Origin of the sequence: Jeotgalibacillus sp. S-D1 (assembly GCF_004358665.1) — a bacterium.
GTDB lineage: Bacteria > Bacillota > Bacilli > Bacillales > Jeotgalibacillaceae > Jeotgalibacillus.
Genome location: NZ_SMZR01000001.1, coordinates 1 through 922746, shown reverse-complemented (window position 1 = coordinate 922746; position 922746 = coordinate 1). Strand labels below are relative to the sequence as shown.

General features: G+C 40.7%; 921 protein-coding genes, 21 tRNA genes, 2 rRNA genes, 2 other RNA genes, 5 pseudogenes, 7 riboswitches and 8 other annotated features (1 of these 966 only partly in view). Of the genes and pseudogenes, 265 read left to right on the top strand and 686 right to left on the bottom strand.

The window, feature by feature from the left end:
• The 65 genes from rpsB to E2R51_RS04375 all read left to right on the top strand — a co-directional run.
• Positions 1-412, top strand: the 3' portion of a protein-coding gene (gene rpsB / locus E2R51_RS04695; RefSeq protein WP_133375862.1) for a 30S ribosomal protein S2. 305 nt of this gene lie to the left of the window's left edge; 412 of the gene's 717 nt are visible here — the last part of the coding sequence; the start codon falls outside the window, past its left edge; its stop codon occupies positions 410-412.
• Positions 413-507: 95 nt separating this feature from the next.
• The gene (tsf, locus tag E2R51_RS04690; RefSeq protein WP_133375861.1) at positions 508-1389 is read left to right on the top strand and encodes a translation elongation factor Ts; all 882 of its coding nucleotides are present in this window, start codon (positions 508-510) and stop codon (positions 1387-1389) included.
• A gap of 82 nt (positions 1390-1471) precedes the next feature.
• Positions 1472-2197, top strand: a complete 726-nt coding sequence (gene pyrH / locus E2R51_RS04685; protein WP_133375860.1) for a UMP kinase — start codon at positions 1472-1474, stop codon at positions 2195-2197.
• The gene (frr, locus tag E2R51_RS04680; RefSeq protein ID WP_133375859.1) at positions 2197-2754 is read left to right on the top strand and encodes a ribosome recycling factor; all 558 of its coding nucleotides are present in this window, start codon (positions 2197-2199) and stop codon (positions 2752-2754) included. Before pyrH ends, frr begins: the two co-directional genes overlap by 1 nt.
• Positions 2755-3071: 317 nt before the next feature.
• Complete coding sequence (locus E2R51_RS04675) at positions 3072-3863, top strand: undecaprenyl pyrophosphate synthase (protein WP_133375858.1); 792 nt, start codon at positions 3072-3074, stop codon at positions 3861-3863.
• Entirely contained in the window at positions 3864-4661 is a 798-nt protein-coding gene (locus tag E2R51_RS04670; protein ID WP_133375857.1) for a phosphatidate cytidylyltransferase, read from the top strand.
• A 16-nt stretch (positions 4662-4677) separates the two neighbouring features.
• A complete protein-coding gene (gene dxr / locus E2R51_RS04665; RefSeq protein ID WP_133375856.1) occupies positions 4678-5820 on the top strand; it encodes a 1-deoxy-D-xylulose-5-phosphate reductoisomerase in 1143 nt (380 codons plus the stop codon).
• Between the two features lie 104 nt (positions 5821-5924).
• Positions 5925-7184, top strand: coding sequence for an RIP metalloprotease RseP (gene rseP, locus E2R51_RS04660; protein WP_133375855.1), 1260 nt, complete (start codon positions 5925-5927; stop codon positions 7182-7184).
• A gap of 24 nt (positions 7185-7208) precedes the next feature.
• Entirely contained in the window at positions 7209-8924 is a 1716-nt protein-coding gene (locus E2R51_RS04655; RefSeq protein ID WP_133375854.1) for a proline--tRNA ligase, read from the top strand.
• 68 nt (positions 8925-8992) lie between these two features.
• The gene (locus E2R51_RS04650; RefSeq protein ID WP_133375853.1) at positions 8993-13312 is read left to right on the top strand and encodes a PolC-type DNA polymerase III; all 4320 of its coding nucleotides are present in this window, start codon (positions 8993-8995) and stop codon (positions 13310-13312) included.
• A 136-nt stretch (positions 13313-13448) separates the two neighbouring features.
• Complete coding sequence (rimP, locus tag E2R51_RS04645; protein ID WP_133375852.1) at positions 13449-13919, top strand: ribosome maturation factor RimP; 471 nt, start codon at positions 13449-13451, stop codon at positions 13917-13919.
• A gap of 41 nt (positions 13920-13960) precedes the next feature.
• Positions 13961-15085 carry a transcription termination factor NusA gene (gene nusA / locus E2R51_RS04640; RefSeq protein ID WP_133375851.1) on the top strand — a complete coding sequence of 375 codons (1125 nt, stop codon included), beginning with the start codon at positions 13961-13963 and terminating at the stop codon, positions 15083-15085.
• Positions 15086-15100: 15 nt separating this feature from the next.
• Complete coding sequence (gene rnpM / locus E2R51_RS04635; protein ID WP_133375850.1) at positions 15101-15379, top strand: RNase P modulator RnpM; 279 nt, start codon at positions 15101-15103, stop codon at positions 15377-15379.
• On the top strand, positions 15376-15684 hold the full coding sequence (locus tag E2R51_RS04630) for a YlxQ family RNA-binding protein (RefSeq protein ID WP_133375849.1): 309 nt from the start codon (positions 15376-15378) through the stop codon (positions 15682-15684). The genes rnpM and E2R51_RS04630 overlap by 4 nt, the downstream gene beginning before the upstream one ends.
• Positions 15685-15697: 13 nt before the next feature.
• Positions 15698-17887 (top strand): translation initiation factor IF-2, encoded by a 2190-nt coding sequence (infB, locus tag E2R51_RS04625; protein WP_133375848.1) that lies wholly within the window; start codon positions 15698-15700, stop codon positions 17885-17887.
• Positions 17887-18165: a DUF503 domain-containing protein gene (locus E2R51_RS04620; protein WP_133375847.1), complete on the top strand. Its 279-nt coding sequence runs from the start codon at positions 17887-17889 to the stop codon at positions 18163-18165. The genes infB and E2R51_RS04620 overlap by 1 nt, the downstream gene beginning before the upstream one ends.
• Positions 18166-18202: 37 nt before the next feature.
• Positions 18203-18550: a 30S ribosome-binding factor RbfA gene (gene rbfA, locus E2R51_RS04615; protein WP_133375846.1), complete on the top strand. Its 348-nt coding sequence runs from the start codon at positions 18203-18205 to the stop codon at positions 18548-18550.
• Positions 18551-18649: 99 nt separating this feature from the next.
• Complete coding sequence (truB, locus tag E2R51_RS04610) at positions 18650-19567, top strand: tRNA pseudouridine(55) synthase TruB (RefSeq protein WP_133375845.1); 918 nt, start codon at positions 18650-18652, stop codon at positions 19565-19567.
• A 14-nt stretch (positions 19568-19581) separates the two neighbouring features.
• Positions 19582-20526 carry a bifunctional riboflavin kinase/FAD synthetase gene (gene ribF / locus E2R51_RS04605; protein WP_133375844.1) on the top strand — a complete coding sequence of 315 codons (945 nt, stop codon included), beginning with the start codon at positions 19582-19584 and terminating at the stop codon, positions 20524-20526.
• Positions 20527-20659: 133 nt separating this feature from the next.
• Entirely contained in the window at positions 20660-20929 is a 270-nt protein-coding gene (gene rpsO / locus E2R51_RS04600) for a 30S ribosomal protein S15 (RefSeq protein ID WP_133375843.1), read from the top strand.
• A 203-nt stretch (positions 20930-21132) separates the two neighbouring features.
• Entirely contained in the window at positions 21133-23250 is a 2118-nt protein-coding gene (gene pnp / locus E2R51_RS04595) for a polyribonucleotide nucleotidyltransferase (protein WP_133375842.1), read from the top strand.
• Positions 23251-23433: 183 nt separating this feature from the next.
• Positions 23434-24675: a M16 family metallopeptidase gene (locus E2R51_RS04590; RefSeq protein ID WP_133375841.1), complete on the top strand. Its 1242-nt coding sequence runs from the start codon at positions 23434-23436 to the stop codon at positions 24673-24675.
• Positions 24676-24822: 147 nt separating this feature from the next.
• A complete protein-coding gene (locus E2R51_RS04585; protein WP_133375840.1) occupies positions 24823-25119 on the top strand; it encodes a YlmC/YmxH family sporulation protein in 297 nt (98 codons plus the stop codon).
• Between the two features lie 14 nt (positions 25120-25133).
• Positions 25134-26051 (top strand): dipicolinate synthase subunit DpsA, encoded by a 918-nt coding sequence (gene dpsA / locus E2R51_RS04580; RefSeq protein ID WP_133375839.1) that lies wholly within the window; start codon positions 25134-25136, stop codon positions 26049-26051.
• Positions 26041-26634, top strand: a complete 594-nt coding sequence (locus E2R51_RS04575) for a dipicolinate synthase subunit B (RefSeq protein ID WP_133375838.1) — start codon at positions 26041-26043, stop codon at positions 26632-26634. Before dpsA ends, E2R51_RS04575 begins: the two co-directional genes overlap by 11 nt.
• Before the next feature lie 75 nt (positions 26635-26709).
• Positions 26710-27789, top strand: coding sequence for an aspartate-semialdehyde dehydrogenase (locus E2R51_RS04570; protein ID WP_133375837.1), 1080 nt, complete (start codon positions 26710-26712; stop codon positions 27787-27789).
• Positions 27790-27832: 43 nt separating this feature from the next.
• Positions 27833-29041, top strand: a complete 1209-nt coding sequence (locus E2R51_RS04565; protein WP_165967140.1) for an aspartate kinase — start codon at positions 27833-27835, stop codon at positions 29039-29041.
• A gap of 5 nt (positions 29042-29046) precedes the next feature.
• Entirely contained in the window at positions 29047-29940 is an 894-nt protein-coding gene (dapA, locus tag E2R51_RS04560; RefSeq protein WP_133375835.1) for a 4-hydroxy-tetrahydrodipicolinate synthase, read from the top strand.
• 379 nt (positions 29941-30319) lie between these two features.
• Positions 30320-31987 carry a ribonuclease J gene (locus E2R51_RS04555; RefSeq protein WP_133375834.1) on the top strand — a complete coding sequence of 556 codons (1668 nt, stop codon included), beginning with the start codon at positions 30320-30322 and terminating at the stop codon, positions 31985-31987.
• A 277-nt stretch (positions 31988-32264) separates the two neighbouring features.
• Positions 32265-34499: an FtsK/SpoIIIE family DNA translocase gene (locus E2R51_RS04550; RefSeq protein ID WP_483299914.1), complete on the top strand. Its 2235-nt coding sequence runs from the start codon at positions 32265-32267 to the stop codon at positions 34497-34499.
• Between the two features lie 510 nt (positions 34500-35009).
• Complete coding sequence (locus tag E2R51_RS04545) at positions 35010-35735, top strand: GntR family transcriptional regulator (RefSeq protein ID WP_133375832.1); 726 nt, start codon at positions 35010-35012, stop codon at positions 35733-35735.
• A gap of 53 nt (positions 35736-35788) precedes the next feature.
• Positions 35789-36877 carry a BMP family lipoprotein gene (locus tag E2R51_RS04540; RefSeq protein ID WP_133375831.1) on the top strand — a complete coding sequence of 363 codons (1089 nt, stop codon included), beginning with the start codon at positions 35789-35791 and terminating at the stop codon, positions 36875-36877.
• Between the two features lie 211 nt (positions 36878-37088).
• Positions 37089-38624, top strand: coding sequence for an ABC transporter ATP-binding protein (locus E2R51_RS04535; protein ID WP_133375830.1), 1536 nt, complete (start codon positions 37089-37091; stop codon positions 38622-38624).
• Entirely contained in the window at positions 38617-39660 is a 1044-nt protein-coding gene (locus E2R51_RS04530) for an ABC transporter permease (protein WP_133375829.1), read from the top strand. Before E2R51_RS04535 ends, E2R51_RS04530 begins: the two co-directional genes overlap by 8 nt.
• A 39-nt stretch (positions 39661-39699) precedes the next feature.
• Complete coding sequence (locus E2R51_RS04525; RefSeq protein WP_133376328.1) at positions 39700-40617, top strand: ABC transporter permease; 918 nt, start codon at positions 39700-39702, stop codon at positions 40615-40617.
• Positions 40618-40772: 155 nt separating this feature from the next.
• The gene (yfmF, locus tag E2R51_RS04520; protein ID WP_133375828.1) at positions 40773-42047 is read left to right on the top strand and encodes an EF-P 5-aminopentanol modification-associated protein YfmF; all 1275 of its coding nucleotides are present in this window, start codon (positions 40773-40775) and stop codon (positions 42045-42047) included.
• The gene (gene yfmH / locus E2R51_RS04515; RefSeq protein ID WP_133375827.1) at positions 42048-43352 is read left to right on the top strand and encodes an EF-P 5-aminopentanol modification-associated protein YfmH; all 1305 of its coding nucleotides are present in this window, start codon (positions 42048-42050) and stop codon (positions 43350-43352) included.
• The gene (gene ymfI / locus E2R51_RS04510; RefSeq protein WP_133375826.1) at positions 43345-44064 is read left to right on the top strand and encodes an elongation factor P 5-aminopentanone reductase; all 720 of its coding nucleotides are present in this window, start codon (positions 43345-43347) and stop codon (positions 44062-44064) included. Before yfmH ends, ymfI begins: the two co-directional genes overlap by 8 nt.
• Positions 44065-44170: 106 nt before the next feature.
• Positions 44171-44431, top strand: coding sequence for a DUF3243 domain-containing protein (locus E2R51_RS04505; protein ID WP_133375825.1), 261 nt, complete (start codon positions 44171-44173; stop codon positions 44429-44431).
• Between the two features lie 276 nt (positions 44432-44707).
• A complete protein-coding gene (locus tag E2R51_RS04500; RefSeq protein ID WP_133375824.1) occupies positions 44708-45499 on the top strand; it encodes a YmfK family protein in 792 nt (263 codons plus the stop codon).
• 18 nt (positions 45500-45517) lie between these two features.
• Positions 45518-46372, top strand: a complete 855-nt coding sequence (locus E2R51_RS04495; RefSeq protein WP_165967139.1) for a helix-turn-helix domain-containing protein — start codon at positions 45518-45520, stop codon at positions 46370-46372.
• 106 nt (positions 46373-46478) lie between these two features.
• Positions 46479-47057, top strand: a complete 579-nt coding sequence (gene pgsA / locus E2R51_RS04490; protein ID WP_133375822.1) for a CDP-diacylglycerol--glycerol-3-phosphate 3-phosphatidyltransferase — start codon at positions 46479-46481, stop codon at positions 47055-47057.
• 16 nt (positions 47058-47073) lie between these two features.
• The gene (locus E2R51_RS04485; protein WP_133375821.1) at positions 47074-48327 is read left to right on the top strand and encodes a competence/damage-inducible protein A; all 1254 of its coding nucleotides are present in this window, start codon (positions 47074-47076) and stop codon (positions 48325-48327) included.
• Positions 48328-48566: 239 nt separating this feature from the next.
• Entirely contained in the window at positions 48567-49616 is a 1050-nt protein-coding gene (gene recA, locus E2R51_RS04480) for a recombinase RecA (protein ID WP_133375820.1), read from the top strand.
• A 248-nt stretch (positions 49617-49864) separates the two neighbouring features.
• Positions 49865-51424, top strand: a complete 1560-nt coding sequence (gene rny / locus E2R51_RS04475) for a ribonuclease Y (RefSeq protein ID WP_133375819.1) — start codon at positions 49865-49867, stop codon at positions 51422-51424.
• Between the two features lie 98 nt (positions 51425-51522).
• A complete protein-coding gene (locus E2R51_RS04470) occupies positions 51523-52323 on the top strand; it encodes a TIGR00282 family metallophosphoesterase (protein ID WP_133375818.1) in 801 nt (266 codons plus the stop codon).
• A 105-nt stretch (positions 52324-52428) separates the two neighbouring features.
• Complete coding sequence (locus E2R51_RS04465; protein ID WP_133375817.1) at positions 52429-52689, top strand: stage V sporulation protein S; 261 nt, start codon at positions 52429-52431, stop codon at positions 52687-52689.
• A gap of 352 nt (positions 52690-53041) precedes the next feature.
• A complete protein-coding gene (gene miaB / locus E2R51_RS04460) occupies positions 53042-54586 on the top strand; it encodes a tRNA (N6-isopentenyl adenosine(37)-C2)-methylthiotransferase MiaB (protein ID WP_133375816.1) in 1545 nt (514 codons plus the stop codon).
• Positions 54586-55020: a YlbF/YmcA family competence regulator gene (locus E2R51_RS04455; protein ID WP_133375815.1), complete on the top strand. Its 435-nt coding sequence runs from the start codon at positions 54586-54588 to the stop codon at positions 55018-55020. The genes miaB and E2R51_RS04455 overlap by 1 nt, the downstream gene beginning before the upstream one ends.
• 215 nt (positions 55021-55235) lie before the next feature.
• Positions 55236-56756 (top strand): aldehyde dehydrogenase, encoded by a 1521-nt coding sequence (adh, locus tag E2R51_RS04450; protein WP_133375814.1) that lies wholly within the window; start codon positions 55236-55238, stop codon positions 56754-56756.
• 128 nt (positions 56757-56884) lie between these two features.
• Entirely contained in the window at positions 56885-57226 is a 342-nt protein-coding gene (locus tag E2R51_RS04445) for a hypothetical protein (protein WP_133375813.1), read from the top strand.
• Between the two features lie 217 nt (positions 57227-57443).
• Positions 57444-57995: an outer spore coat protein CotE gene (gene cotE, locus E2R51_RS04440; protein WP_133375812.1), complete on the top strand. Its 552-nt coding sequence runs from the start codon at positions 57444-57446 to the stop codon at positions 57993-57995.
• A 101-nt stretch (positions 57996-58096) separates the two neighbouring features.
• Entirely contained in the window at positions 58097-58372 is a 276-nt protein-coding gene (locus E2R51_RS04435) for a hypothetical protein (protein WP_133375811.1), read from the top strand.
• A 107-nt stretch (positions 58373-58479) separates the two neighbouring features.
• The gene (gene mutS / locus E2R51_RS04430; RefSeq protein ID WP_205703307.1) at positions 58480-61056 is read left to right on the top strand and encodes a DNA mismatch repair protein MutS; all 2577 of its coding nucleotides are present in this window, start codon (positions 58480-58482) and stop codon (positions 61054-61056) included.
• Positions 61057-61077: 21 nt separating this feature from the next.
• Complete coding sequence (gene mutL, locus E2R51_RS04425) at positions 61078-62943, top strand: DNA mismatch repair endonuclease MutL (protein WP_133375809.1); 1866 nt, start codon at positions 61078-61080, stop codon at positions 62941-62943.
• A 73-nt stretch (positions 62944-63016) separates the two neighbouring features.
• The gene (locus E2R51_RS04420; protein ID WP_133375808.1) at positions 63017-63232 is read left to right on the top strand and encodes a hypothetical protein; all 216 of its coding nucleotides are present in this window, start codon (positions 63017-63019) and stop codon (positions 63230-63232) included.
• 440 nt (positions 63233-63672) lie between these two features.
• Positions 63673-64293 carry a protein kinase family protein gene (locus tag E2R51_RS04415; RefSeq protein WP_133375807.1) on the top strand — a complete coding sequence of 207 codons (621 nt, stop codon included), beginning with the start codon at positions 63673-63675 and terminating at the stop codon, positions 64291-64293.
• Between the two features lie 34 nt (positions 64294-64327).
• Positions 64328-64894, top strand: coding sequence for a glycerol-3-phosphate responsive antiterminator (locus E2R51_RS04410; protein WP_133375806.1), 567 nt, complete (start codon positions 64328-64330; stop codon positions 64892-64894).
• A gap of 171 nt (positions 64895-65065) precedes the next feature.
• Positions 65066-65890, top strand: coding sequence for an MIP/aquaporin family protein (locus E2R51_RS04405; RefSeq protein ID WP_133375805.1), 825 nt, complete (start codon positions 65066-65068; stop codon positions 65888-65890).
• A gap of 12 nt (positions 65891-65902) precedes the next feature.
• Positions 65903-67393, top strand: coding sequence for a glycerol kinase GlpK (gene glpK / locus E2R51_RS04400; protein ID WP_133375804.1), 1491 nt, complete (start codon positions 65903-65905; stop codon positions 67391-67393).
• A gap of 223 nt (positions 67394-67616) precedes the next feature.
• Complete coding sequence (locus tag E2R51_RS04395) at positions 67617-69251, top strand: glycerol-3-phosphate dehydrogenase/oxidase (protein WP_240732989.1); 1635 nt, start codon at positions 67617-67619, stop codon at positions 69249-69251.
• Between the two features lie 17 nt (positions 69252-69268).
• A complete protein-coding gene (locus E2R51_RS04390; protein ID WP_240732953.1) occupies positions 69269-70243 on the top strand; it encodes an alpha/beta hydrolase in 975 nt (324 codons plus the stop codon).
• Between the two features lie 36 nt (positions 70244-70279).
• Positions 70280-71206, top strand: a complete 927-nt coding sequence (gene miaA, locus E2R51_RS04385; RefSeq protein ID WP_133375802.1) for a tRNA (adenosine(37)-N6)-dimethylallyltransferase MiaA — start codon at positions 70280-70282, stop codon at positions 71204-71206.
• A gap of 50 nt (positions 71207-71256) precedes the next feature.
• Positions 71257-71493, top strand: a complete 237-nt coding sequence (gene hfq, locus E2R51_RS04380) for an RNA chaperone Hfq (protein ID WP_133375801.1) — start codon at positions 71257-71259, stop codon at positions 71491-71493.
• A gap of 105 nt (positions 71494-71598) precedes the next feature.
• The gene (locus E2R51_RS04375) at positions 71599-72531 is read left to right on the top strand and encodes an AAA family ATPase (RefSeq protein WP_240732952.1); all 933 of its coding nucleotides are present in this window, start codon (positions 71599-71601) and stop codon (positions 72529-72531) included.
• Positions 72532-72571: 40 nt separating this feature from the next.
• Here the strand turns inward: E2R51_RS04375 and E2R51_RS04370 are convergent, their stop codons facing one another.
• Positions 72572-73189, bottom strand: coding sequence for a trimeric intracellular cation channel family protein (locus E2R51_RS04370; protein WP_133375800.1), 618 nt, complete (start codon positions 73187-73189; stop codon positions 72572-72574).
• 236 nt (positions 73190-73425) lie between these two features.
• On the opposite strand from E2R51_RS04370, the gene hflX reads away from it, so the two are divergent.
• From hflX to glnA, 4 genes are all read left to right on the top strand, one after another.
• Positions 73426-74685 carry a GTPase HflX gene (hflX, locus tag E2R51_RS04365; protein WP_133375799.1) on the top strand — a complete coding sequence of 420 codons (1260 nt, stop codon included), beginning with the start codon at positions 73426-73428 and terminating at the stop codon, positions 74683-74685.
• A gap of 16 nt (positions 74686-74701) precedes the next feature.
• Positions 74702-75973 carry a methionine gamma-lyase family protein gene (locus E2R51_RS04360; protein ID WP_133375798.1) on the top strand — a complete coding sequence of 424 codons (1272 nt, stop codon included), beginning with the start codon at positions 74702-74704 and terminating at the stop codon, positions 75971-75973.
• A gap of 200 nt (positions 75974-76173) precedes the next feature.
• Positions 76174-76569, top strand: coding sequence for a MerR family transcriptional regulator (locus tag E2R51_RS04355; protein WP_133375797.1), 396 nt, complete (start codon positions 76174-76176; stop codon positions 76567-76569).
• A gap of 32 nt (positions 76570-76601) precedes the next feature.
• Complete coding sequence (gene glnA, locus E2R51_RS04350) at positions 76602-77936, top strand: type I glutamate--ammonia ligase (RefSeq protein WP_133375796.1); 1335 nt, start codon at positions 76602-76604, stop codon at positions 77934-77936.
• 347 nt (positions 77937-78283) lie between these two features.
• On the opposite strand, the gene E2R51_RS04345 is transcribed toward glnA, so the two are convergent.
• Positions 78284-78925 (bottom strand): 3'-5' exonuclease, encoded by a 642-nt coding sequence (locus tag E2R51_RS04345; protein WP_165967138.1) that lies wholly within the window; start codon positions 78923-78925, stop codon positions 78284-78286.
• Positions 78926-79050: 125 nt separating this feature from the next.
• Here E2R51_RS04345 and E2R51_RS04340 point away from each other — a divergent pair, with 125 nt between their 5' ends.
• Positions 79051-79260: a hypothetical protein gene (locus E2R51_RS04340; RefSeq protein ID WP_133375794.1), complete on the top strand. Its 210-nt coding sequence runs from the start codon at positions 79051-79053 to the stop codon at positions 79258-79260.
• Positions 79261-79374: 114 nt separating this feature from the next.
• Here the strand turns inward: E2R51_RS04340 and lexA are convergent, their stop codons facing one another.
• The gene (gene lexA, locus E2R51_RS04335; RefSeq protein ID WP_133375793.1) at positions 79375-79995 is read right to left on the bottom strand and encodes a transcriptional repressor LexA; all 621 of its coding nucleotides are present in this window, start codon (positions 79993-79995) and stop codon (positions 79375-79377) included.
• Between the two features lie 161 nt (positions 79996-80156).
• On the opposite strand from lexA, the gene yneA reads away from it, so the two are divergent.
• The 9 genes from yneA (at position 80157) to E2R51_RS04290 (ending at position 89272) form a co-directional block, all read left to right on the top strand.
• Positions 80157-80489 (top strand): cell division suppressor protein YneA, encoded by a 333-nt coding sequence (yneA, locus tag E2R51_RS04330; protein ID WP_133375792.1) that lies wholly within the window; start codon positions 80157-80159, stop codon positions 80487-80489.
• Positions 80490-80520: 31 nt separating this feature from the next.
• Complete coding sequence (locus E2R51_RS04325; protein ID WP_133375791.1) at positions 80521-81168, top strand: YneB family resolvase-like protein; 648 nt, start codon at positions 80521-80523, stop codon at positions 81166-81168.
• 79 nt (positions 81169-81247) lie between these two features.
• The gene (locus tag E2R51_RS04320; RefSeq protein WP_133375790.1) at positions 81248-81481 is read left to right on the top strand and encodes a DUF896 domain-containing protein; all 234 of its coding nucleotides are present in this window, start codon (positions 81248-81250) and stop codon (positions 81479-81481) included.
• Between the two features lie 129 nt (positions 81482-81610).
• The gene (locus E2R51_RS04315) at positions 81611-82402 is read left to right on the top strand and encodes an arylamine N-acetyltransferase family protein (RefSeq protein WP_133375789.1); all 792 of its coding nucleotides are present in this window, start codon (positions 81611-81613) and stop codon (positions 82400-82402) included.
• 167 nt (positions 82403-82569) lie between these two features.
• The gene (gene tkt / locus E2R51_RS04310; RefSeq protein ID WP_133375788.1) at positions 82570-84573 is read left to right on the top strand and encodes a transketolase; all 2004 of its coding nucleotides are present in this window, start codon (positions 82570-82572) and stop codon (positions 84571-84573) included.
• A gap of 65 nt (positions 84574-84638) precedes the next feature.
• Complete coding sequence (locus tag E2R51_RS04305) at positions 84639-85121, top strand: GNAT family N-acetyltransferase (protein ID WP_133375787.1); 483 nt, start codon at positions 84639-84641, stop codon at positions 85119-85121.
• Between the two features lie 81 nt (positions 85122-85202).
• Positions 85203-85424 (top strand): YneF family protein, encoded by a 222-nt coding sequence (locus E2R51_RS04300; RefSeq protein WP_133375786.1) that lies wholly within the window; start codon positions 85203-85205, stop codon positions 85422-85424.
• Positions 85425-85718: 294 nt separating this feature from the next.
• Complete coding sequence (locus E2R51_RS04295; RefSeq protein ID WP_133375785.1) at positions 85719-87476, top strand: ABC transporter transmembrane domain-containing protein; 1758 nt, start codon at positions 85719-85721, stop codon at positions 87474-87476.
• Complete coding sequence (locus E2R51_RS04290; RefSeq protein WP_133375784.1) at positions 87473-89272, top strand: ABC transporter ATP-binding protein; 1800 nt, start codon at positions 87473-87475, stop codon at positions 89270-89272. The genes E2R51_RS04295 and E2R51_RS04290 overlap by 4 nt, the downstream gene beginning before the upstream one ends.
• A gap of 106 nt (positions 89273-89378) precedes the next feature.
• Here E2R51_RS04290 and E2R51_RS04285 read toward each other — a convergent pair whose 3' ends face one another.
• Positions 89379-89570 carry an aspartyl-phosphate phosphatase Spo0E family protein gene (locus tag E2R51_RS04285; RefSeq protein WP_133375783.1) on the bottom strand — a complete coding sequence of 64 codons (192 nt, stop codon included), beginning with the start codon at positions 89568-89570 and terminating at the stop codon, positions 89379-89381.
• A gap of 291 nt (positions 89571-89861) precedes the next feature.
• Between E2R51_RS04285 and E2R51_RS04280 the strand changes: the two genes are divergently transcribed.
• Together E2R51_RS04280 and E2R51_RS04275 are read left to right on the top strand one after the other, a co-directional pair.
• The gene (locus tag E2R51_RS04280; RefSeq protein WP_133375782.1) at positions 89862-90569 is read left to right on the top strand and encodes a cytochrome c biogenesis CcdA family protein; all 708 of its coding nucleotides are present in this window, start codon (positions 89862-89864) and stop codon (positions 90567-90569) included.
• A 129-nt stretch (positions 90570-90698) separates the two neighbouring features.
• Positions 90699-91181, top strand: coding sequence for a CcdC family protein (locus E2R51_RS04275; protein WP_133375781.1), 483 nt, complete (start codon positions 90699-90701; stop codon positions 91179-91181).
• Positions 91182-91213: 32 nt separating this feature from the next.
• Here E2R51_RS04275 and E2R51_RS04270 read toward each other — a convergent pair whose 3' ends face one another.
• The gene (locus E2R51_RS04270) at positions 91214-91642 is read right to left on the bottom strand and encodes a DUF2621 family protein (RefSeq protein WP_133376325.1); all 429 of its coding nucleotides are present in this window, start codon (positions 91640-91642) and stop codon (positions 91214-91216) included.
• A gap of 169 nt (positions 91643-91811) precedes the next feature.
• Positions 91812-91961 carry a hypothetical protein gene (locus E2R51_RS19735; protein WP_165967137.1) on the bottom strand — a complete coding sequence of 50 codons (150 nt, stop codon included), beginning with the start codon at positions 91959-91961 and terminating at the stop codon, positions 91812-91814.
• Positions 91962-92197: 236 nt separating this feature from the next.
• On the opposite strand from E2R51_RS19735, the gene E2R51_RS04265 reads away from it, so the two are divergent.
• The 12 genes from E2R51_RS04265 (at position 92198) to E2R51_RS04210 (ending at position 108228) form a co-directional block, all read left to right on the top strand.
• A complete protein-coding gene (locus E2R51_RS04265) occupies positions 92198-93337 on the top strand; it encodes an exonuclease SbcCD subunit D (RefSeq protein WP_133375780.1) in 1140 nt (379 codons plus the stop codon).
• A gap of 2 nt (positions 93338-93339) precedes the next feature.
• Entirely contained in the window at positions 93340-96471 is a 3132-nt protein-coding gene (locus E2R51_RS04260) for an AAA family ATPase (RefSeq protein ID WP_133375779.1), read from the top strand.
• Positions 96472-96585: 114 nt separating this feature from the next.
• Entirely contained in the window at positions 96586-97164 is a 579-nt protein-coding gene (locus E2R51_RS04255) for an SCO family protein (RefSeq protein WP_133375778.1), read from the top strand.
• Positions 97165-97257: 93 nt separating this feature from the next.
• Positions 97258-98694, top strand: coding sequence for a phospholipase D family protein (locus E2R51_RS04250; RefSeq protein ID WP_133375777.1), 1437 nt, complete (start codon positions 97258-97260; stop codon positions 98692-98694).
• A gap of 412 nt (positions 98695-99106) precedes the next feature.
• On the top strand, positions 99107-100657 hold the full coding sequence (locus E2R51_RS04245; RefSeq protein WP_133375776.1) for a glycine betaine uptake BCCT transporter: 1551 nt from the start codon (positions 99107-99109) through the stop codon (positions 100655-100657).
• Positions 100658-101127: 470 nt separating this feature from the next.
• Complete coding sequence (locus tag E2R51_RS04240) at positions 101128-101793, top strand: lytic transglycosylase domain-containing protein (protein ID WP_133375775.1); 666 nt, start codon at positions 101128-101130, stop codon at positions 101791-101793.
• Between the two features lie 27 nt (positions 101794-101820).
• Positions 101821-102513 carry a thermonuclease family protein gene (locus E2R51_RS04235; RefSeq protein WP_133375774.1) on the top strand — a complete coding sequence of 231 codons (693 nt, stop codon included), beginning with the start codon at positions 101821-101823 and terminating at the stop codon, positions 102511-102513.
• 35 nt (positions 102514-102548) lie between these two features.
• A complete protein-coding gene (locus E2R51_RS04230; RefSeq protein WP_133375773.1) occupies positions 102549-104030 on the top strand; it encodes an amidase in 1482 nt (493 codons plus the stop codon).
• Positions 104031-104265: 235 nt separating this feature from the next.
• A complete protein-coding gene (gene acnA, locus E2R51_RS04225; protein WP_133375772.1) occupies positions 104266-106977 on the top strand; it encodes an aconitate hydratase AcnA in 2712 nt (903 codons plus the stop codon).
• A 157-nt stretch (positions 106978-107134) separates the two neighbouring features.
• Positions 107135-107269: an FbpB family small basic protein gene (locus E2R51_RS04220; protein ID WP_240732951.1), complete on the top strand. Its 135-nt coding sequence runs from the start codon at positions 107135-107137 to the stop codon at positions 107267-107269.
• A gap of 194 nt (positions 107270-107463) precedes the next feature.
• Positions 107464-107904 carry an acyl-CoA thioesterase gene (locus tag E2R51_RS04215; RefSeq protein WP_133375771.1) on the top strand — a complete coding sequence of 147 codons (441 nt, stop codon included), beginning with the start codon at positions 107464-107466 and terminating at the stop codon, positions 107902-107904.
• A 12-nt stretch (positions 107905-107916) separates the two neighbouring features.
• A complete protein-coding gene (locus tag E2R51_RS04210; RefSeq protein ID WP_133375770.1) occupies positions 107917-108228 on the top strand; it encodes a hypothetical protein in 312 nt (103 codons plus the stop codon).
• A gap of 20 nt (positions 108229-108248) precedes the next feature.
• Here E2R51_RS04210 and E2R51_RS04205 read toward each other — a convergent pair whose 3' ends face one another.
• Positions 108249-108545, bottom strand: a complete 297-nt coding sequence (locus E2R51_RS04205; protein ID WP_133375769.1) for a HesB/YadR/YfhF family protein — start codon at positions 108543-108545, stop codon at positions 108249-108251.
• Positions 108546-108636: 91 nt separating this feature from the next.
• Between E2R51_RS04205 and E2R51_RS04200 the strand changes: the two genes are divergently transcribed.
• On the top strand, positions 108637-108888 hold the full coding sequence (locus E2R51_RS04200; protein ID WP_133375768.1) for a hypothetical protein: 252 nt from the start codon (positions 108637-108639) through the stop codon (positions 108886-108888).
• 144 nt (positions 108889-109032) lie between these two features.
• On the opposite strand, the gene plsY is transcribed toward E2R51_RS04200, so the two are convergent.
• A complete protein-coding gene (plsY, locus tag E2R51_RS04195; protein WP_133375767.1) occupies positions 109033-109641 on the bottom strand; it encodes a glycerol-3-phosphate 1-O-acyltransferase PlsY in 609 nt (202 codons plus the stop codon).
• Positions 109642-109844: 203 nt separating this feature from the next.
• Between plsY and E2R51_RS04190 the strand changes: the two genes are divergently transcribed.
• The 8 genes from E2R51_RS04190 (at position 109845) to E2R51_RS04155 (ending at position 120451) form a co-directional block, all read left to right on the top strand.
• Positions 109845-111143, top strand: a complete 1299-nt coding sequence (locus tag E2R51_RS04190) for a purine/pyrimidine permease (protein ID WP_133375766.1) — start codon at positions 109845-109847, stop codon at positions 111141-111143.
• Between the two features lie 96 nt (positions 111144-111239).
• On the top strand, positions 111240-112211 hold the full coding sequence (locus E2R51_RS04185; RefSeq protein WP_133375765.1) for an ABC transporter ATP-binding protein: 972 nt from the start codon (positions 111240-111242) through the stop codon (positions 112209-112211).
• A 2-nt stretch (positions 112212-112213) separates the two neighbouring features.
• Positions 112214-112867: an ABC transporter permease gene (locus tag E2R51_RS04180; RefSeq protein ID WP_133375764.1), complete on the top strand. Its 654-nt coding sequence runs from the start codon at positions 112214-112216 to the stop codon at positions 112865-112867.
• Between the two features lie 31 nt (positions 112868-112898).
• Positions 112899-113801 (top strand): ABC transporter substrate-binding protein, encoded by a 903-nt coding sequence (locus E2R51_RS04175; RefSeq protein ID WP_205703305.1) that lies wholly within the window; start codon positions 112899-112901, stop codon positions 113799-113801.
• A 31-nt stretch (positions 113802-113832) separates the two neighbouring features.
• Positions 113833-114240, top strand: coding sequence for a CoA-binding protein (locus E2R51_RS04170; protein WP_133376322.1), 408 nt, complete (start codon positions 113833-113835; stop codon positions 114238-114240).
• A 288-nt stretch (positions 114241-114528) separates the two neighbouring features.
• Positions 114529-116496 (top strand): DNA topoisomerase IV subunit B, encoded by a 1968-nt coding sequence (parE, locus tag E2R51_RS04165; protein WP_133375763.1) that lies wholly within the window; start codon positions 114529-114531, stop codon positions 116494-116496.
• A 6-nt stretch (positions 116497-116502) separates the two neighbouring features.
• Positions 116503-118932, top strand: coding sequence for a DNA topoisomerase IV subunit A (parC, locus tag E2R51_RS04160; RefSeq protein ID WP_133375762.1), 2430 nt, complete (start codon positions 116503-116505; stop codon positions 118930-118932).
• Between the two features lie 82 nt (positions 118933-119014).
• Entirely contained in the window at positions 119015-120451 is a 1437-nt protein-coding gene (locus E2R51_RS04155; protein WP_133375761.1) for an alanine/glycine:cation symporter family protein, read from the top strand.
• A 44-nt stretch (positions 120452-120495) separates the two neighbouring features.
• On the opposite strand, the gene E2R51_RS04150 is transcribed toward E2R51_RS04155, so the two are convergent.
• On the bottom strand, positions 120496-121551 hold the full coding sequence (locus tag E2R51_RS04150) for a GDSL-type esterase/lipase family protein (RefSeq protein WP_165967136.1): 1056 nt from the start codon (positions 121549-121551) through the stop codon (positions 120496-120498).
• Between the two features lie 101 nt (positions 121552-121652).
• Entirely contained in the window at positions 121653-121892 is a 240-nt protein-coding gene (locus tag E2R51_RS04145) for a hypothetical protein (RefSeq protein ID WP_133375759.1), read from the bottom strand.
• A 76-nt stretch (positions 121893-121968) separates the two neighbouring features.
• Here E2R51_RS04145 and E2R51_RS04140 point away from each other — a divergent pair, with 76 nt between their 5' ends.
• The 5 genes from E2R51_RS04140 (at position 121969) to E2R51_RS04120 (ending at position 126849) form a co-directional block, all read left to right on the top strand.
• A complete protein-coding gene (locus E2R51_RS04140; RefSeq protein WP_133375758.1) occupies positions 121969-122274 on the top strand; it encodes a nucleotide pyrophosphohydrolase in 306 nt (101 codons plus the stop codon).
• Positions 122275-122359: 85 nt separating this feature from the next.
• Complete coding sequence (locus tag E2R51_RS04135; RefSeq protein ID WP_133375757.1) at positions 122360-123223, top strand: gamma-glutamylcyclotransferase family protein; 864 nt, start codon at positions 122360-122362, stop codon at positions 123221-123223.
• A 285-nt stretch (positions 123224-123508) separates the two neighbouring features.
• Positions 123509-124351, top strand: a complete 843-nt coding sequence (gene proC / locus E2R51_RS04130) for a pyrroline-5-carboxylate reductase (protein WP_133375756.1) — start codon at positions 123509-123511, stop codon at positions 124349-124351.
• 68 nt (positions 124352-124419) lie between these two features.
• A complete protein-coding gene (gene proB / locus E2R51_RS04125) occupies positions 124420-125547 on the top strand; it encodes a glutamate 5-kinase (protein WP_133375755.1) in 1128 nt (375 codons plus the stop codon).
• 39 nt (positions 125548-125586) lie between these two features.
• Positions 125587-126849 (top strand): glutamate-5-semialdehyde dehydrogenase, encoded by a 1263-nt coding sequence (locus tag E2R51_RS04120; RefSeq protein WP_133375754.1) that lies wholly within the window; start codon positions 125587-125589, stop codon positions 126847-126849.
• 49 nt (positions 126850-126898) lie between these two features.
• Here the strand turns inward: E2R51_RS04120 and E2R51_RS04115 are convergent, their stop codons facing one another.
• The 4 genes from E2R51_RS04115 to E2R51_RS04100 form a co-directional block, all read right to left on the bottom strand.
• Positions 126899-128401, bottom strand: coding sequence for a dihydrolipoyl dehydrogenase family protein (locus E2R51_RS04115; protein ID WP_133375753.1), 1503 nt, complete (start codon positions 128399-128401; stop codon positions 126899-126901).
• Between the two features lies 1 nt (position 128402).
• Positions 128403-128783, bottom strand: coding sequence for a DUF1499 domain-containing protein (locus E2R51_RS04110; RefSeq protein ID WP_133375752.1), 381 nt, complete (start codon positions 128781-128783; stop codon positions 128403-128405).
• 31 nt (positions 128784-128814) lie between these two features.
• Positions 128815-129234: a hypothetical protein gene (locus E2R51_RS04105; RefSeq protein WP_133375751.1), complete on the bottom strand. Its 420-nt coding sequence runs from the start codon at positions 129232-129234 to the stop codon at positions 128815-128817.
• 145 nt (positions 129235-129379) lie between these two features.
• Positions 129380-129709: a hypothetical protein gene (locus E2R51_RS04100; RefSeq protein ID WP_133375750.1), complete on the bottom strand. Its 330-nt coding sequence runs from the start codon at positions 129707-129709 to the stop codon at positions 129380-129382.
• Positions 129710-129790: 81 nt separating this feature from the next.
• On the opposite strand from E2R51_RS04100, the gene E2R51_RS04095 reads away from it, so the two are divergent.
• From E2R51_RS04095 to E2R51_RS04070, 6 genes are all read left to right on the top strand, one after another.
• Positions 129791-130327 carry a C39 family peptidase gene (locus tag E2R51_RS04095; RefSeq protein ID WP_133375749.1) on the top strand — a complete coding sequence of 179 codons (537 nt, stop codon included), beginning with the start codon at positions 129791-129793 and terminating at the stop codon, positions 130325-130327.
• A 153-nt stretch (positions 130328-130480) separates the two neighbouring features.
• Positions 130481-131785, top strand: a complete 1305-nt coding sequence (locus E2R51_RS04090; protein WP_133375748.1) for a homoserine dehydrogenase — start codon at positions 130481-130483, stop codon at positions 131783-131785.
• Complete coding sequence (gene thrC, locus E2R51_RS04085) at positions 131782-132843, top strand: threonine synthase (protein WP_133375747.1); 1062 nt, start codon at positions 131782-131784, stop codon at positions 132841-132843. The genes E2R51_RS04090 and thrC overlap by 4 nt, the downstream gene beginning before the upstream one ends.
• Positions 132840-133769 carry a homoserine kinase gene (thrB, locus tag E2R51_RS04080; protein WP_133375746.1) on the top strand — a complete coding sequence of 310 codons (930 nt, stop codon included), beginning with the start codon at positions 132840-132842 and terminating at the stop codon, positions 133767-133769. Before thrC ends, thrB begins: the two co-directional genes overlap by 4 nt.
• Before the next feature lie 83 nt (positions 133770-133852).
• On the top strand, positions 133853-134509 hold the full coding sequence (locus E2R51_RS04075; protein ID WP_165967135.1) for a phosphatase PAP2 family protein: 657 nt from the start codon (positions 133853-133855) through the stop codon (positions 134507-134509).
• 42 nt (positions 134510-134551) lie between these two features.
• Positions 134552-135421 (top strand): SDR family oxidoreductase, encoded by an 870-nt coding sequence (locus E2R51_RS04070; protein ID WP_133375744.1) that lies wholly within the window; start codon positions 134552-134554, stop codon positions 135419-135421.
• 95 nt (positions 135422-135516) lie between these two features.
• Here E2R51_RS04070 and E2R51_RS19730 read toward each other — a convergent pair whose 3' ends face one another.
• Together E2R51_RS19730 and E2R51_RS04065 are read right to left on the bottom strand one after the other, a co-directional pair.
• Complete coding sequence (locus E2R51_RS19730; RefSeq protein ID WP_165967134.1) at positions 135517-135681, bottom strand: hypothetical protein; 165 nt, start codon at positions 135679-135681, stop codon at positions 135517-135519.
• A 116-nt stretch (positions 135682-135797) separates the two neighbouring features.
• Positions 135798-136013, bottom strand: a complete 216-nt coding sequence (locus E2R51_RS04065) for a hypothetical protein (RefSeq protein ID WP_133375743.1) — start codon at positions 136011-136013, stop codon at positions 135798-135800.
• Between the two features lie 192 nt (positions 136014-136205).
• Between E2R51_RS04065 and E2R51_RS04060 the strand changes: the two genes are divergently transcribed.
• The 6 genes from E2R51_RS04060 (at position 136206) to E2R51_RS19725 (ending at position 139237) form a co-directional block, all read left to right on the top strand.
• The gene (locus E2R51_RS04060; protein ID WP_133375742.1) at positions 136206-136490 is read left to right on the top strand and encodes a hypothetical protein; all 285 of its coding nucleotides are present in this window, start codon (positions 136206-136208) and stop codon (positions 136488-136490) included.
• Between the two features lie 193 nt (positions 136491-136683).
• Positions 136684-136941, top strand: coding sequence for a cold-shock protein (locus tag E2R51_RS04055; RefSeq protein WP_306462110.1), 258 nt, complete (start codon positions 136684-136686; stop codon positions 136939-136941).
• Positions 136942-137067: 126 nt separating this feature from the next.
• Positions 137068-137112: riboswitch (PreQ1 riboswitch) on the top strand.
• 95 nt (positions 137113-137207) lie between these two features.
• Positions 137208-137903: a 7-cyano-7-deazaguanine synthase QueC gene (gene queC / locus E2R51_RS04050; protein ID WP_133375741.1), complete on the top strand. Its 696-nt coding sequence runs from the start codon at positions 137208-137210 to the stop codon at positions 137901-137903.
• Complete coding sequence (queD, locus tag E2R51_RS04045) at positions 137869-138306, top strand: 6-carboxytetrahydropterin synthase QueD (RefSeq protein ID WP_133375740.1); 438 nt, start codon at positions 137869-137871, stop codon at positions 138304-138306. The genes queC and queD overlap by 35 nt, the downstream gene beginning before the upstream one ends.
• Entirely contained in the window at positions 138303-139043 is a 741-nt protein-coding gene (gene queE, locus E2R51_RS04040) for a 7-carboxy-7-deazaguanine synthase QueE (RefSeq protein ID WP_133375739.1), read from the top strand. The genes queD and queE overlap by 4 nt, the downstream gene beginning before the upstream one ends.
• Before the next feature lie 20 nt (positions 139044-139063).
• Complete coding sequence (locus E2R51_RS19725; protein ID WP_165967133.1) at positions 139064-139237, top strand: hypothetical protein; 174 nt, start codon at positions 139064-139066, stop codon at positions 139235-139237.
• Between the two features lie 69 nt (positions 139238-139306).
• Here E2R51_RS19725 and msrA (E2R51_RS04035) read toward each other — a convergent pair whose 3' ends face one another.
• Positions 139307-139840, bottom strand: a complete 534-nt coding sequence (msrA, locus tag E2R51_RS04035; protein ID WP_133375738.1) for a peptide-methionine (S)-S-oxide reductase MsrA — start codon at positions 139838-139840, stop codon at positions 139307-139309.
• A 193-nt stretch (positions 139841-140033) separates the two neighbouring features.
• Between msrA (E2R51_RS04035) and E2R51_RS04030 the strand changes: the two genes are divergently transcribed.
• On the top strand, positions 140034-140972 hold the full coding sequence (locus E2R51_RS04030) for an LCP family protein (protein ID WP_133375737.1): 939 nt from the start codon (positions 140034-140036) through the stop codon (positions 140970-140972).
• 46 nt (positions 140973-141018) lie between these two features.
• Here the strand turns inward: E2R51_RS04030 and E2R51_RS04025 are convergent, their stop codons facing one another.
• The gene (locus E2R51_RS04025) at positions 141019-141171 is read right to left on the bottom strand and encodes a lmo0937 family membrane protein (protein ID WP_133375736.1); all 153 of its coding nucleotides are present in this window, start codon (positions 141169-141171) and stop codon (positions 141019-141021) included.
• 159 nt (positions 141172-141330) lie between these two features.
• Between E2R51_RS04025 and E2R51_RS04020 the strand changes: the two genes are divergently transcribed.
• The 7 genes from E2R51_RS04020 (at position 141331) to speD (E2R51_RS03990) (ending at position 150011) form a co-directional block, all read left to right on the top strand.
• Positions 141331-141831 (top strand): GNAT family N-acetyltransferase, encoded by a 501-nt coding sequence (locus E2R51_RS04020; protein WP_165967132.1) that lies wholly within the window; start codon positions 141331-141333, stop codon positions 141829-141831.
• Complete coding sequence (locus E2R51_RS04015; RefSeq protein WP_133375734.1) at positions 141825-142232, top strand: sporulation protein; 408 nt, start codon at positions 141825-141827, stop codon at positions 142230-142232. The genes E2R51_RS04020 and E2R51_RS04015 overlap by 7 nt, the downstream gene beginning before the upstream one ends.
• 94 nt (positions 142233-142326) lie before the next feature.
• Positions 142327-142956: a metal-dependent hydrolase gene (locus tag E2R51_RS04010; RefSeq protein ID WP_133375733.1), complete on the top strand. Its 630-nt coding sequence runs from the start codon at positions 142327-142329 to the stop codon at positions 142954-142956.
• A 236-nt stretch (positions 142957-143192) separates the two neighbouring features.
• Positions 143193-145997 carry an EAL domain-containing protein gene (locus E2R51_RS04005; protein WP_133375732.1) on the top strand — a complete coding sequence of 935 codons (2805 nt, stop codon included), beginning with the start codon at positions 143193-143195 and terminating at the stop codon, positions 145995-145997.
• Positions 145994-147625 (top strand): thiamine pyrophosphate-binding protein, encoded by a 1632-nt coding sequence (locus E2R51_RS04000; RefSeq protein ID WP_133375731.1) that lies wholly within the window; start codon positions 145994-145996, stop codon positions 147623-147625. The genes E2R51_RS04005 and E2R51_RS04000 overlap by 4 nt, the downstream gene beginning before the upstream one ends.
• A gap of 119 nt (positions 147626-147744) precedes the next feature.
• A complete protein-coding gene (locus E2R51_RS03995; protein ID WP_133375730.1) occupies positions 147745-149013 on the top strand; it encodes an ATP-binding protein in 1269 nt (422 codons plus the stop codon).
• A gap of 179 nt (positions 149014-149192) precedes the next feature.
• Positions 149193-150011 carry an adenosylmethionine decarboxylase gene (speD, locus tag E2R51_RS03990; protein WP_133375729.1) on the top strand — a complete coding sequence of 273 codons (819 nt, stop codon included), beginning with the start codon at positions 149193-149195 and terminating at the stop codon, positions 150009-150011.
• Between the two features lie 39 nt (positions 150012-150050).
• Here the strand turns inward: speD (E2R51_RS03990) and E2R51_RS03985 are convergent, their stop codons facing one another.
• Positions 150051-150176: a small acid-soluble spore protein P gene (locus E2R51_RS03985; RefSeq protein ID WP_133375728.1), complete on the bottom strand. Its 126-nt coding sequence runs from the start codon at positions 150174-150176 to the stop codon at positions 150051-150053.
• Between the two features lie 186 nt (positions 150177-150362).
• Here E2R51_RS03985 and E2R51_RS03980 point away from each other — a divergent pair, with 186 nt between their 5' ends.
• From E2R51_RS03980 to E2R51_RS03955, 6 genes are all read left to right on the top strand, one after another.
• Positions 150363-150626, top strand: coding sequence for a YtzC family protein (locus E2R51_RS03980; RefSeq protein ID WP_133375727.1), 264 nt, complete (start codon positions 150363-150365; stop codon positions 150624-150626).
• An 83-nt stretch (positions 150627-150709) separates the two neighbouring features.
• Positions 150710-151660 carry a hypothetical protein gene (locus E2R51_RS03975; RefSeq protein ID WP_133375726.1) on the top strand — a complete coding sequence of 317 codons (951 nt, stop codon included), beginning with the start codon at positions 150710-150712 and terminating at the stop codon, positions 151658-151660.
• 683 nt (positions 151661-152343) lie between these two features.
• On the top strand, positions 152344-152934 hold the full coding sequence (locus tag E2R51_RS03970) for a DUF6241 domain-containing protein (RefSeq protein WP_133375725.1): 591 nt from the start codon (positions 152344-152346) through the stop codon (positions 152932-152934).
• A 125-nt stretch (positions 152935-153059) separates the two neighbouring features.
• Positions 153060-153494, top strand: a complete 435-nt coding sequence (locus E2R51_RS03965; protein ID WP_133375724.1) for a DMT family transporter — start codon at positions 153060-153062, stop codon at positions 153492-153494.
• A gap of 24 nt (positions 153495-153518) precedes the next feature.
• Positions 153519-153893, top strand: coding sequence for a PaaI family thioesterase (locus E2R51_RS03960; protein ID WP_133375723.1), 375 nt, complete (start codon positions 153519-153521; stop codon positions 153891-153893).
• A gap of 35 nt (positions 153894-153928) precedes the next feature.
• Complete coding sequence (locus tag E2R51_RS03955) at positions 153929-155023, top strand: metallophosphoesterase (protein WP_133375722.1); 1095 nt, start codon at positions 153929-153931, stop codon at positions 155021-155023.
• Positions 155024-155258: 235 nt separating this feature from the next.
• Here the strand turns inward: E2R51_RS03955 and E2R51_RS03950 are convergent, their stop codons facing one another.
• The 4 genes from E2R51_RS03950 to E2R51_RS03935 all read right to left on the bottom strand — a co-directional run bounded on the left by E2R51_RS03950 (position 155259) and on the right by E2R51_RS03935 (position 158223).
• On the bottom strand, positions 155259-155447 hold the full coding sequence (locus E2R51_RS03950; RefSeq protein ID WP_133375721.1) for a hypothetical protein: 189 nt from the start codon (positions 155445-155447) through the stop codon (positions 155259-155261).
• 12 nt (positions 155448-155459) lie between these two features.
• On the bottom strand, positions 155460-155888 hold the full coding sequence (locus E2R51_RS03945) for a hypothetical protein (RefSeq protein ID WP_133375720.1): 429 nt from the start codon (positions 155886-155888) through the stop codon (positions 155460-155462).
• Between the two features lie 104 nt (positions 155889-155992).
• On the bottom strand, positions 155993-156856 hold the full coding sequence (locus tag E2R51_RS03940) for a CvfB family protein (protein ID WP_133375719.1): 864 nt from the start codon (positions 156854-156856) through the stop codon (positions 155993-155995).
• Positions 156857-156948: 92 nt separating this feature from the next.
• A complete protein-coding gene (locus E2R51_RS03935; protein WP_133375718.1) occupies positions 156949-158223 on the bottom strand; it encodes a DUF4139 domain-containing protein in 1275 nt (424 codons plus the stop codon).
• Positions 158224-158338: 115 nt separating this feature from the next.
• Between E2R51_RS03935 and E2R51_RS03930 the strand changes: the two genes are divergently transcribed.
• The gene (locus E2R51_RS03930) at positions 158339-159523 is read left to right on the top strand and encodes an LL-diaminopimelate aminotransferase (RefSeq protein WP_133375717.1); all 1185 of its coding nucleotides are present in this window, start codon (positions 158339-158341) and stop codon (positions 159521-159523) included.
• Positions 159524-159560: 37 nt separating this feature from the next.
• Here E2R51_RS03930 and E2R51_RS03925 read toward each other — a convergent pair whose 3' ends face one another.
• Together E2R51_RS03925 and E2R51_RS03920 are read right to left on the bottom strand one after the other, a co-directional pair.
• Positions 159561-159941: a PadR family transcriptional regulator gene (locus tag E2R51_RS03925; protein ID WP_133376320.1), complete on the bottom strand. Its 381-nt coding sequence runs from the start codon at positions 159939-159941 to the stop codon at positions 159561-159563.
• Positions 159942-160257: 316 nt separating this feature from the next.
• Entirely contained in the window at positions 160258-160860 is a 603-nt protein-coding gene (locus E2R51_RS03920; protein WP_133375716.1) for an alpha/beta hydrolase, read from the bottom strand.
• A 209-nt stretch (positions 160861-161069) separates the two neighbouring features.
• On the opposite strand from E2R51_RS03920, the gene E2R51_RS03915 reads away from it, so the two are divergent.
• On the top strand, positions 161070-162671 hold the full coding sequence (locus E2R51_RS03915; RefSeq protein WP_133375715.1) for an ABC-F family ATP-binding cassette domain-containing protein: 1602 nt from the start codon (positions 161070-161072) through the stop codon (positions 162669-162671).
• A gap of 41 nt (positions 162672-162712) precedes the next feature.
• Here E2R51_RS03915 and E2R51_RS03910 read toward each other — a convergent pair whose 3' ends face one another.
• Positions 162713-163162 carry a YkvA family protein gene (locus E2R51_RS03910; protein WP_133375714.1) on the bottom strand — a complete coding sequence of 150 codons (450 nt, stop codon included), beginning with the start codon at positions 163160-163162 and terminating at the stop codon, positions 162713-162715.
• Between the two features lie 191 nt (positions 163163-163353).
• Between E2R51_RS03910 and E2R51_RS03905 the strand changes: the two genes are divergently transcribed.
• On the top strand, positions 163354-163662 hold the full coding sequence (locus tag E2R51_RS03905) for a DUF3817 domain-containing protein (protein WP_133375713.1): 309 nt from the start codon (positions 163354-163356) through the stop codon (positions 163660-163662).
• A 220-nt stretch (positions 163663-163882) separates the two neighbouring features.
• Here the strand turns inward: E2R51_RS03905 and E2R51_RS19720 are convergent, their stop codons facing one another.
• Both E2R51_RS19720 and E2R51_RS03900 read right to left on the bottom strand, forming a co-directional pair.
• Positions 163883-164053, bottom strand: a complete 171-nt coding sequence (locus tag E2R51_RS19720; protein WP_165967131.1) for a hypothetical protein — start codon at positions 164051-164053, stop codon at positions 163883-163885.
• A 132-nt stretch (positions 164054-164185) separates the two neighbouring features.
• Positions 164186-164386, bottom strand: coding sequence for a cold-shock protein (locus E2R51_RS03900; RefSeq protein WP_039809180.1), 201 nt, complete (start codon positions 164384-164386; stop codon positions 164186-164188).
• A gap of 379 nt (positions 164387-164765) precedes the next feature.
• Between E2R51_RS03900 and E2R51_RS03895 the strand changes: the two genes are divergently transcribed.
• Positions 164766-165887, top strand: coding sequence for an AI-2E family transporter (locus E2R51_RS03895; RefSeq protein ID WP_240732950.1), 1122 nt, complete (start codon positions 164766-164768; stop codon positions 165885-165887).
• A 19-nt stretch (positions 165888-165906) separates the two neighbouring features.
• Here the strand turns inward: E2R51_RS03895 and E2R51_RS03890 are convergent, their stop codons facing one another.
• The 4 genes from E2R51_RS03890 to E2R51_RS03875 all read right to left on the bottom strand — a co-directional run bounded on the left by E2R51_RS03890 (position 165907) and on the right by E2R51_RS03875 (position 167461).
• Positions 165907-166272 carry a DUF1033 family protein gene (locus E2R51_RS03890; protein ID WP_133375711.1) on the bottom strand — a complete coding sequence of 122 codons (366 nt, stop codon included), beginning with the start codon at positions 166270-166272 and terminating at the stop codon, positions 165907-165909.
• A gap of 73 nt (positions 166273-166345) precedes the next feature.
• On the bottom strand, positions 166346-166675 hold the full coding sequence (locus E2R51_RS03885) for a fluoride efflux transporter FluC (RefSeq protein ID WP_133375710.1): 330 nt from the start codon (positions 166673-166675) through the stop codon (positions 166346-166348).
• Entirely contained in the window at positions 166675-167046 is a 372-nt protein-coding gene (locus E2R51_RS03880) for a fluoride efflux transporter FluC (protein ID WP_240732988.1), read from the bottom strand. Before E2R51_RS03880 ends, E2R51_RS03885 begins: the two co-directional genes overlap by 1 nt.
• 79 nt (positions 167047-167125) lie before the next feature.
• Complete coding sequence (locus E2R51_RS03875) at positions 167126-167461, bottom strand: ArsR/SmtB family transcription factor (RefSeq protein ID WP_133375708.1); 336 nt, start codon at positions 167459-167461, stop codon at positions 167126-167128.
• Positions 167462-167741: 280 nt separating this feature from the next.
• On the opposite strand from E2R51_RS03875, the gene E2R51_RS03870 reads away from it, so the two are divergent.
• Entirely contained in the window at positions 167742-168386 is a 645-nt protein-coding gene (locus E2R51_RS03870) for a 5-bromo-4-chloroindolyl phosphate hydrolysis family protein (protein WP_133375707.1), read from the top strand.
• A 2-nt stretch (positions 168387-168388) separates the two neighbouring features.
• Positions 168389-169573, top strand: a complete 1185-nt coding sequence (locus tag E2R51_RS03865) for a toxic anion resistance protein (protein WP_133375706.1) — start codon at positions 168389-168391, stop codon at positions 169571-169573.
• Between the two features lie 49 nt (positions 169574-169622).
• On the opposite strand, the gene E2R51_RS03860 is transcribed toward E2R51_RS03865, so the two are convergent.
• Positions 169623-171539, bottom strand: a complete 1917-nt coding sequence (locus tag E2R51_RS03860; RefSeq protein ID WP_133375705.1) for a vWA domain-containing protein — start codon at positions 171537-171539, stop codon at positions 169623-169625.
• 11 nt (positions 171540-171550) lie between these two features.
• Positions 171551-172435, bottom strand: a complete 885-nt coding sequence (locus tag E2R51_RS03855; protein WP_133375704.1) for an ATP-binding protein — start codon at positions 172433-172435, stop codon at positions 171551-171553.
• A gap of 204 nt (positions 172436-172639) precedes the next feature.
• Here E2R51_RS03855 and E2R51_RS03850 point away from each other — a divergent pair, with 204 nt between their 5' ends.
• Positions 172640-173434: an ion transporter gene (locus E2R51_RS03850; protein WP_133375703.1), complete on the top strand. Its 795-nt coding sequence runs from the start codon at positions 172640-172642 to the stop codon at positions 173432-173434.
• A gap of 70 nt (positions 173435-173504) precedes the next feature.
• Here E2R51_RS03850 and E2R51_RS03845 read toward each other — a convergent pair whose 3' ends face one another.
• From E2R51_RS03845 to E2R51_RS03830, 4 genes are all read right to left on the bottom strand, one after another.
• On the bottom strand, positions 173505-173972 hold the full coding sequence (locus E2R51_RS03845) for a Rok-like winged helix domain-containing protein (protein WP_133375702.1): 468 nt from the start codon (positions 173970-173972) through the stop codon (positions 173505-173507).
• 103 nt (positions 173973-174075) lie between these two features.
• Positions 174076-174279, bottom strand: a complete 204-nt coding sequence (locus E2R51_RS03840) for a DUF6501 family protein (RefSeq protein ID WP_133375701.1) — start codon at positions 174277-174279, stop codon at positions 174076-174078.
• A gap of 82 nt (positions 174280-174361) precedes the next feature.
• Positions 174362-175414, bottom strand: coding sequence for a C45 family autoproteolytic acyltransferase/hydrolase (locus E2R51_RS03835; RefSeq protein ID WP_133375700.1), 1053 nt, complete (start codon positions 175412-175414; stop codon positions 174362-174364).
• Positions 175415-175451: 37 nt separating this feature from the next.
• A complete protein-coding gene (locus tag E2R51_RS03830) occupies positions 175452-176057 on the bottom strand; it encodes a DedA family protein (RefSeq protein ID WP_133375699.1) in 606 nt (201 codons plus the stop codon).
• Positions 176058-176329: 272 nt separating this feature from the next.
• On the opposite strand from E2R51_RS03830, the gene sda (E2R51_RS03825) reads away from it, so the two are divergent.
• Positions 176330-176464 carry a sporulation histidine kinase inhibitor Sda gene (gene sda, locus E2R51_RS03825; protein ID WP_133376319.1) on the top strand — a complete coding sequence of 45 codons (135 nt, stop codon included), beginning with the start codon at positions 176330-176332 and terminating at the stop codon, positions 176462-176464.
• Between the two features lie 96 nt (positions 176465-176560).
• Here the strand turns inward: sda (E2R51_RS03825) and odhB are convergent, their stop codons facing one another.
• Together odhB and E2R51_RS03815 are read right to left on the bottom strand one after the other, a co-directional pair.
• Positions 176561-177829, bottom strand: coding sequence for a 2-oxoglutarate dehydrogenase complex dihydrolipoyllysine-residue succinyltransferase (gene odhB / locus E2R51_RS03820; RefSeq protein WP_133375698.1), 1269 nt, complete (start codon positions 177827-177829; stop codon positions 176561-176563).
• A 25-nt stretch (positions 177830-177854) separates the two neighbouring features.
• A complete protein-coding gene (locus E2R51_RS03815; RefSeq protein ID WP_133375697.1) occupies positions 177855-180683 on the bottom strand; it encodes a 2-oxoglutarate dehydrogenase E1 component in 2829 nt (942 codons plus the stop codon).
• Positions 180684-181006: 323 nt separating this feature from the next.
• Between E2R51_RS03815 and E2R51_RS03810 the strand changes: the two genes are divergently transcribed.
• The gene (locus E2R51_RS03810) at positions 181007-181408 is read left to right on the top strand and encodes an Hsp20/alpha crystallin family protein (RefSeq protein ID WP_133375696.1); all 402 of its coding nucleotides are present in this window, start codon (positions 181007-181009) and stop codon (positions 181406-181408) included.
• Here the strand turns inward: E2R51_RS03810 and E2R51_RS03805 are convergent.
• The 12 genes and pseudogenes from E2R51_RS03805 to dapF form a co-directional block, all read right to left on the bottom strand.
• Complete coding sequence (locus E2R51_RS03805; protein ID WP_133375695.1) at positions 181389-182804, bottom strand: HAMP domain-containing sensor histidine kinase; 1416 nt, start codon at positions 182802-182804, stop codon at positions 181389-181391. The genes E2R51_RS03810 and E2R51_RS03805 overlap by 20 nt on opposite strands.
• Positions 182801-183028 (bottom strand): annotated as a pseudogene (locus E2R51_RS20620) (winged helix-turn-helix domain-containing protein); the annotation flags it as partial. The gene E2R51_RS03805 and the pseudogene E2R51_RS20620, both read right to left, overlap by 4 nt.
• A 98-nt stretch (positions 183029-183126) precedes the next feature.
• Positions 183127-183484 (bottom strand): annotated as a pseudogene (locus tag E2R51_RS20615) (response regulator transcription factor); the annotation flags it as partial.
• Between the two features lie 178 nt (positions 183485-183662).
• Positions 183663-183947, bottom strand: a complete 285-nt coding sequence (locus E2R51_RS03795) for a 4a-hydroxytetrahydrobiopterin dehydratase (RefSeq protein WP_165967130.1) — start codon at positions 183945-183947, stop codon at positions 183663-183665.
• Positions 183948-184153: 206 nt separating this feature from the next.
• Positions 184154-184948 carry a tryptophan synthase subunit alpha gene (trpA, locus tag E2R51_RS03790; RefSeq protein ID WP_133375692.1) on the bottom strand — a complete coding sequence of 265 codons (795 nt, stop codon included), beginning with the start codon at positions 184946-184948 and terminating at the stop codon, positions 184154-184156.
• A complete protein-coding gene (gene trpB / locus E2R51_RS03785; protein ID WP_133375691.1) occupies positions 184941-186146 on the bottom strand; it encodes a tryptophan synthase subunit beta in 1206 nt (401 codons plus the stop codon). Before trpB ends, trpA begins: the two co-directional genes overlap by 8 nt.
• 13 nt (positions 186147-186159) lie before the next feature.
• Positions 186160-186759 (bottom strand): phosphoribosylanthranilate isomerase, encoded by a 600-nt coding sequence (locus E2R51_RS03780; protein WP_133375690.1) that lies wholly within the window; start codon positions 186757-186759, stop codon positions 186160-186162.
• Positions 186756-187556, bottom strand: coding sequence for an indole-3-glycerol phosphate synthase TrpC (gene trpC / locus E2R51_RS03775; protein ID WP_133375689.1), 801 nt, complete (start codon positions 187554-187556; stop codon positions 186756-186758). The genes E2R51_RS03780 and trpC overlap by 4 nt, the downstream gene beginning before the upstream one ends.
• Complete coding sequence (gene trpD / locus E2R51_RS03770) at positions 187553-188575, bottom strand: anthranilate phosphoribosyltransferase (RefSeq protein ID WP_133375688.1); 1023 nt, start codon at positions 188573-188575, stop codon at positions 187553-187555. The genes trpC and trpD overlap by 4 nt, the downstream gene beginning before the upstream one ends.
• Before the next feature lie 38 nt (positions 188576-188613).
• Positions 188614-189183 carry an anthranilate synthase component II gene (locus E2R51_RS03765; protein ID WP_133375687.1) on the bottom strand — a complete coding sequence of 190 codons (570 nt, stop codon included), beginning with the start codon at positions 189181-189183 and terminating at the stop codon, positions 188614-188616.
• Positions 189180-190583 carry an anthranilate synthase component I gene (gene trpE, locus E2R51_RS03760; protein ID WP_133375686.1) on the bottom strand — a complete coding sequence of 468 codons (1404 nt, stop codon included), beginning with the start codon at positions 190581-190583 and terminating at the stop codon, positions 189180-189182. The genes E2R51_RS03765 and trpE overlap by 4 nt, the downstream gene beginning before the upstream one ends.
• Before the next feature lie 60 nt (positions 190584-190643).
• Positions 190644-190854: a binding site (T-box leader), on the bottom strand.
• 38 nt (positions 190855-190892) lie between these two features.
• Positions 190893-191136, bottom strand: a binding site (T-box leader).
• 81 nt (positions 191137-191217) lie between these two features.
• Positions 191218-192231 (bottom strand): diaminopimelate epimerase, encoded by a 1014-nt coding sequence (gene dapF, locus E2R51_RS03755; protein ID WP_240732949.1) that lies wholly within the window; start codon positions 192229-192231, stop codon positions 191218-191220.
• A 105-nt stretch (positions 192232-192336) separates the two neighbouring features.
• Between dapF and E2R51_RS03750 the strand changes: the two genes are divergently transcribed.
• Positions 192337-192612 (top strand): hypothetical protein, encoded by a 276-nt coding sequence (locus tag E2R51_RS03750; protein ID WP_133375685.1) that lies wholly within the window; start codon positions 192337-192339, stop codon positions 192610-192612.
• Positions 192613-192661: 49 nt separating this feature from the next.
• Here the strand turns inward: E2R51_RS03750 and E2R51_RS03745 are convergent, their stop codons facing one another.
• The 6 genes from E2R51_RS03745 to E2R51_RS03720 all read right to left on the bottom strand — a co-directional run bounded on the left by E2R51_RS03745 (position 192662) and on the right by E2R51_RS03720 (position 199023).
• Positions 192662-193954 (bottom strand): NCS2 family permease, encoded by a 1293-nt coding sequence (locus E2R51_RS03745; RefSeq protein WP_133375684.1) that lies wholly within the window; start codon positions 193952-193954, stop codon positions 192662-192664.
• A gap of 188 nt (positions 193955-194142) precedes the next feature.
• Complete coding sequence (ribH, locus tag E2R51_RS03740; RefSeq protein WP_133375683.1) at positions 194143-194613, bottom strand: 6,7-dimethyl-8-ribityllumazine synthase; 471 nt, start codon at positions 194611-194613, stop codon at positions 194143-194145.
• 12 nt (positions 194614-194625) lie between these two features.
• Positions 194626-195819: a bifunctional 3,4-dihydroxy-2-butanone-4-phosphate synthase/GTP cyclohydrolase II gene (locus E2R51_RS03735; RefSeq protein WP_133375682.1), complete on the bottom strand. Its 1194-nt coding sequence runs from the start codon at positions 195817-195819 to the stop codon at positions 194626-194628.
• Between the two features lie 13 nt (positions 195820-195832).
• Entirely contained in the window at positions 195833-196483 is a 651-nt protein-coding gene (gene ribE, locus E2R51_RS03730; RefSeq protein ID WP_133375681.1) for a riboflavin synthase, read from the bottom strand.
• A gap of 5 nt (positions 196484-196488) precedes the next feature.
• The gene (gene ribD / locus E2R51_RS03725; protein ID WP_133375680.1) at positions 196489-197583 is read right to left on the bottom strand and encodes a bifunctional diaminohydroxyphosphoribosylaminopyrimidine deaminase/5-amino-6-(5-phosphoribosylamino)uracil reductase RibD; all 1095 of its coding nucleotides are present in this window, start codon (positions 197581-197583) and stop codon (positions 196489-196491) included.
• Between the two features lie 108 nt (positions 197584-197691).
• Positions 197692-197829: riboswitch (FMN riboswitch) on the bottom strand.
• 96 nt (positions 197830-197925) lie between these two features.
• Complete coding sequence (locus E2R51_RS03720) at positions 197926-199023, bottom strand: acyltransferase (RefSeq protein ID WP_133375679.1); 1098 nt, start codon at positions 199021-199023, stop codon at positions 197926-197928.
• Positions 199024-199366: 343 nt separating this feature from the next.
• On the opposite strand from E2R51_RS03720, the gene E2R51_RS03715 reads away from it, so the two are divergent.
• Positions 199367-200284: an iron-hydroxamate ABC transporter substrate-binding protein gene (locus E2R51_RS03715; RefSeq protein WP_133375678.1), complete on the top strand. Its 918-nt coding sequence runs from the start codon at positions 199367-199369 to the stop codon at positions 200282-200284.
• A gap of 210 nt (positions 200285-200494) precedes the next feature.
• Here E2R51_RS03715 and E2R51_RS03710 read toward each other — a convergent pair whose 3' ends face one another.
• On the bottom strand, positions 200495-202222 hold the full coding sequence (locus E2R51_RS03710) for an ATP-binding protein (protein WP_133375677.1): 1728 nt from the start codon (positions 202220-202222) through the stop codon (positions 200495-200497).
• Between the two features lie 252 nt (positions 202223-202474).
• Here E2R51_RS03710 and E2R51_RS03705 point away from each other — a divergent pair, with 252 nt between their 5' ends.
• Positions 202475-203305 carry a cupin domain-containing protein gene (locus E2R51_RS03705; protein ID WP_483299899.1) on the top strand — a complete coding sequence of 277 codons (831 nt, stop codon included), beginning with the start codon at positions 202475-202477 and terminating at the stop codon, positions 203303-203305.
• Between the two features lie 75 nt (positions 203306-203380).
• Here E2R51_RS03705 and E2R51_RS03700 read toward each other — a convergent pair whose 3' ends face one another.
• The 3 genes from E2R51_RS03700 to E2R51_RS03690 all read right to left on the bottom strand — a co-directional run bounded on the left by E2R51_RS03700 (position 203381) and on the right by E2R51_RS03690 (position 204957).
• Positions 203381-203827: a CBO0543 family protein gene (locus E2R51_RS03700; protein ID WP_133375676.1), complete on the bottom strand. Its 447-nt coding sequence runs from the start codon at positions 203825-203827 to the stop codon at positions 203381-203383.
• A 169-nt stretch (positions 203828-203996) separates the two neighbouring features.
• Entirely contained in the window at positions 203997-204272 is a 276-nt protein-coding gene (locus E2R51_RS03695; RefSeq protein ID WP_133375675.1) for a holin, read from the bottom strand.
• Between the two features lie 232 nt (positions 204273-204504).
• Positions 204505-204957 (bottom strand): spore coat protein, encoded by a 453-nt coding sequence (locus E2R51_RS03690; RefSeq protein ID WP_133375674.1) that lies wholly within the window; start codon positions 204955-204957, stop codon positions 204505-204507.
• A 163-nt stretch (positions 204958-205120) separates the two neighbouring features.
• On the opposite strand from E2R51_RS03690, the gene E2R51_RS03685 reads away from it, so the two are divergent.
• Positions 205121-205276: a YjcZ family sporulation protein gene (locus tag E2R51_RS03685; protein WP_205703303.1), complete on the top strand. Its 156-nt coding sequence runs from the start codon at positions 205121-205123 to the stop codon at positions 205274-205276.
• 247 nt (positions 205277-205523) lie between these two features.
• A complete protein-coding gene (locus tag E2R51_RS03680; RefSeq protein ID WP_133375672.1) occupies positions 205524-206237 on the top strand; it encodes a DUF459 domain-containing protein in 714 nt (237 codons plus the stop codon).
• Between the two features lie 96 nt (positions 206238-206333).
• Here E2R51_RS03680 and E2R51_RS03675 read toward each other — a convergent pair whose 3' ends face one another.
• The 4 genes from E2R51_RS03675 to E2R51_RS03660 all read right to left on the bottom strand — a co-directional run bounded on the left by E2R51_RS03675 (position 206334) and on the right by E2R51_RS03660 (position 208657).
• On the bottom strand, positions 206334-206528 hold the full coding sequence (locus tag E2R51_RS03675; protein WP_133375671.1) for a hypothetical protein: 195 nt from the start codon (positions 206526-206528) through the stop codon (positions 206334-206336).
• A 141-nt stretch (positions 206529-206669) separates the two neighbouring features.
• Entirely contained in the window at positions 206670-207131 is a 462-nt protein-coding gene (locus E2R51_RS03670; protein WP_133375670.1) for a hypothetical protein, read from the bottom strand.
• Positions 207132-207158: 27 nt separating this feature from the next.
• On the bottom strand, positions 207159-207725 hold the full coding sequence (locus E2R51_RS03665) for a YitT family protein (protein ID WP_133375669.1): 567 nt from the start codon (positions 207723-207725) through the stop codon (positions 207159-207161).
• 83 nt (positions 207726-207808) lie between these two features.
• On the bottom strand, positions 207809-208657 hold the full coding sequence (locus tag E2R51_RS03660) for an STAS domain-containing protein (RefSeq protein WP_240732948.1): 849 nt from the start codon (positions 208655-208657) through the stop codon (positions 207809-207811).
• 220 nt (positions 208658-208877) lie between these two features.
• Here E2R51_RS03660 and E2R51_RS03655 point away from each other — a divergent pair, with 220 nt between their 5' ends.
• Positions 208878-210005 carry an amidohydrolase gene (locus tag E2R51_RS03655; protein ID WP_133375668.1) on the top strand — a complete coding sequence of 376 codons (1128 nt, stop codon included), beginning with the start codon at positions 208878-208880 and terminating at the stop codon, positions 210003-210005.
• A 289-nt stretch (positions 210006-210294) separates the two neighbouring features.
• Positions 210295-210846, top strand: a complete 552-nt coding sequence (locus tag E2R51_RS03650) for a GNAT family N-acetyltransferase (RefSeq protein WP_133375667.1) — start codon at positions 210295-210297, stop codon at positions 210844-210846.
• A gap of 33 nt (positions 210847-210879) precedes the next feature.
• On the opposite strand, the gene E2R51_RS03645 is transcribed toward E2R51_RS03650, so the two are convergent.
• The 6 genes from E2R51_RS03645 to E2R51_RS03620 all read right to left on the bottom strand — a co-directional run bounded on the left by E2R51_RS03645 (position 210880) and on the right by E2R51_RS03620 (position 216897).
• Positions 210880-211539: an SDR family oxidoreductase gene (locus tag E2R51_RS03645; protein ID WP_133375666.1), complete on the bottom strand. Its 660-nt coding sequence runs from the start codon at positions 211537-211539 to the stop codon at positions 210880-210882.
• 142 nt (positions 211540-211681) lie between these two features.
• The gene (locus E2R51_RS03640) at positions 211682-212749 is read right to left on the bottom strand and encodes an undecaprenyldiphospho-muramoylpentapeptide beta-N-acetylglucosaminyltransferase (protein WP_133375665.1); all 1068 of its coding nucleotides are present in this window, start codon (positions 212747-212749) and stop codon (positions 211682-211684) included.
• 93 nt (positions 212750-212842) lie between these two features.
• The gene (locus E2R51_RS03635) at positions 212843-214312 is read right to left on the bottom strand and encodes a phytoene desaturase family protein (protein WP_133375664.1); all 1470 of its coding nucleotides are present in this window, start codon (positions 214310-214312) and stop codon (positions 212843-212845) included.
• Positions 214309-215406 (bottom strand): glycosyltransferase family 2 protein, encoded by a 1098-nt coding sequence (locus E2R51_RS03630; protein WP_133375663.1) that lies wholly within the window; start codon positions 215404-215406, stop codon positions 214309-214311. Before E2R51_RS03630 ends, E2R51_RS03635 begins: the two co-directional genes overlap by 4 nt.
• Positions 215403-216137, bottom strand: coding sequence for a lysophospholipid acyltransferase family protein (locus E2R51_RS03625; protein WP_133375662.1), 735 nt, complete (start codon positions 216135-216137; stop codon positions 215403-215405). The genes E2R51_RS03630 and E2R51_RS03625 overlap by 4 nt, the downstream gene beginning before the upstream one ends.
• Positions 216130-216897: a carotenoid biosynthesis protein gene (locus E2R51_RS03620; RefSeq protein ID WP_165967129.1), complete on the bottom strand. Its 768-nt coding sequence runs from the start codon at positions 216895-216897 to the stop codon at positions 216130-216132. The genes E2R51_RS03625 and E2R51_RS03620 overlap by 8 nt, the downstream gene beginning before the upstream one ends.
• Positions 216898-216986: 89 nt before the next feature.
• On the opposite strand from E2R51_RS03620, the gene E2R51_RS03615 reads away from it, so the two are divergent.
• Positions 216987-218336, top strand: coding sequence for an MATE family efflux transporter (locus tag E2R51_RS03615; RefSeq protein WP_133375660.1), 1350 nt, complete (start codon positions 216987-216989; stop codon positions 218334-218336).
• A 43-nt stretch (positions 218337-218379) separates the two neighbouring features.
• Here E2R51_RS03615 and E2R51_RS03610 read toward each other — a convergent pair whose 3' ends face one another.
• The 4 genes from E2R51_RS03610 to E2R51_RS03595 form a co-directional block, all read right to left on the bottom strand.
• Positions 218380-219165, bottom strand: a complete 786-nt coding sequence (locus tag E2R51_RS03610) for an SDR family oxidoreductase (RefSeq protein ID WP_133375659.1) — start codon at positions 219163-219165, stop codon at positions 218380-218382.
• 77 nt (positions 219166-219242) lie between these two features.
• On the bottom strand, positions 219243-220352 hold the full coding sequence (locus tag E2R51_RS03605; protein WP_133375658.1) for a Ger(x)C family spore germination protein: 1110 nt from the start codon (positions 220350-220352) through the stop codon (positions 219243-219245).
• The gene (locus E2R51_RS03600) at positions 220349-221443 is read right to left on the bottom strand and encodes a GerAB/ArcD/ProY family transporter (protein WP_133375657.1); all 1095 of its coding nucleotides are present in this window, start codon (positions 221441-221443) and stop codon (positions 220349-220351) included. The genes E2R51_RS03605 and E2R51_RS03600 overlap by 4 nt, the downstream gene beginning before the upstream one ends.
• On the bottom strand, positions 221427-222938 hold the full coding sequence (locus E2R51_RS03595; protein WP_133375656.1) for a spore germination protein: 1512 nt from the start codon (positions 222936-222938) through the stop codon (positions 221427-221429). The genes E2R51_RS03600 and E2R51_RS03595 overlap by 17 nt, the downstream gene beginning before the upstream one ends.
• A 120-nt stretch (positions 222939-223058) precedes the next feature.
• On the opposite strand from E2R51_RS03595, the gene E2R51_RS03590 reads away from it, so the two are divergent.
• Positions 223059-223682 carry a glycerol-3-phosphate acyltransferase gene (locus tag E2R51_RS03590; RefSeq protein ID WP_133375655.1) on the top strand — a complete coding sequence of 208 codons (624 nt, stop codon included), beginning with the start codon at positions 223059-223061 and terminating at the stop codon, positions 223680-223682.
• A gap of 52 nt (positions 223683-223734) precedes the next feature.
• Here E2R51_RS03590 and E2R51_RS03585 read toward each other — a convergent pair whose 3' ends face one another.
• From E2R51_RS03585 to E2R51_RS03525, 13 genes are all read right to left on the bottom strand, one after another.
• The gene (locus tag E2R51_RS03585; protein WP_133375654.1) at positions 223735-224535 is read right to left on the bottom strand and encodes a CAP domain-containing protein; all 801 of its coding nucleotides are present in this window, start codon (positions 224533-224535) and stop codon (positions 223735-223737) included.
• A 311-nt stretch (positions 224536-224846) separates the two neighbouring features.
• Positions 224847-225116: a hypothetical protein gene (locus E2R51_RS03580; RefSeq protein ID WP_133375653.1), complete on the bottom strand. Its 270-nt coding sequence runs from the start codon at positions 225114-225116 to the stop codon at positions 224847-224849.
• The gene (locus E2R51_RS03575) at positions 225113-226054 is read right to left on the bottom strand and encodes a CobW family GTP-binding protein (RefSeq protein ID WP_133375652.1); all 942 of its coding nucleotides are present in this window, start codon (positions 226052-226054) and stop codon (positions 225113-225115) included. The genes E2R51_RS03580 and E2R51_RS03575 overlap by 4 nt, the downstream gene beginning before the upstream one ends.
• 80 nt (positions 226055-226134) lie before the next feature.
• The gene (locus E2R51_RS03570) at positions 226135-227682 is read right to left on the bottom strand and encodes a lmo1851 family serine protease (RefSeq protein WP_133375651.1); all 1548 of its coding nucleotides are present in this window, start codon (positions 227680-227682) and stop codon (positions 226135-226137) included.
• Positions 227683-227867: 185 nt separating this feature from the next.
• Positions 227868-228569 carry a purine-nucleoside phosphorylase gene (gene deoD / locus E2R51_RS03565; protein WP_133375650.1) on the bottom strand — a complete coding sequence of 234 codons (702 nt, stop codon included), beginning with the start codon at positions 228567-228569 and terminating at the stop codon, positions 227868-227870.
• An 89-nt stretch (positions 228570-228658) separates the two neighbouring features.
• A complete protein-coding gene (locus tag E2R51_RS03560) occupies positions 228659-229426 on the bottom strand; it encodes a sporulation protein (protein WP_133375649.1) in 768 nt (255 codons plus the stop codon).
• Positions 229427-229577: 151 nt separating this feature from the next.
• Entirely contained in the window at positions 229578-229811 is a 234-nt protein-coding gene (locus E2R51_RS03555) for a YozE family protein (protein WP_133375648.1), read from the bottom strand.
• 205 nt (positions 229812-230016) lie between these two features.
• Positions 230017-230520 carry a PTS sugar transporter subunit IIA gene (locus E2R51_RS03550; protein WP_133375647.1) on the bottom strand — a complete coding sequence of 168 codons (504 nt, stop codon included), beginning with the start codon at positions 230518-230520 and terminating at the stop codon, positions 230017-230019.
• Between the two features lie 83 nt (positions 230521-230603).
• Positions 230604-231029 (bottom strand): peptide-methionine (R)-S-oxide reductase MsrB, encoded by a 426-nt coding sequence (msrB, locus tag E2R51_RS03545; RefSeq protein WP_133375646.1) that lies wholly within the window; start codon positions 231027-231029, stop codon positions 230604-230606.
• A gap of 4 nt (positions 231030-231033) precedes the next feature.
• On the bottom strand, positions 231034-231570 hold the full coding sequence (gene msrA, locus E2R51_RS03540) for a peptide-methionine (S)-S-oxide reductase MsrA (RefSeq protein ID WP_133375645.1): 537 nt from the start codon (positions 231568-231570) through the stop codon (positions 231034-231036).
• A 15-nt stretch (positions 231571-231585) separates the two neighbouring features.
• Positions 231586-232164 (bottom strand): YpmS family protein, encoded by a 579-nt coding sequence (locus E2R51_RS03535; RefSeq protein ID WP_133375644.1) that lies wholly within the window; start codon positions 232162-232164, stop codon positions 231586-231588.
• Between the two features lie 13 nt (positions 232165-232177).
• On the bottom strand, positions 232178-232975 hold the full coding sequence (locus tag E2R51_RS03530) for an SGNH/GDSL hydrolase family protein (RefSeq protein ID WP_133375643.1): 798 nt from the start codon (positions 232973-232975) through the stop codon (positions 232178-232180).
• A 179-nt stretch (positions 232976-233154) separates the two neighbouring features.
• Entirely contained in the window at positions 233155-233997 is an 843-nt protein-coding gene (locus E2R51_RS03525) for a DegV family protein (protein ID WP_133375642.1), read from the bottom strand.
• A gap of 281 nt (positions 233998-234278) precedes the next feature.
• Here E2R51_RS03525 and trhA point away from each other — a divergent pair, with 281 nt between their 5' ends.
• Positions 234279-234914, top strand: coding sequence for a PAQR family membrane homeostasis protein TrhA (gene trhA, locus E2R51_RS03520; protein WP_240732947.1), 636 nt, complete (start codon positions 234279-234281; stop codon positions 234912-234914).
• A gap of 119 nt (positions 234915-235033) precedes the next feature.
• On the opposite strand, the gene E2R51_RS03515 is transcribed toward trhA, so the two are convergent.
• The 16 genes from E2R51_RS03515 to E2R51_RS03440 form a co-directional block, all read right to left on the bottom strand.
• Complete coding sequence (locus tag E2R51_RS03515) at positions 235034-235525, bottom strand: dihydrofolate reductase (protein WP_133375640.1); 492 nt, start codon at positions 235523-235525, stop codon at positions 235034-235036.
• Between the two features lie 15 nt (positions 235526-235540).
• Positions 235541-236485: a thymidylate synthase gene (locus E2R51_RS03510; protein ID WP_133375639.1), complete on the bottom strand. Its 945-nt coding sequence runs from the start codon at positions 236483-236485 to the stop codon at positions 235541-235543.
• Between the two features lie 97 nt (positions 236486-236582).
• Complete coding sequence (locus E2R51_RS03505; RefSeq protein WP_133375638.1) at positions 236583-237179, bottom strand: YpjP family protein; 597 nt, start codon at positions 237177-237179, stop codon at positions 236583-236585.
• A 269-nt stretch (positions 237180-237448) separates the two neighbouring features.
• On the bottom strand, positions 237449-238225 hold the full coding sequence (locus tag E2R51_RS03500; protein WP_133375637.1) for a class I SAM-dependent methyltransferase: 777 nt from the start codon (positions 238223-238225) through the stop codon (positions 237449-237451).
• A 54-nt stretch (positions 238226-238279) separates the two neighbouring features.
• Positions 238280-238714, bottom strand: coding sequence for a BrxA/BrxB family bacilliredoxin (locus E2R51_RS03495; protein WP_133375636.1), 435 nt, complete (start codon positions 238712-238714; stop codon positions 238280-238282).
• A 13-nt stretch (positions 238715-238727) separates the two neighbouring features.
• Complete coding sequence (locus E2R51_RS03490; RefSeq protein WP_133375635.1) at positions 238728-239861, bottom strand: conserved virulence factor C family protein; 1134 nt, start codon at positions 239859-239861, stop codon at positions 238728-238730.
• Between the two features lie 70 nt (positions 239862-239931).
• Entirely contained in the window at positions 239932-241800 is a 1869-nt protein-coding gene (locus tag E2R51_RS03485; RefSeq protein WP_133375634.1) for an ABC-F family ATP-binding cassette domain-containing protein, read from the bottom strand.
• Positions 241797-242453, bottom strand: coding sequence for an HD domain-containing protein (locus tag E2R51_RS03480; protein ID WP_133375633.1), 657 nt, complete (start codon positions 242451-242453; stop codon positions 241797-241799). Before E2R51_RS03480 ends, E2R51_RS03485 begins: the two co-directional genes overlap by 4 nt.
• Positions 242454-242457: 4 nt before the next feature.
• Complete coding sequence (locus tag E2R51_RS03475) at positions 242458-242952, bottom strand: hypothetical protein (protein ID WP_133375632.1); 495 nt, start codon at positions 242950-242952, stop codon at positions 242458-242460.
• 71 nt (positions 242953-243023) lie between these two features.
• Positions 243024-244709, bottom strand: coding sequence for a formate--tetrahydrofolate ligase (locus E2R51_RS03470; protein WP_133375631.1), 1686 nt, complete (start codon positions 244707-244709; stop codon positions 243024-243026).
• A 92-nt stretch (positions 244710-244801) separates the two neighbouring features.
• The gene (locus E2R51_RS03465; RefSeq protein ID WP_133375630.1) at positions 244802-245491 is read right to left on the bottom strand and encodes a class I SAM-dependent methyltransferase; all 690 of its coding nucleotides are present in this window, start codon (positions 245489-245491) and stop codon (positions 244802-244804) included.
• A gap of 103 nt (positions 245492-245594) precedes the next feature.
• The gene (gene mntR, locus E2R51_RS03460) at positions 245595-246014 is read right to left on the bottom strand and encodes a transcriptional regulator MntR (protein ID WP_133375629.1); all 420 of its coding nucleotides are present in this window, start codon (positions 246012-246014) and stop codon (positions 245595-245597) included.
• Positions 246015-246101: 87 nt separating this feature from the next.
• Complete coding sequence (locus E2R51_RS03455; RefSeq protein WP_133375628.1) at positions 246102-246974, bottom strand: metal ABC transporter permease; 873 nt, start codon at positions 246972-246974, stop codon at positions 246102-246104.
• The gene (locus E2R51_RS03450; protein WP_133375627.1) at positions 246971-247870 is read right to left on the bottom strand and encodes a metal ABC transporter permease; all 900 of its coding nucleotides are present in this window, start codon (positions 247868-247870) and stop codon (positions 246971-246973) included. Before E2R51_RS03450 ends, E2R51_RS03455 begins: the two co-directional genes overlap by 4 nt.
• Complete coding sequence (locus E2R51_RS03445) at positions 247845-248600, bottom strand: metal ABC transporter ATP-binding protein (protein ID WP_133375626.1); 756 nt, start codon at positions 248598-248600, stop codon at positions 247845-247847. The genes E2R51_RS03450 and E2R51_RS03445 overlap by 26 nt, the downstream gene beginning before the upstream one ends.
• 2 nt (positions 248601-248602) lie before the next feature.
• On the bottom strand, positions 248603-249538 hold the full coding sequence (locus E2R51_RS03440) for a metal ABC transporter solute-binding protein, Zn/Mn family (RefSeq protein WP_133375625.1): 936 nt from the start codon (positions 249536-249538) through the stop codon (positions 248603-248605).
• 337 nt (positions 249539-249875) lie between these two features.
• Between E2R51_RS03440 and cspD the strand changes: the two genes are divergently transcribed.
• Positions 249876-250076 (top strand): cold-shock protein CspD, encoded by a 201-nt coding sequence (gene cspD, locus E2R51_RS03435; RefSeq protein ID WP_133375624.1) that lies wholly within the window; start codon positions 249876-249878, stop codon positions 250074-250076.
• 45 nt (positions 250077-250121) lie between these two features.
• Here cspD and E2R51_RS03430 read toward each other — a convergent pair whose 3' ends face one another.
• Both E2R51_RS03430 and E2R51_RS03425 read right to left on the bottom strand, forming a co-directional pair.
• The gene (locus tag E2R51_RS03430; protein ID WP_133375623.1) at positions 250122-250298 is read right to left on the bottom strand and encodes a zinc-finger domain-containing protein; all 177 of its coding nucleotides are present in this window, start codon (positions 250296-250298) and stop codon (positions 250122-250124) included.
• Between the two features lie 25 nt (positions 250299-250323).
• Positions 250324-250977: a reverse transcriptase-like protein gene (locus E2R51_RS03425; protein ID WP_165967128.1), complete on the bottom strand. Its 654-nt coding sequence runs from the start codon at positions 250975-250977 to the stop codon at positions 250324-250326.
• Between the two features lie 101 nt (positions 250978-251078).
• Between E2R51_RS03425 and E2R51_RS03420 the strand changes: the two genes are divergently transcribed.
• Positions 251079-251465: a reverse transcriptase-like protein gene (locus E2R51_RS03420; protein WP_133375621.1), complete on the top strand. Its 387-nt coding sequence runs from the start codon at positions 251079-251081 to the stop codon at positions 251463-251465.
• A 24-nt stretch (positions 251466-251489) separates the two neighbouring features.
• Here the strand turns inward: E2R51_RS03420 and E2R51_RS03415 are convergent, their stop codons facing one another.
• The 15 genes from E2R51_RS03415 to E2R51_RS03345 all read right to left on the bottom strand — a co-directional run bounded on the left by E2R51_RS03415 (position 251490) and on the right by E2R51_RS03345 (position 269375).
• Positions 251490-251756, bottom strand: a complete 267-nt coding sequence (locus tag E2R51_RS03415; RefSeq protein ID WP_133375620.1) for a DUF6123 family protein — start codon at positions 251754-251756, stop codon at positions 251490-251492.
• Entirely contained in the window at positions 251753-252643 is an 891-nt protein-coding gene (locus E2R51_RS03410) for a 5'-3' exonuclease (protein WP_133375619.1), read from the bottom strand. The genes E2R51_RS03415 and E2R51_RS03410 overlap by 4 nt, the downstream gene beginning before the upstream one ends.
• A gap of 21 nt (positions 252644-252664) precedes the next feature.
• Complete coding sequence (locus E2R51_RS03405) at positions 252665-253516, bottom strand: sulfurtransferase (protein WP_133375618.1); 852 nt, start codon at positions 253514-253516, stop codon at positions 252665-252667.
• 182 nt (positions 253517-253698) lie between these two features.
• Entirely contained in the window at positions 253699-257316 is a 3618-nt protein-coding gene (locus E2R51_RS03400) for a dynamin family protein (RefSeq protein WP_165967127.1), read from the bottom strand.
• 239 nt (positions 257317-257555) lie between these two features.
• Positions 257556-259067 carry a carboxypeptidase M32 gene (locus E2R51_RS03395; RefSeq protein ID WP_133375616.1) on the bottom strand — a complete coding sequence of 504 codons (1512 nt, stop codon included), beginning with the start codon at positions 259065-259067 and terminating at the stop codon, positions 257556-257558.
• Between the two features lie 172 nt (positions 259068-259239).
• Positions 259240-261168, bottom strand: coding sequence for an ATP-dependent DNA helicase (locus tag E2R51_RS03390; RefSeq protein ID WP_133375615.1), 1929 nt, complete (start codon positions 261166-261168; stop codon positions 259240-259242).
• 92 nt (positions 261169-261260) lie between these two features.
• A complete protein-coding gene (locus E2R51_RS03385; RefSeq protein WP_133375614.1) occupies positions 261261-262406 on the bottom strand; it encodes a THUMP domain-containing class I SAM-dependent RNA methyltransferase in 1146 nt (381 codons plus the stop codon).
• Positions 262407-262565: 159 nt separating this feature from the next.
• An RNA gene (rnpB, locus tag E2R51_RS03380) (RNase P RNA component class B) lies at positions 262566-262951 on the bottom strand.
• Between the two features lie 97 nt (positions 262952-263048).
• Positions 263049-263369, bottom strand: coding sequence for a cell division regulator GpsB (gene gpsB, locus E2R51_RS03375; RefSeq protein WP_133375613.1), 321 nt, complete (start codon positions 263367-263369; stop codon positions 263049-263051).
• A 59-nt stretch (positions 263370-263428) separates the two neighbouring features.
• On the bottom strand, positions 263429-263995 hold the full coding sequence (locus E2R51_RS03370) for an SLOG family protein (RefSeq protein WP_133375612.1): 567 nt from the start codon (positions 263993-263995) through the stop codon (positions 263429-263431).
• Between the two features lie 94 nt (positions 263996-264089).
• A complete protein-coding gene (locus E2R51_RS19955; protein WP_133375611.1) occupies positions 264090-264305 on the bottom strand; it encodes a CotD family spore coat protein in 216 nt (71 codons plus the stop codon).
• 480 nt (positions 264306-264785) lie between these two features.
• Positions 264786-266030: a ribonuclease H-like domain-containing protein gene (locus tag E2R51_RS03360; RefSeq protein WP_133375610.1), complete on the bottom strand. Its 1245-nt coding sequence runs from the start codon at positions 266028-266030 to the stop codon at positions 264786-264788.
• On the bottom strand, positions 266020-268311 hold the full coding sequence (locus E2R51_RS03355; RefSeq protein WP_133375609.1) for a DEAD/DEAH box helicase: 2292 nt from the start codon (positions 268309-268311) through the stop codon (positions 266020-266022). Before E2R51_RS03355 ends, E2R51_RS03360 begins: the two co-directional genes overlap by 11 nt.
• Positions 268312-268399: 88 nt before the next feature.
• Positions 268400-268957, bottom strand: coding sequence for a YppG family protein (locus E2R51_RS03350; protein ID WP_133375608.1), 558 nt, complete (start codon positions 268955-268957; stop codon positions 268400-268402).
• Positions 268958-269012: 55 nt separating this feature from the next.
• The gene (locus tag E2R51_RS03345) at positions 269013-269375 is read right to left on the bottom strand and encodes a DUF1798 family protein (protein ID WP_165967125.1); all 363 of its coding nucleotides are present in this window, start codon (positions 269373-269375) and stop codon (positions 269013-269015) included.
• Positions 269376-269586: 211 nt separating this feature from the next.
• Between E2R51_RS03345 and recU the strand changes: the two genes are divergently transcribed.
• Both recU and E2R51_RS03335 read left to right on the top strand, forming a co-directional pair.
• Complete coding sequence (gene recU, locus E2R51_RS03340) at positions 269587-270222, top strand: Holliday junction resolvase RecU (RefSeq protein WP_133375606.1); 636 nt, start codon at positions 269587-269589, stop codon at positions 270220-270222.
• 17 nt (positions 270223-270239) lie between these two features.
• A complete protein-coding gene (locus E2R51_RS03335) occupies positions 270240-272948 on the top strand; it encodes a PBP1A family penicillin-binding protein (protein WP_133375605.1) in 2709 nt (902 codons plus the stop codon).
• Between the two features lie 19 nt (positions 272949-272967).
• Here E2R51_RS03335 and E2R51_RS03330 read toward each other — a convergent pair whose 3' ends face one another.
• The 18 genes from E2R51_RS03330 to E2R51_RS03245 all read right to left on the bottom strand — a co-directional run bounded on the left by E2R51_RS03330 (position 272968) and on the right by E2R51_RS03245 (position 288904).
• Positions 272968-273489, bottom strand: coding sequence for a YpoC family protein (locus tag E2R51_RS03330; protein ID WP_133375604.1), 522 nt, complete (start codon positions 273487-273489; stop codon positions 272968-272970).
• On the bottom strand, positions 273476-274138 hold the full coding sequence (nth, locus tag E2R51_RS03325; protein ID WP_133375603.1) for an endonuclease III: 663 nt from the start codon (positions 274136-274138) through the stop codon (positions 273476-273478). The genes E2R51_RS03330 and nth overlap by 14 nt, the downstream gene beginning before the upstream one ends.
• A 14-nt stretch (positions 274139-274152) precedes the next feature.
• Positions 274153-274854, bottom strand: coding sequence for a DnaD domain-containing protein (locus E2R51_RS03320; protein WP_133375602.1), 702 nt, complete (start codon positions 274852-274854; stop codon positions 274153-274155).
• A gap of 81 nt (positions 274855-274935) precedes the next feature.
• Positions 274936-276228, bottom strand: a complete 1293-nt coding sequence (asnS, locus tag E2R51_RS03315; protein WP_165967124.1) for an asparagine--tRNA ligase — start codon at positions 276226-276228, stop codon at positions 274936-274938.
• 68 nt (positions 276229-276296) lie between these two features.
• Entirely contained in the window at positions 276297-277502 is a 1206-nt protein-coding gene (locus tag E2R51_RS03310) for a pyridoxal phosphate-dependent aminotransferase (protein WP_133375601.1), read from the bottom strand.
• Positions 277503-277515: 13 nt separating this feature from the next.
• On the bottom strand, positions 277516-277995 hold the full coding sequence (locus E2R51_RS03305; protein WP_133375600.1) for a cell wall elongation regulator TseB-like domain-containing protein: 480 nt from the start codon (positions 277993-277995) through the stop codon (positions 277516-277518).
• A gap of 14 nt (positions 277996-278009) precedes the next feature.
• The gene (locus tag E2R51_RS03300; RefSeq protein WP_133375599.1) at positions 278010-278180 is read right to left on the bottom strand and encodes a YpmA family protein; all 171 of its coding nucleotides are present in this window, start codon (positions 278178-278180) and stop codon (positions 278010-278012) included.
• 65 nt (positions 278181-278245) lie between these two features.
• The gene (dinG, locus tag E2R51_RS03295) at positions 278246-281020 is read right to left on the bottom strand and encodes an ATP-dependent DNA helicase DinG (protein ID WP_133375598.1); all 2775 of its coding nucleotides are present in this window, start codon (positions 281018-281020) and stop codon (positions 278246-278248) included.
• A 36-nt stretch (positions 281021-281056) separates the two neighbouring features.
• Positions 281057-281443: an aspartate 1-decarboxylase gene (panD, locus tag E2R51_RS03290; RefSeq protein ID WP_133375597.1), complete on the bottom strand. Its 387-nt coding sequence runs from the start codon at positions 281441-281443 to the stop codon at positions 281057-281059.
• Entirely contained in the window at positions 281428-282294 is an 867-nt protein-coding gene (panC, locus tag E2R51_RS03285; RefSeq protein ID WP_133375596.1) for a pantoate--beta-alanine ligase, read from the bottom strand. The genes panD and panC overlap by 16 nt, the downstream gene beginning before the upstream one ends.
• On the bottom strand, positions 282291-283130 hold the full coding sequence (gene panB / locus E2R51_RS03280; protein WP_133375595.1) for a 3-methyl-2-oxobutanoate hydroxymethyltransferase: 840 nt from the start codon (positions 283128-283130) through the stop codon (positions 282291-282293). Before panB ends, panC begins: the two co-directional genes overlap by 4 nt.
• A gap of 200 nt (positions 283131-283330) precedes the next feature.
• The gene (locus tag E2R51_RS03275; protein WP_133375594.1) at positions 283331-284332 is read right to left on the bottom strand and encodes a biotin--[acetyl-CoA-carboxylase] ligase; all 1002 of its coding nucleotides are present in this window, start codon (positions 284330-284332) and stop codon (positions 283331-283333) included.
• Positions 284317-285504 carry a CCA tRNA nucleotidyltransferase gene (locus tag E2R51_RS03270; RefSeq protein WP_133375593.1) on the bottom strand — a complete coding sequence of 396 codons (1188 nt, stop codon included), beginning with the start codon at positions 285502-285504 and terminating at the stop codon, positions 284317-284319. The genes E2R51_RS03275 and E2R51_RS03270 overlap by 16 nt, the downstream gene beginning before the upstream one ends.
• 2 nt (positions 285505-285506) lie before the next feature.
• Positions 285507-286646, bottom strand: a complete 1140-nt coding sequence (gene bshA, locus E2R51_RS03265) for an N-acetyl-alpha-D-glucosaminyl L-malate synthase BshA (protein ID WP_133375592.1) — start codon at positions 286644-286646, stop codon at positions 285507-285509.
• A gap of 3 nt (positions 286647-286649) precedes the next feature.
• Entirely contained in the window at positions 286650-287351 is a 702-nt protein-coding gene (gene bshB1 / locus E2R51_RS03260; protein WP_133376314.1) for a bacillithiol biosynthesis deacetylase BshB1, read from the bottom strand.
• Between the two features lies 1 nt (position 287352).
• Entirely contained in the window at positions 287353-287739 is a 387-nt protein-coding gene (gene mgsA, locus E2R51_RS03255; RefSeq protein ID WP_133375591.1) for a methylglyoxal synthase, read from the bottom strand.
• Between the two features lie 17 nt (positions 287740-287756).
• Complete coding sequence (gene dapB / locus E2R51_RS03250; RefSeq protein ID WP_133375590.1) at positions 287757-288560, bottom strand: 4-hydroxy-tetrahydrodipicolinate reductase; 804 nt, start codon at positions 288558-288560, stop codon at positions 287757-287759.
• A 5-nt stretch (positions 288561-288565) separates the two neighbouring features.
• Positions 288566-288904 (bottom strand): nucleotide pyrophosphohydrolase, encoded by a 339-nt coding sequence (locus E2R51_RS03245; RefSeq protein ID WP_133375589.1) that lies wholly within the window; start codon positions 288902-288904, stop codon positions 288566-288568.
• Positions 288905-288992: 88 nt separating this feature from the next.
• On the opposite strand from E2R51_RS03245, the gene E2R51_RS03240 reads away from it, so the two are divergent.
• Positions 288993-289862, top strand: a complete 870-nt coding sequence (locus E2R51_RS03240; RefSeq protein WP_133375588.1) for a YitT family protein — start codon at positions 288993-288995, stop codon at positions 289860-289862.
• A 44-nt stretch (positions 289863-289906) separates the two neighbouring features.
• Here E2R51_RS03240 and E2R51_RS03235 read toward each other — a convergent pair whose 3' ends face one another.
• From E2R51_RS03235 to prsW, 35 genes are all read right to left on the bottom strand, one after another.
• Positions 289907-290584 (bottom strand): zinc metallopeptidase, encoded by a 678-nt coding sequence (locus tag E2R51_RS03235; protein ID WP_133375587.1) that lies wholly within the window; start codon positions 290582-290584, stop codon positions 289907-289909.
• 57 nt (positions 290585-290641) lie between these two features.
• On the bottom strand, positions 290642-291325 hold the full coding sequence (locus E2R51_RS03230; RefSeq protein ID WP_133375586.1) for a sporulation protein YpjB: 684 nt from the start codon (positions 291323-291325) through the stop codon (positions 290642-290644).
• Positions 291326-291366: 41 nt separating this feature from the next.
• Positions 291367-291975, bottom strand: coding sequence for a lipoprotein heptaprenylglyceryl N-acetyltransferase LhaT (gene lhaT / locus E2R51_RS03225; protein WP_133375585.1), 609 nt, complete (start codon positions 291973-291975; stop codon positions 291367-291369).
• A 57-nt stretch (positions 291976-292032) separates the two neighbouring features.
• Complete coding sequence (locus E2R51_RS03220; RefSeq protein WP_133375584.1) at positions 292033-292800, bottom strand: menaquinol-cytochrome c reductase cytochrome b/c subunit; 768 nt, start codon at positions 292798-292800, stop codon at positions 292033-292035.
• Positions 292801-292844: 44 nt separating this feature from the next.
• Positions 292845-293519 carry a menaquinol-cytochrome c reductase cytochrome b subunit gene (gene qcrB, locus E2R51_RS03215; protein ID WP_133375583.1) on the bottom strand — a complete coding sequence of 225 codons (675 nt, stop codon included), beginning with the start codon at positions 293517-293519 and terminating at the stop codon, positions 292845-292847.
• A 14-nt stretch (positions 293520-293533) separates the two neighbouring features.
• Entirely contained in the window at positions 293534-294046 is a 513-nt protein-coding gene (locus E2R51_RS03210) for a Rieske (2Fe-2S) protein (RefSeq protein ID WP_133375582.1), read from the bottom strand.
• Positions 294047-294197: 151 nt separating this feature from the next.
• Positions 294198-294659, bottom strand: a complete 462-nt coding sequence (locus tag E2R51_RS03205) for a YpiF family protein (RefSeq protein WP_133375581.1) — start codon at positions 294657-294659, stop codon at positions 294198-294200.
• Positions 294660-294872: 213 nt separating this feature from the next.
• The gene (locus E2R51_RS03200) at positions 294873-295418 is read right to left on the bottom strand and encodes a ReoY family proteolytic degradation factor (protein WP_133375580.1); all 546 of its coding nucleotides are present in this window, start codon (positions 295416-295418) and stop codon (positions 294873-294875) included.
• 43 nt (positions 295419-295461) lie between these two features.
• Positions 295462-296757, bottom strand: a complete 1296-nt coding sequence (locus E2R51_RS03195; RefSeq protein ID WP_240732946.1) for a tetratricopeptide repeat protein — start codon at positions 296755-296757, stop codon at positions 295462-295464.
• A gap of 137 nt (positions 296758-296894) precedes the next feature.
• The gene (gene aroA / locus E2R51_RS03190) at positions 296895-298184 is read right to left on the bottom strand and encodes a 3-phosphoshikimate 1-carboxyvinyltransferase (protein WP_133375579.1); all 1290 of its coding nucleotides are present in this window, start codon (positions 298182-298184) and stop codon (positions 296895-296897) included.
• 19 nt (positions 298185-298203) lie between these two features.
• A complete protein-coding gene (locus tag E2R51_RS03185; RefSeq protein ID WP_133375578.1) occupies positions 298204-299307 on the bottom strand; it encodes a prephenate dehydrogenase in 1104 nt (367 codons plus the stop codon).
• A gap of 19 nt (positions 299308-299326) precedes the next feature.
• The gene (hisC, locus tag E2R51_RS03180; RefSeq protein WP_133375577.1) at positions 299327-300406 is read right to left on the bottom strand and encodes a histidinol-phosphate transaminase; all 1080 of its coding nucleotides are present in this window, start codon (positions 300404-300406) and stop codon (positions 299327-299329) included.
• Positions 300407-300502: 96 nt separating this feature from the next.
• Positions 300503-300874 (bottom strand): chorismate mutase, encoded by a 372-nt coding sequence (gene aroH / locus E2R51_RS03175; RefSeq protein WP_133375576.1) that lies wholly within the window; start codon positions 300872-300874, stop codon positions 300503-300505.
• Complete coding sequence (gene aroB / locus E2R51_RS03170; protein WP_133375575.1) at positions 300871-301968, bottom strand: 3-dehydroquinate synthase; 1098 nt, start codon at positions 301966-301968, stop codon at positions 300871-300873. The genes aroH and aroB overlap by 4 nt, the downstream gene beginning before the upstream one ends.
• The gene (aroC, locus tag E2R51_RS03165; RefSeq protein ID WP_133375574.1) at positions 301969-303141 is read right to left on the bottom strand and encodes a chorismate synthase; all 1173 of its coding nucleotides are present in this window, start codon (positions 303139-303141) and stop codon (positions 301969-301971) included.
• Between the two features lie 113 nt (positions 303142-303254).
• Positions 303255-304031: a CheR family methyltransferase gene (locus E2R51_RS03160; RefSeq protein ID WP_133375573.1), complete on the bottom strand. Its 777-nt coding sequence runs from the start codon at positions 304029-304031 to the stop codon at positions 303255-303257.
• Between the two features lie 236 nt (positions 304032-304267).
• On the bottom strand, positions 304268-304714 hold the full coding sequence (gene ndk, locus E2R51_RS03155) for a nucleoside-diphosphate kinase (protein ID WP_133375572.1): 447 nt from the start codon (positions 304712-304714) through the stop codon (positions 304268-304270).
• A 91-nt stretch (positions 304715-304805) separates the two neighbouring features.
• Positions 304806-305768: a heptaprenyl diphosphate synthase component II gene (gene hepT, locus E2R51_RS03150; protein WP_133375571.1), complete on the bottom strand. Its 963-nt coding sequence runs from the start codon at positions 305766-305768 to the stop codon at positions 304806-304808.
• Between the two features lie 33 nt (positions 305769-305801).
• On the bottom strand, positions 305802-306503 hold the full coding sequence (locus tag E2R51_RS03145) for a demethylmenaquinone methyltransferase (RefSeq protein ID WP_133375570.1): 702 nt from the start codon (positions 306501-306503) through the stop codon (positions 305802-305804).
• 2 nt (positions 306504-306505) lie between these two features.
• On the bottom strand, positions 306506-307306 hold the full coding sequence (locus E2R51_RS03140; protein ID WP_133375569.1) for a heptaprenyl diphosphate synthase component 1: 801 nt from the start codon (positions 307304-307306) through the stop codon (positions 306506-306508).
• Positions 307307-307556: 250 nt separating this feature from the next.
• Positions 307557-307781, bottom strand: a complete 225-nt coding sequence (gene mtrB / locus E2R51_RS03135) for a trp RNA-binding attenuation protein MtrB (protein WP_133375568.1) — start codon at positions 307779-307781, stop codon at positions 307557-307559.
• A 29-nt stretch (positions 307782-307810) separates the two neighbouring features.
• Complete coding sequence (gene folE, locus E2R51_RS03130) at positions 307811-308428, bottom strand: GTP cyclohydrolase I FolE (protein ID WP_133375567.1); 618 nt, start codon at positions 308426-308428, stop codon at positions 307811-307813.
• Positions 308429-308697: 269 nt separating this feature from the next.
• Complete coding sequence (locus E2R51_RS03125; RefSeq protein ID WP_133375566.1) at positions 308698-308970, bottom strand: HU family DNA-binding protein; 273 nt, start codon at positions 308968-308970, stop codon at positions 308698-308700.
• 275 nt (positions 308971-309245) lie between these two features.
• Complete coding sequence (gene spoIVA / locus E2R51_RS03120) at positions 309246-310724, bottom strand: stage IV sporulation protein A (RefSeq protein WP_133375565.1); 1479 nt, start codon at positions 310722-310724, stop codon at positions 309246-309248.
• A gap of 116 nt (positions 310725-310840) precedes the next feature.
• Positions 310841-311551 (bottom strand): hypothetical protein, encoded by a 711-nt coding sequence (locus tag E2R51_RS03115; RefSeq protein WP_133375564.1) that lies wholly within the window; start codon positions 311549-311551, stop codon positions 310841-310843.
• 26 nt (positions 311552-311577) lie between these two features.
• Positions 311578-311775, bottom strand: a complete 198-nt coding sequence (locus E2R51_RS03110; RefSeq protein ID WP_133375563.1) for a DUF2768 domain-containing protein — start codon at positions 311773-311775, stop codon at positions 311578-311580.
• Between the two features lie 174 nt (positions 311776-311949).
• Positions 311950-313008: an NAD(P)H-dependent glycerol-3-phosphate dehydrogenase gene (locus E2R51_RS03105; RefSeq protein ID WP_133375562.1), complete on the bottom strand. Its 1059-nt coding sequence runs from the start codon at positions 313006-313008 to the stop codon at positions 311950-311952.
• Positions 313009-313041: 33 nt separating this feature from the next.
• The gene (gene der / locus E2R51_RS03100) at positions 313042-314352 is read right to left on the bottom strand and encodes a ribosome biogenesis GTPase Der (protein ID WP_133375561.1); all 1311 of its coding nucleotides are present in this window, start codon (positions 314350-314352) and stop codon (positions 313042-313044) included.
• A gap of 242 nt (positions 314353-314594) precedes the next feature.
• Positions 314595-315647: a type 2 isopentenyl-diphosphate Delta-isomerase gene (fni, locus tag E2R51_RS03095; RefSeq protein ID WP_133375560.1), complete on the bottom strand. Its 1053-nt coding sequence runs from the start codon at positions 315645-315647 to the stop codon at positions 314595-314597.
• Between the two features lie 18 nt (positions 315648-315665).
• Entirely contained in the window at positions 315666-316808 is a 1143-nt protein-coding gene (rpsA, locus tag E2R51_RS03090) for a 30S ribosomal protein S1 (RefSeq protein ID WP_133375559.1), read from the bottom strand.
• Positions 316809-316933: 125 nt separating this feature from the next.
• Positions 316934-317515 carry a lysophospholipid acyltransferase family protein gene (locus E2R51_RS03085; RefSeq protein ID WP_133375558.1) on the bottom strand — a complete coding sequence of 194 codons (582 nt, stop codon included), beginning with the start codon at positions 317513-317515 and terminating at the stop codon, positions 316934-316936.
• Positions 317512-318180 (bottom strand): (d)CMP kinase, encoded by a 669-nt coding sequence (gene cmk, locus E2R51_RS03080; RefSeq protein ID WP_240732984.1) that lies wholly within the window; start codon positions 318178-318180, stop codon positions 317512-317514. Before cmk ends, E2R51_RS03085 begins: the two co-directional genes overlap by 4 nt.
• Positions 318181-318606: 426 nt before the next feature.
• Positions 318607-319932, bottom strand: a complete 1326-nt coding sequence (ypeB, locus tag E2R51_RS03075; RefSeq protein ID WP_133375556.1) for a germination protein YpeB — start codon at positions 319930-319932, stop codon at positions 318607-318609.
• Between the two features lie 15 nt (positions 319933-319947).
• Positions 319948-320739 carry a spore cortex-lytic enzyme gene (sleB, locus tag E2R51_RS03070; RefSeq protein WP_133375555.1) on the bottom strand — a complete coding sequence of 264 codons (792 nt, stop codon included), beginning with the start codon at positions 320737-320739 and terminating at the stop codon, positions 319948-319950.
• A gap of 111 nt (positions 320740-320850) precedes the next feature.
• A complete protein-coding gene (prsW, locus tag E2R51_RS03065; RefSeq protein WP_133375554.1) occupies positions 320851-321528 on the bottom strand; it encodes a glutamic-type intramembrane protease PrsW in 678 nt (225 codons plus the stop codon).
• An 87-nt stretch (positions 321529-321615) separates the two neighbouring features.
• Between prsW and E2R51_RS03060 the strand changes: the two genes are divergently transcribed.
• The gene (locus tag E2R51_RS03060; protein ID WP_133375553.1) at positions 321616-322590 is read left to right on the top strand and encodes an asparaginase; all 975 of its coding nucleotides are present in this window, start codon (positions 321616-321618) and stop codon (positions 322588-322590) included.
• Between the two features lie 168 nt (positions 322591-322758).
• Here the strand turns inward: E2R51_RS03060 and E2R51_RS03055 are convergent, their stop codons facing one another.
• From E2R51_RS03055 to E2R51_RS03015, 9 genes are all read right to left on the bottom strand, one after another.
• Positions 322759-323736 carry a YpdA family putative bacillithiol disulfide reductase gene (locus E2R51_RS03055; RefSeq protein ID WP_133375552.1) on the bottom strand — a complete coding sequence of 326 codons (978 nt, stop codon included), beginning with the start codon at positions 323734-323736 and terminating at the stop codon, positions 322759-322761.
• 119 nt (positions 323737-323855) lie between these two features.
• Positions 323856-325133 carry a Glu/Leu/Phe/Val family dehydrogenase gene (locus E2R51_RS03050; RefSeq protein WP_133375551.1) on the bottom strand — a complete coding sequence of 426 codons (1278 nt, stop codon included), beginning with the start codon at positions 325131-325133 and terminating at the stop codon, positions 323856-323858.
• 189 nt (positions 325134-325322) lie between these two features.
• The gene (locus tag E2R51_RS03045) at positions 325323-326213 is read right to left on the bottom strand and encodes a MerR family transcriptional regulator (protein ID WP_133375550.1); all 891 of its coding nucleotides are present in this window, start codon (positions 326211-326213) and stop codon (positions 325323-325325) included.
• Between the two features lie 106 nt (positions 326214-326319).
• Positions 326320-327081: a metallophosphoesterase gene (locus E2R51_RS03040; protein WP_165967123.1), complete on the bottom strand. Its 762-nt coding sequence runs from the start codon at positions 327079-327081 to the stop codon at positions 326320-326322.
• Between the two features lie 83 nt (positions 327082-327164).
• A complete protein-coding gene (locus E2R51_RS03035) occupies positions 327165-327797 on the bottom strand; it encodes a CBS domain-containing protein (RefSeq protein ID WP_133375548.1) in 633 nt (210 codons plus the stop codon).
• An 83-nt stretch (positions 327798-327880) separates the two neighbouring features.
• Complete coding sequence (locus tag E2R51_RS03030) at positions 327881-328585, bottom strand: LysM peptidoglycan-binding domain-containing protein (protein WP_133375547.1); 705 nt, start codon at positions 328583-328585, stop codon at positions 327881-327883.
• 16 nt (positions 328586-328601) lie between these two features.
• Complete coding sequence (locus tag E2R51_RS03025) at positions 328602-329180, bottom strand: CPBP family intramembrane glutamic endopeptidase (protein ID WP_165967122.1); 579 nt, start codon at positions 329178-329180, stop codon at positions 328602-328604.
• A gap of 10 nt (positions 329181-329190) precedes the next feature.
• On the bottom strand, positions 329191-330633 hold the full coding sequence (locus tag E2R51_RS03020) for a RecQ family ATP-dependent DNA helicase (RefSeq protein ID WP_133375545.1): 1443 nt from the start codon (positions 330631-330633) through the stop codon (positions 329191-329193).
• On the bottom strand, positions 330570-331694 hold the full coding sequence (locus tag E2R51_RS03015; RefSeq protein ID WP_133375544.1) for a YpbB family protein: 1125 nt from the start codon (positions 331692-331694) through the stop codon (positions 330570-330572). Before E2R51_RS03015 ends, E2R51_RS03020 begins: the two co-directional genes overlap by 64 nt.
• Positions 331695-331920: 226 nt before the next feature.
• Between E2R51_RS03015 and E2R51_RS03010 the strand changes: the two genes are divergently transcribed.
• A complete protein-coding gene (locus E2R51_RS03010; RefSeq protein ID WP_041058062.1) occupies positions 331921-332169 on the top strand; it encodes a ferredoxin in 249 nt (82 codons plus the stop codon).
• Positions 332170-332293: 124 nt separating this feature from the next.
• On the opposite strand, the gene E2R51_RS03005 is transcribed toward E2R51_RS03010, so the two are convergent.
• The 8 genes from E2R51_RS03005 to rluB all read right to left on the bottom strand — a co-directional run bounded on the left by E2R51_RS03005 (position 332294) and on the right by rluB (position 341136).
• Positions 332294-333595, bottom strand: coding sequence for a hypothetical protein (locus tag E2R51_RS03005; RefSeq protein WP_133375543.1), 1302 nt, complete (start codon positions 333593-333595; stop codon positions 332294-332296).
• On the bottom strand, positions 333561-334118 hold the full coding sequence (gene sigX / locus E2R51_RS03000; protein WP_240732945.1) for an RNA polymerase sigma factor SigX: 558 nt from the start codon (positions 334116-334118) through the stop codon (positions 333561-333563). Before sigX ends, E2R51_RS03005 begins: the two co-directional genes overlap by 35 nt.
• A 158-nt stretch (positions 334119-334276) precedes the next feature.
• A complete protein-coding gene (locus E2R51_RS02995; RefSeq protein WP_133375541.1) occupies positions 334277-336046 on the bottom strand; it encodes an ATP-binding protein in 1770 nt (589 codons plus the stop codon).
• Complete coding sequence (locus tag E2R51_RS02990; protein ID WP_133375540.1) at positions 336043-336759, bottom strand: response regulator transcription factor; 717 nt, start codon at positions 336757-336759, stop codon at positions 336043-336045. Before E2R51_RS02990 ends, E2R51_RS02995 begins: the two co-directional genes overlap by 4 nt.
• A 70-nt stretch (positions 336760-336829) precedes the next feature.
• Positions 336830-338017 carry a c-type cytochrome biogenesis protein CcsB gene (ccsB, locus tag E2R51_RS02985; protein WP_133375539.1) on the bottom strand — a complete coding sequence of 396 codons (1188 nt, stop codon included), beginning with the start codon at positions 338015-338017 and terminating at the stop codon, positions 336830-336832.
• On the bottom strand, positions 338001-339683 hold the full coding sequence (resB, locus tag E2R51_RS02980; RefSeq protein WP_133375538.1) for a cytochrome c biogenesis protein ResB: 1683 nt from the start codon (positions 339681-339683) through the stop codon (positions 338001-338003). The genes ccsB and resB overlap by 17 nt, the downstream gene beginning before the upstream one ends.
• 17 nt (positions 339684-339700) lie before the next feature.
• On the bottom strand, positions 339701-340234 hold the full coding sequence (gene resA / locus E2R51_RS02975) for a thiol-disulfide oxidoreductase ResA (RefSeq protein WP_133375537.1): 534 nt from the start codon (positions 340232-340234) through the stop codon (positions 339701-339703).
• Between the two features lie 173 nt (positions 340235-340407).
• Positions 340408-341136, bottom strand: a complete 729-nt coding sequence (rluB, locus tag E2R51_RS02970; protein WP_133375536.1) for a 23S rRNA pseudouridine(2605) synthase RluB — start codon at positions 341134-341136, stop codon at positions 340408-340410.
• Between the two features lie 174 nt (positions 341137-341310).
• On the opposite strand from rluB, the gene E2R51_RS02965 reads away from it, so the two are divergent.
• From E2R51_RS02965 to E2R51_RS02940, 6 genes are all read left to right on the top strand, one after another.
• Positions 341311-342075 (top strand): segregation/condensation protein A, encoded by a 765-nt coding sequence (locus E2R51_RS02965; RefSeq protein ID WP_133375535.1) that lies wholly within the window; start codon positions 341311-341313, stop codon positions 342073-342075.
• Positions 342062-342652, top strand: a complete 591-nt coding sequence (gene scpB, locus E2R51_RS02960) for an SMC-Scp complex subunit ScpB (RefSeq protein ID WP_133375534.1) — start codon at positions 342062-342064, stop codon at positions 342650-342652. Before E2R51_RS02965 ends, scpB begins: the two co-directional genes overlap by 14 nt.
• Positions 342653-342770: 118 nt before the next feature.
• Complete coding sequence (locus tag E2R51_RS02955) at positions 342771-343862, top strand: D-alanyl-D-alanine carboxypeptidase family protein (protein WP_240732944.1); 1092 nt, start codon at positions 342771-342773, stop codon at positions 343860-343862.
• 9 nt (positions 343863-343871) lie between these two features.
• Positions 343872-344468, top strand: a complete 597-nt coding sequence (locus E2R51_RS02950) for a nucleoside recognition domain-containing protein (protein ID WP_133375532.1) — start codon at positions 343872-343874, stop codon at positions 344466-344468.
• The gene (locus E2R51_RS02945; RefSeq protein WP_133375531.1) at positions 344468-344998 is read left to right on the top strand and encodes a spore maturation protein; all 531 of its coding nucleotides are present in this window, start codon (positions 344468-344470) and stop codon (positions 344996-344998) included. Before E2R51_RS02950 ends, E2R51_RS02945 begins: the two co-directional genes overlap by 1 nt.
• A gap of 56 nt (positions 344999-345054) precedes the next feature.
• A complete protein-coding gene (locus E2R51_RS02940) occupies positions 345055-345582 on the top strand; it encodes a DUF309 domain-containing protein (RefSeq protein ID WP_133375530.1) in 528 nt (175 codons plus the stop codon).
• Positions 345583-345598: 16 nt separating this feature from the next.
• Here the strand turns inward: E2R51_RS02940 and E2R51_RS02935 are convergent, their stop codons facing one another.
• From E2R51_RS02935 to E2R51_RS02865, 15 genes are all read right to left on the bottom strand, one after another.
• Entirely contained in the window at positions 345599-345976 is a 378-nt protein-coding gene (locus E2R51_RS02935; protein WP_133375529.1) for a GNAT family N-acetyltransferase, read from the bottom strand.
• A gap of 270 nt (positions 345977-346246) precedes the next feature.
• Positions 346247-347554, bottom strand: a complete 1308-nt coding sequence (gene lysA, locus E2R51_RS02930; RefSeq protein ID WP_133376312.1) for a diaminopimelate decarboxylase — start codon at positions 347552-347554, stop codon at positions 346247-346249.
• A gap of 81 nt (positions 347555-347635) precedes the next feature.
• The gene (locus tag E2R51_RS02925) at positions 347636-349099 is read right to left on the bottom strand and encodes a spore germination protein (protein WP_133375528.1); all 1464 of its coding nucleotides are present in this window, start codon (positions 349097-349099) and stop codon (positions 347636-347638) included.
• A 3-nt stretch (positions 349100-349102) separates the two neighbouring features.
• Positions 349103-349534: a stage V sporulation protein AB gene (locus tag E2R51_RS02920; protein ID WP_133375527.1), complete on the bottom strand. Its 432-nt coding sequence runs from the start codon at positions 349532-349534 to the stop codon at positions 349103-349105.
• Positions 349527-350141 (bottom strand): stage V sporulation protein AA, encoded by a 615-nt coding sequence (locus E2R51_RS02915; RefSeq protein WP_133375526.1) that lies wholly within the window; start codon positions 350139-350141, stop codon positions 349527-349529. Before E2R51_RS02915 ends, E2R51_RS02920 begins: the two co-directional genes overlap by 8 nt.
• Positions 350142-350162: 21 nt before the next feature.
• Entirely contained in the window at positions 350163-350912 is a 750-nt protein-coding gene (gene sigF, locus E2R51_RS02910) for an RNA polymerase sporulation sigma factor SigF (RefSeq protein WP_133375525.1), read from the bottom strand.
• Between the two features lie 11 nt (positions 350913-350923).
• Complete coding sequence (gene spoIIAB, locus E2R51_RS02905; protein ID WP_133375524.1) at positions 350924-351364, bottom strand: anti-sigma F factor; 441 nt, start codon at positions 351362-351364, stop codon at positions 350924-350926.
• Positions 351364-351714 carry an anti-sigma F factor antagonist gene (spoIIAA, locus tag E2R51_RS02900; protein WP_133375523.1) on the bottom strand — a complete coding sequence of 117 codons (351 nt, stop codon included), beginning with the start codon at positions 351712-351714 and terminating at the stop codon, positions 351364-351366. Before spoIIAA ends, spoIIAB begins: the two co-directional genes overlap by 1 nt.
• Positions 351715-351822: 108 nt before the next feature.
• Positions 351823-352980, bottom strand: a complete 1158-nt coding sequence (locus tag E2R51_RS02895) for a D-alanyl-D-alanine carboxypeptidase family protein (RefSeq protein ID WP_133375522.1) — start codon at positions 352978-352980, stop codon at positions 351823-351825.
• 262 nt (positions 352981-353242) lie between these two features.
• Positions 353243-354553, bottom strand: a complete 1311-nt coding sequence (locus E2R51_RS02890) for a pyrimidine-nucleoside phosphorylase (protein ID WP_133375521.1) — start codon at positions 354551-354553, stop codon at positions 353243-353245.
• 25 nt (positions 354554-354578) lie between these two features.
• A complete protein-coding gene (gene deoB / locus E2R51_RS02885) occupies positions 354579-355766 on the bottom strand; it encodes a phosphopentomutase (RefSeq protein ID WP_133375520.1) in 1188 nt (395 codons plus the stop codon).
• Positions 355767-355868: 102 nt separating this feature from the next.
• Entirely contained in the window at positions 355869-356756 is an 888-nt protein-coding gene (gene xerD, locus E2R51_RS02880; protein WP_133375519.1) for a site-specific tyrosine recombinase XerD, read from the bottom strand.
• A 139-nt stretch (positions 356757-356895) separates the two neighbouring features.
• Positions 356896-357366 (bottom strand): ferric iron uptake transcriptional regulator, encoded by a 471-nt coding sequence (fur, locus tag E2R51_RS02875; RefSeq protein WP_133375518.1) that lies wholly within the window; start codon positions 357364-357366, stop codon positions 356896-356898.
• 123 nt (positions 357367-357489) lie between these two features.
• On the bottom strand, positions 357490-358128 hold the full coding sequence (spoIIM, locus tag E2R51_RS02870; RefSeq protein ID WP_165967121.1) for a stage II sporulation protein M: 639 nt from the start codon (positions 358126-358128) through the stop codon (positions 357490-357492).
• A gap of 154 nt (positions 358129-358282) precedes the next feature.
• On the bottom strand, positions 358283-358852 hold the full coding sequence (locus E2R51_RS02865; protein ID WP_133375516.1) for an NUDIX hydrolase: 570 nt from the start codon (positions 358850-358852) through the stop codon (positions 358283-358285).
• Between the two features lie 133 nt (positions 358853-358985).
• Here E2R51_RS02865 and E2R51_RS02860 point away from each other — a divergent pair, with 133 nt between their 5' ends.
• On the top strand, positions 358986-359912 hold the full coding sequence (locus tag E2R51_RS02860; protein WP_133375515.1) for an aldo/keto reductase: 927 nt from the start codon (positions 358986-358988) through the stop codon (positions 359910-359912).
• Positions 359913-359950: 38 nt separating this feature from the next.
• Here the strand turns inward: E2R51_RS02860 and E2R51_RS02855 are convergent, their stop codons facing one another.
• The 4 genes from E2R51_RS02855 to E2R51_RS02840 are packed head-to-tail and all read right to left on the bottom strand — an operon-like array spanning position 359951 to position 362841.
• Positions 359951-360202 (bottom strand): YqkE family protein, encoded by a 252-nt coding sequence (locus tag E2R51_RS02855; protein WP_133375514.1) that lies wholly within the window; start codon positions 360200-360202, stop codon positions 359951-359953.
• Positions 360203-360257: 55 nt separating this feature from the next.
• Positions 360258-360920, bottom strand: a complete 663-nt coding sequence (locus tag E2R51_RS02850; protein WP_133375513.1) for a 3-oxoacid CoA-transferase subunit B — start codon at positions 360918-360920, stop codon at positions 360258-360260.
• 29 nt (positions 360921-360949) lie between these two features.
• Complete coding sequence (locus E2R51_RS02845; RefSeq protein WP_165967120.1) at positions 360950-361639, bottom strand: CoA transferase subunit A; 690 nt, start codon at positions 361637-361639, stop codon at positions 360950-360952.
• Between the two features lie 17 nt (positions 361640-361656).
• The gene (locus E2R51_RS02840; protein ID WP_133375511.1) at positions 361657-362841 is read right to left on the bottom strand and encodes an acetyl-CoA C-acetyltransferase; all 1185 of its coding nucleotides are present in this window, start codon (positions 362839-362841) and stop codon (positions 361657-361659) included.
• Positions 362842-363060: 219 nt separating this feature from the next.
• On the opposite strand from E2R51_RS02840, the gene E2R51_RS02835 reads away from it, so the two are divergent.
• Positions 363061-363954 carry a hydroxymethylglutaryl-CoA lyase gene (locus tag E2R51_RS02835; protein WP_133375510.1) on the top strand — a complete coding sequence of 298 codons (894 nt, stop codon included), beginning with the start codon at positions 363061-363063 and terminating at the stop codon, positions 363952-363954.
• A gap of 124 nt (positions 363955-364078) precedes the next feature.
• Positions 364079-364963: an alpha/beta hydrolase gene (locus E2R51_RS02830; protein ID WP_133376311.1), complete on the top strand. Its 885-nt coding sequence runs from the start codon at positions 364079-364081 to the stop codon at positions 364961-364963.
• A 42-nt stretch (positions 364964-365005) separates the two neighbouring features.
• Here E2R51_RS02830 and E2R51_RS02825 read toward each other — a convergent pair whose 3' ends face one another.
• The gene (locus E2R51_RS02825; protein WP_133375509.1) at positions 365006-365326 is read right to left on the bottom strand and encodes an iron-sulfur cluster biosynthesis family protein; all 321 of its coding nucleotides are present in this window, start codon (positions 365324-365326) and stop codon (positions 365006-365008) included.
• A 110-nt stretch (positions 365327-365436) separates the two neighbouring features.
• Between E2R51_RS02825 and E2R51_RS02820 the strand changes: the two genes are divergently transcribed.
• Positions 365437-365652: a CDGSH iron-sulfur domain-containing protein gene (locus tag E2R51_RS02820; protein ID WP_133375508.1), complete on the top strand. Its 216-nt coding sequence runs from the start codon at positions 365437-365439 to the stop codon at positions 365650-365652.
• 76 nt (positions 365653-365728) lie between these two features.
• Here the strand turns inward: E2R51_RS02820 and E2R51_RS02815 are convergent, their stop codons facing one another.
• Positions 365729-366523, bottom strand: a complete 795-nt coding sequence (locus tag E2R51_RS02815) for an SDR family NAD(P)-dependent oxidoreductase (protein WP_133375507.1) — start codon at positions 366521-366523, stop codon at positions 365729-365731.
• Positions 366501-367505 (bottom strand): MBL fold metallo-hydrolase, encoded by a 1005-nt coding sequence (locus E2R51_RS02810; protein ID WP_133375506.1) that lies wholly within the window; start codon positions 367503-367505, stop codon positions 366501-366503. Before E2R51_RS02810 ends, E2R51_RS02815 begins: the two co-directional genes overlap by 23 nt.
• 401 nt (positions 367506-367906) lie before the next feature.
• Between E2R51_RS02810 and proC (E2R51_RS02805) the strand changes: the two genes are divergently transcribed.
• The 3 genes from proC (E2R51_RS02805) to namA all read left to right on the top strand — a co-directional run bounded on the left by proC (E2R51_RS02805) (position 367907) and on the right by namA (position 371030).
• Positions 367907-368737 (top strand): pyrroline-5-carboxylate reductase, encoded by an 831-nt coding sequence (proC, locus tag E2R51_RS02805; protein WP_133375505.1) that lies wholly within the window; start codon positions 367907-367909, stop codon positions 368735-368737.
• Between the two features lie 55 nt (positions 368738-368792).
• Positions 368793-369941 (top strand): glycosyltransferase family 2 protein, encoded by a 1149-nt coding sequence (locus E2R51_RS02800; RefSeq protein ID WP_133375504.1) that lies wholly within the window; start codon positions 368793-368795, stop codon positions 369939-369941.
• A gap of 66 nt (positions 369942-370007) precedes the next feature.
• Positions 370008-371030 (top strand): NADPH dehydrogenase NamA, encoded by a 1023-nt coding sequence (gene namA / locus E2R51_RS02795; protein ID WP_133375503.1) that lies wholly within the window; start codon positions 370008-370010, stop codon positions 371028-371030.
• Between the two features lie 17 nt (positions 371031-371047).
• Here the strand turns inward: namA and rnz are convergent, their stop codons facing one another.
• Complete coding sequence (gene rnz / locus E2R51_RS02790; protein ID WP_133375502.1) at positions 371048-371986, bottom strand: ribonuclease Z; 939 nt, start codon at positions 371984-371986, stop codon at positions 371048-371050.
• A 272-nt stretch (positions 371987-372258) separates the two neighbouring features.
• Here rnz and zwf point away from each other — a divergent pair, with 272 nt between their 5' ends.
• On the top strand, positions 372259-373752 hold the full coding sequence (gene zwf, locus E2R51_RS02785; protein WP_133375501.1) for a glucose-6-phosphate dehydrogenase: 1494 nt from the start codon (positions 372259-372261) through the stop codon (positions 373750-373752).
• A gap of 32 nt (positions 373753-373784) precedes the next feature.
• Here the strand turns inward: zwf and E2R51_RS02780 are convergent, their stop codons facing one another.
• From E2R51_RS02780 to mce, 6 genes are all read right to left on the bottom strand, one after another.
• Complete coding sequence (locus E2R51_RS02780) at positions 373785-374153, bottom strand: DoxX family protein (RefSeq protein ID WP_133375500.1); 369 nt, start codon at positions 374151-374153, stop codon at positions 373785-373787.
• Between the two features lie 72 nt (positions 374154-374225).
• The gene (gene gndA / locus E2R51_RS02775) at positions 374226-375638 is read right to left on the bottom strand and encodes an NADP-dependent phosphogluconate dehydrogenase (protein WP_133375499.1); all 1413 of its coding nucleotides are present in this window, start codon (positions 375636-375638) and stop codon (positions 374226-374228) included.
• 105 nt (positions 375639-375743) lie between these two features.
• Complete coding sequence (locus tag E2R51_RS02770) at positions 375744-376988, bottom strand: DNA polymerase IV (protein ID WP_133375498.1); 1245 nt, start codon at positions 376986-376988, stop codon at positions 375744-375746.
• Positions 376989-377082: 94 nt separating this feature from the next.
• Positions 377083-378204, bottom strand: a complete 1122-nt coding sequence (locus E2R51_RS02765; RefSeq protein WP_133375497.1) for a M20/M25/M40 family metallo-hydrolase — start codon at positions 378202-378204, stop codon at positions 377083-377085.
• A gap of 72 nt (positions 378205-378276) precedes the next feature.
• The gene (locus E2R51_RS02760) at positions 378277-379827 is read right to left on the bottom strand and encodes an acyl-CoA carboxylase subunit beta (RefSeq protein WP_133375496.1); all 1551 of its coding nucleotides are present in this window, start codon (positions 379825-379827) and stop codon (positions 378277-378279) included.
• Entirely contained in the window at positions 379820-380245 is a 426-nt protein-coding gene (gene mce / locus E2R51_RS02755) for a methylmalonyl-CoA epimerase (protein ID WP_133375495.1), read from the bottom strand. Before mce ends, E2R51_RS02760 begins: the two co-directional genes overlap by 8 nt.
• Before the next feature lie 129 nt (positions 380246-380374).
• Between mce and prli42 the strand changes: the two genes are divergently transcribed.
• Positions 380375-380470: a stressosome-associated protein Prli42 gene (prli42, locus tag E2R51_RS19715; protein ID WP_165967119.1), complete on the top strand. Its 96-nt coding sequence runs from the start codon at positions 380375-380377 to the stop codon at positions 380468-380470.
• Positions 380471-380528: 58 nt separating this feature from the next.
• On the opposite strand, the gene E2R51_RS02750 is transcribed toward prli42, so the two are convergent.
• A complete protein-coding gene (locus tag E2R51_RS02750; RefSeq protein WP_133375494.1) occupies positions 380529-381596 on the bottom strand; it encodes a tartrate dehydrogenase in 1068 nt (355 codons plus the stop codon).
• Positions 381597-381618: 22 nt separating this feature from the next.
• Positions 381619-383268, bottom strand: coding sequence for an SLC13 family permease (locus tag E2R51_RS02745; protein ID WP_133376310.1), 1650 nt, complete (start codon positions 383266-383268; stop codon positions 381619-381621).
• 200 nt (positions 383269-383468) lie between these two features.
• Here E2R51_RS02745 and E2R51_RS02740 point away from each other — a divergent pair, with 200 nt between their 5' ends.
• Positions 383469-384146, top strand: a complete 678-nt coding sequence (locus E2R51_RS02740) for a GntR family transcriptional regulator (protein WP_133375493.1) — start codon at positions 383469-383471, stop codon at positions 384144-384146.
• Between the two features lie 55 nt (positions 384147-384201).
• Here E2R51_RS02740 and E2R51_RS02735 read toward each other — a convergent pair whose 3' ends face one another.
• The 14 genes from E2R51_RS02735 to E2R51_RS02670 all read right to left on the bottom strand — a co-directional run bounded on the left by E2R51_RS02735 (position 384202) and on the right by E2R51_RS02670 (position 402077).
• On the bottom strand, positions 384202-385167 hold the full coding sequence (locus tag E2R51_RS02735) for an aromatic acid exporter family protein (RefSeq protein WP_133375492.1): 966 nt from the start codon (positions 385165-385167) through the stop codon (positions 384202-384204).
• Positions 385168-385232: 65 nt separating this feature from the next.
• Positions 385233-385955 carry an amino acid ABC transporter ATP-binding protein gene (locus tag E2R51_RS02730; RefSeq protein ID WP_133376309.1) on the bottom strand — a complete coding sequence of 241 codons (723 nt, stop codon included), beginning with the start codon at positions 385953-385955 and terminating at the stop codon, positions 385233-385235.
• A 172-nt stretch (positions 385956-386127) separates the two neighbouring features.
• On the bottom strand, positions 386128-386565 hold the full coding sequence (locus E2R51_RS02725) for a BrxA/BrxB family bacilliredoxin (RefSeq protein ID WP_133375491.1): 438 nt from the start codon (positions 386563-386565) through the stop codon (positions 386128-386130).
• A 195-nt stretch (positions 386566-386760) separates the two neighbouring features.
• Positions 386761-387786: a methylmalonyl Co-A mutase-associated GTPase MeaB gene (gene meaB, locus E2R51_RS02720; protein ID WP_240732943.1), complete on the bottom strand. Its 1026-nt coding sequence runs from the start codon at positions 387784-387786 to the stop codon at positions 386761-386763.
• On the bottom strand, positions 387779-389935 hold the full coding sequence (gene scpA, locus E2R51_RS02715) for a methylmalonyl-CoA mutase (RefSeq protein ID WP_133375489.1): 2157 nt from the start codon (positions 389933-389935) through the stop codon (positions 387779-387781). The genes meaB and scpA overlap by 8 nt, the downstream gene beginning before the upstream one ends.
• Positions 389919-391673 carry a methylmalonyl-CoA mutase family protein gene (locus tag E2R51_RS02710; protein ID WP_133375488.1) on the bottom strand — a complete coding sequence of 585 codons (1755 nt, stop codon included), beginning with the start codon at positions 391671-391673 and terminating at the stop codon, positions 389919-389921. The genes scpA and E2R51_RS02710 overlap by 17 nt, the downstream gene beginning before the upstream one ends.
• Before the next feature lie 346 nt (positions 391674-392019).
• Entirely contained in the window at positions 392020-393324 is a 1305-nt protein-coding gene (locus E2R51_RS02705; RefSeq protein ID WP_483299913.1) for a dihydrolipoamide acetyltransferase family protein, read from the bottom strand.
• Positions 393325-393357: 33 nt separating this feature from the next.
• Positions 393358-394341, bottom strand: coding sequence for an alpha-ketoacid dehydrogenase subunit beta (locus E2R51_RS02700; RefSeq protein WP_133375486.1), 984 nt, complete (start codon positions 394339-394341; stop codon positions 393358-393360).
• Between the two features lie 14 nt (positions 394342-394355).
• On the bottom strand, positions 394356-395354 hold the full coding sequence (locus E2R51_RS02695; protein ID WP_133375485.1) for a thiamine pyrophosphate-dependent dehydrogenase E1 component subunit alpha: 999 nt from the start codon (positions 395352-395354) through the stop codon (positions 394356-394358).
• A 28-nt stretch (positions 395355-395382) separates the two neighbouring features.
• Positions 395383-396807, bottom strand: coding sequence for a dihydrolipoyl dehydrogenase (lpdA, locus tag E2R51_RS02690; protein ID WP_133375484.1), 1425 nt, complete (start codon positions 396805-396807; stop codon positions 395383-395385).
• Positions 396808-396819: 12 nt separating this feature from the next.
• Positions 396820-397923: a butyrate kinase gene (buk, locus tag E2R51_RS02685; RefSeq protein WP_133375483.1), complete on the bottom strand. Its 1104-nt coding sequence runs from the start codon at positions 397921-397923 to the stop codon at positions 396820-396822.
• Between the two features lie 69 nt (positions 397924-397992).
• Positions 397993-399087 carry a branched-chain amino acid dehydrogenase gene (gene bcd / locus E2R51_RS02680; protein ID WP_133375482.1) on the bottom strand — a complete coding sequence of 365 codons (1095 nt, stop codon included), beginning with the start codon at positions 399085-399087 and terminating at the stop codon, positions 397993-397995.
• Between the two features lie 22 nt (positions 399088-399109).
• A complete protein-coding gene (gene yqiS / locus E2R51_RS02675; RefSeq protein ID WP_133375481.1) occupies positions 399110-400018 on the bottom strand; it encodes a phosphate butyryltransferase in 909 nt (302 codons plus the stop codon).
• Position 400019: 1 nt separating this feature from the next.
• Entirely contained in the window at positions 400020-402077 is a 2058-nt protein-coding gene (locus tag E2R51_RS02670; protein ID WP_133375480.1) for a sigma 54-interacting transcriptional regulator, read from the bottom strand.
• Positions 402078-402206: 129 nt separating this feature from the next.
• On the opposite strand from E2R51_RS02670, the gene E2R51_RS02665 reads away from it, so the two are divergent.
• Positions 402207-402449: a DUF2627 domain-containing protein gene (locus E2R51_RS02665; protein ID WP_133375479.1), complete on the top strand. Its 243-nt coding sequence runs from the start codon at positions 402207-402209 to the stop codon at positions 402447-402449.
• A gap of 47 nt (positions 402450-402496) precedes the next feature.
• On the opposite strand, the gene E2R51_RS02660 is transcribed toward E2R51_RS02665, so the two are convergent.
• The 28 genes from E2R51_RS02660 to E2R51_RS02525 all read right to left on the bottom strand — a co-directional run bounded on the left by E2R51_RS02660 (position 402497) and on the right by E2R51_RS02525 (position 427109).
• Complete coding sequence (locus E2R51_RS02660; protein ID WP_133375478.1) at positions 402497-403240, bottom strand: glycerophosphodiester phosphodiesterase; 744 nt, start codon at positions 403238-403240, stop codon at positions 402497-402499.
• A gap of 1010 nt (positions 403241-404250) precedes the next feature.
• Positions 404251-405036: a sporulation transcription factor Spo0A gene (spo0A, locus tag E2R51_RS02655; RefSeq protein ID WP_133375477.1), complete on the bottom strand. Its 786-nt coding sequence runs from the start codon at positions 405034-405036 to the stop codon at positions 404251-404253.
• Between the two features lie 256 nt (positions 405037-405292).
• Positions 405293-406345: a SpoIVB peptidase gene (gene spoIVB, locus E2R51_RS02650; RefSeq protein ID WP_133375476.1), complete on the bottom strand. Its 1053-nt coding sequence runs from the start codon at positions 406343-406345 to the stop codon at positions 405293-405295.
• A 176-nt stretch (positions 406346-406521) separates the two neighbouring features.
• A complete protein-coding gene (gene recN, locus E2R51_RS02645; RefSeq protein ID WP_133375475.1) occupies positions 406522-408222 on the bottom strand; it encodes a DNA repair protein RecN in 1701 nt (566 codons plus the stop codon).
• Between the two features lie 18 nt (positions 408223-408240).
• On the bottom strand, positions 408241-408690 hold the full coding sequence (gene ahrC, locus E2R51_RS02640; RefSeq protein WP_133376308.1) for a transcriptional regulator AhrC/ArgR: 450 nt from the start codon (positions 408688-408690) through the stop codon (positions 408241-408243).
• Positions 408691-408882: 192 nt separating this feature from the next.
• Positions 408883-409713, bottom strand: coding sequence for a TlyA family RNA methyltransferase (locus tag E2R51_RS02635; RefSeq protein ID WP_133375474.1), 831 nt, complete (start codon positions 409711-409713; stop codon positions 408883-408885).
• Between the two features lie 2 nt (positions 409714-409715).
• Entirely contained in the window at positions 409716-411608 is a 1893-nt protein-coding gene (gene dxs, locus E2R51_RS02630) for a 1-deoxy-D-xylulose-5-phosphate synthase (protein WP_133375473.1), read from the bottom strand.
• A gap of 26 nt (positions 411609-411634) precedes the next feature.
• Positions 411635-412240, bottom strand: a complete 606-nt coding sequence (locus tag E2R51_RS02625) for a hypothetical protein (RefSeq protein WP_133375472.1) — start codon at positions 412238-412240, stop codon at positions 411635-411637.
• Positions 412241-412903: 663 nt separating this feature from the next.
• A complete protein-coding gene (locus E2R51_RS02620; protein WP_133375471.1) occupies positions 412904-413782 on the bottom strand; it encodes a polyprenyl synthetase family protein in 879 nt (292 codons plus the stop codon).
• Complete coding sequence (locus tag E2R51_RS02615) at positions 413779-414018, bottom strand: exodeoxyribonuclease VII small subunit (protein ID WP_133375470.1); 240 nt, start codon at positions 414016-414018, stop codon at positions 413779-413781. The genes E2R51_RS02620 and E2R51_RS02615 overlap by 4 nt, the downstream gene beginning before the upstream one ends.
• Positions 414018-415367 (bottom strand): exodeoxyribonuclease VII large subunit, encoded by a 1350-nt coding sequence (gene xseA / locus E2R51_RS02610; protein ID WP_133375469.1) that lies wholly within the window; start codon positions 415365-415367, stop codon positions 414018-414020. The genes E2R51_RS02615 and xseA overlap by 1 nt, the downstream gene beginning before the upstream one ends.
• Before the next feature lie 104 nt (positions 415368-415471).
• Entirely contained in the window at positions 415472-416335 is an 864-nt protein-coding gene (gene folD, locus E2R51_RS02605; RefSeq protein WP_133375468.1) for a bifunctional methylenetetrahydrofolate dehydrogenase/methenyltetrahydrofolate cyclohydrolase FolD, read from the bottom strand.
• A 23-nt stretch (positions 416336-416358) separates the two neighbouring features.
• Complete coding sequence (gene nusB, locus E2R51_RS02600) at positions 416359-416760, bottom strand: transcription antitermination factor NusB (RefSeq protein WP_133375467.1); 402 nt, start codon at positions 416758-416760, stop codon at positions 416359-416361.
• Positions 416761-416914: 154 nt separating this feature from the next.
• The gene (locus E2R51_RS02595; RefSeq protein WP_133375466.1) at positions 416915-417331 is read right to left on the bottom strand and encodes an Asp23/Gls24 family envelope stress response protein; all 417 of its coding nucleotides are present in this window, start codon (positions 417329-417331) and stop codon (positions 416915-416917) included.
• 12 nt (positions 417332-417343) lie between these two features.
• Complete coding sequence (gene accC / locus E2R51_RS02590; protein WP_133375465.1) at positions 417344-418705, bottom strand: acetyl-CoA carboxylase biotin carboxylase subunit; 1362 nt, start codon at positions 418703-418705, stop codon at positions 417344-417346.
• Positions 418706-418721: 16 nt separating this feature from the next.
• Complete coding sequence (gene accB, locus E2R51_RS02585; RefSeq protein ID WP_133375464.1) at positions 418722-419222, bottom strand: acetyl-CoA carboxylase biotin carboxyl carrier protein; 501 nt, start codon at positions 419220-419222, stop codon at positions 418722-418724.
• A gap of 210 nt (positions 419223-419432) precedes the next feature.
• Positions 419433-419987: a SpoIIIAH-like family protein gene (locus tag E2R51_RS02580; protein ID WP_165967118.1), complete on the bottom strand. Its 555-nt coding sequence runs from the start codon at positions 419985-419987 to the stop codon at positions 419433-419435.
• Positions 419988-419990: 3 nt separating this feature from the next.
• Positions 419991-420605: a hypothetical protein gene (locus tag E2R51_RS02575; RefSeq protein ID WP_133375463.1), complete on the bottom strand. Its 615-nt coding sequence runs from the start codon at positions 420603-420605 to the stop codon at positions 419991-419993.
• 4 nt (positions 420606-420609) lie between these two features.
• Complete coding sequence (locus tag E2R51_RS02570) at positions 420610-421143, bottom strand: stage III sporulation protein AF (RefSeq protein ID WP_133375462.1); 534 nt, start codon at positions 421141-421143, stop codon at positions 420610-420612.
• Positions 421144-421157: 14 nt separating this feature from the next.
• Positions 421158-422297: a stage III sporulation protein AE gene (spoIIIAE, locus tag E2R51_RS02565; protein WP_133375461.1), complete on the bottom strand. Its 1140-nt coding sequence runs from the start codon at positions 422295-422297 to the stop codon at positions 421158-421160.
• A 17-nt stretch (positions 422298-422314) separates the two neighbouring features.
• Positions 422315-422713: a stage III sporulation AC/AD family protein gene (locus E2R51_RS02560; RefSeq protein WP_133375460.1), complete on the bottom strand. Its 399-nt coding sequence runs from the start codon at positions 422711-422713 to the stop codon at positions 422315-422317.
• Between the two features lie 9 nt (positions 422714-422722).
• Positions 422723-422929 carry a stage III sporulation protein AC gene (gene spoIIIAC, locus E2R51_RS02555; RefSeq protein ID WP_133375459.1) on the bottom strand — a complete coding sequence of 69 codons (207 nt, stop codon included), beginning with the start codon at positions 422927-422929 and terminating at the stop codon, positions 422723-422725.
• A 17-nt stretch (positions 422930-422946) separates the two neighbouring features.
• The gene (locus E2R51_RS02550; protein WP_133375458.1) at positions 422947-423462 is read right to left on the bottom strand and encodes a stage III sporulation protein AB; all 516 of its coding nucleotides are present in this window, start codon (positions 423460-423462) and stop codon (positions 422947-422949) included.
• Positions 423459-424370: a stage III sporulation protein AA gene (spoIIIAA, locus tag E2R51_RS02545; protein ID WP_133375457.1), complete on the bottom strand. Its 912-nt coding sequence runs from the start codon at positions 424368-424370 to the stop codon at positions 423459-423461. Before spoIIIAA ends, E2R51_RS02550 begins: the two co-directional genes overlap by 4 nt.
• Positions 424371-424482: 112 nt before the next feature.
• Positions 424483-425043 (bottom strand): elongation factor P, encoded by a 561-nt coding sequence (gene efp / locus E2R51_RS02540; protein WP_133375456.1) that lies wholly within the window; start codon positions 425041-425043, stop codon positions 424483-424485.
• A 25-nt stretch (positions 425044-425068) separates the two neighbouring features.
• Entirely contained in the window at positions 425069-426130 is a 1062-nt protein-coding gene (locus E2R51_RS02535; protein WP_133375455.1) for a M24 family metallopeptidase, read from the bottom strand.
• Positions 426123-426578, bottom strand: coding sequence for a type II 3-dehydroquinate dehydratase (gene aroQ, locus E2R51_RS02530; protein ID WP_133375454.1), 456 nt, complete (start codon positions 426576-426578; stop codon positions 426123-426125). The genes E2R51_RS02535 and aroQ overlap by 8 nt, the downstream gene beginning before the upstream one ends.
• A gap of 63 nt (positions 426579-426641) precedes the next feature.
• Positions 426642-427109: a YqhR family membrane protein gene (locus E2R51_RS02525; protein WP_133375453.1), complete on the bottom strand. Its 468-nt coding sequence runs from the start codon at positions 427107-427109 to the stop codon at positions 426642-426644.
• A 160-nt stretch (positions 427110-427269) separates the two neighbouring features.
• On the opposite strand from E2R51_RS02525, the gene E2R51_RS02520 reads away from it, so the two are divergent.
• Together E2R51_RS02520 and E2R51_RS02515 are read left to right on the top strand one after the other, a co-directional pair.
• Positions 427270-428217, top strand: a complete 948-nt coding sequence (locus tag E2R51_RS02520) for a DUF1385 domain-containing protein (protein WP_133375452.1) — start codon at positions 427270-427272, stop codon at positions 428215-428217.
• A 39-nt stretch (positions 428218-428256) separates the two neighbouring features.
• On the top strand, positions 428257-428640 hold the full coding sequence (locus E2R51_RS02515) for an SA1362 family protein (protein ID WP_133375451.1): 384 nt from the start codon (positions 428257-428259) through the stop codon (positions 428638-428640).
• On the opposite strand, the gene E2R51_RS02510 is transcribed toward E2R51_RS02515, so the two are convergent.
• The 3 genes from E2R51_RS02510 to E2R51_RS02500 all read right to left on the bottom strand — a co-directional run bounded on the left by E2R51_RS02510 (position 428632) and on the right by E2R51_RS02500 (position 433357).
• On the bottom strand, positions 428632-429519 hold the full coding sequence (locus tag E2R51_RS02510; RefSeq protein WP_165967117.1) for a patatin-like phospholipase family protein: 888 nt from the start codon (positions 429517-429519) through the stop codon (positions 428632-428634). The genes E2R51_RS02515 and E2R51_RS02510 overlap by 9 nt on opposite strands.
• A 101-nt stretch (positions 429520-429620) precedes the next feature.
• Entirely contained in the window at positions 429621-432164 is a 2544-nt protein-coding gene (locus E2R51_RS02505; protein ID WP_133375449.1) for a vitamin B12-dependent ribonucleotide reductase, read from the bottom strand.
• Positions 432165-432520: 356 nt separating this feature from the next.
• Positions 432521-433357 carry a lipoate--protein ligase family protein gene (locus E2R51_RS02500; RefSeq protein WP_133375448.1) on the bottom strand — a complete coding sequence of 279 codons (837 nt, stop codon included), beginning with the start codon at positions 433355-433357 and terminating at the stop codon, positions 432521-432523.
• A gap of 150 nt (positions 433358-433507) precedes the next feature.
• On the opposite strand from E2R51_RS02500, the gene E2R51_RS02495 reads away from it, so the two are divergent.
• Positions 433508-433888: a rhodanese-like domain-containing protein gene (locus tag E2R51_RS02495; protein ID WP_133375447.1), complete on the top strand. Its 381-nt coding sequence runs from the start codon at positions 433508-433510 to the stop codon at positions 433886-433888.
• Between the two features lie 547 nt (positions 433889-434435).
• Here E2R51_RS02495 and gcvPB read toward each other — a convergent pair.
• The 3 genes from gcvPB to gcvT are packed head-to-tail and all read right to left on the bottom strand — an operon-like array spanning position 434436 to position 438374.
• The gene (gene gcvPB, locus E2R51_RS02490) at positions 434436-435911 is read right to left on the bottom strand and encodes an aminomethyl-transferring glycine dehydrogenase subunit GcvPB (RefSeq protein WP_133375446.1); all 1476 of its coding nucleotides are present in this window, start codon (positions 435909-435911) and stop codon (positions 434436-434438) included.
• A complete protein-coding gene (gcvPA, locus tag E2R51_RS02485; protein ID WP_133375445.1) occupies positions 435904-437247 on the bottom strand; it encodes an aminomethyl-transferring glycine dehydrogenase subunit GcvPA in 1344 nt (447 codons plus the stop codon). Before gcvPA ends, gcvPB begins: the two co-directional genes overlap by 8 nt.
• Before the next feature lie 26 nt (positions 437248-437273).
• Positions 437274-438374, bottom strand: a complete 1101-nt coding sequence (gene gcvT / locus E2R51_RS02480; protein ID WP_133375444.1) for a glycine cleavage system aminomethyltransferase GcvT — start codon at positions 438372-438374, stop codon at positions 437274-437276.
• Positions 438375-438456: 82 nt separating this feature from the next.
• Positions 438457-438534: riboswitch (glycine riboswitch) on the bottom strand.
• Between the two features lie 3 nt (positions 438535-438537).
• A riboswitch (glycine riboswitch) is annotated at positions 438538-438629 on the bottom strand.
• Positions 438630-438852: 223 nt separating this feature from the next.
• On the opposite strand from gcvT, the gene E2R51_RS02475 reads away from it, so the two are divergent.
• On the top strand, positions 438853-440490 hold the full coding sequence (locus E2R51_RS02475) for a DEAD/DEAH box helicase (RefSeq protein ID WP_133375443.1): 1638 nt from the start codon (positions 438853-438855) through the stop codon (positions 440488-440490).
• On the top strand, positions 440490-441251 hold the full coding sequence (locus tag E2R51_RS02470) for a YqhG family protein (protein WP_133375442.1): 762 nt from the start codon (positions 440490-440492) through the stop codon (positions 441249-441251). Before E2R51_RS02475 ends, E2R51_RS02470 begins: the two co-directional genes overlap by 1 nt.
• Here the strand turns inward: E2R51_RS02470 and E2R51_RS02465 are convergent.
• The 11 genes from E2R51_RS02465 to E2R51_RS02425 form a co-directional block, all read right to left on the bottom strand.
• Positions 441237-441761: a shikimate kinase gene (locus E2R51_RS02465; RefSeq protein WP_165967116.1), complete on the bottom strand. Its 525-nt coding sequence runs from the start codon at positions 441759-441761 to the stop codon at positions 441237-441239. The two genes, E2R51_RS02470 and E2R51_RS02465, sit on opposite strands and share 15 nt — an antisense overlap.
• Before the next feature lie 149 nt (positions 441762-441910).
• The gene (gene comGF, locus E2R51_RS02460) at positions 441911-442471 is read right to left on the bottom strand and encodes a competence type IV pilus minor pilin ComGF (RefSeq protein WP_165967159.1); all 561 of its coding nucleotides are present in this window, start codon (positions 442469-442471) and stop codon (positions 441911-441913) included.
• A complete protein-coding gene (locus E2R51_RS02455; RefSeq protein ID WP_133375439.1) occupies positions 442431-442742 on the bottom strand; it encodes a type II secretion system protein in 312 nt (103 codons plus the stop codon). Before E2R51_RS02455 ends, comGF begins: the two co-directional genes overlap by 41 nt.
• A complete protein-coding gene (gene comGD / locus E2R51_RS02450) occupies positions 442729-443178 on the bottom strand; it encodes a competence type IV pilus minor pilin ComGD (RefSeq protein WP_133375438.1) in 450 nt (149 codons plus the stop codon). Before comGD ends, E2R51_RS02455 begins: the two co-directional genes overlap by 14 nt.
• Positions 443162-443302: a hypothetical protein gene (locus E2R51_RS19710; RefSeq protein ID WP_165967115.1), complete on the bottom strand. Its 141-nt coding sequence runs from the start codon at positions 443300-443302 to the stop codon at positions 443162-443164. Before E2R51_RS19710 ends, comGD begins: the two co-directional genes overlap by 17 nt.
• Before the next feature lie 76 nt (positions 443303-443378).
• On the bottom strand, positions 443379-445166 hold the full coding sequence (locus E2R51_RS02445; RefSeq protein WP_133375437.1) for a recombinase family protein: 1788 nt from the start codon (positions 445164-445166) through the stop codon (positions 443379-443381).
• Between the two features lie 131 nt (positions 445167-445297).
• Positions 445298-445447 (bottom strand): hypothetical protein, encoded by a 150-nt coding sequence (locus tag E2R51_RS19705; protein WP_165967114.1) that lies wholly within the window; start codon positions 445445-445447, stop codon positions 445298-445300.
• Positions 445448-445525: 78 nt separating this feature from the next.
• Complete coding sequence (locus E2R51_RS02440; RefSeq protein ID WP_133375436.1) at positions 445526-445807, bottom strand: hypothetical protein; 282 nt, start codon at positions 445805-445807, stop codon at positions 445526-445528.
• A gap of 173 nt (positions 445808-445980) precedes the next feature.
• Positions 445981-446592, bottom strand: coding sequence for a replication-relaxation family protein (locus E2R51_RS02435; protein WP_133375435.1), 612 nt, complete (start codon positions 446590-446592; stop codon positions 445981-445983).
• Positions 446593-446596: 4 nt separating this feature from the next.
• A complete protein-coding gene (locus tag E2R51_RS02430) occupies positions 446597-447742 on the bottom strand; it encodes an FtsK/SpoIIIE domain-containing protein (protein ID WP_133375434.1) in 1146 nt (381 codons plus the stop codon).
• Positions 447739-447948 (bottom strand): hypothetical protein, encoded by a 210-nt coding sequence (locus E2R51_RS02425; RefSeq protein WP_133375433.1) that lies wholly within the window; start codon positions 447946-447948, stop codon positions 447739-447741. The genes E2R51_RS02430 and E2R51_RS02425 overlap by 4 nt, the downstream gene beginning before the upstream one ends.
• A gap of 335 nt (positions 447949-448283) precedes the next feature.
• Between E2R51_RS02425 and E2R51_RS02420 the strand changes: the two genes are divergently transcribed.
• The gene (locus tag E2R51_RS02420; protein WP_133375432.1) at positions 448284-448751 is read left to right on the top strand and encodes a hypothetical protein; all 468 of its coding nucleotides are present in this window, start codon (positions 448284-448286) and stop codon (positions 448749-448751) included.
• A gap of 32 nt (positions 448752-448783) precedes the next feature.
• On the opposite strand, the gene E2R51_RS02415 is transcribed toward E2R51_RS02420, so the two are convergent.
• Complete coding sequence (locus E2R51_RS02415; RefSeq protein ID WP_133375431.1) at positions 448784-449080, bottom strand: hypothetical protein; 297 nt, start codon at positions 449078-449080, stop codon at positions 448784-448786.
• 112 nt (positions 449081-449192) lie between these two features.
• Here E2R51_RS02415 and E2R51_RS02410 point away from each other — a divergent pair, with 112 nt between their 5' ends.
• Complete coding sequence (locus tag E2R51_RS02410) at positions 449193-449531, top strand: hypothetical protein (RefSeq protein ID WP_133375430.1); 339 nt, start codon at positions 449193-449195, stop codon at positions 449529-449531.
• A gap of 45 nt (positions 449532-449576) precedes the next feature.
• Here E2R51_RS02410 and E2R51_RS02405 read toward each other — a convergent pair whose 3' ends face one another.
• From E2R51_RS02405 to E2R51_RS02285, 26 genes are all read right to left on the bottom strand, one after another.
• A complete protein-coding gene (locus E2R51_RS02405; RefSeq protein WP_133375429.1) occupies positions 449577-450776 on the bottom strand; it encodes an N-acetylmuramoyl-L-alanine amidase family protein in 1200 nt (399 codons plus the stop codon).
• Positions 450777-450779: 3 nt separating this feature from the next.
• Positions 450780-451052, bottom strand: a complete 273-nt coding sequence (locus tag E2R51_RS02400) for a hypothetical protein (protein ID WP_133375428.1) — start codon at positions 451050-451052, stop codon at positions 450780-450782.
• Between the two features lie 114 nt (positions 451053-451166).
• Positions 451167-451589, bottom strand: coding sequence for a hypothetical protein (locus tag E2R51_RS02395; RefSeq protein ID WP_133375427.1), 423 nt, complete (start codon positions 451587-451589; stop codon positions 451167-451169).
• The gene (locus E2R51_RS02390) at positions 451582-452322 is read right to left on the bottom strand and encodes a hypothetical protein (protein WP_133375426.1); all 741 of its coding nucleotides are present in this window, start codon (positions 452320-452322) and stop codon (positions 451582-451584) included. Before E2R51_RS02390 ends, E2R51_RS02395 begins: the two co-directional genes overlap by 8 nt.
• Positions 452323-452547: 225 nt before the next feature.
• Positions 452548-452982 carry a CDK-activating kinase assembly factor MAT1 gene (locus E2R51_RS02385; protein WP_133375425.1) on the bottom strand — a complete coding sequence of 145 codons (435 nt, stop codon included), beginning with the start codon at positions 452980-452982 and terminating at the stop codon, positions 452548-452550.
• Positions 452983-453021: 39 nt separating this feature from the next.
• The gene (locus E2R51_RS02380; RefSeq protein WP_133375424.1) at positions 453022-453210 is read right to left on the bottom strand and encodes a hypothetical protein; all 189 of its coding nucleotides are present in this window, start codon (positions 453208-453210) and stop codon (positions 453022-453024) included.
• A gap of 16 nt (positions 453211-453226) precedes the next feature.
• Positions 453227-455929, bottom strand: a complete 2703-nt coding sequence (locus E2R51_RS02375; protein ID WP_133375423.1) for a phage tail protein — start codon at positions 455927-455929, stop codon at positions 453227-453229.
• 84 nt (positions 455930-456013) lie between these two features.
• Positions 456014-456826: a DUF4393 domain-containing protein gene (locus E2R51_RS02370; RefSeq protein ID WP_133375422.1), complete on the bottom strand. Its 813-nt coding sequence runs from the start codon at positions 456824-456826 to the stop codon at positions 456014-456016.
• A 257-nt stretch (positions 456827-457083) separates the two neighbouring features.
• Entirely contained in the window at positions 457084-457845 is a 762-nt protein-coding gene (locus E2R51_RS02365; protein ID WP_133375421.1) for a phage tail domain-containing protein, read from the bottom strand.
• A 4-nt stretch (positions 457846-457849) separates the two neighbouring features.
• Positions 457850-461206, bottom strand: coding sequence for a phage tail tape measure protein (locus tag E2R51_RS02360; protein WP_133375420.1), 3357 nt, complete (start codon positions 461204-461206; stop codon positions 457850-457852).
• A 183-nt stretch (positions 461207-461389) separates the two neighbouring features.
• Positions 461390-461728, bottom strand: coding sequence for a phage tail assembly chaperone G (gene gpG / locus E2R51_RS02355; protein ID WP_133375419.1), 339 nt, complete (start codon positions 461726-461728; stop codon positions 461390-461392).
• A 60-nt stretch (positions 461729-461788) separates the two neighbouring features.
• Positions 461789-462352: a major tail protein gene (locus E2R51_RS02350; protein ID WP_133375418.1), complete on the bottom strand. Its 564-nt coding sequence runs from the start codon at positions 462350-462352 to the stop codon at positions 461789-461791.
• Between the two features lie 52 nt (positions 462353-462404).
• On the bottom strand, positions 462405-462734 hold the full coding sequence (locus E2R51_RS02345) for a hypothetical protein (RefSeq protein WP_133375417.1): 330 nt from the start codon (positions 462732-462734) through the stop codon (positions 462405-462407).
• Positions 462731-463090, bottom strand: coding sequence for an HK97-gp10 family putative phage morphogenesis protein (locus tag E2R51_RS02340; RefSeq protein ID WP_165967113.1), 360 nt, complete (start codon positions 463088-463090; stop codon positions 462731-462733). The genes E2R51_RS02345 and E2R51_RS02340 overlap by 4 nt, the downstream gene beginning before the upstream one ends.
• A complete protein-coding gene (locus E2R51_RS02335; protein WP_133375415.1) occupies positions 463080-463391 on the bottom strand; it encodes a hypothetical protein in 312 nt (103 codons plus the stop codon). The genes E2R51_RS02340 and E2R51_RS02335 overlap by 11 nt, the downstream gene beginning before the upstream one ends.
• Before the next feature lie 4 nt (positions 463392-463395).
• On the bottom strand, positions 463396-463677 hold the full coding sequence (locus E2R51_RS02330; RefSeq protein WP_133375414.1) for a hypothetical protein: 282 nt from the start codon (positions 463675-463677) through the stop codon (positions 463396-463398).
• A complete protein-coding gene (locus E2R51_RS02325) occupies positions 463677-463859 on the bottom strand; it encodes a hypothetical protein (RefSeq protein ID WP_133375413.1) in 183 nt (60 codons plus the stop codon). The genes E2R51_RS02330 and E2R51_RS02325 overlap by 1 nt, the downstream gene beginning before the upstream one ends.
• A gap of 27 nt (positions 463860-463886) precedes the next feature.
• Complete coding sequence (locus tag E2R51_RS02320; protein ID WP_133375412.1) at positions 463887-465170, bottom strand: phage major capsid protein; 1284 nt, start codon at positions 465168-465170, stop codon at positions 463887-463889.
• Entirely contained in the window at positions 465142-465744 is a 603-nt protein-coding gene (locus E2R51_RS02315; RefSeq protein WP_133375411.1) for an HK97 family phage prohead protease, read from the bottom strand. Before E2R51_RS02315 ends, E2R51_RS02320 begins: the two co-directional genes overlap by 29 nt.
• Positions 465745-465746: 2 nt before the next feature.
• Positions 465747-466901, bottom strand: a complete 1155-nt coding sequence (locus tag E2R51_RS02310) for a phage portal protein (RefSeq protein WP_133375410.1) — start codon at positions 466899-466901, stop codon at positions 465747-465749.
• Positions 466902-466904: 3 nt separating this feature from the next.
• Positions 466905-468626, bottom strand: coding sequence for a terminase large subunit (locus E2R51_RS02305; protein ID WP_133375409.1), 1722 nt, complete (start codon positions 468624-468626; stop codon positions 466905-466907).
• A complete protein-coding gene (locus E2R51_RS02300) occupies positions 468623-468970 on the bottom strand; it encodes a P27 family phage terminase small subunit (protein ID WP_133375408.1) in 348 nt (115 codons plus the stop codon). The genes E2R51_RS02305 and E2R51_RS02300 overlap by 4 nt, the downstream gene beginning before the upstream one ends.
• A gap of 83 nt (positions 468971-469053) precedes the next feature.
• Positions 469054-469350 carry an HNH endonuclease gene (locus E2R51_RS02295; RefSeq protein WP_133375407.1) on the bottom strand — a complete coding sequence of 99 codons (297 nt, stop codon included), beginning with the start codon at positions 469348-469350 and terminating at the stop codon, positions 469054-469056.
• 210 nt (positions 469351-469560) lie between these two features.
• On the bottom strand, positions 469561-469704 hold the full coding sequence (locus E2R51_RS19700; RefSeq protein ID WP_165967112.1) for a hypothetical protein: 144 nt from the start codon (positions 469702-469704) through the stop codon (positions 469561-469563).
• A 62-nt stretch (positions 469705-469766) separates the two neighbouring features.
• Positions 469767-470054 (bottom strand): hypothetical protein, encoded by a 288-nt coding sequence (locus E2R51_RS02290; RefSeq protein WP_133375406.1) that lies wholly within the window; start codon positions 470052-470054, stop codon positions 469767-469769.
• Between the two features lie 132 nt (positions 470055-470186).
• Positions 470187-470921 (bottom strand): DUF4145 domain-containing protein, encoded by a 735-nt coding sequence (locus tag E2R51_RS02285; RefSeq protein ID WP_133375405.1) that lies wholly within the window; start codon positions 470919-470921, stop codon positions 470187-470189.
• Between the two features lie 215 nt (positions 470922-471136).
• On the opposite strand from E2R51_RS02285, the gene E2R51_RS02280 reads away from it, so the two are divergent.
• Positions 471137-471754 carry a DUF4145 domain-containing protein gene (locus E2R51_RS02280; RefSeq protein ID WP_133375404.1) on the top strand — a complete coding sequence of 206 codons (618 nt, stop codon included), beginning with the start codon at positions 471137-471139 and terminating at the stop codon, positions 471752-471754.
• Between the two features lie 34 nt (positions 471755-471788).
• Here E2R51_RS02280 and E2R51_RS02275 read toward each other — a convergent pair whose 3' ends face one another.
• The 12 genes and pseudogenes from E2R51_RS02275 to E2R51_RS02220 all read right to left on the bottom strand — a co-directional run bounded on the left by E2R51_RS02275 (position 471789) and on the right by E2R51_RS02220 (position 482061).
• Positions 471789-472322, bottom strand: coding sequence for a transglycosylase SLT domain-containing protein (locus E2R51_RS02275; RefSeq protein WP_133375403.1), 534 nt, complete (start codon positions 472320-472322; stop codon positions 471789-471791).
• A complete protein-coding gene (locus E2R51_RS02270) occupies positions 472309-472902 on the bottom strand; it encodes a hypothetical protein (protein ID WP_133375402.1) in 594 nt (197 codons plus the stop codon). The genes E2R51_RS02275 and E2R51_RS02270 overlap by 14 nt, the downstream gene beginning before the upstream one ends.
• A gap of 192 nt (positions 472903-473094) precedes the next feature.
• Entirely contained in the window at positions 473095-473496 is a 402-nt protein-coding gene (locus E2R51_RS02265; RefSeq protein ID WP_133375401.1) for a hypothetical protein, read from the bottom strand.
• A gap of 120 nt (positions 473497-473616) precedes the next feature.
• Positions 473617-474321, bottom strand: coding sequence for a BRO-N domain-containing protein (locus tag E2R51_RS02260; RefSeq protein ID WP_133375400.1), 705 nt, complete (start codon positions 474319-474321; stop codon positions 473617-473619).
• Between the two features lie 506 nt (positions 474322-474827).
• Positions 474828-477422 carry a hypothetical protein gene (locus E2R51_RS02255; protein ID WP_133375399.1) on the bottom strand — a complete coding sequence of 865 codons (2595 nt, stop codon included), beginning with the start codon at positions 477420-477422 and terminating at the stop codon, positions 474828-474830.
• Between the two features lie 29 nt (positions 477423-477451).
• Entirely contained in the window at positions 477452-478240 is a 789-nt protein-coding gene (locus tag E2R51_RS02250) for a hypothetical protein (RefSeq protein ID WP_133375398.1), read from the bottom strand.
• A gap of 199 nt (positions 478241-478439) precedes the next feature.
• Positions 478440-478631 (bottom strand): hypothetical protein, encoded by a 192-nt coding sequence (locus E2R51_RS02245; RefSeq protein ID WP_133375397.1) that lies wholly within the window; start codon positions 478629-478631, stop codon positions 478440-478442.
• A 369-nt stretch (positions 478632-479000) separates the two neighbouring features.
• Entirely contained in the window at positions 479001-479237 is a 237-nt protein-coding gene (locus E2R51_RS02240; RefSeq protein ID WP_133375396.1) for a hypothetical protein, read from the bottom strand.
• Between the two features lie 94 nt (positions 479238-479331).
• Positions 479332-479490 (bottom strand): annotated as a pseudogene (locus E2R51_RS02235) (prepilin-type N-terminal cleavage/methylation domain-containing protein); the annotation flags it as partial.
• 11 nt (positions 479491-479501) lie between these two features.
• The gene (gene comGB / locus E2R51_RS02230; protein ID WP_240732979.1) at positions 479502-480563 is read right to left on the bottom strand and encodes a competence type IV pilus assembly protein ComGB; all 1062 of its coding nucleotides are present in this window, start codon (positions 480561-480563) and stop codon (positions 479502-479504) included.
• Positions 480484-481548 (bottom strand): competence type IV pilus ATPase ComGA, encoded by a 1065-nt coding sequence (gene comGA / locus E2R51_RS02225; protein WP_133375393.1) that lies wholly within the window; start codon positions 481546-481548, stop codon positions 480484-480486. The genes comGB and comGA overlap by 80 nt, the downstream gene beginning before the upstream one ends.
• A 132-nt stretch (positions 481549-481680) precedes the next feature.
• Positions 481681-482061, bottom strand: coding sequence for a Spx/MgsR family RNA polymerase-binding regulatory protein (locus E2R51_RS02220; RefSeq protein ID WP_133375392.1), 381 nt, complete (start codon positions 482059-482061; stop codon positions 481681-481683).
• 310 nt (positions 482062-482371) lie between these two features.
• On the opposite strand from E2R51_RS02220, the gene E2R51_RS02215 reads away from it, so the two are divergent.
• Positions 482372-482614, top strand: a complete 243-nt coding sequence (locus E2R51_RS02215; RefSeq protein WP_133375391.1) for a DUF2626 domain-containing protein — start codon at positions 482372-482374, stop codon at positions 482612-482614.
• Positions 482615-482703: 89 nt separating this feature from the next.
• Here E2R51_RS02215 and E2R51_RS02210 read toward each other — a convergent pair whose 3' ends face one another.
• On the bottom strand, positions 482704-483342 hold the full coding sequence (locus E2R51_RS02210) for an MBL fold metallo-hydrolase (protein WP_133375390.1): 639 nt from the start codon (positions 483340-483342) through the stop codon (positions 482704-482706).
• Positions 483343-483538: 196 nt separating this feature from the next.
• On the opposite strand from E2R51_RS02210, the gene E2R51_RS02205 reads away from it, so the two are divergent.
• Positions 483539-483709 (top strand): DUF2759 domain-containing protein, encoded by a 171-nt coding sequence (locus tag E2R51_RS02205; protein WP_133375389.1) that lies wholly within the window; start codon positions 483539-483541, stop codon positions 483707-483709.
• Positions 483710-483907: 198 nt separating this feature from the next.
• On the opposite strand, the gene E2R51_RS02200 is transcribed toward E2R51_RS02205, so the two are convergent.
• From E2R51_RS02200 to rpmG, 8 genes are all read right to left on the bottom strand, one after another.
• Positions 483908-484228 (bottom strand): MTH1187 family thiamine-binding protein, encoded by a 321-nt coding sequence (locus E2R51_RS02200; RefSeq protein ID WP_133375388.1) that lies wholly within the window; start codon positions 484226-484228, stop codon positions 483908-483910.
• A gap of 365 nt (positions 484229-484593) precedes the next feature.
• A complete protein-coding gene (locus tag E2R51_RS02195; RefSeq protein ID WP_133375387.1) occupies positions 484594-485790 on the bottom strand; it encodes a M14 family metallopeptidase in 1197 nt (398 codons plus the stop codon).
• Positions 485791-485912: 122 nt separating this feature from the next.
• Entirely contained in the window at positions 485913-487796 is a 1884-nt protein-coding gene (locus tag E2R51_RS02190; RefSeq protein WP_133376306.1) for an LTA synthase family protein, read from the bottom strand.
• A gap of 338 nt (positions 487797-488134) precedes the next feature.
• Complete coding sequence (locus E2R51_RS02185; RefSeq protein ID WP_133375386.1) at positions 488135-489103, bottom strand: ROK family glucokinase; 969 nt, start codon at positions 489101-489103, stop codon at positions 488135-488137.
• An 18-nt stretch (positions 489104-489121) separates the two neighbouring features.
• Positions 489122-489325 (bottom strand): YqgQ family protein, encoded by a 204-nt coding sequence (locus E2R51_RS02180; RefSeq protein ID WP_133375385.1) that lies wholly within the window; start codon positions 489323-489325, stop codon positions 489122-489124.
• Positions 489326-489474: 149 nt separating this feature from the next.
• On the bottom strand, positions 489475-491001 hold the full coding sequence (locus E2R51_RS02175; protein WP_133375384.1) for a rhomboid family intramembrane serine protease: 1527 nt from the start codon (positions 490999-491001) through the stop codon (positions 489475-489477).
• 98 nt (positions 491002-491099) lie between these two features.
• Positions 491100-491651: a 5-formyltetrahydrofolate cyclo-ligase gene (locus E2R51_RS02170; protein ID WP_133375383.1), complete on the bottom strand. Its 552-nt coding sequence runs from the start codon at positions 491649-491651 to the stop codon at positions 491100-491102.
• 102 nt (positions 491652-491753) lie between these two features.
• Entirely contained in the window at positions 491754-491903 is a 150-nt protein-coding gene (rpmG, locus tag E2R51_RS02165) for a 50S ribosomal protein L33 (protein ID WP_039809691.1), read from the bottom strand.
• A gap of 541 nt (positions 491904-492444) precedes the next feature.
• On the opposite strand from rpmG, the gene E2R51_RS02160 reads away from it, so the two are divergent.
• Positions 492445-492909, top strand: a complete 465-nt coding sequence (locus E2R51_RS02160; RefSeq protein WP_133375382.1) for an endolytic transglycosylase MltG — start codon at positions 492445-492447, stop codon at positions 492907-492909.
• Between the two features lie 92 nt (positions 492910-493001).
• Here E2R51_RS02160 and phoU read toward each other — a convergent pair whose 3' ends face one another.
• The 9 genes from phoU to E2R51_RS02115 all read right to left on the bottom strand — a co-directional run bounded on the left by phoU (position 493002) and on the right by E2R51_RS02115 (position 503031).
• Positions 493002-493661: a phosphate signaling complex protein PhoU gene (phoU, locus tag E2R51_RS02155; protein WP_133375381.1), complete on the bottom strand. Its 660-nt coding sequence runs from the start codon at positions 493659-493661 to the stop codon at positions 493002-493004.
• A gap of 153 nt (positions 493662-493814) precedes the next feature.
• Entirely contained in the window at positions 493815-494630 is an 816-nt protein-coding gene (pstB, locus tag E2R51_RS02150) for a phosphate ABC transporter ATP-binding protein PstB (RefSeq protein ID WP_133375380.1), read from the bottom strand.
• A 31-nt stretch (positions 494631-494661) separates the two neighbouring features.
• Positions 494662-495540 carry a phosphate ABC transporter permease PstA gene (pstA, locus tag E2R51_RS02145; protein WP_133375379.1) on the bottom strand — a complete coding sequence of 293 codons (879 nt, stop codon included), beginning with the start codon at positions 495538-495540 and terminating at the stop codon, positions 494662-494664.
• A 1-nt stretch (position 495541) separates the two neighbouring features.
• Entirely contained in the window at positions 495542-496483 is a 942-nt protein-coding gene (gene pstC, locus E2R51_RS02140) for a phosphate ABC transporter permease subunit PstC (protein WP_133376305.1), read from the bottom strand.
• An 86-nt stretch (positions 496484-496569) separates the two neighbouring features.
• Positions 496570-497526, bottom strand: coding sequence for a PstS family phosphate ABC transporter substrate-binding protein (locus tag E2R51_RS02135; protein ID WP_133375378.1), 957 nt, complete (start codon positions 497524-497526; stop codon positions 496570-496572).
• Between the two features lie 210 nt (positions 497527-497736).
• Entirely contained in the window at positions 497737-499914 is a 2178-nt protein-coding gene (locus E2R51_RS02130) for a peptidoglycan D,D-transpeptidase FtsI family protein (RefSeq protein ID WP_240732942.1), read from the bottom strand.
• Between the two features lie 149 nt (positions 499915-500063).
• On the bottom strand, positions 500064-500672 hold the full coding sequence (locus E2R51_RS02125) for a superoxide dismutase (RefSeq protein WP_133375377.1): 609 nt from the start codon (positions 500670-500672) through the stop codon (positions 500064-500066).
• Positions 500673-500819: 147 nt separating this feature from the next.
• Positions 500820-501302: a DUF456 domain-containing protein gene (locus E2R51_RS02120; protein WP_133375376.1), complete on the bottom strand. Its 483-nt coding sequence runs from the start codon at positions 501300-501302 to the stop codon at positions 500820-500822.
• 97 nt (positions 501303-501399) lie between these two features.
• Positions 501400-503031, bottom strand: coding sequence for a Na/Pi cotransporter family protein (locus E2R51_RS02115; protein WP_133375375.1), 1632 nt, complete (start codon positions 503029-503031; stop codon positions 501400-501402).
• 254 nt (positions 503032-503285) lie between these two features.
• Here E2R51_RS02115 and E2R51_RS02110 point away from each other — a divergent pair, with 254 nt between their 5' ends.
• From E2R51_RS02110 to ispG, 3 genes are all read left to right on the top strand, one after another.
• Entirely contained in the window at positions 503286-504062 is a 777-nt protein-coding gene (locus E2R51_RS02110; RefSeq protein WP_165967111.1) for a DUF1189 domain-containing protein, read from the top strand.
• 134 nt (positions 504063-504196) lie between these two features.
• Positions 504197-504487 carry a hypothetical protein gene (locus tag E2R51_RS02105; protein WP_133375373.1) on the top strand — a complete coding sequence of 97 codons (291 nt, stop codon included), beginning with the start codon at positions 504197-504199 and terminating at the stop codon, positions 504485-504487.
• 107 nt (positions 504488-504594) lie between these two features.
• Positions 504595-505710 (top strand): flavodoxin-dependent (E)-4-hydroxy-3-methylbut-2-enyl-diphosphate synthase, encoded by a 1116-nt coding sequence (gene ispG, locus E2R51_RS02100; protein ID WP_133375372.1) that lies wholly within the window; start codon positions 504595-504597, stop codon positions 505708-505710.
• Positions 505711-505865: 155 nt separating this feature from the next.
• Here the strand turns inward: ispG and E2R51_RS02095 are convergent, their stop codons facing one another.
• A complete protein-coding gene (locus tag E2R51_RS02095; RefSeq protein WP_133375371.1) occupies positions 505866-506225 on the bottom strand; it encodes a DUF4190 domain-containing protein in 360 nt (119 codons plus the stop codon).
• 130 nt (positions 506226-506355) lie between these two features.
• On the opposite strand from E2R51_RS02095, the gene E2R51_RS02090 reads away from it, so the two are divergent.
• Positions 506356-506931, top strand: a complete 576-nt coding sequence (locus E2R51_RS02090; RefSeq protein ID WP_133375370.1) for a hypothetical protein — start codon at positions 506356-506358, stop codon at positions 506929-506931.
• A 35-nt stretch (positions 506932-506966) separates the two neighbouring features.
• Here E2R51_RS02090 and E2R51_RS02085 read toward each other — a convergent pair whose 3' ends face one another.
• The 3 genes from E2R51_RS02085 to E2R51_RS02075 are packed head-to-tail and all read right to left on the bottom strand — an operon-like array spanning position 506967 to position 509014.
• A complete protein-coding gene (locus tag E2R51_RS02085) occupies positions 506967-507383 on the bottom strand; it encodes a Fur family transcriptional regulator (RefSeq protein WP_133375369.1) in 417 nt (138 codons plus the stop codon).
• Between the two features lie 18 nt (positions 507384-507401).
• Positions 507402-508241, bottom strand: a complete 840-nt coding sequence (locus E2R51_RS02080; RefSeq protein ID WP_133375368.1) for a metal ABC transporter permease — start codon at positions 508239-508241, stop codon at positions 507402-507404.
• Positions 508238-509014 carry a metal ABC transporter ATP-binding protein gene (locus E2R51_RS02075; protein WP_133375367.1) on the bottom strand — a complete coding sequence of 259 codons (777 nt, stop codon included), beginning with the start codon at positions 509012-509014 and terminating at the stop codon, positions 508238-508240. Before E2R51_RS02075 ends, E2R51_RS02080 begins: the two co-directional genes overlap by 4 nt.
• Before the next feature lie 140 nt (positions 509015-509154).
• Between E2R51_RS02075 and E2R51_RS02070 the strand changes: the two genes are divergently transcribed.
• Positions 509155-509421, top strand: a complete 267-nt coding sequence (locus E2R51_RS02070) for a DUF2624 family protein (protein ID WP_133375366.1) — start codon at positions 509155-509157, stop codon at positions 509419-509421.
• Between the two features lie 193 nt (positions 509422-509614).
• On the opposite strand, the gene E2R51_RS02065 is transcribed toward E2R51_RS02070, so the two are convergent.
• Positions 509615-510505, bottom strand: coding sequence for a deoxyribonuclease IV (locus tag E2R51_RS02065; RefSeq protein WP_133375365.1), 891 nt, complete (start codon positions 510503-510505; stop codon positions 509615-509617).
• A 22-nt stretch (positions 510506-510527) separates the two neighbouring features.
• Positions 510528-511838, bottom strand: coding sequence for a DEAD/DEAH box helicase (locus tag E2R51_RS02060; protein WP_133375364.1), 1311 nt, complete (start codon positions 511836-511838; stop codon positions 510528-510530).
• A 185-nt stretch (positions 511839-512023) separates the two neighbouring features.
• Between E2R51_RS02060 and E2R51_RS02055 the strand changes: the two genes are divergently transcribed.
• Both E2R51_RS02055 and E2R51_RS02050 read left to right on the top strand, forming a co-directional pair.
• Positions 512024-512758 (top strand): YqfQ family protein, encoded by a 735-nt coding sequence (locus E2R51_RS02055; RefSeq protein WP_240732941.1) that lies wholly within the window; start codon positions 512024-512026, stop codon positions 512756-512758.
• Positions 512759-512837: 79 nt separating this feature from the next.
• Positions 512838-513830, top strand: coding sequence for a 4-hydroxy-3-methylbut-2-enyl diphosphate reductase (locus E2R51_RS02050; RefSeq protein ID WP_133375363.1), 993 nt, complete (start codon positions 512838-512840; stop codon positions 513828-513830).
• Between the two features lie 114 nt (positions 513831-513944).
• Here the strand turns inward: E2R51_RS02050 and E2R51_RS02045 are convergent, their stop codons facing one another.
• From E2R51_RS02045 to ccpN, 9 genes are all read right to left on the bottom strand, one after another.
• Positions 513945-515066 (bottom strand): Nif3-like dinuclear metal center hexameric protein, encoded by a 1122-nt coding sequence (locus E2R51_RS02045; RefSeq protein ID WP_133375362.1) that lies wholly within the window; start codon positions 515064-515066, stop codon positions 513945-513947.
• Positions 515051-515761, bottom strand: coding sequence for a tRNA (adenine(22)-N(1))-methyltransferase (locus tag E2R51_RS02040; protein ID WP_133375361.1), 711 nt, complete (start codon positions 515759-515761; stop codon positions 515051-515053). The genes E2R51_RS02045 and E2R51_RS02040 overlap by 16 nt, the downstream gene beginning before the upstream one ends.
• A gap of 113 nt (positions 515762-515874) precedes the next feature.
• Positions 515875-516258 carry a cytochrome c550 gene (cccA, locus tag E2R51_RS02035; protein ID WP_133375360.1) on the bottom strand — a complete coding sequence of 128 codons (384 nt, stop codon included), beginning with the start codon at positions 516256-516258 and terminating at the stop codon, positions 515875-515877.
• 186 nt (positions 516259-516444) lie between these two features.
• On the bottom strand, positions 516445-517584 hold the full coding sequence (locus E2R51_RS02030; protein WP_133375359.1) for an acyl-CoA dehydrogenase family protein: 1140 nt from the start codon (positions 517582-517584) through the stop codon (positions 516445-516447).
• A gap of 377 nt (positions 517585-517961) precedes the next feature.
• Positions 517962-519092, bottom strand: coding sequence for an RNA polymerase sigma factor RpoD (gene rpoD, locus E2R51_RS02025; RefSeq protein WP_133375358.1), 1131 nt, complete (start codon positions 519090-519092; stop codon positions 517962-517964).
• A gap of 29 nt (positions 519093-519121) precedes the next feature.
• Positions 519122-520954: a DNA primase gene (gene dnaG / locus E2R51_RS02020; protein WP_133375357.1), complete on the bottom strand. Its 1833-nt coding sequence runs from the start codon at positions 520952-520954 to the stop codon at positions 519122-519124.
• A 45-nt stretch (positions 520955-520999) separates the two neighbouring features.
• Positions 521000-521476 (bottom strand): YaiI/YqxD family protein, encoded by a 477-nt coding sequence (locus tag E2R51_RS02015; protein WP_133375356.1) that lies wholly within the window; start codon positions 521474-521476, stop codon positions 521000-521002.
• 174 nt (positions 521477-521650) lie between these two features.
• Positions 521651-522457, bottom strand: coding sequence for a pyruvate, water dikinase regulatory protein (locus E2R51_RS02010; protein ID WP_133375355.1), 807 nt, complete (start codon positions 522455-522457; stop codon positions 521651-521653).
• A gap of 19 nt (positions 522458-522476) precedes the next feature.
• Positions 522477-523112 (bottom strand): transcriptional regulator CcpN, encoded by a 636-nt coding sequence (gene ccpN / locus E2R51_RS02005; protein WP_205703302.1) that lies wholly within the window; start codon positions 523110-523112, stop codon positions 522477-522479.
• Between the two features lie 486 nt (positions 523113-523598).
• Between ccpN and E2R51_RS02000 the strand changes: the two genes are divergently transcribed.
• Complete coding sequence (locus tag E2R51_RS02000) at positions 523599-524975, top strand: glycine--tRNA ligase (protein WP_133375353.1); 1377 nt, start codon at positions 523599-523601, stop codon at positions 524973-524975.
• Positions 524976-525024: 49 nt separating this feature from the next.
• Here the strand turns inward: E2R51_RS02000 and recO are convergent, their stop codons facing one another.
• The 27 genes from recO to gpr form a co-directional block, all read right to left on the bottom strand.
• On the bottom strand, positions 525025-525801 hold the full coding sequence (gene recO / locus E2R51_RS01995) for a DNA repair protein RecO (protein WP_133375352.1): 777 nt from the start codon (positions 525799-525801) through the stop codon (positions 525025-525027).
• 39 nt (positions 525802-525840) lie between these two features.
• Positions 525841-525990 (bottom strand): YqzL family protein, encoded by a 150-nt coding sequence (locus tag E2R51_RS01990; RefSeq protein ID WP_133375351.1) that lies wholly within the window; start codon positions 525988-525990, stop codon positions 525841-525843.
• 117 nt (positions 525991-526107) lie between these two features.
• On the bottom strand, positions 526108-527019 hold the full coding sequence (era, locus tag E2R51_RS01985) for a GTPase Era (RefSeq protein ID WP_133375350.1): 912 nt from the start codon (positions 527017-527019) through the stop codon (positions 526108-526110).
• Positions 527003-527410, bottom strand: a complete 408-nt coding sequence (locus E2R51_RS01980; protein ID WP_133375349.1) for a cytidine deaminase — start codon at positions 527408-527410, stop codon at positions 527003-527005. The genes era and E2R51_RS01980 overlap by 17 nt, the downstream gene beginning before the upstream one ends.
• 98 nt (positions 527411-527508) lie before the next feature.
• Positions 527509-527877 carry a diacylglycerol kinase family protein gene (locus E2R51_RS01975; RefSeq protein WP_240732940.1) on the bottom strand — a complete coding sequence of 123 codons (369 nt, stop codon included), beginning with the start codon at positions 527875-527877 and terminating at the stop codon, positions 527509-527511.
• Between the two features lies 1 nt (position 527878).
• The gene (gene ybeY, locus E2R51_RS01970; protein WP_133375348.1) at positions 527879-528352 is read right to left on the bottom strand and encodes an rRNA maturation RNase YbeY; all 474 of its coding nucleotides are present in this window, start codon (positions 528350-528352) and stop codon (positions 527879-527881) included.
• Entirely contained in the window at positions 528349-530502 is a 2154-nt protein-coding gene (locus E2R51_RS01965) for an HD family phosphohydrolase (RefSeq protein ID WP_133375347.1), read from the bottom strand. The genes ybeY and E2R51_RS01965 overlap by 4 nt, the downstream gene beginning before the upstream one ends.
• Before the next feature lie 181 nt (positions 530503-530683).
• Complete coding sequence (locus E2R51_RS01960) at positions 530684-531649, bottom strand: PhoH family protein (protein WP_133375346.1); 966 nt, start codon at positions 531647-531649, stop codon at positions 530684-530686.
• Positions 531646-532824: a sporulation protein YqfD gene (locus E2R51_RS01955; protein ID WP_133375345.1), complete on the bottom strand. Its 1179-nt coding sequence runs from the start codon at positions 532822-532824 to the stop codon at positions 531646-531648. The genes E2R51_RS01960 and E2R51_RS01955 overlap by 4 nt, the downstream gene beginning before the upstream one ends.
• Positions 532821-533120, bottom strand: a complete 300-nt coding sequence (gene yqfC, locus E2R51_RS01950) for a sporulation protein YqfC (RefSeq protein ID WP_133375344.1) — start codon at positions 533118-533120, stop codon at positions 532821-532823. Before yqfC ends, E2R51_RS01955 begins: the two co-directional genes overlap by 4 nt.
• A 57-nt stretch (positions 533121-533177) precedes the next feature.
• Entirely contained in the window at positions 533178-533684 is a 507-nt protein-coding gene (locus E2R51_RS01945) for a hypothetical protein (protein WP_133375343.1), read from the bottom strand.
• 47 nt (positions 533685-533731) lie between these two features.
• The gene (gene floA, locus E2R51_RS01940) at positions 533732-534715 is read right to left on the bottom strand and encodes a flotillin-like protein FloA (RefSeq protein WP_133375342.1); all 984 of its coding nucleotides are present in this window, start codon (positions 534713-534715) and stop codon (positions 533732-533734) included.
• 15 nt (positions 534716-534730) lie between these two features.
• Positions 534731-536044: an NfeD family protein gene (locus E2R51_RS01935; protein WP_133375341.1), complete on the bottom strand. Its 1314-nt coding sequence runs from the start codon at positions 536042-536044 to the stop codon at positions 534731-534733.
• Positions 536045-536253: 209 nt separating this feature from the next.
• On the bottom strand, positions 536254-536700 hold the full coding sequence (locus tag E2R51_RS01930; protein WP_133375340.1) for a GatB/YqeY domain-containing protein: 447 nt from the start codon (positions 536698-536700) through the stop codon (positions 536254-536256).
• A 24-nt stretch (positions 536701-536724) separates the two neighbouring features.
• A complete protein-coding gene (rpsU, locus tag E2R51_RS01925) occupies positions 536725-536898 on the bottom strand; it encodes a 30S ribosomal protein S21 (RefSeq protein ID WP_041059446.1) in 174 nt (57 codons plus the stop codon).
• Between the two features lie 296 nt (positions 536899-537194).
• Positions 537195-537866: a deoxyribose-phosphate aldolase gene (gene deoC, locus E2R51_RS01920; RefSeq protein WP_133375339.1), complete on the bottom strand. Its 672-nt coding sequence runs from the start codon at positions 537864-537866 to the stop codon at positions 537195-537197.
• Positions 537867-538021: 155 nt separating this feature from the next.
• Positions 538022-539362, bottom strand: coding sequence for a tRNA (N(6)-L-threonylcarbamoyladenosine(37)-C(2))-methylthiotransferase MtaB (gene mtaB / locus E2R51_RS01915; protein WP_133375338.1), 1341 nt, complete (start codon positions 539360-539362; stop codon positions 538022-538024).
• Between the two features lie 5 nt (positions 539363-539367).
• Complete coding sequence (locus E2R51_RS01910; RefSeq protein ID WP_133375337.1) at positions 539368-540120, bottom strand: 16S rRNA (uracil(1498)-N(3))-methyltransferase; 753 nt, start codon at positions 540118-540120, stop codon at positions 539368-539370.
• A 2-nt stretch (positions 540121-540122) separates the two neighbouring features.
• Positions 540123-541082, bottom strand: a complete 960-nt coding sequence (gene prmA / locus E2R51_RS01905; protein WP_133375336.1) for a 50S ribosomal protein L11 methyltransferase — start codon at positions 541080-541082, stop codon at positions 540123-540125.
• A 21-nt stretch (positions 541083-541103) separates the two neighbouring features.
• The gene (gene dnaJ, locus E2R51_RS01900) at positions 541104-542231 is read right to left on the bottom strand and encodes a molecular chaperone DnaJ (protein WP_133375335.1); all 1128 of its coding nucleotides are present in this window, start codon (positions 542229-542231) and stop codon (positions 541104-541106) included.
• Between the two features lie 305 nt (positions 542232-542536).
• Complete coding sequence (gene dnaK, locus E2R51_RS01895) at positions 542537-544369, bottom strand: molecular chaperone DnaK (RefSeq protein ID WP_133375334.1); 1833 nt, start codon at positions 544367-544369, stop codon at positions 542537-542539.
• Positions 544370-544406: 37 nt separating this feature from the next.
• A complete protein-coding gene (grpE, locus tag E2R51_RS01890) occupies positions 544407-544982 on the bottom strand; it encodes a nucleotide exchange factor GrpE (RefSeq protein WP_133375333.1) in 576 nt (191 codons plus the stop codon).
• Between the two features lie 94 nt (positions 544983-545076).
• Positions 545077-546117, bottom strand: a complete 1041-nt coding sequence (gene hrcA / locus E2R51_RS01885; RefSeq protein ID WP_133375332.1) for a heat-inducible transcriptional repressor HrcA — start codon at positions 546115-546117, stop codon at positions 545077-545079.
• Between the two features lie 84 nt (positions 546118-546201).
• Positions 546202-547338, bottom strand: a complete 1137-nt coding sequence (gene hemW, locus E2R51_RS01880; RefSeq protein ID WP_133375331.1) for a radical SAM family heme chaperone HemW — start codon at positions 547336-547338, stop codon at positions 546202-546204.
• 85 nt (positions 547339-547423) lie between these two features.
• A complete protein-coding gene (gene lepA / locus E2R51_RS01875) occupies positions 547424-549253 on the bottom strand; it encodes a translation elongation factor 4 (protein WP_133375330.1) in 1830 nt (609 codons plus the stop codon).
• A gap of 90 nt (positions 549254-549343) precedes the next feature.
• Positions 549344-550462, bottom strand: a complete 1119-nt coding sequence (locus E2R51_RS01870) for a stage II sporulation protein P (protein ID WP_133375329.1) — start codon at positions 550460-550462, stop codon at positions 549344-549346.
• An 87-nt stretch (positions 550463-550549) separates the two neighbouring features.
• Positions 550550-551620, bottom strand: coding sequence for a GPR endopeptidase (gene gpr / locus E2R51_RS01865; protein WP_133375328.1), 1071 nt, complete (start codon positions 551618-551620; stop codon positions 550550-550552).
• Between the two features lie 311 nt (positions 551621-551931).
• Here gpr and rpsT point away from each other — a divergent pair, with 311 nt between their 5' ends.
• Positions 551932-552186: a 30S ribosomal protein S20 gene (gene rpsT, locus E2R51_RS01860; RefSeq protein ID WP_133375327.1), complete on the top strand. Its 255-nt coding sequence runs from the start codon at positions 551932-551934 to the stop codon at positions 552184-552186.
• A 36-nt stretch (positions 552187-552222) separates the two neighbouring features.
• Here the strand turns inward: rpsT and holA are convergent, their stop codons facing one another.
• Positions 552223-553248: a DNA polymerase III subunit delta gene (gene holA, locus E2R51_RS01855; RefSeq protein ID WP_133375326.1), complete on the bottom strand. Its 1026-nt coding sequence runs from the start codon at positions 553246-553248 to the stop codon at positions 552223-552225.
• Positions 553249-553555: 307 nt separating this feature from the next.
• On the opposite strand from holA, the gene E2R51_RS01850 reads away from it, so the two are divergent.
• Positions 553556-553690, top strand: coding sequence for a YqzM family protein (locus tag E2R51_RS01850; protein ID WP_133375325.1), 135 nt, complete (start codon positions 553556-553558; stop codon positions 553688-553690).
• Between the two features lie 89 nt (positions 553691-553779).
• Here the strand turns inward: E2R51_RS01850 and E2R51_RS01845 are convergent, their stop codons facing one another.
• The 11 genes from E2R51_RS01845 to E2R51_RS01795 all read right to left on the bottom strand — a co-directional run bounded on the left by E2R51_RS01845 (position 553780) and on the right by E2R51_RS01795 (position 562359).
• Positions 553780-556062, bottom strand: a complete 2283-nt coding sequence (locus tag E2R51_RS01845) for a DNA internalization-related competence protein ComEC/Rec2 (protein ID WP_133375324.1) — start codon at positions 556060-556062, stop codon at positions 553780-553782.
• The gene (locus E2R51_RS01840; protein ID WP_133375323.1) at positions 556059-556541 is read right to left on the bottom strand and encodes a ComE operon protein 2; all 483 of its coding nucleotides are present in this window, start codon (positions 556539-556541) and stop codon (positions 556059-556061) included. The genes E2R51_RS01845 and E2R51_RS01840 overlap by 4 nt, the downstream gene beginning before the upstream one ends.
• A gap of 45 nt (positions 556542-556586) precedes the next feature.
• Positions 556587-557207, bottom strand: coding sequence for a helix-hairpin-helix domain-containing protein (locus E2R51_RS01835; RefSeq protein WP_133375322.1), 621 nt, complete (start codon positions 557205-557207; stop codon positions 556587-556589).
• Between the two features lie 128 nt (positions 557208-557335).
• Complete coding sequence (locus E2R51_RS01830) at positions 557336-558085, bottom strand: class I SAM-dependent DNA methyltransferase (protein ID WP_133375321.1); 750 nt, start codon at positions 558083-558085, stop codon at positions 557336-557338.
• On the bottom strand, positions 558085-558438 hold the full coding sequence (gene rsfS / locus E2R51_RS01825) for a ribosome silencing factor (protein WP_133375320.1): 354 nt from the start codon (positions 558436-558438) through the stop codon (positions 558085-558087). Before rsfS ends, E2R51_RS01830 begins: the two co-directional genes overlap by 1 nt.
• Positions 558431-559009: a bis(5'-nucleosyl)-tetraphosphatase (symmetrical) YqeK gene (gene yqeK / locus E2R51_RS01820; RefSeq protein WP_133375319.1), complete on the bottom strand. Its 579-nt coding sequence runs from the start codon at positions 559007-559009 to the stop codon at positions 558431-558433. The genes rsfS and yqeK overlap by 8 nt, the downstream gene beginning before the upstream one ends.
• Positions 558999-559571: a nicotinate-nucleotide adenylyltransferase gene (locus E2R51_RS01815; RefSeq protein ID WP_133375318.1), complete on the bottom strand. Its 573-nt coding sequence runs from the start codon at positions 559569-559571 to the stop codon at positions 558999-559001. Before E2R51_RS01815 ends, yqeK begins: the two co-directional genes overlap by 11 nt.
• Positions 559572-559573: 2 nt before the next feature.
• The gene (gene yhbY / locus E2R51_RS01810; protein ID WP_133375317.1) at positions 559574-559873 is read right to left on the bottom strand and encodes a ribosome assembly RNA-binding protein YhbY; all 300 of its coding nucleotides are present in this window, start codon (positions 559871-559873) and stop codon (positions 559574-559576) included.
• Complete coding sequence (aroE, locus tag E2R51_RS01805) at positions 559867-560721, bottom strand: shikimate dehydrogenase (protein WP_483299898.1); 855 nt, start codon at positions 560719-560721, stop codon at positions 559867-559869. The genes yhbY and aroE overlap by 7 nt, the downstream gene beginning before the upstream one ends.
• 10 nt (positions 560722-560731) lie before the next feature.
• Entirely contained in the window at positions 560732-561838 is a 1107-nt protein-coding gene (yqeH, locus tag E2R51_RS01800) for a ribosome biogenesis GTPase YqeH (protein WP_133375315.1), read from the bottom strand.
• Complete coding sequence (locus E2R51_RS01795) at positions 561835-562359, bottom strand: YqeG family HAD IIIA-type phosphatase (RefSeq protein WP_240732939.1); 525 nt, start codon at positions 562357-562359, stop codon at positions 561835-561837. The genes yqeH and E2R51_RS01795 overlap by 4 nt, the downstream gene beginning before the upstream one ends.
• A 294-nt stretch (positions 562360-562653) precedes the next feature.
• Here E2R51_RS01795 and sda (E2R51_RS01790) point away from each other — a divergent pair, with 294 nt between their 5' ends.
• On the top strand, positions 562654-562782 hold the full coding sequence (gene sda / locus E2R51_RS01790) for a sporulation histidine kinase inhibitor Sda (protein ID WP_133375314.1): 129 nt from the start codon (positions 562654-562656) through the stop codon (positions 562780-562782).
• A gap of 9 nt (positions 562783-562791) precedes the next feature.
• Here sda (E2R51_RS01790) and E2R51_RS01785 read toward each other — a convergent pair whose 3' ends face one another.
• Positions 562792-563562, bottom strand: coding sequence for a phosphatidylserine decarboxylase (locus E2R51_RS01785; RefSeq protein ID WP_165967110.1), 771 nt, complete (start codon positions 563560-563562; stop codon positions 562792-562794).
• 95 nt (positions 563563-563657) lie between these two features.
• Between E2R51_RS01785 and pssA the strand changes: the two genes are divergently transcribed.
• Both pssA and sigK read left to right on the top strand, forming a co-directional pair.
• Positions 563658-564197 (top strand): CDP-diacylglycerol--serine O-phosphatidyltransferase, encoded by a 540-nt coding sequence (gene pssA, locus E2R51_RS01780; RefSeq protein ID WP_240732938.1) that lies wholly within the window; start codon positions 563658-563660, stop codon positions 564195-564197.
• Between the two features lie 272 nt (positions 564198-564469).
• Positions 564470-565156, top strand: a complete 687-nt coding sequence (sigK, locus tag E2R51_RS01775) for an RNA polymerase sporulation sigma factor SigK (protein ID WP_240732978.1) — start codon at positions 564470-564472, stop codon at positions 565154-565156.
• Positions 565157-565160: 4 nt separating this feature from the next.
• Here the strand turns inward: sigK and mtnN are convergent, their stop codons facing one another.
• Positions 565161-565874 carry a 5'-methylthioadenosine/S-adenosylhomocysteine nucleosidase gene (gene mtnN, locus E2R51_RS01770; RefSeq protein ID WP_133375310.1) on the bottom strand — a complete coding sequence of 238 codons (714 nt, stop codon included), beginning with the start codon at positions 565872-565874 and terminating at the stop codon, positions 565161-565163.
• Positions 565875-566015: 141 nt separating this feature from the next.
• On the opposite strand from mtnN, the gene E2R51_RS01765 reads away from it, so the two are divergent.
• Positions 566016-566219, top strand: coding sequence for a DUF2536 family protein (locus E2R51_RS01765; protein ID WP_133375309.1), 204 nt, complete (start codon positions 566016-566018; stop codon positions 566217-566219).
• Positions 566220-566248: 29 nt separating this feature from the next.
• Here the strand turns inward: E2R51_RS01765 and E2R51_RS01760 are convergent, their stop codons facing one another.
• From E2R51_RS01760 to cymR, 18 genes are all read right to left on the bottom strand, one after another.
• Entirely contained in the window at positions 566249-566965 is a 717-nt protein-coding gene (locus E2R51_RS01760) for a YrrS family protein (protein WP_165967109.1), read from the bottom strand.
• 204 nt (positions 566966-567169) lie between these two features.
• Positions 567170-567646, bottom strand: a complete 477-nt coding sequence (gene greA, locus E2R51_RS01755) for a transcription elongation factor GreA (RefSeq protein WP_133375307.1) — start codon at positions 567644-567646, stop codon at positions 567170-567172.
• A 129-nt stretch (positions 567647-567775) separates the two neighbouring features.
• The gene (gene udk / locus E2R51_RS01750) at positions 567776-568411 is read right to left on the bottom strand and encodes a uridine kinase (RefSeq protein WP_133375306.1); all 636 of its coding nucleotides are present in this window, start codon (positions 568409-568411) and stop codon (positions 567776-567778) included.
• On the bottom strand, positions 568408-569688 hold the full coding sequence (locus E2R51_RS01745; protein ID WP_133375305.1) for a peptidase U32 family protein: 1281 nt from the start codon (positions 569686-569688) through the stop codon (positions 568408-568410). The genes udk and E2R51_RS01745 overlap by 4 nt, the downstream gene beginning before the upstream one ends.
• Positions 569689-569705: 17 nt before the next feature.
• Entirely contained in the window at positions 569706-570635 is a 930-nt protein-coding gene (locus E2R51_RS01740; protein WP_133375304.1) for a peptidase U32 family protein, read from the bottom strand.
• 4 nt (positions 570636-570639) lie between these two features.
• Positions 570640-571278 (bottom strand): O-methyltransferase, encoded by a 639-nt coding sequence (locus E2R51_RS01735; protein ID WP_240732937.1) that lies wholly within the window; start codon positions 571276-571278, stop codon positions 570640-570642.
• A 203-nt stretch (positions 571279-571481) separates the two neighbouring features.
• Positions 571482-572681 carry an endolytic transglycosylase MltG gene (gene mltG, locus E2R51_RS01730; protein WP_133375303.1) on the bottom strand — a complete coding sequence of 400 codons (1200 nt, stop codon included), beginning with the start codon at positions 572679-572681 and terminating at the stop codon, positions 571482-571484.
• Positions 572682-572839: 158 nt separating this feature from the next.
• Positions 572840-573124 (bottom strand): DUF1292 domain-containing protein, encoded by a 285-nt coding sequence (locus E2R51_RS01725; RefSeq protein WP_133375302.1) that lies wholly within the window; start codon positions 573122-573124, stop codon positions 572840-572842.
• Between the two features lie 15 nt (positions 573125-573139).
• Positions 573140-573556, bottom strand: coding sequence for a Holliday junction resolvase RuvX (ruvX, locus tag E2R51_RS01720; protein WP_133375301.1), 417 nt, complete (start codon positions 573554-573556; stop codon positions 573140-573142).
• Between the two features lies 1 nt (position 573557).
• Complete coding sequence (locus E2R51_RS01715; protein WP_133375300.1) at positions 573558-573827, bottom strand: IreB family regulatory phosphoprotein; 270 nt, start codon at positions 573825-573827, stop codon at positions 573558-573560.
• A gap of 79 nt (positions 573828-573906) precedes the next feature.
• Positions 573907-576540, bottom strand: coding sequence for an alanine--tRNA ligase (alaS, locus tag E2R51_RS01710; protein WP_133375299.1), 2634 nt, complete (start codon positions 576538-576540; stop codon positions 573907-573909).
• Between the two features lie 322 nt (positions 576541-576862).
• A complete protein-coding gene (locus tag E2R51_RS01705; protein ID WP_133375298.1) occupies positions 576863-577936 on the bottom strand; it encodes an AI-2E family transporter in 1074 nt (357 codons plus the stop codon).
• Positions 577921-578121 (bottom strand): hypothetical protein, encoded by a 201-nt coding sequence (locus E2R51_RS01700; RefSeq protein ID WP_133375297.1) that lies wholly within the window; start codon positions 578119-578121, stop codon positions 577921-577923. Before E2R51_RS01700 ends, E2R51_RS01705 begins: the two co-directional genes overlap by 16 nt.
• A 54-nt stretch (positions 578122-578175) precedes the next feature.
• Entirely contained in the window at positions 578176-580575 is a 2400-nt protein-coding gene (gene recD2 / locus E2R51_RS01695; RefSeq protein ID WP_133375296.1) for an SF1B family DNA helicase RecD2, read from the bottom strand.
• A gap of 24 nt (positions 580576-580599) precedes the next feature.
• Positions 580600-581274: a tetratricopeptide repeat protein gene (locus E2R51_RS01690; RefSeq protein WP_133375295.1), complete on the bottom strand. Its 675-nt coding sequence runs from the start codon at positions 581272-581274 to the stop codon at positions 580600-580602.
• 165 nt (positions 581275-581439) lie between these two features.
• The gene (gene mnmA, locus E2R51_RS01685; RefSeq protein ID WP_133375294.1) at positions 581440-582555 is read right to left on the bottom strand and encodes a tRNA 2-thiouridine(34) synthase MnmA; all 1116 of its coding nucleotides are present in this window, start codon (positions 582553-582555) and stop codon (positions 581440-581442) included.
• Between the two features lie 34 nt (positions 582556-582589).
• Entirely contained in the window at positions 582590-583738 is a 1149-nt protein-coding gene (locus tag E2R51_RS01680) for a cysteine desulfurase family protein (protein WP_133375293.1), read from the bottom strand.
• A gap of 17 nt (positions 583739-583755) precedes the next feature.
• Positions 583756-584175: a cysteine metabolism transcriptional regulator CymR gene (gene cymR, locus E2R51_RS01675; RefSeq protein ID WP_133375292.1), complete on the bottom strand. Its 420-nt coding sequence runs from the start codon at positions 584173-584175 to the stop codon at positions 583756-583758.
• 129 nt (positions 584176-584304) lie between these two features.
• On the opposite strand from cymR, the gene E2R51_RS01670 reads away from it, so the two are divergent.
• Entirely contained in the window at positions 584305-585564 is a 1260-nt protein-coding gene (locus tag E2R51_RS01670; protein ID WP_133375291.1) for a replication-associated recombination protein A, read from the top strand.
• A gap of 75 nt (positions 585565-585639) precedes the next feature.
• On the opposite strand, the gene E2R51_RS01665 is transcribed toward E2R51_RS01670, so the two are convergent.
• From E2R51_RS01665 to hisS, 6 genes are all read right to left on the bottom strand, one after another.
• The gene (locus E2R51_RS01665; protein WP_133375290.1) at positions 585640-586581 is read right to left on the bottom strand and encodes an ABC transporter permease; all 942 of its coding nucleotides are present in this window, start codon (positions 586579-586581) and stop codon (positions 585640-585642) included.
• Complete coding sequence (locus E2R51_RS01660) at positions 586574-587506, bottom strand: ABC transporter ATP-binding protein (protein ID WP_133375289.1); 933 nt, start codon at positions 587504-587506, stop codon at positions 586574-586576. The genes E2R51_RS01665 and E2R51_RS01660 overlap by 8 nt, the downstream gene beginning before the upstream one ends.
• 126 nt (positions 587507-587632) lie before the next feature.
• On the bottom strand, positions 587633-588391 hold the full coding sequence (locus E2R51_RS01655; RefSeq protein WP_133375288.1) for a tRNA threonylcarbamoyladenosine dehydratase: 759 nt from the start codon (positions 588389-588391) through the stop codon (positions 587633-587635).
• 139 nt (positions 588392-588530) lie between these two features.
• Positions 588531-588718, bottom strand: a non-coding RNA gene (gene ssrS / locus E2R51_RS01650) — 6S RNA.
• Positions 588719-588774: 56 nt separating this feature from the next.
• Positions 588775-590550, bottom strand: coding sequence for an aspartate--tRNA ligase (aspS, locus tag E2R51_RS01645; RefSeq protein ID WP_133375287.1), 1776 nt, complete (start codon positions 590548-590550; stop codon positions 588775-588777).
• Between the two features lie 13 nt (positions 590551-590563).
• Positions 590564-591829, bottom strand: a complete 1266-nt coding sequence (gene hisS, locus E2R51_RS01640) for a histidine--tRNA ligase (RefSeq protein WP_133375286.1) — start codon at positions 591827-591829, stop codon at positions 590564-590566.
• 330 nt (positions 591830-592159) lie between these two features.
• Positions 592160-592391 (bottom strand) — a binding site (T-box leader).
• A 154-nt stretch (positions 592392-592545) separates the two neighbouring features.
• On the opposite strand from hisS, the gene E2R51_RS01635 reads away from it, so the two are divergent.
• Complete coding sequence (locus E2R51_RS01635) at positions 592546-594324, top strand: N-acetylmuramoyl-L-alanine amidase family protein (RefSeq protein ID WP_165967108.1); 1779 nt, start codon at positions 592546-592548, stop codon at positions 594322-594324.
• Positions 594325-594383: 59 nt separating this feature from the next.
• Here the strand turns inward: E2R51_RS01635 and dtd are convergent, their stop codons facing one another.
• From dtd to E2R51_RS01600, 7 genes are all read right to left on the bottom strand, one after another.
• Positions 594384-594821, bottom strand: a complete 438-nt coding sequence (gene dtd, locus E2R51_RS01630; protein WP_133375284.1) for a D-aminoacyl-tRNA deacylase — start codon at positions 594819-594821, stop codon at positions 594384-594386.
• 18 nt (positions 594822-594839) lie between these two features.
• The gene (locus E2R51_RS01625; RefSeq protein WP_133375283.1) at positions 594840-597032 is read right to left on the bottom strand and encodes a RelA/SpoT family protein; all 2193 of its coding nucleotides are present in this window, start codon (positions 597030-597032) and stop codon (positions 594840-594842) included.
• 176 nt (positions 597033-597208) lie between these two features.
• Positions 597209-597721, bottom strand: coding sequence for an adenine phosphoribosyltransferase (locus tag E2R51_RS01620; protein WP_133375282.1), 513 nt, complete (start codon positions 597719-597721; stop codon positions 597209-597211).
• A complete protein-coding gene (gene recJ, locus E2R51_RS01615; protein WP_133375281.1) occupies positions 597712-600075 on the bottom strand; it encodes a single-stranded-DNA-specific exonuclease RecJ in 2364 nt (787 codons plus the stop codon). Before recJ ends, E2R51_RS01620 begins: the two co-directional genes overlap by 10 nt.
• Before the next feature lie 190 nt (positions 600076-600265).
• Positions 600266-600613, bottom strand: coding sequence for a LapA family protein (locus tag E2R51_RS01610; RefSeq protein ID WP_133375280.1), 348 nt, complete (start codon positions 600611-600613; stop codon positions 600266-600268).
• A 143-nt stretch (positions 600614-600756) separates the two neighbouring features.
• Positions 600757-603021: a protein translocase subunit SecDF gene (secDF, locus tag E2R51_RS01605; RefSeq protein ID WP_133375279.1), complete on the bottom strand. Its 2265-nt coding sequence runs from the start codon at positions 603019-603021 to the stop codon at positions 600757-600759.
• A 286-nt stretch (positions 603022-603307) separates the two neighbouring features.
• Entirely contained in the window at positions 603308-603643 is a 336-nt protein-coding gene (locus E2R51_RS01600; protein ID WP_133375278.1) for a post-transcriptional regulator, read from the bottom strand.
• Between the two features lie 111 nt (positions 603644-603754).
• On the opposite strand from E2R51_RS01600, the gene spoVB reads away from it, so the two are divergent.
• Positions 603755-605299: a stage V sporulation protein B gene (gene spoVB / locus E2R51_RS01595; RefSeq protein ID WP_133375277.1), complete on the top strand. Its 1545-nt coding sequence runs from the start codon at positions 603755-603757 to the stop codon at positions 605297-605299.
• On the opposite strand, the gene E2R51_RS01590 is transcribed toward spoVB, so the two are convergent.
• The gene (locus E2R51_RS01590) at positions 605300-605947 is read right to left on the bottom strand and encodes a DUF421 domain-containing protein (protein WP_240732936.1); all 648 of its coding nucleotides are present in this window, start codon (positions 605945-605947) and stop codon (positions 605300-605302) included.
• 88 nt (positions 605948-606035) lie between these two features.
• Between E2R51_RS01590 and E2R51_RS01585 the strand changes: the two genes are divergently transcribed.
• Positions 606036-606425, top strand: a complete 390-nt coding sequence (locus E2R51_RS01585; RefSeq protein ID WP_165967107.1) for a TIGR04086 family membrane protein — start codon at positions 606036-606038, stop codon at positions 606423-606425.
• Positions 606426-606489: 64 nt separating this feature from the next.
• Here the strand turns inward: E2R51_RS01585 and yajC are convergent, their stop codons facing one another.
• The 9 genes from yajC to safA all read right to left on the bottom strand — a co-directional run bounded on the left by yajC (position 606490) and on the right by safA (position 613270).
• Positions 606490-606762 carry a preprotein translocase subunit YajC gene (gene yajC / locus E2R51_RS01580; protein ID WP_133375275.1) on the bottom strand — a complete coding sequence of 91 codons (273 nt, stop codon included), beginning with the start codon at positions 606760-606762 and terminating at the stop codon, positions 606490-606492.
• Positions 606763-606797: 35 nt separating this feature from the next.
• The gene (gene tgt, locus E2R51_RS01575; RefSeq protein WP_133375274.1) at positions 606798-607937 is read right to left on the bottom strand and encodes a tRNA guanosine(34) transglycosylase Tgt; all 1140 of its coding nucleotides are present in this window, start codon (positions 607935-607937) and stop codon (positions 606798-606800) included.
• 15 nt (positions 607938-607952) lie between these two features.
• Positions 607953-608978 (bottom strand): tRNA preQ1(34) S-adenosylmethionine ribosyltransferase-isomerase QueA, encoded by a 1026-nt coding sequence (gene queA / locus E2R51_RS01570; RefSeq protein WP_133375273.1) that lies wholly within the window; start codon positions 608976-608978, stop codon positions 607953-607955.
• Between the two features lie 18 nt (positions 608979-608996).
• Complete coding sequence (locus E2R51_RS01565; RefSeq protein WP_133375272.1) at positions 608997-609200, bottom strand: DUF2905 domain-containing protein; 204 nt, start codon at positions 609198-609200, stop codon at positions 608997-608999.
• Positions 609197-610198 (bottom strand): Holliday junction branch migration DNA helicase RuvB, encoded by a 1002-nt coding sequence (gene ruvB, locus E2R51_RS01560; protein WP_133375271.1) that lies wholly within the window; start codon positions 610196-610198, stop codon positions 609197-609199. Before ruvB ends, E2R51_RS01565 begins: the two co-directional genes overlap by 4 nt.
• A 26-nt stretch (positions 610199-610224) precedes the next feature.
• A complete protein-coding gene (ruvA, locus tag E2R51_RS01555; RefSeq protein ID WP_133375270.1) occupies positions 610225-610836 on the bottom strand; it encodes a Holliday junction branch migration protein RuvA in 612 nt (203 codons plus the stop codon).
• 189 nt (positions 610837-611025) lie between these two features.
• Positions 611026-611271, bottom strand: a complete 246-nt coding sequence (locus E2R51_RS01550) for a BofC N-terminal domain-containing protein (protein WP_165967106.1) — start codon at positions 611269-611271, stop codon at positions 611026-611028.
• A gap of 129 nt (positions 611272-611400) precedes the next feature.
• Positions 611401-611907, bottom strand: coding sequence for a YhcN/YlaJ family sporulation lipoprotein (locus E2R51_RS01545; RefSeq protein ID WP_133375268.1), 507 nt, complete (start codon positions 611905-611907; stop codon positions 611401-611403).
• A 118-nt stretch (positions 611908-612025) separates the two neighbouring features.
• Positions 612026-613270: a SafA/ExsA family spore coat assembly protein gene (gene safA, locus E2R51_RS01540; protein ID WP_165967105.1), complete on the bottom strand. Its 1245-nt coding sequence runs from the start codon at positions 613268-613270 to the stop codon at positions 612026-612028.
• Positions 613271-613412: 142 nt separating this feature from the next.
• Between safA and E2R51_RS01535 the strand changes: the two genes are divergently transcribed.
• Complete coding sequence (locus E2R51_RS01535; protein ID WP_133375266.1) at positions 613413-613949, top strand: transcription repressor NadR; 537 nt, start codon at positions 613413-613415, stop codon at positions 613947-613949.
• A gap of 146 nt (positions 613950-614095) precedes the next feature.
• Here the strand turns inward: E2R51_RS01535 and pheA are convergent, their stop codons facing one another.
• From pheA to E2R51_RS01425, 22 genes are all read right to left on the bottom strand, one after another.
• Entirely contained in the window at positions 614096-614953 is an 858-nt protein-coding gene (pheA, locus tag E2R51_RS01530; protein ID WP_133375265.1) for a prephenate dehydratase, read from the bottom strand.
• A 29-nt stretch (positions 614954-614982) separates the two neighbouring features.
• Positions 614983-615438: an ACT domain-containing protein gene (locus tag E2R51_RS01525; protein ID WP_133375264.1), complete on the bottom strand. Its 456-nt coding sequence runs from the start codon at positions 615436-615438 to the stop codon at positions 614983-614985.
• Positions 615439-615470: 32 nt separating this feature from the next.
• The gene (gene obgE, locus E2R51_RS01520; protein WP_133375263.1) at positions 615471-616760 is read right to left on the bottom strand and encodes a GTPase ObgE; all 1290 of its coding nucleotides are present in this window, start codon (positions 616758-616760) and stop codon (positions 615471-615473) included.
• A 24-nt stretch (positions 616761-616784) separates the two neighbouring features.
• The gene (locus E2R51_RS01515) at positions 616785-617339 is read right to left on the bottom strand and encodes a Spo0B domain-containing protein (protein WP_165967104.1); all 555 of its coding nucleotides are present in this window, start codon (positions 617337-617339) and stop codon (positions 616785-616787) included.
• Between the two features lie 112 nt (positions 617340-617451).
• Positions 617452-617742 (bottom strand): 50S ribosomal protein L27, encoded by a 291-nt coding sequence (gene rpmA, locus E2R51_RS01510; protein WP_133375261.1) that lies wholly within the window; start codon positions 617740-617742, stop codon positions 617452-617454.
• 16 nt (positions 617743-617758) lie between these two features.
• A complete protein-coding gene (locus E2R51_RS01505; RefSeq protein ID WP_133375260.1) occupies positions 617759-618091 on the bottom strand; it encodes a ribosomal-processing cysteine protease Prp in 333 nt (110 codons plus the stop codon).
• Positions 618092-618102: 11 nt separating this feature from the next.
• Complete coding sequence (gene rplU, locus E2R51_RS01500; protein WP_133375259.1) at positions 618103-618411, bottom strand: 50S ribosomal protein L21; 309 nt, start codon at positions 618409-618411, stop codon at positions 618103-618105.
• A gap of 16 nt (positions 618412-618427) precedes the next feature.
• Positions 618428-618502 (bottom strand) — a sequence feature (ribosomal protein L21 leader region).
• A gap of 75 nt (positions 618503-618577) precedes the next feature.
• Positions 618578-620011 carry an Rne/Rng family ribonuclease gene (locus tag E2R51_RS01495; protein WP_133375258.1) on the bottom strand — a complete coding sequence of 478 codons (1434 nt, stop codon included), beginning with the start codon at positions 620009-620011 and terminating at the stop codon, positions 618578-618580.
• Between the two features lie 50 nt (positions 620012-620061).
• Positions 620062-620907, bottom strand: coding sequence for a site-2 protease family protein (locus E2R51_RS01490; RefSeq protein ID WP_133375257.1), 846 nt, complete (start codon positions 620905-620907; stop codon positions 620062-620064).
• The gene (locus E2R51_RS01485) at positions 620897-621601 is read right to left on the bottom strand and encodes a M23 family metallopeptidase (protein WP_133375256.1); all 705 of its coding nucleotides are present in this window, start codon (positions 621599-621601) and stop codon (positions 620897-620899) included. Before E2R51_RS01485 ends, E2R51_RS01490 begins: the two co-directional genes overlap by 11 nt.
• Before the next feature lie 105 nt (positions 621602-621706).
• On the bottom strand, positions 621707-622507 hold the full coding sequence (minD, locus tag E2R51_RS01480) for a septum site-determining protein MinD (protein WP_133375255.1): 801 nt from the start codon (positions 622505-622507) through the stop codon (positions 621707-621709).
• Position 622508: 1 nt separating this feature from the next.
• Positions 622509-623195 (bottom strand): septum site-determining protein MinC, encoded by a 687-nt coding sequence (gene minC / locus E2R51_RS01475; RefSeq protein WP_133375254.1) that lies wholly within the window; start codon positions 623193-623195, stop codon positions 622509-622511.
• A gap of 34 nt (positions 623196-623229) precedes the next feature.
• Entirely contained in the window at positions 623230-623742 is a 513-nt protein-coding gene (mreD, locus tag E2R51_RS01470) for a rod shape-determining protein MreD (RefSeq protein WP_133375253.1), read from the bottom strand.
• The gene (gene mreC, locus E2R51_RS01465; RefSeq protein WP_133375252.1) at positions 623739-624626 is read right to left on the bottom strand and encodes a rod shape-determining protein MreC; all 888 of its coding nucleotides are present in this window, start codon (positions 624624-624626) and stop codon (positions 623739-623741) included. Before mreC ends, mreD begins: the two co-directional genes overlap by 4 nt.
• A gap of 31 nt (positions 624627-624657) precedes the next feature.
• Complete coding sequence (locus tag E2R51_RS01460) at positions 624658-625662, bottom strand: rod shape-determining protein (protein ID WP_133375251.1); 1005 nt, start codon at positions 625660-625662, stop codon at positions 624658-624660.
• Between the two features lie 112 nt (positions 625663-625774).
• The gene (gene radC, locus E2R51_RS01455; protein WP_240732935.1) at positions 625775-626473 is read right to left on the bottom strand and encodes a RadC family protein; all 699 of its coding nucleotides are present in this window, start codon (positions 626471-626473) and stop codon (positions 625775-625777) included.
• Positions 626474-626518: 45 nt separating this feature from the next.
• Positions 626519-627079 carry a Maf family protein gene (locus tag E2R51_RS01450; protein ID WP_133375250.1) on the bottom strand — a complete coding sequence of 187 codons (561 nt, stop codon included), beginning with the start codon at positions 627077-627079 and terminating at the stop codon, positions 626519-626521.
• Between the two features lie 79 nt (positions 627080-627158).
• A complete protein-coding gene (locus tag E2R51_RS01445) occupies positions 627159-627956 on the bottom strand; it encodes a hypothetical protein (protein WP_133375249.1) in 798 nt (265 codons plus the stop codon).
• A 106-nt stretch (positions 627957-628062) separates the two neighbouring features.
• Entirely contained in the window at positions 628063-628818 is a 756-nt protein-coding gene (locus E2R51_RS01440) for a prepilin peptidase (protein WP_133375248.1), read from the bottom strand.
• Positions 628819-629117: 299 nt separating this feature from the next.
• Positions 629118-630830: a sensor domain-containing diguanylate cyclase gene (locus E2R51_RS01435; protein WP_133375247.1), complete on the bottom strand. Its 1713-nt coding sequence runs from the start codon at positions 630828-630830 to the stop codon at positions 629118-629120.
• A 73-nt stretch (positions 630831-630903) separates the two neighbouring features.
• A complete protein-coding gene (locus E2R51_RS01430) occupies positions 630904-632214 on the bottom strand; it encodes a bifunctional folylpolyglutamate synthase/dihydrofolate synthase (protein ID WP_133375246.1) in 1311 nt (436 codons plus the stop codon).
• 97 nt (positions 632215-632311) lie between these two features.
• Positions 632312-634957, bottom strand: a complete 2646-nt coding sequence (locus E2R51_RS01425; protein ID WP_133375245.1) for a valine--tRNA ligase — start codon at positions 634955-634957, stop codon at positions 632312-632314.
• Positions 634958-635068: 111 nt separating this feature from the next.
• Positions 635069-635305 (bottom strand) — a binding site (T-box leader).
• A gap of 123 nt (positions 635306-635428) precedes the next feature.
• On the opposite strand from E2R51_RS01425, the gene E2R51_RS20110 reads away from it, so the two are divergent.
• On the top strand, positions 635429-635620 hold the full coding sequence (locus tag E2R51_RS20110; protein ID WP_133375244.1) for a hypothetical protein: 192 nt from the start codon (positions 635429-635431) through the stop codon (positions 635618-635620).
• On the opposite strand, the gene E2R51_RS01415 is transcribed toward E2R51_RS20110, so the two are convergent.
• The 16 genes from E2R51_RS01415 to E2R51_RS01340 form a co-directional block, all read right to left on the bottom strand.
• Complete coding sequence (locus E2R51_RS01415; protein WP_133375243.1) at positions 635621-636649, bottom strand: hypothetical protein; 1029 nt, start codon at positions 636647-636649, stop codon at positions 635621-635623.
• Between the two features lie 76 nt (positions 636650-636725).
• Positions 636726-637793 (bottom strand): AbrB family transcriptional regulator, encoded by a 1068-nt coding sequence (locus tag E2R51_RS01410; protein ID WP_165967103.1) that lies wholly within the window; start codon positions 637791-637793, stop codon positions 636726-636728.
• A 130-nt stretch (positions 637794-637923) separates the two neighbouring features.
• The gene (hemL, locus tag E2R51_RS01405) at positions 637924-639213 is read right to left on the bottom strand and encodes a glutamate-1-semialdehyde 2,1-aminomutase (protein WP_133375241.1); all 1290 of its coding nucleotides are present in this window, start codon (positions 639211-639213) and stop codon (positions 637924-637926) included.
• A 24-nt stretch (positions 639214-639237) separates the two neighbouring features.
• The gene (hemB, locus tag E2R51_RS01400) at positions 639238-640215 is read right to left on the bottom strand and encodes a porphobilinogen synthase (RefSeq protein WP_133375240.1); all 978 of its coding nucleotides are present in this window, start codon (positions 640213-640215) and stop codon (positions 639238-639240) included.
• A gap of 12 nt (positions 640216-640227) precedes the next feature.
• Positions 640228-641010, bottom strand: a complete 783-nt coding sequence (locus E2R51_RS01395) for a uroporphyrinogen-III synthase (protein WP_133375239.1) — start codon at positions 641008-641010, stop codon at positions 640228-640230.
• Between the two features lie 3 nt (positions 641011-641013).
• Positions 641014-641946 carry a hydroxymethylbilane synthase gene (gene hemC / locus E2R51_RS01390; RefSeq protein WP_133375238.1) on the bottom strand — a complete coding sequence of 311 codons (933 nt, stop codon included), beginning with the start codon at positions 641944-641946 and terminating at the stop codon, positions 641014-641016.
• A gap of 154 nt (positions 641947-642100) precedes the next feature.
• Positions 642101-642934: a cytochrome c biogenesis protein gene (locus tag E2R51_RS01385; RefSeq protein WP_133375237.1), complete on the bottom strand. Its 834-nt coding sequence runs from the start codon at positions 642932-642934 to the stop codon at positions 642101-642103.
• 14 nt (positions 642935-642948) lie between these two features.
• Entirely contained in the window at positions 642949-644304 is a 1356-nt protein-coding gene (gene hemA, locus E2R51_RS01380; protein WP_133375236.1) for a glutamyl-tRNA reductase, read from the bottom strand.
• 555 nt (positions 644305-644859) lie between these two features.
• A complete protein-coding gene (gene yihA, locus E2R51_RS01375) occupies positions 644860-645453 on the bottom strand; it encodes a ribosome biogenesis GTP-binding protein YihA/YsxC (protein ID WP_133375235.1) in 594 nt (197 codons plus the stop codon).
• Entirely contained in the window at positions 645450-647777 is a 2328-nt protein-coding gene (gene lon / locus E2R51_RS01370) for an endopeptidase La (RefSeq protein WP_133375234.1), read from the bottom strand. The genes yihA and lon overlap by 4 nt, the downstream gene beginning before the upstream one ends.
• A 197-nt stretch (positions 647778-647974) precedes the next feature.
• Entirely contained in the window at positions 647975-649246 is a 1272-nt protein-coding gene (clpX, locus tag E2R51_RS01365; protein WP_133375233.1) for an ATP-dependent protease ATP-binding subunit ClpX, read from the bottom strand.
• A 252-nt stretch (positions 649247-649498) separates the two neighbouring features.
• Positions 649499-650788 (bottom strand): trigger factor, encoded by a 1290-nt coding sequence (gene tig, locus E2R51_RS01360; RefSeq protein ID WP_133375232.1) that lies wholly within the window; start codon positions 650786-650788, stop codon positions 649499-649501.
• A gap of 157 nt (positions 650789-650945) precedes the next feature.
• Entirely contained in the window at positions 650946-651914 is a 969-nt protein-coding gene (locus tag E2R51_RS01355) for a tetratricopeptide repeat protein (protein WP_133375231.1), read from the bottom strand.
• Between the two features lie 164 nt (positions 651915-652078).
• Positions 652079-652303: a phage holin gene (locus E2R51_RS01350; RefSeq protein WP_133375230.1), complete on the bottom strand. Its 225-nt coding sequence runs from the start codon at positions 652301-652303 to the stop codon at positions 652079-652081.
• Between the two features lie 12 nt (positions 652304-652315).
• Complete coding sequence (locus tag E2R51_RS01345) at positions 652316-652603, bottom strand: hypothetical protein (protein WP_133375229.1); 288 nt, start codon at positions 652601-652603, stop codon at positions 652316-652318.
• A gap of 324 nt (positions 652604-652927) precedes the next feature.
• Positions 652928-653485, bottom strand: coding sequence for a sigma-70 family RNA polymerase sigma factor (locus tag E2R51_RS01340; protein ID WP_133375228.1), 558 nt, complete (start codon positions 653483-653485; stop codon positions 652928-652930).
• Between the two features lie 384 nt (positions 653486-653869).
• Here E2R51_RS01340 and E2R51_RS20120 point away from each other — a divergent pair, with 384 nt between their 5' ends.
• Positions 653870-654085, top strand: a complete 216-nt coding sequence (locus E2R51_RS20120) for a helix-turn-helix domain-containing protein (RefSeq protein ID WP_133375227.1) — start codon at positions 653870-653872, stop codon at positions 654083-654085.
• A 654-nt stretch (positions 654086-654739) separates the two neighbouring features.
• Here the strand turns inward: E2R51_RS20120 and E2R51_RS01330 are convergent.
• The 11 genes from E2R51_RS01330 to E2R51_RS01280 form a co-directional block, all read right to left on the bottom strand.
• Positions 654740-654813, bottom strand: a tRNA-Arg gene (locus tag E2R51_RS01330).
• Between the two features lie 110 nt (positions 654814-654923).
• The gene (locus E2R51_RS01325) at positions 654924-655427 is read right to left on the bottom strand and encodes a metallophosphoesterase (protein ID WP_133375226.1); all 504 of its coding nucleotides are present in this window, start codon (positions 655425-655427) and stop codon (positions 654924-654926) included.
• 10 nt (positions 655428-655437) lie between these two features.
• On the bottom strand, positions 655438-656034 hold the full coding sequence (locus E2R51_RS01320; RefSeq protein ID WP_133375225.1) for an XTP/dITP diphosphatase: 597 nt from the start codon (positions 656032-656034) through the stop codon (positions 655438-655440).
• Positions 656031-656792 (bottom strand): ribonuclease PH, encoded by a 762-nt coding sequence (gene rph, locus E2R51_RS01315; RefSeq protein ID WP_133375224.1) that lies wholly within the window; start codon positions 656790-656792, stop codon positions 656031-656033. The genes E2R51_RS01320 and rph overlap by 4 nt, the downstream gene beginning before the upstream one ends.
• Positions 656793-656960: 168 nt before the next feature.
• Positions 656961-657761: a glutamate racemase gene (gene racE / locus E2R51_RS01310; protein ID WP_133375223.1), complete on the bottom strand. Its 801-nt coding sequence runs from the start codon at positions 657759-657761 to the stop codon at positions 656961-656963.
• Between the two features lie 16 nt (positions 657762-657777).
• A complete protein-coding gene (locus E2R51_RS01305) occupies positions 657778-658230 on the bottom strand; it encodes a MarR family winged helix-turn-helix transcriptional regulator (protein ID WP_133375222.1) in 453 nt (150 codons plus the stop codon).
• A gap of 121 nt (positions 658231-658351) precedes the next feature.
• On the bottom strand, positions 658352-658576 hold the full coding sequence (locus tag E2R51_RS01300) for a helix-turn-helix domain-containing protein (protein WP_133375221.1): 225 nt from the start codon (positions 658574-658576) through the stop codon (positions 658352-658354).
• A gap of 87 nt (positions 658577-658663) precedes the next feature.
• Complete coding sequence (locus tag E2R51_RS01295) at positions 658664-659131, bottom strand: acyl-CoA thioesterase (RefSeq protein WP_133375220.1); 468 nt, start codon at positions 659129-659131, stop codon at positions 658664-658666.
• A gap of 132 nt (positions 659132-659263) precedes the next feature.
• Positions 659264-660028: a succinate dehydrogenase iron-sulfur subunit gene (gene sdhB, locus E2R51_RS01290; protein ID WP_133376297.1), complete on the bottom strand. Its 765-nt coding sequence runs from the start codon at positions 660026-660028 to the stop codon at positions 659264-659266.
• 20 nt (positions 660029-660048) lie between these two features.
• Complete coding sequence (sdhA, locus tag E2R51_RS01285) at positions 660049-661809, bottom strand: succinate dehydrogenase flavoprotein subunit (protein ID WP_133375219.1); 1761 nt, start codon at positions 661807-661809, stop codon at positions 660049-660051.
• Between the two features lie 80 nt (positions 661810-661889).
• Positions 661890-662498: a succinate dehydrogenase cytochrome b558 subunit gene (locus tag E2R51_RS01280; RefSeq protein ID WP_133375218.1), complete on the bottom strand. Its 609-nt coding sequence runs from the start codon at positions 662496-662498 to the stop codon at positions 661890-661892.
• 553 nt (positions 662499-663051) lie between these two features.
• Between E2R51_RS01280 and E2R51_RS01275 the strand changes: the two genes are divergently transcribed.
• A complete protein-coding gene (locus tag E2R51_RS01275) occupies positions 663052-663498 on the top strand; it encodes a YslB family protein (protein ID WP_133375217.1) in 447 nt (148 codons plus the stop codon).
• Between the two features lie 52 nt (positions 663499-663550).
• On the opposite strand, the gene E2R51_RS01270 is transcribed toward E2R51_RS01275, so the two are convergent.
• The 14 genes from E2R51_RS01270 to zapA all read right to left on the bottom strand — a co-directional run bounded on the left by E2R51_RS01270 (position 663551) and on the right by zapA (position 678487).
• Positions 663551-664789, bottom strand: a complete 1239-nt coding sequence (locus tag E2R51_RS01270; RefSeq protein ID WP_133375216.1) for an aspartate kinase — start codon at positions 664787-664789, stop codon at positions 663551-663553.
• 112 nt (positions 664790-664901) lie between these two features.
• A riboswitch (Lysine riboswitch) is annotated at positions 664902-665083 on the bottom strand.
• 67 nt (positions 665084-665150) lie between these two features.
• A complete protein-coding gene (uvrC, locus tag E2R51_RS01265) occupies positions 665151-666923 on the bottom strand; it encodes an excinuclease ABC subunit UvrC (protein WP_133375215.1) in 1773 nt (590 codons plus the stop codon).
• Between the two features lie 212 nt (positions 666924-667135).
• Positions 667136-667450: a thioredoxin gene (gene trxA, locus E2R51_RS01260; RefSeq protein WP_133375214.1), complete on the bottom strand. Its 315-nt coding sequence runs from the start codon at positions 667448-667450 to the stop codon at positions 667136-667138.
• A 14-nt stretch (positions 667451-667464) separates the two neighbouring features.
• Positions 667465-667602: a hypothetical protein gene (locus E2R51_RS19695; protein ID WP_165967102.1), complete on the bottom strand. Its 138-nt coding sequence runs from the start codon at positions 667600-667602 to the stop codon at positions 667465-667467.
• Positions 667603-667641: 39 nt separating this feature from the next.
• Positions 667642-668616, bottom strand: coding sequence for an electron transfer flavoprotein subunit alpha/FixB family protein (locus E2R51_RS01255; RefSeq protein ID WP_133375213.1), 975 nt, complete (start codon positions 668614-668616; stop codon positions 667642-667644).
• A 49-nt stretch (positions 668617-668665) separates the two neighbouring features.
• Positions 668666-669439: an electron transfer flavoprotein subunit beta/FixA family protein gene (locus E2R51_RS01250; protein WP_133375212.1), complete on the bottom strand. Its 774-nt coding sequence runs from the start codon at positions 669437-669439 to the stop codon at positions 668666-668668.
• Between the two features lie 24 nt (positions 669440-669463).
• Positions 669464-670237 (bottom strand): enoyl-CoA hydratase, encoded by a 774-nt coding sequence (locus E2R51_RS01245; protein ID WP_133375211.1) that lies wholly within the window; start codon positions 670235-670237, stop codon positions 669464-669466.
• Positions 670238-670250: 13 nt separating this feature from the next.
• On the bottom strand, positions 670251-670832 hold the full coding sequence (locus tag E2R51_RS01240) for a fatty acid metabolism transcriptional regulator FadR (RefSeq protein WP_133375210.1): 582 nt from the start codon (positions 670830-670832) through the stop codon (positions 670251-670253).
• Positions 670833-671097: 265 nt separating this feature from the next.
• On the bottom strand, positions 671098-672792 hold the full coding sequence (locus E2R51_RS01235) for a long-chain-fatty-acid--CoA ligase (RefSeq protein WP_133375209.1): 1695 nt from the start codon (positions 672790-672792) through the stop codon (positions 671098-671100).
• A 237-nt stretch (positions 672793-673029) separates the two neighbouring features.
• Positions 673030-673437 carry a DUF350 domain-containing protein gene (locus E2R51_RS01230; RefSeq protein ID WP_133375208.1) on the bottom strand — a complete coding sequence of 136 codons (408 nt, stop codon included), beginning with the start codon at positions 673435-673437 and terminating at the stop codon, positions 673030-673032.
• A gap of 29 nt (positions 673438-673466) precedes the next feature.
• Positions 673467-675827, bottom strand: a complete 2361-nt coding sequence (locus tag E2R51_RS01225; RefSeq protein WP_133375207.1) for an endonuclease MutS2 — start codon at positions 675825-675827, stop codon at positions 673467-673469.
• 12 nt (positions 675828-675839) lie between these two features.
• Positions 675840-677552, bottom strand: a complete 1713-nt coding sequence (gene polX / locus E2R51_RS01220; protein WP_133375206.1) for a DNA polymerase/3'-5' exonuclease PolX — start codon at positions 677550-677552, stop codon at positions 675840-675842.
• Between the two features lie 112 nt (positions 677553-677664).
• Positions 677665-678204, bottom strand: a complete 540-nt coding sequence (locus tag E2R51_RS01215) for a CvpA family protein (RefSeq protein WP_133375205.1) — start codon at positions 678202-678204, stop codon at positions 677665-677667.
• A 7-nt stretch (positions 678205-678211) separates the two neighbouring features.
• Positions 678212-678487, bottom strand: coding sequence for a cell division protein ZapA (gene zapA, locus E2R51_RS01210; protein ID WP_205703301.1), 276 nt, complete (start codon positions 678485-678487; stop codon positions 678212-678214).
• Positions 678488-678597: 110 nt separating this feature from the next.
• Here zapA and rnhC point away from each other — a divergent pair, with 110 nt between their 5' ends.
• Positions 678598-679524 (top strand): ribonuclease HIII, encoded by a 927-nt coding sequence (gene rnhC, locus E2R51_RS01205; RefSeq protein WP_133375203.1) that lies wholly within the window; start codon positions 678598-678600, stop codon positions 679522-679524.
• Positions 679525-679662: 138 nt separating this feature from the next.
• On the opposite strand, the gene pheT is transcribed toward rnhC, so the two are convergent.
• From pheT to E2R51_RS01190, 3 genes are all read right to left on the bottom strand, one after another.
• On the bottom strand, positions 679663-682077 hold the full coding sequence (pheT, locus tag E2R51_RS01200; protein ID WP_133375202.1) for a phenylalanine--tRNA ligase subunit beta: 2415 nt from the start codon (positions 682075-682077) through the stop codon (positions 679663-679665).
• A 14-nt stretch (positions 682078-682091) separates the two neighbouring features.
• The gene (gene pheS, locus E2R51_RS01195) at positions 682092-683135 is read right to left on the bottom strand and encodes a phenylalanine--tRNA ligase subunit alpha (protein WP_133375201.1); all 1044 of its coding nucleotides are present in this window, start codon (positions 683133-683135) and stop codon (positions 682092-682094) included.
• 434 nt (positions 683136-683569) lie between these two features.
• A complete protein-coding gene (locus E2R51_RS01190; RefSeq protein WP_133375200.1) occupies positions 683570-684334 on the bottom strand; it encodes a TrmH family RNA methyltransferase in 765 nt (254 codons plus the stop codon).
• Between the two features lie 115 nt (positions 684335-684449).
• On the opposite strand from E2R51_RS01190, the gene sspI reads away from it, so the two are divergent.
• Positions 684450-684659 (top strand): small acid-soluble spore protein SspI, encoded by a 210-nt coding sequence (gene sspI / locus E2R51_RS01185; RefSeq protein ID WP_133375199.1) that lies wholly within the window; start codon positions 684450-684452, stop codon positions 684657-684659.
• Between the two features lie 111 nt (positions 684660-684770).
• Here sspI and E2R51_RS01180 read toward each other — a convergent pair whose 3' ends face one another.
• The 7 genes from E2R51_RS01180 to infC form a co-directional block, all read right to left on the bottom strand.
• Positions 684771-685223 carry a small multi-drug export protein gene (locus tag E2R51_RS01180; protein WP_133375198.1) on the bottom strand — a complete coding sequence of 151 codons (453 nt, stop codon included), beginning with the start codon at positions 685221-685223 and terminating at the stop codon, positions 684771-684773.
• 70 nt (positions 685224-685293) lie between these two features.
• Positions 685294-686352, bottom strand: a complete 1059-nt coding sequence (locus E2R51_RS01175) for a M42 family metallopeptidase (protein ID WP_240732975.1) — start codon at positions 686350-686352, stop codon at positions 685294-685296.
• Between the two features lie 164 nt (positions 686353-686516).
• Positions 686517-687002, bottom strand: coding sequence for a dUTP diphosphatase (locus E2R51_RS01170; RefSeq protein ID WP_133375196.1), 486 nt, complete (start codon positions 687000-687002; stop codon positions 686517-686519).
• Between the two features lie 58 nt (positions 687003-687060).
• Complete coding sequence (locus E2R51_RS01165; protein ID WP_240732934.1) at positions 687061-687342, bottom strand: DUF1294 domain-containing protein; 282 nt, start codon at positions 687340-687342, stop codon at positions 687061-687063.
• Between the two features lie 125 nt (positions 687343-687467).
• A complete protein-coding gene (gene rplT, locus E2R51_RS01160) occupies positions 687468-687827 on the bottom strand; it encodes a 50S ribosomal protein L20 (protein ID WP_133375195.1) in 360 nt (119 codons plus the stop codon).
• 45 nt (positions 687828-687872) lie between these two features.
• Complete coding sequence (rpmI, locus tag E2R51_RS01155; RefSeq protein ID WP_133375194.1) at positions 687873-688061, bottom strand: 50S ribosomal protein L35; 189 nt, start codon at positions 688059-688061, stop codon at positions 687873-687875.
• 22 nt (positions 688062-688083) lie between these two features.
• The gene (infC, locus tag E2R51_RS01150) at positions 688084-688599 is read right to left on the bottom strand and encodes a translation initiation factor IF-3 (RefSeq protein ID WP_240732974.1); all 516 of its coding nucleotides are present in this window, start codon (positions 688597-688599) and stop codon (positions 688084-688086) included.
• A gap of 402 nt (positions 688600-689001) precedes the next feature.
• Between infC and E2R51_RS01145 the strand changes: the two genes are divergently transcribed.
• A complete protein-coding gene (locus tag E2R51_RS01145) occupies positions 689002-689466 on the top strand; it encodes a YusW family protein (protein ID WP_133375192.1) in 465 nt (154 codons plus the stop codon).
• 46 nt (positions 689467-689512) lie between these two features.
• Here the strand turns inward: E2R51_RS01145 and thrS are convergent, their stop codons facing one another.
• The 17 genes from thrS to E2R51_RS01060 all read right to left on the bottom strand — a co-directional run bounded on the left by thrS (position 689513) and on the right by E2R51_RS01060 (position 709217).
• A complete protein-coding gene (gene thrS, locus E2R51_RS01140; protein ID WP_133375191.1) occupies positions 689513-691447 on the bottom strand; it encodes a threonine--tRNA ligase in 1935 nt (644 codons plus the stop codon).
• Positions 691448-691609: 162 nt separating this feature from the next.
• Positions 691610-691840 (bottom strand) — a binding site (T-box leader).
• Between the two features lie 80 nt (positions 691841-691920).
• Complete coding sequence (gene dnaI, locus E2R51_RS01135; RefSeq protein WP_133375190.1) at positions 691921-692856, bottom strand: primosomal protein DnaI; 936 nt, start codon at positions 692854-692856, stop codon at positions 691921-691923.
• Positions 692843-694285 carry a replication initiation and membrane attachment family protein gene (locus E2R51_RS01130; protein WP_133375189.1) on the bottom strand — a complete coding sequence of 481 codons (1443 nt, stop codon included), beginning with the start codon at positions 694283-694285 and terminating at the stop codon, positions 692843-692845. Before E2R51_RS01130 ends, dnaI begins: the two co-directional genes overlap by 14 nt.
• 69 nt (positions 694286-694354) lie before the next feature.
• Positions 694355-694816 (bottom strand): transcriptional regulator NrdR, encoded by a 462-nt coding sequence (nrdR, locus tag E2R51_RS01125; RefSeq protein ID WP_133375188.1) that lies wholly within the window; start codon positions 694814-694816, stop codon positions 694355-694357.
• A gap of 69 nt (positions 694817-694885) precedes the next feature.
• On the bottom strand, positions 694886-695269 hold the full coding sequence (locus tag E2R51_RS01120) for a hypothetical protein (RefSeq protein WP_133375187.1): 384 nt from the start codon (positions 695267-695269) through the stop codon (positions 694886-694888).
• 150 nt (positions 695270-695419) lie between these two features.
• Entirely contained in the window at positions 695420-695800 is a 381-nt protein-coding gene (gene speD / locus E2R51_RS01115) for an adenosylmethionine decarboxylase (RefSeq protein WP_133375186.1), read from the bottom strand.
• A gap of 251 nt (positions 695801-696051) precedes the next feature.
• Positions 696052-697098, bottom strand: coding sequence for a glyceraldehyde-3-phosphate dehydrogenase (locus E2R51_RS01110; RefSeq protein WP_133375185.1), 1047 nt, complete (start codon positions 697096-697098; stop codon positions 696052-696054).
• Positions 697099-697267: 169 nt separating this feature from the next.
• Positions 697268-697864, bottom strand: a complete 597-nt coding sequence (gene coaE, locus E2R51_RS01105; RefSeq protein ID WP_133375184.1) for a dephospho-CoA kinase — start codon at positions 697862-697864, stop codon at positions 697268-697270.
• Between the two features lie 16 nt (positions 697865-697880).
• Positions 697881-698753 (bottom strand): bifunctional DNA-formamidopyrimidine glycosylase/DNA-(apurinic or apyrimidinic site) lyase, encoded by an 873-nt coding sequence (gene mutM, locus E2R51_RS01100; RefSeq protein ID WP_133375183.1) that lies wholly within the window; start codon positions 698751-698753, stop codon positions 697881-697883.
• Between the two features lie 22 nt (positions 698754-698775).
• Positions 698776-701406: a DNA polymerase I gene (polA, locus tag E2R51_RS01095; RefSeq protein ID WP_205703300.1), complete on the bottom strand. Its 2631-nt coding sequence runs from the start codon at positions 701404-701406 to the stop codon at positions 698776-698778.
• Between the two features lie 349 nt (positions 701407-701755).
• Positions 701756-703507: a two-component system histidine kinase PnpS gene (gene pnpS / locus E2R51_RS01090; RefSeq protein ID WP_133375182.1), complete on the bottom strand. Its 1752-nt coding sequence runs from the start codon at positions 703505-703507 to the stop codon at positions 701756-701758.
• Between the two features lie 2 nt (positions 703508-703509).
• Positions 703510-704220: a response regulator transcription factor gene (locus E2R51_RS01085; RefSeq protein WP_133375181.1), complete on the bottom strand. Its 711-nt coding sequence runs from the start codon at positions 704218-704220 to the stop codon at positions 703510-703512.
• Between the two features lie 146 nt (positions 704221-704366).
• Positions 704367-704843: a MaoC family dehydratase gene (locus E2R51_RS01080; RefSeq protein WP_133375180.1), complete on the bottom strand. Its 477-nt coding sequence runs from the start codon at positions 704841-704843 to the stop codon at positions 704367-704369.
• A gap of 126 nt (positions 704844-704969) precedes the next feature.
• Positions 704970-705908 carry a malate dehydrogenase gene (gene mdh, locus E2R51_RS01075; protein ID WP_133375179.1) on the bottom strand — a complete coding sequence of 313 codons (939 nt, stop codon included), beginning with the start codon at positions 705906-705908 and terminating at the stop codon, positions 704970-704972.
• 78 nt (positions 705909-705986) lie between these two features.
• The gene (icd, locus tag E2R51_RS01070) at positions 705987-707255 is read right to left on the bottom strand and encodes an NADP-dependent isocitrate dehydrogenase (RefSeq protein WP_133375178.1); all 1269 of its coding nucleotides are present in this window, start codon (positions 707253-707255) and stop codon (positions 705987-705989) included.
• 109 nt (positions 707256-707364) lie between these two features.
• Complete coding sequence (citZ, locus tag E2R51_RS01065) at positions 707365-708483, bottom strand: citrate synthase (RefSeq protein ID WP_133375177.1); 1119 nt, start codon at positions 708481-708483, stop codon at positions 707365-707367.
• 236 nt (positions 708484-708719) lie between these two features.
• The gene (locus E2R51_RS01060) at positions 708720-709217 is read right to left on the bottom strand and encodes a DUF441 domain-containing protein (protein WP_133375176.1); all 498 of its coding nucleotides are present in this window, start codon (positions 709215-709217) and stop codon (positions 708720-708722) included.
• A gap of 57 nt (positions 709218-709274) precedes the next feature.
• Between E2R51_RS01060 and ytvI the strand changes: the two genes are divergently transcribed.
• Positions 709275-710384 carry a sporulation integral membrane protein YtvI gene (gene ytvI / locus E2R51_RS01055; protein WP_165967101.1) on the top strand — a complete coding sequence of 370 codons (1110 nt, stop codon included), beginning with the start codon at positions 709275-709277 and terminating at the stop codon, positions 710382-710384.
• Positions 710385-710408: 24 nt separating this feature from the next.
• Here the strand turns inward: ytvI and E2R51_RS01050 are convergent, their stop codons facing one another.
• From E2R51_RS01050 to E2R51_RS01010, 9 genes are all read right to left on the bottom strand, one after another.
• Complete coding sequence (locus tag E2R51_RS01050; protein WP_133375174.1) at positions 710409-710795, bottom strand: FxsA family protein; 387 nt, start codon at positions 710793-710795, stop codon at positions 710409-710411.
• Between the two features lie 272 nt (positions 710796-711067).
• Positions 711068-712828, bottom strand: a complete 1761-nt coding sequence (gene pyk / locus E2R51_RS01045) for a pyruvate kinase (protein WP_133375173.1) — start codon at positions 712826-712828, stop codon at positions 711068-711070.
• Positions 712829-712861: 33 nt separating this feature from the next.
• Complete coding sequence (gene pfkA, locus E2R51_RS01040) at positions 712862-713821, bottom strand: 6-phosphofructokinase (RefSeq protein WP_133375172.1); 960 nt, start codon at positions 713819-713821, stop codon at positions 712862-712864.
• Between the two features lie 386 nt (positions 713822-714207).
• A complete protein-coding gene (gene accA, locus E2R51_RS01035; protein WP_133375171.1) occupies positions 714208-715176 on the bottom strand; it encodes an acetyl-CoA carboxylase carboxyl transferase subunit alpha in 969 nt (322 codons plus the stop codon).
• Complete coding sequence (accD, locus tag E2R51_RS01030; protein ID WP_133375170.1) at positions 715170-716036, bottom strand: acetyl-CoA carboxylase, carboxyltransferase subunit beta; 867 nt, start codon at positions 716034-716036, stop codon at positions 715170-715172. Before accD ends, accA begins: the two co-directional genes overlap by 7 nt.
• A 108-nt stretch (positions 716037-716144) precedes the next feature.
• Positions 716145-716708, bottom strand: coding sequence for a FadR/GntR family transcriptional regulator (locus tag E2R51_RS01025; RefSeq protein WP_133376294.1), 564 nt, complete (start codon positions 716706-716708; stop codon positions 716145-716147).
• A 68-nt stretch (positions 716709-716776) separates the two neighbouring features.
• Positions 716777-718015, bottom strand: coding sequence for an NADP-dependent malic enzyme (gene ystJ / locus E2R51_RS01020; RefSeq protein WP_133375169.1), 1239 nt, complete (start codon positions 718013-718015; stop codon positions 716777-716779).
• 199 nt (positions 718016-718214) lie between these two features.
• Positions 718215-721541 carry a DNA polymerase III subunit alpha gene (dnaE, locus tag E2R51_RS01015; RefSeq protein ID WP_133375168.1) on the bottom strand — a complete coding sequence of 1109 codons (3327 nt, stop codon included), beginning with the start codon at positions 721539-721541 and terminating at the stop codon, positions 718215-718217.
• Between the two features lie 29 nt (positions 721542-721570).
• On the bottom strand, positions 721571-722503 hold the full coding sequence (locus tag E2R51_RS01010) for a DHH family phosphoesterase (RefSeq protein WP_133375167.1): 933 nt from the start codon (positions 722501-722503) through the stop codon (positions 721571-721573).
• A gap of 92 nt (positions 722504-722595) precedes the next feature.
• On the opposite strand from E2R51_RS01010, the gene E2R51_RS01005 reads away from it, so the two are divergent.
• A complete protein-coding gene (locus E2R51_RS01005) occupies positions 722596-722934 on the top strand; it encodes a YtpI family protein (RefSeq protein ID WP_133375166.1) in 339 nt (112 codons plus the stop codon).
• Positions 722935-722955: 21 nt separating this feature from the next.
• Here E2R51_RS01005 and E2R51_RS01000 read toward each other — a convergent pair whose 3' ends face one another.
• Positions 722956-724320 (bottom strand): DRTGG domain-containing protein, encoded by a 1365-nt coding sequence (locus E2R51_RS01000; protein WP_133375165.1) that lies wholly within the window; start codon positions 724318-724320, stop codon positions 722956-722958.
• Positions 724321-724408: 88 nt separating this feature from the next.
• Positions 724409-725089 carry a metal-dependent hydrolase gene (locus E2R51_RS00995; protein ID WP_133375164.1) on the bottom strand — a complete coding sequence of 227 codons (681 nt, stop codon included), beginning with the start codon at positions 725087-725089 and terminating at the stop codon, positions 724409-724411.
• A gap of 187 nt (positions 725090-725276) precedes the next feature.
• On the opposite strand from E2R51_RS00995, the gene E2R51_RS00990 reads away from it, so the two are divergent.
• On the top strand, positions 725277-726365 hold the full coding sequence (locus E2R51_RS00990; RefSeq protein ID WP_133375163.1) for a M24 family metallopeptidase: 1089 nt from the start codon (positions 725277-725279) through the stop codon (positions 726363-726365).
• A gap of 71 nt (positions 726366-726436) precedes the next feature.
• Here E2R51_RS00990 and ald read toward each other — a convergent pair whose 3' ends face one another.
• Positions 726437-727555: an alanine dehydrogenase gene (gene ald / locus E2R51_RS00985; protein WP_133375162.1), complete on the bottom strand. Its 1119-nt coding sequence runs from the start codon at positions 727553-727555 to the stop codon at positions 726437-726439.
• A gap of 227 nt (positions 727556-727782) precedes the next feature.
• Between ald and E2R51_RS00980 the strand changes: the two genes are divergently transcribed.
• Both E2R51_RS00980 and E2R51_RS00975 read left to right on the top strand, forming a co-directional pair.
• Positions 727783-729090 carry a purine-cytosine permease family protein gene (locus E2R51_RS00980; protein ID WP_133375161.1) on the top strand — a complete coding sequence of 436 codons (1308 nt, stop codon included), beginning with the start codon at positions 727783-727785 and terminating at the stop codon, positions 729088-729090.
• An 87-nt stretch (positions 729091-729177) separates the two neighbouring features.
• Positions 729178-729660 (top strand): universal stress protein, encoded by a 483-nt coding sequence (locus E2R51_RS00975; protein WP_133375160.1) that lies wholly within the window; start codon positions 729178-729180, stop codon positions 729658-729660.
• Positions 729661-729698: 38 nt separating this feature from the next.
• Here E2R51_RS00975 and argH read toward each other — a convergent pair whose 3' ends face one another.
• The 10 genes from argH to sppA all read right to left on the bottom strand — a co-directional run bounded on the left by argH (position 729699) and on the right by sppA (position 739766).
• Positions 729699-731087, bottom strand: coding sequence for an argininosuccinate lyase (argH, locus tag E2R51_RS00970; protein ID WP_133375159.1), 1389 nt, complete (start codon positions 731085-731087; stop codon positions 729699-729701).
• On the bottom strand, positions 731084-732295 hold the full coding sequence (locus E2R51_RS00965) for an argininosuccinate synthase (RefSeq protein WP_133376293.1): 1212 nt from the start codon (positions 732293-732295) through the stop codon (positions 731084-731086). Before E2R51_RS00965 ends, argH begins: the two co-directional genes overlap by 4 nt.
• 553 nt (positions 732296-732848) lie before the next feature.
• Positions 732849-733685 carry an EcsC family protein gene (locus E2R51_RS00960; protein ID WP_133375158.1) on the bottom strand — a complete coding sequence of 279 codons (837 nt, stop codon included), beginning with the start codon at positions 733683-733685 and terminating at the stop codon, positions 732849-732851.
• 113 nt (positions 733686-733798) lie between these two features.
• Positions 733799-734983, bottom strand: coding sequence for an acetate kinase (locus tag E2R51_RS00955; protein ID WP_133375157.1), 1185 nt, complete (start codon positions 734981-734983; stop codon positions 733799-733801).
• A 279-nt stretch (positions 734984-735262) separates the two neighbouring features.
• On the bottom strand, positions 735263-736249 hold the full coding sequence (locus tag E2R51_RS00950; protein ID WP_133375156.1) for a class I SAM-dependent methyltransferase: 987 nt from the start codon (positions 736247-736249) through the stop codon (positions 735263-735265).
• Positions 736250-736396: 147 nt separating this feature from the next.
• A complete protein-coding gene (tpx, locus tag E2R51_RS00945) occupies positions 736397-736897 on the bottom strand; it encodes a thiol peroxidase (RefSeq protein WP_133375155.1) in 501 nt (166 codons plus the stop codon).
• An 82-nt stretch (positions 736898-736979) separates the two neighbouring features.
• Positions 736980-737402, bottom strand: coding sequence for a GerW family sporulation protein (ytfJ, locus tag E2R51_RS00940; protein WP_133375154.1), 423 nt, complete (start codon positions 737400-737402; stop codon positions 736980-736982).
• The gene (locus E2R51_RS00935; RefSeq protein WP_133375153.1) at positions 737386-738051 is read right to left on the bottom strand and encodes a hypothetical protein; all 666 of its coding nucleotides are present in this window, start codon (positions 738049-738051) and stop codon (positions 737386-737388) included. Before E2R51_RS00935 ends, ytfJ begins: the two co-directional genes overlap by 17 nt.
• A 62-nt stretch (positions 738052-738113) precedes the next feature.
• Entirely contained in the window at positions 738114-738755 is a 642-nt protein-coding gene (locus E2R51_RS00930; protein WP_240732932.1) for an RDD family protein, read from the bottom strand.
• A 12-nt stretch (positions 738756-738767) separates the two neighbouring features.
• Positions 738768-739766, bottom strand: coding sequence for a signal peptide peptidase SppA (gene sppA / locus E2R51_RS00925; RefSeq protein WP_133375152.1), 999 nt, complete (start codon positions 739764-739766; stop codon positions 738768-738770).
• A 197-nt stretch (positions 739767-739963) separates the two neighbouring features.
• Here sppA and E2R51_RS00920 point away from each other — a divergent pair, with 197 nt between their 5' ends.
• Together E2R51_RS00920 and E2R51_RS00915 are read left to right on the top strand one after the other, a co-directional pair.
• Positions 739964-740764 carry an NAD kinase gene (locus tag E2R51_RS00920; protein WP_133375151.1) on the top strand — a complete coding sequence of 267 codons (801 nt, stop codon included), beginning with the start codon at positions 739964-739966 and terminating at the stop codon, positions 740762-740764.
• A 70-nt stretch (positions 740765-740834) separates the two neighbouring features.
• Positions 740835-741074 (top strand): hypothetical protein, encoded by a 240-nt coding sequence (locus E2R51_RS00915; protein ID WP_133375150.1) that lies wholly within the window; start codon positions 740835-740837, stop codon positions 741072-741074.
• Between the two features lie 15 nt (positions 741075-741089).
• Here the strand turns inward: E2R51_RS00915 and rarD are convergent, their stop codons facing one another.
• From rarD to E2R51_RS00890, 5 genes are all read right to left on the bottom strand, one after another.
• Positions 741090-742013: an EamA family transporter RarD gene (rarD, locus tag E2R51_RS00910; protein WP_133375149.1), complete on the bottom strand. Its 924-nt coding sequence runs from the start codon at positions 742011-742013 to the stop codon at positions 741090-741092.
• 173 nt (positions 742014-742186) lie between these two features.
• On the bottom strand, positions 742187-743770 hold the full coding sequence (locus tag E2R51_RS00905; RefSeq protein WP_133375148.1) for an amidohydrolase: 1584 nt from the start codon (positions 743768-743770) through the stop codon (positions 742187-742189).
• 283 nt (positions 743771-744053) lie between these two features.
• Positions 744054-744254, bottom strand: coding sequence for an alpha/beta-type small acid-soluble spore protein (locus E2R51_RS00900; RefSeq protein ID WP_133375147.1), 201 nt, complete (start codon positions 744252-744254; stop codon positions 744054-744056).
• A 91-nt stretch (positions 744255-744345) separates the two neighbouring features.
• A complete protein-coding gene (gene thiI / locus E2R51_RS00895; protein ID WP_133376291.1) occupies positions 744346-745563 on the bottom strand; it encodes a tRNA uracil 4-sulfurtransferase ThiI in 1218 nt (405 codons plus the stop codon).
• A 10-nt stretch (positions 745564-745573) separates the two neighbouring features.
• Positions 745574-746707, bottom strand: coding sequence for a cysteine desulfurase family protein (locus E2R51_RS00890; RefSeq protein ID WP_133375146.1), 1134 nt, complete (start codon positions 746705-746707; stop codon positions 745574-745576).
• A gap of 207 nt (positions 746708-746914) precedes the next feature.
• Here E2R51_RS00890 and brnQ point away from each other — a divergent pair, with 207 nt between their 5' ends.
• The gene (gene brnQ, locus E2R51_RS00885; RefSeq protein ID WP_133375145.1) at positions 746915-748261 is read left to right on the top strand and encodes a branched-chain amino acid transport system II carrier protein; all 1347 of its coding nucleotides are present in this window, start codon (positions 746915-746917) and stop codon (positions 748259-748261) included.
• 39 nt (positions 748262-748300) lie between these two features.
• Here brnQ and E2R51_RS00880 read toward each other — a convergent pair whose 3' ends face one another.
• Positions 748301-750016, bottom strand: coding sequence for a septation ring formation regulator EzrA (locus E2R51_RS00880; protein ID WP_165967100.1), 1716 nt, complete (start codon positions 750014-750016; stop codon positions 748301-748303).
• Positions 750017-750228: 212 nt separating this feature from the next.
• On the opposite strand from E2R51_RS00880, the gene hisJ reads away from it, so the two are divergent.
• Positions 750229-751032 (top strand): histidinol-phosphatase HisJ, encoded by an 804-nt coding sequence (hisJ, locus tag E2R51_RS00875; protein ID WP_133376290.1) that lies wholly within the window; start codon positions 750229-750231, stop codon positions 751030-751032.
• Here hisJ and refZ read toward each other — a convergent pair.
• Positions 751027-751662, bottom strand: coding sequence for a forespore capture DNA-binding protein RefZ (gene refZ, locus E2R51_RS00870; protein WP_133375142.1), 636 nt, complete (start codon positions 751660-751662; stop codon positions 751027-751029). The genes hisJ and refZ overlap by 6 nt on opposite strands.
• A gap of 173 nt (positions 751663-751835) precedes the next feature.
• Between refZ and E2R51_RS00865 the strand changes: the two genes are divergently transcribed.
• Positions 751836-752315, top strand: coding sequence for a GAF domain-containing protein (locus E2R51_RS00865; protein ID WP_133375140.1), 480 nt, complete (start codon positions 751836-751838; stop codon positions 752313-752315).
• Positions 752316-752473: 158 nt separating this feature from the next.
• On the opposite strand, the gene E2R51_RS00860 is transcribed toward E2R51_RS00865, so the two are convergent.
• Positions 752474-752962, bottom strand: a complete 489-nt coding sequence (locus tag E2R51_RS00860; RefSeq protein ID WP_133375138.1) for a hypothetical protein — start codon at positions 752960-752962, stop codon at positions 752474-752476.
• Positions 752963-753348: 386 nt separating this feature from the next.
• Positions 753349-754560 carry a methionine gamma-lyase gene (megL, locus tag E2R51_RS00855; protein ID WP_133375136.1) on the bottom strand — a complete coding sequence of 404 codons (1212 nt, stop codon included), beginning with the start codon at positions 754558-754560 and terminating at the stop codon, positions 753349-753351.
• Positions 754561-754942: 382 nt separating this feature from the next.
• On the opposite strand from megL, the gene rpsD reads away from it, so the two are divergent.
• Positions 754943-755545 carry a 30S ribosomal protein S4 gene (rpsD, locus tag E2R51_RS00850; RefSeq protein ID WP_133375134.1) on the top strand — a complete coding sequence of 201 codons (603 nt, stop codon included), beginning with the start codon at positions 754943-754945 and terminating at the stop codon, positions 755543-755545.
• Between the two features lie 183 nt (positions 755546-755728).
• Here the strand turns inward: rpsD and E2R51_RS00845 are convergent, their stop codons facing one another.
• The gene (locus E2R51_RS00845) at positions 755729-756172 is read right to left on the bottom strand and encodes a cell wall hydrolase (RefSeq protein ID WP_133375132.1); all 444 of its coding nucleotides are present in this window, start codon (positions 756170-756172) and stop codon (positions 755729-755731) included.
• A 155-nt stretch (positions 756173-756327) separates the two neighbouring features.
• Between E2R51_RS00845 and E2R51_RS00840 the strand changes: the two genes are divergently transcribed.
• Positions 756328-757491 carry a DUF4317 domain-containing protein gene (locus E2R51_RS00840; protein ID WP_133375130.1) on the top strand — a complete coding sequence of 388 codons (1164 nt, stop codon included), beginning with the start codon at positions 756328-756330 and terminating at the stop codon, positions 757489-757491.
• A 72-nt stretch (positions 757492-757563) separates the two neighbouring features.
• On the opposite strand, the gene tyrS is transcribed toward E2R51_RS00840, so the two are convergent.
• A complete protein-coding gene (tyrS, locus tag E2R51_RS00835; RefSeq protein ID WP_133375128.1) occupies positions 757564-758823 on the bottom strand; it encodes a tyrosine--tRNA ligase in 1260 nt (419 codons plus the stop codon).
• A 425-nt stretch (positions 758824-759248) separates the two neighbouring features.
• Positions 759249-759461, bottom strand: a binding site (T-box leader).
• 151 nt (positions 759462-759612) lie between these two features.
• Here tyrS and E2R51_RS00830 point away from each other — a divergent pair.
• Positions 759613-762645, top strand: a complete 3033-nt coding sequence (locus tag E2R51_RS00830; protein ID WP_133375126.1) for a transglycosylase domain-containing protein — start codon at positions 759613-759615, stop codon at positions 762643-762645.
• Between the two features lie 95 nt (positions 762646-762740).
• On the opposite strand, the gene acsA is transcribed toward E2R51_RS00830, so the two are convergent.
• A complete protein-coding gene (gene acsA / locus E2R51_RS00825; RefSeq protein WP_133375124.1) occupies positions 762741-764459 on the bottom strand; it encodes an acetate--CoA ligase in 1719 nt (572 codons plus the stop codon).
• A gap of 189 nt (positions 764460-764648) precedes the next feature.
• On the opposite strand from acsA, the gene E2R51_RS00820 reads away from it, so the two are divergent.
• Genes E2R51_RS00820 through E2R51_RS00810 form a run of 3 tightly spaced genes read left to right on the top strand, consistent with a single transcriptional unit; the run spans position 764649 to position 767111 of the window.
• Complete coding sequence (locus E2R51_RS00820) at positions 764649-765281, top strand: GNAT family N-acetyltransferase (protein WP_133375122.1); 633 nt, start codon at positions 764649-764651, stop codon at positions 765279-765281.
• 22 nt (positions 765282-765303) lie between these two features.
• Positions 765304-765951, top strand: a complete 648-nt coding sequence (locus E2R51_RS00815; RefSeq protein WP_133375120.1) for an acetoin utilization AcuB family protein — start codon at positions 765304-765306, stop codon at positions 765949-765951.
• On the top strand, positions 765921-767111 hold the full coding sequence (locus tag E2R51_RS00810) for an acetoin utilization protein AcuC (protein ID WP_133375118.1): 1191 nt from the start codon (positions 765921-765923) through the stop codon (positions 767109-767111). The genes E2R51_RS00815 and E2R51_RS00810 overlap by 31 nt, the downstream gene beginning before the upstream one ends.
• 29 nt (positions 767112-767140) lie before the next feature.
• On the opposite strand, the gene ccpA is transcribed toward E2R51_RS00810, so the two are convergent.
• From ccpA to E2R51_RS00750, 12 genes are all read right to left on the bottom strand, one after another.
• Positions 767141-768142: a catabolite control protein A gene (ccpA, locus tag E2R51_RS00805; protein WP_133375116.1), complete on the bottom strand. Its 1002-nt coding sequence runs from the start codon at positions 768140-768142 to the stop codon at positions 767141-767143.
• A 278-nt stretch (positions 768143-768420) separates the two neighbouring features.
• Complete coding sequence (locus E2R51_RS00800; protein ID WP_133375114.1) at positions 768421-769500, bottom strand: bifunctional 3-deoxy-7-phosphoheptulonate synthase/chorismate mutase; 1080 nt, start codon at positions 769498-769500, stop codon at positions 768421-768423.
• Between the two features lie 624 nt (positions 769501-770124).
• The gene (gene ytxJ, locus E2R51_RS00795) at positions 770125-770445 is read right to left on the bottom strand and encodes a bacillithiol system redox-active protein YtxJ (protein WP_205703298.1); all 321 of its coding nucleotides are present in this window, start codon (positions 770443-770445) and stop codon (positions 770125-770127) included.
• A gap of 81 nt (positions 770446-770526) precedes the next feature.
• Positions 770527-771012, bottom strand: a complete 486-nt coding sequence (locus E2R51_RS00790; protein ID WP_133375109.1) for a YtxH domain-containing protein — start codon at positions 771010-771012, stop codon at positions 770527-770529.
• 38 nt (positions 771013-771050) lie between these two features.
• Entirely contained in the window at positions 771051-771536 is a 486-nt protein-coding gene (locus E2R51_RS00785; protein WP_133375107.1) for a DUF948 domain-containing protein, read from the bottom strand.
• 205 nt (positions 771537-771741) lie between these two features.
• On the bottom strand, positions 771742-773049 hold the full coding sequence (murC, locus tag E2R51_RS00780; protein ID WP_133375105.1) for a UDP-N-acetylmuramate--L-alanine ligase: 1308 nt from the start codon (positions 773047-773049) through the stop codon (positions 771742-771744).
• A 154-nt stretch (positions 773050-773203) separates the two neighbouring features.
• Positions 773204-775957: a DNA translocase FtsK gene (locus E2R51_RS00775; protein WP_133375103.1), complete on the bottom strand. Its 2754-nt coding sequence runs from the start codon at positions 775955-775957 to the stop codon at positions 773204-773206.
• 252 nt (positions 775958-776209) lie between these two features.
• Positions 776210-776818, bottom strand: coding sequence for a YtpR family tRNA-binding protein (gene ytpR / locus E2R51_RS00770; protein WP_133375101.1), 609 nt, complete (start codon positions 776816-776818; stop codon positions 776210-776212).
• A 13-nt stretch (positions 776819-776831) separates the two neighbouring features.
• Positions 776832-777641, bottom strand: coding sequence for a DUF1444 domain-containing protein (locus tag E2R51_RS00765; RefSeq protein WP_240732931.1), 810 nt, complete (start codon positions 777639-777641; stop codon positions 776832-776834).
• A 136-nt stretch (positions 777642-777777) separates the two neighbouring features.
• Positions 777778-778095 carry a thioredoxin family protein gene (locus E2R51_RS00760; RefSeq protein ID WP_133375099.1) on the bottom strand — a complete coding sequence of 106 codons (318 nt, stop codon included), beginning with the start codon at positions 778093-778095 and terminating at the stop codon, positions 777778-777780.
• Positions 778096-778097: 2 nt separating this feature from the next.
• Positions 778098-779135 carry a PTS sugar transporter subunit IIC gene (locus E2R51_RS00755; protein ID WP_133375097.1) on the bottom strand — a complete coding sequence of 346 codons (1038 nt, stop codon included), beginning with the start codon at positions 779133-779135 and terminating at the stop codon, positions 778098-778100.
• A 131-nt stretch (positions 779136-779266) separates the two neighbouring features.
• A complete protein-coding gene (locus E2R51_RS00750) occupies positions 779267-779626 on the bottom strand; it encodes an avidin-fold protein (RefSeq protein WP_205703297.1) in 360 nt (119 codons plus the stop codon).
• Between the two features lie 196 nt (positions 779627-779822).
• Here E2R51_RS00750 and E2R51_RS00745 point away from each other — a divergent pair, with 196 nt between their 5' ends.
• On the top strand, positions 779823-780860 hold the full coding sequence (locus E2R51_RS00745; RefSeq protein ID WP_133375095.1) for a serine hydrolase domain-containing protein: 1038 nt from the start codon (positions 779823-779825) through the stop codon (positions 780858-780860).
• 117 nt (positions 780861-780977) lie between these two features.
• Here the strand turns inward: E2R51_RS00745 and E2R51_RS00740 are convergent, their stop codons facing one another.
• Entirely contained in the window at positions 780978-781493 is a 516-nt protein-coding gene (locus E2R51_RS00740) for a hypothetical protein (RefSeq protein WP_133375093.1), read from the bottom strand.
• Positions 781494-781643: 150 nt separating this feature from the next.
• Here E2R51_RS00740 and E2R51_RS00735 point away from each other — a divergent pair, with 150 nt between their 5' ends.
• Together E2R51_RS00735 and E2R51_RS00730 are read left to right on the top strand one after the other, a co-directional pair.
• A complete protein-coding gene (locus E2R51_RS00735) occupies positions 781644-782084 on the top strand; it encodes a YtoQ family protein (RefSeq protein ID WP_133375090.1) in 441 nt (146 codons plus the stop codon).
• A 69-nt stretch (positions 782085-782153) separates the two neighbouring features.
• Positions 782154-782795 carry an alpha/beta hydrolase gene (locus E2R51_RS00730; protein WP_133375088.1) on the top strand — a complete coding sequence of 214 codons (642 nt, stop codon included), beginning with the start codon at positions 782154-782156 and terminating at the stop codon, positions 782793-782795.
• A 24-nt stretch (positions 782796-782819) separates the two neighbouring features.
• On the opposite strand, the gene E2R51_RS00725 is transcribed toward E2R51_RS00730, so the two are convergent.
• Both E2R51_RS00725 and E2R51_RS00720 read right to left on the bottom strand, forming a co-directional pair.
• Complete coding sequence (locus E2R51_RS00725) at positions 782820-783392, bottom strand: DUF84 family protein (RefSeq protein WP_306462108.1); 573 nt, start codon at positions 783390-783392, stop codon at positions 782820-782822.
• Complete coding sequence (locus tag E2R51_RS00720; protein ID WP_133375086.1) at positions 783352-784425, bottom strand: M42 family metallopeptidase; 1074 nt, start codon at positions 784423-784425, stop codon at positions 783352-783354. The genes E2R51_RS00725 and E2R51_RS00720 overlap by 41 nt, the downstream gene beginning before the upstream one ends.
• A gap of 183 nt (positions 784426-784608) precedes the next feature.
• Here E2R51_RS00720 and E2R51_RS00715 point away from each other — a divergent pair, with 183 nt between their 5' ends.
• A complete protein-coding gene (locus tag E2R51_RS00715) occupies positions 784609-784920 on the top strand; it encodes a hypothetical protein (protein WP_133375084.1) in 312 nt (103 codons plus the stop codon).
• Between the two features lie 214 nt (positions 784921-785134).
• Here the strand turns inward: E2R51_RS00715 and E2R51_RS19945 are convergent.
• The 8 genes and pseudogenes from E2R51_RS19945 to E2R51_RS00680 form a co-directional block, all read right to left on the bottom strand.
• Positions 785135-785409 (bottom strand): annotated as a pseudogene (locus tag E2R51_RS19945) (transposase); the annotation flags it as partial.
• A 232-nt stretch (positions 785410-785641) separates the two neighbouring features.
• Positions 785642-786262 (bottom strand): bifunctional 4-hydroxy-2-oxoglutarate aldolase/2-dehydro-3-deoxy-phosphogluconate aldolase, encoded by a 621-nt coding sequence (locus E2R51_RS00710; RefSeq protein ID WP_133375082.1) that lies wholly within the window; start codon positions 786260-786262, stop codon positions 785642-785644.
• A 30-nt stretch (positions 786263-786292) separates the two neighbouring features.
• Positions 786293-787234: pseudogene (locus E2R51_RS00705) on the bottom strand (sugar kinase); the annotation flags it as partial.
• 32 nt (positions 787235-787266) lie between these two features.
• A complete protein-coding gene (locus E2R51_RS00700) occupies positions 787267-788271 on the bottom strand; it encodes a dienelactone hydrolase family protein (protein WP_133375077.1) in 1005 nt (334 codons plus the stop codon).
• Positions 788272-788360: 89 nt separating this feature from the next.
• Positions 788361-789194, bottom strand: a complete 834-nt coding sequence (gene kduI / locus E2R51_RS00695) for a 5-dehydro-4-deoxy-D-glucuronate isomerase (RefSeq protein ID WP_133375074.1) — start codon at positions 789192-789194, stop codon at positions 788361-788363.
• Between the two features lie 19 nt (positions 789195-789213).
• Positions 789214-789969, bottom strand: coding sequence for a 2-dehydro-3-deoxy-D-gluconate 5-dehydrogenase KduD (gene kduD / locus E2R51_RS00690; RefSeq protein ID WP_133375072.1), 756 nt, complete (start codon positions 789967-789969; stop codon positions 789214-789216).
• Positions 789970-790014: 45 nt separating this feature from the next.
• Entirely contained in the window at positions 790015-791529 is a 1515-nt protein-coding gene (locus E2R51_RS00685) for a tagaturonate reductase (RefSeq protein WP_133375069.1), read from the bottom strand.
• Between the two features lie 17 nt (positions 791530-791546).
• Positions 791547-793043, bottom strand: coding sequence for a UxaA family hydrolase (locus E2R51_RS00680; protein WP_133375068.1), 1497 nt, complete (start codon positions 793041-793043; stop codon positions 791547-791549).
• 259 nt (positions 793044-793302) lie between these two features.
• Here E2R51_RS00680 and E2R51_RS00675 point away from each other — a divergent pair, with 259 nt between their 5' ends.
• From E2R51_RS00675 to E2R51_RS00665, 3 genes are read left to right on the top strand one after another with little or no spacing between them, the layout of a single operon-like run.
• A complete protein-coding gene (locus E2R51_RS00675) occupies positions 793303-794280 on the top strand; it encodes a LacI family DNA-binding transcriptional regulator (protein ID WP_133375065.1) in 978 nt (325 codons plus the stop codon).
• A 22-nt stretch (positions 794281-794302) separates the two neighbouring features.
• The gene (locus E2R51_RS00670) at positions 794303-794959 is read left to right on the top strand and encodes a rhamnogalacturonan acetylesterase (RefSeq protein WP_133375063.1); all 657 of its coding nucleotides are present in this window, start codon (positions 794303-794305) and stop codon (positions 794957-794959) included.
• 13 nt (positions 794960-794972) lie between these two features.
• Positions 794973-795794 carry a sugar phosphate isomerase/epimerase family protein gene (locus E2R51_RS00665; protein WP_133375060.1) on the top strand — a complete coding sequence of 274 codons (822 nt, stop codon included), beginning with the start codon at positions 794973-794975 and terminating at the stop codon, positions 795792-795794.
• Positions 795795-795808: 14 nt separating this feature from the next.
• Here the strand turns inward: E2R51_RS00665 and E2R51_RS00660 are convergent, their stop codons facing one another.
• The 18 genes from E2R51_RS00660 to thpR all read right to left on the bottom strand — a co-directional run bounded on the left by E2R51_RS00660 (position 795809) and on the right by thpR (position 816340).
• Positions 795809-796732 carry an AEC family transporter gene (locus E2R51_RS00660; RefSeq protein WP_133375058.1) on the bottom strand — a complete coding sequence of 308 codons (924 nt, stop codon included), beginning with the start codon at positions 796730-796732 and terminating at the stop codon, positions 795809-795811.
• A 234-nt stretch (positions 796733-796966) separates the two neighbouring features.
• Positions 796967-797608, bottom strand: a complete 642-nt coding sequence (locus tag E2R51_RS00655; RefSeq protein ID WP_133375056.1) for a YesL family protein — start codon at positions 797606-797608, stop codon at positions 796967-796969.
• Positions 797609-797662: 54 nt separating this feature from the next.
• A complete protein-coding gene (locus tag E2R51_RS00650; RefSeq protein ID WP_133375053.1) occupies positions 797663-798955 on the bottom strand; it encodes a Gfo/Idh/MocA family protein in 1293 nt (430 codons plus the stop codon).
• 302 nt (positions 798956-799257) lie between these two features.
• Positions 799258-800385: a glycoside hydrolase family 88/105 protein gene (locus tag E2R51_RS00645; protein WP_133375051.1), complete on the bottom strand. Its 1128-nt coding sequence runs from the start codon at positions 800383-800385 to the stop codon at positions 799258-799260.
• A 25-nt stretch (positions 800386-800410) separates the two neighbouring features.
• Positions 800411-801256 carry a carbohydrate ABC transporter permease gene (locus E2R51_RS00640; RefSeq protein WP_133375049.1) on the bottom strand — a complete coding sequence of 282 codons (846 nt, stop codon included), beginning with the start codon at positions 801254-801256 and terminating at the stop codon, positions 800411-800413.
• A 17-nt stretch (positions 801257-801273) separates the two neighbouring features.
• Positions 801274-802173: a carbohydrate ABC transporter permease gene (locus E2R51_RS00635; RefSeq protein WP_133376286.1), complete on the bottom strand. Its 900-nt coding sequence runs from the start codon at positions 802171-802173 to the stop codon at positions 801274-801276.
• 209 nt (positions 802174-802382) lie between these two features.
• Positions 802383-803684: an ABC transporter substrate-binding protein gene (locus E2R51_RS00630; RefSeq protein WP_133375047.1), complete on the bottom strand. Its 1302-nt coding sequence runs from the start codon at positions 803682-803684 to the stop codon at positions 802383-802385.
• Positions 803685-803980: 296 nt separating this feature from the next.
• Positions 803981-805534, bottom strand: a complete 1554-nt coding sequence (locus tag E2R51_RS00625; RefSeq protein ID WP_133375045.1) for a response regulator — start codon at positions 805532-805534, stop codon at positions 803981-803983.
• A gap of 4 nt (positions 805535-805538) precedes the next feature.
• Positions 805539-807266, bottom strand: a complete 1728-nt coding sequence (locus tag E2R51_RS00620) for a cache domain-containing sensor histidine kinase (RefSeq protein ID WP_133375043.1) — start codon at positions 807264-807266, stop codon at positions 805539-805541.
• A gap of 97 nt (positions 807267-807363) precedes the next feature.
• Positions 807364-808674, bottom strand: coding sequence for a multi antimicrobial extrusion protein MatE (locus tag E2R51_RS00615; protein WP_133375041.1), 1311 nt, complete (start codon positions 808672-808674; stop codon positions 807364-807366).
• Positions 808675-808729: 55 nt separating this feature from the next.
• Positions 808730-809809 carry a M24 family metallopeptidase gene (locus E2R51_RS00610; protein WP_165967099.1) on the bottom strand — a complete coding sequence of 360 codons (1080 nt, stop codon included), beginning with the start codon at positions 809807-809809 and terminating at the stop codon, positions 808730-808732.
• 104 nt (positions 809810-809913) lie between these two features.
• The gene (iolB, locus tag E2R51_RS00605; protein ID WP_133375037.1) at positions 809914-810714 is read right to left on the bottom strand and encodes a 5-deoxy-glucuronate isomerase; all 801 of its coding nucleotides are present in this window, start codon (positions 810712-810714) and stop codon (positions 809914-809916) included.
• Between the two features lie 530 nt (positions 810715-811244).
• Positions 811245-812099, bottom strand: a complete 855-nt coding sequence (locus E2R51_RS00600) for a YtnP family quorum-quenching lactonase (RefSeq protein WP_133375035.1) — start codon at positions 812097-812099, stop codon at positions 811245-811247.
• Positions 812100-812195: 96 nt separating this feature from the next.
• Positions 812196-812834: a tRNA (guanosine(46)-N7)-methyltransferase TrmB gene (gene trmB, locus E2R51_RS00595; protein WP_133375033.1), complete on the bottom strand. Its 639-nt coding sequence runs from the start codon at positions 812832-812834 to the stop codon at positions 812196-812198.
• 79 nt (positions 812835-812913) lie between these two features.
• The gene (locus E2R51_RS00590; RefSeq protein WP_133375031.1) at positions 812914-813717 is read right to left on the bottom strand and encodes a phosphotransferase family protein; all 804 of its coding nucleotides are present in this window, start codon (positions 813715-813717) and stop codon (positions 812914-812916) included.
• 108 nt (positions 813718-813825) lie between these two features.
• Positions 813826-814791, bottom strand: a complete 966-nt coding sequence (locus tag E2R51_RS00585; RefSeq protein ID WP_133375029.1) for a diacylglycerol/lipid kinase family protein — start codon at positions 814789-814791, stop codon at positions 813826-813828.
• Positions 814792-814802: 11 nt separating this feature from the next.
• A complete protein-coding gene (locus tag E2R51_RS00580) occupies positions 814803-815771 on the bottom strand; it encodes a nuclease-related domain-containing protein (protein ID WP_133375027.1) in 969 nt (322 codons plus the stop codon).
• Between the two features lie 23 nt (positions 815772-815794).
• Positions 815795-816340 carry an RNA 2',3'-cyclic phosphodiesterase gene (gene thpR, locus E2R51_RS00575; protein ID WP_165967098.1) on the bottom strand — a complete coding sequence of 182 codons (546 nt, stop codon included), beginning with the start codon at positions 816338-816340 and terminating at the stop codon, positions 815795-815797.
• Between the two features lie 166 nt (positions 816341-816506).
• Between thpR and cysK the strand changes: the two genes are divergently transcribed.
• Positions 816507-817442: a cysteine synthase A gene (cysK, locus tag E2R51_RS00570; protein WP_133375022.1), complete on the top strand. Its 936-nt coding sequence runs from the start codon at positions 816507-816509 to the stop codon at positions 817440-817442.
• A 476-nt stretch (positions 817443-817918) separates the two neighbouring features.
• Here the strand turns inward: cysK and dat are convergent, their stop codons facing one another.
• Both dat and pepV read right to left on the bottom strand, forming a co-directional pair.
• Positions 817919-818785, bottom strand: a complete 867-nt coding sequence (dat, locus tag E2R51_RS00565; RefSeq protein ID WP_133375020.1) for a D-amino-acid transaminase — start codon at positions 818783-818785, stop codon at positions 817919-817921.
• Between the two features lie 30 nt (positions 818786-818815).
• Entirely contained in the window at positions 818816-820231 is a 1416-nt protein-coding gene (pepV, locus tag E2R51_RS00560; protein ID WP_133375017.1) for a dipeptidase PepV, read from the bottom strand.
• Positions 820232-820671: 440 nt separating this feature from the next.
• Here pepV and E2R51_RS00555 point away from each other — a divergent pair, with 440 nt between their 5' ends.
• The gene (locus E2R51_RS00555; protein ID WP_041060221.1) at positions 820672-820890 is read left to right on the top strand and encodes a DeoR family transcriptional regulator; all 219 of its coding nucleotides are present in this window, start codon (positions 820672-820674) and stop codon (positions 820888-820890) included.
• A 53-nt stretch (positions 820891-820943) separates the two neighbouring features.
• Here E2R51_RS00555 and E2R51_RS00550 read toward each other — a convergent pair whose 3' ends face one another.
• A complete protein-coding gene (locus E2R51_RS00550) occupies positions 820944-821657 on the bottom strand; it encodes a pseudouridine synthase (protein ID WP_133375015.1) in 714 nt (237 codons plus the stop codon).
• A gap of 60 nt (positions 821658-821717) precedes the next feature.
• Positions 821718-823337, bottom strand: coding sequence for a putative polysaccharide biosynthesis protein (locus E2R51_RS00545; RefSeq protein ID WP_133375013.1), 1620 nt, complete (start codon positions 823335-823337; stop codon positions 821718-821720).
• A gap of 180 nt (positions 823338-823517) precedes the next feature.
• Here E2R51_RS00545 and E2R51_RS00540 point away from each other — a divergent pair, with 180 nt between their 5' ends.
• Positions 823518-824783: a BaiN/RdsA family NAD(P)/FAD-dependent oxidoreductase gene (locus E2R51_RS00540; protein WP_133375011.1), complete on the top strand. Its 1266-nt coding sequence runs from the start codon at positions 823518-823520 to the stop codon at positions 824781-824783.
• 128 nt (positions 824784-824911) lie between these two features.
• Here E2R51_RS00540 and E2R51_RS00535 read toward each other — a convergent pair whose 3' ends face one another.
• Together E2R51_RS00535 and E2R51_RS00530 are read right to left on the bottom strand one after the other, a co-directional pair.
• On the bottom strand, positions 824912-825421 hold the full coding sequence (locus E2R51_RS00535; RefSeq protein ID WP_133375009.1) for a ferritin: 510 nt from the start codon (positions 825419-825421) through the stop codon (positions 824912-824914).
• A 112-nt stretch (positions 825422-825533) separates the two neighbouring features.
• The gene (locus tag E2R51_RS00530) at positions 825534-826121 is read right to left on the bottom strand and encodes a nitroreductase family protein (protein ID WP_133375007.1); all 588 of its coding nucleotides are present in this window, start codon (positions 826119-826121) and stop codon (positions 825534-825536) included.
• Between the two features lie 226 nt (positions 826122-826347).
• Between E2R51_RS00530 and E2R51_RS00525 the strand changes: the two genes are divergently transcribed.
• Complete coding sequence (locus E2R51_RS00525; RefSeq protein WP_133375005.1) at positions 826348-826821, top strand: nucleoside deaminase; 474 nt, start codon at positions 826348-826350, stop codon at positions 826819-826821.
• Positions 826822-827012: 191 nt separating this feature from the next.
• The gene (locus E2R51_RS00520; RefSeq protein ID WP_133375003.1) at positions 827013-828125 is read left to right on the top strand and encodes a glycerol dehydrogenase; all 1113 of its coding nucleotides are present in this window, start codon (positions 827013-827015) and stop codon (positions 828123-828125) included.
• 312 nt (positions 828126-828437) lie between these two features.
• Here E2R51_RS00520 and E2R51_RS00515 read toward each other — a convergent pair whose 3' ends face one another.
• Positions 828438-828932 carry a lactoylglutathione lyase family protein gene (locus E2R51_RS00515; RefSeq protein ID WP_133375001.1) on the bottom strand — a complete coding sequence of 165 codons (495 nt, stop codon included), beginning with the start codon at positions 828930-828932 and terminating at the stop codon, positions 828438-828440.
• A 124-nt stretch (positions 828933-829056) separates the two neighbouring features.
• Here E2R51_RS00515 and E2R51_RS00510 point away from each other — a divergent pair, with 124 nt between their 5' ends.
• Positions 829057-829389 carry a winged helix-turn-helix transcriptional regulator gene (locus tag E2R51_RS00510; RefSeq protein WP_133374999.1) on the top strand — a complete coding sequence of 111 codons (333 nt, stop codon included), beginning with the start codon at positions 829057-829059 and terminating at the stop codon, positions 829387-829389.
• 115 nt (positions 829390-829504) lie between these two features.
• Here the strand turns inward: E2R51_RS00510 and E2R51_RS00505 are convergent, their stop codons facing one another.
• The 4 genes from E2R51_RS00505 to E2R51_RS00490 all read right to left on the bottom strand — a co-directional run bounded on the left by E2R51_RS00505 (position 829505) and on the right by E2R51_RS00490 (position 834282).
• The gene (locus E2R51_RS00505) at positions 829505-829924 is read right to left on the bottom strand and encodes a DUF1801 domain-containing protein (protein ID WP_133374997.1); all 420 of its coding nucleotides are present in this window, start codon (positions 829922-829924) and stop codon (positions 829505-829507) included.
• 114 nt (positions 829925-830038) lie between these two features.
• Positions 830039-831145, bottom strand: coding sequence for an endonuclease (locus E2R51_RS00500; protein WP_133374995.1), 1107 nt, complete (start codon positions 831143-831145; stop codon positions 830039-830041).
• 211 nt (positions 831146-831356) lie between these two features.
• Positions 831357-833177: a dihydroorotate dehydrogenase gene (locus E2R51_RS00495; protein WP_133374993.1), complete on the bottom strand. Its 1821-nt coding sequence runs from the start codon at positions 833175-833177 to the stop codon at positions 831357-831359.
• A 223-nt stretch (positions 833178-833400) separates the two neighbouring features.
• Positions 833401-834282, bottom strand: a complete 882-nt coding sequence (locus E2R51_RS00490) for a 5'-methylthioadenosine/S-adenosylhomocysteine nucleosidase (protein ID WP_133374991.1) — start codon at positions 834280-834282, stop codon at positions 833401-833403.
• 208 nt (positions 834283-834490) lie between these two features.
• Positions 834491-834594: riboswitch (purine riboswitch) on the bottom strand.
• A gap of 476 nt (positions 834595-835070) precedes the next feature.
• Between E2R51_RS00490 and E2R51_RS00485 the strand changes: the two genes are divergently transcribed.
• Positions 835071-835274, top strand: a complete 204-nt coding sequence (locus tag E2R51_RS00485) for a hypothetical protein (protein ID WP_133374989.1) — start codon at positions 835071-835073, stop codon at positions 835272-835274.
• Between the two features lie 141 nt (positions 835275-835415).
• Here the strand turns inward: E2R51_RS00485 and E2R51_RS00480 are convergent, their stop codons facing one another.
• From E2R51_RS00480 to mleCBF, 3 genes are all read right to left on the bottom strand, one after another.
• Positions 835416-835730 (bottom strand): rhodanese-like domain-containing protein, encoded by a 315-nt coding sequence (locus E2R51_RS00480; protein ID WP_133374987.1) that lies wholly within the window; start codon positions 835728-835730, stop codon positions 835416-835418.
• A 94-nt stretch (positions 835731-835824) separates the two neighbouring features.
• Complete coding sequence (gene leuS, locus E2R51_RS00475; RefSeq protein ID WP_133374984.1) at positions 835825-838236, bottom strand: leucine--tRNA ligase; 2412 nt, start codon at positions 838234-838236, stop codon at positions 835825-835827.
• Between the two features lie 62 nt (positions 838237-838298).
• Positions 838299-838524 (bottom strand) — a binding site (T-box leader).
• A 124-nt stretch (positions 838525-838648) separates the two neighbouring features.
• Positions 838649-839488, bottom strand: a complete 840-nt coding sequence (gene mleCBF, locus E2R51_RS00470) for a CBF family alpha/beta fold macrolide esterase (protein WP_133374982.1) — start codon at positions 839486-839488, stop codon at positions 838649-838651.
• Between the two features lie 351 nt (positions 839489-839839).
• Here mleCBF and E2R51_RS00465 point away from each other — a divergent pair, with 351 nt between their 5' ends.
• The 4 genes from E2R51_RS00465 to E2R51_RS00450 all read left to right on the top strand — a co-directional run bounded on the left by E2R51_RS00465 (position 839840) and on the right by E2R51_RS00450 (position 843870).
• A complete protein-coding gene (locus E2R51_RS00465) occupies positions 839840-840484 on the top strand; it encodes a hypothetical protein (protein ID WP_133374980.1) in 645 nt (214 codons plus the stop codon).
• A gap of 381 nt (positions 840485-840865) precedes the next feature.
• Positions 840866-841831, top strand: a complete 966-nt coding sequence (gene mnmL, locus E2R51_RS00460) for a tRNA modification radical SAM protein MnmL/YtqA (protein ID WP_133374978.1) — start codon at positions 840866-840868, stop codon at positions 841829-841831.
• On the top strand, positions 841828-842412 hold the full coding sequence (gene mnmM, locus E2R51_RS00455; RefSeq protein WP_133374976.1) for a tRNA 5-(aminomethyl)-2-thiouridylate-methyltransferase MnmM: 585 nt from the start codon (positions 841828-841830) through the stop codon (positions 842410-842412). The genes mnmL and mnmM overlap by 4 nt, the downstream gene beginning before the upstream one ends.
• A 111-nt stretch (positions 842413-842523) precedes the next feature.
• Positions 842524-843870, top strand: coding sequence for a D-serine ammonia-lyase (locus E2R51_RS00450; RefSeq protein WP_133374974.1), 1347 nt, complete (start codon positions 842524-842526; stop codon positions 843868-843870).
• A gap of 55 nt (positions 843871-843925) precedes the next feature.
• On the opposite strand, the gene E2R51_RS00445 is transcribed toward E2R51_RS00450, so the two are convergent.
• The 4 genes from E2R51_RS00445 to E2R51_RS00430 form a co-directional block, all read right to left on the bottom strand.
• Positions 843926-845782, bottom strand: a complete 1857-nt coding sequence (locus E2R51_RS00445) for a M4 family metallopeptidase (RefSeq protein WP_133374972.1) — start codon at positions 845780-845782, stop codon at positions 843926-843928.
• A 476-nt stretch (positions 845783-846258) separates the two neighbouring features.
• Complete coding sequence (locus E2R51_RS00440) at positions 846259-846813, bottom strand: DUF2812 domain-containing protein (protein WP_133374970.1); 555 nt, start codon at positions 846811-846813, stop codon at positions 846259-846261.
• Positions 846813-847151: a PadR family transcriptional regulator gene (locus E2R51_RS00435; RefSeq protein ID WP_133374968.1), complete on the bottom strand. Its 339-nt coding sequence runs from the start codon at positions 847149-847151 to the stop codon at positions 846813-846815. The genes E2R51_RS00440 and E2R51_RS00435 overlap by 1 nt, the downstream gene beginning before the upstream one ends.
• Before the next feature lie 209 nt (positions 847152-847360).
• Positions 847361-847756, bottom strand: a complete 396-nt coding sequence (locus E2R51_RS00430) for a nuclear transport factor 2 family protein (RefSeq protein ID WP_133374966.1) — start codon at positions 847754-847756, stop codon at positions 847361-847363.
• A 187-nt stretch (positions 847757-847943) separates the two neighbouring features.
• Between E2R51_RS00430 and E2R51_RS00425 the strand changes: the two genes are divergently transcribed.
• Together E2R51_RS00425 and E2R51_RS00420 are read left to right on the top strand one after the other, a co-directional pair.
• Complete coding sequence (locus E2R51_RS00425) at positions 847944-848375, top strand: MarR family winged helix-turn-helix transcriptional regulator (protein ID WP_133374963.1); 432 nt, start codon at positions 847944-847946, stop codon at positions 848373-848375.
• A 55-nt stretch (positions 848376-848430) separates the two neighbouring features.
• Entirely contained in the window at positions 848431-849057 is a 627-nt protein-coding gene (locus E2R51_RS00420; RefSeq protein ID WP_133374961.1) for an FMN-dependent NADH-azoreductase, read from the top strand.
• A 60-nt stretch (positions 849058-849117) separates the two neighbouring features.
• Here the strand turns inward: E2R51_RS00420 and E2R51_RS00415 are convergent, their stop codons facing one another.
• The 3 genes from E2R51_RS00415 to E2R51_RS00405 form a co-directional block, all read right to left on the bottom strand.
• On the bottom strand, positions 849118-849972 hold the full coding sequence (locus E2R51_RS00415; protein WP_133376285.1) for a pirin family protein: 855 nt from the start codon (positions 849970-849972) through the stop codon (positions 849118-849120).
• A 266-nt stretch (positions 849973-850238) separates the two neighbouring features.
• Positions 850239-851024 (bottom strand): Cof-type HAD-IIB family hydrolase, encoded by a 786-nt coding sequence (locus tag E2R51_RS00410; protein WP_133374959.1) that lies wholly within the window; start codon positions 851022-851024, stop codon positions 850239-850241.
• Positions 851025-851213: 189 nt separating this feature from the next.
• Positions 851214-851687 (bottom strand): GNAT family N-acetyltransferase, encoded by a 474-nt coding sequence (locus tag E2R51_RS00405; protein WP_133374956.1) that lies wholly within the window; start codon positions 851685-851687, stop codon positions 851214-851216.
• A gap of 275 nt (positions 851688-851962) precedes the next feature.
• On the opposite strand from E2R51_RS00405, the gene E2R51_RS00400 reads away from it, so the two are divergent.
• The gene (locus E2R51_RS00400; RefSeq protein WP_133374954.1) at positions 851963-852562 is read left to right on the top strand and encodes a cell wall hydrolase; all 600 of its coding nucleotides are present in this window, start codon (positions 851963-851965) and stop codon (positions 852560-852562) included.
• A gap of 410 nt (positions 852563-852972) precedes the next feature.
• A complete protein-coding gene (locus tag E2R51_RS00395; protein ID WP_133374952.1) occupies positions 852973-853386 on the top strand; it encodes a VOC family protein in 414 nt (137 codons plus the stop codon).
• Between the two features lie 122 nt (positions 853387-853508).
• Here E2R51_RS00395 and E2R51_RS00390 read toward each other — a convergent pair whose 3' ends face one another.
• The 14 genes from E2R51_RS00390 to E2R51_RS00325 all read right to left on the bottom strand — a co-directional run bounded on the left by E2R51_RS00390 (position 853509) and on the right by E2R51_RS00325 (position 871335).
• Entirely contained in the window at positions 853509-854963 is a 1455-nt protein-coding gene (locus E2R51_RS00390; RefSeq protein WP_133374950.1) for a glycoside hydrolase family 32 protein, read from the bottom strand.
• Complete coding sequence (locus E2R51_RS00385) at positions 854963-856570, bottom strand: ABC transporter substrate-binding protein (protein ID WP_133374948.1); 1608 nt, start codon at positions 856568-856570, stop codon at positions 854963-854965. Before E2R51_RS00385 ends, E2R51_RS00390 begins: the two co-directional genes overlap by 1 nt.
• 22 nt (positions 856571-856592) lie before the next feature.
• On the bottom strand, positions 856593-857468 hold the full coding sequence (locus E2R51_RS00380) for a carbohydrate ABC transporter permease (protein ID WP_133374945.1): 876 nt from the start codon (positions 857466-857468) through the stop codon (positions 856593-856595).
• Between the two features lie 15 nt (positions 857469-857483).
• Positions 857484-858431, bottom strand: coding sequence for an ABC transporter permease (locus E2R51_RS00375; RefSeq protein ID WP_483299912.1), 948 nt, complete (start codon positions 858429-858431; stop codon positions 857484-857486).
• Positions 858432-858713: 282 nt separating this feature from the next.
• On the bottom strand, positions 858714-860042 hold the full coding sequence (locus tag E2R51_RS00370; RefSeq protein WP_133374942.1) for an ABC transporter substrate-binding protein: 1329 nt from the start codon (positions 860040-860042) through the stop codon (positions 858714-858716).
• A gap of 14 nt (positions 860043-860056) precedes the next feature.
• A complete protein-coding gene (locus E2R51_RS00365; RefSeq protein WP_240732930.1) occupies positions 860057-861670 on the bottom strand; it encodes a response regulator transcription factor in 1614 nt (537 codons plus the stop codon).
• Entirely contained in the window at positions 861645-863438 is a 1794-nt protein-coding gene (locus tag E2R51_RS00360; protein WP_133374940.1) for a sensor histidine kinase, read from the bottom strand. Before E2R51_RS00360 ends, E2R51_RS00365 begins: the two co-directional genes overlap by 26 nt.
• Positions 863439-863644: 206 nt before the next feature.
• Positions 863645-864043, bottom strand: coding sequence for a GNAT family N-acetyltransferase (locus tag E2R51_RS00355; protein ID WP_306462107.1), 399 nt, complete (start codon positions 864041-864043; stop codon positions 863645-863647).
• Positions 864044-864130: 87 nt separating this feature from the next.
• A complete protein-coding gene (locus E2R51_RS00350) occupies positions 864131-864694 on the bottom strand; it encodes a hypothetical protein (protein ID WP_133374938.1) in 564 nt (187 codons plus the stop codon).
• A 265-nt stretch (positions 864695-864959) separates the two neighbouring features.
• Positions 864960-866600: a glycoside hydrolase family 13 protein gene (locus tag E2R51_RS00345; RefSeq protein ID WP_133374936.1), complete on the bottom strand. Its 1641-nt coding sequence runs from the start codon at positions 866598-866600 to the stop codon at positions 864960-864962.
• A 624-nt stretch (positions 866601-867224) separates the two neighbouring features.
• Positions 867225-868226 carry an LLM class flavin-dependent oxidoreductase gene (locus E2R51_RS00340; RefSeq protein ID WP_133374934.1) on the bottom strand — a complete coding sequence of 334 codons (1002 nt, stop codon included), beginning with the start codon at positions 868224-868226 and terminating at the stop codon, positions 867225-867227.
• Positions 868227-868419: 193 nt separating this feature from the next.
• A complete protein-coding gene (gene htpX / locus E2R51_RS00335) occupies positions 868420-869334 on the bottom strand; it encodes a protease HtpX (protein ID WP_133374932.1) in 915 nt (304 codons plus the stop codon).
• A gap of 91 nt (positions 869335-869425) precedes the next feature.
• Positions 869426-870517 (bottom strand): tetraprenyl-beta-curcumene synthase family protein, encoded by a 1092-nt coding sequence (locus E2R51_RS00330; RefSeq protein WP_133374930.1) that lies wholly within the window; start codon positions 870515-870517, stop codon positions 869426-869428.
• Positions 870518-870531: 14 nt separating this feature from the next.
• Positions 870532-871335, bottom strand: coding sequence for an alpha/beta fold hydrolase (locus E2R51_RS00325; protein WP_133374928.1), 804 nt, complete (start codon positions 871333-871335; stop codon positions 870532-870534).
• 214 nt (positions 871336-871549) lie between these two features.
• On the opposite strand from E2R51_RS00325, the gene E2R51_RS00320 reads away from it, so the two are divergent.
• The gene (locus E2R51_RS00320) at positions 871550-872071 is read left to right on the top strand and encodes a gamma carbonic anhydrase (RefSeq protein WP_133374926.1); all 522 of its coding nucleotides are present in this window, start codon (positions 871550-871552) and stop codon (positions 872069-872071) included.
• 68 nt (positions 872072-872139) lie between these two features.
• Positions 872140-873627, top strand: coding sequence for a potassium/proton antiporter (locus E2R51_RS00315; RefSeq protein WP_133374924.1), 1488 nt, complete (start codon positions 872140-872142; stop codon positions 873625-873627).
• A 112-nt stretch (positions 873628-873739) separates the two neighbouring features.
• Here the strand turns inward: E2R51_RS00315 and tkt (E2R51_RS00310) are convergent, their stop codons facing one another.
• From tkt (E2R51_RS00310) to metK, 6 genes are all read right to left on the bottom strand, one after another.
• Positions 873740-875752: a transketolase gene (gene tkt / locus E2R51_RS00310; RefSeq protein ID WP_133374922.1), complete on the bottom strand. Its 2013-nt coding sequence runs from the start codon at positions 875750-875752 to the stop codon at positions 873740-873742.
• A 97-nt stretch (positions 875753-875849) separates the two neighbouring features.
• Positions 875850-877121, bottom strand: coding sequence for a PTS ascorbate transporter subunit IIC (locus E2R51_RS00305; protein ID WP_133374920.1), 1272 nt, complete (start codon positions 877119-877121; stop codon positions 875850-875852).
• 30 nt (positions 877122-877151) lie between these two features.
• Entirely contained in the window at positions 877152-877418 is a 267-nt protein-coding gene (locus tag E2R51_RS00300; RefSeq protein WP_133374918.1) for a PTS sugar transporter subunit IIB, read from the bottom strand.
• The gene (locus E2R51_RS00295) at positions 877415-879481 is read right to left on the bottom strand and encodes a BglG family transcription antiterminator (protein WP_133374915.1); all 2067 of its coding nucleotides are present in this window, start codon (positions 879479-879481) and stop codon (positions 877415-877417) included. Before E2R51_RS00295 ends, E2R51_RS00300 begins: the two co-directional genes overlap by 4 nt.
• 348 nt (positions 879482-879829) lie before the next feature.
• Positions 879830-881962: a type IA DNA topoisomerase gene (locus E2R51_RS00290; RefSeq protein ID WP_133374913.1), complete on the bottom strand. Its 2133-nt coding sequence runs from the start codon at positions 881960-881962 to the stop codon at positions 879830-879832.
• Positions 881963-882175: 213 nt separating this feature from the next.
• Positions 882176-883375, bottom strand: coding sequence for a methionine adenosyltransferase (gene metK, locus E2R51_RS00285; protein WP_133374911.1), 1200 nt, complete (start codon positions 883373-883375; stop codon positions 882176-882178).
• A gap of 156 nt (positions 883376-883531) precedes the next feature.
• Positions 883532-883674, bottom strand: a riboswitch (SAM riboswitch).
• Between the two features lie 187 nt (positions 883675-883861).
• Here metK and pckA point away from each other — a divergent pair.
• The 4 genes from pckA to E2R51_RS00265 all read left to right on the top strand — a co-directional run bounded on the left by pckA (position 883862) and on the right by E2R51_RS00265 (position 889796).
• Complete coding sequence (pckA, locus tag E2R51_RS00280) at positions 883862-885454, top strand: phosphoenolpyruvate carboxykinase (ATP) (protein WP_133374909.1); 1593 nt, start codon at positions 883862-883864, stop codon at positions 885452-885454.
• Between the two features lie 385 nt (positions 885455-885839).
• Positions 885840-886823: a glycosyltransferase family 2 protein gene (locus E2R51_RS00275; protein ID WP_133374907.1), complete on the top strand. Its 984-nt coding sequence runs from the start codon at positions 885840-885842 to the stop codon at positions 886821-886823.
• Positions 886795-887169, top strand: a complete 375-nt coding sequence (locus E2R51_RS00270; protein ID WP_133374905.1) for a GtrA family protein — start codon at positions 886795-886797, stop codon at positions 887167-887169. The genes E2R51_RS00275 and E2R51_RS00270 overlap by 29 nt, the downstream gene beginning before the upstream one ends.
• A gap of 11 nt (positions 887170-887180) precedes the next feature.
• Positions 887181-889796: a YfhO family protein gene (locus tag E2R51_RS00265; RefSeq protein WP_165967097.1), complete on the top strand. Its 2616-nt coding sequence runs from the start codon at positions 887181-887183 to the stop codon at positions 889794-889796.
• A 420-nt stretch (positions 889797-890216) separates the two neighbouring features.
• Here the strand turns inward: E2R51_RS00265 and E2R51_RS00260 are convergent, their stop codons facing one another.
• From E2R51_RS00260 to E2R51_RS20055, 8 genes are all read right to left on the bottom strand, one after another.
• On the bottom strand, positions 890217-891431 hold the full coding sequence (locus E2R51_RS00260) for an aspartate kinase (protein ID WP_133374901.1): 1215 nt from the start codon (positions 891429-891431) through the stop codon (positions 890217-890219).
• Positions 891432-891477: 46 nt separating this feature from the next.
• On the bottom strand, positions 891478-893295 hold the full coding sequence (locus E2R51_RS00255; protein ID WP_133374899.1) for an IucA/IucC family protein: 1818 nt from the start codon (positions 893293-893295) through the stop codon (positions 891478-891480).
• On the bottom strand, positions 893279-894658 hold the full coding sequence (locus E2R51_RS00250; RefSeq protein WP_133374897.1) for a lysine N(6)-hydroxylase/L-ornithine N(5)-oxygenase family protein: 1380 nt from the start codon (positions 894656-894658) through the stop codon (positions 893279-893281). The genes E2R51_RS00255 and E2R51_RS00250 overlap by 17 nt, the downstream gene beginning before the upstream one ends.
• Complete coding sequence (locus E2R51_RS00245) at positions 894655-895188, bottom strand: GNAT family N-acetyltransferase (protein WP_133376281.1); 534 nt, start codon at positions 895186-895188, stop codon at positions 894655-894657. The genes E2R51_RS00250 and E2R51_RS00245 overlap by 4 nt, the downstream gene beginning before the upstream one ends.
• Positions 895189-895210: 22 nt before the next feature.
• Positions 895211-897001, bottom strand: coding sequence for an IucA/IucC family protein (locus E2R51_RS00240; RefSeq protein ID WP_133374894.1), 1791 nt, complete (start codon positions 896999-897001; stop codon positions 895211-895213).
• On the bottom strand, positions 896998-898518 hold the full coding sequence (locus E2R51_RS00235) for a pyridoxal phosphate-dependent decarboxylase family protein (RefSeq protein ID WP_133374892.1): 1521 nt from the start codon (positions 898516-898518) through the stop codon (positions 896998-897000). Before E2R51_RS00235 ends, E2R51_RS00240 begins: the two co-directional genes overlap by 4 nt.
• Position 898519: 1 nt before the next feature.
• Complete coding sequence (locus tag E2R51_RS00230) at positions 898520-899872, bottom strand: aspartate aminotransferase family protein (protein ID WP_133374889.1); 1353 nt, start codon at positions 899870-899872, stop codon at positions 898520-898522.
• Between the two features lie 108 nt (positions 899873-899980).
• Positions 899981-900106 (bottom strand): hypothetical protein, encoded by a 126-nt coding sequence (locus tag E2R51_RS20055; RefSeq protein ID WP_255509690.1) that lies wholly within the window; start codon positions 900104-900106, stop codon positions 899981-899983.
• Positions 900107-900265: 159 nt separating this feature from the next.
• On the opposite strand from E2R51_RS20055, the gene E2R51_RS00225 reads away from it, so the two are divergent.
• Positions 900266-900982 (top strand): class I SAM-dependent methyltransferase, encoded by a 717-nt coding sequence (locus E2R51_RS00225; RefSeq protein ID WP_133374887.1) that lies wholly within the window; start codon positions 900266-900268, stop codon positions 900980-900982.
• Between the two features lie 146 nt (positions 900983-901128).
• Here the strand turns inward: E2R51_RS00225 and E2R51_RS00220 are convergent, their stop codons facing one another.
• Genes E2R51_RS00220 through ytkD form a run of 3 tightly spaced genes read right to left on the bottom strand, consistent with a single transcriptional unit; the run spans position 901129 to position 902666 of the window.
• The gene (locus E2R51_RS00220; RefSeq protein ID WP_133376280.1) at positions 901129-901371 is read right to left on the bottom strand and encodes a DUF2584 domain-containing protein; all 243 of its coding nucleotides are present in this window, start codon (positions 901369-901371) and stop codon (positions 901129-901131) included.
• 5 nt (positions 901372-901376) lie between these two features.
• The gene (locus tag E2R51_RS00215; RefSeq protein WP_133374884.1) at positions 901377-902186 is read right to left on the bottom strand and encodes an alpha/beta hydrolase family protein; all 810 of its coding nucleotides are present in this window, start codon (positions 902184-902186) and stop codon (positions 901377-901379) included.
• 3 nt (positions 902187-902189) lie between these two features.
• On the bottom strand, positions 902190-902666 hold the full coding sequence (ytkD, locus tag E2R51_RS00210) for an RNA deprotection pyrophosphohydrolase (RefSeq protein ID WP_133376279.1): 477 nt from the start codon (positions 902664-902666) through the stop codon (positions 902190-902192).
• 115 nt (positions 902667-902781) lie between these two features.
• Here ytkD and E2R51_RS00205 point away from each other — a divergent pair, with 115 nt between their 5' ends.
• Complete coding sequence (locus E2R51_RS00205; protein ID WP_133374882.1) at positions 902782-903645, top strand: DUF6612 family protein; 864 nt, start codon at positions 902782-902784, stop codon at positions 903643-903645.
• A 36-nt stretch (positions 903646-903681) separates the two neighbouring features.
• On the opposite strand, the gene E2R51_RS00200 is transcribed toward E2R51_RS00205, so the two are convergent.
• Positions 903682-904068: a hydrolase gene (locus E2R51_RS00200; protein WP_205703296.1), complete on the bottom strand. Its 387-nt coding sequence runs from the start codon at positions 904066-904068 to the stop codon at positions 903682-903684.
• A gap of 157 nt (positions 904069-904225) precedes the next feature.
• Between E2R51_RS00200 and E2R51_RS00195 the strand changes: the two genes are divergently transcribed.
• Complete coding sequence (locus E2R51_RS00195) at positions 904226-904474, top strand: DUF6154 family protein (protein WP_133374880.1); 249 nt, start codon at positions 904226-904228, stop codon at positions 904472-904474.
• A gap of 87 nt (positions 904475-904561) precedes the next feature.
• Here the strand turns inward: E2R51_RS00195 and E2R51_RS00190 are convergent, their stop codons facing one another.
• Positions 904562-905005: a Dps family protein gene (locus tag E2R51_RS00190; protein ID WP_133374878.1), complete on the bottom strand. Its 444-nt coding sequence runs from the start codon at positions 905003-905005 to the stop codon at positions 904562-904564.
• Between the two features lie 150 nt (positions 905006-905155).
• Here E2R51_RS00190 and ytzI point away from each other — a divergent pair, with 150 nt between their 5' ends.
• From ytzI to E2R51_RS00175, 3 genes are all read left to right on the top strand, one after another.
• Entirely contained in the window at positions 905156-905323 is a 168-nt protein-coding gene (gene ytzI, locus E2R51_RS00185) for a YtzI protein (RefSeq protein WP_240732929.1), read from the top strand.
• Between the two features lie 13 nt (positions 905324-905336).
• Entirely contained in the window at positions 905337-905576 is a 240-nt protein-coding gene (gene yidD, locus E2R51_RS00180) for a membrane protein insertion efficiency factor YidD (RefSeq protein ID WP_205703295.1), read from the top strand.
• A gap of 103 nt (positions 905577-905679) precedes the next feature.
• A complete protein-coding gene (locus E2R51_RS00175) occupies positions 905680-906795 on the top strand; it encodes a metal ABC transporter solute-binding protein, Zn/Mn family (RefSeq protein ID WP_133374872.1) in 1116 nt (371 codons plus the stop codon).
• 32 nt (positions 906796-906827) lie between these two features.
• Here E2R51_RS00175 and menC read toward each other — a convergent pair whose 3' ends face one another.
• The 5 genes from menC to E2R51_RS00150 all read right to left on the bottom strand — a co-directional run bounded on the left by menC (position 906828) and on the right by E2R51_RS00150 (position 912347).
• Positions 906828-907928 carry an o-succinylbenzoate synthase gene (gene menC / locus E2R51_RS00170; protein ID WP_133374870.1) on the bottom strand — a complete coding sequence of 367 codons (1101 nt, stop codon included), beginning with the start codon at positions 907926-907928 and terminating at the stop codon, positions 906828-906830.
• Entirely contained in the window at positions 907915-909387 is a 1473-nt protein-coding gene (locus tag E2R51_RS00165) for an o-succinylbenzoate--CoA ligase (protein WP_133374868.1), read from the bottom strand. The genes menC and E2R51_RS00165 overlap by 14 nt, the downstream gene beginning before the upstream one ends.
• 157 nt (positions 909388-909544) lie before the next feature.
• Positions 909545-909859, bottom strand: a complete 315-nt coding sequence (locus tag E2R51_RS00160; RefSeq protein WP_133374866.1) for a hypothetical protein — start codon at positions 909857-909859, stop codon at positions 909545-909547.
• A 426-nt stretch (positions 909860-910285) separates the two neighbouring features.
• Complete coding sequence (locus tag E2R51_RS00155; protein WP_133374864.1) at positions 910286-911224, bottom strand: CsxC family protein; 939 nt, start codon at positions 911222-911224, stop codon at positions 910286-910288.
• Positions 911225-911549: 325 nt separating this feature from the next.
• Positions 911550-912347: a CsxC family protein gene (locus E2R51_RS00150; protein ID WP_133374861.1), complete on the bottom strand. Its 798-nt coding sequence runs from the start codon at positions 912345-912347 to the stop codon at positions 911550-911552.
• A gap of 452 nt (positions 912348-912799) precedes the next feature.
• Here E2R51_RS00150 and E2R51_RS00145 point away from each other — a divergent pair, with 452 nt between their 5' ends.
• Positions 912800-913606: a hypothetical protein gene (locus E2R51_RS00145; RefSeq protein ID WP_133374859.1), complete on the top strand. Its 807-nt coding sequence runs from the start codon at positions 912800-912802 to the stop codon at positions 913604-913606.
• Positions 913607-913653: 47 nt separating this feature from the next.
• Here the strand turns inward: E2R51_RS00145 and menB are convergent, their stop codons facing one another.
• From menB to E2R51_RS00125, 4 genes are read right to left on the bottom strand one after another with little or no spacing between them, the layout of a single operon-like run.
• Positions 913654-914472, bottom strand: a complete 819-nt coding sequence (menB, locus tag E2R51_RS00140) for a 1,4-dihydroxy-2-naphthoyl-CoA synthase (RefSeq protein ID WP_133374856.1) — start codon at positions 914470-914472, stop codon at positions 913654-913656.
• Between the two features lie 37 nt (positions 914473-914509).
• Positions 914510-915319: a 2-succinyl-6-hydroxy-2,4-cyclohexadiene-1-carboxylate synthase gene (menH, locus tag E2R51_RS00135; RefSeq protein ID WP_306462106.1), complete on the bottom strand. Its 810-nt coding sequence runs from the start codon at positions 915317-915319 to the stop codon at positions 914510-914512.
• The gene (gene menD, locus E2R51_RS00130; protein WP_133374853.1) at positions 915316-917049 is read right to left on the bottom strand and encodes a 2-succinyl-5-enolpyruvyl-6-hydroxy-3-cyclohexene-1-carboxylic-acid synthase; all 1734 of its coding nucleotides are present in this window, start codon (positions 917047-917049) and stop codon (positions 915316-915318) included. The genes menH and menD overlap by 4 nt, the downstream gene beginning before the upstream one ends.
• Entirely contained in the window at positions 917046-918449 is a 1404-nt protein-coding gene (locus E2R51_RS00125) for an isochorismate synthase (RefSeq protein ID WP_165967096.1), read from the bottom strand. Before E2R51_RS00125 ends, menD begins: the two co-directional genes overlap by 4 nt.
• Before the next feature lie 305 nt (positions 918450-918754).
• On the opposite strand from E2R51_RS00125, the gene E2R51_RS00120 reads away from it, so the two are divergent.
• Both E2R51_RS00120 and E2R51_RS00115 read left to right on the top strand, forming a co-directional pair.
• Complete coding sequence (locus E2R51_RS00120) at positions 918755-919666, top strand: 1,4-dihydroxy-2-naphthoate polyprenyltransferase (protein ID WP_133374849.1); 912 nt, start codon at positions 918755-918757, stop codon at positions 919664-919666.
• 124 nt (positions 919667-919790) lie between these two features.
• Positions 919791-920423 (top strand): TraR/DksA C4-type zinc finger protein, encoded by a 633-nt coding sequence (locus E2R51_RS00115; RefSeq protein ID WP_133374847.1) that lies wholly within the window; start codon positions 919791-919793, stop codon positions 920421-920423.
• A 102-nt stretch (positions 920424-920525) separates the two neighbouring features.
• Here E2R51_RS00115 and E2R51_RS00110 read toward each other — a convergent pair.
• From E2R51_RS00110 to E2R51_RS00005, 22 genes are all read right to left on the bottom strand, one after another.
• Positions 920526-920597, bottom strand: a tRNA-Glu gene (locus E2R51_RS00110).
• 7 nt (positions 920598-920604) lie between these two features.
• A tRNA-Ser gene (locus E2R51_RS00105) sits at positions 920605-920692 on the bottom strand.
• A 9-nt stretch (positions 920693-920701) separates the two neighbouring features.
• A tRNA-Asn gene (locus E2R51_RS00100) sits at positions 920702-920776 on the bottom strand.
• Position 920777: 1 nt separating this feature from the next.
• Positions 920778-920854: transfer RNA gene (locus E2R51_RS00095), tRNA-Ile, on the bottom strand.
• A gap of 2 nt (positions 920855-920856) precedes the next feature.
• Positions 920857-920930: transfer RNA gene (locus E2R51_RS00090), tRNA-Gly, on the bottom strand.
• 25 nt (positions 920931-920955) lie between these two features.
• Positions 920956-921031: transfer RNA gene (locus E2R51_RS00085), tRNA-His, on the bottom strand.
• A gap of 17 nt (positions 921032-921048) precedes the next feature.
• A tRNA-Phe gene (locus tag E2R51_RS00080) sits at positions 921049-921124 on the bottom strand.
• 31 nt (positions 921125-921155) lie between these two features.
• Positions 921156-921231: transfer RNA gene (locus tag E2R51_RS00075), tRNA-Asp, on the bottom strand.
• Positions 921232-921238: 7 nt separating this feature from the next.
• Positions 921239-921312 (bottom strand) — tRNA-Met (locus E2R51_RS00070).
• A gap of 75 nt (positions 921313-921387) precedes the next feature.
• Positions 921388-921480: transfer RNA gene (locus E2R51_RS00065), tRNA-Ser, on the bottom strand.
• Positions 921481-921496: 16 nt separating this feature from the next.
• Positions 921497-921573, bottom strand: a tRNA-Ile gene (locus E2R51_RS00060).
• A gap of 5 nt (positions 921574-921578) precedes the next feature.
• A tRNA-Met gene (locus E2R51_RS00055) sits at positions 921579-921655 on the bottom strand.
• Between the two features lie 25 nt (positions 921656-921680).
• Positions 921681-921756: transfer RNA gene (locus E2R51_RS00050), tRNA-Ala, on the bottom strand.
• 18 nt (positions 921757-921774) lie between these two features.
• Positions 921775-921851, bottom strand: a tRNA-Pro gene (locus E2R51_RS00045).
• A 9-nt stretch (positions 921852-921860) separates the two neighbouring features.
• A tRNA-Arg gene (locus tag E2R51_RS00040) sits at positions 921861-921937 on the bottom strand.
• A gap of 15 nt (positions 921938-921952) precedes the next feature.
• Positions 921953-922024 (bottom strand) — tRNA-Gly (locus E2R51_RS00035).
• 8 nt (positions 922025-922032) lie between these two features.
• Positions 922033-922117: transfer RNA gene (locus tag E2R51_RS00030), tRNA-Leu, on the bottom strand.
• Between the two features lie 12 nt (positions 922118-922129).
• A tRNA-Lys gene (locus E2R51_RS00025) sits at positions 922130-922205 on the bottom strand.
• A 9-nt stretch (positions 922206-922214) separates the two neighbouring features.
• Positions 922215-922290 (bottom strand) — tRNA-Thr (locus E2R51_RS00020).
• Positions 922291-922294: 4 nt separating this feature from the next.
• A tRNA-Val gene (locus E2R51_RS00015) sits at positions 922295-922370 on the bottom strand.
• Between the two features lie 18 nt (positions 922371-922388).
• Positions 922389-922504: ribosomal RNA gene (gene rrf / locus E2R51_RS00010) — 5S ribosomal RNA — on the bottom strand.
• 78 nt (positions 922505-922582) lie between these two features.
• A 23S ribosomal RNA gene (locus E2R51_RS00005) occupies positions 922583-922746 on the bottom strand; the annotation flags it as partial.

Genomic DNA, 922746 nt, shown 5'->3' with positions numbered 1-922746 from the left:
AAACTTTGGTACAATCCAACTTCGTATTAATCGACTTAAAAAGATTGAAAAAATGGAAGAAGACGGCACTTTCGAAGTCCTTCCTAAAAAAGAAGTTGTACAACTTAAAAAAGAATATGATCGTCTGGTTAAATTCCTAGGTGGAATCAGAGACATGCAAAAGCTTCCTGATGCGTTGTTCATCATTGACCCTCGCAAAGAGCGTATTGCTGTTGCTGAAGCACGCAAATTAAACATTCCTATCGTAGGAATTGTTGACACTAACTGTGACCCAGACGAAATCGACTATGTAATCCCAGCAAATGATGACGCTATTCGCGCTGTCAAGCTTCTAACTTCTAAAATGGCTGATGCGATTCTTGAATCAAAACAAGTTGAAGAAGAAGAGGAAGAAGCAGTAGCTGCAGAGTAATGCATAAATGAAAAGGTGATAAGCGGAATTTCCCTTATCACCTTTTTTAAAGCAAATTATAGAATCTTAAGTTACTTATAAGGAGGAAATTCCACATGGCAATTACAGCACAAATGGTAAAAGAACTTCGTGAAAAAACAGGCGCAGGTATGATGGACTGCAAAAAAGCATTACAAGAAACAAACGGTGACATGGATCAAGCAATTGATTTCCTGCGTGAAAAAGGAATTGCGAAAGCAGCTAAAAAAGCTGACCGTATTGCAGCTGAAGGATCAACTTTCATCATGAGTGAAGGTAACGAAGCAGTAATCATTGAAGTAAACGCAGAAACTGATTTCGTTGCTAAAAATGAAGGCTTCCAAACACTTGTTAAGGAAATCGCGACTCACCTGCTTGCTAACAAGCCTGAAACACTTGAAGCAGCACTTGATTCAAAAATGGACAACGGCTCAACTGTAAATGATCATATTACAGGTGCTATGGGTAAAATCGGAGAGAAAATCACTCTTCGCCGTTTTGCCATCCGCACAAAAGACGATAATTCTTCATTTGGTGAATACCTGCACATGGGCGGAAGAATTGGTGTTCTTGCAGTGCTTGAAGGAACAACAAATGCTCAGGCAGCTAAAGACGTTGCAATGCACGCAGCTGCCTTAAATCCAAAATACGTTTCACGTGACCAGGTTTCTCAAGAAGAAGCGGATAAAGAACGTGAAGTATTGACTAAGCAGGCGCTTGAAGAAGGCAAACCTGAAAACATCGTTGCTAAAATGGTAGAAGGCCGCCTAAGCAAATACTTTGAAGAAATTTGTATCCTTGATCAGCCATTCGTTAAAAATCCTGATCAAAAAGTACGCCAGTTCCTTGAAACACAAAATGCTACCCTTAAAGACTTTGTTCGTTATGAAGTTGGAGAAGGAATTGAAAAGCGTCAAGATAATTTTGCTGACGAAGTAATGAGCCAAGTTAAAAAATAAATATCAACACAATGGTGTTGGAAATGGGGGACACATTGTGTTCCCTCTTTTTTGGAAAAAATGAACCATACGGGAGGATTCTATGAGTACATCAAGATACAAACGAGTGGTATTAAAATTAAGCGGTGAGGCACTAGCAGGAGATACAGGCTTTGGGATACACCCTCCTATTATCAAATCGGTAGCTGAGCAAGTGAAGGAATTAGCTGATTTGGGTGTTGAAGTAGCGGTTGTAGTAGGCGGCGGCAACATTTGGAGAGGTAAAATCGGAAGCGAAATGGGTATGGATCGTGCTTCAGCTGATTACATGGGCATGCTTGCAACTGTAATGAATTCTCTCGCTCTTCAAGATAGCCTGGAAAACATAGGAGTTCAGACACGGGTGCAGTCATCAATTGAAATGCGTCAGGTTGCCGAACCTTATATTCGCAGAAAAGCCATTCGCCATCTTGAGAAAAAACGTGTGGTTATTTTTGCTGCAGGCACAGGAAACCCTTATTTCTCAACAGATACTACTGCAGCACTCCGGGCAGCGGAAATAGAAGCTGAAGTCATTTTAATGGCTAAAAACAATGTGGACGGCGTATATTCAGCTGATCCAAAAATTGATTCAGCCGCAGTTAAGTATGATGAGCTAAGCTTCCTGGATGTTTTGAAAGATGGATTAGCTGTAATGGATTCAACCGCTTCATCCCTATGTATGGACAATGATATCCCACTCATAGTATTCTCAATTATGGAGAATGGAAATATCAAACGCGCTGCATTGGGTGAACCAATCGGTACTATTGTTAGGGGGAAAAACTGATGGCAAAGCAAACTATTTCACAAACAAAAGATAAGATGGAAAAAGCGATTCAAGCCTATTCTCGTGAATTGGCATCGATCCGTGCGGGTCGTGCAAGCGCTGCTTTACTGGATAAAATTACGGTGGATTATTACGGTGCACCAACTCCTGTAAACCAGGTTGCGTCAATTACAGTTCCTGAAGCAAGACTTCTGCAGATTACTCCATATGATAAAACGGTCTTAGGGGAAATTGAAAAAGCAATCCAGAAATCTGATTTAGGTTTGAATCCATCAAATGATGGATCCCTGATTCGTATTACGATCCCAGCTTTGACAGAAGAGCGTCGAAGAGATTTGGCCAAGCAAGTTAAAAGAGAGGCAGAAGATGCCAAGGTTGCGGTTCGAAACATTCGCCGCGATGGCAACGATGATCTTAAGAAGCTTGAAAAAAATGGTGAAATCACAGAAGATGATCTTCGAGGCTACAATGAAGATATTCAGGAAATGACGAATAGCAACATTGTACGAATCGATGAGCTGGCAAAGGCAAAAGAAAAAGAAATCATGGACGTGTAAGTTTAAAAAGCAGCGCTTAAACGTGCTCCGTTATGTAAGGCAAACAGCTAAAGGATGCAGACTTTTCTAATGATATTAAAGCTGATTACCTGGGCTCGGTGCATGAAAGAAACACTTGTCTTTTTTGCTTGAAACAACCGTTTGAAAGCCCTCTACCAAGCTAGGGGGCTTTCTTCTTTTTAAACAATGTTATAGTAAACAGCTGAATCATGTATTTTGTCCAATGATGTTTTTGCCCTGAATAGACATTTATGTATAAAAATTTGGTATGATAAGATAAGCATGAATTCATGCAATTACTGTATGGGGGATGTACTATGCTCGATAAAATGAAAATATGGAAGTCCACGAAAGAGCCGGACACCCTTGATGACCGCATTAGAGAATGTTTGAACTATAAAATACCTAACCATATTGCTATTATTATGGACGGTAATGGCAGATGGGCTAACAAGCGTGCTATGCCCAGAATTGCCGGCCATCATGAAGGAATGAAAACAGTCAGACCAATAACACGACTATGCAATCGTTTGGGAGTTAAAGTTCTGACCCTCTACGCTTTTTCAACGGAAAATTGGATCCGGCCAAAATTGGAAGTAGAATATTTGATGAAGCTGCCTGAGGAATTTTTGGGTACATTTTTGCCTGAACTCATAGAAGAAAATGTTCAAGTGCAAATGATGGGCGATCGCTCTCAAATTCCGGCACATACGCTTAGTGCAGTTGAAAAAGCAGTTCAGGAAACAGCGCATAACGATGGACTTATTTTAAATTTTGCACTCAATTACGGGAGCAGATCAGAAATTATTACAGCCGTAAAATCATTGGCGGATGAAGTTGAAAAAGGAAATTTATCGGCCAATGAAATTAATGATACCATTTTTTCTTCCCATTTGATGACAGGTCATTTGGAAGATCCTGACTTATTGATACGCACAAGCGGTGAGATTCGATTAAGCAATTTCATGTTGTGGCAGCTGGCTTATGCTGAATTTTGGTTTACTGATGTATTGTGGCCGGATTTCAGTGATGCCCATCTGATTGAAGCGATCGAAGCCTACCAAAAGCGATCTCGAAGATTTGGTGGATTACAAAGCGAGGAAACGTAAATGAAGCAAAGACTTATCACGGGCATTATCGCAGCAGCTCTATTTATTCCAATCGTCTGGATTGGTGGAGTGGTTTTTGTACTAGGTACATACGTTATTGCAACTGTCGCACTTTATGAGGTATTAAAGATGCGGTCGATTGATGTGCTTTCGATCCCTGGTGCGATTTCAATTCTTACTTTATGGGTTTTCCTGCTGCCGGATGTATATTATGACTTATTAAATCAACTTAATTATTCGAAAATCGAAACAGCACTGCTGTCTGTATTGCTTTTACTTGTTTATACGGTTATGAAGAAAAACAGGTTTACTTTTGATGATGCAGCGTTTGCTGTTTTTGCGATGTTGTATGTTGGAATCGGTTTTTATTATTTTATTGAAACAAGAAATGTTGAAAATGAAGGTATTTTCTGGGTAGTCTATGCACTGCTGGTGATTTGGACTACAGATTCTGGAGCGTATTTTATCGGAAAGTCAATTGGACGCCGTAAGTTGTGGCCTGATATCAGCCCAAATAAAACGGTTGAAGGTTTTATTGGCGGGATTTTATCGGCTGTCATTTTAGTTGCCATCTTTATGCAGTTTGCGCCGCTGGAAGTGAATGTCTGGTACGTGCTGCTTGCAACCATTATCTTATCGGCATTTGGCCAAATAGGAGACCTGGTTGAATCAGCGCTTAAACGGCATTACGGTGTAAAGGATTCGGGCAGGATTTTGCCGGGGCATGGGGGACTATTAGATCGTTTTGACAGTTTATTATTTGTGCTCCCTCTTATGCATATACTTCAATTAATCTAGACAAGGGGGTAAACGCTTGAAAAGAATTAGTTTAATGGGTGCATCTGGATCAATTGGAATCCAGACACTCGAGGTAATTAGAGAACACAATGAAATGTTTAAGCTTACTGCTTTCTCGGTAGGCAAAAATATCGATGCTGCACGCAGTGTAATAAATGAATTTCGCCCCGAGGTTGTTTCAGTTCAATATAAGGAAGATGCTGAAAAACTGCAATCGGAATTCACTTCTCTTACGGTTCTTTATGGCTTAAATGGTCTTATTGAGGTAGCTGTCCACCATAATTCAGATATTGTGGTCAATGCTGTGCTGGGCAGCGTAGGGTTGGAGCCAACGATGAAAGCGATCGAGGCAAAAAAAACAATTGCCATTGCTAACAAAGAAACGCTGGTTACAGCAGGACATTTGGTTATGGAAGCTGCAAGAAAAAATGATGTGCTGATTCTGCCTGTGGATAGTGAACACTCAGCCATTTTTCAGGCCTTGCAGGGCGAAAAGAAAAATAATATAGAGCGATTAATTATAACGGCTTCGGGCGGCAGCTTCAGAGATAAATCCCGTCATGAGCTTGAGCATGTGACGGTTAAAGATGCCCTGAATCACCCAAACTGGTCAATGGGAGCTAAAATCACCATTGATTCAGCAAGCATGATGAACAAAGGACTGGAAGTAATTGAAGCGCATTGGCTTTTTGATTTACCTTATGAAAAAATTGATGTCCTTCAGCATAGAGAAAGCATCATTCACTCAATGGTGGAATTTCATGACAGCTCAGTCATCGCGCAGCTTGGGACGCCTGATATGAAAGTGCCGATTCAATATGCCCTTTCTTATCCGGACCGTTTTACAAGAGAAAAAGCTCCGCGGCTTCGGTTAGAGGAAATTGGAAAGCTGCATTTTAAACCATTAGACTTTGAACGGTTCCGCTGTATTGCATTTGCTTACGAAGCGGGGAAGGCTGGCGGAACCCTGCCCACAGTATTAAATGCTGCTAATGAAGCAGCGGTTGAGCTGTTTCTAAAAGAAAAGATCAGTTTCTTAGAAATTGAAAATGTGATCGAACAAGCGATGATCAATCATAAAATTCAACGCAGTCCTGATCTGGAGACTATACTGGATGTAGATCAGGAAATTCGTTCGAAAATTATTTCCTCGTACTAGTGAGGAAACATTACCCCACTTTTTTAGAACATGCTACAATGAGTTAATAATCGTGAATTTAATTTACCAAACGAAGGTAATTATAAAAAAAGGTGGTTGTGACTATGAATACGGTCATCGCATTTATTGTTATTTTTGGTGCTCTTGTTTTTTTTCATGAACTAGGTCACTTTGTATTTGCAAAGAGAGCTGGCATTTTATGCCGTGAATTTGCGATAGGGATGGGTCCCAAAATCTTAGCATTTAAGCGGCATGAGACCCAGTATACAATCCGTTTGCTTCCAATCGGGGGATATGTCCGCATGGCGGGCGAAGATCCGGAAATGGTTGAGCTTAAACCGGGGTTTCGGGTTGGGCTGTTATTTAATCAGGATGAAACGGTTCAAAAAATTGTCATTAATAATAAAGACCGCTACCCAAACCTGAGAGTAGTGGAAGTCGCTGAAGCAGATATTGAAAAAGAGCTTTTTATTAAAGGGTACGAAGAGGGAGAAGAACAAATCAGAACCTACAGCATTGCTAAAAATGCGGTATTTGTAGAAGATGGTGTGGAATCACAAATCGCTCCCTGGGATCGTCAATTCAATTCCAAAAAATTAAGTCAGCGTGCTATTACCATATTTGCTGGGCCGATGATGAATTTTGTGTTAGCGTTTGTTGTGTTCGCACTAATTGGACTATTGCAAGGGGTGCCAACACAGGAACCTGAACTGGGCGAGCTGCTTGAGGATGGCGCAGCAGTAGAAGCAGGACTTCAGGAAGGCGATCGCATTCAGGAGATTGACGGTGAGTCAATCAACGAGTGGAATGATCTAACAGCTATAATTCAAGAGCATCCAAATGAAGAGATTTCGATGCAGATTGAACGGAATGGCGAAATTATGACCGTAGCTGTTACGCCGGATGTTCAGGAAGTTGAAGATGCAAAGATAGGGATCATTGGTGTCTATAGTCCGATTGAAAAATCCCCGCTTCAGGCACTTTCTTTTGGTGCAGAGCAAACATACTTTTGGACTGTGACGATTTTTGATTTACTTGGACAATTGGTTACCGGCCAATTTTCCATTGATGCACTTTCGGGACCGGTTGGGATTTATAAATCCACTGAGGTAGTTGCAGAGTCAGGGATCTACTATTTGATGCGCTGGGGCGCTATCTTAAGCATAAATCTTGGTATTATGAACCTTCTGCCATTACCGGCTCTTGATGGAGGCAGATTATTGTTCTTTGGCGTTGAAGCGCTCAGAGGAAAGCCGATTGACCGTCAAAAAGAAGGAATGGTTCATTTCGTCGGATTTGCTTTATTAATGTTATTGATGATCGTTGTAACCTGGAACGATATACAGAGATTCTTTTTACAGTAGATAAGTAAAGCAGAGGTGCAAAATATGAAACAAAGTCAAACACTTATTCCGACGCTGCGTGAAGTACCAGCAGATGCGGATATAAAAAGCCATCAACTGCTTTTAAGAGCAGGATTTATTCGTCAAAATGCCAGTGGAATCTATTCATTCCTGCCGCTTGGCAAAAAGGTGCTTCAAAAAGTTGAATCAATCGTAAGGGAAGAGATGGATGCAGCAGGGGCGGTTGAAATGCTAATGCCTTCACTCCAGCCTGCTGAACTTTGGGAAGAGTCTGGCCGCTGGTCAACTTATGGTCCAGAGTTAATGCGAATGAAGGATCGTCACAACCGTGAGTTTGCCCTGGGTGCTACACATGAAGAAGTCATTACAAGCCTGCTGCGTGATGAGGTTAAATCATACAAGCGCTTACCGTTGACCCTTTACCAGATCCAGTCTAAATTCCGTGATGAAAAACGTCCCCGCTTCGGTTTGCTGCGCGGAAGAGAATTTCTCATGAAGGATGCCTACTCTTTCCACAGCAATCAGGAGAGTTTAGATGAGTCGTATGAACGCATGTATCAGGCATACTCAAACATTTTTAGACGATGCGGACTGAATTTTAGAGCTGTACTGGCTGATTCAGGTGCTATCGGTGGTAAGGATAATCATGAATTTATGGTTTTATCTGAAATAGGAGAAGATACGATCGCTTTTTCTGATTCATCGGATTATGCAGCTAATTTGGAAATGGCGGCAGTCGTAACAACTTATACCGAAAAAGAACACAGCGGGAAAGAAATTAAACGCATTGAAACACCTGATCAGAAAACAATTGCTGAGGTTTCTGCTTATCTGGAAATAGAGGCAGAAGATACTGTTAAATCCATGCTGTTTATTGCTGATGAAAACCCTGTACTGGTTTTAGTACGAGGCGATCATGAAGTCAATGATGTTAAAGTGAAACATGCTATGGATGCCCGTATCGTTGAACTGGCATCACCAGAACAAACCCAATCATTGCTGTCTGCAGGAGCAGGCTCAATTGGTCCCGCGCAGTTACCGGACGATATAACGGTGATAGCCGACCATGCGGTTAAAGCGATGGGAGATATTGTGATAGGAGCAAATGAGGAAGGTGCTCACTATGTGAACGCTAAGCTTGAACGTGATTTTTCAGTTTCCAAGTTTGCTGATTTACGGTTTATTTTAGAAGGGGATCCGTCTCCTGATGGTACAGGAACGATTCAATTCGCAAAAGGAATTGAAGTAGGGCACGTGTTTAAACTTGGAACAACTTACAGCGAACCGATGAATGCAACGATCCTGGATGAAAATGGACGATCGAAACCATTTATTATGGGCTGTTACGGTATCGGTGTTTCAAGAACACTGGCAGCGATTGCAGAACAGTTTAATGATGAAAACGGTCTAACATGGCCTGTTAATATTGCTCCTTATGATCTTCATATTCTGCCATTGAATATGAAGGATGAGGTGCAGTCAACAACTGCTGAAGAGCTGTACAAGCTCTTAAAAGATTACCGATATCAGGTTCTGCTCGATGATCGCAAGGAACGGGCAGGTGTTAAATTTGCCGATTCTGATTTAATTGGCATGCCTGTTCGAATCACTGTAGGAAAAAGGGCTTCTGAAGGCATAGTAGAAGTGAAAATCCGGAAGTCTGGAGAGTCATACGAAGTGCAAAAAGAAGAACTGACAGATAAATTACAAGATATTTTCCGACAGCTGTCAAACATATAATCTATAGAAGTGTTGACTTTAAGGCTGGCGCGATAGTGCCAGCCTTTATTGTCTGGATTGGGGGAAATATGAATCAAACAACCGAACTGTCAAAAAAGGAAAAATTCCACTTATTGCTTCAGCAGCTGGAGCTCACAGACGACCAGTATGCCACGATTTTTGAGGGAGCTGAAATTGATCGTCTGTCAGTTCATAAAGCCAATAAGAAGTGGCATTTCCATTTTTTATTTACTAACATAATACCCTGCTCAGCGATGAGAGAATTTACAAACAGATTGTCCCAGGCATTCCAGCATATTGCCTCAGTCGATTTCAGTGTGACAACTGTTTCGGCTGGCGTTTCTGAAGAGCAGATATACGATTACTGGCAAATTTGCCTGGAAGAGCTGCAAGGCATTGCACCACCTTTATTATCTCTGCTGACAAAACAGCAGCCTTCAATAAATGGAAACAGATTACTGGTTAAAGTTTCAAACGAAACAGAAGGCATGCAGATAAAAAACAAGTATGCTGAAGCCCTTTGCCAGACTTTTTCTAAATGGGGTTTTCCAAACCTGACGCTTCAAACGGAGGTGAGTGAAAACCAATCAACCGCAGAGTATGATGCGTTTGTTGAATCAAAGAAAAAAGAAGAAGAAGAATGGGCCAAGCAGGCATTGGTTGAAATGCAAAAGATGGAGAACGCTAAAGGAGATGCGGAAGCTCCGTCCGGTCCTGTATCCATAGGGTATTCAATTAAACCTGACGAACCGGTTGAAATTCGCACGATTCAGGATGAGGAGCGCAAAATTGCGATCCAGGGGCTTATTTTTGATGCAGAAGTCAAAGAACTCAGAAGCGGCAGGTCGCTGCTAACCTTTAAGGTTACAGATTATACAGACTCTATTTTAGTGAAGATGTTCTCTCGGGATAAAGAGGATGCAGCCATTATGAATCAAGTGAAAAAAGGAATGTGGGTCCGGGCGAAGGGCTCCATTCAAAATGATACATTTGTACGTGATTTGGTCATGATTGCTCAAGATGTAATGGAAATTCAGCCAAATCTTCGACAGGATACCGCCCCTGAAGGAGAAAAACGTGTAGAACTGCATCTTCACACACCGATGAGCCAAATGGATGCCGTTTCTTCTGTTTCAACATTGGTTTCACAAGCAAAAAAATGGGGACATCCTGCTATAGCGATTACAGATCATGCCGTAGCACAATCTTTTCCTGAAGCATATGCAGCTGGTCAGAAAAATGGAATTAAAATTCTCTACGGTGTTGAAGCGAATCTTGTGGATGATGGGGTTCCAATCGCGTACAATCCCGCTGACCGTTTACTTGCCGAAGCAAGCTATATCGTGTTCGATGTGGAAACAACAGGACTCTCTGCTGTTTACGATAAAATAATTGAACTTGCAGCGGTCAAGATTCATGATGGAGAGATTGTTGACAAATTTGAACGTTTTGCCAATCCCCATCACCCTTTATCTGCTACTACTATCAATTTAACTGGTATTACGGATGATATGGTCCGTAATGCGCCGGAAATTGAAGAAGTATTAAAAGACTTTCACAAATGGGCAGCCGATGATATTTTAGTAGCCCACAATGCTTCATTTGATATGGGGTTTTTAAATGTGGGTTATCGCAGAACAGGGCTGGAAAAAGCAACAAATCCGGTAATTGATACGCTGGAGCTTGCCCGTTTTTTACATCCCGAAATGAAAAATCACCGGCTCAACACACTGGCGAAAAAATTTGAAGTTGAGCTGACTCAGCATCACCGTGCTATTTATGATGCAGAGGCCACTGGTTATATTCTGGTTAAAATGCTGAAAAAAGCACAGGAAAAAGAGATATTTAACCACAATCAATTAAATGATTATATGGGTGTGGGAGAGGCATTTAAACGGGCCAGACCAAGTCATGTGACGCTGCTTGCAACCACACAGGAAGGTTTAAAAAATCTTTTTAAGCTGGTTTCTATCTCCCATCTGAATTATTTTTACCGGGTGCCAAGAATTCCAAGATCCACCCTTCAAAAACACAGGGAGGGTCTGCTGATCGGCTCCGGCTGTGATAAAGGGGAAGTATTTGAAGGAATGATGCAGAAATCCGCTGAAGAAGTGGAGGAAGTTGCTTCATTTTATGATTATATTGAAATTCACCCTAAGTCTGCTTATAAGCATTTAATTGAACTGGAATTAATCCGGGATGAAGAAAATTTAGAAGAGATCATGAAAAAAGTAGTGGATTTAGCAGAGAAGCTTAACCTGCCTGCAGTTGCAACGGGGAATGTTCATTATCTTGATAAAAATGACAAGCTCTACCGTAAAATTCTTATATCGTCCATGGGCGGGGCCAATCCGTTAAATCGTCATGAACTTCCGGATGTTCATTTCAGAACAACCAATGAGATGCTGGAGGAATTCTCTTTTTTAGGTAAAGAAAAAGCAAAAGAGCTCGTCGTTACAAATTCCAACAAAATCGCGGACCGAATCGAGGATCTTAAGCCGATCAAAGACGATTTGTATACCCCGAAAATTGAAGGTGCAGACGAAGAGATGCGGAATATGAGCTATTCCATGGCACATAGCATCTATGGTGAAGAACTTCCTGAAATTGTTGAAGCGAGGCTTGAAAAAGAATTAAAAAGTATCATAGGCCACGGGTTTGCTGTTATTTACTTAATTTCTCATAAACTCGTGAAAAAATCCTTGATTGACGGCTATCTGGTCGGATCCAGGGGATCTGTTGGTTCTTCCTTTGTAGCTACAATGACCGAAATCACTGAGGTAAATCCCCTGCCACCTCATTACGTATGCCCGTCATGCAAAAAATCGGAGTTTTTTGATGATGGTTCTGTCAGCTCAGGGTTTGATTTAGAGGATAAAAGCTGCCCTGATTGTAATATTCCTTATACGAAGGATGGACAGGACATCCCGTTTGAAACGTTCCTGGGATTTAAAGGAGATAAGGTACCAGATATCGATCTGAACTTTAGCGGAGAATATCAGCCGGTTGCACATAATTATACTAAGGAATTATTCGGTGAAGAGTATGTTTATCGTGCAGGTACAATTGGCACAGTGGCAGACAAAACAGCTTTTGGGTATGTAAAAGGATATGCCGGTGACAATAACCTTCACTATAGAGGGGCTGAAGTTGAACGGCTGGCTCAAGGGTGCACAGGGGTTAAGCGTACTACAGGACAGCACCCCGGAGGTATTATCGTAGTGCCTGATTACATGGATATCTACGATTTTTCCCCGATACAATTCCCAGCTAATGCCAGTGATTCAGAATGGAAGACCACTCATTTTGACTTTCATTCTATTCACGATAATCTGCTTAAGCTCGATATCCTTGGACATGATGATCCAACAGTAATCAGAATGCTGCAGGATCTTTCGGGAATAGACCCTAAAACAATTCCGACAGATGATCCGGAAGTAATGAAAATATTCAGCGGAACGGAGTCTCTTGGCGTAACAGAAGAACAAATTATGTGTAAAACCGGCACGCTTGGCATCCCTGAGTTTGGAACCCGATTTGTACGCCAGATGCTGGAAGATACAAAACCAACTACATTTTCGGAGCTAGTACAGATATCAGGCTTATCACATGGTACAGATGTATGGCTCGGAAATGCCCAGGAGTTAATTCATAACGGAATATGTGAGCTTTCTGATGTAATTGGCTGCCGGGATGATATTATGGTGTATTTAATTTACCAGGGGCTGGATCCATCTCTTGCCTTTAAAATCATGGAGTTTGTGCGTAAGGGTAAAGGCCTGAACCCCGAGTGGGAAGAAGAAATGAAAAAGAACAATGTACCCGACTGGTATATTGACTCATGTAAAAAAATTAAATACATGTTCCCTAAAGCCCATGCTGCAGCGTATGTTTTAATGGCTGTCAGGATTGCTTATTTTAAAGTTCATCATCCAAAACTATATTACGCGGCTTATTTCACTGTCCGTGCTGAGGATTTTGACTTGGAAGCTATGAAAGCTGGTTCACAAACAATCAAGTCCAGAATCGAAGCAATCAATGCTAAAGGACTGGATGCGGCTCCAAAAGAAAAAAGTTTACTAACGGTACTGGAGCTTTGCCTTGAGATGTGTGAGCGGGGTTATAAGTTCAGCCAGGTGGATTTATACAAATCTGATGCGAAAAACTTCATCATTGAAGGTGATACATTGATACCGCCATTTAATGCGATTCCCGGACTTGGGACAAATGCTGCGATTAATATTGTGGCTGCAAGAGAACATGGTGAGTTTCTATCAAAAGAGGACCTTCAGAAGAGAGGGAAAGTATCAAAGACCATTATTGAGTACCTTGAATCCCAGGGATGCCTTGATGGGATGCCTGATCAAAACCAGCTGTCACTCTTCTGATCCATTTGCATCATAGAGCAATATATGGTATTATACTTGTGGAAATACTACTGATAACTCTGACGTCGAAAGAGTGGGTGCCGCCCGCTCTTTTGTGTTGTTTCAGACATTTTTCAAAGAATAATGGAGGAAACGGATGAGTAAAATTAATGAACTCGTAGAACAATTAGCAACCCCTATTTTAAACGATATGAACCTTGAACTTGTTGATGTTGAATTTGTTAAAGAGGGATCCAATTGGTTTTTAAGAGTGTTTATCGACAAAGAAGAAGGCGTGGACATCGAAGAATGCGGCATAGTCAGCAACCGCCTGAGTGAAAAGCTTGATGAACTTGATCCTATTCCGCAAAATTACTTCTTGGAGGTTTCCTCACCTGGCGCAGAGCGGCCATTAAAAAAGGAAAAGGACTTCCATAGAGCAATTGGAAAACATATATACGTTAAAACGTATGAACCTGTTGACGGGCTTAAAGAAATCGAAGGCACACTCACATCTTATAACGGTGAAACACTGACAGTTGCAGTCATGATTAAGACGAGAAAGAAAACAGTCACGATCCCCAAAGAAAAAGTTGCAAAAGCAAGACTCGCTGTTTCTTTTTCATAAAGTAAAGACGTGAATGGGGTTTGAAGGGAGATGACAGATTAATGAGTACAGAATTATTAGATGCTTTAATATTTCTTGAAAAAGAAAAAGGCATTGATCGTGAAGTATTAATTGATGCGATCGAAGCAGCATTGGTTTCAGCTTACAAGCGCAATTTTAACCAGGCGCAAAATGTTCGTGTGGATCTCAATTTGGACAATGGTTCCATGAGGGTATTTGCAAGAAAAGAAGTCGTGGATGAGGTTTTTGATTCAAGACTTGAAATTTCCCTTGAGGATGCACATGAAAAAGACCCTGCGTTTGAAGTTGGGGACATTGTTGAGCTTGAGGTGACACCACGAAACTTTGGCCGTATCGCTGCTCAAACAGCTAAACAAGTTGTTACTCAGCGTGTTCGTGAAGCAGAACGCGGAATTATTTACACTGAATTTGTTGACCGTGAAGATGACATTATGACAGGGATTGTTCAACGTCAGGACCATCGCTTTATTTATGTTGCATTAGGGAAAATAGAAGCATTGCTTCCGCTAAATGAACAAATGCCAAACGAATCCTATAAGCCGCACGATCGCATCAAGGTTTATATAACAAAAGTTGAACGCACAACTAAAGGACCGCAGATCTTTGTATCCAGAACACACCCTGGCTTACTTAAGCGATTGTTTGAGGTTGAAGTACCTGAAATTTTCGACGGAACAGTGGAAATAAAGTCTGTTTCAAGAGAAGCAGGAGATCGTTCGAAAATTTCGGTACACTCCGATAATGACGAAGTAGATGCAGTTGGAGCATGTGTAGGGGCAAAAGGAACGAGAGTACAGGCAATCGTCAATGAATTAAAAGGTGAAAAGATTGATATTGTAGAATGGTCTGATGATCCTACTGTATTTGTTGCGAATGCTCTGAGCCCTTCTAAAGTAGTTGACGTACAAGTTAAAGAAGAAGATAAAGCAACTACCGTTGTAGTGCCGGACTATCAATTATCTCTTGCAATAGGCAAACGCGGTCAAAATGCACGTCTGGCAGCTAAGTTGACCGGCTGGAAAATTGATATTAAGAGTGAAACTGATGCGCGTGAGCTTGGAATTTATCCGCGTGATGATCAGCCTTTATTTACCGAAGAAGAAATGGATAATTCCTTTACTTATTCGGATGATGACCTCGAATAAAGGGAGCGAAGGTGCATGCCTGCAAAAAGAAAAATACCGCTTAGAAAATGTATTGCAACAAACGAAATGAAAGAAAAAAAAGAGATGGTGCGCATTGTCCGTTCGAAAGAAGGCGAAGTATCCATCGATTTAACAGGTAAGAAATCAGGTCGTGGTGCTTATCTCTCCAAAGATAAGGACGCGATTTTAAAAGCGCGCAAGAAAAACATATTATCGAGCCACTTGCAAGCCAAAGTTGACGAGTCAATTTATGAAGAGCTGCTTGCATTAGTGGAAGCGGGTCCGGGAAAATGAGACAAGCCAAATGGATGTCTCTGCTGGGACTTGCGACTCGGGCAGGAAAAGTGATTTCTGGAGAAGAACTGGTGGTCAAAGAAATTCGTTCGGGTAACGCTAAGCTGATATTACTGGCTGAAGATGCATCCGATAATACAGCAAAAAAAATTACTGATAAAAGCCATCATTACGGAGTGCCGATGCGAACGGCGTCCGACCGCTATACACTTGGCCATGCAATTGGCAAAGATGCACGCGTCACAGTTGCTGTGATGGATGCAGGCTTTGCTAAAAAGATGGCTGCACTGCTCGATGAATCTTAACGGGGGTGAACGAATGAGTAAATTACGTGTATATGAATACGCAAAAAAACAGAATGTCACCAGTAAAGAAATCATTGATTTATTAAAAACCATGAACATAGAAGTTAAAAATCATATGGCAACATTAGAAGGAGAGGCGATCACGAAATTGGATGCTTCTTATAATAAAGGAAATTCAACTGCAGCCAAACAAGAAAATAAAGCACCTAACCGTCCGCAAAACACTGGACAAAACCAGGGATCACAAGGCAATCGAGGCGGTCAGAATACTTCACAAAACCGCGGCCCTCAAAATCAGGGCGGCCAAGGAAACCGCGGCGGACAAAATCAAGGTGGAAACCGTGGCCGAAATACAAATCAGCGCGGGATTAATCAAGGCGGTAAAGGCAAAAATCGCAACCAGAAGTCTAAAACGCCTTATCAGCCAATTCCAATGAAACAAAAGGAACTACCAGAAAAAATTACGTTTGTTGAATCTTTAACCGTTGCAGAGCTTGCTAAAAAACTGCACCGTGAACCGTCTGAGCTTGTAAAAAAATTATTTATGCTTGGAGTTATGGCTACTGTCAATCAGGAGCTTGACAAAGATTCAATAGAATTAATTTGTACGGATTATGGTGTAGAGGTGGAAGAAGAAATTCTTATTGACTCAACGGACCTTGAAACCTATTTCGAAGAAGAACAAAACGAAGCTGACGTTATTGAGCGTCCTTCCGTTGTAACGATCATGGGACACGTTGACCACGGAAAAACAACCCTTCTGGACTCAATCCGTAAAACAAAGGTAACCGAAGGCGAAGCAGGCGGCATCACCCAGCATATCGGAGCATACCAGGTAGCGGTTAACGACAAGAAGATCACATTCCTTGACACACCAGGACACGCAGCATTTACAACAATGCGTGCCCGAGGAGCAAAGGTAACAGATATCACGATTCTGGTTGTTGCAGCAGATGATGGCGTAATGCCTCAGACAGTTGAAGCCATTAACCATGCGAAAGCAGCTGAGGTACCAATTATTATTGCTGTTAATAAAATGGATAAACCTTCAGCAAATCCTGATCGCGTAATGCAGGAATTAACAGAGCATGGTCTGGTTCCGGAAGCATGGGGCGGAGATACAATATTTGTTCCCGTTTCTGCATTAAATGGCGACGGAATTGACAACCTATTAGAGATGGTTCTTCTTGTAGGGGAAGTTGAAGAATATAAAGCCAATCCAAAACGCCGCGCTCTTGGAACAGTCATTGAAGCTGAGCTTGATAAAGGTAGAGGCTCTGTAGCCACCCTTCTAGTTCAGGACGGTACATTGCGTGTCGGAGATCCAATCGTAGTCGGCTATACCTTTGGACGTGTACGGGCGATGGTTAATGATTTAGGACGCCGGGTTAAAGAAGCCGGTCCATCAACTCCGGTTGAAATTACCGGTTTAAATGATGTTCCACAAGCGGGCGATCGGTTTGTTGTTTTTGAAGATGAAAAAACAGCCCGTTCTATCGGAGAAACGCGTGAACAGCAGGCACTTCTTGCCCAACGCGGCGAGAAAACACGTGTCAGCCTTGATAATTTGTTTGAACAAATGAAACAAGGTGAAATGAAGGATCTCAATGTAATTGTCAAAGGGGATGTGCAGGGTTCTGTAGAAGCAGTAGCTGCATCACTTTTGAAAATCGATGTTGAAGGTGTAAATATCAAAATTATTCACACTGCAGTAGGGGCGATCACTGAATCTGATATTACATTGGCAGCAGCTTCAAATGCCATTGTAATTGGTTTTAATGTCCGTCCGGATGCAAATGCAAAACGTGCAGCAGATGCTGAAAAAGTAGATGTGCGCCTCCACCGTATTATTTACAAAGTCATTGAGGAAATTGAATCTGCCATGGAAGGTTTGCTTGATCCTGAGTTTGAAGAAAAAGTAATCGGCCAGGCGGAAGTAAGACAAACATTCAAGGTATCCAAGGTAGGAACAATCGCCGGAAGTTATGTTATTGAAGGTAAAATAACACGAGACAGCGGAATTCGCTTGCTTCGCGACGGTGTTGTTGTTTTCGAAGGCGAGTTAGATACTCTTAAGCGTTTTAAAGATGATGCAAAAGAAGTTGCCAAAGGATATGAATGTGGAATTACAGTTAAAAACTTTAATGATGTAAAAGAGGGCGATATTTTTGAGGCCTTCATCATGGAAGAAATTAAACGCTAATGATTGCCTTTGCCGAATGTGAATTTAAGCTGGATCATTCCCATTCATTAAAGGAGAAGCGCGCGGTTTTACAGCGTGTTATGTCAAGAGTCAAACAACAATATAATATATCCATTGCCGAAGTCGATCATCAAGATGTGTGGCAGAGAACTGCAATAGAATTAGTTGCAGTTGCCTCTTCAAAGCATGCAGCCGAAAGAGAAATTCATCGTGCATTAAAGTTGATGGAATCATTCCCTGAGTGGGAAGCGGTCTCTGTCACAATTGACTTTTTATAAATGGGTGCTGATCATTTAATTGAGAGGTGAAAGCACTATGTCATTGCGATCTAGTCGTGTCGGGGAACAAATGAAAAAAGAGCTCGGCGATATCATAGGACGAAAGATCAAAGATCCTAGAATTGGCTTCGTAACGGTGACGGATGTGGAGGTTACTGGTGATCTTCAGCAGGCCACCGTATATATAACTGTTTTGGGTGATGAAGAACAGCGCGAAAATACACTCCGCGGTCTTTCTAAAGCGAAAGGGTTTATACGTTCTGAAATTGGACAGCGCATCCGCTTAAGAAAAACACCAGAACTTTTATTCGAATTCGATGAATCAATTGAAACAGGCAACAGAATTGAAACATTGATTCGTGATCTTAAAGAGCGAGAAGAGTAATAAACAGCAGCAGACTTCCCGGTTTTCGCCGGGATAGGAGTGTATCATTCGCTTCTACAGTCTGCTGCTTTTTTTAACGGAGGGAAGTGTAAAGGTCCGATGAATGGTATTTTACCATTGTGGAAAGAGGCAGGAATGACCTCTCATGATTGCGTATTTAAAGTAAGAAAAATTCTCAGAATGAAAAAGGTGGGCCATACTGGCACGCTGGATCCTGATGTGGATGGTGTTCTCCCAATTTGCTTAGGCAGAGCTACTAAAGTAGCGGAGTACATCACTGATTCCGGAAAGTCTTATCGTGCTGAAGTAAAGATTGGTGTGTCTACTACAACAGAAGATGCAAGCGGGGAAGCAGTAGAAGCTAAGCAGGTTTTTCAGCCTTTTGAAATCGAAAAATTGAACAGGATTCTAAGCGGATTTACAGGCGACATTCAACAAACGCCCCCCATTTACTCTGCTGTTAAAGTCGATGGAAAGCGTTTATATGAATACGCAAGAAAGGGTATAGAGGTGGAACGTCCCACCAGAATCGTACGCATTCACCATATTGCACTGCATGAAGAATCCGTAAGGCTTGAAGATGACACATGTACATTTACGATTGATGTATCATGCGGAAAAGGTACTTATATCAGAACACTTGCTGTAATGATTGGAGAAGCACTCGGTTATCCAGCTCATATGTCTAAGCTTACCCGAACATCTTCTGCAGGAATGACACAAAAGGATTGTTTAACATTAAGCCAATTAGCTGATTTAGCCCAGGACGAAAGCAGTGTGCAAAATCGTCTGCTGCCCATTGAATCCGGGGTTTCTCAATTGAAGAAAAGGATTATTAATGATAAAGTAGCTAGTAAAGTTAAGAATGGAGCTGTTATGGAAATTCCGGAAGATTGGAATGCTGGTCCAAAAGAGCTTGTTGTGTTTATTCACGAAAATAGAGCATTGGCTATTTATCATCTGCATCCGTCTAAAGAAGGGCTGATCAAGCCTGTAAAAGTTCTTTGGACCGATTGAGAAAGGAATCTTCAATGAAGGTTATTACATTGCATCATCCCCATAACGTTGCAGAAAATGATCTGCCAAAAATATCGATAGCACTCGGTTTTTTTGACGGTGTTCATTTAGGACATCAGCAGGTCATTCAAAATGCGGTTGACCATGCTAAACTGAATGGCTTAAAAAGCGGTGTTATGACATTTAATCCGCATCCTTCTGTTGTGCTCAGCAATAAAAAAACAGAAGTGGATTATTTGACTTCAGTTGATCGTAAATTGGAGCTGTTTGAAAAGCTGGGTGTGGACTATACATTTGTTGTCCGTTTTACCTCCAGCTTTGCGGGGCTTGATCCGCAGCAGTTTGTAGATCAATATTTACTGCCTTTGAATGTCGTTCATGTAACAGCAGGTTTTGATTATACATATGGGAAATTTGGCCGGGGTACGATGGAAACACTGCCTTTCCACTCCAGGAATCGCTTTACTTCAACCATTGTTGGAGAGATGTCAGACGACCGTGAAAAAATCAGTTCTACCAGAATACGGCAGACTCTCCATCAGGGGAAAGTAGATGAAGCAAGAAAGCTGCTTGGCTATCCGTATCAGCTCGAAGGAACGGTGATTCATGGTGACAAACGCGGGCGGAAAATAGGGTTTCCTACTGCAAATATTGAAATTAACAGTCAAATGCTCATCCCTGCTACGGGCGTATATGCGGTCAGGTTATGGGTGTTTGACCAATGGGTGGATGGAGTATGCAATGTTGGGTACAAACCCACCTTTAAGTCTCCCGACGTGAAGGAATTAACAGTTGAAGTTCATTTATTTGATTTTAACCAAAATGTCTATGGAGAGAACGTTTTATTGGAGTGGCACTTACGGATAAGAAGTGAACGTAAGTTTAATGGCATAGAAGAATTGGTAGCTCAAATCGAGCTGGACAAAACAAAGGCATTAGCATACTTTTCGCAGCTATAGGCTGCTGTTGCAGGAATTTGTCTATTATGGTATTATTAATAGGCATGATCATGAACCGCTGCTTGGCAATTCGACTCTCCAACGATTGCGAGGTAAACGGGGATTAAAAACATATTATAGGAGGCTATACAAAATGGCTATTACTCAAGAACGCAAGAACGAACTTATTCAAGAATTCCGTACGCATGAAGGTGACACTGGTTCAGCTGATGTACAAGTTGCAATCCTTACTGAAGAGATCAACAACTTAAATGAACATTTGCGTACTCACAAGAAAGATCACCATTCACGTCGTGGACTTTTAAAAATGGTAGGTCGTCGTCGTAACCTGTTGACTTACTTGCGTACCAACGAGGTTTCTCGTTACCGTGAGCTTATCAACAAGCTTGGCTTACGCCGATAAGAATGAATTTAGGAAAGCGGGACTTGTCCCGCTTTTTTATTAGCAAAAAAAGCCAATTAACAGGGCATGTCTATTATGACCGTTTAAAGAGGTTAATTTTGCAAATCATACATAATGAATATACACTTTGTGTGTTTTGATTTATATGTCTAAGAGTGCTCACTACTCATTAGCTTATGTGAAAATAAGAAAGGGGTTTTATAATGGGTCAAGAAAAACAAGTATTCTCCATGGACTGGGCTGGCCGGACTTTGACGGTTGAAGTTGGTCAATTGGCTAAACAGGCAAGTGGGGCAGCGCTTATTCGCTATGGCGATACAGTTGTACTAAGCACCGCTGTTGGATCAAAAGAACCAAAACCATTGGACTTTTTTCCTCTTACAGTCAACTATGAAGAACGTATGTATTCGGTGGGTAAAATACCTGGAGGATTTATTAAAAGAGAAGGAAGACCGAGCGAACGTGCCGTTTTAACAAGCCGTTTAATTGATCGCCCGATCCGTCCATTATTTCCCGATGGTTTCCGTAATGATGTTCAAATTATGAGCATGGTCATGAGTGTAGAGCAAAACTGTTCTTCAGAAATGGCAGCTATGTTTGGATCTTCTCTTGCATTAAGTGTCTCTGATATTCCTTTTGGCGGTCCGATTGCCGGTGTCATGGTTGGATTAATTGATGGTCAATTTATCATTAACCCTACGATTGAACAGCAAAATGAAAGCCAGATGGAATTAATTGTTGCCGGAACAAAAGAAGCAATAAACATGGTGGAAGCAGGAGCGTTTGAAGTGCCTGAAGAAACAATGCTTGAAGGGATCATGTTTGGTCATGAAGAAATCAAGCGGCTGATTGCGTTCCAGGAAGAAATTGTTGCAGCTGCCGGCAAAGAAAAACGCGAAATTAAATTAGTTGAACTTGATCAGGAAATTGTGTCGCGCGTTAGAGAATTAGCTTCCGGCAAAATGAATGAAGCTGTTCAAACTCATGAAAAACATGCGCGTGAAGAAGCAATTGCGAGTGTTAAAAATGAAGTTTTAGCAGTTTACGAAGAAGAAGAAGCAGATGAAGCAACAATTAAAGAAGTTAAAAAGGCCCTTGATAAAATGGTGAAGGAAGAAGTCCGCCGCCAAATCACTCAGGACAAAATCCGTCCGGATGGAAGAAATCCTGAGCAAATTCGTGCATTATCTTCTGAAGTAGGAATGCTGCCTAGAACTCATGGTTCTGGATTATTTACACGCGGACAAACACAAGCTCTAAGCATAGCTACTCTTGGTGCTCTTGGAGATGTTCAAATTATTGACGGCCTCGGTATCGAGGAGTCAAAACGTTTCATGCATCACTATAATTTCCCATTATTCAGTGTTGGGGAAACTGGCCCGATTCGTGGCCCTGGCCGTCGTGAAATTGGGCATGGTGCATTGGGTGAACGAGCGCTTGAAAAAGTTCTTCCAAGTGAAAAGGATTTCCCTTACACCATTCGTTTAGTGTCTGAGGTTCTTGAATCAAATGGATCGACTTCACAAGCCAGTATCTGTGCAAGTACACTGGCTATGATGGATGCAGGTGTACCGCTTAAAGCTCCAGTAGCCGGAATCGCAATGGGGCTTGTTAAATCAGGCGAAGACTATACCATTCTGACTGATATTCAAGGTATGGAAGATCACCTTGGCGATATGGACTTTAAAGTTGCAGGAACCGCTAAAGGGGTTACAGCGCTTCAAATGGATATTAAAATTGAAGGCTTGACCCGGGAGATTTTAGAAGAAGCACTTCTTCAGGCGAAAGAGGGAAGATTGCATATTCTTGAATCTATGGTGGCAACCATTAATGAACCTCGTCAGGAGCTTTCAGACTACGCTCCAAAAATTATTCAGCTTTCCATTAACCCGGATAAGATCAGAGACGTTATTGGACCAAGCGGAAAACATATAAACAAAATTATTGAAGAAACCGGTGTTAAAATTGATATTGAGCAGGATGGCACAGTCTTCATTTCATCAACAGACTCAGCTATGAATGCTAAAGCCAGAGAAATCATTGAAAACATGGTTCGTGAAGCAGTGGTAGGTCAAGTCTATCTCGGTAAAGTTAAACGAATTGAAAAATTCGGTGCCTTCGTTGAAATTTTCAGCGGGAAAGATGGATTAGTCCATATTTCGGAATTACAAGAAGAGCGTACAAATAAAGTAGAAGATATTCTTAAGCTTGGGGATCAAATTGAAGTTAAAGTAACGGAAATTGATAATCAGGGACGAGTGAATCTTTCACGAAAAGCTGTTCTTCGTGAGCAGAAAGAAAGAGAAGAACAAGCAAAATAATGATTTTTTAACCGATTAAAGGATTCCTTTAATCGGTTTTTTGTGTAAAATCAGGGACGGATCAAATAAAAATAAACGAAAAACAATGAAATAGTTAGAGAAACGTAGTAAAATGGAAATTAGGTCTTTCGACGATTATTTTTGTAAAGATAACACTGTATTTCATATTTAGGAGATGTTTTAATGATTACTCGTCATACTTGCCAAAATGGCTTACGTATTGTATTAGAACCGATTCCTACTGTCAGATCTGTAGCGATTGGTGTTTGGATAGGTGCAGGATCAAGGTACGAGAAAGAAGAGAATAATGGGATCTCGCATTTTTTAGAGCATATGCTCTTTAAAGGAACAAAAAAGAGGTCTGCCCGTGAAATTGCTGAAGCTTTTGACAGTATTGGCGGACAGGTAAATGCATTTACCTCTAAAGAATATACCTGCTATTACGCTAAAGTCATGGATAATCATGCTTCACATGCTTTAGAAGTGTTGGGGGATATGTTTTTTAATTCTGTATTTGATCCGGCAGAACTTGAAAAAGAAAAAAATGTTGTGCTTGAAGAAATCAAAATGTATGAGGATACGCCGGATGATATTGTCCATGATTTGTTAGGAGAAGCAGTTTATGGTTCTCATTCCTTAGGGTTTCCGATACTGGGTACCGAGAAAACGATTGGCTCTTTTGACCAGTCCTCTTTGAAAAAATATGTGAATGAGATGTATTCTCCAGATCAAGTGGTGGTATCAATTGCCGGTAATGTAGACGAATCTTTTATTAAGGAAGTAGAAGCACTTTTTGGTTCATACTCTAAAGAAAAAACGTCTGAACTATCTATACAGAAGCCAGCATTTCATAACAATCAACTGATGAAGAAAAAAGAAACCGAGCAGGCCCATCTTTGTTTTGGATTTAATGGACTTCCTCTGGGACATGAGGACAGCTACAGTTTAATTGTAATGAATAATGTGCTGGGAGGCAGCATGTCTTCGAGACTTTTTCAAGAAGTTCGCGAAGATCGCGGTCTTGCTTACTCCGTTTTTTCCTATCACTCTGCCCATCAGGACAGCGGCATGCTGACAGTTTATGCAGGCACCGGTGCTGAGCAGCTGGATTCTTTATATGAAACCATCCAGGCGACGCTTTCAACGTTCAAAAAGGATGGGATGACACCTAAAGAATTACTGTTTGCAAAAGAACAGCTTAAAGGCAGTTTAATGCTGGGCTTGGAAAGCACGAATGCAAGAATGAGCCGCAATGGGAAAAATGAATTAATGTTAAACCGTCACCGGACTATGGATGAGGTTATTGAGTACATCGATTCCGTTACGCTTGAATCAGTGAAAAAAGTAGGGGAGAGGGTCCTGACTGAGGACTTTGCTGTATCACTCATTTCCCCCAATGAAATAAAGCCTAAATCATTCGCATAAAAATAATGCTCTGTTGAACTTGATATGTTGATAGTGCACACCGTTGAATGGTAACAAAGCCAAAAATAAAGAAGTTATTTCCCCCTAAGATGAGTACTCATCTTAGGGTTTTTTTTTCATACAATAAGTTAAAGGAGCGTGATTAAATTGAAACTAAGTGAATTGAGCGGAAAAGAGATTATTCATATTCAACGGGCGGAGCGTATGGGAATCCTTGGTGAAACAGATGTTGAATTTAACCCTGAAACGGGTGTTGTAGAAGCAGTTTTGGTCCCAATGAGCCGGTGGTCTGCATTTAGCAAGGCAAATAAAGAGTTCTCAATTCCCTGGCAATCAATTCGTACTATTGGTGAGGAAATGATCCTCATTGACCAAGAAGATGAACATCTGTCGTCACAGTCATCTCCGCTCATACATACAATAGGACAGAAAGAAGAACAGTGAAATGAGTGAGCTAGATGACAGAAACGTCAAGCCTAAGTGGCTATCATATAGCCATTGTTGGAGGAGATGCACGACAGAAAGAAATCGCACATTATTGTCAGTTGTGCGGAGCGAATGTGTATGTTGTTGGCTTTGATCAGCTTGCCTTAACAGAACCCGGATTTACCAAACTCGACAGTCATGAATTACCTTATGAAGAGTTGGATGCCATTGTTTTTCCCGTAAGCGGTGTGGGAGAAGAAGGTGCTGTCCGCTCTTCGTTTTCAAGTAAACAGATAGAAGTGGATATTAAGATGTTTCAAAAATTAAATAAAGACTGCGTGTTGTTTTCCGGGATACAAACACCCTGGCTGGAGCAAATACAACAAACTGTTGTGTATTTAATGGATGAGGATCAAATTGCCATACAAAACTCTATCCCCACTGCAGAAGGAGTACTGTGGCTGCTGTTGCAACACACGAACCATACTATACATGGTTCGACTATACTGGTCACTGGATTTGGCCGGATTGGAATGACAATTACCCGTGTCTTGAAATCTCTGGGTGCCCATGTAATCTGCGGAAGTTCGAGTAAAAGCGAAAAAGCAAGAATGATTGAAATGGGAATTGAACCGATTGACCTGCAAAGAATTTCCTCCTGTTTAGTTAAATGCGACGCATGGATCAATACGATTCCTTCAAAGTCGGTTTTTGCAGAAGATCTTTTTAATCAGATTTCCCATCACTGTTTAGTAATCGAATTGGCCTCTGGCCCTAAAGTAATCGATCAGCAAACAGCTGATTCGTTAGGACTTCGCTATATCGACGCACCTAGTCTCCCAGGTCTTATAGCCCCAAAAACAGCAGGAATCATTCTAGCTACTTCCATTATAGAGCGATTGAATACACATCAAAATCATCAACATCAGGAGGACAATCATGACCTTTAAAGGAAAGAGAATTGGATTCGGGCTGACAGGATCTCATTGTACGTATCATGAAGTATTTCCTGAAATTGAAAAACTGGTAGCCTTAGGAGCGGAAGTTCAGCCTGTGTTTAGCCATACAGTACAAACAACCAATACCCGGTTTGGTGAGGGTGAAGAATGGATCCAGAGAATTGAAGCTCTGACCAACTGTAAAAGCATACGCACTATTGCAGATGCTGAACCAATGGGGCCTAAAATTCCGGTGGATTGCATGGTTATCGCCCCTTTGACAGGAAATTCGCTCAGCAAGCTTGCAAATGCTCTAACCGATTCACCTGTCCTGATGGCTGCTAAAGCTACACTCCGCAACAGTAAACCAGTAGTAGTGGGCATATCAACAAATGATGGACTGGGCTTAAACGGAGTGAATATTATGCGTCTGATGGCGACGAAAAATATTTATTTCGTCCCTTATGGACAGGATGATCCAATCTATAAACCTAATTCTCTGGTAGCCCATATGGAGTATATTCCTGAAACAATTCTTGCTGCTATGCAGGGCCGGCAAATGCAGCCGGTTCTAAAAGTTAAAACTTCAAAGTAAAAGAGATTGAGAATGATAGACGATAAATGATACAATGTACTGTATGAAAACACACATTAGTGCTTTATCTGTCTAATGCGTCAATGGATACAAGCAGGAAGGGGATTTATCGTGAAAGGTAACGGATATCATGTAGCAATAGTAGGAGCAACTGGAGCAGTTGGCACACAAATGCTGTCAATACTTGAACAACGCCAATTTCCAATCGAAACACTGACGTTATTATCCTCTGCACGATCAGCAGGTCAGACACTTCAATACAATGGTCAGAAAATAACAATTCAGGAAGCGACTCCGGATAAATTTAAAGGAGTGGACATTGCTTTATTTTCAGCTGGAGGAGGAGTGTCAAAAAAACTGGCTCCGGCTGCAGTAGAACATGGAGCAATCGTTATTGACAATACAAGCGCTTTTCGAATGGATGAAGGAGTCCCTCTGGTTGTTCCTGAAGTCAATGAGAAAGATCTTCAACAGCACAAAGGAATAATTGCAAATCCAAACTGCTCTACTATACAGATGGTAGTTGCGCTGGAACCTATCCGCCAGGCATATGGGCTAAATAAAGTAGTTGTCTCAACCTACCAGGCGGTATCAGGGGCAGGAATCAATGCAATAGATGAAATGAAGGATCAGTCAAGAGCTATTTTGGCGGGCGAAGAGGCGAAGGCGAATATTCTCCCTGTCAAAGGCGCAGATCGTCATTATCCAATAGCATTTAATGTAGTGCCGCAAATTGATGTTTTTGACACGAATGGCTATACATTCGAAGAGATGAAAATGATTAATGAAACGAAAAAGATCATGCATATGCCTGAACTAAAAGTATCCGCTACCTGTGTAAGACTTCCGGTTGAAACAGGTCATTCAGAATCTGTTTACATTGAAGTTGATGAAACTGGTAAAAACGTAGCAGATCTTCATCAGCTGCTGGAAAATGCACCGGGTATCGTTCTTCAGGATGCTCCAAATGAGCAGCTCTACCCAATGCCAAGCACATCAGCAGGTAAATTAGAAGTATTTGTCGGCCGGGTGCGCCGTGATTTGGATGAAGAAAATGGTTTTCATTTATGGATTGTTTCAGATAACTTACTGAAAGGCGCGGCGTGGAATTCCGTTCAAATTGCTGAAAGCCTAGTCAAACTAAAACTCGTCTAACCAGATTTCTTTTCACGCTGTTAAGAAAGCGAGGAGTTCTGCTTTGAGCATTATTGTCCAGAAATTTGGTGGAAGTTCATTAACAACAACTTCATTAAGACAGCAAGCAGTTACTCATGTAAAGAAGGCAGTAGATAAAGGAACAAAATCGATTGTTGTAGTTTCAGCCCAGGGAAGGCTTGGAGATCCTTATGCAACAGACACACTTTTGTCGTTGATCGGCAAAGGCAGCAAAAATGAACTCCCGGATGAACAGCAGGCACTACTGTTATCATGCGGCGAAGTAATATCTGCTGTTGTATTTTCTCATGAACTGTCAAAAGTGGGGATTTCCTGCAAAGTGATGACCGGGCGTGAAGCTCAAATTATTACAGATGATGAATGCAGAATGGCTACAATTCAACGCGTAAATGGCAAACCTTTTTTTGAGGCATTTAAAGAAGTGGATGTAGTTGTCGTAACCGGTTTTCAGGGAATCACCCATCAGGGGAAGGTTTCCACTCTTGGCAGAGGCGGAAGCGATACAACCGCATCTGCACTTGCATGCAGTGTAGAGGCAGACGCAGTTTACATTTATACGGATGTAGAAGGTGTTATGAGCGGTGATCCCACGATAGTAGATACACCGACTACGCTTGAGTCCATTTCATACGATGAAGCCAGTCATATCGCCTATCAGGGAGCAAAAGTAATACATCCAAATGCAGTTGAATGGGCAAAAAGATATAAGGTTCCGATGTGGATTGGTCCTCTGACAGGCGAAATTGGCACCTGGGTCGGGATTCAGACAGAGCATCAGACCAACCGGGCAATACAGTCCATTTCAGCGATAAAAAATCTTGCTCAGATCAGGGTTTCTGCTCTTGACTACGATCGGATTTTCCAAATTGTAGCGGAGCAGGGGATTAGCATCGATTTGATTTCTATACATCCTAATGAAGTTAGATTTACGATCGAGGAAAAGGATATTAATTTTGTAAGATCAGTCCTTGAAGGAAAAGGGTTTCGTCCTGAAATTATCAGCCATGTGGCTAAAATTGCCTTGATTGGCGAAGGGATGAAAGGTAAGCCAGGGATTACCTCTACTATTGTTACGACGTTAGCTCGTGAAAAAATTAGAATACTGCAAACTGCTGACAGCCATATGACCTTTTGGATCCTTGTTGATGAACGCTATGCAGATGAAGCGCAAAGGCGTTTACACGAACAATTCATTTCCAAAGCACCATTAATTCTAAGCCTACAGGAGTGAACAACATGAATTTCGGACGCGTTTCAACAGCGATGGTGACTCCTTTTAACCATAGGGGCGCCATTGACTTTGAACAGACTACCCGACTGGTAAACTACTTAATTGAAAATGGATCAGATTCATTAGTAGTCGGAGGCACTACGGGTGAGTCACCTACACTATCTAACGAAGAAAAAGTTGATTTATTTAAGCATGTTGTTAAAACTGCAGCTGGCAGAGTTCCTGTAATTGCAGGAACGGGGAGCAATAATACCAGTGGATCCATAACCCTTTCCAAACAAGCAGTAGAAGCGGGTGCAGACGCGATTATGTTAGTTGCTCCCTATTACAGCAAACCCAGCCAGGAAGGGTTATATCAGCATTTTGCAGCCATTGCAGATGAAGTGACTGTTCCAATCATGATATACAATATACCCGGACGTTCCGCTGTAAATATTACACCTGCTACAATTTTACGCTTATCACAAATTGAAAATATTACTGCGGTGAAAGAGGCTAGCGGAAGTATAGATCAGATGACTGATATACTCGCTCATGCCCCAGATGATTTTCTTGTCTACAGCGGAGATGACGGATTAACTTTGCCTTTACTGTCAATCGGAGGTTATGGTGTTGTATCCGTCGCATCACATATAGCGGGAAATGAAATGCAAAAAATGATACAGGCGTTTGAGGGAAATCGACTGCAGGAAGCAGCTAAGCTTCACCAGCAGCTTCTGCCGCTTATCAAAGCTCTTTTTGCACAGCCGAATCCGGCTCCTGTAAAAGTGGCACTAGAGGATGCGGGTATTTCATGCGGAGGATTAAGATTGCCGCTGCTTCCTTTAGAAGAAGATGAAAAAACATCACTCCGTATGATCGTTGAACGTTTTAACCAACAAGTAAATCAATTGAAGTAAATAAAATCATCTGGGTGCTCACGCTCAGGTGATTTCTCTTTTTATGGCTTAATTAAACTTCTATTTGTGGTGAAATTTTTTCAGCATTGAATGGAACGGCAAGTGAGAGACTCCAGTCGGGATAAAACAGGAGAGACAATCCCTTTAAACTGCCGGGATGTTAAGATGGCTGGCTACTCGTGAGGTAACCGGCCGCCCGCAGTGGAAATCATTAACCATGTTTAACAAGGCAGAAAAATAAATATTTATGAAGGAATGCTTAACACATGCTTAGTTAGTAAACACTGACAATTATCGTGTACAGTTTGAGAATGATCGAGTATAATAAACACAACTGTTAAAAGAACGGGGAATAAGATTGATTTAGGAGGAAACGGGATTGACTAAGGTAATAAACGAAAAAATTAAAATTATCCCACTCGGTGGAGTAGGTGAAATTGGTAAAAACATGTATGTAATTGAGGTGGATGAAGATTTATTTATCATCGATTCAGGTCTAATGTTTCCGGAAGAAGAAATGTACGGAATCGATATTGTAATTCCAGATTTCAATTACATTGAAGCAAACAAAGAGAGAGTAAAAGCGATATTTTTGACACACGGCCATGATGATGCCATCGGCTCGCTTCCATATTTGCTTGAGAAAGTAAAAGCACCGGTTTACGGGTCAAAACTAACGGTAGCTTTGGCCAAAGCAGGTTTGAAGGAATACGGCTTTAAAGAAAGGGTAAAATTCTTTGTAGTGCACGAGAAAAGCAATATGAAATTCGATACTGTCAATGTGACATTTTTTCAGACTACGCACAGTATCCCTGATTCACTCGGAATCGCTATTCACACTTCTGAAGGCGCTATTGTACATACAGGTGAATTTAAATTTGATCAGTCTGCCAAAGGCGGCTACGCATCAAATATTGGTAAAATGGCTAAAATCGGTGAAAAAGGTGTATTCGCTTTGCTATCAGACAGCACGGAAGCCGAACGGCCTGGACACACAATTTCAGAATCGGTAGTTGAAAACCATGTTTCTTCAAGCTTTAATAAAGCAAAGGGAAGAATCATTGTTACATGTTATGCATCAAACCTGATTCGTATTCAACAGGTATTTGACATAGCTAGCAAAACAGGCAGGAAAGTAGCCGTAATAGGCGAGGCTGTTGAAAAAGTAGTAAATGTTGCTTCCAGACTGGAATATCTGACTTACGAAGAGGACACAAGAATTGAACCAAATGAAATCAGTCAATATCAAGATGATGAAATCGTTATAATTCTTTCCGGTACACACGATGAGCCTTTTAAAGTTATGGAAAGCATGGCAAATCAGACCCATGAGGTTGTCAATATTCAGCAGGGTGATACTGTATTGATTACGTTTACCCCATCACCTGGTATGGAGGTTTATCTTTACCGTTCGGTAAATGAACTTTCCCGAGCCGGAGCCAATGTTCTGACTGCCAGTAAAAATGTTCATGTGTCAGGTCATGGCAGCCAGGAAGATTTGAAAATGATGATTAATCTGATGAAACCAAGATATTTCGTACCAATACAAGGCGAGTACCGCCACTTGATTACCCATGCGCGGATTGCTGAAGAAACAAGTGTGCCAAGATCCAATATCTTTATTGCCGACAAGGGTGATATCGTTGAATACACAAGCGGCAAAATGAAAATGAGCGGACGTGTTCAAACAGGCAATGTTCTAATTGATGGCAAGGGTGTGGGAGATGTAGGAAATATTGTCCTGCGTGACCGCAGACTTCTTTCTCAGGACGGAGTGCTGCTTGTGGTTGTTACACTTAACCGCAAGACAAAATCCATTGCTGCAGGTCCCGAAGTCATTTCACGAGGATTTGTCTATGTAAGAGAATCAGAAAAATTAATGGATGAATCCACCGTTCTAGTCCGCAATATCGTAGAAAAAAATGTAGAAAACCGAACATTCGACTGGTCAAGCATCAAACAGGAAATTCGTGACTCATTAAATCACCTATTATATACAAAAACAAAAAGAAGACCAATGATTTTACCAATTATTATGGAAGTGTAAGATCAATGATTTAAACCCTCTGAGCTGTTTTTATTACGGTACCTGAAGGTGAAAAGCATTATTTTGATACAAAAAGCAAAGTAAAGCAGGCAGCTACCATTGTCTGCTTTCTTTTCAATTTACTTATGGAGCAGGTGATTATGTGGCGGCAACCAAGCCAAAAACCTCCGCTAAACAAAAGCGGAACAGCAGCAAGAAAAAAAGAACCGGAAAAAAAACAACACCTCTCACCTATGAACTGATTGGAATTGGACTAATTGCGATGTCCTTAATTGCCATGTTTCAATTGGGACCTGTTGGCAGAGGACTTACTGCTGCAGCTACTTATTTATTTGGTAATTTCCAGTTGCTTCTTCCTGTTTCGGTCATTGCTGTTTCATTTTATCTCGTTATTTACCGAACGATTCCACAGTTTACAAATCGTGTGGCAGTGGGCATATATTTTGTGTTAATTAGTTTATTCCTATTTGCCCATGTGCTGCTGTTTGACCAGTTATCAAATGAGGGGCTGCTTCAATCTTCCAGTGCATTCCGCGAAACGCACGAAGAGCTAATGAAGAGTGAAACCACTAACGTAGGGGCCGGTATGGCAGGAGCTCTGCTCTATGCAGTATTTCATTTTCTGTTTGCCTCCACAGGAGCGAAAATTGCAGCGGTCACGATGATGATTGCAGGTATTATTATGATGTCCGGCCGGTCACTTGGATCAGTTATCAAAGCGGGATTGTCAGCAGTTATACAGTGGATGGGGAACACTTGGGAATCAATGAAAGAAGAACGAAATGAAAAAAACAAACAAAAAAGAGAACAAAGAAAAGCTGAACAAATAGCAAGAAGAAGCGGGAAATCTACTGAAAAGGGTAAAGAAGACACTGATCAGGATCAGGATCCCGTCATTCTTCCCCGGGGTGAAGAATCTTTTGAACCTCTGATTTCAAGTTTTGTAGAGAAAGTGTCAATTCCTGCTGAATCGTCCGGAGCGAAAAATAAAGAAGAGATTGTCAGTCCTTCAGAAGGCAAGACAGAGGACAGTGAGCTTAATCTGGATCAATTTGTGGATCCTGCTGTTGGAGTGGCAGAAGTGGAAAATAAAGATTATATTTTGCCTAAAATGGATATTCTATCACTTCCTCCGCACGCTGATCAAAGTAATGAATATAAAGCCATTCAGCGTAATGCTTCAAAGCTTGAAAAAACGTTTCAAAGTTTCGGAGTGAGAGCAAAAGTGACTCAGGTTCATTTAGGACCTGCCGTCACAAAGTATGAGGTTCATCCTGATGTAGGGGTTAAAGTGAGCAAAATTGTCAGCTTGAGTGATGATCTTGCCCTGGCCCTTGCAGCAAAAGATATACGAATTGAAGCGCCGATCCCCGGCAAGTCAGCGATAGGAATTGAAGTGCCTAATTCCGAAGTGGCAATGGTTTCTTTACGTGAAGTACTGGAAGGACAAAGTAAGGACCGCGATTCAGCTAAATTATTGATAGGGCTTGGCAGAGATATAACGGGCGAAGCTGTCGTAGCTGAGCTGAATAAAATGCCTCACTTATTGGTCGCTGGAGCAACAGGAAGCGGAAAAAGCGTGTGCATCAATGGAATTATCATTTCAATTCTTATGAGAACAAAACCACATGAGGTTAAGTTAATGATGATTGACCCAAAAATGGTAGAGCTGAATGTATATAACGGCGTGCCTCATTTGCTTGCTCCTGTTGTAACAGATCCTAAAAAAGCCTCACAGGCGCTTAAAAAAGTCGTCAGCGAAATGGAAAGAAGATATGATCTGTTTTCTCACACAGGGACTAGAAATATAGAAGGTTACAATGATCATGTGAAAAAACACAATGATCAGCATGAAGAAAAACAGCCGCTTTTGCCATATATAGTTGTCATTGTTGATGAGCTTGCCGATTTAATGATGGTTGCTTCTAATGATGTAGAAGATGCGATTACACGCTTGGCACAAATGGCGCGTGCAGCTGGCATACATTTGATAATTGCCACTCAGCGTCCGTCTGTAGACGTTATTACAGGTGTCATTAAAGCTAATATTCCATCTCGAATTGCATTTGCTGTTTCTTCACAAATTGATTCAAGAACGATCCTTGATTCCGGAGGAGCGGAAAAGCTTTTAGGCCGAGGAGATATGCTATTTATGCCGATTGGGGCCAACAAACCGGTTCGAGTTCAAGGAGCGTTCTTAAGTGATCAGGAAGTTGAAGAAGTGGTCAATTTTGTTATCGAACAGCAAAAAGCTCAATATCAGGAAGAAATGATACCTGACGATGTTCCTGATGCGCCTGCTGAAGAAATCCAGGATGAACTTTATGATGAAGCCGTAGCATTAATTACAAACATGCAAACCGCTTCTGTTTCCATGTTGCAAAGAAGGTTTAGAGTAGGCTACACACGGGCAGCCAGATTAATTGATGCTATGGAGCAGCGCGGGGTGGTCGGTCCTTATGAGGGAAGTAAACCGAGAACAGTACTAGTGTCTAAGCAGGCGGAGGAATAATGATAGACTGTTTTTAAAAAGAGCTTGGATAAAAATTAATAAATTCAAAAAGAAGGCCCTTATGAATAAGAGACTCTTATTCGGAAGGGCCTTTTTGCGTTGAAGTACTTGTGCGGATAAAAACTCAATTCATTGGTGGAAGGCGGACGTTTCACTCTCATTTTAAGTTGAAATAAAATAATGTATGACATTTGATGTCTGACCTCTATGCAGGTTATCAACAAATAGGTTATACTATTGATAACGCTTACAAATCAGAAAATTAGTTACAAAGAACTGACAATAGGTATATAGTTTTACAAAATATGAGAATGAAAGGGATTACATTAGAGTAAAACCAATCTTTTTGTCATAAAATTAATTTCTGTGTAATGTAAAAGAAAAAATTGTCGACAAAAAGCGACAAAAGTATTCCCTTTCATTTCGAATAGTGTTATAGTATTTTCGATTAGTAGGAATGATATACATCAGATGTCTGATGTCCTTAAAAGAGTTGGTGGTGGTTTGTTTATGACAATCAAAACAGATAATAGACATCTTTATCTCCAGGTTATCGACCGATTAAAAAAAGACATCGATAATGGAGTGTATAAAGAAAAAGAGCGTCTGCCTTCTGAATTCGAACTTTCCCGTCAATTAGGCATAAGCCGTGCCACTTTGCGAGAGGCGCTTCGGATTTTAGAAGAAGAGAACCGGATTGTTCGTCGACATGGAGTAGGAACGTTTGTCAATGCAAAACCGCTATTCACATCCGGAATTGAACAGCTGTACAGCGTTACGGATATGATTAAGATGGCGGGAATGGAACCGGGTACAGTTTTCTTAAGTTCAACCAACCAGGGGCCAACGGACGAGGATCTCACTCGTTTTGCAAGCACGCCGGATGACGAAATGACCGTCATTGAACGTGTAAGAACAGCAAACGGAGATCCAGTCGTTTATTGCATCGATAAAGTGCCAGCCGCTTTAATGCCAACTTCCTTTACTCATGAGGATGGATCCATGTTTTCTCTTCTGGAAGAGAACGGAGGACTTTTTATATCCCATGCTGTAACTCACATTGAGCCAGTTGGATATAACGAAAAGGTATCACCCATCCTTAATTGTGAGCCAGAAACAGCATTGCTTGTTCTCAAACAGCTACATTTTGATGACAAGGATCAGCCGATTTTGTACTCTCTGAATTATTTTAGAGCGGACAGATTCAGCTTTCATGTAGTTCGTAAGCGTGTTTAATTGTTAACTGCATTCCTACTAATACACGAAAATCATTTGGGGGGTAACTGTAAGTGAAAAAGCGCAAATTTGGTTTAGCACTATCAATGTTTCTTGCAGCAGGTACAATTCTTGGAGCATGTGGTAGTGACGATGCTGACACATCTGACAGCGGTGAAGGCGGCAATTCTGGAGAAGAGTCCGGTGGCGACTTTACTGTTTCAATGGTAACGGATGTGGGCGGAGTTGATGATAAATCTTTTAACCAGTCAGCTTGGGAAGGTCTTGTAGCTTTTGGTGATGAAAACGGACTTAAAGAGGGAACAGATGGCTATAACTATTTCCAATCCGCAAGTGACGCTGATTATGTTACAAACATAAACACTGCAGTTCGTAATGACTTTGATCTTGTGTTTGGTATTGGATTCCTGCTGCAGGAAGCGATTGAACAGGTTGCCGCTCAGCAGACAGATACCAACTTTGCAATCGTTGATTCTGTAGGCAAAGGTGATAATGTAGCTTCGATAACATTTAAGGAGCATGAAGGCTCTTTCCTTGTAGGTGTAGCAGCTGGGTTACAGACAAAAACAGATAAAATTGGTTTTGTTGGCGGCGTCGAGTCGGATCTGATCAACAAATTTGCTGCAGGTTTTAAAGCTGGTGTTGAAGCAGTTAACCCTGATGCTGTAGTCGATATTAAGTTTGCCGGAAGCTTCGGTGATGCTGCCCGCGGCCAGCAGATGGCTGCTGCGATGTACGGCGCAGGCAATGATATTATTTATCATGCTGCAGGCGGTACAGGAAACGGAGTCTTTACAGAAGCAAAGAACCTTAAAAAGCAGGATCCTGAAAGAGAAGTTTATGTGATCGGCGTTGACCGCGATCAGGCTGAAGAGGGAGCTCTTTCAGCAGACGGTAAAGATTATAATGTAACCCTTACTTCTATGGTTAAACGTGTAGATGTAGCAGTGCAGGACATTTCAAAACGCGCAATGGATGGGGATTTTCCTGGCGGAGAGGTAATTGAGTACGGAATTGAAGAAGAAGGAATCTCAATTGCTGAAACTCAGGACAACCTTTCTCAGGAAATTCTTGATGAAGTGGCAGACTACGAGCAAAAAATTCTTGATGGAGAAATTGAAGTTCCATCTACTCTAGAATAAGTACAAATGCATACGGAGAATGGAAGGCTGGGGAATCCCGGCCTGAAATTCTCTTTTTTTTTGGAAAATGATCCGTATAAGAATATTAACTGAAGAGGGGAATTTAATTTCCATTTTCATTTAGTAGTTTTATAAAGTAATGCGCCACAAGACGTCGGACCTCAATCAACTGACAACTTACCGTATAACCAAATAGAAGGAGTGAGCCCGGATGGAATACGTCATTGAAATGCTAAACATCCGCAAAGAATTTCCCGGAATTGTAGCGAATGACAATATTACGCTGCAGCTTAAAAAAGGAGAAATTCATGCGCTGCTAGGTGAAAATGGAGCAGGGAAATCAACACTTATGAATGTGTTGTTTGGTCTGTACCAGCCTGAGCAAGGTGAAATTAAAGTGAAAGGGAAAAAAGTGAACATTACAAACCCGAACATTGCAAATGATTTAGGGATTGGGATGGTGCATCAGCATTTTATGCTGGTAGATCCTTTCACCGTTACAGAAAATATTGTTCTTGGCATGGAGCCCAAAAAAGGGGTAACCATCGATATGAAGAAAGCTGTTAAGGATGTAAAGGAGATATCTGACCGGTACGGTCTAAAAGTGGATCCTAACGCTAAAATTGCGGAAATTTCAGTAGGAATGCAGCAAAGAGTGGAGATTTTAAAAACACTGTACAGAGGTGCAGAAATTTTAATTTTTGATGAGCCAACCGCGGTGTTAACTCCTCAGGAAATCAAAGAACTGACCCAGATCTTTAAAACATTAATATCAGAAGGAAAATCGATTATTCTCATCACTCATAAGCTCAAGGAAATTATTGAAGTATGCGATCGGGTCACCGTAATTCGAAAGGGTGTAGGGATTGATACTCTTGATGTAGAAGGAACAACTCCCAATGAACTGGCAAGTCTTATGGTAGGCCGGGAGGTGCTGTTTCGCACAGAGAAAAAAACGGCTGTTCCCAAAGAAGCAGTTCTTGAAATAACGAAGCTGAATGTAAAGGATGCAAGGGGAGTAAATGCTGTAAAGGATTTAAGCATTACTCTCAGAGCAGGAGAAATTGTTGGCATAGCAGGTGTGGACGGCAATGGTCAGTCTGAATTGATTGAAGCCATTACAGGTTTAAGAAAAATCAGCTCAGGCTCCATTAAGCTGAGTGGAAAAGAGCTTTCATCACTTAAACCAAGAAAAATCACGGAAGCAGGTATAGGCCACATTCCACAGGATCGTCACAAGCACGGTTTGGTGCTGGATTTTCCGATTGGTGAGAATATGGTTCTGCAAACATATTATCAAACTCCTTTCTCAAAAATGAGCATGTTAAATAACAAAGAGATCAATAAAAAAGCAAAAAAATTAATTGCAGAATTTGATGTTAGAACACCCTCCGAATACACGGAGGCACGTGCTTTATCAGGAGGCAATCAGCAAAAAGCGATTATTGGCCGGGAGGTTGACCGTGATCCTGATCTGTTAATTGCTGCCCAGCCTACCCGCGGACTGGATGTTGGGGCCATCGAATTTATTCACCAGCGGTTAATCGATCAGCGTGATAAGGGAAAAGCTGTTTTGCTTCTTTCTTTTGAACTGGATGAAATTATGAATGTCAGTGACCGCATTGCAGTCATATATGAAGGAAATATTATTGCGATCGTTGATCCAAAAGAAACGACAGAACAGGAACTTGGCTTATTAATGGCTGGATCGAAGCGAAAGGAAGCAGGTGAAGATACGCATGTTTAATCGTGTACAAAAGATACTCATACCGGTTATATCGGTAATATTAGGATTAATTATCGGTGCAATTGTCATGATTATCTCCGGGTTTAATCCACTCGAAGGCTATAGCGCACTGTTAAAAGGTGCCGTGGGTGACAGTTTTTACCTTGGAGAAACAATCAGGCAGATCACACCATACATTTTTGCAGGTCTTGCTGTAGCATTTGCTTTCCGTACGGGGCTTTTTAACATTGGGGTAGAGGGTCAGTTATTAGTTGGCTGGATCGCTTCAGTATGGGTTGGACTGGCATTTGATTTGCCTAAAGTTATCCATTTGCCTATGTCTATTTTGGCTGGAGCTGCAGCTGGTGCTTTGTGGGCTTTTGTGCCCGGAATTTTAAAAGCACGCTTTCGGGTTCATGAAGTAATTGTCACGATTATGATGAACTATATAGCACTTCATTTAGTTAACCACTTGGTGCGCTATGTTATTTCTGACCAGCAGAACACCACTGAACGTGTACCGGAGACCGCTTCATTAAAGTCTCCGTTTCTTGAAACACTTACTGAATTTTCTACGATGCACTTTGGGATATTTCTGGCATTGGCAGGGGCAATTATCTTTTGGCTGATCCTTGAAAAAACCACTGCCGGCTTTGAACTTCGTTCTGTAGGATTTAATCAGCATGCATCTGAGTATGCAGGTATGAATGTCAATCGAAATATTGTTTTTTCTATGGTTATTTCCGGCGCTTTTGCAGGACTTGGCGGGGCGATGGAGGGACTTGGCACATTTGGCTACGCCTTTATTCACAGCGCTTTTTCCGGTGTAGGATTTGATGGAATTGCGGTAGCTCTCCTCGGAGGAAATGTTGCGATCGGCGTGGTACTTGCTGCTGCTCTATTTGGAATATTAAAACAAGGTGCGCTCATCATGCCGATTGAGTCTGGAGTTCCAACTGAATTGGTTGAAATCGTTATTGCGATCATTATCTTCTTTGTCGCTTCGAGTTATATTATCGCTTATGTTTTACAACGTTTTAAAAAGGGGGCGAAATAATTGGATCTGTTATCTGCAATTGAAATATTGGTTAAATCCATGCTTTTCGCATCAGCTCCTCTTATTTTCACAGCCTTGGGCGGTGTGTTTTCAGAGCGATCCGGTGTCGTAAACATTGGACTTGAAGGGCTTATGGTTATTGGGGCATTCTCAGCTGTTGTATTCAATATAACATTCGCTGAAACATTCGGAGCGGGAACGCCCTGGGTAGCTTTACTGGTGGCGATGGGAATCGGGGGAATATTCTCCCTGATCCATGCTGTTGCCACGATCACATTTCGTGCCGATCACGTGGTCAGTGGTGTAGCAATTAACTTTCTTGCTTTAGGTTTAGGTGTTTTCCTGGTAAAAGCATGGTACGGAGCTGGACAGACCGGCAAAATTCCGGTACCGATGTATTACACGAAAATCCCTGTGCTTTCAGATATACCGGTGATTGGACCAATCTTATTTAACAACTATTTAACCTCATATTTGGCTATACTCGCAGCGGTAGCTGGCTGGTTTATTTTATTTAAAACTCCTTTCGGATTAAGGCTGCGTTCCGTGGGCGAACATCCGCTTGCTGCTGATACTATGGGGATTAATGTTTATAAGATGCGCTACCTTGCCGTGTTTATCTCAGGGGTTCTTGGCGGACTTGGAGGAGGCGTATATGCGCAGACAATCACCCAGGATTTCAGTGGCATCACCATTACAGGACAGGGCTTTATCGCTCTTGCTGCTGTGATTTTCGGGAAATGGCATCCGCTTGGTGCTATGGGAGCGGCCCTGTTTTTCGGGTTGGCTCAAAGTTTAGCTATCATTGGTTCAAGCTTCCCGTTTTTGGCTGATGTGCCAAACTGGATTTTGCTTTCTGCTCCATATATACTGACGATTTTGGCGCTGGCAGGTTTTATAGGAAGAGCCGATGCACCAAAAGCAGTTGGTACTCCTTATATAAAAGGAAAAAGATAGTGGAAAGCCCTGGTGTAATTGCCAGGGCTTTTTTTAATAGGGAATTTGATGTTCTAACTTGTGACTTTTGCTCCTTAGAATGTATAGTGAATACATGGAATATAAATACTAAGATGCGGTGGCGGTGGGTAAAAGCTGCCAGAAGGAGCGAAACGATGACAATTGAACCAAAAACGGTGAAATATCAAGGCTTCTCGATTCATACCATTCCAACTAAACAATTTAAAACAAATCAAATGGTACTAAAATTTCGAGCGCCTCTAAGAAAAGAAGATGTGACTGCCAGAGCTTTACTTCCTTATGTGCTTCAAAGCGGAACCAAAAAGTGGCCGACAACTGCTGCTTTTCGAACGCATTTGGATGATTTGTATGGAGCTAATGCCCAGGTTGATGTCGGCAAAAAAGGCGAGTCCCATATCTTAAGTTTTTCAGTTGATGTGGCAAATGAGCGCTATTTAAAAGACAGCACTCCGTTAACAATTGAAGGGCTGCATGTATTATCTGAAGTGCTTTTTAATCCGTTGGTGGAAAATGACGGGTTCTCTTCAAAAATTGTTGAGCAGGAAAAGCGCACGCTTAAACAGCGTCTGGAGTCTGCACGAGATGATAAAATGCGTTATGCATCCCAGCGATTAGTTGAGGAAATGTGCGAGGGGGAAGCATTTGCATTACAGCCGAACGGATCAATCGAGGACGTGGACTCTATTACTCCCCAATCTCTTTTTAATGTTTATAAAAAGATGATGTCTGAAGATACAATTGACCTTTATATCGTTGGAGACATAGAAGAGGAAAAGATGCTTCCGGCTTGCGAAGAGAAGCTTCCATTTCAAACGCGGGATGAATTATCCAGTGAGAAAGCTGAATACAAACCAAAAGAAGAACCTAAAAAAATAGTAGAAAGACAATCAGTTAAGCAGGGCAAGCTTAACATCGGATACCGGACGGGCACCGTTTATGGTGAAGATGATTACATTCCGCTTGTTATGATGAATGGGATTTTGGGCGGCTTTCCGCACTCCAAGCTATTTATAAATGTGCGTGAAAAGGAAAGTCTTGCTTACTATGCAGCAAGCAGAATTGAAAGCCATAAAGGTTTAATTTTAATTATGTCAGGGGTGGACCCTGGCAAAATAGACCGTGCTGATACTATTATTCAAGAGCAGCTAACAGCTATTCAAAATGGAGATATATCTGACAAAGAGCTTGAACAAACAAGGGCTGTAATGAAAAACCAGATGCTTGAAACACTGGATGTTGCAAGAGGTATAGTGGAAATACATTACCAAAGTGTTATGGCTGGAACTTCCTTTACAATTGATGACTGGTTCGAGCGGATTGATTCGGTTTCCAAAGATGAAATTGTAAGTGTATCCAAGAAAGTCGTGCTGGACACCACCTATATTTTGACTGGCAAGGAGGAGGCTTAAATGGAAAAGAAAAAATTCGATCAATTACAAGAAGAGCTATTTTATGAAAAATTGGATAATGGACTTTCTGTCTATATTCTTCCGAAGCCGCAGTTTAATAAAACATATGCAACTTTTACTACCAAGTACGGATCGATTGACGATCAATTTGTACCTCTGAATGAAAAGGACTTTGTAAAGGTGCCTGATGGGATTGCGCATTTCCTTGAACATAAAATGTTTGAAAAGGAAGATGGGGATGTTTTTCAGCAATTCAGTGAAAATGGAGCCTCTGCAAATGCATTTACTTCCTTTACACGGACCGCTTATTTGTTTTCAAGTACATCCAAAGTAAAAGAAAACCTGGCTACATTAATTGATTTTGTGCAATCTCCTTACTTCACTGAAGAAACAGTAGAAAAGGAAAAAGGAATTATAGGTCAGGAAATAACAATGTATGATGATAATGCCGACTGGCGTCTTTATTTTGGCACTATACAAAATATGTACCATAACCATCCGGTAAAGGTTGATATTGCAGGAACGGTAGATTCAATAGCAGATATTACAAAGGATCATTTGTATCAATGCTATAACACATTTTATCATCCTTCGAACATGGTGCTTTTTGTTGTTGGTTCTGTCAATCCGGATGAAATTATTGAGCAGGTCCGTTCCTCCCAGCAGGAAAAATCATATGAACAGCAATCACCAATTGAACGAAAATTTGAAAATGAACCTTCAAATGTAAACCGTAAACATCATCAGCTGAACATGGACGTACAAGTGCCTAAATGTATGGTAGGGCTCAAGGCATCAAATGTTGAACTTTCCGGGGATGATTTACTGCGCCGTGAGTTAGCGGTGAATACAGCACTCGAGGTTCTGTTTGGACGCACCTCCTCTCATTACACAAAACTGTATGAGGAAGGGTTAATTGATGATAGCTTTACGTTTGATTTTTCGCAGGAATATGGTTTTGGATTTGCTTTAATAGGTGGTAACACAAGAGAGCCTGATAAATTATCCCAAACAATACAAACCATTTTAGCGAAAGAGGCCAAAAATTCTTCCATCACAGAGGAGCAGCTTAATTCTGTGAAAAAGAAAAATATTGGCGGATTTTTGCGTTCATTAAATTCACCTGAGTTTATTGCGAATCAGTTTACACGCTATGCTTTTAATGAAATGGATTTATTTGACGCAGTACCGACCCTGGAAACTTTATCGAAGGATGATATCGGGGCTGCACTTGCGGATCTTGCACAGCCAGACAGAATGACAAGCTTCTTTATTCTGCCGAAAGAAGAAGAGGCTGTTGAATAATCGGGTTCTCGTATTAGGTGCAAGCGGCGACATTGGCATGGCTGTTGTAAAAAAATTGGTCAGGGAGGGCTGGTGTGTTTACGCTCACTACCATAAAAATGAACAGCGGGTCACAGCGGCGATCGAGGAGTTTGGAAAACCGGATGATATTATACCGGTGCAGGCAGATTTATCTTCCTCACAATCTGTGGACAAGATGCTTAAGCAGCTGACCGACGTTCACTCAATCGTCCATGCAGGCGGCAAAACCTATGAAGGGCTGCTGGAAGAAACATCAGATACTGTGATGGAAGAGCTATGGGCAACACATGTTTATCAGCCGGCACGTATTGTTCGGGCGCTGATTCCAGGGATGCGCCGTTCTAAAACCGGATCAATCGTATTTATTTCTTCAATTTGGGGCGAAACCGGTGCTTCCTATGAAGTTTTATATTCTGCCGTTAAAGGAGCTCAGCAGTCGTTTGTAAAAGCCCTGGGAAAAGAACTTGCCCCATCCAATGTAAGAGTAAATGCTGTTTCACCCGGAGCAGTCAATACATCAATGACAGCTCATTACAGTGAGTTGGACCGGCTAAGCATTGAAGACGGCATCCCCATGGGACGAATGGCATTGACTGATGAAATTGCCGGAGCAGTTGTTTTTTTATTAGGAAATGACGCCAGCTACATTACCTCCCATGTTTTATCAGTAAATGGAGGATGGCATGCATAAATGATGTATAGTACCTTCTTTCTTACCTCATACTATGAAAAGTATGCTTACCCTTTAAATGAGGAAATGCGTGCTTTTGACGATGATAAAAGAAGGAGGAAACAACATGTCTGTTCTGGAAAATTGGCAACAGTGGAAATCTTTTTTAGGTGACAAAGCCATTCATGCAAAAGAAGGCGGAATGGAAAAAGGCAAAATGTCCGATATTGCTTTTCAAATCGGTGACTATCTGGCAAAAAATGTGGACCCTAAAAATGAGCAGGAGCGTGTGATGGCTGATTTATGGTCTGTGGCAAGCACCGAAGAACAACATATGCTTGCGAACTTAATGCTTCGTTTAACAACAGGCGAAACGAAAGCTCACTAATCGTTAATAAAGCATATGTTCAAAAATGAATCAGCTAAAAAAGAGAGGATATCCCTCTCTTTTTTGTTTTGAAAATAATGAGTGTTAAAATTTTGTTCGGTTTCATTTTAAAGCAAAAATATTTATAAAGCACAAATTACCAGTTGAACGAATTTCATCGTATATCTTTTTTGAAACTTAATTGGGTTTCTCTTTTCTATTGATGGAAAATGCTTTATTATTAACGGTAGAAGTTAACATTATCGAAATGAGTCGCTTTTTGAAGGAGACAAACATATGCAAAAAAAGGAATGGTATTTAGAATACGAAATCCAAAAAAATAGACCTGGTTTGCTTGGTGATATCTCCTCATTACTTGGAATGCTTGAAATTAATATTGTGACCATTAATGGTGTTGATGAGGGAAGACGTGGTATGCTTCTCTTAGCGAGGAATGATGAACAGATTTCCCGTCTTGAATCAATTATCAGCACGATGGACACTATTCAGATGACAAAGCTTCGTGAACCTAAGCTGAGAGACCGTTTGGCGGTCAGGCACGGCAGGTACATTCAACGGGATGCTGATGATAAAAAAACGTTTCGGTTTATTCGCGACGAACTGGGATTATTAGTGGACTTCATGGCAGAATTATATAAGCAGGAAGGTCATAAACTTATTGGAATCCGCGGAATGCCCCGGGTAGGAAAAACGGAATCGATTGTGGCTGCAAGCGTCTGTGCCAATAAAAAATGGCTATTTGTATCTTCTACTTTGCTAAAACAAACAATACGTGACAAGTTAATTGAAGATGAATATAATGAAAACAATTTATTTATTATCGATGGTGTCGTTTCCACAAGACGAGCGAGTGAACAGCATTGGCAGCTCGTGCGTGAAATTATGCGTATGCCTGCAGTGAAAGTGATCGAGCATCCAGACGTATTTGTAGAAAACTCAGAGTATTCAATTGATGATTTTGATTATATTATTGAATTAAGACATGACCCGGATGAAGAAATTACATACGAGATGGTACAAAAAAACAATATGTTCAGCGGTTCGGAATTTGGCGATTTTGATTTTTAAATATGGTAGGTGTATACATTGACAGAGCTAGGAGCACGACTAAAAGAAGCAAGGGAGAACAAGGGCTACTCATTGGAAGAAGTTCAAGCACTAACTAAAATTCAAAAACGATACCTGCAGGGGATTGAAGAAGGCGATTACTCCATGATGCCCGGGTCTTTTTATGTCCGTGCATTTATAAAACAATATGCAGAAGCAGTGGGACTTTCATCAGAAGAATTGTTTGAAACTTATTCAAATGACATTCCTTCTAACCGTGATGAACAAATTCCTACTAATCTATCACGCTCAAACACCCGGAAATCAAGCGGCGGAAGTTCATCAAATGTCTTGAATTTTATTCCCACTGCTTTTGTAGTCATAGTTATCATAGGCATTGCTTTTGTTATTTGGCTTGTAGCGCAGGCTGTTATGGGACAAGATGAACAGGCTGATGCTCCTGGACAGGAAGATACAATAGGAATTGAACAGCCTGATGGGGCAGAAAGTCAGGAAGAGAATGCGGAAGAAGTGGAAGAAGTGGAAGAGACACCCGCTGAAGAAGAAGAAAAGCAGGAATCATCGGAAGAATTAGCCGTTGAAAATACTGGCGTTGAAGGTGACACAACTAATTATCAAATTTCCAATGCAGAAGAAGTGGAAGTGACTGTTACTTCTCCTGAGACATGGGTTGGAATCACCGATCAATCCGGAGAAACCCTATTGGGACAGCCATTGACTGAAGGCGATACTATAAACTTCAATGCTTCTGAATACGAATGGTTCCGGATAAGAATTGGCAATACAACGGATACTGTTGTTAAAATAAATGATAAAGAGGTTCCATTTGGCAATGAAAGCACTACACAAAACATGATTTTTGTTACAGAATAAGCCTTATGATCTTAATAATGTGGTCATGATTAAAATATAATAAAAATAGTCATCGTGTCCGATGGCTATTTTTTTGCCAAAGTCTAGTTACAGGAGGAATTTTTAGGTGAACATCCCGAATAAAATAACAATATCAAGAATATTTCTTATTCCGCTATTTATGATTATTATGCTGGTCGATTTTGGCTGGGGATCGCTTCAGCTGCTGGGGGCCGAGATCCCGGTAAACCATTTTGCCGGTGCGCTGATTTTCATTTTTGCAGCTTCAACTGATTGGGTTGATGGCTACTATGCTAGAAAATTTAATATGGTAACCAATCTCGGGAAATTTCTCGACCCGCTGGCAGATAAATTGCTTGTTTCAGCTGCTCTGATTATTTTAGTGGAGCTGCAATTGGCTGCTTCATGGATTGTTATTCTCATTATAAGCCGTGAATTTGCTATTACCGGATTAAGACTTGTATTAGCAGGCAGCGGCGAAGTCCATGCAGCCGCTATGCTCGGAAAAATTAAAATGTGGATGCAGATCATTGCGATTTCCACGTTGCTTCTTCATAACATTTTCTTTGAATTGATCAATATTCCATTTGATGTGATCTCCCTTTATATCGCCGCTATTTTTACAGTGTGGTCAGGTGTGGATTATTTCATTAAAAACTGGGATGCCTTCCGTTATTCTAAATAAGGAGTGAGACAGTAATATGAACGCAGAAATTATTGCTGTTGGTTCTGAGCTTCTGCTTGGCCAAATCGCTAATACCAATGCCCAATACCTGTCCCAGCAGCTTGCAGAAATAGGGATAGACGTATATCGCCATCGTGTAGTCGGTGACAACAGAGAAAGATTATTAAATGAAATTCGCGATGCTGAACAGCGTGCTGATCTTGTCATTCTTACCGGAGGTCTTGGGCCTACTAAAGATGATCTGACGAAAGAGACCGTTTCTTTCCATACTAATAAAGAGCTGGTTATGGATCAGGAATCGCTTTTGTTCATTGAACAGTATTTTAGAGATTCCGGTCGTCCAATGACCGATAATAACCGTAAGCAAGCGATCGTGCTAAAAGACAGCGATGTACTGATCAACAAGCATGGCATGGCTCCGGGTATGATCTTTACGCATAATAATACCGTTTTTGTCCTGCTTCCCGGACCGCCAAGAGAAATGAAACCAATGTTTCAAATGGATGCGGTTCCCAAACTGTTAGGTTTATTCAGTGATGGCCAGCCTGTTCACTCGAGAGTGCTGAGGTACTTCGGGATTGGGGAAGCAGAGCTGGAATCGAAAATAGAATCCCTAATCGATGCTCAGTCAAATCCAACAATTGCACCGCTTGCTTCTGATGGAGAGGTTACCCTGCGTCTGTCCGCTAAACACATGGACAAGTCACAGGCTGTAGCCATGCTTGATGATGCGCAGGAAAAGGTTAATAAAATAGTGGGAGAATTTATGTATGGCATCAATGAACAGACACTTCTCCATAAAGCTGCATATCTGCTTGCTTCCCGCAAGAAAACAATTGCTGCTGCAGAAAGCCTGACGGCTGGGCTGTTTTCTTCCCAAATGGGCTCTATTTCAGGAGCCAGTGCATTTTTTCACGGCGGAATTATCTGCTATTCAAACGAGGTAAAAGAACAAATAGTTGGTGTGCGAAAAGAAACAATAGAAGAGCATGGTTCAGTAAGTGAAGCGTGTGCAGCTGAACTTGCCACGAAGGTTAAGGCCCAGATGAACACGGATATAGGTATTTCCTTTACCGGTGTTGCGGGACCTGATTCACTTGAAGGCAAAGCACCTGGGACGGTGTGGATTGGCATTGCTTATGAAGACAATCCCCCGGTTGCTTTTTCTTATTCTCTGAAGGGAGAGCGCAATTATGTGCGCATCCGTACGGTTAAACATGGTCTGTTCCAATTAATACGCTTGCTGAATGAAGATAAATCCTCTGCCTGAAAAGGGCCGGAGGATTTTTTTATAGCTGCTGAAATAGTTAAACCGGCCTGTTTTATGCTGATAAAATGGTTAATTCTCTATATAAAAAGGGTAAAAGACACTGTATTATAGTGAATAAAAAAAGCGAATAAATGTTCGCTTTTTGCTTGTTATATTGTTTTAAAAGGAGTATAGTAGAGTTAGGTTATGAGATACCTGATTGAGCAATAGAGGTATCCCAGATAAAAGGAGGAATTTTTGTGAGTGATCGTCAAGCAGCTCTTGATATGGCATTAAAACAAATTGAAAAGCAATTTGGAAAAGGTTCTGTAATGAAATTAGGAGAAAAAACCGGCAGAAATGTTTCAACTGTTTCAAGCGGTTCCATAGCTCTGGATGCAGCGCTTGGAATAGGGGGTTATCCTCGAGGCCGGGTGATTGAGATATATGGTCCTGAAAGCTCTGGTAAAACGACAGTGGCGCTTCATGCAATAGCAGAAGTTCAGGCAAAAGGCGGCCAGGCGGCATTTATTGATGCTGAACATGCCCTCGATCCGATCTACGCCAGCAAGCTGGGTGTTAACATCGATGAGCTTTTGCTGTCACAGCCTGATACAGGTGAGCAGGCTCTTGAAATAGCCGAAGCGCTTGTTCGAAGCGGTGCAGTCGAAATTGTGGTAGTAGACTCGGTGGCAGCGCTTGTGCCTAAAGCTGAAATTGAAGGAGAGATGGGGGATTCCCATGTGGGTCTGCAAGCACGTCTTATGTCACAGGCTCTTCGTAAACTTTCCGGTGCCATCAGTAAATCAAATACCATAGCGATATTTATCAACCAGATTCGTGAAAAAGTAGGCGTTATGTTTGGGAGCCCGGAAACGACTCCAGGAGGAAGAGCGCTAAAGTTTTACTCTTCAATTCGTCTTGATGTTCGCCGTGCTGAAACATTAAAGCAAGGTAACGACATGGTCGGTAATAAAACACGAATAAAAGTAGTTAAAAACAAAGTAGCTCCTCCTTTCCGCATAGCAGAAGTTGATATTATGTATGGAGAAGGAATTTCACGTGAAGGTGAAATCATCGATCTAGGCGCTGATGTTGATATTGTCCAGAAAAGTGGTTCATGGTACTCGTATAATGGAGAACGTTTAGGACAAGGCCGTGAGAACTCCAAACAGTTCTTAAAAGAAAACACCGCTATTCGTCAGGAAATTATGATGAAAATCCGGGAGCATCATGGTATGGACATTGACCGCAATGCTCCTCCAACTGCCCCTGAAGAAGAAGCAGAATTGAACCTTCTGGAAGACTGAGTGGAAAAGCTACACCAAAGACAAAGAGAACAGTTCTCTTTGTCTTTTTTTAAGGATTTTATTTAATGCAGGGGATAATTCGTTGAGCCCCTTGACAATAAAATTTCCCAGACTTAAAATTAACATTGTATATTTTACAAATTTTTTCGATTGATAAGTTAATTGCCTGGCCTTGTATAGTAATCGTTTATACTAGCCGACAGAAGGCAGGATCTGAAACATTTGAATAGCAAGGGGAGGTGAATACGATGGAATTAATTGATATCATCTCCATTTTGCTTGGCATTATCGTCGGTGTGATTGTTGGTTATTTGATTCACAAATTCATGATGGATGCGAAAATCGGTGGTGCAAAAGGCTCTGTAGAACAAATTATCGAGAATGGCAGACGTGAAGCAGAAGCCATGAAGAAAGAAGCACTATTAGAAGCGAAAGATGAAAATCATAAGCTTCGTTCTGAGATTGAAGCAGAACTTCGTGAGAGAAGAAACGAATTGCAAAAGCAAGAAAATCGTTTAATGCAGAGAGAAGAAAACCTCGATCGTAAGGATGATTCGTTAAATAAACGAGAATCTTTACTCGAGCGCAAGGATCAATCCTTGCATGAACGACAACAACATATTGAAGAGATGGAAAGCAAAGTGGATGAGATGGTTCGACAGCAAGACCTTGAACTTGAACGCATTTCAAGCTTAACTCGTGAAGAAGCGAAGAGCATAATTCTGGACCAGGTAGAAAAAGAATTAGCTCAAGATATCTCCATCATGGTTAAAGAACAGGAGAATCGGGCTAAGGAAGAATCTGAAAAGAAAGCTCGCGAACTACTTTCACTTGCGATTCAGCGCTGTGCAGCTGATCATGTTGCAGAGACAACTGTTTCTGTCGTAAATTTGCCGAATGATGAGATGAAAGGTCGAATCATTGGGCGAGAAGGACGAAACATAAGAACCTTGGAAACACTAACAGGCATCGATCTTATTATTGATGACACACCAGAAGCAGTTATACTTTCCGGCTTTGATCCGATTCGACGTGAAACCGCTCGAATTGCACTCGAAAAGCTGGTCCAGGATGGACGTATACACCCTGCCCGTATTGAAGAAATGGTTGATAAAGCACGCCGTGAAGTGGATGAATACATTCGTGAAATAGGCGAACAAACAACCTTTGATGTAGGGGCGCATGGTTTACATCCAGATTTAATTAAAATTCTTGGCCGACTTCGCTATCGTACAAGCTATGGGCAGAATGTACTTAAGCACTCTACTGAAGTAGCTTATTTATCCGGTCTGCTTGCGGCTGAACTTGGTGAAGATGAAACGCTTGCCAGACGTGCAGGTCTTCTGCACGATATTGGGAAAGCTATCGACCATGAAGTGGAAGGCAGCCATGTTGAAATTGGTGTTGAGCTCGCAACGAAGTACAAGGAACACCCTGTAGTGATTAACAGTATTGCTTCTCATCACGGCGACCATGAAGCTACATCGGTCATTGCTGTACTGGTAGCTGCTGCGGATGCTCTTTCCGCTGCCAGACCTGGTGCAAGAAGCGAGACGCTGGAAAACTATATTCGCCGTCTTGAGCGTTTAGAAGAAATTTCAGAGTCATATGATGGTGTTGAGAAATCATTTGCTATTCAGGCTGGACGTGAAATTCGCATAATGGTTAAACCGGAACAAATCGACGATATAACTTCTCATCGACTTGCCCGCGATATCCGTAAGCGGATTGAAGAAGAGCTGGATTACCCAGGCCATATAAAGGTAACAGTGATTCGGGAAACAAGAGCAGTTGAATACGCAAAATAGCATTAGAAAGGCAATGTGAACCCTTCACATTGCCTTTCTCTTTTTTTAGCGATGTATGGTACACTTAATAAAAAATTGCAGCAGAAAGAGGATTTAACGTGAAAATATTGTTTATTGGTGATGTTGTAGGTTCTTTAGGACGCGAAATGGTAGAAGAATATCTGCCCCAGTTAAAAGAGAAATATAAACCTGATTGTACAATTGTGAATGGAGAAAATGCGGCTTCCGGCAGAGGAATTACAGAAAAGATTTACCGTCAGCTTGAAGGGGCGGGAGCCGATGCAATAACAATGGGTAATCATACATGGGACAATCGGGAACTGTTCCAATTTATCGATCAGACCCAAAATATAATTCGTCCGGCGAATTACCCTAAAGGCGCTCCGGGTAAGGGCATTCAAATGATCCAGGCCGGCAGCAGTGAAGTGGCGGTGATTAACGCGCTTGGGCGTACGTTTATGAATCCGGTTGATGATCCCTTCCCGGTTGTGAAAAAACTGGTCGATGATGCCAAAAGACATACTCCTTTTGTCTTTGTTGATTTTCATGCAGAAGCTACAAGTGAAAAACAAGCAATGGGCTGGCACCTTGATGGTAAAGCCTCCGCAGTCGTAGGCACTCATACACACGTTCAGACGGCCGACAATCGAATTTTACCGGGCGGTACAGCTTATCTGTCTGATGTTGGAATGACCGGCCCATATGATGCTGTACTGGGGATGGAGCGTGAAGCTGTGTTAAAGCGTTTTGTAACCAGCCTTCCTGTACGATTTGAAGTACCGAAATCAGGCCGTACACTTCTGAGCGGATGTATAATTGAATTGGAGCGCAAAACAGGCAGAGCCCTATCTATAAACCGGATTTTAATTAACGAAGATCGTCCTTTCGTGTCGAATTAACAGAAGTCCCTTTACATAAAGCATAGTAAAGCAACTAAGTGAATATAGTGAAGGGAAATCATCACATCCATGGTGTGGTAGTTGATGTTAATGAGGAGGTACACGATGGACGTCCTGAAGGTGTCATCACGATCTAATCCTAATTCCGTAGCCGGAGCACTTGCCGGAGTACTGCGAGAAAGAGGTATGGTGGAAGTACAAGCAATTGGAGCAGGCGCACTAAACCAAGCAGTAAAAGCAGTTGCCATTGCCAGAGGATTTGTTGCTCCTGGCGGAGTGGATCTAATTTGCATCCCGGCTTTTACGGACATTAAAATTGATGGGGAAGATCGAACAGCAATGAAATTAATCGTGGAACCAAGATAGTTTAGATGGTTTCTGTTGTTATTATCTTCCATAAGTTAACATGAAACATAAGGGGGAAAGAAGCATTCTGGCTTCTTTCCTTTTTCAATTCAAAAAAATAAACGAATATTCATGTCCTACTGAACATACGAAAAAGAGGTAATGGACAAGTTTTAAAAAGCAGACCTCAAGAAAATTACATAGAAAAGGGCGAAATTTCGACAAACAAGCCGTCCCTATTGTATCTGCCTATAAGACCCTTTATACTAAAAGAACGTGTGATTTTGTCATAACTCACAAAAACCTTTAAAATGAAATGACTTATTGTTTTGAAGCAAACCTTAACAGGTTTCGATAGAAAGGGGATTTTCTCATGAACGAAGAGCAGCGTCTAGCAGGCCAGCAAGCCTCAGTGACACCTGCCAAGGGCAAGAAAGATAAAGACTACAGTCAATACTTTCAAACTGTTTACAGCCCTCCTTCTTTAAAAGACGCTAAAAAGCGTGGAAAAGAAGAAGTTAGTTATCATAAAGACTTTAAGATTGATGCTGAATTTGAAGGAATGGGCAAAGGCCGTAAATTTTATATCCGTACTTACGGCTGTCAAATGAATGAACATGACACTGAAGTAATGGCAGGAATCTTTTTGCAGTTGGGCTATGAGTTAACTGACTCCACAGCAGATGCAGATGTCATCTTATTAAATACATGTGCTATTCGTGAAAACGCTGAAAACAAAGTATTCGGTGAAATCGGTCATTTAAAACCGCTTAAGCTTGAGCGGCCTGATCTGCTGATTGGTGTATGCGGTTGTATGTCGCAGGAAGAATCAGTAGTTAATAAAATTCTGAAAACACATCAGCATATCGATATGATTTTTGGAACGCACAATATACACAGACTGCCTAATATTCTAAATGAAGCTTATTTAAGTAAAGAGATGGTCGTAGAAGTATGGTCAAAAGAGGGCGATGTAATTGAAAATCTCCCTAAAGTCCGTAAAGGTGCCATTAAAGGCTGGGTTAATATTATGTATGGCTGTGATAAGTTCTGTACGTACTGTATCGTCCCTTACACACGTGGTAAAGAGCGGAGCAGACGTCCTGAGGATATTATTCAGGAAGTGCGTCATTTAGCTGCACAGGGGTATCAGGAAATTACTCTGCTTGGACAGAACGTTAATGCGTACGGAAAAGATTTTGAAGATATTGAGTATGGTCTCGGCCAGCTTATGGACGAATTAAGGCAAATTGATATCCCCCGTATCCGTTTTACGACGAGCCATCCGCGCGACTTTGATGATTATCTGATCGAGGTTCTGGCTAAAGGGGGCAATTTAGTTGAACATATCCATTTGCCTGTTCAACATGGTTCTTCACAAGTGCTTAAACTGATGGCCCGTAAATACACACGGGAACACTTCATAAATCTTGTGGGGAAAATTCGCAATGCTATACCGAATGCAGTACTGACTACAGACATCATTGTCGGTTTCCCGAATGAAACTGAAGAGCAATTTGAAGAAACTTTGTCATTGTACAAAGAGGTGGGGTTTGAAACAGCCTTCACTTATATTTATTCTCCCCGGGAAGGAACTCCGGCAGCTAAAATGGAAGACAATGTTCCGCTTGAAGTAAAAAAAGAAAGATTACAGCGGTTAAATAATTTGGTGAATGAGATGTCCAATGCAGCGCTCAAAAAACTGGAAGGCCAAGTAATGGAGGTTCTGGTTGAAGGAGAAAGCAGAAAAAATCCAAACGTATTATCCGGCTATACACGCACGAGTAAGCTGGTTAATTTTGTTGCTCCAAAAGAATCAATTGGAAAGTTAGTTCAAGTAAAAATAACGGATGCCAAAACATGGAGCCTGAATGGTGAAGTGATTGAAGCGGAAAACCCGGCAGAGGTGAAGGTATAATGGAACAACGCTACACAAAAAAAGACATTATTGCAAAAGCGAAAGATCTCGCACAAATGATTACCACTACTGAAGAAGTTGATTTCTTTAAGCGTGCTGAAGCACAAATACAGGAAAATCAAAAAATTCGCGAAAAAATTGCCAGCCTGCGCAGTCTGCAAAAGCAGGCAGTTAACTTTCAGCATTACGGAAAACACGAAGCGTTAAAAATGATTGAAGCTAAAATTGAAAAGGTTGAAGCTGAAATCGATGACATTCCCATTGTACAGGAATTTAAACAATCTCAAGTAGAAGTTAATGAACTGCTTCAAATGGTAGCCAATACAGTTTCGAATTCTGTAACAGATGAAATTATCCGTCAAACTGGCGGAGATATACTGAAAGGCGAAACAGGTGCTCAAGTCCGTAAAGGCGGCGGCAGCAGCTGTTCGTAATCTCCATAGAAAACTTCCTTTAAAAAGGAAGTTTTTTTCTTTATCTTTTTTCTGAAAATTGACAATGAATTGAATGTTTGATAAAAAGAGAGTAAGCGTCTGTAAGAAATTATTAATTTACGAAAATATGAAAGCGATTACAAATAACTAGGGAGGTGACTCGGTCCTTTGTTTCAATGACAGGTTTTAAAATAAGTATATCTGGAGGAAAACACATGACATATGCAAATCCAAATACTGAAGGCTCAATCGTCCAATATAAAGAAAAGTATGATAACTACATAGGCGGGGAATGGGTTGCTCCTGCAAGAGGTGAATACTTTGAAAATCCATCACCGGTTAACGGGAAAGTATTCACACAAGTAGCAAGATCGACCGAAGAGGATATTGAGAAAGCGCTTGATGCAGCCCATAGTGCTAAGGATGCCTGGGGTAAAACTTCCGTCACTGAACGGTCTGTTATTTTAAATAAAATTGCAGACCGCATGGAAGAGAATCTTGAAATGCTGGCAGTTGCCGAAACATGGGAAAACGGAAAAGCAGTCCGGGAAACACTGAACGCAGATATTCCATTGGCAATTGATCATTTTCGCTATTTTGCCGGTGTAATAAGAGCGCAGGAAGGCACATTAGGTGAAATTGATGAGGACACGGTTGCCTATCATTTTCATGAACCATTGGGGGTTGTAGGACAGATCATCCCGTGGAATTTCCCTATTCTAATGGCGGTCTGGAAACTTGCACCAGCGCTCGCAGCGGGTAACTGTGTTGTGTTAAAACCAGCAGAACAAACTCCTGCATCCATTATGCTTGTAACTGAGTTAATTGGTGATCTGTTGCCGCCAGGCGTACTCAATATAGTAAATGGGTTTGGCCTTGAAGCTGGCAAGCCGCTCGCTTCCAGTAAAAGGATTGCCAAAATTGCGTTTACAGGCGAAACGACAACCGGGCGTATGATTATGGAATATGCTTCTGAAAACTTAATTCCGGTAACGCTTGAACTTGGAGGGAAGTCGCCTAATATATTCTTTAAAGACATTCTTGATGAAGATGATGATTTCGTAGATAAAGCCGTTGAAGGACTTTTAATGTTTGCCTTAAATCAAGGTGAAGTATGTACTTGTCCATCCAGAGCCCTTGTTCACGAGGATATTTTTGACCGGTTTATGGAAAAGGTTATTGAACGCGTTAAACAAATTAATACAGGCAACCCGCTTGATCCGAATTCAATGATGGGTGCACAGGCTTCAAGAGAACAAATGGAAAAAATACAATCCTATCTTCAAATAGGCAAGGATGAAGGTGCGGAAGTACTCGTCGGTGGAGAAGTCAATAAACAGGAAGGAGAAAATGCAGAAGGATATTATATTCAGCCAACCATTTTTAAAGGAAATAACCAGATGAGAATTTTTCAGGAAGAAATTTTTGGACCTGTTTTATCAGTGACAACATTTAAAACAGATGAAGAAGCTATGGAGATCGCAAATGATACTTTGTATGGTCTAGGTTCAGGCATCTGGACAAGAAATATTAATACGGCCTACCGGTTCGGACGCGGAATTCAGGCAGGGAGAGTCTGGACAAACTGCTACCATCAGTACCCGGCACATGCTGCATTTGGCGGTTATAAAATGTCAGGAATTGGCCGTGAAAACCATAAAATGATGCTTGAACATTATCAGCAAACGAAAAATATGCTTGTTAGCTACAGCCCTAAAAAATTAGGTTTCTTTTAAAATTGAAAACTGCATTTTCTCCATTGGCCCGATGTATGGTAACTTCTAATTTATGATGCTGTTAATGATTGGTTTATTTATGCTTGACAGGGGTAAAGTTTTATAAATAGCTGGAAGGATGATGAGCAATGTTGCAGCATGTTCAAACCTATTTTCAATCTGAAAATGACGCGGAGTCAGCAGTGGTGAAATTAAAAAAAATACCAATAAGTGATGCCAGGGTGGATCCTATCCCGGATGGTGATCTCAATCTGTTGGTGGTTCCCGCACTAAGCTTCTCAGGAAATACTACGCCCACTGCAGGCGTAGTGACGAATGCAGACCTGACTCAGAGTCAATCTTCATCTGGAGACTTTACCCATGTTCTTGAATTTTATGTAGCACCAGAAAATATTCCTGAGACAATGAAAGTGCTTGGAGAGGTGAATGCACACCTTGATAAGGAATTAGCTGAACAGTTAAAAAGTTAAATAAAAAAGATGGGCTTATGGCTCATCTTTTTTATTTTTTATTTTATTCCCTGGTTTATCAACTCTGGACCATCCTGCGTTTCGTTTAATTAATTATTTCGCGTATAACTAATTAATAAAACAGACATTCAGAACATATCTTGAAAAAAAGATAGGTTTTCGCACATCTCCTAAACTTTCTGCATAGGATAAAAGGAAATGAAAGGAGGCCGCATGAATGTCGGAGTACAGAGAAATTATCACCAAGTCCGTCGTGGCCAAGGGCCGAAAATTCACGCAATCGCATCACAGCATCCATCCACCCCATCGTCCAACCAGTATTTTAGGCTGCTGGATCATCAACCATAAATATGATGCTAAGAAAGTTGGAAAAAAGGTTGAGGTCAGCGGTACGTTTGATGTAAACGTTTGGTTTTCTCATCATGATAATACGAAAACATCCGTTGTTATCGAAAATGTTTCATACAAAGATGTGATCAAGCTCAAGTATCGTGATCCAGATTGTTATGATGACAACGAAATTATTGCCAGAGTATTGCAGCAGCCGAACTGTCTTGAAGCCTCTATCTCGGAAAATGGATTAAAAATCGTCGTACAAGTTGAACGGGAAATACTTGTAGAATGTGTTGGAGAAACCAAAATGTGTGTTATTTTCCATCGTGATGAAGTAGAAGCTGATTGGGATTATGATGAAGACGATTTAGATGATGAAGAAATTGATGAGATTAAAACGGACTTTTTAGGATTCGAAAAATCAAAAAGACATTAAGTCAGGCGATTTATTGCCTGGCTTTTTTTCTATAAAAACAATAAATGTTTTAACCGGTCCTTAATGTGCTACATATAACTAACACGAGAGGAGACCGTTTAATGATGGATGCGGAATTGTTTTGGTTTGCCTTAATTATGTTTATTATTACTTTTGCCATTCTTGTACTTGTGCATTTTTCCTTTGAAAAAAGGCTTGCTCCGATCATAAGACCGTATTTAACAATCATCCTGGGCGTCGCTTGCGGACTGCTGGTAATTGGGATACTGGGTGTAAATTCCTCCAGGCATATTTATGCAATGATCATTGCAGGGATACTGATCTCGTTTTTTGCTTCCTGGTTCTCAAAAAATATAATTAAAGCACCCACCTTATAGGGCGCTTTTTTTGTTTTGAGGGAAAATCGTTACATGAGGAAATGTTCATCAATATGATATACTGTGAACAGGAATTTTTAATTTAGAACGGAGAGGTTTTTAGCATTATGAAAACTTATACACCAATGATCCAGCAGTATTTAAAAATTAAGGCGGAGGTTCCAGATGCTTTTTTATTTTTCCGTTTAGGTGATTTCTATGAAATGTTTTTTGACGATGCATTAAATGCATCGAGGGAACTGGAAATTACATTAACCGCCAGGGACGGTGGAGTGGCTGAAAAAATACCGATGTGCGGAGTACCGCATCATGCTGCTGCTGGATATATTGAGCAATTAATTGAAAAAGGTTTTAAAGTTGCGATCTGTGAACAAACGGAAGATCCAAAACAAACAAAAGGGGTAGTGAAAAGGGAAATCGTTCAAATGATCACCCCTGGAACGGTAATGGAAGCACGCAGTCTCGATGAAAAAGAAAACCATTACATAGCAGCTGTTACCGGCTTTGAAGATCGTTCCTACAGTATTGCCTATCTTGATTTATCAACAGGTGAATCAAAGGCAACCGTTGTGGATTCCAAGGAAGAAGCGGTTAACGAGCTGGTCAGCATTCAGGCTCGTGAAGTTGTTTTTTCCTCCAGCGAAGATCCTGCTATAGAAAAGATGCTTCGGGAAAGAAATATTCTCTCGTTATCCACTATGGATGATTGTGATATGGCATCTTCATTTACTTATGTGGTTGAAGACTTAAAAGAAGACAAACTGCTTCGGTCAATGAACCGTCTGCTGCATTATACAATGTCTACTCAAAAACGTGCGCTCGATCATTTACAAAAAACAGCACCTTATCAAACAGCTTCCTTTTTGCGAATGGATCCGAACTCAAAACGCAACCTTGAATTGACAGAAACAATCCGGGGCAATGGAAAAAAAGGTTCCCTTGTATGGCTGCTTGATGAAACCATGACAGCAATGGGTGCCAGACTGCTGAAACGCTGGATAGAACGTCCGCTGGTGGATCAGAAGGCTATTAAGCACCGTCTTGAGGCGGTAGAGGGGTTTGTTGATTGTTTCTTTGAAAGACAAACACTAAGAGAATTGCTAAAAGGCGTTTATGATCTTGAGCGTTTAGCCGGCAGGGTGGCATTTGGGAATGTTAATGCCCGTGATCTGGTACAGCTGAAGAAATCCCTTCAGCAAATACCCGGAGTCCGCCAGACATTGACAGAAATGGACCACCCGGTTATACAGGCTATTTCTGATTCACTAGATCCATGTGCGGACCTGGCAGATGAACTTGAAACAGCGATTGTTGAGCAGCCTCCTCTTGCGATTAAGGATGGAAATTTTATAAAAGATGGTTTTAATGCAGAACTTGATGAATACCGGGATGCGAGTCGAAACGGAAAAACCTGGATTGCGGAACTGGAGCAGAAGGAACGTAAAAAAACAGGAATCCGTTCTTTAAAAATCGGATATAATCGTGTGTTTGGCTATTATATAGAGGTAACCAAGGCCAATTTATCCGCCTTGCAGGAAGGCATGTATGAACGACGTCAAACGCTGACCAATGCAGAACGGTTTATAACGCCTGAATTAAAAGAAAAAGAAGAGCTGATTTTACAGGCAGAAGTCCGTTCAACAGAGCTCGAGTATACGCTATTCCAAGCTTTGAGAGAAAAAGTGAAAGTAGAAATTCCCCGTCTGCAAAAATTAGCTTATGAGATTAGTAAGCTCGATGTTTTGCAGTGTTTTGCGACAGTTAGTGAAAATCGCCACTATGTTAAGCCAGCCTTTAACAGTGAGCGCAAAATAGAAATAATCGAGGGACGCCATCCGGTAGTGGAGAAGGTTATGGATTCCCAGGAATATGTTCCAAATGATTGCACAATGAACAAAGAGTGTGAAATGCTTCTTATAACCGGTCCTAATATGTCAGGTAAAAGCACCTATATGCGCCAGGTTGCCCTGACTTCTATATTGGCACAAATGGGCTGCTATGTTCCGGCAGCTAAAGCGAATCTGCCGATATTTGACCGCATCTTCACAAGGATTGGAGCAGCAGATGACCTGGTATCCGGGCAAAGCACATTTATGGTTGAGATGTTAGAAGCTCAGCATGCGTTGAGTCATGCAACACAAAACAGTTTAATTCTGTTTGATGAGATTGGAAGAGGGACATCAACATACGATGGAATGGCGCTGGCTCAAGCCATAATTGAGTATGTGCATGATAAAGTGGGGGCTAAAACTCTTTTTTCCACTCATTATCACGAGCTGGTGGATTTATCAAATGATCTTAATAATCTGGTCAATGTACATGTTTCAGCTGCTGAGCAAGATGGCCATGTTGTCTTTTTGCATAAAGTGAAGGAAGGTCCCGCAGACAAAAGCTATGGTATTCATGTTGCTCAATTAGCGAATTTACCTACATCGCTTATTGATCGTGCCAATTCATTGCTGGCAGGCTTTGAATCCACTGAGGAGAAAACGGGCAATAAGCAAATCGGGGATCTTTCCACAGGACAATTATCTCTGTTTGAAGAACCTGAGATAAAAAAAGAAAAAAAACCAGACAAAATCCAGCGGGAATTACTAGCGACCAATGTGCTGGATCTGACCCCGCTAGAAGCAATGAATGAATTGTACAGGCTGCAGAAGCTTGCTAAATCACAATCGAAATAGCTGGAAAATGAGGTGATGAAAATGGCCAAAATTCGTCAGCTGGATGAAGCACTGGCAAATAAAATAGCAGCTGGGGAAGTTGTTGAGCGGCCTGCCTCAGTTGTGAAAGAACTTGTAGAAAATGCAATTGATGCAGAGGCCACAATTATTGAAGTGGATCTTGAAGAAGCAGGATTATCCAGTATTCGGATTAGAGACAATGGAAATGGAATTGAGCAGGATGACATAATGGCTGCTTTTTCACGCCATGCCACAAGCAAGATTTCCAATGAGCATGACTTGTTCCGTATAAGAACATTAGGCTTCAGAGGAGAGGCGTTGCCAAGTATTGCTTCCGTTTCAAAAGTTGAATTAACTACTTCCACAGGTGAAAACGGAACTTATCTTAAGCTCATTGGCGGTGAAGTAGCGGAGCAAAAACCGGCTGCCTCCCGTCAAGGGACTGACATCCAGATAACTGAGCTTTTTTTCAACACGCCTGCAAGGCTTAAATATATGAAGACAATTCATACGGAGCTTGGGAATGCAACTGATATAGTAAATAGAATTTCTTTATCACATCCAGAGATATCATTCCGATTGAGGCACAATGGTAAAATACTCCTTCAAACGAATGGCAAGGGTGATGCCAGACAGGTGCTTGCTGCAATTTATGGTATGCATACCGCGAAAAAAATGGTTCCGTTTAATAAGGAGTCTCTTGATTTTGAGGTGGAGGGTTATGCAGCTCTGCCGGAAATAACGCGTGCCTCAAGAAATTATATATCGATATTAATTAATGGCAGATATATTCGTAATTACAGCATAACAAGAGCTATTCAGGCGGGATATCACACCCTGCTGCCAATAGGCCGTTACCCTATTGTCTTGCTTTCAATTAAAATGGATCCGGTCTTAGTGGATGTAAATGTTCATCCCTCAAAGCAGGAAGTAAGATTTAGCAAGGAACAGGAGCTTACAGAAATTATTACAGAAGCGATTAAAGAGTTATTTAAGAAGCAGGAGCTTATTCCAAGCGGTAAAGTGGAAAAAGTGAAAAATTATCACAAGCCCACAGAGCAGACACACTTCTCCTTTGATGAGCCAATTAAAGAGCAGCATCCAGTTCAGGTAAACGACAAGAGCAAACTGGAAGAGCCAGAGCCGTTAGGGTTGAATGAAGAACCTGTTGCTCAGGCAAGGGAAGAGAAGCCCACTTGGAATCAAGCAGCAAATGGATTGCCGGCGTTTTCTTTATCCTCTGATCATTACGAAGCAGAAAAAGAAGCGCCTGAGAATCAACAGCCGCAAATGCAGGAAGCATCACGTGTGCCTCCGCTTTATGCAATCGGGCAAATGCACGGAACATATATTCTATCTCAAAACGAAATCGGTTTATATATAATAGATCAGCACGCTGCACAGGAGCGCATAAAATACGAATACTTTAAAAATAAGGTAGGACAGGTTGAGTCAGAGCTTCAAGAGCTCCTAGTCCCATTAACTCTTCAATTTTCAACAGATGAATGGATTCGAATTCAGGACCATGAAAAAGAGCTTGAAAAGGTAGGTATATTTTTGGAGGATTTTGGCGGTAACGGTTTTATCGTTCGGGCAACGCCAACCTGGTTTCCTAAAGGAGAAGAAGCGGGAATTATCGAAGATATGATCGAGCAGCTTCTCCGGATGAAAAAAGTAAACATTGCTAAATTAAGGGAAGAAGCAGCAATTTTGATGAGCTGTAAACGTTCTATAAAAGCAAATCATTATCTAAGACATCAGGATATGCAGCAGTTATTAGATGAATTAAGGGCAACAGCAGACCCTTTCACCTGTCCTCATGGAAGACCGATTATTATTCATTATTCCACGTATGAAATGGAAAAAATGTTTAAAAGAGTCATGTGACTTAACCCAAATGTTGACTGCCTCAAAAAAGAAAATCAGTACAGTTTGTGAAATTCAGGTGGAGGTGGGGTCAATGGAGAAAATGCCTGAGAGTAAAGTAGGCTATCTTCCGGTTATTGAAGTTGATGGAACAAAATATCCTGTTGAATTAGATGAATACAGGGATTATTATGTTCTGTCCGTAAAAGTGGATACCAGTAAAACCGTAGCTGTACCGGGATTTAATATTAAGGAAATGCAGATTAAGCTGGTGCATAATATCCGATATTATCTTGAACACAATAAGTAGATTTTTTTCGCCTGCTCCTCATAAGAGCAGGCTGATTTTTTTAATAATGTATAATAGAGAAACAGCAGAATATAATTTTATTTAAAAGACACAGATTTTTGGGGAGTACATGTATTCGCGTTAGGGTACCAATATGGAAATAGGGGTTTTTTGTGATGGGGAGGTTGAAATCAAATATGCTGATAAAGAAAATAAACAGGTTAACATGTTTATTTATTATTTTGGGCACACTTTCAATGGCTGTTTATTATGCTAACTCCTTTCAAATTTCACTTCTGTCAACACTCTTCCTGGTAATCTCTATCTTTTCCTGCTTAGTTTTGATCATTTTAGGGTGCGTGAAACTTTATCTATCCCAACAAATAAATGAGGAAAAAGATGCTCGAAATTTTGAATAGATTTTTCATGAAAGATCCGAAAAATTAGAAAGGGTGCTCCTTTTGAATGAGTATCAGTATTTGGCAGAAAGTGTAACCTTTGAAGTAAGACGTTCAAAAAGGGTTATTTTATCTCAGCATCCACAATTAACGCTTATAGGGCTTGGGCGAAGTGCTGCGGCCTATCATATTAAAGATACTGCTCTTGTGATTAAAGTGTACTTTCCGGAATTCGCCGGTATATCACAGGAGGAAGCAGCGATATACCGCTTGCTGTCAGGCAGCGACTATTATCCAAGGCTGCATGAGGGAGGGAATAATTATATTGTGATTGATTATATCAGCGGCAGCACGCTGTTTGATTGTTTGGTTGACGGGCAGGTAATTGATCCTGCCTGCATTACTGAAGTAGATAAGGCATTGGCTGAAGCAAGTGATCGAGGACTCACGCCTTCAGACATTCACTTGAGAAATATCCTATTAACAGATAAAAAAGAAATTAAATTGATAGATGTGGCGCGCTTTCGGCAAAAGAATGTTCAGGACAGCCAGTGGAAAGATTTAAAGAAAGCCTATCTAATGTATCAAAAACCGTATTTCCCCAAAAAATTGCCTTCCTACTGCTTAAATCAGATTGCTTTTTTGTATAAAATCAGCGAAAGATATATGATGAAGTTAAGGTAAATTAGGGTAATTAAGGTTGAAAGGAGAAAAATTTATGCTTTTCGGTGGTCAGCAGATATTACCGGCAATTCGTTCAATGAAAGATTTTGATAAAATGCTTACTTATTCTTTTAAATATGGAGTTTTCCTTGATCTGCACGTGGGTATGTTAAAGAGTGTATTTGAATATGCACGTTCAGAGGGCAAGGAAATGTTTTTACATATGGATTTGATTCAAGGTCTGGCAAACGATGAACACGCTACTGAATTTGTGTGCCAATCTATTAAACCCTACGGAATTATTTCTACTAGAGGAAGTGTAATTAAAAAAGCCAGACAGCTTAATGTTCGTGCTATTCAACGGACGTTTGTCATTGATTCAAATGCCTTAAAAAGAAGCGTACAGTTAATTCAAAAGAATGATCCGGATTATATTGAACTTTTACCTGGGGTTGTTCCAAAAGTGATTGAACGGATCCGTGACAGCACAGGGAAACCGATTATTGCCGGAGGTTTAATTGATACGCCAAGTGAAGTTGAAGCAGCTATATCAGCAGGTGCAAGTGCAATTACGACCTCTTCGCATACTCTATGGAAATATTTTTCAGATAGATCGGAATAAAAGAATAGTTGACAGCGTTTTCATTTGTTGATAAGCTATTTTCAAGTTAATATTCCGTGCAGAGATGAAGAGACTCACAGGTACTTTTACACTTAAAAAGGTAAAGTCGGTGGGTCTCTTTGTCTGTATAATATGGAAAATATTACTATATGGTAATGGGAGGTTTTAAAGTTGAGTGGATTTTTGGCGGAAGTAATAGGTACTGCAATATTAATAGTTTTTGGTGCAGGTGTATGTGCAAATGTAAATTTAAAGAAATCATTCGCTTTTAACGGCGGCTGGATTGTTATTGCCTTCGGCTGGGGATTGGGTGTAGCGATGGCGGTTTACGCCGTTGGTCAGTTTAGCGGTGCTCATTTAAATCCTGCTGTAACACTTGGTCTTGCCTTTAATGGCGACTTCGCATGGAGCGGCGTACCCGGTTATATTACAGCACAAATGATAGGTGCGATAATTGGAGCGACAGTTATATGGCTGCATTTTTTACCTCATTGGAAGGTAACAGAAGAACCGGAAACAAAACTTGGTGTCTTTTCAACGGGACCTGCTATCCCACACTTTTTTTCCAACTTGTTAAGTGAAGTTATTGGAACGTTTATACTGGTTTTGGGGATCCTATCAATCGGAGCCAACCAATTCACAGAAGGACTTAATCCGTTCATCGTCGGTATGCTGATCGTGGCCATTGGATTGTCTTTGGGCGGAACAACAGGATATGCAATCAATCCTGCGCGTGATTTAGGTCCAAGAATAGCTCACTTCTTACTTCCTATTGCAGGAAAAGGGAATTCTAATTGGGGATATTCCTGGGTGCCGGTATTAGGACCGGTTCTTGGCGGATCACTGGCGGGAGTTTTTTATAAAAGCGTATTCATCGGAGAATTTACTGTCTGGCTTTGGATTATTCTAGCTGCAACAATTGGCTGTTTAGTGTTAAGTTTACTTATCGATAAAAAGGAAAACCAGGCAAAAAAAAATAAGCAGCTTACAGCATAAGGAGGAAATATTATGGAAAAGTATATTTTATCTTTGGATCAGGGAACAACGAGTTCAAGAGCAATATTATTTAATAAAAAAGGGGAGATTGTTAAAATTGCCCAAAAAGAATTCCAGCAGATTTTTCCTAAGCCAGGCTGGGTTGAACATAACGCCAATGAAATTTGGGGTTCAATTTTATCCGTTATTGCTTCTGCATTATCTGAAGCGGGTGTAAATGCCGAGCAAATAGAAGGAATCGGCATTACAAACCAGCGTGAAACAGCAGTGGTGTGGGATAAGGAAACTGGTATTCCGGTTTATAATGCCATTGTCTGGCAGTCCAGACAGACATCAGAAATTTGCGATGAACTTAAAAAACAGGGTCATAACGATACGTTTAGAGACAAAACAGGTCTTTTAATTGACGCTTATTTTTCGGGAACGAAAGTAAAATGGATTTTAGATAATGTAGATGGTGCAAGACAAAAAGCAGAGGATGGAAAGCTGCTGTTTGGAACAATTGATTCCTGGCTGATTTGGAAACTTTCAGGCGGAAAAGCACATGTGACCGACTATTCCAATGCTTCCCGAACCCTGATGTATAATATTTATGATTTGCAATGGGATCAGGAATTGCTGGATATTCTTGGAGTTCCGAAATCGATGCTTCCAGAAGTAAAACCTTCTTCAGAAATATACGGTAAGACTGTAGCGTATCATTTCTTCGGCCGCGAAATTCCGATTGCGGGAGCAGCGGGTGACCAGCAGGCAGCTCTTTTTGGACAGGCGTGTTATAAAGAAGGGATGGCCAAAAATACATATGGCACAGGGTGCTTTATGTTAATGAACACAGGGGAAAAAGCCGTAAAGTCTGAGCATGGGCTTTTAACCACTCTTGCATGGGGAATAGACGGTAAAGTTGAATATGCTTTAGAAGGCAGTATTTTTGTTGCAGGCTCCGCAATCCAATGGCTGCGTGACGGACTAAGAATGCTGAAAAATGCACCGGCTAGTGAAGACTATGCCAAACGGGTAGATTCTACTGATGGCGTTTATGTTGTGCCTGCTTTTGTTGGTCTGGGCACACCTTACTGGGATAGTGATGTTAGAGGAGCAGTGTTCGGGTTGACAAGAGGAACCTCAAAGGAGCATTTTGTCCGTGCTACACTTGAGTCACTTGCATATCAGACCAAAGATGTACTTGATGCGATGGAAAAAGATTCCGGCATTGAGTTGAAAAAATTACGGGTTGATGGCGGAACGGTGAAAAACGACTTTTTAATGCAGTTTCAGAGTGATATTTTAAACGTCCCTGTTGAAAGACCGGTTATCAGTGAAACAACTGCACTTGGGGCAGCCTATCTTGCCGGACTTGCAGTTGGCTATTGGGATAGTCGTGAAGACATCGCTGATATGTGGAAAGTTGAAACAGATTTTGATCCATCAATGGACAGCAGTGTGAGTGAGGAATTATATTCCGGCTGGCAAAAAGCTGTAAAAGCAGCAATGGCTTTTAAATAAAAAAGAATTATGGTATAGTGTAAACAAGTTAATAAACGGGTAGAGATGGAGAGAGGCCTGAATTCATTATGATAAATAAGCTCATAATGTAATTCTGCCTCTCTTTTTTTGCATGGCAAATATGATGCTAATTACCCACTTGCATCATGGTAGATATAAATTAAAGGAGGAAATTACAGTGAATATATTTTCAAGCGAAAACAGAAATGAAAAATTAGCGCAAATGAACAAAGAAATTTACGATATTGTCGTAATTGGCGGAGGAATCACAGGGGCTGGTATTGCACTTGATGCAGCAACTCGAGGCATGAAAGTAGCAGTTGTGGACATGCAGGACTTTGCAGGAGGTACCTCGAGCAGATCCACTAAACTTGTTCATGGCGGTCTGCGATATTTAAAACAATTCGAAGTAAAGCTGGTCGCTGAAGTAGGCAAAGAGCGGGAAATTGTATATGAAAACGGTGCTCATGTTACAACGCCTGAATGGATGCTGCTGCCTATTCATAAAGGCGGGACATTTGGGAAGTTCAGCACGTCCGTAGGATTGCGGGTATACGATTATTTAGCAGGAGTAAAGCGCCAGGAGCGCCGCAAAATGCTGAATGCGAAGCAAACAATTGAACGTGAACCCCTTGTGAAAAAAGATAATCTTCGCGGTGGAGGTTATTATGTTGAATACCGTACAGATGACGCGAGACTTACTTTGGAAATTATAAAAAAAGCAGTTGAATTCGGAGCCGATTTTATAAATTATGTAAAAGCAGACCGTTTTACTTATGATAAAGAAAAAGTTTCGGGAATCCAGGCCACAGACTTAATTACGGGAAATCCGCATACAATTCTAGGGAGAAAAGTTGTCAATGCAGCAGGGCCTTGGGTTGATGATGTCCGCAATAAAGACTACTCAAAAAATATGAAGCAGCTGCGATTGACCAAGGGAGTTCATTTGGTTCTTGACGAGTCTGTATTTCCGCTTAAACAAGCACTGTATTTTGACACGCCGGATGGACGGATGATGTTTGCTATCCCTAGAAACGGCAAAGCATATGTAGGAACTACAGATACTTTTTATGATAATTCTCAGGATACTGCAAATCCTAAAATGACAGTAGAAGACCGCAAGTATATCCTTGATGCTATTCATTATATGTTCCCTGAAGTAAATATCTTGGAAAATGATGTAGAATCAAGCTGGGCAGGCGTCAGACCGCTGATTTTTGAAGAAGGGAAAGATCCTTCTGAAATTTCACGAAGAGATGAAGTGTGGGAACATGACAGCGGACTTATTACGATTGCAGGCGGCAAGTTAACAGGTTACCGTAAAATGTCTGAACATGTCGTTGACTTGGTATCCAAACGCTTAAAATCGGAAACAAAACAAAGTTTTAATAAGTGTATTACGAAAGATCTGCCGATATCAGGAGCTGATTTTGGAGGTTCCAAAATGTTTGAATCCTTTGTCAGCAAAAAAGCGAAAGAAGCGGTAAAATATGGTCTGACAGAGGAAGAAGGAAGAAAGCTGGCATCTTTTTATGGCACCAATGTTGATAAATTATTTACTATTGCCCATGCCGCAACCGGTCTGAATATCGGTAGCGACATAACGCCTGCTGTGTATGCTGAAGTTGTTTATGCTGTGCAGGAGGAAATGGCAGTAAAACCAGTAGATTTCTTCATAAGACGAACTGGCAGACTATATTTTGATATAAATTGGGTACAATTATATAAAGAACCGGTTATGCGTGTAATGAAAAATCTTCTTAACTGGGATGAGGAAACGTATCGTGCATATCAATTGGAATTAGAAAAAGAAATACATGATGCCGTAATTCCGGTTGGTCTTTCTGCCCGATCATAAACATGGGGGTGCATTTGTTGGAAGCTTCTTATATTCGTGCGTCAGATGGAATTGAAATTTATTTATGTAAATGGCTGTCTGCCAGCGAGCAGGTAAAAGGAGTTGTCCAGCTAACCCATGGAATGGTGGAGCATATTGGACGTTATGACGAGTTTGCCCAATTTTTAACCACACAGGGTTTTCATGTAATCGGTCATGATCACAGAGGGCATGGCCGAACTGCAATGCGAAATGGAATTCAGGGTTATCTTGATAAAAGAGATGGATTTCATCGTCTTGTTCATGATGTTAAAGATATAAATGAAGCGATAAGGAAAAAATATGATCTGCCTGTATACCTATTTGGACATAGTATGGGCTCATTTATCGCAAGAAGATTTATACAGATGTTTCCAAACGCGGTTGACGGGACAATTCTGTCCGGAACTGGAGGACCTAATTGGATTTTAGGTGAAGTGGGCAAATTAATTGCCAACTCAGCAAACTTGCTTTGCTCTCCTCTGGCCCCCGGCATCTTTTTAAGCAAAGTAACATTTGGCCAGTATAATAAGCGGTTTGACCCCTGTAAAACTGAGCTCGACTGGTTGAGCAGGGACGGCACAGAAGTAGAGAAATACTTAGAGGATCCCCTCTGCGGCTTTACGTGTACAAATAAATTTTACCAGGACCTATGCATTGGGCTGTCTTTTATTCACAAAAAAAGTGAAGTAAAGAAGGTTTCTCCCAATATGCCTATATTTCTTATCAGTGGTGCTTTAGATCCTGTAGGCAATCAGGGGAAAGGTGTTTTTGCTGTAGCGAAGCAGCTCGCAAAAGCCGGTGTAAAGGACGTCGAAGTAAGGCTCTACGATGAGGGACGGCATGAAATGCTTAAAGAACTAAACCGTCAGCTGGTTTTTAATGATGTGCTTTCAAAGTTGAATAATTGGGCAGGTCGCCTCGATAAAGGAATTAAGAACAATATCAGCCTTTTTCAATCGAGAGGTTCATGATATGATCGTATCTATCTCGTTAGAAAGATGTGAGCAATCGTGAAGCGTAATAAAGTTATTGCAATTGTCGGACCGACTGCAGTTGGAAAAACTGCTGCCAGTATCGCAATTGCAAAAAGGTATAATGGTGAAGTTATAAATGGCGACTCAATGCAGGTTTACAAGCGGCTTGATATTGGCACTGCTAAGATCACGCATGAGGAAATGGATGGGGTCCCCCACCATTTATTTGATATAAAAAGCCCAGAAGAAATGTTTTCCGCCGCTGAATATCAGCAGTTAGTCAGAGAGAAAATAGAAGATATAACCGACAGGGATAAACTGCCAATTATAGTCGGCGGTACAGGGTTGTATATACAATCCGTACTTTATGACTACCATTTTTCAAGTGAAGGGAAGGATGCAGCAGTCCGCACTTCACTTGAAAAAAGGGCCGATAAAAATGGGATAATGACTCTTTATGACGAGCTTATGGAAATAGATCCTATATCCGCCGAAGGAATTCACCCCAATAATGGAAGAAGAGTAATCCGTGCGCTGGAAGTTTTTTATACTACCGGTAAAACACCTTCAGATTGGCAGCGGGCACAAGTGAGAGAATCGTTGTATAAGGAACAAATTATTGGCTTAACAATGGACAGGGACCTTTTGTACACTAGAATCAATTTTCGTGTGGACAGGATGATTGAAAAGGGTCTAATAGAAGAAGTGAAAAATCTTTATGATTCAGGGCTGCGAAATGCCCAATCTATTCAGGCGATCGGCTATAAGGAGCTGTATCAATACTTCGATGGAATTATAACTCTTGAGCAGGCGATTGAACAATTAAAACAAAACTCCAGGCGTTATGCGAAACGCCAGCTAACGTGGTTTCGTAATAAAATGCAGGCAGAGTGGTTTGATATGTCAATAAAACCTGATGAAAAAAAAGAGAGTATTTTGACTTTTTTAGCAGGAAAATAGCTATATATAGAGAATACTAGTTACTAGAGACCGAGTGAGGAGGCGTATAGATGAAACAAGCCATCAATATCCAGGACCAAATACTGAACCAGCTTCGCAAGGATGTCACGTATGTAACAGTATTTCTTTTAAATGGCTTTCAAATCCGCGGACAAGTTAAAGCGTTTGACAACTTTACAGTATTGTTGGAGTCAGAAGGGAAGCAGCAATTAGTATACAAGCATGCAATTTCAACATTCGTACCTGCGAAAGCAGTAAAAATACAAACAGCTGAAGTTGATAAGTAAAGGCTAAAGTGTTCCTTTTGCGGAACGCTTTTTTCTTTGCTCTTTTTTTATGCTGCGTTACATATAGTGTTAAAGAGTGTGGTTAAAAGAGTGGGGTGAACAGAATTGACCCGCCAAATTAATAGCGCAAAGAAAAATCAAATTAAACTGGTTATTCAATCAGAGGTAGAGAGAACGATGGAGAAAACCATTGATCCGCCGCCGCTTCATCCAACCTGGAGCAATATTGAAAAAGAGTTCTCCCAGCTGGTCGGTCTTACAGAGGTCAAAGAAATGATTAAGCATATTGTAGCGTGGAGCATTATTAATCAAAAAAGAAAAGAAGCAGGGCTATTTGCAGATCATCATGCGCTGCATATGCTGTTTAGGGGTAATCCCGGCACAGGTAAAACGACTGTGGCAAGAATTATGGCAAAACAGCTTTGTGATTTGAATATATTGTCAAAAGGACATCTGATTGAAGTTGAACGAGCTGATTTAGTTGGAGAGTATATTGGCCATACAGCGAATAAAACCAGGGAACTGATTAAGAAATCAATGGGCGGAATTTTATTTATTGATGAAGCCTATTCACTTGCCAGGGGAGGAGAAAAAGATTTTGGGAGAGAGGCTATCGATACACTGGTCAAGCATATGGAAGACAAAAAGGACGATTTTATATTAATTTTAGCAGGCTATGGTACTGAAATGGATAATTTTTTAAAACTAAACCCCGGTCTCAGAGGCAGGTTTCCTCACGTCGTAACTTTTCCTGACTACTCTGTCGATGAGCTGATGGAAATTACCAAAAAATTCTGCAGAGAAAAAGAGTTCACATTGACATCAGCTGCTTTAGACAGAATTTCTGTTTATCTCCGCAGCTCCATTTACAGTAAAAATGCTGCTGCAAAAGATAATGGACGTTTCGTGCGAAATACAATTGAGTCCATTATACGCGCACAGGCAGTCAGATTATTAAAAAATCAGCTGTTTACTCGTCAGGATCTAATGATGCTTACGGATAAAGATGTTTTAACTGCTTTAAAAGAAAACGATTAAAAACCTACACAAACAAGCTGTGTAGGTTTTTAATTTATTCTTATTTGGTTGCGGATAACGCCTCCAGCTTACGAAAAGGAAGTTTCCAATTATACATATAAGAACACACTCGCAGTGCGGTAGTTAGGACAAACAAAACATAAAGCTGCCAGGGATCTGCAGCGATTCCCAATCCTACTGAAAATCCAGCTAAGATAGCCCAGACTGCATATATTTCGGATCTTAACACCAGTGGTTTCCTGCCTGCAAGAAGATCTCTGACAATCCCTCCGCCGCTTCCTGTGAGAACGGCTGCAACAATCACAGCGCTCATGGGGTGGTCCATATTAACTGCATATAACGCTCCCTGTATGGCAAAAGCTGAAAGACCCATCGCATCGAAAAAATTTCCCCATCTCCGCCAATGCTTTAGTAAATTGTTCGGAAATAAGAAAACAGCCGTTATGGAAAGTAAAGCTATCTGAAAAAACATTCCTTGCTCCCATAAAGCAGAAACAGGCACTCCAATCAGAAGGTTTCGAATGGCACCTCCGCCAAATGCGGTTACGATCCCCAAAATGTAAACCCCTAAAATATCGTACTCTTCTTCCATCGCTATAATAGCACCGGAAACAGCAAAAGCAACGGTTCCGATTACGCTCAGTACTTCCCAGGTCATAACAATTTCACCTGGCCTTTCATTAACATAAAACCATACATGATTGTACCATGTTTCATGGTTTATTCAATGATTTGTGTCCGGTTCTTCGAGGTTTATCTTTATTTTTGTTATAGATAAGATAAAAAGTGGTAAACCCTAATTACAGCAATGTTTTATCTCCATCCCAAATCATTGTTTTGTCAAAAGATATGGTAAAATAATAAAAGGTTGATTCATGGAAAGTAGGGGTGCAATTGACACAGAAGAATAAAAAAGAAGAACAGGCAATTCTGGTAGGCGTTCAATTAAATCAAGTTGATTCCCATTTTGACGAATCAATGGAGGAATTAAAAGCCCTGACCAAAACTGCAAATGGGGTTGTTGTTTCCGTTTTGACTCAAAATCGGGACCGAATTCATGCAAGCACATATATTGGTAAAGGAAAAATAGAAGAGCTTCAATTATTGGAGGAGCAGTTTGAACCGGATTTAATTATTTTTAACGGAGAGCTGTCCCCCAGTCAAAATCGCAATTTATCCAAGGTTCTGCAAGCTCGTATCATTGACAGAACTCAGCTGATTCTGGATATCTTTGCACAAAGAGCGCGTTCGCGAGAAGGGAAACTTCAAGTTCAGCTTGCTCAGCTGGAATACATGCTTCCGCGATTGGGCGGTCAGGGTATAGAGCTATCCAGACTTGGAGGTGGTATCGGCACCAGAGGACCGGGTGAAACAAAACTTGAGACAGACCGCAGGCATATTCGTAATGAAATATCAGAGATCAAAAGACAGCTTAAACAAGTAGTAAAACACCGTGAGCAGTATAGAGAACGCAGAAGAAAAAACAGTGTTTTTCAAATTGCACTGGCTGGCTATACTAACGCGGGCAAATCAACCTTATTTAATCGTCTGTCTCATGCGGAAGCATTTGAGGAAGATCAGCTTTTTGCTACGCTCGATCCCATGACAAGAAAATTGATGCTGCCGAGTCAGTATACGATATTAATGACCGATACAGTTGGATTCATTCAGGATTTGCCGACCACCTTAATCGCTTCGTTCCGTTCTACATTAGAAGAAGTGAATGAAGCAGATTTGCTGCTGCACGTCGTAGATGCGTCACATTCAAATTATGTCGAACATGAAAAAACAGTTCAGCGATTATTGCAAGATTTAAAAATGGATCACATCCCGCAAATTACCGTTTATAACAAGAAAGATATGATTACGGAGGATTTTGTACCGTCGCCAAACCAGGATTCGTTGCTGATTTCGGCATTGAATCCAGAGGACTGTTTAAAGCTGAAAAAGAAAATAGAAAATACAATGATGGAGCAAATGGTCCCTTTTGATATACAGGTTTCTTCAGGCGAAGGCAATACCATCGCCAAATTAAAAAGAGAAGCAATGATAACAGAGCTCTCATTTATGGAAGAAAAAGAAGAATACCATATAAAGGGCTACGTTTTAAAAAACCACCCTGTTATAGGACATATCAATCAGGTGCATGAATAAAGGAGCTTTTTAATTAATGACAACGTATTTGAAAAACAATAAAATTTTACAGCCGCTGATTAAAAAAACAGAAGATAAAATTGCTTATAAACACCGGGAAATAGAAGAGCTGGCTGAGCAAAACCAATACCGTGTGTTGAAAGCTTTCACAGACCATAAAGTAAGTGACAGCCATTTCACACCAAGTACAGGCTATGGCTATGATGACCAGGGGAGAGACACGCTGGAATCAATTTATGCACAGGTATTTGGAGGAGAAGCAGGCTTGGTACGACCACAAATCATTTCCGGTACTCATGCTATTTCCATTGCCCTATTTGGAGTACTGAGACCCGGAGATGAGCTGTTGTATATTACGGGGAAACCATATGACACTTTAGAAGAGATTGTTGGAATAAGAGGGGAAGGCCACGGCTCATTAAAAGAGTTTGGAATTGGTTACAGTCATGTTGATTTAAATGAACAGGGAATGGTCAATCTGGACGAAGTAATGAAACGCATTAAACCAAATACCAAAATGATTGGTATTCAGCGGTCAAAAGGCTATGCCATGCGGCCTTCATTTGAAATAGCAGAAATAAAGAAAATGATCGACTCGATAAAAAATCTGCACCCTTCTATTGTTATCTTTGTCGACAATTGCTATGGAGAATTTGTTGAAACACTTGAGCCCTGTCATGTAGGTGCAGATCTCATGGCAGGCTCTCTTATAAAAAATCCCGGAGGAGGAATTGCTAAAACAGGGGGATATATTGTTGGCACAAAGCATTTAATTAAACTGTGCTCCTACAGAATGACATCACCCGGTATTGGTGCAGAAGCAGGAGCTAGTTTGTATGCATTGCAGGAAATGTATCAGGGATTTTTTCTTGCACCTCATGTTGTATCACAATCTCTTAAAGGAGCTGTCTTCACCGCAGCAATGCTAGAAGAAGTTGGAATGAAAACCATTCCTTCCTGGTCAGCAGCCAGAACAGATTTAATTCAGGCAGTTGAGTTTGGGGACCGTGACAGAATGGTTGCTTTTTGCCAGGCGATTCAATTTGCTTCACCGGTTAATGCGCATTTCACTCCGTATCCGGATTATATGCCTGGATATGCTGATGATGTTATTATGGCAGCCGGCACCTTTATACAAGGAGCAAGTATTGAATTGTCGGCAGATGGACCGCTGCGTCATCCATATGCGGCTTATATTCAAGGCGGACTAACCTATGAGCACGTAAAAATCGCTATTTGTTCAGCAATTGACCAATTAGTTGAAAAAAATCATATTCAATTACCCTAGCAGTAAGGTAAAATAATGTCAGAACATTATAAAATAAATAATTACTCAAAATAATGAATGATTACTATAAAAGTGGGGAATGTAAGTAGTGGCACGTTATTCTATGAACATCGATGTTAGTAATTCTAACATACTCTTGACACCTTTCCTGCCATGCGATATGATAATTATGTCGATAGGGAACGAAAGGGGATTAATTAATGGGAGGTAGTGAGATTCGACGGACGATGCCGTTATTTCCAATCGGAATTGTTATGCAATTAGCGGACTTATCAGCTCGGCAAATTCGTTACTACGAAGAACACGAGCTCATTTCTCCAGCAAGAACGGAAGGAAATCGCCGATTATTTTCGCTAAACGACATTGATAGATTGTTAGAAATAAAAGATTTACTTGAACAGGGGATTAACATGGCTGGAATCAAAAAGATTTTTGCCGTGAGTAAAATGGAAAAGGTAGAAGGTGATCCATTTGCCAAAAAGCCTGAGCTGACAGATGACGAACTCAGAAACCTTTTGAAAAAGGAAATGCTGAGTCCGGGTAAATTAAGCAGATCAAGCATTCGGGCAGGAGATTTATCTCGCTTTTTCCGATAAAATATACATAATATACAGGAGGAATTTAACCAATGAGCAGCTACACACGTGAAGACATCCTTCGATTAGCGAAAGAACAAAATGTAAATTTCATCAGACTTCAGTTTACAGACATTCTAGGTACAATCAAGAACGTTGAAATCCCGGTAAGCCAGCTTGAAAAAGCACTGGACAACAAAATGATGTTTGATGGTTCTTCCATTGAAGGATTCGTTCGCATCGAGGAATCAGATATGAACCTGTATCCTGATCTGGACACTTGGGTAGTATTCCCTTGGACAGCTGGAGACGGAAAGGTAGCCCGCCTGATTTGTGATATCTACAATCCGGATGGTACGCCATTTGATGGAGATCCTCGTAACAACCTGAAACGTGTATTAAAAGAAATGGAAGAGCTTGGATTCACTGATTTCAACTTGGGGCCAGAGCCGGAATTTTTCCTTTTCCAGCTTGATGTGAATGGTAATCCAACGCTGAACCTGAACGATAAAGGTGGATATTTTGACCTTGCACCAACAGATCTTGGTGAAAACTGCCGCCGTGATATCGTAATTGAGCTTGAAGCGATGGGTTATGAAATTGAAGCATCTCACCACGAAGTAGCACCTGGTCAGCACGAGATTGATTTTAAATATGCTGATGCAATTTCAGCTTGCGATGATATCCAAACGTTTAAGCTGGTTGTAAAAACCATTGCGCGTAAGCATGGACTTCATGCGACATTCATGCCAAAACCTTTATTTGGTGTAAATGGATCAGGAATGCACTGTAACATGTCCCTTTTCAAAAGCGGCGTAAATGCTTTCTTTGATGAAAAAGCAGATCAGCAGCTAAGCGAGACTGCATATCAGTTTATGGCAGGAACTTTAAAACACGCTTCGGCTTTTACAGCTGTAACGAATCCTACCGTTAATTCATATAAGCGTCTGGTACCAGGATATGAGGCTCCTTGTTATATCGCATGGTCAGCGCGTAACCGCAGTCCATTAATCCGAATTCCAGCATCACGGGGGTTAAGCACACGTGTTGAAGTTCGTTCCGTTGACCCGGCTGCAAACCCTTATCTTGCAATGGCAGTATTGCTAAGTGCAGGTCTTGATGGAATTAAAAACGGCCTTACGCCGCCAAAAGCCATCGACCGTAATATCTATGTAATGGACAAGGAAGAAAGAGAAGAAGCTGGCATTAAAGATCTTCCTGCTACACTCTTTGCTGCCCTTGAAGAATTGAAAAAAGATGAAGTTATCATTAATTCACTTGGCGGCCACATTTTTGAACACTTTGTGGAAGCAAAAGAAATTGAATGGGATATGTTCCGTACACAAGTGCACCCATGGGAGCGCGAGCAGTATTTGGAAATGTATTAATATTGATTCCCCTAGAGCCATATGGCTCTAGGGTTTTACTTTATATAATTGATTATTTTGAAATACATAGAGCTGAGCATTGCTGGAATAGATCAATTTAATAATAACTTAAGCCCTTAGATATGATGGTCTAAGGGCATTTTTAGTATTGGGAGAAGTGGGTGCTGCTAATTTCACCATCTCCTTAATCGTACTTTTTTGGTGCGGAACCTTTTAATTTTAGCGTCTTCCTCAAACTTTCTCCTTGCTTCAAAAAACAAAGTCCGCATATTAAACAACTCCTTTATATGGTCTCTTACATACTATTTTTACGTTTTCAGATAATTTAAACTTCGAATTAAATTTTTCTATTTTCTTGCACCGAATGGCCCAGTTTTTACATAATTACGGTTGGGATTTTTGCTGCTTTTAGCGCCGGAAGCAGGCTGGTAGCCGCCTGGGTATAATCTTCCGTCCCGTACGCCGATTTTTGCCTGCACTTCATTTAATGTTGATAGCCCGTGTTGTCTGCACGCATCCATCATAATCTTGGCTGCTGCTCTTGCATCATCGAGTGCATGGTGATGATTAAGAGGGATATTGAGCAGTGCTGACAGCTTAGACAGCCGGTAGCTTGGCAACCCGGGGTATACTTTTTTCGCTATCATATAAGTACAACTATACGTAAGCTGAGGGTATGGTTCTCCCATTCTGTCGAGGCTTGCCCGCAGAACACTCATATCAAAACTCGCATTATGAGCAATAATGATATTACCACTTAGCTGGGATTCTAATTCCGGCCAATACTCAGAAAATGTAGGAGCATTTTCAACGTCCTGCGGGTAGATGCCATGAACTGCAATATTTCTGCTGTCGAAATTCTGAAGAGGATTAATTAACGAGTAGAATTCTTCTGTGATTACTCCATCGTCAACTTTAACAACACCAACTGAACATACACTGTTCCGGCTGCTGTTAGCTGTTTCGAAATCGATCGCTGCAAATTTCACTCTGTATACCTCCTTAAAAATATAGTCACAAACTTTCAGACTGATAGGATAATATTATGTCACTGTAATGGTACAATGGAAATGGAGAAATAATGAAGCTTTTATTTTTACAGGGAGTTGGGTTTATGTCTGAAGAAAGTCCTTATGATAAATACAGGCTGATTAAGCTGCTGATTACCGTTATAGCAGCGCTTGCCGTTCAAACCATTGTCTTAAAATTTATTAGCACTGAGTTGAGTGGGTTTCTGGAGTTTATCCTCTACGCAATAATTTTTACGATAATGTACGGCTTATTGTTCAGCATTAATTTTAAACGTACAGATAAGCAAAAATAAGATACAAGGAAGAGCACATGGATGATGTCCGTGTGCTCTTTTTATGTATATCTATTGGACAAGCAGAATAGGCTTAAAAATGATTGAAAACCGGCTGGTATACCGGTTTTCAATTTAGTGGACCTGTCTGTAAACACCGATTACTTTTCCTAATATACTCACAGAATTTAATATGATAGGTGCCATTGAGGAGTTTTCGGGCTGCAGCCTGACGTGGTTCTGTTCTTTAAAAAAACGCTTGACTGTTGCTTCGTCCTCATCCGTCATAGCTACAACAATTTCGCCGTTATTAGCAGACTGCTGCTGCTTTACAATAACATAATCTCCATTTAAGATACCCGCTTCAATCATTGAGTCTCCCATGATTTCGAGCATAAAAACGGCTTCATCTGAAGAGGCAAGACGTTCTGGCAATGGAAAATATTCCTCAACATTCTCAATTGCAGTAATCGGGGAACCGGCGGTTACTTTACCAACTAACGGTACATTGACCACGCGCTGAGTTGGAATAGCTTCCTCGTCCAAATTCATTACTTCAATTGCTCTCGGTTTTGTTGGATCCCGTCGAATGAGTCCTTTGCTTTCCAATCGGGCCAGGTGCCCATGAACCGTTGAACTTGAAGCCAAACCAACAGCCAGTCCAATTTCACGGACAGAAGGCGGATAGCCCTTATCCCGAACTTCTCTTTTAATAAAATCAAGTATATCAAGTTGTCTTTTAGATAATTTCTTCATGGGTGCACCTCTCTTTTCAGTATCCAAATCTTACCGTAATTATAGCATGTGTTTTCCAAAAATACAAACATAAGTTCGAATTTTTCCCTTGACCCAAAACAGGTGTTCTGTTTATACTTAAATCAAATAATACGAACAAGCATTCGATTGGAGGAAGTAAAATGTCAAATTTGGTTAGTAAATATTCATTTGTTATTTTATTTATTGTGGTGACCCTGGCCTTTGGGTTATATTTAACTTTTTCCCTCGCAGATGAACAGCAGGAAAGTTTTATAAATGTGGAAGTCGAGCAGGGAGATTCGCTTTGGAGTCTATCTAAGGAATATTCAGAATCATTGTCGATGTCTGAAAAAGCATTTATCGAATGGGTAACAGCCGAAAATAATCTGGCTTCTTATTCAATTTATGAAGGCGAACAATTAGTCCTTCCTATAACTGAACAGGACAAAGAAAAATTTTTGCAGGATGATGTTCAATTAGCATCCGAAAATTGATTACATTTATGATAATGAGGTGGCAGTGTCGATGAATGTTATAATCTACTGCCGGGTAAGTACGGATAAGGAATCACAGGAAACTTCTTTAATTCGCCAGGAAGAAGAACTGCTTGACCTCGCTTCCCGAAATGGTTTTACAGTAGTTGAAAAAATAATAGAGCAGGCAAGCGGTTTTGATCTTGATCGGGAAGGTGTTTTCAAAATGCTTGAACTGATTCAGCATAATGAAATTAATGGTTTGCTGATACAGGACGAAACAAGAATTGGCAGAGGCAACGCAAAAATTGCGCTGTTGCATAATCTAATGAAGGAAAATATCCGTATTTTTTCGGTAAGTCATAATGGTGAATTACAGCTTTCGGAATCTGATACCATGATTTTACAAATTGTCAGTATGGTAGAAGAGCATCAGAGAAAACTGCATAACTTAAAAATCAAACGCGGTATGAAGAGAGCTGTAGACAGAGGGTTCCGACCGGAGAAAAACTTAAAAAACAGAGGCAACAAAGAGGGCAGGGAGAAGATCATTGTTCCTATAGAAGAAATTCTGCGATTGCGAAAAAACGGACTGACGTTTCACGATATTGCCGCGACATTAAGGGGATTAGGCCATGATGTTTCGAAAGCAACAGTCCATCGGCGCTACCGGGATCATATTGATCAATTGCAGGATTAAATCAACTTTCTTGAATTAGCTTTCTATTTTTTGTACGATGTCTGTAAAGGTTTTTTGTGGATTTGAAAGGATGATTATAATGTTATCAAATGAAAAGATGGCTCGTATAAATGAATTATCAGGGAAGTCAAAATCAAATGGGCTAACGAAAGAAGAATCTATTGAGCAGCAGACTTTAAGGCAGGAGTATCTTAATGCATTCCGCGGTTCAATGAAACAAACGATTGAGAACGTAAAAGTGGTTGATCCAGATGGAAATGATGTAACTCCAAAAAAACTGAAAGAAGTTCAAAAAAGAAAACGGATGCATTAAAGTTTTAAGCACTAACAGCAATTAAATTGACAGTTCAACCTCAAACATCCTTAGCCAGCGAGCAGATTATTACGTTTTTTGTAATGTTCTAAGCTGGCTTATTTCTGTTTGAAAAGGAGGAGTGGATAGATGACAGAGCTGGATAGATTATTCAGACAACGGATCGGATTTTCAGAAAAGGTCGAGATCACAGTGGAAACCTTGCATGAATTACTCGAAAAGACTGCAAATTCCATTCCATTTGAAAACCTGGCAATTATAAGAAATAAGACGAAAGAGATATCAAGAGAGAATTTAATTGAAAAAATGCTCATTAATAATCAGGGAGGACTGTGTTATGAATTAAATGGTCTCCTCTGCTTATTTTTAATAGAAAATAATCTGGATGCAGCATTGGTCCGGGGGGTAGTCTATAATAACGAGACAAAAAATTGGCACAGTCTTGGAAGAACGCATGTTGCTATTATTTTGACTTTAGGTGAAAGAATGTATCTGCTGGATGCCGGTTTTGGAACAAACCTTCCGTTAAAGCCCCTTCCTTTAAGTGGAGAAACGGTTTCATCTGCTTCAGGTGAATTCAGAATAATAAAGGCAGAACATGAATTTGGAGACTATGTATTGGAAATGAAGTTGAAACACAAAGATAATATTTGGAAAACAGGGTACATCTTTAATTCTAAACAGTTTGTCCACGGTCTGTCAGAATTTAACGAGATACAGCAACTTTTAATGGTGAGGGAAGAGTCCTCTTTTAATAAAGCCCCTTTAATCACTCAAATAGCATCAAATGGTCATAAAATTCTTACTAACACGTCTTTTACTCAAAATGTTAATGGCATTATTCAAAAAGAGGAAATTGATGAAGAAGATTTTAACATCCTTGCATCTAAGTACTTTGGGCTAAACAGCAGCTTAAGGTAAAGCTGTTTTATTTAATAGTGATGCTCTCCCCAAGTGCTGGTTATAAAACGGGGTCTGCCATCCTTATTGTCTTCTGATAAAAGAAAATTTTAACCGAGATGTTTGTACATCTAACTGATTTTGCGTACAATAGAGTACATATTGAAGAAGATAGAGAGGATGTTACGATGTTTACAAAAACTGATGATTTAGCAATTAATGCAATACGTACTCTTTCAATTGATGCGATTGACCAGGCGAATTCCGGTCACCCTGGTTTACCGATGGGAGCGGCACCCTTTGCTTATACGCTTTGGACCCGTTTCATGAACCATAACCCTAAAAACCCAGATTGGTTTAACCGTGATCGCTTTGTTCTTTCAGCTGGTCATGGATCAATGCTTCTATATAGCCTGCTGCATCTTTCCGGTTATGATCTTCCTATGGAAGAAATTAAAAACTTCCGTCAGTGGGGATCGAAAACACCAGGACACCCAGAATACAAGCATACTAAAGGTGTAGAGGCAACAACTGGCCCGCTTGGCCAAGGGTTAGGAATGGCTGTCGGAATGGCGATGGCAGAAAGACATCTTTCAGCTAAATTTAATCGTGAGGACCATAACATCGTTGATCACTATACATATACTCTATGTGGTGATGGAGATTTAATGGAGGGTATTTCATCTGAGTCAGCTTCGCTTGCAGGCCATTTGAAACTGGACAAGCTTATTGTGCTTTATGATTCAAATGATATCTCCCTTGATGGCGATCTTGACCGCTCATTTTCAGAGAGCGTTCAAAAGCGTTTTGAGTCATACAACTGGCAATACATCCGTGTAAATGACGGCAATGACATTGGTGAAGTGGCTGATGCGATTGAAAAAGCAAAAGCTGATACTACGCGTCCTACAATGATTGAAATTAAAACAGTCATTGGTTTTGGTTCTCCAAATCGGGCAGGATCATCAAAAGTTCACGGTGCACCGCTTGGAGCAGATGAGACTACGCTAGTTAAAAAGGCTTACGAGTGGATGTATGAAGATGCATTCCATGTTCCGACCGAAGTGTATGAACGCTTTGAGGAACTCGTAGTTAAAAACGGTGCTAAAGAAGAAAATGATTGGAATAACCGTTTCTCTTCTTATAAGGATGCTTATCCTGAGCTTGCACAGGAACTGACAGATGCTATTGAGGGTACATTGCCTTCTGATTGGGAGTCAACTTTACCTGTATTTGAGGAAGGAAAAAGTCTTGCAAGCCGCGCTTCTTCGGGTGAAGCCGTAAATGCTCTTGCAAAATCACTGCCGACATTATTTGGCGGTTCTGCTGATTTAGCCGGTTCAAATAATACCATGATGAAAGAAGAAAAGGATTTTACTCCTGAAACACCGGAAGGCCGTAACATCTGGTTTGGGGTACGTGAATTTGCAATGGGCGCAGCCCTCAATGGCATGGCGTTGCATGGCGGTTTACACGTATATGGCGGTACATTCTTTGTATTCAGTGATTATGTGCGTCCTGCTGTACGTTTATCAGCATTGATGGGAGTGCCGGTAACGTATGTGTTTACTCATGACAGTATTGCTGTAGGGGAAGACGGACCAACTCATGAACCAATTGAACAGCTGCCATCGCTTCGTGCAATGCCGAACCTGTCCGTTGTACGTCCGGCGGATGGCAACGAAACAGCTGCAGCATGGCGATTATCTATTGAAGCAACGGACCATCCGACAGCTTTAGTTCTAACCCGTCAAAATTTGCCTACCCTTCCTGGAACAGACAAGAATGCTTATGAAGGTGTTAAAAAAGGCGCTTATATTGTGTCACCTGCTCAAAAGGAAACAGCTGACGCATTAATATTAGCTACCGGTTCAGAAGTAAGTCTTGCATATGAAGCACAACAGGCATTGCAAAAAGAAAATATTGATGTAGCGGTTGTATCTATGCCTTCTTGGGACCGATTTGAAAAGCAGTCGAAAGAATATAAAGAATCCGTTTTACCAAAAACGGTTAAAAAGAGACTGGGAATCGAAATGGCAGCTCCGCTTGGCTGGGAAAGATATACTGGAGATGAAGGCGATGTGCTGGGTATCACAACCTTTGGTGCTTCCGCTCCAGGTGGAACAGTCTTAAAAGAGTATGGATTCAGTGTAGAAAATGTTGTTGCACGCGTTAAAACACTCTTAGGATAGCAAGTATAAAAAGCTGAAGGCAATCGTCTTCAGCTTTTTATATGATGGCAAAGGAGTAAAAACGAATGGTTGAGCTTCAATTGATTAAGCGTGAAAACTACTTGAGTTTCATTCATTTATTAAAACTTGCCGATGACGATGAACAGGCAATCCAATCTTATCTGTATAATGGGACATTGTATTCAATTCATTGGAATAATGCCTCAGTAGGTGTTGTCCTCCTTCAGTCGGGAGCCAATTCTGATCTTGAGATTAAAAATATCGCTCTTGAAGAAGCCTTCAGAGCAAAGGGGATCGGAAAGGTGGTCCTTCAGTTAGTTGTTGACCTTGCAAAAAGCTCCTCTTATAAAACTGTCAGGGTGGGCACTGCCAACTGCAGTATTGGAAATATCATCTTTTATCAGAAATGCGGATTTAGAATGAAAGAGATAAAAAGAGATTTCTTTGCCGGATATAACCCGTCAGTCATCGAGAATGGTATAATAGGGTTAGATATGATTGTCTTTCAAATGGATTTGGACAAAAGTGGACAAGTCACTAAATCATGAGAGCAATTAGAAATAAATCATTGTATAATATGAAGTGTTCTTGTACACTTTTATAGAGAGAAATGATAGGAGGAAAGAAAGATGGAATTATGGCTTGCGATTGTACTGATAGTCGTAGCTTTGCTAGCAGGTGTTGCGCTTGGATTCTTCATCGCCCGTAAATACATGATGACGTATCTTAAGAAAAATCCACCGATCAATGAGCAAATGCTTCGAATGATGATGATGCAGATGGGAATGAAACCATCCCAAAAGAAAATTAACCAAATGATGAGTGCGATGAATAAACAGCAAACTAAATAATAGGCATTAAAATGCTGAAGTTTAAGTGATTGCAGATAAAATACTGGAAAATTAAAAGTGAAAAGACTTTTATTTTTCTGGTTTATCTTTCATCGAACGATATAAAACCACTTTTTTATGGGAGACCATTAAAAAAGTGGTTTTTTGTTTTCTGGTAAAAAAGATTTATTAGGTAAGAGATTATCTATGCAAAATAAGGAAAAATAAGCCTTCTCTCTTATATTATAATTTGGTACAATATGGGGGTTGTAATAGGTTTTCGGTAACTTTTATCACAGAAAGAAAGGTGACGCCATGAGAGTGTTTATGTATTTGATGTGGTTTTTTAAGCAGGAAAAAAAAGCTTATCTGACTGGAGTTGGCTTGCTTTTGATTGTGGCGATGCTGCAGCTGGTACCGCCCAGATTGATCGGGATAGTCGTAGATGCCATCGATACGAATACGCTTACTGCATCGGAACTTGTAAAGTGGATGGCCATTCTTTTGATCTCGGCAATCGCTATGTATATCTTAAGATATATCTGGAGGATTATGATTTTTGGTTCTGCTGTAAAATTAGCCAGACAGCTGAGAGCAGACCTTTACAAACACTTTACCCATATGTCGGCACAATTTTATCAAAAAAGACGGGTAGGGGACCTGATGGCCCACGCCACAAATGACTTATCGGCTATACAACAAACAGCTGGTGCAGGGGTTTTAACGCTTGTGGATTCACTTGCAACAGGATTATTTGTTGTGGCAGCGATGGCGATTACAATCGATTGGAAACTTACATTAATCGCACTTATTCCAATGCCGTTCATGGCAATTATGACAAATTACTATGGAACTCTTTTACATAAACGCTTTCGGAGAGCACAGGAGGCGTTTTCTGATTTAAATGATAAAACGCAGGAAAGTATTTCGGGAGTAAAGGTGATTAAAACATTTGGTCAGGAAAAGGAAGACGTCGAATCCTTCCGTCAGCTGTCCAGTGACGTTGTAGAAAAAAACATATCTGTGGCGCGTGTGGATTCACTTTTTGATCCAACCATTTCGCTGGTTGTTGGAGCTTCTTATTTTCTTTCGCTATTTTTTGGCGGACAAATGGTAGTGGCAGGGGAACTGTCAATTGGCCAATTAATCTCTTTTACAACTTACTTAGGTCTATTGGTGTGGCCAATGCTTGCGTTTGGCTGGCTGTTTAATATCGTTGAGCGGGGTCGGGCGTCCTATGAGCGTGTGGAACAATTAATGAACCACCCGGTAGATATTCTTGAAAAAGAAGATGCGGTTAGAACATCCCCTCAAGGAGATATACAGCTGAGCATTGAGGAATTTTCATTTCCAGGAGATAATGCCTTCGAATTAAATCAGGTTGACTTTACGGTTGCCAGAGGGGAGACGCTTGGTATTGTGGGGCGCACGGGTTCAGGTAAGACCACGCTATTAAAACTATTAATGAGAGAGTTTGACGGCTATTCCGGATCAATTAAAATTGATTCCATTCCGATTGAAAATTATTCTTTAAAAGCACTGCGGTCAGCTATCGGTTATGTTCCTCAAGACCATTTTTTATTTTCAGCGAGCATCCGTGAAAATATCGCGTTTACGAATCCTGTTATTTCACTCGAAGAAGTAGAGAAAGCATCGGCGCTGGCACATGTTCATCCCGATATTCTCGGCTTCACATACGGCTATGATACTGTGGTTGGAGAAAGAGGGGTATCCCTTTCAGGGGGACAGAAGCAGCGGATATCCATAGCAAGAGCCCTCTTAATGAATCCGGAAGTTTTACTGCTGGATGATTCATTATCAGCGGTAGATGCAAAAACGGAAGAAGCTATTCTGGCTTCATTAAAAGAAACCCGGCAAGGGAAAACAACCCTTATTACTTCCCATCGTTTAAGTGCTGTACAGCATGCAGAGCAGATCATAGTTTTAGATAAAGGAAAGTTAGTAGAAAAGGGAACGCATGAGCAGCTGATGGAAAAACAGGGCTGGTATTACAGCATGTATATTCGTCAGCAGCTTGAAGACTTAGTAGAGCAGGGGGGACATGCAGAATGAACGAAGAAAAACAGCCCGTCCTCACTGGCCGCGATCAGTGGAATGTTCTTATCCGGCTGCTCAGGTATACGGCACCATTTAAGAAATCCATCCTAATTGCTTTTTGTTTATTGCTGCTTATGACGATTGGGGATGTTATCGGACCAATTTTAATTAAAGTGTTTATCGATGATTTTTTAACTCCCCGGTCCTTTCCATTTGAACCATTAATGACACTGGCAGCAGCTTACATAACGATTCAAATTGGAAATATTTTCATCACTTATTTTCAATTAATGAAATTTCAGGAAATCGCGCTAAAAATAATTCAGCAGCTGCGTGTGGATGTTTTCTCACGGGTGCAGACACTGGGGATGCGTTATTTCGATCATACACCTGCCGGATCGATTGTATCAAGAGTGACAAATGATACAGAAGCGATTAAAGAAATGTTTGTCAGTGTACTTGTCGGATTCATTCAAAGTACAGTGTTGGTGGTTGGGATCTTTGCTGCCATGTTTATCTTAAATGTACGACTGGCTTTATTTTGTCTTGTGATACTGCCTATTATTTTTATTATAATGAAAACCTACCGAAAATACAGTTCAGTATTTTATCAGGATTTACGTGAGCGGCTAAGCCAATTAAATGCCAGGCTTGCTGAATCGATCTCCGGGATGACCATGATCCAGGCTTTTCGCCAGGAAAAAAGAATGCAGCAGGAGTTTGGTATTACAAACCAGCTTCATTTTAATGCAGGGATGAAGAATATTAAAATTGACGGACTGCTGCTTCGCCCTGCAATCGATCTTGTGTATGCTTTGGCTTTATTGATCGTGTTAAGCTTTTTCGGTATCACCTCTTTTAATGCAGCAGGAGGAATAGAAATTGGGGTGCTGTATGCATTTATCAGTTATCTTGATCGTTTTTTTGAGCCAATCAACCAGGTGATGCAGCGTCTGTCTATTTTTCAGCAGGCCATTGTGGCGGCATCGAGAGTATTTAAACTATTGGATGAAAAAGAGACTGCGCCAAACCAACTGGAAACATCAAACCGGAGCATTGCAGCAGGTGAAATCGAGTTTAAACAGGTCACCTTCTCGTATGACGGTAAACAGGATGTGTTAAAAAATATATCCTTTAAAGCCAAACCGGGGGAGACAGTTGCTTTGGTGGGGCATACAGGGAGCGGAAAAAGCTCTATTATAAATTTGCTCATGCGGTTTTATGAGTTTAAACATGGAGAGATATTAATCGACGGAGCTTCAATAAAGAATTATCACAAAGATGTACTGCGCGAGAAAATCGGGCTGGTATTACAGGATCCATTTTTATTCTATGGAACTGTAGAAAGCAATATAAAATTATATGATGAGACGATATCAACTGAGGATGTAAAATCAGCAGCTCAATTTGTACAGGCCCACAGCTTTATTGAAAAGCTGCCTGATCAGTATGAGCATCGGGTAGTGGAAAGAGGGGCTACATTTTCTAGCGGTCAAAGGCAGCTGATCGCATTTGCCCGAACAATTGCAGCTAATCCAAAAATGCTGATATTAGACGAAGCGACAGCGAACATTGATACAGAAACTGAAGAAGCAATTCAAGTGGCACTGGATCGTATGCGTAAAGGAAGAACAACGATTGCCATCGCCCACCGATTATCCACCATCCAGGATGCAGAGCAAATATTGGTTCTTCATCAAGGAGAGATTGTGGAAAGGGGAAATCACCAGGAGTTACTGAAACTAAGAGGACTGTATCATAAAATGTACTTGCTGCAAAATGGGATACCCGATGAGCAGGAAATCAGTTAACCAACATAAAATATACACCTGGAAATTCAAAAGGACCGGCAAAATTGCCGGTCCTTTTTATTGTTCAGTTGATCTTCTTGAGCGTCGAATTGTATAATTACACCGATTACGCTTGAATAAAAGAAGTCGGAGCAGTTGTATTATTAGTAAATAAACGATCATAACGATTAAGCAAATCATCTAATTCCTGAGAATATTGAACTGCTAAAGGTGAAGTGAGACCTTCTTTGGCCACTACATAGATCAGTACTTGTCTTTTCTTTTCAATTTGATTGAGCAGTCGGTACTGGTCAGCCATATAGGTTGTCCTTTCGATGAGTAATTAACTGTTCAATCACTCATACAGTTTTTGTCATTCCTGTAACTTGTAGTCTAGTATACAAAAGAATCTGGTAGATTTCAAAACAAAATTGCGCAGATGAGAAATTTTTTTCGATTATGACAATTTCCATTTATGGAAGTAAGTAATTGGAAAACTGACTGTCACAAAATGTTCTGAAGTGGTCTAGTGCTAATCAGGGGCAATGTCTGATAAAATAGGAATAGCGTACAGTTACATTGGAAAGAAAATTTTTTAGGAGGAATAATCTTGACCGATATAAATATCTTTTTAGCTTTTGCTGCTGGGTTTTTAAGTTTTATTTCTCCATGTGTTTTACCATTATACCCAGCTTTCTTATCCTACATAACAGGCATGTCGGTAAAAGATTTGTCCAGGGAAAATGGCATGATGCAAAAGCAAAGCCTTCTCCATACGATGTTTTTTCTTTTAGGTTTCTCGTTAATTTTTATAGCGCTTGGCTTTGCAACTACCTGGGTTGGCGAATTTTATGTTACCTACAAGGATCCGATCAGGCAGCTTGGAGCAATCTTAATTGTTATATTCGGTCTGATGACCGTTGGAATCTTTTCACCTGAATTTATGATGAAAGAGCGCAGGTATGAATTTAAGAGCCGGCCTTCAGGATACCTTGGATCATCGTTAATTGGCTTGGCTTTTGCTGCTGGCTGGACACCCTGCATGGGACCGATATTAGGTGCGGTCATTGCCTTAACAGCCAGTAATCCGGGCTCCGGAATGATTTATATGCTGTCTTATTTTTTAGGTTTTGCGATCCCGTTCTTTGTATTATCTTTTTTCCTCGGGCGCTTAAATTGGGTAAAACGGAACAGCAGAAAGATTATGAAAACAGGTGGATGGATTATGATCGCCATGGGAATTCTTTTATTTTTCGACGGATTATTCCATATCATTCGATTATTAAGTCCGATATTTGGAGATTTTCAAGGTTTTTGAACGCATGAGTAAAAAACCGGTTCTCTATTGAACCGGTTTTTCTTTGTAATGGAAACCGTAAATTCTGTTTTTACAAAGTGGACAATTTTATATATAATAGCTTTATTAAGATATAGAGGTGGAGTTTACATGCCAGTCATCTGGTCAACCATTGCTGCGGTCATTATGGGTTCAGTTGTTTTAATGATACGAATGAAGGCGGCTAGACGGCCTGTTTCAGCAAAAAAAATAATTTTGCCCCCTTTGTTTATGAGTACTGGGGCATTAATGTTCATTTTTCCTTTTTTCCGTGTAACGCCGCTCGAATTAACAGAAGCTTTACTGGTAGGAATGATTTTTTCTATTGTGTTAATAAAAACGTCTAATTTCGAAGAACGTGAAGAAGGAATATTCATGAAGCCTTCAAAAGCTTTTCCTTTTATCCTGATTGGACTTCTGGTTATTCGAATTATTATGAAGCTGGTTCTCAGCTCTACGATCGATGTCGGAGCATTAAGCGGTATGTTTTGGATACTGGCTTTTGGTATGATTGTTCCATGGAGAATCTCAATGTATTTGCAGTATCGTAAGCTTGTCAGTGTCAGGGGAAAGGCAGCTTCACAATTCGCATAAAAAAACAATCTCCAATTAAGGGGATTGTTTTTTTATGCGAATAAGTCCTCGTATGGCTGAAGGTCAATATTCAAATCGCTCATTTTTTTTCTTAAAAACTTGTGATCGCGTTTGGGGGTAGCGACAATATAGCCCCTGATAACTAAATCCAAATCGATTGTTTCGGCTTTTTCTCTTACAGCAAGTTCGCCGATCTTACCGGCTATTTTTTGTTTAGCAACATCTCTGAATAATTCAGGGACGGGACTGACGAGGTCTTCAAGGAGTAAAAGTTCTTTTTTATCCCATAAGTGGACCGTTTCTTTGACATAATGTTCTTCCCAGTCTAAATCAGACTTTCCATCCTGTTTAGGCATGCGCTTAAGAAATTTGCGAAACATAAAAAATCCGCCAATAGCAAATAAAGAGATAAGCACTACAATCCAAAACAGAATAAACCATAAAAACCAGCCATCAAGCATGGTATTCACCTCAACGTTTACCTTATTGTTGCTTCTATTATATAGGAGGCGCTGGCAATCGGCAAGATGTTGATGGATGAGACACAAAACCGACTTGTTTTTCCACTAAAAAAGGACCAAACAATTTTATGCTGGTCCTTTTCATCCATTTATCATCCGAAGGCCGTAATTACTCAATTTTTTTATACCCGAGGGAAACGAGCTGGTGTAAATTCTCGCGACGAATGTTATAGAAGTTTAAGTCGTCCGCCGTCACAGTCACATAATCATCTGCTTTTTGTTCCAATTCATCAATAAATCCATCTTCAATTTTACGCATACAGCGTCCCTCCTTTCAATGTATCTCAATGTTATCTGAAAATTAAAAATAATACATCCGCCTAAAGTATGAATTTTTATACGGATATCATGATAAAAAATCATTAAAAACAATAATTCCTTCTTCATTCAGAATCGAGCTTCTGGCAATAAGGCAGTTAAGGTGTTTAAGAGAAAGATAATGTAAACATTTGATATACTATCAACAATGAATCTTGAGAAATGAGGAATAAACAAATGAAGTTCATACATACTGCCGACTGGCATCTTGGGAAACTTGTACACGGTGTTTACATGACAGAAGACCAGCGAGAGGTGCTTCAGGAATTGATTGAGATCATAAAAAAGGAAAAACCTGATGCATTGATTATCGCAGGTGACTTATATGACCGTTCAGTTCCGCCCACCGAGGCTGTAAATTTATTAAATGATACTCTTCACAAAATAAATACCGAGCTTAATACACCAATCATTGCGATATCAGGCAACCATGACAGTGCTGACCGGCTGGCTTTTGGTTCGTCATGGTATCAGCGGTCCAATTTATTTATGAAGGGCAGATGGCAGCCGGCTAAGGACATCATCGAAATTAAAGGGGTGCACTTTCATACAGTGCCATTTTCTGAACCAGGACCTATCCGTGAAATTTTTAATGGCAGCACTATTACTTCTCACCATGAAGCGATGAAGGTGTTAATCGAGCACATAACCAATGAAATGGATACGTCTGTACCCAATGTTTTTGTGGGACATGCTTTTGTATTGGGAGGAAAAACCACAGACTCTGAACGAACACTGTCTGTTGGAGGATCAGGCTGTGTAGGAGGGGAACTTTTTACCCCATTTAATTATACTGCCCTAGGTCATTTACACAGTCCAGATGCAATTAGGCATGACACAATTCATTATTCTGGCTCACTTATGAAGTATTCTTTTTCAGAAGCGAAGCAGCGCAAAGTGGTTAAAATTGTAGAGATTAATCAACAAGGTTTCGCCAGTGTCAGAGAGGAGCCGTTAAAAGCAAAGCGTGATATGAGAGAAATCGAAGGGTATCTTGACGAGCTGATGGATCCAGCATTTTATGATTTGCAAAAGCTGGACGACTATCTGAAAATCACCTTGCTTGATGATGGCGCACTTATCGATCCAATGAATCAGCTTAGACAGGTATATCCTAATATCCTTCATTTGGAGCGAAAATCTGCACAGCGTGATCAAAAAAGAAAAATTAAATCATCCACTGTGATATCAAAAAACAACTCAGATATTGATTTGTTTAAACGATTTTACGAACAGGTAACGACAACAAATTGGTCAGATGAAAAAGAGCAAAAAATTATGTCAACCATTCATCATATTAAAGGAAAGGTAGATTAATTATGAAGCCGATCGAATTGAAAATGCAGGCCTTTGGGCCGTACGCAAAGGTTGAAACGATAGATTTCAGACAGCTTGAGAATCGGACAATGTTTGTTATATCCGGTAAAACCGGTTCAGGCAAAACAACTATTTTTGATGGCATTGCATTTGCTATATACGGCAAAACAAGTGGAGAAGAGCGAACTGGCACCGACTTAAGAAGCCAGTTTGCCGATCCTTTCCTTCCAACAGAGGTGTCACTTGAATTCAGTTTAAAAAACAGCATCTATAAAATTATCCGTTCACCGCAGCAGGAAAAGAGAAAAGCCCGTGGAGACGGTTATACCACTATTAATACAAAAGCAGAGCTTTATGCTGTTATTGACGGGAAAGAACAATTACTAGCGGGAAATGTGAGAGAGGTTGAAGAAAAAATTCGTGAAATCATGCAGTTGGATTTTCATCAATTTAAACAAATCTTAATGATTCCGCAAGGTGAATTTAGAAAACTGCTTACTTCTGACAGCAAAGATAAAGAACAGATTCTTCAAAAACTATTCCATACAGATATTTACACAAAATTCCAGGAACAGCTGAAGGATGAAGCTGTGTCATTGCGAAACAATGTCATTCATGCAAGACAAGAGAGGTATAAGTGGATTGGGTCTATTGAACCACTTGACGAAAAAGAGCTGCAAGATCTTCTGTTGGAAGAAACATTGCAGGAAAATAAACTGATATCGCTAGCTAAAAACTTAGTAGCAACTCAGAGTAATGAAAAATCAAAAATAGAAAATAATCTATTGATCAACAGGTCCAAAAAAGACCGGCTTATACAGGAAATCGAACGCGCATCATATATCCATAAAGCCTTTAAGCAGCTTGAAGAATTAAAGGAGACGTATAACTATTTAACAAGCCAGCTGGATAAAGTATCCCAATTGAAAAACAAAAAAGAACGGGCAAAAAAGGCGGAAAAAATATGGCCGGCTAAAATTGATTTTGACGAAAGAAAACAATTGGTCAACAAAAGAGAGTCAGATATAGAATCATTTAAAAACACAAAAGTTATTGCACAGGAAAATCTCGAAAAAGGAATGAATGAATTACAGGAGCTTAAAAACGCAAAGGAGGAATATGAGGCCCAAAAGCAGGAACTGAGGGAAATGTCTGTTCTCGAGAAAAAAATCACAGAAAAAACGGAAATTGAGAAATGGCTGTCTTCAATTCAGAGCGAAGGAATTAAAGAAAAAAAATCACTTAATGAATTTGAAGAAAATAAAGAAAAGCTCCTAAAAAAACTGTCGGATATCGGCCAAAAGACAGCTGCGCTCCAGGATGCAAAAGTTAAATTATCTGAACAAAAGCAGCTAGTTGAATCAAGCCGATACCGTTTGCAAACAATCAATCGCGCAGTTAGACTCGACCAGCAAATTTTTTCACAGAAAGAAAACCTGGTTCAGATTGAGAAGCATCAACAGCAGTTGGAATCAAAAGTGGATCAGGCCACCGAAACGAAAAAAAGGCTTGATCAGCAGTATATGGCCTCACAGGCACTCTATCTTTCACATAATCTTAAGCCTGGTGAACCTTGCGCAGTGTGCGGTTCAACTGATCATCCAAATCCAATAAGGGAGGAGGTTCATTCTGTTTCTGAAGATGAAGCAGCAAAAGGTGCGCAAGATCTTCAAACAGCCGTCTTGGAGCGAGACCGGCTATTACTTGAGCTGAAACAAAAAAATGAAAGACTCAGTGAACTAATGCAGGATAAGGAGGAGCTTACGGTCGAACTGGAAAGAGGCCATTTGTCATTTAAGTGGAATCAGTTAAGTCACCTCCACAATAAACTCAGCCAAAACATAAAGGAAATAGAAGAAAATATTGGAAAGATGACACAGGCCATTTCAGAAGAACAAATGCTGAACTCCAAAAAGGAGGAGCTTGACCGGGATTTAGCTGCTGTTGAAGAGCAAATTGGTTTAATGACGATAAGTGTGCAAAGGAAAAGAGAACAATATGTTGAAATGAATGGGCAACTAAAACGACTTAAGACAGATATTCCTGAAAAGTATTTAGATAAGGATTTTTATCAGCAGCAAATAAAAACGATCACATCTTCAATACAGCATTATGAAAACCGATTGGCGCAAACAGAGGAAAAAGTATTCGGTTTAAAAGAACAGTTATCTGCTATAACCCACCGCTTACATCAAACAATAGAAGAATGTGAAAAAGAAAAAGGTAGAGCAGAGGAAGCAGGCCAAAAATGGGAAAATGTAATGAAAGAATCTTTGTTTACCAGCGAAAGTCAGGTGGTTGAGTCACTGCTGAATGACAAACAGCTGTCAGAGATTGAACAGCAGCTCACAGAATTTGAAAAAAAATATTATGCGACAGAACAGCAGCTGGAAGTTAAAACACTGGAGTTAAAAGATCAGGACAAACCCGAGATTGCCGTTCTTGAGAATCAGCTTAAAGAAGCAGATCAATTGATTAATGAATTGGAAACAGAATATCAAAAAGTGTCATCTTATATTGAACGGCATGAAACCCTTTTTGAAAGAATGGAGGAAAACATTAAGGAAACGAAAAAGCTGGAGGAGGATTATGAGTTAGTCGGTCATTTATCGGACATGGCCAACGGAAAAAATCACTTGAGAATTACATTTGAGCGATATGTTCTGGCATTTTATCTGGAGGATATTTTAACAATTGCAAATGAACGGCTAAGCAAAATGACCTCCGGTAGATATCAGCTTCTCAGAAAAGAAGATAAATCAAAAGGAAATGCGCAGGGAGGTCTTGAACTGCTGGTATTTGATCAGTATACAGGCCAGGAACGACATGTTAAGACTTTATCTGGAGGAGAAGCTTTTAAGGCCTCGCTATCTTTAGCTTTGGGTCTTGCTGACGTGGTTCAGTCTCATGCTGGCGGTGTTTCACTTGAGACAATGTTTATTGATGAAGGGTTTGGCACACTGGATCCTGAATCGCTTGATCAGGCAATTGAATCACTAATGGATATTCAAAGCAGCGGACGTCTTGTGGGAGTGATTTCACATGTTCCGGAATTAAAAGAGCGAATTGATGCAAGGCTTGAAGTGGAGTCAACAAAAGCAGGGAGTACGTCATCCTTCTACTTTACAGCGTAATCCTGTCACAAAATCTACAACTTCCATGAAGTTCATCCATTGTACATGATATCAAACTTTTGTACGATGGATAAGAACTGGAATAGATTTGAAAAGTACGGAAGGAAGGGTTACATGAATAAAAAGGTATTACTGTTCATTGCAGCTGCGGTTACTTTGATGCTTTCGGCATGTGCAAATGGATTTGAAGGAAACATGGAAAGGGAATTAAATAATTTTTCGTATACCAATCAGCAAAATGACAAGGTTTCTTTAAACGATGTAAAGGGAACACCCACTTTGGTGAATTTTATATTTACAAACTGTGATACAGTCTGTCCGCCTATGACATTTAATATGAAAGAAATTCAAAGCGCCATTGAAAAGGAAGGAATTACAGATTATAGAATTTTGTCGTTTAGTGTAGATCCGGAAAATGATTCTCCAGAAGTATTAAAGGACTTTATGGAACCATATACTATTAATGAAGACAATTGGGATTTCTTGACCGGTTATTCTCAGGAAGAAATAACGGACTTCGCATTAGATTCCTTTCAGGCGATTGTGCAGGATGATCCCCAGTCAGATCAGGTGATCCATGGTACAAGTTTTTATTTAGTTGATCCAGAAGGTACTGTGGTAAAAAGTTATGATGGTATTTCCGATGTGCCAGTAGAAGAAATTGTGGCTGACATTAAAACTTTAGGGAAATAATTACAATATTCAAATGATCTACCTGCTTGTCAAAGTGTGTCGAAAAGACTAAAATGAAACAATGAAATCGGCATCTGCGCAGGAGGAAACAATTTGTTAATTAAAAATAAGCCATGGAAAAAAAAGAGATGGTACATTTTACTTTTCTTAATTATCTTTTTTTCGATTTTAATTTACCATCAGTATAAGCCAATTCCTGATGGGGTTTCCTATGAAAGTAAAGAATATGAGGTCTCGGATGTTAAATTTTTTCGCGATTTAACTTATTTGCAGGGTGAAAAGCAGGTGCATGACCAGGAGATTTTTTCGCGAGTGGAAGAAATGATTACGGAAGCTGAAGAATTTATCATTATTGATATGTTTTTAATGGATGGAAGAGTGAATGAAGACAAGGGCTATCCGGATCTTAGCGGAAACCTGATGAAACAGCTAATCGATAAAAAAGCTAATCATCCTGATATGCCCATTGTGTTTATTACTGACCCCGTAAATACAGGCTATTACTCTTACGAGGGAGACTGGCTTAAACCCATGGAAAAGGCCGGTATTGATGTGGTAATGACAGATCTGGATCCATTGAGGGATTCAACTCCATTATTCTCAACCGCTTGGCGTATGGGGCTTCAATGGTTCGGTCAAAGCGGGCAAACCTGGGTGAGAAATGCTTTTGTTGATGATGGACCCAAGATGACGGTCCGTTCCTATCTTATGATGGCTAACGTGAAAGCCAATCACAGAAAAGCATTTATTACGGATCAGTCTGCGCTCATATCCTCTGGAAATGCTCATAATGAATCCGGATTTCACAGCAATGTGGCCTTTGAAGTGGGAGGACCAATCATTCAGGATATGATTAATACAGAACAGGCGGTAATCGATTTTTCCAACAGTAATGTAAAGCTGCCTGATTACAGCGGCTCTGAAATCTCTGAAGGTGAATTGACTGCCCGGTATACAACTGAAGGTAAAACCTGGGAGCAGATCATCGCTGCGATACAGTTTGCTGATAAGGGGGATGAAATATGGATGGCCATGTTCTACTTATCAGAAAGAGAAGTAATCAATGCGCTGCAGGAAGCAGCTACACGGGGGGTCAATATACAGCTGATCCTTGATCCAAATGAGACAGCATTTGGAAACAAAAAAACTGGTCTACCTAACCGTCCAGTTGTTAATGAACTTCTTGAAGATACTGATAATCAAGTTAAAGTACGATGGTATAACGTAGTGGAGGAACAATTTCATCCGAAAATGATGCTGGTAAAAACCGATGAAACCTCAACAATTATCAGCGGCTCGACTAATTTCACTAAAAGAAATCTGGTGAATTATAATCTTGAAAATAATCTTGTCGTTCAAGGTCCCGGTGACTCGGCAATTATGACGGAAGTCGACCATTATTTTAAAGACCTATGGAATAATGATGGCGGAGAATATACAGTGGATGTTTCCAAATACCAGGATACACTTACATTTTGGCAGCGGGGAGTTTATGGTTTGCAAAAATTGTTAGGTTTGACCACCTATTAAATAAAAGGCTTCATCTGCTGAATTCCAGTAGATGAGGCCTTGTTTTATTTCTCGAAAAATACAGCTTAAACGAATAGGTAGGTATAATGTATTGTTTTTTAGTATATTTAATTGCTGTATTTTACTCCATTACTTTAAGTTAGTTAATTTGTACTAGCAATGATCTTCCTTTAAATACCTATTTTATAGAAATAAATCCAAAAAAATGCGACAATATTTGTCAAATTACCAGATAAAACACTATCATTCCTCTAAATTCCTGCTGCTAAATTTAAAAATTTGTCTTTTGATGTTAGTACCTGAATGAAGTTTGAATTATATTTCTAATCATGTTACGGTTAATATCGTGTTTTTTACTCATACTTTTGGGTAAAGATAGATAGTACCTAGAGACTAGAGAGAGGAGAATATTATGAAACAGGTATCTAGAGTTTTTTGGATTACAATTTCCATTGTTGCACTTGCAACTATTTATGCCATTATTTCCCCATCAGGCTTTGAGTCTGCTACCTCCAATATTCAAGCATTCATAACTTCTACATTTGGATGGTATTACCTGATCCTTGTATCAGTAATGGTTATTTTTTGTATCGTTTTAGCAATTACACCAATCGGTCAGATTCGTCTTGGAAAACCGGAGGAACGGCCGGAATACTCTACCGGATCGTGGTTCGCCATGTTGTTTAGCGCCGGTATGGGAATCGGTCTGGTTTTTTGGGGAGCTAGTGAACCAATGCTTCATTTTGCAGACAGCCCGCCTATGGCAGAACCGGGAACGGATGAGGCATTAAAGGAATCAATGCAATACACATTTTTCCACTGGGGGCTTCATGCGTGGGCAATTTATGCTGTTGTTGCTTTAGCGCTCGCTTATTTTAAGTTCCGCAAAGGGGAGCCTGGCTTGATATCAGCTACACTTGTGCCGCTTTTTGGTGAAAAAATGAGAGGCGGCTGGGGGACAATGGTCGACGTCCTTGCAGTATTCGCTACTGTTGTCGGTGTTGCAACAACGCTTGGATTTGGTGCTATTCAAATAAATGGGGGGTTATCCTACTTATTTGGCATCGACATTAGTTTTGGCTGGCAGCTCGGTATCATCGCAGTTGTCACTGTATTATTTATGATCTCTGCCTGGTCAGGCATCAGCAAGGGTATCCGTTATTTATCCAATACAAATATGATATTGGCTGTTGTACTGCTGCTGGTTATGCTTATACTCGGACCAACACTGTTAATTCTGAACCTGTTTACCAACACGCTTGGATCTTATGCACAGAATTTACTTGAAATGAGCTTCAGGATGGCTCCGCTGGATGCGGATAATCGTTCATGGATAGATGCCTGGACTATTTTTTACTGGGCGTGGTGGATTTCGTGGTCACCATTTGTTGGTATTTTTATTGCACGCGTCTCAAGAGGTCGTACAATCCGTGAATTTATGGCAGGTGTTTTATTGCTGCCGTCACTTGTCAGCTTCTTCTGGTTCGCTGTATTCGGTTCAAGTTCCATTAATGTTCAGCAGGCGGGAAATATTGATCTAACAGGATTGCTGACTGAGGAAGTATTATTTGCAGTCTTTAATGAGTACCAATTCGGTGCTATATTATCAGTTATCGGTATTTTGTTAATCGGTACATTCTTTATTACTTCCGCTGACTCAGCAACATTTGTTTTAGGTATGCAAACAACATACGGCTCCTTAACGCCTTCTAACTATGTTAAGCTGACATGGGGCTTGGCGCAGTCAACAGTTGCAGTTATTTTGTTATCTGCAAACGGACTGCAGGCACTTCAAAATGCTTTAATCATTGCAGCATTTCCATTCTCATTTGTCATGCTCCTTATGATGATATCAACATACAAATCCTTAAATCAGGAAAGAAAAGATCTGGGATTAATGCTGACGGCTAAAAAGAAACCTAAACAGGTTAATACAAAAACTGCAGCTAAGAATGAAAAATAAAGCAGGAGCCCTGATCATTGCAGATCAGGGCTTTTTTTTTACTAGCTTTGTTGAACTCGATTGTTAGTATTTGCACACTGTTGATTGGAGTTGAAGGTATGAGACTCCCGCGTGATGTAGCGGGCAGGTGAGACCTTGAACTGAATTCCTTTGAAGAAGGCTCACTCCCGCCCCGCGTGTCGCTGAGCGCCTTCGTGCTGTAATCAACAGCCTCGTTTAATAAAGCCTTCTTATTAAACAAAGAAGCACTGATAACCTCAAGACGTCTATACCGGCACCCCCATAGAGCGGGAGCGGCTGACCCGAGCTGCTAAAGCCGGGATTGACTAAGAACCTTCCTTAAAACCATATGAGAATTTAAAGCTGACGGTTCACTTTAGGTTTAACCTGTTATTGCCCTGTGAAATTCGGTACAATGTAGATAGAATGTAAAGTAATATTTATGTGCTTTTAAAAGAGGAGTACCGACTATGTCAAATAAGAAAAGAAGAAAAAGAAAACGTCTAAAGCGGGGTTCAGTTTTGATTGCCTTTTTCACCCCAATATCCATTATTTTAATCTTTTTTATTATCTGTGGATACATGGTCATTCAAAATGAGGAATGGAAAGGGAAAGCTGCAGATTGGCTGGAACAGGCAGGAGCACCTGTAGAATTGACCATACCAGAAGAGTATATTGCAATCTATCAAACTGCTGAAAAGGAATACGGGGTGCCCTGGACCCTCCTTGCAGCACATCATAGAGTAGAAACGCGTTTTTCCACAATGGAAACAATGGTATCCCCGGTTGGAGCTGAAGGTCATATGCAATTTATGCCTTGTACATTTGTCGGGTGGAGTCATCCAACCTGTGAAGGACTTGGGGAAGGGGACATCCCATCAGATGAAATGACTGATCCCGCCGTTATTAACCGGCATGGTGGATATGGAATAGATGCCAATGGAGACGGTATAGCTGATCCATGGGATATCGAGGACGCAGTGTTCAGTGCTGCTAATTATCTTGCTAAAAACGGGGCAGCCGAAGGGGAGCTAAGAAAAGCTGTGTATAATTACAATCATAGTGAGGAATACGTTGATGATGTTCTCCACTATTATCATCAATACGAACAACAATTGCAGTCTACTGAAGAATAGAGGCATCTACTAAAAAGGGAGAATGAAATGAAGAAATTGTTATTATGTGTGGTGCTGTTATCCCAGGCAGCATCTGGCTGCAATCTTGAAAACGACTCAGAAAGAATAAATGCTGTTGTAATAAATGCAGTAGACGGCGACACTGTTGATGTGGAATTAGAAAATGGTAAAACGGAGCGGGTTCGACTGCTTTTAATTGATACGCCGGAAACCAAACATCCGCAATTAGGTGTGCAGCCTTTTGGTCCGGAAGCATCTCAATTCACAAAAGAAACGTTGGAAGGAAAAGAAGTAGAGTTGGAATTTGATGTAAGCGAGCGTGATCGCTATGGACGCGTACTCGCATACATTTGGCTGGAAGAGCAGCTTTTTAACGAAGATTTACTTCAGAGGGGGCTGGCGCGATTATCCATTTATCCTCCTGATATCAAGTATGTAGATGAATTTGAAGAGACTCAAGACGCTGCACAAATGAACGAGATCGGAATCTGGTCGATAGAAAACTATGTAACGGACAAAGGCTATTCACATCAGAATACTATGGATAAATCAAATAGTACCGTTCAGCCGGAGGGGTGTGAGATTAAAGGCAATATTAATTCAAAGGGTGAAAAAATATATCACGAGGCTTCGTCAAGGAATTATAAACAGACGATACCGGAAGAATGGTTTTGCTCGGTATCAGATGCAAAAAAAGCTGGATACCGAGCGCCTAAATAACAAGTGATATGAAAGAAAATCTTGCGGGAGTGTGAATGAATGTGGACAATCTGATACGTAATTTAGACGCAGTTGGTCAGGCAGAACTGATACATACGAAGCAGGCTTCTCCTCGTGAACTAGTAGAAGCATCCATCATTTCAATAGAAGAAAAAAATCCTTCACTAAATGCACTTGTGGCGACAAGGTTTGAATCTGCACTTGCTGAAGCTGAAACCGTGGATATCAATCTGCCTTTTTCAGGAGTGCCGATTGTACTGAAAAACATATCTCAGTCAGTAAAAGGTGAGCCTTTGACGGCCGGTTCAAAGCTTTTGGAACACAATGTCTCTACAAGAGATAGTAACTTTGTAAAAGCGCTGAAAAAAGCCGGATTTATCATTATGGGCCATTCAAATACACCTGAATTCGGTTTGAAAAATATAACAGAACCAAGGCTGCATGGTGCTTCGAGAAATCCATGGAACATAAATTATTCACCTGGCGGCTCAAGCGGCGGAGCAGCGGCAAGCGTTTCTGGGAACATGGTCTCCATTGCGGGAGCAAGTGATGGGGGAGGATCCATTCGAATTCCCGCTTCTTTTTGCGGGCTGATTGGTTTAAAGCCGACCAGAGGAAGAATGCCGGTTGGTCCGGGAGTGGGGCGTCAGTGGCAGGGGGCTGCAGTGGATTTTGCACTAACGAAGTCTGTTCGTGATACCGCAATTCTGCTTGATCAGATGCAAACAGTGCAATCAAGTGCGGCTTTTCATACTCCGCTTTATACGGCAGGTTATATGAATAATTTATCCCAAAATAATCCCAAAACCTTTCGTATTGGCTTTATAACTGATTCTCCTGTTGGCACCCCGGTAAGCACAGAGGCAGTAAATGCAGTTAAAGAAATGGCCATTTGGCTTGAAAAACAGGGACATAGCGTTGAAGAGGCGGTGCCTGATATTAATGGAAGACATTTAATGGAGCAGTACTATCTAATGAACTCAGGTGAAATGGCTGCTCAAGTACTGTTGATGGAACGGTCACTGGGACGGCCGCTAACTCATAAGGATATGGAAATTGAAGGATGGGTGCTTGCAGAAGCAGGGAAAAAGCTATCGGCAGGAGAATTTTCACTTAGCCTTGCTGCATGGGACGAAGCGGCTGAAAAGATGAATGAATTTCATCAGTCTTATGATTTGCTGTTGACGCCGTCAACCGCGTTTACCGCTCCTGAGATTGGCGAATTAACGCCTGATGAAGAAAAAATAAACCAGTTGCTGGAGGTGTCAGCATTAGAACCGCATTTACAGCAGTCCTTAATATATGAAATGTTTGAACCTAGTCTTGCTTACAGCCCTTATACCCAGCTTGCTAATCTAACGGGTCAGCCCGGCATCAGCCTTCCGACTTATTTATCATCTGAAAAACTTCCAATGGGCACTCAATTTATAGCACCAAAAGGTTGTGAGCACTGGCTGTTTGATATCGCCCGTTCAATGGAGCATGCAGGGTTGTTTAAAATGAGGTGGAACCGTTAGCAGGTTATTATTTTAAAATAACATTTGCATCATCCCTGTAGCGACATTCTAATTGAGAATCATTATTATTTATTGGTTTAGTAAGTAAAGTGCATTGAAAATAAGAAATATCATAAGCAATACTTATCACCTTACATAACTTTATTGATATTTACTTATCATGTTCAGTGTATTAAGATGGTAATGTGCGCGAGGGTTACATAACATATTTTAAATCTAGTAAGGGGGAAAAAAGATGGCTAATCAAGATTTGTTTCAAGCAAAAAAATCATTTGAGCTTGAAGGTAAACGCTATCATTATTATGAAATTAAAGCCCTGGAAGAAAAGGGACTAACTAAAATTGCAAAGCTTCCATATTCAATTCGGGTTCTTTTAGAATCAGTACTTCGTCAATATGATGGAAGAGTAATCAAAGAAGACCATATTAAAAATCTGGCAAACTGGGGTTCAAAAAAGGTAAAGGATTCTGAAGTACCTTTTAAACCTGCACGTGTTATTCTACAGGATTTTACGGGTGTTCCCGCTGTAGTGGATTTAGCTTCATTGCGTGATGCAATGTCAAAAATGGGCGGTTCACCAGACAAAATTAATCCTGAAATTCCTGTTGACCTTGTTATCGACCACTCTGTACAGGTAGATAAATATGGAACAGCTGATTCACTGCAAGTTAATATGGATTTGGAATTTGAACGGAATGCAGAACGTTATGAGTTTCTAAGCTGGGCTCAAAAAGCATTTAATAACTATCGTGCCGTGCCGCCGGCAACAGGAATTGTGCATCAGGTAAATCTTGAGTATCTGGCAAGTGTTGTAATGAATACTACCGATGCTTCGGGTGAAACAGTTGCTTTTCCGGATACATTAGTAGGTACTGATTCACACACTACGATGATTAATGGTATTGGTGTTCTAGGCTGGGGTGTAGGAGGAATAGAAGCTGAAGCCGGAATGCTTGGTCAGCCATCATACTTCCCAATTCCTGAAGTAATTGGTGTACGTTTGAGCGGTGCACTTCCTCAAGGTGCTACGGCAACTGATCTTGCTTTAAAAGTAACGCAGGTTCTCCGTAAAGAAGGCGTAGTTGGAAAATTTGTTGAATTCTTTGGCGAGGGCGTACCTCAATTGCCGCTTGCAGACCGTGCAACGATTGCAAATATGGCACCTGAGTACGGCGCAACATGCGGTTTCTTCCCTGTTGATAAAGAATCCCTGGAATACATGCGATTGACCGGCCGTGAGGAATCAGAAATTAAACTGGTTGAAGAGTATCTGACTAAAAACGATATGTTCTTCACTACAGATAAAGAAGATCCTACCTATACTGAGGTTATTGATCTTGACCTGTCAAAAATTGAACCAAACCTATCAGGACCAAAACGTCCTCAGGATTTAATTCCTCTTTCTGCAATGAAAAAAGAATTTCACAAAGCTTTAACAGCGCCTGAGGGTGTTCAAGGTTTTGGGCTTGACAGTGCGGAAGTTAAAAAAGAAGCTGTGGTTGAGTTCTCAAATGGAGATCTTGCACCAATGAAAACAGGTGCAATAGCAATCGCTGCCATCACAAGCTGTACAAATACTTCAAACCCGTATGTTATGCTGGGTGCCGGTTTAGTAGCTCAAAAAGCTGTTGAACTGGGCATGGAAGTGCCTGGGTACGTAAAAACCTCTTTAGCACCAGGATCAAAGGTCGTATCAGGCTATCTGCGTGATGCCAATTTGCTTGATCCATTAGCTAATCTTGGCTTTGATTTAGTAGGTTATGGCTGTACTACCTGTATCGGTAACTCCGGACCGCTTCTTCCTGAGATTGAAAAGACCATTGCAGATAGTGATCTTCTGGTTTCTTCTGTATTGTCAGGAAACCGTAACTTCGAAGGGCGGATCCATCCTTTAGTACGTGCAAACTATCTTGCTTCACCACCGCTGGTAGTTGCCTATGCTTTAGCTGGCACTGTGGATATCGATCTTCAAAAAGACGCAATCGGCAAAGACAAAGCCGGGAATGATGTTTTCTTAAAAGACATTTGGCCGACTACTGAAGAAGTGAATGAAGTAGTGAAGAGAACGGTAACACCTGAATTGTTCCGTGAAGAATACAAGCGTGTATTTGATAATAATGAACGCTGGAACGAAATTCAAACAAACGATGATGATTTATATGCTTTCTCTAATGACTCAACATACATTCAAAACCCTCCTTTCTTTGAAGGATTAACTGAAAAGCCATCCAATATAGAAGGCCTTGACGGACTGCGTGTAGTTGGTAAATTTGGAGATTCAGTTACAACAGACCATATCTCACCTGCAGGCGCAATTGGAAAAGACACTCCTGCTGGCTTATATCTGCGTGAAAATGGTGTTGCAATTCGTGATTTTAACTCCTATGGTTCACGCCGAGGCAACCATGAGGTAATGATGCGTGGTACATTTGCAAATATCCGTATTCGCAACCAAGTGGCACCAGGCACTGAAGGCGGTTATACCACTTACTGGCCGACTGGCGAAACAATGGCCATTTACGATGCCTGCATGAAATATCAGCAGCAGGGAACCGGGCTGGCAGTGCTTGCCGGCAAAGACTACGGAATGGGTTCATCAAGAGACTGGGCAGCAAAAGGAACCAATCTGTTAGGCATTAAAACGGTTATTGCTGAAAGCTATGAGCGTATTCACCGTTCAAACCTGGTTTTCATGGGAGTATTGCCGCTGCAATTTAAAAAGGGCGATAATGCTGAATCACTGGGTCTGACAGGGCGTGAAACCATATCTGTAAATGTCACCGATAATGTCAAACCGCGTGATATCCTGACAGTTACTGCAACTGCTGAAGACGGCACTGTGAAGCAATTTGACGTGCTTGCACGATTTGATTCCGACGTCGAGGTTGATTATTATCGCCATGGCGGTATCCTTCGCATGGTTCTGCGAGATAAACTGACTGTTTGATAGTAAGTAGCAACTCCGAGAGTGTAATTTACACTCCCGGAGTTTTTTTATGAGTTTGATCAAACAAAAGATGATAAAATAAATTGTCACAATTTTTACTCTTTTTATGTTTAAAAAAGTTACTTGTGTGCGATACTAGTTATAGGAGGTGTGGATCATGAGAGTAAAAGGGAAAACCCTTCAAGAGCTTGTTGCCGAAAATCGGTCGGAAATTCAAAAAGATCCCATTAAAATGGATCGTATTGAAGACCGGCTCGAGAAAAAATGGATGGCTTGGCAGGCACGCAAATAATTCTTCGCATTCTGTCCAACCGGATAGAGTGCTTTTATTTTTGTTGGAGCTGATCGATATAATGCAATTGGTAATCACATTTGCTGTAATCTGCATACCAGGGTTTCGTTATAGAGCTAAAATCCTTTCGGTAGGGACTAACCCCTCAATATGGTAAACTGTATAAAAATGCTTGAAAGGATTGAAGCTTTCCAATGAAAGTAGCAGAAAAAACAATTGAAGTGCGTTACGCAGAAACAGATCAAATGGGTGTCGTCTACCATGCAAACTATCTGGTGTGGATGGAAATTGGGAGAACGGCATTAATTGAAGAACTTGGATTCAGATATGCCGAAATGGAAGAGCAGGGGATCCTGGCGCCGGTTATGGATATTCAGGTATCTTATAAAATGCCGGTAAGGTACGGCGAAAAAGCGACCATTCGGACATGGATTGATCATTATGATGGACTTCGCACACACTACGGATATGAGATTGTGTCGGATTCAGGTCAGCTGGCAGCTTCGGGATTATCAAAACATGTTTGTGTTAAAAAAGAATCCTTTCGTCCAATTTCAGTGAAAAAATTCTTTCCAGAATGGCATCAGGCATGTGAGGAACATAAAAAACACCAACTAAACCCTGTAAAAGGGTAACGGGGGAACAAGATGGCTTTTGGTATTAATAAAAATCATATTACAGAATGGAAACACGCAATTGATAGAGGAGAAATTGCTTTTTTAACTCATTACTGGTTAGACGACCGGTTCCCGGATTCTAAAACGGTCACCAAGGTAGGAGCAAAGAATCTTGAGAAGCTGGCAGAATGGGGAAAGAAATACCAATTAAAGAAGCAGTGGATTCATATTAGAAAAGATGGATATTCACACTATGATTTGCTTGGGGAAACTCAAATTCTTATCCTGGAAAAAGAAGGATTGGACGAACATCTCATCCGATTTCAGATAATAAAAAGGTGACAGCCGGAGCTGTCACCTTTTTATTCGTCTTTGTGATAATCATAAGCCGGACCATCAATTTTTTCACTGTAATCAACTTCAAGATTGTGACCATCAAAATACCATACGTCTTTTTCTTCAACATAAAAGGTGATGCCTTCTTCCTCCCGGATAACAACGGCTTCGATCGGATCATCTTTGCTGACACCCAGTGAAAAGCCTTCTTGAACGGGACTGGATCCTCCGTATTTTACAAAAAAGCGAACATGGTCACCTTCTTTAATCATCATTTCATTTTGAAACCATTTTACTGCATCTTTTGAAAGCTGGATATCCATTTCGCTTTCTCCTTTCTTTAATAAATCCTTTATTTTTATTATAATGGATAGGTGGAACGAACAACAATAATTGAACTTGAAAGGAGTCTTTATGGAAAAACGTATTTTCTCATGGATTGGACTGGTCATTTTTGGCGGTATGCTTATTCAGACCTTCCTGCAATTAAAGTCTTCATACTTTATGGAAGCTTCCCTATTTATTGCTTTCTCAGCTGTTGTATACGCAGCACTGTTAATGCTTAAGAAAAAGAATTTCAGTGGCTATCTGATAACAACGGGAGCAATCGCAGCGGCTGCTGTGATTATGATCTTTCTATATCCTGTTATATTGCCTGCCCATTAACTTTCTAAACATGTTATCGGTGAAAAGAAGTAAATCGAGATTGGGACAAATCATTAAGAAAAAAGCCTTCATGAACAATATTCTTGTTCGTGAAGGCTTTCTTTGGTTGCCGCTAAAGAGGCTGGGTCTGTTCAGCAGAAATTTTTATGCATCGAGCTTTCTTTTTTTATTCATCCATGTAATCTTAGGTTCAGTGCCATTTTTTATTCGTATAATATTTGTCCGGTGTCTGATAATAACAAACGCTGACATTACACAGACAATGGCGATCAGCGCCGGATCATCTGTAAATAGGACGCTGTACAAAATAGCAAATATGCCAGCAATCATAGAGGATAAGGAAACGTATTTAGATACATAGAGTGAGAGAAGGAAACAAAGTACGACAAGGACAAATAAAAGCGGTGCATACCCCAGCAGTACTCCTGAAGATGTTGCTACTGCTTTTCCCCCTCTGAATCCAGCAAAAATCGGAAACATATGGCCGATTACAGCAACGATGCCTGCCACAAGCATCAGATCCTCCCTTGAGAAAGAAAGAGCAATTAAAACAGCGGCAGTTCCTTTTAAAATATCCATGACAGTAACAATTGCGCCCGCTTTAACCCCAAGGACCCTGAAAGTATTAGTAGCACCAAGGTTTCCGCTTCCGAAATTTCTTATATCCTTGCTGTAAAAGGCTTTTCCGATCCACAAGCCAGATGGAATTGAACCAATTATGTATGATAAGAAAAAAATAATGGCAGCCAGCATAGTAGTACTCCTTTTAATTATTTTAGGTAAAATATGTGTAAATCGTATGCGTACAGTTATTTTATCATGAAATGTTTCTAAACGTGTATTTAATTAACATCTTAAAAGAGAATTTAAGTTGAATAGACTAAAAGGATATTTTTCCTTTTTCCTGTATTTCTGTGCTACGATGACCACATGATTATTTAAAGGAGTATAGATAAATGAAGACGATGTTAAGTTCTTTTCAATGGTTTATTTTTATGATCGCAGCATCCATCGCAGCACCGATAGCAATTGCTGCAGTGTTTGAGCTTAATCCGGCTGACACAGCAGGGTTTGTCCAAAGAACTCTGCTGGTTCTTGGAATTGCGGGAATTACTCAGGTTCTGTTAGGCCATAAGCTGCCGATTAGTGAGGGGCCGGCTGGCTTGTGGTGGGGTGTGTTTACCATTTACGCCACATTTGTAGGTGTTATTTATACGACACCGATCGAAACGCTGCAAATACTGCAATCTGGTCTGCTCGTAAGTGGAATCATTTTCTTATTAATATCCTTAACTGGAATAATGGATAAAATTACAGTCCTTTTTACCCCGGTCGTAACGTTTACTTATTTAATGCTTTTGATTTTTCAATTAAGCGGATCTTTTTTAAACGGTATGATAGGCCTTCCAAATGAAAAAGGGACAATACAGGGTTTTGTGATTTTTGGTTCTGTTATCACTGTCATGCTTGCTTTTTGGCTTGGCAATCAAAAAAAGATTTTTATGAAGCGTTACTCCATTATCTTATCCATTGCAGCAGGGTGGATCATCTTTGGTTTCTTAGGCAAAGCTCCGTTTGACATGCCATCGACAAATGCGCTAGTCACATTGCCTGATTTTTTTGCTTTCGGACCGCCGGTTTTTGACAGCGGAGTTATTGTTACTGCATTCTTCATTACTTTTTTATTGACTGCGAACATGGTTGCTTCGATAAGAGTGATGGAATCTGCTATGAACGAGCATTTTAATGAAACGCCAAAGCATCGCTTCCGGCAGGCTGGGCTGGCAGCGGGGGTTAACACTCTCTTTAGCGGAGCCCTCTCGGCCATCGGTTCTGTACCGATTGCAGGAGCTGCTGGCTTTGTAGCAGCTACCAAATCACAGAGCAGAACTCCGTTTCTGATAGGGTGCATGATTGTAGCAGCGGTCAGCTTTTTTCCCCTGATTATTAATACGCTTTCCCAAATTCCCGCTGCCGTCGCATTTGCGGTTACTTTTGTTATTTTTACCAATATGATTCGTCTTGCTTTTTTAGAATGGCAAAAGGAACAAAACACTGAGCGCGGATTAACGGTTATTGGTATTGCGTGGCTTATTGGTGTCGGCCTTATGTTTGTGCCTTCAGAAGCCTACAGCGGACTTCCTGCTGCTGTAAGCTCCATATTATCAAACGGTTTAATTACCGGCACTGTGACAGCTGTAATAGTGGAGCAATGGCTGATCATGAAAGAACAAAAACAAACTGCAGACAAGTAAACCTGCAGTTTGTTACAATTTCATTACTTAATGAGTTTATGCTCAGAAAAGTGGGGGAATCTACTATTAGTGTGAAAGTAAAAAGGCGGTGTAAAGATGATTACATTTAAAAATGTAAAAAAGACCTTTGAAGATGGAACCGAGGCAATTAAAGGGATCGATCTACATATAGAAGAGGGTAAGCTGGTTGCATTGATCGGCCCAAGCGGCTGCGGGAAAACGACCACGATGAAAATGATAAATAAATTAATTGAGCCAACATCCGGTGAGATTTTGATTGGCGGAGAGAACATAGCCCGTCAAAAAGAAGTCGATCTGAGAAGAAATATTGGATATGTTATCCAAAGAATAGGCTTGTTTCCACACATGACAATTGAAGAAAATGTTGGCTTAATTCCGAAATTGAAGGGGATGAAAAAAGAAGAATACAATCAAAAAGTGGACGAATTATTGAATCTGGTTGGCTTAGATCCATCTGTATACAAAAAAAGATATCCGCTTGAGCTAAGCGGAGGGCAGCAGCAGCGGGTAGGCGTGGTTCGTGCTTTGGCGGGCGATCCGCCTATTATTTTAATGGACGAGCCATTCAGTGCACTTGACCCGATCTCCAGAGACCAGCTGCAGGATGAATTGAAACAGCTCCAGACCAAAATCAAAAAAACAATTGTGTTCGTAACTCATGATATGGACGAGGCACTTAAGATTGCTGATCAGATTGTTGTATTGAAGGACGGCCTGATTGAACAGGTTGCAGCCCCTAAGGAGCTGGTGCAGACGCCGAAAAATGAATTTGTCCGCTCATTTATAGGAGAAGATCGCATCAATGCTTTTCTTAACCTCCACACCCCATTATTATCACCTGTAACTTCGATAATGGATCCATTAACAGAAGAAATTAAAACTGAATTCCCAACGATTGATTCAACGGCTGATCTTAAACTTGCTGCAGGAGAAATGACCGGGCGCAATATCATCTCAATGTATGTAGTGGAAAATGGAAAGCCTATTGGTATTATTCATCAAAATCTGCTGTTAAGAAAACTAGCCGGATTTGAGAAAGGGGTGTAGGCATGGAGATTTTTCAAGCGTTTTGGGACACAATCCTCCAAAGGCAGGATTTGATTATTGAGCGTACCATCGAGCACTTGTATTTATCCTTTTCCGCTATTTTAATTGCAATTATAATCTCGCTGCCTCTAGGGATATTCATTTCCAGAAAACAGAAACTAGCAGAATTTTATATTGGAATCACAGCGGTTTTTCAAACGATTCCAAGTCTGGCTCTATTCGGGTTTTTAGTTCCTTTAATTGGAATCGGTTTTGAAACGGCATTAATCGCTCTTATTATTTATGCCTTGCTGCCTATTTTACGCAATACCTATACAGGGATTACAGGCGTTGATCAGGCTATAATAGAAGCCGGGCGCGGCATGGGAATGACAAGCTCACAAATATTATTCAAAATTGAACTGCCGTTATCCCTGTCTTTTTTAATGGCTGGCATCCGAACAGCAACAGTTTTAACAGTTGGAGTGGCTACACTTGCTACATTTGTAGGAGCTGGCGGGTTAGGTGACGTCATTTGGCGGGGGCTTCAATCCTACAACAATAATCTGGTTTTAGCCGGAGCCATCCCTGTCGCACTTCTTGCTCTTGGTTTTGATTTTATCTTGAAACTGATGGAAAAAAGAACGACCCCTAAAGGCCTGAAAATGAAATCCTGAAATTAAAAAATTGACAATGAGGGAGAAAACTATGAACAAATCAAAAGGATTGTTATTAACATCAATGAGCTGTCTTCTAATCCTGTCTGCCTGCAGCAGTGGGGAAAGAGACAGCAGCGACCCGATCGTTATATCCGGCAAAGATTTTACCGAACAGCTCATCCTGCCAAACATACTGGAGCAATACATTGAACACCGCTCCGACTATGATGTTGAACTAAACGAGGGGCTCGGTGAAGTAGGGATTTTAACTCCTGCGCTGGAACAGGGGGAAATCGATCTCTACGTGGAATACACCGGAACCGGTCTGGAGGCTGTTTTAGGTGAAGAAGCCAAAGAAGGAGAATCAAGTGAAAGTATTCTTGAAAGAGTCCGCAAAGGCTATGAAGAAAAATATGAAGTCACCTGGCTTGAACCGTTAGGGTTTGCCAATGATTACACGATGGCATTTGCACAGGATGCTGATTTTGAAGCAACCACATACTCAGAGCTTGCTGAGATATCTGATCAGTTGTCATTTGGTGCTCCGCACGCCTTTTTTGAACGGAAGAATGATGGCTATGAGGCGCTGGTCAAAGCATATGATTACAGCTTTGCTGAGACTAAAAGCCTGGATGCCAATATCATGTATCAGGCAGTTCAGGATGGACAGGTGGATGTCATTTCTGCTTTTACAACAGACGGACGAATTGAAAGATTTAATCTTCAAACAACAGAAGATGACCTGGGATTTTTCCCTAAGTACGATGCTGCCCCTGTTGTCCGCCAGGATGTTTTAGAGGCTTATCCTGAATTGGAAGGAATTATAAACGAACTGTCCGGAAAGATTACAGCAGAGGATATGCAAAAGATGAATGCAGCTGTTGATATTGACGGCAAAGACCATGCTCAGGTAGCGAAGGAATTTCTTGAGTCAAAGGGTCTTTTGGAATAATGGTTCAAAACAAAAAGGAGTGAGCACATTGATTCAAAATCCATCTAGAGAAGAAATAGGCTCAATATTAAACCAGTCGAAAAGAATTGCGGTTATTGGCTTAAGTGACAATCCGTCCAGAACATCTTATGGTGTTTCAAAAGCAATGCAGGATGCAGGATATGAGATTGTTCCCGTTAATCCCACGATAACAGAAGCACTTGGTGTAAAGGCAGTTTCCTCACTGGATGAGGTTGAAGGTAAAATTGATATTGTCAACGTTTTTAGAAGATCGGAATTTCTTCCTGCACTTGCCGAAGAGTTTTTAAAAACAGATGCACCTGTTTTCTGGTCTCAGCTGGGGGTAATGGATGAGCAGGTCTTTGACGAGCTGCAGGCGAAAGGAAGAACGGTTATCATGGATCGATGCATCAAGGTGGAACACGCCATTACCAGATAGAAATGAGTTAAAAGGATTTGACGAAATAATCGTCAGGTCCTTTTATTTTGTCTGTGTATTGGTTTATGATAAGACTAATTTTCGAATTTCACCCGTGAATTCAAATTAAGTGCTATGATCATACTAGGTCAAAATAGTGAACGTGAGCGAGAGTAAAACAGCTTATCTGAAAATGATACATTGAAAAAGAGCATGAAATAAGTATAGAATATGATGGGGAAACTTGATTCTTTATGATACAATGGAATAAACGAACATATGTTTGTACAGTTTGGAAGGGGAATATCAATGGCAAAAAAAGCAACGATGGAATATAACGACGATGCCATTCAGGTACTCGAAGGACTAGAGGCTGTAAGAAAGCGCCCTGGTATGTACATTGGTTCTACAGATGCGCGCGGTTTGCATCATTTAGTATATGAAATTGTAGATAATTCAGTTGATGAGGCACTCGGTGGATTTGGAGACACAATTCAAATTACACTTCATAAAGACAACAGTATATCCATAAGGGATTATGGACGGGGTATGCCCACAGGAATTCACCGTTCCGGAAAGCCGACACCTGAAGTCATATTTACTGTTCTGCATGCAGGCGGAAAGTTTGGCCAGGGCGGATACAAAACGAGCGGCGGTCTGCATGGTGTTGGGGCATCGGTAGTAAATGCCCTCTCCGAATGGCTGGTAGTGACTATACACCGAAATGGCACCATCCATGAAATGCGTTTTGAAGATGGCGGTAAACCTGTCACGTCCCTTGAAAAAAAGGGAAAAACAAATCAATCAGGGACGTTGATTCATTTTAAACCCGACGCATCCATCTTCAGTGTAACGCATTTTAATTACGACACATTGTGTGAACGATTGCGTGAAAGTGCCTTTTTGCTCAAAGGATTTAAAATCGAGCTAAAAGATGAACGCGATGACAGAAATGATACCTTTCAATTCGACACAGGCATTGAAGCTTTTGTATCGTATTTAAACGAAGAGAAAGATGTTCTGCATCCGGTTGTTTCTTTTGAAGGCGAACAGGACGGCATTGAGGTGGATTTTGCTTTTCAATTTAATGACGGATACTCGGAAACGATCCTTTCATTTGTTAATAATGTGCGAACAAAAGACGGGGGCACTCATGAAGCCGGGGCTAAAACAGCCGTTACGCGTGTGATAAATGAGTACGCCAGAAAAGTGAGCTTATTAAAAGAAAAAGATAAGAATTTAGATGGATCTGACATCCGCGAGGGATTTGCAAGTATTATATCGGTCAGAATTCCAGAAGGCATTTTACAGTTCGAAGGACAGACCAAAGGGAAACTCGGAACAACTGAAGCAAGGTCGGCTGTCGACGGTGTAATTGCCGGTCATCTGCTGTACTTTTTAGAGGAAAACCCTGAAATCAGTACACTCCTTATTAAAAAAGCGATTCGTGCACAACAGGCGCGTGAAGCTGCCCGCCGTGCACGTGAAGACGCGAGAAACGGTAAAAAGCGCAAGAAGTCCGATACCATATTATCCGGAAAATTAACGCCGGCACAATCCAAAAATGCTGCCCGCAATGAGCTTTATTTAGTAGAGGGTGACTCAGCCGGCGGTTCTGCCAAACAGGGGCGTGACCGTAAGTTTCAAGCAGTACTTCCGCTCAGAGGAAAGGTAATCAATACAGAAAAAGCAAAGCTTGCAGATATATTCAAAAATGAAGAAATCAACACGATTATTCATGCAATTGGAGCAGGTGTAGGCGCTGATTTTGAGGTCGATGATATTCAATATGACAAAATTGTCATTATGACAGATGCCGATACCGACGGAGCACATATCCAAGTACTGCTGCTTACTTTTTTTTACCGGTACATGAAGCCGATGATTGAAGCCGGCCGTGTATATATTGCTCTGCCTCCTCTGTATAAGGTGAGTAAAGGAGCGGGGAAAAAAGAAGTAATCGAGTACGCGTGGACCGATGATGAATTGGGAGAAGCGACTAAAAAAGTTGGCAAGGGCTATATTCTGCAGCGGTACAAAGGTTTGGGCGAGATGAATGCTTCCCAGTTATGGGAAACGACAATGAATCCTGAAACAAGAACCCTGATCCGGGTAAGAATTGATGATGGAGCACGCGCAGAACGCCGTGTTACTACGTTAATGGGAGACAAAGTGGAGCCTCGAAGAAAGTGGATTGAATCCAATGTTGCATTCGGGCTTGACGACAATGAAAACATCCTGGATAACGATCAGATTATGGTTTCAGAGGAGGAATAATTCAATATGACTGCAACAGAACGTTTTCAAGACCTCCCGCTTGAGGAAGTAATAGGCGACCGATTCGGGAGATACAGTAAATACATTATTCAGGAACGTGCCCTGCCCGATGCCAGGGACGGGCTAAAGCCTGTACAGCGAAGAATATTATATGCAATGCATTTTGAAGGAAACACACAGGAAAAAGGATTTCGTAAATCAGCTAAAACGGTCGGTAATGTTATCGGTAATTATCATCCCCACGGTGATTCTTCTGTATATGAAGCAATGGTGAGAATGAGCCAGAGCTGGAAAGTGCGCAATATGCTGGTAGAAATGCATGGCAATAACGGTAGTGTGGACGGGGACCCTGCAGCCGCAATGCGTTACACTGAAGCCAGATTATCTGCTATTGCAGGGGAACTGCTCAGAGACATCGAAAAGCAGACAGTAGATCATATTTCTAATTTTGATGATACGTCGGAAGAGCCAACTGTTTTACCCGCTCGTTATCCAAACCTTCTTGTAAATGGTTCAACAGGAATTTCCGCAGGTTATGCCACTGAAATACCTCCTCATCAAATTGGTGAAGTCATTGATGCCACTATCATGAGAATGGATAAACCTGACTGTTCTGTTGAGGAGTTAATGACGGTTATTAAAGGGCCGGATTTTCCAACCGGAGGCATTATACAGGGAATTGACGGGATTAAAAATGCTTATGAAAAAGGAAAAGGCAAAATCGTTATCCGTGGAAAAGTGGATACTGAGGATGTCAGAGGCGGAAAACAGCAGCTGGTTATTACTGAAATTCCGTTTGAAGTTAACAAAGCCAATCTTGTTAAAAAAATGGATGAACTGCGTGCCGATCGCAAAGTTGAAGGAATATCAGAGGTTCGCGATGAAACAGACCGAACAGGACTTCGTATCGTAGTGGAACTGAAAAAAGATGCAGATGCGAGCGGTGTGTTGAATTTTCTATTTAAGAATACGGATCTGCAAGTGCACTACAATTTTAATATGGTGGCGATCCATAATAAAAGGCCCGTGTTAATGGGGCTGTCACAATTACTTGATGCTTACATTGAACACCAAAAAGAAGTTGTTACAAGAAGAACAGAATTTGATCTGAATCGTGCAAAAACACGGCAGCATATTGTAGAGGGCTTAATTAAGGCATTGTCCATTCTGGATGAAGTCATTGAAACAATTCGCGGGTCTAAAGATAAAAAAGATGCAAAAAATAACCTTCAAATGCGATTTGAATTTACAGAACCCCAATCTGAAGCGATTGTTTCATTGCAGCTATATCGGTTAACCAATACTGATATTACAGCGTTACAAAAAGAAGCAACGGAACTTGAAAAACTGATAAAAGAGCTGCAAGCCATTTTAGAAAGTCCTAAAAAACTGATTTCAGTCATTAAAAAGGAACTCAAAAACGTTCAAAAACAATACACAGACGAACGCAGATCTGTTATTGTAGATCAGATAGAAGAGCTGAAGATTAACATGGAAGTGCTGGTGGCGAGTGAAGATGTTATTGTAACGGTCACAAAAGGCGGTTATGTTAAACGAACGTCACTGCGCTCTTATGCTGCTTCAAATGGTCAGGATTTTGCGATGAAAGAATCCGACAGACTTTTAGTAAAACTCGATGCCAATACAACGGATGTTTTATTGTTATTTACGAATAAGGGCAACTACATCTCAATACCGATCCATCAGCTCCCGGATATAAGGTGGAAAGATTTAGGTCAGCATATTGCAAGTCTCGTAACGCTTGAAAAAGATGAACAGCTGATAAAAGCGATGCATGTCAAGGATTATCAGGAAAATCAATATTTGGTTTTTATCACTAAAAACGGCATGGTGAAGAAATCAGAATTCAATCTTTATAAAGCGCAGCGACACTTTCGTGCATTGGTTGCATTGAACGTAAAAGCAGAAGACGAACTGATAACTGTATTTTTAACTGACGGATCAAAGGAACTGCTGTTAGCTACTTCTTTTGGCTATGGTCTGCGGTTTAGTGAAGAGGATGTTAATACTGTCGGTCCTAGAGCGGCAGGAGTGAAAGGCATCAATCTGAAGGAAGATGATTATGTGGTGAGCGGGCTTATGGTTAAGCCTGAGGATCAGCTGATGATGATTACTCAGCGCGGAGCAGTTAAAAAAATTGCCTCAGCGGAGTTTGATCTTAGTACGCGGGCAAAGCGCGGACTAATTATGCTGAGAGAGCTCAAAAAGAACCCTCATCGTGTCATCAGTGTATTTGCAGTAAAATCAAGTGAAGATCTTTTTGTATTGGAAAGTAAAAAAGGCATGCGCCATACAATTCATGCATCAGCATACCGGTTGAATGACCGTTATTCAAATGGTTCTTTTGTAATCGATGAAAGTGAAGTAGGGACTATTGTCTGCGCATGGCAGGAAACGGCTATTCCAGACGTTTAATATCGATTGAATGGGGAATGGAAGAAGGAACCTCTTTCTTCCATTTTTTCATATATTTATTTTATACCCAGGAGGGATTTAATTGGAGTATGGTACGTTACAATTTGTAGCTAGGATCGATTCAATTGCTACAACATTAAATGGGTTTTTATGGGATTACATACTGATAATCGTACTGATTGGCTGCGGTTTATATTTTTCCGTTCGAAGCGGCTTCATGCAGTTTACGAAAATCGGAGACATGGGCAGGCTGCTGACTGAAAAATCAACGATATCAGCGGAAGGCCAAAGAGGAATATCTTCTTTTAAAGCATTTACTATTTCAACTGCATCCCGCGTAGGAACAGGAAATCTTGCAGGGGTTGCGACTGCAATTTACTTAGGAGGACCCGGTGCTGTCTTTTGGATGTGGATTATTGCTTTAGTAGGTGCGGCATCTGCATTTGTTGAATCCACACTTGCGCAAGTGTACAAAGTTAAAGATAAGGACGGCTTTAGAGGCGGTCCAGCTTATTACATGGAAAAAGGGTTAAACGCGCGCTGGATGGGCATCATTTTTGCAGTCATTATTTCGATTACCTTTGGTTTAATATTTAACTCAGTCCAGTCCAATACGATTTCACTGGCGCTTGAAGGTTCATTTGGCTGGGACAGATCTGTTGTAGGAATTGTACTGGTTGTTATTACCGGAATTGTGATTTTCGGAGGAGTAAACCGGGTGGCAGCAGTAACAAGTGTTGTGGTACCGGTAATGGCCATTTTATATATTCTTTTAGCACTTTTTATTCTTATTACAAATTTAAATTTGGTACCAGAAATGTTCACAGTCATTTTCAGCAATGCCTTTGGCATTACTGAACTTGTATCAGGCGGCATTGGTGCTGCAATTATGAACGGCATAAAAAGAGGTCTTTTCTCCAATGAAGCCGGTATGGGTAGCGCCCCGAACGCTGCTGCAACCGCTGGAGTTACGCACCCGGCAAAACAAGGGCTAATTCAGACATTAGGTGTTTTTGTTGATACGCTTGTAATATGTACTGCGACAGCTTTAATCATTATTATGTCCGGAGAGTACCTGAATGGAACAGAGGGGATTCAATTAACACAGGATGCGCTTGCTTTCCATGTAGGCGATTGGGCTGCGGCATTTATTAGCATTGCAATATTCCTTTTTGCTTTCAGTTCTATTGTAGGAAATTATTATTACGGACAAACCAATATTGAATTTATTAAAAACAGTCCTCTATTCTTAAATTTATACCGGTTAATTGTAATGGGCATGGTGTATTTCGGTTCTGTTCAATCATTCGGTGTTGTGTGGAACCTGGCGGATGTTTCTATGGCTACCATGGCACTCATCAACCTTACAGCCATTAGTCTTTTGTCTCCGCTGGCGTTTAAAGTATTAAAGGATTATCAGCGGCAAAAACAAAATGGTCTTGATCCTGTATTTTACAGAAACAGTATTCCCGGATTGAAAAATGCTGACTGCTGGGAAGATGGCCCAGTAGAAAAATAAGAAAACAAAGCCTCCTGAACTTAATGTTCAGGAGGCTTATTTTGTTAGCCCAATAAAGGCACATGATGGCGAACAGATGGAGCTGGAATTGGACCTAAAGCTGCACCATCAGTTCCTTCAATCCCTTGTTCAGGGCCATCCTGATTATTTTCCTGAATTGGTGCTGATTCCTGTGGATCAGAATTATCTTCCGGTGACTCAGCCGGGGTTTCTTCATTTCTATCAGATTCATTTTCAGCCGGACTTTGCCCTGCTTCATCCTGGTTAGAGGGCTGGGTTTGACCGCCATTTGATTGCATCAGCTGTTCTAAAAAAGGAGACATGCCGGGATTTGGCGGAACATCATTTAAGGAAACTTCAATGCTTGGTTCCACCTGTTCAAAGAAGGAACTTGCAATAGCAGTATACCCTTCCTGATTCGGGTGAACATCTGTAGGATTAGGCACATATTCATTTCCATTTTTATCAAAATCTTCTGCCACATCGATAAACTCAATGTCTCTTGCTTCTGCTTCGTTTTGGATAATGGTATTAACCGTTGCCAGCATTTTTCTCACACCCTGCTGCTGAGTCTCAAGGACATGAGGGTAGGGGAAGTAATAGCCGATCGCATAAATGGCCGCATCGGGATTTATCTCTTGAACTTCATCCAGTAACTCCCCGTACTGAATGCGCATCTGATTTAATACGGCATTTGCTGTAAGTTGATCATATGCTACTGTCCGGCCGCCTGCATCCTGCTGAACCAGGCCAAGCACATCATTGGCTCCAGCTGAGAGAGTAATCATAGTCGCTTGTTCAACTGCCTGCCGTACTTCAGCGGTGTCAAGAAGTTCAATAATATTAGATGTAGCAAAACCAGGCACAGCAAAATCCTTGCTAAAAGCCGCTAACAGACCATTTTGAGCCAGCTTGTTTGCAATAATATCAGTGTAGCCTGCATCAAGTTCATCATAGGGGGTTGCGCCTGCTGCTACCGAATCCCCAAGTGCAACATAGATTTCCGGTTTATTAATTTCAGCCTTTGCAGGGGATAACGGAAGAGCTAACAGGGTAAGTGCCATGCCGATGCATGCAGTTTTTTTAAGATGTCTGGTCATGTAGCTTATCGACTCCATTCTTATCTTTTAGAAAATTAACACGGGTTGATTTTATAGATTCAGTTTATTACTGTAAGTATATCGGATTTTTCAGGAGATTATTATGATGAAGCATTACGTCTTTTATTGTAAGCATCAATTGTATCCAGCTCTTCGTTCACTAAACGCTCAATTTCCTTCAAATCACAGTTTTCCACAATTGGGTCCCAATCATCCCATTGGATATGGCGTACGAAGTAAAACCCGCGAATCTTTGACAGGTGAACGGTTGAGTTGGGGAACATATCGACGTATGCTCTTATTCTGCCTCTTCCTGAAAACGTCCATCTTATTAATTTCATTTTAATCACCGCTATTACTATAGCACGAACGCATGTACGTTGTCTGTTACAAACTGGCTACAGATGGAGGAATTGGATGAAGAAGCTGCAAGAGGAAATAATCGAATTTCGTAACAAACGGGGATGGGATGAAGTTCATCAGGAAAAGGATCTGGCATTATCAATTGTGCTGGAATCTTCCGAGCTGCTGGAGCTGTTTCAATGGAAATCAAGCGAAGAAGCCGTCAAACAAAATAAGCAGGAAATGAAAGATGAGATGGCGGACGTGCTGATTTATCTTATTCAGCTGGCATCAAAACTCGAAATTGATCTGGAAGAAGCAGCTAAGAATAAAATGAAGAAAAACGCAATAAAATATCCTGAACCGGCATCCTTAAGATAATAACTTTGCTAAACAAGGCTGTTGATTTCCGAATCAACAGTGTGTAAAACAGATCTAGGATAATAAAAAGGAGTTTGAAAATAGCATGTATATTTTTGTTTACGGCACATTAAGAAAACACGGAAGATATCATTCTATATTGGAACCACAGCCGCTTATTTCTTCACAGGCATGGACTGAAGGGACCATATACGACTCAGGAAAGGGTTATCCCTATTTTGTACAGGAAGAACGGGGAAGAGTTTATGGCGAAGTGTATGAAATTTCTCCTGCCCTTTTAAAGAAACTTGATCATCTTGAATCGTATTCAGGGGATGAATTAAAAGATGAATATCAAAGAAGGTCCATCACCATTCATACCGATCATCTGGGAAAGCTGGAGGTATGGACATATATTAATAAAAAAGACCAGGTTAATGGTCTTGTTCCTCTTGAGTTTGGAGACTGGATCGTCCATCAGGAGCTGGACAGAAAAGTTCACACTTACTTTGCTTATGGATCCTGTATGGATGACGAACGCTTTAAGCTGGCCCAGGTAGACCACCTGTTTATTGACCGGATTGGAGGGGCCATTGTCGATCGTTTGGAAATGAATTATTCATTGTCGGTTCATGACGGAGGCAGGGCCAATATAATCGAAACAGGCAATAAGGGAGAAGGTGTACTGTACCGTGTGAACGAAGAAGCTGTATCGTATTTATTCAACCGGGAGGGTGTTCATAATGGCACCTATCGGCCAGCTTTTGTCGATGTGGAAGTGAACGGTGAAAAATATGAAAAATCGCTCACCTTTATCGTTCTTAACCCGGGAAAAGAATGTGCACCGCCGATGCATTATGCTACAGAAATTATCAGGGGCTCCTATGGAGTTGTCTCAGACGAATATCATAAAAAGTTGATTCGGAATTTAAAGGAAAAATTTAATTTAACTGTACCTGGAGACGAGTAATTTCGTCTCTTTTTTTGTGCCAAAAGGGATTAGAACAGCAATTGGATAATTAATGAAAAATTATATATCTCTATATTTTAAGCTCTCAAGCTCTATATGGCTGAATTACAGCATTTAATCAAATTACTATCCCCTTGATAACGCTTTCACTCCTTTTAACACCATCTAGCTCGCTACCTTCAGATATACCCTTGAAGTCTATTGCCTACATGTTACGATAATTAGCGTGAAAAAAATTGAACGTACAAAACCGAACAACTTAATTCAGAAGGAGATGGAATAACTATGTCAACGAATTTACGAGTAGCTTTTATCGGAGCAGGAAACATGGCAGAAGCCATGATTTCAGGAATCGTCCAAACAGGGACGCTGGCACCTCACCAAATTACAGCAACAAATAGAAGCAACGGCGAGAGGCTGCTGGAACTGCATAACCGATACGGGATACAAGGGATTAGACGAGACAAAGTTCAGCTGTCTTCTTATGATGTCATTTTCATGGCAATGAAACCAAAGGATGCTGAAGCGTGTCTTCTATCCATAAGAGATGAAATAAGACCTGACCAGGTTGTAATGAGTGTGCTTGCAGGCATTTCAACGGATTTTATGGAAAATATTCTGCAGCAAGAACAGCAGGTCATTCGAGTGATGCCGAATACATCGAGCATGCTTAGAGAATCGGCAACTGCAATTTCTCCTGGTCAAAATGTAACGATGAAAAACGTTAAATTAGCAAAAAGCCTTCTGGCTTGTATCGGAGAAGTATATGTGATTGAAGAAAATCAAATGGACCTATTTACAGGTATTGCAGGAAGCGGACCAGCTTACTTCTATTATCTAATGGAGCATATTGAAAAAACAGCATTCGAAAATGGAATGGATATCAAACAGGCACGGGAAATTGGTGCTCAAACCATCCTCGGAGCTGCAAAAATGATGATCGAACGGGATGAAACGCCAACTGAGCTGCGTCAGAATGTAACTTCACCTAATGGAACAACTGCGGCAGGTCTGGAGGCACTGTCAGACAGCGGAGGCGGTACTGCCATTAAAGCGGCAATAGAAGGAGCAATGAACCGTTCTAAAGAAATAACAAAGGATCTGGAGAAAGTACCTGCAGAAGCCTGAAACCCAATAAATAAATTTAAATTCTTATATTAAAAAGCCGACTATTTTTAAAAACTAGGAGTGATAGGATGACATCGGATAATCAAAAAAGAGTTGTAATTAAAATAGGAAGCAGTTCATTAACAAGTCTGTCAGGAGATATCAGCAGAAGAAAAATTCAGCGTTTGACAGACCAGGTAGCGGAATTAAAAGACCAGGGGCATGAAGTCGTACTTGTATCCTCCGGGGCGGTTGCAGCTGGTTATCGTACTTTGGGGTTTGTGAACAGACCAACCTCATTACCGGAAAAACAAGCAGCCGCAGCTGTTGGACAAGGCCGATTGATTGAAACATACTCGGAGCTTTTCTCATCTCACGGCTATGCTGCTTCTCAAATTCTAATTACAAGAAGCGATTTTTCCGATGAAACACGTTATAACAATGTAAGAAATACGATTAACGTGTTGTTAGAACGCGGTATTGTTCCGATTGTTAATGAAAATGACACAGTGACAACGGACCGTCTGAGATTCGGAGATAATGATACACTTTCTGCAAAGGTTGCAGGACTGGTAGCGTCTGATCAGCTGATTATCTTATCTGATATTGATGGGCTGTATAGTGCTGATCCAAGAAAAGATCCTTCAGCAGAGCTTTTAAAGGAAGTAGCGGAAATAACACCGGACATAGAAGAAATGGCCGGAGAGCCCGGATCTGCTGTAGGAACCGGCGGAATGCGCTCGAAAATCGATGCGTTTAAAATATCAATGGCTTCAGGTATACCATCATTTCTTGGTAAATCAGGAGTGAAAAATATTCTAATTGATGCTGTAAATGAAGAGGCAAGAGGAACTTATTTTGATGTGAAGGAACCAGAGCAGAATCTTGATCACTATCGTCAGTGGATTGCATTTAATTCTGGACCAGAAGGTGAAATTCTGATTGAAGATAATGCAAAAGAATCCATTGTAAACGAAAAAGGAAGCTTACTGCCGAGCCAAATCTATCAAATAAACGGTTATTTTAAAAAAGGCTCTGTAGTGCGGATTCTTGATCTGAACAACAAAAAACTAGGTCTTGGTGTCGTAAACTATTCATCTGTAGACCTGGAGAAAATTCAGCTTAAAAATGAAGAAACTGAAGATTCTCAGGAAGCAGCCATGCATAATGATTCATTTGTGTGTGAGCTTGAAGTTGCGATCCCAATCGGAGTTTAATCACAAATTAAAAAATAAATTCTTGAAAGGAGTGGTTGGATGACAACCGTCATTGAACCCGTAGATGTAAAACAGCAGGCAATTCTCGCTCAAAAAGCTTCAAAAGAACTAGGTCTTTTATCCACTGAAGAAAAAAATGCTGCTCTTCACACACTAGCAGATGCACTGGATCTGAATGTTAAAAGCATTTTGAAGGCAAACAAACAGGATTTAGACAGCGGCCGCAAATCCGGTTATGACGATGCATACATGGACCGCCTTTCATTAAGTGAAGAACGCATAAAAGAATTTGCAGAGGGATTGCGCCAAGTAGCAAAGCTGGATGACCCAACTGGTGAAATTGACTCTCAGTGGACACTTGATAATGGTTTGGATGTTCAAACTGTCCGCGTGCCTCTCGGTGTAATCGGAATGATTTATGAAGCACGTCCAAATGTTACAGCCGATGCAACAGGGCTGGCATTAAAGTCAGGTAATGCAATCGTGTTAAAAGGTGGTTCTTCAGCCATTCATTCAAATCGTGCAATTGTGAAAGTAATGAAAGGAGCATTGGTATCAACTGCTATCTCTGCAGATGCGGTACAGTTTGTAGACAGCACTGACCGGGCAGCCACTGAGAAGCTTTTTACCATGAAAGAGCATATTGATGTGTTAATCCCCCGCGGAGGAGGAAAATTAATCCAGGCTGTTGTAAATAATGCCACAGTGCCTGTACTTGAAACGGGTGTTGGCAACTGTCATATTTATATCGATAAGGATGCTGACCCTGAAAAAGCGATCAATATCTTCATTAATGCCAAAACAGACCGTCCAGCAGTTTGTAATGCAGCAGAGACGCTGATTGTGCATGAATCATTTCTTGCTTTGCATAAAGACAAATTGATCGACGCAGTTAAGCAGAACAATATAGGGGTATATGGGGATGAAAAAGCACTTTCAGTATTCCCTAATGCTGTTCCTGCACAGGAAGAACATTGGAAAAATGAATTCTTAAGCCTGGATGTGGCGATAAAAGTTACTCCATCTATTGATGAAGCTATCTCTCATATCGACCAGTATGGTACAAAACATTCAGAAGCGATTGTAACAGAGGACGCTGATGTTGCTAAACGGTTTAAAGGTCTGGTGGATGCAGCAGCAATTTATCATAATGCTTCAACTCGTTTCACTGATGGCAGTGCTTTGGGATTTGGAGCTGAGATTGGAATTTCAACACAAAAACTTCATGCCAGAGGCCCAATGGGCTTGCCTGCACTGACGACAATAAAGTATGTCATGAGTGGAAATGGCCAAATCCGGTAATATGGCAAACAAAAAAGACAGCTGAGGAGCTGTCTTTTTTGTTTGGAATTTAATTCCTATCAAGTGATATAGATGCTGGTGCAGGTTCTTCGGGAGGCAAATCCAGCTTTTTCCCAGTAATCGCATACTTAATATCGAAGAATTTCTTTGTTAATTTTGGTAATGGACCATCAAATAATTTCTCTCTCCAATAGACATCCGCAGCTCTCTGCAAAGCTCCTGCTTTGGTAGGGTAAGAATAAATCATGCGGGAAAGACTGCCGATTTTCTTTTTGTTTTTCATGGCGAAAACAACTATTTGCATCCACTCTCCTGCCTCCAAACCAGCTGCATGTGCACCCAGGATGGTGCCCCTTTTATCGGTGATGATTTTGACGAAGCCTCTGGTTTCATGTGAGGTAATAAAGCGGTCCACTTCTTCCAGATGAGCTCTGTAAACCCGATAAGAAGTTCCGGCTTCTTTTACCTGCTTTTCTGTTTTGCCGACATGAAAAACTTCTGGTGAAGTAAATGTCACCCATGGGGTAAATTCATGATTTAAGGTGTTTTTTAATCCAAATAACACATTTGATATAACAGTTTTTGCTTCTTCACCGGCTGCATGGGTAAAGGGGAGCGTGTTAATGGCGTCCCCAACAGCAAATATATGCGGCTGTGAGGAACGAAACGAATCATCAATTTCAATAAAGTCTTTTACAGTAGCCACACCCGCTTGAGAAAGCTTAAGAGAGGAGGTATTCGGTTTTCTTCCCGCAGAAACAAGCAGCTGATCGACCGTATACTCTTTTTCTTCTCCATTTCGCAAAGCAATATGAACTTTAATTTTACCCTCGGTATTTTCTACTTTTGTTACGCTTGAATATAACTCAATATTTATTTCTTCTTTTAGAAGATTGTACATAAAAGTGGATATATCGTGATCCTCTTTGGCAAACAGTTGATCAGACCCTTCAAATACAGTTACTTTAGTTCCCATTCTGGCAAATGCCTGAGCCATCTCGAGACCAATCGTTCCTCCTCCGATAACACCCAATTCTTTTGGCAGTTCCTCAAGATCAAAGATGGTTTCATTCGTTACATATCGAATTTGTTCAATTCCTTCGATAGAGGAGGGAACAACTGGAGAGGAGCCTGTCGCAATGATTACCTTCTCGGCCCAGATGATCTGCTTATCCCCAATGCTTATTTCGTTTGGCGATTGAAAATGGGCAGCTCCAAAAAAGAGATCAACACCTAAATCGGTGAACCGCTTGTTCCCGTCATGCTCCTGGATAACAGATTGAGCGGATTTTACATGCTCTTTTACCTTGTTAAACTCAAGTTTTCCTGATAATGAAAATCCGAATATTTCAGCGGAATTTTTCATTGTATAAATTCTGTTTGCTGCATCAATAAGCGATTTTGAAGGCACACAACCATAATGCAGACAATCTCCGCCTAATGAATTTTTTTTCTCAATAAGAGCCGTTTTAGCTCCCAGATTAGCTGCACCGGCAGCAGCGGTCATACCGGCAGAACCGCCGCCAATCACAACAACTTGATATCGTTCCATCTTATTTACCCTCCTTGTATTCATCAGAAATCTGCTCCATCCGCTTCCGGTTAACCCCGAAGTCATAATGGCCTGTCCTTGAAGCAGATCGAAAATGAACAAGGTTGGTCTGTTCATCAAATAGAAATTCTACATCATCCTTAAATTTAAAGAATTTCGATTTCACTATTGCATGTAAATAGTCTGCGGAATCTGTTTTAATCTCCACCCTGTTTAATGAGAGGAGGATGCGTTTAATTCGTTCCTGAGATTCTTGCATGCCGCCCTTAAAAGGCACTGGTTGCATTTTTTTATCGTGTTGATCTGTCTGCGTTGACACGCAGTTTGGTTTTTTTGGCAGCGGAAGAAGCTGCCCATTTCGTATACGGTTTTTTTTACCCATAACGCACCTCTTTTTTCTATTATGTATGTACTTATATTTTTTCAAGCGGCTTTACATAAGGGAAAAACACATACCCCCATTGCTGAACAACCGGCAAATTACCGATGGAATGGACTGTGCCTCTTAAATGTTTTGGAATGGAAAACTGACAGTGATATTCACCTTCAGTATCTTCCACATAAAAATGGTACTGAAGATCTTCTTCAAACCCTGATTTTTCTACCTGTTCAATTTCGACTACTTGTTCAGGTTCCAAATCGCCTATATGTTTCTCTTTTGAAAAGGCGGTTGAAGTAGTGCCATTAATATTACCGGTTCCTGCAGTTGTGTAACGTAAATTTTTGATCGTCCTCTTTGTTTGATTAACAAAGCATATACTATACTGGCAGCTTTCAGCATCAAATTGACGTGCATTAAGTACTGTAAGGAACCAGGGGGATTGAATTTTCATAATAAAGTACTCCTTTAATAATAATTTAAAATAATCTCCAATGTGTCCCTATACCCTTTATGAGCCTCTGAATAAACCGAATAAAGGCAAAAACTCTTCCTAAATTAATAGAAAGAGTTCAATTTATTTTATTTACTGTTATTGTTTAATAAAAGTAATCAAAATAGACTGTAATAACAATTAACAGGGATAAAAGCGTATACGTAAAACAGGCATTTAGGATAATATTAGGATATATAAGTATTCGCTGTTCAGTAAGCTGTACGGTTTCCATGCTGTTTACAGTACCAGTGCGGTTGGCCTTTGCAAAGTTGCCGGGAGAGGTGAAGGACCTTACCAATACGATAGCTGCAATACCCGCCGCTACTGAGATATCAATAAAAGGCACGTTAAAAGCAAGCATTAGCAGAAGATTAACTCCTGCCAGAAGGATAATAGTTCCTCCAAAATTCAGGAATTTAATAATGTCGTACACAACCTTTCCTATCTGTAGATCATTTTTATTTTGCCATACTATAGCGGAAGTATCTAGATAATTCGAATTGGGGTAGATCATATGCTGAAATTAATTATTAAGGGTGTACAGCCTTATTCACAATATGAAGCTTCTTTATCTAAAAGAGGAATAAAATCAGCATGCGGACCAACTGCTATCGCCACAATCATTAATTATTATTTTCCCACCGACAGCAAACCTCCGCTGTGGATCAGGCGGTGGTACACTGAATCAAAGACAGGCTGGTTTGGACTATCTGCCGGCAGGCTTGCCCGCACGCTTGACCGTTATGGCACATCCAGGAAAATAACAAAAGTGCAAATGTGGGAGTATTATATGGAAGAAATCGATCATCAGCGTCCGGTAGCAATAAAATTCGATCAGTGGTCTACTTTTAATTGGTTTGGTAATCAATTTCAATATAAATATCACTGGGTAACGGGAATTGGCTACGAAATAAAAGAAAACAGGCGTTACCTAATCGTGCTTGATCATGGCAAAAACAAAAATGCTAAAAAGCGAATCCTTTTTGACAAGAACAGCCCTGTACTCACCATGATTGCTTTTACTCCATTTGCAGACAGATTAACAGATTAGCGTTGTAAACGATTACACTAAAATCGCAAACTATTATTCTGATAAATTCATTAATTTGGGTTGTCACCAGTAGCAGTAATCGTTATAATTGTCCGTATATTAAAAACAATTGTCCTCGTTAAACATACATATCGAGGTGGAAGCAGGTGCCACATGACGAAAAAAGATCTTACGATTGGAATGCTTGGTTTTGGTACAGTAGGAAGCGGAGTTGCAACGATGATCCGCGATAATGAAAAAGAGCTTACTCAGCGTCTTGGAGTAACAGTAAAAATAGGTAAAATAGTCGTACGCGACTTGGATAAAGATAGAGGGACAGACTTTGATGGAGATAAGTTATGTACAAGTGTAAGTGAAGTAATTAATGACCCGTCAATTGACGTCATTGTTGAGGTAATGGGTGGAATTGAAGAAGCCCGGGAAGCAATTGAACAAGCACTTTCTGCTGGAAAACCTGTTATTACAGCAAATAAAGACTTGATGGCCCTGCATGGCCACTCTCTTTTAAGACTAGCGCATGATAATAGCTGTGATTTATATTATGAAGCAAGTGTGGCTGGAGGAATTCCGATTATACGCACGCTGGAAGATGGACTGGCGTCAGACCGAATCTCAGGAATAATGGGAATCGTCAATGGAACCACCAATTACATTTTAACAAAAATGAAAGAAGAAAACTGGTCATACGAAGAAGCTCTGTCGAAAGCGCAGGCACTGGGCTTTGCGGAAAGTGATCCAACTTCAGACGTTGAAGGTCTGGATGCAGCAAGAAAAATGGCGATCCTGGCATCATTGGCATTTTCGATGGAAGTGGAGCTTGAGGATGTCGCCGTCAATGGGATGACAGCTATTACAACAGAAGATCTACAGTTGGCTGAACAATTCGGGTATAGTGTAAAAATGCTTGGTTTTGCCGAAAGAGACCAGGATGGCATTGATGTATCAGTTGAACCTGTGTTTTTGACTTCTTCTCATCCTCTTGCCTCGGTGCGGAATGAATATAATGCCGTATATATTTATGGCGATGCTGTAGGAGAAACAATGTTTTATGGTCCGGGAGCAGGCTCTATGCCAACTGCGACATCAGTCGTATCAGATATTTTAGCTGCCTGTCGAAATCTTCTTTTAGGTGTAGGCGGCATGAGAAGTCACGACGCGATGAACCCACGCTTAATTAAAGGAGAAGCTGAGCAGCACGCACAATTTTTCCACCGGCTGTTAGTAAGAGACGAGATTGGGGTGTTTTCAGAGTTAACCTCAATCTACAGCAGGCATCATGCCAGCCTCGGATCCATTATTCAGCGGCCGGGTGAAAAAGCAGGGGAGGCTGAGGTCATCCTGATCACGCATTCACTATCGAGAAAGAATCATCAGTCCATTATTTCTGACCTGCAATCGTCTGGTTCAGTTAAAGAAATTATTAGTCAATACCGTGTAGAAGGAGGGGTCAGAGCATGAGATGGAGAGGATTAATTAAAGAATATGAAGGGTGGCTTCCCGTAACTGCACAAACACCTGATGTTAGTCTTTTAGAAGGCAATACACCTTTAATTCCGCTTCATCATTTATCTGAAGAATGGGGAATTAATCTCCACGTCAAACTCGAAGGCGCGAATCCCACCGGGTCTTTTAAAGACAGAGGCATGGTAATGGCAGTAGCAAAAGCAAAAGAAGCAGGAAGTAAAGCAATCATATGTGCTTCTACTGGAAATACTTCAGCAGCGGCAGCGGCTTATGGAGCACGGGCTGGACTGCGCACCATTGTAGTCATCCCAGACGGCAGAATTGCCCTTGGTAAACTGGCTCAGGCCAGAATGTACGGGGCTGACATTGTTTCGATTGATGGAAACTTTGACGAAGCATTGACACTTGTCCGTCGAATAAGCGAAGAAGAAGATATCACGCTTGTTAATTCCGTTAATCCATTTAGGCTGGAAGGTCAAAAAACGGCTGCTTTTGAAGTAATTGATCAGCTGGGGAAAGCTCCAGACCTTCTGGCTCTTCCGGTCGGCAATGCAGGAAACATTTCAGCTTATTGGAAGGGCTTCACGGAATACCAGGCGAAAATGGGAGGAGAGCGTCCTGAGCTGCTGGGTGTGCAGGCTGCAGGGGCAGCACCTATTGTCAATAACAAAATTGTAGAGCAGCCGGAGACTGTTGCAACCGCAATTCGAATTGGACACCCTGCCAGCTGGAAATTGGCCCTTGATGCGTTAGAAGAATCCTCGGGTAATATTCTTGCGGTGACAGATGAAGAGATTTTAGAAGCTTATCAGTTAATTGCAAAAAGGGAAGGTGTATTTGCAGAACCAGCTTCCTGCGCACCAATTGCTGGCTTAAAGAAACAAATAGCAGCGGGCTTAATAAAAAAAGGAAGCACAGTGGTGGCGGTATTGACAGGGAATGGACTTAAAGACCCTGAAACTGCGATAAATGTAACTGATCTTGAACCGGTAAAAATTAAAGCCAATATCCATGAGCTTAGAAATGAGTTAAGAGGGGGAGTAAAGCAATGACGTTCACCCCATTTCAAGTTAAAGTCCCGGCTACGACTGCTAACTTGGGTCCGGGGTTTGATTCAATCGGTTTGGCAATTAATTTATATCAGAACGTATATGTGCAGCCTTCATTCAAATGGGAAATAAAATATGAAAATGAATCACATCAGCTACTATCAATCGGTGATGATAATCTTATTATGTCAACCATTAAGAAAGTTGAAGCAATATTCAATAAAACAGCACCTGAAGCTTCTTTGACAGTTCATTCCTCCATACCATTATCGAGAGGGCTTGGAAGCAGTGCTGCTGCAATCGCTGCAGGCATTACCATTGCTGAACAACTGCTTGGACTGGATTTAAGTGATGAAGAAAAAGTGAAAATAGCAAGCGATATTGAGGGCCATCCGGATAATGTTTCTGCAGCTCTTGTAGGAGGATTAACAGTCAGCAGATATGAGGAGCATGAGCTTGACTTTGTTAAGCTGCCTGCTTACTCAACGGGCATATTAATTTTAATTCCAAATCAGGAATTGTCCACTGCTACTGCACGAACGTCAATACCTGCCCAGCTGCCTCATTCATCTGCTTCATCATCAAGCGCAGCCGCCAATGTAATGCTGTCAGCGATCATGACCGGTGATTGGAAGGTGGCGGGAAGGATGATGGAAAAAGATAAATTCCATGAACCATACCGAATCAAGTGGATCCATTCTTTTGAAAAAATCCGGGATTATGCTAAATCACTTGGAGCCTATGGCTGTACAATAAGCGGGGCTGGTCCTTCCATCATTTTGTTTGCTGAAAAAAAAGCAGTGCCGTCTTTACAAACCGAACTCCAAGCTATCTTTCCTGAATATTCATGTATTGAAACAGAGGTGAATACAGAAGGAACGACGGTCACTCCCATCTTTTTAAAGCAAAATCTTCAGCCGCCTATTTAGAATAGGTGGTTTTTCTTTAGTCAAAAAAGGGAAGTACCATACTATTCCAATAAATTATTATGAAGGAATTTGGAGGTTGGCAAGTGAATTGGTCTAAGTTTCAGTTAGGAAAAGCATTAAAAATAACCATTCCATTAGCACTTATTATTATAGGAGGTTTAATTTTTTTTGAGTTTGCTGATGGATTGGTGGAAAACGAGCTTCACGAATTTGATCATTCAATCATTTCAGTGATAGCTCAAGCTGAATCCGAAAACATGACAAAGATCGGGATATTTATAACCAATATGGGCGATGCAGTTACATTAACTGTTTTAACGATTCTATTGTGCGTTTATTTACTTGTTAACAAGCGATATGCGCTGGCTGTTTTTGTAGCATCTGCCAACCTTTTAGGCGGGGCAATCAATTGGATATTAAAAGCTTCTTTTGAGCGGGAGCGGCCCTCGCTTAGAGTATTTATTGAACAGGGAGGTTTTAGTTTCCCAAGCGGCCACGCGATGGGATCGATGATCATGTATGGCTCACTGGCCGTTATTATCGTTATGCTGGTAGACAGGCTCGCAGTCAGTATTTCGTTTTCAATTATCATTGCTGTCATTATTATGTTAATTGGAGTTAGCAGAGTATATCTTGGCGTACATTTTCCATCAGATATTTTTGCTGGCTTTGCAGCGGGAGCAGCATGGCTTACCATGTGTTTTAGTTGTTATCTATTTTATCAAACAAGGAAAAACTAACAATCGAGAACAAGGATTAAAAATACAAAGGAGATGCTTATAATGGAATTTTCAAATCGACAAACGGATGGACAGCCGGCACAACATCAAAACAAACAGCCGGGCGAGACTGCTAAAATGAATCCAGAACCTATTCACAATGATCCGGATTATAAGGGATCCGGTAAATTAGCTGGCAAAGTAGCGCTAATTACAGGCGGAGACAGCGGGATAGGAAAAGCTGCAGCCATCGCATATGCAAAAGAAGGAGCAGATGTTGCAATTGTGTATTTGGAAGAACATGATGATGCAAAAAGCACGAAAGAGGAAATTCAGCAATATGGAGGCAAGTGTGTTCTGCTAACTGGTGATGTAGGAAACGAAGAGTTCTGCAAACTGGCTGTTAAAAGTACTGTGAATGAATTAGGCACACTTGATATATTGGTTAACAATGCTGCAGAACAGCACCCTCAGCAATCGATTGAAGATATTTCGTCTGAACAGCTGGAAAAAACATTCAGAACAAATATTTTCTCTATGTTTCATATGGTAAAAGCTTCGCTGCCTCATTTAAAGAAAGGAAGCACAATTATTAACACAAGCTCTGTGACAGCTTACGATGGCAATGAAACCTTGATTGATTACTCAGCTACTAAAGGAGCAATTACTACATTTACACGTTCTTTGTCAAAATCATTAATTGATAAAGAAATCCGCGTTAATGCTGTTGCACCAGGACCGATTTGGACGCCATTGATCCCATCCACTTTTGGTGCGGATAAAGTCGAAAAGTTTGGCGTCGATACACCGATGAGCAGACCTGGTCAGCCTGCAGAACTGGCTCCGGCCTATGTATTGCTTGCCTCGAATGATTCTTCCTATATGACAGGTCAGACCATTCATATAAACGGTGGAAAATTTGTTACAAATTAAAGATTATTACAAATGACGTAAAAACGTCCCTGCAGGAAAGATGCAGGGACGTTTTCATTTAAGCCATCTATTCAATTTAATTATTTCCCATTACTTTAGGGTTCGTCAACATACTCCCAGCCGTCGTCTCGGTATTCAGCCAATTCCTGCACTTCATCTTCTTTCATGCCAGAGCTAAGAAGTTGATGAGCCTTAACCGTGATTTCAGATTTGTCGTTGTCCTGCTGCAAGTGTGATTCTTCTCGCTCGATCCGGTTCATCCTATCACCTCCAGGAAGATAATAGATACACGCCAATCAGACGATTACCTACATATTATTTTATCACAGTAAAACAAAAATATGCAGAATGAAAATAAATTCATTCTGCATATTTTCTATTTTTTTGTTGCAGATGACTTCTCTGATGAGGAAGTAGACTTGGTTTTGGTTTTATTTTTTTCTTCCTTCATTTCCTGTCCCAAATCTTCGACCGGTACCGGATCAGTCATTTGTTCATCTTCAACTTTGTCTAAAATACTTTCTTTATCACTGTTAATGCGATCTGGCTGTTTTAGCTTTTGAGAAGTCCGATTTGAATTATTCTTAGTCATTTCAATCACTCCTTAGTGTGATATATTCCCATTTTACAGCCGCTTAAACTCAATCTGATCAGGAAGGCAAGTGAATTACTCTACATAGTAGCAACTGCGAATATCAAATTGAAAATTTCCAAAACAAATATGGTTTAATGCATACCAAAAAAGGAAATACACTAATATGAACCAAATAGGAGGTCATTGATTATGGCGTTAAAACGATTTGCACTACTGGGTCTTGGAGCAGCAGGGTATGCTTACTTCAAAAATAAAGACAACCGTGATAAAGCGATGGTTGCATTTAATGATTCTAAAGGAAAAATCAGCGAATTAGCCGGTCAAGCTAAGCAATCGATCAGCGATTATCGCAACAAAAGTGAATCGAAAGAATATAATGTTGAAGACAGTAAAATGATGGAAGAAGGCGCACAAACTTCTGTCCAATATTTTAATGAAAAACAAGAAGACACAGCCGAAAATAAATCATTGTAATTAGTTAAGCAAATAGTTATGAGCAGTTCTGAACTTTCAGAGCTGCTTTTTCTTTTACGTGGATAGCCATGCAGTTTGACAATTACTGTCCAATCTAGTACAATGGTTGTAGGCGCCATTTGCATAAAAATAACGTTTTCACTTAGGTTAAAGCTTGATTATATCTGGGCCTTAACAGTAGGTGATTTATTTTTTGATTTCAGATCAAACAAATGGTCTTGGACCAGGGTTCGTGAAGGGAGACTATCATATGTTTCAACGTAAACCAACAGAAGAGGTTGTTAAAGAAGACACAGCTGTCTGGGAATGTTCATCTGATGAATGCAAAGGGTGGATGAGAGCTAATTTTTCCAGTCATAGCGAAGGATCTCCAACCTGTCCTATTTGCGGAAGCAAAATGGACGAAGGTACACGATTGCTAGAAGTTATTCCAAATCCACGTAAATTTTAATTAGAAACAGTCGTTTCCTTACAAGAGGGAATGACTGTTTTTTATTGAAGATTAGGTAAAGACAGCCTGAGAATGCACAAAGGTACGTACATGTGGTATCATAAGACAATAGAAACTAAATGGATTGAGACAGAGGTTCGCGACCATCCCTCTATAAAAAACTAGGGACTATTAACAGGGCAGCCTGTTTTTTTAGTGCTTACATTTCGTGAACACTCTTTCTTCTTTCAAACGGCATAAACCGTATAAGGAGAGGAGATTTTTTTATGGACAAAAATAAAAAGGCATTAGTTGTTTTTAGCGGGGGCCAGGACAGTACAACCTGCCTGTTCTGGGCTTTACGGAAATTTGATGACGTAGAAGTGGTAACCTTTGAATATGGTCAGCGCCACATTAAGGAAATTGAAGTTGCAAAGACTATTGCCAAAGATCTTGGTGTTAATCAGCATGTTTTAGATATGAGTCTTTTAAACCAGTTGGCTCCATCGGCACTTACGAGAAATGATCAGGAAATTAAACAAAAAGAAGGAGACCTTCCTTCTACATTTGTACCCGGAAGAAATCTGCTTTTTATGTCATTCGCTGCAGTGTTAGCAAAGCAGATCGAAGCACGCCATTTAATTACCGGTGTTTGTGAAACGGATTTTAGCGGATACCCTGATTGCCGGGATGTCTTTATGAAATCATTAAATGTGACAATTAATTTATCAATGGAAGAAGACTTTGTCATTCATACACCATTGATGTGGCTAGATAAAGCTGAAACATGGGAATTGGCAGATAAACTGGAAGCATTTGATTATGTCCAAAAAAACACATTAACTTGTTATAACGGCATCCAGGGTGAGGGCTGCGGCACCTGCCCTGCATGTGAATTGCGCAACAGAGGAATGAAGATCTATTTAGAAAAAAGGGAGGCGAATACAGATGATACAGCAAATCTATCCCGCTCCCACACATGAATATTCCTATGAATTAAACAAAGATTTCCACTTTGCTGCGGCCCATTCAATTCCTGACGACGAGGCTGGCAAATGCCGGTATGTACATGGACATACCTACTATGCCAATATTACTGTTGCAGGAGATGAATTAAATTCTTCTGGCTTTCTTGTAAACTTTAAGACGATAAAGGAACTGCTTCATGATCGGTTTGATCACGGGGTTTTAAATGACGATGAACGGTTTTCCCATGAAGAAAGCAATCGGTTTCCAACTACAGAAGTGGTAGCAAGAGTCATGTATGAAATCATTCAGGAGCATTTGGACTTAACAGCTAATAAACCGACGTGCTTGCAAATTTTCCTGAGGGAAACGCCTACCAGCTATGTTATTTATCGTCCTAAAAATGGAGGAACGTCATGAAACAGGTAACGCGAGAAAAGAAAATTCCTGTGATGGAGATTTTTGGCCCAACGGTTCAGGGCGAGGGAATGGTCATAGGCCAAAAGACCATGTTCATTCGGACTGCAGGCTGTGATTACAGCTGTGCCTGGTGTGATTCAGCTTTTACATGGGATGGCACGGCAAAAGATGAAATACGGCAATTAACCGTTTCCGCTATATTACAAGAGCTTATCGAAACGGGCGGCGAATCTTTTTCTCACGTAACGATTTCCGGGGGAAACCCTGCATTAATCCGTCACATAGGACTGTTAATAGATGCCTTGCATGATAAAAAGATTGATGTGGCTCTGGAAACACAGGGAAGTTTATGGCAGGACTGGTTCCTGAATATTGATGAGTTAACATTGTCACCCAAACCGCCAAGTTCTAAAATGAAGCCTAATATGGGTATTTTAGACGACATCATCGATCGTCTCTCAGAGGCATCGTCAAACTTTTCATTAAAAGTTGTCATATTTGATGAAGAGGATCTTAATTTTGCTCAAATGCTGCATGAACGCTATCCCCAGGCTCCTTTTTATATCCAAACAGGGAATGACCAGGTACAGGAAGCGGACAATCAACGACTGGTTACTGATTTGATCAACAGATATGAATGGCTGATTGACCGGGTTATGGAGCGCCCGGCATTAAATCGGGTTCGCGTACTGCCCCAGCTTCATACTTTTGTTTGGGGTAATAAGCGCGGCGTATAATGAATGATTAGGAGGGTGATGTGTCAATGCTGGCTGGCTTAGCACTTACCGTTCTTGCCTTACTGTCATTATGGTGGCAATTAAAGAAAAAAAATGAAGATCGAAATGTCATTATTTTATTTTTTTCCTTTGCAACGGGATTAGTTGGGCTTTGGATGATCTTTGATTGGATTATTTTAAAAACCTGGCTGTAAGACAAAAAATAGCGATAAACTAAAAGGACCATCTTATCATTTTTAAAAAGTGATAAGACGGTCCTTTTGTTATTCCTTAAACTGCCAATGTTTATTTATAAAATCATCCCTGCCGGATTGCGCACGGTCCTGCTCGTATTCATCCGGACTTTTTCTGTAAAAGTCCTGGTGAAAATCCTCTGCTTCATAAAAGCTGCCTGCAGGGACGATTGGCGTGACAAGGGGCTTTTTATACCTGCCGCTTTGAGCTAATGCTTCTTTAGATTTTTCTGCTTTGATGCGCTGTTCTTCGGTGTGGTAAAAGATGCTCGCCCGGTAGGACTGTCCCCGGTCCTGAAACTGTCCTTCATCATCAGTAGGATCGACCTGTTGCCAATATATTTCAAGTAATTTATCATAAGAAAATAAGTGCGGATTAAAGGTGATTTCTACTGCCTCCTGGTGGCCTGTCATCCCTTTTTTCACCTGTTCGTATGTAGGATTTTCCACATGGCCGCCAGTGTAACCGGAAACTACTTTATGAATTCCTTCATACTGGTCAAAGGGCTTCACCATACACCAGAAACAGCCGCCGGCGAAGGTTGCTTTTTGGGGTGTGCTCATTTCAAATTCCTCCCTGTCTTCAATTAGCTGTTATCAGCGTATTTTACCATTTTTACCTGCACCGGACTATTTATTTGCTTTTAAATAAAAGTTGCAAAATAGTTAAAAGGATTGTAAAGTGTAACGAATCATAGTACTTTTACGTCTAATAAATGATCTACAATAAAACCTACGTGCAATTTCAGGAGGAACTATGGAAACAAGACAGAATCGCAGAAGAAAAAAATTAAGAAAAGGTCGAGTGTTTTTTGTTCTGACCATCTTATTTACCATTGGTATAGTAGCATTCTCAACCACCCAATACTGGCTGGGTACACAAATGTCCAAAGAGGCTAAAGGATTGGATATGAGTTTTGAAGAAGAATTTCAAGGAGTCAAATCCAGTGATAGCAAAGTAAATGTTTTGTTAATAGGGGTCGACAGCAGAGGAGAAGAACAGTCACGTTCTGACACTATGATGATTGCCCAGTGGGACGGCAAAAATGATGAAATTAAGCTTGTTTCTCTAATGAGGGATATCTATGTTGATATTCCAGGCTACCAAAGCTATAAACTAAACACAGCCTTTTATTTAAACGGGCCTGAACTGCTTCGTCAAACCATTAAGGAAAATTTTGATATCGATGTTGAACACTATATGTTGATTGACTTTGGCGCTTTTGAGGGCATGGTGGATGCTCTGGCTCCGAACGGAGTAGAGATTGATGTTGAAAAGGCAATGTCTGAAAAAATTGGTGTCAGTCTTGAGCCGGGACGTCAAAAACTGAATGGCAAGGAACTGCTGGGGTATGCAAGGTTCCGAGCGGATGAGGAAGGAGATTTTGGCCGCGTCAATCGTCAGCAGAAGGTGATTGAAGCTGTCAAAGATCATGCTGTCAGCTTAAGAGGGGTAATGAATACACCTAAGTTATTAGGAGTAGCACAGCCGTATATTCAAACCAATATGACCAATACGAAACAAATAGAAATTATGAGCCGTATACTTTTAAGCGGTGGCGCAGATGTTAACCGCCTCACCATACCCGTAGAAAATGGGTATTGGGATGCATCTTACCCCGGGGTAGGTTCAGTTCTGGAACTCGATTGGGAAGCAAATAATGCCGCGTTAAAAGAATTTCTTGATGAAAAATAACAAAACGCCTTAAGGGAATACAATCCCTTAAGGCGTTTTGCTTTCTCTACAGTTTTTTACGACCTGTTATCAGGTTGTAAATAACCAAAATAATTGCAATTACAATCAAAACATGAATAATGCCGCCTGCAACATCAAGTAGGAATCCAGCAAGCCAAACAATAATTAAAATAACAATAATCCACCAAAGCAATCTCATCTTCTACACCTCCCAACGACCATTTAAAATGTGTCTAATCATACTCTACCCTAACAATATCCGAGTTAATCCTGCCAAAAAAAATTTTTTTATTGAATAAGTCATTAATAAATGAAATTATTGTACAATAAAGTACCTTTAAGAAGGAAGGGTGAACACATGTCATATACATTTGTCAGAACGACAAACTCAGAAAAACCTCTAATCATTATCAAAACGGTTGCGAGCTGGCTTAAGGGGCGGGGAAGCAGTCAATGGGATACGTATCTGCTAGGGGAAGAAGATCGAATAATCGCATATGCTGCAGAGAGAGGTGAAACGTTTCTTATATTCCATGCAGACATTCCGATAGCAACATTTAATGTATCCAGGCAGCCGAATAAATGGGACCTGTCATTATGGGGAGAAAACAATGATCAAACTTTTTATTTACACCGGGTAGCAGTTATTCCATCCTATATGGGTCATAGTATTGGCAATAAAATAATGGAATATGTAGAGGAATTGGCAATGGAAGAAAATGTCCCTGCTATTCGGCTGGATTGTTCTATGGATAACAAAAAATTAAATACTTTTTATGAAATGAATGGGTATAGTAAGATTAAAAGCATAAACGGAATGACCCTTTATCAAAAACAACTGGGGGCGATTACATGTTAGAAAAATTCTTTTCATCCATTGGTTTTGAAGGAGCAGAGGTAAAGACGTATATTCAATCCACTGCTTATACACCCGGAGATACGATCATCGGTACAATTTGCGTAACAGGAGGACAATCTGATCAGGAAATCAAGGGTATTGAACTGACTTTGTTTGTAACGCATGATGGTCAAGTAAGGGAAGATAGTGATTTTTCTTATTACGATGAACAAATTACTCAAGTAATCCTCAAAGACGTGAAAAGTATTAAAGCTGGAGATAAAAAGGAAATTCCCTTTGAACTCAAACTGACCGCTAATCACCCGCTGACCACTGAAAAGGACGAGACCTTTATTCAGACAAAGGTGCTTGTTTTAAATGGAGTAGACCCTAAAGATAAAGATATCATCCACATAAAATAATTCGTTTATCATCAACTTTTCTGGCAATAAGATCATATGTTCGATATAATGGAACGGAACCATGATTTTAGTAAGAATAGGATGATGAACAATTATGAAAGGGACTTCTCATTCATTAGTAGGAGCAGGTGCCGGACTGAGTGTAGCAATGCTCCAGGATACTGCACCGGCAGCTACTGGATTATTGATTGTGCTCGGCTGCGTTTCAGCACTTGTTCCGGACCTGGATACAAATGGCAGGCTTTCCAACAGAATATCGCTTCACAGAAAATGGCTGTGGTTCGCGCTGGCTTCTGTTGGTGTACTGCTTGGTACATACAGCTTAATCATGTTAGAACATATTATGCGTCTGATTGGCATTGCTGTAGCCTTAGTAATGATTATAGTACCGCGATATTTAATTAATCAGCGATTTATGATTTTTTTGTCGGGTCTTGCACTCATCGGAATAGGATGGTACTGGGACCAGCTATGGTTACTTTTATTTGGACTTTATACAATAACCGCTACTTTTCTATCGCACCGAGGGCCGACGCATTCTTTTGTCGGCTTGTTTCTTTACGGAGTAATCGCTTATTACTTGGAGCAAAGCATTCAGATTAACGGGGTTGTATTTGCATGTGCAGCGGGTTATTTGAGCCATTTGATCCTTGATATGAAATGTCTTCCGTTTAACAAAAAAGGGGTAAGATGGTTCCAGCCACTTTTTAATCGGGAATTTTAACACACAACTCCCTATCAACCGACCCGTAAAAGTCAGAAGCCAATCTGACTTTTACGGGTTTTTTTATGCAGTCTGCACTTGAAGATAGAGTTAATGGATAAAGTGAGGTAAAATGGAAAGTAAAAACACATAAGTAATAATTTATAAGTAAAAATTTGCACAGTAGATGACAAAAAGCTTCATTTTTTTACAATTTAACCGATAATAGAAGTAAATGATAGAAGGATGTGGGCAGCGTGGATCGTTATTCCCGATTGGCAGATATCACAAAAATGATTCATACAAAACTAGATAAACGCACGGTGCTGGAGCAGGTAGTCAAAGCGATTTCGGAGGAAATTGTCCGTTGTGATTCGGTGGGAATCTATCTGCCCATTGAAAACAACTGCTTTCAAGGGTATGTAGGAAAGCCGGTTAACTTCAATGGTATCACCCTCGATAAAATGATTATTGACACCAAATATGATCATTTGGCTCAAGAGATTTTGGATACCAAAAAAGCGATTTATATTCCAGACACCTCCAAAGACTCCAGACCCGATCCGCGTCCTATTAATTTGTTTAAAATTAAATCGCTTTTTGGGATGCCGATTTATTACGAAGACTCAATGTACGGTTTAGTGTTTCTATTTGATTATGAGTCCCCGCTGCATTTGAGTGATGAAGAGGTAGAAGCGCTTGAATCTTATGTTTCCATGGCAGCGGTGGCGATAAGAAATACAGAACTTCTGGAAAATTCTCAAAAGCTGGTTCAGGATAAACAGCTTTTGCTTGATGCCACAAAGTCTCTCGCCAGCTGCAAAACGATTCATGAAGTGCTGGAAACCAGTTTTAAATACATTGGACAAGCATTAAATAATAAAAATGTAGCTGCTCATTTAAGAGACTTTAAATCTAAAACCCCTCTCCCGCAAAAACTCAGCCATGAAAGTCATTGGAATGAAGAAGAATGGAAAAAAACACATTCTGAAGTCAACCTCGATTTTACATCTGATCCTGTGTTTACCGAAGTCGTCAGAACTAAGAAGCCTGTTCTAATTCCTGATGTGACAAAAGATTCAAGACTACATAAGCAAGCGGTTGCAAGGTTTGGTTTTACATCAATGTATGTTATTCCAATGGTGTCGCGTGGGGAAGTACTGGGGACACTTGGGGTTGTTGAATTTTCGGGTCCTAAAACCTATGCTGAATCGCAGCAGCGGCTTGCAGAATCAATTTCAGATGCCACTGCAAGTGTGCTGGACAACCTTCTTCATTTGGATCAGCTTGAAGAAATAATTGAATCACGTACATTTGAGCTGCAGGAAAAAAATGAAATCCTGGAGCAAATGAATGAAGATCTTCGATTATTGGGGAAAAAAAATGAATCGATATTAAACTCAGCGGGTGAAGGCATATATGGGCTGAACAGGCATGGCTTCATCACCTTCTGCAATCCCATAGCTGCAGCGCTTTTGGGCTGTGAAGTGGAGGACATGGTAGGCAAGCATCAGGACGAGGTGATCTATCACTTCAATGAAAAACAGCAGATCTACGATTCTATGGTATCTCCTATCTATCAATCATTGAAACTTGGAGAAAAAGTACACTCTATGCAGGAAAAATTTTCAGGTATAAATGGTGAAATTATTGATGTGGAGTACGTGGCGGTGCCGATAGAAAGTAATGGTTCCCACAGTGGAGTGGTCGTCACATTTCGTGATGTGACAGAAAGAAAGCAGATGGAGAAGAAAATTCATCATCAGGCTTATTATGATCTGCTGACTCACTTGCCAAATAGAAGTTATCTAACTCAAAAAATGAAATCAGCCATAAAATACAGTGCAGAAAAAGCAGCCAGAGCGGGAGTTCTCTTTTTAGACCTGGACCGGTTTAAGCTGATTAATGATTCATTGGGTCATAAAATTGGAGATCTAATATTGTATGAGGCAGCAGAACGATTTCGTCAGTTTGTATCCGAACGAGTAACGGTTGCTAGAATAGGCGGGGACGAATTTATTATTCTTGTTGAAGATGTCAAAGAACCCTCAGAACTCGGACAGATCGCTGCTAATTTTATTAATGTGCTGGAAGAGCCATTTCGCATTCAGGGTCATGAACTGTTTACCAATGCAAGTGTTGGAATCAGTATTTTTCCAGATGATGCGTGCAATGAAGATGAACTCGTTCAAAATGCAGACACCGCTATGTACGTGGCAAAGGAACAGGGTGGAACGTATCATTACTTCACAAGCCTGATGAGGGAAAAAAATATCGAACGATCAAATATATTAAATGCTTTGTATGCAGCAATTGAGCGCAATGAAATCGAAGTTCACTATCAGCCTAAAATAGACTTTCGACATAATGAAATTGTTGGTGTTGAAGCCTTAATGAGATGGCATCATCCCGAATGGGGAAGCATCAGCCCGGAGAAATTTATACCTATAGCTGAAGAAACAGGCATGATTTTAAAGCTGGGTGAATGGATATTAGAGAAAGCGGCTTTTCAGCAGAAAGAATGGTCTAATATGGGCTACGATTTAAATATAGCCGTTAATTTTTCAATGAGGCAAATCCAGCATCCGCGTCTGGTTGAGACAATTAAACAGATCATTTCTAAAACAAATATGAATCCAGCCTCCCTTGAAATTGAACTGACCGAGCATACATTACTTCAATCGCAGCATGTGGCCAAGCTAAAAGAATTAAAAAAGCTTGGTTTGAGATTATCGCTTGACGACTTTGGGACTGGCTACAGCTCACTGCGCTATTTAAAGGACTTTCCAATTGATGCATTGAAGATAGACAGATCCTTTGTGGAAAATATGACTCATCAGCCTCATGTTGCTGCACTTAACTCCACCATCATTTATCTTGCAAAACAGTTGAATTACGATGTTATTGCAGAAGGCGTTGAAACTAAAGAACAAATAGATCTTTTAATGGACGGGGGCTGTTACTTAATGCAGGGATATTATTTCAGCAGGGCAGTGCCGGCAAAAGAACTTTTAGAGCTATTGAAAAATGGCTTATTCATACAGGAGAAGGTGACAGAGTGAAAAACGCAGCACATATTGTAGATTATTTATTAAAAGGCCAGATAGACTATCTGTTTGGAATTCCCGCAGGATCTGTTAATGCAATTTTTGATGAATTATATGATCGTCCCAGTCTTACACCGGTAATCGCAAAGCATGAAGGAGCGGCTGCATTTATGGCCTCAGCCTATGCAAAATACTCAGGCAAGCTTGGAGTAGTAATTGGATGCAGCGGACCTGGCGCTATGAATCTCGTGTCAGGTGCAGCAAACGCATCAAGGGAACAAATACCCTTGCTAATATTAACCGGTTCTGTGCCATTATCGACTCTGGGCTGGAACGCCTCCCAAGAGCTGAATGCCACACCTGTTTTTTCTACGGTTACAAAATACAGTAAAACCGTAACTCACGGCAAAGACCTGGTAAGTGAACTTGAAAAAGCGGTGAATATAGCTTTTGACGGTGTGCCTGGTCCTGTCCATCTGGCACTCCCAATCGATGTTCAGCTTCAGCCCTCTTCTCCAGTAGAACTGCCGGAATTTCCAATATACTCACCATGTATTCCATCTAAAAAAGACGTTGAGGCAGCAGCTGATGAAATAAAAGATAAAAATGGTGTACTGTTTATTGGAAACGGTGCCAGAGGAGCAGCCCGGGAAGCTGTACAGTTAGCAGAATTATTAGACTGGCCATTTGTCACCACCCCGCAGGCAAAAGGCCTTATTCCTACTGACCATCCGCTTCATAAAGGGATTTATGGATTTGCCGGCCATTCAGAAGCAGTAAAGCTCATACATGAAGGCAGCCATGACATTATATTAATCATCGGTTCAAGCCTTGGGGAAACAGCTACGAGTAATTACCAGGATCAATTAACTGCAGGCAGAAAAGTGATTCAAATTGACCGCGATTCAACGGTGTTCACCAGAAAATACGACATCCATCTTCCTGTGTTGGGCGATTGTAAATTAACGATAGCAGAACTGCTTTTAAAGCTTCCGCAGCGGGAGGATTGCCAAAAGCATATGATTACTCCCAAATTGGAGCGGACATGCAATGAACCATCCTATGATACAAAAACGGTGCTTCCTTTATTGCAATCCATTCTCCCTGAAAATACAAAATATACTGCTGATATTGGTGAATTTATGTCTTACATTCTACATTATATGGAGGTGAAGCAGTGGAACACATTTGATATAAATGTGCACTATGGATCTATGGGGACAGGCATTGGGTCAAGCATCGGGCTGGCACTCGCGAAACCGGAGGAGGAAGTCGCCTGTATAACTGGAGATGGATGTTTTTTCATGCACGGCATGGAGATACTGACTGCGAAGGAATACAATCTGCCAATTACATTCATCGTTATAAATAATTCCCGTCTTGGAATGGTGCATCACGGACATGCTCTGCAATATAAAAGAGTGCACCCCCGATTTTCACAATCAAAAACTTCTATTGCAGCCTTAGTGGACTCTTTTAATATACCGGCTGTCCGGATTACATCTTTAAAAGACCTCGAGAATGAGGACATTGAGGGATTATTGTCACATAAAGGACCGAGGGTCATTGAATTTGATTTGGTAGATAATAATGTGCCTCCGATGGGCGATCGAGTAAAATTTTTGTCATCCTTTTCGAAATAAATAAACTACTTCGTAGCAACTCAGAATTGTATCTAAATTCCTAAATCATCATACCTAAAAAAGCAAATTGTGATAAAATAGTATAAAACCATTCTATATAAGAGTGAGTGTGATGATTTATGGGATTTATCACCAAAGATTTGTTAATTAACTTTTTATTTGTACTGCTTCCATTATTTTTGGTACAAATGTTTTATTTATTAAAATATACACAGGAAACGGATAAATTAAAAAACTGGATGCTGATTTTTTTTCCTGTAATGTCCATTATTTTATGTATGGCGTTCCCGGCCAACATAGCAGAAGGGCTGATTGTAGACTTCAGAAGAATCCCCTTTGTGCTTGGTGTTTTATATGGCGGGTGGCCAGCCGCTTTGCTGCTGTTAAGTACTATTTTGGGTATTCGCTTTATGATTGGCGGCTCAGGTTTTTTTATTGCATTAGTGATGTATCCTTTACTGACTGTCATTTTATTGTTGATAGCAAATAAATACAAAGAGCTGAGTATCTTCCAGCGAATAGGAATAAATGTTCTACTGCTGCCCTTATCAGAATCATTATTGCTTTATATAGCTGATCTGTATTTTTCTTTAGCTATTCCGCTGAACGTTCAGCTTACTTTCTTTGTATTAAATGTAACCGGTATGCTGATAGTTATCATTTTATGGGAAACCGTCTCCAAAAACTTTGAATTGCTTGAACGGGTGGCAAAAACTAAGAAACTCGAAGTGGTGAGTCACCTGGCAGCCAGCATGTCGCATGAAGTCCGTAATCCGTTAACCGTTACAAAAGGTTTTATGCAGCTGCTTCATGCACAGGATTTAACGCACGATACCCGAAAAAAATATTTGGATCTCGGTCTGCAGGAACTCGATCGGGCAGTGGATATTATAAATGACTACCTGATGTTTGCAAAGCCTGCTGCTGAAAAAAAAGACCACGTGAATGTTTATGAAGAACTTGAGCAGTCAATCAAGGTCTTGGAACCATATTGTAAACCACTGAATGTTCATTTGAAATTAAAGGGTGAAGAAGAGCCGTCATTAACCGTTTTAGGAGAACACTCGAAGCTGGAACAATGCTTCATCAATTTGATTAAAAATGGAGCAGAAGCGATGTCAGATGGTGGTATCGTCCTTGTAACGATTTCATATTCAAAAGATGCTGTTTTGGTCACGATTGAAGATAATGGTGAAGGAATGACAACGGAACAAATATCAAAACTTGGTGAACCTTATTACACAACGAAAAACAAAGGCACGGGATTGGGCATGATGGTAAGCTACAGTATTATTCAAAACATGCAGGGGAAAATAAAAGTTAGAAGCAAAAAAGGATCAGGTACATGCTTTATCATTAAGCTGCCGCTTTCAAGTGCAAATATATAAGAACATAAAAAAGACATTGGAAACCAAAGTCCCAATGTCTTTTTTATGTTCTTTGAATTGAGATATCACTAATTAAGATGGTATGATAATAAAGTTAAATGAAAATAAGCGTGTTCGTTTAGCGAAAAGACAAAAGGGTAAAACAAATTATACACAAGCAAGTAGAAGGAGTTATTGCCATGAAACTTTCCCAGGAAAAACGAATACAATTGCATGAATTTAATAATTTAACTAAATCCCTGAGTTTTAATATGTATGATATATGTTATACAAAGTCCAAAGAAGAGCGCGAGGCTTATATCGAATACATTGATGAGCAATATAATGCAGACCGTCTGACTAAAATTCTGACACACGTGGCGGATATTATCGGTGCTCACGTATTAAACGTAGCTAAGCAGGATTATGTCCCACAGGGAGCAAGCGTGACTATTCTGGTTTCAGAAGGTCCCATTGTTGAGGTGCCTACTGAACAATTTGAGGAGTCACCTGGGCCGCTGCCGTCAATTGCCACCCTGCAACTGGATAAAAGCCATATAACGGTTCACACTTATCCGGAATATCATCCTCATGAAGGGATAAGTACTTTCAGGGCAGATATCGATGTGTCGACTTGCGGAGAAATTTCACCTTTGAAAGCATTAAATTATCTGATTCATTCTTTTGATACAGACATTATGACGATGGATTATCGTGTAAGAGGTTTTACACGGGATGTGGATGGTCATAAGCTGTTTATTGATCATGATATTAATTCAATTCAAAATTTTATTCCTGAAGAAATTAAAGAAGACTATGACATGATCGACGTCAATGTGTACCCAGAAAATATTTTTCATACAAAATGTAAACTTAAGGATTTTGATTTAAATAATTACTTATTTGGCTATAAGAAAGACAAGCTTGATGAGGAAGAAACAAAAGAAATTACAAGCAAGCTTAAAATGGAAATGGACGAAATCTTTTATGGGAAAAATATGCCACGTATCCCCAGATAAACAAAGCGCTCTGATCTATTGATCAGGGCGCTTACTTTTTTACATGTCATGTCCGCTATTTTTATTCTGTCTGGAATGATTTTTATTTTTCACTTTATGAGAGCCGCTTAATGGTTTCGGCTGTGAAGATTTTTGATCATTTTTGTTCGTGTTTTTTTCATTCATCATCATTCACCTCCATCAATAGCTTTCGCAAAAAACAGCATATTAATCGAAGCATCCATCTTTTTTTGCTGGATAAAATCTTCTTGAAACATCCAAGTGATTTTCTTTAACTGTTCAATAAATTTTATAACCCCATTAGTGCATACTACATCTGTGCAAAATTATAACCGATAAGGGGGTACGATTATGGCAACCAGGCAATCAATAGATGACTGTCTTTTGCATTGTGAAGAAGCAATCGATTTTGCAGAGAGTCAATACAAAGAAGCATCTCTGCAGGAACATAATAACGCCGAAGAATTCGCATCTGCACAGCAGGAGCTTGAAAAGGCTTTTTTGGAGTTGGAAAAGATATTAAATTATGCAACCGAAGAACAGGAAGACTTGTTGCAGCGTAAAAGAATTCAAATTCAAACGATGCAAAATAAAATGACTTTGCTTAAGCATTAAAAAAACCCCGCTTTTTTATGCGGATTCATACAAAGTGAAACTTCCAACATTTTCATCCGTACCTATAGAAAGGAGGGATGAAAATGTGGAATCATTTGAATGAACAACAGCTGGCGATACAGTCAGAAATAAACGCCAGAGACAAATTAATACGCAAAAAAAACATTTTAGAGAAGCAACTGAATGCTGAAGAAATAAAAAAAGAAACCTGCTATAAAAAATTCTCCAAAGAACAGCAGGAAGTACATGATCTCGATCACTTTTCTTTTATAAACACTTTTCGCAAATTGTCGGGCAGTATGGAAGAGGTAAAAGAAAAAGAAATAGCAGAGGCAGCAGAGGCTGAAATTAAGTGGAATGAAGCAGTAAAAATGACAGAAGATTTGAAGCATGAACTGGCGGACATCAACCAAAAAATTTCTAATCCTAAATGGGTAGGCCTGGACAGTGAATGGAAGCTGCTCATGGAAAAGAAAGAAAATTGGCTTAGAACTAATTCACAGAAAGATCGAAAGCAACTGGATTCACTGTATGACATAAGAAACAACCTGGAATTACTTGAGACCGAAATTTCTGAAGCGCATGAAGCAGGATTAAAGTCAGTTCAGGCTCTAAATAAAGCAGCCGGTTATTTAAACTCGGCTAAGTCCATGTCAACATGGGATACTTTTTTAGGCGGCGGGTTAATCGCTACAGCGATGAAACATAGCTCTTTAAATGAATCAGAGGACGCGATACATAAAGCCCAGCTTGAATTACATCGATTTGAAGCTGAATTGCAGGATGTGAACGAGTCGGTGACTGAAGGGTTAAAAGTGGATAGAGGATCATTCTTAACATTTGCTGACTACTTTTTTGACGATATTTTTACAGAATGGACCATGCATTCAAGGATAAATTCTTCCATTAATAATGTGAACAAAATGATTGACCAGGTAGAAACCATATGCCGGGATCTAAAAAGCCAGCAAACTCAAGTAAATCAGCAGATTAATGAAATAAAACAAGAACTTACTGAGATAATTCAAGGCTAGCATGAAAAAAATAGTAAAAACGCAAGCATCTCATCAAAGGGATGCTTTTTTATTTTCTCTTTACGAAACAGATTTCATCAGGCTTTTTGTTTTTGAACGATGACTTACTGCTTCAAGAATAAACAGCTTGTCCTGACTACTTAACATTCTCCAGCTCTTCACTTTAATTTTCATAAATAAACCCTCCTGTATTATTTAATATACTGAACTATACCTTGATTCCTGGTAAATGAAACAACAAAAGTTTCTACAATTAGTTGCGGCGTACTCTTACATATGTCATTTTTCGATGGCCTATACAAAATTATATGTTTAATAGATGATAATTATGTTATAAATTAGTTGAAGTTTTTGGGGAATTAAACATTTATACTAAAATTGCCTTATTTTGCGGTACCTTGTCCTAAAATACTGGCTGATGTGACGCTTTATTAGCAATAGCCCAATATTAATTATTTCATATAGACGTGTGTATTATCATTACCCTATGCTCAATGTTAACGGAAATGAACTAAATTAATATTTTCCAGGTATTCTGTCCGGATATATCTCCCGGATACATTTTCAGATTTGTATCAAAGGCATGATTCTCTCATTATTATAAAAAGATAAATATTTATCTTGAATCCTATATCCAGTTTCTATACGATGATTGTATAGAAGAAATTGCCAGGAGAAAGGGAATGGGGATGATGAAAAAAACAAGCTTAATAGCAGCTGGTGCTTTTCTCCTTTTGGTTGGCACGATCATAGGTACTTATTTGTGGTTTAGTCAGGATCAGGCCGGAAGTGAGATTAATGAGGCAGAGGTATCAGGAGAAGAAATGTCTAAAGAAGATGCGGAACAATTGCTTGAAGAATCCAGACCATTTTCTGCAGGAACAATAACAGATGAAGACCTTGAACAGTATGAAAAAGAAGGGTTAAATCCATTCAAACAAAAGGTCAGCAAAAATGAGTTAAAGGATTATCATTATCAGGAATACATTCATGGTATGTCTCATCAAAAAGTAAAAGCAAAGAAAAAATGGGGTTTTTACGAAATTCACCCTGCCAGAATTCAATGGCTGCTGGACGGATTGGATGAATCTGCTCAAATAAAGGATAAAAGCATATACCGGAACATCCTTGAGAAATGGGCTGCCGGAGATTTTTCCCGGGTGGATGATGATCATAACAAGATATGGAAAATGCAAGATGGCACTGTCGGAGAAGCGACAGGAATACTAAGTGAAAAAGAAGAAAAAAAATACGTGGATAAAATGGCACCTTAATTGAGATCCGCGGAAAAGCAAACGTACATTGAATGCGAACCTTTGATCTGTTTGAACACAGTCAGCTCAAAGGTTTGCTTTTATTTTACTATGGGTCTTAGCAGATTTAAAAGGAGAGTAGACACATGAAATGGATTTATTTGCTTCTCGCAGTCGTTGGCGGCATCGCTGTTGGGATTCAGGCTGTTGTAAATGGCGGGCTGGGGAAAAGAATTGGCATAATTGAGGCATCCTTCATGTCTTTTTTAATAGGAACCGCTGCATTGTTTTTTGTGGTTCTCTTTTTTGGGAAAGGGAATTTTCTTGCGATTTCTGAAGTGCCCAAAGGCCAGTTAATCGGCGGGTTATTGGGTGCTTTTTACGTGTTAATCATGGTAATGACTGTACCTAAGATTGGTGTAACGGCTGCATTTTTCTCCATAATTGCAGGACAAATTTTTATCTCTGTTATTATCGATCATTTTGGTTTATTTGGCGGTCAAACCTTCCCCCTGGATGCTAAAAAAGCTGCAGCGCTTCTGTTAATGATAGGATCTATCTACTTATTTAATCACAAGTAATGAATGTAAAAGGAGGGGAGTTAATTGTTTATTGAACAACCATTTGATCAGTTTTTGCGTTTTGAATATGAACGGCACTCAGATACCCATGTGACAGTATCCATGCCGGTCGAACCTTTATATTTAAATAGTTTAGGTATCATTCATGGAGGGATTATTTCCTCACTGGCAGATGTTGCGATGTGCAATACAATTGAATCAGATGAAGATAATAAACAAAAAGCAGTAACAGTAGATTTAAATATTTCTTTTTTAAAGGGAGCAAGAGGGAGCAGGCTAATTGCTGAGGCTGAAATCATCAGCTCAGGGAAAACACTGACTCATGCCCAATGTTTAATTTATGACGAAAATACGCAGCTGGTAGCGAAAGCAAAAGCGGTTTTATTTAATAAGCAGTAACAATAAAGCTCCATCAGAAAGGACCATCTACCACCATGATTACTGTAAGTTTCATTATCGCGTTATTACTTTACGGCTTATTGTCCTTTTATGCAGGCTACAACGGCTGGATTTGGCTGAAAAGTTCATTCCTGCCGCTTCATAAACTGCTTTACATAATATTTATCAGCATTATGGCAGCATCATTTTTTATCGGGCGTTTATTTTCATTCCTGCCGCTTGAACTGGTCGGTAATGTGTGGTTTGTGATAATCGGTTACAGCATCATTCTGCTGCCTGTCTCAAATATAATCGTATTCCTATTGAAAAAGAAAAAAAGAAAAAACGGCATTTTTTGGACTGGAATCGGTGTGTTAAGCCTTTATTTTGTTATTTTTGTGTATGGATCATTTAATGCATGGAGTCCAAAAATTAATACATATACGATAACCATAGATAAAAAATCCAACTTTGATCATTTGAAGATTTTAATGGCTTCTGATCTTCATTTAGGACCCATTGTCGGAAAAAATCATCTGCAGCGTCTGGTTGATCTATCAGAGGAGGTTAAACCGGATATTGTTCTGCTTCCCGGTGATATCATCGATGATGATGTAGATCCTTATATAAAAAAGAATATGGGCGAAGTTTTTAACACCATGCAAGCACCGTTGGGTATTCATGCAGTACCTGGTAATCATGAATATTACGGCAATGATTTAGACGAAATAATCCTTGAATTAGAACAAGACGGCATCAACTTTTTGATGGATGAGGCCTTGCTGATTGAAGATGATTTTTATATTGCAGGCAGGAAAGATCTTACAGACTCAAATCGTAAAACGATAAATGAAATTACCGGCAGTCTGGATCATACTAAGCCGGTCATCATGCTGGATCATCAGCCTTTTGAATTAAATGCAGCCGCTGAAAATAAAGTGGATGTTTTGTTGTCCGGCCATACCCACAAAGGCCAATTGGCACCTGCAAACCTTGTCACCAGTATGATTTATGAAAATGATTGGGGATATCTAAAAAAACAAAATATGCATTCCTTTGTGTCATCAGGATTTGGCACATGGGGACCGCCATTTCGAATCGGAAGCAGATCAGAAGTTATGGTGATAAATATTAAATTTATTGGCGATTGAGCTGTAACTTGGAGAGTTTCGAAAAATAGAGAATTAGAAATGGTAATAGGGTAAAAGGGGTCATAAGTATATGGCTCTTTTTCATTTTTTCTTTTTAGTTTACATAATATATATTATAGGACGCTAGATTATTTAAGCTGATTCTGTATCATAACCTAAGTAAACTATTAATATTGAGACGAAAAAAAAAAACAGTAAAATTACTGCATTAATAATCTTACTGTTTTTTATTGATTCAGCTTCTTTGATCATGGATTTTGGCTATTTGGTATCGTCTTATGGCAATAAACGCATTGACGATGCAAATGATCCCAAGTAATCCGGCCATTGCGTATTCACCGCGAAAAATGTTTTGAACGGTCCAGAAACCTGTTAGTGCCGCAAAAATAACATTGATAGCAATCATTGCCGGTTGAAATCTCATACATAGCCTCCTCTATTTTATGTACAATCCCGTAAACCCTTTTTGTTCCAATTGATTTAAAAATTGATCTTCCAGTTCAAGTAACAAATGAATGGCTTCTTCTTTGTTGATTTTGTTTTGCTTAAGACGTTGCTCCACTTCATTACGGGCTAAGGTTGCTGCGATTTGGTCAGGAAGGATTTCCTCTTCATATTTTCTCATGCTGACCTCAAATTCCTGCTCCATTAACGGAGTTGGGAAAAACTGGCCAAGTGATTCATCGTATTCAACATAATCCTCAAAACCAAAATCCTTAGCTAAGGACATCACATATTGTTCAGTGCTTATATATTGATCGTCATTCTCTTCATTGTCTTCTTTCATTGAATGAAGCACTAAATCACCTAAATAAAAGGCCTTAAGCATTTTTTTATACTGGTCTTTTGTCATTTCCACTTTCACAAAAGCACACTCCTTTGCTGATAATAAGTTTAGCTTACATGTAAATTGCTTTAGATTCAATTTTACAATTAAAAAAAGGATGAGTTTTTCTCATCCTTCGGAGTTTATACTAAATAGGTATTTCCATTTTCCTGCTTAATTTTCTTCTCTTTATAAAGCTTGCCTAATGCACGCTTAAATGCCCCTTTACTTATTCCAAATGTTTCAGTAATGGCTTCTGGGTCGCTTTTATCCCCGAATGGCATTTCACCGTTATGGCTGTTTAAATAGTCCAGAATGATGCCGGCATCATCGACCATTTTATCCTGTTTTCTTGGAATAAGGGATCCGTTTAACGTGCCATCTTCTTTTTCGCCAATGATCCGTACGGTTACTTCTTCACCAAGCCGGGGCTCTTCGTAGCGCTCGCTTTCATGAACAAAGCAAAGATAGCCTTCTTCCGTTAACAAAAATGTGCCTACACGAAGCAGGCGATAAGGACGCGCTTTTAATTCCTTATTATGAAGATTAGGCTCTGCTCTTGTGGAAAGAACCTGCACAACCTCTTCTGTAGCAAGTCTGGCAAACATATTGCCTTCCCGATCCGTTCTAAGCGTCACATACAAGTAATCTCCCGCTTGTGGCCATACATGCTTCGCTGCAGGCAGGTCCATTGAAACGACAGTAACTTCCCGTGAGATGCCAATATCAAGGGCAGCTCCATCCCGCTCATTTATTTTTATCACTTTTGCCCAGCCATAGGTTCCTTTGCGTATCTCCGGTATGTTCATCGAAGCAACAACACGGCCTCTGCGGTCTGCGTATAAAAAGAATTCATATGTTTCGCCGACTGTTAATTCCCCTGTAATTTCTGATTCATTTAGTGGGTATTCTTCCGAGCCTCTGATTAAGTAGTAGCCAAATGGCGCTTCACGGTCTACGGTTAAACGCTGGACGGTTCCTGTAATGGATTCTTCTTTTTCGTACATTTCATGTTCCTCCTGTTTTATCCTCAATGCTCTTAAATTTATCATGAAGATGGCTAAATGTATATGATCATACGAAAATGCAGAGTAAATCCTTAAAATCTTTTGGTTCTTTTCATTATTTTAATGGAAAAAGTCACGTTTTTTGATTCACCTGGTTTAAGGACGGTTTTCAGTTTCAATAACCGTGCTGATTGATAAAAGACTTCTTCAGACGCCTGGACTAATTCCCATGTATTTTGATGTATGGGATATTCAATAATTAGTTCTGCTTCCTGTTCTTTTCGATTCGTTAAGCGGAAAACATGATCCTCTATTATATCCTCACCAACGGCATAACTTTTTATTAATTCATGTTCACTGTCAATGTCTACTGCCCGGCCTAATTCCAATTGAACCTCTTTTGCTTTTGGTGTATATGGAAGAAGATCCTCTCCGGCAAACAGTTGTTGATTCTGGTGCTCATAATAAAATGTAATTTTCCCTTTAGCAAGAGGTACAGCACTGGAATGTGTCCATTCTATTGTCGTAATCGGATGATCAACTGAAGGAGATGTCACATAAAATATCCGGTACGATTGGACGGATTGAATAAAAGGAAATACATTAGATTCCCGCGGCTTTAGCGTAACAGCGTATGGAATGGTATAAAGGTGGAGATCCCCCTGCCCTTCTTCACTAATTTCCTGTCCACTTTCCATCATTCCCATTAGTTTAGGTTCTCCAGGATACGCAGCCGGTTTTATTTCACGCATTCGATTTGTTTCACCGGCCATAGTCTGAATTGAGACGCCAGGAAACTGAGAACCGGTATCATTTTCTACAACAATTGTTCCTTCCAATGTCATGGCAGTGCCGTTTAAAACTGCAATATAGCGGGCATGCCAGCTAATATCATTGAGAATATAAGTTAAATCATATGTCTGTGGCGCTTGTTTGGGGTCGATGTCAAACTGATAATGAGGATTTGAATGTACTGAAAGTGGTAAAGATAAAACCGATATTTCTCCCTCGGGATTAAGCAATAGCTCCTTTGTGGCCGGGTTCTGGATAATGAGATCAGGTGTATAGGAGATAAGCTGATACTGTTTTTTTTCACTGTCATGAGGACCAAATAAAATGATTTCACCTTCAAGCGTTTTTAAAATAGCTTCTTCACTTATTTGAGAGGAGAGTTGAATGGTCCATTTTTTTACTTTCAGTCCTTTTAAAATTACACTTTGCTCGTCAATTTTAGCCGGCAAATTACTTATTTGAAGCCGGTCAGTAAGCGGATGGGGAACGCTTCTTTTTTCCCTGACAACAGCGAAATTATTTTCATAAATAACCAAATGCATGGAAGATTCACTATTTGCTTTAGGCAGTACCATCTCTCTTTCACTCCTTCTGCCAAAATTATTGATATTTTTCTATTGTCTCACTTTTTGTTACAATGTTGAAGATCAATGACACAATGAACGATACATAGAAATGAGGGATTTCTGGATGGAGTTTTCACATGCAAAAAGAATGGCAGGATTTAAGACACTTATTTTTAGTGAGCTTGCCGCCTACAAACAGCAAAAAATGAGTGAAGGCGCCGACATGATTGACTTGAGCATTGGCAGTCCGGATCTTGCACCTCCAGCATTTATTAGAGAAACAATTTCTGCTCTGGCAAAGCAAGAAAACCAATATGGATATACCCTGACAGGGATTAAAGAATTTAATGAAGCAGTCGCATTTTATTATAAAGAGCAGCATGATACTGACTTGCATTCTGCCTCGCAAATTATGCTGTCAATGGGGTCGCAGGATGCGTTGGTTCATCTGCCTATGGTCTTTGCTGATCCAGGGGATTACATACTCGTACCCGATCCTGGTTATACAGCGTATGAAACCGGCATTTCCATGGCTGAAGCAACACCTTATTACATGCCGCTATCTTTTGAAAATGGTTTTTTGCCTGATTTGTCTGCTATCCCTGAACAAGTAGCCGATAAGACGTCAATTATGATTTTAAACTTTCCAGGTAACCCTGTTCCTGTCCAGGCAACAGAAGCCTTCTATAAAGAAGCCATTACTTTTGCCAAAAAACATCATATCTTAATCGTTCATGACTTTGCCTATGGCGAATTATACTATGATGGAAAAAAACCGATCAGCTTTTTATCTGTTCCGGGAGCTCTGGAAGTTGGGGTTGAGACGAATTCGTTATCCAAAAGCTTTAATATGGCAGGCTGCAGAGTGGGTTATTTGGCTGGAAATGAACAAGTGATTCAATCAGTGAATCAGATGAAATCAAATCTTGACTACGGGGTATTTATGCCAATTCAGCTAGCAGCAGCAAAAGCGCTGACTGAAGGAGGCTGGTTTGGAGATGAAGCAAGAACCGTTTATCAGCGCCGCAGAGACCAGTTTCTGACTCATACAAAAACGTTTGGCTGGGATATCCCATCACCTGAGGGCGGAATGTTTGTTTGGGCGCCCGTTGCAAAAGGCATGACGTCGATGGAATTCAGCCAGTTGTTAATGGATGAAGCCCATGTCGTGGTAACCCCGGGGAATGCATTTGGTCCAAGCGGCGAGGGTTATGTGCGAATAGCGCTGGTGCAGGATGAAGAACAGCTTGTTAGGGCTGCACAGCGTATAGAAAAGCTTTCAATTTTTAAACGGCATGCACTTTTATAACAAAGTAAAAGGGAAAACGACATATGCGTTTTCCCTTTTAATATACCGTCTTCAGAATATTTTCGAGTATTCTTTTTTGTTCTTCAAATAATGGAAGAAATTGTTTTTTCATTAAGCTGAATTCTTCCTTCCCCTGATCCGTTAATCGATACCAGTACACCTTTTGCCGTTTTTTTTCATGTGATTTATAATCATCTGTTCGATGCAGAAAGCCCTCATCGGTCATATCGTGGAGCGCATCGAGCAGCGTGCTTGGCGCCGGTTCCCAATTCCCGCCGACTTTTCGGAACTCCCCTTTAAAATGTTCACTGATCATGCCTGAATGCTGGATGGATAACAAATGAAGAATATAAAATTTTGTGAATTGAGAAGCGCTCATATTAAGGGCAAATTTTTTCGGGTTGTTTTTATTGCTCATCATGCATCTCCCCCATCTCCAAATCATAGATCCTTTACTTAATTTTACCACATTACATGTCATGAGGCTACTTATAACGATCATATGTTCCCTGTGTGTGATCACTTCATAAATATGATACAGAATCACTTAACTATTCTATGAAAATCGGGATAGAATTAGTATAGAAACGAAATAATGTTCGCTAATTATCTATATTTTTAATAAAAAGTGCGGTTTTTACAAAACAGAACATTTGTTCTATTTTTTTTACATTACACTTCTATAATGTAAAAAAACCTGAACACTCATGCTGAGGTCAGGCTTTCTTTGATGATTAATTCTGTTTTTTATACCATAGTTGAGCCTCTTGTACTTCGTCCTGTGTCAGCTGATGGCCATTTTTGTGCCAATATACTTCAGTTGCAGCTCCGGCACCTTTTAATAACGACTCCAGCTCGTTCGTTTCCTCGGGAGGGCAGATCGGATCATTGATTCCTGCTGTAATAAATACAGGGACATTTGTCAGATCAGGCAGCTTTTTATCTCTGAGGGGCACCATTGGATGATGCAAAATCGCCCCTTTCAATGCGTTTTCATAATGGAATAATAAACTGCCGGCAATATTGGCACCATTTGAATAACCGATTGCCAGAACATTATTTCGGTCGAACCCGTATTTATCTGCTGCCTGCCCAATAAAGTCGTAAAGTTCCTCTGTGCGAACGGCCAGATCCTCTAAATCAAATATTCCTTCAGCAAGCCTTTTAAAAAATCGTGGCATGCCGTTTTCAGATACATTTCCACGAACACTGAGTACACTTGCCTCAGGATCAATTAAGTCGGCCAGGGGAAGCAGATCCTGTTCGGTCCCTCCTGTTCCGTGTAACAGCAGCAGTACAGGTTTACTTGGTGAACCCTTCTTAAAAATGTGTTTCATTAACAATCAGTCCTTTCATTCTTTACCTTATAACTAATCTTTCATTCTTTACCTTATAACTAATTGTACTTGGATGGTGTTATTATTTCAAATTTATAATACTTTAATTCAAGATAATTAATCTTTCGTTTTTCCGTACGATTTACAAGCAAAATAATATCTTTAATGATATAATTCATTGATACGTATGTGTTATGGAGGGAAATTAAATGATTCAAGTTACTGATGTCAGCTTGCGATTTGGTGATCGGAAGCTGTTTGAAGATGTTAATATTAAGTTTAACCCAGGGAATTGCTACGGGTTGATTGGTGCAAATGGAGCGGGGAAATCAACGTTTCTTAAAATTTTATCTGGTGAAATAGAAGCGCAGACCGGCAATGTGTCATTAGGACCTAATGAACGGCTTGCCGTCTTAAAGCAAAACCACTTCGAATACGAAGAGCAGGAAGTTATGAATGTCGTATTGATGGGACATGCAAGACTTTTTGAAGTGATGCAGGAGAAAAATGCCATCTATATGAAAGAGGATTTCTCTGACGAAGATGGTATCAAAGCAGCAGAGCTTGAAGGCGAATTTGCTGAAATGAACGGCTGGGAAGCTGAATCTGAAGCAGCTATTCTTCTTCAGGGTCTTGGGATTCAGGAATCAATGTTCACAAAGAAAATGTCTGAGCTGACAGGTTCTGAAAAAGTGAAGACCCTTTTAGCACAAGCATTATTTGGCAAACCTGATGTTCTTTTGCTTGATGAGCCGACCAATGGTCTTGATATTCAAGCGATTCAATGGCTGGAAGACTTCCTGATCAACTTTGAAAATACCGTTATTGTCGTATCCCATGACCGCCATTTCTTGAATACCGTGTGTACACACATCGCAGATCTTGATTTTAGCAAGATCCAGGTATATGTCGGCAACTATGATTTCTGGTATGAGTCAAGCCAGCTGGCACAAAAAATGATGCATGATCAAAACAAGAAAAAAGAAGAAAAAATTAAAGAGCTTCAAGCCTTTGTAGCAAGGTTTAGTGCAAATGCTTCTAAATCCAAACAGGCTACTTCCCGTAAGAAATCACTTGAAAAAATTTCTCTTGATGATATTAAGCCATCTTCCCGGAAGTATCCATTTGTCAATTTTGAAATTGAACGTGAAATCGGCAATGATGTTCTTCAAGTAAAAGATCTTTCTAAAACCATTGATGGTGTTAAAGTGTTAGATAACATTAGTTTTACAATGAATAAAGAAGATAAGATTGCATTAGTCGGTACGGATGAAATTGCAAAAACGACATTAATGAGAATCTTAACAGGTGAGATCGAACCCGACAGCGGAAGCTTTAAATGGGGTATTACAACATCACAAGCATACTTCCCGCATGATAATGGTGAGTATTTTACGGGCAATGAATCAGACTTGGTTGATTGGCTTCGCCAGTATTCACCTAATGACCAAAGCGAAACATTTTTGCGCGGATTCTTGGGCAGAATGCTGTTTTCCGGTGAAGAAGTCCGCAAAAAGCCTAATGTTTTATCCGGTGGAGAGAAAGTTCGCTGCATGCTGTCCCGTATGATGTTAAAGCAGGCAAATGTGCTTTTGCTTGACGAACCAACCAACCATTTAGACCTAGAGTCAATTACTGCGCTTAACAATGGACTAATCAATTATAAAGGCGCGATGATCTTTACTTCACATGACCATCAATTTGTTCAAACTGTTGCCAACCGTATAATTGATATTAAAGACGGCGGCATCACTGACAAGCAATTAACTTACGATGAGTTTCTTGAATGGAACAAATCAAAAGTATCTTAACTGTTATAATAAAAGACCTTGCATTTACGCAAGGTCTTTTATTATTTTCTGAATTTCTTTATTATTTTTGGCAGGACGCCTTTACCCATCACTTTTTCGGAGAGACCTGCTGCTTTGTTTATTATTACCAGTCCATCCTCATCCCCTGCCCAGTGATCTTGTATAATATCCGGAGACAGGTTATTGACGATGGATTGCAATACAAACGACGCAACGATCAAATCATCAATATACCCTCCAGGGCCAATAAGCCCCTCCGGTATAAGGTCAAATGGCAGAATAAAATAGCCAATTGCTCCTGCGGCTATCGCTTTGTCTTTTGTTGAGACTCTTTTATCTCTCACCACATTAATCAGCAAATAAAAAATATCGGGTGCAAACAACAGATATTTAGCATACTTATGATTTTTCCCCGTTTTTGTTTCCAACCAATTGTTTATTTTTGAACGTAAAGTGTGATAAAAATTTTTCTGTTCTTTCAAATCTTCCAAAGCATCGGCCTCCTAATTTATGTTTTCCTGTTCTTTTCCCTCTTCCTGTCCATTATAACCGACTCAAATGAAAAATTGTGCTGAATTTAGTTTGCATAATAATATTAATTCATTGTCGATCTCGTGAATTTGCATCTATTTTTCTTCTCATTCTGCTAAAATAGAGTCATTGAAACACAGGAGGTTTGAATATGTTAAAGTCACCTATCGGACGCCTTCGATTTATGGGATTTTTTGAAGGTTTTTCATTGTTAATTCTAGTAGGGCTTGCCATGCCATTAAAATACTTTTTTGGCGTTCCTGAAGCTGTCACACTGGTAGGATCCATACATGGTTTTTTGTTTGTCATCTACTGTCTGGTAATTGCCTATGTAACGTTTGTTACCCGCTGGAAATGGTATTGGCCTGTCATTTCATTTATCGTTGCCTTTATTCCCTTTGGAAATCTGGCACTGGATACAAAGTTAAAGCAGTATGAAGCAGGACATGAGGCAGCATAAAGTAAGTGAGGTAACCATTTGGCGGTGACAAACGGTTGTTTTTGAGGTGTCCCCTCTTGGTTACTCTTCCCTGCCATAATTTTTGGCAGATCAAAGTGTCGGTCCGTTACGCAGGCTCGAACGTTCGTCCGCGTTACGGGCACGGCTTTTTCTATTTAAACAACATGAAAAAATCATCGTCTTGGACGATGATTTTTTCTCACTTAATGGTTTTGACTTTTTACCACCAGAATGGGCGTTTTTTTTCATCATCAGACGGCTCTTCTTTTTTATCCGCTTTATTTTCTTCTCTATTCTTATGGAACTGCCAAAAAGAGTCGAATGGATGTACTCTTTCTTCCTTCACTTCTTCTGACACTTCTTCTACTTTCTTTTTTGGTTGATTGGACATGCTTTTCACCCCTTTTGACGTATTGTATTCATCATTGGGTTTCATTGCGTGGGCATCGACCCAAAAAGGAAAGTGCCGGAAGCATGAAAAAAGCCATTCCCCCTAAGGAGAATGGCTTTTTTATATCAACAATTACAGTTTTACAACGTTAGCTGCTTGTGGTCCACGGTTACCTTCAACCACTTCAAACTCAACCTGTTGGCCTTCGTCAAGTGATTTAAAGCCTTCTCCTGTGATTGCAGAGAAGTGTACGAATACGTCGTTTTCTCCTTCAACTTCGATGAAGCCGAAACCTTTTTCTGCGTTAAACCATTTTACTGTACCAGTTTTCATAATGAAAAACCTCCAAAATATTAATTGACAATATGCAAACTTTACCCATAGTAAAAATTCACATATTACAAAAAGTACCGTGCGTTCCGATCACTTTTTGTAATATGTGAATCTCAATTTGCAGGTATTATTGCTATTGACTTGTTATCCTTATTATACATCGTTCAAATTAAATGTCAAATGGAATGTGAGGAATTTTTCCATATAATCTGACTTCTTCATATTTTATGGGAATGTGATCATTTACTTTAAAAAGTATTCATACTTATCTCTGTTGCCACTCTACTCTTTTTAGAAATACGTTTAAATTTGGCTAATCCCAATATAGTGATGTATGATAATACCAATCAATTTATTTTCTATTTATGGAGGGATTTGTTTGACAGAACTCACTAAATCTAAATGGTTCAGATTAGGATTTGCCATCATAACTATTTTAGTGATCATTTATTTAATGGATCGTGTAAGTTTTATTTTTACACCCATCACCATTATCGTAACTACATTATTTGCTCCTATCGCAATAGCGGGAGTATTATACTATCTGCTTCGCCCTGTAGTGGAAATTTGCGCGAAATACATACCCAGAACGGCCGCTATCTTATTAATTTATTTATTGGGCATCGGATTAATTGTCGGCCTTGTATTTATCGTTGGTCCGCCGTTGTCCCAGCAGTTTAATTCATTAGTTGATAACATACCTACAATTTTTGATGAACTGACAAATATGGTAACGAACCTGCAGCAGTCAAACTGGTTCCAAAGTGTTCAGCAAAGTCAGGATTTCTCCTATCAGGATATTGCCGACCGCATCACAAATTATCTCCAGGGAGCATTAGATTCGATTGGATCGAATGTCGTTTCGTTTATTGGTATCCTGACGAGCATAGCGGTTGTCATGGTTACTATCCCGTTCGTTCTTTTTTATATGCTGAAGGACGGCCAAAAGCTGCCAGACCAATTTTTACGTTTTACGCCTGAAGAATTTCGTCCTGAAGGCAAGCGAGTGCTGGAAGATATGGACATCGCGCTAAGCTCTTATATTCAGGGTCAGATCATTGTAAGCTTTTGTGTGGGTATATTGCTTTATATCGGATATTTAATTATCGGATTGGAATATTCGATCGTTCTTGCACTAGTGGCTATGCTGACTAATGTCATTCCTTTTATCGGGCCATTCATCGGCACGATTCCAGCAGTTATTGTGGGCTTTATTGATTCGCCAATTACAGCGATATGGGTTATTTTAGCTGTTATTGTGGCACAGCAAATTGAAAGCAACCTAATCTCTCCTCAAGTTATGGGGAAAAAGCTTGCAATCCATCCGTTAACGATAATTTTTATCCTGCTTGTTGCGGGAAGCTTTGGCGGACTGCTTGGTTTAATTATGGCAGTACCAACTTATGCTGTAGGGAAAACGATTGTCGTTAACGCCTATCGTTTTATTCGATTAAGAAATCGATACCATGAGAAAAAAATTAAAAAAAGCGATATGGTATAAAAAAAAGACTGAGGCGTCTTCATTTCGCCTCAGTCTTTTTAATTGCAGGGAACAATCCTTCAAAAAATGTCCGATCTTCCTCAGACATATGGTCCTTTGTATAGGGAACTCCGTTTTTTAATATTAAGAAGCCGTGATAAAGTTGAAGATCTTCATCGCATGAATCACAAAATAATAATTCACTCTCGCACCAAAAAGCTGCCTGGGTGCCTCTTTTCACACGGCAATGAGGGTAGGATTCAGCCATTTCAGTTGTTTTTTCCTGATAGCAGGCAAACGCTTCTTCTTTATTCGTATATGTCCATTCGTGTAAAATATCTTCATGCCAGCCTTCTAAAAACCACCAGGGCTCAGCATCACTTTTTGTCTGAACGATACTCCACATTTACAGGACCACCTTTCTGCAAAATCATACACTCATCATACAGAAAAATGGATGGTAAATAAAATGATCTGCTTTAAATTGCAGCCAGTAAATACCCGGCAACTGCAGCTGCAAGACTCCCGAGTAAAACGGCTGCTGAATAACTAATTCCTTTTAAGAGTTTTCCTCCGGTTATCATCTTCATTCCTTCTGTTTGAAGAGTTGAAAAAGTAGTAAAAGACCCCAGAAAACCTGTAATAAAAAACATTTGAAATGATTCTGTCATTGATAAATAAAGTAAGTATCCGCCAATCAGGGATCCAGCAAGGTTTACTGCGATGGTCCCTCTAATGGAATTTAACCAGCAGCTTATTCCCCATCTTGCTATTGCACCAAGTGCTCCGCCTGCAGCAATAAAAAGCATTATGATGTCCCCTTCATCTGAATAATTTCTGCCAGTTTAAAACCTGACCAGGCAAAGAAAATACCGCCTGCAACAGTCGATCCCGTATACAGGAGAGAATAAATAGCATGAGATTGAAATAAGGTTATATTTTCCATGCTGAAAGCGGATACCGATGTAAAGCTTCCGAGTACACCGGTCCCAAGGAAAAGCATCATGTTTTTATGGCGATGTAAAATGCTGAAAGTCAGATAAGACAGCAGCAATGTACCAGCATAATTTGCAAGAAGCGTACTTAGTGGAAAGGGTGCGGCAAATGGCACAATATTATGCAAGCCAAATCGCAGCAATGCCCCAGCTGCTCCGCCTAAAGCGACTAGAAATAGGTGCATCACAACAAACTCCCCTTCGATTTATTATCACTTAAACATAAAGAAAAATGCAGTGATTGTCCACTGCATTTTTCTTTAATTAACGCTGATAAGCAGCTTCTGCTTCATAGCTCGGGTTATTTTCCTGTTCAATAATAGGTTCAATTAATTGTAAGATTAACGGATAATTGCGTGAATCAGGATCAAGGCGATATAAAATCCTTTTGCCATCCCTTTGTTCAGATATTAAGTCGGCATCTTTTAATTTTTTTATATGCTGACTTACCAGCGGCTGGCTTATTTTGAATAAGTCAACAAATTCTGATACTGTCCATTCATTTTCTGAAAGTTTTTTGGCCATTAAAAGACGTGTTTTATCCCCAAACAATCGATAAATTTCTGCTAATTCATCCGCAAAACAGTTATATTGACTCATTCAATCCCCCTCACTTCCTATAAAATCAATTTTTTTATAGTTAATTAGTTATACATCACTATTATATACTTAATTCAAGAGAAAAAGCTATTCATAATGGAATTATTTTCGTTTTTACTAGTCTTTTAAGGCTATGATTCGTTTTGCAGTCTGCGCCGCTTGCTATCGTTCGATTAATCGGAGACAATATAAATAACAAAAAAATATATCTTATTTTAATGAAACTAAAGCATATGGTCGCTCGTATTTATAAGACAAGCCTAAGTGAGGAGCAGATAAAATGAGAAATTTCCTATATTTCATGGCGAGATTGGGCGTTGCCATTCCATTAGCCTTATTGACTTGGATTATAGCTGTATTTTTTGTGGATCTGAATATTATGCTTGCAGGACTGTTTGGTCTATTGGGGGGATTGATTCCTTTTTATATCATCAAATGGTTCCAGAAAAGAGCAATGTTGAAAGATTACAACCTTAGTTCACAGGAATACCAGTACATTCAGCAAAATCTGAAAGAAGGTCAAAAGAAAATTTCAACCCTTCAAAACAGAATGTTTCAGGTTCGTTCGCTTTCCGCGATGAGACAGCTGAATGATATGGTAAAGCTTTCAAAAAGGATTTTTGTTCTGGTTAAAAAAGACCCCAACCGATTTTATGTTTCAGAGCGGTTTTTCTTTTACCATCTGGACTCAGCAGTTGAATTAACGGACAAATATACGATGCTGGTGACACAGCCTATTAAAAACAAAGAGATATTAATGTCACTTGAGGATACTAAAAAAACGCTGCATGACCTTAATTCTTCCCTGGAAGAAGAATTAATGAAAGTACTGGCCAATGATATTAATTCTTTGCAGGTCGAATTGGATGTGGCAAAAAAATCATTACGCGCCGAGCGTCTTGAACGCTCCAGAGAGGGGATTTAAAGATGGAAGAAAGCCGTCAAACCGTTAAAGTAAAGGATCAGAATCAAACAATTGATGATTTGCTCGCAAACCCTTTCGGCGATAACGAGTTAACTGAAATTCTCCCAGATCGAAGTGCAGAAAAGGCACCAACCCGGCTGGTTGATGTCATACCAGAAAAAGATCGTGAACAAGCTGAACAAATTGCCACACAGATCGATCCGACTGATCATCAGTCCATTTTGCAATATGGCACAGCAGCACAATCGAAGCTGTCAAATTTCTCTCATACGATGCTTGATCATGTTCAGCGAAAAGATGTCGGTCCCATAGGGGATATATTAAAAGAGCTGATGGATCGATTGGAACAGATTGATCCAGATGAATTATCAGATCAGAAAAAAGGCATGCTGTCGAAGTTATTTAATCGGGTCAGCCGGTCTGTCAATGAGATTTTATCAAAATACCAAAAGCTTGGAGCTCAGGTAGACCGTATTAGTGTAAAACTGGATCATTCGAAAAAGTCCCTCATGGATGACATTGGTATGCTGGAGCAGCTGTACCAGCAAAATAAAGATTATTTCCATGCGCTAAATATTTATATTGCTGCTGCAGAACTTAAACGTGAAGAACTGGAACAAAAGATCATTCCGGAACTTAAAAAGAAAGCCGAAATCAGCAATGATCAAATGGCTTATCAGGAAGTAAATGATATGATGCAATTTATGGACCGGCTTGAAAAACGACTTCATGATTTGCAATTGAGCAGGCAGATTACGATACAAAGTGCACCGCAGATTCGCATGATTCAAAACATTAACCAGGCGCTGGCTGAAAAAATCCAGGCATCCATCTTAACTGCCATTCCACTTTGGAAAAATCAAATAGCCATTGCTCTTACGCTCTTCCGTCAGCAAAGAGCTGTAGAAGCACAAAAACAAGTAACCAAAACGACTAATGACCTTATGTTGAAAAACTCAGAAATGCTGAAAACAAACAGTATTGAAACAGCAAAAGAAAACGAGCGGGGAATTGTAGACATTGAAACATTAAAGACTACCCAGGCAAATTTGGTATCAACCCTGGAAGAAACATTGCGTATTCAGCAGGAGGGCCGTGAAAAGCGCCGTCTGGCGGAATCAGAAATTCAAGCAATGGAAAGTGAATTAAAGCAGCAGCTGCTGCAATTACAAAACAAAAAACAATAAAAAAATGGCTGCAGAAATGCAGTCATTTTTTTATTGCGAAAAAATAAGATTATATACTTTTATAAAGCAGTCGCTTTAACAGCGGAAATAATATGTCAGGCAATTCTTCTATCTGCGGGATAAACAAGCTGTATTTTCCGTACATATTCTGAATCACTTCTTTTTGTGATTCGGGAATTTCTTCCTTCGATAGAAACACATTCATCACTTCTATGCCATATTTTCTCGCTTCCACTACTGCTTCATGCGTATCCATAATGCCATTTTGTTCATAATTCATAGCTGCTGGTTCCCCATCAGAAAAAACAAGTAAAAACCGCTTATTTTCTTTTCGTTTAATTAATCTCTCTGTCATATGGCGAATGGCAAAGCCATCCCGATTGTCTTCTTCCGGCTGCAGCTGCATGATGGCTGCACTTTGAGTTGAATAAACCGATTGATCATATTCGACAACGGTTTTTAAGTAATTCGGTTGATAGCTTTCACTCGTTTGATCCGTGTCCTCCCAAAATCCAACAATTTCATGCGGCACTCTGACGGATTTTAACACCTCATGAAATAGTATCAGCCCTTTTTTTGTTTCCTCCATTTTATCATGCATAGACGCAGAACAATCGAGCAGCAGCGTAAATGTCGCATCAATCTCAGGGGATTTTTCATTTTTTTTATAAAAAACCTTTGGTTGTTCTTCTGTGAAAAATGGGATAAGCTGTTTGCTCAGCCGGCCAAAAACCAATCGATTTCTGGGCTGAATTTTCTTATGATCCAATGTCTTTTCAATAATTTTTTGAAGTTTTTTTTGATAAAAGCCAACTTCTTTTTTTAATCGATCATACTGGCGCTGATCTTCAGGCATTACCACTGAAGCCGGCTTAAAAACAGCATGAGCAAACCGGTTTTCTCTTCCGTATGCATCACTGTTGCCTGAGACAGCTTCTTCCTGCTTTACTTCTTCAATTCCGCCATCATATTGCTGCTGAGCCGTTTTTTTACTCTTGCCCTGCACCATGCCAAGTGCTTGATCCCCATCTTCTCCTTCGCGTGCTGTGTCCCCTTTAATATTGGTTTTTGCCCCCTGGTCCAAGTCGAATTGAAGGAACGACTCACCCTTGTCAGATGATTCCCTGTGCCAGGTTCGGAATTCCTCTTCAAAAGTTTCCTCCTCACCTGTTGCTTTTTCTTCAATTTCATCTTCATTTACAAGAGGATCTTTTCTCTTTAATTCATTGAATGTAAGATTGTTTTCCCATTCTTCCATCGTCTTCTCAGGGAGATGGAAATATTCGTTTAACATATCTTTTTTAACGATTTCCTCCAGCACACTCACAACTTCAAAACTGATGGCTGCTGATTGAGCGGTTGAGCGAACATCAAACGCCAGCTGCATTTGCTGCCGGATAAATGGCTCAGCCCGGCTGATATCCTGGTGAATATCCGGCCATTCACTACTTGGAGACTGAGCGTTAAGAAGCAGGTATAAAAAATTAAACAGGGCATCAGTATGAACACCTTTTACGAGATGAACCTTTAATTGCGATTCAAAATACTTTGTATACAGTGCCCTTCTCATATTAAATGCCTGTGCAGTTCCTGGTCTCAGGCGTTTAATTTCTTCTTCTATTCGTGTGTCTTCAATGATCATAAAAAGCTGCTTGGCAAACGATGAAACCCTGCTGCCTGTGACCTTTTTAAGATAGCGATTAATTTCTTTTACATTTGAAAAACGAAAAGTACCGATAGCACGCAAATAGATATCAGAGGTTAGCCCAAGCCACTCTTCCCTATCTTTCCGGTGATCCCAAAAGTGGCTGACGATTATTTTTTGATTGGGCAAATCCAGATAGTTTAATGGTCCGTATTCCACGTCCATTTCTTTTTCTTTTGTTAGTGTTTTAGCTAGATCGATTAGTTCCATAAGCTTAAATGAATTTATATTTTCATCGTTAAACTGAATAAACCGTTGCATGATGACCCTCCCTACCCAAAGATCGTCTCTGCTGCATTACGGATAGCCGCTTTTTCCCGTTCGTCCTCAACTTTATCAATGATTCCGCGCTGAATAGCCCTCATTGCAGGCACATAAACCGCTAAGTCGCATGTATCCAGCAGTGCCCGTATGGAAGCTGCTTCTTCAGCTACCTGCCCGTTTTGAACCTGTACTAATAAATCCTCTGACAATTGAACAAATGAAGCAATCAGAGAAGGATTAGTAAGCTTGCTTTGGCTAATAATGACAGACTTTAGTGTTTCTCCTTGAATATAAGGCACATCAATGACGATAAAACGATTTTTTAATGCTTCATTCAAAGGAACAGTTCCCACATATCCTTCATTAATTGCAGCGATGACGCCAAAGCCTTCTTTCGCAGTTACTACTTCGTTTGTAAATGGGTTTGTTATGGTTCTTCGATAATCAAGCACTCCGTTTAAAATAGGAAGTGTTTCAGGTTTTGCCATATTAATTTCATCAATATACAGCAGCTGCCCTTTTTTCATTGCCTGTATCACAGGTCCTTCAACAAAAGTAATAGTGGATTTACCCTCTATTTGCTCGATCGTTTTATATCCAAGCATAGCCTCGGCATCTAAATCAATAGAGCAGTTAATGCTGTACATAGGCTGCTGAAAAAGATGGCTGATTGATTCGGCTAATTTTGTCTTACCAGAGCCCGTAGGCCCTTTCAGCAAGACATTTTTATTTAGAGACAGACTGATAACTGAATCTTCCATGATGGATTGATCCTCTGCAGTATACCCTCCCTGGCCGATTCGCTGCTGATCTAATGGTGATTGTAGTTGGTTCCGTTGTTTAGTTATTTTCTCCTGGATTGGTGCTGGTAATTGATTTACTGAAACTGACATGTATGCATTCAACCTCGCTCATTAATATTTTTTCCGATCATTTATTTTAACGTGTAGGAGCTTGAACAAGCAAATGATACTGATTTTCACAGAGTGTAAACATATTTATATGAAAATACCGATTATCAACAGGAATGAATGGCAGATTCACTTGCAATGAAGTAGAATAAACTGTGGATTAAGTGAAAGGAGAGATTCAGTAGAATGCAGGAAGTCAGAAAAAAATGCTTGTTGATTGCAAATCATCCATATTTTACAAATTTCATTATTGGATTGATTTTATTAAATGCTGTAATTATTGGATTAGAAACCTATTCAGGGGTGTATTCAAGCTATAAAAACTGGTTTATTGCAGCTGATCAAATACTGCTGTGGATTTTCACAGTTGAAATTCTGATTCGCATGTTCGCCAGCCGCTCTCTTACCTCCTTTTTTAAAGAACCGTGGAATTTATTTGACTTTATTATTGTTGCAAGCGGTCATCTATTTATCGGGGGCCACTACGTCACAGTTTTACGAATTCTCCGTGTACTGCGGGTGCTTCGAGCGATTTCCATTATTCCTTCTTTAAGAAAAATGGTTAACGCCCTGCTGATGACGATCCCTTCAATGGGAACGATCATGCTCCTGCTTGGTATATTCTTTTACATATACGGGGTTATAGGAACTACTTTATTTAAATCAATCGCGCCTGAATATTTTGGCACACTTCATTCCTCTTTGCTGACACTGTTCCAGGTAGTTACGCTTGAATCCTGGGCAAGCGGTGTAATGAGGCCGATTTTGGCTGAGGATCCTACTTCTTGGTGGTTTTTTGTGACATTCATTTTAATTGGTACATTTGTCATTTTTAATTTGTTTGTCGGAGTGGTTGTCACAAATGTAGAAGAAGCCAATCAGGCTGAGAATCCTTCCCCGACTGATGTAAAATTAAGGGAAGTACAAAATGAATTAAAAGAAATTAAACAGATGATAAAAGAAAGTCAAACCAATAAATAGCAATTAATAAACCCCCATTTTCATATGAATGGGGGTTTATTAGCTATAAGTGGGTATTTTGAGGAGATATTCACGATTCTTTTTCAAATATGTACAGTCCACGGTCCAGTTTGCGGACCTGTTTTTCTTTTCGCTGGATTGTTTTCATAAAGGTAGTCATATTGGCTACTTTAAATCCGGTTTCATTAAAAATAAATTCCTGAATCTCTGTTCCTTTTACAGGCTGAAGCCGCTCACGTAAAATCTTGAATGCTGCTTCATGCATCTGCCTTGATTTACCAATTTTTTTCGTTTTAGGAATGCGTTTAGTGGCAGGTCGAGGAACATTTTCTGAGTCATTTAGAGAAGATAATGGGACAATGTCGGGTGTGTAATGGGATTGAAGATCTTGACTGCCGTTTTCGCTTTGTATAGAATCTAATTCTCTTAAGCGTTCCAAAATCGTTTCTCTTTCTTTTCTAAATTCCTGAAGAATTCGTTCCTCTGCATCCACCATTTGTTCAAGCCTGATTTTTAATGCGATCCTTTCATTGAACATAGCGTTTTCCCCTTTATGTGAAGTTCTTACTCCAATTATAATGGGAACAATTCTAATTGAAAAGAAGGAAACGCCAGTTTATTAAAATAACTGGCGCTTTTCATTAAGCATCTTTAAAGTAATCTTTGTAAAATCCTCCCACTTTACCTGTGTTATCAATAATAAAGATAAATTCTTCGGTTTCATTTTGAACTTCATAAGTTTTGCCTACTGTTAAAACAGTATTCACTACATATTTTTCTGCTTTATCGTGAACACAAACAACCTTTTTTTGGGCGGGTCTTGTATTCCATTCCTGATGGATCATATTTATTCACTCCTTCCTCTACTTCATGAGTATAACGCGTGCTGCAAACTGTTTCAATAAGCCGTTGGAATGCTGAATTAAGTTATTGATTGGTGTGATGAAAGCGTTCATGACTATCAATTTTACCAAAAATTTTAGTTATCGGAAAGTTACCTGAATTTAGCCATTCTTTAAAATCGATGGATACAGGCTGAGCATTCTCTCCTGCCCCGAAGATCATCGTTAAATTCTTGGGAACGTATACAGCAGTATGAATTGTCCCTGCCCAGCTGCCATAGTTTTTCTTGAAAATCCCATGAGAGGGATCGTTAAAATAGTAATATGCTTCTAGCGGGGTCATTTTTGTATTTTGGCGCTGTTCTAATTTTTGCAGACGCTCCTTTGATTCTACAAGATGATAACGGTTTTCAGCAAGCTGACCTGCGGTTTGAAAATGATTTGTACATGCCATGATCCCTGCTCTTCTTACTGCGGTTCCCCTGCCCGATGCTTCTACTACTACTGCTTCCCCAGCAGCATCGTATAGAGAATAATTAAAAGCATGACGATGAGGAAGCTGTTTAAGCATGGCAACAGCTTCTTCTGTGTTGGCACAGGAATCCAGTAAAAACCGGGCGACCGTTGCACAAATAAAACCAGCCGCAGGATTTCTCCGGTTAACAAAATGATAGCCGACGACTAGGCCCTTTTCATTCATCCCGTCAATGCGGCCAATCATTCGTCCACTTGTTCCAATAGAGGCATATCCCCCCTCAGGCCTCCACAGGATTAGACGGCCTTCATACGTTTTAGGATGATAATCATAATTTCGTGCATAAAAGCCATCTTTCATTAACGAAGAACAGCCGGATTTAATCCAGTCCTGCTGATAACCCGAGTATTCATGCAGAACAGCTTCTTTTGACCAGTCCACTGCTGACGCAACTCCCTCAAGCTCCTGCCATAATCCGGGTGAAAATTTTTCATAGAAGTATTTGGCTTGCTCAAGGTCTGCCGTATATTGTTTTTCTGATCTGGCCCTTCTTATGCTATGTGTTTTATATAGAGGAGTTTGAATAAATTTTTCAGCCTGAAGCTTTCCGAGTTCATAGTATGTAGCAGAACCTTTAATGACATCAATATGAAATCGCTGCAAATAATCACCGCCTGAAAAAAACAAAGATCCTTTGATTTCACAAGGATCCGTTTTCTTTTTGTTTTATTGTGCGTTTACGTGCCTGTGAAAAAAATAATACAGTGCCTAGCAAAACAGCAGAGGCAGGGACGATATATTTTAGGTTTTCAATAATATCGGGATAAATCAAAGGAAAAGCACGGCCGATTTGAAAATAAATCATTGCCCAAATAAAAGCTGCAGGGTAGGCAAACAAACAAAATTGCCAAAAACGCTGTTTCGTAACCCCAGCGATATAAGGCATTACCCATCTTACTCCCGGGACAAAGAAGCTAAGCGCAATAGCCCAACCGCCAAACCGGTTAATAAAAGAAATCCCCCGATCCCATTTCGTATGCAGCTTTGATTTTTTAATCAGATGTTCAATTTTCGGTCCCAGTAACCGCCCGATGCCATAAGCCGCTGAGGCGCTGGATATTAACCCTAAATAGGTTGATGTAAAAGCGATGACCGTATTATAGGATGGGTCTGTCGACATCATTCCTGAAAAAGCTGCTGCCAGTTCATTGGGCAAAGGAAGCCCAAAAAATAAAAGCCAGCTGAAAAGGAACATGCTCAGGTAACCGAATTGTTCTGACAGTTCATTAAAAAGGGTAAACTCCATTTGAATTCCTCTCTTACTGCCGATGATTTGTTTTTCATCATTTGTCTTATCACCTATTATATCGGAAGAAAACGCCTACGCATAACCTGGAGTTTTTTTATTATTTTATTTCATTAAAATTGAAGTGACAGCATATTTTTTTATGGTATGTCGCAAATAATACAGTTTCATAACATTAGAGGTTATTGGTTGTATCCTGATAAGTTTAAAGATATAATTCTGTTAATGGAATAATAAGAATATTCCATTATTACTTAAAGGAGGTCGATATGATGAAAATTTTAAGTAATGAACAGCTTATGGCCGCATACAGAGATGCAGAAAAGCATGGGGAACAGGACACTCAAAACATTTTACGCAAAGAAATTAAAAAAAGAGGCATTCATGCCCGCAGAAGCAAAAGATAACGTTTTACATAGCATCCAATCCTTTAAGGGCTGGATGTTTTTTATTTTACACACAAAAAAAGCCGGCTTTTAAGCCAGGCTTTTTTTGTGTGTTTATCATCCTTCAAGAAGCAGGTCTTCCGGATTTTCAAGCAGTTTTTTCACCATAGCGAGGAAGCTTACTGCTTCTTTGCCATCAATAATTCTGTGGTCATAGGATAACGCGATATACATCATCGGGCGATTTTCCATACGCTCAGCATCGATCGCTACAGGGCGAAGCTGAATCGTATGCATGCCCAAAATTCCGACCTGAGGTCCATTTAAAATAGGTGTTGAAAGGAGTGATCCAAAAACTCCGCCGTTTGTGATCGTAAATGACCCGCCTTGCAAGTCGCTTAATTGAAGTTTTTTGTTTTTAGCTTTTTTAGCCAGTTCAACAATTTCTCCTTCAATTTCAGCGAAGTTTTTACGGTCGCAGTTACGAACAATCGGTACAACCAATCCGTCGTCAGTCGATACTGCTACACCTACATCATAATATTTTTTTAGAACGACTTCATCGCCATCAATTTCAGCATTTACGTACGGATATTTTTTCAGTGCTGCTACAACCGCTTTAGTAAAGAATGACATAAAGCCTAAGCGCACATCATTTGTTTCAAAGAACTTGTCTTTTTTGCGTTTGCGAAGATCCATCACATGTGTCATGTCAATTTCGTTAAACGTTGTCAGCATCGCTGCAGTCTGTTGTACTTCTACCAGTCGATTAGCAATAGTCTGACGGCGTCTTGACATCTTTTCACGAACAACCGGTTTAGTGTCCTCTTTTTTAGGTGCTGACTGTTTCGCTGCAGCCGGCTTTGATTCCTGTTTTTGAGGTGCTGCTGGTTTAGAACTATGAGATTCTACATCCTGCTTGCGTATGCGGCCCATAGGATCGACTGGAGACACCTCTGAAAGATCAATGCCTTTTTCTCTTGCCAGCTTTCTTGCAGAAGGTGAAGCAATGGTTCTGCCCTTTTTCACTTCTTCTGCTTCTTCACCCGAATTGTCGGGAGTGTCTGATTTTGTTTTTACGGCAGTGTCTGTATCCGCCGGCTTTTCTTCTTGTTTTGGCTCTGCAGAATCTGAAGAAGGCTCTTCGCCTTCACCAGCCTGAACGATCGCGATGACCTGGCCAACCTCTACTGTATCGCCTTCGTCTGCTTTTAGTTCTTTAATGACTCCCGCTTCTTCAGAAATCACCTCAACGTTTACTTTATCCGTTTCAAGCTCAACGATATATTCGCCTTTTTCAACCTGTTCACCCGGTTGTTTCAGCCATTGTGCAATTGTTCCTTCTGTAATTGATTCTGCTAATTCCGGTACTTTAATCTCTGCCACTGCGACGTCCTCCTCTATTGGATCATTATTGCTTTGTAATTGAGTCGTTTAGAATTCTGGTCTGTTCTTTTTTGTGCACAGTCGGGTCGCCCTCAGCTGGACTGCTTCTTCTGCGGCGTCCAATATATTCTACTGCAACATCTTCTGGAGCCAGCTTTTGAAGACGCGGTTCCACAAACGTCCATGCACCCATATTTTTCGGTTCTTCCTGAACCCATTTAATTTCCTTCAGGTTCGGATAGCGCTCAATAATTTCCTGCACTGCATCCATTGGGAACGGATAGATTTCTTCTATACGAATCAAATGCAGCCAGTCATTATTTTCTTCTTTCGCTGCCCGTTCCAGCAGATCAACACCGACTTTCCCTGTTGAGAAAACGAGGCGTTCCACTTTATCCTTCTGCTGGCCATATTCTTCATGCTCAATTAATGGTTTAAATGATCCTTCAGTAAATTCATTAATTCCTCTTGATACGATTGGGTGACGAAGAAGACTCTTAGGCGTCATGATGACAAGAGGTCTTACTTCTTCACGTTTCAGGATGGCCGCCTGTCTGCGCAGAATATGAAAATACTGTGCTGAACTCGTTAAATTTGCAACTGTCCAGTTGTTCTCGGCTGCCAGCGTTAAGAAACGCTCCATTCTCCCCGAGGAATGCTCAGGTCCCTGTCCTTCGTAACCATGTGGAAGCAGCATAACAAGTCCGGATATTTGCCCCCACTTCGCACGGCTTGAAGAAACAAACTGATCGAACATGACTTGAGCCATATTTGCAAAGTCTCCGTATTGCGCTTCCCAAAGCACAAGTGTTTCAGGAGACGTCACATTATAGCCGTACTCATAGCCGACAACTGCTGCCTCTGTTAATGGAGAGTTATACACCACAAATGATGCCTTTGCTCCGTCAACATGATGCAGTGTAGTGATTTCTTCCCCAGACTGTTCATCATGGAGAACCAGATGACGATGAGCAAAAGTTCCCCGCTGAGAATCCTGTCCGCTCAACCGGATTGGCACACCGTCTTGAAGGATGGCGCCAAATGCCAGTGTTTCAGCATGTGCCCAGTCAATCTTGCCTTCTTTTGTAAATGGTTCAAGACGCCGTTTCAGGATTTTTTCTAGCTTCTTAAACACATTAAACTCTTTTGGCCATGTAAGTAAATCTTCATTCATTTTCATTAGACGATTCAGTTCTACTGAAGTAGTAATATCATTCAAAGGTGATATCACCTTTTTAGGAGGATCCATGATCGTATCTGGATCTTTCTCTGATTTTGGAACAGAATCGTACGCTTTTTGTAGCAACTCCTGATTTGATTCTCTCATGGAATTTGCTTCTTCCGTCGATAGTACCTCTTCTTTTACAAGCTGTTTTTCATACAATGCCCGCACATTGTCATGCTTTGTAATGATGGTATACATTTTTGGGTTTGTCACCATCGGCTCATCCATTTCATTGTGACCGAAACGGCGGTAGCCGATTAAATCAATAACAAAATCCTTGCCGAACTTAGAACGGTATTCTGTTGCCATAATCGCAGCTGCCAGGCAGGCTTCAGGGTCATCTGCATTCACATGAATAATCGGAACTTCAAAGCCTTTTGCTGTATCGGATGCATATTGAGTTGACCGTGAATCAAATGATTCTGTCGTAAAACCAATCATATTATTAGCTATAACATGAATGGATCCCCCTGTATGATAGCCTCTTAACTGGCTCATATTTAATGTTTCCGCTACAATTCCCTGACCCGGAAACGCTGCATCCCCGTGTATCATGATTGCTAACGAGGATTTAGTGGAAAGTTCAGGATAGCCTGCCTTTTTGCGGTTTTCCTGAGCCGCCCGCGTATAGCCGGCAACAATTGGACTAACTACTTCAAGATGGCTTGGATTGTTGGCTAAAGTAATCCGGGTAGTGACTGAATCCTCTTTTTTCACATTTCGATCAGCCCCAAGGTGATACTTTACGTCTCCAGTCCAGCCATATGTAATCCCTATGGAACCCTCTGAAGGAATCAGGTCTTTGCTTGGAGAATGCTGAAACTCGGCGAAGATCATTTCGTAAGGCTTTTCGATGACATGAGCCAGGACATTAAGACGGCCTCTATGAGCCATGCCGATATTAATTGACTCAGCACCTTTTTCAACTGCTGTTTGAATGATTTCATCCAATAGAGGAACCATCGCATCCAAACCTTCAATAGAAAAACGCTTCTGCCCTACAAACGTTTTGTGGACAAAGTTTTCAAATCCTTCTACTTGGATTAATCGATTAAGCAATGCTTTTTTCTTTTCAGTAGTAACGGTTTCATCAAGAATTCCGGTTTCAATGTAATTCTTGAGCCATTTTTTTTCTTCCTGGTTATGGACATGCGCGTATTCAATCGCAATTGATTTGGTGTACATCTTTTTTAAATATTGAATCGCTTCATATCCGTCTGTTACTTCCTGCGGTGAATTTTCAATAATTACACTTTCAGGAATCTTCCTAAGGTCTTCTTTAGAGAGATTATACGAATCAAGTTCAATTCGATGGGTGTCTTTTTCACGATCTTTTAAAGGATTTATATCTGCTGCTAAATGGCCGTATGTACGTATGCTTTCTGCCAGTTGAACAGCGGCTATCACCTTGCTGTAATCGGTTCCTTCAATCGTTACTTCCTTTGAAGCGTCTGCGCTTTTTCCTTTTACGGATCCTGGAGAGCCATGTTCTTTAAAATACGCCTGAAGTTCCTCATCTACCTGAGCTGGATCCTCCAGATACAAATCGTACATTTCGATCATGTATCCCAGGTTCGGACCTGAAAAATTGATAGTGGACAAATCTTGTTGTTCCGCCTGTTTTCTCATCTTGAAAACCTCCAACATGTTGGACATTTTTATACAAAATATTTATGTATAAAAACGCTATATAAAAATAGTAATTAAATTGAGCTAAAACGCTTACAGAGCCATTTTATCACTGTAAAGGAATGAGATAAAGCCTTTCGCGCTATTTTTTCAAATTTTTAAATAGGAACCTCCTTTATGAATCTTTATTCATTTTTTAAAAAGACATAATTTCAATCTGGAATTATCCCATCCTGTTGACAAGAGTCTTGGAATCCCGACAGCTGGTCTGTTCATAATTATGCCCAAACGATCATATACCACTATGTAAGGGGGTGAATTAGATGGATTTCTGGCAGTCGTTATTTCCAAAAGCAAACTCGCCAAATGAGTGGCAAAATTGGCTGCAGGATTATATGAAGCAGTCTTTTGAAAATCAGCTTCCCCCCAATGGATCATCCAACACTGATTCATCCTCTTTACCTTATACCCTGTTTGAATCATTTCACTATTTATTTATTCATGTGGAAATAGCCGAGTGCCCGCTGCATGATGTAAAAGTGCACCATACGTTATCGCATTTAATAATCCGCATCCCGGATAAAGCTGAAATAAAAATTGCTCTTCCTTCTCCAATCTCAAAAAAAGGGGCTTGTGCAGAAGCAAAAGATGGTGTACTTGAAATCACGATTCCCAAGAGCAAAATACAGTTTGAAAAAGAGCTGCCTATTGATCCGATTGATTAATAACCGGAAAGCGCATGGTCATTTTGGTGCCCATATTCAGCTTGCTTTCCACAGCAATGTCTGCGTTATACAGTGTAAGGAGCCTTTTTGCAATGGATAGCCCCAGTCCATTTCCTCCCTGATCACGGCTTCTTGCTTTATCAACCCGGTAAAAGCGGTCAAAAATATAGGGGATATGTTCGCTTGGAATTCCTGATCCTTTATCCTGAACCGAAATCTCAAAGAAATGCCCGCTTTTTGTGGTTTTTATCTCAATCGGCTTATCTTCTGAAGAATATTTAATGGCATTTTCAAGCAAAATGATTAACAGCTGTTCAAGATGATGGGGATCAATGGAGATCACTTCGTCCTCATCTTCCAGTGACACTGCCAGTGTTCTGTCCGGATGGATGTTTTTTATATTGGCGGTTACAGTCTGAATAATCTTATTTGGTACTGCAGTTGCATCAGGAGAAACTGCAACTTCCCGGTCCGTTTTTGATAAGATCAATAATTCATTAACCAGTCTTTTTATTCGATCCAGTTCCTGTATTGAAATTCCAAGTGATTCTTCCAGAACAGCGGGATCTTCTTTTCCCCATCGGTTAATCAGGGACAAATGGCCTTCAATGATCTGAATCGGTGTTCTCAGTTCATGAGACGCATCTTCTACAAATTGACGCTGCTTCATAAATGTTGATTCTAATTCATCCATCATTTCATTAAAAATTTCAACAAGCCCTCCAACCTCATCCTGTACGACTGGAATATCCAGCTGCTGCTGAAAACCCTCCTTTTGAGTTTTACGCATAGCCAGTCCTAAAGCCACAACAGGTGAAACGAATCTTCCAGCCATCAAGTAGGCGATGACACCGCTAAACAGCAATGCCCCTACCCCTAAAATAAGAGAAAGAAGAATCATGTAGTTTTGCATGGATTTATACATAGTCAGAGGATGAATTACTTCTACATAGCCATTAAACTGCTGGGAGCGAATGGGTGATCTGCCAACCAGCACGTCCTGGTTTTTTGACTTGCCTGCCGTTATTTCCTTTTGGCTGATCGGAGAAAATGGAACCGATAAAGGCGTCTGTTCATTTTGAATCGTGAACATTTCAAATCCGTCCTGATTATACAGGCGGATCGTCTGTCCTTTTTCATAAATCTGTTCCAGCAGATCACGGCTTTCATATACATCATCAATCGTTACTCTCGGTCCCCTGCTTTGATAAAAATCAGCGAGATCATTTAAAACGGCATCAACTGACGATTCCTCCTCCTGTATCATCCACTGGCTCATGGCTACAATCAATATCAGGCTGAATAAAGAAAATGCGAGAAAAATAGATGCCGCACCGGCAATGGTCCATTTCCATCTTAAAGATAAATGGTTCCAAAATTTTTTTAATTTTGTCATGAGCGAATCACATACCCGGTTCCCCGGATGGTTTCTATATAGCCCGGTCCATCAGGAGGATCAATTTTATGCCGCAAATGGCGGATATAAACGTCGACAACATTTGTTTCAACCTCTGTATCAAATCCCCACACTCGCTCTAGTATTCTGTCTCTGGTCAGCACAATATCTTTGTTCTCAATCAGCATGAGAAGAAGATCAAACTCTCTTTTTGTTAAAGAAATATCCATGTCCCCTCTTTGAACTTTATAGGATTCGGTATTAATTGCCAGTTCCTTGTGAACATATACAGACTGGGATTTCTCACCGTGCCGATCAGAACTTCTCCTTGTTAAAGCCCTCATTCTGGCGAGCAGTTCTTCAATGGCAAAGGGTTTAACAATATAATCATCTGCCCCGCTGTCGAGTCCGGATACCCGGTCCATAACTCCATCCTTCGCGGTGATCATGATGACTGGTGTTTGCTTTGCCTGCCTGATTCTCCTGCACACTTCCATTCCATTTAATGACGGCAGCATTAAATCAAGAAGGATAATATCAAAGTCTTCCTCAAGAGCAATCGTCAGACCTTCCCTGCCATCCAATGCAATTTTTACATCATAGCCTTCGTGGGCTAATTCAAGTTCAATAAATCTGGCCAGATTTTTTTCATCCTCAACCACCAGCACTTTTTTTTTCATCCTCGAATCTCCTTTGTTACAGACACTTTCTAATAATTTGCATTTTGACCTGGCAATTGATCTCCGGCGAAGGTGCTCTGAACCATAAAGTTCTCACCTCTCCCGCAGCGGACTAACACCTTCAGTGCCAATCAATGCCGTACAAATAACAACAACGGGGTTAAACTAAGCTGATCAATTAATAATCATATAGCCGTTCTACCGCATGCGCCAGTGAAAAGTCCTTTTCTGTTAAACCATCTGAATCATGCGTTTTCGATCGAATAATTACTTTTTTAAACTGAATAGTGATCTCAGGATGATGAGCTTTGTTTTCAGCTTCATTTCCTACTTTACCTGAAAAGTCTATTCCGCTTAAATAGGAATCAAATATAAATTCCTTTTCAATTTCCCCCTTCTCATTTATTTCCCAATTTATTAAAGTTGATAATCGTTCCTCTATTTGTTCATTGGACAACTTCATCATTCTCTCTCCTTTTTGTTGATCTGAATTTTGAATTAACTCATTATTAATACGTTCCTCCAATTGCAGGCAGCCAAACCAATATAAAAAAAACTGACTTCAGCAGGGAAGTCAGCTCGGATAATTAAACAGACGCTTGCATTTCTAACTTGCGCATTTCAAATGACAAGCAATTCAATCAGTCTGACAGGCAATTCATTTTGGAATTAATCAACATTCACTTCAGTATTGGCGGCAGCCTGGATCAGCTGGCGTATATCCTCCCGTTTGCCCTGATGCAGCAGGTCAACGATTCTGCTGCCGACAATTACACCATCCCCTAATGAAGCAACTTCCTTAACCTGTTCAGGAGTGGAAATGCCGAACCCGGCCAGTACAGGTACGCTGCTGTGTTTTTTTAATGTATATAAAAAGCTTTCCAGTTTCTCACTGACAGCAGATCTTGCGCCGGTAATGCCTGTCACCGTAACAGCGTATAAAAAGCCTTCCGATGCTTTTGCCAGACGCTCAATGCGCTCGATGGGACTGGTTAACGTGACAAGTTGAATTAATGCAAGATCTGTCTGATTCATATTGGCTTCAATCAGCGGTCTCTGCTCAAGCGGCACATCAGGAATGATTAAGCCGTCTACCCCCGCTTCTTCGCTGTCCTTAAAAAATCGCTGCAGACCATATTTGAACACGGGATTAATATAGGTCATTAATACAACGGGGATATGAATGTCCCCCCGGCATAATTTCAATGTTTCCAGCACTTTTTTAAGCGTTGTGCCGCTTTCTAACGCGCGTTTTCCAGCTTCTTGAATCGTGGGCCCGTCCGCAACAGGGTCGGAAAAAGGAATACCAAGCTCAACGGCTGTCGCACCAGCTTCCTGAAGGAAGAGGAGCTGATCTTTTAAATTCTCCAGCCCCGGATCTCCTGCCATAATGTAGGGTATAAACGCTTTTTGGCCATTGCTGACAACTTTTTCAATCGCATCTTGAATTTGTTTTTTACCCATTATCCCGTTCCTCCAATGCACTTTTTACGGTCATAACATCCTTGTCGCCCCGGCCGGAAAGACAGATAACAATGATGTGATCTTTTGGTGATTCTTTCGCCACTTCAGCTGCGTGATGAATCGCATGGGCGGTCTCCAGTGCCGGAATAATGCCCTCTGTCCGGCAAAGGAGCTCCAATGCCCCCAGTGCTTCGCTGTCTGTAACGGAGGTATACTGCACACGCTTCGTTTCATGAAGGAAGCTGTGCTCCGGTCCGACCCCGGGATAATCAAGTCCGGCAGAAATGGAATGAGCTTCCTGGATCTGACCGTCTTCATTTTGAAGAAGATACATTAAAGAACCGTGTAAAATCCCCACTTCACCAGCAGTAAGTGTCGCAGCATGCTTGCCGGTTTGAATACCTGAACCTGCCGCTTCCACGCCGATCAGCTTAACCTCTTCATCGTCTATAAAGGGATAAAACATTCCCATTGCATTACTTCCGCCGCCAATACAGGCGATGATTGTATCGGGTAAACGCTGCTCTTTTTCAAGAATCTGCTGTTTTGTTTCTTTTCCGATCACGCTTTGGAAGTCCCTTACCATTTGTGGAAACGGATGCGGCCCTAAAACAGATCCGATAATATAATGAGTATCTTCCACATTGGAGACCCAGTAACGCATCGCCTCATTAACAGCGTCTTTTAAAGTACCGCTTCCGTGCGTTACGCTGATTACTTTAGCGCCTAAAAGCTCCATCCGAAACACATTTAACTGCTGACGACGAATGTCTTCTTCTCCCATAAAAATGACACAATCCAGGTTTAATAGTGCACAAACAGTTGCAGTAGCTACACCATGCTGACCTGCTCCGGTTTCTGCCACAATTTTTTTCTTACCCATCCTGACAGCCAGCAGCGCCTGCCCGATCGTATTATTAATTTTATGGGCACCAGTATGGTTCAGGTCTTCTCTTTTTAAATAGATTTTTGCGCCGCCTAATTTTTGTGTCAGATTTTCAGCAAAGTATAATGGATTTTCCCTGCCGATGTAATCTTTTAAGTAATGTTCAAGAAGATCATGAAAAGCAGGATCACGCTGTGCTTCCTCATATGCTTCCTGAAGTTCAAGGACAGCCTGCATCAGTGTTTCTGGTACGAATCTTCCCCCGAATTGGCCGAATTGCCCGTTTTGGTCCGGCTGTATATAAGTTGTCATGCTGTTCCACTCCTCACGCTTTCGCTAAATGAATAAATGTTTTAATTTTTTGTATATCCTTTACTCCATTCGTTTCAACACCGCTTGATACATCCACCCCGTACGGTTTAACTTCATTGATTGCTTTTTTTATATTTTCAGAAGATAATCCGCCTGCCAGAAATAAATGACTGGGTTTGTTACCTTGCGGTATGAGCGACCAGTCAAATGAATGTCCGCTGCCGCCGCGGTAGCCGGTTCCAGGTGCATCCACAAGGTGATAAAGAACGTCGTAGTTTCCAAGGTTCATAACATCATTTTTGGATATAATGCTAAACGCCTTTATTACCGGCTTCACCTGTTTTGCGCAAAATTCGTTTGATTCTTCCCCGTGCAGCTGAATTATATCCAGTCCAGCTACGAGGATTGCTTCATCCAATTCATCCTGAGTCGGGTTAACAAACACCCCAACCCTTTTGACACGAGGCGGAATCAAGGATGCCAGTGCCGCTGCCTGTCTGGGTGAAACTCTTCTTTTACTTGGTGCGAAAACAAATCCGATGTAGTCAGCACCTGCATCGACCGCAGCCAGAACATGTTCCGGCTCCTGCAGGCCGCAGATTTTCACTTTCATATGTCATCACCTTCCAATGGGACCTGAAGGGAGCGAAGGAGTGCGCCCGCACTTTCTGACCTCATCAATACCTCACCGACCAGCACTCCTTTCGCACCGGAATTTGCTGCGATTTTTGCTTCTTTTTGGGTCAATATACCGCTTTCGCTAATGAAGTGAATTTCGTTTAGCGGCATTTTTGCGGCAAGATCTTTACTGATCGTCAAATCCACTTCAAAGGTTTTTAAATTCCGGTTATTCACACCAATCAGTGCTGCGCCTGTTTCGAGCGCTCTTTGTAATTCTTCTTCATTGTGAACTTCAACTAGAACCTCCAGGCCCAACTCGACAGCTTGAAGGTACAATTTTTGAAGCGTTGGCTGATCCAGTGCAGCAGCGATTAATAACACGATGGATGCACCTGCATTTTTGGCCCGTTTTAACTGAACTTCATCAATGATAAAGTCCTTGCACAGGACAGGGATCGAGACCGCTTCTGCAACATTTGATAAATCCTCCATCGTGCCTTTAAAAAATTGTTCATCCGTCAGGACAGAGATGGCTGATGCCCCATTTGCCTCATATAGCAATGCCTGCTTTACAGGATCAATGTCGCCATTAATCAGCCCTTTGGACGGGGACGCCCGTTTGATCTCAGCTATTACCCCCAGCTTATCGCGCTTTTCAAGCAACTCTTGTAACGTTTGCTTATGTGGAATGGCAGCCACGCGCTTTAACAATAACGCTGGGTCTGCATTTATTTGTTCAACTTCAATGGCTTTTTGTTCTAATATCGTATCCAGGATGGTTTTAGTCATTGGGCAAGCTCCTTTTGATTACTGAAACGAATTAATTCTTCCAAGCATCTTAATGCTGCTTTTGAATCAATGCTTTTTCTTGCCAATTCAATTCCTTTTTCAATGGTGTCGGCGGTGCCGTGTGCATATAGGGCAATGCCTGCATTTAACAGGACGGTGTCTCGGTATGCTGAGTGCTTGCCTTCTAAAATAGACCGAAGTATTTCAGCATTTTGCATTGAATCTCCACCCTTGATTTTTTCATTTGGAACCGACAGCAGCCCAACTTCTTCCGGACTCAGCTGAAGGGTGCTGACTTTTCCATCCTGAACGATGGAAAGGTGGTTGATGCCTTCAAGCGAGGCTTCATCCATATGTCCTGCCCCGCTGATCACAACACCTCTTTTTCGCCCTAATCGATTAAGGGCCTCAGCCATCGTTTCAAGCATATCTCTTCGATAAATTCCAACCAGCTGCGTATCCAGTTCGATTGGGTTTGTCAGTGGGCCGATTAAATTAAAAATGGTCGGCACTCCTAATTCTTTCCGGGCTTTCATAACCTTTTTTATTCCCGGATGAACATGCGGGGCGAATAAAAAAGCAATTTTATTATGCGTTAATAGATCCCTGACCTCAGCTGCTGAAAAATCAAGTCTGACGCCCAGATGTTCCAGCACATCGGCGCTGCCTGTTTTACTGGAAATACTTCTGTTGCCGTGCTTAGCGATGGGAACTTCCGCTCCGGCAATAACAAAGGCCGCACACGTGCTTATGTTGAAACTTTGAGATCCATCGCCCCCTGTTCCGCAGTTATCCATAATATTTTGAGTTGTAGCGTCAATCTGCAAAGCGTGCCTGCGAACGACTTTCACTAGACCCACAATTTCATCGACGGTTTCCCCTTTTTGCTTCAATGCCAACAGGAATTGTTTGATGTCTTCATTATCGGTCCGTTCATTAAACATAGCTTCACTTGCCTGCATCATTTCTGTTTCTGTTAAACTGCAACCCTGCTCTGCTTTTTGAATAAATTCTCTCATCTGTTCTCCACTCTCCTGCCTATTCTCGTCTATGCTGCCTACTTTGCTAAAAACAAAACTGCCTCTTTAACTAATTCTTTTCCTCTGCCCGTTCCCACTGATTCCGGGTGGAACTGCAGCCCAAGTATCGGCTGTTCCCTATGCTTGACTGCCATTATTTCATGATCATCTGCTGACGTGGCAATTTCCTCTAAGATTTCAGGTAAAGTTGAACGGTTGATCACCAGTGAGTGGTATCTCATCACTTCAATGGAATCTAAAGGTCCAAACAGCGCCGGTGCAAAATGATTGATTGTGGATACTTTCCCGTGCATGACATTACGGGCAATGTCTATTGCTGCACCAAATGCATAACCGATTGCCTGATGACCGAGGCAAACACCGAGAATCGGGATTTTTGTTCCAATCTTCTGAATTAAATCAACGCATATCCCTGCATCAGCCGGGTGTCCCGGACCTGGTGAAATGACAATCAGTGAAGGGTTCATGTCTTCAATTTCCTTAATGGTTATTTTATCATTTCGCACGACTTCCACATGATCGACTTCGCCAAGGTATTGATAGAGGTTATAGGTAAATGAATCATAATTATCAATTAGCAGAATCATGATGTCACCTCCAGCAATGACTTGGCTTTATTTAACGTTTCCTGATACTCCAGCTCCGGAACCGAATCGTATACAACACCTGCTCCAGCCTGCACATGGGCAATTTGATCTTTAATGACCATCGTGCGGATTGCCAGGGCAAAATCCAGGTTGCCGTCAAAGCCTACATAACCGACTGCGCCGGAGTATACGCCTCTTTTATGCGGTTCAAGCTCGTTTATCAGCTGCATGGCCCGAATTTTCGGTGCCCCGGACACTGTACCTGCCGGAAGCGTTGACACGAGTGCCTCCAGGCCGGACATTTGACCGGCTAATATCCCTTTTACCTCGGATACTATATGCATAACGTGCTGGTACCTTTCAATTAACATATACTTTGTTAATTCAACAGTACCAATCTCACATACTTTTCCTAAATCATTCCGTCCAAGATCAACAAGCATCCGGTGCTCTGCTAATTCTTTTTCATCCTGCAGCAGCTCTTGTTCCAAAAGCAGGTCTTCTTCTTTTGATATGCCTCTTTTCCTGGTTCCTGCGATCGGATTTGTTGTGACTTCAGAACCGTTTACCTTTATCAAACTCTCAGGAGAAGCACCTAAAACCGTATAATCGTCAAACTGGATAAAGAACATATATGGAGAAGGATTATCCTGCCGCAGTTTTCGATAAAAGGAAAAAGGTGAACCGGTAAATGGCGCGCTTAAGCGCTGGGACAAAACAATTTGAAAGATGTCTCCTTTTTGAATATGAGTTTTTGCTTTTTCAACCGCCTCCAAGTACTGACTGCGGGCAATGTTAGATGTGTAATGTAAGACAGAAAGCTGGTCCAAACCTGACTGCACATTTTCGTAGCTGGTGAGCTGCGATTTGATGCTTGAAATTTTTTCATCTATTTCAGCTTCCGTAAAAGTGTTTTTGGGATTTAGGACTGATATCGTAACTTCATGTCTTTTATGGTCATACATGATGGTAGTGTCATACAGCATTAAATGAATATCAGGCATGTCAATTTCATCCTTCGGAATCTGCCCGATGTCTTCATACAATCTAATTGCATCATATCCGATATAGCCAATAGCGCCGCCGGCAAATGGATGGTGTTTGGGCGGGATAATTCTCTGCTCATCCAACAGCGACTGAAGATGCTCCAGGGGCTTTCCTGTTTCCTGCCGCTTTTCACCTGTCCTGTGGTCTAATATAGCTGTGTTATTTCCTTTACCAATCAACTCCGCATAAGGGTTGGCAGCGATAAAAGAATATCTGCCTGTTTCTTCATGCTTTAATGAACTTTCCAGCAAACACTTTTTTTCACCCTTAATACTTTGAAAGATGGTTATTGGTGTCAGGGAATCACCATTTATTACTGCTGTTCTTGCTTCACTCTGCTCTACTCTGCTCACTATTGACACCTCTTCCAACTTGTTTAGAAAATAAAAAAACTCCGTGCAGAATAAATCTGCACGGAGGACGGGAAAACCCGCGGTACCACCTCGCGTTAGAGCCTTCAGCTCTCACTCTGAAATCCTGTAACGTGGATAAACCGTCTGCTTCTACTGTTATTCAAAGCAACTCTCATGGGCCCATTCAAGCTGGACGCTCTCCTGCTTTCACCTGCCGCAGGCTCTCTGTATCAGCGTTTCAGACTTTACTTTTCCCAATCATAGATTATTTTTATAAAAAGTTATACAAAAGGGCCCACCCATCCTCTGTTAAAGGACGGGCAGACCCGTGATACCACCTTTGTTGATTTCATTATGAAACCCACTCATTGCAGGGAGAAATAAAACTGCTCTCCTGCCACTATTATCGGTTGTGAACCGTCTTTGCCTACACCCTATAGTTTCAGCAAGATGCTCAGAAGTCCATTCATAAGGTCACTTTTACCGGTTTGCACCACCCACCGGCTCTCTTAAAAAAGCCAACCAGACTACTTCTCTTCGTCATCGCGTTAAAATATTTTGATTGTTTATTATATTAGTACGATCCCAATAAGATGTCAACCATATTCAGCCAACTGATTGGAATTTTTTAAAACTAACATTGTGATGGAGAAAGCAGATTTGGCTCTAAAGAAATAATATGTTCTTTTGCTGCCTGTGCCATTCGCTGATAAATGGATTCCTCATCAGTTGTTTTTACGAGGCTAACTTTAAGTGTTGACAGGTCGTCATCTTTTCCCACTAATTCGTAATAATCAGTGAAGGTAGCGTTGCCGATTAAATCAATATGGTCAAATCGGTCTCCATTTTTATGGATGACACACTTCACTCTGCCCCCGTCATTGTATACATCGATTGGTATGTCTGCTTCGCTTTCTCCTAATAACACCCGGATAAGGCTTGAAGAAGACATGGCTGTCCCGCATGCATTAGTAAATCCGACTCCCCGTTCAAATGTGCGGACAAAAATTTCATTCCGTCCCAATGGAACAACAAAACTTACATTAACGCCATCTGTAAACCAGTCATTTTTCGCATTAAACTGTTCAGCAAGGTTCTGCTGCAAAGGACTGTTTAACACATCTGAAGTGACATTTGTGATCAGATGCGGATTGGGTACAGCAAGCGCGGAGAATTCAAGATCCGGATGCCACTCTTGCATGGTCTGGTTCAGCAGCTTTTCCTGCGGAAGGTTTAACGGCAGAGCGTCGAGATTAAAGAGAATCGGCGAGATTTCAACAGCGTAAGTTGGAATATCCTCATAAATGGACTCCACTTTTTCAACTGTTAAAATAGCCTTCATCGTTTCCACATCAAATTTAGCCAGCTGATCTCTTTCAGAAATATATCTGGCGGCACATCTCAAGCCATTCCCGCACATCGATGCTTCAGATCCATCTGAATTAAACACTCTCATTTTTGCATGAGCAGAAGCACTTTCTGATATGTAAAGTATGCCATCTGCTCCAATTGATAATGTGCGATTGCATAGTAATTCTGCAATTAATGCACGCTTTTTATCATCTATACGAGTATTCAGATGCTTTTCATCCAAAATAATAAAATCATTGCTTGATCCATGACATTTAATTAAAGGTACATTCATCATTTTTCCCTCACCATCCATTCTAGTGATTTAAGGTTGCCATATTCTCATTTTTTTCGCAAGATTGATATAATTAATTTACCAACATAAAAGATCCGAGGTGGCACAATGTTTGAAGATTTTCGATTTTACTTTGATATTCATCAGGTAGTGGCTACAGAAACAGACGCTTATACAGTATACGTAAAAACCAGAATTCTGGATCATGAAAAAAAGGAATATTTTGAAGGAATTGTACGTGTAGACCTTAATCCGGTCGGAATATTCCCCAAACCGGCTGATATCGCCAAATCAGTTGCACCAAATGACCTGAGGCGAAAGCTTGGGATGGAAATCAAGCGGTATATTAAGCCTCAAAGAAGGTTTTTATATGAACTGGCATAAATAAAAAACCCAGGATCCTTCTGCAGTGCAGAAGAATCTGGGTTTTTTGTTATAGGAATGGCATGAAATGAAGAATGAAATAGAGCAAAAATAAGCCGGCAATAATCGTCAGTGTGACCGACACTTCTTTCGCTCTGCCCATAATGAATTTCATAAACGGATACAGGATAAAGCCAATGGCAATTCCATCTGCAATGCTGAATGTAAATGGAATCATCACAATCAGCATGATTGCCGGAATGGATTCTGTAAAATCCTCCAGATCCATATGCTTCATATGCTGTATCATCAGGATGCCAATAATAATTAAAATTGGTGAAATCGCGTGATCGGGAATATAGCCCATATACGGGATAAATAAAGCGGATACCAAAAACAGGATCCCCGTTGTTAAAGCGGTTAAACCGGTCCTGCCGCCAGCCGCCATAGCGGCAGTTGTTTCAACTGTTGCAACTGTCGGACTGGTCCCGAGAAGACCTGAACTGAATGCTGACAATGCATTAGCTTTTAAAGCGGGACCATAGGTGTTCGGCCGTTTAAGAAACGTCACATGCCCATGGATAAGACCGATATTTTCAAACACCAAAACCATGGTTAATGAAAAAATCCCGATCCAAAAGGGAATTTCCATCCATTGAGCGAATGACAACTGGAACCAGATAAACGACTCACTTGAAATTGCACCCTGACCTGCATTGGCCGGCTCAATATTCATAACAAATGAAAGTGCCGTACCGAATAAAATGGTCCATAAAAAGTGCCCCGGAACGTTTTTAACAAACAAGACGATCGCCACAACAAATGTGATAAGCGTTGCCACGGCCGCAGGATGAGCAAAGTCGCCGATGGATAGAAGTGAATTTTCTCCCTGTACGATCAGTGAACCTTTTTCAAGTCCGATGAGCAGCAGAAAAAATCCGAGGCCCACTGTTATCGCGTCCTTTAATGATTGAGGAATCGCTGTGCTCAGGATTGCAGACAGCCGCGTAAAAGCGACGATAATAAACAATATTCCTGATACGGTTACAATTCCCAGCGCTTCCTGCCAGGTGAATCCCATTGAATGTACGAGCGTGTACGTAAACATGGCATTAATGCCCATCCCCGGAACCAAAATGATCGGGGCGTTTCCGATAAAGGCCATGAGTATGCAGCCAAGTGCACATGCTGCAATGGTCGCGATGACAGCCCCTTCAAACGGCATTCCGGACTCAGATAAAATTAATGCATTGACTGCCACAATATAGACAATCGTAAAAAAACCGACAACCCCAGCCATCACTTCCTGTTTAACAGAAGTCTGATGAGTGGTTAAACCAAAAAATCCTCCTAATGCTTTCATATAATTGCCTGCCTTTGCAAGCGCCCTCTCCCTACCCGCTTAACCTCTAAATGAGGCCAGCCACAAGACTTCATTATACTTCTCCAGTGGCAGAATGTCATTAGAAAAAATTCGTCTTTTATTTATGGTCTTAAAAAAGCGCGAAAAAAATAGGAGCCAGCTGGAATAGCTGGCTCACTGGTTGATCTTTATATTTCCATGTTTTTGAAGAGGCTTGCCATTTCAATAGCAGCAGTCGCAGCTTCCCAGCCTTTGTTTCCTGCTTTCGTGCCGGCGCGTTCAATTGCCTGTTCGATTGTATCGGTTGTCAGCACGCCAAAGATAACGGGAAGACCTTCGTTTAAAGCTATATTTGCGACTCCCTTCGCCACTTCACCGCTTACATATTCAAAATGCGGAGTGGCTCCTCGAATGACTGTGCCGAGTGTGATAACAGCATCGTACTTGCCCGACTTCGCCATGCGCTGTGCAACGACAGGAATTTCAAACACACCGGGAACCCATGCGACAGATACATCATCTTCTTTAACCCCGTGACGGCGAAGTGCATCCTCTGCACCTCCTAAGAGCTTGCTTGTAATAAACTCATTGAAACGCCCTACAACAATTCCTACTTTCAGGTCCGTACCGACTAAATGTCCTTCATATACATTTTTCATTTTAAAATCCCCCTACAGATTAAGCATGTGTCCAAGCTTAGATTTTTTTGTTTCCATGTATTTTTTATTTTGTTCTTTCGTTGGCATCTGAATGGCTACCCGTTCAGTTACCTCTAATCCATATCCGTTTATACCGGCAATTTTTCGTGGATTATTAGTTAAGATCCGCATCTTCGTAACGCCTAAATCCTTCAGAATCTGTGCCCCGATTCCATAATCCCTCAGATCGGCAGCAAATCCTAACTTTTGATTTGCTTCAACGGTATCAAGGCCTTCTTCCTGAAGCTTGTAGGCTTTCAGCTTATTAATCAGCCCGATCCCGCGGCCTTCCTGTCTCATATATAACAGGATCCCGTGTCCTTCTCTTTCAATTTGAGAAAGTGCTGCGTGAAGCTGAGGACCGCAATCACAGCGGTTTGACCCGAAAACATCACCTGTTAAACACTCTGAATGTACACGCACTAACACAGGGCTGACAGAAGAAATATCTCCCTTTACCAGCGCGACATGCTCTTGCCCTGTAAGAATTTCAGTATAAGCGACTGCTCTGAATTCTCCGTATTCTGTTGGCATTTCCACATCAACTTCCCGCACAATCAGTTTTTCTTTATTTCTGCGGTAGGCAATAAGATCCTGAATGGTAATCAGCTTCAGATCGAATTTTTGGGCCATTTCGACCAGCTGAGGCACGCGCGCCATGGTACCGTCTTCTTTTATAATTTCACAAATGACGCCTGACGGCTTCGCCCCGGATAAAATGGCAAGATCTACAGCTGCCTCGGTATGACCTGCCCGCTTTAACACGCCGCCTGCTTTGGCAACAAGGGGAAAGATATGGCCGGGACGGTTAAAGTCAGCAGCCCTGGCTTCCGGGTTAATCAGTTCGCGAACGGTTAGGGCTCTTTCGGGTGCACTGATGCCGGTCGTCGTCTGGACGTGATCCACGCTTACTGTAAAAGCAGTACCGTGAGAATCAGTATTGGTGTCTGTCATTGGCTTTAACTGCAATTGATCAGCCCGTTCTTCCGTTATTGGAACACAGACAAGTCCTCTGCCTTCTGTAATCATAAAATTAATGGTTTCAGGTGTTACAGCTTCAGATAGGGCAATAAAGTCCCCTTCATTTTCACGGTCCTCATCATCCACTACAATGACTGCTTTGCCTGCTTTCAAATCTTCTATTGCTTCTTCAATCCGGTTGAACATACGGGAATCCTCCTTAATTCATAAAACCGTGTTTTTGTAAGAACGCTTCATCTACTCCACTTTTTGATGGCGCTTTTGCGGGCTGGACAAATCGCTGAATATATTTTGCGATCATATCACATTCAATGTTGACGAGGTCGCCGGTCTTTTTACTTCCGATAACCGATTCATCAACGGTCTGCGGAATTAGTGATATCATGATGGCTGATTCCTGTACATCAAATATCGTTAATGATGTGCCGTCCACCGCAACTGACCCTTTTAATATGAAGTATGGCATTAAAGAAGGATCCATATCGATATAAATATAAATGGCATTTTCTTTTTGCTGTCTTGAACGGATTGTACCTGTTCCATCAATGTGACCGGAAACAAAATGGCCGCCGAATCTTCCCTGCGCAGACATTGCGCGTTCTAAGTTAACGTGTGATCCGGCCTTCAATTGATGCAGGGTCGAAGCTTTTACCGTTTCCGGCATGACATCTACTGAAAAAAAACTTTTAGTAAAATCGGTAACGGTCAAGCATACGCCGTTAACGGAGATGCTGTCTCCCAAGCGGGCATCGCTCACAACTTTGGGTCCTTCAATGGTCAGCACCATCGATTCTTTTCCGCGGGACACCGATTTGACGGTTCCGACCTCTTCAATAATTCCTGTAAACAATCCCTTCACCTGCTTTCTTTCATAACAGCCGAGAGCTTAATATCCGGTCCAATCAATTGAACAGATTCAATCTCAAGCTCCGCAGCGTCGCTCATTCTGAACACTCCTTCTCCGTTAAAAACGGATAGTGCGCTGCCGCTGCCTACAATTTTAGGAGCAATGTAAACAATGAGGCGGTTGGCAAGCCGTTGATCCAAAAATGAACCATGGATTTTCGCACCGCCTTCCACATACACAGAAAGTATTTTTTCTTGTCCCAGCACCCTTAATACCTCTTTTAGCTGAATGGTTTCATGCTTCATTCTGATGATGCGCACATGCGGCTGCTGCAAAAACAGGTCCTCCCGTTCTTTTGAAGCATTCTTACCGCAAACGACCCAGGTAGGCGACGTGCAATCCTGCAATACGGTGGAACTTTCGTCAATTGATAAAGCAGTATCCAAAATAATACGGGTCGGTGAAATTCCTCCACCTGCTAAACGGGCAGTGAGAGAAGGGTTGTCTGATTTAATTGTGTTTGAGCCGACTAAAATGGCGTCATGCTGATGTCTGTCATAATGAACATCTTCCCTTGCTTTTTCAGAGGTAATCCATTTGCTGTCACCTTTTACTGTGGCAATTTTTCCATCAAGCGTCATCGCTGCTTTCAGCGTGACAAATGGAATATGTTCTTTCACATGATGAAAGAAAAATTCATTAAGCGCTACAGCCTCATCTTCCATTACTCCTGATGTTACTTCAAGTCCCGCTTCTTTCAGCTTTTTAATTCCGTTGCCTGCCACAAGGGGATTGGGATCAACAGTGCCGATTACGACCCGTTTAAGCCCTTTTTCAATGATCAGATCTGCACAAGGGGGCGTTTTTCCAAAATGGGAGCAGGGTTCAAGTGTCACATAAATCGTTCCGCCTCTTGCCTCTTCGCCCGCCTGCTGGAGCGCCTGAACCTCTGCATGACCTTCACCTGCTTTTAAGTGAGCACCCATCCCTATGGCACGCCCGTCTTTAACGACAACTGATCCAACTGAAGGGTTTGGCGATGTTTGCCCAATCGTGCTTTTCGCCAGCTCAATGGCCAGCTTCATCCATTTTTCATCCATCAAATCATCCTCATCGGATTAGTTAAAATAACAAAAGCCCCCTGCTTTTAGTAAGAGGGGGCTTTTACGCATAGATAAATAAACGTGTCTGAAAACATTCTTTCAACACGTATTTTCCTTCTCTCATCCAGACTTTAACTGTCGGCTTTGGAGTTTCACCAAATCCACCGGCATCGCCGGGTCACGGACTAAGGACACAAAGGGTCCATCACCGCCGGTAGGGACTTACACCCTGCCCCGAAGGAACACTGATTCAATTGTACTCTTATTATGTCTGATAAATCAGTGTTTTGTAAAGGTTTTTGTCTCTGGGTTCCTTTGATTACTTATGGTTCTCGTAAGTCATCAAACAACCCTCCTCTTCAAAACTTCATTTTTGCTATCACTAACAATTGTCTTTTTCCCTACAGCAGGAACCGTTAAAATGACATGACCAAACGGTAATTTCTGAATCATCAAAATAATACCAATCGTGATAAACATCACTACTGCAAACCAGATTGGAAATAGAGAAAGAGTCCATACTTCTGTGGGTAAATTCCGCTGCAGCATGTTTATTACAAACGGATGTATAAGATAGATCCCCATTGACATGGCGCCAAGTCTTGAAGTTACGGAATGCAGTAAAGGGTTTCTTGCGATTTTCTCAGTGATCGCCATCATAAACAAGACGATGATAGGCAGATTAATGATGTTTGTTATACGATTGGATCCTATATAACCGCCCCACTCATATTCAACTGCTGCCATGTAGAAAATGAGCAATACTGCTATAAATAAAAGAACTCTCATTTTATAAGCCCATTTTTTTGCAATGTCCCAATGATAAGCAAGAAACCCGCCGAATATGAAAAAGAATAGCCACTTTGGCAAGAAAGCACGTTGTTCAGCGATTAAGCCAAATAAACCTTCAAATTGACCGGATACCATATACCTCATTGAAAAGATATGGAGCAATGCAGACAGGACTAACAATCCAACCCATGCACCTTTGCCCTTAATAAACTGCAGCAATGGAAAAATTAAATAAAATTGCAGAACAATTGAAATAAAATAAAGATGGGAATACGTTTCTCCGAATGCAACTTTAAAGATAAAACGATTCATTCCGCCATCGAAAGGGTTAGCGCCAAAAACCAGCCAAATATAAACTAAATAAAATGCTGTCCATAATAAAAAAGGAATAACGATTTTATTTAACCGTGAACTGAAAAATTTCTTAAAGAAAAACCCTCTTTTTTTCACCTGAAGAAATAATAAAAGTCCGCTTACAACAGCAAAAACAGGGGTTCCGAATCGACTTGCCTGATTTATAAACAGGATTACATCTTCCCAGCTCCCGCGTTGAACATAATACAGTGCCGAAACATGAACGAGTACGACCATTAAACAGCCAATTGCCCGCAGAACATGTATATCAAAAATTTGAGCTTGCTGATTCATATAAATACACCCTTATTAATTATTTTAAGCGCATTTATTATAAATCTTTCTAACCAGGAGATTCAGCAAATTTACAAAATCATAATATAATTTACTAAGATTTTATCTAAAATAAATATCCCAATGATAAAACCTAAATTCATAAAGCCCCGTTTCAACAATTGTTGAAACGGGGCTTTGGTTTAACATGTATTATCATTTATTAACATTAAATACCATATTAATTAAATATTTTATAATCCCATTGACAATATCCCCCCTTATTAGTATAAATGATAGTGTTCATTGAAAATGATTATCATTATTAATGACTTATAATTTTTATTCTAAGGAGAAGATCAAATTGAAAAAGTGTTTCATCCCCTTCCTGCTGGTTCTGGTTGTTATTTTAAGTGCATGTGGAGACAAAGATACTTCGAGCAACGCTGCAAATAACCCAGAGAACAGCCCAAGAACCATTACATATCAGTCAGAAACAGGTCCTGTTGAGGTTCCGGAAAACCCGGAACGAATTATTGCACTTACAAACGGCCCGAATGTATTAGCTTTAGAGGGCAATATTGTGGGTATTGATGAATGGACAAATATGAATCCCCTCTTTCAGGACAGACTTGAGAATATAGAAGTCGTTTCTGAAGATGATTTGGAGAAGATCATTGAACTGGAACCAGATCTGATCATTGCAGGTTCTCATATGAACAATATTGATAAACTAAATGAAATTGCCCCAACCGTAGCCTATACTTGGGGAAAACTGGATTATTTATCACAGCAAATCGAAATTGGAAAACTTTTAAACAAAGAACAAGAAGCAAAGGACTGGGTTAGCGAATTTAATAATCGGGCGGAATTCATAGGGGAGAAAATCAGAGAAAAAATCGGTGAGGATGCAACCGTTTCTGTATTGGAAAACGGCGATAAAGAAATGTATGTATTTGGAGACAACTATGCCCGTGGAACTGAGATTTTATATCAGGAAATGAAATTAAAAATGCCAGCAAAAGTAGAAGAGATGGCGCTCGAAAGCGGCGTTTATACACTCTCCTATGAAGTAATTCCTGAGTTTGCAGGGGACTACATTATCTTAAGTAAAAATACAGATGGTGACAGTTCTTTTATTGAAACAGAAACCTGGAAAAACATACCTGCTGTTCAAAACGACCAGGTATTTGAAATCGATACGAAATCCTCCACTTACAGTGACCCAATCACGCTTGAGCATCTTCTGGAATTTTTCGAAAAATCTTTTCTTGAAAATTAATTAAGTAATAAAGCTGATATTCTCTTTATATAGAAGAAAACGAGAATGGGACATAATAGCGACACTACAACTTTTTCAAAAAGACCGGTTCAAATATTTTGGGTAAGCCAAAAAAGATTCTGAACAACAAAAAGAATGTCCTCAAATGTGGACATTCTTTTTGTTGTTCAACGAGTTTTGTCCCATCCCAAGTTGTTTGGGAAATATTTTTTAATCACTGCAGGGCAGCAGAATCGTAACAGTGGTTCCCCAGCCTATTTTGCTTTTCACCTTCATTTGCCCTGAATAATCCTGAATTAATTTGAAGCAGATGGTCAGACCGATTTCGGTCCCTTTTTCCTTATTTGTATAATAGGGTTCACCTATTCTTTTAAGCCGTTCTTTTGAAATCCCCTTCCCGTCATCAATTATGCGAATACGGATTGATCCGCCGACCTCATCAAGTTTTATTTTGATGTTGCCTTTAGCAGGAAGTGACTCCAGGCTGTTTCTTATAATATTAATTAATACCTGTTTAAAATGTGACCGTTGAAAAACAGTATGGGTATACGCCTGAAGTGCATTGGTTACATAAATGTGTTTATTCTGCTCATTCGCTACTGCTTCGAAAAGAAGTATGATGTTTTCTATTTCTTTAAATACATCTATAGATAATGACTCGGTTGCACCACTTGCATCATTTGCTTCCGGTTTGGCTAATAACAACAACTCTTTCAGCACATCATTAATGCGGTCAATTTCATCCAAGATAATGTTTTCATACCTGCTGTCTACACTTCTTTCTTTTAACAGCTGTATAAATCCCCTTACAGTAGCTAAAGGGTTTCGAATTTCGTGTGCGATACTCGCAGCAAGCTCCCCTATGACCTTTGATTTTTCAGTTGTAAGCAGCAACTGTTCGTTCTGCTTTTGGTTCGTGTAATCGATGCCATAAAAAAGCGTATATAATTCTTCATCATTATATTCTAAACTTCTATAACCCCATTGAACATAATGTATGTCTCCATTTGAATTAATCAGCCTCTGGATTTTTTGTGTTTCCACTTCCAGATTACTATGCTGTTTTAAGTAAGAGAAATGTTTTCCAGCCATGTCTTCTCTTTTGATGGACAATAAAGAACAGACTGAATCATTTAATTTTATCATTGTATTATTTTTATTTAATACTACAAGGTAGTTAGGATTAATATTCATAATCGTTTCCAGCAGACTGCTTTGCTTATAGAGTCTTGTATTGGCCTGATTTAATTTTTGTGACTGCATTTGAAAAAAACCTAAGAAAAGGATTATCGCGATTAAAATAGAATTAAAGCTGGAAAAATACAGCGGGAAAAATCCAAAAGCACTTATAGCGCCATTAAGAAAAACAAACAGCGCACCAAATGCTACTTTTGTATAGAATATCTTATAAAAATAATCTTTGAGTTTGATTGTAATGACCATTAAAAATAATGTATTCGTAAAAACGAACACAATATTGATTATAAAAGCGATATTCAGTGCTCCATACACAGGAATCAAATGAGATGGTGCAAAGGTAGTTTCAGGCACAAGTGAATAGGTCATGATACCTATATCTGTAAAGTTAATCATATAAACAATAATGCTAAAAACAACTAACGCGGTTAATCCATATTTATTAAAATAGATATGAAATGGTTTTAATTCACTATGGTTTAAAACCAGGTGGTACCCAAAATAATACATCAAAGGCATAATCATAATATTGCCGAACCTGAAAATACGAAAGACCAGATCAATTACTTCCTGGTCAAGGAAATCATTTGCATATAGAAACGCAATATCCACTTGCCACGCACACAATAAAAACAAAAAGACCGATAAAGCTTTTGTTATGCTTATCCTGGAATAAAACAGTATGGAAAATCCCAGGATAACCGGGATCAGAGATATAGCAATTAATAGTGTAAACTCCATTCAATTCCCTCCTCTTACTTGCTGCAAAGTTATTCATTCCGTACTCGCGGGAGGTAATTAACTTTTTAAAACCGTTCCATCGTTTCATCATGTAAATTATTATACAAGACTTTTAACAAAGAAAAACTATATTCAATAACATTCAAGTCAGATTAGTCATATGCACATGTATTAATCTTATAAAGGCCCGCATCATACAGTTTCCCCTTTATGTACATTTCCGTTAACAGTGCATAGGATACCTTATAAACTGTGAAGGGATTGAAAGCAATGTATTATGTTCCTTATGTAAATCCATATTCGTATAATCCATATACAAATGTTCCGGGGTATGCCCATGAAGCAGGATCTGGCTACGGGACTTATCCAAACGGGATGGACTATAGAAACAGCTATCAGTCAAATCCTGATTGGCGTATTCCTTTAAAGGATTACGGACCAGAACCATTTGTAGTAAATATCAACGAGGCTACCAAACAAAACAATACGTTTCGTACCGCCCTATGGACAGGCGAGCATTTGCAGTTAACGTTAATGAGCCTTAATCCCGGAGAAGATATCGGTTTGGAAATGCATCCTAATGTAGATCAATTTCTGCGTCTTGAACAGGGGCAGGGAATTGTGCAAATGGGGAAGGAAAAAAACAACTTAACTTTTCAGCGAAATGTTTCAGACGATTTTGCGATTATTATCCCTGCCGGAACCTGGCATAATCTCACAAATACAGGCAATACGCCCCTAAAGCTTTATTCCATCTATGCTCCTCCTAACCATCCTTTTGGCACTGTTCATGCTACAAAAGCGGCGGCAGAGGCTGCAGAGGAAAGTCACGGCCATGGCCAGGGAAATACAGTTATTTCCGGTAAGACGCCGGATGAATGGGTTCAGCACACTCAATTTTTGGTGAATGAGGGACTAGAGGACGTGAAAAGAGGAATAAATGCCACACATATTCTTCAGGAGTTTATCTTAATGGGCGTGCTTGTTGGAAAAGGCTATTCACCTGAGGAAGCTTATCAAACTGTTGAAGAATGGGAACGCACAGGAGTATCCAAAATTCTTCAGCAAAGCAAGAATATGTAGAAGCAGTTTTAAGTTCAACAAAAAAAGTCCTGTCCCAGACAGGGCTTTTTTTATATACCGTTTCCTCTTTAAATTTCAAATAACCTTCCATCTGCACAATAATCTATAATATCCGTATACACTTCCATATCCCACTAAATAAACAACAAATGTCCACCCAATGTTCCATCCGTTAGTGTATCTGGCTAAACCCAGCCATAAAAAAATCCATTCTATTAAAGTATTTACGATGGAAAAAACAAGAAACCAGCGAAAATCATTTTGTGAATTGATAACAATACTTATAAAAATTGAAGAAAAGACTGGAATGATACCTAAAACCATGGGAATGGATTCAAAATTTGTTTCAAAAGTGTACGGGGTCACATCAACCCAGTTGTATTCAACCGTAATCGTGTTTAATATGTTCGCCGCTATAGCAGCAAATGGAGCGATCACCAATATAATTTTTATGTCAATTCTGATAACAAACAAAGCAATAAGCCACGGCAATATAAAATAGAAAAGAGTATTAATGATCATGTTATCTTCTCCCTGCTTAAAATCCTTTCTGTATAGTATTAACTAAAACTTCTTAAACATTTCTCTGTACTAGTTAAATTTAAAAAAGATGGTTGGACGACTCATAAAATAGAAAAAAGAATGCTTCATGAAATTATCCATGAGAACATTCTTTTATGTGAGGGCAACATTATTTTTCTTTTTTCTTTCTAAACGTTGTCCCGGGTCTCCTGTTTCCAATTTCAAACAAACCTGTAGCGCTCAGTCCAGCAAAGCCTCCTGCCCAAAGCCTTAGGGCAAGGTCTAAATCAGTAAGAGGCTGCGCGAGAAACCCAATTAAAATCCCTGCTATAAGTGACATGAGTGGGACGAGATTTTTCGGCACGGACCATGTGCGCTTAATTAATTCAATAAATCCCAATACAACCGGTGACAGGATGGATGCAAAAATTAATACTTCATTCATAGCATTCCCTCTTCCCTTTATGTATTCCACAGCGATGGTCATCAAACAACGTTAAATGGATGTCATCCTCCGTATGTGTTAGAGCTAAAATATTCTTCTCCGGGTAATTAAATACCTAAATTACCGTTCATCCTCAAATAAAATTTTCAACCACAATTCAATGATTCCACTGCACAATAAATAAAAGAGTCAGAAAATCTCTGACTCTTTCACTCTTCTTTTCATTTCATACTTATCCTAGTTTTGCCACGAGCTGAGCAATCAGCTTGATAACCGTTTGAACAACTACTTCTGTCTGTACTTCTGTTTGTCTGATCGTGATGCCGTCTGAATCTTCAACTACGACATTCTGGCTATGAAATTGAACAGCTGTTACACTTTGTGCAATTTCTTCAAGTTTACTGGTATCTATTTCTTTTTCATGAGAAGCGAATACTAAAACAGCCGCTTCAATTGCAGCCTGAAGAGAAGTCTGGACCAATACTAATGTCTGAACTTCGGTTTGAGTTACCTCAACATCATGGCTATTGCGAATAAACAAGCCTTGTGTTTCGGTATTAATACCTGCAGCACTTTGGACGTTAGCATATTCTTCTTCAAATGATGGTCCATATCCAACTCCATATGGATAGCCATTCTCAGAAACAGAACGTCCATTTTTAGACTTTGGTGTATTTTTATCCATATTAAACCTCCTTTATCATTTTTTGCCTTACGCTATAGCGTATTCAATTTGGCAAAAGGTGTATAGACCATGCAACTAGATTGCTAGATTTATGAAGAGTTCTCCCAGTGGAGAGTTACATGTTCAATAGGTAAATACCCAATCACAAACTTTTTCTGTGCATATGATGGATTATGCTTACTATAAGAGGAGGTGTTTTACTATGGGTCAAGGTCTTGGTGGAGGATTCGCATTATTGGTTGTCTTGTTCATCCTTTTGATTGTCATTGGATCTTCTTATGCTGGTGGAGGTCATCAAGGTGGCGGAGGATGGTGTTAGTCATTCGCTAAAATAAAAAATGGGGTTATTACACAAACTTGTCTTTTGAGTTGAGTACCCATGATTATTTATCAATGTGATCAATAGCTGAATCACACCGTTACAATAACAATCGTATTTACTCAAAAGGGGCCCATTTGGTCCTTTTTTGTTTGTTTAATTTGATAAAAATTATAATTTTTGCAATAAACTGAAAAGTTTAAGCTTAAATCAGTTGGGGAATTTTAAAGCCATCAGGAGGGTACATATGAAAAAAACCATTATAACAGGACTATTGATCTTTGTATTCATTATTGGCATTACCATTGCTATTGGTTTCTCAAAAGAAAAAGAAAGTAAGGATAAAGCGGTTAAACACGAGGAGCTGGTTGCTTTAGGCGACTCTTTGACCCATGGAGTAGGCGATGCAGGTGCTGGTTATGCCGGCAATCTACAGAAAGCGCTGACTGAAAATCAGCATAATACTGTAACAGTTCATAACTTCGGTATACCAGGGCAGCAATCTGACGGTCTTCTCGATCAGCTCAAGGGGGAAGATATCAGAGAACGGATTAACAAAGCTGATTATATCATCTTATTTATTGGTACAAATGACTTGGTCAAAACGAACGGCGGGGATCTTTCCCGTATTTATGAGGATCGTATTGAAGTGGGCAAAGAAGATTACACAAGGAATTTAAAAGATATATTAGCGATTATTCGAAAAGAAAATGATGACGCTCCTGTGTTGCTGCTGGGCTTGTTTAACCCTTACCCCTCTTCTGAAGAGATTGAAGAAGTTGTAAATGACTGGAACAGTACAAGCAAGGAAATTGTCAGTCATGACAAAAGAGTCAAATATATCCCTACTAACGGACTTTTTAAAGAAAAATCCAAAACCTATTTTAGTGATGCCCTTCATCCAAACAGTGAAGGTTATGAACTGATTACGAAGAAAATCATAGAAGAATATGACTTTTAAAGCATAGCTGCCTTCTTTATGAAGGTGGTTTTTTTCAGCTTTCAGGCAAAATAAAATACCCGGCATACTGCACGGGCAATTAATTGTATGAGTTATTTAAATATCCGAAATTTTAATGAAGGATTTTACCAGTGAATTAACGGTTGCAGGATTTACATACCCTTCTTCATCTTTTTCTATATTGTGAATAGCAGTAATGGTCGGATCATTAGGACTAACAAATTTAATACGCCCGGAATCAAGTTTTTCAATAATCGTTGTAACTTTTTTAGTGAGCTCAATTTTATTCAATCCTTCCACCTCCATCTTTATTATACCAGAAAAAGTAATGTAAATGTTTTCAATAAGGTTACATTTATATATCCTTCGGGTTAATATAATGTAAATGACAGCACACAAAAAGATCAAAGTAAAGGGCAGCTTTACTTTGATCTATGGATGTAACTTTCTTATATTTAAGTAAGCTTCGTCAAAAGGCAGACCCAGCGCCTTTCTTTTTTCGTTGTATCGAAACAGTACATGCTCTAATAGTTTTCTGTCTTCATCAAAAATGAGGTTAATTGGCGGTATTTGATTAAGAAATAATTTGCTCAAATTGGTAAATTCTTTTTCCAAAAAGTTATATGTGATTTCTTCCAGCGCCCGATCTACAATAAAGGGGTTTTTATCCATAATATTGCGTATTGCTTTTAGCTGATCCTGATCAATCCCCTGGTAGCCTTCTCCTATAATTATCTTTTCTCCCAAAATGTTAAAGATAGGCCCATACAAATCCCTGATAATTTTCTCATCTTTTTTTCTTCGTTCTATTTTCAATTGAAAAAAATAATGTAATGCAGTGCTGACAATTGCTGCTGTAACTCCTGTCAAGAGGATGGAAAACCACTCATGCACAGATAATCAGCCTCCACATACTGCTCATTATTCCTGCCTGCTAACAATAAGCGAAGTCGTTAAGCCTACAATGCAAATCACCACGCATGAATACAAAAAACCTTCAAGTCCAATCACTTTATACCCCAGTAGGACAACAATTCCATCAACTAAAAAAATCACCGCTCCTACATTTAATTTCATAGCTTTTGAAATCATTTGAGCAATCAAATCAGTACCGCCCGTGCTGGTTTCAAATCGAAGCATTAATCCTATGCCAGCTCCAATAAAGAGCCCTCCTGCTAATGAACTGAGGGGAAGCGGAAAGCTAAATGCATACCTTAAAGGGGACAGCCAGTCAATCATCAAGGAAGAGACAAGCAGACCATGTAAGCTGTTATAAAAATATGTACGCTGCTTAAACCAGGCATAGATAAATAAAGGACAGCTTAACAAAATCATAGCCAGTCCTGCTTGTACATCCCAAAAATAATGAAGGATAAGAGCTAAACCGATCATTCCGCCATCAAGCAGATGAAATGGCACCAAAAAAGCATTGATGCCAATACTTAAGATCAGGCTTCCAAAGACAATGGCTAAACTTTTCTTAATCACGGAATTCTCCTTTTACTTCTCATCCTATGCCATTTATAAAAAGATATGAAAGAGTCTGTCCGCAAACAATTGATTACTGAAGGTTAATTAAAAGCAAGCCCTATCCTCTTCAATGCTAATTCAAGGTTTGATTCAACAATAATATCATTAAAATCAGCTAACGAAAGCTGGGTGATTTTTAGAGCAAGGTCTGGTCTGACTCCTGTCAGAACTGGCGTCGTCCCAACCAATCTAAGCATAGAGACCATTTTTTCAATGGAAAATCCGATCGAATCATTAATGTGCAGAATACCGGATAGATCAATAACCAAATAATTAAGATCCATGATTTCACAGCTTTTCAGAGCTTTACGCGTGATGATTTCGTATCTTTCATCGGTAACATCACCTATAATCGGCAGTACCGCAATCCCTTTCGTTATCGGGACAATGGGGGCTGATAAAGATTGAATCTGGTTATGAGCATGCTCCAGTTCCAGCACATATGTCAAAAGTGAGGATATAGTAGTAAAGAGTTCCACATGCTTTTCGTCGAATTCAAAATGTTTATTATCCAAACCGCAGATCGTTCCATAATTTTTTCCGTCTTCATAATAAATAGGAATCCCGATAAATGAACCCCCGCCCAGATTTTTTGTAACCTCCATATTTCTAGTCTTCTCGTGTTTGTTTATGTCATCAATTAATAATATTTCATTTCCACTGTCAACACTTAACCGGCATAACGTTTCTTGAAAAGGCATTGTTGAACCTTCTTTTAGAAGTTCATCTTCCCGGTTCATTACCTTTACAATTTGATTTGTATTTAAATCATTTTTGGCAATAAAAAGAGTGTTAATATTTATAAAATGACTCATTAATTTTAAAACATTCTCGGCTGCTTCACTAAAATCAGTATAGGATTGCGGCTTGATATCTTCAAATGTAATCAATATTCTTTTCCCCTTTTGTTTAACTACTTTATGTCTATATCTATTTTCCAATCTAATTATAGATGATTAAAACAATTTAGTAAAAAATACTCACTTCATCCCCCGAAAATTTTAGGGATGTTTAAACAGTATGAGCAGATAATACGGTAAGCCTTTTCACTTTTTGTATCATACAGTAAAATAAGCTAAAGAATGAAATAAAAACAGCAAGAGGTGCCTCATGAGTAAACTATTGTTAAAAAATGCACTCATCTATCCCATCACATCACCCATGATCGAATATGGTGATGTGTTAATTGAAAACGGATTAATTTTACAAGTAGGAGATTCCATTAAAGCTCCCTCCGGATGTTTTGAGTATGATTGCAATGGACAGCATCTGATGCCTGGGATGATTGATGTGCACACCCACCTTGGCCTATATGATGAGGGAACAGGCTGGGCTGGCAATGACGCCAATGAATCCATTGAGCCTTTAACGCCTCATATACGTGCAATTGACGGGATCTATCCATTGGATGAGGGATTCCGAAATGCGATTGCCCATGGCATTACAACCGTTAATGTTCTGCCAGGCAGTGCAAATGTTATCGGAGGGGTAAGTACAGTAATTAAAACCAACGGAAATATCATCCAATCGATGATTGTAAAGGAATCCTCAGGGCTTAAAATTGCTCTTGGAGAAAATCCAAAAAGAATGCATTCCAATGGCAGCAACGACTCCATTACCAGAATGGGGATTATGGGGATGCTAAGAGAGGCATTTTACCACGCGAAACATTCTGCCCATCCCGAAGATATTCGAATAGCACCGATTAAAAAGGCATTAAACAGGGAGATTCCAGTAAGAATTCATGCTCACAGGGCAGATGACATTGTTTCTGCGATTCGATTTGCAGAAGAATTTGACTTGGACCTTCGGATAGAACATTGTACAGAAGGCCATTTAATTATAGATGAACTCATCCGGTCTAAAAGCAAGGTTTGCATAGGTCCTACCATTACGCGGAAATCAAAAGTCGAGCTCAAAAATAAATCTTGGAAAACATACCATAAATTATCAGATCAGGGCATCGATATTTCCATTACAACCGACCATCCTTATACCCCAATCCAGTACTTAAATGTTTGTGCAGCCATTGCTGTGCGGGAAGGGCTCACAATTGAAAAAGCGCTTGAAGCAGTAACGATGGGACCTGCCAGAAACCTTGGGATTGAGGACCGTGTGGGGAGTATTGAAGCCGGAAAAGAGGCCGATTTAGTACTCTGGAGCCAGCATCCGTTTCACTTTATGGCAAAACCTTCCTTTACAATGATTTATGGGGAATTCGTCTATAAAAATTCTTAAAAATCTTTACACATTTCATACAAAAAAACTATTTTCAAACCCTGATTTTTTTTGTATGATTTAATTGCAAATATGTAGAACAAACTGTCATTAGTTTTAATACAATGATGCCATGGGGCTATTTTGAGGGTCTTTAATGGAGGGAAGGCAAATGGTGCGCCACCAGGTTTTTGACTGGTTCTAGTGGGTTCGATTCCCACCCCGAAATTTTTTATGAACGTTATGAAAAATTTCGAGGGTGAGTATCGCAGTCCTACTAGGATACTGCCCTTTTATGGAGGGGTAAACCATGATCAAAAAACGGGACATACACGAAAGCCAAGCGCTTTTCGAGTTGATGGTGCATCCGGAAGTCTTCCCTTTTGTGCGCCAAAAAGCCCAGTCGCCTGATGAGCTTGTTTTCTTAACGAAACAAACCATCGAAGCCGAAGAAAAAGGCGAACTTATTTCGAGAACGATCATGGATGAGTGGGGTTCTCCCATCGGCACGATCAATTTATTTGATGTAGAAGGCGACGCAGGATTTCTTGCCACATGGCTCGGAAAACCGTATCATGGCAAAGGATATAATCTGCTTGCCAAGGAAGCTTTCTTTAAGGAATTATTTTATGAGCTGGGGATTGAAACAGTTTATATGAAGATCAGAAAAGCAAATGTGCGTTCTCAAAAAGCAGCAGAAAAACTGCCTTATACCGTATTAGCGAACGAATCAAAGCAGCATATTTATGATCAGATCAATGCTGAAGAAAAAATGTACAATTTATATGAAATCTCCAAGGATCTGTATACCTTCCATATTATGCGAAAGCTCGATGTTCAGGAAGAAGCGCTTGAAGCATAAAAAGTCCACGCGGTCTCTCGCGTGGACTTTTCCTTATGCTCTATTAAGAGCAGTTATTATATCTGTTTCGTCGTTAAGGATTTCAATTGCTTTATTGTTAAGCCCGTCCATGTTAACTGCTTGCACCAGTACAGCTGCAACATCTGCCCGGGTAATGTCCCCATCGCGGTTTTCAAGAATCTCTTCTGCCCGAATTGTCCCTTTTGCATCTTCATCTGTCAGCGCACCCGGGCGAATAATTGTGTATGTTAAACCACTTTTTTCCAAATGGACATCAGCGGCGTGCTTGGCATCATAATACACTTCCATGCTTTCGTCGAGATCAAGCTGGGAAGGATCTTCTGCTCCGAGGGCACTCAGCATGATAAACTTCTTCACACCATGCGCTTTTGCATAATCAATTGCTTTAATGGCCCCTTCTTTATCAACCGATTTTGTTTTATCCGGTCCGGTATTTCCTCCGGATCCTGCAGCGAAAATTACAACATCTACATCTTTATATGCGCTGCTGAAATCTTCCTCCAGATTTCCCAACACTGGTAGTCCTCCAAGCTGTTCAATTGTTGCTTTTTGTTCCTCATTGCGAACCATGCCCATTGCATAATATGAGCTTTTCTTAGCCAGCAGGTCAACAACCATTCTGCCGGTTGTGCCGTTTGCTCCGATAACTAATACATTTTGTCTCTCTTTCATTTTCTTCAATCCCTTCAGATAGCTGTGTCTAATCAACTTTACCCCCGCCATTTTGTTCTAAACGTAAGAGTAGGCTATCTTAACTGTACCACTAAAAAAAGCACCCTTTCAAAAAACGAAAGAGCACCTTTTAGAACGGATATTATTTTGTTAGTGAAGCAATTTCATCCACCATCTGGTCAATCGTGTAGGAAGGCGGTGCTTCATCCATTTTTTCCACCATCGACCATTGCTGATCGCGAAGCTGTCTCACTGTTGTTATAAAACACTCCTGGGTCAAATGCTCTTCTTCTAATTTAAGCGCAAAGCCATGCTGGACAAAGGAGTTTGCATTTAGGATTTGATCTCCTCTGCTGGATTCTCTGGGAAGAGGAATCAGAAGCATCGGTTTTTTTAAAGCCAAAAACTCAAAGATTGAATTTGATCCTGCTCGTGACACAACCAGATCTGTGATCTCGAGCAAATGCGGCAGTTCGTCGGTTACAAATTCATACTGCACATAACCTTCTCTTGGCTTTTGCAATAAATTGCCCTTCCCGCATAAATGAATGATGGAAAAGTGCTCCAGCAGCTGATCAAGTGAATCCCGTACGATTTTATTTATCCCTTGAGCACCTAAGCTTCCGCCCATAACCATCAGCACGGGTTTGGATGCATGAAGCTCAGTTAGTTCTTCACCCTTTGCCCTCGAACCTGAGAATAAGTCTTCTCTGATAATTGCGCCTGCACAAGTGGAACGGTCAGCTGGCATAAATTGAAGCGTTTCTTTAAAAGTGGTGTATATTTTTGTAGCAAAAGGAATGGCCAATTTGTTTGCCAGACCCGGCGTTACATCTGATTCGTGAATTACTGCCGGGACCTTCGCCATCTTGGCTGCCAGTAAAACAGGTACGGAAACAAATCCGCCTTTAGAAAAAATAACATCGGGCTTTTCTTTTTTAATCACACGAAATGCCTGCATGACGCCTGCTAAAACCCGGAAAGGATCGGTGAAATTTTTCATGGAAAAATATCTTCTCAATTTACCGCTGGCAATCCCGTGATAAGGAACCGCAGGAAATTGTTTTGTAATCATTTCTTTTTCAATGCCATTATGTGAACCAATATAGCTGATGGTCCATCCTTTTTCTTTGAATCTGGGAATCAGGGCAACATTAACAGAAACATGTCCAGCTGATCCTCCGCCTGTAAATAGTACTCGCTTTGTCATAGTCTTACTCCAATCATCAATTGTTTACTTGACTATTATACACATTTTCTAGTAAATATACGTTTAATTATTTACTTTATTACTATATCATTCCTAAGCCTTATCGTTAAAGATGATTTTTTTTGCAACGTTTAACCCACTCAGTGTGACCATTGGCGACCCTCCGCCGGGATGAGTGGTTCCTCCGACATAGTATAGTGCTTTTATATCTTTGCTCTTATTTCTTGGCCTTAGAAATGCATCGCTTTTTTTATGGGAGGAAACACCGTAAAGTGCACCTTTATACGCGTGAAAAAGATGAGCAATGGAATCTGGCGTATACACTTTTTCAACCTCCAGATTTTCTCTAATATCAATACCTTCTTTTTCCAGTCGATCATAAATTTTATTTTTATAGCGGTCTATCTCCTCACCGCTCTTCATGTTAACGGCAGGGGCATTGACTAAAATAAATAAATTGCTTCCCTTTGATATGCTCCGGTCTGTATATGCGCTATGGCAAATATAGACAGTGGGGTCTTCCGGAAGCTGATTTTTTTCAAAAATATCACTGAATTCCCGCTTGTAATCTTCAGGAAAAAACACCTGATGGTGATGAATGTCCTGCTGATATTTCTTTAATCCTGCCAAAATAACAAATGCAGATATTGAAGGCTCATAAGAATCTAGTTTTTTATTGGGCAAAGAAGGTCTAAGCTCCTCGCTAATTAGTTGTTTAGTTGCCGTAATAAAATCACCATTGATAATTACTGTGTCTGCAGGAACCTCCATGCCACTGGCTAATTGCACACCTGCAGCGGTCTGATCACGGACGATAACCTGTGAAACCTCTTGTTCAAGATGCAGACTACCTCCTAATTTTTTAAATACCTCAACAAATGCTTGAGCGAGATTAGGATTTCCTCCCTTTATCGTAAAAACACCTTCAGTCATTTCCAGATACCCGATCATCGAGAAAGTTGCAGGGGTTTTATAAGGGGAAGAGCCGATATAGGTCGCGTAGCGATTAAAAACCTGAAGAATTTCTTTATTTTTAAAGTAGCGGGAGTGAAAATGATTCATCGTCTCTAAAGGCCTGACTGAAAAGAATGCCTTTGTGAGGGATGGAGACAAATAATCCAGCCAGCTTTGAAATGTGCGATGAAAAAATCCGTGCTCCGACTGCTTGTAAAGCCGCTGAACTTCCTTTAAGTAATCCCAGTACGTTTGAGCTGCTGTGGGATCCAAATCCGCGAGCTGCTTAATAACTGCATCCGGGCTAGTGGATTGAATAAATGAATCGCCAGAGTAAAATACATTCTTCGTATGATGATCCAGCCGAACGAATTCAATATAATCATCAAGTGATTCTCCTACATTGGACAGGACTTTTCGAAATACATCCGGCATGGTAATCGTATTCGGTCCAAAATCAAAGGAATAGTCACCGATTTTTACCGGCATCATTTTCCCGCCGGCATGTGCATTCTTTTCCACTATCGTTACGTGGTAACCCTCGTGTTGAAGCTGGATGCCGGCCGCCAATCCGCCCAGCCCTGCTCCGATAATGACAACTTTTTTCATTTATATATTCTTCCTTTCCAGACATATCCTTTTTTAAAGATGGAACGCAGCATTGAAGCCCCTAAAAGAATCGTTAAAGCGACAGCTGATAAAGGCATTAATAAAAAATGAAAAGGAGCTTGCTTTGCAGCCCTGTCAATGATGGCCGTCTGGACCCAAACTAAGAGAAGGGGTATAATCCAGTGCCATTCCAAGGTCCATATTGAAAGTATGGCGATTATAAGCGGAAGAAAATAAAATGACAGATAAAATATACTGACCAAAAGGGCTGTAACCGGCGACCTGCCCAAACCAACGTAAATATTTTTTAAGAACCCCTCCCAGACATCCTTGTTCGTATCATACATAAAACAGGAAACTGAGGGCGTGACATTTGCAAGTGTCGCTTTAAAGCCATGCCTTTTCATTGTTCTGGTGATATGAATATCCTCAATGAGCGAGTCTTTTACTGCCGCATGCCCGCCGATCGCGTCATATGCTTTTTTTTCAAAAAACATAAACGCTCCATGTGCAGCGGTAAAAGCAGGAATGACAGTGGTGTTGCCGATGATATTTGGCAGATGGAAAAAAATAAAAAAATGCTGAAGCGGGACAAGAAGTCTGCCGATAAAAGGACGGATTGGGAATTTTGGAAACCCCGTTACAAGCTTGGAGTTGTATCTTTCCATGACATGCATAGCCTGGTGAACTACATTTGGCTCCACTCTTACATCTGCATCCAGAAATAATAAATATTCTCCTTTGGCCCTTTTACCTAATTGCTTGCAGGCATGCACCTTCCCCACCCAGCCTTTTGGGAGTTCACTTCCCTCATAGACGGAAAAACGCTGATCGCCATTGATGGCTCTCTGCAGGCACTCTTCTGTTCGATCTGTAGACTTGTCATTTAGAACCAGTACTTCTATTTCGGGATATTGAATGCTTTTTATTGAATTTATAATCCCTGCTGCGTTCTCTTCTTCATTTCGCATCGGAATAAGAATGGACACTTTCCCTTTTAAGGAATGATCTGTTTGCTTTAATGTGGGCATGGATATGACATTTATTGTAGTAAATAATATGAAAGCCAGTAAACCAGCGATTAACAGAATCATTTTATACTCCTTTTATGTAGAGGGCTTTTCATCCACTGCAGCCATTCACTTGCCGTTTTTGATCCACTTTTAAACAAAGTGTATTGATCTGTTTGTTCATTAATTATATCTTCCCTAACACTCGAAACCAATTCCTCATGAATCACACGCAGATCATTTGTAATCTCTCCCCTGTTTAATCCGCTAAATCTGTCAGGAGGTACAGTATGCCCAATCCGTATGAACAGTTCTGGCCGCTGGTCATGCCTGAAGGTGTAATAAGCAGCAATCGGAATAATCTTCAAATTAGAGATTCTCTCTGCTAAATAAGCAGGGCCATTCATATAAGTAAATGGTCTTTTTTCTATATGTTCTTCTTTTCCTTGAGGAAAGATCCAGACACTTTTATTTTCTTCAAGAAGGGACAATGAAGTTTTTAATGAGCGCATTAAATCTTTTGGAGAGGCGGGATCAACAGCAAAAGCACCGATCTTGCCGAAAAAAGGGAAATCTGTCATCCCCTTTTTGCTCATCATGGCATAACTGTCCTCTTTCATTACTTTTCGATTTAAATAAAATATTAACAGCCCGTCCCACCAGTTTGAATGATTCATAACATATAATTTTGGTCCTGAGCCTTCAGCAGAGCGCTGATCATGGATATAAATTTTATAAAAATGCTTTTTAAACTGCAGGTTCAGAAAGCTTGTCAGCAAGATTTCTGTTTTGAGTGATTTTTTGGGCTTATTCATTAATAAGAATTCTCCTTCCTGTTTTCGCTGCGATGAATGTCACAGCTAACCCGGAGATTGTAATGAAAATAGCCAAATACAACCCTGCCATCAGTGAGGTTACAACAAACATGGCAATCATCATCCCGTAAAGCCATTTCATTCGTTTGGTCCATAGCTCATCCCATTTCGCGGATTTAGAAGTCATCCAGATGTACAGCAGGAACTGTATTCCAAATGATACAAAAAACCATCCGGCAAAATTTTGATTTGGAATGCCGTAATAAGGACCCGAATCCTCCCAAACCCAGTATTCTTTTGCTACAAAAGCAACAGGATCTATAATTAAATCCATACACACTGCAAGCATTGAGGTTATAAGCGGGTAGATAAGCATTCCAGGAACTGAAAATGATTGATTCAGCCATGGCCGAACCAGTGCCATTGAAGTAAATATCACCATAACCCAGGCAAAGCCGATGGTTAACGGTACGCCAAAAATCTGTACACCGAAGTCCTTTTCATAATGATAAGCGCCAAAAACCCAGCCATATTTAACACCAAGGGACTCAGCCCACATGGTAAATGCCATAATAATTACCGAAAAAGTAAGACCTGTTAATAATCCCAGTGTTTTTACAGCATAAATAACAGCCAGTGCCCCAGCTAAATAGAGAAAGACAGCGTTAGCCCATTCCAGAAAAGGAGGGAGCAGATCAAACCCCACCAAAATGATACCCACCGAGTACCACACTAAAAAAATTCTCCAAACCCATTCCATATACTGACCTCCATAAGCCTTAATATTCATTTTTGTGATATAATGCTATTTTGAATCTAGAACTACTTACAAAAGAAAGCAGTGGTAATATGGATCAAACTTATACGATCCGGGGAAAAATAAAACAGCTATCCATCATTCTAATTCCAATTCTGGTTACTCAGCTTGGCCTATTCGCAATGAACTTTTTTGATACCATTATGTCGGGGCAGTTTTCTACAACTGATCTTGCCGGGGTAGCAATTGGTTCATCGCTGTGGCTGCCCGTTTTTACAGGGCTATCTGGAATTCTGTTATCCATTACACCAATCGTAGCACAGCTTGTTGGTGCAAAAAAAGAAAAAGACGTCCCCTTATCGGTTATCCAAGGCGTTTATGTGGCAATTATTATGGCTTTAGCAATCGTAATCATCGGATCATTAATCCTCTCTCCAATCTTAAATGCAATGAATATTGATCCTGAGGTCAGGAGAATAGCCAAATATTATTTGATTGCTTTATCGTTTGGGATCGTTCCTTTATTTATTTATAACGTTCTACGATCGTTTATAGATGCACTCGGCCTTACACGGGTTTCTATGTTTATCACGCTAATGTCACTGCCTTTAAACGTATTGTTTAACTATCTGTTGATTTTTGGAAAACTTGGCCTGCCCGCATTAGGAGGAGTTGGTGCCGGGGTAGCCTCTGCTATTACGTATTGGCTGATCGCCATCATTTCCATTGTCATCATCCATCGAAACCGACCGTTTAAGAGCTACCAGATTTTCAGCAAATGGTATGGCGTGTCGTTCGCAAAGTGGAAGGAAATCCTTATTATCGGTATTCCAATCGGTTTTTCGATCTTTTTTGAGACAAGCATTTTTTCGGCAGTAACACTCCTGATGAGCAATTACTCGACTGAAGTCATTGCCGCCCATCAGGCTGCAATTAATTTTTCCTCCTTTCTTTATATGATCCCACTCAGCATTGCAATGGCTTTAACCATCGTAGTTGGCTTTGAAGTGGGTGCAGGCCGGATGAGGGATGCTAAACAGTACAGCTGGATGGGTGTAGGCATCGCTGCGTCCATTTCTTCATTGCTGGGAATTATCGTATTCTTTTTTAGAGAACCGATTGCCTCTATTTATGTAAATGATCCGGCGGTCGTTGACTTAACCGTTCAATTTTTATTTTTTGCTGTTTTATTCCAGTTATCCGATGCGATCCAGGCGCCGGTGCAGGGAATATTAAGAGGTTATAAGGATGTGAACATCACACTGATTATGACTATGATTTCGTATTGGGTTATCGGGCTTCCCAGCGGTTATCTGTTGGCTAACTGGACAAGCCTTGAGTACTTTGGCTACTGGGTTGGATTAATTGCAGGTTTGACAGCAGGAGCCGTTACGCTCTCCATCCGATTAATTAAAATTCAAAAGAAAAAAGAAACCGTATAAACAAAAAAAGCTCCCTCACCTGATTAAGGCGATGGAGCTTTTTTTATTGCTGCCTGTAAACTTTACCAAGAACATCTTTCCCCCCTGTTATGGGAACGACCGATCCTGTGATAAAGTCAGAAGCCGGGTCACACAAAAACAGGATCATCCTTGCAATGTCTTCCCCTGTTCCCGGTCTTCCTATTGGATTGTCAGGATCCTCTTTTCCAATCGCATCAGAAATCGTCCGTTCCTTCCACTCTCCTATAATATCTCCGGGACAAACCATGTTTACGGTTATTCCATGTTCTGCTTCTTCGAGCGCCAGTGTTTTGGTTAAGGATGCAGCACCGCTTTTTGCAGCTGCAAACACAGAACGGTACATCCATCCGGGAGCTGTTTCCACCCGGTCAAACCCATAGGTGATAATCCGTCCCCATTTATTGTTTCTCATCATAGGAATAACCAGCTTGGATAAACAAAAAACAGCACTTAAATTGCCATTCATTATCTTGTTCCATTCCTCAAGTGTATATTCAGCCATCCGTTTTCGTTCTTTAATAAAAGGACCTGCATTGTGAATGAGAATATCAACTGAGTGAAGGTCATTTTTTTTCAGAACATCTGAGATCTTTGAACATTCTTCCGGAATCGAGACATCTGCCTGAACAGCAATAATTTTCCTTTGGTTTGACGATTTAAATTGGCTGAGCTCTTTAACAAATGCTTCTGCTGCCCTTTTATCACTTCTGTAATTAATAATTAAATTAACGTCTTGCTGCGCAAATTCTTTGCAAACATTGCGTCCAATCCCTTTTACGCCGCCGGTTATCAGTACGGTTTTTCTCACTCATATCCTCTCCATCTTCCTTGATGACTTAAGTATGAATGAAACAGAGATAAATGCAACTTCGAACCCAAAACAAATTAATCAATGATGCCGGTACCTGTTAATTCTACATCATAGTCAACTTCAAACGGGATATTAGCAAATTGATTTTTCCATTCTTTTTCGTTCCAGCGTTTTGGATGAAAAGCAGCAACTCTGCGGCCGATAGCGAGTCCGTCAGATTTGGCTTCTTGCATGATTTGAGTTAATTCAAGCGTATCCTTCTTTAATTCCTCTTCCCACCACTTCTCGATTTTTTTTATTTTTTCTTTACCGACAATATTATTTGGCGCATATTCAGTCACAACGATCTTCAATTTTACTTTAATGGATGTTGTCAATAATGCATCATCTTTAACCTTAATGGATACATCTGCGTTGGGAATCTCAACAGTCATGTAATTTGCCACTTCTGGCTGTTTATCTTCCGTATACTTTTTAGTCATTCTGACTGAACCTTCCGTATTATCCATCAGTACATTAAAAAGCGTCCCCTGTTCAGCTGTTAAGTAGGTGCCTGTGTACTTGCGCCCATTAAACAAAGCAATCCCGCTCACTTCAGCTCTTGCCATTTCCTCATTGTACGTTAAATAAGGAAGATACAAGTCCCCGCCAGGATCAAACATCAGCGTACATGCTGTTTGAAGGCTAATCTTGGGTAAAACACCGACCAGTTCAGAGCTTTCAATAATATTTGCATAATATTGTGATATATCAAATTGCGTTCTGAGCGGATGATAAAGAAGTTCTGTTGCTTCCCCTTCCACAACCGCCAATCGTGAGCTCAGATTATTGGCGGCATTCCGGTACACTACGTCCAAGAAAGAATAGATATCTTCTTTTGCCAGTTCTTCTCCCAAAAGCATCATTTGCAGCTTGCTGTAATCTAGGTGTTCAGAAACATTTAAGTCCGCCTTATACCTTGCATCACGAAGAGTATGCCCAGTCTTATAAATATTGATATTTTTATTATCTTTGATATCAGGATTAACAGGGGGAACGACGGATGTAACCGCCACCTCTCCATTTTCCGTTTGATCATAGCCCACCGTAAACACAAGCTGGATTTCTTTCAGCAATCGCTCATCCCAGCATGAAGAAAGAAGCAAAGTAGAACAGCATAATATCAAACCAAATCGCTTTTTCATGATTTAATATCCTTTCCCGGTAATTTTCGGATGAAAGACAATAATAATGTTATTAAAGGGATCGCTGCTGTAAAGACCAGCGAAGTTGACAGCAATATACTCGTCAATTTATCCATAGAGGATATAGAAGTTGGCAACAGAGCGGCGATATAGGATATCACAATCGAAATGTAAACCATAAGCGTATGTTTGCCTTTTGAAAAAAATTGCTCCAGCGTATTTGCGGCCAGAAATAAAAAACTGATAAAGGATGATAGGGCGATAATCATCCAAATTGTGAGAAATATTAAATCAATTCTTTCAAGCAGGGTGAATTCCAGCGCTTTCATTATATAAAGAACGGGATACGGCACAATAATCAGTTCTTCTATATAGAAAAAAACCTGTGTGGTGATGATGGTAAATACATAAAATGAAGTTACAAAAGCTGTAGCAAATGCTGCTTTTCTCAGCTCTTTTTTTCTATTCATTTTGACATAATAGCCAAAAAACAAATATGCTTCAAAACCCATCAGGGCAAAAATAGCAGGTTTTATTCCTTCTAAAATTGCTTGTGTGCCTGTCCCTCCTACAGGAAGCAGGTATAAAAATTGTGGATGAAAATAAACCCATGACAAAATCACAAACAGCAGCGGCAGTAAAAATGAAATGAGCATTTTAAAACGGGCCAGAAGGACAACATTTTCTCTGGCCATATAAACAGCAGGAACAGCAAACAGCAATAAGATTACCCATTTTGGTGTTTCAAAAAAAATCCAGCTTGCAATGATTTGGTAAAAGCCGGTCATCGAGACGACTAATACTGATAGAAAATAGATAATATAAGCAAACATGATCAGCTTCCCGAAAATCGAACCAAAACATTTATTGACCATGCCATAGTAGGTGTCTTCTGGAAATTTTGAAAGCAGAAACATATACAACAGCACGATGATTTGTACAGTTATTCCTGCCAGCATCATTGAGATCCAGGCATCCTGTTTCGCAATCTTTCCAATATCTGTAGGCATAGACAGAATTCCAACACCTATTTGTGTTTGCACAATAATGAAAAAGAGCTGCATGCCTGTAATTTCATTTTTCGCGTTCATGAGTCCACCACCTGCTGTTTCCTTGTCGTTTTTTGTTTATCGGACTGGCATCAGCGGAGCGGGTATTTTGCTTCCAGGATGGCAAGCGAACGAATAAATCCTTTGCCCCTTTCCAATGAAATGGAGCTAAAGGAGACAAATAAGGAGATCGGAGCGATTCAAGTTTAATTAAATGTATGGTTAGCAGTGTTGCTCCAATTGCAATACCAAATAATCCAAACATCGAAGCAAGCACCATAAACGGGAATCGCAAAATTCTTACTGTCGTATTCATTTCAACGGATGGAACGACAAAAGAAGATATTGCCGTAAGCGCTACTACGATAATCATTAGATTGGAGATAAGGCCTGCATTTACTACCGCATCTCCAATAACAAGCCCCCCAACAATACCAATCGTTTGACCAATTGGATTGGGAAGTCTAATCCCGGCTTCTCTTATCAGCTCAATTGTCAGTTCAAGCACCAGAGCTTCTAGCAAAGGAACATACGGTATCCCTTCAACCGCGCGTTTAGCCGGCAGGGATAAATCATTTGGGATAATTTCAAAATGAAAACTTATGATGGCAATATAAAGAGCAGGCAATAAAAGCGCTATCAGAAAACTTCCTAAACGCAGCAGCCGGTAAAAGGAACCTACTAAAAACCGCCCATTAAAATCATCAGGCGACTGATAAAACGAAAAAAAGTTTACCGGTGCTAATAATGCGGTAGGAGACCCTTCCATCATCAGCGCAATTCTTCCTTCGCTTAAATTCGCGACTACACGATCCGGTCTTTCAGTATTTAAAAATTGCGGAAAAGGCGACCAGCTGTCGTCTTCAATAAATTCCTCCATATAGCCAATACTAAAAGCCATATCGCTTTCTATTGCCTGAACACGCATTATGTATTCTTCTACATTCATTTGATTGGCAACGTTATCCAAGTACATAATTACACAGGATGTATTTGATTCTTTTCCTATCGTTAAGTACCGAACAACTAAATGTTTTGTCCGAAGCTTTGTTCGGACCTGATGAATATTGGTAAATAAGCTTTCATTAAATCCAGCATGAGACCCTCTGACTATTTGTTCATTTTTAGGTTCTTCAATTGCACGGTAGTGCTCAACCGGACATTCTATCGAGACTCCCAGCCATTTGCCATCTTTTTTTGCCCATAGGAGGGCTTCTGCTTTTATAATTCTCAAGCCAATATCATTAATGGTTTCTGTTTCTGATACATATTTAAAATTGACGGTATGAGTAACGTCACCCACCGCCCACATGGAGCGCTGAAACCATTCAATTGCCTGTTCAAGTTTATTGCTGTTTAATAAGTTCTGAATATACATACAAACAGCTTCGCCGTCGTCATAGGAAATTGAACGCCTGATAAAATCCTGCGTGTTGCCAAGAAAAAAAGATACATCACTAAACAGGTCGTCTAACGAATCAAATTCACAAACTTTTTTATCCGGGTTATGGGTATTGGTTTTGTTATCTTTTTCCATTGGTCAACACCTCCGTTCATGCATACACCTAGTATGGAGAATATTTATCCATTTCATGCAAAATAGTATTGCAATAATTAATTATTGATTGAATAATGGATAGTTGAAAGGGGACTTTTCATGACGTTACTACTCATTAGCTTGACAGGTTATCTATTCGGCTGTCTTCATGGCTCTCAGCTGGTTGGTTTCATGAAAAAAATCAATCTGAAGGAAAGTGGTGTAAAAAATGCTGGCGCTTCTAATGCAACGATCGTACTTGGCTGGAAATATGGCGTTCTTGTAGCACTCATTGACATTGGCAAGGGGATGGCATCTGTTTTCCTCATTAGGACTTTATTAACAGACTCTTTTACTCCTGATACGCTGACTGCTTTATTATTTGTTAATGCATTATTTGTTATTATTGGTCATATCTTTCCTCTGCAAATGAGATTCAACGGAGGAAAAGGGACTGCATCCATTGTTGGTATTCTGCTTGTGCTCGATTGGAAAATAGCACTTATCTCGATTTCATTATTATTGATCGTCACTTTTGCAACTGATTATCTTGTTCTCGGTGTATTAGCTATGTATGCATCCTTTTTCTTATTAACCATTTTCTTTGCATACAGCACAGTACCTATTACAGCAGTAGGTGTGGTATGGCTGATCAGCAGCATTAAACATATTGAAAATTTTAAACGATTGAAAAATAAGGAAGAAACCCGCTTGTCGAGTTTAATCAGTAAAAAAGCAAGTTAAAAAGGCAGCCAATGATTTGGCTGCCTTTTGTGAATGAATTGTTTATATTAAATTATTTGCTGATGAACATTTGAGTCCAGTAGTTACCGTTCTCTACATGTCCCACACCAATGTGTGTGTATGAAGAGCTCATGATATTTTTTCTATGGCCTTCACTGTTCATCCATGCTTCAACCACTTCTTCAGGTGAAGCTTGTCCCATTGCAATATTTTCACCGGCACTGCTGTAGTCAATCCCGTATGATTTCATCATATCAAATGGTGAACCGTGCGTTGGGCTTGTGTGTGAAAAGTAATTGTTTTCCTGCATATCAGCAGACTTATCTTTTGCTACTTTACTAAGCTCTGTATCTAGTTCCAGTGCAGGCAGCCCTTCTTTAGCGCGTTCAGCATTTGTCAGTTCAACAACTTGCTGTTCAAAGTTGGATACATCAGATGCATCTTGCTTTTCTGCAGTGTCATTTTCTTTTACTTCCTGCTCTTGAGCTTGAGCTGGCTGTGTTTCTTCTTTAGGCTGTGCTGCCTGAGCTTCTTCCTTAGGCTGTGGTGCTTCTTCTTGTGCTTTTTCTGGTGCTTTAGCAGCAGCTTCCTTCTGCTGAGGTGCAGCTTGAGCAAGAGCTTGTTCTTTTAGTTCATTGATATCAATATTATATTTCTTCAGCTCTGCTGTAACCTTTTCCATCTCACCTTTGTTGAATTGACCTTGAGCAAGACAATCTGCCGCCCATTCTATATTTTGTTGTTTTTGAATTTGTGGTTGAGCATCACCTGATGATGCCTGAGTATTAGCAGCTGGAGAAATAAGAAGTGCGAATGCTGCTGCTCCTGAAATAATAAGTGATTTACCTTTCATAGTTAACTTCCTCCTTTTGAGTGGTTGTCTTTTCGACACTCTTATCCTATCATTCTTTTTTTGTCATAATGAAGGATATTATTGGGAGAAATTAAACTTTACGGTTACAACTTACAAGGTAAGGCTGCAACCGCGCAAATCATGCGCCTAATCCATTGCCACAAAAGAGTTTACCTTAATTTTACTTTAAAGTTTTTAATTGATAAATAAGGATTTGGCTTGTAGTCTTTTCTAATTATTGACGAAAATTTACTGTTGACATGTTTAAAACTAGCAATATATCGTTACAAATATGTCTAAAATGTAACAATTTATTCATTAATATTTTTATACAATAAGGCGTAAAAATGCAGTAAGTTAGCTTTTTCCTTCTCGGTTAAAGAAGAATGGACAATTCGATCGAAAGCCAAATATAATTTTTCCGAAGGAGATTTCCTTAACCGAGGATGGGTAAGCTCATCCTTTAATTCTTTTTTTACAGCTGCTGAAAGTGTCTCCGCAGGGGATTGTTCAGAGGGAATTGAGCGTTCCTTCCATAAAGATTTATATGCATGTAACAGTTGTTGATCGGAAAAGGTCACTTTTCTTCACTTTCCTTATTTTTCTCCAGTTTATTCAGCTCACTGAAAATAGTTTGTTTTGAAAGCCCTTCTCCAATGATCACAAGGTTTTTTGGCATCCGTATATCCTCTGATAAATAAATAGGCATACCAAATGAGTACTGAAACAGCATTGGATACTTTTCATGTGAAAAAGGAATATAGCCTTTCATTCGATAAACCGTTTCGGGTAAAGTTCTCATCCAGTTTTCAAATTCGAGCTGGTTTACCTCCTGTTCAAAGGTGTAAACGAGCGCCTGGATATTTAATTCCTGGTCAATTCTCATTTTTTGAGTTTCTTCTTTGGACACAAAATGAATTGAATTTAAAATATCAGGATTAATTTTAGCCCAGTTTGTCATGACTATGTTTGCATGTGCGTTAATGGACTGCAGCTCTCCGATTGCGTTTCCCTGCTGCATTTCATTTATTAGATCAATTTTGTTAAGAAGCAAAATGCCGGCGTGTTTTATTTGTTCGCGAAGAAGCTGAAGAATTTGCGGAGGAAGTTCACGTCTGTTAATCCATTGAACGGCATCTACCACCGTGATGATTCCCTTAAATTCCAGGCTGTCTGCAAACATCGGAGACATGATTGCGTCAACTACTTCCACCGGGTGTGCAGCTCCTGTTGTTTCAATCAGCAGGGAATCAAACGTTTCGTTCCACAAAAGATCCTGCAGCTGGGACTCAAGCTTATCTTGAATCGAACAGCAAATACAGCCGTCCAAAAGCTCCTTTAAGGGAAGATCCTCATCCACCGAGGCCGAATCAATGGAAACCTTCCCAATTTCATTCATCAGCACGGCTGGTACTTTATCATTGATCTTTTGTATTTTAATCATTTGCTTTAATAGACTTGTTTTTCCGCTTCCGAGGAAACCGGATAAAATATAAACTTCCTTTTTTTGATTCTGCATTTTCATATTACTCCCTTCCACATTCACACAGTTTTAAAACCGGTCATTAAAAAACCAGCGCATGCATGCGCTGGTTTCTTTTATGCTGCATCATCTTCAGGTTCATCATCAGCTTCATTAATGTCAGCTTCTTTGATAAGATATTTGACTGCAGCTTTTACTTGCGGATCGTTTTTCTCAAGTTCTTCCCGTAATGAAGTCATTAATAATGCAGCTGTTTCCTCATCTATAACCCCGGTTGACTCAAGGTCATTGTCTTCTTGAAAGCTTTGAACTGCTGTTACGGTTTCTCCATCAAATAACCCATCTACATTTCCAGGGTTAAGGCCGAGTGCCTTGAGCATCTGTTCTGCTGTTTTTACTTGTTCAGACAGCATAGACTCTTCAAGGTCGACTTCTACTTCCAGAAACGGCAGTGAAGCATATTCAGGCAGGCTCACTTCGGTATCCGGCTTGATTCCATCTTCATGAATCCAGTTGCCTTCCGGTGTCAGCCAGCGGGCTGTTGTAATTTTCATGTTTGACTTGTCGCTGAATTCTTCTGCCGTTTGAACTGTTCCTTTACCAAAGCTTGTTTGACCGATTAATGGAATATCAGTCGTTTCATTTACAGCTCCTGCAACGATTTCAGAAGCACTTGCACTTCCTTCGTCAATAAGCACAGCAACCGGGATATCAATTTTTTCCCCGCCTTCTGCTGTAATTACCTGTTTATCTCCGCTGCTTTCTTCAATTTGTACAATCGTTTCGCCCTCTGGAACGAAAAGATTGGCAATTGAAATTGCCTGAGGCAAAAGCCCACCCGGGTTTTGTCTCATATCTAAAACCATGGCCTTCATCCCTTGTGATTGCATCTCCTCTATAGCGGCTGTTAGTTCATCAAATGTATGGTCTGAAAAACTTGTGATTTGAATATTAGCTACTTTATTATCATCCATTTCTGCGTATACAGTGTCGATTGGAATATCATCCCGCGTAATTTTAAGATCCATTGTTTCCTGCATACCAGGGCGCTGAATCGTCAGTTTTACATCACTGCCTTTTTCCCCGCGAATTAATAAAACAGCTTCGTTAGCGCTCATTCCCTGAATGCTTTCATCATCCACAGCAACGATTTGATCGTTTGGCAATACGCCTGCCCGTTCAGCAGGTGAACCTTTAATTGGGGAAACAACTGTAATTAATCCATTTAAGGATTGAATCTCTGCGCCGATCCCCTGAAAGCTGGATGAAATGTTTTCATTGAACTGGGCAGCTTCTTCCTGATTCATATAGTCAGAATAAGGATCACCAAGTGCCTCCAGCATGCCGTTAATGGCTCCATTTACAAGATCTTCATCTTTTACATCTTCAAAGTAATCCTCATTAATTGCATCGTAGGCTTCGTACAGCTTATTAAATTCAGCCCGTTCCGGAACACCTACCGTCACTGCTTTCTCATCGCCAAAGGATAAGGCGAAAATAGAGACAGCTGCCGTCACAAGTACAGTCAGGAATAACAGCATGACAAAATGAAATTTCTTTATATTGACATACTTTGATAACGTTTCTTTGGCTTCTTCAACTTCCTGTTCTTTAGCAGTTTGTTCATGACCATCGCTTTGCTGGTCTTTTGGATCTTTTTCCATCGATTCACCACTTTCTAAGTCAGCACTATCATCTTTATTCTATTAATAACCTCTTATATCTTACCAGTTTTTAAACAGTAAGTAAAAGCGTAATCGTATGGAAAGGGCGAAACTATTAATCAATGAACTGGATCCCCGACATAAAAAGAGGGATTTGACATCAAAGTCAAATCCCTCTTTTCCAATTATGCGATTGCAGCATCAAGTGCTACAACGATCATATCATTGAATGTCAGCTGGCGCTCTTCAGAAGAAGTCGCTTCGCCGGTTAAAATGTGATCACTAACTGTCAGTACGGAAAGAGCATTGCGTCCATATTTTGCAGCAAGTGTATAAAGTGCAGAAGTTTCCATTTCTACAGCCAAAATACCATACTTTGCCCATTTTTCATGTTCAGCATTGTCATCATAAAAGATGTCTGCTGTAAATACGTTTCCAACTTGCAGGTTTAATCCTTTTTCAACTCCGGCATCATATGCATTCTTCAGCAAATTAAAGTTTGCTGCTGGTGCATAATCCACTCCTTTAAAAGTACGCTGGTTCATATTTGAATCAGTAGAAGCTGTCATTGCCAAAATAACATCCCGCACCTTTACATCTTGCTGGATCGCTCCACAAGTGCCTACGCGGATCAGATTTTGTACGCCATACTCTTCCATCAGCTCATTTATGTAAATAGAGATCGATGGCACGCCCATCCCTGTTCCTTGAACAGAAATACGTTTTCCTTTGTATGTTCCTGTGTAACCGAACATATTGCGCACTTCATTGTAACAGGTTACATCCTCTAAAAAAGTCTCGGCAATATACTTTGCACGTAATGGGTCACCTGGTAATAAAACGGTTTCAGCGATATCGCCTTTTTTTGCTCCTATATGGATACTCACTACTATTTCCTCCTTAAATTCCACTTCTAGCTTACCTATTGTAGCGCGTTTTGATAGCGAATTCAACTTATTCCGCAGGACAAAATTTGTTAAGTATATTGTTCAATAATTTGAAGTAATTTTGCTTTAAAATCACATGCATCATCCTGCCGAATTCTCATTCTGACGATTGATTCATCATCTCCATCTTCTAATGATGCTGTGCCGGTTTCGGCTGATTTTTGGTCTATTTCAATTAACAGCTCGTAGACTTCTTCCGACTCTGCGATAAATACAATTTCAAGATCATCCAGTTTATTCGTAAAAGGTTCACCTTGAGGATCAAATACAAATTGCTGAATATAACGCTGTTTTCTTTGAAAACGGGCAGGCGCTTCAATGCACTGAGTTGTCCTTAAAGAAAAGCCTAACGATAGAACCATTTCTAAAATTTCAGTCATAAAATAAGAAGGTTTGATGGTTAACGAATCGATATCTTTAGGATCTACTGCTTTTTTAATATCTGCCCCCGTTTTCACCCAAACTTTCGTATCATTCATCGTTATTGGGGTGGATAAAGGAATTTGAAAGGAAAATGGCAATTCGAAAATTTCATTTTGCAGGATATTAAATGGTTCCGACAGCTTAATCTGATCTATAACCGCCAGATCCTGATATAACTTTCCATTAGATTCCCTTATAAAATTCGTCAGAAGTGATACGTATATAGTATCAACTTCCTGCTCCACGTTCCCTCCTTTTATTACAACCACTCCTTCTACATCTTCCCCGCATCGGAAGGAAGGCCTCAATAGTCTCGTATCAATCTTTAATGAACCAATCCCGATTGTAGCCAGTGCTTTTGTAATTAAAGACATTTAGCCATCCTCCCAGTAAAGGTGATTTTGCATTCGGAGTTGCTACTAAGTAATGAAATATATAAATCATCTGTGAAATTAAATAGTAAATGGTATCTTTTGCATCAGCTGATTTGGTCAATTTTCGGAGTTGCTACTAAGTTACATTCCGTTATATAAGTTCCTGTTTTATATTAATTCTATACTCTTCCCACAAGTCATCAAATATTGAGATTTTATCAAAGTATATTTCGGTCAGTTCGATATAATTGCTCAATTCATGATAATCCTCGGACATTTTAGGGAAATCCAAATCGTCATACATCGAGTTTGCAAGTTCACTTTCCCTTGAATTCGGTTCTGGTTCTCTATATTTCATAACATAATGATAAAATGACCTTTTCATCGAACTCTTCCTTTCTAGTAAAGATACCACATTTATGAATCAACACTAGTGATTTTATCCTTTTTCCATCAATACCTCAAGCTCCTCCGTCATTAATAATTCATTTTCTCATACATTTTTTGTAAATTATCAACATATTTGATGCCAAAAAAATATAAAATTTCATAAAAAAAACGCGTGATCATTAGCTGATCACGCGTTTTTTTTATGATTTGGCCGTAATATCGATTAAAACATCTTGTCCGGCTGTTGTCGTTTGAACAGTCTTTTTGCTAATGGTTCCAAGGTCATCTCCGTTTGTAATAATTACTGGAGAGATAATGCTCTTTGCTTTTTCTTTAACCAGATTAAGGTCAAAAGTTACCAGGAGATCCCCCACTTTTACTTTTGATCCTTCTGAAATATGCGTTTCGAACCCTTCACCCTGCATCGAAACTGTTTCAAGCCCAATATGGATCAGGATTTCTGCTCCATTTTGTGCTTTTAGTCCAATGGCATGTTTGGTAGGAAACACTTGAAGTACTTCCCCTTCAATTGGAGAAACTACTTTTCCTTCTGAAGGTTCAATGGCGATCCCATCACCCATCATTTTTTGTGAAAAAACAGGATCGGGCACTTCCTCTAATGTAAGCAATTTCCCGCTGATTGGTGCAAATACGGAAATTTCTTTAGGTGCTTCTTCTTTTTTACCGAATAATTTTTTTAACATAGTATCACTCTCCCATTATACATATAGACGAATATTGATCGTTTAAAACCTCAGAACAGTTAGCATACAACATTTTAATCTGATCAATCAAACAATTTACGGTACAGTCCGTACCCTTCCTGCTCAAGATTTTCTTTTGGTATAAACCTCATGGCTGCTGAGTTAATGCAATAACGTAATCCTTCTGGACCTGGCCCGTCATTGAACACATGGCCAAGGTGGGAATCAGATGTTTGGCTTCTCACTTCTGTTCGTACCATAAAGTGGCTTCTGTCTTCTTTTTCCAATACTTCCTCATCCGTTATCGGTTTTGTGAAGCTTGGCCAACCGCATCCAGCATCATATTTATCTGCAGAACTGAACAAAGGTTTGCCAGACACAACATCTACATATATTCCATCACTAAACTTGTCCCAGTATTCGTTTTGAAAAGGCGGCTCTGTACCGTTGTTTTGGGTTACTTCGAATTGAATTTTCGACAGGTTGCTTTTGTCAAAGCTGCTGGTCATAGGTCTACTTCACACCTTTCATATTTTTAATCCAATCGGCTCTTCCAGATCCCTTGTAATAGGCATTATACCTTATAGGGTGCTTCTGGTAATAATTCTGGTGCTCCTCCTCGGCCTTGTAAAAGGGTTTTGCTGAAAAGATATCCGTTACAATTGCTCCGCGATAGCGATTGCTGTCCTGCAGCTTCTGCCGCGAAGTCAATGCAATATTTTTCTGTTCTTCATCATGGTAATAAATCGCGGTTTTATATGATTCTCCCCGGTCAAAAAATTGTCCGCCTGCATCGGTCGGATCGATCTGCGACCAAAATAATTCAACCAGATCCTCATAGGTAAAAACCGCAGGGTCGTATGTAATCTGGACGGCTTCCCGGTGACCGGTCGTTTCGCTGCAGACCTCCTGATAAGAAGGATTTTCTGTGTGGCCGCCTGTATACCCGGACACTACCTCCATTATTCCTGGCATCTGATCAAAGGGCTTAACCATACACCAAAAACATCCTCCTGCAAATGTTGCTTTTTTATATCCTGGTTTAGACATGCTTTTTACCTCCTCTTAGCGTGGTACATAGATTGAAAATGAAATATCGTCTTCACGCAAATTAAATTGATTCGTTTTTACATTAAGTCCGCCAGCCAGATCAATATTGGTAACTTCTACAATAATTTCCTGATCATTTGGCTGGATCGTTACCCATTCGGGAAACTTATACGAGTCTTCAATAAACTTCAATACATTCGCGACTGGCAGATTAATGGCACCCAGTGATAGGCTTTCCTGAGTCAATAACAGATTGCCGTTTTCCATTGCCTGAGCATCAAATGTCATCTGAAAGTCAATTTGAGAATTAAAAACCGGCAGTGAACCATTTAACGAAACTAAATCATCTAAAGTGACAGAGTAATTGATCTGACCATTAAGCTCTTCCTCAATAAACCTGTTCGCTACAATTGTCAGATCATTTTTTGTGGTGGTTACGTTAAATTCAGCCTGTGATTCAGGAGGAGAATCGGGCGACGACTGTACGGGATAATTCTGATCAATCGGTCTGAACAATTGATACGCTGCAAATAACATAAGGATCAAAATTATTGCCAGTAAAGACCAAAATGCTAATTTCCATTTATTCTTCATAAGAAACCTCTTTCTATTCTTCAGAATCAGCCAGGACGGTTAACAGCCCCTGCTCAATACGACCAGCAATCAGCCTGTATCCCGCATCGTTTGGGTGAAAGTAGTCAGTGTAAAGTAAATTTTCCTCAGTTTCACTAAATATATCTGATATTTGAACAAAAGCAGTATTATCCCATTGACCTGCAATGGATTCAGCTGTTTCGTTCCACTCATTTACAATAACGCCCATTTCTTCTATATCCGAGGACAGCATAATAAAAGGATTGTAAATACCCATCAGGACAATGGACGCATTCGGATTTATTGTTCTAATTTCACTAAATATATTCGTAAGTCTTTCTTCAAATTGAACTTGAGCAGCTATAAAATCATCGAACGTCAATGAAGGAAAATTTGACCTGAATACTTTCATAACATCATTTCCGCCAACCGTTATAATGACTGAATCAGCTTCATTAATAGAAGACCTGATTTCTTCTTCTTCCTTGACACGTTTTAACAATTGATCAGAACGATTGCCTCGTTTCCCGTAGTTGGCAATGGTGACTTCACCAAACTCTTCTTTATCTTCAAGGCTTTTTTCAAGAAGAGGAACATATCCGCCCAGCTCCTTACTATCCCCAACTCCTGCTGTGAGCGAATCTCCAAGAGAAACGATATTAACATCCGCAGGTAAAAATGAGTTGTCAGGCATAGGTTTATCCTCAACATTAAAGGTGCGTTCAACTTGTTCGGTCATGTTAGATGTTGTGCAAGAGGCAAGAAGAAGAGATGAAACCACGATCAGACTGATTCTTGAGAATATTTTCATCTGGTTTCCCACCCTCTTTCGCTTCCTATAGTATTATTATATCACTAGAGGTGAAGGATAAAACATTCCCCTGCTTATTCCCTCCACGTATTATATTCTTCATCAATAACTGGTTAGAATAACTAACAAAAAATAGTAAATGCCCCCCGCATATTGTGCGAAGGGCCACATCAAGATCATTATTCAGCATGATACATAAAGCCTATAGCTCCTTTGCCGGTATGGGTTGAAATGATTGGCGTAGTGTCTTCAATGGTAACATGCTGAAAACCTGATTTTTCAATGATTTTTTCTTTTAATGACTCTGCAAGATTCAATCCATCTGCATGGACAATGCCAACTGCCTGAATCGTTTTTCCTTTTACATCTGAAGTGAACTGATTGACCAGATATTTTACAACTTGGGTGTGGCTTCTGGCTTTTGACACCGGTGTATATTCTCCATTAGCAAGAGAAGCAATTGGCTTAATGTTTAGGAGTGAACCAATCATGGCTCTTCCTTTTCCAATACGCCCGCCTTTTACCAGGTTTTCCAATGTATCCACAACTACAAAAAGATGGGAGCCCTCTTTCACCGCTTCCACGCGTGTTAGGATCTCTTGAATGCCCCTGCCTTCCTGTGCCATCTTAGCAGCTTCCACCACTTGAAATGAAAGTGCTTTTGAAATAAATCTTGAATCCACAACAGTGACCTCAGAATCTGTCAGACCTGCTGCACTTTGTGCGGATCTAACCGTTCCGCTCATATTTCCAGTCATGTGAATGGACAAAATTGAACTGCCGTCTTTGCCCAATTCATCATAAACCTCTTTAAACGAACCTGCTGAAGGCTGTGAACTTTTCGGCAATTCTTTAGCTGCGCTCATTTTTTTCATAAACTCTTTTGGGGAGATTTCAACCCTGTCAATAAACGATTCCCCATCAATGGAAAGCGTGAGAGGGACGATTGTAATGTCATATTGTTTAATAATATCCTCATTTAAATCTACAGTTGAATCTGTCACTATTTTAACTTTCGTCATAAAAACACATCCTATCATCCAGTTGCTAATCATTATTATACAATTTACACAGGCTCATTCCCAACCGTAACTATGCTGCTTTGAAAAGTTATGACAAGTGTCATGTATTTTCAAACTTTGTATGATATGAAAGGGTTTATCTGTTAATTGCAACACATATTTCAAACATGATCACATCATTATTGACCAGTTAAATTGCATTAATTGTTTCGTCTGTATACAATAAATAGACGAAAATAATCTCTCTTATTTAGACCAACAGAGGGCAGGAGTTGAAATCCTTGCATACATTTGATTATAAAAATTCAAAAGAAGAATTAGCAAATGCAATCACTCATGGCATTGGTCTGATTCTCAGCATTCCAGCACTCATTTTCCTTATCCTTGTGGCAATTGAAAAAGGCACTGCCTGGCATGTAGTCAGTTTTACCATATTTGGTTCAACTATGCTGCTTCTTTTCCTTTGTTCCACACTGCTTCATAGTGTCCAAAAGGTAAAATTAAAAAAATTCTTTGCGATTATGGATCATTCGGCGATCTATCTTCTAATAGCAGGAACATATACTCCATTTGTTTTAATAACGATACGGGATACGTTGGGCTGGACAATTTTTGGCATTGTATGGGGCCTTGCTATTGCAGGCATCGTCTTTAAATGTTACTTTGTTGACCGATATCAGGTAATCGCAACCCTGTTTTATGTATTAATGGGCTGGCTTATCATTATTGCCATCGTTCCTTTATACAACGGATTGACCGGACCAGGCTTTGCCCTGCTATTTACAGGAGGGTTATTTTATTCAGTTGGCGCTATATTTTATATTTGGAGAAAACTCCCTTATAATCATGCAATATGGCACTTATTTGTCATCGCTGGCAGTGCTTTTATGTATTTCTGTGTATTAATTTACGCTTAATACCTACCGATTTTTTCCCGATGATGCATACGATGAAAACGAAAATAATATCAAATAATGCCCTTGCGATGAAATTTTTTCGCAGGGGCATCCTTCGTTTAATTTACCGTATTTTTTAATTATTTATTGGCCCGTTCATACATTTTGAAATAATAATCATAAGGATTTTTGTCATCTTTGATGCCTTTTACTGAAGAGATTTCTTTCCAGTCTGACGTATGATAATCGGGAAATACGGTATCTCCGTCCGTTTTGAGGTTGATAACCGTTATATATAAACGGTCAGCGTATTTCATGGCAGCCTCATAAATTTTGCCTCCGCCAATCACAAAGGTTTCTTCTTCTTTCTTCTGCAGCATTTTTATCCCTTCTTCTAGAGAATATACTACTGCAGCTCCTTCGTGATTCCATTGCTTATTCGACGTTACCACAATATTGGTTCTCTTCTTTAGCGGACCATTCATGGCTTCAAATGTTTTCCTGCCCATTAGCAGTGTCTTGCCAATTGTTTTTTCTTTAAAGTAAGCCAAATCTTTTGGAAGATGCCAGGGCATATCATTCTGATAGCCGATGACCCGATTATCGGCATGGGCAACAATGATTGAAATCAATTTATTACAGCTCCTTTACACGGCTACTGGTGCCTTAATCGCTGGATGCGGATTATAGTTTTCCAGCTTGATGTCTGATACATCAGTTTCAAAGATGTCTTTTCCTCCATTTTCCAGCAAAAGAGTTGGCAGAGTTCTTGGCGATCTTGATAATTGTTCTTTTACCTGCTCGAGATGATTGGTATAGATGTGGGCATCTCCAATGGTATGAACAAAGGTGCCTGGTTTGAGATCGCACTCTTTAGCAACCAGATGAGTCAGAAGCGCATAGCTGGCAATATTAAAAGGAATGCCCAGAAACAAATCTCCGCTCCTTTGATAGAGCTGGCAGGAAAGTTTACCGTCTGCTACATAAAACTGAAAAAGAGTATGGCAGGGAGGCAAAGCCATCGTTGGCACGTCTTCCGGATTCCACGCTGATACAATGTGCCGTCTGGAATCTGGGTTCTGTTTGATCGAAGTAATAACTTCAGATAACTGATCGATCGTTTCGCCGGTGGATTTTTTCCATTCTCTCCACTGCTTGCCGTAAACATTGCCCAAATCTCCAAATAATGCAGAAAACTCAGGGTCATTTGTAATCGCGGTGGTGAATGTTTTCATCTGCTCATCATATATTGCTTTAAATTCGGGGTCATTTTGGGCTCGCAGGCCAAAATCCGTCATATCCGGGCCATTATAAGCATCGCTTTCCACCCAATTTTTAAATGCCCATTCATCCCATATGTGATTATTATGATCCAGCAGATATTTGATATTTGTATCGCCTTTTAAAAACCATAAAAGTTCACTTTTAATCAGGCCAAAAGGAACTCTTTTTGTTGTTACCATTGGAAAACCTTCGGATAGATCAAATTTCATCTGGTGGCCGAATGAACTGATTGTGCCGGTTCCGGTACGGTCATTTTTTTCAGTTCCCTGTTCCAGCACCTTATGTAGTAAGTTTAAATATTGCTCCATTTTCACCCCTGCCTTTCTTATCTACTTCATTATAGGTAAGATAATAAAGAATCGCAAAGGATAAAAATAACTCCTGATGATTATCAGGAGTTCGTCATTAGTGGAGGTTTTTATTTGATCCAAATTTGGCTGGTGTGTCTTTTCCCCAGTACACATTGGCCAGCATATGATGGGATTCAAACTCATCTGAATGGGTATGATAATGAAAATTAAATGAGTACCCTTCAAGCGGAGGATGGTCTCTTCTCACATGAAAACACAAAACATCTTTTCCGGTGTCAGCGTCCATGATGTGAAAAATCCGTTCTCCGTCACCCTTCCCTATAGCAGGAGAAATCATTAAATCCTTGTATTCGCCATCATCGTATGTATTGACCATTTCTGTAATTGCCTCTTCCATTTTCGGAAGAATAGCACCCTGAAATTCCCGTTGAATTCTTGGCATGAGGCGATCTCCAATTTTCGCTCCAGTAATCTTTTGAGCCTCATCCATTAATTGTTCAATTACTTCGTCTTTTGATACAACTGTAATAACTTCTGTTGTCTCAATATAGTCACTTGGCAAAGATGAAAATGACTTAGTCGATTGACTGTCGTTTTTTGGCTGGTCGGCGAGCAGATCCTGAGGCGTAACCATTCCGAAAGTTATGATCGAAATAAGAACAACGAGTGATTTTTTCAACCAGTTTGGCATAAGTGGCAAATCCCTTCTTGTCTGATTAGTCTTTCATACATTATACTTGAATACGAAGAGAACTGCTAAAGGTTTCGAAAAAATTGAAACTTTTTTACTGCTAAACAAACCTATTTGGATTTGATTGGTTAGGAGGGCAAACCATGGAAAGTACAATGATCGGCATTGGTTTTTTATTAATGCTCGCATATTTCGTGTATGTACAGTTCGCTGAATAGTTTGATCAAAAAAACAAACCGCTGCTTGAGCGGTTTGTTTTTTTGTTTATCCTATAATTCAATAAATCCATAATGCTGTTTTGAGGAAGGTCTTATCATTTGCGTAAATCCGAATTCCTTAAACCTGTGTGATCTGAAATAATCCTTTAATACAATCCTTTTTCTGCCGACTCTTTTCGCCTCATTTACCGCAAGCTCCAATGAGGTTGTCGAGTAGGCGGCATGGGGCCTTAAATGGTTAATTCCCGAGGATGAAAGAACTGATTCTGTAAACATTGGATCAAAATAAATAACATCAAATGACTGATCCGGCTGCATTTTTAAATATTCAAGATGATCCATCGCATAAATATTAATTCTTTTCATCGCATCTTCCATTGGTTTTATTTCTGATTTCCAGCTTCTTAAGCCGTTCTGAACAAGGTAAGCCACAACCGGGTTACACTCAATTCCAATTACTCTTCCTTCTGCTCCTGCAGCAAGTGAAGCAATAATCGCGTCAGAGCCCATACCAGCTGTACAGTCTAAAAAAGAATCACCTTTCTGAAACTGCGCAGCACTTATTAATGGGTCCTTTTCACCGCCAAGCATTCTTTTAGCGCGAAATGCGCTTGAATTTGGATGAAAAAAGAATGGTTCTGAATCCGCGGAAAAATAATATTCGTACCGGTTCTCGGTTATCACAATTATGGGTTGCTGATATGTTTCATACATTTTGTTTATGGATTTTTTATTTCGTTTTATAAATTGGGCATTTAATTCCTTAGCAACCGCAATCGCCATTATATTGCTTTTTTCAGATGGTCTTCCTGCAGTGGTTATAATCATATGCCACCCTCCCTCGCTGATGACAGACTAAAAAAAGGCACCGGTTAAGGTACCTTAGCAGTGCTGATCCATCGCGCCTTTTAAATTGGCTACGATTTCTTCCACTGCATGATCTTCGATTTCCTCGCGCGGTATAAAATGAACAACCTGATTGTCTTTCAACAGCGCAATCGAAGGTGAAGATGGTTCGTATCCAGTCATGAAGCTTCTCATCTTCTGTGTCGCATCCTTGTCCTGACCCGCAAACACTGTTACAAGGTGATCGGGTTCTTTTTCATGCGTAATTAATGCCTGTGTTACTGCCGGACGGGCAAGCCCTGCCGCGCAGCCGCATACTGAATTGATTACAACCAGCGAAGTTCCAGACACTTGTGACATAAATGACTGAACATCCTCTTCAGTCCTTAATTCTTTAAACCCCGCCTGCGTTAGTTCCTGTCTCATTGGTTTGACCAGCTGTTTCATATATTCTTCATAAGCCATTGACATCTGTTTATTCCTCCTATAATCCTTGTTGTCTAGCTTCTGTCATTTGCTTCCACACTGAGCCTTTAGCCTCTTCGCCGCCTTCAATCCGTTCAATCGCCATCATCGCTTGAAGTTTCACTTCAAACTCGGGATCTTGAACCGTTTTCTGCAGCATAGGAAGTGATTTTTTTGTGCCTGATTCATACAGAAACATTGCCGCTCTCCAGCGTACAAGTTTATTTTTGTCTGACAATGCCTCAATCATCGCATCTTCTGCCTGAGCAAAACCGAGATCTGACAAGCAATCGCCCGCTGTACGCCTTACTGTAACCGTTTTGTCTTTCAGGCCTGTATAAAGTGAAGGAAGCACCCGTTCATCTTCAATCATGCCTAAGTAAACGACAGCCAGTCTTCGAATCGAAGGTTTTTCATCCGCTAGAGCTTCATTAAGCATCGGCAGATCATCAATGGTAGGTTCAGGCATCTGTTCTAGAAGCATGTATCTTTCCTGCCAGTTTTCTGCCGCTTTAAGCATGGATACTGTAACTTCTTTTAATTCTTTTCTTACAGGTTCTTCTTTTATTCCAGCTTCCCTGGCAGCTGTCACGATGCTTTGCACTCTGCTTGAAGGATAAGATGCCAGTAATTCATCCATTACTTCTTTGGCAATTTGATCAAGCTCGCCATATCTCACTCCATAATCTTTCCATTTTCGAAGCAATACCACATTTTCTCCTTCAAGCTGCGCCTCTTCCATTGCCTGTGCAAAATAATCCGGAAGACCGTATCTCTTTTCCTCGTTTCCATCAAGCAGTTTTACCTGAATAGGAATTCCTTTAAATTGAAGTATTTGAACCTGAACTTCACCAAAGTGTTCATCTATTTTAGGACTGTCATTCTCTTCTTCCAAATCTTCTCCAAAAATTTCACGTACACGGGGAAGAATGCTTTGCCAATCCATTTTCGGATGGCGTTCCACTGCTAAAAAATCAGCAACATGGTAAACGCCTTTAACACCCTCAATTAACAAAATATCTTTTATCTTAGCAGGCGCCTGTTCTGCCTCATCGCGTTTATAATTATTGCTTTTCCCCCCTGGAAGCGCTTGATCCACAATAACTTTCATTGTATTCGGGCTTGGGGTCGGTTCAATGGATACGATTTTCAAAAAAACACTCCTTTCTCCGTCATTTTAATTTAGTGTATCATATCAAGCGGTTTGTTTAAAAAAGACTGACTTATTCCGCTAGATCAGATAAATAACTCCAGCGCTCAATTAGTTTTTCAAGCTGGTCATTACTCTTCTGCTGCTCTTCCATAATCCGCTCTGCTTTTTCAAAATCGCTGCCAATCGTTTGAAGATCCTGTTCCAGCTTTTCTATATGCTTCTCAAGAGCTGCAATATGATCATCAATCTCATCCCATTCCCTTTTTTCCATATACGAAAGCTTTTTCTTTTTCTCCAGTGGTTCCTGGAGGGGTTTTTTTGCTGGTTCCGCCTGCTTTTTTTGTTCATTTTGCTCTTTTAAATAGCTGGAATAGTCCATTTGAAGGATTTTAACCTTTCCTGTCCCGGTCATAACAATCAAATGTTCTGCTATTTTATCAAGAAAATACCGGTCATGGGAAACCGTAATGACAACTCCCTGAAATTCTTCAATAAATTGTTCAAGCACCGTCAGCGTTTCAGTATCCAAATCATTCGTCGGCTCATCAAGCAATAACACATTAGGTTTTTCCATGAGCAGTCTCAGTAAATATAGCCTTCTTTTTTCTCCCCCGGAAAGCTTATATATAGGTGTGCCGTGGGCAGACGGAGGGAAAAGGAATCGCTCAAGCATTTGGGCTGCTGATGCAGTCCCGTCTTCTGTTTCAATGATTTCCGCTCCTTCGCGAATATACTCAATCATTCGCATATTGACATTCATATCGATTATTTCCTGTGAAAAATAAGCCATTTTCACCGTCTGGCCAATCACCACTTCGCCAGTATCTGGTTTTAGTTTTTGAGCAATGATATTAAGCAAGGTTGATTTCCCTGTGCCATTTCTGCCGACGATTCCGTAGCGCGCTCCTTGCTGTATCAGCAAATCTACTTCCTTAAATAATATTTTGCCGCCAAAAGACTTAGCTATATCATTAAGTTCAACAACTTGTTTTCCCAGCCTGCTTGATGTCATGCCAACTGACATTTGATCTTTTGCTGAATTTTTTTCAACCTCGTTTTCAATCGTTTCAAAACGCTGAATACGGGCTTTTTGCTTTGTCGTTCTTGCTTTAGCCCCTTTGCGCATCCAAGCAAGCTCATTTTTATATAGATTTTGCATCTTTTGCATCGATTGATTTTCATCTTCTTCGCGTTGTGCTTTTGCCTCAATAAACGCCTGATAATTGCCTTTATAAGAAAATGCCCTGCCGCGGTCAATTTCAATCATTCGTGTAGAAACCTGATCCAGAAAATATCGATCATGGGAAACTACGATTACTGCTCCCTGATAGCGTTTTAGAAATTCCTCAAGCCATACAATTGCTTCATAATCAAGGTGGTTGGTCGGCTCGTCAAGCAGGAGTAAATCGGGAGTTTCAATCAGTACCTGAGCGAGTGCAACTCTCTTTTTCTGGCCTCCTGAAAGTGTTCCGATAACAGCTGTGACATCTTGAATCCCTAGTTTGGACAGCACAGTTTTTGCCTGAGAATTTGCATCCCATGCGTCTGCTTTATCCATTTCCTGCTGTATCTCCATAAATCGCTGCTGGATTTTTTCTGATTGGGGATTATTTTCATATTCAGCCATAACACGCTCATATTCTCTCATATGGCGGATAACTGGCGCATCGCTTTGAAACACGGCATCAAGGACGGAAAGAGATTCATCCAGAATGGGCTCCTGCGGCAAGTAACGCACAATATAGTCATTTGGATGATCAAATCTTCCTGAATCGACACCGTCAAGGCCGGCTATTAATCGGAGTAAACTTGATTTCCCTGTTCCATTTACCCCAATAAGACCTATCCGCTCATGACCTGCTATGGTAAATGACAAATCATGAAAGAGTGTTTTTTCTCCATACGATTTCTCAATTTGATCAACTGCAAATTGCTTCATATATTTCCCTTCCATTCTTTTAAAAATTGTTTAACAAAGCCCTCCATGTATCGATGGCGATCTTCGGCAAGTTTTTTGCCTGATTCTGTTATCATTCTATCTTTTAATTTAAATAGTTTCTCATAAAAATGATGGATCGATGTTGACTGATTCGTACGGTATTCATGTTCAGTCATCGAATGGCGTATGTTAATTTCTTCATCATATAGTTTTGATCCCCTACTGCCCCCATACGCAAAAGCTCTTGCAATTCCGATTGCACCAATGGCATCGAGCCGGTCAGCGTCTCTTACAATAGCCGCTTCAATTCCCGTCAGTTTTTTCTCATGCCCTCCGTTAAATGAAACTGCTTTAATCGAATCGATCAGAAAATGCCCGGCATCCGCTGAGAGGTCCAACCTGCTGACAATTTTTTTTAACGCATCATCTGCCTGGCTGATCGTGTTATGAAGCTTTGGGTCTCCTGCATCGTGAAGCAGGGCAATAAGGTCCACACCATAAAGATTTTCGCATTTTTCCTCTTGGCAAAGAAAAAGAGCGGTCCTCCTAACACGCTGGATGTGGTCCCAGTCATGTCCTGAATGATCGCGCTCGAAAAAAGGGCGGGCATAGGCCTCTGCCAAATGGATATGATTCAGTGTAAATGTATTCATGTATTTAAACCCCTAACAAATCAGTGGTTTCTATCGTAAAATAAACCATTTCTTCTACATCGCTCAGCATATCCTCTGTAATCGTACGGTCAAATTGAATAATCATTTCACAATAAGTAGGATGAAGATTTGAGGAGATGGTCCGTAATTCATAACATCGCTCTTTTCCCCACTGCTCATTAAAGATGTTCAATTCTTTTACGTCCCACGACGACCCTTTCTTGCGAAAAATGATCGAGATAATGGAACCCGCAAACTCATTTTCTTCCTGACCGGGCAGCAGTTCGACTGCAAGTTTCTTTAAATCTGATTTCAAGCTCATTTCCGCTTCAATCTCTTTATTTGCTGTGTGAAAAGAAATGGAATAGGATCTGCTTAACGTAGCAATATCTACATAGTCGCTTCTATTGGTTATGGAAATAGTGCCATCCAGATCCCGATCGTAAATGGTTCCTTCAAGCACTGTCTTTAAATTATCAAATGCGGTCGGATCAAACAACCATAACACCTTCTTTTAAGTGGTTTTATCCATTCTATCACATGACTTGATAACCGCATGCATCCTAATGTTTAAAAGAGACCTGTCGCTTTCCCGTCTGGAGATACATTCATATTTAACGCAGCAGGTTTTTTAGGAAGCCCGGGCATTGTCATGACATTGCCTGCGAGTGCAACAATAAAACCTGCACCGATTTTTGGATAAACCTCTCTTATATGAATTGTAAAATCAGTCGGTCTGCCCAATAAAGCCGCATCATCTGAAAGTGAATATTGTGTTTTGGCCATACAAACGGGCATTTTTCCCCATCCGAATTTTTCAAACTGTTCAAGCTGTTTTTCTGCTTTTGAAGATAAAACGATATTTTTAGCTCCGTACACATTTGTTGCGATGTTTTTGATTTTATCTGTCAGAGAATCATTTAAAGAGTAAAGCGGTTTAAAATGATTGCCTGAATCTACCGCTTTTAACACTTCCCTGGCCAAATCCTGACCGCCTGATCCGCCTTTTTCCCATACCTCTGTTAAACCATAAGGTGTTTGCTGCATATCGCACCAGTTTTGAAGCAGTTCAATCTCCGCCTGTGAATCAGTGCTAAAACGATTGATGGCGACTACATGTGGAAGATTAAACGATTGAACGGTTTCAATATGTTTTTTTAAATTTTCCAGCCCATTTTCCAAAGCTGGTAAATGTTCATTTTTAAGGTCCTGCTTTGGCTGTCCACCATGCATTTTCAAGGCACGGATCGTTGCTACGATCACGACGGCGTCAGGATGTTTTTTGATCGCACGTGTTTTAATATTCAAGAACTTTTCTGCGCCTAGATCTGCTCCAAACCCAGCTTCAGTAACTACATAATCAGCAAGCTTAAGTGCCGTTTTTGTTGCCATAGCAGAATTGCAACCATGTGCTATATTCGCAAAAGGGCCCCCGTGCACTAATGCAGGGGTTTGTTCAATGGTCTGCACCAGATTAGGCTTCAATGCATCCTTCAATAATAATGTCAATGCTCCTTCAACCTGAAGTTCTCCTACTGAGACAGGTTCTCTGTCGTATGTATAGCCAATTACCATCAGCGAAAGCCTTCTTTTTAAGTCTTCCAAGTCTGTGGAAAGGCAAAGAACTGCCATGATTTCTGATGCTACAGTGATATCAAAGCCTTCTTCTCTTGGAACACCCTGAACCGGACCGCCAAGCCCGATAATAATATTTCTTAGGGCACGGTCATTTATATCCATGACCCGCTTCCATATAAGTCTTCTTGGATCAATTTTTAATTCGTTCCCCTGGTGGATATGATTATCAATAATGGCAGATAGCGCATTATTGGCAGTTGTAATTGCATGAATATCTCCAGTAAAGTGCAGATTTATGTCTTCCATTGGCAACACCTGGGCAAATCCGCCTCCCGTGGCTCCGCCTTTAACTCCCATAACCGGTCCCAAAGATGGCTCCCTCATGGCAATCATGGCATTTTTCCCTAATTGCCGTAATGCATCTCCAAGTCCAACTGTTACGGTTGATTTGCCTTCTCCAGCTGGAGTAGGATTAATGGAAGTGACTAGAATCAGTTTACCTTCTTGTGACGTTTTTACCCGGTCGATCGCCTCAAAACTGATTTTGGCTTTATACTTGCCGTAATGTTCAAGGTCATTCTCTGAAAGCCCAATGCCGCCTGCAATGGCTGTAATAGGTTCCATAGATGATTGCTGAGCAATTTCAATATCAGATGGTACTGCTTTATTCGTTGTCATGACGTCCCTCCACTGTTCTTTTACTAGATCAATCATATCATGAAAATCGTGGTAATTTTATCTTCAAATTTCTTCTTTTTTCGGTAAGAAAGCTATTTTTGATACACAAAAAATGTGAAAAAAGACAGGGATTGCTTCAACTGTTTCGGTAATAAGCGTACGGCATCATTCACTGAATGGTGATACACCTGATCTTTAAACACATAATGCTCCTCTACATAGATCCAGTTCAGCTTCTTAGCCAGACCGGTAAATTCCCAGGGCATCATTGTATTGCATATTACATTATCACCGATCAGCCGACCAAAGCTGTTGGCTCTTGGTCCGGCAGCAGGCCCCAGTATAGCGCAAAAAATCTTGCCGCCTTTTTTTACAAGCCGATTGAGTTTGACTAATTCTTCAAACGGGTTTTCGGTCCATTCCAGCGAATTAATGCACATCACAGCATCAAAGGATTCTTCTTCCACTTGAAGATCGTCCAGGCCGCCTGTTTGAAATACAGCCTGAGCCGAATTACTTTTCTTTATTTTTGCGTATCGGATCATTTCTTCAGATATATCAATACCAGTAACGCGGTAACCACAATTTGAAAGCATTAATGAACCTGTGCCATCCCCGCAGCCGAAGTCCAGGATCGCTCCCTGGCGTTCAAGATGCTTTGTAACGAGCGGAACAACATCTTTTCTGCTTCCCTCTGTCCACATATGACTGCTTTTTTTATGCCAGTCAGCCGCTCTGTTATTCCAGTCATGCAAAGATTTACTTTCCCAGGAATCAACCATATAGCACCGACCCTTCTATTTTACGTCTTCAGCCATTAATTATGTAATTCCCTCTAAAAAATGAAGCCACGACTAAAAAACCTCCCGCAGCAGCGACGGGGGGCTATAAGTCTTCTTTTTCCTGCAGTTTTCTCAGTTCCTCAACCAGGTCAGGACGATTTTCGAACATTTGAACCAAATCTCCAATCCGGTCAATGGAATTCCAGCTTAAATGATGCTCAATACCTTCAACATCCTCATAAATATTTTCATTTTTAACACCAATAATTTTCAGAAATTGTTCCAGCAGCTCATGACGGTAAACAAGCCTTTTTCCAATTTTAGATCCTTTTTTAGTTAATACAAGCCCTCTGTACTTCTCATATACTAGATATTCATCTTTATCTAATTTTTGTACCATTTTCGTAACGGAGGAAGGGTGTACAGACAATGCTTCTGCTATATCAGATACGCGGGCATACCCTTTGTTATCTATTAATAAATAAATTTGTTCAATATAATCCTCCATGCTGGGTGTTGGCATGTGGGGTTCCTCCTCATTCATCTCCGAAAAAAGACGTGATCAATAGAAAGTTTACTATAAGGATCACATGGATACAACTCGGTGGAACTAAATTTCATTTGTTTTATATACGCGTTTCGCTATTTGCCCATGTTTTGGAGCAAAAAAGTAACTGATCAGAAAGATCAGGCCGGTCGAAAAAGCCATTGAACCGGATATTGATGTATTCAGCCATATGGCAACCACATACCCCATACTACTTGAAGCGACCCCGAATAAGGCACTTAACAGAAACATATGAGACAAACGGTCGGTCCAAAGATTCGCGGAAGCTGCGGGCGTAATGAGCATTGCAACTACCATAATCGCTCCAACTGCATCAAAGGCTGCGACAGTCGTAACAGAAACCAGCGTCATAAAAACATAATGCATCAGCAATACCGGGAATCCCAGGCTTGCAGCAAGTGCAGGATCAAAGGTCGTTATTTTCCATTCTTTAAAAAACAGTAAAATAACCAGAGCTACAATGATTGTCACAATCAGAAGCAGCAGTGTTGCCGACGGCACCGGTCCGATCAAAGGCAATTCAATGACATTCCATGGGATAAAAGATATTTCCCCCATTAACGCATGATTTACATCCAGATGAACATTTCCGACACTGGTGGATATTAAAATAACACCAATGGAAAATAGTGTGGTAAAGACAACACCAATTGCTGCATCAGTATTGATCCCGCTCGACTCAAACCACTGTACCAGCCATGCTGTGAGCAAACCGGCCAGCATGGCACCTATCAGCATGCTTCCGCCATCAAGCGATGAACTTACAAGATACGCTGCCACGATCCCCAGCAAAACTGTGTGGCTTATCGCATCCGCCATCATCGCCATCTTTCTTAAAATCAGCAGCACACCAGTTAATCCACAACTGATTCCAACAAGCGCCCCTGTAAGTAAAATCCATCCGGCATAACTCACTTGTGATCACCCCCTTGCTTTAAATACCTTCGGTTAGCATGGAGCTTTTCTCCTCGAAACAGCAGCCCCTTCTTTGTACCGAAGAAAAGTGATAGTAAAAAAATAAGTGAACTTGTGACAACAATAAAAGGACCTGTCGGCAAATTGGAGCCTGACGAACTTATTAAAGTTCCGATCCCCCCCGAAACACCTCCAAAAACAGCAGAAAGCACAAACACAGTGAAGAGCGAGTGGGTCCAGTATCTGGAACTTATCGCAGGGATAATTAACATTGCTGCCATTAAGATTACGCCGACTGCCTGAATGCCTATTACGATAACTAAAACGAGTAATAAGGTATAAAGAGAAGAATATAAACGGACGGGAATACCCATCATCTTTGCATGTCTTGGATCAAATAAAACAACTTTCCATTCTTTAAAGGAAACAAATATCAGCAGCATTACAACCACTGCAAGTGCACCCATAATATACGCATCCATTCTTACCATGGAAGCAGCCTGACCGAATATAAAACGGTCCAGCCCGCTCTGGGAACCTCCTCCGACCCGGTTTGCAATAGACAGCAGCATAATGCCTCCTCCAAAGAAAACCGAAAGAATAATCCCCATTGCTGCATCTTCTTTAATTCTGGTTGTGCGTTTAATGGATTGTATAAAAAAAGCTGCTATCAGCCCGCTAATGGCTGCTCCGGTAATTAAAACCGGCAGCTGCTTTTCCCCGCTGATTAAAAAAGCCAAAATAACTCCCGGCAAAGCAGCATGAGAAATAGCGTCACTCATTAATCCCTGTTTACGCAGGTTGGCCATTGTTCCAACCATACCGGCTGCCATTCCGAGCAGAACAGCCGAAGTCAGCACCCACTGAAAATTACTGCTGGACAAAAGACCGGTCATTGTTGTCCCTCCCCAGCCATTGAATCGCACCGCCATAGGTTTGAGCTAAATAAGATGGCGTAAATGTTTCATTAGTAGGTCCATGCGCAATAAGCTCTTTATTAAGAAGTAAAACATGATCAAAATAATAAGGCACGGTCTGCAGATCGTGATGGACCACCATCACCGTCTTCCCTAAATCTATCAGTTCTTTCAACACCGAAATAATGGTTTTTTCCGTTTTAGCGTCCACTCCTGCAAAGGGTTCATCCATAAAGTACAGGTCTGCATCCTGAACCAGTGCTCTTGCCAAAAACACTCTTTGCTGCTGTCCGCCTGACAGCTGGCTGATTTGTCTGTGGGCAAAGTCTGACATGCTTACTTTTTCTAATGCCTCCAGGGCTAATTGACGATGCTTTTTATTTGGAAAACGAAGCCAGCCGATTTGGCCGTACAGACCCATCGTCACAACATCCAATACATTGGTTGGAAAATCCCAGTCAACTGCCCCCCGCTGCGGCACATACCCTACCCGCTGGTTAATTTTTTTCTCATTGCCATTAAAAAATTCAATTGATCCTGAAATTTTAGGCTGCAGTCCCAAAATGGCTTTTATCATCGTGGATTTCCCTGCACCATTCGGACCTACAATTCCTGTCAATGTTCCTTCGTTGACTGAAAATGTAAGTGAATCCAAAACAAGCTTTTTCTCATAGGCAGAAGAAAGATTCTGAACGGTTAAAACAGACATTTTTATTCAGCCTCCTTTTTTAGAGCATCGACAATCGTTTTTACATTGTGTTTATACATGCCAATATACGTGCCTTCCACTGTACCCTCTTTGCCCATAGCATCTGAATACAGCTCTCCTCCAAGTTCGACCTTCTGCCCTGACTCTTCAGATCCCTGAATCACAGCCTGAATGGAACGGTCACTAATGCTGCTTTCGATAAAAACAGATGGAATATTTCTTTCTACCAGAAGATCAATGGTGTCCTGAATATCTCTTATCCCTAATTCATCTTCCGTGCTTAAACCCTGTAAACCAATTACCTCGGTATCAAAAAGTCTGCCAAAGTAACCGAACGCATCATGTGCTGTAACCAACACTCTCTGCTGTTGATCAATGCTTTCCATTTGATCGTTTGACTCCTCTAGTAATGTATCTAATTCAGTAAAATATGTCTCTTTTTGACTTAGGATTTCTTCTTCATCTTCCGGCATCAGCTTTACCAGTTCATTTGCTGCTTTATCCAGTGATTCTTTCCACAGATTTATATCGAACCAAATATGCGGATCTACCACTCCCGGATTATCAGGATCTTTTAGTAACTTTTCTTCTGGAATCGCTTCTCCTAATGCAAGTACAGGTTTTGTTGCTGAAATCTGTTCAAAAATTTCATCCATTTTCCCTTCAAGGTGCAGCCCGTTATAAAATACGATATCGGCATTTTGCAGCGTTTGAATATCATTTTGTGTGGCTTGATAGGTATGAGGGTCTACCCCCGGCCCCATCAGTGAGGTTACCTCAATGTTTTCCCCCCCGATTTGCTGAACCGAATCTCCTATTTGAGATGTGGTGGCAACTACCTGTAATGGCTTTTTACTATCGGTTTCATTGGCATCAGCACAGCCTGATATTATTCCGCCAAATACAAACAGCATTACAGCTAATAAAAGCTTTTTCATTTTCAAACACTCCTTTTGGCCATTGCTTTATTTTTTGCACTGAGGCAACTTTTTTTGCAAAAATTTTATTGACTATACAACAAAGTATTCACCCTGGGTACAAAAGTTTCCTTAGTGCAACTTTAAATTTTTCGTTGTCGTTTGTCAAGATTTTTCGTTCACACACACACTTTTTAATAATTTGAAAATTCAATCACAATCTTGACGCCTGTTTTCCTTATGTTGTATAGTAAGAACATCATACGATAAAGGGTTGTTTTTCCGCCCTTTTGTTTGGGATGATAAATATAGGGGCTTGAGCACGGTACTGTGCTTTTTAGTTGTAGGAGGATGTTACATGCAAAATGGCAAAGTAAAATGGTTCAACAACGAAAAAGGGTACGGTTTTCTTGAAGTTGAGGGTGGAGAAGATGTTTTTGTACACTTTACGGCAGTCCAGGGAGATGGCTATAAGTCACTCGAGGAAGGTCAAGAAGTATCTTTTGATATTGTTGAAGGCAACCGTGGCCCTCAAGCTGCAAATGTAGTAAAGCTTTAGAACTCATACTATTTAAGAGCTGACGATACACCGTCAGCTTTTTTTTCAGGACAAATGTTTGCCGTACTGGTTGATTTTTTGGCCCACGGTACATTCCTGAATGCAAAACCGGTGTGCTTTTGTTTTTCCTCTTTCTACTCGGAGCTGTTTTTTCACCAAACAGTGTTGGCAATACGTAGCAAACAATTCCTCCACCTCATCAAAAACTTTTTTCCTTTCCATAGAGATCAGCTCCTTTCAAAAGTTTTTACCGTTCATTTCTGCTGTTTATGCTGATTCCTTCCAGCGCCTGAGAAGCTAATTTATCGGCTTCTTTATTGTCTCCCCTTCTTACAGCTTTTGCGTCTAATACAAGCATATTTTTTTGACCGATCGATTCAATTTTATCAATCCATTGATTTAAAGCCGGTTCATAACAGGGCCATTCTCCTGTAAGCTGGTTAATGACCACCAGCGAATCACCGATAATTTTAATTTTTTGATGACTGACGCCAAGTTCAGCGCAAAGATTCATTCCCTTATACAAAGCGGCATATTCAGCTTCGTTATTTGAGTTGATGCCATTCAGCTTGGCATTTTCACGAACTCGAATAAGATTGCCTGATTCAGAATAATGGATTACAACTCCTATTCCGGCTTCCAGCGTCGCGGGGTTAAAACTGCCATCAAACTCAATTTTGACATTGGTTTTTTCCTCTGCGGTTTTTTCCAATAATTTTTTAAACTCTTTTAACGTCCAGGTCTGGCCAAGATCATCTTCTATTTCAAGTTCCTTCATTCTTCCTGTTTTCTCTAAATCCTTTATAAACAATAAAGAATCATTTTCTGCCATCCAATCTGATGTTAAACCAACCGACGGGAGCTTTGGATGATTATATTGAAAATGTATGCGAACTTCCACCAGAAATCCCCCTTTTGTAATTTTACTATTCCTTCATTTTACTCTGATATTGTTCCCCTATGCAAGTAAGGCTATAATGAAAAAATACAGGGGGTGTCATTTTGATTGAACTTTTTATCGATGGGGCAAGCGCTGGAAATCCAGGTAAAAGCGGGGCTGGTATCTTTATCAAAAATGGCAGGGATACTCAAAAGCATGCTATCCCGCTGGGGGAACTTAATAATCATGAAGCAGAATACGAGGCTCTTCTGCACGGTTTACAGCTCTGCCTTCCATACAAAACCAGCATCATCTCTTGTAAAACTGACTCGCAGGCTGTTTTTGGGGCAGTGGAAAAGCGTTATATACGGAATAAACAATATGCCCATTACTTAGCAAAAATGATTCCGCTGCTTGATCAGTATGAGCTGTTTTTTATTAAATGGATTCCAAGCAAAGAAAATAAAGTAGCTGATGAGTTAGCAAGAAAAGCGATTCATTTAACATAAAAACCCCTCCTTGGAGGGGTTTTTTCAGATAGCTATACCTTTCCCGCGGATATGATTAAGTACTTTTCTTCGGGTGGTAAATTTAGATTGAACAATTTCTTCCAATACCGATATATAAAAACTTGAATCGAAACGCTGCTGAGATTTTAATGTAATTTCAATCGCAATTTTGACTAATTCATCGGTTGCATCTGTAAATTTACGTCCAAAATAGATGAATCCAATGGCTTCATCATTCAGCTTGAAGCCTTTAGAGTCTAAATCAGCTAAATAGTCTTCCAATGATCTCATATTAAAGTCCCTTTTGAATTGTAATTTACCAGAAAGCGATGCACAGATTTCAATTCATGCAAATCAATGATCTCATTTGCTGAATGGGGCACACCCAGCCACTCACCATATAATTCCTCCGGCAGAGGAACTTCGCAATGAATAGCAGCAAGGCTTCTTGACAGATGCAGCATATCAAGATCCGATTCAATCTTTTTCTTCTGTCCCGGTGTCAGCATGTGGAGATTTTCCAAGATGCCGTCAATTGTTTTGTGCTCCTGAATCAATTTAAATGCCGTTTTTTCTCCGATTCCTTTCACACCCGGATACCCATCACTCGTATCACCCATCAGCCCTTTAACATCAATAAACTGATCCGGTGTTATCCCATACTCACTTTCAAATCGTGATTGGTCAAACCGTTCATATTCACCATATCCTTTTTTTACTAGCCAAATTTCCACATTATTTTTTAATAATTGAAGCAAATCCTTGTCACCGCTGACAATGCTTACTTTGGTGCTGTCATCGGCAGCTTTTGCGATGGTGCCAATGCAGTCATCCGCTTCATAGCCGGAAACGCCAATATTAGTAAATGAAAAATGAGCGGCAATTTCCTTGACCAGATCAAACTGCGGGATAAGTTCAATGGGGGGAGCTTGTCGATTCGCTTTATAGTCCTGATAAACCTCATTGCGAAATGTTTTGCTTCCCATATCCCAGCATACTGCCACATGTGTAGGGTTTACCTGCTCAATTGCCGTTAGTGAGTGGCGAAGAAATCCCTGAATCGCATTCGTCGGATTTCCATGGCGGTTAATCATAAATTGGTTTGAAATGGCCGTTGCGAAAAATGAGCGGAATAACAAAGCCATCCCGTCAATTAATAATACGTGTTTTTGCTGCATACTTACTCCTTTCAAATAACCTTATTTCTCAAAATTAGTGGAATCACCAAGTTCAATTTCATTTTCGTCGTAAGAAACCCAATCACTGTAGCTGCCAGGGTATAACTTTACATTTGTAAATCCTGCCTGATTCAACGCAATAATATTTGGAGTGGCTGTTACTCCGCTGCCGCAATAAACAACAATAGGACGATCCTTTTCCCATTCTGAAAAGCGGTTCGCCTGTTCCTCATCTTTCAGGAAAAATCCCTTCTCTACTCCATTTACCCAGTCGCGATGAATCGCTCCGGGAATATGGCCTGCCACCCGGTCAATGGGTTCATTCTGACCAATATAGCGGTCATAGGAACGGGAATCAAGTAAAATCGAAGTTGTTTTTCCAGCGACAATTTTTTTAACTTCCTCCACATCCGCGATCATATGTTTTTGTGGACTGGGATCAAATTTACCCCTTTCAGGCCGGGGAAGCTCTTTATCTACAGGAAACTTTTGCGCCTCCCATTCTTTCATGCCACCATTTAAAACGAAAACATTCTCATGTCCAAAATAACGCATGAGCCACCAGCCCCGTGAAGCAAAAGCCCCTTCACCATTGTCATAGACAACAACAACGGAAGAATCTGATACACCCGCCTCTTGGATTTTTTCCTTAAAATCGTTTGTTTCAGGAAGCGGATGACGTCCGCCGTGCTCTTTGACCACTCCTGATAAATCTTTATTCAAATGAAAATAAACAGCACCTGGTATATGGCAAGCTTCATAATCAGATTTTCCCTGTTCAGGGTTTTGAAGAGAAAACCGGCAATCAATTATCACTACATTTGGATCATCTAATTTTTCAACAAGCCATGCTGCTGTAACGGTGTGCCTCATTTTAACTACCCCCTATAATTGTTTATCCATTAATTTTTTCACATGCGCCATCGGTACCCAGCAATCAAATTTATACTGGGGCTTTGTTTCAAAACCCAATCTCTTGCATCTATAGGTCATTCCATTGTCCCGCCTAACCGCTTGAAAATGGATGCATGTTGCACAGGCGTGAAAGTTTTTAGTCATAAATTAATGCTCCTGTTTTTTATAGACTCATAGGCAGCCATCCAATCATCAACTGCCTCGAATGATTGCAGCGCTTTTAACTGGCTGTCAATTTGTTCTGCCAGGTCATCCCTCCATTTAGTATACAACTCTTCTCCTTCTGTAGAAAGCTGTCTGTTCTTCCATTCCATTATGCGCTTCTTTTCTACGGGCATTAATGCGGAAACTTCCCTGCGTATTTTTTTCTCCAATGCTTCTCTCATTATTCTTTTTTCATTTTTCTCGAAAAAGTTCCGGGTATTTTTAAATAACCCAAGCTCGTTTTTAAAGTAATCCGCCTCCAGGTCTGAAAACCAGGGATCAAATGAAAGCAGTTCTAAATCGTTCAGCTGCATCGGCGGCTTTATTGCATCCGGGATAAGTGGTTCAAGTGATTCCCATTCAAGCTGAATTTGTTCTTTTAACTGCTTCTCTAAAAACAGCGCCATGCGGTGGTTGATTACACGCAATTCCTGGGCAAAGTCAAAGCCCGTCATTTCAAGCAGCAATGCGACAGCTTCCTGCAGCGCTTTGCTGTTTGACTGATTATAAAAAAGCGATGGATGAAAGGATTCTTTAAAAAAATCAGAGAAGCGGAAGAACACCCGCTGTTCCATATAAATTAACAACTCATCCAGTTCCTGCTCAAACCTTACGTTCAGCGAATCAAAAATACGAGCTGTAAACTGCTTCGATAAAACTTCATCCGCTCTGGTCAGATTTTCTATTCTTTTTGCTTTGAGCTGTTCACTTTCTTTAGATGTTTGAATTAAACTTTCAAGTCTTTTGACTACTGCTATTGTATCAGTTTTTGCTGCCTGCAAAGCGACTCCCTGGAGATCATTTTTTAGAAACTTTTGGAAAGAATTATTAAATGGAATGATACCCGATTCATTAACGTCACGCTCAGACGAACTTATTGCCTGTAGGCTGGAGACGCCATAAATTCGCGGAAATCGAATGCCAAATGAAACGAGCTGCTCTTTTATATACGAAAGAACTTCCTTTTTTTCCGATTCATCACGCGCCAGGTCCGCGGCATTTACCACAAAGAACATTTTGTCCATCTCGAAGCTTTCTTTTACACGCCCCAGCTGAATTAAAAATTCCCGGTCTGCGCGTGCAAAAGCGTGATTGTAGTAAGTAACAAATAAGATGGCATCAGCATTTCTTATATAATTAAATGATACATCGGTATGTCTTGCGTTAATAGAGTCAGCACCAGGGGTATCGACGATGGTAACGCCTTCAGCTGAAAGTGGGGATACTAAGTAATAATCAATCGATTCCACAAAACACGATTGATTTTCATTTGCCACATAGCCTTCAAACTCCTGTTGACTGACTGTTAAATTATGCCCGAGATGCTCCTTGTACACCGGCCATCCATGCCAGAAAGCAGAGAGAAAACTCTTTTTCGCATTCATGCCCTGAATATTTTTATCCAGTGCTTCAGCAACCATATTGTAGGCATCTTCCAGGGAAGCTGGTTTAAGGCTGAATTCTTCCAAAATTAATTCTAAATCTCTTAATAGATCTTTTGGCTGTTTAAAATGAACGCGGACTGTTCCATCTGGATTTTCCCGGGTAGGGGGCTTGATACGGTTGATGGAAGCAGTGGTTGGATTTGGTGAGACAGGCAGTACTTTTTTGCCTAACAATGCATTTGCAAAAGATGATTTTCCTGCACTGAAAGCACCAAAAAGAGCAATAGTAAAATCCTTGGATTCTATTTTGTTAATTCTCTCTGTTAAATAATCCCGTTGCCGCTGAAATCCGTTTAAATTCTCCAGGGCTCCTATAGCCGTTGATAAATTATGGATAATTTCCTTCTCATTTTGTGGTTTCTCAGAATAAGGCTTACTTTCAACCGCTTGTTTTTGAGCTGATTCCTTGTCATGAGGATTATTAATAATCTCCTCTATACAGGTGATCTTACGGGTATTATTATCATTTGAGACCCACTCGTCCTGCCAATTATTGATTATACTTTCAGAATCGATTTCCCTCCGTTGCTTCAGACTTTCAATACGATGTTCCGCCAGTTCAATATTTCTTAAGGCGTTTGCTTTTTTATTTAAATTTGTCCATTTGGATTGCGATTGAAAGGTATATTCTTCAATTTCATCTTCAAGTTCATTTAATAAAATATTTTTCATGGCGTCCATTTTTCGTTTCGCCGCTGATCGCAAGGACTTTGAAATATCTTCACAATAATTTAATAAGGATTCCCCACTTACTTCAGCACCCTTTTTTATATGCGACTGAACAAACTCTTCCGTCACCGGGACGGATAGTTTTTCTATTTCTTCTGACCATGACTGCCCGGCTGCTCCAGCTTCCTTCACACTCTCATAACAGCTGTTTTTCATATGCCATTCAAGCTGCTGCGTGACGATTTCCTGGAGGGAATCAACAAAGTTATTCGTTCTTCTGAATCGTTCTTCTTCTGTTTTTTTAGCGGAAAAAAGCAGGCCGACTTTAAATGAAGGCTGATTGGATTCAAGAAATAACTTTGCTTTATCCCGCACTTCTGCAGGCATCAAATAGGCGGCTTTAATCATTTTGCTACTGCTTTCATCAAAAGCCCGAATCCATTCTTCAGCAGAGTGGGACTGCTGCAGATTCTTCATGGAATCTTCTTCTGCAAAAACCTTTTCTCTGTTTAATAATTCATCTGCTGACAGCAGATCTTCATATGTATCCAGCATGTCTGACAGTTCTTCTTCCAGGTATTGCTGATGCTCATGTTTTAACATGTTTAATGAGCTTTTGGTTGTTTCAATAATAATGTTTTTTCGATTTTCCATCATAGATTTAACGTATGACTGGATGTTTTCCACTTCATTGAAAGGGTGGTCCATCTTTTTCAAGCTCGTGTATTGAAACGATTGCGGCGTTGCGTTCCAGGCTGCGAATGCCTGCTCTGTGGATTGTTTAAAAACAGCAAAAGCCAGCTCCTCTTCTCTATGCTTGTCAATTTGATTAATAATGGCATGCACCGGCCGGTTATGCTGAATTAAATTTCGCACATATTCAAAATTCATCTGGGACTGTACATGATTATAATCCATCACATAAAAAATAAGATCAGCCAAGTGTATAGCAGATTCGGTTGATTGCTTATGCGCATCATCCACAGAATCGATTCCCGGAGTATCAAGAACAGTTACCCCATCAGGTACAAGCGACCGGGACCTGTATAAATCGATTTTCTTGATTTTTAAGCCTTCTCTGCCAAGTTCTCCAACAACCGATTGATCCAGCGGTGGCAGCAGTTCAATCACTTGTTCATCCGCTAGGGTTACTCGTATATTTTTTCTTTTCTGGCCTACATGAATGGCAACCAGATTTGCACTGGTCGGAATTGGGCTTGAGGGCAGTATAGCTTCACCCATCAAGGTATTGATCATGGCTGATTTACCCGCTGAAAAATGACCGCAAAACGCAACAATCAATTCCTCCTGGTATAGTTTATATGCTAACTTATGTACTTTCTTTATCCGCAGTTCATCATTATGCTGTTTGCATATTGACCAAAATCGGGCTAATTCCTGCATTAGTTTTTCTTTTTCTTGCTTAAACAAACTTTCCATGACACCGGCATCCCCTTTGTACTTCCTTATCATAATTGTATCGAACTTTGTATTGGAATCCTATAAAAAGAAGCACAATAAGCATTAAAACGAATAACACAAGCAGAAAAAGAGCGTCGGCGCGACAGCCAACACCCAAATGCAGCAACAGCAAATAACCCGTTAAAATACTATCTTTAAAAACGGAATTTTTGCAGGCTTTTTCAAAACAGAACATCTTTTTCATTTGCGCTAAAGTTTTATAACGAATAAATAGCCGAATATTTTTCTGTCAAATATTCAATTAAATACTGGGCATTAAGCCCTTCACCCGTTGTATCCTGAATTATTTCAAGCGGTTTTTTCATTTTTCCATATTGATGAATGTTCTCAGTCATCCAATTTTTTATCTTGGTCAGATCTCCTGAAGCAAGGAGTTCATCAAAGTCAGGAAGATCTTTCAGCATTGCTTGTTTAAACTGGGCCGCATACATGTACCCAAGCGCATAGGATGGAAAATATCCAAACGAGCCGCCTGACCAGTGGACATCTTGAAGAACCCCTTCAGCATCATTTTCTGGCCGGACACCTAAATACTCATCGTATTTATCGTTCCATACTTGCGGAAGATCTTTTACTTCCAATTCTCCTGTAAACAGGCCTTTTTCAATTTCATAACGAATCATGATATGCAGTGCATAGGTCAGCTCATCACTTTCAACCCTTATTAACGAAGGCTTGGACTCATTAATGGAGCGGACAAATTCTTTCACCGGTATATTATCGAATTGCCCTGTAGAATACTGCTTTAATAAATCGTAATGTCGCTCCCAGAATTTCGGATGTCTGCCCACAAAATTTTCATAAAAAAGAGACTGTGACTCGTGAATGCCCATTGAAGTGCCTCTGCATAGCGGAGTTCCTACTAAGTTTTCACTGACGTTCTGCTCATAGAGGGCATGTCCGCATTCGTGTATCGTTCCAAAAATTGCCCCTCTAAAATCATTTTCATCATACCGGGTCGTAATCCGCACGTCACCAGGATTTAAACCTGTAGCAAACGGGTGTACAGCCTCATCCAGACGGCCAGCTTCAAAGTCATAGCCGATTTCCTTTAGCATACTTTTACTGAATGCCTTTTGAGCTTCCACTGGAAAGTGAGAATAAATAAATGCTGTATCAGGATGATTTGGAGAATTCTGTATTTTCTTCACCAGAGGAACGACCGCCTCCCTTACCTGAGAAAAGACCTTATCCAGAACATCGACTGTTACACCGGGTTCAAACAAATCCAATAACGTATTATACGGATTTCCTTCGTAGCCCCAATATTCTACAAACCGCTTATTTGTTTCAACCAGCTTTTCAAGATAAGGCTGGAACATTAAAAAATCTGATTTTTCCCTCGCTTCTTCCCATACACTTTCTGCTTTCGACTGCAATATTACATATTCACGGTATTCATCTGCAGGTATTTTCTTATTTCTTTCATAATCTTTCTTGCATTCCTCCAGCGTCTTTACTGTTATGTCATCCAGCTCATCTTTATGGGCAGACAAACCTGCTACAAACGATGCCATCTCATCTGAAGTAGATAGATTAAATAATTCAGATGATAAAGTGCCGATGACTTGAGAACGCTGACTTACTGCTTTTTTTGGAGCTCCTGTGCGCAAATCCCAATAAATTAATCCTAATGCTTCTTCGTAAGCCGTCATTTTATTTACATATGTAATAAACTCTTTTTCCAGCTGCTTGACTGATTCTGACATCCTGAAATCCCCCCTGTATATCATACCGGATTATTTTATCACACTTTTCAGAAAAAAGGGTATCAATTAGCAAACCTGAAAAAATCTTCAAAAAAAAAGAGGGCATTATACCGCCCTCTAACATGGTAGATTCTAACTTACTATTGAACTGTCCGTATTATGACCCGGCTTTTTAAGGCTGCAGAATCCTGGGCCGAACTGGCAATATCTTTGTGATCTCGTTGAGCCACTTTTGATCTTCTTCGCTTAGAAAAATATGGATAGATCCTCTATCTGAAGAAGTCCTGATTAAACGGCCGATCCCCTGCTGCAGTCTTAGCAGCATGTATGGTAAATCTACTTCTTGAACCGGATCAAGTACATACTTTCGTTTTGCTTCAAATACCGGATCCTGCGGCGGAAATGGCAGGCTGTCAATGATCACCTGACTTAAGCTTTCCCCCGGTACATCAAGGCCTTCCCAAAGGTGGTGTGAAGCAAGGATGCTATAAGTATCATGCTGGAATTTTTCTACCAGCGTGCTTATTTCTTCATCCCCTTCAAAGTACATGGAAGTCTGCCCCTCCAGTTCATGTGAACTCCCAAAACGATAAAGATCCTGATCTTCTTTTGAATTAAATAAAATAAGACTGCCGGCAGGGTGACGTTGCAGCAATTCGATTTGCTTTTCGCCCTTTTCAAATTCATCCATTAAATGAATGGTCACATCCATCGTTTCTTCATAATTAAATGGGGACTCAACACTAAAAGCATCATTATGATCAATCCCCAAGCTATTGGCCAAATAAGAAAAATCTTCTTTTACTGACAACGTTGCGGAGGAGAAGATATAAGGAATTTTCTTTGAGAATACTTCTTCTCTCAAAATATCTTCCACCAGTCTAGGCATAATAACGAGCGTTTCATCCTGTCCTGATTCTTCCAGCCAAATGATTGCCCCATCATCTTCAATAAATAATTTCAGAGAAAACAAGACTTGTTCCAGATATTCTTCTACAATTTTAAGGTCATATTCATTAATGACGTAGAGTTCTGATTCAAATACCAATTCTTCAAGCAGCTGGTCAATGCTTGCCTTAACTATTTTTGAATTGCGTATAACCTCGGGATGTCGTTCGATCCCACGTCGTTCTGCCGTGCTTTCATGGTCTGCATGCTTGCTGATGGAAGCAAACCATTCATCATGCTGTTCAATAATGCGATCGACCAGGTAAAGTGTTTTTTCCCGAATATCATTGCTCGTTAATTTATCCAGGATGACTGCCAGGTTAGATAAGGAGGTCCGATAGGTTAAAGCTTTTTGAGCCGCAAATTCAAGCAAGTGACCTTCGTCAAAGATCACTGCGCTCGCTTCTGGAAGAAGCGGCAGCTGCCCTTCTCTTTTTCGAGCTTCTTTTGTCCAAATATGCTCCATATAAAAATCATGAGAACAGATAATTAAATCACCCGCTGCACGGTAGTGTTCGCGGTTTAACGTTTGTCCGCAACGGTGACGTACATCACAGGATAAACAATCCTGAAGGGGATCATAATTTATCTGCTTCCATTGATCATCATCGAGGTATGGAAATTCTTTTCGGTCACCATACGGATAAAAGGATGTCATGGAACCCTTGCCGTATACAAATTCAGGGATCTGTTCATATACGTCATCAAAAGCTTCATCATTACTTTTCGATGTGGTTCTATCTAATTTTTGAAGACACAAATATTGTTCTCTTGATTTTGCAAGCCTAACGTCAACCGGCAGGTCCAGAAGCTCTTCAATTTTATGGATATCTCCTGTTTTTTTTACTAGTTGTTCAATTAACGTTTCATCAGAGCAGGCAATAATCGCCGGTTTTCCAGTATAGCGTGCAAAGCAAATGGAATATAACAGGTACGCAAGGGTCTTGCCTGTTCCTACCCCCGCTTCAGCAAACATGATTGATTTCTTTTTAAATGCCTGTTCGAGCTGGAATGCCATAAAAATCTGCTCATCACGCAGCTCCAGCCCCTTTTCAGGCAAAATATCGTAAAATACATCTCCAATCCAATCTCCCAGCGCTTCATAGAAGGATTGGTCTCCTGTTAATGGAAAAGGCAATGATTTGGTAGACAACTGCACCTACCCCTTTCTTTAAAATCTCGATGGGTAAACAGGAAGAAAGGCATGCAAAAGTCTATGCCATGCCTTTCCGCTTCCTTCAGTAATTAACTTTGCACATTTCTTGGCGGTCTGGTTCCCCAGTATTGGTAATAATCTGTGCGTATAAATCCGTTGAACAATTTTCGTTTCTTAGTAGCCGGTTTTCCATATAAGCTTTCAAATGCCGGATGGGAGGTAATGATGTATTTAGACCAGGTTGGGTATTTTTCAAATGCCTCTCCCATCTCTTTATACATGGTCTCGACCGCTTCCTCTTCACCGATCCGTTCTCCGTATGGAGGATTTCCTACAATTACGCCATAGTGGTTAAAAGCAGTAAAATCCCGGACCTGCATTTGTTTAAACTGGATTATGTCGCCTAAACCAGCTTCAATAGCATTTTCTTTTGCTATTTCCACCATATTATGATCAATATCCGATGCATAGATTTCAAGCGGCTGATCATAATCGGCCGCTTCTTCAGCTTCCTGACGCGCTTTATCCCAGACCTCTTTTTTAATAGCCGGCCATTCTTCAGAAATAAAATCGCGGTTAAAACCCGGCGCAATATTTTGCCCAATAAGCGCAGCTTCAATTGCAATGGTGCCAGAACCGCAAAAAGGATCGTGAAACGGTCGATCAGGACGCCAATTTGTAAGTTGAACCAGCGCTGCTGCCATCGTTTCTTTTAATGGCGCTTCTCCCTGTCCAACCCGGTATCCTCTTTTATGAAGCCCTGCTCCGCTTGTGTCGATCGTTAACGTGGCAATATCGTTTCTTATCGCCACTTCAATCTTAAAAGTCGGACCTGATTCATCTAAAAAGCTCATGCGTTTATAAACTTTTTTCAGCTTTTCAACAATCGCCTTTTTTACAATTGCCTGACAGTCAGGCACACTATACAGCTGTGATTTAATCGATTTACCTGACACAGGGAATGCTGCATCAACAGGCAGCAATGATTCCCATGGCAAAGCTTTAGTCTGCTCAAACAGCTGGTCAAAAGAGTACACCTTAAATTCACCCATCACAATTTTGACCCTGTCAGCTGTACGGAGCCACAGATTGGATTTTACGATCGCTTCTTCGTCTCCCTGATACATAATCTTGCCATTTTCAACGGTTGTTTTATACCCAAGCTGCTGTACTTCTTTCGCCACGACGGACTCAAGGCCCATGGCAGCAGTTGCAATCAATTTGTAAGTTGCCATCTTGTCACCCTAGCTTTATTTATTATTTGGCATTGCCAATTGTTTAATTAATATCATGAAAAAAAGGCAGACCCGCATTTTATTATACGAATGGTCATGCCTTAGATGATTTGTCTTAACATACATAAGCGTTATAATTTGGTGTAACCAATCATGATGATCTGTAAGCCATGTTTTGTTCCGTTGTACTTCAAACGCGTGTGAACGCTCGTACCCAGGTGGCAATCATCTATCTATCAGCTGACGCTGATCCTTCCCTTTGTTCATTTCCTCAGGGAAAGTGCCCCTACCATAGTTTGAGTTTCTCACTCGTGGGGTTTACCTCGTTCCACTTCCATCATTTCTAATGGAACTTCGTCACTGTGGCACTTTCAAGAGATGCATACCATATCACAAGGACTTAGGTATCTTCTCTGCCGTCAAACCAGAATCTTCTGGAATGCCCCCGCTTATTTTTTCGCGAGGCACGAACACTACGGGCATCTCAGCACCGTGTGAGCATGGACTTTCCTCTATAGCATACGCTACAGCAATTGCCCGAACATCATGATCGATTCGCCAAGCACTAACTATACATGAAATATGCCGCTGTTGCAAGAAGAAGTGACAAAAAGTATATCCGTTGCCGTAATACTATGTATATCAGCGGTCTTCGTATAACTTCCTGCCAAATACCTCTTTTTCAAGATTGGATAGTCTTTTTAAAATATCAAAATTGGTTGTGCCAGTATTGGCAGCAGCTGGTGCCGGCGCTGCTGATCGTTTCGGCGTTTCAGTTGCCCGCTGCTGCAGACGCTGATTTTCTTTTTCCAAAGTTTCAATACGCTCAAGAAAAGCTTCATAGTCTTTAATAATTTGATCTAAAAAAGCATCTACTTCTTCAGGCTTGTACCCTCTCATTGCTGTTTTAAATTCGCGCTCCAGAATTTCCTTTGCTGTAAGCTGCGCAACTGTTTCTTTCATCTCTCTCACCTCTACTGTCTTTTCCACTATCTTTATTTTTTCAAAAAGCCTTCAACTTGTCAATCTATAACAGTGGAATCACTATTCCATTGTTGCTCTTCGACGATCCATTGAAGATCCTGAAAAGTTATTTGAGTTAATTCATATTGCGTCGATTGACTGTATTCTTTTGCCATATTCCATAAATACTTGGGTGAACCTTCTTTCTCCTCATCATACACCATTAGCAAGCCATCTGATTTTTTTAAGTGGAAATAATTTTTATTTTTTAACTGCTGAGGATTTGTATAAGGACTTTTAGAGATAGACTCTACAAAATCTGCTTCCATAGCAATGCTTTGATAAAGTTCCTGATTGGTCTCGTTCCATTTTTCCTCATGCTGCTCAAATGCAGTTAAAATGGCCAAATTCAAGGCGGGAAAATCCTCTTTCAGCTCCAGCACCACTTCTGCTGCCCACATTTCAACTCCAAGCTGTCCGGAAATAATTACCCACTCCAGCCCTTCATCCAATTTACTCACTATTTCTTGTTTAATTGCCTCTTTTATTATATTTATTGCCGGATCAGAATTTTTAAATACCCCAATTTCATGCGCCTTATATCCGGAAATCGTTAATACCTTCATCACACTCACCTTCTTACATTTTTATTAGCAATCATCAAAAACGACTGGACAAAAAGCCCAGCCGTTACTGTTTATTTATGTGGAGCCGGCCGCATTAAAACGGTCTGTTGCAGTTAAACTGTTGATTTGAAACTGATTGAACCGCATTGTGTGACTGCGGGAAATAATGCTTGTGTTGGAACATCTGATGATTCACCGTCGTGTGTTGAATCGGGTGAATATGTGGCACTTCAATAATTTCAGTCGTATGATGAGTACAGCACATTGGCGGGTGTACTATCGGCTGAAGACGTCTTCTTCTACAATTCACGTTTGCTCCCCCTTCCCTGGCTACCCTTAGAATAACCTTCGTTACATTAGGATATGAAGAAGAGAGAGCGCTTGCCCTATGCGAACAACTCATTTATTGCAAAGTTGTTAATTGATCTCCAATTGTCGAAAAAACAAATGCTGTAACACCGATAACCAGGAAAAATAATACTAAAATGAATCTTCTCATAATTTCAACCCCAATACATTCTATACATTAATATTACAATTGTTTAGACGATGGCTCAACCCGTGTTTACTCTGTAATAATTGAACGTTTTGTGACAAACGTTTAACCTGAGGCCACAACCGGATTGGTGTTTTTAAAGAAAGAATAATCATTTTTTCATCATTTCAAGTTTGTCGGCTGCTGCTTAAATATAGGATAACCTGTCACATTCCTGGTGGCATAAATAATCGAATCTGTACGAAATCTGCGCTTCCCCGGGAAATGATTTAAATTTATTTTACTTACTCTTCATTATTTCCTATATAGCCTGTTCAGCCGATGCTGAATTTCTTTTAAATAAATGGCTCTGCTGGATTCTTTCATCAGCGGGTCCTGCACAACATTCTGCAATGCCCCTTTTGTAGAATCCAGTGCAGCAGCTATATCTTTTTCATTGTGCTCATAAAATTTAGCCAATTCAATATTCGCTTCTCTTTTTTCCTTAAAACTACCTGATTGAACTACTTGTTTCCATAGCTCAACGGCTTTTGGAAGCTTTTTTTTACGTTTAAAAGCAAAGGCCAGCGTATGGGCGGCGGATGAATTATTCTCATCCTGATAATAGGCATTTTCTAAAAGATTGATGGAGGCATCGTGATCGCCTGTTGAACGGTACCATTTTCCTGCTTCCACTCTTTCATTGCTTGTTTGATCAGTATCACTGCCCAGCAATTGACGGGTCACGTGCGTGTAGAGACTAATTAAAGATAAGATATCTTTTTCATTATGCTCCAGCACCTTTATGATTCCTTCAGGGTGTTTACGGTCCACAAAATCAAAATAAATGGCAGGCGCCAAATAACCCGGAAGATCATCTATTCTCTCAAACCCTAAAATTTGTTTTTCAACCTCAGTCAGTTTTACCGACTCCATCTTGTGCTTCCATAATCGTCTGGATGCATGATACAAATCAAAATGACCAACATCTGGAAGTTTTGGGACGTGCTTACGAATTAGTGTATGTCTGCTCTTAACCTGCGGCCAGTCAAACGACTTTCCATTGTAGGTAACCAGGGTCGTGTAATCTACGTTTTTTAAAAAGCTCATGTAAAGCGGTACCTCAAAACCGGGCTGGGGTAGTATATGCTGCCTGAGTATCACGCCATCTGACGTGAATTTGGCATATCCAAGCATAAAGATCGTACTGCCAACACCTCTTAGCCCGGTGGTTTCAGTATCAAAAAAGAACAGATCCTCAATATCATGGTCTTTGGCAGATAGCGGATGGAAAAAACTCGTTTGTTTCCATGCCTCCACAGCATCAATACAATCACTAAGCCGGTACTTTCCATGCTTAAATGACAACGGAAAGTGAATTTCCCTTATTAAGCAATATTCATTCTCCAGCCAGTACGGAACCGTTTGATTTACCTGCCATATATCATGGTAAGGGATATTGCCGTTATTTTCAATTTTTTCCTCTTTTAAGGGAACCGGATCAGATTTATGGCCGGTCAGATGAGGTTTCATTCGATTAAGTTTACTTTTAAGATTCAAGCTGATCACCTTCCAGGGCTTCAGTAAAAAGTGTCATTATTTGCATAGCATCTTTTTTTGCTGACTTGGCATGGGGTTCAGTTCCAATACATGATGGACATCCATGAAAACACTGGCAGTTTTCAACCAGCAACAGCGCTTCCTTCAAAATCGTAATGCCAATTTCAAAAACCTTTTCACTTAAACCTATACCCCCTGGGTAGCGGTCATACACAAATAAAGTCGGTAAATGATTATGTGTAGCTTTTATTTGAGGCACCAGCTGTATATCCTGCGGATCGCACATGACATGCAGCGGAATAATCGCCTGCATGGCATGGGCTGTGCCAATTAACCCCTGTTCAATACGGTCCTCTGACAACTCATGTAATTCTTCTTTTAGAGTAAACCAGGAAGAACTTGTATGAAGCTCTTCTTCAGGCAGATGAATAGGACCGGAACCAATATTTTCATGTGTGTCAAATTTAATTTTTTTAAAAATAGTAGCCATCGCCCGAACAGAAACATCGCCATATGAAATTACCGCACGGTCGTTTTGCTTCGTTTTGTCTTCTTCAAGTACAGAAAGAGAGACAGCTAAATTCGCATCTGTAAAATAATCAATATCAACCTCGCGAACATACGCTTTTTTTTCTTCCCAATCCAGCTTCTCGACTTGAAATTGGGTTCCCTGATGAAGATAAATCGCTTCGTCGTGCAAAAGTGTCATAGCACTAAACCGGTCCATTTCCCCGATTACTTTATGATATGCCGTCTCTGTTTGATCAATAATAATGACATTCTCCTGTGAAGCCGATCTTAAGCTGATGTTATGAGCAGGGAAGGCATCATTCATCCAATGCCATTTATCTTTTGAACGGTGCAGTATTCGTTCTTCAACCAGATAATCGAGAAGCTCTTCAAGATTATGTTCCCCGAATTCTTCTTCTATTGTAAAAGGCAGCTCAAAAGCAGCACATTTCAAATGGTCGAGTAAAATAACCAGATTATCAGGATTTATTCTTGCAGTTTCAGGAGAGGTGTCAAGAAAGTATTCCGGATGCTTGATCACATACTGGTCCAGCGGACTTGAACTTGCCACCATCAGGATCAGTGCTTCCCCCTGGCGCCGTCCAGCCCGCCCAGCCTGCTGCCAGGCGCTGGCGATGGTTCCTGGATAACCGGTCATAATACAGGCCTGCAGCTGGCCGATATCCACGCCAAGCTCGAGTGCATTCGTGCTTACTACGCCATATACATCCCCATTTCTTAACCCCTTTTCAATCTCTCTCCGCTGAGTTGGCAGATATCCTCCCCTGTACCCGCGGATCGATTTGGGACCCAATTCATTTTTTACGAGCTCCTGTAAATAGGTCAGAATGATTTCCACACGTACCCGGCTTTTGGCGAATACGATGGTTTGGATTTTCTGTTTAAGCAAAAGTCCGGCTAACTTTCTAACCTCTAATGTCGCACTTCTGCGTACATTTAATTGCTGATTCACAATTGGCGGATTGTAAAAAACAAAATGCTTCCGGGCGGATGGGGCTCCGTTCTGATCAATCAGCTCCATTTTTTCGCCCGTTAAATTTTGTGCAAGTTCTTTTGGGTTTGCAATTGTTGCAGATGTACAGATGAATTGAGGAGAACTTCCATAAAAAGCACAGATACGTTTTAAACGCCGAATGACATTGGCAACGTGGCTGCCGAAAACACCTCTATATATATGGAGCTCGTCCAGCACAATGTATTGCAGGTTTTCAAATAAAGAAACCCACTTTGTATGGTGCGGCAAAATAGCAGAATGCAGCATATCAGGATTAGTGATAACAATCTGGCCTGCACGGCGGACCTTTTGTCTGATATTTGCCGGTGTGTCACCATCGTATGTATAACAGGTGATGCTCGCATCCGCTAAATCAAGCCATTCATTTAATTCAGTTTTTTGATCCTGCGAAAGAGCTTTAGTTGGAAACAAATAAAGTGCTCTTGCAGAAGGGTTTTCCAGGATCGTTTGAACCACAGGGAGATTGTAGCACAGGGTTTTCCCCGAAGCTGTTGGTGTGATGGCAGTAACAGAGTGCCCGTTGCGGATAAGACGGTAAGCCTCTTCCTGGTGTGTATAAAGCTGACCGATTCCTTTTTCATTAAGTGCCTGCACTAATTTGGGGTGAACTGTATGCGGGATGCATGAAAAATCCGCTTTTTTGGGTTCAATGGTATGCCATTTCACAATTTGCTGCTGAATGTCTTTGTCAGTTTTAAAAAACTCGACAAGATCTCCTACCGTTTTTTTCTTCATCCGATCACCTCTTTGTCCTCCATTATACCGAACGTATATTCTTTAACACAACAAAAAAAACCAGCTGTATTAAACAACTGGCCTGGTATTATACTTTTGGAAAAATAGAGCCTATCCCTTTAACAATTGATCCAAATTGCTGAGCAGTGCTCATCATTTGTCCAGCGGTTGACATAACTTTATTCACGTCAACATTTCCTTTTTCGGTTTTGAAAATTTCCATCCAAGATGAAGGCTTTCCGACCGGCTGCTGCGGTTGGTAAGGCTGCTGCGGCTGGTAAGGAATGCCTCCCCCTCCGTATGGGCCCGGCTGAGGGTTGATTTGCTGTTGATTAACAGCGAACGGAGGCTGCTGATAATTAAGCTGCTGCCCGGCTTCCATTCCATAAGAAATCGGCCTTGGAATCAGCTGCTGCTGGGGTTCCATTCCGTAAGGAAGCAGATGAGAATTGGGAGGCTGGAGGTTCTCCATTCCATATGGTGCCGGCTGGGGAAACGGAACCTGCTGCTGCTCCATTTCAGGATTGTTTTGAGCTACCCAGTTCGAATTCATATGCGCAGCATATTGAGAATTTGCATATGGGTTTTGAGGGATGCCGTAAAATGGAGGATATACTGGAAAAGGCTGATTATATTGTCTATACATCTGAACTCACCCTTTTTCATTAGTCTATTCGTAAAAAAGGGCCAGGGTGAAAAATTTATTGTTTTAAAATATCTCTTACTTGTTCAACTACGTAATAACTTGATTGAACGTAGCTTTTAAAACGCTTATAGCTTGTTTCCGGAAAAAAACATTGCACGGTTAATAATTCGATATTTTCAACCGTCGCTTTGATTTGGTTCGGATGAAGGTTTTTCTGGCGGTTTTCAGTTAAATAATTTCCTACCTCTTCTCCCCAAACCTTTGATAAATTGTGGGCGTAATCTGCAAACGGTTTTACTTCCGAGTAGAATTCACCTTTTATTTTTGTTTCTCTTCTTTTATCATATTCTTTTTCTGCGCGGTCTAAAATGTTTAACAGCTGATTTGTCTCATCAACCATCTTTTTATATTCCTGCATATCCCAGCACTCCTTTAGCATTTCTAAGGGTATTGTAACAAACAGAAATTGATGAGGATATGAAACCTTTGAAATAATATTACGTCTACTTAAGGAGCCAATAATAATAACCCCCCTAACCCGCAATTAAAAAACGTAGGTTATAATTATTCAGGTCAAAAAATGCTCTGTATTAAAGGATCTGTTATGATTAAATAGTGAGGTGTATGCAATGAACTTTCACTATCCTAACGGGAAAAAATTTATCTCTCCCGGCAATCTGCAGCCTAAAAAAAATAAAAACGTTCTGCGGGAGACTATTTCTCATGGCAAAAGGGGAATGACTTTAGAGGAGGATTTAAACGAAACAAACAAATACTATCTTGAAACGGGTAAAGCGGTCATTCATAAGAAACCGACCCCTGTACAAATTGTTGATGTGGATTATCCCAAACGAAGCGCTGCTGTGATAAAAGAAGCATACTTTAAACAGGCTTCTACAACGGATTACAACGGTGTCTATAGAGGGTTCTACATTGATTTTGAGGCGAAGGAAACACGCAATAAACAATCATTTCCATTACAAAATTTTCATGATCACCAGTTAAATCATATGGAACAGGTACAAAAACATAAAGGCATTACCTTCGTCATCATTCGGTTTTCACTGACGGAAGAGATTTTTTTGTTACCTTATCCACATTTAAAAAAATACTGGGATCGAATGAAGCTTGGCGGCAGAAAATCAATGACTAAAGAAGAAATCAGCAAAGATGGTTTTATTATTTCATTAGGCTTGCAACCGAGAATTGATTATCTTAAAATAGTTGATCATCTGTGTCCATCATCAGATGAAAGGACTCGCTGAAAGAGAGGAACAACATTATGGCTGATTACTCATCCAGAGAAGAAAAAAGAAAAGCTCAAAAAGGTTCTTCAAAAAATAAAGGAAAAAAGAAATCCGGGAAATCTTTATTTAAAAGAATCGTACTTATCGTATTTTTATTAGGCCTCCTTTTATTATTAGGAGGAGGTGCTTTATTTGCATACTACGCAATAAAGGCTCCGGATTTAAATGAAGAGGATTTCATTGATCCGCTATCATCTGAGGTTTTGGATATGAATGAAAATGTTATTGGACGTATTGGAGCTGAAAATCGGGAACTTGTCCGCTATGATGATATCCCACCAATGGTTGAAAACGCTGTTCTTGCAATTGAAGACGTCCGTTTTTATGAACATATGGGAGTTGACGCGGTCCGATTAGGCGGTGCTGTACTAGCCAACATTACAAATGGCTTTGGTTCAGAAGGAGCAAGTACATTAACGCAGCAGGTTATTAAGCAATCTGTACTGACCCCTGAAAAATCGCTGGAACGAAAAGCGCAGGAAGCATGGCTGGCATTTCAGCTGGAGCGTGAATACAGCAAAGAAGAAATCTTTGAAATGTATGTGAATAAAATCTATTATTCAGATACCATTTACGGGATCAGAACCGCTTCAGAGTATTATTATGGTGTTGAATTGGATGAGCTCAAGCTTCATCAGGCAGCCTTATTGGCTGGCTTGCCACAGCGTCCTAATGCTTATAATCCGTATGAGAACCCGGATTTAGCTAAAGAACGACGTGACACAGTGCTTCGTCAGATGAATAATCATGGAAAAATCAGCGAAGAAGAAATGCAGCAGGCCATTGAGACCGATATTATGGATGGCATTGTAGACCGCAGTGAAGGTTCTGGCAATGAGCGTAAACAGCTTGCCGGTACAGAATCCCGCTATGATGCTTTCATTGATGCTGTCATCGATGAAGTGGAAGCTGAAGGAGATTTTAATCCGTTTGAAGACGGATTAAAAATATACACTACGCTTGACCCTGAGGCACAAACTCAGGTAGAAAACGTTCTAAACAGCGATACAATAAGTTTTCCTGAGGATATGAACGATGAGCAGTCCCAGGCTGGAATCACGCTTCTTGATACAAAAACAGGTGCTATTCGTGCTATTGGCGGAGGCAGAGGATTTGGAGAAGAAGTGAAACGCGGAACAAACCATGCAATTGATGTCCGCCGTGACGTTGGCTCCACCATTAAGCCTTTGCTGGATTACGCTCCTGCAATTGAAGAATTGGAATGGTCCACAGCACAAATTCTTGTCGATGAGCCCTATCAGTACACGAATTCAGATGTAAGTCCTGGAAACTATGATGGACAATATTTAGGTCCCATCACCATGCGTGAGGCGCTTTATGATTCCCGAAACATTACAGCCATTAAAGCGCTGAAAGAAGCAGGGTTTGAAAACGGGAAAGAATTTATAAATGGATTGGGTTTTGACGTTGAAAATGTTTATGAAAGTAGTGCACTCGGTTCAAGCACTCCAACAAATACAGTTGGATTAGCAGGGGCTTACGCTGCTCTTGGAAACAATGGTACTTATAACGAGCCACATTCCATCACATCAATTGAATTTCGTGACGGATCTTCCATTGAGCTTGAGCCTGAATCAGAAACAGCGATGAAGGACTCAACAGCTTATATGATTAGTGATATGTTAAAAGATGTTGTTGAACCATATGGCACAGGTCCTTTAGCAAAGATTGACGGTCTTCCGTTAGCTGCTAAGTCAGGAACTACAAACTATGATGAAAAAACAAGAAACGACAAAAATATACCGGATAACGGTGCGCCTGATTCCTGGTTTGCAGGATATACAACAGAGTACACCGCTGCTGTATGGCTTGGCTATCCAACCTATACAAACTATTTAAGTCCACAGGAAAGACAGGTATCACAAGTAATATTTAAAGAAGTTATGCAGGCGGTTCATGCAGGTATTGATACCCCTGACTTTAAGAAACCGGACAGTGTAGTGGAAGTGGAAATAGAGGTTGGCACCAGCCCGCCAAAACTAGCCAGCCCCTACACTCCTGATAATAAGAAAAAAACAGAGTTATTCATTAAAGGTACAGAACCAACTGCAGTCTCTAAAGAATTTGTTGCGCCAGATTTGGCTGCACCATCAAACCTGCAGGCAAACTATGATGCTGACAGCGGGAATGCCCAGTTATCCTGGGATCACAATCAGGAGGGCGATGATGACCGCTCAGTTGAGTTTGAGGTTAGTTACAGTGTGAATGGCGGCGATTCACAGCCACTTACGACAACCAGTGATAAAGGGTTGAATATTGAACAGGTTGAAGAAGGCTCAAGCTATACGTTTAGCGTAGTAGCAGTTGCTGGAGACCAAAAAAGTTCTGCAGCTACTGCCAGCCTGGATATTGGCCAGCAGGAAGAAGAAACAGAAGATCCGGCAGAGGAGGAAACACCTCCTGAAGAAGAGAATCCAGAAGAAATTCCTGAAGATGATAGCCAGAATGACCAGAATAATAATGGCGGTCAAGATGGCAATGGCGACGGAAATGGTGATAACGACGGTGAAGGTGGTACAGATGCACCTCCAGCTGAAGAGGAACCAACTGAACCCGCTCCGGAAGAACCAGCCCCGGAAGAACCACCAGCTCCTGAGGAACCTGAACAGCCAGGCAATGGCGGTGATGACGGAACAACAGATGGGGCTGCAAACGAAAGTTAACAAAAACACCCGGCTGCATTTAGCCGGGTGTTTTTTTGTTTGCCATTATTAAATGTTTGGAAATTAACTTATGAAGTTCCCCTATCATTTCTCGCAGCTGAATAAATGCAAAGTAACTATCTGGCCGGGTCATTACAAAAGATAGCCGTTCATGTACATTTACACAGGTTATCAAAAGATCATTTACAGATTCTTCCCATCCGCTTAAATCCACCGGACGTCCATTCCCCCAGTAAAGCATCATGTAAAAGATTGATATTCCCTCAATCATCAACGGGCGGGCTTCCAGACTTCTTGATTGATATAGTGAGGCCAGTGATTTTTCTATTACTTTCCATTCTTCAACAAGAATCGGTACCCATTTTTTTATGTCTTCCCAGGGTTTCTCCTCTGAAAGATAGCTTGCCTGCAGATCCGGATTAAAAAGAGGCTGGAAAAGATTATATTCAGAGCTGCTGTTGACCGGAAGCTCCAGGGCTGTTTCCTTAAAAAAAAGAGGATGACGGTATCGATCTGTTAAAGTAATTTTATGACTGCTCATTCAATTTTCCCCGCATTCGCTTCTTGCCTTCCCTGCACAAACTTAGCAAAGGACAAACATCGCATTTAGGCGATTGTGCTTTGCAATGATAACGTCCAAAAAATATTAACCGATGATGTGTGATGGACCACTCTTCCTTTGGTATCTTACGCATCAACGTCTTTTCTACTTCAGTAACAGAATCCTTCCATCTGCAAATTCCCAGCCTTTTAGCAACTCGTTCAACATGAGTGTCCACTGCAATTGCCGGTTCACCAAATGCAACCGACACAACAACATTGGCTGTTTTCCTTCCAACACCTGGAAGTGTGGTAAGTTCACTATGATCAGAGGGGATTACGCCGCCATAGTATTCAATTAATCGCTGGCAAAGATTTCGAATATGTTTAGCTTTGTTTCGAAACAGCCCTATTGAACGAATATCATTTTCAAGTTCTTCCAGCGGCACTTCCAAATAATCTTCAGGAGTTTTATATTTTTGAAATAATTTTTTGGTTACTTTATTTACGAGGGCATCTGTACACTGTGCAGACAACAGCACCGCAATTGTTAATTCAAATGGATTTTCATGCACAAGCTCACAATGCGCATTCGGAAATAATTCGCCTATTTCATCCAGACAATATCGAATATTTGATTTCGTAAGCATTCGTTCCCCCCCTATTATTTCTCCAGCCAGTTATAGAAAGGAACTTTTTTTGTCCCCCCTGCAGAAACCTGGTCCCTCTCTAACTTTTTGGGCTGTCTGAATTTCTCCCCTTGTTTCTTTGCCTGGTCAACGGTTTGAATCCCCTGCTTCTTCCATTCAAATAAAATACGATCGATATAGCGGAAATTCAGTTTGTTGGAGATAACCGCTTCTCTCAATGCCGCTTTAATCAGGATAGGTGATTGATGATCCTGGTCAACCCACATAGCCAGCGTCTCACACTCCAGCGGTGACAGCGGACGTCCAAATTCCTGCTCAAACAAAGTATATAAGTCCGTTTGAGATTGCATTGTTTCTGCCATTTGTTCCTGCTGATTATCTCTTTCCAGTTTATTAATAAGCTTGTTCCACAATGGAACAAGCGAATAGCTTTCTTGCCGAACTTCTTTAACAGAGCTTTCTCCAATTTCCAGAAGACCTTTTTTTAACAGCTTTTGAATGACGGAAAAGCATGCTGAAGAAGTTAGTGTCATACGCTGAGCCAGTTCATCAGGTGTTGGGAAGGTGTTTCCTTTTTCAATAAATGAATGAATATGAATAAGCATCATGCATTCCTCTTCATTTAAACCGATTAACGGATAGTATTTTAAGAGTACTAAAGGGACGGATACGTTGCCTTCCTCCATCCATTGATGCCAAGCTTTAGTATTATTCATTGTTTTACCTCCCTCCCTTTATCTTAGGTGGAAAATGACCGAACAGCTCATTGAAGCCCATTCGGTCATTTTGTTATCGTCTTATGGATATAAACGGTTTAGTAAACGCGGAAATGGGATCGATTCACGGACATGTTCGACACCACTGATCCAGGCAACGGTTCTCTCTAAGCCAAGACCAAATCCGGAATGAGGAACAGAACCATATTGTCTTAGCTCTGTATACCATTTGTAAGCCTCGGGATCCAGCTTATGCTCTTCTATTCTTGTTTTAAGAAGTTCCAGGTCATGAATACGTTCAGAACCCCCAATGATTTCTCCATAGCCCTCCGGCGCGATTAAATCAGCACAAAGGACCACATCTTCTCTTGAAGGATCAGGCTGCATATAAAACGGCTTCAAGCTCGTCGGATAATGTGTGATGAATACCGGCTTGTCATAGCTCTCTGCAATAGCTGTTTCATGAGGCGCACCCAAATCATCTCCCCATGAAATATCAGTAAATCCTTTTTCATGAAGGAACTCAATGGCATCATCGTAATGGACACGTGGGAATGGAGCCTTGATGTTTTCAAGCACCGAAGTATCTCTTCCCAAACGGGTAAGTTCAAGTTTGCAGTTTTCCAATACAGATTGAATGATAAAAGAAACATATTCTTCCTGAACGACAAGGTTGTCTTCAAACTCATAAAAGGCCATTTCCGGTTCAATCATCCAGAATTCGATAAGATGACGTCTTGTTTTTGATTTTTCTGCCCTGAAGGTTGGGCCAAATGAAAATACCTTGCCTAATGCCATAGCCGCAGCTTCCATGTAGAGCTGTCCACTTTGGGACAAGTAAGCATCTTCATCAAAATATTTCGTATGAAATAATTCAGAAGTACCTTCAGGAGCACTGCCTGTTAAAATAGGAGGATCCACTTTAACAAATCCATTTGTATTAAAGAATTCATAAGTAGCTCGAATAATTTCATTTCTAATTTTCATTACAGCATGCTGTCTGTTCGAACGAAGCCACAGATGACGGTGATCCATTAAAAACTCAGTGCCATGCTCTTTTGGCGTGATCGGATAATCAACTGCTTCGTGAATGACTTCTAAATTTTTCACTTCCAGTTCATAACCAAAAGGAGATCGGTTATCCTCTTTTACTACGCCGGTTACATATACAGACGATTCCTGCGTCAAAGATTTAGCTTTTTGGAAGACTTCCTCTCCTACTTCGCTTTTAACCACTACTCCCTGAATAAATCCTGATCCATCACGCAATTGCAAGAAAGCAATCTTACCGCTGGATCGTTTGTTGCTCAGCCAGGCACCAATGATTACTTCCTGCCCGACGTGCTGTCCTACTTGTCCAATAGTTTTTTTCACTCTGTTTCCCTCCAAAATATCTGTTCCGTTTTTCAAACCATTCATTTCATTATACCGTTTCTCAATCATTAATTTTGCTTGCTAATTACGGAATGCTCAATCACATACGATTTAATTCGTTCCAACGCAGTTTCAAATGAAGACAGGTCCGTAGCATATGATAATCGGATGTTATCGTCAGCTCCAAATCCGGAACCTGGAATGACTGCTACATTTGCTTTCTCAAGCAAATCAGCAGCAAATTCATCAACCGTATTAAATCCGCATGCTGCCGCCGCTTCTTTTACGTTCGGAAACAGGTAAAAGGCGCCTTGTGGTTTGATGCACCGAAATCCAGGTATGCTCTGAACTGTATCAAAAACTTTATTTAACCGGCTTTCAAAAGCTATACGCATATCTTCAACAGGCTGCTGTGTACCAGTGTATGCGGCCAATGCTCCAAATTGGGCAGTTGTAGTTGGGTTGGATGTTGAATGGCTTGCAAGGTTTGTCATCGCTTTAATAATGGATTCGTTTCCTGCAGCATATCCAATGCGCCAGCCTGTCATTGAATGTGATTTTGACACGCCATTAACAACAATCGTGTGCTGTTTATACTGGTCAGACAGCTGAGCGACTGACACATGACTTTCATTTCCATAAGTCAGCTTTTCATATATTTCATCTGATACGATAAGGATATTCCGTTCAAGGCAGACTTCTGCAATCGCTTGAAGCTCCTCTTTGGAATAGATCATACCGGTTGGATTGCTGGGAGAATTTAATATGATTGCTTTGGTTTTTGACGTAACGGCGTTGTTTAATTGCTCAGGCGTTATCTTATACTGATTGCTTTCTTTCCCATCAATATATACAGGTTTTCCTCCTGCCAATTTTACTTGCTCCGGATAACTTACCCAGTAGGGAATCGGGATAATGACTTCATCATTTTCATTTAGTATCGCTTGAAACAAACAATATAAAACATGTTTCGCACCGCTTCCAACAAAAATCTCACCAGGCATATACTCGATATGCTGATCATCGTTAAATTTTTGGATGATCGCTTTTTTTAAATCAGCAGTTCCTGCTGCTGGTGTATATTTTGTTTCTCCAGCTTTCATTGATTGATAAGCAGCTTCAATAATATGATCCGGTGTATTAAAATCCGGTTCTCCAGCCCCGAGGCCAATGACATCCTTGCCTTGTGCTTTTAATTCTTTTGCCTTCGCTGTAATCGCTAAAGTGGATGAAGGGGTTAATAATTTCACTCTATCTGCTAATAATTCTTTCATCAACTAACACTCCTTAAAGGTTCCGAATTGTCCGCCACCACTCACCATCGTCAAAAGAAACATAGTAGTAGTTCAACGTTTTTTCTTCGTCTAAATAAATAATTTCCCATACTGGACCGACTGACTCATATCCAATGCTTGCGGACATAATTTTTGTTGGGTTGTCATCTTCCTGCAGCATTGAATATACTTCCTCTTTCGATATTCCATCCTGGACCTTCCTCGTTTGTGCTTCGCCCTCATCTGAAGCAGGAATAAAGGAAACGACAGACTCTTCATCAGCTGTCTTTCCGATTACAACTGTATATGACTGAGTACCGTTATAGATATAGGAAGTTTCAATTGTCTGAATCTGAAATTCTTCCTTCGCTTTAGCTTCTCCTCGTTCTAATTCTGCATGAAGAGGCTGCCGGGCCACACTATATACAGTTACACAAAATGTAATAGTACACACTGCGATCAGCGAGGTTATAATGATTGCCCATTTTTTCATCTAATCCCTCTTTTTTATGTACGATATATCGTAAACACAGCTTTTTCCTGATCCTCCTGATCAAGTGCCAAACCAAACATTAAATCCCGTTCCTTTAAAGTTCGGTTTAAAGAATCGACGATTTTGTACAAATCAGGTGATTTTTGAATAGTAACAGTAGACAAAACTTCAATCTTACTTTCCATGATTATTCACATCTCTTCCTAATTAGCTTGTTCCTAAATTATTATAACAGCTTTCGACTTTTTTTTTACAACCAATGTTCAATTTCTTCCACGATTGATTCAAGTCCTCGTTCTTCTACGGGTAAAGCGGGAATAGAAGATAGAAAATGATTGCCATAGGCGGTGGTAATCAGCCGTCGATCAAAAACAACAATCAGTCCACGATCCTGTTCGTGTCGGATCAGCCGGCCAAATCCCTGTCTGAAACGAATGACAGCCTTAGGTAATGACGTTTCCATAAAAGGGTTTCCTCCCTTTTCTTTTACCTCTTCCCAAAGTGCTTTGGTTAGCGGTTCATCCGGTGGTGAAAAAGGAAGCCGCACCATGACCAGACAAGAAAGATCTTCTCCGGGAATATCAATACCCTCCCAAAAACTGCTAGTTCCAAAAAGGATCGCTTTATCAAAACGCTGAAAATTTCTCGTTAATTTTGTTCGGCTTCCGTTTGTAATCCCCTGAGCCATTAAAACAAAATCCTCCATCAGGCCGCTGTCTTTCATCAGCTCGTAGGTATGTCTGAGCATTTCATGAGAAGTAAACAGCACCAGCATTCTTCCTTTTGTTGCCTGACCCATTGCAATTAAATGATCGGTGACCATTTCGACATAGTCCTCGTGTGATACGGCTTTTATGTCAGGCAAGTCTTTAGGAATCATTAAACGCACAGCATTTTTATAATTAAAAGGCGAAGGATGAATAATGCATTCCACAGTAGCTGCATCAGTCCCCAGCCCCTTAAGAAAATAATCAAATTTACCTTCTATAGCCAGCGTTGCACTTGTCATTACTACTGCCATATCATTTGAAAAGAACTGCTTCCTTATTTCATCCTGAACATGTATTTCTCTTGACGTTAAGCTTAAGCTGCCCGGAATTGAACGTAAGTCCCCTTCAAGCCACATAACAGCTGAATGATTTTTTTTAAGAAAAAACAGTCTGATTGCCTCAATCCATTCAGACCACTCCATTAAAAACGAATGAATTTCCTCAACAACTGCTTTGTTGGCAATTGATAATTTGTCGCTGCTTTTCTTAATTCTATTTAGGTTTCTCTGCAGAATTTGATCTGCTTTTTTCATATGTGAAAGCAGGCGTTCAAAAGCATATTGCACATGACTCCAAACAGGCAATTCCCTTATTTCCGGTGTAAGGGAGAGACTGTACTTTTGCTGCCCCTTTCGAATAGAAGAGCAGGATTTAAGTAAAATGCCCAATTGCTGAAAAGAAAGATCCGCTTCAAAACCCAGCTCCGTTATGAACTCTTCTGAAATATCTTCAATGTTCTTTTCTCCATTAGCAGTGAGTAATCCTTTAAGTCTTCCAGCCAGCAAATCCTGTGAATCAAAACCAAGCTGGCCAATAATATATTTTAAGTTCATATAATCAAGCTGCTTTCCCCACTGCCTTCTGCAAGTATCTTCAAAATGGTGGGCTTCATCAATAATTAAACAGGAATGGACGGGAATAAGTGGCTGTTTCCTTTTAATGTCATGAACAAGCATGGAATGATTGGTAATAATCACGTTCGCCTGCTCGGCACGTTTTAATGCCCGCAGGTAAAAATCCCAGTGCTTCCATGGATCCTGATCTTCTCCTAAAAACCATCCTGTATGCCGGACCCGGTTCCAAAACAACCGGCCGCCGCTTGTCAGATTCAGTTCATCAACGTCTCCATCGAGGGTCTCTGTCAGCCAGGTTAAAATCTGCATTTTTGTTAACACCACATCATATTGGTATTCATCCTCCGAAAGTGCCTGCTCAAATTTCAGCAAATGCAAATAATGAGACTTCCCTTTCAACAATGCAAATTGGGCTGGCATATTAAGCTGCTGGAGGGCTTGAACTTCTTTTTGCAGTATTTGTTCCTGGAGCTGTACAGTCTGTGTGCTGATAACGACACGATTGCCATTGGCTGCGTACTGAATGGCTGGAAGCAGATAGGCCATCGTTTTACCTACACCTGTTCCAGCCTCAATAGCCATTTTAGATCCATTGGCAAGTGCATCACTAACCTGTGACATCATGGAAAGCTGGGCAGGCCGGTGCTGATAATTCACCAGGGATTTTGCCAGGATGTTTACGTTGTCATCCGTCTTGCCACTGTCAGTCAAGCATGGCTCAGGCAGCAGTTTCCTTAGAGCAATACCCCGGACGACTTCAATATTTTCAGGCAGATCCATAATATTTTTTCTTTTATCGTTGATAATACTGCCGCACAGCTCATTAATATCACTTTTTAAATGCATGCTCAATTGTTCCATTTTTTCCAGCGTTACTAATGGCATGCGGTTTAATTTGGTTATAAATTGCAGCAGAAGATGGGCTGTAGCAAGCGCATCGCTATCTGCCTGGTGGGGGCGGTCGTGTGATAAATCGAATTGGGCGGTTAAATCAGATAATTTAAAACTGTCAGTTGTAGGCAGCAAAACCCTTGCTAACTCAACAGTATCAATTACAGACCCATTCCACACAGAATAACCGGCCTCTTTAAGTTCTGTTTGGATAAAGGGCAAATCAAAATGAACATTGTGAGCAACAAAAACAGCCCCTTCTAATCGCTTTGCGATTTCTGGAGCAATTTCTGTAAAGAGGGGCGCCCCTTTAACGGTTTTATTTGAAATGCCGGTTAATTCTACAATAAATGGCGGGATCGGCTGCTGGGGATCCACATACGAAGAATACTGATCGACAATTTTATTGTCTTCTACGATAACGATCGCTATTTGCATAATGCGATCTCCTTTTTTAGCCGCATTCCCGGTTGTTTCTATATCTACAACAGCCATTTTGTTATTCCACATTGCTGTCACAACCTTTGCATTTTTAACAATTCTTATTTAAGACATAATGGTTGCTTCAGGCTCATGATGTATCATGTCTATAATTTCATTTTGTTCATTCATAATCGCTACTTTGGGTGTATGGTTAAGTGCAAGTTCATTTGACACCATCATGTAAGATATAACGATGATCACATCGCCTTCTTGAACCAGTCTGGCAGCTGCGCCGTTCACACACATCACACCGCTCCCACGCTTGCCTTTGATAATATATGTCTCAAACCGGGCGCCATTGTTGTTATTAACAATCTGCACTTTTTCATTGGCGTACATGCCGACAGCATCGAGAATATCTTCATCAATTGTAATACTGCCCACATAATTCAGGTTAGCCTCTGTTACACGCGCACGATGAATTTTGCCGCTCATCATTGTACGATACATAATTCTTCCTCCTCTGGTGTAAAAACGACGTTGTCTATTAATCGTGCATGTTCAAATTGTACAGCAAGTGCAATGATAAATTGCCCTGTTTTGTTGTTTATAGGCAGCAGCTCGGGATAGCTGAGGATCTCGATGTAATCAATCTTTCCGCTCGTATTCTCCTGAATATTGCTTGCCATTAGGCTAATCACCTGATCAGCCGTTTTGGTGCCCAGCATCTCTTTTCCCTTAATAAGCGATTGATAAAGCACTGGCGCTTCATTGCGTTCTTTATCTGTAAGATAGACATTTCTTGAACTTTTTGCAAGTCCGTCTTCTTCACGCACAGTTTCAACCGTCACGATTTGAACCGGGAAGAAGTATCCCTCTACAAGTCCTTTTACAACAGCAACCTGCTGCGCGTCCTTTTGGCCAAAATAAGCTCTGTCAGGCTGCACAATATGAAAAAGCAGGGTCAATACAGATACAACTCCATCAAAATGACCCGGTCTTTTTGCGCCGCACAACACATTTGTCCTTTTAAGTGCTGTCATCTTCACCGGCAATTCTTCAGGATAAAGCTCCTTGACAGACGGATAAAATAATAGATCTGCACCTGCGCTTTTTGCCAGGGCAAAATCCCTGTCAATATCTCTTGGGTACTGATCAAAATCTTCGTTTGGCCCAAACTGTAAAGGATTCACAAAGATGCTCATCACTGTCACATCACATTCTTTGACAGATTGGGTTACAAGCGTCAGATGACCTTCATGCAAATATCCCATGGTGGGCACAAAACCGATTTTTTTACCGCTGCTTTTAAGTTCTTTTGAAATTGATTGCATTTGTGATACTGAAGTAATCATTTTCACTTAAATGTTCCTCCATACAATGAAATACGCTCTTGCTGTTTCATATTAAAGGAATGTTCTTCAGCAGGGAATGTCTCATTTTTCACTTCTTTTATATATGTCTTCATCGCTTGTTCCATTGTAGGAAAAACGGTTGAATATTGTTTAACAAATTTAGCTAATCGATGGTCTCCATAACCCATTAAATCATGATAAACCAGAACTTGTCCATCCGCTTGGACACCAGCCCCAATTCCAATTGTTGGTATTGTCAAGGCGTTTGCTGCGTGTTCTGTTATCTGCTGGGGAATACATTCAACTACTAATGCAAACGCACCAGCATTCTGGCATTCAATTGCATCTTTTACTAGCTGATGTCCCTGCTCTGCTGTCTTCGCCTGAACTTTGTAGCCTCCTAAAACACCTGCGCTTTGAGGCGTTAAACCAAGATGTGCCACAACCGGAACGCCTGCTTCTGTAAGTGCTTGTATCATCGGGATCACTTCTTTTGCGCCTTCTAACTTTACAGCATGAGCGCCGGTTTCCTGCAGTAATTGAGCTGCTGCTTTTAAAGTATCCTGCCTGGATAAGTGATACGTCATAAATGGCATATCCACGACAATGAATGTATTTGGTGCTCCTCTTTTTACTGCTTTTGCATGGTGGATCATATCATTTAGAGTGACTGGTACTGTTGAATTGTAGCCAAGCACCACCATCCCCAACGAATCTCCTACCAGAATCATGTCAATCCCCGCTTGTTCTGCAATTTTAGCAGATGGGTAATCATACGCTGTGACCATTGTGATTTTTTCTTTGTTTTCCTTCATCTTTAAAAAATCTGTCGTGCTCTTCATTTTTACTCCTCCTTTTTTTCAGAGGTGTACGAGACAATGTCATAAAAAAAACCCCTCTACTGACAGAAGGATTCTACATGCAATTACACTGTTTCGATCCTCTGTCCCTGTCGCATTATGGATCAAGGCAGAACGTGCTATGGATTTTCTTTAAAAGGTGCAGTTCCTAAGATACTGCCCACCGTTAGTATATCAGATTTTCACTTCTTTTCGCGATCATTTAGATTCAATTCTATATCAGCAGAATAGATCGGATGTATGGTCCCTTCGCTATCTTCGAGGAGTAATACGCCATCGTCTGTGATGCCTGAAGCAACTCCAGTAAGAGTTCCGTTTAAGGTTCTCGCTGTTATATTTTTACCGATTGATATGGCATAACTTTCCCATAGCAGCTTGATCGGAGCAAACCCTTTATTCATGTATATATCGTAGTATCTCTCTAAATGATACATAACCCGCTGAACAATAGCAGCACGTGAAATTAATTCGCCTTTTTCAATCGCAAGTGAAGTGGCGATGGAGGATAATTCATCAGGAAAATCTTCCTTCTGCTGATTGATGTTCATGCCGATGCCAATAATTAACGAATGAATTTGTTCACTGTCTGCTTGCAGCTCCGTTAAAATGCCGGTTAGTTTACGACCGTGGACCAGCAGGTCATTCGGCCATTTTATTTCCACTTGAATTCCGCTCACATCATGAATGGCCTGGACGACGGCCACTGCTGCAATTAATGTAAATTGAGGTGCCTTTTGAGGCGGCAGGGTCGGCTTTAAAAGCAAACTCATCCATATACCGGTTCCCTTTGGCGAATGCCAAGGTCTGGCCATTCGGCCTCTGCCTGTAACCTGTTCTTCTGCAATAACCAGTGTACCTTCCGGTGCCTGCTCTTGTGCGAGCTTATGTGCGATTTTTTGTGTGGAATCAACCGAATCGAAATAAATTACATTTCGGCCCAGCGTTTTTGTTTCCAATCCTAATAAAATATCATTTTCAGTTAATAGGTCGCTTCTTCCGATAAGCCTGTATCCTTTTTTCCGCTTGGATTCGATCGAAAAGCCATCTCCTCTTAATTCTTCAATATGCTTCCAGATAGCTGTTCTTGAGCATCCGGATTCTTCCGCCAGCTGCTGACCGGAAACATAAGTGTCCTGATGGGCGGATAATGAAGCAAGAAGCGATTGTCTTATTTTTGAGACCATCTGTTCACCCACTTTTTAATCTCTGTCGAGTTATTGTCCAGCTGCCCGGTTATAATCATCTGTTCGATTTCAGTTAATAATTCGCCCACCCAGGGGCCACCCTGGCGGTTACTCCACTGCAGCAAATCATTTCCATTTACTTGCAGCTCACTTCTGTTTTTTATCACTAATAAATCCCACATATCAAGCAGTAACTGTTCATTATCAGGAACATGACAAATTGCAGCATACAGTTTTTCCGCCTCTATCGCTGATTGAATTCCTGTCTCGTATAGCATAACGGGATTCCACATGCTTTTGGTTCGTTCCCAGTATAATTTAATCAGTTGTTCCACCTGTTGCATCCTTTTTGCAGAGTGACGCCATTGTTTTAGAAACGCCAGGGAGTTTGAAATCTCCATAAGCAGAATGATTGCAGCCCAGCGCTGTTGAATGGTGAGAGCATCTAAATTAATTGCTTTCATCCGGTTTATTTGCTGGTCCGTAACAGAGAAGCGGGGCAGCTGTTCTGAGATACCCGTTTGACTTAGATATGAGATACCTCTCAACCAATTTATTCCTGTAAGAAGCTTGTCCATTTCAATTCTTTTTCTTTCGATTGCAACATGCTGCAATAGAGATGAACATTTTTTCATGGCTTGCAAGGTTGAGTCTTCAAGTTCAAACGAAAGCTGGGATGCAAACCGGGCTCCACGAAGCATGCGAAGAGCGTCTTCATAAAAACGCTCTTCCGCTTTTCCAACCGTCCGAATCAGCCGTTTTTTAAGATCATGTTGTCCTCCAAATAAGTCGGTCAGCTTATAATCAGAATCCATCGCCATTGCATTGATGGTAAAATCACGACGCTTTAAATCATCTTCCAGGTGACGAACAAATTGCACTTCATCAGGCCTGCGAAAATCAGAATAGCTGCTTTCATGGCGAAACGTTGTGACCTCAAATCCTTTCCCATTTCGTAATACCATAATGGTCCCATGCTCAATTCCAACATCCACAGTATGGGAAAATAGGTCTTTCACTTCAAGAGGAGTTGCAGATGTAGCAATATCCACATCATTAATATCTCTGTCAAGTAGATAATCCCTGACACATCCGCCGACAAAATAAGCATCAAAGCCTGCCGCTGTTATTTTTTTTAATACTGGCAGCGCATCTGTAAAAGCCATTGGCATATTCACAGCAGCACCTTATTTCTCATAACTTCATCATAAATTTTTTCATATTGATTGACGATTTCACTTGAATGAAACTGTTTTTGAACTGCTTCTACAGCGGCTTTTGAAAATCGTCTGTACTTTTCACGGTCAGACAAAAGATCAGCCGTTTTTTCGACAATTGACTTTATATTTCCCAGTTCACAAATATAGCCGGATACGCCATCTTCAATTACCTCGGGAATTCCGCCAACGTTAGTTCCAATACAAGGGACACCGCAAGCCATTGCTTCGAGGGCAACTAAACCGAAGCTTTCCTTTTCAGACAGCAGCAGCATGATATCGCTGATCGAATAAAGCTCCTCCAGATTTTCCTGTTTTCCTAAGAACCTGACCTGATCTTTAATGCCCAGTTCATCAGTCAACTTGCAAATGGTCGACATCTCCGGTCCGTCTCCAACCAGCAGCAGTTTAGCGTTGATATTTTTTTGAATTTCTGAAAATGATCTTACTACGTCCCCTACGCGCTTTACCGCTCTGAAATTGGAAACATGAATTAATACCTTATCGTCTTCTTCAATTTTATAATCACTTTTTAATGAATGTGCATCAACTTTTCGATATACCCGCTCGTCTATAAAATTATGAATAACATCAAGGGATTTATCCGGTGAAATCAAATCATGTGTCTGTTTTGACAGGGCGTGAGAAACGGTCGTTACTCTGTCTGATTGCTCGATTCCAAATCGAATCGCCTCTGTTAATGAAGGATCAAATCCTAAAACGGTTATATCCGTTCCGTGCAATGTTGTGACAATTCCTACAGATGATTTGGCCATCTGTCGGCCTAATATCGCACATACAGCATGAGGGATCGCATAATGAACATGAAGTATGTCTAATTTTTCCCTTTTAATAATTTCTGCCATTTTATTTGCCAGGGCAATGTCATATGGCGGGTATTGAAAAACAGAATAATGATTTACTTCAACTTGATGAAAGAAAATATTCGCATACATTTTATTTAATCGAAAAGGAATACTCGATGTGATGAAATGAATTTCATGCCCTTTTTCTGCAAGTAATTTTCCCAGTTCTGTCGCTACTATTCCGGACCCGCCGACTGTTGGATAACAGGTAATACCAATTTTTAGTGTCATATATCATTCTCCTAATAGGTCATGCTCAATTAGCAACGGTTTGTCAGTAATAAAACCCTCTGCAAAGGTACAATTAACTTCTTTGCCTATAACCCGGTCTCTTGAAATAACCGTCTCAATGTAACCGTTTGTCAATGGAGTGGAGACTCCTGCCTGCGGATTAAACTGACTTTGATAAGCGGTCAGGCAAGCCACCTTATCATCAATCACCTCCGAGGTATCGATCACAAAATGAGGATTATGTATTCCATTAATCATATAATAAAAAAGTTCTGCTTTATGAGCGGCAGTTTGCTTGCCGCTGCCAAACCGATGAATACCCGATGAAAATACAGCTTCCTTTACTAAGGAGGAAGCATGCCCGTGATCGGGATGGCGGTCAACAGAATATGGCGCAAAGACAATCTTCGGCTGCAGCGCTCTTATAAGTTCCACAACGGCTTGAATTTGTTCAGAGGTACCTGTAATACCGCGGTCTGGTATGGCTAAATTTATTCTGTTTTTAACTCCTAAAATGTCTGCAGCCTTTCCTGCCTCTTCTTTTCTTAATGCTACAGTACCGTTTGAAGAAAGCTCCGCTTCAGTCAGATCACAAATAACGATCTTTTTCCCTTTTTTTGACCATTTGGCAATGGTTCCGCCCATTCCGATTTCCACATCATCTGCATGGGCCCCAATTGCGAGTATATCAACCGGTCCCGTCACATTATTCACCTACTTCTACTTCATTTCTCTTGATGGCATTTATTAATATTTTGCCCATTCCAATATTCGTGGCCATTGGGATTTGATAGACATCCCCAAGCCGGATTAATGCTGATACATCAGGTTCATGAGGCTGAGCAGTCAAAGGATCCCGGAAGAAAAACACTGCGTCTAACTCCTGGTTTGCAATTTTTGCCCCAATTTCCTGGTCGCCCCCAAGCGGACCGGACCTGAATCTGTGGATTATTAAACCGGTTTGTTCCGTAATTCTCATGCCGGTAGTACCTGTTGCAAATAATTCGTGCTGCTGAAACACTTCAAGATGCAGCTGAACAAATTCCATGAGTTCTGCTTTTTTCTTATCATGAGCAATCAATGCAATTTTCATAAGTGTTCCTCCAATTCTTAATCCAGTATGTTTTCCAGACCATAAACCAGTGTATTAAGAGTCATAATGGTTTCTACACAGATTTTGACACCCGACATAAAAGAAGTTCTGTCATGTGAATCATGACGGATTGTCAGAAGCTGCCCTTCTCCACCGAACATCACCTGCTGGTGAGCGATTAGTCCAGGCAAGCGGATGCTGTGTATTTTCATTCCATCCATATCGGCTCCTCTTGCTCCTTGGATCGTCTCCTGTTCCTTTGGGTGGCCCTGTTTTTTGGATGCACGCTGCTGTTGAATCATTTGAGCCGTTTTTAATGCTGTGCCCGAAGGAGCATCCAGTTTTTGATCATGATGCATTTCCATGATTTCAACATCATCAAGGTATTTTGCAGCCATTTGTGAAAACTTCATCATTAAAACTGCGCCAATTGCAAAGTTAGGTGCAATAATTACCCCAATCTCCCGCTCTTCGGCAAGCTGTTTTAATTCCTTTAACTGTTCATCGTTAAATCCTGTCGTTCCCACAACCGGCCGCACCTGGTTTAAGAGGGCTGTTCTGGTATGTAAATACCCAGTTTCAGGTGTAGTTAAATCAATTAACACATCCGGTAACGTGTCCTGAAAACACTTTTCCAGATCACTGTAGACTGGAATATTGCTGTCAGCAAAGCCTTCGAGCTCACCTAACGTTTTCCCGTCATTTCTATGATCTACAGCACCCGCCAATGTAAAATGGGGTGTATTTTGAACCAGCTTCACGGCCTCTCGTCCCATTCTTCCTCTGGGACCTGCGATGACAATTTTAATTGTGTCTGCCATAATTCTCATTCCTCCTTGTCTTTACGCGTCCAGCGGTCTTTGTCCCGCGTGCTGAACTTTTTCATAACTCTGGCATGTGCATCCTCCAGGCGGATGTTTTGCTGATTTGCAAAACAGGTCAGCACAAAAAGCAAGTCGCCAAGTTCCTCTTCAACTGTACTGTCTTCTTCTGAGGTCTTCTTGGGTTTTTCTCCATAATGATGGTTTACTTCCCGGGCCAATTCGCCTAATTCTTCCGTCATTCTTGCGATCATGGCCAGCGGGCTAAAATAGCCTTCTTTAAATTGACTTATGTACTGGTCAACTTCCATCTGCATATCTGCAATTGTCTTTTTTTCTTCCATTACCATTCACTCCCAATTCCCATTGCTTTAAATGATTTATTTGACTATAATTGCTTTCGTATGTATGAAATTTTAAGGAGGGTCACCTATGCCTTTTGGTTTAAAATTGAAAAACAGCTTATTTATTTTACTTGGTTCAGCCATATTCAGCTTCGGTATCGTTCATTTTAACATTCAAAACAACTTGGCTGAAGGGGGATTTACAGGAATCACGCTTTTATTATACTTTATTTTTGATTTAAAACCTTCCATAACGAATCTGCTTCTTAATATTCCTATTTTTTTGATTGGCTGGAAACTACTCGGGAGAAAAGTTTTTCTTTACACAATATTGGGCACCATTAGCGTATCTTTCTTTCTTGAAGTGTTTTACAGATATCAATTTTCCATTCCTTTATCCAATGATTTATTTCTGGCTGCGCTCTTTGCCGGTGTTTTTATTGGTGCCGGGCTGGGAATCATATTCAGGTACGGCGGCACAACAGGCGGTGTGGATATTATCGCAAGGCTCGCCAATAAATATATTGGATGGAGCATGGGCCGTACGATGTTTTTATTCGATGCAATCGTAATCGTGCTGTCACTCGTGACCTATTTAAATTACAGAGAGGCCATGTACACGCTTGTTGCCGTTTTTGTCGGGGCCCGTGTCATTGATTTTATGCAGGAAGGTGCTTATGCTGCGAAAGGCGCAATGATTATCTCTCCGCTTCAGGCTCAAATTGCTGATAAGATCACGCTTGAAATGGACCGTGGGGTCACCGTTTTAAATGGCATTGGCCACTATTCAAAAGAATCAAGGTCTGTGTTGTACTGCGTGGTGGGACGAAATGAAATAGTCCGTTTAAAAAATATCATTACCTCTGTAGACCCGCATGCTTTTGTATCCGTAACGGATGTTCACGATGTCCTGGGAGAAGGATTTACATTAGATGAATACAAACGCCCGATTGAATAACTACCAAAAAAGGACTGCCAGATTAATCTGGCAGTCCTTTGTTTTTAATCGTCTCCGTTCATTCCCATAAACATCAGAATAAAGCGAAGCAGCTCGAGCAATGCGATCATAGCAGCGGCAACATATGTTAATGCTGCTGCATTTAACACCTTCTTGGCGTGAGGCTCTTCTTCGTTCCGAATAATTCCACTGCTGACCATTTGGGTCATCGCCCGGGAGGAAGCATTAAATTCAACCGGCAGTGTTACGAACTGAAACAAAACAGCCACCGCAAAAAAGATAATACCTGCCAGGTAAAGCTGCATAGCCCCAAGCAAAGCCCCGCCAATAATCAGAAAGATGGATAGATTTGATCCCAGATTCGCTACTGGAGCCAAGGCGGAACGGAATTTTAAAAATGAATAGCCTTCATCGTCTTGAATAGCGTGTCCAACTTCATGAGCTGCCACTGCAGCCCCTGCTACCGACATGCCATGGTAGTTATCCGGGGAAAGGACAATTTCTTTTGTGCGCGGGTTATAGTGATCGCTCAAAAATCCTTTGCCGGGCTTTACTGCCACATCAAAAATACCATTATCCTGCAAAATTCTGCGGGCTACTTCAGCACCAGTCATATTAGCAGTAGTTGCGATTTTTGAATACTTCTTGTACGTCTTTTTGACCCTCATGTTCGCCCAGATTGGCACGATCAAAATAATCGCAAAATAAATCAATATTTCCATTGTGTCCCTCCATTGATGTATGTTTGATTAAATTTTACCTTTATAAAAGAGGGACTGTCAATCGTTATGATTCCGAATTCTCTTCCTTCTGATTTCACCGTCATATTTTCGCCATGAAACATAGGATAAGGCAGTAATTACCACAGCACCTGTAATGAAGGATACGATCCAAAGAGTGGAATAACCTGTTTGTTCATTGTACCAAACATCAAATGGCGGAAGCGTACTTTCATTGCCGGCAGAAAAAAGGAGCGGACCGCTGACAGATTTTGAGATGGTTTGCATGGTTGGCTGATCATGCCGGTCGGAAATCAGCTGAAGTGTTGGCACCATTGCATTATACAGTTCGTTTAATTCTTTCGCTTCCGCATCGGAAAGTTCCTCTCCAGCCTGCCACTTAGAATCAAGCTTGGCAGTTAAAAAACGCGTGTATTCAACCGTGTTTTTTGTGGAATATTCCGCTAAGGAAACAAAAGACCAAACACTCAATACTTTTTGATCATGAGTCAGCTGCTCAGAAGAAAGCTCCGAAATAAGACTGGTAAACGGATGGTACAGATCAACCTGCTGTTCCTTCTCTATTTGAGTAAACCAGCTGTGAAGAAGATCTACCCCTTCTTCATAATCTCCAGCGGCTATATATTGTATAACAGTTTCGAATTCACTTGCTGCACGGACAGATTGAAAGGGAACTACCAGTAAGAAAAATATCAACAACATGATAACGTGCCGGTTCTTCATCCAAATCCCTCCCCCCACTACTTTATGCAGGAAGGGTTTTTTTAAGAAGGTAAATTCTTTAAATAGCGCAGATGACGATCTCCCCGAACAACCAGCCAATAAGCAATGCCCACCGATACAATACTGAGCCAAAAAGTGAAATAACCTATTTGAAGAATATACTCTTCTAATCTGGAGTAGATCGGGTATTGCATAAATACATAGTCAATCACATCGTTATGTAATGTCCAGATGGCAGCAAGGATTAAATGCCAGGCTGAAAACCGGTAATAGGGAACATACAATAAACCCTGAAGAGCCATCGCCGCGTGTGAAAGGATCAGCATCCATGCCTGGAGTGAAATAAACCCTGTAACCTGCCATGTTAAGACATTCATCACAACAGCCCAAATCCCGTATTTAAATAATGTAATAAGAGCAAGCGCCTCCATAATTTTCGATCTTTTACCCATCAGATAAAGAAAAAGAACAATTGTAAAAAAAAGGCTTGCTGTCGGACTGTCTGGCACAAACGGTAAAAATACCGGCTTCGTGATTTCAAGCTGCGGAATATACCAAATGTACCCATATATTGTCCCCAGAAGATTGGTAAAAAACAGAAGCCATAAAAAGGTTCTATTTCCTAAAATTGTATAAATATACTCCTTCATGCCCATCCTCTCTTTCAAAAAAGAGAGCCAGTCAGCACTGGCTCTCTAAAATAAGTATTATTCGTTTGATACTTCAGAAACGAACTTAGCAAGCTCGTCCAGCTCTTCATCTGTTCCCTGGAACAGGTCAGCCGGCATGTTGCCTTTACCATTAACAGCAATATCTGCTACTTCTTCAGGGGAAAGTGCGGCACCTGTTAATTGAGGAGCAGCTCCCCCTCCCTGAAGACTGTCGCCATGACAGCCGATACAGCCTTGTTCCTGATAAACCAGATAACCGGGCGCTTCCGTATCAACCTCTACTTCAGCTACAATCTCACCTTGTGAGCGTTGTGTTTCCCAGTCATGGTGAGCTACAGATTCCCATGTAAGGAAGATCGTTGCTGCCACACCTAACAACATGAAAGATGTTGCTAATGGGCGTTTGCCTGGACGGCGTTCGGGTCCTCTGTCAATAAATGGAGCTAACAACAATGCTCCAAACGCGATACCCGGGATAACAAATGCACCTACCACATTGTATGGGCCTGATGCAAAGTCATATTTAAGTAATTGATATAAGAACAAAAAGTACCAGTCAGGCAATGGAATGTAACCAGCATCTGTTGGATCCGCAATTTTCTCTAAAGGCGGCTCGTGAGCCACAGTTAATGAAAGGTATCCAATTAAAAATACTGCCCCAACCAACCATTCTTTCAATAAGAAGTTTGGCCAGAACGCTTCCGTTTTGCCCGGGAACTCCGAATAATCTTTCGGTATATTCGGCTTACGATTTGCAGGTACACGCGAGTCTCCTACAAATTTCATCCCTTTTCCGCGATGCATAGCTTTTCCCTCCTTTGTTTCTCTCTCTTAATAGCAACTCAAAATTAAAGTGGTCCAGAAATACCTTGTTTACGAATCATGATAAAGTGAGCTGCCATGAGTCCAAGAAGAGCTCCAGGCAAGAAGAACACATGAATCGCGAAGAATCGGGTTAAGGTTTGAGCACCTAAAATATGCGGATCTCCTGCAAGCAGCGATCTGATTTGCTCCCCGATCAGCGGAGTCGATGCTGCAATTTCAATTCCTACTTTCGTAGCGAATAGTGCTTTCATATCCCATGGTAATAGATAGCCAGTAAAGCCAAGACCCAGCATAACAAAGAAAATAAGTACGCCTACTACCCAGTTTAACTCACGAGGTTTTTTGTACGCACCCGTGAAGAATACCCGTAGAGTATGAAGAAACAGCATGACAATAACCAAACTGGCTCCCCAGTGATGCATACCCCGCACAATGACACCAAAAGCAACTTCATTTTGAAGATAATAAACCGATCTCCAAGCATTTTCAATATCAGGTACATAATACATTGTTAAAAACATACCAGACAAAATTTGGATGACGGTTACAAAAAATGTTAATCCACCAAAGCAGTATACAAACGCTGAAAAGTGATGAGCCGGATTAACATGCTCAGGCACTTCATGGTCTGCGATGTCGCGCCACATTGGTGTTATGTCTAAACGCTCGTCGACCCAATCATAAATCTTATTAAGCACCAATTACGCCCCCTTTACTTTACAATCGTGTTAGGCACGACCGGTCCGAGTTGTAAAATACCGTCATCGCTAACTCTAGCTTCAAACATATCTAAAGGAGCTGTTGGCGGTGTTCCCGGAACATTTTTGCCCGATTTTTCATATAAACCATTATGACAAGGACAGAAGAAGTGTTCAGGTTCATCTGGATTCCCTTCCCAGTTCACCGTACAGCCTAAATGCTTACAAGTCGGGCTAAGTGCAACAATTTTCCCCGAACCATCCTTGTATACCCAGGCTGTTTGTGTTACTTCAGATGTGTACCATGCATCAACTTGCTCAAAAGTAAAATCGACACGAGTCGGCACATCCGTAATTTCATCTTCTGCTGTACCAGTCGTAATAAAATCACCACCAGCCTCAGCTTTAAGAACTGGATCGATAGCAAAACGCACCATCGGCATGAGCATTCCTGCCGCCATGAAACCGCCTACACCAGTAAGTGTATAATTTAAAAATTGACGACGTGAAACACGTTGGTTACTCATTTTTTTCCCCCCTCTATCTTCAGGTCAGTCCAATCCGGACATTTTTCGCACAAATATATAACTAGGACATATTCATGATATATCAATATATTATCTAGGTCAATAATGCGCAGAGCCTTTTCATTTCCACAATGTGAAGTTTTTTTGAACGTTATGCACTTTGCCATTTTTGAACAATTATTTTAATAAGCTGGTTAACCTGATCATCGACAATTTTCCGCTTATATTTATCATCCATGTGGTGCAGCGGAATTGAAGGCATCCAGATTATATTAGCATCCAGCTCTTCTTCATGGCCTTTCCATGACGTATCTGAGGTAATGCATACAGTATGGGCAAACCCTTGAGCGGATAACTCATCACACCAGCTTTTTAATTCCTCTATTTTTGCACGATGATCCCGGGAAGTCATATAAGTAAAAGCAGGAATAAGCAGCATTCTGCCCTTAAACTGTCTTTCAAGCATTGCAGTAAGCAGTGAAATGAATTCCGCCTGCTCAGCCTCCTGTCTTGTCCCGTCCGAGATGCTGACAGGCAAAAGAGGGATAACAACAGTATCTATATATGCCTTTTCTTTTAGAAATAAATCAATCTCCTGTGCATTCCATAACATAACCAAAAATCTCCTTTCATATGTATCTTTCTGTATTTTAACACAAAAAAAAGACGATCGTTGCCGATCGTCTCCGGAGTCTTGACAAACGCTTGCATTCGCTGACCCTTCTTAGCTAATCATGGCTTTTATTAGTAAAACTATGGCCTGATTATTTAGATAGTCAGATCAGTTTGTTGATTAGCTCTTTTAAAACAAACTATAGCGTTGCAACTATAATAGTGAGACATTTTTTAATTCTTCGGTTAGTTTAGTAAAAGTTTCATGGTCCTGAGCATCCAATGCACGGTCAATTTCGTCAAGAAGCTTTTGACGTTTAAACGTTACGATACTTTCCTTTAAGAATTGTTCAGCTACAATTCTGTCTTTTTCCGTAATACGCAAATATTTCGGCATAAAAGGATTCTCCTCCATGACTGCCGCATACTGATGAGTAGCATGGGAACCATTGAAATTAAGCTGAATAAAAATATCTTCGTCCCGGTGCAGCCGAATATCGTGAAATGATTTTTCGGCATCTGTTGTCATTATATTTCCTTTATAAAATCGAAAAGCTACATCGTCCACACATTGAGTTGACATTACAATTCCTCTGGGGCAATACTGTGCTTCTTCTACAAAGTGCAGATTTTCCATGAGTTCATCGTGGCTCATCAAATAATTTAGAATCCATACGGATTCTCTTCTTTTAAGCTGGTAATGATTTAAAAACCACCGAATAAAATCCTTTTTTTCGTGAACTGATACTGGTGCTGCCATGCGTTCCCCCCCTTTACTCATTGATCAGTAATGCGACAGGTATTTACATTTGCTCAAGGCGTTCAAGGCGTTCTAACCAATCTGCATTTGTCGGATCTTTTTTTACCAGCTTAGCATAAATCGTATGCGCTTCTTTCACACGGCTTTCCTCTAAAAGGAATGCTCCATAATCCTCAAGGAAATCTATATGATCATTATATACCACATATGCTTGGGTATATTCATTCGAAGCCTTATCAAATTCCTCCATCCATTCATATGCTTTCGCCGCGTCCCATCTGAATTGAGGGTCGCTTTCTCCGGCGTTTTCAATATGCTGAATTAATTCAATGACATCTTCGGCTCTTTCCTGCTTGATCAGGAGCCTGTTCAAAAGCAAACCGGCCTCCAAATAGTTCGGGTCAATGGCGATGGATTCCCTGAGGTAATTTTCCGATTTGCCTTCGTTCCCCTGTTTTAATGCAAGTTTTCCGGCAAATAAATATAACTCTTTATTGAACGGGTCCGCCTTTAGACCATTCTCTGCCGCATCCATTGCGTCATCGAGTCTTTCTTCATGTTCATACGCTTTCGCAAGCAACGTATAGGCGGAATGATATTCCGGATCCGCTTCAACAAGTTCAGAAAAGATTTCGATTGCTGTCTGATAATGCGCAGATTGAAAGGCTGTGAAGCCATAGCCGAATAAAGTATTTATTTCCCTGTTATTTTCCAGCGCCTTTTCATAATAAGGCAAAGATTCTTCGAAAGCCCCGCCCGCGCTGTAGCATTCGCCCAAGCGCTGATTTATCTGGACTCCCGCAACTTCTTCCAATCCTGCTTTTGTTATTTCTTTATAATGTCTGATTGCCTCTAAAAATTTACCTTGTTCATTGTACAGTTCAGCTAATGCAAAATGAATTATTGGTTCACCCGGCAAGGTTCGGTTAGCAAGCAAAAGTTTTCTTTCACTTACTTCGTAAAGTCCCTGCATTTGATAGAGATCTGCTGCGAGCAGCAGAGATCTTGGATAAAACTCATCCCCTTTGCTTATATCGTCCAGCTGCAGGATCGCTTCCTCCGTGTCATCCAGTTCAACAAGCGTTTCAGCGAGCAGCACTTTTAATTCTCCTTCATCAGGGTATGACTGAATAAGCAGTTGAAATAATTCTTTGGCGTGTTCATGAAATCCAAGCTGGAACAGCTCTTCAGCAAGCTCAAATTTTTCATCATCTGTGCCGCCTGCCTTAATTTTAGAGAATTCATTTAATGCCTGTTCAAGCTTGCCTTCGTGTAAATATTGAATCATTTGGGTTGATGCATTCACTTGGTGGTCCCTCATTTCTTTCAGTTGGATCATACCTTACATCCTAAAAAAAATCTGACCAATAAGCAACTTTAAACTATTGTGCAGCTTCTTAGGGATATTAATTCGATAAGACCTGTAAAAAATCCTTTTTATCAAAAAAAAAAGTAAATGATGTCAATCGACATCATTCACTGCTTTGACAGAATAGAATTTAAGTCTTTGAAAAATCCGGGGTATGAAACGCTGATGGATTCAATTCCTTCAATCTCTACTTCTTCTTTAATTAATAATGCTGCAACAGCGAGCATCATACCAATACGATGATCGCCTCTGGAGTTAACTTTACCCCCATGAAGCTCGGTTGGACCTTGAATGATCATGCCGTCGTTCGTTGCCTGTATATTGGCGCCGAGTTTGGACAGTTCCTCGACAACTGCGTCAATGCGGTTCGTTTCTTTCACTTTGAGCTCTTCTGCATTTTTTATCGTGGTCGTGCCTTCCGCTTGCGTCGCCAGCAGGGCTATAATAGGGATTTCATCGATTAAGCGCGGAATAAGTGCTCCTCCGATTTCTGTCGACGTTAATTTGCCATATTCCACTGTCAAGTTTGCAATTGGCTCTCCTTTAGAAGGAATCCCGTCTATTTGCAGACTACCGCCCATTTGCTCCAGAACCTCGATTATGCCTGCCCGGGTAGGATTTACACCTACGTGTTTTAATGACACCCTGCTGCCTTTTACAATTGCTCCTGCTGCAAGGAAGAATGCAGCTGATGAAATATCTCCCGGAACATCGATCGACTGACCGTGTAACTGCTGGCCGCCCTGTACTATGATTTCATTGCCCTCCCGATCGATTGTTCCCCCAAATTGTTTAATCATAAATTCAGTGTGGTCGCGCGTTTTTTCAGGTTCGATAATTCTTGTCGTTCCTTCAGCTTGAAGGCCGGCAAATAGTATCGCTGATTTTAATTGTGCGCTTGCATGAGGGAGCTCATAGGTAATGGGAGTCAACTCTCCGCCTCTGATCGAAAGAGGGGTGTATTGGCCGTTATGTCGTCCATCAATGGTCGCGCCCATCCGGCTCAAAGGTTCAGTCACCCGCTTCATCGGTCTTGAGGCAATGGAATGATCCCCAATTACTACTGAATGAAATGGCCGTCCAGAGAGTATTCCTAAAAGCAATCTTGTTGTGGTGCCTGAATTGCCAACATCTAAAATATCCTGTGGCTCTTTAAGCCCCTCAAACCCGACACCATGAACGATAATTGTTTCTTCATGCTCTTCTATCGTCACACCCATTTTGCGAAAACAGTCAATTGTGCTGAGACAGTCATCCCCTTTTAAAAATCCGGTAATGACTGTTTTCCCTTTGGCAATAGCTCCAAACATAATGGATCTGTGTGAAATTGATTTATCACCGGGCACGCGAATGGAGCCTTGCAAAACCGGCTGATTAAATGATAATAGCTGCTTCATGTCTGTAACTCCCTTTCACTTAAACAGTAAATACCTCATATGGTGTGGTGGTACGCAGACAGCGTTCCCCCCGCTTGCGGTCTTCATCTGTTTGAAAGCTGATGGCAAGCACACCATAAATTTCTTCTCTGGTTTCCATAATTCGAATATTAACAATACTGATTTCTTCTTTTGCCAGCAGACCTGTTATTTCAGAGATGATCCCAGGATAATCCGGGATATCAACGAACAAATCATAAAAAGAAGGGATTGCTCCTTTTTGCAAAATGGGCATATTATCTCTGAACTGCTTCGCTTCATCAAAATAATAATACATCGCGTCAGCATCACCTTCATCAAGCAAACGAATAACTTCATTCATTTCCTGCTGCCAATCCTGCAGCAGCTGCTTTAAGATTTCCACATTATGCATGGTAATGTCTCTCCACATCATTGGATCTGAAGAAGCAATTCGCGATAAATCACGAAAACCGCCAGCGGCGAGCCTCGAAATCAGCGGTTGAGAGGAGTGCACCTTTTTAACCTGATGGACGAGTGAAGAAGCAACAATATGCGGAAAATGACTAACCATTCCTGTGATCTCGTCATGCTCTTTTGGATCCACAGTCAGAAATTTCGCTTTCGTTCCTGCCAGCCAGCCTTTTAAGGTTTCAATTTTATCTTGTGAAACATTTTTCCCCGGCGTCAGTAAGTAAAAAGCATTTTCGAATAAAAATACTTTGGCAGCCGCTACCCCGCTCTTATGGGAGCCTGCCATCGGGTGGCCTCCTATAAAGGAAAAGCCCTGAATCTCCAGGGCATGAGCTTTATCCATGATCCTGCTTTTTGTGCTGCCTACATCTGTTACAATTACGTGTGGCTGCAGCGACCAGCCCGCAATTTCTTCTATTAATTTTTCAGTTTGAAGAACAGGGGTACACAAAAATACGACATCACTCTGTTCCACTTCTTCCCGAAGATTAAGAGATACATGCGTTATCGCATTCATCGCTTGTGCCAGACGCATTTCTTTTTCCTTAACGTCATAGCCAATCACTGTAGCATGTGGATTCTCCTGGAGGATCGATAATCCAATAGAACCTCCGATCAACCCTAGTCCAATAATTACAACTCTGCCTTCCATCCCATCACACCTTTTATTGCTAGAGTATTTCTTTTAGCACTTTTATAATTTTTTCATTTTGCTCTTTCGACCCGATCGTTATTCTTAAGGCTGTCGGATAGCCTAGAGCCTGACCGCTACGGACGATAAACCCCTTCTTCATCAATTGTTCAAAAAGCAGGTCTCCATCCTGTTTAAAATCAATTAAAATAAAATTTCCCTGAGAGGGGAAATACGATAGGCCGTGCTCTTTGCAAAATTGGTAATACTGCTCCAGGCCTTCACGATTTGACTTGCTGCAGCTGCTTATAAAGGACTGATCTTCTAATGCAATGCCTGCTGCTGCCTGTCCTAAAACATTTGTATTAAACGGCTGCCTTACCGGTTCAATTGATTGAATAAGTTCTTCTGAAGCCATTCCATACCCCACACGAAATCCTGCCAGACCATATGCCTTTGAAAAAGTTCTGGTTACGAGCAGGTTGGGGTACTCGCTGATTAATGAAATGGCATCATAATAATCGTCTGCTGTCACGTACTCATAATAAGCTTCATCCAATACAATCAGCACATCCTTTGGCACCTTATCAAAGAAACTGCGCAGTTTTGCATCATTGATATAAGTGCCGGTGGGATTGTTGGGGCTGCACACCCATACAATAGACGTAGATTCATCAATTGCCTCAGCCATCGACTGAAGATCATGCTCTCCATCTATTAAAGGAACCTCCACTACTTCTGCTCCTTCAATAATTGCATTATGTTTATACTGCGAAAAAGAAGGGACAGGCATAACCGTTTTCTTTCCAGGTTCTAATAGCGACCGTGAGATAATTTGAATCACCTCATCCGATCCATTTCCCAAAATAAACTGCTGTGGCTTTAATGAATAATGCCGTGCTAATGAATTCCGTAAATTAGATGCATAGCCATCAGGATAGATGGCATGATTTACTCCATTTTCTCTGAACCATTCATCAATTTTTGATGAATAGCCAAACGGATTTTCATTTGAAGCCAGTTTCACAATTTCACTTAATCCAAATTCTTTCTTAACCTCGTCTGAGGGTTTACCGGGTTTATAAGGAACTAAATTTGTTACTTGTGCTCTAACGTTCATGAAAGATCATCCTATCTGTTTCAAAGATTATAGGTAAAATGGCTTTAGCTGCTTATTACATACTTATTATAATGGTTATGATGGCTTCAATGAGTTTTATTTCGCGGTTTCGGAAAGATCCGGTCTCAACTGAACGGCTTTTTGCTGATAGATGTGCTGAATTCTTTCCTGCGACTCGGAAGTATTCACATGCATCATAAGCCGAATGCAATAAGGCAGACTCCCGCTCACCGGGATCTCCTGCATGCACATAACAGGAACATAGGTCCAGTTTTCAAACTTTCTTACCGCCTTTGCCGGGAAGGCGGAGGAAAGATCATTTGTCACAGATATAAACACCGATGCAACATCGGAAGGCGCTATATCATTTGCTTCAATAAGCTCCTGAAGCAATGCTTCTGTAGCTGAGAGAATCAAATCCTCTTGGTCTTCAGTTACGGTAGTTGCTCCTCGTATTCCTCGAATCATTGTATCTCTCCTTTGGCATCTCGGATCAAATTGTCAATAACCTTTAAATCTTCAATATCTACCTGTTGTACAATCGGCTCCCCAGGTTTTTTCAACAGAACAAAACGAATTTCATTTGCAATGTTTTTTTTATCTTTTAACATAAGAAAAAGCAATTCGTCAAATGATGCATCCGCCGGGGGTGACGTCTCATACCCTAATTCAGTCACCCAGTGAATGAAATTATGTAAATCAAACTGCAGATGATTGATTTTTTCACTCAGCATGAGGGCATAGATCATTCCTGCCATAATGGATTCTCCGTGCGTCCATTTGCCATACCCAGCCCATGCCTCTATTGCATGACCGTATGTATGGCCAAAATTCAAATGAGCGCGGATCCCAAGTTCCTTTTCATCCTGCTCAACAATCGATGATTTAATTTCGATGCCCTTCTTTAAACATTCAGTTAATACATTTAAAGGAATAGATTTTAATGAAGGTATTTCCCTGATCAGTTTATTTAACCATGCAGGGTCAGCAATAAGTGCATGTTTAATTACTTCCGCGAAGCCAGACCGTACCTCCCGTTCTGGCAGCGTTGCTAAAAAGAGCACATCATAGATTACAGCTGCCGGCTGATGAAAACTGCCTACCATATTTTTTCCCAGCGGATGATTAATAGCCACCTTGCCGCCCACTGAACTGTCGTGAGCTAAGATGGTTGTCGGCACCTGGACAAACCGAATCCCTCTCATAAATGATGCTGCCACAAAACCGGCAAGATCGCCGGTAGCTCCTCCTCCGCACGCAACTATTAAGGAGTGCCTGTCAAGGCCAAACATTAAAGCTTCGCCCAGTGCTTCCTGGTATACTTCAAATGTTTTAGCACTTTCTCCGGAGGGTGTAACATACCAGTGTATTTGCCCATTAACAGGCAAATGGTCTTCTATATATTTACGGTGCAATTTATTCACCGTTTCATCAACAATGTACATAATAGATGTAACAGCAGGCTGAAGCCGGTTAATATGCTCCGGGAGCTTTTTAATGGCACCTTGGCCTAAATAAACAGGGTACGCTGACTGAGTTGTTTTTATAGAAATAGTCTCCATTTAAAATTCCTTCGTATACGCTCTGTATCGCTCGATGGACTCCTGCAAATGGTCCATCCTGTCACTTTCAAATTGCCCTATTATCGCCCCTGCAATTTCCCAGGCTACTGCCGCTTCCGCTACAACCGCTGCTGCTGGCACTGCGCAGCTGTCTGATCGTTCGATGCTTGCAGTAAAAGGTTCTTTTGTTTCTATATCCACACTTTCCAGCGGTTTATAAAGCGTAGGGATCGGCTTCATTACACCACGGACAACAATTGGCATGCCGGTAGTCATTCCGCCTTCAAAACCGCCCAGACGATTTGTTTTTCTGGCATATCCCTGTTCTTCAGACCAGGTAATTTCGTCGTGGACCTGACTGCCGTATCGTTTTGCCATCTCAAAACCAAGGCCAAATTCAACACCCTTAAAGGCGTTAATGCTCATTATTGCAGCAGCTAACTTTGCATCCAGCTTACGGTCATAATGAACATAACTTCCTAAGCCTGCAGGTACGCCTTCAACTACCACTTCAACCACTCCTCCTATAGAGTCGCCGTTTTTCTTGGCTTGATCAATCGCCGCTTTCATCTCTTCAGATGCAGCTGGGTCCACGCATCTAACTTCACTTTGTTCTGACAGAGTTTTAATCTCATCTACAGACGTTATGCCGTCTGTTTGTGCGACAACTCCTCCAATTTCCTTCACATGGCAACAGATGTTGATGCCTAGATCATTTAACAGCTTTTGAGCGACTCCTCCTGCAGCAACCCGTACCGTTGTTTCCCTGGCAGAAGATCTTTCAAGCACGTTTCTCATGTCTCTGTGGCCGTATTTAATTCCGCCGTTTAAGTCGGCATGTCCCGGCCGGGGTCTGGTCACCTTTCGCTTTACCTCATCTAAAGCATCTTCATCAAGGCTTTCTGCTCCCATAATCTTCGTCCAATGAGTCCAATCTTTGTTTTCAACAACTAAAGCAATCGGTGAACCTAGTGTTTTGCCATGCCGGACTCCGCTCATAATTTGCGCCTGATCTGTTTCAATCTGCATTCTTCTGCCGCGCCCGTATCCTTTTTGTCTTCTTGCTAAATGTTTATTTATATCCTCAGCTTCCAGCAACAGACCTGCTGGAAGTCCTTCGATAATAGTTGTTAATTGGGGACCGTGTGATTCTCCCGCAGTTAAATATCTCATAACACTTTCTCCCTTCAACTCGCTAAAGCAATTTTGATACACTATATCATACTTTTCAACCTAAATGTAGTCAATAATTCATCTTTTTTAAATGAAATCAAGCCATTTGAAACTCATGACTGCTTGCGATAAAAAAATGGTTCAACTACTGAAAGCCTGTATTTAGATGGATTTACAACTTGTTCGGTGCTTCCCACAAATAATATGCCTCCCGGCGAAAGAGCATCGCTTAATTTTTGATATAAGAGATATTTTGCTTCCTCCGTAAAATAAATCATAACATTCCGGCAAACGATTAGGTCAAATTGACTGTTAAAAGTTGACGTAAGAATATTCTGCCGGTCAAAAATGACCTGGTTAATTAGTTCATTGGAGAGTTTATAAAACATGCCCTGTTTAATAAAATATTTTTCTTTAAAAGACTCCGGTAAGTCGGTCAGCAGCCTATTGGAATATAAACCCATTTTTGCTTTTTGCAAGGCATTTTCGTCTATATCGGTAGCAAGAACCGAAACATTAGTTAATGACGTGCGCTTTGACATAATCATTGCCAGCGAGTAAGCTTCTTCTCCGGTGGAGCAGCCTGCACTCCATGCTGCAAGTTTAGGTTTTCCTTTTAATAGATTGGGAAGAATCCTGTTGTCAAGCGCTTCCCACCTTTGAGGGTTGCGATAAAACTCTGATACATTAATCGTAATTCGTTCTAAAAACTCTTTAAAAAATAATTCATTAAAGCTTATGGCATCATAGTAGCCCATAAATGAGGAGTGTCCCCTTTTCTCATAAAGTGAAGTTAAGCGCCTTTTCATCTGCGCCTCTTTATACAAAGATAAATCAATCCCTGTTTGCTGTTTGATAATTTGAATAAAATTTGAATAATCATCTGACATTGGCTGCTCCCCCGCCTTTGTATAAATATCCAATATATAAAGTATAAAAAAGAATGACAGGGTTTCCAATGTTTTTTTAGAATTGGTAAAGAACAATGGTGATATATAGCACAGCACAGAGCGACATAGTATGACTCGTCATTACGGTTCCTTGAGTGCAGTTAGCCCTGCATGAACCGGACCTTTGAGAAGGATAATGTTTTGACAGTCAAAAAAAAAGCACCAATAGGCGCTTTTTAATAAATCCATTCTTCAATTGATTTGTTGTATGAAGAAACGTTATCACTGCCAAAGAATAAGCTGATTTCACGTTCTGCACTCTCAAGAGAATCAGAACCATGAATAATATTCTTTCCGACGGTTAATCCAAGATCTCCACGAATTGTGCCAAGTGCAGCCTCACTGGGCTTAGTTGAACCCATCATGTGGCGGGCGGTTTTAACGACATCTTCGCCTTCCCATATCATTGCGAACACAGGTCCGGATGTAATGAAATCGACGAGTTCGCCAAAAAATGGACGTTCAGCATGTTCTCCGTAATGCTGTTTTGCAAGGTCATCTGAGATAACCATCAATTTAGCTGCCGAGAGTTTGAATCCTTTTTTCTCAAAACGATTTACCACATCTCCAATAAGTCCGCGCTGAACGCCATCCGGTTTAACCATTAAAAAAGTTTTTTCCACTTTTTATTCCCCCAATTATGTATGATGAGCCATAACGACCCTTTAAAAGATTATCACTCATCACGACATTTGGCAACGTTTTCATTCCAAATTAATACTTTCTTTTTCCAATAAATAGCGCAATGTCACGAAGGGATTTTTTTGTTTTTGAAGTAGGGAGTTGATCTAACTCATTTAGCGCCTTTTTTAAATAACGCTGGCTTAAGTCAGATGACTTAGAAATAGCATCAGTAGTTAGAATATCACCAATTAATCTGGCCATTTCATCTTTAGGCATATTTTCATGTACCAGTGTAATTCTTTCCGCCAACCGGGGATTTTTTAATGCATATAAAACCGGGAGGGTCACATTTCCCTGGAGCAGATCTCCGCCTGCAGGCTTGCCCAATTCAGCCTCTGTTGAAGTAAAATCCAATATATCATCCGTAATTTGATAAGCCATGCCTACATAATAGCCAAAGCGGAACAAACGGGTATGTACTTCTTCCGGTGCTTTTCCTGCTATGGCCCCCAGCTGGCAGCTCACTGCAATTAATAGGGCTGTTTTTCTTTTGATTCTGCGGAGATAGTCCCGGAGCGACTGATCAAAACGGTACTTGTCTTCAATTTGTGCAATTTCACCGATGCATAGTTCTACGATAGCCTGTGACAATATTTGGTGAGCAACTGGCTGCTCAATAACAGTCATATAATCCAACGCACGTGCAAACATATAATCCCCTGTATACATCGCAACCTGGTTATCCCATTCTGCTTTGATTGTTGTACGTCCACGTCTCAATTCAGAATTATCAATTACATCATCATGGACCAAAGATGCCATATGAATGAGTTCCAATGCCACTGCTACATTTTTAATCACATGGATATCGTATTCACCTGTCTTCGCAGCAAGAAGCACGAAAACAGGCCGAATCCGTTTTCCACCTGCCTGAAGCAAATGAAGGGATGCATCCTTTAATAATGAAGTCTCTGAATCAATAGCAAGGTTTAATTCCTTTTCGATTTCTTCGATATCCGTTTTCAGGAACGAATACAGCATTTTGAGTTTCATCCTATTTCCACCTAGTTACCGTTTTTTATCTTTTTATGCCTTTTTATACCCTATATGCATCGCAGCGACACCGCCGCTAAATGGCTTATATTCTACAGCGCCGAAACCTGCCTGTTCAAATAATCGGGCAAGTTCTTTCATTCCCGGAAAGTCTTTAGCTGATTCTTGAAGCCATGAATACTCTTCATAGCTTTTGGCAAGGATTTTTCCAAATAACGGCATAATAAATTTAAAATAAAGATAATAACCCTGTTTAAACACAGGCAACGTCGGCTGAGATGTTTCAAGACAGACCGCCATTCCGCCGGGTTTAAGCACCCGGTTCATTTCCTTCAACACCTGAAGGTAGTCTGGAACATTGCGCAAACCAAACCCTATTGTTACATAATCAAAAGAATTATCTTCATACGGCAATTCCATTGCATTCCCATGTACCAGGGAAATTTGGGGATAGGACTGGACTTTTTCATGTCCTACTTTGAGCATATTTTTGCTAAAATCCAAACCGATGACTTTGCCTTCCGGACCGGCTGCCTCGCCCAGCGCGATTGTCCAGTCGGCTGTACCGCAGCATACATCAAGCGCTTCAGCCCCTATTTGAACATTCATCTTCTTCATCGTATAGCTGCGCCATTTCACATGCTGCTGAAAACTGATAACCGCATTCATTTTATCGTACTGACTATAGATTTTTTCAAATACATTGTGTACTTTTTGCTCTTTTGATGGCTGCATATTTACCCTTCCTCTGCATAAATTTTCGGGCGTTCAATTGAAGAGTGCAAAACAGAGAAAATTGGTCCTTTTAGTGAATTGACTGGAATATTCAATTCATCCAGTCTCCGAAAGATTTGTTCTTTTTTGTGCAGAACAAGATCAAAGTAAAGATCCATCAGCTGCTTTTCTCTAAATAATGACGTAGTTTTTGGCAGTGTTCTTTCTAAATGTGAAAATAAAATTGAGGTGCCTGAGGAAGAATATTGGATCTCTTCTTTAATTAAACGGTGCAGCACCAGCAGATCCTCTGCCAGAATTACATACTCGTCAAATCCGTTATGTTTGAAAAGCTCGGTAATAATGGCACTTTCAATTTTTGTTAAACTGAAAATAACGGAATCAATTAATGCTGGCATGTTTGAGGTAATATCAATTTTATGTTCGTTTATCTCCTGTATCGCATGAGCAATTCGACGAATCAACTCAATATCCGGCATTTGAGCAAGTGTGCGGTAGTAAAGACCGCTGTAAAAATCCCCTGCCAGCACGGTCAGCTGGCGAATTCGCAGCGAACCTGTCTGGTCATCAGAAACTTTTTCATGAGTATCCAACGCCGTTTGAATAAGCATGGCTGTTGATACATATGACTTGTCCTGAACGGAATAATTCCCTCTGATCTGATAGGGGAAAAGAAGCAAAGAAAGCCGGTTTTCATCAAAATCAGGCGCTCCAATAGAATCATGGAGATACGGATGATGAATTTGGTTATTTATATGCTGGAGGGTTTCTTCCATCCAACGATTAGTATCCTTAACGTTCATCGCTTTCTCCCCATTTCCAATATTCTTCCTTCAGAGCGTTCTGAAGATCATTCGTTATGTATGCTTATATAAAGGCAAAAACTTTTATATTTATTACTAGAAAATTTAACACATATGATTATAACACAACGTTTGGCATGGTTGCTATCACGCTTCACGCATAAATATAATTGAAGCGCCAGCAAAATGCACTACAGGAAAAAAGTCAGCGAGAGACTTTTCTCTGCGCCGACCTCACCCCAATCATTCTTTACTTTCTCGATTCACTTTCCACTTCACCATTGCTGGTTAAAATCGTTGCTTTTCCTCTGATTTTGACCGCTGAGGTATGCTCCGTAAACTGAGCTATCATAACCTCACCTTTATCCAGCTTTTCAGAATGATGAAACTTTGTATCGGTGCCTCTGGTTAAGCCGATAACATTCACACCATCTTCAAGCGCTTTAATGCTAAAAAAATCCTTGCTGTTGGACATATTCTCAGACCCTTTCATACTAATTCAAATCAGCGCATTTTCATAAGAGCCAATACTTCATTGCGTCTGATCGCTTCTTTTTCAAAAATCCCTCTTGCAGCAGTCGTCACGGTCATGGCTCCGGGTTTTTTTACCCCTCTCATCGTCATGCACATATGCTCAGCTTCAACAATTACCATTGCGCCATGAGGCGCCAGCATTTCCATTATGGCATCCGCTACAGTGGAGGTGATTCTTTCCTGCAGCTGGGGACGGCGTGCTGTAGATTCCACCGCTCTCGCCAATTTGCTTAACCCCGTTACTTTCCCGTCTTTAGGCAGGTATGCTACATGTGCCTTTCCAAAAAAAGGTACCAAATGGTGTTCGCACATGGAGTAAAAAGGAATATCCTTAACAAAAACTAACTCTTCATGATCTTCATTGAATACAGTGTTAAAATATTCTTTAGGATCTATGTGTAAACCTTCAAACATTTCTTCATACATTTTGGCCACCCGTTTTGGTGTGTCCAGCAGACCTTCGCGAGTTGGGTCTTCCCCCACTGCTTCAAGAAGCATCGTAATTGCTTCCTCTATTTTTGGTCTGTTCACTTTATTTTTTTGGTCAGTTAAGGCAACTGTTGTTTGATTTTCTTGCGTATGATCCATTTCCAGATCCTCCTACCTTGACTATACATCTGATTCAATGTTTATCTGTGTATGCATTCTCTTCATATTAGCATACGCATATAAGCTTGCGCAAAACCTATTGCTTAAAAAAAGCTAAATTTGCTTATGTAAAGTTCAGTCTATAAAGCTTTGTTAAATGCCGTTGTTGATTTCAACTATCTGCAGCTACCAACAACCGGTTTAACAAAGTAAAGTAAAAAAAGACCGCACAAAATGTGCGGTCTTTCAAATACGCGAAAGGTATGTATTTATTTTACAGAATCCTTAAGCGCTTTACCTGGTTTGAATGCAGGAACTTTGCTTGCTGCAATCTCGATTTCTTCACCAGTTTGCGGGTTGCGGCCTTTACGGGCAGCGCGCTCACGTACTTCAAAGTTACCAAAGCCAATAAGTTGTACTTTGTCTCCTTGAGCAAGAGCGTCCTGAACTGTATCGAATACAGCATCAACAGCTTTCGTTGCATCTTTCTTAGAAAGTTCAGCTGTTTCTGCTACTGCGTTGATTAGTTCTGTCTTGTTCACACCAATCACCTCCTCACAAAATAAATCTTACATGGGCAAGTTTCTTACTTCGTGAACATTTTTCAACTTAAACATGCGTAATTCTTATGCAAGAATCGCGGTAAAGCCCATAGAATCAATGTTCAAGATCAATTCTGTTAAAAGATTATCATATAAAAAATACATAAGCAAGAATTAAACAATAAATATTGGCAAACTCTGCTTAATTCCTTATATTTTACCCAAAAACGCTAAAAGACAGCCTTTTTTTCAAAGGCTGCCTCCATGTATTTACTTTATAAAATAATCGCAATCATTCCGCCGGAACCCTCATTAATCACACGTTCTAAGGTTTCTTTCAGTTTGTAGCGTGCATTTTCCGGCATGATAGCGAGTTTTGACTGAATCCCTTCACGTACGATTGAACTTAAGCTTCTTCCAAAAATATCCGAGCTCCAAATCGAGAGCGGATCATCCTCAAAATCCTGTAACAGATAATGAACTAGCTCTTCGCTTTGTTTTTCTGTTCCAATAATTGGAGAGAATTCTGATTCTACATCTACTTTAATCATGTGAATCGACGGTGCCACAGCTTTTAATCGGACACCATAGCGCGCTCCCTGCCGTATGATTTCCGGCTCATCCAGGCTCATATCAGATAGTACAGGTGCAGCTATTCCATAGCCGGTCTGACGGACCATGGTCAGAGCATCAGCAAACTGATCGTATTCCTTTTTTGCATGAGAATAGTCCTGAATCAATTCCAGAAAATGATCTTTGGTGGTTACCCGTTCACCAATCATTTCATGCAAAATCTCTTCAAACAAATGATCTGCAGCTCTTAAATCAATATTGGCTATTCCCTGACCCATATCCATACCCGCCAGACTTGCTTCCTGCACATGTTCAAACTCTTCAAACTGCCTCACTACACGGTCGACATCCCGCAGTCTTTTTATGTCATGAACTACTTCTGTCACAGCTTCCTGAAAATGCTCTCTCAGCCAGTGTCGTTCATTTAGAACCATTACCCAGCTAGGTAAATTGACATTCACTTCAAGCACAGGGAATTCATATAATGCCTCTCTTAAAATCATTAAAACATCCGTTTCCCTCATGCTTTCTACACTCATTGCTATTACTGGGATATCGTATTTCAGCTGCAGTTCTTTTCTCAGCTGATCCGTTTCTGACTGGTGCGGCCGAGCACTGTTCAGCACCATTATAAAAGGCTTTCCAACCTCTTTCAGTTCCGCAACAATTCTTTCTTCTGCATCTACATAGCTTTCTCTCGGAATTTCACCTATTGTGCCGTCTGTTGTCACCATCACTCCGATAGTGGAATGATCCTGAATTACTTTTCTTGTACCAATTTCTGCTGCCTCATGAAAAGGAATAGGCTCTTCGTACCATGGTGTATGAACCATTCTTGGTCCGTATTCATCTTCATGTCCTTTTGCACCTGGAATCGTATATCCTACACAGTCAACCATCCGGATATTAACTTCCAGCCCGTCTACTACCTGAATGGTTACTGCTTGATTCGGTACAAACTTAGGTTCAGTAGTCATAATCGTCCGGCCTGCAGAGCTTTGCGGCAATTCGTCCTGGGCACGATTGCGTTCAGCCTCATGAGTCATATGAGGGATGACTGCGAGCTCCATCATTTTTTTTATAAATGTCGATTTGCCAGTACGCACAGCACCAACTACACCAATGTAAATGTCTCCACCTGTACGTTCTGCTATATGTTCAAACACGTTTTGCTTCTCCATTAAAGCGCCCCCTCTTTTCGAACATTCTTCGCATAATTAGTGTATGAGGACATGCATTTTTCAGAACAAAAAAAAGCTGATGGGTGCGAATTTAACTTCGTACTCATCAGCTAATGCTATGATTGATCTGCATAATCAATTTCATTTTGTTCATTTACTTCGTATAAAGGGGAGTAAGCAGGAACAAAAACCGATTCTTCATACAGTATAGAGCGGATATCTTCCACGATCTCCCCAGGATCTATGTTGCTTTCCTGTGAAACCTGGTAAAGATCTGTAATATAATCCACATAAATTGTTCCGTTACCGTCAGCTATTAGCGGCAATTCTTTATTAGTGAAGGGACTTTGAACAGTAGGTTCTTCTTTATATCCCAATTTCTTATAATCAATCGTATATAAATTCCCACCAAGCGGCTCTTTAAAAGGAATCCCTCTATTTGCCTGTATTTTAACCTGCATCGTCCGGATCTCTTCGGCAATACGCAAATCAAAAATATAAACAGTAGGATCTTCCTCTACATCCATCAGTAAATATTGAAACACTCCGCCATTTTCATAGGCATTTCCAGGGAGCTGATCCATGTATCGGGGTTTTATCTTCGAAAAATCAATTAAATACTTTCGAAAAATCTGAGTATCTTCCTCTGTTGTTTTTATTGGCAAAAGACCGCCGGATTCTTCTTGAAAAGCATCAACTGCTTGCTGCACCACCGCGATTTGATCATCATATGGAATTTCATTTTCTGCATTTTGCTGGGCAGGAAACATACATCCTGACAGCAAAACAACCGTCAACAACACAAATATTTTACTTACTTTCTTCAAAGCGCTACACTCCTTAGACACTGCCACTATAATGTCGGTCCGCTGAATACCACAAAAATCATAATCAGTCCTGCTAAAATCATGAGAACATAAGCAATAAGCGCGGTAATAAATTTTAAGATCTTATTGGACATTTTATAACGGCTCAAATAGATGCTGATAATGGCAAAAAACATAAAGCCCATTGATCCAAATGAAATCCACATTTTCGTTAAAGCTGACATAAATTTTTCACTCCTCAAAAAACCACTTACGCGTTATTTATCTTCCGATAATTGAGCATTTAAATCAAATTATAGCATAAGAGAATAAGTCTCCATTAAAAATAAAAATCGTTCCTAAAACGTTCATAAATTCGATGCATGTACATGGCACTTTGAACACGCAAAAACTGAGAGCTACATGCCCTCAGTTTCCTTTTGTTCCCCAAGAATATTGACCAGGTCTTCCATCTCATGAGTTTTCATTCTGGACATTAATTGATCAACTGCTTCTTTCGGATCTACATCATTAAATAAAACCCTGTGGAGAGCTTGTGCGATCGGCATCGACACCTCATGCTTTAAAGCCATTTGATAAGCAGCCTTGGTGGTTCTGACGCCTTCTACAACCATGCCCATCTCATTAAGTACCTCATCCAGCTTTTTGCCTTTGCCCAGCATATTGCCAGCCCGCCAATTCCTTGAATGGACACTTGTGCAGGTAACAATGAGATCACCGATGCCAGTCAATCCGGAAAACGTTAATGGATTGGCGCCAAGGGTTGTCCCAAGCCGGGCAATTTCAGCAAGACCTCTGGTAATTAAAGCGGCTTTTGCATTATCCCCGTAGCCCAGTCCGTCTGTGATACCCGCTGCTAATGCAATAATATTTTTTAAAGCAGCACCAATTTCAACACCAATCACATCTGTATTTGTATAGACACGGAAATGATGATTCATAAAAAGATCCTGCACGGACTCTGCAGCCTGCAAATTATCGGAAGCCGCCGTTACGGTAGTAGGATGCCGCTTAACAACTTCTTCAGCGTGGCTTGGACCGGAAAGCACGACTAAACTGGACATTGTGCGGTCAGATAAAATCTGCTCCAAAATTTGAGAAATCCGCAAATGTGTATCGGGTTCAATCCCTTTACTTACGTGAACAATCGTTTTGGGACCGTCGCAGACTTCTTCAACTTTTCCGGCTACCTCGCGCATCGCTTTCGTTGGGACAGCAAAAACAATCGTTTCAACATCTGCTATTGCCTGCTTAAGGTCGGAAAATGCAGTTATCGAAGAAGGAAGCTCAGCACCTGGCAAGTAGCGTGCATTTTCCCTGGTGTCATTTATGCTAACTGCCTGGTCTGGATTATGCGTCCATAACCGGACATCATGCCCATTATCTCCCAGGACTAGAGCGAGTGCAGTACCCCAGCTTCCAGCACCCAAAACTGCAACGCTTTTTGATTTCATCATTTATATGCTCCTCTCTATTTAAAGAAAGCTCAATTAATTTCTTGCTCTGGAAATTAAACGTATTGGCGTCCCTTCGAAGCCAAACGCTTCTCTAATGCGATTTTCCAAAAAGCGCTCATAAGAAAAATGCATTAATTCCGGTTCATTAACAAAAATGACAAAAGTAGGCGGCTTGACTGCCACTTGAGTTGCATAAAAGATTTTAAGTCGTTTTCCGTTATCAGTAGGGGTAGGATTCATTGCTACTGCATCCATCACCACTTCATTTAAGATGCTGGACTGAACTCGCATTGCATGATTTTCGCTTGCCATATTAATAACCGGCAGAACGGTATGAATTCTTTTCTTCGTTAATGCAGAAAGAAAGACGACAGGCGCGTAATCCAGGAATTGGAAATGATCGCGGATTTTCTTTTCAAAACGATCCATCGTTTTATCATCTTTGACCACTGCATCCCACTTATTCACTACAATGACAACAGCACGGCCAGCTTCATGAGCATATCCAGCTATTTTTTTATCCTGTTCGATAATGCCCTCTTCTGCATCTAAAACGACTAATACAACATCTGAACGCTCAATCGCACGAAGGGCGCGCAACACACTGTATTTTTCAGTTGTCTCATATACTTTCCCTTTTTTCCGCATTCCCGCTGTATCAATAATGACATATTCCTGGCCATCATATTTGTAAGGAGAATCAATTGCATCACGTGTGGTTCCAGCTACATCACTAACTATGACGCGCTCCTCACCGAGCAGTGAATTTACCAGGGAAGACTTGCCTACATTTGGACGGCCAATAAGTGAAAACTTAATGACTTCATCCCCGTATACAGCTTCATCCTGAGGCCTGAAGCTTTGAGCCACTGCATCAAGCATGTCTCCAAGGCCAAGCCCATGTGAACCGGAAATCGGATATGGCTCACCAAATCCCAATGAATAAAAATCATAAATCTGATCCTTCATATCAGGATTATCCACCTTGTTAACGGCAAGGACAATTGGCTTGCTTGAACGATAGAGAATTTTAGCTACCTGCTCATCAGCAGACGTAACTCCCTCCCTGCCGTTAGTCATGAAGATGATTACATCAGCTTCGTCTATCGCAATTTCTGCCTGCTGACGAATCTGCTCCAAAAACGGTTCGTCACCAATCTCTATACCGCCAGTATCAATAATATTAAAATCATGAGTTAACCATTCAGCACTGCTATAAATACGATCTCTTGTAATTCCAGGTATGTCTTCTACAATGGAGATTCTTTCTCCAACAATTCTGTTAAAAATAGTCGATTTCCCTACATTGGGACGCCCAACTATTGCAACGACTGGCTTTGCCATGACGTTCACCCTTTCTCTCTAATCCAACTTAACTATAGTATATCAAACCGTACGTTTCCACATAACACTACCGTAAAAAGACAGCAAGTTGGTCCTGTCTTTTCTAAAATGACTCGCATAATTGTATCAATAATTATGCATAAAAACAATCAGGAATCAAGCAAATTCAGGAGACTGTCCGTTTTAATTGATAAACGCAAAAAATCTGCCAATGCCTAGACAGCCATCAGCAGATCATTACGTTAAAGACTTCTTTTTGCAAAGCGATCCGGTTCCATTCCTCTGGTATGAAGCCAGTGGTAAGATGAACCGCTGATTACAAGCGGTACATTCCATAGGTCAGGAATTGATTTTGCTCCAAGTGCAGTCATGATTGTTTTTTGTTCATATTGCATCCACTTAATTTCATCAATTAATTCTTCAACGCCTTCATTGATCAACGTCTTAAGGAATAAACCGGCGACCCCCACAGACGACGCTCCAAGACTAATCGCCTTTATAATATCCAGGCTGCTTTGAATCCCTCCTGAAGCAACAATGGGACAATCTGCTGATCCAGCAGTTTCTACGATTGAAGGGACAGTGGGAATTCCCCATTGATTAAAAAACGATAATTCGCGGGTTTGTCTGTGATTTTCGATCTTTGAAAAATTGGTACCCCCAAAACCACCCACATCAATCACTGATGCTCCAGCATTTGAAAGCTTCACAGCAGCTTCCCTGCTTATGCCAAATCCGGTTTCTTTTACAATAACCGGAACCTCTAATTCCTTACTAATAGCTTCAATTCTTCCAAGAGCCCCGCAAAACGAACGATCCCCTTCAGGCATGGCTAATTCCTGAATGACATTCAAATGAATTTGAATGGCGTTCGCTTCTAGCATATCTACAGCCATTTTTGCTTGGTCCACTGTGGCTTCACTGCCTAAATTCCCGATAATGATTCCCTTTGGATTCATTTTTCGTGTAATGGAATAAGATGCACGCTCACTTGAATCTTTTATTGCAGCCATTTGCGATCCGACAGAAAGCATCAGCCCTGTTTCTTTGGCTGCAATAGAAAGTTCTTTATTCAGCTGCTCAGTTTTCGCTCCGCCTCCACCTGTCATTGCATTGATAAAAAAAGGCGAACTCGCTTGAAGTTCGCCCAATTTTATATGAAGTGAAATATCATCTAATGCAGTATTTGGCAGGCTTTGATGGACAAAGGTTACATCATCAAACCCCGCTCCTCCGGAAGCGCCGGTGGACAGTGCATAATTAATGTGGTCGAGTTTTCTTTCTGCTCTACTCAATCGATCTCACCTTTTATTTTAATTTTTTAGATCTTTTAATTTATCCCCAATCATTTCACCTAATTGAAATCCTTTAGATTCTTCAGGAAGATCAAAAGATTGTTCACGCCGATCGTTTTTCGGCTCTTCCAGTTCTTTTATGGAAAGAGACAAACGCTGATCATTAACGTTCACGTCTAATACTTTCACTTTAACATCCTGGCCTTCAGAAAGCACTTCATGAGGTGTTCCGATGTGCTGATGGGAAATTTGCGAGATATGAACCAGGCCTTCTACACCCGGGAATACTTCAACAAAAGCACCATAGGAGACTAAACGGCGAACTTTCCCGTCCAAAACAGAACCTCTTGGAGCTTTGTCTTCAATATCTGTCCATGGTCCCGGCAGTGTTTCTTTAATAGAAAGGGAGATTCTCTCATTATCCCGATCTACTGAAAGTACTTTCACTTGTACTTTTTGGCCTTCTTCGACTACATCCGATGGCTTTTCTACATGCTGATGGGACAATTGGGAAATATGGACAAGGCCGTCCACTCCTCCAATATCAACGAAGGCTCCAAAATCAGTGATTCTTTGGACCGTTCCATCTAAAACATCACCCGCCTGGATGCTTTCAAGGAGAGCCTTTTTCTTTTCAGCCTTCTCACCTTCTACAACTGCACGGTGAGAAAGGATCAGACGGTTTTTTTCTTCATCCAGTTCAACGATTTTAAACGCCAGATTTTTCCCTCTATAATCTTCAAAATCCTCGACATAATAATCTTCAACTAATGATGCAGGTACAAAGCCTCTGACGCCAAGATCAACAACAAGACCGCCTTTTACCACATCTTTTACTTCAGCATCGAAAACCTCTTCCGCCTCAAAGCGGCGTTTCATTTCATCCCACGCTTTTTCGGCTTCAACTTTGCGTTTTGATAATACCAGTAATTCGTCTTCTACCTTTGTAACGACGAGTTCAAGCTCGTCACCTACTTTCACAACATCCGATGCTTTTTCTACATGGAGGCTTGACAGCTCACTGATTGGAATAATCCCATCAACCTTGCTGTCTCTGACATCAACTAGAACCTGTTTTTCCTCCACTTGCGTTACGGTACCGGTCACACGGTCTCCCACCTCGAGAGAGTTTACTTCAATATGATTCATGTCTTCTGCCATATGTACTCCTCCTTAATCCATGACTACTGAAATAATATTAAATGTGAAAAATTCACATTTTAATTATAAATTCAGAATATACTACTAACTTCTAATAAACTGAACAGTTTGTCAAGTAAGAACTTTTATCGATGGTTATCAATTAAGTACTGAACATGCTGCATAATCAGTTCAGTTGCTTCTTCTGCAGAGGCTCTTCGTGCTCTAAGCTCATCCATCGGTATAGGTTTGCCGTACACGACCTTTAATCTTCTGAAACGCTTATAGGGCCCTATAATGGCGCAGGGAACAACTGCTGCCTGAGATCGCAATGCAAAAAACCCTGCACCTGCAAGTCCTTTTTTTAAACTGCCGTCTTTACTGCGTGTTCCTTCTGGAAAAAGCCCAACAACATTTCCTTCTTTTAGTAATCCCAGCCCTCTTCTAAGCGCTTCACGATCACTCATTCCCCTTTTCACAGGAAAAGCTCTGACTTTGGGAAGTATTTGTTTTAAAACAGGTGCACGAAACAGTTCTTCTTTTGCCATAAAAGACACTGGTCTTGGTGTGGTGACGCCCACTACAGGAGGGTCCAGAAGTTTGATATGATTCGTACACAACAGAACTCCGCCTTCTTTTGGGAAGTTTTCACGTCCTATAATTTTAAATCGGTAAATGGGTGTCAGAACAATTTTAACCAGTGCTTTTCCAAAGTGATATAAATTCATGATGTACCTCCGCGCTTTCTAACCAATGATAAAATGGAATCCACAACACTGTCGATATCCATTGTTGTAGTATCCAATTCGATTGCATCTTCTGCTTTTTTCAGCGGGGATACAATTCGGGTAGAATCCAGATGGTCCCGCTGTTCAATTTCACGCTGCAGCTGATCAATATTTGATTCAATACCCTGTTTCTGGTGTTCTTCAAACCGTCTTCTTGCTCTTTCCTTTGCACTTGCTATCATAAAAATCTTAATTTCCGCATCTGGGATTACGTGTGTGCCAATATCGCGGCCATCCATAACAATACCGCCGCTTTCAACAAGCTGCTGCTGCCTTTCAACCATTTCTTTTCTGACATCAGCATGCTTGGCTACAGTGGAAACGTTATTTGTTACGGCGTTGGAACGTATTTCCTCCGTAACTTCACGGCCGTCCAGGTAAACTCTCTGGCCATGTTCCCCAGGTTTAAGCTCTATTATAGTATTCAACAAAACATCCTTTAATTCCTTCTCATTTTCAACATCTATTCCATTAATAATCGCTTTGTATGTTAAGGTCCGATACATTGCTCCGGTATCTATATAAACAAATCCCAGTTTTTCAGCCAGTTTTTTTGCTACTGTGCTTTTTCCAGCCGCAGCCGGTCCGTCTAGCGCTATTCTCATTTTTTTCCAATTTTTATTCACCGAACATTCTCCTTCTCTTTCCTTATTCACTGCCATTGTACCATAATTCGACTATATTTTTATTGGATAATGTCCATGATCCCCTTTTATTCAACAAAGAAAAAACTAATTAAGGAAGCTATTCTATTTAGTAACGATTATTGTCCGGTATTGAGATTATGTATGATAAAATCGAAGCTTTGTTTAACGTAGCTGCTGATCTTAGCTGAAGGCTTGCAGCAGCACGAAGGACTAAAGGAAAGCCGCTTTCTCAATTCAAGCAGGAGTATTATAACGGCAGCTCCTGTCAGCTGTGTACAAACCAGCAAATTAAAAAGAAGCAGTGATGCCGTTTTTGTCCCCCGGTATCACTGCTTCTTCCTTCTATCATTCCTCAGGCTGCACCTGCTAATAGGATGTTACATGTTACAGCTTCTCAACTTTTTCTTCCTGGCCATCTTGGCCATTTATAAAGATTCTGTATGTGTCTTCGCCAAGTGTGCCTATAAACTCTCTGCAAAGAACTTCATCACCCATTTCATTCCGGATGATTGCAAGCCTGGATTCCTCCACCTTGAAATTAGAATGGAGCATCTCGATCGCTTCGCTTTCTGATAAAGCAGGTTCACCAACTTCTCTTTCTTCTCCATTTTGCAAATAGTCTACACCCAGGAAGCCTACCACTTCCCCTGTATCCAAAGCAATTTTAACGTGGATGGAATCAGAATTCACATAAACCTGCTGCGGTTCAATCAGCCTGATGAATGTCAGCATGGCCATTCCGTCGTTTTGCCTGCTATTTTCCAAAATCACATCATCAAATCCATGCTTCTTTAAAAACGCTGCTCCCTTTTCACCTGCATCATAGAGACTTAATTTTTCATTTCCTATATCCCTGTTCAGCAAATAGAAAAGAGGATACCCGCCTTTTTGGGTAAGATCCATGTTGGCGCTGTGCCCGTCAGCCGTTTGCCAATCTGCTGAATAGAACGGATAATCGGATCCATCTAAACTTTTTGATATGTTAATCTTAACCTTTTCATCCAGACCAGCGAATTCTCTAACTTTTTTAACAGCCTGTTCTTCTGTGAGATCGTCTCCCTTAAGATGGGTAAGCTGCTTACGGCGCTGGTCGGCTGTTTCCTGATCCGTTTTTACAAACGTTTCCACTGCATAACCCTTAGCTGTATTGTCCATCTTCTTAAATCCGTCAATAACAGAATTATTTTTAATTTCATCGCCTGTTGCCAGAAGCCCTTCCAGATCCATCCATTCGACATTATCTGCCAACACCTTGCTTTGAATGTCTCTTAGTTCATTTTGAAGGTCAGCAGACTGTGAATATAATGTTTCCAGTTTTGCATATTCGTCTTTTGACAGCGGTTTTGATTCTAAATCACGGACAGCCGTCTGATAACTAAAGTTACCTATTTGATTTAAAAACCCTTCCATCTCATTAAAAGGCAGCATTCCAAGCGGCAGCCGGCCAATATCAGAATGAATCAACGAGGTCAATCTCCACACCTCTGTCAGAGCAGGTGTTAAATTTCTGCCGGCATTCATGGCTAGTGACGACCCTATTTGGTCATGCAATAAATCCATCTGATAGGATATTTCATGAAAGGAACGTTGGTATTCATTTTCCATATGACTTTTGAGTGTGTCTTTTTCTGTTTTTTGATAGGCACCCCATGATACAGCGGCAAATAAGCCGACAAAAAGCACAGAAAGAAGAATGGTTCTTTTCATCATTGTTTCACCCTCCTTTTATAGGCAGAAAATATGCTCGCCTATTTGTTTTATTTGAGGTCTTGTCCAGATCCAGCCGCTTGTAGCCGTATCAGGATTAAAATAATACAAAGCGTTTTCCGACGGGTCCCAGCCATTTATGGCATCGATAACGGCCCGTTTTGCCTGTTCATTTGGTGTCAGCCATATCTGACCGTCCGCTACCGCTGTAAAAGCTAAAGGTTCAAAAATAACTCCGGATGCTGTGTTTGGAAATTCATCGTCTTCTATGCGATTTAATATAACCGCCGCAACAGCTACCTGACCGATATAAGGCTCGCCCCTTGCCTCCCCATACACAGCATTGGCCATGAGCTGAATATCCGTTTCTGAATATCCAGGCGGGTACTCAGGAGCATTTTGGGGAGGAGCAGCTTTCCCATCCCCTTTTTTAACCTGCTGATCCAGCGGCACACCGCCGTAATAAGTAAATTTATTTCCTTTTTCTATGTTTGAACGCACATAGTTTTCATCGTAATCCGATACAGACACCAGCTTTTGGCGTGTAGTATCTCCAGCCAGCCCATCAATATCCAATCCGTAATCCTGTTGAAAATTGCGAAGCGCCCAATAGGTGCCCCAGCCAAAATCACCATCAATTTTGCCTTCATAGTATCCAATGTACTGAAGCCTGGACTGAAGTTCTATGACGTCATCACCATATGCTCCCCGTTGAACCACTTGACCACTAAAGGCATGTGATTCATCGGTGAAAAACAATCCATGTGCCAACATGACGATGATAAGGAACAATCCACATTTTTTTGTCATAATTATTTGCCTCCGTTCTTAACTGAAATCAATCGAAGTTAGTTTGAACGAATTGGTAGTAAGCTATACATAAAAACCAAAAAGCTAGCTTCATTTCTATACGAAATGGAGCTAGCTTTTTGGATTAAGTCTTTTATGATGAAGATCTGTTAAGGTATGAGCTTTTTTTACTTTCCATAGTCCGAGCCACCACAAAAACGTCATAAAAGGAATGATAAAATAAATCCAGTTGCTGAAGCTTAATAAAATGAAATCGTATAATCCGTGCAAGATCACAGGGACAGCCAATGATAACAGCAATAGATTCTTTCTGGTCAGGGATGGAGAAAACTTTGCTTTTCCGACATAGTACCCCATTACGACTCCGAACAGTGCATGACTGGAGACCGGCAACAATGCGCGGCCAAATGCAGATCCTAGTCCATTCACCGCTATAAACAGAACATTTTCGAATGTGGCAAATCCCAGAGAAACCGCTGCGCCGTAAACAATACCATCATATGGCTCATCAAATTCTACTAAATGAAAAATGAAAAAGTACAAAATAAACCATTTAAAAAATTCCTCAAGCAGTCCATAGGAAATTAATGAACGAAAAAAAGGTGTTGAAAAAACCTGCTCTGCTTCAAGAACATATTGCACGAACATAATTGGGAAGGTAATGGCTAATCCTAGGAGGAAAGCTCGAAAGACTGTTCTAATGGGTTCGGTGTCATATTGATCCCTCAAATAAAAATAACTTAAAAGAGCCAGTCCAGGAGCTATCGCTGCTGAGATGATAGCAAGCATAAAAGTGCCTCTTTTCAATCTGTTTTTCTCATCGTATCATGTAAAGGCAATGTTTAATATAGTCAATCGTGTAAAGGCGGGAAGCAAATGTCAAAAAAACAAATTCTACTTATTCATACTGGCGGAACAATCTCAATGGCACAGGATCAAAATAGCGGCGCAGTATCGCCCACCGGGGAGAATCCTATGGTATCTCAAACATCTGCCATGAACGATTACGCCAAACTTTTGGTGGAAGCTCCTTTTACGTTGCCATCACCGCATATCACTCCTGAACACATGCTTGAAATTAAACGATTAATTGAAAAGTATTATTTAGAATCAGGAATTGATGGCGTGGTGATAACACACGGCACAGACACCCTGGAAGAAACAGCTTATTTTCTTGACTTGACAGTGAGACTGTCTATTCCGATTGTGCTGACCGGGGCTATGAGATCTTCTAATGAGATTGGTTCTGACGGACTTTATAATTTAATCAGTTCAGTGCGCGTTGCCTGCTGTGATGAAGCCTACGGAAAAGGAGTGCTGGTTGTACTCAATGATGAAATTCATACTGCTGTCAACGTAACCAAGACACACGCAAGCAACGTATCCACATTTCAAAGTCCGCAATATGGACCCATAGGGATTGTCACAAAAGGCGGTGTTATGTTTCACCATACACCAAAGCTTGATTTGAAATACACATTAACAGAAACCAACAAAAAAGTGGCTATTTTGAAATCATACGCAGGAATGGACTCAAGGCTTTTTTCCAGCTTGCCGGAATTGGATTTTGATGGAGTTGTGGTTGAAGCTCTTGGGCAGGGGAATCTTCCCCCGGGGACAGTGGAAGGCATCAGGCATTTAATCCAAAACAATATACCTGTTGTGCTGGTGTCAAGATGCTTCAACGGCATTGCTCAGGACATATATGGCTATGAAGGAGGCGGCCGGAACCTTAAAGAATTAGGGGTTATCTTTTCAAATGGATTAAACGGTCAAAAAGCCAGAATAAAATTAATGATCGGTCTTGCGCAGTCCACAGATCATACATATATCTCTAATATGTTTAAATAGGATGATTCGGCAAAAACCGTAAACCGCTTAATTTGCAAAAAAAAAGATGCCCTGACGAACATAACTTCGTCAGGGCATCTTTTTGACTTTTTCTCAGTCTCTTTTTAGCTGAACTGGCCTGAAATCATAAGATAACCGTTCCCATTTGTAGACCTTTTGAACACCTTATTATCGTAATGGTTTGTTGCTTTTGGAAACAATCGATTGTGCGATTTGTTTTCCATGAAAACGGCCGTTTTCTATAAAGATTTCATTTGCATTATTACCTGCCGCAATTACTCCGGCAATATATATTCCTTCAACATTTGTTTCCATCGTGTCCGGGTGATATAATGGCCGCCCTGATTCTTCATCAATTAGGACCCCCATGTTTTTTAAAAAGTGATGATCAGGATGGTAGCCGATCATAGCGAATACAAAGTCATTTTTTATTGAAGAGGTTTTTCCTTTTTGAATATATTCGAGCTTTTCCTCTTCAATTTTTGTCACCATTGAATCGAAATGAATGGTTACATCCCCGCTTTTTACAAGTCCCTCAAATTGAGGAAGAATCCATGGTTTAATACTTGGGGAATATTCAGAACCCCTGTAGAAAACGTTCACCCTCGCCCCTGCTTTTTGCAATTCAATTGCTGCATCAACCGCCGAGTTTTTACCGCCGATAATGGCCACATCCGTGTCAAAAAAAGGATGAGCTTCTTTAAAATAGTGAAAGACTTTCGGCAACTGATCACCAGGAATGTCCAGTGAGTTCGGATGGTCATAATAGCCTGTGGCAATCACAATTTTTTCGGCTGTATACGTATCCTGTGATGTGTGAACATTAAAATAGTTAGTTGATGGTTTAATTGACAGCACTTCTTCAAATCGGTTTATACGAAGATCCATTCGTTTTGCAACCTCACGATAATACACAAGCGCCTGATTTCTTTTTGGCTTATGTTCTTCGATAATAAAGGGAACTTCCCCAATTGACAGCTTTTCGCTGGAAGAAAAAAAAGTTTGATGAGTAGGATAATGATAAATCGTATTAACGATATTTCCCTTTTCTACTATCAGAGCATCAATGCCTTCGTTTCTTAAAGCAATAGCAGCTGATAAACCGCAGGGACCGCCCCCTACAATAATCACTTTCTCATGTTTCATTTAGGTATCACTCCTGCCCACTGCGTTCATTACGAGGAAAAATCCCCTATCTTTTATATGATAGGGGATTCGAACTTTCTTTTCAACGAAAGAGTTCTTGTTATTTTTCCTTCTTCAACTTAGATCCATCCTCTGAACCTGCTTGCTTCTGCCATTTTTCTTACACCTACCATATAGGAGGCCAGTCTCATATCAACTTTTCTGGATTGAGAAGTCTGGTAGATTGAATCAAATGAGCGCACCATGACGTTTTCTAACTTTTCCTCTACTTCTTCTTCAGTCCAATAATAGCCCTGGTTGTTTTGGACCCATTCAAAGTAAGAAACGGTCACTCCTCCAGCTGAAGCCAGTACGTCCGGTACAAGCAGAATACCGCGTTCAGTTAGAATTTTTGTTGCTTCAAGGGTAGTCGGGCCATTTGCTGCTTCTACCACTATACTGGCTTTTATTTTATGAGCATTATCTTCTCTGATTTGATTTTCAATTGCTGCAGGCACTAAAATATCGCAATCAAGCTCAAGCAGCTCACTATTTGACAACGAAGAATTAAAAAGCTTTGTGACCGTGCCAAAGCTGTCCCTGCGATCCAACAGATAGTCTATGTCTAATCCATCAGGGTCGTGTAACGCACCGTAAGCATCTGATATGCCGATTACTTTTGCTCCCGCATCATGCATAAACTTAGCCAGAAAGCTTCCTGCATTTCCAAATCCCTGCACGATCACCCGGGCACCCTGAATCGAAATACCGCGTTTTTTTGCGGCTTCACGAATACAGATCGTTACTCCTTTGGCAGTAGCGGATTCCCTTCCATGTGAACCGCCCAGAACAAGTGGTTTACCTGTAATAAAACCAGGAGAATTAAATTCATCTATTCTGCTGTATTCATCCATCATCCAGGCCATAATTTGAGAATTTGTAAATACATCCGGTGCAGGAATATCTTTGTTCGGGCCAACAATCTGGCTTATAGCCCTGACATATCCTCTGCTCAAGGTTTCAAGTTCCCGAAAAGACATTTCTCTTGGGTCACATATAATGCCGCCCTTGCCCCCTCCATACGGGAGGTCGACAATTCCGCATTTCAGGCTCATCCATATAGACAATGCTTTCACTTCTTTTTCTGTTACATTTGGATGAAACCGAATTCCACCCTTTGTTGGACCAACAGCATCATTATGCTGAGCTCTGAATCCTGTAAATATCTTAATTTTCCCATTATCCATTCGTACAGGTATTTTTACGGTCATCATTCGAATTGGCTCTTTTAATAATTCATACACTTCTTCTGTATAACCTAATTTATCTAAGGCTTGGTGTATGACAGTTTGAGTTGATTTTAGAACATCATATGTAGTCTGCTCGGAAGAATGAGTTGACCCTTTTTCGGTTACCATTTGTTAACCTCCCAATTATTAGAACGCATTGTATGCTTGAACGGAAACCTCCGTCTTTCATGAAATAGTATACACGTTTTAACAGGGATTTGAAAGACGAAAACACATTAAAAAGATCTTAATGAAAGCGTTATCAAAATGTTTAACTATTAAAAAAACTCGCTTACATCGAGTGTAAGCGAGTTTCCTTTACATTTGGGCAGCAAGCCAATTTTCCCAATCTTCCCTTGACTGCCCGACTAAATGCTCCAGATAATTTTTTTGTTCTGCTGAAGTCATCTGGTCAATAGCAAATCCTCCGATTCCTATGGAAAGATTCGAGTGTTCTGTTTTTAGCTCATCAATTAAGTTTAATACCTTTGGAAGGTTTTCAATCATTGTGCAGGATAGAAATAAAAATTTCGGATCGACTGTGTCAAGTACTACATTAATATCTCCTTCTTTAATGCTTGTACCCAAATAGATCACTTCATAGCCTTTCCTTCTTACGTAAAGAGTAAAAATCAATAATCCCAACTCATGCCATTCTCCGGGAGCACAAACCGCTACTACTTTAGGCAAAATACCGTTATGAGGGAAAGAATGCATTAAAATACCTATTCTAGAACGTAAAACTGAGGTAGCGAAATGCTCATGTGCAGTCGTAATTTGACCTTTTTCCCACAGATAGCCGATGCGAATCAAAACCGTTCCTAAAATATCAATTAAAACTTTATCAATTGTATATATTGAAAACGCCTGATTAATTAAATCATGTGCCTTATTCTCATCAAATTGAAGCAGGCAATCAATCAGATCATCCTGAAAGGAAGATATTCTATCCTTGGAATCTTCTTGTTCAGCGATATCCTCCTGATCCATCAGCGCCACAGCCTGGCTTATTGTAAAACCGGCATTAATTTTACCGACGAGCCATTTTAGCTGCCTTACTTGCCTGTCGGTATACAGCCGGTGTCCGGATTCATTCCGGACAGGAGCAATAACATTATATCTTCTCTCCCACGCTCTCATGGTGCCGGGCTGAATACCAAGCATAGTGGAGACAGCTTTAATATTATATTTGCCTTCCTCTTTGTTCATCCAAATTGCCCCCCTGAAACTCAAGTGCCTTGAACAAATTATAGTCCTCAAAAGAGATTGTGTAAACTTTGTATAGGTTTTATACAATAACCTCTATGACTGCTGCCTAATTCCCAGTTAAGGTAATATAATTTGCTTCGGATTTCGCGCCGAGTCTGAAGGGAAGAAATGTGGTTCCATAGCCATTGCTGATTAAATGGACTGTTGAATTGAAGGAGGAAACCCCTCCTAATTGATATGGTCCAAAACCAAAAATTCTTATTTGTCCGCCATGCGTGTGGCCGCTTAGGATTAAATCAATCGTTGGTAATTGTGCATTCAGTTGGTTAATAACACTTGGATCATGACTAACCAGGATTTTTTTTTCGTGTTCAGGTATTCCTTTTAAAGCCTGGACGAGATCATCCTTTTCATAACTAATGTCGCCTAAACCTGAAATCCATATGAATCCGCCATCGTTGAAATGCCATTTGACAGAACTATTTTCCAGGATTAATACATTATTTTTGTGCAACAGATCAGACAGTCGTTCTCTTTCTATTTCTTCATCATTGTTGCCGTAAACAAAAATAAGAGGCCCGATTTCCTGCAGGCATTTAAGATTGTCCTCAACTCTGGAGAAAGGGACTCCTTTTTCCATGATGTCCCCTCCAATAATGACAAGATCACATGGCGGTATCGTTTTTATCCATTTATAAGAAATTTTTCTGCGATGAATATCGGAAATAAAAAAAATGGTGCGTTCTTTACCTGCTGCATCTTGTAATAAGGGAATGCTGTTTTCTACAAGATTGTTTTCGAAAGCTCTTTTTAACATCCAGGAACATGTACCGATCCCTAAAGTAAGTAAAATATATAAATGCTTCATTTTTTCCTCCATCATGACAGCATAAGACCGCATCATTAAAAAACATTTCCTCTGCATCATGCAAAGGAAATGAATGTACGTAATCAGTCTTCTTTAATATCTAATATGCGAAATCCTGATTTTTCAAGTTTTTTAAGAAAACGATCAATATTGTCTCTTTTTTCAATTTTAAGGACTATTCTTCGAACCAGCTTATCCGTTTCATCAAAAGTAACCAGAGAAATGACTGATTCATGAAATTGTTGAATTATATCTGCAAGACGGGAAATTCTGCCTTCAGTTTCAACCGATGTGAAAGCAATACGAATTCCTTCTTTGTGCATTCCAAAGGCACTCTGAAATTGATTCAGCACATCATAACGGGTGACTGCACCCATAAATTCACCCTGTTCGTTTACTACAGCAAGCAAAGGGAAATCATTTAACTCAAAAAGAGTCTTCTCAAATATTTCATCACCTTTTAAAAACTTTTCCTGATGAGTAGCTACGTCTGCCGCTGTCGTAGCAGCATTGTAATCTTCCCTTGACTTTCCAGAATCAAAAAAAGATTTATAAATATGATAACGTGTAATTACTCCCGAGTATTTGCTCCCATTTAACACAGGCACCCCGTCAATTTCATGCTCTTCCAGCATAGCAACTACCTTTTCAACCGGATCACTTGCCTGAACTGTGTAACAATTAACATTTGGTACCATGGCACTTTTAACAAACATATCCTTCACCTCTTGGTTTCGTAATAATACTCCTTTCTACATAGAAAAGAAAATACCTTCAAATTATGATCTTTTTAATCAGGTTACGGCATCTTTAATACTTGGCCCTCATGGATATCATTAGTCTGCAGGCCATTCATTTGCTTAATTTGATCCACAAAATCGCCGCTTCCATAATAATTAACCGATATCCTGAATAACGTTTCGCTTGATTGAACAGTGTGGGTGCCTGACCCAGTTGTTTCTTCGGCTGGTGGTTCTTCTGCCGGCGGAGCTTCCTCCTCAGGTTCTTCAGCAGGTGCTTCCGGTTCTTCAACCGGTGTCTCATCAACCGGCTCCTCTACAGGCTTTACCGCTTCAACTGCCGGCTCTTCCTCTTTTTTTGCTGTTTCCTTTTCTAACTCAACAGCATCAGATTCTTTTGCAGGCTGCTGTTTTTTTTCAGCGGTATCTTTCTCTTCATTTACTGCTGCATTTTTACTTTCCGGCTTATCTAATTGTACTGAATTGTCCCGTGATAAAGTGGCATTTGTCACGCTATCTTCATTATCAAAAAAAGTGATGGATAAAATGGTTACCGTGAGCGGCAGCAATACGAACAATGCTAATAACACGCGTATGAGAGGAAAAGGTTTTTTCTGAGATGCTTTTTCGTCTCTTTTCTTGCTGTGCAGTGCGAGTCGAGACTTTTCTCCCGCACTCTCATCCTGTGTATCAGTTCGTTCATTAGCCGTCTTTAATTCCTGACGAGATTTATTGGCTTGATCGCGATAAGGATCACGTTTCATAATATTCCCCTTCTTTTCATTTAAGTTGTTTTGATTTTTTTAGCAGATAAAGTCCCAATAAGAAATCCACTATAAAATGAAGGGCTATAGTTGTCCATAAACTATTGCTCCATTCAAATACTGCTCCGATTACAAAACTCAGAACAAAAATATTTAATGTTAAATACCAGTGATTCAGATAGCGAAAGTGTATAACTGCAAAAAGCAGGCTGGCAATTACTAAGTTGCTGTTTGCCTGAATTACTCCTCTGAATAATAATTCTTCTGCAGTTGCAATACATAAAGCCAGCAAAGCAATTTTAAACGGATTTAATGATCCAAATAATTTTTCATTTACGCCGCCGTCATTATAATAATGATCAGGCAGCATTCTCATTAAAAATAAGTCAGCTATTACGATCGCTGCCCCAATTAATGCTCCAGCCGTTATGTATAAGGGTTCTACCTTCAGTATGACTAAAAATGCGTCAAACGAATCATATAGGATAATTCCTATTAGTAATGACAGCAGAAACAAAAACAGCTGTGTGTATAAAACGTAATGAAAAAGCTTTTTACTGCTCACGCTCCTGATTATCTCGTTTTGCTTTTCCATTCTCGACCACCTAGAAAAGTAATGCCAGCCTTTCCTTCCAATCTGCAATATTCTCTTTGTCCTCAAACACTTCATCCATTTCAAACTCTTTTAGATGCAGACCGCAAATATCACAGCACTGGGGCTGTTGCAATTCTTTTGTTTCATAAAAACTTTCTGCAACCATCCTTCTTCTGCAAACCGGAGAGGCTGCATATGCTACAATTTGCGATATTTTTACATATTTTTCTGTCAGCCTGTCTGTCATTTTGTTAAAAACAGTATCTGCCCAGTATTGATCGTTCCTTTCATGGCTTATATAGTATTGAAGAACTCTGTTTTGAATGTCGGTAATCCCGATTTTTTCCTCCAAATCAGCTGGGGTATCTACTTTTCTATGCCATTTTTTAAAGTCATTTATTTGACGTAAAGAGGGACGTTCAAGTTCCAATAAATTTATCGGAATTTGTTCGTCTCCCTTTGAGTATAACAGGATTGAGATACTTTTTTTATTATCTCTGCCGGCCCTGCCGATTTCCTGGACGAAAGATTCCATACTTGAGGGTAAATGAAAATGTATGACCGTTCTAATATTTTCTTTGTTTACCCCCATTCCAAAGGCACTTGTAGCGAAAACCCATTCGAGCTGATTATGCAAAAACTGCTGCTGTATCAGTATTCTCTGTTCCTGATCTAATCCGGCATGATAGCTTGCAATATTTTTTGACAATGCAGAATTAATTTCATCTGCAAGCTCATCTGCCAGGCGTTTGCTGGAAAAATAAACAATACCCGGTGCTTTAAGCGTTGATATATACTGTTTTAAAATATGCACTTTTTCTGTAAAAGAAGAGGCTGTTTCCACCTTCAGCGAAATATTAGGCCGGTCAACTGAATAAATCCACTCATCTGGAGTCTTCATTTTTAAAGCAGTTCTTATATCTTCTCTAATTTTTGGGGTTGCCGTAGCTGTTAAGGCTAAAGTAACAGGCGAACCCAGCTCCTCCCTGATTTGTCCAAGAGAAAGATAATCAGGTCTGAAGTCCGGCCCCCATTGAGAGATACAATGCGCTTCATCTACAACGAATAATGCAATGGAACAAGTCAAAAGAGCTTTTTTTACCTCGTCTAACGCCAGCATCTCAGGAGAAATAAAAATAAACCGGTATTTATGAAGATGATTCAGTGCATACCGTTTTTGTTTAAAGGGTAAAAAAGAATTGATTGCAATGACGCTTTTTTCACCCCGGACCATTACATGCTCCACCTGATCCTGCATGAGTGAAAGCAGGGGCGACACAATTAACACCTGACCGTTAAAAATATACGACGGAAACTGGAAACATAATGATTTGCCTGATCCTGTTGGAAGCATCGCAAGCGTGTCGCGGCCCTGTACAATGCTTTCAATTACTTCCCTTTGGCCTTCTCTGAATGATTTAAAGCCAAATTTTTCGAAGAGTAATCTTTCCACTTCCCATCTCCCCTTCCCCTCGTAACAAGAACCAGTCGGATTTGGAAATAACTAGCTTCTGGTACGTGAATTTTTATTTCCCTCAGCCTTTTATGATTTAAATTAAGCGCTTGAGACCAGATCATTTCCTGTAAACTTTCATTCACATATCGGTCAATCGCAAATGAAGGGGTCATCAATGCAAGCTCAATTATATGATCCTCTATTGTACTTTCTTTTAGTTTTCGGGCAGCAGCTATATCGGATAATGAAAAGCCTCTCGACACGTATTCCTTTGTTTTTTCTGTAGAGGAGGTCAAAATGACTTTTTCTTGAGCGATGCCTTCAATCACTGAGTTCAGTAATGGGTACGAGACAGGATTTTCTTGAATGTGATTTATACTGAAATGAACAATATTTAAAAAACGAAAGTGCGCTTCAGCAGCATCCATTTTAAAATGCTTCGCGAGCTGGTCGGTCGTCATTCCAATGAGCCTGTAGCCGCTTAGCCGGTGAATGAAAAAGTCGGGTCGATCAGGAAAACCTGAGCACTGGCATAATTGCATGAGTTCACTATGTAATGATTTTATTTTTTTATTTCTTCTGTCGCCCCAGGTTAAAAAAATGCCTCTAACCCAGTACTGTATCTCCGGGTCCCGCTGAACCGGGTAAAAATATCTTTCATTGTGATAGATATTTGACAGAGTCTGCACAAGCAGTGATAGACGTTTCCAAAAAACCATAGCCCGATCCTGGTAGTTCCATCCCTGAACATGAAGCGGAAAAAAGTGCTTCTCATAATAAGCTTCCAGCTGATTTTCGCCTTCACTGGTTACTTTATATCTATTATTTTCTATTATAAAAATTAATTTGTCGTCCATCAGCTTCTGACAGCTTGAATCAAAGTCAAATCTCGACAGTGCCGGCAGGGTCTGAAATAAATTTGATACACCATATAGGTGGGCATCCTGAATCGTTTGTGAGGTTTTTTTGCCGGTTAACAAGTGGTAAATTGCGGAGCGGCTTCGATCTCCATTAAATAAACGAAAGCATGTCAATAAGATTGCATCTAAATATGTCATGGATGAACCCCTTTATAATGGTTTATCGAATCTTTATTTTATCATGTTATTGTCGATTGCTGACAGTTTTCTTTTTGTCTAATCGGGTAAAATTTATTAGAATTGCACAACTTTACGTTTTATTCCTGGTGTAACTATTGAAAATCTCTGCGTAGATGTTTAGAATGGTAAATGATACTTTTTACTTGTATTTTGTGATGATTTACTGAACTGGGAGGGAATCCAATTGGCAAAATATACAATTGTTGACAAAGATACATGCATCGCGTGTGGAGCATGTGGGGCTGCAGCTCCAGATATTTATGATTATGATGACGAAGGCATTGCATTTGTCACTTTAGATGATAATGAAGGAACAGTAGAAGTGCCTGACGTTCTTTTTGACGATATGCTTGATGCATTTGAAGGCTGTCCTACCGATTCAATTAAAGTTGCTGATGAACCATTTAATGGTGATGCTCTTAAATTTGAATAATCAAAAAAACTGCGAAAACAATAAAGTTTTCGCAGTTTTTTTATTTTCAGCTACAATAAATCCCGCTGTTGTTTTTCACCTGTTTCCCTTCTCCGCTAACACCAGCAATTCAACACACTTAGCCTTATTCTATCGTCGCCTGATTTGGACCAATCGGGACTTCCACCGGCTTTGATAAATCAAATCCGCCAGTTTCTGAAGGTTCATTTTGAAATTGTACTGTTTGATACGAGAATGATTTTGCTGTAAGAAGGATCGCTTCAATGATCTGCTGCTGTTCGCTGTCGGAATATTGATTGATCGTGCCATCTGACGTGATGGTTAATTCATTTTCATTTTCGACTGCAGTAAGTTCAAGTTCCGGTGGCAATGCATATGAAAATCGCTCATTTGGTTTTGACGTCTGCATCATCTTAAGTGCTTCATTTAAGGATCCGTATGACTTTAGAGACTCTACAAAAAAGGAGTTGCCTTCATTTTCATAAAGAAAATATCCCTTGCGATCATTTGCCAGCTGAATCGCTTCTTCCTCTCCATTCAGAGCTTTGGATCCATCCCTATTCAGCAGTTGAAATTCCCGATACCCATCATTGCCAAAGGTTTGCCTCAAAAATTCAGCCATTATATCAGCAGATGCATCTTTGTATTGATCCGAATCATTTACCCACCCGGTAATAATGTCTTCTGTCTCTTCTATCCCATCATTAAAAGGGTGATAGTCAATAAAACCCAAACTCGTTTCGTCAATCGTCCCGGCCCACTCATTATATAGATCCACCATGGACTGGCCTGTATTTTCTTCAGGAAGTATAAATGTCATCGGGATAATATCCTGTTCAGGCGTTATAAATGCTGCAGAAAAATACGCATTTCCTTCTAACTCTGAAGGATATAACGAGGTGCCCTGCTCTTCATTTAATGCTATCTGTCTGCTGGCAGGCTCCATCTTAGGATGATCTTGTTTACTTTCATTCTGAGGCTCGCTTTTTCTGTCAACTTCTCCATCTTGTGAGGTTATATTTTGAGATGCGCCTTCTTCAATTTTGCCTGAGTTTTCTTCTTCTGTGTCTGTTGCCTGACTATCTGCACTGTTCCCCTCTGATTCATTTCCTTCAGATCCAAATAGTTTGGACTCTTCATTGCCGCCGTCACTATGTTCGACCGTTTCAATTTCACCTGCATCGTCACTCGAGGATATATTCACGGATTCATTATTTATTAAGAATGAAGGAATTAATATAGCGAGCAGAAAAATGGCAGCTATGCCGGCTGCAATCGGTAGAATGCGCTGGGTTCGTTTAGCATTGGAAGCTGAAGCACGCTGAATCCTGGTATACATTTCCGTTGGCGATTGTGTGTTTTTTATTGGGGGCATTTTTTTTAATAGCTCTTCAATGTCTTGATCTCTCCATTTTGACCCGCTCACTATTTTCTTCCTCCTCCCGATTATTGGTCATCAACTCCCGCAGCTGCTTGATGGCACGGTGCTGAGTTGTTTTTACTTTGCCTTCTGTCCAACCTAAAACGTCAGCTGTTTCCGCAATGGTTAAATCCTGAATATAGCGCATTACAACGACAAGTTTCTGATCCGTTGTACAGTAATTTAAGCAATGATAAAGCTTACGTATGTCCTCATTTTGCTCTGCAATTTCCTGTGGCATCGGTGCATCAGCCACAATCTCTCTTTTACTCCAATCAAACTTTTCCATTACTCTTTTTTTAATTGTTGACTGCTTTCTAAAATGATCAATGGCCACATTTTTTGCAATTGAAAACAACCATGTTTTCTCAGAACTTTTTCCTTTAAATTGCTGATGTGATTTCATTACTCTGATAAAAACCTCCTGCATTAAATCTTCAGCGGTGTCACGGTTTTTAACCAGGTATATTAGAAATTGGAATACATCCTGCTGGTATTCGGTATAAAGTCTTTGGAAAACGGAGTCCATTACCTTCTCCTCCCCGTTCATAGATTAGTCGTCTATTATGTATAAAAGGTTTCACTTCTATTTACTATATCTGTTTAAATGTTAAAAGGAAAGAAGGACAGGATACGCCGCAGTGCAAAAAAATAAGATCAACTCCCGCTGGAATTGATCTTACTTAATCATTTCGGTAAATAAAAACGGAACGTGGTTCCCTTATCAATATTGCTTTCAACTTCAATTGTTCCCTGATGAGCTTCAATCAGATTTTTAACGATAGCAAGGCCTAGCCCGGTTCCCGCCCGTCCCCTCGTTCTCGCTTTATCTGCTTTGTAAAAGCGTTCAAAAATAAATGGCAGATCCTCTTCGGGAATTCCAATACCTGAATCCATCACTTCAAAACATAACCCTTTTGCCTTTTCGGTTATAATCAGCTGAATTACCCCTCCCTCAAGAGTATGACGCAGCGCATTATCCAATAAGTTTGTCAGGATCTGTTCCATTCGGTCAGGATCAAATCTCCAGTTGTCCTCATGGCCTAAAGACGTGTTAATGGAAAGCCGGATTTTTTTCTCTTTTGAAACCACACCAAATTTATTTATAATGCGTTCCATAAATGGCAATACCGGCAATTCTTCATAACGCAATGTTATATGTCCGGCTTCCATACGCGCAAGATCAAGCAACTCATTTACCAGCCGGCCCATACGAAGCGACTCATCATAAATAATTCGTGCTATTTCTTTTTTTTCTTCTTCAGTTTGAGGGATCTCATCGACAATGGCTTCACTATACCCCTGAAGCATGGAAATAGGGGTCCTCAGCTCATGGGAAACGTTAGCGATAAAATCTTTTCGAAGCTTGTCCAATCTTCTTTCCTCTGTCATATCACGAATAACAGCGACCGCACCACGCACCACATTCCCGCTGTATAACGGGCTGATAATCGTCACAAACGTCCTGCCTTGAAAAATCACTTCTCCGATCTGCTCTTCATCGGTTTCCATTACCAAAAGCAGTAATTCCTGAAAGTGGGGAGGCAGTGCTTCATTTTTGATTACATCCTGTTCCTGGTACCAAAACTGAAGAAATCGCTCTGCTGGAGGGTTAGATATAAGAATTGTTCCATCACGGTTAAAGGTTATAACCCCATCTGCCATAGAGCTCAAAATACTTGATAGCTGCTCTTTCTCCTGGCTCAGGGCATCAAGATGGTGTTTGAGCTGCCGTGCCATCTGATTAAACGCCGTCCCCAGTTCTCCAATTTCATCCTGGGTTAAAATAGGAACTTTCGTATCAAATTTCCCTCTGGCCACCTCAAATGCCCCTTCTCTCATTTTTCTTAATGGAGCGGTTATCCGCGTAGAAAGAAAGAAAGCAAAGAACGTTGTTAAGACAATCGCTATGCCTGCTGCCAGAACAATCAACCGCGTTGTCTGTTCTGTTGTTTGCTGTATGGCTTCAAGTGATTGATAAATATAGACAGCGCCTTGTTGTCCATTATTTAAACTAACAGGGGTCCCCACAATAATCACATTATTGTATCGATTGGAAGAGGAGTCCTCCTGAAATGATAATTCTTTTTGAACGGTCTGCTGCGTTTCTAAAACAGTTGAGAAGACAGGATCACGTTCAATAAGTTCCCTGATTTGCAAGTTATAGCTGTTTTCTTGACTTGAAGAAAACGTACCTTCATTTTCAATCATAACCAAGGAGTATACAGGTTCATCCACTATCTCCGTAATAATTTGAAGACTTAAATCTATATCGCTGTGATCTTCTAGAATTCTTGCAATTTTCTCCACATCATAACGGAGCGATTCCTCTACTTCCTCTACGTGATAATTTTGGAAGAACTCAAGAAGTAAAATTGTTAATATAAATAAAACAAAGCAGACAAGCAACAGGATTGTCATCCAAAGCTTGCCTACTACACTGCGCCAGATTCTCATTCATCCAGTACCTCAAACTTATAGCCGACGCCCCAGACAGTTACGATCATCTTCCCTGCTTGTTCTGAAACCCGGTTTAATTTTTCCCGCAATCTCTTTACATGAGTATCAACCGTTCGAAGGTCACCGAAAAATTCATAATGCCAGACTTCTTTTAACAGTTGTTCCCGATCATATACTTTATCCGGGCTTTTTGCTAAAAATAATAATAATTCATATTCTTTCGGCGTTAGCGTCACTTCATGGCCATCTGCTGTCACACGATGAGCATCGTTGTCGATGACAAGATGAGGATATGCAATCATATCTTTTGCTTTAGTATCGGTTTGCAGATAGTTTGTTGTAGAAGAACGGCGCAGCAGGGCTTTTACTCGTAAAACAACTTCCCGCGGGCTGAAAGGTTTCACGATATAATCATCCGTGCCTACCTCAAAACCCTGCACGCGATTTGCTTCTTCTCCCTTGGCAGTCAGCATGATTACCGGCGTAGCTTTAACCTCTCTCAGTTCACTGCAAACCTCAATGCCGTCTTTTCCAGGCATCATGAGATCCAGCAAAATACAGTCAAAGTTTTCTTCAAGTGCCATCGCAAGCGCCTGGTCCCCATTTTCTGCTTCTTTGATAGAATAACCCTCTCTTTCCAAGTACATCTTTAACAGACGGCGTATCCTTTCTTCATCATCCACCACTAAAATATGACCCATCTCACTCATCCTGTTTCCTCCTTTTTATGTATACCCTGCGATTTAAAATGAGCCCCCACAAAACGTGAGGGCAAAACCGTTAAGCATAAGAGTGTAAACCGGCAATAATCAAGTTTACAGCGACTAAGTTAAACATAATGATAGCAAACCCGATTACTGCCAGCCAAGCAGAACGGTTTCCTTCCCATCCCCTTGATAATCGGAGATGGAGAAAAGCTGCATAAAACAGCCAGGTAATGAGCGCCCATACTTCTTTAGGATCCCATCCCCAGAACCTGGTCCAGGCAATTTGCGCCCATATCATGGCAAATACCAGGCCGCCAAGTGTGAACACAGGAAAACCAATCATGACCGAACGGTAACCAACCTCATCCATCAAGTTTAAATTAACACGACGGACGAGAGGCTGCAGCAAGGCAGAAACACTTTTGCGTGTGATCAGCCGTATTAAAAGATAAATCAATGTCCCCGAAATAAGAGACCAAATAACGGTGTTTAATCTTGCAGCATTGACAATAGCGGGCATCTCAATTGAAGAAGCGAAATTCCCTTCGGTCATCAGTTCTCCCTGGTGTGGAACCACCAGTGCCGGAAGTCCGAATTGTTCAACCTGCTCCTGCCCTTCGGCATTTACATAAGTAAACTCAGACTGATACCCCGCAATTTGCGCTGCAGTGGTTGATACAATAAAACCAGCTACAATGACGATAAAAAATAAAACTGCTTCCAGCCAAAAGGTTTGCTTCCCTTTTTTTGTAAGGTCTACATCTTTCAGCAGATATATCAGTCCTGCTACGAAGCTGATTGCAAGAATCGCTTCTCCTGCAGCAACCGTTGATACATGGATTGCAAGCCAGTCACTTTGCAGAGCAGGTATAAGCGGGCTAATATCCCGCGGAAACATACTTGAGTAGGCGATGACAAGCAATGCAATTGGAAGAGCAAATACCCCAAGAACATGTGCCCGGTAGATAAAGTATATGATAATAAATCCAGCTACCAGCATCATCCCAAAGAACGTAATAAATTCAAATAAGTTACTTACCGGCGCATGACCCGCAGCAATCCATCTGGTAATGAAATACCCCAGCTGCGAAATAAAGCCGATGATGGTAATCGTGATTGCGATTGTCGCCCATCTGTTTTTTCCTGTTTGATTTGTATGTTTTTTTGACTTAATGGAGCCGCCAAAAAATAAAGTCGCGATTAAGTACAATACAAAAGCCACGTAAAGCAATGTACTACTTATACTAGCTAGTTGTGTCATTATTTTTTTCCTCCTTTACGTCACCGCTGGCTTTTTTATTTAAGTTTTCTTCCATATGATCTTTCGGTTGTGCTAATCCTGTACCATTAAAGGCATATTCCAGGTCTTTCCTTAAGCCAAACCAGTTTTTGTTCGTATGGCCCGCAGCTAATAATTTTCCGTCTTCCGTTCTTTTGAGCCATAATCTTCGATGATTCCAGTATGCTCCCTGAATAACCCCAATCATAAAGATTGCTCCCCCAAGACCAAGGATCCAGAGCGTTAGATCTTTTCGAACTGTCAGACCGGAAACATCTCTTGTTTCGATGCCGCTGAATTTCAAAGCGAATTCATTTTCACCCAAAGGCTCCAGCGATTCCTGAATAGCAATAAAAGCGACTTCACCATCTGGTTTTTCGGGAGAATATAGCTTAAATAGAAAAGCAGGGTTATTGGGAACCGGTGAGGCAGTTTGCGGCTCTCCATCTTCAAAACCTGAAAAATCCGGATAAAAATTCATTAATTCCACGCGGTGCTCATCATCAAGCTTGTATTCATCTTCCGGTTGAAACAGATCAACTTCAAAAGAACCAAGAGCTTCTTCTGTTTCTTTATTTACCATATCAAAAGACATAGAGCGAATTTCATCCTGACGATAATCAACCTGATAAAGAGCAAAGTTGTCGAATTTAAATGGCTGGTTTACCTGAATTGGATGACTCTCCACTTCAGTCAATTTACTTTCATCACCAATTGCTGTTCCTTCTTCCCTTTTTAACAGCGTTGCATCTGTTTGGAAGTTCTTAGCTATGGCGCCTACGCGGTTGATCGTTTCTCCAAAAACTTCCGAATCTTCTTCTGCTGTATACTGTTCTGCAGTGAAGCCGTCATTTTTAAGAAAATACTCTTGTTTTGTACCTGGAATCGGCATGGTATCCCCTTCACGTATCCATAATACTTCATCAACGTACATGCCAGGAACAAAACGAAGCATACCACCGATTAAAAAGATAATAAGTCCTGTATGATTTACATAGGGTCCCCAACGGGCAAACCTGCCTTTTTCAGCCAGTAAATGACCATCTTCTTCGCGGATGCGATATCGTCTTTTTTTCAGATTATCTCCAATGGAGGCAATTACCTTTTCTGCAGGCTGTTGAACAGTGTATTCAGTGAATACGCGCTGCCTTTTCATAAACGACACATGCCGGTTAACCCGCTGATTCTTTAATGCCTTATAAAGCGGCACGACTCTATCAAGACTGGCAATGATAATCGATGTGCCTATAGCAGCAATTAGAAGCAGATACCACCACGAGTTGTACAAATCATGAAACCCTAATACGTAATAAATTTTCCCTGCAAATCCATACCGGTCTTCATAATATACTTCAGGCGGTTCTAATGGCGGTATAAAAATAACTTGAGGGAAAATGGTTCCGATTGCAGATGCAGCAAGTGTAATAAAAATCAGCCAGACTCCTACTTTTACAGAGGAGAAAAAGTTCCATACTTTATCAATAACGGACATTTTATACGTTTGTGACCTTCTTGCCATTCCTTCATAACGCATGACATCACTTGTTTTTTTAGTTTCTGCGTCCGCAGTCAATGCCCTTCCGCAGGATAAGCAAAGCTCAGTTCCCTCCGGATTAACATGGCCACACTTACAGGTAATTTCATTCATGCTTAAGACCCCTTACTTTACGGCTTAATTTGTTCCATATAAGATGCAATCGTTTCTTCAGTCATTTCACCTTTTACGACGTCAACGACCTCACCCTCAGGGCTTATCAGCAGTGTCGTAGGCAATGTTCCGATCGAGTATGCATCATATACATCACGTTGCGCATCTCTGACAACGGGAAAAGAAAGATTATACTTTTCGGCAAAATTACGCACCTGGAAATCAGACTCGCCGACATTCACTGCGATTGTCTGTACACCCTGGTCTTTAAATTCATGGTATTGACTTTCCATATACGGCATTTCTTTTTCGCACGGCTTGCACCACGTGCCCCAGAAGTTTAAAAATACGCCTTGCCCTTCGTAGTCCGATAATCGATGCTGTTTTCCATCAAGATCTGTAAGGACAAAGTCCGGCGCATTATCTCCGGCTTTCACGAGCGTCTTTTCTTCATCTGTTAAAGTGGAATACAGCGTATAAGCAACGGCTGCTATTAGTACGGTGAGAATGGAAATTCGTAAAATCAAACGCTTTTTCTTTCTTTTGCTCAAGCTAAATACCTCCTTTTACAGCAAACTGCATCAACAATTACTACAAACATTCATTGCCATTATAGCATTTGTTGATAAACGGAACGGGCGCAGTATTTGAATGAAGTGTGAAAACTACAATCTTAGTGAAAGATTGTAGTTTTCAAATGAAAGAATGAAATTATGTTTTACTGTTATTTAGTGCCGCTTTCAGCCAGTGCCCTCAGCTGCTTTACTTCGTGCGGGGTAAGTTCCCGGGAATCTCCGGTGCCCAGTCCGCCCAGGTGAAGAAATGCATATCGTTCGCGTTTCAGCTTTTGTACAGGATGTCCGATCGCATCAAACATTCTCCTGACTTGGCGGTTCCGGCCCTCGTGGATCGTCAGTTCCACTATCGTCTTATTTTTTGCTTTATCTGCTGAAATCACTTTTGCACGTGCCGGCGCAGTCATACCATCTTCAAGTTTTATTCCTTTTTCCAGCTTCCTGAGCGACTCTCTTGAAACTAATCCTTTTACCCGGGCTACATAGGTTTTATGGACTTCATATTTTGGGTGGGTAAGCAGATTTGCAAATTCACCATCGTTAGTCAGCAATAGGAGTCCGGATGTATCATAATCCAGACGTCCGACAGGATAAATCCTCTCATCTACATATGGAAGAAAATCCGTTACTACTTTTCGTTTCTTGTCATCGCTGACTGCAGAGATAACCCCTGTTGGTTTATATAATAAATAGTAGACTTTATTTTCCCGTTCTATTTTAACTCCTTCAACCTCAATTGCATCGGAGTTTGTGACTTTTACGCCCAGTTCATTTACTACTTTTCCATTAACTCTTACTTTCCCTGCTAAAATCAGCTCTTCTGCTTTTCTGCGTGATGCCACTCCAGCATGAGCAATTACTTTTTGCAAACGTTCCATTTATTGCACCTCATTTTACAAGTTGTCTATCCATAGTGAATTATGGCACATAAAGCTTTAAAAGCAAACACTATGGTATAAATGAATTGAAATTGAACGCTATCACCTATTGGAACTGGCTGATGTTTGTCTTATACTTAGGGGGATAATGAGATAAGGAAAAAGGTGACGACAATGGAATACAGTGTTAAGGTAGAAGCGTTTGAGGGTCCGCTGGATTTATTGCTTCATCTGATTCAAGGTTTGGAAATCGATATATATGATATTCCCATGGCTGAGATATCTGAACAATATATGCTGTATATTCGGGCAATGAAAGTGATGGAATTGAATCTCGCAAGCGAATACCTAGTGATGGCTGCAACACTTCTGGCTATTAAAAGCCGCATGCTCCTGCCAAAGCATGAGGAAAACTGGGAAAACGAAGAAATTGATTTTGAAGAAGCTGATCCAAGGGATGAGCTGGTTGAGCGACTCATCGAGTACCGCAAATATAAACAAGCTGCAATTGAATTGAAAGAAAAGGAAGAAGACAGAGGAAGCTATTACACTAAGCCCCCTATCGATTTATCAGAATATGAATCTGCCAAACAAGAATCACTGGAGGATTTAAACTTGGATTTGCATGATCTGCTTGGGGCTTTTCATAAGCTTCTGCGCCGAAAAAAACTACAAAAACCAATGGCTACACGAGTAACACGTCAGGAAATATCCATTGAAAAGCGCATGGCTGAAATTTTAATAGATTTAAAAAACAAAAAGCAGCCCCAGCGCTTTCACGAACTATTTCCGGTAGCTGAGAAACCGCATATGATTGTATCTTTTTTAGCAGTACTGGAATTAATGAAAAGAAAAGAAGTAAGTGTTCAACAGGACCAAAATTTTTCCGATATTTTGGTCGAAGCAGTAGAAGGAGTGACCTTAGTTGCACAACCATAATGAACAAGCCATCATCGAAAGCCTTCTTTTTGCTGCTGGCGATGAAGGGCTGAGCCTGGTTCAATTAATGAACGTATTATCAATAGCAGAAGAAGATATCCGTGCCAAAATGGGTTCGCTTAAAGAACAATACGCCAAAGACCCCAATCGGGGAATACACATTGTAGAACTTGCAGACACGTATCAATTTGCCACAAAAAGAGATATGGCAGACTATATTAAGCAGCTGGTTGAAAGCCCCGCTAATGGCTCTCTTTCTCAAGCGGGATTAGAAACACTGGCCATCATAGCCTACCGTCAGCCAATCACAAGGCTGGAAGTTGAAGATATTAGGGGTGTTAAAACTGACCGCCCCCTCCAAACTTTGGTGTCGAAAGGCCTTATTAAAGAAATCGGACGGGCTGAAGGTGCGGGAAGAGCTATTTTATATGGAACGACTGTTGAATTTTTAGATTACTTTGGTTTAAAGGATTTATCTCAGCTGCCAAAGCTGCCTGAGGATATTGAACAGCTTGACAGTGAAGAAGAAACGGATTTGTTTTTCAAGTCTCTTCAAGATACCTTGACAGTTGAATAAGGAATTGGTTAAACGACAGTGCTTAAGAGGTGTTTATTCTCTTAAGCACTGTTTTTTGTCATGAAGGACAAGTTTTCACATAGGCTATTCTTATCATAAGTGTTGGATGGTGAAAAGATTGAAACTTACGGTTAAGATCTTATTTGTGCTATTGATAAGCTTTCCGTCCGCCCATTTAGTTTCGTTTGCCGCATACCCTATCTCCACTTCAGCTGATCAGGCAATCTTAATAGAGGCTGAAAGCGGACGAGTTCTTTATGAGCAGAATGCCCATCAGGAGCAAAAAATTGCGAGTATTACAAAAATCATGACAGCTCACCTGGCCGTTCAGCATGGAAACCTGGATGAGATGGTAAAAATCAGTCCTGAAGCCTCTGTCACAGAAGGCTCGAGTCTTTATTTAAAAGCCGGACAAAAAGTTTCGCTTCGCGATTTAGTTTACGGCCTGCTCCTGCGATCCGGAAATGATTCAGCCGTCGCCATAGCAGAACATGTAGGCGGCAGCGTCGAGAAATTCTCAGATCTGATGAATGAAGAAGCAAAAAGAATTGGAATGAAAAACTCCCATTTCACCAATCCGCACGGGCTGGATTTAGATAATGAACATTACTCATCTTCTTTTGATATGGCTTTATTAACGAAAGAAGCCCTGAAAGACAAGCAGTTCGCTAAAATTTTCGGCACTAAAAGCCACAAAGGAGAAAGTGTTGACCCTGCTCCATTTTGGAGTAACAAACACCGCCTGGTCACAGGAATGTATCCGCATGCAACAGGTGGAAAAACTGGTTATACAAAGCTCGCTGGACGCACGCTGGTTACCTCGGCTAAACGCGATGGTATGACGTTAATTGTAGTGACGATCCGCGCTTCAAATGACTGGAACGACCATATTCAATTATTCGAATACGGCTTTAAGAATTATCATCAGACCACAATTCTCAGCCCGGATACAATCCCTCCTCTCCCCGGCCAGAATGAAAATGAATTTTACACACTTACAGATCCATTCCGCTACCCACTGACGGAAAAAGAACAGGGCCTGCTGACGATAGAAGGTAAAATATCACATAATCATAAAAAGCCGCCTATTGTTGCAGTAAAACTGGATGACAAAGTGATTCACAAACAGGAATTAATTCGGGAGCTTAGAAAAGACCCGTCCTCCCCTGGCTGGTTCAGCCGGTTTATTGAGAAGGTGTCATTTTGGTAGGACAATGCGATGGTTAATATAATATGGATCGGCATGATTGTCATTGGGGTAGTCTACAGCTTTATCAACGGAACAACAGCGGATGTTAATACGGCAATGTTTGACGCCTCTACTCAGGCTGTTCAGCTGATTATTGGATTTATTGCCGTTTTTACTTTTTGGCTTGGGATGATGGAAATTGCAAAACAATCGGGTCTGCTTGATAAACTGACGGCTTTATCAAGACCTCTGTTATTAAAATTGTTCCCTGATTTAAAACCGGATGATCCGGCACTTGGGTTTATCATGTCGAATATGACTGCTAATTTTTTTGGTCTGGGCAACGCAGCGACGCCTTTTGGATTAAAAGCCATGACTGCTTTACAAGCAAACAACCCGACACCCGATACCCCCAACCGCTCAATGGTCACATTTCTGGTTCTAAACACTGCAGCTCTCACCCTATTTCCAACTACCGTTATATCACTTCGGATGACACATGGAGCAATTGATCCGATGGATATTGTTATACCTGCTTTTTTAGCTACCTGCTGCTCATGTATCATGGCATTGACACTTGATCGTGTATTTTATTTATTTACAGTTAAACGAAATAGGAGGCTGTGATGAATACGCTGGCTGCAGTATCGACTTTATTTCTTCCGATTCTGGTTATTGCCATTCTTCTTTATGCCTTAACAAAAAAAACAGATGCGTACGGGGCGTTTACAGAAGGCGGCAAGGAGGGAATCCGTCTTTCAATATCTTTATTGCCTTTTTTGCTTGGAATGCTTGTAGCAATAAATATTCTGCGGGCCTCTGGATTTTTGGAGGCAATGAATGGGTGGCTTGCCCCTGTTTTAGTCCTGTTTTCACTGCCGCCGGATTTACTTCCGCTGCTGTTTATACGTCCCATATCAGGTTCTGCTTCCTTAGGAATTTTAGCAGATTTAACTGCCACTTATGGTCCGGAACATTTTATATCCCGTGCGGCAGCGATCGTCCAGGGCAGTACGGATACAACTCTTTATGTGCTGACGGTCTATTTCGGCGCAGTAGGTATTAAAAAGATGGGACGTGCTTTGACGATTGGTCTCCTGGCGGATGCTGCCGGTATGACTGCTGCGATCTTAATTACTGTATGGTATTTCTCTTAATTTTTTTGTTAAAAAAGTTTATATGCTACTATAGGGATAAGGTTGGAGGTGTACCTATGAAATCTGCTTATCCCCAAGCATTTATTGATTATTTAGTGCATTTTCATGGAGATAGAGATTATTTTGAATGTCATGAAGTGCTGGAAGAATATTGGAAGGAAAACACTCCGATGGAAAAAGATTCAATATGGGTCGGATGGATTCAATTAGCTGTAGCTCTTTATCATCAGCGCAGAAATAATTTTAACGGAGCAAAACGAACAATTGAAAAAGCCATTACTAAATTCCGGCTGCATGAAGAGCAGCTTCATCTATTCGGCATCAACCCTCAGATTTTCCTTGAAGACATGCAGGCACTAAGCGCTTCAATCAGTGCAAAATCACCTTATACGAGCTTGCAGCTCCCCCTTGCTGATCCATTTTTAACAGAAGTTTGCATAAATGAATGCAAGAAAAAAGGGTTTCAGTGGGGCAGCCATAGTGATTTGAGTGATAAAATGATTGTGGACAGGCACCGCCTGCGTGACAGGAAGGAAGTTATTCTTCTTCGCAAACAGGCATTGCACAAAAGAAAAAACCACTGACATCATGTCAGTGGTTTTAGTCTTTAACAGTATTCTTGTTTGATTCTTTATTATCAGATGTGCATTTTGTTAAAAAACTTTCGGTGTACGTGTTGCTTACAAATGTTTTATCTGGATACATATCTCGGAGAGTTGAAATCATGATTTTGCCAATTCCCTCATTACGATGAGACGGACTGACCGAAATATGCTGGACTAAAATACTGTCTTCTCCAATTTTGACGCCCGCTAATCCGATGATATCTTCGTCTTTCCATAGAAAAAGCTGGTTGCTTTTATCTTCCTCATACATTTTCATTGATTGCTGCAATTGTTTAATGTCTTTTTCAGTTGGCATAAATGACATTAGCCCCATGGCAATCTTTTCAAAGGATTTCTTATATCTTATTAGCATAGTTACCCCTCATTGTGGTCATGATATCGTACGTCCATTCCAGCAGGGAATAAAAATTTCCACTGCAATCGTCCTTTATCATACTAGAAAAAGGATGGAAATTCAACTCACACTGCTAAAACAGGTTAAACAATAAATAACCAGTAGATGATTCCCCAAGCAACAGCCATAACCAGCAATAACAAAAAGACAATAAGGTTCTGTTTTTTCAATTGTTTTCACTCCTTACCTCTTCATATCATTAAAAAAGCAGCTTTAAACTGCTTTAAATTAAGTGTTTAGAGGCAAGTCATGACGAATAAGATCATCCAGTGACTCTCGTTTAATTACCAGGGAAGCTTCTCCATTTTCCACAAAAACGACTGCCGGTCTGGCGATTCTATTATAATTGTTTGCCATTGCGTAGCCATAAGCTCCTGTGCAAAACACAGCTAAAATATCCCCTGAAGAAGCTTTTGCAATGGGTAAATCCCAAATGAGCATATCGCCGGATTCACAACATTTACCCGCTATTGATACGGTCTCATGCACTTTTTCGTCAGGGCGATTAGCAAGTACCGCTTCATAACGGGCATCATATAATGCCGGACGAATATTATCGCTCATTCCCCCGTCCACCGCCAGATATTTTCGTATGTCCGGAACGACTTTTGATGAACCGACAGTATAAAGAGTGGTACCGGCATCTCCAACAAGTGATCTGCCGGGTTCTATCCAGATCTCAGGCATGTCAAGAGACTTTTCTGCCATCAGTGATTTTACTTCCCCAATAATATCTTCCACATAAGATGACGGCGCGATTGGGGTATCTTCTTTTGTATAGCGTATCCCAAAACCTCCGCCTAAATTTAATACAGTCGAATTAAAATGATAGGTTTTTTTCCATTCAGCAAGCTTTGAAATCATTTTTTGAGCAGCTTTAATAAAACCTGTAGTCTCAAAAATTTGAGACCCGATATGGCAATGAAGCCCCAAAACAGTCAATTCTGGTTTTCCCAATGCTTGGGTCAGCGCTTCTTCCGCCTGTCCATTCTGAAGGTCAAAGCCAAATTTGGAGTCTTCCTGCCCGGTTAATATGTAATCATGCGTATGAGCTTCAATACCTGGCGTTACCCGGATTAAAATTTTCGCTGTTTTCTTTTTTTCCTGACAGATAAGTGTCAATAGCTGAAGCTCATAGGAATTGTCAACAACGAAACAGCCTATGCCGTAATCAAGCGCCATTGATATTTCTTCCCTGCTCTTATTATTGCCGTGAAAATGAATTCGCTCAGGATCAAATCCCGCCTTCATTGCCGTATAAAGCTCGCCTCCTGACACAACGTCGAGACTAAGTCCTTCCTCGTCAATTAATTGAATCATGGCTATGGAAGAAAATGCTTTGCTGGCATATGCAACCTGGGATGTAACACCGAGTCGTTCAAAAGTTTCCTTAAATCCTCTTGCCCGCTCGCGAATCAGCGCAATATCATATACGTATAGCGGAGTGCCGAATTGGCGTGCCAATTCAATTGTATCCACTCCGCCGATTGTTAAATGACCTTCTTCATTGGTACTTGAAGTTCCGTAATAATGCATCATACAGTTCCTTTCTATTGGACAGAAAATATCCTTAATAATTATAAGAACTGTACCATAATCATGCATTAATGCGCAACGTCATTCTCCTGTTGGCTTCTGTCTAACCCTGTCTTTAGTTTTTACAATCATTGGACGAAGGATCGCACTGGTCATTGGCAGCCGCATAACAATGCGCAGCATTGCTTTAGGTCGGAATGGAACCAGCGGCCATAGATAAGGTGTTGAAAATGACTTGATGCTCATCAGGTATAAAATGTAAATTGTTGCTCCGATAATCAGTCCATCAATATGGAATATCCACACAAGAAGCATTAAGCCTACTCTTACCATCTTATTCGCTACACCAAGTTCATAGCTTGGCGTTGCAAACGTGCCTATAGCAGCCACTGCGACATATAAAATAACTTCAGGGACGAACAAACCGACGTCAATAGCGATTTGACCAATAAGCACAGCTGCAATCAGACCCATGGCTGTTGATAAAGGAGTAGGGGTATGAATGGCAGCCATTCTTAAAAACTCTATTCCTATATCTGCGATGAGCAGCTGCAAAATTAACGGCACATTTGTATCATCTTTCATGCCTAAAAAGTCTAAAGACTCAGGTCTCAAGCTGGGATCAATGGCCAGCAGATACCAAAGCGGCAATAAAACAATTGATGCGATTATACCCATCATCCTGATCCACCTTACGAACGTTCCGATAGCTGGTGACTGACGGAACTCCTCAGCATGCTGAACGTGATGAAAATAAGTAGTCGGTGTAATCATGACGCTTGGCGAAGTATCTACATAGATACACACATGCCCCTCCAGTAAATGAGTAGCAGCTATATCAGCCCGCTCGGTATACCTGACTAATGGATACGGATTGAATCCCTGCTTGACAATATATTCCTCAACTGATTTGTCCGTCATGGTAAGTCCGTCTACATCAATTGCTTCCAGCTCTTTTTTTATAGCAGAGACGAGATCATCATTTGCAAGATTTTTAATATACCCTACAGCTATATCAGCTTTCGATCTTTGCCCCACTTCAAGCATGTCAAATCTTAATCCTTCATCTCTAATACGCCTTCTTGTCAAAGCGGTATTTATAATAATATTTTCCACAAATCCATCCCTGGAGCCTCTGACTACTTTTTCATTATCAGGTTCTTCAGGCTGCCTCCCGGGATAGCTTCGCACATCTACGACATACGCATGCCGGTCTCCGGATACTTTTATCGCAATAAGTCCTGAGAATACCTGGCGAATTACATCTTCAACCGTGTCCACTGTTTCAACGGACTGATTGATCAGTCTATTATGTATAATGGAAGAAACTTTAGATCGTTCATTTTTGGGCACTTCCGTATTTACGATCTCTTCAAGCAGCTCCATGATAAACAAGGTGTCACATAAACCGTTTACCGCGTATAAATGAACAGGAGTTCCCGCGATAATAAACTTGCGGACCAAAAAATCAAAGCTCTCACCTAATCCGGCTCTTGATGTCAGTATTTCATCTAATTGTTCTGCTTTTAAAGGTAACGGCTGCATTTTTTAATCTCCTTTATTAAATGGGATTAACAGCAGCCAGTAAAACAAGGAGCCTGCTACTTTCCCTAATACAATTGCAAACATGATTGATTGAAGTTTCTCTGTAAAACCAAGTCTTCTTGTAACAAGTGGAATGACATCCAATACTTCCGTTAAGGCAGCAGCAAGCATTCCAATAAATGCTCCTGCTAAAAGCCCGACATACGGAACAAGAAAAAAGCCATATGCGGTCTTAGCGTCGAATAAACTCCCCGCAACTCCGGTCAGTGTGCCTAAAATAACGGCAGTTTCCAGGGCACGCAGACGGTTTTTATTTTTGACGATCTGCATTAGCCGAGGAACGATGCCCAATACAGATAAAAAAGCGACAAATCCACCGCCTACAGCCAGACCGGAAGCAAGTCCAATAAAGGTAACCAGTGCGTTATTAATCATTCTTGCTTCGTTTCTTCCGTTCTTGATCCACTATGTAGTCTTCAAGAGATTGTTCATAATTATATATTTCCACATCTAATGGGCTTGGTTCTTCTGTAAATTTCTTTTTGAAGACATGATTAAAAAATAAAATCATTCCCAGACCAAGGCCAAAAGAATAGGGGACTTGAAACCAGTAAGGATGTTCAATTTCTTTACCTGTCATCATTTGCACCATTGTAATTTGGGTTTCTTTCATGCTGACATCTTCATGAAAATACATGATAGTCAGTCCGGCTCCCACAAACAGTAAACTCCACACAAAAAGAAAAAGCGGAAGAGAGCCTTTCTTTTCTGCGTCTCTTAATTCCACAAGCGTTGCTGATGCTCCCAGCATTTCAAGTGCTGCGTTGGGCAAGGTCTTTTTCATCAGCTCGATCATATCTAACTGGTCGACCAGCACATACGTTTCAGATGTATCTTTTTTTGTTTCCAGTACAATCAGCTTTGCCAATTTTTTAAAACTTAATTCAGCAGCTGTAACATCTGCAACGTCATGCAAATAAATGGGCTGGCCTTTTTGAATATTAATTTTCCGCCTAAGTTTCAGATAGACCGTTTGAGTCATGCTCTCTTCCTCCTTTCTTTTTTATGCTTCTTTTACGTCATCCATCCAATCCCTGATGGATTTGAGTACCCGTTTTTCAATTCTCGACACCTGAACCTGAGAAATTCCCAATTTATCAGCTACCTCTGATTGAGTGTAGTCTTTGTAGTAGCGAAGAAAAATAATAACCCTGTCCCGTTTTTCTAGTGTTAACAACGCTTCTTTTAATGCCAGCTGATGAAACCATTGTTCTTCATCTTTAGCGGCCATTTGATCAAGAAGTGTAATTGGATCTCCTTCATTTTCATACACAGTTTCATGAATCGATGTCGGAGATTTGGAAGCTTCCTGCGACAAAACGATGTCATCAACGGATACATTCAGCTCATCTGCTACTTCTGTTAATGTAGGAAGTCTGCCTAGTGTGCTGCTCAGCTGTTCTTTCGTTCTTCTCACTTTAATCGCAAGTTCTTTTACGGATCTGCTTACTTTTACAGCTCCGTCGTCACGTAAAAATCGCTGAATTTCTCCGATAATCATAGGGACAGCATAAGTCGAGAATTTTACGCTGTAACTTAAATCAAACTTGTCTACAGCTTTGAGTAAGCCAATAGAACCGATTTGAAACAAATCGTCCGGATCATGTCCGCGGTTTAAGAAACGCTGAACAACGGACCAAACGAGTCTGACGTTATTCTCCACCATTCTGCTTCTCGCTTCCTGATCCCCAGCCTGGCTTAAGCGTATCCATTCTCTGACAGTTTCGTGACTAGTGGTTGTTTTAGCACTCATAACTAGCGCCTCTAATGACACTCAGCCTGAACGGAGGCCAAGTGTTTGCTCATTCGAATGGTAGTTCCCTGCGAACATTCAGATGAAACTTCAACTGCATCCATAAAGTGTTCCATAATAGTAAATCCCATACCGGATCGGTCCATTTCCGGCTTTGTTGTAAATAGAGGCTGCATTGCCTCTTCAATGTTGCTCATCCCTAACCCCAGATCTTTAATTTCTATTGAGAAAGTGCTGTTTTCCATCGATAGTGTCATATGCACCCATTGGTCGTCTCTGCCTTCATAGCCATGAATAATGGCATTCGTTACCGCTTCTGAAACAACCGTTTTAATATCCGTCAGTTCACCGATTGTCGGATCGTACGGTGCAATAAACGAAGCAACAACCATCCTTGCAAAGGCTTCGTTTTCACTAATTGAACGAAACTTAATATGGGCCTGGTTGTTCATTACGCAACCCCCAATCTTGTTAGAGCTTGATCCTCAGAAGGCTCGATGATCATGATGCGAAATAGCCCAGACATTTCAAACAACCTTTTAACAGGAGCTGAAATAGCACATATGATCATACTGCCTTCTCTTTTTTGCAAATGCTTGTACCTTCCAAGCATCAGGCCAAGACCTGAACTATCCATAAAATCGAGCTCTGCAAGATTTAAAACAAGATGACGAATATTTTGCTCTTCCATCAAAGTAATTAATTCTCCCCGAATCTTCTCTGTTGCGTGATGATCAAGCTCTCCTTGCATGCGCAGAAGCAGTACATCTTTTTTGATTTCAGCCTGGACAGTAAAAGCCATGTGAACCCCTCCTTTTTATCGTACAGAGGGAATATTCATTGCGATTAAACCTAATTCCTGCATGGTGACAATAATAGAAGAAACTAGTGTTTATTCGACTGCATTTTCTTACTGAACCATTTCTTTTGCTGATCTTACAAACAATTCACCCCACGAAGCTTTTTTGCTTTCTCTTTTCGCAATAACATCAACCGACGACATCTCTTTGCCGTCAATAACGAGCGACATAGAACCTATTTTTTGTCCTTTTTTTACAGGTGCATCAATAATTTTTGTAACATGCAACGATTTTTTAACATTTTGTTCTTTTCCATCGACAGGAGCTATCCACTTTAATGGTTCGCTTAAAACACCTTCAATTATAAAAGGAGAACCTTTTTCAATACGTACTTCTAAAACCTGGTCTCCTTCTTTTGCCAGGGTTTTACTTTCATAATGTGTAAAACCATAATCCAGCATGGAACTGGCAATTTCATTTCTTGCTTTTGAAGTAGGAGCTCCAAATACCACAGCGATAAAGCGCATATCTTTCTTTTGAGCTGTTGCTGTCAAACAGTACATAGCATCTTTTGTAAAACCGGTCTTAAGGCCGTCAGCCCCCTGATAGAAACGAACCAGCTTATTGGTATTAACAAGCCAAAATGGGTCTTCACTGTCTTCCCTGAGATAGTCTTCATACGTACCTGTAAATTCTGTGATTTCTTCATGTTTTATCAGTTCTTTTGCGAGCTGTGCCATATCAAACGCTGAACTTACATGGCCATCTGCCGGAAGACCGGTCGCATTGCGGAAAACAGTATCTTTTAGCCCCAATGCTTTCACCTTTTCATTCATTTTTTTAACAAACTCTTCTTCAGAACCGGCCAGATGTTCCGCCATAGCAACTGAAGCATCGTTGGCAGAAGCCACTGCAATACCTTTTAACATGTCGCGAACAGTCATTTCTTCTCCAGCTTTTAAGAATATTTGCGATCCGCCCATTGAAGCAGCCTGTTCACTAGTTTTAATTTTATCTTCCCACGAAATTTTCTTTTGATCGATCGCTTCCATAATTAAAAGCATAGTAGCTATTTTCGTCATTGAAGCAGGCGGCAGCGATTCATGACTGTTCTTATCAAGCACAAGCATGCCTGTTTGCTGATCAATTAAAATAGCTGACTTTACTTCATCTAAAGGCACAGGAGCTTGGTCATTTGCTAAAGTTGTATACGGTAAAATAGAAAATGCAAAAACAACGCTTATAATACTTAACATCCACTTTTTCATGAAAATCGCACCTCTCACACTCTTTTTGTTTATTTTTTCCTACCGAGGCGATTTTATACGCATGTCACACATTTATTGCGAAATCTTTTTACCTGGTTTTGAGTGGCGGCTGATTTGGGCTGAAAATATCTGGTCGGCACACGGTGCTCAAACTGTCTGCTCCGATCAACGGTTTAAAGATATAGACACCTGAATTTTACAACTCTGATATATAAAAAAAACGCCATTCTCAAATTGAGAAAGGCGTTTTATCGATATTTATTTATTCTCCGGTCACTTGCCCAACAATTAATGATGGAGCTGAGACACTATGCTCTGCTATTTTAATGCTTTCCAACAGTTTTTCTTTAACTTTTTCAAGCTGAGACAGGTCATTTGCATAAATGGTAACCAGGGAATCTCCTTTTTGAACTTTATCGCCAACTTTTTTATTCAGCATCAGCCCTACCGCTAAATCAATTTGGGATTCTTTTGTCGCTCTTCCTGCACCAAGCCACATTGCAGCAGTACCCACATTGTCGGCAATTATTTCTGATACTGATCCTGCAGTTTGTGCAGGAAGTTCAATTTTGTGCTCTGCCTGAGGCAATTTCGAAGGATCATCAACCACGCTTGCATCTCCGCCTTGACCTGCTAAAAATTCTTTAAACCGCTCCAAAGCTCTGCCACTTGAAATAGCCTCTTCAAGCTTTAGCCTTGCTTCTTCAAGAGAAGATGCTTTTTCTGCAAGATACACCATATAACTTCCAAGAACGAGGCAAAGTTCTGTCAAATCTTCCGGACCTTCTCCATTTAGGGTATCAATTGCTTCTTTAATTTCCAAAGCGTTACCAATCGCAAAACCTAGAGGCTGACTCATATCTGAAATGACTGCCATTGTTTTACGGCCGACATTATTTCCTATACGTACCATTGCTTCTGCTAATTCGCGCGCCTGGTTCTCATCCTTCATAAAAGCGCCGGCCCCCGTTTTAACATCTAAAACGATTGCGTCTGCGCCAGCAGCAATTTTTTTACTCATTATAGATGATGCAATCAACGGAATACTGTTTACCGTAGCAGTCACATCGCGTAATGCATAAAGTTTTTTGTCTGCAGGTGTTAAGTTCCCGCTTTGGCCCATTACTGCAACTTTTATTTCATTTACCAGCTTGGTGAATTCATCGCTTGTTAATTCCACGTTAAATCCAGGCACTGCTTCGAGCTTATCAACTGTCCCGCCGGTATGGCCCAGTCCGCGTCCGCTCATTTTGGCTACAGGAACATCAACTGCTGCCACCAAAGGTCCAAGAATTAACGTTGTAGTGTCTCCTACACCGCCTGTGGAATGTTTATCAACTTTTATACCTTTTATAGCAGACAAATCAATCTGGTCACCAGATTCAACCATAGAGAGCGTTAAATCCGCTCTTTCCTGTTCAGTCATTCCCTGGAAATAAATGGCCATCAGTAATGCACTTACCTGATAATCAGGAATATCACCTGAAGTGTACCCTCCAACAACAAATTGGATCTCCTGTGTTGTAAGTGCTTGTCCGTCGCGTTTTTTTTCAATAATATCTACCATTCTCATTTGTTTATCCCCGTTTCCTCATCAATTAATTAGTTAGTTCACGCAAAAAACTAGTTCCGAAAGCTGGTTTTTTCACATTAAAGTTTTCAGCAATCGTTGCTCCGACATCTGCAAAAGTATTTCTTACTGCAAGCTGTTTACCCAGTTCATTTCTTTTTGAATAAACAAGCAGCGGAACATACTCCCTTGTATGATCAGTTCCTTCGTGGACCGGGTCGTTTCCGTGATCTGCAGTGATAATTAATAAATCATCATCGGTCATTTTTTCAAAAACCTCAGGCAATCTTGTATCAAATGCTTCCAGAGCTTCGCCGTAGCCCTGAGGATCGCGGCGATGCCCAAACAGGGCATCAAAGTCAACTAAATTCAAAAAGCTTAAACCGGTAAAATCACGATTAAATGTTGATATCAGTTTATCCATTCCATCCATATTATCAGTCGTACGAAGTGAATCCGTTACGCCTTCTCCATTAAAAATATCTGAAATTTTCCCAATTGCCACAACATCATATCCACTGTCCTGCAACTCGTTCATCACTGTTCTTTCAAATGGCTTGAGGGCATAATCATGGCGGTTAGTTGTACGTTTGAATGCTCCCGGGCTGCCAACAAAAGGTCTGGCAATGATACGCCCAACCAGAAATTTTTCATCCAGGGTTATTTCGCGGGCAATTTCACAAATACGATAAAGCTCTTCTAATGGAATAACTTCCTCATGTGCTGCTATTTGAAGAACAGGGTCAGCTGAAGTATAGACGATTATTGCACCGGTTTTCATATGTTCTTCGCCAAGCTCTTCTAATATAGCTGTTCCGCTTGCCGGTTTATTTCCTATTATTTTACGTCCGGTTTTTTGCTCTAATAGAGAAATCAGCTCATCAGAGAATCCGTTCGGATAAACTTTAAAAGGTTTATCAATATTCAACCCCATAAGTTCCCAGTGGCCGGTCATTGTATCTTTTCCTACAGATGCTTCGGCCATTTTAGTATAAGAAGCGATCGGAGCAGCAGCTTTTTCAATTCCTGCTACATGTTCAATATTAGAAAGACCCAGTTTGGCCATATTTGGCATATTCAATCCATTCATGTGTTCAGCAATATGGCCAAGCGTATTTGCACCACTATCATTGAATTTTTCTGCATCCGGTGCTTCGCCTATTCCTACCGAATCCATTACTACCAGATGTATACGCTTATAGTTGCCATTATCCATTTTTTCTTCCTCCTCTTGTTCACTCAAATCTATTTTACCTATTTTCTTTATATCTTGACAATATATTCGTCTGAAGTCTGACAACTTAATTTAAACCGAGGATTAAGCTCTCGGGTGAAACTGGGAATAAACTTCTCTAATGCGTTTTGTGGAAACATGCGTATAGATTTGAGTTGTCGATATATCTGCGTGTCCCAGCATTTCCTGAACTGCCCGCAGATCGGCTCCATTTTCAATTAAGTGTGTCGCAAAAGAATGTCGCAGTGTATGTGGGGTTAATTCTTTTTCAATTTTAGCTTTTACCGCAAGTGCTTTTAAAATTTTCCAAAACCCCTGTCTTGTCAAACGTTTACCCTGCTGATTTAAAAATAAAGCATTAGTCGCTGCACTTTTAAGCTGATTTCTGGATTGCCGTATATACGTTTCTAGAATTTGGGATGCAACTTTGCCAATCGGAATGATTCTTTCTTTATTTCCCTTACCGATACATCGAATAAATCCCATTTCCAAATTAACATCATCCGTATTCAAACCGATTAATTCGCTAACACGCATTCCTGTAGCATACAAAACCTCGATCATTGCCCGGTCGCGATAGCCGCTGGCTTTTGACAGGTCGGCTGCCTGCAGTAATTGTTCCACTTCTTCGATATTCAGCACTTTGGGTAGTGTTTTTTCTGACTTAGGTGTTTCTAAATGTTCGGTTGGATCCTGATCGCATCTTCTCTCTCTCATTAAAAAGTGATGAAAAGAACGTATGGATGAGGTGTGCCGTGCGATGGTTTTAGCTGACTTGCCCTGCGTCTTTAAATGTGCAAAGAACTGTATTATATGTACTCTTTTCACATCACAAACAGAGCTCACCTGCTCTACTTTATCGATATAAGAAATATAAGCTTTAAGGTCCCGCTCATAAGATTGCACCGTGTTGACAGACAACCCTTTTTCCACAATCATAAACTGAATAAAATCGAGAAGCTGATTCTTCATCCTCACGCCTCCTAGTTCTTGCCACTATCTCTATTGTAGTACGCTTTCATTTTAAAGTCATCAGTGAATGACATCATTTTTATAAAATACCCTTAAAAGCTTTCAAACATACAAAAAACCATGCTTCATAGGCATGGTTCTACTTATCATTATTAGGCTCTTCATCATTTGAGAATTCCTGACATCTAGAACAAATACCATGGAAGGTCAATCTGTGGTCTTTTATCTTAAACTTCCAATCTCGTTCTACAATTTCCTCTACGTCCTCTAATAAATCCTCCTGAATTTCATCCACTGAACCGCACTCAATACAAATTAAATGATGATGAAAATGAGCTGCGCCTTCTTTTCTTAAATCATAACGCGATACTCCATCACCAAAATTAATTTTATCAACTACCTTTAATTCTGTCAGTAATTCAAGTGTACGATAAACAGTAGCCAGCCCTATCTCAGGTGCTTTTTCCTTTACGAGGAGGTATACATCTTCAGCGCTTAAATGGTCTGCCTCATTTTCAAGCAATACTCTCACGGTTGCTTCGCGTTGAGGAGTTAATTTATAGCTTGCTGAATGCAGCTGTTTTTTAATGCGTTCTATTCTGCTTTCCATGATTTGTCCTCCCTCGCTTTGTCATAGATATTATAACAAAAGGGAGGCTAATTGCAAACAATAATCATTATAAAATAGAATTAGTAATAAAAAATAATAATTATCACATTATAATTATTATAATCAGCTGTTTGGATGAAACCATTTCATCCAATATGGAGGCACAAAAGCTTCAATGAGACCTCCGATTACCACAAAAACAAGCAGGCAAGCAAATAGAACCGTATAGTTCATACTTGCTACCCTGAACGTCGGATTAAAAGACTGTCTCGTGACAACTCTTCTCCATAAATGGAGCGTTATCTTTATCGCCTGCACACAAACAATAACATACACGGGAATTAATAAAACATTTTGCGGCAATACCACACCAAAGGCAATCCATACACCTTCCCAGCCGTATTGAGAAATAAATAACCCTGTTGTAAATCCAAACATCATTCCTTTTGCAAATACAATCATCCATGCTACAGGAAGGCCGATTAAGGTAAAACCCGTACACCAAATTATAAAAATAAGTGCCATATCCAATAGGATGTATCCCCGCACCTGTTCATTCAGCAGGGAAAATATACTTAGCTTGCCGGAAGAATCAAAGGCATTAAATGGGTACAGCAGAGGCTGCAGCTGATCACCGGATAATTTGTTAACAAGAAGGGCGCCGGTTAATACTCCTCCGCATAATAGTGCCATTACAAAAACGTATAAGGATGCATGCTGGTGGATATGGTAGACGATTGAGCGAGCGATTGATTTTTTCATATGCTGCCTCCTTACAATAAACTTCCCTTCATTGTATGAACAAAGCATCCTATTCAAGAACAAGTTTTTACAATTGTTTTGGATAGTTCAGGAGGCATAGTATGAAAAATTAATTTTATAATCCGCCAAACCACAGCAGATCATTGGATGCTGATTACTGTATTTCCGTTTTGTACTTATGCATGAGCTGCTGCAAACGTATGTACTGAACTGCATAAGCGGTTTTCGCATCAAATATCCGCTGATCCGCCACGCATTTCTCTGCCTCTTCTAAAGTCAGCTCCTGCAGTTCAACAAATTCGTCTTCATCCGCCCCTCTGGCGTTCTCTATTTTATATAGATTTTTCGCCACATAAACATGCACCAGCTCATCTGCAAATCCCGGAGAAGTATAAAAAGATATTAAATGCACAAGATTTTCACTGCCATATCCTGTTTCTTCCTCAAGCTCCCTGGCGGCGGTAATAATGGGCTCTTCACCCGGCTCTAATTTTCCTGCAGGGATTTCAAGCACGGATCTTTCCAATGCTTTTCTGTATTGTTCGACCATAATAAGTTTGTTTTCTTCTGTGAGAGCAATTACACAAACTGCCCCAGGATGTTTAATAATTTCCCTTTTTGACGTCTTGCCGTTTGGAAGTGTCACTGTTTCTATTTGCAAATTAATAATCTTGCCTTCGTAGAGCACTTCTTTTACAATTGTTTTCTCTTCAAACTTTTTCATTTGTCATACCTCCTGTTTATCTCTATCGTATTGTACCAAATACTTACCCTTTTTCTCTTTGGTTTAAATCGTGTTTGAATAAATCACATAACGTGAATACAAGAACTAGTATATAAAATTAGGAGCTGATCTTATGGAAATGCGAAAAATCGGATCATCAAATCTGGAAAGTTCAATTCTTGGTTTAGGATGTATGTCGCTTGGCCGGGATGAAAAAAAAGCACAATCCATCATCGAAGCTGCTCTTGAAGGCGGTGTTACTTATTTTGACACAGCTGATTTGTACGATTTTGGGATCAACGAAAAAATCGTAGGAAAATCACTGAAACATGTGCGTGATCAGGTTGTCATTGCGACAAAGGTCGGCAACCGATGGGAAGATGGACAGGATGGATGGTATTGGGACCCTTCTAAACCGTACATAAAGGAACAAGTAAAGACAAGCCTTAAACGTCTTGAAGTGGATTATATTGACTTATATCAACTGCACGGCGGCACACTGGATGACCCGATTGATGAGACCATTGAGGCCTTTGAAGAACTTAAATCAGAAGGCTATATCAAAGAGTATGGCATTTCCTCCATACGGCCGAATGTCATTAAGAAATATGCTGAACAATCCTCCATTGTATCTAATATGATGCAGTACAGCCTATTGGACCGCCGTCCTGAAGAACAGGCTTTTCCAATTTTAAAGGATCACAATATTTCCGTTATCACCAGAGGACCTTTAGCAAAAGGAATGCTGACCGAAAAACTGTTAGCAAAAGCCTCAGATTCAATTCAAAATGACGGCTACCTTCATTATTCTTTTGAGTCATTAAAGGAAACGCTTGAATCCATTCAGGATCGGTTTGAAGACAGCCGTTCAATGACAGAGCTTTCACTAAAGTTTAATGCAGCAAATACGCTCACAGCATCGATCATTACCGGAGCAAGTGACCCCGAACAAATAACGGCCAATATCCATGCGGTCTCCAGTGATCCTTTATCGGAAGAAGAATACAGCTTGTTAAAGGAACTGACTGACAGCAAAGGGTATTCTGAGCATCGCCTTTAACTAAAAGAGCGATCCCTTCTTAACAGGGATCGCTTCTTTTACTTTTTATAGTCCTGCCAGTTCATCGGACTCTCCTCTAGTAATTCTTCAAAGGACTTATTTTGCTCGCGAAGCCTGCGGGCTCTTTCTTTCTCCGCTTTTAATTCTTCCGCCCGCTTATGTTCCTGATCCACCAGCCCTTTTTTAGTCTCTTGTAATTTTGTTAATAAATCCGCATTAAGCGTGTCTTTTAATGTCGGCTTTTGGTCATTTTCTCTTTTTGCTGGTTTATTTTTATTTCGTTTTTTCATTGTAAGTCCCTCCTCTATCTTCTTTATGTTACTTTAAAAAGATAGGGAACGCTTATTAAAAGGCTTCCAGCTTCACATCGTTCTCTATCTGCAATTCCGCTTCAGTAGAATTCACAATATCTTCCACAGTGAATCCTTTGGCAACTTCGATTAATTTCAGGCCCTGGTCCGTAACGTCGATAACTGCTCTTTCTGTAACGATGCGGTCGACCACATTTTTCCCCGTTAGCGGCAGTGAACAATTGTTTAAAATTTTCGCCTGTCCATCACGGTTCACGTGCTCCATAATCACGATTATTTTTCTGGCACCATGAACCAAATCCATGGCACCGCCCATTCCTTTAATCATCTTCCCCGGGATCATCCAGTTGGCTAAGTCACCATCCTTTGAAACTTCCATTCCCCCTAATATAGCAATGTCAACATGCCCTCCCCTGATCATCGCAAATGATTCTGCGCTGTCAAAGTAAGAAGCGCCGCTGACCGCCGTAACGGTTTCTTTACCTGCATTAATTAAATCGGCATCCACTTCATTTTCATCCGGGTACCTTCCTATACCAAGAAGCCCATTTTCAGACTGCAAAACCACTTGTTTATAGTCAGCTAAGTGGTTTGCTACAAGAGTTGGCATTCCAATACCTAAATTTACATAATCACCGTCATTGATTTCCTGTTCCGCTCTTTTCGCAATTGTTTCCCGTACCTTTTTTTTATCCATAAAGTGTGCCTTCCTTTCTGCTGAAAGCCTTAATTTGAAACTGTTCTGCGTTCGATACGCTTTTCCTGTTCCGCTTGAAACAAGTGCTGAACATAAATGCTTGGGGTATGTACGTTGTTCGGGTCGATTGCGCCTTTTTCCACGATTTCTTCTACTTCAGCAACTGTAATTTTTCCGGCTGCAGCTATCATAGGATTAAAGTTTCGGGCGGTTTTACGATAAACAAGATTCCCCATTTTATCGCCTTTCCAAGCGCGCACAAAACTGACATCTGCTTGAAGCGCTTCTTCAAGCACATATTCTTTCCCATGAAATTCCCTGACTTCCTTTCCTTCAGCAACAGGTGTCCCAACTCCAGCAGGTGTATAAAATGCGGGAATTCCTGCTCCGCCCGCCCGAATCTTTTCTGCCAGGGTGCCCTGCGGCACAAGTTCAACCTCCAGCTCTTCTGATAAAACCTGCCGTTCAAATTCTTTGTTCTCCCCTACATAAGAACCGATCATCTTTTTAATCTGTTTATTGTGCAGAAGAAGACCCAGTCCCCAATCATCTATTCCGCAATTATTGGATATAACAGTTAAATCTTTTACCCCGCTGTCGCGCAGTGCAAGAATAAGTTTTTCTGGAATGCCGCATAAACCAAAGCCGCCAACCATAATAGTGTGACCATCTTTTACATGTGCTGCTGCCTCCGCTGCATTTTGATAAATTGTTTTCACGAATATTGCCTCCCTTTTTAAGCTCTCTTCAGAACCGTAGCAACCCCTTGTCCTCCGCCGATACATAGCGTTGCCAGACCGGATTTTGCATCCCTTTTTATCATTTCATGAATTAATGTTACAAGAACCCTTGCGCCGCTTGCGCCTATTGGATGACCAAGGGCGATTGCACCCCCGTTAACATTCAAAATCTCACGATTAAATTCAAGCTCACGATCAACTGCAAGTGATTGAGCTGCAAAAGCTTCATTGGCTTCAATCAGTTCAATCTCTTCCATTGAAACAGAAGCTTTTCTTAACGCTTTATTCACAGCTTCCACAGGCCCAATGCCCATAATACTTGGATCAACACCTGCACTTGCATTTCCTGCTATTGTGGCCAAAGGGGATAGTCCAAGCTCTTCTGCTTTTTCTTTCGCCATCACCACCAGCGCAGCTGCTCCGTCATTGATGCCGGATGCATTGCCTGCAGTAACAGAGCCATCTCTTTTAAATGCCGGGCGGAGTTTCCCCAGTGTATCTTTCGTGGTGCCCTCTCTTGGATATTCGTCCACAGAAAATGCAATTGCGTCCCCTTTTCTTTGCGGTATCATGACGGGAACTATTTCTTCCTCGAATCTGCCGCTTTGAATGGCTGCAATGGCTTTTTGCTGACTGGACGCTGCAAATTCATCCTGTTCGTCCCGGGTCAGAGAATAGCGATCACAGAGGTTTTCTGCTGTAACTCCCATATGATAATCATTAAACGCACACCATAATCCGTCTTTAATCATACTATCTACCAGCTTTTGATCTCCCATTTTGAACCCTTCACGTCCATCTTGAAGCAAGTGAGGCGCTCTGCTCATATTTTCCATTCCGCCTGCAACAATAATGTCTGCGTCGCCGCAATAAATGGCTTGAGCTGCTAAATGAACCGCTTTTAGACCTGATCCGCACACTTTATTTATTGTCATCGAAGCTACCCGCTCTGGAAGGCCTGCCTCAATAGAAGCTTGACGCGCAGGGTTTTGCCCAAGCCCTGCCTGAAGTACATTACCCATGATAACTTCATCTACCTGCTCAGGCTGCACACCTGCTTTTAATAATGCTTCTTTAATGGCTGCAGCACCAAGGGCTGTAGCACTGACCCCTTTAAGTGCTCCATTAAATGTGCCAATTGCTGTTCGAATTGCACTTACGATAACGACTTCTCTGGACATATTGTCCCTCCTTAAATAAGCTTCCATTTGTACACATTCTATGAAAACGCTTTAATTCCTTCTTTTTCGGCATAAAACTTTCTGTTACGATTAATTAGTACATTCTTAATGTATTCATTTTGTTAAATGCGGCTGTTATTTTCCTCTAAAGCTCTAATCAACATTTTACAAATAATAACAACCGAATGTAAACTTACAAAATTCAAAGGGGATGTTGAAATGCAATACCCGTCACAAGTTACGATTATTGAAGTGGGCCCCCGCGACGGCCTGCAAAATGAAGCCCAGTTTGTACCAACCCATTCCAAATTAGCTTTTATTCAGAAATTGTGGGAGGCAGGGTTTACTGAAATGGAAATCACCTCTTTTGTATCGCCCAAATGGGTGCCGCAAATGCTGGATGCAAAAGATGTAATGGAAAAAACAAAGGACAGAAAAGGAGCGATCGTATTAGCGCCAAATAAAAAAGGGATCGATGCTGCCCTGTCGGCTGGCGCTAAAGCTGTAGCTGTTTTTATTGGCGTGAGTGAAACATTTAACAAAAAAAATATTAATAAAACGACTGAGGATGCAATGTCAGAACTGATTCCGGTCATAGATGATTTAAAAAGCCGGGGAATCTATGTGCGGGCATGCATTTCCACTGCGTTTCATTGTCCGTATGAAGGGAAAATCAGTCCGACTGCTGCACTGGCCTTGTGCCATCAGTTCGCAGAAGCAGGGGTGGATGAATTAAGCGTGGCCGATACGATTGGGAAAGCAACACCGAAAGAATCGTTTGCATTATTTTCACTTTTAAAAAAGCAGCTCCCTGCCATATTGGTAACCGCACATTTTCACGACACCAGAAAAATGGCGCTGGCAAATATTTATGCTGCGATGCTTGCTGGCGTTGACCGTTTTGACAGTTCTGCGGGCGGTCTTGGAGGATGTCCCTTTGCACCTGGTGCGAGCGGGAATGTAGCAACTGAGGATGTCATATACATGCTTCATGAAATGGGGATTCACACCGGGATTGACCTGCATCTCCTTGTTGAAGCCATTGAAGCAGTTAAACCCTATGTATCAAGAGAGATTACCAGCGGATACTATACTAGCAAGGCAGGTTTTTAAAGCTTAAAGCCAGCTTTTCATGAAGCTTCCTGTTATATTTAAAGCAGCTGGCATACTTTGCATACCACATGAGGTGATCCTTGTGAAAAAAAGAAAATGGCTGATTGCCGGCAGCATAGCAGGGATGTTAGGGGCTGCTGCAGCGGGTTTAGGCTTGCATTTATCTAACCGAATTATGTATATGGCATTAAAAGATGAAAAAAGTATATTTGACAGGGAAGTTTCCCAGAAACGGTTAATCCTGCACGAGTATGATTCTCTTCCCAAAGAAGAAGTATGGGTCAAATCACCCAACGGTTATAACATTAAAACCATTTTTATAACTCCTCACCCTTCAAAGAAATATATAATTTTCTGCCATGGTGTTACAGAAAACAAAGTAAACTCAATTAAATATATGAACCTCTTTCTGGCTAAAGGTTATAATGCCGTCATTTTTGATCACCGCAGGCACGGTGAGTCAGGCGGAAAAACAACAAGCTTTGGTTTTTATGAAAAACTCGATTTAAAAGCAGTTGTTGATGCACTGATCAAAAGGACAGGTGATGATGTGATTCTTGGCATACATGGTGAATCCATGGGAGCTGCCACCACGTTATTATATGCCGGTTCTGTAGAGGACCGGGCTGATTTCTACATAGCAGACTGTCCTTTTTCTGACTTCAGAGAACAGCTTGCGTTTATGATTCAAAAAGACCGGGAGCTCCTCCGGACTTCAAGGCTTGCAATCTCTCTTGCTGACTTTTTCATTAAATTGCGGGATGGCTATACCATCCAATCCGTATCACCAAAAGCAGCGGTGTTGAACATCGTAAAGCCTGTACTTTTCATTCACAGTAAAAATGATGGATTTATTCCTGCTCATATGACGGAAAGCTTATATGAGTTGAAAAAAGGCGCTAAAAAACTCTTTATTGCAGAAAATGGGGATCATGCGCAGTCATTAGTTGAAAATGAAGAAGAATATAGCAGATGTGTGGATGAATTTTTAAAGGAGAACGGGTTATAGGCAGGTAAACTGAGCAGCAAAAGCAGCTGCTCAGCCCGTTTATCATTGATTTTTAAATGACATCCGTCCATTAATCGTCTGACCGGGACTTTTCAACTGAAACATGCCTGACTGATTGGAATAATCAATTTTGATTTCTTTATCATAAAAGACCATTTTTGATTTTTCTACCAGTATTGGCATTTGATTTGTTTCGATTTTGATGTCACCCTCAACGGGTTCGTTTACATGCCACAGTATCGGCACGCCGTTCATTACACAGCCTGTTCCTTCCGTGTCATATTTCAATTTTAAATAACCATGTTGATTTTGTATTTTTTCGCGGATTTTTTCTGCAGCAGCATCTGTAATCGTAATTTGCATTGTTATCCCTCCTGTGTGACCACAGTATAGCATCTGGCCCGAAATAGACAGAGTATCTTGCTTGATTTTTAAATATACTACTTTAAATAACAGAAACGGGGTTTTTAATAATGGACAAAGTTCAAATTAAAGTTATGGACAATGGATCTCTGCGTGTAAGCGGGGATGTGGAGTTAATTGATGCTGATGGCAACCGGTTCGAAACAAAGCCGGTATTTTCATTATGCCGATGCGGATTGTCGCAGAATATGCCTTTTTGTGATGCAACGCATAAAGGGAAATTCAATTCCTGCGTACGGGCGGAAAAAATACTGGATGAAGATTAATGAAGATAAAGATTGTTTTAAAAAGATAAGGATTTATTAAGCAATAAACAAAAAAGACCAGGCTGGTCTTTTTTGTTTATTTTTGATTAAATCCCTTTTTCCCTACTGATTCCACTAAGCGGGGGAATAACGCATGAATTCGGGAAATGACACTCATCCACCGCGGCAAGTTAAGTTCTCTGCGTTTCGTAAATAACACTTTGACCGTTTTGGCTGCCACTTCGTCAGAATCGAGCATCCATCGTTTTACACTGGCGGCATAGGTGCCAGAGCTGTCTGCATGCTCGAAAAAAGAAGTGTTTATAGGACCTGGATTAACTGTGGTAATCGAAATTCCCTCGTCTGCTACTTCCATCCTCATGCTGTTTGAAAAACCGATGACTGCGTGCTTCGTAGCTGAGTAGATGCTTGATTTAGGTGTTGCAAGTTTTCCTGCCTGAGAAGCTATATTGATCACATGACCGTTTCTGTGTTTTTGCATAACTGGTATAACTGCCTTTGTAAGTGAAATTAAAGCCAGCACATTAACTTCAAACATTGTTGCTACTGTTTTTTCAGGTGTTTGATCCAAACGTTCAAACAACCCAAAACCTGCATTATTAATTAATGCATCGATTGTTCCCCATTCTTTTTCAAGGTCTTCTATGAAACCAGGTATTGCGGATGTACGGGTTAAATCGAATGGATAAGCACGAACCTCACCAGCTCCAAGCATGCCGCATTCCTGGACAACAGCAGCAAGCCGCTCTTCGTTGCGTCCCACTAAAATAATTGAAGCACCAAGTTTAGAGCATTCTTTCGCCAGCGCTCCTCCAAGGCCGCTTGAAGCCCCTGTAATCATTATGACTTTACCGGTTAAATCCCTGCTCATATTCAAGCTCCTTTTCATTCGCCAATGCTTTATAGATAAATGCATCTCCAGCCTGGTCTGCACATTCAATTTCCCCAATTGACAACAAATAATCCAGTTGAGCCATTGTTTCCGACAGAGTCAGACCAAGCTGCTTTCGGTAAACTTGAGGGAAAAGCCTGACACATATGTCAAAAGCGGTGGATTCCTTTTGAGCCAACAGATGTTTAACATGAAGAGCACGTTCATGCTGCTTTTTTAATCGGTGATGAATTAATGGGTGCGGCTGCTCGATAACACCGCCATGACCTGGAAGCAATAAGGAAATGGGCAGGTCCAGCAGCCTTTTCAATGACTGGTTATATTGCAGCTGCGGGATCGGCCGTTCGCCTCCACGGTTAAATGGAGGTTCAATTAAGGGGTTTGAGGACACCTTTTCAAGCAGCATATCTCCCCCAATCATACATCCGTCTTTGCTGCGAAATAAAGAGATATGCCCCTGTGCATGCCCTGGAGTATTAATCACACGCCAATCAGAGGCCCCCGGAATTTTTTGCTGATGATCCAGTTTTAGATCGAGTCCTCTGTTGCCCAGAATTTGCAACGGTTCCTTCATTTTTTCAATTAAAACAAAAAACGCATCAGGCAGGCCCATCTGCCTGAAAAATGAAGTGTAAAACGCATCGTGTTCCTTCATAAATCCTTCATCCCGAAGAAGAAACCGTTCTCCCTCTTTCGCACCAAGAATTTCAGCTTGCGGGAAACTGTCAATTAAGCCTGCATGATCCGGATGGTGATGAGTCAGAACAATCTGTTCGATGTCTCCTACTGATAATCCGATAGCCGTAAGCTGCTCTTTTAATGTCTTCCATCCTTCCTTTGTTTTCGCACCAGTATCCACCAGTGTAATTTTTTCATCACGAATTACATATACATGAACATCCCCCACTGCAAACGGCGTGGGGATTGTCAGCTGTGCAATATCTTTATGCCATTGAACCATTAAACGGCCTCCTCATATAAAAATGAATCACTATTCACTTTGTTTTAGTGTAGCCTTTTTCTCCATAAAAGTCGATGCAATTCTTTAAAAAAGCTTGACATGAGACGAGAACGTCCGCATAATCACATATAATCATTCCATCTACCAACGTGATGATAAGGACCAGTACATGAGGAAAAGATGCAAGAGAGCGGAGTTCACCGGCTGTAAAACTCCGTCATTTCCCTCCTCGTCGAACCTACCTTTGAGCGGCAGGAAAACCTGTCCGTCTGCCTTCGTTACAGGCTAATGAAGTGTGCTTGAAACATAAATCAAGCAAAACTAGGTGGTACCACGGAAGCAACCCTTTCGTCCTTTTTTACAGGATGATTGGGTTTTTTTAGGTTAAAAAGGAGGTTTTCATGGTGAAAGTCGTATTTATAGGTGCAGGATCAATGGCAGAAGCGATTATACAAGGAATTGTGGAATCTCCACATTTAACAAAACTCGACCTATGGGTTACCAACCGGTCAGATCAATCACGGCTTACAGCAATAAAGGAATTGTACAGCATAAAAATCAGCTATGATCTTAAATTGCTGCTGCAGGATGCTGATGTAGTTGTTTTAGCTATGAAACCTAAAGACGCAAAAGAAGCAATGGATGATATACGGAGCTTCCTTAAACCGCATCAGCTCATTATTTCTGTGCTCGCAGGATTGTCATTAAAATTTATGAACGGCATTTTGGGAGAAAGCTGTGCAATAGCCCGCGCTATGCCGAATACGTCAGCTACCATCCAGCAGTCAGCAACAGGAATCGCATTTAACAAGCATGTTTCTTCCGAACAGCAGGGATTGGCATTATCCATTTTCACAGCTATTGGAACCGTCACCATTGTGGATGAAGAAAGATTAGATGTCGTAACCGGGCTTTCCGGAAGCGGTCCGGCTTATATTTATTATGTTGTCGAAGCAATGGAGCAGGCAGCCGTTGAACTAGGCATGACAGAAGCGGAAGCGAAACCGTTTATCCTTCAAACGCTGGCAGGCGCTTCAAAAATGCTTTCAACTACTAATAAATCCCCTAAGATGCTTAGAAAAGCGATTACGAGTGCCGGCGGAACAACAGAAGCAGGTGTTAGAAAACTTGAACAGCATCATGTTAAGGAAGCATTTAAAGCCTGTATTAAAGAAGCAACGGAGCATTCCGGCAAACTTCGGAGTCAATTTGAGCAGATTGACAAGGCATAGAAGTTGCCACATTTTAATTATTTCCAGTAGGATAATGTAAAAAGGAAGCGGTTTTATGCTTATTATTCTGCTGTCACTCATCTCATTATTCTGGGTCGTTATAGCACTCGATACGTATAGGGGATTGCGGGAACTGCCTGCTCTGGAAGAAGAGCCGCCCACCTCCTCAATCGGTCTTATAAGCATCATTGTAGCAGCAAGAAATGAAGCACATACCATTGAGCAAAGCATTCGCTCACAGCTGCTTCAAACCTATGAGTCCATCGAATGGATTCTCATAAATGACCGGTCAACAGATCAAACGGGTGAAACAATGGAAAAATTCGCCAAAATCGATTCCCGCATTAGGGTTATTCATCTTACTTCTCTTCCTGAGGGATGGCTTGGCAAAAATTATGCTCTTCACACAGGAGCAATAGCAGCAAACGGAAAGACGCTTATTTTTACTGATGCAGATATTCAATATGAACCTGATTTAATAGCGAAGGCAGCAGCATTTTTTTCAAGATTATCACTTGATCATTTAACCATCTCACCGAACCTGACTGCCAGAAGCTTTATTCTCAAGGGGTTTATTTCCTTCTTTTTGTTTGGTTTTTCCTATTATAAGCGCCCGTGGTCTGCAAATCGTGATAAAGCGAAAAACGGCATTGGCATTGGTGCTTTTAATATGATCAGCCAGCAGGCATATAAAAAAATAAACGGTCATTCTGCCATTCGAATGCGTCCGGATGATGACCTTCAGCTCGGCATGATGGTGAAAAGATACGGACTAAAACAACGAATGACTACTGCATTAGGACTGCTGCATGTTGAATGGTACCCTTCCCTCAAAGAAGCTGTTAAAGGACTGGAGAAAAATACATTCGCCGGTCTTCATTACAGCTATATTCTGGTGTTCGGGGCCATTACAGTTGTTTTCACCTCCCAACTCCTTCCATTTATTACGCTGTTTCATTCAGATTCTTCTGTAAGAACCATAAGCATGCTTGCCGTTATTATGTTAGCCGCTGTTTATGTACCCTTGACCAGGAGGCTGACCACCTATTCCCACTGGCATATTTTATTATTCCCGCTATCTGCATGTTTATTTTTATATGCTATTATCAGAGCAACCATCCTAACCATTGCCCGAGGGGGAATTAAATGGAGAGGTACCACCTACTCCCTTAAAGAGTTAAAAAAGAACACAAAGCAAGTCTGATTCTTTTGGTTATGAAGAGCTCCTTGTTATACTATTTAGGAACACTAAACAATAGGAGGCAACCGGATGACCACAGCTCTTTTTTCACCTTATACCATTAAGGATGTAACGTTAAAAAATCGCATTGTCATGGCACCAATGTGCATGTATTCTTCGCATAATAAGGATGGTCATGTAGAAAATTGGCATAAAACGCATTATACAAGCCGAGCGGTTGGACAAGTTGGACTCATCATGCTCGAAGCAACAGCGGTGACACCACAGGGCCGCATTTCAAATGAAGACCTCGGCATCTGGAACGATGAACATATTCATGGTCTTCGCGAACTGGTTACTTTAATTAAAGAGCAGGGAGCTAAAACTGCTATTCAATTAGCGCATGCAGGCCGCAAGTCGATGACTGACGGCGACATCATTGCTCCATCAGCCATTCCATTTAATGAAAAAATGAAAACTCCTTTGGAAATGAGTCTGAAGGATATTAATGAAACCGTATTGGCATTCAAGCAGGGAGCCAGAAGAGCAGATGAGGCAGGATTTGATATTATCGAGCTTCATGGTGCCCATGGCTATTTAATTAATGAATTTCTTTCACCTCTTGCCAACAGAAGAGAAGATGATTATGGCGGATCGGCAGAAAATCGCTATCGTTTTCTCAGAGAGATTGTAGATGCTGTAAAAGACGTATGGAATGGTCCGCTGATTGTACGGGTTTCAGCAAGTGATTGGGATGAAAACGGGCTTGCAGCTGAGGATTATATACCATTTGCAAAATGGATGAAGGAGCAGGGCGTGGACCTGATTGATGTCAGCTCTGGAGCTGTGGTGCCTGCTAAAATCAATGTATATCCAGGTTATCAGGTAGGCATGGCAGAAACCATTAAAAAGGGTGCAGATATTCCCGTTGGGGCAGTTGGATTAATCACAACCGGTATTCAGGCAGAGGAAATTCTGCAAAATAAACGGGCAGACCTTATTTTTCTTGCACGTGAATTATTAAGGGATCCTTATTGGCCAAGAACCGCAGCAGCCCAATTAAAAACAGATATACAGCCGCCCAAGCAATATGAACGCGGATGGAACAGTTAATAAAAAACCTGAGTCTGCTAGTCTGACTCAGGTTTTTGTGCTTTTAAATTATTTGTCTCAATTAAGTCTTGAGCAATAAAACTGGGAGGAAAAATCCTTTTTGCTTCTTCCAGCAATTGCCCGAGATCGTCACTTGTATAGCGAGAGCTGATATGAGTTAGCCAGAGCTCTCTAACCCCCGCTTCTTTTGCCACCAGTGCGGCCTGGGCTGTAGTGGAATGAAAATATTGAAAGGCCATTTCTTCACTTTTTTCATCAAAAGTTGCTTCGTGCACAAGTAAATCGGCATCTCTTGCCAATTCAAATGAACGGCTGCATAAGCGGGTGTCTCCAAGAATCGTGACAATCAGCCCTTTTTTGTCTCTTCCTAAAAAGTCCGCCCCATTCAGCGTCATCCCTTCCCACTCTATCACCTGCTTCGACTTTAGCTTTTGATAAAGCGGTCCGGGAGGGATGCCTATCTTTCTTAGTTTATCTGCATCCAACTCTCCAGGTCGATCTTTTTCTGTTATCCGGTAGCCAAATGATTCTATGCCATGGTCGAGCTTGCCTGCTTCAATGATACAGTCCTCATCATCTATGACCATGCCATCTTCAATTTCTACAATTCTCAGTTCATATTTTACATAAGTTGCGCTTACCTGAAGCGTTGTTTGCACAAATTCTTTAATACCTTTTGGTCCATAAACAGTCAGAGGCTCAGTTCCGCCCTGGAACGAGCGGCTGCCAAGCAGGCCAGGCAAACCGTAGATATGATCACCATGGAGGTGTGTAATAAATATTTTTTCAATCCTTCTTGGTTTGATCGTTGTATGCAGGATTTGATGCTGTGTGGCTTCTCCGCAATCAAAAAGCCAGATCGCTCCGCGCTTGTTCAGTCTCTTTAATGCTATGGATGAAACATTTCTCTGTTTAGCAGGCACACCGGCACCCGTTCCCAAAAATAATAGCTGCATGCTTAAAAGGCACCTCCATTTGAGCACAATCATACCACATTTCAATCTGTTTTGGCGCCATACGCCCCTTGTAATTGCCCTTGGAAAAGCCGGCCAATCATAAATATTTGCGGTGATGTTCCCTCTTTATTAGTTTTTGCCATAAAAATCAAAGTTGCATAACTGTTGCATATCATCAACCACACCTATACAATTTAGATATTGTATTTTAGCATCATTTATTATTTAGAAGGTATCCAGAATATTTATTAAATAAAAGTGAGGTCCTGAACGTGAAACAAGATAAAACACCACCAACCTTAATTATGATTTTTGGCGCAACAGGCGACCTTGCTAAAAGAAAGCTATTTCCTTCTCTTTATCAGCTATACTTAAAAGGAAACCTGTCAGATCAATTTGCCGTGCTGGGAGTAGGCCGCAGGGAATGGTCTCAAGAACAGTTCAGAGAGCATGTAAGAAGCGCCTTGCAAAACTCCGCACATTCAAATGATCAAATTGAATTATTTATTGAGCATTGTGTATATCAATCTCATGACGTAACTGACTCACGCTCTTACATACAGCTAAAAGAACTCGCTAATGAGCTGGATGAAAATTTCACACTTGAAGGCAACAGAATCTTTTATCTGGCAATGGCACCTGAGTTTTTCGGCACAATTACAGATCATTTAAAGCAGGATGGCTTAACAGACACCAATGGTTTTTGCCGTCTGGTTATCGAAAAGCCGTTTGGCCACGATTTGCCGTCTGCCGGAGCATTAAATGAACAGATTCGCAAATCGTTTTCTGAAGAACAGATCTATCGTATTGATCATTACTTAGGAAAAGAAATGGTCCAAAATATCGAAGTCATCCGTTTTGCGAATGCATTGTTTGAACCCCTGTGGAACAGCCGGTTTATCTCTAATATTCAAATTACCTCTTCTGAAACGCTGGGTGTGGAGGAACGGGGACGCTACTATGAAACCAGCGGTGCATTACGTGATATGGTACAAAACCATATGCTACAGATGGTGGCTCTGCTTGCCATGGAACCTCCGATCAATTTAAGCACCGATGAAATAAGAAGTGAAAAAGTCCGTGTATTGCGCTCCATGCGGCCGGTTGAAGGCAAAGAAGTCGATGACTACTTTGTGCGGGGACAATATGGTCCAGGGATTGTAAATGGAAAAGAAGTAAAAGGATACCGTGAAGGAGCAAACGTGGATGCTGCTTCAAATACTGAAACATTTGTCGCCGGAAAAGTGATGATTGACAATTTCCGCTGGGCAGGCGTTCCATTCTTTATCCGCACAGGGAAAAGCATGGCGGTAAAATCCACTAAAATAGTTGTGCAGTTTAAAGATATTCCTATGAACCTTTATTATAATAAAGAGCATTCGCTGGATCCAAATTTACTCGTTATTCATATTCAGCCTGACGAGGGCATCACATTACACCTTAATGCAAAGAAAACCAGTGAAGGCGTAAATACTCAGCCAGTGAAACTAAGCTATTCCGCAAGCAGCGTGGATGGCATCAATACGCCTGAAGCTTATGAAAAATTGCTATTTGACTGTATCATGGGCGATGCAACCAATTTTACCCATTGGGACGAAGTAAGACGATCATGGAGTTTTGTGGATAAAATTTCTGATCATTGGGAATCAACCAAAGAAGAATCTTTTCCAAATTATGAATCGGGCGGCATGGGGCCGGATAAAAGCCATAAGCTGCTGGCCGATGAAGGATTTGAATGGTGGTCTGTAGGAGAATTAGATAAATAAATAAAAGGCTTTCGGCAATCGCCGAAAGCCTTTTATTTATTTTGCACACTCATTTTCTCAGCCCATTTTATAAGAGGCCACTGGAAAAGCACTCTTGCCCATAGTAATACGGGCTTAGGCTTCTGTCCTTTTTTTAAAGGCATCTTTTTCATAGCCATATAAATATTAGCCGGCCACACGAGGATTAAAAGCCAGGTGAGCAGCTTACTCGCAAACGCCATAAAACGGTTAAGAATCAGCAATACCCCTACCAGAATTTCCACCACGCCTGAGATCCAGACTATCATTTTTTTAAAAGGAAGAAAGGCTGGAACAATTCTCATAAACATCCGGGCTTTCTTAAAGTGCATAACGCCGGCAAACAACATAAAAAATCCGTAAATCCGGCTTGCCCACTTCATTTTTTTTCCTCCTTTCAAAAGAGCCTCTATCCCTATATCACGGATGAGGCTCAGGCTTTTTGCAGGTACTTTTTAATCTTCCATCCATTCAGTATGGAAGATTCCCTCTCGGTCAACACGCTCATACGTATGAGCTCCGAAATAATCACGCTGTGCCTGAATTAAATTGGCCGGAAGCGTTTCTGTGCGGTAGCTGTCATAATAAGCTAATGCTGTAGAGAAACCAGGAACCGGCACACCATTTTGAACTGCCAGAGAAATAACTTCCCGCAGCGCATACTGGTAGGATTCAACAATTTCTTTAAAGTAGTCATCAAGCATTAAGTTCATTAATGAAGGATTACGGTCATACGCTTCTTTAATTTTTTGCAAAAATTGAGCACGGATAATACATCCGCCTCTGAAAATCATGGCTATGTCACCAAACTTCAAATCCCAGTTATATTCCTCAGAGGCAGCTTTCATTTGCGCAAACCCCTGTGCATAAGAAGCAATTTTTGACATGTAAAGAGCACGGCGAATCGCTTCAATTACTTCTGTTTTATCTTTTTGAGGGGCAGCAGGTGCTGGTCCGCTTAAAACTTTGCTTGCTGCAACACGCTCATCTTTAATTGCGGAAATAAATCTGGCAAATACTGATTCAGTAATAATTGGAAGCGGAGTGCCAAGATCAAGCGCACTTTGGCTTGTCCATTTACCAGTACCTTTTTGGCCTGCTTTATCGAGAATGACATCAACCATAGGTTTGCCCGTCTCTGCGTCTTTTTTCTTGAAAATATCTGCAGTAATTTCAATCAGATAGCTGTCAAGTTCACCTTTGTTCCAGTCTGAAAATACTTCGTGAAGTTCCTCAGCTGATAATCCTAATACATTTTTCATAAGGAAATAAGATTCAGCGATCAGCTGCATATCAGCATACTCAATGCCATTATGAACCATTTTCACGTAATGTCCTGCTCCGTCTGGTCCAATATAGGTACTGCATGCTTCTCCATTAACTTTAGCTGAAATCTGTTCAAATATTGGTGCCACTAATTCATACGCCTCTTTTTGACCGCCAGGCATGATGGACGGTCCTGTCAGAGCACCCTCTTCTCCACCTGATACGCCGGTTCCGATGAAATGAATTCCGTGTTCACTTAATTCCTGGTTACGGCGAATTGTATCTTTATAGAAGGTATTTCCTCCATCAATTAAAATATCGCCTTTGTCCAGCAAGGGCAATAAGCTGCTGATTGTTGCATCAGTAGCCGCTCCTGCCTTAACCATTAAAAGAATTTTCCTTGGAGCTTCAAGCGATTCAACAAACTCCTCCACGCTATATGTACCATAAATTTGTTTTCCTTCTGATTCAGCCAGCATATCATCTACTTTTGCTGAAGAGCGATTGTAGACGGCTACAGAAAACCCTCTGCTTTCAATATTCCAGGCAAGGTTTTTGCCCATAACTGCTAATCCAACTACACCTATTTGTTGTTTTGCCATCGTTTTTAACGTCCTTTCTCTTCCATTATTCAACTGCTTAATTAAGCATTCCATTAATCAATCACTATTGTAACACTATTTTCACCAAAGGCTAAAATAATTGCCTTATTTATGGTCGCTTAAAAAATCCTTACTGAAACTTGTTTCAGCTGAAGCGCCCTGTACTCCCCCGCTTTTGTGCATTCCCCTATTCAGCTTTCCGGAACCATACTTATTTTCAATTTGCTCAAGTACCCGGTCGATCGGTTCATGCTTTGCATCTTCCTCATAAGTAAATAAATCTAGCTGTTTTACCGCCTGTTTACGCTCCACCAGCTCCTGTGCAGTAACGCCTAACAGCCTGATTGGACTTCCATCCCAATGGGTCAAAAAAAGCGATTTGGCAACCTCTTGCAGATCTTCCGCATGATGAATAGGACTTTTCACCAAACAGCTGCGCGTTATGGTTTTACGATTTTTAAATCGAATCATGACAGAAACACCGTAGGCAAGCATCGATTTTGATTTTAACCGCTGGCTGACTTTTACAGACAGTTTAAATAAAACAGAGACAAGCTCTGATTGATTCGCCACGTCTGTTGGCAATGTTGTGGAATTGCCCACACTCTTAAAATCGTAGATGCTGTCAGGGTCCACTTTCCGATCATCCACTCCATTGGCGCGTTCCTTCAGCCGCTTCCCATTTATTCCAAGCAGCGCCTTGAGCTGTATATCCTCCCCGCTTGCCAGGTCTCCAATCGTTTCAATGCCGATCGATTTAAGTTTCTCTGCTGTTTTGCTTCCTACACCGTGCATGGACTGTGCAGGCATTGGCCACATAACAGATGGCACATCCCGTTTTCTCAGCACAGTAATCCCAAGTGGTTTTTTCATATCGGAAGCCATTTTTGCTAAAAATTTATTAGGAGCCACGCCAATACTGCAAGGAAGACCCAACTCGCACAATATACGGTCTTGTATGGTTGAAATTAAATCAATTGGAGATTCTTCCTCTATTTCTGTAATGTCCATATACCCTTCATCAATTGATACAGGTTCTACCTCTGAGGTATAAGAACGGAGAATATCAAACATTGCTTTTGATGCCTGGCGATACCGGTCGAAATCAGGACGCATGATCATCAGCTTGGGACAAAGTTTTTTTGCTTCCCAAATAGGCATTGTTGTTTTCACACCAAATGCACGGGCTTCATAACTGCATGTCACGATAATTCCTTTTCGTTCCTCAGGGTTGCCTGCAATTGCCAGAGGTTTTCCCTTTAAAGATGGATTATGAGCGATTTCTACAGAAGCGTAAAAACTATTCATATCAACATGTAAAATAATTCTTCCCCGTTTTGCCATAACCATGAACCATGCCTCCCCCCACTTATTGTACACGATTAAAGGATCTTCACAAAAGAAAGAAGCACCCTCAATTTAAGGGTGCATTCAAGTAGTGTATTTAGTTTTTCGCTGCTTCTTTTACGATCGAAGTTAAAAGCTCTGCCAGTTTATTCAGCTCTTCAATTGGCATTTTTTCATTTTTTGTATGAATATCTTCGTACCCGACAGCGAGGTTCACTGTTGGCACGCCCATTCCTGCTATAACATTGGCGTCGCTTCCTCCACCGCTTGTGAGAAGCGAGGAAGGTCTTCCAATGGATTTAGCAGCTTTAAGCGCAATTTGTACCACTTCATCCTGTTCTTGAAATTTAAACCCGGGATACATCACTTGTACTTCCACATCAGCTTTTCCGCCCATTTCCTGCGCGGCATGCTCAAATGCTTCTTTCATTTTTGCAGCCTGGGACTCCATCTTTTCGGGTGACAGTGATCTGGCCTCAGCCAAAACGTCTACCCGGTCACAAACAATATTTGTCGCACTTCCGCCTTCGAACCGGCCGATATTGGCTGTTGTTTCTTCATCAATTCGTCCAAGCGGCATTGCAGCAATTGCTTTTGAAGCAATTGTTATAGCAGAAACGCCCTTTTCCGGTGCAACGCCTGCATGTGCTGTTTTCCCGTGGATGACTGCTTTGACTTTTGCTTGTGTAGGAGCTGCAACAATGATATTTCCAACTTTGCCATCACTATCTACAGCAAAACCGTATTTAGCTTTTACATAAGACGGCTTTAACGCTTTGGCTCCTACAAGCCCTGATTCTTCTCCTGCTGTAATAATAAACTGAATGCTTCCATGCTCGATGTTTTGTTCTTTTAGCTGTTTAACCAGTTCAAGCATGGCAGCAATCCCCGCTTTATCGTCTGCACCAAGAATCGTTGTGCCATCTGAATGAACATACCCATCTTTTATAACAGGATTAATACTTTTCCCGGGCGTAACCGTATCCATATGGGAAGTGAAATAAATCGTATCCGCCCCTGCCTTTGTCCCCTGCAATGTACAAATTAAGTTGTTGGCACCATGACCTGTTTCTGCCATGCTGTCATCTTCTTCAATTTCCAATCCGAGCGAACTGAATTTTTTCTTTAAAAGGGCACTAATTTCCGCCTCGTGCTTTGTTTCTGAATCCACTTTAACTAGCTCTAAAAATTCATCCACTAATCTTGACTCATTAATCATGTTTGACCCTCCAATTATGTAATGACGCTTCCAAGTATAACGTGAAAAGTCATTACACTCAAAAAAGAACCATTACAATGGGATATTTCCATGCTTTTTCTTCGGACGCTCTTCCTTTTTATTACGCATCATATCCAGGGCTTGGATTAATTTAATTCTCGTCTCTCTTGGATCAATTACGTCATCTACCATTCCTCTGGCAGCTGCCACAAACGGATTGGCAAATTTTTCACGGTATTCCTCTATTTTTTTTGCTCTTGTTTCTTCAGGATTGCTGCTTTGCGCAATCTCCTTGGCAAAAATAATATTTGCTGCTCCTTGAGGGCCCATCACTGCAATTTCCGCATTCGGCCATGCAAAAACAAGATCGGCACCGATAGATTTGCTATTCAGTGCCACGTATGCCCCCCCATAGGCTTTTCTTAATATTACTGTCATTTTTGGCACAGTAGCCTCCGAATACGCGTATAGAATTTTAGCTCCATGGCGGATTATTCCCCCATGCTCCTGTTTGATTCCAGGAAAAAACCCTGTTACATCCTCAAACGTTATAAGCGGAATATTAAATGAATCACAAAAACGAATAAAACGGGAAGCCTTATCACTGGAGTCAATGTCGAGTCCGCCGGCCATCACTTTTGGCTGGTTACATATTAATCCGACGACTTCCCCTTTAATTCTGGCAAGTCCGATCACGATGTTCCGGGCAAATTCTTTTTGGACTTCCATGAAAGAGTCCTCATCCACCACTTGTTCAATGACGATACGAACATCATAAGGACGCAGCGGATCATAAGGAATAGAATCCGCGAGATCGGGCCGGTCGTCTGATTGCAAATCCGCTTCCATGCGCGGTGGTTTTTCTTCATTTGATTGCGGCAGATAGCTGAGAAGAGAACGAACATCTTCTAATATTTCTTTTTCAGTCTGAGCTCTGAAGTGAGCATTGCCGGAGATGGAGTTATGTATTTTTGATCCTCCAAGATCCTCTGAAGATATTTTTTCACCCGTGACTGTTTCGATCACTTTCGGGCCTGTAATAAACATTTGGCTCGTTTTATCCACCATAAACACAAAATCAGTTATCGCCGGAGAATAAACGGCTCCGCCGGCACAAGGACCCATAATAACAGATATTTGAGGGATTACCCCTGAATAAATCGCATTGCGGTAAAAAATATGTCCGTATCCATCCAGGGAAACAACTCCCTCTTGAATTCGAGCACCTCCGGAATCATTTAATCCGATAAAAGGCGCCCCATTTTTTGCAGCAAGATCCATTACATGCGCGATTTTTTCTGCATGCATCTCTCCAAGCGCACCACCGAATACTGTAAAATCCTGTGAAAATAAATAAATATCGCGTCCATTTACTTTTCCAAAGCCCGTCACAACCCCGTCGCCAGGCCCTTTAAGTCCGTCCATTCCAAAATCACCAGACCGATGTTCAATAAAAGGGTTCAGTTCCATAAAGGATCCTTCATCTACCAATAAGTCAATACGCTCCCTGGCTGTAAGCTTTCCTTTGTCATGCTGACGGGCTATGCGCTCGTCTCCTCCGCCCATTTCAATCTCTCTTCTTCTATCATAAAGCTCATTTATTTTTTCAAACATATTACTCATTTCCAGCCGCTCCTTTTATTGACGAATGATCACAAATTTCATATAAGACCCCATGAGCCTGAGTAGGATGCATGAAAGCTACCGCAGCACCGCCTGCTCCGGGTTTTGGCTGGTCCGAGATAAAGCGAATTCCCTTTTCCTTCAGATCATTCAACCTTTGATCGATTCCCTCAACCTTAAAAGCTATATGATGAATACCCTCTCCCTTTTTCTCAATAAATTTTGCAATGGGAGAGAGGTCATTCAATGGTTCCAGCAATTCCAATTTCACATTTCCCGCATCGATAAAAGCAACAGCAACCCCCTGGTTTTCCACTGTTTCTTTTTTAATTAAAGTAAGCGCTAACATTTCAGTATAAAATGGCAGCGACGCTTCAATCGATTTAACTGCAATTCCGATATGATCCACTTTTTCCATACTATCATCCTTTCACAAAAACTTTCTATTCTATTGTACCGATAACTCGATATGTTGACCAGCTACTTGCGATTTTCATAGTATGACGCTAAAATATATTTACTATGCCTTATAAAGGAGCGAGCATACTTGCGCAATCGGAAATTTCGTAAAATTATAGTCTATTTAATGATATTTGCTATGTTGGCTTCCACATTAGCCATTGGGCTGTCGATGGTTCTTTAAGTAAAAAAATACAGTAAGTAGAGAAACAGCCCTTCCTTTAATCGGAAAGGCTGTTTTTTTATATTTTAACTTTATTGCTAATTAAGGAACAGATCGCTTCTGTTACTTCCTCCGTGGTAGAAGAACCCCCTATGTCAGCTGTTTTAACTCCATTGCTGGTCGCCTCTTCTGCAGCATCCAGAATAATTTTTCCGAGGTGAGGCAAACCCAGATGATCCAGCATCATTTTAGCAGTCCAAATCTGCCCAAAGGGATTCGCTTTTCCCTGCCCAGCTATATCCGGCGCTGAACCATGCACCGGCTCAAACATTGACGGGTATTTTCCCTCCACATTCAAATTAGCTGAAGGAGCAATGCCGATGCTTCCCATTATTGCCCCTCCAATGTCTGTCAGGATGTCACCAAATAAATTGGAAGCGACAATGACATCAAAGCTTTCTGGTTTTGTTACGAAAAATGCAGCGAGCGCATCAATATGATTAGCGTTTGATGTGACGTGAGGATACAGAGCTGAAACCTCATTAAACACCCTGTCCCAAAACGGCATGGAATGAACAATTCCATTGGATTTTGTTGCACTTGTCAGGTGTGAATTTCGTTTCCCTGCTAATTCAAATGCGTATTTCATCGCCTTTTCAGTGGCTTTTCTCGTAAATATGCCATTTTGAACCGCAATTTCATCTTCTCCATGATGAATAATTCCTCCGGCTTCGCTGTACTCTCCTTCACTGTTTTCACGGACCACAATTAAGTCAAAGTCTTTTGGAGAATACAGAGGAGATTGAATTCCTTTTATCGTACGGGCCGGACGAACATTAATAGAAAGCTCGAGCTCCCTGCGTATTTTTATCAACATGCCCCACAAAGAGATATGGTCAGGCACCAGAGCAGGATTTCCTACAGCCCCCAGGAAAATTGCATCAAAGGTTTTTAATTGATCAATTGCATCCTCCGGCATCATTGCTCCGGTCTCAAGATAATAATCAGATCCCCATGGAAAATCGATCATCTGTAATTCGACGCTGTCATCGAGCCTGGCAACGGTTTGCAGAACTTGCTTCGCTGATGCCATAACTTCTATTCCTATCCCATCTCCCGGCAAACAAGCTATTGTATACTTTTTCATTTATTTTCTTCCTTTCCTTCCATTACCTAAGCGCATCAGGGAATGTTGTTAAATCAATGCCAAAAATAGCTGGAAGATAGAAATAAACTGCTGCAGTTATTAAAATAACACAGGCAATATTGATCCAAAATCCGTTTTTAACCATCTCTAAAATTTTTATTTTACCTGTAGCAAATATGATCGCGTTTGGCGGAGTTCCCACTGGCAGCATAAAAGCACAGTTTGCAGCCATTGCAGCAGGGACCATCAATGCATACGGATGGACGTTAATCGCAACCGCAAGTGAAGCAAGAACCGGCAATATCATTGTTGCAGTAGCTGTATTTGATGTAATTTCGGTTAAAAATAAAACCAGCGCGGTTGTAAGCAATATCATAAGAATAAAGTTTACCCCTTCTAGAATGGTTAACTGTTCACCAATCCAGGTAGCTAGTCCCGTTTCTTTAAACCCGGCAGCAATTGCTAAACCGCCTCCAAATAACAGCAAAATTCCCCAAGGTATATCTTTTGCGACCGTCCAGTCCAAAATTCTACCCTGTTTTGTTCTCGAAGGAATTAAGAAAAGCAAAACACCTGCTGTAATGGCAATCATGGTATCATTAATCCCCGGTATAACGAAAAAGTTCTCATTTTCCCAAAGGAAGGTTCTTGTAATCCACATGAAGGCAGCGAAAACGAATACAATTGAAACCGCGATCTCTTCATAGGAGATTTTTCCAAGTTTGTTTTTCTCTGATTTAATTAGTTCTTTTCCTCCAGGCAAATGCTTTAACTTTATTGGATGCGCAATTTTCGTCAGATAAAGCCATGATGTAAAGAGAAGGACGATTACGACAGGCGCAGCGTATAAAATCCAGGTCGCAAACGAAATTTGAATTCCGTATAACTCCTGCACGATCCCTGCTAAAAGAAGATTTGGAGGCGTACCGATCAGCGTTCCAAGCCCGCCAATTGTTCCTGCATAACCAACAGCAAATAATAATGCTTTTGAAAACTTTTCTTCTTCAAGAGAATAGTCTTCTTTTGAATTTTTAAGACTTTGAGATACCTGGTAGGTTATGGCTGTTGCGATTGGCACCATCATCATAACAGCTGCTGTATTTGATACCCACATTGATAAAAAACCGGTGGCAATCATAAATCCCAGAATAATACTTGATGTAGATGTACCAACCACTGAAATAATATTTAACGCAATCCGCTTATGGAGATTCCATCGTTCCATTGCCAGCGCAATCATAAATCCGCCCAGAAATAAGAAGACGATCGGGTCTCCATAGCTTGCTGTCACAGCAGACCCTTCGAGCGCTCCTGTCAGCGGGAGCAGTATAATTGGCAGCAGTGAAGCAGCCGGAATTGGGATGGCTTCTGTAATCCACCAAGTGGCCACCCAGAGCGTTGTAGCTAAGACCATTTTCCCTCCATTGCTAAGGGTTTCAGGATTGAATAGAAAGATAGTCAGAAAGAATAATAGCGGGCCCAAAAGTAAACCTGTGCGCTGGGAAGCAGAGTAGCTTGACCTGTTATCCGGTCCTTTGCCACTCGCTGAGGAGCCATCATTGCTGGTACGTTGGCTGTCAGTTTTATCCGAATCCTTTTTTGAAATAAAAAGCAGATTTTTTGTTTTTTTGTGGGACCGCCAAAGCGAATCCACAAACCCCTGGTACGTCATCAAAACATTCCCCCTTTTATTTTGAAGCGCTTACATATATACTGATAAAAAAAGCTGTCGACAGTCGACAGGTAGCATTGTTACTAGCATACAAACGTTGCAGGGATTCGTCAAGAAATAATTCAACATTTCGACAAATCTGCCTATTTTAAAAGTTCAGTTATACTGTAACTGTCCTATCTTTAGAAGGAGGATATACTATGAGTCCATTGATTGAGAAAAAAAAATCAATTCATGAACAAGTTCATCAATTAATTAAGTACAGAATTATTGAAGGCATATATCCCCCAAATGAACGTTTATTCGAAGCAAAAATAGCCAGAGAATTACAGGTCAGCAGAAGTCCCGTCCGCGAAGCTATACGAACACTGGAAAATGAAGGCCTGTTAATACAAGACAAGCAGTCGCGAATTTTCGTATATCAGCCTTCTTCCTCCGATGTTGAACAAATCTATCAATGCAGACAGGTAATGGAATCTTTAGCTGTATCACTAGCAGCTAAAAATGCTACCGACAAGGAATTGGACCATATCCTTGAACTCGTCCAAACAGCTGAACAAGTATTATCAGATGATAAAGAAGAGATAAAACAGGAACTGGTTAATCTGAACAGCCTTTTTCATGACGCCATTATTGAATCAAGTAAAAACTTGAGACTTCAAAAGCAATTAAATGATCTTCGCACGCTCACTTTTTTTTATCGGAGCATGAATATGGAAGATCCTAAACGCAGAGAGGAAATTGTTATTGAACATGGTGAAATTGCCAAAGCATTAATTAATCGAAAACATGAAGAAGCCTCTTCTTTCATGCATGCTCATATTTATACAGATATGGTCTATCTGATAAACTATTTAGACAGGCAGAATCAACAGTAATTAAAGCCACTTTTATCTCAGCAAAGAAGATAAAAGCGGCTTTATTGTTAAAGCTCTATTTTTTATCAGGATCAGGCAGACCTCTAAAAGACTGCTTTAACTGCAGATACTCCTCCATCTCACGAATAAACTGATAAAGCGCAGCTCTTGTTTCAAATTCTTCACGCGTTTTTGGCATTTCCATTTCTTCAAATTTCAGCTTCAGATCAAATAATTTTTTCAAATAGAGAATGGCCGTATTTCCACCGTGGATATGGTCGCTAAGATCTTCAACAAAAGAAGCAATCATTTCCCGCTGTTCAACAGAAGATGACAAAGAGGAAATCAGCGGCAGCATACGTTCAACTAACTCAAACTGCTTTTGCCTCATCGTAAAATACAAGTAATAGTGATTTTCATTTCTCATAAAATGATTTTCCACATCTTGAAAAGCCAGCGTTTTCGCCTCACTCAGCAGTTTGTCAGTCTCCGTAATTTCTTTTCCGTCCCAGCTGCTGTTTTCATCCCGTAAATATGCAGCTATTTGTGTGAAAATTTCATAAAAATTTGATTCGATTTTTTCTTGCAGATAAACCAGTTTTGATTCAACACTTGGCATATATAAGTTCATGATAAGTGCAATCCCTACACCAATCACAATAATCCAAAGCTCATTTAAAATAGAATCCACTGTTATCTGCCCATTCATGAAGATGTGCAAAATGATAACACTGCTTGTCACAATGCCCTCTTTTATATTTAAAATAACGGTTGTTGGAATAAAAAACAGGATCATTAATCCGATAACAAGCGGATGATATGCAATTACTTCAAAAAAAACGGCCGAAAACACCATAGCCAGAACGCACGCTGCAAACCGGCTCCAGGAAGCACGTATTGATTTTCTTTTTGTATTTTGAATACATAGGATCGTAATAATTCCGGCTGAAGCGTAGTTGTCAATTTCGAAGAACTGTGCAATCATAATGGCTATTGCCGTTCCAACAGCGGTTTTTAATGTTCGATATCCAATTCGAAACATGGCGTTATTCCCTTCCAGTATAAAGAAAAATGATCTTTGACTATTTTCTTAGAACCATACTACGATTATAATACTTTATGCAAGAAATCTTTCGCACGTTGGCTTGCAGGAGATTTGAAAAAAAGGACAGGATCTGACTCTTCCAACAGCATTCCTTCATCCATAAAAATCACTCTGTCCGCCACTTCCCGCGCAAAGCCCATCTCATGGGTTACAACCATCATTGTCATGCCCGTTTTTGCAAGTGACTTCATTACATCCAGCACTTCTTTTACCATTTCCGGATCAAGCGCAGAGGTCGGTTCGTCAAAGAGCATAATAGAGGGTTCCATTGCCAATGCCCTTGCAATTGCAACACGCTGCTTTTGACCTCCTGATAAACGGTTCGGATATACGTCTGCTTTCTCTTCCAGTCCGACTCGTGACAAAAGCTCTATTCCAAACTGATTCGCTTCTCTCTTTTTCAAACCTTTCACTTTCATGGGGGCATAGGTGACATTCTCCAGCGCAGTCATATGAGGAAAGAGATGGAAATGCTGAAACACCATCCCCACCTTGCTGCGAAGCTTAAGAGGATTAAACTTTTTGGCTGTAATGTTATCATTTGCAATGTTAATTGTTCCCGAGGTCGGCGTTTCAAGCAGATTTAAACAACGAAGAAAAGTGGATTTCCCTGAACCTGATGGACCAATTACTACGACAACTTCCCCTTCATTCACAACAGCATCGATGTCTTTTAAAACATGTAATTCCCCGAATGATTTATTTAACCCTGTTACATTAATCACGATGTTTCTTTCTCCTTTCATCCCAAGTGCCTGCCGCTAATATAAACATGCTTCATAATATCAGTTATGCTGAAGACTGTCACGACTGGTGAGTATGTTGCATTTATCTTTGTTATTAAAAGAATAAAATAACGCATGCTTCAGCATGCGTTATTGTACAATACATTCAGTTTTAAACTTCCTCACAGTGCACTTCAAACAAACTTTGAAGATTCGTAATAACAGACATCGGATCATGTCCTTCAATTTCATGCCGTTCTACCATCGATACTATTTTCCCATCCTTTAAAAGAGCAAAGGAAGGTGACGATGGTGGATATCCTTCAAAATAGCTTCGCGCTTTTGCAGTTGCTTCTTTATCCTGACCTGCAAAAACAGTAACCAGACGATCCGGTCTTTTATCATAATGAATGGAATGAGCAGCTGCAGGACGTGCTATTCCTCCGGCACAACCGCAAACTGAATTAACCATTACCAGGGTTGTCCCGTTTTGCTCAAGTGTAGTTTCCACTTCTTCAGGTGTTTTCAGCTGCTGATATCCCGCCGCTTCAATTTCTTCACGCGCTTGACGTACAACGTCGTTCATAAAAATATTAAAATCCATGCTCATAAGACGTCTCTCCTTTGGTGGTTACTCTACTTGTATGATAGTGGATATTCATTATGGAAGCAACTAATTAAAACTTTTTTAAATCCTAGCAGTTTAGCTTTCTCTTAACTGGGTATACTACTAAAGAATCTAGATTTGACCCCCAAACTCCCTAGATGATTGGATGGTTTCTATTTTAAAGAAACCGTCCCTTTTTTATGGAGAAAATAACATTTCCACCGCTTCTGTGGGGGAAAGGGAGCCGTTTAATACCCGGCTTTTCAAGTCAGCTAATTCCTCTTTTCGCCCGGGATGATGCATGAAGTCATCAAATAAACGGTCAATCACCATTTGGTTCATCCAGTCAAGCGCCTGCGAGGAACGCCTGCTGTCAAACACCCCGTTCTCTTTTGTTTTCTGTACAAACGTTTTAATTAGCATCCACGCTTCTTCTATCCCTTCTCCAGTATGGGCTGAACAGGTATACGCAGAGGTTGTCCATCCTTTTGTAGCAGGCTGCAGGAAGTGGAGCAGCTGACGATATTCACTTTTGGCTTTTTTTGCTTTACTAATATTATCCCCGTCTGCCTTGTTAATCAAAATGGCATCCACCAGCTCCAATATCCCTTTTTTCATTCCCTGCAGTTCATCTCCGCCGCCAGTTAAAGCCAGCAGTAAAAAGAAATCAACCATTCCTCTTACCATGCTCTCACTTTGTCCGACACCTACTGTTTCAATTAAAATAACATCATAACCTGATGCCTCGCACAACAGCATGGTTTCCCGTGTCATTCGGTGAACCCCTCCCAGTGTACCTGCGGTTGGTGTCGGCCTTATGAATACATTCGCATGATGGGATAATTCCTCCATTCTTGTTTTATCCCCGAGAATACTGCCGCCTGATAGAGATGAACTGGGATCAATCGCCAGTACCGCGATTTTATGCCCTTCCTCTGCTAATTTAAGCCCAAACGTTTCAATCCATGTGCTTTTACCGGCACCTGGCACGCCGGTTATCCCAATCCGTATACTATTTCCTGTACCCGGAAGAAGTTGCTGCACAAGCTGCGATGCTTTTTTACGATGATGAACCGCTTTGCTTTCCACTAAAGTGATTCCCTGGGCCAGTGATTTACGATCCCCGCTTTGAATAGCAGACGCAAGAAGGTCGATGGAGAGTTCTGTTTGTTCTGCTTTTTTAAATAAGCGTTTTTTCCTGTTGTAAGGAAATTTGTCAGCCATCCTGCTCCACTTCCTCATACCCTAAACGGCGATAAATTTCTTCAAGGACCTTTTCTGCTGCAACGGGTATTACAGTCCCAGGACCAAATATAGCGGTGGCTCCGTTTTCAAGGAGAAACGGATAGTCCTGAGCCGGTATGACCCCGCCGATTACCACTATAATATCTTCCTTGCCCCACTTTTTTAATTCCTTCATAAGGGCAGGCAGCAGTGTTTTATGTCCAGCAGCCAGCGAACTTACTCCTATGACATGAACATCGTTTTCAACCGCCTGTGTAGCCGTTTCCTGAGGTGTTTGGAACAATGGCCCGATATCTACGTCAAAACCCAAATCAGCAAAAGCAGTAGCGATGACTTTCGCTCCCCTGTCATGACCGTCCTGGCCCATTTTTGCAATTAAGATTCGGGGGCGTCTTCCTTCTGCTTCTAAAAATTCATTCGCCAGTTCACGAACTCCCTCGATTTGTTCATGATCTGCAAAGGATTGGCTGTAAACCCCGCTAATCGATCTGATAACCGCTTTATGCCGTCCATGTACATCTTCTATGGCTTTTGAAATCTCACCCAGCGTCGCCCTCGCACGGGCTGCATTAACAGCTAATGCCAAAAGATTTCCTTCACCTGACTGAATGGCGCCAGATATTGCTGCTAACGACTGCTGAACCTCATGATCATCTCTTGTATCTCTGACCGCTTCCAGCCGGTTAATCTGGCTTTTTCTAACCGCCTCATTGTCAATCGATAAAATGTCCATTGACTCTTCTTTTTCTAAGCGGAATTTGTTGACTCCGATGATCACTTCCGCTCCAGAGTCAATTTTAGCTTGGCGTTTCGCTGCTGCTTCTTCTATTTTCATTTTAGGTAGCCCGGTTTCAATTGCTTTGGTCATGCCGCCTAAGCCTTCAATTTCTTCAATATGCGTCCATGCTTTATCCATTAATTCTTTTGTCAGCGTCTCAACATAATAAGATCCGCCCCAAGGATCAATAACTTTTGTAATATCTGTTTCTTCCTGTAAAAAAAGCTGCGTGTTTCTTGCAATGCGGGCAGAAAAATCTGTTGGCAAAGCAATTGCTTCATCAAGAGCGTTTGTATGAAGAGATTGTGTGTGCCCCATTGCGGCAGCATGCGCTTCGACTAATGTACGCATGACATTATTAAATGGATCCTGCTCAGTTAATGACCAGCCGGAGGTTTGAGAGTGTGTGCGCAGAATTAATGACTTTTTATTTTTTGGTTTAAAGTCCTTCATCAGCACAGCCCACATTCTTCTTGCTGCTCTCATCTTTGCCACTTCCATAAAATAGTTCATTCCAATTCCCCAGAAAAAAGAAAGCCTTGGAGCAAATTGATCGATGTCAATACCTGCCTCAATCCCTGTTCGTACATACTCCAGGCCATCAGCAATCGTATAAGCTAATTCAAGGTCGGCGGGGGCTCCTGCTTCCTGCATATGGTAGCCTGAAATACTGATCGAATTAAATCTCGGCATGTTTTGGGCTGTGTAAGAAAAAATATCCGCTATGATCTTCATTGACACCTCTGGCGGATAAATATATGTATTCCTCACCATATACTCTTTTAAAATATCATTTTGGATCGTCCCTGAAAGCCTCTCAGGAGTTACTCCCTGTTCTTCTGCAGCTACAATATAAAAGGCCATAATAGGAAGTACTGCACCATTCATTGTCATCGATACAGACATTTGATCCAGGGGTATCCCATCAAATAATATTTTCATATCTTCAATCGAATCAATTGCTACACCTGCTTTCCCCACATCACCTGTTACTCTTGGGTGATCAGAATCGTACCCCCGGTGTGTCGCTAAGTCAAATGCCACAGACAGGCCTTTTTGTCCCATTTCCAGGTTTCTTCTATAGAATGCATTGCTTTCTTCAGCTGTGGAAAAACCTGCATATTGTCTGACAGTCCAGGGCCTTGAAACATACATGGTTGGATATGGTCCTCGTGTATAGGGTTCAAGTCCGGGCAGGTCTTTTAAATGAACAAACGACTGGGTATCATTTTGTTTATAAGCTGCCTTTACCTCAATTTCCTCATTGGTTGTAAGATTCGAACTTTTTGGCATATACGACTGGTGCTGTGATCCCCATTTAAATGGGTGTTTGTTAAATGCCGGTTTCATTTGAACTCACCTCTTCTAGCTGTTTTACAATAACCTTTAAAAACTCTATCAAGTCTTTGCCTTCATATACGGAGTCATTCAATCCTGCGTTTCTCCACTTTTCCATTTGTTCGTTGCTAGCTTTACCAGCTACATAAAAAGATTGGGAGGATTTTTTTGATTGAAGCAGATTTTCTACAGCTGCGTACGCCTCATCTGTACCGCAAATAATTTGTACAGGTGAAGAGCCTGCTGACTGCCGGTTAGTCGATTTTATTCCAATTGTGTTTAAAACCCCCTGAACAAAATCCATTCTTGGTTTATACTCCTTTAATTTGCCTAAGCAAATTAAATCTACAGGAGGCAAATCAGCTTTTTGCTGAAGATCGCCTACTAATGCTTCCCAGTCTTCACCATTTCTGCGGATAGGGAGCGGCATAATCGCAGTTTCAAGGGAGGTGTTCTGAGTTTCCGGCATGGGTATTTTTTCAATTGGAGCATACCGGTTTGTCCCCACAATGGTAGTTTTACGAACAGCATTGTCATGTTTTCTTTGTGACCAGACATGATCAATGCTTTGCTGTATCCATCCGCTGGACAGAGCTTCCTGTACCCCACCCATTTCTTCTATTTCAATGAAGCAATCCCATGCGGCGTCAGCCAGCTGTTTTGTGAGGGACTCGATAAAGTACGAGCCTCCCCCAGGATCCGCTATTCCTTTAAGAAAGGTTTCTTCTTTTAAAATCAATTGGATATTCCGTGCAATTCTTACTGCCAGTGGAGAAGGTGTTTCATAACTTGAGCTGTATGGCTCCACATGCTGATAATTCACCCCTCCGAGGGCTGCTGCAAAAGCTTCGTTACCCGCTCTTAATATGTTTACATGCGGATCCTGCACTGTCTTTGTAAATGGCGAGCTTTCACTGCCTATTGAAACTGGCAGGTCTCCCACCGCGTAACAGTCAATAAAATGGCTCCATAAAGCACGAAAAGCTCTTATTTTGGCAATTTCTAAAAAGAAGGCAGATCCCGTAGCAAATTGAATATGCATTTTTGGTACAATATCCTCCACCTGCCATCCTTCCTGAGCGAGATGATTTATCATCCATGCGGCTTCGGCTAGTGAAAGTGCTAATTCCTGAACAGCATTGGCTCCTGCATGATGATAAGGAACCGTTGAGATCACCACTGTTTGGAGTGAAGGATGAGCATGAGATAATTCATTTAAATCAGCGACCCATTGCTCCAGCTCACCTGGTGAAGTCATCTGTCCCTTAGCAGCTTCTCCCGATATAAAATCATAGCCAAACACACCTTGAACATCATGCTGGTTTTTAAAATCGATAAGAAACGGCATCCATTTTTTTGTAATTGGTTGGTTTATTACAAATAGATGCGGCTTTTTTTGAAGTGATAACAAAGATTCCAATTGTCCTTTTGACCATGATCCATTTCCATCTTCTTTAACAGCGATAACGTCGGAACCTTTTGACAGCTCAATTTCTGTCTGTTTTACAGCAGCTTCTACAGAATCAGCTTTTATTTGTTGAGCTACATGCCATTGATTGGTTAAACTCCACCATCTTGACGGGTGCTGGTCAGAAGCTGCCGGTCTTTCGGTATACAGCGGCTGAAGCGTAATCCCCTCATACGTCATCGTATTTAAATCATTTAGTGTTTTTCCCTTGAGCGTGGATTCAAGCAGTTGCTGCCATTGTAAAAATGTATAGGATTCAAATGGCGGTACATTTTCTTTCATGCTATTTGCTGCTGAGCAGCTTCCCTCCTTTGTATGTAATCGTTTTCAAATATGTATACTCTTATTCTAGTACAAAGAACGCATGGATGGAAGTAAACAGCAGGATTAAAAAAGCTGAGCATCATTTTAGATGCTCAGCTTTTGCACGCTATTTAAATATAAGGCTTTGTTAAACGTGGCTGTTGAGTGCAGCACGAAGGCGTTCGCTTTCCGCGGGGCGGGGGTCTCACACCTTCAGCTCCAATCAACGTTGGTCAAATATCAACAGCCGATTTTTACAGAGCTAAATTTATTGAGCCCTGCTGGACCATTCTTTTACTTTTTGCTTATGATTGAACGACAGCCTTTAATAAACAGAAGTGTTTTCTTTAGAGATTGTTTCAAGAATCTCTTTAACCCGCTGTAGAAAACGTCCGCATACTAGTCCATCGAGGACACGATGATCAAGTGACAGGCACAGGTTTACCATGTCTCGTACTCCAATCATACCGTGATCCATTACGACAGGACGCTTTACAATGGATTCAACTTGCAAAATTGCTGCCTGCGGATGGTTGATAATGCCCATAGATTGGACCGAACCGAACGATCCAGTGTTATTTACAGTAAATGTTCCACCCTGCATATCTTCTGATTTTAACTTGCCTGCACGGACTTTTTGAGCAAGTTCATTAATCTCACGGCCTATACCTTTAATCGTTTTTTCATCTGCATGCTTAATGACCGGGACAAATAATGCATCCTCAGTTGCTACGGCAATGGAGATATTGATGTCTTTTTTCTGGATGATCTTATCTCCAGCCCACATGCTGTTCATTTGAGGGAATTCCTTCAACGCCTGAGCGATTGCTTTTACAAAAAAAGCAAAATACGTTAAATTAAATCCTTCTTTTTGCTTAAAGTCTGCTTTCAATGAATCACGGTAGGTAACCAGATTGGTTACATCCACTTCCATCATGGTCCAGGCGTGAGGTGCTTCGTGCTTGCTTTTCAGCATATTAGCAGCAATCGCTTTCCGGATGCCGGTTACTGGAATTTCTATATCACCAGGTGCTGACTGGACAGAAGGCCCCTGTGAAGGTGTTTTTGGAGCAGAAGATGCAGCAGTCGCTGTCTGGGCAGCCGGCTGTTCCTCTGTTTTTGACGGTGCGTCAGAAGCACTTGGAATACTTCCGCTGTCAATTAGTTTTTGCAGATCTTTTCTTGTAATACGACCTTCTTTACCGGAACCATGCACTTGTGTTAAATCAATATCGTGCTCTTGTGAAAGTCGTAATACTGCCGGAGAGTAGCGGGCTTTTGAACTGTTATCAGCCGTTTTTTCCTGCTTGGTTTTTACTGGCGCAGCCGCTTTGCTTGCAGGCGAAGATGTTTTTTCCGGCTCTTCTTTTGTTTCTTCAGCGGGAGCTTCACTGCTTTCTCCGCCTTCGATGTCGATCGTACAGATTACTTCTCCTACTTCCAGGGTATCCCCTTCATTGGCAAGGAGTTCTTTCATAATCCCACTGAAAGAGGAAGGCACTTCCGCATTTACTTTATCCGTATTTACTTCTGCTATCGGATCATATTTATTAACATGGTCACCTGGTGCAACCAGCCACTTTTCAATGGTGCCTTCTGTAACTGATTCGCCAAGCTGAGGCATCGTCATTTTTTCAGTACTCAAAGGTTCGTCCTCCTATAATTAGTATTCCGCTAATTCTTTCATTGCTTTTTCAACTTTATCTGGGTTAACCATAAAATATTTTTCCATTGTCGGAGCATATGGCATTGCCGGTACATCAGGACCAGACAGACGCATAATTGGCGCATCGAGGTCAAACAGGCAGTTTTCTGCAATTATGGCAGCAACTTCTCCCATTATGCTTCCTTCTTTCGTGTCCTCTGTAAGCAATAGAACTTTCCCTGTTTTGGAAGCCGCTTCAATAATTGCTTCTTTATCCAACGGATAAACAGTACGCAAGTCAAGAATATGTGCATTGTAGCCATCTTCCGCTAAACGTTCAGCAGCCTGCAGCGCAAAATGAACGCATAATCCATACGTGATGACTGTAATGTCATCTCCCTCGCGTTTTACATCAGCTTTTCCAATTTCAATTGTATAATCGTCTTCAGACACCTCACCCTTGATTAAACGGTACGCCCGTTTATGCTCAAAGAATAATACAGGATCTTCGTCTCGAATTGCTGCTTTTAATAATCCTTTTACATCATGAGGGGTGGAGGGCATGACAATTTTTAATCCAGGCTGATTGGCAAATATCGCTTCAACGGATTGCGAGTGGTAAAGTGCACCGTGAACACCGCCGCCATATGGTGCACGGATGACCATTGGACAGCTCCAGTCATTATTGGAACGGTAGCGAATTTTTGCTGCTTCAGAAATAATCTGGTTTATAGCCGGCATGATGAAGTCTGCAAACTGCATTTCAGCAATAGGTCGCATTCCGTACATTGCAGCGCCAATACCAACTCCGGCAATAGCTGATTCAGCCAGCGGGGTATCAATAACCCGGTCTTCTCCAAACTGATCATAAAGACCATGCGTAGCTTTAAATACGCCGCCTTTTTTACCTACATCTTCGCCGAGAACAAACACTCGCTCGTCCCGTTCCATTTCTTCCTTCATTGCTAGTGTAACAGCATCTATATAAGACATTACTGGCATCGGTTTGTTCCCCCTTAATTTTCTTCCGCGTACACGTATTTTAAAGCTGATTCAGGATCTGCATATGGTGCTTTTTCTGCATATTCCGTTGCTTCGTTAACTTCTTTCATGATTCGGTCATTAATTTCTTTTTCAAGAGCGTCATCCATAACCTTGGTTTCTTTAAGATAAGCACCGAAAGTAATAATTGGATCAAGCGATTTTGCTTTTGCCACTTCGTCAGGAGAACGGTAAGCACGGTCGTCATCATCTGAAGAGTGAGCAGTTAGTCTGTAGGAAACGGTTTCAACCAATGTTGGACCTTCACCGCGACGCGCCCGGTCAGCAGCTTCTTTTACAACGCGGTACACTTCAAGCGGATCATTGCCATCCACTGTTACGCCAGGCATTCCATAACCTATTGCGCGATCAGAAACGTTTTCACACGCCAATTGTTTTTCAATTGGTACTGAAATTGCATATTTATTATTTTCACACATGAAGATAACCGGAAGCTTATGTACACCGGCAAAGTTAGCGCCTTCATGGAAATCTCCCTGATTGGAAGAACCCTCACCAAATGTTACAAATGTGACTAAGTCTTTTTTCTCCATTTTGCCGGCCAGCGCCAGTCCAACTGCATGAGGCACCTGCGTTGTTACTGGTGAAGAGCCAGTTACGATGCGGTTTTTTTTCTGACCAAAATGCCCAGGCATTTGACGTCCGCCTGAATTTGGATCTTCTGCTTTGGCAAAACCTGATAGCATCAATTCTTTTGCAGTCATGCCGAAATGGAGAACAACTCCCATATCCCGGTAATACGGCAGTGCATAGTCTTTATCCGTATCCAATGCGAATGAAGCTCCTACTTGCGCTGCTTCCTGCCCCTGGCATGAGATAACAAACGGAATCTTGCCAGAACGGTTCAGCAGCCACATGCGTTCATCAATTCTTCTTGCCATCAGCATCGTTTTATAAATCTCCAGAACCTGTTCATTTGACAGCCCAAGTTCTTTATGTCGATTATTACTCATCAAGAGTCCCTCCTTTAATTTTAAAAAATTATGAGTGTATTGCTTTTCCGTCAACTGCTAAAGCAGCCTCTCCAATGGCTTCGCTGAGAGTTGGATGAGGATGAATGGTTTGTCCCACTTCCCAAGGAGTAGCATCGAGAACCCGGGCCAGTCCCGCTTCAGATATCATATCGGTAACATGCGGGCCAATCATATGAACGCCAAGTAAATCATTTGTCTTTGCATCAGCCACCATTTTAACAAATCCATCAGATTCTCCAAAAACCAGTGCTTTCCCAATTGCTTTAAACGGGAACTTGCCAATTTTCACTTCAAAGCCCTGATCTTTTGCTTCCTGCTCAGTTAATCCGACACTTGCGGCTTCAGGACTTGAATAAATACATTTTGAAACAAGTGTATAATCAATCGGCTCTACAACCTGGTTGGCAATATGTTCTACCGCATGAATTCCTTCATGAGAAGCAACGTGTGCGAGCTGCAGCCCTCCGATTACATCACCGATCGCATAAATATGAGATTCTTTTGTTTGAAGCATTTTATTTACTTTAACAAAACCATTTTCAATTTGAATATCCGTGTTTTCAATGCCGATGCCTTCAGTATTGGCTTGACGGCCGACTGAAACCAGAATTTTTTCAGCTGAGTAGGTTTCATTTTTGCCTTTAACATCAGCCTGAATAGAAACATCTGCATTTTCTTTCGCAACGCTTTCGGCATTTACTTTAGCGCCAGTAATGATGCTGATTCCTTTTTTCTTCAGAAGCTTCTGCATTTCCTTGGAGACGTCGTGATCTTCTGTAGGAATGATTCGATCTGCATATTCCAAAACCGTGACTTTCACTCCAAAGTCAGCCATCATCGATGCCCACTCAATCCCTATAACTCCACCGCCAACAATAATGATTGATTTAGGAAGGTTTTCAAGCTCAAGTGCCTGATCTGAACTGACTACTTTTTCGCCGTCCAGTTCAAGGCCAGGAAGTGTACGGGGTCTCGATCCAGTTGCCACTATTACATTTTTCGGAATCAGCATTTCATTTTCAGTGCCATCAGTCATTTCAACTGAAATGGTACCTGGCATTGGCGAAAAGATGGAAGGTCCCAAAATGCGTCCAAATCCATCATATACATCAATTTTTCCTTGTTTCATCAAGTGCTGAACACCTTTGTGAAGCTGATCTACAATCGACTGCTTGCGCTCCTGAACTCTCGCAAAATCGAGTGAAACGTCACCGGTCAGAACGCCGAATTCCCCTGCATGCTTTGCTGTTGAATAAACTTCAGCACTTCTCAGCAGCGCTTTGCTTGGAATACACCCTCTATGCAGGCATGTTCCACCTATTTTTCCTTTTTCAACGATTGCTGTTGACAGGCCCAATTGTGATGCGCGAATTGCCGCTACATAACCGCCTGTACCTCCGCCTAAAATGACTAGATCGTAATCTCTGGCCATGATTGTACCTCCTTAGTTACGTACTTTCCGCATTGCATTTGGATACACTTTTGCTGTTTCTTCTTCTCTGAGAACTCTGAGAGCTCCCTCCGCTAATGCCTGAAGTTCATTTTCTCCCGGCTTCACAATCACATCCGCAATCCAGTTAATGCGTTCCTGTATTTCATCTACAAAGCTCTTGCCGTAAGCCAATCCGCCTGTGAGGATAATGGCATCGACCTTTCCGAATACAACTGCACTGGCAGCACCGATTTCTTTGGCAACCTGGTAGGCCATTGCATCATAAACTTTTTTTGCATCTTTATTGCCTGACTGAATCATTTTTTCCACTTGAATCGCATCGTTCGTTCCAAGGTATCCGACAAGTCCGCCCTGGCCGACTAGCTTTTTCATAATTTCCTCACGATAATAATCTCCTGAAAAACACAGTTCAACCAGATCGCCAGCCGGAACTGTTCCCGCTCTTTCAGGACTAAATGGTCCATCCCCGTGCAGTCCGTTATTTACTTCAATCACACGTCCCCCTTTATGGACGCCTACAGTGATTCCACCACCCATATGTGTCACAAGAAATGTCGATTCCTCATATTTCCTGCCAAGCTCTTTTGCTACGCGACGCGCAACCGCTTTTTGATTCAATGCATGAAAAATACTTTTACGTTCAATAAGGGAGAAACCTGAAATTCTTGCAATGTCATCAAGCTCATCCACTACAACAGGATCTACTATATAGGAAGGAATATTTAATCCATTCGCAATTTCAAATGCAATAATTCCGCCTAGGTTAGATGCGTGCTGTCCTGAATAGCCTGCCTTTAAATCGCGAAGCATTTCTTCATTAACAGAATAGGTTCCGCCTTCTATCGGCCGCAAAAGTCCACCGCGTCCACATACAGCTCTTAATTTAGAAATATTAATGCCCTCTTCATCAAGCGCTTCTAAAATTGTTCTTTTTCTAAAATCATATTGGTCAATAATTTTAGGGAATTTTTCAATTTCAGCTGTTTCATGACGTATGGTTTTTTCCAAGATAGCGGTTTCGCCGTCAAATACCCCTATTTTTGTAGATGTAGAGCCAGGGTTGATAACTAATATACGGTATTGAGTGTCATGCACGTTATTTCCCTCCAATAATACAGACTCATGCACTCCTATATAAGGAAGCACACAAGCCTTAAACTGTTCTTATCTGCGACTTAAAATATGATGGCCCTGCTGCAGGAATTGGCTTCTTGATTTTGCCATGCGTTCAATCCGCTCTTCAGCCATTTTATCCGCTGCTACATAGCTTGGCACACCATCACGTTTTGCGATTTCAAATACTTTTGCCACATTATCATATATTTTTTCAACATTTTTCATTGCACGTTCACGGTTGTAGCCATATAATTCATCCGCTACGTTAATAACCCCGCCTGCATTAATTACATAATCCGGAGCATAAACGATTCCGCGTTCATGAAGAATGTCTCCGTGTCTTGACTCTTTTAATTGGTTATTTGCAGCTCCAGCGACTACCTGTGCCTTTAACACCTCTAAAGTATGATCGTTGATTACTGCCCCCAATGCACATGGTGTAAAAATATCACATTCAACGCCATAAATTTCATTTGGTTCAACAGCTTTGGCACCAAATTCATCCACAGCACGCTGAACTGCTGCTTTATTAATATCCGTTACAATAAGCTTAGCTCCTTCTTCATGCAAATGACGGCATAAGGTAAATGCAACGTTACCAACTCCCTGCACTGCGATCGTTTTGCCCTCTAGGGAATCGTCTCCAAACGCCTCCATAGCTGCTGCCTTTATTCCGCGATACACCCCGTACGCCGTTACTGGTGACGGGTTGCCTGAAGAACCAAATGCAGGAGAAATGCCGGTTACATAATCTGTTTCTTCATGAATAAGATCCATGTCCATTACAGTTGTACCTACGTCTTCTGCTGTGATGTAACGCCCTGCAAGACCTTGTATATATCGTCCAAAAGCACGGAACATTTCATCATTTTTATCTTTAAGAGGGTCCCCGATAATTACTGTTTTACCTCCGCCAAGGTTCAATCCTGCAGCTGCGTTTTTATAGGTCATGCCTTTTGCTAAACGCAGGGCATCCTCAATAGCTGCTTCTTCATTATCATATGTCCACATTCTTGTTCCTCCAAGAGCCGGACCAAGAGTTGTATCATGAATAGCGATTATCGCTTTTAAACCAGATGTTTTATCCTGACAGAAAACCAATTGTTCGTAATCGTACTTTTCCATATAAGTAAATAGTTCCATTTGTAATTCCTCCCAAGGGTGATTAATTATTTGATGAACAAATTGCAAGTGCTAGTGAGTTTAATTTGCTTTCTGCTGAGTCTGCTCTTGAAGTTAAGACGATCGGTGCTTTCGCTCCTGCTATGACAGCCCCAACCTGACTCATCCCAAAATACATCAGTGATTTGTATAAAATATTTCCTGCTTCGATGGTGGGAACAAGCAGGATATCAGCTTGTCCTGCCACTTCCCCGCCGATTTTCTTATGGCGTGCCGCTTCTTCAGATACCGCGATATCAAGAGCCAGCGGACCGTCTATGACACAGCCTTTAATTTGCCCTCTGCGATTCATTTGAGTTAAGGAAGCAGCATCCAGCGTTGCCTGCATGGAGGGGTTGACTACTTCAACCGCTGCCAGCGGAGCTACTTTGGGTTCTGTTACTCCGATGCTTTGAGCAATCGCTACAGCGTTGTGAACAATCTGTACTTTTTGATGCAGATCAGGCGCTACGTTCATTGCGGCATCTGTGACGAATATACTGCGTTTTAAAGAAGGAACTTCAAACAAAGCAACGTGTGAAAGAACATTACCAGTACGAAGTCCGTACTCTTTATGCAAAACTGCTTTTAAAAGAGGCGCCGTTTCAATATGGCCTTTCATCAAGACTGACGCTTCCCCTTCACTTACAGCACGAACTCCTTTCTGAGCTGCCTCGCTGTGATTTGCCGCATGGCGCGTCACAATTCTTCCCGTTTCCATCAGTGAAGTAAAATGGGCAGCAATGAGCTCATCTATTTTCTGCTCATCTCCGATCAGAATGAAATTAGCCAGCTCATAAGAACATGCTTTTTCAATAGCGCTTAATACTTCAAGATCTTCGGCCATAACAACCGCTACAGTCACTTCTTTTTTAGAGGATGCCTGAGCCAAAATTTCGTTAAAGGATACCAACTTATTTCACGCTCCTTTCAACATCAAGTTCATACTTTTCCAGTTTGTAATATAGATTTCGGATGGAAATATCTAATTCCTTTGATGCTGCTGTTTTATTGCCTTTATGTTTAACTAATGTCCGCTCAAGTATTTCTTTCTCAAGCTGTTCAAGCTGCTGGGCAAGCGTGCCCTGCTGATCCTCATTTTTAGCGAGTGAGGCAGTTTGAGTCTGCAGCGGAATTAAATGTTTCGGTTCAATTAAGGTTTCCTGGCTGTCCATGAAAATCATTGCACGGCTTAAGACATTCTCCAGCTCTCTTACGTTCCCCGGCCAGCTGTGATCCATTAACTGCCTGAGACCGAACTCTGATACACCTTTAACATGCCTGCCATACGCTTGATTCAGGTTTTGAACCAGGCGGTCGCACAAAGACGGTATATCCATCTTATGGCTGCGCAGGGAAGGCAATTGAATTGGCATCTTTGAGAGATAATAATATAATTCTTCTAAAAACTTGCCTTCTGCGATGGCTCTTTCAAGATTGTGATTGGTTGCTGCAATAATTCTCGCTTTAAGCGGAATCGCTTTTTCCCCATTTAATCGTATGATTTGTTTGGTTTGAAGTGTTTTCAATAAAGTCCGCTGTGTCTCCAGGCTAAGTTCTCCTATTTCGTCCAGAAAAACACTGCCTTCTCCCGCTTGTTCAAGCAAACCTTTTTTTATATTAACACCGGGATCATCCTGATTCACTTCTTCAGTCCCGTATAATGCCTCATTTAAGTAAGCTGTTGGCATTGATCCGCAATTTACTCTTACAAACGAATAATATTTTCTGTCACCGGCATTGTGTATGGCATGGGCAAATAACTCTTTTCCTGTACCTGCTTCGCCTCTTAAAAGCACTGTTCGTCCGGTTTTAGCAGCTAAGCGTGCCTGTTCAATCACCAGTTGAATATCATCTGACTTTCCAATTATGTCCTCAAAGGTATACTTCGCTTCCAGATTCCGGATAATTCTTCTGGCACGGTCCAGCTCTGATGTCAGCGACTGTATTTCAGACATATCATGAATAACACCAACACTGCCTTTTAAATGTCCATTTACGATAATAGGCGCAACATTTACAACAACTTCTTTTTTATGCGGGCCTACACGCATTTTCGCGCCTCTTACAGGCCTTCTCGTTTTTAACACCTGCATGTGCATGCTTTCGCCTTCGGAGATATCGGCTGTTGCAGGCTGATTAATGACTTCACTTTCTGACAGCCCGGTGAGTCTCGTATAAGCGGGGTTAATGAGCAGCCCCCTGCCGTGTTCGTTTACTACAGAGATCGCATCATCACTTGACTGAATAATTGCTTCCAGCATGGTCTGAATTTCCCGCAGGTTTGTCATTTCCTCTGCCAAATTAACGACTTCTGTAATGTCTTTAAAAACAGCAAATGCCCCAATGATTTCCTGTTGTTCGTTAACCATTGGAATCCTGGTTGTTACTACCTTCATCCCATTATCAAGCATTAACTCCTGATTGCTTTCCGTTCGACCGGTTTCAATGATCCGTGGCAGACCGCTGAGCGGGACGATTTGATAAATTGGTTGATTAATTGCTTTTTCTTTATCAATTCCAACCATCTGGGACGCGCGCTCATTAAATAAAATAATTTTATGATTGCAGTCGATTCCAATCATCCCGTCATGTGTTGAATTGACAATTAAATCCCGTATAAATGAATCATGTTCCATATGGTCAATTAACGACTCTTTTTCAGTTATTAACTGATAAATGAGAGAAGCGACACTGCCTGGCACTAAAACAGTGTGGGCAGACCTTGCATTTCGCAGATCAACAAACGTTTGGTGGTCCCCGGTTACATTGATGACAATATCTGTCTCCTCAGACAGATGCTCCTGCCAGTCGCCACCCGTTTCAATTTTAAGTGAACGCGCTAACGCAAGACCTGGTGCTTGGGGGTTGTGGTCTACTACAGCATAAACTTGAAAGGCATCCGATTCTGCCATCACTTGTAATAAGGCGATTCCTCCTCGCCCAGCTCCTACTATCAGCACTTTTTGCAATTTTTTTCATCCCCTCTAGTATGTAACGCAAGTTCTTGCAACCACTTTATTGTACATGAAAGCCTTTTCCTTGACAATGTTTTTTATAACAAGCATAGTTTGTGTAGAAACTTGCAAGGAGTATGAGATATGTCGAGAATAATTGCATTAATTATTATGTTAGTTCCAGGTATTATTGCGGCTTATGGGATCAAATTAATGAGGGATATGTTTTTTGGAATTCAGGCATCCTGGCTGCCAGCTTTATGGCTTCAATTCGTGCTGGGTTTTATCATGATGGCACTCGGAGTTGGCTTTATAGGAGGTTTTTTACTGCATAGAGACAGAAAAAACAATAAAGTTCAGAAGCGGTTTAAAACAGCTAAAAAATAAAATATAAATGCCCCTTACACAGTGTGCTTCTGTGTAAGGGGCATTATTCATTCCATTTTGCCTTTCAAGATCGTTTCTCTGATTTTTACTACTCTTTCCGGATAATCAGTGATGATGCCTGAAAGTCCTGCCAGCATCCATTTTGAAATTTTCGGTTCATGATTCAGGGTATAAAGCCGAACTGGAATATTCATTCGCTGGCATGAATCCATTAGTGCTGGCGTCATGACCCGATAATTGGCATGAACTGCATTTGCACAGGTTGAAGTAGCGAGCAGTAAAGGATTTACTCCTTTTTTTGAATAAATAGGTGCAATTGAAATAGCTGAATCCAGTTCCCGAAGCAGCGATATCGAATCCGGGTTAAAAGAAGATAAAATAATCCTCTCGGAGAGGCCATACTCTGCAATTTTTTGCAAAACTTCTTCTTCCATTCCTTCATAGCGGACTTTATCATTCTTCAATTCAACATTGCAGATCAATTCGTTCGTATGAAGCCACTCAAAAACTTCATCCAATAAAGGAATTTTAGGATTTGAAAACCATTTCTTTTTATTGTAGCTTGCATCTAACGATCGAATTTGCTTTTGCGTCATTTCAGCCACGATCCCACGGCCATCAGTGGTTCGATTTACAGTTTCATCATGAATAATCACTAAAGCGCCATCTTTGGTCCGCTGGACATCCAATTCAATTCCATCACAGCCCGATTTTTCGGCTTCTTTAAATGCTTTCATTGTGTTTTCCGGATAAATGCCGGAAGCTCCCCTGTGAGCAAATATTTGAGACATATGAAATCACACTCCATCTATAACATTATCCTATGTCATTACCCTTGCAAAGGAGAAAGATATCACAAGTTAACAAATAGTATCTGTCTTATGCAGTATTTTTAGAATTAATTGCATTGCAGGTCTGATACAAATGATGAGCTTCTTATAATCAGGCCTTGTTAAAAGCCGAATATCAACAGCCAAATTTCACTGAGCTTATAATTAACGAAAATAATTTAAAAAAATCTGCAAATGGTGAATAGGTATTTTAAATACTGTTCATACTATTATTAACACAGCTAACATTAGCATTCTTTCAATCTCCTAATTTCCCCACTCTCTATTTGCTGTACAAGACGCACTAAAACATTTCCCAGTGGTTGTGTTGCTAAACTGGAGGCAAAAAGATAAAAAGATGAGGCGGGCGAAATCGAGGTGAATTATGCGGTTATTGGAAGGTTTAAATTTATTAATCAGCACATTAAATGAGTTATTCACGTTTTCCAACATGCTGCTCCCCTATTTGTTACTTGTTGCAAAAATTAAAAAGGACGATTCAAAAAAAGAATCACCGGATAATGAAAAAAATATTCATTGAGAGATAAAGACCCATTTCTCAGCTTCTTACTATTTATTACTCCGCGAACGCTTTTATGCACAGGAAATAAATCAAATGAATGCCCCCTCTCCCTTTTAGCTCAGTTTATGGCTCCACTAACAATGCGATTCCATTGTGCTTTCCTGACTATGTTGAATATCCTTTCTGTTTATGGTAATATGGTCCCAGGCGAAAGTGATTGTCCTACGCAGAGCGCAAGCCGTGCTGCTATGGGGTAATCGCTTTTTTTGTATCAAGGCAACGGATCCCTTTATAGAAACTAAAAAAGGCAGTAAATTAAAAAACCAATGAAATAAAAAATTTCATTGGTTTTTGTGTAATAAATGTATTGGATGGGAAATTAATTATTATGATAAGTTAAAGTAGTTGGTCGGCTTAATTGACATTTTAAATGCCATCACATCAACGGTTAACTTGCCTTGTGCTCCAGACGAAGCTTATCAGCGACCATTGCGATGAATTCTGAATTTGTCGGCTTGGATTTGGCTACTGAAACGGTATATCCAAACAGGTTTGAGATGGCGTCCACATTTCCCCGGTTCCAGGCAACTTCTATTGCATGACGAATAGCGCGTTCAACACGGGATGCCGTAGTATTAAATTTCTTTCCGATATCAGGATAAAGAACCTTTGTGATAGAGCCGAGCAATTCGATATCATGATACACCATTGAAATGGCTTCGCGAAGATACATATACCCCTTGATATGGGCAGGAACCCCAATTTCATGGATAATTCCAGTAATATTGGCATCCAGGTTTTTTGGTTTGGAGGAAGTTTCTTTTGTCACTCTTCGGGTTTGCACATGTGAATGACCAGCTTTGCCACGGACTTGACGAATGGTTTGAACGAGATTTTCCATATCAAATGGTTTTAAAATAAAGTATGCAGCACCGAGTTCAACAGCCTTTGTTGTTACGTCTTCCTGACCGAATGCTGTCAGCATGATCACATGGGGAACTTTAGGCATTTCCATCTGTCTCATTCGCTCAAGTACATTAAGCCCATCAATATGAGGCATGATGATATCCAATAAGCAAACATCCACTTCTATTTCATCTAAAACCTCAAGGCAGTCCTGGCCGTTATAAGCGGTTGCTACGACTTCCATATCAGGTTGGTTTGAAATAAATTGCTCCAGCGTTGCGACTAATTCCCTGTTATCATCCACTATGCATACTTTGATTTTGTCCATATTTACTTCCTCCTCGATCAAAATAATCGTTCTCTCTTAATCCAATTCGACACCCAACTGAAAATACCCTCTATTTGAAAAAACGATCTTAAAATTTATTAGTATTTACTGCTATTTACTTATGCATACTGCATTTTTCGATATATTTCAACAAATTTGGACATTCTGTCGAATTGGTCTATGTAAAGTGTACCATGGAACAAAATTTACCGCTAGATTAATTTTGGTTATTTTACAAAAAATGAAAAAACAGGCTTTAAGACGCCTGTTTTCCCTTAAAAGATTGACCGCTTTGCTTAAGCATTTCTTCTATTGACAAAGCATAACCAGAAGTTGGATCATGAACTAAAACATGAGTCACAGCTCCCACCAATTTTCCTTTTTGGATGATTGGACTGCCGCTCATTCCTTGAATGATCCCGCCTGTTTGCTCAAGTAAATCGGGATCAGTAATTCGAATGAGCATGCCTGTGGTGCCTCCGGGAGCTTTTGTTTTTGCCCGAACAATTTCTATTTGAAAACGCTCGATTGTGTTGTCATGAAGAACAGTCAGCATTTCTGCTTTACCTTCTGTAATTTCATCCTGTTTTGCAACAGTTAAGGGTTTTTTATACATAGAATGCTCGGGTACTTCCTGAAGCTTTCCGAATATTCCGTATTCTGAATTTCGGGAGACAGTTCCTAATATCGCATCGTTTGTAGAAAAAATGGCAATCTTCCCGCCTGGCTTTCCTGAAATCCCCTTTTGAATGCCATCAATTTGTGTCTGCAGTACAGAACCCTTACGCATATCGACTGCTTTTTGAGTATCTGCATCAGCTACCACGTGACCTAGTGCTCCAAATGCTCCTGTTTGAGGATCGATGTAAGAAACAGTGCCAATGCCTTGGGTATGATGACGAACATAAAGTCCTAACTGAGGGTGTCCTTGCTCATTATAAGAAGGTTTGACAGAAATTTGTTTAATCTTTCCTTCACGCTCAATTTCGATCTTGATCGAAGCTTTATTTTTAGATTGCTGTGACAAAACCTGTGAAAGGTCTGCGGCAGAAGAAACAGTAACTCCATTTATTTTGGATAAAGTGTCGCCTACCTTTAAACCCGCTTTTGATGCTGGTGTGTCTTCTAATTTTTGCTCATTGACTGAATGAAACCCTACAATCATAACCCCGTTGGATTCCATTGAAATACCAATCGACTGTCCACCTGGAATTAACTTTACAGCAGAAGCATGTATCGTTTCGTCCAATGAAGGGAACAACAAAAACATATATATACTCAATACAACAACAAGCTTTTTCCAGCTCAACTTTTTTCCCCCCTTCTAAGACTGTCGATTACCTTCTTAATGTGAGCAAAAACAGCTTGAATTATCACTAAGAAAAATATAAAAAGCCATCCGTAAATGGATGACTTTTCATGTGTAAAAAAAGCATGATTCTGCACAATTATAATTTTATGCGCCAATGCTGTATGTACACGTACTTATACCGTGGTTTTCTTAATGGAATGTGCAAGCTCCAACAATTCCTTTGCATGGCTTAATGTTAAATCGGTAATTTCAACCCCTGATATCATGCGGCTAATTTCACGAATTCTTTCCGCTTCTTCCAGCGGTAAAACATGGGTAATGGTTCGATCATTTTTGACTTCTTTTGAAATAAACAAGTGGTTGTCGCTGATCGCTGCAACCTGAGGAAGATGGGATATGCATAATACCTGAGAATGAACAGATACTGCATGAATTTTCTCGGCAATAGCTTGCGCCACCCGTCCACTTACTCCAGTATCTACTTCGTCAAAAATAATCGATGTAATGCCCTGGTGTTTGGAAAAAATGGTTTTTAAAGCTAGCATAATTCTGGAAATCTCTCCACCCGATGCAACTTTGATCAGCGGTTTAAGCGGTTCCCCGGGGTTGGTAGAAATAAAAAATTCGGTTTCATCGGTGCCTTCTTTTCTATACAGAGTGGACTCTCTCTCCGAAGAGTGAAACCGGACTTCAAAAACGGCTTTATCCATATATAAAGCCTTTAATTGATCATGTATTTCTTCTGTCAGTGATTGCGCCCACTTCTTTCTTACGTCAGAAAGATGAGCAGCTTCAAGTGAAAGGTCTTTTTCAATAGAAGTTCGTTTTCGTTCCAATTCTTTAATGGTCGATTCTCTATTCGTAATGGATTCAATTTCTTCCTCGATTGAAGAAGCGAATTCAACGATTTGAGATATGGATGATCCGTATTTTCTTTTTAGCTGGCTGATTTCATTTAAACGGTCCTCAATGACCTGCAGACGATCTGGATCGTATTCCAGTTCATCCAGTTGATGCCTTATTGCGCTCGCAGCTTCTTCCAATAAGTAAAAACTATTTGCCACTGACTCATTGGTTTGAGCTAAATTCGCATCAATTTCTGCCGCTTGCTCAAGATTAGACATCGATAAGCCTACCCAATCCAGCCCTTTTTGCTCCCCCTGAAGGGCATTATAAGCTGTTTGCAAAGTATCAAATAAGCGTTCAAAATTCACCAGACGGCTTTTTTCTTCATTTAGTACCTCATCTTCATTTAGTTCAAGATTAGCCTGCTCAATTTCATTAAACTGAAACTGGATTAAGTCAAGCCGATGGGCCATTTGCTGTTCATTTTCTGTCAGTGAACGAATCTGCTTTTGCACCTGTTCATATTGTACATATAGTTCCATGTAAGCTGCTTTAGCAGGCATTATTTCCTGCATGCCAAATTGATCGAGCAGCATTAAGTGTTTTGTTTCATCCATTAGCTCCTGGCTTTCATGTTGTCCATGAACGTCTATCAAGGCACGACCGATTTCCCGCAGAATGGCGATTGTAACAAGTTTGCCGTTTACCCTGCAGGCACTTTTGCCTGATTGAGAAATATCCCGTTTAAGAAGCACCATGCCATCCTCAAGCTCAATGCCAAATTCTTCGCATTTAGCTTGACAGGGGTGACCGTCTTCTACAATAAAAATCCCTTCAATCTCAGCCTTTTTTTCTCCATGCCGAACAAATTCAGCAGAGCCTCTGCCACCTACAAGAAGCTGTACTGCATCAATGATAATGGATTTCCCTGCACCTGTTTCTCCTGTAAGAACCGTCAGACCTTCTTCTAATGACAAAGCTAATTCGTCAATTATGGCAAAATTCCGTATCGATAATTCCTGTAGCAATCCTTATCACCTCAACTTTTACAGCATATCAATGAAACGCTGGGAAATGACTGATGCGTCATCTTCTTTTCTGCAGATAATCAGGCAGGTATCATCTCCGCAGATTGTACCTAAAATCTCGTCCCAATCCAAATTATCTATCAGTGCACCGATAGCATTCGCATTCCCGGGCAGCGTTTTCATTACCAGAAGATGCCCTGCCCCGTCAATACGGACGAACGCATCGGTTAGCGTCCGCTTCAATTTTTGAAGCGGATTAAAACGCTGATCTGCCGGCAGACTGTATTTGTATCTGCCATCGATTAATGGCACTTTAACTAAATGCAATTCCTTGATATCTCTGGAGATTGTTGCCTGAGTTACTGGAAATCCAGCATTTTTAAGCTGATCTACCAATTCATCCTGCGTTTCTATATCATTATTTACAATGATTTCCCTGATTTTAATATGTCTCTGTCCTTTATTGATCATATACTCCACTCCACTTAATGAATATTTATGCTTTTATATACGTTTATCCTACCCTAAATCCTTATATTTGTACATCAAAAGCAAAAGCGGAATGTACCGTTTAAAAAGCGAAAGGGAGGATACTTAACGTTAAGAGCGACCCTGATTCTTTCTCCATTTATAAAAAAAAACAGCCGTAAATGGCTGTTTTTACTTGGCAGCTTTAAGCTGTCCATGAGCTTCCTGGACAATTGCTTTAACGTCGATCTCAGGAAATGTTCTGTTTTCCTCAGTTTGCTGCCGGGAAGACAAGTGAAGCAGGAATTCGATATTGCCATCACCGCCAGTAATTGGTGAATAAGTGGCATCTAAAACATCGTATCCTTCGGCAAAAGCAAACTGAATCATTTTTGAAAGAACTTCTTCATGAATTTTTGATTCACGAATAATCCCCTTTTTCCCCACCTGGTCTCTTCCCGCTTCGAACTGCGGTTTTACAAGAGCAACTACTTCACTTTTATCCTCCAAAAGCATCCTTAAAACAGGAAGGATAATCCGAAGTGAAATAAAAGAAACATCAATCGTAGCAAAGTCCGGTTTGCCTCTTTTCAAATCGCCTGGTGTCAAGTAGCGGAAATTAGTCCGTTCCATCACCTCTACGCGATCATCCTGGCGCAGTTTCCATGCCAGCTGATTATACCCTACGTCAACCGCATAGGACATCTCTGCTCCATTTTGCAGGGCGCAGTCGGTAAATCCGCCTGTAGATGAACCGACATCAATCATTTTTTTTCCCTGGACATTTATTGAAAAATAGGATAATGCTTTTTCCAATTTAAGTCCGCCCCGGCTTACATAAGGTAAAACATTGCCCTTAATAGTGAGCAGGGTATCCTCTGGAATTTTTTCTCCCGGCTTGTCCAGACGCACTTCATTCGCATAAACAAGCCCTGCCATAATCGATCTTTTTGCTTTCTCTCTTGTTTCAGCCAGTCCTTGCTCGACAAGCAAAACATCAATCCGTTGTTTTTGTACTTTCATAATTACGCCCTTTTTTGTTTAACTGGAGCAATCGTTTGAATTATTTCCACTGCACGATCATCCGTTAAGTTTATTTCTGCTAATAATTTTTCTACACTGCCGTGCTCAATAAATTGATCAGGTATACCCATTCTTTCTATACGTGCATGGCCCATATTTTGATCATGGGCAAATTCTATAATCGCGCTGCCGAATCCGCCTTGTAAAATGGCTTCCTCAATTGTTAAAACAGGCAGCCCTTCTGAAAATATATCTTTCAGCATTGACTCATCCAGCGGTTTTATAAATCGAGCGTTAACTACCCTTGCTGAAATTCCTTTTTTAGCCAGCTTATCTGCTGCACTGACCGCCATTGGTATAGTTGTCCCAAACGTTAAAATGACCGCGTCCTTGCCTTCTCGAATAACTTCCCAGCTGCCGATAGGAATCGTCGTTAACTCTTTATCCATTGGTACTCCAAGACCATTACCTCTTGGATAGCGCATTGCAATAGGACCCTCATTATAAGCAATTGCTGTATTAACCATGTGCTGACCTTCATTTTCATCCTTTGGCATCATCACGACCATGTTTGGTAAATTTCGCAAAAAAGCAACATCGAAGACGCCCTGATGTGTTTCTCCATCTGCACCTACGAGACCGGCTCGGTCAATTCCGATAAAAACATTAAGGTTCTGTCTGCAAATATCATGAACAACCTGGTCATATGCCCGCTGAAGAAATGTGGAATAAATAGCCAGAAACGGCTTCATTTTTTGAGTAGCCAATCCGGCTGACAGCGTTGTGGCGTGCTGCTCTGCGATGCCTACGTCAAACATTCGATCAGGAAACTCGCTTGCAAAGCCTTCTAATTTGGAACCAACCGGCATTGCTGGTGTCACAGCCACAATCCGGTCATCTTCTCTTGCCAGTTTACGAACGGTTTCACTCACAAGGGCACTCCATCCGGGAGCGATAGCTTTAGATTTGATTAAATCTCCCGTGTCAATTTTATAAGGGCCTGTTCCATGCCAGGTTCCGATTGTATCTGTCTCTGCGGGATCAAATCCTTTGCCTTTTTTAGTAATAACATGCAGCAATACGGGACCTTTTGTTTTTTTAGCATACTGAATATTGTCTTCCAGCTCCTCAAAATTGTGCCCGTCGACCGGCCCCAGATAAGTAAAGCCAAGTTCCTCAAAAAACACACCTGAAACAAGAAGATACTTTAAGCTGTCTTTTACTCTTTCTGCTGTTGAAGCAAGCTTTCCTCCTACAGCCGGTATTTTTTTCAGGAGGTATTCCAGTTCATCTTTTGCCCAGTTGTATTTGCCAGCAGTCCGTAAACGTCCCAATACGCTGTGAAGAGCTCCAACATTTGGGGCAATCGACATTTCATTGTCATTTAAAATGACAGTAATGTCTTTTTTCTCGTGGCCGATATGATTAAGCGCTTCGAGCGCCATGCCTCCGGTTAATGCTCCATCCCCGATAATTGGTACAACGAAATTGGAATCACCTTTAATATCGCGGGCAATAGCCATACCCATAGCAGCAGACAGCGAGGTGGAACTATGGCCTGTTTCCCAGACGTCATGATCGCTTTCAATCATTTTTGGAAAACCGCATAATCCCTTATACTGCCGCAAAGTACCAAACTGGCTGCCTCTGCCTGTAAGAATTTTATGAACATATGACTGGTGGCCAACATCCCATAAAAATTTATCTTTGGGACTATCAAAATGTTTGTGCAGTGCCAGTGTCAACTCCACCACACCCAGGTTAGGCCCAATATGTCCGCCGGTTGCTGAAAGGTTTTCAATTAGAAATTGCCGAATGTCTTTGCTCAGACTTTCAAGCTCTTCTTTTCCCATTCCTTTTAATAATGACGGATCCTTAATCTTTGTTACATCCATCCGGATCACTCACTTTCATTCTGGATTCATCGGTCCTGTTTTTTTATTTTTGTTTTCTTAGTATCTTTTATTATAACAATGTGTAGCTTTTCCTCAACAAATTGTAGGGTTTTCCCCACCCGAAATATTATTTCTTTGGAAAATCGGATGGCAATCGCCTTACCCATTGCCTTGCCCCCTACGGTTAAAGCAGCAATTAAGCTAGTTAATCCAATATTGATGGAATTCTCCATTAACGAACCTGAACTGAGCTGATATTCCCGTGCCAGCTGTAAAATTACAATGGCCGCGGCTGTACCACTTATTATACCCGCAATATCACCGATTACATCATTACAAAAGCTCGCAAAACGATCCGCATTTCGTACAATGCGAATCGAATGGCGAGCACCGTATACTTTATTTGAAGCCATTGAATGATAAGGTTTTTCATCAGCAGCAGTTGCTGCAATTCCAAGCATATCAAAAAACACTCCTATAATAACAATAACAAGAACAACAATTAACCCGGTTGTCCAATTCACCTGATTTAAAACGCTTGTTGAAGCAAGCGAAAAAATAGCCGCTAACACAGCTGTGATAACGGCTATCCCTGCACTCCACTTCAATGATTTATGTAAAAAATTTTTCATATTATTCTGCACACCAATCTGAAAATATGTAGATGGTCGTGATTGAAGTAAAAATTACGGCTTAGGTCCAGTAGGTTTTCCCAAATCAAAACTAGCTGTTGCCAAACTAGCGGTTACCCTTTACTTTGATTTCGATTATGTCGCCATAGATCGGACTGGATTACCACTTAGTCCGTACTGAAATCCCTCAATCACGCGATCATAGACAGTCTAGGAGATTTCCTCAACAGCCCTGCACTAGATCCCTTATCCTCTTTTGCAGAGAAGATTTCATATGGACGGAAAAGAACATATTAATGGCCAACTAATGTGTTCTCTGTAACCATAATCCCCTCAAACTCCACTCAAGGCAGGCTACGCTGCATATAATTTTCATCATAATGCAGGTTCATACAATCGTCTTTATGCACATGCTTATGCCAGCTAAGAAACGAAAGCCTCCGCGGTTTGCGGGTCATCGCCCACATGCCATTGTGGATCGCCCGAAAACCTTACTCCCAGAAAAAGCCCAAAGCTGGGCGCCTCAAGCCAAGACCAGGAACTTCATCGATATGCCCTTTAGTGGATTTTTAGCCCCACCTTCGGAATCGGCAGACTGACTAGAATACTGCACCACCATTTAAAATTATAGCACAGATTATACGGTAATATAAGCGGCGGGGTTTATGAGCGGCGTTGCACAATCATGTCGGCGATTAATGTAAGATAGTCATTTTGAAGTGGAAGATCCTGCAAAGCATCTTTTGCAAAAGTCAAATGGCTGCTTAATTTTTGTTTTGCCCCTTCCATACCAAGAAGAGCAGGATAAGTGCTTTTGTTACGGGATTCATCACTTCCGACCGGTTTACCTATTTCTTCCTCTTCACCCTCGACATCTAATATGTCATCACGGATTTGGAAAGCTAACCCAATATGCTTAGCATATTCTTTTAGTTTTGCCTGCTGGATGTCATCCGCACCGCTCATGATCCCTCCGGCAAGAACGGAAAATTCAAGTAAACGCCCGGTTTTTCTCTGGTGGATGGACTCCAGTTCCTGAGGAGTCAAAACCATGTCCTCCCCTTCAATATCTGCAACCTGACCGCCAACCATTCCTTCAGCTCCTGCGCTTAAAGACAGTTCAGTGATCAGATTAACTCTTTGCTCCGCCGTCAGTTCACTGGTTGCGATCAAATAAAAACTATGTGTCAATAAAGCATCGCCGGCTAAAATTGCCTGTGCTTCTCCAAAAACTTTATGGTTTGTGGGCTTCCCTCTTCTTAAATCATCATCATCCATACTTGGAAGATCATCATGAATCAGGGAATAGGTATGAATCATCTCCAGACCAGCGGCAACTTTCAGCCCATTTTGGCAGTTCCGGCCAAAGGCCTCCATTGTTGCGAGTACCAGTATTGGCCGAATACGCTTCCCGCCGGCACGCAGAGAATATTCCATCGCCTTGATTAATGAAATCGGAGCATTTAAATTTTCTATTTCTTCATACATTGTATTTTCGATTTGTTCTTTATACGTGTCAATGAATGTTTTTAAAAGGGTCATCGATCAGCATCCTCATCACTGATGGTTAAAGGTGTTTCCCCATCCTCAGTCATAATCGTCGCCATTTGTTTTTCCGCATTCTGCAGTTTGTCATGGCATATTTTAGATAGTTTAACTCCCTGCTGGTAGTAGGATAAAGCTTCCTCCAAAGGGACATCGCCTTCTTCAAGCTTTGTTACAATATTTTCTAATTCATTCATTGCTTCTTCAAATGTAACTTGTTTCTTTGCAGGCATTAACCCTCACGCTCCTTGACTTGATTAACCTCACATAACAGATCTTTTGTAGCTAAAGAAACTTTTATTTTTTGTCCGGGCAAGACGGGTGTATCGTCTTTTATTAATTGGTTTTCTTTATCATACACCAAACTATAGCCCCGTTTCATAATTTTAAGTGGACTTAGTGCTTCCAGCGTGGAAACCGTACCTTCAAATTTAGAGGACTTTCTTTTTAATACTTCATTCATTCGGTTAATGATCTGGCGGTCCAGCTGGCTGGTTCGTTCCTTTTGCACATCGATTAAACGCTTGGGATGTACACGCAGCAACCTTTGGTTCAAACGGTTCCAAGCCTCATTCTTTATTCGGGCAGACTGATAGAGCTCTTTTTTCATCTGAAGAGAGAGCCTGTCCAGCCGTTCCATCTGCTGCTGATAAAGCCTTTCAGGTTTTTTAAAAACCATTGATCCTGACATTATTTTCAGCTGGTGGTTTTTAGCTTTTAAAATTTCATTCATGGCTCTTAAATTTCTCATATCTTTTGACAGCAGGCGCTCCCTCACCTCATCGATATGAGGTACAGCCATCTCAGCTGCTGCTGTAGGGGTAGGTGCACGGTGATCTGCTGCAAAATCAGCTATAGTTGTATCCGTTTCGTGTCCGACTGCCGAAATGACAGGAATATGAAAATCGACAATGGCTCTAGCAACCTCTTCTTCATTAAACGGCCATAATTCTTCTATCGAGCCGCCTCCGCGTCCGACAATCAGCAGATCCAGTGTATCGTCACCGGATGCTTTTTTCATGGCACTGACAATGCTCGAAGCAGCCCTGTCACCCTGTACAGAAGCCGGATAAAGCTTAACCTTTGCGATGGGATACCTTCGCTGTATCGTGGTAATAATATCCCTGATGACAGCACCGGTTGGCGATGTTACGACTCCGATCGTTTTTGGATAAAGGGGAAGTGCTCTTTTCCGTGCCTGATTGAACAGTCCCTCTTTCGCCAGTCGCTCTTTTAATTGCTCATAGGCTAAAAATAATGCCCCAATCCCTTCAGGCTGCATGGATTTAACATAAAGCTGATATTGCCCGGAGGCTTCATACACGGAAGCGTCGGCAGTTACCAGCACCATCGTCCCATTTTCCGGTTGGAATTTTAATTTGCTGCTATTTGCTGAAAACATTACAGATAAAATTCTTGATTTGTCGTCTTTTAAAGTAAAGTAGCAATGACCGCTTGAATGCCGTTTAAAGTTTGAGATTTCACCTTGAATGTGAAGGTTTGTTAAATGAGGATCCGCATCGAACTTTCTTTTTATGTACCTTGTTAACGCATGAACAGTCAGATATTGCTGGTCGCTCATAAGCTTTTCACTTCCTTTGCATCAATGAATGTAAAATGTGATGCTTAAGTTGTAAAAAGGAGCAAACTCTGGGGCAGAGTCAGCTCCTTTCCTAAATCGTCAGATCATAAAACGCTGCTTGTTTGAACGCGTTCGGCAGATTCCACCGTATTAACAAGAAGCATTGTGATGGTCATAGGCCCTACTCCTCCGGGAACAGGCGTAATGGCAGATGCTTTTTCAACACAGCTGTTATAATCAACATCTCCGCAAAGCTTCCCATTCTCATCTCTATTCATGCCGACGTCTATCACTACTGCACCTTCTTTAATATGTTCTGCAGTTATAAATTTTGTCACACCAATAGCTGCTATTAATATATCAGCCTGTTTTGAATGATGGACTAAATCATCTGTTTTGGAATGACAATAGGTAACTGTGGCATTTTCTTTTAACAGAAGCTGGCCCATCGGTTTGCCGACAATGTTGCTTCTTCCAACAATCACAGCATGCTTGCCTGCCATTTGTATATTTTCATACTTGAGCATTTGAATAATTCCATACGGCGTGCAAGGGTAAAATGCTTCCCCTCCCGTCATTAAACGGCCTGCGTTGATGGGGTGAAAGCCATCAACATCTTTGGATGGAGTAATGCTTTCAATAATATTTATTTCGTTAATGTGAGAAGGCAGTGGCAATTGAACCAATATCCCATGGATTGAATCATCATTATTCAGTTCATTCACTTTTTCAAGCAGCTGCTTTTCGGTCAAATCCTTAGGGAATTCAATTAATACCGAATGAATCCCAAGCTTTTCACATGCTTTTTGTTTCATCGATACATATGTTTTTGATGCTTGATTATCGCCTACTAATACAACTGCGAGTCCTGGCGTTATACCGTATTCTTTTAATGAAGCAATTCTGCTTTCTAAGGTTTGGCGAATGTCCTGTGCGATTTTTTTACCATCAATAATTGCTGCTGTCATATGCTTATTGCCTCCCGTGAGTTTCAATCCCGTGAATGCAGGGTATCAACAAGCTTGGATAATACTCCATTCACAAAACTGCTAGATTTTTCATCACCGAAGCGCTTGGAAATTTCAACAGCTTCGTTTAGCACGGCGTTATGAGGTACTTCATCTTTTTTATACAGTAATTCATAAAGGGCTACGCGAAGAATGTTGCGATCAACTCTAGCTAATCGATCAATCTTCCAGCGTTCCAGATGATTTTGAATCATTGTGTCGATTTCTTCTTTATGTTCATATACACCCACAACTAATGATTCCAAATAGTCGTCGCTTTCTGTCTCTTCTAATACATTTTCCAATGCTTCAGCTGGCTCCATCTCATTCATGTCCATTTGAAAGAGGGCCTGTAGAGCTTTTTCTCGAGCCGTTCTTCTTTTCATTTTACATTTAACTCCTTCACTGATTACGTAAATTCCATGTCATAAAAAGATCATAGCATAAAATAAGCACGCCGTATAACGGAACTTGACGGATTGGTTATTTTCGAAAAAATTAAAAAACAGGTGCAAGTTTACTCAGCACCTGTTTTTTGCCTTATTCAGATTCAGTTTCTTCCGGTTCAATTTTTTGTGACTCAAATTGAATTCCCACAACATGTATATTTACTTCTTCAGCAAGCAATGCTGTCATATTTTGAAGGGTCTGGCGGATATTATCCTGGATTTTCTGCGCAACAGTCGGGATTGACACACCAAACTTAATTGTGCAGTAAACGTCTACGACAATCCCCTCTTCACCAAGCTCCACTTTTACCCCTTTACCGTGATTTTTTTTGCCCAGGCGTTCCACAACACCGGAGGCAAAATTACCTCTCATTTGAGCAATTCCTTCCACTTCAGAAGCAGCTATACCGGCAATTACCTCAATTACTTCAGGGGCAATTTCAATTTTACCTAATTGATTTTGTTCCAAACTGTTCATCTGTAACAATTGCGGTTGGATCTCAGCCATGCTGTCGACCTCCTATTCAGTCTTTTTTGCCATGATATCATACGTTTCCAAAAACTTGGTGTTAAAGTCTCCTCCAACAAACGTCTCATGTTCAAGCAGCCGAAGATGAAATGGGATCGTAGTATGAACGCCTTCGATAACAAACTCCTCAAGAGCGCGTTTCATTTTAGCAATAGCTTCTTCACGAGTAGCACCATGAGTGATAACTTTAGCAATCATAGAATCATAATAAGGAGGTATTCTATAGCCAGGATATGCAGCAGAATCGATCCGTACGCCTAAACCTCCCGGGGGAAGATACATTTCAATTTTCCCTGCAGACGGCATAAAGTTCTTTTCCGGGTTTTCTGCATTAATTCTGCATTCCATTGACCAGCCGGTAAAAGTAACGTCTTCTTGCGAAAGACTTAGTTTTTCACCGGACGCCACCCGGATCTGCTCCTTAATTAAATCAACTCCGGTTACCATTTCAGTCACAGGATGCTCAACCTGAATTCTTGTATTCATTTCCATGAAATAAAAAGATTTTTTCTTGGCATCATAAATAAATTCCACAGTTCCAGCACCTGTATAATTCACTGCCTGTGCTGCTTTTACAGCAGCTTCTCCCATTTGACTCCGAATGCCCTGGTCGAGTGCAGGTGATGGCGTTTCTTCAAGAAGCTTTTGCAATCTGCGCTGAATGGTACAATCACGTTCGCCTAAATGAATGACAGAGCCATGGGTATCAGCCATAACCTGGATTTCAACATGTCGAAAATCTTCAATAAATTTCTCTATGTATACACCTGGATTACCGAAAGCTGTCTCCGCTTCCTGCTGAGTAATTTTAAGACCCTTAAGCAGATCTGCTTCATTCTTAGCCACCCGAATACCTTTTCCGCCGCCGCCGGCAGTTGCTTTAATAATAACGGGATAACCCATTTCATTGGCAAGTGCAGTCGCATCTTCCGCTTTTTTAATTATTCCTTTTGAACCCGGAACCACCGGAACGCCAGCCTCCCGCATTGTTTCTCTGGCAACATCCTTCGTCCCCATTTTTGAAATTGCTTCTGGACTTGGACCTATAAAAGTTATATTGCACTCACGGCATAATTCTGCAAAATCAACGTTCTCGGCTAAGAAGCCGTATCCAGGATGGATGGCATCAGATCCCGTTAATTTAGCTGCGCTTAGTACATTTGTAAAATTTAAATAGCTCTCTTTAGATAATTTGGGACCAATGCACAATGCTTCATCTGCCATTTGAACATGCAGTGCTTCTTTATCTGCTTCTGAGTATACTGCAACTGTTTCAATGTTCATTTCACGACATGCGCGAATGATCCGCACAGCAATTTCTCCACGATTAGCAATTAAGACTTTTTTGATCATTCGTTTTCTCTCCTAACTATTCCTTTACAAGAAAAAGTGGTTGTCCATATTCAACAAGCTGTCCATCTTTTACAAGAATCTCAACAATTTCACCGGATACTTCTGCTTCAATTTCATTAAATAGCTTCATTGCTTCTACAATGCAAACAGTTGAATCTTCGCTTACTTTTGAACCAACCTTAACATAAGGATCTAATTCAGGAGAAGATGCATGGTAAAACGTTCCTACCATTGGTGATTTAATTTCAACAGTACCCTCATGGGAAACGGGTTGAACCGATTCTTTTTCTGCTTCTTTTTGTGCTTTTGGCTGAGGTTCTTTTTGTTCAATAATTTCTGCCACTTCAGCAGGCGCAGATTGCGGAACTGTCAGTTGACCTGCATCCGGCTGCTTTTGTGATGATTGAGTTTGCTTTTTCATTTTTATTTTCTCACCATCATGCTCATAGGTGAATTCATCAATTGATGATTGATCAATCAGTTTAATAAGCTCTCGAATCTCTTGTACTTTTAACATAGTTGACACTCCTTGGCCTTTTAATAGTAATTAGCAGTAGCTGCTCATATCATACGATAATTTCTTGTTTGAATTCAACTTGAAGGAAAAAAAGTTTATTCAACGAGCAGGAATCGCTTACACAAACATCATTGTAACATATTATTTCTGACTGGTTTTTAACAAAAAAAGAAACCAGTCATATTGCGCTGGTTTCTCTCCTTTTTTTCCCTATTCGTTTGGCTGGAATTCAACGTATACGAATTTCGATTCTCCCAGTTCTTTCCTGCCAAGCTGAATCAGTTCATTTGCAGCTTCGCGCGAGTGGGCATTTTCTGCAGATTTGACCGAAATAATCACTCGATCCTCTTCGGTTCTGACTAAAGCATCTTCATAACCCAGTCCTTTAATCATTGTTTCAATCATTGCTTCTTTTGATTCGAGTTTTATCAATTCATCCATTTCATTATAAGCTTCATTTTTCTCCTCAGAAGAAAACTCATTTGATGCTACTTTCGTTGTCAGCTGTTCCTTTAATGCGTTGCGCTCGTCTTGAACTTCCATGCGGAGCACTTCAAACATCTCATCTTCAACGGCTTCTGCGGAAACATCTACATCATCTTCAAGAACCCACTCTTCTCCATCTTCTCCCAGCACCATATCAGCGGATTGTTCGGGAGTAAGGGGTGAAGCCTGATCTCTTGGGGAAGTTACATAATACACTGACAGTACCACTACTAAGCTAACCATGGTTAACAGCCAAACCGTTTGTTTTTTTAGCATCATTGGTCACGACTCCTTCTGATTGGTTGAAATGACTGCTACACGGTGTGTAGAGATATCCAATACTCGTGCAACAGATTCAGTAATCCATTTTTTAACTTTTATATGATCCGCCCCCTGCGCCACAATCATGACGCCAAGAACAGTTGGCTTTTCAATATGACTTAATATCGGCTCTCCATTTTGAGCCTGGTTTCCAAGAACCAGCTGTCTGTCAGAAGAGCGCCTGTCCATCGTCGACTGCTCGTTTTCACGCTGGTCAGATGATTGATCTTGTTGAAGAGTTTCATTTTTTTCGTATACCTTGCGCTCACTGCTGGCCAAATTGACCATGACATTTACTTCATTTGTCCCCAATGCTTTCTTAAGAATTTCTGCAAGTTCTTTTTCCATTTCTTTTTCCATCTGTCTCATTGTTGAATCCGGTTGTGCCTGGCCTTGGGTAATTTCTTCAGCTGGAGTTACCGGCAAGTCCTCCGGTGTTTTATTGCCTTGCAGGATCATCATTAGAGCTCCCGCAATGATTAATACGACAATCAGCTGAATTTTTCTGTTTGGTGTTGGATCCCTGGAGGATGCGATCCAATCTCTTAGCTTGTCCCATCCCTTTCTCTCTGTCACATTGTCACTCCCCTGTTTGCGTTATTATAATCGACTCTTCAGGCACACCCCACTCAATTGATAAAAAGGCAGTTAACTCTTTTTCTTTATTATCTGAAAGATCATCTAAGCCGTTTACTACTACTTCCACTTCGCCGCGGAATTCTTCCATTGAGGAATCATTCGGGACCACATTCACCTCTGAAATTTCCATATTAAACTGCTCCAATACAGAAGGGGCTGCTTGTCTGGCCAGCTTGTCTGAGACCTCATTCCATATGTATGATTGATGTTTGTTATTCATGTCATCAATCATAGCTTCTCCCTGCTGCTGCTCGATCGCAATACTCTGTTCAAGCTGTTCCATAGGGATTGTAACGATCGATTCATCTTTTTGAAAAAAATAAAATAGCGGTTCAAGAAGAAGCACCAGAAGCAGTCCTCCCAACACCATCCGGATAAACGGGCGCCAGCTGGTGGATGGAACTAATAGATCCGACAGCGCCATCAGCACAACTAAGACGAGTAAATTAATGACCCATTGATAAATTTCGTTCATCACACCGCCCCCCTTTACCGAATCATCAGCGGGATATTACTGACAAAAAGCAGAACAACAATGCCGAGTAAAAACATGATTGAAACCAGCACTAAGGAGGCACAGAGATGAAAAAGCCCTTTGCTGACCGCATCGACTGCCTGAACCATGCCTGGATGTCCAAGAGGCTCCATAACCACCGCACATATACGGTACATAAACGCGACCACCAATATTTTCAGAGCGGGAAAAAGCACGATAATCGCAAGTACTAAAGCTCCTGCTAAGCCAACTGCGTTTTTGGCCATAACAGATGAAGCGAGCAATAAATCGGTTGTATCAGCAACCACTTTCCCAATGAAAGGTATAAACTGACCAGCGATCGTTTTGACGGTTTTTGCTGCTACCCCGTCCGTAACCGATGTCGTCACCCCTTGAATTGTAAAAACGGATATATAGATCATCACCAGGAGCCCAAGCAGCCAAATGCCTACCTGCCTGCAAAGAGAAGCCATTTTGGATGTGCGAAATGACGTGGAGATCGTATCAACTATATCGAGCAAAATGGAAAGAACAAAAAGCGGAACCAGAAAATGCTGCATTAGGAAATGACTAAACTGAACAATAAACAGAAGCAGGGGATGAGAAACGGCAGCAGTTGTTACACTGCCTGAAATCGTGAGCATTGCCATGTAAAGCGGAAGCAGCGCATACATAAAATCGGCCATTAAACTGATAGTCTGCGTGACATAGGTGACACATGTTTCCACGCTTCCGATAATAACCATCAACAGCAGTCCGGTCATCGCAACCGAACTGACGGAAGCTACTCCACTGGATGAAAATGAATGCTGCAATGTTTGCAAAATCGAACCAATAATCAGTAACAGGAGGAGCCAGAAAATAATATGGGCATGCTCTGCTACTTCATGAAAAATAAATTGCATTATTCCTGAAAACCATTCAGTGATCGACCCTTGCGGATTGGTTACAAGCTCTAATAAATCCTTCCTGCTCAAAGACGGTAAATATTCTCCGTATACCCCGGTTAGTTGATCCCAAAAGCCAAGCCACGCTTCATGATCCTGCTCAACTAATTGGGATTGCATCTCTTGATCTAGGGATGCTGGTGTCATTGGATCAGCTGCATTAGTTGGAATTTTTTGAGAGCTCACGGATTCTGTTCATCCTCTCAATGAGTACCTGGCAGCAAAACTAACATTCGCTGCAAAAGTTCGTAAAAAATTGGCAAAGCAATCATTAAAATAAATATTTTCCCGCTCCATTCCACAATCGTCGCCATCAGTGTTTGATTGGCTCCCTTAAGCAAATGTGAGCTTGTTTCAGCAATAAAAGCGACCATCAGCACTTTTATAAGAGTTCCAATATAAAGGTCCATGTCAGGCAGATAAACTGAAAATCTCTGAATCATCCCCATTACTAATTGAATTGAAGTAAAAAGCTGGGACAACAGCAGTGCAGCTGCGCAAATGGTTAGCAGCATTGCAATAGAAGGAGATCTTTCTTTTAACAACAGCGCCATAAATCCCGCCAGAAAACAGATGCCTATTGTTCTTAGTAGCTCGTCCATTTTTATCCTCTATTCGTAGAACATGAATACAGATCGGATGGTAGTAAAAAAAGAATCCAAGGCTTGTACGACCATAAACAACACATACAAAAAACCAAAAAAAGCGAGCCACTGCGCATAGTCTTTTTTCCCAACCTGATCCAAAACGGTGTATAGAAGCGCTACTACAAGTCCAACACCTGCAATTTTAAATAAAGCATCAAGATCGATTGCCACGATAATCGCTCCTATCTTTAGCTAAGCAACAATACAACTAAAACGCCCCCCATCACCCCTAATGTTTTGTACAGTTTTCCGAACTGGATTGCCCGGTTTCTGGCTTCAAGGTGACGGTTTCTTAGAATATCAATAATAAAACTCATTTCCCGTTCAATGGATTGACGGTCAAAAGGCTGAATAGCATCTCCTATTCGGCGAATCCACTCCAGATCTTCTTTCAGCAGGACAGATGACTGAAAGTATTGCTCCACTGCCTTATCCCACGCTTCACCAAGCAGCAGCTGCTTTAAGGTAAGCTGTTCATAGAATAATTGGAACAGCTTTGCAACCTCACCCTTTCGTTCCATTTGCGCCTGAACAATTTCAATAATAGGCGTCTGTCTTTTTACGATTTCATTTTCCATCCATGTAAAAGCCTGAGCGAATTCAATTAAAATCTGTTGTCGTTTGGACAATAAATAAGATCGTCTGAATCCTTCGAGACCTGAACCGATGATGATAAAAACGGCGCCTAACCAGTGGAGTGTCATCGTTCTCTTGTCGCAGCTGCAACCAGGTTATTTTGACGGAAAAGCGAGTACCCACCGGATGTGCATTCAATAAAATGGGTGATTTCACTGTCTAACAGCTTGTCCATCGAAGACCGGTTCCGAAGTTCTTCCATCGATGAGGCATGAGCTGTCACAATCATGGTTACCCCTGTATACATGGCATCGATGACTGCTTCAATGTCACGCTCGTGCCCAATTTCATCAACAATAATTACCTCCGGACTCATGGAACGAATCATCATTGTCATTCCTTCTAATTTAGGACACCGGTCCAGTACATCAACCTTCGTCCCAAAAGTAAGCTGTGGAATTCCATGGTGGCAGGCAGCTATCTCTGAGCGTTCATCAATGATTGATACCTTTTTTGAGTCAATTTCATTGTCTGGTTGTCCTGTCGATATATAACGGGCCATATCCCTGAGAAGGGTTGTTTTTCCACTCTTCGGGGGCCCGATTAACAAACAGTGCTGCCATCGCTGCTGGGAGGGATTCCAAAGCTCCTTCATAAATGGATCTGCACAGCCTATTTTTTGAGAAGCTTTCCGTATAGCAAAAGAAGAAATAGATTGGATTGCTTTAACTCGTCCATCCTCCAATGTAACCTTCCCCGCAATTCCTACGCGGTGTCCTCCGTCAATCGTGACATATCCCTTCTTCATCTCTTCCTCCAGTGAATAAAAGGAGTGCTGGGAAATTCTTTCTGCGATATGCTGACGGTCATTAAAAGAGGGAATGTAGTCCAGCTCTACTGTTGTATGCTGCATCACAAGTTGAACCGGACGGCTGATGCGTATCCTTATTTCCTCTACTCCATCCAATGAGTCCGAGCTGCTGAAAATAATCTGCTGCTTAAGTGGGTCAGGTAATAGTAAAAGGATTGAATGCATATAGACTCATCACCCCGCATTTTCATCATTGTGGTCTATCCTATTTAGGTCTGATGGTTTTTATGACATAAAAAAAACTGCAAGGGAGATTTCCCCTGCAGCTTTGCTTTAATTATTGTGCTCTTGATACATAACTGGAATCGGTTGTATTGATAATTAACACATCGTCTTCATTAATGAAAAACGGCACGTTTACAGTCAATCCGGTTTCAACAGTTGCCGGTTTTGAACCGCCGCTTGAAGTATCGCCTTTAATGCCCGGCTCTGTAGCAATTACTTTCAACTCCACGGTATTAGGAAGTTCTACACCAAGCGTTTCAGTATGATACATCATAATTTGAACTTCCATATTTTCTTTGAGGAACTTTAATTCATATTCGATCTGAGCCGCTGGCAATTCAATTTGATCATATGTTTCGTTATCCATAAATACATGCATATCGCCATTAGCATAAAGGTATTGCATACGGCGGTTATCAATTTGGGCTTTTGCTACTTTTTCACCAGCACGAAATGTTTTTTCCTGAATAGCACCAGTCCGAAGATTACGTAATTTTGAACGAACAAATGCAGCGCCTTTACCAGGCTTTACATGTTGGAAATCCATTACACGCCAGATTCCGCCATCCACTTCTACCGTTAGTCCTGTTCTAAAATCATTTACTGAAATCATGTTTTATCCTCCTAATGTTATAAAATCATAAGATAATTAAATCTTTGGTTGAATGGGTAAGGGTTTCATTGCCTTTTTCGGTTAACAGTGTATCATCTTCAATGCGCACTCCGCCTACTCCCGGAAGATAAATCCCCGGTTCAACCGTGACTACCATATTTTCCAGAAGGGTCTGCGTTGAGCGAGAAGACAATCCCGGACCTTCATGAACTTCCAGGCCGATCCCGTGACCTAATGAATGCCCAAAAAATTCTCCGTACCCTTTTGAAGTAATATAGTCCCTTGCAATGGCATCTGCTTCTTTTCCGGTTAACCCTGGTCTGATTTTTTCCATTGCCAAGAGCTGAGCATCCAGTGTTATTTGATAGATCTCTTTTAATTGTTCACTTGGTTCGCCCACTGAAACTGTACGGGTAATATCAGAAACATACCCCTTATGAAGCGCACCATAATCCATCGTGACAAAATCGCCTTTTTCGATCACTTTATCAGTTGCCACACCATGAGGAAGTGCTGATCGCATGCCAGAAGCAACAATAATATCAAAAGAAGAAGATTGGGCGCCGGCATTTCTCATGAAAAATTCAAGTTCATTTGAAACTTCAAGTTCAGTTTTTCCAGGCTGGATAAAGTCCAGTATATGCTTAAAAGCTGCATCTGCGATGTCTGCTGCTTCCTTTAATATCTTAATCTCTGAATCTGTCTTAATCAAGCGCAACTTTTCGACGACGCCCGCTAAAGGAACCAGCTCAGTGGCAACCGCCTGTTCATACTGTTTAAACATGCCAAATACCACATGATCCTGCTCAAAGCCCAAACGTTTAATGCCAAGGCGTTCAACTTGTGCTGCGACCTCTTCATGAATTGGTCCTTTATGCTGTATTACCGTATATTCTGCTGCTTCTTTTGCCGCCTGTTCTGTATATCGAAAATCCGTAATAAACAGCGCTTCATTCCGTGATATGACAACAATCCCCGCGGACCCTGTGAAATTGGAAACAAATCTTCGGTTATATGTACTCAGAATCATAATTCCATCAATGTCGTGGTTTTCAAATTGCTCCCTGATCTGTGCTACTTTACTCATTCTCTTTTCCCCCTTTAACAATCTCATTTAATGCGTAAAATGCAAGCTCATAGCCATAAACGCCAAAGCCGACAATCTGTCCAGCCGAAACTGCAGAGAGGACAGATGTATGCCGGAATGATTCTCTTGCGTGTACATTTGATATATGTAGTTCTATTACCGGGACGTTTACAGATGAGATGGCATCCCGCAAAGCGATGCTTGAGTGTGTGTACGCAGCCGGATTAAAAATAACCCCCTGCCACCCCTGGTCTGCAGCAAGATGGATGGCTTCAATAAGCTCACCTTCATGATTGGATTGTTTTGCTATTACTTCAACACCCATCTTTTGACCTAATGTGGCCATTCTGTTTTCAATTTGCTCAAGTGTCACATTTCCATAAATTTCAGGTTCACGAAGACCCAGCCGGTTAAGATTTGGGCCATTTAACAGCAGAAAAGTCGTCATTAACGCCACCCTTTATCATCATGTCATCTCATTCAGTGTATCACAATGATAAAAAATCTCCCACTACTGATCCTTAGAATCATATGGTTCATCATAGGAAATTGAATATCCTACAAAAGCACCGTGCAGTATAAATAAACAAGCGATGGAAATAATTGCATGATGCTTGAGTTCCGTTACTTTTGGCCCTATATCGAATACCCAGCCAAACAACCCAAAAATGACCGCAAACAGCAGCAAATTAATGATTATACCCGGCCACATTGAATCTGACCATTTAACCAGCAACTGGTATAATAATGCCCATACTATAGAAATAATACAAATCATACAAATCCATATAAAATGATGAATAAAGCCTTCACGCCACGATGGTGCAAGAAATGACCATGAAGGCATCAGTACTTTTTTATCAATAAAATGAAAAAACTGAAACCCTTCATAAAAAAGGCAGAAAAACAAGCCCCCGGCTAGGCCTGCAGCAATAGATAATGGTGTGCGCTTAATCGTTGGCAGTTCTACATTTGACATCTTAAATCACCCTTTTTTCTTATCAGTATGTCCACAGAGTGACCCGATATATTCGGTTATTGTAAGAAATGCTGCTAACAGCTAGTAGAAATCAAACTTTTTTAGTAAACTAAAGATACCTTTCATCAAAAGGAATGCATACAATAGGTTGGTGTACAACATGAGTGAACCCAAAAAGCCAGCATATGGCGGTCAGGCTGTAATGGAAGGCGTTATGTTTGGCGGACGTCATCACACTGTAACAGCGATTCGAAGAAAAGATCAATCCATTGACTACTTTCATTTACCAAGAAAAACTCGTTCCTCCTTTCAGAAAATGAAAAAGATACCTTTTTTGAGAGGCATCATCGCACTGATCGAGTCCAGCGCTAACGGTACTCAACACCTCAATTTCTCCAGCGAACGCTATGATGTACTTCCTGAAGATGATGAGAAAGTTCAGCAGGAACAAAAAGCTTCTAAGCTTGAAATGATTTTTGGAATCGCAGCAATTGGCGTTTTATCTTTTCTGTTTGGAAAATTTGTCTTTACGTTGATTCCCGTCTTTCTCGCAGCTTCTCTTACTTTTATTTTTCCCGAACGTATAGAGCAGATCTTATTGGAAAGCCTATTTAAAGTTATCCTCTTATTGGTATATATTTATTTTATTTCCCTGACTCCACTTATAAAACGAGTCTTTCAATACCATGGTGCCGAACATAAAGTGATTAACGCATTTGAAAACGGCTTGCCATTAACCGTTGAAAATGTACAGTCTCAATCCAGACTGCATTATCGGTGCGGTTCAAGTTTTATTCTCTTCACAGTAATAGTAGGTATGTTTGTGTATTTTTTATTTCCTACGGCAGATTTAGTTGAAAGAATTTTAAATCGAATTGTATTAATTCCAGTTGTTCTTGGCATATCCTTTGAAGTGCTGCAACTAACTAACAAGGTTCGTTCTGTTCCCGTCCTGCGTTATCTTGGATACCCCGGGTTATGGCTTCAGCTGTTAACGACAAAAGAACCGCAGGATGATCAGGTGGAAGTGGCTATTGCTTCATTTAATCGAATGATGGAATTGGAAAAAGAGTCAGAATCAGGTTTAAAAAAATCGGCACTTGTCTAAACTAAACAGTAATGGGATTGTTTTCGGGAGGTGGCTAGTATGAACGCGAAGTTGACCGTATTTTATATTGTTATTGGATTAGCTGTAGTTGGTCTCTTTTACATGCTGATGAATGATCCTGGCAGCTTCTTTATCAGGATTCTCACCTATGCTGCGATTATTGGTGTGATATACGTTTTGTACCGACTGTGGGCTAGCCGCAAGCCAAACCGTCGAGATCAACAAGCCTTTAAAAAAGCTGTAAGACAATCAAAAAAGCGTTACGGGAATCCCGTATCCGCTTCTAAAGTTAAAAAGGCCGGTAAACAGCCTGCTAAAAAAACTGTGTCAATCAAAAAATCATCAGCTCAACGCAGCGATGCACCGAAGCTGACTGTGATAGAAGGAAAAAAAGGCAAGAAAAAGAAGCGGATGTCACTGTAGTATCTGCTCATCCAAATAAGCTAATGTACATGCACGCCCTGTTTCAATGAGGGCGTGCATTTCGTTTGCCGACATATAGGCATTTGTAAGAGAAATCGATGGAACTGGAATGATCAGCACATTCCTTTTTCCTATCTTCTCCAAATGCCTTGCATCATGCGCTTCCTTCATCGTAATAAAAAGGGCGGAGTACAATTCAATTACATTGTTGATTTTGTGATGGACTTGCTTTTTATCTTCCGTTTGAAGTTGAAAGCCAATGATCGGTATCGTGTTATCAGCGCCTTTTTCTTCGAGCAGCCAGATTGGAAAATTACTAAGTACCCCTCCGTCTACAATCAAGTGAACTTGTTTACCTTTCATTAACCGAACCGGTTCATAAAAAAATGGCAGCGACGCACTCATCCTCACTGCTTTTGCTACATTCATTAACTGGGGATCCCGGTCATAATTAATAGCGTCGTCCGGCAGTACAATCATTTTCCCGGCGGTTAAATCGGAAGCCACCATTTTAAAGGAGCCATACGGTAAATCACAAAACCTTCGTATTCCTTTGTCTTTTAACTTCTGCTCTAACCAGTCCAGCAGGCCATCTCCGGTATACAAGCCTTTTTTCCAATATAAGCGAAGCCACCGCAGCCAGGATGGGACCCAGCTTTTCTGGTTATTTTCTTTAAAGAACAGATGAGACAAAGTGGGAAGCATTGATTTGATTTCTGTTGAGGTATATCCCGCAGCTACGAGAGCGCCAACAATTGCACCAGCGCTTGTTCCAGCAACTCGTCTGACTTTTATCCCCCTCTCTTCCAGCGCTTCTACCACCCCTATAAATGCAATCGCTTTTACACCACCGCCAGAGAAAACGAGATCGATAATCATCTTTACACCTCCATTACCCATGTATATGAAAGGTTTAATAAAGAATGAAAAAATGCAAGAAGCCGCTTGGACTTCTTGCATGATGAAATAATTTTATCTGTTTACAAGCCGCACTTGAGCTGTGCATTACAGTTTGTACAAGTGTTGCATCCGCCTATTTCTTTAACTGTTCCCTTGCGGCAGACAGGGCAGGTATTGCCAAGTTCCGAACCAATCGTCACATTTGTAGAACGCAAATCCTGAATGGTATCAACCAGTACAACAGTTTGTTTTGATCCTTTTGTGTCCATTGTGTTTTCTTCTGCTTTTAAAGTGAGAACCTGTGAGTCACGGCTGCCATCCACATACACCGTTCCGCCTTTAGCTCCGCCTTTATAAAGACGCTCATATACACTTTCAACTTGTTCAACCGCATAACCTTTTGGTGCATTTACCGTTTTTGAAATAGAACTGTCGATCCAGCGCTGGATAACGCATTGTGTATCAGCATGGGCTTCTGGTGCCAGTTCCATTGCCGTCACAAAGAATTCCGGCAGCTGATCTTCTTTTGAGCCCGGGTTGCGCTCTAAATATTCACGAACAATATCAGCTTTCACTTCAATAAATTTACCTAAACGGCCGCTTCGGTAATAAGTGAAAGAGAAGTATGGCTCGAGACCAGTGGATACCCCTACCATCGTTCCAGTACTGCCGGTTGGTGCAACTGTCAATAAATGAGAGTTTCGGATTCCGTGAGCCAATATTCCCTCTCTAATATCCTCAGGCATTTTTTTCATAAATCCAGTTTCTGTAAAGGCTTTGCGAAGTTCTGCCGTTTCTTTTTGGGATGCACCTTCGAGAAACGGAAAAACACCGCGTTCTTTTGCTAATTCAATTGAAGTGCGATAAGCCGTAGTGGCAATCGTTTCAAAAATTTCATCTACAAGCTGGTTTCCTTCTGCCGATCCATATTCTTTTTCACAATAGATCAACAGATCCGCAAGACCCATTACTCCAAGACCTACCCGGCGCTCTCCCAATGCCTGCGTTTGGTTCTCATCCAGGAAATATGGTGTAGCATCGATCACATTGTCCTGCATTCTAACACCGATTTCTACCGTTTTCTTTAATTTATCAAACTGAACTGTTTTATTTTCCTTGTCAGCAAATTCTGCAAGGTTAACAGCAGCAAGATTACACACAGAATATGGCGCTAATGGCTGCTCACCGCAAGGATTCGTTGCTACAACCTGCTGGCCATAGGCTTTCGCATTCGTCATGTCATTTGCATTATCAATAAAGAAGATACCTGGCTCTGCAGAATAAGTTGCACAAATATTAATCAGATTCCACAGTTCTTTTGCTTTGATCGTGCGGTAAGACCTCACAGCAAATCCTTTTCTTTGCCACTCACGCACGTCGCCTACTTCATGCCAATGATCATTATAAGCATCCATTTGTTCTTTTGAATAAGACTCCACATCCGGAAAACGAAGGCTGTACTCTTCATCATTTTCTACTGCTTTCATAAAGTCATCAGTCAGGCAAATCGAGATATTGGCACCTGTTAAAAATTCTGAATTGTGTACGGAGTACGTACCACCAGTAGCCAGTTTTTCCTTTGCATCGTCAATAATCTGCTGGTTAAACCCACCAAAACCAGGAATGTCCTTATAATTCACAATGCTTTGATACATGCCCGCTTCCTGCTCTGTAAGCGGAGTGAATTTTAATTTTTCGTGAGCGATTTTTTTAATAAATTCATCTTCCGTTGTTTCCAACAGAAAACGCAATATACGCGGGTTTTGCATTTTTGAAATAATAAACTCAATGATGTCAGGGTGCCAGTCAGATAGCATAATCATCTGCGCGCCTCGTCTTGAACCGCCCTGTTCAACTAAATGTGTTAATTTCGCAATGTCATCCAGCCACGAAACGGACCCTGATGATTTACCGTTCACACCCCGTGCAAGAGTATTGCGGGGTCTCAGGGTTGACCCGTTTGTACCGACTCCTCCACCACGGCTCATGATTTCCATTACTTGTTTTCTGTGATCTGAAATTCCTTCACGGGAATCCTTTACGAAAGGCATTACATAACAATTAAAAAACGTAACATCAGTTTTTGCTCCAGCACCATACAGGACTCGCCCGGCAGGCACAAAATTCATGCTTGATAGCTCTTCATAAAATTTTTGGGTCCATATCCTGCGCTGCTCCTCTGTTTTTTCTACTGATGCCAGACCGGTTGCATTTCGCAGAGCAATCTGTTCGTAGAAAACTTCAAGAGGCTTTTCAATAACATCAAGTGATCGATTAACAATTCCAGTCTCAATTTCTTTAGGAGTGTCAAGGGAATTTCTGAATTCCTCTTCAATCAATACATTTGCTTCTCTTTTCTCGGAGTTGATACTTTGTATGTATCCCAAACCACGTGCAGGAAACTTCGGATCCTCACGAATTGTAAGCACAACAAAATCGCCTGTGCGCAATGTTTTCTTTTCAGTATCTTTGAAAGCATACCGGTCGAGCATGACAAGTCTTGATACCCCTTTATGTGTTTGATTCATATCACCCGTAATTGGGTGAACAGGGTCGAATTTTGCAATATCTTTATTTAATTGATCTATATTTAAAGTTTGTTGCTGAGCAGAGATTGAGGTCATTGCCGTATCCCCTTCCAATTAATATTATGTCTGTAGTTTACTCCTTTTTTTCGAAAAACACAATATATAGTGCTTTAAAATTATCAAGTCATACTATATATAGATTTTTCAGTCAATAATAAAATAGTGTCAAATTCAAAAACAGCAGAATTAAGTTAAAAAACGGAGAATTTAATAGATGGAATTACTTTTTTGAGCTGATTTGAATGAATATACGATTTGCAATTATCGACAAAATCAATATATACAATGAGCGTCATTTTTTAATGATTTCTAATAAAAAAGGAAAAAAACGAGCAGATGTGCTCGCTTTTTTATCATAAGTAGTACTGTTTAAAAAGCATAACGAATAAAAATTATCTTTTAAAATTCCATTCTTCATTACTGTATCTGTTTTTCATAATGGCTTCAACATACTCAAGTTCTTTTTTTGTCAGTTCATATGGCTCCAATTTAATTGACAAACCTTCTTCAAAACCATGAAAAAAAGATGTTTTCGCCTGTTCGATGGAAATAGGCTGCTCAACCATTGCATTAATGGCGACAGCCTTTTGTTTGAATGCATTTTTCATTCTTTCTTTTACACGTTCACTGGAATAATGAAACAGACTAAACAATTTTTCTTCATCTATATCAAGCAGAATCGATCCATGCTGCAGGATTACTCCCTTTTGCCTCGTTTGAGCACTGCCGGCAATTTTCTTTCCTTCCACTACTAATTCATACCAGCTTGGAGCATCAAAGCATACAGCACTTCTGGGATTTTTCAGCCCGTTTTTTTCTTCGTCTGTTTTTGGAACTGAAAAATAAGCATCTAATCCCAAGTGATGAAACCCCTTTAAAATACCTTCAGAGATGACTCGATACGCTTCCGTCACAGTTGGGGGCATCTTGGGATGATCTTCACTTACGATTACACTATAGGTGAGTTCATGTTCATGTAAAACGCCTCTCCCCCCTGTTGGACGGCGAACAAAACCTAAACCATTTTTATTCACTTCTTCTAAATTAATTTCTTTATGTACTTTTTGAAAGTACCCAATCGAAAGCGTTGCCGGGTTCCACCCATAAAACCTTATTGTCGGAGGGATCTTCCCTTCACTGTGCCAATCAAGCAAAGCTTCATCCAGCGCCATATTAAAACTGGGTGACGCATTTCCTGAGTCGATAAATCTCCACTTTTCCACATTCACGGCTATCAGATCCTTTTTATAAAGTCGATTTTAGTCTAACAGACGAACAAACATTTTCAAAGAGAACAAATTCAACAATTTTTCTTTGAACTTCTGTCAAATGACGCCTATAATAATAACTAGTGTCATAAATAGAAAGGGGTCAAGGCTTTGGAATCACTTTATATATTAATTGGTGTGTTAGTCGTCATAATTTTATATTCAACTTACACCTATTTTCGTCAAAAACGCATCTTAAGACCGTTAACGGAGGAAGAATTTAAAAGCGGATACCGCAAAGCGCAGTTAATCGATATCAGAGAGCAGCGCGAGTTTGAAGGCGGTCACATATTAGGCGCAAGAAACATCCCTCTTTCCCAGCTGAAAATGAGAATAGGCGAAATTCGTTCCGATAAACCAGTCTACCTATACTGCCAAAACGGCATGAGAAGCGGAAGAGCCGCTCAAATGCTCCACAAAAAGGGAATCCAAGACCTTTACCAGCTTAAAGGCGGCTTTAAAAAATGGACAGGGAAAATTAAGAGAAAGTAAAACTTAAATGCGGAAGCGGGCGTTTAGCTTCGACAGACGTAAGGCGCGCTGCCAATTAGGCGGTTTTTGCCTAAATGGTGGTGTGACATACGCTCCGAGAAGCTGCCCGTTGCAGCTGGATAACCTAAAACCGGAAGGCGCTTGTTCAGCCCCGACAAGCATAAGACGCGGTGGGCGAGTGGATGGTTTTTATCCACTTGACTGCCGTGTCTTATGACCTCGAGGGGCTAGCGCCTGGAGCTGGATAACCTAAATGCGGAAGCGGGCGTTTAGCTTCGACAGACGTAAGGCGCGCTGCCAATTAGGCGGTTTTTGCCTAAATGGCGGTGTGACTTACGCTCCGAGAAGCTGCCTGCTGCAGCTGGATAACCTAAAAGCGGAAGGCGCTTGTTCAGCCCCGACAAGCATAAGACGCGGCGGGCGAGTGGATGGTTTTTATCTACTTGACTGCCGTGTCTTACACTCCAAAAACAGACACCCAGCCAGTACTGGACAACTGCAAACCATAAAAAAAGATCCAAAGCTGACAGCTTTGGATCTTTTTCTATTATATTTTTACAGCTTCTTTTTTCATATAACGGAGAACGGGTTGTCTCGCTGCTTTTGTTTCATCTAACCGCCCGATAATCGTCGTATGAGGTGCTTCCTGCACTACTTCCGGTGTATCTTCAACTTCTTTGGCAATTTGAATCATCGCATCAATGAAGGAGTCCAGCGTTTCTTTTGATTCCGTTTCTGTAGGTTCGATCATCATGCATTCTTCCACATTTAACGGAAAATAAATGGTTGGAGGATGATAGCCAAAATCCAGAAGACGCTTCGCTATATCCAGTGTTCTGACTCCAAGTTTCTTTTGACGCTTTCCACTAAGAACAAATTCATGCTTACAGTGGCGGTCAAACGGCAGATCAAAATGAGGAGCTAATCTTCTCATCATGTAATTGGCATTAAGAACTGCATACTCACTTACCGCTTTCAGACCATCTGGTCCCATCGTACGAATATAAGTGTAGGCACGTACGTTAATACCGAAGTTTCCATAAAACGGTTTTACGCGGCCAATTGAGTCAGGACGGTTATAATCAAACTCATATTGTTCTCCGTTTTTTACCAAAATCGGTTTAGGCAGGAACGGGATAAGATCCTTTTTAACGCCAACAGGGCCAGAACCTGGACCGCCTCCTCCATGAGGGCCGGTAAAAGTTTTATGCAAGTTTAGGTGCACCACATCAAAGCCCATATCTCCCGGACGAGCTTTTGACAGAACTGCATTCAGATTCGCTCCGTCATAATAAAGTTTGCCGCCTGCTTCATGAATAATGGCAGCCATTTCAAGTATATTCTCCTCAAAAAGACCAAGCGTATTTGGATTTGTCAGCATTAGGGCAGCTGTATCTTCTCCAACAACACGTTTTAAATCGTCAAGGTCAACAAGGCCAGCCTCATTCGATTTAACAGTAATCGTTTCAAAGCCTGCTACCGTTGCAGATGCAGGGTTGGTTCCATGCGCCGAGTCAGGAACTATTACTTTTGTCCGGTTAAAGTCCCCTTTTGCCTCGTGGTAAGCGCGAATCATCATCAGGCCGGTCCATTCCCCGTGAGCACCGGCAGCTGGCTGAAGCGTCACTTCATCCATTCCGGTAATTTCAATCAAATGCTCTTGAAGATCATACATTAATTCCATTGCACCCTGAACAGACGAGGCTTCCTGCAATGGGTGAATATGGGCAAAGCCTGCATATCTGGCAACGGCTTCATTTACTTTTGGATTATATTTCATCGTACAGGAGCCAAGCGGATAAAATCCTGAATCGACACCATGGTTGCGTTTCGACAGCGCGGTGTAATGGCGCATAATATCCAGTTCTGCTACCTCCGGCAATTCTGGTGCGTCCTTTCGGATAAAACCTTCAGGAGCCAGCAAAGCAAGATCTACTTCCGGAACGTCCAGTGAAGTTAAACTGTATCCCGTCCGGCCTTTTTTCGATAATTCAAAAATGAGCGGCTGATCTTTTTTATGCATAAACACTCAGCTCCTTTACAAAGATGTCAATATCTTCTTTTGTCCGCTGCTCTGTTACAGCTATAAGCATTTGATTTTCGCGGTCTTGGAAATCACGTCCGAGGTCGTAGCCTCCGATAATTCCTTTTTGCAGCAATAACTGATTTACCTCTTTTACAGGACGGTTTAATTGGATAACAAATTCGTTAAATGTATAGCCTTCATCCACGATGAGCACACCGGCTGATTTTAATTGCTGTTTTGCATAATGAGACTTTTGGAAGTTTTGCGCTGCAATTTCCTGGATGCCATTTTTCCCTAAAGCTGTCATAGCCACAGAAGCAGCGAGGGCATTAAGTGCCTGGTTTGAGCAAATATTGGATGTAGCTTTATCACGTCGAATATGCTGTTCTCGCGCCTGAAGTGTTAGCACATATCCACGCTGACCTTCATCATCAGTAGTTTCTCCAACGAGTCGACCAGGAACTTTTCTCATTAGTTTTTTAGTAACAGCAAAGTAGCCGCAATGAGGACCGCCAAAAGCCTGGGGCAAACCAAATGGCTGGGCGTCCCCTACAACTATATCTGCACCAAATTGACCTGGCGGTGTTAAAGCGCCGAGAGATAAAGGATTGGATGACACTACAAACATTGACTTTGATCCGTGTGTCAGTTCTTGAATTTTATCCAATCTTTCAATTTGACCGAAGAAATTTGGATACTGGACCATTACCGCCGCAACATCCGTAGTTAATAATTCTTTTAATGCATCGGTATCTGTTACACCATTCTTTTGAGGAATTGTTACAACTTCCACCTGTTGTCCAGCTGCATATGTGGCGAGCACTGCACGGGATTCAGGATTTACCGCCTCGGATACGAGAACTTTCTTGCGTCTTGTTTGGCCGGCGGCTAACATGGCTGCTTCGGCAAATGAAGTGCCTCCATCATACATCGATGAGTTGGCGACCTCCATTCCAGTCAGTTCGCTAATCATCGTTTGATATTCAAAGATTGCCTGGAGCTCACCTTGTGAGATTTCAGGCTGGTACGGTGTATAAGCTGTGTAAAATTCAGAGCGGGAAATAACATGGTCAACAATTGTCGGACTGAAATGATCATAAACACCAGCCCCAAGAAAGGATATATATTGTTTAGTATCAGCATTTTTCCCTGCCATCAGCATTAATTCTCTAGTTAAGGCAGTTTCGGATTTAGCCTGTTTGATTTTCAGTTCCCCTTGAAATCGAACTTTTTCTGGAATATCCGAAAAAAGTTCATCAACGGTTTTTACTCCAATCACATCCAGCATTTCTTTTTTATCTTGTTCTGTCATTGGCAAATAACGATGGTTCATAGGTGGATCTCCCTTCCCAAACAGTCTTATTTTCTTTTATAAAATGGCGACTTAACAATTTCGGCCTTTATTTTCTTTCCTCTTATTTCTACCTCTACCTCTTGCCCTATTGCTGCATATTCTTTTTCAATCAAAACATACCCTACATTTTTCTTTAGTGTAGGAGACTGGGTTCCCGTTGTAACAAAACCGATTTTCTTATCTTGTACGAAAACGGGGTAGCCGTTTCGGGGTATACCGCGCTCTGTCATTTCAATGCCCACCAGTTTACGAGGAGCACCATGTTCCTTCTGCTCTTTCAGTACCTGCTGGCCGATAAAAGATGTTTCTTTTTGTGGTTTCACAGCAAAACCGATCCCCGCTTCGATTGGTGAGATGGTTGACGACAGTTCTTGACCATAAAGTGCCAGCTTTGCCTCAAATCGCAGTGTATCTCTGGCACCGAGGCCACAAGGCACAAGACCCTCATTTTTGCCTTCTGTAAGGAGATCCTTCCAAATCGTTTGGGCATGTTCAGCTTGACAGTAAATTTCAAATCCATCTTCACCTGTATAACCGGTACGTGAAACAAGAGCTGACACATCTTTTAACCGTACATCATTTTGAAAATGGAAAAACGAAATGGAAGATAGATCAGCGCTGGTCAACTTTTGTAAAATCTCTTCTGCTTTCGGTCCCTGTATCGCCAATTGAGCTATTTTAGGAGAAATATTGGTTACCTGAACATCATTCTCTTTATGCTCTTCTAACCAGGCTACGTCCTTGTCAATATTTGAGGCATTAATAACCAGTAAATAATGGTCCTCTTTCAAACGGTACACAAGTAAGTCATCCACCGTGCCGCCATCTTCATAACACATAGCCGTATATAGTGCTTCATTATCTTTTAATTTTGAAATATCATTTGTCATCATTTTTTGCAAATACGCAAGACTGCCCGTTCCCCTAACATCAACTTCTCCCATATGAGAAACATCAAAAAGGCCTGCCTTAGTCCGAACTGCTTCATGCTCTTCTTTAATACTTGAGAATTGAACTGGTAAATCCCATCCTCCAAAGTCGATTGTTTTACCGCCGGATTCTTTATAAAGGTCGAATAGTGGTGTTCGTTTCAATGAAGTAGACACATCATTTCCCCTTCCGTATGTTTGTAGTCATCCTGCTGATCACATAAAAAAGGACAGAGAAGCTCCTTTTTTTATAAGGGCTCCCTGTCCTTTCACCTGAAAGTTTTACCATAAAGGCTGTCTTCTTTGGTGGTTTCGAAAAACGAAACGCTCTCCAGAGTTGCGTCCAACAAGAGTCTTTTTTGCCTGAGAGATTCACATAATTATGCTTGCTCCTTCGGCGTCCTGTAAAAGGATCTCTCCCCTTGTTTTCATTCGCTCATATTTATCGTAACTTATGGGCATACTATGAACAACAAACAACTTTTGTACTTTAATGTTCGGATTTATTTTGTTTTTTCGTATGAATCTACCTTTATCCTATCATTGTTTTTGATTTTAGAGCAATGTTTTTTTATTCTGAATAAAAAGATTCGTGTATTTTCAATAAAATAGTTAATTTTTATAAATTAAATTAATACTGAAAGGTTTGATCCAAATGAACCATTCGATACAATTTGAAGATAAAAACTGGCCTTCGGAATTTTTAAATTGGCTTAATTCCTCTCACCAGTACATTAACCCGTCCCTACTTACTCAATCCATGAAGGTTAGAAAAGAACAGTGTCTGCATCCTGCGAAAACACTCAGCTGTTTAAAAGAGCTAACTCACTTAACTTTACATCCCCATCAAATGGATGCAGCAACAAAAGTAGTCTTTGAAATGGGCGGCCGGGCCCTTCTGGCTGATGAGGTGGGGTTGGGGAAAACGATCGAGGCCGGATTAATATTAAAAGAATACATTAATCGCGGCCATGTTAAAACAGCTCTTATTTTAGTGCCTTCTTCACTGAGCGGCCAATGGCAGCAGGAGCTGTTTAAACATTTTGGTATCAACAGCATCATTCACAAAGGAAAAAAAGAGTGGCGGGAATCTCCGATAACAATAGCCACAATTGATCTATTGAAACGACCGCCGTTGAGAGAGATGATTGAGAAAAGTCATTACGATATGGTAATTGTTGATGAAGCCCACAAACTGACAAACCCTAAAACCTTGAATTATCAATTTATTAATTCTTTGTCCAAAAGTTATTGCCTGTTTTTAACTGCCACGCCGATTCAAAATCGGTCAGAAGATTTGTACCATCTGTCAACACTGTTAAAGCCAGGCCTGCTTGGCAGTCTTCAGGATTTTAGAGAAGCCTGCAAAGACGAAGAGGATAAAATGGAAATTAAGAAGAAACTTAATCAGTTTATGATTCGAACAAGAAGAAAAGAAACGAACATTGCCTGGACAAAAAGAACAATTAATGTTGAGTGGATTGATCAGCTGCCCTACGAAAAAGAACTGTATCATTCCATCGAGAAGTTTTATCACGCTCAAAAAGAAGTTAATATGCATGCATTTTCACATATTACATTGTTAAAACAGGGATGCAGTTCGATTATTGCCCTGTTAAAAGCACTTAACAGAGTTCAAAATAAAGACATTAGCAGTCAGCTTGGCATTAATCTGGATGTAACACCTGATCAGCTTATAACAGCCAAAGCACAGAGAATTTTATCCTTTATCCAAAACACAGATGAAAAAGTCATCGTTTTTACTCAATATAGAGCGACACAGCTATATCTTAGCTGGTTTTTAAAACAAAACAATATTACTTCTGTGCCATTCAGAGGCGGTTTTAAAAAAGGGAAAAAGCAATGGATGACTGATTTATTCCGGGAAAAGGCCCAGGTGCTCATTGCTACTGAAGCCGGGTCAGAAGGATTGAATTTACAATTTTGCCGTTATATGATCCATGCAGACATTCCCTGGAATCCAATGAAGCTAGAACAGCGGATAGGACGAATACATCGAATTGGTCAACATGAGGATGTAGAAGTGTTTTACTTACTTAATCGGGATACGATTGAAGAAAGGATCTGGCATGTGCTTCAGGAAAAAGTCTCGCTTTTCCAGTACATTATTGGTGAACATGATGATTTGCTTTCATCCGCCTCATCAAAAGAAATTGATAAGTATCTGGAGGATGCCTTTTTGCACTCAAGATCAGAAAAAGAGATCCGCTTAAAACTAAATCAGCTCGAGCACTTTTACGATTTATCCCTAAACAAGAAGGAGGAAGCATAATGGCCAAGGCACTTCAATGGGATCTTGTTCATAACTTCTTGGCATACAAGGGGGTTGAGATCACAAAAGGTCCCTCTCAATCACTTGTTCACTTAAATGAGGAACTGGACAGAAAATTTATGAACAGGCCATTTTATTGGCATTACAGGGACGCCACAAACCAGCCGGGCGATCCCATGACAATCTCAATCATTAAAGAAACTACCGATACAATGCCAGTAAATGCAGTAGTTGCCTCTCCACTAAATCCGATTTTCAATCAGTTGATCGATGCAGCCCACGGAGAAACCAGATGGTATAAAGGATATGAAACCGTTGCTGCACCTTCAACAAACTATGCACCGTTATACCCATGGGTTGTTATTCAGGGGGTGCTGACTACAGATCCTCCCGGTTCGCCTTCTTATTGGAAAGAGGCGGCTATCTCCTTAACTACCGGTAATATAAAAACGGGCGAGGAAATTTTTCATTATGAAAACCTGCAGGCTAATCTTCCCCCTCAGCATGTTTTAACAGCCCCGGTGATCCAATTTGAGCGAGCTATACACAAGCTTATAGGAGCGTTGGAACAGTTGGGAACAGAATTATTTAAAGAAGAATTGGCTTCCGCTCATTCTTTTAATGAAAAAATGAACCCTTTTTTATCTGCTCTTCTTGACCATGCCAACGAGAGAGAATATGAGCACCTGAACAACTTATATCAGCCAAAAATTAGGCTGAATCATCCAATGGGCGGGATTATTTATTCACAATTCATTTAGCCTGGTTATCCCCATTTGTTTGATTATCATATCTGCAGATTGTTCTATGGAGCAGTTTGACACAGAAACAATTAAATCCGCTGCAGCTTGATAAGCAAGATGACGTTTATTGTATATTTCATTCAGTGCCGCTTTAGTGTTATTCACAACGACAGGTCTATTCGAGTCCAAAGAGATTCGCTCATAAAGTTCAGAAAACGGAGCGTGGAGATAAACCACTGTTCCGTTTTTTTTCATCCATTCCGTAGTATTACTAAAAGTTAGAACCCCCCCTCCTGTGGCGATGATTTTGGAACCTGTAATTTCTTTCAAGAGCTCTGCCTCTTTTTCTCTAAAATACATTTCCCCGTATTCAGCGAACAGCTGAGGGATCGTCTTCTTTTCTGTCTGCTGGATATGGAGATCTAAATCAATAAACGTACGTCCCGTCATTTCCGCTAAATTTGATCCAAGAGTGGACTTACCTGCCCCCATATAGCCGATTAAGATAATATGATTGTTCGTATCCAATTTCATCTTCCTTTCAAATCAATCACTTTACATAATAATATTATTGTTAATATATTAATAATTGGTATCGGTAAGTTTCTTCTGATGATAAACCCTTTAGTGCATTCATTTCAACTGAGGATTTCATTTCATAGTATTTTTTTAGAGATTCATAGTGATCGATTTGTTGGAGGCTTGAGATGAGCAGGAGTCCTACCAAAGATAAAATCACTGTGAACAGCAGGAGAACGGGAAGCATTATACTTCCCTGCTGATTTTGCATGATTGTCGATAAACCTGGCCTCTTTTTTTGTTCCATCTGAAAATGTCACCTCCAGTGACAGCATTTCATTCGATATGGAAAAATTAATGCCTTTGAGTGCAGTTAAATAAATTTCATGCCCAGCACCATTAACCTGTCTTCGCAGCAAGGTTTCATATTTTGAAAAACTGATTACATTTCCATCTGTGCTTTTTAACGTCAGCTTTTGCGGTTCTACTTTTTGTATCTCATGAAGCTTTACCTCATTACGAAATTGGATAATGAATAAATCCCATTGCGGCTCATTATTTGCTTCAATTTGATTATGTGCTGAGTGGATGCTTACAATCATAAGAGGCATTAACGAAGCAACGATCATTAATATTGTTAAACAGATAATCACTTCAATCAAAGTAAAACCATTGCTGTCAGGAAAGACATGTCTTCTTCTTTTTTGATCGTGTTTCATAATGAATGCATAAGCCTCCCTCTCCTTCATCAAGTATGGTTGTATAGGCAACGCCGTCACGTATAATTTCAAACGATTGAATTTGGCCTGATGCGTGAATAGACTGAATTTGTTCGTGCAAAACGACCCAAGAGTTCGCACGTTCTTTAGAATCCTCTACTTTCATAACAATTATCGATAGCAGCGGGAGAATTGTCAGGCACAAAAATGTTATACAACCAAGCGCAAGCATGGATTCATATAAAGCAAAGCCCTGATTATTCTTCAGCATAAAACCTCCCCTTTCCTAAATAAAAATGAATGGAATAGGGTTTATTATTTATTTTGAATCGAATAACACCAAAAGAATTTGTACTGCCGGAAGGGAGAATTCTAAATGAGGTTAATGTGCTGGTTTCTAGTAACTGAACAGTTTGGGGAAGATCGCGCTTAATTAAAACACTATCGGGGGCTCCTGAACTTAAACGGATATAGTAGGTTTGAGACTGACTGTAGAAATTAATAAGAACAGTCTGGTTTTGGGTAATAGCCGTTCGCTGCGCCATATATAAATCCTGTGTCAATTGACTTTTAAATGCCGTTTCCTTATTCATTTGTATGGTGCGGTAGATAAAAGAACTGCTGATCGCAATTAGTATAGTCATCATTAACAGGACGACAAGCATTTCAATTAATGTAAAGCCATTTTGTCTATGGTGCCTGGACAATTGCTACCTTACCATCTTCCTCTATTTCAAGCGATCTGCCATCGGGGCATTTGTTTTCATCCTGTCTGAGGTAACCCTCATCCTGCAACTCGTCAATTGATGCTGGCAGTGTTTGATTTGCCATGCGATAAGACTCCACTTGCGCCTGGACCATTTGTTTAATAGCTTTCAAACGCAACATGACGATATACCTATTTATGTTAATCTTTGGAATAATAATGTTCATCAATTTCTGTCTTCATTTTATCCATGTATACTGATTGCTTGTATTCATAACGATGGTATGTGGCTCTACTTGATTTGATGTTTGCTAATGATTCATCAATAGTATATTCGGTATTAATTAACACTGAATTAATTTGTTTGATTTCTTCCAGGAAGCTAGGTAAACGATATTCAAATTCAACTTTATCATCACCAGTAACAATAATTTTATCTATAACATCCAACTTTTGAACTTTACCGGATTGAACATCCTTAGAGTATCTTTTAATGACATCGTATTTAGCATTTACAAGCTCATGGAGCAGTTCTATCCTTTGCAGATTAAGTCTACCTATCATCTGATGTTTTTCTCCAATGGTAGTCTTATTCGACTGAAAATCAATCTCTAAGCGCTCACGTACTGCTGGCATTGTTACTTCAACGATTTTTTGGATAAGGACATCATTTACGCTTGTAAGCTTGTTTATTTCAGATTGTAATTCATCTTTAATTTGATTTATTGCATTTTGGGCCTCATTTAACTGCTTATGGATTTTTTTATAAACTGCGTACGCCTCAAACATGCTTAATACAGGCAATGTCTCTGATCTAGAAAGCATATTGTCTAATACTGTTTCACTAATACCTTTTTGATTGCAGACTTTTGTGCTTTGTTTCTTACGAGTAGAGCACATGTAAAGATATACTTTTGTTTTCTTCCCACTTATCATTTTATAATTTGAGTGTCTACAGAACGCCGAGCCACATTGCCCACAGTAGATTTTAATTAAGTATCGGTCATCTATTGATACATTCTTACCAACTTTTTTTCCATCGTTTTTTACTGGTTGTACTCGCTTTGCTATGGCTGCATTTGCTAATTCATACGTTTCCTTTGTTACAATAGCCTCAACAGCACCTTCTATTAAGTGCCAGTCTCTTTCATCTCTAATTGTTCGCTCTGCATCAGTTATGCTATAGCGTGTATATCTATTCTTTATAGCAGTTCCATAATAAATTGTGTTCCTTACTATACGATTAACTTTATCCATCGACCAATTTTTACCCATCTTAGTTGGAATGCCACGTACATTCAAGTCTTGCATAATGCGATGAGTACCTTCATATTCTATGCGTTCAAAAATTTCTTTGACTATTTTGGCTTCATCAGGGACAATTACAATCTCTTTATCCTCATTACGTTCAAAGCCATAAGGTATTCTCGATGGATTATAGTCCTTTAACCTTCTTTGCTTACCCCATCTAACCCTCTTAGATAAATTACGTGATTCCTCTTCACTGAATTGAAACAATAAGCCTAATCTAAGCTCCCATTCAGAATCCATTGTTGAGAATCCACTATTTTCAAATAAAATAAACACTTTCTTTTTGCGTAATTCCTTTGCTAGTTTCATGCCAATTTGAGAGTCTCTGCTCATGCGGCTCGTATCTTTTACGATTATCAAATTTATAATTGGCTCCCTAGTTGGAGAAGCTTTAAATTCATAATTTTTATGGCCTACGTAGGTATAGTCAACACCAGCATCGTATATCATCTCCAAAAACTCTTTACGCTGACTATTAGTTCCTGAGCCAATGTCACAATAAACTTTGTGAAGCATCAAATTGTCTTTATTATCACAAAAACTTTGGTAATACTCTGCTTGAGCATCAAAAGATTTTCTTTGATCATCTGAATCTGTTGATACACGCGTATATGCCGCAACTAATATTGTACTCGGCATCCTAATTCCATCATCTGATATCGTTTTAAAACTATCCAATTTATCCACCCTTTCATAATTTAGATGCTCTATTAATTATATTGCATTTCTATAGTTAAACGCATAACAAAAAAACAGTTTTTCCAGATCAAAGCCTTATTTTTAGGATAGTTATGTTGTTTTGTCTATAATCACTCATCTTTTGATTTTTCTAAATCATAAAGCAGTATAGCTTTCCAAAGATTCTCAATCGTTTCTTTCGGACTATGTTCATCTACAATTTTAACCATTTGTGCAATTGCTTCATCACTTCTTGTAATCTTCAAGTTTCTTTTAACCATAAATAGGCTCCTCCTAGATTCATTAGTATATGAATACAATACTTTTTTTAGTGACCTTTACAAGTTACTTAAAACCTATTAGTAATTATTTATATAATGATCATTCAGAACTCTTCTAATGTTTTTCAATGTAATTTGAGGTACTTTCTCATTTATTTCCTTTTTGAATTTAGCAAGAAAGTCAACAGTCATAATAATCTTGCTACCCTCACGGATAACATGTAGTTCACCGCCTATATCCTTCAAACTCTCATTGTGACGCAAGGTTAATGTAATGATTTTACCTTCAACATCTACAAATAGTTTAGTTACATTTTTGATTGTGTTGATTTCAATCCCTGGATATGATTTATTTCCCAATTAAATAACCTCCTTATAATTTAAGCCTTTTCTATTATACAGTGACAATTTATAAATTTACAAATTTAGTAAAATTAAAATTATGTATATGAAATTAATTGGGTTTGGACTATACAAAAAACCTCTCTGGCCATTATCACAGAAAGGTTTATCTAGCTAATAATATACATTGACTACACTGTAGAATTATTCTCTTGCTTCTTGCAATACAGTTCAACAAATTCATCTACTGTCTTGCTTTGATACACCTTTAGAGGATCAAATTTCATGCGATATGAGCGCTCTGTTAGCATCCAAATGAAGGGGAAATGTTTCATTTCTTCCTTCCATAAGTCTGACCTGTAGTAGTCTTTATATCGCTTAAATTTGGCTTCCATGCGATTGATAGGGTATTGCTCCCTTTGTATCTCAACAAAGAAAGGAGCGTCATTCCAGATCATATAAATGTCCGGTTCAATGCTTCCTTTTTGTCCAACCTTGTACTCGACTTCAAAGTGAGTAGGCTTGGAATATTTACATATAGCTATATAAAAATCTGCAATGGCTTTAAAGTGGGGAATTTTAGTGGAGTCAATTTTGATGGTTCTGGGGAATGGAAAATAGGTGTAGGGTCTTTGCGAACGGTCAACCTCTACAAGTTGATTGCTACATAGTCGTTTCATTACTCTGTTACATGTGACCACTTGCTGTTTACCAGTAGAAAAATACATACTGATTAATTGATCACGATTTAATACTCTAAACGTTTTTAATCCATCTAGGATGTCTTTATCTCGTTGATTCATCTAATCACTCCTTAAATAAAGGTAATGACATAAAATCTTCGCTAACTTCTCCCTTTTCTCCTTCATTTTTCCGTTTAAAAGGTTTCAACAAATTTCGTGCTTCCTGTAATGGTAAATATGGAGCTTGCAGCAAAATGGTTTTTTCACTCTTCATGTAAAATTGACCTTTTTTATCTGCCTTTATCGTAGAAGCATCAGCCATAGTTCCTGCGCCTAATGTGATATTACTATTGATTTTATCTGAGTGTCTGAAGCCAAAACGTACAGTCAAGTTGTTCTTTAATTGACCCTCTAATACGTTTGCATCCGGTCTTTGCATTGATAAGAGTAAAAACACGCCTAATGCCCTTCCAATACAGCTTATTTCTTCAACTATGCTCATGATTTCAGTTTCCTTTTTGAGCAGAGCAACTTCATCAATAGCTAACAAAATATATTTTTCAAATGGAACGCCTTTGATTTTATTGTATTCATCGATATGTTCAACTTCATGCTTATCCATTAAGTTTCCTCGTCTGGTCAATTCATTCTTTATCTCATTTACACGCTTCAAAAGTCGTTCCTTATCGGTCATTACATCGACTACACTTTCCACGTTCCTAAATACGTGAAATTCACTTCGCTTCATATCACCAAGATAAAGGTCAATCTTGCCTTGCATGTGTAACAGGATGGTTGTAATGATTGCTCTGATGGTTACAGACTTACCACTACCTGTTTCTCCTGCAATGAGTAAATGTGGATGCTCAACCATGTCATAGGTTGCCATTTTGCCAATCATGCTCATACCGGCAAGGATAGGTAGACCACCGTTTAAATGTTGTTTAAAGGATTCATAGTCATACTTTAGCTCTTTAGTAAGCTCTGTTTTAAACACTTTTAAAATGTACCTATGTCCATCACCTTCGATCTCATAGTTCTGGAACACTTGATGGAATATATACTCCTTCTTTTCAATTTCGGCTGGATTCATGCCTTGAGGAATCAAAAAGACGTACATAAGATAGTCATTTTCGTTTCGGAAGTCGATAATATTTGGATAGCGCTTATATTCGATTGTTTCTTTGAAGGTCTTTTTCTTTTTAGATGTATATAACTCAGCTAATATAAATGCGTTTTTAAGCCTTGCCTTATGGAAGAAGTTAATCAAAATACCCAGTCTCCTATAAAGTTAGTTACTGCATACCACAACATGTAAGCAACGCCACCAACAGCTCCTATTGCCAAGAGGATATGAAACAAAGAACCAACTAATCTAGACTCGACATACTTGCCGTTTTTCTCAAGTTTATCCTCTACGATTGAAACTGTTATCAAAGAAGTTCCAACAACTGCCATACAAATAATCTCAGTCATAATGTATAAGCCTCCCTTTTTTTGTGAATAATAATTGTATAGAACACAGAACACTGCCACAGGTGCGCGCGCGGCCGCAATACCTCTAAAAAAACCCTCCCCCCCCTCCTCCTCCTCCCTTTTGGAACAAACTTTAAAAACATGATTACACGTATAGAAGTACAAGCTAAAAATATATTTCATGAAATATAGTCGTTACTATATTCGTTACTATATTCGTCATGAGGAAATAGTTGCTTGTCCGGTAATTTAAAAATATATTTTTCAAACTAACGAATCTTTTTATGGTAAACTCTGTATATTGAGTTAAACCAATTAAAGGAGGATGACCCTTTATGTTCTATTTTTTAATTTTCATTACTTTTATACTCATGTTGCTACTGATCGGAACTGTAGTATTAATTGCCTTTCAGAAAACTCGGAAAGCAGGCATTATTTCAACCAGCATTATTGCTCCTATATTTTTAGTCTTGCTTGTTTCAACCATTATGTATGGCAATAAACCAGATACTGAAGGTTACAAAGCTTCTGCAACTTCATATAGTTTTTGGGATTATTTAGACAACAAGGTAGATGATGGGGAGATTGTAGTTGTTAAAGGTACGGCTTCAGCTTTTGAAGGAAATAATATTGAAAAGGGTGACACTTTTTCAATATCTGACGGTGAAGGGCTGTATTATGTTTTAAATAATGATGATGGTAGTTCAATAAAAGATGGAGATGAGATAACGATCTATGGAGGATATGATGGGCTTGATAATGAAGAAGGTCTACCTACAATAGCAGCACAAATTATTGAATAAAAAAATCCCCTGCTCGTTTGAGTTGGGGATTTTTATGGCCAAGCGCGAGTGTATTCATATGCCTGGTCGAATGTTTTAGATCCTTGAACCATAGCTCCGTTTGAATAAACATCATACATTGAATTAGGTTTAAACTCCTCACTTGTCTTTAGGAATTCTTTATATATGTATAGCAATCGTTTTTCATCTTGAATTTCATATCCGTAACGATATTTTGTTGCAGACATTTCCCTTTTGTATGGAATAACAGATTTAAACTGAGGATATCTTTTTAGGAGGAATGGGATTTGTTTATTAATAGAAGAAAGTAATTCTTGGTCTGAATACAATTTGATCACCTCGCAAGCATTATAACAAATTTCCTTCGCATTAAAGAAAAAATATTTTCATAATGCAGAAGAATTTTATACAATGTATTTATCTTAATATAGGGGGCTATGAATGAACACTTTGTCGTTTGATCAAATTAAAAAGCGCTTAGATTTTCTTGTTTATTTGGATTCGATTTTTACTGATAAGAAATTTAAATTAGAATACCACGATGATTCATTCCACTCTGAAAAACCACAAGTGATTCTGACTCCTAAGGTCACAACCTTTCAACATTACCGATTTATTATTAATGCTGTCGATCCATCAGATTGTTTACACATGCACTTATTAGAGTTGAAAGAATTTATACTGTCGGAAGATAACGAAATAAAAAAACCGATATTTTATATCAATGAGAAGTTAATAAATTCAGGGATACAATGTATTATCAGCCCCTATACTACTTAATTTGAAAAAACCCCTTAACTCTACGAGCTAAGGGTCAATTTTTATTTATTTAAGTTTTTTCATATAAGCGTCAACATTATCATCAGTAAGTTTTCTAGTTGCTCCAGACAAATCTGTAATCTTGTCAGCGAACTTATCAAGGCCTTTAACTCCTCCACCAGCGATAATTAATTCCTTAGCTTCTTTAGTTTTAACAGCCTCTCTAAAGTAAATTCCACAGCCTAAACGAATAGACAACTTATGTACAGCAGGCATATCAGCAAAACTATTTACTACAATCGCTACATTTAACAATTTCTTTTCCTCCTTGATTGATTCTTTTTTAGCCTCTTCCTTTGGAGGAGTAGGCTTCTTCGGATACAAAGTTACTTTTGCATAAGCATTGTCGGCATTGCTAATCCATCCTGTACCAAGACGTAACCACTCACCTTTAATCTCATATAGATGAACAGGAGACTTAGGATCAGAGCCTAGACCAGCAGGCAACTCTTTTAGGATTGGAGCTTTAATATTAGGCTCAGTACGGTAGTTCATAGGCTCTTTACCAATCACGACTGTACCAATTCGATCTGCCTTATCTAAGCTATAAATAGGGTTAGGCTTAACTTTTTCAACAACAACCTTCTTAGCCGGTTGATCTTCAAATTTAATACCATACCATCTGCAAGCAGAACGAGCAGCAACTAAGCCACAACGCTTACGATAATTGCTTGAAAGCATTAATTTACGAGCTGCGTTGTTCGTGAAAAATTCCCATTCAATCAATACGAATGGAGCTTTAGTAGCTTTAGTCATGTGGAACTCAGACCACGTATCAGGGATACAAGGCCATAATCCAGTAGCCCAAATAGGTAAATCAGGGAATTCTGCTTTGTACTCAGCTAAAACAATCTCAGCCAATTTCTTAGATGGAGCGTGATCATGCCAATAAAAAACGCCAAAGCCTCTTGTTGCAGAAGCTCCAGCGTTTCCGTGATGAGACATACCGATTGAATCTTTTTTACTTGCATATCGAGCGTTGTAAAGGTTGGTTCGTCTAATTAAAGACACATCATTTGAATTAGCAGGCTGAGCTTCATAACTAGAAATTTTACCCTTTAAGAGTCTTTTGGTTTCAATTCCGACTGCAGAGTTAAAATCATGCTCTGCCATTCCTGGCACTCCACCGGAAGCACCAACACCCTTTGATCTTAAAACTGGCCAAGTTTCTTTACCGTGTCCTATATCATTTTGTAATTCCGGCATAATTTATAGACCTACTTTCGTATTTTCTTCTTGCTTAATGCGCTTTTTTTCTGCATGTTTAAAAGCAATTTCGCCACGATAAAACGTGTTCATCCATGTTGCATACAATGAGCCTAGGAATGGAATAAGTGCTCCTACGAGAAAGATAAACGCGTTAATACTGTCCTCATTGAACCACTCAAAACTAATACCCATAATTGCTAAGAAAGGTAGTAATGCACTCAAAAATCCGCTTAGTAACTTTATAAAATCTTTTTGCTTGTTTGTTAAATTCAAAATGATCCCTCCTTGAAATTTTGTAAATAAAAAAGACATCTCGTTTTTTGAGATGTCTTTGGTTGTTGATATGTAATTGTTATTTGAGATCAAGAACTGATCCACTATAAAAACTTATGAAACAATATCAACTTTAGGGTTACAACTTAGAAAAGCATTTATATCTGGATAAGTATAAGTGAAAGAATCATGTTCAATTTTGTTCTGAATATTATAGAACAAATCTTCACAGACTTTATCTCTTTTAGGAGTGACCAGCGCCAAAGGGAAATTTACACCTTGAAATGAGAAACCTTTATCGCAGTCAATCAAAGAAGTTTTTAAGAAAGGATTCCTATTAATGTCGGGTTCTTCACATATACGCTGAAGAGGCTTACTTCCGCTTTTTAGGTGATAGGGCTTGAAGGTTTGACAAGCAACAAACCTTTTTTCATCTGCATTATCTAAACATACATACATATGTGCCTGTGTAGCAAGGCCTGATTTCACATCAGGAAAAGGAACTTTCATGCGAATAACATGACGTTTATCAATCAAGAACCATTACTCCTTCCTCGTCAATTTCAACAAATACTGGATTTATAAGCTCCTCATTTTTAGAAAGTGTTTCTAGAGCAGCTATATAATCAGGATTAAGCTTTTTAGCTTGATCAGCTAGAAAGACAAATGACTTTTCGCCAATGCTTATTACTTTAGATTTCTCGATTAATTCTTTAGAATACATTTTTTTTAATGTTAAAACTAAAGTTTTATCATCGAGATCAAAATCAGCTTCTGACAAACTGACATGACTTCTAGAAACTATTTCTTCTTCTTTACACTTCCATATGTTGAATTCATGAGTCAAATCAGATAGTTCAGACTCAGATAAAGCCTCAACCATGAACTTAGCAAATTTTGCTGTATCTATATCAACAGCATCCGGTTTGCTCAAAAAGCTCTGCTCAACACACATATCAAAAGCTTCTTTACGATATGCATTGTCTCCATATACTTCACTAAATACTGGTCCATTATTGTAACCTTTAATATAAGAGAAGTCACAACCCTTTTCTTCAGCTTTAGCCAAAGACTCATAGAAAAATAAGAATTTCTGAGCCTTCAAATTGCGACCGTATGACTCTGGAGAGTTCTTTTTTAACCACCCTAATTTCGCTCTTCTTTCAGCTGAAGTATTTATAGCCTTTTCTGTTGCAATATCAATAACTTTTTTTAGTTCGATCTGTGTCATCTTAATCACCCCATTTTCAAAACAATAATGCTTAGTCATTCAACCATCCCCTCAAAGTAGCCTTTGTTAATTATATTCCCGAAAACAAAAGACTATACACTATTTGAGAAATGATGAACACAAGCTAAGAGCATTTTCCTCATTTGATAAAATATGGTTAATGTAAATATAACATCTATAATTCACTAAGTATATAACTCTAGACTAAAAAATAGATTTAATTAGCCATTTTTAAATTATGAAATAGCCTTATAACAATAAAATTTACTTTAATCCAAAATAACCTATAACCAATGCAGCAAAAATTAAGAATGCAACTCTGATAATCCAGTCAATAGGATCAATTTTTCTATTGTCATTTGATTTTTCTATCTCAGTGACACGATTAGTAACTCCGGTCACTGCAACATTTAGAGTAGAATGACCATGATTCAATGTCGATATATTTTCGTTAACGTTCCTTAAAGTTGTAGTCAGTTCAGCCATTTGATGTTTCTGTTGTTCATCCCTTAATTCCTGTCTTCGTTCCCGCTGCAGGTTGTCTTCTCGTTGAAGCTTCACAATTGTAGCTATTTCTTTTAAAGCCTCATTATCATCTTTTAATTTTTCAACGTTCATATGTAAAGAATTTGTTCGCTCTTCATTGATTCCTAAGCGAACGTATAAGTTTTCTGTATCATACTTAGGTTCAAAATCCATCCTACCCCCCCCTTTTCTTGCCATAAAAAATACACCTAGCTATTCTACTGGTGCTTCTTGTTCGCCTTTTAATTCTTCTATGACCTTAAGTAATCGATCATTTTCTTTGCTTAAAGCATTATTCATAGCCTTTAAATGCGCTGTTTCGGTTATTACAGCACTTAACTTCATTGATAAATCTGAGACTACTTCATTAATATTGTATTGGATTTGTTTTTCTTGACTCATTGTTATTACCTCCTGTTTATACTGCTTCTAAGCTTTCCACACGTTCTTTTAATTGATCTAATTCATGAATCGTATCTTTTAATCCTTTCGCTAAATAAGAGGCAAAAGCATATAAAGCAAAGCTATCTCCTGCGCCTGAGTGAGTTTCTTCCGGCATCTCGTCAATCATCATACCTAATTGTTTTCTAGCGCCTTCTTTATCCGTGGTTCTGTTGTACATATAGGCGTGAGCTTTTCTAAAAACATCAAGGGTATTTTCTTCATAAGTTTCAATGTTCGTTTTATTATCTCGAACAGATGTATCTGTGATAAAATCTTTGGCTCTCACAGGCTGATACACATTTGTTGTTCCACGTACTGTTACCCTAAGCTCACCTGGATCACCACCAGGTCTTGCATAAATGTGAGTAGCTGTTGTATCGATGAACGTTCCGTAGTACCCTTTTGCTCTTACATTGACGTAATCCTCTACGTTACTGGCTGAGGACATTCTAACCTCTCCATCCGAATAGGCTCTGACAAACATGTGACGGGAAGCTCCGTACAATCCGTTTGGGCTAATCATATTAGTGTTAATCTCTCTTGCTCTTAGATCACGGTATTGATCTGTCGTCCCGTTTAATGTAATTCGGAGTTCTCCATTTGTTAACGGCCTTGCATATAGACTAGAACCCGATAAAGCACTGTTGATGTTCCAAAAGTTGCCGTAAAAACCACTCGCTCGAACTGGTGTATAAGTGTAACTATCAACAAGTCCATCCCCTGGTAAACTGGCATAATGGACTGACCTAGTTTCATTGATTGACCCTAGATATACGTTAGCATTAGAAGTACCTAAAGCTGCAGAAGTTACGAGAGCAGAATCGGCTTGAAACCTTATACTACCCCCAGCATTGAAACCATAAAGACCTGTAGGAGACATTTCCATATACCTTCCTTGAATGGATTCTAATCGGATATTTCCACCTTCAAGCCACATAAGAGAATCAAGATTTTCTGACGTAAAGTGCATACCTCTAAGCGTTCCAGCAGTAATGACTTCTGCAACTATACCTTCTCCAGTAATGGCCGTATCAAATGTTTGACCACCATCTTTTGAAATACCTAAACCCTGAGAAGTCAACTTTGTCAATAAGGATGAATTATCCGTGTTTACTCCCAAAACATAACCAGGAGCATAGGTGAAGTTTGCATTGTCATTGATCAGAATATTGGTTGCTGTAAGAATTGCATCATCCAAAGCCTTTGAAGGTAATTTCTCCTGTCCATTAAACATTCTATCGACTCTTTTTTGAGTCTGAGTAAATCTAGTTGTAATGTCGCTTATTTTATCTCTGAAATTACTAAGAGTTACATTACATGAAAGCAAGTTCCATTTATTATTATAGAAATGATAGGACTCAGAAAGCTCCACTACTCTTGCTTCCAATTTAATTTTCATTGGTTCATATATGATGTAACCCCAGTCACCCTCATTCTTAACCTCGCCACTAATCTCTGTTGAGTCAACACTAATAGAAAGCAATGGTTCATCTTGTATGGATTTTTTAAGTTTATCAATTAATGTATCTTTATCTGTAATCCTTTCATCGTAAACAGGCTCTGCATGTCTAAATCCATCAGGAGACATCGGATTTGGAAACTTACTTGCATTTGGACTTGTATAGTCCGTAACCACTTCATATAATTCGTCTCCTACTAATTCACGATAAAGCTCAATAATATTGCCATTCTTTAAATAGCCTATTGCTTTTGGTGCTCCTGATCCTTTCGTGTATGGATTTTTACTATCTTTACCCTTAAATGTTGCTACCACAGAATGACTCTTATGTTCTAACCCTCGGATTATAGGAAGCGCAACATGCTCTGAGGTTATGTCTTTGTATGTGGTTATAGTAACAGTCTCTTTTTTATCAATTGAGAACTCCCATTTACCCCCTAAGAAGTTTAAAATGGTCTTAAAGTTAAAGCCAGTGCCGGTAAAAGAAAAACGGAAACTTGAACCTACAGTATCAGTTGCAGGATGATTAAGCCCTGTTTCCAGATAATATGTACCTGACCGTGAACTATAAGGAATAACTGTTCCACTGAGTACATCCGTTTCAACTTTTGGCTTACCAAAGCCTTTTACATATGTAGTAAGATTTTGTGAATTGAGTTGTTTATCAATGGATTTAACATTGTGCTTCCATCTCATTTGAAAGCCTGTTTTTGCTCCTATTTGACGATATAGGTATATTGTGTTGCCTACTACTCTAAACTCAGCACTGTAACGATCTAACACTGTTTGAAAAAGAGATAAACTATTATCTGCCCCAAAGTTTTCAAACTCCTCTGCAGTAAATGTGCCTACGATTACGAATGTGTACACTGTTGGAGCAAATACCCTATTTAATGCCGTTGCAAAAGTTTGAGAACCTGTATATTGATTGTACTGAAATGCATTTATCATGTTGTCAAAGAAAGTGTGAATGGCATCCACTTGTTTTACTGCTTTACTGCCAACACTTACTTCTTTGATATTCTTTATGATATATGTATCGCCTTCAAAAGTGGCAATGGATTCTACATCTACAGAGTCAAATGAATGTGAGTTTGAATCAGTAGGTGTAACATCAAATTGAATTGATCTTTCACCATTCACTTTTCTTATTCGTCTTACATTTGTGATACCTGTCAACAAATAAGTTTCACCAGATATATTTTTTATTGGTAACATTTATTCACCTCTTTCTTTTCATAAGAAAAAGACATCTCACGAGGAAATGTCTTATTATTGATTTCTTCTTTCTTCGGTAAACACTTAATCTAAGGTAATACTTTGAATAAACTGTTCACCATATTTAGTTATTCTATAGCGACCTTGTAAAATATCGACTTTAGATTTTTTAATGGGATCAGTATCATCTAATGATTGTAAACTGCGTTTAAAGTCATCATAGACGTGTTTATGTTTTTCCATTAATTTCTTATAATTTCTTTGTTCTGGAGCCAAGTATGTTTCAGTACGTTCTAGAATACCTAGTTTAACGAGGTTTATCATATAGAATTCAGAGTTCTCTGGAAAAGTTAACTCTACTATGTCACTTACATTGTTAAATGTGTCTAGGGGAACTATGCTCCCGTTTTCATCTACTCTTCTATAGTTAATAAAACTAAATGAGGTAAATCCGGCGGATAAAATTTTGATGATCTTTGCTTCATCGAAACTTAACGACCTTAATACATTGATAAAACTTGGATGAACATACTCTGATTTATTAATAGTTGAAGCATTTACTAATAAGTCTACATAAAGCGAAGCCAATTCTCCATTTGTTACTCTAGTTAAATCCTCAATTATTGGCACTCCGATTTCCGGAGTTACAGTTCCTATATTTTTTATTGGTTGATGATCCATTTTGATTCTATAGTCTTGTAGAGATTTTTGAATATTTATATCGTATTTTTTTCCAATCATACCTAGATATTTTATTGGAATTGTTAGAAAATCAATCGTCATTTCTAATGCTATTCCAACTTTTTTTACTCCTGGTTGAGCTAAATCTGGATAAACAATCTTTGCAAGCTCAACAGTATTAGCACTTAACTCCCCGGCTCCAAATAAATCCTTCATAGATATCCCACCTAGTATAATTATTTAACATTAAACCAATCATAATATACTTTGTTAATTATTAACATGTTTAACTATGGCGATTTTATAACTAGGTAAGATATTTTTAATATATTATTGTCAATTCCTCACCGGGGCTAATTAGGTGACAATTATTTTATAGGACTATTTATAAAAATTTTGACCCCACAGATGGATTCTGGTTGGTTCAATGAGTGAGAATTCGTATATACGCCCTTCTAGGCATTCTCTCAATTTTATAGGTATAAATATCTAAAATCAAATGTTATTTCAAACTGCCCGGTCAAACCTTCTATCAAAAATTCGTTTGTACCCTTCGCTATGTTTATTAGTCCTAAGTTGGTCAAGCCAATTATGTTCAACCCATTTCTCTTATACTTAACTCCATCTAGTGTTATAACATCTCCAGCTTTGAAAACACCTTGATAGCTCCATAAATCACCAGTAGTTTTATTGGTAACTTTTAAGTTGCTTGATGTTGCTGAGATAGAAGTTATTTTGATAATTAACTCTGACTCTGTTGGTTCTATATCTACACTTCCTAAGTTTTGTATCGAAAAAGTAGTGCTATTCTTGGTATAAGCTCCTACATTTGAGTTCAGAGTAGTCACTATGGATTCAGCGAACGGTCTTAAGCAACAAAACACAATACTAACTTCTGCGATTGTTGGATTGATTCTTAATGAATTGTAACTTTCAATTTCAACCTTCCAACGTTTAAGTGGAACGTCTTGATCTACTGCATACATCTCATTTAGAGGATCAAGCAATTCAAAAAACTCATCACGTAGAGTCTTATAATCCACAGAATCATTGGATTCATAGTAAAACCTAGCTTGGATTCTTCGACTATTGCGCCTACGTCCCAAAGCAATATCACCATTCCAAACACTGTCCGTTATACGGTTTACGGTAGGAGGTTCAGTGGTAAATTCTAACCATTTAACCCCTCGTAATTGTATTTTCTGCATGTTCAAGTCATATAGCTTCACACTCATATAATCACCTCAACCCCCGCATATAAGCTGCATCATTAGATGCTTTTCCAAACAGTAGCTGATTAGATTCAAATGTTATTTCAGATACCTTTTCTCCATTTATTAGAACTGGTGCTGGAGTGATAATAATTTCCCCTGCCATGTTATTCGTTTGCATTAGATTAATTTGTTTACTTAACTCGCTTATTAGGCTAGCTACATTCCCATTTAATGAAGATGTACTTTGTTGAGGTATAATTGCATTAGCTACGCTTCCAAAGTCAGGTGTTGAAGAAACTGGTACGTCCCATTTTTTAAATATCGATTCAGTGTCTCCATTTGGAATAACTCTAGCCCCTTTTGGTAAATAAACAAGCTCAGGGCCTTCCTCTCCGACAAGTGATAAACCTCCAACTGCACTTCTTGTACCTGATGCATAAGCACCTGCTACTGGAGATAGCCCCATTGATTTACGAACGGAATAATCTACATTAACCAACTTGGTCACTGGATTACTCAAATTTCTATCTAATGTTTTCCAGTACCCTGCCGGACTTTCTTGAATGTTGACTGTTTTATATACTGATCTGCCAGCTACCTCATTGATGAGATTCAGCTCACCCTTGGCCGACTGAAGTTTACCAATTTGAGAATCTATTTTACTATTTTGATTTTGGTACTCTGCTGTATTGATTCTTCCTGAAGCTAGTAATTTATCGAGTTCGCCTTTCGCATTTTGTAATTTACCGATCTCGCTGTCAATTGCAGCTAGACCTTTACCCTTTTCAGCCGTAATACCAGCTTGAGCTAGTATTAGTTCTTCATAATCACCTTTGAGATTATCAAGTTCTTTGATTTCTTTACGAGTAGTTTCAAGGTCATCATTCTTAGTTGAAAGTTTTTCAAGAATTTTATCTCTTGTACTAACTATCCCCTCTTCTTCAAGACCAAGACTAGCCAGTATTCTTTCTTGTTCTGCTAATTGTGCTTCTAATACAGTTTTTTTGGCTTGACCTTCTGCAGTCGTGTCACCTTCAATAGCAAGTATCTCTGTTTTAAGATCACGAATAGCAGCTTCAGCTTCTCTTTGTTCAGCTAAGTTTTCATTTCGGGCTATTCTTGCTTCTCCGATCCCTTTATCTATCTCTTGTATTTCTGCCATCAAATCTATTTCTTCTTGCATTAACTCTACTTCACGAGCAAGAGCGTCTTCTAATTCTCGTTCTGTAGTTAAAATCAATTCACGTTCTTTTTCAGCATTTAATTCTTTTAACTTATCCAAGTTCTCAGCATAGGCTACCCCTTCATCTGAAATTGCCTGGACAGTATTTGGAGCCATTTCAATTACTTTTTCATTTAATCCAATGAATGTATTCATTTCTTCATTGGTTAGACCTGATGCTTCTAGCAATTTAGTCTGTTCATCTTTAAGGGTAGATAAAGCTTCTTCACTTTTAGCATCTTTAATTTCAGATAGTACATCCAAATAACGAAGCATTTCTTCTTTAGTTAATCTATTCTTTGTTTCTAGGTCTTCGTATTGACTGATTAAAGCACCAGTAGTTTCGATATCCTTCTCAAGAGCCCCAATTTTCTCATGATTTATGTCAATAAAACTTTTAGAGCCATCATGCAAGGCTGCTATACCTAAAGTTAAACCTGCTACTCCCGCAACAGCTAAACCTACTGGCCCAGATACCCCCAGTAATCCAAGTCTTCCGATTAATCCAGAGCCACCAGTTTTACCTAGTATGTTTGCCATGTTTCCTGCTACATTAACTAAGCTTCCTACACCGGTTGTCATTGAGCCTACTGCAATTAATGTAGGCCCTGCAGCCGCCGCTATTCCTGCAATCGATAATGCTATTTTTTGTCCTTCTGGGCTTAATGCTGCAAACCATTCAAGTGCATTTTCAGTAGCGCTAGCAAGTTTAGGCAACCAATCTTCAGCTAAATCAAGTAAGATTTCACCAGCTGGCTCAAGAGATGATGTAAATGTTCTAAGTTGTGTTTGAACACGAGTACCAAAGTTGTCGTATAAAGCCTCTCCTGCTCTCCCTGTAGCTCCTTCAAAGTCACCAAGGTTAGTATTCACATTTGCAAAAAACGTTTGAAATTCTGGCCCTAAATCCTCAATTGGAGTACCCAACAATGTAACAGCTGTTTGAGCACGTTTAGCAGGGTCTTCTACAGATGCAATTGCCGATACTACTGCTGCAAAAGCCGTTTGAGCAGACTCTCCGCCACTATTAATATCAGTTTCTATTTGATTAACTTCTAATCCCAGGTCGCCTAATGCCTCACGAGAAGCCTTAGAGCCATCTCCAATACGTAAGAAGCTCTCTTTAGCCGCATCTCCCACTTTATCAAGGTTAAATGCCCCTGCTTCAGCTCCGGCAACTAATATCGCTGTGAACTCTTCAGCATTATAGCCTAATCCCGAAAATTGAGGGCCATACTCACGCAAGGTATCTAACAACTCACCACTAAAATCTCCACCTCTTTGAAATCCAGTGGTTATTAAATCCAACGCTGTTTGACTATCTATACCAAAGTTCTTCATTAATACAGAAGCTGTTCTAGTCGTTTCATTAATTTCAGCACCAAAGGCATCTTTTAGTGTATAAGCCCCTTCAGCAACCTTTTGAAGCTCTCCATTGTCCAGGTTTTTAATGTTCTGCTTAATAAGTGTTAAACTATCTCCAGCTTCTGTAACACTTTCACCAAATCCATTTTTCCATACGTCTTTAGCTACTTCACCTAGCTTTTGAGCTTCACTTTTACTGATACCTAATTGAGCTTGTATGCGTCCTTGAGCTGAATCAAAATCAGCCGCTGTTTTTAATGCTCCACCACCTAAAGCTAAAAGAGGTGCAGTTACACCTACAGTCAGCCCTTCGCCAATTCCTTTGATCTTATCACCAGTATTTTTAAGTTTATCTCCTGCTACTGTGGCTTTTTCTTGAAACTCATCCCAGTTACGCCCTGCTTTATTTAAGTCGTCTTCTTGTTTTCTCAACGCTGAATTGACTTGATTTATTTCAGTTTCTGTACGAGTATACTCTGCTATAGCTTTATTGAGTTTTTGGGCTAATTCCTCAGTAGCTTTAGCATCTTTTCCTTTTTCGGTAACTAATTTCTCATAGGAGGCGCTGAGCTTCTTTACTTTATCGCCTTGTATATCGAGAGTACGTCCAAGCGCTTCTTGACGAGTCTTTAAACCTTCTACTGAGTCTCCCCAGTCTTTACCTTTATTGCGTAGAATCGATAACTCTTGTCCCATAGTCTTAATATTACGTTCTGTGGAAGCCATTGATCTCTCAAAATTTGCGCTATCCAGCGATAAGGAGACCTTGAGTTTCCCTACTTCTTCATTTGCCATTTCTTCACCTCACTTTTTATTGAAGTAACCAATCATAATTTTGTGGTTTAATAGTAGAATCTTTTTTTGCGGAGTTTCTTGATGGGGAATTTATGTATACATACCGCCAAAAGTCCACTTGATCTATCTGGGTTAATGTCCATCCTTGGGACATCAAATTCCGGTACATTTTCTTGACAGCTTCTACTTTGCTGTCTTCTGATTCTTTCCCTCAAATATACCTTGCTTGTCTGCATGAGGATTTGTCCCAGCTTCCTGAATGAATTTACGGATAGTCGGTATAAGCTCATAACTTGGTACTCCAGATAAAAATTCTTCAGCTGAAAATTGATTTAAAAAAGCATTTGAAATGACCCTTGCATAACCCTTAAAATCTTTAACAGTTAGTGATTTTTCATTTTCAATACCCTCTTCAAACTCCCAAAGGTCTAATAACTGACCAGCACCTATAAATGGTATAGAGTAAACTTTAGATTTCGCTTGAAGTGTTTCATTGTCGATAATTTGTAAAGTAATTTCCATAAATAATCCTCCTATTCATATAAAAAAAGGAGCACCTAAGCGCTCCTTGAGTAATACCATTTAGACTGTAGGTGTTCCCTCGTAAACCGAATCAAACCATGATGCAGTAACAGCAGAATTTTCTTCATTTTGAATAACGCTTGCTTTTTCCTCTCCATCAGAATCACGTCCAATGAAAGTTGCAGTAATTGAAGGGGTTGCAAATTCAATTGATTCCCCTTTAGTAGTTCCAGTTGTGTTCGGACGACTAAATTTACCCTTATAAAGCCATACAAACGCATCATTCTCTGCTTCGCCTGTCATTTGGAAACCAAATGCTACATAAGGAGCTTTATCCTCCCGATTTTGTTTAAGGACTCCATTTTCATCGATTTTTTGACCTAGTAGGTCAGCTCTAACTTCCTGGGATAAATCCTTTGTTGCAATCTCTGCAGTCGTAGGGCCATTACTTGAAGCTGTCTCAGAAGGGCCATTTTCCGCATAGAGTGTTCCTGTGTTAGTAGTTGGTGTTTCAGTTAGGGAAATCGCAGCACCTAAGCGCTTTGGTGTTCCATAAATAGTTCCTGATTCGTTGTCTGATTCTAAAATTGCATAATGAAAATTAATTAAACCTGTGTATGCCATTGTTTTATTTCCTCCTATTTTTTCTTTCCATAAATAAAAAGAGACTCATTTACTAAGCCTCTTTTGAAATTCTATAAGTTAATACGTAATGAAAGAGCTCGGTATCATCTTCATACAAATCTCGTCCATCTGAATAAGTAAATCCCGCTTGTTTCATTAGTCGTTCAACCTGTTCAATCAATAAAATGTAATTCTTCTTGCTCCAAATATCAATTTGAATAACAGCTTCCTTATTTTGAAGCTCATTTTCAGCATGTAGCGAAGGTAAATCAATAACGTTAAAAAATGTTATGTAGGTGTGAGCTGATCCTTTGTACTTTCGATAGTCTACAGGAACATTCGTGGGCTTAAGCGTTGAAATTATGTAACTGTTTAAACTCATAATTTCAATCCCTTTTTAATCTCTGAAGACATGATATTCTGCACTTTAACCTTATTGCTTTCCCATGTAGGACGCACCCAAGGTCTAGCAGGCATTTTTGATGTGCCATATTCGTGGAAGTAACCATAGAAACCATCACCTTTAGGCTCAGTTCCAATTAGAATAGCTCCCTCTTTAACATCTGTTTTAACGATATTCTCACTCAGAGTTCCCTCTTTATAAGGAGCAGCTTTAGACATTTCATTTCTAATATGCTCCCCTGCCTTTTCAAGAGCATTCTTTTCAATTGATTCAGTGTTCTCCATCTGTCGTAGTCTAGATACTATTCCTTCAAGCCCATCAAATTTAACCTGCATGAGATTCACCTTTTTTCTCGCAATATAGTTCGATAATATGATCTTTTTCATATGTTCTTCTTATGCGATATATATCACCATCAAACCTTAAGTCTTCTTGACCGCTATATTCGATACTATTCACTTCAAAAGTTTTCTCGATGGTAAATCCCGCTCGTGACGCTGAATAGAATTCTGTTGAACGAACTGGAAGTTTATTAGCTAAGATTGCAATACTCTCTTCTTGGCTCTCTAAAGGAAAGCCGTCTGAATCAACACTTTCAACAAAAGATAGTAATTCGACTTCATAGTCCCAACTCATTGTATTAACCCCCTATGTGCGCTTGAAGGTATAGCTCACGTAACCTATATTGCAAGTGACGTGGCATACCATCAGCATCAGCAGGATGTTTATATCGCCATGCAGCGAAGTCTACTATTAACATCAAATGTTGAGAATTTTGCTCATCGAGAATAATCCCTTTTGTGTCTTCAAATTCCGTTATAACACCTTTGATAATTGCGGATAAATATGAATCTCTAAGGTCTGTTTGGAGTCCTAACTGCTGCTTAACAATGGGTAATGCTAACTCTGAATTGAAAAACATTACGCATCGCCTTCTTCTTTTTGTTCTACAATAAGAACCTTACCAATTTTATTGTTAGTAGTTGATAATTCTTCGATTCGTTCTTTTTTTGCACGTCCTTTTCGAGGGAATTTATCCCCCGAAAAGTAAACGTGATCATCAGTTAAATCCGTGAAATCTTGTGCAACTTTGTATTTAGCCATAAATCATTATCCTTTCTGTGTGAAGAATTATGCTCCGGCAGGTGCAGCTTGATAATTAACTAGAGCAAATGCTTCTGCTTTTGCAGGCTTCCCATCGTATCTAGCGGTACCTTTAAATACCGTTTGATCCTCGATGAATTTAACATCAGTAGAACTAGCAAGTTGCACACCACGACGCTCACCAAGCATGTACTGCTTGAAATCTCCAAATACTACTGCATCAGCTGGCACATATTGAGAAAACACAACACGCACACCTGCAATATTAGGATTGTCTACACCTTGAACTACTTGACGACCGTCAGACGTGTTCACAACTGTTTGAGGGAGCACATGAGCATAGTATGTAGCACGTTTCATAACAGCAATAACCTCTCCTACTGCATCCTCACCAGTGTCAACTTTGCCAACTGCTGATAGAAGACTCTTCAGAGTGAAATCAGAAGTTGAAGCATTAACAGATACAGCTGGAATAACCCCTTCAGGCTGTTTTCCTGCTGAACCTGTCCCAGTCAAAATAGCTTTGTCAATTGCCTTAGCAATAGCACGAGCAATTCGATCCTCAACAAAATTAGCCAGGTCGATCATAGAATCCTCAAGAATTGAATTTGGAATAGGAACAAAACCACCAACTTTATATCCATCAAGTTCAACGCCTTGGAAAGCTAAAGAAAGCTCTTGAACAGCTCCAGTCATTTCTGTCCAGATAGCCTCAGGAATAGCACCGTCAACAATTGCACGAGCAGTACCATTCAATTTCATTACTTCTACCTCTTTGTAAAGGTTAGAATAGTCGCCGATAAATGGCTGAATTTTGTCCATAACCGCATCAGGGATTAATAGGCCCTCTCCAGTCAATGAGCGTTTGTTTGTTACAGCTTCACGTACCTTTCCGTAAAAATCACGAACCTCTTCTAAATTAAGTCTTTCTACCATTTCGCTGCGTGTTTCAAATTTATTTACTTTCATTCTTGATTCTCCTTTGTTTGTGTTAGTTTTGTTTTCTTTTTTAATTGAACGCTCTGTTTTATTTTCAGGCGCTTGAGCATTTAATTGATCCAATTCTTCTTCAAGTTTTGATAGTTCATCCTCAAGAGCACTTTTCTTTTCATCATGCTCTGATTTTTCACCTTCAAGTTTCTCAATTTCTTCTTCTACAACTTTCACTTCTTCTTCTGTTTGAGCCTCTTCAATAGAGCTTTCAAGATCAGATGAGCGTTTATTTAGTCCTTCTTCATTTGTAATCAGTTCAGCCAGTGAAGATTTGCGTTGGTCAATCTTCTTAGCCAGCATTAGTTGCTTTAAAGCCATTTTTAATTCTCTCCCTTAGTTGATTCTTTTTAGAATCAATCATTCTTTTTTTATCAATCTCAAAATCTTGTTTACGTGCTTTAATTCCTGTGTCTGAATAGGCCGGAAATGTTACACATGATACCTCGTGTAAATCAATTTTCTTTAAAATCCATTTGACTGAACCATCATCCCGATGTTCGGTTGCTTCCTCTTCAATATTAAAACCGAATGAACATTGATCCACGTCACCTCTTTTTACTCTTTCGTAGAGGTTCATTGCATCCGAATCATTTTCGTTTATATTAATGCTGCCCCATAGTCCACGTGAATCCACTTTTAACTCAAGTGTTCCGCTCTTAGTTCTGCCTAATACTAGGTTGGTATCGTGGTTAATTAACGCTCTAATATCATTAGAAATTGATTCGTTAAATGCTTCGGGCGCAATTTCTTCATATGCTCCACGAAACAGTTCAGTCTCGGAATTAAACACAGCAAAATAGCCCTCAATAACTTTCTTTCCGTCTGTTTCTTCAGCACGGGTTGAAAGCTCTGATTGAAGGCTTCTTGTTTGATATTTGGTTTTGTTGGTCATTTTTATTGATCACCACCTTTCAGTTTGCCCTGATCTCCAATTTTATTAATTGGAATGAAGTTCTCTAGGATGACTAATTCATCAAGTCCTGCTTTAGGTGACTTTCCAATCCAATCCCGTACCTCATTTCCATCCATAAGCCCTTTTATGTATAGGTTTGAACCAACCTCTGCTAACTCTTTTAAATCATAAGCATACAAACTCTGAGGATTGAATTTGAAATATAAATCAGGAGCAATTAACAGCTTCCTTGTCATTTCCTGCTCCATATTTTTTGCAAGTGGAAGGATTGTTGAGTTGATGAAATTGTTATATTCATCCTTGTTGTAACTTCCAACTCCAATTAAAAAAGCTGGTATCCCGAAGATTCCAGCAACTGTTTTCTTATCAAGTTCTACTGCTTCATTGATTGCTAAATCCTTTAGAGATAAAGGTGTGACCTGCTCAACTTCAAGTAATTCGGCTGGAATAATCCAAGGCTTTCCTACTTCAGAGGACTCCAAATACTTCTCATATACCTTATCCCTGCCCTCTTGTGAGGCTACTTCTGCTGTTTGAGAGTCAACCTTGACAATTAATGAGGGCATGTACTTGCCACTCATGAAAGCCTTCTTTGTTGCTGTGGCTTGTTTTAGATTGGTTGTAATGTCTTTGAGCAGTACCTTTATTCCCGATCCTATATATGGCCTTTCCGGGTCAGGATTCATTGTAAAATGCAAAACTTCATCATAGTTGTATGTATGTTTACCGTATGCAACTTTATAAGCATGATTAGTGTCAATAAATTTTACTGCGGATGGTTTTAGTGGAATTAACTCTTCGATATATCCATCTTTTAGTTCCGGATATACAACTGAATTACCATCTCCATTTAAATACATTGTTTGTACAATGTTATAAACCCACGACTTTCGGGTCATCAAGCTATATGGATTAATATCAATCTTTCTGGATAAACCATTCCTTACTCTTACATCACCCTTATCTGTGTTTTGCATTAAATGAATCGTCATAGATGAAATTAAATCTGCTATCTTATTCACTGCAATTTTTACTTCAGGACAATCTGATAAACGGGTATAACCACTAACACTGCTAACATTATCCTGAGTTAAAAATAATTGAAAAATCTCGTTATTCTGTCCTATTTTAATCACCTCCTAACTTAACCAGCCTTTAGCTGCTCCAGACTTCTCCATATTTTCAAGCATTCGGACAGCACCAAAAACCGAAGCATCGAATAAATCAATCCGCTGTTCCGGCATTACCTTCTCGTACTGGATCATGTCATCTGGTTTTTCAATGGCACGAACATTTTGCAGGCAATACTCATAAGCCTGTGAGCCCAAATAATAAAACTTTCCCTCTTTCGCTTTTGATTCAATTCTTCGGAAGCCTTGAGACTTTTTATAGAAGTATTGAGGCTGATCAACTATGCTAAACCTTTGCTTTTTCATACCTAAAAAAAACTCTTGTCCAAATTTCCGGTCAAATCCTACTTGTTTTATCTTGAATCCCATATTCCTCATTTTTATAAACCATGCAATAACATCATCATGACTTACAACTGGTGCGTTCGGCATTGTTAAATTCCCATCTTCTTTCCAGCCAAACAATGGAATGTTGTCCTCATCCGCTTTTATGTGAGCCTGTGTAATAGGAAAGAATCCATGAGCGATAGTAATATCAACACCTTCATAAGTGCCATATAAAGCTGTTGCATTGAGGTCATGAAGTTTAGCTAAATCCGCACCTCCATACCACTGAACAGGGAGTTTCGCTAACTCTTCAAGTGTCCAATTGTATTTACCATCACTATTTTTAAATTCATCAATATTGAAATATGCTTTCAAAGCAGATGTGTAAATGTTTAATGACTTTGCTAAGAAGTCTTTTCGTTGCTGAGGATCGTTCTGAGCTTGTTGAGCATCATTCATTAAGTCTTGAGGTCTAATCGACACGCCATAAGCAGGATTAGATTTTTGATGTTCAATAGGATTTGTATAGTCCACATCACCATTTTCATCTTCATCAGCCTTTGCAATAAAAACAAAATAAGCTTCATCTGTTACTGTCCCATCGAGAATCTTTTTACAATACTGGAGGCGCTGATAGCAAAAACTAGTCATGTTATCGCCTGCAGTTGTGATTCCAATCATTAACTTATTCGTATAAGCCTTCATTGCTTCTTTAATGATGTTGTACTGTTTAGGGGTCTTGTAGGCATGTAGCTCATCCGCAATAGCTATATTACAGTTTAATGAATCCTGCTTATCTGGATTGGCCGCAAGAGCCTGAATGAACATTGAACCATCACCAAAGTCAGCTCGAATACTATGCTCCTGATTATTATCGAGAACCCTGAAAGAATCTTTTTCCCCCATATAATTGATATTGAAGTTAATAAAATTAAACGATTCTAGCGCTTGCTTTTGTGAAGCAGCAACAATGTAACATTTTGATCCTGATTTTCTTCTATGTAGACTTAATGCCCAGGATAGTGCGGCAGCAAAGCTTGTTTTTATATTCTTCCTGGGTATATAAATAAAAGCCTCTTTAAAGCGTGTCTCATTTGTTCCTGTGTGATAAAATCCAACCAAGTTGTATATCTGATATTTTTGAAATGGCTCCAATAAAAAAGGCTCTCCACGTAATGGAGTGCCATCTTGTCTTTCCCCTTGCATATTGACAAAGGTTGATTCAATTATTTTAATAATTTTCTCCGGCTCAGAAGGCCTGAAATCATATGCCTCATTCTTTAAATCCTTAAAGAATCGCTCACAGCCTTGAATCTGTTCTTTATTAGCAACCTTCCTTCCATCAACAATGCTTTGAGCATATTCCATTACCAGGTCATAGTTTGCAAATTGACTCTTACTCATATGTCTTTTAGCAATGAGGCTAATTTAGAGTTGCTTTCCTTCTCTGCAGTAACACTCTCAAGCGATTTCGGATTAAGGCACAGCCGGTCTGAATAGGATATTATGTCTTTCCTTAGAGATTCTAAAGTTGCAACAATAGGGGATTTTTTTGCACCACCTGCTGCAGTGAAAGTTTGATACTCTGACCCGCTTTTTTCAAACTCTTCGCTTAATTTAAGATACTCATGAACCAGTCTAGCGTATATATCAATTAAGCGATTATATTGAGGTTTATGTATTCCTAATGCTTTCATATCATCTATAGTTCTTCGTTTGATTGTGTCCTTCGTGGAAATCTTGCTCATGCTATTTCACCTCCATTTCTTTTCAAAATTTTTTTCTGGGGGGTCATTCTATTGGAGAAACCTGCCTCCTCCGGTCAATTGTTTCAAAATTTCACACAATTCAACTGGGGGGCTACTCTTTCTACCCATTCTTTTCCTTTTTCAGTTAATTCATGAGAATCCCTTATGTGCATTTGACCATGACACTTTTTACATAAACTCAATAAATTCAAATTTATCAACGCTAACAAAGGATTGAACTCCAATGGATTGACATGATGGACGATCAATGCTTCGGTTGACTTACCGTATCGCTTACACTCCTGGCATTCAAACTTGTCACGCTTCAATATGATTAATCGTTTCTTTCTCCACTTACTTGTGTCATAAAAGGTTCTCATCTTTCTCACACCCATTGTCTATCGCATTGCCTAGTAGTTCTCCTGCTTCTTTAATACTCAACCCGAACTGTCTCTCTATCAATTCTTTAGACTCTTCTTCTTTGAAATTAGTCAACTCACTCTTACAATCAGTACACTTTAATGCATCAATGTCCTTCTTTGTCTTCATAGACCAATCGCACATTAAACAGAAATACTTCTTTACCTTTCTCATACTGCATCCAACCAACCCTGCCCATCTTCACGCAATGTAGGCAAACCTTCACCAATGCCCAGCAATCTAATCTCAAGTTCTTTTATATATTCAATAAGATCATTATTAATCTCTATGGATTGTTCATTTGAATAATTCATTATTATCACTCCTCAATTTCTCCATAATAAAAAGCCACACCAATAAGATGTGACTCAAAAGTCTACTGGTTTTTGACTGCCTTGAGTGTTCCCAACAGGTACTCATAAAATTCATAGCTTGTACTATCTTGTAGGTTGTTATACTTCTGTTTCAAATTCTCCGTTATGAGAGATGAAGGTTTTTGTTCCTCTAAAAAGAAAATAGATTGAGAAGTCCATTCTTGAAATTTTACTCCACTAAAAGATCTCATTCTTGCTGCGTAAGCTTTATATTTGCTGGTATTAAGTTTTTCAAGTCTATCTTTTTCTAACTGCTCACCCATATCAATCAACTCATTAACTTTACTCACTGCAATCACCTCCCTTCCCTCTAATGATAATATAAAAGGAAATATCTGGATAACTTTATTGTTCGTCAAATATAGACCAAATAAAAAAGTACCCATAATTAGATGCTTTACGTCAGAGTTCATAAAAGTTATTTATATAATTTTGTACTTATCTAACTCATATACATTATAGATTACATTTTCTATAATTTCGAAGCTCAATAAGATTGTACTTCGTGGTGGAACAATTAATTCGTGTACCGAAGTATTACCTAATTCTCTTATTTTGTGTAAGATATCTGCTTGTCTTTGTACAATAACATTTTTCTCGACTAGCCCATTAATTTTTCCAATTAAGTTTTTATCCCTTATTTCATCGCTATTTTTATTTAATTTTCTACTTCCATCCTCATTTAACAAATAACCTTCAGTTATTCCTAAATCATTACAAATTCCTTCTACTAACATCCGTAGGCCAACTGCTGTTAACAAATATGCTTGATCATTTAATGCTGATACTAATTGAGTATAAAGAACAGTAATAGATTCCGGAGTTTTTAGAAATTCTCTAGTTTCATATTTTTTTAATCGCATAGTGGTGTCTTTCTTCGGTTTTTCAGGATAGGATGTAAATGTGGAATATATTTCCTCTCTGCCAGAATATTCTTCGTATCTTAACATACTTTCATCTCCATATTCTGTTGCATAAGCCACATTATCACACCCCCTACACCTAGTTACAAAGTAACTTATAAACCAGTAGTAGTCGTTAATGTCAAAGTCGTAACTTCGTTCGGAGTGTTTGTAAACGTAATCATGATTAGTCTCTCGTTTACATTTAATACAATATAGCTTTTCATCCATCTTTCCTAATACCTCAACACTCATTTTATTACCCCCTAATATTTCCTTTATAGGGATTCGTCATAAAAAGAGAAATACCTTCTACACATTACAAATAAAGACTACCTTTTTCTTCCAGCATTTTGATTTATAAAAATTCAATAATGCAATACCTCTATTTTTATAAAATACAAATTAATCCTTTTATTCAAAATATTTTTATGATAATTTTAAGATAATAACTAATTAAGGAGAATCATATGTCCCTTTATCATCCACCTTCATTTAATAAAAATAGCTTTAATTGTTCTGTTTGTGGTGTCTATGCAAAACAAGAATGGGTAAATAGAGATAAAGCATTTGGTTACCATCTTTATTTACAAGTTGCCCAATGTTCTCATTGTGCTAAGTATTCTTATTGGCATGAGAAAAATCTAATTTATCCTGACAAATCAGTAGCACCTTTACCTCACGAAGATATGCCAGATTCTATTATTGATGATTATCAAGAAGCAGCTAGTATACTGTCAAGATCGCCCAGAGGTTCTGCGGCATTATTAAGATTAGCTTTACAAAAGTTAATGGTAGAACTTGGTGAGCATGGTAAGGATATAAATAGGGACATAGGATCATTAGTTAGCAAAGGATTAAATCCTTTAGTGCAAAAAAGCTTGGATATACTAAGAGTTATTGGTAATGAATCTGTTCATCCAGGCACAATGAATATTAAGGATAACCAAGAAGTTGCGACTAGTCTCTTTGGAATTATTAACTTAATAGTTCAAGAACAAATTACAAATCCAAAAATGATAGAGAGCATCTACGCCTCCTTACCTGCTGGCAAACTTGATGGTATTACTCAAAGAGACTCAAGATAAAAATAAAAAGCGCCTTCATAGAAAATGTAGGCGCTTAAATGTTTATATTATGAGAGATTGCGAATAATTTAGTATAAAGTCTTATCTCAGTACTCCATGAAAATAATTTATAGTGTGTATCGATATATTCATTTGAGTTAGGTTTTATTTTCCCAGTTAAATATAAATTAATCAGCTCTGCATAATTTTTATCTTCTATTTTATATGTATTAATTAAATAGGATAAAAACTGAGCAACAATTTCTATATTTTCAGTTGGATTTAGTAATTTTTTCATTACTAACTTCTTGTTATTTTCATTAAGAATTAGCGTTGCATTACTTATCTTCACTTGACCAATTCCCAAGCTAGCATCAATTTTTAATAGAAGCTTTGGGAAAAATATTGAAGTTGCCTTTTCTATAAATTTATTTATACTGTCTCCTCGATTTATTACTTCTAAAATGATAATGGCAAATAAAACTTCTTTGTCCACATTATTTCTTTTTGCTGAATAATCAATTCCCATGATCAGATCACGCGGTAAATTAATCGCATAAGATATTATTTTTGTTTTATAATACTTCATTCTTACCATAACCGTATTGACTTTCTTCTAACTTTTCTAATTCTCTATCACTTCTTTCATATACTTTTCTGTTTAACATATCTTTAAATTTATTTGTGCTTGGAAAACCAAAGACTGCAAATAATATTATTACAAAATAATTATTAAATACATTGATTAGTTGATTTAATGCAAAGTTAAAAATTAGGTCATAAAATATTATAGAGGTATAAACAATCGACACTGCAGAAACCACAAACAAAAGGTGCAATATTATAGAAAGAAGTACTTCTTTCTTAGTGATATAAACTTCAAAAGATTCCCTTGGATTTAAAACCACTGGCCATACGATTAAGATGCTACCTACTATAGCACCTAATAATACTATTTTCACATCCGAAAATATTGTATAAGATGAAAAGCCTAAAATTAAAAGCATGAAAATTCTAATAATAACCATCAAAAAAGTTACATTTTCACCTTTAATGAATTGTAAAGTTGAATAATATTTTAATGGAGTGAGTTTACGTTGAATCATAAACATTATTACAAACGTTAAAGCTATAGCCAAAGAACAAAGTAAATTATAGATACTATACATACGAATCACCTCATATGCATATTATAACATTTTACTCCTAATTTAATATATAATTTGGTAATTATCATAAATATTGTTTATCAAGTATTTTATTTATTTTATCTCTTTTGTTACTACAAAAAGTCACCTGATTAGGTGACTTTATATTTTCATCTATGTGACCCAATATCAAAAAAATCATAATAATAGAATTTAATAAATTGGTCGATTAAATGCAACTTTTAATAATACGTCAATACTTTGCGGAGTAAAATAAAAACTTTTATTCAAACTATAAATGCGAACTTTTGCGTACTCATTACCGTCCGTTCTAATTTCAGCTACTTCTCTTTTATCTCCAGTATTTTCTTTAACACTTACAAAAATGTGAGTATTTTCAACTACATCTAAGTACATTACATTCTTGTGAATACGAAAAACAATACTATTACCTTCTTTTTCTTCTCCATAAAAAGAAGTATCGTTAACATTAAAATCCGCTACTAATTTTTGATACTCTCTCCGGATAGCTATTACCATTCTTTCTGTAGTGTTGTTTCTTTGAGAGAATATCATATTATTAATATCTTGCTTCATATCCTGTCTCCATTCCAAATAAATGACCTCCTTTTTATTTTCTCAGAATTATATTCGACATTAATAAAAAAATCCCTGCATAAAAAGGGTATTTATAGATGTAATAGTTATTACTCCCAGATATATTTTTTTCTTTAATTAATTAGCTCTATTTAATTGAGCCAATTTCCCTTTAGTTTTGTTGTGCTGGACCTTACGAATATCTTCAATAATCTGCTTATTGATGTCTGCAATTACACTCACAAACGCAAAGTTAAGAGCCCTTTTGTACTCCAGTTCTCTTTCAATAAGAACTGTTTGAACCTTCTTAAGCATCTTGATTTTACTTTCAGCAACTGTAAACTTTTTATCTGACCGTCTACCTTTAGCACTCCGAGAATAATCAAGGCGAATCTTATTCGAAGCATAATAAACTTTGCAGTCCTCATACATTTGAGCAACTTTCTCTATGCTGGTATTTGCAAATGTTTCATCAAGCAAATTAAAATTATATAGTTTCTGATCCTGAGTGGCATCTTTGTCTATATACATGCCATGAATGCGAATTGATGGAAGAACTTCGCCAGTCACCCATTTTCTAAATTGTTTTGCAATTGGTTTCCTTGAATCCATTACCACATCATAAAGGCCATCTTCATTAATAATCGTTACTTCCTTCTTCCGGTTAAGAGTATCTAACATACCCTCATTTCTAATGACCCCATCTTCTAGTCTACTTTTAACTTGGGATGGATTACCGAGCTCAAGTACACCACATACATCAGCCAAAACAAACCACGGCTCCCCTTCCTTAGTAACCACGCGTACACTGCCAAACACTTCATTTTCAAACGTTTTAATCATTTTAAAACCACCTTTTCTTTTTTGTTTAGAGTTTACGAATATAAACTCTGTTCATTTTTTCACTTCCGACTATTCAGAGATGAAAAAAGAGCTACTTAATTTCTAAGTAGCTCTGAACTCTAAACAATCGAGGAGGTGAAACCCCGAACACAATTTATATTAATTCTCAAGGTGGAAAACCCACCTATCTCACAGCAGGATTTTCGGCCCTCAACTTTTACCCACTTGATGAGCAACCTTTCGTCTCAGACGGCGAAATAAAATTTTTATATAACACTTGCACTTTTTCTATTTTTCCTGTAAATTAAAAATCACGGAAACGTTCGTTTATTTTAATAAAAAATAATATAAGAAATGGGTGATTACATTAACGTAATCACCCATTTCTTTCTACAGAGAGTCACCTACTTAGCTTCTTTTAGCATTCAGTGCTGCGACATTTGCCGACTTCACATTCCCCTCCATATACACTAAGGTTTTTTATGCTTAGATACCCCAGTGTTTTACTACGCTATCATAAGATTTTTTTCAGACGATGGTTCCTTTTTCTCTTTAAAAACCGACAGAAAAATTTCTGTATGAGACTTATAAAGCACTTTTAGCAGTTCTAATGCTATGCTCTCATAATCTTTTTCAGTTTTAATAATCAAGTCATACATTGTTTCTGGCTTGATCTTCATCCTTTTAACTTTACTCACTGCCTCTTTAATTGCATCAGCAATGATATTTGATTGCTCTTTGTCATCTTTTTTTAGGTTAGCTTTCATCACTGCCTGTAACTCTCTAGCAATAGCTACAACTTTAGCTCTTTGTTTTTTATTCGCTGTAGATTTTAAATCTATCAGCAATGATTCAAGATCAATTTTACCTTCTTCTTTTTTATTGGGTAATTCTATGCTTTGAAGTAAATCCATCGGACAGTAATATTTGATTTTTTCTCCCGTAGACGCCTGACATACCTTACCCCAAAATAAAGGAAGTCGATCTTCTTTTAGGTTGATGGAGTTTAGTATATTTCTAACTTCTACATCAGGATTAATATCATACAATTTTTTAGCTAAATCAATGGTAATTCCAGACAGGACATTCACTACATCTATTTTCCGCATGACTTTTTCAGCTTGATCCTTTTGTTCTCTATTTAATAAATCCCAATAGAGGCTCATGCATTTTTGCCCAGTATTCACTACAGAGCCTATGTTAGCTTTTGCTAACTCCAGATCAATCTCGTACATACCTTCTTTTGTAGGCTTATATAATTTCGGTTTAGACTTGACCTGATTTATTGCGACTAAGTATTTTTCACACTTTTTCGCTGCGTTGACTACAATCTCTTCATTGGTCAGAAGTACTGAATCACTATCATAATCGCATCCAGACAATATATCTTGGAGTGGGTGATCGATAGCATTCACGCATACAATATTTTTACTCAAATTGAAGTAGACCTTAATGTTAGGATCAATTTTATTTTTGGTATGTAATACGTTAGAAGGTGATGAATGTGGGTTACGAAACCCAGCAAGCTCCTCACCATCCTCAAAAAGCAAACTGTGAACTTCTTTATCTTTTAGGCTCATTGAGCCTGATCCTATATCAAACTTTCCGATTGAGTGATAAAGCATTTCTAGCCCATTGCCCAACATTACTGCATAATCACCATTTATTCTAACTTTACCGGACTTAATATAATTACTATAATTTTTTGTCGCCTGGTATTGATATGACTTAAAGCGAGTCGTTTTATAAACCTTTGAGTTTCGCTCATATAAATCAATGAACATTTGATTAGCATTTTGTTCATTAGCAGTTTCTTTTAGGTGTTCAATAAACTTGTCTGAATCATTTTTTAGACCATCAATATATTCCTTCTCATTCTCAACAAGCTTATTGATATCCATTCTATTCAAAGGAAGAGTGTTTAACATTTGATAGCTCATCTGATTCAATACACCTTTATTATTTGATCCTCTTTTACTTTCTTTTTCAGATTTACATACCCCAAATACTCCACCTTCATCAGCCACAAGCGATTTCCAATATAACCACATGTCATTTTCACTGCCTACAACGGAACTAAACTTTAGGGATTTCACCGAACTCGGTGTCGTAATCATATGAACGTCTTTAGCTTTCATTTTATTAATGCCGAACATATCTTCAATTTCCCACTCGTCATATTCAACATCTATAGGGCAATGTTTCTTTAAAAATGATTGAATATTTGTGCTGAATGCTGCAGATTTAAAAAAATGATTACGCAAAAGTTTCATCGACTTTCCATCTTTAAAATACTCCGCTTCCACCAATGATTGTCCATCAAACAGGCTATTACTTATTTCAACCGAATCATCGGTAAAACTTTCAAGATATCCAGTATCCTCATCTTTCTTAATAACATTAGCAGTCCTGATAAATTTAGACTCGAGATCACTAACAAGCAAGATATTTTCAGGGTTGATGTGTATTGTATCTTCAATGGATGACCCCACGAGTGACTCATATGCGAGTAGAGAAGCTAAGTCAGTCTCTTTATCCACTGGAAACGTCAAATTCATTCTTGACCAACTGATCATAGTTTCATATAGACTCTCTTTGATAAACAAACATTTACCTGTTCTTGATTTTGCAGAGCTTCTTTTATATACAACGTACTTCTCTTTATGTTCGTTATTATCTTTATCCGTATATGTAAGTGTGAAGCCCTCTGTATAAAGCTTATATCTCAATTCTTTAGTGGTTAAGCTGCTATGATAAGGTGAATCTTCATCTAAGTTTTCGAGTTTACTAATCGAATCTTTGATAGTCTTTATCTTTTCTGGATCATCTATCTTCTTCAAGAGTTTCTTTTTATTTTGAATGATCTTATTCGCTGAAAATAGTCCAGTCGTAAAACTAACATTAATGATATCCTTAGTAACAGTTTTCTCTTTGTTCCTTGAGTACGGATATGTATTCAAACCCTCTTCTTGAAGCTTAATCAACTCTAAGCTAAAAGGAAACATCCCTTTATATTTAGATTTAATGTAAGTTCCTCTGTCCATATGCGATACTATGTCACAAGCCTCCAGGCTGTTTATATAAACGTTCTTATTTTTCAAATACTTCATCTCCTTCGAATATAATTTGATTAAAATGGTATTTCATCTAATTTTGCTTCAACTTTTGTATGTATTACAGGTAGTTCTTCTATGACATTCTTTTGCTTTAACGGCTCTTTATAATTTTCGTCAATTTCCTGGATGTCGTATAAGTTATATTCTTGGGTGCTATCTTCTTTACGAACTCCAGAACGTTTAAATATAATTTGCCTCTCAACACACGAATCAATCATTTTCTGAACATAGGATGCGTTTGTCGTACTTTTTCCAAGCACCTTTGCCCAGTATGTACCTGACATTCTTTTTGGAGGAAACTTCCCATTGTCTACTTTACTCCTAACTACGTAGCATATATAAAGGTCAGATGATGACTTTATTTTTTCGTGGAATACTATGAACAATGGAAACTCTAAGTACCTTTGACTAATTTTCTTATCATTTTCCTTTAGATCACTAAGTATCAGATCATTAATTGAAAACTGCATTAACTCATTAATCCCCGATTTACTTGGTCTTACTAAATGAGAAGTGAGAACGTCTTTATTAATCAAACCTTCAAGTGTTTCAGTTATCCTCTTCCTGTTGTCTGCTTTTTTTGTCAGTAAGGGAAAAGGCATTACCTGTTCTAACATACTTCTTGTTATAGTGATTGATCTGTCCATACATATGTAACGATTTAATAGTGAGTATATGTAAAATTCATCAGGCGTTAAATGGTGTTTACTAGAGGGATTAATAAAAACCCTATATGCTTTGAAAAACATTACTTGTTCATTTGCAGCTTTAAGACTGTTTTCGTTTAGTGTTTTGATTAACAATTGATTATTCCTTTCTCAAGTTAATCTACCTCACCTGCGAGCGCCCCACGCGAGAAGGTAGTCTCTGTTTAAAGTTTCTTTCTCTTTAGAATAACTATGTCTTTATTTCTTTCTTGGTGATTTTCGGTACATTTCATACCCTAAATTAATATTAATTTTCGGTATGTTTTGTACCCTTTTTTAATGTAGTACATTAATTTCAGGTATGTTTTGTACCGTTTTGTAATGACTTATATCCCTTAATTTTCATCTGTAGCTCATCATTAATTTCAAATAAGCTAAAGACTTTCTTTGTGATAGGGTCTTGAGCGACAGTTATATGCTGCATTCCCGAATTACGCAAGAAATTAGCTAAAGTACCGTTATAACAAAAGAAAAAATCCTTTTTCATGCTGTCCACCTCCTTTCTGTAATTTTTTGCCTTCTATATAATTATAGCACCAGAATCAAATTCTCGGGACATCATTTAAAAAAAGTGTTGATTTTTTTAAGAAAATATGATTTATAATATGGTTATAATTCATATAATCGTTTTGTTATATTTTAACCCTCTATATATTTATCTGCAGTCTCTAATAAACATCTCTAGCCTGTACGCTTCGCTGTTACCTCTTTGGCCAGTATAGAGACTAAGAGCCTTCTATCACTATAAAACAGCGTGAGTGCATCTATTTAATAGTAAACATACAAAGAGTACATCAAGGCTTGTCCCGATGTACTCTTTTAGGAGGATATAAGAAGTTAAATTGTTTCATGGAGTTTATTCTTCATCGGCATCTGATACGCTTGTGATGCTTATTTTAATGTCATGTGCGTATAATTCAGTTTCGTTGTCTGGGTTTCTGATTGTTACACAATCTCCCATTAGTGCGAGCAACTCAAGCATTTTTGCCTCAAGATTTTCTTGGATAGTGAAAGTTGAAAAGTCGATTGTAATTGTACCCATGATTTCCTTTTGCACGTTTTCTGGTGTAGTTAGGTTAGATGAAGTTGTCATTTATATTAGCCCCTTTAGTCGATGGGCAACTTGACACTTAATTCCATTTGAATAGTTAAAATGTCATGTTGCTTATGAATACAATTATATGCTGAAACGCCTGGCATCCCTTTGCATTAATTGAACTGCTCTGTGAAGAAATGTTAGGTAAACTAACGACTAATAACACAGATATCACTAATAAAACGATAATCATCTCAATTAATGTAAACGCTCGGTTATTTTTAAGATATTTGACGATTATTTTTTTCATCTAATCTCCTCCTACATTGTTTTCATGATCTGAAAAATTGGCAGCAATATGATGAGATAGGCACTGATAATTGCGATGCCGAGCAACAAAAATAAACATGGCTGTATATAAGCGAACAGTTTTTCCGTCCTGGACTCTAACGAAGTTAAACAGTACTGGCTGTAAAACCGCCACTCTGCCTCCAATTCGCCATTGTCTTCACCGTGCTGGGTAATTCTCTTTAATTCATCTGTAATATAAGGCAGCTGAAGCAGTGTCTGATGCATTGATTGGCCACGATTGAGTTCATCAGAAATAAATTTCCCCATGTCATGGTAAATTCCCCGGTAGGGCTGGGCAATAAAAGTTTCCAGCATTGACTGTATAGACATCCCCCCCTTCATTAAGTAGGAGGCTTCCCTTGAAAATACGTAGCTATGATAATGCTGTACATAATAACCTAGAATCGGGATGGACGACAAAAATGACCATTTATCATGCGGCTCCATACCACGCAGGTAAAAAAAGAAAACAAGAAGCAAAAAGGTGAGAATGCAGGCAAGGAATAAAAAAAGAAATGGCAATTGTTTAAATAGAGTTGAGAGGATGGAAACCAGTCCATCAGAGGATTGTCCCAAGGATGAGTATAACGCAGTAAATCGAGGCAAAAGATATAAATTCAACACAATTAATATCCCAACAAACAGCAGGATTAAAAACATTGGGTAATGAAGCAGTTTTATTAAATTTTTAATTTCTCTTTGACGATGATCAATTAGAACGGATGTATCAAGCAATGTTTTCTCAACATCCCCATACCTTTCTGCAAAATAAAGATGGAGGCAGACAAAGGAAGGAAATCCTAATTTTTTTAGAGTATCGCTGAGAGTGTGACCATTTAAAAAATCTTTTAATACTTCATGATGCAATGAGGAAAGATTTTCTTGATGCAGCAGCAGAAATTCCATCGCGCGATCAAGAGGATACCCTTGAGATTTAAGTTCGCCAAGCCTTCTAAGAAACGCTCCCTGTTCGCTTGGAAGTATGGTCTTTTTCGTGCGCCATCCACCGCTCATATTCCTTTTCGGAAACATACCCAAGAGCAACCCCTTTCCGCATTAAATTGTTAAGGGTAACCCTTTCAGTCCCTAAGGGGGACTTGCTGAGGATATTTTGCAGTTCTCTCCCAGTTATTAATTCAAAAACAGAAGCCCTTCTTTCTGGTTTATGTGAGGAAACATGATTAATCTTTACTAAGCGCTGCCCCGTAACCCCTATTAACGTCTGGTTCAGTTCTTCCAAAGATACACCCAAGTCCATCATTCGGTACAGAGCACCTTCTGCATTTCTTGCATGAAGAGTTGACAGAACCAAATGACCGCTCAGTGCGGCTCTTGTGGCAATTTGTGCTGTTTCAGCATCCCGTATTTCCCCTACAATAATAATATCCGGGTCATGCCTCAGCACAGCGCGCAGACCGGAGGCGTACGTTATGCCTGCCCTTTCGTTTATCTGGACTTGGAGCACATATTCCTGCAACTTTTCGATTGGGTCTTCAAGAGTAATAATATTTCGATTAAGATGAGTTGCACAGTAGTGAATAAGCGAATAGAGAGTAGTGGTTTTACCGCTGCCAGTCGGCCCTGTAAACAGGATCATACCGTGGGAATACTGGACAAGTGATAAAAGTTTTTTTGCGGATTGGGAAAACAGGGATAATCGTTCGATGGGGATGGAAAATGATTGAGGCAGCAGACGAAGAACTAAACTTTCTTTAAATGAAGAGGCAGGGAGTGTGGAAATTCGGAGAGACATCGTTTCTTCATTGACAATGGCATTAAATGAACCGCTTTGAGGCCTTCGTTTATCTCCAATATCTAATGATGCCTTAAACTTATAATGGGAAATAAGTCTTTCTCCTGTTGAAGCAGAGAGCGTCCGGTAATGGACTAAATCACCTTGAATACGAAATTGGATATGCATTTCTTCTCCGCGGGGAATGAGGTGAATATCCGATCCGCCTTTCCTGTGAGCCTCTGCCAATAAATGACTGGCAAATTTTTCAGCTCCAAAAGACATGGGTTTTTCACATCCTTTCATTTGGTTCTCTACACTATACACTATATGCAGACAAATTTCTTCATTATTTGAAATATTTAATCAAATTAAATTTTTGATCATTAAAAAAGAAAGGCTCTCAGCCTTCCTTTATCAGCTCGTAAGCTTTAGTACATTTTTTTTATTAGACAAACATCTAAAACCTTCTGGGTTGTAGCCAACTATAAGCTTGCTGCCGTCTGTCAAAATCGGTCTTTTAAGTAGTTTTGGATCCTCTATAATTAATTTAACTACTTCTGATAAAGGAAGATCTTCGACATTATGTGTTAAATTTTTAAAAGATTGGCTTCTGGTCGCTAATAGTTCATCAAGACCATCCGTTGTCATTGATAATAATTTCAAAAGCTCCGCGTACGTAGGGGTTTCCCTGAAAATATGTCTTTCTGAAAAATTTACGTCGTTTTCTTTAAGCCATTTTTTTGTTTTACGGCATGAGGTGCAGCTTGGATAAGTAAAAAATGTAATTGGTTTCAATGTTTTCCCTCCTTTTTAAATACCGTGACCATTTGAGTTGTATAACTAATGTTTAACTTTTGTATCATAGTTGTATATTTGTTATATAGTATTGTATACCACTTGTACAATGGTTGTACACCTATTTTCGAAATTCTTTTAAATTAATTTATATTTATGTAGCAATCGGGATATTCTAACATCGAAAACATTAAATTTGTCAGTAAAAATCACTTAATCGTCACATTCCAAAAAGATGAGTTATTTACATTTCAATATGATATCCTATATAATAGGTTCGATGGATTGTTCGTATAAAGGAGGGATTTGGATGGATAAGATGTATCGTGTTATGGGCTTCTGGACTGGTATTTTTTCTGTATTATTTTATGTTGGACATATGCCTAAAACATCATTGCTTTTCCTTGCCCAGACAGGGTTTTTCATCCTATTAGGGTATTTGAAATTATCTGAACGCATGTATGTTTATGTTTTCTTTGTATACTTAACGCTTTTCTTTGCTGGATTTACTTACTGGACCACTTTTATGATGCCATTAAACGGCCCTCTATAAAAGTGAGTTTAAAACCCCCTGCACTCTATTGATGCAGGGGGTTTTAACTTTATCGTTACAACTGTTATGGACAATACGGGAATTCACCTCTAACTGAATCCATTTAGGAAAGGGTTGGCATTCATCTCATGTTCTATGGTTGTTACAGGGCCGTGTCCAGGCAGTACATAGGTCTCCTCTGGAAGGGAAAGCAGCTTTTGATGTATGCTTTTCAGCAATAAATCATGGTCCCCTCCTCTTAAATCAGTTCTGCCTATGCTCCCTTGAAATAGCGCATCTCCTGAAATAACAATTTCTGCATCTTTAAAATAAAGACTTACACTTCCAGGGGAGTGACCAGGTGTTTCAAACAATTCAAACGTCCAGCTGCCTATCGATTTTATCCCTTCTGAAGAAAATAAGTAATCAGGCTCTCTTGCTTCAATCGGCAAAATCCCCTGAAAAACTGAAGAGCCATTTTTAGCTGGGTCAGACAGCCACTTTTTTTCAGCTTGATGAAGATAAACTGGTATTTGATAAAAATCTCTTAAATCATCTACAGCCCCAATATGATCAAAATGGGCATGGGTTAAAATAATTGCATTTGGATTTAAGTTTTTCCTGCTAACGAACTGTCGAACTTTGTTCGCTTCTTCACCGGGATCAATAATCAAGCAATTTAAATTCGAATCATATAAAAGATAAGCATTTGTTTGCAGCGGACCTAACGGCATTTGATACCATTCCATTTCATCACCTCTCCGCTAGTTTAGCACGATAACATGACATGTTGTTCTTAAAATAACCGATCATCACGAAAGTGTCACGATTAGTTCTCGACAACGATCTTAAAAAAATATAAAATAAAGAAAGAGTACGTATATAATAAGCACTAATCTCGATCATACTTACTGAGAACGAATGTAATGAAAGGGGTGCATAGAAATGAACGGTTTAACAATTATTTTAGCAATAGTCACTATATTAGCTGTTATTGGTACGCTTTCATCGTTTAAAGGCAAAAACATTATGGGTATCTTGTTTAGTCTTGCAACACTTGGCGTATTTGGATGGTTTACCATTATGACTATTGTCTATGATGGCTATCCGCACTAATTGATTAATAAGTCAATTAAGATAGCGGACGCACAGTTCATATCTCACTTGTAAGCTTTTTGATCCCTTGGTGGATTCCAGCAGGAATTGCCAGGGGATTTTTATATTACAGATACTATCTTTTATCGTTGCTTTGTTCATTTACTTTCCAGCCAGAGGCAAATAAAAAAAGAGCTGACGAAATCGTCAGTTCTTTTTTTATTGCTCCAGCAGGTGGTGCTGTACAGAGGCGAGCTTATTTTGCATTGAGTGATCATTACGGTCTCTGCGATCATCTATCCTAATGTTCGTTGCGACACGCTCAATGCCCTTTATAAATGGAGACTCATGCATTTCCTTTACTACCTCAAAAAGAGTTGATAATTCCCCCTCTATCAGCGTGCTCATCGGTGTTAGTTCATATGTGATTTTGCCTTCTTCAGACCATTTAATCAGTATACGCTGAATATCTGCTACAAACTTACTGACACTTGGTGTATCTGTACCAATTGGTATAATGGTTACGTCAACAATAGCCATGTATTAACCATCCTCCTTGAACATAATCGATTGCTGTAAAAAATCTACTGTATTTGTAAGCTGACGAGCTCATCATTCATATTCCTGCAAATCAAATATAACTCAGAAAAAAACTGGTTTTCTTCTGAGTTATATGCCCTCTTTAATTATAATTTAAACCTTCTTCCAACAGCTTCTTAATAAATTATTAAAATGTATGTATTTTTACAAATGAAAAGTTAATTCCTAAAAACAGCGTAATTTGATTTTACAGTTCACTTCCTCCTTCCGCATTCGAATAAACCACAATGGTTTTACTCAAAGAATTATGTCCAAAGAGACGAATGCGAAAGATGAAAGTTTTAAACTTATCAGCCGAATTTAACTCATTCACTTACAGGAAACAAGCTTGCTATGAATACAGGTTTCATTGCACGATAAATTTCAGGAAATTGACTTAAAGGTAATGGGTTCACTCCTCTACCTAATTCAAATGTGAAGCCCGGCTTTCTAAATTCTGAAATAAACCAGTCTTTATAACCTGCATGACTATTCACGTACCTTACTGCACGATATCCGCTTAATTCACTGAATAATTCCGCATACTTTTCGGAAATCGGCGGCTCAAGACCTTCATATCCCCAATAAATCTCTGCACCCTGCGTGTGAAGAGCAATCATGATGTCGAACGGAATTTGCTGAACAACTTCTGCCATTGCGATTGATTCCGGCTGATCCAAAGGTGCGTTGCCTGGAAAATCTCTTGGTGCAGGTGCTGTTACCTGAGTTCTTTCCTTTTCGAGCTCCCATCCTGCAGGAAATTGATCATTTAAATCAATCCCTGCAATATTGGCTTTCCAATCTTTAAAATCAGTTGAACCATTATTTATGGCAACCACCGACTCTTTATTTTCAGCAGATGGCCCGTTTACCACCAGCTCTACTCCGTCCGGATTCACCATCGGAATAATGTACAATGACGTCTCATTATAGGATCTAAGCCTTTCTCTATGCTCAGGAGAGTTACTATTCGTAAGATGCCATAAATGCTCCTCAAGTAAGGATAACAGAATACCGCTAGTAATCCATTCATTGGCATGAAAGGATGCATTCCATTGAACTCTTCTTGAACCTTTACCTACTTTAACCATGTTCATGACTCTTCCTTCAATGCTTTTCCCTACTTCTGTAATCGTTAAAAAAGGATAAAGTTTCTTTAGCCTGATAATATCATTTTCAGTATCACTGTAGGAGAATTCAATTGCTCTGGAGTTAGGCGTGTTTTCAGCCCTGCTTGGTATACGTATAAGCATTCCCACTGTCAGTCTGGAAGGGTCCACTAATGGATTAACAAATAAAAGAGTCTGCAGGGGTATAGTGAAGCGCTGGTGCAATGTCCATAATGTATCACCTGGTTGAACGGTGTACTGCCAGGCGGTGTAGCCAGGAATTACAATAACCTGACCAATCCTTAACGCATTGGGATCCATATTCGGATTTGAATCAACAATTAATTCCAAAGGTATAGAAAAAACGCGTGAATAGAGTATAAACGTATCATTTTGACGTACAATTATTTCCATGTTCTCCCCCCTCTTAAAACATTATTCATATACATCTTAGAACATGTGCAATTCCGGAGGGACTTTTACTTATAGCTTATAAAAAAAAGCGGGTGCCCTTGGGAGGCACCCGCTCTGCAACATTATTCTTTTACGTTCTTGTCTAAAAGGCGTCCATTTTCTGCATCATAGAAACGCAGCAGATCCCCGTAGATAATTTCATCATTGTAAGCCAGTTCTTCGTTTGCACGTTCGATATATGGCTTACATGTTTCAAGGTCTGTTTGTTCGCCAGTTTCTTTGTCCCAACATGATTCTCCTGCATATACAAGGTCTTCAGTAATAAAGCGTCCATCACGAAGGATAACAAAGTTGTCATTCTCTTCAGAGAAAATATCTTGTCCGAACTGGATGGATTTATCTGACTTAATGCCTAAAAGGTTTTGAATGGTTGGCTTTAAGTCAATTTGACCGGTTAATTTATGGTTAACCTCGCCCACACCCGTTCCAGGAACGTGAATGAACAATGGAACACGCTGAAGCTGCGCTGATTCAAATGGTGTAATTTCCTTATCTAAATACTGGCTCATAGCTGCATTATGATTTTCAGAAATACCATAATGGTCACCATACATAACAATAATTGAATCCTCATACAGTCCTGATTCTTTTAGTGAAGTAAAAAATTCTTTGATTGCTTCATCTGTATAACGAACAGTTTGGAAATAACGGTTCAGTGTTCCAGAATTGGAATCATACTCATCAATAAACTTATCTTCCTCATCCAAATAGAATGGATGATGATTTGTTAAAGTAAGCATCTTCGAGAAGAAAGGCTGATCCATTTCCTTCATATGTTCAACCGACTGCTGGAAGAATGGAATATCTTTCATTCCCCAGTTTACTGACTGGCCTTCCCCTACAGTGTAGTCAGGAAGTGAATAGTAGCGATCATAACCAAAATTTTCATACATGATATCGCGGTTCCAGAAGCTTTTGTTATTCGCGTGCATAGCAGATGTAAAATATCCTTCATCATTTAAGCTGTCCGTAAGGGTTTGGTACTCATTGCCGCTGTGGGTGAAGAATACGGCTCCGCGTCCCAACGGGTATAATGAGTTATCCAGCAGAAACTCTGAATCTGATGTTTTACCCTGTTCAGTCTGGTGGTAAAAGTTATCCATATAAATGGTATCTTCATCTTTCGTTAATTCATTCAGGAAAGGTGTAATAACTTCGCCGTTCATTTCATTGTTGATAACAAAATTCTGTGTAGATTCAAGCTTTACCACAATCAAGTTGCGGTCCTTGGCAATACCAGTCATTTCGTTATCAGAATCAACCTTTTTAGTTTGCACATAGTTATTGACATCGACTAATTCGCTGCTGTCTGCCATCGCCCGCTGAGCAGATTGCTTTGATTGCAGATAAACGTCATAAATATGGTAGTTATATGTCCCAATATTTTTAACAAGCATTTCACGATCGAAAGTTCGTGTCAGCAGCTGCGGGCGTTCTGTTTCTGCCAGCCCTAGGTTAAAGAAGAACGTAGCAATGGCTACTAAAAAGTAAGCTCTTCTGTTGATTTTTGTCGTTTCTCTGAAAACGATAAAGGCTGGCTTCGCTTTAGCAAGAACGATCAACAGGATAATATCTAAAAAGTATAGGGCATCTGACCAATAAATATTTTCCATTGCACTGCCGCCAAGGTCCCCAAAGTTATTCGTCTGGAATAAAACCGGCAGGGTAATAAAATCATTGAAAAATCGATAGAATACCATATTTGCGAATAAAATAAGGGTTAATACTGTGCTTGTAATAATCACATATAGGTTTCTTGTTTTCTCTTTTTTAATGAATAGTGCCACTCCAAAAATCAGGAGCAAAAAGCTTAACGGGTTAATAAATAAAATAATCGCCTGCATCATATTGTCAATACTAATACTAAAACTTGCGTAATAAGACACGTATGTCTTAATCCATAAGAACGCAATGGCTAGAATGACAAGCGAAACCTTTGGCATCATCCATTTTTTGTTCACGGTGTTTCCTCCTCTAAAGCTAAAAAATTAGCATTTTCTTCAATTTATTTCTAAATTGTGGATATTGAAGCCAGAACAATAATTATATTACTCTTACTGCAGAAAAAAAGCAAATGAATCTTTACATAACCTTTAGATCATATTTACATTTCCACCATAATAGACGTAGTAAACCTCAAAAAGTTTCTATCTAATAAAATTAAATAAAAACCCATCAAAAGTAGGATAGATATTACTACCTACTAAAAATGGATTTTCCACTCGAATATCAATAGATTATACAGTAATTACTGGACTGTGTCCAGCTGCCTATTTTTTGAAATTTAATGCTTGTACTTAATAAGCCAGGCTGCTCCAATAACGCCGGCATCGTTTCCAAGCGTAGCTATTTCAATGGATGTTGATTCAGCAACTGTTGAAAAGGCATATTGTTTAAATTTTTCTCTTAATGGAATTAAGAGTGTATCACCAGCTTGAGAAACTCCTCCTCCAATAACAATTTTTTCAGGATTGAGAGCACTTCCAAGATTAGCCAGTGCAAGCCCCAAATAAAATGTTAATTTCTCCACCACTTTTAAAGCTATTTTGTCCCGTTGAGCTGCCGCTTCAAAAATATCTTTTGATGAAAGTCGCCCGGTAGTGTGCAGGATCTCCCTTAGAACGGATGGGTCCTGATTTTCCTTCAATTCATCAGTTGCCAGCCGTAGGACGCCTGTAGCGGACGCAACAGTTTCTAAACAGCCATACTTTCCACAATTACAGTAGTAGCCATTTTGGGGTACTGCTGTTATATGCCCAATCTCTCCAGCTGCGCCTTTAACACCGTGTGCGATGTCGCCGTTAACAATCACACCACCGCCTACACCAGTTCCAAGTGTAATGCAAACCACATCTCTGGCTCCATCACCAGCACCTTTCCACATTTCACCCAGGGCGGCGACATTTGCATCATTTTCAATGACAACCGGAAGACTGGTTAAGTGCTGCAATTCTTCCCGAAGGGGTACGGGCTTTTCCCAGCCGATATTAACACCTGTATACAATATACCGGTTTGCATATTTACTGGTCCCGGAGCTCCGACTCCTATACCGAGTATTTGTTCCTGAGCAATTGAATGCTCCATTATTTTCAGTTTTATGGCAGCAGCTATATCCGGAATTATTGCAACTCCGCTATTGCTTGTATTTGTGGGAATTTCCCATTTTTCCATTACTTCTCCACGCTCTAAGACCAAAGCAAGCTTAGTCGTTGTGCCGCCAATATCGACCCCAATAATTAACTTCTCATTCATATTCTCTCACCCATCCACTTATTTTAGTTTTTCACGTTCAATTTCACTTCTAAGCAATAAAATGGCTTTTTGAAAATCCTGTATATCTATTAATTGTGAATGATAAAGCTCGCGAATTTCCAGCTCCATCATTTCTAAATTAGATGCACGGTCTCCTATGTATACGAAGATTCCGAATCGCTTTAATAATTGCTGAACATCGTAAATTGATGATAATACCATTTTCCGCAACCTCCAATTTCCGATCTCAAAAACCAGTATAAGCGATTCATGTTCCAACCTCAATAATAATTAACAACGGTACATTTCCGCTGCAGGTTTCCCGTACCCATTCCAATAACAAGCTTTACTGGTGGTTAAAAAGAAAATGTTTATCTGTTTAATTCTTCCGCAAGCTGTTGGTAAGGCTCATGATCGGGCATAATTTCAAGCGCTTTCTCCGCGTGGATGCCCGCTTCTTGGGTTTTTTCGAGCTCTCTATATACAAGCGCCAGATTGTAATGGGCTTCGTGAAAATTATGCCGTTCTGCTATAGCCCTCTTCAGATTAGCCACGCCTTCTTCATAGCGTTTTTCATTTAATTCAATGAATGACATCAAAAAATACGTTTCTGCAGTTGCTTTGCCATCATCACGTAAGGCAGTTAAATTTTTATAGGCATTTTCGTAATCGCCGCTTTGGATTTCCTCCTGCGCAATTGCGTTTATTGCCATTGGATCTTTGTTAACCAGAAGACCGCTGTACCCTAAATAAAGTGCAATTAAGATCAGTGTTATGGCACCTATAAAGAAGAACGTTTGATTAATTAGTTTTTTTTGCTTTGGAAGAGAAACAATCCCCGCAGCAAGAAATCCTCCAGCCAGTCCGCCTAAATGTCCTGCGTTATCTATTCCCGGTACTGTGAATCCAAATGCAATGTTAATTCCAATGACAATCAGGACATTCAACCCCATCGTTCTAAAAAACAGTTTCGGATACCTTGCGCCAAAATAGAGCAAAGCGCCAAAGCAGCCAAAGATTGCACCGCTTGCACCGGCAGAGATATTGTAGGAAAAAACAAAACTCATTAGGGATCCGGAAAATCCGGCCAGAAGATATATAAATAAAAATCGAAAACGGCCATAGATTCTCTCAATAAGCGGCCCAAGATAAAACAATGCAAGAGTATTCATGAATAAGTGCAGCAAACCAATATGTAAAACAATGGGCGTAAAAAATCTCCACCAGTCTCCCTGCTCAATCAATGGATTGTATTTAGCTCCATAATCAATCAAGACCTGCGTATTCGTACTTCCCCCATTCGATTCAAGCAAATAAAACATGCCCAGTTGGATAACGATAAATACATATGTAAAAAAAGGGGTGGATGCATTAAATAATTGTCTGTCTTTTTCATTGGCAGAATGAGCAATCACCAGTGTTTCCTCTTTAATTTCCTCAAGTGAACTGTCATCATAATCCTCGCTGGCGATGGAGGTTTTGATTTCTGACAGCGGATGCCCGCTGCTCCAAATAGAGGGATCTGTTTGATCGGTAATCAGAGAGGAATAGACAGCAGTCTGGTGTCTCCTGCCAGCTGCCACAGGTGAATCAACTTGAAATGACTCTTCATCAGGTAATTCATTCAGTAAAAAATAAATATTTTCAATATTTATTTTTCGTTTTCTAAGCTGTTTTCTTAAGTTTTCTCCAATTTGGGTTAAACGGTTTAGATCCTGCTGTATTTGACTGGCAGTCTGGAACTCAACTTGTGCAAGTCGTATGATTTTTGGTTTTTTAGCATCATTTTCCAGCCAAAGTTCATTTTGGTCAGAAGAAATTTTAAATAAACGGTATCCTCCGTTGACAATTAACTCATGAGCGATTATCCAATATAAATACTCCACCCTGTTTGCCATCAGCTACACTTCTTTCCAGAATTGACCTTATTACCTTACTATAACGAAAAATTGGAAATGAAGTAAAGAATGATCCATGAACTTTTTCTTTCTGCCAGTTAGTGATTTTCTTCCCCAATCAGCATTCCGACTGGCTGGTCATGACCATCGACCGGGATGTGTTCAACGATTTGTTCTTTAAAACAAAGGGATATTGTCTTTCGTTTATAATAATTGGCAAGGTACCGGTCATAATAGCCTCCCCCGTATCCTAAACGAAACCCGCTTGAGTTATAAGCCAGACCCGGAACGATAAGAAGATCGATGGCGTCTGGAGATGTTTTTTGGAGTGACTGCAGAGGTTCCAGCAAACCAAAATAAGAGGGCTCAACCTCCTCAAACGAAGAAATTGAGTAAAAATCCAGCTTTTTACCTTGATGAATGCATCTGGGTACAGAGACTGTTTTCCCTTCCATCCAGGCTTTTTCAATTACACCATAAGTATCAACTTCTGGAAATCGGGAAATCGTTATGCCAATGCTTTTTGCATTCTTCCAGCATTGTGTATCGTAAAGATTTTGATGAATGTTTTTTGAGCGTTTACGGTAATCTTCTTCCTTTATTTTTGTTAAGGAAACGTGTATTTCCTTTCGAAGCTCTGATTTATTCATGTAATCAACTCCTTTTATTTACTCTATAGTCACTGACTATATTATATAGAAGAAATAAAAAAACCAGAAAGGTTGAGATCAACTTTTCTGGCGATTCGTACATTATTTAGTCTCGCGGTGAAGCGTCACTTTCTTCAATCGTGGACTATATTTTTTAAGTTCAATACGGTCTGGGTTATTACGCTTGTTCTTAGTAGTGATGTAATTACGATCACCAGTCTCAGTGCAAGCAAGTGTAATGTTTACACGCATGTCTTATCCCTCCAAACATTCAAATGCTAGTTAGCTATTCGATTCATACGACTTTTCAATGATACCACTATTCGAAAAAAAAATCCACACTCAAATGCAGCGAACTAATATTTATTTTTTTAAATCTTTCCTCTTATTAATTCGACTTTTTTCATCATGAAACGACCCCTTTTGACAAAGTAAATGATACAATAATATAGGATTGTCGCAGGAGGTGGTTTTTGAGTTACAAACAGCAATTATTTAGAGTTGACTGTAAATCTTTCTATGGAAGTACAATCGTCTCTAAAAACCTCTCAAAATAAACGAATAAAATAAGATGATATGTCTAAAAACCCTTATAGCAGAAAAAAGCAGAGACGATTACTCACTCTGTAATGCATTTGATATTATGAATTAAACTCTTACAAGCCTGATCATGGAACATGGTTTATCAATTTACATATGCGAGACAAAACACAAGCTCCAGGATTGCAATCATCTTTATTTTATCAAAAAAATGTTTCACAAATAAACCAACTTTAGAATGTGAGGAAACAAAATGGATAAGCGTACCTTTCGTGCACTCGGTGCCGGCATTATTACAGGCGCATTAATCATGTTTGCATTTACTTACTTTACAGCTCAAAATGATGAAGCTACAGCCTCAGAGCCAAAGGAAACAGAAGGCACAATAATCCTTACACAGGAAGAATTCGACTCATTAAATACCCAGCTTAAAGAATGGGAAAACCGGGCAATTGAATTAAGCAAATCTCAAAATACTGCTACTGATAATACTGAGTCTGAAACAGCTTCAATGACCAGGTTCATATTGAGCGTGGAATCTGGCATGACTTTCCCTGAGATCAGTGAAAAACTGGCAGAATATGATATTATCCCAAGCAGTGAAGCTTTTAATGATTATTTGATGGATAACCAGTTAACAGATCAAATACAGATCGGCACATATGATCTTCATTCTTCCCTCAGCATAGAAGAAATAGCTTCTATACTGACTAAATAAACGAAAGGAGCCTCTTAAAAATGAGGCTCCTTTCGTTTATTTGGCTTTATTAAACTTTACTGTGCAACTAGCCACAATCAAGTTTAACAGAACTATTTATTTAAATCATAACGGGTTCCTTTGACCAGATAAAAGATGTTTTCTGAAATATTTGTTACATGGTCCGCGGCTCTTTCAAGATAGCGGCAAATAAATGACAGCTGAGTTATTTGAGCCAATTTTTCAGGTTTTTGGGAACTGATGCTAAGCAATTCCTGAATTGTCTGTCCATAAAGTGCGTCTATTTCGTCATCTAATTCAGCGATCTTTTTTGCTTTAATTACATCTTCTTCAATGAAGGCTTCAATGACAAGTCCAATCATTTTGGAAGTGCCTTCATGCATATCTCTAATACTTTCAATTGACTTAACAAAAGGATCGTTGCCGATCCGGATCGTGGATTTCGCAATATTCACTGCAAAGTCCGCGATTCTTTCTAAATCAGCGGCAATTTTAATTGCTGCAATCACCCTTCTAAGATCCGTTGCTACCGGCTGTTGCTTCGCAATGAGCAGAATTGCCTGATCGTTAATTTCTTCTTCCAGCCGGTTTGCTTTTATATCCTCATCCATGATCGCAATGGATTCATTTACATTTTGATTTTCCAGCGCGATCAGTGATTTATCAAGCGCTTTTTGCGCAAAGGTTCCAAGCTCGACTATTTTGTTATTCAGGCTTTGCAATTCTAATTCGTATTTTTCTCTGACTGACATCTTAATCCCCCTACTTTTTTAAAAATTAGGCTTTGTTAACTTGGTGGTTGATTCCAGCTGCCGGGCTTTTAGTGAGACTTCTTCTTTTATGCAGAAGTCTCAAACCATCTGCTCCACTTAACGATGTGCTGCCATCAACTACCGCGTTATGCATTATCCAAAACGGCCTGATATATAATCTTCAGTCCGTTTATCAGCAGGGTTGGAGAAAATCTTATCTGTAGCGTCGTATTCGATTACTTCGCCATTTAAGAAGAAAGCCGTTTTATCTGAAATCCTTGCTGCCTGCTGCATATTGTGCGTGACTATTATAATGCTGTATTCTTTTTTTAATTCCTGAACCAGCTCTTCCACTTTTAGAGTTGAAATAGGATCCAAAGCTGATGTCGGTTCATCCATTAAAATGACATCAGGTTCAATCGCCAGGCATCGCGCAATACAGATACGCTGCTGCTGTCCACCGGAAAGACCATAAGCATTTTCATTTAAACGGTCTTTAACTTCATCCCAGATTGCCGCTCCACGAAGACTTTTTTCAACAATTTGATCAAGGATCTTCTTGTTCTTTATCCCATGGATACGCGGGCCATAAGCGATATTGTCATAGATTGACTTAGGGAAAGGATTAGGCTTTTGAAACACCATTCCAACCTTGGTGCGCAATTCTTCCACCTGATAGTCCTTTGAAAAAATATTTCTTCCGCGGTACATAATTTCGCCTGATGTTTTAACAGAAGGAATCGTTTCAGTCATACGGTTTAATGTTTTAATATACGTTGATTTTCCGCATCCGGATGGACCGATAATAGCCGTAACCTCATTTTCCTTCACATCAAGGTCGATATTCTTTAATGCATGGTTATTGCCATACCATAAATTAAGCTGGTTGGTTTTATAGACAGAAGGCTTATTATTTTTTTGGGTTAGTTTTTTTTCAGGTACCTGCACTTCAGGTTTTACTGTAATCATTGTGGAATTGCTCCCTTCATCCATTTCGGTTTTAATATCGTTTTTGATATTTGTTGCGTATAAATACAGCAATTGAATTCATGATGATAAGCAGCGTCATCAATACGATGATCCCCGCGGCTGCTACTTCATGAAACTCAACCTGCGGACGCTTGGTCCAGTCAAATATTTGCATTGGCAATGCAGTAAAGGTACTAAAAACACTATCAGGCGTGAACATCAAAATAGTAGGAATACCTATCACGACTAACGGAGCTGTTTCTCCAATCGCTCTCGACAATGCCAGGATGCTCCCCGTTAAGATACCCGGAATAGATGCTGGAAGAACCACTCTGAGTATCGTCTGCCACTTTGTAGCGCCCATCGCGTAAGAGGCTTCTCGCATTTCCTTAGGCACTGCCCTTACCGCTTCCTGTGATGCTACAATGATGACCGGTAAAATCAGCAAACTCATCGTTAACCCCGCAGCCAGTATTGAAATACCCAGACCAAAATAGCGAACAAAAATGGTTAGTCCAAGTAAGCCGAATACAACAGAAGGCACGCCGGCCAGGTTTGAAATATTAATTCTTATAAATTCAGTCCATTTATTTTTCTTTGCATACTCTTCCAAATAAAGTGCTGTTCCGATCCCTAAAAACATTGATACGGGCGCTACAACCAGCATCAAGTAAATGGATCCTAAAATGGCAGATTTGATGCCTGCTTGTTCAGGAATCCTAGATGCAAAACTTGTGAAGAAGTCAAGGCTTAAATAGCCGCTTCCTTGAGTGATGACACGATAAAGCAAAATTCCAAGGACAATTAATCCAAACAGAGTTGCTGCCAAGAATAATCCTTTTAAGACCGTATTTTTCACCAGTCTTGTCCTGGTATTCGACGCTACGGATTCATGATTAATGTATTTCATTTTAATACTCCTCTCTAAAGCGTTTGGAGATAAATTGGGCAAGCATATTCATGACAAGTGTGAATAGGAACAAAGTAAAACCAACAGCGTAGATACTGTAATAAATGGTTGTACCATATCCTGCATCGCCCGTTGCTACTTGAACGATATATGCTGTCATGGTTTGAATAGAGCCCGTTACATCCATGTCAAATCGAGGAGTGGAGCCGGCAGCAACCGCTACAATCATCGTTTCTCCAATAGCTCTTGAAATTGCAAGGACAGTTGATGCAACAATCCCTGATGTAGCAGCAGGCAGTACGATTTTCAAAGCGACCTCAAGCTTCGTTGATCCAAGAGCATAAGCTCCCTCCCGCATCGAATTAGGAACTGAATTCATTGCATCCTCTGACAAAGAGGCAATCATGGGAATAATCATAATACCGACTACAATTCCCGGACTGATCGCATTAAATATGCTGACCTCCGGAAAAATTGATCTTAAAATCGGTGTGACAAACGTTAGTGCAAAAAATCCATAAACTATCGTTGGCACCCCGGCAAGTACTTCAAGTACCGGCTTAATCATTTTTCTTGCCCGTTCACTCGCATATTCACTCAAATAAATGGCTGTTGCAATTCCAATCGGCACAGCCACTATAATAGCAATCCCTGTAATTTTCAGCGTACCGATAATCAATGGAAGAACTCCATAGGTGGCTGTTGAATTTGCAAAGGGATACCATTCAGTACCAAAGATATAGTCCAAAACTGAAACCCTAGAAAAGAAAACAAGTGTTTCAACAATTAGCGTCACCATTATGCCGATAGTTGTTAGAACTGAAACCGCTGCAATGGCAAGCAACAGCTTTGGTATTATTTTTTCAATTGCAGACAAGAGACCCCGATTGCTTTTTTGGGCAATCAATTCTTGAACTGACAGTGTTGTATTTGGTTCTTTCATAGACACAGTGAAATCCTCCTTTATCCAAAGACACAATGAGATGAGAAGCATGAATTTCATGCTCCTCTCATTGACATAAATTTAAATTATTTTAATGACTCAATTGCCTCTAAATCTTCGTCATATATTTCTTGTGGCGCCCGGACATAACCAACAGCCTCCGCAAGGTCTCCAGCGTTTTCAATCGCAAACGTCATAAAGTCGGCAGCTGCTTCGTTTTCGCTGATTGATGCATTGCTGACATAAGTAAACATTGGACGGGATAGGGGAGCATATTCTCCGGATTCGATTGTTTCATTTGAAGGCTCTACAGGACCATCACCGTTATCGATTGGTACAACTTTTAAAGTATCCTTGTTTTCAAGATAGTATGCATAACCAAAGTAGCCTATGGCGTTCGGTGATCCAAGCACACCCTGCACAAGTACATTATCGTCCTCTGAAAGGGTAGCTGAACGGACAATGTCTTCTTCTTCGAGGATGACTTCATTAAAGTAATCATACGTTCCTGAGTCGGTTCCTGGTGAATAGTATTCAATTGGCTCATCCGGCCAGCCTTCACGGATATCTGCCCATGTTTTTTCTGTTCCGTCTTCAACCCACATTTTCTTTAATTCTTCTACTGTTAAATGATCGATAAAGTCATTTTCTTTGCTTACCACTACTGACAATCCATCAAAGCCCAGTTCCACTTCAGTATAGTCAATCCCCGCTTCTTCTAAGGCAGAGGCTTCTTCTTCTTTAATCGGACGTGATGCATTTGAAAAATCGGTTTCCCCTGCGATGAATTTTTCAAAGCCGCCGCCGGTTCCTGAAACTCCTGATGAAACCTGGACGCCAGGCTGTGCTCCGCCATATTCTTCAACAATCGCTTCCATAATTGGAGCTACTGTAGAGGATCCATCTCCCCGTACTTGACCTTCAAGCTCTTCCCCTGTACCGCTATCTTCATTAGATCCGTTTGCACTATCGTCACCGCAGGCAGCTAAGAATAATGCTGATCCTAAAATAGTTGTCGTTGCCAAGTACTTAAAACTCTTCATACTGTAATTCCTCCTAAAGGGTTGGTTGATTTGTCCTACATGTATAAGAATACAGTGAGACTATTAACCTTATATAAATGAAATGTAAAGGTTTTGTAAATCACGTTTAACCGCGAGATAAATGGGTTTTATGGGATAATATGTTAAGTTTGACATCGTTTCTTTACAACAAAAAACCGGATCCCCAAAATGGGAGATCCGGCTTTCTGATTAGTTTCCTTCTTCTGCGCCTTCTTCTGATACGTTAACTTCGACATCTTCATCAGCGCCATTTTCATCGATTCGTTTTTCTCTTAGTTCAAAATATTTTTCAAGCACCGCTGTACCCAGGTTTTCGTTTACGTCTACACGCAGTGATTCATCCCCATTTGGGTATACCCAGGGAACTAATACTGCAAAAGCAACCTCAGGATCTTCAGCAGGTGCATACCCAACCAAAGTGGAGTTAATTGTTTCTGGCGGGTTACCCAGATATTGATCCTGGTATTTCGGTCCAAAATAAACAACCTCAGCAGTACCTGTTTTACCTGCTGCAACGTATCCATTTCCAATAAAGTCTCTGCCTGTTCCCTCTGCTCCGTTAAAGCTTCCGAAGAATCCGCGCTGAACCTGCGCAATTTCGGCTTCAGTATTGTCAAGCTTATTTAAAATTTCCGGTTGCATTTCCTGCAGCAGGGGTCCCAGTGTATCGTTGGACTTACTTGGTTCACGGATTTGTTTGACAATTTTTGGAGCAATTCTGTTGCCTCCATTAGCAATTGTTGAAACATACTGGGCCATCTGCATAGTTGTATACGTATCAAACTGTCCAATTGATAAATCTAAAAGTTTACCGGGACCGTAGTCATTATTGGCCTGGTACCCTGTATTTTCTCCCGGCAGATCAATGCCCGTTTCCGACCCTAAACCAAATTGTCCAAAATAATTTCTCATTTTAGTGAAAGCAGATTGAGGTATATCGATCGGCTGATCAGGAGTATATTTCGCATTTGCCATTGCAATTGCAATTTTAAACATATACCCATTGGATGATTTCTCAAGTGCTTTTGTATCGGTTAAAGGTATAGCTGACCCATAATTAAAATAAGATTTTTTGGGAGGTGAGCCTTTAATTCGGATTACTTCATCATAAAGGGTTGACCCAGGTGTGATAATCCCCTCCTGATAAGCTGATAAAACCGTTGCTCCCTTCACACTGGATCCCGCCTCGTAGGCGCTGGTAAACGTACCGATATTATAGTCCTGGATCACTGGTGTAATGGATTTCCCGTTATCTTCCTCAACATACTGTTTGCCAACCATTGATAAAACTTCACCAGTATGAGGGTCCATCATGACAACAAATGCACGGTCCAAAAGATTACGTCCTCCGCTTTGTTTAAGTCGCCACAATTCATCCTCTACAATTTTCTCAACTTCTTTTTGAAGTTCCATATCAACGGATAAAACAAGATCTTTTCCTCTTTCTCCTTCGTGGACTAATTGTGAATCCACAACATTTCCTGCTTTATCAGTCAGCGTTTTAACTTTAGACTTTTGCCCCTGAAGAATATCTTCATACTGAAGCTCTAAATAACTGGTTCCTACTCTGTCATTTCTTGAGTAGTCTCTGGATAAATAATACTCTATCTTATCTTCAGGAATCGAACGTACACTTCCTAATGCGGACCTGAAAACATCACCATAAGCATATTGGCGATTCCAGTCCACAGTTGTGTTAACTCCCGGCAGCGAATCCAAATGCTCACTAACTACTGCAAACTCCTCATCCGTTACTTTTTCATTTTTAATAATTTGAGGCGATAGATTATAGCCAGCCTGCATTTCAATATAGATGGCCAGCTCTTCTAAGTCCTGTCCTGTAATTGATTTAAGCTCTTCGTCTGTAATTCGGTCTCTTATGAGCTTGTCATATTGCGCCTGCTCCATATCTCCTGCTTCGAACTGAGCTTTTTCATCAGCGGTCAGTTTTTCTTCTGCCGCACTCTCGTTTTCGCGAATCCAAAAATCCTGTTTGTCGCGATCTGTTACTTTTTTTGTATCAACTTCAATAAAACCGGCTAACCGCTCTGCGACCATTAACATTTCTTCTTGTTTTGTCTGCTGCGTTTTTGTATAAGTTATGGCATTGACAGGCTGGTTATCAACCACAATATTGCCGTATCGATCAAAAATCTTTCCTCTCGGGACACTTGTATTGACCACTACTTCTTCTGTCCGCTCCAATTCCCTGACATAATTTTCACCGTTAACGATCTGCAAAACACCCAATCTCAGGATTAGCAGGGAAAACAATAAAAAGACAGCAAAAAAGAGCACATTCATTCGGGAAGACACATGTGTTTTTTTTGCTTTTTTTTCTTTGGAGCGGGTTGCGTCTTTTTTCAATAACGTTCTTCCTTTCTTCCTCAAAACTTCCTATCTATCATTTTATAGAAGAAGCAGCTTTTAATCCAGCGTAAAATGGTATATTCATGAAACCGACAAAAAAACTGTGCATTTTAAAATGCACAGTTTTTTAATAAATCATTTATTTCTTATTTTGCTGCAACGTAAAGTTTTTCAACAGCATTCCAGTCTACTACATTCCAGAAAGCGTTGATGTAGTCAGGACGTTTGTTTTGATATTTTAAGTAGTAAGCATGCTCCCAAACATCAAGACCTACTACAGGCGTCTTGCCTTCTGTCAGAGGAGAGTCCTGATTTGGTGTGCTTGTGATTTCCAGCTCGCCATTGTTCACAACCAGCCAAGCCCAGCCTGATCCAAATCTGCCTGCACCAGCTGCTGCAAATTCTTCTTTAAATTTTTCAAAGCTGCCAAATTTATCATTGATAGCAGAAGCTAGGTCACCCGTAGGCTCGCCGCCGCCGTTTGGTGAAAGAATTTTCCAGAAAAATGAATGGTTGGCATGTCCGCCTCCATTATTTCGAACTGCAGTACGAATTGATTCAGGTACAGAGTTTAAATCCACCATCAGCTGATCAATTGATTTTGCCTGAAATTCTTCCTGACCTTCCAAAGCATCATTCAGTTTTGTTACGTATGTGTTGTGGTGTTTCGTATGGTGGATATTCATGGTTTCCTTGTCAATATGCGGTTCTAAAGCATCGTATGAATACGGTAATTCTGGTAATGTGTAAGCCATGATTAAATTCCTCCCTATGTAAATTTTAGTTGAATCGGCAAGCGATTCGTTGATTACTTCAATAGCGTACCAAATACTTTGGAAACCATCAATTCTTATGCTCAAAAACTTCCTGGAAGATGTATTTTCTGCGTTTGACTTGATTTTCTACAAAACGACCAGCAAAAAGTACCCCACCATAATTAGCTGGACGACTCCTTTTGTCACAATTGATGTAACAAATCCGATCAGAGAACCAAATCCAATTTTAACTGCCTGGCCGAGTCGGGTTTTATTTACAATCAATTCACCTCCGACAGCCCCAATGAAAGGTCCCAAGATAATGCCAATCACCGGAATAACGAAAGGTCCAATTAACAGGCCGATCGTACTTCCCCAAATTCCCGCCTTTGATCCGCCAAACCGTTTAATACCAAATAAGTTAGATATATAATCGGCACCAAACAGCAGGATGACAAATAGAATTTGTATGGTCCAGAACCACCAATTAAAAGGATCAAACGAAAAAAACATCCCATAGAGCAAAAATCCTGCAAGTATGAAAAGAACACTTGGAATGATTGGATAAATTAATCCGATAAAAGCGATTAAAAAAACGATTGTAATTATGATCCAATAAATGGTCTCCATCACTGATCCCCCTCTCCTCTCTTCTTTAGTATATCGTTTAGAAACATTTTTTACGAAAAAAAGAGGAGCTCAGTGGCTCCTCTCCAATTAGGTCGTGCTACTTTCTCAATCCCAGAACGGCTTCAGCTATATTTACTGCATGGTCACCGATTCGTTCAAGATTTGAAACGATGTCTACGAAAACGATACCCGACTGACCGGAGCACTCGCCTTCATTTAACCGGAGAATATGCTTCTTACGGAATTTACGTTCCATCTTATCAATCAGATCTTCTTTTTCTGCTACATCACGTGCGATTGCATGATCATTCTGGTCAAGCGCTTCAATTGAACTTGATACAGCATCAATCGTTAACGTGAACATTTCATCAAGGTCCTGCATCGCATCTGAAGTCATTTTAACTTTGTGAGACTGCTGATAATCGACAAGCTCAATAATATTTTCAAAATGATCTCCTATACGTTCAATGTCGCGGACTGTATCCATTAAGATTGAATGGCGTTCAGATTCAACAGCCGACAAGGAAGTACCAGAAAGTTTAACCAGATAATCAGTAATTTTGGAATCAAGATTGTTGATCGCATCTTCAACCTGATACCCAAGCTCCGCTTTTTTGGTATTTTTTGTTTTTAAATAGTCAAAGGTTTCGTTTAAGCCCTGAACAGCAAATGCACCCATTCGCAAAACTTCTTCTTTTGCCTGTCCTAATGCAATGGATGGTGATTGCTCAATAAAATTAGGATCTAAATGCTTCGGCTTAAATTCCACTACCACATCTTTACCAGGAATAACCTTGGTTACAATCACTGCCAATAAAGCTATAAATGGAAATTGAATAATTGTATTCGTGACATTAAACGTACCGTGCGCAAATGCAATCTGCATCGCAGGCTCAAGCTGCAGGAACTGATCAATCCATGTAATAAACCATGTGAATGGAACCAATAAAATCATAAAAATAATCGTTCCTATAATATTAAACATTACATGAACGGCAGCTGCCCGCCTTGCTGCAACTGAAGCACCGATCGAAGCAAGAACTGCTGTAATGGTCGTTCCAATATTATCACCAAAAAGCACCGGAATCGCTGCACCTAATGTAATAAGATCCTCTGAGTACAATCCTTGCAGGATACCAATCGTCGCACTTGAACTCTGTACAATCATTGTAAAAATAGTACCAACGATAACTCCTAATACAGGAATTTCACTCATACTCTGTGTTAAATCAATGAATGCCTGCAGTTCACGAAGAGGTTTCATTCCCTCACTCATTAACTCCAGACCGTAAAATAATAATCCAAAGCCAAAAACTATTTGACCGAAGTTATTCACTTTGTTGTTTTTAATAAAAAATAGAAGTATCGCACCTAAAGCGGCTATTGGCAAAGCAAATTCGCCAATATCAATCCCAATAATAAAAGCGGTAACGGTTGTCCCGATATTCGCCCCCATTATAACCCCGATTGCCTGCCTTAACGTCATAAAACCAGCGCTAACAAGACCGATTGTAATGACTGTTGTGCCCGAGCTGGTTTGTAAAAGGACCGTAACGAATATACCCGCCAACACACCCATGAATGGATTGGTGGTGAAACGGTCAAGAATTTCTCTTAAGCGGTCCCCTGCTGATCTTTGTAGTCCATCACCCATATATTTGATACCAAAGAGAAAGATTCCGAGTCCTCCAATGAACTGAAAGACTACTTCCTGCCAGTTAACTTCCATTTCTTCAACCCCTGTCAACATATTTAGACATATTTCTTGAAAACCCTCTACAATTATTAATTCTTTTAGTGCATGAAGTAAAGAGGTAAATGCGAAAATTTACAATTGGTTAATATTCGGGCATTTATGTTACAGAAATGTTACAAATGATTGAAGATTCAACCATCGTAATTAGATATTTAACTTGTGGTGCAGCCTTCCCCACGATTACAATGAATAAAGGTAATTTTTTATCTCAGGAGGGTTCACCATTCATGAACGTTTTTAAGCAGCTATGGAAAAGCTTGTATTCACCAAAGGATATTGCAGCCTTCCGATTCCAGGGAATAGGCAAGACAATTCTGTTTCTATTTATTTTAGCACTAGTTTCTCTAGTACCCGTTATGGTCCAGGTTACACAACTTGGTTCCTCAATATTTTCAGAAGGCGAAAATTTACTGTTAAACGAACTTCCTGATTTTGAAGTGCAGGAAGGAAGGCTGGTATCTCAAAGTGATGAACCGGTCACTGCAAGAAGCTCCGGTTTTACTGTGATCATTGATGATACAGGAGAAATCGAGCCCGGAGATATCCGCAACCGCCATAATACAATAGCACTGCTCAAGGACCATGCAGTTGTTTCAACAGGACCTAACATTCAGGAATACCCTTATTCAATGTTTACCGGCATTACGTTCAGTACTGATGGTATTGCCTCCCTGCTGTCCTCGCTGGATGGCGCGAAAATAATTATTTACTCAGTCATTTTCTTTATCATGTTTGTCATATCAATCGGCTTGCTTTTAATCAAGGTGTTTATCTTTGCGGCAGTCGGACAGCTCTTTGCAAAAACGCTTGAAAAAAGACTTTCTTACAGGCACAGTTTCCGCCTTGCAGCATACAGTATGACCTTGCCCACCATCTTTTTCATGATTGTGCCTTTAATCGGTTCTACGATTCCTGCAGCTAATTTGGTTAACTGGCTTGTTGTAAGTATCATTCTGTATCTTGCCATTAAAGAAATTCCTGCAAAAAAGAAGCGTCTGGCATAGCCCTTTTAAAAAAGCATCCTGGCATTCTGCGAGGGTGTTTTTTTTTTATAAGAAATGACAAAAGGGATTTTAGTTCTATTAAATTTGATCTTTCATATGATTTGTGTGAAATCGAATTTAATGAGGTGGCTTATATGAAAAAGCTGATGTGCATATTATTGACAGCTTTAATTGCTTTTATTTGCTATACCGATTTTACAAAAGGCACAATAACCAGTGATTCAGCTCATGAAGAAATAGATTCAGGCGCGTTGGAAGTTATCGCGAAACCAGGCGATTCCCTGCTTGTATTATTAAAGCGGCATGATCTTCTTCCGGCAAGCTTTAATATCGATCAATTGTCTTATGAATTTTCTGCCTTAAACGGCATTCCTCCTCAAAAGATTATTGCAGGAGAACGATATTTGCTGCCTGCCCCTAAATAACATGCTGCACTTGCCTATTTCTTGTCAACTGCGATTGAACACTGTTAAAATGAAGAAGATTCAACTACAATATACTAGCAAGTAAATTATAAGGGAGCGAATGACACTTGGGTGACATTATACATCGTTCAAAAACACGACCAGTCAAAGTTGGCGACCTGACCATTGGTGGCAGTGATGAACTATTTATCCAAAGCATGACAACCACAAAAACACATGATGTGGAAGCAACGGTAGCAGAGATCCATCGCTTAGAAGAAGCTGGATGCCAAATTGTACGTGTTGCATGTCCTGATGAACGTGCAGCAGACGCAATTGCTGATATTAAAAGACAAATTAATATTCCTCTTGTAGTGGATATTCACTTTGATTACAAGCTTGCCCTAAAAGCCATTGAGGGCGGAGCTGATAAAATCCGTATTAATCCGGGGAATATCGGGCGGCGTGAAAAGGTGGAAGCAGTGGTGAAAGCTGCTAAAGCTAAAAATATCCCGATTCGAATTGGCGTTAATGCCGGAAGCCTTGAAAGAAAAATTGTAGAAAAGTACGGGTACCCGACTGCTGACGGGATGGTAGAGAGTGCTTTGCATCATATTAAAATTCTGGAAGATTTAGATTTCCATGACATTATTGTCTCAATGAAGGCATCCGATGTTAATTTAGCTATTGAAGCGTATGAAAAAGCCGCTAAAGCTTTCGATTACCCGCTTCACCTTGGAATTACAGAATCAGGCACGCTTTTTGCAGGTACAGTAAAAAGTGCTGCAGGACTGGGAGCAATTATGAGCAAGGGTATAGGGAACACACTTCGTATTTCATTAAGTGCTGATCCTGTCGAGGAAGTAAAAGTAGCCAGAGAATTATTAAAATCATTTGGACTTTCTTCCAATGCTGCAACCCTAATTTCCTGCCCTACCTGTGGAAGAATTGAAATTGATCTGATATCAATTGCCAATGAAGTGGAGGAATATATCTCTACAATTAAAGCACCTATTAAAGTTGCTGTACTTGGGTGTGCGGTTAACGGACCCGGTGAGGCGCGTGAAGCAGACATCGGAATTGCCGGCGCCAGAGGCGAAGGGCTTCTCTTTATGAAAGGCAAAACCGTTCGCAAAGTTCCTGAAGAGACAATGGTGGATGAATTAAAAGTAGAAATTGATAAGCTTGCTGAGGAACACTACCGCAAACAGCGTGAAGAAGCTGAAGCAGCTGCCTTATCCTAAGTCGTAAATAGTGAATCGGACCCGACACAACATTGTGCCGGTCCGATTTTTTTTGCATTCATTAACAGCCCTATGCCATTAAAATCTCCCCGTCACACCCAAGGAAAGCAACCGGCATGCCAGAAACCAACAGCCAGGTTTTACAGAGTTTTTATTTAAAAAAATGGGATCAACATAATACCAAAAATAATGGAAACTGCTCCAAGCACAATTCCCCAGCTTCCGGCAGTAGTGCTTCCGGATTTTCTGGCAATAAACCCAAGAATAATGGCGATTATTCCAAATAATACAGGAGAAGTAAATAAAGCAATGATCCCCACAATTAATGAGGCAATGCCTAACCATGTTCCCTTGTTTGTATTCGCAATTTTTCCATCTCTTGCAGGTTCATCATCATTAGTATAAGACTGATCGACACTTACTACTTGGGCCAGCTCATTGGCCATCTCTTCGTCATAGGAAGTTCTTTGATCATTCTTTTCCAAGCCCGTTTGATTTTTTTCTTCTTCATACATTCACGTCCCCTCCTTTCCTGCCTTTTGGGCATGCTTAGTATGTGCGAATTTAACTGCGTTACCTATGGTAATTTTTTTGCCTTCCTTCTTATGGTACACTTACATAACAAAGTTAAAGGAGTTTTGCAGCATGACTAAACGATTTGGTATTGATATTGATGGCACAGTCACTTGTCCCACATCTTTAATTCCTTTTATCAATGAAGAGTTTAACCGCTCATTATCCTTAGAGGATTTAAAGGAATATGACTTAACAAAAGCATTGCCTGATATTTCACCCGATACATTTTCTGACTGGTTTCTTGAAGCAGAACCAGTCATTTATTCTTCTTCACCTGTGGTTGAACATGCAGATAAAATTTTAAAGCAGTGGAAAACAGATCATGAACTTTTTTTTATCAGCGCAAGGAATGAAAAGCATTTTGAACTTACAACAGAGTGGTTTAAGGATAAAGGAATTAATTATGATCATATTGAATTAATCGGATCTCACGATAAAGTAAAAACAGCTAAGAGATATAATGTGGATATTTTTTTTGAGGACAAACATGATAATGCCGTCATGATCCATGAGGAGTGCGATATCCCTGTTATCTTGTTTGATACACCATACAATCGCGAGGCAACACCTGAGGGAGTTATTCGGGTTCAAAACTGGCTTGAGGCAAAACAATGGGTCAACCAATGGCTTAATAAAGCAAAATAAAAAAGATCCTCTTCTGTAAAAGAAGGGGATCCTTTTTATTGCACCTGACAGGATGGGCATGTGCCGTATATTTCAAATTTATGACCCGATACATCATATCCGTTAAGGTTTTCACTTAAGTTGATCATTGGACAGGTATGGATTTCTTTTGTTTTCCCACATGCCATGCAAATAAAATGATGATGGTGATGATGGCTTGTACATGTAAACCGGAAATGTTTTTCGCCTGAGAGTTCCGTTTCCTCAAGAATCCCCAGCTCTACAAACAGTGACAAATTTCGGTATATTGTGTCAAAGCTTAATCCTTTAAAATCATTGTTCATGGCTTCAAGCACTTCCCGTGCTGTCATATACCGATCATGATGCGCGAATAGATCAAGCATAAATTCACGTTTACCGGTATGTTTATACCCTCTATCCTTTAACAGCTGCATTGCATTTGTAACATTCATTCTCTTATCACCCCAATCCTATTTTCGCATGACTTGCCATTTTTTTAAAGCAATGGCTAAAAGTAATAGCAAGATTGACGATACAACGATCGTACCTCCCGGAGCTAGATCAAGATAAAACGCACTAAATAATCCAGCAATGACAGCCAGTTCACCAAAAAGGATGGAGAAAAAGATGGTTTGTTTAAATCCTCTGGCGATCCTCATAGCTGCTGCAACCGGCAAAGTCATAAGAGATGAAACCAAAAGAATTCCGACAATCCTCATAGATGCTGCTATAACTAAAGCAACCATAACCATAAAAATTAAATGGAGCGCTTTGGCAGGCAATCCAGATGCTTTTCCAAATTCCTCGTCAAACGATAACAGAAATAGTTCTTTATAAAGAATTATTACCAGTGATAGGACCACAATTGCGATTCCTAGAATAAGCCATAAATCGTCCCGGCTGACTGCGCTGACACTCCCAAACAAGTAGCTGAATAAATCAGTATTAAAACCATCTGCCAATGAAATAAAAATTACGCCAATTCCGATGCCGCCGGACAAAATAATTGGAATGGCCAGTTCCTGATAATGTTTATAGACGGTTCTGAGGCGCTCTATAAATAAAGAACCAATAACAGAAAAAGTCATCCCCATCCAAAGCGGATTCAGCCCATTAAACATCACGACACTTTTGCTTAAAAACAAACTTGCAGCAATACCAGATAAAGTAACATGGCTCAGTGCATCAGCAATTAATGAAAGCCTGCGCACAACAATAAAAGCTCCAAGCAAAGGGGCGATTACTCCAATAATAAGCCCGGTTAAAAATGCATTCTGTAAAAATTCATATTGAAAAATCGCTTGTATCATAATGAGCCCTCATGCGCATGATCATGATGCAGACGCTGTACGTCATGTCCATAAAACTGAGACAGCTCCTGATCTTTGACCTGTTCAAAATCCGCCGTGCTGCCATGAAAGTGCAAGGTATTATTTAAACAAGCCACATGCGTTACTTTATTCGTAATCGTTCCAATATCATGAGTAACCAGCACCAAAGTAATTCCTAATTTTTTATTAAGGTGATCAAGCATATCATAAAAGGTTTGAACATTTTTTGAGTCAACACCTACAGTAGGTTCATCCAAAATCAAAATATCCGGCTCGCTTACAATGGCTCTTGCGATGAACACTCTCTGCTGCTGTCCTCCTGATAATTCACCAATGTTTCTGTCCATAAAGTTTTCCATGCTTACTGCTTTTATCGCTTTCTCAATTTGAGGGCGTCTTTTTTTTCCGATCATATGAAACAGTCCGGTTTTTTTTGTTAAACCGCTTGCGACTACTTCATAAACTGTGGCAGGGAATCCGGTATTAAAAGCATTGGCCTTTTGAGAGACGTAGCCAATCCGTTCCCATTCACGAAATTTAGCTTGCGCCTGATCAAATAAAACAACTTTCCCTTCACGGGGTTTTAACAAACCAAGTATTATTTTTAATAACGTTGACTTCCCCGATCCATTCGGCCCCACGATGCCAAGAAAAGCACCTTGGGGAATGGCCAGATTTATATTTGTAAGTACAAAATCTCGATCATATCGATAATTAACATTTTTTAATTCTATTATATTGGATGATGCCATACTAACATCCCTTTCGAACAAGAATGGTTCCGATTTAACAACTACTGAGTATACACATTTCCAGACTGAAAGTAAAACATTTGATTTCCCGCTCACCATCATTCCCTCCCTTGCATACAGTGTCGTAGGAGGCGATTGACATGAAATGGCTTCAAACTTTCGTCAATGCAAAATTGCATCAAATTACAGCTGAAGAATTACGGCGCTATGCAGCTCCTTTTGAACTTGCCTTGAGTACACGGGAAAGTGAAATGCTGGCGCGGCTTATCAAACAGGAGAAAATTGATTTTTTTAATGAAAAGGAAAGAACTGTTCTGTTTAAAAAAGTGGAAGGCATTATCGGCACGAGCCGGGCGCGAAAATTAGATAATATCGTGCAGACGTTTTTACATGAAAATAAGCTGTGAGTGGTCTCTCACAGCTTCAGCCAATTAACAATGAATTAACTTATTTGCCGCTTCTCCTTGACCATGTGATTGTCAGTCAGGGGTTGCCCGCACTTAGCTAAAACGAGCGCTTCGAATGCCAAACTAGTTTCATCAGATCATTAAAAATATGTTTTTGCCCCATCAAGCGATGAGTTCTCCCTCAAAGCTTTTTTTAATTGAGGATTTCTTCTATCAATTGAGGGTTAAACGTTTTTTCTTTGAACATATTAATTTCATGTTTGTATGGAGGCTTTTTATTTTTCTTATCTTCCCCCACATAAGGTGTTTCCAGGATTTTCGGGATATCTTTAAAGACATCATGATGGACAATATAGTTTAGCGCTTCAAAGCCTATATGGCCAAATCCGATGTTCTCATGACGGTCTTTTGATGCTCCCATCACATTTTTGCTGTCATTTATATGCAGCACCTTAATTCTATCCAGTCCAACGACTTTGTCAAAATGATTTAGCACCCCATCAAAATCATGAACGATATCATAGCCTGCGTCATGAGTATGACAAGTATCAAAACACACAGAAATTTTCTCGTTGTGAGTTAGGCCGTCAATTATCCTGGCGAGTTCTTCAAAGCTTCTGCCGCATTCCGATCCTTTTCCGGCCATTGTTTCAAGGGCAATTTGAACCTCTTGCTCTCTGCTTATTACCTCATTCAGACCTTCAATTATTTTTGCAATGCCAAGGTCCGCTCCGGCTCCGACATGAGCGCCCGGATGCAACACGATTTGTTTTGATCCCAAAGCCGCCGTTCGTTCAATCTCTGAACGGAGAAAATTCACTCCCAATTCAAATGTCTCAGGCTTAGTTGTATTGCCAATATTAATAATGTAAGGAGCGTGAACGACAATGTCTGTAATTCCATGCTCTTTCATATGAAGCGTGCCTGCTTCAATATTTAAATCCTCTATTGCTTTTCTGCGCGTGTTTTGCGGTGCGCCTGTATAAATCATAAATGTTGTTGAACCATACGATACGGCTTCCTCACTCGAGCCAAGCAGCATCTTTTTCCCACCCATGGAAACATGGGAACCTATTTTTAACATTCAGATCTCCCCTTACTGCGGATTAATCATTGTTGCGGCGATTTATACGCCGTTCTCTCTTTTTAATCTTATCCATTTTAAATTGCATCTTCTTTTTATAACCAGGTTTTACTTTCTTCGGCTTACGCACTAATGACTTAGCTTTTGCGTCCGTTTCATTTTCAACCTTTTTACGATTTGAGCGTTTATGCCTTTCAGTCAGTTCAACCCATTCCCCGTTTCGAACTTCGCGATGGCTGAATGTAATACCTTTTTTCTCCACTTGATTCAGTGCATCTTCATCTGTCGGCTCATAGATTGTAATTGCAACTCCTGAATGACCGGCCCGTGCTGTTCTGCCGACACGATGAACAAAGAAATCCAAATCGCTTGGCAATTCAAAGTTTATGACATGGCTGACACCCGGGATATCAATTCCTCTGGCTGCCAGGTCTGTTGCGACAATATACTGATATTCCAGGTCACGAATTTGTTTCATCATTCTTGATCGTTCACGCGCTGCAAGACCGCCGTGCACGCGCCCAACTTTCAAACCTTTTGATAAAAGGGCATCTGCCACTTCATCCGCTTTGGTTTTTGTATTAGTAAATACAATCGCAATATACGGATTAATCGAGTTTAAAATATCGTTCAGCACTTCAATTTTACTGCGGCTTTTTCTTGGCACAAGAACAAACTCTATATTTTCAGCCTGTACCTGCTTAGGTTCAATATGAGCGTATTGAGGATTTTCCATATATTTCTTTAAGAAAGGTTTTAATTTTTCAGGAATCGTAGCTGAAAAAACAAGAATTTGAAGGTCTTCCGGCATACGTGCAGCAATTTGATCAACATCTTCGATGAAACCCATTTCAAGCATAAGGTCCGCCTCATCAATCACTATCGCATGGGCTGTATGCACATACAGGGCTTGTTCTTTAACAAGATCATTTATTCTGCCCGGCGTACCCACTACAATCTGGGGCTGAATTTTAAGTTTATCAATTGTACGCTGTTTATCCGTTCCGCCAACAAAACATTTGCTTAAAAGATCTTTTGTGGAATGTTCTATGATTTTTGCTACTTCATGATGAATTTGTTTGGCTAGTTCACGGGTTGGGGCGGTAATAACCAGTTGAACTTCCTGTTTTTCTAAATCCAGCTGGTCCAGAAGGGGAAGCAGGTAGGCGTGTGTTTTTCCTGTACCGGTTTGAGATTGTCCTATTGCGCTCTGGCCTTTTTTAATCATTGGAATCATTTTTTCTTGTATAGGTGTAGGCTCATGAAAACCCAGGGTTTCAATCGCTTGTTGTATAAAAGAATTAAATTCATATCGTTTAAATGCTTGAGACATATGTCGATCACTCCTTTTCATTATCCTCGACCGATCAAATCTTGGATTCGTCCAAAACCCTATTATAATCAATTTGAGGTTAAATTGCTAGGTACGATTTAATTACAGAGAATCGTTCCTGCTTCCTCTTTCCTATATTTTGCATATACTAATCGTATTCAGCAATGTAAAGTGAGGCGAAAAACATGAATCGCAGACAATCAATCCCTCGTTCGGGATTTCAGATGCCTACTGGTGTAAGATCCGCTCAACGCCCGGCAAACCCGTTTTCATCACGACCAAACTCCAGTCCATTCGGAGGTTATTCTCCATTCGCTCAACAACAGCCTGCACAAAAAAAAGGGCTGCTATCCATATTTAACCGCAATAAATCAGCTCCTGCCGGATCAGGAAACTTTTTTCAGGGCGGCAGCCAGCCTGCCGCAAGAGGAATAAGCAATTTTCTTCCTGGAGCAAGCCAACCTGCCTCGTCTGGAATCGGCAATTTTCTCCAAGGGGGAGGACAGTCTGCTTCAACTAATTTCGGCGGTATGATGCCGGGAGCAGCACAGCCTGCTGCCCGAGGCATAGCATCTTTGCTGGGAGGTTCACAGGGAACTGGTGCCTCCGGCGTAGCAGGAGCGCTTTCCATGGAAAATATCCAGCGCTGGGTAGGCGGAACCCAGCAAATGATTCAAACTGCGCAGCAGGCTCTCCCAATGATTCAGCAATATGGTCCCCTCGTGAGAAATTTCCCCGCCATGTGGAAGCTTTACCGAAGTTTAAAAAGTGATGATACTGAAAAAGATGACTCGGTTGATAATTCGGTTTCGGCAGAAGAGGACAGCATTATTTCAGATAAAGTATCTTCTGATGATCCTGTCCATACCGAACCAAAACCGGTACGCCAAAAAGATTCCGTTCCAAGACTCTATGTTTAAATAAGCTTTTATTATTTGAGACCTTCGTCCAACTCCTTTATAATGAGCTTATACAGATCGCTCAAGTAGGAGGATTTTAATGAATACAATTAAAATAACACCAAGAGGCTACTGCTATGGTGTGGTCGATGCAATGGTGATTGCACGGAACGCGGCAATGGATAAAACTCTTCCAAGGCCAATTTATATACTGGGTATGATCGTCCACAATAAGCATGTGACAGATGCCTTTGAAGAGGAAGGTATTATTACGCTGGACGGTGAGAACCGCAAAGATATTTTAGAAAAAGTTACAAAAGGCACCGTAATTTTCACAGCTCACGGTGTTTCCCCTGAGGTGAAGGAAATAGCCAGACAAAAAGGTTTAACTTCCATAGATGCAACTTGTCCCGACGTTACCCGGACTCACGATCTTATCCGCGAAAAAGAAGCGCAGGGTTACGATGTTGTGTATATCGGTAAAAAAGGGCACCCTGAACCGGAAGGAGCTGTTGGTGTAGCTCCGTCAATTGTTCATCTGATCGAAAAGCCCTCTGATGTGGACACTTTAACCCTTACAAATGATAAAATCATTGTGACGAATCAAACGACGATGAGTCAATGGGATGTGCTTGAGGTTATAGAGAAGGTAAAAGAAAAGTACCCTCAGGCAGAGGAACATAAAGAAATATGCCTCGCCACCCAGGTCAGACAGGAAGCTGTTGCAGAACAGGCTGGAGCTGCGGATGTATTGATCGTTGTAGGCGATCCGATGAGCAATAACTCAAATCGTCTGGCGCAGGTTTCACAGGAAATAGCCGGCACACCAGCCCACAGAGTCGCAGATGTATCTGAAATCAAATCAGAATGGCTGGTTGGTGCTCAGACAGTGGCTGTAACTGCAGGCGCTTCAACCCCTACTCCGATTGTCAAGGAAGTAATGAACTATATTAATCAATTTGAACCAGATGATCAGTCAACCTGGCTGAACGAGAGGAAAGTTCCTCTTTCAAAGATTCTTCCGAGAATTAAAACGCCGACAAAACCAATTACGATAATGCCTTATACGAAAGAGTCATCACAAGACCTTTAAAAAAGAATACACAAAAAAGAACGCTCTCACGAAATTTTCGTGAGAGCATTCTTTTTATCCATGCCGGATACTTTACTTATTTTTCTACACCACAAGGGATGGTGCACTGACTTTTCAGCTAAAAGAAAATGGGTCTGTGTGAATGGCAGATGGGAGAAAGTCAATATCAAATCCTTTTTCAGAAGATCTTTTCTTCATCTCATTGGCAGTTCCCTGCTTCATCACTTTTTCAACATTATGTCCAGGGTCGACAATTGTCAGACCAAGCATTTTAGCATCATGGGCAATATGATAGTCTACATCCCCCGTAACATATACATCAGCTCCACTGAATTTTGCAGCTGTCATATATTTATTTCCTGTACCGCCAAGTACTGCAACTTTTTTAATCAAAGCAGCTGGATCACCGACAAACCGAACAGCCGGCACTTCGAATTTTTCTTTTACGTACTGAGTAAAGGTCTCCAGTGTCATTGGCTGATGCAACAAGCCGATTCGGCCCAGTCCGAACTGCTTTCCTTCGGTTGCTTCCTCAAAAATATCATAAGCGACCTCTTCATAAGGATGAGCTTTCATCATTGCTCTGATAACAGCTTTTTGAGCTGATTCAAATACAATCGTTTCAATTCTTACTTCCTTAACCTCCTCCAGCTGATTTTTATCACCGATAAACGGTGAGGCATCGTTACCGGGTACAAACCGCCCCGTACCTGCGGAAGAAAAGGTGCAATGATGGTAATCCCCAAGATTGCCGGCACCTGCATCAGTCATGGCCTGCCTTACCTCTGCAGCATGCTCTTCCGGAGTAAAAACCACTATCTTTCTTAGCTTATCCTCTGTTGTTGGAACAAGCACACGGGTCTCTGTCAGCTCCAGCTGTTCAGCAAGCCAGTCATTTACTCCGCCTTCTGTGACATCTAAATTAGTATGAGCTACATAAACAGCGATGTCATGCTGAATTAACTTCGCAATCATTCTGCCAGAAGGCTGATCAGTCCGCAGCGTTTTTAGCGGACGGTAAATAACAGGATGATGGGCGATGATAAGTTTAACATCCTTTTCAATCGCTTCATCCACTACTTCCTCCAAAACATCCAGCGCAATTAGTACCCGCTCAACAGGCTGGTTCAATCGGCCGATCTGAAGACCGACCGGATCTCCTTCCACTGCGAGATGTTTGGGTGAGAATTGCTCAAAAAGTTCAATGATTTGGTGGCCATTTACCTTTTTTCCCAATTTAAAACCTCCGATACCAGCTTCATTTTTTCAAGCAGTTCCTTCTTTTTATCTTTTAAATGTGAAGTGTCTCCTGCTCGTTCAATCTGGTTTAATATTTTCTCCCACTGATTATATTCCTGCTTCCACTTCTTTTGAAACACATGGGATTTCTCCTTTGATAATACAGGTCCCAATAAACGGTCCTGAAATGTCATTTCCATGCGGTCTGTTTCAGGCTCTGCAACCAGAACTTCGTATATCTTTCCATCTTCTTCTAAAATTGCCTCGTCAGTTATCGTCCATCCGTTTAGAGAAAACCAATCCCGTATGGAAATTGCGTTAATATTTGGCTGCAAGATTAATCGTTTTACGCCGGGTAATCTGTCTTTTCCTTCTTCTAAAATTTGAGCAATAAGCGGTCCGCCCATTCCTGCAATGGTGATGACATCGACTTCACCGGCTTCTATCACTTCAAGCCCGCTTCCTTTTCGTACTTCAATCAGATGCTCCAGGCTATCCTCTTTCACTTGCCTTTTAGCAGATTGAAATGGCCCCTCCGCCACTTCTCCTGCAACTGCTTTATCTATTTGCAGCTGATGTCCGAGGTAGCAAGGGAGATACGCGTGATCAGAGCCAATATCTGCAATGGACGATCCTTTTGGAACAAAAGAAGCAACTGTATGTAAACGATCTGATAATTGGTAACTATTCATTGGCCACACCTCACAATATACATAATAAAAGGGCGCACCATTATATGGCCGCCCTCTTTGTTAAAATGGTACTAAAGACGCTCCTCAATCATTTAAAAGAGCAATTTAAGGTCTTATTCTAGTCCTGCAACCCACTCAGCCATAGCATCTGCATTTTCTTCAGGTACCTGACCTGCAGGCATAGCACCGCGTCCATTTACAAGGACGTCCTTAATTTCTTCAAGTTCAAGTCTTTCTCCTACTCCTAATAGTGAAGGTCCGCCGGAACCGCCGTCATAAGCGTCCCCGTGGCATCCAATACAAGTTGATTGGTAGTGAGCTTCCGGATCAAAATCGCCCGATGCTTCTTCACCTTCTCCGCCACCGCCTTCTCCGCCGCCTTCTTCTTCCTTGGCAACTTCCTCAGCGTTATCCAGACCTTGAATCGACATAAAAAACACAACGCCGAAACCAAGCACCATAATTAGTAGAAATGGAATAATCGGATTTTTATTCATGTGTAACCCTCCCTTTTAGAAAAACTATGTAGCAGTCATCGTTATGAATGCAAACTTTAACACTTCATATTTTACTTTACTTTTTAACAATCGGAAAGACCCAATACACAACTTTACCCTTTTTGTCGCATTTTAGACACAAAGGTCGCTACTTTTTCTTAAAAGGGTTTAGGTTTTGATTACTTATTAACAGCCAATTTCTCTGGATATGACCATTCGCTGCACCTCAGAAGTCCCTTCACCAATTTCAAGAAGTTTTGCATCACGAAGATATCTTTCCACATGATACTCTTTCATATACCCGTAACCGCCATGAATCTGAATTGCTTCGTCGCAGACCTCCATGCAGATTTCAGAGGCATAAAGCTTTGCCATTGAGGCTTCTTTCGAAAATTTGCGGCCTTGATCTTTTAGCCAGGCAGCTTTGTAGACCATTGTTCTTGCCAGTTCGATTTTCATCGCCATATCCGCTAATTTAAATTGCGTAACCTGAAAAGAAGAAATTGGCCTGCCGAATTGATGACGTTCTTTTGAGTAACTGAGCGCTCGCTCGTAAGCGGCCTGAGCAATTCCTACTGCCATTGCGCCAATACCAATGCGCCCTCCATCCAATGTCATCAAAAATTGCCGGAAGCCTTCTCCCCGTTTTCCCAGCAGGTTCTCCTGGCTGACACGCACATCTTCAAGCACAAGTTCTGTTGTATTAGATGAATGCAGTCCCATTTTTTCGTAATTATCGATTACGGTAAAACCCTCTTCATCCGTTGGAACAACGATGGCACTAATTTCCTTTTGTCCATCCTTCATCCCTGTGATAGCGGTTAAAGCTAAGTATTTTGCATAACTTGCATTTGTTATATAACTTTTATTTCCATTTATTACAAAGTCATTGCCGTCTTCTTTAGCAGTGGTTTGTGTGCCGCCTGCATCAGAACCTGCATTTGGTTCGGTAAGCCCAAATGCACCAAATGATTCACCTGAGCAGATTTGCGGAAGATATTTCTCCTTTTGCTCATGTGTGCCGAACATTTGAATCGGAGCGCCTCCGAGCGATATATGGGCGGAATACGTTATCCCTGTAGATCCGCAAGCCCGGCTTAGCTCTTCTGTAACAATAGCAAAGCTTGTTGTGTCAGCTCCTGCGCCGCCATATTCCTCTGCAAAAGGCAGCCCCATCATGCCTAATTCAGCCAGCTGTTTAAATTCATCTTTAGGAAAAGACTTAGAACGATCTCTATCCAGCGCTCCCGGCGCCACTACCTCTTGTGCAAACTCACGTATCGTCCGTTGAATCATTTTCTGTTCCTGCGTCAAGTCAAAATTCATGTCCATCCCCCTTATTTTGTATCCGCTTACAATTCTATTATAAAAGAAAAACATGAAAACTAACAAGCTTATATAATTTTACTATTTTCATATTTATTTCAATTCGAACAATTCAGGCGTTTTCTTGATGGCTCCTACTAATCTTTCACTTAATTTTAAATCTGGCATAGCAGCTGAAGTATCATATGACAAAAATCGCCAAAATCGCTGTTTGCAAAGTATTTAACAATTCAGTAAAATAAAAAACAACTATAAAAATCCTACAGGATAAAACAGCAAACCCACTTTTTTTGATTCACATCATTGATTCATAACCAATATACTCCAATAAAAAAAACCAATTCCCCTTTTCATCAGGAGAATTGGCAGGCATATATTTATTCTAAAAAGTCTTTCAGGCGTTTGCTTCTGCTTGGATGTCTAAGTTTACGCAATGCTTTTGCTTCAATTTGACGAATTCGTTCCCTTGTTACACCAAATACTTTCCCAACCTCTTCAAGTGTTCGGGTACGGCCGTCATCAAGTCCGAATCGAAGTCTGAGTACATTCTCTTCTCTGTCTGTTAACGTGTCTAAAACGTCTTCCAGCTGCTCTTTCAGAAGTTCGTAAGCAGCGTGCTCAGAAGGTGATTGTGCCTCTGAGTCTTCGATGAAGTCTCCAAGGTGAGAATCGTCCTCTTCTCCGATTGGAGTTTCAAGCGAAACAGGTTCCTGAGCAATTTTTAGTATTTCTCTTACTTTTTCAGGTGTCAGATCCATCTCTTCGGATATTTCCTCTGGAGACGGTTCACGTCCCAAATCCTGTAAAAGCTGGCGCTGCACACGGATTAATTTGTTGATTGTTTCAACCATGTGGACCGGTATACGAATCGTTCTTGCCTGGTCTGCAATAGCGCGGGTTATGGCCTGACGGATCCACCATGTGGCATAGGTACTAAACTTAAATCCTTTGCGGTGATCAAATTTTTCCACTGCTTTAATCAGTCCCATATTCCCTTCCTGGATAAGATCTAGGAAAAGCATGCCTCGTCCTACATAGCGTTTCGCAATACTGACCACCAATCTTAAGTTTGCTTCTGCAAGGCGGCGTTTCGCCTCCTCATCACCCTCTTCGATTCGTGTAGCAAGAGAAATTTCTTCCTGGGCAGATAATAAATCAACCCGGCCAATTTCTTTTAAATACATTCTGACGGGATCATTGATTTTTACGCCAGGCGGCACACTTAAATCATTCAGATCAAATTCTTCTTCCTCTTCCTTGCCAAGTTCGGTTACACTTGGATCACCTTCAGCACCTTCTTTGACCACTTCTACCCCTTGCTCACCCAGTTGCTCGTAGAACTCGTCCATCTGGTCACTGTCTAACTCAAAGCTTGCTAATTTCTCCGCAATATCCTCAAGTGTGATTTCACCATTTTTTTTGCCTGATTCTAATAACTGAGCTTTAACAACATCAATTGTTATCACTTCAGTTTCTGATTGTTTGGAACGTGTTGACTTTTCAGCCATTAGTCCCCCTCCTTCCAGCTTGCACGACTTTATCTTTTCAAAGCTTTCCGCAATTGTATAATTTCCATTCCAATTTGAGCAGCTTTTATGAAATCATGTTGGCGTTCAGCTTCTTTTTCTTCAAGTTGTTTTTCCTTTATTTTCAACACCTTTTGGTATTTTAACACTTCAGCCACATAATCATTCAGTTCGTCCCTTCCAACATCTGGATTAATATCCATCATATTAATCTCAGTAGCAATAGCCCGAAGATGCCGATCAGGAAGTATTTGCACAAATGCACCTGCATCTGAATGATTGCCGCCTTCATAAAATGCTAAAAGGTAAGTATAAATAGCCTGATGTTCATCTTTATTTAACACTTCTCCATTTAAAAGCGTCTGCACGGTATAGGCTGTCTCATCATTGGCCATCATATGTGCTATAAGGTGTCTTTCCGCAGTTAAATATGCCGGTCTTAGAGTAGATTTTCGATGAAACACCCCAATAGGTTGATCTGCCGGCTTATTTTCCGGCTGATTTGTCTTGATATCAGTTTGCTTCTGTTTAGGGGAAATACTTTGTAATTGTTGTGTTAGTGCATTCAGTGATAAATCGAATTCATCCGAAAGCTGCTTTAAATACAGTTCTTTTTCAACTGCACCCTGCAATGCAGAAATTTCTTTTAGCACCGCCTGAATATAGCTTATACGGCCATCTTCAGTGGTGAGATTTTTCCCCATCCGATGATAACGCATTTTAAAAGCCATTTCAGACACACTTGAATCGATGATTTCTTTCCTAAAAGATTCCGCGTTATGCTTTTGCACATAATCGTCGGGATCCATGTTATTTGGGAGCATTGCCACTTTTACGGTCAGGCCTGAAGAAGTAATTTCTTTTGCGGCCTTATACGCAGCTTCAACGCCAGCCTGATCTCCGTCATAACAGATGATAACTTTATTTGTTAGCCGTTTGATCATACCAATATGCTGGGCAGACAAAGAGGTGCCCATTGTCGCTATTCCATGGGCTGCCTGTTCATTTGTTGATATTACATCAGCAAATCCTTCATAAAGTACAACGGATTGCTCCCTTCGAATCGCTCCTCTGGCTCGGTGATAATTAAACAAAATCTTATTTTTTTGAAAGAGCGGTGTTTCCGGGCTATTTAGATATTTTGGCTCTTCCTTCGTAGCCTGTATCAGTCGTCCGGAAAAGGCAACAACTTGTCCCCTGTCATTTTCTACAGGGAACATAATCCTCCCCCTGAAACGATCAAAATATGAACCGTTGTCTCTTTTTATAATTAAACCGGCCTGTTCCATGGAAGCTGGATCAAAACCTCTTTTTTTCAGAAGCTCCGAAGTAAAATCCCAGGAGGGCAATGACCAGCCGACTCTGAAAGTCTTCAGCTGTTCTTCTGTAAACCCTCTCCCAATCATATACTCCAGAGCCTCCTGACCTTCATTTGTATTCATCAGAAGGTGATGATAAAACTTAGCCAGCAGCTCGTGAGCCTCTATCTGATCCTGGTATTGATTTTTTGCATTTTCACCCTGTTTATTATCTTCGTCGGCTGATGCAGGATCAATCTCCACTCCAACTTTTGAGCCTAAAATTGACACAGCTTCTTTGAATGTAACACCATCGTGATCCATCAAAAAGCTGTAAACATTTCCGCCTGCACCACAGCCAAAACAATGAAATATCTGTTTATCCGGTGAAACGGAAAAGGAAGGTGAATTTTCTCCATGGAAAGGACATAATCCAAAATAATTTCTGCCTTGTTTTTTTAATTGGACATAATCGCTGATTACATCGACAATGTCCGTTTTTTGGCGAATATCGTCCACCGTTTCATCTGGAATTCGCTCAGACACAAAAAACACCACCATCTAGCGTGATTAATAGTTATTCGCCATAAATCATTCTTTTCCTGCATGAAGCGATAAAAATTTTAAAAGGTGGTATGAAAATTGTTCTAAATCTTCACTGGACAGTTTCTTAGGTCCACCTCCATACCGTCCTTTTTTGCGCTCCATCTGGTATAAATAGCGAAAGGACAAGCTTGTATCAATTGTGTCTTGATTATACTCTTTTCCCCTCGTCGATAAGGCATAAACGCCCTTTGAGAGGACTAATGAAGCAAGTCCAATGTCTTGGGTAATAACCATATCCCCTTTTTGGACATGATTTAAGATAAAAAGATCCACCGCTTCTTTGCCATCATCAATAAATGTCCATACATTCTTATCTGCAGTGGGACTATAGTGTTGGAATGATGCAATAAAACGATAGCCTACCCCGTGACTGAGAGCTTGTTCTTCAATGATTTTCTTTAATTCTTTCGGACAAGCATCCGCATCAATAAATATCATGGTTTTTTTTCTTTGTTTATCCATGAAGAAACTATTCTACATAAATGTAAGAACTCCTTTATTCATGAATAAAAAAAATATATTTTTTATCACAATTTTTAATTATAGTACAGAGTTCTTATTTCCGCCATCATTTTTGTCCATTTTTTTATGTGGCAAAAATAAGAAGATGCCACATTGCAGCATCCCCTTCTCTTGTTAATTTAACTGGTCATTTAAGATAATATTTGCAGTTTCTTCTACTGCCTTATTTGTCACATCAATAACCGGGCACTTGATTTTGCTGACTACCTGATCAAAATGAGTCAACTCTTCTTGTATCCTTTCCATTTTTGCATAAGTGGCATCATCATTCAACCCAAGCGCAATCAGTCTTTCTTTGCGAATATGGTTCAATTTGTCCGGGCTGATCTTTAAGCCGTAACACTTTGATGGATTCACTTTGAATAATTCTGAAGGAGGATCAATTTCCGGTACAAGCGGAACATTGGCTACCTTTAAGCGTTTATGTGCCAAATACTGAGAAAGAGGTGTTTTGGAGGTTCTTGAAACGCCGACTAATACAATGTCAGCCTTTAAAATACCTCTTGGGTCACGCCCATCATCGTATTTAACCGCGAATTCAATTGCTTCTATTTTTTTAAAGTAATCTTCATCCAAATCGTGAACCATGCCGGGTTCATTAATAGGTGATTCTTCACAGGCTTCCTGAAGTGAAGATACGATCGGTCCCACCACATCATGCGCAACAATCCCATGCAGCTTTATCTGCTCTTCAATATAAGAACGGATGGCTGGTTTAACTAATGTATACACAATGATTCCCTTATCATCTTTAGCAAGAGCAATGACTTCGTCTACGTTTGCGGTTTCTTCTACATAAGGAAAACGTTTAATGGAAATAGAGTTTCTTGATTGTCTAAACTGGCTCACACAGGCTTTTGCAACCAGTTCCGCTGTTTCTCCGACAGAATCTGAAACCACATATACATTTATTTCATTCATCTTTTGCACCACCTATACACTACGACTCATCCTTCGATAAACTCACAAAGGCTCGGGTAATATTTGTTTTTGTAATTCGTCCAAATACTTCATAACCATTTTCAACTTTTCTGACAACTGGAAGCGAATCAATCTGTTTTTCAATAAGCTGGTTCGCCACATTAACAAGCAGATCGTCCTTCTCACAATAAGTTACATTGGGCATTCTGGTCATGATGACATTTACAGGCAGACTGGTTAAGTCCTGCTGCCCTATACTTGCTCTAAGCAAGTCTTTTCTTGACAGCACGCCGGCAAGCATTGATTTTTGATCGACAACAAACAAGGTACCGACATCCTCCAGAAACATATGACAAATGGCATCGTATACGGAAAGGTTCTCATGTACGACGACTGGAAGCGACTGATAGTCTTTAACATACAGTTTTTTAAGGTTTTCTGTTAATAACTGTGTGCCAGATTTGCCTGTGTAAAAATATCCCACTCTTGGTCTGGCATCTAAATATCCCGCCATTGTAAGGATCGCTAAATCCGGTCTTAGCGTTGCTCTAGTTAAATGCAATCTTTCCGCTATTTGCTCACCGGTTATAGGACCATTTCCTTTTACAATATGCAGAATTTCTGATTGTCTTTTATTTAATTCGATCGTGGTCACCACCTAACACTAAATGAATTATGTTATACTTTTTTTATAATATTATATACTATACGAGTGTATTAATCGATATTAAAGAACATAATTCAAATCAATCCCTATATTACTTTAGAACGTAAAACACCAGAGTGCAACTTATTCGCATATTTTCACCTCCAAACATTGTGAATTTTCCTGAACCGTGGTAGGATATAGCTTATTAACACCCATAGCGAGCGCAATGAAGGACCTATAAGTACCTGTACTTTAGCGACTAGGGAGAGTGAAAGCCTAGACTGCGGGGAAACGGCAGTCCGGAGCAATGCAAAAACGAAGGTGAATGCAAATTGCATTAACTAGGGTGGAACCGCGGACGTACAGCTCCGTCCCTGGGCTATATTTTAGCTCAGGGACGGAGCTTTTTTGCTGCTGAAAAGCTTATGAACTAAGCTCTCGCATGGATAAACGCGGTACAAAAACTAACTATAATAAAAAGGAGTGGCTGTCATGTCTTCAATGGACGAAATTGTACAATTAGCCAAACATCGAGGTTTCGTTTTTCCTGGTTCAGAAATATACGGAGGATTGGCCAATACATGGGATTATGGTCCTTTAGGGGTCGAACTGAAAAACAATATTAAAAAAGCATGGTGGAAAAAATTTATTCAGGAATCACCTTATAATGTCGGGTTGGATGCAGCAATTTTAATGAATCCTAAAACATGGGAAGCATCCGGCCATATTGGTAATTTTAACGATCCAATGATCGATTGCAAAAGCTGTAAAGCCAGACACCGGGCTGACAAATTAATTGAAAACGCAATCGAAGCAAAAGGACAAGAAATGATCGTGGATGGACTTCCCTTTGAAAGAATGCAGGAATTAATTGTTGAGCATGACATTGCCTGCCCAACCTGCGGCAAAAAAGATTTTACTGATATTCGCCAGTTTAACCTTATGTTTAAAACATTCCAGGGAGTGACAGAAGGATCTACAAACGAAATCTTCCTTCGTCCAGAAACGGCTCAAGGAATTTTTGTTAACTTCAAAAATGTACAACGCACAATGAGAAAAAGAGTTCCATTTGGCATTGGACAAGTGGGCAAAAGCTTTCGTAATGAAATTACACCCGGAAACTTTACATTCCGCACAAGAGAATTCGAACAAATGGAAATTGAGTTCTTCTGCAAGCCGGGTGAGGATCTTGAATGGCACAGCTACTGGCGCGAATTCTGTAAAAATTGGCTTTTAAATTTGGGAATAAAGGATGACAGCATAAGACTGCGCGATCACGATGAAGATGAGCTTTCCCATTACAGCAATGCCACTACAGATATTGAATTCCGCTTTCCATTTGGCTGGGGAGAGCTATGGGGAATTGCCGACCGCACAGACTTCGATTTAAAACGCCATATGGAGCATTCGAACGAAGATTTTACTTATTTGGATCAGCAGACAAATGAGCGTTATGTACCGTATTGTATCGAACCTTCCCTTGGGGCAGACCGGGTTACACTGGCATTTTTATGCGATGCTTATGATCAGGAAGAGCTGGAAAATGATCAACGCACTGTACTGCGCTTCCACCCTGCTTTGGCTCCATTTAAAGCAGCAGTGCTGCCGCTTTCTAAAAAGCTCAGCGAAGAGGCATTGAAAGTACAGCAAGAACTGGCTCAGCATTTTATGGTTGATTTTGACGAATCTCAGTCAATTGGTAAACGCTACCGCCGACAGGATGAAATAGGAACGCCATTCTGTATTACATTCGACTTTGATTCACTTGAAGATAAACAGGTTACTGTGCGTAATCGTGATACGATGTCACAAGATCGCATGCCGATATCTGAAGTAAAAGCATTTTTGGAAAATGCAATTAAATTTTAAATTTAGCTACAAAAAAGGAAGCCTCCACTATAGGAGGCTTCCTTTTTTTCTAATTCTGGTCTTTATCATTAACTTTCAGCATATCCCTCATTTTATCCATTTGATCCAGGAAAGATCGGGATTTTATAAATACGCCAACAAATTCATCATAATAGGTGCGGATCACTTGTCTTATTTCATTTTTCGTTTCCTGCTGGAGAGAAATGTTACCAAGACGGTTAAGGTCCAAATAAAAAAATAAGCGAAGCAACCGTACCGTTTTCGCAGAAATAGCTAAACGATAGTTGTCCATATGGGCACAACGATGACATAAAAGCCCGTTTTCTCTTATTGAAAATGAAAAATTGCCCTCCGTCTCTCCGCAATGAGCGCAAGCGTTAAGAATCGGCTGCACACCGTAGACAGGCAAAAGTTTCATTTCGAATATATAACAAATCACTTCTTCATCGTGACCTTCATTTATGTAGGAAAGACACTGAACAAGAAGCTCAAACAGGAATGGATCAGTCTGCCGGTCCTCTACTGCTTTATCAAGCAGTTCAACCATATAAGAAGCATAAGCAGTTTTAAAAAGATCTTCTTTAATTCCCCGCTGTGAGGCAACGAGGTCCCCTTGCTGCAGTGACCCCATTCCTGATCCTTTATGAAAAAGAAAATGGGCATAAGTAAACAGCTGGGACACTGCAGATAAGCGGCTGTTTGCTTTTTTTGCGCCATTTGCCATTACTGCAAATTTACCGAATTCCCGTGAAAATATGGTGACAATTTTATTGGATTCCCCATAATCACTTGTACGAACAACGATGCCTTCACATTTTTGGAGCATTAATAATCCTCCCTTCAGCTGCAGAAGGTCCGATGAATACTATTGATATAGCGTAGGATCAGTTTCCTCTTCATGAATCCGAGTTTTACTTAATGATTGCATCAAATCCTGTTCTTCAATTTCTTTAAACAGCAGATACAATTCAACATCGCCAGTCTGACTAAAAATTTCCCACGTAAAATTCCGCATACGTTTCACACCTTTCATGTTGTCCATGAATGCCATTACGTTTTTAGTGTTCCACCTGTTAGACTTAATGATGGCTCGAAACATTTCCCATTCCTGCCTGCTGGTCCCATCTATATCTTAATAATCATCTTCCTTAAACCCAAAGTCCCGAAGATTGTTCATTTTGTTTCGCCAGTCTTTTTGCACTTTTACCCAAAGCTCAAGATAAACCTTTGAACCTAACAGATTCTCGATGTCTTCTCTTGCCCGCTGGCCAATTTCTTTTAACATGGCGCCTCTTTTGCCAATCACAATTCCTTTTTGAGAATCACGCTCTACGATGATTGTGGCCATTACATTAATAAGTTCTTTGCCCTCTTCTTTACTTATCTTTTCAATAGATACAGCGATGGAGTGCGGTACTTCTTCTCTTGTTAAATGTAATGCTTTTTCTCTAATCAGCTCAGAAATGATAAAGCGTTCCGGGTGATCAGTGATTTGGTCAGCAGGATAATACTGAGGACCTTCCGGCAAATGCCCCTGAATTTGTTCAAGAAGCGTTTCAACATTATTCCCTTCCAGCGCAGAAATGGGAACAACTTCTTTAAAGGTCTGACGGTTACGGTAATCATCGATTATTGGAAGAAGTTTATCCGGGTGTATCATATCTATTTTATTTAACACTAAAAATACTGGGGTTTTCACGTCTTTAAGCAAATCCATGATGAATTCATCACCGCGCCCTAACCCTTCATCGACATTTACCATGAACAAAATAAGGTCTACCTCACGAAAAGTGTTCGTAGCCATTTTTATCATAAAATCTCCAAGCTTATGCTTGGGTTTATGAATGCCAGGTGTATCAATAAAAATCATTTGACTTTCATTTGTGGTTAACACACCCTGAATTTTATTTCGCGTGGTTTGCGGCTTATCACTCATGATTGCTATTTTTTGTCCGATAACCCGATTTAAAAAGGTTGATTTTCCTACATTCGGACGTCCTACAATTGATATAAATCCTGATTTATGTTTATTTTGGTTCTGCATTCAAATCCTCCGGTAAAAAAGCGTCAGGAAGCAATTCTGCTACTGTTAATTCCTGAACATCTCCTTTTAAATTTGTTAAATAGACCATCATCGACTGATCACATAGCTCCGCGATTACCTGTCTGCATGCTCCGCACGGAGGTACAGGACGATTTGTATCAGCTACAACTGCAATCGCTTTAAACTTCGTATCACCTTCAGCATAGGCCTTAAACAACGCTGTTCTTTCTGCACAATTACACATGCTGTAAGCTGCGTTTTCAATATTGCATCCATGATGGACGCGTCCATCCTCTGTTAATAAAGCAGCCCCTACTTTAAATTTAGAATAAGGCACATACGCTTTTTCCCGAGCGATCTTCGCTTCTTCCATCAATTGTTCGATCTTCATTCTTCAGCTCTCCTTTAAACGGTTCCATACGACTGTTATTGATTGAAATACGGTAAACAATGACCTTATTCCAAGTACCTTTCATTGTACTACATATTTCATTTAAAAACGATTTCAATTATCTTAGGAAGGAAAATAAGCATTCCGATTACAGCTGCTCCGCACGCAAATAAAAAAACAGCAGCCGCAGAAGCATCCTTTGCTTTTTTTGCCAGCGGATGGCGGGACGCAGTTATCAGATCTACACTGCGTTCAATGGCCGTATTCATAACTTCAAGTGATAGGACAATAGCGATGACCATCAACAGAACGATCCATTCCATGATCGCCAGTTTGAAAAAGAACCCAAGCAAGATCATCAGTGCAGCCGTAAATGAATGTATTTTAAAATTCTGCTCGTTGATCCATACATCCTTGACTCCTTCCCAGGCGTATCGAAATGAGGCAGCAAGCTTACGCATATCCATTTTAAGACCTCTTCAGTCCAAAATCCTCTAAGATTGCATTTTGGCGTCCAAACATTACGGCTTCGTCCGCTTCTTTCATATGATCATACCCAAGCAAATGAAGAAACCCATGCAGCGCCAAAAAACCGAGTTCTCTTGAGAAAGAATGACCGTAGTCTTCCGCTTGTTCCTGCGCTACTTGAACAGAAATGATAATATCACCGAGCACTCTCGGCAGTTCCTCTCCTCCAATTATATTGATCTCACCCTCTCCACTTTCCTCCATGGCGAAGGAAATTACATCTGTCGGCTGATCTTTTTTTCGATAATCACGATTTATTTCCTGAATGCGTTCATTTGTTACAAACGTTATGGAGCATTCTCCATTTTGTATATCTTCTTTCTCAGCAGCAAATGTAAGCAGCTGATGAATCAGTTCTGTATCTTCTTGTTTAAGTACTGCTGTTTCATCTGAAAAATCAATTAATAAGGTCATGCCTGCTTCTTCCTTTCTCGCTCTATTTTTATTTCCGGATATTCAATACGGGAATGAAAAATTCCGTTTAATGTTTCGCTGAAAGACTGTTTAATGATTTCCAGCTCTTTTAAGGTTAAGTCGCATTCGTTCAGCTGGCCATCTTGCAAACGCCCCTGCACAATTGACTCAATCAGCTTTTTAATTTTTTCTGAAGTGGGATCTTTCATGGAACGGACAGCCGCTTCGACACTATCTGCAATTGAGATAACAGCAGATTCCCTCGTTTGCGGTTTAGGACCCGGGTAGCGATAATCCTCTTCCTGAACGTTAATTCCTTCTTCCTTCGCTTTAACGTAGAAAAACTTTAACAAAGTTGTTCCGTGATGCTGCTCTGCAATATCAATAAAGGGTTTTGGAAGCTTGTATTTTCTGAGCATTTCAGCTCCGTCCAAGGCATGGGAAATGATAATATTTCTTGAAGCCTCAGGACTCAGTCGGTCGTGCGGATTCTGGTTGTTAAACTGATTTTCGATAAAGTATTGAGGGCGTTTTGTTTTGCCAATATCATGATAATAACAGCCTACCCGTGCAAGCAGCCCATTAGCGCCAATCGCTTCACATGCCGATTCAGCAAGATTCGCCACCATCACACTATGATGATAGGTTCCCGGCGCTTCAGTAAGGATTTTCTTTAATAACGGATGGTTCGGATTTGAAAGTTCCACCAGCTTCATCGTTGATAAAATTCCGAATCCCGCTTCAAATAACGGCAGTAATCCGATTGTTAAAACGGAGGCCAAAATTCCGGACACAACCGCAAAAATAAGATAAATGGCCCAATCCATCAGGCTGTATTGAACATTTTGAATAAGAGCAATCGCTAACAGTACAATGATATTGCCAACTGATACAAACAAGCCTGCTCTAAGCAAATAGGTTCTGCGTTTAGTATGAGATAAAAACAATACCCCCGCCAGGCCGCTGAATAAAAAGTAGATGGCTATCTCAACATTGATGGATCCTGTTATATTATCATTAAAAACAATGCTGCCACATGCTGAGATTAAAATTGTTACCACTAAGGCCAGCCGGGTGTTGATCATGCTTCTGATCAGCATTGCAGCCATTGCCGCCGGAAACAAATAGCCGACTTTTATAATATCCAGTTCCCGAACGAGCTCCGTCACCTTCATTAAGCCAAGCGACAAAAGAAAAATCATGCTTACAATGGTTAAATAGTTTTGTTTCTTTTCTTCTTCAATATCCCATGACGAAAACTGAAAGTGCAAAACCAATATGATAAGAATTGAAAATAGAATTAAACCGGTAAATGGGGCAATTGTATCGTCATTTGTCGTAAGTCCCAGCGCTTCCAACTGACGAAAGATATCCCGGTCTATTAAATAACCCTCCTGCACAATCACTTGCCCTTCAAGAATTTGTACAGGTTCAACAGCTTCTCTGACCTGCTTTACCCTGGCATTGGTTTGATCAGCGTCAAAGATGTTATTTTCAACAACAGCAAAACGGCCTAGTTCGATGGATGCAAGTTTCAGGTTATCCTGGATGGAAAAACCCTGCAGCTGTTCTTCCATTTCATCCTTTTTCACTATTACATCGGCCTGCTTAATCGGTTCCGCCATGATTGATTCAATTTGATTAACGGTGATTCCTTTTGCTTTTTCAAGCTCTTCGTCACTTGATGATAAAAGTTTTTGAAAAACGGAATCGTCAATTGCCGTTGTTACGTTTTCAGAGACATCTTCTGATAACGCTTCCTTTAATTTCTCCAGTGTATTTTGGGTCACTACAACTTCTTCATTTGCTTCTTCAGGCTGACTTTCATCAGCGTTAAAATCCATGGCAAAATCAAAAATTGAAGCTACCAGCGAGGTCCGGTTGTCAAGGATTTCAGGACGGTAGGTATATACTTCAGCAACTTCAGCTGCCGCCCTTTCTTTTTCAATTTCAGTTCGCCTTTCATCAACAACGGTTTTAGGTGAACGAATGGTTTCTTCTGCTACAGAAAATAAACGAATATCGTATGTTTCAATCCGCACATGGCTGAACAATAGAATAAACGTTAATAAAGCTACCACACTGAGTAACAGCCAGGTAAATAATCGATAACTGAGCATTGTCCTCATGCGCCTGATCCAATATTCCATCTTTTCACTCCCCAGTAATAAAAAGGTCTCTGCTTAAAATTTGTTTGATGCTCATTCAGTATGTAGTTAGTAGTTCATTTTTAATTAACTTTATGCAGACTTTTTTTTAGTATAGCAGAAAATAGGAGGATAAAAATGAAAAGTCTGCCCCACACTGGAAAATGTGGGACAGACTATTGAATCAGTTTTTTTCTTTTTGATCGTAGGCACCAATTATTCTTCCAACAAGCGGATGTCTTACAACATCGGTTTGTTCCAAATAATTGAATCCAATGCCTGTAACATTTTTTAAAATGGATTGAGCAGCAACTAAACCTGACTCCACCCCTTTTGGCAGGTCGACTTGAGTCTGGTCTCCTGTAATCACCATTTTCGAACCAAAACCAAGCCTGGTTAAAAACATTTTCATTTGTGCACGTGTAGTATTTTGGGCTTCATCCAATATAACAAAAGCGTCATCCAGTGTGCGCCCTCTCATATAGGCCAGAGGTGCAATTTCTATGATTCCGCGCTCGATCAGGCGCTGGGTATGATCCGATCCTAAAACATCGTTAAGCGCATCATAAAGCGGTCTAAGATAAGGATCTACCTTTTCCTTTAAGTCTCCGGGCAGGAACCCAAGACTTTCTCCTGCTTCAACTGCCGGACGGGTTAAAATAATACGCTGTACCTTGTTGCTCTTTAGCGCCTGAACAGCCATTACTACAGCCAGATAGGTTTTACCAGTTCCAGCCGGTCCGATGCCGAAAACTAAATCATTTTTACGAATTTCGGTCACGTATTGCCGCTGACCCATTGTTTTAGCCCGTATCGGCTTACCTTTAGCACTTTTAGTTATTTCTTCATCATATAAATCATCAAAATATTCGATCGTTCCACGCAGTACCATTTGAACAGCATACATAACATCCCGCTGGCTGATTTGAACGCCCTTACGAATAACCTTGAGTAGTTGATTAAGTACAGTCTGCGCATGCTGGGTTTTTTCTGGTGTTCCTGTTATACGGATCGTTTCTCCTCGTGAGACGATTGTCACTTCGAGTTCGGTTTCGATTGTCTTTAAATGGGTATCGGATGTTCCAAATAACGATACTGCTTCATTCGGATCTTCTAATGGTAAATCAATGGTTGTACGTTCATCTGTCATTCGCGTGTCTCCTCGGTAAAAGGTTTAACTTCTGCAATATCTTCAATCGCTTGGAAATAGATTGTTAGCTTAACTTTACCATTGTCAATTTGCTGATGCAAAATTTTTTCATTCTCAATTTTCCCGGCACCGCCAATAAGGGCTGCCACCTCTTCTCTGGCCACTTTTTTTGCAATATCAATGGCTTCTGCCTGTTTAACCTTCACTACTGAGCGTTTGGTTTCAAAAAAGTGAGTCACTTGTTTTTTTACAGGTAAATCCTTGCCCAGCAACGTATATTCTTTCACGCTTTTCTGTTCAACAGACTCGGAAAATGGCTTTTTCCAGAAAAGCTGTGGTGTTTCCCATTGAAATATTTTAAATGATGTTTTTGTTTCTTCGTTTCCAGTCAGCGCTTCCCTCGTTAATTGCTGCGGGATGACTACATTTACTTCATACCAAGTCTCTGCCATGACGACGCCTTTTGAAGGAACGGCTTTTTTCTCTTCTTCCCGCCCGACAAGACCTGTAACAATAAGCTGGCCTTTTTTCACCACACTATTCACATTTTCAACTGCTTGTCCTGATTCAATCAGCATTGACTGAATGGTACCTTTTTTGGCAGCCACAATATGGGAAGGTGTTAATTTTTCATTTATATTTTTTCCTTGTTTCTGTTTTAAATGAACGATAAGCTTTGTTCCCTGCCATTCCATTCCAAGCCAGGATAGCTTGTCAATTTGATCGTATAACACGGGTGCTAATTTTTCTTCATTTGGAAGAAACGTCTTTAACCTACCTGGGGAAAATCCCTGTTCCTTTAAGGCCTGATTTACTTCGTACTGAATTTCAGGAGTTGCTCCCACGAGTTCAATTGACCATAAAAATTTAGAACTGCCTATGACTAAAACAATCGCTATTATCATCCATAGGATAAATGAACGAAGCTTAAACCAGTTTTCAATTTCATAAACCAGTCCTTCACCGCGTTTTAGATGTATTTTACACCCGGTCTTAAATACTGCCTTTCGCAATGAGGAAAGAGACTGGTGGTCAATATAGAATTCAATTTCATCCTCTCCTGTAGACCTTATATTATGTAGGGAAACGGATTGCTGATGAAGCCGCTGCAGTACAGCCGGATATGCTTTTCCTTTTAACGTAACAGCTACTGTTCCTGGTAACATAGGTTTCATTCTTTTTCTCCACCTTGCTGCCGTTTATATTCTACCTGGTCGATTTCCCCTTTTATAACCATTTCTTCGGCGTCCATGGACTGAATTTGAAGAGCGTTCCCGGTAATGATGATCCTTCCGTCGAATACCTTTATGCTTATGATTTCTTTTTCCACTCGAATTAAGCCTTTATGATTTTCGATGTGCAGAAGAAAGGAACCAATCCATGTCGTTCTTGGTAGATCCAACAAAAGATCTTCAGGTAGTTTTAACGTACTGCCGATCATTTGTTTCGTCCGCGTAAGCCAGCTAGACATAAAAAAGCCCCCCTCTCATTTCATCTATATGAAACGGGAAGGGGGTTCATAACTATTTTAACGTGTCATTCTTGTAGAATGACGTTGTTTTGATCTTGGAGAGCCCAGAATTTCAGCCATGACAATTCCGTTAACGAGATCCTTTTCAGTCAGTCCTTTTTTTATTGGCAGCTCTTCAACCTTAGGAGCGCCGGCAGCAGATTTATTTCTTTGCGAAACCGGGCGATTGGATGAGGCTCTTCCGGCTGACTGTGTCAGGTCAATATCTGCAGTGGGCACATCTGCATTTTCAACACGCGGCAGTCTTTGTGGCTTTGACCGTTCAACCTCAACTTTCTGCCGGTCATATTCCTGTTTTAACTCTTTTGCTCTGCTGTCAAATGCATCGCGTGCATTTTTCACTCTATCCCGCTTGCTTGGCGGCTGAGTGTTTGCAGACTGAGAAGGAGCATGCTGCTTTGAGTTTTGAGCAGATTTTTGTGCGGTCTGCTCTTCGCTTTTTTTCTTTTGGTTTCCAATAAAGCTCACAATACCCGCTAATATTGCCATGATAATTAGTTCCATGGAGGGATCCTCCCTTCAGGATCAAATGGTCCGTATCGTTAAATCAATTATTTTTCTTTTTTGTCACCAGAAATTTTTCCAATCGAGTCACGCATTTCAGTATCCGCATCAATGTTTTTAATATTCATGTAGTCCATGACGCCGATGTTGCCTTCACGAAGCGCTTCTGCCATTGCAAGAGGTACCTCTGCTTCTGCTTCCACTACCTTCGCTCTCATTTCCTCTACGCGTGCTCTCATTTCCTGTTCTTGCGCTACAGCCATTGCGCGACGCTCTTCAGCTTTCGCTTGTGCAATGTTTTTATCTGCTTCAGCTTGCTCTGTTTGAAGTTCTGCTCCGATGTTTTTGCCTACATCAACGTCGGCGATATCAATCGATAGGATTTCAAAAGCAGTACCTGAATCAAGTCCTTTACCCAATACGGTTTGAGAAATCAAATCTGGATTTTCCAGCACTTTTTTATGGTCTTCACTTGAACCGATCGTACTAACAATTCCCTCTCCGACACGCGCTACAATTGTTTCTTCACCGGCACCACCAACAAGACGCTCAATGTTAGCACGAACAGTGATACGGGCTTTTGCTTTAACTTCGATTCCATTCATTGCTACACCGGCGATAAAAGGAGTCTCAATTACTTTAGGGTTTACACTCATTTGTACAGCCTGTAATACGTCACGTCCTGCAAGATCAATTGCAGCACAACGTTCAAAGGCAAGCTCAATATTTGCACGTTGTGCTGCAATTAGAGCATTTACTACCCGGTCTACATTACCGCCTGCAAGATAATGACTCTCAAGCTGGTTAATGGTAACACCTACACCTGCTTTTGACGCTTTGATCATTGGGTTAATAACCCGGTTTGGAATTACTCTTCTTAAACGCATCCCGATCAGTGTAAAGATACTTACTCTAACGCCTGCCGCCAATGCTGAAATCCACAGCGTGACCGGCACGAATGTAAAGATTACGCTTAATAAGATAATGGCTGCAACGATAATAACAATCAATGTAATAGCTTCTGTTCCCATTATTTACCCACTCCTTTAGTCTATTTCCCGAACAACAATCCGAGAGCCTTCCACCTTTACTACCTTGACTTGTTTTTCTTTGTCAATGTAGCCTCCTTCAGTAACCGCGTCAATTCGTTCGTCTTCTATCACAATTGTTCCAGATGGACGAAGCGGGGTTCTCGTCAAGCCGGTTTTACCGATAAGCTCATGCCGGTTAACATTGGACACGTACCCACTTTCAGTGCTCGTTGAATCATTCAATATGATCCGTTTTAACAAATCCAGATTTTTACCGAGAAATTTCACCATAATCACCATCCCGATTACCGCTACGAGCAAAGCAATGGACAGGGCTATGCCCATATATGCAATGCTGTTGCCCGACAGCAAAATACTTGCAACAACCGCAGCCAAACCCAGAATACCGAGTATGCCTCCAGGCACAAAAAATTCGGCAATGATCAATGCAATACCAATTAAAAAGAGGAGCAGCACTTCCAAGCCTGCCAATCCAGCGATTAAATGGCCAAAAAAGAACATCATCATTGCGATTAATCCCATTATACCTGCTATACCAAAGCCCGGGGAAAAAAGTTCAATGATAAACCCTAAGCTTGCAATAGAAAGCAGCAGCGGCACAATCATCGGGCTTGTTATAAAGCGGGCAATATTTTCAGTAAAACTTGGTTCAACCGATCGAATCTCAGCATCTTCCAGCCCTATATTGGCCAACACTTCCTCTAAATCAGCAACCGTTCCCTCTGAATAACCCACCTCTTCAGCCTGCGTTTGTGTGAGGGTCAATAATTGGCCCTCCGGTGCATTCACCTCCGGGAGATCTATGCTGGTCTCAACCATTGCCTGCGCATAAATCGGATCGCGGCCAGATGTTTCCGCAGCATTTGTCATCGTCGCATACCAGGAGCTTCTTGCTTTTTCATTCGCCATATTGCCGGCTGAATCTATAATGGCAGCTGCTCCCATCTTGCTGCTTTCAGCCATATAAATCTCGTCTGCATTTAGTGCAATAAATGCTCCGGCCGAGAGTGCATTGGGATTAACAAACGCTACTGTATTTAATTCAGTGCCACTTACTGTCTCTGCAATTTCCTCAGCGGCATTTACAGCTCCTCCCGGAGTATTGATATCAAAAATAATTGCATCCGCTTCGGCTTTCTCTGCTTCGGTAATTGCTCGTTCAAGAAAGGAGGCAAGCCCTCGCTCCACTTCTTTTTCCAGCGGGACAACGTACACAATTTCACCTGATGCTTTAACCGGCTGAATTGCTAATACCAAGGAGAAAAGAACAACAGCAACTGAAAAAATTGCCGTCCACTTGCGACTCATTTAAATCCCCCTTTCTTGAGTTTTATTTCCCAGTACCTTATTTACGCATGAGTTGCAAAAAAGTTTCAATAAATAATGTTTTTAATATAAAAAAAAACTGACCCCCTTACATTGTGTACTTACAGTCGGAAAATAATCAAGCCGTGATGAAAAATCATCACGGCTCGTTTATCAATCGACTGATAACACATGAAAGTGATCAGCTAGTTTTATGATAAGTGCTTCATGACAAGAGCGTTAACTCTCCCGCCATCTGCTTTGCCTTTAACTTTAGGCATAATGGCACTCATAACTTTACCCATGTCAGCCTTTGTGGAAGCGTTGGTTTCATTAATTGTTTGAACAACAATGGAATCAAGCTCCTCATCAGATAACTGGCGAGGCATATAGGTTTCGATTAGCGCAATTTCGGATTCAAGTTTATCAGCCAGATCATCTCGACCTGCATTTTTAAACTCTTGATATGAGTCTTTCCGTTGCTTTAATTCACGAGAAAGTACAGTTAAAGATTCATCATCTGTTAATTCTTGTCTGCCGAGTTTGTAGCCCTCGTTTTGCAGAGCAGATTTAACCATCCGGATAACCGAAAGACTATCTTTTTCTTTGTTTTTCATCGCTATTTTCATATCTTGGTTAAGACGCTCAAGAAGACTCAATTCAGGCACCCTCAATTCTTAAAGTTAGAACTTACGCTTTCTTGCTGCTTCAGACTTTTTCTTACGCTTCACGCTTGGCTTCTCATAGAATTCACGCTTTCTGAACTCTTGTAAAGTACCAGCCTTTGATGTAGTCTTTTTGAAGCGGCGAAGAGCATCTTCAAGTGATTCGTTTTTACGAACAACCGTTCTTGACATCTCTCTTTCCCTCCCTCCGAACACACTACACTTACAAGTTCAAGCAAAGAGAACAACATAAGTCATCCTTCATTGCATGCAGTAAGATAGGGATACTTACTGGCATTCACGGGGGAAACCCCATGTACTTATCTAGTATAATATATCGACCTGTGTCGGTCAACTATATTTAACATAAAAGAACACTGGTTTAAACTGAACTGTTTCAAGGACTGGATAAAACATTGGAATCGCTCTTAAGCACTGCGCAGCACTTTTGCTGGAATGATATTAGCTTCTTCACCAAATGATCCGAATTAGTAATCGCTGTCCGCAACAAGGCCTTGAAGAATTTTTACTCCAGAGCTTGCACCGATGCGGGTTGCTCCTGCTTCGATCATGTTGTTTGCATCCTCTGTAGAACGGACACCCCCTGATGCTTTCACGCCAATTTCAGGACCGACAGTCTCTCTCATCAAACGGATATCTTCAACCGTTGCTCCGCCTGTTGAAAATCCAGTTGATGTTTTTACATAATCAGCGCCCGCTGCTACTGCAAGCTCACACGCGCGTACTTTTTCTTCATTTGTTAATAATGAAGTTTCAATGATTACCTTAGTCAGCGCTTTTCCCGATGCTGCAGCAGTTACTGCCTGAATATCCTGCTGAACAGCATCAAACTGACCACTTTTTAAAGCGCCGATATTGATGACCATATCCACTTCCGTTGCTCCATCTTCAATAGCTTTTTTTGTTTCAAAAGCCTTTGTTTCCGTTGTGGATGCTCCTAGTGGAAAGCCGATTACTGTGCAGACTTTCACATCCGTTTCATGCAGTAAATCACTTGAAAGCTTTACCCATGCAGGATTTACACAGACTGACATGAAGCCATTCTCACTTGCTTCCTGGCACAGCTCTGCAATTTGATTTTTTGTTGCTTCTGGTTTTAGCAGTGTATGATCAATCATTTTTGCTATATTTACAGTCATAATCATTCTCCTTTAGTTAGATGTACGTACCTATTATACCACGATATGAAACATTAAGCTATGTGATTGACTGCGTTTTCACGCAAAGAAAAACACCGACTATTCATTCAATTCCAACGTTTTGAAACGAACAAATAACCCGGTGCTTTTTATGTCTATGAAATAAGTTCAGATGGCTCCAGCACTCGAACAAATTCTCCTCGATTAATTGGATAACCAGCTTCAGTCAGTTTTACTTTAATAAGCTTTCCAATCATGTCTTCACTAGCTGGAAAAACAACTTTCAAATAATTGTCCGTGTAGCCCACATATAATTTGCCGGATGAATCTTCTTTGTATCTTTCTTCCGGTATTACTTCCAGCACTTCGTTTTCAAATAGCGAAGCATACTCTTTTGCCAATTGATCTGATAGCGCAATCAGTCGATGGACACGGTCATTCTTAACCTCTTCATCGATTTGATCGTCCATTCTCGCAGCGGGAGTTCCTGTACGCTTAGAATACGGAAATACATGAAGCTCAGAAAACTTCTGATCCTTAATGAATTGGAAGGTTTCCAAAAATTCCTCTTCGGTTTCGCCGGGAAACCCTACAATGACATCAGAAGTAACTGCTAAACCGGGCAATGCCTTCTTAAGTTTTTCAAGGCGTTCTGCAAAAAATTCCATTGTATATTTACGGCGCATACGTTTTAGCACCGTGTTGGATCCTGACTGCAAAGGGATATGGAGATGACGGACGACCATTTTGGAACGGTCAATAACATCGATTACCTCGTCAGTCAGCTGGCTTGCTTCAATGGAAGATATGCGGATTCTTTTAAGCCCTTTTACTTCGCGTTCAAGATCAGTCAAGAGCATTGCCAGGTTATAATCTTTCATGTCCTCCCCGTAACCGCCGGTATGGATACCGGTAAGAACAATTTCCTTGTAGCCTGCGTCCACCAGCTGCTGGGCCTGGTGAAGCACATCTTTTGGATCCCTTGAACGCATTAGTCCGCGTGCCCATGGGATGATGCAAAATGTACAGAAATTATTACAGCCCTCCTGAATTTTCAAAGAGGCCCGTGTTCTGTCTGTAAAAGCCGGTACATCCAATTCTTCATAAACACGATTCTTCATGATATTGGTTACGCCGTTAATTGGCTGTCTTTCAATTTTGTACTGTTCAATATAATCCAGCATTTTAGTGCGATCCTGTGTACCCACTACTACATCAACACCTGGGATAGCCATAATTTCAGCTGGAGAAGTCTGAGCATAACACCCTGTCACACAAATGACAGCCTCCGGATTTTTACGGATTGCACGGCGAATGACTTGCCGGCTTTTTTTATCTCCTGTGTTGGTTACTGTACATGTATTAATGACATACACATCAGAAGAGTGGTCATATTCTACTCTTTCATAGCCATTGGATTTAAACAGCTGCCAAATCGCTTCTGTTTCATAGTGGTTGACCTTGCACCCAAGTGTATGAAATGCGACTGTTGCCATTTTCTTCACCTCATTAGTTCAAAATGATAGGAGATTGCTGCCAGCGCATAAAGCGGTGCAGTCTCCGTTCTTAGTATTCGCGGTCCGAAGCCGCAGCTAAACGCACCGGCTTCTTCTAGTTGTGTAACCTCTCGTTCAGAAAGTCCGCCTTCAGGTCCTACAACGACAAGAATCGACTGGCCGGCTGATGCATTTTCAAGAGCTTTTGAAAATAATGAGCGCTCTCCATTTTTCGCCTGTTCTTCAAATGCAACTACGACTGTGTCAAATGATTTTGATGCTGTTACCAGTTCCTTAAAAGATATGGGAGCTGAGATAGCCGGCAAATGATGCCGGTGCGATTGTTCTGCCGCTTCTTTGGCAATTTTGCTCCATCTGTCTACTTTTTTGGCCCCTTTTTTTGCATCCCATTTTACAATTGATCGTTCAGCAGTAAACGGGAGAAAAGAAAAAGCGCCCAGCTCTGTTGATTTTTGAATGACAAGTTCAAGCTTGTCCCCTTTTGGCAAACCTTGAGCAATGGTCACCTGTACAGGGAGTTCCGGAGAATTTACAATTAAATGGTCGATTGCACAAAAAACATTATCATCTGTTATTTGATTAATATGGCATACAGCACTCGTTTCATCGCTAAAGACAGCTATAAGTTGATCATTTACCTGCATTCTCATAACCCGGATAATATGATGGGCATCTTCGCCATTCATGATAAATTGGTTTGATTCATCTGGAAGCCCATCGTAAAAGTAGCGCTGCATGGCTATTCGCCTGCCTGAGCTTCCAGCGGTTTTTTAGCGATTATTGCTACCCAGTCTTCCATCGTTACGACTTCTTCAATCTCAAAACCTGACGAAATGAGCCCTTCTTTAACAAGCTGTTTTTTTTGCTGGATAATGCCTGAAGTAATAAAGGTTCCTCCCGGTTTGACCAGCTTGTAAGCATCATCTACAAATAACATAATAACTTCAGCCAGAATATTAGCTACAATAACTTCTGCCTGCTCAGTTTGTTCATTTAACAGATTGCCCTGCTGAACAGAAACCTGGTTTGAAACACCATTTAATTCAATATTTTGACGGGCTGCTGTCACAGCCACATCATCAAGATCCAAAGCCCGAATTTGACCCGCTTTAAGTAATGCAGAAGCAATACTTAACACACCTGAACCTGTTCCTACATCAATTACCCGGTCGCCTTCTTTTACTGTCCGCTCTAATGCCTGAATACACATAACAGTTGTAGGGTGTGTGCCTGTTCCAAAGGCCATCCCCGGGTCCAGTTCGATAATAAGCTCATCGCTGGAGACAGGGGTATAGTCCTCCCAAGTCGGAACAATGGTAAAAGTCGAAGAGATTTTTACCGGGTTATAATATTTTTTCCAGGCTGTGGCCCATTCCTCTTCATTTACCTCGCTTATTTCCACTTTGTTTTTCCCAATATCGATATCAAAGGTCACAAGATTCGAAATCGCTTGTTTAATCCCGTCAACTGTTTCCCCTAAGAAACTATTTACAGAAATGTATGCTTTTACAATAACACCGGTATCAGGGTAATCATCAGGATCGAGTTGGTAGATTTCCCCGAACTTATCAATACGTTCCTTGGTAAGCTCTTTAGGGTCTTCGATAACAACACCACTGGCTCCTGCTTCATGCAATATATTTGAAATCGGCTCAATCGCCTCGTTTGTTGTATGAATGCTAATCTCCGACCATTTCATTCCACCAACTCCATTCCTCATTTACTCACCCTTAAATGCGCGTTTCACTTTATCAAAAAAACCATCATGCTGCTCATCCGGCACATCACCGCTTATATCAGCAAATTCTCGTAAAATTTCTTTTTGTTTTTCAGTAAGTTTCTTCGGTGTAATTACTTTAACACGGATATTCTGATCACCTGTACCATAACCATGTACATTCTTAACACCTTTTCCTTTAAGTCTGAAAGCTGTTCCGGATTGAGTGCCTGCTGGCAGCTTCCATTTTACTTTTCCATGAATAGTCGGCACTTCAAGTTCATCCCCAAGAGCAGCCTGAGCAAAGGTAATTGGCATATCCAGGAAGATATCATCTCCGTCACGCTCAAATATTTCATGTGCTCTTACTCTGAATACCACATAAAGATCGCCATGAGGTCCGCCGTTTACGCCTGGTTCTCCTTGCCCGCCTACACGCATTTGCTGACCGTCATCCACTCCGGCAGGGATTTTAACATGAATTTTTTTGCGTTTTTTCACTTTGCCTGCTCCGCTGCATGTTGTGCATTTATCTTTAACAATTTTCCCGGAACCTTCACAGTAATGACAGACTCTGCGATTCACAATACGGCCAAATGGAGTTTGCTGTTCCACATTAACCTGTCCTGCTCCCTTACAGTGGTGACATGTTTCCGGCTTGGTACCTGGTTTAGCACCGCTGCCGTCACATGTTTCACATGTTTCTTCACGCGGTATCTCAATCTCGGTTTCTTTCCCAAATACCGCTTCATTAAATGTAATCGTCATTGTATACTGCAAGTCATTCCCTTGACGCGGGGCGTTTGGATCACGGCGTCTTCCGCCTCCTCCGCCACCGAAGAAGGAACTGAATATATCTTCAAAGCCGCCGAAGCCATCAAATCCTGCTCCTCCGCCACCAAATCCCTGATTTGGATCAGCATGGCCAAATTGATCATAATGAGCACGTTTTTGTTCGTCACTTAATGTTTCATAAGCATCTTTTATCTCTTTAAATTTATCTCCTGCATCCTCGTCTTTATTGATGTCCGGATGATATTTTTTTGACAGGCGTCGATACGCTTTTTTTATTTCTTCTTTTGAAGCACCTTCTGACACTCCTAGAACTTCATAAAAATCTCTTTTACTCATTTTATACACTCCCGGTCCTTTTACATGAAGGTTATTTTATCACTACCACAGTCTCATGTACAATGACTAATCATCAAAAGGAAATAATCTGAAAAATCCAACATTGTTATTTCCTCAGCACACATTCTTATCGTTCAGTCAAATCTTTTTTGAAAACAGCATCTCAGTCTCAAAGCATGCATGATTATCTTTTTAAATAAAACTGTTTATTTATATTATCCAGAGAACACTTTTTTTGCTCCACAGAGAAAAAGCCAAAGTCATGGCTATCGTGACTTTGACTTTTCTCAAGACATTTTGGTTACTTATTTCTTTTCGTCATCTACCTCTTCAAAGTCTGCATCGACAACGTCATCATCTTTAGATCCGGCATCGCCAGCAGCTCCTTGTTCAGCTTCAGCTTTTTTTGCAGCTTCTTCATACATTTTCATCGTTAATGCCTGAATGATTTCCTGAAGAGCATCTTTCTTAGTCTTGATTTCTTCAAGTTCATTTTTTTCAATCGCTTCTTTCAACTCATCACGAGCTGCTTCTGCTTTATTCTTTTCTTCTTCATCAACATTTTCACCAAGGTCTTTAAGCGTTTTATCCGTTTGGAAAACAAGCTGGTCAGCTTCATTGCGGATTTCAACTTCTTCTTTACGCGCTTTATCCGCTTCAGCATTTTCTTCAGCTTCCTGAACCATACGTTCGATTTCATCATCAGATAAACCAGTTGAAGATTTGATCGTAATTTGCTGTTCTTTACCTGTGCCAAGATCCTTCGCGCTTACATTAACAATACCGTTTTTATCGATGTCAAACGTAACTTCGATTTGCGGTACGCCTCGCGGTGCCGGCGGGATATCACCCAGTTGGAAGCGGCCAAGCGTTTTATTATCAGAAGCCATTGGACGTTCACCTTGCAGCACGTGAATATCTACTGCATTTTGATTGTCAGCAGCCGTTGAGAACGTTTGAGATTTTGATGTTGGGATTGTTGTATTGCGCTCAATTAGCTTAGTTGATACGCCGCCCATCGTTTCGATACCAAGTGATAATGGTGTTACGTCAAGAAGAACTACATCTTTAACGTCACCTGTAAGAACTCCACCTTGGATCGCAGCTCCCATTGCTACTACTTCATCAGGGTTAACGCCTTGTGACGGTTCTTTTCCTGTTTCTTTGCGAATTGCTTCCTGTACTGCCGGGATACGCGTTGAACCGCCCACAAGAATTACTTTATCAATTTCAGATGCAGAAAGACCGGCATCTTTAATCGCCTGACGAGTTGGTCCCATTGTACGTTCTACAAGACTTGAAGAAAGCTCATCGAACTTGGCGCGAGATAGAGTAAGCTCTAAATGCAGTGGTCCTGCTTCTCCAGCAGTGATAAATGGCAATGAAATTTGTGTAGATGAAACACCTGACAAATCTTTTTTCGCTTTTTCTGCTGCATCTTTTAAGCGCTGCAACGCCATTTTGTCTTTTGAAAGATCAATGCCATTGTCTTTTTTAAACTCTGCAACAAGATGATTGATGATAACCTGGTCAAAGTCATCTCCGCCCAGTCTGTTATCGCCAGCCGTCGAGCGCACTTCAAATACGCCGTCGCCAAGCTCAAGAATCGATACATCAAACGTACCGCCGCCAAGGTCATATACTAAGATCGTTTGATCCTGATCCATTTTATCTAAGCCGTAAGCTAATGCTGCTGCAGTAGGCTCATTAATAATGCGTTCTACTTCAAGACCAGCAATTTTACCAGCATCTTTTGTTGCTTGACGTTCTGCATCATTGAAATAGGCAGGAACTGTAACAACAGCTTTCGTCACTTCTTCACCAAGATAGCTTTCTGCATATGATTTCATGTATTGAAGAATCATTGCTGAAATTTCCTGAGGAGAATATTTTTTGCCATCAACTTCTACTGTATGATTGGTGCCCATATGTCTTTTAATAGACATGATCGTGTTAGGGTTCGTGATCGCTTGACGTTTCGCCACTTCCCCAACTTGTTTTTCACCGTTTTTAAATGCTACTACAGAAGGAGATGTACGATTGCCTTCCGGGTTAGCAATTACTTTTGGTTCTCCGCCTTCTAATACAGAAACACAAGAGTTCGTTGTACCTAAATCAATACCAATAATTTTACTCATGTTAAAATTACCTCCTATTTATGAATATGTAACGAAATTATTCGTTTACTTTTACCATGGATGGACGGATAACGCGATCTTTCAAGCGGTATCCCTTTTGGAATTCCTCTACTACAGTATTGGAATCAACACCTTCTTCAGAAACCTGCATGACAGCTTGATGAAGATGCGGATCAAATTGCTGGCCAACTGACTCAATCACTTCAAGGCCTTCAGCTTTTAATGCATCCAGCAAGCTTGTATGAACCATTTGCATTCCTTTAAGAAAAGATCCATTTTGGTCATCTGATACCTCTATATTAAGCGCTCGCTCGAAATTATCCAGTGCAGGCAAGATGTTCGTGATCAGGCTTTGAGCACGGTACTTTTCTTTCGCTTCACCTTCTTTTTGAATTCGGCGGCGATAATTATCAAAATCAGCGCGAAGACGCAAATAACGGTTTTCAGCTTCTTCAGCTTTTGCTTCCCATTCTTTTTCAGCAGTTACCTCATTACCCTGACCTTCTTCGGCTTGAGATGCTTCTGCAGCTTCTGCTTGAACAGTTTCTGTTTCTTTTTCAGCTGTGCTTTTATCAACATTTTCTTGTTCTTTCGTTGTTTCTTTCTCTGACATTTGTTTCACCTCCTTGAAATAATCAAAAAAACAGTATACCAGCAACCCAAGTGCCTTTTCCCCCATTTAGTATGTTCAAAACATCGCATGAACATTATTCCTCTGATTCTTCATACAGGCTTGATAACGCTTTTGATAAATCAGTGCTAATAACATTCAGTAAACTGATCACACGCGAATATTCCATTCTGGTCGGGCCTAATATAGCAAGAGAACCCCGCTGCCCGCTGGCAACAGGAAAAGTTGCTGTAATTAAACTGCAATTTTCCATTGCAATATTATCATTTTCTTTGCCGATTTTCACCTGTATGCCTACCCCTTCGCTCGGGCGGATCAGCTTATAAAGATTTTCTTCCCGTTCAATCATGTCCATTAATAAACGGAGTTTTTCAATATCACTGAATTCAGGCTGATTCAACATGTTCATCTTTCCACCAAAAAACAGCTTGTCATGTATTGGAACGTTCATGATTTCAGCAAATGCCTGCAGCATCAGATCATAATTTGCGATCCGGCGTTTTAGCAGGTTAGCCATTTCCTGATACAGGCGGTCATGAAGATCCATAAGCGGTGTTCCAACCAGCCGGTCATTTAATACCCGCACCATTTTTTCAATTTCATCTGCATTCATCCCGTTAGGAAGAGAGAAACGCCTGTTTTCAACATGGCCGGTATCTGTGACAATAATGGCAATGGCTGTCCCCTCTGACAGCGGGACGATTTGGACCTTCTTCACCCTGTTTTCCTGAAGGTTAGGGCCCAGTACAATCGATGTATAATTAGTCAATTCCGATAAGATTTTCGCAGAGCGCTGCACAATATTTTCCATCTCAAAAATTCTTTCTGCAAAAATCGAATGAATTTGTGAAATATCCTGCTGCTGCAGTGCCTGTGGAGAAAGCAAGTGATCTACATAAAAACGATATCCCTTCTCAGAAGGAACACGGCCGGAGGAGGTATGAGTTTTTTCAATAAAACCCATCTCTTCCAAGTCAGACATTTCATTTCTGACTGTAGCCGAACTATATTGAATTTCACTTTTCTTTGAAAGACTTCTCGATCCTACAGGCTGAGCAGAACGAATAAAGTCATCAATGATTACTTGCAAGATAAGTAATTGTCGATCAGTTAACACGCTCATCACCCCTGTTAGCACTCTGTAAGCTTGAGTGCTAAATCTAACATTAACTTATCAAATCAGCGTATTCCTGTCAATCAGTTAGATCACACCAATAAATGATTGAAAAACTTCATTCCCTAAAAACCGGCCTTGATGGGTCAGGCGTAGGGAATCTCTATCCTGCTCCAGCAGCTTTCTTTCCTTCATTTCTTCAATTGAATCCTTAAATAGATCAAGCGGGTCCACTTGATACTTTTGGCGGAAGTGACTGATCGATACTCCTTCGGTCTTTCTAAGCCCGAGAAACATTTCTTCTTCCATCATTTCGTTTTTTAAAACAGTGTGCTCATGCATTGTTGGTTTAACACCTTTTTCAATGGGCTCCATGTATTTTGACACCACGCCTATATTGGAATATCGTACTCCATCTATATAGCCGTGGGCTCCGGCACCAAACCCAAAGTATTCCGCATTATCCCAATACACAAGATTGTGCCTGCTTTCAAATCCAGACTTGGCAAAATTACTGATTTCATACTGTGCCAAACCATGCTCAGCCATTTTTTTCATAAGCAATTCATACATTTGCGCTTCCGTTTCTTCACCAGGCAGCGGCAGTTTTCCTTTTCTCATTAAATTATAAAATACGGTTTTAGGTTCAACGATAAGGGAGTAGCCCGAATAATGGGGAAGACCCAGCGCAAGCGCTTTATCAATCGTTTCTTCAAAATCCTTCAATGTTTGAGTTGGTAAGGAGTAGATTAAATCGATGCTTATGTTTTCAAATCCCGCAGTCCTGGCATCCTGAATGGATCGATACACGTCTTCAGAACGGTGATTTCGACCAATCTTGTGCAGAAGCTCATCATTAAAGGACTGGACGCCAAAGCTTAAGCGGTTTACTCCGTATTTGCGAAGAACGTCTATTTTGTCCTTGGACAAGTCGCCCGGATTCGCTTCAAAGGTATATTCCATTGTGTCGCTAAATGGCAAATATTCAGCGATCCCCGAACATAGCTGCTCCAGCTGTTGAGCGTCAAGCGCAGTAGGAGTTCCTCCACCGACAAAAATACTTGTAAACGGTTTTTGAACAGCCGTGACACGCTGCTTTATTTCCTGAATTAACTTTTCGATGTATAAATCAACCGGCTGATTCTTCATAAATACTTTATTGAAATCACAGTAATGGCAGATATGATGGCAAAAAGGAATATGAATATAAGCTGCAGTTGTCATGGTTCCACCTCTTTTCATGCAAAAAGGGGATGAGTATCGCTTCTGCAAGAAGCACTCTCCCCGTTTTTACCTTATTTTATCCATTTTACTTTTCTGAATCATCCATTTGCAGTACCGCCATAAAAGCTTCCTGCGGCACTTCTACTGATCCTACCATTTTCATGCGTTTTTTACCCGCTTTTTGTTTTTCGAGTAGTTTTCGTTTACGAGAAATATCTCCTCCGTAACACTTCGCCAAAACATTTTTGCGCATTGCTTTTATCGTGGATCTGGCAACTATTTTCTGTCCTACTGCTGCTTGAATAGGCACTTCAAACTGCTGTCTGGGAATCAAGTCCTTAAGCTTCTCAACAATCAGCTTGCCTCGTTCATAAGCAAATTCATTATGAACAATAAAACTTAACGCATCCACCTTTTCAGCATTAAGAAGAATATCCATTTTTACCAGTTTCGATTCACGGTAACCGATCAATTCGTAGTCAAATGATGCATATCCTTTTGTACCTGATTTCAACTGGTCGAAGAAATCATAGACGATTTCTGCCAGCGGTATTTCATATACTACATTAACGCGTGAATCATCCATGTACTGCATATCGATGAAATTGCCGCGCTTTGCCTGTGAAAGTTCCATAACAGCACCAACATAATCGTTTGGCACCATTATTGTTGCTTTTACATAGGGCTCTTCTACATGATTTATCGATTGTGCATCAGGCATCATAGAAGGATTATCGACCATCATTTGTGTGCCGTCTGCGAGATGCACATCGTAAATAACACTTGGTGCAGTAGTAATCAAATCAATTTTAAATTCCCGCTCAATTCTCTCTTGAATGATTTCCATATGGAGAAGTCCAAGGAATCCGCAGCGGAACCCAAAACCAAGCGCTTGAGAGGTCTCCGGCTCAAATTGAAGGGCTGAGTCGTTTAATTCAAGTTTTTCCAACGCTTCCCTTAAATCCACATAACGGGCAGTATCGATTGGATATAATCCGCAATAAACCATTGGATTCAATTTACGATATCCGGGCAGTGCTTCTTCTGTTGGGTTGACAGCACTAGTAATGGTATCCCCTACACGTGTGTCTCCGACATTTTTTATAGCCGCTGTTAGATACCCAACATCTCCGACGGTCAACTCTTCCTGGGACGTTGCCTTCGGTGTAAACACACCGATGTCATTTACTTCAAATTCTTTCCCTGTTGCCATCATCCGGATCTTATCTCCAGGCTTCACTTTACCTTCAACAATTCGAATATAGGCAACTACACCGCGGTACGGATCGTACAAGGAATCAAATATCAATGCTTTAAGCGGAGCTTCAGGATCGCCAACGGGAGCTGGCACCTTTTCTACTATCTGCTCAAGGATTTCTTCTATGCCGATTCCAGCTTTCGCCGAAGCAAGAACTGCCTCTGAGGCATCCAGTCCAATCACATCTTCAACCTCCTGCCTGACACGTTCCGGATCAGCAGCTGGAAGGTCAATTTTGTTAATAACCGGCAATATTTCAAGGTCATTATCTAAAGCCAAATAAACATTGGCCAAGGTTTGCGCTTCAATTCCTTGTGCTGCATCAACAACAAGAATGGCTCCCTCACAAGCAGCCAGGCTTCTTGATACTTCATAGGTGAAATCGACATGACCTGGTGTATCAATCAAATGAAAAGTATATTCTTCTCCATTTTTCGCCTGGTACTTAAGCTGTACCGCATTTAGTTTAATGGTGATGCCCCGCTCACGCTCAAGGTCCATCGAGTCTAATAGCTGAGCTTTCATTTCTCTGGATGTTAACGCTTTTGTTTTTTCAAGAATCCGGTCAGCTAATGTTGATTTCCCATGGTCAATATGGGCAATAATAGAAAAATTCCGGATGTTTTTTTGTCTGTTTGATCGTTGCTCTTGATTCATTCCATGTCCACTCCTGTTTTTTCGACGCAATTCTGCTAGCATACAGTATAACAGGTTGGAAGCAACGTTTCAATGCACTGATCGCGTCAATCAGGGCTGACTTACCGCTTCTGCCTCTAAAACAATTTCAGAAAGCACATCGGCAAACAGTTCGGCAGACAACTGTATCTCTTCCATGGTGTTATCCACACCGCCAAGCTCAAGAAGCATGGCTTTTGTCGACAAATCCTGATTATATTTGCCGTTGGTCCCTGCTCCTTCTTTTACATACACATCCCTTGATAAACCAGGAATCTTTTCATTTAATTTTTCATGAACCGTTTTCGCTAAGGCCAGATTTTTGTCACTTTGGGCGTGTTCTCCTCCCACAACCAGTGCAACCCTCGCATATGACTTTCCTTTATATTCAAGCGCTGTAACATTTCGTCTTGCAGAGTCACGGTGAACATCAACCAGATATGAAATTTGCGGAGTGTCGTTCATAACCTTTTGAACGACTTTTCTGGACTCATCATACGCTTCTGTATAGTCCATCCCCTGCTTTTTTAAATTTCCAACAATATCGGTATCGTCAATGACTGCTCCGACCCCTCGCTTCTCCAACGCTGTTTTTATGACCGGCCCCATTTGGGTAATATTCACTTTAGAGTGATGGGCTTTATTCGGATCTTTTGTATCAGGCAGATAAGGAAGATAAGACTCTCTTGAATGGGTAAAATACAAGAGCACCTTATTCGGCACAATGACAGAAGAAGCCGGGCTTTCCTTTAATTCAGTTTCCGCTTCAAGCGCTTCGTCTTCCTCTCCATTTAAAAACCATTCTGTAGGAGGAACGGACTCTGAAGGCTCAGGAAATAGAGCATCCCCGGAAGTTTGCGCAAACGCTACGGAACGGTCAAAAAATACTCCCTCCATCGTCAGCCACTTGGTGGGGTCTGTCGCCTTCAATTTCATCGCACCTGCCCAGCCCTGCAGGACAGACGGTTCATTTGGCGTAATGGAGGAAGACTCCATCTGTACAAAAGCCTTTGTCCAGGACAACGGGATTTCACTGGGCCAGTCTACTGTATGGCTTTTCGACCAGGAAAGAATATGAGGCATGCAGATGGCTGTGAGTGTTAACGACAAGAGCAATACTGTAGTACGTACAATGGAATAAACTGTTTTAGATAGGATAGGTTCTACTGGAATCATCTTAGTTCGTTTCATCGTTTCTCTTCACCTCACATTTATGACTCATATAAAATCTATGCAGTGAGAGAAAGGAAAGAACCGTAATAATTTTTTGCGCAATTCTTAGTGTGTGACAGTCGTTCCCTGTCCGTTTGAAAGACTGGCATGCAAGGCACTGTTAATCGCCATGGCAATTACATTGGCTGCCTGCTCCATAAATAAGTCTGTATCTTTTGGTGTTACAATTAAATTATGGCCGAGCGGCGCTAACACCTCTTCCAATAATTGACGTTTTTCATCTTCTTCAAGCTCACCCATCATTCCTAAATAAAGTTTTCGTTCTTCTTCAGAAGGCTGGTCATCTTCGGTTAGTTTTCTTGAACCAGGCAAAGCACTAGTCAAAAGAGAGTTAGATGGTTTTCCCTGATTTCTTTTTTTCTGACCCAGCGTTTTTAAATAGTAATTTAATGTATCCTGAGTGATCGTTACAGCATCTACTACGGTCGGAATGCCCAGGGAAATAACAGGTACTCCGAGGGATTCAAAACTGATTTCTTTTCTTTTATTGCCCACTCCCGCCCCTGGCTGAATGCCGGTGGATGAGATCTGGATTGTCGCATGAATGCGTTCGACTGCACGAGCTGCCAGAGCATCGATAACGATGACTGCTTCCGGTTTGACTTTTTCTACAATCCCATGAATAATATCACTCGTTTCCATTCCTGTCAGACCCATTACACCCGGCGCTATTGCCGATACTTTACGGAATCCTTCCTGAACGGCGTGGGGTTCATACTGAAACAGATGATTTGTTATAAAAACATTTTCACATACAAGAGGCCCTAATGAATCAGGCGTAATTTGCCAGTTGCCCAACCCCACAACCAGGACATGAGCCTCAGCTGAAACTTGGGAAAGAGGCAGAAACTGACGAATTACTTTTTCCAAGGACTGAGAAATAATCTTTTGCCATTTTTCATCCTGAGTTCTCAGCTGAGGAACTTCAAGCGTCCAATAATGGCCTTCCTTTTTTCCTAGAGTCTGCTCTGCACTTTTTGATATAACAACCTTGCTTAAAGTAAAATCATCAATTTTATCCTCCGTAATCTGCACGCCATTATCCACAGGACGGTCTTGAATCAATTGTTCTTCAACTGCAGTTTCAAATGCTTCTATCGCAAGATCTGTTCTCATCGATATCACGTTATCCCTACTTTCCGCTTTTTAGGGTAGGATTTACGAAAATGCTTTATTCCATTCAACCTAATATTTTTATATGGTGAGGCTGCCCAGACATTTTCTTTTCTCATAATCACTATTTTTGCCTCTCATCTATTGCAATCTCTATCCCCATTTGATAAAATATCCCTTGTTCTTATGTAAAAGTAACACTTAGTTCTTAACTAGTAATTCGCATGGCGGGTGTACTAGAACTCGCATATGCGGGTTTTGAATTGCTAAATCGAGTCATATAGAACCTCGATCCAATTTGGGAGGTGACATGAATGCCAAATATTAAATCTGCTATTAAGCGCACAAAAACAAGTGAAGCGCGCAAAGCAAAGAATATTCAACAAAAATCGGCAATGCGTACAGCTGTAAAACGTTTTGAAACTGCTGCTGAAACAAATGCTGACAATAAAACTGAACTTCTTTCAAGCGCTGTTAAACAAGTGGACAAAGCTGCTCAAAAAGGGTTAATCCACAAAAACAATGCGGACCGTAAAAAAGCGAGCCTGATGAAAAAAGCAAACGCATAATACGAAAAAACGACTCTCCTTTTGGAGAGTCGTTTTTTATTGGCTGTTTTGAAGTTTTGTCAAAAAAAGCTCAATGGACATTTCTTTCTTAAAGCCTGAAGATTTCATTTCTAAATCACTTTCAGCCAGGGCCAGCATAATGCTGGAAAGCTTGGGATTGGTAAAAACCTGTGCATGCTTAGAGGCAAGCTTTACCCGAAAGGGATGAACCTTCAGCTGAGCTGCAATTTGCTGCTGACCGTATCCCTTTGCCGTCAGATTTTTCACCTGGTAAATTAATCTGAATTGCCCTGCTAAAAGAGCCAAAATTTTTAATGGTTCTTCTTTTTGCTTTAATAAATCATAATAAAGACGCAGTGCTTCATCAATTTTATTGTGGACAGCACGGTCAATTAAGTCAAAAACGTTTTGTTCAATTGATCTGGCCGTTAACTGGTCCACCATTTCAACCGTAATCAAACTTGTTTCCAAAGCATATAAGGCAAGTTTGTCAATTTCACCTGAAAGCAGAAAAAGGTTTGTTCCGGCCAGTTCAATCACCCTGCTGACCGCCTCATCTTCTATTTGAACCCCTGTCTGGTTTACACGCTGCTTCACCCATGTACGAATATCATGCTCTTTTAGTTTTTTCGCTTCTAATACCGTGGAATGCTTTTTCAAAAGTTTTGTTATTTTTTTTCGTTCGTCCAGTTTTTCATATGGTGCAATAAACACCAAAATGGTATAGGGAGCAGGTGAAGCAAGATAAGTTTCAAGTGAATTTAAATTTTGGTCTGCTTTTTCCTTTTTTTTCTCTGTTGTTAAAAATAATGGGTTATGTACAAACACCAGTCTTCTTTCCCCCATAAAGGGAAAGGTTTCTGCATCCTCCATAGCTTGTTCGATAGTAGATCCGTCCTCAAGGTCATGGGAGGAGAAATTAAAATCCATTTCATTTTCTAAAATGGAGCTGGAGAGCAGAAGCTGCTTAGTTTCTTTAATTAAAAAAGGCTCGTCTCCATATACTAAATAAACAGGAGCGAATTTTTTTTGTTTTATTGCTGTCCATTCTTTTACGATCATCGGTTACCGCTCCGTTTCTGCATACTTCTACCCTTATCGTAAAAAACTTTTTGGGTTTTGACAAGTAGCACAAACCATATGTAAAGGGAACCGCCTGCTTCCAAAGAGGACGCAAGCGGGTATTTAAACGCTTTATGAAGGGCCTAGGAAATCCTCCGTAAAGCGGAGCACCTGTCTCACTTGATATTATCACCCCAAAATCATGAACTATTTGTGATAAACGGTTCCATGACAGGAAAAAACTTTTGTAAGTATGGATTTTTTTTTTATGATCCTCTATACTAAAATAGAATTAGGAGGGATATTTATGAACGAATTTGAAAAGAATGTCCAGTCAAAACGTAACGACTTAATTGACTCAGGTGTAGCGTTCGTTGTATCTTTTGGCTTCTTTACAATACTCTTTGCTGTAGCAACGATTGTATCATTTGTAGGATCTTAACAATGAAAGGGCCAGACATAAGCTGGCTCTTTTTTCATGCACATTTTAATGCGCTCTTAATTAACAGCATTTAATCAGGCATAACTTGCTTATTCTTCATCGTATGGAAACATCGTTCGAAATGTTCCTTTATTTCGATAAAAACGGTATTCAATGGCTCCATTTGTATGTGTGCCCAATACAGTGGCTCCCTGTTTTTTTAGACGTTCTGTTACTTCAGGATGAGGGTGATTAAAACGATTATTTACTCCTGCTGAAATAACAGCATAATCAGGATCGACCTGCTTCAAAAACTCCTCAGAAGTAGAAGTGAGACTTCCATGGTGTCCAACTTTTAAGACATCTGCATGCACTCCAAAATGCTCCATAAGCTCAATCTCCCCTTCCTTTTCAAGATCACCTGTAAACAGCCATGTGAACCCTCCAATGTCCCCCCACAATACAAGAGAGTCATCATTTCCCTCATATACCTCATCCATTGGATACATAAGCGTAAAGGAATGAGTATCCACATTCCAGGAATAAGGCGCTCTTTTTTCCATTACAGGTATATCCTTTTTAAAAAGCTCTTCTACAATGGGCAATACAGAGTCTTTTTCATGAGAATTAGGAGAAATCCATACCTCATCGATATGAATATAAGAAGACAGGTCCAACGTACCCCCAATGTGATCCCAATCGCCGTGCGTCAGAATAAGTTTATCAATTGATGTAATTCCCCTGGCTTTCAAAACGGGCCAGATGATTTCCCGGCCTACTGAAAACGGCTTAATATTTTCATCAAAACTCATTCCTCCTCCCGTATCAATCAGATAGGTCCCTCTGCCCCATGGCAAATCAATCAGAATACTGTCCCCCTGACCAACATCAATAAAAAGAATCGCCCCCCACGGATTAAACCGGGAAGAAAGCCAATCTCCCGTCAGAATCATTAAAAAGAGGGCACCTGCTTTAAGTGAAAAACCCTTTTCAAGACGTATGAAAAACCAAATAAGTGACAGCAGATAAAATAGAACAAGCCAGGTTGAAGGTTTGCCGAGAACTGCTGTTGCGTACGGAAAGGCGCTTAGATAATGAGTAAGTTCATCCAATAGTTCTACAACCTTCTCAAGCCACGTAGCTGCCTGATACGTAAATCCAGGCGCCACGAAAGAAAGCAAGTATAACAATAATAGCGACGGAAGCAAAAACAGGGTAAAAAGCGGAATGTAGAATAAATTCGCAAGAAAAGAAGCGGAAGAAACTTCGTGGAAATGCCAAATTAATACCGGGAAGGCACCCAACTGGGAAATGGCGGTAACTTTTAATATAGAAATAATACGCGAAGTGGCTCTCAGAAGTTTTGGTGCGGAAACCAGAATAGAAAAGCTGACTGCATAGCTTAACTGAAAGCCTGGCTGTAAAATGACCATGGGGTTCAGCAGCAGCTGAATAAGTAATGTAAAACAAAGCGCCTGAAGAAGAGTAATCCTTTTTGCAATACTGGTGAATATGATCATTGCCATAACCATGCTGACAGCACGGATAACCGGAGGCGATCCACCAGCCGCAACTGCGTATAAAGGCAGGCACAACAGTAAATAGATTCTTACTTTTTCTTTCGTAAACCCTAGCCGCAGCAGACTCCACCACAGCATTCCAACAATCATGCCAACATGCATGCCGGAGATTGCCAGAAGGTGAATCACCCCAAGCTTTTGATAAGCTTCAAGCAGCTCCTCCTCCATATCTCCACGATCACCGAATATTAATGACTTCGCAAGAGGCACCAGCCTATCAGGAAAAGTTTCATGCAAATGATCGATACCCTTGCTTCTTATTTTATTTAGCTTTTCTTTCCAGGTTAATGTTAAAGGATAACAGGAATTAAAATCATTCATATGATTTATCGTGAAAATCCAATGGATATTTTGATTCCAAAGATAGGTATTGTAATTAAATAAATGAGGGTTTCGGGCTTTGGAGGGTTTTTCCAGTGTTCCTTTCCAATCACACCAGGAGGAGGTCATGAGGGCTGCCTGACTTGAAGCAGTTTCTTTATCCAGATAGAGCTTAATTTGAATCTTTTCTCCCTTACCAGTTAAAGCTGTGGCTGCAGCAGTGTTGTTTTTTACTTTTAAGGGCTCCACTATGCGAAGCGGCAGAACCTTTTCATCACCTGTTAAAAAGGTGATGTGATGAGAACGTTTAATCTCTGTCAGGAGAAAAAAGAACAGGCAAGTGGAAGCTAAAATAAGGATTGCTTTCTTTGAGGGATGATAACGAATCCATGAAACGACATAGAGAGGAAACAGCAATAGCCCCCAAAATAGGGAGTGCGCTAATGTAACACCCAAAACAGCCATTAACGCACATGGAATAAGCCATTTCATCTATTTCCTTCTTCAGTTTGTAATTTTTCCATTAACGGTTCTAAGGATTCCGGTTTAAAGGGCACATGCTTAAGTTCCACTTCCGCCTGTCTAAATAATTCAACAGCATAGGGATGATTTTTATAATCAGCTGAATAATATAGCTTTTTGATACCGGCTTGAATAATAGCCTTGGAACAAGGAAGACACGGGAAGTGTGTAACAAAGATTTCGGAGCCTTCCGTCGGAACACCAAATTTTGCACATTGCAGCAATGCATTCATTTCTGCATGAATGGTACGTACACAGTGATGGTCAATTACATAACATCCGTCGTCTATACAGTGTGTACCCCCTGCGATTGACCCGTTGTAACCTCCGGCGATTATACGATTTTCACGAACAATTGTTGCTCCTACTGCTAATCTGGTGCATGTGCTTCTAAGTGCCAGTAAATGGCTTTGCGCCATAAAATATTGATCCCATGAGATTCTATCCATTTATTTCGCTCCTTTTCTCTTCTGAACAATGCATCGTTATCGTTATTACTTTACATCAATCGACTCTTTCAGTTTATCAAAGGTTTTGTCACCGATGCCGGAAATATTTTTTATATCCTCAATTGTTTCAAATCTTCCAACCGTATCCCTGTAATCAAGAATAGCTTCAGCTTTAGAAGGTCCAATACCCGGTATAGTTTGCAGCATATCAGAATCGGCGGAATTAAGATTAACTTTTACTTTTTGGCCCGGGGCAGCAGCAGCTCCAGGCTGTGTAGCAGGTGCTTTAACCTCTTCTCCTTCAGCAGGGATATAGATCACCATCTCATCATACAGCTTTTGAGATAAATTGACCTCTCTCATGTCTGCCTCCGCAGTTTCTCCTCCGGCAAGCTTGATTAGATCAATTACGCGGTCACCATCAGCAACGGTATAAACACCTGGAGATTGAACCTTTCCTTTTATATCTACTTGAATTTGCGGACTCGTTTCAATTGGAAGAGGTTCTGATTCTTCACTTTGGGATATTGGTTCTGCAACGGGTGCAAGCGGTGTGGGAATTTCGGTTGAAGCGCTTTTAAAGGGGTTAAAAAGGAGAAAGAAAACGAGAAGAAGCGGACAGGAAATCAGTAAAATCCGCCGGTTTAATTGCAGCCATTGTTTCAAACTTTTCACACCTCCATGAGCTATTCATGCATTGTGAAAAGAAAGGAGCTTGACCATATTATTTCATAAAATTACTTACAATGCTTTAAAATTATAAAAAAAAGATGAGATTGTATCTCATCTAAATTTTACTTGCGACAGGTGAAGAAGATACGTTCACTTTCATCCGAAGGAGATAAAGAGGGTGAAAAATCGGCTGTTATTCCTTCGACAGTAAATCCAGTCTCTTCAAGCAGCGCTTTATAGGTTTGAATCGTATAGGTTCTTTGCTTATGCAGTTCATCGAATCGAATATAGCTGTCGCGTTCTTCATCTTCAAGGACAAAAAAAGACAATTCATGTTCCACACTGTAGGGATGATCCCCCGAAAATGAATTCCAAATATAGGCTACTTCACCATCGTCATAGGTAAAGCTTTGGTCGATAAACAATGTATCCATTTTATAAATGGAATGTATATCAAATAGAAACAAGCCACCTGGGTTTAACAGCTTATGCATATGGTGAAAAGTGCTTTTAACTTCATCCTCTGTTTCCAGGTAATTTAATGAATCACAAAAAATCGTAATAATATCAAAGGCTTCGAAACCGCTTGCTTCTGCCATATCCTGTTGAAAAAATTCAATAGCGACTCCCGCTTCTTGTGCTTTATTAGAGGCTACTGCCAGCATAGAATCTGAAAGATCAATTCCCGTTACCTCAAAACCCTCCTGAGCAATTTTCAGCGTCCATTCTCCTGTACCGCATCCTACATCCATGAGTCTGCGGCCGGTAATATTGAATTCATTTTGTTTTTCGAGTAAAAAACGCGTCCACTGGTCATAAGGCATATCTTTCATCAGCTGATCGTAGACCTCAGCAAACCGGCCGTAACTCATCAGTTGATGCTGCTCGCCATGTCCTCAAGCGGCGCATCTCCCCAGAGTTTTTCCAGCTTGTAATAATCGCGTTCTTCACGGTGGAAAATATGAACAACTACATCCCCAAGGTCAACTAAAACCCAGCGTGCCTCGTCATACCCTTCCATACGTTTGATCGCATAGCCTTCTTCCTCTGCACGATCCTTTACCTCTTTTGCAATAGCCTGAACCTGTTTGTCAGAATTACCATGACAAATGATGAAATAATCCGCTATAAGAGAAATACCTTTCATGTTTAATGCGACAATATCGTCAGCACGCTTATCATCTGCAGCAGTATAAGCAATTTTCAATAATTCAACTTCATTCATATTTATTTTTCTCCTTTTGTAGCATCAGATCATTATAACACTCAAGTGTATCTGGAAAGATGCGCTGTTTTTTCTCAATTAAAAATAAGATTGATTGCTTCACTGCCCGTCTTAGCGCTTCATCTAAATCCTTATAAGCTGCTTCTCTTATATATTCAACACCAGGGAATTTACGGCCCGGCTCAATCGAATCTGCTAAATAGATAATCTTCTCCAGAAGACCCATTTCTGCCCGGCCGGTAGTATGAAAACGAATCGCATTTAAGACATCCTGTGATTCCACACCCATTGTCATTTTGGCTAAATAGGCTCCAACAGGTGCATGCCATAGCTCATGATGGAATAGAAGCAGCCTCGGATCAATATTTTCTTCCTGAATGAGATTTTTCATGGCGTCCCTGTCCTGATGCTTTGCCATATCATGCAAAATCGCAGCAGTCTCCGCGTGCTCCACATTTGCGCCATATGCCTTAGCCAGCGCTTTTGCTGTGTCGATCACTCCAAGTGTATGAACATACCTCTGTTCCGGCAAAACCTCTTTTACATGCGCTAAAGCTTCTTCACGATTCATATAATTCCTCCTTGGTTATATAGTTATAAACCTTCTCAGGGAGCAGGAAAGTAACATCTATGCGCTTTTTAATTCGCTCACGAATAACTGTAGAAGAAAGATCGATAAAAGGAGTCTGCAGCTTTAGAATAGGATAGCTGGTTTCTCCTTCAAAACCGGGACGCATAATGCCAACGAACTGCACCTCTTTTACAAGTTCATCAATTCTTGACCAGCTTGGTAAATAATCAATCATATCCCCGCCAATGATAAAATAAAATTCAGTTTCAGGTTCTCTTTTCTTTAACTGTACTATTGTATCATACGTAAAAGAAATGCCCGAGCGTTCAAATTCAATTAACTCAATTTTAAAATAAGGGATATGCTCAATCGCAAGCTGCACCATATTGATTCTGTGTTCATTGGATTCAATAGCATGATTTATTTTATGGGGAGGTTTTGCGCTTGGCATAAATCTGACCTCATCGAGTGACAAAGCGTGATAAGCCTCGTTCGCCATAATCAAATGGCCGATATGAAGCGGATTAAAGGTCCCTCCCAGAATACCCGTTTTTTTGGGCATTTTTATTTCACCTTTGGCAGTTCCAGTTTTTTATTTTCACGAGATTCTTTATACACGACGATCGTATTCCCGATTTTTTGGACTATCTCTCCCCGTGTACCTTTTGAAATGACCAATGCCACTTCATCTTTATCCTGGTCGCAATTTTGGAGAATGCTCACTTTAATCAATTCTCTGGCCTCTAACGCTTCTCCAATTTGTTTAATCATATTTTCATTAACGCCACCCTTGCCCACTTGAAAAATTGGAGATAAATGATGAGCTTCTGAGCGTAAATACCGCTTTTGTTTACCTGTTAACATATTGTTCCTCCTTGATCTTGAATGATCGTTTTGATTGCCTGCTCTGTATTTGGATGTTTCCCTGTCCAATAGCTGAAAGCGAGAGCTCCCTGATGAACAAACATACCCACTCCATTTAAAGTATCTGCTCCATTAAGCCGTGCATCATGTAAAAAAGAAGTTTCCAGGGGATTATAAATGATGTCAGCGGCCAGTGCATTTTTGCTTATATTGGTAATATCCAATGGCATATCCTTTATATTTGGAATCATACCTACAGAGGTTGTATTAATAATAATATCAAATTCGTGAAGCCTTTCTTGAGCTTCATGGATTGTAAGGGTAAAACCAGGTGAAGGCACTGAAATTGAACAAACCAGCGCTTCAGCTCTTTGCTGTGTTCGGTTGGTTACCACAATTTTTTCGGGGTGATATTGTGCCAAAGCATAATAGATGCCTTTAGCAGCCCCTCCAGCTCCAATGATTAAGACAGATGCCTGGTTAAGCTGGTCAGCGGACCTTTTTTCAAGTAATGAATGCACAAATCCTAACCCGTCTGTATTTCTGCCAATCAGCTTATCACCATTTCTGACTACTGTATTTACAGCTCCAATCGCTTTAGCTGCTGGATCCAGTTCATCAAGAAAAGGCATGATCGCTTCTTTAAACGGAATCGTTACATTCCATCCATCAATGCCCAAAGCCCTCATCCCGACGATTGCTTCCTCCAGCTTTTCAAGCTCTATGGCAAAAGCCTGATAGTACCCGTCAAGCCCCTCTTCTGCTAACCATTTATTATGCATGAGCGGCGACTTGGATTGCGAAATTGGATTTCCAATTACTCCTAATAAATATGCCAATCGCTTCACCTCCGCTGGTTTAAATAAGTGATTTCCTTACCAGTACACTTACACCTTTTGGTGCGTATGCTGCGATCTTTGCTCCAGGTTCATTAATCGTGATCCAGCCCAGACCAGAATACACAATATCCATTTTTTCTTCTTTGAACGTAAATTCATGGCGGACAAGTTCAGGAAAACTGTGTACATCCTCTTCACGGGGCGGAGATAATAACTCGCCTCTATGACGATTATACAGGTCATCTGCTTTTTCAAGCTTCGTGCGATGAAGCTCTAACTCATTGGAAAAATAGCACGTAAATGATTTTCGGCCGCCGCTCAAGTAATCAAATCTGGCCAAACCGCCTACGAAAAGCGTTTGTTCTTCATTTAATTGAAAAATCTTCGGCTTCATTTCTTTACGGGCCATTACGCGCTTCAAGTCTTTTTTATTCACAACATGAGCCATTTGGTCACGGTTAATAATCCCCGGAGTATCGATGATCGCTTGTCCATCATCCAGAGGAATTTCAATCATATCAAGTGTAGTGCCGGGGAATTGTGAGGTAGTGATCACATCTCCTTCACCTGTCACCTCTTTAATTATCCGATTAATAAAAGTGGATTTTCCAACATTCGTACAGCCCACAATATATACATCTTTACCATTGCGATAATGATCAATTGACGCCAGCGCCTCTTGTATATGATGACCTTTTTCTGCACTGCACAACAAAACATCTACCGGTTTAAGGCCAAGTTGTTTGGCTTCGTATTTCATCCAGTTTATTACCTTGTTTGGTTTTACAGATTTCGGAAGTATATCCGATTTGTTTCCGATTAGCAAAACAGGATTTTTCCCTACAAACCGATGAAGTCCGTGTAAAAAACTGCCATTAAAATCAACGATGTCAACAACTTTAACGATCAGCGCATCCACACGGCCCAGACCATTTAATATCTTTAAAAAATCATCATCTGTTAATGCGACATCCTGGACTTCATTGTAATGCTTTAATCGGAAACACCGTTGACAAATGACTTGATCTTTTTCAAGACTTGATGGCGGAGCATAGCCAATCGCTTCTTTATCTTCCGTTTGAATTGCTACACCACAACCGATACAAGCAACATTTACTTCACTCACTTTGTATCCTCCCACTGGATCATATTCTTACGTTTAAAAAACTTTAACAGCCGGCGCTCTATGCGACGGTTTATACGGGTAAAGAAACCATCTGTTTTTGCAACAGGGACAACCAAAATCGTATACAGTTTATTTCTGTTGCCGCCAAGAACATCTGTCAGCAGCTGGTCGCCTATTACGACCGTCTCTTCTTTTTTTACATTCATATCCTTAATCGCCTGTCTGAAAGCTTTGCCTCTTGGTTTTCTCGCGTGATAAATAAACGGTACACCAATCGGGTCAGAAAAAGCAGCAACACGAAGCTGATTATTATTGGATACAATCGTAACAAGTATATTATTTTTCTGCATCGACTCCAGCCATTCTAAAAGTCTGGGAGTGGCATTTTTTCGGTCCCATTCTACTAAAGTATTGTCGAGATCTGTAATAATCGCTTTTATTCCCTGTTCCTTAAGTTTTTGAGGGGAAATTTCAAAGACACTATCTACAAATTCGTTTGGTAAAAATAACTTTATCAACACACGTCACCTCTTTTAACTTTAAATACTAATAATACAGCATCCAATGCTGTAATTCAAAACCGATTTAATTAGTTCGAATGATAAGAATCGTTCGACAAATTCAGCTAAGAATAAAAAACTGTGGATAACTCTTTGACATTTTCAACCATTGTAACGATTGACATTCATTAAGATATCTACAAGTTTTACACAGCTTATCCACGGCTGGCTGTGGATAAGAGAACGCTTGTTCTTTCAATATTGATCTGCTAATCTAAGTATACAAATAACGATTGATTGAAAGGAGAATGTCAAGTGGACAAGCTGCCACTGCATATACTCATTGAAGCCTTATCTGAAGCTAAAAGACTTAATCTGTCAGATGACTTTATTAATCTAATAGAAGAAGCAATAGAGCGCAGATCCATGACATTATCGCTTTAATATTAATAATTACCGGAAGCGCCCAATTTCCTCTCCCATTTTTACGGGTCCTGAATCTTTCATCCTGATCATAGTTTCTTTTTGAGTCAGAATAATGACGGTTGAACCAAAACGAAATAAACCTACTTCTTCCCCGCGCTGCCAGTGCTCTGTTGTATTTGACAGGTGAATTGAGTTTACAAACATTGCTCCTACTTTTACAAAAGCCATTTGTCCTTTTGAAGTAATGACCTCTGTGACCATTCGATAGTTTCTGGACAGTGGCTGCTTTCCATAGGTTAAGCCAAAATGGTTAACGGGATAAGAAGAGCGTCCAAATATCCACTGTCTTCCCACCTTGCCAGTTACGGGGGAATGAATTCGATGGTAATTAGCTGGACTTAAATACAATACCATTACTTCACCGCCGTTAAACACCTTCGCATACTCTTTACTCCCAAGCAAATCTTCAATCGAATAGGTTATACCTTTAACTACATATTCGTCCTTTTCTGTTATTGTTCCCGCGTACTCAATAGTCCCGTCTACCGGACTGATAATGCTCTTTTCGTCTGAAGATACCGGTCTTTTGTCCTGCTGCACTTGTCGTGTAAAGAAATCCTGGAGCGACTGGTATCCTGTTTCAGGATTCATCCACTCGTCATCTGAAATCGAAAAAGCTTTTTTATATGAGGGTATAATTAATTTACTGACCGTTGAAGCTGTGAATCTTTTTAATAAAGAAGAACTCCATTTTCTATTCGTTAATTCTACAAATTTCTGGTACATATAACGTTTCATTGACGAAGCCTCCTGTATCTCCATGAATAATGGACTTAACAACAAGTACTAAAAAGGGTACAATATGTATTATAACTTTTACGAGGAGGACCCCCGTGTCATTTTTGCAAGCAATTGATTACACCTTTAAAAAAGCCAAAGCACAGACCGCGAATCTTTTGACACTCTCCAATTTGGTTCTTGGCGGTTTTGCGGCTCTCTATACCACTACAGGCGAATTTTCTCTAGCTGCACTCCTTATTTTTATCGCTGCATTTATGGATCGTTTTGACGGCATTGCCGCAAGAAAATTAGGCATTGAATCAGAACTTGGCAGGCAGCTCGACTCCATGAGTGATCTGGTATCGTTTGGAGTAGCACCGGCACTGTTAATTTATCATGGACTATTACTTGATTTTGGTGTCAGCGGTATGATGCTGGCTATTTTTTATATTGGATGCGGAGCCTACCGTTTAGCCCGTTTTAATTGCAAAGAACCTTCCAGTTTTTTTGAAGGGCTTCCCATTACAGCAGCAGGATGCCTGATGGCACTAAGTTTTTTAGCATCTCCGTTAATATCCTTATCCTGGAATATTACAATTGTTTTTTTATTATCTATTCTTATGATAAGTCCATTAAAAGTAAAAAAAATGTAATGCGTGTTAAAGCCAATTCTAAAGCGAATTGGCTTTTTTTTAAGGAGAATAATCTAATTATTCAATCAGTTTATAAAATAAGTCCAAACTCTGCTCCAACGTGCACTGCAGCGATTTAAGTTATTTCTTCTTCCCTCAGGATTCCGTTTTTCAGGGATTCCGCCTGCATGATAATTGATGTGGACTAGCAAGTTTTCTTTCCCCACTTCATATAGTTAAGAAACGCAGTGAAGGGAGGGCAAACTTTGTCCAGTCTGTTATTAGCTCTTTTAATGGCTCTCGGCGACGGTACTGCGCTGATGGGCTACTTTAAACAGAATGCGTTCCCGCAGCCGTTATCTAAGGAAAAAGAAAAAGAAATGATCGAGAAAACATTAAAAGGAGATGACGAAGCAAGAAAAACGCTTATTGAACATAATTTAAGGCTGGTAGCACATATTGTTAAGAAATTTGAAAATACTGGCGAATCCAATGAAGATTTAATCTCTATTGGAACAATCGGATTAATTAAGGCCATTGAAAGCTATTCCTTTGATAAAGGAACTAAGCTCGCCACTTATGCTGCCAGATGTATAGAAAATGAAATATTGATGTTTTTACGCTCCTTAAAAAAGGTCAAAAAAGATGTATCATTAAACGACCCGATCGGAGAAGATAAAGACGGAAATGCAATCAGTTTAATTGATGTGCTGCGGGGCGAAGAAGAAGAACTTGATCAGCTGATCCACGAAAAAATGAACCAGGAAAAGGTTCGATTGTTTATAGAATCACTTGAACCCCGAGAAAAAGATGTTATTACACAGCGATTTGGATTAAACGGACTTGAAGAAAAAACGCAGCGGGAAATCGCCAAAGAATTAGGCATTTCAAGAAGCTACGTATCTCGAATAGAAAAAAGAGCTCTAATGAAGCTTTTCCACGAGTTTTCTCAAGAAGAACGATTAACGGAAGATCCTTAACCTCTTATGCTGTAAATGATGATTTAGAGACGCCTGACACAATATCCATTACAAGATTAGCAGAATTGACAGCTGCTTTTTCAAGGTATTGATCAAATGAGATGTCCGACTCTTTTCCTGCAATATCAGACAGCGAGCGGATAATGACAAATGGTGTGCCGTATTGATGTGCAACCTGTGCAATTGCAGCTGCTTCCATTTCAAGCGCCTGCAGATTAGTAAATTTGTCAGTTAAGGCAGCTACTCGTTCAGGATCATTCATAAATGAGTCACCTGTAGCAATTAATCCGCTTACTATTTGAATACCTTCAATTGAGGCGGCTTGCTGCTCAGCAATCTCTCTCAGTAAAGGATGAGCAGTAAACGCTGCCGGCAGTTGGGGGACTTGGCCGTATTCATATCCAAATGCCGTAACATCTACATCGTGGTGCCGCACTTCAGTGGAAATAACCACATCCCCGACATTAAGTGACGCTTCAAAACCTCCTGCTGAACCTGTATTAATAATTAGGTCCGGCTGATACCGTTCCAATAAAATTGTTGTTGTCATTGCCGCATTAACTTTACCAATACCGCTTTTCACAAGTACTACTTCCGAATCGTTCATTCTGCCGCTTGTAAACTCACTGTTAGCCACGATTTCCTTTTTTGAATCTGTTATCGTTGATCTTAGCAATGACACTTCTTCCTCCATTGCACCTATAATAGCAATTTTCATTCTGGTTCCCACCTTACCCTTATTAAGTTCATCAAAACTTCTTTGACTTTATCACAGCAAACCCCATTTTTCAATTCTTCATTATTGCTGAACATGATACAATTAAATTTGCCATCTAATTTTATCAGGAGGAATTGATTGATGTCTTTTCAAATAGATATACTGCAAGATAAGGTTGAATTCTATGAGTCCCACTCATTACAGGATCTTGAGAAAAAAATTCAGATAAAAATCGACCAGAACCGGGCGATTATGCTGCAAGTTCATGCTGTTTCCCATCAAGTTGCCATCGATGAAAAAGGACGGCCGCATTATACTGCCTCTGTTCACTACAAAGCCAAATAAAAAGAAGGAGCAAAAGCTGCTCCTTCTTTTTATAATTTTTCCATTTTTACTGGCTTCCATCCTTTTTGGTCGACCCATTCAAGATAGACACGGTATTTTTCATTCGGTTTACCTGATTCCGAAACCGTACCAACCGATTTTTGAGGGCTTCCATCATTTCCTATATACCATACAGTCATGTTATCTGCATTTATACCAGTAGCATAAGATAAAGCTTTAACTTTCTCATTCCAATCGACCGTTCCTTCATCATAGGAGGAAACATGCTCCCCAGTCTGCGAAGTCCCAATTGGTTTCCAGTCATCACTGTTTGTTTCGTCATTTGACTCCAATTCTTTCTTCTCATCTTCTTTACGCTTTTGTTCTTCTTTTTCTTTCTTTTCCTTTTCTTTCTTTTCTTTTGCTGCTAATTCTTCAGCTTCTTTATCTTCAGTTGCTTTTTCGTCGGCTGCATCTTCTTTTTCATCATCTTCTACTGCTGCACCGCTATTCTCATTCTCATCGTTCTGTCCCTTATCTGCTAAAGACCCGCTGTCTTCATTGGATTCCTGAGAAGATAAATGCTTTTCAGCAAGTGTCTGACTTTCTTCTGACTCAGTCGAAGCCGTATTATTTGAATCATTAAAGAAAATAATTGAGCCTACAATTACAATTAAACCAAGCACAATGGCAATGGAAGAATTTAATATTAAATTTGTTCTTCTTTTTTTATCCTGCATTGTTACCCTCGAATTATTAAATGCCATTTTCATCACTCCTATTAAGACGCTGTCTGCCAATGACAACGGAATCTAAACTAGCATAACATGACCGTACCTTATCAGCACAAGTGAAATCAATCCCTTTTCAAAACTAGGTAGGTTCACCTATATGATTAGACGAACCCAAAAAGGAAATGTTACAAAAATACTTCAGATGATAACCATCATCTGAAGTATTTTATAGTAAATTTATTTAATTGATACGATTTTAACATCCATGTCCCCGCCAGGAGTTTGAACTTTCACTTGATCGCCTACAACCTTACCAAGCAGACTTTTTGCAATAGGGGAATCATTCGATATACGCCCTTCAAACGGATCCGCCTCTGCACTTCCGACGATGGTATAGGCCTCTTCATCACCATTTGGCATTTCTACAAATGTAACGGTTTTCCCAAGAGACACCACTCCATCCAACGTGCCGTCTTCTTCAATAATTTTCGCATTGCGGATCATCGCCTCGAGCGTCGAAATCCGCCCTTCAACAAACGCCTGTTCTTCTTTCGCTGAATCATATTCAGAGTTTTCCGACAGGTCCCCAAAGCTGCGGGCTATTTTAATACGCTCCACCACTTCTTTACGTTTTACTGATTTTAGCTGCTCAAGTTCTTGCTCAAGCTTCTCTTTCCCCGCTTGGGTCATTGGAAATACTTTTTCATTAGACAAAACCCTTCACTCCTTTAAATGCATGAGAACCGATTACTTCTTAGTCATGCTATGTGTTCATTACTTCTTTTATGAAGTAAGTTAAAAAAGAGGAAAAATAATATCCTCTTTACATTCTTTGCTATCATATTACACAATTGACTTTTGTTCAAGAATCGTTTGAATTTTCGTTACCATTAAGTCGATGGCGACGTGATTTTGTCCGCCCTCCGGAATAATGATGTCCGCATATCGTTTAGTAGGCTCAATGAACTGATTGTGCATCGGTCTTACCACATTAATATACTGATCAACGACTGAATCAATCGTACGGCCTCTTTCGTTTATATCACGAAGTAAACGGCGAATAATTCTTAAGTCAGAGTCCGTATCCACATATAACTTAATATCCATTAAGTTACGCAGTCTTTCATCTTCCAATACCAAAATACCCTCTAAAATAATAACATCCTTAGGCTCTACTGGTATGGTTCTTTCAGCTCGGGTATGAACAGTGTAGTCGTATACCGGCTTCTCAATCGCCTCACGATTTTGAAGCGTCATAATGTGTTCAATCAGCAAATCATTATCAAAGGCCAGCGGATGATCATAATTCGTTGCAAGACGTTCTTCATAAGGAATTTCACTTTGGTCCTTATAGTAATAATCCTGTTCAATCATAGCGATTGAATGCCCTTGAAAAAAATCATAAATAGATTTTGTTACTGAAGTCTTCCCCGAACCTGATCCACCTGTTACCCCAATCACTACTGGTTTATTTCTCATGATTTAACGACAAGCTCCTTTCGCATCATGTTGCGCGGACGCAAAGGACGCTCAACTTTGAATTTTATGATTTGAAGCGGGTGACGGGCTGCTTCGATTTCATTGCCCTTTTCATCCCATATTTTATCCACAACTTGTGTAAAGTTTTCCATTTCCGGCCCAAAAAACTCTACTTCCTGCCCGGATTGGAAGTAGTTGCGCTGTTGCAGCGTAACCATGCCGGACTCTTCATGATAATCCAGAACAAGACCGGCAAAATCAAACTTGGTCTTTTTGCCATGAACGCCAAACATTTGTTCCTCGTGTCCAGGTACACCTTCAAAGAAAGCTGTAGCTGTTTCACGATTTGCACATTTATCCAGTTCATCCAGCCATTCCTGTTTAATTTTAAAGTTTTCTGGATCCGCACAATATGCGTCAATCACTTTACGGTACACACTGACTACTGTGGCAACGTAGTGAATCGATTTCATCCGGCCTTCCACTTTTAAGCTGTCAATTCCAACTTCAATCATTCTCGGTATTGATTCTATCAGCTTTAAATCTTTAGGGCTCATGGCAAACGGGGCATCTTCTTCACTGTACAATGCTTTCTCTTCCATATTGTCCACTTCATACAGGTCATAATCCCACCTGCATGACTGACAGCAGCCTCCACGGTTTGAATCACGCGCTGTCATATGGTTGCTCAGGACACAGCGCCCGCTGTATGCGATGCACATTGCACCATGGATAAATGTTTCAATTTCAATATCTACCTTTTCTTTCATTTCCTGAATTTCATCTCCGCTTGTTTCCCGGGCTAATACGACGCGGTGAAGTCCCTCTTCTTTCCAGAACTTAACTGCTTTCCAGTTGGAAAGTGACTGCTGGGTGCTCAAGTGGATTTCCACATTAGGAGCCACACGTTTACATGTTTCAATGATCAGCGGATCTGCGACAATGATACCAGCAACCCCCGCAGAGGCAATGCCACGTAAATACTCTTCCAGCCCGTCCATATTTTCATTATGGGCAAAAATATTTGTTGTTACATAAATTTTTGCGCCATACTCTCTTGCAAATTCGACCCCTTCTTTCATTTCTTCCAAGGTGAAATTGCCTGCATTTGAGCGTAAGCCATATTCCTGACCTCCAATAAAAACCGCGTCAGCGCCATAATGAACTGCCACTTTAAGCTTTTCAAGGTTTCCGGCAGGTGCCAATAATTCAGGCTTTTTTACAATAACTCTTTTCCCATCAATGATTGTTGATATTTTATCATTTATTATTGCCATCTTTGAGACCTCCCACCTTAATAGACGGTTTCTTTGAAGAAGAATCCAGTATCGAGCGGACGATGTGGCTGCTGTACTTCTTCGATTGCTTCTAGCCACTGGTCTTTCTGGGCTTCATACGCTTCAGGATCGGCTGCACAAGCATCAATCGCTTTTCTGTATAATGCAGTAACATTCGTTACATAATCAGGTTTTTGCAGAACTCCTTCAATTTTAAAGGAATCGACTCCCGCATCAATCATTTCCTGCAATTCATCAATGATGCACATATCGTTTGGACTCATTATATGCGTGCCATTATCGTCCTCAAAAATCGGGTATTTATTATCTCGTTCCACATCATGAAGAAGCATGTTTTTCTGCTCTTTTCGGTTTTCAATTTGAAGTGCTTTCCCTTGATAAAGGAAGTAATTCCCCAGAAGAGAACGTTTAGATTGAAACATGCAGGTCATCCCGTGAACTTGAATCTCAATTTCAACCTCTGCATTTTCCTTCATTTCAACGATTGCATCCATTGAAAGCTCTCTGGCCAATACAGCACGTTTTGCTCCGCGTTGACCCCAGTAATTACATGTAAAGTAATTGGTGGCAGTCGTTTCTGTGTTCCAATGCAAAGGAAGGTTCGGTGTTGATTCACGGGCAGCCATTAAAACTGCAGGGTCACCAAATACAATTGCATCAGCTCCAGCTTCCTGACAGAACAGCAGGTAATCATTTAATTCATCCACTTTATCATTGTGAAAAATAGCATTTACTGCGATATAGACCTTCTTATCATAATCATGGGCGATGCGTATTGCTTCCTGGCATTCTTCTCTTGAAAAATCAGCTGCTAAACGCAGCCCGTATCGCTGTTCGCCTATTATAAATGCATCAGCACCGGCTTCACATAACTCTTTTATATGTGCTGATGATAATGGCGTGACGAGCAACTCCGGCTTCTTCATATCGTCACCTCTTTTTGCTTATGGCCAAACCGTCGCCCACCGGCAAAATAACTGTTTGGTAGTTCTCATTATTCATTAACCATTTATTATAATGATCTATTTTCCTTAAAAGCTGCTTTACATTTCTGCTGACTTCCGGACTGGCTTCAGCCACAAGGCCCTTAAACAAAACATTATCTGTGTAAATGACACCATGCGCTGATAAAAGAGGTTCATATAATTCAAAGAATCGTCCATATTGACTTTTCGCCGCATCAATAAATAAAGCATCGAATTGCCCAAACTCTTCAGCCTTGTGCTTTATTTCGAGTGCATCACCATGGAGTAGAAATATACGATCCTCATAGCCTGATCTGCTTATATAGGTTGACGCCTTTGCAAGACGCTCTTCATCTCTGTCAATCGATACAATTTGAGCGTCTGGCAACGCCTCTGCCATCCGAATAGCTGAATACCCAATGGCTGTGCCAACTTCTAAAATACGCTTTGGCTGCTGAAACCGGAGCCATTGGAGCAAAGCTTCTATACCATCAAGTTCCATAATGGGGATATTCCCCTCGACAGCAAAGTTCTCCATCTCCGTAAGTAATGGCGCACGGTCTGTGTACAGTTTTTCAATATAGCCGTGAACTTGATCATTCAATAGGAATCCCGCCTTTTACTCCGCTGCAATTCACATAAAAAAGAGCGTTCACCTCTTTAGCTGCCTGACATGAAAAGAAGAAAGCCATAATCAGCTTTCATCCTCGACCGGCTCTGTGAAGTACGCTTAAAAATACTTGTTCCATTTTAACACAACTTAAGGAGGAAAGTGAATAAACTTTCCTCCCGCCATCTAGTCATTTTTTATTGCTGCTCGTCTTTATCGTCTGCTGCATTGTATATATACTCTTCTGCTTTACGCTCGTGCTCTTCAAGCGTTTCAGAGTAATATACGGCTCCATCTTCAGCTGCTGCCAGGAAATAAAGGTAGTCTGTGTTCTCCGGATTCAACGCTGCCTCAATAGAAGCTTCACCTGGAGCAGCGATTGGCCCGGGCGGCAACCCGCGATTTTGGTAAGTGTTGTAGGGGTCATCAACCTCCAGATCCTCAAACAATACCCGGTCCTTCCATTCATTTAATGCATATAAAACCGTGGGATCCGTTTGAAGCGGCATATCCTCTTCCAGTCTGTTGTAAAAAATTCCTGCGATGACGCCTCGATCTGTAGACTCGGTTGCTTCTTCTTCTAAAAGGGAAGCAAAAGTCAGCGCTTTATGCACCGTCATAGGATTATTTTCTTCATCCTCCTTTACGGGTCCAAAATCTCCAGCTTCAAATTCAGAAATTGCAGCAATATATGGCGTCATTATGTTATTTGTTGCATCCACCATTTCTGTAATGATCTTTTCAAGCGAAGGATCTTCTTCGTAAAATGGGTACGTAGCGGGATATAAATATCCCTCCAATGGATGACGGATATCTTCGTTCATTACCTCATCCGTTACTAGTTCAGGATATTTCTCCTGTAAGGAGGCAATAAAATCACGATCAGATATCGTTTCCATAAATTGTTTCTGAGTATAATTGGTTTTATCTTCAATAATCTGAGCAATTTCTTCCAAACGAAGCCCCTCAGGAACGGTCACATTAAATATGGGTTCATGATAAACTTTGCCCGTTTTTAAACTTTCCGTAATCTCAGCAAGTGTCATGGCAGGAGTCAAGTCGTAAGTGCCGGCTTGAAATTCGGACTCATTATTAAATTTCAAATAGTACTTGAATACATTTTTATCTTTCACTATATTATTTTCCTCTAAAATCGAGGTAATGGAATCGACAGATGATCCAATAGGAATCTCTACCGTTACCGGATTTTCGTCATCAGTATCTACAGGTTTTAACGCAGAAGTAACGTAAAAATATCCGCCAATCCCGACCCCTGCAATTATTACAATTAGAACGATCATGGAAATGAATACTATTTTTCTCACAGTTCTCGCTTCCTTTTTCCGTTCTTGTAAGTTTTGAATCCATTGATCATACTTAGATTGATTGTCGTTCAAACAAATTCCCTCCACATATAACAGCAACAATTAGCAGCCGAATTTCTTCAATAGATTCATTATACAATAAAAAAACACACAGGCAACAAACTCCTGTGTGTTCTTGTCGAAAGCGCGCGTGTCTCCCTCACCCCGATTTTGAAAAAAGGGGATCTGAATTACTCTGCGTCTTCCTCTTCATCTAAAAATGTGTTTAGCATTTCTTCGATCATGTCCCATTCTTCTTCTGTTTCAATCGGCTTAAGTTCGCCTTCTGCATTTTCATCATCCTGCTCAAACGAAGAAGCATGAATTTCGATTTCCTCTTCTTCTGATTCCCCTACAGGGAAGTAAAGCACATAAGATTTTTTAAATTCATCTGAATCAAACGTAAATAGGACCTCACATAGTACTTCATTTCCCTGTTCATCTACAACTGTAATATGCTTTTCACCATGTTCCATATTGTTCACACCTCTTCATTTCCGGCTATTTAAGTAGCCTTGTAAAATCATTACTGCTGCCATCTTATCAATAACTTTTTTTCTTTTTTCCCGGCTGACGTCCGCTTCTAAAAGAACACGTTCCGCTGCCATTGTGCTAAGTCGCTCATCCCATAGTTTTACTTCAATATCAAGTTTTTTATGCAGTTTTTCTGCATATTGCTGACAAGCTTCACCACGGGGGCCGATTGAGTTATTCATGTTTTTCGGCAGACCGACTATAATAGTTGAGACTTCATGCTCCAAAACGAGTTCTTTGATTCTTTTAAATCCAAGCTGACCGCCCCGTTCATCAATTTTGATGGTTTCAATTCCTTGAGCAGTCCAGCCAAATGCATCGCTAATTGCAACACCAACTGTTTTCGTGCCAACATCCAATCCCATTACCCGCATGTTAGTTATCCTCTTTATGCTGTTGTAAGTAAAACTTTACAAGCTCCTCAATGATTTCATCACGTTCAAGCTTGCGGATGATATTTCTGGCATCCTGGTGCCGGGGAATGTAAGCAGGATCGCCGGATAATAGATAACCGACAATCTGGTTAATAGGGTTATACCCTTTTTCCTCTAATGCTCCAAACACCTGGTTAAGAACTCTTTGTACTTCTTTATCCATCGATTCATCCCCGAAGTCGAATCGCATCGTTTTATCAAATGAGCTCATTTTCTGCACCCCACTCCGGAATACCTATGTATTCCTTTTATCCAACATACTTTTTATTGTACACCAGATTGTAAGAGAATCAAACGGATTTCACCCATTCCGGTACGAATTCAAGCGCAGCTTTTACTTTAGAAGGATCTTTCCCTCCGGCTTGAGCCATATCAGGGCGTCCGCCGCCGCCGCCCCCGCAGCGTGAAGCAACTTCTTTTACTAATTGTCCAGCGTGGTATCCTTTTTCAATTAAATCCTTTGTAACGCCTGCAATTATTTGAACTTTATCACCTTGAACGGACGCAAGCACCAGGATGCCGGATCCGATTTTGTTTTTAATATCATCAGCCATTGTCCGCAGACCGTTTGCATCTGCCACCTGAACCTGTTGTGCAAGAACTGCCACGCCATCAATGTCTACCACACGGTCCATAATGCTGCTTGCTTCAATGTTTGACATTTTTGCATGCAATGATTCGTTTTCCCGCTGAACCTCTTTTATTTCATTTTGCAGGCTCTGAATGCGTGCAGCAAGATCTCTCGGATTAGTTTTTAATGTTTGTGCTGATTGATTTAACAGATTAATTTGCTCATTCATGTATCGGTATGCTGCTTCTCCAGTTACAGCTTCAATTCTGCGTGTTCCGGCACCGATGCCGCCTTCGGAAATAATACAGAATAAACCAATCACTGCAGTACTGTTAACATGACAGCCTCCGCAAAGTTCAAGACTGTAGTCACCAATGGAAACTACGCGTACATTTGAACCGTATTTTTCACCGAATAATGCCATCGCTCCCATTGCTTTTGCTTCATCTAGGGATTTATTGGCTGTTTCAACAGAGTAGCTGTTCCATATTTTATCATTTACAATTTCCTCAATACGTTTAAGCTCGTCTGGCTGAACCTGACCGAAGTGAGAAAAGTCAAAACGCAGCCTGTCCGCCTCAACAAGTGAACCTGCCTGGTTAACATGATCTCCTAATACATCTTTTAATGCCTGGTGCAGCAAATGGGTTGCGGTATGGTTTTTCGTAATTGCACTTCTGGATGATGGGTCTACCTGAGAGGTGACAATATCCCCTTGTTCAATGACCCCTTGTTCGATAACCGCTGTATGGATGTTCTGACCATTTGGCGCTTTTTTTACATCTGTCACACGAAGTTTCATCCGGTCATTTGAGATTGTCCCCTTATCGCCAGTTTGACCTCCACTTTCAGCGTAAAACGGAGTGCGGGCAAGAATCAACTGCACCTCTTCTCCTTCAATTGCTTTATCTGTCAACGCTGCGTCACGAACAATTGCCTCAACAGTGGAATCATACGTCAACTGATCATATCCAACAAATTCACTGGCTACTTTAATTTCGCCCAGAACACCCCCCTGTACCTGCATCGATCCGGAATCTTGTCTTGCTGCCCGGGCTCTGGCACGCTGTGCGCCCATTTCTTCTTCAAAAGCTGCATGGTCTACTTCCAAGCCATTTTCTTCTGCGTACTCTTCAGTAAGCTCTACTGGAAAACCAAACGTATCGTAAAGACGGAAAACATCTTTTCCAGCGATTATGCCAGATCCGTCAGCTTTTGCCGCTTTCATGAGGCCTGAAAGGATAGCCAGTCCTTCATTTAGTGTTTCGTGGAAGCGTTCTTCTTCTGTTTTGATCACTTTACGGATAAAAGTCTCTTTGCTTTTCACTTCCGGGTAGAAATCAATCATGATATCTCCCACCACAGGAACAAGCTCATGCATAAATGGACGATCAATCCCAATCTGCTTCGCATAACGAACAGCGCGGCGGAGAAGTCTTCTTAAAACATAGCCTCTGCCTTCATTTGATGGCAAAGCCCCATCTCCTATGGCAAAAGAAACTGTACGAACATGATCGGCAATTACTTTAAAAGCAACGTCCTTTTCAATTGCCTGGCCGTATTGCTGTCCGGAAAGCGTTTCTGTTGCCTGGATAATTGGCATAAAAAGATCTGTTTCAAAGTTCGTCGGCACGTCCTGAACTACACATGCCATTCTTTCCAGACCCATCCCTGTATCAATATTTTTCTTTGGAAGCGGGGTATAAGTATTGTCTGGATTATGGTTAAACTGTGAAAATACAAGATTCCATATTTCAAGGTAGCGGTCATTCTCTCCACCAGGATAGAGTTCAGGATCAGTTAAATCCGAACCATATTCAGGGCCACGGTCAAAGAAAATCTCCGTGTTAGGACCACTTGGGCCCTCACCTATATCCCAGAAATTCCCTTCCAACCGGATGATACGCTCTTCCGGCAAACCAATTTTTTCTTTCCAATAATTAAAAGCCTCATGGTCTTCAGGGTGTACGGTAACGGAAAGCTTTTCTTTTTCGAATCCGATCCACTTTGGTGAAGTTAAAAATTCCCACGCCCAGTCAATTGCTTCTTCCTTAAAGTATTCTCCAATTGAAAAATTCCCCAGCATTTCAAAAAATGTATGGTGTCGTGCCGTTTTTCCTACATTTTCAATGTCATTTGTCCGAATTGATTTTTGAGCATTCACAATCCGTGGGTTTTGCGGAATAACCCTTCCGTCAAAATATTTTTTTAATGTAGCAACTCCGCTGTTTATCCATAATAAAGACGGGTCTTCATGCGGAACCAGTGAAGCACTCGGTTCAATATCATGACCTTTTTCCTGAAAGAAATCTAAAAACATTTTTCTGATTTCTGCACCTGACCACTTTTGCATCATTATTCCTCCTTCAATTTTACTCACTAATGGTTCCAAGAAAACACAAAAAGGCCCCCATCCCCCTACAGGGACGAGAGCAAACTCGCGGTACCACCCTGGTTATGAGCGCACAATTCCACTCATCACTTTGAGCGCTTTAACGCAGCGTACGGCAGAGTTTACCTGCACTCCGGACTAGCTTTCCATTACTCTTATCCAAATTCTCTTTCAGCCTGGGGAGAATTCTCTCTTGCACGATTGTGCATGAATAGTTTGCAATGTACTTGTTCCATCTTCGAGTTTCGATTATTTTCCTAAAGAAATTATAAAAAGGATATTGTCATTTGTCAATTCGCTCATCAACATGAAGTTTGAAAAAAGATCTCGATATAATGGTTACAACCATAAATAAAGGCACAGCGATGATCAATCCGAGCATGCCGGCGAGCTCTCCTCCTACAAGCAATAAAATCATAATAACAACAGGATGAATATGAACATTTTTCCCCATGATCCATGGTGCGAGCAGATGGCTTTCCACCATTTGAATGCCAAACGCTGAAATCAGCACCCAGATTATCATGCTTCCTGAAACCGTACTCGCGATAAGGATCGCGGGAAACGCACCAATAACAGGACCTATATATGGGATAACATTAAATACACCCATAATACCAGCCAGAGGCAATGCATAAGGAAGATCAATAAGATATAGTGCGGCAAAGGAGACTGCAGCTACAGCGAGACTCAGCCATAATTGACCCCGGACATATCCGCCAAGTCTCTGATCTAATTCTCTTGATACTTTTAGTATTTGATCTTTACGTTTAACCGGCATTAATCGGAGCAATCGTTCCCCTATCATTTTCCGGTCCTTCAGCAGATAAAAAGACATAAATGGCACTAGAGACAGGGCGATAATCCATTTAAAAGAATGATCCACACCGCCCATCACACCTTCTACCCTGTTTTCGATTCGTTCCTGAAGTCTATTTATTGCCTTTGACACCATTTCGCTCACTGGACCCGGCATATCAGCAATCCAGCTGTTGATTGTTGAATTCCAGGATGAAATTTGAGACATAATGGATGGCATATGAACCAGGAAGTGATTCCATTCCCTTATTAAAACCGGTACGCCCCACTGAACAGCCATACCGATCAGTGAAAATAAAATGATAAAGACGATCCATACAGCTAACAAATCAGAGCAATTACCTTTTTTTAACAAGTGAACAAATGGGACTAAAAGATAGGCTATTAAAATGCTTAAAAAAAGAGGAACAATGGCAAGCCAGATACCCGATAGTACCGGCTTAATAACCGGCCATAAAATGCTGACTATCCAGGCACACAGCAACAGCAGTAAAACGACAATAATTCGCGATAACCATTTTTTCAGGAGATTATCCATTTTTGATCGCCTAATTCTGCCTCTTGAAACAAATCATCCAAGCTTTCAATGGTCCCATCCTCAGAGATTTCATAAAGGGATAACTTTCCACGATAAACTAAAAATTCAATGCAGCAATGGCGGCAGTAATAATGCTTTGTGCCAATTTTTCCAATATCACGATGTTTACAGCAAGGGCAATTCATGAGAGTCCTCCTATACAGGATTTTACTTCCCATCGTTGCCCAGTATGGAATAATTTATTCGTTTGCCCCCTGCAATTCCATAAAATCATAGGGTGTTACTCCATCCATGCCGATCATCGGGTCAACTTCAAGCAGGTTTATTTCATCAACTACGGGCTGCTCTTCAAACTCTTCCTGAGCATGATTCTGCTCCTGCAGCTTGTTTCGCAGCGTGGTCAATCTGGATAGATCGTCTTTTCGTTCAACACCAAAACGAAAAGCTTCTTCTTCTCCGCACATAATTAAAAACCGCTTGCTGCGTGTTATGGCTGTGTATAATAAATTACGTCGCAGCATGCGATAATAGCTTTTTACAACCGGAAGAATGACGATCGGAAACTCGCTGCCCTGCGATTTATGAATGGAACAGCAGAAAGCATGTGTAATCTGATTTAAATCCTGGCGGGTATAGGTGACTTCCACTCCATCAAATGCAACCAAAAGCATATCTTGTTTTTCAGTATTTTCTTTTGCATAAAATATCGATATGACTTCGCCCATATCCCCATTGAATACATGACTTTCCGGCTGATTAACAAGCTGAAGGATTTTATCGCCAATTCGATAAGTGATATCTCCCCATTGCAGCTCTTTGCGGGAGCCATCGGGATCAGGGTTCATCAGTTCCTGCAATACTTTATTCAATCTGTCAATTCCCGCTGGTCCTCTGTACATAGGAGCAAGCACCTGTATGTCTTTTGACGTATATCCTTTAGCAAGTGCATTTTTAACAATCTTCCCAACCACTTCTTCCATCTGATTGGCCTTGCAGGGTAAGAAAGATCTGTCCGGCTGCTGCTTTCGCAAGTCTGCCGGCAGCTTCCCTTCTTTCATATTATGGGCAAGCTCAATAATTGAAGACCCCTCTTCCTGCCTGTATATGTCAGTCAATTGAACAGTAGGAACGATCTTGGAATAAAGCAGATCCTGCAGCACCTGTCCTGGACCAACAGAAGGAAGCTGGTCCTGGTCCCCCACAAGGATCACCTGCATCGTATCAGGTACCGACTGCAGAAGCTGATTGGCAAGCCATGTATCCACCATCGACATTTCATCGATGATCAGCAGCTTGCCTTCCACTAAACGATCTTCATCTTCCTCTTTTTCTTCCTGTCCAGTGAAGCCAAGCAGCCGGTGAATGGTCATTGCCCTTAGGCCTGTCGACTCGGACATTCGTTTTGCAGCCCGCCCGGTGGGGGCAGCAAGCACGATAGGAAACGGTTCTTCATTGCTGTACGAATCCTGATCAAGAGATATGCCGTGAAGTTCTGAATACAGTTCAACAATCCCCTTAATAACAGTTGTTTTACCTGTCCCCGGTCCGCCGGTTAAGATCATAAGAGAGGAAGTAAGAGCGGTCTGGATAGCTTCTTTTTGAGAAGCTGCGTAAGAAACACCGATCTTTTCTTCTAAATTGCCCAAAGCAAGCAGGAATTCAGATTCCGGGAATTGATCCTCATATTCTTTATGTGCAAGCAGCCGGTTTATATTTGTGACAAGTCCTTTTTCTGAGTAATAAAGCGAAGGCATGTAAATACGCTTATCTTCTCCTACGATTTTCCCTTCTTCATTTAAAACGATCAGTTGGGCAGAAATATCAGTGTATTCAATGGACTCAGGCTGATGTTTTTGCAATAGCTCCTTAACCTTTACCAGCAGGTCTTTTGAGTGTGCATACACATGTCCCTCCTGAAGAGAGGTCTGCTGCAAGCTAAACAAACAGGCTGCCTTGATGCGGTCGGGATGCTTCCCCGAGAGTCCCAGATGCCTGCCCAATTCATCGGCTTTCCCAAAGCCCACCCCCTCCACATCGTATACAAGCTGATAAGGATTTTTTTGCAGTATTTCAAGAGTAGCATCCTGATACATTTGATAAATTTTCATAGAGAGCTGCGGACCGAATCCCCAGTCGCTTAAATGCACCATGATCCTTTCAAGCCCTTGATGTTCGATCAGCACTTCATATATGTGTTTGGCTTTTTCTTCTGAAAGTTTTGGCACTTCCTGGAGAACCATTTCGTTTTCCATTATTTTGGATATCGCTTTGTCACCTAATGTATCCACTATTTTTTCAGCTGTTCTCTTTCCAACTCCGGAAAAAAGATCGCTGGAAAGATAATGAACAATCCCCTGCTTCGTCTGGGGAAGCTCTTTTTGAAACCGCGTGGCAAGAAACTGCAGACCAAATCGAGGATGTTCTTTGAAGCGGCCGTGAAACGTGTACGCGTCCTCCTCCTGCATGCGCGGAAAATGCCCTGTCACGATTGCTTCTTTTTCGGTATTGGGTGTATTCGTTTCCTCCACCCGGATCCGGACAACCGAATACATATTGTCTTCATTATGAAAGATGGTTACAATATGTCTCCCTTTTACATACAGTTCTTCCGTAAATAAATCCATCGGTTCACTGCTCATCCTCTTCCCTCCCGACTGCAGAAATCAGTTGCCTTTTGATTCAATTGTCTGCTTCATTATCTCTCTTCCGTTTAAGGCCAAATAATGGTCTGGCTGAGCTTCAATAGCCTGTTCAAAGGAGCTCAAAGCCTTAATAGCATTTTCTTCATACCCTGCATATGCCACACCTAAATTATATAATGCATCCGCATGTTCCGGATTTAGTTTAACGGCAATTTCCAGCTGTTTAATCGCTTCTTCCCCTATTTCCAGCTGGGCAAGTGCAAGACCATATTGAAAGTGTGCCTCATCATCATGCTCAGAAAGTTCGGCTGCACGCTGAAGGTATGGCAGGGCAAGCTTATATTTATCCTGATTCATCAATGACATGCCCAGCATAAAATAAACGTCCGGTTCCTCCACCCCTTTACTGATCGCTTTTTCATAAAGGGAAGCACCTTCATTAAAGCGTTCCAAATTGTAATACAAGTTTGCCAAAGCATAGTAGGCAAGTCCTGCCTCTTCATCAACGATTATTGCTTTTTGAAAGAACCTTTCAGCTTTTTCCAGTTCGTTAAATTGAGCAAGAACATTTCCAAAATTAATATAAGCTGCTGCATCATTTGGATCTTCTTCGATGGCTTTATTTAATAGTTCAATTGCTTTCTCGTATTCACCATTTTGCAACTTTTGGATTGCCTGTTCATTTAAATTCTTCATATCTTTCACTCCTAAATGAGTCATTTATCTATGTATTAATGGTTCAAAGTATATCACAGCGATAATGCAGAGCAAAAATAAAAAAGGAATGCAGCAGGCCCTGTCACTTCCATAAAACGCTTTCTGGCGCTTATAAAGATGAAGGTGCCTTTTACATTCCAGCTGTCAGCCTACATATAAAAGCTGTTCTTGCTTTTTATAAATTTTATCGATTGTCGCTCCGCCCAGACACTCGTCCCCGTTATAAAACACCACTGCCTGACCTGGCGTGATTGCCCGGGAAGGCTCATCGAAAATTACCTCGACTTGTCCATCCTCCATCAGGTTAACAGTTACTTTGCTGTCTGTTTGACGGTAGCGGAACTTAGCAGTGCAGCGGAATGAAGCTTCAGGTGCTTTAGCCGACATCCAGTTTACATCCACAGCTGTTAATGAAGTAGAGTAAAGTGACTCATGCTCAAATCCCTGACCGACAAACAATTGATTTTTTTCTACATCCTTGCCAAGAACAAACCAGGGCTCCCCGGAACCGCCTATGCCCAGTCCGTGACGCTGACCGATTGTATAATACATAAGCCCATCGTGAGAACCAACTTTTTCACCGTCCATCGTCACCATATCACCCGGCTGTGCAGGCAAATATTGGCTTAAGAACTCTTTAAAATTTCGTTCTCCAATAAAACAAATCCCTGTACTGTCCTTTTTAGCAGCAGTAGCAAGCCCTGCTTCATGAGCAATTTTACGAACTTCCTTTTTATCAATATTGCCAATTGGGAACATTACTTTAGAAAGCTGATCCTGAGTCAGTTGATTAAGGAAATAGGTTTGATCTTTGTTTTCATCAAGCCCCCGGAGCATTTTAATTTCTCCATCTCTTTTCTCAACCTGTGCATAATGACCAGTAGCAAGAAAATCTGCACCGAGCTTTATCGCATGATCTAAAAAGGCATTGAACTTAATTTCTTTATTGCACATAACATCAGGGTTTGGTGTTCTTCCTGCTTTATATTCCTCCAGAAAATAGGTGAATACCTTATCCCAATATTGTTTTTCAAAGTTAACTGCATAATAAGGAATACCAATCTGGTTACATACACGAATCACATCATTGTAATCTTCAGTAGCTGTGCACACACCTGCTTCATCGGTATCATCCCAGTTTTTCATAAAAACCCCAATGACGTCGTATCCCTGCTGCTTTAAAAGCAATGCTGCAACAGATGAATCAACTCCACCGGACATTCCCACAACCACTCGTGTATCTTTTAGTGATTTTGTCATCTTTTCCACCACTTTATTATATATTTCACCTGGCTTAATTTGCTGGTATAAGACGCTTCGCAATCAATGCAATTTCATCAGCAATCTTAATTCCCTGTTCTATCGTACTTCCTAAACCAAAGCTGAAGCGTATTGAATTTCTCAGCCGTTCACTGCCCTGGCCAAACATGGCTGTCAGGACATGAGATGGTTCAATCGACCCAGCAGTACAAGCAGAACCGCTCGATGCTGCAATTCCTGCAAGATCAAGATTCACCAGCATTGCTTCAACATCTGCGCCAAAGATGCTTAAGTTTAGCACATGTGGCAAAGTATGCTCAAGAGATCCGTTTACACTGTACTTCACCCCATGCTCGTCCAGGCGATTAATCAGTGCATTTTTAATTTCTGCCAGTTTTTTTCGTTTATGCTCCCGCTCTTCCGCAGCAAGTTCAACTGCTTTCGCAAGTGCTGCAATGGAAGCTACATTCTCCGTACCTGCACGCCGCTTCCGCTCCTGTTCACCGCCCAGAATATGGGGAGATAAAGGGGTATCTTTTTTCACATAAAGAAAACCGACCCCTTTAGGTCCGTTAATTTTATGGGCTGAAACAGATAGCAGATCCACTCCCAATTTTTTAACATTAATATCCTCTGCTCCAAAAGCCTGAACAGCATCTGTGTGAAACAGCGCCTGATGGCCGGTTAAAATTTGTGCAATTTCTTCAACCGGCTGAATCGTTCCCACTTCGTTGTTGCCGTACATAATGGAGACAAGTATTGTTTCATCTGTCAGTGCGTTTTTAACATCTTCAGCTGAAACGCTTCCTGTTTCATCAACATCCAGAAACGTCACATGAAATCCTTTTTGAACCAATGCTTCACAGGGGTGCAGCACGGCATGATGTTCAATTTTGGAAGTAATGATATGCATGCCTCTATGTTTCATTGCATCCGCAACGCCATTAATTGCAAGGTTATTTGCTTCAGTTCCCCCGCTAGTGAAAATGATTTCATTAAAATGAGCACCTGTGCATTTTGCAACAAAGCTTCTTGCTTCGTCCAATACCTGTCTGGATCTCCGACCTACAGCATGAATACTTGATGCATTCCCGTAGTGCTCAGTTAACATTTCTGTCATGATGTGAAGCACTTCCGGATGCACAGGTGTTGTAGCTGCGTGATCAGCGTATATTTGATTCACTCAAATTCCCTCCATTTTTAAATATAAAACATATATGCGTCTGATTCGCCTTCATCGGTATAATTGGCTAAATCATCAATTGTTGTATGATCGAGCACGTCTTTTACAGCGTCGCGTATACGAATCCATAATTCTCTTTGTGGTGGAGCTTCATCCTCAATGCCTTCCACAGGACTAATGGGTCCTTCTAAAACGCGGATAATATCACCCGCTGTTATATCGGTGGGCTCTTTCGCTAAAATATAGCCGCCATATGCACCGCGTATGCTTTTTACATAACCTGCATTTCTCAGCGGAGCGACTAATTGCTCCAGATAATGTTCTGACAGATCATGGGTTTTGGCAATTGCTTTTAACGAGGTCGGCCCTTCCCCGTGACGTTTGGCAAGCTCAATCATTATTGTTAAACCGTAACGGCCTTTTGTCGATATTTTCATTTAACTTTCCACCTCTAACCATCGATGTTTGACTTTTGACATTATAGCATACAACTACTATCGTTGGCATTTCTTCTGTGTTGGTACTATGATAGATGCAAGAAATTTATCCCTGTATGGAGTGATCAAATGAGCATTAAACCTTTAGCTTTTCGAATGAGGCCAAGACACATAGATGAAATGATTGGACAGGAACATTTGGTTGGTGAAGGTAAAATAATACGCCGCATGGTGCTTGCGAAGCAGCTGTCTTCAATGATTTTATATGGACCGCCTGGTATCGGGAAAACATCGATCGCTTCAGCTATAGCGGGCAGCACACAATACGCTTTTCGCACCTTGAACGCTGTTACCAATAATAAAAAAGATATGGAAATCGTAGTACAGGAAGCCAAAATGTCCGGCAAGGTGATTTTATTATTAGATGAAGTTCATCGGCTGGATAAAACGAAACAGGATTTTCTGCTTCCCTATTTAGAAAACGGAATGATTACCCTGATTGGAGCGACTACCAGCAACCCCTATCATGCGATCAATCCAGCGATTCGGAGCAGGTGTCAGATTTTCGAGCTTCATCCTCTTTCAATAAAAGATATGAAAACCGCCATTATCCGCTCTCTGGAGGATGAAGAAAGAGGGCTTGGCAAACTGAATGTCACACTCGAAAAAGAAGCACTCGAGCATTTTGCTGCTGGAAGCAATGGCGATGTCAGAAGTGCGTTGAACGCCCTTGAGCTGGCTGTTAAATCCACCTCTCCAGAAGGTGATTCCATTACAATCAGCCCCGCCATAGCAGAAGAATGCCTGCAGAAAAAGAGTTTTTCCCATGATAAGGATGGAGACGCTCATTATGATGTAATGAGCGCTTTTCAAAAATCCATCAGAGGGAGTGATGTTAATGCCTCACTCCATTATTTGGGAAGACTAATTGAAGCGGGTGATCTGCCCACAATCGCCCGCCGGCTGATTGTCATTGCTTATGAAGATATCGGTTTAGCAAGCCCTCAAGCCGGCGCCCGCACGCTGGCAGCGATCGAATCAGCAGAGCGGCTGGGTTTTCCAGAAGGACGCATTCCTCTGGCAAATGCCGTCATTGAGCTTTGTCTGTCACCAAAATCAAATTCAGCGATCAGCGCAATCGACTCTGCTCTCAGTGATATTCGCTCCGGCAAAAGCGGTACGGTACCCGAACATCTTAAAGATGCCCATTACAAAGGGGCAAAAGAGCTTGGACGCGGTGTAGAATATAAGTACCCTCACAGCTATCAAAACGGATGGGTGAAACAGCAATACCTGCCTGATACCATTAAGAATGCAACATATTACGAACCAAAAATAACAGGAAAATTTGAACAGGCTTTAAAACAAATTTATGAAAACATGAAATAAAAAGAGCGGGACAAAACCGCAAAAAATTGCTCCCACGACAATCGTGAGAGCATTTTTTTGATTTCTTCCTATTTTTTATGCTGCAATATCTCTTTTTGTAAATACAGTAAAAGCCAGAACGATAAAAAGACTCAAATAAATTAAAATCATGATAACCGAGAAAGTCATGGTCATTCCTTCCACGACAGGCATTCCCATCTCATACAGTGCTAAGTTTGTATTGGCAAACAGGCTGTATTTTGCCCAATCATAATAGGCTGCTATAAAGGCTGTTGCTGATCCTCCGACAAAATAAAGAAATAAACTGATTCCAATCGCAAGAGAGCTGTTGCGAAATACTGCTGATATCATAAATGCCATCATCGTTAACAAAATTACATCGATGGAATTATACAGATAGATCTTTAATAAATACGGAACGATATTTCCTTCTTCTACAGCTCCGTTCGCATAAGTAAGATGGACTGCTGATCCGCCATCAAAAAAGATAACTCCTAATAGCATTGACAAAGCAATAAGAATACCAATGAATACAATTCCAAACGATGCAACAGTAAGAAGTTTGGAAAGAAGGATTTTCCAACGAGCAATAGGTCTGATCATTAGAAGCTTGATAGTTCCCCATGAAAATTCCCCTGCAACTATGCCTGAAGCTGTTATGATCGCAAACAGCCCGACGATCGCAATCAAAAATGAAATATTCTCCAGATAAGTCCACATGGAATCCCGGTCATTCGGCGCAATATCATTGTCCAATCTGTATTCGTTAATGGCTAGAGCGCCCTCTGCACTGGGAACATAAAAATCATTTTCCCCTGTTTCTATCGTCATTTTAATTTGTTCATTTTCTGCCTGCAGCTGCTGCTGCCAGGCTGCATCTTCTGTGCCGCCTGATGAATTTATAAACAAAGTAATAACGGTGGAGCCAATAACTGCGAGTATTAACAGGCCTGCCATCACATAAGTTCCAGGACGGTGCATAATTTTCATCCATTCATTCCGGATTAAATTAACCATTTGAAGCCACTCCTTCCTCTGCCGTCACTTCAAGAAAACGATCTTCCAGCGTTTTAGTTGCCGGTGAAATGCCATATACATCAATATTGCTTGCCACACAGAATCGTACAAGAGCAGGAATATCTTCTTTTGTCATGTTGATCACTAACGATTGTTCCAGGACTTCAACTGTCCAGGACGGGTTATGCTCCAGTACTTTAGTGCGGGCTTCCTGAGGATTTTCTACCAGCAAATTAAACAGTTCGCCCTTTGTAGAAACAAAGTCATGCATCGATTGCACATCAATTAATTTTCCTTTTTGTATAATGCCTATCCGGTCACACATCATTTCCATTTCAGACAGCAAATGACTCGACACAATGACTGCCATTCCTCTTTCTCTTGCCAGGCGTCTTATGTAATCCCGAATCTCCCTGATTCCTGCCGGGTCCAGACCATTAGTCGGTTCATCCAGTATAAGCACCTTCGGATCATGAAGGAGACTTTGTGCAATGCCAAGCCGCTGCCGCATGCCAAGTGAATAGGTTTTGACTTTGTCATTTATTCTGTTTTCCAAACCTACCAGCTTAACAACCTCATCAATTTTCTCCCTCGATATACCCTTATACATCCGGGCATAGTGTAGAAGATTTTTGTAGCCTGATAAAAATTTATACATTTCCGGATTCTCTACAATGGCTCCAACTTGCTTGACGGCACCTTCAAAATCACTCTTAATGCTTTTGCCTTCAATCAGTACATCTCCGTCTGTCAGTTTCATTAACCCTACAATCATTCGAATGGTGGTTGTTTTACCGGCTCCATTCGGTCCAAGAAAACCAAAAACTTCTCCGCCATAAACGTCAAAAGAAACACGGTTAATAATTGTTTTTCCACCGATGGTTTTGGTCACATTTCTAAGCTGTACAATTGACTGCTGTGTCATAGGTTTCCCTCCTTTAATAGTTGCTTTCCTTTAATTAACTCATCTACTATTACGAAAACATTGGTAAAAAGTTTCAATTAAAAGAAAAAATCTGATTCGTATCCCGAATCAGATTTTCCTATCCTGCTATTGTACTCGCTTGATCATGACATCTTTTAACACTGTGTTTATCACATAGCTTGCTGCAATTAAGCCGGCTACAGATGGAACAAAAGCATTCGAGGAAGGCGGCATTTTTGCTTTACGGATCGCAGCCTGATCATTTCCAACCGTTTTCCTCACCTCTTCCCGAATCACAATCGGACTTTCATCAGAAAAAATAACTGGAATCCCTTTTGGAATTCCGTCTTTTCGCAATTGTTTACGAATTATCTTTGCAATCGGATCGGTATGTGTTTTCGAAATATCTGCTATTTGAAAACGTGTGGGATCCATCTTATTTGCAGCACCCATGCTCGAAATAATGGGAATATTCCGGTTTAAACACTCTTTCATTAAATGAATCTTATAAGAAATCGTATCGGAAGCATCCACTACGAAATCAAGACCATAACTGAAAAACTCTTCGAATGTTTCTTCCGTATAAAACATTTTTAATGATATGACTTCACAGTCAGGATTGATATCAGCTATTCGCGTTTTCATCAAATCTGCTTTTGGCTGGCCTACAGTAGAAAGCAAAGCAATTACCTGACGATTCACATTGGTAATGTCCACATCGTCTTTATCCACCAGAATTAACCGGCCTACGCCGCTTCTCGCAAGTGCTTCAGCAGCAAAAGAGCCGACGCCTCCAATACCTAAAACAGCTACAGTTTTTCCTTTAAGTAATTCCAGCCCCTCTGACCCGATAGCCAGTTCATTGCGTGAAAATTGGTGAAGCATTAAAATCAACTCCAAATTGTTAGTTGTGACGGTTTTAAGGATAGCTTATTTTTATGGTTAAATCAATGAGGGATATAGGTTCAAAGCCATAAAAAACCGCCGGCTTCAGTCCGGCGGTTTGAATCGTATGTATTAGGTGGCAAATCCCAATCGTGCCGTCTCGGGAAATATCTATCGTTTTGAACCCGCTCTCAGCAGGTGGGTGCCCTGTTTCTCACTTGGTGCGTCCTCGCAAAAGGCATGCATGCTATAAGAAAACGCAGACTCCCAAACATAGAATTGTTCGGTCAAAACTGATTGAATAGATAACGTACACATCAGGACTTGCCTTGTGTATAAATAATAGCACACCAATTTTAAAAGATCAATTAATTTACCATCATTTATCGATTATTCTGAAGATTCAATGACAAGCGCAATTCATCTAACTGAGCTTCACTTACACGGCTTGGAGCATCTGTTAACAAACAGCTTGCACTTGCTGTTTTAGGAAACGCAATCGTGTCACGAAGATTTGTCCGGCCTGCAAGGAGCATTACCAAACGGTCCAGCCCCAGAGCAATTCCACCATGTGGCGGGGTGCCATATTCAAAAGCTTCCAGTAAGAAGCCGAACTGCTCTTGTGCTTCCGCTTCAGTAAAACCTAGTACCTGGAACATCTTTTCCTGAATTTCACGTTCATAAATACGAAGTGAGCCTCCGCCTAGTTCATATCCATTTAATACAATATCATAAGCTTGTGCTCTTACTGCACCAGGGTCACTCTCAAGCAATGGCAGATCTTCGCGCACTGGCATTGTGAAAGGATGATGAGCAGCATAATAGCGTCCTTCATCTTCCGCATATTCAAGCAGGGGCCAGTCAGTAACCCATAAGAAGTTATACAGAGTTTCATCAATTAAGCCCAGAGCTTTCCCAAGCTTCAATCGAAGTGCACCAAGTGCATCTGCCACCACTGACTTTTTGTCTGCTACAAATAATAATAAATCGCCTTCCTGTGCTTCAGAAGCTGAAGTTAAATCTGCCTGTTCGTCTTCTCCAAAGAATTTTGCTATTGGTCCGTTAAAGCCTTCAGAAGTAACCTTCAGCCATGCAAGCCCTTTAGCACCATAACGTCCGGCAAATTCGCCAAGCGCATCGATGTCTTTTCTCGAGTAGTTATCTGCAGAACCTTTAACATTAATTAATTTTACCTGTCCGCCATTAGCTACGGCACCGCTGAAAACCTTAAAGCCCGAATGTTCAACTAATGAAGAGACATTAATTAATTCCATGCCGAAACGTGTATCCGGCTTATCAGATCCGTAACGCTCCATCGCATCCTTATAAGTCATTCTAGGAAGAGGAAGAGGAAGTTCGACCCCTTTGACATCCTTCATCATTTTAGCCATCATCCGTTCGTTCATGGACATGATGTCTTCCTGGCTCATAAAGCTTGTTTCAATATCGACTTGCGTAAATTCCGGCTGGCGGTCTGCACGCAAATCTTCATCACGGAAGCAGCGGGCAATTTGATAATAACGGTCAAATCCGCCTACCATCAGCATTTGCTTGAAGAGCTGCGGTGATTGTGGCAATGCGTAAAATTCCCCTTCGTGTACACGGCTTGGCACAAGGTAATCACGGGCACCTTCAGGAGTGCTTTTGGTCAGCATTGGTGTCTCCACTTCAATAAATTGTTCTTCATCTAAAAATCCGCGGATGGATTTAGTGACATTATGTCTCATTTTAAACGTATCAATCATTACTGGACGGCGAAGGTCAAGATAGCGGTATTTCAAACGAATATCCTCTGCCACCTCAGTTTTATCTTCAATGGTAAATGGCGGCGTTTTAGCTTCGCTTATGATGGTTACATCAGAAGCGTGAACCTCAATTTTTCCAGTTGACAGATTTTGATTAATTGTACTGCTATCCCGGGCTTCTACCATTCCCTCTATGCTTAAAACATATTCGCTGCGGATTTTTTCAGCCTGTTCTAACGCCTCAGCTGAATTTGCAGGATTAAACACAACCTGTATAATACCTGTCCGGTCACGCAGGTCAATAAAAATCAGACCGCCAAGATCCCGGCGTTTTTGCACCCACCCTTTTAATGTGATTTTTTCTCCAACTGATGATGCGGGTACTTCTCCGCAATAATATGATCTTCCAAACATTCTTTTTTCCTCCTTAGACCTGCTTAAGATAAGCCATTAATTTTTCTATCTTAATGCTTTCCTGGGTACCCTCATTCATGTTTTTAACAACAATGGAACCTTCAGTTAACTCATTGTCGCCTAAGACGGCAACATATTTTGCTTGAAGCCGGTCGGCTGTTTTAAATTGTGCTTTCATTTTACGGTTAAGGGTGTCCATATCCGCTCGCAATCCCTGCTGTCTTGCCTGATAGGTAAGCTGAACCACTTTATCTTTAGCTTCATCACCCATGGCAACAAAGTAACAGTCAAGAGACTGGGTTATTGGCAGCTCAATTTTTTCTGCTTCAAGCGCTGAAAGCAGACGTTCTATACTAAGAGCAAATCCTATTCCGGGTGCACTTGGACCTCCAAGATCTTCAGATAACCCATTGTATCGGCCACCGCCGCACAATGTCGTAATCGCCCCGAATCCTTCTGAACTGCTCATTATTTCAAATGCAGTATGATTGTAATAATCCAGACCTCTTACAAGGTTAGGATCCAGCTCATAGTCAATGCCCATCAAGCTCAAATAATGCTGCAGCTTTTTAAAATAAGCGCTCGACTCTTCATTCAAATAATCGGCCAGAGATGGAGCGTTAGCAATTAGTTCATGATCACGGTCTTTTTTACAGTCCAGTATGCGCAGTGGATTTTTAGTCAGTCTTGTCTGACAATCGGAACAAAATTCATTAATTCTCGGTTTAAAATGCGCAATTAACGCTTCTTTGTGTGCGATTCGGCTTTCTGTATCACCCAAACTGTTTAAAACAAGTTTCAGTTCTTTTAAACCAAGCCGTTTGTACAATTCCATGGCCAGTGAAATCACTTCTGCATCGATGCTTGGATCATCACTGCCTATTGCTTCTACACCAAATTGTACGAATTGGCGGTATCTCCCCGCCTGAGGACGCTCATAACGAAACATCGGGCCATTGTAATACAGCTTAACCGGCTGATTGGCCTGGCCGAACATTTTGTGCTGAACAAAAGAACGCACAACCCCTGCAGTGCCTTCCGGTCGAAGCGTTAAGCTTCTTTCTCCTCTGTCCTGGAACGAATACATTTCTTTTTGCACAATATCAGTGGTATCCCCCACTCCCCGTTCAAAAAGTTCAGTATGTTCAAACATGGGAGTTCGGATTTCTTTGTATTGGTATTGCTCACATAATTCTTTAGCCACCTGCTCAATATACTGCCATTTTTCAATTGTACCCGGCAAAATATCCTGGGTTCCCCTAGGGATGTTTATGGACATCAGTTTTCCTCCTTAAAAATCAATTAATAAAAAGTCTGTTTCAGCTTTTACTCTATCCAGCTTCCACAGGCAGCTCTTCGGATCGTAAGCCACTCATCCACTTAGGCAAAAAGCGCCTAATTGGCTGCGCGTCTTTCGTCTGTCAGAGCTAAACGTCTGTTTCAGCTTTTACTCTATCCAGCTTCCACAGGCAGCTCTTCGGATCGTAAGCCACTCATCCACTTAGGCAAAAAGCGCCTAATTGGCTGCGCGTCTTTCGTCTGTCAGAGCTAAACGCCTGTTTCAGCTTTTAAAATAAAATACAAAAAAACTCCCGTCCCTTGTCCTAAAACAAGGGACGGGAGTTTGTAGTTCCCGTGGTGCCACCCTAATTGAAGCAAATTGCTTCCACTCAAGGCAGTTAACGCCTGCATACGTCAGTTCCTACTAAGAAGTACTTTTCAGAATTGAACCTAAGGAGTGTTCATTCAATAAGCTGCCATGTAAATTCACTTTCAGCCCAGGGTGAATTCTCTCTAGCCACGCATTTTTCTTATTTACTATTCTCCATCACTGGTTTTGTTTTCGATTTTGATAATGTAATCAATCATAATAAGGAGCAGAGCGAATGTCAAGAGGGATTAACAAGACTTTTAAGTTTGATTACAATTTCTTTAATGACATACATGATATAAGGATCTATGATAGAATCAAGAATAAATTGTGAGGTGATGTTAATGAAGGTAATGGTTTCAATATTATCTATTTTATTATTTTTATCTGCTTTACTTCCCCCTTTCCAAGTTATTCAAGCGGCCAATGTCACAGCTACTATTTCCTCGGATCATGTTAACCTGAGAGAAGGTCCCGGCCTTTCTTATCCAACTGTTGCAACCGGCAATAATGGCGATACATATGAAGTCTTAAATGAAGAGTATGGGTGGCTTCAATTAAAACTATCCAATGGAAAAAAAGGCTGGGTTGCACAATGGCTGACTGTTCAGAACTCAGCTCAACAAGAGACTGCAAGCACACAGGATACCCGAGAAGTCACAACAGATCAGCTTCGCATCCGCAGTGATGCGAGCACCGAAAGCGAAATCCTCGGTTCTCTCGTTGAAGGAGATTCTATAAGCGTGCAGGAGGATGCTGGAGAATGGCTGCGCATCACTTCATCGGACGGTACAAGCGGCTGGGTGGCAAGTGAATTTATCAGTCCCTCACAGGAACGATCGGATGAGGATCCTGACAGCGAATCCCAAGGTACAATTTCAGTGGACCGGCTGAATGTCCGGGATGATTTTTCCTCTGATAGTGCTGTTATCGGTTCTCTTAACCAAGGTGATTCGGTACGTATAGAAAAAGAACAATACGGATGGCTTCTTGTAGAAGGAAATGGAATTAAAGGCTGGGTCAGCTCTACATATGTCCAATATCAGTCGATACAGGAAAATGAAGATGAACCGATTGAAACCAGTACTTTAGCAGGTTCTTCCATTGTAATAATGGTAGACACGCTGACGGTCAGAAACGAACCCTCCCGTGACGGAAAAGCTATAGGAAAAGTTCAAAAGAATGAATCATTTACGATTAAAGAAGAGTCAAATGATTGGTATAAGATTGAATATGAATCGGGTGAGCAGGGCTGGATTGCAAGCTGGTTTACCGAAGCCGGCACCGGTTCATCTGATTCTGGCGAGGAAGAACTGGTTACGATTCTTTATAATGGTTCTAATATTCGAACGCAGCCTTCAGTAGAATCTGAGGTTGCTGCAAGAACAGATTCAGGCGAACAATATACTGTACTCTCTCAGCAAGGTGAATGGTACGAAGTTGAACTAAGCGAGGGCAATACAGGTTTTATCGCCAGCTGGATTGTTTCCGGGGAAAATGAACCAATAGAAGAGGAAGAGTCTGTTGAAGAGCAACCCGCTCAGGAAGAAACAGCTGATGATCCTCCTCCCCCTGCAATCGAGTCAATTGCTGATGCCACCATCGTCATCGATGCCGGTCATGGCGGAAGAGATGGAGGCGCTATAGGTGCAGGAGGTTCCTTAGAAAAAACACTGACTCTACGTACTGCTGAAATATTGTACCACAAGCTTTCAAGCACAGGCGCAAATGTCATTATGACCAGGCAGGATGATCGGTACATTGATTTACAATCAAGAGTCGCAGCTTCCAATCAGCATCAGGCTGATGCATTTGTTTCCATCCATTACGATGCGATAGATGATCGAAGCGTGAAAGGATTTACAACGTATTATTATGGAGACGTAGATAATGAACTTGCTCAATCTGTTCATACCGGTTTAGAAGGACAAATGGCACTTCGTAATAGAGGCATTCAATACGGAAACTTTCTGGTTCTCCGGGACAATTCCATACCAGCAGTTTTATTGGAACTTGGATATATTAGCAACCCTTCTGAGGAAGTCACCATAAATAATGATCATTTTCGAGAGATTGCTACAACGGGAATTTATAATGGTTTAGTAGATTATTTTTCACAATAAAAAAACTCGGCTTTTTGCCGAGTTTTTTTTTTACTGTATATGGGCGTTTCCCCAACAGCCTAACTTTCTACAATAAGCGTTACCGGCCCGTCGTTGGTTAAAGATACATCCATCATGGCACCAAACACACCGGTTTCAACAGCTATGCCTTTTTGTTTAAACAATTCGTTCAGCTTGTCATAAAGCGGTTCTGCCGCTTCAGGCTTGGCCGCATTCATAAAATTAGGACGTCTTCCTTTTTTTGTATCACCATATAATGTGAATTGGGAAATCGATAGAATCTCCCCTTTTCGATCTAAAAGAGAATGGTTCATTTTTCCTTCTTCATCTTCGAAGATGCGCAAATTTGCAATTTTGTCAGCAATATACTGAGCATCCTTTTCCCCATCCTCATGTGTTATACCAACAAGCAAAACTAGCCCATGAGTGATCTTTCCTTTTACTTTCCCTTCAACTGAAACTTCTGCTTCTTTACTACGCTGTACAACTACTCGCACAAAGTTCTCCTCCAGTCGTCAATTCACTACCCGCTGAACCGAGTAGATATCTGAAATTTGCTTGATTCTATCTGCTACACGCTGGAGGTGGTTAAGATTTTGAATCATGATCGACATATTGATCGTAGCCATTTTATTTCGATCTGTTCGACCGCTGACGGCAGAAATATTCGTTTTTGTTTCATTGACTGCTTGAAGCACCTCATTTAAAAGGCCTCTCCGGTCATATCCTGAAATTTCAATATCGACATTATACTCTTTTTTATCCTGAGGAGCACCCTCCCATTCGACAGGAATTAAACGCGCATTGGCATCATCCTGGATGTTCGGGCAATCTGTACGGTGTACGGAAACACCCCGACCTCTGGTAATAAAACCGATAATTTCATCTCCCGGCACCGGACTGCAGCACTTGGATAATCGTACAAGAAGATTATCAATCCCTTTAACTGTCACTCCAGCTTCCCGCTTCTTTCTTGCAGAAGGGGGCTTGATATCTGCCATTGCCTTTTCAAGTGTATCTTCTTCATCTCGAAGCTTCCGGAGCTTTTCAGTGAGACGGTTGGCAATTTGAACACCGGTGATACCACCATACCCAACAGCTGAATACATATCCTCAACATTGGTAAAGTTAAATTTTTCAGAAACTCTCTTAATATTTTCTTCCGTCAATACTTCCTTCGGATTAAATTCAAGGGCCCGAATTTCCCGTTCAACAATATCTTTCCCTTTGTCCATATTTTCATCGCGGCGCTGCTTCTTAAAAAAAGCTTTGATTTTATGCTTCGCCTGCGAGGTTTGAGCAAGCTTCAGCCAGTCCTGGCTCGGTCCATAGGAGTGTTTGGAAGTCATTATTTCAATAATGTCCCCTGTTTTTAAGGTAGAATCCAGCGGCACCATTTTGCCGTTTACTTTTGAGCCAATCGTTTTGTTGCCAATCTCGGAATGCACCCTGTAGGCAAAATCGATCGGAACGGATCCTGCAGGAAGTTCCATTACATCTCCTTTTGGGGTAAAAACATAAACCATGTCAGAAAACAGATCAAATTTAAGAGCATCCATAAATTCTTCTGCATCGGAAGAATCCTGCTGGAATTCAAGGATCTCTCTGAACCATGTTAGTTTTTTCTCAACAGATTCCTTCTTATCTTCACTGACGATGGTTCCTTCTTTATAGGCCCAATGTGCAGCAACACCATATTCGGCAATTCTGTGCATATCGGAAGTCCTGATTTGAACCTCAAGCGGATCCCCTTTAGGACCGATAACCGTCGTATGAAGGGATTGATACATATTCGGCTTTGGCATGGCAATGTAGTCTTTAAAACGTCCAGGCATGGGCTTCCAGCATGTATGGATAATGCCCAGTACGGCATAACAGTCTTTTATACTGTCAACAATTACTCTGACAGCCAGCAAATCATAGATTTCATTGAACTGCTTATTTTGCATCGCCATTTTTTTATAAATCGAATAGATATGTTTTGGACGGCCATAAATATCTGCATCAATCTTAACATCAGTTACCTGATCCTTGATTTCGGTAATGACCGTTTTAACATATTCCTCCCGTTCGTTTCGTTTTTTCTTCATCAGATTTACGATACGATAGTATTGCTGAGGATTTAAATAACGTAATGAGGTATCCTCAAGCTCCCATTTGATTGTTGAAATCCCCAAACGATGTGCAAGCGGTGCAAATATTTCAAGCGTTTCATTTGAAATCCGTATTTGTTTTTCAACCGGCATATGCTTAAGGGTTCTCATATTATGCAAACGATCAGCAAGCTTAATAAGAATCACTCTAATGTCCTGTGCCATTGCAATAAACATTTTTCTGTGATTCTCTGCCTGCTGTTCTTCTTTGGATTTATATTTAATTTTCCCAAGTTTGGTCACGCCATCAACTAACATGGCCACTTCTTCGTTGAAACGCTCGGTTAAATCTTTATAGGTAAAGTCCGTATCCTCCACCACATCATGTAGAAACCCTGCCGCTACGGTAGACGGATCCATTTGAAGATTCGCCAAAATACCTGCTACCTGGATGGGATGAATTATATAAGGCTCACCAGATTTCCGGAACTGTTCCTTGTGGGCTTCAGCTGCAAGTGCATATGCATCTTTAACCAGATTCACTTGATTGCTGTTCATGTAAGTTGCTGTAATCCCGAACACTTCTTCCGCGGTAAGCACTCGATCATTCGCCATACGTTATATCACCTTTATCGTTTGAAATAGATTTTTGTGTATTGTTTCTATTATTAAAAAAAAACGTTCTCATGTAAAGCGATTCTGTTCTTTTTAAGACAAATCCGAAAAAAAAGTTAAAAATAAACCATTTTGTATATAAAAAGAGTCCCTATTGTGGGACTCTTTACAATTATTTAGTATTGCATAAGTGTAAGCATATCATATCCATCTAATTTGTCACGACCATCTAAATAGGTAAGCTCAATCAAAAAAGCAATACCTGCTACCACGCCGCCTAATTCTTCCACAAGCTTAATGGTGGCTTCAATCGTTCCGCCTGTCGCAAGCAGATCATCAGTGATAAGAACACGCTGCCCTGGTTTGATGGCATCACGATGGATCGTCAGAACATCCTTGCCGTATTCCAAACCATAATCTACTTTGACTGTTTCGCGAGGAAGCTTACCTTCTTTGCGGACAGGAGCAAAACCTATACCCAGTGCATATGAAACAGGACATCCAATAATAAAACCACGGGCTTCAGGGCCTACAATAATATCGATGTCTTTATCTTTTGCATATTCAACAATTTGGTCAGTGGCATAGCGGTATGCATCTCCATTGTCCATAAGTGTTGTAATATCTTTAAATCGAATTCCTTTTTTCGGCCAATCTTCTACGATTGTCACAAATTGCTTCAAATCCATACTTTTTCTTCCTCCTCAAGTCTCTTCGCCCATTCAGTGTGCTCTTCAAACCATACTTTAAGCTGCTGAAAAGACGAATATAACAACTCCTGCTCTAAATTCACCATGCGTTCTTTGGTCTGGTAGGCAGGCGAATGAGACAAATCCCGTTTTTCAACGGATTTGTTGACGGTAATCATTCCATCCTTAATTGTAACAAAATCCAGTTCAAAAAACACCTTTGACATAAAATTTATTGTATCCCGGCTCCAGCCTTTATGGTTTGCCAATGCGTCTCCATTTTTTGACAGGTCAAATTCCTGTCGTTTCTTTAAGAAACCATAATACCAGGCAAAGTGATCCCTCGATGGCATGGCATTGAAAAACTGAGGATCATCCTGATAAAAATGTGCGTACACTCTTACCGGTTTGCCATTTTTAATTAAGTTTAACAGAATTTCTTCATTCGAAGGCAGATCTAATAATACAATTTGTTTTTGATCAATTGAGTATTCAGATGCCTGCTCTTCATTTTCAATTACCATAATGGATTCAGCTGCCAGATACTTTGAAAAAGCGTGGACGGTTTTAGGATCAAATGCGATCACATCACGCTGCGGCGGCAATGTTGCAAGCCACCTTTCCGGCTGGGAAATGCCTCTCACATCAAATAGCTGCCAATCATTTATCTTTACGTCTTTAACAAATATTTGAGGTTTTCGTGTATTATTCCATTCGTTAATTGAAAGTTCACCAATCACATCTATTTTTGCTAGAGGAGATACGTGATCTGCGAGTTCTCCTAAACCAAAAGCGATACCATCTAATGCAGATTTTCCTTTTTCAAGTGTAATTTTAAGATGATTTTGATTTGCTCCTATTTTCCGGATAGATGCGACTGAAGATTGTTCGATTAACACTTTTGGCTTTGGATTTTTCATTCCGAATGGAGCCAGCATCTGCAGCTTTGAAATTGAATGAATATCAATTTCATCCAAGTGTGCCATCGTATCTACAGGGGTAATCGGAATGAAGTCTTCCGGTGCAAGAAATTTGGCTTGTTCATTCAAGCGGATACGCAATGTGTCAACATGTTCAAGGGACAAAGTCATCCCGGCTGCCATAGGGTGGCCTCCAAATTGAGGGAGGATGTCCCGGTTTTGAGAGAGTTCTTCGAACATATTAAATCCTGCAATACTCCGGGCAGATCCTTTTGCTTTCCCTGTAATCGGATCAAGGCAAAGAATAATGACAGGGCGATAATATCTATCTACTAATCTGGAAGCTACAATGCCGACTACACCTGGATTCCAGCCTTCCTTCGCTATAACAAGCACCCGATTTTCCTCTAGGGAATAATTTTCTTCAACCTGTTTAATGGCCTGCTCCGTAATTTCACTTACAATTGATTTACGTTCTTTATTCATCGTATCAATCTCTACTGCAAGTGATTCAGCTTCCCCGGAGTTTTCAGTCATTATAAGGTCAACAGCCGGATCTGCATCCGATAAACGTCCTACGGCATTCAGCCGCGGTCCGATGACGAAACCTACTGATTCCTCATCAAGATCTGAAATGGCAGCCCCCGCAACCCTGCAAAGAGCCAAAATGCCCTTTCGGGAAGTTTGGCGCAATACTTGCAGCCCTTGCTTCACCATTAAACGATTTTCATCACGTAATGCCACTAAATCTGCAATCGTTCCAATTGCCACCAGATCCAGTAAATGAACCGGTGCTTTTCCCAGAAGTGCATGAGCCAATTTAAACGCTACACCAACCCCGGCCAATTCCCTAAAAGGATATTTCCCATCAGGATGGTTAGGATGAATGATGGCTAATGCCTCAGGTAAAATAGGTCCCGGTTCATGATGGTCTGTTATAATCAGGTCTACTCCCAATTCTTTCAACACATTTGCTTCGTGCACACCAGAAATTCCATTATCCACCGTGATGATTAAACTAATCCCCTGTTCTGCTGCAAAGCGGAAGGCCTCCTCATTCGGCCCGTAGCCTTCAGTAAAACGGTTTGGTATGTAAAATTCTACATTGGCCTCCATCTGCTGCAGGGCGGTCATTAATACAGAGGTACTGGTTACGCCATCGGCATCATAATCACCATAAACCATAATCATTTCTTCGTTTTCAATAGCCCGCTTAATACGTGCAACAGCAATATCCATTCCTAAAAATAAAAAAGGATCATAAAAAGATTGTTTTTCTATATACAAAAAAGAACGTGCTTCTTCAATGTCTGTTAGACCTCGCTGGACGAGCAGCCGCGCTACTACATCCGGTATTTCCAGGGCTTTTGTCAGTGCCTGTACCTGTTCTTTATCAATCGAATTTATTTCCCATCTTGTTTTGGATGGCAACATGTTTTCTCACCTCTTTAGCGTCTATCATTATACAGGACGTTTATTGAGTATTCAATGAGTGGGTTGAACTGAACATCTCTCCAATGCAGTTAACCTGCATACGGAAAATGATTCTGCACAAAAATACCCTTACGAATATGTCTTGATTCGCAAGGGCAATATTGAGTTTTGTCCAGACTAACTTAATCTGCTATTCAGCAGAATCCCCGCCGGAGTCGGGAGCTGTTTTTTTATAGTCCGTTCTTGTCGGCAGAGGTGCTTGATTTGATGGATTCACTTCAGCAAGCTGTTCCTTCAGGCTTAGATTTTCTTTCTCAAGCTGCTTTACCTTTTTCTGCGTCATATAAAAACGGAACATTCCTACCGAACCGATGATGAGCCCGCCCATTAACACCGACCCTAAAATAACAAGAATGAGCGGCAGTTCCGTTTCTGCGAAAGCAAAATTAACGGTTACGGGATCAACGTTTATAACGGCAAAAATAGCTACAATAAGTGCAAAGATGATTCCCATAATTAAAACCCATTGAAATTTCATCTAATTCCCCCTAATTTTCAAAGCCATATTATTATTCTTCTTTTTGAATAATAGTGTATAAATACCCTTTATCAGCAGCTTTTAATCCTACTTAAATCAAACGAAACCGCCATTACAGTGTAATGACGGTTTCAAATGAGCAATTAAACAACAGGCTCATCATTCCATTCTTTTTTCTCTTTATAAGTAACAATGGATCCTTTTTTCTTTAATTCGCGTTTTTTCAATACATACCACAGCTGTGCTGCAATAAATACAGATGAATAAGTACCCGCAATCAGTCCGATCAATAAGGCGATGGAGAAGTTTAAAATGGATGTTGCACCAAAAATGATCATTGCTGTTACAACGAAAATCACTGTTAATACAGTGTTAACGGATCTGCCTAATGTCTGGCGCAAGGATTGATTTACTATTTTGGCTAACTGTTCTTTCGTTTCAATCAGTTTAAGTTTGCGCATGTTCTCCCTAATACGGTCAAACGTAACAATGGTGTCATTGATCGAGTAACCAATAATGGTTAAAACAGCAGCTATAAAGGTTATGTCCACTTCAAGCCGAAGCAAACTGAAGACAGCAATTATAAAGAATGCATCATGGACCAGTGCTACAACTGAAGCGATCGCCATGTACAATTCAAATCGAATTGATACGTAAAGAATAATCCCAAGCGACGCTATCGCGACAGCCTTCAGCGCATTCATCGCTAATTCTTCCCCGATAATCGGGTCAACGGTTGATATATTTGGTTCAGAACCGTATTTTTCCTGAAAATACGTATTTAATTCTGCCACATCACCCCGGCTTAATGATTCAGTAAATCTGGCCACACCAACCTCCTGATTGTCACCGGAGATCAGAATATTGCTTGCTTCAAGTCCAATTGATGCAAGGTCCTCTTCAATCACTTCCTCTGTAAGGGAAGTATCTGCCACCATATCAATTCTCGTTCCGCTGGTAAAGTCAATCCCAAGATTTAAACGGAATATTGCCAGAATAGACATTCCTGCAATAATAAGAACAGCAGAAATCATGAAGAATTTCTTACGGCTTTTAACAAAATCAAAATGATCGAATTTTGTCGGCAAGTCCAGTGCATCAACATCGTCCCTGTAATCATTAATTTCGGAGTTCTTCACCCCAAACCAGCCTTTACGTTTATCTAAGAAACCACTGCGCACCCATAAGCTCATAAATAGGCGTGTGCCAAAAACAGCCGTTACAAAACTAACAATAATACTGATTAATAACATGGTAGCAAACCCTTTTACAGAGCTTGTCCCGAAGTAAAACAGTACGATACCCGCTAACAGGGTAGTAATATTGGCGTCAAAAATGGTCCATAGAGACGAACGGCTTCCTTCAGCATAGGCATCCCGTACGGATTTACCCACTTTTAGTTCTTCTTTAATCCGTTCATAGGTAATGATGTTTGCGTCAATCGCCATACCAACTCCAAGAAGCAGTGCGGCAATCCCCGGAAGTGTCAGTACCCCATTCAGCCAGTCAAAAACAAGAAGGATTAAATAAATATAAACCGACAGCGTAATAACCCCAATAAAACCTGGGAATCGATAAAACGCAATCATAAATAAGAAAATAAGAGAAATCCCAATAATTCCAGACAGAATCGTCTGATCCATTGCCATTAACCCAAAGGACGCCCCTACTGAAGTGGAGTATACTTCTTCGAGTTCAACAGGCAAAGCCCCTGCATTTAAAAGATTCGCTAAATTTTGAGCCTCTTCTAATGTAAAGCTGCCCTCAATGACCGGGGTATTTGTTGTTAATACCTGTGAGACATTCGGCGCTGATATAAATTTCGGGTCTTCTTTCTGAGATTCTTCCGCGTAGGAATCTCCCTCTTCATAATCAAGCCAAATGACTAGTTTATTATCGGGTGGTCCCATCTCTAATATCTGACTTGTAACTTCTCCGAATTTCTGTCCGCTTTCCAGTTCAAGCTGGACAATCGGCCGGTTATTCTCATCAAAGGTTTGACTTGATCCTCCTTCAACCAGATCAGAACCGCTTAAAAGCTCATTATCGTTAACATCCCGAAAAGTCAGATTCGCTTCAGTTGAAAGGATTTCACGCGCCTGATTCTGATCCTCCACTCCTGCAAGCTGTACCCTTATCCGGTCGCCATTTTCTACTTGAATGATCGGTTCACTAACCCCTAATACATTCACACGGCGATCCAATGCCTGAGCTGTATCAGAAACGACACCAGGTGTAATTTCCTGACCATCTTCAGCCGGCTTTACCTGGTACAGAACTTCAAATCCGCCTTGCAGATCAAGACCAAGTTTCATATTTCCTAAAATCGTTTGGGTTGTCATGCCCATTGCGCCACCGATTAAGATGACCAGCAGTATAAAGGTGACGATGCGACTGCGTTTTACCATTATGTATAAATCCTCCTCAAATTCAAATGCACAAACTAAGGGTTTGAAACCATCATACATTTAATCGTACAAACAGATAAACGGATTAAATCGGGAAAAATTCATAATAAAAAGACAGGTTTTTTAAAAACTTTATAAAATGAGTATATTGTTATGAGGTCGCAGGTTTTTGGGGCAGGGATGTATAACAAAATAATCTCCTCAAATCGAATTGCTTACCAATATATCCAAATTTCCAGCAACAAGCCTATTATGAATCACATTATTATGAGTGTCAATCTCTTCGTTACTTCTCCGACGGCGTTTTATCCTCTTCAGAATGCCCATGCAGTAACATTTGAAGGTCCTGGTCCTCCATTTTCAAATTGGAGGAGGAAGACTTATATTCCGTCCTGGTCGTATAATTCATGAAATCGCCCGATTTAATCGTTAATATGTCATTAACCGCCATATACAAAGGGATCTCACCTTCATGTTTTTTCCATTTTTTATTCACTAAGTAGCTCCACAGTCCCTCTAATGTAGCTGTGTCATAGCCATAAAAGTGGAGTTCTTCTACTTTGCTTTCGAGGGCAGCACCCAAACGCCAGTATTCTTCCTTTAATGATGAATGTTTATCCATTTCTCTCCTCCTAATAATGGCTTAACTTAATATTTTCGTCATAGGCTGTCCTATAACGAGCATATGGTTAATTGTACCGAAAAAAGTACCCTTTGAGAAGGTGGAGTGCCAATGTCTACATTTATAAAAGGAACTCTGATCTTAATTTTCGCAGCAATGCTGACTAAGGTATTGGGGTTCGTACATCGTATGGTGCTGGCACGCATGGTTGGAGAAGAAGGTGTTGGGCTTTATATGATGACCTTCCCGACCCTCATGCTTGTTATAACAATCACCCAGCTGGGACTTCCTATAGCCATTGCCAAATATGTCTCAGAAGCTACTGCAAAAAGAGAAGAAAGAGTTGTGCAGCGCATACTAAACGTTTCACTGCTAATAACAGGATCCCTTGCCCTTACTTTTACACCAATTATGTTCTTTCTTGCACCTTTTTTAACTGAAACATTATTTTCGGATGATCGAACCTTCTGGCCGTTCATTGCGATTCTTCCCATCGTGCCAATTGCAGCTTTTTCAGCGGTATTAAGAGGGTACTTTCAAGGAAAGCAGCAGATGGGAGTTACAGCAGTAGGGTCCATCATTGAACAGCTTGTCAGACTTGTGCTTTTGTACATACTTGTCGGCATGTTAATACCTAAAGGAATTGAATATGCGGCTGCAGGGGCAATGCTTGCCTCGATTGGAGGAGAACTTCTCTCATTAGGTTATTTGTATTTCCACTTTATCTACTCAAGAAAAAAAGCAAAAGCGACAGCAGCAGGACAAGTTCACGTTCCAAGCCGCCCTGTTATTGCAAAACAGCTTCTAAGCATCGCTTTGCCATCAACTGGGAGCAGAATGATCGGATCAATCGCCTGGTTCTTGGAGCCAATTATTGTAATGAAATGCTTAACAATCGTTGGTTTTACGGCAGCATTTGCCACAAAACAATACGGGATATTGACGGGGTTTGTTTTGCCATTATTATTACTGCCTTCCTTTATCACCGTTTCGCTTAGTACTGCACTGGTCCCTGCCATCAGTGAAGCAAAAGCAAAAAAACAAATGATAACGGTGGAACACCGCATCCAGCAGGCATTACGAATATCGCTTGTTACCGGAGGATTATTTTCAATTCTCCTGCTCACTCATGGAACTTACTTATTGCAGGCTCTTTATCATTCAACAAGCGGAAATCACATGCTGCATTTTATGGCGATCCTATTTGTATTTTATTACTACCAGGGTCCTCTGCATGCAGTTTTACAAGCTTATGATGCTGCCGGGGCGGCCATGATCAACAGCCTGATCGGTGCGGTGGTTAAGCTCGCCGTTATGGGCGTGCTGATGATGCAGCCAGGCATGGGGATTAATGGAGCTGCAATCGGGATAATGGTCGGTTTAGTGACGGTGACAATGCTTCATTTTTTCACAATGTTAAAGCTGGTCCCCATCAAAGTACCCTATAGCCAGTATGGGGTTGTAACCGTATTAATGGTGTGTATGTATTTTCTGGAAAAATTCATCTTTCCGACATTGCTGCCAGCATACTTCCACCACCCTCTTGTGACAATGGTTATCTTAATTGGCTGTTATATCTTCTTGGGAAGAACGCTAAATGTAATAAAACATGAGGACTGGTCGTTCATTTCAATATGGAGAAAAAAACATAAATAATTACCGCTCACCGTTACTGCTTACAAACCATCTGCCATCTTCAAATGAACAAAAAAATATATCATTTAGATCAGTAATGCCCTCTTTTTCAAGTTCTGTTTTCAGCCAGTGCTCATCCTTTTGTATACGCGCCAGGTGATCGTTTTGGATTTTGCCATCCATCACAAGCGGAAGGGACAATTCACCTTCCCTTCTTCCTTTTTTTAAAACGGTCAATATACCGGATGGCTCCAAAATAGCAAACTCAACATCCTGTAAATTGAAAATATCCTTTTCACGAAGCTGCTGCATCAAATCATCAATATTGTAACGATTGCTTTTCATTTCTTTTTTCATCAGCTTTCCGTGACGGATAAGGACAGATGGAGTGCCGTCTGTCAGATCACGGAAAGATTTATTTTTAAGGGAAATCCAGGACAGCAATACCTGCAGACTCATCAAAAGAACCATTGGAAAAACCGCTTTCAGCATATTCACATACGGATCTTCAATTGCAAAAACAGCTACTTCACCTATCATCATAAAAACAATAAGATCCAATAAACTAAGCTCTCCAATTTCCCGTTTACCCATTAAGCGGAAAATCAATAATATTAGTCCATATAGAAACAGGGTTCGAACTCCGGTAAGTAAGTATTCCTCTAACAACGTCCCTCATCCTTTCGATTTATTGTCGCTTTTAGTATGACCGAGTAATGGATTCACTACACACCAATAAGGTTACAGGAGGATGAATATGTCGACTTGGCTACGGATTGGGAAGGGTATTACGTATGGCGTTATTGTAATTGCTCTAACTGTTTTGTGCATTTCAATTATCATGGCAACTTTACTTGCCCTTACCCCGCTTAAAGAACTAGAAATGACAAAATGGCTGAATGGAACGATGTTTGGGGTAATATTGGCTGGAGCCATCGTGGGAGGAGCCGTATCGAAGGTTAAAGGACTGCTGGTGGGGGCAATGATCGGATTGCTGATGATCGCTATGTCATTTTTATTAACTGCACAAGGCACACTTTGGACATCATCTTTGATCCAATCCTCATTAACTTTTTTTATATCGATTGTTGGAGGCATAGCCGGGGTAAATTTATTTGGGGGCAAGCAGGACAAACGTGAAATATAATTAAGCAATATAAAAAGCTGACGGGATCTCTCCCGTCAGCTTTTTATCGTAAGGGGGTGACAAATTACATTACACCCGGCTTATCCACCACTTCGCGTACTGCGTTGCGGTCATATGTCAGACGGCTGCCATCTCCACATTTCAAGATAACTTGTCCTTCGTCAATTGCATCAATGATTCCATGAAGGCCACCGATGGTTACAACTTTGTCGCCTTTTGCAAGGCTGCTCTGCATTTCAACCACCTTTTTTTGACGCTTCTGCTGTGGACGAATTAAAAATAAGTACATCAACCCAAACATCAATATTAGCGGTACTAAAGTAACTAACGTTTCCATATTAAAAATATTCCTCCTTCCTGCCGTTCAATCTATTAAAAGTTTTTTGCATTCGGCTTATTAAAACCGTATTGTTCAAAAAACTCTTCCCGGAAATCTCCTAAACGATCTTCTTTAATCGCCTGGCGAACTTGCCCCATTAAGTTTATCAGAAAATGAAGATTATGATAAGTAGTAAGTCTAATTCCGAACGTTTCTTCACATTTAATTAAATGGCGAATATAAGCACGGCTGTAATTTTTACAAACGTGACAGTCACAGTTTGGATCGATCGGACCAAAATCACGGGCATATTTTGCATTTTTAACGACCAGACGCCCTTCACTGGTCATCAATGTACCATTACGGGCGATACGGGTAGGAAGGACGCAATCGAACATATCGATGCCTCTGATCGCCCCGTCAATTAGTGAATCAGGCGATCCTACACCCATTAAATAACGCGGCTTGTCCGTTGGAAGCCAGGGTGTTGTAAACTCCAGAACACGGTTCATGACATCTTTCGGTTCACCGACAGACAATCCTCCTACAGCATATCCCGGAAAATCCATTGATACAAGATCCTTGGCACTTTGCTTCCTTAAAGCTTCATACTCTCCACCCTGCACAATACCAAACAGACCCTGATCCATTGGGCGTGCATGAGCTGATAAGCATCTCTCCGCCCAACGGGACGTCCGTTCCACAGAGTCTTTCATATATTTCTCTTCCGCTGGATACGGCGGACATTCATCAAATGCCATCATAATGTCCGATCCTAATGCATTTTGGATCTCCATTGCTTTTTCAGGACTTAGAAATAATTTGTCTCCATTGATATGATTTCTGAAATGCACGCCTTCTTCTTTAATATCACGGAATTTGCTTAATGAAAAAACCTGGAAGCCTCCTGAGTCTGTAAGGATTGGCTTGTCCCAGTTCATGAATTTATGGAGCCCGCCTGCTTCTTTAATAATTTCGTGGCCAGGTCTCAGCCATAGGTGGTATGTGTTGCTTAAAATAATTCCTGCGCCAAGTTCCTTTAAATCCTCCGGGGACATCGTTTTCACTGTTGCCATTGTTCCAACAGGCATAAAAGCCGGTGTTTCAAATGATCCATGGGGCGTATGAACAATTCCTAATCTTGCCCCGGTTTGTTTACATGTTTTGATATGTTCGTAGCGTACTGCGCTCACGTGACATTCTCCCTTCTATTTTATAAACATCGCGTCGCCAAAGCTGAAAAAGCGGTACCGCTCTTTTACTGCTTCTTGATAGGCAGCAAGCGTTTCGTTTCTTCCTGCCAATGCGCTTACGAGCATAATCAATGTTGATTTAGGCAGATGAAAATTGGTAATCAGTGCATCTACCGCTTTAAATGTGTATCCGGGATAAATAAATATATTGGTCCACCCGCTTGATTCACTAAAGCGCCCCTGATCATCGGCAATCGTCTCAAGCGTCCTAGTTGAAGTAGTGCCTACCGTAATAATCCGTCCTCCGGCTTCCCTAACTTCATTCAGAGTACAGGCCGTCTCATTGCTGATCTGATAATATTCACTATGCATATCATGTTCTTCAATCGAATCAACGGATACCGGCCTGAACGTTCCCAGCCCTACATGCAATGTAATAAAAGCAATCGTGACCCCGCCGTCACGAAGCCGGTCAAGCAGTTCTTCTGTAAAATGAAGACCGGCAGTTGGCGCTGCTGCAGAACCGCGCTCTTTTGCGAACACGGTCTGATAACGGTCACGGTCATCCAGCTTTTCTTTAATATAAGGTGGAAGCGGCATGTCTCCCAGCTGGTCCAATAATTCATAAAATATCCCCTCATAGGAAAATTCCATTATTCTTGAGCCCTGATCACCTATGCCGGCACAAACTGCTCTTAGCCGTCCATCTCCAAATATCACGGTTGTTCCAATTTTCAAACGTTTTGCCGGCTTTACGAGTGTCTCCCACCGGTCTCCTTCAATCTGCTTCAGCAGCAGAAGCTCTATCGCAGCTCCTGTCCCTTCTTTTTCACCAATTAATCTAGCCGGTAATACCTTAGTATCATTCAATACCAGGCAGTCACCCTTGTTTAAAAAGGACACAATATCTTTGAATGATCTGTGTGAAACGTCACCGGTCTGTTTATCCAGTACCATTAACCGGCTTGCAGTCCGGTCTTCCAGAGGAACCTGAGCAATCAGTTCCTCTGGCAAATGAAAATCAAAGTCATTTATATTCACTGTTTCTAACTCCTAACTTTATCGAAATCGACCGATTAGAAAAAAGACCCCGGTCAATATTATACTCACAATAATTGACGTAGCGATGGGAAAATAAACGGTCATATTTTCACGCTTTATAATAATATCACCTGGTAACCTGCCAAGCTTAATGAATTGCATCAGAAATCCAGCGATCAGCAAAATCCCGCCAGCGATCATCAACATTTTTGGAAGTGTCATTTTGGAACCTCCAGTTGAAAATGCTCGTACACTAAGTGAGTTACCACTCTTCCTCGCGGGGTGCGCTGTAAAAAGCCTATTTGAAGGAGATATGGTTCGTAAACATCTTCTATCGTGGAGGATTCCTCTCCAATACTTGCTGCGATTGTATCCAGGCCAACCGGCCCTCCTCTGAACCGCTCAATAATCCCCGTCAGCAGTTTGTGATCAATATGATCCAAGCCTAACCGATCAACCTGTAAAAGCTCTAAAGACTCCTGTGCGATAGGGTAGGTGATTGCCCCCTCCGCTCTGACCTGTGCAAAATCCCGCACCCTTCTAAGTAAACGGTTCGCAATCCTGGGAGTCCCGCGGGACCGCTTGGCAATTTCGAGTGCTCCCTGCTCATCTATATCCGTTTTAAAAATCTGTGCCGTCCGGTGAACAATCTCTACCAAGTGATGTTCTTCATAATACTCGAGACGGCATAATACACCAAATCGATCACGCAAAGGGGCAGAGATTGCTCCTGCACGCGTGGTGGCACCAACCAATGTAAAGGGCGGCAGATCAAGTCTTACTGATCTTGCACTCGGTCCGGTACCGATGACAATATCTAAACAAAAATCCTCCATAGCAGGATAAAGTACTTCTTCAATCGCACGGGGCAGACGGTGAATTTCATCTATAAACAGCACATCGCCCGGTTCTAACGCGGACAAAATAGCTGCTAAGTCCCCGGGACGTTCAATAGCAGGGCCTGATGTCGTCCGCAGATTAACGCCCATTTCATTCGCAATTACGGCAGCCAAAGTGGTCTTCCCAAGGCCGGGCGGACCGTATAGAAGTACATGGTCCAAAGTTTCCTGCCTGTTTCTGGCCGCTTCTATAAATACTGCTAAATTGTTTTTCACCTGATCCTGCCCAATATAAGTTTCCAATAACTTAGGACGCAGCGTTTGCTCAAATGATTGTTCTTCTGTATTTTCTGTTTCACTTGAAACGATCCGTTCCTCCATACGATCCCCCTCAATCAATTACCGCTTTAGGATAGTTTAAGCATGAATTTTAGCCCTTTTTTAATGTATTCGTCCGTTGTCAAAGATTCCTTGCGCAAGGCAGGCTCTACTTTTTTTACCTCCCTCTCTGAATACCCCAATGCTTTTAAAGCCAATAGCGCTTCATCAAGCTCTTTTGTTTCTGTTGAATAATTGCGGTCTGGATCTGCAAAAAGGTTGGGGAAATAATCCGGAACAACGTCCTGAAGTTTACCTTTTAAGTCTAGTATCATCTGACGGGCGGTTTTTTTTCCAACACCGGGAAATTTCGTTAAAAAGGTATCATTTTCATTTTCAATTGCCTGGATGACTTGTTCAGGAGCTCCTGAAGCTAAAATCGCCAATGCTCCTTTTGGTCCAATGCCTGAGACATTTAGCAGCTTCATAAAAAGCAGTTTTTCTTCCATTGATGGAAACCCAAACAATGTCAGCTGATCCTCCCGTACATGCTGATAAGTAAAGACCTGAACATTCTGCCCCTGATTAGAGGACATTACAAACGGGTTTGGCATATATAATTGATAGCCAATACCTTGATGGTCCACAACAATATATTCAGTTGAAATGAGAGCGATCTCACCTTTTATGTATTCATACATTAGCATTCGTCCTTTCGAGTCCATTCTCCATTGTACCATAATATTTGGGGGATATAACACATAACCAAACAAAACGTTTGTTCTTATTTTAACAGACTATTCCCAACACTTCAGCTAATATAATAACCGGGGGGTAAAATCTCCTCTCACCCTATTCCATAAAAAAAACAACCGGCGGGTGCGCGGTTGTCAAGGAGCTATAGTGCTGTAGCCACTAAGTGTAACTAATGGAGAAACCTCTTCAACTTGAGATCTGAATTTCACTTGTTCCTGTGACATATCAACTAACTGCCACGCCTGGTATTTTGCCCAAAAATCTTCCATTGCCATTACTTCTTCAACCCGTTGCTCCACCGCTTTTTCACCATCTTCAAAAATGGTTTCAAGCGTCACATCTATGGTATGAACTTTGGTTTCCTGTGCACTAATTGTCAAAGGAAATACCAGCCACACACTTAAACCTATTCCCAAAACTTTTCCTATAAGTCGAATATTTCTGCTAATATTGGCCACCTCCATATCTGTAGTTTGCCAAATCATCAATCCATTATACATAAGATGGAATTAAGTAGCTTTTTTCATCGTCGCAGTCAATCTCTCCATATTCTCATGCTCCCATTTCTCATCAAAACCAGCCCTAAGGCCATTATCTACCGCCTGTGCCATTCGATACGCAGCTTTATCCTCAGATACGTAAATCTCATATCCATCTCCAACCTGTTCTTTAATCGTATTTACTACATGTTGTTCCACATCAGATCCAATATGTGTCACAGCAGCAGCTATCAATTTTTCATGCACAATAACCGTCACATATTCCACATCTTCAATTTCGGAAATCTTTGCTGCCAGCTTATCAGATAAATCTCCTTGATGAAGGTCGCTCTTTGCTTTCGATTCATTTATATGAAGTCCTTCAAGCTCTGCTATATCCTGTTCTTCATGTTTATCATAAGGGTCATTTTCTCTTGACAAAACTGGTGGATCCTGATTCGGATCCGCTCCGCTGGAACCTGGAGAACAAGCTGTAAGAACGATTGTTGTGAAAAGTAAAGTAACAATTTTTTTCATGTAAAGGTCCTCCGTTTTTATTTTTAGCTTTTGAGTAAAACCCTAACTTTATTCACGATTTTTTATTTTAAATTTTCCCATTAAAAAAGAAGACGAATTTCTCGTCTTCTTTTCATTCTTACATATTAGGCCCAAATAGGTTAGGCTGGTTCATTCCTTGCTGAAAACCCTCCATCTGCGGTTGCATGCCCTGAGGGAATCCGCCCATCTGTGGCTGCATGCCCTGCTGGGATCCACCCATTTGTGGCTGCATGCCCTGCTGGGATCCACCCATTTGTGGCTGCATACCCTGCTGAGATCCACCCATTTGTGGCTGCATGCCCTGCTGGGATCCACCCATTTCCATCATACCTTCAAAATACGGCTGAAAGCCTTCCATGAACTGGTTCATTTGAGGCTCAGAACCCTGGCCGTTTCCGTTCATTCCTTGTGGATTACCATTCATCTGTGGCTGCATGCCTGGCTGAAATCCGCCCATTTGCGGAAAACCGCCGTACGGCATCGGCTGACCATAAGGCATCATGTGATGTTTTGGTCCGCAGCCGCACGGTTTATTCATCTGCTGTTGGACACCTGCCAACTGCTGGTGGTGATGGTGCATTTCGTGTGGCGGGCACGGCATCATTTGTCCTCCTGCGTGCGGGTGCCCCATATGTTGTGGCGGCCAAGGCATCATTTGTCCTGCTACCTGCTGGTGCTCCATATGATGTGGCGGACACGGCATCATTTGACCTCCTACCTGCTGGTGGTGCCCCATGTGAGGAGGCGGTGGACAATCAAAGCCATCTCCAGGCATAATTGGTGATACTGGGTAACAATTTTCTTCCATCATTTCAGGCATAACCCCTTCTTGCTGAAGACCTTGAACTGCAGGTTCTTCTTTTTTGTGTTCTTTCACTTTTTCTTTAACCTGTTCTTTTTTAGCTTCTTTTACTGGCGCCTTAGGCATCTCAGGCATGGGAAAATGAGGCACTTGATATTGCGGCTGCTGAAATTGCGGCTGCTGATGCTGAGGCATTTGCTGGAGCATTTGGAAATTATACGTTTGGTGAATATCCAGCTCCGGGTGCATCATAATCGGCTGCTGAGGCATTGGCTGCGGCTGTGGCTGCGGTATTGGTTTGTAATCCATTTTAGGAGCTTGCGGTTTCTGCTCTGTATATGGATGTTGAATCACCGTTTCTTTAACAATTACTTCTTTTTTTGCTTTGCTGTCAGTTGGAACTTTAATCTTCATCCCAGGCATTATCATATCGGGATTTGACAATTGCGTGTTAGCTGCTTTAAGCGCTTCAAACGATACATTATATTTTTTTGCGATATTCCATAATGTATCTCCTTTTTGGACAACGTGGATCTTCACTTTATTCCCTCCTCCATAGATCATTCTTTATATCCTATGATTAACGCGGATTTTTGCCACTTTTTTAATTCCATAACCTTAAATAACCTGATCATTGTGTTACAATAGCGACAGAAAAACTACGTGAAAGAGGTCGAAATTCATGGCTAAGGATCGAAAAGTTAATGGGGATCGAAGAAGACTGGCTATTTTAGAAAAGCTTAAGAAGGCAAAGGGGCCGATTACAGGGAATGAACTCGCACGTCAAATGGAGGTCAGCCGCCAGGTTATTGTAAGTGACGTAACACTATTAAAAGCGGTAAATGAGCCGATTCTAGCTACCAGTCAAGGGTACTTATTTATGCCCTCTGCCCCCGCAGCAAAAATTAGCCGGACGATAGTTTGCCGACATACTCCTGAGCAATCCGAACAAGAAATGCTAATGATCGTTCACGAAGGAGCTTCAATAAAAAATGTTTCCATTGAACATCCTGTTTATGGCGACTTAACAGCGTCGATGATGATACATAATGCACATGACGTTAGAAACTTTTTAGAAAAGATACAGCATACGGATGCATCTTTTCTTTCAGAACTGACTGATGGCGTCCACCTTCATGAAATCGAAGCAGACAATGAATCAATATTACAATCCGTTGAACATAAGTTATATCAGGCAGGAATTCTTGTAAAAGATTAAAACATCCCTTGACAAAACGGGGATAATAAAACAATTTTCAGCTGTAATTAACCTACTGCTGCACAAAAAAGGATACTGTCACGAATAAGTTTCTTGTTCGTGACAGTACCCTTTTTTAATTTCTGCGCTTTAGCCCAGCCTCTTTATTATTCTGCCGGAATGGCATATTTTTTATAGCTTCCAAGTACCTTCACTGTGCATCCAAGTGCTTCCAGTTCATCAATAGCCCCGTTTATAAGCACACCTTCCATTGACTGCTCTACATCAATAATAAAGAAATAATTTCCCAACCCTGTTTTTAACGGACGGGATTCTATTTTACTGAGGTTTAAATTTCTCCAGGAAAAAGCAGACAAAACCTGATGGAGCTTACCAGGCCGATCATCAGAGGGCAAGGTGATCATCAGGGTCGACTTAGGAGTTGCTCCTTCTAATTGAAGCTCTTCAGTAGCCGGAGTACTGGACAGGACAACAAAACGAGTATGATTAAAATGAAAATCGTGAATGTTTTTTTCCACAATGTCTAAGCCATAGGTAGCCGCTGCAAGGGAGTTTCCAATCGCACCGATTGTTTCTTCCGGGTGTTCACTAACATAGCGTGCAGCTGCAGAAGTAGAGGTAGACGGTTCAAAAACACGGCCTCTAAACCGGTAATACAGATATTTATGACATTGTGCTAATGCATGGGAATGGGACATAATTTTGGTTATATCCTCCCATTTATTATGGTTGTCAGGATGCACCATTAAATGCTGCTCTATTGGCGACACCAGCTCAGCTGTTATATGTAGATCCACATCGTGAAATAAATAATCCACCGTTATGGGAACAGATCCCTCTAATGTATTTTCCAAAGGAACAACAGCACGGTCAACATTACCTGCCGTTAACGCTTCTAAACAATCAGGAATTGTAGCAAACGGAATAAGCTCATCCTGTACAAATGATTTCGTTACTGCATGATGAGTAAACGAGGCTTCAGGGCCTAAATAAGCTATTTTCATCGTATCACCTTTCTATCCTTGACTCTTCTTTACGCACCTGAACCAAGCACTTCCACTTTCTCCACAAATTCAAGCCGTTTTAACCTGGCTAACATCTCATCCAGGGTTACATCCATATCCGTCACATTAAGTGATAACGTTACATTTGCCCTTCCCTGAAGAGGAATGGTTTGATGAATCGTTAAAATATTGCATCGACAAGAAGCCACAAGCCCCAAGAGTTCGGACAAGGTGCCTGAACGATCCTCTAAATAGAAAAAGAGCGTTATGATTCGCTCCTTTACCACCGTATGAAAAGGAAAAACCGTATCACGATATTTGTAAAAAGCGCTGCGACTCAGATCAACCTGTCTGACTGCTTCCCAAACGGAATCGGCTTTTCCACGCTCGAGCAGTTCTTTCGCATCAAGCGTTTTTTTCATGGCTTCCGGAAGGATATCTTCCCTGACCAAGTAAAACTTTTCATCCAGACCTTTTTTTGTCACCCCGTCCACTCCCTTGCGCTTGAATTTGATCTTTAATCAATAAAATCAAACTCAAACTCGACAATTTTAACTGTATCTCCGTTTTCTGCTCCTCTTTCACGGAGTGCATCGTCAATACCCATAGCACGTAGTTGGCGAGCAAACCTGCGGATCGATTCTTCCCGGCTGAAGTCGGTCATTTTAAACAGTCGTTCAATTGAATCACCGGTAATAACGAAGCTTCCATCCGGATCACGGGAAATTTCAAAGTTTTCTTGAACGCCGTCATGTTTATAAAGGACGCGATTGATCGTATCATCCACTTCCTCTTCCTGCAATGGAAATTCCGGTGTTTGTTCAATTAAGTCTGCTACTGTATAAGTAAGATCCTTTAAGCCCTGGCGTGAAATTGCTGAAATCGGGAACACCTTGATGTCCTCTCCAACCTTCTCACGGAATAACCGAAGATTTTCCTCAGCTTCAGGCATGTCCATCTTATTCGCCACAACAACCTGAGGGCGTTCAGTTAATCGCAAATTGTATTCCTTTAACTCATTATTAATCGTTACATAATCTTCATACGGATCACGGCCCTCAAGAGCAGACATGTCAATCACATGTACAATGACACGGGTTCTTTCAATATGACGCAAAAACTGATGTCCCAGCCCTACGCCTGCATGTGCTCCTTCAATTAGTCCCGGAAGGTCGGCCATAACGAAACTTCTGCCATCCTCTGTTTCAACCATTCCCAGGTTCGGGGCGATCGTCGTGAAATGGTATTCTGCTATTTTAGGTTTTGCAGAAGACACGACAGAAAGCAATGTAGATTTACCTACACTTGGGAAGCCAACAAGTCCAACATCAGCTAAAAGCTTTAGTTCCATAATTACTTCACGTTCCTGGCCCGGCTCACCTTTTTCTGATAGTTCAGGTGCAGGATTTGATGGTGTGGCAAATCGGGAATTCCCTCTTCCTCCACGTCCGCCTTTGGCAATAACGGCCTGCTGCCCATGCTCGGTTAAATCTGCAATTACTTCTCCTGTGGCTTCATCTTTTACAACTGTGCCCGGCGGAACCTTAACAATCATATGCTGAGCGCCTCGGCCATGCTGGTTTTTTGACATTCCATTATCGCCTTTAGGTGCTTTAAAGTGGCGTTGATAGCGGAAGTCCATTAATGTTCGAAGTCCTTCTTCTACGATAAATACAACATTTGCTCCCTGACCGCCATCTCCACCAGCAGGTCCGCCTTTTGGCACGTATTTCTCGCGGCGAAAAGCAACCATTCCATCTCCGCCGTCTCCACCTTTTACATAAATCTTGACCTGATCAACAAACATATGTGATCCTCCTAATATTCTCTATCAATCCTGTTTAACTGCACACCATTTAAATGAAGTTTTGACGGCAAAAGAATTTTTTGATGCTTCTGCCCATTTTACTGCCGGGCCGTCTGCATCAGCTAGTAGTTCCTTTGGTGAACAAGCTAAAGACCCGCCTTCATATTCCAGTGTTAATTGCAAAACAGATTGTTCTTGATCTACATGAAAGATCAAGTATAATTCGTTGTTAACCTCAACCGGTACTGATTTCTCAATTTTGTCCACTATTCTTTTGAGCCATGCAAAAATCGGTTCATCCAATTGGCCTGGAATTTTACCTTCGCTGAGTAATTCGTATTTTACCGTGAGAGGAGCGGAACGCCCCCAATTATAAGTTAACAGCCATTCTGAAAGGCGCGGCACACCGAGTGAGGAGAGCTGAGCTTCTTGTCGCACTTCAATTATGATTTCTTCGATGACCTCTTTCGCGCGATCAATATTCGCCAATTCTAAGTTTCCCTTGATCACCTGCAGACGATTCATCCAGTCGTGTCGGCTGTGTTGAAGTAATTCAATTGATCGAATTGCATCCTTCATCGGCATCCACCTATCATTAACAGTTATCTTGTACATAAGTATACCAAAACCTTCACTATACATCTAAAAAAAAAGAAAACCCTAACCGAAAACGGCCAGAGTTTCTTATACCTTACGCTTCCTGTGCTACAGGATAGACGCTGACTTTTTTCTTATCACGACCTACGCGTTCGTAACGAACAACGCCGTCTGCTTTTGCAAAAAGAGTGTCATCTCCTCCGCGGCCAACGTTAGCTCCAGGATAAATCTTAGTGCCGCGTTGACGGTAAAGGATTGATCCACCTGTTACGAACTGTCCATCCGCACGCTTAGCGCCTAGACGCTTTGAGATTGAATCACGACCGTTCTTAGTAGAACCTACTCCTTTTTTCGATGCGAAAAATTGAAGATCTAATCTTAACATATACTCCACCTCCCACTTATTTGAAGGTTATTTTAATATATTGTCCGTACTCACGTTCAATTGTCTGCAACGATACTACCATGCCTTCAAGCAGCAGCTGAGCACGCTCATCAGCAGCATGATCAGTACCGGCCGGAAGATCAATTCGCAAAAAGCCTCCATCAGATGACTGATTAATAACAGGTTCGATGGTTGTAAGAGCAAAAAGTGCATTTACAGCCCCGAATGATACAGCAGAAGCTGCAGCACACACGAGATCTTTCCCGTGTACATCATAATCAGCATGTCCATCCATTTGAAAAGCCTGTATGCGGTTTGTGGTTTCTCGTTCAATGATCACTTGTATCATATCATCCAACCTTAAGCGTTGATTTTGCCAATCACAACTTTCGTGTATGGTTGACGATGACCTAGCTTACGATGTTGGTTTTTCTTTGGCTTGTATTTGAAAACAGTGATCTTTTTAGCGCGACCCTGTTTTACAACTGTACCAGTAACAGTAGCTCCAGCCACTAATGGGCTTCCAACTTTAACGTCACTTCCGCCTACGAATAAAACCTTATCAAAAGTTACTTCCTGATCTGCATCGATGTTAAGCTTTTCGATGTAAACCTCTTGTCCTTCAACAACTTTGATTTGCTTACCGCCAGTTTCAATAATTGCGTACATTCCTCTTGCACCTCCTCAAATCACTCAGACTCGCCATCTAACAGGTGACCAAAATGGTTCTTAAACCTGCAATGCGCGGTTGTAGCACGGGTGCTACAAACAGTAACATATGAATGTTATCACAAATGAAATTGCAATGTCAATGCTAATTAAGCATTCTCTCAAATTAGTTCAGCCGAATGACCTCATAGGCTGGATGCTGATGAGGAATTTCATTCCATTCAATGGAAAATCCAAAAATTCCCTGAAGTTCCTTTGCAAAAGAACCGTCTTTACCCTTAAAAGCCTCAATCACATCTTTGGTCGCTTTAACTGCCACTGACTTATCAATTGAGCGGCGCTGTTCGTAAAGCTCCCGTTCCAGCTGAAATGCCAGTGATGCCGGTGACAGAATCGTTCCTTTACCTTGACATACCGGGCATCGAATTGATTTGGTTTCTTCAAATGAAGGTCTTGTCCTTTTTCGGGTCAGCTGAAAAAGACTTAACTCGGTAAATCCAATCACTTCTATATGTTTATAATCCTGCAGCACTTGCTTTTGAATAGCTTTGGTAACAGTCTCACGGTCTTCCTCATGATTCATATTGATAAAATCAATTATAATAATGCCACTAACATCCCTCAGCTGAAGTTGATAAACAATCTCAGCAGCAGCCCGTTCATTTATTTTTCGAATCATCTGGCGTTCATCACCTGACTTTGTCAGCTTGCCCGAGTTTACATCGATGACAGTCAGCGCTTCTGTTTTTTCAATTACTATGGATATTCCACCGTCCAGCCATACCACTTTCTTCATAACCTTTTCTTCTGCTGATGACATTCCCATTGCATTAAATAAATTCTGATCATCCTGGTACAGTTCACAATTCCACTGCAGTGATGGGTTCATTTTGAGGAATTGCTCTATAGCGTCAAACATTACTTTCTGATCAATGGTAATTGTGCCCTTCTGTTCGCTGACCAACAGCTTTTCTATGCTGCTCGAGAAAGCGGATTGCTCCAGAAGCGGAAAGACAGCTGAAGAATGATTGTCAAATTCCTTCATTAGTACAGTGGCTTTTTTTCTTAATTCTTCAAGGCTTGTCTCCAGCACATCAGGCTCCATGACTTCTGCTTCCGTACGAATGATTAAGCCTTCTTCCCCGCGCAGGTTTTTTTCTGCCCAGTCAGCCAACTGTTTTCTCACACCCTGATTGTTAATTTTTTTCGAAACAGCAACAATTCTGCCAAAAGGAAAATACACAAAAAAGGAACCGGCATATTCGATATTGCCAGTTAATACAGCACCTTTTGCCGCAGACTCGTCTTTTTTCACCTGTACCATGAGACGTTGTCCCTGATGGAGCACAGACTGGATTGAATTCCCTTTTTCTGCCCATGGGATTTCTTTTAAGGAAAGATATCCGTTCCGTCCTTTATCAAAAGAAACAAATGCAGCATTTAAAGACGGTTTGATGCTCTCAACCACTCCACTGTATATATTCCCTACCTTAGAGTGATGATCAGGCTGATGGGCTTCAAAACGAATGATTTTATTGCCTTCAGTGAAGATCCATCTTTTTTCACGTTCTCTTGCATTTACGAGTACATGTTTCTTCATTTAAAATGTTCTCCTTCTCTGCCCTATCTGTTACATGTAGTATAACATGATTATTTTTCAAGCAGAAAAGAAACCGGCTCGGTGCCCGTGCCCTTTTTAAAATATTGGTTAATTATGGAGACATCAGTAATCATGCCCATTGTCGCTGTGCTGTTTTTTACGATAAATACTTCCCTTTTCCCTTTCTTCAAGTCGTGAAGCAGCTGGTTTATTGGGATATTGACCGGAACATAATTAATGCGCGGAGGCTGTGATGAAGCACCCCTGTTTTTACACCGTTCCAGCCAGAATTGCCGCTCCAGAATGCTGCGATGCTTCCACTGTATTATGCAAGCGATCGCTGTATAGGCGAGGACGAGTATCAACTGCAGATTAAATGGAAATAAAAAAGAAGTGATTACTATCGTTACGCCAAGCCCTGCCATACTGATTTGCAGGGTCTGTTTCATCGCCTGGCTGAAAGAGTTTATATGAGCCAAAACAAGAAATAGAATCCTGCCGCCGTCAAGCGGCCACAGCGGCAGCAAATTAAAACACAGCAGCTGTAGATTTAATTGCATCAACAGTGAGTAGTAGGACCATTCCTTTAAGAAAAAAAAAGCAGCTGCTCCGATTAATACATGCTGCAATGGACCGCAAAAGACGACTAAGAGCTCTTCTTTCAACGGCCTGTCAAGTATTCCTTTAATGACCAGCTTTCCTCCAAAAGGCAGCAGCGTGACTGATTGGATTTCCCATTTAAACAGCAGTGCTGCAGCAATATGTCCGCATTCATGGATAATTATCAGAAGCATCAAAAGAAAGAAAGACATAAATTGTCCGGTTAAAAAAGAAACTCCTGCCAGGGTCCAGGTTAATGGATGAATGAGAATTACCCGCTCAGTCCTATTCTTCATTTTCCATAAATAGAGTAGAAGGATCTAAATACCCTTGGTCATCCCGTATAGATAATGTGAACCCGCTGTCCCCAAGGACTTGTCCAATTGGTTCACCCCGATCTACATGGTCAAACGGTCGAAGGGCAGTCGGTACAATTGATTTATAAATAGTCTGCCTTTTATCCCCATGCTGTAAAACAAGCACCTGTTCCCCAACCTGGTCTCCCACAAATAGAACAATTCCAGCTTCTGTAGCATAAACATTTTCGCCTTTGACCGCTGTTATTAATAATTGATCTCCCTGTTTTTCCATCGTTGAATCACCCATCGATAAAACAGGAGCCGCATATAATAGATCAGAGGTGTAGACCACAGATTTAGAGCTTGTCTCACCATACCCGATATAATGTCCCCATTTTTCCTGCATAGACGCAAATGAAAAGGAAGATACAGCTAAATCGGCAATCGGGTCTTTGATTTCACTTGGAACTGACAGCGGATGATCACGCACCCATAAAGTAAGCGCCACTATGACAATTGAAACAATTGATTTAACCAGCAGCCTGTTGAGAACCCAGTAGGAATGGCCGGTTGGCAAGCCTGAATCAGCCGGTGGGGTGTTGGATTTAACAATCGTTGTTGATTTGCGGGGACGTTCTCTCACTTTTCTTTGTGCTGCAGCTTGTTGTTTTAATAAAGATGGATGCCTCATATCATTCACTCCCTTTTGCAAAGGTCCTTTACCCTTACACTATGGCGGCAGAGTGATAAATATGAAAAAACTGACCGCATCATTATGCGGTCAGTCTGTTAAAAGCTATTTTTTTCCCATGAAATTAAATAACTTTTGAAAAATAGTTTTCTTTTGTTCTGTCAGAGACATTAATGGAATGGACTCACCCAAAATTCTCCTGGCTATATTACGGTAGGCAAGAGAAGCCTTGTTATCAGGATTCATGGCAATTGGTTCGCCTTTATTTGATGCTGTAATCACCTTATCGTCATCGATCACAATTCCAAGAAGATCGATGGAAAGATGAGTAGTAATTTCATCAATATCAAGCATATCGCCAGATTCCATAAGGTGATTTCTTATCCGGTTGATAATCAGCATAGGGGGATCAATTTCTTCCTGCTCCAGCAATCCAACAATCCGATCAGCATCACGAACAGCAGATCGTTCCGGGGTAGTCACGACAATCGCTTTATTAGCTCCTGCAATGGCATTCTTGTAGCCTTGCTCTATTCCGGCCGGACAATCAATTAAGATATAATCATAATCCTGCTTCAAATGTTCGACGAGTTCTTTCATCTGCACAGGATCCACTGCTGATTTGTCACTCGTTTGTGCCGCAGGAAGCAAATATAAAAGATCGTCAAACCTCTTATCTTTCACTAGCGCCTGGTGAACTTTACATCTTCCTTCAACGACGTCTACTAAATCGTATATAATTCGATTTTCCAACCCTAACACAACGTCAAGATTACGCAGACCTATATCAGTATCAATCAAACAAACCCTTTTCCCCTGCATGGCAATCGCAGTTCCCAGGTTTGCAGTTGTAGTGGTTTTACCTACCCCGCCTTTTCCGGAGGTAATAACGATGGCATCGCCCATTTTACATTCCTCCCTTGTACTTTGTAATAGATGGTCGAACATGTCTTAACACCTGGAGGCGATCAACCACAATTTGTTCAGATTCATCTATGTAGGCACATTCCATTTCATGTGTTTCCTGTTCATTGTTGTTTTCCAGATCAGGTGCGCGGTTTAAATGTTTTGAAATACGAAGCTGGGAAGGCAGCATTTGAGAAGCAACAATGACTGCTTCATCATTTCCATAACATCCTGCATGCGCAATCCCCTTAAGTGTTCCAAGGATGTAAATGTTCCCGCCGGCCATAATCATTCCCCCCGGGTTCACATCGCCGACCAATAGAAAATCCCCTTCTACCTCAATCACCTGGCCAGACCTTACAATACCGGCAATTGAAGACATCTCCCGTTCCCGAATTAGCTGGTCAGCTTCATCAATGGTAATCACATTGCTATGAATTTCTTCCACTATTAAACTCTTTTGACTTCTGACGATTTCTTTTAACTCTTCACTTTGTTCTTCAGTTAAAAAGCGGTTTCCCGCTTCTATTTTAGCTGAGATCACATGATCATCATCCAGTGCTTTATATTGAACTGAAAGTTTTTCGATCAGTTCTTCTTTTAACACATCATAGCCGCACTGATCATTTAATTTTAATATAAATCCATCCTTCGTTCCTTTGATCATAACGTTTTGTCGATTACCCATTATTTCACCTCAATACTCTTGCATTCACATTTCTTTAATTTTCACCTTGTCGTACATTAATCATCCATGATTTAAACGGATAAGCGAGCAGCAGTATAAAAAGAGAATTAAAGAGAAGTGTTGAGTACAAACGTTGTGTGGCGAATGTTGTAAAATCAACGCCTGCAACACCAATTAATAAATTAAACTGATAGACGATCCATTCCAAAACAGCAATCAGAAACAGGCCCAATACCCCGACCACAACAATGTTCTGATTAATCAATTTCAAAATAGCCAGTGCGATATATACCAGCAGCGGAAATAAAAACATATAAATTCCAATGATTCCTGTGAAAAATAAATCATACATAAAACCGAATGTAAATCCGTAGATATAGGCGGTACGTTGTTTATAATACACACTGATAAATAATATAAACACAAATAAAAAACGCGGCACCAAAAAACGCGTGTCCCCAAACGCTTCGATTGGGGAGAAGGTAGCAAAGATACTTTCGCTATAAAAAATTATTACACCGAGAAGGGGAAGTATCAGACGTGTCATTCCTCCTCCTCCTCTCCTTGTGCATCCTCTTCAATTTCATCCTGTCCGGCTGCCACACGCTCGATTACCATTACATGTTCCAGGTCATACAAGCTTGAAGCCGGCTTCACGTAAGCAGTTTGGGTCAGCCCGTATTCATCGGAAGTTACTTCTGTCACTTCGCCAATGACCAGGTCTCTAGGGAAAACACCGCCGAGACCGGATGTAATAACTTTAGATCCTTCCTGAACTTCCTGATCAAACGGGATCTTTTTGACCATTAGTTCCTCACGCTCAAGATCATAGCCTTCAACTAAGCCGAAGACGTTTGATTCTTCGGACTGAATTAACGCCGATACCCGGTTGTTTGCATTTCTTGCACTCAGCAATTCTACAGTTGACGTAAATTGGCTGGTATCTTTAACTCTGCCAATCATACCGCTTGCGGTTTGCACAGCCATATCGGTTTTTATGCCATTAACCTGACCCTTATCTATAATAATGGATTCCTGCCACTGATCCGGGTTCCGGGCTATGACTGTTGCGTTTACTACATTAAAATCACGCAGATTCTCCTCTATGCCATTCAGGCTTCGCAGCTCCTCATTATCACGGCTGAGATCTGTTACTTGCGTTTCCAATAGAGCCATTTCTTCCAGGCGTGCTTTTAATTTTTGATTTTCAGTATACGTATTCGTCAGGTCCTGGACGTTATCGATTAATCCTTGTGCATATCCTGCAGGCTTAGATGCAATGTTTTGTCCAAAACCAACGATGTCTTTGACAAATTGTTCAGGCCAGGAAATATTTTCTCGCTCACGCAGTGAAAATCCAATCAGCGCCACCAGCAGGATGATGCTGACCAGGAGTACAATGAGCCGTTTATTCATAAAAAAAGGGGGCATGTTACAAACACCTCAATCATATTTAACGCAATTATTTTTGCTTTTTAAAGTAATCAATATTATCTAACGCTTTTCCTGTTCCAATTGCCACACAATCAAGCGGCTCTTCTGCAATATGAACCGGCATCGCTGTTTCTCTGGTAATAATTTGATCCAGCTTTCGAAGAAGGGCTCCGCCACCGGTTAAAACAATGCCGCGGTCAATGATATCAGCCGAAAGTTCCGGAGGGGTCATCTCAAGTGTGCTTTTAACTGAATCAATAATCGATGTAATTGTATCAGACAAAGCTTGTGTAATTTCTGTTTCGGAAATTTGAATGGTTTTTGGCAGCCCGGTTAATAGATCACGCCCTCGAATATCAAGGGTTAAAGGCTCTTCTGAAACAATAGCAGACCCAATTTCAATCTTAATTGTTTCAGCCGTTCTTTCGCCAATCATCAAATTATACTGTTTGCGAATGTATGAAATAATGGCATTATCCATTTCATCTCCGGCGACTCTTATTGACTCGCTTGTAACGATTCCGCCAAGTGATATGACAGCCACTTCTGTTGTTCCTCCGCCAATATCCACGACCATGCTTCCAGTAGGCTCCCAAACGGGAAGTCCTGCTCCAATGGCTGCTGCGAACGGCTCTTCTATAGGAAAAGCGTCACGGGCTCCGGCCTGACGGGCGGCATCGATCACCGCTCTTCGTTCTACAGATGTAATCCCGGATGGCACGCATACCATAACATAAGGCTTTTTAGCGAATGAGCCTGTGTTTTTTAAGGCTTGATTTAAATAGTACTTTATCATGGTAGAAGTAGTTTCAAAATCGGCAATTACGCCATCTTTCATCGGTCGCAATGCAACGATATTTCCAGGAGTACGCCCAATCATATTACGAGCCTCGTTCCCAACTGCCACAATATCTTTTGTATCCTGCCTCAATGCAACGACAGAAGGTTCTCTCACTACAATCCCCTTGCCTTTTATGTAAACGAGTGTATTTGCAGTTCCTAAATCAATGCCGATATCTTTTGATCCAAACATGGAGTATCTCCCTTTCTAAATTACACTACTAAGTTAAATTTTATGACGATTCTTGTAATCAATTAAAAACCATAGCTTTTATTATAGCTCACAGAACATTAAAATAACAGAGTTACATATACCCTTTTTCCTTTAAACTGACATACTTTTTCTCTCCGATGATAAGATGATCCAAAATGTCAATCCCAATCATTTTACCACATTCTACTAATCTTCTTGTCACATCAATGTCTTCTTTGGAGGGAGAAGGGTCCCCGCTCGGGTGATTATGTGCACACACAATCGATGCTGCTGAACGCCTGAAAGCCTCTTTAAAAACCTCTCTCGGGTGTACGATGGAAGCATTTAAACTGCCGATAAAAACCGTCTGCTGGTGGATAACCTGATTTTTCGTATTGAGATAGAGACACACAAAATGCTCCTGCTGAAGAAATCTCATTTCATTCATCAAAAAGTTGGCTCCATCCTCAGGGGATCGTATAACATAGCGGTCATTAAAGGTTAAATTTGCAATTCTTCTGCCCATTTCAATTGCGGCCATTATCTGCACTGCTTTCGCCTCTCCGATTCCATTAATCGACATAATTTCCTCAAGAGAAGCCTCTTTTAATAGACGTAAACCTTCAAACTGATGTAACAGCCGATTTGAAAGATTTAAAACTGATTCTTTTTTTGATCCGGTTCTCAATAAAATGGCGATAAGCTCCTGATTGGATAAACTGTGAGGACCTTGAAGAATAAGACGTTCACGAGGCCGGTCTTCTTCCTTGTAGTCCCGTATCATGAGTGTGGTGCGGGGTGTAGTTACCATGGGGCATCCCTCCTTTATTTTTATAAAAGAGGAATGGATCAGAAACTAGATGCTCAGCAGCGGTGCGATTTCTCTTTTCAGCCTAGCAACAGGCAGACCGACAACAGAGTAATAATCTCCGTGTATTTTGCGTACAAATAGCGCCCCTCCGCTCTGGATGCCATAAGCGCCTGCTTTATCAAAGCAATCACCGGATTTTATATAAGCCTGAATATCTTTCTGTGTGAGCGGCCAAAAAGTCACTTCCGTTCTTTCAACAAATTCAACTCTTTTTTTACCGTACAAGATGGAGACACCTGTCCAGACAGTATGAGTTCTGTCAGAAAGCTGGTTCAGCATCAGTTCAGCTTCTTTCTCATTCCTCGGCTTACCTAGGATTTGCTCACAAACAACAATCGTATCGCAGCCAATAACAGCTGCATCCGGGTACTGCTGAGCCACATCAGCTGCTTTGCCTTTCGCAAGTCTGAGTACAACTTCCTCAGGGACATCAGCTGGGGAAAATAATTCTTCAAACGAACTGGGCTGGACTTTAAAAGGGAGATTTAAGTAGGAGAGTAATTCTTTTCTTCTCGGAGAAGCAGAAGCTAAAATAATTTCTGTCATGCGATTTGCACCTCTTCGTGTAAATTAGATGGGAGATATACTTATTGTAGCATATCTCCCCATCCCTTATCTTATTTAACTAACTATTTTTTTCAGGCAGTTCCCAAATCGTTTCCATTACCTGCAGCACCGCTTTGTCATGCTGAACAGTTGATTCAACGGGTGTTTCCTTTAGTCTCTTTAATGAATCAAACAAAGGATGCAGTGATTCACTTTCAGGTTTTTTTGCAAGAAGATCATCTGGTATGATTGCGTTTTCCTTTGAGAGAAACGGCTGTGCAGCTCCTATGGAAGCTAAAAGCCAAGCGCTGTCCGATTTACTTAGTTCAATCTCAAATGCCGGTCTGGAAACTTTTTTCACGTAGAGAGGAATTTCTTCCGATTGGTGGCGTTCAGCTATGGCTTTTGCTCCTGGTTCGTCCGCTGCTGCACCAGCCCACAGCGCAAAAAGGCCATCATGGGATGTTTGAATAACGGGAATCTTACTTTCAATTTTAGTAAAAATCCCTTCTGCTGATGCCGCTTCTTTAAAAACCCCTGCTTGTACCACCCACATCGTTTGATCAGGGACAGCAGCCTTAACAGCACCGGATCCTGCAGATACCTGCTGGACTGCCGGGTTTGCCTGATCTGTTAAACTGGGCTGACTGATGGCATTTGGATCGATAACGGTAAAAGCGATTGTTGCAAAAACAGTTGAAACCAGGGCTGCAAGTAAAACTGGTTTTGTCCTCGCAATCCAATAACGCGCTTTACGGATGCCTTTTTCAATGTTCTTTCTCTCCACCTTAGGAAAGTAAATAACCGCATTTTTGGAAGGCTGGTTTTCAACAGAAGAACTCTCTTGCTCTTTGTGATCTGATTTGCTTGGCTCCACCTATAATCCCCCTCTTATTCTCTTTGTCCAACAGCCTATCATGCAGCAAATAAAAAAGAACAAGACTCCTGTCGCCTTGTTCAAAAAAGAATATGACATTATTCGATTAGCTCAGCCAGCCTATATAATGATTAATAAGATCATTTCCAAAAAAGTAGGAAATTAATGATGCGACCGCAATATACGGTCCAAAAGGAATCATCTCTTTACGCGTCCACAATCCCAGCCAGATACCGCCTAAACCTGCAATCGTTGCAAGCAGGACAGCAAAGAAAAAAGACAGGAGCGTCAGCTTGATACCAAGCACTAAACCGATCACAGCATAAAGCTTAATATCGCCGCCACCCATTCCGCCTCTTGATATTACGGCAATCATAAACAGCAGCATGAATCCCCCTGCCGCTCCTGTATAAGAATCCCACCATGGTGCAAGCGGCTCAACGATGCGAAGGACTGCCAGCAGTATACCAAAAAAAAGAAGAATTTTATCCGAAATAATCATATAGGAAATATCGGAAACTACAATAATAACAAGCAGTGAAATAAAGGTTAGAATAACAGCCAGTTCCCAGTTGAAACCTACTATGTAAAAAGCGGAGCCAAACAAAAGACCTGAAATTAATTCCATTATCGGGTAAAGTAATGAGACTTTTGAATTGCAGTTTTTGCATCTTCCTTTAATGAACAAGTAGGACAAGACCGGAATTAATTCGTTCCACATTAATTGTTGATGACAGGTTGAGCATTGGGACCCGGGGTAAACAATTGATCCCCCTTTCGGCACCCGAAGACCAACTACATTATAAAAAGATCCGAGAACGCAGCCTAACAGCACAAAAATTATCAGATAAGATAGGGTCATTTTGTCAGTCCTTTAATGTCGGAATTTTAGCGGATACAGTTCCATTGGCCATTTTATTCCTCCGGCCTCCTGCTTTAGACCAGGTGAATTAATTTAGGAGCATTCGCTCTGTTTTAATACACTTATCAATCAACACCCCTTTTCAGAATAAACGAAAAACAAAATAAATATTTGTTATATTATAATTCACAAAATAATTCTTTGGAACTATTTTTTTATAATAAATAGTAAAAAAGTTCAACACACTCTCCCGACGCTCAGTATTTTTATCCATAAAAAAATACAGCCTCAGCTGTATTTTAGTTTGAGAATTCCGCTACTCGGTTTCGTCCTTTTTGTTTTGCGCCGGTAAATAAAGCTCTGTCTGCGTTTCGGAGAAGATTAATAGCTGAGTCCGTATCTTCAGGAGCTGAAGAAACACCAATACTTACAGTCATATCAATCTCAATATCCCGCGCATTGTGATTGAGTCCGTAATGAGTTTTAAAAGATGTGTCTTCCACTTTAGTCCGGATAATTTCTGCAACAGTTAATGCTTCTTCCTTGGATGTATTTCCCATCATTAAAACGAATTCTTCTCCCCCGTATCTGGCCAAAACTCCTTTATCTCCTGCAATATCCACAAGAAGTCCAGCCATTGACTGCAATAGATCATTCCCGCTTTGATGGCCAAAGGTATCATTCACTTGTTTAAAGTGATCAATATCAATCAGGATGAGGGAAAGCTGCCGAAGATGACCATTCATCATCCGGTCAAATTCGATATGCAGTTGTTCGTCAAAATACCGGTAATTATAAAGCCCTGTCAGTCCGCAGCGCTCACTTTTTACGATGGCACGCTGGTGATTCCGGGCGTTTTCAATAGCGACTGCAAAATAGGAGCTTAGAAGTTCAACAATTTGAACAATATGACTGCGGTATGCATGTTTTTTCCCAGAAGCCACCAGCAAAACAGCTACCATTTTTTTATCTCTTTTGATTGGTACTGAAAGTAAACTTTCTGCACCATCAGGCATATATCCTTCCGCTTCCTCAGTCCATTCAATTTTGCTGTTAAAAAGCACAGATTCCCCAGTTCTCCAAACCTTTCCCGTTATTCCTTCACCTTTGCGAACCGGGGTTAGATTATTTGATTTAAGCTCTCCATTTTCAATTCTGCGCAACAGAATTAAATAGTCCTCATTAATTTCGGTATCCAAAATGTAAGCACAATCAACAGGCATTAAAACAGATAGTTTATTAATAAATAAGTCCAATACTTCTTCTATTTTTAATTTTGCAGCCAATTGATGGCCAATTTCTCCTGCACGCACCAAGTCATTTTTTAACTGCTTTGAACTATTGTATAGCTTCAGTACAGCTGCAAGTGCTATATACGGCAGCCCAAGGTAAATAACAGCTGCAATTCCAATCTGGTCAAGTAGAAAATAGAGTGCAAGCCCATAAGGCATACTTAACAAAGTGATGATGCGATCAAGAAGCGCGTCATTACTAAAGAAAGGATATTCATTATTCATCAGCCTGTTAAACCCATATAAGTAAATATGATTAAGCGCAACAAGTATAAGTAAATAAAGTGACCCGCCAACCGTCACTGTCAACAGAGAGTCCTCTGTAACAGAAAAATTGAACGAGTAATAAATCGCCGCTGCACACACGCTGCTGATTAGAAAGACGGATGAATACAGTGCATACCGGTAAAGTGTTTTACGCGTTATGTCCAGCCTTATCAAAAGCGGTATTAAAAAAATTTGCATGAGCACCATTTCGAAAAATAAACCGAATGATAAAAATGCTGCCAAGTTGACCCAATGTATAATAAAGATACTCGAATTGTCCACTTCAAAAGGCAAACAAATAATAATAATGCCAAGTAATATAAAGCATACAGGGATCCAAACTGAACTTACAGCAGGGGGATCAAACTGGTAAGAGTAATAAAGACCGGTTGGAAAGATAATCAGCCATGCGGTCCATAATACCCATTTCGTTTTAATAGTAACCTCCGCCATTTTTTACCACTCCGAGTTTAATAAGATAACAGTCTGATTATACACATAATTTTACCAAATACCCCTTACAAAGTCACTTTTTACTAATAGTGTTTATTAGGTTCTTGATTTCAAAAGAAATGGATGATAAAAAATAAAGTGAACCTGTCATGATGTAGAGATCATCACTTTTTGAATGCAATGCCTCCTCTGCCCAGACAAGAGCATCCACAGACCGGCTGGAAGGATGATTGCTTAATTCAACTAACGCTTCTGCAGCTGCCGCTCTTGGCATATCGAATGTTGCAAAAGAAATCGTTGCTGCCTTTTTATCAAGCAGTGCAATCATCTTTGATAAATCCTTATCCCCTACAGCAGCAAATAAAAAGTGGACGCGCTGCTTGGGAAACTTCCGGTTAATTGTATCGATTAAAGCCTCAATGCCTTCTTTATTATGTGCGCCATCCATCATCAGAAAAGGTGTTCTTGAAAGAATATCTGTTCTTCCAGGCCAATAGGCAGCAGCAATGCCACTGATGATTGTTTCTTTTGTTATGTTCATCTTTAAACTTTCACTGAGGATACTGGCAGCAAATATTGCAATTGAAGCATTCTCTACCTGATGCTTACCCGTCATCCCCATCTTAACCGGAATCGACACCTGGTTGTCGCGGTAGATAAAATGCTCCCCATCCGCTTCAGATTCCAGCAGTTCTGCCTTGAAATCCCGATTATAGCTGAATAAAGGTGCCGAACGCTCGGCAGCAGTTTTTTGGATAACATCGTTCGCTTTCTCCTGCTTTACATTGGTCACAACCGGTACATTCTGCTTGATAATGCCTGCTTTTTCGAACGCGATTTTTTCGTAGGTCGAACCGAGAATTGAAACATGATCCAATCCAATGGATGTAATGACCGAGCATAGCGGCTGAATAATGTTTGTTGAATCAAAACGTCCGCCCAACCCGACTTCTACCAGTACAACATCAACCGGGTTTATTTCTCCAAAATAGAGAAACATCATCGCTGTAATTACTTCAAATTCTGTCGGTCCGCCAATTTCTAATTTTTCAAGTTCGGCTGCGAGGGGTTCTATTCGTTTTGTCAGCTCGAGCCAATCTTCATCTGATACCGGTTTTCCGTTTATGGCAATCCTTTCATTAAACGTTTTAAAGTATGGAGAAGTGAAGGTGCCTGTAGTTTTGCCTGATGATTGAATAATGGAACGCAGATATGCAACGGTTGACCCTTTTCCATTCGTTCCGCCCACATGTACGGCTTTTATCTTTTTTTGAGGATGACCAAGCCGGTTCATCATCCACTCCATTCTCGCAAGGCCGGGTTTAATCCCTAAGCGAAGGCGTCCATGTATCCATGCAATTGCGTCATCATAGGTTTGAATCATCTGTGTAACTTCCTTTCTTTTACAGCATTCATGGAAAAAAGCGAGCGGAATTGTTCTCCGCCCGCTTCACCTTAAGTGGAATGTTCACTTTTATCATTTAAACATTTTTTAATTCTTCGATGCGTTTTTTAACTGCTTCTTGCTTGGCTTTGTAATCCTGTTTTTTTGCTTTCTCCTCATCCACAATCGCCTGAGGCGCTTTACTGACAAAACGCTCGTTGCCAAGCTTATTATCTACCCGCTCAACTTCTTTCGTCCATTTCATAAGCTCTTTTTCCAGACGGGCAATTTCCTCATCCAAATTCAGAAGACCTTCTAATGGCAAGAAGAGCTCAGCTCCTGTTACAACAGCAGACATAGCTTTTTCAGGCACTTCAATTGCTGTACCAAGCACCAGTGTTTCAGGATGGCAGAAACGATCCAGGTACGCTTCATTTTTCTCCAATTGAGCCAGAACCTTCTGATCCTTTGCTCTGATGGAAAGTTTAATCGGCTTGCTCATCGGAGTATTCACTTCAGCCCGGATATTTCGCACAGAACGGATAATTTCAATCAGCAGCTTCATCTCTTCTTCAGCTTCCCGATCTGTCAGTTCCGGATTTACCGTTGGCCAGGCTGCTTCAGTAATAGATTCCCCTTGATGAGGAAGGTTTTGCCAAATTTCCTCTGTTATAAATGGCATAAACGGGTGCAGCAAACGCATCGTTTGATCGAGTACATATGCCAGGATCGAACGCGTTGTTTTTTTCGCTTCTTCGTTATCACCGTTTAGTGGTAGCTTGGCCATTTCAATATACCAGTTGCAGAAATCATCCCAGATAAAGTTGTATAATGTCCGTCCAACTTCGCCAAACTCATATCGATCAGCCAGGCTTGTGACGTTTTCGATGGTATCATTTAATCGGGTAAGGATCCATTTATCCGCTACCGATTTTTCATTTGAGAGATCGATTTCTTCAAATTTAAGTCCATCCATATTCATCAACGCAAATCGTGATGCATTCCAAATCTTGTTGGCAAAATTCCAGACAGATTCTACTTTCTCCATTGAAAAACGAAGATCCTGACCAGGAGATGAGCCGGTGGAAAGGAAATAACGAAGCGAGTCTGCTCCATATTGCTCAATCACATCCATTGGATCAACACCGTTTCCGAGTGACTTGGACATTTTCCGCCCCTCAGCATCGCGCACCAAACCATGGATCAGCACATCCTTGAACGGACGGCTATCTGTAAACTCAATCCCCTGAAATATCATTCTGGATACCCAGAAGAAAATAATATCATAACCTGTTACCAGTGCAGCTGTAGGATAATAACGCTTGAAATCCTCTGAGTCTGTATCCGGCCAGCCCATTGTTGAAAACGGCCATAACGCGGACGAGAACCATGTGTCAAGCACATCATTATCCTGATTCCAGTTCTCAGGATCTGCAGGAGCTTCTTCTCCTACATAAATTTCTCCTGTTTCTTTATGATACCAGGCAGGAATTCGATGGCCCCACCAAAGCTGACGTGAAATGCACCAGTCTCTGATATTCTCCATCCAGCGCAAATAGGTCTGCTCAAATCGATTGGGAACAAACGAAACTTTATCATCCCCATGTTGAAGCTTAACTGCTTCCTCGGCGAGAGGATCCATTTTTACGAACCATTGTGTTGATAAGTATGGTTCTACTACTGCACCGCTTCGCTCAGAATGACCAACAGAATGCATATGTTCTTCGACTGAAAATAAAACACCCTGTTCCTGAAGATCTGCAACGATTTTTTTCCGGCATTCAAAGCGATCCATACCTGCATAAATATCAGCGTTTTTATTCATTGTGCCGTCTTCATTCATAATCAGAACCCGTTCAAGAGAGTGACGGTTTCCAATTTCAAAATCATTTGGATCATGTGCAGGTGTTATTTTAACTGCTCCTGAACCAAACTCCATATCAACATAATCATCTGCAACAATCGGAATATCCCGGCCGATAATTGGCAGCTTAACCGTTTTGCCTATCAGATGTTTATAGCGCTCATCTTCCGGATGTACGGCTACTGCGGTATCACCCAGCATTGTTTCAGGACGTGTTGTCGCTATTTCAATATGGCCGCTTCCATCCGTTAAAGGATAACGCATATGGTAAAATGCACCCTGAACATCTTTATGAATTACTTCGATATCTGAAAGAGCCGTTTTAGTCGCAGGATCCCAATTAATAATGTACTCGCCACGGTAAATCAGCCCTTTATTATAAAGGGAAACAAATACCTTTTGAACAGCGTTCGACAGCCCCTCATCGAGTGTAAAACGCTCTCTTGAGTAATCAAGCCCCAGTCCTAATTTAGACCATTGCTCACGAATGTGGTCTGCATATTCTTCTTTCCATTTCCATGTTTCTTCAACAAAAGCATCGCGTCCAAGATCATATCTGGACTTTCCCTGCTCCTTTAGTTTTTGTTCAACTTTAGCCTGCGTTGCAATTCCCGCGTGGTCCATGCCAGGCAGCCATAGTACATCATACCCCTGCATGCGTTTCATGCGTGTCAAAATATCCTGCAGGGTAGTATCCCATGCGTGTCCGAGATGCAGCTTTCCTGTTACATTCGGAGGTGGAATGACAATGGTATAAGGTTCTTTTTGGGGATCATTTTTTGCTTCAAATACTTTTTCATCCACCCACCACTCATATCGCCCTTTCTCAATGGATTGGGGATCATATTTTGTGGGCATTGTTACGTTATTTGGCTCCATTTTTTGCTCCTCCTCGACCAATTATCTATTTTGGGGATTAACCTTTGTCATGCTGTGCTAAATCGGTCTTTAATATTAATCAGCTGAAAATAAAAAAACTCCTCTCGCCTATAAAAGGACGAAAGGAGCGAATTCGCGGTACCACCTTTTTACACAAGCAATCAATCCACTTGTGCACTTAATTCCAATAACGGTGTTTAACCGGCTGATGGCTAATTAGAACTTTTCTGTTCACCACAGCTGCTCATGGGGGACTTCTACGAGTTCAGTTCTGGAAATTCTCTCAGCAAATGAATTTCTTCTCTGAAGAATGAATGATCGTGTACTCTTCCCAGTCAATGCATATCATATGTATTTCTATAGTAATGGATTAAACCGGTATTCGTCAATGCTTAACCACATCTTTTAATGTCCAATAAAGAAACGCAGACATATAATACAACATCTATTCAATTGAAAGGAAGAAAAAAAATGGGAAAACGAATGTTTCCAAAACCAGCACCGATTTGGTGGAAAAAGTGCCGCACGACCTGTCAGACACTAATTATTCCCTTTTGCTGTTTTCAGGGAGTGCGGCTTATTCTTCTGCCAACCACATTTGATGTTCTTCTTTTGGGCATTTTAATTGGGGTAGCCTGCGTTCTTTATTTTGAATGGATTTGATTAGGGAATCCATACAAGCTGTCCGCGTTCGAATGGAGCTCTGGTTTCAAACTGATTTGCTTTCATTAACTGAATCATCGATACTCCATATCGTTCTGCAACCATTTCAGGTGTTTCATTCTGTTGCGTAATGTAAATCTTAATGGTTGTCATATCCTCCTGCAGACTGGTGACAAAGCTCATTAAAGCTTGGTCATCAGCTATCTCTGCCGGTTCATCCTGGGTGTCCTCGTAACGCTCTTCTTCGTCATTCGCCTGCTCCTGCATCGGTTCTTCATGCTGGTGCTGCTCTTCTTCGTAATGCACTGCCCGGACCTCAGTTTGCGGCACTTCTGAAACAGCAAAAGCAGCAATATGAGGTTCTATACTGTCTGTATTTTCCTGTTCTTCCTCATTAATAACCATCTGTTCATCCAGATCAAATGTGATTTGTTCCTCTTCATGCGTTTCTCCATTCCAATCTTTTAATGGATTAGGCAATAGTCTGATCGGAAGTTCCTCCGCTTCCTCTCTTTTCACTTCACCCGTCTCATTTGCAACGGTGGTTTCCTGAGATGGATCCCGTTCTGGTTGTATTTCCGTCATCGGTTCGATAACCTTCATGGCCGGCACTTCTTTCGAAACACCGTCTACAATGATATCCGCCTGAATAAATAGGACCCGCTCGTCCTTTAATTCATAATCGATATGGTCAATATACACATCTAATTGATGAATGTTCGTTATCCTTGAAGATGACACATTCACTGTTATAGGAAAATAATGCTCAAATTCAAGCTGCTCGTCCTGTACATGGTTAATTACTTGAACTCGCTCATAAGATTGATACGCCTGCTCATCAAATCTTGAATCAAGACTTGCAATTCCTTCGCCTGCTAAATGCAGCGATCCTTCGATTAACACATGGTCTGCATGTTCAGTTATTGAAACACTTGGTTCAAAGGAAAGAGATCTAAGCTCTTTTAATCCGGCATTTCCATCCAGTAAAATAGTTTCTTTCAGCGAAAGCGGCATTTGGTTCTTTTTCATCGTTTCCTCCCTCATTTCTCCTTTTGCATAACTCCTACTCTTGCTTTATATGCTAAAAGAGAAATGAATATGACAATCAGGCAGTCTGAGCCAGTTTCCGCTTAAGTAAATAAACCGTCAAAGGAGCGGCGGCAAATAAAATAAAAAAGATTCGAAACAGATGAAAACTTGTTACAGTCGATACATCAGCACCCACCGTATAAGCTGTAATTGCCATTTCTGCCACCCCTCCCGGAGCAGCGCTTAAAAACATTTCAAGGAAAGGAAAGGAGAAAAAAGAGTTTAATGCAAATGATAAAATGATGCAAAACGCGATCAATGCAAGGTTCATCACAACGACGATTATTAGCGGTTTTGCTGCAAGAAGCTTTTTCATTCCTTTCATTTGCAAACCTAAATGAGTACCAAGCATTACTTGTGCAGATGCAACGAGTGCATCCGGCAGCCCAAAAGAAGCATCCGTTATTACATTAAAGCCGATTACGCTTATCAGCGGTGCAAGCATAAAGGGAATCGGAAAATGCACTCTCACCATACCAAGTAATAGAACAATAATAGCAATTGCCAAAAAGATGAGAGAAACTGTACTAAGGTAAATAATGGATGTTTGGTGATGGGCATTAGACGATGATTCTGCTGAAGGAAAAAAATAAGTGACAAGAAAAGGCACCAGCGTAATAACAAGGAGAATTCGAATGGTCTGCATGAAAGCCACCGCGGAAGGTTCAGCACCCTTCACTTCTTCACTTAACACTACCATTTGAGAAAGACCTCCAGGGAAACTTCCAAGCAGAGCAGTATGGTAATTATAATTTGAATTTTTTGACAAAAAGAGTGCGGAAACTGCGGAAAACCCCACAACGGCCAATGTTAAAACGAGCATATATGGCAAAAATATCACCATTAACTTAATGGCTTCAGAAGTAAAGGATGTACCCATCTGACAGCCAATAATCAGTAAACCAGTGTTCCGGATCCAAGAAGGCCAGTGCAACGGCCATGAAACGGTGTTACGTAAAATCAGCATGGCAAACAATGGTCCGAGCAGCCATGGCAGAAACATTCCTGAAGCAGCAAACAAAAAACCGGCTGCGGCAGCAATTACTGCAGTAATGATAAGCCATTTCACAGATTTTTCAGCCAAATTTCCCACCCTCTTCCTTAATATTCAAATTCTTATTCTTAAGTCTGACGCTGCAGGTCAGCGCTTTCCGCAAATGTATAAAATGAAAATAGGCTGATTACGGAGTAACCCCGAATCAGCCTGTAAAATCTTACCCTTTGATTGCTTTAAATGAAGCTTCCACTGCTTGAAGTGTTTTTTCGACGTCACTCTTAGTATGAGCCGTCGATAGGAACCATCCCTCAAACTGTGAAGGTGGAAGAAAAACGCCATTATCAGCCATATGACGATAGAATTCAGCGAACAATTGAAGATCTGACGTTTTAGCTTGATCAAAGTTTGTTACTTTTTCATTTGTAAAGAAAAAGCCAAGCATAGACCCTGCTCGATTAACCGTATGAGGAATATCATATTTTTCAGCAAGGGAGGTAAATCCGCTTTCTAACAGATCCCCAAGCTCAACAAAATGCTCATATGATTCCGGCGTCAGCTGCGAGAGTGTCTCAAAACCTGCTGTCATAGCCAGCGGGTTACCGGAAAGTGTACCGGCCTGATAGATCGGTCCTGTTGGTGCGATCTGATCCATGATTTCTTTTCGCCCGCCAAAAGCGCCTACCGGCAAACCTCCGCCGATTACTTTTCCAAGACAAGTTAAATCAGGCGTCACACCCAAATGGCCCTGTGCACAGTTATAACCTACTCTAAAGCCTGTCATTACTTCATCAAATATAAGCAGAGATTCATAATCCTCAGTCAGGCTCCGAAGCTCCTCGAGAAAACCCTCAACTGGCGGCACTACTCCCATGTTTCCTGCAACCGGCTCAACGATAACCGCTGCTATATCTTTCCCAAATTCCTTGAATACATATTGGATCGATTCAAAGTCATTGTAAGGAACAGTTATAGTATTCTTTGCAACACTCTCCGGAACACCAGGGCTGTCCGGAAGACCGAGAGTTGCCACTCCTGAACCAGCTTTAATCAGCAGACTGTCTCCATGGCCATGGTAGCAGCCTTCAAATTTTACGATTTTATCACGGCCTGTGAATCCCCGCGCCAACCGAAGCGCACTCATCGTTGCTTCTGTACCGGATGATACCATTCGTACTTTTTCAATTGAGGGAACTCTTTCGATGACAAGCTGCGCAAGTTTATTTTCTACAGTTGTCGGTGCTCCAAAGCTTGTTCCGCTCATTGCGACTTCTTGAATTGCATTGACGACCTGATCCTGGGCATGACCCAGAATGAGGGGCCCCCATGATAAAACATAATCGATATATTCATTACCATCTATATCATGTATTTTGGAACCCTTTCCCTTTTCCATAAATATCGGATCCATGTTTACTGATTTAAACGCACGCACCGGGCTGTTGACTCCGCCAGGCATTAAATCCTGTGCTTCATTGAATGCTTCCTTTGACTGCTCATATGAACGCATATGATCTCCTCCTCGAATAAAGTATTAGTTCGACAACCATTCCGCAACATCTTTTGCATGGTACGTAATGATGAGATCAGCTCCTGCACGTTTCATACTTGTAAGCTTTTCCATCACTATTTCCTTTTCGTTCACCCATCCGTTTTGAGCTGCTGCCTTTATCATTGAATACTCTCCGCTTACGTTATAAGCAACGACAGGGAGCGGAAAACGGTCTTTAACATCTCTCATGATGTCAAGATAGGAGAGGGCCGGTTTTACGATTAGGAAATCAGCACCTTCTTCTACATCACTTTGTGCTTCGCGCAATGCCTCCATGCGGTTGGAGGGATCCATTTGATACGTTTTGCGATCACCAAACTGCGGCGAGCTGTGAGCGGCATCACGGAACGGGCCATAAAAGCTCGACGAGTATTTAACGGCATAGCTCATAATCGGAATATCATGAAAGCCTGCTTCATCAAGGCCTGCCCGAATCGCTGCAACAAATCCATCCATCATATTAGAAGGGGCAATAATATCGGCTCCTGCCTTCGCTTGGCTGACTGCCGTTTGGGCTAAGAGATCGAGTGTTGGATCATTCAGCACTTTCCCGTCTTCTATAACGCCGCAGTGGCCATGGTCTGTATACTGGCATAGGCAGGTATCTGCAATAATGACGAGCTCAGGGAACTCTGCTTTAATCAATCTTGTCGCTTCCTGTACGATGCCATGCTCATGATAGGCTTGCTTGCCGAGCGGGTCTTTGTTTGCGGGAACACCAAACAAAATGACGGATTTAATTCCCCGATTAACGATATCATTTATTTCCGCAAGTACTGCATCAAGGGATATATGAAAAACGCCAGGCATTGAAGAAACCTCATTACGGATATTTTCTCCCTCCACTACAAACAGCGGATAAATCAAGTCCTCTTTTCTAAGCCAGGTTTCACGTACCATCGCCCGCAGTGAATCGGAGTTTCGCAGGCGGCGGTGGCGGTCAAATTGAATATCTCTCATATTCGGTTCCTCCTAGTGTTGCGTATAGTAACAGGCAATTTCATCTATCAAAGCTGCCATCGTATAAGCTGCCGGTTCAATATGGACCGGCAGCTTATTTTTTTTTAGTTCTTCTGTGGTTGTCGGCCCAATACTCGCAATTGTCCATTTCTCATTCATGACAAGCTGGTAAAGGTCCTCTGATGACTGGAGGATCTCGACAAAATTCAAAACCGCTGAAGGGCTGGCAAAAGTAATAATTTCAAATGAATCAGCGGCTAAAGCCTTTAATAACGCTTTGCTTTGGTCTGCCTTGACCGTCTTATACAGCACCCATTTATCACAGCTAATTCCGTGCTGCTCAAAAGTGTTCATAATAATATTCCGGGCAAGATTTCCTTGTGGGAATAACACGCGTTCTCCCATTATTCTATCGAAAGGAAACTCTTTTACAAAATCTGCTGCTCGAAAGCTTTCAGGATAAAAGGATACAGGATAACCCCTAGATTCGAGAAAATCAGCTGTTCTTTTTCCAATTGCAGCAATTTGTATCGTCTTAAGAACACCCAGAAGATTATTTTTTTCTAACACCGCAAGAGTAAATGAAACAGCGTTTCGGCTTGTAAAAACAATCCACGAATATTGATGGATGCGGGTAAGAATAGCTTCTTCGCATTCACTTTTATAAGATTGGGTTTCGATCATCGGTATAATGACTGCATGGCCATTTCGTTTTTCAATTAATAACTTGTCTTTTAGAGCTGCCTGATAGGGTCTTGTAAGTAAGATCCGATGGTTCTCTAAGGAATACGCCATAACCTATTGACCTACTTGCTCAGCCTTTACCTGATCGATTAACGCCTTTGCTCCTTGTGAGGTTAAGACAGCAGCAGCTTCTTCTCCAACTTTTACCGGATCATTTCCTTTAATCACTTCTTTGTATACTTTTTTCCCATCCGGCGAAGCAACAAGAGCAGTGAGTGAAATATCACTGCCGTTTAATATCGCAAATCCAGCAATAGGTACTTGGCATCCGCCCTCCATTTTGTGCAGAAAAGCGCGTTCAGCAAGAACTGTCAAACTGGTTTCCTCATCCGTAAATTGATCCAATAAGGAACGAAGCTCTGTGTCGTCTTTACGGCACTCAATTGATAAAGCTCCCTGACCAATTGCCGGGAGACAATCTTCATGACTCAAAAATTCAGAAACGACCTCTTTTGACCAGCCCATCCGTGATAGACCTGCTGCAGCTAATACGATTGCATCAAAATTTTCGTTTTCAAGCTTATTAAGTCTCGTATCAATATTCCCCCGAATCCACTGAATTTCAAGATCAGGACGTTTAGCGAGAATTTGAGCACTTCTTCTCAAGCTGCTCGTTCCAATAATAGAACCAGCAGGAAGCTCAGCAAGTGTTTTTCCTTCTTTGGAAATAAGAGCATCCCTTGCATCCTCGCGAACCGGAATACTGCCAATCGTCAAACCTTCTGGTAATTCAGCAGGCATATCCTTCATGCTGTGCACGGCCATATCAATTTCTCCATCAATCATGGCTTGTTCAATCTCTTTAACAAATAACCCTTTACCGCCAACTTTTGATAGTTTTACATCTTGAATTTTATCGCCTTTGGTAACAATTTCTTTAATTTCAAATTCAGTTGACGGATCAATAGCCTTCAACTGCTCGATGACCCATTTCGTTTGTGTCATAGCGAGCTTGCTGCGTCTTGATCCCACAATAATTTTTCTCATTGCTGTTTATTCCTCCTATGTATATAGCTGCTGTGTCTACTATCGATTTTTTGCGATTAATTTCGGAAATTCAATTTCTTTCGTTGTTACTGTTTTCCGCTGTTATTTATCAGGTTCTTAATAGATATAAGCGATGGTCTGATCTGCTTAAAACCTATGAATACCAAAAGTGAAAAGATGACCAGCGGCTGCCCAGCAGAAAGTTGATAAGCAGGCACAGGAATGCTGCTAGGTTTAGCATTGCCAAGGATTTCCCTGATAAACCCTTTGCTACTTTCATATAGAGAAAAACACCATAAATTCCAAGAATTAAAAACGAACCTACTATTTTCACGTCATACCAAATCATATAGGGGAGCGTACTGACAGCCCACTGTACGCCTAATATTAAGCTGAGTAAAAGCAAGGGAAATCCAATAACGTTTAGGATTACAGCTCCTTTTTCAAGCTGTGATAAATCTGTGATTCTCTGAAGTTTCTGCCCCCACTTTTTTTTCTTCAGCATGCGATATTGCAAGAGATAGAGAATGCTGAAAACGACGGATAAAGAAAAAGCAGCGTAGGAGATCAGTGCAATCGTTATATGAATCAACAGTAATTCAGACATCAGCCGCTCAGCCGCCGCATTTGTCTGCGCCTGCACAGGAGCAAATGTATGGATTGTCATGAATATAAAACCAATTACATTGACAAAAAAAACGGTGAAGTCTACACGCATCAGGCGATTAATCGCTAATGACAGTGTAACCAACACCCAGGCATAAAAATAAATCCCTTCAAAAAGGGTAAGAACAGGAAAGCGTCCTGTTCTTGTCATATACAAAAACAAAAAAATTGTTTGAAGAACCCAAACAATTGCTAAAAGCCAGAAGGCAAACCGATTTGCCTTCTGGTTCTTTTGTAAAAAATCCAGAAAATAAAGTAACACACTTGCTGCATAGAGGATAATCATTACCTCGTGAAGCCGGGTCATTGAAAGTTCAAACATCCGTTATCCCCCGTTTAGGGCTGTAAGGACAGCTCAGGTTGATGCTTCTCAATCCAGTTAGACTCTTTGCTTTTCACTTTAGAATCCTGGAGGGAACTATTTACTTGTTCTTCAAGATTAAAGATTTTCATAAACAGTTCCAGTTTTTCATCTCCATCTGGTAAAGCTGCCAATTCCTTCGCTTGTAAAATCGGGTCCTTTAACAGCTGATTAATAATGCTTTTTGTATGCTTATTCAGGATTTTACGTTCACGGTCTGTTAAGCTTGGCATTTTCCGCTCAATGCTTTGCATGGTTTCTGCCTGTACACCCAAAGCTTTTTCCCGAAGAGCTGAGATAACAGGGACTACACCAAGCATGTTCAGCCATTCCTTAAAGTTTACAATGGTTTCTTCTACCATGATTTCAATCGCTTCAGCAGCCTGTTTGCGTTCTGCCAGATTGGCCTGTACAATTCCTTCGAGATCATCAATATCATAAAGGAATACGTTGTCCAATTCATTAATAGACGGATCTAAATCACGCGGAACCGCGATGTCGACCATGAAAAATGGACGTCCTTTGCGCATTCCTTCAACGTGCATCATCATTTCTTTATCAATCACAGCATCTTTTGAACCGGTGGAAGTAATTAAAATATCAGCTTCCATAAGCGCACACTGCAATTCACGAAGCTGTTTTGCCTGTCCGTTAAACTTAGCAGCAAGAACTTGTGCTTTCTCAAATGTACGGTTAATGACCGTAATTTTTGTCGCGCCGCTGCCTTGCAGATTTTGAATGGCCAGCTCGCCCATCTTGCCTGCACCAAGAATCAGTACATGCTTTTTGTTCAAATCACCAAATATCTTTTTCGCCAGCTCAACAGCAGCATAAGACACCGATACTGCATTTGATGCAATATCTGTTTCTGAATGTGCTTTTTTTGCAAGTGTAATGGATTGTTTAAACAGCTCATTAAATACAGTCCCCGTGGCACCAACTTCCTGGGCAGAAAGAAAACTTTTGCGCACTTGTCCCAGAATTTGAGTTTCTCCCACAATCATGGAATCCAGACCACAGCTGACTTTAAATAAGTGCTCCATTGCACCGTCTTTTTCATATATAAATAAATAAGGGCTGAATTCTTCTTTTTCTAATCCGAACCAATTTGCTAAAAAATCTTTAATATAATAACGACCTGTATGAAGCTGATCAACGACTGCATATATTTCCGTACGATTACACGTTGATACAATCACGTTTTCCAGTATGCTTTTTTTCGTCTGAAGAGACGCCATTGCACGCTGAAGATCCGCTTCCTGGAAAGAAAGACGCTCTCTTATCTCAACAGGGGCCGTTTTGTAATTCAATCCTACCACTAAAATGTGCATGTTTTGAAAGACACCCCCACAATTTAATCACTACTTTAATTATAACACTTCATAAACCGTGCTTTTATAGCAATTGTGAACATACATTGAACCCCTATTCGACATCAATGGTCACGTTTTCACATAGTGTTCGGAAGATTGCCCGAATCGCACCACTATACGACAATTACATATGTGTCTAGAATAACAAAGCAGGCCCACAGTTTCAACAGTTCAGCTCGGTTTCCAATAACTGACGGTATGCAAATATTATTACCTATTAACCAATAAAAAAACCAGAATTTCCAGTAATTAATCCCATTGTTTTTGTAATAAAAAAATATCAGTTTTTGTTTGTATGTAATCGCTGTGGTTAAAGAAAGCACTCATGACACTTATAAAAAGTCTTTCCCTTTTATTTTTATATTATTTCAAAATTTAAAAGATCACTAAAACATAAAATTTAATATTTATTTTCCCAGTTACACAGTTCACTATATTCATCACGTCCCAGAGTTTAGTATTCCACAAAAAAAATACTGAAACTCCTTTTAAACGAGTCTCAGTATCCTGCCTTTATTCAACTTCATTCATCTTCTCAGTTAAAAACTTCCAAGCTTCATCTTTTCCTAAACCTGTTTCAGAAGAGAACATGATCAGTGTGTCGCCATCCTCGATTTGAAGAGCACGGCGAGTGATGCTCATATGTTTTTGCCATTTACCTTTAGGAATTTTGTCCGCTTTTGTAGCAACGACTAAACAAGGGATGTCAAAATGCTTTAAAAAGTCGTACATCATAATATCATCTTTTGTAGGCGGATGGCGCAGGTCCACAATCAGGACTACTGCTTTTAAGGGTTCACGACCGGTCATATAGGTCTCGATCATTTTCCCCCAGGCTGCACGTTCCGATTTGGATACTTTTGCGTAGCCGTAGCCCGGCACATCGACAAAATAAAGAGCTTCATTCAGTAAATAAAAATTCAGGGTTTGCGTTTTACCCGGTTTCGAAGAAATACGGGCAAGGGCTTTTCTATTAATCATTTTATTTATGAAAGAAGATTTTCCCACATTGGAACGTCCAGCTAAAGCGAACTCTGGGAGCCCGCCTTCTGGATACTGTTCCGGTTTTACTGCACTCATTACGATTTCTGATTGTGTAATTTTCATGATTTATCTTCTCCTACCAATGCCCGTTCAAGCACCTCATCAACATGAGAAACCAAAATAAATGTTAACTCATTCCGTACGCTTTCTGGAATATCGTCAATATCCCGCTCATTATCTTTCGGAATAATGATGGTCGTTAATCCTGCACGGTGGGCACTGAGACATTTTTCTTTCAAGCCGCCAATTGGCAGCACCCGCCCGCGAAGTGTAACTTCACCTGTCATCCCGATTTCCCGTCTTATCGGTCGGTTTGTGAGTGCTGAAACGAGTGCTGTAACGATTGTGATCCCAGCTGAAGGCCCATCTTTTGGAACGGCACCTTCAGGGACATGAATATGGATATCATATTTTTCATGAAACTGCTCTTCTAGGTTTAATTCACGTGCTTTGGATCTTACGAATGAGAACGCTGTTTGGGCAGATTCTTTCATTACATCGCCCAATTTACCTGTCAGTACGAGTTTTCCTTTACCCGGCGAGAGGGATACTTCTATTTGCAAAGTGTCTCCGCCGACTGTTGTGTAGGCCAGACCTGTGGCTACACCAATTTGATCTTCGGTTTCTGCCTGACCGTAACGAAATTTTCTTTTCCCGAGAAATTCTGAAAGCGATTTTGCAGAAATAACCACACGCTTTTTATCGCCGCTTACAATGATTTTTGCGGTTTTGCGGCAGATGGTTGCAAGCTGTCGTTCAAGTCCTCGGACTCCTGCTTCACGTGTATGATAACGTACAATTTCTTTAATTGCATCATCACGAAGCTGCATTTTTGTTTTGTTAAGACCATGTTCTTTCAGCTGCTTTGGAAGCAAGTGGGTTTTGGCAATATTGATTTTTTCAAGTTCTGTATAGCCGGCGATCGTAATAATTTCCATACGGTCACGCAGCGGACCGGGAATCGTGGACAGATTGTTAGCTGTTGCGATAAACAGAACTTTTGATAAATCATATGGCTCTTCAAGATAGTGGTCGCTGAACGTATTATTTTGTTCGGGATCAAGCACTTCCAGCATAGCTGATGATGGATCTCCCCTGAAATCATTAGACATTTTGTCAATTTCATCAAGAAGAAAGACAGGGTTGACAGTACCCGCTTTTTTCATTCCCTGAATCACACGTCCTGGCATAGCCCCCACATATGTTCTGCGGTGACCGCGAATTTCCGATTCATCCCGAACTCCGCCGAGTGAAACACGGACAAATTTACGGCCAATCGATTCAGCAATCGAGCGGGCCAAACTTGTTTTACCGACCCCGGGTGGCCCTGCAAGACAAAGAATCGGTCCCTTTAAGGATTGAGTAAGCTGCTGTACCGCCAGATACTCCAATACGCGTTCTTTGACTTTTTCAAGGCCGTAATGGTCGCGGTCCAGTATGTCTTCAGCTCTTTTAATATCAAGGTCATCATTTGTTGCCTTTGTCCAGGGAACAGTGATAAGCCAATCCAGATAATTACGGATAACAGAGCTTTCAGCAGAAGTTGCAGGAATTTTTTCATACCGGTCTAATTCCTTCATTGCAATCTTGGATATGTTTGGCGGCATTTCAGCATTTTTAATGCGTTCAGCAAGATCAGCCACTTCACCTGTTTTGCCATCTTTGTCTCCAAGTTCCTTTTGGATGGCCTTCATTTGCTCCCGTAAATAATATTCTTTCTGAGTTCGTTCCATCGATTTTTTTACACGCTGCCCAATCTTTTTCTCTAAGCTTAATACTTCTTTTTCATTATTGATGGTTTCAATAACACGGGTCAGCCGCTGCTCGATGTCGATTGTATTTAACAGCTCTTGTTTGAGTTTCAGCTTTAGCGGTAAATGCGAGGCAACGATATCTGCTAATCGGCCAGGCTCTTCAATATCTGTAACGGTATTAAGTGTTTCGGTGGATATTTTTTTTGACAGTGAGATGTATTGTTCGAAATAGTCAATCAGCGTTCGCATTAATGCTTCAAGTTCGGCTGTTTTGTCCGGCGAATCCGGCACTGTTTCTACTTCCACTGTATAATACTGCTCTTCATCCACAAACGAAGTGATTTTGGCACGCTCAAGTCCCTCCACTAAAACCCTTATGGTTCCATTTGGAAGCTTCAGCATTTGCTTAACTTTTGTTAATGTTCCCATTGAATACAAATCGGTCTGTTCAGGCTGATCGACCGTCATATCCTTTTGAGTGGATAAAAAAATCAGGTGATCTTCCATCATGGCTTTCTCAAGAGCCTGCACAGAACGATCACGTCCTACATCTAAATGTAGCACCATGGTCGGGTACACCAGCAGCCCTCTTAGCGGCAGCAGCGGTATCGTATGATTGTTCTTTTCTGACATGAAACTGCACCTCCATTACGTTCAGACCTGAAGTGTCATTCAAGTCAAATACGCTTATAAGTAACTATTTATTGTTATTGAAATAGATGTAGTTACTGTACCCTTTTCTACCTTCCTACATCCATCAACCTGCTCATAATGGCAAAAAAAACTGACTCGATAGTGGGTCTAACGAGTCAGCCTCTTCATTTCTTTAATCAGGCAGAAGTTTTTTGTTCGTCGCTTGGACCGATTCTGGTGCCATCTTCCAGCTCTAGAATTGGCCGCTCATTGAGTTCAACCGTTTCCTGAGTGATAATACATTTTTTAATATCATCACGGGATGGAAGATCAAACATAACATCGAGCATAATATTTTCAATAATAGACCGAAGTCCACGTGCTCCCGTTTTTCGTTCAATCGCATTACGGGAAATTTCAAGAAGTGCACCTTCTTCAAATTCCAGTTCAACATCATCAAGCTCAAGCATTTTTTGGTATTGTTTAACCAATGCGTTTTTTGGCTGTGTCAAAATTGATACCAGCGCTTCTTCATCAAGCTGCTCAAGCGTAGCTGTTACCGGGAGACGACCAATAAACTCTGGAATCAGACCGAATTTCAACAGATCTTCCGGCACCAGTTTGGAAAGAAGCTCTTTTTCTTTAACGTCTCCTTTGTTTGGATCAGAGCCAAAACCAATGACTTTTTGACCAAGACGTCGTTTAACGATTTGATCTACTCCGTCAAATGCTCCTCCACAAATAAACAGAATGTTTGTTGTATCGATTTGAATGAATTCCTGATGAGGATGCTTACGTCCACCCTGCGGCGGAACACTTGCTGTTGTTCCCTCAAGAATTTTCAGCAATGCCTGCTGAACACCTTCACCTGAAACGTCACGTGTAATAGACGGATTCTCAGATTTACGGGCAACCTTATCAATTTCATCTATATAAATAATGCCTTTTTCTGCACGCTCTACATCATAATCCGCCGATTGAATTAGTTTTAATAAAATATTTTCAACATCTTCACCTACATAACCAGCTTCTGTTAATGAAGTGGCATCAGCAATGGCAAAAGGCACATTGAGAATCCGCGCGAGTGTTTGAGCTAAAAGTGTTTTCCCGGACCCTGTAGGACCAATTAGGCAGATATTACTTTTAGAAAGCTCCACATCATCAACCTTGCTGTTTGAATTAATCCGCTTATAGTGGTTGTAAACAGCAACTGATAAGGATTTTTTTGCTCTTTCCTGACCAATAACATATTCATCCAATATACCTAATATTTCTTTAGGTTTTGGAACATCTTTAAATTCCACTTCTTCTTCTGTACCAAGCTCTTCTTCCACAATTTCTGTGCAAAGCTCAATACATTCGTCACAAATATATACACCAGGTCCAGCGACTAATTTACGAACTTGTTCCTGAGTCTTTCCACAAAAAGAACACTTAAGCTGACCCTTTTCATCATTAAATTTAAACATCACTTTCACCCCTTATTTCAAACTAACATCATACTTGCGATACGTGATTTTAGCAATCATTTCGCTTCTGAATTGGACTTGATTACCAACGACTGTTTGTAATACGAATTGTAACACAGCGAATGGGCAGACGGAACTAACATGGTCTGATCAATGTTTGATCCTCTATAAGCCTTATGTAGTATGTAAAACATTATGTAGGTAGAAAACAAGGCACGAATAATTTCGCGCCTTGCTCTCCCTTATTTATTATTATGCAACAGGCTTGCTATTATCTACAAGAAAATCGATTGCTTTTTGAATACGAAGATCGTTTTCAAGAACTTCAGTCGATCCGCCCAGTGCAGTTTTAATTTGTTCTACTGACATACCGAACTGCTCAGTCATGCTGCTAAGTTCTTTTTCAACATCATCCTCTGTAACTGTGATGTTTTCTGCATTAGCAATTGCTTCAAGTGTAAGATTTGTACGGACACGTTTTCCTGCGTCCTCTTTCATTTGAGTGCGAAGTGCTTCCTCATCCTGGCCGCTAAACTGGAAGTACAGCTCCATGTTCATGCCTTGTGAAGATAAACGCTGTTCGAATTCTTGAAGCATGCGGTCAACCTCTGTTGTAATCATCGCTTCAGGCACTTCGATTTCAGCATTCTCAGAAGCTTGTTCTAAAAGTGAATCACGCAACGCTGCTTCTGCTGTGTTTTTCTTTTGCTCTACAAGACGTGTTTTCGTTTTTTCTTTTAGGTCAGCCAGTGATTCAACTTCTTCGTCTGCATCTTTGGCAAATTCATCATCAAGCTCCGGAAGTTCTTTGGCTTTGATTTCATGAATTTTAACTTTGAATACAGCCGGTTTACCAGCAAGCTCTTCTGCGTGATATTCTTCAGGGAAAGAAACCTCAACATCCTTTTCATCTCCAGTTGAAAGACCAACAAGCTGCTCTTCAAAACCAGGAATAAATGATCCAGAACCGATTTCAAGTGAATAGTTTTCCGCTTGGCCGCCTTCGAATGCCTCACCGTCAACAAAACCTTCAAAATCAAGCGTTACAGTGTTCCCGTTTTCAACTGTTCCTTCTTCTTTAACTACAAGCTCAGCTTGGCGCTCCTGAAGGGATTTCAGTTCAGCAGTTACGTCTTCATCTGTAACCTCTGTTTCTAGTTTTTCCACTTCCAAGCCTTTGTATTCACCTAATTTAACTTCAGGCTTAACCGTTACTTTAGCAGTGAAAACTAATTCTTTTCCTTTTTCCATTTGCTCTACATCAATTTCCGGGCGATCAACTGGCAAGATTCCAGCTTCGTCAACAGCGCTTGCGTAAGCCTCTGGAAGAATCAAATCAAGAGCGTCCTGGTAAAGTGATTCCACTCCAAAACGTTTTTCAAACATTTGACGCGGCATTTTTCCTTTACGGAATCCCGGTACGTTAATTTGCTTAACGACCTTTTTAAATGCATCATCTAATCCTTTGTTCACTGTTTCTGCATCAACTTGTACAGTCAATACACCAACATTTCCTTCTTGCTTTTCCCATTTTGCTGACATACTTAATTCCCTCCAAAACATCTATAGTAATTTTTAATGGTTTCACGCTTAATAGCGGTGAAGACGTTGATTCAGTGAATTTTGGCATCACGAATCCCATTATGCAACCATTTAATTATAACATAGGTTCATACTCTTTCAACAGCAATCCATTAGATCACATGATTGGGACGTTTTCAAGCATTTCGATTTGTGACGCGATGCTCTTTTCTTCTTTTTCCCATCCACTTTCATTACCCATATAACGCCGGGCTAAACGGATATAAGCCTGTGCAATCGTGCTTTCGTTTTCTTCAGACCATATAAACGGGTACAGCAGAAAAAGATGTCTTCTTACAATATCCAAACTAAGCTCTGTAAGATTCGGATCTTCCTGGCCAGCGATCTGTTGAATAGCATTACTTACCAACAGAAAAGTTCGGTTTTCAAAAGGATCCTTTAACTCAGCCGGATTAAATACACCGCTCAGCTCCCATTTAGCAACCTGTACGTCATCCTGCACAGCCTGTTCTCTTAAGATATTTAATACCATCGTCTTAATAAAAGGATGGGTCTGAACCGATTGAACAGCTTCTATCAGCGCACCCTTAATTGGATGGATATTTTGTTTAGCCAGGTTCGCTACTTGAATCATTTGCTGTTCCAAATCCTTATGCAATACGAACGAATCCAATGAGGCATTTTCCCGCTCTGTCTGCTGCTCCTGCCGCTTGCTTACTGCGAGAAGATGCTCAAAGCGTTCCTGCCTCTCGGGCGAAATGGCATTTTCATCAATGACAGTTTGAATGGTCGTAACAATTTGCTGGTGCTCTTTAAGCTGTAACAGATTCATGATATATAATTCCAGCGTTTCTTCATATTCGCCGATTCCTTCATGAAGCATTCTCTCACAAATCTCTTTTGCTTTGAGCCATTGTCGATCCTCATAAAGAGCAACAGCTAAAGAGGTGCTGACGACTGAGTCTTCCGGATCAATAACATGCGCTTCGGTCAATAAATCAATCGCTTCTTCATGGTGCTGCTCTTGAAGCTTGTCCAGTCCTTTTTCAAGCAGACGCTCCTTAAGCCCCGGAAATAGAATGACGTTTTTACTTTTTTTTATGTTTTTGCTAAACCTTTTTGTCACCTGGCGTTCCTCCTTCCACTTTTAATAGGTGATTAGAGTTTAGCATTGTATACGCATGAATTCCAAATCTCTAATGCGGTCAGCAGACGCGTATGTATATAAGTCGCATGCTTTCTCCTTTTATAAAAGGAGAAAGCATGCGATGTGCCACGATCAACATCTAGTTAACGGGACCATTTTACTTCGGCTTTCCGCTTTCTGGCTTTTCTTGAAATATCATTATCTTTCCACCATGCCCATAGAGATGCTCCAATCGTAAAAATTGCTGTTAACACCTGTTCAATTTCTTCATTTTCAATAGGCAGAGGGGAATAACCTGCAAGAAATAATGATAGATTGAGCAATGCAATAACCAGTGTAACCGTCCGTATGATTGTAATTGTCTCCATTGTACAGCCCCCTTAAGAAAATAGTTTTCCAATGATAATTAAAATGAACGGTGCCATCAGACCAAGAAACCATTTGCAGCGTAATTCAAGCGCCTGAATATCACGGGCATTTACTTCACAGGCCTTATATGCTTCCTCTGATTTATCTTCTGCGCGGTCTGCCAGATAGTAGGCTTCATCTGCTCTTTTTTCTATTTTTGCGTGTCCGATTATTTTTTCATCAAACCGAACTACCCAGCGATCAAGCTTATGAATTTCCTCAGAAAGACTTTTAAGCTCTTCTTGTAATTTTCCGTTCATTACGCCACCCCCGGCTATTATTTTTTTGAAGTTGTTTTACAGAGCTTTTTATGAAAGAAGAAAACTATTTTCTGCGAAGCAAGATAGACATAAACCGGTTGCTGCACACAGCAGTTTTATTCTTTATTTTTAATTTTTAAATAGAATCCTTGATACTAGTAAGTTCTTACTCTATCTATACGAATATACGTTTGTAAGTCAAAAGCCGTGTTTTTTCATTTTCATTTTGAAGCGGTTTAAAAATGTGTTTGTCCGTGTATAATGAAATATGGGATAGGGTTCAATTACTTGAACTGATCCTGCGGGCGTGTAATATGCTCACGTTTAAGCGGTGAAATAGTCGTCTAGTGAAATATGGCGGCGGGCAGCTGCAATTTTCTCTATTCGATTCTTAACCGTTTTGTCAGACGTTCCGAGTTGCTTGGCGGCTTTTCGGAATGAGTAGGACTTTGCGAATGCTACTAGAGCTTGGCGGCTTGGTACGGTAGCGTTCGCGGTCAGATCATCGAGCAGTTGGCGCTGCTCTTTTTTTATTGCAATAATTTCAGGTTCGTTGTCAGTTGATGTTCTTGCGCTTTGCATATACCGCTCAACATAGGTTTGATACGTTAGCGATTTGCTGCCGACATTAGCGATGTGTCGGCGCAGCATAAGGAATAAAAAAGGCTCAAATTCGCCAATCCTCTCATCATACGTAGCAACCGCTTTGTAAAACACCTGATTCGCTTCAGATTCCACGTCCTGCCAGACAAGCCGACGTTGGCGCGTCTGCTTGCGGGCAAAATTGAAAACCTTTCCGGCGAACATTTCATAGATTTCATTAAAGTACGACTCGCAACCGGTTTTTTGGTACTCCGTTATTAAGTTTTTAACGTGGCACATGATTAGAACGCCTCCTTTATTCTTTATTATTTCTCCTTTATTTTTATCTGTCTTTATTTCACGGCTCAATGGAAAATGCGGAATAAATTTGAAAATTTTTTATATAATTACAGCCCATTTTTTATTTTTTTAGTTTGATAAAAAATGATAAAAGATACTTCTCACCAAAAAGCAGCCTGTGTTACATTAGTTACAGAAAAACGACGCCCTTCTGGTTAGAAGAACGCCGCTATTTTAACTCAATTTAGCCGGTGAAGTAACCACATACCCACTGCTCCACATCAAAGCTATGTAAGGCTTTCGTCTGGTTCATGCGGCTTTTATTACTACAGGCTCTGGAATTATTTATTGGAATGAAGTTTATGAGTGAAGGAATGATCAGTAATGGAACAGGTAGGCAAATGCCTTTTGCAACTGAGATTGGATGAGCGCCAGCTGACAAGGAATGAGCTAATGGATCGCACAGGACTTACAAAGTCGCAGGTCTCAGATTACGTAACAAATAGATTTGTGATGTCCCTTCCGCATGCACGAAACGTTGCACAATTTTGCGGTTGCTCAATTGATGAACTCTATGAGTGGAGTACACAAAATCAATAAAAGGCTGCGTCAGCAGAGATTTAAAGTACGTGATTTTACGAACCGTACGTTTGTTCTTTTCATTATAACTCAGCTTCCCTTTCAGGCTGGTCGAATGCTGTCGACCAAAAGTTGGGAAAATTACAATTTTTTATAATGAATTTATCGCTTTTTTATTCCTTAAAAAGGATAAAACACGGATTTTTAGTGCTTTTCAAGTTGGGAAAAGTAATAAAAATAAAATGAATGAATGGATAAATTTAATTAATTTTGAAAATACTTCATCAGACTTATAGGAATGAACCCCTTTACTTCCATATAGAGCAAGGGAAGTTTGATATTTTACCGTTTCTAAAAGCCATACTTAAGTAGTTATAAAATCCCGGATTAAAATTCCTTTTTAAAGAATACTGTCATGTAATCGACAGTTTATGCTGTATGTGGTTGTCAGATTGAAGAGTAGGATGAAGGTAGTTCTTTCTTATCTGTTTAAGAGACTTTTTCAGTTATTTTAAGTTGGGGGTGAAAACCTAAAAAAACACAGCAGAAATGCCGCTGATGCCATCTTTTCATAAAGTGGAGTAACAAACAAAAAACGCCCTGCTACTGTAGTGCAACCGGAAAACTTGAACGGTTAACATACGAAAACATGGCGTTACTTTGCTTGATAAGTAGCGTCCCAGGAGAGATTCGAACTCCCGACCGACGCCTTAGAAGGGCGTTGCTCTATCCAGCTGAGCTACTGGGACAGTATGTATTTCTTTTTTAAGGACAATTATTATTATAGTAGCAGAACAATCAAAAGTCAACGGTTTTTTTAAAATTAAAGGCGTTAAAAAAGTTAACGCCTTCGGACTGCTTACAATTTACCATTCCATGAAGTAATTTCTTTATGTTTTTCAGTGTAAAAACGAACCTCAACGTTCTCTTTATCCTTTTCTATCACTGCATATGATGCTTCTTTTCTGTCTCTCGGGAGCATGATGCTTCCCGGGTTAACAAATAATCGGTGATCAATAACCTCTGCACCGAGGGAATGTGAATGGCCAAAAAAGATAAGGTCAGCATTTTCTTCGACGGCCTTATAATGGATACGGTCAAGTGACTGCTTGATGCCAAATAAATGTCCATGTGTGATAAAAATCTTTGTTCCATTCACTTCAATCGTTTTTTCTTCAGGGTAACTGGAATCAAAATCACAGTTACCGCGCACTTTTACAAAACCGTCCATCTCCTGCGAATCATAAGAAAGCTCTGAATCCCCACAATGCAGTAATGCATCAACCTGACCTTCATAACGGTTTTTAATATCAATTAAACGTTTCGTATCGCCATGATTATCACTTACGACTACAATCTTCACTAAAATCACCTCAGCTTAATAAAGTAGGAAGGAGTTCAGCTAATTTTTTTATCGCTTTCCCTCTATGACTGATTTCGCCTTTTTCTGTTTTAGACATTTGGGCTAATGTGCGCTTTTGATCAATCACCCCAAAAATCGGGTCATACCCAAAGCCATGGTCACCCTGTCGTTGGTTCGCTATATATCCTTCACACTCCCCTGTTACAGTCAGCGATTCCTCCCCAGGTCTGCTGACAGCAAGGGTACAATGAAATCGAGCCGTACGTTCAGTAAAAGGAACTCCTTCTAACTGATGAAGGACTTTATCAATATTTGCATCATCATCTTTCTCTTTACCTGCATAACGGGCAGAATAAACTCCCGGTTCACCATTTAATGCATCCACAATAAGTCCGCTGTCATCTGCAATCGTTATGACATTAAAACGGGAAGCAATAGTCTCAGCCTTTAAAAGGGCATTCTCTTTAAAGGTGGACCCGGTTTCTTCTACGTCTGGCACTTCCGGATAGTCTAATAATGTTTTCACTGAATAACCCATTGGTGAAAAAAGGGCTTCAAATTCTATCGCTTTACCTTTGTTGCGAGTAGCAATTAATACTTCCTTCATAAAGAATCCTCTTCACTTTGAGCAGGTATTAATTGGGCGGCGTCACCTATAGCTCTTTTCTGCTCGAGCATTATATTTTTAATTCCCATATTCGCAGCTTCAATCATCTTCAGCAATTGCATATGTGAGAATGTAGCCTCTTCACCTGTCCCCTGCAATTCAACAAATTCACCCGAACCAGTCATTACCACATTCATATCTACATTAGCAGTACTGTCTTCAATATAATTAAGATCCAGTATAACCCCATGTTCCTCACTAATCCCCACAGAGGTTGCAGCTAGATAATCTTTAATTGGGAAAACAGGCAGTCTTCTTTCTTTTGCAAGATGTGCAATTGCCATTGTCATTGCTACAAATGCACCGGTGATGGATGCTGTACGTGTTCCTCCGTCGGCTTGAATGACATCACAGTCAATCCAGACTGTTCTTTCACCTAGTGCAGGCAAGTCAACAACCGAGCGCAGGGCACGGCCGATTAGGCGCTGAATTTCCATCGTACGCCCCTGTACCTTCCCTTTTGAAGATTCTCTTATTGTCCGCTGTCCCGTTGCCCTAGGAAGCATCGAATATTCAGCTGTAATCCATCCTTTACCCTGACCTCTCATAAAAGGGGGGACCCGTTCATCTATACTGGCTGTACAAATTACCTTCGTATCGCCCACCGTAATCAGCACTGATCCTTCCGGATGTTTTAAGTAATCTGTTTCAATTGTCATATGGCGAAGCTCTGAAGCTTGTCGTCCATCCACTCTCATGGAATTGTCCTCCTTTAGCCGCTCAACCATTTGTAAAAGCGGAACTCTTCAACTCTAAATTCTTTCTTAGTATAACAAAGTCTGCAGATTCTGAAACATGTTACCGTAAAACTGGTTTTAAAGAAAAACAAGATGCATACCGTGATCTGCACATAAAAAGCCGGGGAATTAATTCCCCGGCAGCTGAACCATTTCAATTGATAAGTTATCCTGAAGCCATTCCATCGCAACTTGTCCAAATATTTTTGAAGACCCTGTTGTGAAAAAACGATGATCTTCTTTTTCATGCCTTGCACTTAATTCGCCTCTATAAGCTAAAATTGCACTTACCTCCCGTGCAGTTTCATCACCAGAACTTATAACAGTGATAGACGAGCCAAGGTATTGTTCAATTATAGGCTGAAGCAGCGGATAATGGGTGCAGCCAAGTATTAAAGTATCAATTTTTGTGCTTTTTAGCGTGTAAAGCGTTTCAGCAACAATTTTTTTCGCCATCGAACCGGCATGTTCACCACTTTCTACAAGCGGTACAAATTTAGGGCATGCCAGGGGAAAAGTTTCAATTGAAGGTCTTAAATCCTGCAAGGACACCTCATATGCTTTGCTTTTGATTGTGCCTGAGGTTCCAAGAATGCCAATACGATCATTTTTCGTATGTTTAATAGCAGATCTTGCCCCTGGTGATATTACCCCTATAACGGGTATATCAAAGGCGGTTTGTATTTCCTCTAATGCTACGGCTGTAGCGGTATTACAGGCAATGACAAGCATTTTAATATTTTGATTATATAAAAACCGGGCCATTTCCCATGTGTATTTCTTCACTTCGGAACTCGGTCTTGGTCCATAAGGACAACGGGCAGTATCGCCAATATAGACAATCTGTTCATTAGGCAGCTGGTGCATAATTTCTTTTGCTACCGTTAATCCGCCAATACCGGAGTCCATAACGCCAATAGCTCTGCTCAAGTATAGCCCCTCACTCTTATTTCATTTCGTTATGCAAACGATTAAGTCCTTTTGACAGCATTTCAACTTCTTCTTGTGAAAAATCGACCAGGATATCATATAAATAATGCTGGCGCTTTTTAATGACTTCCTCAATAATGCGCTCTCCTTCTTTCAGTAAATGAATCCTTACGACACGTCGGTCATTTTCATCTTTCACACGCATTACAAGCTCATTTTTTTCCATGCGGTCAACCAGATCTGTAGTAGTACTGCACGCAAGATACATCTTATTTGAAAGTTCGCCAATGGTCATATCACCCACTTCAAACAGCCATTGCAGCGCAATAAACTGTGGAGGTGTAATGGTATATTGACTTAATATTTCACGGCCCTTTTGTTTGATTATCCCGGAAATATAACGAAGATCTTTTTCAATGCCTGCCATCACACCAGCGGGATGAAGCTCTTGCGTTTCCTTTGTTTCCATCTGATCTCGACACTCCTATCGTATTCATTCTAAACTGATTGTCACCTTTTTTCTTAAAAATATCAAGAATCTTTTTCGGACAAGATACATATGTATAAGTAAAAAAGGGAAATTCCCTTTTTTACAAACTTAGCTCTCCCATTCTAAGTAATTCTACTATTGCCTGAGATCTTCCTTTCACGCCTAGTTTTTGAATGGCGTTTGAAATATGATTGCGAACTGTTTTTTCGCTAATGAATAACTCCCCTGCAATATCTTTTGTCGTCTTGTCTTGCAGTAACAAGCCAAATACTTCTCGTTCCCGTTTTGTTAAAATGGATGACCGATTATACTGTGACCGACTCATATACATTCTTCCCCCTCACTTGCTAAGCTGAAGCCAGTTTATCCAGTTTATGAGCCAGCAGGCAAAGGAGTGCGTTCATTTGGAAATCTATTTCAAGAGTGTTGAATTTTCTTTACGCATCAGCAGCTGTTTTTCCTCTTCACTCCAGGGGTGACTCTTTCCGCTTCCCTTTGAAATTTGGACCATTGTCCCTCTCCCTGTCAGCACAGTCCTCCCGTCTTCATTGACGCCCCGATAATGAAGATCTACTGAAGATCTGCCTGCAGACTCCGGTTTTACATAAATTTTTAATGTCTGGTCAAAGTAAATCTGATGCAGAAAATCACACTGCAGATCTGCTACGACAGGAATTATGTCACTGTTATTCTTTATCCAGTGCTGCATGAAGCCGATTGACTTTAAAAATTCAATTCTTGCCTGCTCAAAATAAACAAATGGTATTGTGTTATTTAAATGGCCAAACAAATCCGTTTCGGAAAAACGAACGTTAACTTTAATATAAAATGTAAAATCCTCTTCCCATTTCTTTCTATTCTCTATGTATGACATTTTCATTTATTCAACATCCTCCTTTTGATTCATAGCTTAAAAGAACTAATTATTTTAATGAATTTTATTGCTGCTACAAAAAATAACCGCAGCTGCTAAAAAAGCAGCTGCGGTTATTTAAACAAACACCTGGCAGGTTTATGCTTCCTGATCACTGCCAAAGAAATTTCTAAACATTTGCAGATTAGTATCACGGTTTAAAGCTGCAATTGACGTTGTCAAAGGAATCCCTTTTGGACAAGCCTGCACACAGTTTTGCGAGTTGCCGCAGTCGCCAAGACCGCCTTCGCCCATAATTGTATTAAGGCGCTCACTTTTATTCATTGCACCTGTAGGATGTGCATTAAATAATCGAACTTGAGAAAGAGGTGCCGGACCGATAAAATCAGACTTACTATTTACATTCGGACAAGCCTCAAGGCAGACGCCGCAGGTCATACATTTTGAAAGCTCATACGCCCATTGGCGTCTTTTTTCCGGCATACGCGGTCCAGGTCCCAAGTCGTATGTGCCGTCAATTGGAATCCAGGCTTTTACTTTTTTCAACGAATCAAACATCCGGCTTCGATCAACCTGAAGATCTCTCACCACAGGAAATGTCTTCATGGGCTCAAGCCGAATTGGCTGCTCCAATTGATCAATTAATGCCGTACACGATTGACGGGGAGAACCATTAATCACCATTGAACAAGCTCCGCAAACTTCTTCTAAACAGCCCATATCCCATGAAACGGGAGCTGTTTTTTCTCCTTTTTTGTTATAAGGATTACGGCGAATTTCCATTAATGCCGAAATAACATTCATATTTGGACGATAAGGAATTTCAAATTCTTCCATATATGGTGTGGAGTCTAGGTCATCTTGTCTGTAAATTTCGAACCGAATCATTTTTTGTTCAGTCATCGTTTCTGCTGCAGTCATGATTATTTAGCTCCTTTCTTTTTGGAGTAATCCCGCTTACGAGGCTCAATTAGTGATATATCCACTTCCTCGTAGGTGATCTCCGGTGCATTTGTTGCCGGATTAAACGATGCCATCGTTGTTTTAAGGAACTCTTCATCGTTACGGTCAGGGAAATCAGGCTTGTAATGCGCCCCACGGCTTTCATTACGTTTTAACGCACCAATTGTGACCACTCTGGCAAGGTGAAGCATGTTTTTCAGCTGACGTGTAAATACAGCGCCCTGGTTGCTCCATTTTGCCGTATCATTGATGTTGATATTTTCATAACGCTCTAATAGCTCTACAATTTTTGCATCCGTTTCTTCAAGCTTGTCGTTATAACGGACAACTGTTACATTATCAGTCATCCACTCTCCAAGCTCTTTATGAATCACGTAAGCATTTTCTTCGCCATCCATTGACATAATATGATCCCATTTCGCCTGTTCTTCCTGTGCGTAGCGTTCGAACAATTGTGAAGGAATATCTTCTACAGTCTTTTCCAAACCGTTAATATAGGAAACTGCATTGGGACCTGCTACCATTCCGCCGTAGATGGAAGAAAGAAGTGAATTGGCTCCAAGGCGGTTTGCCCCATGAATAGAGTAATCACATTCCCCGGCAGCAAAAAGACCAGGAATATTTGTCATTTGATCGTAGTCTACCCAAAGTCCTCCCATAGAATAATGAACAGCAGGGAAAATCTTCATCGGCATTTTTCTAGGATCATCACCCATGAATTTTTCATAGATTTCAATAATCCCGCCAAGCTTAATATCCAGCTCTTTAGGGTCTTTATGCGACAGATCAAGGTATACCATGTTCTCTCCATTGATCCCTAATTTTTGACGAACACACACATCAAAGATTTCACGTGTTGCAATGTCACGAGGAACAAGGTTGCCATAAGCAGGATATTTTTCTTCGAGGAAATACCACGGCTTGCCATCCTTATACGTCCATACGCGTCCGCCTTCCCCACGAGCTGATTCACTCATTAAACGAAGCTTGTCATCACCAGGAATAGCTGTCGGGTGAATTTGGATAAATTCACCGTTTGCATAATGGGCTCCCTGCTGATAAACAATTGATGCTGCCGCCCCAGTATTAATTACCGAGTTTGTTGATTTTCCAAAAATAATTCCAGGACCACCGGTAGCAATGATTACTGCATCTCCCGGAAAAGAAAGAATTTCCATTGTCTTTAAATCCTGGGCCACAATTCCCCGGCATATGCCTTCGTCATCAATAACTGATCCAAGAAATTCCCAGCCTTCGTACTTCGTTACCAGACCCGATACTTCATGACGGCGCACCTGCTCATCTAATGCGTATAGCAGCTGCTGACCAGTTGTGGCACCAGCAAAGGCTGTACGGTGATGCTGTGTTCCACCAAAGCGTCTGAAGTCAAGTAACCCCTCAGGTGTTCGATTAAACATAACACCCATACGGTCCAATAAATGAATAATCCCAGGAGCTGCATCGCACATCGCTTTAACAGGAGGCTGATTCGCAAGAAAATCTCCGCCATATACACTGTCGTCAAAATGCTCCCAAGGTGAATCTCCTTCACCTTTAGTGTTTACTGCTCCGTTTATACCGCCTTGTGCACAAACCGAGTGTGAGCGTTTAACTGGAACAAGTGAAAATAATTCAACTGACATTCCAGCCTCCGCTGCTTTGATTGTTGCCATTAGTCCTGCAAGACCTCCGCCGACAACAATGATTTTGCCTTTACTCATTTTGTCACTCTCCTTACTTTAATCCGCTGACTGAGCGTTTACTCAGCGATCTATAAAACGTTCCTATCATTCGTTATGATTTATACAAATGCCAGAATTGCACTAACTCCAACATAAGTAAGGGCCACAAAAACGCCCATTGTAATATAAGTTGAAATTTGTTGAGAACGTGGTGAGATCGTGATCCCCCATGTTACTAAAAATGACCAGAGTCCGTTTGCAAAATGGAAGGTAGTTGATACTACACCCGCAATATAAAATACCAGCATAAATGGATCTGCTAAAATTGCTTCCATCATTCCAAAATCAACATGTGCGCCAAGTGCTGCCTGTATACGAGTTTCCCAGATATGCCATGTAACAAAAATCAGTGTGAATACACCTGTTACACGCTGCAGAACAAACATCCAGTTCCGGAATGTGCCATAGCGTTTAGGGTTGTTTTTAGCAGTAAAAGCAATATACACCCCGTAGATAGCGTGAAAATAAAGCGGTAAGAAAATAATGAAGATTTCAAGAAAAATCCTGAATGGCAGGCCTTCCATAAAAACTGCTGCATCATTAAAAGCCTGTTCGCCTCGAGTAGCGAAGTTGTTCACAATTAAGTGCTGGATAAGAAAGATCCCCACCGGAATAACTCCCAGTAAAGAGTGCAGTCTCCTCCAGTAAAACTCTCGATTTTCTGCCATCGAATGTTACCCCCTCTAAGATAAGTACAAGCATCGGGTTTATGATCAGCAATCGTTTCGCAGCCAGTTTCGACATTACACATCACAATTTAAAAGTTGTGAAGCGGATCACTTCCTGGCAATTTTGCTTTTCATACCCCCTTGTTTTTCCAGTCGTCAATTATTGACAATAATTAACGGCTATTCTAGCTTTTTCGCACAATATAACATTTATGTGACAACTCAATTGTACTCTCATAAGAAAGGAGCGTCAAGAAAACGGATACATAAAAACAATTCTGAACATTTATCATTCTAGCCTTATCCACCAAGGGATTATCCTTTCCTTAAGTGGAATTAACAGGTAAAAATTGAATACTGAAAATTTTGCACCCCGTCAAATTAATTCACAAAATTCACAATCTATTATGTCGGAAAAACTTCCTGATCAGCAATATATGACCTTCTTCCTGCAATTCGAAAAATTCAGGTGACAAATCCATTATTTGACCATCAGTCCCTTACACTTTACTAATCAACCGAGTATAATAAAGTGGAAAGTGAGGGTTATCGTATGACTGAACAAAATGAGCTAGTGACTAGTGCTTTTGGTTATTCTCTTATTCGTGATGAACTTCTTCCAGAATTGCTTGGAAACCATACAAATGAAATCCTGTATTGGGCAGGTAAAAATTTAGCAAGAAAGCATCCCTGCCAAAACGAAGGTGAACTCATTCATTTTTTTGAGAAAGCTGACTGGGGAACCCTGCAGCTGACTAAACAAAAGGGAGAAGAAATTTGTCTAGAACTGAGCGGGCCACTGTTAGAAAGCCGCCTTAAACAAAATGAAGCTCTTCACTTCACTTTAGAAGCAGGATTTCTCGCAGAACAATTTGCTATGATGAAGCAGTGCCAGACAGAAGCAATTCAGCACCGCCTTAAGCGCAATGCTGTTCAATTTACACTTAAGTGGGATGCAAAAGATCCATATGGACTGCCCTCACGAAAAGCAAGATCATAAGTACATAGAACAAGACGCTCGTTTTTAGGCGTCTTGTTTTTTTTACGCAAAATTATGTCAATTGCGGGTAAGGCTGGAGTGCTTCCAGTGAGAAACTGTCATGGATAATTTGAGCTGATCGAAGCATATCCTCCATGTGAACTACCGTTGAAACCTTAATTTCAGAAGTGCTGACCATTTTAATGGCTATCCCGTTTTGAGACATGCACTGAAACATTTGAGCTGCAACCCCGGGATTTGAGACCATTCCTGAACCGACAATAGAAACTTTCGCAAGACCCACTTCATAATCCAGTGATGAAAACCCAAGCGCAGTCTGGTGCTGTTTGAGCACCTGGAGCGCTTCTTCAAGTTCTTCTTCCTTAATCGAAAAGGACAGGCTTGTAGAATCTATTTCTGTTCTGCTTTGAATAATAATATCAACATTAATTTGGTTCTCTGCGAGAGTTGAGAAAATCGACGCTAAACCTGTTACCTCGTTTTTCAATCCCACAATGGTCACTCTGACAATATCACCTTCAAACGCTACTCCACGCACCACCAGATTTTCTTCCAAGTTGGAAACCTCCTCAATTAATGTACCTTCAATTTTTTCAAGACTTGACCTTACTGTCAGCGGCATAGAATTATTCTTTGCATATTCCACAGCCCGAGGATGCAATACACCCGCTCCTAAGTTAGCTAATTCGAGCATTTCATCGTATGAAATACCCTCTAGTTTACGTGCACCTTTTATGTAGCGAGGGTCTGATGTATATACGCCGTCTACATCCGTGTATATATCGCACCTTGCAGCACCTAAAGAGGCAGCAAGAGCCACAGCGGTAGTATCTGATCCGCCTCTTCCAAGTGTAGTTATTTCATTATTCATATCCATTCCCTGAAAACCTGCTACAACAACAATTTTGCCGCATGAGAGAGCTTCTTTCATTCGTGTAGTTTCAATATGTGTAATACGTGCTTTGCTGTGCACCGCTTCTGTCTGGATGCCGGCCTGCCAGCCTGTCATCGAAACGCTATTATACCCATTGCTTTGAAGTGCCATGGATAAAAGGGAGATTGTCATCTGCTCTCCGGTGGTTAAAAGCATATCCATATCACGTTTATTCGGTTTATCGGTTATCCCTGCCGCAAGACGTATTAATTCATCGGTTGTCTTACCCATTGCCGACACGACTACAACTACCTGGTTTCCATTTCTGACCTCCTGAATAACACGTGAAGCAGCATGCTGTATTTTTTCCACTGACCCAACTGAAGTACCACCGAATTTCTGAATGATTAAACTCATTTTTCTCCTCTTCTCACATTTGAATTTCTCAGGCCTGATTCGTTTTGAAAACGCAAAAAAGCAATGGGAATGCTATCCCATTGCTTTTGAACAAATACGTTCATCGCTGCACAGGTGAGATAGCTCTCCAAGATGCTAAAGCATCTTGACAGCTCTGCATCTATTAAATGCAGAACCAGTAATCAACCGGATGAACAGTTCATTACTTCGGCGATTGTCCCTTTTTCCTATGCTTCAGCGGATTTCATCTTCCTCTGCACGGATACTTTTGACTTTCGCACCTCTATCACCACTTTAAAAAGAAAAGTGAGTGTGTATAAACTTTGTGCCATTATAGCATGGAGAATTTTGTTCATCAATGCTATTCCTTCATTTTTTTCACAATTTCCTCAGCCAGGCCAGGCGGCATGCCTGCTCCAATTACTTCTTCCAGTGTGGCTTCCCGCAATTTTTTTACCGACCCAAAGTGACGAAGTAATTTCTTTTTTCGCTGAGGACCAATTCCCGGTATCTCATCTAATATTGATTGAATGGAATTTTTCCCTCTCAACTGCCGATGGAAGGTGATCGCAAACCGGTGAACTTCGTCTTGAATTCGCTGGAGAAGATAAAACTCCTGACTTCTCCTGCCTAAAGGAACGATCTCGAGCGGATCTCCAAATAACAGCTGAGACGTTTGGTGCCTGGCATCCTTCGCAAGACCTGCTAAAGGAATATCCAGACCAAGCTCATCCACTAATACCTCCCGGGCACTTTCGATCTGTCCTTTACCGCCATCAATAATTATTAAATCAGGAAGCGGAAGCTCCTCCTTTAACACCCTGCTGTAGCGGCGCCGAATAACCTCCCGCATCGAAGCATAGTCATCCGGTCCCACAACTGTTTTAATTTTATATTTCCGGTACTCTTTTTTAGCGGGCTTTCCATCAATAAACACGACCAGAGCGGATACAGCATCTGCTCCCTGAATATTTGAATTATCAAATGCCTCAATTCGTAAAGGAACGTGAATGTTCATAGCATTCCCCAGCTGTTCCACCGCTTTAATCGTCCGGTTTTCATCACGTTCGATCAGTGAAAATTTTTCATTAAGGGCAATCGTTGCATTTTTCTCAGCCAGTTTTAATAAGTCTTTTTTCTGTCCTCTCACAGGCTGCCTGACGGTAACTTCCAGCAGCTCTTCTGCAATTTTGGCATCGATTTGAGAAGGAACAAGTACTTCCCTCGGCTTAAAATGATTGGGTTTCATGTAAAATTGACCTAAAAACGTCAAAAACTCCTGTTCCGGTTCGTCATAAATCGGAAATAAAGAAACATCCCGTTCGATCAGTTTTCCTTGTCGGATGAAAAAAACCTGAACACACATCCAGCCTTTATCCACACCATATCCGAAAATGTCACGATTCGTAAAATCATTCATCGCCATTTTCTGCTTTTCCATGGTGGCCTCAATATGGTTAATCTGATCTCTGTATTCCATTGCTCTTTCAAACTCAAGATTTTCTGATGCAGCTGCCATCTTTTGCTGAAGAGATGCTTTCACTTCTTTAAAGCCCCCATTTAAGAACCGAGCAATATCGTCTGTCATTTGGCGATATGTAGATTCCTCCACTTTAAACTCACAAGGTGCGAGGCATTGGCCGAGATGATAATACAGGCACACCCTGTCAGGCATCGTCGTGCATTTCCTGAGCGGATACATTCGATCTAGCAGTTTTTTTGTTTCATTTGCTGCCTGGGCATTAGGATAAGGTCCAAAATAACGCCCTTTATCCCTCTTTACTTTACGTGTAATAAGGAGCCGGGGATGTCTTTCAGCTGTTACCTTTAGAAAAGGATAAGTTTTATCGTCTTTCAGCATGACATTATACTTCGGGTCATGTTTTTTAATTAAATTTAATTCCAAAATTAGTGCTTCTATATCCGAGGAAGTAACGATGTACTCAAAATCCTCAATTTCAGAAACGAGCCTCTGCGTTTTGCCATCATGAGACCCGGTAAAATATGAACGAACTCTATTTTTTAACACCTTCGCTTTGCCGACATAAATGATCGTATTCTGGCGGTCTTTCATCAGATAACAGCCAGGCTGATCAGGCAACACAGCAAGCTTGTGCTTTAATAAATCATTCATTACAAGCCCCCCTGTATCGAAATGGATTGTCTATTATTTCATCATAATTAATTATTGTAGGAATTGCAAAAATAGGGGGTCATATGTTCGAAAGAATATTTAATTATTAGGCTTAGTACATCGATCGAGTTTAAAAGAGCTGATTATTATGAGAGAGAAAACGAAGAATAACAAAAAAGAACCGGGCGCAAAAGCCCGGTTCCTGATCATTATTAAGCATGCTTGTTTAAAAGTTCTTCAAGTGCTTCTTTCGGCTGGAATCCAACTACTTTATCCACTACTTCGCCGTCTTTGAACACGACTAGTGTCGGGATGCTCATTACACCGAATTTACTTGCTGTTTCCTGGTTCTCATCTACATCCAGTTTAACAATCTTCACTTTTTCACCCATATCAGAATCAAGTTCTTCAAGAACTGGAGCGATCATTTTACAAGGTCCGCACCAAGGTGCCCAAAAATCAGCTAAAACCAGGCCTTCATTTGTTTCCGTTGTGAATGTTTGATCCGTAGCATGTGCAATTGCCATGTTTGTTTCCTCCTTTAAAGTACCGAATATAGGGAAAGTATAGCACCCCCTATTTGGTTAAGCCAATTTTTTGCCTCTGGCGTTTTAAATGACTGTTTCGCATTTCCTATCCTGCCCTTTTCTTCTGCCTTCATTCCCATTTTTCTTAACATTGAAAAGCCCTCCAACTATACATTGGAGGACTGATTGAATCAAGAAACTTTTATTTTTTTAAATTCTTCTATAAGTAAAGGTACAACATCAAATAAATCGCCTACAATCCCATAGTCAGCAACTTTAAATATATTTGCTTCAGGATCTTTATTAATCGCAACGATAACTTTTGAATTCGACATGCCAGCCATGTGCTGAATGGCGCCAGAGATGCCGCAAGCGATATACAGATCAGGCGTCACAACCTTGCCCGTCTGGCCAATTTGAAGGGAGTAGTCGCAATATTCCGCGTCACAAGCTCCACGGGAAGCACCCACTGCACCACCAAGTAAATCCGCAAGTTCTTTTAACGGCTCAAAGCCGCTTTCACTTTTTACTCCACGCCCCCCTGCCACAATAACTTTTGCTTCGGAAAGATCTACTCCGTCTGTTGCCTTTCTTACAACATCCTTTATGATGGTGCGAAGATCAGTGATGTCTACATTTAATGAAGTGACTTCAGCTGACCTGCCTTCCTCTTTCGGAAGAGGATCGATGTTGTTTGGACGAATCGTAACGAAAACCAGTCCGCCATTAACCACTTTTTTCTCGAATGCTTTCCCGCTGTAGATCGGACGAATAAAAACAAGCTTTCCACCGCTCTCTTCAATGGACGTTACATCAGATATCAGACCGCTTCCAAGCTTGCTTGCTATACGCGGTGATAAATCTTTACCCAGCGCTGTGTGTCCAAACACGATTCCATCCGGGCTTTCAGCTTCAATAGCCGCAAGCAGTGCTTGAGCATAGCCATCTGATGAATACTGTTTTAGCTTATCATGTTCAACTGTTACAACTTTGTCGGCTCCATATTCCACCAGTTCCTGGCTTAATGAAGAAATTCCTTCACCAATTAAAACGCTTACAATTTCACCGCCGTTTGAAAGCTTTTTTCCTGCTGCTATGGCCTCAAATGATACGTTCCGCAATGCACCTTCTCGTGCTTCAGCTAATACCAGTATTTTTTTACTCATTAGTGTTCCCTCCTGAAAGTTGATATGCGTTTATTTTTTAACGTGACAATCAGATTACCTTGGCTTCTTTATGAAGGAGGTTAACTAATTCTTTTACCTGTGCATCAATCTCTCCTTCAAGAACACGTCCCGCTTCTTTTTTAGGTGGAAGATAGATGTCAATAGTTTTGGTTTTAGGCTCCACATCGTCTTCTTCAAGATCCAAGTCATCCAGTTCAAGTTCTTCGAGAGGCTTTTTCTTGGCCTTCATTATGCCCGGTAGAGATGGATAGCGCGGATCATTTAAGCCTTGCTGAGCTGTCACTAATAGCGGAAGAGATGTTTCGATTGTTTCTGAATCACCCTCTACGTCCCGTACTATCGTAACCTTTTGCCCCTCCACTTCAATGCTTGTAATCGTTGTTACATAAGGGATATCCAATTGTTCTGCAACCCGCGGCCCTACCTGTCCCGAGCCGCCATCAATTGCCACATTTCCTGCTATAATTAAGTCCGCTTCTTTGTCTTTCAGGAACTCTCCCAAAATACGGGCTGTCGTGAATTGATCGCTTTCTTCCACATCATCTTCAATATTGATCAAAACGGCTTTATCTGCTCCCATAGCAAGCGCTGTGCGAAGCTGCTTTTCTGCTTCTTCTGAGCCCACTGATACCACTGTCACTTCGCCGCTGTGAGCATCGCGAAGCTGGATGGCTTCTTCAATTGCATATTCATCATAAGGGTTGATAATAAACTCTGCGCCGTCATCTGCGATTTTCCCGCCGCTTATTGAAATTCTTTCTTCTGTATCAAACGTTCTTTTCATCAGCACAAAAATATTCATAATGGATTCCCTCCAATTTTTCTTTTACTCACCCTTGAAAACCGGTGTTCTTTTTTGAATAAATGCTTCAATGCCTTCTTTTGCATCTTTTGATACGAATACTTCGCCAAACCACTCAGCTTCTTTATTTACACCATTTTCAAAATCAGCTGTTTTCGAATACTGAAGTAAGTCCAGTGTAGCTTTTACTGATATTGGGCTTTTTTCCGCTATTTTCATTGCAAGCGCTTTCGATTTTTCGAATACTTCGTCCTCCGGGAAAGCCCTGTTGGCCAGACCCCATTCGACCGCTTCGAAGCCCGATATAGGTTCACTTGTCAGCAGCATTTCTGCCGCTTTGGCAAACCCTACATATCGCGGTAAACGCTGAGATCCTGCAAATCCCGGAACAAGTCCCAGTTGAAGCTCAGGTAATCCAAGTTTAGCTGTATCACTCACATAACGGATATGGCATCCCATCGCGAGTTCCAGTCCTCCGCCTAATGCAGCCCCATGAATGGACGCAATAATCGGTTTGGAGAATGATTCCATTCTTTCAAATACGCGCTGTCCTCTTCTGCCCAGTTCACTAAAGCCTGCTTCATCTTCAACTTTAGTAAACTCTTTAATATCCGCCCCAGCAGAAAAGAAGCGGCCTTCTCCATGAATCAGTAAACTTCTAATCTGCGAGTCATGCTCCACAGCAGTCAGCCATTGATCGATTTCTTCAATCAGCTGGCTTGAGAGAGCATTAGCAGGAGGACGCTGTATCGTTGCGATTGATACATTCTGATCAGTTTCCCATTGTAAAAAGTCCATCCTCTTCTCCCCTTTATTTGCTTAGTCCGTTCACAATAAGTGAATGTATTCCCGGCGCAAGTTTGGTAATATCATACTTTTGATCATTAATTACCCACGTAGTTGCCACCTCATCAATCGTACCAAAGACCATTTGTCTTGCCAATCGAATATCTAAATCTTGTGAAAGTAAACCTGTTTTTACTCCATTATGTAGCACTTCATCCACCAGAAGCAGATATTCTTTCAATACCTTATTAATTTTAAGGCGAATATCTTTATTCGACTGCCTGAGCTCCAATTGAGTTACGATGGCCAGGTGATGATCTTCAGCAAGCATTTGAAAATGACTTCTAATCAATACTTCAAGTTGTTCAATTGTATTTTCACTTTCTACCATTTTATTTCGGATAGAGTGAACAAACTGCCCCATTTTTTCCTCAAATAGAGAAATCAGGATATCTTCTTTATTTTTAAAATAAAGATAAATCGTTCCGTCTGCCACTCCTGCCTGCTTTGCAATTTTAGATACTTGTGCGTGATGATACCCGTTTTCAGCAATAACCACTACAGCTGCATCAATAATTTGTTTATATTTTGGTTTGTCCTTTTTCATTGGGTCATCACCTTTCGTCCATTCCTTATTACCATTTTACAACAAAGGAATTTGTTGCTAATTCCCGCTGACGGCGATCGTTTTTCGTGGAGCGGGGGTAACCCACCTTCTGCTCCAATCAAAAAGAGCTTAATAAAAAGATGAATTTATGAATGAACAATCATTCATAAATTCATCTTACTAACTAACCTTATTTTAGTCAAGTATAATACAAAAAAGATTGGGTTGGAAAGAGTGAATTCTCAGCACTCTTTCCCGTCTGGAATTATCCAAGCTTTTCTTGTGCTTGCTTTTCCTTTTCTTCCTCCACAAGTTTTCTTCGCAGAATTTTACCGACAGCTGTTTTAGGCAGCTCATCTCTGAATTCATAAATTCTTGGAACCTTGTAAGAAGCAAGGCGTTGACGGGCAAATGCATCGAGTTCTTCCTCGGTCGCTTCATGATCTTGTTTAATAACAACAAACAGTTTTACGGTTTCCCCTCTATAAGGATCCGGAACACCTACAGAAACCACTTCCTGAATTGCCGGGTGCTCATACATGACTTCTTCAATTTCACGTGGATAGATATTAAAGCCGCCAGCAATAATCATATCTTTCTTGCGGTCTACAATATAGAAAAACCCCTGTTCGTCCATATAGCCCAAATCTCCTGTATAAAGCCAGCCATCTTTTAAAATAGCAGCTGTTTCTTCAGGCTGATTCCAATAGCCTTTCATAATTTGAGGACCCTTTACGATTATTTCTCCTATTTCTCCAGGCGGCAGCGGCTTCCCTGTTTCCATGGAAATGATTTTAGAATCCGTGTCTGGCCACGGTACGCCAACACTGCCCTTTATCCTCTTTTGATCCCAAATAAAATTTGAATGAGTGACAGGCGAAGATTCAGTCAGGCCATAACCCTCAACGAGTTTTCCTCCAGTTAATTTTTCAAACTCTTCCTGAACCTCTACAGGCAGCGGAGCGGAACCGCTTAAACAGGATTCTACTGAAGTAAGGTCATATTTTTTCAGATCCGGGTGGTTTAAAATACCGATATAAATCGTTGGCGCACCTGGAAAAATGGTTGGGCGCTGTTTATGGATGGTTTTTAATGCGGTATCCACATCAAACTTTGGCAGCAGAACCATCTTGTATCCCTGCATAACAGACAGAATCATAACGGTTGTCATGCCGTAAACGTGGAAGAAAGGCAGGATCCCTAAAATGATTTCTTCCCCTTTTTTGTTTTTATACAACCAGGCGTCACACATTGATGCATTGGCAATCAAATTTTTATGGGTAAGCATAACCCCTTTGGGATGGCCTGTCGTACCGCCGGTGTACTGAAGAATGGCGATATCTTCTTCAAAATCCAAAGGATGCTCAACCGGATCCGGTGTGGCAATTTTTAATATTTCAGTGAGAAGATGATTGCTGCCGCTGTGCGCCACTTTCACTTTTATGCCATGCTGCTTTTTTTGGATAAAAGGATAAATAAGATTTTTAGGAAAGGGAAGAAAATCTTTTATGCATGTGACAATCATATGCTGAAGTTCTGTGCTGTTAAATACATTGGAGACTCTTGGAAACAGCAAATCCAATGTAATGATCGCCTTGGCTCCTGAATCTTTCATTTGATATTCTATTTCCCGCTCCGTGTAAAGAGGATTTGTCTGTACGACAACGCCTCCCGCATACAATATGCCGTAATACGCGATGACTGAAGCAGGTGTATTCGGCAGCATAATCGCTACCCTGTCTCCTTTTTCAATGCCAATATCCTGAAGATACTTCGCCATCTTCAAAGAATGCTGATGCATTTCCTTGTACGTGAACTCTTTTCCCATGAAATGAACGGCCATCTTATCCGGATAACGCTTTGAGGCTTCGGTTAAATAAGCATGAACCGGTTTTTCTTCCAGTGTCAGATGGGTGGGTATCGTCTCTGGGTAGAGATCGAGCCAAGGCTGGTTTACCATGCAAATCCCTCCTTTTAAAATGAGTAAATGTTAGAAAATTCTCATTTCTCACTTTATTATAATCCATAAGGTAAGCGGTTACAATTTACTATAAGAAAAAAGACACAGAATCCGTTAAAAATCCGTGTCTTTATTTTTTATTTTATTACATAAAAACCAAATAAATAACTCCGATAAGCATAAAAGCTGCACAACATACGATCAATACTTTCGACAGCGTTTCCATACCGCTTCCTCCTAAGTAATACTGGCTCCAATGACAAAGGATAATCCAATTGAAATAACCATAGATATAAATCCTACTGCTTTATTGCCTTTACGAATTTCATCATCGACACGAAACCTCGGGGTTAAAAACTCAAACATAAAATAGGCAATTAGCAGCAGAACAAATCCATAAATGCCCCAGCCCATCATTGAAATGAGTGTATTATGCTGTTCAATTGAATGGCGGAAAATATTGGCCATCCCAAAGATTTTTCCGCCGGTTGCCATGGCGACAGAAATATTGCCATTTTTTATTTCGTCCCAGTTATTATATTTTGTCACCATCTCAAATACTGCTAAAAACAAAATCATACAAAGAACAACTACACTGTAATAGCCAGCCGTTTCAATTAAAGGATGCTGCCAGAATTCCTCCATACCAAGCAAACCACCTTCTGTTTAAACTGTTATTTAAATTCTACCACGGTTACTCCACTTCCGCCTTCTCCACTTTCCCCAAGACGGACTCGTTTAACCGAGCGATGATTTTTAAGCTTCTCCTGAACACCTGAACGAAGTGCGCCGGTTCCCTTCCCATGAATAATGGAAACTCTTGGGTAACCCGCGAGAAGTGCATCATCAATGTACTTATCCACCCGCATCAGAGCATTTTCATAACGTTCTCCCCGAAGATCCAGTTCAAGCCCTACATGATATTCTTTGCCTTTGACTGTTGCAAGGGGCTTTGGCTCTGCTTTTTTCTCAGCTTTTTTAAATTCCATGTCCTTCTCTTTTACTTTCATTTTTAAGATTCCGATTTGAACGCTCCATTCAGTATCTGAAACTTTATCCAATAAAATTCCGCGCTGGCCAAATGTAAGAACATTTACTTCATCACCCGGCTGCAGGACTCTGGCGGTTTTTGGTGCAGTAGTTTTAGGTTTTTTATTTGATGGAGCAACGGTGGCTTCATCCAGTCTTTTTTTTGCATCAATCAATTCATGTTCTTTAACATCGGCATTTTTTTCCAGACGCAATTTCCGCAAATCTGCAAGTATTTCTTCAGCTTCTGTTTTTGCCTGCTCCACCACGGCATTCGCTTTCTGTCTTGCTTTTTCATACAGCTCTTCACGCTTATCCCAGTATTCACTCATCTGTTTTTGCATATCTTTATGAAGAGATTGAGCATCTTTCAGATAATCATGTGCATCCTGGTAATCCTTTTCAGCGCTCTTTCTGCTGGTTTCAAGTGACGTAATCATCGCTTCAACTGCTTTGCTGTCAGTTCCCACAAATGATTTGGCGTGATCAATCACATGCTGGCTTAACCCAAGGCGCTTCGAAATATCAAAAGCATTACTGCGGCCCGGTACACCAATTAAAAGACGATAGGTAGGACTTAACGTGTTAACATCAAACTCCACGCTTGCATTAACGACTCCGTCGCGATTATATCCATAGGCTTTTAGCTCCGGGTAATGAGTTGTTGCCACCACGCGGCACCCTTTATTGTGAACCTCATCAAGTATTGAAATTGCAAGAGCTGCTCCTTCTTGAGGGTCGGTGCCTGCTCCCAATTCATCAAATAAAACAAGACTGCCGCTGTCTGCTTCCTTTAAAATACTGACGATATTTACCATATGAGAAGAAAAGGTACTTAAACTTTGTTCAATCGACTGCTCGTCTCCTATATCGGCGTAAACAGACTCAAAAACTGCTATTTTTGATCCGTCCAGCACCGGGATAGGAAGTCCGGCCTGTGCCATTAACGTACACAGCCCAATGGTTTTAAGGGTCACTGTCTTACCCCCTGTATTGGGGCCTGTTATGACAATGGCTGTAAATTCATCTCCCATAAAAATATCATTGGCCACCGCTTCGTCCATTGGCAGCAGCGGATGCCTCGCTTTATTCAGGTGGATCATTCCCTGATCGTTCACATCAGGCTTTGTTGCTTTTATTGCCCGTCCATACTTTGCTTTAGAAAACATAAAATCAATATCGCCTAAAATATCAACGGTTAAGAGGAGATCATGAGCTTCAGCACTAACCGCCATTGTTAATTCAAGCAGAATGCGCTCAATCTCTTCCTGCTCTTTTATATGCTGTTCCCTGAGCTGATTATTAACACTTACAATCGCTTCAGGTTCAATAAAAAGTGTTTGTCCTGAAGAAGACTGATCATGAACAATCCCGCCATAGTGACCGCGGTATTCTTGTTTAACCGGTATAACATAACGATCATTCCGTATGGTGATAATCGCATCTGACAGCATGGTCTGGGCGTTCTTGGACCGGATCGTACTCTCAAGTTTTTCACGAATACGACTTTCGCTTGACCGGATTTTTTGACGAATTGCCCTTAAATCCGGGCTTGCAGAATCAAGCACCTCTCCGTTTTCGTCTATCGCATCAAAAATCAAGTGTTCCAAAGGAGTTAAAATGGCCATCATTTCTTTTTTATTTTCCAAAATAGGCAGTTCAAGATCTTCATCCTCTATGAGTTTCTCAATGAATTGCCGGATGGTCTTGCTTGCACGAATCGTGCTGGCGATTTTTACTAGCTCCAGCGGACTTAAAGAACCGCCGATCTGAGAACGGTTGACGTGCGGACGAATGTCGAAAATGCCACCAAGCGGCATTCCTCCTTTTAAACGGAGAACTGTTGCAGCTTCGTCTGTCTCATTTTGCCATTCGATTACTTCATCCAAAGAGGTAGAAGGTTCCATTTTTTTTATTCTGATGCTGCCCAGCTCAGAAGCTGCATATTCCAGCACCAGCTGTTTTATTTTAGTAAATTCCAATGTATTTAACGCTTTGGCATTCAAACAAAATCCCCCTTACTTATGCCGGTTAAGAAATTCAGAAAAATCCTTGAAAGATCTGGTATTTAAAACAGATTCCTTTCTTAACCATCCTTTTCTTCCTGCTTTTACACCCATATCCATAAACTCCAAGTGAGGAATATCATGGGCATCCGTATTGATGATCATTGGGACGCCATGTTCCTGAGCCATTTCAGCAAATTCCGCACTCAGGTCTAAGCGATTCGGGTTTGCATTTAATTCCAATGCTGTTCCTGTTTTTGCAGCCTGCTCAATTAACGCTTTAACATCCACATCGTATCCTTTACGCTGCCCTATGATCCGGCCAGTGGGATGAGCAATGATATCAACATGAGGATTGTTAAGTGCCGTTTGCAGCCTTTTCATTATTTTTTCTTGTGATTGTGAAAAACTTGAATGAATTGAAGCAATGACAATATCGAGCTGACTTAATAATTCATCGTCATAATCCAGCGAACCATCTGGTAATATATCCATTTCAATTCCAGCTAATATTTCGATATCATCATATTTTTGATTCAGTGCTTTTATTTCATTCATTTGCTTTTCAAGCCGCTCAGCAGAAAGTCCATTGGCCACTTTCAGATAATGGGAGTGATCTGTTATCGCCATGTATTCGTATCCTTTGGCTCTGCATGCATCAATCATTTCCACTAAAGAATACGCTCCATCAGACCATGTAGTATGCATATGAAGATCACCTTTAACATCCGATAACGAAATTAGATTTGCGGCATCTTTATGTCTGTCAACTTCCCTGCCATCTTCCCTGACTTCCGGAGGGATAAAAGCCATCTTAAAATGTGCGTAAAAATCTTTTTCTGAAGAGAAATGAAGCACCTCTCCGCTTTCAATGGATTCCACACCATATTCGCTTATTTTTTCACCGCGCTCTTTTGCTATCTGCCGCATTTTTACATTGTGGTCCTTGGATCCAGTAAAATGGTGGAGCGTTGTGGCAAATGACTCCTCAGGTACGAGCCGGATATCCACGGAAACATCAAACCCCCGATCCAACACAATGGAAACTTTCGTATTCCCATTCGCAATAACCTCTTTAATCTTGTTGATTTCGAGCAGTTTTTCACGAACCTCCACCGGTTTTCTGGTTGATACAATATAATCTAAGTCTTTAATGGTTTCCCTGGCTCTTCTTAGGCTTCCTGCTCTGGAAAACCTGTCCACAGCTGAAATGGTATTTAATGCCTCATCGAGTTCATCAGCAATGGGCAGCATAAATGAAATGGGAAAACGATCCGGCCGTTTTCCGATTTCACCGATGACCGCCAGTATTTTTTCTTCCGTTTTTGCCCCGAATCCAGCAAGTCCCTGAACGCGGTTTTCTTCACACGCTTTTTTCAAGTCATCTATATTTTGTACATTAAGCTCCTGATACAGCTTCGCTATTTTTTTTCCACCAAGACCAGGCAATTGTAATAACGGCACAAGCCCTTCCGGAACCTCCGCTTTAAGAGAATCCAGCACAGTTGACTGGCCAGTCTCCAAATATTCCTCTATTACGGCTGCCGTCCCTTTTCCGACACCTTTTAGGGCTTTAAAATCATCTATTTGAGAAAGGCTTCGGTCATCGAGTTCAATTGCCTGAGCTGCTTTGCGAAAAGCGCCTGTTTTAAAAGGATTTTCACCTTTCAATTCCATATAAGTGGCAATCGTTTCTAAAAGCTTTATGAGATTTTTTTTATTCATTCGTAAAATCCCTCCGTTTCACTCTTCATGTTAGCAAATATTTAGCAATAATAAAAAGCCTGGCCTCCATTTGATGGAGATCCAGGCATCAAACGATGTGATTTTCCCTTTTTTAAGAGCGGGATTCCAGCCACCATTCTTTTACTTGTTCTGAGAAAACAGGCGTTTGCTTTAACATAAATTCTGCTATCCATGAACCTTCCAATGCACCTTGAATCTGACCAATCGGAAGCATAGCTGCAATATATAATAGAACAAACACAATGATATAAATTTCCAGCAGCCCGAGTACTCCACCGCCAAACACGTTTAACGGTCGAAGCAGAGGGAATTGTGAAACAGAGTCAAACATCGATCCGATCAGCTGCATGATGATCTTCACACTAAAGAATATAATTGCAAATGCGATGATGCGGTAATAGGCATCCTCAAAATTAACTGATTCAGCAATCATACTTAACTGCGATTGACTGTCAAATGAGGGATATGGAATCCATAGCGTTAACTTTGGAGCAAGAACGTCATAATAAACGTATGCTACATAAAAAGCGATAAAAAATCCTATCATGTGTATCAGCTGTAAAATAAACCCCCGGCGCAAGCCTACTAGAAAACCCATTACCAGGAGAATCAGTAAAACTAAACTTAACATCAAGCATTCAATCCTTTAATTTTTTTAATTCATTCTCTAACTCTTCTATTTCTTCTTTTAGTTTTAAATAGTCATGAACAGCATTAACCGCTGTAAGAACCGCTAGTTTTGACGTATCAAGGGATGGATTTTTACTGCTAATTTCCCTCATTTTATCATCAACCATTGACGCAACAAGCCGGATATGCGACGTAGACTCACTGCCAACAATGGAGTATGATTGTCCATAGATATCAACGCTTATGCGATTTTTTTCATTGTGAGACAACGTATAAGCCCCCATTCCCTGAGAATCCTAATCACTATCATAACACGTAGTATTTCAACTTGAAAAGAAAAGTTAACAGGACAGTGAAAAATAGGTAAGTTTAAACAGATAAAGGAGCTCATTACGTGCCAAATACAGTATTAGTACTTAATCGTGAAACTATTAACAAGATGAAAACACATTACTCTGCCATTCTAAAAAACACCACGCCTCCAGGTGCAGTTTTTGCAGCAAAATCTACAGCATTTTCAGTTACCGCATATTCATCCGGCAAAGTCCTTTTCCAGGGCAAAGAAGCACAGACGGAAGCGTCAAAATGGGGAGACGCACCAGTGAATTCAACTTCTAAAAAAACCGCTAAGACTTCAGCCAAATCAGGCAATCTGCCACCGCTCATTGAAACATTGTCCATGATTGGTTCAGACGAAGTGGGAACAGGCGATTATTTTGGCCCGATCACAGTTGTGGCGTCCTATGTCAATCGGGATCAATTGGCACTGTTAAAAGAATATGGCGTGAAAGACTCAAAGCATTTAAAGGATCCTGCAATCATCGAAATTGCTAAAAAGTTACTGCATACAGTGCCTTACAGCCTGCTGACACTGCCCAATGAAAAATACAATGAACAGCAGGCCCGCGGCTGGTCGCAGGGGAAGATAAAAGCAGTGCTGCACAATCAGGCCATTAAACATTTGCTGAAAAAAATCGAACCCGAAAAGCCGGATGGCATTTTAATTGATCAATTCGCTGAAAAAGATATTTATTACCGCCATATAAAAGAACAGACAGACATTATAAGAGAGAATGTCTTTTTCAGCACGAAAGCTGAGAGCATCCACTTATCTGTGGCAGCCGCCTCTATCATTGCACGATATGCTTTTTTACGCGCTATGGATCAGCTCAGTGAAGATGCTGGATTTACATTGCCAAAAGGAGCAGGAGCAAAAGTGGATCTTGCCGCTGCAAAACTTCTTAAACAAAAAGGAGAAGCCGGACTTAACCATTTTGCAAAGCTGCATTTCGCCAATACCGGCAAAGCCAAACGTTTATAAGTGAACAGCTTTAAAACATATGATTGAAAGAGCCGTATGTCCGCATTCAAAATTTAATCAAGAAAATCCCGTCTGAAAAATGTCTTCAGACGGGATTTATATTTATAGGAATTATGCACATTATCTTTGCTGAATAATCTATCCCCGTAATTTTGCTGAGGCTTTTTCCTGAACGGCCTGCAGCACACGATCATGCGCTTTCACCACTTCTTCATCTGTCAGTGTTCTGGACGGATCCATATATACGAGTGAGAATGCAAGTGATTTCATGCCTTCTTCCAGTCTGTCTCCTTCGTATAAATCAAACAGCTTAACCGATTTAAGCAGCGTGCCGCCTGCATCCTTAATGATTCGCTCCAGTTCGCCGCCCAGTACTGAACTCTCAACTACCAAGGCAATATCACGAGTAATCGATGGATAGCGCGGAATCGCTTTGTAAGCTAACGCATCAGGCTGATAATTATAAATGGCTTCGAGTTTCACTTCAAATACATAGGTTTCCTTTAAATCCATTTCCTTTTCTTTAGAAGGATGAACCTGGCCTAAGAATCCAATCTTTTCGCCATTAAAGAAAATAGCAGCCGTACGTCCCGGGTGCAGCTGATCTTCTTTTCCTTTTTCATACCGTATACGATCAGAAATTCCTAACCGTTCCCATAGGGCATCTAAGATTCCTTTTAGCACGTAAAAATCGACTGGTTTCTTTTCTCCCTGCCACGCATGGAATTGCCAAAGACCTGTAATCGCTCCAGCCAAATGCTCATCTTCACGCGGGAGATCTGACCCTTGTTCATTTAAAAACACCGAACCCGATTCATAATAAGCAATTGAATCGTGCTGTCTGGCCAGATTATACGAGACACTCTCAAGCAGCTGAGGAACAATACTTAACCGCAAGTTACTGCGCTCTTCACTCATCGGCATTAACAGTTTTACCGGCTGACGCACATCTAAAGCAAATTCTTTGGCTTCTGCATCATTTGTCAGTGAATACGTGACGGCCTGCATCAGTCCTGCGCCTTCAAGCACCTGTCGAATAAGACGGCGTTTATTTTGTCTTGGGGACAGTCCGCCTGGATTCGTTTCATGAACAGGCAGCGTCATTGGAATATGATCATATCCGTATAAACGGGCTGCTTCTTCAATTAAATCTTCTTCAATTAACAGGTCTCCCCTGCGTGTTGGCGCAGAGACATGTATTGTGCCCTGATTTGCTGCTGCTTCAATCTGCAGTCTTCGGAACAAATCCAGTACTTCTTCTGCTGTTAATGACATGCCGAGAACACGATTAATTTTTTCAAGCGTAATTGAAATTTGTTTTTCCGACTTATCCATTTTATCGTGAGCTGCAGTTCCTGTTAAAACCTCTCCCTGCGCATACAGGGTAAGCAGCTGGGCAGCACGTTCAGCTGCCGGTTTAACACGATTTGGATCTACTCCTTTTTCGAACCTTGAGCTTGCCTCACTTCTTAGGCCATGGTCTTTGGATGCCTGACGGATTGCAGAAGGTGCAAAATAAGCGGATTCAATCAGTACTGAGGTGGTCGAATCGGTTACTTCACTGTTGGCTCCACCCATCACGCCGGCAATCGCTACAGGCTCTTCCCCGTTTGTAATCACAAGATGGTGGGATTTTAATTCCCGAACTGTATCATCCAGTGTTTCAATCTTCTCACCTTCATGTGCCAAACGAACAAGTATTTTATTTGTTTTTAATTTATCTAAATCAAATGCATGCAGAGGCTGACCATATTCAAGTAAAACATAGTTTGTTATATCAACGACATTGTTATGCGGCCGGATTCCAGAAGCAATCAGCCTGCTTTGCATCCACTGAGGAGATGGACCGATTTTAATATTGCGAATCACTTTAGCCAGATAAACCGGGTTTTGATCCTCCGCTTCCACTTCAACCGTAACGAGGCTTGAAGCCTCATCAGAATGCATTTTGTATTCAAGATCAGGAAGTTTGACCGGACGATCTAAAATCGCTCCTGCTTCATATGCTACACCAAGCATACTCATAGCATCAGCCCGGTTGGGAGTAAGTCCAAGCTCGAGGATTGAGTCATCCAGCGCAAGTGCTTGTAAAGCATCTTCCCCAACAATCGCATCCTTGGGGAAATTGAAAATACCTTCAGAAAACTCTTTAGGAACAAGCTTGCCTTCAATTCCAAGTTCCTGAAGTGAACAAATCATGCCATTAGATGCTTCGCCGCGAAGCTTCGCTTTCTTTATTTTAAAATCCCCCGGCAGAACAGCACCTACTTTAGCCACTGCAACCTTTTGGCCTTTTCCTACGTTTGCTGCTCCACAAATAATCTGGACGGGTTCTTCCTCCCCCACATCCACTTTGCAAATATTCAATTTATCCGCTTCCGGATGTTTTTCACATGACAGCACATGTCCGATTACAACATTTTCGATGCCTTTTGACGGCACCTCCACACCTTCTACTTCAATTCCTGAACGTGTGATTTTTTCTGCCAGTTCATCTGGTGTAATATCTGATAAATCCACATAATCCTCAAGCCATTTATATGATACAAACATGTCATTACCTCCTTTTAGTTAAATTCCGCACGGCCAAATTGTGTTAAGAAACGATAGTCGTTTGTATAGTAGTGGCGGATATCATCGATTCCGTATTTCAGCATCGCAATTCGTTCAGGTCCCATTCCAAAAGCAAAACCGGTGTACTTTTCAGAATCAAATCCTGCCATTTCAAGTACATTCGGATGAACCATACCAGCTCCGAGAATTTCAATCCATCCTGTGCCTTTACATACGCTGCAGCCCTTGCCGCCGCATATCTTACATGAAATATCCATCTCCACAGATGGTTCTGTAAACGGAAAGAAACTTGGACGCAGACGAATTTCACGTTCTTCTCCAAATAATTTTTTAGCGAACAAATTCAAGGTTCCTTTTAAATCACTCATCCTGATATTTTCATCAACGACAAGCCCTTCAATCTGCATAAATTGATGCGAGTGAGTCGCATCATCATTATCACGTCTGTACACTTTACCAGGGCAAATAATTTTTACAGGCCCCTTACCCCCGTGGCGCTCCATCGTTCTTGCCTGGACAGGCGATGTATGAGTACGGAGCAGGATATCCTCTGTGATATAAAATGAATCCTGCATATCCCTTGCAGGGTGGCCTTTGGGCAGATTAAGTGCTTCGAAATTATAATAATCTTTTTCCACTTCCGGCCCTTCTTCAATTTTGTATCCCATTGAAATAAACAAGTCTTCAATTTCTTCAATCACACTCGTTAGCGGATGGTGTGTTCCCACTTTAACAGGAAGTCCAGGCAGCGTTACATCAATGGTTTCCTGCTCTAATTTCTTTTCAATAGCAGCTGCTTCAAGTGCCTGCTGCTTGGATTCAATGGCACTTGCAATGGAATCACGAACCTCATTGGCTAGAGCGCCCATTTTCGGACGTTCCTCAGCTGAAAGCTTTCCCATCCCTTTTAATACTTCCGTAATCGGACCTTTTTTACCAAGATAAGCAACCCGAACTTCATTTAATTCTTTTAGTTCTGTTGATTGTTTAACTTTTTCCGACGCTTCCTGATGAAGCTGTTTTAATTTCTCTTCCATATCATGATTCCTCCTTTTAATGATTCGTTTAAGTGTTTAGGTTTGTTAAATTTTTTGTATACCGTTGAGTCTTCTGGGGAAATCAACAGTCACGTTTAACAAAGCCAACAAGTAAAAAAGAACGCAAAAAAGCACTTCCCCCCTAAAGGTTAGGGACGAAGCGCTTTGAATTCCGTGGTACCACCCTAGTTAGCATAAAAATCTGCTCACTCATCATTGGATAACGGCCATTCGCAGCCGGAGCATCTTTACACAAAAGCTTGTGGTCCCGATGTCAACTCAGGAGGTGAACTTCACTCAAGTCTTCCATAAGCGCCCTTTCAGTCTGGGGGCAGCTCTCTCTAAATGGTCATACCTGGCTACTTTTCTCCGTCAGTGTTTTTAATATTAATTCGTTATTAGTATAAACTACTTTAGGCATGTTTCAAACCCTTTTATTGCAATTGTCCTCTTAAATGGTATAACAGCACACCTGAGGCGACGGCAACATTTAGTGACTCGCTTTTACCAAAGAGAGGAATAAACAAATTTTGTTCCGTTTGCTCAAGCCATTCCTGTTTAACGCCTGATCCTTCATTTCCCATTATTAATGCAAAAGGAGCTCCCGGTTCAATTGATGTATAGGATCTGCCCCCTTCTAAAGAGGTCCCGTAAACGGCAATCTCACGCTTTTTCACATCATCAATAACCGGCTGCAGATCCATTTTGATTATGGGCAGATGAAAATGACTTCCCTGGGCGGAACGCAGCACCTTTGCATTATAAGGATCAGCAGAACCTTTTCCTAAAATAACTGCATCCATTCCAGCAGCATCTGCGGTACGAATCATTGTACCGATATTCCCTGGATCCTGAACGGAATCTATGAGCAAAATGCGCTGTGCCCCCAGTGATGGAAAGTCCTGCAACTCCTGTTTACATACCGCAAATACACCCTGTGTATGCTCAGTTTCCGCAATAGCCTGCGCTATTTCATCGGTAACCGTCGTTATGTCAATCGTGTCAATGTAAAAATGGGCTGGAAGTTCCGTTCCCTCACGGACAATGATTTCCTGTACCTCAGCCCGGGATTTGAGTGCTTCCTCCACTAAATGAAAACCCTCAACTAAAAATAACCCTGATTGATCGCGTCCTTTTTTTGTGGAAAGTTTTTTCCATGCTTTCACATGCGGATTTTGTAATGATTGCAAAAAATTCATTGTATTCCTTCTTTCATCTTCATTCGATTTCTTTATTATATACAAGCACCCAGGGATAAAAAAGGGCTTCACTGGAGAAAATAAAAAAGCTCTAATTTAAAAGGAGGTTTTAACCATGGATTTAAATATCCGAAAAACAGTTATTCATAACGTAAAGGATAATTCTCCCCAAGAACTAGAAGCAACCATTGTCGATTCAATTGAACGCCAGGAAGAGCATCTTCTTCCGGGTCTTGGTGTTTTGTTTGAGCTTATATGGAATAAAAGCTCAAAGGAAGACCGCGATCAAATGATTCAAACATTGGAAACAGGATTGCAGCATTAAAAATGAAGACAGCTGGCGAATAATCGTCAGCTGTCTTTGTTTTTCAGCTTAAGTAAGCTCTGTTGAATACCTTCAGCAGTAATCAACATCCACGTTATCAAGCCAATAAGATTAAACCTGTTCTCTTACGAAAAAATCAAAGCCCATCATGGTTGCTATTCCAAATATCAGCGACCATACTAAAATACTGATCGTAGACCAGATGAGGGTCCATCTTTTTTCAGCTCCCAGACTCATACCGATAAAAGCGGCGATATGGGTGCCGATTAATATCGGACCGAGCATGGCCAATCCAGGCAGGCCATATTTATTCCAAATGCGTGCAGCCCTCTGCTGCCGTTTATTTTTAGGTTTTTCGCCCTTTGCCTTTTTCGCAAAGTATTCCTTCACCCGCTCAAACATTACAACAAGCAACGCAACTGTGAGCATATTCCCTAGAAACGCGATAAGGATGACCAGGAACGGGGAATGTCCTCTTACGATTCCAAGCGGGATAACAAGAGCAATTTCAAGCCAGGGGGTTGCCGCAGCAAGAAAAATTAATACATATTCAAAAATAATCATTTTTGGTATCTCCTTCCAAAAAAAGACTCTATCTCATCATACCAATTAGAGATAGAGCCGCACAATCAATTTATTCGAATGTAATGGAGTTTACTGTATCCCGGTCAAGTTTTTTAATAACCTCAACAATTAATTTTACAGCATTTTCATAATCATCCTTATGAATCATCGCTGCGTGAGAATGAATATAGCGTGATGCAACTGTAATAGCAATAGATGGAGCCCCATTAGCAGCTAAATGGATTGAACCGGCATCTGTGCCTCCGCCGGCAATGGCGTCAAATTGATAAGGAATGCCGTGCTCATCTGCAATATTCGTAATAAAATCCCGCAATCCTTTATGGCCGACCATTGATGCATCATACAAAATAATTTGCGGACCATCACCCATTTTTGAAGAAGCCTCTTTCGATGTAACGCCCGGAGTATCACCTGCGATTCCAACATCCACAGCTATTCCTATATCAGGCTTAATTACTGTGGCAGCCGTTCTCGCACCTCTCAGGCCGACTTCCTCCTGAACCGTACCAACTCCAAACACTTCATTTGGATGATCCACACCTTTAAGTGACCGGAATACATCGATTGCAATGGCACACCCAATTCGATTATCCCATGCCTTCGCAAGCAGCATCTTCTCATTATTCATTACTGTGAATTCAAAATAAGGAACTGCCATGTCACCCGGTGTAACCCCCCATTCTGCTGCTTCTTCCCTTGAAGAGGCACCGATATCAATAAACATATCTTTAATATCCACCGGTTTTTTGCGTGCTTCCGGAGGCAGGATATGAGGCGGCTTTGAACCGATAACACCTGTAATATCGCCTTTTTTTGTCACGATGGTTACACGCTGTGCCAGCATAACCTGAGACCACCATCCGCCGACGGTTTGAAACTTCAGGAATCCTTTATCATCAATCTGCGTAATCATAAACCCAACTTCGTCCAGGTGACCTGCGACCATTACCCTTGGTCCATCTTCTTTACCGATTTTTTTTGCAATCAAACTGCCGATCCCATCTGTCGTTGTTTCATCAGCAAATGGTGCTATGTATTTTTTCATGACTTCCCGCGGCTCACGTTCGTTACCCGGTATTCCTTTTGCATCCGTCAAATCCTTAAGCATCGTTAATTGTTCATTTAAATGTAAATTCGACAAAAATTTCGCCTCCCTAATATTGTTGCACTTAAAATTATACCATTGCCCCATTTCATTCACAAAACAAATTGAAAGTGGTTTCATTCCAAGTATTGAGGGGATCCGAAAATCTCTGTAACACTTCCGTGTTTTTAATATCCCTGCTTCTGACGGATCACATTTACTTCATTTTTTTCAATATATGCTTCAATAATTTCCTGTTCATTAAACCCCAGGTTCTTACCAATTGAAAGGTATTGATTCCAAAGAGCATTGTACGTTTCCTGTACAGGCGATTGAGCAAATACATGAATCGCTCCGTAAATTTGTTTAAACTGCAGAGATAAATCCTCTCCTGCTGATATTGCCGTCAGGTTATACCGAAGATTTTTCTCAAGACCGAGTGATAGCAGGAAGTGAACTCCATCTACGTATTCTTCTAAAATGATGGAGCGTTCTGAGGGCGCTTTATCGCTCCAAAACTTAAAACACCGTGTTTCATTAGCTAGTTCTCCCAGTTCAACAAATAACGCTACGACTTTTTTATCAAAGAGCGATTCTTTCTCTAAATCCTTTTCTTTTTCAATAAAAGTATCCAGCTCAAGCTGCATACGATACAATTTTTCCCAATCGAGCATGTTCCTCACGTCCTTTCAATTACTAGTGTATCAGATTTTTATTTTCCAGCATGACAGGTTATTTAATAAGGAGGAATACAATGAGAATAAGGTAAACGAGAAAAAAGAATGGCAGGCCAAATTTAAATGCAGGCCGTTTTGTTTTATGACGGAATGTTTTCATCCCGAAGTAAGTGCCTGCTGCTCCTCCAAGAATGGTAATTCCCCATAAAGTATTTTCTGCAATCCTGTATTGATTTTTTTTCGCTCGTTCTTTGTCTGCCCTCATAGTAAAGAAGCCGATAATAGACATAATGCCAAGATAAATAAGAAAAATAAAATCAATCGGTATTCCATTCACTTTCCACGCCCCCTTTTATAAAAACAGCTTTGTAACTAGCAGCGGTTGATTTTCGCTGCAGAAGCTCAGCGACACGCTGGAATAATGAAAAAAGGCTGCCCCGCTAAGGACAGCCCAGATATAGCTTACTTGTTAAGTTGATCTTTCGCAGCATCAGCCAATTGAGCGAATGCTTTGTCGTCAGCAACTGCAAGTTCAGCAAGCATTTTACGGTTTACTTCGATACCAGCAAGCTTAAGTCCGTGCATTAAACGGCTGTATGAAAGACCATTTGTGCGGGCTGCTGCATTGATACGAGTGATCCATAGCTTACGGAAATCACGTTTCTTTTGGCGACGGTCACGGAAAGCATAGTTTCCTGACTTCATTACCTGTTGATTAGCTACTTTATAAAGAGTATGTTTTGAACCGTAATACCCTTTAGCGAGTTTAAGAACTCTTTTTCTACGTTTACGTGAAACGATTCCACCTTTAACACGTGGCATATTAATAACCTCCTAATAAATCGTTGTGCTTTTTTTAGTTTTAAATTAGATCATGTGCTTGATGCGTTTGTAATCGCCAGCTGAAACCGTTGAGCCTTTACGTAGTTTACGTTTAGCTTTTGTTGATTTGTTAGCGAAAAGGTGACTTGTGAACGCGCGTGAACGCTTAAGCTTTCCAGATCCTGTCTTTTTGAAACGCTTAGCTGATCCGCGGTGAGTTTTCATTTTTGGCATGAGTATTATCCTCCTTAAAACATTACTTTTCGTTCGTTGGTGCCAGCATGAGAAACATGCTTCGGCCATCCATTTTAGGCTTTGTTTCAACGGTGGAAACGTCTTTGCATGCTTCAGCAAAACGCTCAAGTACACGCTGTCCGATTTCCTTATGCGTAATTGCACGTCCGCGGAAGCGAATGGATGCTTTTACTTTATCTCCTTTTTCAAGGAACTTGCGGGCATTGCGAAGCTTTGTATTGAAATCATGTTCTTCGATGGTCGGGCTTAGGCGCACTTCCTTCAAATTAATGATTTTTTGATTTTTACGCGCTTCTTTGTCTTTCTTTTGCTGTTCGAATTTGAACTTGCCGTAGTCCATAATACGCGCTACTGGCGGTTTTGCATTCGGAGCAACAAGTACTACATCAAGGTTTACACGAGCTGCAATCTCCAAAGCTTCATTCTTGGATTTAATCCCAAGCTGTTCACCATTTTGATCGATCAGACGTACTTCACGTGCACGAATACCTTCGTTTAATAATGCATCTTTGCTAATAGTAATCCACCTCCGGATTGATGTCGCGAATACGATTTGGGTGTAAGTATCTGTGCAACCTTATCTAAATGATCACACAAAAAAAGCCGGAAACTTAATTGTCTCCCGCATCCAGTGTTTATCATACATACTTGTACAATACGATCACGTGTTACCTATTAGCAGCTGTCAAAAAGCGCCAATCAGGTGAGAAGCGGGTTGCCTCTACTTTTACCACAAAACTTGTATTCAATTCACTCTTGTAATTGTAATCTAATCACAAGGGCTTGTCAATCCCTTTTGGTTAATCAACATGTTTGATCATAACAGAAGAATCGGCGCCTTGCAACATCAATTTGTTTAAAACATTTAAAAAAGGAAATAAGGAAGCATAAGTATTATAAAAATATTGGAGGAATTTTTATGAACAGATGGTTGATATCATTAATAATTGCTGTCTCAATTGCTTTTATGACAGCTTGCAGCGGCGGGGAAGATGAAACAGTGTCAGAACCGGCTGCTTCAGCAGAGGAAAAACAAACAGAAACAGCAAACGGCGAATCGGATACTTCCCCATCTATTTCACTTAAAAAATTTGAGATGGAAGTTGATTACGAAGGTACTGAAAATGACTTTGAGGTTTCCTATATGGAAAAAGATACTGTTAAAGCCTTATATGAAGACCAGCGCAATATGCTGCTGCTTTCAGGTGACGAAGCATACCAGGAAATAGAACCTGTTTTAAGCTCTCTGGATATTAACGCTGAGACTTCTGATGAGGAAGTTATCAAAAGGGTTATGGAAGACTTTGAAGTAGAAGATGGTTTTCAATCCATTGAAATAGAAATTACCCATGAAGACGGAGCTGAAAAAGAATATGAGAAATAGTATTAAAAAAGCGACTGGATAATAAATCATCCAGTCGCTTTTTATATTATTTTTTTTGAGCTTCGTTTGTTAACATAGAACTAAAAGCATCAAGTGAAATAGTTTCGGAACTTTGTTCACTGTATTTGCGAACGTTGACTTCTCCATTTTCCATTTCCTGATCTCCCACAACAAGCATATAAGGAATCTTCTTCATTTGTGCTTCCCTAATTTTGTAGCCCATCTTTTCATCGCGTAAATCTAATTCAACTCTCGCTCCATTTAAACGAAGTTCATCTTGAACTTTTTTAGCATAATCCAGGTGAACATTTGGTGAAACGGGAATGACTTGTACCTGAACAGGAGCAAGCCAAGTCGGAAGAGCTCCTTTATATTCTTCAATTAGAAATGCGACAAATCGTTCCATTGTGGAAACCACACCACGGTGGATGACAACCGGACGATGCTGTTTGCCGTCTTCTCCAATATAGTTAAGATCGAAGCGCTCAGGCAATAAGAAATCCAGCTGAACCGTTGACAGCGTTTCTTCCTTGCCAATTGCCGTTTTCACCTGCACATCCAATTTCGGACCGTAAAATGCTGCTTCACCGTCCGCTTCAAAGTAGTCATGGCCCATCTCATCCATCGCCTCTTTGAGCATTGCCTGCGCTTTGTTCCACATCGCATCATCATCAAAATATTTTTCAGTATCCTCTGGGTCCCGATAAGATAAACGGAATTTATAATCGTTCAGCCCAAAGTCTTTATATACCTCTTCAATTAATCGAACGACACGCTGGAACTCTTCTTTAATTTGATCAGGCCGTGCGAAGATATGGGCATCGTTTAATGTCATCGCTCTCACCCGCTGAAGTCCGGACAGCGCGCCTGACATTTCATAACGGTGCATTAAGCCAAGCTCAGCTATGCGGATCGGAAGCTCACGGTAGCTGTGAATATCCTGCTTATACACCATCATATGATGGGGACAGTTCATTGGGCGAAGGACAAGTGTTTCGTTATCCATTTCCATTGGAGGGAACATGCCTTCTTCATAATGATCCCAGTGACCGCTTGTTTTATAAAGATCTGCACTTCCAAGCACCGGAGTATAGACATGGTCATAGCCGAGTGCAATTTCTTTATCCACAATATAACGCTCGATTGTGCGGCGGATTGTAGCTCCTTTAGGAAGCCACAGCGGCAACCCCTGGCCGACAAGCTGAGAACTTGTAAACAAGTCAAGCTCTTTCCCTATCTTGCGGTGGTCGCGCTCCTTAGCTTCTTCAATCATTTTCAGATGATGATCAAGATCTTCTTTTTTGAAAAAAGCTGTTCCATATATTCGCTGAAGCATTTTATTATCACTGTTCCCTCTCCAATATGCCCCCGCTACGCTAAGCAGTTTAAATTCTTTAATATGTTTTGTGGAGGGAACATGGATGCCCCTGCAAAGGTCGAAGAATTCACTTTGCTTATAGATTGTTACCTTTTCATCTTCTGGAATGGCATCGATCAGTTCAAGTTTATATTCATCATCAATTTCTTTAAATCGGCTAATCGCTTCGTCTCTGCTTACCTCTTGTCGTTCGACATCAATATTATCACTGACAATTTTCTTCATTTCCTTTTCAATTCTCGGAAGATCCTCAGTGGAAATAGAAGATTCTGTATCAATATCATAGTAGAAGCCGCCTTCAATTACCGGACCCACACCAAGTTTGGCATCGGGATACAAGCGTTTGATCGCCTGCGCTAAAAGATGGGCTGTGCTGTGGCGCATGATTTCCAATGATTCCTCATTATCCGGTGTAAGAATCTCAACAGCTCCGTCATTTTCAATTGGTGTCCGAAGATCGATGACCGTGCCATCCAGCTTTCCGGCAATCGCTTTTTTCTTAAGTCCTGAAGAGATAGAAGAAGCAATTTTCTCGATTGATGTTCCTTTTGGATACTCTTTTGAATTACCATCCGGGAAAGTAATTTGAATAACGTCTGACATTTCATTCACTCCTTCTTAGTTTAAATCATCTTTTTAAATACAAAGCACTTTGAAATGCTGAAGGTGCCAGACTCCTGCAGTATGCAGCGGGAAAGCGAGTGCCATCGTGCTGCAATAAAAGCCCCGTTTACCAAAGCCAAACACAAAAAAGCCCCATCCCTGGAAAGGGACGAGGCTTGGTAAGCAAACTCGTGGTTCCACCCTTCTTTCTGATCAAAAAAACGGTCAGAATCTCTGGTTCAGCTAACGGGCTGCGTCCGGTATGAACTACTGTTACTTCGCTCATACAGTTCAAAGGGGGTAAAGTCATCATTCGTGATAAAGGGCTTTCAGCCGCCGGCCCTTTTCTCTGAGATCCGTAATAATGATTCATATCCTTATCAAAACTGTTGATTTTATTGTATTAAAAAGTGATTGGTTAGGTGTCATTTTAGATGATTCAGATTGCAAAAGCAAGTTAATTTAGTTAAAAATTAATTTCTGCGGTTTTTCCCTTCCATATGAACTGGAATTGTTAAGTGTTTAATTCGTTCCATGATGCGGGCAGCCTTAATCGGTTCTTCTTCCCCGCGCTGGGAATAGGTTAAATGATGCTCAAGTCCCTTATAATCAAAATTGGAGGTAAAGAAGGTCGGGAGCTCTTCTGCCATACGATATTGTAAAATGGTTCCCAGCACTTCATCACGAGCCCAGCTTGATAAGGATTCAGCTCCAATGTCATCGAGCATGAGAATGGACGATTTCTTTACGGCCTCCATTTTGCTTGTGAATGATTGGTCGCCAATTGACTGCTTCATTTCCCTTAAAAACTCAGGAAAATACAAGATAAAACTTGCCCGGTTATTTTTCTTTAACTCATTTGCAATAGCTCCAAGAATATAACTTTTGCCGACTCCAAAATCTCCATATATAAATAATCCCTTAAAATGATCTTTATCATGAATTAAGCGGTCGACAATTTCATCCGCCATTTCATGGACATGGATGCGGTGGTCGCTGTCTAATTCCACATCATCCAGCGTTGCGCGCAGAACATCTTTCGGCACATACATACTCTGAATCAGTGTTTCTGTACGTCGCTGTTCCTCATGGGCTATTTTGCGCGGGCACCGATGGTATTCCAAGTCAATCAGACCGCTCTGGATTATGATTTTGGGCTCATAGCCGCCCATTGTGTTAATGCATTGCTCAAGACTAGGGCAGCTTTTGCAGGCACTGGAACGATTGATGAATTCATATAGCTTGATCATTCCCTGATCAAGTGCATTTGGGGCCAGCTCTTCCTTATGCTGTTCGAAAAACTGCTGCACTTCTGTATTGCTTACTATTTCTTTTTTCATTGCATTATACCGTTCCTGAAATCGATCCGACCCAGCCAATTGCTTGATCGTGCGGTTAATAGGATCCATTATTTTCACCTGCCTCACGCTTCTTTAGCCGACGTTTTTCCAAATACCGGCGTTTCTTCTCTTCAAATTCAGCATCCTCTGGCGTTTTTGTTTTTTCTGAAGGCAATTTACTGCTGTCATTCTCTTTATCAGCTTCTTGTCGGGCTTTAAACCAATCTGGCAGTTTTTCTTTTCGAATGGTTTTATTGCTTTTGCGTTTTTTTGTGCCGTTTTTTGTTTCTTCTTTCCATTCCATGTATTTCTTGTACTCCGTTTTTGCCAGCTCCATAGCAGACTCAACTGTAGAGATTTCAGACCTTACCCAATGGTTCGCAATTTGCTCGACAAATCCTTTAGTCAGCTTCATATCAGTCCGAATAAGCACAAACTGCAGGAGTACGTTCACCACACCGGACGGTAGATTCTTCTGGTAAAGCAAATCTTCTATCAGGGCCAATTCTGACTTAGAAGGCTCAACCCCATTTGATGCATCTTTCAGCACCTGCACTGGTGAAGCCTGTTCTAAATAGTAAATTAAGTCTGACTCATTTCCCTGTCCCAGTCCGGAAGGCTGCTCTATTTTATCTGCTTCATTTGTGACAGACTTCAGTTTGGGCAGCGTCTGACTCTGATGAAGCTGATAAAAATCCCTGGCTGCTTTTCGCAGTGATTCAATGTCAATTTCATTTTCTTCATTCACTGCACTCATAATAACGCTTTTCATTTCTATTTCGTTTAATCCATAAAGTGCTGCGAGCTTTGCAATCATACTTTTCACGGGATAGGTGATGGCTTTTCTCGGAACCATCATTTCTGAAAGGCCCGCTAGCAGCAAATGAAAGTCAAATGAAGCAAAATCTGTGTCGATTCCACTATTGACTGATTCAAACAGGACCATTTCGTTCTTTTCCCTGTCTTGAGTCAGTTCCGGAACTCTTTTAATCAATGCTTCTGATGCGTAGACATCCTGGAATGATCGCGTGATTTCCCGGTATGAAGTTAAATCTTCAAACGGCACAACAAAATGCTGCTTTAAGCGCTGAAACTGGCTGTTGCCAACCTGCCTGTAAAGGAAAACACTTAACATGGGATCCTCAAAAAATTCATTCGGTTTTAAAGGAGGCTGAAGCTGATAAAGAAATTCTTTTTTATCTCCGCCTTTAACAAACGTTTTTAACAGACCCATCCCTTCAAGATGAATGCGTGCTTCAAAAATAGATTCAATTGAAGCCGACAGCATACTAAGAAGCGTAGCATGATTGACCGGTGCGCTTTCAAGCTGGTTGCGCTGCACTTCTTCCCACAACAGTGAATATAAGCTGATGGAAGCTGCTCCAACCAGCGGCTGGTACAAAAGCTGCAGAATGGATCGATCGCTTTCATGCAGCATACCGTTCAACTGAACGCGATATTCATCTGTTGGCTGAACTTCTCTCCACATGTTTGTCATGGTTTTAACCGGTCCTTCCCTTTTGTAAACAATAGACAAAAAAAGAGCTAAGGGTTACTTTACGCACCCTTATGCTCGTTCTTTATTCATCAGTTCTTTTAATTCTTCTATAAATACATTGATATCTTTAAACTGACGGTACACAGACGCAAATCGCACATAGGCCACTTCATCAACCTTTGTTAAACGATCCATTACCATTTCGCCGATATCGACAGAAGGTGTCTCTGAAACACCCTGATTTCTAAGTTCCCTCTCAATGGATGAAGCGACTTTTTCCAGTTCTTCAAACGGAACAGGACGTTTTTCACACGCCTTAATCAGCCCGCGCAAAATTTTCTCGCGGCTGAATTCTTCACGAATTCCATCTTTTTTAACGACAATTAAAGGAATTTCCTCCACTTTTTCAAATGTAGTGAAGCGGTATTGGCAAGATTCGCATTCTCTTCTCCTGCGAATCGCTTTTCCCTCATCAATTTGTCTGGAATCAATGACTCTTGTCGTACTTTCATGACACGACGGGCATTTCATAAAACCAGCTCCACAACGTGATTATTTCCTTCTATCATAATAAAAATCGCCCTAAAGTACAAGGTAGTATCAGCGGTCTGCCTTGCGAAGCTGCTGGCCCAGCGCTTTATAACAGGAAAGAATTTCTTGTTTAAGCCGCGGGTATGCTCCTCCGACAATCGTTTGATCGCTCGATGCTTTAATGTCCACTGCAGTATGTAAAGGTCTTACGCTGACAATTGTTGCAATGATGAACATAGATGGCCTGCTGGTTTTTTGAACCATTATTTCCCCATGTTCTTTTGACTCGGAAGTGATTGTGTACTGTGGTGAGGAATAATATTTTCTTACCTCAGTAAAAACTTTGTCTAAGGATGATTTATAATAGTTTGTCTGTAAATCCTCTTCCCTATGCTGGTCCGATGTTTCACATTCTGAACTGAACCGTTTAAATACTCCACGTAATCCTGCCAATCCAATCTCCTCCTGAATAACTCTGATCAATTTGATACTATTCATTCTATCAATATTTATGGAAAAGAACAAAAGCAATTAGGTGGAGTTTCGACATTTTGCTGCATATAAAAAAAGAGACGCACAAGGCATCTCTTTTAAAGGACACGATCAGACTGCGCTGACAGTTGGCTGACCTACTCTTACCGGGCCCATGCCGCGGGGAACTTCAATCGTTTCCTGCGTTTTTGCTCCGAGTGATTCCGCAATATAATTAGCTGCGATTTTTGGATCTAAATCGCCGCATGTATAAACGTCTATGCTGGCATAGCCGTGTTCTGGAAAACTATGAATGGTAAGATGTGATTCAGATATGATCACAACACCGCTAACACCCTGGGGAGCAAATTTGTGAAAAGCTACTTCCCGTACTTCTGCACCCGTTTTTAGTGCTGCATCTACAAATACTTGTTCAATTAAATCCATGCTGTTCAACTTATCGAAGTCACAGCCCCAAAGTTCTGCAATTACATGACGACCCATTGTTTCCATGATCGTTCCCCCTTAATGTAAATTTGATTCTATTTGGTTGTTCATACAATCTTTACCACGGGGGAAAGTTAGTCCGATGAGGTCCTAACCCTTTAAGTAAAGATGTGATTTGTGTGGAACCAAATTAGATCACGAAAATCAGTATACGGTTTTTACATTCATTTTGCAATAAAAGAATTTGATTATTTCATATTCAGAGGATTAAAACATAAAAAAACTGCGCATCGATACGCAGTTTTTTTAAATGGAAATTAAGACATCGTTACCTGTGATCTTTGGGTGGGAGACTCCTGCATTTGATGCGCCACATGGTTTACTAAATCAACTACACGGCACGAGTATCCCCATTCATTGTCGTACCATGCCAAAACCTTTACCTTCGTTGCACCCATTACCATCGTAGAAAGACCGTCGATAATGGCAGAGCTTGAATTGGTATTAAAATCAACTGATACCAATGGTTCTGAAGTATATGACACAATACCGTTCAACTCGTTATCTGCTGCTTTTTTGAATGCAGCATTTATCTCATCAATTGTGACTTCCCTCTTTACATCGACTACCAGATCCACCAGTGATACGTTCGGTGTAGGTACACGCAGCGCCATTCCATGTAATTTCCCTTTGAGGTTTGGAAGGACTTTCCCCAAAGCCTTCGCCGCTCCAGTGGAAGTAGGAATAATGGACTGCGCACATGAGCGTGCTCTTCTAAGATCTTTGTGTGGATTATCTATATTATTCTGGTCATTCGTATAGGCGTGTACGGTTGTCATTAGTCCGTTATCAATGCCAAATTCTTCGTCCAGGACTTTTGCAACAGGTGCAAGACAGTTCGTCGTACATGAAGCGTTTGAGATGACATCATGTTTTTCAAGGTCTAAAACGCTTTCATTCACTCCCATAACAATCATGACATCTTCTTCTTTACCGGGTGCAGTCAGTACCACTTTTTTAGCTCCTGCATCCAGGTGAAGAGCAGCTTTATCACGCGCATTAAACTTGCCTGTTGCTTCAATTACAATTTCAATATTCATGCTTTTCCATGGAAGCTTAGCAGGATCTCGTTCATTTACAAGGGCAATCCGGTGACCATTAACAATTAAAGCATTCTCTTCTGTTTGTACATCGGCATCAAAAATGCCATGAGTTGTATCATATTTTAACAGATGAGCAAGTGTTTCAGCAGGGTAGCCAGCATTTACTGCAACGAGGTTTAAATTCTTTTCCATCACTGCTTTTCTAAACACCATTCTTCCGATTCGTCCAAAACCATTAATTGCAATGTTCGTTCTTTTCATGAGGATCCCCCTAATAATGTTATACTGTTAATGAAATAACTAAAATTAGTATAACATATTCAACTAATATTTAAAGAATAAATTCTAATTTTTATCGAATGTTTAACATATAAAGAAATATGGTAAAAAAAGAACCGTTTTGTTCTAATTTTACCATATTTTAACTTAACTATGGAGTCGCTTGCCATTCTTTAAGCAACGCTTTCATCTGCTGAACAGATTGTTCGATTGAACCTGTATTATCAATGACGGCATCTGCCTGCTTTCTTTTTTCTTCCAGCGGCAGCTGTGAGGAAATTCTGGCTAGTGCTTCGGCTTCAGTATAATCGTTTCGCAGCATCAGCCTTTTAAGCTGTTCTTCCTGAGCAATATATACAACAATGATTTTTTCCACCATCCATTGCAGCTGGCTTTCAAATAACAACGGTATATCTAAAATAACCGTTTTCGCGCCATTTTTAACGGCTTTCTCCTGCTGATCCAGCATATCTTTCCTTACAGCAGGATGAACAATCCGGTTTAGTTTTTCACGTTCCGCTTCGTTGCCAAAAACGATTGCACCAAGCTGAGCCCGGTCTATAATGCCATTTTCCGCTACAATCTGCTGACCGAACTGTTCTATTATTTTACGGTACGCTTCCTGTTTTGGTTCCACTACTTTTCGAGCCGAGATATCCGCATCGATTACCGTGTAGCCATTTTCCAGCAGCCACTTGGCAATTGTGCTCTTCCCGCTTGCAATGCCTCCTGTAAGTCCGATGATCATATTACTCCTTCTTTCTTTACCGTTGACATGCAGAACAATAATGCGAATTTCGTCCTCCAATAACGGCTTGCTTTGTAGCTGATCCGCATGCAGGACAAACTTTTCTTCCATACATTTGCAGCCTGTCCTGCATGTTTCCGGCTTCACCGTTTACGTTCCGATAGTCGGAGATGCTGCTTCCTCCTGCATCAATTCCCTCCTGCAATACTTCAACTATTTGTTTAAACAGCCCAATTCTTTTTGATAAGGCCATACGTTCCACTTTTCTTTTAGGATGAATGCCGGACCTGAAGAGCGCTTCTGTTGCGTAGATATTCCCGCATCCGGCAATAACCTGATGATTCATAATAACTTCTTTAACCGGTTTCTGATTGAATTTAGGCAGGTTTAAAGCGGCTAAGAAAAGCTCCTCTGCATTTTCGTCGAACGGTTCAGGACCTATTGCAATTATTGGAGGATAGTCCTCAAGATTTTCTAAAAATCGCAGCTCTCCAAATCTTCTTATATCCGAATAAATTAACAGTCTTCCACTTTCAAAGGTAAAAATGACATGTACATGATTACGGAATTTTCCTTCTGTAATCATGTCGATGGAATCAACCGCAAACCATGCACCGGACATACCAAGATGGGAAAGAAGAAAGCCAGAGTTTTCTCCATTCTCCAGCTCAATAAGCAAATATTTGCTCCGTCTTTTAATTTGATTAATGGTGTAGCCTTTTACTTTTTCGCAAAACGTCTGAAGTTCCAGGCCTTTTAAAATCGCCTGCCTCCCCTCAGAATGAGAGTGCTCCACCGTTTTGGAAAAGTGTACCGAGATAATTTTTTCTCCAATGATATAAGGTTCAAGCCCTCTTTTCACATGTTCTACTTCTGGAAGTTCCGGCATTTGTGACACTCCTCAGTTCTAATTACTTTGCATCATACCAGGTGTTTCCGTAAGAAAAGTCCACCTTCAATGGCACAACAAGCTCCACAGCACTTTCCATTACTTCGGGTACGATTTTCTGAAGGATCTCAAGCTCATCTTTTGGACATTCGAAAATTAACTCATCGTGCACCTGAAGAAGCATATTCGCTTTGAGTCCTTCTTTTTTTAAACGGAGAGCCATGTCAAGCATTGCTTTTTTTATAATATCAGCTGCTGTACCCTGGATAGGTGTGTTCATCGCTGTTCGTTCAGCAAAACCTCTTAAATTAAAATTACGGCTGGTGATTTCAGGTATATATCGTCTTCTTTGCAGCAGGGTTGAGACATACCCATTTTGTTTTGCTTCTTGAATGATATCATCCATATATTCCTTTACTTTTGGATAACTTTCCAGATAGCGTTTAATAAACTCCGCAGCTTCTTTTCTTGGGATATCAAGGCTTTGTGACAAGCCATAATCGCTAATCCCATAAACAATCCCAAAATTAACCGCTTTTGCATGTCTGCGCATGCCGGAGGTGACGTCTTCCCGTGCTACATTAAACACATCCATGGCTGTTTTCGTATGAATATCCATATCATTTCTAAATGCTTCAATCAGTCCATCATCCTGTGAGATATGGGCAAGAACACGAAGTTCAATTTGAGAGTAATCTGCTGCGAACATAACCCAGTCATCTTTTGATGGTATAAACGCCTGGCGGATTTTACGGCCCTCTTCTAAACGAATCGGTATATTTTGCAGGTTTGGATCGATGGAGCTTAAACGGCCGGTTTGTGTAAGCACCTGATTATAGCGGGTATGGATCTTATCCGTTTCTTTGTTGACTACTTTCAGCAATCCTTCAATATAGGTTGACTGCAGCTTTCCGAGCTGTCTGTAGAGCAGGATGTGATCAATAATTTCATGCTCAGGCTGCAGCTTTTCCAGAACATCCGCTGAAGTGGAATAGCCGGTTTTCGTTTTTTTCACCGCTGGCAGGCCGAGCTTTTCAAACAAAATTACACCCAGTTGTTTCGGGGAATTTATATTAAACGTCTCTCCAGCAAGCCTGTGTATGTCTGCTTCAATATGGGCTAATTTGGATTTTAGTTCTTCTCCCATTTCTTTTAAACGGTTTACATCAACTAAAACACCTTTGCGCTCCATTTCAGCCAATACTTCAGCCAATGGCAATTCAAGGTCTTCAAAGAGGTCATACTGTTCATTTTTCTCCAATTCATTTACACAGCGGTCTTTGATTTTGCCAATGGCTGCAGCTTTGCGGGCGATATGCTCACCAAGGACCTCATCTTCCGGCACACTTTTCTTTGCACCCTTGCCATATAAGGATTCGTCTGATTGAACTGCATCTGCACCATGGCGCTTTGCAATAGAAGCAAAATCATCTGCAGCCTGTGACGCATCAATTACATAAGAGGCGATCAGTAAATCAAAGTCAATTCCTTTCAAATCCATGCCTAAGCGGCTAAAGGCAATAATGGACTGCTTTGCATCATATACAGATTTCAGCTTGGTTTCATCTTCTATCCAGGCTTTAAAAAGCGATGACTGTTGTGCGACATCTGCAGGAATAAAATAGGTTCCATCTGAATGATGCAGTCCAATACCCAGGATCTGTGCAGTGTGATAATTAACATCATAAAGCTCGATGTAAAGTTCTGCTTGATCTGACAGCATGGACTTTGTGATGGCATCCGCCCGCTCCCATTTTAAGTCTTTTAATTTTATTTCTTCCTCTTCTTCGCTCCCGCTAAGCTTCTCCAGCAGGGAGTTGAATGACAATTCCTTAAAGATGGTGCGCAGCTTTTCCTGATCCGGCTCCACTCGTTCTAATTCTTCAAAATTAATTTCAACAGGTGCCACCCGTGTAATCGTCGCTAAATTTTTGCTCATTTTTGCCTGATCTTTAAACTCAATCAGTTTTTCTTTCAATTTTGCTCCTTTTACTTCTTCTGTTGATTCAAGCAGATCCTCAAGCGTGCCAAACTGCTTTAACAGTTTTATGGCCGTTTTTTCCCCTACCCCGGGAACTCCGGGAATATTATCGGATGAATCCCCCATGAGACCTTTCATATCGATTATTTGTTCAGGAGTCAGTCCGTACTTTTCCTGAATATGCTCAGGCGTATACGACTCCATATCGGTAATGCCCTTACGTGTAATATCTACCCTCGTTTGGTCAGAGGATAGCTGGGTTAAATCTTTATCGCCAGATACCACTACAACTTTATACCCTTTCTTTTCAGCCTGCAGGGAAACGGTGCCGATAATATCATCCGCTTCATACTGGTCTAATTCATAATGCTTAATAGAATAGGCATTTAATAAATCACGGATGAAGGGAAATTGCTCAGATAATTCGGAAGGTGTTTTCTGACGGCCACCCTTATACTCAGAAAATGTTTTATGGCGGAAAGTGGTTTTTCCTGCATCAAACGCCACCAGGATATGACTGGGTTTTTCTTCCTCAATCATTTTTGTCAGCATCGTTGTAAAACCATATATAGCATTCGTATGTATCCCTTTGTCATTGTTGAGCAGCGGCAGTGCAAAAAAAGCACGATAGGCTATGCTATTGCCGTCAATCAGCATCATTTTTTTGGTCAAAAGTAGTCCTCCTCTAATTGCATGTTTTTTCCACACGTATTGTATAAAAACATCACTCTCTATATTTTAGCATGACCAAAATGAAAGAGAAAATAAGGGCTGTTCTTCGCCTTCTTTTCTTTTTATCTTTGGCAATTTATTAGAAATAATTTTGCCTATTCAATTGATTTTTTTAGAAAGTAGGGAATAAGGAAAAAGCTAACATGAAAAAAGACGTGAACGGGGTCTGTTCACGTCTTTTTTCTGGGTTCCTTGGATGAAGGGGTTTTCACTTTGTATCTTATCAACCAAATGTTAAGAAAAAACCCTTTTTATGTAAAGGGAATGTAAAACCCTTTCATCCTTAAAACTAATGTTTTTTTGGCAGTGAAACAGAGAAAGCAGTACCTTCGTTGGGTTTACTTTTTACAGATAACTCTCCATAGTGAACCTCTACAATATGTTTTACGATTGCCAATCCCAAGCCAGTACCGCCTGAATTCCGGCTTCTCGCTTTATCTACGCGATAAAAACGTTCAAAGATCCGGGGTATCTCCTCTTCTTCCATTCCAATTCCGTCATCTTCCACTTCTATAATAATTTCATTGTCGCCATCAACCACAGTGACCCTAATTTCCCCGCCAGGCTGTGAATAAGTGATTGCATTGCTGATCAGATTGATAAACACTTGCTTTAATCGGTCGTGATCTCCTTCGATGGTGCTTGTTTTACAACCAAGAAGCCGAATGTTCATATCCTTCTTTAATGCTTTATGTTCCATCATCGTGGCAACTTCTTTCAGCAATTCAACAATGTCCATCTGAGACATGGCAAGTTTAAACCCCTGCTGTTCCACCTTTGAAAGATCCAGAAGATCCTGGATAAGCGCCTGAAGCCTGTCACTTTCTTTTAATATGATGGACAAAAATGTTTCGAGCGCATCTTTATCATTTAATGCTCCATCCAGCAGCGTTTCCGTAAACCCTTTAATAGATGTAATTGGCGTTTTTACTTCATGAGATACATTTGCTACAAAATCTTTTCTCATCTGCTCCAGCTTTTTTAGTTCTGTAATATCATGAAAAACCAGGACGATGCCATGCCAGGCGCTGCCTTCCCCTATAATTGGAGCACCATATACTTCCAGATGGCGCTTTGATAAAGCAGCTGACAGGTGTACCTGCTTACGCACTCTTTGTTCGGTCATAAAAACCTCTTCAGCAAGCAACTGTACTTTTTCATCTGTAAAAATATCCACGTAACGTTTATTTAAGACATCTTCAATACTTACACGGAAAAAATCCAAAAAAGAACGATTGACTAAAACAATAAACCCCTGCCGATCAATCATAATTAATCCGCTGCCCATATTTTCGATGAGAGTTTGGAGACGGTCCTGCTGAATTGCCTGGTAAGTGACCATTTCCTGGAGATTTCGGGCGAGAACATTGATCGCATTGCTCAGCATACCTGTCTCATCCACACGGTCCTCATATGTTCTGGCGCGATAATTGCCTTTTGCCAGTTCGATTGCAACCTTGGTAGCCGACTCAATCGGCCTTGTATACTGATTCGTTATTCTCGATCCCAATAAAATAATAATCAAAAGGGCAACGCCAAGTGTGATGGAAAGGATAATCCAAATTTGACGATATACTTCTTTTAACTCATCAAATTCAGTTCCCATAACCAGGACTCCTGGTGAGCCACCAATCATAACACCTTTTGCATAGTAGTTTATTTCTTCTGTCACCGGGAATCTCACGATGGAATCCTCTACCGAAGGGGGCTCTGCTTGAATTTTTCGGATAGTGTCTTCATGCTGATCGATCATTAGATTATTTTCACTATCATAAACAGTACCTTCCCCCTGTTCCGCTATGGTAATTCTAATATCGAGAACATTACTAAGACGGTCAAAACGCAAGACGGCAAGTTCAGAAAATGAGGGCTGCTGCTCCAGCTCACTGACAACCAATTCAACCTCTTTTTCAATTCGGGAGTGGAGTGCATTTACATAGTAAGACTTAAACAATTCACCAATTAATACTCCCAGTCCGATTAAAACTAAGACAATTAATGAAATTAGCGCAAATAGAAGCCGCGTTCGAAAACTTGACATTCTCACTGCACTTTAGGCTTCTCCATTTTATAGCCAAGCCCTCTGATCGTCTTAATATAAAGCGGCTTTTTGGTATTTTCCTCTATTTTTTCACGAAGATGGCTTATGTGTACGTCAACTATACGGGTATCTCCCGCAAAATCATAGTTCCAGACTGCCTGCAGCAGCTGATCTCTTGTGAGGACACGGCCTTTATTTTCTATTAAATATAAAAGGAGCTCAAATTCTTTTGGAGTTAATTCCAATTGTTCATTCTTAAAATAAGCCTCATATTGTTCAGGAAATACTTTTACTTCTCCAATTTCAAAAGAAAGTCCATTTTCTTCCTGTTCCTTAACATCAGGCTGTTTGGTTCTACGCAATATTGCTTTTGCTCTTGCTACAACTTCTCTTGGACTAAAAGGCTTCGTCATATAATCATCCGCCCCTAATTCAAGACCAAGCACTTTATCAAATTCATCATCTTTAGCGGTAAGCATAATAATAGGTATCTGCACATGTTCCTGGCGAAGCTGTTTACAAACTTCGATGCCGTCCATTTTTGGCAGCATTAAATCCAATACAATAAGGTCAGGCTTTTCTTCCAATGCTTTTTGTTTTCCTGCTGCCCCGTCCAGAGCTGTAATGACTTCATAACCCGCTTGTTCTAAATTGTACTGTAATAATGTTACAATGGACTGCTCATCGTCTACAACTAACACTCTTTTACTCATGTTCTACCTCCAAGTACTATAGTAACCCCGCTAATCATCCAATAACCATCTTCATTATAGTACAGATCTGCGTTTGTGACGATTAAAATAGAAAAAAGCGCATATGTGTGCGCTTTCATTTTAAAATTATTGAGTTTTTCCACTGTTTAGAAATTATCCAGAGCTGAGCTATCAAAACGCTCGAGTTTATGTGGAGGGCAGACAGTTACACTTCCTCTCACTACTTCATATCCATCTTCATTTAATGCTTTCACAAAAATCTCCACTTGAGAATTTGACCGGTCAATGGATACAACCTCGAAAAAGAATTCCACAGTAGCATAGTGTGGAAGCGCTTTCGGAAATGTCAGGCTTTGAGCAACAATATGTGAGCCCGGTCCCGGCAGATACTTTGAAACAGCAGAGGTGATAAATCCAGTCAGCATAATAGTTGGAACGATCGGCTTTTTATGCGGGGTTTGCGCAGCATAATCATGCTGTATATATAATGGATTTGCATCATTTGTTAAGCCCAGAAACAGCAGTAAATCTTTGTCTTCAATTTTTTCTGTCAGCGTTAATTTTTCCCCAATTGACATATCTTCAATGTTACGTCCGATTTTTCTTTTTTTTCCTAACAACATTGTGACTCCCCCTTGTTCATCAGTGACTTTACGTTATACAGTAGATTGTGATAATTGTATCATTTTTCTAACTATTTTCAACCAGAAAAGGAATCGCCATAAACCAGCGATTCCTTTTAAGATTTCTTAACTTAATGCACCCATTACATTTTTTACTGAATCAACCGACTTTTGAAGCTGAGCCTGTTCCTCTTCAGTTAACTCAAGTTCAACAATCTTTTCAATGCCATTGCCTCCGAGAACCGTCGGCACACCCAGGTAGATCCCTTCAAAGCCATACTCTCCTTCAAGGTAAGCCACCGAAGGAAGGACACGCTTCTGATCTTTAAGAATAGCTTCTGTCATTTCCATTAAAGAAGCAGCTGGAGCATAGTAGGCAGAACCATTGCCAAGCAGTGCCACAATTTCACCGCCGCCCTTTCTGGTACGTTCAATAATCGCATCAAGGCGTTCTTTAGGAATTAATGTTTCAAGGGGAATCCCACCGGCGTTTGAATAACGAGTCAATGGAACCATGTCATCTCCATGTCCTCCTAATACAAAGCCCTGAATATCTTTTACAGACAAATTCAGTTCTTCGGCAACAAACGTATTAAAACGCGCTGTATCAAGAACTCCTGATTGGCCGATTACCCGCTCTTTAGGAAACCCTGATTCCTTATAAACGGTGTAAGTCATGGCATCAACAGGATTTGAAAGAACGATGATTGTGCTGTTTGGAGAGTGTGTTGCCACTTCCTTTGTAACAGCTTTCATAATTTTTTCGTTTGTCTGAACAAGATCATCACGGCTCATGCCCGGCTTGCGCGGAAGACCCGCGGTAATGATTACTACATCCGAATCAGCAGTATCCTGATAATCAGATGTACCTTTAATTGTTACGTCATACCCAAAAACAGGACCTGCTTCGAGCATATCAAGCGCTTTACCTTTGGTTGGATCTTCATTTTGCGGAATATCAACCAATACGATATCACCAAGTTCTTTTTGTGCAAGAAATAGTGCAGTTGTTGCTCCTGTAAAACCTGCTCCAACGATCGAAATCTTATTACGCTTGAAACCCATTGAAATTCCTCCCTGTTCATTGTTTGCTGATTATGTAGAGAAGGAACCAGGCAAGCAAAGCCTGGTTCCAAATCTTTCTTACATGTTTTCAATAAGTGCAGTACCGAATTCAGAACACTTAACTTCTGTCGCTCCATCCATAAGGCGGGCAAAGTCATAGGTTACTACTTTAGAAGCAATTGTTTTTTCCATTGAAGAAAGAACAAGAGCTGCTGCTTCAGACCATCCAAGATGCTCAAGCAATAGCACTCCTGAAAGGATGACTGAAGATGGATTTACTTTATCAAGACCTGCATATTTAGGAGCTGTACCATGAGTAGCTTCAAAGATTGCATGTCCAGAATCATAGTTAATGTTTGCTCCAGGAGCAATACCAATACCGCCAACTTGTGCAGCAAGTGCATCAGAAATATAATCTCCGTTCAGGTTCATTGTTGCTACAACGTCAAATTCAGCAGGACGAGTTAAAATTTGTTGAAGGAAGATATCAGCAATGGAATCTTTTACGATGATTTTCCCGGCAGCTTCTGCATCGCTTTGAGCTTTGTTTGCCGCATCCAGGCCTTCAGCATCTTTGATCTTGTCATATTGAGCCCAAGTAAATACTTTATCCCCGAACTCTCTTTCAGCTAGATCATAGCCCCATGATTTGAAAGCTCCTTCTGTAAACTTCATAATATTTCCTTTGTGTACGAGAGTCACAGATTTACGGTTTTCAGTCAGTGCATAATTAATAGCCGAACGTACTAGACGCTCCGTTCCTTCTTTTGAAACTGGCTTTACACCGATACCTGATGTTTCAGGGAAACGGAGATTTTTAGCGCCAAGTTCGTCCTGTAAAAATGAAATAAGTTTCTTTACTTCATCAGAACCTTCAGCAAATTCAATACCCGCATAGATATCCTCTGTATTTTCACGGAAAATGACCATATCAGTATCTTCCGGACGCTTAACTGGAGAAGGAACACCTTCAAAATAGCGTACTGGACGAAGACAAGTAAATAGATCAAGCTGCTGGCGAAGTGCTACGTTTAATGAGCGGATACCGCCACCAATTGGCGTAGTCAGAGGACCTTTGATTGCAATGAAATATTCATTAATTGCATCAAGTGTAGCCTGCGGCAGCCATTCTCCCGTTTCGTCAAATGCCTTTTGCCCAGCAAGAACTTCCTTCCAAACAATCTTCTTATCGCCATTGTATGCTTTTTCAACAGCAGCATCCAATACGCGTGAAGCTGAAGCCCAGATATCAGGACCTGTGCCGTCGCCTTCAATGAATGGTACTACAGGATTGTTTGGTACGTTCAATGTACCATTGTCAACAGTAATTTTTTCGCCTTGTGTCATGAATAATTCCCTCCAAATATCATTGTCGGGGGACTGACTCATAATGTTAGCCAGTCCCCTCAAATTGCATCTAGTTCATTACATCAGTTATTGAACAATTTGTAAACTGTTAGCCGCGTTTTTCAAGCGGAACATATTCCTGCATCCCAGGGCCTATATAATCCGCACGCGGACGGATTAAGCGGTTGTTAGAATATTGTTCAAGGATATGAGCCAGCCAACCGGAAACACGGCTGACCGCAAAAATCGGAGTAAATAAATCGTGGTCGATTCCTAGACTGTGATAGACAGAAGCAGAATAGAAATCCACATTTGGCGGAAGTTCTTTCTGTGAAGTTACAACTTCTTCAATTTTCACTGACATATCGTACCACTTGGATTCACCCGTAAGTTCTGTCAGTTTTTTTGACATTTCTCTAAGATGTTTGGCACGTGGATCACCCTGACGGTAGACACGATGGCCAAAGCCCATGATTTTTTCTTTATTTTCCAGTTTCTTGCGCACGATTGACTCTGCGTTTTCTACTGAATCAATTTCAGAAAGCATCTTCATAACCTGCTCATTTGCACCTCCGTGCAGCGGTCCTTTTAAGGCACCAATGGCAGCTGTTACACCGGAGTAAATGTCAGAGAGTGTTGCGACACAAACACGGGCAGTAAAAGTGGAGGCATTAAGTTCATGATCTGCGTGAAGTACCAGCGCTTTGTTCATGGCTTCCTCTTCAATCGCTGCCGGCTCTTCGCCAGTAAGCATGTACATAAAATTTGCAGCAAAGCTTAAATCAGCTTTTGGAGCTACAGGTTCTTTTCCCTGACGAATACGGGAAAAAGCAGTAACGATCGAAGACATTTGCGCCTGCAGACGAACCGCTTTTCGATAGTTCGCATCATCCTCCATGACATCCGCCTCATCATCATAAAGACCCAGTGATGATACTGTTGTTCGAAGAGCAGCCATCGGGTTGACGTTTTCCACCGGCATCGCTTTTAATTGAGCAAGCACTCCTTCAGGCAGCGTCATGCTATCTGCTAATTGCTGTTTAAGCTCGGCAAGTTCACCTTTTCCAGGCAAACGGAGATGCCAAAGTAAGTAAATGACCTCTTCAAAGCTAGCGTTTTCAGTAAGGTCATCAATGTTGTAGCCAACATATGTAAGCGTGTCATCAATAATTGAACTGATGGACGAGGTTGTCGCAACGACACCTTCCAATCCTCGTGTTGCAGTCATACCAATCTCTCCTTTTGAATATATTTTAGTCCTTCATAAGCTCTGAATCAGGCCTAATCAAGAATGATACACGTAAACAGGTTCGATCTTGTGTAATCTGAGCGCTTGCTCATTGCATGTTCAATAAAAAACCATAATTTTGCTAAGGATGCGCTTACATCCTCCATTATAATCAATAAACTGACCTTTGTGAATGAAAACGCACTAATTTCCTATATTATTTTTCCAAAAATCGCTTAAATCTGACTAATCCATTCATAAATCTTCATCGAATAATAGGCAATTCCGGCTCCAATCAGCGGGCCAACTGCAATACCTCGAAATAGAGCAACCGCGAGGATTGTCCCGAGAACCAGAGCAACGGTTATATGAGGGTCATTTCGCAAAAGCGATATTCCCCCTTTTGCAATCATGGCTACAATGATCCCCGATCCTAACGCAATCCAGGCGTATGGGGATTTCATCGCGTCTGTAAGGTCCTTAAAGCCTATCGCTCCACTCGCAATAGGAGCCAAAACAGCTATGGTAATGATGGTGACGCCCCAGTTTATCCCTTTTGATTGAATCGTGTCAAATATTTTCTGATCCATGCCGGCCACTTTAATAACTACTAATACTCCCACGGCAATGATCAATGAGTTATTTTTGGCTACTACTGCAACACCAAGAAGCAGCAGTAAAAAAAGAAGTGCCTGATCCACGAGCTGTTCCTCCAATCTGTTGTTCCTGTTCATTCATTTCTATATTAAAACATATAAATAGAAAAGCCCTTAGAAATGTTGGTGATATTCATGACAAATTCATCGCTCCCTGCAAGGCTGATAGCCGTAATTGCAGGAATTCTTCTCCTTCTGGTCCTTTTCGCAGCAGCATACCGTTATATGCTTCCGGTACTTTTTGGATGGGTGATTTCTTTCTTATTGTACCATCCGTCCTGTTTACTTCACCGCAGCAGCCGTCTGCCTTTTTCATTAAGTATTTTTTTGACCATAACCGGTTTTTGCTGTTTTGTCATAGGCATTTTTGCAGTGGCGGGGTTTTTATTCTGGTCAGATTTTCTAAGGCTTGTCGAGCGGATACCTGAACTTTTCACACAATTAACAGATGCGTTTCAGCTGGCCATTGCAAAAGTATTGCCTCTCATTAATTTCGCTGAAACCTGGCTGAAATCCAAAGGGATCATTAACCAGCACACATCTGATACCATCATCCTGTCGCTTGAGCATAAAGCGGTAGCTTTTATGCAGCAGGCCGGGGAGGGTCTTTTCATCGAACTTTCCCTGCTGATATCAAGTTTGCCAAGCATGATTTTTGGCGGAATGATTGCTCTGATCTCCACCTATTTTTTCATAAAAGAAAAAAGCAGAATTCAATCTGCCCTAAAACGCGTTCTGCCTGCAGCAATAAACGGCTATAAAGTGAAGATGTCTGAATCCATTCGTTTTTATGCAGGGTCCTACATACAGGCTCAGCTTCTTTTAGCAGTTATTACTGCTGCTATAGTACTTATTGGTCTGCTGTTTCTAAAAATAGAAGGCGCTCCTGCTATTGCCTTAATTGCTGCTATATTAGACCTGATTCCAATAGTTGGGACAAGCATACTGTTTATTCCATGGATTTTTTACTGCTGGATACAGGGGATGCATTCGTTGGTGATCGGTCTCATTATTATTCAGTGTGTCAACACGGCGGTAAGACAGGTAATGGAGCCAAAAATAATTGGCCAATCACTTGGCATCCATCCTTTTATTACATTTTTGCTAATTTACGTAACTTTCCAATGGTTTGGTTTTAAAGGTGTCATCCTATCTCCCCTTATTCTGCTCACAATCAGCACCCTGATTAGAGCAGGCACTTTTTCTGCCCTCTGGATGTATATAAAAAAAGGAACTATCCATTAAACGGATAATTCCTTATGGCATACCTTAACGGTAAATAATAATATTTCCATTTCCCATTTTCTTTCGAATCCAGTTATGAATAAGCGGTTTAAAACGGTTTCTAGTAAATGGAATTAGAAGTAAAAACCCTGTTATATCAGTGATGAAACCCGGAGTCAGCAATAGCACTCCTCCAACTAAAATGCATAAGCCATCTATAATGATATCACTTGGCGCCTGTTGAACGCCCATTTGGTTTCGGACTTTCTGATATGCCTGTATTCCTTGGGACTTTGCTAAATAAGCGCCTAGAATCCCCGTAGCAATGATGATTAATAGCGTCGGAAAAATTCCAATCCAGCTTCCCACGCGAATGAGTGCAGCTATTTCAAGTGCAGGAATTACAATAATTAAAAGCATGATCCATCTCAATAGCGGATCCTCCTTTGTGAACTCTACGTTAAACTAATTATATCATAAGCGGCTGAAAGAAGACCAGAATAGCACCCTAGCCTTCATAATAAGCAGGTTGTTCCAACGCCTGTTGGTTTCCGCAGAAGGTGCCAAGCGGCACGTCGGGCCGGCAGTGAGCGATATTCAACGCTGTTTGTGGGATTCTCACCTTCAGCCTGAATCAACAGCTTACCTATAGAGGGCTAATAAACGAAAAGGCGCACCTGTAAAGGAGCGCCTTTTTGCTGTTCTTATAGTACGCTTGCGTGTCCGTTATAAACCACACCGCGTTCAGCATCGACCGTGACTTCCTGGCCGTCTTTAAAGAGAGTCGTTGCATTGTCTACACCAACAATAACCGGCAGTCCAAGATTCAGACCAACCACAGCAGCATGGCTTGTTAATCCGCCTTCTTCAACGATTAACGCAGCACATTTCTCCAATACCGGCACCATGTCTTTATCAGTTCCAATGGTTACTAGCACAGAGCCTTCCTGTACCTTCTCAATCGCTTCTGCTGCATTAGATGCAACGACTGCCCGTCCAAATCCTGATTTGCGTCCGATTCCCTGACCTCTAGCCAGTACATCACCAACGATGTGGATCTTCATAAGGTTTGTTGTACCGGATTCACCTACAGGCACGCCTGCTGTAATCACTACTAAATCACCATGCTTTACGCAGCCGCTGTTTAAGCTCTCTGAAACAGCCATATCCAGCATTTCATCTGTTGTATTAGTTAGTCTGCCCACTTGAGGATATACACCCCATACAAGAGCCAGACGGCGTGATACAGCCGAATCAGCTGTAACAGCTACGATTGTTGCTTCAGGACGATATTTTGAAATCATGCGTGCAGTATGTCCGCTTTCTGTTGGAGCGATAATGGCATTAACCTCCAGATTAAGAGCCGTGTGGGCTACTGCCTGTCCGATTGCATCTGTCATATTGCGCTCAAATCGCTTGCTGCGGTTTGATAAAATCGTTTTATAGTCCAATGCTGTTTCAGCACGTGACGCAATATTGTTCATTGTTTGAACTGATTCTACCGGGTAATCTCCTGCTGCAGTTTCACCTGAAAGCATAATAGCGTCGGTGCCATCAAAGATTGCATTGGCCACGTCACTTGCTTCAGCACGTGTCGGGCGGGGATTGCGCTGCATGGAATCAAGCATTTGAGTAGCCGTAATAACCGGTTTACCTACAGCGTTACATTTGCGAATCAAATCTTTTTGAACAAGAGGAACTTCTTCAGCTGGAATTTCAACCCCCAAGTCACCACGAGCAACCATTAAACCATCCGATACTTCAAGAATTTCGTCAATGTTATCAACGCCTTCTTGGTTTTCAATTTTAGGAATTATATTGATATTGGCAGCGCCATTTTTTTCAAGAAGTTCACGGATTTCCAGAACATCAGTTGCACGGCGAACGAATGAAGCAGCAATAAAATCTACTCCCTGTTCAATACCAAATAAAATATCCTGAGCGTCTTTTTCTGTAATACCAGGAAGTTTAACCGAAACACCCGGCACATTAACGCCTTTCTTGTTCTTTAACGTTCCGCTGTTCAGAATTCTGGTTGTCAGTTCTTTTGAACTGCGGTCAATTGATTCAACCTCCAGGCCGATTAGTCCATCATCCAGAAGGATTTTAGATCCTTCATGAACGTCATCTACAAGACCTTCATACGTAATAGAAAATTTGTCAGTCGTTCCCACTACCTCGTTCATCGACACAATAATTCGGTTTCCTGCTTCTAAATGCAAAGCACCGTTTTCCATTGTATTAGTACGAATTTCAGGACCCTTTGTGTCCAATAAAATCCCGACATTTTTGCCTAGCTTTTCAGCTGCTGCACGGATATTTTGAATACGGGCACCATGTTCTTCAAAGTCCCCATGGGAGAAGTTCAAACGCGCTACATTCATCCCGGCTTCCATCAATTGAGTTAATTTTTCAATGCTTTCACTTGCAGGTCCTATTGTACATACAATCTTAGTTTTTCTCATAATCAACTTGTACCTCCTAAAGGCTATATTTATTTAAATGGATAATTCCTGGGAAAGGCGATATAAATCCATATCTGCTTTATGTTCCATCTTTAACGCTTCAATAATATCATAATCAACCAATACATTCTTTTCGATTCCTACAGCTCGTCCGCCCTTGCCTTCCATAAGCAATTCGACTGCTTTTGCTCCCAGACGGCTCGCAAGCACACGGTCTGATGCAGTAGGTGAACCTCCGCGCTGCATGTGCCCAAGAACTGATACACGTGTTTCAAGCGCCATTTTCTCTTTAAGCTTTTCAGCCAGTTCGTTTCCTGACATAACGCCTTCCGCTACAATGATAATGCTGTGTTTTTTGCCGCGTGCATGCCCTTTAAGAATTCTTTCAGCAATGTTATCCATGTCGTGTGGATCCTCTGGAATAAGAATCGTTTCCGCTCCACCGGATAATCCTGCCCATAAAGCGATATCCCCGGCATTACGACCCATAACTTCGATTATGAACGTACGTTCATGAGATGTCGCAGTATCCCGGATTTTATCAATTGCATCAATAACGGTATTTAATGCGGTATCGAAGCCAATTGTAAAGTCTGTTCCCGGAATATCATTATCAATGGTTCCCGGTACTCCGACACATGGGTATCCATGTTCAGTCAGCGCTTTCGCTCCCATGTATGAACCGTCGCCGCCAATCACAACCAGACCTTCAATGCCATGCTTTTCGAGCTGCTGAATACCTTTCAGCTGGCCTTCTGCAGTTTTAAACTCTTCACATCTTGCGGAGTAAAGTTTTGTACCGCCCCGATGAATAATATCGCCCACAGATCCTAATTCTAATTTCTCAATATTACCTGAAATCAAACCCTGGTACCCCTGGTAAATCCCATATACTTCAAGACCATGAAAAATGGCTTTACGAACTACTGCCCGCACCGCTGGGTTCATCCCGGGAGAATCTCCACCACTCGTTAAAACACCAATTTTTTTCATAAAAAAAATTCCCACCTTTTAACTTAATGTTTAATATATGTTAAGTGCTTCACACAAATAAATATCCCTAAACGTCAAAGAACTAAATTTGACTGTACAAGTTAAATTTCTACCCCATATAAAATAACATGAAGAAGGCCTGTACTCAATAAATAGCCCGCAGGTTAACCAATAGACGAAATTATTGTTCGAATGAAAACGCTTTATCAATAAAATAATTCACCAAATCGACATAAATATTTTTTTGCAAAAAAGTAATTTTACAGGAAGAAACATATAAACAAAAATTTGGTTCTTCTTTTTCGCCTTCACCCTGCGTCTTCTGTTGACTGAATGAAGCAAAAAAAAAAGACGCGTACCAAAAAAAGGTACACGTCTACTATTCCCTAATGGATTTCAGTCAAAACAGAATGAGATCCAATCTTCTGGAATTTTTCATGGCGATGTGAAATTAACTGTTCGACAGAGAGCTTGGACAGTTCAGCAAGGGAACGATAAAGAACAGTGTCAATTTTTTTAGCCTGCTCCTTAATTCCTTTGTGCGCCCCACCTTTTACCTCAGGTACAATTTCGTCAATAATGCCTAACTCCTTAAGATCCGGAGCTGTAATTTTCATTGATTCTGCTGCTTTTTTTGCTAACGAAGCATCTTTCCACAAAATAGAAGCTGCACCCTCAGGTGAAATAACGGAGTAAGTAGAGTTTTCAAGCATATGCAGATGGTTGCCTATCCCAAGTGCAAGTGCTCCTCCGCTTCCTCCCTCTCCAATTACAATGCAAACCACAGGGACAGTTAACCCTGCCATTTCAAAGAGATTGCGGGCAATTGCTTCACTTTGTCCCCGCTCCTCCGCCGCTTTACCAGGGTAAGCCCCTTTTGTATCAATAAAGCAGATAATCGGACGATTAAATTTTTCCGCCTGCTTCATTAGACGGAGCGCTTTTCGATATCCTTCTGGGTGTGGCATACCGAAATTCCTGCGGATATTTTCTTTCGTGGCTTTCCCGCGCTGATGGCCAATAACTGTGACTGGATTGCCTTTATAAAACGCAATTCCTCCTACGATCGCTTGATCATCACCGTACAGACGGTCACCGTGCAGTTCGATAAATTGGTCAAATAATTCACCAATATAATCCAAAGTAGTTGGTCTTTCAGGATGCCGGGCGATTTGAACCCGATCCCATGGCTTTATATTTAAATAAATATCATCTTCCAATTTAGCCAGGCGCTGCTCTAATTTCTCAATTTCAAGGGATAAATCAACATCGGAGTTTGCTGTAAAGTTTTTAAGCTCATTAATTTTTTCTTTTAGCTGAACAAGCGGCTTTTCAAATTCAAGTTCATTTACCATGTTGCAACCCCCTGCTTATGAATAGCCAAAATAGTCGACAGACGTTCTCTCAATTCAGTTCTTGGAACAACTGCATCAAGCTGTCCGTGTTCCAGTAAAAACTCTGCGGTTTGAAAATCTTCAGGCAGCTTTTCACGAATGGTCTGCTCGATAATTCTTCGGCCTGCGAATCCGATCAGAGCTCCGGGTTCAGCAAAATTGTAATCACCCAAAGAGGCAAAGCTTGCAGAAACTCCCCCTGTTGTAGGGTGTGTCATGACAGAAATAAAAAGTCCGCCTGCAGTGCTGAATTTCTTCAGCGCTGTACTAGTTTTAGCCATTTGCATCAATGACAGGACGCCTTCCTGCATGCGTGCCCCTCCGCTGGCAGTGAAGATAATAAATGGTGCAGAAAGCTCTTCAGCACGTGCGATAGCCAATGAAATCTTCTCTCCCACAACCGAACCCATACTGCCCATTCTAAAGCTGGAATCCATTATTGCCAGCACTACTTTATGGCCCTCGATTTCAGCAGTACCAGTAACAACCGCCTCGTTTAAACCAGTCTTTTTACGGTCCTTTTCCACTTTTTCCAAGTAATCCGGGAAGTTAAGAGGATTAATGGACTTCATCTCTTCATTCATTTCAACAAAAGTGCCAGAATCTACTAAGCTTTTGATACGTTCTGAAGACGTCATGATGTGATGAAATCCACAATTCTGGCAAACTTTACTGTTTTTCTTAATTTCTTTTGTGTACATAATCTTTTTGCATTTCGGACATTTCGTCATAATTCCTTCGGGCACATCATTTTTAGCATTTTCAGAAGGAATGGTCGCATACTTCTTCTTTTTTGGTTTCGTAAAAATATCTTTGAGCAACGTAAATCCTCCTCCCCATGTTTTAAATCCTGTAAAGATTTTTCATCTGGCAACTATCTAATTCCCACTCGTACATGAGATTCTTGGCATAGTTGATTTATCTCTTATTTATTGGTCTGAAGCTGTGCAAATAGCACGAATAAATTCCATATTACCAGTTAGTAATGCGTTTTTAACATCATAAATGAGTTCTTCGCTTAATGGAAGTATTTCTTTCTTTCCTTCAGTGTCAAAATCATGCAGAACAAGCCATACCTTATAGGCGAGGCGGTTTCCTGAAGCTTTGATCAGTTTGGATTTAAAGTGTGTGAAGGTACTGATTTCCCCTTTGTTAAAACCGGCGTGAATCGTATCAAAAAGGTGTTCAATACCGTCTTTTCCACTTAAAAACAAACGGTTGAAGCTTGCGGATTCAACCCAATCCTTCATTTCCACCACATCATTTTCTGCCTGACCGTTTTGCAAAATAAACATTCCCAGTAATTCAACCAGGCGATGATCTCTAAAATCGCGTAAAAAAGTTCCTTCTCCGTGCCTTGTCTCAATCAGACCTAGCAGCTCCAGTGCTCGAAACGCCTCACGTACAGACGACCGGCCAACCCCGAGGCGATCTGATAATTCGCGCTCTGAGGGCAGCCGGTCACCTGAGGTCAGACGATCTCGCTGAATCATATCTTTAAGCTGATGAACAACAGAGATATATACCTTTAACTGAGGGTTAGATTGTTCCACGTATGGGGTCACTCACTTTTTCCAATTAAAGATAAACGCTCTGTTTTGGCCCGTATTTCTTCAGGATCCACTTTTCTTCTGGCTACACCCGTTTCCATAGCAGCTGTAGCAACAGCAGCAGCAACTGCAGGTGCAACGCGCGGGTCGAATGGTGCAGGAATAACATAATTTTCATTGAGTTCCTTGTCTGAGATTAATGAGGCAATAGCTTCAACAGCCGCACGTTTCATCTTCTCATTGATATGAGTAGCACGTACATCCAGCGCTCCTCTGAAAATACCAGGAAAAGCCAATACATTATTGACCTGATTCGGATAATCTGAACGGCCGGTTCCAATAACTTTAGCTCCTGCAACCTTTGCCAGTTCCGGCATTATCTCAGGTACAGGGTTTGCCATTGCGAAAATAATGGCTTCATCATTCATTGTCCCAACCATTTCTTCTGTCAGGGCACCAGCTACTGATACTCCAATGAATACATCCGCTCCCTGAATGGCGTCTTCCAGTGAGCCGTCCAGACGCTGACGGTTTGTGATTTTAGCCACACCATCTTTAATTTTATTCATACCATAAGGACGCCCTTCAAAAATAGCTCCTTTTGAATCACACATGATAATGTCTCGGACACCATAGCTATATAACAAATTGATGATTGCAATGCCAGCAGCACCCGCACCGTTCATTACTACCTTAATATTAGACATATCTCTATTCGTAATTTTTAATGCATTCACAAGTCCTGCCACGGTAACAATTGCTGTACCATGCTGATCATCATGAAATATAGGAATATTGGTTTCCTTCTTTAATCGTTCTTCAATTTCAAAGCAGCGCGGAGCGGCAATGTCTTCAAGGTTTACACCGCCAAAGGTTGGCTCCATCAATTTAACAGTTTCTACTATTTTATCAATATCAGTTGTATTCAAACAAATTGGAAAAGCGTCAACGCCAGCAAAGCTTTTAAACAATACTGCTTTTCCTTCCATTACAGGCAATGCAGCTTCAGGGCCGATATTGCCCAGACCAAGAACAGCAGTGCCATCTGAAACAACTGCTACCATATTGCCTTTCATTGTATAATCATAAACCGTTTCAGGCTTATCATAAATTTCCTTACATGGTTCGGCTACTCCTGGAGAATAAGCCAGGCTTAGTTCTTCAGCATTGCGAACGGATACTTTTGATTTTGATTCTAATTTCCCCTGGTTCACTCTGTGCATATGTAGCGCTTCGTCGCGTAATGACAAGGTAATTCACTCCCTGGATTTAACGGGGATATCCCCTTTATTTAACAATTGGTCTGACCACATAAATCTCTAAACCACTATATCAAAAAAAGCCTCGAAAAAGCAATGATATTTTAACGCTCCGGATGCTGTGCAATCCTTTTAACCGTGTGAAACACTGGCGGGTGGACGTTTTTTGTCCACTTAAAAACCTAATTGATTACTGCACCACAACATTTGAATTTCCCAGCAGTTTCTTCAGTTCGGAAGAAAGATCGCCGGAAATGTTTCCCCATTCAGATCGCTGAAGCTGAATCGTCCGCTTTGAATCTTCAAAATGGATGACAACCGGAGTGCCGCCTTTATATTTACTGCAAATCTCTCTTACTTGTTCTAACGTACCCTCTTGATCCAGATGCTGAGGAATGCGCAGAAAAAGCTTGGGGCTGCTTTTTGGCGTATTCCAATCTTTTGCAAGTTTAATCTCTTGAATAACGATTTGCACTCTGCCGTTTCGTTCTTCTGCCTTTCCCTGCAAAATGATAAGGCTGCCCGGAATTAAGATCGAGGAGGCATGTCGGTATACATCAGGAAACACCACTGCATCTATGTCTCCTGCTGCATCACTTAAAACTGCAAAGGCCATTGCTTCTCCCTTCTTAGTTCGAATCATCCGGATGTCTGTGACCAGTGCCCCCATAATAATAGACCGCTGACCAGGTTGAAGTTCATCCGAAGACTTTGCCTGCAAAGTTGCCAGTTTATCTTTCATAGCAGAAACCGGGTGAGCGGATAAGTAGAGGCCTAACACTTCTTTTTCGTAGGCGAGCTTTTCTTCTGGGGGCATCGGCGATTTTTCAATGTATTTCGGGGAAATGTTAAAATCATCACCGAATAACCCGCCGTCATCTGATGCCATCAAGGATGCATGTTCGAGAGCTACATCAATCGTAGCAAGCAATGTGGACCGATCCTTTCCAAAGTCATCCAACGCTCCTGAAAATACAAGTGCCTCGATTACTTTCCGATTAATGGATTTTGAGGGGACTCTGACACAAAGATCAAATAAATCTTTATATTCTTTGGATCTTCTGACAGTAACAATATCCATAGCCGGCGTTTTCCCAATACCTTTGATGGAACTGATGCTGTAACGGATCCCTTCTTCCTCCACTGCAAAATAACGCTGGCTCTTATTAATAGAAGGCGGCAGTACAGGGATATTTAATCTTTCACACTCCCTGATATACAAGCGCATTTTATCTTCATTTCCTGTGACAGAAGTCATAAGAGCAGCCATAAAATGTTTGGCATAGTGAGCTTTTAGATAAGCAAGCTGATAAGCAATCAAACTGTATGCCACGGCATGGCTCTTATTAAATCCATAATTGGCGAACTGCACAATTAAATCATAAATTTCATTGCCTGTTTTTTCCCCATAGCCCCTTTTTATTGAACCTTGTACAAACCTTGCCCGTTCCCGATCAAGATCTTCCTTCTTCTTTTTGCTTACAGCTCTTCTGAGCATATCAGCCTGACCGAGTGTAAAACCTGCAAGGCGGGCGGCGATCTGCATGATTTGCTCCTGATAAACAATAATTCCATGGGTAGGGGAAAGGATATCCTTCAAATCTTCGTGAGCATACTGAACAGTTTCAATTTTATGTTTTCGTTTGATGAACAAAGGGATATGTTCCATCGGGCCTGGACGATACAGTGCATTTACAGCCACGATATCTTCAAATTTACTTGGTTTTAGTTTCGTCAGCACGTTTTTCATTCCATCTGATTCAAGCTGGAAGATTCCTACTGTCAAGCCTTTACTCAGCAGATCAAACGTTTCTCTGTCATCTCCCGGAATGTCTTCAAGCCTGAACTGCGGATGCTGGCTTTTAACAGCCTGCGTTATTTTTTCCAGGAGTGTTAAATTCCTCAGCCCTAAAAAGTCCATTTTAAGTAAACCAACATCTTCCAATATATCCATCGGCCACTGCGTCAAATGAATATATTCCTGCCCTTGCTGAAGAGGCACAATGTCGACTAACGGCCGGTCGCTGATCACTACACCAGCTGCATGAGTTGATGTATGGCGAGGCAGACCCTCCAATTTTTTTGCTGTATTAAACCATTGCTGGTGGCGACTTGATTGGTCAACAAACTGACGCAGATTAGGAGACTCCTTATAAGCCTCTTCTAAAACAATGCCTGGCCGTGAAGGGATGGAGCGTGAGATCACTTCCATTTCACCTGTGGAAAAGCCATATACCCTTGCTGTATCTCTTGCAATGGCTTTGGCTGATAATGATCCGAAGGTGACAATCTGAGCTACGTGTTTTGAGCCGTATTTTTCTGCCACATATTGGATCACTTCGTCTCTTCTGTGATCTGGAAAATCAATATCAATATCAGGCATCGATATTCGTTCAGGATTTAAAAAGCGCTCAAATAACAAATCATGCTTAATTGGATCTACATGTGTTATATACAGTGCATAAGCCACAAGAGAGCCTGCTGCTGACCCCCGGCCCGGTCCTGTTAAAATACCTTGTTCTCTGGCAAACTTCATGAAATCCCAGACAATTAAAAAGTAGTCATTAAACGACATACGGTCGATTACAGACAGTTCATATAAAAGTCTTTCTTTATAAAGAGGGGATATAGCAGATATTCTTTTCTTCATTCCCTCCATGCAAAGATGCTCAAGTACTTCTTTTGCCGTAACATCATCGGGAACAGGATATTTGGGTAAATAAGTCCTGGTGAAGTCCAATTCAACCTGGCAGCGCTGAGAAATTTCCAGTGTTGCCTCCATTGTTTCGGGATAGGAAGAAAACTTCTCTTTAATCTCTTCCTTGGATAAAAATGAATAGTCCCCTTCGAGACGGTCTCCTTCTATTTTTATTCCATCACGAATGGCTGTGATGACTTCATAGCTGAATGAATCTTCTTTTTCAAGATAACGAACATCACAGGAAGCTGCCGTTGGAATACCAGCTGAGCTTGCGAATGAATGAAGTGCTTCCATTTGATCCTGATCCTGCAGCAAACCATGGTTTTGAATGCTGATGTAAAAAGATTCTTCACCAAACATTTCCCTGTATTGATGTGTTCTTGCCATGGCTTCTTCAATCGACTGCTGGTGAACTAATTGTTCAATTTCGCCTGCATTACCTGGTGTAAGTGCGATAAGTCCTGAAGAGTATGAGGATAACCACTTCTGTGGAATTCCTTTGGGAGATTTTGTTTGAAGGCCACTGGAGATTTTGATTAAATTCTTAAAGCCAGTTTCATTTTCAGCCAGCAGAACGAGCGGGTAGGAGCGCTCGTCCTGCTCTACCCACACATCTGCTGTCATGCCGATGATCGGCTTTATATTTTCTTTGATACAGGCTCTGTAAAAAGGAACCACTCCATACAGTACATTTCGATCCGTAATCGCTATGGACCGGTAGCCTTCTTTTTTTGCCCTTTCAATCAAAGCAGAAAGCGTGATTGTACTAGACAAAAGATCATATGAGCTTGTGACCTGCAAATGGACAAACGGCATTCTGCTTCCCTCCTCTGTTTCGGGTTCTATCATTCACATATTTTTTGCAGCTTGGCAATGACTTCATCTGCTTCTGACCATTTTTTTATCGATGCGCCGGCAGCCATAGGGTGTCCTCCGCCGTTGTATTGTCTGGCAAGTTCATTTACAATTGGCCCTTTAGAGCGAAGCCTCACTCTGATTTCAGTTGGTTCTTCAATGAAAAACACCCAGGCCTTCATGTTTTTGACACTGCCCAGAGTCCCGACCAGCAAAGAGGCTTCTGATGCGGAAACCTCATATTTATTAAGGATATCCTGTGTTAATTTAATAAAGGCCGCCCCATTTTGGTCGATAGAGAAATTTTGCAGCACATAGCCTTGAAGCTTTAGTACATGTGCATCCATTTCGTATAAAGAGTTAAACAGAATAGAGCGGTCAAAGTCGTACTGAATCAGCTGGCCAGCGTATTCAAGCGTTTTCTGAGATGTACTCGGAAATAGGAATCTTCCAGTATCTCCAACAATTCCTGCAAAAAGCAAGCGGGCTCCCTCATCGTTTAGTTTCAGCTCCCGCTCTTTTCCTTCCAGATACAGCTCATAGATCATTTCACTCACTGAGCTGGCAGTTGTATCCACCCATAATAAATCACCATACGGATCTACATTAGGATGATGGTCAATTTTAATAATCTTAGCCCCGTTTTTGTAGCGCTGATCATCCACTCTTTCTTCGTTGGCTGTATCACAAACGATAACAAGCGCTTGAGCGAATAACTCATCTGGCACTTCATCCATTCGTCTTAAAAAGGACAGTGATTTTTCTCCTTGTCCTACTGTAAAAACTTTTTTTTCCGGGAAAGAAGTTCTGATCATTTCAGCCAGTCCCCCTTGTGAACCGTAGGCATCAGGATCCGGACGCACGTGCCGGTGAATAATAATGGTTTCGTATTCTTTAATGGTATCAATAATCTGCTTTTTCATTTTTATCTGCCCTTTCAGTGACAAGAGTGGCGTTTCATTAAATTTCCCGCTACAATATAGTAAGAATGCAGTTTTTTTATGGAGGAATATGAATGCCAATCTTTGTATTTGTAATTATCATGTCTGGTGTAGCTTATTTATACTTTAAAACAAAGCAAATCCGCTCTGTGCGCCCAGTTGAAAAACAATGGCAGGCAAGCCGGGCAGGCATAGCTCTTGGACTGGCTATTGGTTTTTTTGGTTTGAATCAGCTGTTTCTATTTAATTTTGAACAATCATCTGAATTAATCGTCACCTATGTAATTGCCGGGATTTTTATTGCAATTGGGTTCGGCAGTTCGTGGATGCGGTTTAAAGCATACCGCCATCTTACACCTATCCTGGCAAAAGAAGAAGCAGAGTGGGAGAAATTTGAGAAGCAGCAATCGTGAAACCGGCTTAATGCCGGTTTTTTATCTGTCCAATAACTGGCACATCATCATCGCTTTTCCTACCAAATTCCCCTCACTAAAAACTTCCACATCTACCTTGCCGAATTTTCTGCCGACATCCAATAATTTTGGACAGATCTCGATTGTACTTTCCATCTGAACAGGTTTAATAAAGTATATCGTAATATTTTCAATAACCAAATCACTTCGTTTGAAGTCTTTCAGTGTCCGGTTCGCAGCTTCTGTCACCAGGGATGTAAACACTCCATAAGATATTGCACCAAGCTGATTCGTCATTTGGGGCGTAACGTGAAAACGATAGGGCTTGTCAGAATTTTTATAAACCGTCATTTCCTTAAAAACAATATCATCTATTGTTTCGCCAATTTGCGGCTGACGCTGAATCATCTGCAGCGCTTTGAGAACATCCTGTCTGCTGATTACCCCTTCCAAATGATAATGCTCATTAACGACAGGCAGCAATTCAATTCCTTCCCATATCATAATATGAGCAGCTGAAGCGACACTGGTTTTTATGCTTACAGTCAACGGAGAACGTGTCATCACCCGATCAATTAATTCATTTTGATCTTCCCCTAATATATCCTTTGAAGTGACCATCCCTACTACTTTTAGCGTGTTTTGATCGACAACAGGGAAACGGCTGTGTTCCGTAGCATCATTAAGCCGGCTCCAGTGCTCCACCTTGTCCTTTGATGTTAAATAATGGGCATGCTCAAACGGAATTAAGATATCTTCTACGAGTACGATTTCTTTTTTAATCAGCTGATCATAAATAGCCCGGTTAATCATCGCAGCGACGGTAAACGTATCATAACTGGTAGAAATAACAGGCAGTTCCAGTTCATCCGCAAGCTTTTTTACCGATTCATCCGCATCAAACCCGCCTGTTATAAGTACAGCCGCACCAGCTTGCAGTGCAAGTTCATGCGCACGGGTACGGTTCCCTACGATCAACAGGTTACCTGCCTCCGTGTAGCGCATCATTGCTTCAAGCTTCATTGCACCGATTACAAACTTATTAAGCGTTTTATGCAGCCCGGTTCTTCCGCCCATTACTTGGCCATCTATTATATTGACTACTTCGGCAAAGGTAAGCCTTTCAAAGTTTTCCTTTTTCTTTTTTTCAATACGGATGGTCCCGACACGTTCAATCGTACTTACCAGCCCTTGATTTTCTGCTTCTTTAATTGCCCGATAAGCAGTCCCTTCACTGACATCGAGCGTCTTGGCAACCTGACGGACGGAAATTTTATTTCCAACCGGGAGTGATTCGATATGTAAAAGTATCTGTTCATGCTTTGTAGCCACTGTCTGTTCCTCTCTTTCGATCCGATCATGTATTCGCTTTTTTATTATACGCATTAATGTTCCCTTCCTTCAATGGATCACACCTTTTCTAAACAAATAAAAAGACCGCCGGGCATCTTGCACCCTCCGGCGGTCTCCATGTTTATAATGTAATTACCTCGCCTGCAGCCATCACTTTGCCCTGACCCTCCTGCAGCAGTTGAACAAATTTGTCAGGATCCTGTTTAATTGGCGGAAATGTATTATAGTGAATCGGCACTACTTTTTTCGCCTGCAGCAATTCAGCAGCATAAGCCGCATCGTCAGGCCCCATGGTGAAATTATCCCCAATAGGCAAAAAGGCAAGATCAATCGGATGGCGTTCGCCTATCAGCTTCATGTCCCCAAAAAGGGAGGTATCTCCTGCATGATAGATCGTTTTTCCTTCTGCCATCAACAAAACCCCTGATGGCATGCCGGTATAAATAATCTGCTGAACGTCCGTTGTATAGGAAGAACCATGGAAAGCCTGTGTTAACTTAACCTTGCCGAAATCAAATTCAAAAGATCCTCCGATACTCATTGGATGGGTTTTCAAGCCCTGCCATTCAAGGTAAGTTGCGAGTTCAAAAGGAGCAATAACAAGAGCATCGCTTTTCTTGGCAATTTCAACGGTGTCCCCTACATGATCATTATGACCGTGTGTAAGAATAATTACATCCGGTTTTTCATTTTCCGCCTTTAAATCAGTAAGTTCATTTCCATTAATAAAAGGATCAAATAAAATGGTCGTATCGTTGGTTTTGACTTTTACGATTGAATGTCCATGATATGAAATCTGCATACATCTATTCCTCCCTGACAATAGTTTGACGCCGTGCATCTCCCTACCCTCATTCCCTCTTGCTTTTACTTAAAAACCTGGAGTTGATGTTTAATAAGGCATTTTCCAGCCGTGCTGATTTACAATAAACAAAATAATTGCTAGGATTTAAGGATAAGCAGATCATAATTTAGGAGGATACAATGCAATGGTAAAAACTGAACAGGTTCAACGTTATTTAATTGACCATTCTCTGGATGGCGCATTATTAACCTCAACAGAAAATGTTTATTATACAACAGGATTCAGAAGCGATCCGCACGAACGGTGGTTAGCCGTTTTTATCTCTCCTGAAGGACAAAACATTCTCATATGCCCGGGCATGGAAGAAGCGGAGGCTCGAAGTGCAGGGTGGAAGGGCACCATTATCGGCTACAGTGATACAGAGAATCCTATTAGTCTATTACATAAAAAAATAAGTACAGGAAAAGAATTGAATACACTCGCTATTGAAAGCAGTCATTTAACAGTAGAGAGGCTGAACAGCTTAAAACAATCGTTTGGAGAATTCACTGTTCATTCGATCGATCAAACCTTAAACGATCTTCGTGTGGTGAAGACACAGGAAGAAATTGCGCTTCTGCAAGAGGCTGCCCATTTAGCCGATTATGCAGTTGAAGTAGCATGCAAGGAATTGGCTGAAGGAAAAACAGAATTAGATATTCTTGCGACGATCGAGTATGAATTAAAAAGAAAGGGCATAACGGAAATGTCTTTTTCTACTATGGTTTTAACCGGGAAAAATGCGGCATCTCCACATGGCACTCCCGGCTTAACCCAAATTCAAAAAGGAGATCTCGTTCTGTTTGATCTTGGGGTAGTGTACAAGGGATATTGTTCAGATATTACCCGCACAGTAGCATTCGGAGAGATCACCAGTGAACAAAAGAAGATTTATGATACAGTTCTTGCTGCTGAAATGACAGCGCTGGAGATGGTTAAGCCGGGTGTAAAAGTCAGCGATCTGGACCTCGCAGCCAGAAAAGTGATTGACGAGGCGGGTTATGGCGACTTTTTCCCACACCGCCTGGGCCATGGACTGGGCTTGAACGTGCACGAGTACCCTTCTATTACATCAAGTAATGATCTTGTGCTTCAGGAAGGAATGACCTTTACGATCGAACCTGGCATCTACGTTCCAAACATAGCCGGTGTAAGAATAGAGGATGATGTGTTAGTCACATCCAGCGGATTTGAAACATTAACTAAATTTCCAAAAACACTTCAAGTTTTTTGATAAACATATAAAAATACCAAAGTTTAAAAGAGCCTAATAAAAAAAAGATGCCGCGATGGCATCTTTTTTTATTATGGTACTAATAATTCTCTGACACTGGCGTACTCTAAACCGTGCGCTTCTGCTACTGCATTATACGTAACATATCCGTTTGCACAGTTAATGCCTTTTAAAAGCGCTTCGTTATCAATACAAGCCTGACGATAGCCTTTATTGGCAATCTGCACCGCGTAAGGAACGGTTACATTTGTCAGTGCAATCGTGGATGTACGGGGAACAGCTCCCGGCATATTGGCTACGGCATAATGTACGACTCCGTGCTTAGTGTAAGTTGGAGCATCATGCGTTGTAATACGGTCTGTTGTTGCAAAAATTCCGCCTTGGTCAATTGCAATATCAACCACTACAGCACCCGTTTTCATGGATTTTATCATTTCTTCCGTTACAAGCTTTGGCGCCTTGGCACCCGGGATTAAAACAGCTCCGATAACAAGGTCCGATTCCGCTACAGATTCAGCAAGATTTAATGGATTTGACATTAAAGTAGTTACGTCTTTTCCGAATAAATCATCCAATTGACGCAAACGATCCGGGCTCAAATCAAGAATGGTTACATCTGCTCCCAGACCGACAGCCATCTTCGCCGCATTCGTTCCTGCAACGCCGCCTCCAACAATTGTTACCTTACCTCTTGCCACGCCAGGTACACCTCCGAGAAGAATGCCGGCACCACCATGGATTTTTTCCAGGAATTGAGCACCAATTTGTGTGGCCATTCTGCCAGCCACTTCACTCATTGGTGTCAGTAATGGAAGTGAACCATTCGGCAGCTGAACGGTTTCGTAGGCGATCGCCACTACCTTTTTATTTATTAGCGCCTTTGTTAGTTCCGGTTCTGGAGCAAGATGCAGATATGTAAATAAAATTAGTCCTTCTCTAAAATAGCCATATTCGCTTGCAATCGGCTCTTTCACCTTCATAACCATGTCAAAAGACCAGGCTTCCTGAGCAGTTAAGGCAATTTTTGCTCCAGCAGCCAGATAATCTTCATTTGTAAAACCTGATCCAATTCCAGCTTCATGTTCCACAAATACTTCATGTCCCTGAATTACTAAATGGTGAACACCAGATGGTGTAATAGCCACACGATTTTCATTGTTCTTAATTTCTTTTGGAATCCCAATACGCATTAAAAGCCCCTCCAAATTATAGTTCTCCTCATCCATGCGCCTGACATCAGCTCTATTGTGATGTTTAGCAATTACATTTTAACAAATGAACGAAGTGATGTCTCATGTTATTTTCCTTGGTTTAATAAACTAATTATTCATACTATTGGTCTTCGAATTAGCACTCTGTTTAGTATGGTAAACTAAAGTAAAAACATGTAAGAATTATTTAAGAAATGGAGATTTTTATGCAGCCCATTCCACGAAAAATAGAAATTGAACGTTTTGGTCTTGAAGCAGTACCATTAGCACGCAAACAAACAAAATGGTTTGAGTATGCAGGTATTCAGCTTGCTTTTTCGGTTAATACGGGAAATGTACTTGTTCCTGCGCTGGCTGTATTGACTGGCGGTTTGTCAGCAGGCTGGGCTATTTTATCAACTGTGCTGGGTGCTGCGGCAGCTTTTTTTCTTGTATCTTTACTTTCATTGCCCGGTGCAAAACATGGGCTCCCTGCACAATTTGTAATTCGCACGATGACCGGAACGCTCGTCTCCCGTTATTTTGCTTCTCCCATCCGTTCACTTACCTCCCTGTACTGGTTCAGCGTTCAGACCATCGGCGGTTCAATGGTAGTGTCTGCTCTGGCAGAACGATTAGCTGGCATTACAGTGCCAGCAGCTGTACTGGCCCCGGTTTTTGCATTGATTATGGCTATATTGGCTCTTGTGGGTTTTGATGCTGTTAAAAAGGCAACAAAATGGTTTCTTCCCCTTCTGTTTCTTGGGCAGGCAGCCATGCTGTTTCTCATCATCCAGTTCAGTTTACAAACTGATTCCCCGCTCTTCCAAGCTGGCGGAACTTTTGCAGCCGGACCGTTTTTCTTTTTTGCCAGTCTGGCATTTGTTCAATATGTATCAGGTGTCAGTGCTTCCTCTGATATGACCCGATATGCAAAAAATGTGCAGCATGCTTTTTGGGGTGTGCTTGCAGGCAATTTAGCTGGTTTTCTGTTGACTGCATTATTGGGAACGCTGTATGCTTCATTGCTTGGATCGATGAATCCATTTGTTTCTGCAGGCGAACTGACTGATTCTGCTGTATTGCTTTCTGTCATGGCTCTTAGTGCCATTGTATCAATGATCTCTATAAATTTGAGCAATGCCTATACAGGGGGATATAGTATGCTAAACGCGTTTCCGTCTCTTGGCCGAGTTAATTGCGCTATTCTTTTTGGTACAGGAGCAACGATTCTTAGCTGCTTTCCCATTCTCGTATCACAAGCCGAACAATACATATCCATACTTGGAGCCGCTATTATTCCCTTGTCAGCCATCATCGTTTTTGACTTTGTTTTCATTAAGAACCGGTCGATTACCGATGGAGATCTTTCAGCATTAATGACCGGCAAAAAGCATGTGAATCTATCTGCTGTGGCTGTAGTCATTATTTTTATTCCTGTCTATTTATCTATCCCTTCGTTTGCATCACCCGGTTTCATTGTGTTTTTCCTGTCAGGCATTTCATATTTGCTATTTAAGAAAATCAGAGGATGAAATTCCATATTTTTGTTCTGATTTTTCATTTATAAATAAGGAAGTTTTCAGAAAATAGTGTACAATAAAGGGAAGGAGGGGATAAAAATGCCACTTAGTTATGATCATATTCTTGTTGCAGTTGATGGGTCAAAAGAAGCGGAATGGGCTTTCAAAAAATCAATTGATATTGCAAAACGGAATGATGCCACCCTGAATCTTCTTCATGTTATTGATACCCGATCGTTTGCTGTAGTTGAAGCGTATGACCGAAGCGTAGCAAAACGGGCACAGACATTTGCCGAAGAGATGCTTGGAGAGTATAAAGCAGAAGCAGAACGAAAAGGCGTGAACAAAATTAATGTGTTCGTTGAGTACGGCTCTCCAAAAGTTCTCGTTCCAAAAGAGTTTGCTAAAAAAGTAGAAGCAGATCTGATTATTTGTGGAGCCACGGGCCTGAACGCCATGGAGCGCTTCTTAATAGGCAGTATCTCCGAACATATTGTGCGGGCCGCAAAATGCGATGTACTTGTTGTTCGAACAGACCAGCCTCCGGAAAAAACCCCTGTTGAAGATGATTTTACTATATAAAAAAGGCGGCCGCATATCTCCGGCCGCCTTTTCTTCTTTTATATGGATGAAGCTGATGCAAGCTGTTCTTTTGCTTTTTCAAGCTGTTTCTTCACCTGGTCAAATCCAGTGCCGCCCGCAGATTCTCTGCGCTTTACCGCCTGAAACGGCTCCAGTACCTGGTAGATATCTTCTTCAATAACCTGTGAGGCTTCCTTGAGAGTATCAAGAGGCAAATCTTTTAAATAGATGCCTTTCCCAATACAAACAAGCACCAGCTTCCCAACGATCTCATGGGCTTCTCTAAATGGCACACCTTTAGTGGCAAGATAGTCTGCTAACTCCGTTGCATTTGAAAAATCTTCATTAACAGCCTGTTTTAAGCGATTCTCGTTAACAGCCATCGTATCAATCATTCCGGCAAAAATCTTTAACGAGCCCATCAGGGTATGAACGGTATCGAACATCCCTTCTTTATCTTCCTGCATATCTTTGTTATAAGCGAGCGGCAGTCCTTTCAGAACGGTTAACAGCGACACCAGGTGGCCAAAGACTCTGCCTGTTTTACCACGCACAAGCTCTGCCATATCTGGATTTTTCTTCTGTGGCATAATACTGCTTCCCGTTGAAAAAGCGTCTGCAAGTTCAATAAACTGAAATTCCTGACTTGACCAAATAATCATCTCTTCTGCAAATCTTGATAGATGCATAATTGTCATCGATGCATTGGATAAAAATTCTACAATGAAATCCCGGTCGCTGACAGCATCCATGCTATTTTCATAGATAGATGAAAATCCCAATAGTTCTGCTGAACGATGGCGGTCGATTGGAAAGGTTGTACCCGCAAGAGCTCCTGCTCCAAGCGGAGACATATCAATTCTCTTCATTGAATCTTCAAAGCGCTGATAATCACGTTCCAGCATCCAGAAGTAAGCAAGCAGATGATGGGCGAATGAAATGGGCTGCGCACGCTGAAGATGTGTATAGCCCGGTGCAACTGTCTCCACATGCTTTTCAGCCTGCTTCGTTATCGCTTTTTGTACCGCACGGATCAACAGTTGAATTTCTTCCACTCTGTTTTTTAAATAAAGATGCATATCAGTTGCGACCTGATCGTTTCGACTTCTTCCTGTATGAAGTTTGCCCCCGACCTGTCCGATTTCCTGAATAAGCAAATGCTCCAAATTCAAATGAATATCTTCATTTCCAACCGAAAATTCCAATTCATTTTTCTCAGCTTTTTGTTTTAATACAGAAAGCCCCCCTATTATTTCATGAACCTCCTCAGCGGAGAGGATATCACATTCCCCAAGCATCGTAACATGGGCAACAGAACCCTCTAAATCTTCCAGCACAAGCTGCTGGTCGAAACCGATGGAGGCGTTAAATTCGTCTACCCATTCCTCTGGTGATTGTGCAAATCTTCCTCCCCAAAGTTTACTCATGAGACCGTCTCGCCTTTTTTATTTTGTACCATTGAGTGGACTTTGGTTGGAAGGCCCCAAAGCTGAATGAATCCAACTGCAGCATTATGATCGAATTCATCATCCGCTGTATAAGTAGCAAGCTTTTCATTGTACAGTGAATTTGGCGATGTTCTGCCCTCTACGATTGCATGACCTTTAAACAATTTAACTCTGACCACACCATTTACGTACTGCTGCGTTTCTTTTAAGAATGCAAGCAGAGCCGGAGTCAATGGAGAGAACCAAAGACCTTCATAAATCATTTCAGTCAGCTTTTTTTCAATAATTGGCTTGAAATGGGCCATTTCTTTCACCAGCGTCAGATCTTCCAGTTCTTTATGAGCATTCATCAGGGTTACGGCTCCGGGACATTCATATACTTCTCTTGATTTAATGCCTACTAATCTATTTTCCACATGGTCGATTCTGCCGACACCGTGTTTACCAGCAAGATCATTCAGCTTTAAAATCATGGCTGAAAGGTCCATTTTTTGTCCATTCAATGCAACAGGGACACCTTGATCAAATGCGATTTCAATTAATTCGGGTGCATTAGGTGTTGTTTCAAGAGATGCAGTTAAATCATATGCACCTTCAGGCGGCGCTGCCCAAGGGTCCTCTAAAACTCCGCATTCATTGCTTCTTCCCCAAAGGTTCTGATCAATTGAATAAGGGCTGTCTAAATTGATAGGGATTGGAATGTTGTTCTTTTTTGCGTAATTGATTTCTTCTTCTCTTGACCATCCCCACTCACGAACGGGTGCAATTACTTCAAGTTCAGGGTTCAGAGCCTGGATAGCCACTTCAAAACGAACCTGATCATTTCCCTTACCGGTACACCCGTGAGCGACGGCTGACGCCCCGCTGTCTTGAGCTACTTCAACCAGTTTTTTTGCAATTAGAGGACGAGATAGAGCTGACACAAGCGGATATTTGCCTTCATACATTGTATGGGCCTGTAATGCAACCAGCGCAAAATCTTTCGCAAATTCTTCTTTTGCATCAATTACATAGCTTTCAACTGCTCCAACCGTGAGTGCTTTTTCTTTTATGAAATCCAAATCCTTGCCTTCTCCAACATCTAAACAACAAGCAACAACCGAGTAGCCTTGATCTTTAAGCCACTGAATTGCTACTGAAGTATCCAAACCGCCCGAATATGCTAAAACCACTTTTTTATTTTCCATCATCTAATCCCTCTTTCGTATTTTTATTTATCATTCTGTATATTTATTCTTTATAGGATGTGTACATACTAACAGGTCTTTTTAGAACTTTCAATAGTTATCTGCTTTAAAAATATAGTTTTAATTTTCTGACAAAATAGTATATAAAAACAGTAAGGTGCATGAGGGCCTTATAAAACTTTTCCGCGAGGAGTCACGCATAACCCTGCAGGAGACCTGTGTGCGCAAGCTGGACTTACCTATTTACGTTGTGAAAGTAAATATGTTTGAACAAAAAACGATGTTGGGACAATACTAATTAAATGACGAAAAAAGGATGGAACAAATGTGTCCCATCCTCTTCTAACCGGTTCACTTCACTTCACTTCAGGCGGACGCTTTCCGCAGGGACTTCGCTTGAGCCCTCCTCAGGCTACGCCTTGCGGGGTCTTAAGCGCCGTCACATCCTGCAGGAGTCGCCACCTTCCGCTCCGTGCAAACAGACTCAATTTCCGTGATTTATGGAGTTATGTCCCTACCTCATTCTGCAAATTTTTTTTCTCAGCCTTATCCTTTATTCATCTTTTTTATCCAGCAAGAAGCGGTATTGATAGAACTTCTCTGCAAAATCAGTTACGCGTCTGGTGAACTGATAATTAGAAAAAGCGCCGATGGACATTGATACCACCGGTAAGTTCGAGATCTTTTTCTTTCGGAATAAGCTGATTGCGGATGATTTTATCAGCTGCTTCATTGGACCCTCAAGCCAGCGTTCATTTGTCAGTTCATCGTTTCCACTGAAAAAATAGTCGAAATTACGTGCCTGTATAGACCCGATCAGATCATCCCATGCTTCGGCCTGATACCGCAGCGGCATGGTTGCAGCGTGAAACACTTTTAAAGACAGCGTCATTTCATAAGGAGTTTGAACATCTCGTCCATAAGCCATTGCAATGAACTGAATAGCTCTTATATTTAGTACTGTCATCGCAAAAAGATCGGTACTGAAAGCAAGCATCCCTCCGGTTCCTGCCACGCCGCCCTGCAGGAAGGAATAAAACTTATGTCGCCCGCTCTGCTGGATCGCCATGTAATGCAGCTGGTCGATGCGAAGGTGCTGAAAATCCTCCAATTGTATTATCGTTTCATCAAAAGCTTTTGCTGTGGCGATCAGCCGTTCTTTTGTATCTTTATGTAGATGAGAGCCCTGAATAATACTGTGCATATGAAATAAAGTTGAATCCATTCTTGTAAATACTTCTTCTTTAATTTCGGATGGTAAATTTGCAAATGATGCATCCATCCATCTGGAAAATGTGTGCGAAATATCATGCCCCATATAATTTCCAAGTTCTTCACGCCATAGTGATACTTCTTCATTTACTGCCTGTTCACGAGCAGACCAGCCCACAGGAAATCCACCTCATTTTTTACATAAGTATACCACGGATACAAAATTTTCAAAAATGTCTTTATCATAAAAAAAGCCTGCAGCTTTTAATAAAGCTGCAGGCTTTTTATTCTTTATGATAAACGAAGCACGTCACGTGCAATCATAACTTCTTCATCTGTTGGGATTATAAGAACTTTTACAGGTGAATGAGGATAGTTAATAAACGCTTCTTCACCGCGTGTTTTGTTTAATGTAGGGTCCCAGTATACGCCCATGAATTCAAGACCATTTAAAACTTCAGCACGAATCGCTTCACTGTTTTCACCAATTCCTGCAGTGAAAATAATAGCATCCACTCCGTTCATGCGGGCAGCATACGAACCAATGTATTTATGAATACGATTTGAGAAAACATCAAGTGCTAAACGGGCACGCGTATTGCCTTCAGCTGACTGAATTTCGATGTCGCGAAGGTCACTTGAAAAGCCGGATACACCCAGCATTCCTGACTGTTTGTTTAACACATCCAGTACACCTTCAGCTGTTTTATCTGTCTTTTCCATAATAAACGGGATCAATGCCGGGTCAATATTACCGCTTCTTGTACCCATTGTTACTCCGGCAAGCGGTGTAAAGCCCATAGAAGTATCAATTGAACGTCCGCCTTCGATCGCTGCAATGCTGGCACCATTTCCTAAGTGGCAGGAAATGAGTCTAAGCTGGTCTAATGGACGTCCAAGCATTTCAGCTGCACGCTGTGATACGTATTTATGAGACGTTCCGTGGAATCCATATTTACGAATGCCATAATCCTTATAATACTGGTAAGGAAGGCTGTATAAAAATGAACTTTCAGGCATTGTCTGATGAAATGCTGTATCAAATACCGCGACTGCCGGTACATTTGGCAGCACTTTTTGGAATGCACGGATTCCTGTAATGTTTGCAGGATTATGCAATGGAGCTAAATCAGATAATTCTTCAAATGCCGCAATTGTTTCTTCAGTAATCAAAACAGAATCGTTAAAGACTTCTCCTCCGTGTACTACACGGTGGCCAATGCCGTCGATCTCATCAAGCGATTGGATGATACCGGCTGAAGTCAGCTTTGCAAGAAGCAGTTTAACTGCTACTGAGTGGTCAGGGATATCCGTGATTTCTTTTTGTTTTTCGCCGTCTACTGCAATTGTAAAAACAGCATCATTTAATCCAATACGCTCAATTATTCCTTTTGTAATAACCGTTTCTTCTGGCATGTCAAAAAGCTGAAATTTAAGTGACGAGCTTCCTGCATTAATAGCGATGACTTTTGTCATGTGGGGGTTCGCTCCTTTATATTTACATTTATAATGAACTTGGGCTTTTACGTTCTACTATAGAAATATTTTTCGAATAAATTCGGAGAGATATTTCTTTTACCATTGTTCATTTAATCATTGAATCTTATACACTTCAAGAAAAAGGTCGTCATGGCAACGGTTACAACTAAAAGTGTTTATTTTCAGAAAAAACGCGTATCGATTGTCAATGCTCGATACGCGTTTTTCATACATTTTTTCTCTGTTCAATAGCAGTGAATACTACAGGATTTAATATTAAGCTTTATCCGTATCCATCCAGTGCTGTATTTTAGCCATCATTGTCTGCATGGCCTGTGCATTGCTCAGTTTAGGCAATTCTGCCAGTAAAACCTGTTTTGGCGGTTTTACATCCTCATGCTGCCGCTGCAAAATAAGGATGCTTTTAGCCGATTGTTCATTTTTAAAAAGTGAAGTAGGCAGCTTCAGCAAACCCTGAATGTGAACCGTTTTTTGTAAATATTCGTGAAGCTCTCCTGCAAGTGGTGATTCAAATAAGCCATTTGGCACTAAGAAAAAGAGATACCCTCCTTCTTTTACATGCTTAATGCTTTGCTCTATAAATAAATGATGAGCATAGGAATGCCCTTCCTTGGCCTGAAGTTCATAATCAGCTGCTCTTACATCATTTGGATAATAACCGACTGGTAAATCACTTACAACCACATCCGCTGGGTCAATAAATAATGGCTCAAGCGAATCCTGATTATATAAATGCAAAGGCTGTTCTGTTAGGTTTGCCCCTACATACGCCAGGCGTACCAACACCTCATCAATTTCAACGCCATGAGTAATGGCCACTTTTCCCCGAAGCTGATTCATAATGGCCAGCACCAGATTCCCGGTGCCAAGCGCAGGGTCAAGCAAAGTAAGCTCTCTGTCATTCTGAGTGAATTTATCCATTAAATAACCAATCACCATCGCGATGGAATCAGGGGTCATTTGATGGTTAGGCTGAATATGCTCTTTCATTCCTTTTAAAATAGCTAATTGGAATGCTTTTCGAATTTCTTCTTTTTCGAACTTTTCTAACGGGTGATCCTCGTATAATTTTACAAGACGTTTTTTTAGCACCTCATCGATATCCTGGTTAATTTCACCTAAAAACCAGTTTTCCCCGCTATCTGCCAGTGCTTCTAAAAAAGATGCAGCACGAGCGTCCTGCAAGGCAGCTGAAGTTTCATTTAGCATGCTAAAAACCGTCTCAACGGGAGAATGACTCATCTATTATTCCTCCTGTCCTTTTTCTCAACAACCCATTTTACCGTGACAGATCAAAAATTGAAAGAAAAGTGCATGTCAGAATAAAAATTTGCAGCCATATAAAAACCCACAAAACATACGCTCTGTGGGCTTTCTCATTCTATACGATTACTTTGCAGATTTAACTGCCTCAATTGCTGCTGAATAATCAGGGTGATCAGTTGCTTCACTTACGTATTCTGCATATGTGACCACATCATTGCTGTCGACAACAAAAACAGCGCGGGCAAGAAGTCTAAGCTCTTCAATAGCCACACCATATGCTTTGCCAAACGAAAGATCACGGTGATCGGAAACGGTTTGAAGGTTTTCAATTCCGTTTGCTCCGCAATAGCGGCGTTGTGCAAATGGAAGGTCTACAGATACAGTTAAAATTGTTATGTTTCCAAGCTCAGATGCTTCTTCGTTGAAGCGGCGTGTCTGTGCATCACAAACACCTGTATCCAGCGACGGAACGACACTGATTAAGCGGACGGTGCCTTTAGAATCCTGCAATGAAACAGGAGAAAGATCGGTCGCGAGCACTGTAAAATCTGGCGCTTTGTCCCCTGCTTTTACCTCTGACCCTTGAAGTGTTACTGGATTTTCTTTAAATGTAATAGCTGCCATTTGTATCACCCTCCTATATGTATGAACTCATGTCCATCATACTGAATGGCTCCCTCAGTTAGCAACTGATAAGCTGTGATTTTTATTGATAAGGAGGCTGGTCATGGGATTGATGGTGCTGTCCCTGATTCCATTGGTTTTGAATTCTGCTAATAGCACCAGGAGCAAGATCCATTAATTTTTCAAGTAAATGCGTTCCTTCGTTCAAATGATGCATCTTGATGCCTTCTTTTCCAACGATTAAAAATGCGATTGGGGTGATGGATACTCCGCCACCGCTTCCTCCACCAAAAGGATGTCCTCCGGAAGACCCTTCACCAGCCGTATCGTAATCAGACTGAAATTCACTTCCGCCTGTTGCAAACCCAAAACGAACCTTTGACACTGTCATAATTGTGCTTCCATCATGGGTTTCTACAGGATCTCCAATGATTGTATTAACATCTACCATCTCTTTTAATTGTTCCATCGCAGTGGACATAAGTCCCTCAATAGGATGCTCCATGAAACTCACCAACCTTTTTCTGTTTTGACTGTCCGCGGTCAAGCCACAAACGGACGCCGATTATCATAAGGTGCCCCAAACGAATGGATACTATGCATGAGGCAGACATCTTAAAAGCAGTAATGCCATAAAGCGGGACTACACGATGACTCGGCTGGCAAGCCAGGATGATTTTACGTTCCAGCAGAAGCCTGCACCAGCTGTGCGTCATCCAGATCAATGAGGATAACAAAGCTGTGTAATCTGCAGCTCCAACGCCAAAATGAATTTCAGTGGACCATTTTTCCAAAGATGTTTTTTTAAGCAGTTCATTTATATGCTGTTTTGCATGCTTGTACCTTTTTAAAAATTGATTGTACTTCTGCTTGGCTGTTTCAATGTCATTCATTGAAAACGACCCATGTTCAGTTGTTTTTTCGGATTTCGTCTGAGACTGCTTTTCATATTTTACTGTCCCCCCCTCCTCTTTGATAAAAGGAATGGACATTTCTTTTCTATAAAGGCCATTAAACAGTTTTAATTTGAAGTCGATGCGATCATTTTGACCTGTTTTTATCATGTTTATCTGAAGGCGGATTTTTGAAAAAAAGACATAAAGAATTAGGAATATGATGAAGCATGCAATCCCCGCCGCTATGCTGATCCACATACGATACCATTCCTTTCCTCGTTTTCCCTATTATGCCCAACAAACACAGAAAAAACCTGCCATCAGTTGATGGCAGGTTTTGCTAAAGCAAGTACAGTTCGTTCATGGATAACAGTGGTATCAGCGATAAGATCATGTACCCCTTGTTTTTTAGGGGTGAAAGCCACGACCAGATACAGGATCATCAGTAAGGGAATGGTAAATACAGTGAGTGCTGTATGAATATATCTTCCTACCAGCTCTCTAAAAAGAACTGCTGGCCAGGATAATAACTCACCCTTTAATGACACTACCTTCAAACCAAAAACCATCTTACCTAATGTCTGGCTATAAAATTTTGTCATTAAGACAAAATAGGCAAAATAGGTGAGTGTGGCTGCAATACCAGCAACACTAATGATGCCGATCGGCTCATTTAACCCTGTTAATCTAAAAACCGGATAGATCAATAAACCATTTAATGCTGCAATGACCAGCACATCAAACAGGTATGCCCATACCCTCATCCAAAAACCTCCATAATGAGGTAATGTGGTAAGGGGGGAGTTTTTATCAATTCGTTTTTCTGCCGAATCATGTTCTGCAGATGCAGACCCCGGGTACACATCCGCCGATGGCCGATCAACTCTATCATTACTTGCTTGAACCTGCTGCTCATTTTCCAGTGCAGAAGGCTCTGATGACCGTTCATTTTTATTATCCAAAGCTGCACCTCCTTAATCAGCGTATAAATACATCGGACGAGGTCCGCCAGTATTACTCATCACTTCAGATAATACCTGACTCTCAAGCCCGCCAAATATTTTTTGAGCCTGCATGGTAAATAACGAACCGAAGTTATTAGGCATTTCATAATTAATTACTTCACCATCAGGAATTTTAAGATCTTTTTTAAGTCCGGCAATAACATCTTCTTCATAGCCATAGTCATCAATAAGATCCAGTTCCAGCGCCTGAATGCCATTATAAATACGGCCGTCCGCAATTTCTCTTACTCTTTCCTCTGAAAGACCTCTTCCATTTGCTATGACTTCAACAAATCCGTCATAAGAATCATTCAGCATGCTTTCAACGATTTCAATATCCTCTTCCTGAACCTCTCCTGTTGGACTCAGCATATCTTTAAATTCTCCGGACGTTATCGTAACAAACTCAACACCCAGGTTATCCGCTAACTGACTGTAATTAATGCTTTGCATAATAACACCGAGTGAACCCGTCATTGTTTCTTTCGTTGCAAATATCTTATCAGCAGGTGCAGATACATAATAGCCGCCGGATGTTGCCTGAGCGCCCATGGAAACATAAATCTTTTTCTTCTTTTCTTTGATCTCCACTAATTTATCGTGGATTTGAGCACTTTCGACTACTCCTCCGCCGGGTGAATTAACACTTAATACAACCCCTTTTATGGAGTTATCATCTCTGATTTGATTTAGTTGGTTCATAAAATGAGTATGATTATACCCAGCTCCAGCAAGAAGCCCACCCTGTTCGCCTGTGTCCTGTATGGTGCCGTTTAGTTCGACAACCGCAATCCTCTCATTTGCATTTCCTGCTTCCAGAATCGATTCAGGCAGACCTTCATTTGCATTTACACTAGATAACATGTCATCAAGATCTGTTGTTAAAACTGCAGTTAATAAATTTATTCCAATTGATACAAAAAACAAAATACCCGCAATTACAAGGGCAATCCACCTTTTTGTGGCCATTCACTGTTCCTCCTTTTGAGCGTATCTTTCTAATACGGTTCAGTTTTAGAAATGTTTCATTTCATGGTACACTTTAAAAAGTATCCCTTGTATGTAGTTGATTATTCAGTAATCAATAACTCTGATTACCGCAAGGAGAGCCTTACATATTGTACCAAACAATCATTCAATCAGACAATGTTACGGAGGGAACAATCTTGGAAAATCGTCGAAATCTTTATTTTTATGCCCGCAAAGATGAAAAAACAAAAGAGCAGCTTCTAACGCTAAGTGAATTGGCAGAGCGCTATGGTTTTACTGTGGTTAACGATTCAAAAAAAGCGAATATTATTGTAAGTGTTGGAGGAGACGGAGCATTCCTGCAGGCGGTTCGCAAAACTGGCTATCGTCAGGACTGTTTATATGCAGGCGTATCTACTTCCGGAAGCCGCAGTTTATATTGCGATTTCCATATTGATGACATCTCCACAATGATTGAAGCTATGACAAAAGAACAAATTGAAGTCCGAAAGTATCCAACGGTTCAAGTGACGGTGGACGGAGAAACGAACTTTTTATGTCTGAATGAATTCAGCATCCGCACAGGGATTGTTAAAACATTTGTAATGGACGTTTATATTGACGACTTGCACTTTGAGACCTTCCGTGGTGACGGCATGATAATTTCAACACCAACCGGCAGCTCGGCTTACAGCAAATCAGTTGGCGGCGCAGTGGTCGACCCCATGCTCCCTTGCATGCAGGTCAGCGAACTTGCCTCTGTTAATAACAATCGCTTCCGCACATTAGGTTCTTCCTTTATTTTAAGCGGCCAACGCAAGCTGCGGCTTACGATTACACAGGATGGCAACGATTACCCGGTAATGGGCCTTGACAATGAAGCACTCGGTGTCAGTCACGTAAAACAAGTAGACCTTGTCCTAAGCGACAAAATCGTTAAAACAGTCAAACTAAAAGACAACTCCTTCTGGGAAAAAGTAAAAAGAACATTTTTATAATAAAAGCAGAAGCAGGCGTCCAGCTCCGAAAGACGTAAGACAGGCCGGCAAGCAGGCGGTCTTTGCCTGCATGCCGGAATGGCTTACGATCCGAGGAGTTGCCTGCTGGAGCTGGATTATAACAAAAAGCAGAAGCAGGCGTTCAGCTCCGACAGACGTAAGACGTTCCGTCAAGCAGGCGCTTTTTGCCTGCATGGCGGAGCGGCTTACGATCCGAGGAGCTGCCTGCTGGAGCTGGATTATAGCAAAAAGCAGAAGCAGGCGTTCAGCTCCGACATGCAGGAAACAGAAAAAGCACACGACCTTTTGAGTCGTGTGCTTTTTATTAGTGAATGTGTGCTCTTCTTATTCGTTTAGGCCGTGCCAAAAACCATTTTGAACGGGAGAATGTAAAAATTGTTAAACTCGCCCAAATAAAAATAAACGAAATAAGGTCAATCGAAGTAAATGGCTCTCCATAAAAGAAAATTCCAAGAATTAACGTTAATGTCGGAGCAATGTATTGCAAAAACCCAATCATATAAAGCGGAATTCGTTGGGCACCTTTAGCAAAAAACAATAATGGAATAGCAGTTGCTGCCCCGGCACCGATTAATAACAGATCAATATCTAGCATACCGGAAAACAAGGCAGGCGTTCCGCTTCCGGCCAGATAACCCATATAAATAAGCGCAATTGGCATGATGGTCAAGGTTTCAAGCGTTAACCCGATGGCCGGATCCACTTTTATCATTTTTTTTACTAATCCGTAGAGACCAAACGACATAGCAAGTGTAAAAGCAATCCAGGGGAATACTCCATATGAGATCGTAATAATTAACACACCGATTAACGCAAGAATAAATGAAACAACCTGCGCTTTTGACAACACTTCTTTTAAAACAATAACCCCTAATAATACAGATACCAACGGATTAATATAATACCCGAGGCTGGCCTCTACCATTTGATTTGAATTTACTGCCCAAATGTAAATAAACCAGTTAATGCTGATCAAGAGTGATGCTGTAACCAGAGCCGCCAGTCTTTTCTTCCGCTGAACCAGGGCCATAGCTTCTATCTTAAAAGCTCGGATATTTCCTGTTACCAGGAGCAGCACAAGCATAAACCAAAACGACCAAAAAACACGATTTGCTAAAATTTCATCTGCGTTTACTTCGGCTAAAAACTTCCAGTATATTGGCAAAAGCCCCCATAGAGCATAAGCAAAAGCGGCAAAAAATATTCCTTTTTTCTCTCCTGATTCCATATCGTTCTCCCATTCTTTTGAGTTGCGAAATAAAATTTATTATACGCCCGATTGCCATTTAGTCAAGACTCTAAATGGAATACATTAAATAAATATCCAAGATAAAAAGCACTCACTATTATGAGTGCTTTCACCAGCTGCCATGTGTAATTAAAAAGGCATAACAGTCTAATTTAATCTTCAAATACAATTTTACCATCTACTACGGTCGCACTAACCTTTAAAGAAAGTAGGTCGTTGATATCGATGTGAAAAGGATCCTTTTCAAGAATGGTAAAATCAGCTGAATATCCTTCTTTCAGCATTCCGCGGTTATGTTCATGATGACAAGCAAAAGCACTGCCTTTTGTAAAGAGCTCGATCGCCTGATATAAGGACAAGCATTCTTCCTCCCCATAAACTGTATCATTACCAGGTGAAGTTCTTGTCACAGCAGCATGGATGCCTAATAAAGGCCCAAGAGGTTCAATGGGAGCATCTGAACCTCCCGCACAAGACACTCCTCTTTCCAAGAGCGTTTTCCAGGCATAATTCCATCGCATTCGTTCTTCGCCAATCCGATCAATCACCCACGGAAAGTCAGATGCTACAAAACGGGGCTGAATATCTAAAACGACCGGCAGCTTTTCTACGCGGCGAACCAGATCTTCATTTAGAATTTGCGCATGAATTAACCTATCCCGCTGATTGCCGGATGGAAACTGTTCAATTGCATCCAGGACATATTCAAATGCCAGATCTCCGATTGTATGAACAGCAATAGGCAAGTCATACTGCCTTGCTTTATACACCAGCTGTTTAAGTTTTTCAGGGCTGTGAATCGCCACTCCATTTGTTGAAGGATCATCAGCGTAACCGTCCTTTAAAAGCGCTGTACGGCCGCCCAGTGCACCGTCAGCAAAAATCTTCATTGCACCAAATTCCACGTACCGGGATCCTGATAGAAAAGAGTGGCCTTGACGGTGCCAGTCCTCAATAACCTGATGATGGACCAGCAAATGAGCCCTGAATTGATTTCCTTCTTCTTCAATTACCTTTTGAAAGGCTCTATATGTGCGTGTAAAATCTCCGTAATAACTCAGATCTTCAGTATGCCCGCCAGTAAGGCCCAGGGACCATGCATGCTCTACACCTTTTCGCAGGGCTTTTTGAATATACTCATCCTCAATCGGCGGAAGTGCCGCAATCATTAAGTCCTGAGCCTGATCTTTTAAAAGCCCGGTCAAAGCATTATTTTCATCACGATCGATTAAGCCGCCTTCAGGATCAGGCGTCTGCTCATCTATTTTTGCGATGGCAAGAGCCACTGAGTTTACTACAACAGCATGACGGCATATCCGCTTTAATTGAACGGGATGACGAGGCGCCACAGCGTCCAGCTCGGCAGCTGAAATCACTTCAGGCACAGCCCAGCTGTTTTCATTCCACCCGTCACCTAAAATCCACTCTCCTTCAGGCAGTTCTGTCACTTTATCTTTAATTGCATGCAGTACTTCATCCTTTGATTTCATTTGAGACAAGTCTAAGCGCATGAGCGTTTCGCCAACTCCGATTAAATGAAGATGGCTGTCTACAAAACCGGGAAATAACGTTTTTCCATTTAATTTAACTATTTTTTTAATGGATTTTCCATAACGATTGTTGAGATCCGTTTCATTACCCACTTCAATAATTTTCCCATTATTAGTAACCATTGATTCCACTGTATGGTTTTCCCTCTGCATCGTATAAATTGTTCCATCTGTCCAAAGTTGCATGACTGTCTCCCCCTGACATCTATGTACGATTCCATTACCCTTATGTAAGTTTACAAAATATTGGAGAAAAGTTGAAGTACGGCGCTCAAAATTAATATGTAATGAATAAAGTGCAGGACACGTTTTATTGTTTATGAATGTATTGTTTTACCTCACTCTTAGCATGATAGGGTCACTCAACCCCTTCGCACTCAACCAACAGCCATCTTCAAAAAGCAAATAAAAAAATAAAAAGCCGGCAGCTCTATTAGCTGTCGGCTTTTTATTTTTAAGAAAGAATTAATTATTTTGAAGAACCACCTAATTGTTGTTCAGCCATTTGAACAAGACGTTTAGTGATTTCTCCTCCAACAGAACCGTTAGAGCGAGCTGTAGATTCAGCTCCAAGTTGTACTCCAAATTCAGTTGCGATTTCATATTTCATTTGATCTAGTGCTTGAGCTACACCTGGTACAATAAGTTTGTTTGAACTTCTGTTTGCCATGTGTTTTCACCTCCCTTGTGAGAATAGAATGTGCAGAAATTCGCATCTTAACACTGGTAATTATTTCTTATGTGACTTTTTTTTGCAGCTGCTAAAAAAGATCTGAATAATCATCTTTGATTTGTTGATCTGGCGCGTCTGGCGTCAGTATTTCTGTCTCTGTTAAATCAACCGCTTTTTGAAGCATTTCATCAAAATCCAGAAAGCTTTCATAAAAAACAATCTTTTCAAGCTTTGGTTTTGTTTTAGGTGCAGCTGGCGTAAAAATAGTACAACAATCTTCAAAAGGTAAAATTGAAATGTCATATGTCTGAATTAATTTTGCGACATCAATAATTTCTGTTTTGTCCATTGCAATCAGCGGCCTTAAAACCGGTGTTTCAGTCACTGCATTAATGGCCTGCATGCTTTCCAGGGTCTGGCTTGCCACCTGTCCGAGGCTTTCGCCAGTAATGATCGCTCTAGAGCCCGTTTTATCCCTGATCATATCTGTAATCTTCAGCATCATTCTTCTTGTTGACGTCATTGTATAGTTTTCCGGCACCTGCTTTTGGATCGCTTGCTGAATAGCTGTAAATGGTACGATGTGCAGCTTTACTGTTCCGGAGTAACGGGCTAACTGAGCTGCAAGCTTTCTAACCTTTTCCTTTGACTGTTCGCTGGTAAAAGGCGGACTGTGAAAATGCACCGCTTCGATTTCAACTCCACGTTTTAACATTTGATAACCGGCAACAGGACTGTCCAGACCGCCAGACAGCATCAAAGTTGCTTTGTTGCCTGTACCGATTGGCATCCCACCTGCACCAGGTATTTTTTGCGCAGACAAATAAACGCCCTCTTCGCGCACCTCTGCAACCAGTTCAATTTCAGGCTTTTTCATTTTCACAGTTAGTCCTGCAACGTTTTTCATCACATATGATCCTAATTCAAAGTTTAATTCATTTGTATCAAGCGGAAATGATTTGTCTGCTCTTCTGGCTGATACTTTAAAGGTAGCCTGCCCTTTAACAATCGAGGAGACTAAGGAAACTGACTGAGCTTTCATTTCTTCCAGATCTTTATTCGTTTTTATCACCGGGCTAAAGGACTGAATACCGAAAATTGGTTCCAGTCGATCTGAAATTTCCTGTGCTTCAGCAGGGTTTTGAATTAATAAATGCATGCGATCACGTCCTGCTTCAATTTTGACAGCAGAAAGACCTGTAAGCGCGTCGGTTATGTTACGTTTCAATTGGTTTATAAATCGATTTCTATTTTTTCCTTTTGTAGAGATTTCCCCATAACGGATAAGAATTCTATTGTATTGAATCATGCTTAATTTAAATTCCTTTCATTAGTGGTGGAATAATTTCCGACCACACTTTTTGTAGTTGATCAACTTCCTTCTGAGAAGTGTCATGAGACATACTGATACGAATTGTCCCGATTATCTCAGCTTGCGTAAAGCCCATTGATTGTATCGTTCTGCTCATTTTCCCGCTTTTTGAGGAACAGGCACTGGTTGTAGAAACATATATCCCCTTTTCTTCAAGAGCATGTACAATTACTTCTCCTTTTAATTTTGGAACGGCAACGTTTAAAATATGAGGAGCTCCTATTTTGGGGCTGATGACTCGAACATAAGGCTCGGAAGAAAAAAACTGAAGCAATTGTTCGCGATAAATTTCCATGGCTGCAAGGCCTTCTTTATTGTCGGTAACCATTCTCATTGCTTTAGCCATCGAAACCGCACCTGCCACATTTTCTGTTCCGCTTCTCAGTCCGCTTTCCTGATTCCCGCCTGTATTTTGAGCGGTAAGAGGATTAAGCCTTTTGTTAAAAAGAAGGCCGGATCCTTTTAAGCCATGAAACTTATGAGCAGAAATAGACAGCAGATCTATTTGATGATTGTAAATTTCCAGCGGGACTTTTCCGAAGCTTTGAATGGCATCCACATGAAAAAAAGCACGTGATTGTTTCTTAATTAGTGCTCCAGCCTCCTGAATGGGCTGAATAGAACCCGTTTCGTTATTTACATGCATAATGGAAACCAGAATCGTTTTATTTGTTAATGCATCGCCAAGATCCTCTATTGAAATAATGCCCTTTTTATTGACAGGCAAATAAGTGACTGTAAATCCATCTTCTTTTAATTCCTCAAACACATTCCGAACCGATGGATGTTCAATTTGTGTGGTTATTAGATGATTTCCTTTGTGCCTGTTTGCCTTAACAATTCCTTTTATGGCTAAGTTATTGGATTCCGTGCCGCCGGAAGTGAAAATAATTTCTTCTGTTCTCACTCCAAGAATGGAAGCAGCTTGCTGGCGGGCCTTCTCGAGTAAAGTCGAGGCTGTTGAACCAAGCTGATGCAGGGAAGAAGGATTTCCAAAGTAACGCTCATTTACTTGCATAAAAGAAGCGAGTACTTGCTCATATGGTTTTGTTGTAGAACTATTATCCAAATAAATCATTTTTCACACTCTTTCATTTGATTCATAATTGCTTTTAAACATCCTTAATCATAACACAACTCAATTTAAACAAAGATGCTTCACATTTAAATCACTTTTACCATAAGAAAATTTTATTAATTCCGACTATTTGCATTTTCGACAAATTTCGATTAACTTGTGATAAAATACTCGAGGTATTAAAAGAGCACTACACGGAGGTCAAATATGAAACAGAAAACCTTGTCTATTGGTAGCGTTTTCACAATAGGATTAATGCTTTTTGCTTTATTTCTGGGAGCCGGAAATATGATTTTCCCTCCACTTCTGGGACAGCAGGCTGGTGAGCATGTAGGCACTGCCATCATTGGATTTTTATTAACTGGTGTAGGGTTGCCGCTGCTTGGGGTTATTGCAATTGCTTACTCTGGCGGAGATCCCCAAAAATTAGCAAGTCGTGTGCACCCAATTTTCGGAATAATCTTTACAATTACATTATATTTAGCAATCGGTCCATTTTTTGGAATTCCAAGAACAGCAACTGTATCATATGAAATTGGGATCCTGCCATTTCTTCCGGCCGATTTAACAACTGCAGGATGGCCGCTGCTCTTGTTCTCAGTAATATTTTTTACTTTAACTGCATTTTTGTCCTTAAATCCATCAAGACTTGTAAATCGCATTGGTAAATTTTTAACTCCTGCTTTAATTATTATCTTAACCGCTCTTGTGGCGGGAGCATTTATAACTCCGATGGGGGAACCTGGTACACCTGTTGACGATTATGCCACTTCTCCATTCTTTACAGGTTTTATAGAAGGGTATTTAACATTGGATGCAATTGCTGCATTAGTGTTTGCTCTGGTTGTTATTACAGCGATTAAAAACAAGGGCATCAAAGAAAGGGGAGCACTTGTCCGCACAACGGTTTATGCTGGTTTTATCGCTGCTGCAGGGCTTGCGCTTGTTTACCTGTCTTTAAGCCACCTGGGAGCTACGAGCATCTCTGCAGTAGGCGAGCAGTCAAACGGTGGGGCATTGCTTACAGCAGCTGCTGCATATTTATATGGTTCCAGCGGTGCGGTTATATTGGGTTTAGCTATTGGAGCAGCCTGTATAACGACTTCGATCGGATTGGTATCTTCCACTGCAACTTATTTTTCACAGCTGATCCCTTCTGTGCCGTATAAAGTGTTTGTTTTTATTTTCGCTGGATTCAGTATGATTGTAGCTAACATAGGATTGACACAGTTGATCGCCATCTCGCTTCCGGTACTGGTCATGATTTATCCGATGGCTATCGTGTTAATCTTTTTATCTTTTTTTCATCTTTTTTTTCGTGGATATCAAGCTGTCTACATCGGTGCCATTATTCCAACTTTTATTGTTGGGGTCAGTGACGGACTGGCAGCAGGTATCGGGGAAAATTTCCTTTCCGATTCACTGGCTTTCCTTCCATTAATGGATCAGGGAGTTGGCTGGATAGTTCCCGCTCTTATTGGCGGAGTAATTGGATTCATATGGGCTGTTTTATCCAAACATTCAACTAACACAGATAAAATAACTTCTATCTGAACAATAAAAAAGTTGGCTCCGGATTCGGAGCCAACTTTTTTATTGTTTTACATATTGTCGATCTTGGATAGCATCCCCTGTGAGCTCCTCAATTCGTTTGAGAGCGCCAGGCTCAACCATCTCAATCGCTTCAGAAGCCTTTTCAAGTGCCTCCTGGTACTGAGCTTTTCTAAATAACAGCTCCGCTTCGCTAAGGCCAATATAAACCTCTTCGTGTTTGCTGCGGTAGCGATTCCCGTATTGGATAACCTTTTCAACAGCCTGAGCTGTTTGAATCATTTTTTCCGTTTCCTGACAGGCCGCTTCGACCATCACACTTGATGTGGAGGCATGCTGTTGGATCGTGATCAGATTAAGTGGTTTTTCGCTTAAGCTCTGTTCCAGCAGATAAAGCTGATCATGAGCATCGTCTATTTGATCCAGTATATACTCCGGATATCGAGGAAGATTAGCATGACGCATCTTTCTTTCCTGCTCTTTTAGCATATGTTTTAATTCCTGATCAAGATCACGAACATTCACTTCATCCTGGCGCAGTCTTTGCAGCTGTTCCTTAAATTCATTTTGAGCCGGGGCAATAGCTTCTAATTCTTCCCGGATAATTTTCAGTTCATCCCATAGAATTGAAAAGGCGGTTTGGCCGGCATTCAGCCGTTCTTTTACAACGGTATACTTTTTATCAATTCTAAGAAGCTTTTTCTCAATTTCTCTAGGCACATCAAGATCTTCTTTATCCATTTTATATCCCTGGCGGACAAATTCTGTTTCGGATTTCAACGATAAATTTTGGTCCTGTTGACTGTAGAGCCATTGACCGGTTGGTTCAGCAAATTCTGCTACATTTGCCCGGGCGTCCACTTCTTTTTCAAGCAAATCGTACAAATTATCAATTTGATCATGTATTGCAGTAATTAATATGCCAGCTTCCTGCATTTCCAGACGATTCACATGCGTGCGTGCCTGGTCAATAGAAGACTGAATAAGTTCAGCATCTTTTTCAAGAGTGATGTGAAACAATGGAAAGCCTGCAACCTTCATTTCTTCAAAGCCTTCTTTTAACTCTGATAGCTGAGAGGGCATTGTATAGTACGTTTCATTGTACATTTCCGGCAGCTCATCCAGCAATCGCTTTATTAACTCAATTTCATCAGCAAGCAAAAGGACAAGCTCTCTGGCCGCTAAATAATTTCCATTTTCAGTCATTTCATTATATTGAATGAGCTTGGGATCAATTGCTTCAATTTTACGTTCAATCGCTTCTGCTGCTTTGCCGTATGTATGACGCTGAGTAAACAGTTCTCTTCTTGCGATTTTATAGTCAGATTGAATTGTTTCCATTTCTTCTTTGTTTTTTTCGTCACTGCCCATCAGTTCTTCAAGCTCAATTAAAATTTGATTCATATCCTTTTCCGCTTCGTCCAGCATGATTCGGATAGTGTCTCGAAGAGTTTTTGATTTTTTAAATTGAAATTTATCAATGTATTCTTCTGCATCAAATAAAAGGGAATCAACTTCGGCTAATTTACCGTCTGCTACTTGAGTCCATGTTTTACGCCAGCCTTCAAATAATTCTTCCGTTTGACCGTTCATATTTAACTGCTTAACCTTTGTCATTTCCTCAAGAATTGGCCGATGTTGAATCTCTAGCTTTATTGCTTCTAGTTGATCCACTTCTTTGTACTCTTTTTTACGCCAAAATAGGGCTATGGCAATGATGATTACGATTAATATGACGGAACCGATTAAGTACTCCATCTTACGCCTCCTGTCCAAACAACCGACATCTCTTTTAACAACCATTGGATGTTCACGATATTGACTTTATGATACCATGTTATCAGTGATTTTTCTTGTTTTTTCTTATTTTTTTGACACAATAGCTAATCATCCTTATGTATTCTTTGTTTTTCAGTTATTTTCGCCTATAAAATATCCGTTACATAGAAAGGGGTACAGGGTTAATGAAACTGAGAGATGGACATATTCATAGTCCTTATTGTCCACATGGTTCAAAAGATTCGTTTACACGTTATATTGAACGCGCCATAGAACTTGGGTATGATGAAATTTCTTTTATGGAGCATGCACCCCTGCCAAAATCATTTACAGACCCTACGCCTGACAAGGACAGCGGCATGAAAATGGATCATCTGGAACAGTATTTTTACGACCTTTCAGACCTTAAAAAAGCATATAAAAAAGACCTGGCCATTCAGACAGGTCTGGAAGTTGATTTTATTAAAGGCTTTGAAACTGAAACGGCTTCTTTCTTAACCGAATATGGAAAGGAATTAGATGACTCGATCCTATCTGTTCATTTTTTATTAAAAGACGGAATATATGACTGTATGGATTTCAGCCACCAGGTATTTAAAAGGATGATCACCCGCTATGGCTCATCAGACAGCATTCATGAAGCTTACTACCAGACTGTTCTTGATTCCATAATGGCTGATCTTGGTTCATTTAAACCTAAACGAATCGGTCATATAACTTTGGCAAGAAAATTTCAATTAAAGTATCCTTTTGCTAAATCTCATAGCCATCTTATAGATGCCATTTTAAAAGCAGTGCAGGAAACGGGCAGTGAATTGGACTACAACGGCGCAGGTGCAGTTAAACCTTATTGCAGGGAAGTATACCCTTCCGAGGACATTGTCGCTAAAGCAGTCCATATGGGCATCCCTCTTGTTTACGGGTCCGACGCTCACCAGGCAGATGACCTTAACCAGGGCCGCGAGCAATTAATTCTGCCATCTGATCTATCATAATACTATCGCAGATTCACAGGTTACACCCAGATACCACTCCTTGATGATATTGCTGTACAGGCGGGTAAATAGTTTTTCGCTTGGATTGACGTTCCAAAGCTCCTGTATGGTCTGACTTTGTAAAAAAGGCATCGAAATCATAGACGTTAACTGAATGAGGAAAAATGAAGGTGATATCTTAATGGATATCCCTTTTTCTATATCCTGTGCTAATAACAGTTTCCAAATATATTGTTCTTTTCTCAAATAGCAGGAGGTCATTTCGCGTACCATTTGGCTGTCCATTGTGACTTCCCTCCATGCAAACCTTGCGAAACGGTGGTTTTGCTGCTGAAATTCAATCAGAGAAAAGGCGGCTTCCATCATGAATGACCGTGCCGGGTCATTTGTTAATTCAATCGATTTTGCGACTTTTTCAAGCACCTCTAAATAGGGTTCAAAAAATCCGATTAAACACTCTTCAAGTAATCCCTGCTTACCGGCAAAATAATAAGAAACAGTAGCAACATTGACGCCTGCTTTTGCAGATATTTCACGAATACTTGTAGCGTGGTATCCTTTTGTAAAAAACAAATCAACCGCTGCAATCATGACATCAGATTTAGTTTCACGCTGTTGTAAAATCGCCATCTCTGTTCATCCCCTTCTTAATGATTGCTTACAATCATGGAGTATGCTAAAAATAGAATACTGTCTTTCTTAAATTCTCCACTTATGACTGCTTACCTTTAAAAACCTCTCACCAAATATCGGGTAAGTATGCACAATTGACAGAATATTTAATCAAAAAGAAGGTGAACAGTTTGTTTACTGTCGAAATGTATAAAGGAACCAAAAAAGAACAATACACGCTTGTTCATAAACAGCTGCGCGCCCTGCTGGATGGGGAAACAAACCAAATTGCCAATCTGAGCAATGCTTCCTCACTGCTTAATCAATTTCTGGATCGGACAAACTGGGTTGGATTTTATTTAACAGATAAAGATGAGCTTGTGTTAGGTCCTTTTCAGGGTCTCCCGGCATGCGTGCGCATTCCTTTTGGTAAAGGCGTATGCGGCACATCAGCATCAGAGCGTAAAACAATGAGGGTTGAAGATGTTCAGGCGTTCCCTGGCCATATTGCCTGCGATGCTGCATCCCAATCAGAAATTGTTGTTCCTCTTATCAAGAATGGCCGTTTACTTGGAGTGCTTGATATAGACAGCCCTGTCAAATCCAGATTTGATGAAACGGATGAAAAAGAGCTCGAAAAATTCGCAGCAATTCTAACAGAATATTTATAAAAAATGCTCTGTTAACGCGAAAAACGAGGGTGTTGCACAAGTCCCAGTAGCCGCTCTAATTAATCCATCTTACGCTGTAATCAATAATGCCCTTGCGAACATGTTCGCAAGGGCATTATTTCTGTATTTTTTTGTTGTCTACCTGCAAATCTGCTGAATTAATTTTCAATTAGTACTGATTCTTCAAAAGCAAACCCTAAATAACGATATTTTATATTTACAGAATGGATTGGTTTACTATGGACCACGCTTATACCATAACTTTTATCATTTTCAGTAGCAGTACCATTGTTTACTTTTTCTAATTGTGACGCTGGGGAGGTATGGGGTAAAATGTCAACATCCCCTATTTCCCTTATCCCATATTTGCTTGCTTCTTTGTTAAACGTATCAGTTATTATAAGGCCCTGTATGGGATTGCTAACCTGCAATTTCCGTGTCAGGGGCTGTTCATTCTTATTTATTACCACACTCTCAATTTCCACATCACTAAAACCTTTATTTCCTATTTCCACCAATACTGCTTTTTTGCCCTCAGTGGTGCCAACTGCACCACTTACCAGGGGTGGATTGGATTTTATAAAAGAAAAAAGTCCGACGGATAAAATAATAATGGTTATAAAAGCAATAATCATTATTTTTTTCAATTTCTTCCCTCCAAATATTAATTTCATCCACATAAATGTTCATTATAGATGTCCCATTCTGCGAGCATATCAGACTTAAACACATTGTTTTAAGCAGCAGGATAAAATATATTTTCCAAATTATGATTTTATGCCGAGCAAATTGATTTATACCAACTTTTTTAATCTGCATTTTTTAGTGCGCATGGATAAAAAGAATGGGACACAAGGAAGACATAGACTATTTCTGCAAAACAAGACCGGTTCATATGACTACAGGGTAATTCAAAAAAGAAAATAATTCAGCTCAAAAAAGAATGCCTTAATGTAATGGCATTCTTTTTTGTTTAATCAGTTATGTCCCATTCCATTCATTTGTGGTTTTGTCCCAAACTTTTTTCATACTATTAAGTTGCAGGCATTGCCATATCTTTCAGTTTTTGAAATGCCTGGTCAAGGTCCTCGCAAATATCTTCCCAGGCTTCCAGACCGACCGACAGCCGGAGCAGCGTATCCGTAATTCCCATCTTCGCTCTCACGTCTACTGGAATAATGGAATGGGTCATTGTTGCCGGATGCTGAATAAGTGACTCAGCATCTCCAAGACTTACAGCAATTTTCACCATCCCCAGCTCATTCATAAATTGCTGTGCCATTTCTTTTGTTCCGTCAATTTCAAATGAGATTAAACCTCCGTATTGCAGCATTTGTGAAGAAGCAATTGCGTAACTTTGGTGATCCTCCAGCCCTGGAAAATGAATTTTTTTTACAAGCTGATGATTTGATAAATACATAGCAATTTTTGCTGCATTCTCACAATGCCGGTCCATTCGGACAGGAAGTGTTTTTAAGCCTCTTATTAACAGCCAGGCATCAAACGGTGACATAATGCCGCCAATATCTTTTTGTGTCGTCATGCGAATATGATTCATTTGCTCCAAAGAGTCTCCTATTAAAATTCCGCCTACGACATCCCCATGTCCGCAAATATACTTTGTTGCACTATGCACAACATAATTTGCCCCTAATGGAATTGGCTGCTGGAGGTAAGGCGAACAAAATGTATTATCAACAACCACTGGTATATTGAATTCTCCTGCCACTTTGCAGACCAAAGCAAGATCAATTAATTCCATTGTAGGATTTATCGGTGTTTCAATATAAATACAGGAAGTGTTTGGAGCAATTAGACTGCGAATTCCTTCTTCTGTAGACATATCAATAAAATCATGTTCTATTTGAAATTTTTCCTTAAGCATTTCAAGCAAACCAAATGTGCATCCATATACTCCGCGGGAGCATAAAATATGGTCTCCCGATTTTATCAGATGGAAAAGCACGGCCGAAACTGCGGCCATCCCGGATCCAAAAGCAAGGGCGCTTTCACCTTTTTCAAGTGAAGCCATTCTTTCTTCCAGAATCCGTACCGTTGGATTTCCGAGTCTCGAATAAATATAGCCCTCTTCTTCACCTGCAAAACGCTGCTCCCCCTGCTGCGCATTTGCAAATGTGAAAGTTGATGTCTGATATAAAGGCGGCGCAAGAGAACCAAAGTGCTCAGCTGAATCATAACCATCATGAATCACACTTGTCTCAAATCGCTTTTTTCCTTTCCCCATAAAAAGTTCCCCCTATAATGTAATCGCTTACATTATTAGTTTATGCTATTTTCTTTATGTTGAAAAGGGTTGACTTACACTATCAAGTTAATTGGCAATAACCTATGGGTAATAAGGCTAAACATTTATAATCATACAGATAGGAAAAATAGAATCAGTTATTGACATACTCAGTCTGCCATTATATGATGGTAGTTGTGTAAAATAATGCAGCCTATTGTGAGTGCATTTGATCGTGCATTTTGTTCCTATGAATTTAGGTGCATCGCGTAACCCTTGCTGCAGGGCGATGGTGCAAGATGACAAAATGGCATTAAATGATTAATCACGCTTATGGTTTTTATTTTACAACAAAATAAAAACACAGAGGAGGAGTCAACTTATGGCTCGTTATACAGGTTCTTCATGGAAAATCTCTCGTCGTTTAGGTATCTCCCTAAGCGGAACAGGTAAAGAATTAGAAAAGCGTCCTTACGCTCCAGGTCCACACGGTCCTACTCAACGTAAGAAGCTTTCTGAGTATGGTCTTCAATTACAGGAAAAGCAAAAGCTTCGTCACACTTATGGTGTAACTGAGCGTCAATTCCGCAACCTATTTGATAAAGCTGGTAAACTAAAAGGTAAACACGGTGATAACTTCATGATCCTTCTTGAAACTCGCCTTGACAACCTGGTATACCGTTTAGGTCTTGCTCGCACTCGCCGTCAAGCTCGTCAACTTGTTAACCACGGTCACGTTACAGTGGACGGATCTCGCGTAGACATCCCTTCATTCAGCGTAAAACCTGGACAAGTTATCGGTATTCGCGAAAAGTCCCGCAAGCTTAACATTGTTAAAGAATCAATGGAACTTAACAGCTACACTCCTGAATACGTATCATTTGATGCTGACAAGCTTGAAGGAACGTTCACTCGCTTCCCAGAGCGTACAGAACTAGCTGCTGACATCAACGAAGCACTTATCGTTGAGTTCTACTCTCGTTAATTTTAACGGAGCTGATGTTTCAACAAAAAAGTCCAGAAACCCTATCGCGGGTTTCTGGACTTTTCTATTTTTCAAATTCATACTGTTATCCTTTTTAGCAACATAAAAAAGGGAAACACCTCCTAAACAAGGACTCCCCTTCATGTGAAATCAAAAACAAAACAATAACCAATAAAAACAAATCTACCCTCCAATATAAACACTCTCACAGGTTCCTGCTTCAGGTTCATAATAGCAATGATTTTTAAATTGACCGGCAAAAGGCTGACCATACCACGTTGGAGGACATGGACCATATGGATTGAAATACCAAAGAGCATACTTTGCAGGCTGCTGGCTCCAGTAATCCAAGTTCATTTTTGCTAATCTTTTTTCAACAGATCTCGCTCTGTTATAAAATAGATTTCCTTTTTGAACGGCTTCGAAAGAATAATTTCCTCCTTGAATATGAAAAATGACATCACGGATGGTCCTTACATCAGCAAAGTCTAAACAATCTACTTTCGCACGATTAACAATAACATTTCCAACGTAAAGCATTCCTTGTTTCCCTTCACCCTCAGCCTCTGCTCTCATCATCCTGGCCATTAAAGCAACGTCTGAGTCTTTGTACTTTACTCTTGGCATTTTTTCACCCCTAAAATAGTGTATGAAAAAAGAGCGCATTAATGCTTTATATAATTGCTGCAAGAATCGGTTGTAAAGACATTCTTCAATTACAACTCTTTCTGTATGATAAAATAATACAATACTAATTAATAGATCCTGGGAGTGAACGGTTCATGGACAAGAAAGATATTACAGTTATACGTAAACAGCTGAAAGCAGACAATGACCTGTTAAAAATTTCGGACATTTTTAACGTATATATTATGAAAGAAACGACCGATATATATCATCATCAGAGACAGCCTTTTGAAATGCTGGACAGTGACCAGCAGGAGCTCTTTATGAATAACTTTAAGAAAGTGCTGTCAGGACAAATGAATGAAAAATTATTTGAATTGAAGTTTCAGCGTGATGCTGAAAACAGCAGCCAGCTCATTTTACATAGAGGATTGCTGGGCTCGGGAGAAGATTGGGAGACACAAATGCTGTTGATGACAGAAAAAATGATTAAGGACAACTCTTATGAGAAAGACATTGTCATCACCTTCATACGGGCAGAGCACATGAAACCGATGAAGCGCAGCAATCCTGACTCTGAGGAAAGCGGACGGGATGCTGTATACTCCCACCCTTTCATCCTTTGCAGTGTAAATAAAACAGAAGAACCAAAAAAAGAAATTCAATTTGATTATATAGAAAAGGAATTTAAGTACAAAATTGAAGTGGACCCGGTTATTGATCTTAAAAAACCGATGAGCGGGTTTCTTTTCCCATGCTTCACCAATCATACATCAGACGTCAATCACATCCTGTATGCCGCTGGCAAAGCGAATGAACCTGACTATCACTTTATAGAGGAAGTGTTAAACGGCGAACAAATTATGACGGCTAAGGAAGATAAAGCGGTCTTCGAGGAAGTAATCAAAAATGTCGTAGGTGATCAGCTCTCCCCCTCTACTCTTGCAGCTGTTTACAGTGAGATTAATGATTCAATTGAAGAGAATGAAGAAGATGAATCCCCAAAACTTGATTATAAAGACGTAGAGAGAATATTAACAAAGAGCGGTGAACAGGTTGACAGTGAAAAGGTAAAAGAAGCTTTTCACCTCATTACCGATGACGAATCATACGAGCTGAAAGCAAGCAGCATTGTGCCCAAATACAAATCAAAATCAATTAAAATCAGCACAAAGGTTGCGAATATCTCCATCAGCCCGCAGGATTTGCAGTATGTTAAGCAAGTCAACTATAATGGCAAGCGCTGCATCATGATTGAAGTAGAAGAAGACGCAGAAATAGACGGATTCAAGATGCTGCCTGAGGCATTTGGGGAATAGGTTTCATTTCTCTCTTTTTACTTTAAGAAAAGCCCGGAACCCGTCTTAAAGGAGTTCCGGACTTTTTTTATTTTATGAGTACTGAATCATAAAGTATTTTTTCTTTCCTCTTCTGACGATTGTAAATTCATCTTCAAGCCGAACCTGACCTTCTAAATGAAAATTAAGGTCTGTAACGCGGTCTCCATTGATATAGACTGCCCCATTTGATACGTCTTCTCTTGCCTGACGCTTTGAAGAAGATATTTTTGCATCGACCAGCACATCAACGATATTCGTCGAATCTTCTTCCTCCAGCAAATATGTTGGCACATCTTTGAAGCCTTGTTTTATTTCAGAGCTGCTGAGTACTTTCAGATCGCCGCTAAATAGTGCAGATGTAATTCTCTGTGCCTGTTCCAGTGCTTCTTTTCCATGAATCATCTCTGTCATTTCTTCAGCGAGTGCTTTTTGTGCTGCACGAATATGAGGTTCATTTTGCACTGATTCTTCTAATCCTTCAATTGTTTCTTTTTCCAGGAAGGTAAAGAATTTAAGGTATTTTACAACATCGGCATCTGAAGCATTGAACCAAAACTGATAAAATTCATAAGGTGATGTTTTTTCAGAATCTAACCAGATCGCACCGCTCTCTGTTTTACCAAATTTCGTTCCATCAGCTTTTGTAACAAGCGGAATTGTCATGCCAAAAGCTTTTGCGTTATCATTCATTTTGCGAATCAATTCAAGCCCTGTTGTAATATTTCCCCACTGATCACTGCCACCGATCTGCAGCTTACAGTTCAGTTCTTTGTATAAATGATTGAAATCCATCGCCTGGATAATGGTGTAGGTAAATTCAGTGAAAGAGATTCCTGTCTCTAATCGGGATGAAATAGTGTCTTTAGCAAGCATGTAATTTACACCGACGTATTTTCCGTAGTCCCGCAGAAAAGAAATCATATCTATTTTACCAATCCAATCCAGATTATTAACCATAACAGCAGTTTTTTCACCGGAAATTGAAAAAATCTTTTTAAGCTGAGCCTGGATTGATTTTACATTATGTTCAACCTGTTCGGTTGTTAATAAAGAACGTTCTTCCTTTTTTCCACTTGGATCGCCTATTTGACCAGTTGCGCCGCCAACCAGAACTACCGGGCGATGGCCATGGTTTTGGAAGCGTCTCATTGTTAAAAACGGAAGCAGATGTCCAATGTGCAAGCTGTCGCCTGTCGGATCAGCACCGCAATACAGAGAAACGGATTCGTTCTCAAGAAGTTCCTTCATCCCTTCTTCATCCGTTTGCTGATAAATAATGCCTCTCCATGCCAAATCATTTAATAACTCCATTTCTACTTCCTCCTTTGGTTTATCCAGCTACAGCGGGCAGGGGCTCGAGTCATAATCCGTCCTTCCCAAAAGGCAAAAAGCGCCTTTCTGGGCAGGCCGCCTTATGCTTGTCGCCCCTTAACGCCCGCTTACGCTTTTACTCTATCCAGCTTCAGGCGCTAGCTGCTCGAGGTCATAAGCCACGCTGCCCAACTGGACAAAGAGCGTCCACTCGGCCACCGCGTCTTATGCTTTTCGCAGCTGAACGAGCGCCTTCCGCTTTTACTTTATCCAGCTACAGACGCTAGCTGCTCGAGGTCATAAGCCACGCTGCCCAAGTGGACAAAGAACGTCCACTCGGCCACCGCGTCTTATGCTTGTCGCAGCTGAACGAGCGCCTTCCGCTTTTAAATTAAAAAAACGCATAAAAATAGCCCCTTGCAATATGCAGGGACGCTTTTATGCGCGGTACCACCCAGCTTAAGAGAGTTAATTTCTCTTCCACTTCATTTCATAACGGACATTCATCCGGTCTTCCACTTGGGCAGAAGACAGCTCAGAAAGTGTAATTCACAGATCCTTTGTAGCGGTTTGCAGCAACCACCGCTTCTCTAGATGAACAGGGAGGATCTCCTACTTATTCTCTTCAACGCTTTTTTATTTAAGTTTAAGTAACGTATTTTTATCATACAAAATCAGCTTTTGTCAAGCAGGTTTCGATAAATTATGGAGAAATTCTCCTGTATTTCACCTTCAAAATGCGCACAATATGTTATAATTAAAAGGATGTTTCAAGGAGGATGATAACTGTTGACAGATCGTAAACTGTACATGAAAGAGCGTCTGGCTTCTATAAAAGCAGCGTTTATTAAAGCGAAAACTGCCCTTATAAAACGCGGTGCACCAAAAAAACTCCGTTTATCGTACCATGTGGTATGGAATATATTTTTACTTGTTGTCATATTCGCGGTAATTGGAGCGGCATTTGCAGGCGGTGTAGGAGCCGGATATTTTGCGTCTCTTGTTAAGGACGAGGAAGTCCTGTCATATGAAGATTTAGAAACAAATATTTACGATTACACAGAAACGTCTGACATATATTTTGCCAATGATGTTTATTTAGGTAAGCTCCGCACGGACCTGGAACGTGAAGAAATTGCGCTGAAAGATGTTTCCCCTTTATTGACCGATGCAGTAATTGCCACGGAAGATGAATATTTTATGGAGCATGACGGCGTCGTTCCAAAAGCGATTATGCGTGCTGTCTTTCAGGAAGTCACAAACTCAGCCAATCAAACCGGCGGAAGCACCCTCACTCAACAGCTGATAAAAAACCAAGTACTTACCAATGAAGTTTCTTTTGACCGTAAAGCAAAAGAAATTTTGCTTGCGCTGCGAGTGGAACGTTTTTTTGAAAAGGAACAAATTTTAGAAGCTTACTTAAATGTAGCTGATATGGGTCGAAATTCATCCGGCAGTAATATTGCCGGCGTTCAGACTGCAGCTCAGGGAATTTTCGGGGTGGATGCAAAAGATCTCAGCCTCCCTCAGGCCGCTTTTATAGCAGGATTGCCGCAAGCACCCTTTGGCTATACCCCGTTCACGAATAAAGGTGAACTAAAATCAGAGGAAGCGCTGCAGCCAGGTATTGAACGTAAAAAAGAAGTACTAAGCAGAATGCTCCGCGATGGCTCCATTACCCGCGAGCAGCATGATGAAGCAGTAAGTTATGATTTGACGCAGGATTTTATTGAACGGTCTTCAAGTGCCGCCGAGCAATATCCTTATGTAACCTATGAGCTGGAGCGCAGAGCAGTTGAGATATTAAAGTACTATCTTGCTGAACAGGCTGGTTACTCCAGGCAGCAAGTGGATGACAGTCAGACCATCGATAAAGAATATACCCTTCTGGCAGAGCGTGATATCCGCCAGAATGGATATGAAATTCATTCAACCATCGATAAAGAACTGTACGATGCAATGGAAAAAGTGAAAAATAATTTTGCAGGTTTTGATGGCAACAGAACCGTGGAAAGAACCAATCTTGAAACAGGAGAAGCGGTAAACGTCAGCATTCCTGAACAAGTCGGAAGCGTACTGATGGAAAATTCCACAGGCCGTATTTTAAGTTTTACAGGCGGAAGAGATTTTGAACAGGAACAATTAAATCACGCCACTCAATCCTACCGTTCAAGCGGATCAACAATTAAACCGCTTGCTGTTTATGCCCCTGCTATTGAATATGGATTAATTGGCGCGGGTAGCCCTTTAGCTGATGTTAAATTTAATTACAATGGCTGGCAGCCTGCAAACTTCGTAGTAGGACGGGAATACGGACTTATTCCGGCAAGGACAGCACTTGCTGCCTCCCATAATTTATCTGCCGCACGCCTGTATGGCAGAATGATTGAACAAGGGCATAATCCCGGGGAATTTTTAGAAAAAATTGATCCTAAAGGAATTAAAGATGAAGAATATTCCCGCAGAGCGTTTTCTCTAGGGGGCATGGATAAAGGAATTACAGTGGAAGAAAATGTCTCTGCCTATGCTGCAATTGGCAATATGGGTCAATATAATGAACCGTATATGATTGAAAAGATTGAAGATAGAGACGGCAACGTGATCTTTGAACACAAGGCTGAACCGATTGAGATGTTTTCTCCATCCACAGCCTATGTCACATTGGATATGATGAGAGATACGATGACCCCTATTGGTTCAGGCCGGACAGCACCAAGCCAGCTGAATTTCTCAACAGACTGGGCATCAAAATCAGGGACATCACAATTTGAGCACGATAACTGGTTTATCGGAACAAATCCTAATATCACATTTGGTATCTGGTTCGGTTACGACGAACCTTCCAGTCTTAATGACGGCAGCAGGAGAGCAATCAGTTTGTGGGCACAAATGATGAACCGGACAAATGAACTTCGTCCAGACCTGATCGATCCTTCAAATGCTTTCCCGCAGCCCGAAGGTGTCGTGAACCGGTCGTTCTGTACGTTTACTGGTCAGGCAGCAAATGACGCCTGCTCTAAGGCAGGGTTGGTATCAACAGATTTATTCACATCTGCTTATACTCCATCAGGTTCTGAAAATGGCTTGATTGTTACAAAATATGTAAGTAAAGATGGCAAGCGGTTTGTAGCGATGGATTCTACACCGGATGAATTTTCGTCAAATGGGGCTTTGTTAAGTCCGGATTATGCGAAACAAATGCTCTACCCTTATGGAGGCGATTCGTCCAAATTATTCCCTGAGGATAATTCGTTTTTCTCAAATCTTCTAGTTGCTGAAAACCGACTGGAGGACGACGGCAGCAACCCGGGCAGCGTTACAGCAAGTGTGTCAGACAGCAAGATCTCCTGGACACCTTCAGGCAGCAGCGATGTCGTCGGCTACAGAGTGTATTCGGGCGGCAATAAAGTGGCAGTAAGGAAACTTGATGAATCACTCTCTGCTTCACTTTCAGCTGGAACTTATCAAGTGGTTGCAGTTGATGTGGCAGGTAAAGAGTCTGCACGATCCAATGAAGTTCGAATCGGGGCAGCCCCTAAACCTAAGAAGGAAAATACACAAAATGAAGACAACAGTGATTCTTCATCTCCTGCCGCGGCCACACCGCCTGCATCTGGAAATAACAGCGGAAACGGCGGCAATGGAAACAATGAGGAAGACGAAGAAGAAGAAGTTGAAAGCGGTGGAAGTGACGAGTCATCACCTCCGGCCGATGAAGAGCCTGGTGAAGAAACACCTGACGATCCACCTGAAGACGAAACCCCTCCTTCCGATGATCCGCCGGAAGATGAGGAGCCGCCTGCAGACGGTGACAATGGCTAAAACAAATAAAATTGAGCGATTCCATTTCCGGAATCGTTCAATTTTTTGCCAAAATTAATGAGGCCGTGATGTTCGGCCTCATAATAAAATAATCATTAATCTTCCATGGTAGACAGATCACCAGTTGGAAGATCGAGTTCCCATGCTTTAAGTACACGTCGCATAATTTTTCCGCTTCTGGTCTTTGGAAGCTTATCTTTAAAGTCAATTTCACGAGGGGCTGCATGTGCAGCAAGTCCTTTTTTAACATGCTGTCGTATTTCTTCTTTTAATTCCTCTGTCGGTTCATAGCCTTCACGCAGCGCAATAAATGCTTTGATGATTTCTCCCCTTACTGGATCAGGCTTTCCAATAACGCCCGCTTCTGCTACTGCCGGGTGCTCTACAAGCTTACTTTCCACTTCAAATGGACCTACTCTTTCTCCTGAAGTCATGATGACATCATCAATTCTTCCCTGGAACCAATAGTATCCATCTTCATCCTTATAAGCAGAATCACCCGATACATACCAGCCATTTGGCATAAAATAGGATTCATATTTTTGCTCATTATTCCAGATCGTATTCATCATAGATGGCCAGCCCTTTTTAAGCGCAAGATTTCCCATTCGGTTAGCAGGCAGTTCATTGCCCTGGTCATCTACTATTGCTGCTTCAACTCCCGGAAAAGGTTTGCCCATCGACCCTGGACGAATATCAAGAGCAGGATAATTGCAAATCATTTGACCGCCTGTTTCCGTCATCCACCAGGTATCATGAATTCGGTGCTGAAATACTTTCATTCCCCATCGTATTACCTCAGGGTTTAATGGTTCTCCTACACTTAAAACATGTCGCAGGTTGGATAAGTCAAACTTCTTTACAAGCTCATCGCCGGCTCCCATCAGCATACGGAATGCTGTCGGTGCACTGTACCAGACCGTTACTTCATAATCCTCCAGTGTTTGATACCAGGCTTCCGGACTAAAACGTCCTCCTACAATCACTGAGGTCGTGCCAGTAAGCCATGGACCAAAAATGCCATAAGATGTCCCTGTAACCCACCCAGGATCCGCTGTACACCAATACACATCATCCTCACGCAGGTCCAGAACCCATTTAGACGTCTGGTAGTGCTGCAGCATGGCTTCCTGCACATGTAAAACCCCTTTAGGTTTGCCGGTTGAGCCTGAAGTATAATGCAGGATCAAACCATCATCACGCTCAAGCCATTCAATTGAAAAAGTTCTGTCAGCTTCCTTGAAATGCTTCATAAAGTCGATTTGCTTGCCGCTTTCTTTCACTTCATCCCCGATGATAAATACATGCTTCAAATGCGGCAGTTCATCAACCGGCACCCGTTCAAGCAGTTCCGGGGTGGTAATAATCGCTTTGGCTTCACTGTCTTCAAGGCGGTCTCTCACAGCCCCTTCCATAAATGCTTCAAACAGCGGCCCCACGATAGCGCCTGCTTTAAGTGCTCCAAGCAGTGCAAAATATAGTTCCGGTGAACGCGGCATAAAGATAAAAACACGGTCACCCTTTTCAATATCACCCTGGCTTTTCAGTACATTTGCTGCTTTATTTGTCATTTCCTTCATTTCCCGGAATGTGTATTTTTCATTCCGAGTCGCATCACGGTAGTAAAGTGCTACTTTGTTTTTTTTATCGGATTCTGCATGACGGTCAATTGCCTCATACGCCATATTGATTTTTCCAGTTTGGTGCCAGGAAAAATTTTTCTCTGCTTCTTTCCAGTCAAATGAAGATACTGCTTCTTCATAGCTGTCTAGATTATACTTTCCCTTTACCGATGGTAACGCTTCCAATTTCATAAAATCGTCCCCCTATGTAAGAAATGTCCACTTTAGTATAGTACAAATCTACAATTATCTCAATTTTTAAAAATTATGTTAGAAAAGCTTGCACTAATTAAAGGAAACGTACTTTATAGTTGAAAGCGCTTTAATTATTGAGTTATGCTGTATACTAGGACAATCAATGAAATGTAGGTGATCCATTTTATGGAACATGTTAAATTGTATAATGCTAAAGAATTAAAAACAATAAAGGGTTCTATCGTCATTGAAGGACCTGTCTCTGCGAACCAGCTGTCTACTCTTGATTTTCACGAAGATCTTATTGCGTTCCGTCCAGGTCCACAGCAGCACAAAGCGCTGATTGAAATTGCCGGACTCCCTGAAGGAAGGATTATTATTGCCCGTGAACACAACACTATAGTAGGGTATGTCACCTATCTTTACCCTGATCCTCTTGAACGCTGGTCTCAGGGTAATATGGAAAATTTGATTGAACTCGGTGCAATTGAAGTGATACCTAAATTCCGGGGAGCTTCTGTCGGCAAAAATCTTTTACGGGTGTCAATGATGGATGATGCAATGGAAGACTATATTATTATTACCACTGAATACTACTGGCACTGGGATCTTAAAGGAACCGGTCTGAATGTATGGGAGTATCGAAAAATCATGGAAAAAATGATGAATGCCGGCGGTTTGGAATACTATGCAACAGACGATCCTGAAATTAGTTCTCATCCGGCAAACTGCTTAATGGCACGGATTGGTAAAAGGATAAAACCTGAATCGATACAGCAATTTGATCAGCTTCGATTTATGAATCGATTTATGTATTAATATTTGCAGGGAGGCATCAATAATGATCATTGAAGAAATGATGGTTACGGAGGTTGCGACATTATTGCCGGATTCAACGGTTGCTGAGGCCATTGAATTAATGACCGAAAAAAGAATCAGGCATCTTCCGATTGTGGATGTAACAAATAAAGTGGTAGGAATTTTAACTGACAGGGATGTGAAGGAGTTTTCCCCCTCTCCCTTCCAGGCTGACCATAAAGATGATCTTTTTCAAACCAAGCTGCTGGATGTCATGACCACCCCGGTTATAACTGGCCACCCCCTTGATTTTGTTGAAGAAGTAGCCGTCCTATTCATGGAAGAACATATTGGCTGCCTTCCCATCGTCAGCGAAGACAAGTTAGTCGGAATGATTACAGAAACAGATTTATTACATACACTCATTCAGCTGACGGGAGCAAAGCAGCCCGGGTCTCAAATAGAAGTGAAAGTGCCAAATAGGGCAGGTATGTTATTTGAGGTGGCTGGTATTATACGAAAAAATCATTCCAATATACACAGCGTACTTGTTTATCCATTTAAGAAAGATGAGAGATTTAAAATATTGGTATTTCGCGTACAAACAATGAATCCAATGTCTGTCATTGAAGATTTACGCGAGGAAGGGCATGATGTACTATGGCCAAATCTGCCGACCAGTCCACTGTAAATCAGGAGGCTGTGTTTATTTATTCGGAGGATCTATTAAACTACCGTTTTTCTGAAGAGCATCCTTTTAATCAAAAAAGGCTTCAGCTGACACTTGACTTGCTTAAAAAATCCAATGCTATAACAGATGATCAGATTGCAGCACCCCGATTGGCAACTGATGAAGAGCTCCAGCTGGTGCATGATCCTGCCTATATCAAAGCAGTTAAACTTGCGAGCACCGGTAATCTTTCAAAAGATAAAGCGGAAAGCTACGGTTTAGGGACAGAAGATACACCCATTTTCACCGGCATGCATGATGCCAGTGCCAGACTCGTTGGAGGAACCCTGGAAGCAGTAGACTGGGTGATGTCCGGCAAAGTGAAGCACGCGATGAATTTGGGCGGCGGACTTCACCATGGTTTCAGAGGAAAAGCATCTGGCTTTTGTGTTTATAATGACAGCTCAGTAGCCATTAAGTACATGCAGGAAAAGTACAAAGCTAAGGTGCTTTATGTAGACACTGACGCCCATCATGGAGACGGAGTTCAATGGTCATTTTATGATGATCCGAATGTTTGCACGCTGTCTCTTCATGAAACAGGCCGGTACCTCTTTCCGGGTACTGGTGCTGTTAACGAACGGGGTCAGGGAAAAGGTTACGGGTATTCATTTAACATTCCGCTTGACGCCTTTACGGAAGATGAATCTTTTCTTGCGTCCTATGAACAATCATTTCGGGAAGTTATAGAGTTTTTTAAACCGGATGTTATTTTAACGCAAAATGGAGCAGATGCGCACTGTCTGGATCCCCTAACCCATCTGTCATCAACCATGAAAATTTATCAAAAAATTCCTGAAATTGCGCATGAACTGGCTCATACCTATTGTGAAGGCCGCTGGGTTGCTGTAGGTGGGGGCGGCTATGATATTTGGCGGGTGGTGCCGCGTGCCTGGGCAAAAGTTTGGATGGAGATGACGGGATTTACTCCTGATTCTGGCGATCTTCCTGAAGGATGGCTAACCCGGTGGCAGCCGGAATCACCTGTTCCACTCATTAAAACATGGCAGGATCCCGATAATATTTATGAAGCAATACCGCGTAAAAAAGAGATTACCGAAAAAAATAAATTAACCGTTGATAAAGCACTTTATACAATCCGATCAAACAAAAAAAAGTAGAGCAATGAGTGCTCTACTTTTTTGTTTTATTAGTTTTTAGTGGATTGTCTCTCTTCAATGCGGTGAGGCAATTCAACTGTATGGTTGTCAATGGATTCCTTATTCATTAATTTCGTTAGCAAACGCATGGCTACAGCCCCAATATCATAGAGCGGCTGTACCACTGCAGTCAACTGAGGACGCACCATAAGGGCTAATTTTGTGCTGTCAAACGAAATAACCTCTACATCATCAGGAATTGTTAATCCCTGATCCTGAGCTCCATGTACTACTCCCAGCGCCATTTCATCATTACCTACAAAAACAGCTGTAGGCTTCGCTGACAATTCCTGAAGACGGGACCATGCTTCAAGTCCGCTGTCATACGTGTAATCGCCTTCAACAATAAGCTCCTCCGAATACTCAATTCCACCCTTTTGAAGAGCTTCCCGATATCCTTCAAGCTTCAAGGCGCGGTTAATAGTATCGTGGAATGGACCGCTCACAAAGGCAATTCTCTTATGGCCCTTTTCAATCAGACGGCTGACCGCATCAAATGAAGCCTGATGATAGTCGATATTAACTGATGGAGTCTGGTTAGTAGCTTCCACAGATCCTGCAATAACAATCGGTACAGGAGATCGCTTAAACTCATTCACATGCTCTTCAGTAATATTACCGCCCATAAATACAATGCCATCCACCTGCTTGCCAAGCATTGTATTCAATAAATGCAATTCTTTTTCTTCATTCTGATCGGAATTACTTAGGATAATATTGTACTTATACATCGTCGCAATATCTTCAATTCCCCTTGCAAGCTCAGCAAAAAATATGTTTGAGATATCAGGAATAATAACTCCGACAGTGGTAGTCTTTTTGCTTGCCAGTCCGCGCGCAACAGCGTTAGGACGATATCCTAAACGATCAATTACTTCCAGCACTTTCTTTCTTGTAGCAGGCTTTACATTGGGGTTTCCATTCACTACGCGTGAAACGGTTGCCATTGAAACATTGGCCTCTCTTGCTACATCATAAATCGTAATATTCATTATTAGCGCTCCTTTGGTCATTCTCATTTTCATTTATTTTCATTTTACACGATAAACCCTTGAAAACAGAAGGATTTAGCTGTAATTATTTAAGATTGCTCACTTATTTACATAATCATACGCTACTGATGCAACGCTTTCAAACAATAGTCGGAATTTCAATCATTTTTGTTCGAGATAAAATAATTAAGTAGTGAAAGTACATCTTTGTTGAAAATAAAAAAGTTCTCCAATCTGCTGAGAATAACAGATTGAAGAACTTATCATAACATATTTATTTATTTTGCGTGAACTCCCAAGAATGTTTGCACCGCATCCCAGAAATCATTGAACTGGTCAAAGTTCATTTGCTGAGCAGAATCTGATAATGCTACAGCAGGATCCGGATGCACTTCAGCCATTACGCCGTCTGCACCAATTGCAAGAGCAGCTTTTGCTGTTGGAAGCAGCAGATCTCTTCTTCCTGTTGAATGGGTTACATCAACAAAAACAGGCAAATGTGTTTCTTGCTTTAAGATCGGAACAGCTGAGATATCCAATGTGTTTCTTGTTGCTTTTTCATATGTTCTTATTCCCCGCTCACACAGGATAATCTGATCATTTCCTTGAGCCATTATATATTCAGCTGCATTAATGAATTCATCAATCGTAGCAGCTAATCCTCGTTTTAATAGAACTGGCTTATTTGCAGACCCTGCAGCTTTTAAAAGCTCAAAGTTTTGCATATTACGAGCCCCAATTTGAATTACATCAATGTAGTCCACTGCTTCTTCAATATGAGCCGGGTTAACAATTTCACTGATAACCGCAAGATCATATTCGTCAGCAACACGTTTTAAAATTTGAAGACCTTCAAGTCCTAAGCCTTGGAAATCATATGGAGAGGTTCTAGGCTTGTATGCACCCCCGCGAAGTAATTTAAGGCCTTTTGCCTGAACTTGCTGTGCAACAGCTGCAACCTGCTCATAAGATTCCACAGCACATGGTCCGAAAATGAATTGTGGCTTGCCATTCCCAATGGTTTCACCTTTTAGATTGACAATTGTATCTTCCGATTTTTTCTTTCGGGATACAAGAAGCTCTTTACGGTGATCATCTGCCTGTAATTCAAGCCCTGCTTTAAAAATCTCTTTAAAGATATGCTCAATCGTGGAATTGAGAAATGGTCCTTTATTATTTTCCTTTAACAGATCCAGCATTGCTCGTTCACGAACTGGTTCGAAACGATTTACACCTTGCTTTTCTTTTACTCGGCCAATCTCCTGAACTAATTCTGCACGCTGATTAATTACTTCAAGCAGCTGTAAGTTCATCTCGTCTACTTTGTGTCGAAGTTGATCCAATTCCACATTGCTCATACAAAACATTCCTTTCTTTTAAAAAATCAAATTGATCCATAAAATGATCAGTTAATCCCCCGGTATATGTTTAGCTGTTTATCCGGGTGAAGGATTTAACGATCACCTTATCAATTGTTCCTTATTATAATCGAACAATCCGAGAATGTCACGAAAAACTTTATTTATTAAACGCTTTTAAGCGTTAAAGCAAGTTAGTAAAAATATAATTTAGCGGGCAATCCCTGCTATAAAGAGGTTTTTAATAAAAATTTATTCTTGTTTATTTAGAATAACAAGTGTATTTGCATTTGAATTTATCTTAATCCAGCAAATTAATAGATAAAATAAGTCAAAAGTCTCCCTTTATCAAAGACTCAGGTTTACGGTTCAGCCCTAAAAGCTAAACATTTCCGAGGAAATAATTCAAGCTGAGACTCTTATCTCCTGATTAATAAAAAGGAATAAAGACTTAGACAATATTCATCAAAATATTTAGCACAAAAGTCGTATCTGAGAGAAATATAGAAGAAAAATAGAAAATCTGATGAATTATAGAAAGTATCGTGGTCTGTTGTAAACCGGTAAAGAAGCCAACACAAAAGAAAAAACTCTGGATTTTAAGCCAGAGTTTTTGATTGAGCTTTAGTTTTTTACCTGGTCCTTCAATGAATTTGCTTTTATTTTATTATGAGAAGCATTCCATACAGGCTCACCATTTTTAAAATAAATTGCTTGTGGAGATTCATGGCGGATACCAAAGGTTTGAGCGATATGATTCGAAAGCTCTCTGGACTCCTGAACAGCTAAATAATAAACATCTGCGTCTGCTTCATGATCGAATTTCTTATATTCGTCATAAGCTGCTGCGCTGATTGGGCAGGTAAGGCTGTGCTTCATAAAGAAAAATGAGTTTTTATCCTTAATAAGCTGATCAAATTCATTTATTTGTTCAATCTTTTTCATTAAGATTTCTCCTTTCAGATATCAAATGCAATTCGAAGAAAAAACGATGAAGAAAATCTTCATCGTTCTTTCAGACAGTCCTTAAAGTTTTTTATCAGACGAACCAATTGGATCAGTTGAAGTATTCGGTGTCAACGGATCAACAGGTGTAACTGATGGAGCCGGATTTTGGTTAGACTCATTTGAAAACTTTGTAAGATCCGAGTTGATATTATCTGAACTCTCTTCACTCGATTCTGAAGAATTTCCTTTTAACGATTTTACCTTCTCTACAATTGCATTTGACTGCGACTGTACAGTTTGCGTTATTCCTGCTGATTTTTCTTTAGCAGTAGCAGCCAGTTCATTTCCCTTTGTTACTGCCTGGTCTTTCCACTCAGATGAGCGCTCTTTTAAAAGATTTGTTTGAGTATTAAGGTCCTGACGCAATTCTGTACCTGATTTAGGAGCCAGGAAAAGCGCTGTAGCCGCTCCAATTGCTCCGCCAATTAATGCGCCTACAACAAAATCTTTGGAATTTGTTTCTTTTTCTTCTTTGTGAGCTGTTGGTTTTTCGAATTGTGTCATCTTAATTCCTCCTTGTTATAATGCAATCTGAACTTAAATTAAGGTCTTTGTTGATCCACTGGCGGCAAAGCCCGCTGCGGTTCTGGATAATCTGTAGAATAGTTTGTTTCCTTTGGTTTTTTTGTTTTCCACTTGTTACGAATTTCCATTGCTACATTGCTCCATTGAACAACCTGTGCAATCTTGTCTTCGTTATTTTCTACAGAGCGGCTAACAGAATGAGTGATTTTCCCAATGGAATTATTGAGTTGCTGAACGTTGGTTCCAACTCCCTTTACAGCATCCACAACAGAATTTAATTTAAGCGACTTGTCCTGTATATCCTCTGCAAGACCGTTCGTTTTATGTAATAAATCTGCTGTTTCCCTCGTAACTCCGTCAAGCTGGCTCTCCAGCCCGCCTACTGTGCCGGCAATGTTATCAAGCGTTTTCTTCATTGCGAATAATGTAACCGCAAGACTGATACATAAGATTAAGAATCCAACAGCTGCAAGTGCAGCACTAATGTAAAGTAGAATTTCCATTTAAACATCTCCTCTCTTTCATATTTGTTTTACCCTAGCTTATTATCTACTAAACGTAGTGCTTTATGTTAATTTCTGTTTATGTTTATCGAAATCCTTCTTATTATTACAATATTTTTCTAAAATTAAGGCTTTGTTAACATTTGGTGTTGATTTCAGCTGAATTAAAAAAAAGAGCTGCCATTTCCCGGCAGCTCCTTGCTTATTAACTTTTAGCTAATAGCCAATGTTCATAAGACTCCTGAAATTTTTGTATATCTCCCGCTCCCATAAAAATTAATACGGCATCGGAATGACGTGAAAGCCGGGATGGATCTTCGGCACTTAACAGGGTGGCATCCTCAATTTTCTTTTGAAGGTCCTGTATCGTCAGTTTTCCGTGATTTTCACGGGCTGAGCCAAAAATATCACATAGATAAACATGATCTGCTTTTTTCAGGCAGTCAGCAAATTCATCTAAAAATGTTTGTGTTCTGGTGAAGGTATGAGGCTGAAAAATTGCCACAATCTCACGGTCAGGGTATTTTTTTGAAGCTGAATCAAGCGTTGCTCTGATTTCAGTTGGATGATGTGCGTAATCATCTATTAACACCTGGTTTTGTACCTTTTTTTCGGTAAAGCGTCTTTTAACACCAGTAAAAGTTTTTAATTGAGCCTGGACAACTTCGGTATCAAATCCTTCATAGTGGCAAAGCGCAATAACTGATAAAGCATTCATAATCGTGTGGTCTCCAAACATTGGAATGGAGAACGAGCCGTAATATTCATTGCGTACCAGGACGTCAAAAGACGTGCCTTCAGGAGAAGTCTCAATATTACGAGCCTGGAAATCATTTTCTTCATTAAATCCATAAAACAGCACAGGTACATTTGCCTGCATTTTTTGAAGCTGTTCATCATCCCCACAGGCAATAATGGCTTTATTTACTTGCATGGCCATTTCCTGAAAAGCTGAGAATACATCATCCACATCTGCAAAATAATCAGGATGATCAAAATCTATATTGGTCATGATCATATAGTCCGGTGAATAAGAAAGGAAATGGCGTCTGTATTCACAAGCTTCGAATACAAAATATTTGCTGTCTTCCATCCCTTTACCCGTACCGTCTCCGATTAAGAATGAAGTTGGTGCCCCACCCTGCATAACATGGGACAGCAAACCGGTTGTAGAAGTTTTGCCATGGGCACCGGAAACCCCAATCGAAATATAGTTTTTCATAAAGTCCCCAAGATATTTGTGATAACGGATAACTTCAAGACCTTGATTTTTTGCTTCTGCAATCTCTTCATGTTCATCGGGATAAGCATTTCCTGCAATAACCGTCATCCCTGGCTTAATATTGTTTTTGTCAAATGGCAGCACTGAAATGCCTCTTTGCTCAAGAGGGGCTTGAGTAAAAAAGTATTTTTCTATGTCAGAGCCCTGAACATGATAATTCATATCATGTAAAATTTGAGCTAGAGGACTCATTCCTGAGCCTTTTATTCCTACAAAATGATAACTTGTCATAATTGAACCTCCAACGACCCTCTGCCTGTTTCCAGTATATGAAAAGCAGAAGATGGTGTGTAATCATATTCTTAAAAACGCATATTTTTTTATTATACCACGATTTTTCATTTCAACAAACCAGGGCCCTATAATCACCGTGCAGATGGTCTACTTACTGGCTAGTCCCCGTGTCCTGCAGGGTCTGCAAATCCTCACTTGTCATCAGTACATCTCTCGGCTTGCTGCCTTTAGCCTCTGAGATCCAGCCCTGCTTTTCCATTAAATCGATCAGCCTTGCAGCCCTGTTATAGCCGATTCTGAATTGGCGCTGCAGCATAGAGGTGGATGCTCCTCCCTGATTCACTACCAATTGACATGCATCCATTAATAATTCGTCTTCCTCGTCCTGTACCTCTACTTTAGCTAATAATTCTTCCTGATGGAAAAGATAATTAACTTCTCTTTCCCTGCGTACATGCGCAACAACTGCATCTATTTCATCATCCGATACGAATGTTCCCTGAAGACGGACCGGTTTAGACGCTCCGTTACCTAAAAACAGCATATCTCCTTTGCCTAAAAGCCTGTCTGCACCAGACGTATCGATAATGGTCCGCGAATCAACCTGTGAACTCACGGAAAACGCTACCCGTGTAGGTACGTTGGCCTTAATTAGCCCCGTTATAACGTCTACAGACGGGCGTTGTGTTGCAATTAATAAATGAATTCCGCATGCTCTGGCTTTTTGAGCAATCCGGCATATTGCTTCCTCTACATCGGCTGGGGACATCATCATTAAGTCCGCCAATTCATCAATAACAATCACTAAATAAGGCAGCTTTTGATTAAATTGACGGGCTTCCTTCGCTTTTTGATTGTAGCGGCCAATATCCCTTACACCGGCATGGGCAAATAGCTGGTAACGTCTTTCCATTTCTTCAACCGCCCACTTAAGCGCTGCTGTAGCAGCTTTTACATCTGTTATGACCGGACTGACCAAATGGGGGATATGATTATAAGGCGCCAATTCTACCATTTTAGGATCAATCAGTAAAAGCCTCAGGTCTTCAGGTGATGAATGGTAAAGCAAACTGACCAATATGGAGTTAATACACACACTTTTCCCGGATCCTGTAGCACCTGCAATTAATCCGTGAGGCATTTTCCCGATATCGGTTACTACGGGCTGTCCCTCTATATCAAGGCCAAGTGCAATCGGAAGTGTAGCGGTCGATTCCTTAAACGCTTTGTGGTCCAAAATTTCTTTTAATGCAACCGGTCTGCTGGAAGGGTTTGGTATTTCTATGCCAATAGCCATTTTTCCCGGTATTGGGGCTTCCATTCGGATATCACGGGCAGCGAGACTTAATTTTATGTCATCCGTTAAACTGGTTATTTTACTTACCTTCACACCTTTTTCTGGAAACAATTCAAACCGTGTGACCGAAGGGCCTTGAGTCACATGTTTTACTTTTGCATTCACATTAAACGAAAACAGCGTTTCATCTAAAAGCTCTGCCTGTTGATCCAGCCATTCCTGGTCTACTTCAGCGTGTACAGGCGGCATAAGAAGGTTCATTGATGGAAACGCATAATAAGGCAGGCTGCTTTCGGTTTCTGTTGCTTCAAGAGCAGCTTTTGGAAGAACAACCGCTTCATCTGTTTCTTTTTTTTCTGATTCTGTGTCACTAATGTTGATTGGGTTTTTTTGCTCCCGTTGTGATGATGGTGCGGAACCATGGTCTCTGACACTTTGTACAGGTCTTGATCGATCTGACATTTTTCGTTTATCCTGCTTAAGCATCATCACATTAAATGGTAAATGACCAGCTTTCTTTTGTTTTTTTACAGGCTGGACAGGCTGTTTATTTTCTTTTACAGCCTCCGGCTCCTGAACCGATTCGTCTGAACTCTTATGATCATAAGTATGTGACGCCCCTTCAGTGCTGCTATTCTGATTAGACTTGTCCTCTTCGGCTTCAATATCTTTTTCCTCATTTAAAACAACAGGTTCTTCAAACGGTTTCAAGGTCATGTCCCCGTCGGTCAATCCGGTTTCCTCTGGATGTAAACCTTGACTGTCCACTCCGGATTCGATGTTCTTTTCGCTATCCGGCTCGATAGAATTGACTTCGATCTCTGAATTGTTTTGCTTGATAATGGGTGCATGGTTCTCTTTTTGTTTCTTTACCTTTTCATTATCTTCCTCATCATACGTACGTTTTTCTTCTGCTTTAGTTTCAGGTATTCGGTGTGAATGCTCTTTATAGTCTTCAGACCGTGATTTGTTATTGAGCACAACCGGTTTCCATTCAGGTGTTTTTTCTCTGAGCTGGGTTTGCTCTTTCAATTTCGCCTGCTTGGACCACTGGTCAAGATGGATAACTGACTCGCTTGATGAAGCCGTTTCTGCTTTTGCTCTTTCTTCACTTCTATTTTCACTTTCCTGCAAGCGATTTTCGGCTTCCTTATGGGCATCAGGGTTCTTATCGATTGACACACCAGGAGCTATTCCCTGCTTTTTAGATGCCGGCAGTTCAAACTCAATTTCTTGAGGTTTCTGCTGTTTAGCTTTTTTGGGATATCCATACAAAGGTGATGGAATCTCTGTCGGTGTGAATTTTTTTTCCGAATCCTTTTTCACCACTTTAGCCGGATCATATTGATAGTCATATTCAGTATTTCGATTCGAGAATTGCGGACGCTTGCCCGTCTTTTCTTTCTTATCTTGATTTTGACGTTCCTGTCGACCATCCGGGATCAGCGGAAAACGAAATGACCCTTTTGGGTACTGATACACCATTTTTGTGTCGATTTCCTTTTTAGCTGATTGAGGCAATTTTATTTTTTTTGGCGCAATTCTTTTTGTTGCAGCCTGATTTTCTTCCTGCTGCAATAATGCTAAAACTTTTTTAATCCAACTCATCTATATCACTCATTTCTTTAAGTTCCCCTTCATTCTATCAGTTTTTTTCTTAATTTCGAGCCAAAACATGGAATTGGGTAAAACGGCTGAGAGTGCTGCCGTAAAACAAATGAAAGATGTAGCAGTTTACTATCCTTTGTAATATGTAAACTGAATCATATGTAAAAATATTAATTAAAACAAAAGCTGCTCCATTTATCTCCCTAACCTGTATAGGAAAACAAACAGAGCAGCCGTTCAGGCACCCATGGCTTATGACAGCGGGAAAGGTTGTCCAGCTTCGTACGAATCTTCAAGAACTAAGATTCCTTTTTCTTGAGGAGCGTCTTTTAAATCTAACTCCTTTGCTGAACAAATCATACCGCTTGATGGTACACCCCTTAATTCAGCGTCTTTAATGACCAATCCGCTCGGCATAACAGCACCAACTTTCGCCACAACGACCTTTTGACCGGCGTCTACATTCGGTGCACCGCATACAATCTGCAAGGTTTCTTCTCCAACTATTACCTGGCAAATATTTAACTTATCTGCGTTTGGATGCTTTTGCTTTGATTGCACGTATCCAACAACAAATTTAGGGGAAAAATCAGCTGTAATTTCTTCATTAAATCCATTTTTCTTCAGAATGGCATTAATCACAGAAAGTTTTTCATCATTCATTTCCACAGCTCCATTTTGATCTGCAGGAAAATGGGAAGAAGCATTAAATAGATTATAACCAACTGCCTTGCCGGTTTCACTGTTCATAATTTTAGCTACATCTTCTTTTCGTTCGAAAGTGCGCTGATCAGATGGAACTGATTCCAGTGTAATTAGCAGTACATCTCCAATACCATTGCGATTGTAAAAAACATTCATATGTCTGTTCTCCTTATTCTCTTCTTTTATTTTTCCCTAATATAAATACCGGTTCCAATTCGCCTTCTTCATAGATAAATGAAAGTGCTGTAATCGGAACATGACCATTCGCAAAAAAGGCCATTGCCATTTGAGCTAAAACGTCATATCCAGTTTCGTTTCTCATATCCCCAATTATTAATACGTCCTGGTGAGGAACGGCGACAGTCATTTCGCCTTCGATTTTACCAGCCATTTCTTTTAAGAAGGAGTCATTTAAAACGCGGCTTGCATCATAGCCATCGTTTGTGTTCATAAAATAGAATACATTGCCTGCTACTTCATCTTTTTTTAATGAAGTGGGCAGCGAGCGGACATTAAAAAGCGCCATCTCTTTTATTTGATTCTTAGTCCAGCCCTGCTTTGAAAGAAATTGTTCGTCGATCAGCCGATAAGTTGTGCCAAGGTCAACTGCATAAAAGATTCGTGTTTCTGCCGTATGTTCATCAAAAATAAACGGAACTCCTTCTGAAGCCTCCGTTGGAAAAGAAGTTGAACGAATCACGGGTAACACTTGCTTTTCCGCGGATTCAACCGTTGTCTCCTTGCCCATTACCGATAAAGCTTCCTCAACATAATAAACAACTTCATCAATTGCTTCATCTTTTTTCTCATTCCACTTGCCGATCACACTGGGAACGGATACTTCAATTCCTTTACCGGTTTGTTTATTTTCAATTCGCATCTGATCTTTTTCGCGATCATAGGTTATCAGACGATCCTCATGCATCAAGCGTTCTTCAAGTAATCGTTTCATTTTTATTGAGTCCATCTTTTTACTCATTTTTTTCCTCCTAACTAGGAGCACCTAATTTATCTCAAAGTCTATTGTACATGAAAATAACCTGACCCTAAAGAAAGAAATCCTTCTAACGGGGCAGGTCTTCAATTTTCGTTCTAATTTCTTAAAGTTCTTTCTTTTATGCAGGCAATTTTGACAAAAAAGCTTCAATCTCTTCCTGAGTTTTACGATCCTTACTGACAAAGCGGCCCGTTTCTTCCCCATCTTTAAAAGCAACAAAACTTGGTATGCCAAATACGTCCAATTCAATGCATTGATCAATAAACTGATCGCGGTCCACATAAACAAATGTGAAATTTGGATAAGACTTTTCTACATTAGGCAGAATTGGATCAATAACGCGGCAATCGGGACACCAATCAGCAGAAAACATAAATACATGATTCCCATTCTTTTTAAACTCATTAAATTGTTCAACAGATTCCAGTTTTTTCACGTTTAATTACCTCCAGTATGTATCTTCATCTGACCATCTTTAATCAGGCCGATCTTCCTCATATAAGAAGATAGTAACAGTGTGATGAATATTGGTCCAATAATATGCAAAAGGGCTACTTTAACCATCACATCGATTGTGAATCCCATTGTTTGAAATGTCATAATTTGACCAACCAGTCCACTTGTTCCCATGCCTGCACCCGGTGCATTATTTTCCATCAGCCAAATAGTCGTCCCGATCGGCGCCAGGAGCATTCCTGCAATTGTAGGCGGCAATAAAATAAATGGATTTCGAATGATATTTGGCACCTGAAGCATAGATGTCCCTATTCCTTGAGCGATTAGGCCGCTGAACTTATTTTCACGATAGCTGGCTACTGCAAAACCGACCATTTGGGCACTGCAGCCAATTGTTGCAGCTCCTGCAGCAATACCAGTTAAATCAAGCATGAGTGCAATTGCCAAACTTGAAATCGGTGCAGTTAAGGCGATTCCCATCAGACCAGCTACCAGCATTCCCATCACAATCGGACGCTGCTCCGTAGACCATTCAATCCAGGAACCAAAGGTTGTCATAAATTGAGCGATTTCAGGACCTGCCAAAGCAGCAATGGAGAATCCTGTGAAAATTGTTACAAAAGGGGTGACAATAATATCGATTTTAGTTGATTGACTGACTATTTTCCCTGCTTCTGTAGAAACTACTGCTGCCAGGTATGCTCCTGCCGGACCGCCTAGTGATGCTCCCGCTGCTCCTGTGACCGCAGCTGCGAAAAGAACCAGGGGCGGCGCCTTTAAGCCGTAAGCAACAGCAACACCTATGGCAGGACCCATTAGCGACATAGCGAGGGTACCCATATCAATCAGGAAATCTCCCCAAAAAACATCAGTAACGTAATTGTTTATCTGTTCACCAAGTGTTTTGATGATCAACCCTATAATGAGTGAACCGAAAAGACCCAAAGCCATATAGCTAAGACCATCAATTAAATAAACCTTAAGAGATGGCTGGATTCCCTTTTTCTTTAACCATTTCATCCCATGATCCTCCCTTATCCTTATAACATTACTAGTGTAAAGACACTTGTTTTAAAAGTAAAGAAGAGATTGCGAGTTTAATAAAACAGGAGTTCATTTTCTCAGATGGCTTATGTAAAAGTAAAACATCCCTATACGACAAAAGGATCATTCAATACTTCTTCAATCATCGATGTGCCTTCAGTTTTTTCCTGATCGTGCCATTTCCAGTTTTCATGGAGTCTGATTCTTCCATCAGCCAGCAATTCCGGAGTTGAGCGGCATTCTCCACCTCTTAATTCGTTTAATTTATTTATGTGATTATACCGAAATACAAGTGATCCATCTTCATGGACCAGTCCGATCAGACTACCTTCAAGAATCTCTCCTCCCCTATAATGGGCGCTCAGAATATTATTTTGTTGTTTATAATAAAAGCAGGTGTCGGAAGATACTTCTCCGTTTTGCGAATTGGATTTTGCTATAAAAATTCTCCCATCATAATGAATCATACAGATTCCTCCATTTCAGTCGTTTCAATTAGTTTATGGTTCTGCCATTCTATATTCAAGTGCTTTTTACAAGAATACCTTTAGGAGTAAGTCTATTTTCGATTACTATAGCGTCGTTCCGATGGATCATTCTAGTGAAATAAGCAGTTTGATAGGATATGATTGTATGTATTACTACATGCTGAGGGGGAAAATGATGAGAACAGAAAATTTTAACTTTTATAGGCGTATGAAACATTATAATGTAACTGGATTAAGCATTGCTGAAATTGATGACGGTACCATGAAAAGTGCAGAATGGTTCGGCTTACTTGAAGCAGGAACGGATAATCGGGTGACACGCAATTCGGTTTTCAATGCTTGTTCAATCAGTAAATTTCTAACATCGATATTGGTTTTGACATTGTCCGAACGAAGTATTCTTGATTTAGACGAAGATATTAATCAGAAACTTTTATCATGGAAAGTTCCATATAATGAACTAAATAAAGATAAAAAAGTTACCCTTAGACATCTACTGAGTCATCAGTCCGGTGTAATTGATCCAGAAGGAAGTTTTTTTGTGTTCAATTCGATCACAGGAGCTCCCGACATGACAAGCTTATTACACGGAAAAACGCCCTATTGTGAGGAACCTGTTAAGGTCAGTTATAAACCCGGGAGCGAATTTCACTATTCGGATGCAGGTTTTTGCATTATACAGCTTTTAATAGAAGATGTGATGGAAAAACCATTTCAGCAAGTAATGAATGAAGAGGTATTTCAGCATTTAAAAATGAAAAACAGCACATTCGAACTTCCAGCTTCAGCATCAGCCAGGCAAAAATTTTCATGTGGACATAACAGGCATGGAGAATTAGCAGACGGTAAGTACCCTTTTTATCCATATCCTGCAGCTTCAGGTCTATGGACCACCCCCTCTGATTTAGCTCTTCTACTTATTGAGTTAATGAATTCTTTAAAAGGGAACAGCAAGCTTAACCTTTCAGCAAAGAATGCAAATGAAATGATTGTCTCCCAAGGCTGTAAGGAGTGGACCGGACTGGGCGTTTTTCTGGATAAGAATGAAAAAGGAATTGAAATTTCATCACTTGGGTGGGGCATAGGTTTTCAATGTATGTTGGCAGCTTATCCAAACCTGGAAAAGGGTTTAGTTATCATGACAAATACCGACTCTGGGGTTCATCAATTAAAAGGGCTGATCGGTGAAATCTATACGAATTATCTATTTTAACCGACAGTATTAGTAATGAGATCATTAGGGATTTACTATTACAGAAATCAACGACCATGAGACTTTCAGCTCTAAAAAAAAGAACCCCACGAGTGAAGTTCCTTGAAAAAAGCATTCTTATTCTTTGTTCCATTTAGCGGAACGAACGGTTTCCATCATCCATTTGGCATTGCTGGAAACATCCTTCACTTCCGACACAGTCGTCATCTTGACATCATTAATGCCTGTTACAATTTCCACTTGTTCCTCATCTACTTGACGAAGCAGTACATAACCAAATCGGCCCTCTTCTTCAAAGGTTTCGTTAACAAGCCAGGGCTCTTCTGTACTTCCGGTAGTCATGTTGTAAATAACATCATTCCCGGCTTCATCATTCCGGTGATGAAATAAAACAAATGTATTATTACTGCGTTCTATAATTACATTATGTTCAGATTCCTCTGCAACTGATGCAGTAAAAGGCAATCGAAATGAGATTTCATCTGTTTCTTCATTTGTTTTTTTGGCTTCTTCGTTAAAAATATGTTCTACATCTTCCAACGTTTTTTTCTTTTCATCTTCGATGGAAGCACTGCAGGCAAACAGAAATGCAGACAAGATAAGAAATGCTGCAAGTAAACTAGCTTTCTTCATGATTCTTTCCTCCTAAATGTGAAAGAGCATTCGTTAAACATGATACCTGTACCCATTGGATTTTGACAACCCTTTTTAAGCAGACAATTTTTAGCAACAATCTGAACATGATATACTAGATAGTAATTTATATATGGGGAGGAATTATTTATGGAATTAACCATTTATTTAGCTGGCGAAATACATAGTAATTGGCGTAACCAGCTTCAAAATCAGGCGATCGAGCTGAACTATCCCCTCCATTTTGTCGGACCCATGGAAAACCATGAGCGTTCTGACAATATTGGCGAAGAAATTTTAGGTAAACAGCCTAATGCCATTTTAAAAGATGATGCTGCTTCAGCATTTAATAATCTTCGGACACAGGTTTTGATGAGTAAATCAGATGTCGTTATCGCACTATTTGGCGAACAATACAAGCAATGGAATACCGCAATGGATGCAAGTGCTGCTTTAACTTTAAACAAACCGCTTATTTTGATCAGACCTGAAAAACTTCATCATGCATTGAAGGAGCTGTCACGAAAAGCAACGGTCACAGTAGAAACCCCTATGCAGGCCTTGCAAGCAATCTCCTATATCTTGGAGTAGAAAACACTTTTGGAAGCAGCGATTTCATTGCTTCTGCTATCTTAAATCAGAAAGAAAGCGGGGAACGATGTGAAATTCACTGCTGATTGTATTACTGGCTATCATAATCTGTCTGTGCCCTATTCCTTGATAAGCAACGGAGAAACGTCCAGCAAACTGGCGATTATTTTTCCCGGCCAGGGATATACCGTTCAAGGCCCGCTCCTCCATTACTCAACAGGAATCTTTTTATCTCAATCGTATGATGTACTGCACGTAAACTATCAATATAATCATAATGCCTATAAGAGCTTTACAATGGAAGAGCTTAGCGAAGCGATTAAACATGACTGCGAAACGGTGATTGAAAAAACAATAGCAGCCAAAAGCTATGAACAGTATTGTCTGATTGGCAAGTCACTAGGCACAATCGCTATGAGCGCTGAAATTAAGAGGCAGGAATTTATCGATGCAAAAACCATCTGGTTAACACCGCTGCTGCAAAGAGATGATGTATTTGATGCGATGGTTACAAGTAAACAAAAGGGTTTATGCTTTATCGGAGACAACGACCGATGTTACATAAAAGACCGTTACAGCCGAATTAAGGACAACCCATCTATTGCTTCCCGCTTATTTCACAATGCCAATCACAGCCTGGAAATTGAGCAAAGCGTAGGAGAGTCTATTAATATCTTGAAAACGATCATGAAGACGATCGAAGAATTTTAAAAAGCGCAGCGGCTGCTGCGCTTTTTAGTTAGTCCTTTTATACTCCCATTGACCGATGAGCAGGGTGACGATGTGCGAAAACATCGCAGCCCGGGTTACGCGCTCATTGGTAAATAGGCCAACTGCACCCTCACGCTGGCGTATTTCTTTCTTTTGACTAAATTCCTCCATAACAGGTCCCAGTTCGCGGCCCTCTCTAAGCTGTTCAGCTACTTGATCAGGCAGGCGAAGTCTGGCTCCTCCTGCAGTAATTGGTTCAGGAAGCAATGGGTCGCAAAGGGCGCCCCAGTTACAGATGTATAATCCATTTGAGGTTTCGACCACTCCGCCTTCCAGTCCAATTCCAATTGAAGCATTAATCGATTGTTGTGCAAAAGAAGCCCGATTAATAGCCCCCAAAAGGGTTTCCTCGTCATCAAAAGGCTGTTCTGAAACTAGTGACGGAGCGGATATGCCTTCAAATTTTATTGATGAATAAGCAGCCAAATGCTTAAAAGCCTGTTCAACTGCTGAAAGCTTTGCTTTATTTTCTGTCCCTATAGCAATAATCATTGTCTTACGATTGCTGCCGGATCGATTCAATTGTTGAACGATCACATGATTTTACCAGCTTCACCAGAAGTTCTTTTGCTGCTGCATAATCATCAATATGAATCATTGATGCATGCGTATGAATGTAGCGAGAACAAATGCCAATTACAGCACTCGGTACACCTTCATTGGACATATGAACACGGCCGGCATCGGTTCCGCCCTGTGATACAAAGTACTGATATGGAATTTTGTTTGTTTCCGCCGTATCTAAAATGAATTCCCGCAGACCTCGATGCGTTACCATACTGCGATCGAGAATTCGCAAAAGTGTTCCTTTCCCTAACTGACCAAACTCCTTCTTATCTCCGCTCATGTCATTTGCCGGACTGGCATCCATTGCAAAGAAAAGATCTGGCTTAATCAGATTGGCTGCAGTTTGAGCACCTCTTAATCCCACTTCCTCCTGAACAGTGGCACCGCTGTATAAAGTACTGCCCAGATTAACGTCCTTAAGCTCTTTTAGGAGCTCAATTGACAGGCCGCATCCATAGCGGTTATCCCATGCCTTTGCCAGAATTTTTTTGTTGTTGGCCATCGGTGTAAACGGACAAATTGGCACAATCTGCTGACCTGGTCGAATACCCATCGATTCAGCATCTTTTCGATCATCCGCCCCAACATCAATCAGCATATTCTTTATATCCATCGGCTTTGAGCGATTTCCCTCACTTAATAAATGTGGCGGAATTGAACCAATAACACCTACAATCGGTTCTCCATTTGTTATAACCTCCACGCGTTGTGCAAGGAGTACCTGACTCCACCAGCCTCCGAGTGTTTGAAAACGAATCATGCCATTTTTCGTAATATCCGTAACCATAAAGCCTACCTCATCCATATGGCCTGCTGCCATTATCACAGGAGCATCCTGGTCGGCTTTCTTCAGTCCGAAGATGCTTCCAAGGCCATCTTGAACAATCTCATCGGAATAGCTGGCGAGCTCTTTCTTCATAAATGCCCTCACAGCATGCTCATTTCCCGGTGCTCCAGGCAGCTCTGTTAACGTTTTAAATAAGGATAGTGTATCTTGATTCACGTAATTATGTCCCCTCTCATCACTTGCATATGTAGTACATCCATCTTCACTTTTCATTTTACAGAACTTTCTATCGACTTGCCACCGTTTAGAATAAAACAGTGAGGGGGGATAATAGAGATGATTTACAGAATGAATTTCGGTATACTAAAATTAGTTTGAGCACTTCGGAGGTGAATATCAATGAATTGGAAAGATGTTACAGTAGGAGCTTTTGTCGGATTGGCAGCAGGGATTGCCATCAGTCAAGGCACTGCCCGGACAGCATCCGTATCAGCTGACAAAGTGTTGAAGGATGTGAAAGATCAATTTAAACAAGACGGCTCCATTGATGGCTCATGGATTCAAATGAAGCCTGAGGAACATGAGATCCTTTCCGTAAAAAACCAGGTGTATAAAGGCGGCATCTCTCGCCAACAGGGAAATAATCTTGAGCAATTTGAGTTTATCGCGGATGCTAAAACCGGTACGGTCATGGATATTTACAAAATATGAAAATTTACGATGATTGAAGCTGAAGGTGTGAGTCTCCTGCACCGCGGAAAGCGAATTCCTTCGTGCTCCAATCAACAGTCACGTTTAACAAAACCAAAAAGTAAAAAGAGGCTGGAACAAAACCTAATCGAAAACAAAATTAAAAGGCTCTGATCATTTCAAAAGATGCTCAGAGCCTTTTAATTTTCACCATTACTTAGGCTATTTTAGCAACTGAGGCAACCAATTTTCTTAAGTTCACTGCCATTAACGCGAAGCCCATTTCATATTTCACACGCTCTTTCCCTCAGGGAAAAGCGTGTAAAACCTATATTAGCCTTCAGAAAATTCGAAACTGGGTCTACATCAATTTTTCTCTTTACGTAAATTTCACCTGTTTTTGCTTGAAAGCAGTGCTCGAATCAACACTTTTTGTTGTCCCCAGTTCACATTATGCAAGATCTTTCGATGATTCCCTTCTTTCGCTTTTGTACAATTCGCTCGAAGGGGCAAAACAATCTGATTCATATTACAATCTTTAAAGGACACCTCCGATGGTTATTGTTGTGGTAACTCTAATTTTATCAGAGGTTGTCCTTATTTTTGTATAAGAATCTTTCTTAACGATAAAAAAGAGTCCGTGAGAAGGCTGCGTCTTCTCAACGACTCTTTTCATTTATTCATTGGTTTTGTCCCAGCATCTTTAAAAAGTAGACAAAGGCTGCCATTAATCACTCTTGTATTACTTCACGCTCTCCATCCATTTCCGCGCCTCATCAGCCAGTCCTAACCAGTCATTCTCTGAGATTAAATCTTTTCGCAGCAACGCTCCGCCAGCTCCCACCGCTATAGCTCCTGCTTCAATATAGGATTTAGCTGATTCCATCGTAATGCCGCCTGTAGCCATAATCTCTATATGGCCGAGTGGACCTTTTACATCTGTAATGAAACCTGGTCCAAGGACAGAAGCAGGAAACAGTTTTACCATAGCAGCTCCAAGCTGAACAGCCCGAAGTATTTCGCTAGGGGTAAACACTCCCGGAATAACAGGCACACCTTGTTCCACTGCATAGGTCACAACTTCTTCATCAAGAGCTGGAGATACGATAAACTGAGCTCCTGCCTCTATTGCCCTTTTGCAATCATCAACTGAAAGTACCGTTCCTGCCCCTATAAGCATTTGATCACCAAACTGGTCTGCTGATTCACGAATGATCGCTTCTGCCCGATCTGATTCCATCGTAACTTCTACTGCATGAATTCCTCCATCCAGTAACGCCTGCACGATATCCTTACTTTTTTTATAAGGAATGTTTCGAAGTACCGGAATTACCGATAGAGTCGATAGTTTTTCTACAATCATGTATATACTCCCTTCTGTCTAGTGGACAGCCTATCTTAAAATGACGTGCTGTTCATTGTCAGGGTTAATTTGATCCCAATAAGGATATCCTTCTGCATCACCTGAAACAGTCAAAGCAAATGCTCCCACACGGTTTCCTAGCTGAACAGATTTTTCATAGTTCCACCCGCGAAGCAAGCCAGATAAAAAGCCTGCTGCGAAACCGTCTCCGGCACCTACCGTATCGACAATTGATTTTACTTCATACCCTGCTACCAGTTTGCTTTCGTTTTGAGTCGCGTAATAAGCTCCATTTTCTCCAAGCTTAACAACTACCACCTGAACCCCTTTGTCCAGCAGGTGTTGGGCGATCGCTTCCGGTCTGGTTTCTCCTGTCATCAACTCGCCTTCCTCAATACCTGGAAGAACAATATCACTTTGATAGGAAATCTTACGCAATGTTTCAGCAGCTTCTTTTTTTGACCAGAGCTTTAACCTCACATTAGGGTCAAAGACAATTGTTTGATTTCCTTCTCTAGCAATCTCGATTGATCTAAAAAGAGTTTCACGGCAGGATTGACTTAAGGCTGGTGTGATACCCGTTAAGTGAAGAAATTTTGCTTGTTTAATATAATCTTCATTTAAATCAGCCGGTGTCATCATACTGGCTGCTGAATGCTTGCGATAGTAGTAAATTTCCGGATCGGCATTTGCATTTAATTCTTTAAAAAATACCGCAGTCTGGTGCTGATCATCAAATGTTACCTGAGCGGTATCCACTCCTTCACCGCGAATGAAATTTCGCACAAATAAGCCGAATTCATCCTGACCGAGCTTACTGATCCAGCCAGCATTATGTCCCAGTCTGGTCAAAGCGATCGCAACATTCGATTCGGCCCCTCCAATTGTCTTATGAAACCCACCTACATAACGCAGTGGTCCTGATGTATCAGGTGTAAATAACACCATGCTTTCTCCAAGCGTTACAACGTCAGTTCTTCATTTCCCCTCCTCTGCTTATTTGCTTATGTTTTTATTTTATCCTTGATCAGCTGATCTTTGAGCCACTCAAAACAGCTGCTTCCATCAATTTCATGGCCTCCCTCATGAAAAACGTAAGCAAGGTTTTGTTCTGATTTGAGCTGACGGTAAACTTGCTCTACATCCGATAGCCCCTCTTTCGCAGTAGCAAAAGGAAAAATCGGATCATTCTTCCCTGACTCTACAAACAGTGGCCTTGGTGCGATTAATCCAATCATATTTGGTAATTCTGCTGTTTTCAAAATACCCGGAAGATAGTTATCCAGACAATGTGGCATAGAAAGAATACTGCCCTGAAAGGTATTCATAAATCCGCACAATGTTACGGCTTTTATTCTCGCATCTAGTGCTGCAGTAATGGCAGCGATAAAAGCCCCTCCAGAAAATCCAAATATCCCAATGTGATTTGCTTTTACATCACGGCACAACTGGATTCGATCAAGCAGTGTAACCATTTCCATGTACCGTAAACCGGCTAACGTTTTCCCTACCATTATCAGACTGGTTGACATGGCATCACACGATTTCTCCCTGCCTTCTTTTACGTCCTGTCCCAATAAACGGCTGCCAACACCAAGTAATTCAGGTACAAATACTTTAAGTCCCTTTTTAACCAGCTGTACCGCAAAATCTGATCCTCCATTAACCAGCCCTGCCGCTTCTTTATGTCCCTGTCCATGACCCGGAATAGCCAGAACCGCAGGAAAAGACTCTTCATGTGATTTCGGGGTCAATATGTACACAGGCGCTTTGAGATGGGGAGCCGTTTGAATATGTACGAGCTCTCGTACATATTCCTCTTCCTCAACCTTTTCCACACTATTCCACGACAAAGAAGGGGTAAAATCATGTAATTCAGAAAAATCACCCAAAGCCTCAATTAATCCCTCTTTCACTTTTTGACGTTGAGAATGAAAACACTCAGATGGCTGCTGATCGAGGGCGCGTTCATAGAGAAATTGAAAATATTGATCCGGTGATAGATTCATAGTCCACCCTTTCCTTTGCTAAATTTAATAAATTAATATAATCTGATTTTCAATAATCCGATTCACACAATGCGAACCGGATTTTATATTTATCGTAAATCGTCCATTTTCACATGCTCCATGTCAGTAAAGGTATAATTTTCACCGGCCATCGCCCAGATAAATGTATAGTTATTTGTTCCAACACCTGAATGAATCGACCAAGGTGGTGAAAGTACGACTTGTTCATTTTTCATAATGATATGGCGAGTCTCATTTGGCTGACCCATAAAGTGAATTACACGTGAGTCCTGGTCCATATCAAAATACAAATAAGCTTCCATACGGCGATCGTGAACATGAGGTGGCATTGTATTCCACATATTGTTTGGAGCAAGCAGAGTCATTCCCATCATTAGCTGACAGCTTTGAATCCCGCCTCCATGAATATATTGATAGATTGTCCGTTTATTTGATCCACTGTCAGCCCCCATATGGTTTGGAGTCGCTTCCTCAATAGGGAGCTTTTTTGTTGGATAATGCTTGTGGGCAGTTGCCGATACAATGTAAAAGCGCGCAGGGTTGCTGTTATCTACGCTTTCAAATGTTACTTCTTTATTGCCAAGTCCTACGTAAAGGCAGTCACGCTTATTCAGTACATGCTCTTCTCCGTCTACTGTCACTTTCCCTTCTCCTTCAGCAATATTAATCACACCGACTTCTCGTCTTTCCAGAAAATAATCGGTTTTTAACAGTTCCTTTTCTTCAAGCTTTAAGGCTTCACCAGTAGGTACAGCACCTCCGGTAATTAAACGGTCGTAATGCGAGTACACTAAATTAATTTCGCCTTCTGAAAATAGATTCTCTACTAGAAATTCCTTTTGAATACGATCTGTATCATATTGTTTAAAATCTGTTGGGTTGGTTGCGTATCTGATTTCCATTTGTCATTCTCCTCTCAATTTAAGAACTCATCCAGCCACCGTCCACACAAAGGATGTGACCATTTACATAGTTTGATGCATCTGAAGCTAAGAAAATAGCGGCGCCTTTTAAATCTTCCGGTGTTCCCCATCTTCCTTGAGGAATCCTTGATGTAATATAGTCGTTTCGTTCCGGGTTATCACGGATCGGGGCAGTGTTATCTGTCGCCATATATCCAGGTGCAATGGCGTTTACGTTAATGCCTCTGCTGCCCCATTCATTCGCAAACGATTTTGTCAGTCCTGCAACAGCATGTTTACTGGCTGTATAAGCAGGAACCTTTAACCCGCCCTGATAAGAAAGCATAGAGGCGATATTGATGATTTTTCCTGATCCATTTGAGAGCATATGCTTGCCAATTTCTCTGCTTAATTGAAACACCGCATGCTGATTGACTTGTATCACTTCCATCCAATCCTCATCAGAAAAATCTTCTAAATCAGACCTTCGAATAATCCCTGCATTATTCAACAGGATGTCTACCCGTCCTGTCAGCTCAATGGCTTCTTTTCCAAGCTCCGCAGCGGCTCCAGTTTTTGACAGATCTTTAATGATTTCATGAAAAACTCCGCCCGCTGCTTCCACCTTTTCTTTTGTATCCTCTAATGAGCGTGTTCCTACACCGATTACCTCTGCTCCAGCTTCAGCCAAACCAATGGCAATCCCCTGACCTAACCCGCGACTCGCTCCTGTAACAAGCGCGATTTTACCTTGTAGTGAAAATAATCCATCCATTAAACCTGACCTCCTTTAAAGAATTCCTGCCCTTTCCGTTCAAGTTCACCGCGTTTTGGAAGGAGCACTATCAAGCATCTTTTGTAAACTCGCCTTGGTTCCGTTTGATAAAATCTCATTTAAATATTCAGTGACAGAGGGATTTAACTGATTGATTTCATTTAAGTCCTCATCCCATATCGCTCGATTCTGCAGTATCGTAAAGACTAGCTCCGCCAACGTTATTTTTCCCTCGTCATAATCAGACCAGTTTGTCGCCAGCGCTTCAACTACTTCGTCATTTTCTCTTGTAGCATATTCTTCACCATTACGTATCCCAATAATCCCTTTATCATCCCTGCGTATCGGCCGGTAAAATACCAAAAGCGCAGCAAGTGAAAACACGATTGCCTGAGGAAGCGTTTCATTTCGGTCAACATAGCGTTTTAATGTTGGAACCAATCTTGATTTAAACTTGTATATTGAATTCATGCTGATATCAGCTAAGTAATGCTTATTGTAGGGATTTAAAAACCGTTCTTTTACCGAATTGATAAATGCCTGTTTCTCATCCTGTTCCATCATAACGGCGGGATTGATTTCGCGAAATCCCTGCTCTGTGAACTCACTAAGCAGTTTGTCTTCCATCACATCAAGCACTGTATTGGCACCTGCCAAGAAACCTACCGAAGACATTAAGGTATGAGGACCATTTAACAGGCGCACTTTCATTTCACGGTATTGCTCGATGTCCCCCCATTTCACATTTAACCCTGCCTTGTGAAACGGCAGCTTTTCCTGCACCCTCTCATCTCCATCAATGGCAAACATATGGTACGGTTCACCCACTGTTATCAATTGATCTTCGTATCCCAGACGGCTGGTGAATTCTTCATAGGAATCCTTAGGGAAGCCGGTCACAATTCGATCGACTAAGGTGTCACAAAAAATGTTATAAGCATCCAGCCAGTTTATAAATTCCTGCGGGAACTTCCAATCCTCCGCTACCCGTTTCACAATGTATTTCAGTTTTTTTCCGTTTTCTTCGATTAACTCACACGGCAAAATGATAAGTCCCGCATCCTTATCACCATTGAAAGCTCGATAACGGTGATAAAGCAAAGCGGCCAGCTTGCCTGGATAAGATAGCGGAGACTCGCTCTCGCTGTAGTCTTCCTGAAGATACGTGATCCCCGCTTCTGTTGTATTGGAAACGACGACCTCCAAATCCTCTGATGCTGCGGTTTTTAGGATCTCATTCCAATCTGAATAAGGGTTGATTCCTCTTTTTATCGAAGTAATGATTTCACTTTGATCAACAATCTCTCCCTCCTGCATGCCTCTCAGCACTGTTGTATAAAGCCAATCTTGAGCATTTAATTTCGGCAGTACCCTGCCATGAGGAGTCGGCTGAACCGCAACCACGGACCCGTTAAAAAGCTGCTGCTTATTCATTTGCTGAATCATCCAGTCGATAAATCCTCTTAAAAAGTTTCCTTCACCAATTTGGAGAACTTTTTCGGGTAAATGATCAAAGGATTCACCTGATGCAGGGTATTGTGATTTTGATAAAAGTACCATGTTTATAACCCCCTTTATTAAAGAATCACACCATCTTTGAAAATTGAAATTTCTCTAAAACCAAATTTCTCATTATTTGTTCTCTTTTCACCGGAAGCAACTTCAAGAATGTACTCAAAGAACTCTTCCGTTAATTCTTCTTTATCCTTACCTTCGATAAGGGCTCCCGCGTTGAAATCGATCCAGTTCTTTTTCTTAGCAGCGAGCGCTGAATTGGTAGAAATTTTCACCGTCGGAACAGGACCCCCAAAAGGAGTTCCCCTGCCTGTTGTAAAAAGAACGATATGGGCACCTGAAGCGGCCAGTGCTGTCACGGATACTAAATCGTTCCCAGGCCCCTGAAGAAGATTCAGGCCGCCAGAGGACATTCGGGCTCCATAGGGAAGCACATCCACAACTTCGCCAAATCCTCCCTTTTGCACGTTGCCAAGTGATTTTTCTTCCAGCGTAGTAATTCCGCCTTTTTTATTTCCTGGCGAAGGGTTTTCGTAGACATTTTGATTGTGTCTTAGGAAATATTCTTTAAAATCATTAACAAGATCAACGATTTTTTGGAAGGTCGGTACATCCTTAGCACGGCCCATTAAGATGGTTTCAGCTCCAAACATCTCAGGCACCTCTGTCAGCACAGTGGAACCTCCATTTACAATCAGTTTGTCTGAAAAAGCACCGACAAGTGGATTTCCGGTTATCCCTGAAAAGCCATCAGACCCTCCACACTTCAAACCAACTTTCAGCTTTGAAATCGGTACCGGTTCCCGCTTAAATGTCTTCGCATAGGTTGCAAGCTGTTCCATTAATTTCATCGATTCTTCAATTTCATCATCTGTATCCTGGACTTCAATGAACTTAACCCGTTCAGGATCATACTCTCCAATCACTTTCTTGAACTCTTCAATATAATTATTCTCACACCCTAAGCCCATCACAAGAATGCCGGCAGCGTTAGGATGGTGAACCAGATTGCTTAGAATTTTTTGCGTATTATGGAGATCATCACCGAGCTGAGAGCAACCAAATAAATGTGAAAAACTGAAAACGCCATCCAAATGCTCATCCTTATATTGTTCATTTGCCATCTTGGCTACGATCTCAGCTGTTTTATTGATACATCCAACCGTATTAATGATCCAGATCTCGTTTCGAATACCGACATCGCCATTTTTTCTTACGTAACCATTGAAAGTTAAAGAAGAATTCTGATTGATCACTTTGTCTTTAGTAGGTTCATATTGATAGTCCAATGTTCCACTAAGATTTGTAGAGACATTTTGAGTATGCACCCAGTCCCCTTGTTGGATTGAAACAGAGGCATGTCCAATTGGATAACCAAATTTGATAACGTTTTCATTTTCATTAATGGCTTTTATCGCTATTTTGTGACCGGCAGGAACCGCTTCGTTCAACGTAATATCTCCATCTTGTCCACCGGTTAGTGTTTCACCTGCTTCAAAGTCTCTAAGGGCAATGATTACATTATCCCGTTCATGGATGGCTATGGTTGATGTACTCATTTTTAACCTCCTATAAAAATAGTTGATTCAAAATAACAACGTTGTTATTATAATAGTGTGAAACTTTTCATCTGTCAATGAAAGTATGAGAAGTTAATTGAAAATTCGAAATTAATATGAGGTATAATAGATTCATTACATGAAGAATTATCTATCTATCAGATAGTTTTTTAAAATTAATCGATCTGTTTAGTTAGCTGTATCTGTGCATTTATCAAAAATGAATGTTAATTAGCCAACGGTAAAAAAGGAGGACCCTATGGGCGTTACAATTAAAGATGTGGCTAAAGCCGCCGGTGTCAGTTATTCGACTGTTTCAAAAGCACTTAGAGACAGTCCGCTCGTAAAAGAACCAACAAAAAAACATATTACAGAAATCGCCAGTAAGCTTGGGTATCAGCCCAATGCAGCTGCAAGAAGTCTTGTCTCTAAGAAATCTCATACGATCGGGATTGTATGGCCAACCATCGAACGTGTTGCTCACGCTTCTTTAATCACCAGTATGAATAAACAGCTTGAACAGTTATCTTATACGAGTTTAATTTCCATTAATGAAATGGAATTCGCAGTTAATGTCTTTAATCGCTATCAGGTGGATGCGATTTTAGTATTTAATGACGGCTGTTCAGAACAAAATCACGCTTCTACTGTTCCGCTAGTTACTTACGGGATTGCTCATTCAGCTACAGTATCCCCTACGGTTGATGTTCAGCGGAAAAAAGCAATTTTTCTTGCTGCTGAATATTTGCAGTCGATCGGTCATAGAAAAATCAGCTATATCGGAGCCATAGATGAGGAGGATTGTATGCAGCTGGAGAAAGAAAAAGGCTTTAAACTGGCCATAAATCAGCTCGGACTGGAAACGTATGAAGATCAGGTCATCCACGTTTCAGGACTTGAGCAATATGATGGTTACAGTGCTGCAAAAGAACTTTTAAGCAAACCCGGCAAGCCCACTGCTATCATCAGCGCCAGTCATGACTTAACGAAGGGGATTCTGCGGGCTCTTCATGAACAAAATCTTTCGGTCCCTGCTGACCTTTCTTTAATCAGCTACGACAATATCCCTGAATCATATGATCTTGATGTTCCCATCTCTACGGTCGGTGTACCTTTAGAAAAGATCACTGAAAAACTGGCTGATGTTTTAATGGATGTGATAGATAACAGCATTTCTGAGAATGTTATTTACTTAGAACCCGAGCTGCAGGTATCAAAATCCTGCAAACCCATTTAACGAATAAAAGGAGGCTGTCCTCATGACTGCAACTGTCTTTTTAGCAGGGGATTCCACAATGGCTGATTATCATTCAGATTTTGCTCCACAAGCCGGCTGGGGAATGATGCTTCAGCCGCTGCTACCACCTGATATCAGAGTTGTAAATGCCGCAATGAATGGCCGCAGTTCAAAAAGCTTTATCGATGAAGGTAGACTGTCACACATAAAAGATGAACTTTCCCAAGGTGATTATCTGCTCATTCAATTCGGCCATAACGATCAGAAAATAGATCCGGACCGTCACACAGATCCTTTTACAAGTTACAAAGAGAATTTATCTCATTACATTGAAGCTGCAACTGACAAGAAATCGACTCCTATTCTTTTATCACCCGTTGCGAGAAGAAACTTTGATCAAAAAGGACAGTTACTTTCCACTCATGGAGATTATCCGAAGGCAATGAAAGAAGCTGCTGAAGAACTGTCTGTCCCATTCATAGATTTAACAATGTTAAGTGCAAATCTATTACAAACTCTTGGGGAGGAAAAATCCAAAGATCTTTTTATGTGGCTGCCTCCCCATCAGCACTCCAATTACCCAGAAGGAGTACAAGATAACACTCATTTTAATGAAAAAGGTGCAGCCGCTATTGCAAATCTGGTTGTTCAAGAATTATCTACGCTATTTACTTTTTAAAGGAGCTGGTTTGATGTCGATCGGTGTTTTAGCACATTTATTCGGAAAACAGCCTTATGAAAAACTTGCTGCAGAAATAGGACAAGCCGGCTTTGATCATGTTCAGCTAGCACTTTGGAAAGCAGTTGAATCTCCTGATTTTAATGAAGCTGGGAAGCTGAGTCCCGGCCTGGCAAGAAAAATCAAAGACGCTTTCTCCAAAAACGGTGTATCAATCTCAGTTCTTGCATGCTATTTGCACTTATTTGAGCGTGATGAAATGAAAAGAAAAAACCACCTGGAACGCTTTAAAGAACTGCTCCGCTATGCACCTTCTTTTGGCACCAGAGTGGTTGCAGTTGAAGTTGGAAAGATGCCAGCCGGCTTTACTCAAGAAGACTGGACTACATTGCGTGCTTCCATTCACGAATTGCTTCTAGAAGCTGAGAAATGGGGTGTTATTATTGGCATCGAACCAGCTAACGACCATCTAATTGGTGATGCCAAAACCCTGCACGAATTTCTATTTGAGTTTCCTGCGACCAATCTTGGAGTCGTTCTTGACCCAGGAAACCTCCTTACTGCAGATAATCTTCACAACCAAGATGCAGTCATTCAGGAAGCATTTGAGTTATTAGGCGATCGTATAGTCGCGTGTCACGCTAAAGACCGGATCATGATTAATAACGAAATTCAGACTGCTTCACCTGGGCGGGGAAAGATGAATTATGACCTTTACTTCCAGCTGTTAAACAAAATGAAGCCCGGAGTAGATATTATTATGGAAGCTGCCAACACACCGGAAGAACGCAAGCAGTCTAAACGTTTTTTAGATGAAATGATTTTCAATGCTTGATGATCTCCCTCTTATTATGCAAATAAAAGGTGAGAAAAGTAGATTGTTAATGTGACTGTAAACATACTGAAGATCGTTGACGCCATAACAATTTGGGCAGCAAGCTCTGGTTCATTGCGGTACTCTTGTGCAATGATCGCGCTGTTTACAGAGCTTGGTACGCTTGATGCAATCAACAGCGCTTGCGCTAACACACCATCATATCCAAGTAACGAGATCACCGCATACCCAAGAACAGGCCCGATGAGCAACCTCATAAATAAGCTTATATAAACAATCAGCAATTTCGGTTTGAACGTTAATTGAGCGACTTGAGCTCCCAAAGTTAATAACGCAAGCCCAATCATGGCATTTGCGATGTATTCGCCAGGTTTCAAAATAAACGTTGGAAGCTGAACATTCGCTGCATTTAACAGCAAGCCTGCGATCATTGCATAGATTACCGGCATTTTCGCCAAGCCTGCTAAGGCCTTCAAACGACCTGTATCAATGGATTTTAGTGAAAAAATGCCAAAGGAATAAGCCAGAACACTTTGAAAGGTCATCACCATAACTTGAACCGTCATCGCAACAGGATCCTGCCTGAACACTAAATCATTTACCGGTATTCCATAGTTTCCTGAGTTAAATAGTAAAACACTATTTGTAAAAACCCCACGAACCCCTTTTGAATACTTTCCTATTGTTGCAACGATCTGCACCAGAATGTACAAGCCCACAACAAACAAGGCAAAAAAGCTGAAGACTGCCCATAAAAAATCCGGAGAAAAATTAGATTGATATAGACTTACCAGGAAAAATCCCGGGCTTAAAAAATAAATATTTAGCTTAGCAAGTGTGTATAAATCCAACTTGAATAATTTATGCATCCAAGCCCCAATCCCTACGAGAATAAAGATTGGCACTAAAATATTCACGAATATAAAAATTATTTCCATGGCAAGTTCACCCTTTACTTATTTGAAGGCTTTGTTACAGAACATTGTAACTCTTTTATACGTGACTATTGATGATTTCCACTTCAGGCTGACGTTTTCACGGTGCAGGAGGCTCCTGGACCGCCCGCTTAAAGCGAGTACCTTCCACGGAGATCAACAGACACATTTTACAGAGACATTCAAAAAAGACATGGTCTGAAGAGAAATTCCATCCCAGACTATGTCTTTATCCTCTTATGCTTTTGCAAAATGCCTTCTTACTTTAATATCTTCAATACTATCAAAGCATTTAAAGGCAAACCACATATTTAAATGAACAAAAATAGTTAAACCAAAGATTGGGATAAACCCAGGGAAATAGATAAAAAAGTAGTAAGTCGACAGCGTCCCGATCAACATAAGAATTAAGTTTCCGGGCTGTAAAAAGCCGATTAACAGCGACTGCTTCAGGTAGTGCAACAGCTTCATATCATAATGAACGTAAACTGGCAGGATATACGATAACAAGATAATGAAAGCCAATCCCACCATCATCATGAAGTAATTCATCACAGTGAAAAAGGTTCCTTCAAACTGACGGAAAAAATTCAGATCAAAATACCAAACAAGTCCAATAACCGTTAACGTCAAAGCCAGTCCATTTGAACGAAGAAATTCTCTGCGGTATACGCTCCAGAACGTTTTCACTACAGCAATATCCTCTTCACCCATGGCAGTTTTTCTCGCTACTGCATACATGCCAACTGTACTTGGTGCGAGTCCTAAAATGATCCCGCCTAACAATGTACATCCTAACCATAATAAATTGAGCAACGCAAAATAGGTAACCCATCGACAAAATACTAATACGCTGTTGAGTAATCGTCCAACCTGCATAAAATAACCTCCTTAAAAACGATTGCTGACTTTGATTATGCGGCTTTTCTCTTTTTAGCTGTTCACAATTGTTGGATTCAGTAATTCTTCTATTAAAATAGAACGTTTTTCTTTGACTGAACGCCAAACGGCTTCCCCGGTTGTGACGGCATAAGCACCGTCTTCACTTCCAGATAAAATCTTATACAGTCTCATCGGATCTTCACCCATAAACAGATCTTCTTGTATCAGGGGATCTCCTCCCCCATGTCCACCACTGTTTTTTAACACATGTATGGTTTCCTTTGCACCAAACAATGGAAAAAAATCAATGGTCTGTTCAGGAACAGGAAACGGCACACGTGATGGCGCGTGAAATTCAGTTGTTTCCAGTCGTCCTTTTGTTCCGTTGATTGCCAGACGGTACCCTTCATAAGGCAAAGAAAAATTAATAGAATAACTTAAAAGTGCTCCCTTATCATATCGAATCGTTGCAGTATAGGTATCTTCAATATCAATCTCTGAATCAAATACGCACTGGTCCGGGCGATAATTTGTATACGTGTCTTTTCTTTTGTGGTCCGAATCAATATGATCGTCTTCTACTACTGCGCTGTTGCTTCTGGAGTTCCATCTTGTGTAGTACGAGCACTCGTGCTTCACATGACAGGTATGACAATGACGGCCGTCTTCAGGCAGCGGATTCAGTTCACTCTCTCTGCCATAATAGTTTCGCGCACCAAACGCAAATACCTCTGTCGGTTTTTGATCGAGCCACCAGTTCACCAAGTCGAAGTGATGGGATGATTTATGAATCGAGAGCCCGCCTGAAAATTCTCTTTTTCGATTCCACCGCTGAAAATAACTTGATCCGTGATAGGTGTCGATGTACCAATTTAGATCCACCGAAGTGATTCGACCAAGTTTTCCTGACAAAAGTATTTCTTTGATTTTTGTATGATACGGACTGTAACGATAGTTAAAGGTCACAGTGACCTTCCCTTTGCTCTTTGCTTCAGCATCCATAACTCTTTTGCTGTCCAGCGCTGTGGTGGTCATTGGTTTTTCAGTAATCACATCTAAATCGAGCTCGAGCGCTTTTAAAATATACGTGATATGTGTATCATCCCTGCTTGTCACAATCACTGTGTCCGGGTTGGTTTCAGCGACCATTTTTTCAAATTCAAGCTCATTGTATTCGTGAACCCCTTGAATTGAAGGAAATTCTGATTTGCACACTGAAAACCGCTTTGGATCATGGTCAAGTAAGCCAACGAGTTCAGTTGTAGCTGAAAAATTATCCAGCATAGGCTGAATGAACATTCCCATTGCGCGTTTACTTACGCCACATACCGCAAACTTTTTCATCGTTTCCCTCCCTGAACTTTTTAGTCGTTTATTTAAGAATTATTTGTTCTAAACGCCCGCTTACGCTTTTGTTTTATCCAGCTTCTCCGGGCAGCTCCTCGGATCATAAGTCACTCTCCCATTTAGGCAAAGAGCGCCTAATTGGGAGATCGCCTTATGTCTGTCGGAGCTAAACGCCCACTTACGCTTTTACTTTATCCAGCTGCACCGGGCAACTCCTCGGATCATAAGCCACTCTCCCATTTAGGCAAACAGAGCCTAATTGGGAGATCGTCTTATGTCTGTCGGAGCTAAACGCCCGCTTACGCTTTTAAGGTTGGAAGTAAGTCTTGCATTTCAATACTTGCCAGTACAAACGATCCTACACCGTGCAAATCATTGTCCGTTACTGGTCTGTTTACGTAGTGTTCATAATCCCCAACACCGGTACCAATACAAATCTCCGGCATAATAAATGCACCATTGTCATCAAACTTCATTCTTTTGATTAGTCCCTTGTATCCTTTAACAGCGAATTCTTTGTATTTTTCATCAACGAATCCACCCTTAACTGCCCGGGCAATAGTATAGATAAAGAGAGCTGAACATGAGGTTTCAATCCAATTGTCTTCTTTATCCTGCTTATCAACGATTTGATACCACATGGAGGTTTCCGAATCCTGGTATTTTACTAACGTTTCGACAAGGTCACTTAATGCTCCTATGATTTCATCACGAGAAGAATGGTCAGCTGGCAAGAAGTCCAGTATTTCATTAAATGTAATGCCATACCATCCGATGGCCCGGCCCCAAAATTCAGGAGATTTCCCTGTCTCAGGATCTGCCCAAGGCTGTTTTTTACTTTCATCCCATGCATGGTGATATAAGCCGGTTTTTTCGTCTAATGTATGCTTTCTCATTAAACGTTCTTGTTCAAGTACTAGCTCTAAAAGCGCTGGGTCATTGTATTTTTTTCCATAGTTCATCGCAAAGACGCCGCCCATATACAGTCCGTCAAGCCACATTTGATATGGATAATGATCCTTGTGCCAGAACCCTCCATCCGACGTTTTATTTAATGTTGGAAACATGTTTTTCAGTTTCGTTGCTGCTGTTTTGTAACGCCGATCGCCTGTTTCTTTATCCAGTGCGAATAACAGCAGGCCTGCCTGAATGGCATCTAATTCTTTTCTGTTCCAGAGGAAATTCCCATGCTCATCAATAATGTGATCGACATAGGCTTTTATATATTCTAAATAATGATCCCCGCCTGTCAGTGCTCTCAGTTGAAGCATACTTACTAAAAACACTCCCTGATGGTAATGCCATCGTCCACCAGGCGGAAGTTCTTCCGGTTTATATGCTGCCATTAAAGAATCACATGCGGCTTTTCCCCATTCAAATGGTGTTTTCAATTCGTTTGCAACAGTGTTTCCAGCTGATTGTGTCATATTGTCTCTCTCCTGTTCTAAAATATTATCCTTTCAACCCGCTTGTACTAATTCCATCGACAATATATCGCTGGAAGAAAAAGAAGATGACGAAAATTGGAACGATACTAAGTGTCGACATCGCAAACATTGCGCCCCAGTTGGTCACTGAGTTTGGATCTGAGAAAAGCTTTAGTGCCAATGACACCGGATATTTTTCAGGGGTTGATAGGTAAATTAGAGGGCCCATAAAATCATCCCAACGCCAGTAGAATGAAAAGATCGCTGACGTCATCATCGCCGGAACAATCAATGGCACGATGATTCGGAAGAAGATCCCCAAACTATTACATCCGTCAATCCGTGCGGCTTCATCCAATTCAATTGGAATTGTTCGGATGAACTGCATAATCAGGAAAATAAAGAACGGGATTCCAAAAAATGTAGGCAATATTAAAGGTAAATAAGTATCGATCCATCCAAAAGAATTAAACATGATGTACTGAGGAATCATAACCATTTCAAATGGCAGCATCATCGTCAGCATCATACAAATAAACCAAACTTTTTTTCCTGCAAATTTAATTCTGGCAAAACCATAGGCAATGATGGTGGATGAAATAATGCTCCCTACTGTTGCCACGACCGCGATGATCGCCGAGTTTAAGAAAAAGGTAGAAAAGGTGATACCGCCAAACCCCTGCCAGCCGGTAATATAGTTTTCAAAATGCAATCCCTTAGGAATCAATGAATGTGCATCTACGAATACACTTGAGCTTTCCTTTAATGAACTGCTCAACATCCAAACGAGCGGATAAATCATAAGCGCTGTGAACACAATCATGATGGAGTGCTGAATGATTTTTTTCGTTCTTTTTGATTTTTTATTCATCCGTTTTTCCTCCTTTCCTATTTACTATCTGATTCGTAATGAACCCAGTATTGTGACGACTTGAAGATAACCCCTGTTAGGATTGCAATGATGATTAACATAAACCATGCCATGGCAGATGCATATCCCATATCGAAATACTCAAATGCACGCTGGTACATGTAAAGAACATATAGGAGGGTACTGTTGACAGGTCCTCCATTTGTTACAACAAAACTTGGCGTGAAAGCCATAAATCCCTGTATTACCTGCATGATTGTATTGAATAAAATAACAGGTGTTAAAAGTGGAAGTGTGATAATAAAAAATTGTTTAATTGGCCCCGCACCATCTACGCTTGATGCTTCATAATACGTTTTCGGTATATTTCGCAGACCGGCAAGGAAAATCAGCATTGATGAACCAAACTGCCAGCCATATAAAACGATTAGTGTCCAAATCGCTGTTGCTGGATCTCCAAGCCAAGAGTGCGTTGGAAGCCCCAACATTGCAAGAAATGAGTTTACAGCACCGTCATTTCCAAAAAGCTGACGCCACATAATAGATACAGCAATGCTTCCCCCAACAACAGATGGTAAATAAAGCAATGTACGGTACCAGCCAGCTGCTTCAACTATTTTATTTAATGCAAGAGCAACAAGGAGAGCAAAAACCAAACGAATTGGCACAGCTACCCCGGCATACATCGTGGTGACTTCCATCGACTTCCAAAATGTTGCATCTCCTGTAAACATTCGCCTGTAGTTGTCTAAACCAATCCAGTTTGGTGAACTCATCAAATCGTAGTCAGTAAATGACAGATAAAGAGAATACAATATTGGATAAAGTGTTAATAGAAAAAACCCTATCAGAAATGGTGATATGAACATATAACCTGTAAAGTTATGATTATCGGATTTTCTTTTTTTGTTAGGCATTAATGATTTAATCTGATTCACCGGTTTTGGTTTTGAAGCCACTTCACTTCCCGGTTCTGAAAATTGTTCAGATCTCTTTCGAACCATTCAATTCATCCCCTTTCAAAACATCTATTTGAGATAGCATTTCATTCGTTGTTTTTTGGTTTCCTCATTGAATGAAAATGGTCCTGATCTATAAAGCTCAGGACCACTCCCTCTTTTAAAGTTTATCGAGCAAGAATCGCTTCTGCTTTTGCTCTAAAGTCCGCCGCACCATCTGCTGGAGTCATCTCACCATACATTACCAACTCATCGATCTCTTGCAGAGTTGCCAATATTTCTGATGATTGTCCAGGGAAGTTTGAATCAATGGCTGAACTATTTTCAGTCACAAGTTCAATATAATCAAATACTTTTTGATCTGTCTCACTTAATTCTGCAGACATTTCTTCACGAATTTCTTCTTTGATCGGAACACCTCGGTCAGACCCGCTGATTTCATATACTTCAATACTGTTAGTAAAGAAGTCGATAAAGCGAGCTGCCTCTTCTTTATGCTCAGAGTTTTCACTAATTGACCATAACATCGCCGGCTTTAAGTACATTCCTTCAGTATTATTGCTCCCCGGCAGCAAAGTCATTTCCAGGTTTTGATCTGATGCACTGTCTAGAGCTGTTGCTTGATTCGACCATCTGAAGTCAAATGGCGCATCGCCGTGAACGATCAACTCATCTTCTACCCCTTTGATTTGTGCAATTGTGTCGTAACCTGGTGCAACTTCTGCATCTACTAACTCTTTATTCATCGTAAAGTAATCTTCCAGCAATTGATCATCTTCGTATCCAAGTGCTGTACCGTCTTCATTAAACAATTTATGTCCTTTTTCACGCAGATAATATTCGAAGAGATTATTCGGTTCCATTAATCTCGTTCCATATTTTCCTGTTTCTTCATGTACTGTCTTAGCAATATCGATATATTCTTCCCATGTCCAATTCTCATCCGGTGCTTCCACACCAGCTTGTTCAAGCATATCTACATTATAAAAAGCAGTTAGTGCGTTTGTACCAGTTGGAATACCCAGCATTTGTTCATTCTTCACTCCGGAATCCATAATCGTATCGCTTACCCCTTCTACGTTTATGGTTCCGTCTTCTACAAACTCAGTTAAGTCTGCAAGTAAATTTTTGTCTGCATATTGGTTCAGATATTCACCAAAGTTTTGCTGCATGATGTCTGGCAAATTATTTCCGGCTGCCTGAGCTGCCATCTTTTCGAAGTAACCATCAAATCCAGTAAATTCTGAATTAATTTTAATATCAGGATTTTCTTCTTCAAATTTCTTAATTATTTCCTGTGTCTGATCATGACGGCTTTGAGACCCCCACCAGGTCATTCTAAGTTCAACCTGACCGTCACCATCTCCCCCAGTTTCCCCTGTTGCTTCATCTGAATCGCTTGAACACCCTGATGCTAAAACGACAAGGGCAAGACCGATCGACATACTTCTTAAAAAATTCTTCTTCATCCCCTGAAACCCCCTTTTTTTGAAAGCGCTTTCTAACTTCTGAATCCATCATAATGGATTGATTATTTTTATTAAATAAAATATTCAGACTTCAGTGTTTAAAAAACAGACTTCAATGAAAACGTTGTTATTATGTTTCCTTCACTTCCCATCAATACAGTTTATTGGATAAGCCCTTTTAAAAAAGAATAAAACGCATGTACCTCCATGCGTTTAGAACTTTTCTTTATTTATTGGTTCTGATGTGTAACCACTTCGAAGTCTTACCACCCAACACCCCTTTAATCCAAGGTGAATTAATCCTTGTTCTTATACTCGGAGGGAGTCACTCCAGTGTGCTTTTTAAAAACCTGACCAAAATACCTCGGATTATTGCCGAACCCTACTGCTTCCGCCAGTTCAAATACTCTCACTTCATCTGACTGTTCCAACATCTCAATTGCCTTTTTAATCCGCTGATCAATTAAGTAGTTGGAAAAACGTTCACCCTTTTCTTTTTTGAAGAGCTTGCCAACATAATCAGAATTCATAAAGAGGATTTCGTTTGCAACCTTTGTCAAAGACAGATCCTGATCTGCTATATGCTCGTCCACATATTGAACAATCCGGTGGAGAATATTGCTCTGAGACTTCTTTGTCCGTTCGTAATACGCTTCTGAAATCTCTGTTGAAACGCGTTCAATAAATTTACGAATGTCCTCAAAGCTTTCAAGATCTTTTAATATGATGATTTCCTCTAAATAAGAATCCATGTTTTCCTTAGGAGCCTGCCTGATCATCAGCATAAATAACTCAATGCAATGAGATTTAACCAGATTCACATCATACTGATTTTCAATCACCTGCTCAACAAATGCCTGTAAGTATTGTCTGACTTCTTTGCTATTTCCGCTTCTGATCATAAAAATTAAATCTTCATGATCATATTGAAGTTTTTGAAAGCTTTTCTCGTCATTTCTCAGATCATTCGTTGTGATGATACTTCCCGCTTCTAAATAAAAACGCTGGGTAAGACAGTTCAACGCTTCACTATATAACGTTTTCAACTCTCTGATGGTCCCCTGATTGCTGACAGCGGAAGTGAAAGTAAGGTAGTAGAAACTCGAGAATTTTCTCTTTGCATTTTTAAGACGCTCTATTATTTCTGTTACATTCTGTTCTTCCATTAGAAAAACGACTTTTTCTCCCGTGATTGTAGAGAGACTAATTTGTTTATTTTCACTTAATTCGTCAGCAGCGACTTCTTTTAACGCAATTCGATGTTCATAATCGTGGGCATCATCAATACTCAGTAAGATTAGACGGAAGTTACCGGAACTGTGATCAATGTTAAACAGCTTGCTATAGTATTCCCAATCCTCTCTGCCATATTTTTTACTCGTTATATAATCTTTTAAAAATTGCTCTTTCGCTATCGGCATTACTTTTTGTAATTGAACATGCATATTCTCAATAAAATGATCCTTTTCCTGCTTTTCGTTTAGATCGTCGACAATTTGAGTTAAGGCTGCTTCTATTTTTTTTTCATTGCTTGGCTTTAATAGATAATGCTTCACATTGCACTCCATTGCGGTTTTAGCAAATTCAAATTCATCGTAGCCAGAGAGCACGATAAATTTTATTTCAGGAAAAATCTTGTGAACTTTCTGAATTAAATCGACCCCATTAATGCCTGGCATTTTAATATCTGTAATCACGATATCCGGGGGGGCTTTCATGATTAGATCAAAAGCCAACTGCCCATTATTGGCCTTCACAAAAAGTTCTGTTCCGCATCCCTCCCAATTTACCATGGTAGCAATCCCTTCTAAAATATTGATTTCATCGTCAACTAATAGCACTTTGTACATCTTGTCACCCCGCAATCGAAGGTAATAATATTTTCACTTTGGTACCTTTTCCTACTTCACTTTCAATTGTGATGCCATATTGTTCTCCGAACATTAGCTTGATTCGCTCATTGATATTTTTCAGTCCAATGCCTGAGCTTTTGGAACGGATTTCTCCTTTATAGATCCCTTCCATTTTCCTTTCTTCAATCCCCGGCCCATTGTCTTCAACAACAATTTCAATCTCTTCGCCGAGAGGCCATATATTGATTGAGATATGACATTCCGTTAACATCTCTTCCAGCCCATGCTGAATGGCATTTTCAACAATCGGCTGAATGGTTAACTTAGGAATTTTTATATAATCATGCTCAAGTAAACTATTAAATGAAAAATGCAGACGCTTATCATATCGATGTTTTTGAATGGTAATGTAGTTGTTCACAATTTCCATTTCTTCTCGTATAGTGATCATTGCTTCTTTCTTACTTATTATGTTTCTCATCATGTTCCCTAATGCTTCAACCATGACCGATATTTTTTCCTGCTGATTCATTTTGGCCAGCCAATTAATCGAATCCAGCGTGTTGTAAAGAAAATGTGGATTAATTTGAGCTTGAAGCGCTTTGTATTCTGTTTCTTTAATCATGAGCTGCTTCGTATAGTTTTCCCGAATCAATTCGTTTATTTTGTCAATCATTAATTTAAAGTTCACATGAAGTAGACCAACCTCGTCGTTATAGTATTTATTAGAGTCTTCAAACGACAGACCAAAGTTCCCTTGTTGAACCTGTTTCATTCTTTCTGATAGTTTTTCAAGTGGTTTTGAAATATTTCTAGCTGCTCTTCTGCTTAATAAAACGGTTAAGATCAACATAAATAAAAATAACAGTACCATGATTCGCTTGATGGCTTCTGTCTGTCTCGTAATTTCTCCAAATGGTAAAAAATGATAATAGGTGAGATCCGAAAACCTTGAGTGTTTATAAGTTGTGAGGTAGTCATTCCCGTTCACTACATTTGTTTTGTAACCGTTATCAAAACTTTCTATCGGAAGAGTAACCGTTCCTAATTCCCCCTCTTCACTTTGATAGTAAATTTCTTCATTCATTGTGATAATAAAATTTTTATTAGGTGAAAAATTCAACGTTTCCTGTACAAGTCTATTCATGTCGATTGTAATAACTAAGTAACCTAATTTATTCAGATTTAGGTTGTCCTTGCGTCGGATTAATCTTGACGCAGAAATATAATTCGGCTCATCGATCCGTGACCATACATTCGCGCCACCCGCATCAAATGCAGCTGACATTAGTTCTTCAGCAGCGTTTGAATTAATCCTTGTATTGGAGCCTGATATATACCTTTCTCCATAAACATCACGCACTTGGATTGATGAAATATAATGCTCAGAATTAGCAAACATAAGCAAACGCTCGATCAATCGCATTCTTGCCTGGAAAATCTCAAAGTCAATCTGGCTGTTTGTAATGGTACGCAAATCCCTTTGGATAAATTCATCTGTACTAATTTGAAAAGACATTACTTCTAATGAATTTAATTCTTCATCAATGACCGTTGAAGATAATTGAAGCGTTGCAACAGACTGTTCGGCAATGCGTTCCTCATACATAGACGTATAAAATTGATAGCTAACTATCCCAATTAAGCAAAAGATTAATAACAATAGCAGTGAAATGGAGAATATCTTGTTTTTAATTTTAAAGTTGCTGTAAAAAGGTTTAACCCTCATGATATCCCCCTATTTTCACTTTTTTCAGTTTATTATAACATGGTAGCGAAGGAACAAAATTGATCATTTCGTTATATAGTTAGTCCTGCTACAAACATTATTGGACGTTTTTCATTAATTTATCCTGCTTTGCAGCGTGGTACACAATGAAACTAACTATAATGAGACCTGTCAACTCACCTAATGACGCTGCAAGTGCCCCGTTTACTCCGTTCAAATAAGGGAAAGAAGCGACAAGAGCAAATAGCGCGATAAACACTACTGCCATATTAGCAAGCTGAGCTGCGAGCATTCTTCTCGTTTTACGACGCAGCATTAAAAAACCATTTAAAAAATCTACCCACGGAAATACGAGCGTTTTAATAATGAAAAACTTTAGTACAACCAATGTTTCAACAGCAAGATTTTTATCAGCCCCCATCAATGTCTCCATAAAATATAAGCCTGCGGGCGTATAACATAAAATGATTAATGACAGCGCTGGTAATAAGCTGACGGGTGTAAAAAAGGTAATCACCTTTTGTTGGTTCTTTTCAAAAAGCTGTAAAACGAGCTGATGAGTATACATAAAAAAACTCAGCAGCATCTGAGTAATGCTAAACGCAAGAGCAAAGGAAGCAATACTCAATTCAATCTCATTGGATTTAGATAAAAACACATATATAACTGGAATTAACATGGTCTGTATTAAAAAATAAAACACGAGTGGAAAATAAAAGTTAAGGATTTCTGTTTTTTTCAGATCTGATTGATCTTCCTGATAATGTTCTTTTAGCAAGGAATGTCCCTTCCAGACGCTGATTACACATTCAATCATCATTCCAATTAAGAAAATCATGGCACCTGTCATACTCGTGACATATCCAAATATCACAAAGAGATAAGACGCTAAAAACATCGCACACAGTCTAATCACGACCATAATGGACAGCCATTTTGTTTCCAATTGATTGATTATGATCCCCTGATAAATACCGCGAATGCCAGAGAAGATAATAACAAGCGTTATGACTTTAAATGTACGAGAGATTGTTGTAACCATATTTTCGTTGGCATTAAACAACTGGATGTATACCCATCCTTCTATAGGTGTGAAAGACAGGATCATACAGAAACCGATAAGAACCCCAATCACAAGCATCATGAAATGGTTTAGCTGTTTAAACGATTTCAAATCCTTCACAAGCGCGGAACATGTTTGCCTAAAAACAATAATCGGCCTCTCAATAATGCCAAACAAAGAAAAAGCCACTGCATAACAAGCAATGATAAATGCTGCATCTTCACCTCTGCTTAATGTGCCGTTGATAATAACATGGGTAATCGATGTTAAACTGGCGGAAAATCCAAGAGGAATAAAAAATGCTGCCAACTGTCTATAGGTAAATGAACTGTTATGATTACTCAATTAGGAACCCTTCCTTCTAGCTTGTTAAAAGGTATCTGTTAAATTCTCTTTTCCTTTATCTCACCAAAATCGCCGGACGTTTCCACAGCTGATTTCCTAAATTTACTTCAATCATTGGGAATTGACCGGTGTAAGAAATGATCGTGGGACTGGAACCCTCAATAAAGATCGTGTCCTCGGACTTTACTCCAGCCAAACTTGGATTCCACGCATAGACCTGACTGGTTTTAACCTCAAAAGACGGATCTGATGGCAGCAAAAGCTGCTCTCTGGAATGATAACCGGATAGCCCGCCCTGATGATGAAACTTCCATTCATCTGGATATCCCTCTGTTTGGTAAGCATCTTGCATCACATTAAATAACTCCTGTGAATGTACTCCTGAAGTTGTTGCTGCGATCATTTTGGCGTCGATTGTCGCCACAGATCGATGAAGGTCAATCAGTTCATAAGAAAGCTTCCCAAAATGAACTAGACGAGAAACCGAAACGAATACTCCCTTTCGGCGGCCACATACTACCAGCAATGCATACTGCTGGAGTTTTTTTGATGTCGGAAGTGGATGCCTTCTTTGATATATCCGGTCATCTGCAGCTACGAGATTAACAATCGGTTCGATTTCTCTTTTGAGACATTCCCGAGCAAGGTACGAGGCAACCTCAAACTCTGAATCACCAATTGCAAGATTAAATGCTGTTTGCTCAATGGCTTCCGCAGTTTGTCTTCCCAGTAAAAATAAACTATCTTTTTCTTCTTCCAATACCGTTAATCGCAGCTGGAGTAGTTCATTTTCCAGCTCAAGATCTACTTTCATTGCTAATAAATCGGTATATTTTTGTATAATGTTAGTTGATTTCTCCGGCTCATACCACGGAAACGTTTCTACTATATCAATGGTCCCCTGAATCTCTTCTTCTATCATACGGTTTGATTCTATATTATTTACGATTAAGATCACCTTATCTGAAGTCACCAAAATCGCAGCGATCGATTTTTCGGAAGCTGAATTAATAAAGCTTCTGGCACCTGTTAGCCATGAAACATTTTTTTGTAAGGTAAATAAAAGACCTTCAATACTGTTTTGCATCAGGACATTTCGCACCGCTTCAACTTTCCTGTCAAATATTGTTGTCATATTGCCCTCCTCAGCTTTTTTCGCGAATAAAAAACTGCCAAGGCAGTCCATGCTCGTGATCGCAGGTATGCTCACTTGTCATTTCATGCTGGCAGTTTATCGATTTATTTGTTGTGGAGCCATTTATGATCTGGATCTTCATAAGGGTAAAGCTTGCGTCCAGTCTCCCCTGCCATAAACCACAGGTAGTAGACTTCATATCCTCCGGCACCCCCAACAGGATGGTATCCGATATCAATAGCAAAGCTGTCACCGTTTCGAATTGGATAAGCAGCATCAATTGACCCGTCTTTCGTGTAATGATGCTGAACACCAAACCCTTGTTCTGGATTCACTTGATAGTGATAAATCTCCTCTAAATGCGGCTCCTCAGGAGCAAATTCTCCGTCATGCTTATGAGGAGGATATCCAGACCATTGACCAGGATGATTGATCGTCTCTCCTAATACAATTCGATCTACTTTACCGTCTGCCTGAGCAGCTAAAATGTCAAAAACGGTACGATTCCATTGTTTTTCTCCCCGATTGTGTACAACAACATCCTCAGGACGCACAACGAATGAAGCCGTTTTATTTTCTGCTTTCACCTTACAAATGGCAATGACCACATCTGTGTCAGCCGCTACAGCATAAGAAGATTGGCACGGAACATAAACCGTAGTCGCTTTGTCTTCAAAAACCGTACTTCTACCTCCTAGTTTTTCCCATCTAACTCCTTCAGCCTCTATGGTTGCCTTACCCGATAAAATTACCAGTGCTTGTTCATAGTTATCTGTATTTGTATGATAGGATTCTCCCTGATCAAGAATCAACTTTCCAAAAGCCAGATAATCCAATAATTCGTACCGCTCACTAAAAATATCTTGATAGCCTTTTTGGTCCTGCCCCTTTATAAATCGTTTCATGTTTTCATCCCCTTTAAAGTTTAATATTTTTAAGTAAAGTTAAAACATAAATTAGCTTATAAAAACAAAATAACAACGTTGTTATTTTATTATATAGAAAGATTCAGATTTTTTCAACTTCTCCGCAAAAAAAGATCTCCCATTTGAAAACAGGAGACCCTAATGGGGTATACTTATTGATCAATCCTTACAATATCCTCATCTTCATGTTCTCACCACTAATCATTTCACATAACAGTCTTGCTCCAAGTTTCGAATAAACAGTTCCATTTCAACCGAAGCCTAAGCAGTAGTATACATTTTCTTTCACAGGGTGCTCGCCAATGAAAGGCAGTTCATCATTTGATTTACCAAAGCATGCAGCTCAGGCATTATTGCTACGATCCGGCCAACCTTAGTTGTCCGCATATAGAAGTACGGACGTTTTGTCATGATTTGCAGCAATCGCATAGGTGCGATTCAGTTTAGCACCAAGTTTTTGGGTAAATTACTTTCTTTGTTCTAGATTGTTCCAGTCTCTTTTTTTGTTTCTATCTAGTAAATGGCGTTCTTTTAACGCTGTCGATCATTTCCTTGCCTGTCGCATCCCATTTTAGTGCCCGGTAAAAGGAATCATGGTAGAAGGTAAACCACCAATTTTCTTCTATCCCTTTTTTCACCCATTTTTGCTTGGCTGTAATGGACGTCATGGGATAATCATCGTAAGCCAGCACCCAAAGAGGATTCTGATGGGCATGGGTTGGCATAAGATCGGCCATATGTATCATGGTCTCACCGTTCTGTTCCACTACGACAATCGAATGTCCGTCGCTGTGTCCGCCAGTATGGATCATTTTTACGCCTGGAATAATCTCTATTTCTTCGTTAAAAGTAATAACCTGATCCTCAATGGGTTTCCAGTTATCTTCCCAGTATGTATTTCGAGAACGGATATTGGGCTCCCGCAGCTCATCCCATTCCACTTTTGACGTATAAATTTTAGCATTAGGAAAGGAAGAGACCAGCTTATCTCCGTTTATTTCCGTTAATCCACTTGCATGGTCAAAGTGCATATGGGTCATTAGAATAATATCAACATCCGTACTTTTAAGGTTCAGCTCATTTAATGATCGTTCAATATTCGATTCTCTTGTAACACCATAATTTCGTTTTTGCTTATCAGACAGCTTGCCATGACCTACACCGGAATCGATTAGTATATGATGGCTGTCATTTGTCAGTAAAATCGGTTCAGTTGGCAGCTCGATTTGATTTAAATCATTGTGAGGATATTTTTTTGACCATAACGGTCTTGGCACAACACCAAACATTGCTCCCCCATCCATATTTGTAATGCCTCCATCCAGCCATCTGACTGTCCACTCTCCAAAAATAAATGAATCCATTAAACTACCTCCTTATTGAATACGCTTCCATTTTAACATATTTAAAATCCCGATAAATAGAAAACAGAACGCTGCGATAAGCGTTCTGTTTTCTATTTATTGATAGCGAACTTCACATCGGTAAATCCGCTGGCCCTTTTTTGAAAATCGCTCTTCATATTCTGTCATGATATTCCCTTCAAATTCACTTTTGTGAAGGTCAAGGCTAACATACGTTAACAGCATGCCATAAGAAGAAAAGCTTTGAAGAGAATATTCAAACAGCCCTTGATTATCTGTTTTAAAGTGAATTTCTCCATTAGCAGGAAGTACAGATTTATATAAGTCTAAAAAGGTTTTAAATGTCAGCCGGCGTTTTTCATGACGATTTTTTGGCCATGGATCAGAGAAATTTAAATAAACGCGGTTAACTTCTCCTTTTTCAAATACAGACGTTAAATCCTCCGCATTAATATTCAGGAGCTTTACATTGGGCAGATCCACTTCAATCAAACGGTCAAGCGCAGTAACAATGATGCTTTCAGACAGTTCTATTCCAATGTAATTAATTTCCGGATTGGCTCTGGCCATTTCAGTAATAAAGCGACCTTTCCCCGTACCTACTTCAATATGAATTGGATTTGAATTTGCAAATTCTTCAGTCCATTTCCCTTTTAAGCGGTCAGGATTCGGCACTGCAAATTGCGGAAAGTCGGATAATCGCTCGGCAGCCCAAGGTTTATTTCTCGTTCTCATAATTGTTGCACCTCTTATTCAATTTAAAAATAGCCTCGGATGATTTTTCTAAATGGTTCTTTTAGAAAAAGGCACCGGGCTATTTCTTTTTCTCAGTCGGACAATAGCTGTAAAAGCTTTGCTGTAAAAATTTCATCCATTTGTTTACATCATGCAGACGGCCTTTTTCTTTTTGCCATTGAAGCATAAGTAAAGCCTGGCAGACTACATACCATTTCATCCGCAACCGGAATTCATTCGTTAAAGCTACGCCATACTGCTTCATCCAACTTTCCCAATCTTTTGCCGGTATGTACCAGTATAGGAGCATGCCAACATCTACAGCAGGGTCGGCTAACATAGCACCATCCCAATCAATCAGGAACAGTTCATCTTCATCAGACAGCAGCCAATTATTATGATTAACATCTCCGTGGCAAACCACGTACTCTGTTGTTCCAACATTCTCTACATTCGCCTGCAAAAAATCAATAGCATCCATCACCGGCTTTAATAACGTCAGCTCGATATCAAGAGTGGATTTTACTTCTTCCAGCATAAAAGACGGCTCATACGTTTCTTTTCCTAATCGACGCAGCATAGAGGTTAGCGGTTTGGAGCTATGAATTTTTTTTAATAGGCGCGCTACCCTTGCTCCAGTCATTTCATCTGCTGACAGTTCACGTCCGCTTAGCCAATGCTGAGCGGTTATGACATCGCCATTTTCAAGACGCTTGGTCCATTTTAGGCGGGGAACAATTCCCTCTGCCGATAATACAGCGAGAAAAGGAGAAGAATTGCGCTTTAAGAACAGTTTTTGCTCATGAAATTGTGCAAAAAAAGCTTCGCCGGAGGCTCCGCCTGCAGACATGATTTCCCATTCTTTATCAAACAAGTGTTCCAATTCATTCACCTTCTATATCTTTGTCTTTAGGAAACATACTTTTTCTAAATAAAATAGAAAAAGATAGCTATTGGCGCTTAAAAGACAATAGCTATCCTTTTTAAAATTCTATCGTTTCGGAGGGTCATTCGTCAAGACCTTAGTTCTTTCAAGTTTCACTAATCTCCAGTTTTTTTGACAAACTTCGACTTGAATTCCGGCATTTTCTGACATCAATCCAGCTTCTTCACCATCCGCATGGATCAGCACATGATTTCCTGACCATACTTCAACTTTTTTTCCTCGGATAACATCTACTTCTTTAAAACGTAAATGACCGCCCCAGAACACACTGATAAATAAAGCCAGAAACTTTAATTTTGATAAATGATGAACCACGATAATATCAAGTATTCCATCTTGTGAATCGGCATTTGGCGCGATTTTCATTCCGCCTCCATAAAATGGCTGGTTCGCAAGCGTAATAAACCATACTTTCTGCCAGCTATTAGTCTTTCCATCTATTTCAATCTGAAAGTCACCAGGCCGGTAAGTAAACAGATGGCGCAGAAGATAAAATACATAGACCAGCCTGCCGGCTTTGAACCGATTCAGCCATTTTTTTAATGCAGACCGGTTGGAGGAATGTGCAACTGCCGCATCAAAACCGACACCCATATTGTTTACAAATGAGCCTGTTTTTGGACCTTCAAAATATATACGATCATGCAGCTCCACATTTTTTACCGATTGTTTTAATAAGTACATCGTTTCTTTTGTACATGGGAAGGAACCAAAATGACGGGCGAAGTCGTTGCCTGATCCGGCAGGAAGACAGGTAATATGAGCATTCTCAAAACCAGCTGCACCATTTATCAGCTCATGCATCGTTCCGTCTCCGCCCATACCGGCAAACAGTACCAATTCATCAGGATGCTGCAAGCACCATTCTCTTATCCGTCCGGAGGCTTCAAACGGTGCTTTCGTTACCCAATATTCTATATTTTCCTGAACACAGACTGGTTCAATATCCGCAAATAGACGCATTGCCTGCCCATTTCCTGCTGCGGGGTTAATGATCAAGATAATCTTCATACTCTCACCTCCTAAAATGCAGGGGGTTGTTCTTCGTCCCCTTCCCGTTCCAAACGCTGCACAGAGGTAGTTTGTGTATGCGCCATAATCGTCCGGGCTGCTTTTAATTGTATATGTTTTAATGGAAGATTGCTGCTTTGCTGGTGGTTAAACCATGATTCATAGTTTTTCTTATCTAAAAGGCTTAAGCCAAAAGGAAGATCCGGATAATCAATATACCCATTTCTTGAAAGGAGCATTTTCTTAACTGGAAGATCGATTGCCTCTCTTTTCAATAACCCTTTTATAATGGATTCTGTCCGGTCCAGTGATAAAGAAGGATTCACTATTCTTTTTTCATGACTGCCCGTTTTTACAGTCCAAAAACGTTGAGTTGAACCAATATAAACAGTTCGATCGGCTTCTTCCAACACATGGATGCACCATGCATGAAGCGGAGTGATTAGCAGTATATCAAGTTCAACCGGAGCATTTTTTAATAGAATGACAGGTTTATACATCAGTAGATATGTATCAGGAAACTGGTGCAGAAAATATCTGAGAGGTTCTTCTCTTCTGTATTTTGAATCTATATAGGACTTCTCTATCAGCGTTTGACTAGCCCATTTTAACTGAAATGGAAACAGCTTATCCATGTAAGCATGTTTAAGATCTTCCAAGGTATGTGGACGATAATAAAACACCGGTTGAAAATCAAAAACTCCATGATTCATGGCAGGCTTGACCACTACTTCCTTAATTGAATCAATACTTGAGTCTCCAAGCTTATCCCAGTTCTTTTTAAATCGTTTTAAAAGACCATTTGATGCTTCTTCATTTATCGCTGTGTCCTCTTTATATAAACCAAGAGTACCCCTTTCCCATTGCTCTTTAATACTTGTCCATTGCTGTTTTTTCAGCTGAGAAAACTGTGAAGAGTAATGGAGCATATTATTCTCATATCTTGACACATAATCACCAAGCTTAATTAATTGAGCCATACCTTTCCCTCCTTATAGAGGTTTTATTGCTGCATCATAAATCGGGCCACCACTTCATATTTTGGTGATTCAGCGGGGTGAATCCGGTAAAGGGCAACAGATGAAACGGTAAAATCAATGGCCTGTATGCTTTCAGGCAATTGAAAAGTCTCGTTTCCTATCCATTTTTTTGCAAGGGTAATATGAGGGCGGTACGGTCTTTTTTCTGTTGTGCCACCTGCTTTTGCGACGATCTGCTGAACCAAATTATAAAGTGTCTGGAGCCCCAGTTCATCCTTTGGGCCAATCCAAAATATACGGGGATTTGCCTCTCTCCCAAAATAATCTGTCCGCTCAATGACCAGATCTGCTGCAGGCAGTTCGGGAATTTTTTCTTTTAAATACCTTTGATACTGCTCAATCTCTTTTTCATCTGCCGCACCTAAAAAAGCAAGAGTAATATGTAAATCTTCCATGTGGGTCCATTGCTTAAATTTGAATTTTTCCGACCACTGTTTTTTTTGCTTTTCAATCTTTTCCTTCACATCTGCCGGCAGTTCAGCCGCAATAAAATAATGGGGATTCGACATTTCTAAGGCCTCCAGCTGCATCTGTCTTTTTGTGTTATTATACCCTTTCCGTGAAAATTAGCCAGATCAAGTGAAATAAGAGTAGTTAATTGAATGAAAACGGCCTAAAGGGTAGAATAATGAGGGTAGAACGTATCGGATGAAGGGTTGAAAGGATGAATGTTAAATGAAAGTCGTTACTAATATTGCAGATTTGATCGGGGATACCCCGCTTGTTAAATTAAACCGGCTGCAGCCTGAAAATGGAGCCACTGTTTATGCAAAACTCGAATATTATAATCCCAGTAAAAGTGTTAAGGACCGTGCTGCATACAACATGATGGCACAGGCTGAAAAAGAAGGGCTCTTAAAAGAAGGCTCCACCATTATCGAGCCTACAAGCGGCAATACAGGGATCGGCATTGCCATGAATGCAGCTGCCCGCGGTTATCGTTCTATACTTGTTATGCCGGATACAATGACAAGTGAGCGTATTAATTTATTAAAAGCTTACGGTTCAGAAGTCGTGCTCACCCCTGGAGACAAAAAAATGCCAGGAGCCATTGAAAAGGCAAAAGAACTTGCAGAAAACATTCCAAACAGCTTCCTGCCTATGCAATTTGATAATGAGGCAAACCCCGATGCCCACAGAAATTCCACTGCTCTGGAAATCGTGGAAGCGGTAAATCAATTGGACAAGCCGCTCGGCGCTTTTGTGGCTACTGCGGGGACAGGCGGGACAATTACCGGCACGGGAGAAGTGCTAAAAGAAAAGTATCCCGACCTGCAGGTACATGTGGTCGAACCAGCCGGATCTCCTGTTCTGTCAGGCGGAAAACCCGGTAAGCACAAATTGGTGGGAACAAGCCCTGGTTTTATCCCGTCCATTTTGAATCAATCCGTTTATGATAAAATTCATAAAATTGAAGATGAAGATGCCTATGATATTACGCGCAGGCTAGCCCGTGAAGAGGGCATTCTGGTAGGTCCGTCATCAGGCGCTGCCTGCTTTGCAGCACTGGAAGTAGCAAAAACACTGCCGAAAGATTCCATCGTTATTTTTATTGCCTGTGATACGGGTGAACGTTATTTATCAAGTGATCTATTCCGTTTTGAAGAATAATAAAAAAAGATCAGCCCATTTTTAATTGGTTTGTTTTAAAGGGGCAATCAAGTAAAGAGGCAGAAACAAAACTCATTAAATGACAAAAAGAATGTGTTCATGAAATTTATTCATGAACACATTCTTTATTTTGCCCAGATTTATTTTCCTTATTTTTACTACCCTATAACAGTTGAACGCCTAGGTTCATTGGAGCGGAAGGCGGCGACTCCTGCGTGATAAAGCGGGAAGGGTGAGACTCAATGATGCGGCAGCATCAGGGAGGCTCACCTCCCGCCACGCGGAAAGCCTCCGTCTGCAGCGGAAATGAACCGGTCCTTTGCTGAAGAAATAGTCATTGTCTCTATTGTGTCTAAGCCTCATTCTTTATTTTGCGCAGAATCTTTTTCCTTATTTTTATTACCCTATAGTTGACCCAGTCTTTTTTAATGAACATTTCCCATTAATTCTTCTGCATTTCATTCAACTATTGAACATTATCCCTTCGAATGAACAAGTTCTCCGCATTGCTGCTGAATGGAATCTTTTAATGCTGCCTGAAGTTTTGTTGTCCATTTTCCAGGCTTGCGATTTCCGACGATCGTATCACCTGCTTGAACAACCGGCATAACCTCAGCTGTTGTACTGGCAATAAATACTTCATCAGCGTCGTTCAGCTGGTCCAGCGTGAACGATTCTTCTTTGTAATTCAGCCCGATATCAGCGCATAAACGAAGAATCTCACGTCGGGTTATGCCATTTAGTATTAAATTTGTTGCAGGATGCGTAAGTAATTGATCGTTCTTAATGATAAATACATTGGATGATGATCCTTCTGTTACCGTTCCATCACGATGCAGGATTGCTTCAAAGCTTCCCTGTGAGAAGGCTTCCTGTTTTGCAAGGATATTTCCCAGCAAATTTAAGCTTTTTATATCACACCGAAGCCAGCGAACATCATCGGCCACAATTGCTGTAACCCCTTGGTTCAATTGTTCCTCAGGGCGTGCCACTTCTTTCGTGTAAGCTGTTAATACCGCTTCGCTTGCAGCTGGAAATTGATGCTGGCGGACAGATGCACCTCTGGTTACCTGCAGATAAATAATTCCGGTATTTAAGCTGTTTTTTTCAATTAACCGCAAAAGATTTCCCAGTAGTTCTTCTTTTGTAAAAGGAAGGTCCAAAAGGATTTTTTCTGCCGACTCGAAAAGACGCGTAAGATGCTCATCACCTGTGAACATTTTCCCCTCGTAAATTCGTATGACTTCATATACGCCGTCTCCGAATTGATAGCCGCGGTCTTCAATATCAACAGTGCCTTGTGATCGATCAATAAATTGATTATTTAACAAAATGGTTCCCATGTTCATTTCTCCTTTTTGCATCAAAGCATTTTATTTTTTACAAGCTATTTCAAAAATGGCTTGTGCGTAAATAGCTGTTGCTTTCAAGAGATCATCAATATCGATATACTCATCTTTTTGATGGGCTACATCTTCTTTGCCAGGGAATAAAGCACCAAATGCCACTCCCTTTTCCAAAGACCTTGCATAAGTGCCCCCGCCGATTGCCAGCAGTTCCCCCTTTTGATTCGTTTGCTCTTCATACACCTTCAGCAGCGTCTGGATAAAGGGATCATCCCCATCTACATGATGAGGTTTTGCATCAGATAAAATTTGTATTGCAATATCTTTTTCCTTTAATTGCGGTGTGATTTTTTTTATTGCTGCATCCATATCATATGTGACTGGATAACGCACATTCAATCCGAAATAAGCATCTTCTTTACTGTAGCGTATTTTACCGGTGTTCACCGTAAGATCGCCGCTTATGTCATCGCTCCCGGCAATGTGAAGCAAATGTCCTCTGGAATCTTTGTACAGCCTCTCACTGGCAAATGCGCAAAAAGCTTTGGCATTAACATCTAAGTCAAATCGATTTAAAAACGTTAGTAGAAAAAGGCCCGCATTTTTCCCATGGTCAGGTTCCATTGCATGAGCAGATTTCCCATGAAGTTCGATGGTTAAATTCCCGCTGACAATATAGTAATCACCTGCCAGCTCATTTTCTTTTAAGTACTCATCGTATTCCTGAAGCAGGTATGTTTGATCCAAATGAGTGGTAAGCACGGCAACTGCCCTGTCAGGAACCATATTGTAACGCTCTCCCGAATTAAAGGACTGCAATTCAATCTTTGGCGCATACTCATCTACCTTCGAGCGGGCAACATTCAAATTGAAATCAATAAGTCCTTTTTCCGCATGAATAATCGGAAAATCCGCATCAGGCGCAAAGCCTAACGCTGGCATTTCTTCATGTTTAAAATAGTGTTCAACACAGCGCCAATCGCTTTCTTCATCTGTACCGATGATCATTCTCACCCTTTTTGTAAAGGGAATCCCCAGATCATGGACGATTTTCATCGCATAATAAGCTGCTATGGTCGGCCCCTTATCATCAATGGCTCCTCTGGCATAAAGGCGCTCGTTTTCCACTCTTCCCTCAAAAGGAGGATACGTCCATCCTTCTCCGGCTGGAACTACATCGACATGGCAGAGAACACCGAGTATCTCCTCTCCATCCCCCATTTCGATATGACCGGCAAGATTGCCTGTAATCTTCGTTTCGAATCCGTCTTTATCTCCAAGAGCAATCATCCAATCGAGCGCTTCTTTAACATGCTCGCCAAGAGGTGCTTCAGGTGTAGCATTTTCCTCATCCAGCACACTCGGGATCTGAACCAGCCCTTGAAGATCTTTTATCAGTGAAGTTTTGTATTTTTCTACTTCTTTTGTCCAATTAATGGGCACGAGTTTTTCACCCCTTTTATGTAATGTCTCTCATTATAATCGATTATGAAGAGACAAGCACGTGTTGCGCAAATAAATAAGTCAATTGTCTGAAACATTTAAGCCTCCCGTAAAGGATCCCCGGTCAAGACAGGCATATTCAGGAGTTTTTTGGAATAATAGTCAGCATCCATGTAATTTTCTGTTTTAATCTTCCTCTTAACGAAACAATATCCATTATCTCGGATTCAAAAATTGTTAATAAATTGTAAATACCTTCTTACCACTAGAAAAATAATTAGAATAATTGTACAATGAAGTTGTCAGACAATATTTTGTCGAATTCTCTTTAGAAAAGGGGCTGTCGTGAGGCAACCAACAAAACGTGTCGTTGAGCGATACTCAACATAAAGTCTACTGTAGTCATTGCCCATGGAAAAAAGATGAGGGAGAGTGGTTTTTTGAAACCTACTACGAATCGGATGCTGACTCGTATCAAATCTGTGTACATGTTCATTAAAGAAAACGGAACGGTAACGACAAATGATTTGGTGGATGAATTTGGCATCACACCTCGCACCATTCAAAGAGATTTGAATGTGTTAGCCTATAACGATTTAGTGAGCAGTCCTAGTCGTGGCAAATGGACGACGACACATAAAAAAGTAAAAATATCATAATAACCCTAAGCAGACCCTGCCTCATATTTTGAGACAGGGTCTTTTTTAAAAGTTCATTCATTATTTTGCAAACGATCCAGTTCTTCCGCTGTCAATTCGCGAAATTCCCCAAGGTTAAGGGAAGGATCGAGGGTCAAAGAGCCCATTGATATCCTTTTTAAAAACGTAACTTCTTTGCCAACAGCCTGAAACATCCGCTTCACCTGATGAAATTTACCTTCTGTTATGGTTAATTCAATTCTTGAAATTTCGTCGGAGGAAAGGATAACCAGTTCTCCTGGTTTAGTCTCATAACCATCGTCGAGTGTCACGCCATTTTTAAATGCTTGTATATCAAGATCTGTTACTTTGCCGTCAATCTCCGCATAATATGTTTTTGGGACATGCTTTTTAGGAGAAAGCAGCTGATGGGACAGCTGTCCGTCATTTGTCAACAACAGCAAGCCCTCAGTATCTTTATCAAGCCGCCCCACAGGAAATGGTTCAAATACTGAGTAATCCACCGGCAATAAGTCAATGACCGTTTCGTGCTGACGATCCTCTGTTGCTGAAATAACTCCCTGAGGCTTATTCATAAGGATATAAATGAATTCCCGGTACTCAATCTTTTCTCCATTCACGACAACCTCATCATTGAAAGGGTCCACCTTTGCTTTTCCTTCCTTCACCGGCTCTCCGTTTACCACGACCGCGCCTGATTTCAGAAGTTTTTTCATTTCCTTGCGGCTGCCGTAACCCATATTCGCTAATAATTTATCTAAACGCATCCATAACCCCCCTCTTCTTTTTTTACAAACCAAAAGCCGGCTGGCCACCGGCTTTTCGTCTTATGATGTAAATCGTTTTCGAAGTCTTGTAATCCGATCGCCAAATAACCGGTCGGCCAAACGGGATTTTAAGCTTAAGACAAAATAAACAAATGCGCCTATTCCACCGCTTATAATTAAAATGATGATTGACTGCCAGCGGCCAGCAGGGTCTAAAAACAGGGTTAATCCTAAATAAGATAGCAGCACAGGTACCGCCATAATGATATTAAATACAATCATTAGCACTGTACGTTTTACTACAATGCGATATTTATAGGCAGCAAAATGCCTAATGACAAGCAGGTTAATGACAATTGCAGCAAGATAACCGATCGCTGTAGAGAGTACAGCACCCTGCACCTCAAACAGTTTAACCAGTGGAATCGCAATGGCCAGTTTAACCAGCAATCCAGCCAGAAGGCTTAAAACACTCCAACGCTGTTCATTAATCCCCTGCATCATCGCAGCGGTAACCGTGTACAGTGCAAATAAAATGGCAACAGGCGAATACGTTCGAAGTACTTCTGTTCCCAGTTCACTGTATCCGTAGAACACCGTATACGCCGGCTCTGCTAATAGAGCAAGTCCAATTGCAGCTGGCATGGTTAAAAACAATAAAATCTGAAACGTCTGATCCAGCTGGTGATTAAGCGACTTCCAATTTCCTTTTGAAAATGTGCTCGTAATGACCGGGATCAAAGTCATTGCAAATGCTGTGGCTAACGAAACCGGAATAATCACAAGCTTATGAGTGGTGAAAGTTAAAATACCAAATTGAAAATCTGAAACAGCAGCCAGGCCAATGGATGACATGGCCCGGTTAAAGGTTACGATGTCGATCAATTGGAATAGCGGATTCGCCACCCCTACAAGAACGAATGGAATCGAATATAAAACGATTTCCTTGTACATTTCTCTTAGAGATATATCAACTTCTCCGCGATTTCGTTCAAGCAATTTATCTAAATGATGTTTCCGTTTGATGTAATACCAAATTAATAGCCCAAGGCTAGCCGCTCCTCCTACAAACGCGCCAAATGTCGCAACAGCAATTGCTGTGGTCATTGAGCCGTCCATTACATAAAGAACAACATAAACCCCAATCAATAAGAAAACAATCCGGACAATTTGCTCCACTACATTGGATACTGCTGTGGGTCCCATCGATTGATGTCCCTGGAAGAAACCGCGAATCAAACTCATAAATGGAATAATAATCAGTGCAAAACTTACAGCTCTGATAACCGTAGTTACCTGATCAACAGAAATCAACTGTTCATCTGCTTCGATTGTCATTTGCGCAAAAAATGGAGCGAATACATACATAATAAGAAAAGCAATAAAACCGGTTAAGGTCATTAACCATAAACCTGACCGAAAAAGCCTTCTGCCTATTTCATATTCTTCCAGAGCATTATATTTAGCTATAAATTTGGAAACGGCGAGAGGTACGCCTGCCGTTGCCACTGATAAAAAAATGGTATATGGTACGTATCCATAGGAATAAAGGGCAACAGGACCTTCCCCATTTCCAAGCAATGCATAAAATGGGATTACATAAAACAATCCTAAAAACTTTGATATAAAGGTTCCAAGCGTTAAGATAAAGGTTCCTCTTACTAATGTTGATGATGACATATTTCTCTGTTCACTTCCTACTCTAAGGAAAACTCCTATTTCGACACTAACCATTAGTGTACTACTCTAAAATGGGAATGACAATTAATTTTCGATTGCAGAATAAGGCAAATCATTGAACAAGCGGGATGGGAACGATAAAATAAACGAAGAGTTAGTTGAAGAAAAGATGGTGAAAAAATGAACTATGATGTAATTGTGGTTGGCGGCGGCCCATCCGGTTTAATGGCTGCTATTGCTGCAGGTGAAAATAAAGAACGGGTATTGCTTGTCGATAAAGGATCAAAGCTTGGCAAAAAGCTTGCCATATCAGGCGGTGGCCGATGCAATGTCACCAACAGGCTTCCTGTAGAAGAAATTATCAAACATATACCCGGAAATGGACGATTTCTATACAGCGCCTTTTCGGTCTTTAACAATGAGGATATTATCGCATTTTTCGAAGGGCTGGGCGTGGCATTAAAAGAAGAAGATCACGGGCGGATGTTCCCTGTATCAAATAAAGCGCAATCAGTCGTTGATGCCCTTCTTAGAAGACTTGGCGAGCTGAATGTAGAAATCCGGACAAATGTTGAAGTGGCTGATCTCCTTGTTCATAAAGAAGCCATAGAAGGCATTCAGTTGAAAAATGGAGATCAGATCCAAGCAAAAGCCGTGGTGCTTGCAGTCGGCGGAAAATCGGTTCCTCAGACCGGCTCAACCGGTGACGGTTATCCATGGGTGGAAAAAGCTGGTCATACGGTTACTGAGCTATTCCCTACTGAGGTTCCGCTTCTTTCTGATGAACCCTTTATTCAAAATCGGGAACTGCAGGGGCTTGCACTTCGCGGAGCTGCGGTAAGTGTTTTAAATAAAAAAGGTAAACCGATTGTCACCCATGAAATGGACATGCTGTTTACCCATTTTGGTTTGTCTGGACCAGCTATTCTGCGCTGCAGTCAGTATGTAGTAAAAGAAATCAAAAAGCAAAAAGGGCAGCCTGTAACCCTCCGTATTGATTCGGTTCCTTCTATTAAAGCAGAAGAGCTATTTCAGCAGCTTTTTAAAGAAGCGAAAGAAGATGCCAAAAAAGCCATTAAAAATGTATGGAAGGGACTAATTCCAGAGCGCTATCTTCATTTTTTAATGGCACAGGCCGCTATTGATCCAGATCAGCAGGCAGGGACAATCGCTGGCGATAAAATCCGATTGGTTTCACAGCTTATGAAGTCATTTGAGCTATTAGTAAACGGAACACAGTCGATTGAAAAAGCATTTGTGACGGGCGGCGGTGTGTCAGTGAAGGAAATTGAACCCAAAACGATGGCATCGAAAAAATGCAGAGGCTTATTCATTTGCGGCGAGCTGCTTGATATCCATGGCTACACAGGCGGTTATAACATTACTTCCGCCCTGGTTACCGGCCGATTGGCTGGATTTAATGCAGGCATACTGCAGGAAACATAATTGCGAGGACTCCTTTTTGGGGTCCTTTTTTCATTTTGCCTTAAACACAGAAGTTCCCTCCCCTAATCACGTAAAAAATGCCATGAAAAAGCGGCCACTTTAATCAGTGACCGCATGAATGGGTTTTTCTATTTTTCACTTGCTCCGGTAAACGTCCGTTTTCCAAGTTCATTTTCCAGCATATAAAACATATTGCTGTCTTTATCGATGCGTTTTAATTTTTGGATGATGGTATCAAAGGTTGCTTGTTCTTCAACCTGCTCTTCAATAAACCAATTCAGGAAATTCATCGTAGCATGCTCTCTTTCATCCATTGCCATATCAGCCAGCTTGTAAATTCGGCTTGTCACTTCTTTTTCATGCTGCAGAGATCGTTCAAATGCTTCCAGTACAGAAGAAAATTCATTATTTGGTTTAGCCATGCTGTCAACTTCAGCTCTTACTCCCATATCGATAATAAACTGATAAAATTTCATCGCATGGAAACGTTCCTCCTCTGCCTGAGCAAGGAAAAAGTTCGCAAAACCATCCAGGCTCTCATTGGAACAATAGGCTGCAGTAGCAAGATACACATGTGCAGAATAGAATTCATAATTCATTTGGTCATTTAACCCTTTAATTAATTCCTGACTTAGCATACGATCACCTGTCCCTTTAAATTAGTTGGGTTTCTACTAGCAATTATATACTTACTATATCACGGCTATCTTTCTATAAACCCATCTTGTTGTTTTTATTTTAATAAAGGTTTTAACCTATCTCGTTAAAGCGCGTCAGTTTCTCACGGGGATCCGTTCGTTCTCTCATTTTTGGAATGAACTCCTCCGTAAAAAATCCGAGATGTAAAAAACCGACTATTTTCTCTCCAGCCTCTACACCCAGCAGTTTTCGAACTTTCGGGTCATAGATATGCGGATTTGTTTTCCATACAACGCCCAGTTTTTTCTCCCATGCCAAAAGCTGAAAATTATGGATAAGACAGCTTACTGCTCCAAAGTCCTCTTCCCGCTGTTTCTGACGTGAGTCTTCTGGCATAACAATAATGAGGAATGCAGCTGGCTGGTTAAAGTAGTGACGGCGATTTTCATGCATTTCCTTTGGAAAAGTCTGCACCAGCTTTTCAACAAATTGTTCTTTATCTTCAGATGAGATAAATATGAATCGCCACGGCTCACGCAAACCATGATTGGGCGCCCACACTGCGTCGTCTAAAATCTCCATAACAAGTGACTCCTCAACTGTCTCCTGCTTGTAGTTGGACTTTATCGAACGCCTCTCACGAATTGTTTTTCTTAGGGGGGTGTCTATTTTTGTATTTGAAAATAAGTTCTGAGTCATCTGGTATCATCCTATCTTTTCTAATATGGTCGATGATGGCTTCTGTAATTGTGATATTGATAATCACTCTCATTTACTAATTTACTATAAAAATAAGGCACAATCAACAAATTTCAAATTCATTTAATCCATATCAAATACTAAATACTTGTCATATAATCTAACCAATGAATGGAATCCATGTGGATTTATGATTATTCTTTAATGAACCATTAGGAGGAATAGGATGAAGCATATCGATTATTTAAATCACACGATTCGCTTGGCAATGGAGAATGTTGAATCCCATCATGGGGGGCCGTTTGCAGCCATCATTGCAGATAAAAATGGACAGATGGTCTCTTATGGCCAGAATAAAGTTACTTCTTTTAACGATCCCACTGCTCATGCCGAAATACAGGCGATTCGAAAAGCATGTGAAAAGCTGCAATCCTTTCAGTTATCCGGCTGCATTTTGTATACAAGCTGTGAACCCTGCCCGATGTGCCTTGGGGCTATATACTGGGCCAGAGTTGAAAAAGTATATTACGCAGCTGATCAAAAACTGGCTGCAGCAGGCGGATTTGATGATCAATTTATTTATGAAGAAATCAATAAAGAACATAAAGCCCGGCAAATCCCCTTTCATGCCATTGAAGTACAAGACAAGAACCTTCCATTTGAAAAATGGGCAGTGATGGATCAAAAAGTGGAATATTAAATCAATCCCTCTCCTCACCAACAATAATCATCTCTTTCTTTCAGCCTGGATTGCACAAAAAATAACCTCTTCTGTTGCTTCCAGCTAAATGACTATACGTTTTAGGGTATTTATAACGGGTAATTAGAGGATGTATAGCAAATAATAGTTATCTAACGAAAACCTATTTAGCTGAGAGGATGACAGTAATAATGGATGAAAGAATATTTATCAGCCCATCAAAATATGTTCAAGGCAGAGATTCACTTAAGAAAATAGGGACTCACCTTGAAGGAGTCGGCAAAAAAGCATTGGTTTTGGCTGACGAAACGGTATGGGAGATTGCAGGTCATGATGTAGTAAGATATTTAAAAGAAAGCAATATCGAAGTGGAAGAAGCGGTTTTCAATGGCGAAGCGTCTAAGACTGAAATTATGCGGATCGCCGATATCGCTAAAGAATCAGGCGCCAAAATGGTGATTGGTGTTGGCGGCGGAAAGACGATCGACACCATTAAAGCCGTTTCAGATGAAGTGAGTGCCTATACAGTAGTCGTTCCGACCACTGCCTCAACGGATGCACCAACCAGTGCATTATCCGTTGTTTATTCAAATGAAGGAATATTTGAGTCCTATCGTTTCTACAATAAAAATCCTGATCTGGTGCTGCTCGACAGCAAGATTATAGCGGCAGCCCCTCCCCGCTTTTTAGCATCGGGAATTGCGGATGCTCTCGCTACATGGGTTGAAGTAAGAAGCGTTATCCAATTTGGAGGCAAAACCATGGCTGGCGGCAAGACAACCCTTGCGGCTGAAGCCATTGCAGAAAAATGCGAGAAGGTATTATTTGAATACGGACTTCTTGCACTTGAATCAACTAAAGCCAAAGTCGTCACACCTGCTCTTGAAAATGTCATTGAGGCTAATACGTTATTGAGCGGTCTCGGCTTTGAAAGCGGCGGTTTAGGTGCTGCTCATGCCATTCACAATGGTTTTACAGCACTTGAAGGGGACATTCACCATTTAACACACGGTGAAAAAGTGGCATTTGGAACACTCGTACAGCTGACGCTGGAAAAGCATTCTAAACAGGAAATTGACCGATATATTGAGTTGTATATCAGCCTTGATTTACCGGTAACGTTAGAAGATGTTAAGCTGGAAAAGGCAACTGCAGACGATATCCGCAAGGTTGCTGAAGCTGCTACCATTGAAGGAGAAACCATTCACAATGCTTTTTCAATCACAGCGGATGAAGTAGCGGATGCTATCTTTGCTGCTGACCAGTATGCAAAAGCGTTTAAAAGAGAAAAGGGAATAAAATAATTACACAGAATACTAAAAGATGATCTCTATAAAAGGAGGTCATCTTTTATTCTTTATTTTTTGAGACCAAAAAAAGAGGGTAGGACAAATGTGTCTCACCTCTTCTAACCGGTTCACTGCGCTTCAGGCGGACGCTTTCCGCAGGGACGGCGCTGAGCCCTCCTAAGGCTTCGCCTTGCGGGGTCTCAGCTTGCCGTCAAATCCTGCAGGAGTCGCCGCCTTCCGCTCCGTTCACCTCCTATTTGCAATTAAAATTGGCTTAATTCACATGACTTTTAGAGTTCTGTCACAACCTCCTTCTAAATCAATCTCTTAATACGCACCCTGTGAATAAGTTAATTCGTAGCTGTGGGTATAAATTTCGAAAATATTGCCAAATGGATCTTCCACATAAACCATTTTATATGGCTTATCATTTGGATAATATTCTCTGATCGGCATTCTTTGCTTGCCCCCGTATGCCAGAATTTTTTCAACAAGCTGTTCAATATGGGGATCCTGAATACAGAAATGAAATAATCCTGTTTTCCAATATTCAAAATTATTTTCAGGCTGCTCATTTTTCGGGAACTCGAATAACTCGACTCCAATTTTATCACCGGTGGCTAAATGAGCGATTCTAAATTGATCCCAATCATTACCGAATACATCTCGACACATTTGTCCAATAGCAGTATCATCATTTTCTACATCTGAGGGTTCCATAATGACATACCACCCAAGTACCTCAGTGTAAAATTTAATCGCTTCTTCAAGATTTGGCACGGATAGGCCAATATGAGAAAATGATCGTGGATAAGTTAGCATAATTACTATTCCTCCTATTTTTAATACTTGTTGCTTAAGCTCATTATAAATAGGCATTGCGGGAAACGTAAGAACGCACTTTATTGTAAGTCACTATCCTGATGGTAAGAAAGGATTGAATTCTGTGGATACACCGTTGAATAAAGAAGGTAAACTGAAATGTTCGATTGAATATACATTAAAGAAAATAGGTGGAAAATGGAAAACTGTTATCCTTTGGCATTTAGGTACAGATGGAACATTAAGATATAATGAGTTGCGCCGCCTTCTTTCTGGCGTCACTCATAAGGTTTTGAGCCAGCAATTAAAAGAACTGGAGGAAGATGGATTCATCAGTCGAATCCAATACAATACCGTACCTCCAAAGGTAGAATACTCATTAACAGAAACCGGTAATACACTGATGCCTATTCTTGAACAGATGCACAAATGGGGAACTGAGCATGGAGGGCTTTAGCTTTTGTTTTTAGTGAAGGAAATTAAAAATGCGCAATCCATATGGAATTGCGCTTAATACAAATTGACCTGAGCTGATTAAAATCCTTCCCAAATCTTGCTTTATATCTGCTTTTTTAAGGGTACGTCTTCTGTAAAAAGGCAACTGATTGCCTGATTAATGCTTTTAATACATCTATGTTTACATCATCAAGTTTGTTGATATAAATACAGGCTTTCCCTGACGTGTATTTTCCAAAATCCTTTAATAGTACCTCTCGTTCTGAATCACCTGGTGCAAAATAAAGGCTGATTTTTGCTTTTCTTGGTGAGTACCCAACCAAAAAAGAATCCCCTTCATGTCCGGACGCGTATTGATAATGGTACGATCCAAAACCAATCATACTTGGTCCCCACATTTTTGCCTCATGCCCCGATGTTTCGGTGAAAATATCCAAAAGCCTGTAGGCATCTTCTTTCTTTTTAGGATGATCGACTGTCTCGATAAACTCCACTACACTTCCGTCGTGCTCTTTTGTTTTTTGTTCATATGCCATCCGTACTCCCCCTCTGCTTTAGTTCTAGTACCAATTTTATCAGGTAAAGAGCATATCTGTAATAAAAAATATCCCCTGCCGGCTTGACAGAGGACATCCAAAAAAAAACAATTTCTACCAAATAGACTCTACATATTCAGGATGATCAATAAATGGATTACGGTTTCCCTGATAATCCGAAAATATAATGTCGTTGCGATTTCTTTCTGTTGCATCTACCGGGTCAGCTTCATGCCATTCTTTTAATACGGATACCTTCCCCAGCACAGGACCACTTGTACCAGTCATATCAACAATTTCAAGGTCGAGTTCGCCCTGGTCGCCTTCATACCGGACTGCCATATAAAAGATCATACGCGCTACATCTCCTTTTACTTCATCACGAGGTTCCCATGAATCGGAGTCGTAATAGGTATCTGGAGCGTCTGGATGGAGCATGCCTCCGTTATCAAAATCCAGATTCCCGCGTGTTGAATTTACTGAAACATCCGTTGGCCGCAAATGATGAATATCCGTTCCAGGACCCATTGACGTTCCAAAATCCCCATGCGATTTAGGCCAAACATGCTCACGATTCCATTGATCCACATTCCCCCCATTGCTGAGTTTTGAAATGGAATCTCCTGTGTAAAGGAGGAGAACATTATTCGGGTTAGCAGGATCTTCATCCGTATTTCGTAAAGCCTCCCATACATTGCTGTAAGAAAGCTCCGTATGATCGTCAATGATATCGTGAAGTGCTTGTTTTAAAGCATTCCCGGATAAACCTTGAGCATTTGAGTAGTAACCATCCGTTGGAGGTAACTCATTTTCCCCGCCATCATCCGAAGCAGAATCAATCGATGTAACATTCTCAACCCCTTCATGCCCAAAATAATCATCTCTTGTTCCTTCTACTTTAATTAATTCCCCCATATTAACGGGGTTGGCAGCCAGGCCATACTCACTGCGATATGCTGAATCGAGCTTAACAAAGATCATATCAGAGATCTGTGTTTCATTCGGATCATCCGCCAGTGCAAGAGCATAGTTGCTTGTAAAGTTATTTTGTTCAACTTTGGTCTGAGATACAGGGACCCCGACAATATAGCCTTCAACCAGGACGTCTTGTCCATTTGATGTATCCAATGCGCCTTGAACTGATAGGGCATTTGCTGCTTGTACAATCGGACCACCCAATACAAAGACCAGGCTTACCATGAGCAAAATCACTTTTTTCATTCATCTGCACTCCCTTGGTTGTTTTATATTTTCTTACTATAAAAACATTCACCAACCGGGAGAGGGATCCCTTCACAATTTCCTTTATTTTCAAACAAATAACACTTTCTTAATACTGAATTAACTATATTTACATAAAAGAGTCTCTTATCTTATTAGAAGGCTCTGTGACTCGGGGGCTGGGCTGATCTATTTTATACACTTTGCAATATTACCTTCTTTTCTTTAAATATGGGTACGATAAAATTAAACCAGCTGCGTAAATGACAACGAGTACATACGCGGGAAACAAATGATAGAATGACGTATAACCAATAACAAAATGAGTAACCAGACCTGCAATAAATGCGGGTGGTGCACCGATAGCTAATGTGTTCCAAACCCAGCATTCACCTTCACGAAATCCCCATAAAGAAATAAGCAAAACCAAAATCCCCACACTTATCAACGCACTGCCAAAACCTGCCCGGTCGTGAGCAATAACCGGGATCAGACGTTCGTTTAGCGCCTGGATCATTTCCGGAGTTACACATAAAAAAGCGATATCTGTGGGAACAAAGACATTCGTTACCCCAATTGTTGTAATGACCAATCCTCCAACAGTGATAAGAACACCCAGGATTACAAATAATAATTGGCCACTATTGGCTTTTTTCCACTCCAGATGGTTGAATTGGTTTGACGAGCTTGGATGAGTCGTGGAATTCTTAGTCAATCGGTAACATTGAAAATAAATTGGCAGAAGAATAAGCCAAAACAATCCATGCAGCCAATCAAAATAACCATAACCAATAAAAGCGAAGATTCCTAAAAAACCTACAATCGCTGCTACATGAAACGTCCAGTAAACCCAACGAATCCGGTATGCTAATCCATGGCGTGCCAGTTGAATGTATATAATCCCCCCACTTATCATCGTTCCCGACAATGTCATCCGGTCGTGGGCCATAAAAGCTAATATATTAGAATTAAAAGCAACGATCTCTTCCCGTGTCATTCCAATAAAATCTTCATCGTATGGCAGGATTATTTTTGTCATACTGAAAAATAAAGCTACGATACCAGCTAGCAAAATCGCGAAACCAAACATCATACCCCAACGTGCTCCTGCTGCGTTTTTTTCGTTCATATTTTCAGGCAAGAGCCCCTCATGAATTCGCTTTGGTAAACCCGGCCCAGAGAAAACATATCCTTCTTCTAACAGCAAAAGTGATACTCCGCTCTTGTGGAGCTCCAGAGCATCCATCGGCTCCGTTACCCCTCCTTTTGTAATAATTGTGCATTCTTGCGATATTTCCTCTCGAATTGTATGAACCGCTTGTAGGATAGAGATATTGGCATCTTCTATTTCAGTAGCTCGTTCATTTTCTATAACTTTAGCCGGCTCGAGTAAAATTCCTTTTATATTAGCTGAATCTAACAAGGAAATCAGCTTTTCATTTGCAAGCGAATCGCTCTGTTGATTTATGTAAAGATTTTTATTGAGGGGCAGATCTTTTAATTCATCAGCTTGTTCAATACTGATGGAGAATGATTCAGCCCTATCACTAAGTTTCCGGATGACCTCTGAAGCTTCTATACTATCCAACTGGTTATCAATGGAAACAATAGCTGGTCCATCAAAACATTCGATTTGAATTTTGCTCTCCTCGATCGTTTTTGTGTTTTCAGGAGCGGGGAACCAGATTTTCTCTTCTTTTCTGTATAAGAGGGGTTCTTTTACATTCCTTTTAACAATAGAGACAGGGCCGACTTCTATTACACTAATTCCTAGCGAATTAAAGCTAATAGCGCCTGATCCATTAGGATCGAGCCTTGAACTAACTCCTACTGGACTTGCATAGTGCACCTCATCAACAGAAAGACTTAATTCTACAGGTGGAATCGAATGGCCGAGCAGCCCAATAAAAGAGCGTCCTCCAGGGAGCGATGAAACTACTCCCATACTTTTATAAATCAATTCTCTTGATCTACCAGGGGATAGCCTAGTCAACCATGGTTTAAATAATGGGTGATACGTCCAATCGGGCATAAAAAACTCCTATTAAATGTGTCTTTTTATCATTATTGTAACCACTTAGAGAAGATGAAACAAATCAATTTCAAATTGGTTAACACCAACCAATTTTTCTTAAAGGCGCTCATATTCTACAAGTTTCTTCATGAAGATATAAAGCATACTTACTATTTCTGCATAAAAAAACTCCCTTTCCAAAAGATAAAATAATCTTAAGGAAGAGAGTTCTGATAAAAAATTATTCAGCTGTCATTTCTGAAATGTATTCCTTAACTACTTCATAAACATATTCCTGATTAGAAGCTGCTGTATCCGGGTTATATTGACCGTCATTGACTTTGTTATTTGACAGGATGCGGATCCCTAAGTAAGGAACGTCGTATTCTTTTGCGATTTGTGCTCCTGCTGCACCTTCCATTTCTTCTACAGAAGTTCCATAATTTTCGTGAAACCAGTTGATGCGATCCACTTCATTATTCCAAAGGTCAGCAGAACCAATTGTTCCTTCCACTACTTTCCCTTCAGAATACGTATCTTTTACTGCATTCGCGGCCGCCAGCAAATCCTTATCCCCTTCGAAATAACGGATTTTTTCAGCATCTGGATCTTCACCGGCACTGCCTTCAGAAGCCATTAGGTCCATTGGAATCCAATCTGTCGGATTCATGCCCTCATTTTCATCTTTATCAGCTGTTTTCATTGAACCAATGTTTACTGTTCTTTCACCTAGCACGATATCAAAAACATTCAGATTTGGATCGTGCCCGCCGGATGTTCCCTGATTAATAATTGCGATGGGATTATAGCGTTCAATTGCCACCGCTGTGGCAGCTGCTGTATTTTCCATTCCCTTGCCTGTTTTCGCAACGATTACCGGATAATCGTCTACCGTTCCTATGTAAAATACAAATGAACCTGATTTTTCTTCTTTAACATTTTCTAATCTCTCTGCGAATTTTTCTGCTTCAATTGGCATTGGCCCTTGTACCATGATAGGTCTTTGCGCTTTCTCATCTGATGTTTCAGATTGAGCTCCAGAAGTACATCCCGATAGTACTGATAAAAATAAAATCGAAATAATTGCTAATAAGGTATTTCTTCTTACAAATAAGGTATTCATTTAACATCTCTCCCTGCCAGTTATTCTTGCTGTCTTCATCATAGCTTTCTCATCTTTTACACGGCCTCTATTTTTCGAACAATAAAAATAGGCCTGAACCCTGTAGAATGTGCGTTCTACCCTCAGACCTTCAAAAGCTAAAGTATTAATCATTAAGCATCAACAAAAAAGTGAATGCAAAATTAATTTGTTGCAGGATATCACCAGCCAACAAAATACTTTAACCCGTAGTCCAGTTCTTTTAATGGGAACCGGGTAGAGACACTCAGACCATATTTCTGAGGATATACGAGTAACGATATAAGAAAGTTACTTTGATAACATAACAAAGATATTATCTGATATCAACCTAAAAACTGAACTTTATTTAATAAAATTAAATTATTGTTCGTGTTTAAGGAAATAAAGCATCATTTATTCTGTAAACAATAATCATTAAGGTATATTCTTCCGTTAAACAAAAAAACCGTCGAGGGTCATTTAGCTGATATTTTACGTTTTATCGATTCTACTTCCACCACCTGCGCCGTGCAGGTTCTACACTTCATTTCAAAACTTCTACAGCCCGGGCGCGACCTTCTACACTTCGCCTTCCACCTTCTACATTTCCCGTCCACACTTCTACATTTCCCGCACCATCGCCTTCTGACCGCGCCATCCATCGGCAACGGTCCTTACTAAATCTACTAAAAAAATTTTTCTCAAATGAATGTTAAACACAGCTTTATCGGCACACCATTGCAAAAACCTTTTCATATAATGAAGTAGAATGAGAGGAGGTTGACAGGATGGATCGAATTATCCTTCTGCTGTTAGCGGGCATTATTGCAGGTTTTGCTTTAATTGCAGTTCCGTTAGCAGGCACCTTCTTAGCAGGTTTAGCTTCAATTATCACATTGATTGGTATCATTGCAGTTGTTTTATTCTCATTAATACTAATTATCAAAGTTTTAATAGCTCTACTTGATAAGAAAAAACATCATAGACACTAGACTAATGGTCATAATTAGTCAGCAGGCTCAGCGTTAATCTGAGCCTTTTCGCTTGTTCCCGTATGCTAGTTAATTTCCTTAACGTAAAAAAGGCCATCCTCGCTTTGAAGATGGCCTTTTACATTCATATCGCTTTATGAGTTATCGTTTTGGTTTTGTCTCTCCGCCGTACTCAAGCATTCCGCCTGTCATATTCACAACTTGATAGCCGTGATCATGCAGGAACCAGCCTACATTTTCGCTGCGCTTGCCAGAGCGGCAAATTAAGATGTATTCATTCGCATCATCTAAATCATCTAAATGCATGGCAACGTCACCCATTGGAATGTGAGTCGCTTCAGGGATCATGCCTTCTGCCACTTCATCGTCTTCACGCACATCGATCAGGTTCAGCGTTTCTCCTGCTTCAAGTTTTTGTTGAACCTCTTGCGCTGTAATGGTTTTAAGTTCAGACATAAAAACCTTCCTTTCACTTTTTAAAGTAGCTTTAGTATAACAAAAAAGAAGGCCGGACACCTCCTACTAACTTGAAGCAGTCCGGCATGTAAAATTAATTTGCTACGATGTTAACAAGCTTTCCAGGAACTGCAATGACCTTGCGTACCGTTTTTCCTGCTATAGATGACTGAATTGACTCTTCACTTGTTGCAAGCTTTTCCATTTCTTCGCGGCTTGCGTCTCTTGAGATCATCATCTTCATTTTCATTTTTCCATTTACTTGTACAACGATCTCTACTTCATTGTCAACTAGCTTAGATTTATCAAATCCAGGCCATTCCGCATAAGCAAGATTTGTTTCTCCGAGTTTTTCCCAAAGCTCTTCAGCCAGATGCGGAGCGAATGGAGAAAGAAGCTTCACAAATCCCTTAGCATATTCAGCTGGAATGACATCGGCTTTATAGGCATCATTTACAAATACCATCATTTGAGAAATGGCTGTATTAAATCGAATTCCTTCGATATCTTCAGATACCTTTTTCACTGATTGATGATACACTTTTTCAAGTGTTTCATTTGCTTGAGCTTTCACTTTATCAGTGATTGCTCCATCCTCTGTAACGAATAAACGCCAGATGCGGTCAAGGAATCGGCGGGATCCGTCAAGCCCGTTTTCTGACCAGGCAATTGAGGCATCAAGTGGACCCATGAACATTTCATATACGCGAAGTGTATCGGCACCATGCGTTTTGACGATTTCATCCGGATTGACGACATTGCCTTTTGATTTACTCATTTTTTCGTTGTTTTCGCCAAGGATCATTCCCTGATTAAACAGCTTTTGAAATGGCTCTTTTGTCGGTACTACGCCAAGATCATAAAGAACCTTGTGCCAGAAACGGGCATAAAGCAGGTGCAGTACTGCGTGCTCGGCTCCTCCGATATAAATATCGACAGGCAGCCAGTGCTTAATTTTCTCGGGATCAGCAATCGCATCTTCATTGGTCGGATCAATATAGCGAAGGTAATACCAGCAACTGCCTGCCCATTGCGGCATCGTATTGGTTTCGCGTTTTCCTTTTTTACCTGTTTCGGGGTCAACAACATTTACCCAGTCATCAATATTGGCAAGCGGCGATTCGCCTGTTCCAGATGGCTTGATATTAGTTGTTTTTGGAAGCTCAAGCGGCAGCTCTTCAAAAGGTACGCCGGTTGAAGTCCCGTCCTCCCAATGGATAATTGGAATCGGCTCTCCCCAGTAGCGCTGGCGGCTGAACAGCCAGTCACGCAGACGATACGTTGTTTTCTTTGTTCCAAGCTCTTTTTCTTCAAGCCAGGAAATCGCTTTTGAAATGCCTTCTTCTTTTCCAAGACCGTTTAAGAAGTCTGAATTAACATGGGCACCATCTCCCGTATATGCTTCTTTTGAGGTGTCTCCGCCTTCCACTACTTCAACAATTGGAAGGTCAAATTCAGTTGCGAATTCATAATCCCGTTCGTCATGTGCAGGAACCGCCATGATCGCTCCGCTTCCATAGCTCATCAACACATAATCTGCAATCCAGATCGGCATTTTTTCGTTGTTCACCGGGTTAATGGCATAAGCACCGGTAAATACCCCGGTTTTTTCTTTTGCCAAATCAGTTCGCTCCAGATCACTTTTTGATTTAATTTTATCAATATATTGTGCGATTGCTTCTTTTTGATCATCAGCTGAAATTTGTTCTACAAGCGGATGCTCAGGCGCAAGGACTGCATACGTTGCTCCAAACAGAGTGTCAGGGCGAGTGGTGAATACGTCAAATGTTTTTTCTGTATCAGCAATATGGAAGCGGATTTCAGCTCCCTCTGATTTGCCTACCCAATTGCGCTGCATATCCTTAATGCTTTCCGGCCAGTCAAGTTCGTCCAAATCATCAATCAAGCGGTCAGCGTAGGCTGTAATACGAAGCACCCACTGTCTCATCGGACGTCTTTCGACCGGATGGCCACCACGCTCACTTTTTCCATCAATGATCTCTTCATTTGCAAGCACAGTTCCAAGCGCCGGGCACCAGTTAACCGCGACTTCGTCTACATAGGCAAGGCCCATTTCATGAAGCTTTAGAAAAATCCACTGGGTCCATTTATAGTAGCTCGGATCGGTTGTGCTGATTTCGCGGTCCCAGTCATAGGAAAAACCCAGCTCCTGTATCTGGCGGCGGAAGGTATCTATATTTTTTTTGGTGAATTCAGCCGGATCATTTCCAGTATCAAGTGCATACTGCTCAGCTGGAAGGCCAAATGCATCCCAGCCCATAGGATGAAGGACATTGTAGCCGTTCATTCTTTTATAGCGGGAAAGGATATCGGTTGCTGTCATGCCCTCCGGATGCCCGACGTGCAGACCTGCACCGGATGGATATGGAAACATGTCAAGCGCATAGAATTTCTTTTTTCCAATATCATCTGACGTTTTAAACGTTTTATTGTCAGCCCAATGCTGCTGCCATTTTTTTTCGATTTTCTGATGGTTAAAACTCATTCTTACTCCTCCTAGCGTGTAGTTACAATTTCCTATAAAAACACAAAAAACTCCCGTCCCTATTATGGGACGAGAGCCTGGTTATAAGTCTCCCGCGGTACCACCCAAATTCGTGTACACGCACTTTGAAAAAAGTTCATCCTTATCGCGGAATACGGATTGCACTATACGATCTTCGCGCAATCGACTCAGAGGTGAGTTCACGATTCATCCGGCTGACTTTCACCATCCGTCAGCTCTCTATGGGCTCGAAATGAAATCTCTACTATTCCTCTTCAACGTCTAAATTTATGGAATTATTTTTATTGTATGCAATAGAGCCTCCACATGCAAGACTTTTCTCCCTGAAGTATAGCCAAGGTTTTCAATTTTTAACCCTTTAAAGGCGTCTGTCATTTTTACTGATCATTATTCATGAACTAATCTTTCCAACTGATTCGATAATTTGGTCCCAGTCTTCACTATGAATTTCATGCCCTGTTCCATCAAGAGTCACTAATTCAGCATGAGGGATGGCATTTTTAAGAGCAAGCCCGTGCTCGAATGGAAGAGCTGGATCTTTTGTGCCATGAATGATGAGAACAGGAACACTGATCTCACCCATTCGATCGTAATACACTTCTCCCCCTTGGAGCATGGCATGATTAAATCTGCTCGGCAGCTGTTTGGCGCGGTCGGCCTCTCTTTGGGCCAGTTTATACATTCTTTTTTGTTCAAAAGGTTTGGAACCTGCTAACATTCTCCATCCTTCAGCAAGATAGGGAATTACCTCCTCCCTATTTGACCAATCTACAGCAGCACTTTTAGCATGGTGATCCAGGATGCTTTGATCCATTGGAGGCAATTTTTCCATCTCAGTTCCGAACACACTTGATGCAATTAGCGTAAGCGTAAATAAGCGCTCCGGATATCTCAAAGCAAGAATCTGTCCGACCATACCACCCATGGACATCCCGACGATATGAGCCTGTTTTATGGAATAAGCATCCAAAACCCCCACGGCATCGTCAGCCAAATCCGTTATCGTATAGTTGGAAGTACCAGGCTCATAAATGGCTGATCGTCCCAGATCCCGGTGATCATACCGAATGACAAATCTCCCTTGACCAGCAAGGCGGAGACAGAATTCCTCATCCCACCAGTCTAAAGATGACATCGCTCCCATGATCAAAAGCACTGCAGGGTCATTTGGGTTCCCAAAACTTTCTGTACAAATATCCACTTTATTGATGATCATCATTTGTTCACTCATTTTGTTACCTCCGTATTATTTATTATCTAATCGCCGTTAATTAGGTGGCAGATCAATAAACTCTTTTCGGAGTCTGATTGGACAGCCTCATAAATTATCTTACTCGAACCCACTTGATAATCATGACTAGGCCTCCTCTGAAACATTATTTAAAAAGGGAATCATTCTAATATTTCATTTAAACATAGGCAAATTCCTTCTTTTATACAATTTTTCTTATGCTTTTTCCCTATGGTTGCTCATTTAGTTGTGTAATTATAGAAAATATAGAAAAATGAAACTTTTCAGTTTTCAGTTCGTATTTTAGGTAACAGGAAATTTTTTAAAAGATAAAATTAGGAGGGAATTATTATGCATTTTAAAAAAACAGCAGGCCTATTAATCTTACTTTGTTCATGTCTCCTGTTCGCTGCCTGTTCGGAAGAAAACCCTGGAACCCAAAATGAAGAAGCCGTCTCGACAGAAGATAAAAATAAAGAAGCAGTCGAAGCTGTTCTTAAAACAGAGCTCAACGTTCCAAATGAGGAATATGTGGAAGTTGTCAAAAACATTGATAAAAAAATGACCGACATAGGCAGCGGCTCACCTGAAGCGAATGAAGTAGTGGATGGCGTTCCATCCGGTGTCTCAGATGAGTGGCTTGCATACGAGGACTTAGTAAAAGAAATGTATGGACCTTACTTTACGGAAGATGCTTTCGAAAACCTTATTCCTCAGGCTCTTGCTTTTCGTTATCACTATGGATACTTAGGTTTTGATGAAGATGTCCAATATAAAATGAATGTCAGTGATATACAGGTGACTAAAAGTGAAAATGAAAACTCACCCAATCATTATGCCTTTACTTCTCAGGTCGAATATACAAATAATACAGGTGATATTTCACAACATGAAGTAAAAGGAATCGCCATTCTTGTTGAACCAGGGAAAATGGGAACGTTTGAAATACGGGATGATGGCGGTTTAGCAGATAAAGTAATGTTCGATCAGCAATGACACTACCGTATTGTAAATATGCATTTCACATGCCCGTGGAAAAAGACGACTACTTGCCTTTTTCCACGGGTTATTCCGTCCAATTGAAGCCTCATTCCCCCAATCCGCAGGTTCTTCCTTTCAATCGAAGCCTATCTTGTCTCTATCCGCGGCTAGGGTCCATTGATCGATTCATTCTCGTCATTGCTGTACGGGGAAACAGTGTCTAGCATCAAATTTATTTAAATTTTTCACCAAAAACAGGAAATTAACCTCTTACCTTCGCGGCAATTTTCACATCTGGTCTGTTTGACATTGGTATGTAGGATTTGATCATGATAGAATGCGCTATAGGCTAGGACTTTTTTAAAAGGTTCAGTCATGTAAAAGGAGGGCTGGTTAATGGCTCAAACGAATCCATTTCACTACGCAGCTGATGAAAAAAGATATCATACTTGGAATTATCATTTACGCAATCACTTTGGTCATAAAGTAATTAAAATCGCTCTTGATGGCGGCTTTGACTGTCCCAATCGGGATGGCACAGTTGCTCATGGAGGCTGTACATTTTGCAGTGCAGCAGGGTCAGGTGATTTTGCCGGAAACCGGGTGGATCCGCTTGACGTTCAATTTTATTCGGTAAGAGATCGGGCTAACCGAAAATGGAAAGACGGAAAATTCATGGCTTACTTTCAAGCCTTCACGAATACGCATGCTCCAGTTGAAGTGCTTCGGGAAAAATATGAACAGGTTCTTAAACTTGATGATGTAGTGGGCTTATCAATTGCAACACGCCCTGATTGTCTTCCTGACGATGTGGTGGATTATTTAGCAGAACTAAATGAGCGTACATATTTATGGGTGGAGCTTGGTCTGCAGACCGTTCATGAATCCACAGCCAATATTATCAACCGGGCACACGATTTTGACTGCTATAAAGAAGGCGTTGAGAAGCTGCGCAGCCGCGGAATTCGTGTATGCTCCCATATCATTAACGGATTGCCCCAGGAAAATTACAGCATGATGATGGAAACCGCTAAGGCGGTCGCTGAACTGGATGTCCAAGGGATTAAAATCCATCTGTTGCATCTATTAAAAGGGACTCCTATGGTAAAACAATATGAAAAAGGACTCCTTGAATTTTTGACACAGGAGGATTATGTTAATCTGGTTGTCGATCAGCTGGAGATTCTGCCACCTGAAATGATCATCCACCGCATAACTGGTGACGGACCTATTGACATTATGGTTGGTCCCATGTGGAGTGTTGATAAATGGAGCGTCTTAAATGATATTGATCAGGAACTTATTAAAAGAGGATCCTACCAGGGGAAAAACTATACCAAAGAGGTGACTTCACAACAATGAATCTGGACCGCATTCTGCCATATGCACGAACCCTGCTGGAACGGGCTGTTTCAAAGGGTGATGTAGTGATTGATGCCACAGTCGGCAACGGCCATGACACATTATATTTAGCACAGCTTGTTGGCGAAAACGGCCGTGTATACGGTTTTGACATACAAAAAGAAGCGATTGACGAAACCGCTGCTAAATTGGAAGAACATGAGCTGCGAAACCGGGTATTGCTGTTTCAGCACGGACACGAAATGGTAGACCAGGCAATCCCCCCTGTTCATGATGGAGCGATTGCGGCAGCCGTTTTTAACCTTGGCTATTTGCCAGGCGGAGACGAGAGTATTATTACACGTCCAAGAACCACCATCACAGCAGTCGAAAAGCTAATGGACATGGTAAAGCCTGGCGGAATCATTGTACTTGTCATCTATCATGGTCATCCTGAAGGTGCCGTGGAACGCGACTACCTGCTGCGTTTTGTGCAGACAATCGATAGTGAACAGGCTCATGTACTGCGCTATCAGTTTATGAATACACAGACCCCCTCTCCTTTTGTGGTAGCAATTGAGAAACGAGGGGTTAGAAGCTAGTCCTTTTTGGGCTGGCTTTTTGCTTTATTAGTGTTGCCTGGTTATATCCAACAGGCATTCGTGAGGTAATGATACAAGCAATTTCCTTCAATTATATGGGAGGTCACAAAGATGAAAGAGAAAAAAGAGATACAAGCTTTAAAGAATGAATATCCTCTGCTGAATCAACTGATTTCACTGCAGGAATCATTTTGGATCAATCCAAAGCTGGAAAAATATCCAATTGGAATTAAAAAAGCCACACTTTCACAGCAAGATGTTAACGATGCCGAGAATAGGCTGATGCGTTTTGCGCCATATCTTGCAAAGGCTTTTCCTGAAACAAAAGAAGCAAAAGGGCTGATTGAATCGCCGCTTGCGAGGATTCCCACCATGAAACAATTCATTGAAAGGGACACTCATCAAGGGATTCCAGGTGAATTGCTTCTAAAATGTGATAGTCACCTTCCTATATCTGGCTCTATTAAAGCCCGGGGCGGAATCTATGAAATTTTGAAGCATGCTGAAGATTTAGCACTGCACAATGGGATGCTGAAAGTTGAAGATGATTACTCGATAATAGATAATGAGGAATTTCGCAGCTTTTTTTCACAGTATTCCATTGCAGTAGGCTCAACTGGAAACCTGGGCCTCAGTATAGGCATTATCAGTGCCAAGCTGGGATTTAATGTGTCTGTTCATATGTCAGCTGATGCACAAACATGGAAAAAAGATTTGCTTAGAAGTAAAAAAGTAGACGTGATTGAATATGCTGATGATTATAGTAAAGCGGTGGAAGAAGGCCGGCTTCAGGCAGCTAAAGATCCCAGATGCTATTTTGTTGATGATGAGAGTTCCCGCGATTTATTCCTGGGTTATGCAGTTGCGGCCTCCCGTTTACAAAAACAGCTGGAGCAAATGGAGATCAAAATTGATGAAGATCACCCCTTATTTGTTTATCTGCCATGTGGTGTAGGAGGGGGCCCGGGGGGCGTTGCATTTGGGCTGAAATTGCTGTTTGGGGATCATGTGCACTGTTTCTTTGCAGAACCTACTCACTCTCCATGCATGCTCATAGGTTTGCTAACCGGGCTTCATGACCAGATATCTGTACAGGATGTTGGCATTGATAATGTTACGGAGGCGGATGGTTTAGCTGTAGGAAGGCCCTCTGGATTTGCAGGAAAAATGATGGAATCCATTTTAAGCGGAAGCTACACAGTAAGTGATAAAAAGCTGTACAAAATGCTTACAGCACTAGCAGACACAGAAGGTTTTCACTTAGAACCTTCCGCTCTTGCAGGCATGATTGGACCGGAAAAGCTTCTTACTGAAGGAACCGGCTACCTGCAGGATCATCATTTAAAGGAAAAAATGAATAATAGCACTCATGTTATTTGGGGAACTGGCGGAAGCATGGTTCCTGAAGAGATTATGAATCAATATTATCAAAAGGGATACGACTCAGGAAAAAAATAGCATTATAAAAAAACAGTGCGCATTCATAGGAATGGCACTGTTTTTTATTATTTTTTTAGAACTTAGGCGCTCTTGGATTGTCCTCAACTGACCAGCCTTCATAAAGACCAACGTCTTCAAAACCGGCAAGGAATGCATTGTGTTCTTCGCTGCCCTCGCCATAAAGATCGATTGCAGACTGAAGAATTGCTTCACGAAATTCTGCAAAAGAAGCATCATAATGCAGGTAGTCATAAGAACGGTACCAAGTATCCGCCACTACCGTTCTGCCCATTCCGTATTTCTCTGCTACCAGGTAAGCAGAATGCTGAAGAATTGTACAGTTAATGTGCACGCCTCCATTATCCATATTGCCTGGCAGATAGTAGTACTCATCCATATGCGCAGGGTAACGGCCTTCACCGTCAATACTATATGGCCAGTAAACGGCACCCGTCGGGAACTTGCCTGGATCCTCATTGCTTCTTAAAGCGGTTCTACCATTTGCTAACCATTCAGATCCCATAATATCTTCACCAACATCCCAGTTGCTGTCGTCTACAATAGTAGCAAATGTGTCAGAGAATGCTTCGTTAATGGCTCCTGTCTCAAAGCGGTAACGCAAGCCGCCATTGTAGTGCGTGATTCCGTGAACCATTTCATGTGCGGTTACATCAAGCGCAGCAAGCGGAATGAACTGCTTGCCGTCACCGTCTCCATAGGTCATCATTTCGATTCCGTTGCTCCAAAATGCATTGTTATAAGCTGTTCCGTAATGGACCCGTGAACGGATTGCCATTCCGTTATCATCTAAGGAATTACGATCGTGCTTGTCCAGGAAATAGTCGTACACAATTCGCGAATTCGAATGTGCATCAACTGCCGGCCCCTGCCCCACTTTTTCCCATGAACTGCTGTCACCAGAGTACTCAACATCTTTCCAGGAAGCGCTGCTATTCGAATACAACCAGATTTGGTTGGCTGTGTTTTTCATGTTGTATGTAAAGATTCCGTCCATCTGACGGGTTGTATAATCAGCCAAATAAAACCTTGGACCTTCTCCCGGTTTCGGAATGGTAGTACGTGAAAGATTTAATAGTTTTGTGATTCCTATCGTTCCCAGACCAGATCCTCTGGCTGCCGTTAACTTGCCTGGATGATGACTTTCACTCGCTGTTTTCCCTTGAACTGAACTAAGGGCGGAAGAACCTTCTACTGCATTTGATTCGAGAATGTCATCAAAGAAACCAAGGCCGGTTACAGCATTAAATTTATCTAACACTTTGCCATTCTGTGCATCTACATACACAAACCAGTTTCCAGGTTCCCCTTCAAAGAACTCCAGGTTTACCCGGTAGGCCAGGTAGTACTCTTCTTCAAGCGGGTAGATAATCAATTCAGAAGATTCAACCGGAACATCAGCTGGGGCTTTTACAGCCGTCTTCGCTTTAGCAACTGCTTTGTCTGCCTGAATTGACGGAGTCGTCTTGATATCCAAGCTGTCTACTTTTACATCGTAGCTGCCATTCACGGTTGTAACCACGTTTTCTTCGTTAAAATGGACATTCAGTTCATTTCGATCAACTGGAATGCCATTTTTTGTTTGTTGAAGGCGAACATGGGTCATACCCAGATCATCCTCAGCCGTTCGTACTTCTTTTAAATTTTTTTCAGGCTGATTCATTTTAAAGAAATCCTTGTGGCTGCCCAGAAATTTCTTTGCAGTCTGCCCGTCTGCTTTCACTTGCTTCTCTGACAAGGTTCCAGCTACAAACGATGGCGGACCTTGTTCATTCCCATTATCAACTACCCTTACTTTCCCTTTACTCTGGAACTCCTGTAATGAGTTCGCTGCCTCATATGACGGTGCTCCAGCGAAAAGACCGGCAAAAATAAGCAGTAATGCTGCCGCGAGAATAAAAATCTTTTTCAAATGCAATCCTTCCCTTCTACCTATTTAGTATAGCGAAAATACCGGATCCCGATATATCACCAGATTAATTGTAATGTAAACAAATAGGAAGGTAAACGGATAATTCTGACTATTTTTAGTATTTAGACAATATTTTGGAATAGATATACTGATATTCGACAATATATAATAGGACTTAATACCTTAATATACCGTAAAATACATAAGTATATATTACTGTTTGTGATTATTTGATCCTATATATAGTGAAATATTTTCATTAAATTAGTAGTTTAGGTTGATATAAAATAGCAGGCAGTTATAAATAATAGTATTATATACCTATAATTTTTATACTTTATGGATAATAAGGATAGATTTAAATAAATTATTTATTAATTATTTTATATATTTATCGTGAAATAACCTGATAGCATAAAAAAAGCACTTTTCAAATTAAGAAAAGCACCTTAAAAGGGTTCATTTAAATTTATTTTCTATCCATGTCTTCTCAACTTATTCACTCGATATAAATATCCCAAATATGGCAATCCAGTAAAAATCAATCCAATCAATGATAAACCAAGCATAATGGTCAGCACACTATTCATCACTGCCTTTACGTTGCTAAACACAGGGAATGAGTTAAACGTAAATAGAAATATCATAAAGGAAAAAGTGACCAGCAACATGATAAGAGTCCATTTTTTCATCATCTTTTTTTCGTTATCATATTTTTCAATCGTTGTTTCCCTATCAGAGTATATCGGTGCTGTTCCTTTAGATGCACAGAATAAATGGATATAGTTTCCTGAAGAACCAACATGATCCCAGCCAGCCTCTTCGAAGTATGAAAAATAATCAGAATCAGCCTCAGTGCAGTAATCCAGTGAATACTGAACCTCTCGATGTTCTGCTTTTTTCAATCGATAACCCATGAATGCAAAACGGTCAAACTTCCAACCTTTTCGTGCCAGTTTAGCCAGCCTTTCCATGTCCTTTTCCTCATCAAATGCCAAACCACCACTCATGATAAACTTCGTCTTTCCCATTATTCCCCTTCTCCTTTCTGTTTCAAAATAAGCTTCGCATGCCTGACCATTTCTTCACGTCTTAAGACATCTTTTTTTAATAAACTAACGCCCTGGTCCGTCGCAATATAAGTCTTTCTCTTATCAATTTCTTCCCCAAATTGCTCGATCAATCCAGCTGACAAAAGCTTCTTAATAGTGGTGTACATTGATGCAGGTCCAATCTTCATTTGATTTTTTGTCATTTCTTCTATGTTTTTCATAATTAAATAACCATGCCTCGGCTCCATTAATGATAATAAAATGTAATACGAGGTATCTGTTAATTCACCTGTTTCAAGCGAATCATTTCTTGCCATTTAATCACCTTTTTCTTTTCATATCATTTAACGATATATCATTAAATATAATATATCGTTAAATGATATATGCGTCAATCCTTTTTATTATTTTTTAATACTGTTTTGTGATTTTTATGTTGAATAGCTTTCATTCTTCCATAGTAAATGTTCCTCTATTACTATTTACGATCATTAATAAATCTCACTTCGTTCTAATAAAACACCTTTTACATTCTACCAGCCTTTTTTATGTCAGCTGTTATTTCATTCACTTGCATAGGAGTAATCGTCCCCTGGTGAAAATAAAGCTGCCATCTTCCATCGATTTTCTTCCATATCGAGCTGCGAAGTGTGTGACGATTTTTTGTTTTATTATTAATTACATAAGTAGCCAAAACGACATCAACAGCTAAAGGATGGATTTCATAATGATGAATGGTCATTTCGGTCAATTCGACACCGTCTTCCAGACAATCTTTTTTGTCACAAAAATAGCCTGAGCTTCCAATTTCAAAAAAATCATCAGCCAGAATTTTATCCAGTTCTTTACGACTTTTGCGGACTTCCATATTTGTATGCCTTTCCTCTAACATTCTTAAATGTTCTTTTAAATTGGTTTCCATTTCTTCATCCCCTTTTAACTATAATCGCGGTTATATTTCATACCAATTATTTCAAATCCATTAGATTCCCTCAAGTATCAATTCAGCGGTATCTATTGAAATAACAGATCTTTTGGTTTGACAACTTCCCCTTCACTATCTATAATCAATAATTAGTTTGTATAGCAACTAATTGGAGAGGATTCAATTGAACTTAAGTTTTCAGGATTATATTAGCATTAAAATACACAAAACAGACTTGCTCTTAACCGGTTTTATCAAGACAAAGCTAGAGGCCTATAACCTGGCCCCTGAACAAAATCTGATCATGATGCTGCTTTGGGAAAAAGACGGTCTGACTCAAAATCAATTAGTGCAAAAGTTAACAAAAGACAAAACAAATATTGCCAGAATGGCGTCCAATCTTGAACAAAAAGGGTTTATTTACCGGAGCCATTGCGATGAGGACAAGCGAGTAATAAGACTTTTTCTAACGCCTGTCGGCAAGCAATTGGGGGAAGAAGTTATTCCTGTTGCTGAGGCATTTAATAAAACGGTGTGTACCGGGCTTACGAAAGAAGAGCTTATTGAATTGGAAAGATTACTTTCAAAAATAAGTGCTAACGTCCAATCGATTTAACTTTGGATGTTCGTCATCTGATAGTTGCTATAACAACAAAAATGGAGGTATTGACATGACAAACGTCTTATTTGTAAAAGCAAATTCCAGACCAATCGAACAATCGGTAAGTGTGAAGCTTTATCATGAATTTCTTGAGAATTATAAAGAAACACATCCTGAAGATACGATTACTGAGCTTGATTTATTTCATGAAAACCTGCCTTATTATGATGCTGTGATGATTAACGGCATGTTTAAACAATCCAGAAACATGGAGCTTACTTCTGAAGAAGCTGAAGCAACTGTTCTGGTTAATCAGTATTTAAATCAATTTTTAGAAGCAGATAAGGTGGTATTTGCCTTCCCGCTGTGGAATTTCACGGTGCCTGCTGTTCTGCACACCTATTTGGACTACCTGGCACAGGCAGGCAGAACATTTCGCTACACTGCAGAAGGTCCGGTCGGGCTGCTTGAAGATAAAAAAGTTGCATTGTTAAATGCCCGCGGCGGCGTTTACTCAGAAGGTCCGGCACAGTCCACTGAAATGGCAGTGAACTACGTTGAAAATATGTTAAACTTCTGGGGTGTTCAGGACATTACCTCCGTCATCATAGAAGGACATAATCAATTTCCGGATCAGGCTCAGGATATCATCAAAGAAGGACTTCAAAAAGCTACGGCTGCAGCTGGAGCTTTCTAAATTGATAAAAGTAAAGCACAAGGATCGCATTGATCCTTGTGCATTTTTGTTTATCAGCTATTAACGAGCCGCAGGTCCAAATTTGCCCTGTTGATAGTCCCGGTAAGCCTGTTTAATTTCTTCCATACTATTCATGACAAAAGGACCATATGGAACAATCTCTTCTTTAATAGGGGCACCGGAATAGACAAGGATCTTGCAGCGTCTGCTGTTCGCTTTCAGCAGGAGGTCACTTTGAACAGAGGGATCCCCATCTTCTTTGTAGCTTACTGTTGCTGCACCATGCTTAGAAATAGGTATTCTATTTTCACCAATTTCCATGTCTCCGGATAATTCATAAACAAAAGCATTATGGTTTTCAGGTATGGAATGAACGTAAGAAGCTCCTTTTTCAAGTGAGATTTCTGCTAAAGTGATTGGAACAAGGGACTCCAGTGGTCCTTTGACACCGGCAATGTCACCTGAAAATACTTTTACCTTGCCTGCATCCAGATTGACTTCAGGTGCATCCTCACTGTAAACGTTTTGATAAAAGCTGTCTGTTTTTTTCAGATGCTTGGGCAAATTCAGCCAAAGCTGCAGTGTGTGGGCAATATCGTCTTCTACCCCTTCCTCAGCGTGTCTTGCACCAGAACCGGCATTCATATACTGAACGTCGCCAGGTTCTAATCGGTCTCTTCCCCCTCCGTTATCGATGTGTTCAAGCCTGCCGTCTATTACATATGTGATTGTTTGAAATCCTCTGTGCGGGTGATCGGAGAATGCGCCTTTTTTAAACCAGTCTTCAGCCATTAAAATAAACGGATCAAACTCTGCCCATCTATCCAAAGGCAAAACCCACCCTTTCTGTATAAAAGGAAAAGCGGCTTCTTCATATTGAACATACCAATGATCTTTTACGTCTCTTTGAAGTATTTTCACAGCTCCTGTCTCCTTTGCGCTAAATAGTTGCTATAACAACCATTATAAATGAGAGTCTGTTCAGCTCCAAGAAGAACGACTTGTTGTATTTAATTTTTAAAAAACAGGCTATAGTAAACGTGACGTTGATTTTCGCTGAAGGCGTTCCACGACAATCAACGGTGTGCAGAGATAAACAACCGAATTTAACATAGCTAAAAAATAAAAACTGATTCACCACCCAAAATAGGAGCAAACCAGTTTTCATCGGTCTAAAAGTCTTACTCGTTTAATAACCCAACCAATCTCAATCCGCTTAAAATGCCATCTTCATCTACTGCCTTCGTTGTGTATCTTGCTGCTTCCTTTGCCTCGTCACGGCCATTTCCCATTGCAACACCGTGTCCAACAGCTGCAAGCATTTCAATGTCATTCAAGCCATCGCCAAACGCGTAAACATTTTCCATTTTAACGCCTAAAATTTCAATGACCCGCTCAATCCCTTTTGCTTTTGATCCGCCAGCAGGAATAACATCTACAGACTGAGGATGCCATCTTATGAAGTCAAAAGCATTAAATTCCTGTTCATAAAACTTCTCCTCCTGCCCTTCACAGAATAGCAGTGTCTGATAAATTTTTTCCATATGGAAATATTCCGGATCATGTGTGGGAAAGGATTTTACTTTTAAGGAATTGAAACTCTCCACAATATTGTCATGCTCTTCCACATTGGCCTTCATCTCACCCTGTCCCATGTATACTAAAGGATGGTTTCTGGCAGCCGCAGCTTCTGTCAGCTTCTTTAAACTCTCATAATCAAGCGGATTGCTTACGATGACTTCTCCTTTATGCTCAACATACTGCCCATTGTAGCTGATAAAGGTGTCAATATTCAGCTCTTTTCGCAGATCCTCAAACATAAAGGGCGCTCTGCCTGTTGCAATAGCCACTTCATGCCCATTTTTCTTCAATGTTTCAATTGCTTCCTTTGTAGAAGGCGGAAGGTTTTTTTCGTGATCTAACAGTGTTCCGTCAATATCAAAAAATATCATCTTTTTTTCAGTCATGGTGTCACCTCTATGTATTATTATCCTCTAATTGCACTCAAAATCTACTAGCTATCGTATCAAATAATGAATCATGACTGTTAGTATTTACATTTTTTTAATGAAGAAAAATCTTTTAATGATAATTGCGATCAATAAAAGGGAGGCCAAATTTTATGGCCCCCTTTACGCATATTAGAATCCTGCCCATTAATCACTTGCTGTTTGTACTGAAAGAAACAGCACATCTTCTTTTCCCACAGTCTCTCCAGTTTCCACAAAGCCAAAATTCTTATATAATTCATAGGCCGACTCGTTTTCTTTTGAAACGCTTAAACGGATCTCTGAACAGTGATCAAAGTTGTCTCTGATCCAATGGATCATCTTTGTCAAAGCTGCTTTACCATAGCCCTTACCCTGAAATTGCTGATCAATAATAAATCCATTTATCCAATACATATTAGTGGTTTCTTCCTCGTAAGCATGCATGATAAATCCAACCATCGTGTCGCCTTCATAAATTGCAAATGGAAGATAGGTTACATTTTCACCATCTGGTTTCTCAGAGATTTTAGAAAGCGATTCAGCTACTGATGGAACAAGGTCTCGCTGGCTGTCTTTTCCGCTAAGCTTTATTGCTTCTTCCCGATTTTCCTCTGTTACTTTCTGTATAGTAATGTCCATAGTGCTCTCCCTCATTTCGTTTTATATCTCTGCACGCTTATCCCCTCTGTGTCCTTAAGTGTTTTCCCTTTATTTATCAAATGAAAACTTTTTCCTTTTTACTCTAAGTAACATTCGGATACAAATTTCTTTATATTTACATTGGAAACTGGTTCTGGTACCGGATTCTCATTATTCCTCCATTGCTAACAACGTACTAATGAAAAGGATATTTTTTTACGTTACCATAGCCATTGTTGAAAAAAACATACTGTTTATAGGAGGTTTATTTTCAAATGAAAAAATGGCTTATTGCTGGACTGGTATCTTTAACAGCCTTTTCTTTTCCAGCAGCACCAACAGAAGCAGCGTCTCAACAATATAAGGTAAAAAGCGGAGATTCCTTATGGAAGATCAGCCAACAATACGGTATAACTGTGGATCAATTAAAAACGGCAAACGGTCTTTCCGGAAACATTATTCATCCTGGACAAACATTAACTACTGGTGAAGAAAAATTAAATGAAAATGAACTAGATTTGCTTTCCCGCCTTGTTCATGCTGAAGCACGCGGTGAATCATACAAAGGAAAAGCGGCTGTAGCTGCAGTCATTTTAAATCGGGTAGAAAGTGATGAATTCCCAGACAGCATTGAAGAAGTTGTTTATGAAACGCATGGAAACGGCAATATCTATGCCTTTGAGCCTGTTCAAAATGGCCAAATTACCAAACATGCAGATCAGGAATCAATTGATGCTGCTAAGGATGCTATGAATGGGTATGACCCATCAAATGGAGCGCTATTTTTCTTTAATCCGGAAACATCAACATCCAAATGGGTCGACCAGCTTACGATCAGTTCCAGAATTGGCGACCACGTTTTCGCTTCAAACTAATAACAAAAGCAGCAGGAATCTATTTCCTGCTGCTTTTGTTATTAGTTATTATTCAATTTACATTCAAAAGAATAGGACCCAGATAGATTATTATGAATTTCCAGCTTGACTTCCCCGTCCCGATCATTGCACTGAGAGGTCAGCGACCTTATCTCGTCCGTATAAAAATAAAATGATGCATTCAACAAAAGAGAAACAAGTAATAAGAATGTAACAGCTATTATAATGATACTTATAAGAAACTTGTTCATTACATCAACCTCCTGCATATATACTTTTCTATCATTTCATATTATCTTCACTAGGTAAATAAGAACAAAAGTTATCCCAATTACTGATGGTATATCCTGTTAAATAGAGCTATACTTAATTTAGTCAGAAAATACAAACTATTTTAGAGGAGTGAAATAATGCCTATACATCCCTATCTATCATTTAATGGAAATTGCCGCGAAGCAGTAGAATTTTATGCTGAGGTATTTGAAACAGAAACACAAAAGATCATGACAATGGGAGAAATTCCGCCAAGTCCGGATTATCCTCTGCCAGATGAGGCAAAAAACCTGGTTATGCATACGCAGTTAAAGATTGACGGAACTTCTGTAATGTTTTCAGATACATTCCCGGGCATGCCGTATAATCAAGGCAGCAATATCACTCTGGCATTCGTTAATAAAAATACTGATCAAATCAAATCCTGCTTTTACAAATTGCAAGAAGGCGGAAGAATTGACATGGAGCTGCAGGAATCCTCCTGGAGCCGGCTTTATGGACAGGTAACTGATAAATTCGGAATCAGCTGGCAGTTTAACTATGATGGCTAATATCCAGATAAGGGGATGAGCAGGGATAAGCTGCTTATCTCTTTTTAATATCAGGAATTTAGTAGTTAAAGGCTGTACAATTTAAAACAGCTGCCCCATAAAAACTGGGCAGCTGACGATCATTAAATTTGTTTACTAAGCGTTGAAATGACACCATCTTTCACGTTAATGTTTCCTTCTGTACTGAAAACGGATATTCCTTCACAAGACTGATCTGGATAAATTAAACTCGTCAAAGCATAGGCTCCGTTATCAATAAAAAGCTCCAGCGAGGACGTATCCACAATCAATCTCAGCTGCAGGGTGGAACTGTTATCAAGATCTATTTTCTGTATATCTCCAAACATTTTTGAAAAATCGGTTACCCCTGAATGCTTACGATCTAAAACCAGCACTTTTTCTGCTGAATGGATCGTAATCGTTGTTGACTGATTGTCACGATGGTGAAGGATGATGCCGTAGTTCACCGCATCTTTCTGTTCGATTGTCAGGGTCAATTCCGCCTGCGATTCGTCTACGGAATAATAGGATCTTCCATCTACTTCACCCGCAGGAATTTGGGTCGCTTTAGCGAAGTATGAATTCAACTCCTGTACCGGGAGCTGGACAAGCTGCCAGTTGTCTCCTTTTTTTTGCAGCGAAAGTTCTCGTGGCAGTGTCATTTGACTTCTCCACCCCTCAGTTGGAACCTGGTTGGCATATCGCCAGTTGCTCATCCAGCCGATATAGATGCGTCTGCCGTCTTCTTCTGGAATATCGGAAAAACTGACTCCTGCATAATTGTCTTTACCGAAATCCAGCCATTTAATTGACTTATGATCTGGTGCAAAAGAACCCCCATCAAATGAGCCAATGAAATATTGAGTGCGTGAGCCCATTAAACGGTCCGGATCATCACCAATACTGACAATTAGAACCCATTTTTCTTCCCCAGTATCATCTGATTTCAATCTGAATAAATCAGGACATTCCCATACACCATCATGGGAGCCGATGCCGTTTCCAAATTCGCTTTTAAACGTCCAGTCTATTAAATTTGGCGACGAATAAAATGAAATGCTTTGACCTGTTGCAAGCGCCATAATCCATTGGGAAAATTCTTTATGCCAGAAAACTTTAGGGTCTCTGAAATCGATTTTTGATTCGTCTTTAAGAACCGGGTTTTGATCGTACTTCGTCCACGTTCTACCATGATCATAACTATACGCCAGGCTTTGAGTCTGTACCGGAGGGTTTCCGTCCTCTTTGTCCAAATGATGGGTGAAAATGGCCACCAGGCCCGGTTCGTCCGGAAAAAAACCGGTAGTGTTATGCCAGTCGACTACTGCGCTGCCTGAAAAAATCGTGCCATTGTCATCGGGATGCAAAGCAATGTCTAACTCTTCCCAGCTGATCAGATCCCTGCTGACAGCATGGCCCCAATGCATGGGACCCCATTTGCTGTCATAAGGGTTGTATTGGTAAAAAAGATGATACTCTCCCTCAAAATAAACTAAGCCATTCGGATCGTTCATCCAGTTTTTCTGCGGTGCATAATGCAGCTTTGGTCTGAATTTCTCTAATGAATTGATCACCATTATAAGCCCTCCATATGCTGGTCATATCCAGTTTGTTTAATTTTAAGCCATTCGGATAATCCCAGACGTTCTAGTTCTTCCAAATAATCTGCCCACTCTTCTTCTACTTTACCATTTGTAATCCATTCTGCACGTTTTCTTTCAATATATGGAATCAAGTCAGCTTCAATTGTTGATATTCTCTCTGAATCCTCAACTGAGAGAAATACCCGGGGGAAGATATTGTCCGCTTTCATATCCGGTACCATAACTTCTTTCATCAGATCTAATCGCCATGCTGCATCGTCCGGCTTTGTGGTAACGGTGCCGTAGTATTCATCAAGAATTGCAAGCGGTCCTCCAATAGAGGTTTGCTCTCTTAATTCAACAGGAGCAGTTCCTTCCAGCGGCAAATGTTTAAGCATATTCGTACTTTCATCCAGTTCAAAAATATTTTGTTTGTTTTCATCGCCATATGTACCCCAGTTATCTTGTACTGATTGAAGCGGATCGTACAACTGATCAATCCACTTTGCAGTTAATTCAAGATTCTGATTGGCACTGGTGATGACCATTCTGCCACGGTCAAATCCCATTCCGTTGGTGCGTGCTACATTCTTTTGTCCATCCGGCCCAACGAGTGCAGGCATAAGGTCATATTTATCATTCATCCCGGTAATATTTCCTTTATCCCAGGTAAAATACAAGCCATAACGGTCTTCCCTTCCTTTAGAAAGATAGGTATTCCAATCCTGCTCGAACGCTTCTACATCCATAAGCTCTTCCTCATAAAGTTCGTTAAAGAACATAATTGCTTCTTTATACCCCTCGTCCGCAGCAGTGAGAACTACCTCACCATCATTTGTAACGACGGTATGATCCCAGTTATCACCAAGTCCAAATGAGCCAAATAAGAAAGAAAGATCTTCTCCTCCACCGTTTATGATAAAGGACATAGGTATTGTTTTCCCATCACCGGCAGGGTCATTTTCCTTAAATGCCACCAACACGTCTTTTAATTCATCAGTTGTAGTGGGCATTTCAAGGCCCAATTCATTTAACCACTCCACATTAATCCATGGAAATGCATCTACTGAGTGAATGCTTTCCTTACCGGAACCCAGCTCCTCAATCCAAGGGAACGAGTAGATATGACCATCAGGTGCTGTTATCATCGTTTTATATTCAGGTGCTTTTTCAAGCACTTCCTGCAGATTAGGCATATATTTTTCAATCAAATCTTCTACTGGAATAATCGTCTCATCTTTAGCAAGCTTTAATAATTCATTATCATTCAGAGCGGCATTTAAAATAGCATCCGGATGTTCTCCGCTTGCAATGGCTAAGTTTCTTTTTTCAGCGAATGAATCGGTGGTGTAGTTTTTCCACTCAATTTGTACACCCGTTTGATCTTCCAAACGCTCAAAGATAAGTTTTTCATTCGGGTCGGCTGGGGCCAGGGGAGAGCTTTGTGTCATGAATTTCAAAGTTACGGGTTCTTCCAACGGGAAGGATACATCCGACAGTTCATAATCCTCAGACGATGCGCTTTGGTTATTATTGCTGCATCCTGCTATAGCTAGCGCTCCAATGGCCAGCGGCAGGACTGCTTTAAATACTTTTTTCATACTAAACCCCTCACTTCGTTTTTTATTTTAATGATCCCACCATGACACCTTTCTCAAAGTATTTCTGGAAGAATGGATACATAATGATTAACGGCAGGCTGGCAACGACAATGGAAGAATACTTGATCATTTCTGATATCCTCTGAAGTTCAGCTCTGGCCATCTGATCCCCAATCATTCCGGGCTGCACTTCATTTTGGATAAGAATTGACCGCAAAACCAGCTGCAGTGGATACAACTCTTGATCTTCAAGGTAGATCATCGCGTCAAAATAAGCATTCCACTGCCCGATAAAGGCGTAAAGAGCAAGCACAAATATGATCGGCTTTGACAGAGGCAAGATGATTTTTAAGAAAATTTTAAAATCTGAAGCACCATCAATTTTTGCAGCCTCTTTTAATTCATTTGGGATGCCTTTAAAATAGGTTCTGGCAAGAATGATAAACCAGACAGATATTGCATTTGGAAGGATAATCGCCCAGGCTGTATTCAGCATTCCCAGATCCCGTACAACAAGGTAGGTGGGAATTAACCCTCCATTGAAAAACATCGTCACAAGGAAAAAGATCATGATGGTTTTTTTTCCTACCAGCCCTTCCTGAGATAATGTGTAACCAGCAAGAACCGTTACTACAACTGAAACAATCGTAAAACCACCGGCGTACAAGATGGAATTAATAAAACCTCTTATAATGGTTCCATCTGAAAAAATCCGTTTGTAGCCATCAAGCGTCCAATCTGAGAATGAAATAGCCAGACCTTTGCTGAGCAGAGCGTTTGGCGGCAAAAAAGAAGCAAGTAAGACGTATAGAAGCGGAACCAAAATCACTAACACGATGACAGTCAACAGTATTTTATTAATCAGCAGCAAAATACGGTCATTTCTTGAGTTGTTCATTCTTACACTCCTTTCTTAAAGCAATCCTTCACCTTCGTTTAATTTTTTTACTACTTGGTTAACAAAAATCAACAAGCCTACATTTATCACAGCGTTAAACAATCCTACTGCTGTTGCAAACGAATAATCTCCTGCCAATAACCCCTTTTTGTATACATAGGTGGGAATAATTTCTGAGGTTGGAAGATTCATAGCTGTTTGAAGCAGATAAGCCTTTTCAAAGCCAATCGCCATAATGCCGCCGGCTGCAAGAATAAATAACACAGCCATTACCGGTTTTAATACTGGCAGGTCAATATGGATAATCCGCTGAAGCAGTGACGCTCCGTCAATTGTAGCGGCATCATGCAGCTGAGGATCCACATTCGCAAGGGCGGCAACATAAATGATTGATGCCCAGCCTGCACCCTGCCAAACCCCTGAAGTAATATAAATTGAGCGGAAGGCATCTGGATCGGACATAAAAGAAAAGGAAGTGCCAAACAAATTTGTTAAGAGGACATTAATTGGTCCTGTTGGTGACAAGAAAAGAAAAACCATTCCCGAAATGACAACGACCGAAATAAAATGCGGAGCATATAGGGCTAACTGGATATTCTTTTTAGCCTTTGCCTTCCGTATTTGATTTAACATTAGAGCCAAAATGATGGGGATGGGGAAGCCGATTAACAGCTCAAAAGAACTCAATTTTATTGTGTTCATAAAAATCTCTAAAAAGTTGGGTGAAGTTAAAAAACTTGTAAAGTGTTTTAAACCTACCCAGTCACTTCCCAAGATTCCTTTCATCGGACTAAAATCCTTAAAGGCGATGACTGCTCCATACATAGGGATATATTTAAAAATAATCGTAAGGATGACAGCCGGCGCAATGAGTAAATAAAGAATGTAATTTTTCTTTATATAGTCCAGATTACGTTTTGCTTTTGAAATCTTTTTTATTTTAGCAGGCGGCTGCTTATTGATTTTTTTATTCTTGCTCCGATCAAACTCTTCTTCTGGTTCTTTTTCTTGATTCAATAAATTTTGCAATCGATTCCCCTCCTCTAAAAGTCTTAATACCGCTATAGAAAACGCTTACAGCCATTGCTTGTTTTTACTATAGCAAAGCTGTTGTACGCAGGATTTTAAAATTTTCGGTTGAGAGCTTTAAACATTTTCGGCAAATACAATTTGCCTGGCATCAAAAAAGGCATTCCTTTTATAAGGAAATGCCTCAGGTGTATACGGAAGTTTACTAGATTTGTCTTATTTGTTTTCCAAATCGTTTATACCGTTATTAATTGTTCTTACTGCCCGATCGGCAGAATCTTTCACATCTTTGTTGCCAATGCCGATATCTTCAAATAATGTCTTTATCGTACTGCTCACTACTGGGTAAGCAGGGGTCACAGGACGATTCTTTGAATACTTGCGGGACTGCTCGACAAAGATATTGTTTGGATATTCATTAAATTCCGGGAAAGCTTTAGCAACTGACTGCCTTGCCGGAATATCCCCTGTGACCGTAACATAGGTCTTCATTCCCTCATAGCTTGTAAGAAACTCTATAAATTTCCATGCTTCGTCGGGATGCTCAGAACGGGAAGATATCCCAAGTGACCAGCTGCCGTTTGGAACTACTTGATACTCCCCTTTTGGCAGCGGGGCAATCCCATAATCCTCACCCAGCTTAAACTCAGGATGAGCCGATTTTAATTCCCCAAGCGCCCACGATCCGAGCACCGTCATACCCAGCTTTCCACTTTCAAATGATTCTTTGGGCATTTCAATTGCTGCCACTTTTTCCCCATGATATAAATCCTGATAAAATTCAAGAGCCTTTATGGAATCTTCCGAATTTAAGTAACCGCTGGCAGTAGTATTATCAGGGCTCAACACTTCTCCACCAAACTGCCACAGGATCGGCAGTTTAAAGTATGCAGGTGATTCACCCCCTGCAAAGCCCTGAGCGGGGTCTATTCCTATAATTCCTTTTTTTCGATCAGTAATTTTCACAGCAGCCTCAAGCACTTCGTCCCAGGACATAGGCTTGGCAGGATCACTTGAAGGAAGGGGAACTCCTGCTTTTTTAAACAAATGCTTATTATAAAATAAAGCAATGCCTGGAGCGACTACCGGTGCGAGATACACATTGCCCTGATAGCTTATTCCATCTACCAGCTCCTGCGGAATATCATGAATGACTCCGTCTTCCTCCATGAATGAATCCAATGAAATGAGTGATCCTCTATGTGCATAAAGAGCAAGGTTTGGGCTGTCGATGGACATAATATCGGGCGGGCTTCCCGCAGCTATCTCTGTTCGGAGCCTTAATTCATAATCTCCGTATTGGATGGAATTCATATTGATTTGAATATGCGGGTACTTTTGTTCGAAATTTTCAATTAATTCTTCATAGGCCTTATTTTCACCGGCATTCCCGTAATTTCTCCAAAACGTAAGGGTGACTGGTTTTTCTTTCTCTGTTTCGATCTCTGCAGTACGATTATTCAGATAAAAATCCACATAAATCCATCCAGCACCGGAAAGGACCAGTAATATGACAATCATTATGGTGAACAATCCTTTTTTCATCCCCATCCCTGCCTTCAATAACCTGTTGACTTAAGCGTTCCGCCCTCATTTACTAGTTTCCGGAATTCAAGAGGAGACTGCCCGCTGTATTTTTTAAACACTGTACTAAAATATCCGGCACTTGAAAAACCAACTAAATTCGCTATATCAATAATCTTCAGCTGACTGTCTTTTAATAGACTCTCCGCTTTTTTCATACGAAGGCTCACAAGGTAATCACTAAAATTCTGTCCAACATGATTTTTAAAAGTTTCCGATAAATGAGCACTGTTAATGTGAAACAATTCAGAAAGAGCAGTAAGAGAAATCTCATCTGAGAAATGAAGATTTACATACTGTCGTATGCTTTCAATTAGTTTAACATTAGAAAAACGTGTTAGATGTACTTCGTCCATAATTTTATTGGCTAAATCCAAAAGTAAACCGATCACATTAGATTGTGAATTTAGCTGCCAGATGCCCTGCTGGCAGTCCCATAGTATTTTTTGTATTTCCCCTGATTCAATATCATATTTTTTGGCGGTTGAACCAAGTAAAAATAATACACGGTTAGCTACCATTGAAAATGATAGAACCGAGTGCTTTTCGGTCACACTTAATTCCATCTGCAAATGTTCTTTAAAATGATCAAAGCGGGTGTTTTCAATGGCATTGGTCAATTTTTTCTCAAAGTCCGTGGAAAATTCAAATTTATGATCTTTTTTTGAACCTCCCTCAATAATTTGAGAATGTGAACCTAGACGGCTTTGGCTCCATGAAAGCATACTTGCAATGTAACCATTTTTAAATTCCTTCATGCCCCTTACATTGGTGCCAATTCCAATTACAGTCTCCAACCCTAACTCTTCCTTTGTCTTTCGTTGAATCCGATCGATCAAAGATGTCACCTGACCCGTCTGACCCTCTCTCCTGACAATAAAAAAGTGAATGACGTTTGAATAGCTTGGATTTGAAAATAGATACGTATTATTATCACTTGCTGCAAGACCCTGGCAAAGCTTCTTAAATGGCAGCCACTGCCTGCTTATTGACTCTCTCACCAGTTGAGTTCTGATTTCAACTGTTAAAAAAACTCCCTCCATCTCCTCACGTGCAAGGTGATCTAACTGAAGCTGTCTCATTCTTTCTTTCACGGCATGAGGCTGAACAAACTCATCTTTAGCAAGATATAATAAATACTGTTCCTGAACCTCCTGTAAATGAGAAAGAGCTAGCTGCTTTAAACGCTCCTGTTCCGCATGCGTTTGTTTTTCCTCTGCAATCTCTTTGCGTATTTTTTCTAATACTTCGACTAGCTCATCCGGCGCAACCGGCTTTAACAAGTAATCTTTCACGCCTTCTTTCATCGAGTTTCTGACATACTCATAGTCTGAGTAACCGGATAAAACGACCACTTTTACATTCGGAAAGTTCTTTTGGCTTTGCTTGGCGAATTCAATGCCGTTCATAATTGGCATTCTCATATCGGTTATCACAACATCGATTAACGATTGTTCCAGAATTTGCAGTGCTTCTTGACCATTGGAAGCCTCTTTTACAACTTTAAAACCATGCTCCTCCCAATCCACCTTCATCCGCAGCCCTTTGCGAACCTGAACTTCGTCATCTGTAATCATTACGTTCAGCATGTCCTTCCCCCTTTGAAACATTAATACATAATGTGATCTTTGTTCCTTGGTTTAACTGGGAATCTATCTGATAGGAGAAATTTTCTCCGTAGTATAGGGTTAATCTGCCTAATACATTTTTCAGACCAATACTCTCACCCTTGCTTTCTAAAACATTATTTGTAAAGGAAAGCAGATGATTTACCATCTTTTCAGACATTCCAGCCCCTTTATCTTCCACTTCAATCAGTACCTGATTCAATCTTTTTGTTGTACGAATGGAGACCTCGGCGGAATTTTTCTCTGAAAAGCTATATTGAACTGCATTTTCAACGAGAGGCTGTAAAATGAATTTGATAATTGACAGATCACTGGCTTCAGGATCTTCTATTATTTCCACTGTTAGACTATCTTCATAACGAAGCTTAAGAATATCTGTGTAACTATGAATATAGGACAATTCTTCTTTTAGCCTTACTTCACTGCTGTGTGTATTTAAGGAGTACCTCATCATTCTCCCCAGATAAACACTTACATTCACGACTTCTTTATTTTTACCCTGAGCTGCCAGTCCGCCTATAATCTCGAGTGTATTGTTCATAAAATGAGGATTGATTTGCAGAAGCAGCGCTTTATATTCAGCATCTTTTCTTCGAATATTTGCTTCATATTCTGTTTCAATTACATTTTTCAACTGATCGATCGTGTGATCCACTACATTCACAAGATAACCGACTTCATGGTTTTTTGATTTAATTGAAGGCATAAACCGCTTCGCTCCGGCAAAATCACCGCGTTCAATAAATTTCATTGCTTTTGCCAATTTCCCTAATGGATTTACGATGTTGGACGAGAGAAAAAAGGATGCCAAAATGGTTAATATAAAAATGGCGGCACTGGATAAAAACAGCGTCCTCTGCAGGTCATGCACCTGAGCAAACAGATTTGATTCGGTCACTTCGTTCATCAATATCCAGTTGCCTATTGGCAATTTCTGATAAAAAACAAAATAAGTATCACCATCAAAATCCGTTTCGATTAATCCTTTTTCATTTCCATTATTATTTATCTGACGGACACTTTTGTTTAATACATCAAGTGGTGTTTGAATTTGACCGTCCAGTACATTTTGAGCTTGCTCATTAATAATATAAGTCCGACCGCTCTGTCCAGCTGCATTCTTACTCAGTGCATCTTTAAGTAGTGATGAGGGAAAGTTCACTTTTATAATGCCGCTTACAGCAATTGTATTCATATCAAACAAAGGCAGTATGTAGCTGTTAACCTGGCTTTTTTGTATTCCTTCTGACTGCTGATATGGATCCACGTGTGACCTGGTGAAATTTTGCTGATTTTCAGTAAAGTTAATATACCAGTCTGTTTCCTGCAGGTTAGGGTTATCCCCCCATGTTCCTGTACCATCATTAAGAAATATGGAGATCGACATGGAGTTCGAATTATTAATCATAACGGAGGAAAGCATCGTTTGAACCTGATTCTTCATCAGAAACAACTCCTCTTGCGAAGTTTCATCCCCGTCCTTCTCTGTTTTCAGCCACTGCTGGGTCGATTGGTTGAGAAGCACCTGCTTCCCAAGATCTTCTGCCTGAGTGGTGATAGAATCAATATAAAGAGAATATTGATCCATCATTTCAACCGTTAATTCCTGCGTCTGTTCCTCGATCATCGATGTTAGCCAGTTTGGAATAATAATAGAAAGCACGACAAATGGAATTGTAAGTAAAAAGGTAAAAATCAGAAACAATCGATTACGAAGTGAAAAGAACATGCCATCTCCTCCAGCATCACTAAAAAGAAAAAAACCTATATAAAAAAATTTTAATCCATCCATTTTTCTTTAAATGAACGTAGCATATCCATTTCATTATTGCTATACGATTTTTCAAAATCAGCCATTCCTTATTTAAAGGGCTGGACTAAAATTATCGATTATTTTTATGCTAAGTCCATAAGCAAAACCAGTCTGGGAGGTTTTTATTTTGCTCTCCATACCCCTCCGGTACAAGAAGTGAAGCCGCAGTTTTGATAGAATCGAGTATGTTTTTCATTAAAAGTCAGTGTCACAATTTCCAAACCGGTGTTTTTTGCTTCGTGCAATAAGGTTTTAACGAGCTGACCGCCTATCCCTAAGTTTTGATAGTCCGGGGAAATAAGAATATCTTCCATATATCCATGCTGCAGGCCCATTCCCGCTATGTATCCAAAACCAATGAGCTTATTTTCCTGATCCCTCACCCCCGCCCAAAAATTGCAGCGATGAAACAACAGGGGAAAATCGTCATCTCTTCTATCCCATCCATTCGCCTCTCTTAATTCCGGCACTTCATTATGTGAGATTGGAAGATTGATAATTGCCTCATATGTCATCGTCATTTATACTGCCTCCAATATTTTTGTAATAAGCCGCCCTGATAAAAGAGCGGCCTGATAAGGTATGCTGCTAAACTCAAAATCGGACAATTATTGCTGCCTGACATCAATAATAAAAGATGTGATTGAATCGTTTTCGTCTTGCACGCTAACCTCTACCTCACCAGCTTCTTTGAAGGTAAAAGGTGAGGCCTCATAAATTTCGTTTATATTATGATTATTTTTTACTGCCTCTATGGATTGATTATCGGCGATTGCCAGCCGGGGTTGCCAGGCTTCCATTTCGCCGGAAGGATATGTGAGAACAATATTGCTGTCAGTTGAGATCGGACCGTTCCAGGACACTAAGTAGAGCTCCGTTTCTTCCCCTTTAGTGACGAGCCCGTCTGTGAAATAACCAATCTCTCCAATATCTCCAAATATCGTATAATTCTTCGTCCCCACTTTAATATCGATAAACGGAAGCTGATAGGTTACGTGCTGGTAGACGCCATACGAAATGGAGAGAACAGCTGCAGCACTAAGTCCAATCATCAGTTTTTTAAATCCACCTACCTCAAAGCTGTTCATCATTTCTGAATCCGGGGTAAACTTCGCTGCTGCCAAAAAAACAAGAATAAATAAGACTAACGAAATACCGATAATAATATACATAGATTCCTCCCTTAATTCTTCACAATCTCTTACAAACGAACATCCGGCTTCTCCTATAACTGCGAACCTTACCATGTATATGTATGTACGCCTGAAAAAATAGCATTTTTTCAAAAATTTTCACACGTTCTTTGCCACCCAACCTCCTACCATTCAGATTAACATAAAATAACAAATTTGTTTTTGGTTTCAGATGAACAATCATTGTAGATGAAGACATAAAAAAGACTGCACCTCTAAAGGAAGTGCAGTTTGCAGTCAATATTCAGTCTATCTCATACACGCGTGCTTCATGCGGCTTAAGGGTAAATGATGAAGGCAGAATCGATTTATCAGCATCATTCTTGTAGTTCCCGATAACAAGAATGACATCGGATCCGCTCAACTCTTCCTTCATTTGATAGACTTGCTCATGATCTGAGTGATTGAGCATAATGAGCCAGGTCTTATTTTCATATGATCGGGTGTAAACATATAATTTTTCATGATCCTTGGAAAGGTCTTCGTAATCTCCATAAACCATTACCGGGTTTTCTTTTCGGAGTGAGATCAGCTTTTTGTAATAGTAAAAAATTGAATGAGGATCTTCAAGTGCCTGTTGTGCATTAATCGATTTATAATTTGGATTAATATTAATCCAGGGCTCTGCATTTGAAAAACCGGCATTTTTGCTGTCATTCCAATGCATTGGCGTTCTGGAATTGTCCCGGCTCAAAAGCAGCAGACCTTCAAACACTTCTTTAGGATCTCCGCCTTTCTCTACTTCTTCTTTGTACTTATTTTTCATGGCAATATCGTTATAATCCTCGATGGAATCAAAACGGACACCGGTCATGCCTAGTTCTTCTCCCTGGTACACATATGGCATGCCGGGCAGCGTATGGAGCATGGTCGCTAAAAGCTTAGCTGACTCTGTTCGGTACTTCCCGTCGTTTCCATATCTTGTGACCTGTCTTGTATGATCGTGATTATTTAAAAACTGAGAGTTCCAGCCTTTTCCCTGCAGACCTTTATACCAGTTTTCCTGGATTTCTTTGTATTTAGGCAAATCCATCACCGGCATCTCATCCGCTACTTGAAAATGGAAAAGAGTATTCAGTTCGTTGCGGTCTTCATGCACATATAAAAGACCAGTTTCAGGGGTTACAAAAGGGATCTCCCCAACAGTCATCCCATCATAATGCTGCAGCACTTCACGGTTCATTTCCTGCAGGTACTCATGAATGCCTGGATTATCGGCTAAGTAGCTAATATGATCCGGATTCTCTGCGTCTGGAAAGCCATCCTGCTTTGCCAGTAAATTAATTACATCCATCCGGAAACCGTCAATCCCTTTATCCAGCCATGATCGCATCATACGGTAGATCTCATGACGAAGGTCTTCATTCTGCCAGTTCAGATCAGGCTGTTCCACTGCAAAGGAATGAAAATAATACTCACCCGTACGCTCATCAAATGTCCAAGTTGAAGGTTCGAAATAAGAGCGCCAGTTATTAGGCTTGCCTCCATTTTTAGGCTGCTTCCAAATATACCAGTCACGCTTTTCATTATCTAAAGAGGATTTTGATTCCAGGAACCAGGAATGCTGATCTGATGTATGATTCACTACCAAATCCATAATTACTTTCATACCACGGTCATGAATTTCATCTACTAACCTTTCAAAAATCTCCATGTTTCCAGCTTTACTCATAATCTTTTCATAATCGGAAATATCATATCCATTATCACGGTCAGGCGATTCATAAAAAGGATTCAGCCATATGACATCTGCTCCAAGCTCTTGTATGTAATCCAGCTTTTCAATAACCCCTTGAAGATCACCAATGCCGTCCCCGTTACTATCATAAAAGCTGCGCCAGTACACCTGGTAGACAACAGCTTCCTTCCACCACGTCTTTTTCATTTTTACAGCTCCCTTCCATGAATTAAATTATACCAAAATTATCTCTGTATTATCGGTAATGACTAGGAAAGCAAATGAAGGCTCTAAAGGAGACCGGGTCATTTCCGCTCCAGGCGGTGCTTTCCGCGGGGCGGGGGTGAGCCACTTCGATGCTGCGCATCTTCAGTGTCTCACCTTCCCCGCTGCATCCCGCAGGAGTCACCGCCTTCCGCTTCAATGAACCTACGTGGATGGCTTATTCGGTTATCAAAAAAGACAATGATCCAGCATAGATAAGAAGAAAGCTCTCACGAAAGTTTTTGGGGAGAGCCTTCTTTTATGGCTATGTCCCTGCCTTTTTTCAAACCTCTGTTCCAACTTTCACGCAGCTTTTCTATTAAAAAAACAAAGAACCTTTAATAAAATAACTCTATGTACCAATTTTTACTTTTTATTCATTTTCATTCAAGAGATAGATTTACGGGAAATGTAGAAGTTGGGGTGGGAAATGTAGAAGTGTAGAGGTAAGCTGTAGAAGTACAGGTTTAAACTGTGTTTGATGTCACCCATAAAAAAACCGCCAATTAGGCGGTTTAGAATTTTATGCTTAGAACCACTAGATAAATCTGCGGTCTATATCGATTTTCACAGCATTCTCTTAGCAATCCGTTCAAATGATTTTAGCTTATCGTTAAAATCAAACGCAATCGTTGTCAGCATAATCTCAGTGGTTTGGTATTCATCACTGATGCGGTGCAATTCTCGTTCTACATGGTCAATATCGCCAACAATCATCCGCTTGCGGTTTTCAAGAATTCGGGCTTTCTCAAATGTGCTGTAGGGATAGTTCATTGCCGTATCCGGACTTGGTGTGCCCTTTGACGGCATGCCCTGCTCCAGCATAATCATGGATAAATCAAGACTGGAAGCAATGCGCTCTGCATCCTCCATTGTTTCTCCACAGATCGTAAAAACCGCCACATTATTTTGCGGTTTTTCATAATAACGGGATGGCTGAAAGGACTGGAGATATTGATTCATATAATAAGGACCGCCTTCTCCATTAATGAAAAGCGCGAAGGTATAGGGCAGTCCTTTTTCGGCTGCTGTCAGTGCAGAAGATGGACTTGAACCGAGCACCCAGACATCCGGAGTGGTTTTTGTCACCGGTGTGGCTTTTAATCCATAGTACGGGTGGCCTTCAGGCAGGTCATCGTGCAGATGATGTAGCAGTTCATCTATTTGTTCAGGATAGCGATTAATATCACGCTGTTTGCCATCAGATAATGCATACGAAGCCCGAGGCATCCCACCAGGTGCACGTCCAATCCCAACATCTATTCTGCCTGGTGTCAAACCTTCCAGTACTTTAAAATTTTCAGCCACTTTATATGCACTGTAATGCGGAAGCATCACACCGCCAGAACCAACACGAATGGTATTTGTTTTAGCAGCAAGATGCGAAATCAGCACCTCAGGGGAAGATCCCGCAAGTGTTGAGGCGTCATGATGTTCTGACACCCAGAATCGATGAAAACCCCATTCCTCTGCTCTTTTTGCCAGCTCTATCGTCTGTTGCAGACCCTGTTCAGCAGACCCTCCCTCAGAAATGGCCGACTGATCCAATATACTTAATGTTAATGCCATAATCGCTTCACTCCTTTATGAGTTCTATTATTCTAAATCCACTTTGAAAAGTCGAACAATGCGACTTATGCATCATGGCCGGATGCGAGAGTGAACGTTTGGTAAGCTAAACATGAAAAATGACATTTAATCTTAAATGGCACAGGTTTTTTTGCATAAAAAAATGCCGCCCTGTAACAGGACAGCATGCATTTTATCGTCTTTCCAGGCGAGCAATTCGTTCGTCTAAATCAGGATGTGTAGAGAAAAACTTGGCCATCCCGCCTTTTCCGTTGATTTTCATCGTCTGAACAGCAGAGTCATCTGTATAATTTTTGGCTTGAGCACGGTTGGCATACGATTTCAGGGAACGAAGAGCATGTGCCATTTTATCGTTACCCGCTAAATCTCCGCCTCCACGGTCCGCATGAAATTCACGGTGTCTTGAATACGCACTTACGACCATGCTGCCCAGAATAGAAAACAGGATCTGGAATACAATAATCGCGGCAATCTGGACAATCCACTGTAATTCAGAACGCACTAAACGCGACACAAGAATTGCCACAATTCTTGAGAAGAATACGACAAATGTATTTACTACACCTTGAAGCAGTGTCATGGTCACCATGTCGCCATTTGAAACGTGGGCAACTTCGTGAGCTATAACGCCTTCAACTGCATCATCATCCATTGAATTTAACAGGCCTTGCGAAACAGCTACCAGTGAACGTTTTTTAGATGGACCAGTTGCAAACGCATTGACTTCCGGAGAAGGGTAAATCCCAACTTGAGGCATGTGACGCAAGCCGGCTGCACGGGAAAAACGGTGAACCTTTTCAACGACATCACGTTCCTGAGCAGTCAGCTGGCCATTCGGATCCAGCACCTTGACCTTCATCATCATTTTGGCAATCCAGCGCGACATCGCCAGAGAGATAAATGATCCCGCGAAGCCTACTATTAAGCTGAATACGCCAAGAGCAACAAAATCAATTCCAATTCCCGGTTCACCAGTTTGGAATGAACCCCCTATATCCGTAAACGTTGTAATGATGGACCATACAATGACGATGGTTGTCATTACAAGAATATTTGTTAAAACAAAAAGCATAATCCTTTTCCCCATTTATACGCCTCCCTTTTCTATTTATGTGAATATTTTAACATAATTGATGCATCAGGGTGAAATAGAGTGTCTTGCTCTTTTTCACCTGTTTCTAAAATCTTTTTGCTAACTTACCGCGTGGAATCCATTTCTGAACATTTCGGTAGGCTCTGCCATTCAAGTAAAAAAAGTAACTGATCATTCCGCTTGATCGAATCATTTTCCGAGCAAGACGGCGGACATTTTTTTGTTTATTTACTTTCTCGTCTGATAAATATACGCCAAGCAGTCCACGGTTAATTAATTTGTGAAATTGCTTGTGAGGTAGCTGATCTGTATGACGATCTGCTTCCTGAACAAAATGCTGAAGCCTTTTGAATAATTGTTCATGGCTGGAATAGTAGAAGCAGAAATTCAAATCTCCTTCCTCCAGATCCTCTTCCTGGTCAATCAGGTAATCCAGCAGAATGTGCAGACCTTGAATGTAAGGAAAATAACCGTTGCGAATCGCAGCAGAAAAAGCTGGATCAAAGTCTCTTCTAAATGCGTAGGATACCAAGCAGAAGATCCCGAGTGTTGATCCTGTACACGCTGAAAATTCATACCATTCCATTTCAGGTAAAAGGTCGCGGTGTTTATGAAACCACTGCTGCAGCCTCTGTTCCCGCTCATCCTCATGAACATGTTTGTGAATTTGAAGATCACAGTAATACCTGCTCAGCTCCAAAAGCTCAATTTTAATTTCATCATAGGTTTCAAGCCGAGCAAGAACACCTTGGCAGGTCCCAACAAGCAGACTCAAGTACCCGTTATCCTCCTGCTCGGCCCGGCAGCGGTAATAATCCCGGATCGGGGCTCCAACTGTTAATGCGTCTTCCATCGCTTCATGTAAACAGGCAAAATCCTCCGGATCCAGCGATGTGCTGCGATCACAAAGGTTATCTAAATAATCACTGATTGTCTGATAAGCAACGATAAACTGAATGGCTTCCTTGCGCCATTTTAACGCCAGCAAAGCCATTATTCCCCCGCCTTCACAGTGAAACGACTTTTGTTCCAGGCTGTCCACTGCCTGTTTGCGCAGCTCTTCGTCAGGAATTAAATTCGCCTGGGCTTTCCAATGCGCTAATTGCTGATGAACAATGGGAAATACTTTTCGATACACCTGATTCATTAAAAAGAACGGTTCTGTCGGCACAGCCATTTTTTCACCTCTTCTTAAACATCGTACCCAATATTGCGAAGCCGGTTCCGTGTAAAGGATTCTGTATAGGAAAAAATCTCATCTCTTTCAGGTTCATTAAAAAGTTCATGATAGCATTGGGGCCATTCTTTATAATGCATCTCGTGCAGATCCAAATCTCTGAACCATTTTTTTGCCACCATGGTTTCTACCAGCAAATCCTCTCCCCCCTGCATTAACAGCAGCGGAACGTCAGGAAAGTTTTTGTTTTCAAGCGGCACCTGCTTCATTGCCACCAGCATTTCACGGTACCATCTGACCGATATACGATTTATATAAATGGGATCTTCTTTATCGATTTCAATGATCTCCTGATTGCGGGTCGCCTTATCGATCGGGAAGTCAAAATTAAATTTGTGCTCAGGTGTAAGTTTGTTCAAGCCTCCTGAGAGAACATGACTAACTTTTGATGGCGCATGCCTGAATGCAAATGTCGGAGAAGATAAAATCAACCCTGCAATCTCAAGCTTCATCTGCTGAAGCATCCGGACTGCTATTAGTCCTCCCATCCCGTGACCAAGTAAAAAAACTGGCAAATCAAACTGATAAGAAGCCTCAATCCATTTTTTCACTTCTTCAATATATTGGTCAAACGAGTCAATATGTCCACGCGATGCTCTTTTAGCCATCCCTTGACCCGGGAGGTCGCCCATAATTACGTGGTAGCCTTTTGACCGCCACATTTCGATTAGCCATCCGTAACGCGCATGATGTTCTAATTCACCGTGTATCATTACAATAACACCGTGTGCAGCTTGATCTGTTTCCCATTTCCACATGGAGATCCCCCTCACCTTCCTATCGGACTTATATTATCTTTATATAATTTATAACTGGCAAATATAAAGGATAGCTGATAGCACTACGCACATCCGATAAAACACTATCCTGCGCACCGCTTCTTCCTGATTTGAGCCTTTAAACAACTATAAAAAATGATAATATGATAAAATAAACTATATCATAAATCTTTTCATAAGAAGGAGCAATAACATGATACTTCCTTATAAAGGTCTGCACCCGATGATTGATCCATCTGTTTATATCGCAGGTTCGGCTACCGTCACAGGCGATGTAGCCATCGGAGCACATTCAAGCGTCTGGTTCGGCACCACAATACGCGGAGATGTTTCACCCACTATTATTGGCGAAAAAGTAAATATCCAAGACCATTCCATCCTCCATCAAAGTCCCAACACACCACTTATCCTTGAAGACCAGGTTACCATTGGACACCAAGTCATTTTACATAGCTGCACAATTAAAAAGAAAGCATTAATCGGCATGGGTTCAATCATCTTAGATGGGGCCGAAATCGGGGAAGGTGCTTTTATAGGCGCTGGAAGCTTAGTTCCCCAGGGCAAAAAAATCCCGCCAAACACACTTGCTTTTGGCCGGCCGGCTAAGGTAATCCGCGACTTAAATGAAGAGGACATTCAGGATATGGAGCGGATTAATCGTGAATATATGGAAAAAGCCATCTTATATAAAGAGCAGGAGAACCAGCTTAGATAGCTATCAGCTGTAAACAAATCATTTTTTCATCACATCAAACCTGATAGAAACAACTTAGGGGGAAAAAAATGTTCATTGGTTCATTCGGTATAGACTCGTTTGTACTGCTGGGGGGACTGCTGCTTATATGCGGCGTGATTGTGGCGAAATTCTCCAACAGACTGGGTCTGCCTTCACTTGTATTATTTATTCTGGTCGGAATGATAATCGGCAGTGACGGCTTGGGGATTGTGTATTTCGATAACGCCAACACTGCCCAGCTAATTGGTATTTGTGCACTTATTATTATTTTATTTGAAGGGGGTATGCAGACAAAATGGGCAACGGTCCGCTCTGTTGCTGTACCTTCCTTATCATTAGCCACACTGGGCGTACTGCTCACCTCAGGTATCGTCGGTTACTCCGCCTATCTTATCTTTAATGTTACACTGCTGGAAGGGCTCCTGTTTGGTGCCATTGTAGGATCCACTGATGCCGCAGCTGTTTTTGCTGTATTAAAAGAACGTAATATTAAAGCAAAAATGGGTGCCACGCTTGAAGCGGAATCAGGGACAAATGATCCTATGGCTGTCTTTTTAACTTTATCCTTTATTGAGCTGATTTCAAATGACAGCAGTTCCATATGGGGATTGATACCGTCTTTCTTTTGGCAGATGGGACTCGGTCTCATCTTTGGGCTGATACTTGGAAAGATCGCTTCTGTTTCCATTAACAGAATTAAGCTTGAGTCCAGTGGACTTTATCCCATCTTTTCGCTGGCATTTGCCCTGCTGGCCTATAGCATCACCCAGGTAGCTGGAGGAAGCGGATTTCTGGCCGTTTATGTAGCAGCACTTGTTATCGGAAATTCTGAGCTGACCTACCGCTACTCAATCTTTCAATTTAATGAAGGGTTTGCATGGATGTCCCAAATCCTTATGTTTATCATTCTAGGACTTCTTTCATTTCCAGGACAATTATTTACCTGGGATATCATTGGAAGCGGCCTGCTGCTTTCACTTGTGCTGATTTTTATCGCCCGTCCAATTGCTGTGTATTTATCAACCATTGGAATGAAATATACAGGTAAAGAGAAATTGTTCATTTCCTGGGCAGGTCTCAGAGGAGCGGTGCCGATTGTACTTGCTACTTTCCCTGTAGTAGCAGGACTGGAAAACAGCCAGCTGTTTTTTAATGTCGTTTTCTTTATCGTCTTAACATCAACCCTGCTTCAAGGCTCGACCATATCTTATGTAGCAAAGAAACTCCATTTAACAGGACCAAAAAAAGATACACCCCATCATTCAATTGAACTGATTTCCATTGGGAAAGCAACTGCTGAAATGGTACAGTTTCAAACAAATAAAGATCTCGATTTGGTTGGAAAGAAGCTTCATGAAATTGAATTCCCTAATGAAGTGACGATCACCGCTATTGTGAGGGATGAAGAATTAATTACCCCTTATGGAGAAACAGAAATTAAAGCAGGTGACTTCCTTTATATTTTAGTGGCAAGCAAACACGAAGCGAAATTGAAAAAAATACTTGAAAAGAAGAAACAGCCTGATGTCGTGTAAGACAATATCAGGCTGTTTTTCTTATTATTTGCTGGCGGTTTTTGTTCTTGAATGACATTAATTCCAGAATTGATATATAGAATTCCAACTACTTTTATCGCTCAGTCTCGTTTTATAACGGTAAAGACTTTAATAGTCTTTTTACTTGTATCACTACATTTTCAACTGTAAAACCATATTCCTTTAAGACTTTGGATTCCGCACCCGAAGCACCAAAAGCGTTAATAGCCAAAACCTCCCCGTGGTCCCCTACATAGCGATCCCACCCTAAAGATGATCCCATTTCGATTGCTAATCGTGCCTTTACATGGGCTGGAAGAACAGACTCTTGGTATTCCTTTGATTGAGCTTCAAATCGATCCCACGATGGACAGCTAATGACGGATAAGAAAATGTTTTCCTTGGCCAATTCACGCTGTGCTTCTAAAGCTAACTGCACTTCTGATCCTGTTGCCAGCAAGAGTGCCTGCGGTTCTTCCGTTTCGGATTTAGAAACCACATATGCCCCTTTCTTGACACCCTTATAGGCATGTTCTTTCGTTCCGGCTATTGTAGGGAGATTTTGGCGAGACAAAATCAAAGCCGTCGGAGTGTCAGTAGATTCCATCGCAATTTGCCATGCGGCTACTGTTTCATTTCCATCTGCCGGACGAATCACACTAATGTTCGGTAAGGCTCTTAAAGCAGCAAGTTGTTCAATCGGCTGATGAGTTGGACCGTCTTCTCCTACCGCGACACTGTCATGTGTGAAGACATAAATAACCGGTAAGTTCATTAAGGCTGCTAAACGTATCGCAGGACGAAGGTAGTCAGAGAACACAAAAAATGTGCCACCAAACAACTTAAGACCACCATGTAGCTCCATTCCATTCAACGTTGCCCCCATTGCAAACTCACGTACACCAAACCAGATGTTACGTCCGGCGTAATTAGTTGCAGAAAAATCGCCAGCATCTTTAATGGTTGTTTTGTTTGAACCAGCTAAATCAGCTGAACCGCCGAAAAATTGAGGAACCGCTTTTGCAATGGCATTTAATGTCTCACCTGAAGATGCGCGTGATGCCAGACTAGTACCAGCTTCATACGATGGTAACTGTTCTGTCCAGCCTTCAGGCAATTTGCCTTCAATGGAATAAGCTAATTTTTCCGCCATTTCAGGATATTCTACTTTATACGCAGCAACTAATTGATTCCATTCTTCTTCTTTCTTTTGTCCAGCTTCCACTACGTGTGAATGGAAGTGGCTATATACTTCTTCAGGAACATAGAAATCTTCTTCGAATGTCCACTTATAGGCTTCTTTTGTTAGCTTTATTTCTTCTTTTCCCAGTGGTGCACCGTGTACATTTGAGGTGCCTGCATGATTTGGTGATCCATATCCAATGGTTGTTTTTACTTCAATTAACGTTGGACGATTTAAGTCATCCTTTGATTCTTCTATTGCTTTGTTAATTTCAACTAAATTATTTCCATCTTCTACACGGATCACTTGCCATCCGTATGCTTTAAAACGATTTTCCACACTTTCAGAGAATGAGCGATCTAATTCGCCATCTAGTGAAATATCGTTTGAATCATATAATACGACAAGGCGTCCTAATTTAAGATGTCCTGCTAATGAAGCAGCTTCTGAAGATACACCTTCCATTAAATCTCCGTCTCCGCAAATACTGTAAGTGAAGTGATTCACTACTTCGTAACCCTCTTTATTATAGGTTGCGGCTAAATGGCGTTCAGCCATCGCCATTCCGACTGCCATTGCAATTCCCTGTCCAAGTGGTCCTGTAGTGGCTTCTACACCAGGAGTGTGTCCAAATTCAGGATGTCCGGGTGTTTTACTGCCCCATTGACGGAAATTCTTAATATCTTTCATTGATAAATCATAACCGGATAAGTGTAATAAGCTATACAGTAACATCGATCCATGCCCTGCTGATAAAACAAATCGATCTCTATTAAACCAAGATGGATTATTTGGATTATGATTCATATGATTTGTCCATAATTCATATACCATAGGAGCTGCTCCCATTGGCAAGCCAGGATGTCCTGAATTAGCTTTTTCGATGGCATCTATTGATAATGTACGAATCGTATTAATGGCAAGTTCATCAAAATTAGTCATATATAGCTCCTCTTCCAACTATAAATTTTATTTAATGCACAGCGGGCGGAACTGTGATCCTGTTTTTACTCCTTGATTTTTCAAATAACCAATCGTTCTATCCTGCTGCTCCAAATAGTTTCAAAATGGATAAGATTAATATTCCAATGACACCAAAGTCTGAATCTCCAAATGTCGTTCCTTCAAACCCAATGTCCCCTAAAAATACTAATAGGATCGCAGGTAAGAAACTAATCAAGATTCCATTTGCAAATGCTCCAAACAAAGCCCCACGCCTGCCACCGGTAGCATTCCCGAACACACCTGCTGCTGCACCTGTAAAGAAGTGCGGTACTAATCCTGGCACAATTACTTTCAGACCCACAACAGGAAGTAAAAACATGGCCAGGAGTCCAGCTGCAAAGCTAGCTAAAAAGCCAATGATTACAGCGTTTGGTGCAAATGGAAAGACCGTTGGACAATCCAGTGCTGGCTTCGTATTTGGAGCAATTTTCTCAGCAATTCCCTTGAACGCAGGAACAATTTCTGCAATCAGCATACGTACACCAGCCAGGATAATGTAAACCCCTGCAGCAAATGTGATCGCTTGCATTAGTGAGAATACTATAAAATTGGAACCTGCTGAGAGATTGGATTCAATATATCCCTGACCAGCAAACAAAGCGACAACAACAAAGAATATTGCCATAGTAAGCGATACAGCTACTGACGTATCTCGTAAAAACCCAAGGGATTGAGGCACTTTAATCTGTTCTGTTGTTTTTTCCTTATTTCCAAACAGTTTTCCAACTTTTGCAGAAACAAAGTATCCAATTGTACCAAAGTGCCCGACTGCAAAATCATCGCTTCCTGTGATTTGACGTACATATGGCTGCAGGATAGCTGGAAAAATGACCATACATAGACCCAGGATAAGAGAACCAACTAAGATAAGAGGAGCACCTGTTAATCCTCCCACAGATAACGTAACTGCAAGTAAACAGGCCATGAATAAAGTGTGGTGACCTGTTAGAAAAATATATTTAAAACGGGTAAAACGGGCCAGTATAATGTTCACGATCATACCGAACACCATAATCAGTGCCGTTGTAGTCCCAAACTCGCTTTGGGCAACAGCTACGATCGCTTCATTATTTGGGATTACTCCCTGGACATTAAAAGCAACATTAAACATTTCACCAAATATATCCAGAGAACCAATTAGAACCGTCGCACCAGCTCCAATGATCACAAAGCCCATTACCGTTTTTAACGTCCCTGAGACAATATCGGCAGTGGCTTTGCGTTGCAGAAGCAATCCTACCAGCGCAAAAAGTCCTACTAATATCGCTGGAGTTCCTAAAATATCTGTCATGATAATTTCTAACATCACGTTCATCCCCCTTCATTGATGTTTGTTTTATTCTAAATGCGGCTCCAGTTTAGATGTAATTTCCGAAATGCTCATCATGTTTTCTAACGTAACAATCGTACGACTTCCATCTTCCAGTTGACCTACAATATCCGCAGCTCCGATGAAAATATCTGCTTGTTCCGTTCTTGCTGATGTTAAATCAGTATGACCTACCTCTGCTGTCTTCCCCATTTCTGTTAACGCTTTCTTTACATTAATCTCCATAATAAAACTGCTTCCCAATCCGTTTCCACAAACAACCATGATTTTCATATTGTTTCCTCCTCTGAATATTTATGAATGTAATCTAATAGCACTGATTTATCTGAGCTCTGTAACATATCTTCGATGTTAGACGGTTCTCCTAGTAATTGGGTCAACTGAACTAATGCCCGTAAATGGGAATCACTATCAGCCGCAGCCAATACAATAATCAATCGAACAGGTTTATCTGGGGCAAAGTCTACCGCTTCATCCAGTCTCAAAAGACTCATAGATAAAGACCGCACTCCATCTTCTGGACGTGAATGAGGAATGGCTACTCCTGGAGTAATAATGACGTATGGTCCATTCTCTTCAATCGATTGAATCATTGCCTCCACATATCTTTCTTCTACTGTTCCCAATTCGACAAGAGGCTCGGATGCGACTCGGATGCCTTCTTTCCAATCTGAAACACGGGACTGCAATTGAATGGTTTTTGATGTGAGTAGTTCTTCTAACACTGGTTTTCCCGCCCCTTCCAAATAATGATTATTAATTTTTTGAGTTTGTGTAAAGATCTGTGATTGTAGTGCTTTCTTGAGTTCATTTGGCTCAGTTATTTTGGCATATTGAGAAATAATCTCTAGCAACGAATCAACATCCAGGTTCTGCGTGGTATATCCATACAACTCCTGCATCACTTGCTGACGAAGCTTTTGCTTGTCCTGCATTTCTAAAATGGGCGGAACCACAAATAATGCTGCTTCTGTTCTGATGTGTACAGTTGAAAACACCAGATCATATGTCAGGGGATAATTGGCCGCATCCCGAATGGATAAAGCATCTAAGAATAAAATGTCAGGGAACAATTCCCTTAAGGTATAGATTAAGATATTACTGATCCCAACCCCACTTGGGCACACAACAATCGCTCGCTTTCGATCGTCCAGTGCCGTTCCCTGTCTGCGCAGCCATCCTCCAAAGTGGACAGTAAAATAGGCCACCTCATCTGCTGGAACGGAAAAGCCTATCACTTGTTCTACTTGCCATAATGATTTTTTTGTCAGATGGTACAGCTCGGGATATACTCTTTGAATTTTCTCAGCCATTGTATTTTTAATGGGAATACGATACATAATCCGGTAATATGCCGGTCTGAAATGGACATACAACTGTTGATAGAACAGATCCTTTTCATGTAACTGAATGCATGCTAACTTCTCAAACTCTTTTACAATTTTACGCAAGAGATCTTGAATGACATTATCTTCTTGCAACGGGGATATATCTCTTGTTCGATTCTTACTTAATAGATGTAAAGCAGCATATAAGTGTTCAGTTTGATTCCAAACAGATTCAAAAGCAGCTGTTTGTGTCATTTTCACTACCAGTTTGTATTCTTTAGTGGCAGTCAGCTGCTCCCAACTATGGATCGATTGTAATCCTTCTCCCAATCCAATTAGCTGATCTGTACATAAAAACAGATAGGTCAGCTCTTGCAGGCGTTCATCCGTAAATGTAATGCCTAATTGACTTTCTGCCTGCTCTAATTGCAACTGAATAGAACGAATTTGTTCATCCCGATCTCCCCAAATACTTTCAATAATGAGATTACTGCTTGTACTATGGAATACATCGTGTATGAGTTGTTCAATGACGTATCTCTTAATGTTACTGTCGCCTTTTATCAAGTAACCATTCTGCTTGGAATATTTAATGTTTAGTTGTTGCAGTTTTGTCTTTTCCTTAAGCCGCTGCAAATCTTTCAATACTGTATTGCGAGAAACTCCTGTACAATTTTGAAAATGATAAATCGATAACGGCTCCGGATTGAGTAAAAGCATTAAATAGAAGACCTTTTCTCGATCCATCTCAGAAAATACATAGGTTCGTTTAGTGAGCTTTACTTGCAAATCCTCATCCCTAATTTTGTCAGACAAGTAATACCCTACTTTTCGGTCATACCCAATGGGTTGATATCCATGAGATTGGAGCCAATCATTCGCTTTTCCTATTCCATATTGCAGTTGTCTTCGAGTTAGACCGGTTTGTTCTTCGAGCTCACTCATTTTCAGAACAGATGAGTGTTGCAATAGTTGCAGTAAGTTAGCGCTTCTTTCATCTAAAAACATCCTATTGTCCTCCCCTGTCTTTACAATACAATACCCTTTGAGAAATCTGTATTGCTTTTGGGTCCGAATATTGTCGAATTGTCTGCACAACAATATACTCTATATGCTGTGTTGACATATAGGAGCCATTTTCCTAAAAGCGAATGTTCAATTGGAAAACAGAATTATTGAGATTAATCTAGTGTCTCCTCTCCAGCATTTATCATGTATGCTAGCACAGCGGGAGGACGTAGAATAACACTTGTAAAGGCAACTTATTTTGTTCTCTGGAAATCTTCCTTATATTCTGGTCGCTCAAAAAAAAAATAAAAACAGCCTGAATTCGTGTTAGACGACTTCAGGCTGTTTTTATTTATTTGATGAAAATTCAAATTCAATTTTGCCATTCTTAAAGAGCAGTGCCGCGCTGAAGCGTTTTCCACCCTTGCTTTTAAATCCTTTTAAAATAGTGGTCTTTCCTTTTTCACACAAAGCTTTTATTTGCGCTGGTGACAATCGTTTACTTAATAATGCTTTTGGGAATGTCTGCTTGCAGCCGGATGCGTACTCTGAGCATCCATAAAATTTCCCTCTGTCTTTAATGGCGCCTGTTTTGCACGCCGGGCACCTTGCAACCTCTTCAGCAGAGGGACGTTCTTTTTCTGATTTTTGCAATGCTGTACCTTCAATTTTATCTGGTGCTGTCTGCAGCAGGTGCAGCACGAACTTTTGAATATTTTGAAGGAATGCCTCCTGACTTCCCTGCCGCCTGCCGATTTTTTTTAGATAGGCCTCCCATTTTGCAGTCATTTCGGGACTGCTCAGCAGGGTCCCTTCAATTACACGGCAAAGGGTGATTCCTTTTTGTGTCACTGCAACGATATTTTTTGTTATGGATATGTACTGCTGTTTTTTTAAGGTCTCAATGATGGCAGCGCGGGTTGCCTCTGTACCGATCCCCTCAGTTTCTTTTAAAATGGCCTGGGCCTTCTCATCCTCCACTGTTTTACCTGCTGTTTTCATCATGGTAATCAGATTACCTTCTGTATATGGCTTTGGCGGTTTCGTTACGCCTTCCTTTGGTGCAACCTTTGAATCTGCCGGCTGTCCCTTTGATACATTTGGGAGGGTAGCTTCTTCTTTGTCTTTGGACTGTTTCTCCTGGCCGAAAAGCTCTTTCCATCCTTTTTTTATTTCCACTTTCCCGCTCGCTTTAAAAATCAGCTTATTAACCGACACTTCAATTTTGGTTTCTTCGTAATGATAATCGTCATGAAACATAGCCAGTGCGCTTTTTAAAACTTCTAAATAGACATTCCGTTCCTGTGGAGCGAGTGCCGATATTTGAGCTGCGGTGAGAACTTTTTTAGTCGGAATTAACGCATAATGCTCCTGAACCTTGCTGTCCTGAACATATTTCGGGCGCGGCCGTTCATAATAAGTCTCAAATTCCGCTCCGGCACTTGTTTTCATTTTATCAAGCTGATTTTTAAGATAGCTGAATTCATTGTTTGTAATGTAGGTACAATCCGTTCGCGGGTAAGACACGATCTTTTTTTCATATAAATTCTGAACCGTTTTTAATACAGCAGAAGGGCTGTATTTAAACCTGCGGTTCATGTTTGCCTGCAGGGAAGATAAGCTGTGCAAACTCGGCGCCTGCGCTTTTTTCTTCTTTTTTTCAGCCTTGATAATTTCACTCTTGGTAAGCTGATTCGGTTTAATGGAATGCTGTTCCAATTTGTGAATCGCTTCTTCATTTGTTTTAAACCGTTCATCATTTTTAGCGGTAAATTTCCCGTCAGCTGTGTGAACCTGGGCGACTAAGTCAAAAAATGGTTCTGGTTTAAAATGCTCGATCTCATGGTGCCGCTGCCAAATCATATAAAGCGTTGGGGTCTGCACTCTCCCCACACTAAAAGGACCGTCTATTCCTTTTTTTTGCAGAAGAAGCGTATATAACCTCGATAAATTCATGCCAACAATCCAGTCGCTGATCTGGCGCGTTTGCGCCTCTTTATATAAAGGCAGATAATCGGATCCTTCCTTCAATGATTCGAATCCTTGTCTGATAACATCTTTTTCTAGCGAATTGATCCACAGACGTTTGGTTGGCTTGCTGCCCATTCCTGCATGTTCAATAATGGAGCGGGCGATATTTTCTCCCTCGCGGTCACTATCCGTTGCCACAACGATTCGATCCGCCCTGTGGAGCAGCTTTTTAACGATTCCAAATTGCTTTTTTTTATCATAAGGTACGGTAAAACGAAAAGTTTCAGGAATCATAGGCAGCAGATCCAGCTTCCACTTTTTCCAATCTGATCTGTAGGCATGTGGCTCTTCAAGGGAAACTAAGTGGCCGAATCCCCATGTGATAATGGCTTGTCCGTTAAAAAGCGGATCTGCAATTTCAAAATATCCATCCTGCTTTTTTGCGTTCGAAAATGCTTCCGCATAGCTTTTAGCCTGGGAAGGTTTTTCTGCTAATATAACTGTTGTCAATGATGCAACCTCCTAAATGAGTAAGTGATGGGAAATGTTTCGAAGAACGTAAAGAGGATTTGTAAGATGAGGATTGCAGCCAACTGCAGATCGCATAGCGATAATGACAGGCTGCTGGTGGTAGTATTAAAAATTGTAACACCTGACTTCTGTATTTTCTACTGCCTAATGATAAAAGACAGCCAGGTTTAAGACTGGCTGCCTCACAAAGATTTATCGGATTGCTTGTGCTTTAAGAATTTCAGCTTTATCAGTCTGCTCCCAAGGAAGATCAAGGTCGTTACGTCCAAAGTGTCCGTAAGCCGCAGTCTGTTTGTAAATTGGACGGCGAAGATCCAGCATTTTAATAATGCCTGCCGGGCGAAGATCAAAATTATTTCGTACAAGTTCAATCAGTACATCTTCTTCAGCTGCACCTGTACCAAATGTATCGATTGAAATCGATACCGGCTGTGCTACACCGATTGCGTAGGCAAGCTGAACTTCACATTTATCTGCAAGACCTGCTGCAACAAGATTTTTTGCTACATAGCGGGCTGCATAAGCGCCTGAACGGTCCACTTTCGTTGCATCCTTGCCGGAGAACGCACCGCCGCCGTGACGTGCATAGCCGCCGTAAGTATCAACAATAATTTTACGCCCTGTCAGTCCTGCATCTCCTTGTGGTCCGCCGATAACAAAGCGGCCGGTTGGGTTGATGAAGTATTTTGTATGTTCATCAATTAGATGAGCAGGAACTACCGGTTTGATGACATGTTCTTTAAGGTTGCGCTGAATTTGCTCAAGGCTGACCTCCGGGTGGTGCTGAGTTGAAATAACAATGGTATCAATACGAACTGGTTTGTTGTTTTCATCATATTCTACTGTTACCTGGGTTTTTCCATCCGGACGAAGATAAGGAAGAATTTCTTCTTTGCGCACTTCAGTCAGACGGCGGGATATCTTATGTGCCAACGAAATTGGAAGCGGCATTAATTCCGCTGTTTCATTGCAGGCAAAGCCGAACATCAAACCCTGGTCTCCCGCTCCGATTGATTCAATTTCTGCATCAGACATTGAACTTTCTCGGTCTTCAAGCGCCCGGTCAACCCCTGCAGCAATATCCGCTGACTGTTCGTCAATGGATGTTAAGACTGCACAAGTTTCAGCATCAAAACCATATTTTGCACGAGTATAGCCAATTCCTTTAATTGTTTCCCGAACAATTTTTGGAATATCCACATACGTAGAAGTTGAAATTTCTCCAGCTACGAGTACAAGCCCCGTTGTTACAGATGTCTCACATGCTACACGGGCATTTGGATCATCCTTTAAAATAGCATCCAGAATAGAATCTGAAATTTGATCACAAATTTTGTCTGGGTGTCCTTCCGTTACAGACTCAGACGTAAACAAATGACGTTTTGTTGACATAGTGTCTCCTCCTTGTGAAGCGTATATGTTGGACGGTACTCATTACCCTTAGTGATCGAACATTAACCTTCTGTAGATCATCCAAGTCATGGCACGATATAAAAGAAACCCTTCCCCATGTAGTCTGAGGAAAGGTTTTGTGTTAAGTGCCTTTCACTCTTATCGTTCAAGGACATAGCCTTGCTACAGGTTAGCACCTTCGCTCCATTTGAGTGAATCGCAAAAGCTGTTACAGCTTTTTTGCAGAGCAGGTTGCTGGGTTTCATAGGGCCTGTCCCTCCACCAGCTCGGGATAAGAGTATCCGTTCAAAAAACTATCATACGTAAACTGCGGTTCGATGTCAACCGGCAATTAACGAGATAAGAAAGAAAGATCGCATAAGCTGAATTTATCCGAATTAGTATAGACTATTAATATGAATGTGTTATACTAATTTGGAATAAAGGATGCATGACCATTTTTGAATAAAGGGTGGGGAATCAATAATGAATACTATTCGCAAAACAACTGATTTACATGAATTATTAACAAAGGACCACGTCCACCGCAACCTTTCTGTACCAAAATTAGTAGAAAAGATTTTGGAGCGCAACGAAGGAACACTTACTTCCTCAGGCGCGATAAAAGCAGAAACAGGGACCTATACAGGTCGATCACCTAAAGATAAATATACAGTAAATGAACCGGCTACAAAAGAGCTTGTAGACTGGGGACCTGTTAATCAGCCTATTTCGGTTGAAGCATTTGACCGCCTGTACACAAAAGTGATGAACCACCTGCAGGATTTAGATGAAGTATTTGTTTTTGAAGGTTTTGCCGGAGCGGATGAATCATCCAGATTGCCAATTCGTGTAGTGAATCAGCGTGCGTGGCACAATTTATTTGCCCACCAGCTTTTTATCCGTCCCACAGAAGGAGATCAATGGGAAAGCTCGATGGAACAGCCTTTTACCGTCCTGTCTGCCCCTTCTTTTAAAGCTGACCCGAAAACGGACGGGACACGTTCAGAAACATTTATTATTGTTTCATTTGAAAAAAGAACCATCCTTATAGGCGGCACTGAGTATGCGGGTGAAATGAAAAAATCAATATTCTCCGTTATGAACTATATATTGCCCCAAAAAGATATCCTGCCAATGCATTGTTCAGCAAATGTCGGCCCTGAAGGAGATGTGGCTCTGTTCTTCGGCTTATCCGGAACGGGTAAAACGACTCTTTCTGCTGACGCAGACCGCCGGCTGATCGGAGATGATGAACACGGCTGGTCAGATAACGGCGTGTTTAATATCGAAGGCGGCTGTTATGCAAAATGCATTCAACTTTCAAGAGAAAAAGAACCTCAGATTTTTGACGCGATCCGTTTCGGATCTGTTCTTGAGAATGTGGTGCTTGACCCAGACACAAAAGTTGCTGATTACAATGATTCTTCCTTAACAGAAAATACACGTGCTGCTTATCCGATACAGGCTATTTCCAATATTGTGGATCCGAGTCTTGCGGGTCATCCTAATACGATCGTCTTTTTAACAGCAGATGCGTTTGGTGTCCTGCCTCCAATTTCTAAATTAACAAAAGAGCAGGCCATGTACCATTTCCTAAGCGGTTATACGTCTAAACTTGCGGGTACGGAGCGCGGAATAACGGAACCGGAAGCTACGTTTTCAACTTGTTTCGGCTCACCATTTCTCCCTCTTCGCCCAACAGTATATGCAGAAATGCTTGGACGAAAGATGGAGGAACATGATGTTCAAGTCTTCCTGGTTAATACCGGATGGACCGGCGGCGCTTATGGAACAGGCACACGCATGAAGCTTGCTTATACTCGGGCAATGGTCCGCGCAGCCCTGCAAGGTGAGCTTACTAACGCAGAAACTTCTCAAAATGGCCTGTTTGGACTTGAAACGCCTCTGCATGTTCCAGGGGTTCCGGATGATGTTCTTGTCCCCCGGTTTGCATGGCCTTCAGAAAAGGCGTATGAAGAAAAAGCGCTTGAGCTTGCGATAAAATTTAAAGAAAACTTCAAAAAGTTCACCAATGTTGATGAGAAAATTGTTAAACTTGGCGGACCAAAAGTATAATTTATTTAAAAATCCCTCATTCACTGAATGAGGGATTTCTCCTGTTATGGCGCTATCACTTCCTACCCTCCTTACCATTATTTGTTCACAATAACTCCAATCTTTTCAAAACCTGGTAACTTAATGAATCATTTTTTACATTTTCTATAAAATACCTTTATACTTATATAGTAAGTTTATAAGGGATCGCAATTAGCCGTCTTCCGTCTTAACCAGTCCGATCACTTAGGCTTAAGTATTAAGCGTTTCACAGCTCTGGTCTAAGGGAATATTAATGGGAAGAGCTGAATGTTCAAGGAACGCCTTACCAGCGGACGCTTGCTCAAATGCCTTAGAGACTGATACTCAAGAAATAAGCATATATTCATTTACTGGAGGAGCAGCTATGAAGGAATTGCAGCCACTTGTATCATTTATTATACCGGCATTTAATGAAGCTGAGAATGTGCCGCTTATTCATGATGAATTGCGAAGAGAATTTGACATGCTTGATTACCAATATGAAATACTTTTCATCGATGATGGAAGCAGCGACAATACGCTTTTTATTCTGCAGGACTTAGCGGATCAGTTTGAAGAGGTAAAATACATCTCATTTACCCGGAATTTTGGGAAGGAAGCCGCATTGCTTGCAGGGCTGGAGCATGCAAAAGGTGATGCCATCATTATCATTGACGCTGATCTTCAGCATCCGGTATCTTTAATTCCGGACATGCTGGAGGGATTTGAAGAAGGCTTTGATCAGGTAATTGCCCAGCGCAACAGAAAAGGAGATTCAAAGCTCCGCACCAGCCTTTCAAAACTGTATTATGTAATTATTAATAAATTAGTGGATGTGGACCTTAAAAATGGGGTGGGAGATTTCCGGTTACTCAGCAGACGGGCTGTCGATGCGATGCTGAAGCTAAAAGAAGGAAATCGTTTTTCAAAAGGCCTGTTTTCCTGGATCGGCTACGACCAGAAAATTATCCATTATGAAAATGTTCAGCGCCAAAAAGGAGATTCAAAATGGTCGCTGAGCGGTCTGGTAAACTACGGGATAGATGGAATGATTTCCTTTAATCTAAAACCGCTGCGGATTTGTTTGTATATGGGGATTTCGATTTTATTGCTGTCCCTCGTATATATCACTATCATGTTCGTGCAGGTATTTCGTGAAGGTGTAAGTGTTCCCGGCTACTTCACTACCATTTCAGCTGTTCTTTTTCTTGGAGGACTCCATTTATTCAGTCTTGGTATAATTGGAGAGTACATTGGACGAATTTATTATGAGGCCAAACAGCGTCCGCATTATCTCGTTCAGGATACCAATGTACGGGAGGAAAGTCAGGAGGAAAGAAATGAAGCGGCTCGATACAGAGTTCACTAGATTTGTCATTGTAGGCGGGCTGAATACGGGTAATTACTATCTGGTTTTTTTGCTGTGCCACAACATACTATACCTGCATTATATGGTATCGCATATTATAGGATTTATTATTAGTCTTGTTATCTCTTTCTTTTTAAATACATATTTCACTTACAAAGTGAAGCCGACTCTGGTGAAATTTTTACAGTTTCCTTTAACACAGCTAGTAAATATTGGCGTGTCTACCTCTCTCGTCTTTGTTTTTGTAGAATGGCTTAATCTGAACAGCAACATTGCCCCTTTAGCGGCTGTTGTTTTTACTATCCCAGTGACATTTGTGGTAACTGGAAAAATTCTAAAAAAGTAATGGTGAAATCAATGACAATTAAAAGAACGCTTTTTCTGGTGCTGGCAGCTTTTGCTGCTTCTTTTTTCTCTCATTTTTTCTTTTTGAATGAGTGGTGGGATGACCGCTATATGCTTGGGCCTAACGACGGTTTAAATCAAATCGCTCCATTTAAAGAATTATTGTATAACGAATTTACCAATGGAAGTTTTTTCTATTCATTTTCCTTTGGAATTGGTGCTGGAACATACAGCCAGCTGGGCTACTATTATTCTACTAATATTTTTTTTCTTTTTTCTGTCGTTATTGTTTATTTATTCGATTCAATGGGTTTTATTCATTCACCTGATGCGCTATTTTGGGCACAGGCGAACGTATGGATCAGTGTGATGCGCGTTACTTTGATTATTACGGTAACGACCGCCGTCTTCAGGTATATGAAGCTGACAGCAGTCCCAGCGTTTACGGGGGCTTCTTTGTACGCAATCAGTGCCATTTACTTTCGGCATGTCGTTTATTGGGACTTTTTTGCAGACGCTTTTTTATGGGTTCCTCTTCTTGTTCTAGGTGTCGAAAAAATTATCAGGGAAAAACACCCTGTATGGTTTATTGTGGCCGTTGCCGGAATGATTTTTACAAATTTTTATTTCGCTTATATTAATTTAATCTTTATTGCCATTTATATTGCATTCCGTTCGGTTATTAAACTTGTGAACGGAGAAACTCCTTTTAAAATACAATGTAAGCATTATATTTTCGGCGGCCTTTTGGGGTTTGGCATGGGATCCATCGGGTTTGTACCTGCAGTATATGGCTATTTTAATAATTACCGTCCACCGTATGAAGAATTTGTACCAATCTGGAATTTTGCAGACAATATATTATTTACGAGTCTGACCCTTCTCGTGCCCCCTATTTTTATTTTATTTATGTGGGTAGGATCGTTTTACAAAAATAAGTTATTTCTATTATTTGCTGCTATTAGTCTTTTCTTAATCATTCTTCATTTTAGTCCCCTGGCCGGCAGCGTATTTAACGGTTTTTCTGCACCTAGAAACCGTTTTGAATACCTTGCTTACTTTGCTATTGGAGGTGCAACAGCTGCGGGTCTTCAGCTCCTATCGAAAATAAAATTAAAAGAGTTTTTAAAAGCGGCTTCACTTACGATCATCACGTATGCGTTATATTATGATTCCTACTTTTTAACTGCCTACAGTGAAGAGACAAATAAAGGCTTCATCATTCTTTGGGTGGCCGGTGCAGTTGCAGCTGTATTTATTTTATTTGGGTGGATAAGAAAATCAGCGGTTTTATATTTGCTTATGGCAGTGATTATCATCGGAAATATTACCGTTATGAATAATCATCAGCGAATCGTTTTATCCGAAAACGGAGGAGCAGACGGGGTTACCCGTGATTACCTTCAAAGCGGAGACTATATGAATAAAAAACAAATGGAGCTTATCCAACAGGTTCAGCAGCGCGATGACGAGGCACTGTACCGCATGGATTGGCGCGGCAATGATAACCGAAATAATATACCGGTTATTCAAGAGTTTAATGGGTTAAGCTCTTATACCAGCATTCAAAACAAAAATATTTTATTTTTCTATTACCATGACATGGAAATCGATATGGGACATGAAAGCGTCAGCCGATATTCCGGTCTGGGGGATCGGTCTAATCTTTACAGTCTTCTTCGAGGGAAATACCTGATGCATGAGAAGAATAAAGAGGAAGTTGTTCCTTATGGATTTAAGAAAATACTTGAGAATGACAATTACATTATCTATGAAAACACAAATACGCTGCCGTTTATTAAAACAACCAGCAATCTATATGATGAGGATCTGGTAAGTAAAGCGGATATTCTGTCCCGGGAACATGCCATGCTTGATGGTATTGTTGTGAAAGACGCCCCCGGAGACCCAAAAACACTTAATCAGAAGAATAACCTGTTAGAAGATGTTTCGATAAAACCTGTAAATGCCACTTATAAAAACGGGCAGCTGGAAGTCACCGGTGAAAAAGGCGGTCTGGATATACAGGTTGGCGGTAAATCCAAAGAATTTATCGATCTTTATTTATCCTTTTATTTAGAAAATAATGATCGCCAGGCTCCTATGTTCAGACTGGAAATTAACGAATTTCAAACACTTAGAAAATCGCATCAGTCGCTTTACCGGACAGGTGTAAACGATATAACTGCACGTGTATCCAGTTCAGAAACCCTCTCACTTCGCATGCGGGAGGGCAGCTATACGCTGGAGGATTTGGAGCTGTATGGAGAAAACTACGAGAAGTTAAATGAAATCACCGCTTCAGCAACTCAGCAGGATCAACAAGTTGATATAGGGGACAACCGGATTACTCTCCTTTTTGACAATACCGAAAATAATTCGCATGCTGTGATACCTATCCCATACGAACGCGGATGGCAAGTAAAAGTGAACGGTGAAAAACAAGAGCTATTAGAAGCAAATTTTGCTTTTTTGGGCACAGAAATTGATAAAGGTCCCAATAAAATCGAGTTCGTTTATTATCCGCCCTATTTTATGATTTGTTTAATCATCGCCATATTGTCATGTTTGATCACTGCTGCATGGGGATGGTTAAATTGGCGAAAGAGGAAAAACCCCCGGGTTTAAATTAGCATTTTGCTATAATCAATGACGGCAACCAGTGTAAGATGCAGAAGTTTTGCTATAGGTTGCAGAACTTTTGAGTAGAACGGCAGAACAAACCATCTAAACTGTCGAAATGTCGTTGTAAAATTTACGCTATATAATTTAACAACATCGATATTCAACCCCTAAAAATAGGCCCATTTCACATAACTCCAAAAGTTATGTGAATTGAGCCTATTTTTATTGCAAATACGAGGTGAACGGAGCGGAAGTTGGCGGCTCCTGCAGGATGTGACAGCGCTTAAGATCCCGCAAGGCAAAGCCTGAGAAGGGCTCAAGCGAAGTCCCTGCGGAAAGCGTCAGCCTAAAAGCACAGTGAACCGGTTAGAAGAGTTGAGACCCATTTGTCCCAGTCTCTTTTTATTCTGTATACTTCTTCACTTAAACAACAGCTTTCTCCAAAGTAAAATCCAGTCCAAAGCCTGTATGCAATTGACGGACAGCAGTGTGAAGTTCGGATCTATCCAAAAGGGCTGTGACGCATATTGAAGATTCCCCTATTAATTTGACCTTGTTCTTGTTATGAATGAAGATCCTGCACATCTCTGCTTTTATTTCTGAAAGGCCACTGCCAATGACAGAGACTTTTGACAAGCCGTTCTTCTGCTGTAACGCTGTGTACCCAATCTTTTCTTTTTCTTTATTTAAAAGGCATAAAACGTTTTGAGTGTCGCTTTCCTTTACTAACAGAATGATACTCTGATCATATAATTGCAGATAAATATCTGCCTGAATATGAAGTGCTGAAAGGCTGGAAATAATTTGTTTTCGCGAGGCCTCCATCTTACTCAATCCGGATAAAATTAGACGGCTTACTTTTTCTTCAAATGCAATCCCCGTAACAGGAAGGGATTTTTCACCGCTCATTTTATTCGTAATCATCGTTCCGCTCCCGGGGCGGGCACTTGACTTCACCGCTATAGGAATTTGGTGGCGCTCTGCGTACCTAATTGCTCTTGGATGAAGAACACCGGCACCCATAGCAGCCAAACTCAGCATTTCTTCATATGACAGAGAGGGAATTTTCACAGCACTCCCTACGATTCCCGGATCAGTCGTATAAACTCCGTCAACATCGGTAAAAATGTCACATCTGTCTGCATTTAGATAGGCTGCAAGAGCAGCGGCTGTTGTGTCTGATCCTCCTCTGCCCAATGTCGAGATATCCCCATTTTCATTTACTCCTTGAAAGCCGGCCACAACGACAATTTTCTGTTTTTCTAATTCACTCCTGATCCGTTCTGTGTCAATGAAGACAATCTGGGCGTTTCCCATTACCGTATCGGTGTGAATCCCTGCCTGCCTCCCTGTAAGAGAAATAGATTCTGCTCCCTGCTGTTTAAGAGCCATTGCCAAAAGGGAGATGGTCACCTGTTCTCCAGTGGACAGAAGCATGTCTAATTCCCGATTGCATGGATTGGATGAGATCTCACCTGCTAACTGCAAAAGAGTATCTGTTGTTTTCCCCATCGCAGACACAACAACGACCACATCATGTCCTTTATTTTTTTCCTGCAGTATGCGATTTGCCATCAGCTTTATTTGGTCCACTGAACCTACAGAGGTACCGCCAAATTTTTGAACGATTGTGCTCAACGTTTATCCCTCTTTCTATTGAAGTGACGATTTTCTCCATACTTTATTAAAAAGAGGCACGGCTCACTTTTTTATACAAAGATAAGGCATTTTTAACCTTCCCGAACTCAGATGCATGCGGACGATCCTCCCCATCGGAGTATCCATAATCAACCATGCGGTTTCGGTTTAAACACAGTTTCGTAAACTCAGGTTTAAAGAAATCAAATAGTTTAAACCGCTCCTCTAACTGAGGAAAAGATTCCTGATAGTCATAAATGGAATCGGCCAGCAGGCTCCAGAACGTTTTTTCATCGAGCATTTGATTGTTCTCCAGAATGCTGCTGAGATACCGCAGATGGCAAATAAACAGCCCCGTAAATATAAACTGGGTAAGCCCTTCCGGCGGCTCTGTTCGAAGAACCTTTTTAAATTCCCCTGATAACCCGCTTAGCTCAGGAAAATCCTGATCTGAAATATTAACATCATCTACAAAGTCTTTGATGGCTAGCCGGTGCGGTTTGGCATCCTTTAATACGACGATCGTATTTTGGCCGTGCGGGGAGAATACCGTACCATATTGATAGAGAAAATGCAGAAGCGGATCCATTACGACCTTGAAAAACTGCTTCATCCATTCCTCTGGTTCCAGTCCCGATTCTTCGATCAGGCTCTTGATATAAGGCTTGTTATTGTGATCCTCATACAATAATGCAGCCAGTGTAATGGCATTTTCTCCCTCTTCCAGATAGGTGTATATACTTTCTCTCCAGATCGTTCCAAGCATCTCCAAATACTGATAAGGAGCCTGCTTCAATTTTGTGTAATAGGGATGGTGTACATTAATGCTGGCATTTTCTCCAGGGAGAATGACTCTGCAGTCCTTTTTCAGAAAAGGATCCTTCTCTCCTATTCCTTTAATAAACGCTGTAACCTTCGGCGCGATCAGTGTTCTTTCAGAAGGCAGCCCTCTGTAGACAAGCGTGTTTAATATACTCATAGGGAGTTTTACATGATGTTTATTTCTGCTTGATTGATTGACAAATGTCCGGATGGACTGCTGCGGAAGATAGCGGTCTTCCCCTTCTCCCAAAAGAATAATTTGTCCCTTTGCTATTTCTTCAGGAAAATGCTGAATGATCCGGTTAGTCCACTGCCATTGATGAACCGGCATGAAAAAATACTGAGAAGAATCGCTGCCAAGCTCTGTAACTTTTTTTTCAAATCGAATGCGGTCGGTTTCACTTAATTCTTTAGCCAGCAAATCATGATAACTCAGCCCTTCAATTGATTGAAAGGAGGCAATTTCCTGATGCACGGCGATCCAGGACAGCTGAAGTTCTTTTTGCTGCTCGGGAGCAAATGCCAGATAGTCGTCATACCCAAATCCAATTCTCCCTTTGTTATAGGTAATCCACGGATGGCCGGTCATATAGCCTTCTAACAGTGCATAATCTTCCTTTATTAATTCATCAGAGGTTTTCGGTTCTTTCTCCAAAAGATGAACATCTGCAATTAACGTACTGTTTAATTCTTGGATTAAATGGCCGGCAGTCTCAGAGGACATCCCAATCATTTCCTGAAGATCTACCAGGAGCTCAATCGCACTATCAGCCGCTTTCTCTTTTCCATTTTCCACAATATAAACCGTCGTCCACTTAACATCAAAACTATCAAACAATCGTTTTTGAGCCTTAAAATAATAGTGTTTACTGCTGGAGATTTGCAAGTCATACTCGATATCATGTTCTTCTTCGGAAATGATATCAGGCTGGATCATGTCTTCGTACATGAACTCGGCCAGCATTTTTCCTATCAGTTTTTTATTTGCTTTCGTCCAGTTATCACGCTTAATATTTTGTTCAATCTCATTTTGAAACAGCATATGAACCCTTCTTTCCCTGGTTTGTATTATTACTGCCAGTCTTTTGACCGAAGTTCTGGTAGACATTCCTGGAATGCACAGAGTACACTTCTCTTCCAATAATGGCATTAATAATCATTGCGTTGCGATGTGCACCAAGTCCTAGATCCGGTGTGCCAACTCCATGGGTGTGAAGATCGCCATTTTGCACAAAGATTCTATTTGTATGTGCTGTCAGCATTTCAACCCGATAATCCTCTGTCACTTTATACCTTCCAAGATCGTCCCATCTGATCCATTCCTTCATTGGTGATAAAAAAGACGGGAATGCCATCTTATAGCCTGTCCCAAGAATCACCAGATCCGCTTTGCTTCTTATTTCCTCTTCCTGCAATTGATGATAGCCCTGCAGTTCCCATGTGCCCCCGTCATTTTTAACCCCTGTAATTTCTGTCATAGGCTGAAGCACAACATCCGCGTATTCTCCGCCGATCGATCTTTCATATAAATGATCATAAATATCAGCAATCGTCTCAGCGCTAATGCCTTTGTACAGCAGATCCTGCTGTTTAAGCAGCTGATCCTTTTTTTCCTGTGGCAGCCCGTAGAAAAAAGCTGTATAATCCGGCGAGAAATATTCCAGGCCTAGCTTTGAATATTCCATTGGGAAAAAACCTTTTGCGCGCGTGAACCATTGGAGTGAAAAGTCGTATTGTTCCTGTTCTTTCGCTACATCAAGAAATACTTCCGCGGCACTTTGTCCCGAGCCAATCACAGCGATCGAGCCTGCCTCTTTGATCATGTCTTTATTTGATAAATAATCAGCAGTATGAAAAATCGACTTACCAAGTTCGTGCTGAAAAGCTTGCGGAACAGAAGGCACTGAACCAATTCCAACAACGATATGTCTGGTGAGCAGTGTTTCCTCCTTTTGAGAAATGCCATTCAGGCTCTTAACCTGATATACTTCTTCCCCGCTGTCGAGCCTATAGGCGGTCACCGACTGAACATCCATTTCATACTGACAATTAGCTAACTGGCTGCTCACCCACTGACAGTAATGGTTATATTCTTTTCTTGGAATATGAAATTTTTCCAGAAAATAAAAGTGATACAGCCGGTTATGAGCTTCCAGATACCGAAGAAAGCTGTAATCGCTTCTTACATCAGCCATACTGACCAAATCAGCAAAAAAGGGAACTTGCAGCGTCGTTCCTTCAATCAGCATTCCTGGATGCCAATTAAATGATGCCTTCTTTTCAAGAAATAATGCTTTCACATCGCTGACTGGATCAAGCAGGGCCGCTAAGCCCAAATTAAATGGACCAATTCCAATGCCGATTACATCATAGATTTCACTCGTTTCGTTTAACGATTTATTCATAACAGCCACCTCGTTTCAAACTCTTGCCTTTCACAAAACATCAGCATTGCCGTTTTATCTGGTAAAGAAACGGGTTTGATTGACTCAAATCCGCATTTTTTAAATACATGAATCATTTTTTCATTTCGAATATCCGGCTCAGCAATGACTTTGACCGTTTTGTCTGAAAGCTCAAACTGATAGCGGACCATTGCCCGCAGCAAAGGCATGGAAAATCCTTTTCCGATAAACTCCTCTTCCCCGATCAGCAAGTGGATCCCCTGATCAAATGGTGTAGATATATAGCAATTCTCTGCAATATCCCCTTTGACCCAATAAGCTTCCCAGTAGCTCATTGCAATGCCGTCAAGATAACCGATAAATAATGTATGATGAGCATCCGCTAATGCTTTTTTTAGGTGAGAACCATATTGTTCAAGAGTAATATTTAAATTCCAATAGGGATGGACATATTCTTTATTCATCCAATGGTGAAGAAGATTCACATCACGCTCATACTCCACTTTCCTAAAAGCGATCGTCTTATTTATCCCGCTGTCAAAGATTTCATAATCAAATGACATGCTGTATTTCCACCTCTTTTACCAGAGGATTTTTTACCATGGTGTAAACAGACTGAGCTTCCATAGGACCAACTAATTCATCCATATCATGAAATCGTGTCAGCAGATTCGCTTTACAAGGGAGAGCAGGCTGATACAGGAGGCTGTTTAAAAGATCGGAATCTCCTTCAAATTCCTGTTCATGAAGCTCTAATCTATGTCTTAGTGCATCTATCAGTCTTTCTTCTGCAATGAGTCCGCTTGCACCAAACCCATTAATTAAACCAAATAAATGATTAAAGAAAAAATAGTAACGCAAGCGCTCCTCTGCTACATGATCGGCACAGATGGTATCACTCTTTTGATTTAAGTCAGGCAGCAGCGCCTTCAGTTTCTCCACATGGGATTCGCTATAGTAATAGCCCTGGTTATCTCTATAGTAAAAAGTCTTTGGATAGCCATCTTCAAGCTGGATCAGTGAGTTTTGCTGATGGGCTTCAAGGGCTATACCATATGTATGAAACAACCAGATCATCGGATCAAGCGTTAAAGATAAATATTGATTAAACCAATCCAGGCTGACATCATCCACTTTGCGGTTTTCCCTTATGGCAATTCCTCTAATAATGGAGTGCAATCTGTTATTTCCCCCAAAAGCATGGTCCTGGCATAAACCCGCAATCAGACTTGTTTGAGCGCTGTTTTCATAAAAAGGATTGTCCCGTATTACCACTTCAAAGCCCGATATTTCTTCTTTCAGCCTTACATTCAGATAAGCCGGGTCCTGTATTACTTTAAAACCCGGGAATTGCTGAGCAAGATGCTGACCCACCTCCGTTTCCAGCAGCCTGGTCACTTCAACTCCCCGCGCCAGCTCTTTCTGCTGATTGATGCGCAGCGAATTTGTAATTTTCACTGGAACTGAAAACTTGTACATGTACTTCGATTCCCTGCTGTATACGGTTCGGAAAGATGAAGTAGCTGTAAAAAGTTTTCCTAGAGGACCAAGGTATTCCATTCTGTTTTCCGCCAAAAGCGACTGCACTTCTTCTTTCTCCAGCAGTGTTTTTACTTGCAGCGGATGTACTGGTATGAAGATACGGTCATTTGCTAGTTCCTTAAGCCGCGTTTGATCTACAGCAGAATCCTGTCCCAGCTCTTTAAAAATGATTGAGCTTGCTGACACGGCTTTACTTGAATCCTGTGTGATAAGCGATTTCTCTACACTAAAGTAATGAAGCTGAAACTCACCCTTCAGCTCGGGTGCGTACAGTTGATCTTCATTTTCTGTCAGCCCTTGTTTACTTTTAGGTGTCGGATGAAGCATATGTCCCAGTAATAGAGATTGTTCTGCTTCAATATAATCGAAATCTTCATCTGTTAATGCATCAGTATCGTTTACTCGGTTTTCAATATAGGACTTAATACTGCGGCAGCTTAAGATCACACGTAAAAGCAGTTCGTCCTCCGCTTCTTCACTGTTTTTAACAAGCAGCAACTCTTTTACAATGAGTGCAGTAAGTGTAATATAGTCGATTGGTTTTAATTCTTCATGATCGCCAGTGTGATAAAAAATAGGAAAATCAAATAAATGGCGGTCAGTAAGCGACCAATATTTCACTGGAATGATCAGTTCAATATGCTGCTTGGCAAGACTTGAGACGATGATCTTGCCCGTTTTTCCAGATAGCAGCGGTTGGTCTTTATAGCGGATTCCATCAGAATAATTTCCAGTCTCTCGTAAATAACAATTCAAAAAGCTCTGGATCGTTGCTCTCTCAGCAAGTTCCTTCGTGTTCATGACTGTAACCCTCCATTTATTAGTTCAGCGCCCATAGTTTCTATTTCCGTTAAAAGTGAGTGAATGTCCTCCTGCTTCGTCCGCGGGTTTAACAGAGTCAGTTTCAGGAATGTCTTACCGTTAACTGACGTTTTGGCAATTACTCCTTTGCCCGAATGAAGCAGAGCTTGTTGAATGCTTCTGTTTATCTCACATAGGTCGATGGTCAATTTTTCTGCATTTCTTGGCTGGTAACGGAAAATAATCGTATTTATTTCCGGCACCGGATTTTTAATGACTATATTTTCTAACTCTTTCATGTATCCAGCTGTGTAACTCGCAAGTGTCAGCGTATCGTCAATCATCTGTCCAAAAGTGTGTGTTCCAACCATTTTCAGCGACAGGAACAGCTTTAACGCATCAAACCTTCTTGTCGTCTGAACTGATTTATTGACCAGGTTGAGAATTCCTTCCTCCTCATCATTAAGAGGGTTCAGATAGTCTGCATGATAAGCAATATGCCGAAAATGCTGTTGATCCTTCACTAAAAATGCTCCGCAGCTAATCGGCTGAAAGAATAATTTATGCAGATCCACGGTCATAGAGTCTGCATTTTCCAGACCATTAAGTTTATCTCTATTTGAATGACTGAGCATCAATCCCCCGCCATAAGCTGCATCTACATGCAGCCAAATTCCTTGTTCCCGGGCGATTACCCCCAGGTCCTTCAATGGATCAATACTGCCAAAATCCGTTGTGCCGCACGTGGCAACCAGTGCAAATGGAAGCAGGTCCTGCTCTTTTAAGAGATCAATCTTTTCTTCCACTTCGCTGACAATCATTCTATGTTTTTCATCCGTCTTTACTGTTATAACGGACTGCTCACCCAATCCAAGCTGGGAAGCTGCTTTTTGAACAGTGAAATGGGCATCCTCAGAGCAAATAATTCTTAATCGATGAAAATCAGCCGGCAGTCCCCTAAGCTGAACATTATGATTCCAAAAGGAATGGCAAAATGCATCACGTGCTAATAGCAGGCCCATATAATTTGATTGGGTTCCACCACTGGTAAATACCCCTCCTGCTGTCGGCGGATAATACACTTTATCCGTCAGCCACTTTACCATTTCATTTTCCACATAGGTTGCAGCCGTACTTTGATCCCATGAATCCATTGATTGATTTAGTACAGCAATGATTAATTCAGCAGCAATACCCGGAAGCAGTGGCGGACAATGTAAGTGGGCCATGCTTTTGGGGTGAGAAATATGCAGGCTGTTTTTTAAAATGGGCCATTCTATTTCATTTAAGACATCCATACTGTCCTGCATATTTACTGGAAAATGCATAATTTGCTTGATTTCCTCTTCAATTTCTTTCGGATTCTTGCCAATGAAAGGAGTCGTTGTATCTGCATATACCTGCTGCAGCTTTTCGCTGACCTGATCCATTAGTTTTGTAAATGCTTCGATCCCCTCTTCCTCTTGATGAAGAAAAAAAGTATCATATTTGCTACTTGTTGTTAAATTTACTGTCATGTTACTTCCTCCCAATGGAAGCAAATACTGCCTCTTTGAAAATAACTGCAACCTCGTCAGCCTGTTCTTTCGTAATAATTAGCGGGGGAAGAAAACGGACTACTGAACCATGCCGTCCGCCTACTTCGAGGATCAGCCCACGCTTAAAGCATTCCCGCTGGATTTGACTTGCCAAATCAGGGTTTGCCGGCCGGCTTCCGTTCGAAGCCGGCTCCATTGACGGCTGAATCATTTCAACACCAATCATCAAGCCTCTTCCTCTGACATCTCCTATTTCAGGAACCAATTGCTGCAGCTGCTGGAATGCTGTGAGCATCCTCTTCCCCAATTCATCTGCATGAGAAGTTAACCGATTGTCTTTAATAAACTTTAATGTTGCTGTTCCTGCTGCCATTGCCATTTGATTTCCGCGGAAAGTACCAATGTGAGCACCAGGTTCCCAGCAATCTAAATCCTGATCATAAACCATTACTGACAATGGCAGACTGCCTCCGATTGCTTTTGACAAAACCACTACATCCGGTACGATTCCGGCATGCTCAAAAGAAAACATTCTGCCCGTACGGCCGATTCCAGTCTGCACTTCATCAATGATTAATGGAATGCCCCGTTCTTTCGTTATCCTTCTCATTTCCTGAATCCATTCAACTGGAGCAGGGATAGAGCCTCCTTCTCCCTGAACTGTTTCAAAAATCATGGCAGCTGGCGGTAAAATCCCGCTTTCAGGATCATCAAGGAGATTTTCAATATAAGCACTGCTGATCTGATGGCTTTCATCTCCGCCTTTTCCAAAAGGACAGCGGTATGTGTAGGGATACGGCAAGAAATGAGTATCAGGCATCAGCCCCTGCACCTTCCTCTTTGGTCCAAGGTTTCCGCTGATCGCCATCGTTCCATGAGTTGCGCCGTGATACCCTCCCTGGAACGTGAGAATGCTTTGTTTTCCTGTAGCTGTTTTTACCAGCTTTAATGCCGCTTCAATCGCATCACCGCCGGTTGGACCACAGAATTGTACTTTTGCTCTTTCACGAAAACCCTCTGGCAATACTGAAAACAATTCATCTACAAATGCTTCTTTTACCGGCGTGGTTAAATCTAATGTATGTAATGGCCGTTTATCTCTGATTACCTGCTCCATTGCGTCAATAACGGTGGGATGATTGTGTCCTAAAGCCAAGGTTCCCGCACCGGCGAGGCAATCCAAATATTTATTGCCTTCCATATCGGTAACGTAGATGCCCTCTGCCTCACTTATCGCAAGAGGTATTCTTCTTGGATACGATCTCGCATTTGACTCTCTTCTTTCCTGCTGCTCCAGTAAATCTTTATTTGAAATTAATTGTTGTATAGTCATATCAAATCTCCCTTTCAAATTGGAAATATTGAGCTTTCTATGTCATATTAATTGATATTGATTCTCATTGTCAATAGTAGTTGATAACAATTCTCACTATAATGCCTGTTAAATCCTCCACCTTTCCGCTTCGGGTGGGGGTTGACTGACTATAATTAATATTTCAAAAAAAGTTTTTTCTTTGGCTAAAAAAGCCAAAAGCGCCAATAAATTTAAAAAGCCCAGCAGGTTCACAGCAGGAGTCTCCTGTCCGCTCCAATGATCCTAAGTTTTTGTCAGTAGAGAACGGGTTTTAGAAAAGAAATACAGACAATTAAGTACTTAAAAGGTAAAGTGAAAGAAAGATGATTAATCAGTTAAGAAACTGGAATTGAATTAGGAGGCAGCTAATAAATGATTCCATTAGTATACGACCAAGTTAATAACTGGGGAAAAGACGATGAGTTCTTCCTGGAATTGTTAAAGAAGTTAAATGTTAAAAAAATAGCCGATTTGGGCTGTGGCACAGGAAGATTGACAATTCATTTTGCTAAAATAGGCTATGGAATTACAGCTATTGATCCAAATGAAGAAGCAATAAAATATGCGAAGAAAAAAGAATTTCCAGGCGAAGTAACCTGGATTGTAGGGGATAGCTCAAATCTAGAGGCAAATGCGTTTGACGCAGTCATAATGACAGCGAATGTTGCACAGGTATTTCTTACAGAAGAAAGTTGGCAAAGCGTCATTTCAGATGTTTATCAAGCATTAAAACCTGGTGGTCATTTGATTTTTGATACACGTAACCCATTGGCAAAAGTGTGGGAACAATGGGAAAAAGATAGAACACCTGATCTTGCAATGAATCAGGTGAATGGTGAGCAACTTGAAATTTGGACTGAATACGAGGGGTTTGCAGAAGATGTTTTTACGTTTTATGAGACGGTGAAAAATGCAAGTACAGGTGAAGTCGTAATTCATGAAAAGATGCAATTAAAATTCCGATCGCAAGAAGAAATCTATAAGTCATTAAAAGAAGCGGGTTTTTCACTAACCCAGGTTTTTGGTGATTGGGAGTTTAAACAAGCAACTTCAGAAACCAAATCTTTTATTTTTCATAGTGTAAAATAATACAGCAATTTGATTACCACTGAAAAAGCCTTGAAATTTAAAGAATAATAAAAGCAGACCAATCGCTATGCGAATTAGTCTGCTTATTGATACTCGAATTTTTATTGCTGTCTTTACCGAAACCTTTGTATTTTGGTAAAAGGGTTTTAATTACTCGATTGAAGAGAAACAAGCTCGTATGAAATAATGGTTGAATTATCTCTCCATTCCAAACGGTGGATCTGGCCAGTCCCGCTAAGTTCGCCTTCTTTTGTCCGCTTCACCTCTAAAGGAACGTGCATCGGATACAGCCGGTAGCCCTCTTTAATTAGCTGAAAGAAATTTTCCTGCTGACGATTTTCTTTCCCTTTCGTCACAATCATTGTATTTACCTCTAAAGGCATGCCCACTTTCATCATTCCCCCTGTAAATGTTCTTGCCGGTTTTGATTATTCATCCAGCTGCACAGCTCTTTCACCATTATACGATTGTCTGCAGGTGGAAAAACATGATTAAATTCTTCAAAATATAAAGTTTTGACTGGCTTATTAAGTTTTTTTAAACGTTCTTCTAATCGGTATGCATGTTCGATTGAAACATTCGTATCTTTTGCCCCATGAATGATCAATACGGGAGCATGTAATTTTTCCAACTCATATAAAGGAGTGCGGTAGCGGTATGCTTCAGGATTTTTGTTGGGTGATCCGCCAATTACCCGCTTCAACATTCTTCGAAGGTCTTCCCGCTCCTCATACGTTAATATCATATCAGACACGCCTCCCCAAGTCACAATAGATGTGATGGATGAATATTCGACTCCAACCTGCAAAGCCATGATTCCACCTCTGGAGAACCCGAAAGCATGTACACGTTGATTATTCACACGCGGATGATGCCTGAGCAGCTCCACTCCTGAAAAAGCGTCTTCTCTGTCTTCACCAGCGAAATCTTCATTTCCTTCTCCTCCTCGGTTTCCTCTGTAAAAAGGAGCAAAAACAATAAACCCCCTGTCAGCAAACTGGGCAATGCGTGCAGGACGAACCATGCCGACTCCTTTAATGCCGCCCCGTAAATATAAAAACCCGTCCAGTTTTTCCTCACCTTTTGGCTCAGCGAGGAACCCTTTCACTTTAAAACCTGAGGACCAGATCGTCAGCAGCGATAATTCCACGCCCGGGTTTGGTGATGGAAATGGAATTCGCTCAATAATTTCACCATTCCTCATTTTTCACTCATCCTTCCAGCATTTCTTTTCCCACACTGACAGCGCATGAACCAGTACATCGTCCTTCATGATAAAGCTGAATTCATTTCCTGTGCGCTTCTCTAATAAATTGTCTTTAACCATATGGGGACCATCCGTTTCAAAATAATGCTCCTGCGGTTCAAGGCGGGTAATGTTCGAAAAATAGATATTTTTTATAATAGCAGGATCGCCCTCTACCTTGTACTGCCCTATGTAATGCAGTTTTTTTATTTCAGCACCAAGCTCTTCTTTCACTTCTCTTCTTGCTGCTTGTTCTGGTGTTTCTCCCGCTTCCACTTTTCCTCCGGGAAATTCCAACCCTCTTTTTCGATGCTTCGTTAATACCCATTGACGCTCGAAGCGGGTCATGATCCAGACATGTTTGGGTTCTTGTGAAAACGGATGATTTTCAAATGAAAGTTGAACTCTTTTATTAAAAAAATCGTTAAATTGATATATCATGAGTTCCTCCTATTTAATAATAGCTGGAATTTATAAGCAACAAATGAAACTTTTTCTATCTCTAACCGTATGTAATTAATGAGAAACCAACTACGATAAAAGGAGCGATTAGATGAACCGTAAATTAACACTGGGTGTAGCAGCTGCTTCACTCGCCTTATTCGTTTCAGCCTGTTCATCAACAGCTGAACCAGTAAACAGCGATACCAGCAACAAGGCTTCTGACTCTGATTTAACACTGGAAGAGGTATTTGCCAAATCGGTTGAAGCGGGAGAAGAGATCACAAGCGTGAACGTCGACATGTCTGTGGATCAGAATACAGTCATTCCGGGTGAAGACACGTCAATCAAAACTTCCTCTGACGTCGAGATGGAAATGGTTGTAGAGCCGCTTGGTCTGCATCAAAAAGCTGTCACTTCTGCTGAAGGATTAACAGAAGGAGAAGAACCAATAACTGTTGAATCCTATTTAACAGAAGAAGGATTTTTTATGTATGATTTTATGGAAGATCAATGGATGAAATTGCCTGCTGACATGTCCGACCAGATCATTGAAATGTCCAAGACGCAGGGAAATCCAAATGAGCAGTTAAAATCACTTGAACAATTTACCGACGATTTCACTTTCGAACAGGATGAATCTTCTTATATTTTAACCTTGAACGCATCTGGTGAAAAGTTTCGTGAGTTTTTGATTGAGCAAACGGAGAACATGATGCCTGAAATGGGCTTGGGATCCGAAATGGAAGAAGTTTTTCAGGACACTTCGTTTGAAGATGTAATTTACGAAATCGTTATCGATAAAGAAACATTTCTTCCTTCACAGCTTGAAACAAGTCTCATTATGACAATGGATGTTGAGGGTGAGTCATTACAGCTTGAACAAAATACTGAAAGCACGTACAAAGAATATAATACAATCGACAGCATTGAAGTTCCGGATGAAGTCATCGAAAATGCTGTAGAATCCCCATAAAGAAACAGCCTCACCCTTTAAGGGCAGAGGCTGTATTTAATTCGATTTTTGATCTTCTGCATTGCGATCATGATCACCTTTAACCCGCAGGTATGGATGCTCTTTGGTCGCAGGGAGGATCCCCATGCTTTCAATATGTTTCACTGCCTCTTCATCCCCGATTTCGTGGATATATGCGTAAATGTTCATAAGCATACTATCCTGTTCTTTATTGGGTTCATCATCATGGTATTGCACATAGGGCGTTTGGGCCCGAATGAAACTTTCCCGCCCAATGTCCTCATTTCCATCAAATAAATAACGGAGTCTTGTGATTTCATCATCGGTAGCATTGACAACAAATTCATACGGCGAATCCGTCCCGCTTCTCAAAATCTCTCCTCTTGAAACTGAAACATAATACGTGTTTTTAGCCTCTTCCACATTAATCCCTCCTCTTACATAAAGTATGTCCAATCCTATACTCTTCAAAGCATATTAAGGTGGTTAATTCATAAGAGTTTGGGTATAGTTAAATATAGATCAACTGCCCCTTTGAATTCGGCCAACATGACATACCATGGGAACGGGGATGAATGACGTGAAATTAATCGACGAAATTTATGAAATGTACCGCGGGAAAATTCGGGGAACACAAGAAGATTTTGATATTATAGCATTTACGATTTTGGAGGAGCTTGATCGTGAAGAGCTTTTATCAATGGTCAGAGATATGACACAGGATGAACTATCCTACTTTATCCGACTCTACATAGTCGAAACGCTCAAAGGGAAAATGGATCAGCAGGAGAATCAGGTTCAAAAAGATGAGTCATCCCTTTATCATTAGGATTCAAAAAGGACAAGCTAAATTTAGCTTGTCCTTTTAGTATTGATAATCAAGAAAAAGAGCCTGCGAATGCAGGCTTTTGAGAAGTTATTTTCCTAAGAATGAACGAAGCATCCATGAGTGTTTCTCAAGGCTTTGGTGTACTGAAAGAAGCATATCTCCGGTCATCTCATCGTTTACTTCACCGGCAATATTCATTCCAACTTTTAAATCTTCCATTAGCGTCTGAAAATCATTGTGAAGCGATTGTACCATCTCATCCGCTGATTCACGTCCTGTTGCTTCCTGTACCAGTGAGAGATCCAGTGATTCTCTGAGCGTTGCCACTGGTTCTCCTTCAAGAGCAAGAAGACGTTCGGCTAACTCATCGATGTGAACTCCAGCTTCATTGTATAATTCCTCAAATTTTTCATGCAGCGTGAAAAATTGATGTCCCTTTACATACCAATGGTAATTATGTAATTTTGTATAAAGAACTGTCCAGCTGGCAATTTGTTTGTTTACATTTTGCACCAAATTATCTTGTGACATTGTTTTTCCTCCTTCTGGGTATCCTATAAATCATATTTACCACTTTTGCTTTAAGTTAAACTTATACAGAGGGCTGTTTAACCGATAAGCATGATGAGCAAAAAAAGCGCACTGCCGTGTTATTATTAAAAAAAGAAGGAGCTGAAAATAATGTCATTGACATGGCTAATGATTCTTTCCATCCTTGTCATTATCTTTATTACTTTATTATTTATTATCGCAACGAACCGCGGCTATAAATACGAGCATACAGTAGACCCGCTTCCTACAAAAAATAGTGAAGAACAAAATTCTTCTCATGAGCGGCCTGTTAAATAAAAGAGGTGCTTTTATGAAAAAAATCCTGCTTTTAATCATTGGATTTTATCGAAAACGAATTTCCCCTTATACTCCCCCCAGCTGCCGTTTTTATCCAACATGTTCACAATACGGAATGGAAGCGATTGAAAAGCATGGCGCTTTACGGGGAGGATGGATGACAATTCTCAGAATTATAAAATGTCATCCATTCCATCCGGGCGGGGTGGATTTAGTTCCAGACAAAAAACCATCAAAGAAAAAAATTTCTTGATGGTTTTTTTCTTGCAATGAACTTCTTTTCGTAGTATATTATGCAATGTCAGTTTTTAAATCGTAACTATTACTATTTAACTAAATATAATGAGGTGGAATGAATGAAAAAAACGGTTTGGTTCATGTTGCTCGCATCCTTTACATGGATTCTGTCTGCGTGTAATACGGACGGTGCATCGTCCGATAATGAGAAAGAAACCTTGGAAATATACACAACTGTGTACCCCCTTCAGGACTTTGCTGAGAAAATCGGTGGTGAATACGTCGATGTAAAAACGATTTATCCCCCTGGTGCAGATGAACATACGTACGAACCCTCCCAAAAAGATATGATCGAATTAGCAGAAGCAGATTTATTTTTCTATATCGGTTTAGGACTGGAAGGCTTTGTCACAAAAGCGACTGATGTACTTCAAAGCCAGGACCTTGTTATGGTGCCTGCTGCAGACCATATCACTGATGAACAGCTGGAAGGCAGTTCGAAGGATTCACACGAAGGGCATGAGGACGAGCTTGCGCACGACGAAGAAGAACATGCTGCTGATGAAGAGCATGCACATGACGAAGAAGAACACGCTGCTGATGAAGAGCATGCGCATGACGAAGAAGAACACGCTGCTGATGAAGAGCATGCGCACGATGAAGAAGAACACGCTGAACATGAAGGGCATGAAGGGCATGATCATGGCGACATCGATCCCCACGTATGGCTGGATCCAGTGCTTTCAAAATCCCTTGCTGAATCTGTTAAAGATTCACTCATTGAACAAATGCCTGAACAGGAAGAATATTTCACGAAAAATTATGATGAACTTGTAAAACAACTGGATGAACTGGATCAGGAATTTCAGCATGTGGCTGAAGATGCAAAAGTAAACCAGCTATTTGTTTCACATGCTGCATACGGTTACTGGGAAACACGTTATGGCCTTGAACAAAATGCTATAGCAGGCATCTCAACATCTGATGAGCCCTCACAGCGTGAGCTGACTAAGCTTATTGAACGTGCGAAGGAAAATAATATTCAGCATATCCTGTTTGAGCAAAATGTCTCATCAAACCTGACAGAGGTCATTCAAAAAGAGCTTGGAGCAGAAGCTTTGCGCCTGCACAATCTCTCTGTTTTAACACAGGAAGACATCGATAATGATGAAGACTATTTTTCATTAATGAATAAAAATGTTGAAACACTGCGCAATGCGGTGCAAGCTGAGTAATACAAAAAGCCGATCTCATCCAGATCGGCTTTTTATTTTATAACTTCCAAATGAATCGTAACTTCTTTCAGTCTTTTTTCATTTATAGAAACCCCGATCCCTTCTCCTTGAAAAGGCATGACCTTTCCATTTTTCACTTTTACATCTGGTGTGGTAATGTCCTGATGCCAATAGCGTGCGGAAGATGAAATATCTCCGGGTATCGAGAAGCCTTCTAAAGTAGCTAATGCAATATTATGAGCTCGCGACACACCAAATTCGAGCATTCCTCCGCACCAGACCCCAATTCCATGCTGTTGACATAGATCATGAATGCGGATCGCTTCAGTCAGTCCTCCCACACGGCCAATTTTTATATTTATAATCTGACAGCTTTTTAATGCAATGGCACTTTTGGCAGCATCCAGAGAATGAATGCTTTCATCCAGACAGATTGGGGTTGAAAGGTTTTGCTGCAGCGCTGCATGATCAACTAAATCATCCTGTCCAAGCGGCTGTTCAATCATCTGCAAGCCCAGCCCGTCAAGCTCTAAAAGCGCCTTTGGGTCTCCTGAATAGGAGGAATTGGCATCCGCCAGAATGGCAATGTCTGGAAATGATTCACGTATTGCCAAAATACGATCGGCGTCTTTTCCAGGAGCTATTTTCACTTTTATGCGCCTGTAGCCATCTTCCGCTGCTATTTTAATTTGATCAATCAGACCCTCTATGGTTGCAGCTCCTGCTGCTATTCCTGCCAGCACTTCTTTGCGCGTGCCTCCGATGACTTCATATAAAGGTTTTTGAAGAAGCTTTGCGTACAAATCCCAAACAGCCATATCAATAGAGGCTTTTGCCATGGGGTTTTTCCGAACCGAAGCCATCACACTAAAAACTTCATGCGGATGTGTGAAAGTCTGATTCAGAATAAGAGGTGCAAGGTGCTCTTTGATCATATAAAGACAAGTGTCAACGGTTTCTTCTGTATACCAGGGGGCTGAAAAAGCAACTGCCTCGCCATAGCCCTTCTGACCGGACTCATCATGAACTGCAACAATGATTCCCTGTCTGGTTGTTACACTTCCAAGGCTTGTTACAAAAGGCGTTTTTAAGTCCATTTCGACTAAATTCAGCTGCATGTTAGTGATCTTCATGTTCAGCCTCCAACTTTTTCTTTAATTCCCTGCGCAATAATTTATTCGAAGCATTGCGCGGAAGCTTGTCCATAAAATAAATTGTTTTAGGTACTTTATAACCCGCCAGCCGATCCAGGCAATATTCCGTTAAAGCTGATTTTTTTATTTGTCCGCTTGTAGATTGAACAACAAAAGCTGCCGGTACTTCCCCCCATATTGAATCTTTTTTTCCAACAACTGCTGCTTCCTCGATGGATGGATGGGACGATAACACAGCTTCAATTTCTGCAGGGTAAATATTCTCACCGCCAGAAATAATTAAATCAGAACGACGGTCCAATACAAATAGAAATCCTTCTTCATCCAGATAGCCGATATCCCCGGTGTAAAACCAATCATCCTGAAAGGCTTCACGGTTTGCCGAAGGCCGGTTAATATAGCCGGTTGTCACATTCGGCCCTTTAACTGCGATTTCCCCAATTTCGTTTGGACCGGATTTCTTATGATCGCTGTCTATAATTTTGATTTCATTCAGGAACAGGGGCTTGCCCGATGAACCTATTTTTCTTCTGCTGTCTTCTGGTATCAAGGTCGCAAATTGCGAGGACGTTTCTGTCATGCCATAGGTTTGAAAAACCGGGATGCCCGCTTGAAAGCATTCCTGCACGACATGCCCGGCAGCAGGTCCGCCCCCAAGCAGCATGCAGCGAAATCGTTCATGATACGTTTCATTTCCTCTTACAGCAAGCAGCCTGGTAAGCATCGTCGCTACGACCGAAATCATTGTTGCATTCCCCTGCACCAGATCCTGATGAACGCTTTTTTCATCAAATTTTTCATAGAGGGTTACGTTATTTCCATAAATAACACTTCTCATTAAAATCGAATAACCGCTTATATGAAAAATTGGAACTGCACAGATCCAGCTGTCATCAGGGTTCAGCCCTATGTTAAGAGCTGAGCCGACTGCGGAAGTAAAATGATTTTCGTATGTCTGCTTTACCCCTTTTGGCTGCCCGGTCGTGCCGGAAGTATACATGATGGAACAGGTATCCCGTTCATATTCCTGTACAGCTTTAGTTGATAAAGGAAGCTGCTCCAGGGCGTCTATAGTCAGAACTTTTATTACATCCTTTAAATCTGTATGTAGTTCAAACCGATCATCAGCAATCAATAACTGAGCTTCACTGTCTGCCAGCTGAAAATGCCATTCGGGTATTTTTAAACGTGGATTTAACATCACCACAGTAAGTCCGAGCTTTTGCAATGCATGGATAAGTATGACAGCCCGTGCTGTATTTTGAATTAATAATGCTACCGGTTTATTAACTAATTGGAGGGATTGCAGTTTTTTTGCCATACTATTTGTTTCATCAAGCAATTCGCCAAACGTCCAGGATTCCTCTTCAAATCGTAAAGCAAGGCGGTTAGGCGTGAGTGATGCTCTTTTAGTTAACCAGTGTCCTGTTGGATTCATCCTAATTACTCCTTATGTTTCGGTTCATTATGTAAATTACTACTGTCAATAATCATTATAACATCCCTCTGTTCTCTCTCACAAAAAGGATTTCCGATCTCCACTATGCCTATTAGGAGTAAGAAGAAGTGTAGGGTGTCCCCTTCTTACATATTTTTCAGCTCTGCTGAAGATTAATCATATTTTTTCTTATGGCTATTCTTATAACCATTTTTTTTACCTCTATATTCCTCCATCTTTTTGCAGGAACGTTTACGGGAAGGGGTTTTCTTTTTCCATTCTTCATGCTTCTCTGGGTGATTATCTTTCTTTTTACAGTCACTGCATTGGCAGGTTGGCAATTCTTTTTTTTCACATTCATTGCATCGACTGCTGTGCTCTTTTTTCTTTTCACAGTTTCCGCATCGGCTGCTGTGCTCTTTTTTCTCAACGCTGTGATGACTAACAATCTCTTCCCACTCGTCATAATCACTGGAATGCTCTTTTTTTAACTTCGTTTCTTTTTCATTGCATTCCTTTTCCTTATTGTGGTGCTCATCCGTTTTTTTGCACTTGCCTTTGTGGTCATTTGATGGGCAGCATTCGCAAACCCATTTGTCCTCGCAGCCATGCGTTTGTTTTTCCTTGTAACATTTGCATACTATCCTAATTTCCTTGTGTTTTCTGCTCATCTGTATTCACCTCTTTTCTTTTGAGAGTGTTTACGATGTACAGTTAATCCAACTATGCTATCTTCCCTCTTATTTTCACACTCTATTACCCTACTAATAAGAAAATGTACATAGATAGTGATGATAAACCAACACCTTATATTAGGATATTAAATAACTTGATTATAGTGTGGATAGATGAACTGCATCATCTATCCATTTTTCAAAAAAATACGGTAAATGAATGCTCAGCCTAAACGAACCTGCTGAGCCTGCAATATTTTTAGTGTGATATCCACAACCATTTTTTCTGATAGATCACTGACAATCAGGTGCTGTGGTTTTTTATGGTATTTTTTTGCTTCATCGCGTTTTTTCTCATAATCATTAATTTCTTCCGAAAGAATTTGTGATAACTCATTAAATGATTTTTCACTTAAATCCTGCAGTTCCAAACCTTTTTCTGATTTACCACCATCCCCCTCATCTATATCCTCACATTCCAGGCTTTCACCCAGCACGATTTCCATCATAAATTCTTGTTTTTCTTCACATGGACAATCTTCTTTCTTAATTTTCTTTGTTATCAGCTCATCTATTTCAAGGATTTCCGCCTTAACGAGCTCACAATATGGTAATTCATTAAAATATTCTGTACTGATTTGATGAAACTGTGAGAGATCGTTGCCCATAAGCCGGTCTTTTTCAGGAAACCCATGACCAAGCGGCTGGGAGGAATAATAACTAAATTCATCCTTCTCATTGCTTGATGGACCAACTGGAGGCACGATAAAGTCATCTATTTGCGCCACACAATCAAAAGGGACTTCTACTGTCAGTGATTTCATGGAAGATAATAGATCTTTGCACCTTTCTTTTGGATTGGATGCATACTGAATATTTTTACGCACAAAACCACCTATAAACAATTGACCTTCTGACGCACCCTCCCTGTGAATCAGGCGGCACTGGGTTAAATAAAGACGTTTTTTTATTTCTTTTATTTCAAGCACTTCTTCCCCTTTTGGAAATGATATTTTTGCATGTACGGGTATTTCAACTTTAATCTCCTGCAGCAGCACCGGTATTTTAACAATGATACCCTTCGATTCGGGGACAGATGGCTGAAGAATTTCTGCTTTGCATTTATGTGTTGATGCGGTTCTTGGAAATGGCTCAACTGACATGAAGTGACCTCCCTTTTTAAATCGTACATTTTATGATATGCAGGAAAAGGTTAACTGGCTAGATTTTCTTTTCTGAGGCCTTGTTAAACCTAGGTGTTGTTAAATTACACAGCTTTGATTGGAGCTGCTGGTGTGAGACTCCTGTTAGGTTTTAGCAGAAGAGGTGAGATCTCTGAACAGCATCGCAGGGCCAGGGAAAAAGCTCAGCCTTAGCCCTACGGTAAAGCTAGCGCCTGTATCGGAAATCAACAATTTAACAAAGCTTTTCTATAAGTAAGCAAAAAAAAAAGAAGAGCATCATGCCCTTCTCCTAAATTAGTAAAGACTATTCTTTGTGGTCGTCGTAATGTGCACCAATGGAGTTAACGCGTACTTGCTGAAGTTGAAGTAATTTTAGTCTAAGATCTAAAACCATTTTTTCAGACATTCTTGTAAATGTGCCTTCACCTACAACAAATTCATTATCTTCTGCAAAAGGGTTCCGGTTCAGGGACTCATCAAACTCGATAATATCCGCACGGACCAGCTCGCAAAATGGAAGTTCATTGAAGTACTCTGTGCTTGTTTGGTGGAATTGAGAAAGATCCGTTCCTTCCAAACGGTCTTTACGGGCAAAGTCTCTGCCGTTTGGAAGCTGCTGAGAAATTAGATAACCAAACTCATCACGAAAATCTGTATAAGGTCCTACCGGCAAATTTAAGAAACCATCGACTTCAGCTACACAATCGAATGGCACTTCAACAGTAAGAGATCGAAGTGTGGATAGAATTTCTCCTGCATCGTCAACAGATGGATTTGCAGCATATTGAATGTTTTTCCGAACGAATCCGCTGATAAATAACTTAGCCTTGTAGTCACAAGGACGTACTCCTTTATGAACCGCTCTGTTAAGAAGACGGCATTGAGTCAGGTACGTACGTTTTTTGATTGTTTTAATTTCCAGAACTTCTTCACCCTCCGGAAATTCAATTTCAGCATGCATCGGAATCTGAAGGGAAACCTCCTGAAGTAAAACCGGGACTTTAATAATTGGATCCGCATACTTTGAAATCGGATGCGGCATAACATTTTCTGCATCACATTTGTTTGCAGAGGTTGTTCTTCTGAATGGGTTTACAGACATTAATTTATTCCTCCTAATAATTTTTGAGCTTTGAAAAAGCATGGACTGGACAGTTTTCTCATTCAGTGCGCTAATCAACTACATAGAGTGGTCAATGCTGCTTTGTGATCATTCTATGGTGAAGTAAGGGGAAGAGGTTCCTTAATCACAGAAACTCTTTATTTGATTAACTTCTGAAAACTATTAAAATATTTTTTTACAATAACAGACCATACTCTTTCAATCGCTCTCTATATATAATGAAAAAGCATTCTGAGAGGAGAAGGCATTTTGTTCATCTTATGAGCCCTTTTTATATGAATCTTGTTTAAATGCTTTGTTAAACCCGGTATTTGATAGTTCCACTTCTTCAGTGAAATCAAAAGGTTCGTTCTACAAAGCCATTTTTTTAATCTTTTTCGTACTGCTTTGCATAGGCTATGTTTAGAATTCTTTTTAAACGGGGGATGAATATGTCTTTAGATCCGGTATCCTGTTCACAGGAAATGCATGTATGCAAGTGCCATGACCTTTATCAATTGCTGCTTCAGGCCCGGCAATTGAACCATTATTTATCTGAATCCATTGCTGAAGAGCTGTCTGTCATAAATAAATTAACCCCATATATGCCGCAGGAATTTTTAATTGCTTTAAAAAAAGATTTAAATAACTCATTGAAATTAGCCATTAGCAAGGAAAGCGTAAGTCAAATGCTGATTAGCAAAATAAATGACACATGCGATGTGTTTGCCGGTCAAATTGAATGCGGTGATCATACCGTCTTGCCCGTCAGTGTAATTAGGGAATTAGTTATTGAGGAAAATGATCAAATAGTGGAGGCTGAGGAATCAGATAGAAACGAGGATTCTGGCAAAGTGAAACAAAAGACATTCAGACGAAAATACAAAAGAAGATCACATCCCAAAGTTACTGATTATGATGCTGCAGTTGGCCATTCGGTTGCAAACGAATATCAGGAACTAACAGCCGAGGATCACCAGGAGCAAAAAGAGATAGGATTCGAACATCTTTCTGAGGATAAAGTAAAAATAGAATATAAAAAAAATCCGAAAATTATTATTAAAAAAAAGAAAATAAACCGAAAGTATAAAGAAAAAGCTGCGCCTGCAACACTCAGGCAGCTCATCAGAGAAACGAGCACACCCAAAAACGCTTATCAGGAAGCATCTGATACTGGTCCGACAGAATCAGATGTTGAAAGTAATCCTGTGCAAAACCCAAGACCCTGGGTTGCCCCCCTTTTCTTCAATCTGGAATAATTCAGCAAAAAAAAGCCTGCGAGTTTTCTCACAGGCTTCTTTGCTATTTATGGAAAACGAGGGAATTGACCAAAATCCGGTTTGCGTTTTTCTTTAAACGCGTCACGGCCTTCCTTTGCTTCCTCTGTTGTGTAGTAAAGGAGAGTAGCGTCACCGGCAAACTGTTGAAGACCTGCAAGACCATCCGTGTCAGCATTCATTGCTGCTTTAATGAACCTTAGAGCGGTAGGGCTCTTCTCAAGCATTTCTTCACACCATTTAACCGTTTCATCTTCAAGCTCTTCCAATGGGACAACGGTGTTGACCAATCCCATATCAAGTGCTTCCTTGGCATCATATTGGCGGCACAGGAACCAAATTTCTCTTGCTTTTTTATGGCCGATAATACGAGCTAAGTAACCTGATCCATACCCTGCATCAAATGATCCAACATTTGGTCCGGTTTGACCAAACACAGCATTATCAGCTGCAATGGTTAAATCACATACAACATGCAGCACATGGCCTCCGCCGATTGCATAACCGGATACCATTGCAATAACAGGCTTAGGAATCACACGGATCAGACGCTGAAGATCCAGCACATTTAAACGAGGGATTTCATCCTCCCCTACATAACCGCCATGTCCGCGAACACTCTGGTCTCCGCCTGAACAGAACGCTTTGTCGCCTACACCTGCTAGAACAATGACACCAATAGCAGCATCATCGCGGGCATAAGCAAACGCATTAATTAGTTCCATTACCGTTTTAGGACGAAATGCGTTTCGCACTTCAGGACGGTTGATTGAAATTTTAGCAATTCCATTATACGTTTCATATAAAATATCTTCATAGTTTCGTTCTTGCACCCATTCACGAGTCATGAAAGAAACCTCCTTTTTATGTATTTAGCTAGACTGCCTAGCCTTTTAATAAAAACTCCATTAACATTGTACCAAACTTTTGTGGTTGTTCCACATGAATTGCATGGCCGCTGCCTTGAATCACCACTTTTTTTGAATTCGGCAGCTGCTCATCCATTTCCTGAGCGATAGCGCAAAACTTCTTATCTTTTTCACCAGTGAACAAGATTGTTTCAGTCTTAAGCTTCGGCAGCCGCTCCCACCAGGAAGGCTGTTTGCCTGTTCCCATGCCGCGCAGGCTTTGTGCCAATCCTTGTGGCCGATTTTTTATGCGTTGAGCTCTTATTTGCTGCTGTATTTCATCAGGCAGGTTTTTTTGCGATTGAAAAAGCGGAATCTCCTCCCACTTTTCCACAAACGCTTCCACCCCTTTGTTTTCAATAAACTGAGCTAATTGCTCATCTGCTGCTCGCCTTGTTTCTCTCGCAAGGGCCTCCCTTAACCCAGGAGACGCACTTTCAAGGATAAGCCTCGTTACCTTGTCTGGATGCAGGCAGGCCATCGATAGAGCTACTCTCCCGCCCATTGAATAGCCGACTAGATCAGCTTGTTCAATTGACAGCGCATCGAGAACTCCACACAGATCTTTACATGTTTCTTCCACTGTAAAACGGGCTGAATCATCGGGCATAACTGTTTTACCATGTCCCGGTAAATCAATCCTTATACACATCATACTTTCTGGCAGGTAAGCGAGTGTTTCATCCCAGGTCGAATGGTCACCTGTAAACCCGTGCAGAAACAATACAGGTCTGCCTTTTCCTCTTACTGCAACATGGTAGTCAGCACCTCTTATATGAATGTTCATTTACTCAGGTCCTCTGCCGCTTTTGCTACTTTGTCCCATAGCTGGCGGTGCACAATTACATTTTCATCCCGGTTGGTGGTAATTTCAGTCAGCGTGACTCCATTATGCTGAGTCAGCGATTTAATACCCTCTTCAATCAAATCCACCGATTCCACCTGCTGGTAGAAAAGAGAATAAAATTGTGCTGCATAAGTAAAGTCCAGTGATGGCGGTGTGCCGAATAATGTTTCAAAATGCTCGGGTTCCGCTGATTGAGGAAGAAACGAAAAAATTCCGCCTCCATTATTATTTAAAATAATAATATGAAGATTCGCTGGATGCTGTTTTGATACAAGCAGGCCATTCAGGTCATGGAACATTGATAAATCACCAATTATTAAATAAACAGGCTCTCTTGTTGCAGACGCGATGCCAAGTGCAGTCGATACAACTCCATCAATGCCATTCGCACCTCTGTTTCCCCAAACGGTTAATGATGGAGCCGAAGTGCGGGTCCAAAACGTATCTACATCTCTTATCGGCATACTGTTGCCAACGACAACATGACTGTTTGGCGGAAGTGTTTTTAATATAAGGCCCACTGCTGCCCCTTCGTCCTGCTCGGTTTCGATATGAGTGTTTATTTGCTCTACGGTCGCAGCATTAAATTTCTTCCACAGATCAAGCCACTGTTCATCCTTCTGGTCATTTAAATAGGGCATCAGCCCTTTTACAAATAACTGTTCATTGCAGTCAATATAATCTGATACAGAGGACATTGGGTCCCGCCATTCTGTGCCCTCATCAATAAGCCAGTGCCCCGTTTCAGTGAGAGGTGATAAGAATTGAAGCAATGGTTTTGAAACGGGCATGCCGCCAAAACGGATAATTAAATCCGGCGTTAATTTTTCCTTAACTGCAGTGCTTTTTAGAAAAGCATCATAGCTTTCAATGAGAACCTCTTCGCAGCTGAGCTGACTGCGTAAATGGCTTAACGGGTCAACTAGTACCGGAAACCCTGTAGCATTGGCAAATTGGATAATATCCTGATTGGCTCGTTCAGAATTCATCGGTCCTACAACAATGAGACCTTTTGAAGATTCATTCACCCGTTTTGAAAGAAACTCGAAAACATCATGACCAAGTGTTTTTTCACTTGAGTAATGACTGATGGCTGCAAAATGACGATGCTTTTTCCATTGACCCAGTATAGGAGATAGCGGCTCCCTAAATGGAAAGTTTAAATGGACCGGTCCCATTGGTGCATCCATTGTTTTGGCCACTGCCCTCGCTGCAGTTCTCATGACGTGCTGCAGAACTGGCTGGCTGCCTTCAGGAAGTGCCATGTCCGCGAACCATTTAACATGTCCGCCGAATAAATGAATCTGATCGATGGCCTGGGGTGCCCCTACTTCCCGTAATTCATGCGGCCGGTCTGCTGTTAAAACGATTAAAGGAACACGCGCATAACGGGCCTCTACAACTGCAGGATAATAATTTGCAGCGGCTGTCCCGGAAGTACATACAAGTACGACAGGCGTTCTGTCTACTTTGGCCATTCCAAGTGCATAAAAAGCAGCCGATCGCTCGTCAACGTTTACGTGACAATCGATCAGCGGATGATCCTGCAGCAAATAAGCGAGAGGAGTAGACCTGGACCCGGGACTTATCACGGCTTTGGTTACCCCTCCATCAATTAGCTGCTGAATAAACACAGATACATATGTGGTTAATGATTGTTGATGACTCATTGCATTGTTCCTCCCACTGCGCGAAGCATCGGACGAAACTTAATTAGTGTCTCCTGATACTCACTATCAGCATTTGAATCTTTCACTACACCGCAGCCGGCATATAAGAAAGCGTGCTGATCATGAAGCAATCCTGATCTGATAGCAACAGCAAACTCCCCATTACCCTCTGCATCCATCCAGCCTACAGGCGCTGCATAAAAACCACGGTTCATTCTTTCTTCTTCCTGGATAACATCCATTGCCAAATGAGTTGGCGTTCCGCCAAGTGCAGGTGTCGGGTGCAGGCGATCCACAAAATCCAATATCGTCATTCCATTATTTGCTGTCCCTTTTACTGGTGTAAACAAATGCTGAATATCACGAATTTTCATTAGTGCAGGCCCGTTTGGAACTTCGATTTCAGAACAAAGCGCACGAAGGTTTTGAGATATCATTTTAACAACCAAATCATGTTCATGTAGATTTTTCTCATCATTTAACAGCAATCGGCTTAATCGTTCATCTTCTTCAATCGTCTCTCCGCGTTCGATCGAACCAGCCAGGCAGGTAGACAGGATGGATCGATTTGACTGATTTACAAGCCGTTCCGGTGTTGCACCTATAAAACAGCTGTCCAACACTTCCAGTGAAAAAATAAAGCTATTTGTCTGGTCGTCACGCAGCCGTTCAAGAACAGTGTCGGATCTTTTTTTGCCATCAAAATCCACTTTAATTTTGCGGGCGAGAACCACTTTCTCCATCTCGCCTTTGTTTAACCGTTTCACAACGGAAGTTAGCGTCTTTTTCCATTGATCCGGCTGAATTTCCGTTGTTCTGATGACGTTGACATCCTCAATTTGCTGATTGAATGTTTCAAACAGATTATTTTTCTCAAGCTGCATACGATCCCAAATTTTTTTAGGATTATCTGAAGCAGTGCAGACAATATTAACGGTTAAAAAACTTCCTTGCTGTCGATCATTTGTCAGCATAAAAGATGGCAGCTGAAAATGCCCATGCGAAAAATTCGTCCACTCCAGCTCGGCTTCCTGTCTGGGATCAAATGAGAATCCACCCATCACAAGCGGCCCAGTTCCTAATATCTTATCCCCCACCTGAATGGCATCAGCCAAAAAGGTTGTCCATTGGTTTTTTATATCCATGAATCTATGGTCACGTTCATTTGAAGTAAATGTTTTGGCATTCCCGACGCCAACCAGCACAAGATCTTTATTTCGATCCTGCCAAAAGGAGCGTTCTCCCTGGTATAGCTTAAACCCCGATTCATAAAATTGAAGGGGGTCCACCGAGTCAATTGGTGTCACCATGCTAAATAGCACATCCCGTTTAGACTGCTGGGCTTGTTCAAAGGCACGTTCAAATCCTGCAAACCCATGTGATTGCTGTAAAATCCTCACCATGTTTCCCCCCAAAAATCACTGTTACGAGCAATTATTCACTTCTTTAAAGATACACCTGTTTTTGTAGCGATGTCAACGAAACACCACTGTTATTGCTTCATTATAAAGGAAGAAATACGGCCTTGTACCTCTCAAACCATCTTCTTTTGATCCAGCGATAAAACGCAGTATAATAAAAGGAAGGAATTCTTGTCGAAATACGCAAAATTTCATTGACATCATCACTCGGTTTTTCTACACTTTATACTGGACTCTATCGTCACAAATCGTTAACATATAGTATTTTTAAGGAGAGAACAACTATGAATTTACAGCCTGAACGTGATCATGGCTTTCAAATCTGGTGGCAGCTAACCCGCCCCCATACACTGACTGCTGCTTTTGTACCAGTATTATTAGGCACAGTGCTTGCACTCGAATATACTTCATTGCATTGGCCTTTATTTTTAGCCATGTTAATCGCAAGTATACTTATCCAGGCAGCAACAAATATGATTAACGAGTATTACGACTTTACCCGGGGATTGGACAACGAAAATTCAGTGGGTATAGGCGGTGCTATTGTTAGAAACGGTGTTAAGCCGAAAACCGTCATACGGCTTGCCTTTGTATTATTCGGCATTGCCCTTCTGCTTGGGATCTATATTTGCGCAAACAGCTCCTGGTGGATCGGTGTAATCGGCTTGATTTGCATGGCAGCAGCTTATTTTTACACAGGAGGACCGGTACCGATTGCCTATACTCCGTTCGGAGAGATTACCGCGGGATTTTTCATGGGTTTTGTCATTATTTTAATTTCGTATTTCATTCAGACCGGAGATATTAACCATGTGGTCATGCTGGTCTCCATACCTGTTTCCATTCTCGTCGGCTCCATCCTGCTGGCTAATAACATCAGGGATCTTGACGGCGATAAAGAAAACGGACGTAAAACAATCGCGATCTTATTAGGACGGCAAAAAGCGATTTATTTTCTCGCATTGATGTTTGTTGTTGCCTATGGATTCGTTGTCGGATTAGTCATTGCAGGAATAGTATCTCCATGGCTCCTCATCAGCTTCCTGAGCATTCCCAAGGCCATTAAAGCAACAACAGGCTTTATCGGTAAAACCATGCCGATGCAAATGATGCCAGCGATGAAAGCAACAGCTCAGACCAATACCATTTTTGGATTTTTGCTATCAATTGGTTTTTTAATTGGTTATTTTTCTTAATAACTAAGTGACCCCCTTCTTCCAGTAGAACGGGTCCTTTTTTTATTGCGAAAGGATGAAAAGGTTTCATTTCCTGCTGGGAGGATAAACTACACATATCAACCCGAAAAAAGGAGTGGCTGAAATGTTATCCAATGACCAACTAGATAAATTTAAAAAGCGATTATTAACTCAAAAGGAAGAGATCATCAATCATAACAAGAAAGATGAAGATGAAGAATATTCAACTGAACTTTCACAATACGATAACCATCCTGCTGATAATGCAACGGATCTATTTGAAAGAGAAAAAGATCTCGCGCTTGAAGACCATTCTGAGCAGCAGCTGGAAAAAGTTGAAGCCGCATTACGCGCTATTGAAGAGGGCACCTATGGTGTATGTGAAGTAAGTGGTAAAGAGATCCCTGTTGAACGGTTAGAGGCAATACCAACCGCCCTGACAGTTGTAGAGCATGCCAGCAGCGGCCCGATAGATGATGGACTCCCAAGCAGCAATCGTCCAAGTGAAGAATCCATTCTTTCTCCATCCAGTACTCAACCGTACAGATCTGAAGACGAAGAGGTAAGGGATTACCAGGACAGCTTCAGTGAAGTTGGACGTTTTGGCACATCTGAAACGCCATCGGACATGGCTGGTGGCGAAGAAAGTTACGATGACATGTACGAAAGTGACGAAGATGGAGACCAGGTTTTAGAGGATGAAGAAGTAGGCAATGATATGGATGGAAAAGAAAGAAAAATCTATCGAGAAAAATAAAAAAAGCGAAGACATCAAATGGTGTCTTCGCCTTTTTAGGATCATTCCACTTTTTCACATTAAAAAACGTTCCTTCTATTTTGAAGGAACGTTTTTTATTTATGACCCGTACGGGATTCGAACCCGTGTTACCGCCGTGAAAGGGCGGTGTCTTAACCGCTTGACCAACGGGCCTAAAGAGCGGAGAAGGAGGGATTTGAACCCTCGCGCCGCTTACGCGACCTACACCCTTAGCAGGGGCGCCTCTTCAGCCACTTGAGTACTTCCCCATAAAAAAATGGCTCCACAGGTAGGACTCGAACCTACGACCGATCGGTTAACAGCCGATAGCTCTACCACTGAGCTACTGTGGAATGGTGGGCCTAAGTGGACTCGAACCACCGACCTCACGCTTATCAGGCGTGCGCTCTAACCAGCTGAGCTATAGGCCCCTTGGAGCGGGTGATGAGAATCGAACTCACGACATCAGCTTGGAAGGCTGAGGTTTTACCACTAAACTACACCCGCAAAGGATATTCTGTTTTAGAAAAAATGGGGCGACTGATGGGAATCGAACCCACGAATGCCTGAACCACAATCAGGTGCGTTAACCACTTCGCCACAACCGCCACAATATTAATAAAAATGGTGGCTTTGGACGGAATCGAACCGCCGACACATGGATTTTCAGTCCATTGCTCTACCAACTGAGCTACAAAGCCTTATTTCAGATTGTTATTTTGTTCAAAATAATGGCGGTCCCGACCGGGATCGAACCGGCGATCTCCTGCGTGACAGGCAGGCATGTTAACCGCTACACCACGGGACCTTGGTAATTGCGGGGGCAGGATTTGAACCTGCGACCTTTGGGTTATGAGCCCAACGAGCTACCGAACTGCTCCACCCCGCGACGTTTTGTTTTGTCATAAGATTCGAATTTCTTCGTCACTTACTACAAGCCATTAAAATTTAATTTAATAAAAAATGGAGGAGGAAGAGGGATTCGAACCCCCGCGGGATTTGACTCCCCTGTCGGTTTTCAAGACCGATCCCTTCAGCCAGACTTGGGTATTCCTCCAGTATTATAGTGGAAATGGTGGACCTTGCAGGACTCGAACCTGCGACCGGACGGTTATGAGCCGTCTGCTCTAACCAGCTGAGCTAAAGGTCCTTGAATGGTGGCGGCAGAGGGGATCGAACCCCCGACCTCACGGGTATGAACCGTACGCTCTAGCCAGCTGAGCTACGCCGCCAAAATATAATCATTAAATTCTTCTATGGTGGAGCCTAGCGGGATCGAACCGCTGACCTCCTGCGTGCAAGGCAGGCGCTCTCCCAGCTGAGCTAAGGCCCCATAAATAAATTAATAATATGGTCGGGAAGACAGGATTCGAACCTGCGACCCCTTGGTCCCAAACCAAGTGCTCTACCAAGCTGAGCTACTCCCCGAAATATGTATGGCGCGCCCGAGAGAAGTCGAATCCCTAACCTCCTGATCCGTAGTCAGACGCTCTATCCAATTGAGCTACGGGCGCATATTTAATTATTTAAGCGGAAGACGAGATTCGAACTCGCGACCCCCACCTTGGCAAGGTGGTGTTCTACCACTGAACTACTCCCGCATAGTATATGGTGCGGGTGGAGGGACTTGAACCCCCACGCCTTGCGGCACTAGATCCTAAGTCTAGCGCGTCTGCCAATTCCGCCACACCCGCATATACATTTATTGGTGAGCCATGTAGGATTCGAACCTACGACCCTCTGATTAAAAGTCAGATGCTCTACCAACTGAGCTAATGGCTCGATGAAAACTGGTGCCGGCAAGAGGACTTGAACCCCCAACCTACTGATTACAAGTCAGTTGCTCTACCAATTGAGCTACACCGGCAAGATGGTGGAGAATGACGGGCTCGAACCGCCGACCCTCTGCTTGTAAGGCAGATGCTCTCCCAGCTGAGCTAATTCTCCACTATAGTATGTAATACCGCCTAGCGACGTCCTACTCTCACAGGGGGAGACCCCCAACTACCATCGGCGCTGAAGAGCTTAACTTCCGTGTTCGGCATGGGAACGGGTGTGACCTCTTCGCTATCATCACTAGACGCTATTAGAAAAGGCTCGCGCCTTCAAAACTGGATAAGCCATCAAACAAACGTTGCGTTTTCGAGTAATCACCAAATTTGGTTAAGTCCTCGATCGATTAGTATTCGTCAGCTGCACATATCGCTATGCTTCCACCTCGAACCTATCTACCTGATCATCTTTCAGGGATCTTACCACTTGCGTGTGGGAAATCTCATCTTGAGGGGGGCTTCATGCTTAGATGCTTTCAGCACTTATCCCG

Coding starts and splice junctions, on each gene's coding strand:
- tsf (WP_133375861.1), top strand. CDS start 508: ATGGCAATTACAGCACAAATGGTAAAAGAACTTCGTGAAAAAACAGGC.
- pyrH (WP_133375860.1), top strand. CDS start 1,472: ATGAGTACATCAAGATACAAACGAGTGGTATTAAAATTAAGCGGTGAG.
- frr (WP_133375859.1), top strand. CDS start 2,197: ATGGCAAAGCAAACTATTTCACAAACAAAAGATAAGATGGAAAAAGCG.
- E2R51_RS04675 (WP_133375858.1), top strand. CDS start 3,072: ATGCTCGATAAAATGAAAATATGGAAGTCCACGAAAGAGCCGGACACC.
- E2R51_RS04670 (WP_133375857.1), top strand. CDS start 3,864: ATGAAGCAAAGACTTATCACGGGCATTATCGCAGCAGCTCTATTTATT.
- rseP (WP_133375855.1), top strand. CDS start 5,925: ATGAATACGGTCATCGCATTTATTGTTATTTTTGGTGCTCTTGTTTTT.
- E2R51_RS04655 (WP_133375854.1), top strand. CDS start 7,209: ATGAAACAAAGTCAAACACTTATTCCGACGCTGCGTGAAGTACCAGCA.
- E2R51_RS04650 (WP_133375853.1), top strand. CDS start 8,993: ATGAATCAAACAACCGAACTGTCAAAAAAGGAAAAATTCCACTTATTG.
- rimP (WP_133375852.1), top strand. CDS start 13,449: ATGAGTAAAATTAATGAACTCGTAGAACAATTAGCAACCCCTATTTTA.
- nusA (WP_133375851.1), top strand. CDS start 13,961: ATGAGTACAGAATTATTAGATGCTTTAATATTTCTTGAAAAAGAAAAA.
- rnpM (WP_133375850.1), top strand. CDS start 15,101: ATGCCTGCAAAAAGAAAAATACCGCTTAGAAAATGTATTGCAACAAAC.
- E2R51_RS04630 (WP_133375849.1), top strand. CDS start 15,376: ATGAGACAAGCCAAATGGATGTCTCTGCTGGGACTTGCGACTCGGGCA.
- infB (WP_133375848.1), top strand. CDS start 15,698: ATGAGTAAATTACGTGTATATGAATACGCAAAAAAACAGAATGTCACC.
- E2R51_RS04620 (WP_133375847.1), top strand. CDS start 17,887: ATGATTGCCTTTGCCGAATGTGAATTTAAGCTGGATCATTCCCATTCA.
- rbfA (WP_133375846.1), top strand. CDS start 18,203: ATGTCATTGCGATCTAGTCGTGTCGGGGAACAAATGAAAAAAGAGCTC.
- truB (WP_133375845.1), top strand. CDS start 18,650: ATGAATGGTATTTTACCATTGTGGAAAGAGGCAGGAATGACCTCTCAT.
- ribF (WP_133375844.1), top strand. CDS start 19,582: ATGAAGGTTATTACATTGCATCATCCCCATAACGTTGCAGAAAATGAT.
- rpsO (WP_133375843.1), top strand. CDS start 20,660: ATGGCTATTACTCAAGAACGCAAGAACGAACTTATTCAAGAATTCCGT.
- pnp (WP_133375842.1), top strand. CDS start 21,133: ATGGGTCAAGAAAAACAAGTATTCTCCATGGACTGGGCTGGCCGGACT.
- E2R51_RS04590 (WP_133375841.1), top strand. CDS start 23,434: ATGATTACTCGTCATACTTGCCAAAATGGCTTACGTATTGTATTAGAA.
- dpsA (WP_133375839.1), top strand. CDS start 25,134: ATGACAGAAACGTCAAGCCTAAGTGGCTATCATATAGCCATTGTTGGA.
- E2R51_RS04575 (WP_133375838.1), top strand. CDS start 26,041: ATGACCTTTAAAGGAAAGAGAATTGGATTCGGGCTGACAGGATCTCAT.
- E2R51_RS04570 (WP_133375837.1), top strand. CDS start 26,710: ATGCGTCAATGGATACAAGCAGGAAGGGGATTTATCGTGAAAGGTAAC.
- dapA (WP_133375835.1), top strand. CDS start 29,047: ATGAATTTCGGACGCGTTTCAACAGCGATGGTGACTCCTTTTAACCAT.
- E2R51_RS04550 (WP_483299914.1), top strand. CDS start 32,265: ATGTTTCAATTGGGACCTGTTGGCAGAGGACTTACTGCTGCAGCTACT.
- E2R51_RS04545 (WP_133375832.1), top strand. CDS start 35,010: ATGACAATCAAAACAGATAATAGACATCTTTATCTCCAGGTTATCGAC.
- E2R51_RS04535 (WP_133375830.1), top strand. CDS start 37,089: ATGGAATACGTCATTGAAATGCTAAACATCCGCAAAGAATTTCCCGGA.
- E2R51_RS04530 (WP_133375829.1), top strand. CDS start 38,617: ATGTTTAATCGTGTACAAAAGATACTCATACCGGTTATATCGGTAATA.
- E2R51_RS04525 (WP_133376328.1), top strand. CDS start 39,700: ATGCTTTTCGCATCAGCTCCTCTTATTTTCACAGCCTTGGGCGGTGTG.
- yfmF (WP_133375828.1), top strand. CDS start 40,773: ATGACAATTGAACCAAAAACGGTGAAATATCAAGGCTTCTCGATTCAT.
- yfmH (WP_133375827.1), top strand. CDS start 42,048: ATGGAAAAGAAAAAATTCGATCAATTACAAGAAGAGCTATTTTATGAA.
- E2R51_RS04505 (WP_133375825.1), top strand. CDS start 44,171: ATGTCTGTTCTGGAAAATTGGCAACAGTGGAAATCTTTTTTAGGTGAC.
- E2R51_RS04500 (WP_133375824.1), top strand. CDS start 44,708: ATGCAAAAAAAGGAATGGTATTTAGAATACGAAATCCAAAAAAATAGA.
- E2R51_RS04485 (WP_133375821.1), top strand. CDS start 47,074: ATGAACGCAGAAATTATTGCTGTTGGTTCTGAGCTTCTGCTTGGCCAA.
- rny (WP_133375819.1), top strand. CDS start 49,865: ATGGAATTAATTGATATCATCTCCATTTTGCTTGGCATTATCGTCGGT.
- E2R51_RS04465 (WP_133375817.1), top strand. CDS start 52,429: ATGGACGTCCTGAAGGTGTCATCACGATCTAATCCTAATTCCGTAGCC.
- miaB (WP_133375816.1), top strand. CDS start 53,042: ATGAACGAAGAGCAGCGTCTAGCAGGCCAGCAAGCCTCAGTGACACCT.
- E2R51_RS04455 (WP_133375815.1), top strand. CDS start 54,586: ATGGAACAACGCTACACAAAAAAAGACATTATTGCAAAAGCGAAAGAT.
- adh (WP_133375814.1), top strand. CDS start 55,236: ATGACATATGCAAATCCAAATACTGAAGGCTCAATCGTCCAATATAAA.
- E2R51_RS04445 (WP_133375813.1), top strand. CDS start 56,885: ATGTTGCAGCATGTTCAAACCTATTTTCAATCTGAAAATGACGCGGAG.
- cotE (WP_133375812.1), top strand. CDS start 57,444: ATGTCGGAGTACAGAGAAATTATCACCAAGTCCGTCGTGGCCAAGGGC.
- E2R51_RS04435 (WP_133375811.1), top strand. CDS start 58,097: ATGATGGATGCGGAATTGTTTTGGTTTGCCTTAATTATGTTTATTATT.
- mutS (WP_205703307.1), top strand. CDS start 58,480: ATGAAAACTTATACACCAATGATCCAGCAGTATTTAAAAATTAAGGCG.
- mutL (WP_133375809.1), top strand. CDS start 61,078: ATGGCCAAAATTCGTCAGCTGGATGAAGCACTGGCAAATAAAATAGCA.
- E2R51_RS04420 (WP_133375808.1), top strand. CDS start 63,017: ATGGAGAAAATGCCTGAGAGTAAAGTAGGCTATCTTCCGGTTATTGAA.
- E2R51_RS04410 (WP_133375806.1), top strand. CDS start 64,328: ATGCTTTTCGGTGGTCAGCAGATATTACCGGCAATTCGTTCAATGAAA.
- glpK (WP_133375804.1), top strand. CDS start 65,903: ATGGAAAAGTATATTTTATCTTTGGATCAGGGAACAACGAGTTCAAGA.
- E2R51_RS04395 (WP_240732989.1), top strand. CDS start 67,617: ATGAACAAAGAAATTTACGATATTGTCGTAATTGGCGGAGGAATCACA.
- hfq (WP_133375801.1), top strand. CDS start 71,257: ATGAAACAAGCCATCAATATCCAGGACCAAATACTGAACCAGCTTCGC.
- E2R51_RS04370 (WP_133375800.1), bottom strand. CDS start 73,189: ATGACCTGGGAAGTACTGAGCGTAATCGGAACCGTTGCTTTTGCTGTT.
- E2R51_RS04360 (WP_133375798.1), top strand. CDS start 74,702: ATGACAACGTATTTGAAAAACAATAAAATTTTACAGCCGCTGATTAAA.
- E2R51_RS04355 (WP_133375797.1), top strand. CDS start 76,174: ATGGGAGGTAGTGAGATTCGACGGACGATGCCGTTATTTCCAATCGGA.
- glnA (WP_133375796.1), top strand. CDS start 76,602: ATGAGCAGCTACACACGTGAAGACATCCTTCGATTAGCGAAAGAACAA.
- E2R51_RS04340 (WP_133375794.1), top strand. CDS start 79,051: ATGTCTGAAGAAAGTCCTTATGATAAATACAGGCTGATTAAGCTGCTG.
- lexA (WP_133375793.1), bottom strand. CDS start 79,995: ATGAAGAAATTATCTAAAAGACAACTTGATATACTTGATTTTATTAAA.
- yneA (WP_133375792.1), top strand. CDS start 80,157: ATGTCAAATTTGGTTAGTAAATATTCATTTGTTATTTTATTTATTGTG.
- E2R51_RS04325 (WP_133375791.1), top strand. CDS start 80,521: ATGAATGTTATAATCTACTGCCGGGTAAGTACGGATAAGGAATCACAG.
- E2R51_RS04320 (WP_133375790.1), top strand. CDS start 81,248: ATGTTATCAAATGAAAAGATGGCTCGTATAAATGAATTATCAGGGAAG.
- E2R51_RS04315 (WP_133375789.1), top strand. CDS start 81,611: ATGACAGAGCTGGATAGATTATTCAGACAACGGATCGGATTTTCAGAA.
- tkt (WP_133375788.1), top strand. CDS start 82,570: ATGTTTACAAAAACTGATGATTTAGCAATTAATGCAATACGTACTCTT.
- E2R51_RS04305 (WP_133375787.1), top strand. CDS start 84,639: ATGGTTGAGCTTCAATTGATTAAGCGTGAAAACTACTTGAGTTTCATT.
- E2R51_RS04300 (WP_133375786.1), top strand. CDS start 85,203: ATGGAATTATGGCTTGCGATTGTACTGATAGTCGTAGCTTTGCTAGCA.
- E2R51_RS04295 (WP_133375785.1), top strand. CDS start 85,719: ATGAGAGTGTTTATGTATTTGATGTGGTTTTTTAAGCAGGAAAAAAAA.
- E2R51_RS04290 (WP_133375784.1), top strand. CDS start 87,473: ATGAACGAAGAAAAACAGCCCGTCCTCACTGGCCGCGATCAGTGGAAT.
- E2R51_RS04285 (WP_133375783.1), bottom strand. CDS start 89,570: ATGGCTGACCAGTACCGACTGCTCAATCAAATTGAAAAGAAAAGACAA.
- E2R51_RS04275 (WP_133375781.1), top strand. CDS start 90,699: ATGCCAGTCATCTGGTCAACCATTGCTGCGGTCATTATGGGTTCAGTT.
- E2R51_RS04270 (WP_133376325.1), bottom strand. CDS start 91,642: ATGCTTGATGGCTGGTTTTTATGGTTTATTCTGTTTTGGATTGTAGTG.
- E2R51_RS19735 (WP_165967137.1), bottom strand. CDS start 91,961: ATGCGTAAAATTGAAGATGGATTTATTGATGAATTGGAACAAAAAGCA.
- E2R51_RS04265 (WP_133375780.1), top strand. CDS start 92,198: ATGAAGTTCATACATACTGCCGACTGGCATCTTGGGAAACTTGTACAC.
- E2R51_RS04260 (WP_133375779.1), top strand. CDS start 93,340: ATGAAGCCGATCGAATTGAAAATGCAGGCCTTTGGGCCGTACGCAAAG.
- E2R51_RS04255 (WP_133375778.1), top strand. CDS start 96,586: ATGAATAAAAAGGTATTACTGTTCATTGCAGCTGCGGTTACTTTGATG.
- E2R51_RS04245 (WP_133375776.1), top strand. CDS start 99,107: ATGAAACAGGTATCTAGAGTTTTTTGGATTACAATTTCCATTGTTGCA.
- E2R51_RS04240 (WP_133375775.1), top strand. CDS start 101,128: ATGTCAAATAAGAAAAGAAGAAAAAGAAAACGTCTAAAGCGGGGTTCA.
- E2R51_RS04235 (WP_133375774.1), top strand. CDS start 101,821: ATGAAGAAATTGTTATTATGTGTGGTGCTGTTATCCCAGGCAGCATCT.
- E2R51_RS04230 (WP_133375773.1), top strand. CDS start 102,549: ATGAATGTGGACAATCTGATACGTAATTTAGACGCAGTTGGTCAGGCA.
- acnA (WP_133375772.1), top strand. CDS start 104,266: ATGGCTAATCAAGATTTGTTTCAAGCAAAAAAATCATTTGAGCTTGAA.
- E2R51_RS04220 (WP_240732951.1), top strand. CDS start 107,135: ATGAGAGTAAAAGGGAAAACCCTTCAAGAGCTTGTTGCCGAAAATCGG.
- E2R51_RS04215 (WP_133375771.1), top strand. CDS start 107,464: ATGAAAGTAGCAGAAAAAACAATTGAAGTGCGTTACGCAGAAACAGAT.
- E2R51_RS04210 (WP_133375770.1), top strand. CDS start 107,917: ATGGCTTTTGGTATTAATAAAAATCATATTACAGAATGGAAACACGCA.
- E2R51_RS04205 (WP_133375769.1), bottom strand. CDS start 108,545: ATGGATATCCAGCTTTCAAAAGATGCAGTAAAATGGTTTCAAAATGAA.
- E2R51_RS04200 (WP_133375768.1), top strand. CDS start 108,637: ATGGAAAAACGTATTTTCTCATGGATTGGACTGGTCATTTTTGGCGGT.
- plsY (WP_133375767.1), bottom strand. CDS start 109,641: ATGCTGGCTGCCATTATTTTTTTCTTATCATACATAATTGGTTCAATT.
- E2R51_RS04190 (WP_133375766.1), top strand. CDS start 109,845: ATGAAGACGATGTTAAGTTCTTTTCAATGGTTTATTTTTATGATCGCA.
- E2R51_RS04185 (WP_133375765.1), top strand. CDS start 111,240: ATGATTACATTTAAAAATGTAAAAAAGACCTTTGAAGATGGAACCGAG.
- E2R51_RS04180 (WP_133375764.1), top strand. CDS start 112,214: ATGGAGATTTTTCAAGCGTTTTGGGACACAATCCTCCAAAGGCAGGAT.
- E2R51_RS04175 (WP_205703305.1), top strand. CDS start 112,899: ATGAACAAATCAAAAGGATTGTTATTAACATCAATGAGCTGTCTTCTA.
- parE (WP_133375763.1), top strand. CDS start 114,529: ATGGCAAAAAAAGCAACGATGGAATATAACGACGATGCCATTCAGGTA.
- parC (WP_133375762.1), top strand. CDS start 116,503: ATGACTGCAACAGAACGTTTTCAAGACCTCCCGCTTGAGGAAGTAATA.
- E2R51_RS04150 (WP_165967136.1), bottom strand. CDS start 121,551: ATGACCAGACATCTTAAAAAAACTGCATGCATCGGCATGGCACTTACC.
- E2R51_RS04145 (WP_133375759.1), bottom strand. CDS start 121,892: ATGAAATTAATAAGATGGACGTTTTCAGGAAGAGGCAGAATAAGAGCA.
- E2R51_RS04140 (WP_133375758.1), top strand. CDS start 121,969: ATGAAGAAGCTGCAAGAGGAAATAATCGAATTTCGTAACAAACGGGGA.
- E2R51_RS04135 (WP_133375757.1), top strand. CDS start 122,360: ATGTATATTTTTGTTTACGGCACATTAAGAAAACACGGAAGATATCAT.
- proC (WP_133375756.1), top strand. CDS start 123,509: ATGTCAACGAATTTACGAGTAGCTTTTATCGGAGCAGGAAACATGGCA.
- proB (WP_133375755.1), top strand. CDS start 124,420: ATGACATCGGATAATCAAAAAAGAGTTGTAATTAAAATAGGAAGCAGT.
- E2R51_RS04120 (WP_133375754.1), top strand. CDS start 125,587: ATGACAACCGTCATTGAACCCGTAGATGTAAAACAGCAGGCAATTCTC.
- E2R51_RS04115 (WP_133375753.1), bottom strand. CDS start 128,401: ATGGAACGATATCAAGTTGTTGTGATTGGCGGCGGTTCTGCCGGTATG.
- E2R51_RS04110 (WP_133375752.1), bottom strand. CDS start 128,783: ATGGGTAAAAAAAACCGTATACGAAATGGGCAGCTTCTTCCGCTGCCA.
- E2R51_RS04105 (WP_133375751.1), bottom strand. CDS start 129,234: ATGAAAATTCAATCCCCCTGGTTCCTTACAGTACTTAATGCACGTCAA.
- E2R51_RS04095 (WP_133375749.1), top strand. CDS start 129,791: ATGCTGAAATTAATTATTAAGGGTGTACAGCCTTATTCACAATATGAA.
- E2R51_RS04090 (WP_133375748.1), top strand. CDS start 130,481: ATGACGAAAAAAGATCTTACGATTGGAATGCTTGGTTTTGGTACAGTA.
- thrC (WP_133375747.1), top strand. CDS start 131,782: ATGAGATGGAGAGGATTAATTAAAGAATATGAAGGGTGGCTTCCCGTA.
- thrB (WP_133375746.1), top strand. CDS start 132,840: ATGACGTTCACCCCATTTCAAGTTAAAGTCCCGGCTACGACTGCTAAC.
- E2R51_RS04070 (WP_133375744.1), top strand. CDS start 134,552: ATGGAATTTTCAAATCGACAAACGGATGGACAGCCGGCACAACATCAA.
- E2R51_RS19730 (WP_165967134.1), bottom strand. CDS start 135,681: ATGAACCGGATCGAGCGAGAAGAATCACACTTGCAGCAGGACAACGAC.
- E2R51_RS04065 (WP_133375743.1), bottom strand. CDS start 136,013: ATGACTAAGAATAATTCAAATCGGACTTCTCAAAAGCTAAAACAGCCA.
- E2R51_RS04060 (WP_133375742.1), top strand. CDS start 136,206: ATGGCGTTAAAACGATTTGCACTACTGGGTCTTGGAGCAGCAGGGTAT.
- queC (WP_133375741.1), top strand. CDS start 137,208: ATGGACAAAAATAAAAAGGCATTAGTTGTTTTTAGCGGGGGCCAGGAC.
- queD (WP_133375740.1), top strand. CDS start 137,869: ATGATACAGCAAATCTATCCCGCTCCCACACATGAATATTCCTATGAA.
- queE (WP_133375739.1), top strand. CDS start 138,303: ATGAAACAGGTAACGCGAGAAAAGAAAATTCCTGTGATGGAGATTTTT.
- msrA (WP_133375738.1), bottom strand. CDS start 139,840: ATGAGCACACCCCAAAAAGCAACCTTCGCCGGCGGCTGTTTCTGGTGT.
- E2R51_RS04030 (WP_133375737.1), top strand. CDS start 140,034: ATGGAAACAAGACAGAATCGCAGAAGAAAAAAATTAAGAAAAGGTCGA.
- E2R51_RS04025 (WP_133375736.1), bottom strand. CDS start 141,171: ATGAGATTGCTTTGGTGGATTATTGTTATTTTAATTATTGTTTGGCTT.
- E2R51_RS04020 (WP_165967132.1), top strand. CDS start 141,331: ATGTCATATACATTTGTCAGAACGACAAACTCAGAAAAACCTCTAATC.
- E2R51_RS04015 (WP_133375734.1), top strand. CDS start 141,825: ATGTTAGAAAAATTCTTTTCATCCATTGGTTTTGAAGGAGCAGAGGTA.
- E2R51_RS04010 (WP_133375733.1), top strand. CDS start 142,327: ATGAAAGGGACTTCTCATTCATTAGTAGGAGCAGGTGCCGGACTGAGT.
- E2R51_RS03995 (WP_133375730.1), top strand. CDS start 147,745: ATGGGATTTATCACCAAAGATTTGTTAATTAACTTTTTATTTGTACTG.
- speD (WP_133375729.1), top strand. CDS start 149,193: ATGAAACTTTCCCAGGAAAAACGAATACAATTGCATGAATTTAATAAT.
- E2R51_RS03985 (WP_133375728.1), bottom strand. CDS start 150,176: ATGAATGAAAAAAACACGAACAAAAATGATCAAAAATCTTCACAGCCG.
- E2R51_RS03980 (WP_133375727.1), top strand. CDS start 150,363: ATGGCAACCAGGCAATCAATAGATGACTGTCTTTTGCATTGTGAAGAA.
- E2R51_RS03975 (WP_133375726.1), top strand. CDS start 150,710: ATGTGGAATCATTTGAATGAACAACAGCTGGCGATACAGTCAGAAATA.
- E2R51_RS03970 (WP_133375725.1), top strand. CDS start 152,344: ATGGGGATGATGAAAAAAACAAGCTTAATAGCAGCTGGTGCTTTTCTC.
- E2R51_RS03965 (WP_133375724.1), top strand. CDS start 153,060: ATGAAATGGATTTATTTGCTTCTCGCAGTCGTTGGCGGCATCGCTGTT.
- E2R51_RS03955 (WP_133375722.1), top strand. CDS start 153,929: ATGATTACTGTAAGTTTCATTATCGCGTTATTACTTTACGGCTTATTG.
- E2R51_RS03950 (WP_133375721.1), bottom strand. CDS start 155,447: ATGAGATTTCAACCGGCAATGATTGCTATCAATGTTATTTTTGCGGCA.
- E2R51_RS03940 (WP_133375719.1), bottom strand. CDS start 156,856: ATGTACGAAAAAGAAGAATCCATTACAGGAACCGTCCAGCGTTTAACC.
- E2R51_RS03935 (WP_133375718.1), bottom strand. CDS start 158,223: ATGGTACTGCCTAAAGCAAATAGTGAATCTTCCATGCATTTGGTTATT.
- E2R51_RS03930 (WP_133375717.1), top strand. CDS start 158,339: ATGGAGTTTTCACATGCAAAAAGAATGGCAGGATTTAAGACACTTATT.
- E2R51_RS03925 (WP_133376320.1), bottom strand. CDS start 159,941: ATGAGCAATAAAAACAACCCGAAAAAATTTGCCCTTAATATGAGCGCT.
- E2R51_RS03920 (WP_133375716.1), bottom strand. CDS start 160,860: ATGAAACACATTTTTAAGAAGGGTTCACCAAGTAAACCTGTACTGCTG.
- E2R51_RS03915 (WP_133375715.1), top strand. CDS start 161,070: ATGATTCAAGTTACTGATGTCAGCTTGCGATTTGGTGATCGGAAGCTG.
- E2R51_RS03905 (WP_133375713.1), top strand. CDS start 163,354: ATGTTAAAGTCACCTATCGGACGCCTTCGATTTATGGGATTTTTTGAA.
- E2R51_RS19720 (WP_165967131.1), bottom strand. CDS start 164,053: ATGTCCAATCAACCAAAAAAGAAAGTAGAAGAAGTGTCAGAAGAAGTG.
- E2R51_RS03900 (WP_039809180.1), bottom strand. CDS start 164,386: ATGAAAACTGGTACAGTAAAATGGTTTAACGCAGAAAAAGGTTTCGGC.
- E2R51_RS03890 (WP_133375711.1), bottom strand. CDS start 166,272: ATGTGGAGTATCGTTCAGACAAAAAGTGATGCTGAGCCCTGGTGGTTT.
- E2R51_RS03885 (WP_133375710.1), bottom strand. CDS start 166,675: ATGCTTTTTATTGCTGCAGGCGGAGCACTTGGTGCAATAGCAAGATGG.
- E2R51_RS03880 (WP_240732988.1), bottom strand. CDS start 167,046: ATGCACCTATTTCTAGTCGCTTTAGGCGGAGCAGCTGGGGCATTGCTG.
- E2R51_RS03875 (WP_133375708.1), bottom strand. CDS start 167,461: ATGAGTCAATATAACTGTTTTGCGGATGAATTAGCAGAAATTTATCGA.
- E2R51_RS03870 (WP_133375707.1), top strand. CDS start 167,742: ATGAGAAATTTCCTATATTTCATGGCGAGATTGGGCGTTGCCATTCCA.
- E2R51_RS03865 (WP_133375706.1), top strand. CDS start 168,389: ATGGAAGAAAGCCGTCAAACCGTTAAAGTAAAGGATCAGAATCAAACA.
- E2R51_RS03860 (WP_133375705.1), bottom strand. CDS start 171,539: ATGCAACGGTTTATTCAGTTTAACGATGAAAATATAAATTCATTTAAG.
- E2R51_RS03855 (WP_133375704.1), bottom strand. CDS start 172,435: ATGTCAGTTTCAGTAAATCAATTACCAGCACCAATCCAGGAGAAAATA.
- E2R51_RS03850 (WP_133375703.1), top strand. CDS start 172,640: ATGCAGGAAGTCAGAAAAAAATGCTTGTTGATTGCAAATCATCCATAT.
- E2R51_RS03845 (WP_133375702.1), bottom strand. CDS start 173,972: ATGTTCAATGAAAGGATCGCATTAAAAATCAGGCTTGAACAAATGGTG.
- E2R51_RS03840 (WP_133375701.1), bottom strand. CDS start 174,279: ATGATCCATCAGGAATGGAATACAAGACCCGCCCAAAAAAAGGTTGTT.
- E2R51_RS03830 (WP_133375699.1), bottom strand. CDS start 176,057: ATGGAGTTTACCCTTTTTAATGAACTGTCAGAACAATTCGGTTACCTG.
- sda (WP_133376319.1), top strand. CDS start 176,330: ATGAAAATTTTAAGTAATGAACAGCTTATGGCCGCATACAGAGATGCA.
- E2R51_RS03815 (WP_133375697.1), bottom strand. CDS start 180,683: ATGAGAAAACAGGCGGAACAACAAGATTTGTCCACTATCAATTTTTCA.
- E2R51_RS03810 (WP_133375696.1), top strand. CDS start 181,007: ATGGATTTCTGGCAGTCGTTATTTCCAAAAGCAAACTCGCCAAATGAG.
- E2R51_RS03805 (WP_133375695.1), bottom strand. CDS start 182,804: ATGACAAAATTAAAAAAATTTTGGAACCATTTATCTTTAAGATGGAAA.
- E2R51_RS03795 (WP_165967130.1), bottom strand. CDS start 183,947: ATGAAGTTGTCCAATGAACAAATAGAGGAACGATTATCAACTTTAATA.
- trpA (WP_133375692.1), bottom strand. CDS start 184,948: ATGGGTAAAAAACAAATTCAAGATGCGATTGAAAAAGTTGTCAGCAAT.
- trpB (WP_133375691.1), bottom strand. CDS start 186,146: ATGACAACTTATATACAGCCGGACCAAAACGGGCAATTCGGCCAATTC.
- E2R51_RS03780 (WP_133375690.1), bottom strand. CDS start 186,759: ATGAAAGTGAAAATCTGCGGCCTGCAGGAGCCGGAACATGTTCTGGCT.
- trpC (WP_133375689.1), bottom strand. CDS start 187,556: ATGACTAAAACCATCCTGGATACGATATTAGAACAAAAAGCCATTGAA.
- trpD (WP_133375688.1), bottom strand. CDS start 188,575: ATGAGAGAATTTATTCAAAAAGCAGAGCAGGGTTGCAGTTTAACAGAA.
- E2R51_RS03765 (WP_133375687.1), bottom strand. CDS start 189,183: ATGATTCTGCTAATTGATAATTATGATTCATTTACCTATAACCTCTAT.
- dapF (WP_240732949.1), bottom strand. CDS start 192,231: ATGATGAATGTACCTTTAATTAAATGTCATGGATCAAGCAATGATTTT.
- E2R51_RS03750 (WP_133375685.1), top strand. CDS start 192,337: ATGTTTGAAGATTTTCGATTTTACTTTGATATTCATCAGGTAGTGGCT.
- E2R51_RS03745 (WP_133375684.1), bottom strand. CDS start 193,954: ATGAAAGCATTAGGAGGATTTTTTGGTTTAACCACTCATCAGACTTCT.
- ribH (WP_133375683.1), bottom strand. CDS start 194,613: ATGAAAAATGTATATGAAGGACATTTAGTCGGTACGGACCTGAAAGTA.
- E2R51_RS03735 (WP_133375682.1), bottom strand. CDS start 195,819: ATGTTCAACCGGATTGAAGAAGCAATAGAAGATTTGAAAGCAGGCAAA.
- E2R51_RS03720 (WP_133375679.1), bottom strand. CDS start 199,023: ATGAATCAGCAAGCTCAAATTTTTGATATACATGTTCTGCGGGCAATT.
- E2R51_RS03710 (WP_133375677.1), bottom strand. CDS start 202,222: ATGGAGTTTACACTATTAATTGCTATATCTCTGATCCCGGTTATCCTG.
- E2R51_RS03700 (WP_133375676.1), bottom strand. CDS start 203,827: ATGATCATTAATACTCTTTTCTATTTTATATTGCCGTGGCTTATTGCT.
- E2R51_RS03695 (WP_133375675.1), bottom strand. CDS start 204,272: ATGAATGAAGTATTAATTTTTGCATCCATCCTGTCACCGGTTGTATTG.
- E2R51_RS03690 (WP_133375674.1), bottom strand. CDS start 204,957: ATGGATAAAAATACACCAAAGTCTAAAAATGGACGTTCTGTTTCTGAG.
- E2R51_RS03685 (WP_205703303.1), top strand. CDS start 205,121: ATGATGGATTATGCTTACTATAAGAGGAGGTGTTTTACTATGGGTCAA.
- E2R51_RS03680 (WP_133375672.1), top strand. CDS start 205,524: ATGAAAAAAACCATTATAACAGGACTATTGATCTTTGTATTCATTATT.
- E2R51_RS03655 (WP_133375668.1), top strand. CDS start 208,878: ATGAGTAAACTATTGTTAAAAAATGCACTCATCTATCCCATCACATCA.
- E2R51_RS03650 (WP_133375667.1), top strand. CDS start 210,295: ATGATCAAAAAACGGGACATACACGAAAGCCAAGCGCTTTTCGAGTTG.
- E2R51_RS03645 (WP_133375666.1), bottom strand. CDS start 211,539: ATGAAAGAGAGACAAAATGTATTAGTTATCGGAGCAAACGGCACAACC.
- E2R51_RS03640 (WP_133375665.1), bottom strand. CDS start 212,749: ATGACAAAGCGAGTACTATTTACAGGCGGAGGATCAGCTGGACATGTT.
- E2R51_RS03635 (WP_133375664.1), bottom strand. CDS start 214,312: ATGAAAAAAGTTGTCATTATCGGAGCAGGGCTGGGCGGATTGGCGGCC.
- E2R51_RS03630 (WP_133375663.1), bottom strand. CDS start 215,406: ATGATTCTGTTAATCGCTGGTTTACTGGCTTTCATATTATTTACTACA.
- E2R51_RS03625 (WP_133375662.1), bottom strand. CDS start 216,137: ATGAATAAGCCCAAAAAATCACTCAAAACAGAAATCTTGCTGACAAGC.
- E2R51_RS03620 (WP_165967129.1), bottom strand. CDS start 216,897: ATGGAATGGGTTTGGAGAATTTTTTTAGTGTGGTACTCGGTGGGTATC.
- E2R51_RS03615 (WP_133375660.1), top strand. CDS start 216,987: ATGGATCAAACTTATACGATCCGGGGAAAAATAAAACAGCTATCCATC.
- E2R51_RS03605 (WP_133375658.1), bottom strand. CDS start 220,352: ATGAAAAAGCGATTTGGTTTGATATTATGCTGTTCTACTTTGCTTCTT.
- E2R51_RS03600 (WP_133375657.1), bottom strand. CDS start 221,443: ATGAACGCGAAAAATGAAATTACAGGCATGCAGCTCTTTTTCATTATT.
- E2R51_RS03595 (WP_133375656.1), bottom strand. CDS start 222,938: ATGGAAAAAGATAACAAAACCAATACCCATAACCCGGATAAAAAAGTT.
- E2R51_RS03590 (WP_133375655.1), top strand. CDS start 223,059: ATGACGTTACTACTCATTAGCTTGACAGGTTATCTATTCGGCTGTCTT.
- E2R51_RS03585 (WP_133375654.1), bottom strand. CDS start 224,535: ATGAAAGGTAAATCACTTATTATTTCAGGAGCAGCAGCATTCGCACTT.
- E2R51_RS03575 (WP_133375652.1), bottom strand. CDS start 226,054: ATGCAGAATCAAAAAAAGGAAGTTTATATTTTATCCGGTTTCCTCGGA.
- E2R51_RS03570 (WP_133375651.1), bottom strand. CDS start 227,682: ATGGAAAAAGATCCAAAAGACCAGCAAAGCGATGGTCATGAACAAACT.
- E2R51_RS03560 (WP_133375649.1), bottom strand. CDS start 229,426: ATGTCTTTAATTACAAAAGCACTGGCTACAATCGGGATTGGTTCATTA.
- E2R51_RS03555 (WP_133375648.1), bottom strand. CDS start 229,811: ATGAAAAGGTCATTTTATCATTATGTTATGAAATATAGAGAACCAGAA.
- E2R51_RS03550 (WP_133375647.1), bottom strand. CDS start 230,520: ATGTTAAAAAAATTATTCGGTAAAAAAGAAGAAGCACCTAAAGAAATT.
- msrB (WP_133375646.1), bottom strand. CDS start 231,029: ATGACCAGCAGCTTTGACAAAAGCAACCTGTCGAAAATTCAATTCGAA.
- msrA (WP_133375645.1), bottom strand. CDS start 231,570: ATGTCTAAACCAGGATATAAAAAAGCAACATTTGCAGGAGGATGTTTT.
- E2R51_RS03535 (WP_133375644.1), bottom strand. CDS start 232,164: ATGAAGAATAAATGGAAATTAGCATTTTGGTCTTTACTGGCAATAATT.
- E2R51_RS03530 (WP_133375643.1), bottom strand. CDS start 232,975: ATGAAAATATTCTCAAGAATCAGTCTGATCGTGGTTTCATCTCTTCTT.
- E2R51_RS03525 (WP_133375642.1), bottom strand. CDS start 233,997: ATGACGAAAGTTAAAATAGTGACAGATTCAACTGTAGATTTAAATGAG.
- E2R51_RS03510 (WP_133375639.1), bottom strand. CDS start 236,485: ATGGAGCAATATTTAAACTTACTACATAAGGTGCTGGAACAGGGAACT.
- E2R51_RS03505 (WP_133375638.1), bottom strand. CDS start 237,179: ATGCCAAACTGGTTGAAAAAATCACTCGTTGTTCTTATTTCGATCATA.
- E2R51_RS03500 (WP_133375637.1), bottom strand. CDS start 238,225: ATGATTATAACCACTGCAGGAAGACCATCTGAAAAAAGCAATATAATG.
- E2R51_RS03495 (WP_133375636.1), bottom strand. CDS start 238,714: ATGTCAATGGCTTATGAAGAATATATGAAACAGCTGGTCAAACCAATG.
- E2R51_RS03485 (WP_133375634.1), bottom strand. CDS start 241,800: ATGAAGCAATTTGCAGTTGATCAAATTGAGAAATCGTATGGAGAAAAA.
- E2R51_RS03480 (WP_133375633.1), bottom strand. CDS start 242,453: ATGAATACATTTACACTGAATCATATCCATTTGGCAGAGGCCTATGCC.
- E2R51_RS03470 (WP_133375631.1), bottom strand. CDS start 244,709: ATGACAACGAATAAAGCAGTACCATCTGATATTGAAATTGCTCAGCAA.
- E2R51_RS03465 (WP_133375630.1), bottom strand. CDS start 245,491: ATGGTTGATTCCTGGGAAAGTAAATCTTTGCATGACTGGAATAACAGA.
- mntR (WP_133375629.1), bottom strand. CDS start 246,014: ATGCCAACACCCAGCATGGAGGATTATATTGAACAAATTTATTTATTA.
- E2R51_RS03450 (WP_133375627.1), bottom strand. CDS start 247,870: ATGACCGGTCTTTTGTCCAGCAGTAATTTTCAGTGGGTGCTGACTTCG.
- E2R51_RS03445 (WP_133375626.1), bottom strand. CDS start 248,600: ATGTCTGTTTTAACCGTTCAGAATCTTTCTTCTGCCTATGAGAAAAAG.
- E2R51_RS03440 (WP_133375625.1), bottom strand. CDS start 249,538: ATGAAAAAGCTTTTATTAGCTGTAATGCTGTTTGTATTTGGCGGAATA.
- cspD (WP_133375624.1), top strand. CDS start 249,876: ATGCAAAATGGCAAAGTAAAATGGTTCAACAACGAAAAAGGGTACGGT.
- E2R51_RS03430 (WP_133375623.1), bottom strand. CDS start 250,298: ATGGAAAGGAAAAAAGTTTTTGATGAGGTGGAGGAATTGTTTGCTACG.
- E2R51_RS03415 (WP_133375620.1), bottom strand. CDS start 251,756: ATGAGATCATTGGAAGACTATTTAGCTGATTTAGACTCTAAAGGCTTC.
- E2R51_RS03410 (WP_133375619.1), bottom strand. CDS start 252,643: ATGCAGCAAAAACACGTATTATTAATTGACGGGATGGCTTTGTTATTC.
- E2R51_RS03405 (WP_133375618.1), bottom strand. CDS start 253,516: ATGAGGCACACCGTTACAGCAGCATGGCTTGTTGAAAAATTAGATGAT.
- E2R51_RS03400 (WP_165967127.1), bottom strand. CDS start 257,316: ATGGAAAGTTTGTTTAAGCAAGAAAAAGAAAAACTAATGCAGGAATTA.
- E2R51_RS03395 (WP_133375616.1), bottom strand. CDS start 259,067: ATGTCAGAATCAGTCAAGCAGCTGGAAAAAGAGTTTATTACATATGTA.
- E2R51_RS03385 (WP_133375614.1), bottom strand. CDS start 262,406: ATGGCAACTTACAAATTGATTGCAACTGCTGCCATGGGCCTTGAGTCC.
- gpsB (WP_133375613.1), bottom strand. CDS start 263,369: ATGAAAGAAACAGTTGCGCAGCTTACAGCAAAGGAAATTCTGGAGCGC.
- E2R51_RS03370 (WP_133375612.1), bottom strand. CDS start 263,995: ATGAAGGTATTAACGATTTCCGGATATAAGGCGCATGAAATTGGGGTA.
- E2R51_RS03355 (WP_133375609.1), bottom strand. CDS start 268,311: ATGAAGAAAAAAACGGTAGGAGATCTTGTCGAGTTTTTTAAAACTGAC.
- E2R51_RS03350 (WP_133375608.1), bottom strand. CDS start 268,957: ATGTATAGACAATATAATCAGCCTTTTCCAGTATATCCTCCATTTTAC.
- E2R51_RS03345 (WP_165967125.1), bottom strand. CDS start 269,375: ATGCAGGAATATAAAAAGATGGTTGATGAGACAAATCAGCTGTTAAAC.
- recU (WP_133375606.1), top strand. CDS start 269,587: ATGAACTTTCACTATCCTAACGGGAAAAAATTTATCTCTCCCGGCAAT.
- E2R51_RS03335 (WP_133375605.1), top strand. CDS start 270,240: ATGGCTGATTACTCATCCAGAGAAGAAAAAAGAAAAGCTCAAAAAGGT.
- E2R51_RS03330 (WP_133375604.1), bottom strand. CDS start 273,489: ATGAGCAGTCATAAAATTACTTTAACAGATCGATACCGTCATCCTCTT.
- nth (WP_133375603.1), bottom strand. CDS start 274,138: ATGCTTACGAAATCAAATATTCGATATTGTCTGGATGAAATAGGCGAA.
- E2R51_RS03320 (WP_133375602.1), bottom strand. CDS start 274,854: ATGAATAATACTAAAGCTTGGCATCAATGGATGGAGGAAGGCAACGTA.
- E2R51_RS03310 (WP_133375601.1), bottom strand. CDS start 277,502: ATGAAAGAATTATTAGCAGATAGAGTGAAATTATTAACCCCTTCATCC.
- E2R51_RS03305 (WP_133375600.1), bottom strand. CDS start 277,995: ATGAAAAAATGGGCAATCATTATAACCTCGCTGATCGCAGTGTGTACT.
- E2R51_RS03300 (WP_133375599.1), bottom strand. CDS start 278,180: ATGGAAAGTAAGATTGAAGTTTTGTCTACTGTTACTATTCAAAAATCA.
- dinG (WP_133375598.1), bottom strand. CDS start 281,020: ATGTGGAATAACAAAATGGCTGTTGTAGATATAGAAACAACCGGGAAT.
- panD (WP_133375597.1), bottom strand. CDS start 281,443: ATGTATCGTACAATGATGAGCGGCAAAATTCATCGTGCGCGTGTAACA.
- panB (WP_133375595.1), bottom strand. CDS start 283,130: ATGAAGAGCACGACAGATTTTTTAAAGATGAAGGAAAACAAAGAAAAA.
- E2R51_RS03275 (WP_133375594.1), bottom strand. CDS start 284,332: ATGGTCTCAAAAATAAGACAATCGCTTCTTGCTTCATTATCCGCCCAT.
- E2R51_RS03270 (WP_133375593.1), bottom strand. CDS start 285,504: ATGCCAATGGCTTTTACAGATGCGCTGCCAGTATTAAAAAAAATAACA.
- bshA (WP_133375592.1), bottom strand. CDS start 286,646: ATGACACTAAAAATTGGTATTACCTGTTATCCAACAGTCGGCGGGTCC.
- mgsA (WP_133375591.1), bottom strand. CDS start 287,739: ATGAAAATTGCATTGATTGCTCATGATAAGAAAAAAGCAGAACTCATG.
- dapB (WP_133375590.1), bottom strand. CDS start 288,560: ATGGCAGACACAATTAAAATTGTCATCGCAGGTCCCAGAGGAAGAATG.
- E2R51_RS03245 (WP_133375589.1), bottom strand. CDS start 288,904: ATGGAAGAAAAAAAGACAATTGCAGATATGCAGATGGAAGTTGACCAG.
- E2R51_RS03240 (WP_133375588.1), top strand. CDS start 288,993: ATGCCTTTTGGTTTAAAATTGAAAAACAGCTTATTTATTTTACTTGGT.
- E2R51_RS03235 (WP_133375587.1), bottom strand. CDS start 290,584: ATGGAAATATTGATTTATTTTGCGATTATTTTGATCGTGCCAATCTGG.
- E2R51_RS03230 (WP_133375586.1), bottom strand. CDS start 291,325: ATGAAGAACCGGCACGTTATCATGTTGTTGATATTTTTCTTACTGGTA.
- lhaT (WP_133375585.1), bottom strand. CDS start 291,975: ATGAAGGAGTATATTTATACAATTTTAGGAAATAGAACCTTTTTATGG.
- E2R51_RS03220 (WP_133375584.1), bottom strand. CDS start 292,800: ATGCATCGCGGAAAAGGGATGAAATTTGTAGGAGACTCGCGTGTACCT.
- E2R51_RS03210 (WP_133375582.1), bottom strand. CDS start 294,046: ATGAGTAACCAACGTGTTTCACGTCGTCAATTTTTAAATTATACACTT.
- E2R51_RS03205 (WP_133375581.1), bottom strand. CDS start 294,659: ATGTTATGGAATGCACAGGAGATTGATTTATTTCTAAAAGAAAAGGCA.
- E2R51_RS03200 (WP_133375580.1), bottom strand. CDS start 295,418: ATGGCAGCACCAGTATCAGTTCACGAAAAAAAGGATTTTATTCGGTGG.
- E2R51_RS03195 (WP_240732946.1), bottom strand. CDS start 296,757: ATGATCCAACTGAAAGAAATGAGGGACCACCAAGTGAATGCATCAACC.
- aroA (WP_133375579.1), bottom strand. CDS start 298,184: ATGAAGCAGCTATTATCATTTAATCAGCCGGTTTTGCAAGGCTCCATT.
- E2R51_RS03185 (WP_133375578.1), bottom strand. CDS start 299,307: ATGGAAGGCAGAGTTGTAATTATTGGACTAGGGTTGATCGGAGGTTCT.
- hisC (WP_133375577.1), bottom strand. CDS start 300,406: ATGAACGTTAGAGCACAAGTAACAAATTTAGTTCCTTATAAACCCGGT.
- aroH (WP_133375576.1), bottom strand. CDS start 300,874: ATGATTCGAGGAATACGAGGAGCAACTACCGTAACTGAAGACCAAGAG.
- aroB (WP_133375575.1), bottom strand. CDS start 301,968: ATGGAGACTATTTCTATAAAAACAACTCAGTCAGCGTACCCTGTTTAT.
- aroC (WP_133375574.1), bottom strand. CDS start 303,141: ATGAGATATTTAACTGCGGGAGAATCACACGGTCCCCAATTAACAACT.
- E2R51_RS03160 (WP_133375573.1), bottom strand. CDS start 304,031: ATGTCAGATGATTATTCAAATTTTATTCAAATTATCAAACAGCAAACA.
- hepT (WP_133375571.1), bottom strand. CDS start 305,768: ATGAAACTCAAAATGCTGTATTCGTTCCTGAAAACGGATATCGAAGAA.
- E2R51_RS03145 (WP_133375570.1), bottom strand. CDS start 306,503: ATGCAGCCATCAAAAGAGCAAAAAGTACACAATGTATTTGAAAAAATC.
- E2R51_RS03140 (WP_133375569.1), bottom strand. CDS start 307,306: ATGAACGTTAAGGATACTAATCGTTGGATGGAAGAAACCCTCCAGCAT.
- mtrB (WP_133375568.1), bottom strand. CDS start 307,781: ATGTCCAACAGCAAGGATTTTTTTAGCATTAAAGCGCTTGAAGATGGT.
- folE (WP_133375567.1), bottom strand. CDS start 308,428: ATGGATCATACGCAAGAAAATCAAACAACAGTTGCCTTAACTGACCAA.
- spoIVA (WP_133375565.1), bottom strand. CDS start 310,724: ATGGAGAAGCAAAACGTGTTTGAACATATAGCAGAACGTACAGGTGGA.
- E2R51_RS03110 (WP_133375563.1), bottom strand. CDS start 311,775: ATGTCAGCTTTAACGAAAATGTGGATTTCATTTGGATCAATGGGCTTT.
- E2R51_RS03105 (WP_133375562.1), bottom strand. CDS start 313,008: ATGATGAAATCAAAAAGCGTTGCAGTTTTGGGTGCTGGAAGCTGGGGT.
- der (WP_133375561.1), bottom strand. CDS start 314,352: ATGGCAAAGCCAGTCGTTGCAATAGTTGGGCGTCCCAATGTAGGGAAA.
- rpsA (WP_133375559.1), bottom strand. CDS start 316,808: ATGGCAGAAGACATGAATCATATTGAAGTAAACTCTCTCGAGGTGGGA.
- E2R51_RS03085 (WP_133375558.1), bottom strand. CDS start 317,515: ATGAATTTATATCACTTTGGAAAAGCACTGGTTAAAATTGTTCTGACA.
- cmk (WP_240732984.1), bottom strand. CDS start 318,180: ATGAGAATAGCGCTAGACGGACCGGCTGCGGCTGGAAAAAGCACAGTA.
- ypeB (WP_133375556.1), bottom strand. CDS start 319,932: ATGATGAAAAGAACCATTCTTCTTTCTGTGCTTTTTGTCGGCTTATTT.
- sleB (WP_133375555.1), bottom strand. CDS start 320,739: ATGACAAAAAAATGTGGATTGTTCCTTATCATCGTCATGTTGGCACAT.
- prsW (WP_133375554.1), bottom strand. CDS start 321,528: ATGCTTGCTATCATCTCAGCAGCGATAGCTCCTGGACTGGCTCTTTTA.
- E2R51_RS03060 (WP_133375553.1), top strand. CDS start 321,616: ATGTCAAAAAAACAAATTCTACTTATTCATACTGGCGGAACAATCTCA.
- E2R51_RS03055 (WP_133375552.1), bottom strand. CDS start 323,736: ATGAAACATGAGAAAGTGATTATTGTAGGGGGCGGTCCCTGCGGTTTA.
- E2R51_RS03050 (WP_133375551.1), bottom strand. CDS start 325,133: ATGGTAACCGAAAAAGGGTCAACTCATTCTTCCGAGCAGACTACATAT.
- E2R51_RS03045 (WP_133375550.1), bottom strand. CDS start 326,213: ATGAACAAAGAGGAAGGCAAATATAATATTAAAGCTGTCTCCACTATG.
- E2R51_RS03040 (WP_165967123.1), bottom strand. CDS start 327,081: ATGAAGCATTTATATATTTTACTTACTTTAGGGATCGGTACATGTTCC.
- E2R51_RS03035 (WP_133375548.1), bottom strand. CDS start 327,797: ATGTTTGTTAAAAGTGCCATGGTACCAAATGTTAATTGTTACACAGTT.
- E2R51_RS03030 (WP_133375547.1), bottom strand. CDS start 328,585: ATGAAACGTGATCCTTATCGCGATCAAGCCAATAAATCTCGTCAGGAA.
- E2R51_RS03025 (WP_165967122.1), bottom strand. CDS start 329,180: ATGGAAAAGCAAAACGAGATAATCAGGAGCGTGAGCAGTAAAAAGCTT.
- E2R51_RS03015 (WP_133375544.1), bottom strand. CDS start 331,694: ATGACATATTTAGATGCAATCTTATTGACATGCTTTCGTTTATTTAAT.
- sigX (WP_240732945.1), bottom strand. CDS start 334,118: ATGGACTCCGTTTTCCAAAGACTTTATACCGAATACCAGCAGGATGTA.
- E2R51_RS02995 (WP_133375541.1), bottom strand. CDS start 336,046: ATGAGAATCTGGCGCAGTGTAGTAGGCAAGCTTTGGATGACAATCCTG.
- E2R51_RS02990 (WP_133375540.1), bottom strand. CDS start 336,759: ATGAGTGAGATGGGTCATATTTTAGTGGTGGATGATGAAGAAAGGATA.
- ccsB (WP_133375539.1), bottom strand. CDS start 338,017: ATGACACAACTAGCTAGTATAAGTAGTACATTGCTTTACGTGGCTTTT.
- resB (WP_133375538.1), bottom strand. CDS start 339,683: ATGAATGAAATTACCTGTAAGTGTGGCCATGTTAATCCGGAGGGAACT.
- rluB (WP_133375536.1), bottom strand. CDS start 341,136: ATGGAACGTTTGCAAAAAGTAATTGCTCATGCTGGAGTGGCATCACGC.
- E2R51_RS02965 (WP_133375535.1), top strand. CDS start 341,311: ATGGAATACAGTGTTAAGGTAGAAGCGTTTGAGGGTCCGCTGGATTTA.
- E2R51_RS02950 (WP_133375532.1), top strand. CDS start 343,872: ATGGTTAATATAATATGGATCGGCATGATTGTCATTGGGGTAGTCTAC.
- E2R51_RS02945 (WP_133375531.1), top strand. CDS start 344,468: ATGAATACGCTGGCTGCAGTATCGACTTTATTTCTTCCGATTCTGGTT.
- E2R51_RS02940 (WP_133375530.1), top strand. CDS start 345,055: ATGAAATCTGCTTATCCCCAAGCATTTATTGATTATTTAGTGCATTTT.
- E2R51_RS02935 (WP_133375529.1), bottom strand. CDS start 345,976: ATGCTAATAAGATATAAGAAATCCTTTGAAAAGATTGCCATGGGGCTA.
- lysA (WP_133376312.1), bottom strand. CDS start 347,554: ATGCATTATTACGGAACTTCAAGTACCAATGAAGAAGGTCATTTAACA.
- E2R51_RS02925 (WP_133375528.1), bottom strand. CDS start 349,099: ATGCAGCCGTTACCTTTAAAAGCAGAACAATTAGATGAAATACTGACA.
- E2R51_RS02920 (WP_133375527.1), bottom strand. CDS start 349,534: ATGATTAATAACGCACTGGTTACCTTTATTGGACTTGCTTCCGGTCTG.
- E2R51_RS02915 (WP_133375526.1), bottom strand. CDS start 350,141: ATGACTCAAACGGTCTATCTGAAACTTAGGCGGAAAATTAATATTCAA.
- sigF (WP_133375525.1), bottom strand. CDS start 350,912: ATGAGTGCTAAAACAACCACTAGTCACGAAACTGTCAGAGAATGGATA.
- spoIIAB (WP_133375524.1), bottom strand. CDS start 351,364: ATGAACAACCAGGCCCATATTAAGTTTCGTTCAATTAGTGAAAACGAA.
- spoIIAA (WP_133375523.1), bottom strand. CDS start 351,714: ATGGCTTTTACTGTCCAGGCTGAAATCAAAAAAGATGTACTGCTTCTG.
- E2R51_RS02895 (WP_133375522.1), bottom strand. CDS start 352,980: ATGAAAAAGTGGATGTTAAGTATTATAAGCGTTGTTTTTGCATTTTCT.
- E2R51_RS02890 (WP_133375521.1), bottom strand. CDS start 354,553: ATGAGAATGGTAGATATTATTGAAAAAAAACGCGACGGACAAGCACTT.
- deoB (WP_133375520.1), bottom strand. CDS start 355,766: ATGGATAATGGCAACTATAAGCGTATACATCTGGTAGTAATGGATTCG.
- xerD (WP_133375519.1), bottom strand. CDS start 356,756: ATGAAGAATCAGCTTCTCGATTTTATTCAGTTTATGATTGTGGAAAAA.
- fur (WP_133375518.1), bottom strand. CDS start 357,366: ATGGAAAGCAGAATAGAACGCATTAAAAAACAGCTGCATTCAGCAAGC.
- spoIIM (WP_165967121.1), bottom strand. CDS start 358,128: ATGAAAAAATCAATCGCTCGCTCAATCGTCTACCATATCCACCAGCAT.
- E2R51_RS02865 (WP_133375516.1), bottom strand. CDS start 358,852: ATGAAAAAGTTTGAAGAGAAAACAATTGTAAAAGAAGTGCTCTACGAA.
- E2R51_RS02860 (WP_133375515.1), top strand. CDS start 358,986: ATGGAAATGCGAAAAATCGGATCATCAAATCTGGAAAGTTCAATTCTT.
- E2R51_RS02855 (WP_133375514.1), bottom strand. CDS start 360,202: ATGAAAAAACGAAATAAAAATAAACCAGCAAAAAGAGAAAATGACCAA.
- E2R51_RS02850 (WP_133375513.1), bottom strand. CDS start 360,920: ATGGATAAAAAAAAGGTACGGGAAACAATTGCGAAAAGAGCGGAACAG.
- E2R51_RS02840 (WP_133375511.1), bottom strand. CDS start 362,841: ATGTCCAGAGAAGTCGTTATCGTAAGTGCAATTCGAACAGCAATTGGC.
- E2R51_RS02835 (WP_133375510.1), top strand. CDS start 363,061: ATGCAATACCCGTCACAAGTTACGATTATTGAAGTGGGCCCCCGCGAC.
- E2R51_RS02830 (WP_133376311.1), top strand. CDS start 364,079: ATGTTAGGGGCTGCTGCAGCGGGTTTAGGCTTGCATTTATCTAACCGA.
- E2R51_RS02825 (WP_133375509.1), bottom strand. CDS start 365,326: ATGCAAATTACGATTACAGATGCTGCTGCAGAAAAAATCCGCGAAAAA.
- E2R51_RS02820 (WP_133375508.1), top strand. CDS start 365,437: ATGGACAAAGTTCAAATTAAAGTTATGGACAATGGATCTCTGCGTGTA.
- E2R51_RS02815 (WP_133375507.1), bottom strand. CDS start 366,523: ATGAGCAGGGATTTAACCGGTAAAGTCATAATGATTACAGGGGCTTCA.
- E2R51_RS02810 (WP_133375506.1), bottom strand. CDS start 367,505: ATGGTTCAATGGCATAAAGATATTGCACAGCTGACAATCCCCACGCCG.
- proC (WP_133375505.1), top strand. CDS start 367,907: ATGGTGAAAGTCGTATTTATAGGTGCAGGATCAATGGCAGAAGCGATT.
- E2R51_RS02800 (WP_133375504.1), top strand. CDS start 368,793: ATGCTTATTATTCTGCTGTCACTCATCTCATTATTCTGGGTCGTTATA.
- namA (WP_133375503.1), top strand. CDS start 370,008: ATGACCACAGCTCTTTTTTCACCTTATACCATTAAGGATGTAACGTTA.
- rnz (WP_133375502.1), bottom strand. CDS start 371,986: ATGCAGCTATTATTTTTGGGAACGGGTGCCGGTGTGCCTGCTAAACAG.
- E2R51_RS02780 (WP_133375500.1), bottom strand. CDS start 374,153: ATGAAGTGGGCAAGCCGGATTTACGGATTTTTTATGTTGTTTGCCGGC.
- gndA (WP_133375499.1), bottom strand. CDS start 375,638: ATGGCAAAACAACAAATAGGTGTAGTTGGATTAGCAGTTATGGGCAAA.
- E2R51_RS02770 (WP_133375498.1), bottom strand. CDS start 376,988: ATGGTTATGGCAAAACGGGGAAGAATTATTTTACATGTTGATATGAAT.
- E2R51_RS02765 (WP_133375497.1), bottom strand. CDS start 378,204: ATGATTAATGAGTCAAGATTAGTGGATGAATTTTTAGAGCTAGTTAAA.
- E2R51_RS02760 (WP_133375496.1), bottom strand. CDS start 379,827: ATGAGTAATATGTTTGAAAAAATAAATGAGCTTTATGATAGAAGAAGA.
- mce (WP_133375495.1), bottom strand. CDS start 380,245: ATGGAAAAAGTGGATCATATCGGAATTGCAGTTAAATCGATTGAAGCG.
- E2R51_RS02750 (WP_133375494.1), bottom strand. CDS start 381,596: ATGAAAAAGTATACAATAGCTTGTTTGCCGGGAGATGGGATAGGAATA.
- E2R51_RS02745 (WP_133376310.1), bottom strand. CDS start 383,268: ATGACGTACCAGGGGTTTGTGGATTCGCTTTGGCGGTCCCACAAAAAA.
- E2R51_RS02740 (WP_133375493.1), top strand. CDS start 383,469: ATGAGTCCATTGATTGAGAAAAAAAAATCAATTCATGAACAAGTTCAT.
- E2R51_RS02735 (WP_133375492.1), bottom strand. CDS start 385,167: ATGTTTCGAATTGGATATCGAACATTAAAAACCGCTGTTGGAACGGCA.
- E2R51_RS02725 (WP_133375491.1), bottom strand. CDS start 386,565: ATGAGCATGGATTTTAATATTTTTATGAACGACGTTGTACGTCAAGCG.
- meaB (WP_240732943.1), bottom strand. CDS start 387,786: ATGGCTGACAAATTTCCTTACAACAGGAAAAAACGCTTATTTAAAAAA.
- scpA (WP_133375489.1), bottom strand. CDS start 389,935: ATGAAACCGGCATTTAACAAACACCCATTTAAATGGGGATCACAGCAC.
- E2R51_RS02710 (WP_133375488.1), bottom strand. CDS start 391,673: ATGAAAGAAAATGTACCGCCATTTGAATCCTATACATTTTTACAATGG.
- E2R51_RS02705 (WP_483299913.1), bottom strand. CDS start 393,324: ATGACGATGCCTCAGCTTGGCGAATCAGTTACAGAAGGCACCATTGAA.
- E2R51_RS02700 (WP_133375486.1), bottom strand. CDS start 394,341: ATGCCAGTAATGTCTTATATAGATGCTGTTACACTAGCAATGAAGGAA.
- E2R51_RS02695 (WP_133375485.1), bottom strand. CDS start 395,354: ATGAGTAATAATCGACATAAAGAACTTGGGCTGTCAAATGAACAGGTT.
- lpdA (WP_133375484.1), bottom strand. CDS start 396,807: ATGGCCAGAGATTACGATCTAGTCATTTTAGGCGGAGGTACAGGCGGT.
- bcd (WP_133375482.1), bottom strand. CDS start 399,087: ATGGAACTATTTACTTATATGGAAAAGTACGATTACGAACAATTGGTT.
- E2R51_RS02665 (WP_133375479.1), top strand. CDS start 402,207: ATGTCGAGAATAATTGCATTAATTATTATGTTAGTTCCAGGTATTATT.
- E2R51_RS02660 (WP_133375478.1), bottom strand. CDS start 403,240: ATGTCTCAAATATTTGCTCACAGGGGAGCTTCCGGCATTTATCCGGAA.
- spo0A (WP_133375477.1), bottom strand. CDS start 405,036: ATGGACAAAATCAAAGTATGCATAGTGGATGATAACAGGGAATTAGTC.
- E2R51_RS02635 (WP_133375474.1), bottom strand. CDS start 409,713: ATGAAAGTACAAAAACAACGGATTGATGTTTTGCTTGTCGAGCAAGGA.
- dxs (WP_133375473.1), bottom strand. CDS start 411,608: ATGGATGTAACAAAGATTAAGGATCCGTCATTATTAAAAGGAATGGGA.
- E2R51_RS02625 (WP_133375472.1), bottom strand. CDS start 412,240: ATGAAAAATTTTTTACATAAATCATTGAAGTGGAGTGCAGGGATAGCC.
- E2R51_RS02620 (WP_133375471.1), bottom strand. CDS start 413,782: ATGACCCTTTTAAAAACATTCATTGACACGTATAAAGAACAAATCGAA.
- E2R51_RS02615 (WP_133375470.1), bottom strand. CDS start 414,018: ATGCCTGCAAAGAAACAAGTTACATTTGAAGAAGCAATGAATGAATTA.
- xseA (WP_133375469.1), bottom strand. CDS start 415,367: ATGAGCGACCAGCAATATCTGACTGTTCATGCGTTAACAAGGTACATA.
- folD (WP_133375468.1), bottom strand. CDS start 416,335: ATGACAGCAGCAATTATTGATGGTAAAAAAATCGCACAGGACATTCGC.
- nusB (WP_133375467.1), bottom strand. CDS start 416,760: ATGAAAAGAAGAACGGCTCGAGAAAAAGCTCTACAGGCCCTCTTTCAA.
- E2R51_RS02595 (WP_133375466.1), bottom strand. CDS start 417,331: ATGGCTGAGATCCAACCGCAATTGTTACAGATGAACAGTTTGGAACAA.
- accC (WP_133375465.1), bottom strand. CDS start 418,705: ATGATCAAAAAAGTCTTAATTGCTAATCGTGGAGAAATTGCTGTGCGG.
- accB (WP_133375464.1), bottom strand. CDS start 419,222: ATGTTAAAAGTACAAGAGATTCGAGAGCTTATTAAACTGATTGATCAA.
- E2R51_RS02580 (WP_165967118.1), bottom strand. CDS start 419,987: ATGATGCTAAAAAAACAAACGGTTTGGCTGTTAACCATGGTTAGCTTA.
- E2R51_RS02570 (WP_133375462.1), bottom strand. CDS start 421,143: ATGAACGAAATTTATCAATGGGTCATTAATTTACTCGTCTTAGTTGTG.
- E2R51_RS02560 (WP_133375460.1), bottom strand. CDS start 422,713: ATGGACGAGCTACTAAGAACAATAGGCATCTGTTTTCTGGCGGGATTT.
- E2R51_RS02550 (WP_133375458.1), bottom strand. CDS start 423,462: ATGACACTCCACTGGTTAGGCGCCGTTTTTATCATCATCGGTTCAGGT.
- spoIIIAA (WP_133375457.1), bottom strand. CDS start 424,370: ATGCATTCAATCCTTTTACTATTACCTGACCCACTTAAGCAGCAGATT.
- efp (WP_133375456.1), bottom strand. CDS start 425,043: ATGATTTCAGTAAATGATTTTAGAACAGGACTAACGGTAGAAGTGGAT.
- E2R51_RS02535 (WP_133375455.1), bottom strand. CDS start 426,130: ATGAGTAAAGTAGCACAGATCAGGGAGCAATTTGAAAACCACGACATT.
- aroQ (WP_133375454.1), bottom strand. CDS start 426,578: ATGACGACTTTTCTGCTGTTAAATGGCCCAAATCTTAACCGGCTGGGT.
- E2R51_RS02525 (WP_133375453.1), bottom strand. CDS start 427,109: ATGTCAAATGTAGAACTGCCAACGATTAAGCGCACACCATTATCTATT.
- E2R51_RS02520 (WP_133375452.1), top strand. CDS start 427,270: ATGAGTGAACCCAAAAAGCCAGCATATGGCGGTCAGGCTGTAATGGAA.
- E2R51_RS02515 (WP_133375451.1), top strand. CDS start 428,257: ATGAACGCGAAGTTGACCGTATTTTATATTGTTATTGGATTAGCTGTA.
- E2R51_RS02510 (WP_165967117.1), bottom strand. CDS start 429,519: ATGATTATCGATCTCGTTTTCTCTGGCGGTGGTGTAAAAGCGATTGCA.
- E2R51_RS02505 (WP_133375449.1), bottom strand. CDS start 432,164: ATGACCTCAATCTCTGCTCAGCAACAAACTTTAAATATAGATCAATTA.
- gcvPB (WP_133375446.1), bottom strand. CDS start 435,911: ATGCATAAAAAAGATCAGCCGCTCATTTTTGAATTATCGAAAAAAGGC.
- gcvPA (WP_133375445.1), bottom strand. CDS start 437,247: ATGAACCATCGTTATTTGCCAATGACAGAACAAGATAAAAAAGAAATG.
- E2R51_RS02475 (WP_133375443.1), top strand. CDS start 438,853: ATGAACCATTCGATACAATTTGAAGATAAAAACTGGCCTTCGGAATTT.
- E2R51_RS02470 (WP_133375442.1), top strand. CDS start 440,490: ATGGCCAAGGCACTTCAATGGGATCTTGTTCATAACTTCTTGGCATAC.
- comGF (WP_165967159.1), bottom strand. CDS start 442,471: ATGAAACACGATCAAAAAAGAAGAAGACATGTCTTTCCTGACAGCAAT.
- E2R51_RS02455 (WP_133375439.1), bottom strand. CDS start 442,742: ATGCTGAAGAATAATCAGGGCTTTGCTTTATATGAATCCATGCTTGCG.
- E2R51_RS19710 (WP_165967115.1), bottom strand. CDS start 443,302: ATGGCAAATCAAACACTGCCAGCATCAATTGACGAGTTGCAGGATGAG.
- E2R51_RS19705 (WP_165967114.1), bottom strand. CDS start 445,447: ATGGTTAAAAGAAACTTGAAGATTACAAGAAGTGATGAAGCAATTGCA.
- E2R51_RS02435 (WP_133375435.1), bottom strand. CDS start 446,592: ATGAATCAACGAGATAAAGACATCCTAGATGGATTAAAAACGTTTAGA.
- E2R51_RS02425 (WP_133375433.1), bottom strand. CDS start 447,948: ATGACTGAGATTATTTGTATGGCAGTTGTTGGAACTTCTTTGATAACA.
- E2R51_RS02420 (WP_133375432.1), top strand. CDS start 448,284: ATGTTCTATTTTTTAATTTTCATTACTTTTATACTCATGTTGCTACTG.
- E2R51_RS02410 (WP_133375430.1), top strand. CDS start 449,193: ATGAACACTTTGTCGTTTGATCAAATTAAAAAGCGCTTAGATTTTCTT.
- E2R51_RS02405 (WP_133375429.1), bottom strand. CDS start 450,776: ATGCCGGAATTACAAAATGATATAGGACACGGTAAAGAAACTTGGCCA.
- E2R51_RS02390 (WP_133375426.1), bottom strand. CDS start 452,322: ATGACTAAGCATTATTGTTTTGAAAATGGGGTGATTAAGATGACACAG.
- E2R51_RS02385 (WP_133375425.1), bottom strand. CDS start 452,982: ATGGATTTTGAACCTAAGTATGATACAGAAAACTTATACGTTCGCTTA.
- E2R51_RS02380 (WP_133375424.1), bottom strand. CDS start 453,210: ATGAGTCAAGAAAAACAAATCCAATACAATATTAATGAAGTAGTCTCA.
- E2R51_RS02375 (WP_133375423.1), bottom strand. CDS start 455,929: ATGTTACCAATAAAAAATATATCTGGTGAAACTTATTTGTTGACAGGT.
- E2R51_RS02370 (WP_133375422.1), bottom strand. CDS start 456,826: ATGAAGGATTTATTTGGAGCCGGGGAGTTAAGTGCTAATACTGTTGAG.
- E2R51_RS02365 (WP_133375421.1), bottom strand. CDS start 457,845: ATGAGTGTGAAGCTATATGACTTGAACATGCAGAAAATACAATTACGA.
- E2R51_RS02360 (WP_133375420.1), bottom strand. CDS start 461,206: ATGGCAAATGAAGAAGTAGGGAAACTCAAGGTCTCCTTATCGCTGGAT.
- gpG (WP_133375419.1), bottom strand. CDS start 461,728: ATGGAAATTACTTTACAAATTATCGACAATGAAACACTTCAAGCGAAA.
- E2R51_RS02350 (WP_133375418.1), bottom strand. CDS start 462,352: ATGGCATACACAGGTTTAATTAATTTTCATTATGCAATTTTAGAATCA.
- E2R51_RS02345 (WP_133375417.1), bottom strand. CDS start 462,734: ATGAGTTTAAACAGTTACATAATTTCAACGCTTAAGCCCACGAATGTT.
- E2R51_RS02340 (WP_165967113.1), bottom strand. CDS start 463,090: ATGCAGGTTAAATTTGATGGGCTTGAAGGAATAGTATCTAGACTACGA.
- E2R51_RS02335 (WP_133375415.1), bottom strand. CDS start 463,391: ATGAGTTGGGACTATGAAGTCGAATTACTATCTTTTGTTGAAAGTGTT.
- E2R51_RS02330 (WP_133375414.1), bottom strand. CDS start 463,677: ATGTTTTTCAATTCAGAGTTAGCATTACCCATTGTTAAGCAGCAGTTA.
- E2R51_RS02325 (WP_133375413.1), bottom strand. CDS start 463,859: ATGGCTAAATACAAAGTTGCACAAGATTTCACGGATTTAACTGATGAT.
- E2R51_RS02320 (WP_133375412.1), bottom strand. CDS start 465,170: ATGGCTTTAAAGCAACTAATGCTGGCTAAGAAGATTGACCAACGCAAA.
- E2R51_RS02315 (WP_133375411.1), bottom strand. CDS start 465,744: ATGACCAACAAAACCAAATATCAAACAAGAAGCCTTCAATCAGAGCTT.
- E2R51_RS02305 (WP_133375409.1), bottom strand. CDS start 468,626: ATGAGTAAGAGTCAATTTGCAAACTATGACCTGGTAATGGAATATGCT.
- E2R51_RS02300 (WP_133375408.1), bottom strand. CDS start 468,970: ATGAGCAAGATTTCCACGAAGGACACAATCAAACGAAGAACTATAGAT.
- E2R51_RS02295 (WP_133375407.1), bottom strand. CDS start 469,350: ATGAGAACCTTTTATGACACAAGTAAGTGGAGAAAGAAACGATTAATC.
- E2R51_RS19700 (WP_165967112.1), bottom strand. CDS start 469,704: ATGAATTATTCAAATGAACAATCCATAGAGATTAATAATGATCTTATT.
- E2R51_RS02285 (WP_133375405.1), bottom strand. CDS start 470,921: ATGAGTGTTGAGGTATTAGGAAAGATGGATGAAAAGCTATATTGTATT.
- E2R51_RS02280 (WP_133375404.1), top strand. CDS start 471,137: ATGTCCCTTTATCATCCACCTTCATTTAATAAAAATAGCTTTAATTGT.
- E2R51_RS02275 (WP_133375403.1), bottom strand. CDS start 472,322: ATGAAGTATTATAAAACAAAAATAATATCTTATGCGATTAATTTACCG.
- E2R51_RS02270 (WP_133375402.1), bottom strand. CDS start 472,902: ATGTATAGTATCTATAATTTACTTTGTTCTTTGGCTATAGCTTTAACG.
- E2R51_RS02260 (WP_133375400.1), bottom strand. CDS start 474,321: ATGATTAAAACGTTTGAAAATGAAGTGTTTGGCAGTGTACGCGTGGTT.
- E2R51_RS02245 (WP_133375397.1), bottom strand. CDS start 478,631: ATGAAAAAGGATTTTTTCTTTTGTTATAACGGTACTTTAGCTAATTTC.
- E2R51_RS02240 (WP_133375396.1), bottom strand. CDS start 479,237: ATGACAACTTCATCTAACCTAACTACACCAGAAAACGTGCAAAAGGAA.
- comGB (WP_240732979.1), bottom strand. CDS start 480,563: ATGTTTCCGAAAAGGAATATGAGCGGTGGATGGCGCACGAAAAAGACC.
- comGA (WP_133375393.1), bottom strand. CDS start 481,548: ATGTCTTTTGGAGCTGAAAAATTTGCCAGTCATTTATTGGCAGAGGCT.
- E2R51_RS02215 (WP_133375391.1), top strand. CDS start 482,372: ATGGATAAGATGTATCGTGTTATGGGCTTCTGGACTGGTATTTTTTCT.
- E2R51_RS02210 (WP_133375390.1), bottom strand. CDS start 483,342: ATGGAATGGTATCAAATGCCGTTAGGTCCGCTGCAAACAAATGCTTAT.
- E2R51_RS02205 (WP_133375389.1), top strand. CDS start 483,539: ATGAACGGTTTAACAATTATTTTAGCAATAGTCACTATATTAGCTGTT.
- E2R51_RS02200 (WP_133375388.1), bottom strand. CDS start 484,228: ATGGCTATTGTTGACGTAACCATTATACCAATTGGTACAGATACACCA.
- E2R51_RS02195 (WP_133375387.1), bottom strand. CDS start 485,790: ATGGAAATAATTGTACGTCAAAATGATACGTTTATACTCTATTCACGC.
- E2R51_RS02190 (WP_133376306.1), bottom strand. CDS start 487,796: ATGATGCCAAAGGTTTCGCTTGTCATTCTAGCCATTGCGTTCTTATGG.
- E2R51_RS02185 (WP_133375386.1), bottom strand. CDS start 489,103: ATGAATGAGAAGTTAATTATTGGGGTCGATATTGGCGGCACAACGACT.
- E2R51_RS02180 (WP_133375385.1), bottom strand. CDS start 489,325: ATGGTATTATCATCAATTTACGATGTTCAGCAATTATTAAAGCGATTC.
- E2R51_RS02175 (WP_133375384.1), bottom strand. CDS start 491,001: ATGGCAAACAGGGTGGAGTATTTATATTGGATAATCGCTCATGAGTTA.
- E2R51_RS02170 (WP_133375383.1), bottom strand. CDS start 491,651: ATGAATAAATCAGAGCTTCGAAAGGAAATACACGTTTCCTTAACAAAA.
- rpmG (WP_039809691.1), bottom strand. CDS start 491,903: ATGCGTGTAAACATTACACTTGCTTGCACTGAGACTGGTGATCGTAAT.
- E2R51_RS02160 (WP_133375382.1), top strand. CDS start 492,445: ATGGATAAGCGTACCTTTCGTGCACTCGGTGCCGGCATTATTACAGGC.
- phoU (WP_133375381.1), bottom strand. CDS start 493,661: ATGTCAGTCAGAGAAAAATACGAATTAGAATTGCAAAGCCTGAATAAC.
- pstB (WP_133375380.1), bottom strand. CDS start 494,630: ATGATTACAGTAAAACCTGAAGTGCAGGTACCTGAAAAAAAACTAACC.
- pstA (WP_133375379.1), bottom strand. CDS start 495,540: ATGAAATACATTAATCATGAATCCGTAGCGTCGAATACCAGGACAAGA.
- pstC (WP_133376305.1), bottom strand. CDS start 496,483: ATGAAAGAACCAAATACAACACTGTCAGTTCAAGAATTGATTGCCCAA.
- E2R51_RS02135 (WP_133375378.1), bottom strand. CDS start 497,526: ATGAAGAGTTTTAAGTACTTGGCAACGACAACTATTTTAGGATCAGCA.
- E2R51_RS02125 (WP_133375377.1), bottom strand. CDS start 500,672: ATGGCTTACACATTACCAGAATTACCGTATTCATACGATGCTTTAGAA.
- E2R51_RS02120 (WP_133375376.1), bottom strand. CDS start 501,302: ATGGAGACCATTTATTGGATCATAATTACAATCGTTTTTTTAATCGCT.
- E2R51_RS02115 (WP_133375375.1), bottom strand. CDS start 503,031: ATGGAAGTTAACTGGCAGGAAGTAGTCTTTCAGTTCATTGGAGGACTC.
- E2R51_RS02110 (WP_165967111.1), top strand. CDS start 503,286: ATGAACGTTTTTAAGCAGCTATGGAAAAGCTTGTATTCACCAAAGGAT.
- E2R51_RS02105 (WP_133375373.1), top strand. CDS start 504,197: ATGAAAAAGCTGATGTGCATATTATTGACAGCTTTAATTGCTTTTATT.
- E2R51_RS02095 (WP_133375371.1), bottom strand. CDS start 506,225: ATGTATGAAGAAGAAAAAAATCAAACGGGCTTGGAAAAGAATGATCAA.
- E2R51_RS02090 (WP_133375370.1), top strand. CDS start 506,356: ATGACTAAACGATTTGGTATTGATATTGATGGCACAGTCACTTGTCCC.
- E2R51_RS02085 (WP_133375369.1), bottom strand. CDS start 507,383: ATGAATGTTACAAATGCAATGCAGCTGTTAAAGGATAGAGGGTATAAA.
- E2R51_RS02080 (WP_133375368.1), bottom strand. CDS start 508,241: ATGATACAAGCGATTTTTCAATATGAATTTTTACAGAATGCATTTTTA.
- E2R51_RS02075 (WP_133375367.1), bottom strand. CDS start 509,014: ATGGCATCATCCAATATAATAGAATTAAAAAATGTTAATTATCGATAT.
- E2R51_RS02070 (WP_133375366.1), top strand. CDS start 509,155: ATGAAATGGCTTCAAACTTTCGTCAATGCAAAATTGCATCAAATTACA.
- E2R51_RS02065 (WP_133375365.1), bottom strand. CDS start 510,505: ATGTTAAAAATAGGTTCCCATGTTTCCATGGGTGGGAAAAAGATGCTG.
- E2R51_RS02060 (WP_133375364.1), bottom strand. CDS start 511,838: ATGTCTCAAGCATTTAAACGATATGAATTTAATTCTTTTATACAACAA.
- E2R51_RS02055 (WP_240732941.1), top strand. CDS start 512,024: ATGAATCGCAGACAATCAATCCCTCGTTCGGGATTTCAGATGCCTACT.
- E2R51_RS02050 (WP_133375363.1), top strand. CDS start 512,838: ATGAATACAATTAAAATAACACCAAGAGGCTACTGCTATGGTGTGGTC.
- E2R51_RS02040 (WP_133375361.1), bottom strand. CDS start 515,761: ATGAATAGTTACCAATTATCAGATCGTTTACATACAGTTGCTTCTTTT.
- cccA (WP_133375360.1), bottom strand. CDS start 516,258: ATGAATAAAAATCCGATTATTCCATTTCTACTAATTATGGTGCTTGGT.
- E2R51_RS02030 (WP_133375359.1), bottom strand. CDS start 517,584: ATGAATTTTGACTTGACGCAGGAACAGAAAATGATTCAACGGACGATA.
- rpoD (WP_133375358.1), bottom strand. CDS start 519,092: ATGGCTGAAAAGTCAACACGTTCCAAACAATCAGAAACTGAAGTGATA.
- E2R51_RS02015 (WP_133375356.1), bottom strand. CDS start 521,476: ATGGATAAACAAAGAAAAAAAACCATGATATTTATTGATGCGGATGCT.
- E2R51_RS02010 (WP_133375355.1), bottom strand. CDS start 522,457: ATGAATGAAATAAATGTATATGTGGTTTCAGATTCTGTCGGAGAAACA.
- E2R51_RS02000 (WP_133375353.1), top strand. CDS start 523,599: ATGTCTTCAATGGACGAAATTGTACAATTAGCCAAACATCGAGGTTTC.
- recO (WP_133375352.1), bottom strand. CDS start 525,801: ATGCTCCAAAAATGTGAAGGCATCGTTGTTCGTACAAGTGATTATGGG.
- E2R51_RS01990 (WP_133375351.1), bottom strand. CDS start 525,990: ATGCGGAATTTTACGTGGGAAATTTTTAGTCAGACTGGCGATGTTGAA.
- era (WP_133375350.1), bottom strand. CDS start 527,019: ATGCAGAACCAAAATAAACATAAATCAGGATTTATATCAATTGTAGGA.
- E2R51_RS01980 (WP_133375349.1), bottom strand. CDS start 527,410: ATGAAGATCGAACAATTGATGGAAGAAGCGAAGATCGCTCGGGAAAAA.
- E2R51_RS01975 (WP_240732940.1), bottom strand. CDS start 527,877: ATGGATATGCGTAAGCTTGCTGCCTCATTTCGATACGCCTGGGAAGGA.
- ybeY (WP_133375348.1), bottom strand. CDS start 528,352: ATGACCTTATTAATTGATTTTTCAGATGAAACAGCAGTACTTAAACAA.
- E2R51_RS01965 (WP_133375347.1), bottom strand. CDS start 530,502: ATGGAATATTGGATCAGGCGCATGAGGACAATGCTCAGTTATCGATTA.
- E2R51_RS01960 (WP_133375346.1), bottom strand. CDS start 531,649: ATGACAGATGAACGTACAACCATTGATTTACCATTAGAAGATCCGAAT.
- E2R51_RS01955 (WP_133375345.1), bottom strand. CDS start 532,824: ATGAAACCTATGTTACCAGGAACAGTAGCTGTTACGTTAAAAGGAAAA.
- yqfC (WP_133375344.1), bottom strand. CDS start 533,120: ATGTCTAGCTGGCTTACGCGGACGAAACAAATGATCGGCAGTACGTTA.
- E2R51_RS01945 (WP_133375343.1), bottom strand. CDS start 533,684: ATGGAACTAATTATCATGGCAATATTAGCGGGTATTGTGAGCTTTATT.
- floA (WP_133375342.1), bottom strand. CDS start 534,715: ATGGGAACAGAAGCTATTACATTGATTGTTATTATCGTTGCAGCCATT.
- E2R51_RS01935 (WP_133375341.1), bottom strand. CDS start 536,044: ATGAGTCGCAAGTGGACGGCAATTTTTTCAGTTGCTGTTGTTCTTTTC.
- rpsU (WP_041059446.1), bottom strand. CDS start 536,898: ATGTCAAGAACGGTTGTTCGTAAAAACGAATCACTTGAAGATGCTCTT.
- deoC (WP_133375339.1), bottom strand. CDS start 537,866: ATGACTGTAAATATAGCAAAAATGATTGATCATACACTGCTAAAACCA.
- mtaB (WP_133375338.1), bottom strand. CDS start 539,362: ATGGCAACAGTCGCATTTCATACACTTGGGTGCAAGGTCAACCACTAT.
- E2R51_RS01910 (WP_133375337.1), bottom strand. CDS start 540,120: ATGCAGCGCTACTTTTACGATGGGCTTCCAGATGAATCAAACCAATTT.
- prmA (WP_133375336.1), bottom strand. CDS start 541,082: ATGAAATGGTCGGAGATTAGCATTCATACAACAAACGAGGCGATTGAG.
- dnaJ (WP_133375335.1), bottom strand. CDS start 542,231: ATGAGTAAAAGAGATTTTTATGAAGTTCTAGGAGTGTCAGAAGGTGCT.
- dnaK (WP_133375334.1), bottom strand. CDS start 544,369: ATGAGTAAAATTATTGGTATTGATTTAGGTACAACGAACTCTTGTGTT.
- grpE (WP_133375333.1), bottom strand. CDS start 544,982: ATGTCAGAGAAAGAAACAACGAAAGAACAAGAAAATGTTGATAAAAGC.
- hemW (WP_133375331.1), bottom strand. CDS start 547,338: ATGACAACTGCAGCTTATATTCATATTCCTTTTTGCCATCATATCTGC.
- lepA (WP_133375330.1), bottom strand. CDS start 549,253: ATGAATCAAGAGCAACGATCAAACAGACAAAAAAACATCCGGAATTTT.
- E2R51_RS01870 (WP_133375329.1), bottom strand. CDS start 550,462: ATGAAACGAACTAAGATGATTCCAGTAGAACCTATCCTATCTAAAACA.
- gpr (WP_133375328.1), bottom strand. CDS start 551,620: ATGAGAACAGATCTTGCGATAGAAGCATTTGAAACTGCAGTTGAAGAA.
- rpsT (WP_133375327.1), top strand. CDS start 551,932: ATGCCAAATATTAAATCTGCTATTAAGCGCACAAAAACAAGTGAAGCG.
- holA (WP_133375326.1), bottom strand. CDS start 553,248: ATGATCGTAAAAGAATGGACAGCAATAAAACAAAAAAAATTCGCTCCT.
- E2R51_RS01850 (WP_133375325.1), top strand. CDS start 553,556: ATGAACGAATTTGAAAAGAATGTCCAGTCAAAACGTAACGACTTAATT.
- E2R51_RS01845 (WP_133375324.1), bottom strand. CDS start 556,062: ATGAAATGGCTTATTCCATGTGCGTTAATGGCTGTTTTGGGTGTTACA.
- E2R51_RS01840 (WP_133375323.1), bottom strand. CDS start 556,541: ATGGATAGAATCTCATGGGATCAATATTTTATGGCGCAAAGCCATTTA.
- E2R51_RS01830 (WP_133375321.1), bottom strand. CDS start 558,085: ATGAGTTACGGCCGGTTTGCTGAGGTCTACGATCAGCTGATGAAAGAT.
- rsfS (WP_133375320.1), bottom strand. CDS start 558,438: ATGAATGAAGTTGAATTATTGAAAATTGCTTATACTGCTGCAGATGAT.
- yqeK (WP_133375319.1), bottom strand. CDS start 559,009: ATGAATCGTGAAGAAGCTTTAGCGCATGTAAAAGAGGTTTTGCCGGAA.
- E2R51_RS01815 (WP_133375318.1), bottom strand. CDS start 559,571: ATGCCCAAAAAAACGGGTATTCTGGGAGGGACCTTTAATCCGCTTCAT.
- yhbY (WP_133375317.1), bottom strand. CDS start 559,873: ATGTTAACAGGTAAACAAAAGCGGTATTTACGCTCAGAAGCTCATCAT.
- E2R51_RS01785 (WP_165967110.1), bottom strand. CDS start 563,562: ATGAAACGTTATATGTACCAGAAATTTGTAGAATTAACGAATAGAAAA.
- sigK (WP_240732978.1), top strand. CDS start 564,470: ATGGCTCTCGGCGACGGTACTGCGCTGATGGGCTACTTTAAACAGAAT.
- mtnN (WP_133375310.1), bottom strand. CDS start 565,874: ATGAAAATTGCTATTATAGGTGCAATGGAGGAAGAAGTGTCATTGCTA.
- E2R51_RS01765 (WP_133375309.1), top strand. CDS start 566,016: ATGTCTTTTCAAATAGATATACTGCAAGATAAGGTTGAATTCTATGAG.
- E2R51_RS01760 (WP_165967109.1), bottom strand. CDS start 566,965: ATGGCATTTAATAATTCGAGGGTAACAATGCAGGATAAAAAAAGAAGA.
- udk (WP_133375306.1), bottom strand. CDS start 568,411: ATGAGAAATAAACCAGTAGTGATTGGGGTAACAGGTGGATCAGGTTCG.
- E2R51_RS01745 (WP_133375305.1), bottom strand. CDS start 569,688: ATGGCAATAATAAATGATAAAATATCAACAATCATTGATGGGAAAAGA.
- E2R51_RS01740 (WP_133375304.1), bottom strand. CDS start 570,635: ATGAAGAAGCCGGAGTTGCTCGTCACGCCATTATCATCAGCACATATA.
- E2R51_RS01725 (WP_133375302.1), bottom strand. CDS start 573,124: ATGGAACATGGTGAAAAGCATATTACAGTTGTAGATGAACAGGGAAAT.
- ruvX (WP_133375301.1), bottom strand. CDS start 573,556: ATGCGGGTAATGGGATTGGATGTTGGCACGAAAACAGTTGGTGTTGCA.
- E2R51_RS01715 (WP_133375300.1), bottom strand. CDS start 573,827: ATGAGCTCATTTGATAAAACGATGCGATTCGACTTCGGGGATGAATCG.
- alaS (WP_133375299.1), bottom strand. CDS start 576,540: ATGCAAAAGTGGTCAGGTGCAGAAATCAGAAAAATGTTTTTAGATTTC.
- E2R51_RS01705 (WP_133375298.1), bottom strand. CDS start 577,936: ATGGATAATCTCCTGAAAAAATGGTTATCGCGAATTATTGTCGTTTTA.
- E2R51_RS01700 (WP_133375297.1), bottom strand. CDS start 578,121: ATGAATTGCCCTTGCTGTAAACATCGTGATATTGGAAAAATTGGCACA.
- recD2 (WP_133375296.1), bottom strand. CDS start 580,575: ATGAGCAGTGAACCGATGGATTTATTTACGGAAGAACTGTATGTAAAA.
- E2R51_RS01690 (WP_133375295.1), bottom strand. CDS start 581,274: ATGAAGAATTTAAATGAACAGGCAATCCAAAAGTTGCAAAATGGTGAA.
- mnmA (WP_133375294.1), bottom strand. CDS start 582,555: ATGACAAAATCACTAAAAGATACACGAGTGGTTGTGGGAATGTCCGGT.
- cymR (WP_133375292.1), bottom strand. CDS start 584,175: ATGAAAATATCGACAAAAGGCCGTTACGGTTTAACAATAATGATTGAG.
- E2R51_RS01670 (WP_133375291.1), top strand. CDS start 584,305: ATGAGCATTAAACCTTTAGCTTTTCGAATGAGGCCAAGACACATAGAT.
- E2R51_RS01665 (WP_133375290.1), bottom strand. CDS start 586,581: ATGGTTAATTTAATCCGGAATGAATGGATGAAAATTATGCACCGTCCT.
- E2R51_RS01660 (WP_133375289.1), bottom strand. CDS start 587,506: ATGACACAGCAGTCAATTGTACAGCTTAGAAATGTGACCAAAACCATC.
- E2R51_RS01655 (WP_133375288.1), bottom strand. CDS start 588,391: ATGCTTCACCAATTTTCACGCAATGAACTGGCTATCGGGTCAGAGGGG.
- aspS (WP_133375287.1), bottom strand. CDS start 590,550: ATGTTTGGAAGATCATATTATTGCGGAGAAGTACCCGCATCATCAGTT.
- hisS (WP_133375286.1), bottom strand. CDS start 591,829: ATGTCCATAAACATCCCTAGGGGAACCCAGGATATTTTGCCGGGTACA.
- E2R51_RS01635 (WP_165967108.1), top strand. CDS start 592,546: ATGAAGGTAATGGTTTCAATATTATCTATTTTATTATTTTTATCTGCT.
- E2R51_RS01625 (WP_133375283.1), bottom strand. CDS start 597,032: ATGGCGAATGATCGAGTGCTTACCGCGGAAGAAGTGTTCGGGATTACA.
- E2R51_RS01620 (WP_133375282.1), bottom strand. CDS start 597,721: ATGGATTTGAAGCAATTTGTGACAATCGTAGAAGATTGGCCGAAAAAA.
- recJ (WP_133375281.1), bottom strand. CDS start 600,075: ATGTTGCCATCCAAAACAAGATGGGAAATAAATTCGATTGATAAAGAA.
- E2R51_RS01610 (WP_133375280.1), bottom strand. CDS start 600,613: ATGAAATTTCAATGGGTTTTAATTATGGGAATCATCTTTGCACTTATT.
- secDF (WP_133375279.1), bottom strand. CDS start 603,021: ATGGTAAAACGCAGTCGCATCGTCACCTTTATACTGCTGGTCATCTTA.
- E2R51_RS01600 (WP_133375278.1), bottom strand. CDS start 603,643: ATGGATAAACATTCATCATTAAAGGAAGAATACTGGCGTTTGGGTGCT.
- spoVB (WP_133375277.1), top strand. CDS start 603,755: ATGTCTACATTTATAAAAGGAACTCTGATCTTAATTTTCGCAGCAATG.
- E2R51_RS01585 (WP_165967107.1), top strand. CDS start 606,036: ATGTCGACTTGGCTACGGATTGGGAAGGGTATTACGTATGGCGTTATT.
- yajC (WP_133375275.1), bottom strand. CDS start 606,762: ATGGAAACGTTAGTTACTTTAGTACCGCTAATATTGATGTTTGGGTTG.
- E2R51_RS01565 (WP_133375272.1), bottom strand. CDS start 609,200: ATGACACTTCCAAAAATGTTGATGATCGCTGGCGGGATTTTGCTGATC.
- ruvB (WP_133375271.1), bottom strand. CDS start 610,198: ATGGAGGAACGGATCGTTTCAAGTGAAACAGAAAATACAGAAGAACAA.
- ruvA (WP_133375270.1), bottom strand. CDS start 610,836: ATGTATGAATACATAAAAGGTGAGATCGCTCTCATTTCAACTGAATAT.
- E2R51_RS01545 (WP_133375268.1), bottom strand. CDS start 611,907: ATGAAAAAAATTGTTACTTTACTTTTCACAACAATCGTTCTTACAGCT.
- E2R51_RS01535 (WP_133375266.1), top strand. CDS start 613,413: ATGGCTAAGGATCGAAAAGTTAATGGGGATCGAAGAAGACTGGCTATT.
- pheA (WP_133375265.1), bottom strand. CDS start 614,953: ATGAAAATAGCTTATTTAGGCCCTGAAGCCTCGTTTACTCATCATGCA.
- obgE (WP_133375263.1), bottom strand. CDS start 616,760: ATGTTTGTTGATCAGGTCAAGATTTATGTAAAAGGTGGAGACGGCGGA.
- E2R51_RS01515 (WP_165967104.1), bottom strand. CDS start 617,339: ATGAAGGATGCAATTCGATCAATTGAATTACTTCAACACAGCCGACAC.
- rpmA (WP_133375261.1), bottom strand. CDS start 617,742: ATGTTAAGATTAGATCTTCAATTTTTCGCATCGAAAAAAGGAGTAGGT.
- E2R51_RS01505 (WP_133375260.1), bottom strand. CDS start 618,091: ATGATACAAGTGATCATTGAACGAGAAACCACAAACCGCATACAGGCT.
- rplU (WP_133375259.1), bottom strand. CDS start 618,411: ATGTACGCAATTATTGAAACTGGCGGTAAGCAAATCAAAGTTGTTGAA.
- E2R51_RS01495 (WP_133375258.1), bottom strand. CDS start 620,011: ATGAAGAAACATGTACTCGTAAATGCAAGAGAACGTGAAAAAAGATGG.
- E2R51_RS01490 (WP_133375257.1), bottom strand. CDS start 620,907: ATGAAGAATAGGACTGAGCGGGTAATTCTCATTCATCCATTAACCTGG.
- E2R51_RS01485 (WP_133375256.1), bottom strand. CDS start 621,601: ATGAGGCATCCATCTTTATTAAAACAACAAGCTGCAGCACAAAGAAAA.
- minD (WP_133375255.1), bottom strand. CDS start 622,507: ATGGGCGATGCCATCGTTATTACCTCCGGAAAAGGCGGGGTAGGTAAA.
- minC (WP_133375254.1), bottom strand. CDS start 623,195: ATGGGTAATCGACAAAACGTTATGATCAAAGGAACGAAGGATGGATTT.
- mreD (WP_133375253.1), bottom strand. CDS start 623,742: ATGACACGTCTGATACTTCCCCTTCTCGGTGTAATAATTTTTTATAGC.
- mreC (WP_133375252.1), bottom strand. CDS start 624,626: ATGCCCCCTTTTTTTATGAATAAACGGCTCATTGTACTCCTGGTCAGC.
- E2R51_RS01460 (WP_133375251.1), bottom strand. CDS start 625,662: ATGTTTGGATCAAAAGATATCGGCATTGATTTAGGAACTGCAAATACA.
- radC (WP_240732935.1), bottom strand. CDS start 626,473: ATGGTAACTACACCCCGCACCACACTCATGATACGGGACTACAAGGAA.
- E2R51_RS01450 (WP_133375250.1), bottom strand. CDS start 627,079: ATGACAGAAATTATTTTAGCTTCTGCTTCTCCGAGAAGAAAAGAATTA.
- E2R51_RS01440 (WP_133375248.1), bottom strand. CDS start 628,818: ATGACCCTATCTTATCTGATAATTTTTGTGCTGTTAGGCTGCGTTCTC.
- E2R51_RS01435 (WP_133375247.1), bottom strand. CDS start 630,830: ATGGCGGAGGTTACTATTAAAACGAAATGGGTATTATGGACCGCATGG.
- E2R51_RS01430 (WP_133375246.1), bottom strand. CDS start 632,214: ATGATTCAAACCTATGATGACGCAATTGCATGGATACATGGACGCCTT.
- E2R51_RS01425 (WP_133375245.1), bottom strand. CDS start 634,957: ATGGAGCCAAATAACGTAACAATGCCCACAAAATATGATCCCCAATCC.
- E2R51_RS20110 (WP_133375244.1), top strand. CDS start 635,429: ATGGGAAAACGAATGTTTCCAAAACCAGCACCGATTTGGTGGAAAAAG.
- E2R51_RS01415 (WP_133375243.1), bottom strand. CDS start 636,649: ATGAAAAAGAACCAAATGCCGCTTTCGCTGAAAGAAACTATTTTACTG.
- hemL (WP_133375241.1), bottom strand. CDS start 639,213: ATGCGTTCATATGAGCAGTCAAAGGAAGCATTCAATGAAGCACAGGAT.
- hemB (WP_133375240.1), bottom strand. CDS start 640,215: ATGAGAGATATTCAATTTGACCGCCACCGCCGCCTGCGAAACTCCGAT.
- E2R51_RS01395 (WP_133375239.1), bottom strand. CDS start 641,010: ATGGCGTATTCCTTAGAGAACCATCGGATCTTACTTACAAGACCCTAT.
- hemC (WP_133375238.1), bottom strand. CDS start 641,946: ATGAGAAAAATTATTGTGGGATCAAGACGCAGCAAGCTCGCTATGACA.
- E2R51_RS01385 (WP_133375237.1), bottom strand. CDS start 642,934: ATGTTTGAACTTTCAATGACCCGGCTTCACGAGGTAATGATTATCCTC.
- hemA (WP_133375236.1), bottom strand. CDS start 644,304: ATGCACATTTTAGTGGTAGGATTGAATTACAAAACGGCCCCTGTTGAG.
- yihA (WP_133375235.1), bottom strand. CDS start 645,453: ATGAAAATTACACAATCAGAAATCGTAATGAGTGCAGTAAAACCGGAA.
- lon (WP_133375234.1), bottom strand. CDS start 647,777: ATGTCAGAAAAGAACAATCATACGATACCGCTGCTGCCGCTAAGAGGG.
- clpX (WP_133375233.1), bottom strand. CDS start 649,246: ATGTTTAAATTTAATGATGAAAAGGGTCAGCTTAAGTGTTCTTTTTGT.
- tig (WP_133375232.1), bottom strand. CDS start 650,788: ATGTCAGCAAAATGGGAAAAGCAAGAAGGAAATGTTGGTGTATTGACT.
- E2R51_RS01350 (WP_133375230.1), bottom strand. CDS start 652,303: ATGGAGACAATTACAATCATACGGACGGTTACACTGGTTATTGCATTG.
- E2R51_RS01345 (WP_133375229.1), bottom strand. CDS start 652,603: ATGAACGGAAAATTACAAGAAGAGCTTAAAAGTCTTTCTGAGGAAATT.
- E2R51_RS01340 (WP_133375228.1), bottom strand. CDS start 653,485: ATGTGCCACGTTAAAAACTTAATAACGGAGTACCAAAAAACCGGTTGC.
- E2R51_RS20120 (WP_133375227.1), top strand. CDS start 653,870: ATGGAACAGGTAGGCAAATGCCTTTTGCAACTGAGATTGGATGAGCGC.
- E2R51_RS01320 (WP_133375225.1), bottom strand. CDS start 656,034: ATGAAGGAAGTATTAATTGCTACTCGCAACAAAGGTAAAGCGATAGAA.
- rph (WP_133375224.1), bottom strand. CDS start 656,792: ATGAGAGTGGATGGACGACAAGCTTCAGAGCTTCGCCATATGACAATT.
- E2R51_RS01305 (WP_133375222.1), bottom strand. CDS start 658,230: ATGGAAACAAAGGAAACGCAAGAGCTTCATCCCGCTGGTGTGATGGCA.
- E2R51_RS01300 (WP_133375221.1), bottom strand. CDS start 658,576: ATGAGTCGGTCACAGTATAATCGGTCATCCATTTTAACAAAACGGGAA.
- E2R51_RS01295 (WP_133375220.1), bottom strand. CDS start 659,131: ATGAAAATGTCATACATAGAGAATAGAAAGAAATGGGAAGAGGATTTT.
- sdhB (WP_133376297.1), bottom strand. CDS start 660,028: ATGACTGAACAAAAAATGATTCGGTTCGAAATTTACAGACAAGATGAC.
- sdhA (WP_133375219.1), bottom strand. CDS start 661,809: ATGAGTAAAGGCAAAATCATTGTTGTCGGCGGAGGTCTTGCAGGACTA.
- E2R51_RS01280 (WP_133375218.1), bottom strand. CDS start 662,498: ATGGCAGAAAATCGAGAGTTTTACTGGAGGAGACTGCACTCTTTACTG.
- E2R51_RS01275 (WP_133375217.1), top strand. CDS start 663,052: ATGACTGAACAAAATGAGCTAGTGACTAGTGCTTTTGGTTATTCTCTT.
- E2R51_RS01270 (WP_133375216.1), bottom strand. CDS start 664,789: ATGAGTTTAATCATTCAGAAATTCGGTGGTACTTCAGTTGGGTCAGTG.
- uvrC (WP_133375215.1), bottom strand. CDS start 666,923: ATGAATGATTTATTAAAGCACAAGCTTGCTGTGTTGCCTGATCAGCCT.
- trxA (WP_133375214.1), bottom strand. CDS start 667,450: ATGGCAATTGCACATGCTACGGATCAAACATTCACAACGGAAACAAAT.
- E2R51_RS19695 (WP_165967102.1), bottom strand. CDS start 667,602: ATGTTAAGAAAAATGGGAATGAAGGCAGAAGAAAAGGGCAGGATAGGA.
- E2R51_RS01255 (WP_133375213.1), bottom strand. CDS start 668,616: ATGAGTAAAAAAATACTGGTATTAGCTGAAGCACGAGAAGGTGCATTG.
- E2R51_RS01250 (WP_133375212.1), bottom strand. CDS start 669,439: ATGAATATTTTTGTGCTGATGAAAAGAACGTTTGATACAGAAGAAAGA.
- E2R51_RS01245 (WP_133375211.1), bottom strand. CDS start 670,237: ATGGACTTTTTACAATGGGAAACTGATCAGAATGTATCAATCGCAACG.
- E2R51_RS01240 (WP_133375210.1), bottom strand. CDS start 670,832: ATGAAAAAGGACAAACCAAAATATAAACAAATTATTGATGCAGCTGTA.
- E2R51_RS01235 (WP_133375209.1), bottom strand. CDS start 672,792: ATGGTAAACCAGCCTTGGCTCGATCTCTACCCAGAGACGATACCCACC.
- E2R51_RS01230 (WP_133375208.1), bottom strand. CDS start 673,437: ATGGAGGAATTCTGGCAGCATCCTTTAATTGAAACGGCTGGCTATTAC.
- polX (WP_133375206.1), bottom strand. CDS start 677,552: ATGAATAAAAAAAATCTCATAAAGCTTTTAGAAACGATTGCCACTTAT.
- E2R51_RS01215 (WP_133375205.1), bottom strand. CDS start 678,204: ATGTTAAGTTTAGTTTTACTGATTCTCCTGGTAATGGGTTTTCTAGTA.
- zapA (WP_205703301.1), bottom strand. CDS start 678,487: ATGGGGGCTTATACGTTGTCTCACAATGAAAAAAATCGCATAAGCGTT.
- pheT (WP_133375202.1), bottom strand. CDS start 682,077: ATGTTTGTATCATATAAATGGCTTGAGGATTATGTGGATTTATCAGAT.
- pheS (WP_133375201.1), bottom strand. CDS start 683,135: ATGGAAGAGAAATTAAAACAGCTTCATCAGGAAGCGTCGGAAAAAGTT.
- E2R51_RS01190 (WP_133375200.1), bottom strand. CDS start 684,334: ATGAATTTTTTGCAATCATTACAAAATCCGCATGTGAAAGCATGGAAA.
- sspI (WP_133375199.1), top strand. CDS start 684,450: ATGGATTTAAATATCCGAAAAACAGTTATTCATAACGTAAAGGATAAT.
- E2R51_RS01180 (WP_133375198.1), bottom strand. CDS start 685,223: ATGATTATTTTTGAATATGTATTAATTTTTCTTGCTGCGGCAACCCCC.
- E2R51_RS01175 (WP_240732975.1), bottom strand. CDS start 686,352: ATGCTTAAGGATTTGACGGATGCAAAAGGAATACCGGGTAACGAACGT.
- E2R51_RS01170 (WP_133375196.1), bottom strand. CDS start 687,002: ATGCTCGATTGGGAAAAATTGTATCGTATGCAGCTTGAGCTGGATACT.
- rplT (WP_133375195.1), bottom strand. CDS start 687,827: ATGCCACGTGTTAAAGGTGGAATCGTTTCACGTAAACGTAGAAAAAGA.
- rpmI (WP_133375194.1), bottom strand. CDS start 688,061: ATGCCAAAAATGAAAACTCACCGCGGATCAGCTAAGCGTTTCAAAAAG.
- E2R51_RS01145 (WP_133375192.1), top strand. CDS start 689,002: ATGAACAGATGGTTGATATCATTAATAATTGCTGTCTCAATTGCTTTT.
- thrS (WP_133375191.1), bottom strand. CDS start 691,447: ATGTCAGACGTTATTCAAATTACTTTCCCGGATGGTAATTCAAAAGAG.
- dnaI (WP_133375190.1), bottom strand. CDS start 692,856: ATGGATCCTATTAACCGCACGATCAAGCAATTGGCTGGGTCGGATCGA.
- E2R51_RS01130 (WP_133375189.1), bottom strand. CDS start 694,285: ATGACAAACATGTGGAGAGAAGTTCAGCCAACAGATGAATATCGCGTT.
- nrdR (WP_133375188.1), bottom strand. CDS start 694,816: ATGAAATGCCCGTCGTGTCATGAAAGTACGACAAGAGTCATTGATTCC.
- speD (WP_133375186.1), bottom strand. CDS start 695,800: ATGGAAACAATGGGTCGTCATGTAATTGCAGAACTTTGGGGCTGTGAC.
- E2R51_RS01110 (WP_133375185.1), bottom strand. CDS start 697,098: ATGAAAAGAACGAACATTGCAATTAATGGTTTTGGACGAATCGGAAGA.
- coaE (WP_133375184.1), bottom strand. CDS start 697,864: ATGATCATCGGACTTACAGGAGGCATTGCAAGCGGGAAGAGCACAATT.
- mutM (WP_133375183.1), bottom strand. CDS start 698,753: ATGCCGGAACTTCCAGAAGTAGAACATGTGAAAAGAGGGCTTGAACCT.
- pnpS (WP_133375182.1), bottom strand. CDS start 703,507: ATGTCAAGTTTTCGAACGCGGCTTCTATTTGCGCTAATTTCATTAATT.
- E2R51_RS01085 (WP_133375181.1), bottom strand. CDS start 704,220: ATGAGTAAAAGAGTGTTAGTTGTAGACGATGAGCAGTCCATTGTAACA.
- E2R51_RS01080 (WP_133375180.1), bottom strand. CDS start 704,843: ATGTTGTTAGGAAAAAAAAGAAAAATCGGACGTAACATTGAAGATATG.
- mdh (WP_133375179.1), bottom strand. CDS start 705,908: ATGGGTTTCAAGCGTAATAAGATTTCGATCGTTGGAGCAGGTTTTACA.
- icd (WP_133375178.1), bottom strand. CDS start 707,255: ATGACACAAGGCGAAAAAATTACTGTTGACAATGGTACATTGAACGTA.
- citZ (WP_133375177.1), bottom strand. CDS start 708,483: ATGACTGCAACACGAGGATTGGAAGGTGTCGTTGCGACAACCTCGTCC.
- E2R51_RS01060 (WP_133375176.1), bottom strand. CDS start 709,217: ATGAACAGGAACAACAGATTGGAGGAACAGCTCGTGGATCAGGCACTT.
- ytvI (WP_165967101.1), top strand. CDS start 709,275: ATGACAAATTCATCGCTCCCTGCAAGGCTGATAGCCGTAATTGCAGGA.
- pyk (WP_133375173.1), bottom strand. CDS start 712,828: ATGAGAAAAACTAAGATTGTATGTACAATAGGACCTGCAAGTGAAAGC.
- pfkA (WP_133375172.1), bottom strand. CDS start 713,821: ATGAAAAAAATTGGTGTTTTAACGAGTGGTGGAGATTCTCCCGGGATG.
- accA (WP_133375171.1), bottom strand. CDS start 715,176: ATGGTAAATGAACTTGAATTTGAAAAGCCGCTTGTTCAGCTAAAAGAA.
- E2R51_RS01025 (WP_133376294.1), bottom strand. CDS start 716,708: ATGATTCAGCGAGATCGTCTGACCTCAGGTGACCGGCTGCCCTCAGAG.
- dnaE (WP_133375168.1), bottom strand. CDS start 721,541: ATGCCGTTTGTCCATTTGCAGGTCACAAGCTCATATGATCTTTTGTCT.
- E2R51_RS01010 (WP_133375167.1), bottom strand. CDS start 722,503: ATGAAAAAGCAGATTATTGATACCATTAAAGAATACGAAACCATTATT.
- E2R51_RS01005 (WP_133375166.1), top strand. CDS start 722,596: ATGCCAATCTTTGTATTTGTAATTATCATGTCTGGTGTAGCTTATTTA.
- E2R51_RS01000 (WP_133375165.1), bottom strand. CDS start 724,320: ATGCGTATAATAAAAAAGCGAATACATGATCGGATCGAAAGAGAGGAA.
- E2R51_RS00995 (WP_133375164.1), bottom strand. CDS start 725,089: ATGCAGATTTCATATCATGGACATTCAATCGTAAAAGTCAAAACCAAC.
- E2R51_RS00990 (WP_133375163.1), top strand. CDS start 725,277: ATGGTAAAAACTGAACAGGTTCAACGTTATTTAATTGACCATTCTCTG.
- ald (WP_133375162.1), bottom strand. CDS start 727,555: ATGCGTATTGGGATTCCAAAAGAAATTAAGAACAATGAAAATCGTGTG.
- E2R51_RS00980 (WP_133375161.1), top strand. CDS start 727,783: ATGCAGCCCATTCCACGAAAAATAGAAATTGAACGTTTTGGTCTTGAA.
- E2R51_RS00975 (WP_133375160.1), top strand. CDS start 729,178: ATGCCACTTAGTTATGATCATATTCTTGTTGCAGTTGATGGGTCAAAA.
- argH (WP_133375159.1), bottom strand. CDS start 731,087: ATGAGTAAACTTTGGGGAGGAAGATTTGCACAATCACCAGAGGAATGG.
- E2R51_RS00965 (WP_133376293.1), bottom strand. CDS start 732,295: ATGGAAAATAAAAAAGTGGTTTTAGCATATTCGGGCGGTTTGGATACT.
- E2R51_RS00955 (WP_133375157.1), bottom strand. CDS start 734,983: ATGACAAAAGTCATCGCTATTAATGCAGGAAGCTCGTCACTTAAATTT.
- E2R51_RS00950 (WP_133375156.1), bottom strand. CDS start 736,249: ATGAGTCATTCTCCCGTTGAGACGGTTTTTAGCATGCTAAATGAAACT.
- tpx (WP_133375155.1), bottom strand. CDS start 736,897: ATGGCAGCTATTACATTTAAAGAAAATCCAGTAACACTTCAAGGGTCA.
- ytfJ (WP_133375154.1), bottom strand. CDS start 737,402: ATGGAGCATCCTATTGAGGGACTTATGTCCACTGCGATGGAACAATTA.
- E2R51_RS00935 (WP_133375153.1), bottom strand. CDS start 738,051: ATGTGGATCAGCATAGCGGCGGGGATTGCATGCTTCATCATATTCCTA.
- sppA (WP_133375152.1), bottom strand. CDS start 739,766: ATGGCCACAAAAAGGTGGATTGCCCTTGTAATTGCGGGTATTTTGTTT.
- E2R51_RS00915 (WP_133375150.1), top strand. CDS start 740,835: ATGCCGGAATGGCTTACGATCCGAGGAGTTGCCTGCTGGAGCTGGATT.
- rarD (WP_133375149.1), bottom strand. CDS start 742,013: ATGGAATCAGGAGAGAAAAAAGGAATATTTTTTGCCGCTTTTGCTTAT.
- E2R51_RS00905 (WP_133375148.1), bottom strand. CDS start 743,770: ATGCAACTTTGGACAGATGGAACAATTTATACGATGCAGAGGGAAAAC.
- E2R51_RS00900 (WP_133375147.1), bottom strand. CDS start 744,254: ATGGCAAACAGAAGTTCAAACAAACTTATTGTACCAGGTGTAGCTCAA.
- E2R51_RS00890 (WP_133375146.1), bottom strand. CDS start 746,707: ATGATTTATTTGGATAATAGTTCTACAACAAAACCATATGAGCAAGTA.
- brnQ (WP_133375145.1), top strand. CDS start 746,915: ATGAAACAGAAAACCTTGTCTATTGGTAGCGTTTTCACAATAGGATTA.
- E2R51_RS00880 (WP_165967100.1), bottom strand. CDS start 750,016: ATGGAGTACTTAATCGGTTCCGTCATATTAATCGTAATCATCATTGCC.
- refZ (WP_133375142.1), bottom strand. CDS start 751,662: ATGGCGATTTTACAACAGCGTGAAACTAAATCTGATGTCATGATTGCA.
- megL (WP_133375136.1), bottom strand. CDS start 754,560: ATGGGGAAAGGAAAAAAGCGATTTGAGACAAGTGTGATTCATGATGGT.
- rpsD (WP_133375134.1), top strand. CDS start 754,943: ATGGCTCGTTATACAGGTTCTTCATGGAAAATCTCTCGTCGTTTAGGT.
- E2R51_RS00845 (WP_133375132.1), bottom strand. CDS start 756,172: ATGCCAAGAGTAAAGTACAAAGACTCAGACGTTGCTTTAATGGCCAGG.
- E2R51_RS00840 (WP_133375130.1), top strand. CDS start 756,328: ATGGACAAGAAAGATATTACAGTTATACGTAAACAGCTGAAAGCAGAC.
- tyrS (WP_133375128.1), bottom strand. CDS start 758,823: ATGGAGTTATTAAATGATTTGGCATGGAGAGGCATTATTTATCAGCAA.
- acsA (WP_133375124.1), bottom strand. CDS start 764,459: ATGAAATTGGAAGCGTTACCATCGGTAAAGGGAAAGTATAATCTAGAC.
- E2R51_RS00820 (WP_133375122.1), top strand. CDS start 764,649: ATGGAACATGTTAAATTGTATAATGCTAAAGAATTAAAAACAATAAAG.
- E2R51_RS00815 (WP_133375120.1), top strand. CDS start 765,304: ATGATCATTGAAGAAATGATGGTTACGGAGGTTGCGACATTATTGCCG.
- E2R51_RS00810 (WP_133375118.1), top strand. CDS start 765,921: ATGGCCAAATCTGCCGACCAGTCCACTGTAAATCAGGAGGCTGTGTTT.
- ccpA (WP_133375116.1), bottom strand. CDS start 768,142: ATGAATATTACGATTTATGATGTAGCAAGAGAGGCCAATGTTTCAATG.
- E2R51_RS00800 (WP_133375114.1), bottom strand. CDS start 769,500: ATGAGCAATGTGGAATTGGATCAACTTCGACACAAAGTAGACGAGATG.
- ytxJ (WP_205703298.1), bottom strand. CDS start 770,445: ATGAAAAAGATTGAACAAATAAATGAATTTGATCAGCTTATTAAGGAT.
- E2R51_RS00790 (WP_133375109.1), bottom strand. CDS start 771,012: ATGACACAATTCGAAAAACCAACAGCTCACAAAGAAGAAAAAGAAACA.
- E2R51_RS00785 (WP_133375107.1), bottom strand. CDS start 771,536: ATGGAAATTCTACTTTACATTAGTGCTGCACTTGCAGCTGTTGGATTC.
- murC (WP_133375105.1), bottom strand. CDS start 773,049: ATGACAAGTTATCATTTTGTAGGAATAAAAGGCTCAGGAATGAGTCCT.
- E2R51_RS00775 (WP_133375103.1), bottom strand. CDS start 775,957: ATGAGTTGGATTAAAAAAGTTTTAGCATTATTGCAGCAGGAAGAAAAT.
- ytpR (WP_133375101.1), bottom strand. CDS start 776,818: ATGAATGTTTTTTACAATCGCAATGGTATTGGAGATGTACTGCTAATT.
- E2R51_RS00765 (WP_240732931.1), bottom strand. CDS start 777,641: ATGAGTAAAAAGATGGACTCAATAAAAATGAAACGATTACTTGAAGAA.
- E2R51_RS00755 (WP_133375097.1), bottom strand. CDS start 779,135: ATGAAATGGTTAAAGAAAAAGGGAATCCAGCCATCTCTTAAGGTTTAT.
- E2R51_RS00750 (WP_205703297.1), bottom strand. CDS start 779,626: ATGATTCATTATGATGGGAGAATTTTTATAGCAAAATCCAATTCGCAA.
- E2R51_RS00745 (WP_133375095.1), top strand. CDS start 779,823: ATGAGAACAGAAAATTTTAACTTTTATAGGCGTATGAAACATTATAAT.
- E2R51_RS00740 (WP_133375093.1), bottom strand. CDS start 781,493: ATGAAGAAAGCTAGTTTACTTGCAGCATTTCTTATCTTGTCTGCATTT.
- E2R51_RS00735 (WP_133375090.1), top strand. CDS start 781,644: ATGGAATTAACCATTTATTTAGCTGGCGAAATACATAGTAATTGGCGT.
- E2R51_RS00715 (WP_133375084.1), top strand. CDS start 784,609: ATGAATTGGAAAGATGTTACAGTAGGAGCTTTTGTCGGATTGGCAGCA.
- E2R51_RS00710 (WP_133375082.1), bottom strand. CDS start 786,262: ATGATTGTAGAAAAACTATCGACTCTATCGGTAATTCCGGTACTTCGA.
- E2R51_RS00700 (WP_133375077.1), bottom strand. CDS start 788,271: ATGAATCTATCACCGGATCAATATTTTCAATTTCTCTATGAACGCGCC.
- kduI (WP_133375074.1), bottom strand. CDS start 789,194: ATGGAAATCAGATACGCAACCAACCCAACAGATTTTAAACAATATGAT.
- kduD (WP_133375072.1), bottom strand. CDS start 789,969: ATGGATGGATTATTTTCACTACAAGGTAAAATCGCGCTTGTTACAGGA.
- E2R51_RS00685 (WP_133375069.1), bottom strand. CDS start 791,529: ATGGTACTTTTATCAAAATCACAATACCCTGCATCAGGTGAATCCTTT.
- E2R51_RS00680 (WP_133375068.1), bottom strand. CDS start 793,043: ATGAGTACATCAACCATAGCCATCCATGAACGGGATAATGTAATCATT.
- E2R51_RS00675 (WP_133375065.1), top strand. CDS start 793,303: ATGGGCGTTACAATTAAAGATGTGGCTAAAGCCGCCGGTGTCAGTTAT.
- E2R51_RS00670 (WP_133375063.1), top strand. CDS start 794,303: ATGACTGCAACTGTCTTTTTAGCAGGGGATTCCACAATGGCTGATTAT.
- E2R51_RS00665 (WP_133375060.1), top strand. CDS start 794,973: ATGTCGATCGGTGTTTTAGCACATTTATTCGGAAAACAGCCTTATGAA.
- E2R51_RS00660 (WP_133375058.1), bottom strand. CDS start 796,732: ATGGAAATAATTTTTATATTCGTGAATATTTTAGTGCCAATCTTTATT.
- E2R51_RS00655 (WP_133375056.1), bottom strand. CDS start 797,608: ATGCAGGTTGGACGATTACTCAACAGCGTATTAGTATTTTGTCGATGG.
- E2R51_RS00650 (WP_133375053.1), bottom strand. CDS start 798,955: ATGAAAAAGTTTGCGGTATGTGGCGTAAGTAAACGCGCAATGGGAATG.
- E2R51_RS00645 (WP_133375051.1), bottom strand. CDS start 800,385: ATGACACAATCAGCTGGAAACACTGTTGCAAACGAATTGAAAACACCA.
- E2R51_RS00640 (WP_133375049.1), bottom strand. CDS start 801,256: ATGAATAAAAAATCAAAAAGAACGAAAAAAATCATTCAGCACTCCATC.
- E2R51_RS00635 (WP_133376286.1), bottom strand. CDS start 802,173: ATGCCTAACAAAAAAAGAAAATCCGATAATCATAACTTTACAGGTTAT.
- E2R51_RS00630 (WP_133375047.1), bottom strand. CDS start 803,684: ATGAAGAAGAATTTTTTAAGAAGTATGTCGATCGGTCTTGCCCTTGTC.
- E2R51_RS00625 (WP_133375045.1), bottom strand. CDS start 805,534: ATGTACAAAGTGCTATTAGTTGACGATGAAATCAATATTTTAGAAGGG.
- E2R51_RS00620 (WP_133375043.1), bottom strand. CDS start 807,266: ATGAGGGTTAAACCTTTTTACAGCAACTTTAAAATTAAAAACAAGATA.
- E2R51_RS00610 (WP_165967099.1), bottom strand. CDS start 809,809: ATGACAACAATATTTGACAGGAAAGTTGAAGCGGTGCGAAATGTCCTG.
- iolB (WP_133375037.1), bottom strand. CDS start 810,714: ATGAAACGATTTATAAAGGGGCAGGACCAAAAAGGCTATCAAGATATT.
- E2R51_RS00600 (WP_133375035.1), bottom strand. CDS start 812,099: ATGGATTCATTTATTTTTGGAGAGTGGACAGTCAGATGGCTGGATGGA.
- trmB (WP_133375033.1), bottom strand. CDS start 812,834: ATGAGAACGAGAAATAAACCTTGGGCTGCCGAGCGATTATCCGACTTT.
- E2R51_RS00585 (WP_133375029.1), bottom strand. CDS start 814,791: ATGAAGATTATCTTGATCATTAACCCCGCAGCAGGAAATGGGCAGGCA.
- E2R51_RS00580 (WP_133375027.1), bottom strand. CDS start 815,771: ATGGCTCAATTAATTAAGCTTGGTGATTATGTGTCAAGATATGAGAAT.
- thpR (WP_165967098.1), bottom strand. CDS start 816,340: ATGTCGAATCCCCATTATTTTATTGCGGCTGAACTGCCGGCAGATGTG.
- cysK (WP_133375022.1), top strand. CDS start 816,507: ATGAAAGTCGTTACTAATATTGCAGATTTGATCGGGGATACCCCGCTT.
- dat (WP_133375020.1), bottom strand. CDS start 818,785: ATGGGAACCATTTTGTTAAATAATCAATTTATTGATCGATCACAAGGC.
- E2R51_RS00550 (WP_133375015.1), bottom strand. CDS start 821,657: ATGCGTTTAGATAAATTATTAGCGAATATGGGTTACGGCAGCCGCAAG.
- E2R51_RS00545 (WP_133375013.1), bottom strand. CDS start 823,337: ATGTCATCATCAACATTAGTAAGAGGAACCTTTATCTTAACGCTTGGA.
- E2R51_RS00540 (WP_133375011.1), top strand. CDS start 823,518: ATGAACTATGATGTAATTGTGGTTGGCGGCGGCCCATCCGGTTTAATG.
- E2R51_RS00535 (WP_133375009.1), bottom strand. CDS start 825,421: ATGCTAAGTCAGGAATTAATTAAAGGGTTAAATGACCAAATGAATTAT.
- E2R51_RS00530 (WP_133375007.1), bottom strand. CDS start 826,121: ATGACTCAGAACTTATTTTCAAATACAAAAATAGACACCCCCCTAAGA.
- E2R51_RS00525 (WP_133375005.1), top strand. CDS start 826,348: ATGAAGCATATCGATTATTTAAATCACACGATTCGCTTGGCAATGGAG.
- E2R51_RS00520 (WP_133375003.1), top strand. CDS start 827,013: ATGGATGAAAGAATATTTATCAGCCCATCAAAATATGTTCAAGGCAGA.
- E2R51_RS00515 (WP_133375001.1), bottom strand. CDS start 828,932: ATGCTAACTTATCCACGATCATTTTCTCATATTGGCCTATCCGTGCCA.
- E2R51_RS00505 (WP_133374997.1), bottom strand. CDS start 829,924: ATGGCATATGAACAAAAAACAAAAGAGCACGACGGAAGTGTAGTGGAG.
- E2R51_RS00500 (WP_133374995.1), bottom strand. CDS start 831,145: ATGAAAAAAGTGATTTTGCTCATGGTAAGCCTGGTCTTTGTATTGGGT.
- E2R51_RS00495 (WP_133374993.1), bottom strand. CDS start 833,177: ATGCCCGATTGGACGTATCACCCATTATTTAAACCATGGTTGACTAGG.
- E2R51_RS00490 (WP_133374991.1), bottom strand. CDS start 834,282: ATGAATACCTTATTTGTAAGAAGAAATACCTTATTAGCAATTATTTCG.
- E2R51_RS00485 (WP_133374989.1), top strand. CDS start 835,071: ATGGATCGAATTATCCTTCTGCTGTTAGCGGGCATTATTGCAGGTTTT.
- E2R51_RS00480 (WP_133374987.1), bottom strand. CDS start 835,730: ATGTCTGAACTTAAAACCATTACAGCGCAAGAGGTTCAACAAAAACTT.
- leuS (WP_133374984.1), bottom strand. CDS start 838,236: ATGAGTTTTAACCATCAGAAAATCGAAAAAAAATGGCAGCAGCATTGG.
- mleCBF (WP_133374982.1), bottom strand. CDS start 839,488: ATGAGTGAACAAATGATGATCATCAATAAAGTGGATATTTGTACAGAA.
- E2R51_RS00465 (WP_133374980.1), top strand. CDS start 839,840: ATGCATTTTAAAAAAACAGCAGGCCTATTAATCTTACTTTGTTCATGT.
- mnmL (WP_133374978.1), top strand. CDS start 840,866: ATGGCTCAAACGAATCCATTTCACTACGCAGCTGATGAAAAAAGATAT.
- mnmM (WP_133374976.1), top strand. CDS start 841,828: ATGAATCTGGACCGCATTCTGCCATATGCACGAACCCTGCTGGAACGG.
- E2R51_RS00450 (WP_133374974.1), top strand. CDS start 842,524: ATGAAAGAGAAAAAAGAGATACAAGCTTTAAAGAATGAATATCCTCTG.
- E2R51_RS00440 (WP_133374970.1), bottom strand. CDS start 846,813: ATGGGAAAGACGAAGTTTATCATGAGTGGTGGTTTGGCATTTGATGAG.
- E2R51_RS00435 (WP_133374968.1), bottom strand. CDS start 847,151: ATGGCAAGAAATGATTCGCTTGAAACAGGTGAATTAACAGATACCTCG.
- E2R51_RS00430 (WP_133374966.1), bottom strand. CDS start 847,756: ATGGAAACCAATTTAAAAGAACATTTAAGAATGTTAGAGGAAAGGCAT.
- E2R51_RS00420 (WP_133374961.1), top strand. CDS start 848,431: ATGACAAACGTCTTATTTGTAAAAGCAAATTCCAGACCAATCGAACAA.
- E2R51_RS00410 (WP_133374959.1), bottom strand. CDS start 851,024: ATGACTGAAAAAAAGATGATATTTTTTGATATTGACGGAACACTGTTA.
- E2R51_RS00405 (WP_133374956.1), bottom strand. CDS start 851,687: ATGGACATTACTATACAGAAAGTAACAGAGGAAAATCGGGAAGAAGCA.
- E2R51_RS00400 (WP_133374954.1), top strand. CDS start 851,963: ATGAAAAAATGGCTTATTGCTGGACTGGTATCTTTAACAGCCTTTTCT.
- E2R51_RS00395 (WP_133374952.1), top strand. CDS start 852,973: ATGCCTATACATCCCTATCTATCATTTAATGGAAATTGCCGCGAAGCA.
- E2R51_RS00390 (WP_133374950.1), bottom strand. CDS start 854,963: ATGGTGATCAATTCATTAGAGAAATTCAGACCAAAGCTGCATTATGCA.
- E2R51_RS00385 (WP_133374948.1), bottom strand. CDS start 856,570: ATGAAAAAAGTATTTAAAGCAGTCCTGCCGCTGGCCATTGGAGCGCTA.
- E2R51_RS00380 (WP_133374945.1), bottom strand. CDS start 857,468: ATGAACAACTCAAGAAATGACCGTATTTTGCTGCTGATTAATAAAATA.
- E2R51_RS00370 (WP_133374942.1), bottom strand. CDS start 860,042: ATGAAAAAAGGATTGTTCACCATAATGATTGTCATATTACTGGTCCTT.
- E2R51_RS00365 (WP_240732930.1), bottom strand. CDS start 861,670: ATGCTGAACGTAATGATTACAGATGACGAAGTTCAGGTTCGCAAAGGG.
- E2R51_RS00360 (WP_133374940.1), bottom strand. CDS start 863,438: ATGTTCTTTTCACTTCGTAATCGATTGTTTCTGATTTTTACCTTTTTA.
- E2R51_RS00355 (WP_306462107.1), bottom strand. CDS start 864,043: ATGACGATGACATATGAGGCAATTATCAATCTTCCAATCTCACATAAT.
- E2R51_RS00350 (WP_133374938.1), bottom strand. CDS start 864,694: ATGTATATTATTATCGGTATTTCGTTAGTCTTATTTATTCTTGTTTTT.
- E2R51_RS00345 (WP_133374936.1), bottom strand. CDS start 866,600: ATGAAAAAGACGTGGTGGAAGGAAGCTGTTGTCTACCAGGTGTACTGG.
- E2R51_RS00340 (WP_133374934.1), bottom strand. CDS start 868,226: ATGGCATTAACATTAAGTATATTGGATCAGTCGGCCATTTCTGAGGGA.
- htpX (WP_133374932.1), bottom strand. CDS start 869,334: ATGGGGAAAAGGATTATGCTTTTTGTTTTAACAAATATTCTTGTAATG.
- E2R51_RS00330 (WP_133374930.1), bottom strand. CDS start 870,517: ATGGCTGTGCCGACAGAACCGTTCTTTTTAATGAATCAGGTGTATCGA.
- E2R51_RS00325 (WP_133374928.1), bottom strand. CDS start 871,335: ATGTGGAAATGGGAAACAGATCAAGCTGCACACGGTGTTATTGTAATG.
- E2R51_RS00320 (WP_133374926.1), top strand. CDS start 871,550: ATGATACTTCCTTATAAAGGTCTGCACCCGATGATTGATCCATCTGTT.
- E2R51_RS00315 (WP_133374924.1), top strand. CDS start 872,140: ATGTTCATTGGTTCATTCGGTATAGACTCGTTTGTACTGCTGGGGGGA.
- tkt (WP_133374922.1), bottom strand. CDS start 875,752: ATGACTAATTTTGATGAACTTGCCATTAATACGATTCGTACATTATCA.
- E2R51_RS00305 (WP_133374920.1), bottom strand. CDS start 877,121: ATGTTAGAAATTATCATGACAGATATTTTAGGAACTCCAGCGATATTA.
- E2R51_RS00300 (WP_133374918.1), bottom strand. CDS start 877,418: ATGAAAATCATGGTTGTTTGTGGAAACGGATTGGGAAGCAGTTTTATT.
- E2R51_RS00295 (WP_133374915.1), bottom strand. CDS start 879,481: ATGTTTTTAGATGAAAGAAGCGCTAACTTACTGCAACTATTGCAACAC.
- metK (WP_133374911.1), bottom strand. CDS start 883,375: ATGTCAACAAAACGTCATTTGTTTACGTCTGAGTCTGTAACGGAAGGA.
- pckA (WP_133374909.1), top strand. CDS start 883,862: ATGAATACTATTCGCAAAACAACTGATTTACATGAATTATTAACAAAG.
- E2R51_RS00275 (WP_133374907.1), top strand. CDS start 885,840: ATGAAGGAATTGCAGCCACTTGTATCATTTATTATACCGGCATTTAAT.
- E2R51_RS00270 (WP_133374905.1), top strand. CDS start 886,795: ATGAAGCGGCTCGATACAGAGTTCACTAGATTTGTCATTGTAGGCGGG.
- E2R51_RS00265 (WP_165967097.1), top strand. CDS start 887,181: ATGACAATTAAAAGAACGCTTTTTCTGGTGCTGGCAGCTTTTGCTGCT.
- E2R51_RS00255 (WP_133374899.1), bottom strand. CDS start 893,295: ATGCTGTTTCAAAATGAGATTGAACAAAATATTAAGCGTGATAACTGG.
- E2R51_RS00250 (WP_133374897.1), bottom strand. CDS start 894,658: ATGAATAAATCGTTAAACGAAACGAGTGAAATCTATGATGTAATCGGC.
- E2R51_RS00240 (WP_133374894.1), bottom strand. CDS start 897,001: ATGAACACGAAGGAACTTGCTGAGAGAGCAACGATCCAGAGCTTTTTG.
- E2R51_RS00235 (WP_133374892.1), bottom strand. CDS start 898,518: ATGACAGTAAATTTAACAACAAGTAGCAAATATGATACTTTTTTTCTT.
- E2R51_RS00230 (WP_133374889.1), bottom strand. CDS start 899,872: ATGACTATACAACAATTAATTTCAAATAAAGATTTACTGGAGCAGCAG.
- E2R51_RS00225 (WP_133374887.1), top strand. CDS start 900,266: ATGATTCCATTAGTATACGACCAAGTTAATAACTGGGGAAAAGACGAT.
- E2R51_RS00215 (WP_133374884.1), bottom strand. CDS start 902,186: ATGAGGAATGGTGAAATTATTGAGCGAATTCCATTTCCATCACCAAAC.
- E2R51_RS00205 (WP_133374882.1), top strand. CDS start 902,782: ATGAACCGTAAATTAACACTGGGTGTAGCAGCTGCTTCACTCGCCTTA.
- E2R51_RS00190 (WP_133374878.1), bottom strand. CDS start 905,005: ATGTCACAAGATAATTTGGTGCAAAATGTAAACAAACAAATTGCCAGC.
- ytzI (WP_240732929.1), top strand. CDS start 905,156: ATGTCATTGACATGGCTAATGATTCTTTCCATCCTTGTCATTATCTTT.
- yidD (WP_205703295.1), top strand. CDS start 905,337: ATGAAAAAAATCCTGCTTTTAATCATTGGATTTTATCGAAAACGAATT.
- E2R51_RS00175 (WP_133374872.1), top strand. CDS start 905,680: ATGAAAAAAACGGTTTGGTTCATGTTGCTCGCATCCTTTACATGGATT.
- menC (WP_133374870.1), bottom strand. CDS start 907,928: ATGAAGATCACTAACATGCAGCTGAATTTAGTCGAAATGGACTTAAAA.
- E2R51_RS00165 (WP_133374868.1), bottom strand. CDS start 909,387: ATGAATCCAACAGGACACTGGTTAACTAAAAGAGCATCACTCACGCCT.
- E2R51_RS00155 (WP_133374864.1), bottom strand. CDS start 911,224: ATGTCAGTTGAGCCATTTCCAAGAACCGCATCAACACATAAATGCAAA.
- E2R51_RS00150 (WP_133374861.1), bottom strand. CDS start 912,347: ATGTCTGTAAACCCATTCAGAAGAACAACCTCTGCAAACAAATGTGAT.
- E2R51_RS00145 (WP_133374859.1), top strand. CDS start 912,800: ATGTCTTTAGATCCGGTATCCTGTTCACAGGAAATGCATGTATGCAAG.
- menB (WP_133374856.1), bottom strand. CDS start 914,472: ATGACTCGTGAATGGGTGCAAGAACGAAACTATGAAGATATTTTATAT.
- menH (WP_306462106.1), bottom strand. CDS start 915,319: ATGAACATTCATATAAGAGGTGCTGACTACCATGTTGCAGTAAGAGGA.
- menD (WP_133374853.1), bottom strand. CDS start 917,049: ATGAGTCATCAACAATCATTAACCACATATGTATCTGTGTTTATTCAG.
- E2R51_RS00120 (WP_133374849.1), top strand. CDS start 918,755: ATGAATTTACAGCCTGAACGTGATCATGGCTTTCAAATCTGGTGGCAG.
- E2R51_RS00115 (WP_133374847.1), top strand. CDS start 919,791: ATGTTATCCAATGACCAACTAGATAAATTTAAAAAGCGATTATTAACT.